This window comes from Treponema primitia ZAS-2 (assembly GCF_000214375.1).
Classification (GTDB): domain Bacteria; phylum Spirochaetota; class Spirochaetia; order Treponematales; family Breznakiellaceae; genus Termitinema; species Termitinema primitia.
The window spans coordinates 2,767,588-3,690,333 of record NC_015578.1; the positions used below are offsets into that span (position 1 = coordinate 2,767,588).

Here is a 922,746-nt window from a genome sequence, read left to right on the forward strand (position 1 = left end):
TCTTTTCTCCCGCATCGTCTACGGTTCCCGTATCTCCCTCACCATCGGCTTTATCGCCACCGCCATCTCACTGTTTCTGTCCATGCTCCTGGGGGGCCTTTCAGGCTTTTTCGGGGGCCTCACAGACTGGACCGTCATGCGCTTTTCAGAATTCTTCATGCTCATACCAGGGCTCTACCTGATACTATTCCTGCGCTCCCTTTTATCCTCCACCATGGACTCAGGCCAATCCTACATGATGATCACAATTATTCTCTCCCTGGTAGGCTGGCCCGGATCAGCCAGGACCATACGAGGTATGGTACACGCCATCAAACGTGAAGAATTCGTCATGAATGCCCACCTTGAGATGATCCCTTCACCGGTAATCATCCTGGGACACATCATCCCCCAGATCGCCAGTCTCCTTATTGTAAGCATCGCCCTTTCTGTGCCCGGTTTCATCATGACTGAAACCACCCTGTCCTATCTGGGCCTTGGCATAGTGGACCCCGCAGTAAGCTGGGGCTCCCTGATCCGCCGGGACATCTCCACCATCAGCAATCTAAGAAATTTCCCCTGGCTCCTCTCCCCGGTCTGGGCCCTCCTGGCAGTCACCCTGGGTTTCAACTTCCTGGGCGATGCCCTGCGGGACTACTACGACCCCTACCACACAGTGTTCCGTGGCCGCCGGCTGTTCAAGAGGAGGACCCCAAAGGACGAATCAGCAGTAGCGTTACACACCGGGACAGGTATTTTAGCGAGGGAACCAGCGGTTCAGAACACAGGGCCAGATGGTTCAGAAACAGCGCCACAACACAACGGGGCTCCAATTTCAGCGCCCCTGCTCGCCGTAAAAGATCTGTCGGTCAGTTTTACCGTGCTACGCGGCAATGAGGCAGTTTCCGTTCAGGCGGTACGGGGAGTTTCTTTTACCCTGGAGCGGGGAGAAATCCTGGGCATAGTCGGGGAAAGCGGGTCAGGGAAGAGCGTTACCACCCAGGCCATACCGGGCTTGCTTCCGGAAAGCGCCGTTGTTAACGGTTCCATAAAATACGAAGGCGAAGAGATCATCAATCTGGAAACAGAAAAACTGCGGTCTTACAGGGGCAGGAAAATTGGCATGATCTTCCAGGAGCCGGGCCGCTCCTACGACCCCCTTCAGAACATGGGAAGTGTGTTTCTGGAAACCTTCCGCAACAGCGATCCTGCCATTACCCGTGAGGCAGCCCTGAAAAAAGCCGCCGCCCTGCTTAACGAGACCGGGCTCCCAAATGGCCGGGAGCGGCTTTCCAATTTTCCCCACCAGTTTTCCGGAGGCCAGTTGCAGCGCATCGGCATAGCCCTGGCCCTGGCCCAATCCTGCGAACTCCTGATCGCCGACGAGCCTACCACCGCCCTGGACGTGACCATACAAGCCCAAATAGTGGATCTCCTTAAGACTTTGCGGAAAACCCGTCGCATATCAATTATCTTCATCAGCCACGACATCGATCTGGTGGCGGACATCTCGGACCGTATCATGGTGATGTATGGCGGCCTGGTGATGGAATCCGGCCCATCCAAAGCCTTCACCGCGGCGGCACAGGTGGTGGCAACCGGCCCGGCTAATGCCGTCACCGATGGCACACACAGGGCACCCTCCTCCGATGTCGTATCCCATCCCTACACCAAGGCCCTGCTGGCGGCCTCCCCCCGTTTCGGAACCCATTACTCCGGAACCCGGCTCATCTCCATACCAGGAAAGGTGAGCGATCCTGCCCGCCCCGAGCCAGGATGCCCCTTTGCCCCCCGCTGCCCGGAAGCGCAACATAGCTGCGCGGGGAACTCTCCGACCAAAGTCGGCGTTGCAAGTTGCGCCCAGGACATACCGTCTCTCCGCTCCCTCCTTGGGGATCGCGTAATACGATGCGTATTACATAGCGAAAAGGCGGGTGTATAGATGGCTTTGATCAGCGTAACAAATCTGCGTAAACGCTTTAACCTGGAAGCAGGCTTCTTCGCCCGGTTCGGCCGCTTCGTCTATGCGGTGAATGGCGTTTCATTCACCATTGGCCAAAACGAAACCTACGGCCTGGTAGGGGAATCGGGATGCGGCAAAACCACCACCGCCCGGCTCCTGGTCAGGATGTACGAAAGCGACGAAGGCACCATCAGCTTTCAGGACACCATTGATGTGGGCTCCCTCAAAGGTTCCTCTTTGAAAAAATACCGTGAACAGGTAAAGTACGTGTTCCAGGACCCAGCCCGTTCCCTTAACCCACGGATGAGCATTTACAAAGTACTCACCGCCGGGTACCGCCATTCCACCCGCTGGCCCGGCGAAAAACAGGCCCGTGAAGAAGCGGAGGCGATCCTGGAAGAAGTAGGCCTGGGCGCGGCAGACCTGGAACGGCGGCCCGCAGAATTTTCCGGGGGCCAGCGTCAGCGCATCTCTATTGCCCGGGGCCTCCTGCCCCAGCCGGATCTCCTGATCTGCGACGAAGTAGTTTCCGCCCTGGACGTTTCCATCCAGGGGCAGATCCTCAACCTGTTAATAGACTTAAGGCAGCGGCACAATCTCTCCTTCCTGTTCATCGCCCACGACCTCAAGGTTGCCTCCTATTTTTGCGACCGTATCGGCGTTATGTATCGGGGCGAACTTATGGAAGAGGCGCCGGCAGCGGACCTTTTCCGGAACTGCCTGCACCCCTATACCAAGCTGCTCTTTTCTTCTGCGGGAAGCCTTAACAGCAATCCTACGGGGCCTACCACAGCCAGAGAACCCCTAAGGCTCAGCGGAGAACTGCAAACCCCGGTCACGGAGCTTACAGGCTGCGCCTTTGCGGAACGCTGCCCCCTGGCGGAGGAACGCTGCCGCCGGGAACACCCGGAGATGCGGGAAACCGGGTGGATGGGGCAGAAGGTGCGATGTTTTATTTTGTAAGAAATTATCAAATTTCTCTCTCTATCATTATATGATATACCAGTTATACTATAACAACCCCGAAAGAGCGCATCGCCGTTTATCTCAAGACTGCGAATCTTCCCCGAGGCCAGCGCCCCGCCTCCATCTCCCGGTGACGGATCGTAACAGGGCACCCCTTTTCTTGCATCCTGCTGCCCAGGGCTTCCGCCATGGCCACTGATCGGTGCTGTCCGCCGGTACAGCCTATGCAGATCCTCAGCAGAGGCTTTCCCTGTTCCCTGAATGAACGGATAAGGGTTTCTGCAAGGAGTACAAGGGCTTCCAGGGTTTTATGAGAATTTTCAAAGCTAAAAACATAGCCCGCGCAGGCTTTGTCTCTTCCGGTAAGGGGCCTGAGGGAATATACGTAATAGGGATTGGGGATAAACCGGACATCGATCACCGCATCCCCTGAGGCAATCCCGTAGCGGTAACCGAAGGACAGGATCTCCAGGGCGGTATCCGCCCGGTAAACACGGTTTTCCCCAAGGGCGGCAACCCGGTCCGCTTCTTCCTGAACGTTCATATACCCGCTGTTAAGGATAAGATCCGCCCGGGACCGGAGGGGCTCAAGGATCTTCCGGCAGTTTTCCAGTTCTGCGGCCCATCCTTCCGGGTAAAGCCCGGGGGCCTGTCCGATTGGAATATTTTCTGTTCCCGCCCGGCGTTCAAGCAGGACCGAATCCCCGGCTTCCATGAACACCAGGGCCGCTTCCGGAGGAAGGTTTTCCGGCTCAGGGCCTGCCGCTATGAAGAGTTCTTTCCCCACGAGGCCCCTGGTCTTCAGTTCTTCTAATAATGTGGTACGTCCCGAAAAAGGATACCCCGCCAATACAACCGGAATCATACTACAGATAATCTACCTGCAAAGCGCCTATACCACAGAAAGCTTGCCGAGACCCAGGTTATTCCCGCTGGCCTTATCAAAGAGGATACAATTGTCTCCTGCAAAGGCGATCCCGATTTCGGCATCCACCTGATAATCCACGGCGCCAAAGACGACCAGGGTAAGTATCAATTTCCCCAGGCTGATCTTCACAATGGTTTCCATTCCTGAAGGCAGGGCCGCATAGATCCTGGCCTTCACCTTACTGGTATTGTCAATCCGGATAAATTCGGGACGTATTCCCAGGGTAACCGGAGTACCGTCCACACTCTTTTTCTCTCCTGCGGGAGTAAACAACAGGTCCAGCCCCTGGGCCTTTACGTGTATCCCCTCCGGGCTGCTCTGGGCGTCGCCGTCAATAAAATTCATGGTCGGACTACCGACAAAATCACCCACAAAGGCATTGGCAGGATTATTGTATACCTCCAGGGGCGGCGCATACTGCTGAACAATCCCCTCCTTCATGAGGCAGGTCTTGGTAGAAAGGGTCATGGCCTCCAGCTGATCATGGGTTACGTATACAAAGGTAGCATGGGTCTCCGCATGGAGCCGCTTGAGTTCCGAACGCATTTCGGTCCGCAGTTTTGCATCCAGGTTGGACAGGGGTTCGTCCATGAAAAGCACCGAAGGGTTTGTTGCCAGGGTCCGGGCTATGGCAACCCGCTGCTGCTGGCCCCCGGAAAGTTCACTGGGGTAGCGTTTACCCAGGGCTTCAATCTTGAGCGTACCTAGCAGTTCAGCAATTCTGTCGCGGATTTTCTCTTTGCTCCACTTCATATTTTCGAGGCCGAAACCAATATTCTGTTCCACCGTCATGTGGGGCCAGAGGGCATAATTCTGAAACAGGAAGCCCACATCCCGCTTGGCCGGGGAAACATCGGTCCCTTTCTCGGAGGAATAAACGATTTTTCCATCGATGGTAATTTCCCCCTCGGTGGGCGTTTCCAGTCCGGCGATCATCCGCAGGGTTGTGGTCTTTCCGCACCCCGAAGGACCCAGGAGGGTTACAAAACTGCCATCCGTAATGGTCAGGTTAAGATTATCCACCGCGGCAAATTTGCCGTACATCTTCGTTACGTTCTTAAGAATTATTTCTGGCATATTATCCTCCGATTCCCTTGTCTATTGATGCGCCGGTCAGTTTATTAATGACGCCGTTGAAGAGCAGAACAATGAGTATGATCATCAAATTGATAGCATTGGCATACTGATTCCATCCCTTTTCATTGTACTGAAAAAGCATGGTGGTGAGTATTCGGGTACTCGGTACGATTAACAATACAAAGAGGGACAGTTCCCGCATACAGGAAATAAAGGGCAAAAGGTATCCCGAAAGGAAACTGGCTTTTTGTATGGGGAAAATGATCCGCAGCATCCGTTTCCACCAGGGAATTCCCACGATAAGCGCCGCCTCTTCTATTTCGTTGGAGAGCTGCAGCATGGCGTTCATCCCCGACCGGGAGGCAAAGGGAAGGTACTTTACCGAACCCACCAGCACCAGCAGGGCAAAGGAACCGTACAGGGCGGGGATAAACAGAACCGGCCGGGCAAACATGGAAAGGTACACCGCGCCAAAGGCCATGGAAGGCATCAGGTAAGGAAAGAATGCCAGGTTGTTTACAAAGGCGGAGAGTTTACTGCCCCGCCTTCTGACTATGGCATACCCCGCCAGGGCGCCCACGGTGCCGGAAATAACCGCCACCACCACCGAAAGCCGTATGCTGTTCCAGAGCCCCAAATAGATAAACTGGTTCCGCAGTATCCCTGGCTCACCGCCGCCTATATCCTCCCGGCCTGCCCCGGCCCAGAATTGCAGGGTGAAATTCTTAAGGGAATAATCCCCCGGGGCCATGATGAAGGATTCTATAGTAAATGAAATAAGGGGCAGAATGGCTACAACGGCGACCAAAACCAAAAGGATTATGGAAATGGGAAGCCTGAGATTTTTAAGGTGTACCAGAGAAATATTGGAGCTCTTCCCGGTAACCGTGGTAAAGGACCGCCGTTTTCCCACAAACCACTGCTGGAACATCAGAATCCCCGTACCAATGACGATCATCACCAGGGCCATGATATAGCCATAACCCGGATTAAGGCCGTTGAGGGTACGGTAAAGCTGGGTGGTCAGCACCTGGAAGCGAACGGGCATCCCCAAAAAGGCCGGCACCGCAAAGGCGCTCATGCAGCTGGAAAATACCAGGAGGAAGGTGGAAAGCACCGCGGGCATGACAATGGGCAGGGTAATCCGGCAGAATATTTTTATACGGCTGGTTTTGAGGATCACCGCCGCCTCTTCCAGGTTGGCGTCCATGTTGCGGAGAATGCCCCCGATAAGGATATACGCAAAGGGGGCATAGTGCAGTCCCTGGACCACAATGATGGGAAACACCCCGTAGGCAAACCAGTTGGCGGTCTCTATCCCCGTGATGGCGGTAAAGAGCCCCTGGGCGCCCCCGATAAGACGGTTGCGGAAAAAGTTCCGCCATGCCATAGCCAGGGTCCAGGAGGGCATGATATAGGGAAGGATAAAGGTTGTCGAAATGAAGGACTTCCACTTTAGATCACTGCGGGTAATGAGCCAGGCGACGCTGCCCCCCAGCAACAGGGATACTACGCAGCTCCAGAGACTCGTCATTATGGTATTCCAGAAGGGACGGTAAAAAATATTCAGACTGGTCTCCCCGTCCAAAAATATCTTCCGCCAGTGAAAATTGGTAATGTCCCCGATTTTTGCACCCCGGACCGACATCACCTCCGAGGGATGCACAAGCACTGTGTCCCGAATCAGGGATATCAGGGGAAACAGGGTAAGAAATACCAGGAGAACCGCCAGAACCGCCAGAATCACATTGTGCGGTTTCCGTGAAAAAGCCCGTAATTGCCTTCCTATTGTCATAGTAGGCCCCCTTGTGTTCTATAACCGGCCCGGTTAAGGAGCCGGGCGGGCGAAACATTCTAATTGCGCTACTTGCAACGCAGTTCCCTGCGCAGAACTATTTTTTATAGGCGATGTTGTTTACAAATTCTTCCACATCCGCGCGATTTTCAAAAATAAACTGGGGATCCTCGGGAACAAGCCGGGTTTCCCAGAAGGATACCGGATGATCCCCGTCGTTAATTTTGACCGACGGATTGGGGGAATAGGCGCCCACATCCTTTGCCCAGGGGGCGAATCCTTCGGCGGTCATGAGGTACTCAATGAACAGCTTAGCCGCATTGGGATGCCGGGCATTGGCGGTAAGGTGGAGGAACGCGGGATACATGAACCCCGAAAAGGGTTCAAGTTCGGTCATAGCGGTAAGCGCCAGGTTTTTACCCGCATCAAACCGGGTCTTGGAATACACAAAAAGTCCCATGGTGGTCGCAGGCTGACCCTTAACACCGATGTTTTCGGAAATAGTGGTATCGCTGTTACCCAAAACCAGCCCGTTTCCAAAAAAGGCCTTGATCCATTCATACCCGGCATTCTTGGTGGTTAACACAAGCTTCTTGCCGTAGAGGTTTTCATAGGCCTTTTCCAGTTTGCCGCTCCATTCAGGAGAGGTAAGCATGGTAAGAAAATTCATGTTAACCCCTTCGGTATTGGGGTCCTTAAACTGGACCAGTCCCTTCCATTTGGGTTCCGTAACTTCCCACACATTTTTGATCACCGGCTGATCGGTTTTTTCGCTGTTAAAGATGAATACCTTATTGATAAGCTGGAAGATCAGGGGGTCCTGATACTGGGCGGGGATCACACTTTTAAGGGATTCGGGAACATAATTTACCAGGTAATTTGTAGCAATCAGCTGGCCATAAACCCTGCCTGAATCCTGGGAAATGACAAAATCCGCCCCGTCGATGCGACCGCCCACCTCTTTAGTCACCTTTTCGATGAGTTCACCGTCTTTAAGATTGGAATATTCTACTTTGATGCCATACAGCTTTTCAAAAGCCTCGGATGCGCTGGAAATCCGGGAAGTAATGGAATAAACCACCACCCGGCCTTCCTCCTTGGCTGCGCTTACCAGTTCGTCATGGGTCAGTACCTTTTCGGCCCCCGCTCCGCCCTTAGCAGTATCCCCAGATTTTTGACACCCCGCCAAAAGAACGCCAATGGCCAGTAAAACAAGTATCTTTTTCATAAGTTCTCCTCAAAGTAACATTTAGATGCCTGGCTTTCTTTCGAAAGCATTTTTATCGAAAATACCATCCATACGTAAGAACAATGGACTAAGTCTTGCCCACTTTAACGATAATGTCAAGATAAATCGCCGATTTCACCAGAACCCTATGTCCAAGCAGAATACCCCCTGGTCATCGTAACCCGGTATTACCCAATACCTTCATACATAACCAAAGAACTACTATATATAAAGCCCCTTCCCATTTTCACAAAAAACCTATATAAATTAAGTACATGAATTTTACCGAATTTAACCTGCACCCCGACCTCCAACGGGGCATTGCAGATATGGGCTATGAAAACTGTATGCCCGTTCAGGAACAGGTGCTTAGCAACGCCTTTGGAGGGCAGGACCTCTATGTGCAATCCCAGACCGGGACGGGGAAAACCGCCGCCTTTCTGGTTGTCATATTTCAGCGTCTCCTTTCGGAACCCCTGATAAACGGGAAAAAGGCCCTGATCATGGCCCCTACCAGGGAGTTGGCGGTCCAGATCGAGGAAGAGGCCAAGGAACTGGGCAAATACCTCCCTTTTAAGGTAGGGAGCTTTTACGGCGGAGTCGGCTATGCCCAGCAGCAGCAGCTCCTCAGGGATAATGCCCAGATCATGGTAGGAACCCCCGGGCGGGTCCTGGATTTGAACAGTTCAGGCTATATGAACCTCATGGATCTGGCCTTCCTGGTCCTGGACGAAGCGGATCGCATGTTCGACATGGGCTTTTACCCGGATCTGCGGAAACTTATCAAGGTAGTACCCCCCGCAGATCGGCGGCAGACCATGCTTTTCAGCGCCACCCTCAATGCCTGGGTAAAAAACCTTGCCTGGGAGTATACCAAGACCCCTCTGGAAATCGAGATTGAGCCGGAAACGGTCACGGTGGTGGAAATCGAGCAAACCCTCTACCACGTACCCAGCGACGACAAGATGAAGTTCCTCATGGGCATTTTTGAGCGGGAAAAGCCTGAAAGCGCCATTATTTTCTGCAATACCAAAAAATACACCGAAATCGTAGCAAGGCGACTGGAGATAAACGGCATAAAATGCGAATTCATCATGGGTGACCTGCCCCAGGCAAAGCGGCTCAAGATCATCGAAGATGTAAAAGCCGGTATTACCCGGTTCCTGGTAGCCACCGATGTAGCCGCCCGGGGCCTGGACATTGATAACCTTGCCATGGTGATAAACTACGACCTCCCCACGGAGGCGGAAAACTACGTCCACCGCATAGGCCGCACCGCCCGGGCGGGCAAAACCGGCAAGGCCATAACCCTGGCCAGCGAACAGGACGTGTACGAACTGCCCCCCATAGAGCGCTATATTGGGAATAAAATCCCTACCATCATAGCCGAAGAATCCCTCTACGGAGTGGACAAGAGCGAAGGTATGCGTATCCGTACCGATTCCTACGATGACCGAGGCCACCGTGACCGTGACAGAGGCGGCTCCCGGGACAGGCGTCCGGAAGGCGGCAGAGGCCGCGGTGATGGCCGTCGGGACGGAGGACGCGGCGAAGGCGGTTTCGGCCGGAACGGAGGCCGCAGCCGAGACGGGGGGCGAAACGAAGGCAGCTTCCCCCGGGACAGAGAAAGGCCCGCAGAACAAGCCCAGGATACTCGATCCTCCGGCCCGCGCTCAGGGGACCAAAGGCCCGGAGGCCGCCGCCGCGAAGGCCCACAACTTGCAACGAAGTTCCCCGCGCAAAACCGGAGCCAGGGAAGGCGCCCGGAAAACGCCACAACAGCCTCGGCGCCCCAGGACGCAGAACTAACCAAGCTTTCCTACGATGAACGCATGGCCTTCTATAAGCAGAAGTACGGAGAATCCGGGGATGGGACTGGCGAAAAAGGACGGGGTAAAAGGCCCGGCAACCGGCAACGGAATTCCGAAGCCGGCCCGGCTTCTTCCGGAACTCCCCGGGCCGACTCCGAAGGGGGCCGGAATGCTAAGCGTGGCAGAGGCCGTCGCCAAGACGGAAGGCCCCGGAACCAACGGGAAGATGGGCAAAGGGACAACAGGCCCCGGCAGGATCAGGGCACCCAAACAGGGCAGAGTGGGCAGCCGAAAAAGGGCCTCCTGAGCAAGATTTTTGGTATTTTTAAGAAGGACCAAGAAAAAGGGTGATTTCAAATGAAAGCATTCTTTTAGATTTAATAGTTTAGTACAGATGGAGAACCAGTGATTACCGTAACCGATCTCAGCCTCAGCTTTGGAGAGCGCAGCCTCTTTAAGGACGTTAACCTCAAATTCACCCCCGGAAACTGCTATGGCGTCATAGGCGCCAATGGAGCAGGAAAGTCCACCTTTCTCAACATCCTTTCCGGGGAAACCGAACATGACAAGGGCGAAGTCTCGGTCAGTACCGGGGAGCGGATGGCAGTACTTCGCCAGGACCACTTTGCCTTCGAGTCCTACCAGGCCCTGGAAACGGTAATCATGGGCTATGAAAAGCTCTACCAGGTGCAGAAGGACCGGGAAGCGATCTACGCCAAGGAAGACTTCACCGAGGCGGACGGGATGAAGGCCAGCGAACTTGAGGCGGACTTCGCCGATTTGGGAGGCTGGGAAGCAGAAGCCCAAGCGGGGCAGCTCCTTTCCGGGCTCGGCCTGGACGAAGAAGACCACGGAAAACTCATGGCGGATCTGGACGAATCCAAAAAGGTGAGGGTGCTTCTGGCCCAGGCTCTTTTCGGCAACCCGGACCTGCTCCTTTTGGACGAACCCACCAACGGCCTGGACCTGGAATCCATCGCCTGGCTTGAGGAATTCCTCATCAACTTTCCCAACACCGTAATAGTGGTGTCCCATGATCGGCACTTCCTCAACGCGGTATGCACCCATGTCTGCGACATTGACTTTGGCAGGATCACCCTCTATTCGGGGAACTACGATTTCTGGTACCAGATGAGCCAAATGCTCCAGCGCCAGGCCAAGGACCAGCTCAAGAAGCGGGAAGAAAAGGCCCGGGACCTCAAGGAATTCATCCAGCGTTTCGCTTCCAACGCCGCCAAAAGCCGCCAGGCCACAAGCCGCAAAAAGGTCCTGGAAAAGCTGGACCTGGAAAATGTGGTGGTCACCAGCAGAAAGTTTCCCTACGTGGGCTTTAAGCCCGAACGGGAAATTGGCAACAACATACTGCGGATAGAAAAACTGCGGGTAGAACTTGGCAGCCACGCAATCGCCGTCAATAAAACTGATGCCGGCGGCAAAGGCAGCGAAAAAGACTCAGACTTCCAGGAACTCAGTTTTACGGTTAACAAAAACGACAAAATCGCCTTTGTGGGAGCGGAACACCTTTCAAAGACCATGCTCTTTGACGCCATAGCCGGCATTGCCAAACAGGAAAGTGGCGACTACTACTGGGGGCAGACCACCTCCTTCTCCTACCTCCCCAAAGAAAACAGCAGTTTTTTTGACTCCGACCTTTCCATCACCGACTGGCTCAAGCAGTACTCGGCAGACCAGGACGACACCTATGTGCGCAGCTTCCTGGGGCGCATGCTCTTTTCCGGTGACGAGGCGTTAAAACCGGTGAATGTCCTGTCCGGGGGCGAAAAAGTCCGGTGTATGCTCTCAAAGATGATGCTCTCAGGGGCCAACATCCTCATCCTGGACGAACCCACCAACCACCTGGACCTGGAATCCATCACCGCCCTCAACGACGGCCTCATCGCCTTCCCCGGGGTGATCCTCTTCAACTCCCACGACCATGAATTTGTCACCTCCGTAGCCACCCGGATCATCGAAATAGTGCCTGGCGCCATCCCCGGAGGCATCATCGACCGCATGATGCCCTTCGACGAATACCTGGAGGACGAGCAGGTAAAATCCCTGCGGGCCGAAGCCTACCACCATGCGGAACGGCTACGGATTTAGGAGCCCTAAAGCCTTATTTCCGAAACTGTTTAACTGCCTCCAGCATAGCGAGAAAATTTTCAATGGGCGTATTTAATTGGGTGTTATGGATAGTATTAAACACAAAACCCCCGTTTTGGTTATAAATTTTGATCCGTTCGATTACCTGATCATAGACCTCCTGGGGAGTACCAAATGGCAGCGTTTTCTGGGTATCTACCCCGCCGCCCCAGAACGTTATCTTACTCCCAAATTTCTCTTTTAACTCCCCGGGATCCATTCCTGCGGCGCTATTCTGTACAGGATTAAGAATGTCTATTCCAGCCTTAATCAGGCTGGGGACCAGGGGCATTATTGAACCGCAGCAATGCTTAAATATCTTCCATTTTGTATTCTGATGAATCCAATCGGTCATGCGGCGATAATAAGGAAGATATACTTCATCAAAGAGGACTGTGGAACACATGGGCGCCATTTGGGTCCCGAAGTCGGTCCCGCAGAGGTAGAGGATATCTATATTATCGCCAACTGCCTGATAATACCGTTTAAGATTTTCCACCGCTACCTCAGACTGCCTATCAAATACTTCTTTGAGAAAATCCTGGCGGCTTCCCATGGTTACATACCATTCAGTGATATCCCGAATACCTTTTGGGTTTTTCAGGAACACAGCGGGAACCATGGAAACATCCCCCAGGGCTGTCCCACCGATCCCGCCAATAACCGCACGTTCTGTTTTGCTTAAGGATTCAGCCTGCTGTTGAGCATAACGCAGTTCTTCTTCCTTTATGGGCACAAATTCCTCAGTGTTATCCTTTACTGAAGGATTGTCATCATCAAAAGGTTCCTGACGCACTATTGCATCAAAATAATATCCTCCCTTTGGTATAAAACCGCTGGGAGGCGCAGTCGTATCTCCCTCAGGATATTGGAAAATACCTCCATTTTGCTCTACTTTTGTATTGAAGTTTGCGGGCACCAGTACCGGAGTACCATCAAAAAGAGTCCAGGGTTTCCATCCGTCATTACGAAAACCAAACATATTGTTATATGCCATAATAGGTATACAATCACAATCAAGCTTTTCCAGCAGCTCCTCATCGATTTCACCTAACAATTGATAACAGCAGGTTACACGTATCGGCTTATCGGCAAGCTTGAAGGCTTTGCGCAGTTTATAAACCGTAGATGCACTGATTCCCGTTACGGCGGTAGAGCCAAAATCTACCGGCACTTTATCAGGCTGGCGGTGTTCAAGCGCGGCCCGGACTCTTTCTTTTGATGTCATATTCTTTCTCCGTTTTACCTTATTTGTCCATATATTGAGTATAATTTGTGGGTGTCACATCAAATAAATCAATATAGGTACTTTGTGCAATCTCATTGCCCAGATAATATTCTGCGGCAATATCTGCACAGAGTGTCCCGATGCTTGGCCAGAATACAAATACTGCATAATCTTCTACCCCTTCACGGATAGCATCAGCATCCCAGGTACCTAATGATATAACACCGCAGGTGGTTACATCATTAGTCATGTTAGCCGATTTAAGCGCTTCAATTGCCCCGGTAATCATTTGGCCGTCAGCAGCAACAATAGCACCAATTGTTTTACCGTATGCCTGTATCCAGTCTTCTGTTACCTGCATGGCCCGGGCAACTTCAAACATACCGGTCTGAGCCGAAATCACCTTGAGGTCCGGGCGGCCACCTATTCCTGCCCTGAACCCTTCTTCCCGGAACAAAGTCGCTTCACGGCCAGGCACACCCTGCAGGTAGCAAATATTTGTATTTTGGGGCAAATTAGCGGCGCACCAATCCCCTTGCTTTCGCCCAAGTTCGGTTTCATTAAAACCGACAAATTTCCATTCCCCTCCGGATGCTTCGGTACCAACCATAAATACCGGAACCCCTGCGGCATTGCATTGTTCCACAGAAGCGGTATTCCCTTCAGTATCAACTCCGATTATAAAAATAATATCAATACCATTAGTCAGCATGGTCTCCACATTAGTTGCCTGCCTTTCAATATTTAAGTCTGAATCAGCAGTAAGGACCTCTATCTTATCAACCCCAACCTTTTTTAAAAGTTCATCGGATTTCATTCTGTCAATAAACTTGAGCATCGAAGGATAACAAACCGGATCCCGATCGGCAATGTTAACAAACCCAACCCTATACAGATATTCACCGGATTTTTTCCCGGCGCCGCCATCTTTCCCCTTACATCCCGCAAGAAGACCGATACTAATAAGCCCAACCACCAACCAAAACAAACCATTAATCCTCTTCATCCTTTCCTCCTCGAAAGTGATATATATATCAACCTTTAGGGTTAATATTTTTTATAAATCAGTTGCTTTTAGCATTCCGTACCCTGATATCAATGATAACCGCCACAGCAATAATGGCGCCCTTTGCTATCTTTTGAGAATAGGCGCTGACATTTAAAAGGGTCATAATATTAAGAAGTACGCCGACAAGTATTGCCCCTGCAACGGTGCCATAAACTTTACCAAGGCCTCCGCTCATGGAAGTGCCACCTATTATAGCCGCAGTAATCGCATCAAATTCATAATTTTCAGCCCCCAATGGCTGGCCTGAGTTCAGCCGGCTCATCAACATGACTCCCCCCAAACCTGCCATAACCCCTGCAAATACAAATGCTTTTATTTTTACCTTGTTTGAATTTATTCCCGAAGCCCTGGCTGCATCTTTGTTTCCCCCAACCGCATATACATACCGGCCAAAGCGCAAACGGTTCATCATAATCCAATATATTACCAACACAATCATGGTGATTATAATCGAAACCGGTACTATACCAATGTAGCCTTGCCCTATAAAAGCAAAGGATCTGTCCAATCCTGTAACAGGCTGTGCATTTGTAAATGCCAGAATTACGCCCCGGGCAATAAACTGAGTCGCCAGGGTCATAATAAACGAAGGTATACGGCAGGCGGTTATCACAAACCCGTTAAAAAAACCCAGGAGAAAACCACAAGCCAGGCCTGCCACAACAGCAAGTGCTACATTTTTCGTAGCCGACATGACCAGGGCAGCAACAACCCCGGAAAATGCAGCGACTGAACCGGCAGACAGATCAACTTCCCCTGATATTAACACCATCTGAGAACCAAAGGCTATTATCATTACCACGGCGTTCTGCCTGAGTATATTACTTAAATTCCTGAACGATAAAAAAGCACCGCTTAAGAAAGAAGAGATAATTACTGCGACAAACAATATTATAAAAATACCGTATCGCTGATACGTCTTTGCCAAATTAATATTACTCAGCCTTCGATTGTTCATTTTCGAATCCCCTTATTGCAAATTCCATTATCCGCTTCTGAGAAAATTCAGAACGATTCATTTCGCCGGTAAGTTTGCCCCGGGACATAACTACAATACGGTCGCTCATACCGATTAGTTCAAGCAGTTCGGAGGAAATCATAATAATGGAAACTCCCTGTTTGGCAAGTACGCACATCAGCTTATAAATTTCGTATTTGGCCCCTACATCTATGCCCCTGGTTGGCTCATCAAGAATCAGAACCTTGGGTGATTTTAACAGCCACTTTGCCAGAACTACCTTCTGCTGGTTACCCCCCGAAAGCGAAGATACCAGATCGTTTTGAGATGATATCTTTATTGATAATTTTTCTATCATTTCATTAACATTACTTTTTTCTTTCCTAAAATTTAATAATCCGTATTCCATAATTTCTTTTAAACTTGAAAGAATTATATTCTCCCGCACGGATAAACAAAGCACAACCCCTTCCCTTTTCCTGTCTTCACTTGTCATAAGGATCCCCGCTTCTATGGCATCCTTCGACTCCCTTATACGGAGCTGCTTCCCCTCAAGAAACATCTCCCCGCTTTTAATTTCTTCCAGTCCGAATACTGCACGAAATAGTTCGCTGCGGCCTGCGCCAACGAGGCCCGCCACTCCGACTATTTCTCCACGGCGCACATTCAGGCTGACATTATGAAACCGCCAGCCATCAAGTTCCCGGATTTCAAAGATACTGTCGCCAATTTCTACGTCTTCCTTAGGAAACTGCTCCCTTATTTCCCTGCCCACCATTTTTTCAATAATGCCATTTTTATCGATGTCCTTTATTGGGCAATTAAACACCCATTTACCGTCCCTAAAAATGGTTACCTCATCACATATTTCAAAGATTTCATCGATTTTATGGGATATATAAATAACGCTGATTCCCTGGGCCTTCAACTGCCTGATTTTTTCAAAAAGCAGCATTGTCTCTGATTCGGTGATAGAGGATGTAGGTTCGTCCATAATAACCACAGAGGCATCCCGTGAAACAGCTTTAACGATTTCTATTAAGGCAAGATCCGAAATGCTCAGATTTCTCATCGTAGTATGGGAATTATACTTAAACCCATAATCATCAAGGAGTTTTTGCGTATCCCTGTACAGTTTTCTTACATCAATCAAATTTATTTTATTAAGCGGTTCACGGCCAAGAAAGATATTTTCCGCTATGGTCATATCAAGGATGGGGCTTAGTTCCTGGTGAATCGTAGCCACCCCAAGATCAAGCATCTGCTTTGGATTCTGTGGTATTATCCTTTCTCCTTTATAAAAAATATCCCCTTGATCCATTTTATAAATACCATTTATAATCTTTATAAGCGTTGATTTTCCGGCGCCGTTTTCACCGCATAGTGCGTGAACACACCCGGGCTTAAGATTAAAATGGACATTATCCAATGCCCTTACGCCAGGAAATGCCTTTGAGATACCCTTCAGTTCAAGTACATATTCCATAGACTATCCCTGTACACAATTTCTATAATTATCACATGGCTTTTTTCAGAGCGGTAGCTCATTTCTTGCCAAGAAGTTAACATTTCCTGCTATTTTTTTATTGTTAATTTTAAAATTATGTTGTATACTATTTAATTATGGATGAAAATTATTCTGCCCCGCACAGAAGGCTTGATCCGAACAGCGTGCGGACCATTCAACAGCTTCCTTTAAATGAACGCGGCATCTTAAAGAAATCAAAAATGTATCTTCATCTGCCATCCCAGTTTACCCACAAATCACTCTTTTATGCTCCGTATATCGGACAATTCTTCTGTGACGAATCATACTCCGTCCGGAGGGAAAATTTTGATTATTACTTGTTTATACTTATTGACAGCGGATCCCTTTATGTAAACTTTGAAGGGGGAGAATATATTGCAGAACCTCAGAATGTTCTGCTTTTAAACTGCAAGAAACCTCATGGCTACTATGCCAAAGGACCGCTGTCATTCCGTTTTTTTCATTTTGACGGCTCAATTAGCGCTCAACTATATGATCTCATCGTGTCCCGGCAGGGATATATCCTCCACCCTCCGGATCAGGTAATACTTGAAGACGCCCTTAACGCCATTCTGGCTTTAGGAACTGATGGCTACCATAATGAACTAAAAATATCTGCCCAGATCCATGTGATTCTTAGTGAGCTTTTATCCCAAACTATGCCGTCTTATGATGTACCTTCCAGAGTGGTAACAACAGCAATTAAACTGATGGAAAATCATTTCTTTGAAGATATTTCCGTTAAAGATATCGCCGATTCAGTTTTCTATAGTGAATACCATTTCAGCCGCCTATTCAAAAAGCAGATCGGCATACCACCCCACGCCTATATTATAAAACTTCGAATTACCCTGGCCAGACAATTATTGGCTAATACTAATAATCCGGTAGAAATAATCAGTGAAAAATGTGGTTTTAACAGCCCGCAGCATTTCATTCGCTGTTTCAGTCAGCATGTTGGACATACCCCAATCCAATACCGAAAGAAAGTCCAAAATTACCCGGAAAAATGAGCCTCCGCGGAAGCGGTTTCTTGGGTATGTACCCCTCGGACGGAATCACTGTATATTAATATAATACCGCTCCAGGTAAGCGATCCTCCGCTTTGCATCGGCGTAGCGTAGACTCTGGGGGTATTCGTTGACCAGCCGCCGGTAGTAGTCCAGTGCGGCGCGTATATCCCGCTCCGATCCCGGCGCTTCATAAAGCTGTGCATAGAGCCACCAGGCCTCGTCGCTTCCCAGAGGAAACTTGCTGCGGAATTGATCCAGGATGTTTAGGGCCTGGGGTATACGGCCGGCCTCGGATTCAGCGCGGGCCCGGCGCAGATATTCTTCCGGCAAGCTGCCCTCGGGAACGATCAGTGCCTGATCGGCGGCGCTTGCGGCAGCTTCTGGGGTGAAAGTACCAACTGCTCCCTCAGGGCTCGCCGGCCTGGCAGTTGCGGGAACAGCAGGCGCCTGGGCAGCGGAGCCCTGTCCCGGAACAGCAGCCCGGGGTGTCGCCGGGGCCGCCGGCCTTGTGGAACTTGCGGGCCCCGGGGGAGCCGGCGGTATAGCTGCCTCTGCTGGTGTACCCGGAACCGGGGGCCACCGGGGTTCAGCAACCACCACACCACGGTCAAGCGGAACGCCAAAGGGAAGCGCAGCAGCCGAAGCTTCCTCAACAATAAGCTTCACCGAATCGTTAATAATATAATCCCGGAGAAAATCCTGGCGATAAAATTTCAATTCATATTCACCGGTTGCTCCGGCCCGGAAAACAAAGGTCTGACCTTCCGTATCCAGCCGGCGGGAACTGTAGTCCACTCCTGTTTTTGAAGCGGATTCCCCCAGATAGACCCAACCTGTTCCCCGGAAAGGAACTTCAATGGTCTGCCCAACCCTTGCCCGGATGACCCGGGAAGAGTTCCCCATGCTTGCGGCAGAAGGCTCCGGAGTAAGGGGCGTTGCCGGTACAAGCGTGGAAGACGGGCGGGACGAACCGGGGGGCGGCATGGCAGGAGAGGCCGGAATAGGGTTTACCGGAAGGGGTATGGGTTCCCGGGCCAATGGCGGCGGCGGTATGGGCGCCGAGGGCCTAACCAGCCGGGGCGGCAGCGGAGGCGGACCGGCTGGTTCAGCCGGCACAGGTGTTTCCGAGGAAGCAGGTGCAGGGGGCTCCGGTTCAGCTATCACCGGAGCAGACGGCTCCTGAACTAATCCAGGCAATTCAGGGGCCAGAGGTTCCGGAAGCTCCCCCAGGATAATTTCCGTAGGGGTTCCGGGAAGAAAGGCTTCCCCGTATTCAAAGAGGGGTTCAGGCAGTTCCCCCGTTTCACCTATAAGGGGAATTCCCGGAGGCAGACTGAGAGAAGGATCATCATCCCCGGTTTCCCAGGATCCTCCTGCCCCCCAGTCCCCTTCCCCTTCATTCTCACTCTCCCCTTCCCAATCGCTTTCGCCATAGAGATCATCCAGGGACCAGCTATCAAGATCAGAATCAGTAGTATCATAAGCATAGGAAGGGTCAAAGGGTTCGGCCTCTTCAACTGCAGGAATAGTCTTGCAGGACAGGACAGCCCAGAGAATTAGCAGCAGGGGGAAAAACCGGGCTAAACGATTCATGGAATCCCCTCCATCAAATCGTCGATTACCTTTTCCGCCCGGTTCCGCCAAATTTCGTCTTTTCCCTTCAAAGGGTCGGTCCAAAATTCTCGGGCATCCTCAGCAGTCCAGGTTTCCCGGGGTTCCCGTTCCAGTATCACCTCCGGGAGAAAGTCCGGTTCATCGGGAAGAAAAAGTTCCTCCGGAGAAATAGCCAGGGGACGGAAAGAATCCGCCAAGTCCCGGGCAGCAGCCTCAGCCTGACTGCGGCGATTATGGTTCAGAATCAAAATCACCGCAACAAAGGCTAGAAACAAAACCAACACCACCCCCCCAAGGGTCACCAAAACCATTTTTCGCCGGGTAGAAAGAAATTCCGGAATTATGTCTTGGAACAAGTTCCGTACCCATTCCCGGATTTTGTAGATCAGCTCCCCTACCTGTATCTGCATACTACTTCCATTGTAACAAAAAAACCAAACCCTGACACCCCCTGGTTTGTATAGATTTTTGTTGACAGCTTCCAATTTTCCAGGATAAAATGTTTCATAAATATTCATGAAACCACATTGTTTCATGAAATTATTTGAGGATAGGTCCATGGATCGAACAGCCCTACACGAAATTGGAGCGATAAATCTTATCACCCTGGATTTTATCTATTCCGGGCTTCCCAAAATACCTTCTCTGGGGGAGGAAGTCACCACCGATAATCTACTCCTCGCCCTAGGAGGGGGCCCTGTAGCCGCCCTGGTCACCGCATCCCGGCTCGGAGCAAAGGCCCGGCTTGCCACCTGTTTGGGAACCGATCATATCAGTGCCATCGCCCGATCCTTTCTGGATCGGGAGCCTATCGCCTATTCCAGTTTCAGCAGGGGGGAAACAAAGACCCCGGTAAATATTAGCTCGGTTATGACCTTTGAAAATAAGGATCGTTCCTTTGTCTCCTACTTTTCTGACTCTGATTTTTGTGAGGTCTTTGAGGATGAGATCTATGCCTATCTTCGGGGACTCCCCTTTTGCATTGCTTCGACCCCCCAGGATACCCTCTTTCGCCGGCTGAACCAGAAGGGCTGCCGGATTATCTACGATGTGGGGTGGAGCGAGGATCTGAGCCTCAGGGCTTTGGAAAGCACCCTGACCCAGGTGTATCTTTTTGCACCCAATGAAAAGGAAGCCCTGAAGATTACCGGCGCAGAGGATCCCGAGGAAGCCCTGAAGATTTTGGCCCAACATGTACCGATCCCGGTGATTAAGCTGGGCAAAGATGGCGCTCTGGTATGGAAGGATGGCCGGGCGGTGAGGGTACCGGCCTTTGATTTTCCCCATATTGATTCCACCGGCGCCGGAGATGCCTTCCTGGGAGGGGTGAGCTACGGGCTGCTCCAAGGTTGGGATATACTCCGCTGTGTGGAACTGGGAAATTATACCGGCGGCAAGTCCGCCACCACCCTGGGCTGTGTGACCGCCCCGGTGAGCCTGGAGGAGTATATGACGAAGGTTTGCAGGGTATGACCATGCGGGAGTTGGCAAAGATATGCGGGGTTTCTCCGGCAACGGTATCCCGATCTATCAACGGCCAGGCGCCGGTAAATGAGTTAACCCGGCAGAAGATCAATACCGCCATAGCCCGTCATGGGTATGCACCCCGGCCGATACACCGATCCCCCCAGGCGGATCGGTGCAATATGATCGGGCTAATGCTGCCTACCATGGATCACGATTTTTTTCAGTGCGTACTGGGAACAATCCTGGGTACCCTCCCCCGGTACCGGCAGGGGATAGTGATCATTCCCGAGGATACCGGTGCTCTGGAAGAATTGCACCGGATCCCCCTGGATGGGGTTATCCTGCTGAGTGAAGAGATTAGCCCGGATATTATCCTCAAACTGAACAGTTTGGGACTTGCCCTGGTGATGTGCGGCGCCCTGTCCCTGTCCCGGTCATTCTCTGCGGTCCATGTGGATGATTTGGCGGCCGCCTATGACGGTACAAATTATTTGCTGGATCTGGGGCACCGGAAGATTGGCCTTATTGCCCATTCCCCTTTTTCCATCAGCTCAGGATTTCAGCGCATCGCCGGATGCCGCAAGGCTATGGAAGATCGCGGCCTGGCCCTGCTTGACCACCTGGTGATAAGTGATGGCTGTGATTATGAGAAGGGCTACCGGGGAGCACAAACCCTGTTGGAAAGGGAACCAGAGCTGAGCGCCATATTTGCCCACAGCGATACTGCGGCCCTGGGGGTGATGTCGGCCCTGGAAGATCGGGGTGTCAAGGTTCCCGGTGATGTTTCGGTACTGGGTTTTGACGATACCGGCGCAGGGGAGCGGAGCCGCCCCCGGCTCAGTTCTGTGCACCAGCCGATTCCGGATATTGTGGCCAAGTCCCTGGAATTGCTGATCCACGACATTGAGCATCCCGAGGCAAAAAACCGGGAGTCAGTTATTCTGCCCCATACAATTACCCGCCGGGACAGCTGCCGGGAAATTTGATGTTTCGAAGTTTACATTTGATGGAGAGAAGCGGTTTATGAAAAAGATGACGGTTATCGGCGGCGCCAGTGTGCGGGCCCCTTTTTTTGCATACGGCCTGGCAAAACGGGCGGCGGAGCTTGGTATTTCCGAGCTCTGCCTCTTTGATACGGACAGGGAAAAACTGGACTCCATCGGGCATCTGGCAATTCTTGCCGCCCAAAAGGCCAATTCTTCCTTAAAGGTGGTATTGGAAACCGATGAGGATCGGGCTATCCGGGGGGTCGATTATTTTGTAGTGACCATCCGGGTAGGGGGGGATCATTCCCGGGTGATCGACGAAGAGATCGCCCGGAAGAACGGGGTACTAGGTCAGGAGACCACCGGGGCGGGGGGCTTCTTTATGGCGGCCCGGAGCATTCCCATTTTGGTCCGGTACTGCGACAAGATCCGTTCTCTGGCACCCGGGGCCTGGATTTTTAATTTCACCAACCCCTCGGGGCTGGTAGCCCAGGCACTGCGCTCCCTGGGTTATGACCGGGTAATTGGCATTTGCGATACCCCCAGTTCCACAAAACTGCGGATCGCCGGGGCCATGGGCTATGACAATGAAAATTTTTATATGGAATTTTTCGGCTTAAACCACCTATCCTGGGCGCGAAAGGCGGTGTATGATGGCAGGGACGTACTGCAGGAGATACTCCATACCCCGGATATTACCCGACAGGTGGGGGAACTGGGGATGTTTGATCCGGACCTGCTCAGGCTCATCGGCCATGTGCCTAATGAATATTTGTACTATTATTACTACCGGGATCAAAGCATGGCCAATATAAAAAATGCGGAGACCACCCGGGGACGCACGGTGGAGGAAAACAATATACGTATGATGGCAGCCCTGACTGCGGCGGATGTAAAGGGAAATCCCGAAGAGGCCCTGAGGATATACCTGAAACATATGTTTGCCCGGGAATCTTCGTATATGCAAATAGAAACGGCGAAGAAGGTTATAAACGCCCCAACAGAATTAGTAATGCCCGACAGCGAAGGCTATGCGGGAATCGCCATGGCATTTATTTCGGCCATGGAAAAGAAGGAAAGCCGGTATGTGGTACTTTCGGTACCCAACCAGGGCAGCATCCGGGGCCTTGGGGATGACGATGTGGTGGAAATTACCTGCAAAGTCGATGGGAACGGCCCGACCCCGGTACCCATAGGCGTTGTGGGAGAAGATATCTTTTCAATTATCAAGGCCGTTAAGGCATTTGAACGGCTGAGCGTACAGGCCATCATTGAAGGTTCGGCGGACTGCGCTGTCCGGGCCCTGATGGCCCACCCCCTGATTGGCTCTTATGGTGCCGCAAAAAACCTGATTGCCGATTTTATGGATCGGCAGGGCGTATACAGCGGACATTGGAGATAAATTTTAGAGAGAGAAGGAGAAGAAGAATGAAACTAATGAAGAAGTGTACAGGCGCGTTTCTCACGGTACTCCTGCTGGTTTTACCCGCAGGGTGTAGTAAAAAAGACGGGAATTCTACGGCGAATACAAAAGCCGGGGGAAATCTGGTTATCTATACCGGGTCAGGGACAGAAATTACCGATCCCATCCTGGCATTATTTAGCCGGCAAAATCCCAACATCAAGGTGGAGATTATCAAGGCCGGCTCCGGCGAATTGATGGCCCGAATCAGGGCGGAGATCGGAAACCCCGGTGGGGATCTGCTTATCGGGGGAGAACCCTATTTGTATGAATCCAGCGCCGAAGTTTTTGAACCCTATGTTTCCCCCACGGATAAGGATATGGTCATTTCCGCATCCGATGGTCTCTGGCATCCCTGGAGTGTAATGCTCACCCCCATTGCGGTGAACAAAGACAGGCTGCCCAATCAAAGTGCATGGCCGACCAAACTGAGCGATCTGAAAGAGCCCAGGTACAAGGCCGAAAAAATTGCCTTCTGCGATCCCGGCAAAAGCGGTACCGGGGCAACCATCGCGAACAATATTGCTTCCCTCTATGACTGGGAGTTCTTTACATCCATGCTGGATAACAGCGAAGTTCTCTCCGGCTCCGACCCGATGTTTGATGCGGTCAAGGACGGAACCTATCCCATTGGTTTTGTCAACGAAGACTTGGGGGTAAAATGGCTGGAAGTGGGACTACCGATAGCCCTGGTGTATCCCACCGACGGGGTCATCAACACTGTAGACTGCCTTGGGATCATCAAGGGTGCAAAAAATATGGACAACGCGAAACTGTTTGTCGATTTCTTTGGCTCACCGGAAAACCACCAGATCCTGGTGAATGAAGTCAAGCGCCGTTCTACCCGCAAAGATGCGAAGTTGGCAGAGGGCATGACCCCCACCACCGCCTACAAGCTAATCCAGGCAAACCGTATCTCCCGGGGAGAAATCACCGAGAAATACAACGAAGCCTATGAAATATCCCGCAAGAAGTAGGTAACTGTAAATGAGAGGAGGAGAATCATGAAATATTCTGCCGGTACCCTGGCACGGGGATTTCGGGACCCATGGATTTTGTTTGCCCTTTTTTGTATACTTATTTCCATCGGCCTAATTATCCTCCCTCAGTTATCTATATTTCTATCGTCCTTCAGGAACGATCAGGGTATGTTTTCTATCGCTCATTATAAAACTTTCTTTACCGGTTACCGGTATCAAACAGCATTGCTGAACAGTATCAAGGTCACCCTTTGTACCACCCTGTTCGCTACCCTGATCGCCGTTCCCCTGGCATGGCTGACAGCCCGGTTTAAATTCCGTTTCCGTAATGCCCTGATCACCCTTATTACCATGGCCACCGCATCTCCGCCATTTCTCGGCGCCTATGCATGGATCATTTTACTGGGCCGTTATGGGGCGGTTAACCGGGCGATACTCTGGATAACCGGTATCGAAATGAAAACTTCTTTCCACGGGGGAAATGCGGTGATCTGGGTGATTACCTGGATGATATTTCCCCTGATATTTTTAATGTCCCTGGACTCCTTTAGCGATGAGGATATATTTCATAAAGAGGCCGCCATGAGCCTGGGGGCTAACCGGCTAAAAAGTTTTTTTCACATCGAACTGCCCCTGGCCATGCCCGGCATATTAACCGGTATGCTTATGGCGGGGCTTGCGGCTTTTGCGGATTTTGGAACCCCCATCATCATTGGAGGCGAATTCCCCCTGCTGCCCACAACGGTATACAACGAATTTGTCAGTGAAGTCGGGAGCAACATGGGGGTGGCCTCCACCACGGGGATCATCATGATCATCATCAGTACCATAGCCCTGTATACACAACGGGTAGTCCTGGCGCAGAAAACCTATTCCGCAGTTTCCGTGAAGCACTATCAATTAGCCGCCCCAAACCGCCGGACCTGTATCATCCTGGTTGTATACATCCTGATAATCCTGATCATGTCCTTTCTGCCCCATATCACCCTCGGTGTAGTTTCCTTTATGAAATGGAAGTACGGCGTATTGATGAATCAATTTACCCTGGAAAATTACCAAAAACTTTTCCGGCTCCAACGGACCCCGATTCTTATGACCTTTGCACTGGGCCTGGGCTCCACGGCGCTTACCTTTATTTTCGGCATAGGCATTGCCTATATCATTGTCCGGAAACGGTATCCCTTTATTTCTTCCTTTATCAATACAATTATCATGATCCCCTACGTGATTCCCGGTACGGTTCTGGCGGTAGGGTTTATTATGATCTTTAATAAAAAACCCCTTCTCCTCACCGGGACATGGGTAATCCTGATGCTCTCTTATTTTATCCGAAAACTCCCCTATTCGGTAAAAAGTTCCGAGGCATCTCTATACTCGGTACACCGGGCACTGGAGGAAGCGGCAATGGCATCCGGCGCCCGGCCCTTCAGGGCTTTTAAGGATATTACCCTGCCCCTGATGATGGGAGGGGTGATATCAGGAGCCACCCTGTCGTTTCTTCAAATCATGACCGAACTTTCTTCCACCATTATTTTATACCGTCCCCCCTATGTTACCATGCCTGTGGTCATTTTCGAGAACGCCATGTCCTCGGGGGCGGATTTTGGAATCGCCGCATCCATGGGGATACTGCTGCTTTTATTTGTATACATTCCCCTGCTGCTGGTTAATAAATTTTTCCGGCTGCGCATAGAAACCGCTTAGGAGGCCAGAAGTATGAAGGACGCTGTTATCCAATCAGTCCCCCTCTATATCCGCACTATTTGTAAATCCTTCGGGGAACACAGGGTACTGGACAATGTCAGTATTGATATTCAGCAGGGGGAATTCTTTACCCTTCTGGGATCTTCGGGCTGCGGAAAAACAACGCTCCTGCGCTGCATCGCCGGTTTTGAGAAACCTTCATCGGGCAGCATTTATTTTGCGGAAAAAGACGTAGGATTGCTGAACCCCTGGGAAAAAGATGTAGGATTTGTGTTCCAGAATTATGCCCTCTGGCCCCACAAAACGGTATTTGAAAACATTGCCTATGGGCTGAAGCTGCGAAAAAAATCCCGGACCGAAATACAGGAACAGGTCCAATGGGCGATGGAACTTATCAATTTGCCCGATGTGGCAAACCGGTATCCGAGCCAGCTATCAGGCGGCCAGCAGCAGCGGATTGCCATTGCCCGGGCCCTGGTAATTCACCCCCAGGTTTTGCTCCTGGATGAACCCCTGAGCAACCTGGACGCAAAACTCAGGATAAAAATGCGCCAGGATATCCGGGAACTGCAAAAAAGGCTGGGGATTACCACCGTATATGTTACCCATGATCAGGAGGAGGCCCTGGAAATTTCGGATCATATCGCGGTTATTGATAAGGGAGTTGTCCAGCAAATCGGCGTGCCCGAAGATATCTACGGCACTCCGCAGAACAGATTTGTTGCGGGCTTTGTGGGGACCAGTAATTTCCTTGCGGGGGAACTTCGGGAAGGCAAGTTCATCCTCCCCACGGGAACCATCATTAGTCAATCTGTTTCTTCTGATCCCGGCGCAAAGGTACTCAGTTTCCGGCCTGAAAACATTACCCTGGGAGATGCGCCGGGGGCGATCTCCGGAACAGTGGCCGCTGGTTTTTACCAGGGTACCACATATCGGTATGTGGTACAAATTGATACAGAGACCGAGGTGATCATTGAGGCCAAGGGCAAATTTGCCACCGGCACAAAAATATATTTTTCGATTAATGACCCATCCTTCTTTGATCAGGAAACCGGAGCGCGTATATGAACATACACAATCCCTACCGGAACGAAGGTGACTGGTATCGCGGAAGTTTCCATATTCATTCCAAATTCAGTACCTGCGGCTGGCATAATTTAGCAGAACTTGCCCTGGCCTACCGGGACTATGATTTTTTATCCATCAGTGATCATGACCGGATAACCACGGAAACAGAGGAACTGAAAAATCATATCCTCTTCCGGGCCCTTGAAGTAAGCGGCGATTGCCATATGTTGCTGGTGGGAACCGGGGCTCCCCTGGAGGGTACGGTGGATCACACCTTTTCCCCGGAGCATTACCAGTCACTTGCCCAAGAAGCGGTGGCCGGGGGTGGGATCGCCCTTGCCGCTCACCCGGTACGCCTTGATGGCCAGCACTGGCAGGAAGAGGATCTGCTGCAAATGTCCTCCCTGACCGGGATTGAAATATTCAGCGGTGACGGTATCCACGTGGAACAGGATGTGGGTTTTGAGTGCTGGGACCGCCTCTTGAGCCGGGGGCAGCGGCTCTGGGGTTTTGGGAACGACGATTTTCATCATTGGGGACAGGAGCGCCGGGTCTGGAATGTGGTACATGCGGCGGAACGATCAGGCCGTTCTATTTTGGATGCCATCCGGCAGGGGGATTTTTACGTTTCCTCAGGCTTTGGGTTTGACCGCATTACCAATGATACTACTAGTATTACGTTTTATCTTCAAACCGGGGCAGCCCAGTTTGAAAACGCCTATAAATACCTTACCCTGTATGGAAAAGATGGCCGGGTATTAGCGGAAAAAACCGGGCGTTTCACTGAATTTAGTTATCCCGTGCGGGGGGATGAAGGATATATACGGGCCGAAGCCTACATGAACGGCGGATACGGCGCTTTTTCCCAGCCCATATTTGTGGAGCCCTGAGCAGCAGCCGATGCCCGGCCCCTTGCATGGGTGGTTTTCATTCTGCTATACTCTATAATAGGATGGATATTGTAATTAACCCCCGGGGTAACGGCGCTTGTCCTCTCTGTGACCGGAATGGTACCTGCCGTGTTCAGGGTACCCTATTCAAGGCAATGGAGGAATTTTCCGCCCAGGATAATCCCATGGAAGTGGTAGTTTACTCATGTCCCCAATTCCAGGAGAAACTGTAAGGTGAACGAAAGACTCGAATCCCTATTACGACGGCATGAAGAAGTATCCCGGTTAATCCAAGACCCAGAACTGGTGCGGGATCAGAAAAAATACCGGGATACCATGAAGGAATACTCCCAGTTGGAAGCCCTGGCATCCACCCAAAGGGAAACTGAAGAAATTTCCGGGCAACTGGAAGACGCCAAGTCCCTGAGCCAAAATGAAAAGGACCCGGAAATGCGGGAAATGGCAAAGGAAGAGCTTCGGGAACTGGAAACCCGTCTAAAGGACGCTGAGGACCGGCTCAAATTCCTCCTCATCCCCAGGGACCCCCTGGACGAAAAAAACATCATCATGGAAATCCGGGCCGGAACAGGAGGGGATGAAGCGGCCCTCTTTGCATCGGACCTCTACCGCATGTACGCCCGGTTTGCCGAAACCAGGGGCTGGAAATTTGAAATCATGAGCTCCAACGAGACTGAACTGGGGGGCTTTAAGGAAATTGTTTTCTCCATCACGGGCAATAATGTCTACGAAAATCTCCGCTACGAATCCGGAGTTCATCGGGTCCAGCGGGTCCCTGCTACCGAAGCCTCGGGCCGGATCCACACCTCCGCAGTAACCGTGGCGGTGCTCCCGGAGGCTGACGAAACCGAAATCGACATACGCCAGGAAGACCTTCGCATCGACGTAATGCGGGCCGGCGGCCCAGGTGGTCAGTGCGTCAACACCACCGACTCGGCGGTCCGTATCACCCATATCCCCACAGGGGTAGTAGTCCATTGCCAGGACGAAAAGAGTCAGATAAAGAACAAGGCCAAGGCCATGCGTATACTCAGGGCCCGGGTCTACGAAATGGAGGAAGCCAAGGCCGCCTCTGAACGTGCGGAAGCCCGAAAGAACCAGGTAGGCAGCGGGGATCGCTCGGAGCGCATCCGTACCTACAACTTCCCCCAGAACCGCCTCACGGACCACCGTATCAACCTGACCCTCTATAAGCTGGACCTTATCATGCAGGGGGATGTGGAAGAACTCTTTGACGCCCTCAAACTCTCCGCCCGGGAAGAACTGCTGCAAACCACAGCATCGGTGATCGCCGCTTCCTGACATGGGATCTTATGACCATCCGGGAAGCCCTTATCCAGGGTACGGCGAGGCTTAAAAAGGCGGGTATAGAAAGTCCGGGCCTGGATGCGGCCCTACTCCTGGCCTTTACCCTCACTACCGTTAAAGAGCAGCTCCTCCTCCGGGACCGTGAACCCCTGAACGCCTCCGCCGCTGAAAATTTTACCGCACTCCTGGACCGGCGTATAGCCGGGGAATGTACCGCATGGCTGCTGGGCCGCAAGGAATTCTACGGCCTGGAGTTTATGGTTACCCCGGATGTGCTGGTCCCACGGCCGGACACAGAAACCCTGGTGGAAGCAGCCCTGACCGTTCTGGGTAAAAGCCCCTCCCCTTCCGGCGCTGCTTGCAACGCCGACTTCAGTCGGAGAGTTCCCCGCGCGACTTGCAACGCCGACTTTAGTCGGAGAGTTCCCCGCGCAATACTGGACCTCTGCACCGGTTCCGGCGCAGTTGCCATAAGCCTGAAATACCAATGCCCGGAACTCAGGGTCTATGCCTCGGACATCTCTCCCCAGGCCCTGGCAATAGCCCGGGAAAACGCCGGTCGGCTTTTGGCCGATCAACCAGCTAACCCAGGTGTAGGCACCAGCAGACCGGAAGCCGGCAAGCTTGTCCATTTTCTGGAGGGGGATCTCTTTACCCCCCTTACCCCGGATATTCCACCCTTCACCCTCATTACCGCAAACCCTCCCTATGTCCCCTCTGCGGATATTGCCGGCCTTTCCCCGGAGGTACGGCTGGAGCCCCTTTTGGCCTTGAATGGGGGTAGGGACGGGCTGGACCTGATCCGGCGCATCATTGATGAAGCCCCGGCCTACCTTCTGCCCGGGGCTACCCTGCTTATGGAAGCAGACCCTAGACAAATGGCCGCCATTGCCCTAATACTGGAAAAAAGAGGATACCGGAACATACGAACCTTTCAAGACCTGTCCGGGCGGGACCGGGTAATAGGAGCGCTTAGTCCGGGATGAAAAAATGGAAGCGGTCATTTCGTCAATCAATGAAAAAATAGCCTCCTATTCCGCTGAAGATCGGGAACGCATACTCCGGGGCCTTCACTGGGCAGAGAAGCTCTATACCCAAGCCCCAACGAAGTCCCCCGCCGAAGCCCAGCCTGGCCCGGTACAGCCCTCCGCAGATATCCACTACGCCCTTTCCCAAAGCTTCCAATTCCCCCAGAGCGCCGGAGCAGCAGCCATTCTGGCGGACCTTAATATGGATGCCGATACGATCATCGCCGCCCTGCTCCAGCATGCCCTGGAAAACCCGGCGGAAGACATCCGGGAAACCCTCATAGAACAATTCGGCGCATCGGTGGCCCTCCTGGTCGAAGGGGTTACCAGAATCGCCGACATCTCCGCAAAAAACAAAACTAACCACGAAGCCGAAAATATACGGAAGATGCTCTTCGCCATGGTCAAAGACCTGCGGGTTATTCTGATCAAGCTGGCGGACAAACTCCATACCATGCGGACCCTGGATCGGGCCGAACCGGAGGATCGGGATCGCGACTTGCAACTCCGACTTCAGTCGGCAAGTTCCCCGCGCGACTTGCAACGAAGTTCCCCGCGCGACTTGCAACTCCGACTTCAGTCGGCAAGTTCCCCGCGCAAATTTATCGCCCAGGAATGCCTGGATATCTACGCCCCTCTGGCTGATCGGCTGGGGATTTCCTGGATGAAGGATGAACTGGAGGACCTTTCGCTCAAGCACCTTAACAGAGAGATTTTCTACCAAATGAAGGAGATAGTATCCCTGAAAAAAGGGGAGCGCCAAGAATTCCTCGACAAGGTTACAGAAACCATCAGGGCCGAAGCCGCAAAGATGGGTATCACTATTGCTGTGGAAAGCCGAGCCAAACACTTTTACTCGATATACTTAAAAATGCGGAAACGTAACAAATCTATGGAAGATCTCTACGACCTGCTCGGCATTCGCATACTCTGTGACAGCATAGAGGATTGCTACACCCTTCTGGGCATGGTCCACCGCCTCTGGAAACCCCTGGACGGCCGCTTCAAAGATTATATCGCCATGCACAAGGCCAATGGCTATCAGAGCCTCCACACCACAGTTATGGGCTCATTTGAGCTCCGGTCTGACCGGAGCTCAAATGAGCTTGGAGTTAGCGAAACCAACTCCAGTGATTCGCCGCCTGCTTCAGAGGGTCGATTACTAGAAATTCAGATACGAACCTGGGAGATGCACCACATCGCAGAGTACGGCATTGCCAGCCACTGGCTCTACAAGGAAGGAAGTTCCCCGGAAGTCAAGCCCGGGGATCTCAGTATCGTTAACCGCCTAAAGGACTGGAACCAGATCGAAACCGGGGATGGGGATAAGAGATCTTCCGAATCCTTCCTAGAGGACATCAAGCGAGAACTGCTCAAGGATTCTATTTTTGTTTTTACCCCCCAGGGTAAGGTAATAGAACTGCCCATGGGCGCAACCCCTATCGATTTTGCCTACCACATCCATTCAGCTATCGGGGACCGCTGCGCCGGGGCTAAGGCGGATGGATCCATCATCCCCCTCTCAGCGGAACTGCGGAACACCCAGGTAGTAGAAATACTCACCGCCACCAATGCCCGTCCCCATGTAAACTGGCTGCGCTTCGTAAAAACCGCCAAGGCCCGGAACAAAATCCGCTCCTGGCTTCAGGAAAATGACGATTCGGTGATCATCGAAAAAAACGTCATCGCAAAGAAAAAAACCCCAGCAGACCAGGCGAAACCCCCTGAAAAGGAAAAACCCCCGGAAGCCCCGGTTCAGCATTTTGTCCAGGAACAGTCCGGGCTTCCCAATGTCGTCCAGGTCCGGGTGGAAGACGAAAAAAATATGATGATCCGCTTCGCCAAATGCTGCAACCCCGTAGCCGGGGACCCCATTGTGGGCTATGTATCCCGTGGCCGGGGCATCATCGTCCACCGGAAAAATTGCAGCAATTTGGCCAACATCCCGGATTTTGCGGAACGGAAAATCGACACGGAATGGGAAAACGGCAACTCCCTTATTAAGCGCTTCAAGGTTGAGTCCCGGCTTTCTGCGGATCTGTTTTCAGAGATTGAAGGGGCGGTACGGAAACAGCAGGGCCACCTGATTGAAGGCCGGCTTGAAGAAACCGCCTCTAACCATCTGACAGGGTTTTTCACCATGCAGTTGGAACAAACGGAGGATCTTAAGAAAGTGATGAAAAACATCAGGGGAATCCCGGCGGTCTACAGTATCATATCGTTGAATTAAAAAATTAAAAATTTTAAACCACAAAGGACACAAAGAAATTTTGATATTTCCTTCGTGTCCTTAGTGATTATTTATTCTTACAACTAAGCTGTAGGAACTGTTTTTTTGCCGTGTTTTAGGGCGGCTTTGCAGGTTTTGCAGATCTTTATCTTCGTCTTCGTGTCGCCCTCACCTACTTCCTGTTCGTAGAGGACCTTGGTGTTTTCCCTGGAACATACCGGGCAAACACCCCGGCCACGGGAAGCGAGTTCCCGAATACCTTTACCTCTGTGCGCTTTAGACATATCCAATACTCCTTAATCAGCCGCCGGCGGAGCGGTCTTTTTGACCCCCACGCCTTTGCCCTTGGCCGCCGTGGGTTTAGCGCCGCCTTTTGCGCTCTTTTTCCGGTCCGCCTTCTTATCCTTAGCCTCGGAAGCAGCGGAAGCTTTTTTATCCGACTTCTTAGCCGTCTTATCCGTAGCGCCCTCGACATCCAGTTTATAATCCACCAGTTCCAGGATAACCACTTCCGCAGCGTCTCCCAAACGTTCACCCAGCTTGATAATCCGGGTGTAACCACCGGGCCGGTCTTTCATACGCAGGGCAATATCGGTAAAGAGTTTCGCCACAATCCCTTCATCAAAGAGACGGGCAGAAACAAGGCGCCGATTATGCACCGAGTCAATTTTTGCCCGGGTGATGAGCTTTTCTGCGCTCCGCCGTATCGCCAGAGCCTTAGTCTTGGTGGTCCTGATCCGTTCATACCGGAAAAGGGAAGTCACCATATTGCGGTGCAGGGCTTTCCGATGAGCCGCCATCACTTCCAGGGGGTTAAAACCGCTTCTATGATTCATCTTCTTCTTCCTTTTGGGGTGCTATTTTAACCGCGTTCTTAAGCACGTTAATATCGGTAATGCCGAAACTTAAATTCCATTCTTTAAGTTTTTCCTTAATTTCCTGGAGGGACTTCTTGCCAAAGTTACGGGTCTTAGCGATATCATCTTCGGTCTTCCGGGTTAATTCCCCGATGGTTTTAATATTGGCGTTCTTGAGGCAGTTAGAGGACCGGACCGAAAGTTCCAATTCCTCCACTGGGGTATTGAGGATCTGGCGTATACGCTCGTCATCCTCGTCCAAATCATCATCGGTCCCCAGGTTATTTTCGTCAAAGTTAATAAAAACCGAAAAGTGATCCTTGGCGATCTTGGCAGCCTCAGCCAGGGCGTCATCGGGTTTGATGGTCCCGTCGGTCCACACCTCAATCACCAGCTTGTCATAATCACTGCGCTGGCCTACCCGGGTGGGCTCCACGGCGAACTTCACCTTTTTAACCGGGGAGAAGATCGCGTCCATGGGAATGGTGCCGATGACCTCCACATAGCGTTCGTTCACTTCCGAGGGGATATACCCCCGGCCCAGGTCAATCTGAACTTCAAATTCCAGCCGGGCGTCATCCATGAGGGTCATAATATGCTGACCACCGCTCAGTATTTCTACCTGGCCGGTACGCTCAAAGTCATCGCTCTTTATCTCCCCCTTCCCGGACCATTCGTAGAGGAGTATGTCCTGTTCCGAATCCTGGGGAAGCCGGAGCCTGATCTGCTTAAGGTTGTTGATAACCTCAAGGGTATCCTCCACAATATTGGGGATGGGCTCAAATTCGCTGGAAACGCTATGGGCAACCCCTTCGGTGTCATAAGAAGTGATCTTGACCGCCGTGATTGCATAACCCTGAATTGAGGAAAGTAGAACCCTTCGCAGGGTATTGCCCACAGTCGTACCGAATCCCGGTTCGAAGGGAGCGGCAATAAATTTGCCATAGTTTGGTTTAAGCTCGCCATGCTCAAAGGTGATACCTTTAGGGCGTTTGAATCCTTTAAGCAGGTTCTTACGTGCCATGGGAACTCCTTATTTCGAATATAATTCGACGATCATCTGTTCTTTGATGTCCGCCAAATCGGTAATATCACTGCGTCGCGGAGAAGCAAGGAAGGTTCCCTTCATGCCATCCGGATCAAGCTGCAGCCAGGGCATAACCCCGGATTTGCCGAATTCCTTGAGGGCTTCTTTTATGATCACCATATTTTTTGAAGGTTCCTTAATTTCAATTACATCCTCTGGCCGTACAAGATAGGAAGGGATATTAACCCTTTTCCCGTTCACCACCACATGGCCGTGAAGCACAATCTGCCTGGCCTGACTGCGACTGGTGGCGAAGCGCAGACGGTACACCACATTGTCCAGCCTGCGTTCCAATAATATAAACAGATTCTCACCGGTGATGCCGGGCATACGCAGAGCTCGTTCAAAGAACAGGCTAAACTGCTTCTCCTGCATTCCATAGATTCTCTTAAGCTTCTGCTTTTCCCGGAGCTGTACCCCGTAATCGGAACGTTTCCCTGCCCGGGCTTTAGGATCCTTGCCAGGAGCGGGGCGCTTCTTATTAACGGGGCACTTATCGCTCTTACAACGATCCCCCTTGAGCATTAGTTTTTTCTGTTCCGCCCGGCAGAGCCGGCAAACCGGCCCGGTATATCTTGCCATAGTTCCTTTTCCTCCTCAGATGCTGGCCGCTTAAGGATTAATCCTTAAGCGGCTTGCCGTTAAATACGGCGGGTTTTCCGCGGCCTGCAGCCGTTATGCGGAATCGGAGTAACGTCATTGATGGACTTTACCTTAATACCAAGGGCGCCGAGTTGGCGGATCGCCGATTCCCGGCCGATGCCGGGACCCTTTACGTACACATGCACTTCCCGCAACCCCACCTGGAGCGCCTTCTGGGCAGCAGTTTCAGTTACGGTCTGGGCGGCAAAGGGAGTCGATTTTTTCGCCCCCCGGAAGCCAAGACCGCCGGAACTTGCCCATGAAATAGCATTACCCATCAGGTCGGTGATGGTCACAATGGTATTATTAAACGTAGCCTGGATATATACGTTTCCCTCATAGACGGACTTTTTCTCTTTCCGCTTCTTCGTATTAGCAGCCACTCTTTCCTCCGCTATAATTATGCAACATTACTTCTTCTTCCCTGCCACGGTCTTTTTCTTACCCTTCCGGGTACGAGCATTGGTCCGGGTCCGCTGTCCTCGCAGGGGCAGGCCCTTACGATGCCTGAGCCCCCGGTAACAGCCTATATCCATAAGCCGCTTGATATTCAGGGCTATTTCGGTGCGCAGCCGGCCTTCCACCTTATAGTCACTTTCAATGAGCTGCCGCAGTTCATTCAGTTCTTCCTGGGACAGTTCGTTGATAAGTCGTTGGGGATCGATCTTCGCCTTGGTGCAGATTTCATCTGCACTGGACCGGCCAATCCCGTAGACATAGGTCAACGCGATGTTTACATGCTTATTGGGGAGGTCAACCCCCGCTATACGTGCCATAGACGCTCCTAGCCTTGCTTCTGTTTATGCTTGGGATTCTGACAAATGATACGGACAATGCCGTTTCGTTTAATCACCTTGCATTTATCGCAAATCGGTTTCACACTGGTTCGGACTTTCATCCCGTTTCTCCCTATAACCCCATGGATAAACCACAGGGTAGCTATCTATTAAAACGAATTTATTGTAATTCGTCAATCTCACCGCACCGGACCACGCCGGGGCTATAAATTCCGGCCCCGCAAGCGCCCTCGTTTAGTCAAACCTTCATGGTGGTGCATTTTCAGCAGCGCCTCCACCTGGCTCATGGTATCCAAATCAACCCCAACCAAGATCAACAGTGAAGTACCCCCCATAAGATACGAAATTGAAGAGGGGAAGTTAAACAAATGCTGAACAATAGTCGGCAAAACAGCGATAACCGCCAGGTAGAGAGAACCGGGGAGCACAATCCGGTTCAATATCCTGGTAAGGTATTCTTCAATTTTATCAGTACGAATCCCTGGTATGGAACCACCATTTTCCCGGATGTTTTTCGCTATTTCTATAGGATTCAAGCTTACCTGGGTATAGAAATAGGCGAAAAAGATGATGAGCAACACATACAGTACATTGTACAAGGCGCCCCGGGGGTTTAATGCCCGGGAAACCGCCGCCAGCCAGGCCACATTCCCCCCGATAGTAGAGGCTATCTGGAGGGGGAAGGTCAGGATGGAGGAGGCGAAGATTACCGGAATAACCCCGGAAGGGTTAATCTTAAAGGGAATGTAGGTATTCTGGGCGCCGTACATCCTCCGACCCACCACCCGTTTGGCGTAATGGACGGGAATTTTCCGCTGCCCCTGCTGCTCAAAGATAACCAGGGCAACCACAGCCACAAACATTATAAAGACCACGATCACAAAGACCAGGTTCAGGTCCCCGTTCCGCACCCTGCCGAAGAGTTCCCACAGGGCATGGGGAAGCCGGGCCACGATACCGGCAAAAATCAAGAGGGAAATGCCATTGCCAATACCCCGCTTGGTGATCTGTTCCCCCATCCACATGAGGAACATGGTTCCCGTGGTTACGGTGAGCATGGCCAACAGGGTAAAGGGTAGGATATTAAGGCTGAGAAGGTTCTCAACACTCCGGGAGATGCTCTGGGCATACTGGGTAACCGCAAAGGACTGGATAAGACAGACCACCACGGTGCCGATACGCTGATATGCCTGGACCTTCTTCTTACCCCCCTCTTCCTGGGAGATCTTCTTCAGTTTTGGGAAGACGATCAAAAGGAGCTGCATGATGATGGACATTGAAATATAGGGCATGATCCCAAGCATGAACACCGAGAAATTGGAAAAAGCGCCCCCCGCAAAGAAGTCAAGGTAGTCTATGATGGCGTTTCCCGAATTCTGCTGGGAAAGGAAATAAGCGTTTAATTCCCGAACATTGATCCCCGGGATAGGAAGTACCGCTCCCAGCCGGAAAACGATCAGCATCAGGGCGGTAAAAAGAAGGCGTTCCCTAAGTTCCTTTACCCTAAAAATTCCAACCAGCGGATTAGCCATTAATCGTTCCCTGCCCCTTCAACGGTGCCCCCGGCTTTCAGGATTTTCTCCTTCGCGGAAGCGGAAAGGGCTGCGACTTTGAAGTTAAGTTTTTTGGTAAATTCACCATCCCCAAGTATCTTCACCGGCACATTTCCCTTTGCAAGTCCCTTGATGATCAAGGAACCGGGATCAACGGTTTCGCCGTTTTCAAAGCGTTTCTCAATTTCTCCCAGATTTACCACCTGGAAAATTTTCCGGAAAGGGTAGTTTGAAAAACCCCGGTGGGCCAAGCGCCGGAACAGGGGCATCTGGCCCCCTTCAAATCCGATATAGGTCTTCCCACCCGAGCGGGACTGCTGCCCCTTATTGCCCTTGCCGGCGGTGGTTCCCCTTCCGGAACCCTGGCCGCGGCCAATGATGCGTTTCTTTTTATTGGCGCCCTCAGGGGCGTGTAAATCAAAATCGTGCATTACTTAATCTCCTCAACCGAAACCAAGTGGGAAACGGCTTTTACCATCCCCAAAATTGCGGGACTTGCTTCCTGCTCGGTACTGGAGCCTATCTTTCCCAGCCCCAGGGAACGAACCGTAGCCCGCTGCTTGGGAAGGGAACCGATGACACTACGCACCAGGCGGATTTTAATCTTCGCTGCCATGCTTAACCCCACAATTCATTCAGGGACTTGCCCCGGTTCTTGGCTACCGCCTTGGCATCCATCATTTTACTGATGCAGTCAAAGGTGGCCTTTACTACGTTATACTGGCTGGAGGCGCCGATGGACTTGCTCAGCACATCCGTAACCCCTCCGGCTTCCATGATGGCCCGCACCGGCCCTCCGGCGATAATGCCGGTTCCCGAGCAAGCGGGTTTTAAGAGGACCCGGGAAGCCTTGAACAGTCCCTGGATCTCATGGGGGATAGTTCCGTTTTTGGTAGGAAGCTTGACCATGTTCCGCTTTGCCTTATCAATGCTCTTGCGGATTGCCTCGGACACGTCATTGGCCTTACCGAAACCATAACCCACGTTACCTTTCCGGTCACCCACTACTGAAAGAGCGGAAAAGGAAAAACGCCGACCACCCTTCACAACCTTGGCGGTCCGGTTCAGTTTTACCAGCTTTTCAATAAATTCTTTTTCCGCAGGCTCCCGGTCCCGGTTTCGATCTCTGTCCCGTGAATGTTCCATTCCGCCCCCTAAAACTCTATCCCGGCTTTCCGGGTCCCATCGGCCATGGCCTTTACCAGACCGTGATACAAATAGCCGTTTCTGTCAAAAACAACGGCCTTGATATTCTTTTCAAGCAGCCGTTTTCCCAGTACTTCCCCAAGCTGACCGGCCCCTTCAACAGTGGCCTTGATATTCCTCAATTCCTTTTCCAGGGTTGAGGCGGAAGCCAGGGTATGTCCCTTATCGTCATCAATAATCTGGATAGACAGGGACTTATTGCTCCGGACAACACTCATCCGGGGCCGCTCAGCGGTACCGGCTATGCGCTTGCGGATATGCACCTTCCGCTTATTCCGTTTTCTGTCTTTTTCAACCATTTTTCGCAACATTGCACTTTCCTCTTAGAAGAAACTCCCTTGGGAGTTTCAAGAATCTTTTAGGATTCTCATTTAACGCCGGACTTGCCGACTTTTCTTCTGATTAGCTCGTCATCATACCGGATACCCTTGCCCTTATAGGGTTCGGGGAGCCGGAGCTTCCGAATCTGGGAGGCGAATTCACCTACCCGCTGTTTATCCACACCGCTTACGGTGAGTTTTCCGTTAGGCTCTGTGACAACTCCAAGGTCCTCGGGGATGCCCACCAGAACCTCGTTGGAGTAACCCAGGTTCATAACGAGGATCTTTCCCTGCACTTCGGCACGGTACCCAACCCCGGTGATGATCAGGGACCGGGTAAACCCGGTTGAAACTCCGATGACCATGTTATTAAGCAGATTTCGGTACAGGCCGTGGTAGGCCTTGGTCTGCTTTTCATCGTTGGCCCTATTCACCTGGATAGACCCATCGGTGGGCACAAAACTTACCACCGTGTGGTACTTCTGGGTCAATTTTCCCTTAGGGCCTTCCACAGTTATCAGCTCATCCTGAAAACTGACCTTTACCCCCGCAGGAACCTTAACCGGTATTTTTCCGATACGCGACATAGTTTTCCTCTTACCAAACGGTACAGATGACTTCTCCGCCGACTTTTTTCTCGGCGGCTTTTTTTCCGGTGGTTACCCCCACGGATGTTGAAACAATGAGGGTACCGTAACCGTTGTATACTCTGGGCATATTTTTATAGCCCATGTAAACCCGTCGTCCGGGTTTGGACACCTTTTCAATGCCGTGAATAACCGGGCCGGTCTGTTCATCATACTTAAGGAATACCCGAATAGTATTACTACCTTCCTGGTTAACCTTCTTAAAATTCTTGATATACCCTTCGGTTTTTAAGATCTTGACGATCTCAAGTTTCAGTTTCGAGGTAGGAATATCAACTTTTTCATGCTTTGCCATTCCGGCATTCCGGATCTTGGTCAGCATATCCGCCACGGGATCAGAAACGCTCATCCTTTTCTCCTACCAACTGGATTTAGTGACGCCGGGTATAAGCCCTTCGCTTGCAAGCTTGCGGAAGCAAAGGCGGCACATCTCATATTTCCGCAGATAGCCCCTGGCCCGTCCGCAGATACGGCATCTGTTAACTTTTCTGGTCTTATACTTAGGCGTCCGCAGCGCCTTGATAATCATCGCTTTTCTTGCCATGTATACCTCACTTCCTAAAGGGCATGCCGAACTTGGCGAGGAAGGCCTTGGCCTCCGCGTCAGTCTTCGCCGTTGTGACGATGGCTATGTTCAGTCCTGATACCCGTTCAATTTTATCAAAATCGATCTCCGGGAAAATAATCTGCTCGGTGATACCGAGGGAATAATTCCCGTGACCGTCAAAGGCATTCTGATTCACCCCCCGGAAGTCCTTAACACGGGGGAGTGCCACATTCACCAGGCGGTCCAGAAACTCGTACATCATGGTCCCCCGGAGGGTAACCTTGGCGCCAATCTCCTGGCCTTCCCGGATCTTGAAGTTAGCAATACTCTTGCGGGCCTTGGTTTTGACCGCTTTCTGGCCCGTGATGAGGGTTAGATCATCAATGGCCGCATCCAGGAATTTCTTGTTTTGAAGAGCCTCGCCTACCCCCATGCTGACAATGATCTTGTCCAGTTTCGGTGTTTGCATGGGCGACTTATAGCCGAACTCTTGAAAAGTCCGGGGCAACCTGTTCCCGGTAAATCTTCTTAAGCCGCGGTTCGTAGTTCTTCATTATAACGCCTCTCCGCATTTTCTGCAGACCCGGGTTTTGGTGACCTTTGAATCGGGATTCACCTCAAGTTTATACCCTATCCGGGTGGGTCCGCATTTTTTACAGACGATCATCACATTACTGCTGTGGATCGCCGCTTCCAATTCCACAATTCCCCCCCGGTCCTGCTGGTTCCGGCGTTTCTGGGCTTTCTTTACGATATTAGCCCCTTCCACGACGACCCGGTCCTTGTCCCGGAGTATCTTGAGGATACGTCCACGCTTGCCCTTATCTTTTCCGGCAATGATCTGGACGGTATCATCTTTTTTCAGCTTAAATTTATGCGCTGGGAACTTCGTTGCATCTTGCGCTGCTTCAGCCATACCTTTCTCCTAATTTCCGCAGCCTACAGAACCTCGGGAGCAAGGGATACAATTTTCATGTAATCCTTCTCCCGCAGTTCCCGGGCTACGGGCCCGAAAATACGTTTGCCCTTGGGATTCAAATTCGCATCGATAATGACACAGGCATTATCGTCGAACCGGATATAGGTGCCATCGGGCCTGCGGTACTCCTTATGGGTACGCACCACTACTGCCTTTTCAACGGTACCCTTTTTGATGGTCGACGTTGGGAGGGCATCCTTAACGGCCACCACAATTATATCACCGATACTGGCGTATTTCCGTTTAGAACCGCCCAATACCTTAATACACTGCACAATCTTGGCGCCTGAATTGTCAGCCACGTTCAGGTAAGATTCCACCTGGATCATTTTTCACACACTCCTTAGCGCGCCCGTTCCAGAACTGCCGCAAGTTTCCAGCATTTTTCTTTACTGATAGGGCGACATTCCACAACCCGCACCCGGTCTCCGATCTTGGCGTCATTAGTTTCATCATGAGCCTTGATCTTCTTAGTCCGGTTAACATACTTTTTATACAAGGGATGCAGGGTCTTAGTTTCAACGGCGACCACAATAGTTTTACTCATCTTATCGCTTTTCACAATCCCTACAAATTCTTTTTTACCGCTTCTTACTTTAGATACAACCGGTACTTCCGGCGAAGCTTCTTGCGATACAGCCTGATCTGCCATCATCTACTCCTTATGCCTTCGCCGCAAGGATACTTTCTTTCGCTTGCGTTATTTCCTGAGCCCGAATCATGCTATTGAGCCGGGCAACTTGCCGACGCATGGTCCGTTTCTGGAGCGGGTTTTCCACATGGCCGATAACCATCTGGAACCGGAGTTCCATATACTTTCTGTTGAGCTCATCCCGCTTAGCCTTAAGTTCAGCGAAGCTTAGATTCTTAAAAGAATTCCTCATAATCGCCTCCCGCCTATGCGCCAAGCTCAAAATCAGAGCGAGCAACAAACTTGGTCTTTATTGGGAGTTTGGCTCCCGCCAATTTCATCGCTTCTTCCGCCAGGGCTTTCTCAATACCCCCAAGCTCGAACATAACTGTCCCGGGCTTTACCACTGCGACCCAATATTCCGGAGCGCCTTTTCCTTTACCCATGCGGGTTTCCGCAGGCTTCTTGGAATAGGGCTTATCCGGGAAGATCCGTATCCAGAGTTTCCCACCACGTTTTACATGGCGGTTCATGGCGATACGGGCGGCCTCGATCTGCCGATTGGTGATCCACATACGATCCAGGGACACCAGAGCAAATTCGCCGAATGCCACGGTGTTTCCACGGGTTGCATTCCCGGGCATATTACCGCGCTGTACTTTCCGATGTTTTACACGTTTAGGACTAAGCATACTTAATTAACCTCTTTCCACGCGACTTTTAGCCGCAAAACCAATCGAAGTGAATCGAAGATTCACACTAATTCCTCGCAGGGGCACGATCCCGCTGCCGCTTCCGGACAAGAACGCCTGCGTCTTCTTTCTGTTCCTTGCCGTATTTCATTCCATTATAAACCCAGACTTTGACGCCGATAGCGCCGAAGGTGGTATGGGCTTCCGCAAAACCGTAGTCGATATCCGCCCGCAGGGTATGCAGGGGGATGCGTCCTTCCTTGGCTTCCTCGGTGCGGGACATTTCTGCACCTCCGAGACGACCGGAAAGCCTGACCTTTACGCCCTGGGCATTACCCTTTTTGATGGCGTTGGAAATTGCCTGTTTCATGGTGCGCCGGAAACTGCCCCGGGCTAAAAGCTGGCGGGCGATATTCTGGGCCACGATCTGGGCATTGTTGTCCGCATTCCGGACTTCTTTTATCTTGATCTGTATCTTCTTGGTCACGTGCTTCTGAAGCTCCGCGCCGATCTTTTCGATATTCGCGCCCTTGATGCCGATGATAACCCCGGGACGGGCAGTATGGATAACAATGGTGATCCGCTGGGGGTGCCGGATGATCTCCAGCTCCGCAATATCGGAACCCTTGGTTTCAGACATATTAACGATGAACTTACGGAGTCTTAAATCCTCATGCAGGGTATTGGCGTATTCTTTTGGATCCACATACCACCGTGAAGACCAGGTTCTATTGATACCAATCCGCAATCCAATAGGATTAACTTTTTGTCCCATTTATTTCCCCGCCTTATTTGTCTCATCAATTACCACGGTAATGTGGCACATTCTTTTCAGAAGCATATCCGCCCTTCCCCGGGCGCGGAACCAGATCCGCTTCATTCGGGGGCCCTCATCAACCAGAATTTCCCTTACGTAGAGCATATCCTCATCAAGCTGCTTGTTAGCATTCAGGGCATTGGAGGCTGCGGACTTTACGGTCTTGCGAAGGAGCCTAGCGCCCTTGTGAGGAATATTTTCGAGTACTGACATAGCTTCGGGATAGGGCTTGCGGCGGATAAGGTCCGCCACGGGCCTAACCTTATAGGGTGAGGCAAGGAGGAATTTGGATATGGCCCTATAACCGGACTTTACTTTTTTCGTTTCCATATATCATCCTACCCTTTGGAAGCTTTCTTATCCGAACCCGCATGGCCCCGGAATATCCTGGTGGGGGAAAATTCGCCCAGCTTATGGCCTACCAGGTTTTCCGTAATGTACACGGGAACCCAGTTTTTACCGTTATACACGGATATGGTTCCCCCAACCATTTCAGGAATAATAGTAGAACAACGGGAATAGGTCTTAATCATCCTCCGGTCCCCGGCCTTGCTCATTTCCAGCACTTTCTTATAGAGGCTCTTTTCAATAAAGGGCCCTTTCTTAATGGATCTTGACACCCTTCTCTCCTACTTTTTCTTACCGCGGCTTACGATAAACCGTGTTGAAGGCTTATGCTTATTCCGTGTCTTGAAACCCTTGGTGGGTTGTCCCCAGGGACTGACCGGATGAATACCCTTGTTCTTTCCCTCGCCGCCACCATGGGGGTGATCGACGGGGTTCATGGCCATACCGCGTACTGTGGGACGCACCCCCAGCCAGCGTTTGCGGCCCGCTTTACCGAGTTGCACGTTCATGTGGTCCTCGTTCCCTACGGCGCCGATGGTGGCATAGCACTTCTTGAAGACCATGCGCATCTCTCCGGAGGGGAGCTTAATGGTAACATAGTCCCCCTCTTTTGCGGCAACCAAGGCGCTGGAACCGGCCGAACGGGCCAACTGACCGCCCCGGCCCAGGGTGAGTTCAATGTTGTGGACCGTGAAGCCCAGGGGAATATTCTCCAAGGGCAAGGCATTACCGGCTTCAATGGGCGCTTCGGGACCGCTTATAATAGAGACCCCTGCTACAAGCCCCTTAGGGGCAAGGATGTACCGCTTTTCACCGTCAACATAGTTTATCAAAGCAATATTGGCGCTCCGGTTCGGATCGTATTCAATAGTAGCGACCTTGCCGGGAATGCCGAGTTTGTCCCGTTTAAAGTCAATGGTCCGGTAGCGGCGCTTGTGCCCGCCACCCTTATGCCAGACGCTGATGCGCCCGTTGGAGTCCCGGCCGGCTTTTTCCGGGCGCCCTGAGGTGAGGGATTTTTCAGGCGTCACATGTTTGGTGAGCTCCGAATAATCCAGGCTCTGCCATTGGCGCATCCCAGCTGTTATCGGTTTATACGTTTTAATTCCCATATATTTCCCCTGCTTCCTTCGGCCTACACGCCCTCAAAAATACTGATCTTCTCGCCCTTGGGAAGGCGGACAATCGCCTTCTTCCAAGGCGAAGTATGCCCGGACCGGTTCCGCTGCCGTTTGGGCTTACCGGCGACCACCATAACCGAACAGGCAATAGGGTGGACCTTAAAGAGCCTGCGGATCGCTTCTTTTATTTCTATTTTTGTGGCCGAAGGATCGACCTTAAAAACATATTTACCTTCTTCCCGCAAGGTATTAGCCTTTTCGGAAAGCACCGGTTCAATAAGAACTTTTTCATAGATGGTCATTCAGCGGCCTCCCCAGGCGTCTCATCGCTGGTATAAAAACTACAAAGACTTTTCGCAGCACTTTCCAAAACAATAACCTTGCGTCCATAAAACAGGTCATGGGCTCTCAAACGGTTATAAGCAAGGAAACTGAGCCAGGGAATATTGGCCCCAGCCTGCCGGAGTTTGGCCCCGACTTGCCGGAGTTCAGGATCATCATCCTTAAGAATTACCACAGTCCGCTCATGGCCACCGAAATTTTTCAGCAACCCCGCAAGCTCCTTGGTTTTCCCTGAGTCGATGGAAAAATCCTCCACCACCTTAAGGGTATCGCTCTGGGCTTTCAGGCTCAGAATGGTCTTCAGGGCAAGGCGCTTGGCCTTTTTCGGAATGGCATAGGAGAAATCCCGGGGCCTAGGCCCGAAAACAACCCCACCGCCTACCATAATAGGAGATTTTTTATCACCCCTACGGGCGCGGCCGGTGCCCTTCTGCTTATAGGGCTTGGCATTGGATCCGTGGACTTCGCCCCGATCCTTGGTACTGGCGGTGCCCAGCCGTTTATTGGCAAGTTCATTGTTGATGGCGTACCAGATAAGATCTTCGTTGACCGGAAGGCCGAATACGGCGTCATCCAGTTCTATGTCGCGAAGTTCTTTGCCATCCTTGGAATACACTTTCCGATTCATTGTTTCCCCGCTACTTCTTCACCGCAGCTCTGACCACCACGAGACCCTTATTGATCCCCGGGACGGCGCCGCGCACCATGATAAGCCTGTTTTCCGTATCAACCTTGATAAGCTTCAGGCTGAGAACCGTTACCTGCTCCCATCCCATGTGGCCTGGCAGCTTCATATTCTTGAAAGTGCGGCCCGGATAGGTGGACTGCCCGGTGGAACCAGGTTCCCGATGGAACTTGGAACCGTGGGAAGCACGGCCGCCGCTGAAGCCCCAGCGCTTGATAACGCCTGCCATACCCTTACCCTTGGACACCCCGGTTACATCAACGTACCGGACCCCTTCAAACACTTCTATACCCAGCTCATCACCATCGGCAACTTCTTTTTCAAAGTTCCGAAATTCCTTGATGCTCTTTTTCGGCTTGATATTTTCCGAAAACTGCCCGGCATAGGGTTTGGTCACCCTGCTCTTTTTCTTATCATCAACCCCGAGGAGCACGGCGGAATAGCCGTCCTTTTCCTCAGTTTTCCGGGCAACGACAACATTTGGATCAATCCTCAGAACCGTTACCGGAACAAGGTTACCCTCATCGTCAAAAACCTGCGTCATGCCCACTTTTTTGGCCATTAGCCCCAACATAGTAAACTCCAAAGCGGTTTTCAACCGCAGATTCTTTCTACTGTTTTATCTCAACATCCACACCCGCAGGCAGTTCCAACTTCATTAAAGAATCCATCACTTCTGATGAAGGATTAATAATATCGATCAGCCGCTTATGGGTGCGCATCTCGAACTGCTCACGGGCCTTTTTATTCACATGGGGAGAACGAAGCACCGTCACCTTGTTGATCCGGGTAGGAAGGGGGATAGGTCCGGTGACCTTGGCGCCCGCTTTCTGAACCGTTTGAACGATGGACTTCGCGCTCTGATCTATCAATTCTACATCGAAACCGCGTAACCGTACGCGAATTCGTTCCTTAGCCATTATTCCTCCGATAGCTTAGGTTTTGTGTTTCGGCTGGCCGGGACACAAAACCTATAGCCAATCTCTCATCCGTTATTCGATGATCTCCGTAACCTGTCCGGAGGCGACGGTTTTGCCGCCTTCACGGATAGCTAAACGCAGACCCTTTTCCATGGCAATGGGGTGGATCAATTCGCCCTGAATCTCGGCGTTATCTCCGGGCATAACCATTTCTTTCCCTTCAGGGAGGTTGACGGTACCGGTAATATCGGTGGTCCGGAAATAAAACTGGGGACGGTAGCCGGAAAGGAAGGGTCGGTGACGACCACCTTCCGCTTGGGAAAGACAGTAAATCTGTGCCTTAAACTTGCTGTGGGGGGTAATGGAACCGGGCTTGGCTAAAACCTGTCCGCGTTCAACTTCTTTCTTTTCAACGCCCCGGAGCAAAGTACCAACGTTATCCCCGGCCTGGGCATCATCAAGAAGTTTATTGAACATTTCAATACCCGTAACAACCGTTTTCTTGGTGGGCCGGATACCGACGATCTCAATTTCTTCGTTCAGCTTGAGCACACCCCGTTCCACTTTGCCGGTTACTACAGTACCACGACCAGGAATGGTGAATACATCTTCAATGGGCATCAAGAAGGGCTTGGCGTCTTCCCGGACCGGGTCGGGGAAGTAGCTATCCATGGCGTCCAGAAGTTCATCAATACACTTGGTAGCCTCGGCATTGTCCGGTTCGGTCATGGCCTTGAAAGCGGAACCCTTGATGATGGGGACCTTGTCGCCGGGAAACCCGTTGGCGGTAAGAACTTCCTTAACCTCTTCTTCAACCAGTTCGATCAGCTCAGGATCATCAACCAGGTCAACCTTGTTGAGGAATACGATCATGTTGGGCACACCGACCTGGCGGGCCAGGATGATGTGTTCCCGGGTCTGGGGCATAACCGAATCCGGCGCGGACACAACCAGGACAGCCCCGTCCATCTGGGCGGCGCCAGTGATCATGTTCTTGATGTAGTCAGCATGTCCTGGGCAGTCGATGTGGGCATAGTGCCTTTTCTCAGACTGGTACTCCAGGTGCCGGGTATTGATGGTAATACCCCGGGCTTTTTCTTCCGGAGCATTGTCGATTTCGTCGTACTTCATGACCTTGTCGCCGTACTTCTTTCCGCAGTGCATGGTTATTGCAGCGGAGAGGGTGGTTTTACCATGGTCAACGTGACCAATCGTCCCGACGTTCATGTGAATCTTTGTTCGATTGAACTTATCTTTTGCCATAACGTGTCCTCCTTACATTTATTAGGTACACAATTAAAATCAATTTATCCCCCTCTTTAAAAGGGGTTATCTAATATAGCTAAACACTCTAAAGAGTGCAAACTTACAAATAAGTCCGCTAACAGCGGTACCTATAGCAGAGGGTTAAAGAATTGATTCAGGATAAAGAAGCGAAAGGAAAGTACCTACAAAAAACCCAAAGGGGATTTTTCTGTACCAGCCGTCCCGTTCCACCTATCTCATCCTGAGAATCCGCAAGGATCCTCATCAACCCAATCCATAAAGCCATTGAAAAAACCCAATTTTTCAACGCCCCGCCAAGCCACCTGATGATCGGTTTGGACAATAACCCTTTGAGCAGACTGCTCCAGGTTATCGAGACTTCCACGCCGCCCTCATCAATCATTTTGCTATCGACGAGCAATAGACTATTTTCTGCAACAGAACTCCTGCCACCTCCCGATAATCCGCACGGCGCGGTAATCATCATCCGGCAATTAAAACTGCCGGATTTTTATTTCAAATAACCATTCCGGGCTAGGCCCGAACCATTCCATCTTCCTGGAGAATCCAATTTATTGGATTCTCCAAAGAAAAATCCAAAGGATTTTTCTCACCACCTATAATGAGCGAAAGCCTTATTAGCTTCTGCCATTTTATGGGTATCTTCCTTCTTCTTGAAGGCGGTACCGGTATTATTATACGCATCCAGGATTTCCGCTGCAAGCCGTTCATCCATGCCATGACCGGACCGCGCCCGGGCCGCATTAATAAGCCAGCGCATACCCAGGGCTTCCCGCCGGGATTCCCGAATTTCAATAGGAACCTGGTAGGTGGCGCCCCCGACCCGCCGGGACTTAACTTCAACATTGGGCTTTACGTTTTCGATAGCCTTTAGGAAAACTTCCAGGGGCTCCTTGTCGGCCTTTGCCTGAAGGGTACCCAGGGCATCATGAACTATCCGCAAAGCAACCGAACGTTTACCCTGCCACATCATACGGTTCACAAACTTGGAAACCACCACACTATTGTACTTAGGATCCGGTAAAATACCCCGATCCACGGTCTTTTTTTTGCGTCCCATGATTACCCCCTTACGCCTTAGGCCGCTTGGCGCCGTACTTTGAACGGCTGCGCTTGCGGTCTTCTACGCCCAGGGTATCCTTGGCGCCCCGGATAATATGGTAACGGACACCGGGAAGGTCCTTAACCCGGCCACCACGGACCAGGACCACCGAGTGTTCCTGGAGATTATGACCAATGCCGGGGATATAGGCGGTTACTTCCGTACCATGGGAAAGGCGCACACGGGCAACCTTCCGAAGGGCAGAATTCGGCTTTTTCGGGGTAACCGTCATCACACGGGTACAAACCCCGCGTTTCTGGGGACAAGATTGAAGAGCAGGAGACTTCGTTTTGGAGGTAACTTGCTGCCGTCCAAAGCGAACCAGCTGGTTAATTGTTGGCATGTACTAAAAACTCCCTTAAATTCAAAAGGCCTTCGATTAGGTAAGCCACTCTAGCAAAAACATAAAAAATAGTCAAGCGGTTTTTAGCAATTTTTTACCAACCGCTATAAAAATCCTATGAGACAAGGACTTAAAAGAATGTATCAGAAAGTGATGGGGAAAGGCAAGGGGGTTTTGGTGAAATTAGGGGAAAAATTGCAAAAATTGAGCGGGGCGTGAGGATTATATCAAATTGTCAATGTCCCTCTTTGAGTAGATAAAACGGCGAATTTCCATTACATCATCAATAACAACATAAAAGACGGCATAATTTTTTACATAGATACGATAGTATTTATGTTTTCGGTCTTTGATCGAGTTATATGCTTTAAAGGATAGTGGCGCGAAAAGGCGCTCTTTTATCGCTTTCTCTGTTTCTTCAACAAGCCGTTCGGCGGCGACTGGATTTTGCAATTTTATCGCAATATAATCCCTTGCGGCGGCCAAGTCCTGCTCAAAGAGGGGTAAGTACCGCAAGCGGCATTTTTTATCCATGTTTTCGCTTTAGCCGCCCGAATACTTCCTCGTGGGTATACCGCAGATCTGAGACTTCGGCGGCGTGATCGGCTTCGTCGAGTTTTATCTCAATATCGTTTGTAAGTTCCGCATATTTTTCAAGGTTTAAGACCACCATTGCGCCGTGGCCGTTTTTGGTTAAATACACTGGCTCCCCCTCGTTAACGAGGGTCTCTATCTCCGGGAATTTGTTCCGCAAGTCTGATACCGGCCTGATTTGAATCATAGATAGGCACTCCAATTATCATAATATTATCAATATTTTATCAGAATGTCAAGCCGCGAAACAGCAATAGGCAGGGTTATGGTTTCCTAAAGCAATTCCACTCAGGCGCTATATTGACATTGCAGGGCTTGAAACCTAGACTTTAAGGAAAACCTACTATTTTTATATTGTTAATATCAGTATGTTACGAAAGGAAGCTGTGGACGGTCAGGAATTATTGCGTTTGGAGGGAATTGAGAAGTCCTTTGGGGATACGCCGGTTTTACGTGGTATAGGCCTTACGGTGATGGCTGGGGAATTTATCACCCTCCTGGGGTCCTCGGGGTGCGGAAAAACTACTACCCTGCGGATCATTGCGGGGCTTGAAAAGGCCGATGCGGGGCGGGTGTTCCTTTCCGGGGAGGATGTGACGGACCTGGCGCCTAATAAACGGGACGTTAACATGGTGTTTCAGAATTATGCGCTTTTCCCCCATATGAACGTGGAATCAAATATCGGGTACAGTCTGCGGCTGAAAGGCCGGCCTAAGGATGAGATAAGGGGGACCGTGGCAGAGGCCCTGGACCTGGTCCAGCTTGGGGGATACGGGAAACGACTGCCCGGGGAGCTTTCCGGGGGGCAGCGGCAGCGGGTGGCAGTGGCCCGGGCTCTGGTGAACCGTCCTAAGGTGCTGCTTCTGGATGAGCCTTTGGGGGCCCTGGACCTGCGGCTGCGTCGGCAAATGCAGACAGAACTGAAACGGCTGCAACGGCAATTGAACATTACCTTCATATATATAACCCATGATCAGGAGGAGGCCCTGACCATGTCGGACCGTATCGCGGTGATGCGGGAAGGACGCTTTGAGCAGATTGGTTCAGCCACGGAGATTTACGACAGGCCGAAAACCAGCTATGTGGCCCAGTTTGTGGGGAATGCTAATATACTGCGGGGACGGGCGGGGGTAGTTTCGGGAAATCAAAATTTAACCATGGACAACAAGTCGGGGGAGACTGACAAAGCAGGAAAGATACGGGAGACAGATGGGGCGGGAGAGATTATTACCTTTGAGCGGCCTGACGGCTGGGCCTGGGTTAAGAATAATGGGGAGCCTATTGCCCCGGGGCAGGAACTGACCCTGGCGGTGCGGTCTGAGTACTTGATCTTGGAACCGGTTTTGCCGGGAAACGGCGGCAGCAGGGAGGAAGGGCTGGAGGCTCAGGTTACTGAGAAGAGCTTTGCCGGGGGGCAGCTGCGGATAAGCGCGGCGCTGGAGGACAGGACAGAGATTTGCGCCAGCAGGCAGGGGATAGATTCGCTGCTAGAGGCTGGGCAGCGGGTACGGGCGAATTGGGCCAAGCCTGGACAGGCGGTTATTGTGGACCGGGCGAATCCGGCCAAGCCTGGGCAGGCGGTTATTGCGGACCGGGAGAACCAGATATGAGCCGCCGCAAGGGTTTGCCACGGGCTTCGGGGACCTTCATTGCGCGGGGAACTACGTTGCAAGTAGCGTTGCTGCCTATGTACCTTTTTACCCTGGCTTTTGTGGTGGGGCCTTTGCTGTACATGGTTGCCCTGAGCTTTATGCACCGGGAGGGGGCCTGGGGGGTGGCGGCGGAATTTACCCTGCGGAATTACCGGCGCATAGGGATTCCGGAATATGCGGGGACTTTCAGTCAGTCCATACAGCTGGCCCTGTTCAGTACCGCCATGGTTGTCTTAATCGGGTACCCCTTTGGATACTTTATGGCACGGCTGAGGCCGGTATGGCGAAACCGGGTGATGCTGCTGGTGATCATACCTTTCTGGACCAGTTCCCTGATGCGGCTCTATGGGTGGATCATCGTATTCCGGGCTAACGGGACCCTGGACCGCATACTGATGGCCCTGGGCATTATCCAAGAACCTCTGAAACTGCTCTACACGTATCCTGCGGTGGTAACCGGGATGATTTACGCATTGGTTCCCTTCATGATCTACTCGGTGTATGCCAGCGCAGAAAAACTGGACTGGGAACTGGTGGAAGCGGCCAGGGATTTGGGCGCCTCGGCAGCCCGGGCCTTCTTTACGGTGAGCCTGCCCCTGACTATGCCGGGGCTGTTTTCCGGCGTAGTACTTACCTTCATACCCTCCATGGGGCTCTTCTTTATCGCAGATATACTGGGGGGCAACAAGGTGGTATTGGTGGGGAACCTGATCCATGAACAGTTGATGAGAGCCCACGACTGGCCCTTCGCAGCAGCACTGAGCGTGGTACTGATGGTGATGACCACGGTGTTTATTTCCCTATACCGGCGTCTTGCCCGATCCCTTGGGGGGAGCGGGGACCTGGAGGGGCTGGTATGAAAAACGCAGCAAAGCTATCAGCGCCTAAAATTTATATCGTAGTTATTTTACTCATCATGTATATACCTATACTGCTGGTGATAATCTATTCCTTCAATGCCAGCAGGCTGTCTTCGGTGTGGGACGGATTCAGCTTCCGGTGGTATGAGGAGCTTTTCCGGGACCGGGCCATGTTCACGGCACTGCGGAACAGCGTAGTCCTGGGACTGCTTGCCAGTTTGTCCGCCGCAGTGATAGGAACCTTGGGGGCTCTGGGATCAAGCAGAGTGAAGAGAGAGGTGGTGAAGATACCGGGCAGAAATAGGGGGCGCGGGGAAATAGTATGGGTGTTCAGTAAAATTATGGAATACCTTTCGACCCTGCCCATCATGATACCCGAAATAATCCTGGGCATGGTTTCCCTGGCCTTCTTTGCCCTGCTGGGGCTGCCCCTGGGTATGCTGACCCTGGTTATAGCCCACACCTGTTTCTGCATACCCTATGTGTACCTTTTGGTAAAGGCCCGGCTTTCCGGGCTGGATAAAAGTTATGTGGAGGCCGCCCGGGATCTGGGGGCTGGGGAATGGCGGGCCGCCTATGATATTACCCTGCCACTAATACTGCCGGCGGTAATTTCCGGGGCGCTGCTTTCCTTTGCCATGAGTTTTGACGATGTGATCGTCAGTGTTTTTGTTACCGGGCCCAATACTAATACTTTGCCTATCAGGATCTATTCCCAGATAAAAACCGGGGTCACCCCAAAAACCAACGCCCTCTGTACTTTGATCTTCGCCGTCACGGCGCTGCTCTGTCTTTGTTCAGCTTACTTTGCCCGCACGCCAACAGGAACGCAACGTCCCATAGGGGACGAGAAAATATTTCGGAAAGAAACAAAAGGAGAAAAACAATGAAACGATTATTAGTTTCCCTCACGGTCCTGGCTTTGGCGCTGGGAGCTCTCACCACGGTGTACGCCGGCGGGTCCCGGGACGCCAAAGCCCAAAAACGGCTTACCATCTATACTTGGACCGAAATGTTCCCCCAGGAGATACTCGACGGGTTTGAAAAAGAAACAGGGTATACGATCAACTATGTCAACTTTGATGAAAACGAAACCATGCTGACCAAGCTAGAAACAGCCAAGGGCGGAGACTACGATCTGATCATCGCCGATGATTATATTATTGAAACCGTAGTTGCCCAGGGGCTGGCACAAAAACTGGACAAAGCAAAACTGTCCAACTACGGCAATATCAACCCCAGCTATCAGAAACAGTTTTACGATCCGAATGATGAGTACACGGTCCCCTACGGCGCCGGGGTTCAGACCATTGTCTACGATCCGCAAAAGGTAAAGCTTGATATCCAGGGGTATGGGGATCTCTGGGACAGCAGTCTCCGGAACAGCCTGGGGCTTATCGGCAATTACCGGGTGATCAACGGTCTGGCGCTCAAGACCCTGGGGCAGAGTTACAACACCAATGATCTTTCAGTGATCCGCGCCGCCGGTGAACGGCTCCTTACCCTGGCGCCGAACATCCGGTTGATCAAGGACGATTTCCTGGAGGACGATCTCCTCTCAGGAGAGATATCCACCGCAGTGATGTATACTTCCCAGGTGACCAAGGCCAAGTTAGAGAACCCCGGCCTGAAGGTGGTATTCCCCAAGGAGGGAATAGGATTCGGGATCATGGGGGCCTTCATCCCTAGCAAAGCCCCGAACAGCGATGCTGCCCACGCCTTCCTCAACTACATCCTGGATGCCCAGCGGGGCGCCGAGTGCTTTGAGTACTTGGGTTACTACAGCACTTACTCCGCTTCGGATCCCTACATTGATGCGGAGTTTAAGGAATTTCTCACCCTGCCTGCGGGGTTCAATGTGAACATGGAGACTATCAAAAACATTGAAGAGCCGGCAGAGGAAGAGCATAGCCGGATATGGACGGCGTTTAAGACTGCTGCGGGGAGGGAATAGGCGGTCGCTGTTTAAACAAGGCGGCTCATTCACCGGGGGGGGGGGGGGGGGGGGGGGGGGGGGGGGGGGGGGGGATGCCTCTGGGGGCTAACATGTTGAGTCCGCCTCCGTCAGCCTCGCTTCGCGAGTCTGCTACGGCGGGGAATTCCATAGACGCCCCCAGAGGCATCCCCGCCCCTCCCGGTGACATGGTCAACATGGGGAAACAGGTATCGCATATCGGGATGGTTTGATGGAGGTCTACGGGATCACATGCCGGAATGTTTAGCACGGGTACGCCTTTGCGTTGACCTTTCATAGACAAAAAAGGCGGCAGGGTCCAACCCCTACCGCCTTTTTGTTGCTATTCAGAAAATGACGCCGGCGCTTAGTCCCAACCGGCTAAAAGGTGACAGGCACGCTTTTCGACATGCCGTGTTACCTTCTTAGTTATGTCCGGTGAGGGTGGTGCTGGTGCCTCTGCCGCTGCTTTCATCCAGCGCAATAGGCGCTAAGTTGCCATATTGCGCAGTGCCGCCATTGCGTTTACCGAGCGAAGCACCCCAGCCAGTTGCTCTATTGGCGTTAGGAGCAATTTCACCCGAACCGTAGACCGTTCCGCCGATCATGGTGAAGGTAGTGACTGCGCCGCTATTACCAGGTTCTACACGCACGCCGCCGGCGTAGGCGGCGCTATTGCCCGACACTGTGCCGCCGTTCATGATGAATGTCCCGCCTTGGCAGACATTCACGCCGCCGCCGCCCTGGGCGGCTTTATTGCCGGACACTTTTGCATCCCCTGACATGGTGAACCTGGCAACGCCGTTACCGGATTCAGCTTTATTGATTTCTACGCCGCCGCCGTCGCGTTGACTAGTATCGGAGTTGTAATTGCCGGTAATAGTTCCGCCCTGCATATTCAATTCGCCTCCGACAAAAATTAAACTGTAGGTGTTGTTTATTGGGTCGCCGCCAATCCCTGTAGGATAGGGTATGGATGTTCCGGGGTAGTTTGTATCAGTGGTAAGCCCGTCAAGGATAACAGTACCCGAAAGGGTAAGTTTCTGCCCGGCCGAGACGGCAAGGAGGATGCCCGGAGTTGTCAAATGGATTATGCCGCTCCCGTTAATGGTGGCGGCTGCCGTTGTTTCCCCTGGTACTATGACAATTCCGTAGCTGGTTTCGCTTGTGGTGGATTTTGCATTTACCGTGCCATTCACGGTGAAGGTAGCATTGTTCATTAGAGCGAGGGAACCGCCGGTAAGGTCCAGGGTCTTCCCGGTATTCACTGTCAGGGTATTGCCATCGGAGACCACAAGGGTAACGCCGGAAGGAACGCTGACATCGTCGGCAAGGGTCAGGTTAGTAAGGGTGGCCACTTACGCGCCCACTACTGCGACTTTGCCCGGATAAAGGGCGTTGAGGGTGTCACGGAACTGCTCCGCAGCCGAGGGCCCCGGAGGGTATGCCCATGGGGTCTTGTTTGAACCGTCATCTCCGCACCCTGACAAAACTAAACCGAATGTCAGTAACGCTGCTAACATTCCCATTACAATAAACTTATTCTTCATGTGAACAACTCCTTTGCGGTTTTTATGTCCCGCCGACTGCAATCCGCTACACGGGCTCCCAAATGGGGTGATTTTGCCTGGAAACATGGAAATAACATAATCAATACGGAAAATTTGTGCAATTGCCGCCCGCCTCCCTCTATCTTAGCATCAGGCGCCTTTTTCCAAGTCAGTTGATACCATTACGGCATGTGCATCGTGTCACTCGCGGCTATACCCTCATTCTCGGTAAGTGTGATGTTGTTTACTGTGCCGTTGTGGCCATACACCGCTGCGCCGCGGGTATTACCGTTGACAGACGTAACGGTGTTGGCAAGGCTTGGATCCACTCCGTGGTTGCTGTCGCCGTAGACCGTGCCGCCAGACAGGGTGAAAACGCCACCATCCATCTCCACGCCGCCACCCTCGGCCATGTTAGTGTTGCATGTGGCGGTGTTGCCCGCAACCATAGTGGTATCCTTCATGATGAAAGTGCCGCTCACGACCACGCCGCCCCCCTCGGCGTTGCCAATGCCGTGCTCGCCGCTGACAGAGCCGGTTGTGGTGGCGTGGTTGCCTTTAACCGTGGCACTGTTGTTCATGGTGAAAGTACCGGCGTCTACGACCACGCCGCCGCCATGGACCTTGACAGGGCTGGTTGCGGTGTTGTCTTTGACCGAGGCGCTGTTGTTCATGGTAAAAGTGCCGCTTGCGCGTACGCCTCCCGCCATCGCCTCACCAGAGCCGGTTGCGATGGCGGTGTTGCCCTCGACCGTGGCGTTGTCGTTCATAATGAAAATGCCTCTTGCGAGTACACCTCCCGCCCTCGCCTCATCAGAGCCGGTTGTGGTGGCGGTGTTATCTTTGACCGTGGCGTTGTCGTTCATGGTGAAAGTACTATTGTCATTCACCATCACACCGCCGCCTTCCCTGGCTGTGTTGCCGCTGATGACCGCAGTGCCTGACATGGTGAAGGTTCCCTTGTTGACACCTACCCCGCCGCCGCCCGCTTCGAGGGCTTTGTTACCGCTTATCGTACCGCCCTTCATGGTGAAGGTTCCGTTTTCGTCGTCGACACACACCCCGCCGCCGCCTTCATGATTGGCCGTATTACCGCTTATTGCACCGCCTTTCATGGTGAAGGTTCCGGTTCCATCGATCCGCACCCCGCCGCCTTGATAATCGATAGCCGTATTACCACTTATCTCACCGTCTTCCATGATGAAGGTTCCATTCTCGATCCTCACACCGCCGCTGTACTTGGCTGTGTTGCCGCTTATCGTACCGTATTCCATGGTGAAGATTGCGTCTCTGTTGACAAACACCCCGCCGCCACCATCGTTATTGGCCGTATTGCCGCTTATCGTACCATTCTTCATAGTGAAGGTTCCTTTATAGACTTCCACCCCACCGCCACCCCATTCGGTGGCCGTGTTGTCGCTTATCGTACCGCCTTCCATGGTGAAGATTGCGGTATCACCGACGCTCACCCCGCCGCTGTCCCGGGCTGTGTTGCCGCTTATCGTACCGTTCTTCATGGTGAAGGTTCCCTTCCAGGCTTCCACCCCGCCGCCGCTCGATTCGGTGGATGCGTTGCTGCTTATCGTACCGCCCTCCATGGTGAAGACTGCGTTTTCGCCGACTTGCACGCCGCCGCTACCGGTGGTGGCTGTGTTATCGCTTATCGTGCCGTCTTCCATGGTGAAGGTTCCCATCCAGATATCTACACCGCCGCCTTCACCGATGGCGTTGTTGCCGCTTATCGTGCCGCTCTTCATGATGAAGGTACCGTTTTCGTTGACCTTCACCCCGCCACCGGAGTGGTTGGTGGCGTTGTTGCCGCTTATCGTGCCGCCTTCCATGGTGAACTTCCCGCTGCCCTCCACCGTCTCGCCGGACTTATTAGTATAACTACTTTTATACACGGACACACCGCCGCCATGGCCGGTAGTGGTGTTGCCCGTAATCGCGCCGCTTTTCAAGACAAACTCGCCGCCTGCACCCACCCTTACCAATGAGTTGTCGTTGTCTTCCCGTCCGACCAGCCTAACGCCGTCAAGGGTAAGTTTCCGGTTATCAACATTTTTATTACCGCGGGCTTCGAGGAGGTAGCCCTTGCCCTTCAGGTAGATGGTCCCGCTCCCGTTGATGATCCCCCAACTTGCGGTATCTTCCAAACGGATTGCGTTACTGGTGGCGTTCAACGTACCGTTCACGGTCAATGTCACATCGTGCAGCAAGATGGCCGCAGAGGGGTCGCCCGAAACATCGGTAACATCAAGGGTAACGCCAACGGGCACGGTGAGGTCGGTGACGCCTACCCTGCCGGTAATTTTTACGGTGGCACTGTTCGCCTCCGCGCTTCCCGGTTTTATGGCGTTGATGTCCGCAGCCAACTGAATAGCCATGGCTAGAGCCTCCGGCGTAGGTTCCGGTACAGGCGTAGGTTCCGGTACAGGCGTAGGCTCCGGTACAGGTGTGGGTGTGGTGGTGCCGTTATCACAGCCTGCCAAAACCAGCCCTACTGTCAACAATGCTGCCAAGACTCCCGTCACAATCAATTTGTTCTTCTTCATGCCAATTCCCCTTATAATGCGGTCTACCACTGCCAGTCACTTAAAATATTTTACGATGAGGGTGTCGTAATCAGCGTGTTGCCTGTAATCGCGCCGTTTTTCATTACAAACTTCCTTTGTAAAAATACATCGGTTCAAGAAAATAGGAAAGGTGCCTGGCGCCAAAACAACCATGAAAAACTACCAAAAAGCGGCTCTGGAGGATATTTACGACTTTTTAGGCCGCATAATCAGCGAAAAAATCCAAAAATTAGACTGATCGGCACCGGAACGGTGCCTGGCGCCCTTGGCTTGCCATGGCTTCCCACCCCAGGCGACCCCATTACAGAACCAGGGTCTGGAAAAAAATCCATCAGACATGCTATAGTTTTGGAGAATTTTCTAAAAAAGGGGGTTTTTGTATGGCATATACTTGGGATCTCAGCCTCGCCACGGGGCAGGAACTGATTGACGAACAGCACCAGCAATTATTTGCCGCTATCAATGATCTATTGCGGGTGAGCGGCCAGGGAAAGACTGAGGAAATCAAGAAAAGCCTGGATTTCTTAAACAACTATACTATCAAGCATTTCTTTGATGAGGAACAGATTCAGAAAAAGTACAACTATCCGGATTACGAAAACCATAAAAAGCTCCACGAGCATTTTAAAGCGACGATCCGGGATCTGTCCCACCAGCTTATCCTTAATGGGGTTACCCCGGAGCTGACGGACAGGCTCTGCAAAACCGCCGGGGACTGGCTGGTGGGCCATATCAAGGGCCAGGATTTGAAACTGGCGGCGCATATTAAAGCCACGGACAAAAAATAGGCTGACCCTGGGTGATTGTTTCCCAAAGCTCAGGCTTAAACAGCTTACCCCTTTAGCAGCCCCTCTAACTCATCCACTATCCTGCCGAAAGCCTGGCAGGCTTTTTCCACCGGCGCCGGGGAGGACATATCCACCCCGGCCAGTTTGAGTGAATCGATGGGGAACCGGGAGCCGCCGCTTTTCAGAAAGGCGAAGTAATCCTCCCGCTCCTTTGCGCCGCCGCCCAGGACCCGGTCAGCCAGGGCCAGGGCAGCCGAAATGCCGGTGGCGTATTTATACACGTAGAAGGCATTGTAGAAGTGAGGGATGCGAAGGCCCTCAAGATCGCTTTCAGGCTCAAAGACCATTTCGGGGCCGAAGTATTTTTCCTGTAGGGCGCGGTATTCGCTGCGGAGAAGTTCCGCCGTTAAGGGGTCGCCGCTTTCTTCCAGCTCGTGGGTCCGCTTTTCAAATTCTGCGAACATGGTCTGGCGGTACAGGGTGGCAAGAATGTCGTCCGCACGTTTACTGAGCAGGTAGAGCCGCAGTTCCCGGGAGTCCGCAGTTTTATTGAGCTGGCGGAAAAGGAGTTCCTCATTAAAGGTGCTGGCCACTTCGGCTTCAAAGATGGTGTAGCCGTAGTGCATGAAGGGGTTTGAGGCGGCGGAATACCAGGAGTGCATGGAGTGGCCCCCTTCATGGGCCATGGTGAATATGTCCCGGATGGAGTCTTCCTTGTAGTTTATCAGAATATAGGGGTCCCCGGTATAGGAACCGGAAGAAAAGGCGCCGGATCGTTTGCCCTTGTTTTCATAGCGGTCGGCCCAGCGGCCCAGGAGGCCCGAGCGCAGGGTGTCAACGTATTCGCTGCCCAGGGGCTCAAGGGCAGCGGCTACCAGGTTCACCGCCTCATCCCAGGTGGTCCGCGTTGCCGCCCGGGGGGCAAGGGGAACGTAGACATCGTAATGCCGCAGCTCATCCAGCTTGAGGGCCTTTTTCCGTAGGCCGTAGTAACGGTGCAGGGGCGCAAGGTTGGCGTTCACCGTGGACACCAGGTTATCATAGACGCTCTGGGGGACATTGTCCGGGAAGAGGGCTTCCGCCAGGGCCGAAGGGTAGCCGCGGACCCGGGCATGGATCACATCGTTTTTGACAGAGCCGCTATAGAGGGCTGCCAGGGTGGTCTTGTGGGTTTCAAACTGTTGGTAGAATTGCTGATAGGCCAGGCGGCGGAGTTCCCGGTCCGGATGCTCCATAAAGACTGACCAGAGGGACTGGGAAAGGGGCCGTCTGCCTTCCGGGGTATCCAGCTCCCCAAAGTCGAAATCAACGTTGGTAAGCACAGAAAAAGTTTCCGAGGGGACATTCTCCCCTTCCGCATGGAGGGCGATGATCCGCTCCTCTCGTTCGCTCAGAATATAGGGCTTATAACGTAACAGTTTTTTCAGGTAGATCGAATAATCGGCAATACGGGGGTGCTGCAGAAAGGCCCGCATATCCGCCTCCGGGATGGCCTGGATTTCCGGCGTGTCCCAGGAAGCGGCGGCCAGGCTTTTGGCTTCCGCCATGACAAACCTGCCGCTCATGGTCTGGGCGGCATTGTCCCCCTCGTCTTCGGTTTGCCGGAGACTGCTGTAAGCCCCCAGGCGTTCCTCCAGCAGGCCCAGGTCCCGGCTAAAGTCCAGGTAATCAGCCAGGGTTTCTGCGGATTTGCCCAGGGTACCCCTGAAACCGGGAATCCGCCCGGTCAGGGTTTCATATTCCTCAAGGGACTTTGCCCAGGCCCCGTCATTTGGATAGAGTTTGGAAAGGTCCCAGGTATCCTGGGGCTTTACTTCGGAACGGGAAGGTATGCGTGATTCGTTTGCCATAATGAATACAGTATAGCAACTATTCTCAGTTTATGACAGCTGTTTGGGGTAAACAGGAATTGTTGCCGATATTGTGGGGTATGAAGAAGTGGCTTTTTCCCCTGGTTGGGGCTTTTTTGTTGTGCATCTCCTGCGCTACCAAGGCGCCGCCGCCGGAGGAGCCCCAGGCGCGGCTGTCCCTGGGCTTTGATCATATCGAAGCCCTTTCGCCTGAGGATATTACCCTGTTTTTTGCGGTGGAGGGGGAGAACCCCCGTTCCTCGGCTTTGGATATCAGTCTGGGGGAATGGGAGCTTTTCCTGAACGGGGCGAAGGTGGAGAAGGGCATAGCGGTGAGCCTGGACAAGGGAACCCTGGAAGCCCTTTCATCAGGAACCGTTCCTCTGTCGATACATTTGGGTGGAGAAGCCCTGGCCCTGCCGGACAAAAGCGGGTTTATTGAGTATAATGCGGGTATAACCCTGAGCCTGATCCTGCACTACCAGGGCGGGGAAAGCCTCCGGGAGCAGGTCAGCACGGAGATTGATTTTCCCCGGATTCAGATTCCGGAATTTACCATTTCCTCCATGGCGGTGGTACAGGCGGAACTTATCAATACCCGCTTCAAGGTACGGCTGAGAATCGACAATCCGAACAATTTTCCCCTGGAACTTTCATCTTTTGCCTACGAACTCTACGGCGCAGGCCGCTACTGGGCAGAAGGTAAGGAAACCAAAGTCATGCCGATCCCACCCCAGGGTTCGGCGGAACGGGATCTGTATCTCCTGATGAATTTTATTAACATGAAACGGGAGGTGCTGGATCAGGTCATCGCCATGCGGAATGTCCGCTACCGTTTCACCGGGGATGTACTGGTCGGCACAGGTATTGAGTACCTTCCCCGGTTCACCATGAGCTTTGACCGGTCCGGGGATTCGCCGGTAATTCAATAAGGCGTCCTGTATAACAGTAATTCTCAGTTTATGATGACTGTACTGGGGTACCGACCGGGGAGGGAGGGCAATGCCCCCCGACCCTAACCTGTAGAACCTGCTTACGGAGCCCCTGCGGGTCTCCTCCAGCAGAGAATTCCAGAGACGGGTCGGGGGGCATTGCCCTCCCTCCCCGGCCATTATTTCCGTATATACTAAAAGCATTGTTATACGTAACTGTAGGAATGCCTTAGGCTAAGGCTAAACATAATAGTACGCAATACCCTGTATCCCCTGTGTTGACCCGCCCCTCCCGGAGAATGAGCCACCCTTGGTTAAACCGAGAATTGCTATATCCCCGTAGACGAGACCGCAAAAATCTGTATACTATTCTATACCCGTGTTTTTCAGGCGTTATATCGTCTTAATTTTTATATAAGGGTGAGGATTTTATGATACGAGGCGGAGATATAGTCAAAGGGAGCTGTCTGCTCCAGAAGGGCCAGCCCTACCTGGTGGTAGATCGGGAATTTCATAACCCCGGCAAAGGAACCGCTATTGCGCGGGTTAAAATGAAGAGTATCAAGGATGGCGCCGTATTGACCATGACCATCCCTACCCAGCAGGAGGTTGAGGATGCCACGGTGGATGTCCATACCTGCCAGTTCCAGTATGCGGATTCCGATAATTATCACTTCATGGATAACGAGTCCTTCGACCAATATGAGGTACCCATTAGCGATATGGTGGAGAAGAAGTGCTACCTGAAGGATGGGGATGTCTACGATCTGAGCATCTGGGAAACTAAGGTGATTGATATCAAAATCCCCTTAAAAATGGTCTTCACGGTGGCGGAAAGCGAGAACTATATCAAAGGCGACACGGTTTCCGGAGCTACCAAGCCCATCGTTACCGAAACGGGACTGACCGTCCGGGTTCCCCTATTTATCAAACAGGATGAACGGATCCTGGTGAACACCGAAACCAATGAATACGTGGAGCGGGTGAATAGCTAATCCTGATATAACGCCATACATCACCAAAGAGGTCCCCTTCAAATTTCGGGGGATCGATTTTCGTTTTGCCCTGTCCCAGGGGCTTTTCAGTTCCGCCGACATTGATACGGGCTCCCGGCTGCTCCTCAGGGTGCTTTCCCAAATGTGGGATGACGATAAGGCGGCTGGTCGGCCTTTGCCGGTATCCGTGCTTGATGCAGGCTGCGGGGTTGGGGTACTGGGCATCTGCGCAGGGCGGGCTCTGGCCGCCGAAAATGGTGACAGTCACCTTTTTTCGCAGCTGTGGGTCCGCGCCCAGGACCGGGATGAACTGGCCCGGGCCTTTACGGCGTTTAATGCCGCCCTAAACGGGGTTTTCCCTTCTGCATTACAGGCTTATACGGAACCGCTCCTTGCCGGCCCCGGCGCTCCCTGGGATCTGATCCTATCCAATATTCCCGCCAAGGCGGGGAAGCCGGTGCTATTAGACTTTATCTCCCGGGCCGCTGCCCTGCTTAGTCCCGGTGGCAGGACAGCTTTGGTAATTGTTAATACCCTTGCCGATCTAATCCGGTCCCGAATCATTGAGCTTGGACTAGCGCTGATCCGGGATGAAACCGGAAAGGGGCATACAGTTCTGGTTTTTGGCCCCCGGCCCGACATAAGCCCACAGAAAATGGCGGAGGAAGTTGAGACGGAAGGGACAGGAACCGCCGGTTTTCTCCGGCAATGGCCGGCTTATTTTCGAGACGCCGGAGACTTTGAGATAGAAACTTGTTCCTACCACATTGACGCCTTCCAGGGTGTGGCGGACTTCGATACCCCAAGCGGCGCGGTTCAGGCAGCGGCAAAGCTGGTGAAACGCCTAGGACTGCGCCCGGCAGCAGGACCGATCCTAGTACACGAACCGGACCAGGGGCATTTCCCAGCGTGGTTGCTGCAGCACCTGGGCACGGGGAAACCCCCGCAAGCCATAACCGGCCTGCTGGTCTTGAGCGGCAGAAATATCCTGGCCCTGGAAGCGGCCCGACACAACAGCTTTCTTGCCCTGGAAGGCGGCATGGGGGGAAACGATACGAGGAATTGCGGCGCGGGAGAAAGCAGCGCGAGGAAAACTGGCGCCTTCGGCATTATCCTGGCGCCCGCAGTGGATCTGCTCATGGACAGGGAAGTGCTGGCTGCTGCGGCTCATGGCGCCTACAGTTTTATTACGCTGTTTCCGGAATTGGTTCCCCAGACCGACCGGCTGGGCGCGTACTGGGACGGGCTTGCGGCGCTGTTGGCAGACGGGGGTGTTGGGGTAATCGCCCTGCCCTCCTCTGGCGCAGAACGATTTGACCGAGAGAAGCCCAAGGGGTTTACCCGGCTGGGCGATTTCAAACGCAAAGGATTCCGGGCACTGGCCTACCGGCATTCGGGGTAAAAAAACCCGGAGTCCCTTTCATACCACACAACGTGCACTACTAGAAGGTCTCCGGGAAAATACTCAGACCCAATCAGGCGGAAAGGGCATGAGCCGATTGACCGCCGCCGGAATAATCGAAGAAAGGGGCGACGATTATTCCGGTTTTCATGGATCGTATTTTGCTGTTTTTGAGAAACCCCTCAGGGTTCCTACTTTGACGCCGCCTCCAGGGCAAGCTCCGTTGCCTCAATAAACTGATTATAGGCAATAGTGGCGCCGCTTACGGCATCCAGGTTCTTCAAGCTTTGGGTTTCCATGTACTGCCGCTGATATTGGGCCATGGCCCGTACCGCAAGCTGGGCCTTGTCGTAAAAATCCTGGTTGGAAATTTCACCATTGACCTTGCCGTAGTTCTCATCTTTTATACTTCCGTCTTTCTGGTGGGTGATAAACACACAATCAGTAACCTTGCCATCCCTCAGGGTAAGTGCGATCTCCCCCCAGGCGCCGGTATCGTCCAGGGCGCTCTTTCCTCTGTAGGTACCGTCCTTATACGCAGTTTTACTACATGAAAAAAACAGTAACGCTGCCCCGCAGAGTACTATAATAAAAAATATCTTTTTCATAAAACTCCCTCCTTCTTAGCGCTTGCCGCTTCCTCATTATCAATAATCCTCGCGACCCTCCCGTGTTCTAACACTACCGTGCGCTGAGCGTCCTCGGCAACTTCAGGGTCGTGGGTAACCACCACAAGGGTGCTGCCCTCCCGGTGAAGGGTCTTAAAAATTTCCAGGACCATGGATTCGTTTGCCTCGTCCAGGTTGCCCGTGGGTTCGTCCGCCAGGATCAGCATGGGGTAGTTGATCAGCGCTCGGGCAATGCAGACCCGCTGCTGCTCGCCTCCGGAAAGCTGGCTGGGAAGGTGCCTGGCACGATCCGCCAGGCCGACCCGGTCCAGGGCTTCCAGGGCTTCCTTCTCGTCAGGCATGGAGTGGTAGTACTGGGCTACCATGACGTTTTCCAGGGCGGAGAGGTACTTTACCAAATGGAACTGCTGGAATATCAGGCCTATCTTATCCCGCCGGGTGGTGGTGAGGTTTTTGGAACTCTCCTTAGCAATATTAACGCCGTCCAGGATGACATCCCCTGTGGAGGGTTTGTCCATGCAGCCTATGATGTTCATCATGGTGGTTTTTCCGGAACCCGAAGGGCCCATGATGGCAAGCCATTCCCCTTTCCGGACTGTGAGGTTAACATCCCGCAGGGCCTTGAGGCTCCCGTAGGTTTTTGAAATGTCCCGTAACTCAAGTAAATCCACTTATGCTCCTCCTAAAAAACAGAAACAGTGTTTTTGCCTTCATTCTCCCCGTAACACTATTGCAGGGTCAACTTCTGTGGCGCTCCGCACCGGAATCAGGCAGGCCAGGCCGGTGATAAACACCGACGCAATAACCGTGAGGGGTGCCAACTGGGGTATAAAACTGATGGGCCGGTTAAACACGTTCATGGCCACAGCCTGGGCAAAGATAAAGCCGAATACTGCGCCCAGGAGCCCGCCCAGAGCCCCCAGGAAGGCGCCCTCCCCCAGAAATTCCAGAACCAGGGCGGAATTCGCCGCCCCCAGGGCTTTCCGCAGCCCGATTTCCTGGCGGCGTTCAGCCACCACGGCCATCATGGTGGTGGCCACACAGATCATGATGAGCAGTAATACTATCACGGTAACCAGGTACACCAAGCCCTGGAGCTTGGTAAGCACCGCACCTTCGGACTGGGTAACCCGCTTAACCAGCCGGGCCTCAGCGCCGGGAATACCGGCGCTTATCCGATCTGCCAGGGCCTGGAGATCCTCCCCTGAGGAGCTGACGCTGCATTCCACCACATCAATTCTATCCCCTTCGGCCATCATGGCCTCAAAGTCAGACAGGGACATGAAGATAAAGGCTTCCTCGGTCCCGCCGGTTTGGACTATGCCTGAGACGGTAAATTCCCGGCTCATTCCCTGCCCGCGGCTGTCGGTCCCGGTAATGGTAAAGGGGCTCCCTAGGTTAAGGCGGATCATCTCGGATACCTGCTGCCCGATCAGGGCCTCCCCTTCCCGCTCAGGCCAGCGGCCTGACACAAACCAGTAGGGGCTTGCCTTCCGGGCTTCGGCCAGATCCGTCCCAGCTGCCATAAAGGGCTGCTCGTTGATCTTCACCATCCGGTAACTGTACGGGGCGGCGCCGATAAGTTCCTCCCCAGGCAGATATGCTACCGCAGCCTTCACGGTCTCTGTGGTCAATACCGTTTCAAGCCCCGACGGGACAATAACCAGGTTGGCCCCGTAGGAGCGGAATTCCCGGCCCATTTGCCGGGGGATGTCGTAGTAAACCGTGATAAGTCCCGACAGTATCGTTGCGCCAATAGCTATTGCCAGCAATGCTACGAACATCCGGGACCTGCGCCGGACAATGGAACTGACCACCATTTTTATGAAAAAGCGCTGCCGTTTACCTGCCATGGAGCACCTCCGCAGGGCGCAGGGACAGGAGCAGCCGTATTGAAGGGATACTTCCCACCAGGGTGACCAGGAGCACCAGAACCGCTACCAAGGGTATCACCATGGGTTTTATGTCTATTGCCTGGCTGAACACGGACTGGCCGATGATCTGGGCGAATCCCAGGCCGGCGAAATACCCCGCCGCGCCTCCAACAATTCCGGTGATAATGATCTCCGTCAGTATCAGTGCGGATACCGGGCCGTCGTAGGCTCCCACCGCCTTGAGAAGGCCGATTTCGTTGGCCCGCTCCATGACGCTGGTGGTAACCAGGTTGGAAATGCCCAGGGCTGAACCGGCCAGGCTCAGTATCGTTATCAGGAGCATCAGCAATTGTGTTTTTTCCAGAATAGCGCCTTCCGATTCAGCAACCATGCGTATGGGCTTGGACACCGCATCGCTGATTACTTCATCAATCTGATAGCAGATGGCGCTTACATAGGCGGTGCAGTACCAGGTCTCCCATTCCTTAATGGAAAGGCTTTTTGGGTCCTGCCCGGCCCGGCGGGAAAGCTCGTTATCCGGGGTGGTCAGGGCGCTGACTTCAACGCTGCTCACCAGGCCCGGCCTGCCCGCCAGTTCCTGGGCCGCGGCCAGGGTGGTGTATATCCACCCATCCTCGTCCCCCCCGGCGTTAAATATCCCCCGCACCCGGAAAGTTTTAGCCCGGGCAAGGCCACCGATGGTGATAGTATCCCCCGCAGCGATATTATAGCGCCGGGCAGCCAAGCGGCCCACCATGACCTGACCGTCATCCCCGTCATTGAGCCAGCCGCCGCCGGTGTCCCACCAGGACTTCATGTTCCGCATCCCCGTATCCAGGGATTCCCCGGTGGGAAGGTCCAGGTGATGACCAAACCAGGTTCCCACTACCTTAACATCTTCAGTATTGCTGTTGACCTTTGCACGGGTGTTGAGGTAGGGGGTAAAGTCGACGATGTTAAAAGCCCAGAATATGGTCTTGATATTGCCCAGCTCCGATTCCGGCAAATACTTGTCCGACACCCCGCCGCCGTCGCTGACCCCGTAGAGATCGTCCAGCAGAGAAGCGCCCCGGGGCACCACGTTGATATTGGCGCCGTAGGTTTTCAGCTCCTGGTTTACCTTATCCCCCACATCAAGCATCACGTTCAGCATTGCTGTGGCCAGGGAGGCTCCCAGGGCAACCGTAAAGGCTATCATCAGCATTTTCCCCTTTTGGCGGAAAAGCGCACGTCGTACCATTCTCCAGAACATACTATTTGAACCGCCCTTTTTCGTTTTCCAGGTCCCCGGTAGACACCACCATGGTTCCCCCCCTGAGGGCGTAGGCCAGGGGAACCGGATTGCAGCCCCCCTTGAAACCAATGGTAGAAATATTCATCACCACATCGCAGAGCCGGCAGATGACCTGCCCCTTCCGTTCATAATACCCCGTGGCACCGCATATATCACAGGCGTCAAGGCCGACCCCATAGGCGATTTCGTTTTTCCGTATCACGATGAACCGCACCTCGGTATTATCAGAAGTGTTAAAGGCAAAACGGTGGAGATGCCCGTCACTGACCTGGTCAATGGGGATAATGATCTCTTCCCCCACAATGCTCATGGGTTCCGCCGGGGAAAGGGTTACCCCCTGTTCCGCATAGGATTTAACCGCCGTAAGGGTGGTAAGGGAAACCCCAAAGCCCAGAACTACTGCGATACTCCAACGCCGGTTCCGGCGCATGGCAGAGCGGATCTTCCGGTGTTCCGCAGGGTTGCTGTAATTCTGGTTAGGATAGAAACTCTTCACAAACAGGAAAACAGGCAGAAAAAATGCTATAGCCATGATAGCATAAAGAAAAAACACATTATTGTTAATCGTCACCACAATTATTCTGAAAACCCAGCGTACCATGGGTATGATACGCCGGGCAAAGAGAAACTGAATAATCGCAGACAATTGATTTACCATATTAATAACAAGGCCAAGGGTGAGAAAAAGACGTAAAAGTTTGTCAGGCAAGACAGTGCCGGCATTAAAAAGCGCCAGGGCGGTAATCAGGACGATCCCAAGCCCCGCAAAGAACCCTATGATCTTAAAAAGAAAATCTGTACTAAAGACACTTTCCCCTGCCAGGAGGAATTCTGTTGGATACAGGAATAATGTGGGAAGGACGTAAAAAAACAGGGACGCCGTAAGAACAGCGCCTGCACAATCCATGGTCCGGCGGTGCAGTTTTGGAAAGCTTTTTTCCAAGACTCCCCAAAGGAGCAGGATAAACACGATCCCCCCAATGATAGCGATGGATAAAGTCCAAGTATTAAAAAACCCCCGGTTTATGAGGGCAGTGGTACGCCGCAAAACTGCAAGAATCGCCGATGCAACTACCCCGGCTATACTCCCCGCAGCCAGCCATTTCTTCCGGCCCGGGTCGCCTTTTTTAAAAATTACCGCAAATAATAAAGCGGTGAGAATCGCCGTGGTCAGCGAAGTATGCACAACCTGAATGAGATACCTAAGCATGAAACCCCTTTCTTCACTTAGTAATTAGGAATAAGAAGTGAGGAATTAGGAAACAAGGAGAAAGATTTGCGCTTCACCCCTCATTCCTAACTACTAATTCCTCACTAATCAGTTATACTACCACTGAGGCCCTGCATAGGCCACGTTCCATTCAGCAACCAGGGGCTGGCCCCAGAAGCGGCCGGGTACGCCAGTGGTCTTGTCCACGTGGAGCACATAACCCTGGGCTTCGGGATTCTGGATGAAGAATTTGACCGTATACTCCCCGATGCCGTTGAGTTTAACATTGGCGCCGTAGTGAGGGCCATCGCTGGCGTTCATGGGCATAAAAGTCCCTTCGATTTTCCAGCCGCTGGGCTGGCTAATCTCATACCGGACCGTAAGGTTGGGAACAAAGTCACCGACCCCATAGCCCAGCTCGTTCTCCAGGGCGGAGATATCCGCTTCAATGTGTATATCCGACTGGGACGCAGGAAGACCTGCAGCAGCGGGGATCATATCCACAGGCTGGAAATAGACGCCCGCCACATTGAGGGGCCCTAATTCAAAATCATCCCCTAAAGGAAATTCCTCGAAACCCGCAACCTCGCCGGGGGCAACCGCGCTGGCGGGCCTGGTTCCCTGCTGACCGCCGCCGGCAAAGGCAAAGGCGGTGCAGCCCGCAATCAATAGAAGTACCATCAGTTTTCTGATATTCATGTACTCACTCCTTCCTAAATTTTTTTCTCATGGCTTAAATACCTTGAGTTAATACCATTGTTAATAATCCTACACTGCCGCCGCAGAACTGAGACGCTTATTCCGCTTGAGCTGCATCACAAAGGTTATGACCGTGGCAGCCAGCAGCAGTATCTGTGGGATAAGGGTTTCCAGGGTGGGATAGATCCCCAGGATATCCACGGAACCGACAAAGGAAACCGGAGTAACCCCGATAAGATTTCCTTCCTGAAGCTCCTTGATGCCGTTACCAATAAAGGTGACCGACATGAGGAAGAGCAGCACACTGGTGCCCAGGAAAAAGGGCTTCAGAGGCAGACGGAAACTCACCACCCGGATAAGGATATAGACAGCCACCAGGATCACTGCGCCTATGCCCAGGCCGAGCCACACCATGTTGACATAGCTTTGGGTTTGGGCCAGCAGAGCCTGGTAAAAGAGGATCGTCTCGGCGCCTTCCCGGAAAACCGCCAGGAACGCTGCGAAGGCCAGAGAAAACACGGAACCCTTAGTTATGGAACTTTGAACCTTTCCTTCTATATAAGAGGTCCATGCTTCGGCTTCCGCCTTGGATACCATCCAGTTGCTTACATAGAAAAGCACCGCCACGGCCACCAGCATGGTGACCCCCTCAAGAATCTCCTGGCCCTGCCCGCTGGCATTGCCTGTCAAGGCGTTCAGGATAAAGGCCATGACCACACTGAAGCCCAGGGCCAGAATCGCCCCCCAGTAAACCGGCTTGGTACTTTTTTTGTTCCCGCTTTTTAAAAGGTAGGCCACAATGGCCCCCACCACCAGGATCGCCTCAAAGCCTTCCCGGACTATGATCAGCAGGGAACCCAGGAAAACCCCCAGGGCGCTCTCCCCTTTGCCGTCCAACTGGTTGGCATCCTCCCTAAGGTACTGCACCAGGAGATCCAGGGCCTGGCGCACCTCATTGTTTGGGGCGCGATTGGTCATAGCTTTCTTAATAATACTGAACTGGTACTCCACTTTGGCGGCCCGAGCGCCTGAGACATAGGCCATCACGGTTTTTTCAAAGCCGAGTTTTTCATAATACCCAAAATAGGCCGTATCCACCTGATCTTTGGCAGTATCAATGTCCCCGGTCAGGTAGGTATTGTAAGACTGGTTTATCACATCCCGCATTTCATCCACTATCTCATTCCAGGATGCAAAGGCGGCAAAAACCGGCGTGGAAATCATGCTTACCATGACCACTATCAAGATAGATAAAACTAACTTTTTACGCAAAATCAACCCCCTAGTTAGAATTTGCTTACTATGTATTATAGGACTAACTAATTATAAAGAAAAGATAGCAAGGCCTAACTTTTATGTCAAGCGGGTTTTGGGGGAAATTTGGATAAATGAGGAAGAAATTTCACCACGAAGGAACAAAAAGGAAGGGGAATATATAATGGACCCTTCTTTCCAAAAGGTGACAGTCACCTATATCCGAGGATAATTCTTGATTTTTTAAAACACCCGCGATATATTTTCAGTAGCTAACACGAAAAAAAGGGGGGTATGACATGGACAATCCAGGCGACGCATATAAACACGCCGCTTCCATAGTAACTAAAATAACTAGTACTCCCCCCCACCACCGATAGGTTTACTAGGATACTAGGCAAATTCGGCGCCTGGTGCCGTTCAGCAATGGCAAAAGAAAATCAAACAATATGCCTAAAAATAATTGACAAGGCATATCATTTACCTATAAAATATGCATAGGAGGATATTCATGAGAACGACCTTGGATTTACCTGAAACATTAGTCGCAGAGGCCATGGAAATAACCAATATTTCCACGAAAAAAGGAGTTATTATGACAGCATTGGAAAATTTAATCCGTGCAGAAAAAATTAAAGGAATTAAAGATTATGCCGGAAAAATTGATCTTGGAATTGACATTGAAAAAATGAGGAAAAGGTGAATAATATACTAGTGGATTCATCGGCATGGATAGAATATTTCAAGACCTATAAAGATTACGCCTTTATTGACGATCTCATAGACAATAATTCAATATGCACCAATGATTTAATCTTAACAGAATTATTGCCGTCAATGATTCATAAAAAAGAAAAACATTTAATAGTATTACTTAACAGTGTAGTAAAATATGAAATAGAAATTGACTGGAAAGAATTACAGAATATTCAAGTTAAAAATTATAAGCATGGATACAATGATATAGGGATAACAGATTTAATAATTGCACAAAATTGCTTGCAAAATAATTTATCATTAGTTGCACGGGATAAACATTTTAACGAAATGGCCGAGTATTTACCTTTAAAAATGTATAAATAGGCAACGCAGAGGCGGCAAACATTGTTTTGAGGTACTAGAGCTCCGCGTCCTCATCCAGGGGATACAGGGGCCGGGTAACCCGTTTATAGGGGATACTTTCCAGCACTTCATTGGAACAGCCCTTGGAGGTGGCGAGGATGGCCCGCCGGGCAATGGTACGGAAACAGGGCTCCAGGTAGCCCAGCTTTACTACCACCAGGCTGTAATCTTCCGCCTTTACCCCCAGACTGGGGAGCAGATCCGGGTCGCCAAAGCCGATGTGGGCGGAGGTGATGGTAAAAAGAATGTTTCCCGAGGATGCCAGTACCAGGTCCGATTTATGGGGGCCGAAATTCCGGACAATGTTCCGCACTTCCAGGCCCAGAGGGATCTTTTTGCCGTTCAGGGTGTCCCAGTTCCCCCCCAGGGTGGTGTCTACCACTGCGCCTATTCCCGCCTTGACGCAGACCGCAGCAGCGGGGGCATCGTAAAAGCCGCTGTACAGTAACGGTGTGGGCAGTTTTTCTACCATGTCAAGCCGGGCGAGGATTTTTTCCAAAAGGTCCGTAGAGTCCCCGGCGGCTCCGGCTGTGGGGTTGTCCCCGGAATCAGAGACAAACACCGGCTTTTCATGGTTCTCCAGCACCGCCCGGTAAGCCGCCTCCATGGCTGCCGCCGAATCGTAATATTCGCTGCGGAAAGCAAATTCCCTGCGGCGTTTCCAGAACTGGGCCGCCAGGTTTTCTGTTACCGCAGCTATTGTATTGGCTGAAGTCTCGTTTTCAGAAAACCCTGTGACCAGGGCGCAGGCGGCATTATGTTCGTCATCCGCCCAGGGGAAGCCCAGCAGAAAAGATGCCCCCAGGATGCCCGGGCGTTTCTCCGCTTCCCGGCACAATTCAATCAGGGAGGACATGGGCTCCGCCTCGGATTCGGACTTTTCCCCGGCGATAAGCATGGGGATCCGGCGGTAGGCGGTGTAGAGCTTTTTTCCGGTTTTCAGACTGGTCAACAGCATTGCTGCGGCATGGGCGCCGGTTTCAGCGCAGTCAATATGGGGGGCGGTTTTATAGCCCACAAAGCCGTTTACCGCATCCAGCATTTCCTTAGTAACCGTGGCATGCATATCCAGGGATGCTGTGCACGGGACATGGGGCAGGATTTTTCGGATATGGGCCAGGAGATCCCCTTCGGCGCAGCCCAGGTTTTCTACCTTCATTGAGCCGTGCAGGGCCAGACAAATTCCGTCTATGGGCCCCGCCGCCAATGCTTCCCGGATACTCAGGATAAATTCAGCCCTAAGCTCCTCGTACAAGGAGTGGGACACCACCCCGTTTGGTACTGCCCGGGCCATCAGGGCCGGAACCAATTCGCAGCCCGCTTTTTTTAATGTTTCCACGATTCCCGCTATGGCAGATTGGGGAGCGTAGCCCGGCACAAGCAGTTCTGCTCCCCGGGCAATTAAAAAATCCCTCGCCCCGGTGATAATGGGATTCAGGGTATTAGACTCATGGTTCATGCCGCCAATCAGAATACGCATAAAGACCCCTTATTCTTTAAGTGCCCCTTCCCCAAAACCCTTAATCAGCTGGGCATGGAAAAAGAAGTAAAAAATTATCATAGGAATGATACCGATCACCAACGCTGCGTACTGCATTCCGTATTCAATGTTGTTCCGCCCTGCAAACAGGGTAATCGCCACCGGGAGGCTTTTCATGGACGCCTTGGTGGTAAAAATAAACACAAAGAGAAATTCGTTCCAATGCCGCAGAAAAGACAGGATCACCATGGTGGCGATCACCGGAGTAGACAGGGGCACTATCATGGCCCAGAAAATATGCCGGTATTTGGCGCCATCCATTTCCGCCGATTCTATCAGCGCGTCCGGTATACCTCTGATATAGGAAATGGCGATCATCACCGACATGGGAAGATCAAAGGCGATATAGGGCAAAATTACCCCGATACGCCGGTTTATGATCCCCACTTTTACCTCCGCGAGAAACAGGGGGATGATCACCGCATGGACGGTAATCATAAGCCCTACGGCAAAGGCGGCGGTAAAAAAGGCGCTGCTTTTAAAGTGGAATTTGACAATTCCGAAAGCAGCAGCCAGGGACAGGAACAGTGTCGCTACGGTAGCTACAATGGTGTAAATAAAACTATTTAACAGCGCCGTGCCCAGATTGCCCAATTCCCAGGCCCTGAAATAATTGTTCAGCGATGGGTGCTGAGGCAGGCGCAGGGGGTGAAGAACGATTTCCGCATGGGGTTTAAGGCTGGAGTACCCAAGCCACACCAGGGGAAATATGGTCAGCACCGCAAAGGCTACCATTAAAAAGTATGCGGCTATACGCCAATTGAGGGGCGCTTTGCGCAGTAATGGTGTTTCCATCATAACCCCCTATTCTACCTTGAAAATTTTTGATACTCCCCGGGTGAGGAGCAGAGAAAGGACAATAAAACCGATAATGATGATGGACAGGGCGCTCCCGTATCCGTAATTCTGATGGACAAAGGTGGTATTGTACATATACACGGCGATAACCTCGGTGTAATGGGCAGGCCCGCCGCCGCTCATGGAATATATTAAATCGAAGCTCTTGAAGCTTCCGGCAATTGCAAGGATTGAGTTGATAAAGATCACATACCCTAAAATGGGCATGATTATTTTAAGGAATATGGTCCCTTCCCCCGCCCCCTCCAGTTGGGCCGCTTCAATAAAGCTGTTGGGTATACGCTGGAGGTTCGCCAGAAAAATTACCATATACAAACTGGTATGCTGCCACAGCAGGACAAACATGATGGGTATGATGGCAAGATCCTTGTTTTCCACAATGGTGATGATATAATCCTTGTTGCCCGTAATGGTCCGCACTAAAGCGGGGAGTATCCCTACGGGGGAAAACATCCGGTTCCAGAGCTGGGCAATAATAACCGAAGATATGGTTATGGGCAGGAAAATAAGTACCTCAAAGACGTTCGACTTTTTAACCATCTTCCGGTGGAGCATATAAGCCAGGAGCATGCCCAGGGGAATCTGGCCGAACACGGAAATGAGGACGATAAGGATGTTGTTGCGCAGGGCGATATGGAACACCGGGTCCTGAAACATCCTGATATAGTTATCAAACCCTACAAAGCGCATCTCCCCGTAGCCCTTCCACTGGGTAAACCCCAATACAAAGCTGAAAAACACCGGAAAGATCATAACACTGATAAATATAAGAAAAGCGGGGAGGATAAAACAGTAATGGCTGATTTTCCGTGAAAGTTGGTACTTCATAACACACCCCCGCCGGTAAATAGTGTCCATCTATGATGTACATCATAGACGGACACTGAATCAATATTCCCCGAAAGGCGCTCTGCCCTTCGGGGATAGAAACTATTTTTTCCGGTTTGAGTCGTTAGCGGCGACCCAGGCTTCGTATTCCGCTGCAAGCTGGGCAGGGGTCTTGCTCCCCATCATTACCGCCTGTATGCCGGGGTTAAGCAGGTTGTTTACTCCCTCGCCGTCCATCACCGCGTCAATGACATAGCCCATGGTTTGGGAATTGGTCAGTTGGATGTACTGCCGGTTCAGGGAGTCCAGATCGTATTTGGAATAATCCAGCTTGTAGGTGGGCACGGTGCCGTATTTCATCAATATATCCAACCCTTCCTGGCCGTAGATGAAGCTGAGGAATTTCCACGCCGCATCAGCCTTTGCCCCGGTGAGCTTGGCGTTCATTGCCAGGGCTTCCCCCAGGGTGGCGGCGCTTGAGCCGTGGACCACTTCGCCGGGTACTTCCGGGAAGGCGATGGCTTCATACTGGGCGTAGTCCGCCGGGGCGGCAGCGCCTTTCAGAGCCCCAACCCGCCAGCCTGCATCCAGGAGGTATACTGATTTTCCCTGTACAAAGTCGCCCCATCCTTCGGGGCCCTCAAGCTGGTTCACACCGGCGGGGAAAAGCTGGGTGTCTACCATACGTTTGATCACCGCCAGGGCATCCACAAAGGGCTTGTCGGTGAATTTCGCCGTTCCCGCCCGGGCCTTGTCAAACCAGGCGGTGCCGCCCATGCGGTCTACCAGCATGGAGAGGAGCAGGGACTGGGCCTGCCAGACCCCTTTATTGGCAAACATCAGGGGGGTATAGCCTGCGGCGCGGATTGCCGGAACCTGGGCGATCATTTCATCCAGGGTTTTGGGGGTGGTGAGCCCCAGTTCTTTCTGGAGTTTAGTATTTACATACACCACCGTACAGACCGCCATATTGGGGGAAATGATGTAAATCTCTCCGTTGGGCCCCTGGGGCCCCCAGATGGCGGGGGTATAATTGGCCTTGAAGGAATCGGTCAGGTAGGGACGAAGATCCTTCACTAAACCCCGGTCCAGGATGTAGCTGGAACGGGACCCTACGTAGGTGGTAAAGATATCGGGAATATCCCCGGTAGCTGCCATGGCCTGGAATTTATCGTGGAACTGCTCCCCGGAGACATACTCAAAATCCAGCTTGATATCCGGGTACTTCTCGGCGAAGGCCGCCAGGGTAACCGGCCAATACTCGTATTGGGGGGACGCAAGGTCGATTTGGTGGTACACCGTAAGGGTTACTGCACCGCTGGTGGCACCGCTGGTGTCCTTGCTCGGCCCGGCAAAGGCCATGGTCATGGCGGTGAGCAAAAGCGCCGCCACTAAAACTAATTTTCTCATTTTTTCTCCTCCTAAAATGATTTGCAACAGGTCATTCCCAAAAGCGTATATTTTAAAAATAAGCCTTTTTCAACGGGCATAATATGCTATAAAGTGTATTTGGGCAAGAGAGATGAAAAAATATGCCCTTAAACCAGGAGTTTTGTATGCACCAGGATACCCTTCAGAACGGCCTTCCAGCTGAGTATACCAGCCGCCGGGTCCGCAGCCCCTTCCCCATAGACGGGGATTTGACCAAACCGGCATGGCAGGGGGTACCCAAGTCCCCCCGCTTTGTGGACATGGTGTCCGGGGAGCCCGCCTTTTTTGACACCCGGATGGCAAGCCTCTGGGACGAAAACAACCTGTACCTCGCCTATTGGCTGGAGGAACCGGCCCTGCGGGCCACTATGACCGAGCGGGATTCCCTGGTTTGGTTTGATAATGACGTGGAACTCTTCCTGGACGGGGAGGATTGCTACTACGAGCTCGAAATTAACACCCTGAATACGGTGTACGAGGTCTTTTTTATCTACCAGGATGCCCTGAAGCGGGGCACCAGGTTTGATACCCCGGAATTCGACCTCTACCAGCGGGATGTGGATGTACTCTGCGGATTCCAGGACAGCAGCCGGTACAAAAAACACCCCCGGGGCAAACGCTGGGCCTTCATGGACTGGGACTACCCGGGTCTCAGGACCGCAGTACAGACCGCAGGGACCATCAACGATCCCTCCACGGTAGACCAAGGCTGGACCGTGGAAATCGCCCTCCCCTGGGAAGGCCTGAAAAAGCTGCTCCCCAGCCGGAGCTTCCCCCCCGCCGAAGGGGACTCTATCCGGGCGGCTTTCTTCCGCTTTGAAGCCCTGCGCTACCACAACAAAACAGTGGCCGAAAGCCCCGGCTGGGCCCTGAGCCCCCACGGAGTCTACGATTCCCACATCCCGGAAAAGTTTTCCTATCTCCACTTTACTGAGGCGTAAGGAAGCGATTGATTATCAGCAGGGAAAATATATAATGGACCCTTCGAGTCCGGCAAGTTCCTGCGGAACTTGCTTATGGTGAACCATTCTTCCGGAAAACAAAAACCTCGCCCTAAAGGGCGCGAATAAAAGGCCCCATCACATCATTGACAAATAGAGTTATTTGTATTATATTTACATTGTAATAAAGTACAAATGAAGGTATATATATGGCTCATTCAAGCGTAATTCAGGTCCGCCTTGATACGGAATTAAAAAAGGATGCAGAAAGCCTGTTTTCCGATCTGGGACTTGATACCCCTTCGGCTATACGGCTTTTTTTAAAAAAGGCCGTAGCTCACAACGGTATCCCCTTTGATGTCATCCGGCAGGATGATTTTTATAATCCCCATAATATGGCCCACCTAAAAAATGTTCTGGCGGATCTTAATGCCGGAAAAGGCGTACAACATAATTTGATCGAGGATGATGAATAATCTGGTTTGGCATCCTGCCGCCTGGGAAGATTATATCTATTGGCAAGGGCAGGATAAAAAGATCATAAAGCGGATAAATTTACTTATAAAAGATATTTTCAGGAATGGAAATGCCGGTATAGGAAAACCCGAACCCCTGATTGGTAACTTAACCGGTTTGTGGAGCCGCAGAATTGACGAAAAAAATCGCCTTGTCTATCGAATTATGAATTCAGATGTAGAAATTGCCGAATGTCGAACTCATTATGGCGCTAAATAGCTATTTCCGGGACCGCCGCTTTTTTAACCTTCCCAACCACTTTTTGTAATAGGTATTGGTTTATTTTATACAGTTTATCCCTTTTTATAGGTTACCCGAAGCGAATTTGCTTTTTTTATAAATCAAGTTCCCCGGAAGAGCTATACTTTGATAAGAAAAGGGCGGAAATCTAGACAAAAAATTTAGATATTCTGCACTTTTCGGCTTTTTACTGGAATTATTCAGGATTTTCAGTGTAAAGGCGGGGTCGGTATGGCAATATTTTTAAAAAAAGTCCTACTTTGGGCAGCAGTACTGCTGATTATCTTCTTTTTTTCCTGTGAAAACCCTATTCAGCCCGGTTTGGGCCCCAAGGCAGACGTGGTTCCCCCGAAATTTCACTTCGGGATAAGCCCCGTTTCAGGGAGCTTCATCAGCGGGACCACCCTTTTTACCGGGACATCCTGGGATGATATAAAGATTGCCAAGGTAGAAATCTTCCATAATAAACAGTGGCGGGATATCACTACCCTTGAGATAGGCTCCGGCAAGTGGACCTATGCCTTTGATACCACCACCGAGCCCGATGCCCCCATGCTGGTACGATTCCGGACCACCGATACTTCCGGGAAAACCACAGAGACCGAGCAGCTTTCCTACACCATAAAGAACCGGCCACCCCGGATCAGATTGAATATCCCGGGTATTGCGGAACTTGACTTTGATAAGGAAAACTTAAATACCCTTCTGGCAAGGAAGGAAAACCATATTCCTGTGGTAAACGATCTTATGGGCCTGGCAAGCGACACCCTGGGTATCAAGCAGGGCTACCCCCGGATCATGTTCTGGCCCAGGGAATATGATACCGATGGGGATGGCATTATTGATACTAATGACTATGTGCCCGGTGAGGGAGACACAAAATACGGGGTCTGGCGGGCCGCCGATATGCTAAGCGACAAAGATGGTAAATTGGCAGTCCAATTCAGCTACCCCCTGGTTAAACCGGTTCCGGTTAACGGCGCCTGGGAACTGCCCGAGCCGGGTTCCCGTAATTTTGAATACCTCGAACCTGGGACCTACCGGTTCAAGATTCAAGTCGAGGATATGAACGGCACACTAAACACCTATCCTAACCGGACAGACAACACTATTAGAGATGAGGAAACAGGAAAAGTTCCGGTTTCGCCGGAGCAGCACCCCAACCAATATATACAGGTTCAGCTTATTGCCACCACAAACCCGGTGATAAAAATTCTGGGTAAATTTCCTTCCTTCTATAACGGGAGCAGGGATTTTATAGTAAACATGTCTGTAACAGGAGCCAATCCCATAGAAAGAGTCCGGGCAAAAATAGGGGACGGAGATTTCAACAGTGGAACTATTTTCAGGGTATCCCACTCCGGTGGAAACTTCTACACCCTCACTATTCCTCCCTCAGGTATAACCATTAAGGGGCAGGGAATACTGTACCTGGAAGCTATGGATATTACCGGGAGGAGCGCCGGCGCCAGCAGGGACTTTGTGGTTGACCAGACGCCGCCCAGGGTAGTGATCAACGAACCGGCCAACGGGACCCAGGTAACCAGTCAAACCCAATTCAAGGGGATCACCGAGGACAGGGAAACATCGGTAAGCGCCCTCTACTATGCCCTGGGAGAAGAGGAAACCAGGATGGTTTACCCCAACAGCGACGCTATCTGGCATGATACAGGCCTGGGCGCCGGGGGAGCGCCCTCGAACCTCATTACGCCCATCCCCAACAGTTGGAGCGGCAGCATCTACAGCTGGACCTGGACCTTTGACGATATTGGCTCTATCGCTTCTATAAATCACCCTGAATTATATGTAAGCCCCTATGGGAATCCCTATGATAATCTCTGGAAACTTCCTTTAAAATTAAAAGCCATTGACGCCGCAGGTAATGTAACTATATTAAACCACTTCGTAATTATTGACCCTGACAGCGACAAGCCCAGGGTTAGCATCAACAGCCATAGTAACAACCAGGTAGTTGGCGGCGAAGTCCGCATCAGCGGTACTGCCACTGACAATGAGTGGATCCACGGTGTTGAGGTACAAGTACGCAGGCAGCCGGATGGGCAATATACCAACACAAACAGTAATACCTGGGGGAATCCTATTACCGGAAATTACGGAAATGGTTTTTGGGCGCCCGCCACCATAGTGGGCGCCAACGGATCCATTGTAAGCTGGTACTATAATCTGAACGCCTCGGGGAATCTGGATCCTATGGACAAGGACCAGCGTTTGGTGGAAGTACGAGTACGGGCCAGGGACGCCTATCTCTCAAATCCGGAACTTCCCAAATCCTACAGTCCTGAAAGTTCAGTGGCCCTTATATTTGACAGTGCCGTTCCTACCATCAGTGATATTACCATTGTCAAGAACGGTTCTGTAAATAATTACAGTTCCGGCCTTATGGTTTCCGGTAGTTTTACTATCCAGGCGAAGATACGGGATGAAGGGGGCATAAACAGTATTAAATGGCGGGGTGAAGAGCTGGGAACCTATTTGGAGCTTCTTAACCGGAACAATCCCGGCAGGGATCCCTGGGTTGAACTTCCCCCGATCAGAATGCCCGGGAACACCCTGGTCAGGGGCAAAAAATACCTGATAAGAAGCGGAAGGCCCGGCCTTTTTACCCCCCTGGGCGCTTCCCCCAATGACAGACCGGGAAACTGGTTTATCGCCCGGAGAGACGGCGCCGTTCCTCCGGGGGGATCGGTCTTTGAAGCGTCGGATTTCGGCGGGGTGCAGCTTTTTGAGTATACCCTGAATATACCCAGGGATACCAATTCCGCTTGGTATTCCGGCAGATACCTTAACAATGCGGGATACTACACTCTGGATATCCAGGCCCAGGACAACACCGATCCTGTGGCTTTCATGACCCAACACACCATTAGTCTCCAGATAGACAACTACTACCCTGAAGGTTCCTATACGGGAAATTTCAACGCCACCACTGCCCGCTACTCCCTTTCCGGGGAAGGGCGGGATACCGGGGCCGGGATTATCGTCCAGGGCGTCGATATGATCGCCGCCTGGTTCTCAAGGAAGATAAACGGCGCCGATACCTACATATCCCTCAGGGAAAAGGCTATGGGCCCTATGCCGGCTTCTGATTTGACCACTCTGATGGTAAAATCAGGAGGCGACAGAAACGCTGCGCCCTATTCAATCCCCTTCCCTAAACTGTCTTACAGAACCGATCCTGACCGGACAGCCTATTCCAACAGGTCAGTCCTGGTGATTAACAATAACGGCGTTATCACCGGCGCCGACGGGATCAGCCGGTTCTACTCCTTTACGGGCAATCCGGAAAAAGTATGGTCTGCGGAATTTGACACCACAGGTTTGTATGACGGTCCGGTAACCCTCCACTATGCAATTTTTGATAGAGCGGGCAATGTCAGCTATTACACCAAGGGCCTGATAATCAAGAACAACCCCCCGGTTATTACCAGGGTTTCCCTTAAAACGGACATGGTGGGCCATGCCCCGGGCAGTGAAGTCTGGACTGCTAAGGATATTACCGCCAACTGGGAGTCCACTAACTTTACCAGCCGTAATAAAACCCTGCGTTTTTCCATCTATTCAAACGGAGGCAATAACGCTATCAACTACCGTGTTAGTTATATTACTGGGGAATCCCCGGTGGACACGGATATCACAAATCTTATCCCGGGGAGGGTCTACCGGATCACCAACGAAGGGGACGGCTCAGCCTGGCTTTCTGTGGGAGCGCCGGATCATATAGCAGGGACGGCCTTTATCGCCTCAGGCCCGGCGTATACCGGGGCAAGCGGCAAGGCCAGGGAGATACTTATTTCCAATACCGCTTCTCAGTCCAAGGCTGGCATTGCTCCAGCCGGGGTGAACCGCATTGACCTCAGTTTTACTGCAGCAGACTTCGGAACCGGGGGCATCCCCGATTCCGACCTGGCCGTTCCCAACCAGGCGCGGTTCTTCCTGAAGGCATGGGATACCATGGTGAGCGGGGGAACCGAACTGGAACAGCTTTCAAATTTCAGGATACTCGGCCTTAACATTGACAATATCGACGAAACAGAACCGATGATTGCCATCGCCCCATTTGGGAAACGGTTCAGGGTTCAACAAGACAGCAGAGATGCGGACAGTATCCTGGAACCAGTGGCTGCCTATACGGAAAATATCGTTGTTTTAGGCAGCGGGGTTTCTGCGGGCCATGTCCAATACGCCGAACACAGTAACGATAAGGTTCCTGATGTCAGCGGCAGTGTTATTATTCTGGGAAAGGTCGCGGATAACCAGCGCCTCACCCACATTAGCGCTCAGATAAGCGGGTTTGACGGCGGCGGCGGCGTGGGGCAGGAATTCATCCTGGCCCAGTGGGATGACCGTGTATCCGCCATTAGGCCGGTGGCAGAGCACACCGTTTCCGATGTGGCTGAGAGAAATGCCGACTGGGGCTTTGAGACCCTAAGCGGGAGAGGGAACTTTACCCTGGAATACGGCCATGCATTAAACTGGAAATTTGCCTGGAACAGCGCAGCTATCGCCAACAGGGTGGCCCATGATGTGACCATCACCTTTAGGGTTTATGATATCCGGACAGGCGGCGGGCCGAACAGCGCTTCTTCCGCCCGGATGCTGGTGGATGTGGTTCCCTATATTGCCAGGATAGATTCGGGGCTTTCCTCAGCCTATCCAGCCCAGCCTTCGGCCTTTGACCGTTCAGCCCTGGGTTGGTATCCGGTCCGGGATAATGAAACTATCTCCATCAGGGGCTTTAACTTCAACGGCGCCGCTACAAAGGTTACCCTAAACGGAAGGGGGCTCAGTATTACTCCGGTAAACGGGGAGGAAACCACCTGGATAAGAGCCGCCCTAAGCGCCGCCGATGTTTCAGGCCCCCTGACGGTTTGGGTGAACAACATTGAATCCAATAACAACCGCAATGATAATACCGCGTCCTACAACAGGGAACCCAATGGTTTGAACAACAATACCCTTACCGATGACCGTAATCTGTATGTATGGAGCATCCAGCCCTGGATAAACAGCACAGCCCTGTCCAGTCCCTTCATGCGCATGGACAGCGGAAGCCATGTCTATATGTCCTACGGCAGGGAGACCGACACTATGTACTTTAACAAGGATAGGGTCGAACTGGATCTCCTGGAACAGTGTTTTAACAAGTACCACAATACTACTGTGGCATCTGATTCCAGCGGGAATATGTACGGCGCCGCCACCAATACTGACCGCCTCACCAACGTTCCTGACCGGGCAACATCCTTCACCTTCTACAGTTGGGGGGCGGGCTCCCAATCCCTGGGGAGGCAGTCCCATTACCATGCCGGTACCAACAAACGCCGGCTGGAACTGAGCTATAACGGCAGTACCGGCATTTACGATGTTGAGCGGGTGCAGATACCCCGCATCGCCGTTACCGGTGCCGGGACTCCCGGGGACCCCGCAAAAATCTACATGAGCTACTACGACGGAAACAACAAAAATAACCCGGTGATATTCCGGTACGGGCTTAGCACGGGACCAAATGCCTTAACCGGCGGTATTGGGACTGATCTGTTCAACAACAATCCGGGAACTGCGCCAAGCGCTCAGGTGATTGCCAATAACAACACTTTCTATAAGGGCGGCTTATATACCGCAGCGGGCGGCCTGAGTAACGGCCGGGGGGTTATCGCCTGGCATGATGCCCCGGGCCGGCGGCTGATGTATTCCTATTCAAATACCCTGGATCCTTCCACCATGTCCACCCCCGACTGGCAGGCAAACGCCAAAGTTATTGACGCCGATTTCGCCGGGTGGTACGTAGACCTGGCGGTGGACAGCGATAACGGCATCCATATCGCCTACTACGCCAACAGTACAGGTGACCTCAAATACGTTTACCTGCCTTCCTACTATGCAACTCCCCGGGTAGTTACCGTAGATTCCTACCTCTCGGCGGGCACTAAACTCATGATCACTGTCCGGAAGGAGAATGGCGTACAGATTCCCTATATCTCCTACTACCACGCTTCATTTAGCCAAACCTCAAATTCAGTACGGGTGGTTTGGAAAATACCGGGTACTCTTACCCATGGCGCAATAAACGACATCTATACCGGCGCCTGGGAGGCAATGACCGTGCCAACTGCGAACATACCCTGGGATGAATATGTCTGTAACGGGGTCCCCACCCGCAGAATCGATACCGGCCCATTAAGCATGGTGGACCTCACTAATAGTGTGTTCATAGGGTATCACACGGATAAAAACTATGAGCGGGCGTATATAAAGAAGTAAGGATGAATAAATGGAAAAAATAAGCGATGGAGAAAAATTCCCTTGGAACCGTGTTCCCCGGCTCCTGAAAGCAGCCATTATTGCCGCCGCAGTTTTTCTGGCAGGAGGCATACTCTGGCTCATCCTCTGGCCCCGGCCCACCTGGTATGTGGAGGAGCGCTTCGTCATGGATTGGGAATTTGTGCTCAAGCGTAACGATCCGCCCTTTACCCGCATCAGGGCCTATACCCCGGAGAAAGGGCCGCCCCGCCGGGGAACGGGCTGGATCATCACCGGGGATTTGGGAGATAGCGTCGGAGATTCGGGAGATAGCATCGGAACTTCGGAAGGCAGTGTCAGAGATTTGAGAGACAGCTCCGGGGATTTGGGAGGCAATGTTGGAACTTCGGGAGACGCCTCCGGAAAAGCCTGGGGCGCCGTGCGGATTATGCGCTTCCCCGATGAAACCCTCAGCGAGGTCTCAGGTGGAGACAGCCCCGACAGCACCCTTGCGGACGCCGGGGAAAACCGGGACACCCTGCTTTTAGCCTTGGACCCCTGGCTGGTATTCCGCAAACACTCCCATCAGGGACTGTCCCGGAACCGGGCCGAGGCTGCCGGAGAGGGATCACTATTATTGCCCGGCGGAGAAGACGAGGCGCTTTGGGCATGGGCATCCCAGCTTCTCCAGGAAAGACCCGGTATATTTACTGAGGAAGACGAGACCTGGAAGCGGACCCTGGAGGAGCTACCAGGAGACAGCCGTTTCTGGCAGGAAGCGCTACTTGCAACGCCGAATTCAGTCGGAGAATTCCTCGAGCTACTTGCAACACCGACAATAGTCGGCCCGACTATTGTCGGCAAGTTCCTCGCGCAGGAAAGCTACTGGTTTGACACGGTGGACCTGCTCCTTCGGCAAGGGCTGTCCTGGCTCTACGCCCCCCTGAGCCGTATGCGGGAACTGTCATCCTATGATATGGGGCTTCTCACCGCAGAGACTTTTCCCTGCAGGCCCGAGTGGAATGAGTACGGTCTCCAGGCGGAGATTCTCCAGGCCATACCCATGCCCGGCAAGGGGCAAACAGAAAAACTGGCGGTGGCTAAAGCCTGGCTTCTAAGGCCCGAAATTCAAACCGCCATTGCGGATCAGCTGAAGTGGATCCCCGCCCATCCCCAGGGTGAGGCCTATAACCCCATCAGCCGGGATGCGCAGCTGGCGTGGTTCAGCAGTTCTTTCTTGTGGCAAAGAGGACGGTAAAACCAGGGTTCCCGCCTCGCGCCCCTGCCAGTCCCGGGATGATGCCGAATGTTTTTTGTTTGCTATTCCTCATTGATCATTCCCCCGTGATGCCTAATTTCAAAAAAGATACTTTAGGGGCCTTTGGTCTTGCGAGCCGCAATAAGAGCATTAATAGCCCGATGGACATTCTGCCGAAATTGAACGGGGTTGTAACGAGCTTTAGTCGCGGTCAGCTTTTCTTTCAGTTCCAGCGAGATGCAGGACTCCATAAACCTCTGGTACGGGGTCTTCAGGTCCTTGTCGTAGGCCTTCACCGTCTTCGAACCCACGATTAATTTGCCAAGCAATTTTTATTGGGGACGAAGAAATTGAGGAGCGGACATCGGTATGCATAGATGCGACCAAGGACATTGTATCCCTTGTCAGTATCGTAGCGGGCAAACCCCACGTAATTTCTGACGAAGGCATTGTTTTTCTGTTCAGTGAAGCAATTATCGTTGCTGTGATGGGCTCTGCTTCTGGTGAGCAGTACGTTGACATGATTCCAAGCAGTTTTTGCCAGATTGACGTTATCCCTGTTGATAAACTCGCTGCCGTTGTCGGAGTGAATTTCGGAAACCGGGAAGGGGCTATGGTCCAATATGAACTGCAGCCAGGAGATAACCCATTGATGGGCCTTGTTACGCAGGGGGAAGAGGAATGTCCAGCCGGAAGCGACATCGGTGGCGGTGGGGGTAAGGCAAAACATGCCCGAATCGGCCCATCCGCAGTGATGTACCGTGTCTATTTAGCAAAATCCGGGGATAATCCGCTCTTCGTTGGTATAGCTTATCCTGATGGGAATTTGACGCATGAGCAACTGATCCCAAACCGGGTCCCGCTCAATGAACTTGTAATTTTTTTAGTGTAAACGGTAATCATAGGGGGACTCTGTCTTCCCCATAAATGATTGCGAATTGATTGAGGGCAGCACCCCAATCCCGTATAGGCATTGTCCATTTTCTGGAAATGTTTTTCAAGCCCATAAAAATTAATTTCACCGCAGCCTCGTCATTCGGGAAAGACTGGCGGTGTTTGATAATTTTTTGAATGGTGTAATTAACCGATTCAATGGCATTGGTAGTATACACCGCCTTCCGGTCTTTGTAGGGGACAAACCGGACTGAGTTCCGGACCATATGGACGATGCAAAGCTGGACCTCAGTTTTGGGGAACACTGCGGCAATGGCGTCGGGAAAGCCGGTCAGCCCATCGACTGCGGCAAAGAGGATGTCCTGTACCCCCCGATTTTTGAGTTCATTCATAATGCCCATCAAGAGGGGAACCTTCACTGCTTCGCAGTTCGGTTGAGGAACCAGAACTTGGCCCCTTCGTTCTGTTCAATCCAGAGCCCTAAGAGCTCTTTCTGTCCATCCAAACATATCGCCAAGGCCAAATAAACGGATTTTTTGACTACCGTAGCCCCATCGCGGATATTGACCCGCAGCGCATCCAGGAAAACTATCGGATAAAAGGGCTCAAGCGCCCGCCCCCGCCATTCGGCCGCCAGTTCCTTAACCTCATCGGTTACCCGGCTGATCACCTCAAGGACGTCAACGGCGTAAATGTCCTTGAGGTGATCTTGAATCTGGCACGTGGTCAGTCCCAGGGCGTACATCGAAAGGATTTTGTCATCGAACCCCCGAAACTCCCGCTGGTGTTTGGGAACGATTTGAGGCTCAAATGTTCCCTCCCGATCCCGCGGGACTTCGATCGGCATCGGCCCATTGTTGGTTCTTAATGCTTTGGTGTTTTTGCCATTCCGGCGGTTCGAGATTTGTTTTTCACCTTGGTCGTTTTTCTCATACCCAAGATGCTCGGTCAGTGCGAACCGAAGGTTCGAAGCCTCCATCGTCCGCTCCACCAGCGTTTTGGTTAGCTGTTTCATGATCCCTTCGGGCCCGTAAAAGTCATCGGGTCCATGATAGTCCTTCAGAATTGCATCCAGGACTTCTTTTGGAAAGGCCATACTTGCTCCTTCTAAGTAGTATAGCCGTTTACACTAATTTTGTTACAAGTCCATTTATTCCAAACTTGCCATTTAAAGATTTAACATGGGTTCTGTAATATTCGAGATATTCTCCTGATAATTCTTACAATTCTTTTGACCACATTTTAAACCCCAATATTATAACTCGATAAGTAAATATAAGAATTGATATTTATATATTCAAATTATGGCCAATCTATCGAGATCGAGAGATGTTTCTTGAGGCTGTTTCAAACAGCCTCAAGTTAATGTATATTCAGTCTATTATTTTTATTTAGGTTTTGCAATTCCTTTTGAAGCCATATACCAAATTTCATTACTATATTTATCATCGCACATTGCAAATATTATATAAACTTCTGCATTAGCTCCTTTAGTTTGAATTGTTCCATAAACATATTCCCATACAGACCAAAGCCCGGCTGAGTATTCATTTAAGTCTAACCAAAATTGAGTCATTATTTTGCTTGGTAACCCTCCTGTAACAACTTGTAGCGAATCATAATCTAAAAGATAAGTAAGACCGTCAACAATCACTGAATCGCCTCCACCAGGATACGTGTCTAAAATTCTTATTAGTTCACTAGTTTTTTGATCACTACTTACCGAAGACCAATTATAATCAACTGGTAATTTTCCTGAACTTAAGTATGTTAATCGATGAAGTACTTGAGGATAAATTACATCAGTTGGTAAGTTAGTTGGTAAGTTAGTTGGCGTGTTGTTTGTTGTGTCGCAACTAACCAATAAAGCCATTAAAATAAATACGACTAAAAATCTTTTCATTAAGAAATCTCCTTTTTCATTTTATATTCGTCGATAATATTTTGAACTCTCAATACAAAATTTCAATTTCTATATATATTAGTAATATTTGAAATTCAACTATTTAATTCCTAAACTAGTTTTTCATTATCAAATATTACGTTTCCATTCTTTGGCTTACTTTTGACCAAGGTTTTAATATTCAAAAGTTTTTCCCCCACCAATAACAACTTGTCTTTATTAGTGTCATCCAAATTATCAAAATTATTAAATAACTCTTTTACTTGAATCTCTTCATCATCCATAAACGCCCCCCTTTAACTGTCCCTTTTTCAAAACGGATACTATATAAAAAAATCCGGGAAATCTTCAAAACTTCTTTGAGTAATAATACCCACATAGAGGGAATTTAACACCCGTCAATATAATTGTCAATAGGACTACAAAATATCTTAATTTCAGACTATAATTGTCATAAATAACTGTATAAAAAAACATACACCTGAATTATCTTGAGTTAAATAGATTTATCTGTTATGGTGATAATAGGAATATATAGGACTATGAGTACGGTATATGAACGGATTAAGGAAATACGAACCCGATTAGGAATTTCTCAAGTTGAGTTTTCAGAACGGATATTTATTGGTAAAAGTTTTTATGGCGATATTGAAATTGGAAAAAAGAAAGTTAACAAACGGATTATTTTTATCATATCTAAACAGTTTAATGTAAATGAAGAATGGATTAGCACCGGAGAAGGTGAAATGTTTACAGATAACCCGCCCGACATTAGAAAAGAGAAATTATTAAATATTTACAATCAACTTGAAGGTTCTCTCCGGGAATGTTTAGTTGAACAATCTGGTGTCCTTTTAAAGTTCCAAAAAGAAAATAACAATAAAAAAGGATGATTTGAAAATCATCCTTAATATTTTAAATTGAAAATTTGTTATTTCAATTCTCTTGAAGTTTTAAGAAGATAGATTTTATCATTGGTAGTAATGACAAGCCGCCAAGTTGGGTAAGGATTACCATGAAGTATTTCTTTAACCTCAAGAGTTTTACAATCACCGGAAATGATTTTGGAAACGGTGTCCTCGACTTTAATATTCTTGCTTTCGTCCTGAAACCAAGACTTGATTTGATAATCAGAAAATGTCTTAATAGTTTCATCTTGATTATTCTTTTTCATTTTTAACATCCAAGTTAAATTATGAATTTGATATAAGATATTAGGATTTTGCATTCAAAATTGAAGATTAAAAATTAAATATCTTATATTCAGGTATAAAGGTATTCCAAAAGTCCTATGGTTTAACAAGAAGGGGCCTAGATTTAATTTTCTTGACATGGTATATATAAGCCACATATAATTATGTCTGGAATTAAACTAGGAGCTCGGATTAAAATATAAGGGGTAGGGAAATTTATATAAAGTGGAATTTGACTAACATCAACCCCGGCCATAATGAGGAGATGCTGAAGAAATGCGATGAACTCAGCGGGTACAGCATTTTTGTTGACAAAGTGCGGGAATACTCAGAAGCCATTCCCGATGCAAAAAGTGCTTTTAAAAAAGCAATCGACGACTGCATAGAACACGATGTTCTGCGCGATTTTTTGAAATCACATTTAAGCGAGGTATTAAACATGTTGTTAGCCGAATGGAAAAACGTGAAATGGGGCGAAGTCCAACGGGAGGAAGGCCGGGAAGAAAAAGCCAGAGAAGATGCAAAGAATCTTCTTGCCCTGGGTGTAAGCCCGGAAACGGTAGCCAAAGGCGTTGGCCTTGACATGGAGACCGTCAAGAAGCTCTCCGCAGAATAAGCAAATGTGGCGGATACTGCGCAACTTGCAACGCAGTTTCCCGCGCAGGAAAAACATAACAGCGAGTATGCCGATTATCAAGCCTGTATTAGATTTACGGAACTACATAGAAGTCCTTAGTGATATAGCAACAGCCGGAGGAATACCCTCTCCATGAATTTGCTCCTTTTACTTTTTCTCCCGGTCCTTCTTTACGCCCAAACCCAACCTGAGGCAGTTTCGCTGCCTTTAGCGGATTATGAACTGCTCCTGCACGGTTACATCGAACAGGATTCCCAGGGGAAGCGCCTGACCCTGGAAGCGGAGCGTGCCGGCCTGGAACTGCAACGCTATGCCCTGGATACCGGCATGGCTTTTACGGTGAGTTCCGGGGATGCGGTCTTTGCCTTTTCTCCGGCTGGGATGGCGGTTTCCGCCGAGCCTGGGGTGGAGCTGGGCTTTCCCAATCTGCGGAATACCCGGGTGAACATGGCTGCTCCACTACGCACCAATGGTGATACCCTGTCCCAATACGGCGCTGATGTTTCGGTGAGCACCGAACTGATTACCGGTCAGGGGGATGCCCGGAAGGCGGGGCTTGAGGAGAGCCGGCGGCGTTTTATTGGCGCAGTACAAAAGGCGGATGATCACAGACAGCAGGCGGAAAGGGCGTTCTGCCAGGTGTTAAAGGAACTGCTTTCCCTGGAGGATGCAATCCTCAGAGCACGTTCTGCGGCGTTGGAGGCCGCGGGGGATCTGGAAGAAAAACGGGCCGGCGGTTACGGCGCTTCCAGCGTGGTCTGGCGGACCGCAGAACTGACTTTGCGCAGCCGCGATCGCGAGCTGGGGGAGGCGGAACGGAAACTGGATCTGGCTTTGAAGGAATTTGCCGAATCCTGCGGGGTGGAAAAGGCGGGGATACCCGAAATGGTGCCCGCAGAAAAACTGCTTTCTATCGATTCCTTTGACCCAAAAGAATACGCTGAACTGGAAGAGGCACTCTGGGTTCATGGGCTAAATAACCTGAAACGCCGGGGAGAGAACCGGCTCTTTACCCTGAATGGGACTGCAGGGTATTCCTGGCGGAGTACTCTGGCTGCAGCCGGGAACGGGGGGAGCGCCTTGGACGAAACCCATGTTTCTACAGGGCTGGGACTTTCACGAGGCGGTCTTTCCCTTTCCGCAAAAGTGTCCCTGCCCATAGAAAAAATGGGTGAGCCTGCCATCACCCTGGGGTTTCAATGGAAACCTTCGGGATGGAAAATAGCAGGCCTGGATTCCCGGCTCCGATCCCTTGCCGCCAGGGAGGAATTGCTGGCTATTGGGGAAGCGGAAAAAAAATTCGGTACCCTGGTAAGCGACTATGAGCGACGGAGGGAAGAGCTGCTCTGGCAGCAGGGGACCTATGAAGAAGAAGCGGATTTGTATAGAATAAACGCAGATGAACAGAAAACCTGGTTTGACCGGGGGGTAATCCGGGAAAGGGACTACCAGGATGCGGAAACCAATTACCGCATGGCCCAAAACCGCCTGCTCACCGCCGGCATTGACCGGAAACTGTACAACCTGGAATTAGCAGGGCTGTTTAAGGAAAAAAATGAAGAAGAATAAAAAAAAGGTAATTTTGGCGATTATCATCCTTATCCTGCTTTGCGGGGGCGGATTATTTTTCTTTTTACGAAAAGGACACAGTACTACTGGGAAAGGTGAAGCGGTTTATACAGTACAGGAAGAAATGTTCAGAAATGTTATCGAGATTGCCGGTAATATTGAAGCGGCCCAACAGCAGAATATCCAGGCTGCCGGGGACGGCACCGTGGAAGCGGTTTTTGTTAAAGAAGGGGATAAGGTCAGGGCGGGACAGATATTCTTTCAGTTGGACGATTCCCAGGAACGGTACAATCTGGCGAGCCACGATTTTCAGATGAACCAGGAACGGATCAGCGGCGCTTCAGGCAGGCTTGCCCTGATGGATAAACAGCGGGAAGTGCTGTTGAAGAAGATTGAAGATCGCCGCCTGGAAGCCCGGTTTGACGGGGTTATCGGCAAGCTCACCCTGGCCCAGGGGGACTATGCCAAGGCCCAGGATATTTTCGGCTACCTCATTGACCGCAGCTATCTTAAAGCCACCGTAGAGGTAGTGGAGACCGATGCTGCCCGGCTTAAGGCGGGCCAGCGGGTCAGGCTTGTGTTCCCCAGCTATCCTGATATGCGGGTTGAAGGACTGGTACTTTCCTATCCTGCGGTGGGCCGGATCACCAGCCGGGGCGCCACGGTGCTGGACACCCAGATCCGCATTGACAATCCCCCGGAAGAGATCCTGCCGGGCTATTCCTTTACCGGGGAAATTTTCGGGGGCGAAGAAGAGCGCATCCTGACCGTGGAAGCCGCCGCCATTGCCTATGAAAATGGCCGCAGTTATGTGGAGCGGATCGTTTCGCCTGAAAATTCAGAGCGGGTAACAGTAGAAGTAATCCCTTATGGTCGCAATATGGTAAAAATTCTGTCGGGCCTTGAAGGCGGGGACCAGTTGAAGGGCCAGGCAAAGGCGGAAGGGTTTTCTTCCCCCCGGCGGGGACGGGGCATGTCGGTCCGGGTGGGAAGATAATGGCATTGATAGCCCTGGATGGGGTGCACAAAACCTACCGCATGGGGGAAACAGAGGTTCATGCCCTAGATGGGGTTTCCTTTGCCATAGAGAAGGGGGAATTTCTTTCCATCATGGGACCTTCGGGATCCGGGAAGTCAACCTGCATGAATATGATTGGCTGCCTGGACAGGCCCAGCTCGGGGGAAATCCGCATCGATGGGGTCAGTACCTCCCAAATGCGGGAGCCTGAGTTAGCGTTGCTGCGCAATAAAACTATCGGCTTTGTGTTTCAGCAGTATCACCTTATCGCCAACATGAGCGTCCTGGAAAACGTGATGCTTCCCCTGCGTTATCTGGGCCTGTCCCTCCACGAACGGAAGGATCGCGCCCGGGAGGTACTGGAGCGGGTGGGCCTGGGGGATAGGCTGAAGCACCGCCCCCAGGAGCTTTCCGGGGGGCAGAAGCAAAGGGCCGCCATTGCCCGAGCCACGGTAACCCAGCCGGCGATCATCCTGGCCGATGAACCCACCGGCGCATTGGACAGCGAGACCGGGCAGTCGGTGATCGATCTCTTTAACACAATACACAAAAACGGTGCCACTATCATCATCGTTACCCACGATCCGGATATCGGGAATGTGGCCCACCGGCGCATCCATATCCGGGATGGAAAAATCACGGAGGACGAATTTGTTTGAGGATTTTATAAATGCCCTGCGGAATTTCAAATCCAACAAAACCCGGACCTTCCTGTCCCTCCTAGGGATCATCATCGGTGTGGCCTCGGTGATCATGGTTACCACCATTGGCCAAAGTGCCACAGAAAATGTAAAGCGTTCCCTGGGCCAGGCGGGGCTGGATCTGGTGCAGATTCACCCGGGATGGGCCATGAACCGGTCCCAGCAGATAGAACTGAATGAAAATTTCAGGAACGAACTGGCATCTTCAATCCGGGGAATACGAAATATCGTTTTTAACAATGATTTTGGCGGGCATCTGCGCTACGGCAGCCTGGATCTGGGAATTTCCATCCAGGCAGTGGAGCAGGATTACTTTGCCATAATGGGCATAGCCCTGGATTACGGCAGACTTTTTTCGGTCACCGAGCAGGTTCTGGGTTCCCAGAAGATGATCCTGGGTTCCGAAAGCGCCCGCTACCTCTTTCCCGAAGGGAACGCCCTGGGAAAAACAGTAATACTGCAAATGGATGGATACATAATGGGTTTTGAAGTGATAGGGGTTCTGGCGGAGTCAGACAGCTCCGGATTTCAAAACCCTAACCAAACCAGCTTTGTTCCCCGGAGCGTCTATACCCGGAAAATCAACCCCGGGGATACCAAAGCTGGGAACATCCTGGTCCAGGCGCTTGAGCAGAACACTACCCCCCGGATTCAAGCCGAAATCCAGGCCCTGGGCCTGGAAAAAACAGGGAACGAACAGGCACTAATGGTGTTCTCCATGCAGTCCATCCTGGACCAGTACAACCAGGTCATGGGCTCCATGAACCTGCTCCTTTCGGGGATCGCCGGCATCTCTCTCCTGGTTGGGGGCATCGGTATCATGAACATCATGATCGTTACGGTGACGGAACGGAAAAAAGAAATCGGCATCCGCAAAGCCCTGGGCGCCAGCCCCGGCGCCATCCGGACCCAGTTTCTGGTGGAGTCCGCTACCATCACCCTGGCCGGGGGCATCCTGGGCATAAGCTTAGGCCTGCTTCTGAGTTCCCTGGTAGTGTCTTCCTTTGGCTGGCCCCTGATAATACAGTGGCGGAACTGTCTGATAGCCTTTAGCTTTTCTGCGGTGGTGGGGATTTTCTTCGGCCTCCACCCGGCCCTGCGGGCAGCTAAGCTAGATCCAGTGGAAGCCCTGGCGGACGTGTAAAGGCCGCGCCCCTAAATAAAGTGCCGGACTTCCCGGTCCTCCTGGAAATCACTGGCCCTGGCAAGGGCGAAAGAAGCAAAACAGGCGATCATCACATCCAAAAAGGCGCCGGTCGCGATAAGGTAGAAGGCCAAGGGTTTGAGGATCAGGTACCCTGCCTCAAAGCCCCGGCCGTAACCCTGGCAGAGCACCGCCAAGGCTATGTAGGCAGCGTTGCCGGAATGACGGGCCAGGAGGAAGGAGATCAACACCGCCCGGAGGCCGATGGAGACCACGTCCGCTAAGGTCACCCCCAGGCTGGAATAGGATTTGATGATCACAATAAAGGCCGCCGCCGCCACCATGGCGCTCCCGGCCCGGCCGAATGCGGTAAAAAGGGTTACCGTAACAGTATTCGCACGGCGCCGGACCCCGAAGTTTTCCTTCACATGCCGGAAAATAACCGGAATAGAAAAGTTGATGTCCCCGGAAAAGAAGGCTGCAATGGCGGGCCCCAAGGAGCCGTAGAGCAACACCCAGGGATTCACCCTGGGTTTGAGAAAATAGAGGAGCAGAGGCAGGATGACAAAACCCAGTAGGGCGCTGAAAATCCAAAGCAGGGCGATCAGGTCCCGGAACACATCCGCCTGAAGGGCCCCGTGGAAACGTATGGCCCAGTAGGCTGCCAGGACTATGATGATCAATCCAAGGATCTCCGAAAAGAAGGAAGCCACATGGTAAAAAATCCGGGAAAGGGAATCCACCAGGGAGATCACCGACTTGGTATAGTTCCGGTCATAGGACAAGCCCATACCCAGAAAAAAGGCAAACACACAGAGGGGCAGAAGGTAGACCCCGTCGGAGAAAAGGGCAGTGAACATATTGGAAGGGAAAAGTTGAAGTACCGCTTCGCCTACGTCCAGGGAAGCCAGCTCAATCTGCTCTTCAATCAAAATCGGAATACGGCCGGGGGGGAAAACCATGGTGACCAGGATCCCTGCGGAGATCACAAAAACAGAACTCCCCACTATTAATAGAAAAGAGCGGAAGAGCAAACCCCAGAACTGGCCATCCTGCCTGAGCTCGTAGATCGCTATGGTAAGAGAAAAAACAAGGATAGGAACCGTTCCGTAACGGCCTATCCCTATGGCCATTTTTTCTAGCCAGCCGAGAATTGAAAGAACCCGCAGATTATCATAGGGCAGGATGTATCCAAGGATGATCCCCAAAAGGGACCCGATTAACAGTTTAAGCCAAACCTTCATTACAAGAGCATACTTGAAGGCTTCCCCCTCGTCAATTAAGCGGATATGATCCGGGTATGAAAGATACCATCAGTTTACTGAAAGAATCGGAGGCCATGCTGGAGGGACATTTTCTCCTCTCCTCGGGGCGGCACTCGGACCGGTATTTCCAATGCGCCCGGCTCCTCCAGCACCCGGATCGGGCAGCGGAAGCCCTGGCAGGGGTGGCGGAACGGCTCAGGGCGGACATGAAGACAGGGAAACTCGCCCTGGACGCCATTGTGGGCCCCGCCATGGGGGGGATCATCGTTGCCTACGAGCTGGCCCGCCAATTGGGTCTGCCGGGCTTTTTCACCGAGCGGGACGATACCGGAGCCATGGCCCTGCGCCGGGGCTTTCAGGTTAGCCCGGGGATGAGGATACTTATCGCCGAAGACGTGGTCACCACGGGGAAATCCTCCGGGGAAAGCGCCGCAGTCCTGGAAGCCGCAGGGGCCAAAATAGCGGCCCTGGCCTGCGTGGTGGACCGCCGCGGTCCCGGCCTTCCCCTGGCCTGGCCCCTCTACGCGGCCTGTACCGTGGAAGTGGGAAACTGGGAACCGGACAACTGCGAACTCTGCAAGCAGGGGATACCCGCGGTAAAGCCCGGGTCCCGCAAAATTCAGGAACCTAAGGGATAGTTTGTCCATGCCGAAACAGGCCGTCCTTTTCGACCTCTTCTTCACCCTTATCAACCCCATGAAGGAAGAATACTCCCGGGTAAGTGAATATTCGGTGTTGGGTATGGAGCGCCGGGAGTTCGAAGCATATAACGGCATAGACTACCCGTTCCGGGCAAGCGGCGGAATTCAGGACCCCTACGATATGGTCCGCCATATCCTGCGAGGCCTGGACATCGATGACAGCCTCATACGCCGGGCAACCGACGCCCGGCTTGAGCGGATCAGGCGGGGCCTCTATGGGGTTGAGAAAAAAAACCTGGGCCTGCTCCGGGACTTGCGGGAACAGGGCTTCAAGATCGCCCTGGTGAGCAACGCCGATGCGGCTGATGTGTACCACTGGAAAGGATCCCCCCTGGATGCCCTCTTTGATACAGTCGTTTTTTCGTACCATGCGGGGGTGCTGAAACCGGACCCCCGGATTTTCAGGCTTGCGGCGGATCGGCTGGGACTTCCACCGGAACAGTGTTTCTTTGTGGGGGACGGCGGTCATGAGGAACTGGGGGGCGCCAGGGCACTGGGGATGACAACGATTCTGACCACCGAGTATATTAGCGGACTCTGGCCCGAGCGTATTCCTGGGCTCAGAAATGATGCGGACTACGAAGTAGCCAGACTTGAAGATATCAGGGATATTGTCAATCAGCCAAGCCTGTCCCACAATTTAGTATAATGGTGAAATTCTTCTTACTATTCAGTTTTGCTTGACATGTATCTACGTAATGTATATACTTTTATGGTGGAGGAAAAAATGAATGTTACATCGGTCGTTTCAAAATGGGGTAACAGTCAAGCCCTGCGGCTTCCGGCGGAAGTAACGCGCCGTTTGGAACTCCATCCTAATGATAGGGTTTTTCTGGAGCTTGAGGATAATAAGCTCACCATAACCAAAGTCCCGGCGCCTAAAAAGGGGACCATCGAATATCTCTTTAAGGATTATTCAGGGGAATCCTTCAAGACTGAACTGATAAACCCCGAAGAAGCGCTTGGTGAAGAGCGGTGGTAGAAGGTGTGCCCACCCAGGGTGATATAATTAAAATAAACCTGGATCCGAAAAAGGGATACGAACAAATGGGGTATCGCCCTTATATTTGTCTGAGCAACAAGTTGATAAGCGACTATGCAAATATCGCGGTCTTTGCCCCTATATCAAATACCAAGCGCCAATACCCTCTGTATATTCCGCTTAAGGGGATCAAGACTACCGGCGTGGTTCTGCTGGATCAACTGGTGACTATTGATTACGCGGCCCGGCAATTCCAGTATACAGAAACGGTTTCCCCTGGATTTCTGAGGGATTTGCTCAATACCGTGGTACTGGTATTTCAGAATAACCAAGACGCAGATGGAGAATGATAGGTGGCAACGCAAGGGTGACAGGCGCCTTTTTCTTCCCACCGACTGAAGTCGGCCCGACTTCAGTCGGAGAGTTCCCCGCGCTACTTAGTTACCATGTCCCGCTGCGCTTCTCTCCGTAAATTGGCGGGATACGCAGGATCATGCCGGGCAGTATGAAATCCGGATCGCCCCGGAGGGGGAACGCGTCCTTGTTGGCTTCATAAATACGTCTCCACTGTCTCCAATCGCCGTAGATGTAACCCCGCTGGGCAATGCGAACTAAGCTGTCGCCATAGACAACCCGGTAGAAAGCGGCCAGGGCGGGGGATTCTTCTTCCTGCTCCACCGCAGTCTGCTCCGCCTCCGTAAGCCACTCCGTTTCCGCAGCCTCCGCAGCTATTCTGTTCGTTTCCAGCTGCCATTGGGCATCCATCCACAGGGTTGTTACCAGGCGGTCCGAGTAGCTCAGGGGCTGTCCCATGGTTTCCCGCCAGGTTCCCAGGTAGGGATACTGTTCCGCCAGTTCCGGGTTGGCTTCCTGTAAATACCGGTACTCCCGTTCCGCCCCGGCATAGTCCCCCTGCTCATAGCAGGTCCGGGCCAGGCCGAGCCGGGCCAGGATGTTTCCCGGTTCCCGCTCCAGGCTTTCCCGGTACAGGCTTTCGGCGTCATCATAGTGGCCCCGCACAAAAGCTATGTTTCCCAGGTTGAGCGCCACCGGGGCGTTTGAGGGTATGCGGCTTAGTTCGGTTTCCGCATTGAGGAGCATCCCGGTCTTTCCGTATAAGCCGCCCAAGTCGTTCCGCCGCACCATGGCGATCCCCGATGAAGAGGCCGCGATCTGCCCTTCCAGTTCCCGGGTCCGGGGGCGTATAAGAAACCCGGCATAGATGTTCAGGGATTCCTCTATGGCGTCAATAAGGCCGTCCTCATCGGGCAGCTCGGGCATCTTGTCCGCCGCATCACTGACGCTTACCGGCTTATAGCGGGCCCAGGATTCCCGCATGGGGAAGAAGCTGCCTTCTGATCCGGCGTCCCGCCATTCCTGCGCCCCGGTCCGCCAGGCCTGATAAAAGGGCGCGGCGGTCTGGGTTATCTCCAGGGGAACCCAGGCTTTCCCCCCCTGGTAAATCAAATCATCGGGGAGAAAAAACTGTTCCCGCCCTTCTTCTTCCGTGAGCCCCGAATCAAAGGCCATGTAGATGTGCCCCGGTATGGTGATAAACGCCGTGTCTATGCCCAATACTTCCAGCATCGAGCAGAACAGGATAGACAGGTCATCGCAGTCCCCGCCCCGGTAGTACAGGGTCTGGTAGGGATAGTTCAGGGTATCCAGGCTGCTTGCGTTTTCCGACAGTTCAATATAGGAGCTTGAGGGGTCGATGACATAATTGATGCCGTAGACCTTGAGGGCCTCAAAGAGGCCCAGGGCGTATTGGATATTCCGGGGGATACGCTCTGAGGAGCCCTTAAAGGGCCTGAGCCGGGTGTCGGTAATGGACTGCACATGCCGGGCAAAGAATTTTGCCGCCGGGTCCTGGGATGACACAAAAGATGCGGCCCGGCGGTCATCGTCCCAGCTCATGGCGTTCCGGTGGTAGATGGGCATTTGCAGGGGCAGTTCCGCCTGCTTAACCTGGCTCAGCGCCCGATAATCAATACGCAGGGACGCATTGGCGGTGATGTTTTCCGTCAGGTCCATCATGGCTTCATTAAACAGGGCGGTGACCGGGACCTCCACAGACTCCCCGGGCTTGAGAAGGGGTATGGTATAAAACAGGGTGGGCTGCCCCATGTACCGCTCCAGGTAAAAAGAAAGCTGCACATCGTTTATAGCGGTGGGTTCCTGGTTGGTGACCCGCACGGAAGCTAGGGGGTTATTTTCGTACCAGGCGTAAGAAACGGGAAATACCGACTCCTGGGTTTTCTTTTCCCCGGCAACCCTTGTCTCCTTGCGCAGTAATTCTAACAGGTCCAGGCGTACTCCCAGGTTAATGCCCAGGGTAGTGAGGGAACTGTCGGGAGTAATACTGTGCCAGTTGTAATCTGCGGCGGCATAGAGGGCTATAGACGGGGTAAGATGAAAATCCGCGCCCAGGCTCCCTCCCAGGCGCAGCCGGGTGTCGGCGGTATCATCCCAGGAGTAGTTGTAGGTAAAGATACCCCCGTTTCCTTCCACCCAGAGGGAGAGCCGGTCCAGGGCGCGCCACTGGAAAAAAAGCCCCAGCTTCCCCTGGGTAAAAACAATAGGGGACCCGGTTTCCACGGCAATCTGGAAAAACCCACCCCCCAGCCGTAGGCCCGAAAAAAACCGGCTTTGGGGCTTCAGGCTGAACGCCCACTCCGCCAGGCCTGCGGCCCCGAAACCGGGCACAAAGACGCTATCCCCCAAGGGAATGGCGGCGCCCGGGGAAAGCCGCAGGGCAATGCTGTTTTCGCCATAGGCGGCGGCAGCGGTAAGCAGCAAAAAGGCGATAAGCACAGGGAAAATCCGGCAGCATTTGTGCGCGGGGAACTTGCCGACTAAAGTCGGCGTTGCAAGTCGCACCACCCTACTCTCCCCGCTGCAGGGCCATCTGGGCCAGGCCGTTTTTCGCTGCGGCGTTTTCCGGGTTCAGCCCCAGGGCCTGCCTGAACCAGGCTTCCGCCCCGGTAAAATCCTTGTCAAGCAGGGAAAGGTTTCCCCGGTTGACCATCCCCGCCGCAGAGCCGTACGAAGCGGCCTGTTCAAAAACCGGCTTTGCATCTTCCGGGCGGTTGGCCCGCAGTAATAGTAAGCCCAACTGGTTAAATGATGCAGCCCCAGGATTGGCGCCGAGCTGGGCTTCCAGGGCCCCTATCTTAGGCTCAAGCTCAGTGGCAATGTATATGCCAAAGGCGGTGTCCACCCGGCGGTTTAAGGCCCCTTCCTCCGGCCGGGCGCTCTGAGCCTCCACCGGGGGAACCACCGGAGGATAGGCCGCCCAGGCATCGGCAAACCTGATAAAATCAAGGGCCTCCCCGGCTTCAAAGGCCTGGTTCAACCGTTTGCTTCCCCCTTCCCAACTGTTCATAAAGCCGTTATTGAAATTCGCCATGGAAAGGGGCATCCACATTTCATCATTGATAACCAAAAGATTTTCTATATTGGTAAAAAGACTGTCCGCGGCAGCCTGGCTTATACCTAAGGAATAGAGGACCATAAAATCATCCTCCAGGGGTATAATCGCGGCGGGAATGCCTGAGGATTCCAGGGTATTGGCGTAGAGCAGACCAATATCCACGGCGTTCCCGGAACGGAAAGCCAGGGTCTCCGAGGGGAACTGGATGCTGTCAATGTCAGTAACCCTGTTAGAGCCTGAGCCCTGCCTGAGCCCTGCAGTCAGAAGGCCCTCGTAGAGCCAGAGGGAAAACTGCATATTCTGGTTTAAGCCGGTGCGCCGCTTGCTCCGGGCCAGGCCCACCACATACTTGGCATACTCCAGGGGCGCCTGAGCGGTGGGGGATACAAAGGCCGCCAGGCTTGCGTTATCCCCCCAGCGGTAGGCATTGCGGTTTACCACCCGCACAGTACTACTAATGACCGCCGTCCGTTCCGAGCCCAGGAAGGTATAGCGGATCACCACTTCCCCCAGGATGCGGCCGTCCTCAGTAAAGTTAAGCAGCGCCGGGGCAAAGTCCGCATACAGGGGCAGGTCCGCATGGCGGCCCCGTCCGATAAAGCCGATATTCCCGCAGCTGATCTCCGAGGATGTATACTGCCCTGCCCGGAAACTTACCCGCACATTCCGTATCTCTGCATTTTCGTAGTTACTAATCCTGAGGGTCCCCGCGCCGTTCCGCTGGTAGAGGGACAGAAACAGGGGGTATACGGGCTCCTCCTGGATCAGGTCCAGATGCAGGCCCGCAGCGCTTTTGGTGGAAAGGGTAAACTGAAACGTAAGCCCAGCGTAGAGCCCCTGGTACAGGGCTCCGTCCCGGCGCTCGTTATGGTAATACCGGTAGCCGCCGTTCAGGGCAAAGGTGAAAAACGGGGCAAAGCGGAACCCCGCCTCCGCCCCGGCCCGCCAGTACCAGGAGGCGGCGCTGCCGTCTTCCTGGTGCCCATAATGCTGAATAGCCTGGGAAAGCCCAAAAGCCCCGTCCAGGGAAAGGGCAAGCCGGGAAAGAGGATAGCCGAAAAGCCGCGCCCCCGCCCCGGCGGAATAGATCTGGATATCCCCCTCCGCCCCCTGGGCAAGATCTGCGTAGATAAAAGCCCCTTCCAGGCCCAGGGAATACCCGAGCCCCCAGGGATTGGTAAGGATGCTGGAAACATCCAGGTCAAAAAGCAGATCCCCCCCGTAGCCCATGGCATAGAGATCGGCTACTTCGCCCTGGGGGAAAAGCAGGAAGGGCCGGGGCCGCAGGGTAAAGTCCAGGGCAGGAAGCCGGACGAACCGGCCAAAGGCCAGGAACAGGAGGAAAAAGAGGGCTTTATATTGCCGGGATATCATGCCTGTTTTGCCTTTTTTATGTGACCCTTATATGGAAATAATATCACGCTTGCTAATAAATTTCAATATTTTGTCATTTTTTTCGGAAAACGAAGCAAAATGGGGATACTAGGCGAATTCAGCGCCATGCGCCTTTTTTCGCCTATGCCCGGAGGAATATAATGATTAAATCAAAAATATTAACGGCCGTTTTACGGGAAGCTATGCTGCATTCATAACCCACAGTCACCTTAAAGTCATTACCATTCATGGGGATAATAGCTGCCTTCCGGGACAGTGATATTGAAGGTGTCCCCCGAGGGCTCAAGTACATAAAAGACCTTTTTCAAGGCATAGGTTTTTCCCCGTACCCCATGTATGGAGCCGCCGTGAAAAATACTTTAGCGGGAAATTATTTTTTGTGGGATTTTTTGTTTTTTCGGGAAAACGCAGGTGGGGGGATAGCTTAGGCAGAGGCCGCGATTTTTCCCTTTTGGCTTCCTGCGCCGGGGCAAAGTCCGCATACAGGGGCAGGTCCGCCTGGCGCCCCCGTCCGATAAAACCGATAGTCCCGCAGTTGATCTCCGAGGAAGTATACTGCCCGGCCCGGAAACTTACCCGCACATTCCGTATCTCTGCATTTTCGTAGTTACTAATCCTGAGGGTCCCCGCGCCATTCCGCTGGTAGAGGGTATGTACTTTAATACTACTGTTCCCGTCCGTAATCTAAACGCCGATCACTCATTCTATGATGCTTAGTCCTTCTTTTTTTGCCAGCATAAGTAAGGGGTGATCGAGGGTCAACAAAGTTGCCCCCGTTCTTCGGGCAAGGGACAAATAGAGCATGTCATAAGCGGAATAATCCAATCGTATTGCTTCATTAAAGGCTTCTATGTTGTTTTCCCTTATGGGGATAAATTCGTCAACCAGTCCTTCCGCCGTTTCCAGCAGTTCATTGCATTGTTCCCGGTTTATAAAATTTCCCTTGTAGTATTTTCTTATAACATTGGCAACTTCGATTCTAAAAAACTCGGAGCTAACTACTTTTTCTGACTGCTCTATCGCTTTAGTGAAATCAATTCCTTTTCCTTGTTGCAAGACAATGGCTATTGCAGCATTACTATCCAATACAACAATCATCTATCCCTATCCTCCCGTATTAGTTTTCCCGGATCAGGGAACGTATCCACATCCTTTAGATTTAAATTTTTAATTCTCTGCAATACAGATTTTCGGCGCAATTTTCTTTCCTGTGTAAGATTTAAAGCGTTTTTTAAGAGAACTATCGTTTGCTGAGAAATGCTCCGGTTTTCAATTTTTGCCACTTGTGAGATTGTTTCATACAGTTCCTGTGGACAATCCCTTACCTGTAATAATGGCATATCAAGCTCCTTTGTCTACCTATATTTCAATAATATATGCATTTTGCATACAATGTCAAGAAAAAAGAGAACCTGATAACGAATTTTGGTGACTGTCACCTTTTCCCCGCTTCGAAGGGTATCATGCTTCTTCCCATTTATGGATAATCCGGAGATTATTGAGGAATGGATACGGCATTTCATGGCGCCCGTCCGGCTTCCTTAAGCAGAGGCCGCGATTTTTTCCCGCACAAGCTCGCTGATAATTTCCGTCGCAGATTTGTGGGTTTTTTCGCTCATGGCGTCCACCCACTGGGCGGTGAGATTATCCACGACCATGGTGTGGGCCATGTGGGTGGTGTAATAGCCCGGCTTGCCCGAAAGCTTTGGTGTAGTCCGAGTCCACAGCTCATCCAGGGCGTCCGCTTCTTCATCGGTCATTGCTGCCATAGTATCCTCCTATAGGTTGGCGAGGCTGCGCGGGGAACTGCGTTGCAAGTAGCGCCAGGATTTACGGCACGGCATCGCATGGAACACGTTGATTTTATTGGGTTCGATCACATTATACAGTATTTCAAGCAGATTTGCATTGGCGTCAAAGTCGATAAGCAGGTTCTTTTCTTCTTCTCCCGCTACCGTTTCGTCATGGATTCGGTGGGTAAAGGCGTGGCGGATTGCCACCTCGGTAAGGCCATGCTTAAAGGCAGACGGATCAAAGGTAATGATCTCGGCCATAGGGTAAGTATACCGGCAAACAGGGGGTTTGCCAATATTATGGTTCAAACCGGTGCCAGGCACCTTTTGGCTTCCCCCGGCGGCAAGGGCGCGGAATACTGGGACGATCTCTTTACCCGCACCACCCCCAAGCTTGCTAGTGGCCCCCAGCGCGGCTATCTTCTGCCTCCCCTTTTTGGGGGCTAGATGGCGGCTTTTAGTTCTTTGCGCACCAGCTCGCCGATGATTTCCGCCGTGGATTTGTGGGTCTTTTCGCTCATGTATTGACACGTTACACGTTACAGCCTAAGATATAAGCATAATGATAGGTTCATTCAAGCACAAGGGACTTGAGCAATTCTTCTTGACGGGAACTAAGAGAGGGATCATTCCCGCTCACGCAGATAAGCTGGAACGGATTCTTGATCGTTTAGATGCCAGTCTTTCACCCAGTGACATGAACTTACCCGGTTACCGTCTGCACGAACTTTCCGGGCAGGAGAAGGGCGTATGGTCGGTTTCGGTAAATGGGAATTGGCGTGTAACCTTTCGATTTGAAAACAATGACGCACACATTGTGGACTATCAGGATTATCATTAGAAGGAGAAGGATAATGAAGCAAACACGAAAACCGGTGCATCCGGGGAAGGTTTTTTTGGAAGATGTTCTTGTTCCGCTTAATTTGACCATTACCGACGCGGCTGCATTACTCGGCATAACACGGAAAACGCTCTCTGAGTTTGTCAACGGGAAGTCGGCATTGAGTCCTGTAATGGCATTACGGATTGCCAAAGCTACCCACACCACAGCAGAAAGCTGGCTTACGATGCAAATAAAACGGACCCTTTGGGAAGCAGAACAATATGAACTATCGGGTATTAAAGATTTTCCTCAAGTAGGCGTAAGCGCATAATGCAACGCCGACTTTAGTCGGAGAGTTCCACGCGCATAAATCAATCCCTGAGGAAAATGATGTTGCGCCAGGGTTAAATTCATAACCGGCGTGTGATCCCCCCGTGGCGGCCGGCTTGGATCGCTGGGCCGGGCCGCCGGAAACGGCGCCGGGCACCTTTTTCTTCCTTGGTGATAGTTCCCTTGGCAACCGCGCCGGCAACCCGGTCAACAATGGCGTCCACATCGTATTCCGGTGAATCCATCTTTTCGTCCATATCCTACCCCTTCAGCAATTCGTAAAATTGCTTTCTCACTTTCATTGCATACTAAGAGCAAAATGTGAAGCTAAACCGCAATCCGGAAGAAAACGGCGATGGGGGCGTTTTCCGGCGCCGGGCGCCTTTTTCTTCCCTACGAGCCGTTTACGCCCCACAGGGGGTTAGGGATCTTTTTTTATCTCTTCGTCCTTAAAACCCATAGTCTCCTCATCGCCTACGATCCAGGCCCCCGAGTCATTGTCGTACTTTGCCACACCATCCTTTTCCTTATACAAGGTCTTGCCGCTAGCGGCAGTGTTGGTGCCTGCAATGGTTCCGCCCAACATGTAGAACTTGCCTCGAGCAATATACACCCCGCCGCCGGCGTCGTTGATGGTGGCGTTGGTGGTGGTGCCGGTGACGTCATTGCTGCGGATGGCCGCCATCCCGTTCATGTTGAAGGTCCCGCTGCCCACATACACCCCGCCGCCAACGTTGTCGGCGGTATTGCCGCTGATGCTTCCCCCGTTCATGTTGAAGGTCCCGGTGTTCATAAGCACCCCGCCGCCGACGCTGTCGGGGGCGTTATTGCCGCTGATGCTTCCCCGGTTCATGTTGAAGGTCCCGTTGTACATAAACACCCCGCCGCCCCCGTAGGAGGTAAAGGAAGTATTGCCGCTGATAGCTCCCCCGTTCATGGTGAAAGTCCCGTTGTACATATACACCCCGCCGCCGCTGCCGCTGTAGGTGCCGTTATTGTCGCTGATGCTTCCCCCGTTCATGATGAAAATCCCGCCGTCCATATACACCCCGCCGCCGTAAGCGGCCTTATTGTCGCTGATGGCTCCCCCGTTCATGGTGAAAGTCCCGCCGTCCATATACACCCCGCCGCCGTGGCCCCAGCCGGAGGCGTAGCCGCCGAGGGCGGTATTGCCGATGATGGTTCCCCCGTTCATGATGAAGGTCCCGCCGTTCACATACACCCCGCCGCCTTTGTTGTTGGTTTGGTTGCCATTTACATGGTTCTGTAGCATGGTGTTCAAGTTCATGACCAGGGTTCCTGTCGCATTAATAGTAATCATCGCGGCGTTATTATACCCTTCCTCCAGGGCGAGGTACTTGATCCCGTCCCCCAGGGTGAGGATGGCGTTCGAGCCCACCGTGAAGAGAGAGGCGTTGGAGTTGGAGCTGCTGTTCTGCTTTATGGTATTCCCCCCTGTACCGGAGGACACCAGTTGGACGTATTTGTTGCTAAAGCTAATGGGGGCGCTGGACACATCATTCAACAGGGTGATCACCGCCGGGGCGCTCGCAGTCCCCTGTGCGGCGGTAATGGCGGCGCTCAGGGTGGTATAGGCAAGGCCGTTCATGGACGCGGCCATATCGGGGTCGGTCTTGGACACAAAGGTCGCGCTGATGGTTACGGCGGCTGCGGGCATGGTGAAGGTATTGGCGGCGCTGATGGATACGTTGGAGGTGGGGGATGTGGTCCAGGTAACCTTCAGGGACGACCCGGCCTGGAGCAGGGAATTGGCCTCCGGCGTTACGGTCACGGCCACGGTGCTGCCTTTGAAGGCGGCGGTGGGGGCGGTGATGGCGCCGGAACCGGTACCGGGGTTGGTCGTGATAATGGCATAGATGGTATAGGTCTCGCCGTCGAGGTTCTGTTCTATGGGAGCCGTGGCGGTGCCGGTAGTGATCGCCGACCCTATGGAGGAGTAGATGATTGCCCCGCCGCTTATCACGGCCTTGAGCCGCAGGTACACCTGGGCATGGTTGGTGGGGATAAACAGAGTATAGGCGCCGTCCACCACCGTGCTGGTCCCCACCAGGGTGCTGCAAGCCTCATCGCTAAAGGCTTCCACGGTGCGGGAAACGACGTCTACCGCGCCGGTAGTGACGGTCCCATACACGGGGACCTCGACGTTAAAATCCCCGTCGGTAAAGTCCCGGGTGATGGTGGTGGTCTGCCCGGGATACACATGGACGCCCCCCAGCCAGGTTGCGGCGGTCCCGGCGTCGCTTTTTATGCGCAGCTCCACCAGGTATTCCCCGCTCGCTATGTCCGCCCCGGCCTCATTCAGCGCCGGGGATTCGTCGCCCAGCTGAATCGGGTTGGTGAGATCATCCCCCGTGATGGCAACCTCTTCCCCATCACCGTCAAGCACCCGCAGGGTATTGCCCCCATAGCTGCCGTCGGGAAAGGTGATGTTCCAGCTGAGTTTGCCCGGCTCCGAGTCCATTCCCCGGTACCGGTCCAGGCGTATCCGCACCGATGCCGGGGACGCGGCCTTCACCGGCACGCCGGGGGCGGCGCCGGTTCCGGAGAGGATGTCCCCCGCATAGGCTTTCACCGTGATCTTCCAGGTTCCCGGGGGCAGGTCCACGGAGGCTGTGGCGCTGGTCAAGGTTGCCTCAACATCGGGATAGTCGCCGTTGGTTTCCGCAAAGGTCAGCACATACTTGGTAAACTGGTTTTCGGGGAAGATCGTCCGGGCGCGGAGGCTTGCCGCCGGGAGCGCCGCCGTATCCGGGGGAAGTTCCAGGGAGATTTGCAGCCGCCCCATCCCCGGCGCGGGAAACTGGGTTGCAGATTCCGGGATGGGCGTGTTTTCCGGGCCCAAGGCGTTGGCGCAGGAGCCCAGGATGAGGCCCGTTGCCAGCAAGGCTGCCAACACGATTGCTATTTTAGTACCGTTTTTCCTGTATATGTTCATGGCGATCTTTCCTCTTTACTGGGTAACCGTAAATTTCAATTCCCGGGTATACAAAACCCCGGCTGTTGTTATCACCTTCACCGTAAGGGTGTGGTCCGACACCAGGTAATCACGGGCATACAGGGTAACACTCGCCGTTGTGCCGTAATCACTGTTATTGCTATGGGCAGTGATGGGCAGCTTCACGCCGTCCACGTACCACTGTATGGTATCGCTGATTCCAGTTCCGCTCACCGTAAATTCCTGGGTACGACTCCTGCCCCAGCTTATGCTGACGGCTTTTTCGGGGCTAATGGCGATGGGGTCCTGAGCCCCGTCGATGGCTATGCCCGCCTGCTGTAGCCGGGTTACGTTTATGGTGTAGTATGTGGTTGCCGAACCGTCCTCAGACTTTACCGCAATCTGTACCGGTACTATTTGTCCGGGATTAATGTTCCCGGTGGGTGTCGAAGTCAGGGGATTATCGCCGAATTTATAGCGCGCCGTTCCGTTGTTCCAAGGAACCGCAATCAAGACTATGGCATTGGAAGTGTTGGGGATAGTCACCCCTGCCAGAGTGTCGCTGCTTGTGTCTACACTGACGTCGTTCACCAAAAGGATTTCCAATTTGGCGGTATTCGATCCCAGGGTTCCCGTTACACTTGGGGAGTAGTCCCCGGCGGCGGCAGCGTTACTGTTGCCTGCTTTAACCCACACATAGTAACTGGCGCCCGGTTCAAGGCCTGTAAGGGTCTTGGTGGTTACATTACCAAGAATTTGGGTCAATGCGCCTACTGGGGTATCAGCATCGATGGTTTTTCTGTACGCCAGGGTATAGTTCGTTGCCCCGCTCACCGAGCCCCAGGAAACGGAGAGCTGACCGAAAGCGCCAGCCACCCGGCTTACCGCAGGAGCCGCCGGTGCGGCGAGTTTCCGGGTTACGGTTATGGTATAGTTATTAGTGGCGCCGCCGGCCGCCGTTACCAATACTTTGGCCTGTACCACCGCGCCGTTGTTGATATTCTTGTAGTTAATACCGCTCAAAGAACCGCTGTCAAATCCGTAAGAAACCACCGCATTGCTGTCCGCCGCAGCAGCATGAACAGTGACCTGGTTACTATCCGCCGGAAGTAGTACCGAGTAATTCGACGTACCCGACATAAAGGGCGGGGTCAAAGTCGCCCCATCTATGCTCAGGGTGCCCAGGGCAGCATTGCTGCTTTTCGGTGTTCCGATGATCGGCACGGTATTGTAGTCCCCGCTTACGGTCCCGTTCTTCGCCCGGACCCACACATAGTAAACGGTCCCATCGGTAAGGCCGCTCAGGGTTGTACTGGGGTTCGTTCCCCCATCGCTTATGCCCAGCTCTGTAGCGCCCAAGCCGCTGCTTACCGTTCCGTAGCGCAGATCATAGCCCGAAGCCCCGCTCACCTTATTCCAGCTTACTTTAAGTTCCCCGGAATTAAGGGTATTAACCGCAGTAATACTACCCGGCGTGGCGGGCCGGCTGTCGGTCCGTACATTTACGGTTTCACTATTCCCCACATTCCCGGCACGGTCCGCCGCAGTAACGGTAATGCTGTATTGCCCGCTGTTATAGCCCACTGAATCTATGGCATAGGCCTCTTCCCCCTTGTTCAGGGTAAGGCTTGTCAAAACCCCGGTTCCCGCCTGCCAGGCAAGGCGGATCTCTTTCAAGTCAGGGTCCACCGGATCGGTCCAGGTAACGGTAATCCGCTGTACATCCCGGTCGTAGGAACCCGCCAGGCCCCACACGGCCCCGGGCGGGGTGGTGTCGGTTTCTACAGTCTTTGAAGTCCCGGCGGACTGGTTCCCCGCGCGGTCAACTGCATAGGACCGCACCGTATAGCCCCGGCTGTCCGAAACAACCCCAGTAATAACGTAGGATTGCTGCCCCCGGCCTATCCGCTGGCTTCCCGCAATGCCTTCCCCGGTGATCCCCCATTCCAGCAATATTTCCTGCAAATCTGCATCCGCCGGATCGGTCCAGCTGGCCGCGATGGTCTTGGAGCCCTGGTTATAAAAAGGGGTAACCGTAACCGCGCCGGGGGGCGTGATGTCCGGGTATACGGTCACCGAGGTCCCGCCGGATTCTTTCAATGCGTTGGCGGTCTTCACCGTTACTGTGTATGCCGCGCCGTTGGTCGGCGCTATGCCGGATATGACATAGCCCTGGCTTGGGCCGCTTAAGGCTAGGGAGGCTGAACCGCCAGCAGTACCGCTCCAGCTAATCTTGATGGTTTCCGCTTCCGTATCCCCCACGGGGTTAGTCCAGGAAAGGACCATACCCTCTGATGCCTGATTGTAGGAACCCTGCAGATCGCTGACCGGGCTGGGGATCGTAGAATCCGCGTTAAAGGGGAACTCAGCCGCGCTGCGGTTCCCGCCCCGGTCGACGGCGCTAAGGGTAAAGTTATAGAGCCCGGAATCAATGCCGGCCAGGACCGCCCGCTGTTCCCCCGCATTCGCTTTTGCTGTACCCCCGGCCCAGCTTATGTCGATATAATCCAGATCCACATTGGCCGGATCAGCCCAGGTCAGGGTGATAGTCCCGGCAGCCCGGTTATACACGCCCCCAATCCCGGCTACCGGGTCCGGGGGCAGGTCCAGCAGGGCCTCCACATACAGGCCCCGGGTCTGGGCATCCACATAGCTGTACCCGATCCCGAAAGAGTCCCGGGGCTGTATGTAAAACCGGATGACCCCTTCCTTGGCGGTCTGCACCGTGTGGGGGATTACAAAGGGCGTCTTTTGGAATTCCTGGGCGTACTTCAAGGCCAGGGGGGAATCGGCGTTCCGCAAATTCTCGTTGGGGTAGGCCGGGGAAGGCAGAATCTCGGCAGTCACCGCGCGGCCTGCAATATCCATAACCCGTTCCTCGGTGATGCTTATTTCCTTTATCATCGCCGAGCTTTTATAGGCGTCAAAAAGCAGGTACACAGTCCGCTTGCCATCTTCATCGCTTTTTAGGGCATATTCCGCCGGCCAGGTCCGCCCGGCGCTGTCATAGCTGATGGTTTTCCCGGAAAAAAAGACATCCTCCTCCTCAAGGCCCAGGGCTCCCCTGATAAGCCCGCTGTCAACCACCGGGAAGTTCAGGTCAGGGCCGTCCGCAGCCCCGTAGCTAAAGGCCCGGCTTTCCGCCATATATATGGGATAGTCTCTGCTGCGTATGCCGGTCCCCAGTTCTATCGTAATATTGTTGTTGGAAAGGGAAACGCCGTTCCGCAGGGGCTCCAGGCGTATCCAGAGCCCCGCCGGGTCCTTTTGCATATCGTACTGGCCCGTCAAATCCCGGACCACCGGGTTCATCCCCTGGTCAGCCTTCCCGGTAATGGCGATGGTTCCCTGGGGATTGTCCGTATTCAGGAAAGAAAGGCTTTCCGGATCAATCGGCGTGTTAAAGCGTATCTCCACGGGGTAGTTGGTGGGCAGCCGCTCAAAGGTAGCGTTGGGCAGGTTATGGTCCGTCACCACCGGCAGGGCCGCGCAAAAGGGGGTGATGATTAGTTCTTCATTGATAAAGGCCGTCACTTCAACTTCGGTCCCCGAAGCGTTAAGGCTTCTAAACTGCACCTCGGCCTCTAATTTCACGCCCGGCGCGGCAGCCCGATAAGCCTGCCATTCCACAAAGCCGAACCCGGGGTTTACGGTAAAGGAGGCGTTAAAGGGTACTTCCAGCTTGGGCCGGTTGTCCGCCAAGGAAATGAGCCCTGCCGGGGGGTTGGAAGAGCCCGAACCGGGGACCAGTTCCATACGCACCGAAAGGTGGGGCGCCTTGGACAGCCATACCTCGTATTCCGCCCCGGAAATGGCGTCCTTTTCCGGCTTATTGAGAAAAAGGTCGCACCCGGCAAATATGAGGGCGGCTCCGCAGACCAGGGCAAAAAAGCGCACTGCTTTCATAGCGCAGCTCCTTGGCATAATGCAGCATGAGGATGGGTATTTGAAAGATACGGGATATATCCTAGTAAATCTATCGGAATTGGGGGGGGTAAGAAATGTATCATAGTATTCCTATTAGATATATAATAAATAAGCTTCCACAACAAGCGCTACTTGCAACGCAGTTCCCCGCGCAGCTTACAAAAGAGCAAAAACGGGTATATGGGCTATCTGACATATATCCCCCAATTTCTGACTATACAAGTATAATATACCAATAAAAAGAATTTTTCTACTTTTTTTTACTAAAATTCGTAAAATTAACGACAGAAAGGTGACTGTCACCCTTTTCACCCGGCCCGAAAGGACAAAGAAAAAGCGGTATTTAGTCCCTATGCTGGGCGCTTAAATTTTCAGCTGCTTTCATTCTTTGTCTTCTTTCTATAAAATTAACCTAAGGCTATTCGGAACTTACGGCGAAAGGGAGGGCCCATGACTGGGGCTAAAAAGGCAATTTTTCTGGACATTGACGGAACCCTGGTAATCAATCGGACAGGCCCTTTCCCTGAGGACACGGATATGATCACCGCGGCCCACCAGGAGGGGCATAAAATCTTTCTCAGCACCGGGCGTTCCCTGGCCCATATTCCCCAGGAATTGCAGGAAGCGCCATGGCTGGACGGCATAATCGCCGGCGCCGGGGCCCAGGTGCTCATAGGGGACAAAACTGTGTACCACAAATGGGCGCCCCGGGAAATACTCCTCCCAATCTGCGCCTATTACCTGAAGAATGATAAGTTCTGCGTTTTTGAAGGGGAAAACGGCGTCTTCGGGCTAAACCTACCCGACAGATTTAGCAACACTGAAAATATCCTCCCCATTACCGGGGCCGACGACTTCGTTACCCGCTACCCCGATGCCATTATTTCCAAACTTACCCTGGGAGGGCAGCCCAGCGATCCTGAACGGCTCCTTTTATCGGAATTCTTCCAGATAAACGCCTTCCCCAATTACTTTGAAGGGATCATCCTAGGGGAAAGCAAATCCAAAGGCATGGGCATTATCCTGCAAACCCTGGGGATGGCCCGGGAAAACACTATCGCTATCGGAGACAGTGCCAACGATATTGACATCATCTGCGCTGCCGCCCTGGGCATTGCCATGGGAAACGCCAGCGAAGAATTAAAAGCCCTGGCCGGCGCAATCACCGGCAACTGCGGCGAAGGCGGGGTCGGCCAGGCTATTAAACGCTTTGTGCTTGAGGCTGATTAAAACCCGCATCAAGCACAAAGTTTTCCTGTCCTTCCGGATCAAACACAAATATTCACTTAGTTTTCCTGTTCTTCTACAAAATCGCCGTCCAGCTCCACTGCCTTTTCCGCCCTGTACTCCACCACCCCGTCGGGGGTATAGAGTTCCAGCCTGAACCGCAGATGGCCGCTTTCCCCAATCGCCACCTCCGCGGCTTCCCAGCGGTTTCCCTCCAGGGGCATCCACCCCTCATCGCCGTAGACCAGCCAGCGTTCCCGCAGGGGCAGACGGCGCCTGTACTGCCAAGGCTGTACCAGGGCTTCCAGGATGAATACCTGCGCGGGGAACTTGCCGACTAAAGTCGGTGTTGCAAGTTGCGCGGATTCCACAGCATCAGCCTCGACAATTTCCTGCCGAACCAGAATATCCGCAACAACGCTGCCCCGTTCCTGCACCATGATCAGGGGCTGGGACAACCCGGCTGGTGTGCCGGGAAGTTCCACCACAGCCTGAGCGCCGTAACGCCGCATGTAAACCGATACACCGCCGGGATAATAGAAGCGGTTAAGTTCCCCCCGCTCCTCCACAAAACCCCAAGCTGGAGGAGCTTCTGTCTTTTTGGGCAGGAAGAGGTAGACCACGGCGTCCCGCAGTACCCGGAAACGGATACCAGCCCTTTCGTCCAAAAGCTCATCCCCTTCTTCCCAGAGTATGTACTCCGCCCCCAGGGTGTAGGACGGCAGCCTGGTCATGGCCGCAGTATCCCTGTGGCTGGATGATCCAATATCCATATCTTCCCCGCCTCTGATAAGGGGCATGCCGTTATGGGCATGGTACATCACGGCCCGTTCCGCGCCGTTTATCTCTGCATGGTCAATCATAGAAACAGTCGACCTGTTGGGGGCAACCCAAACATCACAAGCCTGCCAGGAACCGCTGTTATCAGCCCGGTCCACCCCCCGGTAGAAAACCCTGTATCCCCCTTCTTCCATAAAAACAACAGGTTCCCTGTAGATTTCCACCGGGCCATTGTTGACCCGGTATTCAATACGGGCTACACCGGACAGGGCATCCCGGGCCTTCAGGGTCAGTTCCCCCATTCCCTGATCGTACAATACCGAAACTTCCATTAGAGGAGGTTCAAAGTCAATTCTAATATCTTTACTGCGAATCTCTTCCCGATTACCCGCTTTATCCAGGGCATACCAGGAGTAATGGTGTACCCCCTGATCCGCAAAGACCACCGGGGCGGTATAGGCGCCTGTGGAATCCCAAATCCAGTCTATACCGGATACACTATCCTGGACTTCCAGAGAGAGGGTTACTGTGCTGTTGTACCAGCCACCTTCCCTTTCAACCGGGCTAAGGGTAAAGGAACTCTCAGGCGCTCCTGAGTCAACTTTAAGTTGTACCTGCACATCTTTTCCCCTTAAGCCCCGGGTATCGACGCCATAGGCACGGATCATGTGTTCCCCGTCTTCCAGAACCAGGGACGCCGGGGCTTCCTCCCAGGAATCACTATTATGCTGCATGGGGATCTCCGCCGCATAGGTTTCAATATCCGTGCTGATAATCTCAAGCAATGGGTTCTGGGTATACCAACCCTGGGAGCCATCGGGCGCAGCAGGGGTGACGCGCAGTTCTGTTACAGGGGCCTGGATATTCGGGTGACCCTTGAAGGCATGGATGACACCATCCGTGTCTGCGGCGTAGATACCCTCGTGGTAGAGGGCAAATGCGCCATAGGCCCTGGCATCCCGCCAGATACTACCGCCGGTATAGCGGTTAAACACACTTAACCCTTCTTTGCCGGCAACAATGGTTTTCTCCTTTCCGTTCCCCGGTACAGCATCATCCTGCCCCGCGGCTCCGGTTTTATCCCTAAGCCCTATTTGCCTCTGCCACTGGAGCGAAAGATCATCCCGTTTATAGGAGCTGAGGCGCCCCCTGTCCAGCAGGGAGACTCCCGCTTCGGTTAGGGATATCAGGGTATCAGGGCTGTGGGCCCCCTGTACGCGCAGTATTTCTCTTAATTCATTGTCAAAGAGGATCAGGGATTCGGCTGTTACCGCAACCCCACCCCGAGAATCCGCCCCTATGGCGAGTATCTCTTCTCCCGCATCCCAGGGCTTGCCGGGACCGTACAGGGGTATCAAGCGGCTCCCCTGTATCTCATACAGGGTTCCGTATACCCACAAAGTTTCTGCTACTGGGATGGTTCTTTTCCTTTCCTCGATCAGGGTTCCCCGTGCTGGGTTTCTGAAAAACAAAGCCGTTGGCGTCAGCTCCATAAGCGTGGCGCCATCGCTACTGATAGCCAGTATCCCTTCCCGGGTCCAGAGCAGATTTCCTGTAAGGGGGTCACGGACTTCCAAGGTTTCCCCTGTCAGAGCGTAGAGCCTGCCCCCGGCGCAGATCAACTGCCTGTAAAGGCCTTCAATTTTCCAGGCCTGGCTTCCATCCCTGATCCTGAGAGCCCCAAGGCCGCCCTGGCCGCGGATAATAATTAGATTTTCCACCCCGAGGATCTGTAATACCGGGGCATTGCCCTGAACGGTCCAAGCCTGATCTCCTGAAGCAGGAAGATCCGATACCACCGACCGGCTCCGACCTCCATCCCGGCCTTCCTGGCCCCAAATTTCCTCCCACACAGTGATGGTGTAGGATCGGCTGTCCTTCCAGCCTTTGCCATCCTGCACCTCAATCTCCACCGGGTACTGACCCCGCTCCAGGGGACGCCCGCTGATAATTCCCCGGAGGCTCAGAGAAAGCCCCGGGGGCAGGCTGCCCCGGATAACCCGGTACTCGGTAATTCCCCGGGCATTACGGCTGATGATTTCGCCGGAATAACTCTGCTCTACATAGCCATCCGGTAATTTAGAAGTAGTAATGATGAGGGAACTCCCGATGCGTACCGTAATTCCCTCAGTCACCTCAAAACCCCGGCTCCTTCCGCGGATGGCTATTTTCCACAGGCCGTTAGCGGCGAAGGGTTCAGCCCGTATCGTCAATCCGACCGAATCTCCGGGACGGATCTCTGATTTTTCCAACACCGCGGCAAATGGCGCATTCTCCTCACATTCTGTGCTAAGTTCCACCATGTCGTCATACCCGCTAATAGTAATATTAATAGTTTTTCCTTCACCCGCAGCCAGTTCAATATCAGAGGCTGATGGGTACATGATAAAACCCCGTTCCCTTACAGTAAAGTTCAGGACATTACTTTCGTTCCCCCCCACAAGGATCCGGAGTTTCCCGCTTGCCCCATCATCGGGGGTGGTGAACACTATTTCTTCTCCGGACCAGGACTTCGCCGGTATAACCTGTTCATTGAGGTACAGGGTTCCCTTTGAACCAAAACCGTACCCGTAGAGATGGACATCCTCACCCCTGTAGGCCGCTCTGGGGACAACACTGGAGAGCCGGGCAGAGGGCAGCTCTTCCCGTACTATGGTGATCAGCTCAAAAAATTTCCCCCTTTGCCCTTCAATATTAATCTTGTAAATTCCCGGAGCGGCATTTTCCCTGGCCTCTACCTTTATGCCCCCGGTGGTCCGTCCTCCGGCAGTGAGGACCGGCAGGGGCAGACTAATATCCAGCTCATCGGGCTTCTCAAGAATACGGAAGGATAGGGGTCCCTCAAACCCATTCAGGGATAGTGCCCCAAAGGCATAGTTTAGCTTTCCCCCTGGAACAGTTTCTGCGCTAAGGGTATAGTTGGTAAGCCGCCAATCCGGCAGCAGCACCGTTACTGTGAACCGGGCCCTATCTCCCCCGGGACCTTCAAGGGTCAATTCACCCTTGCCGTCCTTTGCCCTAAGCGCTTCCATGTCCCTGATCCTGGGCAGGAGTGCCCGTAGAAAACCGGGAGACGGATCCGCTTCAAGGATGGCCAGCTCTTCCCCTTCCCAAAAAACCCTGGAGCCGGGCATAAACCCGTTCCCATAGATGGTAAGAACATTTTCAAGCCCGGGGTCTATCTCAGCAGGCTCCACTGCACTGATATCAGGCTGCGGCCACCTTAGATCTATTACCAAGGTAAAGGGACTGCTCAAGGCGCCATTGGCCTCATTGAAAAGCTCCCAGGGATATTCGTAGAGTCCGGGGGTCATTGTTTCTGCTATACCCATATACCAGGGCATCTCAAAAATCGGACCGTCGATTCTTACGGGACCTGCAAAATGGATGTTCAGGAAGCTATCCTGCTCCGCTCCTGCATAACGGGCTCCGATATAATCAGAGGCATCACCCTGTAACTTGAAATTTTCAACCCTGCCCTGTATCCTGCCCTCCACAAATCCGCCTATTGTACCCCGAGCTTCGATCCGTTTTGAGTATACCGCCGGGCTGTTCCAAACCGGCCTTTCTGATCCGAAAACCATGGTTACCGGATCAGACCAAGGACCGGCCTTGTACTCAGAATCCAGGGTGCAAATCGCGAAGGACAGTTCCTGCCCCGCTTCATAACCCGGGAGATCAAGGCTAGTAATATTACCCACATACAGTATGGATTCCGTATCCTCCCTGACATTCACTATTCTGAGCTTGTACCCACCTGTACGTCCTCCATTGGCATTAGCCCACCGCAGGCTCAGGGTACCTACATTGGTTTCCGCAGCTGTTAAATTTGCCGGGGCGAGCAGGGGCAGATCGCTCCTTTCAACCAGGATTTTTCCCGGAGCATACACCATGGGAGAAACCTCGGTTCCCGTGGTTTCAAACTCTGCGCAGATATAGTATTCCCCATCGCAAAGATCAAACACCGGTACAGTCACATCAAAACTGCCATCCGCCCTGGTCATCCGGGTTCCCAATTCCATAGCCGGCAGCCCTTCTGCTTCCCGGGCAAAGATACGGAAAGAGCGCCCGCTCTGATCCGTTGTTCCCTGTACCCGCAGTTCCGAAACAACCTTCTCCAGCCCGTAGGAAGGCTCCCGGATATTCATCACCGGCAGAGCTTTGCTGCCCAGGACACTTAATTCATAGTACTTCTCTTCCAGCTCCTGCACCCGAAGCTGCCAAATTCCCGCTTCGTTTGAGGGGATAGAAAAAACAATGCCCCCCTCCACAAGCACCGTTTCCATTCCCGGATACCCCTCGCGGTATTCTATCCCCGAAGGGGAACGTACCGTTAATTCAGGCGCCCCATCGGAGTACGTAAGGATCACAATGAGCCGTTGAAGTCCTGAAGGGGGAATTTTATCCATTCTGCCATATTCCGCCTGGAGCATGTTCAGGGGCGCGGCTATATCCTTATTTCCCGGCGGGACAAACACACTGTATATCAGATCATCATCCCCTGGCCGGTCATAGCTGTCCTGCGAAAGGGTATCCGGATTTTCACCGGGGACAAGTGCCGGCCTGAAGCTTTGTGTCCAGCTTGGTTTTTCTATTTGGTAGCTGGAGAGGGCGCCAAAGTCAAAGACCCCGGGACCCACAAATACTCCCACATACCCGACGAGAGGCAGGTCGACACTTCCTTTAAATCCTGATCTTCCGTTGCTAAATCTTCCAAAGTCCGCAGAAATTCTGGCAAGCCACATGTTACCGGTGGGTATTTTTATCAACCAGCTATTAATAATAGCGCCTTTTGCCAGGCCAAACCTGACGTACCCCACTCCGGATAAAATGGTGGTTCCTTGTTTATCAAAGATATAAATGGTAACCCCGCCTTCGGCGTAACTTAAGCTGACATAGAAATCCCCTACGAAACCCTGCCTACCCAGGGTAGCGCTCGTAGTGGCACTAATATTAAGAGCGCCCCGTAGTACCAATGCAGTCCCCTCAAAAGCCCAGATACCGTTGGTAATATCCACCCAGACTGTGGGAGCCATACCAATGATAGTACCTCCATAGTAATCCCCTACATGGAGCCCCATGACCAGCCGCGGCCCCTTGCTGTTAAACATCCCCCGATAAAAACCCGGTACCTCATCCGGGGGACCATAGGCAATGCCGCCCTTTATGCCGCTCAAAAACAACCCGCTATTACCCAGGGGAATACCGCCCATAGCCACGATATAAGAAAACTCCGCCTGCTTAAGCCCTAATGGATAGGTTGATGATTTTGTTGCAAAGGAAATAATAACGCCAATATTCCCTGCCCCGGGTATTAATACTGAACCACCGCCACCCAGGATATATTCACCATCGGTAATAGAGAATTCAACCTGGATATTACTAAAAGATAAAACACCTACATCGAAACTCGGCAGTTTTATTGAACCCCCGCCGACCTGTAAACCATTGGCAGCCGAAAGGCTTACATTTTTCAGGGCAAGCTCTCCCTTAGGGGCAATAAAATCAGGAAGCTTCAGGGTAACCTTAGAAAAACTAATACGACCCTGGGAAAATTCCAAGGCAGGCTTATCCATAATCAGGGTGAATCCGGCAATTACGGTTTGAATCTTCGATATCTCAATATCCCCGAGGAAGCTGCCGTTCTTTGGGTTGAATTTTGCATTCTTCAGAGCCACATACTGACCGCCGAAACTGCCAAAATTCGCAGGGATCTCCAGGCGGCAGCTTTTTAGGGTTACCCAGAACTGGTTTGAGCTGTCCCTTTCAAAGAAAAGTTCTTCAAACTTTACGGTAAATCCTCCAATGTTTATTGCAGCATTTGAAAAGCCGCCCTGTATATCCATCAGGGTACCGTCCCAGCTAAATTTGAGAACCTTGAGAGCAATCCTGATATTGGCTAACCCAGGATAATTTGAGGGAAATTCGGCGCCAGCGCTGAGGCTTAATCCTGAATTGCTTACTCCCAGAGAAGTAACACTGATTTTGATACCTCCAAGGATGGGAAACTCAAGCTTTGTACCGGTACTTAATCCCACATCAAAGGCCTTAAGCCCATCCTTGGTGGATAGCTCAAATTTTCTGATCTCAAGAGAGGCCTTACTAATTGCCTCAGGCAGGCCCGGCCTGGTAATACTGATTTTTCCACCCACGTCTATAAGGAATTCATGCCCTGTACCTTTTTTGAAGAAAAGACGTCCATTGCTTAAATTAACGGCATTGAATATTTTAACATTCAGCCCTTCAACACCGATATTAAGGTCTGCAATTTCCCCGGCAGTATTTATAGTAAATTTCCCTATATTAACAGTGGTTCCCCGGAGCCCTTCAGGAAAATTATCCGGCAGCTTCAGTTTCCCTGCAATGGATACCTCCAGGGGACTCCCTTCTTGTTTTGAAATGGAAAAGGCGCCGTTCATCAGTTCCATAACATCGAAGAGTTTATTCTGCGGCAAAGCCGCCGATGCGGAAGCGCTTTTCAGCCCCGAAACCGTATCAAATTCCATAGCAATAGCGGTTTGCAGCCCCCCTATACCCGCAGGAAATTTACCCTCCTGAAGTATCACCGTTCCTGCAAGGTCAAATTTCATCACCTCTTTTTTGAGGGAAGCTTCAATGGCAATATCCCTCAGCTGAACCGCGCTGAAAGCATTATACACCTTCCCCTTTTCAGAATTGTATTTTGCTGTAAAGGACTGGATAACCCCATCAAAGCCTATTTTAAAATTGTTGATCTTCGCTTCCTGGCCGGCAAAAACATCAGGAAAACTGTTGGGTAGAATCAGGCTGCCCGAGAGGTTCAGAAAACCGGTCTGTTTTACCTCGTTCCAGTCAATACCGATGGTGAGTTTTGAAAACAGGTTCCCCAGAGCATTGGCGGTGGGCAGGGTAACTGATGCCTTCAAACGGGTAATTTCAAGTGAAGCAGTATCGAAAGTAAAAGTATCTATCTTTAAGGATGTTCCGGCCACCCATTCGGGCATATCCTTTCCAAAGCTGATATTGCCTGCTATGCTCATGGCCAGGGACTTCTCCCCTTCTTTAAGCAGGGAGACGCTCCCCTTTTTCAGGCTCAGCCCCTTCATATACGGAATGATAGCCCCCTCAAGCCCATCGAGGCTGATATTCATATTTCCCAGGGAACCATCCCGGCGGATCTCAAAATTTTTCACCTCCGCTGTTTTGCCTGCTATAAAATCCGGCATCCCGGAAGCGGGGAATTGCACTGAGCCGCTAAAAGCGATGGTCCGTTCGGAATTGACGCTCAGCCTGTTCAGGTAAAAATCAATGCCGCAGAACCCTATATTAAGAGGGGCCTTGCCCTCCAGGGTAATATCCGCAAATTCAAATTTTCCTGAGATGGGGTTGAATTTGACATGGTCGATGTATGCGTTATCAACTTTGTATTCCACGGGAAACAGGAGCTTTACCTGCTCTGCGACAATCCAGGGCTGCCCCGCAGCATAGGTAACCGAGACATTCCGGAAGATGAGATCCCAGACCCCTGCAAAGGGAACTTTGTACTCCCCATCCAAGTGTATATCAATGGATTTTATTTTCCCTGCAAGATCTGCCGTAAAATCGTTGATACGAATTTCCCTGCCCGCCAATTCTCCGGCTATATCCTGAGGAAGTCGAATGCTGCCCTCAAGGTTAACCAGCTCATTTTGGATAGAAAAATTACTCAGCTTGAATTCCATATTCCACAGGGTAAAGGGGCTAACCTGGGCATTTTCCAGGGTAAGCTTCCCGGTATTAGAAATCCATACCCCATTGGCACTGATAGTAACACCCTCCATAGATACGGGCAGGGTTATCATGGTCTTTTCCGCCAGAAGGCCATTTTCATCCAGGAAAATATCCTCCATAGAAAACGTAAAACCCTGGGCGGTAAAACCTATCTTGTCAATTTTTTTCTCTATCCGGAATTCGCCATTCTGGCGGAGACCCACTTTTTCAAAATCAAAGGATTTGCCACCCAACAGTTTGGGCAGGGTAATGGCCACCGACGCTTCAATGCCATCTTCGGAAAACCTTGTCTCGGTAATCCTAGCCCCTGAGCCAAATAGCGAAACTGAGATATCCTGTTTACTGATTACCCGGTTAAATAGTTTTCCCTCCAGACTGATAACTATCTCGCCTATATTAAATTCTATCTCCCGGTACAAAACCTTGCCTAATCCAATCCGTATCCGGTCAGGATCAAACCTTATATTTTCACCCCTAATGGACCAGCCGGCGTAGTTGAACAGGGTACCTGTGTCCGGGCCTGCCCCTGTCAGGCTAAGATCCGGACGGAAATAGAATTTCCCTGCGGGGAAGGATATTTGCCGGTCCCCCCACTGGAATGTAAGGGAACCCTCCAGGGCGAGGCCGTCATTTTCTATCCCCGCATTTTTCGTCTCCATGGGGTACCCATTACGGGAGCTAAAGGAGATAGTTCTCCACTCTTTCTCTCCCAAAAAAACAGTACCATCACAGTTAAACTGCGTTTTTCCAAAGAGTATATCAGGCCCGTTAATTTCCATTAACGAAAGAAGGGGATACGCTGCTTCCAGGACATAGCCTTCATTCAGAGCTTTCAGGGAAACCCCATCCACAGAAAGGGACAGGCCTTTGATTATTAAAATATCCCGAACCTCCTGAAGAACACTGCTGGCAAAAAGCCCTTCCGGAGAAATTCGGCTTTCGGGAAATTCCAGCGTCCGGCTCCCCAGTTTTTCAGGCAGATTGATAAAGCCCCGCCCATTAATGCCTCCCCCGTCAAAATACAATTCTTTATACTTAACATTCCATCCGCCGGCATTAAATTGACGGTTTCCCTTCGCAATGCCCTTTGAAAACACACCATTACTGTTTAAACTGAGACCGGTAAAAACAAGGGAACCGGAATCAAGGTTAGGGACAGGCTCCAGGCTTCCCTTTCCAATCCGCAGCAGCCCATCTTCAAACAGGATATTCTCGGCCCTGAGTAGGGCGCCGGCAATACCGAAGGCCCTTTCCCCGGGGTAATTTCCCCGGACAGCCCCGTCACTTTCAAGTTTTGCCCCGGTGAAATTCAGGAACCTTTCCCCGGTCTGATCGCTAATATCCGGGCTCAGGGGAACTGCAATGGTTCCAAATAAGCCCGGATCCATAAGCGCTGCAGAGCTGACCTTTAGCAATGAACCGTATCCGGGATCTCCTGAAAACTCGCCGGTAATGATCCCGTCACTGTATACCCCGTTCGGTTCACCTTCTTTCAAGCCGAGACCGTTAATGCCCAGCCTGTTACCCCAAATATCAATGGTTCCTTCCGCAACATATATGCCCTTTGCGCTAAGCCGCGTTTGATGGCCTGTTACGGCAAAGCCGTGGACAAGGGCAGAAAACCCGCTTATCCCCGGGCCGGACTCCCAGTTAATACCTAAGTTGGTGAGCTGCGTATCTCCTGTTTTAAAAACCCCGTATAGGCCGGAGCTTAAGGTTCCTGAAACCATGAGGCGGCCCCGGGTATCAAAATATATGCTTGTCCCTTCAAATACTGCGCCGCCTTCAGGTATTGTAACCGTCACCAGAGCGCGGGAATCTTCGCCGGAAGTACCGGCGGCAAAATCAGGCCCGCACTTCACAAGGCCGGTCAGGGAGTCGATAATAAAATTGCGGATCTCCAGTTCCCTGGGCTCATAGCCCTGGGGAAGGGACAGGACAGCTTCGTAGATTTCCAGGGAACTCCCGCGCAGTCCCCCCTTCCGCACCCCATATACCGTATCCGCCATGGTAAGGTTCAGGGGTTTATCCGCGGAAATATCCAGTTCCGCACCAAGGTTCATGCTTGCCGGGTCCATACGGCTCTGGCGGAGCCTGAGGGTTTCCCCTTCAACGGCAGGCTCAAGGGAGATACCCAGGCGGTCAAACAGATCCCTGTCGAAGGACAGATCTTCCCCGGTAAACCATTCTCTGCCGTTTCCCAGGCCAAGTTCTTCAACATCCGTCAGGGTAAACCCAGACCCACTGCCGGTATAGCTTTCGATACTCCCTTTATTTCCAATAGAAACTCTGTTACTGCTTACAATGCTCATAGGCGGGTTCCCCACAGATGCGGTTCCCAGGGCTGCGGTACGGTCCTTTCTCCGGCCATCCTCAATCACCGGCCGGGTGTAGGCCGAATCCCCAACAGTGAGCCCCCGGGTGCGGTCAAAGCCGATCACACTCCCCTCCAAGGTAAATCCCCCTGAGCGGAGTTCGTATCTGCCGCTTCCGCTGCGCCCGCCCCTAAAAACGCCCTCCCCTTCATCGGTTTCTTCAAAAATCAGGAAATCCAGAGGCTTCCTGATTTCACTGCCATCAAAAACAGTAATACTACTCATGTCAATTCCATCAGGAACATGTAATACTATATCAGCATAAGAAGTACTTTCCTGGCCAATAATTCTCATACCGGTCAAGCGGTATCCGTTAATCATTTCCTGGTAGGGTATTGAATAGGTTTCAGGGACAGGAACATTCCCGGTGGCGCATGCGCCCCATTGCTCAGTGAAATTTCCTGCCCTGTCATAAGCTCGAAGAACCACCGTAAATACCTGGTTATCATCCAGAGGTGAAATGATATATTCCTCTGTATCCGGCCCCAGGGTATAGCTCCTGGTAATACCATTATTGGTAACCAAAAGTGTCACATGATCGACCCCTGAGTCCCGGTCATCAAGCTTCCCCCAGAAAACCAGTTTACCCTTGCCGGTGATATTCTCAGCATCCGCAAAGGCAAGCTTAGTGTTTTTGAATTCCGGCGGAATAAAATCAACCTTAAATGAATTTGTCCCAAATTTCCGGTTCCCCGCATAGTCAATGGCCCAGACCCCAACATGCACAGTACCGGCCCCCGAATCACCCAGTAGATCCCGAAGGTTCGCCGTAATTACTGTATCCGGTGTATGATCCCAGAGCAAAGGATCTTCCGCCCGAAGTTCTGCTTCCCCGCCTGTACTGGAAATTTCGCTGCTGGCATCACTGAGGCGGTAGCGGTACTCTGCAACCCCGGTCATATCCCGGGGTTTGTTCCACCGGATCAGGGTATCCCCCTGGTTATACCAGAAGGAACTTTCCGCCTGGGGTATTGCCTGTATACGAAGGTCCCCGGGGGCTTCGGTATCCACACGGAACCTGTAAAGCCCCTCAGAGCCGGCATTGTAATTTCCGCCGATACAGGATACTGCCAGACGGTAGAATTCATACTCATCATTATCCTCAAGCTCCAGAGAAAGCCGGCCTTTTCCCTCCTGATCAGTATTACTCACCAGCCCTTCCAGTATGGTTACCCCAGGCCCTTCTTGTCCCTCACGGATGATTAGCTTTTCCAGCCGGTACCTGTAGGCCCTGGCACCTGACTTTATTCCAAAGGCAGGGGAGAAGGTGAATTCCCCACGGGATAAAAAGCTTGCCTGTTCCACAATCCGGGCTTCAGCATGGGTGCTGCTGCGTATCACCGGAGCTCCGGGACTGCTCTGATCCTGTAACAGAATAAAAGCAAGGGTATTACTAAAGTTACCTGCCCCGTCCTCCGCCCGCACATAGACGTAGTTAATTCCATCCCTAAGGTTCTTTAGGGCAAATTTATTTCCCTCCGACTGGTTCATTGGACTAAATACCGGCTGAACATCGCTTTTCTGGGTTGTCCCCCAACTATAATATTTTATTATTCCTTGATGCTCCTCTGCACCTTGCATATACTTGTCTATACCTGCTATGGTTACCAGGACGCCTCCCCCGGCGGTATAGTCATCCTTTCCAAGGATACGATCAGGATTATTCCCATCCCGAAATTCTCCGGCCCTAAGCTCCGGCGGGGTTCTGTCTATGATAAATTGATATTCTATCCCTTCACCACTGTTTCCAACTTCGTCGGTTCCCCCTGCCCTGATAGTATGTTTACCCTCAGCCAGGGAAGCCAGGGCAATTTCCATTGATTTCCAACGGGACTTTTCTAATTCCGTTTTGGCTCCGTCCAGGCGGTACCAAAGGTGTGTAATTTCCAAAAGATTATCAGCAGAACTTATAGTCACCGGCAGTTTTTCTTTCGTGCCATAGGGGGGTAGGGACAGAGAAACCTGGGGAGGGGTTAAATCTATATAGAACACCACTGCTTGTTTTGCACTATTGCCCGCCTTATCCTTTAGGGTAAATTCCTTTTCCCATTTTCCCTCACCGAGACTTTGCGCCTCTATGGTATATCCCCCGGGGCCGGATACTCCCGGAACAACAGAGTACCATCCGGCTTCATCAACTCCGCTGGAATCATCAAAGGCAGCGATAGTAATTTTACCCTGGGACGATTTATATGCCTCCTGAAGTATCCTTGGAGGAGTACGGTCCAGCTTGAAATAGAATGTCCGCTCCGCAATATTATTCGCATTGTCCGATGCTGTAAGAAGTACCTGGTAAGTTCCATCAGGCGCATCGTTTCTGAATGTTATCCGGGAGCCGTCATGGGTAAAGCCGCTAAAGGCCGATGAAAAACCGCTTTGGAGCAGAGTTTTTAATTCCACGGATTTACTTTTTACCCCCGTTCCCGGGTCAATAATGGTATAATCAAAATAATTCCGGTTAGTCCAAACAGCTTTCTCAGGAGTATCAGCGAGCAGTGATCCAGGAGATATAACCGGGGGAACATCGTCAACAGTAATGGTAATAGACTGTTCCTGGATATTTCCAACCATGTCCTCAGCATAAACCTTAATAGTATGGTTTCCCCCGGCAAGGGACTTGACTGAAATCAAGCTATTAAAGACAGCCCCCATACGGGTTCCATTTAATTTTGTTTTATTTCCAGCATCCAAAAAATAGGCCAGGGAAGCAAAATCAAAACCGCTTCCCCAATCGCTGATACCCGTAAGTTTCAGCGGGATTTTCCAGTTCCCGTCTTCTCTGCACACGATTCCGTCCAGGGAAGCAGTAAATACAGGCGGGGTAGTATCAATATTAACCCTGCCGGAAAGATTGGCTTCATTGCCGGCCTTGTCCTTTGCCCGGAATATGGCGGTATGCGCCCCATCCTCGGTAATGGTTATCTTCCCCTGAAAACTACTAATACCAACCCAGGAGCCATTATCCAGGGAATAGTCCAGGCTCGCCATACCCGAGAGCCCATCGCTTGCCTTGATTTCAAGGACCTCTTGTTTTTCTGCAGTCCAGGTGCCCCCCCTGTCACCTTTTAATTCCATTTCCGGCACTTTTTTATCCACACCGCAGATTATGGAAGCAGTACCTGTGTTCCCGGCTTTGTCTTTCACCCTAAAACGGACATCCATTTCTTCTTCATTTGTGATAGTGACACTGTTATTTGCCGCTGATGCCGAGGCCCATGACACACCGCCATTGGTAGAATATTGCCAAGACTGCCGGTCTAAACCGGAAAGGACATCGCTTCCAAGGGCGTCTAATCTGACAGAAGAACCATTTGTCCAGCCGTTTGCAGGATTTGCCATTATGCTTACTGTCGGATTAGTGCGGTCAATTATAATGGCGCCGCTTTTTGTTCCTTCATTTCCTATATTATCTTTAACTTTAAAAGTAAGCGGATAGTTCCCTTCGGTCTTCAGAGTCACGCTTCCCCCGTTGTATTCCCCGCCATTGAGGGTATATTTCCATGTTGCTGTATTAACACCTGAACCACTATCGGAGGCGCTTCCGGTTATGGTTATTTCATTCTGGTTGGTATAATACGTACCGGATATAGCCTTACCGCCTGAGTTTATTTCGACAGATGGGCTGGTGTTATCGGCGGAATACAAAACTGAATGGTAATATGAATCTTGAATTATCGGCACGCTATAAACCGGCCTTGACTGTGTATGGGGTACAACATAGTGATCAATATAAAAATCTATCGATATATTTTGTTTTCCGATAGAACTTTTTACGTCGAATGAATCACTAATATTATTAATACCGCTCATATTACTATTAGTATCACAATCATAAAAAATAAGTGTTGTAATATAACTAGAATCAGTACTACTAATTGCTGTAACATTGATATCAAACTGAATACCATTCCCCTTGAAATAATTTTTATTGTTTTTTGTAAAATAACTAGTGGCATTTTTCAAGGTAATGGTAATAGTATAATCATTGTCTATTTTCTTGGTATATACATAATCTGCTGCCATCAGCAAAGGGTGAATGGTAAGAAAAAGCAGGCAGCTCAGAATGGAATATTTAATGCGTTTAGTCATACACTATTCCTCCATGCGGTAAAGACGGACTCTATTCTTTGCCCAGGTTGCCAGATATATAACGCCGTTAAGCCTGATACTCCAGGCATGACTTTGTTTTTCCAAAAACTGATTTTCCCCCGATTCGGTTTGAAAGAAGGCTAGCGCCTCAGGAGAAACGGCGGCTATAACTTTAGCTTCGGTATAGAAGGGGTTAAGTGCGGGAATTTCAGTGGGATGCCAATCAGACCCGGGCAAGGCGGCTGAAATAGCCGGTTCCTGTAAAACTATCCAGGCGCCTGCTGCGCTTTCAAAACGGCAATGAACCAGAATAGCAGAAACGCTGTTTTTTTGACCTGCTGAACCAGAAATAACGCTGAGGACATACAATTCCGGTGACTCATTCCCGCCCGTATAAAGTATCCTGACCGGTTTCCCCGGGATTTGCAGGCGGTTATCCTTTATAAGGACTCCATCCGAACTGATAAGGGCGTTACGCCAAGCCTCCTCACGACAGTACAGCAGAGAAATCCGGTTATCATCGGTAATGAAAATATCCAGCAGTTCTCCTGGGGGCAGGGAATACAACAGTTTTAATACGGGCACACCGGAACTTTCGCGGGTCACCGCATAAAGCAATTCCTCACCATTGGCCTGGCCTATCAATAATCCCATGGAAGCTCCGGTCCCAAAGACAGATCTATATTGCAGGACCTTCACCGGTGCTGTGAAATGCAGATATTTTGTAAAGGCGCCATCCTTGCCCTGGTACAGCACAATATCCCTGTCCCGGCAGAGGGTAAAAACCGATATTCCGGTGGGGAAAATCCGGCAATCCAGCCGGGAAGTGGCGGAGGAACCTCCTGTTTTTTCCCGAATCAGGCGCCCCTGGGTTCCCACAGAAAAAAGGGTTATTTCCCACTGATCATCATAAAAGTTGCGGTACCAGCCATAGTTTATCCCACCCATACCATAAAAAAAATCAAAGGCATCTACCTGTTCAGAAGGGGAAGAAATTTCCTCTCTGGTCCAAGGACGATCCTCCCTACCGGGCCCGGTAAGTAAATAGAGGCGTCCCCCGGCAAGTATGCTGACAAGAACTTCACCCTCAGGAGAACAGCCCAGGGAGTAGTCGAATATGGAAGCAGCGCCGAATCTCTCTTCGGCAAAGTAGCAGGAATATTCCCCCCGGTGGGTAACACCAAAAATATACAGCCCATCATTTCCGTCCTTTTTTCCGATAAAGGCGGTATACTGCTCCGGCTCACCGGTCATAAGCTTGAGGTTCCTGACGCTGATCCCCGGGCTTTCAAACCCTTCCGGGTCATATAAGCGGGGCTCTTCATCCCTACCCATCTTCAGGACCCGGAATTCCCGATCCGCAATATAGGGTATATACACGCCTCCGTCCAAATCGTGGACCACCTGCATTTCCGTAACCCTACGTTCCTCCGGCCAGAACCCAACCGGCAAGGCCGCTGGCAGCGCAGCCGTAAAACCATTTTCTTGCCCGTACAGGGTAAGCCCCGCCAGAAAAACAAGAATACCTGTGATAAAGCCCTTCATGTCCGCCTCCCAAGTGCGATGTGCTATTTTGGGGAGAAAAAACATTTCCCCTTTCACACACCCTTAGCGGACCCTTATTTAATTTGCTTTAACCGGAAGGAAAAATATTTTTAAAAAAACGGCGCCATGGCGTTACCCTATAGAATGCTTTAGTTCAGGCACAAAACCTGCTCAGAAAAAACACCCCCACTGTTCCGGCGGTCATGAATGGGGCGAAGGGCAAGGGGCGGCGGAACTGATCCTTCTTGAAAAGCCTCAGGAAGAGGAAGCCCAGTATCCCTGCGAGGCTTGCGCCGAGGAAGGCAAGACTGACCCAGGGGCCGCAGCATAAACCCATGAGGGCGGCGAATTTGACATCCCCCAGGCCGAGCCCTCCGGCTATTTTTCGGATAAAAAGGAAAAAAAGAACGCTCAGCACTGCTGCCCCTATTCCACCGGGCAGGGAGCGGGGGCTTACCAGCGCCTGAACCAGCAATGCCGCCCCAAGGCCGGGAAAGATGAGCCGATCCGGGATGCGGAAACTCCGTATATCGATCCAGGAGGCAGGCAGGGCGAAGAATAAAAATGTCAGAAATACCGGCAAGGCCATCATTGTCCCTCGCTTAATAATACTCCCCTTCCACAAAAAAACAACTAAAATATTTTTAAATATTTTTACATTCCGTTAAAGCATTTTTTCACTTTTCACCCCTAAAGGGGGTATTCCGGCAGCCATGTACTGCGGGACAGCTTCAGAAACACTTTTCTTAATGGATGTGTTCCGGGGCAAAAAAATTTTGAAGAAAACAGGTAGTAATATGAAGCAAAGGATCTTCTTTCTAATCCTGACGGCCCTGTCCCTGAGCCAGGGCCTCCATGCCCAGCGGATGAGGAGTATGGATTTCCGGAATCAGCGTATAAGCGATATCCTCATGGCCCTGGCAGAAATTTCAGGGACCTCCATCATAGCCGATGAAACCGTGGAAGGATCGGCTTCCTTCCACTTTACTGATTCGGATTTTGAAGAGTCCCTGAAATCGTTTCTTTCCTCTTATAATCTTTTCTATAAAAAGGATGGAAACATCATTCGTGTTTCCCGGGTAGACGCATCCCTGAACAGTGTGACAGGCCTTGTCACCATGAGGGCCCGGGAGCTGGAGCTGGAAAGCCTTGTCCAGACCCTGGCCCGGATATGGAACACCACCATACTCTACGATCTTCTGCCCAACACTACCCTTACGGTGGACATGGAGGGGCTTCGCCCGGAGCAGGCCCTGGATATTTTTCTCCGCAAACTTCCTGAGTTTGCCCTGGAGAAAGGGGATTCCTATTACTATATACGCCGCAGCAGCCAGGGCACACCCCGTCTTTCCGCATCGGGAAGAGAAATCAGCCGCTCAGGGGATCAGTACGCCATAGCCCTGGAAAACGCCCGGTTTCTGGAACTGCTCCCGGAGCTTTTCAAAAAGGCAGATCTGGAATACGCCATTATGACCAAAACAGATACCATGCTGGAAAATCTTTACTATACCGGAAAGGACTTCGACACCCTGCTGGGGATTATCTTGGAACAGGGAAACGCTGATTATGTGGTCCGGGACAATATCTACTATGTCATTGAATTACAGCGCAGGGATATTATCAAAAAATTCAGAGAGACAAAACTTGTCACACTAAACTACTTATCGGCCCAGGAAATTCCCGCCCTCCTTCCTTCTGAATTGGGGGCAGGAAACAGTATTAAAATTGATAAAGGCTCCAACACAGTTATAGTTACAGGTACCGGAGCGGAGATAAACCCTATTGTTTCCTTTATTGAACAGATAGACCGGCCCGGGGAAAACTGGCCGGTAAGCCTGAAGTACCTTAAAACCGAAGAATTACTCAAGACCCTGCCCCCATCGATAGGAAAGGAAGAAATTCTTGCCTCAGGTTTTCCCAACCTGGTATTTTTTACCGGCCCCAGGGAAAAGCGGGAAATTTTTCTGAAGGAACTGGCCCTTATCGACCGGCCCAGGCCGCAGATCCGCTATGAACTTTTGGTGATAGAATATTTGAAAAACAGCGAAATCCGCAGCAGCGGCGGAATTTCTGCAAACAACCCATCAAAATCCGATGATCTTTCATTCCTGGGAAGTCTGTCCAATGTAATGAACCTGAGTTTTGATGTGGTTGCCCAGTTCGGTTACCAGTTTGCAGCAAACCTGAGCCTCCAGTTGGGGGAAAATACCGCCGAGGTCTATGCCAACACCACCCTGAACGGTCTTTCGGGGCAGGAAATTAAATTTCAGAATACCGATACCTACCGTTACCAGGAATTTGAAGTGGACGCCGATACGGGAAATGTTTCCCGCACCGGTGTAACCAGGGAGATTAGCTCGGGGCTCATCGTATCCCTGAACGGGTGGGTATCCGGCGACGACATGATTACTGTTTCAGTCAACGCTACTGTGTCAAAACAGAACAACAATTCCCCCGGGGACACCACTGCCCTGCCAACAACCTCCGAGCGGGTGGTGAATACCCAGGTCCGTACCCCATCGGGAAAGCCCCTGGTACTCAGCGGCCTCATGAAGGAAGGTACAAACAAAATCGTGAAAAAGGTTCCGGTTTTAGGAAGCATTCCCCTTTTGGGAAGGCTTTTCCGGGATCAGTCGGATACCCGGGAAAAGACGGAGATAGTCATTTACATAGTCCCCTATCTTTCCCGGGATAGTGATAGTGAAGGCCAGGATAGCTCCCTGAGGCTTGAACGTTACTACCACAGTTTTATTGAGGGAAATATAAAATGACAAAATTCACAAGCCTTGAAAATTACGAACCTATTCCGGAAGGGGGATCCCAATACCCCATAGAATTCATCGAAGCCCGGGGATTTATCAAACTCCGGGAGGATGAAAAGCTGGTAGAAATCGGCTTTACGGAAAAAGCCGAAGAACTCATAAAGGGCATACTCCGTAACTATCATAAAAAGAGTGTGGTTTTTATCCCCATAGATCCGGCAGAACTGTCCGCCTACCTGGGAAATAAGCTGGGTGAGATTCAGGCGCCGGAAAACCGGGAAGAGCCGGAGGATGATTCAGTATTGCTGGACAAACTGGCAAACGATGCGCCGATTATCAACCTGGTAAATTCCATCTGTATCGAGGGCATACGTTCCGGTGCATCGGACATCCATCTGGAATCCACAGGTCCCCGGCCCGGCGTTCCCGGGGGGCTGCGTGTACGTTACCGCCTGGACGGTATTTTGCGGACCGTAAAAACCATTGAAGGCAGCCGCTTTCCGGCAATTTCTTCCCGGATAAAGGTTATGGCTAACCTCAACATCCTTGAACGGCGCCAGCCCCAGGATGGCAGGATCACCGTAAAGCTTGGAAACGAACAGGTGGATCTCCGGGTATCCATAGTGCCTGTGGCCGGGGGCGAGTCAATAGTTCTGCGCATACTGGGCAAAAAGGCTTCAGTTTCACTCACGGAACTGGGTTTTCATGATGAACAAGTTCAGGCCCTGAAACGGCTGCTCAGGATGCCCCACGGGCTGATCCTCATCACCGGCCCCACAGGAAGCGGGAAGACCACTACCCTGAACGCCATGCTCAGGGAAATTGTGTCAGATTCGTTAAAAATAGTCGCCATTGAGGACCCGGTAGAATTTCTGATGGACGGGGTCAACCAGATCCAGATCAATGAACAGATAGGCCTGGGTTTCGACATACTCCTCAGGAGGGTACTGAGGCAGGACCCCAATGTGATCATGATCGGAGAAATCCGGGATTCCGCCACCGCGGAGATCGCCCTCCGCTCAGCCCTGACCGGGCACCTGGTACTGTCAACCCTGCACACCAACGATGCTGTTTCGGTGATACCCCGGCTTATCAACATGGGCATTGAACCCTACCTGATCGCCTCGGTGCTCCGGGGAGCGGCGGCCCAGCGCCTGGTACGCCGGATTTGCCCCAATTGCAAGGAGGCCTATACCCCTGGACCGGAGGAACAGCGCTTCCTGGCTGCCGCGAACATTTCTGCGGACACCCTCTACCATGGGCAGGGTTGTTCCGTCTGCGGTTTTACAGGGTTTTCAGGGAGGACCATAGCAGCAGAACTGTTCACTAGCAGCAGCGGCCTTGAAGACCTGATCCTGGGACGGGCCAATGGGGCGGCCCTCACGGGGTATCTACAAAAACAGGGTATGAAAACCCTGCTTGAGGACGGGTTGGGGAAAGCCCTAGGGGGCATTACCACCCTCGCCGAAGTAGAACGGGAGATCATCCTGGCCAGCGGAGGCGCCTGATGTCAAAGAACAGGGAAAGGGCCGTACTGGAATTTACCGAGATGATGGAAATACTGCTGAATTCAGGGCTGTCCATAAAAGATGCCCTGGAGGTATTAACCGTAACAGGCCAGGAAGCATCCCGGGGAAACCGGGGCGCGTCATTGGGGAAACAGCTTCTGGAATACATACACAAGGGCGCCTCCTTTGCCCAGGCAGTGAATCAGCTTGAGGAATACTTCCCCCCAATCTACCGGGGCATGATCCGTGTGGGAAATGCAGCAGGCTCCGTGGAGCGGATATTTCCCCGGCTCAGGGTCTACCTTTCGGACCAGAAGAAACTACGGGAAAAGGTTTCCGCCGCCCTGGTCTATCCGGTGCTGGTTTTGGCGGTCGCCTTCCTGGGAACCCTGGGCCTGATTTTTTTCGTAATGCCCAAGATGGAACAGATCTTCGCCGGTTTCGGCGGTGACGCCGGAAACACGGTACGGGGCAATATCCGTATTATAGAAACGGGCCTTATCATTCCGTCGTTTTTATTAACACTGATACTGTGCATTCTAATTGTAATAAGGAAAAATAAAGGCGGGTCTTCTGAAATCAACAAGCTTATTGACCTGCACCTGCTATCCATGCCTTTGATAGGCCCCTATATCAGTTCTTGGGAAACCTTCAATTTTAGTTTTGCCATGGAAGTGCTTACAGGTGGGGGCATAGCCGTGGAGAATGCACTGGGAGAAGCGGCGAATCTGGTTTCCAACAGCGCCTACCGTTTATCACTACTCAAGGTCAGGGAGCGGGTATTGAACGGCGGCAGCCTTGCCGCAGCGTTTCTGAAAGAAACGGCCCTTCCTTCAAACCTGGGACACTGGGTAGCCGTGGGGGAAAAAGCAGGAAAAACGGATCTGGTATTTTCCAGGATCCGGTCATGGTTTCAGGAGGAACTTGAACAGAGAACTTCAAAATTTCTTCTCCTTCTGGAACCTGTACTGATTATAATTATCGGCCTGGTGATACTCGGCCTGGTGGTGGGAATAATACTGCCTTTATTTTCAATTTATGGAACAATTTTATAAACAGGAGTTTATGTATGTTAGTAATAATATTACTGCACATAATAAAAAACCGCAAGAACAGGAAAATCAGGGAAGACAAACAGGGTGGATGGACTTTCATAGAAACCTTGATTGTCATAGGTATCATCCTGGTTTTGACATCCTCTGTAGGCTTCATGGCGGTAAAGTACCTGGACCGGGCCAAGGTTGTTACCGCCCGCAGCCAGATAGAAACTCTGGCACTATCGGTGGACGCCTACTTTTTCGACTGCGGCCAGTACCCCCAGGACACACAGGGGCTTTCCGCACTCTGGGAAAAGCCCAAAACAGGAACCGTCCCCGTTTTCTGGAATGGCCCCTACATTAACAAACCCCTGCCAAAGGATCCCTGGGGTAACGACTATGAGTACCTCATCCCGGGATACAAGGGTATGCCCTACGGCATTCGTTCTCTGGGCGGAGACGGCTGCGAAGGAGGAACCGGTAATGAAGCAGACTTATGCTCCTGGGAATGAGAGGGGTTTTGCCCTTTTGGAAGCCCTTTTCTGCCTGTACATAACGGCCTTATTGATTGTGTTTATTTCAGGGAGCGTATCCCTAATTTTTAGAAACTCATCAAAGACTTTTACTGATGGGGTTAATATTATTAAGGATAGGAATATCAGTACCCAAGCAAGCCGGAACCCAGAAAGGATGATGCGCCATGGGGACTAGGGATGAAGGGGGATTTACCCTCCTGGAAACTTTGGCTGCCATGGGGATACTCAGCATACTGGTGTGCCTTATCGCCCTTTCCCTTTCATCTTCCCTTGCCACACTGGGAAGATCAAGGAACCGGCTCATCTTCGCCGTCAAACTTCTGAAGGCCGATGCCTTAATACGCAGCAGGGTTAATGGGATAGCCATCCCCTACTGGGAAACACCTTCCCTGGAAGATGGTGGTTCCTCCCTGGCCATACCCTGGTACAAGGGGGAAAAAGAAAGTTTTTTGAGGATAAAAGCCGAGGAGGGGCGGCTCATCTTGGAAACCGATGATGGCAAAAAAACTGAAACCTTAACCCTGCTCAATGACATTGAAAGTGTGGAACTTTCTCTACTCAGGAACGATTATGATATGCCCTGGGGCATCGCTGTGACCTATATCTATAAACAGCAGAACTACCACACCTGGGCCGCTTTTTCATCAATTCCCCTGGGGAGGGACGCCCCATGAAAGCATGTACTATGTTTTTCTGTACCCTGTTCCTCATTTCAGCCATTACCCTTGGGGCTTGCGGCTTTATTGCTTCGCTTATAAAAATTGAAGGGCAGGCAAGGCAGGAGAACAAACAGGCAACGGAAACTATGGCAATCCTTGACTCCCTGATGGATGCCCTTCAATCGGATACGAGCCCTGAGGAAAACGGCCCGGATGATCCGATATGGTCATGGGATGGGAAAACCATAGGAAACTATACAGTTTCTATCCGCACACTTTCGGATAGGTTAAACCCCAATTTTGTAAGGAAAAATATTTTTGACAAAACACGGCTTTCCGTACTATTTAGACCCGGGAAGACCCCAGATGAACTACAGCAGTACAGGGAAGATCACGGATTTAGCCTTAAAAAAGGAGGATATAAGGATTTTTTTGAAGATAATTTCTATGAACAGTATTTTTCCCCCTATGGATGGGCAAACATCAACCTTACCGATGAATTCGCCGCCCGGCAGTTGGGAACTTTACTAACAGGTTCAGCCATAAAAGGCGAAGCTCTGAGGGGGAAGATAGAGACCCTTCTTATCAGCCAAAGCATCATGAGCAGGGAGGGGCTCAGGACCTTTTTGGGTTCCTCCTGGGAAGAACTTTATCCCTTTGTTAATGCCGAACCTTTGATGAACATCAATTTTATTGAACCCCTGCTGCTCAGGGAAATCCTGTCTTACCCGGATTACCGTATAGCCCATTATGAAACACGCTGTGAAGAAATACTGTACCGTCGTTCCCGGGAAACTCTGGGCCAGGAGGATGTTTCTGTAATCCTTGGAATAGGGAAAACCCATGCATTGTTTTACTACCTTGGCTGCATAAGCTGGTTCTGGGAATTCCGTATATACGGTAACCCTTCTGCGGGAAACAACCATTCCAGAACAGTGATACTATGCAGGATTCCACCATCAACCGATGACAAGGTTGACTATAAAATTATTGAAGAGAGGTTAGAATATGCCCCCATTGCCAATTTTTAATGAAACTGCCTTCCTGGTATCCCCCTTGGATATCATGGTGTTTCTGCTAAAGCTCAAGTCTCGCAACAAAGACATTGCGGAGATAGAAATACGTACTCAACTAAAAACCCTCTACCCCGGCAACCCTGAAGAAATGGTTTTTGATTATCGTATTTATGGCCCAAAACGTCATAAACAGAAATACTGCACAGCAGCGGTCTTTGTAAGTACCCGTACCCTTTATGAGTCCTACAAAAAAATCAACCGGCCCCTTATCCCGGGGATAATCCTTATGTCCACAGGAACAGAAGATATCAGGAGTTATAAAAAAATTGTAATCCTCATCACCCCCAGGTGGATAGAAGCAGGGCAGTTTGAACAAGGGAAACTGTTCCGCTACGCCTCCTATCCCAAGGCTGAGGCAGGGAACAGCCCTGAAAGCACCAGAGAGGACTGTATTAAAAGTATTGAAAATATGCCCACATCACCAATAAGCCCCTTCTTTACCGAAACCGATGACAAGGAAATACCGATATTTCTCATAAACGCCGGAGTGGAAGACAGTGAATATAAAAAAACAGTAAAGGTTCTGGAAACTTTATGCAAAAGCGTAATCCCCATGGATATCGGCACTATTAATCCCCGCCGGGCGTGTAGGCTTCATGGAATATTTCATGAAGCCTACACGCCTTCCCCGGTGCGTAAGAAAAATATCATCTATATCCTTGTTCTATTGAACCTCCTGTCCCTTATCGGATCTTTTCGGATTATCATTGCCGGAACAAACCAAGAAATGTCGCTCTTACAGGAATACTGCCGTGAACAGGAACTACTTTCAAAAAAAGCAGCGTCCCTGGAAAGAGAAATAGGGGAACTGAACTCCCGGCAGTCCGGAGGAAAGATAACCATATATGAGGCTATCGGGGGATTACAGTCCTGCCTTCCAAAAGGTTGGGTAAAATCCCTGGTTATTCAGGAAGGAAAGATCAGCCTTGAAGCTGAGGGGGATGATTCCCTGAATGTTCTGGGGCGGCTGCAATCCTCCGGCCTTTTCTCCAACCTAACCCTGCACCAGGCTTCCCCCTCCGGAATAGCCGGGGAAGTTTTCAGTATCTCAGGAAACTTGGGAGGCATAAACAATGGAAAAAACTAAACGATTTCGTGGGACATCTTTGTTAGCAATTCTCTTCACAAGCATACTTATAACAGCATTCGCCTACAGCATTTGGGAACTCCGTTCCGCCCGGAATACCCTGGAACAATACCGGGACAGGGCTTATGGGGTAAAACCGGTATCCCGGGACTCACTTACGGTACTGGAAAACCAAGCCGAAAACCTACGAAAACTGGAAATTATCCGGATGGATAAGGGAGGATCAGGGAAAAAGAACATATTTTCATCAGTAAAACTATCTATGGAGGAAAAAACAAACCTTATCCGTGACATGCTCCGTACCAGATCTGTCGGAATAGAACGGTTTAGGATTAACAACAGGGATGGGGGATCGGAATTTACCCTCCATTGCCCGCCAATTCCCTTCTTTGGTTTTCTCGCCGAGCTGGAGGAAAAAACAGCCCTTGAACCGGATTACATCAGCATCAAACCGGCTTCCGGTTTTTCAACAATCAATGTTACTGTGAGGTTTAACCATGTACCGTAAATTACTTTTTATTGAAATTGTCCTTGCATTGGGCATTCCGGCTTTACCCCTGGGTGCAATACTAAGCTTAACCACCGGGACCAGGAACAAAATCCAGCCTCCGAATGTGCCGCCCGGGGAAAACCCGATGCTGAGTGTCGGGGCTGCGGGTTCCGGCACTGAGGAGCAAACTGTCCCACCTGTATTTCCAGCACCGGTTTCAATCAAAGAGCTTCCTACGGGAAAGGCCTCCCCGGAGCAGCTGGCCCTCGCCTTCCGGCCCCCGGCGCCGAATACTGTCGTTGCGGTCCCGGCAACTGGGAAACGGGCTGGAGAAGGAAACGCGGCGTCCCCTGCAGCGTCCCCTGAAAAATACCGGAGAGACGATAAATTCAAACACCTGGGTTCCATCAGGGATGGGGGCGACCGGGAATGGCTGTACTTTAAAGACAATGAATCAGGCAGAATCATTGCGGTCAGCCCGGATGGCGCTTCCCGGAATGGCATAGAGTTAGTATCTGCGGATACAGAATCCTATGTGATTACTAAAGACAATATTGAATACCTTATAAGGAGGAATTAAGTATGAGTAAACACTTAATCTGCGTGTATCTTGTCATCGCTATTTTTGTTTCCTGCACATCAGAGCCTACACCCAAAAAAACCGATCTGAGCCTCTACGGGATGATCTATGACCGGGACAACAGGCCGGTTAACGATGCCAGGATCTATATTGACGATACCTACCGTGCCATCAGCGATATACACGGCCGTTTCAGTATCCCGAAACTGAAGACCGGCAGGGAATATCAGATCCGGGCTGCTAAGGCAAACCACGAAGAAGTATGGCTGGATGTGAATTACCTGGACCCCCAGGATGTGCTGTATATCAACATGTACAGCGCAGAGCAGCTTTTAAGCGGGGCTGAACAGGCCCTGAAAGACCGTGACTGGCTGAAGACAGAATTCTTTCTGACCCGGGCAGAGGAAGCCCACTGTGAGTATGCGGCGCTAACGTATCTGCGGGGGATTTTGGCGTTTTACAAAAACGATTATTCCCGAGCCCTGGAAATCCTGGGCTCCCTTGCGGAACAGGAAAAGAGCCTGCCCTACCTTGACCTCTTCATTGCCGATTTGCACCAATACTACTCTGGGGATAGTGAACAGGCACTGAAGTATCTGAAAAAATTCCTTGAAGCCCGGGAAAACCCGGAGGTACAGAAACGGGTCCGGGAGCTGGAAGGATCGTGAGATTTGCACGAACAGAGCTACAGAAATTGTGAATGACAGGAGTTTGCAGCTATGCCCGGAAGCAGTAAAAAGAACAAGTCTGCCCGAAAAATCCATTGGCACCCTGCTTTTTTCCAGGCCATACAGCGCGAATTGGCGGACTATAAAGATGCGCTGGAGTTCAAATATGAACATCAACTCACCACCGAACCGCTGAGGATCGATGTGCTCCTAATCAACAACCTCGCCCTAAAGGGACGAGGTTGTTGTTCTCATAAGGTATTTGTATTCGGGGTTTAATACCCTTTTTAAGCGCCCTAAAGGGCGGGGTATTAAACCCCTCAACACGAATTAAGAAACCCCGGGACCTCGCTATACGCAAAAACATTGGCCGGATATTCCGTGCAGAAAACCTGGTGGAGTATAAAAGCCCCGGGGGCTACCTTTCTGTCAGGGATTTCCATAAAGTGTATGCCTATGCCAGCCTCTATGCCGCCATCACCGGAGGAATTAGCTTTTCCGACTTGACAATCACCTTTGTGCAGAAACGGCATCCCCGGGAGCTTATCAGATATCTTACCCGGGAACGGCATTACACCATTGAGGAAGCCTCGCCGGGGATATACATTGTACATGGGGATTACCTTCCCATTCAGATCATCGAATCCAGAAAGCTTTCCATCCAGGACAATCTCTGGCTAAAATCCCTGACCGATGACTTGGAAACCGAGGAAGCCCATGCTATACTGAGGGAAGACGTAAAATGGGATATAGGCCTGGATGCATACCTGCATACGCTGCTCCAGGCTAATTACAAATCTTTTTGGGAGGCAAGTGAAATGCCAAAAAAAGAGACATTCGAGGAATTCTTTACCAGGGTCGGCCTTATCCCTGAATGGAGGGAACAGGGGGCCCTAAAAGTAGCCCAAAATCTCTTGAATAAAGGGATGTCCGTGGAAGAAACGGCGGAGACGGCGGAGTTGCCTATCGAAAAGATCCGTTCCTTAAAGACCTCGGAAAAAACCAGTAATTAGTGTCTAGCCATAATGACCCTGGCTAGGCGCTCATAGTCGGAAAATAAAAAGCTTGCGTTTATATTGGAAGTAAACAATCCATAAAAACAAGAAGCTTTGCACTACTTGCTACGTAGTTTCCCACGCAACCGCGCAAAGCTCCTTGCTTTAACCTACATTACAAAAACTGCTGCCCGGCCTACTCCATCCCCACCAGGCCGGCAAGCCCTTCAAGGCCATCCGGTTCGGGAACGGCTTCCGGGGCCGGGGCAGGCAGGGCTTCCCGGAGGGGCTCCCCGGAACGGAGGCCAAAGAGCTTTACCCCTTCCCCGGGGAACTGTTCCTTAACTTTGGCAACCGCCCGTTCAATGGTCCGGGCTTCCTCTTCTTCACACCAGATCACCAGAACAAAATTTTCTTCAGGCCAGATGGCATCCCCCATCTTTGGGCCGGACTTGCCGACTCCGTTGACAGCGGGGATTTTGGTGTAGAACTTACCTACATTTTCTGCGGCGAAGGCTTCAAAGAGATTCTCCTCCACCGAGTGGTTGGCGATTAATTCTATCCGGATCATACCCCGGCCTCCTGGATCTTGGAATCAGGCAAGAGTCCTCCACGGGACCTGCCGGTCTCAGCGGTTCTCGCGACGTTCTGGGCCTTGGCCTGTTTCCGGGTCAAACCCTTGGCTATCCGTTCCCGGCGCGCTTCCGCACGGGCTGCCTGTTCATCCGAATGCCTGTTCATGATGTAGTACACCGTGGGCATCAGGAATAGTGTCATGAGGGTACCGAAGGCAAGGCCTCCCAACACAGTTTTACCAATGGGCGCGGTCATTACTGAACCTTCGCCGGGGACGAATGCCATGGGGGCCAGTCCCAGGATGGTGGTGAGGGTGGTCATCAGGATGGGCCTGAGCCGGTTCCCTGCGGCTTCCACGCAGGCATCGTGCAACGAGTACCCCCGCTTGCGCAGTAGGTTGGTGTAGTCTACCAGGACGATACCGTTATTAACAATAACCCCTACCAGTACTAACAGTCCTACTGCGGTAAGGATATTAAAGACATCGCCGGAGATGAAGTAAATCGCCACCACGCCGATGAGGGAAAGAGGAATAGTAAGAATAACGATGAAGGGATCCTTGAAGGATTCAAACAAACTTGCCATGACTCCAAAGACCAGGAATATGGCTACCACGACGATCAGCAAGAAATTGCCCATCATCTTCATCATTTCCGAGTTGCCCCCGCCGTATTCAATGACCACATCCTCATCGGCGGGTATTGACGACTGAACCAGGAGGCGGACTTTCTCATCCAGGGTATTAAGCTTGGCCCCGGGAGCGCCGCTGGCGGTAATATGGATGACCCGGCTTTGGTTTTCACGGTTGATCGACATGGGCCCGGTGCCTTCTTTATAAGTAGCAAAGTTGGAAAGCGGAATCCGCCCGCCGCTCATCTGGCTGTTCACAAAAATATGATCCAGCGCCGGCCGGGTACTCCGGTCCGCTTCCGCCAGAACCAGCACCACATCGTAATTGATGCCATTGTCTTTGTACCGGGTGGCAGTGATGCCGTCCACCGCAGCTTTTATCTCATTACCAATGGTGTACGCGTTAAGGCCCATGGAGTATATCCGGTCCCGGTCAAGCTCAATCTCAATCTGGGGCAGTCCGTCTTTTAGGCTTACCTGAGGCTCCTTTACCTCGGGAACGCTATCCCGGAGGAGTTGGGCAATTTGTTCAGCCAGGACCTTGCCCTTCACCAGGTCATCGGTGCGGAGGGTGATATCAACTGCGGGGCTGCTCATGCCGCCCATGCCGCCCATGCCGCCGCCGGAGAAACTAAAGGAAACCCCGGGAAATTCGTTAAAGTGGGCGCGCATCTTGGTTTTAATGTCCTCGGCGCTGTCGATCCGCTGCGCAAAATCCGGGAGGTTGATACGCAGGGAACCCGAGTTGGTCGAGGAACCACCGCCGAACATACCGCCGCCCCCGGCGTTCAGAACGATCTGATCATAACCCTGTACTTCCCGCTGCACAATGAGCTGCATTTTCTGCAGGGTTGCCTCGGTTTCCACCAGGGGGGTTCCCATGGGAAGGGTAGCGGTAATGCTCACCGAGTCAGCGTCTTGTTCGGGCATAAAAACCCAGCCTATTTTGGGGATAAGCATAATGCTTCCGGCAAAAAGCAGGACCAGGAACCCTATCACAACGGCCTTGTGCCGCAGCACCCGGTCTACCGCCTTGCGGTATGCATTATCAAGGCCGGTGAAGAAATTCTCGAAGCCCTTGTCAATGGAAGCGAGGAAACGATTATTCAGAGGTTTCTGCTTCCGGGTTACCAGGGGGAAGTAATGGCTACCCAACACGGGCACCAGGAAGATTGCCACCAAGAGGGAGATGGTCAGGGATATTACCACCGTAAAGGCCAGGCCCGCAAACATTTCGCCGGCCATTTCCAGCAGGCCCTGAAACATGACCAGAGGGGCAAACACACAAATGGTGGTCAGGGTGGAAGCGGCAATGGCAACGACCATTTCCGATGTGCCCAAAATAGCCGCGGGCTGAAGTTTGGCTCCCTTTTCCCGGTAATGGTAGATATTCTCCAGGATAACAACGGAGTTATCCACCAGCATACCTATACCCAGGACCAGCCCCGCCATGGTCATTAAGTTCAGGGTAAGGCCTAAGAAGTACATCAACATGATAGTAACAACAATGGAAACAGGAATACTGATGCCGATGATCAGGGTCGGCTTTATGGACCGGAGGAATATGAATAGCACAATAATTGCCAGGGCCGCCCCGGACAGGGCGCTGTTTGTTACTTCATTAAGGGAATCTTCTATCTGATCCGTGGTGTTAAAGTTCTCTGTTATCTTGATGTCCTGGGGAATCTCACCGGCGATCTTGACCAGCCGGGCCCGCAGTTCCTTGGCGGTCTGCACTGAATTTTTTCCGCTCTGTTTCTGGACCATGAGCATCACCGAAGGCTGACCGTTCACTAATACTACCGATTCCTGGCTCTTGTAGCCCTCGAAGACATCGGCAATATCCCGGAGGTACACCGTATGGGGCATCTCCACCTGGCCGTTTACCAGGCCGCCGCCCTTGTAGGAGATAACCGTATTACGAATCTGTTCCAAGGAGGTGTATTCACCCATGGTGGTGAGGATATAGTTCATCCCCCCTTCGGTGATGGACCCTGCGGATACCTGGGCATTGTTCCCCGCCAGCATCTGCTGGATCTGGGTTACCGTAAGGCCGTAGGCTTCAAGCCTGTTTTGGGATACCTCCACCCGGATGATCTTTTCCCGCCCGCCGTTTATCGACGCGGTGGCCACACCGGGGGTCTGCTCTATCCGGGGAATAATGGTGTCCTCGGCAATCTCCCGCAGTTCCTCCGGAGAACGGTTCCCCGTAACCTGGAGCCCCATGATGGGCAGCATGGAGGGATCCATTTTGAACATCATGGGAGTATCCGCCCCGCTGGGCATATAGTTCCTGATCCGTTCCAGGGCATCCCGGACGGAGTTGGCTGCATCCGCCAAATCGGTTCCGTAGGTAAACTCCATGATCACCATACTGGTGCCCTTGGATGAAGTGGATGTCAGCTCTTTAAGGGCGGACACACTGGATAGCGCCGCCTCCAGGGTCCGGGTTACGCTGCGTTCAACCTCTTCGGGGCCGGCCCCGGGATAGGATGTGTATACCACCAGATAGGGAGGGTTAATTTCCGGAAGCAAGTCGATGGGCATATTTACCATGGCAAAGACACCCAACCCGATGAGAAGCGCAAAAATAATAAATATCGTTGTCGGCCTTCCGACCGCCATTTTAGCCATACTCATGAACTACCTCCTTAATTAGCAGCGCCCAAAGGCGCGACCTGTTCTATCACGTTGATCCGTGAGCCATCTTCCAAAAGGGTTTGCCCCCGGATGATGATTTCCTGATTAGGGGTAAGCCCCTGCTGTACTTCCAAAACGCCGTCCACCAGAATCCCCGGTGTTATGACCTGCCGTCGGGCAATACGGAACGCCGGGTCCCGGGGATCCGTGGCCACAGTAAACACATAATCTTCACCGGAACGCTGCAGCATGGCGCCGTTGGGAATCTTTACAATATTACTTTTTTCTTCCGTGATGATCCGAACCTTGGCGAACATCCCCGCCTTGAGCTTGGCACCGGGGTTCTCCACATTGACCCGTACCTCCATGGTTCGGGAAGCGGCGTCCACTACCGGGGATATTTCGGTAACACTGCCCCGGAAAACATCTCCGGGCCAGGCGTCCAGGCTAATCTGGCAGGGCTGCCGCAGGGCTATCTTGGAAATAAACCGTTCCGCCACATACAACTTGATCTCCAGGGCATTCCCCCCGGCGATCCGGGCCAATGGCACCGCCTGGCTTATGGTCATCCCCACCTGGGCGGGCAGGGCGGTGATGGTCCCGGCAATAGGCGCCCGGACTATATTAGCCTGGTAGGTCATCCCGGGCCGGGAAGGGTCAACCGCTGCCACAGGATCATTCCGGGCAACCCGGTCGCCGACGGACACATAGACCCGGGTTATCTTCCCCGCGGCGTCCGAAAAGGTATCCACCGAGGTACCGGAAACAATGTCCCCCGAAAGGGCGAGGTAGTCCAGGATTTGCCCCTGAACCGCAAGGGTGGTGTTCACCGCAAATACCGGCACAGCCGGCGCTTCGGCGGCCCCTTTATTCTGGCCCGGAGAGGCCTTGGCTTGATTGCAGCCCGAAAGAACCGCCCCTATAAGTACTGCCGCAAAAACTCCGGCGGCCCTATGATGTATCCTTTTCATTTGACGCTCCCTGCATCACCCTGGGAATCCGAGCTTCCCTGGGAACTCAGGGTTCCGAAGGGAACCCCTATAGAATATTCCAGGTCAATAAGACCTGTACGATAGTTAAACTGCTGTTCCAGCATCTGCACCCTGGCCTGACGCCGGGAAAGATCCGCGTTCTGCACCTGCAACAGGTCCTGGAGCCCCGCCTGGAATGCCTCTAGGGTAAGCCGATAAGTACGCTCCGCCAATTCCACGGTCTGGGACTGGGCCTCTGCGGTAACCTGGGCTTTTTCCAGGGTGAACACAGTATTGTAGATTTCCAGCTCCGTTCCCCGAATAGCCTGGGCAAGGCCATTGTTCAGGGTGCGCAGGCCATTGTCCACATCCTTAAGCCCCTGGCCCTGCTTGGTAAAGGGGAAAAGACTGTTCAGGCTCATCCCCAGAGTTATGGAGAAATTCCCCCGGTCCATCCAGTTGTCCCCATCGCCCCAGCTATCCTTCCAGGGGTCTCGGGTAAAAGTAGGAGTATAAGCCCATGCAAAATTAAGATATGGAGTATGCATCTGTAAAGCCTGGGATTTCCGGGCGCTGGTGGTATAAAGAATACTTTGCCGCAATTCTATAATATCCGGTTTTCCCCGGGAGGCTTTGGAAATTAAGTCCTTTAGCTCCAAGGAAATATAATTAAGCTCACCCTCCACCGGGACCAGTTCAAACTGGGTGTCGTAATCCAACCCCAGGGTCATGGCAAAATTTGCCATTAACATCTTCAAGCCGTTTTCCGCCTGATCGATATTGGGCTTCATGTTATCCCTGGCGACCTGTGCCTGGAGCAGGGTGAGCTGGGGGGCAAGCCCTGCATTGTAATTTGCCCGGGCCATGGTAACCTGCCGTTCCGCAGCGGCATAGCTTTCCCTAAGGAGGCCGACATTTTCCTGGAGCAAGAGCATCTGGTAGTAGGATTTCCGTATATCCCGTTCCATCTGGGCCTTAGCCTTGGCATAGGTCAGCAACCCGGTCTGGTATTCCAGCTTGAAGGTCTTTATCCCTTCTAACAGTGCAAAGCTGAACATAAGGGATGCGGAAAAATTACCCGAGACATTCCACTGGGACGCGGAAGGAGAAACCTCGTTGGTCCGCGCCAGGGTCCCCCTCACATCAAACTCCGGAAGGAACTGATTCCACACCAGATCATATTTCCGCTTTTTAGTATCCAGGGCGATGCGGGAAGATTCTAGGCTGAGGTTGTTCCGTATGGCCAGTTCCACCGCCTCATCCGGGGTAATGCGCCGGGCCGTCTGAGTTTCGGCTTGGGCTTCAGTCTGCCCGAAAGCCGCCGCAGCGCAGAGGAAAAAGGCCAAGACCAAACCGGGAGGATACAAATCCCGCACGGCAATGCCTGTGCATTGCCCGGTTCCGGGAGGGGAATCATGGGACTTCCGGCCCCATGGTCCACGCAGAGAATGTTTCATGTTAGACTCCTTCTCCATCGGCCCCGGGAACGTGTTTTACCACCGAATCCGCAGGGTCAACCATTATAATAGGCCCGCAATCAGCGCGGCCCTTTACGGCTTCTTGCCGTTTATTAACATATACTTGAATATACTGAATTTTTTCCATACAACGCTACCCTTCTATTCCTAAAACAATAAATTTATATAAAATTCGAAAGCTTATATTACTAACATCCGAAAAAGAGCTTCCCTCTGGCCGCCTCATCAGGGTATTGACGATAAGAAAGAGCACCCATTGGGCAAAGGGTTCCCCGGTCAGTTCCAGCCCCCCCTCCTCATGCTCCCGGGTAGGGTCTAATTGGATATCCGCAAAGATCCGAAAAATCCGGGGGGGCATGGAAATTTCCAGGTCCAGCCGCCGGGTCCTGATCCAATCCAGGGTGATGAGAATCTCCGGCCGGGATCGCAGGTAATTGGCAATGCCCACAATGGCCAGGTAAAGCTGTTCCTCCGTCACCGCGGACTGGCTTTTTCCCAACTCAGCGTAATTCATGATCCGGTCAAATTCGGTGAGAAACATCTGGCCAAGCATATCCGCCTTACTCTTAAAGTGGGCATAGAGGCCGCTCTTAGAAATTCCCGATCTCCGGGCAACCATGTCCATAGTGGCGTTCCATGGCCCGGCCTGGGCTACTGCCCCGGCCACTGACTTGAGCAAACTCTCATTTTCCCCCTCCGGGGGAATCTGATGGCTGCCTGACTTTTCTAATTCCTCAAAGTCCATTGCTTCCACCAGCTTTTTATTGAACCCCAGCCCATGGGAAATGATCCCCTCGGCAAAGGAGACAAACTGCTGAACCTCCTCCTCCGTAAGATCCTCATGCTTTTCAAACCTGCTTTTATGGAACCAAGCAACCAAAAAGGTTATGGTGCTCACGATCAACTGGGCACGGCTGGGATACCCATCCCCAGCCTCAAGGAAAGACCAATACTTCTTTACATCTATTCCCCGGATCGCAAACTGTTTCAGAATATCCATGGCCCGGATATTGTCGCCATAGACCTCGATCAGGGAAAAAATGAAGATATACTTATACCGGGCAGTATATTCGGCGATAGTCCGGGCCATGAGGAGTATCCTCTGGTTGTTATCCCGGCTTTCTCCCGCCTTTTCATAGCTTGCCTTCATATAATTCACATAATGATCGCAATAATACCCGTACATAGCGTCCAGTATGGCGTCCTTGTTTCTAAAATGGCGGTACAAAGCCGGCTTGGTAACCCCCAGGGCTTGCGCAATTTGAGAAAGGCTGGTAGTTTTATACAACGTCCGGCCCCAGGCCAGAAACGCCGCTTCTATAATATCCTGCTTTGTCATATCTTTTTATGGCCCTCCGGTATGTTACCGAACGGTCGTTAACATATACAATAACAAGTTACAAATGAAAAGGCAACAGGGTGGGGAGGAAAAATCGCTATTCTTAGCTTATTATAGATGTTCTGTGGTAGTGATCGGGGCGGGCGGGAAATACCCTCGCCCCCCTAACCTGTAGAATTCCCCTCCGTCAGCCCGCTGCGCGGTCTGCTACGGGGAGGAAGGGGGCTTGATGCCTTATTCCAAATAGCGGCCATTATTGAGCCCCACGCCAGGCGGCCTTTATTATTTAACAACCTAGCGGTTGCATTTTCAGGCGTCCAGAGACGGGGGGCAAGGGTATTTCCCGCCCGCCCTGGCCTCTGTCCCTGTATATTTACCTTAAAATCGCGGTTTTTACTCTGGTATGGGGTACCTTGGAACTTTGCTATAATAAGGGGTTAGGGTGGCAGAGAATTTACCCCCGCTCTGTAGAATTCCCCTCCCTGCCTTTATCCCAATATATTTACCTAAAATTGCGGTTTTTACTCTGGTATGGGTACCTTGGAACTTTGCTATACATAACGGGTTAGGGTGGCAGAGAATTTCCCCCCTGCCCTGTAGAATTCTCCTCCCTCCCCGGCCTCTGTCCCTGTATATTTACCAAAAATTGCGGTTTTTACTCTGGTATGGGGTACCTTAAACTAGGGTTATACATAACGGGACGGGTTGGGAAATTTTACTCATATTTGCGGCCCTAAAAAAGGGTGATTACGAATGAAGCTGTTAGGAAAAGGAGGGGGCTCCTTTTCCTGATTCACCTTTGTGTCCCTTCGTGGTGAAATTCTCTCTACTGCTCGGTTTGGGCCTTGGGCCGGCCTACCCTATTCCCCGGCTTCGAACTGGCTGTTGTAGAGCTCTGCGTAGAAGCCGCTGCGGTTGATAAGGTCACTGTGGGTGCCCTGTTCTACAATGTCACCGTCACGGATAACCAGGATGAGGTCTGCGTTGCGGATGGTGGAAAGACGGTGGGCTATGACAAAACTGGTTCGCCCGGTCATCAGGTTGTCCATGGCTTTCTGGATCAGTAGTTCTGTGCGAGTATCAACGCTGCTGGTGGCTTCATCCAGGATCAGTATCTTGGGGTTCGCCAGTACGGCCCGGGCAATGGTGAGAAGCTGTTTCTGACCCTGGGAAATATTCGCGGTTTCCTCATTCAAAACCATTTTATAGCCGTCGGGCCAGGTGTGGACAAAATGATCCACCTGGGCTGCCCGGGCGGCCTCTTCCACATCCTCATCCGAGGCGCCGGGTTTTCCGTAGCGGATATTATCGGCAATGGTCCCGCTGAACAGCCAGGTGTCCTGGAGAACCATACCAAAGAGGGAGCGGAGCTCATCCCGTTTAAAGGACCTGATATCCTTGCCGTCAATGCGTATGGCCCCGCTGCTCACATCGTAAAACCGCATCAGCAGTTTTACTATCGTCGTCTTGCCTGCCCCGGTGGGGCCTACAATGGCGATTTTTTGCCCCGGCTCGATGAGCGCGTCAAGGTCCCGGATGACTAATGTTTCAGGATTATACCCAAAGGCCACATGATCAAACCATACCTGCCCCCGGCTCCCTTCCACGGACACCGGTTGGATAGAGTCGGGTATCTCCTCTTCTTCGGCGAGGAATTCAAACACCCGCTCTGCCGCAGCGGCGGTCTGCTGGAGTATGTTGGAAATGTTAGCAATCTGGGTGATGGGCTGGTTGAAGGAATGGACATACTGGATAAATGCCTGAATACCCCCGATGCTTATTCCGCCCCGGACCGCCAGAAGGCTCCCCAGGATAACAATGATCACATAGGCAATATTACTGATAAGCATGTTTATGGGCATCAAAAGCCCTGACAGAAAATTTGCCCGCCAGGCGGAATGGTACAGGGCATTGTTGTATTCATCAAAGGTGCGGATTGAATCGGCTTCCCCGGAAAAGGCCTTGACCACCGTATGGCTGCTAAACATCTCTTCGATATGGCCGTTTACATTCCCCAGGTAACGCTGCTGATCCTTAAAATAACCCTGGGAAGAACGGATAATCCAGGCAATAGAGAGGAAAAACAGGGGGATGACGCAAAGCGCCACCAGGGTGAGCTGCCAGCTGATGGTGAACATCATTATTACTATTCCGATTACCGAAGCTATAGAGCTGATAATCTGGGTGAGCCCCTGATTCAGGGTCTGGTTCACCGTATCCACATCATTGGTGATCCGGGAGAGTACCTCCCCGTGGGTGGTACCGTCAAAAAACCGAAAAGGCAAGCGGTGAATTTTCAGGTTAATGTCATCCCGCAGTTTATAGCTTATTTTGTTGCTCACCCCGGACATGACATAGCCCTGGATGTACTGGCAGAAGGCGCTGAAAGCATATAGGCCTGCGCAGATCAGGATAATCCGGCCTATACGCACAAAATCTATGCCACCAGTCCCCGCAGCCTGGCGCAGAAATCCTGCGGCCAGCTCGTCGGTGATCATCCCCATGATCCGGGGACCCAGGATCATGAAGGCGGTGGAAATTAAGGCAATGATCCATACAGCAATGAAGGTGGGCAGATGATCCTTGAGGTAGCCCATGAGCTGCTTCATGGTGGCCTTGAAATTTTTCGCCTTCTCTCCCCGCATCATGGCCCTGGGCCCTCCCCTGCCCATGGGCCCCCGCCCGGGTCCCATAAGGCCCGGACCCCTGCGTGGCAATCCGCGGTCGCTCATGCTAATTCCTCCATGGCAAGCTGGGATGAGGCAATTTCATAATACGCCGGGCAGCTTTTAAGGAGCTCCCGGTGGGTACCCCTGCCAATAATCTGCCCCTTATCCATCACCAGGATCTGCTCGGCCTGCATGATGGTCCCCACCCGCTGGGCGATCACAATCCGGGTGACGCCCTGCCGTTTTTCCCGGAGGGCCCTGCGGAGCTGAGCATCGGTCTTAAAGTCCAGCGCAGAAAAACTGTCGTCAAAGATGAGTATCTCCGGTTCTTTAACCAGGGCCCGGGCAATGGACAGCCGCTGCTTTTGGCCGCCGGAAACATTGGCTCCCCCCTGAGCCAGGGCCGCCTCGAACTGTTCCGGTTTTTCGCCGATAAATTCCCAGGCCTGGGCGATTTCCGCAGCCTCCCGTATCTCCGCCTCGGCGGCTTCCTTTTTTCCGTATTTCATATTGAAGCCAATAGTCCCCGAAAGGAGCACGCTTCGCTGGGGCACATAGCCGATTTTACTTCGTAAATTTTGCTGGGCAAGCTTCCGGATATCCACCCCGCCCACGGTAATGGCCCCCTCTGTCACATCGTAGAAGCGCAGGATGAGGCTGGCGACGGTGGACTTCCCGGAACCTGTGGAACCGATGATAGCCGTGGTGAGGCCGCTTTCCGCAGTAAAACTGATATCCCTCAGGGCATCCGTATCCGCACCGGGGTAGCGGAAGGAAACATGATCAAACACCACCTGCCCCCTGGCATTCCCGGGAAAACTCCGGGGATCTTCGGGATCACGGATGGACAGCTCAGAGTCCAGTACTTCTGCGATACGATCCGCCGAAACCGCCGTCCGGGGGATGATCATAAACATCATGGAAAGCATGAGGAAGGACATGATTATATGGGTGGTATATTGCATAAAGGCCATCATATCCCCGATCTCCATGGACATGGCCGCCACCTGATGGGTCCCCACCCAGAGTATGAGCAGGGTAACCCCGTTCATGATCATGGTCATCACCGGGCCCATGAAAATCATAACCCGGTTCACAAAGAGGTTTACCCTAGCGAGCTCCGTATTGACCCCATCAAACCGGGCTTTTTCATACTTCTGGGTCCCGAAGGCCCGGATGACCATGAGACCATTCAGGGTTTCCCGGACCGTGCGGTTCAGTTTGTCCACCAGGGCCTGGATGATCTTGAATTTGGGGGTAGCGATGGACATGATTACCATCACCAGACTGAGCAGGACAATCACCGCCAGGGCTATCATCCAGCTCATGCTGACCGAGGTCCGCAGGGCCATGATCACCCCCCCGATGCCCATTATTGGGGCAAAACAGATCAGCCGTATGCCCATGCCCAGAAGTATCTGGACCTGGGTGATATCGTTGGTACACCGGGTGATGAGGGATGCGGTAGAAAAGGCGTCAAATTCTTTGCTTGAGAAGCTCTCGACCTTGGTGAACACATCGTGCCGCAGGTTCCGGGCCACCCCGGCGGCAATCCGGGTTGAAAGAAACCCCACCGCAACCGATGCAGAGCCGCTTAGCAGGGTTATCCCCAGCATAAAAATTCCGGTTCTGATAATAAAAGCCATTGAGTCCGGATCCCGGTGGATCAAGCCCCGGTTAACGATCTGGGACATGAGGTAAGGAAGGTTGAGATTGCACATAGCCTGGATAAAAAGGGCTACCAAGGCTATGACCAAGGTCAAAAGAAAGGGCTTTAGATATTTTGCCAGCTTGACCATTCGTGTATAGTATTACGGAACCCCCGGCAGGGCAAGCGGATAATGCAGGATTAGCAAAAAGTCTCACCGCCACCCATGCCCCTTTGACAGGGAGCTAAAATAATGGTAAAGTTCGCTGTCTTAATGAGGAAATCCTTAAAAACTGAAGTGTTGAGGGATCCTCTTAAGGCTTATTTTGTTTTTTAAAATGGAGGAAAAAATGAAACAAACAAAGAAGATCGTGGCCCTGATTATGGGCCTGACCCTTTTCACAGGGTCCCTTTTTGCCGGCGGGAGCCAGCAAAACAGTGGGCAAAGCTCGGGGAAAAAGGTGTTAACCATTGCGTCCCAGGACCCCCAGGTGCCCCTGGATATGCAGCTTAATACCTATTCACTGATTTCCAGGATCACCGACAGTACCAGTGAAACCCTTTTATACGGTACTGCAGACGGCGGCATTAAGCCCCTGCTCCTTACCGGTATGCCCACGGCCTCCGCGGATGGCCTGACCTTTAGCTTTGAACTGAAAAAGGGTGTCACCTTTCATAACGGGGCGCCCCTGACCAGCAAGGATGTCAAATACTCCTACGAGCGCTTAATCAAAAAAATAAAAATGGCCAGCCTCCTGGAACAGGTGGCAGGTTACCAGGCTTTTGCGGACGGGAAAGCCGCGGATCTTTCGGGGTTCAAAATCATCGACGATCTGCATTTTTCCATCACCCTGTCGGAAACCTATACCCCCTTTGTATCGGTACTTTCCACCGCTTACTGCGCCATATACCCCGCCGAAGCCTGTGAAGCCGCTGGGGATGAATGGGGGCTGTCGGTACTGTACGGAACCGGCCCTTTCAAATTTGTGCGCTACGTCATGGGTGAAGAGGCGGTTATCGAAAAATATCCCGCCTACCACGGTTCCCCCGCCAAGATAGACGAAATCGTCTACAAATTTATCCCTTCCGCAAATACCCAGGTTTTGGAATATGAAAAGGGCAACGTCGATATCGTATATCTGGATACCACCCTCTATCCCACCTATGCCAACGGCCCCTTAAAGGGCGAAATCCAGGACTACCCCCGGGTGGGCGGCTGGTTCATGTCCATGAATGTCAAAAAAATTGCGGATGTCCGGATCCGCCAGGCGATTTCCCTGTCCATTGACCGGGAAGCGATCTGTAAGGGCATCATGTACGGCACTGCAAAGCCCGCCACGGGCTTTATCCCCGCCGGGCTAATCGGTTATAACGACAAATTGCCGGTGCTGGAATACAATCCCACCAAGGCAAAACAGCTTCTGGCGGACGCCGGGTATCCCAACGGCTACGATTTAACCGTGGCAATTAATACCCGTTATACCGCCGGGGTTGCCCTGGCCACTGCATTCCAGGCCCAGGCAAAGGCCAGCGGTATAAACGTGACCATCAATTCCATGGACAGCGCCGGCTGGACGGATATGCGGTCAAGCGGTGCCCTGGTTACCGGTTTCGGCAACTGGTATGTGGACTACAACGATCCCGACAGTATGCTCTACCCCGTCAAGGATTCCCGTACGGATCTGTCTTCCACCTTCTGGCATAATGCGGAATTTAAAAGCCTTATGGAACAGGGGGTAAAAACCTCGGATACCGCAGCCAGGCAGAAGATATACGAGCGGGCGAATGAAATTCTTTCCCGGGAGGAATATCCGGTGGCCATGGTTTACAATGAAATGTCCTTCTACCTGCAGAAGCCCTACGTTTCAGGGTATTCCATGGGCGCGGACGGTCGTTTCTCCTTCGCGGATACCGTAATAAACAAATAGCGGCTTTCCGGAACGGATACGTCATGGACCGCTGGTAATGCCGTAATCCGGGGTGGTTTCAAAACTTTCGTTTTGAAACCACCCGGTTTTTGTTTATATTTTTCGGGAGGCGGCTTTGGCCCAGTATATACTACGCCGTATTGCGCAAACATTTTTGGTGCTTATCGGCATTACCCTGATTACGTTCATTTTACTGAACGTAGTCCCTGGGGACCCCGTAGCATTGATGCTGGAAAAACGAGCAGATGCCGAATCCATGGCCAAGGTGCGCCATGAACTGGGGCTTGATGTGCCCCTGCACCTACAGTATTTTAACTTTATAAAGAACGCCATCCGCATGGATTTTGGAAAATCCTACTTTACCCATAAAAATGTCACCGAAGTACTGCTCAAATCCTTCGGCATTACCCTTCGTTTGGCGGGGACTTCTTTTTTCTTTGCGGTACTGCTTGGAATATCCGGGGGGATCACCGCCGCTATAAACCGGGGGAAAAAGCGGGACTCCATAATCATGATGCTTTCCATGGCGGGAATTTCAGCGCCCGTATTCTGGGTAGCGATTATTCTACAGATTGTGTTTGGGCTTAAACTGGACTGGTTTCCCATTTCCGGTTACGGGACGCCGATTTCTTTTGTGTTGCCCGGAATAGCCCTGGGAACCCGGTATGCGGCGAGCATTGCCCGGATAACCAGAACCAGTATGCTTGATGTGGTGAAACAGGATTATATCAGAACCGCCCGGGCCAAGGGGGCCAGCAAGGCCCTGGTTCTTTTCAAGCACGCCTTAAAAAACGCCCTGATCCCTATCATCACCATGATGGGAACCCAGTTGGGCAATATGCTGGCCGGCTCCATGCTGGTGGAAACTATTTTTTCCATCCCCGGAATCGGCAAGCTCATGGTAGACAGCATGGGGTCCCGGGACATACCCCTTATCCAGGGAACCGTTGTCTACATTGCCGCAGTTTTTGTATTTATCAACCTGATAGTCGATGTTTCCTATGCCTTTATTGATCCCCGTATCAGAATCGGGCAGGGGGCAAAATAGGATGTTTTTTATGAAACGAAAAAAATTGGAAGAGCAGATCCTGGCCGGGGATATTCAGCATACCGGTTATTATAAAGATGCCTTTATGAGGCTGAAGAAAAACAAAATAGTAATGGCCTGCCTCATCTTCATTGGCTTGCTTGTTCTGTCCGCCCTGCTGGCGCCGGTAATTGCCCCCCATGATCCGGATGAACAGAATTACGAAGCGGTTCTACAAAAGGCTTCCCCAAGGTACCTCCTGGGCGCCGATGAATTTGGCAGGGATATTCTTTCCCGGATTATTTACGGCGGGCGGGTATCCTTTTCCGTGGGCCTACTGACCCAATTATTCGCAAGCCTTATCGGGATCACCCTGGGCGCGATTGCGGGGTACAACGGCGGCTGGATCGACGCGGTCATTTCCCGAATCATGGAAATATTTTCCGCCTTTCCGGATCTGCTCCTGGCCATGGGTATCATGTTTGTAATCGGTCCCGGGGTAGCCAATGTGTTTATCGCCCTGGCCCTGCTCTCCTGGGTAAGCATCGCCCGGCTCATCCGGGGACAGGTGCTGCAGCTTAAAGAAACCGAGTACATCGAAGCGGCCAGGGTATGCGGGGCCAGCGGTTTTTGGATCATCCTGAAACATATGCTGCCCAACTGTGTTTCTACTATTATTGTGATGGTCACCCTGGGCATTCCCAATGCCATTATGTCAGAAGCGTCCCTAAGCTTTCTGGGACTGGGAATTCAACCCCCCATCGCAAGCTGGGGGGCCATGATAAGCGCCGCCCAACCCTATATCGGATACCGTCCCTGGTACAGTATTTTCCCCGGGATCGCAATTATCCTGACGGTGATTGCCTTTAATATTTTCGGCGACGGCCTTCGGGACGCCCTGGATCCAAAATTAAGGAACTAAGGATATGTCAGAGCCGCAAAATTTATTGGACGTTACAGGATTAAAAACCTATTTTTACATAGGCGATTCGGTAATTAAATCCGTGGATGATGTCTCCTTTTCCTTACAAAAGGGAAAAACCTTAGGGATAGTCGGCGAATCGGGCTGTGGAAAAAGCGTAACATCCCTGTCTATACTCCGTTTGGTTGAAGGCCCCGCAGGCAGGATTGTTGGCGGGACTGTCTGTTTTCACGGTACGGATCTGCTGGAAAAAACCGAAAAGGAAATGGAAAATATCCGGGGAGGCAAAATCGCCATGGTTTTTCAGGAACCCATGACTTCCCTCAATCCGGTTTATACCATCGGCAACCAACTCATTGAGGCTATACGGCTGCACAACAGGGTATCCCGCCAAAAGGCCCGGAAACAGGCCCTGGAGATGCTGGAGCTGGTAAAGATTCCCCTGCCGGAAAAGAGGATTGACGAATATCCCCATGAACTTTCCGGGGGAATGCGCCAGCGGGTGATGATTGCCATGGCCCTGTGCTGCAAACCGGATCTCCTTATCTGCGACGAGCCTACCACGGCCCTGGATGTTACTATCCAGGCCCAGATACTCGAACTGATCCGGGAATTACAGAAAGAAACCGAAACCGCAGTAATGATGATAACCCACGACTTGGGGGTGATCGCCGAGATCGCCGACGATGTAATGGTAATGTATGCGGGAAAAATTGTTGAATATTCCGATGCGGATACGCTTTTTGAAAATCCCCGGCATCCCTATACCATAGGGCTTCTGGAATGTATCCCCCGGGTAGATCGGGACCAGGAAGCTCTCAGGGTTATTCCCGGCATGGTGCCCAGTCACGAGGATATGCCCCGGGGCTGCGCTTTTTCTCCCCGCTGCGGACATGCCAGGGATATCTGCCGGCAGCAGATGCCGGACTTGATACACAAGGATGGATACCAGGTCCGCTGTTTTAAATACGGCGATCAATGGGAAGGAGCTGAGCCATGAGCGGTGAAAATACCGCAGCAGAAACTCTACTGCAGGTTGAACATCTCCGGAAATGGTTTTTAGCCAAAGGCGCCGGATCCCTTTTCCGAACTTCCTATATCAAAGCGGTGAATGATGTATCCTTTACCCTCAATAAATATGAAACCCTGGGGGTAGTCGGGGAATCGGGCTGCGGGAAGTCCACCATGGGGCGGGTAATACTCCGGCTCCTGGCGCCCTCAGGCGGAAAGGTATTATTTGAAGGAAAAGACCTGGGGACCCTTTCGGGCAGCAAATTCCGGAAGCTCCGGGCTGATATGCAGATTATTTTCCAGGACCCCTACGCATCCCTAGACCCCCGGTTTACTGTCGGGGATGCCATAGCCGAACCCCTGAACATTCAACGCCATCTGGATATGAAAACAAAACTGCGGATGGTGGCGGATATGATGGAACGGGTCGGTTTAAACCCCCGGCACATCGGCCGGTATCCCCATGAATTTTCCGGAGGTCAGCGCCAGCGTATCGGCATCGCCCGGGCAATGATACTAAAACCAAAACTCGTGGTATGCGACGAACCGGTTTCAGCCCTGGACGTATCCATTCAGGGGCAGGTAATAAATCTGCTTAAGGATCTGCAAAAAGAACTCGGCATGGCCTATATCTTTATCTCCCATGACCTGAGTGTAATACGGCATATTTCGGATCGGGTGCTGGTTATGTATTTGGGCAATGTGGTTGAACTGGCCCCGAAGGAAGCGCTCTACGCCCGTAAGCTGCATCCCTATACCCAGGCCCTGCTTTCGGCCATCCCCATACCGGGAAGACGGGTAAAGCGGGAAAAGATCATCCTCCAGGGGGATCTGCCAAGTCCGGCGAATCCGCCGCCGGGATGCTGTTTTCATACCCGGTGTTTTATGGCCCGGGATATATGCAAAATCCAAACGCCGCAGCTTGAGGAATATATGCCCGCTCATTATTGTGCCTGTCATTTTGCGGAGAAAAACAAAGAAGCCACGCTATGAAATTTTTTATAGCTTACAAAACAGATTTTCTATTAAGGAGTAAATTACTATGAAGATTACGAAAATTAACGTCAAGCCCGTTTCGGTGGCGCTTCAGGAACCCCTGCGTATTTCCCTGGGGCTCATTACCCATTCCATCAGCGCTGTTACCTCCATTGAGACCGACGAGGGGCTCACTGGTTATGGGGAAGGGTCCCCGGGGATACTCATCACCGGGGAAACCCTGGCGGGCGCCGTGGAAGCCATAGGGATCTTTGAAAAGGACCTAATCGGTACGGACCCCCTGGATATTGAAAAGGTGCACTACATCATGAACCGCATCGCCGCCCACGCCCCTTCCGCAAAGACCGCCATAGACATAGCCTGTTACGATCTGCTGGGCAAAAAAGCCGGCCTGCCGGTGTACAAGCTCCTGGGGGGAAATGAGGATCATCTCATCACCGATATTACCATCGGCATCGGGGATCCTGAACAATCCGCTGGGAAGGCAAAGAAATATATTGAAGCCGGCTTTGATACCATAAAAACAAAGGTCGGCACGGGCTTCGAAGAAGACATTGCCCGGGTTAAGGCTATCAGAAACGCTGTGGGGCCGACGGTTAAAATACGGCTTGATGCGAATCAGGGCTGGTCGCCGAAAACTGCGATCAGGATGATCAACCGCCTTGCGGAATATGACATAGAACTGGTAGAACAACCCGTGCCCTATTACAATATCGACGGCCTGGCCTATGTGACCAAACACTCTCCGATCCCCATCATGTCCGACGAAAGCGCTTTTGATTCCAAGGATGTCCTCCGGCTAATCAGGGAACATGCAGTAGATCTGGTCAATATTAAACTTATGAAATGCGGCGGTATCCACGAGGCCCTCAAGATAAACAGTATCTGTGAAGCCGCAGGGGTTGAATGTATGCTGGGCTGCATGGTTGAAGAATCGAATATCGGCATTACCGCCGCCGCCAGCCTGGGCGCTGCGGTACGGAACATTACCCGCTTTGATCTGGATGCAGCCTTTGGTTTGAAGGAACTGCCCATTGAAGGGGGGGTTGATTTAAGCAAAAACAAACTACTGACCCTGTCGGCGGCGCCGGGCTTCGGCTTCAAAAAATGAGGAAGGATTATTATGGCTATTGATCTATCGTTTCAGAGCGTACCCCTGCCGGAGGATCTGCAAAAACTCAAATTCTACGGGGATTTTTCAGGCGCAGAAAAACTAATCACCTTTCTTCTGAACAAAAAGATACCCGAAGCCCTGCGCCGGCGGCTGGAAATTGAAAGGGCTGTCCTTGAGTGTATGTCTCTGGATGAATATCCCTATACCTTTGAGGAAGCGTCGGCCATGATGCAGGAGCGGATTCGGGATTATTCCGAGGGAGAGCTGACAGGGCTTAAAGAAACAGGACTTGCGGATTGGATCTTTATTGACGGGAAGGTCCGATTTCAGCGGCGTTTCTTCGAAAATCTGACCAAGACCCGCCCTGAATACGAGAGCCGTTTACTCAAAAGGGAGCCTCAGGAGATTACCGCCCGGAAGCAGCAGGTTCTTAACGATAATGTGAGGCTTATGAAGGAAAAGGGGGGGAGGACCGTTGAAATTACCCTCAGGACTTCAATTAAGATAAAAAAGGAATTTGAAGAAATCGGAAAAGAAGTTACGGTTCACCTTCCCCTTCCCCGGGAATGCCGTCAGGTATCGGGTTTTTCGCTCTTGAAAACCACCCCGGAAGGCGCAAGTATCGCCCCCCCGGAAGCCCCCCAGCGTACCGCCTGTTTTAAGACCATCCTGAAGGGGGATGATCGTTTCTCCCTTGAATACCGCTTCCTGAACCACCTGGATTATATCAACCCCGATCCCGGCCAGGCGGTACAAACCGGGGTTTCCTTTGACCTGGGAGAACAGCTTCCCCATATACAATTTACCCCCTACCTGCAGTTCCTGCTTAAAGAAATTGTGGGGGATGAAAAAAACCCCGTGAACACGGCCCGGCGCATCTATGATTTTATAACTACCACGGTGGACTATTCCTATATGCGCGCCTATTTTACCATAGACAACATTTCCCAGTACGCTGCGGTGAACCTTAAGGGGGACTGCGGGGTCCAGGCAATACTCTTTATTACCCTGTGCCGCATGGCAGGAATTCCCGCGCGGTGGCAGTCAGGTCTGTTTACCGCCGAATATTATACCGGCTGCCATGACTGGGCCGAATATTACATAGAACCCTGGGGCTGGATATTTGCGGATCTGTCCTTCGGGGGCAGTTCCTGGCGGGCCGGAGAAACTGAACGGTGGAATTACTATTTCAGCAACCTGGATGTTTTCAGAATGCCCGCCAATGGTTCCATGCAGGATGACTTCACGCCTCCCAAAAAACAGCTCCGTTCCGATCCCGTGGATAACCAGAGAGGGGAGATTGAATATGGGGACAGGGGCCTGCCCATGGCAAGCCTTGAGACAGAGCAGGTACTTCTTTCCATCAGGGATGTTTAACAAAAGGGAATCTCTAAAAACCAAGCGGGTTTTTAGAGGCCCCACAAGTTTTTTTAGGCCCGGATTAACCCGGGCCTAGGCTTCCCCGTCCCCCTCTTCCGATCGGGCCAGGATGAACAGTAAATCTGACAGGCGGTTCATATACCGCAGTACCTTGGGGGACACCGTCTCCTGCCTGGCCACAGTAACCAGTCGGCGTTCAGCCCGGCGGCACACTGTGCGGGCTATATCGAGTTTTGCAGACACCGGATTTGCCCCGGGGATGATAAACCCCCGCATGGGATGCTTTTCCTCAATTTCGTGGAGCCACGCGGTAAGCCGCTCAGGCTCCACAGCGCCGCCCCCGGGCAGTATGGAAGCCTCCTTCCCGGCTGACGCCCCGGCGCCATCCGGAACATCCAGGGCCGTCGCCAGTACAAAAAGGTCCCGCTGTACCGAGTCGATAATCGTCTTAGTCCGTTCCAATAGGGCTGCGGCTTTCGCATCCCCTAAAAAAGAGTTGAGCTCGTCCAGGGTACCGATAAATTCAACCCGGGGGTGATCCTTAGGGACCCATGTCCCGGCAAGAAGTTCCGTGCTGCCGTCATCGCCAAGACCGGTAGAAATACTCATAGTTTACCTCACAGTGTTTGGGGAAGGGATTTTAAAAAGGCGTCCAGGCTTCCGGCTTCCGAAAATTGTCCCTGAAAGAAGGAAGGCCCCCCGCCCCCCTTGCCGCCAAATTTTTCCATAGGCTCCTTTAACAGGGGCCGTATATCAAATGTTTTTACCGAACAGAGGCCGGCGAATTTTCCGTCCCCCGGGGATGCCGCCACTAATACTGCGGCGGTGAATTTTTGTGCTGCCCTGGCTATGCGTAAAACCTCTTCCATGTCTGCGCCGGGGAAAGATTCAACCAGCACCCGCCCTTCCCCGGTATTTCCGGCGCCGGCTTCAGCCCCTCCTAGGGACCGGGCAGCCGGGTCACCCAGAAGCCCGGCCTTGCGGAGCCATTCTTCAGCCCGGCCCAGGGCGGCCTCCTCTTCCAAAGCCTTAAGCCGCCGCTCAAGGGCGGCAGTCCGTTCCAGTAACGCCAGGCTTGCTAGGCCGGTTTCCGCAAGCGGAACCTTGAGGGCCCGGGAAACGATCTCCCCATTGCGCCGCAGTATACGGCTGTCCCGGAGCACCCGCCGGCCCGCAATAAAACTAACCCGGATCATGCCCTTGTACTTTTCAGCCCCCAGGATGCGGAGCATCCCGATTTTCCCGGTGGATCCCAGGTGGGTTCCACAGCAGGGCGAAAAATCGTTCCCCTGAATCTCCACCACCCGGATCACTTCTTCCCCCTTGGGCGGAACCTTCCGCAGGGGGAAGTCTTCCACCTGTTCCGGGGGACAGCAGTGGATGATCACCGGATGGTCTTCTTCAATGGCGTCCGCTACCGCCTCTTCAACCTTAACCAGGGTTTCCTCAGACAGTTCTTTGGTATCCACATCGATGGTACACGGATGGGACTCACCCGCAGCCTCATCCCCCAAGTGCATGGACACCGTGTACGCCCCGGTTAGCCTGAGTATGGTCCCGGACAGGAGGTGCTGGGCAGTATGGAGTACCGTAAAATCCCTGCGCCGCACCCTGTCAACACACAATTCCGCTGGGCCCGGGTTTAGCCGCTCTGCATCCGCGGCATTTATTATATGGAAGATTTCTTCGTTTTTTTCCAGCACATCCAGTACGGGAAACCCATTAATGGTTCCCCGGTCGCCGGGCTGCCCTCCCCCCTCGGGGTAAAAAACCGTGGCGTCCAGAATGAGCGCCGCCTTGTCCTCATAGGGCCGGATTTCCAGAATAGTTGCGGTAAAGGAATCCCCAGGGGGGACATCGTAATAAGCCTTTCGGGTTTCCATGGGCACTCCTGTTGGCTTCCACTTTTTACTGTAATACCCAGAATGTCAAGAAGCAAATTCACCGGCTGCGGGGCCCTAAAACCTGAAAAAATCCCCCCGGCACCTTCACCTCAAATTCCATGAGCTTCCCGTCATGGGGGTGGTGAAATACCAGCACTTCCGCGTGGAGGCAAAGCCGTTTCAGGGGATTTGTCTTTGCCCCGTATTTAGGGTCCCCCGCCACAGGATGACCCAGATGGGCCAGGTGGGCGCGGATCTGGTTGCGGCGGCCGGTTTCCAGTTCCAGGGACAGGAGGGAAAAACCGTTGCCCGCCTTCAGGAGCTTCCAATGGGTAATGGCCCGCCATGTTTTCGATGCAGCTCCGTTTTGCTGCCCACCCCGGACCACCACAACCCGACCCCGGCTATCCTCACCCAAGGGCGCGTCGATGATCCCCTGGGCTTCGGCAAACTCACCCTCAGCCAGGGCAAGGTAGCGCCGTTCCTCTACCGTCTCATCCCAGTGTTCCATAAGTTTCCGCTTGACCGCTTCGGACTTGGCAAAAAGCATGACCCCCGAAGTATCCCGGTCCAGCCGGTGAACCACCGCAGCCCTGCGCTTTTCCCCCTTTTTGCGGAGGTATTCCGAGAGTATCCAGTAGGCGGTTTTTTCCCGTTCCGATCCTGTGGCAATGGAGAGCAGTCCCGGGGGCTTATCTGCCACCAGGATATCCCGATCCTCGTAGATGAGAACCAGGCCCTGGGCCAGAGTGCGGGGATAGGCAGGTTTCATGACAGCCTAAGCACAGGTCCAGAGACCCAGCGCAGGATTGCTGATATAGTAGATTTCCTCTCCGTCAATTGTATTGTAACCTTCTTTTAGTTTTGCTGTGTCATAACAGGCAGCAGCTTCATTATAGGGCATATAGTCAAAGGCTGCGCCCCGCACTTCTTCTTCACTCAGTAATGCCGTGCAGTACACCACACGGAATTTACCCTCGGAAGAACCGTGGATAAGGTGGGCCGCCACAGACATATTGTTCTGTAGATCTTCTTCGGTCTCCATGAGGGCCAGCACTTTTTCCCGGCCAATGTAGCCATATTTGCGGATCAGGGCGTCATTCCCCTGATCCTCCCCAAATTTCCGCACCCCCGGCGCAAGGATGATGAGTTCCCCGCCCTCCGCCATGGCCATCCTGGCCCGGTATATAGCCTTGTTCCCCAGCCAGGTACTTTTAAATTCCCGGGGGTCAAGGAAAACAATCGCTTTTTTGATGGGCCGCTCCAGCACGGTAAGGTTCTTTTCCCGGGAAAGGCTTACCGCCTGCTCAAAGAGACTGCGGTCCCGGCCTATATAAAGGCCGTGGATGCGGGCAATATCATGCTCAACCGTAGTAACGGTAAGCACATAAAGCACAGGAATGTTTTTCAGAAAACGTTCATCCGCATAGTCAAACACCTTGCGAACCGGGGAAAAATCCTTTCCCATAAGACGCTCCATACCCCAGCGCACCCCGAGCATGTGGGATGAATTGATCATACTGTAACCGCCGCAGCCGACAAAAATATTCTTGGAATAGTTTGCCATACCCACAACCTCATGGGGCACCACCTGGCCCACAGAAATGATGCAGTCGTAGGAAGGATCAACGATGTGGGTATTCACCTCCACATCGATCTTAGTGGTAAACAGCCCGTCGGATACTTCGGACACAAAGGACGCCGGAACTTCCCCAAGCTTAACCACATCGGTACGCCAATTATGGACTATCAGCTTTTCATGGGGGATGGCCCCTTCAAAAAAGGCCTCGCACTCCGCGGGGCTCATAGGCTCATGGGTACCCAGGGCGGGCATGACATCAACTTCAGAGCGATCCTTTAAAAGCCTATAGTACAGGGCGGTGATTTTTCCCGCCCCGGAATACATCCGGGTATAATCCGGGGGCAACAACAGTACCCTGCGAAGTTGCTTCCCCTCAAGGGACTTTTCAAGCGCATTTCGCAGGGCCCCTTCATCCAGTCCTTCATCGCTCAGTAGTACCATTAGCGTTCCACCCTCTGTTTTACTTAGCCCGATTTTTGGAGGCGTCTATCAGTATAGGGTGAATTTCCGGAACCTTCAAGCTACATTAATTGCCTCCGGCTTCTGCGCGTTGACAAACAGCCCTAAAACCCCCTATCATTAAGCTATTATGGATAAAAATACATTAAAGGGACGATCCCTGCTCACCTGGCTTGATTATTCCGAAGAGGAAATTCGCTATTTTCTTGATTTGTCAAAGCAAGTCAAGGAAGAAAAAAAGCGGGGGGAACTTCATCAGCGTTTTACTGGGAAAACAATTGCCCTGCTTTTTGAAAAGCGCTCTACCCGGACCCGCTGTGCCTTTGAAACATCCATAGGGGAGGAAGGGGGGCATCCGGTGTTCCTTTCCACTGCGGACATACAGCTGGGGGAAAAGGAATCCGTGGAAGATACCTCCCGTGTCCTGGGCCGTATGTTCAGCGCCATCCAATTCCGGGGCTTCAAACAGTCCACCGTGGAGACCCTGGCTAAATTTTCCGGGGTGCCGGTGTACAACGGGCTTACCGACAATTTTCACCCCACCCAAGTCCTGGCGGACATCATGACTATCGAAGAAAATTTTGGTTCCTCCAGGGGAAAGAAACTCTGCTTTGTGGGGGACGGGAGAAACAATGTGGCCCGTTCCCTGATGGTGATTTGTGCAAAACTGGGGGTCCACTTTACCATTGTCACCCCCCCTGCCCTCATGCCCGATCCGGCGCTGGTCAAAACCTGCGAAACCCTGGCCGCTGCCGCCGGTTCAAAAATACTGATCACCGCCGATACTGCGGCGGTCGAAGGGGCCCATGCCCTATACACCGATGTATGGGCATCCATGGGGGAAGAGGCGGTAAAGGCGGAACGGGTTAAACAGCTCAGCCCCTTCCAGGTTAACCAGGACCTTATGGCTAAGACCGGCCTCAAGGAAACTATCTTCCTCCATTGCCTGCCGGCCATACGGGGCGAAGAGGTTACTGCCGCCGTCATTGACGGAAATCAAACCCGGGTTTGGGATGAGGCGGAAAACCGCAAACACACTATCAAAGCAATAATGCTGGGGACCCTCGGCCTGGCCTGAGGTTTCCGTAAAACTAAGCCAGGGAATCCCTAAAAATTAACCGGGCTTTTAGGGATTCCCTCTATGTATCTGCGCTGCACATAGCCTGAGCTAAAAGCCCGGAGCAGGGCGCTGTATTTAAGGGTAAAGGCCACCACATCACCTACCTGATAATGTTTTTCAGAAGCGCTTATATCCAGTATGAGGTGATCCGAACTGGCGCCGAGTATGGCTATACTTAAGTCCTCTGGAAACATATTTTCAGTGTCCACATCCTGTTTACCCACTGCGAGTATGGCCCGTTTGATCAGCCCCAGGTCCTTAAAAACGGGGCATTTCCCAAAGGCGTCCTTTCCGCTTTCCCCCTCAGGCAGGGAAGGTTTTGTCTGCACTTCGATAATCTGGGCTTCCAGCTTTACCCCATCACTATAAGTGTTTTCAATCCGGGAGCCGTAGGCGGTTTCAGTTCCCAGGACAAAGGATTCCCCCAAACGTAAATTGTTTATCCCCTGGGGAATTTCTCCCTTTTCGATCAGGTAATAAGAACTGGAATTACCCCCGGAAACTATTGCCGGCTTAATACCAAAGTGTTCATGGATACGGTCTGCCCAGGATACCAGAATAGAAAGGTTATCCATTTTCGGAATAATGGCCCCATAACAGGTCAAGTTGGTTCCCAGGCCTAACAGTTCCAGGTGTTTCATCCGGCTGATTTCATCAACTGTCCTGAGTATCTTTTCCTCCTCCTTATAAAAAAGCCCCTCTCGAAGATCCCCCAAATCGATCATCAGCAGGGCCTGATGAATTTTCCCCTGCCTCGCAGCCTCGTCATTCAGAAGCCCCAGGGTTTCTATTTCCGAATTCATGCTTACATCCGTACAACGGATTACATCGGGTATCTCACATTTCTGGGGAAGCCGGAGAAGTACCGTTTTTTTACCACTTCCGGCATAGGTTTTTATGTTTTTAATCCGGGAATCCGCAAGATAATCCACAGCGGAGTGGGAGAGCAGCATTTCCGTGATCTCAGGATCCGCGCAGAATGACTTTGTCACAATCATTAACGAACAGCCTGAGCCTTTTACCGAAGCGGAAAGGGTTTCCAGGTTTTGTCGTAATTTTCCTATATTAATAGAAAGGAGGGGGTACGCTGCCTGATCCATAGGAGTACTATCAAATGCCATTAAAATACCTCTTGTTTGAAATATACAAAAAAACCCGTAAAATTTCCATGCGATGTTTGTAAAAAATTACGAATTTATGAAAAATTACACAACAGTATTATTAATAATTATTTTTCTTGACTTCGCAGAAAAGATGTAAGAAGATTACTAATAAGTATGCGAGGCGATTCCAAAATACAAAAATATTTTACCCGTAAGGGAAAGCTCTTAGGAAATTAACCTAAAGAGAAAAAGAAAATAGGAAGGCAAAAATGCAAAATGTGAAGGTTATTATCTGGGGACTGGGGGCCATGGGCTCCGGTATGGCGGAAATGCTTTTGGGGAAGAAAGGGGTGGACATTGTCGGCGTAGTCGGCAGGCCCGATAAAGAAGGCAAGAGTATGTATGATTTTCTTTCGATAAAAAGAGGAAATCTGCCTGATGTGATCATCGGCTCTCCTGAAGCGGTGATTACCGAAAAAGCCGCAGATGTGGTGCTGCTCTGTACCGATTCATTCACCGCAAAAGCTTTTGAACGAATACAGTTCATTCTGGAAAAAAATATCAACTGTATTACCAGCGCAGAAGAAATGTCCTATCCCAAGGCTAAGGAACCGGAGCTGGCTAAAAAAATTGACGAAATTGCCAGGGCCAACGGCGTATCGGTCCTCGGCACAGGGATCAACCCCGGGCTGATCATGGACCTCCTGGTTATCACCATGACCGGTTGTTGCAAAGAAGTGGAGCATATCACATCCCGGCGGATCAACAGCCTGTCCCCCTTTGGGCCAGCGGTTATGGAAGAGCAGGGCATAGGTATCACCCCTGAGTCATTCCGGGCCAATGTTAAGACCGGGGAGCTTTCCGGGCACGTAGGATTTTCCGAATCCATCAGCATGATTGCCGATGCCATAGGCTGGAAGCTGAACGATATTAAGCAATCCATGGAACCCATTGTTACAAGTGTTGACCGCAAGTCCCCCTACGGATTCGCCAAAGCAGGAAATGTAGCGGGCTGCGCTATGAAGGGTTACGGGTACGTTGATGGGGATATGAAAATCGAAATGGATCATCCCCAGCAAATCGAACCGGAACAGGTGGGGGTCAAGACCGGGGACTATGTGATCATCCGGGGTACCCCAAATATCAACATGATCAATTCTCCGGAAGTTCCCGGGGGCATAGGTACCATCGCCATGTGCGTCAACATGATTCCCCAAATCATCAACGCCAGGCCCGGGCTCCAGACCATGATCACCCTGCCTGTTCCCCGGGCTATCATGGGGGATATGAGGGATATGATATCCGAAGAGGCAAAAATCGTAAAATGAGAAAAAATATGGTTAATAAAGGTACCTGGGTTCTGATTCACAAGGTTGTTCTTGAACCCCGGGAGCGGGCTTCCCAGATTCCTGCAGATACTAAAAAGGTACCCCTGGAAATGTGGATAAAAGGCCGGCTCCAAAAAGACACAATGATAAGAAAAGAAGCGGAAATACTAACACGGACAGGCCGTAAAGAGACAGGAACACTGCTGGAAGAAAACCCCACTTACTGGCATGATTTCGGCGAATTTATGCCCGAACTGCTGGCTATAAGCGATCAGGTGCGGGAACTGGTATTCGGAGGGAAAAAATAGTGGTAGGAAACAGAGATTATACATCGGTCATGGCGAGGAAAGGAGAGATAATGAAACGGTCTGTGGGCATAGACTACAGCGCCTTTGAAAGCGGATCCATTGCCTTTGACTATGAAGGGATGATGCGGGAAACGGGGTATACCTTGGAGGAAATAATAAAAATTCAGTCCCGTGCCCATGTAGGAAACACCCCTATTATCGAGCTCCGGAATTTGACCGCCCTGGCCAGAAAATGCGCCAAGCCCGGTTTCGGCGCACGGATACTGATCAAGGACGAGGCCGCCAACCCCTCGGGAAGCTTCAAGGCCCGGCGGGCTGCCACCGCCATCTACCATGCTAAAAAGCACGGCTTTAAGGGGGTTATTTCCGCCACCAGCGGAAACTACGGCGCCGCCGTGGCCTCCCAGGCGGCTATGGCCGGGCTCAAGTGCATCGTAGTGCAGGAATGCTATGACTCCAAGGGACTCGGGCAGCCTGAGATTATCGAGAAGGCCCGGAAGTGCGAAGCCCTGGGAGCCGAGGTGGTTCAGCTTTCCGTGGGGCCGGAACTGTTTTACAAGTTCCTCCTGCTGCTGGAAGATACGGGTTACTTCAACGCGTCCCTGTACACCCCCTTCGGCATTGCGGGGATAGAAACCCTGGGTTACGAAATCGCCACTCAGTTTCAGGAAAAATACGGCCGCTGCCCGGACATGGTGGTCTGTACCAACGCCGGTGGGGGCAATGTAACTGGTACTGCCCGGGGTCTCCTGAAAGCACGAGCCGACAGTATTGTTGTGGGGGCCAGTGTAAATTTGGCAGGACTGCACATGGCCTCGGACAGGCAGTTTAACAGAAAGTCCTTTACCACCGGCCATACCGGGTTCGGGGTACCCTTTGCCTCCTGGCCTGACCGCTCTGATGTGCCCCGCTCGGCGGCCCGGCCCCTGCGTTACATGGATCGCTACGTGACCATCACCCAGGGCTCGGTATTCTACATAACCGAAGCCCTAGCAAGCCTTGAGGGGCTGGAAAAGGGACCCGCAGGAAACACTTCCCTGGCGGCGGCTTTTGCCCTGGCCCAGCACATGCTCAAGGACCAGCTGATCCTGGTACAGGAAACCGAGTACACCGGGGCGGGCAAACATGTACAGCCCCAGCTTTCCTTTGCCCGGGAAAACGGGATCGAGGTGGCATTCGGGGACCCCAAGGACGAGGTGCCCGGGGAAAACCTGATCCTCCCCTCCCACCCCGCCCTGATCAAGGCCACCGATGTGGACCTGGATCATATACGCAGTTCCTTGATCAAAACTGCCCTGGCCGGCGGGAAGGTCCCCACTGAAGGGGATATAAAGTTCCTGGCAGAGGAAACCAGAAAGGACGAAGCCTTTGTCAAGGCAATCATTGCGAAATTACAGGAAGATTAGGGAGTAAATATGAAACGACAGGATGATTTCACTGAAAGGCGAAAGCACTTAGCCACTCTTAATGATGAAGAACTGTACCGGCATTTCTGGGAACTGACTGCCAAAGTGGTGGACCCCCTTCTGGAATTGGGTAAAAAAAATACCTCCCCTTCTATAGAACGATCAGTATTACTGCGCATGGGATTTTCATCCCCAGACACTAAGGCTATCGTGGAGGGGTGCATAGACCAGGAGCTTTTGGGGAAAGGGGCCGGCCATGTAGTCTATAGGCTTTCCAAATTAAAAAATATTTCCATAAATGAAGCCGGCGCTATGCTGGCTGCGGGGCAGGGCTGGAATGATGCTGTTGCCCTGTTTAAGGCATAAAGGAGCGGCGGAATGGAGAAAAACACTTTAAAACCTAACAAAAAACTGGACATAGAAAACCTGCTCCATGACCTGGACAAATACCAGCCCAGGCGCAGGGGCTGGACCTGGCGGAAAAGCGCGCCTGACCTTGAGATGGGCCCCTTCAAATACCGGGACGCCTCCGCCCCTTTAACAAACGGAGTATCCCTGCCCTCAGCAAAATACTTCGGCGCTATTGATCCCCAGCCCCTGCCGGTGATCACCACGGAAATTGCCTCAGGGCGCTTTGAGGATGATATACGCAGGATGAGGATGGCGGCCTGGCATGGAGCGGACCACATCATGGTTATCCGCACCGCCGGGCAGTCCCACATTGACGGGCTCATGGAAGGCACACCCCAGGGGGTAGGGGGGGTGCCCATCACCCGGAAACAGGTCCGGGCCCAGAGAAAGGCCCTGGACCTTATTGAAGATGAGGTGGGCCGGCCCATCAATTACCATTCCTACGTGTCCGGTGTTGCAGGGCCGGAAGTGGCAGTTATGTTCGCCGAAGAAGGGATCAACGGCGCCCACCAGGACCCCCAGTACAATGTGCTATACAGAAATATTAACATGGTCCGATCCTTTGTGGATGCCTGCGAATCGAAAAAGATCATGGCCTGGGCGAACATGGCCCAGATCGACGGGGCCCACAACGCCAACGCTACTGCCCGGGAAGCCTGGAAGGTGATGCCGGAACTCATTGTGCAGCACGCCATCAACAGCCTTTTCTCCGCGAAGGTGGGTATTGAAAAATCCAATATCTGCCTATCCACGGTTCCCCCTACAGCGCCCCCGGCGCCCTGTGTGTTCATGGACCTGCCCTATGCGGTGGCACTTCGGGATCTCTGCGGGGAATACCGCATGAGGGCCCAGATGAACACTAAATATATGGAAGCCTCCGCCCGGGAGAACACGGTGACCCATGTGCTGAACATGCTGGTCTCCAAATTGACCAGCGCGGATATACAGTCCACCATCACCCCCGACGAGGGCCGGAACGTACCCTGGCACATCTACAACATCGAAGCCTGCGATACGGCGAAACAAACCTTCATGGGCCTGGATGGCCTCATGGACATGGTGGAGCTGAAAAAAGACGGGCCCCTGACAGAAAAAGCCCGGGAGATCAAAGAGCGGGCCTGCCTCTTTATGGAAGAAATTCTGGAAGCCGGGGGCTACTTCAAGGCGGTGGAAGGGGGATTCTTCGTGGATTCAGGCTGCTACCCCGAACGGAACGGGGACGCCATCATCCGCAAGGCCGACGCCGGGGTCGGAGAAGGGACCATCTACGAACGGGACGAAGACTACTTCGCCCCGGTGACCGCCCACTACGGGTACAATAACGTTGCCCAGTACGATCCTGCAGCTGTTAGTAATCCTGCACTCCTTATCGGCGGCTGTACCTTTGAGAACCCGGAAAAGATCGTCTATATCGACGAACTGGACCCCACGGACAACGTTAGTGTCAGGATGGCGGAAAACGCCAAATACCGGAATACCAATCTGCTCAAGCCGGAAATGGAATGGTCCGCCGACGGCGTTGTGATGGTCAATTTGTTCCTCCCCGCAGAACGGCGGGTCGCAGAAGCGGCGGCCCTGGAATTTGCCGCCGGAATGAACCTCATGGACCCTGAGATAATCAACCTGGAGGTCCTGCAGGAAGCGGAGGGGGTCCGCATTGAGCTCAAGGGCAAACTGCCCTTTGATGTTGATATCAGCAAGCTCCATATCCCCCCGGTACAGGAGGTACTGTCCAGAGAGGAGATCCGCGCCGATGTGGCCACTCATCCCCTCAGGGTGGTCTGCGGAACCGTGGGGGAGGACGAACATTCCGTAGGTATGCGGGAGATCATCGACATCAAGCACGGGGGCATCGAAGGTTTCGGCATAGAGGTCCACTATCTGGGAACTTCGGTGCCCGTAGAAAAACTGGTGGATGCCGCCATTGAGCTGAATGCAGAGGCACTGCTGGCTTCTACCATCATCAGCCACGATGATATTCACTACAAGAGCATGAAGCGCATCCACGAACTGGCGGTGGAAAAGGGGATCCGTGACAAGATAGCCCTGATAGCCGGGGGTACCCAGGTGGTTCCCAAACTGGCGGTAAACGCCGGAATGGACGCCGGTTTCGGCAGGGGCTGTCACGGCATTGATGTGGCAACTTTTCTGATCAAACACCGCCGTGAAAAACGGCAGAAAAACTAAGAGCGGGATCACCATGCTCGTAGATGTTTTGGTAGCAGAAATCGGATCCACCACCACCCTGGTGAATGCATTTCAGGGCATTGACAGCCCGGACGCTGAACAGGACCCCCGGGACCCTCTCCGCTACCCCGTCCACTGGGGCCAGGGCCAGGCGCCGACTTCGGTCCTGGAAGGGGACGTCAGGGTCGGGCTCCGGAGAGCGGTGGCGGACCTGTGCCGGAACAAGGGGATAGCATCCCTGGAATACCGGGATATGCTGGCCACTTCCAGCGCCGCCGGGGGCCTTAAAATGACCGTCCACGGCCTGGTCTACGACATGACCGCCAGAGCTGCCAAGGAAGCGGCCCTGGGAGCCGGCGCCATCATTCACATGGTGAGCGCAGGAAAACTGCGCGACAGGGATATTGAGAAGATACGGGAAATACAGCCAAACCTTATCATGCTGGCCGGGGGGGTGGATCACGGGGAACGGGATACGGCCCTGGAAAATGCAGAAGCCCTTTGCAGGCTCGGCCTTCCAATCCCGGTGATCTACGCGGGGAACATGGACAGCCAGGATGAGATACGGAGCATACTGCAAGACAGCCCCATGCCCCTCTACCTGACAGAAAATGTGTACCCCCGGATTGACGATCTCAATGTGGAACCGGCCCGCCGGCTTATTCAGGCGGCCTTTGAAGAGCATATCGTACAGGCTCCGGGAATGGAGCATATACGGGATATGGTGAGCGGTCCCATCATCCCCACCCCGGGGGCGGTGATGGAATGCGCAAAACTCCTGTATGAGGATATGGGAGACCTGATGGTGTTGGATGTCGGCGGGGCAACCACGGACATCCATTCTGTAACTGCGGGATCCGAGGAAATCTCCCGCATTTCGGTCAGTCCCGAACCCCTGGCCAAGCGCACCGTAGAGGGGGACCTGGGGGTTTATGTGAACATGAAAAACCTGGTCGCACTTATTGGCGCAGAAAAGCTGTCGGAAGAATTGGGATTTCCGCCGGAAGAGGCCATGGCCGCTTACCGGTCTATACCGAAGACTGAAAAGGAGTTTCAATTTGTTGAACGATTGACCCGGGAAGCGGTCCTGCGGGCAACGGAACGGCACGCCGGACATATCCGGTACATCTACGGCCCAGGCGGCCGCAGTATCCTGGCGGAAGGAAAGGATCTGACCCAGGTAAAGCACATCATCGGTACCGGCGGCGCCTTGACCAGGCTGCCATGCCGCGTAGAAATAATGGAAGCCATTGCAAAGCACAACCAGGCAGGGACATGGCTCTTCCCGCCGGAAACAGCGTCAATCCTGGTGGATAACGACTATATCATGGCATCCCTGGGGGTGCTCGCCAGGAAATATCCCAAGGCGGCCTTGCAACTGCTGAAAAAAAGTTTAGGGAATTTCTAAAAACTTCAGTTTTTAGAAATTTACCGCTTAAAAAAGCATTCGCGCAGTCTTTAGACTGAGCAAATGCGGGACATCGCTAAAAACTAACCGAGTTTTTAGCGATGCCCTTACATCTGTCACATGCGTTTTAGTGGTATATTGAACCGGCGAGTATTTGTCGGTATTTAATGAGGAGAATGAGATGAGTAAAGAAGTAAAAAAACGGACGCCTCGGGCGCCCAAAATCTGGGAGGCCCTGCTCTCCTTCGTCGTATTGATCGCGGTAATGTCCGTGGGTATTGCGGTGTTCAAAGTGGACCCCCATATCCCCATGATCATCGGTACCGCCTTTGCCGCCATCATGGCCCTATGGCTCGGCTTTGATTGGAAGTACATCGAAAAATCCATGTTCGACGGTATTTACCAGGCCCTCCAGGCGGTACTTATTCTGGCGGTCATCGGTGTACTGATCGGGGTATGGCTTGTAGCCGGTGTGGTTCCTACCATGATCTACTACGGCCTGCAGATCATCACCCCCTCACTATTCCTGGTGGCGAGCCTGCTGACCTGTTCCATCACATCCCTGGCAACCGGCACATCCTGGGGCACCTGTGGCACCATCGGTATTGCCCTCATGGGCGTGGCTTCGGGCCTGGGCATCCCCCTGCCCATGGCTGCGGGGGCGATAATCAGCGGCGCCTACTTCGGTGATAAGATGTCCCCCCTGAGCGATACCACCAACCTGGCCCCTGCCATGGCCGGCACCGACGTGTTCACCCACGTCAAATTCATGCTCCGGTCTACTATTCCGGTATACACCATCGTTATCATCATCTACCTGATTCTGGGTTTCCGCTTTGCCAGGGGCAACATGGATGTAAGCAACCTCGTAATCATCACCGAAGGCATCCGGGACAACTTTGTTATCTCACCGGTGCTGCTCATTCCCCCGCTGGTAGTAATACTCTCCATTGCCAAAAAGATGCCCGCCATCCCGGGTATCTTCCTGGGAATAATCTCAGGGGGCATACTGGGCGCCCTGGTCCAGGGCAACAACTTTGGCCACCTGCTTTCCAGCGCCTACAGCGGCTTTGTCTGTGAAACCGGCGTACCTGCCATTGATGAACTCCTGACCGCTGGGGGCCTGGAAAACATGATGTTCTCCATCTCCCTTACAATACTAGCCATGACCTTCGGCGGCATTATGGAAAAAACCGGCCAGTTGGAAGTATTGGTAAACCAGCTCATCAAACTTGCCCGGGGCAACACCTCCCTGGTGGGGCTTACCATGCTCACCTGCGTAGCCAGCAACGCTACCATGCCCGAACAGTATATCTCCCTGGTAGTACCCGGCCGTATGTACAATAGCACCTACCGCCGGCGCAACCTGCACCCCAAGATGCTGAGTAATGCCTTGGAAGGGTCGGGAACGGTCACCAGCGCCCTAATCCCCTGGAACACCTGCGGGGTATTTCTCACCGGCGTATTGGGGGTTTCCACCCTGGAGTACCTGCCCTGGGCCTTCTTTAACTACCTGATGCCCATAGCAGTTCTGTTCATGACCGCATTAGGCCTGCTCACAGTTAAAACTACCGACGACCCGGGTACTATTATTACCCCGGATACAGATGATCCGGTGAAACTGAGCGCATAGCGCAGAGAGTGTGGGGTAGAGGGGAGCAAAAACGCCTCCCCCTACCCCATTACCAAGCAGTAGGAATAATTTCACCACGAAGCAAGTCGCCTAAAGACAAAACCCTCCCCTTCCTGTATACTCACAAATATTTCTATATAATATATCGTTTTAAGGAGGAATATGATGAAATTCATAAAACGACTCAGCGGGGTGGTGCTTTCCCTGTTTATCACCGCCCTGCCCCTGATGGCAAATGGCGTGGCGGAAGACGGCGCGGCTTCCCGGAGCGGGGATGATGGGAAAACCTATGAACTGGTGTTACTCCATACCAATGACCATCACGGGTCGATACTCCCCACTGGGGGTAAGGGCGGCCTGGCGGAACAGGCTGCGTTCATCAAGGCAATGCGGGCCCTGAACCCCCAGGTGCTCCTGGTTGACGCCGGGGACATTAACACCGGCAGCGCCCTGTCCAACATGTTCGCCGCGGAGCCGGACATCAAGGCCTATAACCTGATGGGCTACGATGCAGGCATTTTCGGCAACCATGAATTTGACGGCACCTATGCAAAACTCCTGGGCCAGGTACAGCTTGCCCAGTTCCCCTTTTTATCCGCCAACATTAAAACCCCCGATGGCGGCTACCTGGGGAATAACCCCTACCTGATAAAACGCTACGATGGATTTACCGTGGGCATCTTCGGTATCACTACCTTGCGCACAAAGATTATCGCCAGCCCTGACAGCAGCCTCAGCTTCGTCAACGAAATTGAGGCTGCCGCCGAAATAGTGGACATACTGCGGAACCGCGAAAAGGTAGACATTGTGATCGCCGTAACCCACATCGGAAATATTAAGGAAGCTCCGGACCATATCACTTCCCCGGAACTGGCCGAAGCGGTACCGGGCATCGACATCATCGTTGATGGCCATTCCCATTCCCTCATTGATGTCCCCATAACCGTGGGCAGCACTTATATTGTGACCGCCAATGAATGGGGAAAATATATAGGCGCAGGAAAACTAAGTGTTCAGAACGGGCGGCTTGTCAAATTTGACTGGAAGCCCATAGAAGTAAGCCCGGCACAGGAAGTAAGCGCCATGCTGACCCCCTACATTGAAAAAGCTAACAAGAGCCTTAAAGACGTAGTTGGGGAAGCATCGGCGGATTTTGTCTTTGGTGATCGGCTTACCCGGAAAATCGAAACCGCCCTGGGGGACCTGGTCTGCGACGCCAATGTCTGGTACTTCCAAACCCAGTACAACCAGCAGATCGACTTTGCCTTCCACAACGGTGGCAACATACGGGCGGCGCTCCCCAAAGGGCCCATCACCCAGGAGGCGATCCTGACCCTGCTCCCCTTTGAAAATTACCTTTATGTGGTATCCCTCAAGGGATCCGATATAACGGAACTGTTTAATTTTATCGCTACTATACCCCAGGGCGCCGGGGGTTTCCCTCAGGTTTCCAAGGAAGTGCGGTATACCGTTGACTACTCAGGGGGCACAGGAAAACTGCTTGACCTGACCATACACGGGGAACCAGTGGACCCGAATAAGCTCTACCGGCTCAGCACCAATGACTACCTGCTCAGGGGCGGGGATGGCTACACAGTACTTACCCGTTCCCAAGACCCCTTCAACACATCATTGCTGCTTTCGTATGTGGTGGTGGAATACATCAGGGCCAATGAGGGCATCATCAGCCCTGCAACCGACGGGCGCATCCGGGTAATCGGCGGAGTCACAGAGTAGGAATATACAATGCCGCATACGCAGAAAGCAGTATTTCTGGACATAGATGGGACCCTGATTCTAGGGAAGAGGGGTCCTTTTAACGAAGACATTGAAGCGATTGAAGAGGCCAGAAAACAGGGACACCTGTTTTTTCTTAACACCGGCCGGGGCTTTGGAAATCTTCCCCCGGTCCTGCGGGACGCCCCCTGGATAGACGGCATGGTATGCGGCGCCGGCGCACAAATCCTATTCAGGGGGAAAACCGTCCATTGCAGGGCTATACCGGAAAAAGCCCTCCTCGAAATCAGCGCCTTTTATCTGAACAGCAAAAAGTGGTGTGTCTTTGAGGGGGAAACCGCCCTCTACGGCATAAACGAAAACAACTCCGACCTTTTTGTCACAGATATTCTGTCTGTCAAAAACAAAGATGATTTCCTCACCCGGTACAAGGACGCCCAGGTAACCAAACTGAGCATAGACGGAAGCGCTTCCGCTGAGGAACAGGCCCTGCTTGAAGATTACTTTGACCTCAACCCATTCCCGGATTATTTTGAAGGCATCCTCAAGGGCGAAAGCAAATCCCATGGCATGGAATTAATATTGAAGGAACTCGGTATAGCCCGGGAAAACAGCGTCGCCATGGGGGACAGTTTCAACGACATGAGTATGATCCGCTACGCCGGCCTGGGCATAGCCATGGGTAACGCCTGCGACGAGCTGAAGCAGATGGCAGGGGCCATCACCGCCGACTGCGGACAGGGCGGGATCGCCCAAGCGGTGAAAAAGTGGGTGCTGACTTAGCTTACCGATTTCCGAAAAAACCATGAAAAAGTCTCTTGACACTTTTTCATGGTAAGTTATATTATCTTATCATATAATCCCGATTGATATAATATGTTATACAACGGGAAACATAAAAAAGGAGAAATATCATGAAAAAGTATGCAATTGTGACTATCCTGCTTGTTTTAGCCGGATCCGTCCTGTTTGCCGGGGGCAGCAAGGACACAAAAAGCAGTCCCGGGGCAAAGACCATCGTCAGGGTCGGCACCGAAGGAGCCTATCCGCCCTATAACTTCGTGACCGCCACCGGGGAAGCCGACGGGTACGACGTGGCAGTGGTAAAGGCCATTGGGGAACTGCTGCCCCAATACCAATTTGTCTTTGTCCCCACCGCCTGGGACGGGATCTTTGTCGCCCTGGAGGGGGGGGATTTTGATCTTATCGCCAGCAACCTGGGGTGGCGCAAGGAGCGGGAGGAAAAATATTACCTCTCCACGGTACCCTATCTTTGGGGCGCCTCGGAGATCGTCTTTAAGTCGGGCCGGACGGACATCCATTCCCTGAGCGACCTGAAGGGGAAGAAGGTGGCTGCCGGGGTCGGAACCTCCACCACTACCTGGCTTGAGGAGTACATCAAAACCACAAACAGCAATATTGAAATCGTCTACACCGATGGCAACATCGTTAACGCCCTTACGGAAATTGAAACCGGCCGAGTGGACGCTACAATTACCAGTTTTATTACCACCCAGCTTACCGCTGAATCCCTGGGGTACAAGATCACGGGGATCACCACACCGGAGCTGACTGTCAGTTCTATACATTTACTGTTTCCGAAAACCGAAACAGGCAAAACCTATCAGGATGCATTTGACGGGGCCCTGAAACAGCTCCTGGCCAACGGCAAATTAGCAGAGCTGTCCCGCAAATACTTCTTCGGTAAGAATTATACCACCCAGGAAGCTGTCGCGGCAGGACTTTAGAAAAAATCGGAGAGTGGTATGGGGAAGATATTCGACATAGGGTTCATGATACAATCGGTACCGGAAATTCTGACCGCCCTTCCCCTTACCCTCCTCCTGGCCCTCATATCCGCGGTTATTGGGCTGGTCATCGCACTTTTTGTAGCCTTGATCCGCTACTTTAATATCCGCGGTCTCTCCCAGATCTGTCAGGTCTATGTGTCCTATATCCGGGGCACCCCCATGCTGGTACAGATTATGCTGGTCTATTTCGGGATACCCCTGTTTCTCAGGGCCCTGAATGTCTATTTGGGCACCAATTTTAATATAAACGGTGTGCCCCGGCTGGTCTTCGCCATCATTGCCCTGGGTTTCAATGCCGGGGCCTATATGTCGGAAACCATCAGAAGCTCACTCCTGGCGGTGGATGTGGGCCAGCTTGAGGCCGCGTACAGTGTGAACATGACTGTGGGGCAAACCCTCATGCGCATCGTCATTCCCCAGGCCTTCAGCATCGCTATTCCGCCCCTGGCAAACACCCTGGTATCCCTTATCAAGGAAACTTCCCTGGTGTTTACTATTTCTATTATCGATTTAATGGCCCGGGCAAAGATTGTCGGCGCCCGGGGATACCGGTTCTTTGAAATCTATGTGGTTGTGTCCATCATCTACTGGGTTATCTGTACCTTTATTTCCCGGCTCCTCGCTGCTGCCGAAAAGGGTTCCCGAAAACATGAAAGGACGATAAACCCATGAGCCCCATCCAGGAACAGGTAATAACCCTGAAGGATATCACCAAATCTTTTGGCACAAATCAGGTACTCAAGGGGGTGAGCCTTTCGGTTAAAAAGGGGGAGATCCTTTCGATCATCGGGCCCAGCGGCGCGGGAAAAACAACCCTGCTGCGCACCCTGAACTGGCTTGAAAAGCCCGATACAGGTTCCATTACCATTGATGGGGAAACAGTTAACGTGGCTTCGGTAAAAAAAACAGATATTCTGCGCCTACGTTCAAAAACGTCTATGGTGTTTCAGCACTACAATCTTTTCAAAAACAAGACGGTACTGCAGAATGTCACCGAAAGTCTTGTGGTAGTAAAAAAACTGGAAAAGGCTGCGGCCGAAGAAAAGGCCCTGGCCATTCTCAGGTCCGTGGGGATGGAAGATAAACTAAAGGAATACCCATCCCGGCTTTCCGGGGGGCAGCAGCAGCGGGTTGGCATCGCCCGGGCCCTGGCAGTAGATCCCCAGGTGATGCTCTTTGACGAACCCACCAGCGCCCTGGACCCCGAATGGGTAGCAGAGGTACTGGATGTGATCAAAGGCATAGCCCGGCAGGGACTGACCATGATCCTGGTCTCCCACGAGATGCGTTTTGTCAATGAAGTAGCATCCCGGGTTATCCTCCTGGATGATGGGCTTATCGTTGAAGACGGCAGCCCCGATCAGGTGTTTAACCACCCCACCCAGGAACGCACCAGGCAGTTTCTTAAAAAAAACCGTGATTTTGAAGTAGTTTGGTAAGACCACCGTAGTTTGATAGAAATACTACCTGTATGGAGGAATGATATGAGCAAAATTTTTTATCCCGATTTTTTTAACGATGTTTTCGGGCCCATCATGCAGCCCGGATCGAGCAGCAGCTTTGCCGGCAACAGCCGGGTTGGGCGGGCCGCTTCTTTTACGGTAAGCCAGGAGCCAAAGCGGGTCAAAATATCCTTTAACCCCAGCGAGAAGGGCTATTTTGGCAAACTGGGCAACATGATGGAGGACCGGGCTTTTCTGGGAGGCCTCCAGGGCTTTGCCACTGACGATGAGCGGCTCTTCCGGGCCCATGATTTGGCCCGGGAAAAGGGCATATCATATGAATTTGGGTTTCTGCCCGAAGACAATGCCTATCCCGGCTCGGTTACCTTTGATGTAGAAAACAGTAACGGTGAAAAAGGCCGCTTTATCGGGGCTTCCATAGGGGGAGGCATGATTAGCTCCTATGAGATAAACCATTTCCCCATTGTCTGGCAAGGGGACACCCACGGGATACTGTTGAAAAAAACACCCGGCACAGAAGGGCGCCGCACAGCATTCCTGCAGGAGCACCAATCAATACTGGTTGATTCTAAGCCCTACCGGAATGCCCGGGGCGAAGAGGCCTGGTTCATAGAGCTTTCCAGTCCCCTGGAGGATAGGGAACTGGAAAAATATTTTGAAAAACCCGACTACCTTGTTTTCACTGCCCTGCTGCCTGTGGTAAGTTTCAATGGCCGGCAGGAACAGCTTTTCAAAACCGTGGACGAATGGATAGCCTATGCGGAAAAAGAGGGCATTAGTTTTGTTGACGCCGCCATTGCCTACGAAAAAGCCTTTTCCGGATGGACAGAAAAGCAGATATGGGATTATTTTGAGCAGATCAGGGATATTCTTTTCCATCAGATCCATGCGTTAGAAGACCTGGGGGTCGACAATGTTTCTGACACCCCCCTCCTTCCGGTATATGGAAAAAATTGGAACCGCTATAAACAGGCCGGCAAGGTCCTGCAGGATCCCCTTACTTCCCGGATCATGGATTACGCTTTTTCGGTGAACGCCAAGATACCGGGGGTCAAAATTGTCCCGGGCCCCATGGGCACAGGCGGTGGTTACCTTTTCTCCGCCCTGGAAGGGGTGCGGGAAGCCCGGGGCCTGAGCCGGGAAAAGCAGCTTGAAGGCCTGGTGATCGCCGCCCAACTGGGGGCCATTGCCTTTACCCTGGCCCACAGTTCCGGTGTTTCAGGCTGTGTGGGAGAATCCGGTGTCTGCTGCGCCATGGCTTCCGGAGCCATCACCTGGATGGCCGGGGGCACGGGACAACAGGTGCAATACGCTGCTTCCATGGCCCTGCAGGCCAATATCGGCATACCCTGCGATCCCATCCCCGGGGGCCTGGAATTCCCCTGCCTGACCCGCACAGTACGGGCGGCCCTCACTGCCCCCCTCTACGCCGACATGGCCCTCTGCGGCATAAACCCCCTAATACCCTACCACGAGATGCTCTACGTCATTGAGCACACCCGCCAGCAATACCCACAGGCAGTCAGCGGATCTTCCTGCGGGGTTAACTGTACTGCCACCGCCGCCGGCTGCCAGCAGTTTTTGTCACAGGATGTAATGAAGGGCAAGCTCAAGTGGGAGGCGGTTACGGGGTGATCAACCTGCACGCAATTACTTGTTTATGCATAGCACTACTCCCAAGGCATCCCCCACTAAAATATTTAACAATGGTTCCAAGGCATCCCCACCCGATCACTACCCCAATACATTATCATAACCCATTGTCAAATAATTTTACTAAAGTGATCATCCTCCACAGTTTTCCTCCACCTAACCGAAGCAGATATTCTCTGTGGCTCAAAATTGTTTTTCCCATTGATATTCTCGATAAGCGTCCGAGCCGCCAAGTAGCCCCGCTCGTAATTAGGGACCGCTACCGTGGTAAGCCCCAGGGCCTCGGACCGCTCGCTGTTGTCAAAGCCCGTAACCGCCACATCCTCGGGCACCCGGTAGCCCCGCTCTTCCAGGGCGCGGATCACCCCGGCGGCCATGTTGTCGTTGGCGCAGACCAGGATTTCAGGCAGCTTTCCCCCCAGGAGTAGTATGGTAAGGGCCTGGTAGCCGTTTCCTTCCTGGTAGTCTCCGGAAAAGTAGTTTTCCTTGAGATGGGAAAGACCGTGGGTGGTCAGCACATCCGTATAGGCCTGGAAGCGCTCCCGTGTATCCCCTAAGTATTCCGGGCCGCCCACAAAGGCGAAATTCCGGTACCCCCGTTTGACCAGCCCCTCCATCAGTTCGGTCATAACCTCATAGTTGTTTACCACCAGACTCTTGATATTGGAATCCGGCAGGATGCGGTCCAGGAGCACCAGGGGATAGCCGTTCCGGGCGGCTCGGCGTATGATGTCGTTCCCCATGCGGCTGTCCAGGATGATGCAGCCGTCAGTGAGGCCGTTATGGAGGTACTTCTCACAGGTCCGGGTGGTACAGGTCAGGAGGTCGTAGCCATTGTCCCCTGCGTAATCGTTGATCCCTTCTATTACTTTCAAATAAAAGCACCGATCAAAATCGCTGAAATTGAAAAGAATCGTCCGGTTTCTTCCGGATTGGTATTTTCCTGACGCGGCCTTGGAGACATAGTTCATCTCCTGGCAGAGTTTCAGCACCTGGCTCCGGGTCACGGCCCCCACATTCGGTTTGTTGTTCAGCACATTGGAAACCGTGGAGACCGAAACTCCCGCAGCTGCCGCTATATCCTTAATCCCACTCATAATCCCACTCACTGATGCTTCATTAATTATTACTATTTTACATATATATAAAATACTCAATTTCATCTGTAAATGTCTATCCTCTATTCACTCTTACGGGTATTTGTATTAAAATTCTTATATGCGTATATCAATAGCTCAAATCAATTCTACCATCGGGGACTTTTCCGGCAACCGGGAAAAAATCCTAGGCTTTACAAAAAAAGCTCTGGAGGAACATTCGGACCTGATCCTGTTTCCGGAGTTGGCGGTTTGCGGGTACCCCCCCATGGATCTCCTGGATCAGGACAGTTTTGTGGAAATGAACATCCGTTCCATCCATATACTTCAGCGGGAGCTGCCCCCTGGCATAGCCGTGGGGATAGGCTATGTGAACCGGAATCCCTATGCCGGGGGCAAGTCCCTGGTCAATGAATACGGGGTGCTGCTGGACGGGAAAATAGCCTTTAGCCAGCTCAAGACCCTGCTCCCCACCTACGACGTGTTTGACGAGGCACGGAATTTTGAGCCCTGTCGGGAATGGTCCGCCTTTGAGTACAAAGGGGAGCGAATCGGCATTGCCATTTGCGAGGATGTGTGGCGGGAAACCAGTATCCCGGGGACCCACTATATCCGGGACCCCGTGGGGGAACTGCTGGACCAGGGCATCAGCCTGCTCTGCGTCCCCTCGGCCTCCCCCTACATGGCGGGAAAACTGAAGGTCCGCCAGGCCCTGGCTGAACGGATCGCCATCCGGGGCAATATCCCCTTTGTCTACATTAACTCCGTAGGGGCCAACGACTCCATCCTCTTTGACGGCCGCTCCTTCATCATAGCCCCCACGAAAGATGCCTCCAGGGATGCCTCCCGGAGAAACTACCCAGTGCAGGTCCTGGCCAAAGGCTTTGAGGAAGACCTGGTAAGCTGGGAAACCGGCACCTCCCTGCAAAACCAAATGCCCGATTTAACCGGGGATGACCCCTTCAAGGTGGGCCTTACCCGGTACGAACTGGACATGCTGGAGGAAGCCCTTGTAATGGGCATCCGGGATTACATGGACAAGTGCGGCTTCAAGCGGGCTCACCTGGGGCTTTCAGGGGGCATAGACTCCGCCCTGGTAGCCTACCTGGGGGTCAGGGCAGCGGGCAAGGACAATATCGCCTGTTTCAGCATGCCCTCCCGGTATTCCTCCCAGGGTTCCAAGGACGACGCCAAGGAGCTGGCGGAAAACCTGGGCTGCCGCTACGAAGTTCTCCCCATAGAAACGGTGTTCACCAGTTTTCTTGGCACCTTGGAGGGGGTTTTTGAAAAACGCCCCTTTGATATCGCCGAAGAAAACCTCCAGGCCCGTATCCGGGGTACCCTGATGATGGCCTTTTCCAACAAATTCGATTCCATGCTCCTCACCACGGGCAATAAAAGCGAGCTTGCCATGGGCTACTGCACCCTCTACGGGGACACCAACGGTTCCGTAGGCCCCATCGGCGACCTTTTCAAGACCGAGGTCTTTGCCCTCTGCAAGCGCATCAACGAGCGGTCCCTTGAGGCGGGAGGCAAGCCCATCATCCCCGAGGCGATCATCGACAAGCCCCCCTCAGCGGAACTGCGGCCCAACCAAAAGGACCAGGACAGCCTCCCCCCCTACGAAGTGCTGGACGAGATCCTCAAGCTCTACCTGTTCCAGAACCTCTCCAAGGACGAGATCGTCAAGCGGGGCTGGGATGAGGAACTGGCAGGCCGGATCATCGGCGCCGTGGCCAAGGCGGAGTTCAAGCGCCGCCAGGCCCCGCCGGTACTCAAGGTAAGCCCCCGGGCCTTCGGCATGGGACGGCGTATGCCCATTGCGCGGCGGGTATACGAGATTGGGGAGGGGAACTGAGGGGGGATCGCGGAATTGAAGAATGAAGATTTACCACAGAGATAGCAGAAGAGGCACAGAGGACACAGAGGGAAGAAAGGAATAAGCGCACCCCCCTCCCCTCTTCCTCCGTGAGCTCTGCGTTCTTCCTCTGCGCCTCTGCGGTAAATCTTCCATTTTACCAGTCTACTAAAAAAGCGCAGTAAAAAAACCTCTTTTTTACTAAACCTCCTATTCCTCCTTTCTCGCTCCCTGTGGTATACTCAAACCAGATTACCGTCCAAGGGCTAATAGAAAAAACCAGGAGTATAATAAAATTGTATAATTCTTTGTACTGTAACGAATTACCCCCCCCCCCCCCCCCCATTTTTTATGCAATAAAAAAGTTTGCCCTAGCAAGTCCGATTCTCCCGGTGTTTCCGAAGGGGGAAACGGTCATGCGTAAAATCCTATTGGGGTGCCTTATCCTGTTGAATACCGGCCTTTTCTGTTTTGCCCAGGAAGCGGTGCCCTTCGATGAGGCCCTGCAGGATACCCTGCATTATTTAAGCGCCAAGATACCGGACAATTCCACTGTCGTAGCCCTAAACGTCCAGTCCGATTCTCCCGACCTGGCTGAATATGTGATCGACGAAATACACGCCTATACGGTGGATACGGATCTCTTTACCATGGTGGACCCCCAGCATTTAGCCCCCCCATTATCCGGAGAACTGAGCGATGAAATGGTTCAAACCATTGGCGAAAAACTAGGCGCCCAGACCATACTGTCCGTGACCATTTCCTATACCGATAGTTTTTACCGGCTCCGGGTCCAGGCCATTGATGTTCAGTCCGCCAAGATTCAGGGCAGCCGGACTGTAACTATCGTCCCAAACCAACTCTTGGATTCCTTAACAGGGAAGAGCCATAATACTGCCACTCCGGGGGAATTAAAGCTATTGTATCTGGGGGTACGGGGGGGCCTTTCCACCCATTTCTATACCCTGGATAAATCCTATTGGGGAGACGGCCGGGAAGCTTCGGTTTCCTGGTCCGGGGATTTTGCAGCCCAGCTATCGTACCAGTTTTTTACCCACTTTGCCCTGCAAACGGAAGCAGTTTTTATGGGGGATATGCTGGTTACAAAAAATGGCACCCTGGCATCCTTCAGCAACGCTACGGTGATGCTCCCCCTGTTGGCAAAATTCACCTTCTATCCCCGGCTCTTTTCCTTCTCCGTCTTTGGGGGAGCTTATTGTTCTATTCCCCTGCAAGCAATGACCTTTCGTATTGCAGACAGTGACTACGAATATAATTACTCGGCGCCCTTTGGGTTGATCCTCGGCGGGACCATGGGCATAAAACTGGGGCCCGGAACCCTGTTTGGGGATATCCGGTTTGCTACGGACCTGCAGGCCACCGGGCTTTCCGGCCCCTGGGGCGACCTGGATGTATATAAACGAAATATGCTTTTTTATTCCCTTGGTTATGAACTGGGGTTTATCAAGCGGGGAAGGAAATAGATTATGAAAATGAAATTGAATCAATTACTGCCGTTCGTTGTACTGCCGGCACTATTGTTGCTGCATTCCTGCATAGGCACGCTTGACAGTACGGATCCCAAACACCTGTTGGACCAGAGCGGCCCCCAGGCGCCAAGCTTGGCGGCCATTAGCATTTCCAAGATGCCGACTAAGCTCCAATACGCTTTAAACGAAGCTTTTGACCGATCCGGCCTTGAGGTCACCGGCGCCTATACCGACAGCACTACACAGGCCGAAACCATAGAGGATTCCGATATTACCGGCTTTGATTCTACCAGCCCGGGAACTAAAACCATTACGGTTACTAAAGGCGGAAAAACCGCCACCTTTACGCTTATCGTCAGCCCCCAGGCGGCGGATCCTGTTCTGGTGGCTATTACCATTTCTACACTCCCGGCAAAGTTGCAGTACAACATTGGTGAGCTTTTTGTCTGGACCGGCCTTACCGTAACCGGGACCTACAGCGACGGCAGAACCCAGGCCGAGACCATAGAAGATTCCGATATTACCGGCTTTGATTCTACCAGCCCGGGGACTAAAACCATTACGGTTACTAAGGGCGAAAAAACCGCCACCTTTGCCGTTATCGTCAGCCCTCAGGCGGCAAATCCTGTTCTGGCGGCTATTACCATTTCTACACTCCCGGCAAAGCTGCAGTACAACATTGGTGAATCTTTTGCCCGGACCGGCCTTACCGTAAGCGGGATCTATACCAACGGCAGCACCCTGGCCGAAACCATAGAGGATGCCGATATTACCGGCTTTGATTCTACCAGCCCGGGGACTAAAACCATTACGGTTACTAAGGGCGAAAAAACCGCCACCTTTGCAGTTATTGTCAGCCCCCAGGCGGGATCTCCCGTCCTGGCAGCTATTACCATTTCCAAACTCCCGGCAAAGCTGCAGTACAACATTGGCGAAGCTTTTGTCCGGACCGGCCTTACCGTTATCGGTACCTATACCGACGGCAGGACACAAACCGAAACCATAGAGGATGCCGATATTACCGGCTTTGATTCCACAAGCGCCGGAACAAAAATGATTACCATTACTAAAGGCGGAAAAACTGCTATCTTCGCGGTTACCATTAACACGCCTATACCGGCAGCAACTTTGGCGGCTATTACCATTTCCTCCCTGCCTAGGATATTACGGTACAATATTGGCGATCCTTTTAACCCAGACGGCCTTATCGTTACCGGTACCTATACCGGTGGCATCACAAAGACCGAAGCCATAAACAGCTTGAATATTACCGGCTTCGATTCCACAAGCCCCGGAACAAAACCGATTACCATTACTAAAGGCGGAAAAACCGCCGTGTTTGCAGTTATCGTGAACCCCAATACCGGGTCCGGAGGTATCACCCTGATACCCCCGCCTGCAACAACAGAAATAAGCATCACTAAATTTTCGGCAGACCAACTGGAAGCATCCTTTGGTTTTAACAACTATCAATGGTTTGTGGATGGCCATGCTGCCGCCTTAGTCGACCTTAGCAGTGGTGACAGAACCCTTACCTTAAGCCCGGGGAAACATCAAGTATGGATAACAGCCTATAAACAGGGCGTACCCTATTCAGCGGCAATTACCATTGAACTATAGGAGAAAAAAATGAAACCGAATACAGCGCACCCAACAGGATTATTCCTTATCACAGTCTTTTTTATAAGCACTCTCTACATGGGCTGTAACAACCCCATACAGGGAACATACAACAGCCCCGGGCCTGACAAGGGGATAGTGCTGGTAAACATCGGCGCTAACCAGCGCACCTTAATGCCCATTGCCCTGGAGACTTACAAATTTATCTTTGTGTCTGCGGGGAAGGCGGATGTTATTGCGTATGCCAATGGCACGTCCCTGCAGATTGAACTGGAGACCGGCGCCTGGGACCTTACGGTAGTTGGGCTGGCGGAAGGGGCACCTGACGAGGAAGAACCATTGCTCCGGGGTGAAAAAACTCGTATTAATGTAACTGCGGGCGGTATAAGCGCTGTAACAATAAACCTAACGCCCCAGATCCTTGAAGGAGAGGGGACTTTACAGTATACAATTAGTTTTCCGGATACCGTAACTGAGGCATCACTGAAACTTTCCCCACTGACAAACAAGGCTAGTGATCCACCTATTGATCCGATTAATTTATTATCCGGCGCCAATTCTTCCGAGGGTTTTTATACAATAGAAGGAACCCAGGATTTTGCCACAGGGTATTACTATCTAACCATTGACCTCTATGACGGCGCTATCGGGGCCTCAGGCTGGACCACAAAAACTGAGGTGGTACATATTTACAAGGACCGGAAAACAAGCACTGGGGATGAGTATAATTTTACCGGGGATGATTTTACCTCAACCGAAGCCGCTAGCGTGAATGACGACAGAAGTCTTAAAGATGTGTTAAATTACATTAGGGCAGCCGGTGGTACGGATTTTACGATAATTATGAAGAAGGACGAATCGGGATTTGAACCTTACGACCTGGATTATTCTTTTGCAGGTACAAGTAAGCGTATAACCATACGGGGGAACGGGAATACCATAACCCTTGCGGATGAGCCCCATGATGGTGCAATCTTTTCCTTAAGTACTCCCAACATTACACTGATTTTAAAAAATATTATCCTTGAAGGCCGGGGGACAGAAAAAGATAATAACCAGGCCCTCATTTACATTTCCAACGGTAATCTTATTGTGGAAAATGGAATTATTACGGGTAATAAAAACTGCGGCGGGAGTGGCGGCGGCGTACGTGTAGGCGGCGGAACCTTTCTTCTGCGGGGCGGGCAAATCAGCGGCAATACAGCCTCCACCGTTTCAGGCCCTTCCTGTGGCGGCGGGGTGTATGTAGATAGCAGCGGCAGTTTCATCATGCAAGGTGGGCAAATCAGCGGCAATACAGCCTCCGCCAATACAGGTCTTTCCTATGGTGGTGGGCTGTATGTAGCTAGCAGCAATGGTTTCATCCTGCGGGGTGGGCAAATCAGCGACAACACAACCTCCGCCGTTTCAGGCCCTTCCTCTGGCGGCGGGGTATATGTAGCCAACGGCAACTTCTCCATGCAGGGCGGACAAATCAATGGTAACAAAGTCTCCTCCGATTTAGCTGATTCTCACGGTGGCGGGGTATATGTAGCCAACGGATCCTTTGTCATAGTCAATGGCATAATCAGTGAAAACGAAATCGTCAGTTCAAGTACTACTTCTTCCGGCGGCGGAGTGCATGTAGGTAGCGCTTTCTCCATGCAGGGCGGACAAATCAGCGACAACATAATCTCCGCCGATACAAATACCTTCGGTGGCGGAGTATTCGTAGGCAACGGATCCTTTGCCATAGTCGATGGCATAATCAGTGGCAACACAGCCTCCGCCAATACAGGTTCTTCCGACGGCGGCGGGGTGTATGTAGCCAACGGTAATTTCAATATGCCGGGTGGACAAATCAATAAAAACGAAGCCTCCTCCACTTCAGGTCAGTCCCGCGGCGGTGGGGTATTTGTAGATAGCTCCGGTGAGTTCACTATGCGGGGCGGAGAGATCAGTGGCAACGAAGCCTCCTCCAATTCAAATACTTCCGACGGCGGGGGGGTGTATGTACAAGGCGGCATTTTTATCATACAGGGCGGAGAGATCAATACCAACAAAGCCTCCTCCACCGCCAGTCCAGCCTTCGGCGGTGGGGTATATGTAGGTAGCGGTGAGTTCACCATGCGAGGCGGACAGATCAATGGAAACACAGCTTCCAGTTCAGGAAGTACTTCCCACGGTGGTGGAGTATATTTAGAAAGCGGTGATTTCACTATACATAGTGGAAAGATCAATACTAACAATGCCTTGGCATATTCAAGTTCTTCCTCCGGCGGCGGGGTGCATGTAGGTTTCACCGGTGATTTCACCATGCTGAACGGGGAAATCAGCGGCAACCAAGCCTTGGCCGATTCAGGCCCCCTCGGCGGAGGGGTATTCGTAAACGGCGGAGCCTTTCGTATGGAAGATGGAATAATCAGCGGCAATACAGTCTCCGCCAATTCAAATTCCTCCGGTGGCGGAGTATATGCAAATTCTTTCGCGGAAAGTATTACTATGCAGGGTGGGGAAATCAGCGACAATACAGTTCGCGCAAATTCAGGTTATTCCAACGGTGGCGGAATATTTGTAATATCTTCCTCTGATTTCACCATGCTGGGCGGACAAATCAATGGCAACACAGCCTCCGCTGATTCAGGCAATTCCTATGGCGGCGGGGTGTATACAAATTCTAACACACCCTTCAACATGGTGTATGGAATAATCAACGGTAACACAGCATCCTTCGGCGGCGGGGTGCATCTAGACTACAACAGCACTTTCGCCATGCAAAATGGAGTAATCAGCGGCAACAGTGCGTCCCATCGCGGCGGCGGGGTGTCTTCATTATCCGGAACTTTCACTATGCAGGACGGGCAAATTAAAAGCAACACGGCGCCCATCGGTAGCGGAGTGTATGTTTCGGCCTACGCAACCTTCATCATGAAAGATGCGCGGATCGATTTTTCTAATGCAGTTTGTTTAGATTTCGACAGTGCAATTCCTGCCTACTTCTCAAGTATTACTACAAGGGACTTCACCGACATCGATCCTATTGCCGTGATTGATCTTGCTGTGTATCCCGAGGCTGATTATCATTATTGGGAAAATAAAGAAATACTGAAACAAGTCCCAGGATACGGAGAGATTCCAAATGACCGGTTCATCCTGGGAAATTTTGTTTCAGCATACCCCGATTACACTAAGACACCCATTGTAGAATACAAAATACATACCGATGGAACACTGGTAACGGAATAGTAAAATTAACACCCCCGCTGCTTGCATGCGGCGGGGCTGGTTAAAAAAAGGTGACTGTCACCACTTTTTCGGTGCTGGACGAGATCCTCAAGCTCTACCTATTCCAGAACCTCTCCAAGGACGAGATCGTCAAGCGGGCTGGGATGAGGAACTTGGCCAAGGCGGAATTCAAGCGCCGCCAGGCCCCGCCGGTGCTCAAGGTAAGCCCCCGGGCCTTCGGCATGGGCCGGCGTATGCCCATAGCGCGGCGGGTGTACGAGATTGGGGAGGGGAATTAGGGGGAAGATGAATAACCACTAAGGATACAAGAGGGGGGAAAGTAACAAGCGCACCGTTCTCAATTTCATTCGCATATTGTCGCAAAATGTGAATGATCGGAATGGCAGTCAATTTAGGGTTAATATCAGCAGCGGTAAATCTTCCCCAAAATATTTTACCTTTTTTCATAAAATTCTACCCGTTTTTCCCTTCTCTGTGGTATACTCCTACACAAGCTGTTATCCAACGGCTGGCAGGGGAACAAGCAGGACAATGATAGATTTGTGTAATTCCTTGTATTATAATGAATTAGCACCCCCCCCCCCCCATTTATGGGCGTGTAAATACTTCTTTCTTAGACAGTTTATATCATCATTTAACGGTACCTGGAAACAGGTATTTTTTTGTCTCTTTTATCCCAGATGCCGGATCGAATATTCCGGATTAACTATATAAGGAGAAACGAATGAAGAAAAAGAGAATTTTGGAAGCGAAAAACGCCTTTTTGCCGGCCCTTGGGTTGTTGGTATTAGGCGGCCTTCTGGTTCTGGCCGGGTGTGATTCCTCAACGAATCCTACCCCAACCCCACTAATCGGCTTCTATACGGTCACCGTAGTGCAATCCACCGGTGGAACCATTTCGGCAAGCCCCAATACCGCCGTGGCGGCGGGAACCACCGTTACCGTCACGGTGACCCCTGATACAGAGTATGTGTTTACCGAGGGAAGTCTGGCATACAATGGCATACCAATAGCTGCCGGGGTCTACACGTTTCCCATGCCCGCAGCAAATGTAACGGTTACCGGGTCATTCACCCACACTTATACGATCACTCCAAGCGCCGGCATTCAACACGGAAGTATTTCGGCGGATTCCCCTGCGAAAGTGGGAGATACCGTTACCATCACGGTGACCCCTGATCCGGGGTATGTGTTGGGAACCCTGACATACAACGACGGGACAGACCATACCATCACCGGGACTTCCTTTACCATGCCCGCAGCCAATGTGACCATCACCGGGACATTCATCTCTGATGGAACACCCCTGTTTGCAGTTACCATAGCCTCCGGCATTACCAATGGAACCATTACGGCAAGCCACTCAACCGGCGTAGCAGCGACAACCACCGTTACCGTCACCGCTGCCCCTGCTACTGGGTATGAGTTGACAAGCCTGGTATACAACGATGGGACAGACCATGCCATCACCGGAACTTCCTTTACCATGCCCGCAGCCAATGTGACAATTACCGGGACATTCAGCTTAAGTAGCGAGACCAACCACTCAGTCACCGTAGCTTCCGGCATTACCAATGGAACCATTTCGGCAAGCCCCTTCCAAGATGTGGCAGCAGGAACCACTGTTACCGTCACCGTTACCCCTGCTACTAAGTATGAGTTGACGCCGGGATCCCTGAAATACAACGACGGGACAGACCATACCATCACCGGTAATTCCTTTACCATGCCCGCAGCCAATGTGACAATCACCGGGGCATTCCGCTTAATTAGCGGGACCAACACCTATTCAGTCATCCTGCTCCAAGTCACCGGCGGAACCATTTCGGCAAGCCCCAATACCGCCGTGACAGAAGGTACATCTGTTACCGTTACTGCGAACCCTTATTCGGGATATGAGTTGAAATCGGGAACCCTGAAATACAACAATGGGACGACAGCCACTCTCATCACCGATAATTCCTTTACCATGCCCGCAGCCGATGTGACGATTACCGGGGAATTCAGCTTAATTCCCATACCCGTCCAATCAATAAGCCTCCCTGCAAACATTGAGCTTATCCCCACCGGTACATTGCAGCTAAACGCTATCGTATCCCCGGATACCGCCACCAACAAAACCCTTACCTGGACATCCAGTGACAGCAGCAAAGCTACGGTTACCACCAACGGGTTGGTGAAAGGCGTAAGCGTAGGTACAGCAATAATCACCGCCACAGCCGCAGACGGCAGCGGAAAAAAGGCTGAGTGCACAGTAACGGTTAAAGACGGCAAGCAGTTGTCCTTTACCTTTGAAGGGTTTAATAACCAAACCATTGATCTCACCAAAAGTACAAATAACGATATTTCCCTAAGCAATACCAGCCAAAGTCCGCTCCAAATAACCTTAGTGGGGGACTGGAATTCTATAGGCTGGTACGTGGATGGGGAGCAGCGCGGGTCTGGCAGCAGCTCTTTTGTTTTCGATCTTTACAACTCTGCCGTCGGAGAGCATACGGTTACCGTGGTTGTGTATAAGGGCATTGTTCCGTATTCAAAGGAACTGAAATTCCGGGTAGTTAAATAAGGAGGAATGGAAACATGAAAAGAAACAATTCACTATTTGCGGTAGTTTCCGCAGTAAGCCTTTGGGGTCTCCTCTTCCTTGGGGGATGCTCCAATCTATTAACCCCTTCCCAACAGGATACCAGCACAGGGAAGGTGACCATCAGCGTGATCGGGGAGGATGCGGCAGCCCGTACCCTCTACCCGGATGCTCAATTTTCAAAATATGAACTCATCTTCAAGCAGGGCGGCGAAGTGAAAAGAATAGAAACCCTGCTGAACGGGAAAGCATCTGTGGTCATTACGGGCCTTGCGGCTGAGGTTTGGGATATCACGGCTGTAGGCTATGTAGAAATACTGGTCGAAAGGGAAGGTAAAAAAGAATTCGCCGCTGCCGAGGGAACACAGACAGTGGACATCGCTACAAATTCATCCATCTCCATTCCCATAAGCGCAACCCAGGAAGGCCCCGACGGGTATTTATCCTGGAACATAAGCTTTCCGGAAGAAAAGGTTGATAGCGCCTATTTGCAGCTCACTCTGATGGACGGCTCTTGGGGGGGGACGGATATATACCTGAATCTTATTTCAGCGCCAGAGAACCGTTCCGGCCAGACGTCGCTCCCCCCGGGGTATTATCTTGCCCAGGTCCGCCTGGAAAATGGATACCAGGAAGCCGGCCATACCGAGGTGATCCATATCTATTCCAATATGGAAACCAGGGCAGACTATACCTACACCGCCGGGGACTTCGCCGATTTTATCACCCTAAGCGGTACGGCGACTGTTAAGCTTAACAATGTAACACCCGATTTCACACAAATATCTCTCTTTGCCAATGAAAACCGTAACGGCAATCCACTGGGCTCTAGCCGGATCAATCCTGATGGAACATGGTCCATAAACTTGCTGCCCTTTGCATCATCAACCACCCTGTACGCTTGGGTAAGTGCAAACATCTACACCATCGGCGGCCCCAGCATTTCCCAATGGAAATACGTCGGACCAATAGACAATATTTACAATGCAAACAAAACCATTCCTCTGGGCAATATTGATATCAATACCATCACCCTGGGCGGCACAGCGAATGTAACGGTTACTGGCGCCACGCTCCAGTATTTACAAGTAACCGCCTACAGTCAAAGCGGCAACTATAGTTCCTGGTTAGGGAGCGGCCCTGTGGATAGTTCGGGGCACTGGTCCATAAACGTCTCCCCCCTGAATGCTTCCACAGAGGTACGCTTTGACATAAGTGTAAATGCCCTTGGAGGCGGTTATTTCGAGCGGGAAACCGAAATTACAAGATCCGTCTCTACTACCAGTATACTCGACATTGATTTAGGTTCCATTCCGCTGAACCTTATCACCCTGAGCGGCACGGCGAATGTCACCTATAACGGTTTTCCGCCAGCCAATGCGCAGCTATCTCTCTATGCCAATGAAAACCGTAATGGCGATCAGTTGGGCAGGGGCCAGATCAATACTTCTACCAGAACCTGGTCCATACTCATGGAAGCCCAGTCTTCACCAACCACCCTGTATCCCTGGGTATATGTAAGCAGCGGCGGCAGCAGCCCTGGGCAGGAGAAATACATCGGAACACCCATCACTGGCGGTAATGTAACCCAAGACGGTTTTACCCTGGGCAACATTGATATTAGTTCTGTCACCCTGAGCGGTACCATATCAGGCACAGTGGACGGCAAGTCCCCTGACGGAGCTACGGTGTTGGCTTTTGCTGCGGATAATACCTTTATAGGAGAAGCCGGGGTTCAAGCAAGCGGCAACTGGTCCATGTCGGTCGAAGCCATCAATACTACCGTACATTTCAGCGTTTTGATAGAGCAAGGTTATTCTCAGGTCCTCATACCCCTGGACTCAAGTTACAACAGGACGATTACTGTCAGCAGCGGTGCTTCCGGTATCAACATGAACGGATTGTCCTTTACAACCAAATCATTGACCGTTACGGTTCCGGTGATCGGGATGGTAATTGTTACGAATTCCAAAATCCTCAGCTCCGATATTAGCCAAGAAGCGCCTTATTCGAAAATAATCGCCATGGCCCAAGGAGTGAATTCCTTCGCACTGAGGGTTCCCCAGGATACATCTTCGGTTTACTTCACTGTTATGACTGAAAGCAATGATGTTTATATGAGCAGTTCAGCTGTTAATTATGCTGCCAGTATAACCCTGAACCTTTCGCAGATGGAAAAACTGTCCATGCCATGGTAAAGTAACAAGGTTTAGTTAAGAAACCGCAGCCCGGGGGCTTCCGCTTCCCGGGCTTTTTTTACGCCTATCCCCGCCCCGCCCTTTTCAATTCCCCCGCTTTCAGCCATACTAAGCCCATGAAGCTTACGGTCCTCGGTTCCGGCACCTCCCATGGTATACCCGTCATCGGCTGTTCCTGCCCGGTTTGCAGCTCCACAGATCCCCGGGACAAGCGTATGCGGGCATCCCTGTTCATTCAGGGGGACCGAGGAGAGCAGGTGATCATCGACACGGGGCCGGAATTCCGACTCCAGGCCCTGAGGGCGGGGATCAGCGCCTTGGACGCGGTGTTCCTGACCCATGCCCACGCGGATCATGTCCACGGGCTGGATGATGTGCGGCCCCTGAGTTATGAACGGGAAATCCCAATTTACGGGAACTCCCAGACCATGAAAGAAATTGAGGAGCGTTTCATCTACGCCTTCATCAATACCCAGCGGGGAGGCGGAAAACCCCGGATAAGCCTGAACCCGGTGAGCAGTCCGGTACGCATAGGTGCCCTTACCCTGACCCCGGTTCCGGTTAAGCACGGAACCCTGGACATCCTGGGCTGGATGATACAGGAAGCTGGAACCCTTGGTCCCGGGGAGAAAAGCCCCTTCGCGGTGTACCTCACCGATACCAGCGCCATCCCCGCCGAATCCCTGGATCTGATACAGGGGACGGAGATTCTTATCATTGACGGGCTGCGGGAACGGGTCCACGAAACCCACTTCAGTTTTGAGCAGGCCCTGGATGCTGCAAGGGCAATAGGCGCCCACCAGACTTACCTTACCCATATCTGTCACAGCCATTCACATGAAGAAATCGAGGAATACTGCAATCGTTACCAGGAAACACACAGCCTGGGGGCACAGTTTATTGCCCCCGGCTTCGACGGGCTGGAGCTTTTGCTCCCCTAGAAAGCGGACCTTGCAGGGAAGGGCTTTCCTGCGCATAATTAGAACGGAGGTACATTGTGAGTTCATCCTTTAAGCCCGGAGAATTGGCGGATTTTGCCCGTTACCATGGGTTTCATTACGATATTATTGATCCCGTGCAGTTGGTGCAGGAAATCCGCGTTGACCTGGAGCGGGGTCTGCGGGGACAGAGTTCCAGTCTCCCCATGATCCCTACCTATATAAGCCCTATCGCCAGGGTACCTGCGGGCCGGACCGTCCTGGCCCTGGACGCCGGGGGCACCAATCTCCGGGCAGCCCGGGTCCGTTTTGACGAAAGCGGCAAAGCCATCGCCGAAGGTACCCGGAAGGCCCCTATGCCGGGCACCAAAGGCCAGGTAACGGCGGACCAGTTTTTTGACCAAATCGCCGAAATCGCCGCCCCCCTACTGGACAAATCTGGGAACATCGAAGGCATCGGCTTTTGTTTTTCCTACCCCATGGAAGTCACCAAAGAAGCAGACGGGATACTCCTGGCTTTCAGTAAGGAAGTGGACGCCCCGGCAGTGATCGGCAAATCCATAGGCCAAGGGCTGCGGGACGCCTTGGCCCGGTGCAAGGTCAAGGCTCCGGAGAAGATCATCCTCCTCAATGATACGGTGTCCACCCTGCTCTGCGGCCTGGTAGATATCCCCGTTGACGGGAGGCGGGAAGGCCCGGACAAGTACGGCATACCCGGGGGGCCCATGATCGGCTTTATCCTGGGAACCGGGTTCAACACTGCCTACCCGGAGAAGAGCATCCCAAAAATAGGCTTTGAATCCGAAACGGCGCCTCAGATCGTGGTCTGCGAGACCGGCGGGTTTATGCCCCGCTACCTGGGCTACCTGGACAAGGAGTACGATAACACAACAAAAAACCCCGGCACCTACGCCCAGGAAAAGGCCTCCGCCGGAGCCTACCTGGGTCCCCTCAGCTTCCACATATTAAAACAGGCTGTCCGTGAGGGGGTCTTGAGCTTTAATCGCTCCGATGAATTCCTCGCCTGGCCTACCCTGCAAACCAAGGACCTAAATTCATTCCTCCGCGCCCCCCTGGCCATGGAGGGCCCCATAGGGGAACTCTTCGGCAAGGATGAACGGGATGCCCTGGCTTCCTTTGTCTACCTGTGTTCCATTGTAACCGAACGAGGGGCACTGCTCTCCGCCGCCATCCTCGCCGCCACGGTGGAACGGATGGATGCGGGTTACGATCCCTTTGCGCCGATCCGTATCGCCGTGGAAGGGACCACCTATGTGCGGTACAAGGGTATGCGGGAAGCCCTGGAATCCTACCTGCATGTCATGCTGAATGCCGGCAAGCCCCGATCCTACGTGATATCCCCGGTGGAACAGGCCTCCCTCTTCGGCGCCGCTGTGGCTGCATTAACCGAGTAAAGCCGCATTAGAGGAAAATAAGAATATCAAAGTATTCCTCTTTTTGGGAGCATAACACCCGCAGGATAGATTATTCCCCTTTTTAGTAAATACTTTACTATATCAGAAATTGAAAAACGATGAGAAAATAATATATCAAGTATTCTATAGGAGGATAGTATGATAATAAAGAAATTGCTGATCCTATGTGTAATTCTCGTAGCGGTGGGTACCTTTGCGTTCGCCAAAGGCAACGCACAACAGGGCAGCGCACCACAGGAAAGGGCTCTCCCCACAGCGGCCCCTGAGGCGCCGATTGTCAAGGTAGCCGGCGGTCAGCTCAAGGGATTCGTTGAAGGGGACGGGACCTTGGCTTTTACCGGTATCCAGTACGCGGTGGCCGAGCGCTTTGGCAAACCCCAGCCCGTACCGGCTTGGCAGGGGGTTAAACCCGCCCAGGTGTACGGCAATACTGCCATGATCCCGGTCCAGACTGCAGTCGGCTACGATGAATTTGCGTGGCCCCACAGGTATTATATTCAGAGCGAGGACTGTCTGAATCTCAATGTATGGACCCAGTCCCTCTCTACCGGCGCAAAGAAGCCAGTTCTGTTTTTCATTCACGGCGGCGGATTCAACAATGGTTCTTCCATTGAGGCCGTTGCCTACGAAGGCGGAAACCTGAGCAAGTATGGTGACGTGGTGGTAGTAACCGTGAACCACCGGCTCAACGCCCTGGGGTATCTGGATCTTTCATCCTTTGGGGATGCCTACAAAGAGTCCGCCAACCTCGGCATGCTGGACCTAGTAGCCGCCCTTCAATGGGTCAAGGACAATATCGCTCAGTTCGGCGGAGACCCCAGCCGGGTGGCCATTTTTGGTCAGTCCGGCGGTTCCACCAAGGTGCACACCCTGTATCACATGCCCTCTGCAAAGGGCCTTTTTTCCGCAGGAGTGGGCCAGAGCTCCGGTGTCTTTAATGCCCTGCCCAAAGAACAAGCCAATCGGGTCGGTCAGTTGACCGTACAGAAACTTGGCCTTACCCAGGCCACTATCGGCCAGATTAAAACCATTGACTACCGTACCCTGTTGGCTGCGGCTGAAGCATCTCTTGCAGATGCCACCAAAGAATTCGGTGTAAACGTCGCCTGGCGTTCAGTGATCGACAACAATGTGGTTCTGGCGGATTATCCCGACTGGGCCAACGCCATTCCCTACATGGCCGGACAGGTACTTAGCGAGACTGCCAGCAATAACCTGAATTTGATTGCCCAGGGCATTAACAAAAATACCTGGACCGATACAGAAATCAATTCAAGGCTTACCGAGCGCTTTGGCAGCAATGCCACTGCCGTGAGAGACGAATTCCTCCGGCTCTTCCCCGGTAAGAAACCCCAGGATGCTCTTTTCTATGACATCAGCCGCAGGCCCCAGACCAAGGGTGCTTTGGCAGACAAGGCCAAAAATGCAACTGCCCCGGTGTACAACTATGTGTTTGCTTACGAAGCTCCCGCAAACGGCGGCATCTTGCCCTTCCATTGCTCAGAGCTGCTCTATATATTCCACAATGTGGGGCTCAGGGAACTCACCAAGGCCACCGGCGGAACGGCTGATGCCTACAAGGTGCAGGATGTTATAGCCCAGGCATGGATTAACTTTGCCGCCACCGGCAATCCGAGCCAGCCCGGCCTGGAATGGAAGCCCTTTGATCCGGCGACAAAAACCGGCACCATGATTTTTGATGTGAACAGCCGTTTTGCTCCCCATGATGATCAGAAGTTAGAGCAGCTCATGGCTGCCAAATAACGTTCTAACCGTAAAAACTCATATAGTTTACCGTGAACCCCCCTAAAGGGATCGCGGCAAACTATATGGTTATTATTATTCTACATTAGGAGGAATATAATGAAGAAATTGCTAATGCTATGCGTAATTCTCGTAGCAGCGGGTTCTTTTGCGTTTGCCAAGGGCAACGCAGAGCCGGGGAAAAGTATCCCCACAACGCCCCCTGAGATGCCTATTGTCAAGGTATCCGGCGGACAACTCAAGGGATTTGTTGAAGGGGACGGGACTTTGGCCTTCACCGGTGTCCGGTATGCGGTGGCCGAGCGCTTTGGCAAACCCCAGCCCGTACCGGCTTGGCAGGGGATAAAACCTGCCCAGGTATACGGACCTATCCCCATGGTTCCGGAGCAAACTGCGGTCGGTTATGATGAATTTGTCTGGCCTCACCGGTATTATATCCAGAGTGAAGACTGTCAGTATCTCAATTTATGGACCCAGACTCTTTCTTCCAGTGCAAAGAAACCGGTTATGATCTTTATCCACGGCGGCAGCTTCAATAACGGTTCTGCCATGGAAGCCGTTTCCTACGAAGGCGGAAACCTGAGTAAGTTCGGCGATGTGGTTGTAATAACCGTAAACCACCGGATCAATGTCTTGGGCTATTTAGACCTTTCCTCCTTTGGGGATGCGTACAAAGATACTACCAACCTCGGCCAGCTTGACCTGATTGCCGCCCTTCAGTGGGTTCAGGAAAATGTCGCCCAGTTTGGCGGCGACCCCAACAATGTAACCATCTTCGGCCAGTCCGGCGGATGTCGAAAGGTACAATCCCTTTTGCACATGCCGGCTGCTGAGGGTCTCTTTTCCAAAGCCATTGGTCATAGCAGTATTTATAATCCTATAACCCAGGAACAGGCCAACCGGATTGGCCAGCTCACGGTACAAAAACTCGGCCTTACCGCGGCCACCCTGGACCAGATTAAAACAATAGACTACCGGACCCTGCTGGCTGCCGGTGTATACGCCCTTGGTGAAGCGGGCAAGGAATATGGCATAAGTTTCAGTGGCTGGAATGTATCGATTGACAATGTAACTCTTTTGGCCACCTATCCCGAATTTGCCAAGTCCATACCCTTTATTCAGGGCACCGTGTTCAGCGAAGCTGCCAACAACAATCTGAATCTCATCGCCCAGGGCATTAACAAGAACACCTGGACCGCCGCAGAAACGGACCAGTATCTTGCCAAGCGTTTCGGTTCCGATGCCGCCGCCGTAAAGGCTGCGTTTACAGGGCTCTTCCCCGAGAAGAAACCCCAGGATGCTTTTTTCTATGATATTGGCCGCCGCGGCCCCACCTTGGACTACTTGGTAGAAAAAGCCCAGAGCGGATCTGCCCCGGTATACAACTACCTGTTCGCCTTCGAAGCTCCCGTAAATGGCGGGGTTCTCCCCTTCCATTGTTCTGAACTGACCTATGTGTTTCACAATGTGAACCTCAGGGAAGTCACGAGAGCCACCGGCGGAACGGTGGATGTTTATAAGATGCAGGATGTTATGGCCCAGGCATGGATTAACTTTGCCCGCACCGGCAATCCGAGCCAGCCCGGCCTGGAGTGGAAGCCCTTTGATCCCGCGACCAAAACCGGCACCCTGGTCTTTGATACCAACAGCCGCTTTGCCCCGCTGGATGATCAGAACCTGCGGCAGATCATGGCTGCCAGATAGTGTTTTAAATGTAAAAAAAACCCAGCCTGGCGTAACCCAGGCTGGGTTTTTTTTTACAAACCATGGGACCTCTCAGATGGGGATGCTGGATTCTATAAGCTCTTTTGTGCGGGAATGTTTTGGCGCCGTGATAAGCTCCCGGGTCAGTTCGTCTTCGATTATCTCGCCCCGATCAAGTACGATGATCCGCGCAGAAATATCCGCCACCACCGGGAGATCGTGGGAGACCATAATCAGGGTAAAATTTCTATTCTGCTTCAATGTGTGCAGCAATGTGAGTATTTCAATTTTAGTAATCATATCCAGGGCACTCACCGGTTCATCGGCGATAAGCACTTCAGGATTGGTAACCAAGGCCCTGGCAATAGAAATGCGCTGCCGCTGACCGCCTGAAAATTCCCCGGGAAAGCGGTCGAGTATATCCCCTTCCAGACCGACGCTTTGCAGGGCGGCAATAATTTTTGCCCTTTTTTCTTCCCTGCCCGCTGCCAGTTTTAATGAGTCCAGGGGTTCGCCAATGATGCTCTCAATTTTCTGGGTTGGGTCGAGGGAAAGATAGGGGTCCTGAAAAACCGGCTGAACCTTACTTCTGAAATTTTTGACTTCCCCCTTTGTCATATCATTAAGGGGCCTACCGTAAAAAGCAATGTTCCCTATCCGTGCCTTGTAAAGCCGCAGAAGCAGTGCCAGGAGGGTAGTTTTACCGCTGCCCGATTCCCCGACTATCCCAAGGTTTTCACCCTTTACAATATTCAGGCTGATGTCTTTCAGAATATCTTTTTTCTTATAAGCAAAACTAACATGGGAAAGCTCATAGATCCTTTCGCCCTTAGTATCTGCCATATCTATACACCGGCCTTTGCCGCAGGGGCCTGATCAGTTTCACCGGAAAGTAACGGCGAAGGGGCCGCGAGGTCCAAGCGCCGGGCACTTTTTATAAGGAGCCTGGTATATTCATTTTGGGGCTTATTCACAATACCATCTCCGGTGTTTTCCTCCACAATCAGCCCATCCTTCATAACAATAATTCTGTGGGCAATTTTATGAACCACCGCCACATCATGGGATATAAACAGTACGGCGATCCCCCGCTTCACTGCCACATCGTAGATCAGATCCACGAGCTGTTTCTGAATTGATGCGTCAATTGCGCTGGTAGGCTCATCGGCGATAAGCAGTTTTGGTGAACATGCCAGGGCCAGGGCGATAGCTGCCCGCTGCCGCTGGCCTCCTGAAATCTCGTGGGGAAATGAGCGGGCAATACGCTTTATGTCGGTTAATTTAACTTCCTCCATCAGGGCAAAAACAGCCTTATCCAGCCCTGCCGGGCCCGGCCTCTCCCCCCTCAGAAACGCGTTCTTTTTGAGGGGGAGCGCAATTTGCCTGCCTATCCTCATAAGCGGATCCAGGGCGGCGGTGGGTTCCTGGAAAACAATGGCCACATCCCTGCCTCTGATTTTTACCAGGGATGCTTCATCTGCCCCGATAATTTCCCTGCCCATGAGCAGAACGCTCCCGGCGGCTTGTATGGTTTCCGGTAACAGCCCGGCGATTGCCAGGGAGCTGAGGGATTTTCCGCTGCCCGACTCACCCAAAAGCCCCAGGACTTCTCCCTCCCGGATACTAAAACTAATACCCCTAATAAGGGGAGTTTGTGTTTCCTTTAAGACAGCGCTTAATTGCTTTACTTCCAGTATTACTGTTTCGCTCATTGGGAAATACCCCCGGCCACACCATACCGGTCGCGGATGGAGTCTGCCAGCAGGTTCACCCCGATAACAATGGCAATGATGACCGCCCCGGGAACAATGGCTCCCAGGGGAGCGATCAGTACCGTTGACTGAGCCCCCTGCATGAGCCTGCCCAATGATGCGTTTGGCGGGGGTACCCCAAGCCCCAGATATGACAGGCTAGCCTCCGCCAGTATCGATACGCCGAACATAACAGCGATATTCACCGACAACACCTGCCAGATATTCGGCAATATGTGCCTGAAGGTGATGGCAAGCTTTCCCGTACCTGAGGTTTTTGCGCTGATAAAAAACCACTTGGACATGACCTGCTTTGACAGAATGCGGGTAAGCCGGGCTATTACCGCAGAACAGGCGATGCCGATGGAAATAACTGCGGTCCAGGTACTTCTGCCCTGGGTAGCGCCGATGAGCATGGCCAGTAATAGTGTGGGAAAGGCAATCAGGGTATCCAGGATTGAGGAAATTGCGCTATCCGCCCACTGGGGCAGCCATGCCGCAAGGATGCCCGTAAAAATTCCGGTAACCCCGGCGATTAGAATGGCCCCCAGGCCGACCATGTAGGCTATCCGTGTCCCGATCATGACAAAACTGGCCAAATCCCGCCCCAGCTTGTCGGTTCCAAAGAGGTGGGCCGGGCTGGGCCCTTCCAGGCGCTCCCCGGAAGTATCATCCAGACTGTAAGGCGTCCAAAACAGGGATACTAAGGCAGTAATAAAAGTAAGGGACAAAAGCAGAACAGCAATGTAAAGCCCCAGGGGACTTTTTTTCTTTCTTTTCGCGCTCATAGGTGCAGATCACCCCCCTCTTTGATTTTGATTCCGGAGTCGGGGGTCCAGTATCCGTTGCAGCACATCCGCAAAGAACCCGATAACCAGTACCAGGAAGGTTGTGGTGAGTAGGATTCCCTGTATGGCAGGGTAATCATGCTGGGCAATAGCTTTGGTAAGCATGGACCCAAGTCCCGGCAGAGAGAATATGTTTTCTACCACCACGGCGCCCAAAAGGGTGGAAGAAAGTTCTATGCCTAAAATAGAAACCACCGGCACATAGGCATTTCTGATACCGTGGAGCAAAAAGGAACGTCCCTGGGAAAACCCCAAAGACCGGGACGTGCGGATATAGCCTGAATCCAGAATATTCAACACACTTGAGCGTATATACCGGGACAGGCTGGCGGTCATAACAAAAACAATGGTTATAAGCGGCAGAATCAGTGCCTCCACCGCCTTGCCAAAATTGCTCCACCCGCCGTTAGGCCAGCCTCCGGAGGGCAGGATGTTCAGCCTGAGGGCAAATAACCATACAAAAATAATGCCCACCCAGAAAGCCGGTATGGCGATTACGGTCTGGGAAAAAACGGTCAATACCGCCGCATACCATGTTCCGTTTTTATACGCCGCAATAAAGCCGATGGCGCTTGCCGCAACAAGGGATATCAAGAACGAAAGGATGGTCAGCGGAACAGTTATTCTGAGTCTGCTTGCCACTTCCGGACCAACGGGAATCCCGGAGACCAAGGAGGTGCCAAAGTCTCCGTGGGTAACCCTGGCAAACCACTGTACAAATTGGCGGCCTAGGCTCTGATCCGATCCGACCTTCGCCCTGGCTTCCATGATTTGTTCCGCCGTGGCATCCGAGGGCAGCAATGCGTTTGCAGGATCCCCCGGAAGCAGCCGCAGCAGAATAAAGATCACCAGTAAGGCGGCGATAAAGGAGACCAAAAGGAAAAAAGCCCGGTGTAACAGGTAGTTAATCATATCGGATTATTACCGAAAATCCGCAGGCCCGCCAATATATCGGCAGATCTGCGGATTCTCTTAGTTTGTTTTTACGATATTGTAGGAGTGAAACTGGGAATTTAATCCATTGATCGGATAACCTGAAACATTGGATACCGCGATAACAATCTGGGGATACAGGTAGAGCCAAACACTGGCGGCTTCCCGGGCAATAGTCCTGTTCACCTCAAGCAGTTTTTGTGTCTGCTCATCGGTGCTGTTCGCCTGCTCCGCTTCACTAACGAGCTTTACCACATCAGGGTTGTTGTATCCCCAATAAAAGTTAGGATTCCCATACCACACCACATCCCGGTCATTCACGTGCTCCTGGAGCGTAGCGGTGAAATCACGGTCACGATATACCTTGGAGTACCATTCGTCTGCGGATATGGAATTAATATTCACGATTATTCCGATTGATGCCAATTCGCTTTTGAGGAATTCCGCCACCGTGGGGTGGGGATCGTATGTGGGGGTGTCCAGGGTAAAGGTGAATCCATTGGGAAAACCCGCCTGGGCAAGCAGAGATTTTGCCAAATTAACATCGTAGGGATTGGCATTAACCAGGGCCGGATCGTACCAGGGATCCGTAGGAGGTACCATGGAACCGATCAGGGAGCCGTAGTTTCCCCAAATTGAATTAAGCAGCTTTGCCCGGTTAACAGCGGAATAAATAGCCTTGCGGACATTCGTATTATCAAAGGGCGCCACCCTATCATTAAAGGCGAGCAGTTCCTTGGTGGTTGAAGCACCGTTGTTGATCTTGTACTTAGGGTTATTTTCAAATTGGGCAATCGCATCGGGACTCTGCACCGCAGCAATAATGTCAATTTGCCCGCTTAAAAGGGCATTACTCAGGGCGCTCGCATCGGTAAAGTAATAGAAAACCACACCGGAATTTTTTGCGGGGGCACCCCAATACCCATCCCATTTTTTAATGCTCAAAGAACTGCCCCGGTTCCAAGTATCCAGGGTGTAGGGGCCGGTCCCGTCTTCCTCAATCCTGAAATCCCTTCCGTCATCATTGACAATCCACATCACCGCGAGGTGGTACAGGAACGAAATTGCAGGATTATTGAGGTGAAACACCACGGTCCTTGCATCCGGGGTATCAATACTTTTTACGTTTCTAAAGCTGGAAATCCGGGCGCTCAGGGAACCGGGGGCAACAACCCGCTCCAGACTGGCTTTAACATCCGCGGAAGTAAGGAGCTTCCCGGAGTGAAACTTAACCCCATCCCGCAGTATTATGGTATAGCTCAGCCCATCCGCACTTTTCGTGTAACTGGCGGCCAGCAGATTTTCCACCTTCCCGTCATCAGTCAGCTTAAAAAGCCCCTCATACACATTTCCGCTAAGCGCCTCGTTTACGCCCTGCCCGCCCCCCTGGGTATTTGACAGGTTTGTCGGCTCATAGAGGGAACCGATATTGACAATCGTCGAGTCGGGGCTTGCCCCGCTCCGGTCATTCTGCCCCTTGGCAAACCCGCTTTGGGCCGCAAAGAGGGAAAAAATCAGCAAGCCCGCAACCCAAAGGGTGGGTTTGTTTTTAAGCTTCATTTCAAACTCCTTTATATCATAGTAATAACATGTGTATTGTATATATTAATACCGAAGCTTTAATTCCGTCAAGGGGGTTTTTAGAATTTTACGGAAATTGTCCTTTCAGTAGGTCTCGATCCGGTTACCCGAGGGCCCCCAGTAAGGGGATACCCTATACCTATTTTTCTACTGTCGTTTTGGTTTTTTTCCGTTTAGGGATATACAGCAAGGTACCCATTACCGTCGTAATGGGGGCTACCAGGACAAGGCCGAAACTGCCAACTACGGTTTGGAGTATTTCTGCCGCCGTATAATTGATGTTTAAGATATTGCTGTTGGATATTCCCTGGCCCATAAAAAGCATCAACATGGCGAGATATCCCCCACTGTACGCAAGGAGGAGGGTCGTCGTCATGGTACCGATAACCGAGCGCCCGATATTGTTACCCGATAGAAATAGTTTTTTAGCGGAAATATCGGGGTTGAGGCTGACGATTTCGTTCATTGCCGCCGAAATATCCATGGAAAGATCCATTACCGCTCCTGATGCGGAAAGGACCACTCCGGCGATAAAAATACGGGTAAGGTTGAGGTTGATGAACCCTGCATAAAGCAGGGTTTCTGAGAAAGGACGTACTGCGCCGTTGATATTGAAAGGTTCGGTAAAGCAAAGGGCCATCACAGAGGTTATCGCAAGCCCGATTGTCGCACCCAGAAGGGCAACGACTCCTTTTTTATTGAGTCCCGCCACCAGGAATAAAATAGCTGCGGATAAAATAGAGACGGTTATAAAACTCAGGATGATGGGATCGATGCCCCGCAGCATGGCGGGGATCATCAGTTTCCATACCGTAAGGGCGGTAAAGAAAAAGGAAAGTATCGCTTGGAACCCGAAAAAGCCCCCGTAAAACAACAGAAAACAGGCAAAAATCACCAGGAGAATTAATTCGACCCGCAGCCGGTAATGGTCTGCCGCATTTGCCCAGGCGACAATATCTCCCTGGGTGGAAATATTCAGCAGAGTGCGATCCCCAATTTCAAATACCCGATCCAGATCCATCTTGCCCAGAAAATGATTCCCCGTGCTGAGGATTCGCCCTTTCCAACGCCCCGCGAGCACCTCAACATCAATACGCTGGGAACCGGAGAGGACTAAACCATATTCTCTAAACTGCGAATTATCGACTGCAACAACTTTTCCTTCAACATGTTCAACCCCTGTGGCTTGACGATTTTCAAAACCCGTGGGGATGAACAATAGAATTACACACAAAAGAAGAATACAGCATGAAAAGACAATATCCTTCTTCTGTGCATTGTGAAAGAAAAGGGAACTATAGTTTTTCTTCCCCGGTTCCATAGCTTATTACTCCAGCTGACCAATAGCCACGACTTTCTTGAATATATCCGTATTGTCATAGTACCCATTGAACAGTTCATTCCCTACGCCGATAACCGAAACAGGGGTTGGAAGTCCTGTATGGGAGAAGGTAGTCCAGCTCACCCCTGATTTTTGATCAAGTATATGAACGAGGGCGGTCGTGAAAGGATCCGCCATGTACCCGTAGGAAAGGTAATAGTCATTCGTCATGGGTGAAGAGGCAGGGCGTTCCTTCGGTTCCAGCAGTGTGTATGCCAGCGCTTTTTCCAGATCCGCTGTCTCAGATTCCGTAAGGGTTTGGCCTAGTGTTATGTAAGCACTCGAATCGCCCCCTTTGGCTGCCTGTTGAAGCCGTGCAACTTCGGTAGCATTGTACGGTCGGAGGCCGAAATATTTTTCGATCACGGGATACACATCAGCCAGCTTTTTAATATTAGGATTTTCTGCCCTGTAGGCCGGAAATATTTCTTTATTAAAAGCATCAAAGGAACATTTCTGTCCTGAAAGTTTATTTAAGAATGCATCGTAGCCGGTCCCGGCGTAGCCCAGGGTCATACCGCCGGTTTCATGGTCTCCGGTAACCACAATAAGGGTTTCGTTGGGGTGTTTCAGATAGAAGTCGTAGGCAGCCTTAACTGCCTCATCAAGGGAGATTACATCATAAATCGTGCCTGCCGCATCATTTGCGTGACAGGCCCAGTCAACCTTGCCACTTTCTACCATCATGAAGAACCCATTGGGGTTATCCAGGACTTCGATCCCCTTGGCGACAAACTGTGAAAGCTGAATGTCCCGGTCATCCAGATCAATGGCATAAGGAACCGCTTTGTCAGAATCCAGTCTGGGGTTGATAGCTATAATCTTATCATCCCCTGCTTTGAGCCGGTTAAAGTCTTCTTTGGTGTTGAATATTTTATACCCAGCTTCTTTTAATATTTCATTAATATCCCGCTGGTCCTTTTTTGCTCCCGTGGGCTGTTTAAAACCTCCGCCGCCGAAATAGTTAAAGTTACTTTCGGCCAGCTGCAGGGATATATCGTAGTAGAAATCCCGGCTGGGAACCGAAGCGTAGAAAGACGCCGGAGTCGCGTGATCCAGAGAAACGGTAGTAACAATGCCCACTTTCAGTCCCTTATTCCTTGCCAGCTTTGCCATGGATGTATAGGGGAATGACGTTGTCGGGTCCATGCCTACCACTCCGTCCCGTGTCTTTAGTCCGGTAGCAATCGCCGTTCCCGCAGAAGAAGAATCGGTGATCAGGGAGTTACTGGAATAGGTGCTGCTGAACCCCTGTCCGGGGAAGCCGCTCATCAACATACGTTCAATCGCAGGAGTAAAATCGGTAACCCCATTACCTGCACCGAATGTACCACCTTCCCGGGCAACCGCATTCTCATAATTCCGGGTGTTTTTCTGACTGGCCAAGTACATCTCCGTGGTGGTTCTTTGGGGAATTGATGTTCCATCCCCAATAAACACAAAGATATACTTTGCTTTGCCCTTTAAATTCCCCTGTTGCTCCGACTTTTGACTCCCACCGCCGGCAAATACCAGGGTGAATGCAGTCAGAAACAGTACGAAAACCGATGCGACTTTTTTCATAGTCCTCTCCTTTGCAAAAATACTTTGCAGCTAATATAAATTGGCTGAAAAACAGCCAATTCTTAATACTCAGATCCCTATGCGGGATCAGGGATTCACTTGGGACCGTATTTTACGGTTCGCCAATCTGATATTACCCCGTGCCAGTTAGACCCAAAGGCGAAATCATAGGTATTACCGCATTCATCCTTGTATGGCTTCATATCCCGGGGAACATCCTCAAACTGAGCTTCCACGGTTTCCATATCCAGGGGCATTTGAAAAGGGAGCAGTGCAGAGGGTTCTGCCGTTCCACTGAGAATATCCAGAAGAACTTGAGCCCGTACCCCAAAGTGCAAAATAAGGGCATCGCAAGCTGTCTCAAATTCACTGACTATAAAAGGGTTTTTAGCATTAGCAACAACGATTACCGGCTTTCCGGGCATTAATTTTCTTGTGTCAAGAATCATATCAAGATCGCTTTCGTTTTCAGTTGTAGTTGTTTTATTGTAATAGGAACGATCCTCACCGGCGATACTTTCTTTACGTGCTGATTTTGCAGTATATGGACGGTACTGAAGGCTTATGGGCAAATAGCCTTTCTCTTTACTATAGGGAAGGCTTTTTGGGGATCCAATAAAACAGATTGCCCCATCGGCATTTTCAGGATTATCGGTCACTTCAAAAAAATTTTCCAGCAGAGTTCGGCTAATGGGGGAGACATCCCGGGCTTCAATGGACCGCCCGAACCAGTCGGTACTTTTTCCGAGATGCCGTATAGGGATATAGACCTTTGTTTTCTTTGCCAGGGGCAGGACATTTCCTTTATTTTTCAGGAGAACAACGCTTTTTACCTGAGCCTCATAGCCAAGCCTTACAAAGTCCGCTCTTCCCGCAATTTTGCGTGATTCTTCGGTGTCAAGATAGGGGTTTTCAAAAAGCCCGGTACGGAAAATATTACGCAGAAGCCTGGCCGCAGAAAGCTCAAACCGTTCCCGCATATAGTGCTCGCCCTTTTCCTTTACACCCATCTCATAAGCATCCAGTACGGGTTTAATATCGTTGTTGCCTCCGAATTGATCTACCCCTGCCATGAGAATCTTATAGTGCCGTTCTGCAATCGAAAGGGTTTCTACTCCCCAGCATTTTCCGCCTAATACTTTATCAAGATCCCCAAAGTCACTGGTAATAAGCCAGTCAGTGCATATCACACCATCGAAGCCGTATTTTTGCCGTAATAAATCGGTAATAATATATTTATTGTAGGAATTCCCAACGTTTTCGCCGTACCGGGTATCAATGCCATAGGAAATGGTGTAATAGGGCATAACTGCCGAAGCCGAGGAGGTTTTCCCGTCCAGCTTAAATGCGCCATTAATAAAAGGCTTTAATTGTTCTTCCAGATTGTTCCCGGGATACACCGCATATTTACCGAATCCGTAATGGGCATCCCTGCCGCCCTCCCCGCTTCCTCCTCCGGGCCAGTGTTTTGCCATGGCATTTACGCTGTCAAATCCCCAGCCGCCTTCTATCTCCTGTACTCCTTCGGAAGTTTGAAAACCATCACAATAGGCCCGGGCCATATCCACAGCAAGATCTGTTACTTCCCCAAAAGTACCGGTGAAGCGGTTCCAGCGCGGGTCCGAGGAAAGATCTATCTGGGGAGAAAGGGCCGTGGTGATACCCATGGCGCGGTATTCCTTTGAAGCAATTAGGCCGAATTGTTTTACTACATTCGGGTCAAAGGTGGCTGCAAGCCCGATGTGATCCGGCCATATAGAAATATCACCCCCCGCACCCATATTGAATTCCGCTGTAACCGACGGTGTATGCCGGGGATCGGAACTGATGTTTACCGGAATTCCCAAGCCCAGGGATTCGACGAAAGCCTGGGCTTGGTTGCTCCATTTTGCCGCTGTTACTGCATCGTCCGCCATCGCCATAAGGACATGACGCAGCTTATCGTCTTTAAGGAATTTTTTCTGTCCCTCCGTGAGATCATACACATGCTGCCGGGTATCCTGAGCATTCTGCCCGGGGTACATCATTTCGGACAAGAGACTATTCCGGGCAATTGCCTGATGGGAGCTATAGAGCATCAATCCTGCGATTTCTTCTATAGAAAGCCTTTTTACCAGGTCTTTTATCCGTTCTGAAAAGGGCAAGCGCCAATCCTCGTAAGGGTCAAGTTTTCCGTTGCCATTGAGGTCCTTGAAGGCAAATCCATCCTGTTCAAGGATACGATCTTTATTATCAGTTTGTATTCCTAAAGTGGCTCCGCCTTTGTTAACAATGAGCACATAGCCATCTTTTTGAATCATCTCCCATTTCTTTTCCATAAAATATACTCCCGAAAATCTTTACAATTTTACCATGAAGAGTTTCGGTTTTCTATCCAATTCTGGATATTTTTATAGGCATATTTTGCGGACTAGGGCTATTCCACTGTTTTTTTGAGAATGATCATCTTAATGCCCTGAGGCGGTACGATAACCTGGGTTGTAAAAGATCCTGTCAGAGAAATTGATTTTACCGTTGTATGAGGATGGGCCATGGATCGCAAATATTCTGTATCATACGAAGAAAGCTCCTGGGGAAAACCCATATCAGCAAAGATATCAAAGGCGCTTCCGTGGGTCCGGTCCAGGGTATATTCCCGTGCCGTATACTTTCCCGAGAGTCCCTGTACGGTAAAGGCAAACAGTGCAGGAGATTTTTTTTCAAAAACCTCGTAACGGGTAGTAAAACTGAGCAGTGAATGGTCCCCTTCGGTAAAAAATTGATCGTAGTACACATAGCGGAAGATCAGGATGGCAATACCGTCGTCTTTCTTGGTGATAACATATTCATCACCCCTGGCGAGAATAGCTCCCCGCACATGGTGCAGAAACCATAAGGCCCACCAGGAAGGCTTGCGGATTCCCTCGGCAGTAACCAGCCCAAAACCGCCGCCGAAGGCAGGGATGAGTATTTCGTCTTCCTCGAAAATATCCGATAGGGTCCAGAAAGCTATTCCGTTCAGACGATCATGGTTGCACAGGTAGTTATACAGCAGGTGACACGCAGCAAACATGGTATCCAAAAGGTAATTACCATGTTCGGCTGAAATATTAAATTCAGTTATAAATATTTTGTTTACCCGCTTATTAAGACGGGCTATTTTTTCTGTATAGGTGGTAACACAATCGGTAAAATGATTCCTGTCCCCTATTCGTGATAAAGCATGGCGGCGATGGTTAGTGGAATTCCAATTGCTCTCCCCATAAATATGAAAGGTAAAGCAATCAAGGGGCAAATTATTAGCATTGAGAAATTCAACAAATGTGTCCAGCCATTTATCGTACCCCGGCATTGGCTGAATAATGGAGGGCCCCGCTATCTTAAGGGCATGGTCCGCCCTGAGAAAGGCTTCCGCAGTGGCTTTATAAAAGGCAAAATATTCTTCCTGGGAAGAGACGCACAAAAAATCCGGCTCATTCCATATTTCAAAATACCAGCGCCGCACCTCCTCCCTGCCGTACCGGTCGATGCAATGATTCGCAAAAGCCGTGATGAGGGCCGCCCATTCGCTTAAATCCCGGGGTAAGGAAATATTGCCCCGGTACCGGAAAATGGTTTTCTCACCGCTTTTAAAAGCATTGGGCATAAAGGTTAGATCCACCATAGGGCATACGCCGGTTTCCGTAAGAAAATCGAATACCCGGTCGATATAGGTCCAACAGAACTGTATCTTGCCTTCTTTGTCCCGATTTACTACCCGCATCTCTTCGCCGAAAATCCCGTGGAACCTCAGGTGCCTTATCCCCAGCTCCTTTGCGGCTTCCCGGATTTGATTCTGCAAATCAGAGCGCAGACAATCGTAGGCTCTTCCTACAGAGCCAAGGTCTTCCCAATTGGGGAAAAGCTCCCCCTCCACGGCCTTTCCGGCGTCCACAATGATGTTGTTTTCCAGTATTAATTCCACGCTTGATAAGGCAGCACTTGGAGATGGCACAGCGAGATATTCCTGTAGTTGGGAAAGCACCTGAAGCGAATCAAAATTCATATAGGCGTAGGAATCTGAATTTTCAAAGGGGGCGAATGAAACCTGCTGATGCCGGTATTCTCCCGGGGTAATACCGTGGAAATCTTTAAATACCTTATTAAAAGCCTTTACGCTGGTAAATCCGCAGCCCAGAGCAATATCGCTGATGAGCATTTCCTTTTGGGAAAGCATGTTGGTAGCGTTATAAAGCCGTATCTGGTTGAGATATTCCAGAAAAGAGATACCCACATTGTCCTTAAAAAAATGGGAAAAATAATAGACGCTTAACCCTGCTCGATCGGCCAGAGTATTCAGGGTTATCCGTTCCGCATAGTTTTTTTGTATATACTTAAGGAGGCTGTGAATACGTCCGTATTCTTTATTCCGTTTATCATCAGGGGCGATTAGCTGATTTTTGGAAGGGACGCTGCGGATAATCAGGGCCATCAGGGTATTGAGCAGTCCCTCTATAACCAGTTGATAGCCATTTTCGTTTTTACGATATTCCTCCAGTATGGAAGCGAAAAGATACCGAAGTCTGCTTAGAAAATTGGCTATTTCTTCTTTTTGATTTTCACCGGCGTAATTACGGAGCATTTCTCTGGGCCAGAGGATATAACAGTTTTCCAGCGCAGGGTAATGTTTGACACAAAAGGCCGGATCTATCTGTAAAACCGCAACAATAGTATCTTCGCTGCCCGCAGTGCTGTGGATCTCATTGGCATTAATAAAAAATAAATCGTCCTGCACCAGTTCATACCGCTGCCCTCCTACGGTAAGCTGTATATGCCCTTTAAGGACCAATATTATTTCAATTTCAGTATGCCAATGGAGCCGAAAACGACTACCACCGTGAATCAGAATATGGACACTGAGCCCTTGTTTATAATGGACAATCTCGTAATTTGTATCCATAACGGCTTAGTATAAAGCCTCTTTCAGATATACGCAAGTAAAAATGAATTTTGCCCCATTCTTTTTTTTATGGGCAATTTTTGCTTTTTTCCGGGGCATTTCTTTCGCCCCATAAATTATGTAATGTCAAAAAAAAGTCCCCACCGGACACCCGGCAGGGACTCTCTTTTACATAAGGACGCGCAGGATTAGGTAACCACTTCCAGGAAGCTGGGTATCATTTCCCCGGAGAAGTAGAAAAGACCCCTACCGAGCTGGTCCGCGTCCCATACCCGCTGGGGATTGTCCGGGTATGCGGTGTAGCCGCCGCAATAGGTCTCGATGCGGTTGCCCGAGGGTTCCCAGAAGTAGATGGTGGTGCCCCGGGTGATGGCGTGCCGGGTGGGGCCTATGTCCAGTTTCAGGTGGTTGATGGCGATAAGGTCCGCGGCGTTGAGAACGTCCTGCCAGGTTTCCAGGAAGAAGGCGAAGTGATGCATCTTGCCGGGCTTGGGGTATTCCACAAAGGCCAGATCGTGGGCTTTGTTGGAGCCGGTGATCCAGGCGGCGAGCCGCTTCCCGTCCGGGGTATTACAAACTTCGGGGACGTACATGTCGAAGACTTCTTTCATGAACCGTTCCGCTTCATCAATGCCGGGTCCGTAGAGGAGGAAGTGATCCAGCCTAGTGGCCCTCATGCCCCGGGGCTGCTCGTGCCAAATGTCGGGGTTCTTGATCGGGGGGAATTTCTTGGCCAGTTCCACCTCCGCATAAACCTGGAGCTGGTGGCCCGTACAGATGGTAAAGGCATAGCGTTTGCCAAAACCGGGCTGCTCGTCGTTGGCCTTGAGTTCTGTCACCTTATAGCCGAATTTTTCGGTCTTTACCTTGATTTCCTCCAGGGCCTTGACATCCGCTACCTTAAAGGCCACGTAATCCAAGCCGGCTTCAGAGGCCTTGCGGAGCACCACGCTGTGATGATCAAATTCATCGTAGCATTTCAGCATTACCCGGCCATCGCTGGTCCGTCCGACTTCATCCAATCCGACAACGTTCTTGTAGCAATCCAGGGTCTTATCCAAATCCAGCACCCGCAGCTGAATGAGACCTGGTCGAAGCGTTGATTTAAATCCCATACTGAACCTCCATGAGTTAATATTTGTCTACACCCGGGCGATGGTTAAATCGCTGCGGGGTTGAACACAACACAAAAGAACTATTCCCTCTTTCCTATCATCCTCAGTTACGTGGGCGACGCTCATGTTCTTAAAAGCCTCCCACTCCCCGGAACTGATCCGCATCCTGCAAGCGCCGCAGCCGCCACCGGCGCACCCGTAAGTCACCGGCCCTGTGCGGGCCCGGATCATGGCGGCAAAAACCGACTCATCTTCCTTGCAGGGGAAATCCTTCCCCAGTTCCGGTACCCTGACCTGCCAGATCTGCCCCATAAAAAGCTCCGTTACCCTTACTTTTTCTGGGACAACTGATAGGCCACATCCACGATCATGTCTTCCTGGCCGCCCACCATGCGGCGTTTCCCCAGCTCCACCAGGATATCCCGGGGGGCTATGCCGTACTTTTCCGCAGCTTTTCTGGTATGGAGGAGGAAGCTGGAGTAAACCCCAGCGTACCCCAACATGAGAGAATCGGTGCGTATCACCTGGGGCCGCAGCATTATAGGCTCCACCACATTCTCCGCCAGATCCATGAGCTCGTAACAGTGTACCCCGGTTTCGTAGCCCAGCCGTTCCATCACCGCGCAGAAAACCTCGCCCTGGGTATTCCCGGCGCCAGCGCCCAGGCCCCGGCAGGTAACGTCAATGTACGAGGCCCCTTCTTCCACCGCCGCCAGGGAATTGGCTACCGCTAGGCCCAGGTTGTTGTGGGAGTGGAAGCCCACAGGGATACTGATCGCCGCTTTAAGCGCCCCTATCCGGGCGCGGACATCCTTGGGGACCATGTAGCCCGAAGAATCCGCCAGGTTGATGTAATCTGCCCCGGCGTCCACAAATATCTTCGCCTGTTCAACGATGGTCTCAGGAGAGGCCATGTGGGTCATCATCAAAAAACCCACGGTGAACATCCCCGCCTGCTTTGCCCAGGCGATATGCTGGACCGCAATATCCGCCTCAGTCACATGGGTGGCAACCCGGACCGCATTGGCCCCCCGCTCCCGGGCTTCCTTCAGGTCTTCGATGGTTCCTATGCCCGGCAGGAGCAGGACCCCCAGCTTGGCTTTCTTCACCACTTTTCCTGCGGCTTCTATCAAATCCAGTTCCGAAACCTTGGAAAAGCCGTAATTAATGGAGGAGCCGGCAATGCCGTCCCCGTGGCTTATCTCAATAAGCTCAATCCCCGCCTTATCCAGCCCCGCTGCCACAGCTGCCGCCTGTTCCGCAGTAAAGGAGTGGCTCACCGCATGGCTGCCGTCCCGCAGGGTGGTATCTACTATGTTAATTTTACTGTTAGCCATACTACTTTACCCCCAGCATTTTTACCGCCAGTTTTTCCGCCACCGCCACTGCGGCCTGGTTGATAATGTCCAGGTTCCCCGAATAGGGGGGGAGGAAGTCCCCGGCGCCCTGGACCTCCACTATTACGGTGACCTTATTGCCTTCGATCACCGGGGGAAGCCGCAGCCGGTATCCCGGCACATAACTCTGCACTTCCCGGACAATATCGTTCACCGATTCGGTGATCCGCTTTTCGTCGGGGTTTTTCACCAGGGCATAGACCGTATTGGTCATCAGCAGGGGCGGGTCCGCAGGGTTCAGCACAATGATAGCTTTACTGCGATCCGCTCCGCCTACCACCCGTAGGGCCTTGGAGGTGGTTTCGGTAAATTCGTCGATGTTCGCCCTGGTGCCGGGACCTGCGCTTTTGGAGGAAATACAGGAAACGATCTCCACGTACTCTGCGTCAGCCGCCCGGTTAATAGCATGGGCGATGGGCACCGTGGCCTGGCCGCCGCAGGTGACCATGTTGAAGTCCACCTCGTCGGTGAGTTTGTCCAGGTTCACACAGGGCACCACATAGGGGCCCACAGCGGCGGGGGTCATGTCAATGGCGATCTTCCCGGCGGCCTTGAGAATAGCTGAATTGTGGATATGGGCTTTGGCGCTGGTGGCATCGAAAACAAATTTAATCTCCGGGTCCTCCGCCACGGCGTCCACACCCTTGATGGAGGTCTTAAAGCCCAGGCCCGCAGCCCGCTTAATGCCCTCGGATTCCACGATGCCGGTCATCATGTGCATTTGCAGGTGTTTGCTCTTTATAACCTTATACATCAAATCGCTGCCGATATTACCCGGCCCGATGATTCCAACCTTTATTTTTTCCATTACCAATCACCCCTTTATTGCAATACACCTTGTATATTTCAATCAGAAGCAAACCTAAAGGGTTTGCATACTACACAAACCGCGCTTCCACCGTTCCCAGGGTAGAAAATTCCGCCCTGAAACTATCGCCTTTGACAGCCACCGGCGCGGCGGAGAAGGCCCCAGAGAGGATCACTTCCCCGGCTTTCAGGGTTACCCCGTAGGTCCAGAGGCGGTTCGCCAGCCAGGCCACGGAAATGCAGGGGTCACCCAGGACCGCCGCGCCCGTGCCCTCCCCTACCAGCTCGCCCTGGTTTTTGAAGAGCTTCATGCTTACCTTGGGGAGGTCCACTTCGCTGAGTTTAAACTTCCTGCTGCTCAGGACATAGCGCCCGGATGAGGCATTGTCAGCAATAGTGTCAGGGAGCTTGATCTTCCAGTCCGCGATACGGCTGTCCACGATTTCAAAGGAGGCCACCACATAGTCTGTGGCTTTAAGCACATCATCCCTGGTCACTTTGCCCCCCGCAAGGTCCGCCTTGAGGATGAAGGCTATCTCCCCTTCAATCTTGGGCTGGAGCAGGGCCCCAGTGTTTATGTTACCGTCCTTACAGTCCATGGCTGCATAGAGGTGGCCGTAGTCGGGTTCATTGACAGCGAACTGTTTCTGGATGCCTTCGGAGGTGAGGCCGATTTTTTTGCCAGAGATAGTGTGCCCCAGAGCCAGGACCTTTTTCACATTTTCCAACTGTATGTGATAGGCGTCATCAACAGTGATACCCGCATCCTGATTTGTCAGAGGGGCTATGGACTTACGGTTCCGTTCCGCGTCAAAAAGCTGGGCCGCATAGGCGGCGATTTTTCCGGCTTCCATGGCTTAAGCCTTGAAGAAGGGACGGATCAGGTCTGCGAATTCCTTGGTACGCTCTATCTGAGTCCAGTGGCCGCACTTGCCGAACACATGGAGCTGGGCGTTGTCAATTAATTGGAGCAGCTTGTAGGAATTGTCCAGGGGGATAACCCGGTCTTCCCGGCCATGAACGATCAGGGTCTGGTGGGGGATATTGCGGATAAACTGCTGGTTTCCCGCCATGGCCTCCACCCCCTTTTGCCGGGGCTCGGGAAACAGGGCGTGGAAGCTCTCCTGGAAACCCGGCTGAATGCTGGATTCGTAGCGGGTCTTGATCAGTTCCTTGGTAGCAAAGCTGTGGTTATAGGTAAAGATTTCCAGCAGCTCCTCCATGTGCTCCACCGAAGGCTCGTAGCCCCAAACCTGGTCCAGGCCGTAGGTAATGGGGAAGCTCACCCCCATGGCGCCCATGAGGACCAGCTTGTTTACCCGCTGGGGATACTTGATAGCCAGGGAAAGGGCCAGGGCGCCCCCGAAAGAATTGCCCACCAGGTTGGTTTTTTCGATTTTAAGGGCGTCCAGAAGGTCGATGGTCTGCTCGACCCAGCCGTTCATGGTTTCCACCCGGCCCGGAAGGCGCTCGGTAAAGCCAAAACCGGAAAGATCCGGGGCAATAATCCGGAAATCGTCCTTTAGTAAGGGGAAAAGCTTCCCCCAGTTTGCCCAGGCGGTAACCCCAGGGCCCGAGCCGTGGAGCAGGGTTACCGGAAAGCCCTGGCCCAGATCGTGGTAATTAGTTTTGAATGAACCTGTTTGGATATTATTCGCAATTTCGGGTCTTTGTTCAGCCATAGTGAATCTCCTTATTTATTTTTTACCATTGTCCCTCCCGCGAGGGATAAGAGTATTCTGTATCCACTTTCTCCGCTTGTCAAGTAAAATATATGATAAAAATGATAAAAATACCGCGATGATTAGTAAAATAATCATGTATTAATTATTGAAATTATGGCTTAAAAAACACAAAATTATGAAATTTATACAAATTCCCTCGCAATGCAAGTAGATTCTAATTTTTTGGTATTGAATAACTTTCATTGAAAGGATATTCTGTAGACTATCTTTTGCCAGAAAGTATTTCCATGGAACAGGATCTGGTATGAGAAGAATTGTATATTCCCTGTATTTCACGTCGTTTGATCGGCGAGAAAGAGCCGCTCCCTGTGGAGAGGTTCATATAATTAAAGGAGACTTTTTATGAAAAAGCTTCAGAATTTAGGAATGCTGGCCTGTGTGTTGGCATTTACTTTGGTCCTCCCGGGTTGCGTTTCCAGCTTGAAGGATACATACACCGGTACGGCATGGAACATAGGCGTTCCGGCGGCAAAGGATGTTAAAATTCTTGGGATAGTCCGCTATGAAACCATTGTTGATCGTGGGAATGGCGAGAAGATTACCTACGATGCGTTGCTGAGAGAAGCCGAAAAATTGGGTGGAGACGGTATAGTCAACATCATGATTGATGTAAAGCGCGAAAGCTCAAAATTATTTACTTTTATATTCAGTTCTAAAGATACTTGGTATGGTTCTGCTTTGGCGATTAAATATTCTGATGAAAATTTGACCGAGACCACTGTAAGCAAGGAAAACGGCACAACAACAAGCACGCCAAAAAGCTCGAATCAATCAGGGATGAACCCTGATGAAGGGGGAGAGGCTGGTGATCAGGGGAAGAAATTTCTCGGTATATTCTAGTTTTTAGAGATCACCAATAAAACAAAGATGCCCATCCCAATGGGCAATCGCCGTCTTCCGTTTGGGAGACGGTTTTTTTTACCGCCTTTTACAGGGATCCGCTCCAAAGGGCATCTTCTTCAAATTCGTCACTTTCCTGGATTCGTTTAATGGTAACTTCTATATGTTCTTCCATGATCGACTCGGTTTTGGCCTTATCCCCTTTTTTCAGGGCATCAATCAGGGCCCGGTGGTAGGTCAGACCGTCCCGGCGACCCAACTGCCGGACTATATCCTCCATGGCCACCGAAAGCATCTCGGTTATCAGTCCATATACCTTAATAATGATAGGATTCCTGGTTATTTCGGCGATACGGTAATGAAAAGCCAGGTCTGCCTCGCTAAAAGTCTTAAGATCCTCCACCGTATCCATCATAATTTGATAAATTCCCTCCAGGGAGGCTATATCTTCGGGGGTTACCCGTTCCTGGGCCATTCCTGCGGAGCCTTTTTCGATGATCTTCCGGTATTCCAGGATGGTTATGAGGTCCTGATTCCTCTGGATCTGCATAACCGGATGAAAGGTATCCACCCCCTCTATTGAAGAAAAATTCTTTACAAAGGTACCGCCCCCCTGTTTTGTTTCCACCAGCCCCAGAATTTCCAACTGCTGTAAGGCCCCTCGGACGGTTACCCGACTTACCCCAAACAGGGCGCAGAGTGCGTGCTCCGCGGGAAGCTTTTCCCCCTCTTTCCATACCCCCCGCAAAAGCTGCTCTTTGAGCTTGATATATACTTGGGTACGGAGTGATTCAGTTTTAAGCTTCTCAATATTGTACATATTTATCCTATAAATCTTTCTCTGTAATCGAGGCCCTACCTTAGATTTCAATCTTTATATAAAAATCCAAAAGTGTCTATAAAACTAAAAAAAAAGTTGACAAGCGTCAATAGTCATGTGATAATAACATATCATACAACTTTTACCAGGAGATTTTTATGAAATTAAGCATATTGCCGGTTTCATTTTTTGCAAAAATAAACGCCGGGGAAATTTCCATTGCCGAATGGGCCGCCCATGCCCAGAAGCTGGGGGTGGATGGATACGACATCAGTATCATGTTTATACCCAATCATACCGCCACCCTTATCAACCGTTTAAAGGAAGAAAGCAAAAATGCAGGGATTACCATACAGCCCTTCATGGTATGTACCTACCCCGATTTTACCAATCCCGATGCCCTGGAGCGGGACCGACAAATCGACTACCTCAAACGGGATATTGCCCTGGTATCGGACCTGGGTTTCCAGTATATGCGAATTACCGCAGGGATGAACCACCCCGGCCTGGGAATAGAAGAGGGGGCCAAACGATGCGTGGACTGTTTTTCCAAGGTTACCGATACAGCCCAAAAATACGGGGTCAAACTGGTATTTGAGAATCATTCCAAACCCGGCGCCTGGCCTTTGATCGACTTTTCCTTCAATCCCGAAGCCTTCCTTGCGGTGGCCGAAAAAATACAGGACCTGCCTGTGGGCATCAATTTTGACACCGCCAATGCCGTAGCCTGCGGGGCAAATGCGGTTGAGCTTTTGCAGAAGGTAATTAAAAAAGTATGGACCGTCCATCTGAACGATACTTCCACAGTCGGCAAATGGACACCCATTCAGATTGGCCAGGGACTGGTGGACTATGACGGAATATTTAAAGTGCTAAAAGACAATAAGTTTGACGGCTGGGTAGCCATCGAAGAGGCCAGTGGAAACGGCTGGAAGGGAATTGATGATGCCGTGGCCTTTGCCCGTAAGTATGTGTGATTTCCCGGCGTATATGGGCAGTGGGAAGCAATGTGTAATAATTTCCGTCGTATAACGGGAATAATTTTATATGGAGGAATTGAAATGAAAAGTATATGGAAAAAAACTATCGTTCTTGTATCTCTTTTATCCCTTGCGTTTTTTATGAGCACCTGTTCAAAAAAGGAGGCGCCATCCACTTCAGCCCGGCCTACCTATGTTTTTAAAGTCGCCACTGCCGGTCAGCCCGGGGACAGTCTTGATTCAAGCCTGAAACTATTCCTCAAGCTGGTGAACGAACGGACCAACGGTGCGGTCACCGGGGAAGTATATGCCGCCTCACAACTGGGAAATCACCGGGATTATATCGACGGGCTGCAGATGGGGAGCCTTCAGGTAGCGGAGATAACAGCCGCCGTACTGTCCACGGTGGCGCCCAAGTTCTCTATTTTTGATCTGCCCTATATTTCAAGGTCCCCCCAGGCACTTTACGATATTCTTGATGGTGAAGCCGGGGATATCCTGACCAAGCATATTATGGACGTAGCCCAGATTCGCACCATCGGCTGGATGGTCAGAACTCCCCGGCATGTCTACAGCGCCAAGGGTCCCATTAACACCGTAGCCGATTTCAGAAACCTCAAGATCCGTACCATGGAAAGTGCGCCCATGCTGAAGGCCATGACCCTTTTCAATGCCAAAGCCACCCCCATCCCTACTGCTGAGCGCTATATGGCCCTTCAGACCGGTGTAGTTGAAGCTGCGGAAAACAATGTTGCGGAAATTTACAACTGCAAGGAATTTGAAGTTACCAAGTACCTTTCCAAGACCGCCCACCTGGTGACCCCGAATATTATTTGCATCGGGACCAAGTTCTTGGAGAGCCTGCCTGCAGACTATCAGCAGATCATTATTGAAGCCGGCCGGGAGGCAGGTGCTTTCGGTACCCAGTTTGAAATCAACGGCGAAAAGGATTTTGAGGAAAAACTGGTCAGCGAAGGCAAGATGATTGTTAATGAAGTTCCGGATAAGAGCAGCTTCACCGGTGTCCTTGCGCCGCTCTATGCAGAATATACGCCCACCATCGGCCAGGATCTTATAACGCTGTTCCAGAAACAGTAATTCTGGTTCCGTTATAGTACGGATTGGGATGTGCGGAAATCAGGGCAAGGCCATAGGCTTTGCCCTCCTTATTGGACATCCTGACTTTGTTTCACTAGGAGGCATTTTTTTGGAAAAGCTTATCCATATCATTTTTGATGTTATTATCGGATTCATTATCAAAATAATCGGGGCAGTTATGATTACTGCGGTACTGCTGCAGATCGCCTTCCGGTATCTCCCCTTTTCCGGAATGACTTGGACAGAGGAACTAGGGCGTCTGACCTTCGTCTGGTTCTGCCTGCTTTCCACAGCGGTTACTTTTGTTAAGGGTCAGCATCTTGCCATTGACTATTTCTATCTGAAATGGAATAAAACGGTTCAGACTATTATGACCTATGTCTCCTGGCTTTTGATCCTTACGTTTTCAGGGGTGGTTTCCTTTCAAGGTTTTAAATTGCTGGAAATGGTCGGCAAGCAGCGTTCCCCCGTCCTTCGGCTCTCTTTTTTCTGGTTTTATCTTTCGGTCCCCGTGGGGTGTGGTTTAATTGTACTGTTTACCGTTCTGACTATTATTGACAACCTTTTCCTTAAGGGGAAAATTACCAGATCTGTTTCGGCGGACGAGACAGGAACGCAAGCTATCAATTAGGAGTGTTTTACCATGATAACTAATATCCTGCTTCTTACCCTTGTGGTATTTGCCATGTTAGTGGTGATGATCGTCATCAAAGTTCCTATTTCTTTCGCCCTTGGTATTGCCACACTGGGGGGAGTTGTCCTGGTGAGTAATTTGCCCCTCATGGTAATTGCTCAGCGGATGTTTGTCGGTCTTGATTCCTTTACACTCCTGGCTATACCCCTGTTCATGCTTACCGGTCAGATCATGGCTATGGGCGGAGTTACCAGAGACTTAATGAACCTGTCCATGGTTTTTGTCGGATGGATGCGGGGTGGGCTTGCCTATGTAAACATTGTGGCCAGTATGATATTCGCAGGTATCACCGGTACCGCCTCTTCTGATACCGCCTCCTTGGGGGGAATTCTCATCCCCACGATGATAGAACGTAAATTTGACAAGGACTTTACTGTAGCAGTAACCGCCACATCCTCCACCATCGGCATCATGATACCCCCGAGCATACCCATGGTACTCTATGCCATAGCATCCGGTACTTCCATCGGTCAGCTCTTTCTGGGAGGCGTTGTCCCGGGTATTATTGTCGGATTCGGGCTCATGTCGGTAAGCGCAGTTATTTCCAAAAAACGCAATTATCCGGCGGAAAAACGGTACCCTTTTAAAGAAAGCGTTAAGATCTGTGTCCGCAGCCTTCCTGCGCTGGGAACCGTGGTTATCATCATTGGCGGAATTATCAGCGGGTTCTTTACACCCACCGAAGCTGCGGGAGTTGCCTGTTTTTACACGACCATGTTAGGTCTCTTCTATTACAAAGAACTGAAAGTTAAACAGATACCCAATCTGATTTACCAGGGGGCAATGACCGTAGGCCTGGTAGCACTGATGATCGCTTCTGCAAGTGCCCTTGGCTGGTTCTTTACCTCCCAGGGTGTTCCCCGGGCCATTGCAAACGGCCTGATGGCTGCCACCCAGAGTAAAGTCATCATCCTCCTCTTGATCAACGCAGTTCTGCTTTTTGTGGGCTGCTGGATGGACCTTGCCCCGGCGGTTACTCTCTTTACCCCCATCCTGCTTCCTGTGGCGGTGGCGGTCGGCGTGGACCCCGTGCACTTTGGTATCATCATGGTGGTAAACCTCGCCATTGGCCTATTTACGCCCCCCGTAGGAGTCTGTCTGTTCATATCCTGCGGTATCGCGAAGATCGCCATAACCGATGTGCTTAAGGCATTTATACCCTTTTTCCTGGTTATGATGATTATTCTGATGTTGATCACCTTTGTTCCCCAGATTTCTCTGTTTCTTCCCAGCCTGTTGATGAGGAATTAATTAAGATCGATAAAAGGAGTATTACTATGTCTGAAACACCCCGTGAACGGGTACGAAAAACCATTAACCACCAGGAACCTGAAGTTCCGGCTATTGATTTTTGCTCCACCACATCAAGTGGAATAAGTATCTTTGCCTACCTTGATCTTAAGGAACATCTGGGCATGGATCCCGGGGAGGACCCCGTATTGTTTGATATCTTTCTGTGTCTGGCAGATCCTTCCCCGGCAATGCTCGACCATTTTGGTGGCGATATCCTACAGCTTAAACGGTATGCCCCAAATTTTGGGATCAAACTGGCGGACTGGAAAAAGTGGAAACTGCATAACGGAAAAAACGTTCTGGTTCCCGGGGGGTTCAATCCAAAACCCGATAGCAAGGGTGGGTTGATTATTGAAAATGCTAAAGGTATCGGCGTTGCCAGGATGCCGGAAAATGGATTCTATTTTGACCTCATCCACTTCCCTTATAAGAATATAGAGGATGAGGATGAGATCGATACCCTTGAACTACAGGGCGTCTCGGATGAAGAAATTGATTATCTGGCCAAGGAAAGCAAACGGCTCTATGAAGAAACCGATAAGGCCGTTGTATTCCCCTTCGGCGGGCGTCTGGTAGAGGCGGGACTGTTCGGCTGGGGTTTCGAAGAATTCCTGGTGCAGCTCATGTCCAATCCTGAAATGATACACCGGTATTTTGAACGGCTCACGGATATTTATATTAATGATATTGACCGCATCCTGTCCAAGTGCAACGATTATATCGACATTTTCCGTTTTGTGGATGATTTGGGGACCCAGATATCCCTGATGATGTCCCTGGACACCTACCGGGATGTGGTCAAACCGTATCACAAACGGATGTTTCAGTTCATCAAGCAAAAGTACCCCAAGCAAAAAATTGCCACCCATTGCTGCGGCTCAATCTTCCCGATAATTCCGGATCTGATTGATGCGGGAGTAGATATTCTGAACCCAGTACAGATCTCTGCAAAAAATATGGACCCGGTACAGTTAAAAAAGGAATACGGCAAAGACATTGTATTTTGGGGCGGAGCGGCAAATATGCAGTTCACGGTCCCCAACGGAACCTTGGAGGAAATCCGAAAAGAAACCGAGTATCTTACCAAGGTTTTTATGAAAGACGGCGGATTTATATTTAATCCTGTACATAACATTCAAGCAAATGTAAGTCCGGAAAAAATAAGCGCCATTTATGATGTGGCCCTTCAGTATCGGCGGTAAATGAAAGTAATAATACTAATTGTAACAATAGAACGCATCAAGGAGTTTTTATGTTAAAACCGGAAGAAAAAAAGGATCTCCAAAAAATAGCCCTTCAGCTGCGCTATGATTTGGTTGAAATGATCGGCATTGGCGCTGCGGGCCATTTGGGTGGATCATGCTCATTGGCGGAGACAATAGCGTTGCTATATTTCCACAAGATGAATTTCAGCGCAGATCGCCTGAAGGACCCGAACCGGGACCGGCTGGTGCTTTCCAAGGGCCATGCGGCGCTTATTCAATACGCAGCGCTCTGCGAAGCCCGCTGTTTTCCCCGGGAAGAGCTGAAACGGGTAAAGACCCTGGGGGGGCTGCTCCAGGGGCATCCGGACATGTCAATTCCCGGCCTGGAAGCTGTAACCGGCTCCCTGGGGCAGGGTCTATCCATTTCCCTGGGAATTGCCCTGGCATTACGGCTTAACAAAAGCCCCGCCCGGGTATACACCATCATGGGTGACGGGGAACAGTCCGAAGGGCAGCTTTGGGAAGCGGCCATGGCGGTGGCAAATTTCAAGCTTGATAATTTGACTGCTTTTATTGACTATAACCAGGTTCAGGCCACCGGCCCCACCAAGGATGTATTCAATATTCCTGAGCTTGATAAAAAATGGAGCGCCTTCGGGTGGAACGTTATTAACGCTAAGGGACACGATGTTGAAAATATTTTGGAGGCCGTGGAAAAGGCAGAAACCCTTAAGGGAAAACCTTCGGTCATAATCCTTGAAACCATTAAGGGCAAGGGCTTCTCCTTTGCAGAGGGAAACCCTGCGTATCACAACGGAACCTTCACAGAAGAAACCTACAAACAGGCGCTCAAAGAACTGGACGCAGTAAAGGCAGGATTATAATTATGGAAAAACAAAGCCTCCGAAAAGCTTACGGCGATGCCCTGGTTGAATTGGGCAAACAGAATTCCGACATTGTGGTATTGGAAGCGGATTTAGGGAAATCAACCATGTCCTATGTTTTCAAAGAATCCTTTCCTGACCGTTACTTTGAAATGGGAATCGCGGAACAAAATATGGCTTCCACTTCTGCGGGACTTGCCTTAACCGGTAAAATCCCCTTCTACAGCACCTTTGCTGTTTTTGCCGCCGGGCGGGCCTATGATCAGATACGCTGTTCCATTGCCATTCCAAAGGCAAATGTAAGGATCTGCGGATCAAGCTGTGGGCTTTCCGATTTTGGTGACGGAAAAACCCACCAGTCCGTAGAAGACGGAAATATTATCAAAACCCTGCCCCATATGATAGTTCTTAACCCCTGCGATGCGGTAGAAGTAAAAAAAATGATGGGGTTCCTGGTTTCCTATCAGGGGCCGGCCTACATCAGGATCAACCGGAACGATCTTCCGGTCTTTACTTCCCCTGATGGAGAATTTCAACTGGGCAAAATCTACCCCATCACAGAAGGCGGGGATGCGGTTATTTTTGCTACCGGCGTCATGGTTTCAAAATCTGCGGAAGCAGCGGAACTGCTTAAGAAAGACGGGATCGGCGTTCAGGTAGTAAATGTAAGCTCCCTGAAACCGCTTCTCAAAGAGGAGCTGCTGAAATACACCGCCGGTAAAAAAGCTATTATCACCGCCGAAGAAGCAGTAAAGATCGGCGGCCTGGGGGCGGGAATCGCGTCACTGCTTATAGGGGAAGTTAATCTACCCTTTGAGCAGGTGGGTATAAACGACGAATTTGGCACATCCGCCCACGGATACGAGGAACTGCTGGAAAAATACGGGATCTCAACAAATCACATATACAATGCGGTAAAAAAAGCATTGGGTAAATAAGACGGAGGAAGATATGACTATAGGATTTATTGGATTAGGGATCATGGGACGGCCCATGGCGAAGAACCTTATCAAGGCGAACTATAAACTGGTAGTATTTGATAAGTTTGCAAAATTTGACGACCTGGTAAGCCTGGGCGCAGAGGGGGGGACATCCAACAAAGATGTAGCCGCCAAAAGTGATATTATCATAACCATGCTCCCTAATTCGCCCAATGTTAAGGAAGCTATTCTGGGAAAAGACGGGGTTCTTGAAGGAGTAAAGAACGGCGCCCTGGTGGTGGATATGAGTTCCATTGCCCCCGCGGCATCCCAGGAAGTTGGGGCCGCCCTTAAAGCCAAGGGCATTGCCTTCCTGGACGCCCCGGTTTCAGGGGGCGAACCCAAAGCGATTGACGGTACCCTGGCGATCATGGTGGGAGGCGATCAGGCTTCATTTGACAAGGCAAAACCCATCCTTGACAAACTGGGTTCCTCGGTCACCCTGACCGGCGATATAGGCAGCGGTAATGTTACTAAGCTGGCGAATCAGATTATTGTAGCCCTCAACATTGCTGCGGTATCCGAAGCCTTTGTACTTTCCACCAAAGCCGGGGTTGATCCACAAAAAGTGTTTGAGGCGATAAAAGGCGGGCTTGCGGGCTCCACAGTTATGAACGCCAAGATACCCATGATCCTGGATGGTAACTTCAAACCCGGTTTCCGCATTGAACTGCATATCAAGGATCTGCAGAACGCCCTGGATACCGCCCACGACCTGAATGTTCCGATTCCCCTTACAGCTGGGGTCATGGAGACCCTCCAGTTCCTCAAGAACGACGGTCACGCAGCCAGCGATCACAGTGCAATAATGCGGTACTATGAACAAATGGCAAAAATTGAAGTAAGAAAATAGGGATATTCACGGGTTTACAGAATAGGGTTCCCCCATCAACCACGGACACACAGGGATGAGAAAAATCTTGTCCATGTGTGTCCATCATTACATCCCGAAGCTGGAAACCGGCAGGTAAAAACACTCCGTAAATTCTTTAGCAGGGAAAGGACTCGAACCTAGCTAAGCGCTTTGCAGCCAATGCAGAAAAAAACTCACCGCAAGCAGGTCCGCGCAACCTCCGGGGCTGATATTGCGGGTGATGAATTCCGCATCCAGCTTCGCCGCCTTTTCCCGCAGCGCCTCTGGTCCGGGCTTGGTGTCCAGGAAACGGGCGGCCTCCTCCTGGATGCGATGCAGGGTGGGAAGGTCGGAACGATGAACAATATTAGTGTCCTCGGTATGGGCCAGGAGACAGAGGAAGGCGGTAATACCCGCATCATTAATGCTCAGGCCCTCAGAAAGGGCCCGCTGTAATTGGGGCAGCCCATAGATGCGCACCGTGGGGAAGCCCTGGGAAACCTCGCCGCGTATGCCCCGGAGGCCCAGTTGAGCGAAGATGGTTTCCCCGTGGGATGCCGGGACGCTGGCTATACCGCTGGTCAGGCCCGGTGCAGGTCCGATGTCCGGGCCTGTGGAGGCGGAGCGGGCAAAGTCTTCCACCAGGCCCTCAGTCATGGCGCCGCATAGTTCAAGAAGCTGTTCCGTACCGGGGTGTTCGTCATACCGATAGAGTCTGCCGAAAGCGGCGCTGAGTATGCCCAGGGAGAAGATGGCGCCCCGGTGGGTATTGGCGCCCCCGGAAGCGTCCTGCATCAGTATCTCTGCGATTTTTCCACGAGAGCGCAGGGATTCAAAGAGCGAGCGGGGTGTTTCTTCCCGCCAGGCACTTTCAAAACCCGCCAGGGCGCATTCCCTGAAATAGGGCAGTATCGCTGAGACAGAATCAATGAAAGTAAAAATATCCATGTCCCGGTGAGCGCCGTTATTGGCCCGGTCAACCAGGCCTGGCTTGGGGGTAACGGCGACTTCATCCATCAGGGCTTTCAGGGCTGCCGCAGAAACAGTACCCTTGAGTATTTCCCGGCTATGGGTTTCCATGATTCTGATGACCGCCGTAACAAGTTCCGGCAGACCGTGGGCGCGGCTGCGGGCACAGATGAAACCGTCACCGCCGCATACCAGACAGGGCCGGGGGGCAGCGCCGGTATCGGAACGGGAAAGTTTTCCCCCACTGGGGCTGAATACGTCTATGTCAAAGAGACGACCCAGGGTGTGCTGCTCCTCTATGCGGCAGCCTATGGCCTTGATAGTTTCCGCCGGGGCGGCGGCGCTGATATAAGCCGTATATCCCGCAGCCTCTTCCGTTGTTTCTTCATGGAGTATTACTATTCGATCCGCCCTCAAGGCAAAGGTAAAAGACCTGATTTCTTCATGAAAGCTGCGGAGAGCCAGGGGGAAGGCCTTGTATTCGCCAGGTATATTGAGGGAAAGACAGGCCAAGGCTCCGCCGTATTGGGACAAAAGCTCTTTCTGCCGCAGGGCCCGGGTTTCCCGAAAGGCGAGCATCTCTTCCAGGGCCACCGCCAGGCAGCCCGCAAAATACCGCGCAGTATTACTATCGGACATGTTTTACCTCCCCATCCCGGCACTTGACACAGGGGCCTTACACGAGGTCAGGAACCTTGAGGGTCTTCAGATACGCTTCCCGCCCCAACTGGTAGAGGTTGTTACCTTTACTGTCGATGATGACCACCACGGGAAAATCCTTCACCCTGAGACGGCGTATAGCTTCAGGCCCCAGGTCGTCAAAGGCGATGACTTCCGCAGCTTTAATACACTGGGCGAGCAATGCCCCTGCGCCGCCTATGGCGCCAAAATAGACCGCCCCGGCCTTTTCCATGGCGGCCACCACTTCTGCAGAGCGCTTGCCCTTGCCAATCATGCCCCGCAGGCCCAGGTCCAGCAGCCGGGGGGCATAGGCGTCCATGCGGTAACTGGTAGTGGGGCCCGCAGAGCCTATGACATCTCCCGGGGCCGCCGGGGTGGGGCCCACATAATAGATAACTGAGTCTTCCATGGGGAACGGAAGGGGCTTTCCCTGATCCAGCAAATCCACCAGCCGCTTGTGAGCCGCGTCCCTGGCGGTGTATAAGGCGCCGCTGAAGTATACCGTATCCCCCGGCGCCAAGGGGGCAGCCTTTTCCCTGGTCAGGGGCAATTCGATTCTGTGTTCCATTAGAGAACCTCCCGAACGTGGCGGGCCACATGGCAGTTGATATTCACCGCGCAGGGCAGCCCCGCAATATGGGTGGGCATGGTTTCAATCGCCACAGCAAGGGCCGTGGTGCGCCCCCCGAAACCCTGGGGCCCGATGCCCAGGGCATTGATCCGTTCCAGCAGTTTTCCCTCAAGCTCCGCATAGTAGGGGTCACTGTTAACTGTCCCCAGGGGGCGGAGCAGGGACTTCTTCGCCAGGAGCGCCGCTTTGTCAAAGGTGCCCCCTATGCCGACCCCCACCACAATGGGGGGACAGGGGTTCGGCCCGGCGGCCTCCACCACGGAAATCACAAAGTCCATCACCCCTTCGACTCCGTCCGAAGGCTTGAGCATCTTTATCTGGCTCATGTTCTCGCTGCCGAACCCCTTGGGGGCCACAGTAATAGTAACATCGTCGCCGGGAACCAGTTCCAGGTAGAGCATGGCCGGGGTGTTGTCCCCGGTGTTCACCCGGTTCAGGGGGTCCTTCACCAAGGATTTGCGGAGGTAGCCCTCATGGTAAGCCCGGCGCACCCCCTCGTCAACCGCAGCGGGGAGGTCCCCTTCTATATGAACGTCAAAGCCTATTTCCAGAAACACGCAGGCTACCCCGGTGTCCTGGCAAATGGGAACCTGATTGTCCGCGGCAAGTTCAAAGTTAGTGATAATTTTGTCCAGCACATCCTGTGCCACAGGCCAGGTTTCCCGGCCCCGGAATTCTCGGATACAACTCCGCACATCCTCACCAAGATTGCGGTTCGCTTCAATACAGAGGCGCTTCACAATATCCCTAATCTCTTGAGCCTCAATAATTCTCATCTCGTCCTCTCTTAAGCGGTAAATTTCTAAAAACTGAAGTTTTTAGAAATTCCCTTATCCAATTTTGTTCAAGTCCCCGATGCGCTGGGCTCCCTTTTCGCCTACCACCCCCACCAGGAGGAAACGGCCGCTCACGGGGTCCACAAGAAATTCCTTGTTCAGAGTAAAATTCTTGATCTCAGCGGTACTGCGCACATGCATACGGGGGCCGTGGCAGACCCAGCTTTCCTCACCTATCCTGATGTGCATATCATCCAGAAAGGAGATGGGGATATCCCGGGCAATCATTTCGTTCACTTCCTTTTCAATCTCGTCCAGGCTTAACTTGAGTTCCGGCTTTTCAAGAAAACTGAAGATAAAGCCGTGGCGGACATCCGAGTGAAGGAAGGTTTCTGTCATACCGTGTTTGCGCATCACATATTCGCAGAGATCCTCCGCACTGTGGGTCATCTTGCGGAAGGGCTGGGACTTAAAAACGATGTCCGCAATATCCTGGGGTTCGGGCCCAAAAAGGGTGGGCCTGGTGATGATCACCTCCTCCCCCATGCCGATGAGGAGATGGGCGTTGCGGTTCAGGAAGGGGTAGATCAGATCGAAGTGCTCCACCACCACCCGCTTGCCCAGATCAACCGCGTCCAGGATAGCCTTGGCAAGCACATGCTTCTGGGTAAAGGCCGCTTCAAAGTGAATGTCCAGGTGGTAGGTGTGGGGGCTGTAAAACCCCGTGGCATCCTCCGCCACATCCAGCAATGGCAGGGGCCTGATGTTCACCCCGTCGTCGTCGTTCACCAGTTCCAGCCCGGGAAACATTCCCTTGATCACCATGCTCTTGCCGGAGCCGGCGGTTCCCACCAGGCCGATGAGCTTATCAAAGGGGCTGAGGTAATCCTGGGCAATCTGCATCCCCAGATCAGCCATCCGTTCAAAGCCCCGGGGGGCGAAAAAAACTGTATACAAATGGCTTTTTTGCAGCCGTTCCTGAAAGGGCATGGTCACATCCTTTAGGGAAGTTTGTGTATAATGCAGATGCATTATACACAAACGCTGTTTAGAAGGGATACCCCGCATTGATCAGCCCAATGATACGCTGCATCTCGTTGTAGACTATCATGTACCCCTCATCCACCCCCATACCGGGCTTCGCCAGTATTTGTACCGGCCTGGTGGCCATGGCCAGATGCACGCACACCTGGGCTGAGCGGTCAGTTTCGTTGCAGGTTCCGCCCTGGTAGGCGCCTATGCCCTTTTCCTTACAGTACAGCACCGCTTCAACAATGTTGCCAATGCCCCCAAGGTCCGGGGTTTTGATCTGTACCATGTGGCCCGCTTTGTTATCCGCGAAGTAACGGATGTCTTCCAGGGTATTGCACCATTCGTCGGCTACTATTTCTACGGGGATCTTCCGGTCATCCACTACCTTGGTCAGGCCGGCCAGGGCCAACATCTGCTTTTCCCGGTCCTCCACATCCATGGGGCCTTCGATACGGAGCTTAAAGGGCCGGGCCGCGTCGCTTAGGCGCTCCAGGTAATCCGCCATGGCCTGGTAGTTGTTGTTGCCAAAGACCTGGCCTATGGTGCCGTATACGTCCAGGTGCAGAACCGGGGCGTAGGTTTTGTCTGAGCGGAGCGAACTGATCCGGTCCCGGAGCCAGCCCACATATTCCAGGAGCAGCTCCCCCTTTTCGCCCAGCTTAGTTTTTACATTGTTGATGAGCCCGTGGGGCAGCACCTGGGCGCCCTTGATGATCATCTTGTCCACATTGTCGTACCGGGCGTCCCCGCTCTGGGTAAAGATGGGGATCCCTTCAGGAATGACCTTGAGGCCGTATTCGGAAGCTACCACCTGGCACATGAGTTTTTTGCCCGCCTTGGCCGCCGCATCGAGCAGGGCCTGGGAAACACCGTAGCGGATAGCCGTATGGAGCCGCTTGCTGTCCACGGTCATAAGCTCAAGTTCCTTGGCAAGGGACGTGAAGTTGTCCGCATTTTTGCCCACCAGCCAGGGGATGATGTGCTTTTCGATCACCGGGATAAAGTCCCTGGCAAGGAACAGGGGGTCCCGCCCGCCGGCGCCGGAGTACTGCACTGCGGCGCAGTCCCCGTAAGCCACCTGACCGTCTTCCAGGACCAGGATCACCGAGATGGCTTCCCCAGCCTGGCGTATGGCCTTGAACCCCGGGGTTACCGGGTCCCCGGAATAGCTGGCGCCGTCTGCCTTGGCGCCCTTTTTAATGGCCCGCTGATCATCAAAGAAAAATCCGGTCCTTCCCGCTGAACATACTGCTTTTACAATCTTCATCATATACTCCTAGTTGGGTCTTCCCACTAACCTTCCCTTGCTGATGGCGTATACATCATCGATGACCATCTGGAAGGAAGCGTCCCGTTTTTCATACTTGGCACGGGAAGCCATTTTTTGCTTGTGAAACTCCAGGATTTCCGGGGTCAGGGGCAGGGCACCGGGATCAAAGAGCCGAATGGCCCCGTCGTTGTCCCGGGCGGGAAGCACCTTGCCGGCATTGTAGCGGCTCGGTGCAAAGGGTACGTCCAGTACCCCCGCCTGGAAGGCCCGCACCGCCCCCTTGGCTATGTCCCCGTCACCCAGTTGGAACACCTTGTCCACGATGCACCGGGTCTCCCCGGCGATGATCACCTTTTCGTCCATTAGGGAATTGGTGTCCACGGTCTGTTCCCCCAGCATGGTGATGATCTGCTTGGTGCAGCGCAGCCCCTGGGCATTGGCTTCCATGGTAGGTATGCCGATGGCCTCGTGGGGGGTTTTCACTATCACCTTGGTGGCGTGGGCCAGGGCTGCTACGGTGCTGCCCCAGGAAATCACCGCAAAGGCCTTGGCCTCGTCCTGGGGGAAGCCCCCCATCCACTGGTGGAGCACCGTGGTTACCACCACGTCCCCATAGCCGTAGGCCCGCAGGTATTCATCGGTCAGGCTTTGCAGCACCTGAAGTGCCGCCACGTCCTGCAGCAGATTGCCGCACTGGCCGTAGCCCACAGTAATGTTCTTCACCCCCTGCTCCGCCGCAAGGAGGCTTTCGATAATGGCAACCCCATGGGAAATGCAGGGAGGCACCAGAGTACCGGTCAGGGGACCAAAGGGTTCCCGGTTAATGGGGATCCCCGCCTCTTCGTAAATGCCCGTAAGCCGGTCCGCATACTGCCAGTCCAGGATGGTTTTTTCCAGGTCCGCATTTTTGGCATAGGGGATATTGTAGGAAATGCCCCCCCCTTCATAGCTGGTAAAGCCCCCGGCATAGGCAATTTCCGTAAGCAGCCGGGCGTCGGGAGTACCGTGGCGCACCTGCACCGGGGTGTCCAGGGCGTCGATAATCTGCCGGCACCCGGAAACCCCGTGGTTCACCGCAGGGAAACCGTTGAGCATGGACTTGCCCTGCTTGATCGATTCCTCGATCCCCTCCTCGGCTTTCTGAAAGCGGTTCTGCCGGGTATAGCTGTCAATGGTGGTGGGCAAAAGGTCCGCTTCCCCCTGATCCTGCAGGTAGGTGAGGAGCTTGATATGTTCCCCGATAAGGGCAACCCCAGCCCTGGGCTGGATCAAGGTGGTCCCGCTTTGCTTGGCCTTGAGCAGTTTCTTTGAAAAGATCTTGTGCTCCGGGAGGCTCTTGTGGTAAGCAAAGCTCTCTTCCAGATTTACATCCTTGCCTGTGGGCCACTGCTGGAGCACCTCCTGGCGAATCTTGTAAAATTCGTCATCCGTTATCCGTTTATTTTCCAGTTCCATATTCCTGAATCTCCTTTCTCATGATTGAGAGAGCCGTATCCGGCCAGGCTTCCGCCAATAGCCCCATGGCTGCCAGAATATACGATTTGTCGATATAAATATCCGCCGCCCTGGGTCTCAGGGATGCGGGTTTTGCCTTATTGTACAGGGCATGGGAGGCAATCTCCCCTGCCCGCTGGTTGTGAATGACCGCGCCCCCGGTCAGGACAAGCCGCCTGACCCCGGTAAGGTCCTTGCCGGTCTGCACAAAGACCTGGCCCATGGGGGTGTAGACCTCTTCGATAGTCCCTGCATGGCGGCTCACCGCAGTGTCCACCGCCCCCGCAGCCAGGCCAAAGTCCAGGGCCGCCCCGTCGGCGTCGGCGGGAATGAAGTCCGGGTGGGCTCCCAGGTATTCCACCCCGGCGCTCACTTTTTCAGGACTCAGCCCGGAAAGTCCGGCCAGTTCGTCGGCACCCAGGGCTTCCAGCACCCCCCCGGAACTATAGCGCATACCCAGGTCCCCTTCCACGGTACGCTTGGACTCCGGTTCAGGCAGCCCCTTCATCACCACATCCCCGGACTGGGGGCTTCCCTTGGCCACGGAATACACATCCGTGGTGGCGCCCCCCAGGTCCACGGCTACCAGTTCCCCGATACCCCGCTGCTTCTCCGTGCCCCAGGCCAGGAGTTCCATAGCCTTCTTAACCGCCGAAGGTGTGGGCATCAGGATGCCGGAAATAAGTTCCTGTTCCCGGGAAAGCCCCTTAGCCTGGATGATCCGTTTCAGAAAAAGCCGCCGTATCTCATCCTGGACAGGTTCAATGTTAAGTTTGTTCAGCTGGGGCATCACATTGGGGCAGCGGATCGTCTCCCTGCCTGTGGCGGCCAGTATCTTTTCACATTCCCCTGCCACCGCCCGGTTCCCTGCAACTATCACCGGAAAGGGGACATCCACGGAAGCCAGAATCTTGGCGTTGTGGAGTATGCAGTCCTTGTTGCCCCCGTCCACGCCCCCGCTTAGCAGGAAAATGTCCGGTTTCAGGGCGGCAATTTCAGCGGCATCCTCATCGGTCATTTCGTAGGAAAAGACCCGAATCACCTTGGCCCCCGCCCCCAATGAGGCAAGCCGGGACGCTTCGGCGGTCAGGGCCGGGACCAGGCCGCTGGTGACCATACGCAGCCCCCCGGCGGCGCTGCTACAAGCGTAGCGCTTAACCCAGGTGATGGGGCCCGTCTCTTTTTGCAGTTTTTCCAAGGCTTCCGCCAGGCCCTGGCCGACATCGGACTCCACCGTGGTATAAGCCGCAGCGGTTCCCAGGAGCCGTTCCCCCGCAAGATCCACCCCAGTCACCTTGGTATTGGTACTTCCGAAATCGATCAGCAAAACCGCTTCCATGGCCCTCAGCCCTCTATATGGAGATCTTCCCGCAGGGCGCTTATCGCCGTTTCCGGGGAGGTTCCAGGCCCAAAGACCCGGTCAAAGCCCATGTCTTTGAACCGCCTTTCCACATCAGCGAAGTCCTGCTTACCAACCACGATATTCCCCCCCACATAGAGGAGTATACCCTTCAGCCCGGCCTCGTCGCACTTATCCCGAAAGCCCCGACAGTCAAGCTCCCCATGGCCGTAAAGGGAAGACACCAGGATAACATCCGCCGCCGTTTCCAGGGCAGCCTCAATGTACTCCTCCTGGGAGACCATGACCCCCAGGTTGGTAACCTCGAAACCCGCAAGGGTAAAGGCATGGTACAGGATCTTGTTTCCCACCGCATGGACATCGGCGCCTATGACGCCTAGGATCAATTTTTTCTTCTCCATTGCTTATCCTCTTTAAAACTATAGCTCAATAGGACTCATTGATATATATCAAACGCTTATAGTTATAGTATAGTCACCGACCTATGCAATTGTCAATAAAAATTCTCAGAAATTTATGGGTATATTTAGAAATTTCCGATCCCGGTTCCATTATTAGATGATATATACCAATAGCTTCATAATTATTGAACAATTCCTCAGAACAAAAGGTATTGCCAAATGAATTGTTGTATTATTACAGTATAAGCCATTCAAACAACCAGGAGAGAACAGCGCAATGACGAAATCACAAATACCCGAATATCTGGACGGGATCCAGGGCCTGCTAAGCGGCCTTTCCGACAAAATATGGGACTATGCAGAAACTGCCTTTGAGGAATTTCAGTCCGCGGCCCTTTTAAAGGCCACCCTTTCGGAGCACGGCTTCGGGGTTGAAGAAAAAATCGGCGGAATAGACACCGCTTTCTGCGGCATTTGGGGCGCCGGAAAGCCGGTGATAGGGATCCTTGCCGAATTTGACGCCCTGTCAGGGCTCAGCCAGAAAGCCCATACCGCCGCCCCGGAAGCCCTGATCCCCGGGGGTAACGGCCACGGCTGCGGCCACAACCTCTTCGGCGCCGCCTCCCTGGGCGCCGCCCTGGCGGTCAAAGAGTACCTTGAGGCCAACAAAATCCCCGGAACCATCAAAGTCTACGGCTGTCCCGGGGAAGAAGGCGGCTCCGGCAAGGCCTTCATGGCCCGGGAAGGGGCTTTTAATGGCCTGGACGCCGCCTTTGCCTGGCACCCGAATGCCCTAAACGGCGTCATGGACGTGACTCTCCTGGCAAATTACCAGATCTTCTATAAATTTAAGGGAAAAGCGTCCCACGCCGCCGCCGCCCCCCACCTGGGCCGCAGCGCCCTGGACGCAGTAGAACTGATGAACGTGGGGGTAAACTACCTGCGGGAACACGTGATCCAGGAAGCCCGGATCCACTACGCAGTCACCAATACCGGCGGGTTTTCCCCCAACGTAGTCCAATCCAGCGCGGACGTACTGTACCTGATCCGGGCGCCCAAAACCCCCCAGGTGGAGGAAATCTACCGGCGAATCAACAAGATAGCCCAGGGAGCCGCCCTGATGACCGAAACCGAAGTGGAGATTGAGTTTATCAAAGCCTCCGCCAATGTGGTGCCCAATAAGGTCCTTTCCCAGGTCATGTACGATAATTTTTTGACCCAAACCCTGCCTGAGTATACGACGGAGGAACAGGAATTTGCCAAACGCATAGCCGGGACCTGTACCAAGCCCCGGGGCGCAGAAATAAAAGCCCTCCTGAGCCGGCCTAAGGTACAGAAAGAGTACATCGAGCTTTTGGGTGATAAAAACCTCTGCGGCATAGTCCTGCCCTTTTCCATGGAAGACCAGCCGATCCTGATCCCCGCCTCCTCCGATGTGGGGGACGTGAGTTGGAATGTGCCCACCGCCCAGGTGGCAACGGCCTGCTATGTCCTGGGCACCCCGGAACATTCCTGGCAGCTTGTTTCCCAAGGCAGGACTTCCCTGGGCCACAAGGGTATGCTCCTGGCTGCCAAGGTGATTGCCGCTTCCTGCGTGGACCTGTTTGAACACCCGGAGATAGCCGAAAAGGCCAAGGACGAGTTAACAGAACGCCTTGAAGGGGAAAGCTACCATAGCGCCATTCCCAAAGGCGTAAAACCCCAGGCCATAAGCAAATTGTAAAGCCTACAGTTTACCCTGATTTGCCCGGTAGAGGCGGTTGACCTCATCCTCCAGATAGAGGAGGGAACCCCGGTCCCCATGATAGCCGTATTGAATAGGCTTATGGCTCTGCATACAGGATCGCAGGATCAAATCCTCCTCCGGGGAGACGAAACGGGTATAGTCCGGGGGGATGATCAGGCGGTCACAGTTTTTAACCAGTTCAGAAAGACTTTCTCCCTCTTTAAAATAGGCAATTGCGATGGGATTGTTTAACTTGCAATACTGCCCACAGGCGGTGAGGATGAGCTGGGCAAAACGGCGGCTGGCGCAGGCAATGCCCAGCCTGGCATCCCCGGGAATAGCCGCAAGATCCAAGGCAGTACCCGTGGCAATGGCCATAACAAGCCGGGCCGGCTGGGCGCCGGGGGACATCTTTTGAGACAATTCCCCAAAATGGGTAGGGGTAGTTACCACTAGATCCGCCGCAGGCTCGAAACGGTTTGGCCCTCTGAGCACATCCTCCAGAAGGAATCTGGTAAGCTCCGTATGGGGCAGCCGCATGAGCTGTGCGGACATGGCGCTGAGGGTTTCCGGGCAGCAGTCCACCGCAGCCACGGTTACAGAAGTGACCTGTTCCTCCCGTTCCCGAAGCTTTAAGTCCAGGTATATCCGCACATCATGGGGTGAGAAGGAAAGCTCCTGCATACGGTCCAGAAAGGTGTCAATGGCCTGCATAGCCTGAACCTTGGACCCCTCACCCTTGGTTTCCCTGGGTATATTGACAAAGGTACCGCTGCCCCGCGCTTTTTTGATGAGCCCCAACTGTTCCATCATGTCATAGGCGTGTTTGATAGTGCCCTGGGATATCCCGGTCTCGACTGCCAAACCGCGGACCGTGGGCAGTTGGTACCCCGGGGCTATGCTTCCGGATACAATTGCACGGGTAATCTGATCCACAATCTGCTGGTAGATAGGTACATCCACTGAATCGCTGACAGATATCTGAACCATAAGCGCCCCCGTTTCTTAGATATAACTCGCAAGGTACAATTGATATATATTAAGTTGCGCTATTTATCCAAAACCGTCAAGGGCTAAACTATTATAAAAAACCTCATTCCAGCCCTTTTTACGGATATTTTACTAGCAATATTATCAAAAATAACTTACAATAATCCCATAATTTTACAAGCGTAAAAGGAGACCATATGAAAAAACGAATCATTTGGCCAGCCATACTCATGGCTGGATTATTAGTGCTTGGCTTAGCCGGTTGTACGGACAGTAACAACCCCGGCATCAGCACAAGTTTCAATGCAGATCTTGCAAGCCTTGGGGTAAGCTACATCCGCCCCCCCCCCCCCCCCGGTCCGAATTAGGCGAAACACCAATCCAGGTAGACCTGGATCCGTCTTTTAACACCAATACCGTCAGCTATACGGTTTTTGTTCCCAACTCGGTTTCTTCAATATATGTTGATGCCGTACCGGCTGATATAAAGGCAATCGTGATCCCATCCTCGCCTAACCCGGTCGAACTGGAGCCGGGGCAGGTCAAAACCATCACCATAACGGTAAGCGCCGAAAGTGGAAATACTAAACAATATATCATCAGAGCTACCCGCCTGACGGCAACCCAAACAGACGCTACCCTGCGTACCCTGACCTACAATGGGGTGACAGTTCCGGGCTTTAGCCCCACAGGCGATACCGAGTATACGTTTACAGTACCCTATGCCACAGAATCGGTCACCCTGGCTGCGACACTGGTGAATACAGCAGGCGAAGTGATTCTTCCCACACCTAATCCGGTTGAGCTTGTTCCGGGGGAGGAAAAGACCATTACCGTGACAGGCAAGGCAGCATCCGGAGATACCAAAGATTATACCATCAAGGTTACCAGGCTTCATGCCAGCGCCAACCTGAGTTCCATAACAATCAATGGTGTTCAGGTGCCGGGCTTTAGCCCCACAGGCAGTAGCTATACAATTACGGTACCCTATGCCGGCAATGAAACAATCACCGTGGCAGCCACCGGCAATGCAGAAGGTTCCACCCTGGATTATTCCATCGACCCTGACAGCCCGGTTGCCTTGGTTGCGGGGGTGGAAAAGACCATTACCGTAAAGGGCAAATCCGTATCCGGTGCCATTAAGGAATATACCCTTATAGTGACCCGGGCTTTGCCCAGTGATAATGCCAAGCTCAGCAGCCTTTCCATTAGCCCCTGGGCATTGAGCCCTCCTTTTGCCCCCGATACCCTAGAATACACCGCATCGGTTGCCAACGGGATTACTTCCCTTACGGTTAGCGCCTCAAAGCAGGACCCCTTGGCTGCCGCGCCGACTTTACCAACGAATCCGGTTTCTCTTAATGTGGGGGCCAATACCATCCAGGTGACTGTCCATGCTGAAGATCCGGCGATCGCACAAACCTACAAAATCGTGGTGACCCGTAGGCCGGAGGATCTGAACAACGCAAAATTAGCCACCTTGTCTGTCAATGGCGTTCCCGTGCCGGGCTTTGACCCCGATATAGGAGGCCCCTATGCGGTTAATGCCGCGTATAGGATAGATACAATTACCCTTGCTGCCCAGACAGAGGAAGAGAAAACGGGCGTTACCTTGAGCGGAGATACTCTTGACACAGCGCATCCCTTTGCCTCAGAAGTGTCGGAGGGTGGTACTAAAACCTTCACCGTAAACTCCGCCAAAGGTACTGGCACTAAGACCTATACGATCGTCGTAACACGGCTGCCTGCGAGTACCATCAATACCCTGAGCAGCATAACGGTGAGCGCAGGTACTCTGACCCCAAAGTTCACCAGCACTGGTAACTTTTATTCTGTTGAAATTCCCTACTTAACCCCCAACGTTACGGTAAACGCGGTGAAAACGAATGCGGAGGCAACAGTAGTGCTTTCTGTCAGTAATGGCCTTGCCATCACCAATGGGGTAGTTACCCTGAATGCCTCCACACCGTATCCCTTTACGGTTACCGCAACGGTCACCCCGGAAAGCCTAGGCGCTCCCGAACGGTACTACATTGAGTTCCGGCAGCAGGGCCAGCTTAGTGTGACTATCACCCAGCCCGATGAGGTGATCGATCTGGCCACGGATATCGGAAATAATCTCTCTATTGCTGGCGGTGGTTATATCACCGTTACTGCGGATATTTCGGGTATTAGTAATTTTGAATGGTATGTGGATGGAACCAGTATTGGTCAAGGGTTTGATAATTTTAATGGTACTTATTCTGTCAATATTACTGCTGCATCTGTTGGCGTTGGTACCCACACGGTACTGCTTCAGTTCTATAAAGACGAAATCTACTACGGTAGTGAAGTTTCCTTCAAAGTAGGGAAATAAGGAAGGTTATGATGAAAAAACACTTTGGTACAATAAGCGGCAACACGATTGCCCTTGCCGGTCTTTTCCTTGCGGCTATCCTGGGATTTGGGGCTTGCGCAAATCCCCTCAGTTCCTCCCCCGGGGGCGCCAAGCCCTCCGGCGTTAGCGGCGTGGAGATCAAAATAGCAAACGGGACTGAACGGACCCTGAGTCCCGATAATAAGTCCTTTACGAGTTATGATGTATATTTTTCCGATCGCAGCAACCCTGACTTCAAGGAAACCTATACCGGAACAACGGTCACCAAGAACCTGAGCCCCGGTACTTGGGACATCTATGTCTTAGCGTATGTAGGTAAAGTGCAATCCGCTTTTGGGTCTACATCATCGGTACCTGTATTTAATGGGCAATCAACAGGGGTAACCATACAACTCAGTCCCATTAGTCCCTTTACCAGTCCCGGTGATAGGGGCTCATTTACCTATTCGGTGCAGTTTGATAAGCAGGGTGTGCAGGATTATCCCATCCCCGGCGCTACACTCTCGCTTAGCCCGCTCTCCGGCATAAACAGCGCTTCCAAGAACTTGCTTAATGAGCCCAGCGGAACCATCCCCCTTGCCCCGGGATTTTACCGGCTGTTAATACAGGTGGCGAACAACTATGGCATGGCTTCCCGGTCTGAAGTGGTACATATCTACGCCGGAAAGGATACTGCGGCGCTACCCATCAGCTTTAGCCCTGAGGATTTTGGCCCCTTTGTCACTATTAATGGAACGGTAGAATTAGGCGGTCGAGATGATATTGTTGGCGGAAATATAGAATTGTACGCAGATCTCACCTTCCCGTTTATCTCCAGCGCACGGGCGTCTATTGATCCAAAAACAGGCAACTGGACTGCCCGGATCAAGCCCTATGTTTCATCGACTCTCCTCTATCCACGGCTCTCTCTGCAATTTACCGATGGATCTTCCATTTCTACGGAAGATCCATCTGGCTTTGATGCATACAATTTCGGTGCCGATATCATAGATGCTGGGTCAATAACTGTCCCGGATATCCATAAATATACCCTTAGAGGCGCCATCGACTTGTCCGAAATTGCGGACGCCGACATTACTCTTCCCAGTACTGTGTTGGTGTATATCCAACGGTCAGGCGTTATCCTTAATTATGCTTATCTCCCTTCCGCTAGGAACGGCAACTGGGAACTCGCCATTGCCTCCAAAGAGGATCTTTCAAGCACTGAAGTATCAATTGTCCTTTTGCTGAGTTCGGGTATTGTTTCCACAACTGAATACAGGACAGCCAAAATTACTGGCCCTGTAACAACAGGTTTGAACTTTAAACCCAAGGTTATCACAGAGGACGGGACACCGAAGCTGACGATAGGCAGTAGTGGGCAGAGTACGTTCATCTTCAAGCCGGCTGGCAGTGGTTCCTATTCCCTGGGTGTTATTCCTGTTATAGACGGGGACGCTGCAACTTTGACCGGGATAGCCCCTAGCCCTGCAACAAATCTTGGTCGTTATATCCTAAGCGCAGGAACACTTTACTCAATTACGGTTAGCGGAACTGCTAATAGTAATTACACCATCGCGCTTGATGGGCAGCAGCTTAGAAGCAATGCGGATCTGAGTGACCTCGAAGTAGTAGGCGATGTAGACGGCCTCCTGACCCTCAACCCGGGATTCAGCGCCGGTATCACAGATTATGAAGTTTCGTATACGCTTACATCCTATCATATCTTCGTAAACGCCACAGCGGATGATAGTAATGCACTACGCCTTTATATCACGAACAATGGCAGCTCTTACTCATACTCATCGGGCGAATCAATTTCGCTGTCGCCGGGAACCAATATCATTAAGGTAGAGGTTATCACGGAGGCTGGAAGGCTTAAGCCTTACACCATCACGGTAACCAGGCAACTGATGAGCCCAACCCCGACAGCCGACATAACCAGCGTCGCAAATGCCCCCGATTTGGGATATGTTTCCTTCTTCCTGACCAATAACCCTGTATACACTAAAACCACCTGGAAGGTGTATGATGCGCCTACCGGAAACACGGAAAAACCGGGTGTAACTGCGGTAAACCTCGACTCTACGTTGTTCCTTATCGATGAGGCGTCTGTCACAGATTCGGTAACTTACTATGTTAGCGCCACCGAAGAAGGCGGTTTGGAAAGCGTCGGGCGTCTGGCACTCACCGTTTCCAACCCCGGGGAAATTAGCTCCCTTAGCTTTAATGGCGACATCGAGATTAGTTACGAGGGATCCTCTAGCCCCATTATAATCTCCCAGTCCGGTTCCGGTTATCTATCTACAATTGACTTAAGTGTCTCCGGCGACTATGAAAGCTTTAGTTGGCGAGTGGACAACGTGAGTAACATTGCAGTCACTAACAGTATCACTCTGGATGCGACGGCTTATGAGACCCGAAACCATTTTGTTACCTTCAAGGGTGTCAAAGATGGCATACCCTATGCAAAGGAACTACCTTTCACGGTAGTTGAATAAGGAGGAATAGCATGAAACTATTTGGCAATAAACAACGGGCCTTAAGCCCGATAACTTGCGCAGCAGGCATAGTTCTTTTGGCAGGACTACTCGCCCTTACAGGATGCGCCAATCCCCTGAACTCCCCGGCCGACAACACCGTCGGGCAGGGCCTGGGCCTGGTTACCATCACCATCGGCGAAACCGGGGCGAGGAACCTATATCCGAATCCGACTGGGTTTACCAATTATGAATTAAGTTTTGCACCCATTTCAGGACCAGCATTCTATGGCGCAATCCCGGCTTCGGTAGCAAAATCGGACAGTAGTTTTCCACCGATTTCGCTTATTCCCGGCACATGGACAATTACCGCCAAGGCTTATAACGGATCGACCCAGGTCGCCGAAACCGCTGTGGAGGTGACCGTTGTGGCGGGCGAACTTGTAACGAAGAATATCATCCTTAAGCCCATCACAGGGGCGGGGGCGGGGACCTTCGATTATGAAGTCACCAACGCGGATGACGTAGATTTTGATGATGGCAGCGAATTAACGCTTAGCGATCTGAGTGGGAACCCAATATATACATATAATCTATCATCAGTTCAGTCAGGCACCGACTCGGTTCCTGCGGGTATTTACGACCTGAGCATAGTGATAAAAAAGGATGGGGGAATTACGGGCACTACTGAAGTGGTATTCATCTACCCCGGCCTAACCACTGTAGCGCATTTTATCTTTGGCAATGGTGAAATATACTCCGGAACCACCAGTAATCCGGCATTTGTAGCCACCAGTCTTTCAAAGACTGAAGTAGTACAGCCAAGCATTACTTTCGAATTGAAAAATGATACCGAGTTAACTGGTGCCACCTGGAAAGTATACGATGCGGAAGACGACGGTGATGATATAACGGATACTGTAGTCCCAACAATTGAGTCCTCAAACAAACTTACCTTGACCGCTGTTTCGAATAATATTACGGCGGGTGACTATTGGGTTACAGCACAAGCACCCGGCAAGTTTGAAAGTGCTACGCGGGTAAAACTCACGGTGGAGCCCAACCCGCTCCAAAACGAAACTTTCACCGTTGTTGATGGCATCGGCGACCCTGGATTGAACAACATTTATCTGGAAGGAGGTTTTGTTAAGATCGGCGATGATGATGGCGGATTTATTGACCATAATCCCGATACTGATCCCGCCTATAAACCCTTGGCGGTATTCCTAGGCCTGACCGGGGTAGAGCCCGACGATCAGATAGTTTTTGACGAGTACGGTAAAATTTTAAAGCTCACCAAAGTTGACATAACTTACGACATAACGTTCGCTGTTGATGACAAATATCTACCTGCCATTGCAGACGTGTTAACACTTACCGGCAATGCAAGTAAATCTTTCGAAGTCACCGGAGACGCTTTGACTGGCAAGACGGTTATACTTGACAGTACTTCAAGCCCCACGTATAATTTTTATGGAGTTTCGGTATTACCGTACGATACTAACGACGTAACGATATCCGCAGAGGACGATGATACCGACGGAAAGGTGGTCACCCTACTTGATGGGGGATCTGCTGATGCCACGGTGTCGGTCTTAGATGAAGCTGTAGACAAGCTTGTTCTCGGCACTAATGCTCCAAGCGCTATCTCCAACGAGAAATCCGGCTTGGTAATTGACGTAGGCACTAATGCCGGCATAACAATCACCGCCACGCAACCCACCACGGTGGTGACCGACAAGCTTGCCACTGGTACGGTTACCGTGGATGGTTATAGTACTGCTGCGATTACTATTGATGGCGTGTCGATAACCCCGGTTGGTTACACAGACGCAATTGTTACCAAAACGGATTATTACACGTTAGAGCTTGACGCAGGCGATACCACCGCTACGGTGGCTATCGAATACGACAGTGCCATAACTGAACTTACCCTTGTTGATACCAATCTCGAGGCTATCTCCAACGCCAACACGGCCACGGTAATCAATGTGGGTTCAATAAGCGGCGTAGAAATCACCGCCGCGGTTGATACCACGGTGGTAACCACCGAGCTTAGCGACAGCAATACAGTGGTCCTTATAGGAGACAAAACCTTTACGCTGTTGGTACTAGACGATGGTGGTTATGAGGACGATCCCACTCCCGGAACAGTGACTGGGAGTACTAACGGCTATGTGTATACTTATCTTAACGATAATGGTAATGAAAACACTGAATTTGCTCCTATCGACGATGATAGTTTTAGCCTGACCAGTGATTCCGGGACCGTTACGGTGACAGTCTCCGATATCACTCCCTAACCTGTGCCGCCCGGCGCACCATAGCCGGGCAATGAAAGCTTAGACTTAGCCGCATCCGCCAATCGACGGATGCGGCTTTTTTTGAAAAAGGAAAAAGGTGACTGTCACCTTTTTGGGGAAACGGAAAAAACGGAGTCCGAAAAGGTCCGAAAAGGTGACTGTCACCTTTTGCCAATGGTAAGTAACCGTCAAAACAACCGCTTCTACGAATAAGCAGTATCGGCGCCGTTCCTCAAGCAACCGCCCTTTTTTTATTTTAAAAATGGAATAAGATGGGTGGTCCTCCAATCTTTTCCCATTCTCCTTCGAGTCCGGAACTTGCTTCGTGTTGTGGTTCAAGTGTAACCGTCAATAGGTCTACCAAATTTCAAATATTTTTCCAATTCATTAAAGCAAATTTTCTCCTTATCCCCCTAACCCCTCTATAAGGAGAATTTTTATGAACAACAAAGAATCCGACACCTTCACTGAAATCCCCGCTGACAAAAAGCGGGTGCAGCTCAAAGCGGAAGACGATCTCCTGGATATCTCCCAGGACCCGATCTTCAAAGCCGTGCTTACCCAGGACACACCCGCCTCCCGAAACGCCCTCCGCTTCCTCGTTTCCGCCGCCATCGGGCAGCCGGTCACTATCATTTCCGTTTCTACCAACGAACCCCCGGTCAGGGGAATCCGGGACCGGCAGCTCCGGTACGACATTTCCGTCAAATTTAACGACGGCAGCCTGGGGGACATCGAAATGACCGTGTACCCTGATGTCTATGAACATTTCAGGCAGGAATACTACCTCGCCCGGCTTTTTACTACCCAGGATATCAAAGGTACCGAGCTCGGCTATAGTAATTTGAAGCCCACCTGGCAGATATCCCTTCTGGGGGAAAACATCCATGCGGACAATGCCCTGGTTCACCAGTTCCGGTACTATGACAAGGAAAATAACTTGCCATTCCGGGGGCTGACCTCTATAATTGATTGGAAGGTGGGGTGGAACCCCGCCAGTACAATAAATTTCCTATCCAACGAAGAACCCGGGAGCTTGCTCCAGGGTTCTTCATGTGGAACTGCCAAAGGCGGAACAGTTCCTGGAAAAGCCGGTCTCAGAGATGGCGCCTATAGAGCGCTGGGCAGTATTTTTCCGGTATAGCCAGGAAAGCGAGCGGCGGGGTTTGATCAATGAAATACTGGACCAGGAGGAAGGGATACAAATGGCGACGGAAGAACTCTTATTGATAAGCGAGGACGAAAACAGGCGGTTTCAGCTTGAACATGAGCTTAAGAATTTCCTGGATATAAAGTGCGGGATGGTAGACGCCAGATGGGAAGGGTATAAACAGGCTAAAGAAGAAGATGCAGGAATAATCCAGGAGAAGGATGCGGCGATCCAGGAGCGGGATACTGCGCTTCAGGAGAAGGATCGGGAAATAGCGGAACTCAGGGCAAAGCTCGGCAGGCCGTAACTTATTCGTGAGTCTGGTTTAATACCCCGTGGCTTGCCGCGGCTATGCCCCCCCCGTTTCAAAGATATAGCTCGCAAGGTACAATTAATATATATTAAATTGCAGGTTAAATTTCCGGAATTTGAGGAAAATGGGTAATAATTTACCGATGTTGACTCATAGAATTTTTTTTGATAGAATTTTGATACATATATGAAAACTATCGATAATTTAGAGATTAAATTAATAGACAAACTCCTTGGAGAGATAAAACAGGAGACAAAAATTTCCATAGTTGCGTCATGCTTCTCCATATATGCGTTTGAAGTTCTTAAAAAGCAGTTCGATACTATTGCTGAACTGCGTTTTATTTTTTCTTCTCCCGCGTTTACTGCATCACCTCCGGATTCAGATACCCAACAGCTCATGAGAGAAAAAGACCTGGCAGGAACTGAATTTGAATTTGGCCTTAGAAATAAACTGACCCAGGCGGCTATCGCGAAGGAATGTTCAGAGTGGATAAAAAACAAAGTGAAATTTTATTCAAATACAACCAGAGAAAATATGCCTGGATTTATGGTTTTTGAAAATGGCGAATCTTCCTCCTCCTATACACCAATTCAAAATTTTACAACAGTAGATTTGGGATATCAAAAAGGTAATGACGCTTATACCCTGATAACGCATGCTGAGGCGCCCCAAAGTATACGCTTTTTACAGCAGTTTGATAAATTATGGAAAGATTCAAAAAAAACGAAAGATGTGACTGATCAGGTATTAGCTGCTCTTAAAACTTTATACTGTCAAAATTCGCCTCAGTTTGTTTATTATATTACGCTGTATAATATTTTTAAAGATTACCTGGAAGAATTATCCACTACCGAATTGCCCAATGAAAAAACAGGTTTTAAAAACAGTGCCATTTGGAGTAAATTGTATGATTTTCAGCGTGAAGCTGCGATTTCAATAATACAAAAACTCGAGCGCTATAATGGCTGTATTTTGGCAGACAGTGTAGGCCTTGGCAAAACCTTTACAGCACTGGGAGTCATAAAATATTATGAAAGTCTCAATAAATCCGTTTTGGTTCTATGTCCAAAAAAACTGCATAATAACTGGAAAACCTTCAATACTAATAATGTTAATAACCCGGTATTCAGGGATCATTTGCGATATGATATTCTTTTTCATACTGACCTTTTACGCGAAAGAGGAGAATCGGCTACAGGAATTGATTTAAGTTCCTATAATTGGGCCAACAACGATCTTATCGTTATTGATGAATCGCATAATTTCAGGAATGGCGGAACATTAAATTTAAAAGATCCTAAAGAGAACCGTTATGATCGGCTGTTAAACAAGGTTATTAAAGGAGGAGTAAAGACAAAGGTTTTAATGCTTTCGGCGACACCGGTTAATAATAAATTTCAGGACTTGAACAATCAATTAAAGCTTGCTTTTGAAGGCCAAACTGAAGATATCAACACAAAATTGGAGTTTACGCATAATCAAGGGATTGATTATATTTTTAAACAGGCGCAAAGCGTTTTTGATAACTGGAGCAAGCGTCCCCCTGAAGAAAAAACAACCGAAAGTCTGCTCCGGGCGCTCGATTTTAATTTTTTCAATTTATTGGACAGCGTTACTATCGCTCGATCACGAAAACATATTGAAAATTACTACAATTCAAAGGCCATAGGATTATTTCCCACTCGCAATCGGCCAATTGCTCACCACCCTGCCCTTACAAACGAAAAAAATATGATCAGCTACTATGAAATATATGATTTCCTGGAAAAATTAACGCTCAGTGTTTATATGCCATCAAATTTCCTTTCTTTAGATAAAATAACTAAATATCAGGAAGGAGCAGAGTATAAAAATAGATTGACTCTGGTTGGGCGTGAACTAGGCATACTCCAATTAATGAACATTAATTTGCTAAAACGTCTGGAGAGTTCCGTACAATCATTCTTTATTTCATTAACTCATCTCAAAGAATTGATCAACAACATGCTTAAAAAAATAGATGCTTTTGAAAAAACAAAATCGGGAGCTGACGTTTTCCTGGAAGACTTGCCTTTTCAAACTAATGAACTTGATGAGGATGATGAGAACTCTGATTATTTTACCGTCGGTAAAAAGATTAAATTTTCACTTGAGGATATTGATTTAAAAAAATGGAAAAATGCCCTGGGCGAAGATTTAATAATTTTACAAGCCTTATTAAATAAGATTTCTGTTATTACACCGAAACAAGATAATAAATTACAAACTTTATTGCAGGTAATAGACGATAAATTTACAAACCCGATAAATAATGATAATAAAAAAATATTAATATTCTCTGCTTTTGCAGACACGGCGGAGTATCTTTTTCATCATATAGGAAATTATATTGAAGAAAAATATCATTTGCACGCAGCAATGGTTTCTGGTTCAAAAACACTGACAACAATACCAAAAATCAATGCAGATTTTAACAGCGTGCTCTCTTATTTTTCCCCACGTGCTAAAACCAAAGATATTGAGGATCCAAAATTAAGAGAAGAAGCTTTACAGAAATTTTTAAAATATCCAATTGATGTCCTTATCGGAACGGACTGTATCTCCGAAGGGCAGAACCTTCAGGATTGCGATTATTGCATTAATTATGATATACATTGGAATCCCGTAAGAATTATTCAACGGTTTGGACGTATAGACCGTATTGGCAGTAATAATAATTGTATACAGCTAGTAAGCTTCTGGCCTGATTTGGATTTAGATGAATATATTAATTTGAAAGAACGCGTAGAAAGCAAAATGAAAGCTGTTATTATTGCCAGTACTGGTACTTTAGAAGATAATCCTATTGAAGAAGAAAAAGGCGATCTTGAATACCGAAAGGCGCAGCTTGAACGTCTGCAAAAAGAAGTAATTGATATTGAGGACATGCAAACCGGTATTTCTATTATGGACTTAGGGCTCAATGAATTTCGTCTTGAAATTCAGGAGTATTTTTCACATCATCGTGATATTGAGAAATTTCCCAATGGTCTTTTTGCTGTATTGGAACCTGATGAAGAACTAAAGCAAGGCGCTATTTTTATTTTAAAATACAAAGGCAAAAATATAGACAAACAAAACCGCCTTCATCCTTATTTTATTATATATATATCTGAAAATGGCGAGATTATTCATGATTATTTATCATCGCCAAAAACATTAAATTTATTAAAAAAAATCTGCCAAAGCTCCTTCTCTTCACAGTCAACACCATGTACCGACTTTAGTCCAATTTCAAATGATATTTTCGATATGTCACAATATTATTTACTGCTGGAAAAAGCAATATCATCTGTTATTGATACCAAGGCTGCTAAAAGCGATGTTAAAAGTTTGTTCAATAAAGGCAAAACAACCTTTTTAGATACAAAAAATATCAATATAAAAGACTTTGAAATAATAAGTTACTTTATTATCAAAGGGAGAAGTTATGATTAATTATTTTAATTTAAACAAAGAATGTATTGTAAACGAGGAATCACCAAAAGATGAAATTATTACAAATATTAAGGATAATAATTATAAATTCGATAAATTAAAAATAGACAGATTTAATGCCCTTGTTAAAACGATAAAGACCCTTGCCGTGTTAAATAGCGAAAATACCAACATTGAAGCCTTAAGTACATCTGAATTTGATTATTCTGAGATTATAATACTTGAAATTGAATTAAATTATTATTCAGAAGTCAACGATTTTTTTCTGTTTGCCAATTTACTGGGCCGACATATGCCCAAACTGCTTGTTCTTTTGATTAAGTATGAAAATCGATATAAGATTATTGTTAATAAAGTACGCGAGAATAAAAAGAATAATCTTTTAACGGTAGTAGACGACATACTCATTACGTATTGGATTTATCCGGACTCGCCTTCCGAAATATCAAAAGATATTATTTCTAAATTAAATATTAATAAATATCAAGCTGCTAATCTTTTTGAATTATATAAATCCCTTAATAATAATCTAAGACAATTCAAATGCAGGCACATGACTCTTTATTCAAACGATTTTTCTTATGTATTATCAAATATATTCAAATTAAACACAGAAGATTGTGAATATTTAATTGAGTGTATTAAAACAAAATGTTTGCATGAGGTTTCAAGGCCTCCTTTGTCAAAAAAATATAGGGATATATATAGTTCTCAAAATAACAGAAATACCATTGCGCGTATTTTCTATGACTATGAAGACGTTTGGTATATTCTTAATTATCATCCAGAGCTCAAAAACATTATGCGTCGTATGGAAATAAATAATATGAGGGATCTTCTGGATTTTTCATATGAAAGAAGAAGAGAGAATCAACAACAGAAAACCCCATGGTGGTCATATAGCAATGATTCTGTAAATAACATAGAGGAAAAAGAGATAAGAGAGGTAAGCAAAAATACAATTAATCATATAATTAATTTAGATAAATCTTTAATAGAAGAGGCAATAGCTTTCGAAACAGGTATAGGCATAGGGCAAAATACTAATAAAGCGATTGAAAAATATCTTGATGCATTCGAATTAGGAATTAGAATTATTGACCATATTATAAATACAGATACAATGGTTAAATTAGCTCAAAATATTTCAGTGAAATATAAGAATAAAAAAATCGAATCATTTGAATTATTGATTAAAGCATCTGAAAATGGGAATGCTAAAGCCATGTTATACCTTGGCCGGTATTATCTTGAAAGCGAGACAAAAGATTATGCTAAGGCAATTGAATACTTTATGAAGGCAATTGCGCTGGGAGACGATAATGCCATAATTGAGCTGGCAAAATTATGCAAAGAAAATATTGATATTATTGAATACATTAACGATATAAAAATACTAATGAAAACAGCTGGTAAATTTGAAGATGGTATAAAATTAAATAAGGATTATGAAATTGCCTTTAAACTGTTCGAAAAGGCTGCAAATCTTGATGATGGAGAAGCGCAATACTCAGTGGGACGTTTTTATGAAAAAGGAATGTTTGTTTCAAAAGATATACAAGAAGCATTAAATTGGTATACAAAGGCATCAGAAAAACAAATCCCTTACGCCTTAGAAAAGATCGCATATTTTTTACAACATGGAGTGGCGGGCGAAAAGGATATTCAAAAAGCTAACCATTATTACAAGAAAGCGGCGCAAGGTTTTCAAAAAATGGCCGATCGGAATGATTCCAAGGCACAATATTTATTGGGTCAATTATATAAATACGGGATTGGCGTCAAAAAAGATATTCCTCTATTTTTGGAATGGAATGAAAAATCAACAGCAACTGGCTATAAGAAAGCTCAATATGAATATGGATATTCCTATGAACTGAAGGGAAATATTCCAATGGCTTTTGGTTGGTATAAAAAGTCAGCGGAACAGAATTATTCGAAAGCCCAATACAAATTAGGTCTTTATTATGAAGATCAGGATGAAATGGATGAAGCATTTAAATGGTACTTAAAAGCCGCAGAAAATGGTCATATTGAATCCATGGAATCTTTAGCATTTTGTTATGAGAAGGGAGAAGGAATTGACAAAGATTTAGAAAAGGCTAAAGAGTGGTATTCGAAAGCAAAAAATATGAAAAAATATTGATGCAATAATACTGTTTAAGAAAGAAATTGATACAATATTTATTCAGGATTATATCGCAGATACTCCCAGGTGGTATCCGGGACCATATCCCGCACCAGATCCCAGTCGCCCTTTACTATCCCTTCCCGTACCGCAGAAGCGCTCACCACCCGGCCGCCCCGGCTAATCCGGTCCAATTCGACAAGCTCTATCCCCGCCTGGGGCAGCCGTTCACGCAAAGCCTGGTTGTACAGCTCAGTGCTGAGGCTCAGTGGTTCTGTTCCCACATAGCGGCGGCGCACACCCAGGGCCGGGGCGATAAGGGCGGCGAACACTGCTGCGTCCAGGGCGCCCTGGGCGGAAGCAAGATCAGCATTCCGGGTAAAGTACGCAGGAAAAGTGAGGGAGGAGATCACATACTCACCGCCCGGAATGACCCGGACGTTTTTCAGGTCCCCTGTACCTGCTTCCATGAGATGCAGCCGGTCCTTGAAGGGGAACAGGGATCGGTCCTCTTCCACCGCCAGGACCCAGACCCAGGGGTTCTCCCGGCTTGCCTGTTCGATAAGCCAGCGGTGCCCCAGGGTAAAGGGATTGCAATTCATTACCAGGCAGGAGGCGCCCTGTTTACCCGCGGACGGGAACTCCGCACAGCCCTGCTCGCCCGCCGCCGGAAGCTCCGCGCCCTGTTTACCTGCAACCGTACACTCTTGTTTACCCGCCGTAAACGGGACTTCCGCCGCCAGTGCGCGGAAGTGTGCCATACGTTCTGCCGAACCGGGGCGGCCAAATTCCAAAAAAACTGCGTAGGGTGATGCATCGGCCACTTTTTGTAAGCCCAGGCCGGAAAGCAGGGGGGCCATGGAAGGTTTGGTGATGACCCGAAGGTAGTGTATGCCCCGTGCGGCAGCCAGCTTGATGAGGGCAGTTACTAAAACTGCGGAAAGGCCCTCTCTCTGGCGGCTCTTGTCAATGGCAAGGCACTGGATCATATTGCCCTTGAGAAAGCCGCAGCCCAGGAGCGCGCCATTTTCATACAGCCCCAGGTTATCGTCGGTGTCCTCCGGCAGGGTCAGATCGAAGGAGGCAAGCAGTTTTTCCAGCACAGGGTCAGTGCCGGGATTTCTGATTTTCTGTAAATCCGTCATGCCTCTTTCACTTGGTATATTTCGTCGATCAGGGAGCCGTCGCGGTACAGGACTTTGCCCACCACCCGGCTTCCCCGCTCGCACTTTTCAGGGACCCCGTTCAGGTCCTCGGCGATTTTGCGCAGTTCCCCCATTTCTTTCAGGGGTATGCCCACCCGGGCAAGTTCCTTCCGGAGATCATCCCGCAGGGGATTCACCGCCGCGCCGTACTGGGTAACCAGGACATCAATGGTCTTGCCCGGGGTAGTGGTGGTAAGCACCTTATCTACCACAATTGAAAGCCGGGCCCTGCTTAAGGGGGCGATGACCATGGCCAGTTTTGCCCCTGCCGCAACATCGCTGTGGCCACCGGAACCGCCTATGATATAGCCATTAGAATCGGTGTGAACATTAACGTTAAAATTCACGTCGATTTCCGTGGCTCCCAAAACAACCACATCAAGGTTTTGGGACGCAGAACTTTTTGCCCCCGGGCTTGCATAATGGCTTGCGCTGATCTCCACGTGCCGGGGATTGTTCCGCAGGGATTCTACGGCCTTCAAATCGAAGCATTGCACATCCATGATGGTCTGAAAACACCCCGCTTCCAGCATATCCACCAGGTACCCCGTGGTTCCCCCCAGGGCAAAACTTCCCTTGATACCCTCTCGTGTCATAATATCCTGTACGCTTTGCCCTACCGCCAGGGAAGCGCCACCCGCGCCGGTCTGGAAAGAGAAGCCGTCCTTCAAAAGCCCGGATGCGCGAATAACCCTGGCGCTCAAGTCCGCGATGCGGAGGGCCAGAGGGTCCCGGGTCATGCGGGTAGTCCCGGACACGATGCCCTCGGGGTCGCCGATGGCATCCACCTTTACTACATAATCAACGTAAGTTTCACTAATCGAATAATCGCCCAGAGGATACTCCACCAGGTTGTCGGTGATCGCCACCACTTTTTTTGCGTGCATGGCATCCGCAAAGGCGTAGCCCAGGGACCCGCAAGCGGACTTCCCCACTCTGCCGGTACAGTTTCCCTGATTGTCCGCAGTGGGGGCGGCGATAAAGGCCACGTCGATGGGAGTCACCCCGGTCTCAATAGCGCCGGGCCTGCCGCCGTGGGTGCGGAAGATCACCGGCTTCGCCAGGATACCTTCGCTGACCGCCTTTCCTATGACGGGGCTCATGTAATTGGTTTCCAGTTCCGTAACCACCCCGTTTTTTATATGTGCGAGCAAAGGCTCCTGGCTGTCAAAGAGGGAACTTGCGTTTACTGTAAGATCACGAATTCCCATTTTGGCAATCAGGGCCAGGGTCATGTTCAGCACAAAGTCCCCGTTCCGCAAATGATGGTGGAAGGATATCCGCATGCCGTCTTTCAAGCCGGCGGCGCGTATGGCCTCTTCCAGGGATGCTACAAGTTTACTCATGATCATTTCCCTTTCCCAATTCCCTGGCAGTTTCAAGAATAATCCGAGCCCGCTCAACAATGGGTGCGTCGATCATCTTTCCATCCAGGGAGATAGCGCCCTTACCCTGTTCTTTAGCAGAAGCAATGGCGTCGAACACCCGGTGTGCGTAGGTAATTTCCCTGTCAGTGGGGCTGAAAGCCTCGTTGACCAGGTCCACGTGTCGGGGGGAAATCACCGCCTTGCCGGTAAAGCCCAGGGATCGTGCTAAAAGGGCGTCCTGCCTGAGGCCTTCCATATCGTTAACATCAGTAAAAGGGGTATCAAAAACATCGACCCCCGCAGCCCGTGCAGCGCAGACGATACGTCCCCGGGCATAGGCAATTTCAGCGCCCTCCCTGGTCCTGGGCGCCCGGAGGTCCGCTGTCAGGTCTTCGGCCCCCAAAAGCAGGGCCGACACCCGTTTATTGGCAGAGGCGATGGCGAAGGAATTTTCCAGTCCCAGGGCAGTTTCTATCAAAGGCAACAGTTTTACTATTTTTGTAATCCCCGCTTTAGCTTCCACTTCCTCTATTTTTTTTGTCAAAGTAAAAATATCTTCTGCGCAGCCCACTTTGGCGGGCAGGATCATATCCGGCCCCAGGGGAACCACAGCCTCCAGATCCTTTTCCCAATATTTTGTATCCAGAGCATTGATACGGATAATGATCTCACATTTATCAAACTTGAGGGCGCCCAGGGCATGGGAAACCAGAATACGTGCAGCGTCTTTATCATCAGGAGAAACCGCGTCTTCCAGATCAAAGATAATCCCATCCGCCCCCAGGACACTACCATTTATCAAAAGGTTAGGATTATTGCCAGGCAGAAAAAGTACGCTCCGTCTCACTCAGTTTTCCTCCCCGGCCCGCAGCAAGGCTGTTTCAAGCCGGGCCTGGATCACGCAGTCCATGGCTCCCTGGTCATGGGCGCGGATATGCACATCCTCTATGCCGAGGCCCCGGACCACCCCGAGCATGGTCTTTTTGATACTTTCCCCAAACTGCCGTATCACCGGAGAACTCAAATCAATTTCAACACCCTTTCCCGGGAGGACCTCTATATATATGTCGCTGGATTCTAGGGTCCCAGAGACTGCATTTTTTATAACTTGCATAGCTTATCTCCCTGATATTACTATAGAAGATTAACACTTTTTTACCAAATCGGCGGCGGGGGTGGGAGAGGCCCTGGGGACTAACCTGTAGAGTCTGCCTACGGAGCCCGGTAGGTCTCCTCCGGCAGGGAATTCCAGAGACGCCCCCAGGGCCTCTCCCACCCCCGCCGCCGCCTGTTTTCAAGTTTTGATGCTAGTCTGTTAATATGGCGAAATGCCAGTTTTAACAAAATAATACTGCTTACTTTTAACCAGGCAGCTATCGCCGCTACCGCCACATCTTTCAAAACCACGTTACTATTCTGCCAAACATATAGCAAATAACCAGTCTTAACAAAACAATATCGCTCACCTTCAATCAAGCGCCAAGAACCGCTTCCCAGCGCTACCGCCACATCTTTCAAACCGCGATACTATTCTGCCAAACATATAGCAAATAACCAATCTTACCAAAACAATATCGCTCACCTTCAATCAAGCGCCAAACATCTTTCCCCACCGCCACAAAGCTTCCCAAAGTGCCCTATTGCCCAAGGCCCCTCAGCAAACCAAGGCGGCGGAGGGGGGGGAAGCCCTCGGGGGGGCGTCTCTGGAATTCCCTGCCGTAGCAGACCCGCGAAGCGGGGCTGACGGAGGCAGACTCTACAGGTTAGCCCCCCCGAGGGCTTCCCCCCCCTCCGCCAGCATTCGTTTAGATGCTCACGCCTCGGGCATTACCTCCGCCGGTATAGGACAGTGATACTCCTCACCCCCCAGACGGCGCTTAAATTCCGCCTTCGCATCCTCGATCATCTTGGGATTCTCCAAAAGGTCCAGGGCGGTCAGGGCAATAATCTTTCCCGCCTGATCGAGCCCCTTGTGAACCATGCTGGACTGCCCGGTGGACACAACCTGCCAGGAATGGGACACCGTGCCGTGGGGATAACAGGCGGTGGTGAACTGTGCCGTGGGGGCGTGCCAGCTTGCATCACCCACATCGGAAGATGCGGGTATGGCCTTATCGGTGAAGGCATAGGGGGCTATGTCGTCAATCAGGGGCTTGGCGGCTATTTTGGCCAGGTCTTCAGGACTCCTGTCAAAGAAGGTCCGGGCGGCTTTGGCCGGAATGCCCTTTTTGGAAGATTCATCCAGGCTGTCCACCAGGGTTTTGGCAAAGGCGATCTCCTCTTTAGTATAATTGTTCGGTCCCAGCCATTGCATGTTCGAGTACAATGCTTTGCTCAAGACTTCGTTGACAAGGACATTGGCGCAGGCGCTGTCCCAGCGTATGTTCATGGTGGTGCCCGTCATCAGGGCTGCGCCTTTGGCTATGTCTACTACCCGCTCGTAGATTTCCTGCACCTGGGATTGCCGGGGCGCACGGATAAAGTAGAGCAGTTCTGCAGAGGCTTGCACCACATTGGGAGCGCCGCCGCCGACATCGGTGTAGGCATAGTGGATACGGGCTTCCTGGATGACATGTTCGCGGAGGTAATTCACCCCCACGTTCATCAGTTCTGCTGCGTCCAGGGCGCTCCTGCCCTGATCGGGACTCATGGCTGCATGGGCGCTCCGTCCCTTAAAGCTGAAAAATATTTGATAATTAGCCAGGGTACTTACCCCCATGAGGGCGTTTTCCATCATGGGATGCCATGTCAGGACCGAATCGAGGCCGTTAAAAGCGCCGGCCCGGGCCAGATAGGCCTTGCCTGAACCGCTTTCCTCGGCGGGACAGCCGTAGTATTTGATGGTACCGGCCAGCCCCTTCTCCTTCATATAATCCTTGATCCCCACCGCAGCCGCAGCCGCGCCGGCACCCAGGGCGGCATGACCACAGCCATGGCCCGGGGTGCCGGGCTTAAGGGACTTTTTTTCAGCAATCCCCGCAACCTGGTCCATACCGGCCAGGGCATCGTATTCGCCCAGGATGCCGATAACCGGGTTTCCCTTGCCATAAGTGGCGATAAACGCATGGGCCATCCCGGCGACTCCCCGCTCTATGGCGAAGCCTTCCTTCTCAAAAACCTCGCAGAGGGCGTCGGCAGACTGTTTGAGGCTGAAACGGATCTCCGCAAATTCCCAGATGCGATCGTTCAATTTGGCGAAAATTTCCTTTTTCCCGTCTATTAACTCAACAAGCCTTTTTTTATCACCCATATTATTTTCCTTCCCCGGGCAAGAGTACCTGGATCTGCCCCTTATTGTATAGCAGCTTGGTACCAAAATAGGCAATAGGCAGCAGGGCCAGCATGAGGAAGCCCTGGTAGAACGCAAGCAGCATGGGCTGTTTTATAACATACACAACAATAATATTAACCGCAGCAACAACAATGACCGGGAGTATCATCCCTTTTAAGCGACCCTTAGTCCTGATGCCGCCCCCAATATTACTGCCGATGGAGCCAATGGCAAGGGAGCCGAACAGAGCAGGCACGATATACCCCGAGGCAAGCTTTACCACCGGAAGGGTCAGCACCGGCCGCAGGGGCAGGATCAGGAGGACACCCAGGAAGATAACTATAATGGTAACAAAACTGGAAACGCTCACCGCAATGGAAGTAACGATGTCCGCTTCCTCAGTGCCGCTTTCCACATCCAGAAGCTGGAGGGCCGTATTGGCCACCGGCAGCTTGAGGTTCATGATGTTCCCGGTGATCTGGGCCAGGTAAATGGAACTGCCGAATATGGGGGTATAGGCGATAACCTCGGAAATAGCCCCGGGAACGAAGAGCGCCAAAAGCCCGACAGAAGCGGTAAGAATTTTAACCAGGCCGGGCATGGCGTTAAAATATATCCCCGCGATAACGGGCATACCGATCATAATGGCAATAGCGATAACCGCACCGAAACGGCCCAGGCGGTGCATGGAATCAATATGGGCTTTGCTTTCGGCATCAATGCCAAGAGTTTTTTTATCACTCATTCTATTCTCCTTATTTCAAAAGTCCGAACCAGAGGACTGAAGACGCCATGGCCAAAAGGAGGCTGATGGCAAGGGTGAATCCCCGCAGCCAGCCGGCTTTACACTTGTCAGCAACAACATTCAAAATGACGGTTATCAAGCCGCTGCTTACCAGGGTCAACAGTTTTACAATACCTGTCTTGCTGTAATCAAGGAACATGGGCACCACAAATACTACCAGGATCACCAGGAAGAAAACGCTGCTTCCCAGGGCGCCCCAGCGCTTGTCCCCGACTTTAAGCTTCATGGTCCCCGCCTGTATCGATTTTGATGCAAAGGGGGAAAAGAAGAGCCCACCTATGATACCGATGGACATGACAAACATCACCAGTACAAAATCCTCCGCGGTGGCGAGGCTTAATTTGGTCATATCAAGCCCCGCAGCTTTGACCGCTGAATCGGCGGCCATGGTTTCATAGGTCACCGACCCTACCACCGAAAGCCGCCACCAGGGCCAGGGTACGCCTAGGATGGGAACCAGGGCAAAGAACCCGATCACAATGGCCAGGGAAGGGATAATCGTGGCTGAAACAGCGGATTTAACCACAGTCATCAGTTTTTCCCTGGGGTAGCCCTTTGCTATGGCCCGCTTCCAGGATTTCCGCATGGATACTACCGCAAGGCACGCCACGAAAAGGATGCCAATGCCCACCATCAGGTAGATAAGCCAATGGCCTGCAACATCATAAAAACTCATAAAACCCTCCTGAAAAAATATTGTTATTAAAGAATTTGCTTAAAACGCTAGGCGCTTTTGCCGCACTCTTCAATAAAATTGCTGAAAATTTTTCTGCTTGGCCTGTCGGCGCCGCAGCGTTTCAGTGCAAGCATCTCCGGGTGCCACTGAAAAAAGAGTTCGAAGCGGCCTTCGTCGCTTCCCTCCAGGGCTTCAACCAGGCCGTCGGTCGACCGGGCGGCAACCTGCAAGCCCCTGCCGATTTCCTTCACCGTCTGGTGATGGTAGGAATTGACCTTCAGGGTTTCCTCCCCGGTTATGCCATACAGCATGCTGCCTTTTTCCAAAATCACCTCGTGGGCGCGGGAACTCAGTTCCGCCGCGGGATCAACTCCGTGGGCGATGGTAGCGCAGCTGTATTTCAAGTCCTGATACAGGGACCCGCCTTTCAATATATTAAAAAGCTGAAGCCCCCGGCAAACCCCAAGTATCGGAATGTTGGTATCCTTCAAAACTTTTTCCCCCAACTCCATTTCCAGGGCATCCATTTCCGGAGACAGGGCCCAAATTTCCCCCTCCGGGTCCGGCGCCTCGTGGTAATAGGCAGGGTCAATATCCGTGCCCCCGGGAAACAGTATGCCGTCCAAAAAGGGGATAAACTCCAGGGCAAGGTGGGGATCCTGATAAATGGGAATGATGATCGGCAGGCCACCGGCATCGGTGATGGCCTCAATATAGGCATTGGACAGAATCTGCCAAGTATCGTTCTTCAGCCCCTGGTGGGCAAAGACCCCCAGGTCGCTCTTGGTAGAATAGCGCGAAACAATGCCGATTCGCGGTTTCATAAAAGCTTCTCCTGTTGATTGGATGATACCCTGACTACTAGGGACAGGGTTTGTCGTATAACTCTTATTACTATTTTAGTCAGTGATTCTCCTATTTGTCAACTTTTTTCGTTAAAACCTTATACTATTTTTTTTTGTTATATATCATTAGGTAATTGATATATAACATATAAATCAATTAATTTCAAACGAAAGGTAAAAGAAGCTTTTTCGAAGGCAAAGAGGAATCCGGAAATCTATTTGAAATGACAAAATTTGAAGTAATGTAAAAAAGACGCCTAGCCCTCTGCAACCATCCGCAGCTTTTCGGGTCTAAAATTTTAACTTGACATTTTCTGTCAAACTGTTATTATATTAATAATGACAAAAAAGCTTTTTTTGTCATGGAAAGGGCTCATTATGGCATTCGAAATAATCGCGACAGGAAAGGCTGTACCCCCGAACAGGGTTAGCAATGATGATTTGGCAAAGCGGATCGACACCAATGACGAGTGGATACGATCCCATTCCGGGATTGGGGCAAGGCATATTGCGGAGGAAACCACCGCCTGCAGCGATTTGGCCCTGGAGGCAGCGCGGCAGGCCCTGGCTATGGGGGCAGAAAAAGCCGGGGAAACCCCGGAAGCGTTCGTCCAAAGCCTGGACCTGATAGTTCTGGGTACCGTAACCCCGGATTATTACGGGCTCCCTGCTACGGCTTGCGTTGTTCAGGATAAGATCGGCGCCCGGAACGCCGCAGCCCTGGACCTTAACGCCGGATGTTCCGGCTTTATCTACGGCCTGGAGCTTGCTACGGGCTTCCTGGGGCTGAATCCTTCCCGGAAACGGGCCTTGGTGATCGGTTCCGACGTGCTGACCAGGGTGACAAACTGGAACGACCGAAGCACCTGCGTCCTCTTTGGAGACGGCGCCGGGGCGGTTCTGCTGGAACAGACCAGCGCCCCTTCCAAGGGGCCGGGAAAACGGGGTCTGCTGCGGAGTACCCTGGGGGCGGATGGCTCCGGAATGGAAAGCATCATTGTCCGCAGAGGGGGGTCCCGCAGCCCCTTTAAGACCGGTGAAACCGTGGAATCCCACCCGGCCATTGAGATGGACGGAAGGGCGGTCTATAATTTCGCCGTAAAGGCAGTAACCGCTACCATCGAAAAACTCCTCGCCGAGGAGGGTATCTCCGTAGACCAGGTAGACCGCATAGTACCTCACCAGGCAAATGCCCGGATAGTCCAGGCAGCAGCGAAACGGCTGGGCATACCGGAGGAAAAGTTTTTCCTTAACATAGAAGAATATGCCAATACCTCGGCTGCATCGATCCCCATCGCCCTGGACGAACTGAACCGGGGCGGGAAGATCAAGAAAGGGGATTTGATAATGACCATAGGTTTTGGCTCAGGATTAACCTTTGGAGGAAATTTGATAGTATGGTAAACAAGGATACTAAAACAGCATTTCTGTTTCCCGGCCAGGGCGCCCAATACCCGGGTATGGCCCTGGATTTTCTCGCCGTTTCCAAAGAAGCAAAGGCGCTTTTTGCCCAGGCCTCAGACGCCATGGGCCGGGACATGGAAGCCCTGCTCAGGGATTCGGACGCGGATACCCTGAAACGCTCCGACATAGCCCAGCCCACGGTAACCTTAGCCAACCTGTGCGCCGCCGCGTTTCTGGGCGAAAAGGGAATTGCTCCAAAGGCCGCCGCAGGGCACAGCCTGGGGGAATACGCCGCCCTGGTCAGCGCTAAAGTGATCAGTGCCGCAGACTGCCTGAAACTGGTAAGCGCCCGGGGTAGGGCCATGCAGGAGACGGTGGAGCATATCGCCGAAAAAAGCGGGGGCGGCGAAGATTCCGCCCCGGGCATGGCGGCGATCCTCGGCCTGGCGCCGGAACAGGTGGAGGCCCTGGTAAGGGACTGGACCGCTGCAGGCCTTGAGGGGCTCTATGCAGCGAACATCAATTCGCCCCGGCAAGTGGTGGTGGCCGGAACCGCGGCGGCTCTGGCTGTTGCCCAGGAAAAGTTCAAGGAAGCCGGGGCCAAACGGGTGCTGCGCCTCCAGGTAGCGGGCCCCTTCCACTCCCCCCTCATGGCTGAGGCGGCGGATAAATTCGGCCCTGCTCTGGAATCGGTACAGTTTCTTGACCCCGCCATCCCCCTGTTCTCCAATGTTTCGGGCAAGGCGGTTTCCTCAGGCGCGGAAGCCCGGGACCTGGCCTTAAAGCAGATCACATCCCCGGTGCGGTGGATCGCCGAAGAGAGCGCCATCGCCGGCCTGGGGCTTGATCTGCTCCTGGAAACCGGGCCCGGAAAGGCTCTCCAGGGCTTATGGAAGGATTCGGGGAGTTCCCTACCCTGCTGCGCGGCCGGCAGGGTTGAAGATATTGAACAGCTATTTACTAATTAGATATATTCATATCAGGAGTTAATATGAGGCTTGAAGGAAAGAAAGCCCTGGTCACCGGGGCATCCCGGGGCATAGGCCGGGCCATCACGGATCGTTTCCTCGCAGAAGGGGCGGAAGTCTGGGGCCTGGGAACTCGGGAACCCGGGGATTTGCAGGACCGTATCGCCGCATCCGGGGGAAAGCTCCACTGGATCAGCGCGGATCTGGGAAAAGTCCAAGAAGTTGAAGCCATTGTGGAGGGGGAACTGAAAAAAGCCGGGGGATTCGACATACTGGTGAACAACGCGGGAATCACCAAGGACAACCTTTCCTTCCGCATGAGCCTTGAGGACTTCCAGAAAGTCCTGGACGTGAACCTCACCGCCACTTTCATTATCGCCCGTACCGTAGGACGGGATATGATACGCCGCAGAAGCGGCTCTATAATCAACATGGCCAGCGTGGTGGGCATACACGGAAACGGCGGCCAGGCAAACTACGCCGCCAGCAAAGCCGGGGTCATCGGGGTTACCAAGAGCCTGGCCCGGGAAACTGCCAGCCGGGGGGTGCGGGTCAATGCCATAGCCCCGGGATTCATTGCTTCGGACATGACCGATGCAGTAAGCGAGGAAGCGAAGGGAAAAATGATCGATCAGATACCCCTGAAGCGCATTGGCCAGCCTGATGATGTGGCGGAGGCGGTACTGTTCCTGGCCTCGGATGCTTCAGCCTACATAACCGGACAGGTTATCGCCGTTGACGGCGGCATGTTTATATAGTGGAGGACTTCTAATGAAACGCAAGGTAGTTGTAACCGGCATGGGCGTAATTTCCCCCATCGGAAATTCGGTCGAAGAATTCAAGCAATCCCTCATAGCGGGAAAAAGCGGGATAGGCAAAATTACCCAATTTGACACCACAGGCTTTGATGTAACCATCGCCGGGGAGGTCAAGGATTTTGAACCCTCCCTGTGGATAGAGAAAAAGGAAGGGCGCAAAATGGCCCGGTTCACCCAGTTTGCGGTAGCCGCAGCAGCCCAGGCCCTGAAACAGGCGGATCTTCTGGAGAACGCCGAAGATGGCCGCCAGCGCATCAAGGGTGATCCCCACAAAGCCGGGATAGTCCTGGGCAACGGCATCGGGGGCTTTGAGATTATCACCGAAGCCTTCCACAAACTCTTTGATAACGGCCCCAAGCGCATGCCGCCCCTGACAGTACCCATGATGATCGGCAACGAAGCTGCGGGGAACCTTTCCATGGTCTACGGCCTCAAGGGCCCCGCCTATACCCAGGTTACCGCCTGTGCTTCCGGCGCCGACGCCCTGGGCCAGGCCCTGGACCTGGTCCGCTCAGGCCGCTGCGATGTGGTCATCACCGGTGGTACCGAAGCCTGTATAACCGCCTTTGCCATCGGCGGTTTCCAGATGCTCAAGGCCCTGTCCTCCAAACGCTGCGACACCCCGGAAAAAGCGTCCCGCCCCTTTGATGTGGACAGGGACGGCTTCGTCCTGGGCGAAGGTGCGGGCATCCTGGTCCTGGAAAGCGAAGAACACGCCAAAGCCCGGGGCGCCAGTATCATTGTGGAGTTTGCCGGTTACGGCGCCAGCGCCGATGCTTATCACATCACCTCACCGGATCCCTCAGGCGAAGGGGGAGGCACTGCCATGAAGTTTGCCCTGGAAGACGCGGGGGTCAAGCCTGAGGAAGTGCAGTATTACAACGCCCACGGAACCTCCACGGAAATCAATGACCGCACAGAAACTAAGATGATCAAATACGCCTTCGGGGATCATGCAAAAAAACTAAAAGTGTCCAGCACTAAAAGCATGACCGGCCACTGTGTCGCCGGGGGCGGCGGCTTTGAAGCCATTGCCTGCATACTCGCCATCCGGGACGGCTTCTTTCCCCCCACCATCAACCTGGAAAACCCCGACCCTGACTGCGATTTGGACTATGTACCCAACAAGGTCCAGTACGGCACGGTAAACGTCGCCGCCTCAGGCAACCTGGGATTCGGCGGGCACAACGGGGTGGTGGTGTTCAAGAAATACGGGTGATAAAACGAGGAGTACGAAATGAGTGAAATAGAAGAGCTGCTGCCCCACCGGACACCATTTTTGTTTGTGGATGCAATAGATACGGCGGACAAGGACAGAATCGTTGCGCGGCATATCTTTACGGAAAAGGAATTCTTCTTTGCCGGGCATTTTCCCGAATACCCGGTGGTTCCCGGGGTGATCCTGATAGAGACCATGGCCCAGTCAGGCGGGGCCGGCCTCCGCAAGCTGGGCATATTGCCGGGCAACGCCCTGTTCTTTCTGGCCACCGTGGACAAGGTAAAGTTCCGCCGCCAGGTGCGGCCCGGGGAGGAGCTCCGTTCGGAAATCACAAACCTCCGGGTTTCGCCCAAGATGGTCAAGCAGTCCGGGAAAGCCTATGTGGGGGACGAATTAGCCGCAGAAGCGGAGTGGATGTGCCTGGTTAGCAGCGGCTAAAATAGCTAAAATAGCTAAAATAGCAGTTGACAATCTAGGGAAAATGTAGTATGTTTATAGTGCCACCGGAGGAGGCGGCATTGTAGCCTCCTTCGCCGATCCCAGTTTCGTTTAGGCGAGGCTGGGAGATTTTTTTATGTACCGATTAAAGCCCGCAATTCTTCATATGCCCATGTATATAACTCACCTGTGGTCTCGAAATAACAGATAAAAAACCCTGGATCAAGGCGGTTTTTTAGTTCCCCAGCTATTTTTGCTTTAACACTTCCGGTTGAAAGGTGGGAAAAAAGGCGTATAAATACCGAATGGCCTTGCACATCGGGGCAGCGCCGTGTGAGAGCGGCTCCCTGTTTGTAGCCTTTCTTAAATTCAAAGCCTAAGGTCTGCCGTGTACCAGATACGGCTTTTAGCTCAACGATCTGGCCGTCGATGATGGTATCGGCAGAGAGTACACCCAGGGCATCGGCATCCTCCTGTTCGGGAAGGAAGTAAACGGCGCTTCCCCGGCTGGTCAATATGCGTACTTGATCGATTTCCCAGGCTAATTTTGCACTTTCCCGTGAAGAAGCTGCTATGCGGGATTTGGCTACCCAGATATGCGGCTCTTTCTGTACCCACTCCTCACCCGAGAAGAGGGTAGAAGCAAGGGCAAGGGACTTTTCGGCGTTGATCCTGCGCCGTTCCGGGGAAATATACTCCATAAAAGTATCATAAGCGGAAAAAAGAGGAAGGAAAAGGGTAGGCCCACCATAAGCATAAAAATATATACACTTGAACGATTTTTTGAGATCAAGTATAATTTTGTTTTAATGGGTGGGCAATTAGACTTAGTTGATATAAAGATTCAAGAAGGTTTACGCGAAAAAGAGCCCTACCTAACCCAGCAACTGATTACTTATATTGGCAACAAACGGGCATTATTGGATTTCATTGGAACCGGGGTAAACCGGGTCCAAGCCAGGCTGCAGAAACAAAAATTAGCTATTTTTGATGTTTTTAGCGGCTCCGGTATCGTATCCCGTTATTTTAAGCAATTTTCAAAACTGTTAGTCGTAAATGATTTAGAAAAATATACAAAGATTATCAATACCTGTTACTTGTCAAATGAAGATGAGATAGATGTAGGAAAACTAAAAAATTACTATAACGAAATCGTTTTTGAAGCATCCAACACTATCAAGAAGGGCATAATAGCGGAATTATATGCGCCCCAGGATGACACAAACATTAAACCTGACGAAAGGGTATTTTATACCGTTAGGAATGCAATGTATATTGATACGGTACGGCAATTGATTGAAAAAATACCCAGGCCGGAACAGGCTTATTTTCTCGCACCATTATTATCAGAGGCATCGATTCATGCCAATACTTCAGGAGTATTTAAGGGGTTTTATAAAAACAAAGAAACCGGAATCGGCCAGTTTGGCGGGAAAAACCAGGATGCGTTATTTCGCATAACCGGGAATATAAAATTACCCTTCCCGATTTTTAGCAACTTCAATTCGGATGTACTCATCTACAATGGCGATTCAAATAAAATTATTGCGGAAGCGCCTGAAGTAGACCTGGCATATTTAGATCCCCCATACAATCAGCATCCCTATGGCTCCAATTATTTTATGCTTAATTTGATTCTTGATTATAAGTACCCTGAAAGCACAAGCAAGATATCAGGGATACCGGATAATTGGGCCAGATCGAATTATAACAAAGGAAATTATGCATGCCAGGTATTAACAGAATTAGTAACAAATATTAAGGCGAAGTTTATTCTTATTTCATTTAACTCGGAGGGATTTATAAGCCTTGAGCAAATGACGAATATTTTAACCAGGATAGGCCGCGTTGAGATTTTGGAGACAAAATATAATACCTTTAGGGGCAGCAGGAATCTCGGTAAGCGGGAAATACATGTTAAGGAGTATTTGTATTTGCTGGAGAAATAAGTGGGGCAACTTGCAACGCAATTCACCGCGCATAAAGACGAGGTCCATGATTTCGATGTGTTTTTTATCCCCAATCATGACAAATTCACCAATTTTGTCATAATACCCCTTGACTTATTCCCGGAATTTGCTAATATTAATTATGACAAAATATCATTTTTTGTCACGCAAGGAGAAAATATGGTCATCAAACCCCTTATCAGGGACAATATTTGCATCAACAGCCACCCTCGGGGATGCGCCCGGGCGGTACGAAACCAGATTGGGTATGTGCGGAATACCTTGGCCGGCGGCAAAGAGCCGGGGGACCTCGAATCCCCCCAGGGTGCGCCTAAGCTGGTCTTAGTGGTAGGCTGCTCCACGGGCTACGGCCTGGCCAGCCGCATCTCCGCTGCCTTCGGGTACGGGGCTGTTACCGTGGGGGTTTCCTTTGAAAAGCCGCCTCAGCCACCAAACCGGGAACCCCGGGCTGGTACAATAACCGTATCTTTGACCTGGAAGCGGAAAAAGCTGGGCTGGTCTCCGTAAGCCTGGACGGCGACGCCTTTTCGGACGCCATGAAGGCGGATACCGCTCTGGCGATCCGGGAAGCTGCCCGGCAGGCGGGGATTGCCCCAAAGGTGGACCTGATCATCTACTCCCTGGCATCCCCAGTACGGGTGGACCCCAAGACCGGTCTCATGCACCGTTCGGTAATTAAGCCCATCGGGAAAGCCTATTCAGGGAAAACCATCAATATGATTACCGGGCAAATCCGGGAGATCAGCGCCGAGCCTGCTACTGAGGAGGAGATTGCCAACACCGTGAAGGTCATGGGCGGCGAGGACTGGGAGCTCTGGATCGAGGCCCTGGAAAAAGCCGGTGTCCTGGCGCCTTCGGTGCGGACCATTGCCTACACCTACCTGGGGCCGGAACTTTCCTGGGACATCTACAAAAACGGTACCATAGGCCGGGCCAAGGAAGACCTGGAACGGGCGGGCCGGGCGATCAACCGGAAACTTTCCTCCCGTGGAGGCGCCGCATGGATATCCGTAAACAAGGCCCTGGTCACCCGGTCCAGTTCGGTGATCCCCATCATCCCCTTTTATATTTCCTGCCTTTTTAAGGTGATGAAAGAAAAGGGTATCCACGAAGGCTGCATTGAACAGATAGTACGGCTGTACCGTGACCGTCTTTATACACCCCAAGCTGCGCAGGGAACTGCGCAGAATCCCTGCAAGGTTCCTGTGGACAGCGAAGGGCGCATACGAATCGACGACTGGGAAATGCGGGAAGATGTGCAAAGGGAAACTGCGGCGCAAATAGAAAAGGTCACGGAAGAGAATATCTACGAGACTTCGGATATCACAGGTTTCAAGCACGATTTCCTGGAGATCCACGGCTTTGATGTTGAGGGGGTGGACTATGAAGAGGATGTGGACACCCTTCTGGGCGACGAATTGGACGCTATTGATGAGGAATTGTCCATCGGGGCGTAGGCGGCGCCGATATTCCGGTACGGAGAAGTGAATTTTATTATGAACGAAAATTTTATATTGAATTTGCTGGAAAAATTCAGCGCCAGCCAGGCAGCGGAACTGGACTTAAACGATGGGACCACGCGCCTGGTGCTTCGGAAAGAGGGGGCCTTTTCCGGACCGGCAGCCAATAGCGCAACAAGCTTGGTGGTCGGTAACGGATCAGGCCAGGCGCCAGGAGATATCGGCAAATCAGGGCAAACAGGAACTAACAGTAATACTACCGACAACGATTATGCCAACAAGACCGGGGGATCAGTTCGCCTGGGTTTGCCTGCAGCCCCTATCGGCGGCGCTGCCATTTCTGCTGATTCTTCCGCTGCTAACAGTGCCGCCGCTCCTATTACCGCTGGTACAGAACTGATAACCAGCCCCATTGTGGCAAGCTATTACGCATCTCCAAGCCCGGATGCGCCGCCCTTTGTGCGGCCCGGCACAAGGGTAAAAACCGGGGATACCCTGTGTATACTGGAAGCCATGAAGATGATGAACCACCTGGAGGCGGAATTTGACTGCGAGATTATTGCGGTCAAGGCCGCTGGGGGAGACCTGGTCGAATACGGCCAAGCCCTTTTTGAAGTAAAGCGGCTCTAGGGTATCAGGGAGACAGGGCTTTGATAAAAAGACTGCTGATCGCAAACCGGGGGGAAATAGCCGTCCGGATCATCCGCACTTGCCGGGAAATGGGGATAGAAACCACAGCGGTCTACTCCACCGCCGACCAGGACAGCCTCCATGTGCGTATGGCGGACAGGGCGGTGTGTATAGGCCCGCCCCCCTCCTCCCAAAGCTACCTGAACGTCAATAACCTTATCATGGCGGCGGTAAACACCGGATGCGAGGCCATACACCCCGGAGTAGGATTTCTGTCTGAGAACGCCGCCTTTGCCAGGACCGTCCGGGACAGGGGGCTCATCTTTATCGGGCCGGACCCGGAAACCATAGCATTACTGGGCGACAAGGTCAGGGCAAAAAATACTGCGGAAAAATTCGGCCTCCCGGTAACCCCCGGCTCAGGGCCCATGAAGGATCCAAAGGAAGCCCTTGCCCTAATACACGAAAAGCTGGGCTTCCCGGTGATCATTAAGGCTGCTGCTGGGGGCGGCGGCAAGGGTATGCGCATAGTCAGAGCCCCAGAAGAACTGGCGGAAAACCTTTCCATAGCCGCACAGGAGGCGGAGGCAAACTTTGCCGATGGTACGGTATTTATCGAACGCTACCTGGAAAACCCCCGGCATGTGGAGCTCCAAATCCTCGCCGACGGAAACGGCACTGTTGCTGTTCTTGGGGAGCGGGACTGTACGGTACAGAAAAATCACCAGAAGCTGATCGAGGAAAGCCCCTCCCCTGCCGTAACGCCGGCCATGCGGGAGCGTATGGCAGAAGGCGCAGTTCCCCTGTTCCGCGAATTGAAGTACCAGGGTGCGGGTACCATCGAATTTCTTGTAGAAGGTGAAAATTTCTACTTCATGGAAGTGAACGCCCGGGTACAGGTGGAACATCCGGTGAGCGAATTTGTCACGGGCATTGACATTATACGCCAGCAGATACTTTCTTGCACCGAAGGCCGCATGGAAATAAAGCCGGACCGGGTCCGCACCGAAGGCTGGGCCATGGAGTGCCGGATCAATGCCCTGAGCCCTGGGAAGATTACCCGGCTGGAAATACCCGGCGGGCCCGGTGTCCGTTTCGATTCCTTTCTCTACACCGGCTGTGTCGTGCCCCCCCATTACGATTCCATGATAGCAAAACTAATCGTTCACGGGGCAAACCGAGAACAGGCCCTGGCCCGCATGGAAAGGGCCTTGGAGGAACTGTTTATCGAGGGTATCAAAAACAACATAGCCCGGCAGCGGTGGATCATCAATAATACTACCTTTCGTTCCGGCAAATTCGGAACATCCTATTACAGCGAAATTGAAAAGGAGGCTGAAAGTGCCCTCTGATGTTTGTCCCGGCTGCGGCATCCCCGGTGATGGGGAAGCGATTGCCGCAAATCTTAACACCTGCCCTTCCTGCGGCTACCATTACCGCATGGAGCCCGCAGAACGGATCGCCTATCTGGCGGACCCGGACAGTTTTTCTGAATTTTCAGCAAACCTCCGATCCCTTAACCCCATCGACCTTGCGGGGTACGAAGAAAAACTAAACGAGGCGGAAGCCAAGGCCCGGATGAAGGATGCGGTGATCACCGGGACCTGTACCATTGAAGGAAAACCGGCGATCCTGGGCCTCATGTCCTTCAATTTCATGGGGGGCTCCATGGGCTCCGTGGTGGGGGAAAAAGTCAGCCGTGCCCTACTCAGGGGCGCGGAAGAAAAAATCCCGGTAATCATCTATACCACCTCCGGAGGCGCCCGTATGCAGGAGGGGATCTTCTCCCTGATGCAGATGGCGAAAACTTCCAGTGCTGCGGCGGAGCTGGACAAGGCGGGGGTCCCCTTCTTCATCGTTCTCTGCGATCCCACCACCGGAGGAGTCACCGCTTCTTTTGCCATGCTGGCTGACATCACCATTGCTGAGCCCGGTGCCCTCATCGGCTTTGCCGGTCCCCGGGTTATTGAAGGCACCATCAGGCAGACCCTGCCTGATGGTTTCCAGCGGGCGGAGTTTCAGCAGGAAAAGGGCTTCGTGGACCTGATCCTCCCCCGTAAAGATCAGCGCAGGGTCATTTCGGAACTTATGGATTTACACCAAACAGGATCACAACCATGGAAGAATTACAAAGAAAGCGGCTATTCAAACGGAGACGCCTCATGAAAGATGACAGCCTTCAAAATAAAATAGCAGAACTGAAGGAGCTCGCCCGTGCTTCAGGATTGGACCTGTCCAAAGAAATTGAGCAGCTTGAAGAAAAAGTGCGCTCAGTCTCCCGCAGCGCGGTCACCTGGAAACAGGTGGAGCTGGCTCGCCATCCGGACAGGCCCTACGCGCTGGACTACATACACCGGATATTCGACAGTTTTATTGAGCTTCATGGGGATCGGGCCTACGGGGACGATCCTGCAATTATCGGCGGCCTGGGCTTTCTTAACAGAAGGCCGGTAACAATACTGGCGAACCAGAAAGGCCGGACCCTGAAAGAAAACGTCCGCCGCAACCACGGCATGGCAAACCCCGAGGGGTACCGGAAGGCCCTGCGCCTGGCCAAAGAAGCGGAAAAATTCCGCCGCCCCATCATCACCTTTGTGGACACCGCCGGGGCGTATCCGGGTATAGGCGCAGAAGAACGGGGTATAGGGGAAGCTATTGCCCGGAACCTCCGGGAATTCAGCCAGCTAAAAACACCCATAGTGTGCGTCATCATCGGCGAAGGCGGCTCCGGAGGCGCCCTGGGGCTCTGTGTGGGGGACAAGATCTATATGCTGGAAAACGCCATCTATTCGGTCATCAGCCCCGAAGGGGGCGCCTCACTGCTGCTCCGGGACGCCGGGCGGGCCAAGGACGCCGCAGCAATGCTGCGGATCACCAGCGCAGACCTGCTGGAATTTAAGGTAATCAACGGCGTTATACCGGAACCGGAGGGAGGCGCCCATATCGACCCAAACAGGACCGCCCAGGCCATCAAGGATGTACTGGTACAGGATCTGATGGACCTGGGCGGAAGAAATCCCTCGGTACTGGTCCGCTACCGGAACCAGAAGATACGGAAGGCGGGGCACTGGAACGAAGGGCTTACCCCGTAACCAGAGACTACACCGCCCCTTGTCCGATAACCGCCGCATAGTCTTGCAGCAATGTCGCATCATCCCCGGTAATAAAACTACGGCTCGCCTCTATGCGGGAAGGCATCTTAGCGATGAAGATCGCTGCCACCTTGAGCTTCCGCTCACTGTGGACTCCGTCCCGCAAGAGCAGGTAGCTGATAACCAGATCGGTAGCCATTTCCACAAGCCTGCGGGAATGGTAGCTAAGAAACTGCTCGTGCCCTTCGCCCTTATAGGCTTTCACATAGACCAGGGTTTCGTCGAAGATCTTCCGGGAGGCGCGGACCTTTGCCAACAGCTCTCCTGCGTTGGGATAGTCCGCCTGATCGTACTCGTCCAGGATGGATTGGGCTATGCCGGATGTTACCGGGCCTATGGCGGCCACTACCTGAAGCTGGGTGGTCCCTTCGTAGATGTTGGTGATCCGGGCGTCCCGGTAATGCCGTTCAGCGTTGAATTCCTTCATGTAGCCCGTGCCGCCGTGGATCTGGATGGCGTCGTAGGCAACCTTGTTCGCCATTTCCGTGGCGTAGGCTTTGACCATGGGGGTGAAGAAACCCGCCAGCTTGGCATACTTCTTTTTGTCATCCACAATGTCGCCCTTCTGATCAGGGTGGGCTTCGGAGTAATCTTCCAGGGCTTCCTTAAGGTCCACGAAACGGGCAGTTTCGTAGAGCAGGGAACGGCCCGCTTCCACAGCAACTTTCATCTCCGTGAGCATCTCGAACACCGGGGGCAGACTCCGTACCGGCGCGTCGAACTGTATGCGCTTGGCCGCGTAGAGGTCTGCTTCACGGTAGGCCGCTTCGGCTATGCCCACCGCCTGGGCGGCAATGCCGAGCCGGGCGTTATTCATGAGCCACATGGTGTACTTGGTGAGCCCCCGCTGGCGTTCCCCCACTAATTCTGAGGGGGCTTTATTGAACTGCAATTCGCAGGTAGGGGAACCGTGGATGCCCAGCTTGTGTTCCAGCCGGCGGATGATCATTTTTTCGTCCCGTTTGTAAAGAAAGAAGGAAAGCCCCCGGGCGCCTTTACCCTTTTCTTCACTCCGGGCCAGCACTAAACCTATGGTCCCGCAGCCGTTGGTGATAAAGCGTTTGACCCCGCTGAGATACCACTTGCCGTCTTCACCCTGGACTGCCTTGAGGTTCACCGCCTGGAGATCGCTCCCCGCATCGGGCTCAGTTAGTATCATTGAGGAGTCCCATTCGCCGGAACAGAGTTTTGGCAAAACAGCTTTTTTCTGTTCTTCCGAGGCGAACTTGTTGATGGTACCGGCTATATCCTGCTGGAGACCGAAGTTGAGGGACGATCCATCTGCCCGGGAAAGTATTTCTGCGGCAATACACAGTATCGTTGAAGGCATATTGAGGCCCCCGTACTGCCGGGGCACGCAGAAGCCCAGAAGGTCAGCCTGGGCGAACATATCCATAGCCTTTTGGGTGGCGGGGTTCAGTGTTACCTGATTGGTCGCCAAATCCAGGACAGGCCCTTCCTCGTCAACCTTGGGGGCGTTGGGGGCGATGAACTCCCCGCAAATTTCCCCGATGATAGAAAGGACCCGCTTGTAGGAATCCTTTGCATCCGCCGCATCCTTGGGCGCGTAGGAATACTGCTGGGCCTGGGTAAATTCCTCTTCCTTGAAGCGGATGATTCGGTCCAGGTCCATGTGTTCCAGGTGAAATAAAATATCTTCGTTATCGTTTAAAAAGTTTTCCATAGATGACTCCTATTATACCCGGGCCTTATAGGCCTTGATCATCCGGGGTATCACCTCAAAGAGGTCCCCCACTATACCGTACTGGGCTATGCTGAAAATCGGCGCTTCCGGATCCGTGTTGATGGCGATGATCCGGGCCGAACCGTCCATGCCCGCCCGGTGCTGGATGGCACCGGAAATGCCGCAGGCTATGTAGAGCTTGGGCCGCACGGTGGTACCGGTCTGCCCCACCTGGTGGTCCTTGGCGACAAAGCCCGCATCCACCGCCGCTCGGGAAGCCCCCACTTCGGCGCCTATGGTTTCCGCCAATTCCCGAATGAGCCTGAAATTTTCTTTAGTACCCACCCCAAACCCGCCTGAAACAATAATGTTCGCTCCCTTGAGGTTGACGGTCTTCTCTTCCAACACCCGGTCGATGATCTCCGAAGGGAAGTCCAGATCGGCGCCTGGCACCTTTACGATGTTTGCTTTTCTATTACTATCCGGGGTGTTCATCCGCATCACCCCTTCCCGTACCGTGGACATCTGGGGCTTCTTCTCCGGGCACACGATGGTAGCAATAATGTTGCCCCCAAAGGCGGGCCGAATCTGGTAGAGAATGTTCTTGTACTCCGTGCCGCCCTGGCTGTGGTCCCCGATTTGGAGGTCCGTACAGTCTGCAGTGAGCCCCACCTTGAGATAAGATGCTACCCGAGGCGCCAGGTCTCGGCCGGTGGTGGTGGCCCCGTAGAGGACTATCTGGGGCTTGTAGTCCGCGATGACCTGGGTCATCAGCTTGGTGTAGGGGACCGGGGTATAGTGTTTGAGCTTGGGCTCTTCATAGAGATAAACCGTATCTGTCCCCAGGCTTGCCAACAGGGGAACCTCCTGGGAAACCTTCTCCCCAAAGAGGGCCGCACTGACGCCGACACCTAATTTATCCGCCAGATCCCGGGCCTTGGAAACCAGTTCCAGGCTCACCTCCGCCAACTTTCCGCTGTCCTGCTGGATATATACCATTACGCTTTGTTCATTACTCATTACAATAACTCCTATTTAGTGCGGTGATTGCCGCACTGTCCAATCGAAGCGAAACGGAGTTTCGCATTACTCCTGATTAATTGGGTCTTAACCCAGGGTATGGTCCGCGATAAGCCCGTGGACCAGCTCCGTAATTCCCAGCTCGCTAGGATCGATGTACTTAATTTCTCCCGCAGTCAGGACCACAGAATTGATGTTCTTGACTTTCGTGGGGGAACCGGCGAGGCCGCACTGATTGGGGTCAGCCTTGATGGCGGGAATATCCCAAAGTGCCAGGGCTGAACCATCCGGTGCGGGAGCAGCATTCTTGTGGGTCATAAGCCGCTTGGCAGAAGAAGGCCGGGGCGCTTCACCTTCATCGGTAAAGGTCACCAACACCGGCAGCTTTGCCTTAACCTTCTCCCAGCCACCTTCAATGGAGCGCAGCGCAATAATTTCTTTCTTGCCCGGGTCAACTTTCTCTACCTTTGAAACGCAGGTAATCTGATTGATACCCAGTTTTTCTGCGGTCTGGGGGCCCACCTGGGCGGTATCCCCGTCTATGGCCTGCCTACCACAGAGCACCAGGTCGTAATTGCCGACTTTCTGAATGGCACATTTCAGGGCGTAGGAAGTGGCCAGGGTATCCGCTCCGGCAAAACCCCGGTCCGACACCAGGGCGGCAAAATCCGCACCCCGGTACAGACATTCCTTGAGGACCGCCGCCGCCGCCGGGGGGCCCATGGAGATCACGTTCACCTTTGTCCCCGGGAACTGATCCTTGAGCAGCAGCGCCGCTTCAAGGCCGTACAGGTCCTCGGGATTAAAAATCGCCGGCAGGGCAGCCCGGTTAACCGTTCCGTCTTCCTTCATGGCCTGGCCGGTGATATTTTGGGTATCCGGGACCTGCTTAACTAAAACGATAATATTCAAACCCATGTATTTTCTCCTATACAAAGCACGACGACTGCCGCACTTCAACTTATGATACCCGGAATAGGAAGATTTTGCAAGACACTTTTAAGAAATTTGTCAAAGACAGAGGAAAATTTCCAGTTCCATAATAATATAATGTCCATATATATAGACATTATAGATAATATTGTCTATAATTATGAACATAATGAAAAAATCAAGGACAGCCTTGCTACCAACCCAGCAGAGAACCATGGCCGCTTTAAGCGAAAACCTCAGGCTTGCCCGGCTGCGGCGGGACCTTTCTGCGGCCCAGGTATCGGAACGGGCGGGGATAAGCAGGACCACCCTCTATAAAATGGAGACCGGGGACCCGGGGGTGGCTATAGGGGCCTATCTCAGGGTTCTCTATGTTTTGAATTTAGAAGGGGATCTGCTCAAGCTTGCCGGGGATGATCCCTTCGGACGGACCTTGCAGGATGCCAAGCTGGCGTCCCGGGTCCGGGAACGGGCGTCGAAGTTGAGGAAAGGGTAATGGGCGACATATATGCATATCTGGAGATGCCGGGCCATACCGGGCCAATTCAAATCGGGATCCTCCATAGCGATATAGTCCGGGGAAAAGAGGTTTTTTCCTTTGCCGGCGGCGATGAGTGGCTCCTGCACCGGGAATTCCAGGTCCTGGATCCCGCTTTGGGGCCTTTTCTTGGCCGGCAGTATCCCCGAGAAGGCCGGCCGAATTTCGGGCTGTTTATGGATTCCGCGCCGGACCGCTGGGGACGTATGCTGATAAAGCGCCGGGAAAGCATGGCCGCCCGCCTGGAGGGACGCGCCCCAAGGACCCTGCACGAGACCGATTTTTTGCTGGGAGTATACGACGGCAGCCGCATGGGGGCGCTCCGGCTCAAGCTGGACAGGGATGGTGATTTTCTTGACAAGCACCGGGAAGCGGCGATACCGCCCTGGGCTTCCCTCCGTAATCTGGAATATGCCAGCCTGAACCTTGAGCGGGAGGACAGCGCCGATGAAAAGGACTATATGCAATGGCTCAATCTGCTGTTCAAGCCCGGCTCCTCTCTGGGCGGCGCGCGCCCCAAGGCAACGGCGGCGGACCGGAAAGGCCATTTGTGGATCGCCAAATTCCCCAGCGTGAACGATACTAAGGATACCGGCGCCTGGGAAAGGGTGGTAAACGAACTAGCGGCTGACTGCGGCATCACTGTCCCTGAGTCAAAGGCACAACGCTTCTCAAACCGGCATCACACTTTTCTTGCCAAGCGCTTTGACAGGAGTGCTGAAGGCAAGCGCCTACATTTTGCATCCGCCATGACCCTACTGGACAGGCAGGATGGGGATGATCACAGCGCCGGCGCAAGCTACCTTGATATAGCGGGGGTAATAATACGCAGCGGCGCTGATATAAATCGGAACCTGGAAGAACTGTGGCGGCGTATGGTGTTCAACATCGCTGTGTCCAACTGCGATGACCATCTGCGCAACCACGGTTTTTTGCTAAGCCCGGCAGGATGGGTTTTATCCCCGGCCTACGATATGAATCCCGATGAAAACGGGACCGGGCTAACCCTCAATATTACTGAAACCGACAATGCCCTGGATTTCGATCTCCCCATGGAGGTTATTTCCTATTTCAGGCTAAGGGAAGAGAAAGCCCTGGCCATATTGGCGGAGGTCAGGCACTCGGTATCAAACTGGAGAACCCTGGCGGATAAGTACGGCATTTCAAAGATGCAGCAGGATATGACCGAAGCGGCGTTTAGGGCTTAGACACTCCGCAGAATAGCTGGGCCGGGCAAAAGCCTGAGGCGGCTTGTTGCTTTACAAAAGTCCCGGCCCTTATTTCTCGCTTAAATTAAATACCCCGTCCCAATCCGCTTCCGGCGGCTTTTGCCGGAAGGCCTTTGTCCGTTCCAGAAACAACTGGGCCGGCCCGTCATTTGGGTCCGCTTTTAATACAGCCTCAAAGGCCGTTTCTGCGGCAGCCCAGTCCCGGTTTTCAAAGCTGTCCCGGGCGCGGTTAAATAAGTCGGCAAGTTGCAGGGTTTCTGCCGTCACCGATTCGGTGGTATCCAAAAGCTCATGGACTTGTATCGGCGTCACCACTCCTACCACCCGCACTGTGTCGAGCCGGCGGGCCAGAAAGCCGTCCCCCGCAGCCCTAATGGTTTCCTCGGTCACCAGAATACGGCTTTTGTAATATTTGTTAACTCCCTCAAGCCGGGATGCCAGATTTACTGCGTTTCCCATGATAGTGTAGTTCATTTTTCGTTCGCTGCCCATGTTCCCCACCACCATGTCCCCTGTATTGATCCCGATCCGGGTAAAAAGAGGAACCGGGCTTAACCCTTTTTCAATAAGAAAGGTATTGATTTCCTGTTCCTTGTTTTTCATTAATATCGCGGAAATACATGCCCGCCGGGCGTGATCCGGCAGATCCAAGGGGGCGCCGAAAAAGGCCATAATAGCGTCCCCTTCATACTTATCTATGGTTCCCTTCTGTTCTAAAATAATATTACTCATGCCTGAAAGATAGATATTGAGCAGTTGTACCAGATCTTCCGGGTCCAGTTTTTCTGAAATGGTGGTAAAACCCTGAATATCCGTAAAAAGCGCCGTCATATTCCGTTTGGATCCCCCAAGCTGCAAACGGGAAGGATCGCTCATCACATCTTGGACCACATCTCCGGATACATAGGTTGAAAATGCCTTCTTAAGATTATCGTTGTAATACTGCAATTCCTGCTGCTGGGTCTCCAGTTTTTGTTTCTGGGATCCCAGGGTCCTTTTTTGGGATTCAACCAGAAGGTGTACCTCGATTCGTTTCAGTAACAGTGATGGTACAAAGGGCTTGGTTATATAATCAATAGCGCCCAGGGTCAAACCATCAAGTTCGTCGTTGGTTTCACTTTTGCCGGTCAGGAAGATAACCGGGATGTCTCTGGTTTCATCCTTTCCCTTGAGGATTTTGATCGCCTCGTAACCGTTCATTTCAGGCATTTCAATATCAAGCAGAATCAGGTCCGGCCGGTGTTTTTCCAAAAGGGCAAACATTTTTTTTGCCGATGGGGCGGTAAAAACATTGTACTTTTCACTTAACACATTTATCCCATTCATCAAGTTGGTGGGATTATCATCCACCAGTATTAGCAGTTCCTGTTCACTTTCCATGGCGGCTTCTCCTTTCATGTTTTTTTATCAGTTCATCCATTGCTGATAACGCATCATCAAATTCCGTCATCAAGACCGCATTAGAAACACGATCAATAAGCTCTTTCGTTTTATTGTCAATGGGCTTGTTCTCAATATCCGTAAGGATACTGCGGATAAGCCCCGGCTGCTCCTGTTCCAGCGCTTCCTTTAGCTTCATAAACAAGGGAAGGTATTGGGAAATATCGGAATCAGTTTTAACGGTGGCCCCGGCGTTCAGCGCTGCTCCTATCTGATCTGCCAGGATCTTCAGATTCTGGTAAAATCCCGACAGTCCATCTGCGATACGAGTTAAGTCCCCTGCTTTTCCTGCGGCCTCCAACTCCGCCGCCTCATGTGATACCCCGGCGGCTCCGATGGTGGCGGCGGCGCTCTTGAGGGCGTGTACGTTGGTGGTAAAAAGGGAAAGTTCCTGTTCCTTGGGAAGGCGCTCCAGTGAAGGCAGCCGGTCCAGGGCATCTTTACGGAAGGAGCCAAGCACTTTACGGTAAGAGACTTCACTGCCCCCGGTCATGGCCAGACCCCTGGCGGTATCCACCCCGTCAATTTTTATATCCGTGGTTTCCTCAGTTCTTTCCGGAGAAGTTCCTACTTTGGCATCTACCCGTTTTTCAACAGGTATCCACTTGTTCATCATCCCGTCAAGTTTGGAAATTTCTATGGGCTTGGAAAGATAATCGTTAAAGTCCCTGGATAAAAACATTTCCTTCATCCCCGTTACTGCATTCGCAGTCAAGGCTATGATGGGAATATGCTTCGCATATTCCTTGGAACTTTGTTCCTTAGGAGTTTGATCCTTCGGCTCAAACTCCACTAACATTTGCTGTTCATCTTCCCAGGCACGGATGGCTGCGGTCGCTTCAATACCGTCCATTTCGGGCATCATGTGGTCCATGAAGACAATATCGTAGCGGTTTTTCTTTATCAGTTCTATTGCTTCTTTTCCGCTTGTAGCAGTGGTGATATCCATCTGATATAAACTCAGGAGGCCCTTGGCTACATTCAGGTTGGTAACAATATCGTCAACGATGAGGAGCCGGGCATCCGGAGCGGTAAACCGTACACCGGTTTTTTGTCCTTTGTCGTATTTGTACGTATAATCGCCCAGATCACCCAGGGGGGTACGGTCGATTATCTCCTGGGGGAAAGTTGCCGTAAAAACACTGCCCTCGCCGTAGACGCTGGAAACCGTCACATCCCCGCCCATGGCTTGGCACAGCCGTTTGGTGATAGCAAGTCCCAACCCCGTACCTTCCACACTTTTATTAACATGGCTGTCAAACTGGGCGAATTCCCTAAAGAGCCGTCCCATGTCTTCTTTCTTGATGCCGATGCCGGTGTCCGCCGCCTCAAAGTTCAGAAGGATCCTGCCTTCCTCTTCCCCTGATCCGAAAACCGAGAAGGTGACGCTCCCTTCTTTTGTATATTTCACCGCGTTGGAAAGCAAATTCAGAAGTACCTGCCTGACGCGGGTTTCATCACCCTTCAGTCTACCCGGCAGGGCGCTGTTTATGTTTACCGTAAAAGCGATTGGTTTATCGGTCAGGCGCATACGGATGATATTGGTTACATCGTGGAGCAGGGAAGAGAGCCAATATTCTTCGGACAGGATCTCCATTTTACCCGATTCGATTTTTGAAAAGTCCAGGATGTCGTTGATGATGGACAAAAGGTTCATCCCGGCCTGCTTCACATTCCCGGCGTTTTCACTCACCGAGGGGGAAGTGTCCTCCCGCAGTATCAGTTCCGACATCCCGATGATCGCATTCATGGGGGTGCGTATTTCATGGCTCATCTTTGCAAGAAAATCGCTCTTGGCCTGAGAGGCCGCCTCCGCTTCATACCTTGCCTGTACAATAGGCGTAATATCGCTGATATCGATAAATTTGCCAAGGGAAGTCCCCCGCAGTTTGTCGGCTACGATTTTAAAATAATGGGATTCGCCGTTTATTTTGAGTTCCTTCATGTCGGTATAAAAACCTTCGGTAGTTAAAACATCGCGGATCATGAGCTTAATATCCATTTCGCGGAATAGATCCATCAGGGGGCGTCCTCTGGCCATTTCATAATTCTCAATATGGGCCATTACTGCCAGGGGACGGCTGATATAGGTCACCCGGTTCATCTCGTCCACCAGGGCTATAAGGTTCGGAGTTGTCGCCATCAGGGTATTGAAAGAGTCCAGGGCCTTTGCGGATCCGTTTCTTTTATTCATGGAGTACCGCCCTCCTCTCGTATACCGAACCGCCGGGAGCAGCGATTTTTACCGCCTGGGGGATAATTTTGGCCGTGATGTTCGTATCCAGGAATATCTCGCCGTCCAATTGCAGCACCAGCGGTTTCTCTGACCGGACCGTAACTTCGGTCGCCCTTTTGTAGGTGATGTATGAAGGAAACTTCCGGTATTTTCCGTATAGATAACCGGTGCCTATCCGTATGACATTCAGGCTGTTGGTACTGTTGAAAAGCAGCACATCAAGCAGCCCGTCATCCGGCATAGCGGCGATGGCGGCTTTTTTGTCACCCCCATAACAGGGACCATTTGCAATGTTGATCGTCGCGTAATTTCCGCTGAATTCTTCACCGTCAATAGTAATGCTGTATTTTTGCTTGATGATACTTGGGGTAAACGCCGAGATGACCCCTGCCCAAAAAAATGTGAAATCATAGAGCGCTTTGCGTATGGGGTGAGAAAATTTTGTCAGGTATGGTGTATACAAGGCATGTAATTCCGCAGCCTTGTGAACCGCATAGGCTTCCATACCGATGGTACAGGTATTTAAGGCGTAATTGTTCCCGCAGAATATCACATCCGTGAGAATGACCGGCGACACGGCCTGTTTTTTGATGTCCCTGAACAGGGCTTCCTTCCCTTCGCCAAAGGCGCGGACAAAATCGTTGCTGTTTCCGTAAGGAACTGCAGCAAGTTCCGCATTTTCCAGCCCGATAACGCCATTCAGGCAGTCAAACAGAATGCCGTCTCCGCCAACGGCATATATACGGATTGTTTTTTTCTCTCCCGCTTCCCCGGCGAATCTTCTGATTTCGCCGATGGCGTCTCTCGGGAAACGCGAGACAAAGAAAGCGTAATCCTGCAAGCCCAGCTCGGCAAAACAGTTTTCGATATCGAGCATAACAGCATCCATATCAGTCCGGCGTCCAAAAGAAACCGGGTTTATAATGAACAAATGCCTCATATTCAGGATATCATTCACTGCTCTGTTCATTCCGATAACATCCTTTCAACGGCCTTGATTGCATCTTCAAAGTCGCTCATTAAAACCGCGTTGGAAATCGCAGCAAGACTATCCCGGGTTTTTCCGTCAAGCGCCGCTGCCTCCAGTTCCGCAAGGAGCCGGTGCACGGTCCCGATATCTTCCTGTTTCAGTGATTCTGCGAGTTCTGTAAACAGAGGCAGATATTCGGCGGCCCTTCCCGTAGTGTTACTATCCTGATTCTGCAGGGCGCCGTCATTCAGGACCCGGCCTATACCATCCGCCAGATTTTGGAGGTCCCGGTAAAATCCCGATAGTAGATCTGTGATAAGAGCCAGGTCCCCTGCCTTTCCCGCAGCCTCCAGTTCCTCCGCTTCCTGAGATACGGCGGCAGCCCCGATGGTTCCGGCAGCGCTTTTGAGGGCATGAACGTTGGTGGTAAATTGGGAAAGCTCAGACTCCGTGGGAAGGCGTTCCATTAAGGGCAGCCGTTCCAGAGCGTCATTGCGGAATGAGCTCAGCACTTTACGGTAAGAGACTTCACTGCCCCCGGTCATGGCTAAGCCCCTGGCGGTATCCACCCCCGGAATGGCGCCCGGCGTCGCAGCTGTTTTCGGGGAAACTGCGGAGGGGGACGCGACCTTCTGCTTTTTTGCCTCGGGAATCCATTTCCGCAGAATTTCATCCAGTTGCTTGAGTTCTATGGGCTTGGAAATATAATCATTGAAGCCCTTTTCCAGGAACATTTCCCGCATCCCCGATATGGCGTTGGCAGTAAGGGCAACAATTGGCAGGGCCTGACTGTATTCGGTGTGTAAGTCCCGAATCGCCTTGGTTGCTTCAATACCATCCATGCCGGGCATCATGTGGTCCATAAAAACCAGGTCATAGCGGTTTTTTTCCACCAGCCCTATGGCCTCAATGCCGCCGGTACAGCAGGTAACCTTCATTTGGTAGGGCGCCAGGAGCCCTTCTGCTACGGTAAGATTAGTAACAATATCATCCACAATCAGTATCCGTCCTTCCGGGGCGGTGAACTTGACGGCGCTGTATTTTTTTTCCTGAGTGCCGGAGACGCCGTTAAGAACATTGGCTATGGGAATCGCATAAGCAGGCGCCTCGATAACGGGGATATCCTTATAAGCGGGAAATTCTCCCAAATGGGCGAGGATCGCTATTTTGGTATCCAGCCGCTTTTCCCCGATGATCCGCCGGGCTTCTTCCAGCTCCGGAACCGGGACAAAGGCGAAGGGCAGCTCCCCAAGGCGCTTAAAAAATTCTTCCCTGCTCCCGGCCGTCAGGGCCGGCACCTCAAGGTCATAAAGGGTCTGCCGGATTGAAGCGGCATACATACCCTCGGGGGTAAAAAGCAATACCCCCTTGGCGCCAGGATTTTCAACCAACGCCAGCTTTTCTTCCCCCTGGTAGCGCTGGGGAATGCGGGCGATAAATACCGAACCCTTGCCGTATTCACTAGTTACGGTAATATCTCCGTCCATAGCCCGGCAGAGACTGCGGGTTATGGCAAGTCCTAGGCCGGTACCTTCAATTCCCCGGGTACGGGTCTCATCCAGACGCACAAAATCGCCAAACAGATGTACAAAATCCTCTTTTCTTATGCCCATACCGCTGTCTGCGGTCTCAAAGATCAGATTCAGGGAACCATCTTTAGCCTGGGCGCTTACGGTGAGTTTTACATATCCTTCTTTGGTATATTTTGCCGCGTTGGACAGTATATTAATCAGAATCTGCCGTATCCTCGATTCGTCGCCGATAAGATTATTGGGAAGCCGGGGATCGACGTTTACCAAAAAGATGATGGGTTTATCCCCAACCTTGATCCGTATGATATTAACCACGTCATTAAGCAGGGAACTCAAGAGGTAGGGCGCGTTGATAATCTGCAGCTTGCCGGATTCTATTTTTGAAAAATCTAATATATCGTTGATTATGGACAGGAGGTTATTACCAGCCTGCCTGATTTCGCTAAGATACTCGGTCAGCCTCGGCGGCGTTTCTTCCCGCAGGGCAAGCTCACTGATACCGATGATGGCGTTCATGGGGGTGCGTATTTCGTGGCTCATATTGGAAATAAAGCGGCTTTTGGCGATATTGGCGCTTTCGCTTTGATTTGCTTTATTTCGGTACAGCAAAGCGCTCACGGTACTGTAGGCTATGGAAATAAGAATGGCACCTATCAGGATGGCATTGAGAAAAAGGGTATCGTTACGCTGGCGAAGAAGTATTTCGTCACTTATATCCACCCCGGCAATACAGATAATATTTCCATCCCGGTCATACACCGGCGCAAAACCGCTGATAAGCCCCCCCCAGGTGGGGGTATAGAAGCCCAGATCCGTGGTAGAGATCTCCCCGGAGAGGGCTTTTAGGGCATACTCTTCGATGGGAAACAGATCATCCGGGCTGCACTGGGTGACAGGATCCGGGTCGTTGTCAGCAATATACTGGAGCTGCCCGTCCCCGAAATCCCGCCAATAATAGACGTACAGCACATGGTATTTATCGGCGAACTCTACCAGCTTTTCCCTTAGGGCTTCATAATCCGGAGTGTCTGTATCCTCTTCGGTTTGATACCGATCCAGCTCTTCCGGGGGGATATAATCTGCGGCGGCAGCGGCGGCGGACATAAGGTGGTTCTGGACCGCAGCTTCCATCAGGCTAACGGTACGGCGCATAAGGATATTAACATTGATGGTAATGAGAATAATAAGGACAACAAAGATAAAAAATACAAATATGACTTTTTGGCCCTTCAGAAAAGACCATACACGATTCTCCACCCGGTTCCCCTTAAGGTCAATAAATTATATGCAAAAAGCTTATATCCGTCAATATTATCAGATATATGGAAGAAAGCTTCATTTTTCGCTGAGGTTAAACACCCCGTCCCAGTCCGTTTCGGGCGGTTTTTGCCCAAAGGCCCTGGCCCGTTCCAGGAATAATCGAGCCGGTCCGTCATTTGGGTCCCCTTTCAATACTCCTTCAAAGGCCGCTTCTGCGGCGGCCCAGTCCCGGTTTTCAAAAATATCCCGGGCATGGTTAAATGATTCGACAAGTTTTTGGATTTCCACCGACGCCGATTCTGCGGTATCCAAAAGCTCATGGATTTGTACCGGCGTCACTACACCCATCACCCGCACCGTGTCGAGCCGGCGGGTCAGGAAGCCATCCCCCGCTGCCTTAAGGGTTTCTTCTGTAACCAGAATGCGGCTTCCGTATTGTTTGTTCACCCCCTCAAGCCGGGACGCCAGATTTACTGCGTTTCCCATGATGGTGTAGTTCATCTTCCGTTCACTGCCCATATTCCCCACCACCATGTCCCCGGTATTTATCCCGATCCGGGTAAAAAGCGGAACAGGGCTTATCTTTTTTTCAATGAGGTAGGCATTGATTTCCCGTTCCTTGTATTTCATGAGGACCGCCGAGGTACAGGCCCGCCGGGCGTGATCCGGCAGATCCAGGGGGGCGCCGAAAAAGGCCATGATGGCATCCCCTTCATATTTATCTATGGTTCCTTTTTCTTCCATGATAATATCGCTCATGCCGGAAAGATAGACATTAAGCAGCCGTACCAAATCTTCCGGGTCCAGTATTTCCGCAGCGCTTGTAAAGCCCTGAATATCCGTAAATATTGCGGTCATGTTCCGTTTTGATCCCCCAAGCTGCAGCCGGGAAGGGTCGCTCATCACATCCTGTACCACATCCCCGGATACATAGGTTGAAAAAGCTTTTTTCAGGTTGTCGTTGTAATACTGTAATTCCCGCTGCTGTACTTCCAGCTTTTGTTTCTGGGATTCCATGGTCCTTTTCTGGGATTCCACCAGAAGGTGTACCTCAATACGTTTCAGTAAAAGTGATGGTACAAAGGGTTTGGTTATGTAATCAATGGCCCCCAGGGTTAAACCGTCAAGTTCATCGTTGGTTTCAGTTTTACCGGTCAGGAAGATAACCGGGATGTCCCTGGTTTCATCTTTTTCCTTGAGGATTTTGATAGCCTCGTAACCGTTCATCTCGGGCATTTCAATATCAAGCAGGATCAGGTCCGGCCGGTGTTTTTCCAAAAGGGCAAACATTTTTTTTGCTGAGGGGGCGGTAAAAACATTGTACTTTTCACTTAACACATTTATCCCATTCATCAAGTTGGTGGGATTATCATCGACCAATATAAGCAATTCCTGTTCACTTTCCATATTGATTTCTCCTTTCATGTTTTTTTATCAGTTCATCTATTGCTGACAACGCATCATTAAATTCAGTCATCAATACTGAATTTGAAATGTTGTTAATTATTTCCTTCGTTCCGCTGTCAATAGGTTTATTTTCAAGTTCCGCAAGAATATCGCGGATAAGTCCCGGTTGCTCCTCTTTTAGCGCTTCCCTTAGCTTCGCAAACAGAGGAAGGTATTCGGCAGCCGTTCCCACGGGGTCGTCCCGATTCTGTAGGGTATCGTCCTTCAGGACCCGGCCTATACCATCCGCCAGATTTTGGAGGTCCCGATAAAAACCAGGAAGCTTTTTCGTGACAAGCGCCAGATCTCCCGCCTTCCCCGCCGCCTCCAGTTCCGCCGCAGCCTTTGATGCCGATTCGGCCCCGATGGTGGCGGCGGCGCTCTTGAGGGCGTGTACGTTGGTGGTAAACAGGGAAAGGGTTTCCGCATCAGGGGGGGCGGCAAACAGAGGGAGCCTGTTCAAAATATCCTGGTAAAAAGCGTTCAACACATTCCGGTATCCGGCTTCGGTTCCGCCGGTCATGGCTAAGCCCCTGGCGGTATCCACTCCGGTAATTTTTATATCCATGTTTTCTACCGGAATGACGCCTGGCGCCGCAGTTTCCGGGTCCGGCTTTACCTTCTTTTCAGGGGAAATCCATTCAGCCATCATTCGGTCCAGTTTAGAAATTTCTATGGGCTTGGAAAGGTAATCGTTAAAGCCCTTTGCCAAAAACATTTCCTTCATCCCGGTCACTGCGTTTGCGGTCAGAGCTATGATGGGAAGGGTCTGAAAATAGGACTCCCCCGATGGGGAATCCAGGGACCGGATGATCTCGGTGGTTTCAATGCCGTCCATTTCGGGCATCATATGGTCCATAAATACTATGTCGTAGCGGTTTTTCTTTATTAGTTCTATGGCTTCCCGGCCGCTTGCGGCCGTGGTGACATCGGTCTGATATAAACTTAAGAGACCCTTGGCTACGTTCAGGTTAGTAACAATATCGTCAACGATGAGGAGTCGGGCGCCGGGAGCAGTAAAACGCCCTGTTTTCGGTTCCGCACTTTTTACCATTTCCATAGGTTCGTTGTCCCGCACCATCTGGGATAAGGTTGCGGTAAAAACACTGCCCTCTCCGTATATGCTGCTCACCGTGATATCTCCTCCCATGAGGCGGCAGAGATTGCGGCTTATGGCAAGCCCCAGGCCGGTTCCTTCAATACTCCGGTTCCGGTGGGTGTCAAGCTGTTGGAATTGGCCGAACAGTTTACCCATATCTTCCTGTTTAATGCCGATACCAGTGTCGGTGACCCTTATGGTCAGGACAAGCCGGTCTTCCCGGGGCATGCCGGTAATGGCAAGAACGATACTTCCCTCCAGGGTGTATTTGACCGCATTGGAAAGGATGTTCATCAGCACCTGCCTGACCCGTGTTTCGTCACCGGTCAGGCTGTCGGGGAGTTTAGGGTCAATATCCACAGCGAAGCTTATGGGTTTTTCATTCAGCCGGGTGCGGATTATGCTGACCACATCGTTTATCACCGAACTCAGATAATAATTGACCTCTATAATATCCAGTTTGCCCGATTCAATTTTTGAAAAGTCCAGTATGTCGTTGATAATAAGCAGAAGATTATGGCCCGCCTGTTTTATATCGGTGATATACTCGGTTACCCGAGGCGTTATTTCTTCCCTAAGGACAAGCTCGCTGATGCCGACAATGGCGTTCATAGGGGTTCGTATCTCGTGGCTCATATTTGCCAGAAATTCGCTTTTGTATTTGTTGGCCCGTTCAGCATTTTCTTTGGCCTCTTCCAGCTCCTTTACCATGGCGATCCGCTCCGCAGTATGGCTGATTCTGACAATGAGCAGGACAATTCCGGCCAGGACGGAAGAAAAAATAAGGGCCAGTAAAATACGCACCGGCCAATATTCAATGTATGCCAGTTTTTTTTCTATCTGCAAACTTACGGCGTTATCGGAAACCCCGGCGTTTTTTGAGCCGGAGGATCGAACCGTAAAGGTATAGCTGCCCCCTGCAAGATTGGTATACGAAACCTTGCTTGCCGCAGAATCGGCAGTATATTCCTGTTTATCCTGACCTGCAAGCTGGTAGGAAAGGTTTGTTCGTTCATGAAGCCCGTAGGAAAGGAGCGCGATGTTAAAGGTAATGCGGCTTGTTGTTTTGGGAACAACCAGAGTTTTGGAAAAGTCATAATAGACGCGGTTATCGACTTCGACGGAAGTGATCGCCGCTTTGGGCAGATGCTGCCATATCTCCTGCTCCAGGGAGAGGGCGCTGAATCCGTTGATACAGCAAAAGTAGAGGTATCCCCCCTGATCATCAATATGGTTCCATGTATTCGCGTTAAGAGAACCGGAAAGGCCGTTTTGTATGCCCAATTCCCGTTTCAAAAACAAAGGGGAATTTTCCCGGAGCAAAGCGGCGTCGGCTTCATAAAGGGTATTGGCCGTGGTCAGCCAGAGTTTCCCTTTATACGGCAGGATATCAAAAATACTATAAGCGGGGAAAACATCAAGTACCTTCACGGTCTTACCCTTGATATAACAGAGGCCGTTCCCGGTACTTATCCAGATACCTCCTTCATCATCTCCCGCCATACGCAGTATTACATCCCCCGAGAGTCCGTTTTCCGCATTGATGCTTTCAACGCCCCTGCTGCTGAAGGCGTAGATGCCGTTACCGTCCGTACCGGCATACAGGACCGGCGTATCTCCCTTTTCATCATAATACAGGGAAAGTACCATTACATCCGGCATGGTGAAAGTCGCCTGGCCGCCGAAAATTTCCCGGGGGCTTATAAGGGAACCCTGTTTCAAAAATAAAAGGCCGTTGGCGGTTCCCACCGCATAAATTCCGCCGGGTAGTTCCAGGACCAGTCTGATCCGTTCCGCTGCCAGGTAATTACTCCACACACCGGTTCCCGGGTTATAGTGAATAATCCCGTATTTTGCATAGGTGCTGATCAGGATATCGCCCCTGCGGTCCTGATAAATTGACCGGACACGGATATTCTGCAGTGCCCGGGTAAGTTCATTTTCTATCAGTACACCTTCAGTGTCGCTTATGATAAGGCCTGTATCGCTGGCCAGATACCAGCGGTTTTCCGCACGCAAAACCGAATTGTAGGTCATATCCGGAAGCCCCAGGAGGAGGTCCTCCCGGGTAAAGGGGCTTTCCGCAAGAAGTATAACCCCTCCCCCGTTAGACGAAGTAAGCCAATAATTTTTTTCATAATCCTCGGTTATACCGGTAAAAAATCCGGCCGCCCCCAGGCCCTCAAGGGGATGAAAATCCAGGGCGGCATCAAAAAAACCCAAACCCGTATCCGCAGTAATCCAGATACGGTCCTCCTGGTCTTTATATATGCTGTTTGCCATGGAACAGCTTATCTGCTTTTCGGTATAGGAGACAGATTCTCCGTCAAAGGATGCAAACAGTACCGATGAACCCTGGGTACCCAAAATGATATGTTCACTGTCAAGGGCAAGCGCCGCTTTGATGGGTATGCCGGGATCAAAAAGGATCGTTTTTTGCGCGGTGGTGTATATAACCAGTTTGCCCGAATTCAGCACGCTATAAATGTTGCCGTTTTTGTCCAGGGAAAGGGCGACAACCACGGCCGACTGGTTGAGGTCCAGGGGGATAATCCTGACTTCCCGGTCTTTGTTGATGGAGAAGATGCCCCCGGCGGAACCGAAATAGACGGTTCCCGATTGATCTGCGGCGATGGAACGGATCATGCCGGAAGGAAGCCCCCGGCTGCGGTCAAAAACCTCGAAGCTTTCCCCATTGTAGGCTACCACGCCGCTTTCGTTGGTCCCAATCCAAAGGGTCCCATCGGGGCCTTCCAAAAGCGAGCGGACACTGGAACTGGGAAAGTTATCCTGACTCATGGCGTTAAAGGTTTTAAAAGCGCTGCCGTCGTACCGTATAAGGCCCTGGTAACTGCCAAACCACATATAGCCATCACTGGTCTGCAAAACTGCATTTGCCTCGTCCGAGGGGAAGCCGTTGGTACTCCGGTAAACTTTCTGAACCCGGTTTGACAGAAAAAGCCGGGCTTCCCGGTCGCTTCCTCCTGTTTCCTCTGCCGCGAAACAGGGGAACCCGGGAACCAACGCCGCAAAGGCCCACAAGGCAAGGAAAAAAGTTCCATTACAAAAAACAGTTAGTCGTTTCATCTTTCAATAACCTTCCTTTTATTTATTACGGCAGCATCCCTTTAACAGCCTTGATCGCATCTTCAAATTCGGTCATCAATACCGCATTAGAAATCCGGCCTATGATTTCTATTGTCCCAGGGTCAAAGGGTTTTTCTTCCAGTTCCGCAAGGAGGCGATGGATGGTTCCAATCTCTTCCTGTTTCAGGGCTTCGGAGAGTTTTTCAAACAGGGGCAGATAGCGCTTGCTTTCTTCAGATCCAAGTCCCACAGAATCAGCCATGGCGGCCTCTTTCTTGTTCAGAACCTGCCCTATCTGTTCCGACAGGTCTTTCAGATCCCAGTAGAAAGAGGAAAGCCCTTCTCCGATATAGGTCAGATCCCCCGCCTTCCCCGCCGCCTCCAGTTTCGCCGCTTCCTGTGATACCCCAAGGGCACCGATGGTGGCGGAGGCGCTTTTGAGGGCGTGTACGCTGGTGGTAAAAAGGGAAAGTTCCTGTTCATTGGGAACACGTTCGAATAAGGGCAGCCGTTCCAGCGCATCTTTATGGAAGGAAGCGAGCACTTTTCGGTAGGCCCCTTCGGTACCGCCGGTCATGGCGATGCCCTTGGCAGTATCCACCCCGTTAATTTTTATATTCGTGGTTTCTGTAGGCCTTTTCGGGGTTCCTGGCCCGGAAAGTACCTTTTTTTCAGCAGGAATCCATTCAGCCATCATCCCGTCAAGTTTTGAAATTTCTATGGGCTTGGAAAGGTAGTCATTAAAACCTTTTGCCAGGAACATTTCCTTCATCCCCGTTACTGCATTTGCAGTCAGGGCAATAATTGGAATATGCTTCGCCTGTTCCCTGGGAGTTTGATCCTTCGGCTCAAACTCCACCAACATTTGTTGTTTGTCTTCCCAGGCACGTATGGCGGCGGTCGTTTCTATGCCGTCCATTTCGGGCATCATGTGATCCATAAATACTATATCATAACGGTTTTTCTTTATCAGCTCTATTGCTTCTTTGCCGCTTGTCACGGTGGTGATATCGGTCTGATATAAACTTAGGAGACCCTTGGCTACATTCAGGTTGGTAACAATATCGTCGACGATGAGGAGACGGGCGCCGGGAGCGGTAAACCGTACATCGGTTTTCTTCTGGTAGTTGAGTTCTATCTTATCGCTAATCACATTTGCAATAGACAGGGTATAAGCAGGCATGGTGATGGTAGGAATGCTCCTAAAGGAAGCGATTTCCTCCTGGTTCACCAGGAGAACCACTTTTGTGGGCAGTGATAAGTCCCGTATCAGGGCTTGGGCCTCTTCCACCATGCCGGCGTTTACAAACACAAATGCATAGCTTTTCTCTCCGGGGCGTGAACAAGCCCAAAGTTCCCGTGAAAACGCTTCTTTATCCCCAGCCGCCATTACCGGCACACCAAGATTTTCCATCGAACGGATAATCGAATAGGTGTACTCCTTCCGGGACTCGTAGAGCAGCACCGCTTTTGTTTCCGGATTTTCAATCACCGCCAGAGCTTCGCTGTCCTGTACATGCTGGAGTATAGTTGCAGTAAAGATGCTGCCCTCTCCGTATACGCTGCTCACCGTGATATCTCCGCCCATGAGGCGGCAGAGGTTGCGGCTTATGGCAAGCCCCAGGCCGGTTCCTTCAATGCCCTGGTTTTTATGGGTATCAAGCTGCTGGAATTGGCCGAATAGTTTGCCCATATCTTCCTGTTTAATACCTATACCGGTATCGGAGACCGACATGGTCAAGACAACCCGGTCTTCCCGGAGCGTGCCTGAGATGGAAAGAACCATGTGCCCATCCCGGGTATATTTGACCGCATTAGAGAGGAGGTTCATCAGTATCTGGCGAAGGCGGACTTCATCACCGATTAGGTGGTTGGGGAGTTTACTGTCAATATCAACGGTAAAGATAATAGGTTTTTCGCTCAGCCGGGTGCGGATAATGCTGATCACATCGTTTATCACCGAGCCCAGCAGATAATCAACTTTCACAATGTCCAGCCTACCGGATTCAATTTTTGAAAAGTCCAGTATGTCATTAATAATGACCAGAAGATTGTGACCCGCCTGCTTTATATCAGTGATGTATTCGGTCACCCGGGGAGAGATTTCTTCCCTGAGGACAAGTTCGCTGATACCGATAATAGCGTTCATGGGGGTCCGTATCTCATGACTGGTATTGGCAAGGAAATTCGACTTTGCCGTGGTAGCGGCTTCTGCCCGTTGGCTTTCTTCCCGGAGTTTTGCGGTCAATTCGGAATTTGCCCTGTCCTTGGCAGCCCTGGTGGCTTCCACCGCAATGGTGGTCCCGAAAATCAGCAAATAAGTAACGATTATCCGGGATGCTATATCGGCGGAATAATAATACTTGGATATGCCCGGTACAAAGACTTCGATACATATAACAACAAGTACTATTGTGGAATAGATAATACCCTGCTTCAGGCGTTCCATCATTAAGGTAAGGGGAGGAACCAGATAGACGAATAAAAAATTCATCCCCTCTGCATCGCCGTTCCAAATGAGGAGAACACAGAATAAACAATAGGCATTTAGGATAATCATGGCGGGAACAATAGGAACAACCCTGGTGCGGGCGGCAATAAACGATACGATGGCTATCATCGACATACCCAGGCAAAGAGCGGCGTCCGTATAGGAACCCTTGTTAGTATTAATAATTATATAATATGTGAGAAAAATGAAGCCAAAAATAGCAATAAAATTCATAAGAATATAGCTGATGATATAATCGGACAGCTCTTTCTTATCACCCTTAGGCGCCTTTCCGGAAGTCAGTATGTTCCAAATGATATTTACTATTCCTTTTATCATCCCAGCCTCCGATCTATTTTGTTCAATAAAATGTCTATTTTGTCTATTGCTTCTGCAAATTCAGTCATTAATACTGCGTCAGAAACCGCCGTCAGCGCTTCCCGTGTTTTTCCGTCAAACGGCTCCGCCTCCAGTTCCGCAAGGATGCGGCGTATGGTTCCGATACTTTCCTGTTCCAGCGCCGTCCTTAGATCCGTAAATAGGGGGAGGTATTGGGTAAAGGTCTCGTTTGAATCAGTTTCAACGGCGGTGTTGGTATTCAGCGTCGCTCCTATATGTTCCGCCAGATTTTGGAGATCCCGAAAAAAACCGGGAAGCCGCTCTGAGATAAGGGCCAGGTTCCCGGCCTTTCCCGACGCTTCAAGTTCCGCAGCGGCTTTTGACACCGCTTCTGCGCCGATGGTGGCAGCAGCGCTCTTGAGTGCGTGTACATTGGTAGTAAACAGGGAAAGTTCCTGTTCGCTGGGAATACTACCCAGTAAGGGCAGCCGTTCCAATGCGTCCTTGCGGAATGTTGTCAATACCTTCAGGTAGGACGCTTCTGTACCGCCGGTCATAGCGATACCTTTAAAAAGATCCATCCCTATGGAAGTGAGGAGTGAATAATCAACGGTGAGTATAACAGGCAGATTTCCTGCGCCGCCCCGATCCGTTTTTTCAATATCGGTTTTCGTTGATTCATTTTTATATTTCTTATCACGGGGAATCCACTTCCCCATAATTTCATCCAGCTTTGTAAGTTCTATGGGTTTTGAGAGATAATCGTTAAATCCCTTGGATAAAAACATCTCCTTCATGCCGGAAACCGCATTGGCGGTCAGGGCTATGATTGGCATATTCTGTACGTAGGGGAGCGGCAATGCGCGGATTGCCGCAGTCGCTTCCAGGCCGTCCATCCCCGGCATCATGTGATCCATAAAAACAATGTCATAGGCCTGCTTCCCCACGAATTTGATCGCTTCCTCACCGGAACCGCAGCAGTCAACCTTTGTCTGATAGGGCGTCAAAAGCCCTTCCGCCACGATAAGGTTGGTACTCACATCATCTACCAACAGTATCCGCGCTTTGGGGGCAGTAAACCTGACACTCACTTTTTTATGTTGGACCCCACCGGAGCTGTCTATTTCGCCATTGAGCAGCCGGGCAATGGTGAGGGGATGCAGGGGCATAATAATAGTTTTTATGTCCGGTTTTGAAACCCCCTCATCCTGATCCGCCAATAGCACCAGAACAGGTTTTACGGGTATACCCGCATCCTGTATCAGGTTTTGTAATTCCCCGAATAAGGGTGACCTTGCCATCGCATATTGATAGACCTGATTTTCCATGGAGGCAGATAATTCCTCCCGGCTCTCCGCCAGGGTGCAGGGTACGCCCAGAGTTTCCACCGAATAGACAATAGATTCCGCATATTCTTTAATCGTTTCATAGACCAGTACATTCTTCGTTTTCGCTTCTCTCACTTCTGCGAAGGGCTCACTGTTTGCCGTTCTTTGGGGTAAAAACGCAGTAAACGCCGTTCCTTTACCGTATGTTGATTTGACCGTAATATCCCCGCCCATGAGGCGGCAGAGGTTCCGGGCTATGGCAAGCCCCAGGCCGGTTCCCTCAATACCCTGATTCGCCTTTTGATCGAACCGGATAAAATCGCCGAAAAGCTTACCCATATCCTCTTCTTTTATGCCAATCCCTGTATCGGCAATTTCAAAGCTAAGGAGCATGGTATCTTCATTCGCCGTTTGTATCAGGTTTCCATCGGCGGTATTACTGGTAGTATTACTATTTGTAATAATCAGGGTAATATAGCCTTCATGGGTATACTTAACCGCATTGCTCAGCAGGTTCAGCAGTACCTGGCGTATTCTGGATTCATCGCCGATAAAAGAAGCGGGTAGGAGGCCGTTAATTTTTGTCAGTAAAACTACAGGTTTTTCCATAAGCCGGGTCCGGATAATACTGATACAGTCGTTTATCAAGGAGGCGAACATATATTCGGCGTTGATGATGTCAATCTTGCCGGATTCGATTTTTGAAAAATCAAGAATATCATTGATGATAGAAAGGAGGTTTTCTCCCGCCTGCCTGATGCCGCCTAAATATTCGGTTGTCCTTGGAGAATTGTCTTCCCGTAAAGCAAGTTCGCTGATACCGATGATGGCGTTCATGGGGGTACGGATCTCATGGCTCATCCGGGCCAGAAAAGAAGATTTACTTTTATTTTCTTCATCGGATTGTATTTTTGCCCGGGTGATCCGTAAAAGAATAAAGCTTAACGAAAAAGCCAGGATGATCCCCAGCGCCGAAAGGACCGCTATGGTGTAATAAAGATCACGGTAGAACCGGACGAAGGGGGTAATGAGCCCCACATGCCAACCGTTGAATATTTTCCGGAAAAAAATAATTACCTCGGAGCCGTCGGTATCCCTGATCCGTCGGGCGCTTATGTTCTCCTCCCTTCTGAGCATCCGGGAAATTTCCTGATAATCGGCGCCCAATTCCTGCAGCTGAATTCCATGGTACTCGTCTTCGGATCCCCGCAGCAGGGGGCTTTGGGTATGGGGCTTTGTTATCAAAATCATATTCTGGCTGACTATCATGCCGTAGCCTCCGGGGGCCAGATGCATAGAATTTATATAGTCCTGAATCCAGGATATATCCACATCCACCGAAAGAATCCCATGCATATTTCCATTAGGGCCGTCAATATTTCTTACTACCGAAATAATGGTATTCCCGTTGGCCCAGTCCTCGTAGGGGGCGGTGTAAGATGTCTTTGTTCCGCTCCGTACCGCCGTCTGATACCAGGGCCGCCGCTGGGGTATATAGGTCTCATCAGGATTGACGCCCATACTGTCAATCAATTCTCCCCGGATATACCCGTAGATCCCATAAATTTTTAAGAGTCCCCCTTCGCGCTGACGCATCCAGGCGGTAGTTTCTTGCAGGTAGGCGAGGATTTCTTCCTGGGACGAGCCTTGTTCAATCATGTTTACAATTATGTACTGCGAATTGAGGAGTATGGATTCAACTTCGCTCAAGGCTGCATTTATATTCGCCTCCGCAGTAAACAGTACCGTTTCCGCATCTTCCCGCAGGCGCTTGCGCAGAATATTACTGACAAAAAGACCGCCCACCAGTATCATCAATATAAAAGTGATAAAAACAAAAACAAACAGTGGATAACTTTTTCTGATAACTCTTCCCGTTTTGCTTTTCATTTCTGTATTTCTTCCACCGTACGGTAATACCAGTTAATACCGCTGATTATCTCGCTGTCGTCCAGGGTTTTCCCTTCTTTGCCGATGATCCCGCCCTCATTGGTTTTGATATCCCCGTCAAAGACATTGAAGCCCTCATATACCATGCGCCGCCGCTCCTTCTCAATTGCTTCGGCCGTACCGCTCTCTGCGAATTCCGCGAGGGGTGTTATATCAACCATACCATCAGCTATGCCGCCGAAATAAGGTTCGGAAGTAAAACTGCCGTCTATCACGCTCCTAACGAGGTAGGTATAGTACACCCCCCAATTCAGAATGACCGAGCAAAGGACTGCGTCGGGCGCATCTTTACTCATATCGCTGTTAAACCCTATGCCCCATACACCGGCTTTTTCGGCGGTGATCTGCGGGCTGGGGGTATTGCAGTGTTCGGCAATAACATCACAGCCTGCGGCGATAAGGGCTCGGGCGGCTTCGGCTTCACCCAGGGGATCAAACCAACTGTAGCTTACCTTTACATAGATGCGCGCAGCCGGGTTTACCTTTTCCACCCCCAGGGCAAAGGCGTTAATGCCCGAACTTACCTCGCTGTTTTCCTTACCCATGGCCGCTACATACCCTATCTTGTTTGTTTTTGTTTTCATCCCCGCAACAATGCCGGAAAGATACCGGGCCTGATAGAGCCGCCCCGAATAATTGGTAAAGTTTGTACGGTTGAATTTATAGCCCGTAGCATGGGCAAAAATAACCCCGGGGAATTCTGCCGCAAGTTTTTCGCAGGAATCCATGTAGCCCCAGCTCGCGGCTATGATTATATTGGCCCCTTCGGCAATACAGTCCCGCATGGCATTCTCTACCGCACGGCTGTCGTCTTCAAACACGTTGGTCTTCCGCAGTATCTGTGTATCCCTAAGGCCCAGTTCCTGCTGCATGAGGATTGTTCCCACATAATGGGCGTAGTCGTACCCGGATGTTTCAGTGATTTCATTTGGATGGATAATCCCCACCTTGATTTTTTCTTTTGGAATGCCTTCGCCGGGTTTCCACAAATACTGCTTATCATGGCAGCCCGGCAGTAATAAAAGGAGTACCATCAAAGGGGGAAAATAAATGATTTTTGCCATTTTGTTACCCATTATTAAAACTCCTAATTTTCCTCTACATTGCGGTAATACCAGCTCATGTTCCCGGTAATTTCACTGTCCGCAAGGGTGAACCCTGCCTCACCTATGGTTCTGCCGTCGTTGGCTTCAAGGATTCCGTCAAAAACATTAAAACTTTTGTTTATCATGCGGTTTCTGGCTTTCTCAATTGCCTCCGTAGTACCAGGCGCAGCGATGAGCATATTAGGCGGGGTAATATCAACAAGCCCTTCGCCAATGCCGCCAAAGTATGGTTCGGTAGTAAAGCTGCCGTCTATGACGCTTTGTACCAGGAAGGTATAATAAGCGCCCCAATTCCAGAGCACCGAGCTGATAACCGCAAGGGGCGCTTCTTTTGACATATCGCTGTTGTACCCCAGTCCCCAGACGCCGGCACTTTCCGCTTCAATCATGGGGAGAGGCGTATCGCAGTGCTGGGCGATTACGTCACAGCCAGCGGCAATGAGGCGGCGGGCTGCGTTGGCCTCTTCCATGGGATCGAACCAGCTATAGGTTATCTGTACTTGGATTTTTGCTTTGCTGTTTACGCTCTCAACCCCCAGGGCAAAGGCGTTAAGCCCTCCGGTTACTTCGCTGCTATCCTTGCCCATGGCAGCCACATAGCCTACCTTACCCGTTTTTGTTTTAAGCCCTGCGGCGATACCCGAAAGGTAACGGGCCTGATAGATACGGCCGAAGTAATTGGTAAAATTAGTACTATTGTATTTATAACCCGAGGCATGGGCAAATACCACATGGGGAAATTCCAGGGCAAGTTTTTCACAGGAATCCATATAGCCCCAGCTGGTGGCAATGATGATATTCGCCTCCTTGGCGATACAATCCCTCATGGCGCTTTCTATTCCCTCGGCATCGGTGTCCTGCACATGAATTTTGGTGATTATCTGCTCATCCTTTAAACCAAGGCGTTCCTGCATTTCCCGTATGCCCATTTCATGGGCGTATGAATACCCGGAAGTTTCCGTCAGGGGATCCGTCACGTAGATCATCCCGACTTTTATCTTTTCTTTAGCCAAGACTTTGCCAAGCCGCCAAACGGCGGCATTATTCCTGTTTCCGCAGCCTCCAAACAAAAACAAGCTTCCCAGGATGATGATTGACAATACTATCTTTGCCCATTTTTCTTTCATGTATTACTTCTCCTTGAATTAGTTTTATCTGTTAAGGTTTCAATTTCCCTTATAGCCTCTTCAAATTCTGTCATCAAAACTGCATTGGAAATACTGCTAATAGTCTCTTTTGTTTTTGCCTCCAAAGGCTTTTTCTCAAGCTCTGCAAGGATGCGGTGGATGAGTCCGATATCTTCTTGTTTCAGGGCTTCAGCAAGTTCTGTAAACAGAACGGAATACTGTGCAGAAATTTCTCCGGCCCCTTCGCTGTTAATTTCCACAGTTTCTACCCTGTTCAGCCCCGCCCCTATCTGCTCCGCCAATTCTTTCAAATCATGATGAAAATGAGGAAGCCGCTCTGCGATAAGAGCGAGGTCTCCGGCCTTCCCCGCCGCTTCCAATTCCGCTGCCTCTTGTGAAACAGAAGCAGCGCCTATGGTTCCGGCAGCGCTTTTGATGGCGTGGACGTTGGTGGTAAAAAGGGAAAGTTCCTGTTCGCTGGGGTCATGCTCAAACAAGGATAGCCTGTCCAGGGCGTCTTTGCGGAAGGCGGCAAGCACTTTGCGGTATCCTGCCTCGGTCCCGCCGGTCATGGATAGACCCCTGGCCGTATCTATTCTATCAACTTTTATATCCGTGGTTTCCCTCTTCCTTTCCGAAGATGTTTGCTTTTCAACATTGATCCGTTTTTCAGGAGGTATCCATTTGTCCATCAGTCCATCAAGTTTGGAAATTTCAATGGGTTTGAAAAGATAATCGTTAAAGCCCTTTGATAAAAACATTTCTTTCATCCCCGTTACCGCGTTTGCGGTCAGGGCTATTATGGGAAGAGTTTGGAAATAAGAATTTCCCCGGCTGTCCCCCAGGGCTCTAATGGCCTCAACAGCTTCTATGCCGTCCATTTCGGGCATCATATGGTCCATGAATACCAGATCGTAGCGGTTTTGCTTTATCAGCCCTATTGCTTCCCTTCCGCTTATGGCGGTGGTGATATCCATCTGATATAAACTCAGGAGACCCTTGGCCACATTCAGGTTGGTAGCAATATCGTCAACAATAAGGAGCCGGACTCCGGGAGCGGTAAACCGCATACCGATTTTTTCGCCTTCGTTATGTTTGAAAGTATAATCGTCCAACTCACCCAACGGGGTACAGTCTATTACAATTTGGGGAAAAGATGCGGTAAAAACGCTGCCCTCGCCATAGACACTGGAAACGGATACATCGCCGCCCAGGGCCTGGCATAATTTTTTAGTAATCGCAAGCCCAAGTCCCGTACCTTCCACATTTTTATTGACATGGCTGTCAAACTGGGTAAATTCTCCAAAGAGCCGCCCCATGTCTTCTTCTTTGATGCCGATGCCTGTATCTGCTACCTGAAATACCAGAATGATCTTGTCCTTGTCCTTTTCTTTTTCTTCTTCACCCCATACAGAAAAGGTGACGCTGCCTTTTTTTGTGTATTTCGCGGCATTGGAAAGCAAATTTAAGAGCACCTGCCTGATGTGAGCTTCATCGCCTCTCAGGCGGTTCGGCAGGGAATCGCTGATGTTAATGTTCAGGAGGATTGCTTTTTCGTCCAGGTACATACGGATGATATTGATTACATCATGGAGCAGGGAAGCCAGTCGATATTCTTCAGAAAGGATTTCCATATTGCCCGACTCGATTTTAGAGAAATCCAATATATCGTTGATGATAGACAACAGGTTCGTTCCGGCCTGCTTCACGTTCAGGGCATTATCGCTCACCGTGACGGATATGTCTTCACGCAGTATCAGTTCTGACATACCGATGATCGCATTCATGGGGGTACGTATTTCATGGCTCATCTTTGCAAGAAAATTACTCTTTGCCTCTGAAGCCGCCGCCGCCTTTTTGTTTGCTTCCAGTAATTGACGGTTTTGTTTTTCTATGGCACTGTTCGAACCCGCAACAAAAATATTAAACACAATAAAAATGGCCAGTATCAAAAGCAGCATCCCAAAGAACACAATATTCATCACCGCATCAACCGCAATAAAGTTCGGAGGCAGTTTGCTGGCCGCTGTTAAATACCAGTCCAATTGGGGAATATAACCCACAACATACATACTGCCATCGTAGATAAAAGACCGGATTTCCGAATCAGACTGTTCATGGGCGATTCTGATGATTTCCGCCCCCGCATCACCCAGGTGATCCGTGAGAAGGACCTTATTGGCTATCAGGTCATAATCGGCTGCGGTGGTGATTTCGTTTAAGTTGTTGAACAGGTATAGGGCGATGTTCTTGTCAAAATCCAGGTGCAGCGAATTCGAGAATCCGGTAAGATTAACGCCGGTACCAAGCATGCCGATAGGTTTTTTTCCGCCGTCTTCTTCATTTGTAAACACCGGTACATTGACCCATAGATTGATTTGCTGCAAATCAGGGTTATAGTTGATGTTAAAATTGTACTCCAGGGTATGGTAAAGGGTCATATTGTACCAATAGGATTCCGGATCCAAAGGATTCACCACATAGGGGGGAGATTCGATAGAATAAAATATTTTATCCACGTCATTGACCCAGAAAACGATTTTATCTTTGAAATGCTGACGAAAACTGGTAAATTCTTTATCGGCGGCAGACTCAAGATCGGCATCGGAGGGATTTTGAAAATATTGCTGAACGATCGGTGTGTCCGCCATTTTTAACACCAAGGCGAGTTCGCCGTTTATGACGGTGGCCAAACGCAGCCGCATGGTTTCAGAAGCTATGATAAGCTGCTGTTCTATGGCCGAACGGTTTATCTGCCGTGCAGAAATGGTATAGGTCATTATGGATACAATAAAAATAATTAAAAACAGGACACATGAAAATAACAGGAAGGATCGCTTCCCGGAAATTCCGGATTTTCTAAATAAAAACGCAAAGGGCTGAGGGCTTTTTATTTTCATTTCGGCTCCACTTTAGAAAGCAACAAAATTTCCGTCATTTTTTTAATTGCTTCGTCAAAATCACTCATGAGGACTGCGTCGGAAACATCGTTCAGTGTTTTTCGAGTTTTTCCGCCAAAGGGCTTTCCTTCAAGTTCCGCAAGAATACGGTGGATGGTCCCAATATCTTCCTGTTTCAGGGCTTCCGCAAATTCCGTAAATAGAGCGAAATGCTCTTCGGAAATTTCTCCGGTCCCTTCGTTGTTAAGTTCAACGGCTTCCACCCTATTCAGCGCCGTTTCTATATGTTCCGCCAACTTCTGGAGGTCACGGTAAAACTGGGGAAGCTTCTCTGTAATAAGAGAGAAGTCCCCGGCCTTTCCCGCCGCTTCCAATTCCGCTGCCACTTTTGATACAGCCGCGGCTCCTATGGTTCCGGCGGCGCTTTTGAGGGCGTGAGTATTGGTGGTAAAAAGGGAAAGTTCCTGTTCATCGGAAACACGCTCCAGCAGGGGCAACCGTTCCAGAGCGTCTTTGCGGAAGGTGGCAAGCACTTTGCGGTAAGACGCTTCGCCTCCGGTCATGGCAACTCCTTTGCCGGTGTCTACGCCTATTTCGGTGAGGGCTGAATAGTCGGCGGCGGTTTCTTTTTCGCTTTGATTTGTATTGGGGGAAGTTTTATTTTCGGCATCAGCAGTTTTATTATTTCGTTTCTTTTCCTGGGGAATCCACTTTGCCATGATCTCGTCCAGCTTTAAAATTTCTATGGGCTTGGCGAGGTAATCGTTGAATCCTTTTGATAAAAACATTTCCTTCATCCCCACAACCGCATTGGCGGTCAGGGCGATAATGGGAATATGCTTCGCATATTCCTTAGGAGTTTGATCCTTCGGCTCAAACTCCACTGCCCGTTCTTGCTTGGCTTCCCAGGCGCGTATGGCGGCCGTCGCCTCAATGCCGTCCATGCCGGGCATCATATGATCCATAAAGACGATGTCGTAGGAGTGTTCCTTAACCAGGGCTATGGCCTGTTCTCCCCCGGCACAGGTATGAATCCCCGTCTGATATAGGGCAAGGAGCCCCTCGGCGACCTTGAGGTTCGTTTCGATATCATCCACGATAAGGACCAAGGCTTCAGGGGCAATAAACCGGACTTCCGCGGTTTCCCGGTAATCGGACTGTTTGATGCCGTTGAGTACATTGGCAATGGGGACTGACCATGCAGGCATGATGATGATGGGAATATCCTGAAAAGAGCTTATTTCTCCTAAATTCGCCAGCAGTGTTAGTACGGTCTTGAGGTCTCCCTCCTGTATTACTTTTCTTGCATTTTCCACCACGCTCTCGGAGACAAAAGCAAAGGGGAACTCTCTGGTTTTGAGTTTTTCCAGGAAATCATCGGCAGTGATGGTAACCGTTACGGGGAGGCCCAGGTTCTCTAGGGTAAGGAAGAGGGATTCCGCGTAGAGGGCGCGGTCATCATAAAAAAGAATTCTCTTTTCTTCCGGGTTTTCAAGTTCTGCAAGCTTTGTATCATCTGTGTACCCCTGGGGAATCCGGGCGGTAAAGACCGATCCCTTTCCGTATTCACTTTGTGCTGTTATATCTCCGCCCAGAGCAAGGCAGAGGTTCCGGGTAATTGCAAGCCCAAGTCCGGTGCCTTCAATGTTTTTATTTTTTTCCGCGTCAAACCTGACAAAGTTACCGAAAAGTCCCGGAAGGTCCTCCTTCTTTATGCCGATGCCGCTGTCGGCTATTTCTATGGTGAGTACAAGTTCCCCTGCTATGGACTTTTCCATCCCTATGGTCAGCATGATATGCCCTTCCCGGGTATACTTGGCGGCATTGGACAGGAGATTGAGCAGGATCTGCCTGATCCGCGCTTCGTCACCGATAAGTTCTTTTGGTATATTGGCGTCCACATTTGCAGTAAACAGGATAGGTTTTTCGTTAATTCTGATCCGAATCACATTGAGTACATCGTTAATAAGGGAGGCAAGGAGGTAAGGGGCAGAGTTTATTTGCAAGTTCCCCGCTTCGATTTTAGAAAGGTCAAGTATATCGTTGATCAGGGAAAGCAGGTTAAGCCCCGCCTGTTTGATCCCCGTTACATATTCGCTCATCCTGGGAAGGGTTTCCGCCCGTAGGGCCAGTTCGCTCATGCCGATTACTGCGTTCATGGGAGTACGGATCTCGTGGCTCATCCGGGCCAGGAAGGAAGACTTGCTTTTGTTTTCGTCATCGGAACGGATCTTCGCTGCGCTTAAGCGCAGCAGCATATAACAGAGGACAAGCATCAAAACTATTCCTACCAGGAAGATGGCAAAAGATATGCGGTATATGTCATGATAAAAGTTAGCCGCCGGAACCACGAGGCCCAAGTACCAGCCGTTATATGCCTGTCGGAAAAAAACAATAACCCTGTTGCTGTTTTCATCCCATATCTGCAGGGCATTTATTTCTTTTTTTTCCGCCAGGGTTTCCATCAGAACGGAAGTTTTTTTATTGGTTTGATTCTTTTTGATATTAGGATCCCCGGTATCTGAGAATAAATCCCCCAAGGGCTTGTTGATATACGTTCCATCTGGGTGGACCATGATTTCCAGGTTTTCATTGAGCAGTATACCGTAACCTTCTTCACTTAGTTTGAGGGAGCGCACATAGCTTTCAAGCCGGGTAAGCTGCACATCCATGGCGAGAACCCCCAGGGACTTCCTGGAATCCTTTGATTCCGGGAAGTCCCCATCATCAAACAGTTCCTGGGCAAAGCTTACCACAATTGAATTGGTCTGGGCATCCACATAGGGACTTGTCATAATGATCTGCCCCGGCGATTCCTTGGCGTCTATATACCAGGGCCGTTCCTGAGGCACATAATCTTCCGGAGGTTCCCATCTTGTGCCGTCCAGAAAATCCCCCCGGATGAAACCGTACATTCCGTTAAATCCCGAAAGCCGGTCTTCATTTGCGATGAGCCAGTCTGTAAGGGCTGTCAAATACCGGAGTATATCCTCCTGGGAATGACTTTTATCCATTATCATATCCTGAATGTTAAAGGCGGAACTTATTAAGGTGGATTCCGGTTCCCGCAGGGTTGTTTTCAAATTTGCATCCGCAGTATGGATGAACTCGTTGGCGCTTGCGATAAGCTGTCTTCGCATAATAATACCGGTGGAGATTAAACTGCCCGCAATCATGAAGAGGAAAATAAAAACGACCACCAGAAGCTGCTGATAATTTTTCCTTATAACAAACGCCATGTTCATCTATTTTTTCTCCTGGTGACGATAAATTCGCCGTAGGGGTCACCGCATTCAATGCCCTTCAGAATAGTTCCATTCATGCGGGTAACAGCTCTTTAAGGGCTTCAATGGCCTCCGCGAACTCGGTCATTAAAACCGCATTAGCCACACTATTGATAGTTTCCTTTATTTTTGCATCCAGGGGCTTTTCCTCCAGCTCTGTCAGGAGCCGGCGTATGGCGCCGATATTTTCCTGTTCCAGCACCTCGGCAAGTTCCGTGAACAGGGGAATACATGAATCGGGGATTTTCCCGGCAGCTTGTGTTTCGTCCCTTCCATCAGACGGCGTTTCTTCATTCAAGACCAGTTCTATCTGCGCCGTCACTGCGTTAAGATCCTGGTAAAAATCTGGAAGCAATTTGCCGATAAGAGCCAAGTCCCCGGCTTTTCCCGCCGCTTCTAATTCCGCCGCCTCCTTTGATACGGCTGCAGCGCCGATAGTTCCGGAAGCGCTTTTTAAGGCGTGTACGCTGTTGGTAAACAGGGGCAATTCCTGTTCACCAGGCGTATTTTCCAGCAGGGACATACGATCAAGGGCATCTTTGCAAAAAACAGCCAATATTTTACGGTAGGCGGACTCGATCCCTCCGGTCATGGACATACCTTTGGCTGTGTCTACCCCGGCTATTTTCATATCCGTGGTTTCCCCGACAGGTGCAGCAATTATACTATTTTCAGGTATCCGTTTTTCCGGCGGAATCCATTTAGCTATCATGGCATCCATTTTTACAATTTCAATAGGCTTGGAAATATAATCGCTGAATCCGTTCGCAAGAAACATTTCTTTCATCCCGGTCACCGCATTTGCCGTAAGGGCTATGATGGGGAGGGTGTTAAAATAATCCCCACTGATAGATCGGATCGCCGCGGTTGCCTCAACCCCGTCCATTTCCGGCATCATATGATCCATGAATACCATGTCATAAATAGTATTACGCACCAAATCGACCGCTTCCTTTCCGCTGGTACAGGTGGTAATATCCATCTTATACGGAGAAAGAAGCCCTCTGGCCACATTCAGGTTTGTGGATATATCATCCACGATGAGTATTCTCGCTTCCGGAGCGGTGAACTTGACCGATGATTTTTTCTCCTGTATAATTTCTTTTACGCCATTAAGCACATTTGCTATAAGCACCGTATAGGCAGGGATACTGATCATAGGGGTATCCTGGAACAGTTCGTCATCTTCCAGTTTTGCCAAGAGCACCATCACTGTTTTTTTATTCCGTTCCTGTATAAATTTCCTGACTTCATCCGCAGCATCCGGGGATACAAAGGTAAAAGGCCAGATGTCTTTTTCGAGTTCCTCAAATAAACCCTCACGGTTAGTAACCTTATAGGGAGCCCCAAGGTTTTCGAGGGAATAGACCAGCGAATCCCGGTAGACATCCCTCCGTTCATAGAGCAGCACCGCCTTGTCTTCTGTCTTTTTCAATCCGGCTATAGGCTGTTCCTCACGAACCTTTTGAGGGATAACGGCGCTAAAGACGCTGCCTTCCCCGTACTCGGATTGGACCGTAATATCTCCGCCCATGAGGCGGCAGATATTACGGCTGATCGCAAGCCCCAGACCCGTCCCCTCAATGCTCCCGTTTCTGTGGCTGTCGAACCGGGTAAAATCACCGAAGAGTTTATCCATATCCGTTTCTTTTATGCCGTACCCGGTATCCGCAACCTCAAAGCTAAGGAGGATTTCTTCACCCTCCCTCTTTCCGCGGTAAGTACCATCCACGGTAAGTTTTATGGATCCCTTTTCCGTATATTTAACCGCATTTGAGAGGAGGTTGAGCAAAACCTGCCTGATACGTATCATATCGCCGTACAGCTTGGCAGGTATGTTTCTGTCTACATTGGTAATAAACCGGATATGCTTTTCCCCCAGCCTGACCTTAATAATATTAACCACATCATTGATCAGGGATTCAAAATAATACTCCGCAGGGGCCAGTTCCATTTTTCCGGATTCGATTTTAGAAAAATCCAGAATATCATTAATGATGGAAAGCAGGCTTTCACCGGCCTGCTTGATACTCATGGCATCGGTGTATATTTCAGAATTTGGGGACTTTCGTAAAATCATTTCCGTCATCCCCAGGATCGCGTTCATAGGGGTCCGAATCTCATGGCTGGTATTGGCAAGAAAACTGCTTTTAGCAGCCGCAGCTTCCTCCGCCCTGGCAGCGGCATCTTCGGCTTTCAACCGGGCCGTTTCCAGTTCCCCGGTAAGCTTTTTGACCCGCCTGTCATTGGTGACCCGTACCCATTCGTAGGCCATGGTTAGTAAAAAAACTAAAATGAACACACAGAGAATGCGGAAACCTACGGCGTTTTCATAGGCAAAGCCCGCGCTGGGAACAAAGACCGTGATCCCCACGGCGATCATGAGCAGTCCCGAAAGGATGGAGCCGACGGTTAATCCGAGGATAAAGATAGCTATCAGAGGTTGGGCGTAGATCCACAGCCCAGCAAAGCCGTTTACCCCACCTGAAAAGGCCAGGACGGCGCAGAGGGTGCTGAAGGCTGCCACAGGAAGCATGGCCGAAAACGTAAAAGGCAGCCGGGTCCGCAGCAAAAAGACACTGCTAATGCAGATCAGGGCCACCGCAAAATCAAGCAAACTCCGAAGGGTATTACCGGCAATAAAAACGGTAATTCCGAAGCTAATCAGAAAAAAAGCTCCCAACATGAGGGCAACATTCAGGCTGACGTACCGGATCATCGCATCGTTCACTACCTGTCCAAGGGAATCCCTGTTTTCGGATATGGTCGAGGACGCCTCATGGTTTTCAAATTTCCCGCTGGTAAGAAGGCGGAGGATATAACTGTTATTTGTTTTCATCCACTTACTGACCTTTTCCTAAATTTCTTTGTTTCCGGCTTTTTGACAGCCTATTATTGTTCTACCAATATATCCCTGTAAGTAAATTTTATCAATTTTTTACCGAAATAGTCAAAAAGGCTTTATAGATAAGCATAGCACGTTTAACCGGAGATACCGGTTTCTTTCGGCTAGACTTTGGGGATAAAATCTAGACTTTCGTCTAGGTTTTATCCGTGGGCAAGGAGGCGCAGGATCCGCATCTCCTCTGCTTTCGGCAGCCCTGGGGCGGAGAACGTCTTTCAATAGGCCTTTGTCCCGGACCTCACCCTATCCGCCTCGGACGCTTCACTTTTAGCAAAATACAGGCTCCTGCCCGCTAATGAAAAGGCAGTCATTGATGAGGTCGTGAACGCCCTCCTGTTAAAAAACATGATGGAGAGGGGAAAAAGCAGGCAAAGCACTTACACGCCCAATTCCAATGCATTCATGCGCTTAAAGTCAAAGGCCACCAAAACCACAGACAGCACAACCGCCAACCCGTCCGCTATGGGGCCAGCGTACAATACCCCGGTTATGCCAAAAATCATTGGCAGTAGGATTAGCAAGGGAAGTAAGAAAAGCCCCTGCCGCGACAGGGACAGCACAATGCCCTGCCGCGCCTTTCCGGATGCGGTAAAATAGTTGACCGAAAGGGGCTGTACTCCGAACATGCATACCATCATCATATATATACGCAGATAGTTTTCCCCAAACTCAAGATAAGCTTCGCTTCCGCCGCCGAAAATACTGATAATAGCCCGGGGGAACAACTGAAAAGAGAGAAAGCCTAAAATATTTATGACAAACGTAAGCGCAAGCGCCTTTTTGTAGGCTTCCTTTACCCGTTTGTAGTTTTTTGCCCCGGTGTTGAAACCAAAAATCGGCTGGCAGCCCAGGGCAATTCCCACGGAAAATGCGATCAGTATTGCATTTAATTTTGCTATTACCCCTGAAACTGCCAAAGGTATATCGCTGCCGTAGCTGGAAAGCGCGCCGTAATATTTCAGGGTATTATTCATCACAATATTGACCGTGGCCATGATGAGGTGGTTGATAAAATTGGAGGTGCCCAGTTTAACTATTTGGGAAAGAAAACTGAGTCTTATGCCAAATATCGCCGGTTTAATTTTGAAACTTTTAAAACCCTTGAAGTAAAGAGCGCAGATGGCAAAGGACACAAATTGGCCTATCACCGTAGCGGTCGCCGCACCCTGAATCCCCCAGCCAAACACCACCATAAAAAGCCAATCCAAAAACACGTTTAATATCGCCCCGGAAGCAACGGCGATCAGCGAATAGGCCGGGCTCCCGTCCGCGCGGATGAGGTGGCTGCAGGACTGGGAAAAGAGAAAAAAAGGGAGCCCCAGGGCAGTTATCCCAAGATAGGAGCTTGCCAGGGGAAACACGTTGTCCGTGGCGCCGCAGAGCAGGAGCAGAGGGTTACGGAACAGAAAAACAACGCAGGTAAACACAAGGCCTGTGAACACAAGGGCAGTCAGCCCGACGCCCAAAAACCCGGCTGCCTCTTCCTCCTTTTTGGCGCCCATCTTGATGTTAAAGTTAGTGGCAGTCCCAACGCCGATTAACTGGGCGAAGGCCCCGCAGAGTACGGTCACGGGAAACGCTACATTTGTCGCGGCGTTTCCAAGCATCCCCACTATATGACCGATAAAAATTTGGTCAGTAATATTGTAAGCCGCCGCAACAAGCATGCTGATCACAGAGGGTATGGCATACTTGGCGATAAGCCCTGAAATCGGGGCAAACCCCAGGGGGTTTTTGGCTTTTTCCGGAGTCATAACTGTACTCCCTTACTGTACTCTCTTATTCCACGATACGTACGGTATTTTCTTTACGGGCCGGAACCGGGGACGGTTTCACGGTATACCCTATCACTGCGGAATTACAGATCCTGTGCTCCCGGGGGATGCCCAGGGTAAAAAGGAAATCTCGAAGGCCGGGATCATTCTGCAGCCAGTGGAGCTGGTTGACGTAGCAGCTTCCAAGGCCAAGGCTTTCAGCAGTGAGGAATATGTTTTCCAGGGCCAGGGAACAGTCGGCCATGGCGTTTTCGTAATTCGGCTTATTAGAAGCGATTATCAGCACCGGGGCATGGTAATAAAAATTAAAGCCCTCCCTTTGGGAATGGATCTTGACCTGCTGTTTCCCAGGGTAATCATCGTCAGGTATATAGGTCTGGAAACCTTGGCGGACCAGTTCGTTAAGCTTTAAAAGAATATCCTTGTTCTGAATTGCCGTGAAGAGCCAACTCTGGTTGTTTCCGCCGCTGGGCGCCCAGACAGCCGCCTCCAACAGGGTTTCCAGGTCCTGCCGGAGAACTGCCCTGTCCTGAAAAACCCGGGTAGATCTGCGGGCACGGATTAGATCCAGAATATTGTTCGGCATAAAAACCTCTCTGGGGATTTTCCCGGGAAAGTATACGTAAAGAGGATTATACTTCGATTTTAGGCCCTTGTCAATACAGAAAAATTGCGGGGAGGCGAAAGCTTGGGGCATAAGAAGACCGGGGGAATAAGAGCGGAAAATATTCATACTTTCCCAGGCTTCGATCCCCAAGTCTTTTTTATAACTAATCTTCTTTTATCCGCTTAAGAATATCGGGTACTGGATATTATTGACAGAACTTACATTGTTTTGGTTTATTAGTATTGTTCCAAAATAATTCATCCAATCAGAGTTTTTTTCATATGGTTCATAGGATGTAACACCAAATAGAATATCGTAATCTGAATACTTGTCCTGAACCTGATTGGGGTTAGCCCGCGAGCCGTTTAATAAAACCAGGCGGATATTGTTATCGTTTTCGGCAAAAGTTAATAGGTTTCGTATAAAGACGCCCATGGCTTTATTATATTATTTTGCCTTTTTGAGAAATTGTTTTCTCAAGAATATTTTCTATTTTTCTTTTATTAAAAACACTTTCTCTATTTAGCAGTAAATCAATAAAAAATATTTTTTTGTCACCCAAATCAACAATTATCTTTGTATAAATTTCTGAAATATTATTTATATAATCAGGTATAACAATGTATATATCTATACCGCTTTTATCCGTCGGATTTCCATAAGCATAGGAGCCAAAAAGATAGATATATTTTGTCGGTACATATTTGAGGATGGATTCTTTAATGCTATTTATTATTTCAATAAAATTATCCATATTTTTAGTATTCCTCAATTTTATTTTTTTGCCAAGTGGGGTATTTTTATAATTATTATTTATTTTGATTTTAAACCTTTATATTGTTCCCATTCTTTAGAATATTCCACTTTGGCAAATTCAATTGCATCATTTTCAATTTCTGCCCATGTTTTAGGATAGGGCGCTATTACTATTCCATCTTTATCTGAATAATGAACACTTTTTCTAGCTTGATTTTCAATACTTATCCAAGTATTCCTAATAATAGCATCATTTTTTATATTAAATTTTGCTATTAAACCTGTAAATTTTCCAATAATAAAAGCAGCTATTGCAATTATGTAAGGACTAAGTGCTGATGCATACTCCACAAAACTACCATTCCAAAAACATTTCATTTTATTCCCCTAAAACAATATGTCCTTTATTTATATTAACGATTTATTCCAGTGGTACGTAAAAAAAGCCACCACCGTCTTGTGTATCATTCCCCTTTTGGCTCCATTCAAGCTTGGCTTTTGATAATCTTGCAGAAAATGACCTTATAAAAACAGGCCATTGTCCTTCCAAACGGGGCTTGAATACACTCTTCGAAATTTCTCCATTTTTTTCAGTCCTTGTAAAGGGTGTCTTACTCCAAGAATATTCCGTACCACAATTTCCTACAACAATTTGGACCCGGTATATTTCATCTTGAATATTATTACTCCAAGAATGGGAATATCTTATTCCTTCCCAATATTCATATGGATTCAAAAAATTCTCATTTTTTAATCCATTGTATAAATCCAATACATCAAAATCTACAAAAAAATAAACATCTTCAGCCATCATATTATAAGTAGTGTCACGTGCTAACGTTAGCATTTTATCCTCTTTACCATTCAACCAATTAAGTATTGATTGATGGTATTCCCATATTTCTATTTGAGTTTCGTCTTTTATAATATTGGGTGTCGAAAAACATCCTATCATTAAAAGAGGCGTAATTAAAATAAAAAAACATTTCTTCATTAATATTTTTCTCCTTAAAAATACTTAATATCAAAAATGAGATACCAGCCCTCGTTTTAATATTTGCAGAAAATTTTTCCTATCCATCAATCGCAGCTACAATCACAGGCTATCATTTTATTTAGCATAATCAAAAAAACTATGTAACCCAACATTTCCTAATGACATATAAAAATTACTATACTAATTAGTTTTCAAGAAAATGGCGTTAAACGTAGTATAAATACACTCGCTGATTTTTATCTTCCCAAGTCATACCTCTTCCCCTGCATTTTCGTTCTCTTTCTCCGCAGTATTTTGCAGTAATACTGTCCTTACCGGAAGCGAAGGGAATTCCGCCAGACTCCGGACGGTTTTGTCCAAAACATCCCTTTGCCCGGAGCTATCCTGTGGTATCCCGTTATCAAACGGGCTCGCTTTTCCTGCCTGGTCATATCGTCCATATTCATAAAAAGCCACTTTATCAAAATATAGTACAAATGTTAAATATTAACAATATTATGTTCTAAATTGGATATCTGTCAAGTATTGGGCTACAATAAAAAGCCTTTTACTTGTTACTTACCCCTTTTTTTGTTACCATTAAATTATAGGAAGGTTTTTTGTTGGACTATGACTTTGGGATAAACCAGCGTATTCTCCAAATTCGTAGGGTCTTAGATTATACCCAAGAAAAATTTTCGCGTGACATCAGCATAGGCCGCTCATCTCTGGCGGGAATTGAGGCAAATCATCATAAAGTCAACGACCGGCTCCTAAAAATGATCTGCCTGACCTACGGGGTGAACGAAAACTGGCTCCGAACCGGGGAAGGCGAGCTTTTCGACGCGGAAAAAGACCCCAAATTAGAAAAGATCATCCGAAATTTCAACAAAATGGACGATATCTTGCAGGATTATGTGCTGAAATACCTGGATTGGCTGGTGGAATACTCTGAAACCACGCCAAAACCTCAGGATGAAAGGCCGGACAAGCCAATTGCCTCAAAAAAGCGTAAAAAAGGGTAGCCGCTCTTATTTAGATGATTTCCAAAAGGCCGTAATCGTTTTTATTTAGTCCTCAATAGACGGTTTTAGCCAAAACAATACTACACACGATTCTTGTCATCATCCTGCCTGCAATCCTGAATATCCTCCACAAATACCGTGTTTTCAATAACCTGATAAACGATTCGGTACCGTTTGGCGGAAAGCATATAGCGGTATTTTCTTTTCGGCAAATAGTCCCGCTCAAGCCAGGGGTACCGTTCCGGCATAAATTCCAAACTTTGTATATCGTCAATAAGTTTATCAAGAAGGCTCTCCGCCCCCTGAACGCTCACCCGGGCAAGAAATTGGAAATGTTCATACATCCTGTCATTAGCTTTGGGATGAATGATTACTTCGTGGGTTTTCATTTCCCTTTTTTGCCCTGTGCAATAGCCTTTTTCATATTTTCTTTAAATTCTTCCGGCGTATATCCCCGGATTCCGGCCAGGCGATCCATTTCAGCTTCAAAAAGCCGTTCCGCCATGGACAAATCTTCCTCCCTGCGGCTATAGGTTTCCATATCCATAAGAACCGTATCCCCTTCGCCATTCCTGGTCAGAAAAACCGGCTTTTTTTCGGTACGGCATATTTCCGCGATACTGTTATAATTTTTCCGTAATTCACTGGAGGCTCTTATAATTGGGGTCATATCCATCTCCTGGGTATCAGTTTTTATAGTCAAATTATACCCAAATTTTGCCGGGTAATCAAGCTATTTCAATAGGAAGGTCCCCACTATCTTGCCCCGAATTATTTGCAAAAACCACCTGCTATGCTATATTTAGTGATAAGAAGTTGACGCTATGTTGGTTATTCAAGGATATTTCGAATCAGGGCAATTTATTTCCGATAGCCCGGTTACTATTCCCGAAAATAGAAAAACCCTTGTAACCGTATTGGATGAACAAGCCCAAAAAATGAGCAACCCAAAAGCCTGGGACACTTTTTTACAGGCAATTAACAATAGCAATGAAGAATTATCAGGTTCTCCGGCGAAGCGCTACTCCGGCTCTTTCGCCGTCCGCAGTTCCCAAGCCTTAAGCCGCATATCCGCCCGCTCGAGCTTTAACTTCGCGGTCTCGGACTCAAACTTGAAACTCGAATTTTTCAGGGTTTCCTCGGCCTGGTGTTTGGCTTCCAGGGCGCGATCATGGTCGATCTCATCGGGCCATTCAGCGGAGTCCGCCATGATCACGGTCTTGCCTCCGGCTACTTCCAGGATACCCTCGGAGGTATAGCTTGTTTTCCATTTACCGCCCTTTTCCATGATTTTAAGCAGGCAGGACTTAACCGGGGCAGTGATGGGGTCGTGGTGAGCATAGACCCCTATCTCGCCGTCCAGCAGGGTCACCGAGATGGCTTCGACCTTGTTTTTGTAAAACAGGCGGTAGGGGGTATGCACTTCAAAGGTAAAAAGGTCTGCCATAAAAACCCCTACTTGGTTTTGGCGATAATATCGTCAATGGTGCCGGACATGAAGAAGTCCTGCTCAGGAATATTGTCGGCCTCGCCGTCCAGGATCATCTTGAAACCCCGGACCGTTTCCTTAACCGGCACATAGGCGCCGGGCATACCGTTGAAGTGGGCCGCTACATGCAGGGGCTGGCTGAAGAAGCGCTGGACTTTCCGGGCCCGGGATACGATGAGCCTGTCCTCTGCGGAAAGTTCGTCCATGCCCAGGATGGCGATGATGTCCTGGAGTTCCTTGTAGCGCTGGAGTATCTGCTGGGTCCTGATTGCGGTATTGTAGTGTTCCTCCCCCACAATGGCGGGGTCCAGGATCCGGGAGCTGGAGGCCAGGGGGTCCACCGAGGGGTAGATGCCCAGTTCCACGATCTTTCGAGACAGGGTGATGGTGGCGTCCAGGTGGGCAAAGGTGGTGGCCGGGGCCGGGTCGGTCAGGTCGTCGGCGGGGACGTAGACTGCCTGAATGCTGGTGATGGAACCCTTGGAGGTGCTGGCGATCCGTTCCTGGAGGCTGCCCATTTCATTGGCCAGGGCGGGCTGGTAGCCCACGGCGCTGGGGATGCGGCCCAGGAGGGCGGAAACTTCGGCGCCCGCCTGGATGAACCGGAAAATATTGTCAATAAAGAGGAGTACGTCCTGGCCGCCCTGGTCGCGGAAATACTCGGCCATGGTCAGCCCGGACAGGGCTACCCGCATACGGGCGCCGGGAGGCTCGTTCATCTGGCCGAAAACCAGGGCGGTCTTGTCGATGACCCCAGATTCGTTCATGTCCCGCCAGAGGTCCGCCCCTTCACGGGAGCGCTCCCCTACCCCGGCAAATACCGAATAGCCTGAATGTTCAGTAGCAATATTGTGGATCAGTTCCATGATGACCACGGTCTTCCCCACCCCGGCGCCGCCGAAAAGGCCGATTTTGCCGCCCTTGGCATAGGGGGCGATCAGGTCAATGACCTTGATCCCGGTCTCAAAAACCTCGGTGGCCGGTTTCTGCTCCTCAAAGGGCGGCGCGGCACGGTGTATGGAGGCGTACTTACCAGCAGTGAAGGCGCCTTTGTCGTCGATGGGTTTGCCCGTGACGCTGAACATACGGCCCAGCACTTCTTCACCCACAGGCACCCGGATGGGATACCCCGTATCTTCAACATCAAGCCCCCGGGAAAGCCCTTCGGTGGCTTCCATGGCGACACAGCGCACCCGGTTGTCCCCGATATGCTGGAGCACCTCAAGTATCACCCGCCGATCCGCCGCCTTGATTTCCAGGGCGTTCAGAATCGGGGGAAGCTGGTGCTCCTGAAACCGCACGTCAACAACCGGACCTACTATCTGCGTGACAACCCCTATATTCGCCATGACCTGTTCCTCACTTTCACAAACACTTTCAAAATTTCAAATTCCATGTTTCTCACTTTTATTTACTCAGGGCCGAGGAGCCCGATACTATTTCTGTCATTTCCTGGGTGATGCCCGCCTGACGGACCCGGTTGTAATGGAGCCTCAGGGTGCCCAGCATCTCTTCTGCATTTTTGGAAGCTTCGTCCATGGCGGCAATCCGGGCGCTCTGCTCGCTGGCGTAGGCTTCCACAAGGCAGCCATAGACCAGGCCTTTAATATACAGGGGCACCAGAGCGTCAAACACTTCCTCTGCGGAGGGGATATATTCAAAGCTGTGAAATTCCCGTTCCTTGGTATCAATTTTGTCCAATTCCTGCCGCATGGTTTCCGTTTTCAGGGGCAGGATGTACTTCGCTGTGGGGAGCAGTTTTATTGTGCTGTACATGTGGGTATACACAATATGTACTTCGTCAAACATACCCCACAGGTATTGGGAGATAATGTAATCCGCAATTTCCTTGGCGTCATCCACGTCGGGCAATTTTGATTTGAAGGAAAAATTTTCCAGGATCAGGTAGGGGGAGTGCATAAAGTGGCGGTACCCGATGGCCCCGATGAGCACCAAAATGGGGTTTTTTACCCCGGCACAGAGTTCGTTCACATAGCGGAAGATATTGGCATTGTAGCCCCCGGCCAGACCCTTATCACTGGTGATCACCACCACTGCGGTATGGTAATTATCAGCGTCAGTTTTTCTGCCGAAAAAATCACTATGCACATACCCGGCCCCGGACACAATATCAAACATGGACTTCTGTATCCGGGTAAAATAGGGTTCCGTATCCTCCAGAACCCGGCGGCCTTTCCGCAGTTTTGCTGTGGAGATCAGATCCATCGCCTTGGTTACCTGAAGTGTCTGTTGTATGGCCCGCATCCGCAGCCGGACGTCCCGTAAGTTTGCCATTCCTTCCCCTATTGCTTGGACTGTTTAAACGTTTCTATGGCGCTGGTCAGGGTCTGTTCAATTTCAGAGGACAGAACCCCAGTGTCGGCGATAGTTTTAAGCATATCCCCCTGACGCAGCTTCAAATATTCCAGAAAGCCCTTCACAAAGGGAGCTATTTTCTCCACCGGGACTTCCATGAGGAAGCCGTTGATGGCCATAAAGAGCACCGCCACCTGTTCCTCCATGGCCAGGGGGGAGAACTGGGGCTGTTTGAGCACCTCCATGAGCCGTTGGCCCTGGGCAAGTTTATCCTGGGTTGACTTGTCCAGGTCGCTGCCGAACTGGGCAAAGGCGGCCATTTCCCGGTACTGGGCCAGGTCCAGGCGCAGACGCCCGGAAATTTTCCGCACCGCCTTGGTCTGGGCGCTGCCCCCTACCCGGCTGACCGAAAGCCCCACGTCGATGGAAGGACGGAACCCGGAATTGAAAAGTTCCGAATCCAGAAATATCTGGCCATCGGTGATGGAAATGACATTGGTGGGGATGTAGGAGGAGATGTCCCCTGCCTGGGTTTCCACAATGGGCAGGGCGGTGATGGAACCGCCACCCATATCGGCGGCCAGTTTGGCGGCCCGCTCCAGGAGCCGGGAGTGGAGGTAGAACACGTCCCCGGGGAAGGCTTCCCGTCCCGGGGGACGGCGCAGGAGCAGGGAAATGGTCCGGTAGGCCACGGCGTGTTTGGAAAGATCATCGTAAACCACCAGCACATCCTTGCCCTGGTGCATAAAATGTTCCGCCATGGCGCAGGCCGAATAGGGAGCCAGATACTGGAGGGCCGCAGAATCCGCCGCCGAGGCCAGCACCACAAAGGTATAATCCATGGCCCCGAAGCGTTCCAGGTTCTTTATGATCGCCGCCACGGAAGAAGATTTCTGCCCGATGGCGCAGTATACGCAATAAACGCCCTTGCCCTTCTGGTTAATAATAGTGTCGATGGCCAGGGCGGTCTTGCCGGTCTGGCGGTCACCGATGATCAGTTCCCGCTGGCCCCGGCCTATGGGTATCATGGCATCCACCGAAAGGGCACCGGTCTGGAGGGGCACATTCACCGCCCCCCGTTCGATTACCGGAGCCGCCGGGGATTCTACAGGCAGCCAGGCTTCCGCTTCCAGGGCGCCCTTGCCGTCAATGACTTCTCCCAAGGGGTTCACCACCCTGCCCAGGAGGCCCTGGCCCGAGGGAACCGACACGACCCGGCCGGTAGCCTTCACTTCCTCACCGGCTTTTACCAGGGATTCCCCGGAGAGGAGCACACAGCCCACCCCGTCTTCCTCCAGGTTCATAACGATCCCGGTTGCGCCGGAAGCAAACTCCACCAATTCCCCGTATATAGCCTTGCCCAGGCCGTACACGGTGGCTACCGAGTCTCCCACCTGGCCTACGAAGCCAATGGAATCGCTGGTGGCTTTGGTTTCCCAATGTTCAATCTGCTCTTGTAAGACCCTGGTGAGGTCTCCGAAATTCACCATCTAAAACCTCCGCGGGACCCTTTTTCGGACATATCGGCATGCAAATTCATGGCCATCCGCTGTATTTGACCTTTCAGGCTGGTATCGATCAGTTCAGTGCCGATACGCAGCCGGTACCCACCCAGAAGTTCGGGTACAATTTGGGAAACCAGTTTGATTTCCCGGGCGCCGGTTTTCTTTTTTAAGCCGGCCTTCAATTTTTCCTGCAACTCATCATCCAGGGGGTATACCGATTCGACGTTTACCGTAAGTATCCCATTTTCCGCGTCCAGGCGCTGTTCAATAATACGGAGAAGCTCCGCAAGATGCTTAAAATAAGCCTTTCGTACCAGGAGCACCACCAGCCGGAGAGCATACTCGGCCCCCGCAGAATCGGCGCCGGACTGTTCCAGGGCTTTGCGGAGCATCCTTTCCAGCTGCGCCCCGTCTTCCTTCCCCAAAACCTGCCCGGGAAGGCGGGAAACGACGGGAACCAGGGCCTTTAAAATTTCAAGGCCATCCCCGGCATGGCCGGCAGAGGCTCCCATATAGGCTTCGGCCCAGCGCTCCCCCTGGAACATCAGGTATTCCCCTGCTTTGAGGCGGTTTCTGTCAGTTCTTCAAGGAGCAGCGCTGCCTGGTGGCGGCTATCCTCGCTGTTCAGTTCCCGCCGGATAAGGCGGCTTGAGGCGCCAATAACCATGGCGGCGGCATCGGCACTGAATACCGTCATGGCCGCCCGTTGATCCGCCACAATCTGTTTACGGCCCTTTTCAAGCAGAAGATCCGCCTGGGCTTTTCCTTCGGCGATGATCCGGTCCGCTTCTTTCTGGGCCGTATCTTTCGCTGTCCGGATAATTTCCGTGGCCTCTTCCTCGATCCTTTTCAACTGGTCTTCATACTGCTGCAAAAGCCCCTTTGACAGGTTCCGTTCCTTTTCCGCCTGATCCAGGGAATCCTGAATCTTTTGAGCCCGCCCTTCAATAAATTTGGTTACCGGCTTAAAGAGAATCTTCCTGAGTATGAAGAACAGGATAAGGATATTGAGTATGGTTATGATAAAGGTTACGGAAAAATCAAGCATAGCTTCTCCCCTTAGGGCAATTTACCAATGAGGAGGATGGCAACAACAAAGCCATAAATAGCCGTCGATTCCGCTAGGGCCATACCGACAAAGAACCAGGGGATCAGTTTTCCCTGGGACTCGGGCTGGCGGGCAATGGCCTGCATAAGCCCTGATGTGGCGATACCAATGCCGATACCGGCGCCAAGCCCGGTGACTACCGCGATACCGGCTCCAAGGGCCGCTAAAACTGCTAAATCCATATAAGCTCCTTCCTAAATCTATTCAAGATATATAATCGAAGCAGTTTCAAAATGTCAGATTTTGAAACTGCAACCTTAAATGTAAGTGGAAAAGCGGGCTTCAGGCCGCTTTTCCAAGAGAAATTACCAAAACTTAACCAAGTTTTGGTAATTTCTCATTCCGCTTCGGTTTTAACCGCTTCGGATATATACAAACAGGACAAAAATACAAATATCGCCGCCTGAAGCAGACCGTCAAAGAAATCAAAATACAAGGAGGCGATCATGGGAAGCCCCAGGGGGATCAGCCCTTCAATGAGATGCATCAGAATAAAGCCACCCATGATGTTCCCGAAAAGCCGCAGGCATAGGGAGAGCAGCCGGGTACCGTATTCCAGCAGGTTAAAGGGCAACATAAAGGCCATGGGGTGAAACAGCCGCTTTGCCCAGCCCAGGGGGCCCCGGGCGATGATCCCGCACACCAAAACCAAGGCAATCGTGATAAGTGCCAAAGGGGCGGTTACATTGATATCCTTGGTGGGGGGCTTGATGGTAAAGGGAGGGATAAATTCTCGACCCATGAAGGAAACTTCAATGGGCGAAAGCACCCCGATAATATTTGATACCAGGAGGAACAGAAACAGGGTCCCGATATAGGGGCCCAAGGCTTTAGCCCAGGGGCCAAACTGGGTTTTGGCGAAATTGTTGAGAAATTCCACCAGGGCTTCCACAATCGCCTGGCTGCCCTTGGGGATTTCGGTAAATTTACGGACAAAAACCAGGGCGGCAATGATCAGGATGGCCATAACCACCCAGGAGATGATGACTGTTTCGGTGATAGGTATGGCGCGGCCTAAAAGGAAAATCGTAAAAACCGTCTTAATTTCCAGGGCTTCCATCTATTACTCCACAGCTTTTTTTATCTATCCAAAATAAGCTTTACACTTCCGCAAAAAACCGTCAATCCTTTTTGAAGAAAAAATCGTCGCGGAAGTACTTTTTCAGCAATTCCTCGGAAACCGCATCGCTTTTGCTCATGGTTGTATACGTGGCTTCCAGGAAACCCTTGGTCAGGTAAAAGCAGCCCAGGAGGAAGAATTCCGCCACTTTATTGACCACACCCATGGCTTGGTACATACGAATGGTACTGTCCAGGACAAAGTCGGTCATGATGTACTGGATAACCACCTGTTCGGACAGGTTGACCGCGAAGATCACCTCCGATATGGGGAAACTCTCCGCCATTTTGTCCTTCCCCATGCGGGCAAAGAAATCCCCCAGGAGCGCCCGATCCAGCCCCCGGTCCAGTATACGGGCGAGAATGGGGTAGATGCGGGCCCCCTCCTCGATCAGCCGACTGTCATCCAGGCCCCCATAATGCTTCAGTTGGGGGGCTTTTCGGATCATGTCCTTCCACTTAGCCGCAAGATCCTTGGCATTGATATTCAGGGTATCGATAATCGTTCCATCAACCATATCTAGTACTATACCACATCAGCGGAATTGGTCAAGAACAAAGAAACTTTATGGTTTTCTTTTGAAAGCGGCTACAAAAGCCCGGTCTTGCGTAAGGCCTGATCGATGTCCCCGATGATGTCCTCGGGGTCCTCAATTCCAAGGCTGAACCGGAAGAACCCGTCATGGAACTCCGGCGGGTAGAGGTATTGACGTTCATCCTTTTCCCCCAGAAAGACGATAAGGCTCTCATCATGGCCCAAAGAAACGGCGGAGGTGATAACCCGTAAATGGCTGACAAAGCGGTTATGGGTATCGTGATCAGCCTTGAGGCCAAAGGAGAGCACCCCCCCGTAGCCCGGGGACATCTGGGAGGCTGCCACCTGGTGGCCCCGATGGCTTTTGAGGCCAGGGTAGGCTACAAAACGGACACTGGGGATGCCCTCCAGGTACTCCGCCGCTTTCAGGGCATTTTCGTTATGCTGACGCATCCGCAGGGGCAGGGTTACGGAGCCCCGCATGATGAGCCATGCGTTGAAGGGGCTGATCACCCCGCCAAGGTTTATCTGTGCCTGGGAGCGGATCTGGTCCAGCTGCTCTTTTTTGCCGATAATTGCGCCCCCCATGGAATCTCCATGGCCGTTAATGTACTTGGTCAGGCTTTCAACGGAAAAATCCGCCCCCAGTTCCAGGGGCCGCTGGTTGTAGGGGGAAGCAAAGGTATTGTCCACTGAAAGGAGTGCCCCCTGTTCATGGGCAATGGCGGCGATGGCCCGGATATCCGAGATGGTGATCGCCGGGTTTCCAGGGGTCTCGATGTGGATGAGCCGGGTATTGGGCCGCACTGCCTTCCGCACCGCTGCCAAGTCCGAGGTATCCACGATAGTGGTCTCCACATTGAACTTCTTATTGAAGAGCTCGTTCAAAAGCCGGTATACCGCAATATAGGTGACGCTGGAAAAGACCACATGGTCCCCACTTTTAAGGAGGGAAAAGAACAGCCCCGCCAGGGCGGAAACCCCGCTGCCCAGAACCACGCAGTCATCCCCCTGGGAAAGCTCGGCTCCCGAAAGAGAGGCCAGCTTTTCTTCCAAATACCGCTGGTTGCTCCCGCCGTTCCGGGTGTAGATGTTTTTGTCCGCCCCGCTCCAGTTGAGATCTGAAGGGTCATAGGGCAGCTCGTAGCTGTTAGCCATGACAATGGGCCGCTTAATGGCCCCGGTCTCCCCATCTACATCGTTCCCGGTATGTACCGCCCGGGTCTGAAAGCCGAATTCTTTGCCATAGGTCTTTTTGCTCATTTTATTATCCTATTATTACTATTGAATTTATATGCGTTATTTTATCCATCCATGCAGGGATGTCAATAGGATCTACTTATCTTACTTTTTTCTTTCGATAGGTTATGATGGACCATCTATGTAATAAGGAGCATGTATGTCTTCCCATAAAATTCTTGCATTTTTGCAAAAAAAAGATATCATCTTTTCCGCCAAGCGCTACGGCATCGACGCCCTTGGGGCCATGGCCCAGGGACTTTTTGCATCCCTCCTAATCGGGACCATCATTGGAACCATAGGCGAACAATTCGGGATACCGGTACTGCTCAGCATAGGCAGCTTTGCCCGGGCAGCTACCGGGCCGGCCATGGCGGTGGCAATCGGGATGGCCCTGAAATGCCCCATGCTGGTCCTCTTCTCCCTTATCGCCGTGGGGGGCGCCGCAAATAACCTGGGCGGAGCAGGGGGCCCTCTGGCAGTTTACTTTATCGCCCTGGTCTCCGCCGAATTCGGAAAACTGGTTTCCAAAGAAACCAAGATCGATATCATCGTAACCCCTGCGGTAACCATTGCGGCGGGGGTGCTCATGTCCATACTCTGTGCCCCGGTTATAGGCGCCGCTGCCAGCGCCATGGGGTATGGGATCATGTGGGCCACGGAACTTCATCCATTCTTTATGGGCATACTGGTTTCGGTCATCGTGGGGGTGATCCTCACTCTGCCAATCAGCAGCGCCGCTATTTGCGCCGCATTGAGCCTCACAGGGCTGGCCGGGGGAGCCGCAGTGGCGGGCTGCTGCGCTCAGATGGTAGGCTTTGCGGTGATGGGCTTTAAGGAAAACAAGTGGGGGGGCTTATTTGCCCAGGGTCTCGGCACTTCCATGCTCCAGATGGGCAATATTGTGCGGAACCCCCGGATCTGGATACCCCCCACCCTGGCCTCGGCGATCACCGGCCCCATAGCCACCTGCATTTTCCGGCTCCAGATGAATGGCCCGGCGGTGGCATCCGGCATGGGTACCTGCGGCCTGGTGGGGCAGATAGGGCTCTACATGGGCTGGATCAACGATATTACGGCAGGAAAAAAAGAGGCGATCACCGGCTTTGACTGGACCGGCCTGGTGCTGATCTGCTTCATACTGCCGGCGGTACTGACCCCGATCATTGCCATACCCCTGCGGAAAATTGGGTGGATTAAGGAAGGGGACCTGAAGCTGGAGCTGTAAGCTTACCTGCCGGTGAGCATATCCAGCCCGTGGGCCAGTTCGCCGATGATGAATTCCAGGTTTTCCCGCACCGCCTTGGGGCTGCCGGGCAAATTGATAATTAGGGTGGCGCCGCGTATGGCAGCCAGGGAGCGGCTGAGCATGGCCCGCTTGGTAATGCCCAGGCTTTGGGCGCGCATGGCCTCAGGGATTCCCGGAACCAAGCGCTCCGCTACTGCGGCTGTGGCCTCGGGCATGCGGTCCCGGGGGGAAAAGCCGGTGCCCCCGGAACTGAGGATCAGGTCTACCATGTTGCCATCGCAAAGCCGCTTGAGTTCCGTCTCCAGGAGGGGCTGCTCGTCGGGCAACAGGGTGTAGCTGAGTACCTGGAAGCCCGCAGCTTCTGCAATTTCCCGGATAAGGGGGCCGCTCAGATCCTCCGCCTCCTTCCGGTAGCCCCGGTCGCTGGAGACGATGATCCCCACCCGGTAGGGATGTCCCGAGGGTCCGCTACTGGACATAGAGTTCATCCCCGGCGCTTATGACGCCCCCGTGGATGACCCGGGCAAAAACCCCTTCCCGGGGCATGATGCAATCCCCCATGATCTTAAAAATCTCGCAGCCGCTGTGGCATTCCTTGCCTATCTGGGTCAGCTCCAAGACTATGTCCCCGGAACGGAATATGGAACCCACCGGGAGGCTCGAAAAGTCAATGTCATCCACCACCAGGTTTTCACCAAAGGCGCCGTGATCCACCTCAGCGCCCCGGGCTCGAAATGCTTCGATCTTCCCGTGGGATAGGAGGCTTACCTGCCGGTGCCAGGTTCCCGCATGGGCATCCCCTTTCAGCCCGTGGTTTTCCACCAGTTCCGCAGTTCCTACATCCTTCTTTGCGGTACCCTTAGCGGGGCTCATACATACCGCTAAAACCTTTCCCATGCTTATCCTCCGATACAGTACATTCCGCTCACGTGTTTTGTCCGCTCTATTTGATAACGCTCCGAAAAATTGTGGGATCCCGGTTTCCGGTCCAGGGTTTCCATCACCGCAGCCTGGAGTTCATCCTCCGAAACCCCACTGCGGAGCAGGCGCCGCAGGTCTGTACCGGATTCACTGGACAGGCAGGGTATGAGCATACCCCCTGAACTGAGCCGCAGGCGGTTACAGCATTCGCAGAAACCTTCGCTCAGCGCATTGATGAAGCCGATTTTGCCGGCAAAGCCCGGGAGGGAGAAGTATTCCGCAGGGCCGTTACCCAAGCGACCATGGTAGCTGATCAGTTTGCCGTAGGCCCTTTCCAGCAGGGCGGCTACTTCGTTTCCCGGGATGGGTTCTAGTTCATTGGCGGAACCCAGGGGCATGAGTTCGATAAAACGAACTGCCCGGCCCGCTTTTTTGGCCAGGGCAGCAATGGCGGGAAGCTCAGCTTCGTTAAGCCCCCTAAGGGGTACGCAGTTCAGCTTAACCGGGATACCCCGCTCCTCTGCCAGATCCAGGGCCCTTAATATAGAAGGAATCCCTTGATCCCGGAAAAGGGTATCCCCGGGGTAGCGGGTGATCCGGCTGTATAGTTCCGGGTCCAGGGTATCCAGGCTTACATTGATGCCCCCCAGGGACAGGGCGGGGTTTTCGGCGAGAAAGGATTCCAGCAGGAGGCCGTTACTGGTAAGGGTGACCTGCTCTATCCCGGGAACAGCCCTGAGGCTGCGGATAAAATTCCCCACATCCTTACGCACCAGGGGTTCCCCGCCGGTGATCTTGACCTTACGGATACCTATACCGGCCATGACAGTACAGAGCCGGAGTATTTCCTCAAAAGAAAGTATCTCCCCGTGGGGCTTCCAATCCACACCTTCCGCTGGCATACAGTAGAGACAACGCAGATTACAACGGTCGGTAATGGAAATGCGGAGATAATCAATGGTTCTGCCGTACCGGTCTATCATGAACCCTACCCTTCTACCTTGCCGTAAGCCGGAGGTATTTCAGGGCGTTTAAAAAGACCGCTTTTGCCACCGGATTTTTCCCAAAGCCGTATATTTCCGATAAGCATGGCCCGGTCCAGGGCTTTACACATATCGTAGATCGTCAAAAGGGCCACCGAAACCCCGGTAAGGGCCTCCATTTCCGCACCGGTTTTGCCGGAAAGTTTTACCGAACAGCAAGCTTCAATACGGGGTAGCTCAGAGGCCGGAACTTCAAGTATAGAAAAGTCGATGGTACATTTGTCAAAATTGAGGGGGTGACAAAGGGGAATGAGGTTTGCGGTCCCCTTGGCCGCCATGATCCCTGCGATACGGGCAACCCCCAAGACATCCCCTTTTTTGGCGGCGCCCCCCTGTATGGCCTCCAGGGTTTCCCGGCTCAGGGTAATTTCCCCCCGGGCTATGGCGGTGCGGGATGTCACTTCCTTGGCGGAAACATCAACCATGATGGCATTGCCTCCGGCGTCAAAATGGGTAAAATCCTTATCTATTGCCATAACAATCAGTATAGCACATTTTTAGGGGTAGGCAAGGGAAAATTCGGGATAAGGAAAAGATGAGTGAGGAGAGATAAGTTTATGATTTTTGGCAATAATTCGGGGAGAAAGACAGGATAGCTTTCCTCTCATCTCTCTTATCACCTTATAAACGCTGTGCGCAGTCTCACTACCTCTAAAAAAACAAAAAGGGTATCATCCGTTAGGTATTTTTCGGTATATTGTTCTCATAAAGTATTTGTAGTCGGGGTATTAAACCAGACTCACTAAAAAAACCGCCGCATATAGCGGCGGTTTAGTATTACTTCGCGGGAGCAGCCTTGGCTTTGGCCTTGGCAGGGGCCTTTTTAACCGCTTTCTTCACGGCTTTTTTAGCAACCTTCTTCGCAGGAGCTTTTTTGGCGACGGCTTTCTTGGCCGGGCCTTTTTTGGCGGCAGAGGCTTTCTTCGCCGGGGCCTTCTTGGCGGGCGTCTTCTTGGCGGGTGCCTTCTTGGCAGGGGCTTTCTTAACAGGAACCTTCTCTGCCTTGTTAACGGTCTTTAAAATCGCCGCATTTTTCTTATCCTTGGAGGATTCTGCCAGTTCGTAGGAAGTTTGCAGGGCTACCCAATACTCAGGGGTCTTTCCAAAGAATTTGGAAAGCCTTTCTGCAAAGGGAATACTGATCTTGAGTTTATTATTAACTAATAAACGTGCCGCAGAGGGACTGATTTTAATCCCGTCAGCGAGTTGGGAAATAGACAGATTGTATTGAGCGGTAAGAGCTTTTACAACTGCACCGGGGGTCTGAGCAACTTTAGCCATTGATATCTCCTTAATGGAATAGTTATTATAATAACTATATCGACAGAAAGTTTTTTTGTCTAGCATTTTTCGTATTTTTTTTACTAAAATGGATAAAAATACTGATATTGTATTAACAATTGAGGGTGCCTCTGTATTCGCTCAGTCTTTAGCCTGCGCAAATGCTCTTTAAGCGGCAAATCTCTAAAAACTGAAGTTTTTAGAGATTCCCTATATCAGATCCTCAAACACTATCCCTTCCCCAGAGGGAATGAACCGGGTAGTTTTCCTGCCCACAAGCCGGCTTTCCCAGGATGGATGAAGACCTGGGCGGAGTATTTTTTCTGTTCTGAGAACCGCAAAATCCTCAGGAACCAGGGTTTCTCCGGCTTGTATATCCCGGTTAGCATGGACAGAACGATTGGTGCGCAGGTAATTGGCCCTTTCCGCCCTTGCCAAACGCTTAACTCCGTCACCCAGGACAGCCTCCACAGTATCTTCTCCCTGTTCCTGTTTCAGCGCATCCAGGGTCGCTTCGGCTCCTAATACTGATACCCGGCGCACCGCCTGTACCATGCGTTTGAAGTCCTGCGGGGTCAAGGCTATGGGGTCGTCTAGGCCGGAATCCTCCCGGGAAAGACAGAAATGCTTTTCTATCACCACTGCTCCCATAACTACCGCCAGGGAAGGAACCAATTCCGGGTCCAGGCTATGATCGCTGACCCCCACGGGAACACCGAAAAGACTGCTAATGTTCCGCAATACACGGAGATTATAATCCCCCTCCGGTGCGGGATAAGCGGTAACACAGTGGAGGAGGCAGGCCCGTTCCGGGGGAAATAGTTCCAGTGCGGTCTCAATATCCGACAGCCGAGAAACCCCGGTAGAAAGCAGCGCCGGAAGCCCGTAAGAGGCAAGTTCAGTCAGCAGACCCGTATAGTTCAGTTCCGGAGAGGCAATTTTCAGCAGCCCGGGTTTAAGGCTCCATAGTTCACGGGCGCTCCTCATACCAAAGGGACTTGCAAGAAACAGCAAGCCCCGGGATTCAACATAGCCCTTCAGATCTCTGTAAAAACTGATATCAACTTCAAGTTTCTTAAAGGTATCGTAGAGCCGCATCCTGCCGCCGGGAAGATCCACATCCCCGGTGTTTGGGTGGAGGATTTCATCGGCGTAGACTATCTGGAATTTTATACAATCCGCACCGGCATCCGCAGCAGCGTCGACCAATTCGCGGGCTTTTTCCGGGGAACCCCCGTGGGATGTCCCCAATTCAGCGATAACAAGCACGTTTTCAGAACCGTAGACAGTCCCGTTTACTGTAAAAGTTTTATTGCCCATAGGGGGGATTATACGCGAATGGGGGCTTGTGTACTAGCAATTCTATTCTGTTATGATAAATCTATTGGGGTAGTGATCGGGGCGGGCGGGCAATTCCCCCGCTCCCTAACCTGTAGAATTCCCCTCCGTCAGCCCCTGCGGGTCTGCTACGGGGAAGAATTCCAGAGACGGGAGCGGGGGAATTGCCCGCCCGCCCCTGCCTCTATTCCGGTATATTTACCTTAAAACATTGCTGTACACAACGGGGTGGAATACCTGTTTCACCATAGCAGTACCGTTGCTATCGTTTATATTTTAATGTCTCCAAGGTATTTTCGCCCCGGACTACCTCGAACCAGAGTTCTTTGCCGGCCTTTTCACGGAGCAGTCGGTAGAAATCGGCCAGGTTACGGACCGTTTCGCCGTTAATACCAATGATGCGGTCCCCTCGCTGGAGGCCCACCACCGAAGCGGGGCTCTTATCAACTATCTGGACCGCCACAATGCCCTGGATGTTTTTATCCAGATTAAAGGCGTTTCGGATAGTGTCGTTGATGGGGGCCGCCATAAGCCCGGGCCAGAGTTTGTTGTTCTCCGTTGCAGTTTCATTGTTCCGGGCTTCGATGCGGACCTTTATTTCCAGGGTAGCACCGGAGCGGAACACCGTGAAGGAGGCCTGTTCACCGGGCTTGAGATCCCCCACGGCCAGCATCAGGGGGTTAACTCCCCGCATTTCCCGGCCATTGATGTGGGTGATAAAGTCTCCGGGCTGTATGCCCCCCTTGTCCGCCGGTGAACCCAGGAACACCTGGGCGGCCAGGGCGCCCCGTTTTCCATCCAGGCCCAGGGCCTCTGTGGTTTCCTTGTCCGCTTCGGCAAGGGAAACTCCCAGCCAGCCGTAACTGACTTCGCCGGAATTGATAAAATCATCAATAGTACGTTTGGCGTTGTTGATGGGGATAGCAAAGCCAAGCCCCACGGAACCGCCAGAACTGTTGCTGGCTATCCAGGTATTAATCCCAATAACGTCACCACGGATATTCACCAGAGCGCCCCCGGAATTTCCCTGGTTAATGGAAGTGTCGGTCTGTATAAAGTCATTGATGTTGCCCCCGGGACCGCCGGTGCGACCCACGGCGCTGACTATGCCCATGGTTACCGAGGACATAAAGCCCAGGGGATTGCCCACCGCAATGGCCCAGTCACCCACGCGAACCGCATCGGAATCACCCAGTACCGCTATGGGGAGGGTTTCTGAGGACTTAAAAGACACCAGGGCCAGATCCTTCCGTTCATCCTTCCCCACCAATTCTGCGGAAATTTCTTTGCCGTCATTGAGGGCTACCACAATTTCATTGGCAGCCTCCACCACATGGTTATTGGTCAACACATAGTAGGTATCGCTTGAATGGCGGACTATGATCCCCGAACCTAGGCCCTGGGATCGATATTCCCGTTCCTGATTGCCGCCGTTGCCATCCCGAGGGCCAAAGAAAAATTCCCAGGGTATGCCGTTAAAATTGGGAGTCTGTTGCCGCCTGATGGAAACGGTCTTAATTTCCACCACCGAGGGTAGCACCTTGTCCGCTACGGATCGGAAGGCGGTCTGGAGCCCCTCGGCAATACGGAGGGCGTCCTCGGGGATCACCACATCGGAATAACCCGGATTCTCCTGGGCCTTAGCGGTCCTGGAAGAAACCGGAGTTGAACAGGAAAAGGAAAGAAACGCCAGGGAGAACCCGAAAATTGCCCCCAGGAGTACCAGATTAAAGAAAAAGAAATTTTTTGATGCCAAGCTCTTCGTAAAGTTCATGCCCTTTGACCCCTTCTATTGATTTTATAGAATTTAAAAATGCCGTAACTAAGTCTCTCTATATTATAATAGTTTTTCGATTTAATGGTTACAGTGCTTTTGGCTCATTGTCCCTTGGTGGGCCGGATCCTTCTTCGGTTAATATTTCGGTATGATCGCTGAAAATAGCCAAGGTATGCTCCCAGTGGGAGGAAAGTTTCCTGTCCGTTGTTACCACGGTCCAGCCGTCTTCCAGAATTTCCACATCCCCGGTTCCCTGGTTGATCATGGGCTCAATGGCTATCACCATGCCCCCGCTCATCCGGGGATTGGCGCCGTGGGGGTAATTAGGCACCGAAGGGTCCTCGTGGAGGGCCAGCCCTACCCCGTGGCCGCAGAATTCCTTCACCACCCCATAGCCCCTTTCCAGGGCATGGTCCTGCACAGCCCGGCCTATCTGGAGGAGCCGATCCCCGGCTTTGGCGGCGGCTATCCCCTTATAGAGGCACTCCCGGGTGGCAATGTTCAGGGCGTGGGCGGCGGCACTGACCTTCCCCACTTCCACGGTGATGGCCTGGTCGCTGATAAAGCCCCCCAGGTCTATGCCGCAGTCCAGAGATACCAGGTCCCCATCGGCGATGCGCCGTTTGGAGGGAATGCCATGGATAACCTCGTGGTTGATGGAAATGCAGATAGCCGCCGGATAGGGGTTCTTCTTGGAGCCCTGGCCCAGGAAAATGGGCTTGCCCCCGGCTTTGGCAATCCAGTTTCGTACCCATTTGTCTATATCCAGGGTCATGACCCCGGCTTTTACCTGGGGCAGCAATTCCCTGTACATGGTGCTGAGGAGATGGCAGGATTCCCGGATCCCCGCAATTTGCCTTTCAGTTTTTAATCGTATCATAGTTGTTCCTATACATTCAGTTTCCGCCGCAGCTGCACCGCATTGGACAGGCCGGGGTCCCGCTTGAGGGCTTCCTTAAAAACACCCTGAGCGGAATTGAGGTCCCCCATACGGACCAGGGTTTCCGCCATGGAACGCAGCCACCGGGCCTCATCCTTAGGGGGAAAGCGCAGATCCAGCAGGGCGCCCATACAGTCCAGGTAGGTCTCGTTATCCACCGCAGTTCTCAGCCTGAGCCGGACCAGTTCCTTGAGGAAGGTTTCCACATCCGGCATAAAATGGCGGAAATAGGGCCGCCTACGCTCTTCCCGGACCAGCATCACCAGCAGGACAAAGCACTCATAGTAACGCTGGCGCTTTTCTAATTCCTCTGCCAGGATAAAGGCACAATCCATCCAGTCTTCCCGGTCCAGGTACTTTTCCAGGGGGAATTCCACCCCGCCCTGGGCTTCCCAGACCTTCAAGGCTTCCTCGTCCTCCCGATGGAGAAGTTCAAAGAAGATAAGCTTGGCTTGGGATTCGGGATCCTCCGGCTGTTCCCGGAGAAAGGTCCGGTAGTCAAAAACATACTTCCCCATAAAACGGCCGTAGATCCGGTCGTATTCGCTGCGCCGCTCCGGGTCCGAGAGGACTTCGTAGGCGCTGATAATCCGGCGCATCTCCGCCGAGGCCCATTCCCCCGCAATGTCCGGGTGCAGCTGTTTAGCCTTTTCCCGGAAGGCTTTTTTTACATCCTGGGTTGAAGCGCCCTGTTGTATGCCTAGCCGGGAGTAGTAATTATCCAATTCGCTTCCCCAAAGCCTCCGCATGGGCGGCGGAAAGGATAACTTCGCTCCAGTTAATGTACATTCCCTCTTTTTCCATGGCCCGCATCAGGTTCACCATGGCTTTTACGGTGAAAGGGCTGGTTTTCCTGAGAAAAGCGGCACTCTTTTTCCCCGTCAGGTTGCCTGAAGCAAGGATTTTGGGGAGCGCATCGGGCATTTTACCGCCGAAAAGGGAGGCCGCCTCGGCGATAACCGCAATATACTCGTAACCCGGCAGCCTGAACCCATCGCCGGTCCAGGCATCCAGGATATCAACCCGGTGCCCGGCGGATTCCATACCCTTAGCCAGGGCGTTTACATAATCCGGGACACCCCTTCTTGAGGCGGGCACACTTACCAGGGCAATTCTCATTTTTACCTCAATTAAACAAGATGGTCAGGCCTGCTTATAGAGCTGATCCACCAGGGGTTCTTTCACGATCAATACGGAACACTTTGAGCCGACCATAATTTCTCGATGGGAATGGGAAATTATGTCCCGGGGACTCCGTTCCTTTTCCCAGCCCCCCAATATGATAAGATCCGCCTTTTTTTCATCCGCTGCGGTGAGTATCTCCGTATAGATCGCCCCCTTGCGGATATCCCGCTCGGCCTTAACCCCCTTAGCCCGGGCCAGTTCTTCCACAAAGGAAAGGTACCGTTCCCCGTTAGCGGTCAAGCTCCGTTCATAATCCAGGCTCTCTTCCTGGATAAAGATCTTGCTCAGGGTGAGCTGCCGGATAGTGGCGGTATCCACCACATACACTGCACAGAGATGGCACCGATATTGCTTGGCCATAATGATTGCATATTTCGCCGCCAGTATGGAAGCATCAGAGCCTGAAACTGCGACAACTAAATTGGAGAAGAGTGGCTTTATCATGCGTTGCTCCCAGAAACCCCTTTCTTTTTTAATAGCTTGCTGGTGAAAAAGGCATCCCGGTCCTTTTCTTCAAGCGCTGCTTCAATGTAAACCTTTGTGTCCCGCGCCGTGGGGATCACCATCTTTTCCAGGGCGTTAACCCTGCGCTGAGTCTTCCGAACCTCCCGGGCCAGACGCCAGGCTATGGTCCTGACCGCCGCAAGTTCCGTAAGTATCTTCAGCAATTTAAAGAATTCTAACACGGTTTCATCACATTCTGCAAATGAATTCGCCGGGGAATACTTCAATTCTACCTCCGGAAGCCGTACTTCCAGGCTGGGCAGGGTCATCCCCGCCACGGCAACCCGTTTTTCCCGGAGATCGAAGCTGTACTTGATGTTCCGGGATAGCCGATCCGCCCGTTCCCGGCCCACCACGATGAGCATCCGTTTCAAACAGGGGTAGGCAGTCTCCACGCCTTGGTCCAAATCCCGCTCCAGGAGCTTAACCTGCTCCACCTTCCGCATAAGCTCCATGACCAGGATCTCCCGCTTCTGTTCCAGAAGGTCGTAACCCTCCTTAGCAGTGACGAGCCGTTCTTTGACCCGCATGAGGTTGCTTTTAGTGGGGGCTATCTGTTCCCGGGCCATACTTTTACCATATATCAATTTATACTAAAAAAAGTGGATTTTAACAATGGGGAAAACAGAAAAATTGAGCTTGAGGTATTTTCCTGCCGGATAAGCTGGGGCTGTTTTTCCGGTTTAGTCCCTGGGCCGGGTATAGAACCTGCCATTGAGCTGTTCGGTCCTGATCACGTTGATAAAGACCCCGGGATCGATCTTCTCAATGGCGGTGACCAGGGCTGCGGTCTCATGGGCAGACACCACCGAATAGAGCAGGGTCCGCTCGGCCTTGTCAAAGTAGCCGAAGCCCTTAAAGGAAGTGGCGGCGTGGTTGGTCTTTTCCTTAATCACCGTGTACACCTCGTCAGGCTTATTTGTGATGATCAGCAGGGTCTTCTGCTGGTAGCCGTGGTACAGAGAGCTTAAGCCCATGGTGGTGGTAAACTGGAAAATCACCGAGTACAGGGCCTTATCCAGGCTGAACAAATAAGCAGCCACCGCCAGAATAACGCAGTTTCCCGCAAAAATGAAGTTCCAGCTTTCCTTATGGTACTTTTCGGAAATGAATATGGCGATAAAATCCGTACCCCCGCTGGTGGCGTCCGCGTACAGACAGAGGCTTATCCCTACGGCGTTGAGTATGCCCCCAAAGACCGCCGAAAGCAGGATGTCGTGGAGCTGCAAAAAATCGATAAACATACTGGGCATCCAGTCAGTCAGGACACCGCTAACCACAATCACCAGAAGCGAATAGAGGGTAAACTTCTTCCCGATATACTTAAAGCAGATAGCCGCCGGAATCGAGTTCAGGACAAAGTAGATAATGCTGAAGGGAAGCTGAATATTTCCATAGCGGAGGGCGATCTGCTGGAAAAGGATAGTAAGCCCTGTAAAGCCCCCGGGAAGCAACCCCCCGGCATGGACAAAAGTATTGATATTGAAGGCCATGAGAAAGGAACCCAAAAGCAGGAGGGAAACCCGCTTTACCGTATATACGGCAGATGAACCAGTTATCATACCTCTATGCTAACTGGAGAAGCGCCGCTTTTGCAAGGGTCCGGAAAATTTAAGTCAATCTACAGGCACATTCTATTGTTTCCCTTTTTTATCCAACAGGCCCCGCAGGTTCCCGGTAGTAAAGCCCATGGGGCAAACCGTACACCAGGCTCGGGGACTGAAAAGGATGCCAAAAATAAAGGCCAGGACCGTGGCAATCTCCATAAAAACCAGGACCGTATTGCCCAGAAAGGCTACTCCCCGGGGAATGGAATAAATGATCAGGGTAATAAAGCTGCCCATCATGAGGCCCCAGAGCGCCCAGCGGAAAGCGGTTTTCTTCATAAATGCAGGCTTGGGCAAATGCAGGGAGATACGCCGGGTAAAGACCTTAATAAAGGAACCCCGAGGACAGATCCGGGCGCAGTGCATCTTCCCCCGGCCGGAAAGGGCGATACCGATGGGGGTGAACATGCAGACAAAGCCGTAGAGGCCGAAGGGTTTCCAGATATTGGCGATGGTTATCCAGACTATGGTGATGATCCAGGACCAGCCCTGAAGGCTGGGTATCCAGGGTTGATGGTATTTACGGATACGGGGACTTGTTTGGGGCGCCTGGGCGGGGGGAACCGGGAGATTAGCTAAGGTCTGATCGCTCATAAATTTTTCCTATTAAGTACGTGGTTTTAATATGATATAATAGGGTAATCGGAGGATTTTGGCAAGGGGGAAAGCTGTATGGCCTGTATTTAGTCCTCGCCCAATACACTCCGCTGTTTTTCCACTGGGTACCCCTTCATTTCGTCCACACCGATTTCCCCAGCAATTCCGCCAGCCGCCTGTCCAGATCGTCGCAGGCTTTCCGGTGTTCTTGTATCTGTTCGACCAGCTCCCCTGCCCGCTCCCGAAGTTTTTCCCCATCATCCAGAAGCGCTTTTTTATTACAGGGGTAGGAATTTTTGATATCCCCAACCGTCTTCTGCAGCGATTCTACCCGGGCCAGCAGTTTTTCTTTCGTGGCTGCCAGTTTTACCATGCTGCCCACCGGCTCGTCCACAAGTTCCTTATACCCTTCAGCCTGGACACTGAGCTCCCGCAAAGTGTCCAGGGCGGCGTTTTTATAGGCCGTAATGGAGGCGGATAACAGTTTTTCTATTTTTTCGTTCTGAACAGGATTCAGGTCCGGGTGTAGTTTTTTTATCAGCCCCGAGTACAGCAGGTTCAGCTCCGCCTCCTCCCTGTCCGAAAGCACAGTCCCGGCGAAGCGGCGCTCCAGGGCTGCATTCATGCGGCTCATTGACGCGGAGAGCTTTTCGTTCTGCCCGTTAAATTCACCGATCAACTGGGCTTCTATCTGGGAAAGGGCAAAAACATCCCGGGAATTGATCCTGCCCTGGATCAGCTCCTCTTTCCGCTTCAGCCGCAGCTCTTTGTACTGAAACTCCAGGGCCTTATGCTCCAGGGACCCGATGGCGCTCACGTATTCAGCTTCAACTTTTTTGCGGATATGAAATTCCAGCTCATGGTGTTCCAGGAGCAGGGCGGCCAGGCTTTGTCTCAAATCCCGTATTTCCTGCCTGGGTTTTTCATATTCCGGATAACGGCTCTGTTCCGGCATGGTTTCCTCGTTCATTTGATAATCTCCGGGTTCTCCTTAAGCATGAAAACCAGATCCAGGGCATCAACAGGTATCTTTACTTTTTTTGCAAACCCAATCATTGCCCGTTCGACTTCCAGATACTTTTTCTCTGTCCAGGACGAGGGCCTTTCGCTTATCACCTTGTACTGGACCAGCTGCTGGGCCGTGTGGGTATCAAGGATGCAGATCTTTTCGCCGAACCCCAGGTTCCTCAAAAAGTGGGAGGCTTCCTTAAAACCGAAACCATTGATCCTGTTTTTCAGTTCCCTTCGGGAAAGCAAAATATCGTTAAAGCACAAAAATTCTTTTTCAATTTTCTTTTTTGTACCGGGATAGTAAATCTCCCTGTTTTGAATAATCCTCTGCGCCTTTGCGGGGTGCAGGGCTATTCCGCTTTCAAGCAAAACCGCATCTATCTCCGCTTCGCTGCCCTTAAACAGTTTTTTTGTCTTACGTAAGCTGCCCATGGCGGCAAAGGCGTATTTTGCCTTTTCCCGGGCGGTACAGAGGCAATAGCACAATTCTTCAAAAATATCCTGATCGCTCCCCTCTGCCCAGCGGCTGCGGAAATCGTCCAGCCTGTTTTCCAGCTCGTTTTTGTGATTGATATATATATCATGCAACTCAGTTCCGGCACTCATACTTTTTGCACCTCGTTTCCGGAGGCCAGGAGGGAAAAAAGTTGCCCGGGAATCAGGTTGAATAAATTCATGGCTGGGTGAATATACCTTAATAACCGCTTTTTTGCAACTTCTCCCGGGGCTATGCCCGGTTTTGGCAATGGCGGCTCATACCGGAGGAGGTGGGCGATTCCCCAATACAGCCGTCATTTACAGCCATACCCCGCTTTACAAACCCCGCCCTTTCATATATACTCCACCAAGCTATGCAGAACGCCCTGAGCATTGAAGCCCCCTGCAAGATAAACCTGCACCTTAGGGTAAAGGGCCGGCGTTCCGATGGGTTCCATGAGCTGGAAAGCATTTTTCTGGCCCTGGCCTTCGGGGATACCCTGCATTTTGAGCTGAAGGAAGCCGGCGGGGATGAGTTTCTTGCGGAGGACAGGCGCCCCGTAACTGAGGCGGGCCTGGAGGAAGTTCCCCAAAAGGGCAATATAGTCCTGAAAGCGGCGGAGCTTTTCCGGGCAAAGACCGGGTTTGACCGGCCCTTGCGGATAGGGCTGGAAAAGCGTATACCCCTGGGGGCGGGCCTGGGAGGTGGGTCTTCTGATGGGGCTTCCACCCTGCTGGCCCTGAACGAGCTTTCGGGGAGGCCCCTTAGCGCTGAAGCCCTCGCTTTGGCAGGGGCGGAACTGGGCAGTGATGTGCCTTTTTTTCTAGGCGCCCCTGGGGCCGGTGAAAGCGCTCCTGGCGGGAGCGGAGCGGCCTTTGTGAGCGGCCGGGGAGAGCAAATACGGCCCATAGCGGGGCCGGGGCAACTGGGAGTAGTCCTGGTTAAGCCCGCTTTTCCCAGCAATACTGCGGGGGCCTTCCGGTTGCTGGACGCCTATAGGGCGGAAACGGGCTGGAATGAGGAAAGTGTCCGGGACTTGTTGCCGGAGACACTAATAGGTGCCTTGGCGGCACACCCTTCCCGCTGGCCCTATGGGAACGACTTTTTGCCGGTATTTCTGGCAAAGGGGGAACCGGTGGTTCGGGATGCCTACGGGGCAATCCTGGAAAAGCTGGGCGCCCAGGGGGCGGATTTTTGTGGTCTTACCGGGTCGGGATCGGCCTGTTTTGGGATATTTACAGATGGAGGAACGGCGAAAAAGGCAGTAGAGTCATTGTTAAGGTTGGGAGTTTTCACACTTCTAACCTTTCCCCTTGCGCGTTTGGCTAATACGGTATTAAGATAGAATATAATCGTAGTGAACCTGGACCAAAAAAGGAGAAACGTCATGGAGATTACCGATATCAGGGTCCGCAAGGTAGCCGGTGAGGGAAAACTAAAGGCTTATGTGACGGTCACATTTGATGATTGTTTCGTCGTACACAATGTAAAGATCATCGAAGGTAAGAGCGGCGTGTTTATAGCCATGCCGAGCCGGAAAACCCGGGTTGGAGAGTACAAGGATGTTGCCCATCCTATCCATCCGGAATTTCGGGCAGAACTACAGAAAAAAATCCTGGACCGGTATGATTTTGGTAATGTTCAGGACGATCCCACTGTAGAAATATAGGAATCTTTGGGACGTAGGCAAGTGGTAAGCCACCGGGTTTTGGCTCCGGCATGCACAGGTTCGACCCCTGTCGTCCCAGTAAGAAGACAGGGGTCGAAGGGTTCAATTCGCCGACCAACGGGAGGAAAAGGCGCCATGGATGGCGCCGAAAGAATTGAACCCCGGCCTGGAGTGAGCAAACATGGATGTTTGCGAACGGAAGGCGACCCCTGTCGTCCCAGTACTAGGCAGGGTTTGAACCCTATTGCCCCAATCTATAGGAGTAATGTATGAGTCAGGTAGTTTTTGCAGCCCGGAATCGGGCAGAATCGGGGTCCGCCGAAGCCCGCAGGACCCGGAAGGAAGGGCGCATTCCCGCAGTAGTGTACGGGCGCACCGGTAAGGCGCTGTCCATTGACCTGGACGCCCTGGAATTTATCAACAGCGTCAGGGGCATTTCCGAAAGTACCATTGTCACTATTAATGTCGATGGGCAAGCCCACGAAGCCTTTGTGAAGGATACCCAGCGGAACATCACCGATGGGCAGATCCTCCATGTGGACTTCTACGAGGTTGAACGGGGTGTGTCCCTCCGGGCGAAGGTCTCAGTCCATGTTCACGGAAACCCCGTGGGTGTCCGTGAAGGGGGTATCCTGGAATCACCTCTCCACGATATTGAAGTGGAATGCCTCCCCAAGGACCTGCCGGAGCGCATCGATGTGGATATCGCGGAACTCAAAGTGAACCAGTCCATCCACGTCCGGGACCTCAAACTGGGCGAAGGGGTCAGGCTTATTTCCAACCCCGATCAGGTGGTTGCCCTGGTGAAATTCGCCAAGGCCGAAACTGAAACCGCCGCCGAAGGGGAAGCCGCTGTTGCAGAGACTGCGGAAGTCAAGGATACCAAGGAACCTGCCAAGGACGCCAAGGCCTAGAAGAGCCGCTTAGTATAAAGGGGGATGGGGCGCAGCTCTGTCCCCCAAACCGGCGCTTTTTACTTTATTTACCCTTCTATCAGTTGGTCGATTCCATAAAAAATACGGCGGGTAAAAACACCAATTCCTATCATTAACAATCCTGAAACATAAAACGGAAGGTAGGTATTGCTTCCTATCTTCTCAAAAACAATGCCGTACAGGAACTGGCCAAGAGGAATTGTACACATACATAAACATATAACGCATGAAATGACTTTTCCGGTTAACTCTTTAGGCGTTAAAATTTGTAGGTTTGTTATTACCTGAATTTGAAATAAGGTTGATAAGGCCGTCAACAGGCCGCCGCCAATTACCAGGATGATGTAGATTTCCATTGACCCTTTCAGAGTTCGTAGGGCAATTCCCCCTATGAGCACGGATACTGAGCAGCCTAGTAAGATAAGCGGGCTTGCCCTGGATTTCAGTTTTGTTGACAGTATTCCTGCGAGCAGACCCCCGGATATAGCGCCGGCAGCTACTACGCCCTGAGCATATCCGTATAAGCGATTGGCGGTATTTGAGGTGAATCCCAAGTGTTGGGTAATTAAAACCGGGAATCCTATTAAAATCAATGGAGTTAAAAATAAATTTACAGAAGCGTATATTACGGACACTTTCCATAGGACAGGCCGCTCTTTAAACATAAAGACAAAACTATCTTTAAGGTCGTTGAAGCCCGTAACGAATATGTTTCCTGTGGGTTTCCTTTTTTCAAAGGGAATATGGATGAAAATCTCCATTACTGCGGATGCGGAAAAACAGCCGACGCTTACATACAGGATTGGCGCTAAGCCGACAAGGGAGAACAAAATACCCCCAAGCACCGACCCAACCATACTGCCCAGGGAGCTAATCAGATTTATTACCGAATTCCCCTGCATGATATGCTCCGCCCCTACCAGAATAGGTACACTTGCCTGAACCGCCGGCTGATAGGCGCCCTGGATGCTGTATAAAATAATCATGGTCACTGCCACAAGCGGCACAATATCTATTTTCCCTGACAGCACATAAAACAGGAAAATGAGGATTGCGGTGCTGAAATCCAGAATCACCATGATGTTCCTTTTATTAAGCCTGTCGGCAATGATCCCCCCTAGGGGGAACAGTAAAAGCATGGGGATAAACGATACTGCCAGGATGGTCCCGAATAAAACGGACGAACCTGTCTGGTTTAGCAGGTAAAGAGGAAGGGCAAAACGTACTATCTGATTGCCGAAGATGGAAATAATCTGGCCTATGGCGACAAGTATGAAATCCTTTGAAAACATCGGGTTTTTATGCATGGTTATTGGTTAAATCTCCCCTGAAAAGGTGTTATTATTTTGTTTCCCTGGAAACATATCAAGCCTAGCATTGTTTTGTTTCCTTGTCAACATAATTTTTCAGGAAATTTCCAAAAAAAATGCGGCCTCTTCGGGGTAGTCTGAGATAATTACGCTTTATGCGCCGTGATTATGGTGTGGCTGTTCACATTGATGGTCAACACATAGCCATCGCCATGGACATACCAATTTTTACCCCTTTGGGTAATAGATTTGTTATCAGCGCTGCCTACTGCCTGCTTGCACCAAGCAACTACATCATCAGTATCCAGGCCGAGGTTCCTCTTGATACGTACAATGCCCATTTCTGTAGTGTGTAATTTGCTTATTTCTATTTTAGGCATATACCCTCTCCCTTTCTGTCCTTCGTGGTTATTAAATCTTCTAATCAACAACCTCGCCCTAAAGGGACGAGGTATGTTGTTCTCATAAGGTATTTGTATTCGGGGTTTAATACCCTTTTTAAGCGCCCTAAAGGGCGGGGTATTAAACCCCTCAACACGAATAAAATGGGGATCAAGTTTAGCCTAAAGGGTGAGCTTGTTGATTTCTCCGTCCAAATGCCGGCTATAGGTTTCCACGAAGCTCAGCATGCTGTCAAATTGTTTTTCAGTTACCTGTTCAAATACGGCTTTATCCCGCTCTTGAAACTCTTTATGCAGTTTTTCATGGAGTTTGTCAATTGCTTTCCCTTGCTTAGTAAGCTTAAAATAGATTTCTTTCTTATTATCCGGTTTCTGGTAGCTTTCGATAATACCTTTTTCCATGAGCTTCCGGGTGAGTTTTGTTATGGCCCCCCGGGTCATATAAAAAGCTTCCGCAAGTTTTGTCACATTGGAATCTGCATTTTTTCCGATGTATTCGATGCAATGTACTTCAGAAGGCTTATACCCTTTAAGGCTGTCTTCCATCTTGAGCTTGTCAAGCCAAACCATCTTGTTAAATAATTCTCTGAAAGCCAATAGGACCTGTTCTTCCTTGTTCATGACCTGTCCTCCCGCCGATTGGTGCAGTAATAATAGTATATTATACGGGCCCCTTTGTATTCCATTCCCTCTGCGTCTTTATGGCTAAAATTTCCAGAGTATGTTACATTGAACTATATGAAAACCTTTGAGGCCTCCGTTGCTGCGGCTCTGGGCAGCCGGCCTGCGGGCACGGTGTTCCTCGCCGCGGTTTCCGGGGGGGCGGACTCCACCGCTATGCTGGCAGCTTTAGCAGCGCTCCGGGACCGGGCCGGGGCTGCCGGTGGCGCCTTTGAACTGCGCTGCCTCCATGTGGAACACGGGATACGGCCCGCTGCTGAAAGCCGGGGGGATGCGGCGGCGGTGAAGGCCCTTTGCGCGGAACTGGGGGTTCCCTGCCGGGTGGTTTCTATCAGGCCGGGGAAAATTGCGGAGACTGGGAAGGAAAAGCGGATAGGCATCGAGGCGGCGGCGCGGCTCTACCGGCATACGGCCTGGAACCGGGAGGCCCAGCGTATCGGGGCGGCAGCGGTGCTGGTGGCCCATACACGGGATGATCTTCTGGAAACTACCCTGATGCGCTTCCTCCGGGGGTCCGGGCCTGGGGGGTTGGCGGCTTTGCGGCAATCCCGGGGCCGCATACTCAGGCCTATCCTGGGACTGGGGCGAGCGGAGGTCCTGGCTTACCTGGCGAAACGGGGTTTGCCCTACCGTACGGATTCTACCAATGCGGACCCTGTTTATTTGCGGAACCGGATCAGGCTCAAGCTGATCCCTTGCCTGGATGAATTTTTCCCTTTCTGGAGGAAGGCTGTGCTGGAACTGGGGGAAACTCAGCGGCTCAGTGCGGATTTCTTGTCCGCAGAAGCCGCCCGGATTCCCTGGAAAACAACGGCCCCGGAAACCCTTACTTTGCCTGTTGAAGAATTTTTCTCACATAGCGAGATTATCCGGGAGGAAGCGCTTTTTGCCGCCCTGGACCGGATGCGAAGCAAGGATTCCCCGGGGGGGCAGCCCCGGCGACGGAGTCTCAGGCTTTTTGCCCAGCGGGAAGTTTCATCCCTGGATTTGGGATTCGCCTCCCTGGCGGATGAGGGTGCCGATATTACCCTGCGCAGGAAGCCCCGCAGCTATGAAAAGGGCTTTTCACTGTTGATTAAAGAGCCGGGAATATATAAGCTAAAAGAGCTTACCATTAAGATACTGAGCGGAGCAGAACTGGAAAATCCAGGGTCGGCTTCGAATGAAGATGGAAAGTTCCCCGCAGTACTTCCAGCGAAGGTTCCCGGGTTTTTCACCGGCCTTCCCCTGGTTTTCCGGCGGTATTATCCCGGGGACAGCATAAGTCGGGGCGGACGGCATTACCGGGGGGCGGATATCACCGATAAAGCCGGACGCGCCGCCCTTATCACCGCTTACGATGCCAGGGGCCCTGTGGCCTTTATCGGGCCGGGCCGGGCCGGGCCGGGTATCGGTGTCTTGCTGGCCAGGGAAGAGATGAATCAGAAAGACCGGGATACCAGCCCGTTCTTTTCTATAATAGTTGGGGGTATTGATGTTCAATGATCAGAATAATAAAACGCCGCAGCCGCGCCCGCCTTTGACCGGGGGTCGGCCTAACCGTTTTGCCTTGTTTTTTTTCCTCGTTATTGTGGGTATTTTTATTGCCTATTTTTTCAGGAACGACACGCCGGCGGTAAAGGAGATTTCCTACTCAGCTTTTACCAATTACCTTGAACGGGATGAAATCAGCTCGGTAAAGATAATGGATACTAATATAATTGAAGGAACCTTTAGGGACAATACCGGGGGACTGAAGCAGTTCAAAACCCTCATTCCCTACCAGGACCCTTCGCTGCTGCCCACCCTGCGGGAGCGGGGGATCAATGTTTCCGGGGCGGTCACCGGGGTAAGCCCCTGGCGTATATTCATGGAATTCCTCCCCTGGCTTATCGGGTTCGGGTTTATCTGGTTCATGATGCGGAATATGCAGGGCACGGGGAACAAGGCTTTCCAGTTCGGGAAGAGCCGGGCGAAACGCTACCAGGATGAGGGGAAAAAGACTACCTTTGCGGATGTGGCGGGCCAGGTGGACGCCAAGTACGAATTGGAAGAAGTGGTTTCCTTCCTGAAGAGCCCCCAGAAATTTACCAAGATGGGGGCCCGGATACCCAAGGGAGTGCTCCTGGTGGGTATGCCCGGCACGGGGAAGACCCTCATGGCAAAGGCGGTGGCCGGGGAAGCCGGGGTGGCCTACTTCCACATGTCGGGTTCTGATTTTGTTGAAATGTTTGTGGGTGTCGGGGCCAGCCGGGTCCGGGACCTTTTTGAGCAGGGGCGGAAGAACGCGCCGTGCATCATCTTTATTGACGAATTAGACGCTGTTGGCCGGACCCGAGGCGCGGGCTACGGCGGGGGCCATGACGAGCGGGAGCAGACCTTGAACCAGCTTCTGGTTGAAATGGACGGCTTCGACTCCAAGGACGGGGTGATCATTTTGGCGGCCACTAACCGGCCCGATGTGCTTGATCCAGCCCTGCTGCGGCCCGGCCGTTTTGACCGGCAGGTGGTGGTGGCCATGCCGGATATCAAGGAACGGGAGGCTATCCTCAAGATCCACGCCGAAAAGATACCCCTGTCAACCGAGGTTGACCTGGGCCGTATTGCCCGGGCGACCCCGGGGATGAGCGGGGCGGAAATCGCCAACCTGGTCAATGAGGCGGCCCTCTTTGCGGCCCGGCAGGATAAGCCCACGGTGGAAATGCCTGACTTTGAAGAAGCCCGGGACAAAGTACTCATGGGGGTGGCCCGGAAGACCCTGGTGGTTTCTGAAAAGGAACGGCGCATGACCGCAATCCACGAGGCGGGCCACGCCCTGCTCCACTATTTCCTGAAAAACGCCGATCCCCTCCACAAGGTAACCATAGTTCCCCATGGCCGGGCCCTGGGCATGGCCATGTCCCTCCCCTTAGAAGACAGTTACAGCCGCACCCGGGGCTGGATTGAGGACCGGATCGTGATCTGCTACGGCGGTTGGGTGGCGGAAAAGCTCTTTTACGACGAAACCACCACGGGAACCAAGCAGGACCTGCAACAGGCCACGGAAATGGCCCGGCGCATGGTCTGCGAATGGGGCATGACCGAAGAAATGGGGCCCGTGACCTACGGCCAGGAGGATGAGCCCATCTTCATCGGCAAGGAAATTGCCCGGCACAAGGAATATTCCGAAGATACCGCCCGGCTTATCGACGGGGCTGTTAAGAAGATACTGGATACTGCAAAGGGTTTTGCGGAAACCATACTGCTTGCCCATAAGGATGAACTGGAAAAACTGTCCGACGCCCTCATAGCCCGGGAAACCCTCATCGACGACGAGGTACGATCCATCCTGGGGCTTCCCCCCCGGGAAAATTCAGCCACCCTGAGCGTACCCCTGGGAGAAACCCCATCACCCACCCCGGAAGCCTGATGATCCGCCGTTCTGGAAGCATGATCTGCCGTTCCCTGATACCGGCGCTTTTTCTGACGGCAGCCCTGGGTGTCCTGGGCGGCCAGTCCCGGCTTGGGGCCCAGTCCCGGGATGAAGATGCCCCGGCGCGGGGGGATACTGGGGCGGCGGAAAAATATGCCGCATGGGCCCTGGAAGCCATAAACCGAGATCAATGGTCCCTGGCTGAGGAAGCTCTGGACCGGGCCGCAGATTACGCCGATGTTTCTTCGGACCTTTCCTATTTGTTAGCCCTTACCCGCTCCCACCTGGGCCGGCCTTCCGGGACGGTGCTGGAAGCCCTGCGCCGGGGCCTGGAAGCAGCACGCTGGAACCGGTACAAGCCCGGCGATGCCCGGCTTTTGGAAGCCGAAACCCTCATCGGTATCCGGTCCTATGCGGAAGCCCTGCGCAGCCTGGATCAGGCCGGGGAAAGCGTCCGGGCCATAAGCTTGCGGCTCCTGGCCCTCCGGGGCCTTTCGGATACCCGCTCTTTCAACGTTACCATGGCAGAAGCCCTGAACCGCTACCCCCGTTCGCCGGAACCGGTTCGCATCCTTTTTAATTACGCTGCGGGCCGTATACCCGGGGCCGAGGAACGGGAACTGATTACCACCTGCCTGCGCCGGCTGCCCCAGCTTATTGGGGCGGACAGGGAACTGGCCTACCTGGCGGTTCCCTTTATCCGGGATACCGAAGAAGCCCGCCGCTTAATGGCGGCTTACCGGGCCGGGGGTAGCACAAACCCTGAGGCCATTCCTTCGGCGCTTAACCTGGGCCTCATAGACGATGAAAAGGCGGTAACGGAACTTTTTCAGGAACCTTTACTGGATAAAGATCTTTTGGAAACAGTCTGGGGCCTGCTCCGGGGCGCCGCCGGCCGCAGCCGTTTCAGCAATCTCCTTTCCCAGTTTTCCGGAGCTATTACCGAAGACATTGACCGGGACGGCCGGAGCGAGTGCCGGACCCTTTACACAGATGGAAGCCCCATCGCGTACAGCTACGATGCGGATCAGGACGGGCTTCCGGAACTGGGGGTCTTTTTCTCCGTAGGTCTGCCTGTCCGGGCGGACCTAAGCGCTTATGCCGAACCGGGCTTCCCCGGGGAACAGCGCCGGCTTCAGCCGGAAAGCTTTCCGCGGATTTCCCTGGAATGGGAACAGTACCCCGCAGTACTCCAGGCGGAATTGGAGGGGGTGCGCTACATTCCCCGGCCTAATGAATTTTTCTTTACGCCTCTGCAATTCAGGGAACTTCTGGGGAGTACCCTGCTCTACCCCGAAAGGGAACTTGTATCCCGTATATCCCGGCGCACCCTGGTCTCCTTTGCCTTAGTCATAGAACGGCAGGGCAGGGAAATCCCCGGAAGTATTGAGCGGATAGAGATGAATTCCGGGGTTCCCCACCGTGCCCGGGAATACCTGGGGGAAAGGCTTGTGTCAGAGACCGAATTCCTCCTGGGCCAGCCCCTGGTTCAGCGTATTGATCTGGACCTGGATGGCCGGCTGGAAACGGTACGCCGCTTTCGCCGCCCAGAGCTGCCCCCGGAGGACCCCCTGGCATATTCGGTGGAGCTGGCCTCCTCGGAGAGTGACTGGGACGGTGACGGAATTTACGAATACGGTGAAAGCTATATGGGGAATCAGGAGATCCGAGCCTGGGATATGGATAAGGATGGTATTAAAGAATATACTGAGACAGGCTTGAGAAATTGATATTCATGGGTTTATGGAACAATAAAAAAATCGCAGCTATCCTGATCCTTGCGGGGACCGGCTTGTTTATATGCTCCTGTGTCTCAGAAGCCCGGGCGGAAAAACGGCTTAGCCCCATGGTATCAACCGGGGCATTGCGTCTTAATGATATAGAACAATACGCTTCCTCAGAGCCGGCCCGAGCCATTCACCTTATCGGGACCTACCGAACCGTTTACGGGGAAGATAGCCCCCACCCGGAGCAGGATCTGGCCCTGAATGAACGGCTCGGGATACTGGAAGGGCTGGCGATACAAAACCTGAAGGACGCCCAAACCCTGGCGATCAGTGAAAAACGCTGGGAAGACGCGGCTTCCCTGGCCCGCTCCCTGGGGAGCCTGGGTATTGCCGTGGAAAACACCGGGATGGAACCGGACTTCCTCCTGGAAGACGGGAAGGAAAAACTTGCCGCTGGGGACAATCTGGCGGCCTTCCTCAGCGCGGCCCGTTCCCATGTCCTGAAACCCCTGGACGCCGAAAACGCATTACTGTTCCTGCAGCGGGCGGCGGAGCTGAAACAGCGGAGGGCGGCGAACTTCTTCCTTTCGATTATCGAAAGCCAGGGGGGAAGCTTCCCTAAAGAATTGGGGCTTTTCGCCAAAGGCCAGGACTCTGCCTCGGATATGATCAAAGGGGTGGTCACGGTGCTGGTAAACCGGGGCTACCGGATTCAGCGGGGCATGGGTTCCCCGGACTGGGTCCTGGGTTCCGCTTTCTTTGTGGATTCTTCAGGGCTGATGATCACCAACTACCATGTTATCGCCAGCGAGGTGGACCCCAGCTACGAGGGGTATTCACGGATGTATATACGTTTGGGAGACTCTACAAGCCCCCGTATCCCCGCCAAGGTAATAGGCTGGGACAAGGCCCTGGACCTGGCGCTGATCAAAGCTGAGGTGAAACCGGAATATGTCTTTTCCCTGGTGGACTGGGTAATTCCCCAGGTGGGGGATACGGTGCTGGCCATCGGCTCGCCCGGGGGGCTGGAAAAGACCGTCACCCGGGGTATTGTGTCCGCATTGGGCCGGCGTTTCCTCCAGATCGGGGACGTGATCCAAATAGATGCTGCGGTGAACCACGGCAATTCCGGGGGCCCGGTGGTTGATACCGAAGGCCGCCTGGTAGGCATAGTGTTTGCCGGGGTAGAGCAGTACCAGGGGCTCAACTTTGCAGTCCCTGCAGAACGGCTAGCTGCAGCCCTGCCGGCCCTGATCGCCGGAGGCAAAGCCCAGCGGCCCTGGTTCGGCCTTGCCATAAGCGAAACCGCCCAAGGGGCAGAGATTATCTATGTGGCCCCCTTTACCCCAGCGGCGGAACAACAGGTTACCGAGGGAAGCTTCATCAAATCCATTAACGGCGAGGAAGTCAGGGCCCCCCAGGGCGCCCTGATCCCCGCATTACAGGACCGGCTTTTTCCGGGCCGCCCGGGGGAGCTGGTATCCCTGGAAACCTCAGACGGGAAACACCGGGTTCTCCAAACCACGGTTCGCCCGGAGATTCCCCTGGCGGAAGCCGCCAAAAAGGACAGCCGGGAACGTATGGCCGCAGCCCTGTTCGGCCTCATCCTGACCCCTTCCCTGAACAGGGGCATCGCCCCGGCCTACCTGGTAAAAAAAGTTGTTCGGGGTTCCATCGCCGACGAAGCCGGGCTTTCAGAACAGGACCCGGTATCCATCCGGGGCTTCAAGATCGAGGAAAGCGACGGCTATGCCCTGCTGGATATCAATGTAAAGAAACGCCGCATGGGCTACATGGAAACCTATATGCGCCTTCCAGCCATGCTGGATTCCCCGGATACTTTGTAAAATAAGTTATTTCTGCGGTCGCCGTTTCCCGGAAAAAGAAGAAACCCGTATCCGGTACACGGCTACCGCCTTCAGCTGGCTTTCAGTATAGTGCCACTCCCGGTCCTCCCCGGTTTGGTGCTTCATCAGCGCATCAAGTCCCCGGATCTTTTCTTCGTCCTTAGTCAATAACTCTGCGGTTCCGAAACCAATGATGCTCTCATAGGCAAAGCTGTAAGCGGCAGCCTCTTCTCCGGTGACCAGGGAATGTTCCCCGTCCATCTCAAAACAGACCTGGCTGTTCCGTGCCAGGATGTCCGCCTTTTTTCCTTCCCGGGCGCCATGAAAATACAGGGTCAATAAGCCCCCGTCAAATTCAAAGCCAAAATTCAGGGGAACTATGTAGGGCTGATTCTGCTCCGCCATGCCCAGGCGGAACACTTTGTTTTTCCGGAGTATCTTCAGTTTTTCTTCGACATCCGTTATTTCCCGATCTGATCTTCTCATATTTACTCCTATAAATTGGCGGCTTGCCGCCACGTTAATTGGAAGTGTTACGAAGTAACACACTACTCCTTACAAAAGGCGGCTTGCCGCCACGTTAATTGGAAGTGTTACGAAGTAACACACTACTCCTTGTTAGTGAACCATCCTTAACATATTTACTCTACCAGCATTTCTCTTATTATATTCTTTACTTCTTCTATGTTTTTTGCATTTAACTTTCCAATTTTCTTTAGTATCCTTTTTTTATCGATTGATCGTATTTGATCCAAAACAACCCATCCTTTAGTTCCATTCAAACTAATCTTTACCCGGGTTGGATATTTATGTGATTTTGTTGTCATTGGCGCAATAATAACCGTTGCAATATTTTCATTCATTTCATTTGGAGAAATAAGCAGACATGGCCGTGTTTTCTTTATTTCATGCCCTATTGTCGGATCAAGATTTATCAAAAAAATATCGTACTGTTCCATTACGGTTCCCAATCCCAATCAAAGACATCATCCTCCAGGGTATTTGATATGATGAGTTTGTCATCAAGATTTTCGTTCATTTTTTTAAACGCCTTTTCCCACCCCAAGCGGGGCTTTTTTGATATAGGCTTTAATACCAATTCATCTTCATGTATCTGCAATTCAATTTTATCCTCAATATTAAATTCATTTATAATACTTTTGGGAATTCTAATGCCCCTGGAATTGCCAATAGATACAACTGAAACAATCATCATTTTCTCCCTGTATGTAATTATATTGTAATTATTTTCTTTTGTCAAACTTTTTTTGGCCTCTATTGACAGGGCCATTATCCAGTAATGCCCGTTGACAAGGGCCCACCCCTTGGCTAATATAGTAAATGAGGAGCCTTTAATGGGATTTAGGGCGGCGGTAAGCCGGTTTTTTGTGTTGTTTTTGTCGATAATTGGTATTTTTAGGCTCTCCTCCCAGGAAATTATCACCGCCGAACGGTACCTTGAAACGGTTTCCGAGCGCTACGGCGCTATTCGGGACTATGAGGCGCGGATCACCATCTATTCCGGCAATACCGAGATGTTCGGCACCATAAGCCACCTGAGCCCCTCCTTCCTGCGTATTGATTTTACCAAACCCTCAGAGCAGGTGATTGCCTTTAATGGGGAGACCCTGACAGTGTACCTTCCTGAATACCGGGCGACATTGAACCAGAGCATCACCCCCAGCCGCAGGTCGCCCGCCGGGGCGGCTAACCTGGCCACAGCCCAGGGGCTGGCCCTGCTTAGGCGTAACTATATCCCCTCATTTGTAACCGGCCCGGACCCCGCGCCCCTGGAGACCGGGTCCGATGAACAGGTGGTCAAACTGCGGCTCTCCCGAAGGTCGGTTTCCGAAGGCTTCCGGGAGATTATCCTGAATATCACCCCCACCACCCATCTGATCCGGCGTATTGAGGGAAGGACCATTGCGGATGTCCTGGTCCGGTTTGATTTTTCAGATATAAAAATCAACCAAGGAATTCCGGAGCAGCGGTTTATCTATGACTCTCCTGCTTCAGCTAATAATTTTAATAATTTTTTGTTTAGTGATACTGACTAATGTAAAACAGGCATTCATCCGTTTCAAAGGAGCGCTGAAGGTTTCCTAAAACGGTATGGAGGAGGAAATCTGTGGAGTCCCTGGGAGATAAATTAAAATCTACCCGTGAGAGTAAAGGTTATACTTTTGATTATGTAGGACGGGAAACTAATATTGCTACCCGTTATCTGGAAGCCCTGGAAAATGAGAATTTTTCTGTTTTTCCCGGGGAACCCTATCTTCTCGGTTTTTTGCGGAACTATGGTGAATACCTCGGTCTGGACGTGAACGAGCTGATTAGCCTGTACCGGTCCCTGAAGATCCAGGAACAGCCCGTTCCGGTGGAACATCTCCTGAGATCCCCCTCAAAGCTGCCAAAGGTGTTCATCACCATTGCTGTGGTTCTCCTTGGCATTAGTGCCATAGTGGGGGGCATTTATTTCTTCATGAACATCCCCTGGAAAACCGAAACCGCCGAGGCGGCGGTACGGCCCGTGGTGGCCTATACCCTGGAAGGCAGCTTTCTGGAGCGGCGTTTTTACCGCGGGGATACAATTACCATTCCCCTGGGAGGGGAACTGTATAAAATGGAACTCATCAACCTGGGTGAAGCGGTGACCATCTCCGCCCCCACCGGGACGGTAATCCTCGATCTGGGCCAGGAAGTTAACGTAGATATCAACAACGATGGTGTGGGGGATATACGGATAAGTGCACAAGAATTTGCACGAAACGATCCCGCCATGGGGGTACAGCTCCGTTTTGATATCAGTACCGATCTGGGAGTATATGTTGCCGAGGCAACCGGAGAAAGATTGTCCGAAATTGCAGAATCCGGAGGAATCGCCGCCCAGGAAGCGGCAGGAAGCAGTGTTTCTAACGCCCCGGTTATCTTCGCATCCTCCAACGCCTATCCCTTTACCCTCCAGGCATCTTTCCAGGGTTACTGTATGTTCCGCTGGGAAATACTCCGGGAACGGGATCGGCAGGGCAGAAATGAGCAATACTATGTCAGAACCGATGAACTCAATATCCAGGCCCAGAACGGTATCCGCATCTGGGTGTCCAATGCCACGGCGGTAAAACTCCAGGTCATTGGGGGGGGCCGCACGGTTCCCCTGGAAATCGGCGGAGCCGGCGAAGTGGTGGTGGCCGATGTGCGATGGGTCCGGGACGACGACGGCCGGTACCGGCTGGTCCTGATCCGGCTCGACTGACTATGGCCGCCAAACAGCCCGGTCCTGGTTATTACTTGGATCCCTTTGGGTGTGTAAAAAACCAGGTGGACGCAGAAACCATGATGGCGGTCCTGGAAAACTCAGGCTGGCGCCAGGAAGAAGCGGAAGACGCGGACCTCATCATCGTTAACTCTTGTGCCTTTATAGAAAGCGCCAAGCAGGAATCGATCAACGCCGTCCTGGGTTACCGTAAACTCTATCCGGGTAAAAAAATACTCCTGGCCGGCTGCCTGGCCCAGCGTTATGCTGAAACCCTGGCGGGGGAACTGGGGGAAGCGGACATGATCTTCGGCAACGGCGACCTTTCCCGCATACACGAAGCCGCTAAAGCCGCCATGGCCAGCCCAGGTCTTTCAGGCGGCGCCCCGGGTGATAATCCCCGGACCCTGGTCCCTCCGGTTCCAGCAAGCGGCCTTGCCGGCGGTTTTAGCGGCAGCAGCCTGCCCGGCTCGCCCGAGGAAATGCTTCTCACCGGGGAACGGCCTCTGCTCTCCCTGCCCGGTTCAGCCTATGTAAAAATTTCCGAAGGCTGCAACAACCGCTGTACCTTCTGCGCCATCCCTGGCATACGGGGCCCCCTGCGCTCCCGGGCCGCAGTATCGGTGCTGGAGGAATGCCGCCGGCTTCTGGACCGGGACGTTCAGGAAATCTGTCTTATTGGCCAGGACCTGGGTTCCTACGGCACCGACCTGGCCGGCGGCCCTGTTTCCGGCAGATCCGCAGAATCGCTGCCGGAATTGTTGGAGGCCATCGCAACTCTGCCGGGCCGCTTCTGGGTACGGCTCCTCTACATACACCCGGACAATTTTCCCCGGCCCATCCTGGACCTAATCCGCCGGGACAGCCGCTTCCTCCCCTACTTTGACCTGCCCTTCCAGCACGGTTCCGCAGCAACACTGCGGGCCATGAACCGCCGGGGCAGCGCCGAAGCCTACTTGGACTTAATCGCGGAAATCCGGACCCTTCCTGACGCAGTAATCCGCTCCACCTTCCTTACGGGCTTCCCTGGGGAAACCGAAGAGGACTTCCAAGCCCTCCTGGATTTCCAGGCCAAGGCGCAGCTTGACTGGGCGGGGGTCTTTACCTATTCCCGGGAGGAGGATACCCCGGCCTATTCCATGAAGCACAGGGTGCCCAAAAAGATCGCCGCCCAACGGAAATTTCTGATTGAAGAACAGCAGACCGGGATCACGGAAAAACGCATGGACCGTTTTGTGGGAAGGACCCTGGATGTTCTGGTGGAAGAGGCGGTGGACGAAGCGGAAGCGGGAGAAAGCGGCCCCGGCGAAGAGGGGCTCTACCTGGGCCGGCTCTACTGCCAGGCGCCGGAGATAGACGGATCGGCGGTGATCCGGTCAGAAATACCGCTGATCCCCGGGGCCTTTGTGCGGGGCCGGGTATTCGCCCGGGCGGGGGTGGATCTGGAAGTCACTGTTTCTCAAATTTAAGCCCGCACTTTTTAACCTCAAAAAGCTTCACCCTTTGCCCTGGACCCCTCCTTATGCTATACTCTCCTTTATGACATCCCCCCTCCCTCCCTATCTGGAAACCCTCAACCCGGAACAGCGCCAGGCGGTGCTCCATACCGGGAAGTCCTTGCTTATCCTGGCCGGGGCGGGTTCCGGGAAGACCCGGGTGATCACCACCAAGATCGCCTGGCTCATACAGGAACAGGGGGTGGACCCCCGGTCAATCCTGGCGGTGACCTTTACCAACAAGGCGGCCCGGGAAATGGCCGAGCGGGCAAGGCTCATCGACGAGCGGGCAGCCGGGGCCATGCTGCGGACTTTTCACTCCTTCGGGGCATGGTTCCTCAGACGTAATGGAACCCTGGGGGGGCTCAACTCCAACTTTACTATTTACGATGACGATGATGTGGTCTCCCTCCTTTCTACCCTTCTGGAAGATATCCCCAAGCCGGAGCTCCGGCAGATCGCCCACTCCATATCCCGGGCTAAGGATTACTTTCTCTCACCGGAGGACCCGGAACTGGACCTGATAAACCAGGATGGAAAATTCCGCAGTATCTATGGTAAGTACGAGGAACGGATGGCCCAAATAGGTAATATGGACTTTGGGGACCTGATCAAGAAGCCTGTAGAAATACTGCGGAACAATCCTGCTGTGGCCCAGCGTTTCCGTGACCGTTTCCGGGTGATCCTGGTGGATGAATACCAGGATTCCAATATTGCCCAGGCAGAATTACTGAAGGAACTTTGCAGCCCATCTACCTATATCTGTGTGGTGGGGGACGATGACCAGTCAATCTACCGCTTCCGTGGGGCGGAGGTTCGGAATATCCTGGAATTCCCCGGCCATTTTGAGGGGACCGACATTATTAGGCTGGAGCGAAACTACCGGTCCTTTTCACCTATCCTGGACCTGGCATCCTCGGTGGTGAACAAAAACGAAGGCCGCTTGGGGAAAACCCTTTTTGCCGAACGGGGGTCCGGAAAAATACCGACCCTGGCCTTTCTTCCGGACCAGGATGCGGAGGCTTCATTTTGCGCGGAGCTTATCCAAAAATCCGTAAACAGTGATGGTAAGCGGCGCTCCCTCTACGCCGACTGGGCTATCCTCTACCGTACCAACGCCCAGTCCCTGGGCTTCGAAACCGAATTCCTCCGCCGCCGCATCCCCTACCGGGTAGTGGGTTCCCTCAAGTTTTATGAGCGGGAAGAGATCAAGGATGCCCTGGCCCTCCTCTCCTTCCTGGTAAACCCCCGGGACGAGATAGGCTTCCGCCGGGTGGTGAACAAACCTACCCGGGGCGCAGGCCCGGCTACAGTGGACCGCATCGTGGGCGAAGCCCTCATGGACGGTTCCGGGGGTGACTTGGCCGCCGCAGCCCTGCGGATCATGCCAGAGCTACCCCCAAAGGCCCGCTCAGGGATACGCGCCTTCCTTACTGCGCTAAAAGGGGGGCTTTCCCTGCTCGACACGGCTTCTCCCGCCACTAACGATGCAGCCCTGCCGGCAGCAGGACCGACCGGGAAGCCAACGCTGCTTTTTCCAGGGAACCAGGATGCCGATACAACAAACAACAGTATTTCTGCTGATACCGACAGCAAAGGCAACAGCAGAAAACCTGACAATATTCTTCTTTTTCCGGATACATCCGGCAGTAATGGTACTCGGGATGAAAAAGACGGGGGAAAACGCCGTGCCCGTAATAAAAAGCAGGAGGGCCTCAGAGCCGGGGAAGGGCTTTCTGCCTGTGTGGCACGGCTCGTTGAGGATTCGGGGATCGCAGAATATCACCTGACCCACGACGATGTCACAAGCAACCAGCGTATAGGCAACCTTCAGGAACTGATCAACGCTGCCAGTCTCTACCCTGCCACCCGGGAGGGGCTCCTGGAATTTCTGGAGCATATCGAACTGGACCGCTCCATTGAGCAGGAGGCTGGGAAGGAAGGAGAAAAGGATGTAGTAACCCTGATCACCCTGCACAATACCAAGGGACTGGAATTCCGGCGGGTGATCATGACCGGTGTGGAGCAGGGGGTCTTTCCCCGGGATGATAAAAACGGGGATGATCTGGAGGAAGAGCGGCGGCTTTTCTACGTGGGTGCTACCCGGGCCATGGACGAGCTGTACCTGACATCCTGCGCCATGCGCCGCATGTACGGCCGCACCATGCCCATGGAAGCTTCCCTTTTCCTCGGTGAGGCAGACAAGGCGGTGCTCCGGGTCATCGGGAATGCCCCCTACGGCTTTGCCGGTTCCACGTCCCGAGCCCCTTCGCCCAGGCAGCAGCAAAACTACGACACCCCCGGCCCGGGCAAGGCCAAGGCTTCATCGGACGGCCGCTGGAAGCTGGGGGACAGAGTCTTCCAGGACGATCAGGGCTACGGCGCGGTAACTGAAATACGGGAAAGCGAAGAAGGGCCGGTAATTTTGGTGCGCTTTGAAACTGGTAAGGAAAACCGCTTCCTCAGCCTCCATCAAAGTTCACGGTATACAAAGATAGGTGACGATGTTTAACGATACTGCCTTTTCAGATAAATCCGCCGCAGCCCTACTGCGCGGGGAACTTCATTGCAATTTGCGCCTGGTTCCGCCGGTACTCCGCGCCCGGGACTTCCATCTTTACACCCAGGACGGCAGCCGGCTGCTTGACCTCTGGCAATACGGCGGCAAAGCGATCCTGGGCCACACCCCGCCGGGGGTACTCCGCTCTTTCAAAAACAGTGCCGAGCGCGGCCTCTTTGCCCCCCTCCCCCACCCCCAGGAACGGCGTTTCATCAAGGCCTTGTCCATATTGCTCCCCGGCATGGACTTCCGCTTATACAACAGTGATACTGAGCTCCGCAATGATCTTAATGCCGCCGGCTTCCCCACCGATGCGCCGCTTCTCTGGCGGCCCTTCCTGGATGAAGCGCTCCCTGCGGACCGGCCCCTCATACCGGTACTGCCCCTACCCTGGCCCGGGGCGCCCCTGGTCCTGGCCTTACCCACAGCTTTACTGGCAACCTTACCCGAGTTCCCCGCGCTACTTGCAACGCAGTTACCCGCGCAGCTGCTCTCCCCGGCAATACTAGCCGCAGCGACCCGGGGCATCCACGACCTGATCGCCGCATCCCCAGCCCGGGGCCGGGTGAAGTACCCGCGCATTGAGCAGGCCCTTACCGCAAGCCCATGGCAGCAGCGGGGCATTTACCTGTATTACCGGGAGCGCCTGGAGGATGAAGAATGGTCCGGGCTTTTCAGGCAGTTTCTGGAACAGGGTTTCCTGCTCCCGCCATCCCAAGATCAGCCGCTGATACTACCGGGGATTCTGTCAGCCGGGGAAGAGACAAAGCTGGCGGGGCTGCTCCGGTAATTCGGCGGGAAACGCTTTGCCGTCATTTGACAAAAAATAGGGGCGCCGTAAAAACCAATTCAGGTTTTCACGGCGCCCTTTATGTTTTCTTCCTACAGTCTTTTAAAAACTTTTTGGCATCTTTATGTTTCACAACATTGTTTTAATGCCTTTTTCATTAATACCCTTCCGGGGGTGACTGTCACCCTCAGCCCGGAAAGTGTAAACTTCCCGGGCTGAAAGTGCCAGCTAGTCTGTCCAGTTAGCATTATCCGGAGTCGTTGACGACAGGTCTTTGTCTGCGGCCACGGTAGTATTGCGGATTTTAGTCGTGCCACTGTTGTAGAAGTATATAGCCTGGCCCCAGAGATCGCCACCACTTGCCGTATTTTCATACGGATGACCATCACTGTCATTCTCCGCTGGTGCATTATTACCATATATAATACCGCCATCCTTAAGGAAGTTTTTAGCCACAAACACGCCTCCGCCCATGTTAGCTGCAGTGTTGCCGGATACCCTGGCATTATTATGCATATTCATCCCAGCATCGCCATAGACAAATACGCCGCCACCACCAGATCCACCCTTAGAAGTGTTGTATGAAATAACCGAATCGCCATTCATGGTAAGGGAGGGGCCGGTGCCGGTGCCGGCGTAATTAAGGGCGACTCCCCCGCCATTGGCTATAGCGGTATTACCGGTGATCTTGGATGAATTATTCATTATTATTTTAGAGCCGGCCACGCCGATAAATATGCCGCCGCCGCCGCTTGTGGTTGAGTTTGCGGTATTTCCTGATATCTCCGAATGTCCGCCCATTGTCAAGGTGCCTTTTACTAAAACACCGCCGCCGTTAGCAGCCGATGTGTTACCGGATACTTTGGCATTATCAGCCATAGAGAAGCTTGCTTCATTGACGTAAACTCCGCCGCCATCTGTCGAGGTAGAAGAATTGCCGGAAACAGTCGAATTTTCTTTCATTTCGAAGGCTCCGCCTTTATCAACAAATACACCGCCGCCCTGGAGGGCTTTATTACCTGAAATGGATGAAGTACCCTTCATTTCGAGTTTTCCGCCTTCATCAACTTTTACTGCACCGCCTCTCACAACAGCCAATTCCGATGTATTTGTATTGTCGGTAATTACAGAGTTGCCATCCATCACGAGTTTACCTGCTACCAGTACCAGGACCGAATTATTACTTACTTTCCCCTGAAGCTTGATATTGTCTCCCAGGGTCAATGTAGTAGTTTCGCCCACTGAAAATATGGCAGAGACACTGGAATTATTCACCGTCCGCTGCGAATCGTCGCCCTGGATTGTTACAGATATGGTTTTCCCCGAGTAATTCAGGTTTCCGGTGGCGGTGAGTGTTTCATTCCCCGTAAGCGTTATGGTATATGACCCACCGCTAACTGCGTGTTCCGATAACCATGGCAGAGCTTCGGCAAGGGACAGGTTCTCCGGCAAGACTGCTGCAGCTACCACGGAACTGGTGGGATCGCTGTCTATGTATCCGTCAAAACCCGCACGGCTTACCCGTACCGTAAATTTTTTGCCTAAATCGGCAGCCTGTAAGGTATAGGTTGATGCGGTTTCTCCTGATATCTCCGTTCCGTCCCCTAACCATTTGTAGCTTAGTACTCCTGAGCCGCTAAGAGATGTGGTAACAGCACTCAAAGACCGCCCTACTTCCGGGGTTCCGCTAATGGTCACCGTTCCGGTTAAAGCGGGGATTTCTATATCAAGGATGTTGCTGTCTACGTATCCGCTACTACCTGTAGTGGTTGCCCGTACCCTGATGGTTTGGCCTGCATCGGCAGCCACTAATGTATAGGTCCCAGCATTGATGGTGCTGATGTTTGTTGACTCGCCCCGTATCCACTGGTAGCTTATTGTTCCGCTTCCGAAAATCTCTGTGTCAGGGGATGAGGCTATACTCAGGGTTTTCCCCACTATCGGCTCTCCGGTAATGGTTACCTTTCCTCTTATCAGGGGTGAGCCTACTGGGGTGGTGAGCTCGCTTTCTATGGTTCCGGTATTATTTGCGCGGCTTACCTGGACCTTGAGGGCATAGCCTTTGTTGGCAGCCACCGGGATATACGTAGCGTTTATACCGAGGACTGCTGTTGATTCACCCCGCAACCATTTGTAGCTTATGGCCCCGCTGCCTCCAAGGCTATCGGTATTAGCGGTCAGGGTTTCCCCTATAGCCGGGATTCCATCAATGGTCACCGTTCCGCTTAAAGCAGAGCCGATGTCGTCCGGGATGCTGATAGTAAGGTAGTTGCTGTATATGAAGCTGCTATTATCCTCGCGGCTTACCCGTACATTGATGGTTTGGCCTACATCGGCGTCCACCAGGGTATAGGTCGCAGCGTTTGTACCGATGTTTGTTTTATCCCGTAACCACTGATAGCTTATGGTTCCGCTGCCCCCAAGGCTTGTAATATCAGCGGTCAGGGTTCCCCCCACTGCCAGGGTTCCGGCAATGCTTACTGTTCCGCTTAAGCCCGGACCATCGGTACCGATAATCGGGACCGTGGGGGAGCTGCTTATTGTTCCGGCATATCCGTACAGGCTTACCTGCAGCGAAATAGTGTTACCTTTATCGTCATCCGTCAGGTCAAAGTACTCTTCATTTTCACCGATAATTGGCGATGTACCCCGTATCCATTGGTATATTACTATTGCGAAATCATCTTCCGCGCCGTCAATGTCTGTGACATCAGCATATAGGGTATACCCTACTTCCGGAGTTCCGGCAATGTTCACCGTTCCGCTTATAGCCGGTAGTTCCGGCGGAGGGGTCCAGCTTGACGGCGGGGTCGTGGGATCGCCGTCATCACCGCAAGCGGTGAGCATCAGAGGGAAGAGAAGGGCAAATACACCTAGGGCTGCGCCTAGTTTACGCCATGAGTGAGTGGGCTTGATAGATTTTTCGGGATTTGTCAAGTCCTTTCTGCTTAAAATCTGCATTTTTTTCTCCTTTTTGGTTTTTACCCCTTTTTATGAAAAGGGTTACTATTATGGTAGTTAAAATTCTTTCTTATGTAAACTGCTCCAAAACAAAAATCGTCAAGGCTGCCTTAGAGTCCTTCAGGCGGTTTTTAAAGATACCCCAAGTGATTTTAGGTTCTTACCAAACCCGGGCAAAAACGGTACAATAAACCATGAGTGTTAAAACATTTCCCCTGACCAAAGCCCAACTGGAAGAGCTGGCAAAGCGCTACCCTACCCCCTTCTATGTCTACGACGAGAAGGCCATACGGGAGAACGCCCGGGGGGTAAAAAAAGCCTTTTCTGTCTTTCCTTCCTTTAAAGAACATTATGCGGTCAAAGCCCTGCCCAATCCCTTTATCCTGAAAATTCTGGCAGACGAGGGTTTTGGTGCGGACTGCGCCAGCCTTCCGGAGCTGATCCTGGCGGATATGGCGGGCATGAAGGGTGAGGACCTGATGCTCACCTCCAACGAGACCCCGGCCCGGGAGTACCAGGCCGCTCGGAACCTGGGGGCGGTGATCAACCTGGACGACTTTACCCACATCGAATACCTGGAAAAAACGGCGGGTATTCCGGAGCTTATTTCCTGCCGCTACAATCCAGGGCCCCTTAAGGGGGGAAACGCCATCATCGGGAAGCCCGAGGAAGCCAAGTACGGCCTGACCCGCGAACAGGTGCTTGCGGCCTTCCCACTGCTCCGGGATAGGGGGGCCAAGCGCTTTGCCCTGCACACCATGGTGGCCTCTAACGAACTCAACGCGGATTATCATATTGAGACCGGGCGTATACTCTTTGAACTGGCGGCAGAACTCAAGGCTAAGACCAGCATCAGATTAGAATTTGTGAACCTCGGGGGCGGCGCGGGGATTCCCTATAGGCCGGAACAGGAGGCCCTGGATTATGAGTACCTGACCCGGGGCCTCAAAAAAGCCTATGACGAAATTATTATCCCTGCGGGGCTGGACCCCTTGGGCATACACACCGAATGGGCCCGGGCGATCACCGGCCCCTACGGCTGGCTCGTTTCCCGGGCCATCCACAAAAAAGACATATACCGCAAATACATAGGGCTTGACTCCTGCATGGCGGACCTGATGCGCCCCGGCCTCTACGGTGCCTACCACCACATCACCGTCCCGGGTAAGGAAACTGCGCCTTTGACAGAGACCTACGATGTGGTAGGGAGTCTTTGTGAGAATAACGACAAGTTTGCGGTCCAGCGGCAGCTTCCCAAAATTGATACCGGGGACTTTGTGGTGATCCACGATGCCGGCGCCCACGGCCGGGCTATGGGCTTCAACTACAACGGTAAACTCCGCTGCGCAGAACTACTGCTCCGGCCGGATGGTTCGGCTTTGCAGATAAGGCGCAGGGAAACAATAGAAGATCTGTTCGCCACCCTGGACAGGGTTGCACTGGAAGACTTTAAGATTACTTTATAACAAGGAGCGCAAAATGATAAAAAGAAACCCCAGTATTGCCAATATAAAGGCAGGGTATCTGTTCCCCGAAATTGCCAAGCGTCGGCGGGAATATGCGGCAGCCCATCCGGAAGCTAAAATTATCAGCCTGGGTGTGGGTAATACCACTGAACCTCTATTGCCCCATATCGATCAGGGACTTGTTGAAGGCGCCAAACGCTTAGGCACGGCGGAGGGCTATTCGGGGTACACCGACGAGGGCTTCGAAGAACTGCGGAAGGGTATCTCGGAAGTTTTCTACAAAGGTGCTTTCAGTCCCGCTGAGGTCTTTATCTCTGACGGGGCCAAGTGCGACATAGGGCGCTTACAATTACTGTTCGGTCCGGGAACCCCGGTGGCGGTCCAGGACCCGTCCTACCCGGTCTACGTGGATGGCTCGGTGCTTATCGGCGCCGCAGGCCCCTGGGAGGGAACGGGCTACAAGGGTATCAGCTACCTTCCCTGTACTGCAGAGAATAACTACTTCCCGGATCTTTCAAAACTCCCCAGGGATGGGCTGTTTTATTTCTGTTCCCCCAATAACCCTACGGGAGCCACCGCCAACCGGGATCAGCTTGGAGAACTTGTAAGGGCCGCCACAGAAAAGGGAACGGTCATCATTTTTGACGCCGCCTATGCCGCATACATCAGGGACCCGGCGCTGCCCAAGTCCATCTTTGAGATTGACGGCGCCCGATCCTGCGCCATTGAGGTCAACTCCTTCTCCAAACCTGCGGGCTTTACCGGGGTGCGCCTGGGCTGGACTATAGTCCCAAATGAGCTCAAGTATGGCGGCGGGGAAAGCGTCAACGCCGACTGGGCCCGTATCTGCGGCACCATCTTTAACGGCGCCTCCAATGTCGCCCAATGGGGTGGCCTTGCTGCCCTTGATCCTGAGGGGCTTAAGGAAATTCGCCGGCTCAGCGATTTCTACCTGGAAAACGCCGCCCTCATACGCAAGGCCGTCCAAACTCTGGGCTTCAGCTGCGTGGGGGGGGACAATTCACCCTACATCTGGGCGCGGTTCCCGGGCAGGGACAGTTGGGATGTTTTCGCGGAAATACTGGAAAAGTGCCAGGTGGTCACCACCCCCGGCGCAGGCTTCGGGCCTGCAGGGCAGTCCTTCATACGGTTCTCCGCCTTTGGGCACCGCCCTGATGTGGAAGAGGCCTGTAAGCGGCTCAATAAGTTAAAGGGATAAGAAAAAAGGCAAAAAATAAGAAATTCCACTTGATTTTTTAGGGGTGCCATGATATATTCTGACTAGACAGACTAGTTGTAGGAGGTATGTATATGACTGCACAGCTTAAAAGCAATATTTGGCAATTACAGGATGCAAAGGCAAAATTCAGCGAAGTAATCAAATCCGCCGCCAAATCGCCTCAGATTATCACGGTCAGGGGCGAGGAAACGGCGGTTATCCTTTCCATGGACAAGTACCGGGGCCTTATGGGGAAACGGCCAAGCTTCATTGAGGCACTTATGAATTGCCCCTGGCCGGATGTGGAGCTTGAACTACCGGATCGCAAAGCAGAAGAATGGCGGGATATTGAGCTGTGAAATACCTTCTGGACACCAATGTTTTATCCGAAATGAAAAAGTCAAACCCCAATCCCAGGGTTAAGGCGTTTATAGAAACTATACCTGAGGATGATATTCTCATCAGCGTCATCTCTGTGGGAGAAATTTTCTTTGGCATTGAAAGATTACCAGAAGGGAACAAGAAGGCTGATCTCTCCTTATGGTTTCACCATGAGATACTGGGGGTGAATGAAAACCACATTCTTCCCCTGGATACTGAGGTGATGCTGGAATGGGCAAGGCTTCGCGCCAAGGCAAAACAGACCCTATCCCCCAATAACTCCCTCATTGCCGCCACTATCCTCACCCACCGCTTGACCCTGGTAACCCGGAACACCCGGGACTTTGATGCAGTGGAAGGGCTTAACCTAATCAATCCCTGGGATTAACCAGGCAGCTTTAGTAATTAATTCTTCATTTTTTTCCCTGACTAAAGCATTTTTTCTGCCCGCCGCATATAGATAGCGGAGGCGGAAAAAGTGCAGGAAGACGGATCAACAAATCTAATCTCCCGGGAACCTATGGCAGACGCCGAAATCCCCGATCCCGTAACCCTGGCGGTTACAAAACTCTTCGGCCTGTCCTATCTGTTCCCCTACCAGCGGCTGGTGGTGACGAATATCCTTGAGGCGGCGGAAGCTGCGGGGGTCCCGGTCCATTGGCCGGAAAACTCCCGGGAGAGCGCCAGGGAAAACCCACTTCCTGCGGGCACAGACTCAGAGGAAAGCCCAGAGGGCACCAAAGTTGCTCCAGGCGAAACCGGAGTGTCAATAGATGAGACAGATGTCTCCGCAGACGAAACCGACCGCGCCGCCATGGGCCGGCAGATAGTAATACTGCCCACCGGGGCGGGGAAGTCCCTCTGTTTCCAACTGCCGGCAATGCTGCTGGAAGGGCCAACCCTGGTGATCTACCCCATCCTGTCCCTCATGGCGGATCAGGAACGGCGTTTGCAGGAACGGGGCTTTGCGCCGGTGATACTCCGGGGTGGCCAGAGCCGGGAGGAACGGGAGGCTATTTGGCAAAAAGTAGAAACCGGGGAAAGCCGGTTCATCATCGCCAACCCGGAGGTGCTGCTGACCCCGAGGGTGATGGAAAAACTGGGAACCCTGGGAATAGTTCACGTGGTGATCGACGAGGCTCATACTGTAAGCGAATGGGGGGAAAGTTTCAGGCCCAGCTATCTGCGCATCGGGGAAATTATCCAGGCCGCCTCAGCAAAGAGCAACACTGATTCCGCCCCCGGCCTGCCCATGGTAACAGCCTTTACTGCCACCGCATCAAGCCCGGTGCTGAACAATATCCGGAAGTATATCTTCGGCGAGACCGAGGCGCACAGTATTATTGGCAATCCTGACCGCAGCAATATTAGCTATACTGCTCAGGGCTGCATGCTCCGGAACCTGGCGGTACGGGATCTGCTAATCCTGAATCAGCGGCCGGCGATAGTGTTTTGCTCGTCCCGGAACGGGACGGAGAAGCTGGCCCGGTATTTGCAGAACGAGCTGGGGGAACTGGATCTTCCCTGGGCCCGGGAAATACGGTTCTACCATGCAGGCTTAAGCCGGGAAGAAAAGACCGAAGTGGAGAAGTGGTTCTTCAAAAACCCGGAAGCAGTATTACTGGCAACTTGCGCTTACGGGATGGGGGTGGACAAGGCGGATATCAGAACCGTGATACACCGGGACTGCCCGCCTTCGGTGGAGGCCTACCTCCAGGAATCGGGCCGGGCCGGACGGGACGGTTTGCCCTCAAAGGCGGTGTTGCTCTGGGGGCCTGACGACGACCTGGCCCTGAAGCGGGCCCGGAACGAAGCGGATAAGCAGCGCTTGGAGGCACTGTTCCGGTACGCTCGTGATACCGGGGGGTGCAGGAGGGAGACACTACTGGCCCTTCTCAACTACGAGGGGAGCGGGGAAAAGCCCGAATCGGATTGCTGCGATGTTTGTAACGGTGAGGCCCAGGGGGAGCTGAGGGAGGAGGAGAGCCTGCTGAGTTTTTTCCGCAGGAACCGTCGCTCCTATACACGGGAGGAGGCGATTCCGGTTCTGGTCAGGGCAGAAGGGGTGCGCTGGTCGGAAGAGAACGTCAAGAACGCTATAGGGCGACTGCTCAGAACCGGGGCATTAAAAAAGAGTAAGTATTTTCCCTGGAAGAACAAGCTCACGGTACCCAGGAAAAGATAGGCGGTACTTCCGGCGTTCCGGCTAAAGCCGGCGTTTCCTGGGGCAAACTAGTGCTACTCTTCCAGCCCCAGTTCGTCGACCCCGCCCTCTTCTTCGGCAGGTACTTCCTCGGGCTTTCCCTTTTTGCCCTTGGGAAGCTTCGGCGTCTTGGGACGGGAGGAGCGGTACACTGAGGCTACATTAAAAACGATGAATAGATAGATCACAATGCCGATGGTTACAACGATTACCTGCCAGGAAGTGAGAACATTGACTATAAGTTCACTCAGTTCTTTGGAAAACAATTTTTCGCCTCCCTTCTATATCGGCTGTTTACAACTGATCCAAAAATAGAGTTTCTATGGGCAGGGAGATTTCTTCCCGGTATAGTTCCCGGTTAAGCATGGAAAGGACCAGGGTTGTGCCGGCAGGCAGACGGTAGGGAACAGTGAATTTACCCCCGGGATGGTTCATGGTTATCAGGGGACTTCGTTCTCCGCTGGGAAGCTGGGCTTCCAGGGTAACAGGCAATGGATAGGGGTTATTCGGCAGGGTATAGCTAAAAAGCCCGAACAGCTCCCCTTCCTTAAGATCCATCGGTGCAATGATCACCAGGGCGACTTCGATGTTGTTAGTGGCGATGGTAGCCGCCGCAGGGGTCTGGCTTATCACGGTTTCCGGCTTTTCACCCCCCCGGCCCTCACGCTGGGTGAAGGTAAAACGCAAGCCCGATTTGCCGAGAAGCTCCAAAGCTTCACCTATGGAAAGCCCTGTCAATTCGGGGATGGTGATCATTTCGTTTTCCGGCCCCCGGCTGATCACTAATTCCAGGATAGTGGGGCCCGAAATGGCAGTGCCCGGTTCGGGGCTCTGCTGAAGTATGGTCCCCGGGGTTTCTGAAGAAAACTGGTACATGAAGGGTTCCTTCAGGGAAATGAGGGGGGGGGCGCCGGTGATGTTCCCCGCAGCACTCCCCGCAGAGGCAAAGAGGGTTTGGAGATCCATCCTGACCTCATCGATATTGCGGCCTACATAGTTTTCCATGTTGGAAATTATCACCCCCTGGCTGACTACCATGCGTACCCGGCGGCCCGCCTTTACGATGGTTCCCGGACTGGGGCTCTGTTCCAGGATCAGTCCCCGTTCAGAGGCGGACTGGGAGTAACGCTGCTGAAGCCGGGGGTAGAGTTCCTTTACCTGTAGTTCCAGAATAGCCTGGGTCAGATCCTTGCCCCGAACATCCGGGACCATGGTCTGCTCTTCCCCCCGAACGGCGATAAAAAAAACCGCCAGGGCAATGATGCCCACAAAAACGATGAGTCCCACCGAAAGGGAAATGAAGAAGCGCAGGTTGTTTCCCACGTAGCGTTCAAGAGAATTTAGATTTATATTTAATTTAAGCCGGTTTCGCAAACCCATATCAGCCTCTTAATCCCTCTTGTTATCTTCGCCGAAGCCAAGCTGCCCATGCATAAAATCCCGGGCGCCATTCAAAAAATCCCGCCAAGCCAGGGCCTTTTTCGCCCGGTACTGGAGCCGGGAAACCGCTAAAACCCCATCCCCCGTTTGTACCAGAATACCCGATTCCCTGTCTATGCCCAGAACGGCCCCCGGCAGCGCACTTGATCCCCCCGGCGGACTCATTTCCGGCGAATCCGAAGGATTCGCCAAGGGACTTGCCTGCGCCAAGTCCCCAGCTTCCAGGATATAAAGCTGTTCCCCCCGGTGGAAGGTCCAGCAAAGGGGCCAAGGGGTGTAGGCCCGTATCTTCGCGTCAATATCCGCTGCAGAAGCGGACCAGTCGATGAGGCCGTCCTCCTTGCGTATGAGTCCGCAAAAACTGGCCTCCTCTCTATTCTGACGCCTCCCGGTGAGGCTGTCCAGGGCCAGTCCCTGTAAGACCGGAATGAGGAGTTTCGCCCCCAGGACGGCGGCTGTTTCGCTTAGGGAAGCGGTGGTTTCCCGGCCCGTAAGGGGAAGCCGTTCCTGGGCCAGTATATCCCCGGCATCCATTTCCGCCGCCAAACGCTGGATGCTAAGTCCGGTCTCAGTATCCCGGCCCAGTATGGCCGCCGGGATCGGGGTAGCCCCCCGGTATTTGGGGAGCAGCGAGGGGTGTATATTGATCCCCCCCAGGGGGAAAAGGGCCAGGAACTTGGGGCCAAAGATGCGGCCATAGGCAAAGCTTACCAGAATATCCGGCTGCAAAGCCGCAACAGCCTCCCGGGCGGTGGCGTCGAGTTTTTCCGGTTTGAGAATTACAGGGGCAGGTAGTGAGCAGGCAGCAAAGGGTTCCACCAAGGCTGCCGCAGCGTCCCCCACATCGGTGGGAACTGCCTTGGAAGCGCGGCCCCGTGGGGCATCCGGGTTGGTCAGGACCCCCGCAAGGGTAAAATGGCGGTCATCCAAGCAGAGCCGGGCCAGGGCTTCCAGGGCGGGGACGGCGATACCCGGGCTTCCCGCAAAGAGTATCCGCAACTTACAAGGCCTGCTGCTGTTTCTCTAGTTTGGCCAGGATCTTTTCCCGTCGGGACTCGCTCAGGCGGTCGATAAAGAGGGCGCCTTCCAGGTGATCATACTCGTGCTGGATGACCCGGGCCATGATCCCGTCCGCCTCCAGGGTAAAGGGCCGACCCTTTTCGTTCCAGGCCTGCACCCGCACCGACTCAGGGCGGACCACATCGGCCCAAATCCCGGGAATGGAAAGGCAGCCTTCCTCCTGTTTGACCGTTTCCTGTGAAGTAGCCACAATAGAAGGGTTGATAAACACCCGGGGCGCATCCCCGTCAATATGGACCACGAAGATCCGCTTCATGAGCCCTACCTGGGGGCCTGCCAGGCCTACACCCTTACCTTCATGCATGGTTTCAATCATGTTTTCCGCGATTTTTGCGATTTCTGAATCAATGGGCTTAATCGGCTCGGCTTTTTGGCGGAGCAGATCGTTACCTAGGGTTAAAATCTCCATAATACGGCTAATATACTAAAAAGCCGCTTTCCTGAATAGACAGACGCCGGTAAAAAAAGGTGACAAAAAGGTGACTGTCACCTTTTTCCCCGGTTGATTATGCGGATTTTGGGTGAATATGTCAAGGCGAATATACCGCCAATAGATGGTTGATATAGCTGGGAGATAGCTCCAAAAAGGTGACAGTCACCTTTTTTACCGCTACCCGTAGCGCCCCCCGCAAGGGGGGCACTACGAAAAAGTGGTGACTGTCACCTTTTTCGTCACCTTTTTTGACCCTTCACAACCTTCACCGCACAAGCTAAACTTTACCCATGTTTAACGATTGCATTATCATGGCCGGCGGTTCCGGGACCCGCCTGTGGCCGGCGAGCAATTCAAAAAACCCCAAGCAGTTTCTGTCCGGCCCCGGGGGGAAGAGCTTTTTTGTGTCCGCCTTGGAACGGGGCCTGGAGCTGACCCGGCGGCAGGAAGAGGGCAAAGCTCCGGGCCAGGTGATCATCATTGCCGGCAAGGGGCATACGCCCCATGTGATCCGGGCGGCAGGGGAATTTGACGAAACAGAGCGGCGGCGCATGGTGCTCATCCCCGAGCCTCTGGCAAAAAACACCGCCCCGGCCATTGCCTGCGGCGCCATTTACGCCAACCGGGTCTTTGGCGGGGACCGGAATATGCTGGTCCTCACCAGTGACCACATCATCGGCCCCCTGGAAGTCTTTGCCGCAGACGCTGCTGCTGCCGCCGTTTTCAGCGCTCAGGGGAAGCTCGCCGTGTTCGGCATACCTCCCCGGTCGGCGGAAACAGGGTACGGTTATATTGAAGCGGCGGAACTGCTCAGCCCGGCATCGGGCGGGGCCGGTACTTCTACCGAAGCTTCCGGTGGTACGGCGGTGTACCAGGCGGCGGCTTTCCGGGAAAAACCCGACCGGGCTACGGCGGAACAATTCCTCAAGGCGGGGAATTTTTACTGGAACTCCGGAATGTTCGCCTTTTCCTCGGAATTTATGCTGGGGGAATTCCGCCGGAACTCCCCTGAAACCTTGAAACCCTTCGAGGCCCTGAAAGCCCCGGACCAAGGCGCCTTCAGGACCGAGGGGGGGCTGCGTATCCTGGACAACTGGCCCTATCTGGCTGAAGCCTACCAGGCGGTCAAGGGCATCTCCTTTGACTATGCAATTGCCGAAAAGTGCCGGAGCGTGGTGATGGCCGCTGCCCGCTTCGACTGGTTCGACGTGGGCAGCTGGGACGAATATGCCCGGCTCATGGGAAAGACCGGCGCCGAGGTCTACGGAAAGACCGATACCTGTTTTGTGGATTCGGATATCCCCGTGGCACTCTGCGGGGTGGATGACCTTATCGTGGTGATCCGCTCCGGAAAGGACGGCGCCCCACCCACAGCGCTGATAGCGAAGAAGGGCGAAAGCCAGGGGGTACGGAACATTGTGGAGCAGATCAAGGGGGCAGGAAGGACGGAACTGCTGTAATTTTTAGTATTAAGGGTACTTTCAATTGATACGTGACAGAACCCCGATATTATGATATAATTTCCCCGATTAGATAAAATTCATTATATGGAGTGAGGTGAACATGGTTATTTTAGTATTAAATTGCGGATCATCTTCCGCAAAGTATCAGGTCTATGATTGGGACGCCAAGGATATCCTGGCAGTCGGGGTTGTGGAAAAGGTTACCCTGGGTGGTTCCTTTATCAGCCATAAGGTTAAGGGGCGGGAAGAGATAACCATTCAGCATGACTGTCCCACCCACACCGACGCGGTGGACTTTATCATCAAGACCCTGACCAGCAAAGAAAACGGGGTGATCAGCGACATGTCGGTGATCAAGGCCGTGGGCCACCGGGTACTCCACGGGGGCGACAAGTTTACCAAGAGCGTCATCGTGGACGATGCGGCCATGGCAGCTTTTAACGAGGTGAAGGACCTGGGTCCCCTGCATAACCCCGCCAACATTATGGGCATCGAGGCGGCCAAGAAGGTGCTCCCCAATGTGCCCCATTGCGCGATCATGGATACCGCCTGGCACCAGACCATGCCCCCTGAATCCTTCCTCTATGCAACCCCCTACGAATGGTATGAAAAATACGGTGTCCGCCGCTACGGCTTCCACGGTACCAGTTTCCTCTACACTGCCAAACGGGCCGCAGTGCTCCTGGGCCAGGACCCCTACAAAACCAACCTGATCATCTGCCACCTGGGCAACGGCGCCTCGGTAAACGCCGTGAAAGATGGCAAGTCCTTTGACACATCCATGGGCATTACCCCCCTGGAAGGGCTCATCATGGGAACCCGTTCCGGAGACGCGGACCCGGCCATGCCCTTCTACGTGATGCGGAAGACCGGCATGAGCCCCGCAGAAATGGAAAACGCCCTGAACAAAAAGTCCGGGCTCCTGGGAATCACAGGCCAATATGCGGACCGCCGGGACATCCAGAAGGCAGCCTTGGCCGGTGACGCCCGGGCGAAACTTGCCCAGGACATGGAAGCCCAGCGGGTCAAAAAGTACATAGGCGGCTATCTGGCGACCCTGGGCCGGGTGGATGCCCTGGTCTTTACCGCCGGGGTTGGGGAATTCGCCTTCTTCATCCGGAAGAAGATCCTGGAAGGCCTTGAAGGTTTGGGAATTGTCTACGATTCCAAGAAAAACGATCTGGCCTGTACCCGGAACACCGAGACCCTGATCTCCAAGCCCGAGTCGAAAATCCCCATCTACATCATCCCCACGGACGAAGAGCTGGTAATGACCGAAGACGCCTACGCCCTGATGGCAGGCACCTACGACGTGCACACCAAATTCACCTACTCCTTCCAGAGCAAGGACTATGTGAACAAGGGCCGGGCCGAAGGCTTGAAGGAAGAACTCAAGAAGAAGCCGGACCTGCAATCGGTTATCGCGGTACCTAAATAAATAAGGAATGAGGAGGTAGGAGTGAGGAATTTCCACCCCTGCCTCCTGTTCTCTACGGTAAATCTTTGCTTTTTTCGTAAATATCGTTATATTAAATGTAAGGGTGTTACCCTTTGGGATCGCTCGTAAGAGGGTCCTATTTTTGCCGGGCCTAAGGCCGGCGCAGCGCACGGTGATGCGCAAAGGAGCCTAATATGAAAGGCAACAGATCTTACATGGACATGGGCACGATTTTCGATGAAATCTTCGAAGCAGCCCGTGATTTCTCCGACGAATTCCATCGGAATTTTCGCCCCATGGGCGATGGGGCGGATTGTAACCCCAGGAACCCCTTTACCAAAGCCCCCTTCGATGAAAATGTTGACTATTACCCCAACTATTCCTACCCCCCGATGAATGTCTACATGACCGATGACCGCAGCCTTATCTTCGAATTTGCCCTTGCGGGGTTCGACGAAAAGGACATCAGCCTCTCTTTTCAGGGGGATTACATGGTGTTTTCCGCTAAGTTGGGGGAAGATACCGGGTTTGACCTCACCCAGGATGAGAATGTCCGGTATTTCAAACGCCGTTTGAAGATGAAAGACATTGAAAAGCAGAAATACTTCGCACCTTTGGACAAATACGCCCAGGAAAAGGTCAAGGCGGTCTACAAAAACGGCATACTCCGGGTTTCTATCCCCCCAAAAGACGAACCAGACCAGAATGACGGGATTAAAATCGAGATAATCAAAGAAGAAAAGTAATTAGCAATGAGGAATTCACAAGTGAGCGCTTCTTTGTGTCCTTCGTGGTGAAATTCCTCTTACTGCTTGTGCCGGGATAAGCGTGTTTTCTCCCGGCCTTATTTCCAATAAACCTCATATACCAGGGGCGCTTCCAAAACCAACAGATCCACCAGGGGAATATCAAACCGGGCCTGGGTACCGGAAACGGTCCCCCCTTTGACAGAGCTTACCGGGCCGGGGAAGCCGAAAACTATGGAAATATGGGCGGCGGCTATCTCATCCGCCAGGGACTTATTGTAAAAGGAAGCGACTAAATCCAGGTATTCCGCCTTGCCAAGCTGCTCCCCGGTGGCTACCGGGGCTATGAGGGCGGAAAGGTAGTCCCGGATATCCTCGGAGAGCAGGGTAAGGAGCCGGGGGCCGTTAGTGCGGTCCAGATAAATCCGCATACGGCTTTCCGGTTCCCCGGACACTTGGGTGGGGATATAGGTGATAAACCGGTTTCCCCCGGTATTTGCCCCGGGAAGGTCCAGAAACTGGTCTACCCGGGTGATACGTATGCTGCCCGCAACGCTGCTGGGACTCCGGTTGCCCAGGGAAACCGCCGCAACCCCCGGGGCATTGGCCATGGATCGGGACATGGCAGCGCCGTCCAGAAGGGGCGGTTCCCGGCTGCCGGCCGGAGAGCTCCCTCCGGCAGCGAGGTTTGATATGGAGCGAATCAGAGCGCTCATCTGGGATTCCAGGCTAATCTCCAGGTACAGGTCCGCCGAGCCATCGCTTCGGAGGCTGCCGCTGACCCGGCCAGAACATGCGGATAGGAGAAGTGCGAGGAAAATCGTAGTACCCGACAAAAAATAAATGGCTTTTTTTGCACAGAAATTCATATAATAGGTATATCCTGTTATTATGATTCCTGCAACCGGTGGATGTTTCCGGTGTCCAATAACAGGGATTGTTCTCGGAGGCATATATGAGCACAAGTACACCCTGGGCATATCTGGATGAGTACCGGGGAACTTATTTTAACGGAACCTGGCCGACCTTTCCGGAGACCTTTCGGATCTCCGTTGCCCGGCATGGTGATCGGCCCTGTTTTACCATTTATGAACCGGATCGCATTTCCCTTACCTATAAAGAAGCCCTGCATATCATTGAGGCGGTCGCCCGGTGGCTCCACAGTCGGGGGGTCCGCAAGGGGGACCATATTGCCCTGACGGGAAAAAATTCCCCTGAATGGACCGTAGCTTTTATCGCCATCCATTTCGCCGGGGCCGTGGTGGTTCCCATTGATTACCAGCTCAAGCAGGAGGAACTGGATCTGCTCCTGCGGACCTCGGGGGCCAAGATCCTCTTTGTGGATGAGGAAAAACACGACCGCTATGCCGCAACTCTGGGGGGCCCAAATCCCGGCTCTCTTACCGAAGTGGTCTCCCTTCGGAAGGGCATAGGAACCTATATATACGATCTGGATGGCCCTGAAGCGAATATAGACCCGGCAACAGAAAACGACCTGGCGGCGATCCTCTTTACCTCCGGGACCATGGGAAATCCCAAGGGAGTCGTGCTGACCCATGCCAATTTGGTTTCCGACAATTTCCTTGCCCAGGCCCATATCGATCTGTTCCCCGAGGATGTGTTCTACGCTCTCCTGCCCATACACCATGCCTACAGCATGACTGTCTTTATTGTGGTCATGGCCTGCTGTTCGGAACTGGTATTCGGCAAACGGATGGTTACCAAGGCCATACTCAAGGACCTGAAACAGGCGAAAATCACCCTGTTCCTGGGAGTTCCCATGCTTTTCAACAAGCTCCTGGCGGGGATCATCCGGGGGGTCAAGCAGAAGGGCCCCATTGCCTACGGCTTCATTTCCCTGCTCATGGCCTTTTCGGGATTTATCAAAAAGACCTTCAAGGTGAACCCGGGCAAAAAAATATTCCACTCCCTCCTGGAACAGGCCTCCCTGAGCTCGGTCAAGACCTGCATCTGCGGTGGCGGCCCCCTGGCGCCCAGTGTATTCCGGAAATTCAACCAGCTGGGGATCAACTTTATCCAGGGCTACGGCCTCACCGAAACATCCCCGATCATCACCCTGAACCCGGTGGATCATTACAAGGAAACCAGTGTAGGCAAGGTGATCCCTCAAGTAGATATGCGGATACTCCGCCCGGATGCGCGGGGGGTCGGGGAAGTTATTGTGAAGGGCCCGGTGGTCATGCAGGGTTACTACCTGATGCCCCATGAGACCGCCCAGGCCTTTACCCCGGATGGCTACCTTAAAACCGGCGACCTGGGCTACCTGGATGACGAGGACTACCTTTACCTGACCGGCCGCGCCAAAAACATGATCGTCACCGATGGGGGAAAGAATGTGTACCCCGAAGAAATCGAAAACGAATTTCAACTCTATGAAGAGATCGACCAGATTATGATCCGGGGCTTTGTGGCGGATAAGAAACTGAAGGTTGAAGATATCGAGGCCCTGGTATTCCCCAGCCCGGAGTACTTCAGTGCCGCCGGAGTAGTTTCAAAAGATGAGATTAAGCTGCGAATCGAAAGGATCATCACCGAGGTGAACCAGCGGCTCCTGCCGTATCAGAAGATAGGGCGGACCGTCATTCTGGAAGAGCCCATGGAGATGACCACTACGAAAAAGATCAAGCGGGACGCGGTGTAAAGAATTAGAAAAAGCCAAAGTGCTGCTAAAATCGTATCAATCTCCGCTATTCAAAGGCAATCCCCGCATAACAGGTATAGTGCCCCCAGTCGCCTTTGGCGGTAAGCAGGGGATTCGAGACCAGACGGACCTTGCGGTCCGCTACAAGGCCGCTTTCCAGGAGGGCGGCGATCAGGGGGCCGCCGCAGGAACTTATCCTGCCATCCTGGACACCGGAAATAAATTCGGCAGTTTTCTTTTCTTCCAGCAAGCGGATACAGCTTTCTGCCGCAGAACGGGCGCCTGGCTCATCATCCTGGAGGGAGATGTTTGAGGAAATCACCAGCAGGGTATCGTTCAGGATGGGCTCCAGGCTTACCTGGAGCGCCCGGGCCAGGGCTGAAACCAGTCGGGGCTGGGCGCCCCCCATGAGCACCGGGACTATGGCCGCGCCGGGGAAACAGAACTGCACCAGGGGGAGCAGGACCTCCACAGAGGTTTCCTTTAAGTGGGGAATATCGTTGGTTTCAAAGAGGGTGCTGCAGGAGGCAAGGGTTTCGGATACTTCGGAATCGATCCACATCCGCCCTAGAGGGGTTTCAAAAAACTGGGAGTCTGAAAAAAAGATCCCCTGATCTTCTTTATTGTGAATAGTGCCCAGGATCACCACCCGGCTTATACCCTCACCGCCATTCCGCTGCCAGGCCCTGCCTGCGGCTGCGGAAAAGGCCGCCGCTGCGGGGGCGCCGGAAAGGTTCCAGGCCCCATGGGGGGCGATGATAGCCGCCGCCTTGCCCCCAACGCCGCTTTCCAATCCCAAGGAACAGAGCTGAGACTCCAGGTCTATTTTTTCCTCGGGATAAAACAGACCCGCCACAACGGGATGACGGCCTTTTTCGTTAATGGTTTTTTGCAACGCCCCCATATACTAAGTCTAAGTTGCGGACCCTGCTCCTGCAAGAAGAAACAGGGAGGAATTGAAAAAAACGTGAAATTTTACCAGTTTCTTTTCATTTTTTACTGTTTTTCTATCCGGCACTGCTCCAGTTCCTTGAGCCGCCCCTCCTCCACCCTGATGTGGAGATTTTTTTCCTGGGTGGGGATCACCAGCCCCTTGGGGCCGTTCTTCACCCGCCTCAAGAATTTTACCGGTGTGTAGAACAGGTCCCCTTCGCCGTTATTACGGCCCTTGGAGTAGAAGATAGCCAGGTTGCCCGCATCCAGGAGTATGTCCAGGGGCACGGACTTCCCGGAGCGCTGCTTGATAAACACGTAGGAGCCGGGAAAGTCCCGGGCGTGGAGCCAGAGATCGTTTCCCTTGACGTGCCGGCGCAGAAGCTCGTCGTTTTCAGCGGCGTCCCTGCCCACAATGATGAGCCAGTCCTTGCGCCGGAAAGAAAGTCCGGGCCGCTTGCTGTCCGCCTTGGCAACCGGCTTCCCGCCCTTGTTTCTGAGCAATTTGTGGAGGGCCAGGGGGTTGGTCTCCTCCAGCAGCCGCGCCAAAGTCTGTTCCAGGGCAGCGAGCTCCGTTTCTCCGGTGGCCAGTTCGGCCTTGATATCCGCCAGCCCATTTTTAGCCTTGCGGTACTGTTCATAGTAGAGTTCCCCCTGGGCGGCAGGGCTTTTGCGGGGCTCCAGCTTGATCCGGATAAGGCTCCCCGGTTCGGCGTAAAAATTCTCCGCTTCCAGCCAGGCATCCCCGGGCCTGATGGCGGCGATATTGGCCATGATGATATCCCCGTACTCCCGCAGCTTTTCTGCGGAACCGAACTCCGCCTCTTTTTCCCGCAGCCGTTCCAGGGAAGCCCCGAGCCGGGCCATACGCCCCTCGTAACTCCGCCGCGCCTGTTCCCGCAGCGCTTCCAGGGACAGGGCGCCCCCGTGTTCCGCATACCAGGCGTCGATTTTCTCGTTGAAAGAAGCATCGTCCGCAACACCAGCCAAACTTCCCGGGGCAAATTCCCGAACCGCGTACTCCCGAGGCGCCTTCAAATCGGTGACAGTCACCTTTTTGGCGTCCGGCGCTGAACTGGTGACAGTCACCTTTTCGGGCTCATACTGCCCGCCGGTAAGTTCACCCCGTTTGGGGAGACGGCGCATGGCGTCCAGGATGGCACCGGTTTCATCGGTCACCACCACATTGGCGGCGTTGGACCAGAGCCGGACGTAGAGCCGGTACCGGCTTTTGCCCTGCCTAATCACCAGCCGGACAATGCGGTTGTCCCCCAGCTGCTCCGCCTCCTCAATCCAGCCGTTGACTATCCGGGACTTGAGGAATTCGGCGAAACGCAGAGGCCGGTCATTCTTGGGCACGCTGCGAAAAGTTTTGTGCATGCGACAGGCCCCGGGGGTGACCGCGATAAGGAAGGTTCCGGCGCCACCCTTGCCGTAGATTTGCAGGGTCAGCACATCGTAGGCGCTTTGTACCACCTTCTGAATCTGATGGCCCGGCAAATCCAGTTCCGAGAGGATGAGGTTGATTTCTTTCCAGTTCAGGGACATGATCAATTATAGCATAAAAGGTATAGTAATCCTATGAAGCCCCTGCCCCTGCTGCTGTTGCTCTATACCCTGGGAACCGCCCCTCTTTGCCGGGCCCTGGAATTGGGGGCAGGTGGCGGCATGGAGGGACAGCGCCGGGAACGGGCGGCGGGGATCGCGGCGGCCATGGATGAAAAGGCCCTGGCGGCACAGGTACTGCTCACCGGGCTGGACGGGAACGGCTCCCTGGGGACGGCCATGACAGACCTGCTCCGGGATATATCCCCCGGCGGGGTTATGCTGTTCCGGATGAACCTTAACATGAACAAGGAGCGCATCCCGGCTTTTCTCAAAACCGTTTCGGATCTGGCGGCTTTGAACACACCGCTTAGCCGGGGCGCCGGGAATATCCGGATCCCCCCCTTCATGGCGGTGGATCACGAAGGGGGGCAAATCCACCGTTTTGTCGCCGGGGTGGAACGGCTGCCTTCACCGTTGAGTTATTGGGAGGCGGCCCGGACAAGGGACAGAAACACTGTTCTCAGGGCGATCGAAGAAGACGCCGCCCGGTCGGGCCGGGAGCTGCGTTCCCTGGGGATCACGATGAACCTTGCCCCGGTAGCGGAACTGCTGGATGGGGAAAATGTTACGTTCCTGGAAGACCGCTCCTATGGGCCGGATGCCGCCTTTGTCGAGGAAGCCGCCGCCGCCTTTATCCGGGGCATGGCTTCCTCCGGGGTAGCCTGCGTGGCAAAGCACTTCCCCGGAAATTCCGGGACCGACCCCCACCGGGCAGGGGCGGTGCTGACCGAGGACAGGGAGGCCCTGAACCGCAGGGTCCGGCCCTTTAGGGGGATCATAACCCGGGAAAGCCCGGCGGGGATCATGGTTTCCCACACTATCGTTAACGCCCGGCAGCCGGGCATACAGGCCAGTCGTTCGCCAGCGGTGATACAAACCTGGCTCCGGGGGGAACTGGGGTTTTCAGGCCTGGTCCTGGGGGACGATTTTTCCATGGGGGCGATCAGCGCCGCCGGGTTAACGGAGGAAGCGGCGGTAGTGGAAGCGCTTATCGCCGGGGTAGATATGGTGATGACCTGGCCCCGGAGCCTCAGCCGCGTTCACCGGGCAATACTCCGGGCACTGCAGGAAGGACGGCTTTCCCGGGAGCGGCTTGAAGAAGCGGCAACCCGGATCATATATGAAAAAATCTGCTTTGGATTAATGGATTAACATGAACACTATTATTGAAGAAGAACGTATCCTGTATGCGGACGAACAGTGTGTCGCCGTAAACAAACGCTGCGGGGAAGCCTGCGAGGGCACCGAAAAGGGCATGGTCTCCCTGCCCGCCCTCCTGGAGGATCGCTTTGGCGGCCCAATTACCGCAGTTCACCGGCTGGACGTCCCCGCCTCAGGCTGCGTCCTCTTTGCCCGCACCCCAAAGGCCCTGGCCTTTCTCAACAAAGCCTTCGCCTCAGGAAAAGCACAGAAATACTACTGGGCGGTCATCGAAATGCCGCCTCCGGAACTGAACCTGGCTGAAACCGGGGAACTGATCCACTGGCTCATAGAAGATAAAAAGCGCAATAAAAGTATTGCCTACGGCGAAGAGGGTCCCAGCAGAAGGAAGGGGCAGCTCCGCTACCGCATTGCGGGCCGGGGGGAGCGCTACCTTTTCTTGGAAATAGAACTGATCTCAGGCCGGCACCACCAGATCCGCGCCCAATTAGCCGCCCTGGGCCTCCGCATCCGGGGAGACCTGAAATACGGGGCAAAGCGCAGCGAAAAAACCGGGGGCATACGGCTCCACGCACGATCACTGCGCTTCGACGCTCCCTGGAAAAAGGAACAGATACTGGTCACTGCGGCGCCGCCCCTGCGGGACCGGCTCTGGGAGGACTTTGAAAAACTGGAATAAATTTAACCACGGAGCACAGAGACAGACTTAGCACCCAAGCACCGTAAGCCCCTCCGCATCGATCCACTTGATCCGCTCCTGCCAAGCAGGTTTGTCCGGGCGGCGGTCAAAGATAAGCAAATAGCAAGGCGCTTGAGCTTCCCGCGAAGCATGGACCGGAAAAAAACTGTCCCGGTAGCCCAAGGTCTGTTTGATACCTTCGGCCATTATCGCCTCAAAGCTCCTCCCCTGGCGCAGCAACTTTACCTCGATAATATTCCAGTCGCCCCGGTATTCCACCGCCAGATCCATCCTCCCGCTGCCCGCTGCATATTCCCGCTCAATGCGGCCGCTCCCGTTGGTAACCCGCTGCAGAAAGGCCATGAGCAGCAGATGAGGGAAAGCTTCCATATAATCCGCCTGCCGTTCCCATACTTCGGAGTTGTTCTGCCAGAAGGCCTGGAATTCCCGGAGCAAGGCGTCCATGTCCAGCTTCCCGTCGCTTTTCTGCCAGCACCAGGTTTTGGGGGATGGCAGGCTGTCGTGGTAGGCGGAGTTCAGGTACCGGGTGAGGATTTCCTCATACACCGGGTTTGCGATGGTAAAGCCGGTCCCGCTATTCCACTCGACCAGGCCCATGTCCATGCAAAACTCCACATCCGGATTCGTCCGCCCCAGAAGCCGGTCTGTTTCGCCGGTTATGATGGCCTGTATCACCCACCGTACCCGCTCATCCTGCAAGCGGGCCCCCAGGGAGTCCAGGTGGGTTTCCCGGGCCTGGATCATCTGCTCCCGGGCCTCCCGGACATGGTCAATGGTCACCGTTTCCGTGCTATCCGCATCCAGTATCCGCATAGTGGCCCGCATAAAAAGGGAATTCACCAGCCAGGGCTGCCCATGGGACTGGCCATACACATAATCCAAGGCCTCCGGACTAATCCGCTGCCCCGTTTCTGTGGTCCGCTGGGCAAAGAGCCGCTCCACATCTTTCTTATGGAAATTAGCGATAGTTCCTGAATCTGCTTTGATGTTAAAGGGCGAGCCGGGGTTCACCGGAATGCCGCCCTTGGCGGCGGTGATATAGTCCTTCAGGTCCCGCATTCCCACCAGGGCAATGGATACGGGGAATTTGCCGACACTACGAGAGGCAAATCCATCCCGCAGCTGGCGCAGAAAGCTGATCAGGGCATCCCCGGTAAGGACATCCACTTCGTCAAACAGGACAATAAGCGGTTTGGGGGCGACCAGTTTTGCCCAATTAGCCAGTATACTGTTTAGCCGGGATTGGGGGGTTTCATCCTCAATGGCAGGAACAGGCAGATCGTATTGCTCCGACCACCTTCTGACCGCATCGCATATAACCGGTATTGCCCGTTCAGCTTCCGGAACCCCCTGGCAGGTCTCCACGCTGACATAACAGGAAATAGCCTCATCCCCAGCGTTTATCTCCCGCATCCAGCTCTGCAGGAAGGTAGTTTTCCCGGTCTGCCGGGGGGCATGGAGCACCCAATAGAGCTTGTCCCCGATATAGCGGTGCAGCTGGGTCCCCACCAGCCGCTCTTCCGGGGGCAGCATGTAGTGATCCTCGGGATTACAGGGGCCGGTGGTATTGAAAAAACGAGTTTTACGTTTGTCCATGGGTATAGTATACACAGAATGGGGGCGGGAAAAACAGGTGCCGAGCAATAAGATTTAATAACCACTAAGATGCAAAGGACTCTAGGGAAAGAAGGTACATTATATATTTTCCCCTTTCCGTCCTTCGCGTCCTTTGTGGTGAAATTCTTCTTGCTTATGCTCCCCGCAGAAACCCCAGCAGCGGCTCCTCCCAGGCGCCCCCGCCCTCCCCCTCCGCCATGAATCGCCGGTACAGGGCCAGGATATGCTCCCGGATAAGCGCCGCATCCGCCGGGGGCAGGGTGTCCCGGAAAAGCCCGGCAACAAAAACCTCTGCCTCCTCAGGTGGGAAGAGGAGCGAATCAACAACCCCGCCGCAAGCGGCCGGGGTATGTTGTTCTTTAGAGGTATTGGACTCGGGGTACCTAGGTACCCCTCGCCACGAATCAAACCGGGACATGGCGTACATAGCAGCGGCCACGCAGTTCACACTGTGCTGCTTCACAAAAAGTATGGCCTCGGTGATCAGCGCGGCCCTGGCGTTTACCTCGCCGATCTGTTCTTTCAGGGCTTCTTCGTCCCCAAAGGATCTGAGTATCTGGCGGAACCGGGTGTAGCTTAAAATCATCACCATCACATGGAGGCTGGGGATGCACATCAGGTGAGGATCCGTCAGATGGATCAGGAAAAACCGGGGCCGGGCAATGTACCGGGGACGGTGGGTAGTGGACATATTTTTGGAATAGACCTCCGCGGCGAAATAGTAGAGCCGGGTCATGGAATTGAGAAAGTCCTTAACCGGCCCCAGGGCCCGACGGCGGTAGTGCTTCAGGAGGAAACCCAGGATGCGGATCCAGAAGGCGACAAAGTCCAGGTAAATATCCACCCACCGGGGGATGAAGGGAACCTTGGCGTCCAGGGGATGATCCACCGAAGTAACCGGGATAAGCCCGGGGGACAAAGCGGCCCGGTACTGGAGAAAGAAAAATTTTGTAAAGATGGTGGCGATACACCGTAAGGCTGGGCCCCGCAGAACCGGACTGGCCAATATGGTCAGCATCGCGGCTGCCGGGGATTGGCGCCCTGGAGTTCCCTGGTTTTCACTATTCATTTTCCGTACTATACTACGAAAAACATCATTATGATAATAGAGGTACCCATGTTAGGACCGGTGGTTAATGCGGCGGCGATTGTGGTATGTGCCCTGGTGGGTTGTTTTCTCATCCGGGGAATTCCCGGGCGTTTCGAGGAGATTCTTAAAAAGGCCATAGGCCTTTCCATTGTATATGTGGGGATCAAGGGCGCCCTGGACAATCAAATGGTCCTCCTTTTGATCATGAGTATGGTAATCGGGGCGGTCCTGGGGGAACTTATCAATATTGACCGGCTGATGAACCTCTTCGGGAACTGGGCGGAGCGGAAGCTCAAGATGAGCGGAGGGGCCTTTTCCAAGGGTTTTGTATCCGCCAGCATACTTTTCTGCACCGGGTCCATGGCCATTGTGGGGTCCATGCAGAGCGGCCTCCTGGGGAACCATGAGACCCTCTTTGCCAAATCCGTGCTGGACGGATCCATTTCCCTGGTTTTTGCCGCCTCCATGGGCATAGGGGTGGTTTTTTCTGCCATCCCGGTATTTGTCTACCAGGCGGGGATAGCCCTGGCCTCCATGGCCATCAAAGACCTCCTCAGCCCGGAAATCATCCGGGAAATGTCCGCCGTGGGGAACCTCCTGGTAGCGGCCATAGGTTTCAATTTCCTGGGGGTAAAGGAAATCAAGGTGGCCAACCTGATCCCGGCGATTTTTATCCCCTGGCTTTACCTGGGAATAAAAACTTTGTTTTAAGCTGAAAGTCTCTGGAAATTTTAATAAAACTTTAATATACTCCATAAATCACCGATAAAGAAAGGAAACCCCGGAACGGTTTTACCCGCCCGGGATTACATACAGTACGTATGGAGGGGACCATTTTGGCATATTCAAATCAACTATCCGCTTACAAAGAGACCCGAATCAAAACGGCAAGTCAGGGTCAGCTCATCATCATGCTCTACGACGAGGCGGTAAAACAACTGGATCATGGTCTTGAACTTTTGGAAAAAGATGCCGCAGGCAAAAAAGACCCCGGCAGGATCGAAAAAATCAGCAAATCCATCCTGAAAACCCAAGAAATCGTCACCGAACTGATGGCTTCCCTGAATTTTGACCTGGGTGGAGAGATCGCCCAAAACCTCTTTTCCCTCTACACCTGGTTCAACAAGGAACTGCTGGGGGCCAACATCGACCAGGACATCCTGCGCATTTCAAGGGTCCGCAATATGCTGAACGATCTCCGAAGCGCCTGGAGCGCCATAATCGCCACCACTTCCATGGAAGGGATCAAGAGCCCCTCCACGGGCGTCAATATTGCCGGCTAAGGCTTAGGCACGGCTATTCCCGAAAAAGAAGCGGCCCAACAAGCCGCCATCCTGAAACGCTACCGGGAACTGCTCTGCGCCCAGCAGGACCGTTTTCGGGAATACCTCGATACTCTGGACAAACAACAGACCATCATCGAAAAAGGCGATACTCAAGCACTGCTTTCCCATGTAGAACTGGAAGAACAAATTCTGGCTGAGATCTTCGCCATCCAGAAAACCATGGACCCAATGGAGGAGCTGTACCGCACTGTGGCGCTTACCTCGGAAAAGGGCGACGGCGAAATCGCTGAACTCAAATCCACCCTGGAAGGGCTCAAGCAGGAAGCTGCGGCCCGGTCCGAACGGAACAAGGACCTGCTTTCCAAGCGCATGGCGGAAATCCAGGGGGAACTCAAGGGTCTCCGGGGTAACCCCTACGCAGCCCGTCCTTCAATTTACTCAGGCGACGCTCCTTCCATGATAGACCTGAAGGGTTAAATACCATTTGACAGATAGCAACTAGTTTAATATACTAGTTTGCAGGAGACTGTCTATGACTATTGGAACCTTCGATGCTAAAACCCATCTGTCAGAAATGCTGGATGAAATTCAAAAAGGGCGGGACTACGTTATCACCAAACGAGGGGTACCCATTGCCAGGTTAATACCCTATGCAGAAGATAAAAAAGTATCCCGCCGGAAAATAACCAAAGAACTGAAAGAAATCAGGAACAGAACGACCGGTGAGCCTTTTAGTATCCGTGAAGCCATAGAAGACGGCAGACCGTGAATTATATTTTAGACTGTTCATTCATTACCCCTCTCATACTCGCCGAGGATGATTCAAATAAAATTGAAAATAAGTTTAATAAAATAAGCGAAGCAGATGTACTCTATGTACCACAGTTATTCTGGTACGAAATAGCAAATGTAATGAAAAAAGCAATCGCCAGAAAACGTATCACCAAGCTTGATGCCATACACAGCCTGGATCTATTATCAAGCTATTCCCTGCATACGGATACAGAAACAGGGCCTGCCTATTCAACGCTCCTTTTGGAAATTGCAGGAAAGTATGACCTCTATTGTTATGACGCTTCATACCTTGAATTGGCGATCAGAAAAGGCGGCGTTATGGGAACCAATGACGGCAATCTTGCCAGAGCTTGTAAAAAAGCAGGGATTAAAACAATTTTATAAAGCAGTGAATATCCAAAATTTCAGTTTTTAGAGATTCACCGCTTAAAAAGACATCCGCGCCGGCCCCCATAGCAGCGTAGACGTTCTCTGCTACGGGTATTCCCCCCAGCCCTGACCCTTTCCAGCCCTGACCTTGCCGCAGGGACTTTTTTGGGGGTATACTTTAAACATGAAGCGTTTTTTGGGTATATGCGCGGGGAACTTGCCGACTAAAGTCGGCCCGACTTTAGTCGGCATTGTATGCTGCTCCCTGATGGCGTTCCTCTTTTTAGGCTGTGAATGGGAAGATACGCCACCGCTCAAGTCGATGGAATACTATTTGATTGGCACATGGGACTCTACCAGGGCCGAAACAGCCTGGGAAACACCGGGTCGATTGGTAATTGGCTATGACACCATTACTATCACCGGTTCAGTACGCCCCCTCAATACTGATTTTACCAAAGGCATTACACTTAACGGCTATTCAGGGCAGACCGATACCGATAGCGACAAGAAACGGGGTATACTGTTCATCAAGGACAGGGGGACGGTGAAAAGCGTGCCCTATGTTTTTTGGTATGCTGCGGGAGCCGTCCGGATGCTGACCGTAGGAGACGAAGCAGTGTTCGAAACATTCAAACTGCAATAGGATACACCGGGCGCGAGTTACGGCCTGTCGAGTTTTGCTCTAAGCTCCGCTATTTCCCGATCCTTCTCCTGGATTATTCCTGCATCTTCTTCTTTAGCCTGTTTATACCCTTCCCGTCTGGCGTTTCCAGGAACTGTTCCGCCCCCAAAAGGCACCCGGCGCCTTTTCCATCCTATTACCATTCATGGGGGTAATAGCAGCCTTCCGGGACGGTGATAGCGAAGGTGTCCCCCGCAGGCTCCAGCACATAAAACCCCTTTTTCAAGGCATAGGTTTTCTCGCTCTTCCCAAAAACCACCCCCGCCATGGCGCCCAGGTAGACCCGCTGGTCATTATGCAAATCCGCATGTCTGCGCATCTTTTCCATGCGCTCTATGTGGTCGTCTATATCCTCAATCTTGGGCTTGGTTTTGGTTTCCACGATCATCACCTTATCGCCGTTTTCCAGAACCGCGTCAACATCGGTGAAGATACCGTTCACTTTGTCCTCGATGGTGGTAGGGCCTGCCTTGGTAAAGGTAAAGCCCAGCTCATCGAACTTCGTTAACAGGTTCGGCAGGACCATGTGCTCAACCATTTCCCCGAAGCGGTTAGTCAGTTCCCCCATCTTCTTGTCGCTGGCCTTTATCAGGTCCCTAGCCCATTCTTTGTCGGCCTTTATCTGCTCATCGTGAGCTTTTATCTGTTCACCGGTGGCCTTTATCTGCGCATCGGTGGCCTTTATCTGCGCATCGGTGGCTTGTATTGCTGCCCACACTTTCTCAAAAGTCAGGCCTTCGCCTATCGCTTCTGTTGTCGCCATGCTCTGCTCCTCTCATCTAAATATAACTTATTTTCGGAAAACCGGGAAGAATTGACGTGAAATTCCGGGTTGAACGTTACTCCAGTCATTTTTTGCAGTAGTACGATGATCGCCTAAAAAAAGCCCGGTATCCCCGGGCTTTTGTATCCCTGGCAAGTTCCTGCGGAACTTGACGGAGCCGAAAAGGTGCCAGGCACCTTTTCATGGGCCGCTAATAAATACGCCCCAGGGGCTCGTCGCCGTGGACGCCGACCAGTTTCCGTTCCGTGGGGTCCACCATGAGGTCCATGTTTTCCAGGGGGATTGAGCCCAGGAGCACCTCCGCCGCGCCGGGAAGCACCCAGGGTTCACAGGCCATGGAGCGGTCCTTCCATTGCACCTTTACGGCCTCGGCTATCTTGCAGACCACTTTTTCCCCATTTGCCAGGGTGGATTCGCGCAGGTGTTCCGTCCGCAGGCCCAGCTCTTTCTGCACTGCTTCGCTGATAACCAGGGTCTCCGCCCCGGTATCGACGACGGACCGTACCGTCGTTTGACGGATTTCCGGTTCCGCCAGATGCCCACGCTCAACCGCACTTACATCGCCCAGGTTTTTCAGGGTGATTTCTTCATACACCGTTCCCACCATTTTGCCTCGCTCCATTACGATTAGTATACCACACCGGGGGACCCCAGGCCAACGGCCGGACTTTCCCTGCAACCCCCTATAAGGGCGCAATCCTGCAAAATGCTTTAGCGGAAATTATTTTTTGGGGGATTTTTTGTTTTTTCGGCAAAAAAGGCGCCGGCAAGTTCCTTCGGAACTTGCTTGGAGTTACGGCCTGTCGAGTTTTGCTCTAAGCTCCGCTATTTCCCGGTCCTTCTCCAGAAGCGCAGCGTCCTTCTCCTGGATTATTCCTGCATCTTCTTCTTTAGCCTGTTTATACCCTTCCCATCTGGCGTCTACCATCCCGCACTTTATATCCAGGAAATTCTTAAGTTCATGTTCAAGCTGAAACCGCCTGTTTTCGTCCTCGCTTATCAATAAGAGTTCTTCGGCCGCCATTTGTATCCCTTCCTCCTGGTCCAGTATTTCATTGATCAAAGCCCGCCGCGTCGGGTCCTGGCTATACCGAAAAAATACCGCCCAGCGTTCTATGGGCGCCATCTCAGAGACCGGCGTTTCCAGGAACTGTTCCGCCTTTGGCAACTCCACATCTATTATAGAGGTCAGCCCCCGGAATGGCAAGTTATTTTCCTTGTCATAGTACCGGAACTGGTGAACCAGGGCGTTGTCAGCATGGATATTTTCCCCCAGAAGGGATATCTGCCAGGTGGGCTTCAAATTCCTATAGCCGAGCTCGGTACCTTTGATATCCTGGGTAGTAAAAAGCCGGGCGAGGTAGTATTCCTGCCTGAAATGTTCATAGACATCAGGGTACACGGTCATTTCGATGTCCCCCAGGCTGCCGTCGTTAAATTTGACGGAAATGTCGTACCGGAGCTGCCGGTCCCGGATTCCCCTGACCGGGGGTTCGTTGGTAGAAACGGAAATGATAGTGACCGGCTGCCCGATGGCGGCGGAAACGAGGAAGCGGAGGGCGTTTCGGGAGGCGGGTGTGTCCTGGGTAAGCACGGCTTTGAAGATCGGGTCCTGGGAGATATCCAGGAGATCGTCTTCCGCTTTGAGTTGTACCCGCTTTTTGCCGATGGGGTTTTCGGTGAAGCTGTCGGATTCTTTGTTGTCCATAAAATTCTCCTTATAGAGGGGGTTAGGGGAATAAGGAGAGATTTTACTTTAATGGACGGCGAAAAATATTTGGGATTTGACGAAACGGCAAAGGCGCCAGGCGAGCTTTTTAGGGACTATAGTCCACCTAATCCGTCCACCCCTTTACCCCAGCCTTCGGAGGCTGGAGACAATACTGCGTTCGCAGCAAAGGGGTTCATGTACTTTTCGATGTATTCTTTTTTGATCCGCAGGAGATCTTCCCGAGGCAGGGTGGCCAGGACTTTCCAGCCCAGGTCCAGGGTTTGGCCTATGTCGCGGTCCTCGAATTCGCCCTGGGTGAGGAAGTCCTGTTCAAAGAGTTCGCCGAAACGGAGGTAGCGTTTGTCCGCGTCGGAGAGTTCTTCCTCACCGATGATGGACGAAAGGTTGCGGACCTGTTTGACCTTGGAGTAGGCGGCGAAAAGTTGGCTGGATACGTCTTTGTGATCCTCCCGGGTCATGCCTTCACCGATGCCGTCTTTCATGAGACGGGAGAGGCTGGGGAGCCCCGCCACCGGGGGGTAGATGCCCTTCTGGGAAAGTTCCCGGTCCAGGACTATCTGGCCTTCGGTGATGTACCCCGAAAGGTCCGGGATGGGGTGGCTGATGTCGTCGTTGGGCATGGTTAGTATTGGTATCTGGGTAATGGAGCCCGAGGAGCCGGAAATTTTTCCTGCCCGCTCGTAGAGGCTTGCCAAATCTGAGTAAAGGTAGCCGGGGTAGCCCTTGCGGCTGGGGACTTCGCCTCGGATGGAGCTTACTTCCCGGAGGGCTTCGCAGTAGTTGGTCATGTCGGTCATCACCACCAGGACGTGCATGTTCCGTTCGTAGGCCAGGTATTCTGCGGCGGTAAGGGCGCAGCGGGGGGCTACCAGCCGTTCCAGGGAGGGGGCGTCGGCTAGTGACAGAAATACTACCACATTTGCCAGGACCCCGGAGCGTTCAAAGTCGTCCAGGAAGAACCGGGCCACATCGTACTTGACCCCCATAGCGCAGAAAACTACCACAAAGGGTTCGGCGGCGCCTTCTGCGGTGTTGAGGATTTTTGCCTGTCGCACTATTTGTGCGGCCAGGCGGTTATGGGGAAGGCCGTTGCCGGAAAAAATCGGGAGTTTCTGCCCCCGGATCAGGGTGTTCATGCCATCAATGGAGGAAACCCCGGTCTGGATAAAGTCGCGTGGATAGGTGCGGGCAAAGGGGTTGATGGGGAGGCCGTTCACGTCCAGGCAGGTGGAGGAAAAGATGTTTCCGTAACCGTCGATGGGTTCACCCAGGCCGTTGAAGATGCGGCCCAGAAGCCCCGGGCCTACCCGCAGTTCCATGGGCTTGCCGAGAAATTCCACCCGGGAGTCGTCGGCGGAAAGGCCGGTGTTGCTGCCGAAGATCTGGATGGCGGTCCAGTCCTCGCTCATGTCCACCACCCGGCCCAGCCGGCGGCCTTCGTCCCGGTCATACACCGCCACTACTTCGTTGAAGCCCACGTTGCGGCTCCGTTTGGTGATCACCACCGGGCCTTCTATCCGGGTAAGCCCCCGGTACTCAACTCCCCTCATACATAACCTCTTTTAAGAGTTTTTGAAACCCTACAATGTTTCTTTGGTACGATAGCTCCGTTCCAGGTTTTCCAAGGCGCCCCGCATTTCCTGTTCAAAGTCCACCAGTTTTTCCGGCTCTTCGTTTTTCACCGCACTTTTAATACGCGCAAGCCGTTCCCGGATGGGCTCGGGGCTGTCGGTTCCCGTAAGGGAAGTGATCTTTATCAAGGGGGCCCCAAGTTTGATGCAGACCTGGGCCCGTTCGTAAAAGTCCATGACCAGTTCCAGAAGCCTGACTTGTTTGGCGGGGACGCAGTACATGTCCGTATCGTCAAAGGAATTCTGCTGGAGAAATCCGTCCTTGATGATATCCGCAGTAACCAGGATGAGCCGCTGATCGTCCGGCAATGCGTCGGGGCCGATGAGCCGCACTATTTCTGAGAGCCGCTGCTCTCGCTTGAGCAGATCCAGGGCTTCCTGGCGGACCTTGGCCCAGAGGGGGTTCACCTTTTCCCACCAGGGGCCCACTTCTTCTGCGTACTCAGAATAACTGTCGATCCAGGAAATTGCCGGGTAGTGCCGGGCATTGGCCAGGTCCCGGTCCAGGGCCCAGAAACAGCGGATGAAGCGCTTGGTGTGCTGGGTCACGGGCTCGGAAAAATCGCCCCCCGGGGGGGACACGGCGCCGATGATGGAAACCGAACCTTCTAAACCGGACAGGGTTTTTACCCGCCCTGCCCGTTCGTAAAATTCCGCAAGCCTGGTGGGGAGGTAGGCGGGGAACCCTTCCTCGGCGGGCATTTCTTCCATGCGCCCGGATAGTTCCCGTAATGCCTCAGCCCAGCGGCTGGTGGAGTCCGCCATAATCGCCACGTGGTAGCCCATGTCCCGGTAAAATTCCGCCAGGGTGACCCCGGTGTAAATCGAAACTTCCCGGGCCGCCACGGGCATGTTAGAAGTATTGGCGATAAGGATGGTGCGCTCCATCAGGGAACGACCGCTCCGGGGGTCCGTGAGGTGGGGGAATTCGGTGAGCACGTCGGTCATCTCATTGCCCCGCTCGCCGCAGCCTATGTAGATGATCACCTCCGCATCGCACCACTTGGCGATGGCGTGCTGGGTCATGGTCTTGCCGGTGCCGAAACCCCCGGGAATAGCTGCGGTGCCGCCCTTGGAAAGGGGGAAAAATACGTCGATGACCCGCTGGCCCGTAACCAGGGGCTGATCCTGGGGCAGCCGGGCCGCACTAGGCCGGGGGACCCGCACGGGCCACCACTGGGCCAGGGTGATTTCCTCACCATGATCCGTCCGGGCAATAATAGCATTACAGTTGTAGTCCCCTGCCGGGGCCAGCTCGGTCAGAGCCGCCCCGTGAAGAGCCGGGGGAACCATGATCTTACAGACTATGCTGGGGGTTTCCTGAACCATGCCCAGAACCAGGCCCGGCTTGGGGACCGGCTTTTCCCCGGCGGCGATTTGCGCGGCCAGGCCAGGATCCGGAACAAAGGGCCAGAGCTTGGAGGAGTCCAGAGCTTCACCCCGTGCGCCGGGGTCCATGAAGGCGCCGCTCTGCTTGAACAGCGCTTCCAGGGGCCGCTGTATGCCATCGTAAATCGTGCCGATGAGCCCCGGACCGAGCAGTACCGACAGGGGCCGGCCTGTGGAAGAAGCTTCGGCACCTATCATGAGCCCCGTATCGTCTTCGTAGACCTGGATCACCGCCTCGTCCTGCTCCAGCCGGACGATTTCGCCGATGATCCGCTTCTCCCCTACCTCGACCAGGTCAAAGAGACCTGCGCCGCCGAGACCGGAGGCCCGTACTATGGGCCCGGAGATGCGCCGGACCTTACCGTTGATGGTCATTGTGCACCCCCTGGGGAGATGCCGGCTCCTGTGGAAGCGCCGGCTCCTGATACGTCAAGGGATCCGGAACCTAAAAGCGCCTCCACCAGTTCCGCCCGGCTGTCCTCCAGCAGGGATTTTGCCAGGGCATCCACCGAGGCGGTGATCCGCACCGAGGGAGCGTCCAGGATAATAGCCGGAAGGTTACCGGAAAGCTGATGGAGACTACGATCCTTGTCAAAGGTCCAGGCCAGGCCAGGAGCCGCCCGGTTTAGGATGGACTGAAGTTCAGCTTCACCCAGATCCCGGCAGCCTACTTTCAGGGGGGCGCCGGCAGTATCGGGGATTTCAGCCGCGCTACTTGCAACGAAGTCTCCCGCGCAGCGGCGCAACTCGGCTTCCAGCAGGGAAAGAATTTTTTCCCGGGGCAGGGATTTCAGGTAGCTGTTCATGGAACTTTGCAATTGAGACTCCACCCGCTCAGTATAACTGCGCCGCTTGTCCAGGGGCAGCCGGGCCATCATCTCGTCCCGGGCCTTTTCCGCCCGGCCCGCAAAACTCTGTTTGAGCTTTTCTATGTCCTTAAGCACACGCTTTTCCCACTTTGCCTGGGAAGCGGCTATGGTATCCCCGGCGGTTTTCAGGATACGCTGAGCCTTTTTGCGGGCGTCCTCGAGGATTTCCTTGTCCAATATATCGGTTGATTGCAGTTCTTCCATAAAATTTCCCCAGCCAGCCTATACCCGAACCCCGACCGCTTCCCGGATGGAATCCACCAGAGATTTACGGCCCGGCAGCCGTCCCATGGTACCGGGAATTTCTACTATCAGGGGATATTTGCCGGAGATTTGCCATTCAGTCAGATCGTTCCCCAGCCAGTCAGCGGCTTCTTCGGTGAGGATCAGAACCCGGCAACCCTCAACCCCACCGGGAAGCACCGCCTTGGCAGTGTCGTCCCAGCCCCGGGTTATGCGCAGAAAAGCTGCGCGGGCAGTGTCAGCGTTGAAAACCGCGGCGCCATTGATCCCGATAAAGCGGAAGGCGGTGACCAGTTCCGAATCCCCGATAAAAAAATAATCCATCAGAGTATCATGATGAGCAGGGCCACCAGGAAGCCCCAGAGACAGATACCTTCCGCAAGACCCGCATAGGGCAGGGCCTTTCCGGAAAGTTCCGGGTTCTCACTCATGGCGCCCATGGCCGCAGCGCCTATCTGGCCTACCGCAATACCACCGGCGATACAGGAGACACCCACCGCCAGAGCAGCGGCAAAGTACTTCCATACCGAAGTATTCCCCGCGCCTTCCTGGGCTGCCTCAGCCGCTTCCTGGGCGAATACCGGCACCGCCAGGGCAAACAATACAAGGGTGAACAACACTATTCTGCGTTTCATAACTAAACCTCCCTGCGAAACCGGAAAGGGGAAAACTCCACCCCGGTTTCGGTAAAAAACTTGCTAAAAAATTCGTAATATTGAAGACGTACAACCTGAATGGCGACGATCATTCCCTCAAGCAGTATTATTACCACATTCCCAAAGATCATGATCAGCAGGAATACTGCAGATCCTCCGATGCCGCCGGCAGATTCCATTACCATCTCAGAAAGTTTAAAGATGATAAAGGAAAGTACCGCATGGGAAAGGGCAAAGGCCCCAACCCGCAGAAAACTTACGGTATTGGAAACATAGGTAGAGGCGGTTTCCAGTATCTCCACGAATCCTTCCATAAAGAACACCAGAAAGCCGTGTTCCAGCACCGGCCTTTTCCCTTCCACCATGCGCCAAATCAGGGGGCCGAAGAAGATACAGAAAACCGGCAGGGCCAGACCGATAAAATCGAACCACCTGAAGCCGCCCCCCAGAAGGCAGCGTATGGCGATGGAAATGGCATACCAGAAGAGCAGCATTCCTGCTATACCGGTTTTGGAGAACAGGGCCTTTTCATATTTTTTGAGCCCCCACTGGTTAATAATATTAACCAAAAGCCCAATGGAGTTGAAGATGATCCCCACAGCAATGGTAAAGCCGAAAAAGTAGAAAAGTTTTGTCACGCTCCCCCCCTTTTCGGTAAGGGGCATGAGGGTCAATATGCGGTCCACCGGATGGCCCGTAAGGAAGCCCGTGATCGTCCTGGTGGGGCCTGTAAGAATTTCTTCGTCGGTAAAAAATTCACCGTTTAGGATGCCCATGACCATGGAAGCAATTCCCACTGCAATAAGCGGGGTGGAGTAACCCTTGAGACCCTTCAGGGCTTTAAGGCCCCGGCGGCCTGTAAGAAGCCCTGCCAGAAGCAGTACAAGACCCTGACCCACATCGCCGAACATGATCCCAAAGAGGATAGTGAAGAAAAAAGCCACCAATGGTGTGGGATCGATGGTACCGTAAAGAGGCGCCCCGTAGGAAAACACCACCCCTTCAAAGCCCTTAACAAAGGCGCCGTGGTCCAGGGAAACCGGGACCTTTTCCTTCCCCAGCCGCACCTCGGGAATTTCCTGGGGATCAAAGGCCCGCACCGCTACCCTGCCCCCGGTCTGCTTCTCCAAGTCATCCACCAGGATGCCCAGGTTGGCCTCAGGTACCCAGCCGCTCAGAACATACACACTTTTTGTGGCAGCCAGATGGCTCTTGAGTTCCCCGGTGATGGAAGCCATGAGGTAGGAGCCGTTCAGGGATTTCAGGGTGGGGCCGTATTCCTGGACCACCTCTTTTTTGTCCGCCTCAATGGACTGCAAATCAGTTTCCATAGTTTTAAGCCGGCCCTGAAGCCCCGAAAGGAGTTCCCCGGGCACACCCTTGTACCCCTCGGGAACACTTATAGGAACAAAGGCTTGCTTTTTCAGTTCCGAGTCCATGGCAAAGCGGCCCTTCCGGGAAGCGGCGGCCAGGATGCGGTCATCCCCTTCACCGGATCCCAGGGGTATGATCACCGCCCGGTCCGCCAGGCTGGTACGAAGATCCTCCAGACGCTCCGGTTCCAGCCGGCCTATACGCAGGGTCAGGTAGGAAAGCTGATCCAAGTCCGCAAAGGGGGCGTTGAGGTTGGCAAAGGACTTGGCTTCGTTCAAAGCGTCTTCAACCTTTTTCTTTTCCTGGAGGGTTTCATTTTCCCGTTTGCTCAGTAATTCTATCCGGGAACAGATCTGTTCGGTAAGCTGGGCTTCCTCGGGACCCGGTAGCCGGCTGTCCTCATCGGGTTCAGCAGGAAGTTCGATCCCCAAATAGACTGCCCCGGCCCTGATTTTTTCCAGATTTTCCAGTGTCCCCTGCCGGACAGCCTCATCCCCCGGGCGGAAGGAACTCAGTTCCTCGGCGCCGTAAGAGCCCGAAGCAGGCAACTCCCCCTCTTCATTTTTGGGGAAGTGCATCAGGGCACGGCGGCCCAGGTATTCGATGACCCCGTCCACATCCCGGTCCAGGACCGTGAGTTCAACCTGCTTCATCCTCCGGGGGCGAATCACAGGAACCTCCTCACTACGTTCTTCGGGTGAGTGTTCACGAGGCAACCCCCAGCAAATCAAGGATATCCTGGGCGGGCATACCCAGGCTTAAGCCCTCAGCAATGCTAATCAGGAGATCCTCTTCAAAGAGTTTAAGTTTAATAAAACAGGCCACCATGTCCAGGGAGAAGGGCCGGAGCCGGAAGGAATGGCGGGCCAGGGTGTAGAGATATTCCGCAGCGGCGTTTTGGAAATACCGGGGGTCCGCAGCCCAGGCTTCACCGCTGAGCCGGGGGTTCAGAAACTTTACCCAGCGCCAGTGTTCCCAGTCAGCAGGATTGTCCAAGGCCATGGAAAGGGAATCCTGGGCATCGTCGGCCAGGGTAGGCTTGGCCGCACTGCGCGAGGAACTCCGTTGCAAGTGGCGCCCCCTGTGCCAGTGGGAGTGGTAGTCCTTCAAGGCGGGGATGGACACCAGGTATTCCCCGGCCTGGTCCTCGGACATGCCGTAATAAGTCCGCATACGCAGGGCCCAGGCAGCATTCCGCAGGCTCACCTCTTCAGAGAGTATCCGTTCAATGGATTTTCGATCCGCCGGGGCGAGGCGCAGCATGGATTTCCAGAGGCTGAAATAGTAATGATGGTCCAGTTTGTTCTGGATTACCATGGTTTTAATATCCAGTGGGGTAAGCAGGTCCTCCAGAAGGAATTCAAATTCAGTACCCTTGAGCATCAGGCTGAAATGGGGGTACTCCTTGTAATTAATGGTAGCAAAGCGGCCTATATCCGTAATCTGGGGCAGGTTCCGTTCACCAGCGGTAGCGGCGGCGATCACCCGTTTCAGGTCCGTGTACTCGAAATCCCGGATAAGACGGACCAACATTTCCGGAGGATGGGGGAAAGAATCAACAATGATAATAATTTGCCGGGCGGTACGGTTGATGATCCGCCGCTCCAGGTCTACCAGGAGTTCCTGTTCCGGAAGATCCCGGGCATCCTTGCCAAAGACAAGCCGGTCCAGTTCGGAAAGCCGGGTTAATCCGCCAAGCTTGGAGAGGCGTTTCCCTATAAAGGAGTTCCCCACTATCCCGCAAGCCTTGGCGTACACATACGACCGTTCCCCCATGCCCGGCATTAAGGTTCCTTAGGAAACGCCGTTTCCGGGAAAAGCAGGGATTCCGTCAATGCGAAAAATTCCTTCAGGTGAAGCGGCAGGGCAGTAATACTTTCCCGGTAAAGTTCAAGCTGTTTCCGGTAATCCTCTTTGGCTGCCCTTATAGTCTCTTCGTACCGCGAGTTTAGCTCCGCCGCTTCCTTTCCAAACCGTTCTTCGTGACGGGCCCGGTTTTCATTTTCGTTCTCAGAAACCCGGCGATCCGCCTCGGCTTGGGCATCGTCCACCAGGACCGAAGCCTGGGACTCCACACTCAGCAGGTGCTGGAGCACACTCTTTTCATCCCGCCCCCCCTCAAAAGCGGTGCTATAGGCGCCGTTTTCGGAGTCCGGAAACTCTGAGCTTAACCTTTCATTCAGGGTAGCGGTATCCATTAAAAACCTTTTTTAGCAGAAATTCTAATTCAAAGTGATGAGGGTATCCTCATATTTTTTCAAAACCCCATACACACTTTGAACATCCTTCTGAGCGGCAATATCCAAAAAAAACTGAGGATTGGTCAGCAGCTCCGCCAAGCCCTGAAGGACATGGAGGTGTTTTTCCGAATCCGTTGGGGGACCCACAATCATAAAAAGCAAATAGACCGGATTCCCATCCAGGGCTTCATAGTCTATCCCCTTCCGGGAGATGCCCAACATACCGTACACCTTGTCCACCGCGTGGGTTTTCCCATGGGGAATGGCGATACCCCGCTGGATTCCCGTGGACATCTTTACTTCCCGTTCTTTGAGGGCTTCCAGGATATCATCCCGGGCATTGGATTTTATTACCTGACAAAAACGATCTACCAGTTCTTCAAAAACTTCCTCTTTATCACTGGATTCCAGATCTACCAGGATAAATTCGGGCGAAAAAATCTCGTGTAATAACATCGAGCCTCCTCAATCCTATTCTAAAGACTCGGCCTCTGTGGGTTCAGCTTGGGGAAATTGGAATTCAGGCTGATCATTCAAGATATTGGCACCCTCTTGATCCTGCCACCAGTCATTATTCACTTCCGATGACAAGGCCCTTCCGGCTGCTTCAACCCCGGCGCCGCTGGGAGTCCGGTTAAGAAGGGCCAACCCCAGGCTGAGTACCAAAAAAATCGCCCCCAAAATGGAGGTTGCCCTGGTAAGGACATTGCCGGACCGGGACCCAAAAGCCGAGGAACTGCCGCCGGCAAAAATTCCCCCCAGGCTATCCCCTTCCTCATTCTGTATCAGAACCAATAAAATAAGAAGGATCGCCGCAATAACGAAAAACACCAATAAAACAACACTGAACACACCCATTTACTATCTCCACAAAGAATATACTATATTTTACTAAATCAAAAAAAGTTATGCAAGGTAAAGCGGGGGTCCTCAGCCTCCAAGGGGCATGATATCCCATATCAAAAGTCTATACAAGTAATGAGAGCTTAAACCATAGGCTATACAGAACGGAATACCTGTTTCTCCATATTGACCCAGATCCCCGGGGTGGGTGGGGATGCTTCTGGGGGCGTCTATGGAATTCCCCGCCGTAGCAGACCGCGCAGCGGGCTGACGGAGGCGGACTCAACATGTTAGCCCCCAGGAGCGTCCCCACCCACCCAGAAAAATGAGCCGCTCTTGGTTAAACTGAAAATTCCTCGTAGTGCCCGGTTTGGCTAATATCATAGCCCCCCATGAGCTCCAGGTCCTTTTTGAATTCATCGGAAGCGATATAGGCGCTCACTATCCTGATTGCGGGGTTATGCCGATCCTCCAGGCGGAAGACAAAATCGTACCATTCCATCTGAAGGGGGATAAATTCGACCCCCGCTACCCTATCAATACCCCGTTCACAGCCGTAGCCTACTTCGGCGCCGCCCTTAGCCACGGTACTGGCGCAGGCCAGGTGGGAACTTGATTCCCGGGTATAACCCTGGATTTTGGCGGCGTTTATCCCCAGAAGGGCCAGTTTCTGGTCCAGCAGGATCCGGGCGCCGGATCCCCGTTCCCGGTTAACCATGGTCAAGCCCGGGCGGCTGAAATCCTTCCAGTCCCGGATGTTCTGGGGGTTCCCCTTCCGGACATAGAGGCCCTCCATACGGCCCAACAAGCGAAAAACCCCCACCGGGAGCCCCGGAAGGAGGCGGCGGATAAAGGGGTAGTTGTAGGTATCGGTCTCCCCGTCCCAGAGGTGGGAGGCGGACATGGTTACCCGGCCGTGGTAGAGACTGTAGAGGCCATTGTAACAGCCCACAAAGGAGCGGAGTATCGGGATCCCCTCCCCGGCAAGCCGGGCTACCAGGAGGTCCAGGCATATATCCTGGCCGGAGATGATCACCGAGGCGGCGGAAGGCCTGCTCTCCCCTGACTCCCCTTCCCCGCCGGGAGCTTGCCGGCTAAGGCCGGCGCCGGGACCTGGCTGCTCGGCAAATTCACGGCGCCCCGGGTCCGGGGATCGCAGTTCCGAGTACTGGGGGCCGGTCTTGGAAAGCTCCAGGTAGCGGTCAATATCGGTCTGGGAAATCCGGACTTGCTTCCCTACTTTGGATGAGGGGAGCTCGCCCCGTTTGATCAGTTCATATACGGTGTATTTTTTTATCCGCAGCTGTTTTGCAACATCCTCAGCGGTGAGAAGGGTTGATTCCATACTTTCATTGTATAGTACAAATCAAGAAACGGCAATTGATAAAAAACTGGCAGGGACCGGGTCTTCGGGGTGGAACCTTTGGCGCTCATCGTAATAGACGGCTTCGATTTCCTCTATCCTCGGGAGGAGGCCTTTTTCGTAGATATAGTCCCAGCCTATCCAGCGGATTAAGGCGCCTTCGGGCAGGGGATGGCGGACTGCGCTGTTTACGTGGGCAAACCAGCCGTCGGCCATGACCTGGCCCAGTTCGGGGCTGAAAACCCAGTCTGCGGCGGCTCGCTGGGGTTCGGTCAGGTCTTTCTTTATTAGGGCATACATGGGGTTGAGCACCGCCCCGTCTTCGGGCCAGATAATTTCCAAAAAATCACGCTTGGGAATTGCGTGGGCCCAGAACCAGGACAGGAAGTAAACACAGCAGCCATCCCGGTTTCCCTGGGTGTCGGCGGCCATTTCCTGGGCCCTGCCGGTAAAGCCGATATTGCGGGCCAGGGAGCGTATGCCCCTTTCGCCCTGCTCTTTCCACGTTTCCAGCAGCAGGAGTTCCGAAATATCATCTAAGGCAAAGCCGGTGCCCAAACTCCCTTCATATATAGGATTGGTGAGGTCCGAGATACACCGGGGCGCGGGCCGGCCATTAAGGCGGCGGTGGTTCACCAGGATCACATAGGGCATGGCGCCGAAGATGCTAAAATTGCCCCGGGGGTCTTGAAGGTCCAGGTTCCGGAACAGGGGATGAACCGGTTGAGGCAGGGGCCATTGGGCGAAATGATCCTGCTTTTCCGGGGTCGAGAGGAAATTCCCGGTGAAGTATTCCCCATACCCGGATTCGGAAACCACTGCGGGGAATTTTGCCAGGTCCTGAATCGTGCTTATATTATAGTAGATATCTACTCCGCAACCCCCCATGGGAACCACGCCTTTGATTTTCCGGTCATGGGAAAGGTTATACCGGGCTTCGAAATCCTTCCAGGCCGTAGAAAACCGATCCTTTATGGGGCAGTGCACATGGCCCAGATAATCCAGGTCTTCCCGCATGGAATCGGGAACCAGTTCGATGATCGACTCTTTTTTCATGACAAACTCCTTTCTTTCACGGAAATCCCTTCTAAAAAAAATGTTTCCATATCAAAATCCAGGACGGCCCCTTCCCGGAGCAAGTCCCTGAGGGCTAGAAATTTCCCGCTCAGCTCCCCCATGAGGACCGCATTGCGCCGTTCCGCCGGGCTGGTCTCGATGATACGCCGCACCCCGCCCCGGTGTATACAGATCCGCCGCTGCCCCAGCAGGGCCAGCACCGGGTCGTGGGTGGAAACCAGGACTATCTTATCCTCACCCACCAAAAGTTCCAGTGCCCCACGGCGGTCCACCCCGGCATTTTCCAGCTCGTCGATGAGCACCACCGGGGAGGGGCTGAGCAGGGCCGTATCGGCGATCATCAAAGACCGGGACTGGCCCCCGGAAAGCTGGGTTACCGCCGTACCCGCCGACAGGGCCTCCCCGGTGAGCCGGTTGGCGGCGGTCACAATCCGCTCCACCAGGCGGGGGCCGGAAAAATCTTCACCCAGGGAGGCCAAATTGCGGCTTTCCGCGTGCATGAGGATAAATTCCTCCACCGTCAGGTCCATGATAAAGTTCATGTTTTGGGAAAGCTGGGCCACCAGCCTCCCATCCAAGGAATACCGCTGTTCCTGGCTGGGCTCCCGGCCGTCCAGGAGCAGACGCCGCCCTGTGGGGGTGTCCCCCTGGGCAAGGCAGCCTATGTCCTCCAGGAAGCGACTTTTTCCCGCTCCGGTGGGTCCCACCACGCAGAGTATGCCCCCGGCCTCCAGGGTCAGGGTAAAGTCCTCGGGCAAGCCGTCCTTATCATGGCCGCCTATTATGGTGATGCTGTGGACTCCGCCCTTGGCTTCGCCGTCAGGAACGGCGTAATTTGTGTTAGACATGGGCTTCTCCGACCGGGGGTATCTCGATTTTTCGGGCAATCATACTGTTGGTGGCATAGTCCGGGCCTATGCGGGTTTCCCCCAGGCAATAGGAACAGAGGGCCGAAGGCAAAGGGAACCGGATCTGCCCATGGTTCAGGGTGGCGACTTCCGGGGCGTCCCGGAGAAAGCGGGCCAATTCGGAGGCCCCCTCCCCGGTAAGGCCGTTCACAAAGAGGAATCGGGCGTTCCGGTTTGCCTCCCGGGCCCGGAAGGCAAAAACCTCCCGTTCAGCCTGGGAAACTACATCCGCCTTGGTGATCACCACCATGTCGGCGAAGAGGAGCATGGGGCCGATTTTTTTTGGGGTGTTAACCCCGGAAAGGCAGTCGATGACGCAGAGGGAACGGACCCCCTTGATATGGGGAGAACAGCGGTTGCAGAGCCCGGCGCTTTCACTGAAGAGATAGTCCAGGTTGCGGGAAAGGCCCCAGGCCACGCAATCTTCAATATTAGTGATAAAGTAATGGTCCGGGCAAAAATTCCCCGATATCCCCGTGAGCACCGGGATACCCCGCTTTTGGTAGAGTTCGTCATCCGTAGTGGAGATGCAGTCGAATTTGACCGCCCCCACGGTGAGCCCCTCTTTCATAAGGGCTTCCGCAGTCTTGATAGCCGCCGAAGTTTTGCCCGCCGAGGGGGGCCCGGCAAAGGTTACAAGCCTCATAAGGGCACTCCGCTTACTGCGGCTTTGCGAAGAAGGAGCCAGTCCCCGGTATCATCATGGACCACCCGGACTTCGGCGAAGCCCAGGGACTGGGCCACCGGGGCATAATCCTCGGGCAGGGAATCCTGGGTGGTTTTCTGCTGACGCGCCCCAAAGTCGTCGCCGTTTCGTTCCGACATGACCCGGTAAATCTCGGTCTTCAAAGCCGGGCTGCCATAGCCCCCGCCCAAAACTGCCACCCCGCCGGGCGCCAGAATACGCCTGATTTCGGTCAGGCTTTGTTCCTTGTCCCAAAACCACATGGCCCCCCGGCTGACAACCAGGCCCGCCGAAGCCTCCGCAATGGGCATGGCGTGAACATCCGCGCAGAGGGTCGCTATACGCTCCCGGTCCGCTTCTTTGATGCGCCGGGCAGCCAGTTCCAGGGCATAGGGGTTTGAGTCCAAAAGGGTGATTTCATTCGTAACCAGTTCCGCAAGGGCCAGGCCCAGATGCCCCCCGCCGCAGCCCAGGTCCACACAGCGCCCCCGGCTTATCCCAGCAAGTTCCAGGAGCCGCCTTGCGATGGGCAGATATATGGGGGCGAACACCTCATCGGCGATGCGGTCGAATTCCAAGGCTTTAGCCCGGGCTTTTTCAGCGGGAAGCGCGACGGTAGGGGAAATAGTGTTTAGCTTCGCCTCTGCTTCCGCAGCCATCGGGTCCTCCTGGTAAGTATAACAAATTATACCGGGGGAAACCTTAGCTATCAAGATGCTATTCTGCTCAAACATGATCTTATAAAACATAAAACACAATAAAACCACACGGATTTGTCTATATTTAGCCAAATTTAACTTGACGAGGGATTATCGATCGGTTATGATCGGTTTTGTTTAAACTTCTAGTCTTATACACCAAATGAAACAAACTAAAATAGAAACAAATACGTCAACTCCCTTGAGTTGCGTTTTGGAATAAAGAAGGAGCTATTTATGAGAAAATGTCCAGCACGGGGTAGTATTACCCGGCTTCTGGCGGCGAGCCTAATCGCCGCTGCGCTGCTCGCAACGGGCTGCGAAAACGCTACTGAAGACCCCACACCCGGGCCGCTGAGTGTCGATACATCAGGGTTGATCAGCGGTATCACTCAGGCGAAAGAATTGCGGGATGCTACTGAAGTTTCAACAAATGGTGCGGATGTGCATACCAGCCAAAAATGGGTAACCCAGGCGGTCAAAACTGCCTTTACCACCGCGATTACCGCAGCTCAAACGGCAGCGGACAAAAGCGACGCCACCCAGGCGGAGATCGATGCGGCCCTGGCAGCCTTGAATACCGCCAAAACTACCTTTACCGACGCCCTCAGAGACGGAACCAGCGTAGCCAATAAAACCGCCCTTAATAGGGCCATCACTGAGGCCCAGGAATTACTCGACAATACCGCAGTCTCGGCGGACGGCGCGGATCTGCTTACCAGTGAAAAATGGGTAAGCCAGGCGGCCCAAACTGCCCTTACCAACGCTATTGCCACTGCTCAAACCACGGCGGGTACGCAAGACGCCACACAGGCTGCGGTCGATGAGGCGCGGACAGCCCTGAATACTGCCATAAGCGTCTTTATCAACGCCATAGAAAACGGAACCGGCGCCAAGGCGGCGTTGCTCAGCGCTATCACAGCGGCGGAGAAAACACCGGAAAACATCCTAGTTTCGATAGACGGGGCAGATGTGCTGGTCAGTGAAAAATGGGTAACCCAGGCAGCCCTGACTACCTTTACCACTGCGATTAGCGCGGCGCAAACAGTGGCGGACAAAAGCGGCGCCCTGCAAGCGGAGTTTGATGCCGCCCTGGCAGCCCTGAATACCGCAAAGACCACCTTTACCACCGCCGCCCAGGCCGGAACCGGCGCCAAGGCGGCACTGCTCAGCGCTATCGCAGAGGCGGAAGGTTTACAGGCGAGCACCAAAGTTTCCACAGATGGAATGGATGTTCTTACCAGTCAAAAATGGGCACTCCAGGCAGCCAAAACTGCCTTTGACAGCGCGATTACTACCGCCAAAACAGCGGCTGAAACGAGCGGCGCACTGCAAAAGGCGTTCGATGATGCGCTGACGGCCTTAAATACCGCAAAGACCACCTTTACCAGCGCCTCCAGCGCAGGATCATTGGCCGATAAAGCGGCGCTTCGCAGGGCTATCACTGAGGCCCAGGGCTTACTGACCAATACCGAGGTTTCGACTGACGGCACTGAGGTTTCTATATATAAAAAATGGGTAAATTCTCAGACGTACAAGGATGATTTAAGCGACGCTATTGTCCTGGCACAAGCGGTGGTGGACGTGACCGATATCACACAGCCCCAGACCGATGTTGATAATGCAAAAATAGCCCTTACTACGGCAATAAACGTCTTTAAAGGCGCTAGCAAGTATGGGTTTAACAGCACCACCGGATCGGTCAAGGATATCACCATTACCCTTTACCATGGGGCAGAGGCGCTTTCAGAATCACCAACGGTGAACATTGTAACGAGGCTCAGTCACTACACAGTTTCGATTGGCTCGGGATGGACGGACATAGCCTGGTATCTTAACAACAGTACCAAATTGGCCTCTACGGATCTGGTACTTGGGCTACCCACCAGCGGCGGGAACAATTCGTACCTCACCCTGACCGTCGAAGCGAAAAAAGATGGGCTCCTCTGCACAGGAAACTGGATTTTCAAGCTTCAAAACTAATGAACAGGAATACTAAGGAGTATATATGATGAAAAAGGCAATTATTGTGATGGCGGCCATGGCCATGATCCTGGCCGTAGGGTGCGAAAATGTTTTGGACCAAGGTAATAGGCCTTCAGGGTCCCATGAAATTACCGTGGAAATCGGCGGCTCCACCGCACGGTCGATCATGCCGGCATCAGACGACTTTACCTATGTGGAATTCAGTTTTAGTGCCGTGCCCCCCACACCGTCCGAGGATATCCCCCCGGTACAGACCGAAACCGGCAGCGCCACCTTCTACCTGCCCGCAGGAACATGGCAGCTTACGGCTAAGGCCTATCGGAAAGGGCTGAGCAGCCCGGTGGCCCAAGCGACCAATGACATAAGCATTAATAGTTATGGGGCTGTAACAGCGGGCAGTACCACTGTTTTCCTTTTACCTGTAGGAACCGGCAGGGGTGAATTTAAATACACGGTGACCAAAACCGCTGCTGCCCTTTCCACCAGTGCCAGCGCCGCCAGCAGCATCACCATCACCCGGCTTGACAGCGGGGAGACGGGTATCGAAGATGAGGCTTTTGTTGATGGGGTGCGAAAATTAGTCACCGCCGACTTTACCGATAATGTTCTTACCGGCAGCCTTTCCCTTGATGCGGGACGGTACACTGTGGATATACGGCTGCTTACCAATGCCAGCAGCATAGCCCGGAGCCTGTATGCGGTGTCCATCATGGACGGGCTGGATTCAGAACTCAGCTACGATGCAACAATATCAGGCTATGTGAGTTCAACAGCCGGCGTGATACCCTTTACCCCGGACATTGTGTTAGGCAAAACGGCATCTGTTGGCTCCCATATAGCCTTGAGTATCCCTTTCAATCCCGGCACAGCGGCGCAGCTCCGGTTTCTTACTGTTCCGAATACCACCGCTTCGGTGTACTTTACCGCCGCAAAAAACGCGTTACAGACTATTACCATTGGGGGTACCGACAGCAGTTCGATAACCAAAGCGGTTACTATCGTGGATGGTTCAACCCCGTCCGATACCCTGGATGTGTTTACCGTAGACACTACCGCTATTCCCACTGGGGGGGGTGAAAAAACCTTTACCCTTACGGTGAACGAAGACGGTTACCGTTCCATCGTGAGCACCGTTACTGTAAAGGTAATAGAGCCAAACTCACCGGGTATTTGGGCCCCCGTTTCACCCTATGTTATAGGTGGCGGCGGCAGCGATGTGGTGTGGGGCAATGGTAAGTTTGTTGCCTCCGACTATAATAACGGGTCCGCCGCATATTCGGCAGACGGAGTTGCCTGGACTACCATAACCCAAGATGCAACGACCTTTGGCGCCAATTATATTAAAGATTTAGCGTACCTGAATGGCTCCTTTTGGGCCGTAGGAAAGGGCGGAAAAATTGCCACATCAGTAGACGGCATTACCTGGACAGCGGTAACCCAAACTGTTGCGGCCACGACTGAATTTTACAGCATAGCCTGGGGAGGTGGAGTATACATCATTGCCGGAGTTAGCGGGACAATGATACGCTCCACTGATGGAGTGGACTGGCAAAAAGTAGAAACAAGTACATTTGGTTCGGCCACTATAAACGGCGTAGCTTATGGTAACGGTATATTCATTGCTGTAGGGGCAAACGGCACTTCCGCTTATTCCCCGGATGGAACAAGCTGGACCAGTACCAGTACTACAACCAATACCGGCAGTTTCTTTAGCACCAATACCATTAAAAAGATTGCCTTTGGCGGAGGAAACTTTCTCGCGGTCTCGCGATATGGCGTGGCAAGTACCGCCAACGGGACAGATTGGACCTGGCATGAACTATGGCACTTTGACAGTCCGACGGACCCGGCCTGTGAAAATACCAAAGTGTGGATTCAGGCTGTAGCCTATGGCAACGAGTATTGGTGTGTAGGCGGCCAGGGCGGACGTATAGCCTACACTTCCGATCTGGGTACCTGGAACAAGGTTAACGGCGGTTACCATAATGATCCTTTTGCCAATGGTGATTATGTGAACGGTATAGCCTATAGCGACACCGGCACATGGCTTATTACCGGCGGCGATGGCAGCCCGAAAGCCATGATTTCCCGGCCGTAACAGATTTTCCGGTAAAAGGGATGCCCAGGAACTTACTTAATTCCCGGGTATCCCTTTCCATTTTATCCAAAAAGGTGCCTGGCACCAGATCGCCTGAAAGGGCGATTTGCTTTTTTAGGGAGCAGCTTATGAAAACGAAAGTTATTACCAAGATTATTATCGGGCTGGCCCTGCTGCTGGTCCCGGTATTTGGATTGAGTATCCTGGGGTGCGAAACCGATTCGCCCTCATCATCGGTAACAAATATTTCCATAAGCCCCCTGAGAGCTTCGGTGAAGCAGGGCGAAGCAGTGCAGTTTTCCGCATCAGTGTCGGCAATAAACGGCGCCCATGAGGGGGTGCTGTGGTCTGTTGAAGGAGGTCACCCGGGAACCGCAATTTTTCAAACAGGTTTACTCACTTTGGCCACCGATGAAAGCGCCGAAACCCTGACGGTAAGGGTAATATCCACCTTTGATACAGCCAAGTCCGCTGTCGCCATCATTACGGTAACACCGGCCTTAGGGGTCCCCTCGGTAAGCGGCGTTACCATAACTCCCAATACGGTTACAGTTGAACAGGGCGAGACCCAGCAATTTACAGCCCACGTTGATGTGACAGGGGATCTGGCAACAACTAAGACATGGTCCGTTACCGGGAACACCAGTGATGATACTACGATTTCCGGGGATGGTTTACTGACCGTGGCCGCCGGGGAAACCGCAGAGACCCTGACGGTAATGGCGGTGTCCACGGCGGACAAAACCAGATACGATGCTGTGTCTGTAACCGTAACGCCGGCGCCGGTGTCCCATTCAATAGCCCTAAATCCCGTAAGGGTTTCTGTTGATCCCGGTAAGACCCAGCAATTTGCCGCTGTTGATAATGAAGGCCAGGAAATTGCTGTAAGTTGGTCTGTGGAAGGATCATCCACAGGAACCGAAATTTCCCAAACAGGTTTATTGACCGTGACCAACGACGAAACCGCGGTAATCCTGACAGTGAAAGCAGTTTCCACGGCGGATACAGCCAAATCAGCCACAGCCATTGTTACTATAATACAGCCACCCCAGATTCACTCCGTGACCGTAAACCCCTCAACAGTATCGGTACATAAGGGTAGTACCCAGCGCTTTACCGCCAATGTCAGCGTGACCGGTGATGCAGTACGTACTGTTATCTGGTCAGTGGATGGAGCTGCTGCAGCAGAAACCACCATATCCGCAGAGGGGCTGCTCAGTGTTGGCGCCGGTGAAACCGCAGCGACTCTGACGGTGAAGGCAGTTTCCACAGCAGACTCGGGCAAGTTTAACACATCGACTGTAAGCGTAGCAGTACCGATGGTACAATCTGTGGCATTAAGCCCTGCAACAGCATCAATGCAACGGGGTACAACCCTGAAATTCATAGTTATGGTCAAGGCAACAGGAGACCTGGCAAAGACCGTGACCTGGTCTGTCGATGGGGCTCACACGGGAACTGCGATTTCCACAGATGGTTTGCTCACCGTAGCCACCACCGAGACCTCGGGGTCATTGACGGTAACGGCAATATCAACCGCAGACACAAGCAAGTTCGGCACTGCAACGATAACCGTAACAACACCGTCAGGTCCCACGCCATCAACATGGACGGCAATCACCATTACCGGCTTTGCCGGCCTGGAAAACGATTCTATCAACAGCGTAAGCTACGGAGCCGGTACAGGCTTCATTGCCGGCGGCGGACCCTATGCCCAGGGAGCAGCCGCGCATCCGGTTATCTCCATCTCGTCAAACGGTATCGATAATTGGTCGCCCATGGATTTACTCATCGATCCCTTTGACAGCTATGTTGGCAAAATAGTTTATCTAAACGATAAATTTTTGGTCACCCGAGGCAGCGGGGTTAAAGTGGGCCTCTATTCTACGGACAGCGAAAATTGGGCGGTAACAGAAATAGGATTCGGTACAAAGGGTTTCGCTTATGGGAACGGCACTTACGTTGTAGGCGGACAGCACGGCCAGGCTGCCTGGAGCAGTAATGGTACGGACTGGAACGTCCTCACCTTAGATAAGACCACTTTTGATAACGGCAGCGCAAATCAATTGTATATAAACGCCGTAGCCTATGGTAACAGCATATTTGTCATGGGCGGAGGCCGGGGACACACCGCCTGGTCTGGGGATGGTAAAAATTGGCAAGGCGTACAGGGAAATACCGCACCATCGGAGATCATCTTCGACGGGCCTTCAGGGTTCATTGACTGTATGGTTTTCGGGGCCGGTAAATTTGTCGCCCTGGGCGGCATGGACGGCTATGACGCCAAATCCGCCTGGTCCATCGATGGTGTTCACTGGACCCAGGGCGGGGATCCCCATCTTAAGACGGGAAACGGCAGCCCCACTATTGAGTTCGGAGGCGGTTTTTTTCTGGCTGGGGATAACAATGGGAATGCGTCCTATTCCAAAGACGGCATAAGTTGGACAGCCATAGGGGACACCACCTTTGCGGGTACGCCAATCAAAGGTGTTGCCTACGGAGACAGCAGGTTTGTTATGGTAGGCGGCGAAGGAAAAGCCGCGTATTCACTTATTGAATAGCAAAAAGGTGACAGTCACCTTTTTGTGGATAAATATTTATCGATTAAAATGGTGACTGTCACCTTTTAGGAGAACTATGAAAAACCCGATCATCCCGGGGGTGCTGCTTTTTATCGCCCTGTGTTTCAGTTCCTGTGAATCAAATCCCGAACAGGACAAGCTTCCCTTATCCGGGCCGAAGTCCATACAGCTTACCGCAAGAAATGAATCAATTGTTGTCCAGTGGAGTAAAGTCGCTTCCGCCCAGGGGGTGGCGCCGTACTACGCGGTGTATTACAGCACAAACCCTAACCCCGGTTCAGCAATACAATGGGCATATCTGGAAGCGCCTGAAATGAACCTGGTAACATCGACTATTACGGGCCTTAAAAACTACGTTACCTATTATGTGTGGGTAAAGACCTTCTTCCCCGGTTTGGGAGAATCAGACTTTAGCCCCACCGAATATACCAACCCCATTCCCCCGCCTCAAAAACCGGGAAACATCACCCTGAAGGCCCTTGAAGAAATGCTGGAACTTAGCTGGGATTCTGTTACCGATGCTTTTACCTATAAAATTTTCTGTATACCCGGCGATTCTGCAGAAGAATCCCCCCCGGACGGAACCATGGTAATGGAAGTGCCCAACAGGGAGACAAAATCCGGTGGGGTGGTTTTTAAACTAGCCGATGATACCCGGCTCGTTAATACTACTGCCTATACCCTCTGGGTACAGGCAGTGAATACCGCAGGTGAATCACCCTATACAAAAACTAATGGAACGCCACAGTCGGCAGTAAGCGTTCCTGCGCAGCCCCCGGAAAAACCAACCCTGACCGTGGGAAATAAAAAAATATTTGTAACCTGGAATCAGGTTTCCGGGGTCCCGCACTATACCATATCTTATGGCACAAGCAATAATTTTTCTGAATCGGTGACACGCACCGATACTGTTCCGGCAGACACCCCAATAGTAAGCACCGAAATTACCGGACTTATCAATGGTACAAGCTATTATGTATGGGTACAGTCAAGCAATTCAAAGGGAAATTCAGCTCCCAGTGAGGCGGCGACAGCGGCCCCGGTGGCAAAACCAGCAATCAATTATAACAATTTACAATTTGAGCTGGGCAGGGCGTCTGCAGATTTCATATTTGCCGTTGATTTACCCCCAAGTGTTTGGTTTTTTAATGGCAGGCCAAGCACAGACCGGCTTACCCGGTTCCAGGAAGCCGCCATAGGCAACCTTTTTTGTGATGGTGCCGCATGGTACATTAGAAACAATTATCCCGAAGAAATATTTGACTTTGTGTTTCTTAATGGCAGTTTTGTTAACAATCCCCTTCCCAAGGGGTCTATAAGCATCGGAACCATGATGAACGCAGTCACTCCCGATGGACGGTCAGACAAGGCCTGTTTAATTACCCTGAAAGGCGACAGGCTTATTGAGCTGTTTAACGATGTAGCCGATGTCCCCCATACCGGGCATGGCAGTTCCAATACCGGCTGGTTCATCATGGTATCCGCCGAAGCACGGTATACCATTCAGTATTATAAGCCCCCTGAACTTTCCGAATGGACAAGCCCGGATGAGATAATCCGCGGAACTTCAGAGCCCTACTATCATGGCTGGATTAAAGAGGGTACCCTGAAAATTAACGGACAACCCATTGATGTAAATAAGGAGTACCGTATTCTAACCACCGATTACCTGGCCCGGGGCGAATGGTACACCACCTTTCCCCTATACGGAACAAATAAAAAAATATTCCCTATACAAATGTGGAAAACCGTATCGGAATACATTTATGATCAGTCTGTAATTACTCCAAAACTTGATGGCCGGGTCAAAATAGAAGGCGGTGTCCCCCTACCCCCGCCCTGGGAACCGGGCAATTTGATAAACAACGATCCTCCCCTATGGTAGAATTACTGTGGTAAGTTTACAATGGTAAGATACGGTGCGGTTCTTGGAGTGCTCTGCACCTTTTTTCTGACAACCACCCTGTTCGCAGCAGAGGCGGATGAAGTAGGGGTAGAAGCGGATGAAGCAATCAGGCTGCCCGAAGCAAGGGTAGAAGATGTGCGGGATACGCCGGAACATATTACCCAGGAAGAGATGGAACGGGACGGCGTTACAGATCTATGGGAGGCGGTGCGTTATGTCCCCGGCGTAATCCTCTCAGGCGGGGGCCGCCGTAATGATTCAAATTTTACTGTTCGGGGATACGGCGCCGATGCTGTCCCCATTTATATTGACGGAATAATTATGGCAAACCCCTACAGGGGTGAGGGAGATGCCGCCCGTTTTTTAACCGGAGACTTGGAGAGTATAGATATACAAAAAGGGTATAGCGACGAATTGCTGGGGGCAAATACTCTGGGGGGCGCCATACTTATGCGTACTGCAAAGCCCCGGAATAGTTTTGAAGCATCTGTAAAAACAAGTTTAGATTTTGACAGTATTGGAAAATACGCCGATTCCACCCATGTCCTGAGTTTGGGCAGCAGGTTGAAATATTTTTACACAAAAGCTGTGGCTCAATACCGTGATATAAACCATTTTCGCCTGCCCGGGGACTTTGAACCCACAAAATATAACCCCCAGGAAAAAGGAGACCGGCTCTGGTCTGATTCAAAGGATACTAAAATTACGCTTTTAGCAGGGTTTACTCCGTTTCCCGAACTTGATATATGGGCAAACTGGGTTTATCAAACGGCAGACAAGGGTTTTTCAACCCCGGAAACACGGACCAGGGAGTATCAAATATGGGACTGGCCGGTTTGGAATAGACAGAGCAGCTCCCTTAACGGGACCTATACGGCGGATGTTTGGAATATTGAAGCCCTGGCCTATTTTGATAAATACGATAACCGCTTAATAGAATACTATAACTGGAAAGCCTATACCCTTGGTATTCATCACGAACCTTCGGATTATGATGAGTATACCGCAGGGGGACACCTCAAGTTTGGGTGGGATATTAACAGTTGGAATACTGTCCGCTCTGGCGTTACCTATATTAAAGAGGATCATAAAAGCCTGTCTGACGGAGAAGAACAGGTCCATGTGAATGAAGATACCTGGTCGTTTGGGGCTGAGTATTCAATGAACTATTGGGAACCCCTGACAGTAAATCTGGGAGGTGGTTTTAATTCCCTTGTGCCTATTGATTTTTATGGGGATGAAAATGAATTTATGAAAGCCCTGGGGGACCATTATTATGTCATTAAAACAAAACCAATGTTTCTGTATACCTGGCAGGCCGGTCTTTTTTACAAGCTTACTACATCCCATGAACTGCACCTTAGCTATGCGCGGAAAAATCATTTCCCCACCATGTCGGACAGGTATTCGACCCGCTTTGGCAGGAAACTCCCAAATCCGAACCTGGGCCCTGAAATCGCCAATCATTTTGAATTTGGATACCAGGGCGCCATACTCGAAAAACTTACGATAAACACCGCAGTTTATTACAGCATCATGACAGGAAAAATTGTAAATATAAAACTGCCAAACCCTGAATATCCCCCTGTGGAGGTTGATTATGCCAGAAACCTTGACTCCACATCATTTTACGGATTTGAATTTTCTCCGGAATTATTTATCAACAGCTTTATTAGCAGTGGCGCTTCATTTTCATATAATAAATATACGATAAACAACAGCCTACAGGGCGTCCTGAAACTTGATTATTATCCTGAAATCACGACCAATGCTTATGTGGTAATAAACCTGATTACCAAGGCGCCGGATAAAGCAAAATGGCTTACCCAGCTTTCCATTATTCCCCGCATTGAATTTATCGGATCCCGGTACGCGGACACCGCAGGAAAAAATGAGCTGGACAGCTACTTCCTGGGGAACATCAAATTGGTACTTGGCATCACCAAGTATTGCACCATCTCCACAAGCGTAGAAAATATATTTGATGAATATTATGAAATCCGTGAAAACTGGCCCCTGGCGGGGCGATCGTTTAATATAAGCCTGACCGCCAAATACTGAGCACTCCGGATATAACTCAGCCCCGGGCTATGCCCACCCGTTTCCCCGCGTCAAAGATGGTCCCCTCCCGTTTCCCGGTAATCACATCCCGGCACAGATCCGGATCGGTAAGCACCAGGCCCTGGAGGTCCCGCACTCCGAAGTCAAAGAGCAGGGGCGAAAGGGGCGTGGTAGGACCTGTCAGGATCATTCCCTGTCGGCGGGAAAGCTCCAGAAGCCGGGGCAGGGTCTTATTGACCAGGGTAACCCCGGTGGCAAAGACAAAATCCTGGAAAGGGATGATGAATTCACAGGCGGAATCCGGGTAATCCCCCGGGCCGGGGCGTTTTTCCAGGATAGAGAGCTCGCAAACCGGCCCCAGGATCCGTTCCAGGTGCATAAAATGGCCAACCACTGCCACTTTTTTGCCTGCAACCCGGCCTTTCCAGGCTTCAAAGGCGCTCATATCCTCCTCAGCAAGGGCAGATCTGACCTTCTTATGCTCCGGAGAGTTCCAGTAGGCGTTAATTGCCGCCACACCCAGGCTTGCTTCGGCAATATTCCAGGATTTAGCCGCCGTCGCCAGGTCCCGCAGGGCCATACCCCGGCAGGAATCCGGGAGGGTCCGGGGGCGGGTTTCGTTATTCGATAGATGGCCAAGGTTCATGGCCAGCCCAACCCGATCCCCGGAACGGACATAGCTCCAATGTTCCCCGGAAATTGCCTCATCGGCCTTATGTTCCGGGGGTATCGCGGCTATAAGACAATCATAGAGCGCCCAGGGATTCGTATTTTCTGCCATCCTATTTCCTCCTGCTAAACCTGACAATTCAAAGAAGATTAGTATAGTATACTAACCAAACAAGTACATATCATATAAAACTAAATAAAACCTGTTTGTTTTCTTGACAAAATTATAAAACCAGACTATAACAAATTATGGAAAAAAAGTAATCGGCCTCGGTCCCGCCGGAATTCCTCTCCAATTTTCCGGTGGGACTATTATTTTACCGGAGCCCTTGGTTGAGGCTTCATTATGAACTATAAAGTGGTGTATAAAGCAATACTCCATGAAAAAAAATCTGTGGCCCTTGATAATCTGTGTCTCTATGGTCATTCATGGGCTGATTTTTTTTATCCTTTCGGCTTTTCCCATGCCTGTTTCCCCGGCGTTGAAGCAGAAACCCTCCGGGGAAGCCTTCTCATTGGTCAATCTCGCCCTGGCAGAACCCCCGGAAGCGCCTCGGGACGATCCCCGGCCAAGGACGGCGCCGGAAATACCCATGGATCCTCAAACGGAAATCCCCCCGGCGCCTACCGAGGAGGCTGACGCTGAACTTTCTTCCCAATCCCTTGCGGAAAATTTTATCACCCTGGAGGACAGCCCTGAGGATAAGCCTGGCTCTGCCGCCCCGGCTTCAGCCGGTTCCCCTGCGGGGATGTCCCCGGTTGAAGCCGGGGATGGAAGCAGCGCGGGAAGCTCCTCTGGAAATTCCCCCCAAACCGCAGCCTATCTTAGCCGCAACTACAACTATATCCAGCGCCGCATCCGAGACAGCCTAGTGTACCCGGCCCAGGCGCGGCGCACCGGCATTCAGGGAACTGCGGAACTAATCTTCACCATTCACGAGGATGGCCGGGTAAGCGGGGTTAGGGTAAGCGAAAGCAGCGGGTCGGCGCTTCTGGACGCCGCAGCGGTGGAGGCCATCTATGCCGCAGCGCCATTCAGGCGACCTCCGGCGGAAGCCCGGCTGCTTATACCCGTGGCCTTCCGGCTGCATTGAGGTATTAGCAGACCCCGGCGCTTGCCGGCCCACGGGTTTTGACCAACTCAACCAAACGGCACATAACAAAACAGTGATTTAAGCATTGACAGTTAGGTTTTGGCCGGTATAATGGTTTTATGAAGTACAATACCAATCAATATCGCCCTAATCGTTCTATTTTGTTTTACCGGGGCCTGCTTTGCAGTGTCCTATTCCTGGCGCTCAGTCTTCAATTAAATGCCGCGCCGCGGAAGGATGTTTCGGCGCCCCAGCCTTCGGAGACCGTGTCCGGGACAAGGTCCTTTACGGACTCCAGCGGGAGGACCCTGGAGATTCCGGGGAAGATCACAAAGATTTCTCCCTCGGGCAGCCTGGCTCAGATGTTCCTTTTGGCAATCGCGCCGGATCTGATCTGCACCGTTTCCTCCGCCTATTCTCCTGACCAGGCGGAATTTGTCCCGGATTACCTGATGAACCTGCCCGTGGTGGGTCAGTTCTACGGCTCCCGGGACCTTAACCCCGAGGAAATCGCCCGGATAGGGCCGGATCTGGTTATCGATATCGGAGAGCCCAAGGACAGCATCGCCCAGGACATGGATGCCATCACCCAGTCTATCGCCATTCCGGCCATCCATATTACCGCTACCCTCAGGAGCACCCCGCAGGCGTTCCGCACCCTGGGCCAACTCCTGGACAGAGAGGAACAGGGGGAAAAACTCGCCCTTTTCTGCGAAAAAGCCCTTTCTCGAGTCGATGACATTGTGGCTAAGGCGGGAAATAATAAAAAAGAGTTGCTCTACTGCCTGGGACCTAGGGGTATCAACGTACTCGCCGCAGGGTCCTTTCATACGGAAGTCCTGGACTGGATAGCCAACAATAAGGCGGTGGTGGATAATCCCTCTTCCCGGGGGAGTGGCAATGAAACCAACCTGGAACAGATACTGCTCTGGGATCCGGAGCTGATCATCTTCGGTCCGGACAGCGTGTATAGTTCCGTCGCGGCGGACCCTACCTGGAAGCAGCTCCGGGCTATACGCACCGGGGCCTACTACGAGGTTCCCCAGGGTCCCTATAACTGGATGGGTACCCCCCCGTCGATAAACCGTTACATAGGTATGCTCTGGCTGGGGAAAATCCTCTACCCCCAATACGCTCAATACGACCTATACACCGAAACCGCAGAATACTACCGGCTGTTTTACGGACGGGAACTCAGCCGGGAACGGTATGAGCGGCTGACCGCAAACAGTATTTCTGCGGGTGGTCCGGGTAAATAGGCCCTTTATGGCGGATTCCTCCTCCGGTAAACTTGGTGCTTCCGGCGCCGGCCTGAGCCGGAGATTTCCTGCCGCCGCCATCCTGGGCTTGCTCCTGGTCGCGGCAGTGCTGGTGTCCCTGTCCCTGGGCCGCTACCCCATACCCCTGGGCGCCCTGATCACTCGGCTCCTGGGAGGCACCTTTGCCACACCCCAGATGGAAGCGATCTTCTTCAATGTGCGGCTTCCCCGGATCATCCTGGCCTGCCTGGTTGGGTGCTCCCTGGCGGCGGCGGGGGCCAGCTACCAGGGGGTGTTTCAGAATCCCTTGGCTGCCCCGGACATACTGGGGGCCTCAAGCGGGGCCGCCACCGGGGCAACCCTGGCGATACTGATGCGGCTCCCGGGCCCCATGATCACGATTTTTGCCTTTTTTGCCAGCATTATTACCATAGCCCTGGTAATGTTCATCGGGAACCAGACCCGGGGCAGAAACATTGTGGGGCTTATCCTTGCGGGCTTGATGATATCATCCCTGAACAGCGCCGCCATATCCTTCATGAAGCTCATGGCGGACCCCAACAATGTGCTGCCCGAGATCGTCTACTGGCTCATGGGCTCCCTGGCTAAAACAAAGCCTGCGGATGTAGCTTTTGTGTTCATCCCCATGACTCTGGGGCTGGTCCCCCTGTTTATTTTCCGCTGGAGGATCAACCTCCTCACCCTGAGCGAAGATGAAGCCCAGTCCATGGGGGTCAATGTCAAACGCACCCGGGCATTAGTAATTGTGTGCTCCACCCTGATTACTGCTGCGGCAGTTTCCGTGAGTGGCATCATAGGCTGGGCCGGGCTGGTGATCCCCCACCTGACCCGGCGTTTCGTGGGCAACGATTACCAAAAGCTCATGCCCGCAACTATGCTCTTCGGGGCCCTCTTCCTCCTGGTGATCGACAATATCTCCCGCAACCTCTTTGCCACCGAGGTCCCCCTGGGGATACTCACATCCCTGGTAGGGGCGCCATTCTTCCTCTGGCTCATCACCAGGAAGGGGGATTTATGGTAAACTTAAAGGTTCCCCAGGAAGCGCCCCGGGAATCTCCCGACCTAAAACCGGCCCTGGAAGTACGGGACTTGAGTTTTTCCTACGGAAACAATCCGGTGCTGAAGGATATTGGTTTTACCATGAGAAGCGGGGTACTCCTGGGTCTGCTGGGGCCCAACGGCGCGGGGAAAAGTACCCTGTTCCGCTGCATCCTGGGGCTGGAGAAAACCCACTCAGGCACGGTGCTTCTGGACGGCCAGAACATAAAAACCCTGACCCCCGCCGCCCTGGCAAAACGTATTGCCTATGTACCCCAAATCCATTTCCCATCTTTCAACTATTCCGCTCTGGACATGGTGCTCATGGGAACCGCCGCCCAGGGCAAAGAATGGGCCATCCCGAATACCCGGCAGCGGGAGGTGGCTTCTGCTGCCCTGGAACAGCTGGGCATGGGCAAATTCCGGGACAGGGGATTCCGCCAGCTTTCCGGGGGCGAACAGCAACTAGTCCTCATCGCCCGGGCTCTGGCCCAGGATGCCCGTCTCCTGGTGATGGACGAACCCACGGCCAACCTGGACTACGGCAACCAGATCCGGGTCCTTCTGCAAGTTAAGGAATTGAGCCGCCAGGGCTACAGTATTATTCTCAGCACCCACAACCCGGATCACGCATTTCTGTTCGCCGACCAGGTTCTGGCGCTGCACAACAACAGTATCGCTGTGTCGGGGGCGCCGGGAGAAGTCTTGACCGGGGAACTCATCACCCGGCTCTACGGAGTTCCGGTAACCATACGCCGGGACAGCCGGGGGATACCCAGCTGTTTGCCCGTAATGCCGGGGTCGCTGTTCAATTCAGTTTAGGCAAGCTGCAGAGGATATGGAGGACACGGAGGCTTGCCGATTCGGTTCTACCCGCGAATATCTTCCAGCACCGCGTCCGGCAGGGCATGGACGCTCTCTTCAATATCCGCGCGGCTCAGGCCGGAAATTTTCAGGGTGATCCGCCGGTGGTCCAGGTCGTCCCCGTCCGAAGGAACCAGGGCTATGATATTGCCGCCCTTGACGGTGATGGCGTGGGTGAGCTTTTCTAACTGCCCAGGCTTTTCGGCCACATTGATGGTGATGCGGATACCGGGGTGCCGGGCGCCAAAGGCTTTGACAAAGACGTGGAAGAGGTCAGTTTCGGTGATGATGCCTACCAGAAGCTCCCCTTTCAATACAGGAATGCAGCCAATGTCCTTGTCCGCCATGATCCGGGCCACTTCTTCCACCACCTCGTTCTCGTCCACGGTGATCACATCCTTCACCATGATCTTTTCCACCCTGAGCTTGGACAGGAGGTAGCTGATCTCGTACATATCCAGGCTGGTGGCCGCCGAGGGGCCCGCCTGGAGCATGTCTTTTTTGGTGAGTATGCCCACCAGCTTATTGTTTTTATCCAGCACCGGCAGGTGACCTATCTGTTCCTTTTCCATCAGGGAACGGACCTCAGTAACCGACATGTCGGGGTGCACATAGATGGGGTTTTTCGTCATCACACGGTTTATAAGCATCTTATCCTCCTAAATACGCGGCCTTCACCGCATCGTCCTTCATCAGTTCCTTTGCGGGGCCGCTTTTTATCACCTGGCCGGTTTCCAGAATATAGCCCCGTGAAGCAAGGCCCAGGGCCTTAAAGGCGTTCTGCTCCACCAGCAGTATCGTTGTTCCTGTTTCATTAATGCGCTTGATAATCGAAAAAATTTCGTCCACCAGGATGGGGGCCAGGCCCATGGAGGGTTCGTCCAGGAGCAAAAGCCGGGGCTTGGACATCAGGGCCCGTCCCATGGCCAGCATCTGCTGTTCGCCCCCTGAGAGGGTGCCCGCCACCTGGCGGAGCCGCTCCTTGAGCCGGGGAAAAAGGGTAAAGACGTTTTCCATGTCATCCCGGATGGCGGGCCGGTCCCGGCGGGTATAGGCCCCCATTTCCAGGTTGTCCTTCACCGAAAGGTTGGCAAAGATGCGCCGGCCTTCGGGGACCTGGATGAGCCCCGCAGAAACAATGCGATCCGGGGACAGGCCGCTGATATCGGCGCCGTCGAAAAAAACGGCCCCCCCAGATTTTCTGATGATGTTGGAAATGCCGTGGAGGGTGGTGGTTTTCCCCGCACCGTTGGAGCCTATCAGGGTGATGATCTCCCCCTGGTCCACCTCAAAGGAAATGCCCCGCAGGGCCTGGATTGCACCGTAGTGGACCGTCAGATCCGTGACCTTAAGCATCGGCAAGGGCGTCCTCCCCCAGGTAGGCTTTGATCACTGCGGGGTCCCGGCGTATTTCATCCGGCAGCCCCTGGGCGATAACCCGGCCGTAGTCCAGGACCACGATGCGCTCGCAGATACCCATGACCAGTTGCATATCGTGTTCGATAAGCAGGATGGTGAGGTGAAATTCCTTGCGTATAAAAGAAATCAGCTTCATCAGCTCCGCTGTTTCCTGGGGGTTCATCCCCGCAGCAGGTTCGTCCAGGAGAAGCAGTATGGGGTTGGCAGCCAGGGCCCGGGCGATTTCCAGCTTCCGCTGTTCCCCGTAGGGGAGGTTCCGGGCCAGCTCGTGCTTCTTGTTATCGATCTTAAACAGGGAGAGCAGTTCTTCTGCCCGCTGCCGCATCTGTTCCTCGTCGTGATAAAACCGGGGGAGCCGGAACAGAACATCCAGGGGGTTTTCCACCCTGGATGAATGGAGGGCGATCCGCACATTGTCCTCCACAGTCATGTTGTTGAACAGCCGTATATTCTGAAAGGTCCGGGCAATGCCGATGCGGTTCAAAGTGGCGGGGCTCAGTTTTCCTATCACATGGACCTTGCCCTGGCGGTCCCAGAAATCGATCTCCCCCTCTGTGGGGGCATAGATCCCGGACAGCATATTGAACACCGTGGTCTTCCCCGCGCCGTTAGGCCCGATCAGACCGGTCAGTTCACCTTTGTGGAGTTCGCAGGAAAAGCCGCTTACCGCCCGGAGCCCTCCGAAGACGATGGACAGGTCCGAAACTTTTAACAAGAGGTCCCGGTCACTTTGCATGGGCGCCCCCCTTACCGATTTTAGCGCGTAAGAATGCTGCGAAGCGGCTGACCAGGCGGACGAAGGACAGTTCCTTCATGCCCAGAAGGCCCTGGGGCCGGAAGAGCATGACGAAGATCAGGATCAAGGGGTAGATCAGGAGCCGGTAGTCCCGGAGGAAACGGAGAAATTCCTGAAGGTAGGTGAGGATATAGGCGGCTATCACCGAGCCGGTCATGGAACCCATGCCCCCCAGGACCACGAAGATCAGGTAGTCGATGCTGCGGTTAAAGGAAGCGGCGTCAGGCTTTACAAAGCCTATCACCATGGCGTAGAGGCTGCCCCCGATGCCGGCGATAAAGGAGGCAATCACAAAACCTACCATCTTGTAGCGGAACACCGAGACCCCGTTGGAATTGGCGGCCACCTCGTCTTCCCGCACCGCCATGATCACCCTGCCGTAGCTGGACCGGAGAAAATTCTGCAGTAGGATCAGGATCAGGGCCAGGCTTGCGGTAACCCCAAGGAAAGCCAGGTCCCCCCGGCTGGTCATGATGGTGGTAAAGCGTCTGCCGTTGGCGCCTCCGGTGAGGGAACGCATGTTGGTGAGAATGACCCGGATAATCTCGCCGAAGCCCAGGGTCACGATGGCCAGGTAGTCCCCGGTAAGTTTCAGGGTGGGAAAGCCGATGATCAGACCGAAAAAAGCGGTGATCAGGGCGGCCAAAACGGCGCTGAGCCCCATGGGGATATGCAGGTCCAGGGTCAGGGCAATGCAGGAATAGGCCCCGATGACCATGAACCCCGCCTGGCCCAGGGAAAGCTGGCCTGTGATACCAGTAATAGTGTTCACGCTGATGGCCAGCAGGGCGTTAACACCCCCCATGGTGAGTATTTGTGCGGTATAGGCGTCGATGAGATTAATCCGTATGAGCAGGGTTGGTACGCACACTAAAGCTGCTGCAAAGATCCCCGGGATAAGGGTGTTTTTGGTACGTTCTTTCATATTACACCTTCACCCTGGCTTTTTTGCCCAGTATCCCCGAAGGCTTAACCAGGAGGATCACGATAAGTATCGAAAAGGAAATAGCGTCCGCATACTGGGAGGAGATGAAGCCCTTGGTCATGGTTTCTGCGATACCCAGGATGAAGCCCCCCAGCATGGCCCCGGGCACCGAGCCTATGCCCCCCAGGACCGCCGCCACAAAGGCCTTGAGCCCCGGCATGGTCCCCATGGTGGGGGAAACCTGGGGGTAGGCGCAGGCAAAGAGTATGCCCCCGGCGGCGGCCAGCACCGACCCCAGGGCAAAGGTGAAAGAAATGGTGCCGTTCACCGGAATCCCCATGAGGCTGGAAGCCTGGAGGTCAAAGGAAACCGCCTGCATGGCCTTCCCCCGCCGAGTATAGTTGACAATATAGTTAAGCCCCAACATCAGGGCTGCGGAAGACAAAATCACGATAATCTGGATATTGGAAATCGAAATAATCCCCAAGGAAATATTCACCACCGGCGGCTGGGGAAACTGCCGGGGGTTGGGCCCGATAAAGGGCAACACCCGGGCGCCGTTCTGTAAAATAAGGGAAACCGCGATGGCGGTTATCAGGGAGTTGAGCCTGGGCGCCCCCCTCAGGGGGCGGTAGGCAAAGCGTTCAATAAAGACCCCCAGGCATCCGCAGAGGGTCATGGCGAACAGAAAAGCTGCGGCCAGGGTCAGGGGGCTTACGCCGAATTTGCTCAGCACAAAGTAGCCCGCATAGGCCCCCACCATGAGAATATCCCCATGGGCAAAGTTGATGAGCAGCACTATGCCGTAGACCATGGTGTACCCCAGGGCTATCAAAGCATAGATACTGCCCAGGGATACACCGTTAAGAAGCTGTTGTAAAAAAATTACGCCCGTTTCCACAACAATCCTGAAAAGCCGGTTTAGGGATTTACCGTGGTCTTATAGGCCGTGGTAAGTTTGCCGTCACTGCCTTTGACCAGTTCCAGCACCACCGCAGATTTAATGGGGTTGCGCTTGGCATCAAAGGTGATATTCCCGGTAACATAACTGCTGTTAGTCTTTGCCAGGGCGTCCCGGACCGGAGTTGCATCTGCGGAGCCGGCGCTGATGATGGCGTCCCGGATCAGGTATGCAGAATCATAGCCCAGGGCCGCAAAGGCATTGGGCAGACTGTTGTACTTCGCCTGGAAGGCTTTGACAAAGTTCACCACCTTAGGCGCAGTGGAATCCGCAGTAAAGTTATTGGTAAAGAAGCCGTTCAGCACCTCGTCCCCGGCGTTTTCCTGAAGCCCGTCCCAGCCGTCGGCGCCAATAATGGGGGTGTTGATCCCCTGGGCCCGGAGCTGCTTGGCAATTAGGGCCACGGTGTTGTAGTAATCCGGAAGGTAGACCACATCGGGGTTGGCTGCCTTGATCCGGGTCAGCTGGGCGTTAAAGTCCACATCCCCGGCATTGTACACTTCGCTGGCTACCACAGAGCCGCCGTTAGCGGCAAAGGACTTGGCAAAATTTTCCTGGAGCCCCACGGAATAGTCATTGCCGTTATCATAGAGCACCGCCGCCCGTTTTGCCTTGATTTCATTAGCCGCGAAAAGGCCACCCACGGTCCCCTGGAAGGGATCGATGAAACAGGCCCGGAACACATAATTCCCCGCATCCGTAACCGCCTCGTTGGAGGCCGCCGGGGCCATGAGCACCACACTCTGGTTCTGGGCCAGGGAGCTGATCGCAATGGTACACCCTGAGGTGAGGGACCCGATAACGATCTGCACCTTATCCCGGGAAGTGAGCTTCCTGAAGGCGTTCACGGACTTTACCGCGTCACCCTCATCATCCTCGGAAACGAGGACCACCTTCTTTCCACCTATGCCCCCCGCCGCGTTGATCTCCGCGATGGCAAGTTCAATACCCTTCCGGGCTTCCACCCCGTATACCGCAACGCCCCCTGAGAGGGGGAAAATCCCACCGATAACAATGTCCCCGCTTGCCCCGCCGTCCGCCTTTCCTCCGGCAAAGGCCAGGGAAGCGGCGCAGAGGGCTAAAAGAAGCGCCCATAATTTTTTCATACATTCCTCCATAAGTTTGTGAAAATATGGTTTATAATACTGCATAATTATGCAAGATGTCTAGGGCAGATACCGGCAACAGAAACCGCCGCAACCCGTTGAAAAAAAGCGCCCGGAGAGGGGCGCCTTTTTTCATTAACCTTTAACCAGTTCCTTGAACACTCCGTGCCGCTTTTCGTCCTGCATGAGGAGGTTCACCTTGAACTGGCCGTCCCGGTAGCCCTGATCGATGCAGTAGGCCTTGAACTGCTCAAAGGATTCCGGCTGCAAGAGCCGGGTTTCCGGGTCCTTCAGGCGGTTACTGGCCCGCTTTTCCTTGTACTCCATGTTGAAAGTTTTAAGGATTTCGTCGATCTCCTTTGTAAACTGTTCCGCTTCGTTCTTTGAGATCCCCTGATCGGCAAATTCGTAGTAGAATTTGTAATTTGACTGGTCAATATCCGCAAAGCCGACAAAGAAGGCTGTCTTGCGGCCGGTTTTTTTCTCCGCTTCCCGGACCGCTTCAATAAACTGGCGCTCGTGGAGCTTTTCACCGGTGAGGCTTATGGTACCGTTCAGCTTCTGGATAAATTTCAGGGTGGGGAACTGATTGTAATACCCGGTAATTTCCAAAAGATCGTTCATGTTATACCGGTAGAGCCCCGCAGAAGTGGTAACCAGCATACAGTAACGCTGTCCCTTTTCCACTTCGTAGATTTGGTAGATTCGGGGATTGGGATTGTCCATCTCCGATTCGTGGATGAACTCAAAGTAGATCTTGTGGCCGAACACAACCGTGTCCGGAGAATTGGACTTGAGGACCAGGCCGGCTTTGCATTCCGTGGACATATAACTGAATTCGTGGAACACCGTTGTTGTGGGGAAGGAATCCTTGATCTTGTTGAAATAGACCTGGGTGTTGCCGCAGAACCAGACGCAGATGGTTTGCAATTCCGGCCAGTAGTGCTTGGGCAGCACCTTGCCGTACTTGGCCTTGAGGGCCCGGAGTTCCGCCGCCCGGCCGGGGTTGGGAGTCAATTTTGCTTCAATGGCGCTGCGGATTTCTTCGGGGATGGTAAAGAGCCGGCTTAGGGTGCCCTGCTCTACATCCTTTACATATTCGTCGTAAAATTCGTTGGCATTGGTCTGCATTTCCACCAGGGTGCTGGGGTTGGCGGTGATGATGCAATGGACGTTCCGGCCAATGGCCATGCGCATGATGGCGTAGTACCGGGCCTTGTAGTCCGCAATATGGAAGACTTCCGCCGGGGCGGTGTGGAGGACGTGCATAAATTTTGGGATGTCCCGCTGCATGATCCCCGAAAGGGAACCGTAGACCGTACCATCCGGGGCAGCCCCTTCGATGGACTTGCCCACCAGGGAGGCTGAGGGGCCGTACCAAACATGGGGCTTTTCCCGCATCATAAGGTAGAACCAGAGCTGGTTCATCCCCTTGTACACTTCCCGGTAATAGGTCTCGGTAACCGGTATCCACTTGGGTTCCTTGGTGGTTCCGCTGGTGGTGGCGTAGAGTTTAGGCTTTCCGGGGAACAGTATCCCTGCTTCACCCTGCTTGTGCCGCTCGATATAGGGCTGAAGGTCCTCGTAGTTATTAGCAGGGACGTAGTTCTGGTAGCGCTTAAAAAGCTCATCCGCCGTATCCGCCTTCAAAATCTCATCAAAATGATGCTCCTTCCCGTAGACCGTGTCCTTGGAAAGATCGAGGATATGCCGCAGGGTTCCATCCTGGGCTTTTTTTCCATCCTTGGACGCCTTGGTCAGCTCCTTCAGGCCCTTGCTGCCGACTATGATCAGCGCAAGCCGTATGAGCCACCATCCCTTTACCCTGGGTTCTTTCATCATTTCTCCCCTATTATGATAAATTTCTTGATCAAATTTAGTTTTTTGGCACTTTCCTATTTTGACAAATGTATATAATTTGTCAAAGTTACTCTTTTAAAATACTAAAATTTACGATATAATTCAAGGCGTTACTAAGCCCGCAGAAGAGGAAGATAAACCGCAGAGATGCACAGAGGGAAGGACACGGGAAAGGGGACCATACTCTGTCATGATCCATAGGCAAAAGCTTGGTAAGGGACGCCGGATACCTGTTACCAAAAAAAGGGGGCGGTTCCAAAAAGATGATTTGGAACCGCCCCCTCAGTTTTGCCTGCCCATGAAGTAACGCTTTATGGGCAGAACAGGCGCCTTATTTAGCGTAGGCCCCGCTTAAGTCTGAATATTCAGAAGCAGAAAACTGTATAAACAAGGAAAGCAGAATGTTGGCGTATCCGACTTTTGATCCTCCGGATTTCAATGATGCATGATCCATACCATAAGTGTCGTCCAACTCATAGGTACCACTCCATGTATTACCGTCAAGAGTAATAGTCCAATCGCTTCCGGTGAATGTAGCTATAGCGCCCTTGGGAGCGGTATACCCGGGAACAGCATTCCAAACTCCAATAAAAGCATTGCTGCTGGGAGTGGGATCGGTGGTAATAGGATTGGTGGACTTGGTAAAAGTCTCCGTGATGTCACCAATGAAATGCGCCGTCAATTTGTTCCCTGAAATAGTGGCGGTTCCAACGGGATATCCTAACATTTTTAATGTTGCGGTGATCCCTGTTGCAGTAGTCCCCGTTACAGTATAAGTACCGCTTTCATCATCCCCATAGTACCAGTTCCCGTCTTCGGTAATCTCTAATACGCCTCCTCCACTCCCCTGCCAATACCCCACAAAGGAATCTTCGTCAGTAGGAGGCTGTTCGTCACTAACCCGCTTAACGAACTTACTCCAGGCTACAGATATCGTTTCTGTGGAAAAATTTATTTTTCCGTTGCGGGTAACATAATCGTGAAGTCCGCTTGGTTCCACAGAATTCCAAAGATACATGTAGTAAGAACCGGTCCCCGTCCAATCCCCTGTAAGCTCTTCACCACTAATAGTTTGCAGAGGAATAGTAACAGTACCGCCGGAAATTGATGCGCTGCCACCCGCGATCACATTTGGGTCTTTTATTAGTTCATCGACCAGAACAACAAAAACCGGACCCGAAATACCACTAATCCCGGTAATGGTTAATTTGTTTCTATTTTCGCTACCAGCGGTTTTATACACAGCTACGGTCTTTGCTGCGGTTTCTATACCGGCCTTGGTTATGGAAACGGTCACCGTCCCCGGCGTTGTTACCGCTGTTAACGCGATTGTCCACGTTGTGCCGCTGCCGGTGAGCGCTCCCTTTGTTGCCGCGCCGGTTCCGCCGGCAATCGTTATGTTACCCTCCGTCAGGCCGGTAACCGTTTCGTTAAAGGTTAATATAATGCCGGTAGAATCTGTGGTTCCCGCTGTTCCGCCGACCTGGGCGGCGGTATAGCTTATGTCGGCTTTATACACAGCTACGGTCTTTGCTGCGGTTTCTATGCCGGCCTTGTTTATAAAAACCGTTACATTGCCTTCGGCAACCGCCGTTAACGGGATTGTCCACGTTGTGCCGCCGCCGGTGAGGGTTCCCTTTGTTGCCGCGCCGGTTCCGTTGGCAATCGTTATGTCACCCGCCGTCAGGCTGGTAAGCGCTTCGACAAAGGTTAGCGTAATGCCGGTAGAAGTCGTGGTTCCCGGTGCCCCGCCAGCCTGGACGGCGGTATAAGTAATGTCAGCAACTTCGCCCGCTTTATACACGGCTACGGGCTTTGCGGTGATTTCTATACCGGGCTTGGTTATCGAAACATTCACCGTCCCCGGCGTTGGTACCGCCGATAACGCAATGGTCCACGTTGTGTCGTTGCCGGTGAGCGCTCCCTTTGTTGCCGCGCCGGTTCCGTTGGTAATCGTTATGTCATCCGCCGTCAGATCGGTAACCGCTGCGTCAAAGGTCAGGGTAATGCCGGTAGAATCTGTGGTTCCCGATACCCCGCCAGTCTGGACGGCGGTATAAGTAATGTCAGCAACTTCGTCCGCTTTATACACGGCTACGGGCTTTGCGGTGGCTTCTATACCGAGCTTGGCTATGAAAACCGTTACATTACCTTCGGTAGTGACCGCCGATAACGCGATTGCCCACGTTGTGCCGTTGCCGGTAAGTGTTCCCTTTGTCGCCGCGCCGGTTCCGCTGACAATCGTTATGTCACCCGCCGTCAGATCGGTAACTGCCGCGCTAAAGATTAATATAATGCCGGTAGAATCTGTGGTTCCCGCCGTTCCGCCGACCTGGACGGCGGTATAGCTTATATCAGTGCTCGTATAGGGATCCTCTTTAGGCTCCATAGGACATCCGGTAAAAAACAAAGTTACTGCCAGCGCTGCCAGCATTGTAGATTTGGCCAATCTTCCTGAAAATTGAAACTTTTTCATTAAAAAGCCTCCTTAAAAAAGGATATTAAAACAGGGCAACGCCTGCCGGTAACAGAGGGAAGCGAGAAAATGTTGTGAACTGGATTATATCACTTTTTATTAAAAAGCTACAACGGGGTGTATGGCGCCGTCTATTCAATAATCAAAAACTCATTGAAGTACAAAGTCTCGATCTGCCCCAGCCGGAGTAGTGCGTTGTACCGGGACAGGAGTTCCGCTTTCACGGCGGATTCGGGTATGCGGTACAGTTCTTCTGCGGAGAGGGCTGCGAAATAGTCCAGGGTGAGGTTCCGGAACTCCCGGATCCGGGAAACCAGCTCCTCGGAAAAGGGGCGGTCCCCGGGGTAGTAGGGGAAAACCGCCTGGAGGATCACGGCGCCCCCGGCGGCGGGGCAGCGGAGGCGGCCCAGGGCGGTGAACATGGATGCTTCGGAACTTCCGGCCAGACCGTTGGCGGGAGCAGAAGAGGCCCCGGAGTGCGAAGAACCGGAGGCAGCGGGTTTGGGCCGCAGTACCAGGGCGTAGAGGGTCCCACCCAGGATGACCAGGATCAAAAGCAGGACCAGAGCCATGAGGGTGCGATACACACCCAGGGCTGCCCGGGGACTTTTTGACCGGGAGGAAGACGTATAGGTGCCAGGCACCTTTTTAGCGGCGGGCTTGGCCCGGGTCGGGCGGTATTCTCTGCGGGACATACTTACATCAGGCGGATGCCTGCCCCCTCAAAACGCCGCAGGGTCTCCAGGTTCACCCCGTTAATGGTGGCCCAGTAATCGGCATTTTTGGCAATATTGTAGATCAGGCTGATCTGGCAGAACAGGCCGCCCACGGAAACCAGGGCCGCCACCGGGGGGCCCTCCAGGCCGGGAACCGCTTTGTGAAGCTCCCGCAAAAGGGCCAGCCCTTCCTCGATTTTTTCGCTGCTGTTATCCCCCTTGACCTGTATGGTCTGGCTGACCTTGCTGTGGGGGGCGGAACTGACATTTTCGATGGGGGTCGCCGCAAAAAGGCTGTTGGGGATCACCACAATGCGGTTTTCCAGGGTCCGGAGCCGGGAAGTCCGTATCCCTATTTCGGTAATAACCCCATCGTAGCTCCCTATTTTGATCCGGTCATTGATATGGAAGGGTTTGTCCACCAGGACCGTGATGGAACCGAACACGTTGGACAGGGTATCCTTGGAAGCTAGGGCCAGGGCCGCGCCTCCCAGGCCAAGCCCGGCCAGAAGGGCACTGATATTGTAGCCCAGTTTCCGCAAAATCAGGACCCCTGCAAAGATCCAGACAATGGTTTCAAAAAAATTCCGCAGCACCGGCTGGAGCGCCGCCTCCCCCTTGATCAGGGCCCGTCCCTTGGAAGGCACATAGTGGAGTATCAGGGCGCCGATGATCCGGTTCAGCCCCACCGCAAGGATCAGGATCAGGGCGATGGACAGGATGCGGTCGGCCCAGAGCGCCGCCGGCGGGGAAAGTACCAGCTGGTACAAGCCCAGGCCAATGCCCCCCAGGGTAATCAGGAGCACCAGGGGCAGCCTGAGCCCGGCTATCACAATATCGTCCAGCTTGGATTTGGTTTTAGAGGCCCCATGTTTCAGGACAAGAGCCAAAATCCAGGAACAGAGTTTCCCCGCAATAAAGCCCCCGGCAATAAAAGCCGCCGCCCGGAACCACTGTTCCACCCGCTGGCCTAACAAAACATAGTTCAAGAGATCCTGCATAAATTCCCCGGCATCTATTCATTTAAGACTTATACTATTAAACTTATTATACTATATTAATAATACCATCAATCAAGGAGCATTACCATGATAACTAAACGGGCAGATATGAAGACTGAAATAAAGGAAAAAATGCGGGGCGGCGAAGGGGTGGTTAATTTCACCTACTATGCGCCGAATGACACGGAAAAGAACGCCCGGATGCTGGCGGAACTGAGCCTGCCCCCGGGCGCCTCCATAGGCCGGCATAAACACGAAAATGAAACCGAATACTTCATTTTTATATCCGGCACGGGAATCGCCGACGACAACGGTACGGAAAAGCCCGTAAACCCCGGGGATGTGATGATCATCGGCGACGGCGGCGCCCATAGTGTGAAAAACACCGGGTCCGTGCCCCTGGTTTTCAGCGCCATCATCGTCACCCACTAGGATAGCGGCATGTGCGGCATTGTCGGGTATGTGGGGGATGAGGAAGCGGCCCCGGTCCTTATCAGCGGCCTCAAGCGACTGGAATACCGGGGCTATGATTCGGCGGGGATCGCCGTGTTGGGCAAATCCGGGCTTGCCATACGGAAGTCCAAAGGGGCCCTGAAATTCCTGGAAGAGAAGATAGCTGGGGAACTGAAAGAAGGCGCCCTGAACGGGACCCTGGGCATAGGCCACACCCGCTGGGCAACCCATGGGGAGCCTTCGGACATCAACGCCCACCCCCATACTGATGTATCCGGCAAAATCGCCGTGGTCCACAACGGGATCATCGAAAACCACGCCAAACTCAAGGAATGGCTCATCAGCCACGGGGCCAACTTCCGCAGCGAAACCGACACCGAGGTTATTGCCCACCTGCTGAACTTTTATTATCACGGGGACCTGCTGAAAGCGGTGATTGAAGCCTTGAAACGGCTTGAGGGTTCCTACGCCCTGGGCATAGCCTGCGAAGACGAGCCGGACCGGATCATCGCGGTCCGCAAAGAGTGCCCCCTGGTTGCCGGAGCGGGCAAGGGGGAAAACCTCATCGCCTCGGATGTGCCGGCCCTGCTGGAATACACCCGGGAAGTCTACTACCTGGAGGACCGGGAAATCGCCGTGCTCTACCGGGACCGGATCGAATTTTTCAATGCCGAAGGGGAGCGCCGGGAAAAGCAGAGCTCCCATGTGGAGTGGGACGCCGCCGCCGCTGAGAAGGGCGGCTACGAACACTTCATGCTCAAGGAGATCCACGAGCAGCCCAAGGCCCTGACCGACACTCTTCGGGCCCGAATCAAAACCTACGCAACCAAAACCATCAACCTGGAAGAAATAGGCTTTGACCAGTCCTGGGCAAACGCGAACCGGGTGGTCATTGCCGCCTGCGGCACCGCCTGGCACGCCGGGGTTATCGGCAAGTACGCCTTTGAACGCTTTGCCCGAATTCCTACAGAGGCGGACATCGCCTCGGAGTACCGCTACCGGAACCCCATTTTCAACCCCCGGGACATCTTCCTCATCATCAGCCAGTCCGGAGAAACTGCGGACACCCTGGCCGCCATGCGGATGGCCAAAAAAAACGGCAACCGGATCATCGCCATAACCAACGCCGTGGGATCCACCCTGGCCCGGGAAGCGGATCTGGTCATGTACACCTGGGCAGGCCCGGAAATCGCCGTGGCCTCCACCAAGGCCTTCACCACCCAGCTCATGTGCATCTACCTCATCGCCCTCCAGCTAGGGCGGCTCCGGGAAACCGTCAGCGATACCGAGCTAGCCTCCTGTATTGAAGCATTAGAAAAACTGCCCGAACAGGCGGAACAGATACTCGCAGGAAAGGAAAATATCCAGCGCTTTGCCTCCCAGCAGTTCAACAAAGCAAAAGTGTTCTACATGGGCCGGCTCTTTGACTATGCGGTAAGCCTGGAAAGCGCCTTGAAGCTCAAGGAGATCAGCTACACCCACTCGGAAGCCTTTGCCGCAGGGGAACTGAAGCACGGCCCCATTGCCCTGGTGGACGAAACAACCCTGGTAACGGCGCTTTGCACCCAGACCGCCCTCTTTGACAAAATGGATTCCAATATAAAGGAAGTAAAGGCCCGGCGCGCCGCCACTGCGGTGATCACCTACGAGGATGTGGATTACTTTGACAAAACCGCAGACCAGGTGTTCCGCATACCCCGGACCCTGGACAGCCTTTCACCAATACTGTCGATCATCCCCTGCCAGCTCTACGCGTATTACTGCTCGGTGCTCCGGGGACTTGACCCGGATAAGCCCCGGAACCTGGCGAAGTCGGTGACCGTGGAATAGCGGAGAAAAGTACTTGCGATCTTTGAATTGATGAGCATAGGAGGTTCGTATGTATTTCGATTCGACAGGCCCGGCCAATACCGGAGAAACGGTGGCCATTGCGGTGCGGGAAGCGAAGGAACGGAAGGTGTCCCACATCATTATTGCGTCCAACACGGGAAAAACGGCGGAGGCTTTGGCTGCGGAAGCCCGCAAAGCGGGATATGACGGCCGGATAATCTGCGTCAGCCATGTCAACGGCTTTAGAGAAAACGGGGTCAACGAGCTTTCCGACGAAAACCGGCAACGGCTTGTGGAACAGGGTGTGCAAGTGTACACCGGAAGCCATGTCTTAAGCGGGGCGGAGCGGGCCATAAGCCGCACCTTCCACGGCGCCTACCCGGTGGAGATCATCGCCCACAGCCTGCGTATGCTGGGCTCCGGGGTAAAGGTGGCGGTGGAGATTTCCGTGATGGCCCTGGACGGCGGGCTTATCCCCCACGGGAAACCGGTCATTGGCATTGGCGGAACCGGCGGCGGCGCCGACACCGCAGCGCTGCTGACCCCCGGCCATGCCAGCGCCATCTTTGAAACCAGGATACACGAAATTCTCTGCAAGCCCCGTTAGTAAAATAAAGTATGACCCACTTCGGACATAAAAGGTGACCGGCACCATGGACAATGCCTTATAACTTTTTGTATCATTTTAAAATTATTTTGTTCACTAGCGCCAAAGGCGCCGCCGAAACCGCATTGGCGGCGCTCCATGGCAGGGGTGTGGGGGCCGCTGTTCAATGCGGCTATTCTGTAAAAAAATAGTAGTAGTGTAACGCCCCCCGCCATACCATTGCCTTAACACGGATGTTTGGACGAGTTTTTTTATTTATTATATTCTTCTATTTTATGCCTGTTAAATAAATTAACACCATTAAATAAACTTTTATATTCTGATGGTAATATTATAAATAAGCTAATTAGTTCACTTACCAAGCCGCCTAGCGCAACTCCTATAACCATTGGATTGCCAATATCAAGTGGTTTTTCATCTCGAACAAACGGAATGATTGCTTCCCCAATATCGCCGAAGGGCCTTTTTTCCCCTTCCCGCTCTATTTCCCAGCGTCCGCAGAAAAACACTTTTCCCCCCGGTCGAGTTCCTCAAAGTCGATGTCCAGCGGCGATTTAGTATCAAAAGACGAATTGGTTAAAAGCGAAATGTCCGCAGGGAGTGCATCCAAAATGGCCCACTTAACTTCGATACCGTGAACACCCTGGGGCTTGCCATGATTGGGGTTTAATGCCGTATCCAAAGCGATCTCGTAGGGCATCAGAAGCGGCCCCAGCGAGACTTGCGGGCTTGGGATGTTCCATACAGCTGTAATAGCTCAGGGCAACGGCTATGCTATATGATATATGGGCGTAATAGAAGTTTTTTGCCCAGACCAGAAACGCCTCATCTTTGATAGGAATGTAATCTGCCATGTTTTACGCCTCCTTTTGCGGGTAAAATAGGGTATATGATTTGGAATTCAGACTGAATTCCAAAAAAGCCACGGCACGCTTCAAAAAATGCGGTTTGGCGATTGGGAATATGACTTGGATTACTTGTAATCCAGCTTGGATTGCAAGTAATCTGCGCGGCATTTTGTATACGGTAAGTCACCTTTCAGCGCAAACAGGCCATTTACCAAAGAAGACGCTATATATTGTATGTATGCTAAATTGCCTGCGCTATATACGGGGGATGGCGGCTCCGGAAGCTGCCGGCAACGCTGGGCCACCGCCCGTTTCCAAGCGATTCATACTCATATTCGTAAACCGATACACTCAGGCTTCCAAATGGCTATTGAACCCAGTCTTCCAGGGGCAAATCGGGGATATGATCAAAATGCCTGGTGTTGTGGGTCACCAGTGTATACCCATGCTGGAGACAGAACCCGGCTTGCAAGAGGTCCGATTCCGCCATGGTCTGCCCGCTTCTCCGGCATTGGACGTAGAGTTTGGCAGTCCGTACCCAATCGGCCTTCATCATGTCGCCTCGCGCAAGCCGGACGCACAGCGATTCAAAATGGGGCAGCTTGTTTTTCGAGTTAACGGCGTATAGGCCGCGGATAATTTCATAATACGTAATAGGGGGAATGACGACCGTATTTTCGCGATCAAATTCCCGTTCCAGCTTTTTTTCCAGGTTGTAGCGGTTGTTGAGCCAGTAAGAGATGCTATTGCTGTCCAAGGCGTAGGTCACGAGAAGTCTATGTCCCGAAAGGTGAGGCCCTGAGCAAGCACTTTGTCAAACTCCTCGCCCAGTTCCTCGCCTTCCACCGCTTGGATGGCGTCAAAGGCTTCCCGAAAGAGCTTTCTTTGCCGCTCAGATTCCGAAACAGCGGACTGCGCTTCCTGCGGAGGCATGGGGAAATCTAGAATAGTTACGATGACAGGCTGGCCATCGGGGATGGCAATATCATTTTCACTATAAAAAGTCTTGTCCTTAAAATATCCTTTAACAGCCAGCATATTCCGTCCCTCCTGTAACCAGTATACGGTTTTTTCGCCTTCCGTACAAGTTTCTTTTTACGCTTCCAGTTCCCGGGCAATGGTCTTCATGTTTTCGACAATCCCGATGTGCTGGGGACAGACCTGCTCACAGTTTCCGCAGGCAACGCAGTCCGACGCTTTGCCCCGCGCCGTGGTTGCCAGGCCATAGCGGCCCTTGGCGCTTCCTAAATCGTTGTGAGTCATCTTGCGATTATAGGCCGCAAAAACATTGGGAATGGGTATATTCTGCGGGCAGCCCTCTACACAATATTCACAGGCCGTACAGGGAATATGGGGAATTGCATCCAGCGCAGCACGGACCTTGTCAATAACGGCGTGTTCCGCCTGGTTAAGGGGCTTGAACTTTTCCATAAAGGATACGTTGTCCCGTACCTGATCTATGGTGGACATGCCGCTCAGCACCGTAACAATGTTGTCCAGGGAGGCTGCAAAACGGATAGCCCATGATGCGGGGGAAACATCCGGGTTAGCATCGGTAAATATTTTTTGCACGTTTTCCATGAGCTTCGCCAGCATACCGCCTTTAACCGGTTCCATGACGATCACAGGTTTATGGTGCTTCAGGGCCACTTCATAGCATTTCCGGGATTGAATGGTGGGGCTCTCCCAGTCGTCGTAATTCAGTTGAAATTGGACAAACTCCGCCTCCGGGTGTTCGGTCAAAACCTTGTCCAGCGCGTCCGCCTTGTCATGAATTGAAAAGCCGATATGCTTCACCAGGCCTTTTTCTTTAAGTTCACGGACATAATCCCACATCTTGAAATCATCGAAACGTTGGGTGCGGCTGTCTCCCAGATTGTGAAGCAGATAGAAATCGATATAACCTGCGCCGGTACGCTTCAATGAAGTGTGTATCATATCCCTGGCCTCTTCTGCGGTTTTGACAGTCCAGACGGGGCATTTAGTGGCAATTTGAAAACTTTCACGGGGATACCGGTCAACAATGGCAGCCTTCATTGCCTCTTCTGATTTGCCGCCGCCATAGCCCCAGGAGGAATCAAAATAACTGAAACCCTTTGCCATAAACAGATCGACCATTTCCTTTGTCTGTTCAATGTCAATTTCATCCCCAATCATGGGAAGCCGCATAAACCCAAACCCGAGTTTCGGAATGTCTTCACCTAAATATCCCATACATGCCCTCCAAAATATGAAAGTTATACCATGTTAGCGGCATTGTCAATGTAAAACATAAGCACAGAGCACACGGACAAAGAGGGGGCAAAAATATCGTTTTCCATCAGCCATGCCTTGGATTTGTAACAAGCCCCTGGTATACTATCAGGAGCTTGTTACCGGAGGCCACTTCAAACGATGTATATTGAGACTGCTCCATGATAGATATTCGCAGTGATACCGTAACCGGCCCCACAGAGGCCATGCGCAAGGCCATGGCAAATGCCGAAGTTGGAGACGATGTGTATGGGGACGATCCCACGGTCAACCGGCTGGAAAAGATGGGGGCGGAAATCCTCGACAAAGAGGCTTCCCTTTTTGTGCCTTCCGGGACTTTTGGAAACCAGCTGGCCCTCTTTACCTGGTGCCCCCGGGGAACCGAGGTGATCCTGGGGGAGGAATGCCACATCATCCAGCATGAGGCAGGGGCGGCTTCGGTGATCGCCGGGGTGCAGACCCGGCCCATTAGTGCCCCGGACGGGGTGTTGCGGCCGGCGGCTCTTCTGGAACGGCTGCGGAAGGCGGAGCTTCACTACCCGGCTACTTCCCTGATCTGCCTGGAAAACGCCCACTCCCTGGGCAGGGCGGTTCCTGTGGAAGCCATGGACGAGGTCCGCGACCTGGCGGGCCAGTGGGGGCTTCCCGTCCACCTGGACGGCGCCCGGCTCTTTAATGCCGCAGCCGCCCTGAAGAGAGAAGCCCGGGAAATCGCCGCCCGGGCCGACTCGGTCATGTTCTGCCTTTCCAAGGGGCTTTGTGCGCCTGTGGGATCCCTGCTGGCGGGAAAGCGGGAATTTGTGGAAGCTGCCCGGTTCAAGCGGAAGATCATGGGAGGTGGGATGCGCCAGGCGGGCATATTGGCGGCCGCAGGGATCATTGCCCTGGAAGATCAGGCGGGCCGACTGCGGGAGGATCATGGGCGAGCACGGTTCCTGGAAAAGGAACTGGCGGCCATACCGGGCATTACTCTGAGCCCCGGGGATATCAACATGGTGTACTTTTCCTTTCCACCGGCAGAGGATCCAAAAATTGCCGGGGGGATCACCGAATTTTTTCTCAAACAGAACATACGGATCAACGGGCCGGAGCGCGGGATTTTTCGCTTTGTCACCCACCACTGGATCGGAGATGCAGAAATCAAAACAATCCTGGAGGCTTCCCAGGAAGCCTTCGGGGAACAATTTTCCAAAAAGGCGGCCCCATGAGAGCCAACAGGATTCCTATCAAACAAGAGGAGGGCGAAGCTTCACCCTTTGAACTACGCCGGCAGAAAATCTACGACTGGATGGCCCGGGAAGGGATATCCATGGTCATGTTCGAAGATTTTGAAGGCCGGCGGGACCCTTCAATACGCTGGCTAAGCGGCCAACCTTCCGACGCACTGCTCTTCCTTTGGGCAGGCGGGAAGTCCCTGCTGGTTCCTTGGGACGCCAATATGGCCGCCCTCTATGCCCAGACCGACGCAGTGATTCCCTACGCGGAATTTGAGCGCCAGGCTGTTAAGGCCCTGCGGGCAGCGGCGCTGTTTTTTAAAGTCCCCCCGGGGAGTCGTATTGAAATTTCTCCATCCACCTCCTATACAAGTTTTCTCAAATACCTTGAAGAAGCGGATGACTACGATATACTTTGCCGTATCGACTGCGCCCACAGTGAAACTGAGCAGCTGCGAGCCGTCAAGGATGAGGCGGAACAGCAAATCTACCGGAAAGCCGCAGAGATTACCAATGAGATAACGGATCTGCTGGAAAAAAATGTACGCGCCGGAACCCTCGGCTCGGAAAGCGATGTGGCCCTGTTCATCGAAGGGGAAAGCCGCAAGCGGGGCTGCGAAGGAACGGGGTTTGAAACCCTGGCCGCCGGTGCGGAACGGAGCTTTGGCATTCACGCCTTCCCCGCCTATACAGCCGAACCCTTTGCCGGGCCGGGGCTCTCCATCCTGGACTACGGCCTCAAGTACATGGGCTACACCACCGATGTGACCCTCACTTTTGTCCGGGACCCTTCACCGGCCCAGGAGAAAATGCTCACCCTTACAGAAAAGGCCTACGCCAAATCCCTATCCCTGCTGAAGGACGGGGTTTCCGCCCGGGAAATCGCCCTTGCGGCGGACGCTGTTTTCAGCAAAGCACGGAAGTCCATGCCCCACTCCCTAGGCCACGGCATAGGCCTGGAAGCCCATGAGGCGCCGGCCTTGAGCAGCCGTACTGACAATTCCTGGCTGCTCAGAGCGGGGATGATCTTTACCCTGGAACCGGGCCTCTACGACCCGCGCCATGGCGGCTGCCGCCTAGAAAACGATATACTCCTCACCCCCGAGGGGGCGGAAGTACTCACCAATTCCAGGATTGTACGTTTGTAAAATTGAATAGAATTACTGCGTTTTTTCTATATCATGCAGTTTTTCTGCGACTGTCGCAGCTTTTGTATCCGCTTCTGCCAGAAACTCTATCTCCGTGCCATCGCTATCCAGGTAGCGGAGCACAAACCGGGGCGCCCTGGCGAATACTATCCGTTTGAGCAAAGATTGTTCCCGGCGCAGCTCTGCTGACAGGATACGATCCCGGGGGACAAAGAGGGTCTTTTCCGTGGGAGGGGCGCCCCCGGAAGATGTCCGGGCAATCACCTGAATCCATCCCTCGTGGGGAAAATGGTGGAACCTGAACCCATGGCCGGTCGCAATCAGAAGCCCCCAGAGCGGGGGCTCACAGTCGGCCCAGCCGGAAATACACTGCCCCAAGGAAAAGGCTAACACCTTTTCTCCTAACTTAGCCTCATATTCCTTCCAGAATTCCGCCGGATCCGTGTTTTTCTTAGTCGCCATGTTATCCAGTATATACCTTTTATCTCTCAGACGGAACCACGTGCCTCAAGCCTGAATGGTCAACCCTTCCCTGGCCATAATAAGTTCCAACCCGGTACCTGCCCCAAGCTGCGCCCGGTATTTGGCTTCAAGAGCCGTCAACTGCTGGTCCGTACGGCGGGGATCGTGGTGAAATAAAATCAGCTTTTTAACCTTTGCCTTCAGGGCGGTGGCGATAGCATATTCGTAAGTGCAATGCCCCCAGCCTCTCTTATCCGCCTCATATTCAGCGGCAGTGTATTGGCAGTCGTGGATCAGCACATCGGCGTTCCTGTAAAACTGGACCAGCTTCTCGTTTTCCTCCAGGGCGGCCAGCTCCCCTTCCCGGGCGGCATCCTCGTTAAACCCGGGATCCCCGGTATCCGTGGGGAAGAGGTTATGGAAAGGTTCGGTGTCGTAGGCAGTGACAATGGACTTGCCCTGGTATTCAACCCGGTAGCCCAGACAGAGCACCGGATGGTTCAGGTACTTTGTGGTCACCCCAAGGCCGCCCCCCATATCCAGGGTTGTTTCCTTGATCTGATCGTACTCAATATGAACCGCAAGATCCTTCAATCTGATCGGCCAGTAAGGGTAAGAAAGCTGCGCACCCAGAACAGACTCAAGGGTTTCATTTCCATAGGAAACCGGCCCCCGGATACGCAGTTTTGTTGCGGGATGAAAAAGAGGGGAAAACATGGGGAAGCCCATGATATGATCCCAGTGGGTATGGGTAATAAAAATATCCGCATCAATGGGCCCCTGGCTCTGATAGTTGTCCATGAGCCAGTCCCCCAAAAGCCGCACCCCGGATCCCAAATCTACGATCACCAACCGTTTATCCGCACGGATCTCCAGGCAGGATGTATTTCCCCCAAACTCAACCGTGGACGGTCCCGGACAGGGGATGGAACCCCTATCACCCCAAATACAAACACTCAGCATTGCTGCCCCTTTACAGGTTAAGAAAAACCTGGGCCTTGGTAATTTCCTCATCTACGATGGGTTTAATCTCGTCAAATATTTCCCAGCTAAGGCCCAAGGTTTCCCCGATTACCCCGTCCGCCTTTCCCGGATGCCGGTCACCGGAAAACCCGGTCTCTGTAAGCGCCGCAAAACGGTTGGCGGCAATAACCGTGTAGAGTAGATCCCGGTATTCCCCTGCATAGTCGGTATAAAAATGGTGAAAAATAACCACGTCCCCGATGGGTCCCTCAAGGCGCCAGGCCTTTACCACAAGCTCCCCCACCTCGCAGTGGTTGATGCCCAGGGTTTCGGTCTCCGCCTGAACCAGGGATATCCGCCCCGTATCTGCGGCTTTGACAGTAAGCAAATAGTCCTTGGAAAGCACCGCGTTCAGGGGTATCTTCCCGATATCGTGGAGGAGCCCGGCGGTAAAGTACTCTTCCAGCAGTTTGGGATCGATACTCCGTTTTCTGGCGATAACCTTCGCCGCCACCCCCACGCAAAGGGAATGCCGCCAAAACCCTTCGGTGTTGAGGCCCTGAAATTCCCTGAGGTTCATGTTCCCAATAATAGCAGAGGAAAGGGCCAGGTTCTTCACCGTATTGATCCCCAGCATGGTTATCGCCCGGACCAGGTTAGTCACCTGCTGGCTCAGCCCATAGTAAGCGGAATTGATCAGCTTCAACACCCGGCCTACCAACACTGGGTCCAGGGAAATCACATGGTTCAGATCCGCCGGGCTGGTCTGGGGGTTATTACAAATTTCCAGCACCTTAGACACAGTTATGGACAAGCTGGGCATGGTTCTTATATAATTCTCAACCTGTCTATACAGCGCCTCATCCATTTGGGTTTTCCAGGGTATCAATAATGAATTTCAATTCCATGTGAGCATCACTGTGCATAAATTCATTCAACGCCGATTCCGGTAGGGATTCTGTCAGGACCATCAGGTACCGCATCAGTCCCAGCAGATCCGGCTCCGGGGAACCCGCAAACGACAGGGATACTGCGGCAGTCTCATTTTCTTCGACTGGTTCTACTTCTTCGATTGGTTCAATTTCTGCGACAGCTTCCGTTTCTGCGACAATCTCCGCCCCTGCGGCAGCTTCCACTTCTTCGACTGGTTCAATTTCTGCGACAGCTTCCACTTCTGCGGCAGTCTCCGTTTCTGCGACAATCTCCGCCTCTGCGACAGCTTCCACTTCTTCGACAGCTTCAATTTCTGCGATAGTCTCCGCCTCTACGGCAGGTTCCACTTCTATGACAAGTTCCGCTTCTGCGGCAGCTTCCACCTCTTCGACAGTTTCAGTTTCTGCGACTGGTTCTACTTCTGCAACAGCTTCAATTTCCGCGGCTGGAGGTGACGGTTCAACCGGGACAGTCTTGCTAACAGGCTCAGCGGAACCCGCCTTAGCGGCGGGCGATTTGGAGGCCGACGCCTTGGCAGCTTTACCGGACCCGCGTTTTCCCGGCGCCGGTTTAGGAGGCGCCGGAGTGGCGGGGATCAGATCCAGGCAATACCGGGACTCGGGATCTTCCAGCATGAATTTGGTATAGGTGTCCCCGGTTTCCGCCGCAGGGTCCAGGGTCGTTATTTTTTCAAAGATGTTCTTTGCTTCCTCATCATTGCCCTGGATCCCCTGGACCGAACCTGCGATCCGCATGGCCTGGATGTTTTCGGGATCTTTCTCCAGAACCGCACTGGCCTGATCCATGGCGTCATCGTAGCGTTCCAGTTTTTGATAGAGCCCTGCCAGGCGGGTCCGGACATCCCAGTCAGTGGGAGCCATATCCGCCAGCCGCTCCAGTTCTTCCAGGGCGCCGGGGAAATTTCCCGTGTCTTCCAATGCCCGGGCCAGGTTCAGGGCGGCTTTGATGTACCGGGAATCCTTTTCCAAGGCGGCCCGGTATTTCTTAATGGCTTCCTTGTGCCGGCCCTGATCCGCCAGAACCACACCCTTATTGTTCAGGGCTTCCGCATTGTCAGGATCGACCTTCAAAACCCGGGAAAAAGTCCGGTTGGCAGAGTTATACACTTCCTGTTTAAATTGCACGATGCCCAGGGCATTCAGGGCATCAATCCACTCCGGGTTATTGCGAATTGCCGACCTATAATGGCTTGGGGCCCGTTGGGGCTGTCCCCTGGCTTCCAGGGCTATGCCATAATTAAGGTGAAGGGTCGGGCTGTTCCGGTCCAGGGTTAAGCCCTTACGGAAGGCTGCCAGGGATTTTTTCCACTCCCTGAGCTTGCCATAGGCTATCCCCCGGAGATTATGGGCGGCAATAAATTCCGGGTCCGTTTCCAGGGCCGTATTCAGGGTTTCCGTAGCTTCCTTATACCGGCCATCCCGGATAAACATCCGGGCCCGCTTTGTTAAATCCTGTACATCCTGCGTGCTCATTCAACCATCCTTAAGGGGCGGGCGGAAACTTCCCGGGAGAACATTCCCGCATTAGCGGTGCTGTTCCGATCATAAGCCGCCACAGTAAAATAGTAAAGTGTACCGTTTTTAAGGCCTTCAATACGGAAAGAAGTCCGTTTCCCCACATTTATTGGGGATACTCCCAATATAGCGCTTTCACCAAAATATTCCCCATGTGCAGTACCAAAATATACCAAATATCCGCTTAAATCCTGATCCGGGCTGGCTTTCCAGGAAAGTTCCACCGCCCCATCGTCTGCTATGGCCGTTACCAGGGAAGGAGGCAGGGGTGGATCATCCCGCTGGTAGAGGATGCGGATTTCATCCAGATAGGGCGCTGCTTCCCCGTCCCCTGAAGGGTAGAAAGCCGCTGCCAGTTGTATGTACCGGCCCCGCATATTCTCCGAAAATTCCAAACCCGGCTCAAAGGGTATCCAGCCGGTATCCGCGGCTGCCCATTGGTAGGGGCTATCCGCCGCCCGGATAAAGAACTGCACCATAGAGTCGTTAGCAAATCTGAAACGCCCCGAACCAGCATACTCATTCTGCATGATGGCCGCAGCCCTGGGGTTCTTTCCGCCAGGGGAAAAGTTCCCCCCCAGGGTTTCTATTTTCAGGACCCTGCTGTTCCGTTCCCCTAAATCCAGGGGCCGGGTCTCGATCCGCCCACCCTGGAGGGAATATTTGGACAGTTGGGGCGCCTCATTGTACCGGCCGTAAAGCCGGAATTCGTCCATGAGCCCTGCAAAACGCTTGCCCAGCACCAGGGTTCCCCCGTCGCCGGACACAGGGCAGAACAGTTCTCCCCCTTCCCGGCCGGAGCTTGTGGCATAGACCACCCCTTCCAGGCGGCCGTCCACCAGGTACTCCAGGAGCCCGGTATCTGAATCAAAGCGTATAAGGTGATGGCTCCAGACCCGGGGCAGCACCGGGGATCCGCTCAAACTCAGAGTCATCTGCCGGCTATCGTCGGGGGATGAGAAAAAATCCAAAAAGGTCCAGCTCAACCGGTTCTTCGCAGCGCCGCAGAGGATGCGCTGAAAGGTTTTAGCCCCCTGGGCAGTCTGTCGGGTGGAAGTCCAGGAGATAATCTGCTCCCCGTTTTCCATATTAAGGGGATAAAGCCAGAATTCAATGCTGAAATCCCTGAAATGCCGGCCCGAAGAGAGCAGGGCGTTCTGTCCACGGGGGGTGATAACCAGGGGCCCCTCGCTGAGATCGCTGAACCCCCGGGAAGCCCCGGTACTATCCCGAGCGAAGGGCAGGGATTGATCCTGAGCGCCCAAGGGAGAATCGCCGGAAAAAAGAGCCGCCCCGGTTCCGGCCCGGGACCAGCGGTAGTTCACCGCGCTCAAGGCTGCCGAAACAGAAACCTGATAATGCCCGGTCAGGTCGGTAAAGGATTCCGGACGGTCCTCATCAAAGGACAGGGCCATATCCAGGTAGGGATCATTCCCAGGCCGGACCGAGGACAGGGTTAGCACCGGATTGGGCCGTATGGCCGAAACTTCGGCTATCCCTGAACGGTTCACTACCGCGTTCCAGCTGGAACCAGCCCCCAAAATCAGGGTACTCTCCCCAACACCGTAGAGGCCCGCCGTAATTTGCAAAAAAATACCCGTAATAAGGGTTAAAACTGTTGCTTTTCTCATAAATTCCCCTTTAAATATCGGTATATAGAAAGGATCATGAAAGGATTTTCGGGGAATTTTGCGGATTCCCCGGAACCGGAGGACTTCAAGCAAGTTGGGGAGAAATTTGATGCCATCCGCTGCCAATACGGTATTCGACACCCTCAAAGCCGCTGCCCATGACGCCCCCCAGGAGCCGGGGGTATATATCATGCGGGATGAGGAGAGCCGGATCATCTATGTGGGCAAAGCCCGGGTACTCAGGAATCGGCTGAGCTCCTACTTTTCCGGCGCCAAGGACATCAAGACCCATACCCTCATACACAACGCCCGGAGCATAGAAACCATCATCGTGGCCAACGAGTACGAAGCCCTACTCCTGGAAAACACCCTGATCAAGCAGCACAGCCCCCGGTACAACATCAACCTCAAGGACGGCAAAACCTACCCGGTAATCCGGGTAAGCGCCGATCCCTTTCCCCGGGTATTCCGCACCCGGCACATCATCGAAGACGGCTCCCGGTACTACGGCCCCTTCCCCAATGTCCAGGCAGTGGACACCATGCTGGAACTGGTAGACAAGCTCTTCCCCCTGCGCAAATGCCGTTCCCTGAAAAAGCGCAAAGCCCCCTGCATGTACTTCCACATAGGCCGCTGCGCCGCCCCCTGCTGCGGCAAAATCACCGAAGGCGACTATCACCTCCACGTAGACCGGGTACAAAAACTACTGGCCGGCGAAACCGGTTCCCTGATAATCGACCTCACGGAACAAATGCACGGAGCGGCAAAACAGCTCTTCTTTGAACGGGCCGCCCAGATACGCAACACCATTGATGCCATCGGCAACCTTTCCGAAGGCCCCACGGTAGTGGACTTCGACCCCGAAGGCCGGGACTACATAGCCTGGGCAAGCGAAAGCCTGCTCACCACCTGGTCGGTTTTTTCCATGAGAGGAGGCAAGATGACCGGCCGGGAACTCTTCCGCACCCGATCTGCCGCTGACGAAACAGAGTCTCTGGAAACCTTCCTGGCCAGCTATTACAGCCCGGACCGCCCCCCGCCCTCCCGCATCTTTATTCGTGGCGAGGGAGTTAATGCCCCGCCCCTTGAACAAACGGCATCAGCCCCGGAACAGGCAGCCCCCTCGGAACCAGCTACGGCCCAGTCTGTGACTTTCAACGAAGTTTCCCGCACACTATTACTGTCGTGGTTCAGAGAACAGTTCGGCTGCGAACCGGAACTGCTGTTCCCCGAAGAAAAGCGCCACCAGGCGGTACTCGCCATGGCCCGGCAAAACGCCCTGGAGGACCTGCGGCAGCAGCTCAAAGAACGGGGTGCCGGCCCGGCCCTGGACGAACTCAGGCAAGCCCTGAATCTCCGCTCCCGGCCCGAACGTATCGAAGGCTTTGACATAGCCCAGCTGGACGGCAAACATCCTGTGGCGTCACTCATTTCGTTTAAAAACGGCATCCCGGACAAGAAAAACTACCGCTACTTCAAACTCCGTTCAGTAGTAGGGGTGGTGGACGATTTTGCCGCCATGCGTGAAGCGGTACACCGCCGCTATTCCCGGCTCATTAAGGAAGGGACCGAACTGCCGGACCTGATCCTCATAGACGGCGGCATAGGCCAGGTAAACGCCGCCAAGGGGGTCCTGAAAGAGCTCGGCGCCGATCCGGACCTGGTAGGCCTTGCCAAGCGGGACGAAGAACTCTGGCTCCCCGCGGCCCGTGAACCCATACGCCTCTCCAAACGCTCAGAAGCACTAAAACTGCTGCAACATGTCCGTGACGAAACCCACCGCTTTGCCACGGGCCTGAACCAAAAGCTCCGCTCCAAAGACCTCCTCTTCCCCACCCTGGAATCCGTAGAAGGCATAGGCCCCAAACGGGCCGCAGCAATCATGAAGGCCTACGGCAATCTCCCCGCCATAGCCGCCGCCGACCCCGCGGACCTGGCGGAAACCTGCGGCCTCAGCGAAGCCGCCGCCCGGGCCGTCCACGCAGCAGCACTGCTCGCCCTGCAGGACCAGGCCGCCGCCAAGGCCCGGCTGACCAAGGGCGTGCACAGCCGATCCCGCGCCGCCACAGCAGCCGGGCAAGCGGCCTACCCTGCGGATGAGGCTATATCGTTCCTCGCTGCGGAAGCGGCGGAGGATGAGTTTGGCGGGGAATGAAGAAATTCCTAATTTGGATTTGCCAAAGGAGTCAGGCGGGCCATGTCGCCTGTGTTTTTTCCTACAATTTATTGATAACCAACTATTGACACAACCGAAATTATTTTGTATCACAAAAAAATGAATTACCATTTTAAACTGCATAAAGAGACCATAGGGTATTGGGCGGAGCGCTGTGAATTAAAAGGCTGTAATACCGAAGGAGATTCAATGGAAGAAATAAAAAAAGCATGCAAAGAAGCCCTGGATGTTTATCTTTATGAACCGGATAATTCTGAAAGAATAATCCCATTACCCAATGATACTTTGGATGGAGGAAAAGCATAATAAGGGTAGCCGTGGACCCTCAGAGGGCATTTGTAATATTACTAAAAAATTATAGACTAAATTCACATATAACACAAAAACAGGTTGCAGAAATGCTTGGCATGAAAAATATTTATAACTATCAAGGATTAGAAAAAGAATCAAATCCATCTTTTAAAATAATAAATCAACAACCTCGCCCTAAAGGGACGAGGTATGTTGTTCTCATAAGGTATTTGTATTCGGGGTTTAATACCTTTTTCAAGCGCCCTAAAGGGCGGGGTATTAAACCCCTCAACACGAATAAAATATATACTGTATTTCCGGAAATCAAATTAGAATACCTATTTTTGTAATCCCGGATTATCACCCCATAACATCAGGGCACCTGGCCCTCAACAACACTGTCCTTTGGCCTGACATTGTCAAAGAATATCTGAACAGCCTCTTTGGACTTTTTCAGCGCATCCCGTATTTCCTGGGCCGTAAAAGACAGCCCTTTGGATGCTTTTGATCCCCATCGCTTTTTATAGCCCCCATGGGCAATAGCATTCCGAATGCTTTCAATATCCCTCAGGGGATGTACCACATTCAGGGCTTCCCTCTTTTGCTGGTAGTTTTTCTGATAATTTGGACCATCAATATCATGCCACGCTGAGTAGTCGCCTATATCATCGGGAGACCCAAAGGCTTCTATCGTCCTGGTTTCAAGGGCTACCTGCAGGGTAATTATTGCCTGAATAAAAAGCCCATGCTGCTCAAGCAAAGCTGAAAAGGACCGCAGAACTTCGCTTGTCTTCAGGGAGCGGTTTCCTTTGGCAGGAGATATTTTTTCAACAATTTCTGACTGCACAATTTTCCTGATTTCCAGAACCCATTCCGGTTCGGTTCCCTTAAGCGGCCTACCAAGATCGCGGTTTGCGTCCTTGAGCCACTTTGGAATATCAAGCGCCAGATTACACTCAACGATGGTACTGAACCGTGAAATTAACTCTTCACCCTGGGGCCATTCATCGTGGAGCAATTGGGCAAGGCGTTTCCCGTCCAGGCGCCGGGCAAACAGGTTTTTCGCCTCAGTTATCTGCGAAAGCTGCCAGTATTGGGACAAATCGCGGGCAGGGGACAGCCCATTGTTTCTGATTTCACCATAAATTAATTCCACGTTACGCGGCGGCAGACCTGTAAGGCCGAATTGAAGGGCCTGATATACCAGGATCGGCAAAGACCTGAAACTGTGGGTGATATCAAGCAGTATATCTGTTTCAGGGGCAAGCTCGGAGACCAGAGTATTGTAAATTGGGAAAATTTCCGGGATAGTTTCTGCATCAATGACCGGGGTGTGGACTTTAATCGCCACAGGAAGGCAAAGCTTCTTCGACAGCGCTTCTTCCAGCAGCGCGGCCGATTCATCCGAAATACCAGCGGATTCGCATTCATCAATGATTTTGGACCAGAGACTGCCGTAATCCGGGGAGCTGCTGTCGGAACGGATATCCGCAAGCAGGACATCCCAACTTGAAGTTCTTGTTCCCAGGAGAATAACTTTTTTTATGGATCTATAACCAGATTTAAGAAGCGCCTCAAGAAATATATTGGTAGTATATGTGGTCCCATTGGGGAATTGATAAGAAGCTTCCGAATACCCTTCTTTACCCCCGTCTTTTTTAAATGCCCCGGTCCCGACAAAAGAAATCAAAGTGTAGTGCTTCATACATTTTCCTTCGCCGTTATTGAACACCATCCCATGGGTACATATTGGCCGTTATAATCAAAAACAGTCCTGGTACCACCTGAACCCTTTGTATTATAGGGTATTCTGAATTCCTCTTCAAAGGTTACAAATTCTACCTGGCTCCACCGGCCAACGCGGATTATAAATTGATTTTTGCCCTGAACCGCCTCTTCCAGGTCCTGCTTTAGCTTAACAATAAGATCGGTCCCTTCGATGCTTTCACTGTAAAAATGTTCGTATTCTTTTTTAAATTCCCGCAGATAAAAATAATTGCATGCTTCCATTAAATCCTGCATAGATATGGGCGTTATATTTGCAGGGCTTCCCCTTCTCTGGGCAGATTCGGGAAATTGAACGTCCTGCAAATCCGCATCAATGCTGATGGCCGTTTCGGCACTATAGACGCCGCCCAGAAATTTTCCCCGGATTACTTCCGCCTGGATCTGCAATTTTTCAAGTCCGTCCAGTGTTTGGTGATGCCTGTTGTACCTGATGTTTTTTAAAACCCCCACAAGCTGGGTATCCTTTGCCTGAAAAGCGCAGTCCTCCAGGCTGATACAGCGGAAGGGATCGCTCTTTTCATCGCTGTAACGGAGCAGCTTTTTTTGCAGCGCCGCATCTTTTTTCTCATGGGGCAAAGCGTTATACTCATTATCCTCCAGAGAAGCAAGGCGAAAATTCAATATACCTGTGCGGATTGAACCTTTAATAGAACTGCCGGGGATCACAGGCTTCTTCGATCCCCCGGGATGGTACATCTGATGAACCTCTGCGGCGTTCTCACCAGGATCATTCTGCAAATTGCGGCTATACTGGCGCTTAAATTCTTCTGTAATATCACAGAGATAATCAATATCTTCAACCGTGCAGTTTTCGTGAAAGAAATGCCGCAGCTCACCCATATTACCATCCACACTTGCCCGTTCAAAGTCCGTTAAATTTGCCCCCCCGGCTATGAGCCGCCTAAGGATATGGTCGCTGGAAAATTTCCAATACATATCCTTGACCACCTTTGCGTTTGCGGCCCCGGATGAGGATTTAACCAGCTTATAATCCAGGGGGTTTAGTTTTTCTCCCGTGCCGATATGAACACCGGTAAGGGGAGTAACAACCAGGGAATATGTTTTTTTTGCCATGCCTACTCCTCTCAATTCAAGCGATCGGGATTACAGGGGTAAACGCCGATTGACAGATACGGGGATCCATGTGCACATTCGGCAGTATTTTGCCCACATACCCCAGGCGCTTTTCCGAAGTGAATACGGCACCTGCATCGTACAGCAAAACTGTTTTCTTGTATGGCACCACGATGGAAGCAAAATCACCGCCCAGCCTGCCGCTGCGGATAAAAATATCCCCCCGCAGATCCGTAATAATAGTGTTGCTTTCCTTTACAAATGGCCCAAGGGCCATATACACAGACCCTGTTTTCCTGGCCTCCACCGGCTCAGGGCTGTTTTTTACCAGAATTTTCCCCTTCCCGGTGGAGGCATCGGCGCCGTACCCGTTTTCAAAAGCCCATTCGCATAATTCCTGCACCCTTTCTGCAGGGTCTGATGACAGCACATATATATCCCAGTCTGCCGTCCCAGCCCATTCCTCCTGCACCATGTAAAGCCCGCCTTCAAGGACGGCATTGGAGCTGCGGTCAATGGTATTGTGCAGCACCGGCACGGCTTTAAAGGATCCCGCCTCATCGCCGGACATTTCAGCAACACCGGATACATAATCTGCCGCAGCCAGGTATTTTAACTTTTTGTTCAATTTTATCTTTGCGTATTCTTCTGCACTCAAGCCGCTTTTTGTACGCTCCTGAGGTTCAGGAATGGGGCGGCACAGCATTCCTGTAGGGAAGGCGCTGGAAACCACCAGGGAGGGATCGCCTGATTTCTCCCGGGAAAGGAATTCCCCGATCCCTTCATCGCCCTCGTGGTTTGCTATTCCCCAGGCAATATGCCCCCAGATAGTATCGCCCTTGAGGGGGGTTGCCAGGGGAGAGCAAAGCCGCAGTGTTATCCGGTATAGCGTCATAATCCCTGCCTAAAGTTTTATTTCCTTATTACTTTCATCTTTCAAATCTTTAAAGCCAATGCGGCCGTTTCCCCGGGTACCGCCGCCGCCAAGATAATCATTTTGAAGCAGCCGCAAACCCTCCAGCACCACCAGATCAAAGTATTCGCCGTCAGTCTTGCCGCCATCCCCGGTATCCAGTATCCGGTAGATCATTTCAAAACTGAATTCCACCCCCGGGACAACCCGCTCAATGGGCCGGGGATTAGCCTCCGCAGTAATCCTGTTCAGGGAATTTTCCGATTTTTCTTCCACCAGGGTTTTGCCTTCTTTAAACTGCCTGGACCAGTCCTCGGTCAGCGCCGCGTCACGGACAATCAGCCGCGAAGGCCCCCGTTTCTTTGCGCTTTCCGATGTTTTAGCCGTATTTCCGGCGCCAAAGACCCGGCAAATTTTGCAGTCCGGTTCCCCGCAGGAACATACCCTGCCAGCATTCTTTTCCACCAGATCAAATTTCCATTCCAGAAGGCTGCGCATTTTTCCCTTTAGGGACGAACCGGGGATGTAGGGTTCCCGGTTCAGGGGATTCCTGATAATAGGGTTATCCATCCCGCCTATTTCCACCTTGTCAGTACCTGCGCCGACATGCAGCCCGGTCTTAACAACGATCGTACCTGTTATCTTTTTATTCCCAATTTGTTTCATGGCCATCCTCCTTGTTCTCCCGGCACAGCTTAGTCTTTGTTATGGTTTTTTTCCCAATAGAATCCATACACGGCCTCAAAGAGGGATACAAAAACATGGTAGTCCTTAGCTTCCTTAATTAGTTTGATACAATCGCTTATAAAAGCCGACAAATTTTGGTACACCACCTTAGCCGCAAAGTTATCTTTGATAGCCCGGGCAGTCAGATATGTAACCTTGGAACGTATCATCCTGATGTAGGGCAGCTGGGATGAAAATTGTTCCGGTGAAACGTCGATAATCTGCTCAAACCGCTTTACCTCGTCAAAAAGGCGGCGCAGCTGGGTTTTACTGACCGCTGTCCTGGTGTTTTTGACCAGAAAACTATCGGCAATTTTTTCAGCGGTCTCGTCAAACAAATCCACAAGAAGTTTTCCATCCGCATAAAAACTGTCAATCTTTACCGGCGGCGGCGATGGTGGTAAGTCGTTCCGCTGTCCCCCTCTGTCCTGGTTACCCCGGTATCCTCCGTTTCTGTCCATAAAATCTACTCCTCCTTAGCGTGTCTCCTGGCATAGAGCGCATAGCTGACTGCGATGCGTGATTTTTCAATATTTTCCGTGGTTCCGAATTTCAAAAACCAATTCCGCAGCTTTTCGTCCGGTATATTCCGTGCAGCCATGTACCGGAAATTGCTCGCCCAAACCATGTCCCGCAGGTTTCCTTTTATTCTGAAATTTTTCGCCCGGTTGGCAAAGTCTATCATTTTATAAACAAGCCCGGCGCTCAGCTTTCCTTCATTTAAATACTTAAAAAATTTTTCTCCCTCATCAAGGAGCTTATCGTACTCTTCCCAGCTAACGGTTACCCCAAACACGCAGATACCGTTTTTAACAATGCCCCCATTAGTCTGCCGCCCTTTTGCCATTTCAAGCGCCGCGTCCGCTTCTTCCGCAATGTTCCGCACCGGCAATGCGGGGTTAGCCATGGCAATCCCCCCGGAAAGGGTTACCGAAGGATTGCGGTTGGTAAACTTCTCCAGCTCTTTTCTGAAGTCTCCGGCAAAGCGCATCACCGCATCCCAGGCGCCCAGCACGCACAGATCGTCTCCCCCTGAAAACACGGTGTAAATTTTTTCACTGTATTCAGGGTGGCCATTGACAAACCGGGCATAGTAGGCGGAAAAGAAATAGTGCAATTGGCGGCTCAGGGCAGCGTAGGCAGCAAAAGAAACCCTGTCCCCAAGGGAAGAGGAAAACACCAGGCCCAGGTTGTCGATATCCGCCTTAAACATGGCGAGTTTATTGCTTCCCTTAGAGCAGCCCGCGATATCTTCAAAGGTTTTAAGGATGCCCCTTTTCTCATCCATCCAGGGCGCCACATAGGGCAGAAACATCAGCGGACTGCCCGCTTTATATTCGTTGATAGTGTACCCGGAAGGGGATTCGTTTTTCTGCTGAATTGCAATCATGCTGCCAAGAGGAAGCAGTTTTTCTGTTTTAAGGACCACCCTGTTCGCCCGCAGAAGTTTCCCGCCCAGGGCAATCAGATCGGAACAGTTGGGGCAAATCTTCTTGTCCCCTCCATCGCCATAGGGCAGCTTTCCCGGCAATACCCCGCAGCAGGCACATTCGCCGTTTTCCAGGAGGCTGCTATAGAAGGATTCCAGAACCGGCCCTTCTGCATCGAGGAAGGTCTGCATTTTCCGCTGCTTTGCCCACTCCGCATCGGTCCCGATTCTATTCAGCAAATCCTGCACAAGCCCTTTCCCCAGATCGTCATCCCCTGCGGAAACCCCATCGGAAAGGATAAACATAAGCTTACCCGCAAATTCCCCGGCAAAATACCGTTCCAGTTCGAGCCTGAGGCCGGGAATAGCATTCCTGTTCTCCTGAGTATTCGCTACCATCAGAAGGAATTTCCCCCCGGCGGAACTAATGATGCTTTCCCGGGACCCCTTGAAACACAAGGCCAGGTATTCCGCAATAACTTCGCTTAGTGCCCAGACCTGAAAACTACGGGCCCGCAGCATTTTTGCGCTTTGTTTGGTGTCCTTTAAATCAAAAATATACCGTTGGATACCCGACATATCGCCGTTGATAAACAAAAACCCGGCTTCCTTTCCCGACGAAAGGGCCTCAAGGGATTCCGTCCCCGCCGCCTGATGATAGCGGTACAGCGCCCCGGCAAAAGCGGCGGTACTTTTTGAGTATTGATAGAAGCTGACCAGGGGATCCGTCCCGGAAGGGACACACCAAAGGTAATGTTCAAACAGGGTATCCAGGGCAGGCATAAATTCCACCCAACCCTTACCGCTCAAAGCCTGAAAATCCTTTTCAAACCCCCGCATAATTTCCCGGTAAGGTTCTTTTCCTGTTTTCTGATTTTCCGCAGAAAAACTAATACTGCCATCCATAGGACCAGGAACATAATAACTATGAACACTTTTCCTGTTATCAATATTCAGGGCAGAAACCATATGTACCAGGGGCTTTTCAAACGGCGAAGGAGCCCTTTCGGTTTTCCCCGGGACGCCGCAGCCTAACCCGCAGGCATGGGCAATGATCCCTTCGTCATATCCGGATGGGTTACGGTAAGCGGACGCCAGCCGAATAACTTCATCCGGGCGCACATCGGCAGGGAAATACGGCTTCAAGGATTGGAGAAAACCGTCGCCATACAAACCATCCACACCGTGAAGCCAAGCCGCCAGGACTACTTCGTTATAGCTTGCATGAATGTCATCCATACCGTTTTTTCAACCTTCCTTTGCCCAAACAGTTACTCTACCTAATCCGAAATTAGTATTCTTCCCGGCATGAAAAATTTCCGCAAACCCCAGGCAGGCATATTCATAGGCCGAAAAAGCCCCTTCCAGGACCATGCTGCCCGTAAGCCCCCCAAACTGCATAGTTTTCCGCTGCCGGGCCGAATAGTGGGCAAAATCCCGCCATACCAAGTTTCTTTCTTTTATAGCCCATGCTTCCGAAAAATAATATCCTCCCTCAACATCATTGTCATGGACAACGCCGTATTGGGAGCAGAGGGTACGGGTCCTGCGGTGAAGGCAGAGCGCAAAATCTGCCGCACTAAAACTGTCATCGTAATGGCCCTGGACCTTAAACCTGAGGGGTGAAAGCATTTGTACCATCAGCCGCCTCTGCTTCACCGCGCCGTCTCCGGGGACATATTCCCAAACATCGGGCTCAAAGCGGGTATTAAGTGTTTCCTCATCCTCCAGCAGTTCATGGCCATCATCGAAAACCCCGGTTACCCTGAAAGGAACCCGTTCCCTCAGGATCCCCGCCTCCCCGCCTTTCTTGAGGGCATAAAAAAAATAGGGCAGGTATTTAATCGCCGGCCCTAAAAAAATAAGGTACAAGCCCAGGGAATCCCCGGGTTTTTCAAGAAAACTCTCTGTTTCAATTATTACCGGATGGGAAATCCGATCCCGCCCTGAAAGCACAGGGTTATCCCTGGGCAGGATTGACTCAAAAGCAAACCCGTATGCGCAGGTCCCGCTAAACATACAATCCGGGCACTTAACGCCATGGGCGATGCAGCAAATCCGGTGCAGCTGAGCACCAATAATACTTCTAAAGACAAACGCAGGAGGCACAGGAAACCGTAACTCCCCCGCAAAAGCCAGGGTGAATCTGATTTTTTTGTAAAACAGCTTCATGTGGGTATTGTACCACCCGGGCATGCGGGGTACAAGCGGGCATTGCGGGAGGCCTCCGAAATGCCCCAAAGAAGAGAGCCATCTATTGGTGGCTAAAAAGAGAATTGCTAGGCATTACAGGGGGCAGTTTAATCCCTTAAACAGGTCAGTGGTTAAAATACGGGAAACTCAAATTGTATATTACCGTGTAAACAGTCGCAATCCCTTTTAATTCAGGTCATTGGTTAAAATCACAAAAACTAGACAAGCGTGTCAGATTGCACAAGTCGCAATCCCTTTTAATTCAGGTCATTGGTTAAAATTGAAGGCACCGTTGAACATAACAACGTGGGGTTCAAGTCGCAATCCCTTTTAATTCAGGTCATTGGTTAAAATAAGTATAACCATTCAACGTTGACGGATATCATGAAGTCGCAATCCCTTTTAATTCAGGTCATTGGTTAAAATCCATAAAAATGTAAAATATATATTATCACGTAAACGTCGCAATCCCTTTTAATTCAGGTCATTGGTTAAAATTGGCCGAAAAATTACCAGTAAAAAAGGCTTACTTAAGTCGCAATCCCTTTTAATTCAGGTCATTGGTTAAAATACACCCCCATATAATTCCTTATCCCACAATGCTTTATTTGCCACTTTTCGCGAACCCCTCTCTGAAATCCGATTTCACAGAAGCATAGTTCCCATTTCATCCCATAACTCCTTTTTTTATAAGCAATTATCATTTATGCGAACCCTGTTCCCTCTGCTGCCTGCCCGGAAGCGGAAGAATTCGCAGACTGTCAAAAACCAAAATGCAGGATACGAAACATATAGTAGAAATTCCGCCCTTTGTCTACGACACGCAGTGCCTCATCGAAAAAGATACCAAAACGGGACTGTGCCTCATTTAGAAAAAGATACCCAAAAATAACAGACTATACCGTTAGAGAGCTGGCAAACAATAGGAATGTATGGGAAAATATTGTTTACAGTTTATACAGAGCGCGGAGAAAACAAACGGATTATATCCGCACGGCTGGCCGATAAAGCTATACATAATATCGACATTGACAAATCCCCAACCCCGTACCTATACTACCCCCATACAGGAGGCCCATCATGGACAAAGCTCTAATCGAAAAGACCCTACAGCGCGGCGAGGGCATCTTCCGCCTGAACCCCGCGTTTATTCCCCGGCCCTTTGGAAAAGCGGGCCACCGCCTCAGACTGCACCCGGATGATTACTACGCCTACGGCCTGGAGCGGGGTTCCATCAAGGAACGGTGGATGACCTCCACCAATGTGGCCCAGAACGGCCCCCTGGCAGGTCCCGAGGAAGGCCTGAGCTTTGTGGCCGTAGACTTTGGGAGCGATGAAAAATTCAGCCTGAAAGAAGCGATCCAAGTCCTGGGCGCCGACCTGGTGGGCGAAGAGCTCATGAAAAAATATGGCGGCTGGCCGGTATTCTCAAAATTCTACGACCTCACCACACCCCTGTTCCATCACCTTCATCTGGGCTTTGAGGATGCCGCCCGGGTGGGCAAGCTGGGCAAGCCTGAGTGTTACTATTTTCCCCGGCAGTTTGCCAGCCATTCCGGCGAAATGGACGCCACCTACTTTGGCTATGATCCTGATACCAAACCGGAACAGGTAAAGCAGCGGCTCCTGGACTACAACAAGGGGGACAACCGGATCACCGAGCTTTCCCGGGCCTACCGCATAGAGCTGGGCAGCGGCTGGTATTCCCCTCCGGGGGTCATCCACGCCCCGGGATCCGTGCTGACCTTTGAATTAAACTGGAACGGGGATGTCAACTCGGTCCATGAAAATGTGGTTTCCGGAGAAATCTTCCCCCGGAACTTCCTGAACGGCGAATGCCCGGAGGACAAAAAAGACGACATTGAGTACATCTTCAGTCTCCTGGACTGGGAAAAGAACATCGACCCCCACTACAAGAAGCACTTCGGCCGCCCGCCCATTGTAATAAGCTCCAACGCCGATTATGAAGAAAAGTGGGTCTCCTATGCCAACGACGGCTATTTCAGCGCCAAGGAACTCACCATATTCCCCGGAAAGACCGTCACCCTGAAGGAGCCGGTGGTTCACGGGATTATCCTGACCCAGGGCCACGGAAAACTGGGCCCCCACATCTGCGAGTCCCCCACCATGCTGCGCTTCGGCCAACAGAGCGCCGACGAATTCTACGTCTCCGAGCCCGCAGCGAAAAAAGGTGTGGTAATCAGCAACCAGAGCCCGGTGGAACCCCTGGTTCTCATCAAAAGCTTCGGCCCCAACCATCCCGAGGCGCCTAAAAGCGTTGGTAACTGAGCAGAAATGAGGTAGCTGTCACCTTTTTGGAGTTTTCTTAACGGTGATTATGCAGGATTTTCTTCCCAAAAGGAGGTGATAGCTATCTCCAATCCCGGTAGTATTGAAACAGGAATAGCACCGGTTTTGTATATACCGGATACATAGTGCCCATCTTTCAGGATATGGACCTGTACCGTTTTATTATCAGGATCGACAATCCAATATTCCCGTACCCCGGCGTCCAGATAGTAATTAAATTTCTTGAGTATCTCTTTTACGGTATTGGACGGAGAAACAATTTCAATCACCAGATCCGGCGCACCGTCACAGGAACCCTTAGAGAGCTTGGTTTTGTCGCATACCACGAACAGATCCGGCTGTAATACCGTATCGTCACTATGGTCTTCCCGGGGGAAAAGGCGTACATCCAGGGGCGCGGCAAATACTTCACAGGGTTTCCCCAAAAGGAAAGAACCAAACTGAACGGTGAGGCTCATGCTGATCCGCTGGTGGATTACCGAGGGAGAAGCCATCATATAAGCCTCCCCGTCCATGAGCTCATAGCGCTTGTCCGTTTCCCATTCAAGGTAATCGGCGTAGGTATAATGTGTTTTTTCCGCTTCGACGCTTACCGGACCTGACATGGTTATAGTTTAGGGCATTTGAAGGAATTTGGCAATATAAGAAATTTAACCGCGAGAACCGCGGTTTATCTTCTTCGGCATTCATGCATAAAAAAACCGCCCAACCGGGCGGCTTTTTCTTGAACAGGGTATACTACCAGGAATCGACCATGTCGTCGGGGTCCCGGCTGTCCTCCGCAAAGAGGTCGGTTACCGCCCGGACATCGTCCAGGTAGACGTAATAGCTTCCCTGGGCTTCCATGGGGTCTACATCGACCCGGAAACCAACTATTTTAATCCCCATCTGGTTGTTGTAGTGATAATTCCGCTGAACAATGCCGCTCCAACCGTTCATAGCCTGGGGGGGAATCGCCACGGTCAGCTGTTTCCAGCCCTGGAAATTCAGTTTGCCCACATACAGTTCAAAGTTCCGGCCGAAAAAGTCCTGGATCAGAATATGCAGTTCATGGTCAAAGTTACGGCCCGCCACCCAGAGGGAAATCGTCTTGGTAATGCCCTCAATGGGAATGGGGCGAACCGGGTACATAATAAAGCTGCTATAACCACGGTGGAGGTAGTCAACCCGGGTACCCAACACATAGCGGTCAGGAATATTCAGCCCCTCTTCTTCCGGGATGGGTTTCTTCCCCAAGGGACCGCCCTCAAAAAGGCGGGTGGTGGTATACCCCTGATCGGGAGACATAGAGGAACGCCAAAACCCGTCATGCTCGAATTTTTCAACTGAAACTTCCTTCAGTTTCTGCTGGGCGGCATCGATCCCAAGCCGCTCCGTGTTGGTTCCGCCCACTTCTTCCTGCTGCGCAAAGGCAAGACCGCCTATGGATATCAACAAAGCTATGATAATATATCGTTTCATTTACCCGCCTCCTTAATTATTGCCGTTCCAGAGTTCCTGGACCCGCTCAGGCAGTGCCAGCTCATCCCCATCAAAGAGGCTTTCAAAGGTATCCGTAACTATCTTGAATTGATCGAAATAAATGCGGAAATCGGCTACCTGCTCCCAGGGCGGGGTCCAGATACGGAATTTTACAAAGGTCAGGGCAGCCAGCCGGGGAAGTACCCGCTTGTGCTGGGGAATGCGCTCCGGGACCCGGACCTGCAGATCCTTCCAGCCCTGGTAATTGAGATGCCCCATCTCAAGGGTGTGGATAACTCCCTGGTAATCCCGGAAATAGGCTTCTATAGTATAATCAAGGTTGGAACCCCACACCCAGAGATCAAAATACTGAATCCGGCCGGGAATAGGGATTTCAGCCGGCTCATCCCCGCCTTTTGTAACGGGATACACGTCTACCCAGTTAAAGCCCTGACGGTCAAAACGGCCCCAAAGGCCAAGGCTCTTCAGGTCCTTTCCTTCACGGTTGATGCCGAAAAGGGCCTGGGGCCAGGCGGAAATAACCGTGGACTGTGGCCATGAGGCGTCGTCGGTTTTAGTAGCAAATTTGCTGCCCATAACCTTCCAATCATATTCGGAATCACCATCAAAGCTCTCCAAGATTACGGATGTGCTATTAATGGTATTTTCATCTCCGAAAGCTGCATTTATCGCAATCAATGCCAAAAGTACGAAGCATACAGCTTTGAAACTACCCTGTTTCATCAAATACTCCTTTTTCCATCTTTTAGGAAAATCAGGTCAGCTAACATTATATTTCCTTGTCGCGCCTTTGTCAAACCTCTCTACGGGGGTTTTCGCTTAGAGTTAATAAGATAATCGGCGTTTTACAAAATAATTTTACCTTTTAATGAATATCTTTAGCCAAGGCTGTTTTTTTTATATCCCTCCATACCCTGGTATTTGCAAACCGATCCTTAAGGGCCAGGATTTTCGAAGGAAGGGGAACCGTTTCCCCCCGGACCAGCATCTTCACCGTCTCTACCCCGAGAGCCCAGGGAGAATCATCAAATATCACCTTGACTTCCCGGGCCGTCGCTGCGGGATCCAGCCAGGAAAAGAGGATAACCGGAATAGTCAGGTCCTTATCCAGATAAAATTCCGCCGGGGCAGTCATTACTGCACAGGAAATACCACTGAGGCCGGTAAAATTCCCCCCGGCATCCGCAAAACGGGGCATTTCATCATACCCCTGGTCTTTTAGCCCCCTGGAAAAGGATTCACGGTGCGCCCGGGTAATCAAATCTCCGGTAATAAAGAGAATTCTCCCCCCAGAACCGGAGTTTCCGCCCCCTTCGGGCTGTTCTGAAAGGGCGATACGGGCAGCACAAAGCCCTGCCCGGTAAAAATCGCCCTCCCTGTCGGTTTCCACAAAAACCAGCCTTTCCGACGCCGTATCAGGTCGCTTGATTCCCCCCAGCACCCCCACGGGAACCTCGGGAAACTGTTCCGCATAACGCCCGGCTCCTTGGTAATAACTGTAGGCAAAGAGCGCCGCATAGGGCTTTGATGCCGCCGCTTCCACCGCGAAGGCCACCATATCCGGGGCGGACCCATCGACGATCCTCACGATTTTTACCCGCCGGAACAGCTTGAGGGAACTCTCTATCTGGGCAACCCGGGTCCTTTTAAGCCCATAGAGCCCGGTAAATTCATCCCCGATCACCATCAGCACCGGCGAGCGGAGGAAAAACATCCCCGTCCCCAGGCCCAAAACTACCACCAGAGCCAGAACAGCAATGACCAGGCCCTTTATAAGCCCCTTAAACCCCATTACTGAACCATAGCGGCGCTTAGAGGAGAAATCAAGAGGATAGAAGAAAAATACAACAATCCAAGAATGCCGTCCAGCGAACTCCCCTGGGCGCCGGTTCCTTGACCAAGCCCCCGGGATGGCATACTATTTAATGCATATCTGATTTTAAGGAGTTTTACATGACCAGTTATAAAGAATTAGGCTTGGTGAATACCGTTGAACTGTTCAAGAAAGCAGTAAAAGGCGGCTATGCGCTTCCGGCGTATAACTTTAACAATATGGAGCAAATGCAGGCAATTATTCAGGCCAGCGTGGAGACCAAATCGCCGGTTATACTCCAGGTTTCTGCAGGGGCCCGGAAATACGCCAACCAAAACCTGCTCCGGAATATGGCTAAAGGCGCGGTGGAGTATGCCCATGAACTGGGCTACGATATCCCCATCGTACTGCACCTGGACCACGGGGACAGCTTTGAACTCTGCAAGGATTGTATTGAGACGGGCTTTTCCTCGGTGATGATCGACGGATCCCACCTTCCCTATGATGAAAACGTGGCGCTCACCAAGAAGGTCTGCGAATTTGCCCATTCCCAGAAGGATTATGTGACCGTGGAAGGGGAACTGGGGGTTCTGGCCGGGGTTGAGGACGATGTTTCCTCCGAACACAGCAACTATACCCAGCCCGAAGAGGTCCAGGACTTTGTGGGGAAGACCAAGGTCGATTCTCTGGCAATTTCCATCGGTACCAGCCACGGCCGGACCAAATTTAAGCCCGAACAGTGCACCCGGGGGCCCAACGGCATCCTGATTCCCCCTCCCCTGCGCTTTGATATTCTGGCGGAAATCGAAAAACGGCTTCCCGGCTTCCCCATCGTCCTCCACGGCTCCTCCTCGGTGCCCCAGGAATATGTGGAGATCGTCGAAAAATTCGGGGGCAAGCTGACCGACTCGGTGGGTATCCCGGAGGAACAGCTCCGCCAGGCCGCCAAAAGCGCGGTATGCAAGATCAATGTCGATTCCGACGGCCGCCTTGCCATGACCGCCATTATCCGCAAGGTTTTTGCGGAAAAACCGGATGAATTCGACCCCCGGAAGTACCTGGGGCCGGCCCGGGATGAGCTCAAGAAGCTCTATGCCCATAAAAACGTCAATGTCCTGGGTTCTGCCGGGCAGGCTTAAGTTTATACTTTCGGGCGCCTCTAAAAACCAAGCAGTTTTTATGGGCGCCCTTATGTATCGAATTTAAGTAAATATCCGTAGCTAAGTCTGTAAATTTATAGTATACTTATTTTAGGTATATCTGTGCGTCGGTTTCTGTTATTTATTATTACTACAGGACTCGCCGTTCTTTTTGCCGGTTGTGGCGAGTTAGATGCGGTATTTCCCTCCCAGGGAACCTATCGGGTAAACGCCCGGGTGGACAACGACCATACCCTGGATGAATACTCAATTGTACACCACAGCAGTAGCATACGCCCCTTTTTTGAAAATTCTGTGACCAATGATCCGGATATCCGGGGACTGATCGTTTTTGTTCAGAACTCCGGAGGAACCACGGTCAGCAGAAAAGTACAGTACCTGATTTCCAATGATTCCAAGGATCAACAGGACCCGGCCCAGGAAACCCCAGCGAAGCTCCTCGTAGAAGTTCCGCCGCCGGATTCAACCATGGAAGTTCTGGCGCCGGTTTTAGACGACAATCTTCCGGCGGAAGTTCCGGCGCCGGATTCAGCCGGCGAATTCCCCACAGAAACCGATGTTCAGAACCCGCTTGATCCCGAGACGCCCTCTGAATCGCCCCCATCCAAGGTCTCTGATTCCGGGGGATTGAAGGATCCTCCCCCGGCGGTACTTTCAGCCCCGGTTTCAATCGAAGAGCCCCCTGCGAAACTTTCTGCACCGGCTTCAACCGGAAAGCTCCCCGCGGAAACCGACATCAGCCACGGCGCCCAGGGTGGCGGTACTTCCAGCGAAGCTTCCCCCGGAAAAACTCAGCCGGTACAGGCAGCTGGAGAGAACAGAAATAACGCCGGCGACCCACTCACGGTACAGGCAGCCGGACAGTCTGGTACTTCCAGCGGAGAAAACCCCACTGTTCCTGATACGGCACAAGCCGCCGGGGAGAACCGGGACAAGCCCGGGGATTCTATTATGGTACAGGCAGCCGGACAGTCCGGTACTTCCAGCGAAGCTTCCCCCGATTCGGTATCCGCCGCGGAGGCCAAAGTTCAGGATCCGCCCCCGAAGAGCGACGCCAATCCACCCCGGACAGAAGAACAAAGTACCGGGAGCCGGGAATATAAGGATGAGATAATACTGGTTAAGACCCTGGAGCAGTACCTACCGGCCTTTCAAATCTTAGAAGAACTTGATATAGGCCAGTACAATATTGTTTTCCAGGTCATGGGGGACCAGGAGGTTCTCTACCGAAGTTTCAAGCCCATTTATTTTCTTGCAGATGCGGACTTTACCCTGGGGGAAATCCAAAGTTACCTCCCTGCGACCAATGTGGGAAAGAGCCTTATTCCGCCGGGGATCAACGTGGTGCTGGAAACCGAGATCAGCGCGGATAAACGCTTGGACCCCTATATAATTTGGCAGTACGGCAAGAAGATAATTGCCCAGGGCCGAAAATCCGCCGGGGCAAATTATATACTCTGGAAAACTCCGGAACAGCCCGGGTTACTCAATATCCGGGCCGAAGTATTTCCCCTGCTGCCCGGTGACCGGCTGCCTGCAAACATGCTGGGAAAGTTTAAATCCCTGTCCCTGCCGGTTTCCACGAAAGTCCGGGGCCTTAAGTACTTTGATGAAAAGGCGGGGACCTTTACCAACTGGTATCAACTCTGGGGAAACCTGGAGGATACCAAGGCGCCCGGGGATACGGCTAAACAGCTCCAGACCCTGGCTGATAAAAAACCCCGGTGGATACCTCACAATGGTATTTACGGCCTTTCCACTGGCCCCCAGGATGTTTATACCCTGCCCGGAAAACCCTTCACCGTATCAGCGGGAGAATTGGGGAAGGGAAGGATACTTCTCCGGCTTGCTCCTCTGGATGGAACTATCCTTCACGCAGCCTTTGCCGCTGGGGGCGGTCTGCCCGGCAATGCGGAACTGAACCTGTCCGCCCAGGGGGAAACCCTGGTTCTTGAACTTAGCTCTTATGGCGTTCCTAAAGACTGGTCCCCGGAGAATTCCGCGGCTGATACCCCGACGGAGGATGAACCCCTCCGTCAATCACTTACCCTGAATCTTAATGAAGCCGACGCATATATTTCTCTTTTTATTTATTTTGAAATTGCCCCGAACCGTTTCAGCGCAAAACTAAGCCTGGAAAACCCGGACTCGGAAACCGCTTTGATTAGCCTTCCCCTGGCAAACCCCCTCACCGGGGATAGCACGGTCCTGCTCGGCGCCCGAAAAAAACCAGAATCCAGGTCCTTTGATACAAATGATGATAGTAGTAATGAAGCGGCCATTCTGAATGAGCTGGCCCTGGCTTTTACCCAAACCCGGTATGAGGGGGACGCTTTCGGCGGGTCTGCCGAGGAGACTGTCTCCCCACCCTGATGTAAAACTTCGACCTGTAAGACTCCGCCTTGTAACGAAGAGGTATCATGAAAACATCCAGCGCCGTTATTTCCGGCGCCTGCATTATAATTGGCCTGGTCCTGTTAACAACTGGCTGTTCCACGGAACCCCCGCGGTTGGCTGAACTGGGGCCTATCCCGAAATATATAGAAAACAATCCACCCTTTGAGCTAATCGATCACGAAAACGGGGATGAAGACCCACCTGATTGGGTAAGCCTGTATATCGACCAGGGGGTTCAGGGAATTGAGAACCTGCCCGAATATGCGGACAGCTATGTCTTTGTCAGCAAACAGCAGGGGAACAATCTGGAAGCCCTGTATCTTTGGCGCAGTGGTTTTTCGATTACCCGGGACTTTCCCCGACTGGTCTCAGCCCGGATCCAGGCCCGCTTTATCAAGGACGCTCCGGAAAACCCTAACGGTGCCTTTGGCCGCTATTTTGAAACCGTGATACGGGCTAGTTCGGATGCAAGCTTCAGCAACGTTGAACAGAAAGACAGCTACTGGGTACAGAAACGACTGTATGCCGAAGACGGGGTAAGCCCGGAAGAGGATGTTTTTGAGAGTTACATCCTGGTCAGCGCTGAAAGGGATACCTTGAAACAGCAAATAAACACCATACTCAGGATGGCCAGGCCGGAGATTCCCCCGACTCGGGAACAGTCGGCAGCAGGGATGCGGCTGAGAATAAACTTTTTTGATGGGTTCTGAAAGGACCCAATTATGTTACTCAAAGACAAACGCTTTAAAAAATGTTACAATAAAAACATGAGGATATATACAAAAAAATCCGGCTTTCTGGCGGTGGTCCCCCTCTGCTGCCTGATAAGCCCTGACACCTGGTTTTTTAAATGAACGGGGCCGTCATCATTAGCAGCGCCGAAAGGTTGCCGGTGTTTTTTGCCATATACCGCTGGGGCCTAGCTTTCATCCAGGGTATTCAGGGTATAAAGAGCCCGGGTCTTACGGCGCTTATGAAAGGTATTACCGCCCTGGGTTCGGAATATTTTTATATCCCCTTGATACTCTTCATTTTCTGGTGTGTCAATGAAAAGAAGGGGCTGCGGCTGGGGCTCATCATCCTGGTTTCCGCCTTTATCAACGGGTTTTTCAAGGATCTGCTGAAGCAGCCCCGGCCCTTTAATCTGGAAGCCTCAGTGGGCCTGGTCTTTGAGCCCAGCTACGGCTTTCCCTCGGGGCACGCCCAGCTTTCCCTCTGCTTCTGGCTGCCCCTGGCGTTTTGGCTTAGCCGTTCCCGGCGGACAGCTACTTGCAACACCGACTTTAGTCGGCAAGTTCCCCGCGCTACTTGCAACGAAGTTCCCCGCGCAGGGAAGATGTTCCGGGCTGCTGTTTGGGGAGGGGCGATCTTTTTCGTCCTGCTTATCGCCTTTACCCGGCTCTACCTGGGTGTCCATTTTCCTACGGATATTCTGGGGGGCTGGTTCCTGGGGGGGCTTATCCTCCTGCTCTGGTACTTCTTTAGAAAACCCGTAACAGCCCTGTTGAATGCAGGAAAACTGCGGGCTCAGATGATTGCCGCGGCCCTTATTGCTCTGGGGATGAACGCCCTCTACCCGGCTGATTCCAGCCTTGGGGGCCTGTTTCTTGGGTTCGCCGCAGGCCATGGGCTAACACTTCATTACTTCCCCCGCAGTAATTCCGATGAACAGAAACCCTCTCCCCTGATCCTGGCTGCCCGGTATGCCCTGGGCCTGGGTGGGGCGGCGCTGATCTACCTGGGTTTCAAGACGATCCTGCCCGGCGAAAATTCCCTCTTTTCGGGGCTGCCCCTTTGGGGAGCTGGGTCCCCCTACTTTCAACTGGGGCGCTTTGTACGCTACGGACTCTTGGGCCTCTGGGCGGCTGCGGGGGCGCCCTTAGTTTTTCTGCGACTGCACCTGACGGAGGTTTCACAGAATGATGGGGAGCGGGATTAGCCATGGCCCTTCATTCCGCTGAATACGGCGACACGGATCCCATGGCCGCCCTGGCCACCCTCCTGGGGGAAAGCGCCCTAGCTATCATCAGGACATCGGGGAAAAATTCTCTGGAACTTCTGGCAGAAGTTTTTTCCCGGCCGGAAAAACTCCTTGCCGCCCCGGGGAATTCAGTGGTCCACGGATGGATAATCGGGAAAGACCGCAGTAAAATTGACGATGTGCTCATCTCGATCTACCGAGCACCTGTCACCTACACCGGCGAAGACAGCGCAGATATTTCCTGCCACGGGGGCATTGCCGCCGCAAAGGCGGTACTGGAGACCCTGTATAGCGCGGGCTTCAGGCCCAGCCTTCACGGTGAATTTACCTTCCGGGCTTTCATGAACGGAAAACTCGATCTGACCCGCGCAGAATCGGTGATGGAACTGGTTTCCGCCAAAACCGGCCGGGCCCGGGAACATGCGGTGCAGCGCCTCTCAGGTACCCTGGCGGAGGAAATCTCAGGGGTCAAAGAACTTTTGGTACAGGTCCTGGCAGGGACCGAGCTGTACCTGGACTATTCGGAGGATGACGGCCTCTCCCTTGCCGCCGACCCTTCCGACGCGGCGGAAGCGGCGGGCTTACTCCCGGACCGGCCCCTGGCTGAGGAAGCCCTAAAGCGGCTGCAAACCTTGGCTGAATCCTACCGCCGGGAACGGCTCTATGCCGAGGGAGCCCTTGCAGTAATCGCCGGACGGCCGAACGCGGGAAAGTCCAGCCTCTTTAACCTGCTCTTAAAAGAGGACCGTTCCATCGTCACCGATATCCCCGGTACCACCCGGGACTGGATCGAGGCATGGGTATCCATCGAGGGCATCCCGGTACGACTGGCAGACACCGCAGGGCTCCACGCCTCGGAAGACCCGGTAGAAAAACTGGGCATAGAAAGGAGTCGGACGCTTCTGGAAGAGGCAGACTTGATCCTCTACCTTATCGACGGCGCCGAAGGAATCACTACGGAGGACCATGAGTTTTTTACCAACCTGGCAGATAGCAATATTAATACTACTCAGATAGTATTACTGTGGAATAAAGCCGACTTAGTATCGGTCCCGGAGAAAATACTCCCACAACTTACAACGGAGTCCCCTGTGCAAGCCCTACCGCCGGATATCCCCGCCCCTCTGCCGGTCAGTGCCAGGACCGGCGTGGGTATACCGGAACTGACCCGGGAAATAGCCGCCCGGCTGGAGCAGGCATCCGGGGACGGGAGCCGGGAAGTATCTGCGGGTCTGGGCACTGCACGGCAGAAAGAGCTTGTCGATTCAGCCGCAGCTTCACTGAACGAAGCCCTGACCCTGGCGGCCGCCGGGGAACCACTGGACATCATCGCCCCGCTGCTTCGGGAAGGGGTAAACGCCCTGGGGGAAATCACCGGCGAAGTGTCTACCGCAGATATTCTGGAAACCATGTTCAGCCGTTTCTGCATAGGAAAATGAAAAATGGATTATGATTGCATTGTTGTAGGGGGCGGACACGCGGGGATTGAGGCGGCCCTGGCAGCGGCCCGGCTCGGCTTTTCCGCCCTGTTGATCACCCAAAACCCCGACCGCATCGGCGCCCTCTCCTGCAACCCCGCGGTAGGGGGCCTCTCCAAGGGCAACCTGGTCCGGGAAGTGGACGCCCTGGGGGGGCAAATGGGGAAACTCATAGACGCAACCATGATCCAGTACCGGGTGCTCAACCGCTCCCGGGGCCCCGCAGTCCAGGCCCCCCGGGCCCAGGCGGACAAACAGGCCTACCAGGCCGCCGCCAGATCCGCCCTGGAAGCCCAGGGAAACCTTTCGATTTTTATGGACACTGTGACAGACCTTTTGGTAGCCGGGGATGACGGGAACGATGGCGGCGAAAGCCTTCCCGGTTCCGGCCAACGGGGCCAAGTCCTGGGGGTGGTGACCCGGCGGGGGCACCGCATCAGCAGCCGGACAGTAATACTGTCCACCGGCACTTTTATGGAAGGAAAGATATTTATCGGCGAATATGACGCACCCCAGGGGCGGCTGGGGGAAGAGGCCGCCCTGGGACTGGGGACCAGCCTCAGGCGGCGGGGCTTCCCTGTAGGGCGGCTCAAGACGGGCACCCCTGCCCGTATAGCCGGGGATTCCCTGGATTATTCGCGGATGGAAAAACAGGAGGGCGAAGAAGCAGCCCCCTTTTCCTTTGACCGCGATCCCGGCTCGGGGCCAATCGGCCTTGCAACACGGCCCTGCTGGATCACCTACACCAATCAGAAAACCCACGAAATTATCCGAGCCAATATACTTAGGTCTCCCCTCTACGGGGGAAAGATCGTCGGTGTAGGCCCCCGATACTGTCCATCCATTGAGGACAAGGTAGTGCGCTTCCCGGAGCGGGAACGGCACCACATCTTTATTGAGCCCGAGGGGCTTTCAACAAATGAAATGTATATGAACGGCGCTTCCAGCTCCCTGCCCGAGGATGTGCAGGCCGCCTTCATCCACAGCATAGCCGGCCTGGAGGAAGCCCGGATCGTCCGCCCCGCCTATGCGGTGGAATACGACTACCTGGACCCCCTGGACCTCTACCCCACCCTGGAATCCAAGCGTATGGCCGGGCTCTTCGTGGCAGGCCAAACCAACGGCAGTTCCGGCTATGAAGAAGCGGCGGCCCAGGGCATCATAGCGGGGATCAACGCCGCACTAATGCTGCGGGGGGATACCCCCCTGGTCCTGGGCCGGGCGGAAGCCTACATCGGGGTCCTGGTGGACGACCTTACCACCCAGGGTACAAAGGAACCCTACCGTATGTTCACCAGCCGGGCGGAACACCGACTTATGCTGCGCCACGATACTGCGGATACCCGGCTCACCCCAAAAGGACGGGCCATAGGGCTTGCGGAGGAGGTGCGCTGGGAACGATTTGAGAAGAAAACCCAGGGGCTCGAAGCTATCGCAGAATTGCTGCGTACCAGGAAGGTTCCCGGCGCCATTGCTGCTGCGGAAAACAGACCCGCAGCATCATTACTGCCCCATGCAGGGGACAGCCTGGAACGCGCCCTGACCGATTCAGCGGTAAAGTTCGATGACATCCTGCCCTGGGCACCGGAGTTGGCGGATTATCCCCGGGAATGGATTGAGCGGAGCTTCCTAGACATCAAGTACGCCGGGTATATTGAGAAAGAAAGCCGATCCGCCGCCCGGGGGGCCAAGATGGATGCAATAAAACTGCCCCCGGACATGGACTATGCCGCCATCTCAGGCCTTTCCGTGGAATCGAGAGAAAAACTGCGCCAGGTCCGGCCCCTGACAGTGGGCCAAGCCGCGCGTATTCCCGGGGTGCGTCAGGGGGACATCGCACTATTACTGGTTCTTGTTAAAAAAGGGGGCTAAGATGCAGTACCTATCGGTTCTTGCAGGAGGCGCTATGGGCGCTTTATTACGGTACCTGTCAACCCAGGGGATAAGTGGGCTTATCAAAACACCCTTCCCAGCGGGCACCCTCCTGGTCAATATGATAGGGTCCCTCGTTATAGGGTTTCTGTTCGGGGTTTTTGAAACCCGCGCGGTCCCCGCCGGCCTCCGGCTCTTCCTCATCACCGGGTTTCTCGGGGGCTACACCACCTTCTCTTCCTATTCACTGGAAACAGTACGGCTGTTTTTAGCCGGTAACATTTCTGCGGCTTTCATCAACCTGGCCCTCAATAACCTACTCTGCCTGGGCTTTACCTTTTTAGGCCTGGGCCTAAGCCAAAAACTGGTGGCCCATGTTTAACTGGATTTCATTCTTAACCTTTATCGTTGTTATGTCCTTTATCCCGGGGCCCAACAATATCATGTCCATGAATAACGCTGCAAACATGGGTTTGAAGCGCAGTGTCCCTTTGCCCTGGGAGTGCTGACCGGGGTATTTGTCAGCACCGTTTTATGTATGGCCTTTTCGGCGCTGCCATCACCCCGGAGGCCAGTCCAGGGGCCGGCCGCCCAGGACATGGATGTGCAGGTGGTTCACGGTCTGCCCACCGTCGGACTTGCAGTTGATCACGAACCGGGCGCCCTTTTCGCCGCAGCCCTGTCCGACCGCCAGCTCCTGGGCCTTGTTGATCATCCGGCCTGTCAGGGCCACATCGTCCTTTCCCAGTTCCATGATGTTGCGGATGTGCTTTTTAGGGATCAGGAGGAAGTGAACCGGCGCCTGGGGAGATACATCGTGGAAGGCCAGAATTTCATCATCCTCATAAAGCTTCTTGCTGGGGATTTCACCGCTTATGATTTTACAAAAAATACAATCGTCCATCATACCCCGCCTTTTTTCTGAATCACCTCAAAGCCGCAGTAGGGAACCAGGGCTTTTGGCAGCTTTACTGTGCCGTCGGCCTGCTGAAAATTTTCCAAGATGGCGATGATCCCCCGGGAGACCGCGATGGCAGTGCCGTTGAGCATGTGGACAAATTTGTTTTTCCCGTCATCGTCCTTGTATTTGATGTTGAGCCGCCGGGCCTGGTAGTCGGTACAGTTTGAGGTGGAGGTAACCTCCCCCCACTCGCCGTTGTTGCGACCCGGCATCCAGGCTTCTAGGTCCCACTTGCGGTAGGCCGGGGCGCCCAGGTCGCCGGTGCAGGTATCCACTACCCGGAAGGGAATCTCCAGGCCTGCGAATATCTCTTCTTCAACAGCACGAAGCTCCTCATGGAGCCTGTCCGAATCTTCGGGCAGGCAGTAGACGAACATCTCAAGTTTGGTGAACTGGTGTACCCGGTAAAGTCCCTTGGAAAATTGCCCTGCGGCGCCCGCTTCCCGGCGAAAACAGTGGGAAAGCCCGGCCATGCGCAGGGGCAATTTTTCCCGGGGCAGGATCACGTTGGAGTAGTAGCCCCCCAGGGTGATCTCTGCGGTTCCCACCAGGCAGGTCCCCTCATCCTCCACAGTGTAGACATTGGACTCCGCGCCCCGGGGGTTGAAGCCTATGCCTTCCAGGATTTCCTCCTTGGCAATATCCGGGGTGATGAAGGGGGTAAAGCCCCGTTTCTGCAAAATATCCAGGGCATAGCGCACCAGGCCGAGTTCCAGGAACACCCCTTCGTTTTTAAGGTAGTAAAATTTGGTCCCCGAAACCTTGGTGGCCGAATCAAAGTCGATAATATCCAGGTCCTGGCCCAGCTTCACATGGTCCACAGGCTCAAAGTCAAACTTGGTAGGCTCCCCCACCCGTTTCACTTCCAGGTTATCCTTGTCTTCCTTGCCCACTGGCGCCTGGGGATGGGCCATATTGGGTATGCGCCGCCCTTCGGTGTCCAGCTCCGCTTCCACCGACCCCAGCTCGGTCTCCTCCCCGGCAATGTCGTCCTTGAGCTTCTTCCCCTCTTCTATCAAAGCGGCCCGCTTGTCCGGTTCAAGCTTGCCCTTCATGGCAGCAGCGTTGGCGTTCCGCTGCTGCTGCAGGGACTGGAGCGCCGTGACCAGCTCGGTACGGCGGTTAAAAAGGCGGACCACCGCATCCGCATCGGCCTTCATATAGCGGTCGGTGATATTTTTTTTCACCGCCGGGAGATTGTCTGCAATAAAATGATAGTCCAACATGATGGATCAGTTTACACGGGGATGGGGCGGGAAACAAGGGGCGCACCCCAAGGCGGCCAGAGGCCAAAGCGGGCCGGAGATTTTAAAATATTTTATTGACCGTAAGGAAAAAAGGTGCTAAAATTAATTGGATTATACTAGCTTTTGAAAAGGGATCCTTTTTGTGCTTTTAAATCGTTGTATTTCCTTGTATTATAATGAATTAGCCCCCCCCCCCCCCCCCCCCCGATAGGTTTACCAGGAATTACCGGTTTGCCATCGGCATTTCCGGAAAGACGATCTCTATCAAATTCCCGTTATTTATACAAATTTCCAAAATTCTCTTTTTTGTTTTCGCCCATACCGGGCTTCCTTATATCTCTGTACCCCGGCCTATTCCGGGGCTTTTTTAATTTCTTTGATAATGGAGGACTCTGATGAAAAAATATGTATTCCGGGGAATAACCGTTCTGGCCTTAGCCTGTGGTTTGATTCTATCCGCTTGCAGTAATCCAACAGGCGGCGGGGGCAATAATTCATGGGTCCTCCCAAGCCCTATTCCCCAAGTTGGAAACGGGATATTGACTATTAACGATATACCCGGAGGAATAGAAACCTTCGCGGTGTATATTAGCTCAGACGAAATAACATCAGCAGATTATACTTCACTCCTGACGAGTTACGTGGCCCTTGGCGCAGTGACCGAAACCAGCAGTGATTCTGTTGCCATACCCCTTTATACTTCGGATGGAACCACAACATTCAGTGGCAATGGCACATATTCAATTTTGGTCATCAGTTCAACCGGAAGTTCATTGGTACGGGCGGTGAATAATAAAACTTTCGCCAATGGATCGGTGACGATTTCCTGGGCTGATCTACAGGATCTTTCCAGCCAAAACAGCACAAACGGCACATTGACTATCAACGATGTACCTACCGGGACCGGAACCTTTGCGGTGTATATTACCACAAGCGAAATATCATCATCAAACTATACTTCAATCCTGACGAGTTACGTGGCTCTTGGCGCAGTGACCGGCAGCAACAGTGGTTCTGTTACCATACCACTTTATACGACATCCGGGGGAACTTCGGCATTCAGTAATAGTGGCACTTACTCAATTCTGGTCATTAGCTCAACCGGAAGTTCATTGGTACGGGCGGTGAATAACAGGACCTTCGCCAATGGATCGGCGACGATTTCCTGGGCTAATCTACAAGATCTTTCCAGCCAAAACAGCACAAACGGCACATTGACTATCAACGATGTGCCCACCGGGACCGGAACCTTTGCGGTGTATATTACCACAAGCGAAATATCATCATCAAACTATACTTCAATCCTGACGAGTTACGTGGCTCTTGGCGCAGTGACCGGCAGCAACAGTGGTTCTGTTACCATACCACTTTATACGACATCCGGGGGAACTTCGGCATTCAGTAGTAGTGGCACTTACTCAATTCTGGTCATTAGCTCAACCGGAAGTTCATTGGTACGGGCGGTGAATAACAGGACCTTCGCCAATGGATCGGCGACGATTTCCTGGGCTGATCTACAGAATCTTTCCAACCTGGGCGGCGAAGGCGGGATACTGACGATAAACGATGTACCTAGTGGGACCGGAACCTTTGCGGTGTATATTACGGTTGATGAAATTACATCGGCTACTACTTCGATCCCAACAAGTTACGTTGCTATTGGAGCAGTAACCGGAAGCAGCGGTTCTGTTGCGCTGCCTCTTTATACGATAACCGGGGGTACGGCATTTAACGGAACCGGCTATTATTCAATTCTGGTCTTTGGTTCAACCGGGAGCGGCCTGATACAGGGGGTAAACGACATAGAGTTTACTAATGGGGGAGCTGAAATTTCCTGGAACGATTTGCAGAACGTATCCAGCATTCCCGGCACCAACGCAATACCCTTGAAGGACAATGTTTGGTATGACAATACCATTACGGATGGGGCATCCCATGAATACCAATTCTACGCCCAGCAGGGAAAGTCTTATTTAGTGTCTTGGAATGACGGCTCTTATGGGAATGGAACCAAAACCGGGGATATAAAAGTTTCCGCTTCATGGAAGGGCGGAACAAGTATATTTTCCAGTGAGTCTTACGGAGGATTTAACTACCCCAAGCTTATTGAAGCCGAAAAATCAGGATATATCAAAATAAAAGTCGAAAAGAGGGACTATTACAATCCCGGAACCTATGGCCTTATCTATTGGGAAAGCCAGGGGGTCTTGACAGTACAAATCGGCTTCAAAGGGCCGAATGATATCACCGTCTCAGGCGATTTAAAGTTGGATATAAGTGATAATAATTCTATCACCCTTAGTGTAGGGGATGCTTCGGCGTACTCGGGCTTCAAGTGGATTATAGACGGGGCAGAGCTCAGCGGCCAAACAAGCTCAAGCATAACACTATCCGCTTCGGTTTATAATACACCCGGTGTTTATCATCTTACCGCAGTTGCATACCAGGGCGTAGTCCCCTATTCACGGGAAATCAGCTTTGCGGTAGTACCATAAAGGAGGAAGGAAATGAAAAGACAAGCTTTTAGAAAAACCGTTCTTATTATAGGGCTGCTGGGAACAATCATTTTTGCGGGATGTTCCAATCTATTTGACGCGCCGGTAAAGCCGGAACCCGGGATCAGTCCGGAAACAGCCGCCACAGGCAGGGTAAGTATATCCCTGGAAGGGACCGGAACGGACGAAGCAGGGCGGACCCTTTTCCCCCATGCGCCGGTATTCAGTAAATATGACCTGATTTTTACCCCCCTGGACGGGCAGACCGCAACGGCGCCGGTTACCATAACGGATGGGGCGCGGTATAGCCTGGACCTTGCGGGGGGCTACTGGACTATTGCGGCGGTAGGTTATGTACATATACAGGGCGTAAGCGGTATTACCGACGGGGATTATGAAGCGGCCCGTGGGGAAGCAACGAATATATATGTGTCTACCTACTCGGCTCAACAGATATCCATTGACATTAATGGAGGAGTACAGCCGGGACAGCAGGGGATATTCAGCTATACTGTTACCCTCCCCACAGGATTTAGCGCAGCTTTTCTGCAGATACTTCCATTAACGGGAGGCACGGCGCTTAAAGAAGTAAGCCTTTTGTCATCAAACCCTTCCGGCTCATTCGCCCTGGACGCAGGGTATTATTTTCTTAAAATAAAATACACCAAGGATGGGAAGGAAACCATACGGACCGAAGTTATCCATATTTACGGCGGCCTAACGACTGCGGCGGCGGGAACGAAGTACGATTTTACCGGGTTTAGCAGCATTGCGGACCTTATGTACTACCTGGCCAGCGCGGCGGTGAATACGGCGAGCAATCCCTATACCATCGTATTGAAGGGTATTAATCTGGAACAGGATTTGTATAAAGATTATGACCCCTTAAGACTGCTTTTTGAAGCCCTGAGCGGTAAGTATGTCAGACTAGACCTGAGTGCTTGTACCGGCTTCAACATACCTTACAGCTCTATTGAGTACAGACCGAATAAGGACAAGATAGTCTCACTTATACTGCCTGATACGATCACCAATATTGGCGAATACATGTTCAGGGACTGTACTGCGCTTGAGTCGGTAGATCTGCCGGATCACCTGACCACTATCAAAAATCATGCGTTTTATAACAATAGCTCCCTTACTTCGATAATTTTCCCCGATTCTCTGGTAAGTATCGGCAACGAGGCTTTTAGGGGCTGTAATGGCATTACCTTCCAGACTACCGGGAATAACGTTCATGTGAGTACCCTGGAATCCGGGAAAGTGCTTATATGCAACGGGGTAATACTGGAATGGTTGGCGGATAAGACCGGCGCTATAACGATACCTGAAGGTATTACCGATATAGGTACGGTATTCCAAGGAAGCGGGATTACCTCGATAGACATGCCAAATTCTCTGAACGCTATCGGCGATTACGCATTCAGAGGTTGTACTTCTCTTACCTCGATAGACCTGCCGGATTCGCTCACCACTATCGGTGAGGGGGCCTTCATCGGTTGTACTTTACTGGCCGCGATAGACCTTTACTCTACACAGTTGACCAGTATCGGCGGTTACGCATTCTCCGGCGACGATGCATTCAACGGTTGTACTTCCCTCACCTCGATAGACCTGCCGGATTCGCTCACCACTATCGGTAGATATGCATTTGCCTTTTCTTCGCTTACCTCGATAGGCCTGCCGGATTCGCTCACCACTATCGGCGAGGGAGCATTTTTTGCTTGTGCTTCGATAACCGCAGTAAACCTTTCCGGTACACAGGTGACTAGTATCGATGAATACACATTCCAAGGCTGTACTTCACTGGCCGCGATAGACCTTTCCTCCATACAGTTGACCAGTATCAGTGGTTACGCATTCAACAGCTGTACTTCGCTTACCACAATAGATCTCGCCGGCACACAGATAACCAGTATCAGCGGTTACGCATTCAACGGATGCACTTCGCTTGCCGCAATAAATCTTTCCGGCACACAGGTAACCAGTATCAGTAGTAGCGCATTCTCCGGATGCACTGCGCTTGCTTCTGTAGACTTGCCGTATACTCTGACTACTATCGGCGATGATGCATTCAAAGGCTGTAATAATATAACATTCCATATAACCGGAAGCGGACAATTCAGTACCGGTGGGAATGGAAAATTACTTATTAAAAACGGTGTAACCCTGATTGCGGCGCGTACAGGGGGGGATATTACCATACCTGCGGGGATTACCGATATAGGAACGGTATTCCGTTCCAGTCAGATTACTTCAATCATATTGCCCGCTTCCCTGACTAGTATCGGAAATGAGGCTTTTAAGGGCTGTAGTTTGCTTGAGTCGATAAGTCTGCCTAATACCCTTACCAGTATCGGAAATGAGACTTTTAAGGGCTGTAGTTTGCTTGAGTCGATAAGCCTACCTGATACCCTTACCAGTATCGGAGAACAAGCGTTCGGAGATTGTACATCCCTTGAGGAAATAGATCTATCCATGTGTATTTCACTAACCGTTTTAAGCAAATATATATTCATAGATTGTCATGCGCTTACGTCAATAAAACTTCCAAATTCATTAACTATTATAAATGATGGCGCATTTTCCGGTTGTCATTTGCTTGCACGGTTTGATTTTCCCTATTCTCTGAATAGCATGGGATATAATATATTTTATTCTTATTATGACCCGCCTGCTTTAACCACATTGATTGTAAGAGCCGTCAATCCTCCAGCATGGGATGGGTCCATGTACCGAAGCTCAATTATTATTTATGTCCCCGATGCAAGTGTGGACGCATATCAGGGCGCAAGCAATTGGAGCGCCTATGCGAGTAAGATTAAACCCATAAACGAACTTCCCTAATTAACCCGGATTATTTGGCCCCGTCCTGATGGATTGGGGCCTTTTTTGGCTTCATATTCCTACCCGAAATACCCCACACCTGCCTCAAAGATCCGCTGGCGCTTGTTCCCCGGTATGTTGATATGCACGTATTCCCCGCAGCGTTCCGAGTGGGCCATCTTCCCCAGGACCCGGCCATCCGGGCTGGTGAGGCCCTCGATGGCGAAGTCGGAACCGTTGGGGTTGTCCGGCTCGGCCATGGTGGGCTTGCCCTGGGGATCGGCGTAACAGAAGGGGACCTGCCCTGCGGCAAAGAGGGCCCGGCCCTCCTCTTCCCTGATAACAATGCGGCCCTCCCCGTGGCTCACCGGAAGTATGTGGACGGTTCCCGGATTCTCCAGGGCAAGCCAGGGCGATGGGTTGGCGACAACTTTAGTGCGGACCATGCGGGAAACGTGGCGACCTATGCGGTTAAAGCTCAGGGTAGGCATGGAGGGGTCCGCTTCCCGGTACTCACCGTAGGGGACCAGGCCCAGCTTGATCAGGGCCTGGAAGCCGTTGCAGATACCCAGGACCAGGCCGTCCCGGGCATCCAGCAGTTTTGTTAACTCCTCCGCAATGGCGGGGGATCGGAACACATTGGCGATGAACTTCCCCGACCCATCAGGCTCATCCCCGGCGCTGAAGCCCCCGGACAGGGCCACTATTTGGGCCTCCGCGATGGCAGCCGCCAGTTCTTGTGTGGATTCCAGGATATCTTCCCGGTTCCGGTTCCTAAATATAATCGGCCGGGTTCTCGCTCCGGCTTTGCGGAAAGCCCGCTCCATATCCCACTCGCAGTTTGTGCCGGGAAAAACCGGCAGCACCACTAAAGGCTTGGCGGTTCCGGCGGCATTTTTTCTGCCCGGCGCTGCAGCGGAGGCGGTTCTGGCACTGCGGACAAGCGCTTCCAGGCCATCAGCAGGCACGGAACCGGCAACAGCAATTGGCTCTTCCGCCGCTGTGACCCCCGTAGAGGTCTGGGGGTAGACCTTAGCCAGGACGCCTTCGTAGATACGGCGCAGCTTTACTAATGGCGCCTCTGCGGATAAGTCCGCCGCCGATTCCGCAGCCCCGGACCTGACACCCGGCTGCACCGCAGGATCGGCGGCGCAGCGGGCTACCCGGAAAACCGGCTCAGCCAGGGTCCGGGCTGCAATGGCCCAGCAGGGCTTGGCCCCGGAAACCCCTGGAGCTGCTTTGGCAGCACCGCCCGGAGCCGTAGCTGCGGTGCCCGCCAGTATTGCCCGAACCATTGCGCCGTTTGCGCCGCCCTCAAGGGCCGCGCCGTCTATCTCCACAAGGACCGATCCCGGCCGCTGGGCCGGCTGCAACAGTGATAGTGTTTCTTCGTAAACCTCAAGGCCGGTCATGTTTCCAAAGGCCATGAGCGCCAGGGCTGCGGCACCCCCCCCTGAGCCCACGGGATAGGCGGCCCGGACCAGGCCTTTGTCGGACAGGGCGGCCAGGGCGTCCATGTTGGCCCTGAAAACGTCCCACTCACCGGCTTCGGCGGCTTGATACAGGAGGATCACTACCGATGCCGGGCTGCCGCTTAAGGCCCCGGAACGGACCGCAGCAGCCGGAGCGGTTCCGGCGGCAAAGGCGACCAGGGTGGGGGGGACCGCCAGGTCGATGCCGTTGACGCTGTCCCGGTAGCTGCCGGACATGGAGTCCTTGCCGCCGATGGCGGGTATGCCCAGGGCCAGTTCCGCTTCCAGGGCACCCAGAAGAGCGGCCAGGGGTTTGCCCCAGGAAGCGGGTTTGTCCATGCGTTCAAAGTACTCCTGGAGGGAAAGCCGGGCGGCCCAAGGATTGCCCCCCAAACAGGCGTACTTTGCCAGGGCCTCCCGAATAGCCGACTTAGCTCCTTCGTAGGGACTGCGTTGGGCCAGGTCCGGGTCGTAGCCGAAGCTCATCAGGCTGACCGTGCGGCTTTCCTTTTCCAGGGAAGGGAGCAGAGCCGCCATGCCGCACTCCGGGGTTCCCTGTTCCGCCCCACCCCAGGGGTAGAGCGCCGAAGCCGCCCCGATGGACCCGTCAAACCGTTCCTGGAGACCCCGGCGGCTCCCGCTGCGGAGGGCCCCCAGTTCCTGTTCTAGAGTCTTCAGTAATACTGCGGTATCCTTCTCTTCTACTCTCACCGCTTTCAGTAATACTGCCGCCTCGTTACCCTGAACATCCACCCCGCTCCCCTGCAACGTGCAACAGAGTTCCCCGCGCAGATCCATAAGCGCCTTGGCGGATCTGGGGGCGCCATTGGAGTTAAGGAAACGCCGGGACAGGTCCACGACAGCCTTACCCCGCCAGCTCATTCTGAGCCGGGGACCCTGGTCGGCTTCTTCAATGGAAAAGGCGGCGTCCTCTTCATCAGAAGCGCTGACCGTGGCAATAATCACGGCGTCCAGGTTTTCCGCTGCTGCGTAACGGATCAGTTTTTCTGCGTCAGCGGCGGCAACCACTACCGCCATACGTTCCTGGGATTCTGAGATAGCGATCTCCATGCCATCCAGGCCGGCATATTTTTTCGGAACCTTATCCAGGTTGATGTCCAGCCCGGCGGCAAGCTCCCCCACCGCCACTGCCACGCCCCCGGCGCCAAAGTCATTGCAGCGCTTGATCAGGGCGGTAACTTTGCTGTTGCGGAAGAGGCGCTGGAGTTTCCGTTCCTCCACCGCATTTCCCTTCTGCACCTCCGCCCCGGCGCTCTCCACGGACTCCCCGGTGTGGGCCTTGGAAGAACCGGTGGCGCCCCCTATGCCGTCCCGGCCGGTCTTCCCCCCCACCAGGAGCACCAGGTCCCCCGGCGCCGGTTCCTCCCGGCGCACCCAAGCTTCCGGGACCGCCCCAATCACCGCCCCTAGTTCCAGGCGCTTGGCCACAAAGCCCGGGTGGTAGAATTCCGACACCTGCCCGGTGGTCAGCCCTATCTGGTTGCCGTAGGATGAGTAGCCCGCCGCAGCTTCCCGGGCTATCTTGAGCTGGGGCAGCTTCCCGGGCAAAGTGTCCCCCAGGGGCCGCCGGGGATCCCCGCCCCCTGAGACCCGCATGGCCTGATGCACGTAGGCCCGCCCGGAAAGGGGGTCCCGGATGGCGCCCCCTAGGCAGGTTGCAGCCCCGCCGAAAGGCTCGATCTCTGTGGGGTGGTTGTGGGTTTCGTTCTTAAAGAGGAGCAGCCAGGGTTCATAGGAACCGTCGGCAAATTCCGCCTGAACCCTGATGGAACAGGCGTTGATCTCCTTTGACTCATCCAGATCAGTTAGGAGCCCTCGTTTGTTCAAGACCTTGGTCCCGATAGTCGCCAGGTCCATGAGGGTCTGTTTCCGTTTCTCCGCAGCTTCACCGTAAACTTCCTGCCGCGCTTCCTCGTAGAGGGACAGAGCTCGCTTCAAAGCAAGGACCGAAGAGGGGTCGCCCCCTTCCTCAATGGCAATATCCTCCAGAGCGGTAGTAAAGGTAGTATGTCGGCAATGGTCAGACCAGTAGGTATCCAAAACCCGCAGTTCTGCCAGGCTGGGGTCCCGGCCTATGCTGCTGAAATAGACCCGGCAAAAAAGAAGGTCCCCGGCAGACATGGCAAGGCCGTAACCTTTGGCAAGGGCATCCAGTTCCCGGGGATTGGCGGAGGAAAATCCCTCCAGCACCGGAACATCAGACGGCTCGGCTCCTTTTTCCTCCAGGGTCAGGGGCAATTCCATAGAAGCTTCACGGGAATCTACCGGGTTGATGAGGTATCGTTTTACCGCTTCTAGCGCTTCATTTGAAATCACCCTTTCCCCTTCCAGGATGAAAACACGGGCGCTGCGCACCACCGGCCTCAGCCCTACCGCCAATTCCACACACTGCTCCGCCGAATCAGCACGCTGGTTAAACTGCCCGCTCAGGTACTCAATCCCAAAGACCTGGGTATTTGCCCCGGAACCCGCCGCCGGAAGCTCTCCATAGTACACTTCATCGCACTGGGGCTCGGAAAAGACCAGGTTCACCGCCCCCCGGAACTGCCCATCTTCCAAACCAGCTACATCGTAACGCTGGAGTATACGCAAATCACGCAACCGGGCCAGCTCAGGGTACTGGGCGCCCAGAAAATCCGCCAATTCCGCTCTCAGCCGCCGCGCCTCACCGTCAAACCCTGCTCTTTTTTCAACAAACACCCGCCTGATCATGTACCCTCCTCCCCGGCCGGGACCGCCTCCCCGGCCACCCCATTTTAGCCATAAACCCCGCTAAATGTAACCACACACGCTGCCTCATAATCGGTGATCTCTGTCCCCCATCCCCCAAACAACGGCATGGAGTTTGCTCCGCAAACTCCCAAGTGGATCGGCACCGCCGAGCCGCATTGACCCTGGCCGCTGTCCCCCCTACAATAGAAGTATGGCATTAAACTGCGGCATTGTGGGACTCCCCAACGTGGGCAAGTCCACCATCTTTTCGGCCCTCAGCTCCGCCCCGGCGGAGGCGGCTAATTATCCCTTTTGCACCATTAACCCCAACGTGGGCATCGTGGATGTGCCGGACCAGCGGCTTGCCCAGCTCAGTGCGCTCTTTAAGCCCGCGCGAACTATCCCCGCAGCCGTGGAGTTCGTGGACATCGCCGGCCTTGTGCAGGGTGCGTCTAAGGGGGAGGGCCTGGGCAACCAGTTCCTGTCCCACATCCGGGAGGTGGGGGTCATCGCCCAGGTGGTCCGCTGCTTTGACGACCCCGACATCGTCCATGTGGCCAACAAGGTCGATAGCGACGCGGACATGGAGGTCATCAACATCGAGCTGGCCCTGGCCGACCTGGAGACCCTAGCCAAGCGCCGGGAGCGGGCGGACCGGGCCCTGCGGACCCAGGGCAAGGCGGAGCAGAAGGGCGCCGAAACGGTGCTGGCCGCCCTGGACAAGATAGGCCCCCTCCTGGAGCAGGGGAAGAGCGCCCGCGCTGCGGTTTTGAGTGATGATGAGCGGGCCGCGATCTACGACTGCCACTTTATCACCGCCAAACCCCAGCTCTATGTGTGCAATGTTGATGAAGCCACCATGCGGGCCCTCGGCGCCGGCCAGGGCGGCAATGCCCACATCGAGGCAGTGCAGCGCCGTGCCGCCGCCGAGGGCTCCGAGGCAGTGGTCATCTGCGGCAAATTCGAGGCGGAACTGGCGGACATCGACGACCTCGCAGAGAAGCTGGCCTTCCTGGAAGAGCTGGGCCTGGCCGAGTCCGGCCTGGGCGCCCTGGTCCATGCCGCGTACCGGCGCCTGGGCCTGCGGACCTTCTTCACCGCCGGCGCCGATGAGTGCCGCGCCTGGACCATTCACGCCGGGGACACGGCGCCCAAGGCCGCCGGGGTCATTCACACGGACTTCGAGAAGGGCTTCATCAAAGCCGAGGTGTATTCCTACGACGATATCATCCAGTACGGCACCGAGGCGAAGATCAAGGAAGCCGGGAAGTACCGTATTGAGGGCAAGGAGTACCTCGTCCGGGACGGGGACGTGGTGTTTTTCAAGTTCAATGTGTGAGGGAGGTATCCCATGGTCAATTCTTTATCCTTGCAGAAGTATTCTCTGTTCGGCGGTCTTCTGGAGGACCAGATCAACCAGATCATTCCCCTGATGGAACAGGAGAGCTACGAGGCCGGGGGCGACATCATTGTCGAGGGCGCCCCTAACGACCGGATCCGGTTTATCCTGGAGGGCCGGGTGGCGGTGGTCAAGGAGAGCCTGATCCTGTCGGAATTCAAGGAAGGCGATGCCTTTGGCGAAATGGAAGTGCTTGATGTGATGCCATCGGTGGCAACCATAAAGGCCCTTACCCCGACCAAGGTTATGTCAATTTCCAACCGGGCCCTGCGGGAAATCTACAAGCTGGACCTAAAGGCCTTTGCCCTGATACTGATGAACCTGTCCCGGGACCTGTCCCGGCGGCTCCGGCACATGGACGAGCGGGCCGCCGATGGGAAGTCCCGGCCCATCGATTAGCAACTAGGCTATTGCATGGGGAAGGGAAGAACGGAGTCGATGGTTGATCTGCCGGTGAGGGCCATGATCAGCCGATCCAGCCCCAGGGCCACGCCGGAGCATGGGGGAAAACCTTTGGTTTTCCCCTTGGAGAAGCCTTCGGCTTCTCCGGGCTGGGAGGGGTTGCCCTTGGATGGGTCTGCGGCTTCTCTGGGCTGGAAGAGCTTCCAGTAGTCCCGGTCGCTTGCATGGGGGACCAGGGCGGTCTTTGCCTTGAGCGCCCCTTCCCGTTCAAAGTATCGGCGAATCTCCTCAGGGTCGGTTTCCTCGGAATAGCAGTTCGCCAGTTCAATCCCCTGTACATACAGCTCCCAGCGCTCCACCGTTTTGCCATCCGGCCGCTTTTGGGCCAGGCAGGGGACAAAGGCGGGGTAATCCATCAGCGCCACAGCTCTGTCCCTCGGCAGGGAGGGTTCCACGGCATGGATAAAAATCAGATCGTAGAGCGCCGCCGTGTCCAGGTCCGGGGTCGGGTCCAGACCCAGTTTCCGGGCCTCTGCGCCCAGGGTCCCCCCTTCGGCGGCCTCGAAGAGGCTGAAGCCTGCCCAGCGGGTAAAGGCTTCTTCCATGGTGATGTGCAGGAAGGGGGGGCGGAGAGGGCTCTGTCCCTCAGCGGTTTCCGTCCCCAGGAGCCTTGCAAAAAGCTCCTCGGTAATCCTGAGCGAATCCTCGTACCCGGCGTCCATGGTGTAGTATTCCAGCATGGTGAATTCCGGGCTGTGAAGCCGCCCGGTGGATTCCCCGTTTCTGAAACACTTGCAAATCTGGTACAGACTGGTCCGGTGTCGGGCGATGAGCCGCTTCATCCAGATTTCCGGGGAGGGGATGAGCCAGTAGGGTTTTGTTTTCCTGACCCTGCTGTTTTCCGGGGCAAGGTAGGCGGTCTCGAAAACTTCCAGGCAGGTTTCGGGGATTAGGTCCGGCGCCAGGAGGGGGGTGTCCGCTTCCAGATAGTTCCGTTTGTCAAAAAAAGCACGTACTTCCCGGATTATCCGGGCTCGTTCCCACAGTAGTTCAATATCCAAGCTTATTATTCCTTATGCAAGCCGCAGGGCCGCCTCTTTCCAGCGGCGGCCCCGGTCAAATTCGTTCAAAAACATCCCAAAGGAAGCACAGCCTGGGGACAACGCCACCACATCCCCCGCCTCAGCCGCCTCCAGGGCGGATTTGACCGCCTCATCCACGGTACCAAAGGGCCCCCGGTAGGGGATGCCCGCCTGATCCAGAAGGCTCCGGAGCTTTTCGCTGCCGGTTCCGGCCAGGAGTACCAGGGCTTTTGCCTTGACCGCCGCCTTGGCCAGACAACTGAAGTCCAGGTTCTTGTCGGTGCCCCCGGTGATCAGCACCACAGGCCGGTCAAAAGCCTCCAAAGCGGCGGCGGCGGCTTCGGGGATGGTGGCGGCGGTGTCGTTGTAGAACCGTATCCCCCTTGCCTCATGGAAAAATTCCAGCCGGTGTTCAATGCCCGGAAAAGTCCCCAGGCTTTCCCGGATAAAATCCGCTGGCAGCCCCAGGTCCAGGAGGGACAGAGCTGCGGCGAGAAGGTTCTTTTTCTGGTGGACCCCCGGTGTCAGGAGCTGTGCCGGGACGACTTCGACGATGTCCCCTGAACCCAGCCTGGCCAGGCCACAGCCGCTGGCGTCGTCAACCCAGCCGCCGGCTCTGTCCCCATCCGGGGGCTTCATACCGTAAACCAGGTGGCGGCCCTTTGTTTCCCCAAGGAAGCTCTGTCCCCAGGAATCATCCGGGGCTACAGTGACATCCCTCCCATCCTGGCCCTGACAAATCACCCGTTTGTCCGCTACATAGGCTTCCATGGCGCCATACCAGTCCAGGTGGTCGGGCATGATGGATGTAATCACCGCCGCCCGGGGTTTAAGCAGCGCCCTGTTTCCCGGATTGGGGACAGAGCTCATTTTTCCCCGCAGATCCCCCAACTGCCAACTAGAAAGCTCCAGCACCACATCATCCTCCGCCCTCAGCCCATCCAGAAAAGTGAGGGGCGAAAGGGTGATGTTACCTCCCAGGTAGGCCTTCCCGGAAAGCAAGCCCTTGGCCCGTGCCTTATCCAGCACCCAGTGTATCGCCGAGGAAGTGCTGGATTTGCCCTTGGAACCGGTAACCGCGATAAGCCGGGCTGGGGAGGCAGCCAGGAAAAGGGAGATATCCGTCTCAATGCGCCGGGCCGCTTGGAGGTAGGGGGAATTCGGCCGTACACCGGGGTTTTTAATCACCAGATCCGCCTGTTCAAAATCCTTGATATCGTGGCGGCCCAGGACATAGCGGGCTGTGATCCCGGCGGCCTTGAGTTTTTCTATTGATGGGGACAGAGCTGTTTCATCCCGCAGATCCGTTACAGTCAGTTCCGCCCCGTGGTCCGCCAGGTAGCGGGCGGATTCCAGCCCCCCCCCGTGGAGGCCCAGCCCCATAACCAGGGCCTTCATCCCCCTGAATGGCTGCCTTGTTTCCGCACTCCCTTCCATCAATAACTCCTTCACCCCGGACCATTGCCCCCAGGGGCACTTCATTGTATAGTATCTCACATGGCGCCCATTGAAACAGATACTCAGCGGCCGATTCTGGACGAAACCGGTAAGCCGGTCAATTTCGGCTGGGCCCGCTCGCCTCTTTTCCTCTATAACAAGGATTTAGTTCACCCCCCCTACGGGCGCATCACCGAATCGGAACGGTACATCATCTTTTCCCCCACCCACCTCATGATCTTTGACGTGATGGACGGCGGATGCCTGGGGTACATCAGTATAAGTGTGGTTTCCCTGAAGGATAAAAAACGGTCCACCCAGCCTTTCACCATTCCTTTCCCTTTGGGGATCTTCGATTTGCCTTCGAGCAGTGAAACCGGTTCTGCCCGGATACAGCGGAAAAAGTTCGCCATCGACTTTTCCGCCATGGAAGGGGGAAGTCGGATCATCAAAGTGGACATCCCCCGTTTCGGCCACCATCGGCGCCTGAGGGGGGAAGTGGTACTGAGCCCGCCTCCGGGAGCTGAATCTATGGTGACCTGCTCTCCCTGGCGGCGGGAAAAAAACGCCTTCTGGTATACCCGGCGCTCCCCCTGGTACATAGCCGAAGGGGTCATGCAGTTCGGCAGCACCGAGTTGGTCTTTCTCAAAGACAAGGCTTGGGGTATCTTTGACTGGAACCGGGGGGTCCGTCCCCGTGGGGACATCCGCCTTTGGGCCGCCGCCTGCGGTAAGTCCGGGGGTCGGCAGATAGGTTTTAACGTGGGATACAGCAGCGCCGATTCCGGCCCGGGTACGGAAAACGCCTTTTTTGCCGAGGGGAAGCTCCACAAACTGGATCAGGTAACCTTCCATATCCCCCCGACGGACTGGCTTGAGCCCTGGCGTTTTACCAGCAACGACAAACGGCTCGAAATGACCTTCACTCCCCACCAGGAACGGTCCGACCGGAACGTCATGTTCTTTCACACCCTTACCCGCCGCCAGGTTTGCGGCTCTTTTTCCGGCAAGGTGATCCTGGACGACGGCGCAAAACTGGAATTTCAGGATATCACGGGCTTCGCGGAACGACGGAAAACCCGCTTTTAGAAAGTTTTTTTGATGAACCTCTCCGTAAGTTGACTTTTTGTAACCCAGGGTATGGACCTGTTTGCGGATTAGGTATATACTCCGTCCTACGTGCCGTCACCGTGCAGCGTACTAGAGAAGTCTCAGCTATTACAACAGGAGCGAAGATGATAGGTAAGCTGGTTTTGACGGCAATTAATCGGTTGGTTAATAATATTATTTTGGGCAGGGTACGGAATAACTTAGTCTATAAAGACGACTTTGTCCGTAATTCCTCCCTGGAACTTGTGGCCTATGAAATTTTTGAAAAAAAGCTGCTGGGATGTGTTGCTGAACTAGGGGTATTCAGGGGTGAATTCGCCCAGCTTATCAATACCTTGTTTCCTGAGAGAAAACTGTATTTATTTGACACCTTTGAAGGGTTTGATCACAGGGATGTAAAAATAGAAATCGAAAATGGTTTTTCCACCGCAAAAAAACAAGATTACTACAATTCAAGCGTTGATTTGGTATTGGATAAAATGAAATACCCCGAAAGCTGTATAGTTAAAAAGGGTTATTTCCCCGAAACAATAACAGACGTAGAAGAAAAATTTGTGTTTGTCAGTATTGATGTGGATCTATATGAACCGATTTATAACGGGCTTTTGTTCTTTTACCCCCGATTGCAGCACGGTGGATATATTTTTGTGCATGATTATAACAATATAAGCTTCGGCGGCGCTAAAGCGGCGGTACAAAAATTCGCAAGAGAATTTAACATTTCCTATTTTCCTTTAAGCGATGGCTGCGGTACCGCAGTATTTGTAAAGTAAGCCATTATAATAATTTGCCTGGTCCAAAATCCACAGAACCGGAACACCGGGATATTTTTAGTTTGTTCCGGTAAAGCCCATTTCCCCCAGGGCCTTTTCTGCCTCGGCGATCTCGTCGTAGGCTATGGTTTCTGTCGCATATATAATCGAATTCTCGTGACCCTTCCCCAGGAGGAGGACCAGGTCCCCGCTCTCAGCCAGAGAAAAGGCCTTCCGTATGGCCTGGCTTCGATCCGGAATGAGGAAGAGGTTCTCGCCTCGTTTACCCTCAGGACAGCCTAGGGCGATTTCCTCCAGGATGGTCAGGGGTACCTCGCCCCGGGGATCCTCGTCGGTGAGGAACACTAAATCCGACCAGTCGGCGGCGATCCGGCCCTGTTCAGGCCGCTTTTTGGTGTCCCGCTCCCCGGCGGAACCGAAGAGGCTGATGATGCGACCCCCGGTTCTGTCTATTCGTTCCCGTAAGGGAGGGAAAATCGTTTCAAAAGAAGAGGGAGTATGGGCATAGTCCACCAACACTTCAAAGGGTTGTCCTCTTTGAACCTTTGTCATACGCCCTCGGACCGGTTTGAGCTTGGTTACCAGTGGGATCAAGTCTTTTACCGGCACAAAGAGGAGCCCTGAAACGACGAGGAGGCTTGCCAGGACATTCCCGGCATTAAAAGCCCCGGGCAAACGGTCCCGGATATCCACTACTTCCCCGGTTTCCCGGATCAACGCCTCATACCAGTTGCCATTAACGGCGCTTTCTACGCTCCGCAGGGAAATGTCCGCGTCTTTGCCCCGGGTACTGTAGGTATAGGTTTTATGCAGGGTGGCGGAGGCGAAATAGCCGACGCTGGGGTCATCCGCATTGGCTACTCCGAAAGAAGGGGGGAGCGCCTCGGTTTTTTGTAAATGGACGCCTTTAAGATGATCGTAGTGGTCCAGGGTGCGGAAAAGATTGGCCTTGTCATCCCGGTACTGCTCCCAGGTGCCGTGAAATTCCAGGTGCTCATGGGTCACGTTGGTCATGACGCTTACATCAAAGGCCACATCCCCCAGGCGGTTGGTCTTTGGGGAAAGGCCGTGGGAACTGGCCTCAATCACCGCATATTCGGCGCCGTTTGCGACCATATCAGCCAGGAGCCTGTGTATGGTGATAGCCTCCGGGGTAGTCTGATGCTCCGGGTTCCAGAGCTCACCGGTACCATCACTGTACTGTACTGTAGAAACGAACCCCGCTTTTTTTCCGGCCAGGAGCAGAAACTGGTAGATCAGGTAAACCGTGGTGCTTTTCCCCTCGGTGCCGGTTACCCCGATAATAGTTAACTGTTTGGAGGGGTTATTATAGAAGGAAGACGCCACCGGGGACATGGCAGCCCGGGAATTTCGCGCCCGCAGATACAGGACTCCATCCTGGAATTCGGTCAACTCATCCTGATACAGAATCGCCGCCGCCCCCCTCTGTATGGCATCGGGGATAAACCGGTGCCCGTCGGTATGCAGTCCCGGTAGGGCAAAAAAGAGGTTCCCCGGCTTAACCTTACGGGAGTCGTATTCAAGCCCCGTGATCAGAGGATCCTCCCGGCCATTTTTTTCCAATAACTCCGCTTGCCAGGAAATACCATCGGTGAAAAAATCAGATAAACAACGTTCCATTTCTTAATAGTATAGTGGAAAAATACATTCGGTCAACGCAGAATCATTTGAGTATAACTATTCTCAACTTATGATGGCTAAAGCAATTTTTAGCCCAATACCCTAAAAGGTACGGAGGCGGGAAATGTTGATTCATACTTATGCGCCCTTTGGGGCTGAAGGAATTATTATCCGGGTTGAGGCGGATATACGCAGGGGCATACCGGGGATCGATATCACCGGTCTTGCCGAGGGGGCGGTACGGGAGGCCCGGGAACGGGTCAGGGCGGCTTTCCGGAATTCCGGTTTTACCTTTCCCATGGACCGGGTCCTGATCAACCTGGCCCCTGCGGGGGTGCGGAAGGACGGGGCTTCCCTGGACCTGCCCATAGCTTTGGCGGTGATGACCGCTGCAGGGCTTATCCCCAATACCGGCCTGTCCCAGGAAAGCGCCTGGGATGAAAAGCCCCTGCTGGTCATGGGTGAGCTGGAACTTTCCGGCCGCATTCGACCGGTCCGGGGGGTCCTGGCAGCTGCTGCGGCAGGGCTTAAGGCGGGTATTGGGGAATTTATGGTCCCCACAGGGAATGCAACCGAGGCGGCCATCCTGGTTTCAGGCCGCTTTGCCGCCGCCGCTACCCTAACCGAAGCGGCCCATGCCCTGGCCCTGCGCCGGGAAACCGGCTCCCTGCCCCTTTCCACAGCGGCATCGGATACTGGGGCTTCCGGCACGGCGGCCCCAGGCGAATCAGCCTGGGGGGACTTTGCGGAAGTCCGGGGCCAGGGCCGGTACAAGCGGGCCCTGGAGATAGCCGCTGCAGGGGGGCACAACCTCCTGGTCTTCGGTCCCCCTGGGGCAGGTAAAACCATGCTGGCCCGGCGCCTCCCCTCGATCATGGCCCCCCTCACGGCGGAGGAAGCCGTGGAAGTGACCCGACTTCACAGCCTGGCAGGGCGCATCATGGAAAAAACCGAGGGCCGGCTTATCACCAGGCCCCCCTTTCGCTCCCCCCACCATTCCGCCTCCGCCGAAGGCATTCTGGGGGGCGGCAAAACCGTCCGCCCAGGAGAGATAAGCCTGGCCCACTTCGGCCTGCTCTTTCTGGATGAGGCCCCTGAATTCCGCTCCAATGTCCTTCAGTCCCTGCGGGAACCCCTGGAAGATCGGGTGATAACCATCTCCCGTGCGGACGGCCCGGTGCGGCTTCCCGCAGAATTCCAGCTCATCCTGGCTGCCAACCCCTGCCCCTGCGGCCGCCTGGGTATGCGTACACCCTCAGGGGGAATCACAGCCGGCAACCCAGACGCACCGTATATCCCCAGGGACCCGCATCTCGCCGCCATCCCCGGCGCCCAGGGCTGTTTCTGCAGCTCCGATGAGATACGCCGGTACTGGCGCAAATTCGGCGCCGCCCTCCTGGACCGGGTAGAACTCCGGGTAGCCGTGGCGTCCCCGGGCTTGGAACGCATGGCCAGTGAACGGGAGGAGAGCAGCGCTGCTATTGCAAAACGGGTTCTTGGGGCGGTGAAGATACAGCGGGAACGGTTTAAAAACGTAAATCTTCGCCGTAACGCCAATATGTCTCCGGCCCTGATAGACCGGTACTGCGTCCTGAGCGAAGGCGCAGAAAAAGCCTTCCATACTGCCACAGAAAAACTGGCCCTTTCCGGCCGGGCCTACCATGGGGCACTCCGGGTAGCCCGGACCATTGCGGATCTGGAAGGGCAGGAACTCATTAAAACTGTCCACATCCTGGAAGCCATACAGCACCGCCGCCTGGGGGAAGATCCCTACGATGTGTTTTCTGCGGAGGGGTAGCCCAAGAAGGCGCCATGCCCGGCGCCTTCTTTCAGAGTGGAAGAATCTTTTTGCCAAATTCTCCATTTACCAGTTGAGCCATGGCGGAATAAATCGCTGAAAGCCCGCAGACAAGGCCTACAAAACCGGCAAGCTTTGTGATGGTGTGGTTTTCCAGAAAATCACCGGCGGAAAGCAGGAAAAATAAAATCGTTAAGGATGAAAACACAAGCTGGGTTGCCCGATTATGTTTTAGGGTTCCCAAAAACATGAAAAAAGTAAAGATTCCCCACAGGAGCAGGTAAAAACCCATCGAAACATGGTCGCCTGGTTTTATCGCCAGGCCAAAGGGCTTAATCCAGATAATACACAGGGACCACCAGAAAAAACCATAGGCGGTAAACGCCGTACCCCCAAAGGTGTTTCCCGATTGCAATTCGCATATACCTGCGATAATTTGGGCAAGCCCACCAAGGGCAATTCCCATTGCTACTATTACAATGGACAACTGAATAATATCCATGTTGTGCAGGTTTAATAGCACCGTGGTCATTCCAAACCCCAAAAGTCCCAGAGGGCCGGGATTAGCCTTTCCTTTTGCGTCACTGGACATAAAAATCTCCTTAAATTCCTTTAAGATATCGGGTGTTATGGCTTAAAGTATCGTGAATATTTTTTTGAAATGCAAAAAAATTGGACAATGAGCCTCTTCCTCTGATGGAATCTTCCCAAATTCTCATCTTTTCGACTATACTCTTGATATGAACAAACGGGCATTGCGTGCGGATATTCTTTTGCTTTTAACCTCCTGTATTTGGGGGTTTGCCTTTGTGGCCCAGCGTACGGGTATGGAATACTTTGGGCCCTTTACCTATAACGGGGTGCGCTTCCTCCTGGGGAGCCTTTCGCTCCTCCCGCTGATTTTCTTTTTGCGGCGGAAGCCCCCTCGGGATGGGGAAACGAAGCCCCCTGTCTCGGCGAAACGGCTCGTCCTCTCCTCCCTGGCGGCGGGGCTCTGCCTTTTTATCGCGGCATCCATGCAGCAGGTGGGGATCATCTATACCAGCGCCGGGCATTCGGGGTTCATCACCGGGCTCTACGTGGTGCTGGTTCCCATTTTCGGGATATTCCTAGGGAGAAAGACCGGTATCCCCACCTGGGTGGGGGCGGTTTTCACCCTGACAGGGCTCTACTTCCTCAGCGCTGCAGGGAATATCACTAACATTAACCCCGGAGATATCATCACTGCGGTAAGCGCCCTGTTCTGGGCCCTTCATGTGCTGGTCATCGACGCCCTAGTGCAGAAGATTGACCCACTCATGCTTTCCTCCGGGCAGTTTGCCTGCTGCGGAATTCTTTCCTGCGCAGTAGCACTGTTCCTGAAAGAGCAGCTTTCCCTGGATGCAATCATTGCCGGGATCATCCCCCTGCTCTATGGCGGCCTTGCTTCTGTGGGTGTGGCCTATACCCTCCAGGTGGTAGCCCAGAAAGACGCCCCCCCGGCCCACGCCTCAATCATTCTCTGCCTTGAAGGGGTCTTTGCCGCTATCGGCGGGGTTCTCCTCCTGGCAGAACCCTTAGGCTCCTGGACCCTGGTAGGTTTTGTGCTGATGTTCTGCGGTATGCTGGCCACCCAGTGGGATGTGATCTTCAAGGGCTTCACCGCCAAAAAACGTGGGTGAAAGCTATTCCCTCTTTACCAATCACCGGGAAGCGGTTTTCCTCCGCCGGCCGAACCGCTTTCTCATAATCGCTGCTCCGCCGGAAGAGGGGGCGGGGGGCGAAGTACTGGTCTGCCACTGCCCCAACCCCGGGCGGCTCATGGAATTTGCTTTTCCCGGAACCAGGCTCATCCTGGAAAAACGGGACGAGGAAAACCTGAAAGCCAAAACTGCCTGGACCGCCGCAGGTCTCTACCACAGGAATACTGTGGTACCCCTCTTTGCATCCCGAGCAAACGGGGCGGCGGAAAAACTCATCCTTAAGGAAATTATCCCCGGGCTTACAGAAATACATCCCGAGTATACCCTAGGCCCTTCCCGCTTCGACTTCCTCTGCCTGGACAACAAAAAGCGGAAACACCTGGTGGAAGTCAAGGCCTGCTCCCTCATTGAGTACCAAAGCGCCATGTTTCCCGATGCCCCCAGCGGCCGTGCCCTGAAACACCTGGAAGAACTGGCAGAACTGTCCAGTCAGGGTTACTGTTGCCATATCCTCTTTGTCATTACCCACAGTAAACCTAGGGTTTTCATCCCCAACCTCCACACGGATCCTGAATTTGCTGCAGCCCTAAGCCGCTGTGGTCATGCAGTGCTGCCCTTTGCGGACGCTTCCGCTGGCGATGGCCCGGTAGCCATCCATGCCGCCCTGATCCGCTGCGACTCCCAGGGCCGGGCAAAACTGGTTTCCCCAGCCATTCCGGTGGACCTCTCCCATGGTAAACTGGCGGACAGCAACAGCGGCAACTATCTGATACTCCTGGAACTGCCCCGGGAACAGGCCATAGAAATCGGCGCCCTGGGGACCATAGCATTTAAAAGCGGCTGGTATGTCTACACCGGTTCCGCCCGAAAGAACCTTTCCCAGCGGGTAAACCGCCATCTCCGCCATCATTACAAACAGAAACACTGGCACCTGGACTACCTCACCCCCCAGGCAGGCAAAATAAAAGCCCTGCCCATCATGTCCTACCGTAACCTTGAGTGCGGCCTGGCCCGGGACCTGGAAAAAATCGGCGGCCTGGGCATACCCGGCTTCGGCTCGTCAGACTGCCGCTGCGACAGCCATCTTTTTTATTTTACGGACCCGCCCATGGAAAACCGGGATTTTGTAGACCTGATCCTCCGCTACCGACATCGGGATGCTTTGAAAAGGGATCAAGGGAATCTCTAAAAACTCGGTTAGTTTTTAGAGATTCCCGTTAGTATTTTTGTATGATTACAACTTTTCACTTCAATAGCAAATGATTATACAATTTCTTAAAAAATAACAAATAAATTCTATTGTGAAAAAATTCGTTTTGATTTTTTACTGTCTTTGGGTTTTTTATTTTTTAATTTTAATGTTGATTATTTGAGTTAGGATTAGTACATTTACTCAATGCCTATCAGGTATATGTTTTATTATTCCTGTTGAGACAGCAGGAAAATTATAGCTTCCGTATTATCCCTGTACCGGTTAAAGGGTTTGATACAAAATCCGTTTTTCCCTGGCTGAACAAAAAGTGATGAACCATTTACTAAAACTATATAGGCGCAATAATCCGATTACAAAAGGTACGGTACCTTTCGGATATTATAAGAGGTATTATTATGAGTGTAACTATGAAGCAGCAATGGATTTTTCCAATCCTCTGCGCTCTGAGTATGGGGTTCTGGGCCTGTTCTTCGCCAACATCCCCTGCTGAACCTTCCGGTCCGGGGGGTTCATCCAATTCGGTCCATCCTTCCGATCCGGCCCGCCCTTCTGATCCGGGCAACCCTTCCGATCCGGCTAATCCTTCTGATCCGGCTAATCCTTCTGATCCGGCTAATCCTTCTGATCCGGCTAATCCTTCCGACCCTGATGTTCCCGGTATTTCGGGAAAACAGACGATCTACTATTATGGTAATGGCAACACCTGGGGTACCACCCTGATATCGGAAAGTCAGGATGATGAAAACAGTACTACTGTTACCTTAAAGGATCGCGGGGACCTGTACCGGGTGGGTTACCAATTTACCGGGTGGAATACCAGTTCTGACGGGACAGGCGACAATTTTGAAGCAGGCTCATCCATACCTAAGAATGGAAAAACAATAAAACTGTATGCCCAGTGGAAAGAGGTTTTCCCTTTCGTCTCTGCGGGAGAAAAATTTTCTACCCTGCTGACTGAAAGCGGAAGGCTCTATTCCGCCGGGGACAACACCGATGGAAGGCTTGGAAACGGCACTACGGTACCCCAGAGGCAGTTTGTCCCGGTTAGCGGAGCTGTCGCCGGCGCCGGAATAAAGGCAGCGATTTCCGGTAAAGACCATTCTTTCGCCATCCTGAATGACGGGACTACCCTGGGCTGGGGAAAAAGCGATGCCGGTAAGCTGGGCAATAAAGCTGACCATGGTTCCGCCCTTCTTCCGGTCATACCCCTGTATACTATTGACGGCGATGCCATCCCCGCAGTCCGGATAGCATCTGTATCTGCCGGCAAAAACCAAACAGCCCTGCTGACGGAAAATGGCGAATATTGGGCAGCCGGGGGCCGGTATTACGGGGCCCTGGGAAACGGCAACGGCAGCATGCAGCTCACCTTTGAAAAAATTGCGGATGGTATACTATCCGTGTCCACAGGTGAGGACTACGTTATGACTATTAAAAATGACGGAACCCTCTATGCCGCCGGTAATGGCTGGCTGGGCAGAACAGGTACTACCGCCAATACCAAAAACGGCCTGACCCTGATTGCAGATGCCGGCAGCGATAACTCCCTGGTATTTGCAGGAAAGCTGAACCATACCATGATCCTGAAAAAAGACGGCAGGCTCTTCGCTGCGGGGTACAATGAACTTGGACAGCTGGGTGTGGGGAATCTCACAAATCAGAATTCATTTAAGCCTGTTATTGATTCTGCGGGGAACCCCCTAACCGGCGTGGTATATGTCTCCTTGGGAGAAACCCATTCCATGATACTGGGAAGTGACGGAACCCTGTGGGCTGCCGGGAACAACCGGAGAAAACAGCTGGGCATAAACGGGCTCATCGCCCAGACCAGGGCTGTGAAAGTTCTGGAAAATGTCGCCCGTGTAGCCGCCGGATTCGACCATACCCTTGCGGTGACCGAGGACGGCAAACTCTGGGCCGCAGGCTCAAACCGCAATGGCCAATTCGGGGCAAACACCGGGTTGCCGGGTTATAGCGCATGGACAGAAATAGACATTTCATCCCTGCATTAATGCCTAAGGGCAATTCAAAGTAGGAATGAGCACGTAGGGGAGCACACGGAAAAGACGATAATTAGTCTGTGTGCTCTCTTACGTCGTCTTTACTCTTTATAAGTTTTGAAAGCACTAGTACCATAACTATAATAATGTCGCTTACAATAAAAGTTCCCGGGATCTTCCTCCAGGGCCATGTATAAATAGGCCGCCACCGCAATGGCGCCGATATATTGTGACTTGAGAATCTGGGATATCAAAATTGCCACAGGCCCATCGGCGGATCCGATAATGCCGATTGCGGTAGCATCATGGAGATCAAAGCCTAGTATACCTGGAGAACCATGTCAAGGGAATGGTGTTCACATCAGAAATTTCAAATTTAACCGCTAAGCTTTTTCCCTGAAACTTTCTCCATCTGCTTAACCATGGCTGCCATATCCCGTGGCAGCGGCGCACTCAGGGTAAGGGCGCTGTTCTCCCCAGCCAGCCCCGCTTCCTCGTCTGAGGGCAGCACCAGCTTTGCTGCGTGAAGGCCCAGCCTTTCCAGGAGGGGCTTTTCATCCAGGGGATCACCGCGCCAGTTTTTCTTAAAAGAAGAAAGGTACACCGGCTTCGGGCTGTTCCTGGCGCCGTAGAGGGGATCGCAGACTACAGGGTGGCCCAGGCTGGCCAGGTGGACCCGTATCTGGTGGGTACGGCCTGTGGCGGGGCTTGCCTCTACCACAGAATAGCTGCTCGCAGAGAGGAGAAGGCGGAAGCTGGTAAAGGATTTTTTGCCGTGCGGTTTATCAACAACCGTGCGGTGGAGCTTGTCCCCATCCGGGGCCAGGGGGAGATCACAGTCCGTTTCAGTCCAGGAAGGGCGGCCGTGGATAATGGCGAAGTAGGTTTTCTGCACTTCCCGGGACTCAAAGGCTTTGGAGAGGCGACGATGGGTTTCTTCGTTTCGGGCGAAGACTATCAGCCCCGAGGTGTCCCGGTCAATGCGGTGGACTATGTAGACCCGGCTGCCGTAATGGACTTCCAGGAGTTTGTCCAGTCTGTCCTGGGATTCGTCCCAGCGGTCGCCGCTAACGGTTATGCCCGCAGATTTATTGACAGCAGTAATATTGCTGTCCTCATGGATGATAGCGTAGGGTTGTTTTTGCTTCATCAGGTTCCTTTATACCCGCCGGGAGAGGTATTTCCGCAGTTTTAGTAATACCTCGCTGAAGTCCAGGGGCTTGCCTACATGATCATTCATCCCGGCGGCCAGGCACTGTTCTATGTCCTGGCGGAATACATTGGCGGTCATGGCCACTATGGGCACTTTTTTTGCCCACTCGGTATCCAGGGCGCGGATGCGGCGGGTGGCTTCGTAGCCATCCATCTCGGGCATCTGTACGTCCATGAAGATCATGTCAAATTTATCCGGGGCTTCTGTAAACTGCGCCAGGGCCTCAGCGCCGTTCTCCGCACAGTCGATCTCAATTTCCGTAGGCTCAAGCAGGGCCATTACAATTTCCCGGTTAATATCAATGTCCTCCGCCAGAAGGAGATGGAAGCCCTTGAAGTTGTCCGTAACGGCGGCGTCTTTGTCTGTATCCGCCTCTTCATGGCCCAGACAATCATTGATGATATCAGCCACAGAAGATGCAAACAGGGGTTTTGAGAGGAATTTATTCACCCCGGCTTTCTTTGCATCCCCTTCAATAATGTTCCACTCCGCTGCAGATATCATTATTACTACCGAATTCCCCGTGCTTCCCTCTTTGATGCGCCGGGAAAGTTCCACCCCGTCCATGCCGGACATCTTCCAGTCCACAAAGTAGAGATCGTAGGGCCCGTTTTTTTCGATCAGTGCCAAAGCTTCATCGCCGCTTGAGGCAGTGTCCCCCTGGAGGGAAAGTTGGCGCATAAATTCTACAAAGCAGTCCCGTATGTCTCCATCGTCGTCCACCGCCAGGATGCGGAGGTTGTTACGGTTGACCCCGGGGTTGAGGAGGCTCTGCCGGGTCTCGCTGCCCCGCTTTGTCTGAATAGTAAAGCCAAAGGTGGAGCCTTCGCCGGGTTTTGATTTTACCCAGATGGCGCCCCCCATCATCTCCACGATCCGCTTTGATATGGCAAGCCCCAGGCCGGTGCCGCCGAAGCGCCGGGATATGCTGGAATCCGCCTGCTGGAAGGAGGCGAAGAGTTTGGCCTGCTGTTCTTCGCTGATCCCAATACCCGAATCGGTCACTTCCACCAGGATGGTGCAGATTCCTTTTTCCTCTTTTATAAACGAGGCCTTCAGTTTTATGGTCCCCTCTTCGGGAGTAAACTTAACCGCATTTGAAAGAAGGTTGGTGATCACCTGGGCCAACCGCTGCTCATCCGCAATCAGGGATGGCGGTATATCCCCATCCAGGTGTATATTGAAGTCCAGCCGCTTCTCTTCCATCTTGGAGTTAATAACATTAACCACCCGCTGGATCAACTTTTCAAAATTGAAATCCGTATCCGAGAGGTCGAATTTATTCGCCTCAATCTTTGACATATCCAGCACATCGTTGATGACCCCCAGGAGGTGGATGGAGGCGCCTTCAATTTTTTCAAGGCAGTAATCCTTCCGTTCAATTTCGGTGGAAGATTTTGCCAGGGAGGTCATGCCGATGATGGCGTTCATGGGGGTGCGCATTTCGTGGCTCATGTTCGCCAGGAAATTGCTCTTGGCGCTGCTTGCGGCTTCCGCCTCCAGTCTGGCCCGGGCAAGCATGGTAACATCGCTGAGGATCATCATAACGCAGACCGGGCCCGAGTTTTCAATGCCCCCGGGACCACCATTTATCCGCCGCAGGGTCATGGTATAACTGCGATCTTCCTCCATGGAATCGGGAATCACCAATTCTGCGCTGCAGGTGTCGCCATTTTTTGATCCCACAATAAAGAGGGATGAGGCCAGGGCTGTCAGGAGCTCCAGGTGGTTTTTTTTGACAGTGGAAATTTTCTCCGCCGCAAGTATAGAAGAAAGCAGGTCAGGATCATCAGCGTTAAGCTGGTGGCTTAAGAGTATATCTACCATGGTCTGGTTAAGGTAGATACATTTTCTGTTCCCGTCAAACAGGGCCAGGGCATTGGGCATGACGTTGAGGTGGGAACAAATGATGTCCAGCATGGCGTTTATTCCGGTGATGATCAGGTGATAGTCCCCCTGGTAGGGGGTTGGGTCCGCCCTCACGTTCAGTGAACCTGCCTGGGCCGCATTGGAGAGGCCGGCAATATCCTTGATCACCGTATGGATGGTTTGGGCCATGGAGATAAAGGTAAAGCCCAGGCGGCCGATTTCGTCCCGCCGGTTTGTAATATCCTTGGGCAGGGCGGCATCCAATTTTCCCAAGGCAAGCATATGGGCGCTTTCGGTAATTTTCCCCAAAGGTGTGGTAAGTATCCGCTTGAGGGCGGTATGGAAGACCAGGATGAAGAACAGGATTGCTGCAATCATAATGATGATGCTTACCACGATGGCCAGCTGGAGGGGAGCGATAAAATCAAGCCGTGGTGCCTGTATGCCCAGAGACCAGAGGGTTCCCCGAATCGGGGCAAAGCTGATAAAGATCCGTTCACCAGCCCCGGCTATGTTGGCGGAGCCGGACTGGCCCTGCTTCATCAGTTCCACTATTTCCAGCGCTTCCCGGCCCGACCCCAGGCTTTCGGTGACCAGCTCACTGCTGTAAACCCGGCCTTGATCCCGGTGGGCAATCAGTTTTCCCGATTCGTTGATGATAAATGCGGTACCCCGGGCGCCGATATTGATGCTGTGCAGCACATCGCTGAGTATGTCGTAACGGTAACTTCCCACCAGGTACCAGGCTTCCTCTTGCAACGAAGTTTCCCGCGCAGCCGAGTTGTCATCGACCATCGTTTCCCCGGAATCGGAAAGCAGGGGTATACCCATGAGTATCTCCAGGCCGCTGTTCCCCACTGAAGTGTCATTGATCACCAGGTTGTCAGTTTCCCTGATCCGGTGGAATATTTCCCGCCCGGAAATACTGCGGGGAGAATCTTCGCTGCCGTCCAGAAGCACCCCGTCATGGCTGTACAGGCCGAGCCACACAAATTCTATCCCCGAGGCGACCCGCTCAATTATCGCCCTCCTTTCGGAGGAGCCGGATCCCCGGCTCACAAAGGCGCTCCGATCCCGGATCATAAAAAAACGATCCCCTAGGGTATGGAGATTGCTCTCTACATTCCGGGCCGCAGTTTTTGCAGTGGTTTGCAGCACATGGATCAAGATTTCATCGGTCAGAGAATTCATGAAATAGGTCATTACCGTCACTAATCCTGCGGTGAGGAAAATAACTACCAGTACGGCGGTAAAAGCGATACGGGTGGTGATGCTTTTTTCTTTACCCATGTTCCCCTCTAGATCTAATTTTCAGGCAATTCGACCTGAGCGACTTTTCTGTCCCCGGCCTTTGCCTGCTCAATCACTGCCTCGGCCAGCAGCTTAAAGGATTTATAGGAATTGGTGGCTCCTGTTAAGACATCAATTTTGGCCGGGTCCTGCCGGTTGAGCAAGGCTGTTGCGTAGGTCCGGGTATACCTGGTAGGATAGTTACTCTTTACGGCTTTCATTTCCCGCATATATTCCATGTCCCAGGACTTGAGGAAACCGCTTGAGTTTTTTGCATCGTATTCAACCGTTACAATACGGTTATGGTCGATATAAACCGTGAGAAATTCCTTCCAGCCATGATTGTCGAAGGAAGCTCCTTCCGCAGTATAGTAACCCTCGTTGATAGTAAGCTTTCCTCCCGGTATAACCGGCCCGCTCTGGTCTGGGTCGTTTTCCTGTATACAGGACGACAGAATAACTGCGCCGAGAATAAGTCCCGGGAGGAGGATTTTTATGGTTCTCTTAAAAATCATAGTTGTCCACGTTGCTGATGGTAAATTCTGTCCGATCCGGCAGCAGGACCACTGCGGAAACAGGGGACGTATAGGCCCCTGGGTCCAGTACCGTATTGGGCATGAGTTCCACGGTGCCTATATCAGGCACATCCACCCGGTCGCCTACCCGCAGTTGTTTGCCTATTGCCAGCTGCCAGGCCAGGTAGCAGCCCAGGGCGCCCTGGACCTGACAGTCCCAGAGGCCCCAGCGGTCAATAATGCCGGCTTTGCTGAAATCCCGCATGGCGTTGGGAGAGGCGAACCCGGTGATGGTCAGGTTCGCGGCATTAAAGCCCAGGTTTTTTGCCGCCTGGGCCTGGCCGGGCAGGGAGGTAGAATCGTTGCAGATGATAAGATCGATCCCGGGATGAGCTTTCAGTATTTCTTCCCCCACCGCAATGGCCTTCACAGGATCCTGGTCGCTATAGTAGTTTTTCGCCTCCACATTTTTCCAGTTGGGGTATGTGGCCTGTATATAGGCTTCCCCGGCGGCTTGCCAGGAATTCTGGTCCGTTACTGTGGCCTGGGAATAGTGCCAGACATAGTTTACCGGCCCTTTCAGGTTAAGCCCCCGTTTGGAAAGGCCCTTTGCCCCCATTTCTACCAGCATCTTGCCCAGCTGGTCCGGGGTCCCCTGGGAGACCATGATCTGCCGGGCGTCGCCGGAAACATCCGAGTCCCAGGTGGTAACCTTGATGCCCGCCGCCATGGCTTTCTTCAGCACCGGGTCCAGGGCCTTGGCGTCCAGGGCGGAAATGCAGATGGCCGCCGCCTTTTCTTCGATAGCCCGGTTGATGATGTCTATCTGTTTGTCAATCGCCGCCTCGGGGCTCCCGTCGTAGCGTATCTTAAACCCGTTCTTCGCGGCATAGGCCTGGGCGCCCTGGTTGGCGGCTTCAAAAAAGGCGTTCCCCGTAACCTTGGGCACAAAAACCACCGTGATATCCCCGGCTTGGGCTGGTTTTGCCCCGGACCCCTTGGAACAGCCTGCGGCGATAAAGGCGATAAGGCAGGCTGCAATAAGCCCTGATATAATACATTTTCTCATAGATACTCCCCCTACAACTATAGAACAAATTAATTATATACCAATATTGTCAGAGAGGATATCCGATCTTTTAGAAGTATGGACTATTTTTTTATATTGATTCTCCAGTATTTAAAAAGGAATAACAATTTAGTATAGTATTGTATCGGAGGTTATTATGGCTCTTGTGACATTTGGGGGAAAAATGATAAAAACCAGCGGCGACCTGCCTGCCTTGGGTTCCCGGGCGCCGGATTTTTGTCTGGTGGATGGCCAGTTAGGGGACAGGACCCTAGATAATTGGGCTAGAAAGGTGAAGATCCTCAATATTGTGCCCAGCTTTGATACCCCGGTCTGCGCCACCTCGGTCAGGCGCTTCAACCAGGAGGTGGAGAAGGAGCCCATGCTGGTGGTCCTGGGCATCTCCTGCGATCTGCCCTTTGCCCAAAGCCGGTTCTGTCAAAATGAGGGGATCCGCAATATCATCCCCCTTTCCCAGATGAGGGACCGGTCCTTCGGCAGGGATTACGGGGTGGAAATTGTGGACAGCCCCATGGCGGGGCTTCTGAGCCGGGCGGTGGTGGTGCTGGACCGGGAAAATACGGTGGTGTACACCCAGCAAGTGGCGGATATCGGCAACCCGCCGGATTACGCCGCTGCCCTGGAAGCGGCAAGAGCCGCTTTGGCAAAATGAGGCGCCGTCGGGGAAGGGAATTCTCGAATAATTTTTTTGTAACCTTGAAACGGATCTTTTGTTTCCTTATTGAATAGATCTCCTCCATACATTTCTCTTCATTGCCGCCGTCGTTTCCTCCTTTCGACGGCGGCTTTTTTTATGGTAACCAGCGGCGGCATTATTGCCGACCGCCAGCCTCTACCATGCCCGCCGTGGGCGAAAATGCTTCCGATACAGGCGAACCCAATTAAAGCAGACTTTTTCTCATTGCAAAATTTTTGATAATCGGGACCAAAAACTTTTCCCAATAGGCGTGAGTTTAGCACATCGCTTTCATTATTTTCACGAAATACCTCATTTGAAAAACTTGAAAGTGTACAAAAATCGCAAAAAGGCTCAATACACGCTTCGGATAATACATAATAGCCCAAAACACTTTTTAAGTTATAATCAAATTCTTCCGTATTGCTTGGCCAAATAATTTTTTGTTCTGCGAGCTGAATTCCGTTTTTACTAACTAAATATATTCCACCTTAAAATTCAACCAAAACTTCACCCTCCGAAGTTTGTTTAATCTCAAGTCTCTTTGAGCTATCTGAAAAATTATATTTTTGTAATAATTTTACAACCCATTTATATGTTTCTTCATGTCCCTTTTTCATATCCCCTCCATTTTCTTTGCACGCATTTTTTCTATTATCGCTGGTGTAGTATCTATAGTTTATCTCTCGATTCCCTAATTTCGTCGTCATTGAATAAAAGGGCGCCAAAATAAGTAACGGTATCTTCTCCATTGCTATAATTGATATCTGCCCGTTGTGTTAGTTCATTGACAAGAATCCCATAGCCTTCTATAAAATGATGTAATTTTTCCAGGAAACGGCAGGGCGAATTGGGGTAAGTACAGGTTTTGCATATACCGCAGCCTTATTAGACAATACAAGATAATTTTTCAGGTAAGGTTTCACTGCCGATTCCATATCTCGCGCAATCTGCTTGAAATCTACCATAAATTTAATGATTGACAAAGATAATATACATATCATTCCTATAGTCATAATATGTATATTATCTTCAGATCGTCCTAGTCAGATTGATTTTCAACAATGCTTGACAGTTTTGCAATGTATGATATACTCTAATAGACCAGTCGGTTTTATTTGCCGCTGTAAATGCCTGTTTTAATGGAAAGATTATATGGATCTGAATGCAAAAGGTTTAAAAGGCGAAAAGTCTAAAGTACAATTGATAGAATGTGCCGCCCGCTTATTTCTGGAAAATGGTTATAATGCAACCGGAATAAACGAGATAATAACCAAAGCTGGTCTCTCCAAAGGGTCTTTCTATTTTTATTTTTCAAGTAAAAAAGAATTAGCTATATCTGTAACAGAATATCATAGCCAAATGATACTAACCAAATTTTCCGGGATTGCACAAGGCAAAACGTGGGAAGATTTTATCGAAAAGCTGGTGGGTGGTATCGTTAAGAAAGCAAAACAGGGGGGAGTATATGGGTGCCCTTTGGCTGTATTGGGAATGGAAACCGCCTTTCTTGATCCTGACATTGCCGCAAAAAATCATGCGACTTTAAAAAGTGTGGCTGATATATTTGAAGATGTACTTAAAAGGTCAGGTTTCTCCAAAGCAAATGCAACCATTGCTGCAGAGCGTGCATTAGCCATATTCGAAGGGCATTTGTTGCTTTACCGGTTAGGAAAAGATGGCAATGAATTAAAAAAAATTATAAGAGACTTAAAGGATTTGTAAATTAATAAAATTAATCCGGGCTGACTCTAAGAATAAGGAGAAGTGAATATGATTAATGAAAAATTAATAAAAGAGAAAGCACTAGAACTCGGTTATGAAGATTGTGGTATTATAAATATTTCTGAAATTAATGATTATGCTGAAAAAATAAATGATCGTATTATAAAATTTCCCAATACCAAAAATACTTTAGAAAAATTAAATCGATTTACAAATTTGAATGAGCGTTTTCCATGGGCAAAATCAATTATTGTTTGTGTGCGAAAATATGGTAAATACAGTATACCGAATAATTTAAAAAATTTAATCGCTAAATATTATTTAGTAGACGGAAGAATAAATGAACAATCTATAGATTTTCAGGCAAGCATTGAATTTGAAACGTTTTTAAATAAAGTAGGTCTGAAAACAGCTACGGAAAGAAAATTTGGACTAACCGCACTGAGATGGGCGGCATTTAAGGCAGGGCTTGGGATAATTAGAAGGAATAATTTCTTTTATACAGAAAAAAGTGGTTCTTGGGTATATTTAGAGGCATGGCTGATAGATTGTGATATGGAAATGAAAAACAATGACAATTCAAAACCCTGTCCAAATAACTGTAACAAATGCATAAAAGCCTGTCCAACAAAATCACTTCATGAGCCTTATTCTATGGACCGTTCAACTTGTGTATCATGCCTTACTACCTTTGAAGGGTGGGATATGAGTAAAGAGTCAAATAATCATAATATTGGGAATTGGATATATGGTTGTGATGTCTGTCAGGATATTTGCCCCTTTAATAAAAACAAATGGATGGAAAATGAACAATTCCCACGATTAAATGAATTGGCAGAACATATATCATTAGAAAAAATAATCGAAATGGATTATACCTATTTAGAAGGTATTATATCTTCAAAATTTTTTTATATAGGTAAGGGCGATGTATATAAGTGGAAAACAAATGCTCTTAACGCAATGTTGAATAATTATAATGAAAATTATTTATTTTATATAAGAAAGGCATGTAACGATTCTAACGAACATGTACGTAATATGGCAGAATGGGTATTAGATAAAATTACAAATTATGTACCATCCATGACAGAGTAAATTGAAATATTTACAATTTTATTAATATTTTTTGGGGGATTTGATGGAAAAAGGATGCGTAAAAACTTATAATTGGGTAGTAAGCTTGTTGAATAATTGTGATTTTTCTGATAGCGCTAAAAGGCTTGGATTAGAGCAAATCTCAGAAAACGCTGTATTAATTAATTTTTTTGATCGGATATATAAAGTCTCAAAAAACAATATAGAACTTATTGATAAAAAAACAATATGGACAACAGCATCAGAAGATTATGAATATGACTTAAAAAGCGTATTAGGATATTATATATTGTCAGATGCAAATATAGAACCACTATATGAATATTGCGCCCTGGGACAATTTTCCGGCGGTGTATTTCGGGAAAGCAGTAGTGTGGTATCAATGGCAAATAAAAAATTTGCAGATACATTTGGTAATGATTATGACAAATTTAAAAAAATAATGAATATGTTTGGCATAGAATATGAAGAAGGAAACAGGGATGGAAAGTATAGTTGGAATTATAAAATATTACCCAAAATACCGATCAAATTAGTATTTTATGAAGGGGATGATGAGTTCCCTTCAAAATTACAAATTCTCTATGATAAAAATGCAATAAAAATATATAATTTTGAACAATTAGCAGTTTTACATGGTATAATTACTCAAACAATACTATCTTTAGGCAAATCATAAAATTGAAAATTTATTTTACCTTACACCGGCAACAATGCCGCTTCATGCCAATTGTCCGGGAAGCCCATACTTTTAATCAACTCAGGTTTGGGGAAGGCGGCATTGTCCGGGTGGTTTTTGATTATATCCTCCAGGTTACAAAAAAACCGGGAGAAATTAGTATCTTCCAGCAGATACCGGAGCGCAATGACTGCGGCGAACAAGTCCTGTTTCCCGTAGGCGCAATCACCATTTGCCAGGCGGGGTACGCCAAGTTCCTTATGGAGCTGTAAATACGGCAGTTTGCCTTTGTTTACCGTATAGTTATACAAGCGGTCATTATGGGCGCAGGTATTACGGAACAATACCAAAAGGCTGATGATTGCGGATAACTGCGGTGTACTGGTTAAAGAGGTGTAGTTTTTGCTGATTTTTGTTTGCAGCAGCATGGGAAGCATATCAAGCATTTTTGATACATTGCCGAAGGTCAGTTTCCGCATCAAGACCCAGAGGGGGATATTCTCGTGGTTTACAATATAGTGATTCAGATTAACCGCATTGAAGTTGGCGGTAATAACCCGGTTAATTTCGCCTAACAGCCTGAATATCTCCGATATTTTTTTGGGGTCCTGGTAATCATAGTTATACAGGCTAGTATAGGCGTCGATTGAGTTACCGTGTTCCTCGCTAAAATAATAGGATATATGGGATTTGAGTTTTTGCTCCACTTTCAGGAGGTACTTGAAAAATAACTCCCGGAGGGCTTCATCGAAATAATACAAATTTTCAATGTCGGTAAAGGTTGCGCCGCTTTTGTACTGTCTGGTAACGGTGTCTTTGAAGGGGGTTTTATAGCCGTTTATGAGGGAGAAATAGCCGATTTGGGTAAGGATGTCTATAGCATGAGCTTCATCGGGTATGGCAAGACCCTTTTCGTCCCGAAGTTTGCGTATCTGCTGTTCATAGGTTAAAAAGGGCTTTTTTTCCGGCATGGTATCCTCTGGTTAAAAAAAAGGAGCCCTTCAGGGCCCCTCCGGTCGCCTTGGTTAATAACCTCCGCAACACGATCACTACTAAAAATATACAGGGTTTGCCCCTTGCTTGTCAAGGAAAAAAATAAATGCCTTTTCCCTTTATATGTGTGGGCTGCACGGGTTTGACGTTGATGGTCATTTCGTTACCTTTTTCTAAAACATACCAGGTTTTGGGGAGACAGGCAAGCCAAAATCCTCCATTTTGCGCCTTTGCGGCAGAAAAGGTCAAGAAGGTCAATATTCGGGGAGATTTTGACGGTATCGGGATATACCGTCCTGTGGAAGGAGCTAGATTTATGAAGACGGTACAGGTCCCCGGATTACCGATGATCCGGAGGGGAACCTCAGCCTTTGGCTTCGGCGGAATGTTCCGGCTTTGAAGGATTCTCTTGAGGTATCGAAAGAAATTCATGCTATACACTTAAAGGTCCAGGACGAAAATGAGGGGTTATCTGTTGATGAGATTAACCACAAGGCAGAGGTTACTTTGGCTTCCTGGGGGATTTCGCTTTGTCGGGATAGGACGGGACAGGGGAAGATTGGGGCTGTGGCGGAGGTATAGGATTAGCCATACGCATAAAAACTCTCCTGTAAGGTAGCTGCTTTCACAACGATTACGAGAGGATTGTGGCAGAAGAGGCTAATCCTCTCAAGTTAAGGGAACCCCTATTTATGCCTCGGATTGGGCAGGTTACTTTAGCTCTATAAAGAGGCTGCCTGGTGATGGCGAAGTATAAAACAACCTATTATAGGACTTGAAACGGATCTTTTGTTTCCTTATTGAATAGATCTCCTCCATACATTTCTCTTCATTGCCGCCGCCGTTTCCTCCTTTCGGCGGCGGTTTTTTTTATGGTAACCAGCGGCGGCATTATTGCCGACCGCCAGCCTCTACCATGCCCGCCGTGGGCGAAAATGCTTCCAATACAGGCGAACCCAATTAAAGCCGCCATAACGACAATCTTTGTATATTTCATAATATACTTACAGTCTGATTGTTTATATTATTCATCTGGTTTATTTTACCACATTGCATTATTCATTTGATTGTACACTGTACAAAAAAGTTAAACGATGCATTCCTATTACACAGAAAAATTAGTTCAATTGTATTATTATGATTGACAAAATAAGAATAAAAGAATATTTTTGGAAATCAATAAGAAATATTTTGGAGGATCTATCAATGAATGAAACTTTATCAGTCATAAAAAACAGGCGCAGTATTAGAGATTTCAAACCAGAGCAAATCAAGGGTTCTGAACTTGAGGTTATTTTGGAAGCCGGGATGTATGCGCCTTCCTCAGGTGGGCACCAACCTTGGCACTTTACGGTCATTCAAAACAAAAAAGTAATTGGCGAAATATCTGAAGCTATAAAAGCTGTGTATAGAGAAATGCCCATTCCGTTTTTACAAAAAATAGGGAAAGAGCGACCTCACCTATTTTACAATGCTCTTCCTGTCATTGTGATTTCTGGCGATCAAAATTCATTGTCACCCGATATAGACTGCGCCCTTGCCGGTGAAAATATGCTGATTGCCGCTGAATCCTTAAATATCGGATCAGTTTGGGTGAGTGGGTTTCCCCAACTCGCAAATACAGAAGCTGGCAAACAAATAATAAAAGCGTTAAACATACCTGAAGGATATAAACCAATTTATTCAATTGCATTGGGATATAAAGCGGCGGAGAATCCTAAAGCGGGCGCCAGGAGAGAAAACCTGGTGAACTATATAACTTGACAGTTATATAAAAATGAATCCATCGGGCCGCAAGACCTTACTTGATACCCGCTTTTTTCTGGTACTCAATAAGCAGGTCTAGATGCTGTAAAATAAAATCTTGGGAGTTTTCGTCTAAATTATTAAAATGGTAAATAATATGTTCTAGTCGTTCATTTTGCGGAGTATCAAACATGGTTCCTTTGCCGGTTTTAATCCAATGCTCATTGGCTCCAAAGGTAAAACAGACCATAGAAATAAGGCGGTCCTTTATCTCCCGCCGCCCTTCCTCGATGGAGCTAATCATGGATCGGCTTATTTTTATCCTATCCGCAAATTCTTCTTGGGTAAGACCTTTCGCCTTGCGAATATCAAGAAGCCGATTATTTATTGAAGCACTATTCACCCAATTGTTACTTTTCATATACGGCGGCAACAATGTCTTTAGCAATATCTGCAAGGGTTGTTTTTGCTAACGATTGCTTCATTGCGTCCTCCGCATCTTGCATACGACCCATTAAAACTTCTTTAAACTGCTCGATCCGAGAGTCTTCAACTATAAAATCAATTTCAGTCTTAAATAAATGCCCGTGTTCGAGCGCCAAAAAAATGTCCAATAAGGTAATTTTTGCAATCGGCTTTGCCAAAAGGACTCCGCCTTTAGAGCCCTCCTTTGTCGTGGTGATTCCAGCCGCATTAAGGCTTTTCAGTATTCTAACAACCGTTGGAGCAGGTATTTTCAATTGTTTGGCAAGAACCTTTGTCGATACATATTCGAATCCAAACTCCTCCATTTTTATGTTAATCAAAATGCCGATTGTGATTGCCCTTGAAAATTCAGTTGAATATGCCACCTACCCTCCTCTAACGCTACTAAATCAATTATATATCTATTTGATTGATTTGTCAAGAGGGTAAAAATATGCTTTGTGAGCAAAATGTAAATTTTTTGTTCTGAGTTTAACCCCTAAAACTTATACCCCATCACCGCCTTAATAAAATGATTGTCCCCATACTGCCCCAATTCCCCTTGTTCGTCCCCCCCAAAGAGGCCTCCTGAAAGTTCAACCGTAACATCGTTTTTAATCCAGGCTATTGAAGGGAGAATGAGAAAATCCCTGTCCTCAATGCCCCAAAGACCGGTCGCCTTTATCTCAAGCTCATCCCTGAGAAATTTCCGTGCAAGTACCGTAGTAAGTCTGGTAGAACTCAGTTCTTTCCCGGCTTCAATATCAAGCAAGGGATCGCCATTTAGCTTATCGTGAAATAAGCGTATGGTTTCAGTTGCCTGTAAATTTAGGTTTATACCCAAAAAAAGATCCCGGTCAAACCCCAGGGACCATGCAAGCTGGGGATTATAAACATCACCCTTGTCCCCTTCAAGATCATCGGTAAGCAGTATTGCCGCCTCTGCACGGATATTAAACCCTGCCAGTACCTGTGCGTAATCAATTCCCGCCTGATGATAACGGTTATAACGAACCTTGATTTGCAGCGTATCAAATGCATCCTTTACCGCAGTTTCTTGAAACTCTCCTGCCGCTGCAACGCTCAGGGCGTTTTGGAATCCTGACATCCCTTTAATACTTATGCCAGGACGGAATAAATTGCCATAGAAATACTGTATTCCAAGATCAGAGGACCCAATTGTCGCAGTAAACCTAAGACCTGCTTGGGCATATTCAAGAAATGACAAAATTTGTGTTTCCTTTGTCATGTCATTAGACAGAAACCGCCCCATCCGATCATTCATGCCTTTCCCGATAGCCGCCGTCCCTGTGCCCATTTCTGGCTTGCTTAAAATTGCGGACAGAAAAGATGAGGATATATCGGTAAATTGGGAGGGCGCCCAACGGCTTCCCTGTTCCAGGGCAAAACGGTGGCCCTGAAATGTGGGAATAAAGACCCCCTCCAGTTTTGTAAATGCCCCAAATTGGTATGAACCGTGCAGCATAGGACGGGCAATTTTCATATCCCCAACAGCGCCCATGAGACTTAAATCTGAATAATCCAGGGGGTTTACCACATCCAGGGGACCAAAACTGTCTGCCTTGCCCCAGGTAAGTTTACGCAAGCCCCCTTCCAGACTAAAATCGCCAAAATAAGCGCGGAGGTAGGCTTCATCAATAGTAAGCGGTGAGGCGGAACCATCAAAGACCGGGGCAAGTTTCAGGTTGATTGTCCCATCTGCGTGAGTGCTTGCAACAGTGAAGTTAAGTTTACCCTTAAGAACATCCCCTAAATTTGTTTTTCCAATGTCCGAAAAATCATCCCCATATCCGGTAAGCCCCGCCGATAGTTCACCGCCTATGGTTACGGCGGGTACAAAAGATGGGGCCAGACCAAGGGAACCGCCATCCATTTCATTGTTAAATCCGAAATCCTGTGCAGGAAGATATAGTACGCCGGAAATGATGAACAAGATAACTATCAGGAGAAATAGTTTTGATTTCACCGCGCCCGCCCGGTTTCAAGATAGCTTGTGGTAAATACCCCTTCCGGTATGGGATCGTCATATTTAATGATGTCCACAATAATTGAGGTGGAGGTTCCGGCAGACAGGGTTGTCATTTTTGTTACCATCGGGGTAAGCCTTCCCTGCACATCCTTTAGTTCACTCATTTCAAGAATTTTTACCAGGGTCCCGCGCCGGTCAAATAACTCCGCTTTATGATTAACATAGGTACTTTTATCTATATACTGTATCATCTTTGAATACTGGAAAGTATTGTCCTTTGAGATGGATTCAATGACATAACAAAGATTACCCGCTATGGATTCTTCCCGGATTATACGATGGGTATCCAGATTTGCATCCCGGTCCATGGCAGATAGATCGTCATAAGAAAGATCGCTGCCCATAAAACTATTGGAGCCTTCGCTGGAGGCTATACGCCGCACTTTCCCCAGGGAGGGAAGAAAAATCCATTGATCGTCATTAGCTCCGGGATTTTCCAGGGTGAGAAAACGGGTATTGGCCACCGAGGCAGGACGCTGGAATACAATAATTTTTCTGTGTCCCTTGGGGCCATCTTTGGAATATTGATCCATAACCCGTTCACTGGCGGTTCCATCCTTGGCAGCGAGGACCATACGGGATCGAGTGGAAGTTGTATCCGCCTGTATCCTGTTCCGGGATCGGTCTATAATTACTTCCGCGTCTACCGCCTGGGCAGACACTGATCCAATAGAAAAGAACAGGGCGAACATTACGCATGGCATAATCGTCACGTTGTTTTTCATTTCCTTAAACCTCTCTATAAATAAATTTTGGTTTTATGGTTAACAAAAGGACCGGCAATACGGTAAGACTTACCAACCCACTGGTTCCCATGGTTAATGCAATAAGTAACCCCAAATTTTTCAATATTACAAAATGGGAAAAGTAGAGTACTGCAAAACCTGCGCCCACAGAAATTGCGTTAATCAGGATTGCTTTTCCTGATGCGGCAAAGGTGTTTTGCAAGAAATCTCCCCGCCCATGACTTTGTATATATTCACGTTTGAACGCTTCCATGTAGTGGATTGTGTAGTCAATGCCGATACCGATAGAAACACTGGCGACCATGGATGTTCCTATATTGAGTTTTATGCCTAAAAATCCCATCACCGCAAAGTTAATAAGTATGGATATGGAAAGGGGGACAATACCGATAACACCTGCAATAATTGAATGATTTGAAAAGCCGAGAATAAGAAAAACAATACCCAATGAAATAAAAACCGATATGAGCTGGGAATGTACCACCAGTTCATTCAGCGCCTCTTCTACCAGCGCCGTGCCTCCGATAATAACCTTAATATTCTCCGGCGCCATGGCATCCGTAAATCGCCGTATTTCCTGAATAACCCGGCCTGTGTCTATCATACCCAGAGTCCGCAGTTGTACGGTTGTCTTGATTGCCCTTGGCTCAAGGGCATCGTCGGAGTATGAATCAATGCTTCCTGAAAGGAGTACCAGATAATTTGAAACAAGACGCTGTAATTCCTCGGGCGTTGTTTTTCCATAAAATTCAGGGTCCCTGGGAATTTCGTAATAAGAAGCGCCTTCGTAGTTTATCTGCCGCGCTATGGACCGCATAAATTCCGAAGCGTTCATGGAATTGTTCTCGCCGGAATTTACAGCCCTGTCGAGAATTGAAAAGAACTCTTCAAAGGTATAGTCTTTTTTTACAGAAGGGGCTTGCCCATATCCATCCATCGTTTCTGGGTCCGTAAATCCCGCATCATCCCATTCTCCGAATCCCAAGCCCGTTTCTCCGCCGAAACCAAAACTGTCAAATTGGCCTTCACCTACTGTATAATTCTTTCGTATCCCCCCAGGACTTTCATCGGCGTTAAACACTTGATTAATCCGTTTAATCAGATCCGTAAATCCCATGGTTTTACCGGTTTCAGCTATGCGTTTCTCAAGGTAGGTATTGAGACCATCCATAGCACTAAGGCTTGCGGGCATAAGGAGGGTTTCAGAATTATCCGCCTCAAAAACCACATTTACTACCTTTGATCCGCCGAATTTATCACGGATAAACTTGTCGGAACGTGCAATATCTGTGTTGCTCTTAAAATATTCGATAAACACATTGTCAATGATAACTTTTGATACTCCATATACCGATATCAGTACAATCAGTGAGGTAAAGATAAGAACGGTACGCTTTTTCCGGACTATGCTTAGAAAAACATCCGTAACCACCCGGTTGGTTTCCCCGGCTTCCTCCTTTTTTTCAACTTTCCGCAGGGGGCGCGGGCCGCGAAGGAGCAGCAGAGCAGGTATCAGTGTCATTGATACGGCAAAGGAAACAATCACGCCGAAGCTGGAAAAGAAGCCAAATTCCCGGATGGGGACAACCTTGGTAAAGCAAAAAGAGCAGAAACCGGCGAAGGTGGTTAGGGCGGCAAGAGAAATAGGCTTTCGGATCTTCCGCATCAGGGCAATAACAAGAAAGCGGTGTTCTTCGGCATTAAGAGATTTGCTTCCAATATCCTCAATATAGTGGGTTATTACATGGATACCATAGGCGCTTCCCACGGCAATGAGAATTACCGGTAATACCGTCGAAATAATCGACAGCTTAATGTCAAAGAGGGGCATGGCTCCCACGGACCAGATGACGGCAATTACCACCGTGAGCAGGGGCAGCAATACCGCAGTAAGGCGGTGGAAAGAAAAGAACAGCACTAACAGTACCACCAGAATTACCAGGGGAATCATAAGAACCAGATCAGCACCCATTGATTCGTTAATGGTTTCAGAAATTATTGGCAGTCCGGTAACGTAGACTTCCGCCATGCCGGAAAACATTTCCTGCGCCATGTCACGAATTTTAAGAAATTCATCCGCAACATCCCTATTGCTCATATCATCATCACTGATATCCAGGGAGACAAGGATTTGTGTCGCAGCAAAATCATCGGAAACCAGGGAATGGCGGTACATATCCCAGGAGAGGATCCGCCGCTTAAGTTCGGCAATTTCCGCACTTGTGCCGGTAAAATCATCACCCACCAGCTTTTCAACCACAATGGAATCCCCAACCCCCGCTATGTATTTGGATGAGACTATGGAGTTGACATCCCCCACAATGGTTATTGCTTCAACCCAGTTATTAAAATCCCGGATCCTGCTTAAGAAACCGGCGTCGAAAATATCGCCGTATTTCCGCTCCAGGCCGATAAGGATAAAGGATGAACCGCCAAAGGTATCGTCAATCAAACGGTTTGTTACTTTTGCCGGATCAGTATCCGGAACAAAACGGGAGTTGTTATTATCCAGCTCCGCCCGGGGAAGCTGGAGGGCAAAGAACAGGGTGATTATCCCTATGATTACCACGATCAGAACGGGATGCTTGTATATTTTATCCATCATTTCTCCCAATTTAGAATGTTACACTTGCACAAGATGTTACAAACGTATTATCTTGTTGTTAAAGAGACAATAGTTTTGATGCAAGAATGGACAAAGGGGGCATAAGTGTTGCATAAAGTGAATACAGACAACCGTCAGGTTCAACGGACCCGGGGGTGGCTCCTGGAAGCCCTGCTCATCCTGTTGGATGAAAAGCCCTATGAAAAGATAGGCATTTCGGATATTACCAAAAAAGCCGGGGTCGCCCGTCAGACCTTTTACCGTAATTATGACACCAAGGACGATATTGTTATTCAGTACCTGGATGACATTTTTACGGCTCATTTGATACGGATAAAGAATATCTCAAACCACGATAAAACAAACAAGGTCATCGCAACGCTGCGGTTCGAACAGATAATTGAACACAAAGAAAATTTAAAAAAATTATTCAAAGATGAAACCGAACATTTATTTTATTCTTATTTTAAAAAGTGGGAAGATATAATATCTGATTTATATAAAAACAAATTAACAAAAAAAGATTATTTGTCATTCAGGTATATGGTAAAATTCCAACTCGGCGGCAGCCTTAGGGTGGTCATAGACTGGTTCCAGCATGATATGCCCCTGCATCCGGCTAAAATGGCCGAATTAGTTGCCGATTTTCTTAAACCCTTTGAAATACGGAATACCAGTATTCCTAAACTTCTGGTGGTCATTACCCAGGATGAAAAAATAGTTACATTAAAAAGTGGAAAGAACACGAAAGGCAAGGGCCGGCGTCACGAATAAGCGTATCGGCTCTGATAACCGGTAGGAGCAATTTGCGGTTTTCCTTTTATATACTATACATTAGTGTAGTATAATTGAAATATAAACTGAGAAGCCTGCCGTTTTTCTCACTAGTAATTATTTTTGTTCTTTATTATATTACAATAATCACGGGTGGGTTTACTAAGATTAGACCTATTCATGATATAGAAAAAACACAAATTTTTTAAAAGAGGCGGAAAGTAATGGAAAATCGGCGCTATTTTTTCACTTCGGAATCGGTTGGCGAAGGCCATCCCGATAAACTCTGCGATCAGGTTTCTGACGCTATCCTTGATGCATGCTTCAAGGAAGACCCCCAAAGCCGGGTCGCCTGCGAAACCTACGCTTCAACCTCCCTGGTCCTGGTGGGCGGGGAAATCACCACGAAAACCTTTGTGGACTTCCAGGACGTAGTCCGGAATGTGGCAAAGGAAATCGGCTATACCGATCCCGCCTACGGGCTGGATTACCAGTCCATGGCGGTGCTGGACATGATTCACAGCCAATCCCCGGATATCAGCCAGGGAGTTTCCGGCGTGGGCCTTGATGAGTACAAAGGCCAGCAGGGGGCGGGGGATCAGGGTATGATGTTCGGCTTCGCTTGTAACGAAACCGAGGAACTCATGCCCCTGCCCATCACCCTGGCCCATAAGATCCTGCTCCGGGCCACGGAATTGCGGAAAAACAAAACCATCAAATGGCTGCGGCCGGATGCCAAAAGCCAGGTTACGGTGGAATATGAGGGGCACAAGCCCATACGTATCGACGCGGTGGTGGTTTCCCATCAGCATGACGATGGGGTTTCCTATGAGGAAATCAAAAAGACCGTTATTGATCAAATTATTAAGCCGATTCTGGAACCCACAGGGCTTCTGGACGGGAAAACCAAGTTTTACATTAATCCCACCGGGCGTTTTGTGGTGGGCGGCCCCTTCGGCGATACTGGCCTGACGGGCCGGAAAATCATCGTGGACACCTACGGCGGCATGGGCCGTCACGGGGGCGGCGCCTTCTCCGGCAAGGACCCCACCAAGGTGGATCGCTCCGCCGCTTACGTGGCCCGCTATGTGGCCAAGAACATCGTGGCCGCCAAACTGGCGGAACGGGCTGAGGTTGAACTGGCCTATGCCATCGGGGTCCCCTTCCCGGTTTCGGTGATGGTGGATACCTTTGGTACCGCCACGGTCCCTGAAGTCAAAATTGAAGAAGCTGCAAAACAGGTCTTTGATCTTACCCCGGCGGGGATCATCAAAGAGCTGGACCTCCGCAGGCCCATCTACCGCAAAACTGCCAGCTACGGCCACTTTGGGCGTTCGGAATTCCCCTGGGAAAAGACCGACAAGGTAGAGGCGCTTAAGAAAGCGATTAAGTAGTAAGCCTACGGTGAAAGGATTCTAACCGCAAAGTAAACCACTTTGCGGTTTTGTTTTTTCAACCCCAGCTGTTGATTATCATGCAGGGATGTGTCCATGAGAAGTGTCCGAACCGCCTACTTTATCCTTCTCTGTTTTTTCTGCTTAGGGCCGCTTTTTGCCCGGGATGTGGAGATTACCGTAAGCGATGCGGACCTGGAAATACCCCTGGAGGGGGCGGTGATCCGGTCCTGGGACGGCGATGAGTATTACTGCGACGAAGAGGGCCGGGTAAGCATACCGGTCCCGGATGACCGGCCGGTGGTGATACGCATTGCCTACCCGGGTTATGAAAACGGCCGGCTCATGATCCCGGTGACCGGGGAGCGCTTCTCAGGAACCCTGCGCCTGGGCGGGGTCATGGAAAACCGGGAACTGGTGATCGAGGCATCTCCCCCAGAGGAGAACGAAATCCGCAGCGGGCGCAGTATTACTATTGCTGGGGACGCCCTGAACCGCACCTCGGAGATCGGGTTTATCGAAGATGTGATGACCTCAATAAAACTGCTGCCCGGGGTGGGATATTCGGGAATGTTCAATGCCCAGCCCTCAATCCGCGGAGGAGACCCGGGGGATCTCATGGCAGCCATGGACGGCTTTTACATAGAAGAGCCCTATCACTGGGGGGGAGCCTATTCCATCTTTGTCCCCCAGATGGTGGAAAGCGCCCGGCTTTCCCACGGCATTTTTTCCGCCCGTTATGGACACACAATTTCCGGGCTCCTGGAAATTGTTTCCCGCAAACCTTCCCATACGGAAACCCAGCTGGACCTGGGGGTCTCAACCAGTGAAACCAACCTGGGCCTGTCCTTTCCCCTGGGTGGGAGGGGGGGTATTTCCGCCTCAGGCAAGGTAACCTATTGGGATCCCTTTGTCTTGGGAGCCCAGCAGCTTTCCAAGGGGGTTCCGGAAATTGAAGTAATCAACAGTATTACTACTGCCCCCTATATCAGGGATTTCTCCCTTAATGGGGATTACCGGTTTTCCACCGATATGGACCTGAACTTTACGGGCTTTTTCGGGGGAGACGGGGTAGGAGCAGAGTACCAGAACACCTTTACCAGGGACGAGCGCCACCGGGACGTGGACCTGGATTTTGATTGGATGAACTACACCGCCTTTGCCATCACCGGTTTTACCTGGAGCCCCCGCAGTGATATGCTATTCAGGGCAAGTGCCGGGATTGGCTTCTATGAATCCGACCTGATTGCGAAGATCAACATGAATCAGGAACCGGGCCCCCCGACGGTTTCCGATCCAGGAGACGGAGATCCTGATGAAGGAGATCCGGCTGAAGGAGACCTTGAAGGCGAAGGAGATACGGAAGACGGAGAAGATACGGAAGGGTCGGGGGACGATATGTCCGACATTGATATTGAAAGTCGTATCCGGAACGTAAAGACAGATATCCACAGTATATCTACCACCATCAACTATCAGGGCAGAGTTGATTTTGACTGGGAACCCGCAGAGGGCTTCCTCTTTGCTGCGGGATTGCAGGAATTGTATGCCCAGTGGATTAAAACTGAAAACATTGACAGTCATATACAATTTGAAGAGCCCGGGCCGTATTATAGCCCGGACTTCTGGAGAGGTCCCGGAAACCGCAAGCTGGAGGTTTTGAATCAGGGGTTCTCTTCGTCGGTTTATTCCCTGCTGGAATACCGCAACCCCTCCCAGAAATACGGCGCAGAATTAGGGCTCCGGCTGGATCATTTTTACTTTGTGGGAGCGGATTTTACTCTGCAAACCCTGCCGGTTTTTAACCCCCGGCTCAACCTTGACTACAGTGTTTTCAAAAACAGGGGCATCATTGATGATCTCAGTGTCACCACCGGAACCGGACTTTTTTCATCCATGAATGACGCCATTACCAGCATTGCCCTAAGTAATAATATTGATGATTTTGAACTGAAGCCAAACCGGTCCTGGACTTCCCTTCTGGGGCTTAAGATTGATTTTATCCGGGGATTCAGTTTTAATATTGAAGGCTATTTCAAACATGTTTTTGACCGGGCCTATACAGTAACCAATGTCTATAGTAATAGTAGCAATAATAGTAGTAATGATGATGATGATGATGATGATGATGACGACGACGAAGGCGAGAGCGAAAATGTACTCTACAGAGAGATATCCGTGACCGACTACCGGTTTAACGGGACCGGCAGGATCATCGGCTTTGATTTTATACTACAAAAAACAGAATCCCGGTACTGGGACGGGTGGCTATCCTATTCCTTTACCTGGGCCCAGTACCGGGATCCAAACGCGGCGCCTGATTTCCCCCCGACCCTCGACAGTGATGGTGTTACTATGTTCGCCGACAGAAGCCGCTACGCTAAAACCGGAAACGGCTGGTATTACCCATCCTTTCACCGGTACCACAACATCAACCTGATACTTAATCTCAAGCCCTCAAAGGCATTCAACATAGGGCTGCGCTTCGGCTTTGCCACCGGCCGTCCCGATGATGATGACAATGACGAGCGGGAGGGTTTTTCATGGCCCGTAGATGTAAAGTTTTCTTTCTTTCGTTTCAACCCCAAGGGCAAGGTCAACACTGAAATATACCTTGGCATAGAGAACCTCCAGGCCCTGGTATATGACGTCATCTGGATATCCCGGGTCAATGGCTATACCGGCGAAGAAGAACCCAGTGAGTATACCCCTGTGTACGATCTGCCCATACCCATGGTTTCCTTTGGGTTCAAGTGGCGGTACTAATAGGCATGCATAAAAAAATATGATACCCTTCACCCATGATGCTATTCCGATTGTATGTACCTATACTGTTGTTTTTTGGTTTGAACACCCTGGTTTTTGCGCAACTTGCAACGAATTCCCCTGCCCAGTCGGTTAAACCGGATGCGAATGAACCGGACAGCATGGTATCCCCTCAGCTCATTACGCCGGACAATTCATGGATTTCCAGGACCATCCACGAAAATGATACCGACTGGTTCAGCTTTACCGTAGACAGTGACCGTGAGCTTATCATAGAAACAAAGGGCGATATGGATACCTATATGGTTCTCTATGATGCACAATCCGGGAACGAGCTTGCGTCGGACGATGATGGCGGTGATGAGGGAAACTCAAAAATTGATTATATCAATCAAAAAAAGACAAGCTATCTGGTTAAAGTAACCAGTTTTAGTAACGAGACTACAGGCTCCTACCAGTTTCAGGCCCGTACCGAAACACTTGCCCGGGACATCAGCGAACCGAACGATACCCGTTCCCAGGCAACAACCATCACCCTGGGAATCCCGGCCAACGGTATCTTCCAGTCCGCTGCGGATATTGACTGGTACCGGGTCACGGTTCCCGCAGGGGGTGGGCAGTTGGTTGTTTATACCGAAGGCAGCCGGGATACCTACATTGAGCTTTGGAGCGGGGCAGATGAAAAGCTTGCGGAGGATGATGATTCAGGCGCCAACTTTAATGCCCAGGCAAAAGCCGTTGTTCCGGCGGGAATCTTTTATATCAAGGTTACTGAACTTGAGGGGTACCTGGGCCGTTACACCCTGAATGCCAGAGTTCAGGAGCCTCCCAAGCCTGACAGCTATGAAAACGACAATACACCGGGAACCGCAAAACCCATTGCCCTTGGAGCCCCCCAGGAGCATACCTTTAGTGACGCCTCGGATATTGACTGGGTGCGGTTTACCATTACTCAGGCGGGTTCCTATGAAATCAGATGTAACGCCTCAGACAGTCTGCTGGACAGTTATCTTGAATTATATGATGCCAATGAAAACAGCATCGCTGAAAACGATGACGATGGGGACAGCCTTAACGCCCGGATCAGGCAGCGGCTGGAACCGGGAACCTACCTAATCAAGGTACGGACCCTGAGTTCCGACCCCCTGGCGGATAATCGCTATACCCTCAGGGTTTCGCTGGTACGATAGGAGTCGTAAACCATGAACCAATCCATTCTGCGCCAAACAATCCGTCTCGCCGCCCAGGCAAGCTTCTCCCGCTCCGGTGGTCCCGGTGGGCAGAATGTCAACAAGGTGAACACCAAGGTTACCCTGCGCCTGGCCTTGAGGGATTTAGCGGGGATTTCCGAGCCGGAGCTGAACCGCCTGCGGGAAACCCTGGGGTCCAGAATTTCCGCCGGAGATGGCGGGGAGGAAATCGTCATCGCCGCCAGCGAGGAACGGTCCCAGCATACCAACCTGGAGCGAGCCTATGCCCGGCTGGAAATGCTGGTAACTAATGGTGCCCAGCTCCCCAAACGCCGACGCCCCACCAAACCCACCCGAGCCAGCCGGGAACAGCGGCTGCAATCAAAGCATCTCCACGGGCAGAAGAAGCAGGAGCGGCAGACACCGGGGATGGAGTAAGTCACTCTCGGTGCTTGAATTTAGAATTCCTGTATTGCCCCACCCCTTCACTCTTCCCTGAAATTCACCGATAGTTATAGAGTATATGTATAGTTCCAGGCTCGTCCGCCCATTTATCCCCTTCCTCATCTTTCTGGGCATTCAGGCAGCCCTTTCGGCCCTGGATCTGCCGGTGAACCGTATCCCCGACGATTCCTCCCTGCGCATATCCCTGGCAGATGCCTGGTTTACCGAGGCGCCCTCGGTGGTGCTTAACCGGCGGCGGCAGATTCGGGAATTGCCCGGAGGCGGGCGGGTGGAAGTACGGACCGAAGCGGTGGGGGAAGAGTTCATGGTCATCCTGGCCCGGGAACAGAACGGCGCCTTTACCGGGTGGGCCCAGGGGTCCTGGGTGCTGACCCGCCGACGGGACGATGGCCGCAGCTTGCGGATACGGGTGTTCCCCCAGAGCGATTTCAATACCTACGTCCAGTTCAGGCCCTTTTCCGCGGATAAGTGCGTCATGGATGTGGTGGTCTACAATTCTTATATAGTGGATTCCCTGCCCCTGGCGCTTCCCTTTGAGCGGCTCTACGTGCTGCCCCTGGAGGAGGTCCTGGGTCTGGCAAAGGACAAATTTCCCCGGCGCTACTTTGAGCCCCAACTGGGGGCCTACCGGGATATCAGGACCTTTATCAATGAACTCCGGGAGCACATCCCTGAGCTGAGCTTCCGGGACGATGGCGCCCTGGATGATCAGGGGCAATACGTTTTCATCAATGACCTGAAAGCCCAGGACGGAGAGGCAGGGCTTAATTGTTCCGGGTTTGCAAAATGGGTGGTGGACGGCCTGCTCAGGCCCCTTACGGGGGAGCGGCTTTCCATTGCCCCCCTGAAGGCGCCTTTCGGGAAACGAGGGTCCAGCTTTACCGAGCCCTACGAGGCGCTGCGGGACCCTTTCTTCGGTCTTGACTGGACCCGGAACCTGGCTTCCGCTGCGGGGCGGGCACTTCTGGACCCGGCCTTTGGGGAACTGCCGGAAATTGAGGTGCAGGACGCCCCCTTCTCTTCGGTGATACGCCGAGAAAAACAGGGGTCGGTGGTCCGCACCTATCCGGGCTACCTTCCGGATGCGGGGTTCGGCATTGACGGGCTCCAGCCCTTGCTCTATACCCTGGCCATAAACGAGCCGGGACGCATCTACCTTGCCTCGGTGAGTGCTGAAATGGACCCGGCACCCCGGATGCGCCAGCATTTCCATGTGGCGGTGCTGATCCCCTACTTTAACGAATACGGCAATTTCCGGGTCGCGGTGTTTGAAAGCGCCGAGGAAACCAGCTTCAATAATTTCAAAACCCGGTACCCCAGCTATTACTCGGTCAATTTAGTCCGCATACCCGTAGAAAGCGCCTTTGATCCATAGTATAAAGATAGTATGAGTAAAATCCACGGGGTTGCCTTTGATTTGGACGGAACGTTTTACCCGAATTATCGGTTTTATGTCCGTCTCCTCCCCTTTATTTTGAAGGAATACAGGTACCTCTGGGCCTTTGGCAAGGCCAGAAACGCCCTGCGGGCGGAATTCCGGGAGGGTGAATTTTACGATCTCCAGGCCCGCCTGATGGGCGACCGGCTGAAGCAGGACTGGATGGCTATCAGGGAGCGGACTGAGCGGATCATTTACCGGGGCTGGGAACCTCTTTTTAAAAAGGTCAAGCTCTATCCCCATGTCCGGGAAACCCTGGGCGTTTTTAAGGAGTCGGGCCTTACCCTGGGGCTGCTTTCGGATTTTCCCCCGGTGCTTAAACTGGAATACCTCGGGCTGGACTCCTTCTGGGACGCGGTGATCTGCTCCGAACATACCAACCGGCTCAAGCCTGACCAAACGCCCTTCCTTGAACTGGCCCGGCAGATGAACCTACCCCCGGAACAGATACTTTACGTGGGCAACAGCGTTCCCTACGATATTGTGGGCTCTAAACAGGCGGGCATGAAGGCCGCCCTAATCGCCACCAATCCCCTGAAATCCCTGCTTAACCGAAGTAAAGCGGATTTTGTTTTTTCCGACTATCGCCAATTACGCAGTTTTGTGTTAGGCTAATAGCAATGATTTTTACGGTTGGAAATCTTTTAACCCTGGGTATAGTTGTCATCGCCCTTATCCTGTTTCGTCAAGTTGACAGGAACAACCGTTCCCTGGACAAGATGCGCAAGTATGGGGAGCACCTCAAAGAAGACCTGGACGGTTTTGTAGCCCAGAAGGAAGCCGCTGTCCGGGACTACGGGGTAGAACTGGATGTGCATCTCAAGTCCGCCAAGGAGCTGATGCACCGGCTCCAGGTGACCGACGAGGATCTGGGAGCCAAAGCTACGGCGGTGGCGAACCTGGATGAAAAAATCAAAACCTACGATTCCACCCTGGGCGAACTGGTCCGCATGACCGTCCGGGTGCAGGAAAATTTGAACCGCATACGGGATGAATCCTCCTTTGTGGAGGGGGTGGGGAAACGGGTCTCGGAGGCCAAGGAAAAGCTCACCCTGGTGGAAAAGGGCCTGGCAGACCTGGGCCGGCATTTTGAGCAGGAGAACGCCGCTTCCCTGGAAAGGGCCGCCGAGTCCATGTTGGGAGAAGTCCGGTCCACGGTGGCGGATCTCAGAGCTGCGGCGGAAACCGTAGAACGCCAGGTGGATGATCACCGGGAGGCGGTGAACAGGGTAGAAAAGTCCCGGACCGAAAACCTTGCGCGGGATATGGAGACCGTGGAAAAAACCCTGCGTGAGGCGGTGGAGCAGGCGGGGCTTCGGGCGGACAAGATGGAAGAGGCCGCCCTGGTTAAGCTTCGGGAACAGGCCATGGAGCGGGTTCAGCGTTTCCAGACCGTGGTGGAAGAAAAACTCAAGGTCTACCAGGAAAGTTCCAAGGCCCGGCTCACGGACATACAGGATCTGGCGAAGACCATCAAGGAAGAGTGGAAGGCTGACTTTGCGGTGATGGACGGTCAGCAGAAAAACAATAAAGAAGAATGGAAACGGGATATCCAGGATCTGAACAGCCAAATCCAAGATAGCCGGGATGACTGGAAGAACCTGGTTGAACAGAGTAGCACAGAAGTACGAAATGTAACGGCCTCGGTGGCCGCCCTGGAAGCTAATACCGCCCGGACCGTGGCAGAGCTTGAGGCCAGGCTGCGGGAACTGGACGGGCAGACCGCCAATGCGGTTACCCTCATGAAGGAGCGGCTGTCCAAAACCATCGAGGATGCAGGGCAAAAGGCCCTGGAAACGGCGGACGCCAAGCTCGGTGAATACCGGGCGGCCCAGGCCCGGGAATTTGAGCGCCTGGGTTCCCTGTCTGAGGACGGGGCCAAGCTGGATGCGGAACTGCGCCGGTATATGCAGGAAACAGAAAACCGGGTGCGCTCTGACTTTGCCCTCTTTGAGCGGGATTTTGCCGGTACCCGGAATGCGGCAGCTGCGGAATTTGCTTCGGGAATGGACGCGCTCAGGGCGGAAGTCGCGGGGCTTGAAAAGGAACTGACCGCTCTCAAGGCGGATGCCTACGACCGGGTATCGGACAAACTCAAGACCTTTGAGGACGAATTTGCCGCAGACCTGTTCCGCCGCCGGGATGAATTCGACACCCGGCTCGGCAAGTGGAAGGATAGCCTGGACTCAGAACTGACCGGGCTTGCCGAAGAATCCCGGGAGGGTCGGCGCAAACTGGAGCAGAATTTCGAGGACGAACTCCAGCGCCGCTTTGCCGACGAGGACGCTCGGATGGTATCCGAGCTTGAGCACCTTAAGGCCGAAGCGGGGGCCTTTGAAGAGGGGATACGAAACCAGTTAGCCCAAGCGGATGAAACCCTGGGGACCCTGAAGGATCAGCTTGATCGGAACCTGGATGATGCCCGCCTGAGCGCCGAATCCTCGGTCAAGGCGGAGCTCGGCCGCTTCTCCCTTTCCATGGCGGAAACCCTTAAGCAGTACCAGCGGGAAATCGAGGAGGATCTCCGGAAGATTTCCGCCCAGGTGGAATTCCGCAGCGGCGAATTCGGGGAACTCCTGGACGAATCCCGGCGGAACATCGACGAATGGCAGGGCAAGTTCGCCGGCCAGATGCGGGACCTGGACGTTTCGGTGGACGAATACCGCCGCAAAGTCCGGGACCTTGGGACCGAAAACGATGAGCGCATTGCAACGGTTCGCACAGCTATTGAAAACATCCGGGAAGAAGCCGCCACCCAGCGGAGCGAAGCCTTTACCCATACCGGCGAGCAGGTAAAGGTGTTGGATGCAGCTATCAAGGACGCTGACCGGCGGATCAAGGAATTCCAGGCCCAGACCAAACTCTTTGAACAGGCGGATCAGCTAAAAACCGATTTGGAACGGAAAATCGAAGATATGCGCAGTGATATGAGCGGCCTTGAACAGCGCCGGGCCGAAGCTGCGGAGCTGGAGATCAAATTTGTCAAGATAAAACGCCTAGAAGAAGATGTGGACGCCAAGATGGTAAACTTCCAGTCCGAAAAACGCCGCATCGAACTTATGGAGGCGGACTTCAACCGCCTGCTTCAGACCTCCCAGTCGGTAAAAGAAAAACTCGCCCAGGTTTCCGCCACCGACGACACCCTCCAGGCTGTCCAGGTGCAGATACGCCGCCTGGAAGATGCCCTCAGCGATACTGAGGAAAAGTACCAGCGCATAGAAAAGAAAAACCAGACCCTGGAAGAAACCAATTCGGGTATTGATCAGAACTTCAGGGCCCTGCAGGAAGCAGAAAAGACGGTGCAGCGGGTGAACCTGGACATGCAGCGGCTTACCGAAGAGGAAGCCTCCCTCCGATCCTCCATAGAAAAACTTGTCGCAGAGAACAGCAAAGCTAAGGAAGCTGCGGAAAAAATTTCCTCTCTGGACGAACTCCTGAGCGCCGTGGAAAGCCGCATGGAAAAACTACAAACCGTCCGGGAATCCCTGGCCAAAGCGGAGACCCGGTTTCAGGAAATCAACAAGAGCGCCCAGGAACAGTTTAAGTTCATGGCCGCCCTGCTCAAAGACGAGGAGCCGGGCAAGAGACGGAAAGAACGGGGCGCCCCCCCCATAGGCTCACGGGAAACGGTAATCCGGCTGAAGCAGCAGGGCTGGTCGGTCGAGGAGATTGCCAATACGATGAAACTTGCGGTGGGTGAAGTGGAGCTGATCCTGGAAATGGGGAACCGGGGGGTCTGAGTCCCTACCGCTCCGTGGTAACCCCCACCCGCCTGCAAAGCCCGGGCATCACGCACCGGGAGCAAAAGGGGCTTATGGGCCTGCAAACCCGCTGGCCGTATAACACCAACAGTATATTTATCCGCTTCCAGTATTTTTTCGGTAGTATTTCCCGGAGTATCATTTCTGTTCCTTCCGGGTTCTTCGATTCCAGAACCCCCAGGCGGTTACTAATTCTGTGCACGTGCACATCCACGCAGATCCCATCCATGTCAAAGGCCTCGGTCAGGACCAGGTTGGCAGTTTTCCTGCCTACCCCGGGCAGGGCCAGGAGAAGTTCCATGTCCGCCGGAACCTGCCCCTTATAGCTTTCCATAAGAATGGCGGCTATTTTTTGCAGATTTTGCGCCTTGGTATGGTAGAAGCCCACCGGGTAAATAAGCTTTTCAATTTTTTCAGTTGTAAGGCCCAGGAGCGCCTCTGGGGTAGGGGCCTTTTCCAGCAGCGCCTGTGACCGGCTTAGTGTCACCTCGTCCTTGGTACGCAGGCTCAGTATCGTTGATGCCAGTACTGCCCAGGGATTGCGCCGGTACCGTTCCGCCACGGTGGTCACTGAGGGGTCACCCTGTGCAGGCGCAGTCTGCCGGCCTTTTCCCGGCTTTGCACCGCTTGTGCCTGCGGTATGTTCCCGGCCAACGCTTTCCACCGGCAGCTCCCCCAGTTGTGCGTCCTTCCTCCACTTTTCCAGGGCTTTCACGATTGCGTCCCAGTCCGGCTTGGTTCCGCCGGCCTTCCCTTTTTTATTCACGGTCCCCATATACGCCGCCTTACCGTTCCAAAAGACATACTGCCAGGGCTTCCACCGCCAGCCCCTCGCCAATGGGTCCCAAACCCTCGCCGGTTTTCCCCTTCACAAAAACTAATTCAGCAGAAACCCCCAATGCCTTTGCCAGGGACTCCCGTATCTGTTCGCGCCAGGGCAGGACCTTTTGCCTTTCCGCGCTCACCACGCAGTCCAGGTTCACCAACTGCCACCCCGCACCCCGCACCAGTTCCCAGGCCGCTTGCAACAAGGCAATAGAATCCGCGTCCTTCCATTTTGTTTCTGAAGGGGGAAACAGTTCCCCGATATCCCCCAGGGCTGAGGCCCCCAGCAGGGCGTCAATCACCGCATGGGCCAGCACATCCCCGTCAGAATGCCCCAACTCCCCCAGATCCGAGGGAAGCTCCACTCCCCCCAGGAGGAAGCGCCTCCCGGCAACCAGTTTGTGCAAATCCTTGCCCACACCAATTCTAAGCATGGAGGTCCTCCGGAAAGGTAATCTTTTTGTTCTCGACTGAACCTTCCACCACCGCTACAGGGCCGATAAATTCCCCCCAGACTTCCGCATCATCGGTGTATTCGTAGTGTTCCCGCAACTCCCGCTCCGCCGCCTGTTCGTGGGCCCGCAGTATCTCCGGGAAGGCGAAGCCCTGGGGCGTCTGGGCGGCCCCCACGGAAGAACGCCTGAGGTGGCGGGTCACAACACCTGATTCATCAAATTCCTTGGGAGTTTCGGTCAGGGGAAGCAGGGGGACCGCCGCCCGGCGCTGCATCGCCGCATCAATGGTGCGATTTATAAGGGCCGCATCCACCCAGGGCCGGCCCCCATCGTGGATCAGCACGAAAGCCGGGTTCCAGGCTTCAATCAAGGCCAGGGCGTGGTGTACCGAAGCGCGCCGGGTGGACCCCCCGGGCACAAAGAATATCCGCAGCCGCCCCCCCGGCGCCAGGAGGCCGGCAGGCAGGGCCGCGCGGGCGGCAGCCTCCCCGGTTTCGGCGCTTGCCGGAAGCTTTCCGGGGTGTTCCCCCGGCACAGTAATAACGATAAGCCCGATACGCGCAATAGCCGCAAAGGCCCCCACCGCCGCCCCCAGAACAGTCAGCGGCTTCCCCGCATCATCGGTAAAGCCGGGACCCAGGGGGCGGTACTCTTTCTTGAGCCCCCCGCCCATGCGGCTGGAAGACCCGGCAGCGGTGATGACCGCAGCAATGGCGGTATCCATGGCAAACGGTTATTTGGATTCCAGGCGGGCAAAAATCATGGATTCCACCTCATCCTTAGGCTTGCGGAGGGAGTAGGCAACCTCGTCTTCCAGCAGTTTCAGCGCCGAATCGTAGAGTTTCCGCTCCAGGATAGGCAGCTCCTTGACCTTGCTCCGGTGATAGAGGGATCGGACTATGGAGGCGATATCCATGACGCTGCCCTTCTTGAGAAGGTCCAGGTTCATCTGATACCGGAGTTTCCAGTCCGAAGGAATAGGCTCGTAATCCTCGCTGATCAACTCCAGGGCCTTCTGAGCCTCTTCCTTAGGCACAATCGCCCGAATCCCCAGCCGCTCCGCTTTGTCCACCGGAACCATGATGGTCATATCGGACACTTCCAGGTATATAACATAGTAGGGGATTTTTTCGGTCTTAAAATCTTTTTCCTCGATTGAACGGATAACCCCAACCCCCTGGCTGGGATATACCACCTTCTGCTCAACCTGGAATGTCTTTACGCTTAACTTGTTCATTATCGCTTAGTATATACCAAAAACAGGCAAATGTGAATGGGGTATACCGCATTTAACACCTGGGGGTTTAAAAAAAGGCCCTGGTATGAGCCAGGGCCTTTGGGGTCAATCTAGAGTTCCTTCAACAGGCTAGGGTTCAAGGTGATAGCCATCAAAGGTGAATACCGTAGACACACCCTCCCGAATATGAACGGCTTTCCAGAAGTACAGTGTCTTTCCCCCGTACCAATGGTCATCCCTGGTTGTACGGACAGCAACACGGTAGAGCCCCGGTTTTAAGTTAAAAGTTATCGAACTATTTTGCGGTACCCCAAACGTAGTGCCATCATGCCAATTCTCCAGTGTACCCGCATTAGTAGAAGACTGCGGCGGTACGTATTGGTTCATCGAAAGGACATTCGGTATTTTGCCGGATCGTGATGATGAAGTTTTTTTGTTTGATGGGATTGCTGTTCCTGCTGCCAGTTCAATTTGATCGGTGTTCGGCACATAGCCTGCTTTCCAGTCGATGTATGCAGTATAAAGCCCTGAATTAACGTCGGTTAAAGCAACAACTTTTTCAGCTTCGGCGTAATTTGAGATAAGTATCTCTTGAATCGGGATATGGCCCTTTGTGCTTTCACGGTTAATGATAGTTACCGAACCCACGGAGGCCGTGATATCCCGCAGTGCCGTCGGCGTGGTGTACTCCGGATATGACTCCCAAGTTGTATCCTTAAGTCTGACGATGGTCAAAACATCGATGTAGGTATTTATCTTTATGGACTCATGATAAACTGTCGAACTGCTATTGTTGCTGCGATAAATATGGACATACATTTCACCGGGTGGGACTTCCATTTCATCGGTTTCCTCGTTGGTCGCAAGGTACGGGGTAGAATTGTGGAGCTTGTTGCGCACAGCGGATTTTGTCATGTCCGACAACCCGCCGAGGCGCGTCGCGTCCCCGCCGTAGTCAAACCAGGGCTTATTCTCATGGGCAGCATCAGCCGGATGAAGCGTATCATCCGATGAACGATTGGTGGCTAACACCGCATAGATTTTATTTTTGCCCGTATTCACTACCTTTAAATACGCCCATTGATGCGGAGCAATTACAGGCCCTGTTATCTTGCCTTTGTTGTTGGGATCGTCCGTGTTATTCTTCGGTTCGTCTTTTATAGTTGTTTCACCAAACGGCGGGGTTGTACCGATAACAACGGTATTTTTAGGCTCGGTATCCCAATTAGTCGGGTTCCCAGGATCCTCATCATCGTTAGAGGCATTGAACCACAAAGGATTACCCGGCCCTATTGGCTTTGTTGGATCATAGTACCCCATACGCACCTTATAGGTTCCCCGCGAAGGGACCTGGTAGTAATAAGTTTGGCCGGGGGCAAGGGGAGGATTGATAAATACCAGGCCGCTGGGGTTTGGCTCCATGGCGGTCTGGGCGCTGCCGGGTACTTGGTACACGTTAATTACATTAATGTTTGTGTTCGTGTAATCATTTCTGACAGCTATATAATAGGAGGCGCCGGACTGGGTGTCTCCGGTCTTGCCGGGGTTATTATTGGCCCCGGAATAATCCGTGGATTTATCCTTGTTTGTTTCACCAAAATTGGGATCAGTCCCCACAGTAATCTCATCCGTGGGTTCCGTCCAATCGGCCGGATGATCCGGGTCGTCGTCATCACTGGGAGCGTTGTACCAGAACGGATTGCCTGGCCCCGGTGGCAATGATGGATCGTAGAACCCCATCCGTACCTTGTATTTACCGGTGGTGGGGACTTTGTAATAGTAGATATCCCCAAAGTAAAGGGGCGGCGTAATTACTACTATCCCTGTGGGATTCGGGGCCAGTGTGGTAGTACCGCCGGGGGCGCTTTCAGGCATTTGATATACGTTGATTGCATTAACAATTGTGTCTTTGTATTGATTTTTGACAACTATGTAATAGGAGCCTTTTGTGTCGGTTGGAGGGGTAGTCCCGCCGCCGCTATTGCCGCCGTCAGATTGCAATTCTATAGTGGCTGTTTCGCCTTCTTTTACAATTTTTTCACTTTGCCCAAGCCATGCAGGGGTTTTATTACCCCCCTTATAGCCTAACTCAACTTTATATTTTCCAGCATGAAGGGCTAATGTAATAGAATCTCCTACTCCCCCCGCAGTCGCCGGTGGTTTAAGCGCCGGATCCAGCGTAAAGGTCAGTTCGTTTGTGGGGTTCTCGGAACTGATTGCAGGTAAATCTTTGGTAGAACCATCAGGCCAGGCGAGGTAGGTTACTTTTATTATGTCAACCGGGTAGTTGCTGTTATTGGTAATTTTCAGATGCCCCCAGCCCGGTAAAGCATTGGGAGTAGTACCATCGGTATCGGTTCCCGGGGTAGTAAGGTCACCGGATTCAGGGTTATTTGGGTTATTTGGATTCCATTCCGGGTACTCCGGGTCATAGCCGGGCTCGTCAGGAAAATTCGGATCGTTATGTCCGCCGGTCTTCCACCACAAGGGGGGCTGGAATTTAGTACCCGTATCCAGGATTTTACCATCCGGTTCAACCGAACCGGGTTCAACCGAAACAGGCTCTACACTTGAATAATAGATCCCATCTTCACTGATGGACACCTCATAGTTTCCGGCGGGCAGGGATAGTTCTTTATTGTCCCCGGTCCCAACATCTGCGGGGATGACCTTATAGGTCCCATCGGGGTATTTGATCCGGATAAAATGGATGGTTTGACCTTCGGTGTCGTTTTCGATCGTTAGTTTGCCGTTATCCTCCGGGTCCGGCGTGACGTAGATAATTTCCCCGGGTTTCGTAACTATGACAGTTTCTGTCATTGTTATTAGCTCATTAGGAAAATCGACTGCTGGGCCCAAACCAGTTTCGCAGGAAATAAGAGCCCCTGCGGCGAAAACTATGCCAAAAATAGCCAGAATCACACTAGCTTTCGGCCCTCTGTCCATGACACATGATAAAAATTTTTTTCCTTTCATAGGTTCTCCTTTTTTATAATACCAGGCTAGCAGCACAGATGTTTTTAATAGTGTTATGCTCGGGTACATACCCCTCATAACAAATACTTTTAAGAAATATAGTACCATGCTCCATCTTTTTCAATAAATCCTGGGTATTTTTTTCAGAAAAATATCCCTATCCTTCAATAACCGTCTTTTTCTCCCAGGTACCCCGAACCCAGCGGGTCAGATAAAAACTGCCCCGGACGATAAAGTCGCCCCCCATGGCGAGCCACACCCCCAAGGGCCCTATACCAAAGGTATAGGACAGGAGGTAGGCGGCGCTGACCCGGACGGTCCACATGGAAATGACCGCCACGATCATCACAAACCGGGCATCCCCGGCAGCCCGCAGCGCGTTGGGCAGGCCGAAACTCATGGGCCAGCCTATGGCCATGGAAATACAGTGCACTCGCAGGAATGTTTTTGCCAATTCGTGGGCCTCCGGGCTCAAATTAAATAGGCTCACCATGTTTTCCATGAAGATATAGATAGTCCCGCTAATGATAAAAAGGGTGATGTAGGAGAGCTTCATTATTTTTGCAGTATTCCGTTTGGCGGATACATAATCACCGGCACCGATACATTGCCCAACAATAGTAATAAGGGACAAACCAAAGGCCATGCCGGGCATAAGCGAAAAGGAGTTGACCACCCCGGCTATGGCATTCCCCGCCATGGCGGAGGTGCCGAAGCTGGTAAAGATCCGCTGGGTAAGGAGCCTGCCGAGCTGGAACATGGAATTTTCCAAGCCGCTGGGGATACCCACATTCAGAATGATACGGATCATGGGAGGGATAAACCGGATTTTAAGCAGCCCCGCCAGGGAGACCGCGCCCTGCCGGTTTCTGACGAGCAAAACTGTGGTAACCCCAGCGGCAACGATCCTGCTTATCAGAGTGGACAGGGCCGCCCCGACGACTCCGATACGGAGGCCGAAGATAAAAAAGGCATTCCCCCCCACATTCAGAATATTCACCAGCAGGGCGATACGCATGGTTACCCGGCTGTTCCCCATAGCCCGGAACAGGGCGGCGTTGGCGTTATACACCGCCAGGGCAGGATAGGAGAGGGCGGTTATCAGAAAATAAACCGCCGCCGCATTCAGCACATCCTCCGCAACCTTGCCGTAGAGGAGTGTGATAATCTGCCGCCGCCAAATCATGCCTATTACCATGACCACCAGGGAGGCTGCGGTAACAATATAGACAAGCTGTTTCGCCGCGGAGCCAGCGTTTTGGCTGTCCCGGCGGCCTATGTACTGGCTGACCACCACCGAGCCCCCGGTACAAAGGGCGGTAAAGACGATAATCAGCAGATTATTGATATTATCAACGATATTAACCCCGGAAACCGCAAATTCCCCCACGGAACTTACCATTACCGTATCCGCCGCCCCCATGGTAACGGCGAGGATCTGTTCTATAATAAGGGGCCACAGGAGGCGGAAAATCGCCCGGTTGTTCCACTTTTCAGCCATGGATGAAATCAAAATGTATACCTTTACATAAGGCTACTCCTTATGTGAGGTTCTTGCTAGATAGGCAAAGGAGGCTCATTTGGGCACTCCCCCACCAGTCTAGGATCAGATGATAGACCATATTGGAACAAATTGTTCATAAATTACTTGACACATAGCCTTGAATAATACATAGTAAATATATGGTATTAATAATATATAATATCATAAAAAGACAAAAAATGACTAATAAGTCCGGGAGCTTAACATGAATGTAGTAATAATTGGCGGAAACGAGTGCATGGAATGTCGATATAAATGTATATGTAAAGAATATAGCTGCAAAGCAAAGGTTTTTACAAAACTTGAAGGCCACTTACTTGAGCGTATTGGGAATCCGGACTTAATTGTCCTTTTTACCAATCCGGTTGCCCATGATATGGCCTGGGCTGCAAGAACCAAGGCAGCCCAAGCCAATATTCCCCTGGTACAGTCCCACTGCGGGAGCGGTACTGCGCTGAAGAATATTTTGAAAAATCAAATAGGATCCGGCGCATAGAATAGAAAGCTTGGCCCCTAGCGCTCAAACAGGGATTTGAGTTCCTGGTGACTCATCCGGGCAAGCCAGGATTCCCCGGATGAGACGGTCATATCCGCCAGTTCCTTTTTGCTTGAGATCATGGCGTCTATCTTTTCCTCAAAGCTGTTTTTAGTGATGAATCGGTGCACAAAAACGTTGCGCTTCTGGCCTATCCTGAAGGCCCGGTCGGTGGCCTGGTTTTCCACCGCCGGGTTGTACCAGAGGTCGTAGTGGATCACCCGGCTTGCGGCGGTGAGGTTGAGCCCCAACCCGCCGGCCTTGAGGCTTACCAGGAGGAGCCGGGAAGCGGGATCGTTACTAAAACTGGCCAGGGTTTCGGACCGGGCTTTCTGGGTCATGCCGCCGTGGTAGACCAGTACCGGCTCGCCCAGCTCTTCCAGAATGATCCGGGAAAGGCAGTCCAGGGTTTCCACATACTGGCTGAAGATTAGGGCCTTTTCCCGGCCTGCGAGGATCTCCTCCAGCAGGGCCTTGAGGAGCTGGGCCTTCCCCGAAAGGGCGGAGACCGCGGGGCTTTCCTTGTCATAGACCCGGGGGTGATCGCAGATCTGTTTCAGCGCCGTGAGCAGGGACAGTACCAGTGCGGGCCGTTCCTTGGGATCGATCTTCGCCGACTTCTCCATGATTTCGCTGACCATGCCCTCGTATAGGGCGGCCTGTTCTTTTTCCAGAACTGCGTATTCATTGGTTACGATCTTGTCCGGCAGGTCCTTGATGATGGTCTTGTCGGTCTTGAGGCGGCGCAGCAGAAAAGGCGCGGTGATCCGTTTCAAGGAATCGGCTTTTTCCTGGTTTCGCAGAACTTCTATCGGATAGCGGTACTGGTCCTTGAATTCCTTGGGGCTTCCCAAGTAGCCAGGGAGTATAAAATCAAAAAGCGATCGAAGATCCTCTAGCCGGTTTTCCACCGGGGTCCCGGACAGGGCAAGCCGGTAAAGAGGCCGCAGTTTCTTTACCGCCCGGGAGATGCCTGTCTCGGTGTTCTTCATCAGATGGGCTTCGTCCACGATGAGGAGGGAAAACACTTCCTTCTGCAATTTTGCGCTGTCCCGGGCTGCTGTTTGGTAGGTAGTGAGAAACACATCCCGGCCGGCTTCAAGCTTCCTGCCTGTTCCGTGGTAGCGGCTTACGGCCAGTGATGGTGCGAACCGTGAAAGCTCCTGTTCCCAGTTCTCCAGTAATGCTGCGGGGGCCACAATAAGGCAGCGATTCCCCAGGAGGCCGTCCTCCTTGAGCCTGAGCAGTACCGATATTGCCTGGATGGTTTTTCCCAGGCCCATGTCATCCGCCAGAACGCAGCCGAAACCCGCCAGGAGGAGAGAGCAAACCCAGTTATAGCCCCGCTTCTGATAGGGCCGCAGGGTTGCTTTCAAGGAAGGCGGCGGGGAAAAGCGGCGTTCTTCAAAAAGTTTTTTGACGATCTCCCCTGCATCAAATGAGAGAACACTGTCCCCGGCAAAATGGGCCTTGAGAAAATCCATGGCGCCCGGTTCGCCGGTCTTCGCCTTTTTAAGAAGTGCCGCCAACTCATCTGCGTTGAGCCGGACAAAGCCGTCCCGGAAGCGGATCAGGTCCCGCTTTTGTTTCAGAAGCTTTTCAAATTCTTCAATAGAAAGGATACTGTCCCCCACCGCTACCTGCCATTCCCAGTCCAACAGGGAATCAAGCCCCAGGAAGCTGACCATGCCGCCCCGGTCCTTGCCCGTCCCCTTGAGCACGAGTCGGGGCTTGAGTTCCCGGTGCAATGACTTGGGTAGGTCCACCCCAATCCCCAGCCGGGTAAGCAGGGGCGAGGCAGATTCCAGAAATTCAGCCAGCCGTTTTTCAGAAAGGGGAACCTTTTTATGGACCAACAGGGATCGTATTTCCGGGAGATAATTGGAAAGCGCCATGGGAGATCGGAGCGCCCCCAGGGTATCGATTTTCATGCCCCCGGGAAGCTTTTTAAGCGAGGCGATCTTCATCAGGGGTATCCTGGCAATCTCCCCGGGGCCTTCAATAAGAGCGTCCATGGAAAGGGTGTAGGTATCCGATTCGGCGAGAACTTCTGTTGAATTTCCCGATAGTTTTCCTGCGGAAGATCCGGCATCTTCCATCAATTTCCGCGGGGCATCTCTCACGGTGAACCGATACTTCCAGGCAGTAAAGTCGATATGGAGCACCGACAGCCACCGATCTATGGAAACCGGGAGACTCCGCAGGGCCGGGGAAGAAACCCCCATGCTTGCGCCCTGGAAAAAAAGGGCCAGCAGTTCCTTATATTCCCGGCTTCCAGCCCTTGCCCGAAAGGCAAAGTAATTCCGCTTGACCCATTCTCCCATGAAGGCCGAGCTGAGAAGATCCACCACGCTCCGGCCCGAAGCCTTGGCCTCCCCTTTGTCCGCCATCGCAGTTTTTTTGTCCGGCACCGCAAGCTTTTTCCCGACAGTGACTCCCCTACCCCGCTTCGTCGATTTCTCGTCATGGTCCTTGAAAGACAGCATTCCTGTTTCCAGGGAAGCCAGGGCGTCCAAGGCCTGACCAATCTGGGGCAGGGTTTCGTAGGGCTTCCAGATGATCCGCAGTATCCCATCCTTCAGGAGGACAAAGGGAATAAAGGCGCAGGAACGGGCCGCCTGCCCTAGAAACCTAAAGAGGTAAAAAAGAAAGGTATAATCCCCAGTCCCGTCATCGGAAGAAAAATTATCAAAGCTCTGCCAGACCTCGAAAAGGGTATGCCGGGTCTTTTTCCCCAAGATGTCCGTTTCCTCAAGAAAGACATCCTCCCCCGGGCCGGGGTTGGGACAAAGCACGGCCCAGCGGGACCTTGAATAGCGGTGCTCCGTATCACCATCATTATTGCCGTCACCGACGCTGGTTTCATCGGCACCGATGAAATCGGCACTTTCCCAGGGGCTAAACCGGGCCGCCCGGTGGTAAAACTCCGCCATGCTAAGGGCAAAGTCCCGGTCCCCAAAAGGCGGCTTGGGTGGCAAAAGGGAAACAATAAGTTCCGCGCAATGGGGTATCTCCGCGAACAGGGCCGCAGGAATGGTGCCAGCGACGTCAGGCGTAGGAATGGTGTCAGTCACCTTTTTAGGCGGCAGGGCTGCGGTTACTGTAAAAGGGGCGGGCAAGTTCAGGGCCACGGATTGGCCGAACCGGGCTTCCAGGTCCATGCCCCGGAGACGAAAGAGGAGCCGGGGGTCTGCGTCCACTTCACGGGCAATGATGTAGTAGAGGGCCGCCATGTGCTTGCAGGGGTCCCCGTAGTCAGGGCAGCTGCAGGACCGCTTCATGTCCCGCCAGCGTTTGGGGATCAGGCTGATCCCTTCGGCCTTGAGCTTTTCCAGGAATTCCTCAGGCAGTTCCCCTGCGGCGATCCGGGCAAGGAGGCCGGGATCATCCTCGATCATCCGATACAGCTGCTCCCGTTCATTGAGCGCGGGGAACACAATCTCTACCCGGTAAAAGGGGCGGTAGTTCCCCTCCACCTCGGCCGATGCCTTGCCCTCCTCAAAGTCCAGGGACAGGACCCGCCCGGTATTAGCGTAGGTCTTACCACGATCCAGCCGTGCGCCCATCTCGTAACTATTTAAGACCTCGATAAACCAGGCGCCCCAGGGGGTTACGCCGTATTTAACCTTTGCCATGGGGATATAATTATCTGTTTTTGGGGAATTGGATAGAGTCCCCTGAGGCGGCTTGTCATTTTTCGGTGTCTACACAAAAGCGGCGTGTACTATGTACTGGCTGACCATTAACGGACAGCCAGTACATATAGATAGCTTCCTCGGTTAAAACTTATACCCTACCCCAATCCCAACTTCTAAAACATCTTTGTTGAGAGTACCGGATACGTTGTAAACTTCCAAGTTGAGAGGCGCGGGGGCGTATTGGCTCACGGAATAATCCACCGGCAGAGAGTGGCTGTACAGGAAAGACAGGATCAGATCCAGGCCGTTCTTGAAAGCATAGGAGCCGCCCAAGCCGCAGGAAATTGAATCCAGGGGAGGGCTCGCGCTCGCATTCAGCAGGGTATGCGAATCGTTAAAATATTTGTCCTTTGCGCCGGATTCGGTGTACATAACCCCCAATCCTACCTTAATCGCCTCAGTAATTTTATAGGATCCCCCCAGGGCTACTTCCCAGCCTGTATCGAAGTAGTCATTTATATCCCCGTCTTTTGTCCCGGTCGAATCAAAGGTCTTACCCAGATTGGCAAGGGAAAGCAGGTAAATAGTCCCCGAAAGGGAAACGCCAAGACTGTCGTTCACCTGATATTCCGCGCCCAGGGCTATGAGATGGGGAAGGTTCTGGTTGAACTTGGTACCGTCCACTATGCCGCTTTTGGCAAGAAGTGATTTTCCTGCTGTCGCAAGCGTTCCGTCCAATTTTTTTTCATTGTATTTAAATTCAAGATCCGTTTCCATTTCGTATCTGAGGCCGATGGTAAGTCCATCAATGGGCCGCAGATCAACTCCGACAATGGGCGTAACACCCAGGGCGGAATATTCATATTCACCGCTAAGATAGTACCCAGGGCCATAGGAAGCCTTGAGGGAAAAACCCCGCTGGGGTATAACCAAACGGGCACCCAGGCTTAGGGACATCAAATCGCCCAGGAAAGAATAGGCTCCCCCTAAGCCAACCCCATAGTATATGCTGGAGGCGTTAAACTCTTGGGACTGGAGGGCGCCAGTAGTAACGGGCCCACCCTGAGCTGCCGGCAACGACCACAGCGAAGCCCTCAGTGCATTAAGGGCAAAGGTGGAACCTGCGGTACCATCGCCCCATGCAAGGTCCCCGCCGCCTGCGGGAATCCCGGCTTGCAGGTAGATCGCCAGTTTGCCCGGCCCGATGTCGCCAAAATTATACGCCCCATAGAGATTGGGAATCGCCGGGGTCAGAAGCTCCGGCTCAAGGGTCTTCTTCACGACACCCCCAAAAGGGTCTGCGCCAAAAATACCGGCTCCAGCTATTGCTCCGGGCGTAAATTTTGAATCCTTGTTGCTATAAAACTTGAACAGGGTCTGGTTGCTCAGGTCGAGGCTCAGGCCCCGGGGCAAGAAAGCGGTACCCGCTGGGTTGTAGTTTACAATATCCGCCGCATCGGTAGCCGCATTCCGTGACAGGGAGAACAGCCACCGGGCGCTCTGGTTGGTCAGGTAATCCAAACTACCTGCAAACAGAACCGACGGCACCAATAGGGCCAATAATAACAATACGCATAATGTCTTTTTCATAGATACATCTCCTTCTAAAAAGAATCACATTTATAAAAGGATTACATAAACGAAAAAAACCGTCAAGGTGTCTTTATATAGTGGCTGCAGCTGCAACCTGCTTAAGATGTTGTGGTAAAAAACTATAGGGGGTTCTTTCATAGAAATAATAGCAGCAAATAGTGTATAAATATAAAGAACGGTCAATACACCTAACGAAACTGTCTTACCCCGATTGCTTGCCCTCGTTTTCCTGAAAATACTCGTGTTCCTTCCGCACCTCCCGGATCAGTGCCTTTATCTTCCACTCCAGATTGGTCGGTGTGGTGGTGGTAAAGGCGATGCTCCCGGGATCGATCCCCGCTTCTCCCGCAGCGCTCTTCACCGCCCGGACCACAGCCATCAGCGCATCCCCGTCAAACCCGTGCAGTAATACTACCGGATCCCCGTTTACCGCAGGTTTTTCCTTATTTCCCATTCCTCGTCTCCTCCTTCCTCGCTCCTCATTATCACACCGGCAGCTTCCGTATCTCCACCCCCAGTTTGGCCGCCGCTTTCTCCGCCTCTACAGTCCCGGCAATTACCGTAGGTATGCCCCGGCCCTGTTCAGCAGCGGCAGCGGCGATCCGTTTTGCTGCGGCGCAAAGCTCCTCCGCAGTGATTGAAACCATGGATTGCAGCTTGTTTGCCCGGTGCGCATCCTCAAAGCCATAGAGGAAGCGAAAAAAATCCGAAAGTCCTTTTTCGGCGCCGGTTCGGGGCCGGGTTTCCTTGGCAAAACTGCCAATCACCGCCTTGGTCAGGGCTTCCTCATCCGGAGCGTCCTTTGCCGTTGCTTCAAGGATGCCCGGAAAGGCTTCCAAGGAACGGAGTGGGCTTGGGTCGCGGTAGGTGGAAAGGGAAAAAGTTCCTTCCGCCAAATCAGGGTGGGCAAAGGCCCCATAAGCTCCGCCTTTCATGCGTATTTCCTCCCAAAGCGCTCCGGTGGAAAGTTGGTGGGCCAATACCGATTCTATGCCCGGCCTGGGGCTGTTCAGGAAAGAACCAGCCAGGGTTACTGCAGCAAAACCTACCTGAAGGGAAGAAGAGGACAGGACTTCTGCCTTTGGGGTGTTGGCGTCACTTTTGAGCCGATCGAAGAAAGGCGTTCCTTCCGCAGTAACACTGTTCCGGGGCCGGGGGGCGCCAAAGCTGCTGAAAGTTTCCGCTATGCCCTTTATTGCGCCCTGTATGGCACCGGCGTTTCCGGTGATATTTGCCAGCAGCCCTGCGCGGCTTACCAGGGTATCCCGTATGCGGATGAGGGTTTTGCAGATTTCCGCAGTATCCGTGTCGGCAAAGGTATGAACCGTCTCAAGCTGGGAAATACCGTTCCAGATTTCCTCCACCGCATGGGAGCGGGAAAAGAGGCGGCTTGAGCGGCCCATGGCGTAGCTGTGCCCCCCAGGCGCCAGGCTTGAATCGGTATCGTTCTTCATTTCCAGGACCAGGTCCCGGATGCGCCGCTGATCGGAAAAATCCGCCTCAGTAATGATGCGCCGGGCCAGATCCAGAGACTCAGGTATCTTTTCATCCAGGGCTTTGAGCCGGAAGCAAAGCCAGTCACGACCGCGCAGATCCAGTGTTCCTGTGGGAAGCGCCGCAGAACGGGAAAAGCCCGGCAAACAGGAGCCAGTCTGGAGGGTACCGTAGAAGGCCCCGGTGGTACGGGCCAGAAGGCTGGAAACCGCGCCGTAGTCCATCCCCGGCAGGCCCAGGGATACTACGCAGCGGGAGAAGAGGGGGAACCAGGGGTAGTCGGCGCTTTCCAGAATGTCCAGGGGGAAGGCAAGGTCCAGGTAGCTGATACCGTTGGTGAAAATTTCATGGGCTACTGTGGGTATGCCCTTTGCATCCAGGATTTCCCGGGGGACCTTTTCGATTTCCGGGACCAGGTCCTTCCGGGAAAGGTGGGGGATGGTGGCTAAAGCTTCGGGGCTCTCCCCTTCGCTCTGAAGTTTTTCCAGAGCCTCGGCTTTTTCCAGTATGTCCCGCCGCTCGGTTTCTGAAAGGGCCGCCTCTTTTTTTGTTAGTGCTTCCGCCAGGGCAGCATCCTTCTTTTCCTGAAACCCTTCCTCGGGGTCCACCGAAACCAGTGCCCGGTGGGGATTATGCAGCAAATAAGTTTCGATGAGTTTTTCAAAGTACCGGCTGTCTTCGGCAAAGCGGCGTTTTAGCTCGGTGAAGGCCGGGACAAAGAGCAGGCTGTCCCAGGGCCGCTTTTCCCGGGACAGTTCCGGAGAACCGAGGTGGAGCCAGGACCGGAGTGCGCGGCGCATCCACACCAGGGAGTAAGGCCCCCCGGACCGGCGTATCTCCCGGTTTGAAAATTCCATGGACAGCAATGCTGCTTCAATTTCTTCCTTAGGAATTCCCTCCGATGCCAAGCGCCGCAATGCGTCTATGATTAGTTTCTCTATTTTTTCGCTGATGCCGGTGTTCCCGTTTTGCCGGTCCACCCCTCGCAGTCCGGCACTAAAGAGGGTTTCCCGGGATTCGTTTTCCAGCCCCGTCGCGGGGGCGAGATCCTCCCCGAGCCCGGATTCGATGAGCAGACGGGTCAAGGGGGACCCGTCATGGCCCAGCAGTATTTCTGTCAGCGCCCCCAGGGCGATAGTTTCATTCGCGTCCGTGGTGTCCCCGCAGAGCCAGCTGAGGACCACGGTGGATTTCTGTTCACCCCCCGCAGGGGAAGGGATAGTGATGGTTTGGGGGGTGGTCCACCGTGGGGTCCTGGAAATGGGGGCCGCCGCTTTCCCCACCGGAAGAGAGCCGAGGAACTGTTTGTTAAGAAAACTAAGCTGCTTTTCCGTGGAGATATTCCCTGCCAGGAAGATACGGCAGTTTGCGGGGGAATATTTGCGGCGGTGAAAATCCCGCAGGCCCTCCAGGGTGAGTTCCGGTATCGTTTCCGGGTCCCCGCCTGAATCAAAGGCGTAGGGAGTGCCCGGCAAAACCGCCCTGACAGACCAGCGGCCTGCGTACTCGTCCAGGGAAGAGTAGGCCCCCTTCATCTCGTTATAGACCACCCCTGTAATATGCAACCCTCCTCCGGAGGGTTGCTTTGAGTTTCCCGTTCCGGGAAACTCAGTGTTAGTGTCTGTTTCCGGTGGCGAAAAAGCTAAACGCCACCCCTCCTGCATGAAGGTCCATTCCGAAAGCTGGGGCCGGAACACTGCATCCCCGTAAACCGCCATGAGGTTAAAGTAATCCTGTTCATTCACCGAGCTGGCAGGGTAAACCGTTTTGTCTGGGAAGGTCCAGGCGTTGAGGTAGGTCTGGAGACTTCCCTGGGCCAAGACCAGGAAGGCGTCCTTTAAGGGGTAATGCTCGGAACCGCAGAGCACAGAATGTTCCAAGATATGGGCGACCCCGGTAGAATCCTCAGGAGCGGTGGCAAAGGCAAAACCGAAAAGGTTTTCCTTGTCATCATTCAAAATGTGGAACACTTCGGCGCCGCTTTTCACGTGCCGTGCCCAGATACCGACAGCTTCCAGTTCCGTTAGATCAACTACTTCCAGTATTTCGAACCCGCTGTCCAATACCTGTCCTGCGCGCAGAATTGTTGTCATACAATCACATCCTTATCATCGATTAACATAATCCGCCCTTCTTCGCGGTTCAGCCTGAACCAGCTCAGGAAAGCCTTTGCAGCATCATCCACATCCCGCCGGGGCACCGGCCCCAGGATGCGATCCTCCTCCCGTATTTCAAGCCGCCGCTGGGCGGATATATTTGAAAGTATTTTTTCGGTGAATTCCGGTGTCTTGCCTTTGAGAAGCATGGCAATATCCTTATCCGGCATGGACCTGAGTTTTTCCTGGAGAGGCCGGTCGTCGGCCTTCACTACATCCTCCAGGGTATGGATCCGTTCCTTGAGTTCCTGGCTCAACTCAGGGTCCTCATCATCAAGCTGCTGGAGCAGCCGATCCCCGAAAGAAATGTCCGACTGTTTCAAAATCGCTGCCAGGGTATTTCTCCCGTCGATAGTAATAGTGTCTTTTGAAACCGCGCTGCCGATATGCCGGGCCTTTTCCCGCAGGGCCCCCGCTACCTGGGCCAGCACCTCCGGGTAGGTTTCCCCCTGCCGGGCAATACGCCGGACAATCTCCATCTTCCGCCCCGGCTCAATATTGATCAAAGTCTGGGCGGATAGTTTGGAAGGCAGCCGTGAAAGGATCAGCGCCGCAGCTGCTGGGGATTCATCTTTCAAGAGCAAAGCTATCTGTTCCCCGTTAAATTCTTCCATAAAAGTGAAGGGGTTTTCCTTGGTTTCAGGCAAGGCCTTGTTGAGAAAATCATTGCCCTTCTCGGGCCCGAAGGCCGCATAGAGCAGCCGCCGCGCCGCCTCCACCCCGCCTGAGGAGGCCCCCAGGAAACCGTAGGTGGACGACAGGAGGGAACGGAATTCTTCAAAAATCTGCGCCGCCTCTTCGGAGGAGATACCCCGGATAGAGGCGATTTCTCGGGAGATATCCTCCACCTGTTCCATATCAAGCTTGGCGAGTATCCCCGCCGCCTCGTCCCCCCCGATAAGGATGAGGAACTTGGCAACCCGGCGTATTTTGGGATCCGCTTCCTTGTTTTCAGCGCTCCGGGGAAGGACCTTGGGAAGTTTTAAGAAGGGATTGTCCTCAGGTTTAGACACCTCTCCGCTCCCGGGCTGCTCCCGGGTCTTCACAAACCCATCACCGGGTATCAAAGGCTCGCGGCGCGGCGCGGTTTCCGGGGAGCGGTTTTTCGGCAAAGATAGGCGGCTTTCAGGTCCGGCGGTGGGTTCATCAGGGTTTCCCCTCGTGGAGTTGCCCTTGGCAGCGGGTTCAGGCTTTTTCATGCTGCTCTGATACGCCGCTATCCCATGACCCAAGGGCGCCTTGGCTCCTGCCCCTTCAGCAGGCCTTCCGTCTCCCGAAATCGGAGGCTTTCCACCGCTTTTCGGAGCCGGCGTTGGAAGTACTGGGGGAAACTTTCCGTCTTTCTGAACCGAAGCCGGGGATTTTTGTGGAGCCGATGGTTTTTCACCGCCCTTAGCAGGCACAGAAGCTTCCGGCGTTTCCTGGGGAGTCAGTTCCGGCCATACCGGTAACTTAATTTTTGCCATAACTCTATAGTACGCGAAACCGGGGCCGGCTTCAAGAACCGTCTGGAAGCAAAGACTTGTGGTTTTTTCGGTCCCATGGTAGCTTTCTATAAGGGCAATCCCTGAAAAACGTTTTTTAAGGCGCCCTAAAGGATACATACCAAAATGAGCCAAGAAATCCATGTCGTAACCGGCGCCACAGGCCGAACCGGCCTTGCCCTGTGTGCTGAACTCCACAACCGGGGCGCCTACGTGCGGGCCCTGTATCACCGCAGCACACAGTTTGTGCCCTTCCTGAAGCAGTACGCCGATGAAGCTGTCTTTGCCGACATCAGATCCCCTGACACCCTGGCCGCCGCATTTTCGGGGGCCACCTACGTGTATCACCTGGCCGGCATCGTTTCCATTGCCAGTAAAATTGATGCGGACATAGAGGCGGTTAATATCACAGGGGTGCAAAACGTCATTGATGCCAGCCTGAGCTGCGGGGTAAAGCGCCTCATTCACACCGGAACTGTTCACACCCTACCCTTTTCGGACAACACCAGTGTTTTAAGAGAGATCCCCCGGTTTGACCCGGACGCAGTTTCCGGCGCCTATGCGGTAAGTAAGGCGATTGGTTCCAACCTGGTCCTGGATGCGATAAAGGAACGCGGGCTTGACGCAGTAATCGCCATGCCCTCCGGGATAGTCGGCGCCTTTGAATTAACCCGATCCAATTTTGGGCAGATAGTAGTTGATGTGGCAGAACGCCGCCTCCCGGTATACGTTACAGGCCGCTACGATTTTGTGGATGTAAAGGATGTGGTGAAGGCCCTGGCGGACCTGGCAAAGCTGGGCGTTTCCGGCGAAAGCTACATCCTCTCCGGGCAAACCCTGCATGTCAAGGAAATGATCCAAGCCGCCGCTTCTGCCGCCGGGGTAAAGGCGCCAAAACTGTGCCTGTCCCTGGACTTTATAAAACTATTTGCCGGTTTCGCCGAACAGGATGCCCTTCGTAAAGGAAAAACACTAACTTTCACCCCCTATGCCTTGAAAGTTCTGGGGGACAATTGCAATTTTTCCCACGAAAAAATCACCGCCCTCACCGGCTACGCCCCCCGTCCGCCAGCTGAAGCAATAAAAGAGCAGGTTGATTTTTATTTTCAGGTATACAAGAAAAACTTTCAGGGAGCAAATATAAAATAATGACAAAGATATACTATTTCAGCGGAACCGGCAACACCTACTGGTCGGCAAAAAAACTTGCCGGCCTGATAGGGGATGCCGCTATTTTTTCGATAAGTCGGGAAATACAGCAGCCGGAAATATGTATTGAAGCAGATGCCGCAGTATTCCTGTTCCCCGCCTATGCCTACGGGATACCGGGCATGGTAAGCCGCTTCCTGAAAAAAGCCGATATCCGCGCAGATTATCTGGCAGCTGCAGTGACCTACGGAACCTCCCAGGGCGGCGCCTTAGCCGATGTCCGCCGTATCCTGGCTAAAAAAACCCTGACCTTGAACTACGCCGCGCTCATCCCCAGCGTAGAAAACTACATCCCCATTTTCGGCGTCCAGGAAAAGCGCGTACAGGATAAGCGTATCGCCATGCAGACCGCAGCGACCGCCCAAACAGCTCAAGCGATTATCGCCCGTGAATCCAACAGCATCAGTACCTTCCGGCCAATATCTAAAATGATAAGCGCACTTTTTCTCTTTGCCCGTCCTCTGCTGGTCAGGGGATTCCGCCTGACCGCTGCCTGTACCGCCTGCGGGCTCTGCGCCCGGGTCTGCCCCTCCGGCGCAATCAGGATGACGGTAGAAGGCCCCGTCTTTCAGAAAAACTGCGAACAATGCCAGGCCTGCCTGAACTTCTGTCCAAGCAGAGCAATCAGCTACAAGCGATTGAAACCGGATACGGAGCGGTATCATCACCCGGAAGTGACGGTGGGGGAGATGGGCGGCGATTGACAAATCCTTCTCATGATAGTTTACGCCTCCACACTCACGTAGCCCGCCGCCATTCCCTGAAAATACAAAGCTCCTTGGATGCTATGGATTTAAGTGGCGATTAGCAATCTACATTTATTTTTCCGGGCGTGTGATATAAACGCAAACAATTGCGTTTATACAGCGGATATGGAAGAATAGGCAAAATTCATATAAAAGAAGTTAGGTGCAAGTTTTTTTAAAATATTATAAAAAAACATTGACAAATGATAAAAAATGATTGTATTATTGAAATATATCCAATGTCGTCTGTAGCATCGTAAATTTAGGATGTTTTTTATGAAATTTAAATTCAGTATTGATATTACATGGGTAATATTTTTTATGTTATTATTTTTAACAATACCATATGTGTATTCGCAAGAATATGATATTCCAAATAACATTACTATCTATGATGGAAATTTTGAAAAAATTACGTCAAAAATCACCTATTACCCACCACAATTATCTAATACGGGTTTAACCAATACAATATTACTATATTATAAAAATGGCTCTCTCACAAATGCTTTATTGTATGGGAAAATGGGAGATTCAAATTCTAGAGAATATTTATCAAATGCCATTGATAAATGTATAGAATGGGCTGCCGTTGCCAAAAAGAATGGAGTTCATGAATTAACAAAAAATACGGGAAAAGAATCCGCTGTAATGTTTGCTACGATTATGGATAGCCTCTATACAAATGTATATATAGTCAACTATATTTTCAGTATTCAAAAAATAAATGGAAAAGAAACTTATTGCTTGATTATAAATTATAAAACGACAGATCAAGCAAATTTGGGCAGGAATGGGGGCTATTTAGTAATTACCGAAAAGGATTTTGGTGAATTGATGAAAATAATCTCTGATGATTTTCTCGCACAATATGATAAACAGTATGTAGATAGGCAAAAACAAGGAGAATTATTTCAATAAATAGTATCGTTAAATATTAAAGTTCCCATAATATATATATAAGCAAAAAACTGCACATAACCAGGGTGTCGATTAAGTCTATATAAATAACAATACTATCCTTATATTTTAATATTCAACAGTAATAGTGATATTAATTTACGATATTTCGAGCCTGTAACAAAATTAGTGTAAACGGCTATACTACCTAGAAGGAGCAAGTATGGCCTTTTCAAAAGAAGTCCTGGACGAGATTTTGAAGGACTACCATGGGCCCGATGACTTTTACGGGCCCGAAGGGATCATGAAGCAGCTGACCAAAGCGCTGGTGGAGCGGACGATGGAGGCTGAGCTGACCGAGCATCTTGGGTATGAGAAAAGCGACCCGGGTGAAAAACAAATCTCGAACCGCCGGAATGGCAAAAACAGCAAAGAGCTGAGGACCGACCACGGGCCGATGCCGGTCGAAGTCCCACGTGATCGGGAGGGGACATTCGAGCCTCAAATTGTTCCCAAACACCAGCGGGAGTTTCGGGGGTTCGATGACAAAATCCTTTCGATGTACGCCCTTGGGCTTACTACCCGCCAGATTCAAGATCACCTCAAGGATATCTACGCGGTTGACGTCTCGCCTGAGCTTATCAGCCGGGTAACCGATGAGGTTAAGGAACTGGCAGCCGAATGGCGGGGGCGGGCTCTTGAGCCCTTTTACCCGGTAGTTTTCCTGGATGCGCTGCGGGTCAATATCCGCGATGGGGCTGCGGTAGTCAAGAAATCCGTTTATTTGGCCTTGGCGATACGTTTGGACGGCCAGAAAGAGCTGTTAGGGCTCTGGATTGAGCAGAACGAAGGGGCCAAGTTTTGGATGGGCATTATGAATGAACTCAAAAACCGGGGGGTACAGGACATCCTCTTCGCCGCCGTCGATGGGCTGACCGGTTTTCCCGACGCCATTGCCGCGGTGTTCCCCAAAACCGAGGTCCAGCTTTGCATCGTCCATATGGTCCGAAACTCAGTTCGGTTTGTCCCCTACAAAGACCGGAAGGCGGTGACAGCCAGCCTCAAAACTATTTACCTGGCTCCTTCAGCGGAACTTGCCGCCGAAGCGCTGGACGAGTTCTCAAAAGTGTGGGATAAAAAATACCCGATGATTTCAAAGTCCTGGCGGAGCCGGTGGAACGAGGTCATACCGTTTTTCAAATTCCCACCTGAAATCAGGAAGGCGGTGTATACTACCAATGCCATTGAATCGGTTAATTACACGATTCAAAAAATTATCAAACACCGCCAGTCTTTCCCAAACGATGAGGCTGCGGTGAAATTAATTTTTATGGGCTTGAAAAACATTTCCAGAAAATGGACAATGCCTATACGGGATTGGGGCGCTGCCCTCAATCAATTCGCAATCATTTACGGGGAAGACAGAGTCCCCCTATGATTACCGTTTACACTAAAAAAATTACAAGTTCGATATTTCTACCAGCAACCATTTTAAATCCTCATTTGAGGGGAATTTACTTCCGTATACCCCCTATATCCCGTACCTAAAGGCCAATGGCTGTATACATTTGGCAATATTATGCACCATGCAGTATAACAACCATTGGATATTTACTTTTGTTTTTGTACGGAGTGTAAATTGGTCCATGTCCTTACAATAAGTAATATCTGCAAAAACAGGTTCGATTATCTGCATCCGTCTGGAATAGATTTCTCGCCAGGCGGGATCGTCTATCTTCTTTCGCATCTTGTCACAAAGATTTTCAGAATGTTTCGAGACCGGGATGTATAAGGTACGCATACGGGTTTTACCTTTGAGGGAAGCAACACACCGGGAAAGAAACTGGCAAGACATGCAATCTTTGGGAGATGCCTGGTACTTTTCTCCGCTGTTCCGGCTAAGTTTAACAAATCCCTTATAAATGAGTGTTTTTTTATTAGGACAAATAAAAATATTTCTTTCTTTGTTATAGGTAAAATCATCTGCAGTAAATCGGTTGACCTTGTGGCCTTTCCGATCGTCAAAATAAGGGTCCCGCCTACGGAACTGCTGATCGGGGATTAGTAGTTCTATATTCCATTTCGCAGCTTCCTGTAAATTGTTTTCCGAGAAGAAACCCGTATCCCCTGTTACCAGCGATTTTTTTAACGGTTCTTCCTTCCCGGTTATCATCTGCATATTTTCTTGCAGGGAATCAAGCTTGGCCGGAAATGTTCGCTTTCACCGCCGCTTCCGAAGGCCTCCGCTGAAATAATGACTTGATGGGCTGAATCAGCTTTAGCAATACCATTATACCCCTGAATATATCCATGCGGCCCCTTAATCCTTGCGCTCTCCGGATCGGTGATATTGGATTGTATTTCGCCGCCAGAACTCCCATACTGTAAATCGAATAATGATAGTTCTGAATGGTCAATGAGATACTCTAAGGCCCATTCAAAGGTGCCCGGAAAGAGCTGGTCTTTAAAGTTAATATTGAAGAATAGCCCCTAGGAGGGGTCCTGGTATTTATATCGTGCCATAATAGGTATAATACAGCATGGTATTTTATGGTAGTCGATCCTTTTTGGAAAAAGTCAATTTAATACGCAGTAATACTATTTTATAATTAAATCGACAGTCTTAACAGGTCTGTACAATGCCCGCAACCTGGTTTGTAAATATATTGAAATAAATATTATTGACAAAAATAAATAAAACATGATATTATAAATTATTGGAGGAAATCATGTTGGAAAGATTGGCATATTCACTTGGCCAAAATGATGAAGAACCGAATATAGAATTGGCAAAAGAATTAGTTAAAACAAAAAATAAAAAGGGCACAAAAGAAGCGAATAGATAAATTATTAAAAAGGTTGGAATAAAATGCGGGCACTTCGCATAACGATATTGTCTAAAAACTATTGTATTAGTAATACTACTATTGTACAATTAGCCAAAGAAAATAAAATAGAAGTACTCATACCAGACCCACATTTTAGAACCCAGGATGAGCGGTTTAAAGAAAGGCCTGGATATGCAACTGAAAATAATAAAAAATATGAAGCTAATGATTTTATTTTCAATGAAGATGATAATACCTATACTTGCCCTTGGGGAAAATTATTAACCTAATTCACACCGAATGGAGATAATAGAACCGATATTTTCAGATGTGGAATATTACAAGAGAATGAATCGGTTTACCCTAAGAAGCAAAAAGAAGGTAAACAGTCAATGGTATCTTTGCAGTACGGTACATAATATAGGTAAATGTGTGCCAGAATATCAGAAGAAATATGGTTAAAGGGTGAATTGTGGGAAAAGAAAGCCATGGATGCGGATTATATTGACAAATAAATTATATTGTTTTAAAATAATATATTGAAAGATAAAATTAATGGGGGTATTATGAAGAAATATGGATTAATAGCGTTTTTCTTTTTTTCAATAATATTATCATGTGAAAATCTTAATACAGATTTACCAAATACGGATATCCTTAAGTATCAAACGCCTACTGGTTTTGAATTTCCGGTTAATACAGAAACCGTTGATATTTATAATTGTCTTATATCTGCGGGACTTAATAATAATTCAGAAAATATTATTACTGCCGGTTCAAAATATGAAATTACTCAATCGGCTGTTTTAAATGGTATTAATACAACAGATACAAAAACAAGGAATATTGATAAAATACAAATAACATATGAAGAATCAGGGCCGCAAATACATGAATATGGTATTATTTTGATATTTGATGATGGCTCAACGGATTTTTATAGTTATCTTCCACAAGCAGAAAATAAATTGACCTTGCATTGTCATTTTTATTATAAGTGGCAACGGCAAACGACAAATGTTTGGAAGAATGATAAAACAACTGGAAAATTAATTCTAAATTTATAAAATATAATAATATTTTATAAGGAAAATAAACTCACCATTATTGTAAGGGCATAGTGTAGGTGGCAAAACAGCACATAATTAGGCCGTAGAATAAGTATCTGTAAAGAAGCCCCTTAGAAAAACCTCTATTTTTGTCGGTCTCTTTTCCTATAATATTCTCATTCACTAAATATAAGTGACAGTATTCCTATCATCATGAAACATCGAGCCAAACGTCTATACGGGGCAATGACCCTTTCGGACCATTCCTCAAAAAGCGATAATGCCAGTTTAAATATTATGGTAAATATTAACTAAATAATAAAGAGCATAATAATGGTGTACGACTTGGTACTTCGCATTACAGGACGAAAAAAGTAATCGCATAAAATATAAAACCATGATATAACAAGATTATGAATACAATTTTGTATATATTTTCAGGATTACCCGGAAGGTGAAATAGTGTTTTGCAGGATTTCTCTCTGGTTGGTTTCAGGGTTCCGGCTCTTCCAACAAAAACGACAGTAACGCAAAATTCTGTTCATCCGGGTTATCAAATTTTGCGCCGGTAAGTTCTTTGATCTTGTTAAGCCGGTAATTCAGGGAATTACGGTGGAGAAACAGCACCCTGGCGGCTTCATTCTTGTTATGCCCGTGATACAGATATTCAAAAAGGGTTTTATAGAGTTCGGTATTATGGGCAGTATCATAGGCTTTCAGTATTTGGAGGGCGGGGTGTTGAAACAGTGTATCCCGGTTGGCCTCCCGGGCGATTTTAAGCAAATGGGTATAGGCAACAATGGAAGCATCATGGACGCCGCTGGTTCCTTCATCGATGGCCGCGATGGCTTGCCGATACCGGGAACGGAGTTCCGTCAACTGCGCAAATTGCATTGAAATGCCGATGGCATAATATTTAATCACAATAATCTTAAGCAGCTCCGCAAGAAAAGTGTTCACCTGGTTTTCCGATACAATCGCTAATACTTCCTGACCGTAAAGGAACACGGTATTCAGTGTGTTCATGTTTTTTATGATCCCCATCAGCCGCCGCCTTCTGGTCAAAGACGCCTGAGCTGCTATATTACGGATGGTTATCAGCTTCCATGGGGATGGGATTTTTTTGCCAATAGTTATCGGCATAGTATTGGTCTCTTTTTTACCTTCAATAAAATCGACCAGAATGGAATCTATGGTAAGGATCCGCAGATCCTCCCGGGTATTTATCACATGGGTTAATACTTTACAGAGGACCACAGCAGCTTCGCAGTCGCTGGGATTTAGTTTTCTTGAATGTTCTTCTATGTAGATTGTGGCGACAGGTTCACCGGCAGTATTTATATTTGCTGCAATATAGACATTGCCGAATATCAGCCGGTAGAGCATGGGTGTGGTTGTCCAATCCTCCAGTTTTTTATTATCCAGGGAAAGTACGGGTGACCCTGCATACGTAAGGGAGACCATATTGGTTTGATGTATTTCCTTCCACAAATCATCCAGGGTATCATCGGTATCTTCCACTTCATTGTGGGCAAGTACACGTCCGTCGATATTTGCAATAAAGATAGGAGCCCCGAAAATAGGAACACTGAGATCGACCATCCTTTGCAGGGCATTATCCGCTTCGGCGGCATCCCAAAGAGCCGCTTCCCACCGGTTGTAGTAATCGAATAGGGCCAGCAGGCTATTGGTTACTTCCTCAGCTTTCTGCCTGTATATCAGGATAAATCCCTCGGAGTATACTAAAAGGACACAGTTTTTAAGGGAGCTTCCCAGAAAATCTTCAGGCTTCTGTATGACATAGATATCTTCCGGCGAAAAAAAGGGCAGGTTGTCGGAATAGAAACGGACCCCGGAAATGACCGCCCTTTTTTCACCCTGATAATGGGCAATTCTAAAAAAGGGTTGAAGTTTTTCAGCTATAAATTCCGGGCTTAGGGTCATTGCCATATAATAGTGCATATTGCACAAATAAGCAAGAAATTATTTCTATCACTTCATGCAATATGAACATATACCTGGGGAAGAATGCCCTTCATACTATAGTTATCATTCTTTAATAAGGAGATTATATGGCAAACGAAGAACTTTTTAACCAGCGGCTTAAGCGGGTAGAAGATGCTATCAAGCTAAAAGAAACGGATCAGCTGCCCATGATACCCATGCCCAGCGGGAATCCCTATTTTATCTACAACAAGGGGTCCCATAAAGCAGTCTATTACAGCCCCGAGGACTGTGAGGAGCCTTATATTAAGTACCACGAGGAATTCAAGCCCGATGTAGGCATGGGACCCCTGGGCCAGAGCGGCAAGGCCAATGAGATCGCCCAGTCCAACATGATTGACTGGCCCGGACGGCCGGGGACCACTGTTTCCGATATGTCAACCTACCAGGTGATTGAACGGTGTTATATGGAAGCAGATGAGTACGATGAACTCATCAAGGATCCTTCCGGTTTTATCTGGAGAAAGTACATTCCCCGGGCCTTTCCGGGCCTCAAGGGGCTTGAAGGGCTTTCCTTTAATCCCGCAGTTATACTGGGATTGTTCTCCTTTGCATCCATCCTGACTCCCCCGGTAATGGAAGCCCTGGATAAGCTGAAGCTGATGTATGAAGAAAGTCAAAAGCATGGGGCCATTGCAAACAGGCTTACACAAAAGCTGGGCGAATTGGGATTTCCCCCCTGGATGACCGGTATGGCCGAGGCGCCCTTCGATATTATAAGCGATTATTTCCGGGGCACCGCAGCGGTGTTTGAGGATCAAATCGAATGTCCCGAAAAGATCGCCGCAGCCTGCGAAGTTTTTGCGGATATCCAGATCGCCAACCTCCAGTACTTCCGGGTAGTGCCCATGCCGGTCAAGCGGGTCTTCTTCCCCCTCCACAAGGGAATGGACGGCTTCATGGGGCCCAAGCAGTATGAAGAACTCTACTGGAAACCCATGGACAGGATCTTTGCCGCTCTGCTTGAGATGGGGGTGACCCCCATTATCTATACCGAAGGCAAGTACAACAGCCGCTATAAATTTATTGCAGAGCAGCTAAAGAAGTACCCCGCCGGGTCCTTTGTGATCCACTTTGAGGAAGGGGATTATGGGGAATTCAAAAAGGCCTTTTCCGGTATCGCCGCTCTTGAGGGAGGCATGCCCCTGCAGCTTTTGGATTGGGGTACCAAGGAGCAGGTGGTTGATCGGGTAAAGTACCTGGTGGATAACTGCGCCGCCGGCGGGGGCTTCCTCCTAGATACCGGGGGCAGTATGGAAAGCGTTAAATACGAAAATCTTGTAGCAATGTTTGAGACCGCCCGGACTTACGGGAAAAAATAGCTCTTATTAAGATAAGGAAGAGGAAAGGAAGATTTTCTTTCCTCTTCCCCTCTGTGTTCTTCCCTCTGGCAAAAAAGGTGCCTGGCACCTATTATAGGCTATGGCTCGGCTTTTTACCTATTCAGCCCTTATTCTCCGGGTGCGATCCGTAGGTGAGGCAAACCGGGACGCATGGTTTCTCAGCGCCGAGGAAGGCATACTCCGGGCAACGGTGTTCGGGGGGCCGAAAAGCAAGCTCCGGGCCTATGTGGAGCCCTACCACCGGGGGGACCTGTGGGTTTATCGGGACCCAGTCCGGGATTCCCGGAAGGTGACCGACTTTGATGTCCAGTCCTGGAAGCCGGGCATACGGGAAGCCTATATACGTTCCGCCGCTGCTTCCGCAATCGCCGAAACCGTTCTGGCCACTCACGGCGGCGGGGGCAACTGGGCCGAGGCTTTCAAACTGGTTGACGCCTCCCTGGAAGCCCTGGACAGTGCCGATGATCCCTGCTGCGCCCGGATTTTCATCCACTTTTTATGGAATTGGGCGGAGTTTCTGGGCGTCAGGCCGGACCCGGAAGCCCGGGATAACGCTTGTGACCCCCCGGAAAATGGAGTACCATGGAACAAACCGGGGCCGGGTGCCCTGGGTTGGCTTCGGGCGGTACAGGACCTGAGCCCGGTCCAGTTGACCCGGTACACTCTGGACGAAAGTTCGGCCCGCCAGGCCAGGGGCTTTGTTACCGCCGTCATGGCGGATGCCCTGGGGAAACGGCTGGGAACCTGGGATTTTTAGAAAATTTAAGTACAGAGGTAAAGCAAAATGCGTGCTGTAGACATAATCATGAATAAACGGAACGGGAAAGAACTCTCCCGTGAAGAAATAGGCTTTCTCATAGGCGGCTATGTGGCGGGGGAAATACCGGACTACCAGGTATCTGCCTGGGCCATGGCGGTTTTTTTCCGGGGCATGACTGCAAAGGAGACCGCCGCCCTGACGGACCTGATGCTCAAATCCGGGGCCTCCATGGACCTTTCGGGCATAAGCGGCCCCTTTGTGGACAAACATTCCACCGGAGGCGTGGGGGATAAGACCAGCCTGATCCTGGCCCCAATTGTGGCGGCCTTGGGAATAAAGGACCCCATGATGTCCGGCCGGGCCCTAGGCCATACCGGGGGCACCCTGGACAAACTGGACGCCATTCCCGGCTACCGCAGCAACCTGGAGCCTGCGGAATTCCGCCGCATCCTTGCCAAGGACGGCTTTGCCATGACCGGGCAGACTAAGGACATAGTTCCCGCTGACCGGCTGCTCTACGCCCTGCGGGATGTGACCGCCACGGTGGAGTCCATCCCCCTGATCACCGCCAGCATCCTTTCAAAAAAGGTGGCGGAAGGGGCGGACGCCCTGGTCTTTGACGTTAAATTCGGATCCGGCGCCTTTATGAAGGATGCCGCTGACGGCGAAAAGCTCGCTCGGTCCCTGGTGGACACCGGGACCGCTATGGGGAAAAAGATCGTCGCCCTGCTCACGGACATGAACGAGCCCCTGGGGAACATGATGGGCAATTTCCTGGAAGTGGAGGAAAGCCTGGACTGCCTGGAAGGCAAGGGCCCGGCGGATCTGATGGAGGTGACCCTGGAACTGGCCGCCCGTATGGTGGTGCTCGGCGGCAAGGCTAAGGACGCCTCTGAAGGCCGGCGGCTCTGTGAGCAGGCCCTGGCCGGGGGCAAGCCCCGGGAACTGTTCCTGGCCAACATAGAAAGCCAGGGCGGGGATGTGAAGAAGTTTCTGGAAATGCGGGGCAGCTACCGTTCCCCGGTGAGTGCGGAAATCAGGGCGGCAAAGCCGGGGTATATCGCCCGGATTGACGCCTGGAAGGTGGGCCACGCCGGGGTGGACCTGGGTGTGGGCCGGAACCGTACGGAAGACGCGGTCAGCCCCACCGCCGGGGTCCAGTTTCACCTGAAAGGGGGCGACAAAGTTGCCCCAGGGGACCTGATCATGACCGTATGGGCCCGGGATAAACCGGGACTTGCGGCGGCCCTGCCCCAGCTTGAGGAATCGGTGGAGTACTCCGGTTCCGCCCCGGCGAAGCGGCAGTTAGTATTGAAGGAAATAGGATAAAACTTCGTTTTATCTCAGAAGGAACTTATTGATAATGAATTGGGAAAAGAAAAGCATACCCCCGGAACTGGTAAAGGAACTCTCTGAGCGCTACGGCTGCGACTTTTTAACCGCCTCCGTTCTGGCGCGCCGGGGGATTACCGGGGGCGAAGACATACGGTACTTTCTTGAGGACGATCCCCGGCATCTGCGAAACCCCTTTGAGCTGCCCGGCATGGAAGCTGCGGTGGAACGCATCCTGGGCGCAAAGGAAGAGGGCGAAAAGGTGTTGGTCTTCGGCGACCGGGACGTGGACGGCATCACCAGTACGGCCATGGTCAGCTCTTTTTTGACCGGACAGGGCATAGACCTGAGATGGCGGCTTCCCCAGGGGGATGAGCCCTACGGCCTTTCCATGAAGGCGGTGGAGGAATTTGCCGCAGACGGGGGCACCCTGATTATCACCGTGGATTGCGGCATCTCGAACCTTGAGGAAGTTGAAAAGGCCAATGAGTTGGGCATTGATGTGATCATCACGGACCATCATAACCCTCAGGAAGAACTTCCCCAGGCGTATACCATCGTGAACCCGAAACTGAAAAATTCCGCCTACCCTTTCCGGGACCTGGCGGGCTGCGGGGTGGCCTATAAACTGGTATCCGCCCTGCGCTTCGCCCTAAAAAGCCATTTCTTCGCCCAGCCCGTATGCCTCCTCAACACCCGGCCCTCCAACGATTCCTACATCATCGAAATAGTAAAACTGCGGAACCTTGCGGAGACAGACCGGCTCATAGAAACAGTAGTGCCCGGTATGGTGGGGATCACCGAAACCCGGCTGCCCGCCTTTCTGGAAGGCCAGCAGATCCTGGCCTGGGATGTGGCCTTGCAAAAAAAGACCCTGGCAAAAATCTTCGGCTCCGGTTTTGAAATTTATATGCTTGACCTGGCCCCGGAAGTGGCAAAACAGATACCCCAAACCGGGGGAAAGAGCCTGCTCCGGCTGAAGGAAATTTCCCGGATCGCCAAATACGCGGAAAATTCTCCCGGGGAGCTGGATATCTTTGTTAACCTCTTCACTTCCTTTGTACAGAAAAAGGAGGGCCACTTCACCCCCGAGGACAGCGCGGACCTCCAGCTCGCCGCCCTGGGAACCATCGCGGACATCATGCCCCTGCGTGATGAAAACCGCATCATAGTCCGCCGGGGCCTGGCCTCCATGCTGGAAAAGCCCCGGCCGGGGCTTTCGGACCTGCTGTTCAAACTGGGCCTTTCTGGGCGGCGCTTCGGGACCAGCGAAATGTCCTGGCAGCTCTGCCCGCCCATCAACGCCACCGGCCGCATGGGCTGCCCTGATAAGGCCGCAGCATTACTGCTGGCGGATGACCCGGCGGAACGGGACCGGCTAGCTGGGGAAATCGTCGCCCTGAACGAGGACCGGAAAAAGCTGGGCGCCGAAAACTGGGCCGTGGTGGAGCCCCTGGCCCGGGAAAGCCTGGAACGCTTGGGGGGCAAATTTGTCCTCGCTGCCGGAGAAGGCATCTACCGGGGGGTCACGGGGATCATGGCAAACCGCCTGGTGAACCAGTTTAAGGTCCCCGCCCTGGTGGCAGCCTTTGGCGAAGAAACCCTCTCAGGCTCCCTCCGATCCGCTCGGGGCTACGACCTTACCTCTCTTATGGAACAAAACGCGGACCTCTTCCTCGACTGGGGGGGCCACGACTTTGCCGCAGGGTTCAGCATGGTACGGGCCAACTGGGAACCCTTTCTGGAGCGCCTTGGGAGCATCACCGCAAATTTGGAATTAGGGGAAGAGACCGATGAGGAAACCCTTTCGGTGGATGCGGAATTCGACGCCCCCAGGGTGGGAAAATTCCTGACACCGGAACTGTTCGGCCTGGTTGACCGCTTTGAACCCTACGGCGAAGAAAACGTTGCCCTTAGCTTCCTGGCCCGGGGTCTCAAGATAACGGACATCCAGCTCATGGGAAAGCCCGAAGCCAAACACGTCAAGCTCACTCTGGATACGGGAAAGCACAAGTGGCCCGCTATGTACTGGCAGGCGGTGGATAAGGTGAACCGGGACTTCGCCCTGAATGACCGGGTAGATTTAGTGTTCACCCTGAACCGGAACTGGTTTAATGGGACCGAGACGCCCCAGCTGATTGTGACAGATTTGAAGCGGGCGGCTTCCGGGGACTGAGCTTCATTTACCGGGGCTTTTCTTTTTCATTGTCACATTTCCCCGGCGGTCTTTAGAAACTGGTTCATCAAATCCCTGCTCTCACTATTAATGAACATGGCCATGATCATCCGCAGAAAAGGGTATTTGCGGATCACTTTGCTGGAAGCATAGTATCGGACGTAGAATCGCTGTTCGCCTTCGGCGCTCAGGGGGATTTTTTTCAAATACCACCGGCCATAGACATCCTTTACATTGCCGTCATCAGAAACATGGCTGAAATCAAGGACAAATTCTTCCGGGGAATTGAACAATTCTGTTACCGATACACGGTATTTAGTGAGAAAGGAAATGCCGAGCAGTGTCGCCCCTACGGTCATGTCAAGGTAGACTGAATCATCTTCCCAAATCACCGTGACGCCTTGGTTTCTCCTGAATATCCGGGGATAATTATTAAACTCCAGAATCGTCCTTCGCAACTTATCCATGGGAATATCGGTGGTGATATGAATATCGGTATACATTTCTACCCACCGGAGATTATCATCTCCCTTTTCCTGGGACACCTCAGTTTTAATGATCCCCGGCTTGTTGTATATTTTTTCCAATACTTCCTGATCGGGCAATTCAATATCCGCCTCCTGGGCAAATAAACGGGAAAGGCCGAGAAGGAACAGCGCCGGCAGCATCTTTTTCATGGATTGTCAGTATAACGGATTAAAAGATATTATTCCATGGCGTGCAAAAAAGGCCCGGGAATTCCTAATTGGTGCTGTACGCCGCCGTTCCGACTAGTTTGTATTTTTTTGCGTTTCATGCTTAACTATCAGTAATGAAAGCCCTCCGCTGGTTCGGCAAAAACCCCCTTCCCGGCCTCCCGGTTCTCCTGCTGCTCCTCATGGCGGGCTTTGCCGGGTGTTCCACCGCCAGCAAAGAAACGGCGACAATTTCAGAACCCTCCTCTGACCCGGCTGCCGAAACCGGGGACTCAGGTGAAGAAGCGCAGGACCTCTCTCCGGTTCAGGAAAAGCCGCCCTTCCTCCGGCGCATCGCCCTTATCCCCGGTGAAGTCCACCCCGGGGAGCCGCTCACCGTTGCCTATGTGCCGCCGACCCCCCGGGCTAACGAGCCGCTCCCGGACCAGGCGCCCCTAGCTATTGGGACTCTGCCCCCGGGCGACGACGAGCCGCCCCCGGCCGCTGCCTCTGCGCCCCACTACCGGGCGGTACTGCGTAATGCCCAGGGGCAACGGCTTACCCGGGCGGAATTTTTCCCCCTGGAAGGGACAGGCCCCGTGCTGATAGCCATACTGGCGGTTCCCTCCACCGCAGCGCCGGGAATCGCGTCTATCCTGGTTGAAGAAAGCAGCGCGGCCCTGGAGGAAATTCCCATTACCATCGCGGACCGGGAATTTGCCGCTGAAATAATCGATCTGGACCAGCGGAACACCAGCATACGCACCGAGCCGGACCCTCAGAAAACCCTCGAATCCGACCAGCTCTGGGCTATCATCAATTCGACGGGTGGGGAAATCTTTAGCGAAAGCACCTTTGCGCCGCCGGTAAGCTCTACCCGCAGGACCAGCTTTTACGGGGACCGCCGGGTGTACCGCTATGTGACCGGGAAAACCGACACCGCCATCCACGCCGGAGTTGACTACGGGGTGCCCACGGGGACTCCGGTCAGCGCCTGCGCCGATGGCAGGGTGGTGCTGGCCCGGTTCCGCATCTCCACAGGTAATTCGGTGATCCTGGAACACTTGCCCGGGGTCTACTCCATCTATTACCACATGGACAGCATAGCCGTAGCGGAAGGGGCCATGGTGAAAAGCGGGGAATTATTGGGCGAATCGGGCTTTACCGGCCTGGCCACCGGGCCTCACCTTCACTGGGAAATCCGGGTATCCGGGGAAAATGCCGACCCCGACGCCTTTACCCTCCGGCCTGTCCTTGACAAGCAGGCCATTTTAAGTAAACTGGAAGAATCAGAAAATCCGTAAAACGTATTTTCTTTTCATGAACTACCGAACCCCGGTATACTGAGGTTCGCTTTATCTGTCCTAAGACAGGTTTATTCTGACCGGCAGGAAGGGAGGTGATTTATTTGGCGCATATCATCGTAGATGATAATGAGATGCTGAAAAAAGCTATCAAGCGGTTCAAACGCATGGTGGAAAAGGAAGGCATCATTCGGGAATATAAAAAGCGGGAATATTACGAAAAACCCTCCACTATCCTCAACCGGAAGAAAAAGGCTATTCAGCGGAAGCTGCTTAAAAAGTCCCGGAAAGGCAAGTCGGACTATTAATAATGAGTAATTAGGAATGAGGAGTTAGGGAATCAGGTACTATAAGGGCAAAGCTAGTCCTTTATTTTCAATAGGGTTCCTGAATTCCTCGTTTCCAAGTTCTCCCCTTTCATTAATCTTCTTCTCATGTATTGTTTTATCCCTTTTTTCCTGCACTTCCCTCTCCCCCCAGACCGGTCAGTTCCGGCCGCCCCCAAACAAGGCAGCTACTCCCGAAACCCTGCTTCCCCAATGGGAACCTTTTGCCCCGGGGATAGGCTACTTTGAAGGAAGCACTGAAAAACCTCTGCTGGAAATCCGGGCGCTCCGGGTGGATATGACCCATCCGGGCCTGGAATTTGTGGTAAATTCCGGGGAAACGGTGGGCAGCATCCCCGCTACTACTGTCTCAAGTTTTGTCCGGGAATACGGCTGCATTGCGGGGATAAACACCGGCCCCTTCAGCCCGGTTTCAGCGAATGTGGAGGAGGAACGGACCATCATCGGGATAAGCATAAACAATGGGATCCTGAGCGCCCCGGCGGTTCCCGGGTATGATGCCCTGGTTTTGTACACCACCGGAGAAGCGGCCATAGTCAGCCAGGCTACACTAACTGACCCGGAATCCCTGACAGACATCCGCAGTGCCGTTGGGGGCTTCAGCGAAGTACTGCGGGACGGCGCGGTAACAAAAAAAACCCTGGCCCGCAACGGCCCCCGGCATCCCCGAAGCGCCGCAGGAATTTCTGCCGACGCGAAGGTACTTTACCTTCTGGCCATTGACGGCCGGCAACTGCGCAGTATTGGTGCAACTGAAGAAGAAATCGCCCTGATCTTGAAACAACTGGGCGCGGCCCAGGGGCTAAACTTTGACGGGGGCGGATCCACTGCCCTAGCCCTGCGTTACAGCGATGGAAAGGTCAGGACGGCAAACAACCCCATCCACGGGAAGGAACGGGAGGTCGCCACATGCCTGGGGATACGGGTTGTGGAGTGATTGAGCCAATTGCAACGAATTTATCAGGGTCCAAAAAATATGTCAGGCGTTCTATCTCATTTTTTATATTGATTTTATTCCAAGTACAAATAGTAACAGCCTCCTTTTCAGGGGATGGCGCCAGGGACACTATGCAAAATCGGCGCATGGCGCCTTTTTATTTTTTCCTTTGGCCAAAACCCATTTGATACCCTAACGAAATATTAAGAACCCCAAATCCGGTCCCGTGTGTTTTACCATGATTATCTTGATATTCACGTGGACCGCCATTTGCGAGCAATTCAGTATACATTGTTCCAGGTCCAACTTTATAACCGCCTCTCAATCCTACCATAAATACTACATTCTCAAAGCGTATTAGCGGTATCCCTGCTCCAAAAAACAGGTCTATTTCAAACGCAGAAGGCCGTATTGTTAATGTTGGCAATACGGAAAAAACTGGCCCTACATACGTATCTCCGTAAATACCCAAGGCAATACCAAATATATCAACAGGTTGAAACTGCGCATAAAGTGAAAATGCCATATGTAAATCTGAAAAAAAATCAACACCCTCGGGCTGTACAAAAGGTTCAGCATAACCAAGACCAAATCCCGTATAAAGCCATTGATATTTCCAGGCATCCGCAGGGTTTATTCTTCCCAATAATCCGGTCAAGGTGGGATCATACTTTATATTTATTGTTCTGATCCCTATTACCTCGGCGGTTTCTATAACAATCGCCTGAACTCGCATACGGTACATATCACGGTACTGGCCAATAGAACCGGAAAACAAAATTTGGGCACCCATCATTCGGCCAATACCCTGGACGGTTTCATCGCTCACAGATCCACTCATGTTAAAATTCAATTCGGATTGCAACAGTTCCAAACGGCTCCTTTCCACAACCTTTACTCTTTTTGTATTGGAAAAAGCAACCAACAGCTCCTGAATGATAAAATCAGAAAGCTCTTTATTTTCTGCCTCAAAATTTGTAACCACAATGGTCGATCCTGAGGGTAAGTCTGATACGAAAAAATCTACAGCATCCAGAATTGCGTCATCCAGTATCATGGCTTGTTGTGCATAAGCCAAAAAGCCGCAAAACAATAAAATGCACAATAAACTCAACTTTTTCATTTTTCACCCCTTATTCCACATGACTCTATCAAATTCAAGACGAAGCTTTGCTGCGGTCCTGGGTGCTACTTGCAACGAAGTTTCCCGCGCATCCAAATCGTCACTGATATATTTTACGATACTCTCCAAATCAGTCAGTGCTGATGGTAAATATAAAAGTCTGTATATTTAAGACTTCACTTCTTCTGTTTTTTTTCGGCATCCTTTATAATTTTATCCATGCTGGCCATTACTTCTTCATGGGTGTATCGTTTACTAATGGACTCCGCTTCGATTTCGGCCTCTTTCAGCTTGAGATAGACTTCTGTTTCATCAGCAGTATAATACTACATATTGTGCTAAAGTCAAGAACGTGTTTTGCAGAGCTGGCTCTTGTCCCGCAACTTTCCTCTCCCCTATCCCTCCAAATACTGCCGCACCGCCTGCCCCATGGCCGCATAGATCTGCCGCCGCTTTTCATCGTCGTGTTCCAGCAGGGTGAATCGGAACCCCGGCAGGTCGCTGGCAAATCCCGAAAGGGGCACCACGCAGATCCCCGTGGAGGCCAGGAGCCAGTACACAAAACGTTTGTCCGGGGCAACATTGGCGGTCTCTTTGCGGATGTACTCCTCCAGGGAGGGGTCGGCAACCGGCAGGGACCGGGAAACCGGCGATTCCAGGATGCCGTTATCAAAGACCGCGGTGGCATAGAGGGCGCCCCGGGGCTTTTTGCAGCTTATTCCGGGAATACCCAGAAACGCCTGATAAGCTTCTTCGGCACGGCCTTCGAACATGGCGGCCCGGCGAGCCAGGTGATCCGGGTAGCGGCTGTCCCCGATAATGGAGGGGATGCAGAGCTGGGGCAGGCTGGTAGAGCAGACCTCCAGGCGCTTGGCGTCCAAGAGGCTTCTGATGTAGGTGTCAAAGCGATGATCCGAGTGGCGGTTGTAGACTTCCACCCAACCGCAGCGGGCGCCGGGCCAGGGCACTTCCTTGGACAGGGAGCGCAGGGCCAGGCCGGGGACGCCGTCGATGACCTGGGAAAGGGCGGCGGTTTTGGCGCCCCCGTAGACTATGTTGGCGTAGGTTTCGTCGCAGATGATGAACAGGCCGTAGGTCCGGGCGATGCGGACAAATTCGCGCAGTATTTCTACGGGGTACACCGCCCCGGTGGGATTGTCCGGGTTGATCAGGAGCAAGCCCGCCACAGAATCGTTGTACTTTACCTTGAGTTCCACATCCTCCATGTCGGGCATCCAGTCCCGGGCAGGGTCCAACCGGTAGGTGAGGTGCTCGTAGCCGGAATGGGCGGCCTCTGCAGAGGAAAGGGTAGAATATGCCGGGGAAGGCCCCAGCACCCGGGCTTCCCGGCGGAGGAAACCGAATACCTTGGCTACCGCATCCCCCAGGCCGTTGAAAAAAAGGATATCCTCAGGCTCTATCTTCACCGGGTCAGGAAAGCCCTCCCCTGCCCCGCTTGAAAGCTTAGGCCGGGTGTTTACCCGGGCGGCCAAAAATTCCCGGGCTTCCATGGCGCCTTCGGTTTCCGAATAGGCGTAGGACATATCCTCAGCGGCCTTTTCCCGGACTATGTCCTTGATCCAGGGCGCGATGGGCTCACCTTTCTTTACCGGGTCCCCGATGTTCTCCCATTGAATGGGGCGGCTGGTGTTCCACCGGCTTAAACTGCGGGCAAAGGCGACGATTTCCCGTATCTCGTATTTGAGCTTTCCCGCTCCGGGGTGAACGATGTCTCTTCTCATTTTATACTCCTTTGTTGTTTCAATCGGCTGATTTCCAAGGGGAGTAGACCTTTCTTTCAGCCCCGGGGCGGGGCATAAAAAAAGCCGTCATCCTCTGCGGAGGATCACGGCCCGATGTTTAAAAGCAAGGGCTAACCGCGATCCTCCTGGATAGCGGCTGCTGCTGCGAGACTGTATACAACTGTTTGAAGCTGTAACTTTTTCATTAGCCCTACTCTGGCAAAAAAATCAGAATATGTCAATAGGATATAATAGCAATTATCATAAACTGAGACTTACTGAGGGTGCAAAAAAATCCCCGGTTTCCGTGGTGGAAACCGGGGAAGGAGCCCCAGGGACGATTCCCCACTACCGCCAACGGCGGCATATCCTGTGGCTGGGGTGGTGAACCGGCCCTCAAATCCCTTTTAGTATCACCTGGCTTTTAGAAATCCACAACAAAACCTTGGTACTATTATATGGTATCTTGGTACTTTTTTACTTGACGGAGTAAAAATAGTATATTATTTTAATAATACATAGCAAGCATTAGTATGATACATTCATTTTTAAATATATTAACCCGGGGTTATGTCCGAAAAAGCCTTGCGGGGCTGGGTCTTATTTTCATGCTGGTCGATCTTTTCCAGGGGGACAGCGTCACCAGCTTTTTGATACTACCCCTTTTTATTGCCCTGGCCTATAAAAGCGGTATTTTTAAGCCCCGGGGTAAACTCAAAGGTATAGCCCTCATCATCCTGATCCTGGTCGCCCTGGGCAGCCAGTGCCGATTCGGCTTGGGCTTTCTCTTTAAAAGCCTTATCAGTATCGTCAAGGTTTCATGCATCTCTTTGCTGTGGTACCTGTTCCTCTTGCCGGAGCTGCAAGGGATGATAAAATCCGGGGAAGAAGAGCTGATTAGCCTTCCCGGGGACCAATTTACCCACCGGGATGTGGAGCTGCTCAACCGGGTTCTGAAGGGGGAAAAATACGAGTCCATCGCCACAGAATTCGGCATAGCTCTGAGTACCCTGAAAAACCGCCTGCACCTGCTCTTTGCCCTGATAGGGGTACAGGACCGGACCAGTTTTCTGTCCAGCTATGCCCGGCATACCCTGGTACTTGAGGGGGGCGCCGGCTGCAATAAGAAGAATTCCACCACGAAGCAAGTTCCGCAGGAACTTGCCGGACACAAGGAACACAAAGGTAAAAAAGGAGGAAGTGAGTGAGGCTCCCTCCCCTTCCTGTGGTTATTGAATCTTATTGCCTCATAACTAAAAATCTAACCCTATTCTTTTTAGGCCCGTTTGCATATAATTGGGCTGGTTCCAAAATCTGCCATTTTGGAACCCTCTCATTTACCCCGATATTTTTCCTGGAGGATTAGATGGCTACGAATACGGCGGAAACCGCGCCCGGTCATGTGACCTGTCCCCACTGCGGGACCGTTACGGATACCGAGGCCTTTACCAAGGCCCACAGGGTATGCGGCAAATGTAACTACCATACCCGCTTGAACTGGCGGGAACGGCTTGAGTGTACTGCGGACAGCGGGAGCTTTAAGGAACTTGATTCCCGCATGGGATCCAAAAACCCCATTGGCTTTCCGGATTATGAAAGCAAAATCAGCGCCCTTCAGAAAAGCTGCGGCACCAATGAAGCGGTGGTTACCGGGGAATGTACCATTCTCGGCCACCCTGCGGTGCTGGGCATCATGGACAGCTATTTTATGATGGGCTCCATGGGTTCCGTGGTGGGGGAAAAGATCACCCGGGCCCTGGAATACGGCACAGCGAAAAAACTGCCGGTGATCATCTTTACCACCTCAGGGGGGGCCCGTATGCAGGAGGGAATTTTTTCCCTGATGCAGATGGCCAAAACCTCGGGCGCAGTGGCCCGGCACAACGAAGCGGGGCAGCTCTATATTTCGGTGATCACCGACCCCACTACCGGGGGGGTCACCGCGTCCTTCGCCTCCCTGGGGGACATCATCATCGCTGAGCCCGGGGCCCTCATCGGCTTTGCGGGGAAACGGGTTATCCAGGACACCATAGGACAGAAACTGCCGGAACGGTTCCAGACCGCAGAATTTGTGCAGGAACACGGATTCACGGACATCATCATCCCCCGGAACGAGATGCGGGAAGTACTGGCCCGCTTTCTCAAGATGCATAAAAGTGCATCTTCCCGCAAGGAGGCAGTATAATGGCCCTCACAGTTGTCAAACGGCTTGAACTGCTCCGGGGCCTCGGTCGGCCCACGGTAAACGACTATATACCCCTGATCTTCGAGGAATTCACGGAACTCCACGGGGACCGCTATTTCGGGGACGACCCGGCCATCATCAGCGGCCTGGCCTACCTGGGGGGAAACCCGGTCACCGTGATAGGCCAGGTCCGGGCCCGGGACATCGAGGAATTCAAACGGGTCAACTTTTCCATGCCCCACCCCGAGGGCTACCGCAAAGCCCTGCGCCTGGTAAAGCAGGCGGAAAAATTCCGCCGCCCGGTGATCACCTTTATTGACACACCGGGAGCCTTCTGCGGCATAGGCGCAGAAGAGCGAGGCCAGGGCGAGGCCATAGCCCGGAACCTCCAGGAATTTATGGGCGCTAAAACCCCCATCATCGCTGTAGTCCTGGGGGAAGGCGGTTCCGGCGGCGCCCTGGCCCTGGGGGTTTGCGACGACATTGCCATGCTGGAAAACGCCCTCTACTCGGTCATCTCACCCCGGGGCTTTGCCTCAATACTGTGGAAGGACGGGGAGCGGGAAAAGGAAGCGGCGGAACTGATGAAGATCACCGCTGAAGAGCTCCATTCCTTCGGGATCTGCGACAAGGTTATTGCCGAACCCGCAGAAGGGGCCCGGAGCAACATACAACTCACAGCAAAGAATATTTCCGATTACCTGCTGGAAGCGGTGAAGCGCTATTCGGCGCTGGATATCCGGGAGCTGCTGGAAAAGCGGTATCAGAAGTTCAGGGCGATTGGGGAGTTCAGCGAATAGCTCTTGCTATTTCTTCGGTTCTTCGTAACTTTTATACATAAAGCGGCGTATCTTCTGCTGGGCGTTCTTTTCAAAGGGCTTCCGGCGGATGGTAAAGTCGCTTATTTTTTTATACCCCGGCAGGGTGCGGTTGACATCTTCGATTTCCTTTTTTATTAGGCCCCGGAGAAAGGCATCGTCCAATTCCCTGTCCGGGTAATCCTGCTGCAGAGTTTCAAAGTTGGGTACCGTCACGGCGAAGATCTCCTCCCCGCCGTAGTCCGGCTCCCTGCGGCCCACCACCAGCATCTCTGCGATGGCCCGGGATCCGTCAAAGTGGGTTTCGATTTCCTCGGGGTAGACATTCTTTCCCCCGGAACTGACGATAAGGTTCTTCGCCCTGCCGCTGATGTAGATAAAGCCCTGATCGTCTATGAAACCCAGGTCCCCTGTTTTAAGGTACCCGTCGGGGGTGAACATCGCCGCAGTAGCTTCGGGGTTTTCATAGTAGCCCAGCATGATCGAAGGAGACTTTACGATGATCTCCCCGATACCCTCTTCATTTTTGTCAATAATCTTCACATCGGTATACTTAACCGGCAGTCCCACAGAAACATTGTTCTTGTGCCAGGGGGTACTCACGCTGATCAGGGGGCCGTTTTCGCTCATGCCGTAGCCGTGAACGATGTTGAATCCCAGGGAGTCAAAGAAGTCCGCAGTTTTGGGGTTCAGGGGGCCGCCCCCGGCAACCATTATCCGTATGGAGCCCAGGCCCGCTTTCTTGCGGATAAACTTAAAGACCCGCTGGCCAAATTGATAGTTTCCTTTTTTAGCTTTTTCCAGGGCAATTTTCCGCAGGGGGTCCAGGATGGCCCGCAAAATCCCCGGCAGGGCCTTGTAGCCATGCTCGATCCCCGCCTTGACCTTGTCGTAAAGTAAGGGCACCGCGATAAGAAAAGTGCCGCCGGCGTCCCGTATATCGTCAATCACCACCTTGCCCACCAGCTTTTCTACGATAATCGTAGCGGCCCCTACGGAAAGGGGGGAGACAAAAGAACAGGTGGTGGGATAGGTATGGTGCAGGGGCAACACATTGATAAAAATATCCCAGGGGTAGGCCCGCAGGGAACGGATAGCGGCGTTGGCATTGGCGAGGATCGCCTGGTGGCTGAGGGTAACCCCTTTGGCAAAACCGGTAGTACCCGAGGTAAAGACGATTGACACCGGATCGGTCCCGGCGATTTCTTCCGTTGCAGGAAGTTTCTGTTCACCCGCATCAGTGCCGAAGGCTTCAAAAAAATTGTCCCCTTCCTGGCTTATACAGACCCTGACCGCTGCAGGAATCCCCCTGGACAGGAGATCCGCCGCATACTCCCGCTTTCGCCCGGAATAGAAAAAGGCCTTTGCCCCGGTTAGTTTTAGTATATTGGAACATTCATCCTCGGATACGAGGAAGTCGATGGGAACGATAACCAGCCCGGCAATGGCCGCCCCCAGCCAAACCGCTATCCACTCGGGGCGGTTTTCCGACCACAGGGCAACCCGGTCCCCTTTGGAAAGCCCCGCAGCCAGGAGCCCCCGGCCTATGCGGCGGCTTTCTTCAGCAAGCCGCGTAAAGGACCAGCGGGTAAATTCTTTCTGTTTCCCGGACCGATAAAAAATTGCGGTCTTATCTCCCCAGCGGACCGCCAAATCCCCAAGCCATGCGCTAAAATTGGGATGGGGCATATCCGGCCAATCGGCAATGTAGTCCTTTGGGTTAAGCATCATCCTACTCCAGGGTGCTCAGACGGAACCCATGTTTTCCGCTTTTCTTGACCTCATACATAGCCATATCCGCCGCATGAACCAGATCATCCGCAGTTTTATTACCCAGGGGGATGCGAACCGCCCCGATGCTGACCCCGCAGAAAACCGATTGCTCACCGATGCACCATTCCAGGGCAAAACGTTTCAGCAGCAGTTCCTGTATCTGCTCAAGACTGGCGGCAGTTTTATTGGCAGCGATAATGACAAATTCATCACCCCCGTAACGGTAGGGCATTCCCAGGATCGCACTTTCATTCTGCAAAAAATGGCCTATCTGCCGCAGCAGGGCGTCCCCGGCCAAATGGCCCAGGGTATCGTTCACTTGTTTAAAATCGTCCAGGTCCAGGAAGATCAGGTAGCCCTGCTCCTTTGTCTGTTCCAGCATGGCCAAGGTACCGTTCATATCCTCCACCAGCTTGCCCCTGTTCGGCAGGGAAGTCAGGGTATCGCACTCCGCCAAACGCCGTACCAGCATTTCGTTGTACTTATTTTCCGTAATATCAATGCTGCTCACCACATGGGCAAGTCTGCCATCCACCCACCGTATGGCAGCGTGAACCATGCGGAACCAGGATCCGTCCGAGGAGCGCTGCATATCCCAGCTATACACCTGGGTGGGGTTTCCGTCTGCATCGACCAGCTTGTTTTTAGGGCAAAATTCGCATTCTTCTGTTTTATTGAAGTATAGCGCCTTCCAGCAGGGCTGGCCCTCGATTTTATCCACCCCCCCATGGGGCGCTGCCAGGGATTCGTTGGCAAAGAGCAGTTCGTGGGTATAGAAATCGTTCACATAGATATCCAGGCCCGCCTTATCAATCACGTTCCGTAGGGATGAGTAGGCGTACTCCAGCCGTTTCTGGTAGACCCGCATCTTGATATGCCCCGCCAGCACGGAAAGCACCGCATCCGCATCAACGACCTCCCGTTTGGTCAGCCGTATAGGATGGCGCCGGTCCAGCATCCCGATAAAAGCGGTAGGTTCCTGGTACTCAAAGATGATGGGGATCATGATCAGGGTTTTGGCGGAGAAAAGTTCCAGAAATTTCGCCCCTAGCCTGGTCTTTTTGGACTTGAGATAGACAATTCCCCCAGGTTTCTGGGTCAGTTCCTTAATATCCCGTTCGCTCAGATAGTCAGAAAGGACAAACTGCTCCCGCAACCCCGCCTCGGGGGCGCGGTAATGCTCAAAGAGATGAAACACCTTAGCATGATCCGCTTCGTAGACAAATGCGCCGAAGAAGCCAAAAAATTCGCAGGTATCCTTCAATATACCTGAAATAGACTGATAGGGATCTTTATAGGCGCTAAGTTGTCTGAATATGCCAACAAACAGGTCTTTTTCCTGCTCATCGATCGGTGAATCCGGATCCACTGAATGCTCCTGCTTGTATTCTATCATGTTTAATCAAATTTAACACATTTTTTTGAAATTTAGTATATTTTTAAAACTATTTAGCCTATAATAGGTCAATGCTTGGTTTTCTCCTTAAAAAATTCTTCTATGATTTCTGGGATAACCTATATAAGATAGCCCTAATCAACCTGGGCTTTCTGGTATCCCTGGCTATCCCTGCCATCATCCCCTCACTATTGGACTCCTGGCCCCCTTTAAGCTTGATAATTCTAGCCCTGGGCATACTCTGGTGCTTCGTCTACCTTTCCGCCGCCGCATTGTCCCTTAAGACAATATCGGATTATAGGTCCTTCGGCTTCTCTGATTTCGTTAAAAATCTTAAAAACGGCTGCCCTACCGGGGTCATCCTGGGCGCTCTGGCCCTTGCCGCATGGCTTCTGGTAACCCTGGTAATCCCTTTCTATTTCAGTATAAACTCCTTTCTAGGACTTTTTCTAGGGTGCCTCATCTTTTGGGCTCTGATCATCTCCTCTTGGCCTTGCAATTCTGCTTCCCTATCCGTTCCCGGCTGGACACCAAACTCCCCAAGGTCCTTAAAAAATGTTTTATCATTCTCCTGGATAACCCCCTCTTTTGCCTGCTCTCAGGGCTTTTCGCCCTGCTCCTCCTGGCCCTTTCTATACTCCTGCTACTCCTGGCCCCGGGTCCCGCAGGCATACTCCTGTTCCTGGACGAGGCCCTCCGACTCCGGCTTCTCAAGTACGACTGGCTGGAAGCTAATCCCGGGGCGAACCAAGGCAGGCGGCGGCCCCAAGTTCCCTGGGAGGCCCTGCTGATAGAGGAGCGGGAAAAAACCGGGAGCAGGTCTTTGAAAAACCTGATTTTTCCCTGGAAGGATTAGGATGGTGCCCGCTACACCCCTGAATATGGCACTGCTGCTTATAATTGGGTTCTTTTCCGGGGTATTATCCGGGGCAATCGGTTTCGGCGGGGCGCTCATCCTTTTACCGGTACTAAACATCACCCTGGGCGGCGCCCTAGCCGCGCCGGTATTAACGGTTGCCCAGCTCATGGGGAATTCAGCCCGGGTTGCCCTGGGGTGGAGACAAATCAACTGGAAACCAGTTATCTGTTTTATAAGCGGCGCCGTCCCCTTAACAATTGCAGGGGCATGGTTTTTCACCATAGCCGATAAGTCTATTATTACAAAAATTACGGGTGGTTTTATAATACTGTTCGTTCTTATAAAATTTTTCAAAATACCCCTATTAAAGGGATCAAATATGATAATGGTATTCGGAGGTGGCCTGACAGGATTTCTGTCTGGTCTGATAGGAAGTGCCGGCCCTGTGGGGGCATCGTTCTTCTTATCCTTAAACCTGTCACCCCTTTCCTATATCGCAAGCGAAGCCGTTACCGCCACGGTTATGCATATAATAAAACTGTTCATATACCGGGGATTTATGGAGATCGGTTACCGGGCCGTAGTTTTAGGCGTTTTAATCGGTATTTCAATGGTTGCCGGGGTATGGCTGAGTAAAAAAGGTATAGAACGTATTCCCAGGGAGAAATTCCAAATCGGGGTCAGTGTTTTATTGATTGCCATGGGTGTGTATATGAGTATTGCCGCGTAGATTTTTGCATAAAAATAAAGGCCTTTTTCGCCCCAAGATAAAGTAAAGGCTCTGTTCCATAAAGGATCACCTGCTATAAAAATTAACTAAAATAGTCATATATTGCATCAAAATAACCCATTCCAATAAAGAGCCCCCTTGCAATTTCCTTTGCCCTCCTGTTATACTATCTGAAATCTGTGAACCAGATATGCAAATGGGGGACCCATGAATCAACATGTGGTATCAACCCTGGTCGAGAACCGGGCGGGAACCTTAAGCCGGGTTTCCGGTCTCTTCAGCCGCCGGGGCTTCAATATCGACAGCCTCACGGTCGGAGAAACCGCAGATCCGTCTATTTCCCGAATGACCATCGCGGTAACCGGGGATGATGGGGTGCTTGAACAGATTATTAAACAACTCGGGAAACTGGTGGATGTGATAGCGGTCCGGGAACTGGATCCCTCGTCCTGTCTGCGCCGGGAGATCATGCTGATCAAGGTCAGCGCGGATGAGAAAACCCGGCCTGCAGTGCTCGGGGTTGCCGGGGTATTCCGGTCCCGGGTAGTCGATATTTCCCCCGCCACCATTACCATCGAGGCCACCGGCGATATTGAAAAGCTCAACGGCCTCCTGCTCCTTTTACGCCCCTACGGCGTTCTTGAACTTGCCCGCACCGGCCTTGTAGCCCTGGAGCGGGGTTCTTCGGTACTATCCGTATCGAACCTAAGCATTAGCAATTAACCGGCAATTGCGCGGCGTTTCCTTTTAAGGAAAAAGCCGTAGGACAATTACCGGATTCTCAAGGCCCCTAAAGAGGAAAGCTCTTTAAGGGTGAAGTTTACGAACAGGAGGAAATTATGGCTGTTATGTTTTATGAAAAAGATTGCGACCTGGGGGCCCTAAAAGGGAAAACCATCGCGGTGATCGGTTACGGTTCCCAGGGGCATGCCCATGCCCTGAACGCCAAGGAATCGGGGATGAAGGTGATCGTGGGGCTCTACGAGGGGTCCAAGTCCTGGAAACGCGCCGAAGAGGCGGGCTTGCAGGTAAAGACCGCCAAGGAAGCGGCGGAAGCGGCGGATTTCATCATGATCCTCATCAACGATGAAAAGCAGGCCAAGCTTTACCTGGACTCCATCAAGCCGGCCCTGAAACCCGGCAAGACTTTGGCCTTTGCCCATGGCTTTAACATCCACTTCGGCCAGATCATACCGCCGCCGGATGTGAACGTGGTGATGATCGCCCCCAAGGGCCCGGGCCACACGGTGCGGGAACAGTACCAGGCCGGCGCCGGGGTGCCCTGTCTTATCGCGGTGCACCAGGACCCCACCGGGGATGCCAAGCGGCTAGGCCTGGCCTATGCGGCGGCTATTGGTGGCGCCCGGGCGGGGGTTTTGGAAACTACTTTTAAGGAAGAAACCGAGACGGATCTGTTCGGGGAACAGGCGGTGCTCTGCGGCGGTGTTTCCGCCCTGATGAAGGCGGGCTTCGAGGTGCTAACCGAAGCGGGCTATCAGCCTGAGAGCGCCTACTTTGAGGTGATGCATGAGATGAAGCTCATCATCGACCTGGTTAACCGGGGCGGGCTGTCCTTCATGCGCTTCTCCATCTCGGATACCGCCGAATACGGGGACTATATAACCGGGCCAAAGATCATCACCGAGGATACCAAGAACACCATGCGCCAGGTTCTGAAGGAAATTCAGAACGGCAAATTCGCCCGGGAATGGATTCTGGAAAACCAGGTGAACCGCCCTAACTTCAACCGCCTGCGGGCTATCGAAGCCCAGCACCCCATTGAAAAGGTGGGGAAGGAGCTGCGCTCCATGATGAGCTGGTTGAAACCTGTGGAAAAATAAGGGCATCTCCAAAAACTCGGTTAGTTTTTAGAGATGCCCTGCATTTGCTCGTCTAAAGACTGTGCAAATGCTTTTTAAGCGGTAAATATCTAAAAACTGAAGTTTTTAGATATTCGCTAATTTTTCCAACAGGCCTTTTCATGGCAGGAGGCCATACAGTGAGTAATACTACGAAACGGATTGTAAAGATATTTGATACCACCCTGCGGGACGGCGAACAGTCCCCGGGCTGCAGCATGAACATCCAGGAAAAACTGGAGGTGGCTAAAAAGCTGGAGAAGCTCGGGGTGGATATCATTGAGGCGGGGTTCCCCGCCTCAAGCCCTGGGGACCTGGAATCGGTAAAGACCATAGCGGGGATCATCAGGGATTGTACCGTGGCCGGGCTTTGCCGATCCCTGGAAAAGGACATCGACGCTGCACGGGAAGCCCTGGCAGGGGCGGCACACCCACGGATACACATTTTCCTTGCCACCTCCCCGGTCCACATGGAATACAAACTCAAGCTGTCACCGGAACAGGTGCTGGCACAGGCAGTGGCGGCGGTGAAGTACGCCGGGAAATTCTGTAAGGATATAGAATTTTCCGCCGAGGATGCCTTCCGCAGTGATCCTGACTTTGTGTGCAAGGTCTTTGGGGCGGTAATTGCCGCCGGGGCCACCACGGTGAATCATCCGGACACGGTGGGCTACGCCATGCCCGACGAGTTTGGGGCGCGGATACGCTACATTAAGGAACACACACCGGGCATGGAAAAGGCAGCCCTGTCGGTGCACTGCCACAACGACCTGGGCCTGGCGGTGGCGAACAGTCTTGCTGCGATAGCCAACGGGGCGGATCAGGCGGAGTGTACCGTTAACGGCATAGGCGAGCGGGCGGGGAACGCTTCACTGGAGGAAATCGTCATGGGCCTGCGGGTCCGCAAGGATTATCTCAACGCAGATACCCGGATCGATGCCACTCAGATCTACACCGCCAGCCGCCTGGTAACCCAGGTGACCGGAGTAAAGGTGCAGCCCAACAAGGCCATTGTGGGGGACAACGCCTTTGCCCACGAGGCGGGGATACACCAGCACGGGGTGATGGCGAACCGGGAAACCTACGAGATCATGACCCCCGAATCCATAGGCATCCCCAAAAACCGCATGGTTCTGGGGAAACATTCCGGGCGCCACGCCTTCGAAGAGCGGCTCAATGATATGGGCTACACCGTGGACGGCGAAACCCTGGAAAGCATCTTCGCTGAATTTAAGATTCTGGCGGATAAAAAGAAGGTGGTCAGTGACAGGGATATTGAAGCCCTGGTAATGGGAGTCTCAGCATCGGCGCCTGAAACCTGGAAGCTCGAACACTGGGCCATCAACACCGGCTCTGCTCTGGGCGCCACAGGGATCATCAAGCTGCTGCATAAAGACGGTGAAGCCCGCAAACAGGTCTCGGTGGGGGACGGCCCGGTGGACGCGATCTTTACGGCGATCAACGAAATTGTCGGCAAAAAACCGGAGCTGGAACTGTACGAGATAGGATCCATCACCGATGGTTCCGCTTCCCAGGGAGAGACCATGGTAAAGATAGCCTGGGAAGGCCGGCATTGGAATGGCCGGGGGGTTTCCACGGATGTGCTTGAATCTTCCATAAAAGCCTACCTTTCGGCGATAAACGCCATGGAGTGGGACCTGGCTGCGGGGATTTCAAAAAGCCCCCTGCGGGAACCCCTGAAAGAAGCTTGAGGGATACGGTGGTAAATAGCAACACTGTTTCTGTGGTAGAAATATTGGATACCACCCTCAGGGACGGAGCCCAGGGGGAAGGTATCTCTTTTTCCTTGCAGGATAAAATCGCCGTGGTCCGGGCCCTGGATGAGTTGGGGGTTTCCTGGATCGAGGCGGGGAACCCAGGCAGTAATCCTAAGGACCTGGAATTCTTCCGCCTTGCAGGGAAACTGAAACTGGAGAACTCCAAGCTCTGCGCCTTCGGACCGACCCGAAAGAAGGGTATCAAATCTGAGGATGACCCCCAACTGCAAAGCCTGCTGGACGCAAATACCCCCGGGGTGGTGTTTTTCGGGAAGAGCTGGGACCTCCATGTTACCGAGGTCCTCCGGGTCAGCCTGGAAGAAAACATCGCCATGATCGCCGAGACCGCAGCTTTTCTGAAGGCCCATGGAAAAACCGTAATCTACGATGCGGAACATTTTTTCGACGGATGGCTTGCCAACAGCGAGTATGCCCTGTCCACAGTAAAAGCGGCCCTGGACGCCGGGGCAGACCGCATAGTCCTCTGCGACACCAACGGCGGCTGTTTCCCGGACACTATTGCTGATGGGGTCCGGGCGGTGGCTGAAAAGGTGCCAGGCACCATTTTGGGCATACACACCCACGACGACTCGGGCTTTGCCAGCGCCAATGCTGCTGCGGCGGTGAAAGCCGGGTGCCGCCATGTCCAGGGGACCCTGGTGGGCTTTGGGGAACGCTGCGGGAACACCAGCCTGGCGGCGCTAATCCCCAGCATTGAGATCAAGATAGGTCTCCCCTGCCTGCCTGGGGGCAAACTGGAACTTATCTACGACCTGACCCGTCAGGTGGCGGAGATCGCCAACGTTTCTGTGCCCGACAACCTGCCCTATGTGGGGGGCCATGCCTTTTCCCACAAAGCGGGGATGCACGCCGACGGCATACTCAAGCTGTCCCGGTCCTTTGAGCACATCGATCCGTCCCTGGTGGGGAACGAACGGAGCTTCCTCATGAGCGAAGTCGGGGGCCGTTCCGCTATTGCCGAGCGGGTCAAAAAGATCGATCCTTCCATTACCAGGGATCATCCGGTAATTGCGGAGCTTGCCCGGAAGCTGAAAGAACTGGAGGCAGAAGGCTGGCAGTTCGAGGGGGCGGATGGCAGCTTCGAACTTCTGGTACGCAGAGAAATTGCAGCGCAACTTGCAGCTCAGCTTCCCGCGCAAAATGCAGGACTACTGCCTGCTCCCTTTTTTCACATTGAGGCGTACCGTGTAGTAAGCGAGCACCCCACCGGGGAGACCCTAGCCTGTTCCCACGCCTGGGTCAAGGTTCTGGTGGACGGGCAGCACGAGATCGCCGCCGCCGAGGGGGACGGGCCGGTGAACGCCATGGACGGCGCCCTTCGCCGGGCGCTGACCCGGTTCTACCCCCAGCTGGGAAAGGTCCGGCTTTCGGATTACAAGGTCCGGGTCATCGATGGCAAGAATGCTACCGCAGCAAAGGTGCGGGTCCTCATCGAATCAACCGACGGAATAAAGCGCTGGGCCACTGTGGGAGTTTCGGAAGACATCATTGATGCCAGCCGGGCTGCCCTGGTGGATTCAATTGAATATAAACTGATTAGCGATATTGAACAGAAAACTAAGGTACACTAATAGGAGGAGATAAAATGGCTTATTCAATAGCATTGGTACCCGGAGATGGGATTGGGCCGGATGTAACCGCCTGGGCAACGGAAGTCCTGGATGCCGTGGGGGACAAGTACGGCCATGTGTTTAACTACGTTGAACTGGAAGCTGGGGGCAAGGCCATTGACAGTACCGGTGAGCCCCTGCCGACAGAAACTCTGGAAGCGGCTAAGCAGTGCGACGCACTTTTACTGGGCGCCGTGGGGGGGCCCAAATGGGATACTCTTCCGGGGCACCTGCGGCCGGAACGCGCCCTTTTGGGGCTCCGCTCGGGGCTCGGGGTCTATGCCAACCTCCGGCCTGCAGCGCTCCTGCCCCAGCTAAAGGCGGCCTGCCCCCTGAAGGACGAAGTCCTCATTGCAAGCAACAGCGAAGGGAGGCCTGACTTTGACCTGCTCATCGTGCGGGAACTTACCGGGGGGCTCTACTTTGGGGAACGGGGCCGGAGCGCCGACGGCAATTCTGCCTTTGACACCGAGACCTATTCTAAAACGGAAATAGAGCGGGTGCTCCGGGTGGGATACGCCGCAGCAAAACTGCGCCGGAAAAAGCTCTGCATGGTGGATAAGGCAAATGTGCTAGAATCATCCCGGCTCTGGCGGGAAGTAGCAAAGGAAATCGCCAAAGAATACCCTGACATTGAAACCAGCTATCTCTACGTGGACAACTGCGCCATGCAGCTAATCCGTGCCCCGGGTCAGTTTGATGTGATAGTCACATCAAACCTCTTCGGGGATATACTCTCCGACGAGGCCTCGGTACTCACGGGCTCCATCGGTATGCTGGCCTCCGCAAGCCTTGCCGGCGCCGGGGGCCTCCCAGGTGGAGAACCGGTAATGGGTATCTACGAGCCCATCCACGGCTCAGCCCCGGATATAGCCGGCCAGGACATTGCCAACCCCCTGGCAGCGATACTTTCCGCAGCAATGCTGCTGCGCTATTCCTTCGGCCTGGAAAAAGAAGCCGCCGCAGTGGAAAAGGCGGTCAATGTCATACTGGACCAGGGGCTCCGTACCAAGGATATAGCCGGCAGAAGCGGAACCGGTGCCAGTGAAAAAATTGTGGGGACCGCGGAAATGGGAAAGGCGGTACTGAAAGCCCTGGAAAACATATAGGGTACTTCTAAAAACTCGGTTAGTTTTTAGAAGTACCCCGCATTTGCTCATTTAAAGAATGCGCAAATGCTTTTTTAAGCGGTAAATCTCTAAAAACTGAAGTTTTTAGAGATTCCCTATAGGCAAATCTTTGAAAACCGACCGAGTTTTTAGAGGCGCCCTGTAAGTATCCCGGTTTCGTAAGGAGAAGAAGATGCACAGTGATATTGTTAACAAGGGTGTGGCTAAGGCCCCCCACAGGTCTCTTTTTAAGGCCATGGGCTTTATTGATGAGGAATTCGAGCGCCCCCTGATTGGCATTGTGTCCGCCAAGAGCGAGATTGTGCCGGGGCATATGCACCTGGACACTATTTCTAAGGCCGCTTCCGACGGAGTACGGGAAGCTGGGGGCATCCCCATCAACTTTCCCTCTATCGGGGTATGCGACGGCATCGCCATGGGCCACGAGGGTATGCGCTATTCCCTGGTAACCCGGGAACTTATCGCCGACTCTATCGAATGTATGGCCATGGCCCACGGCTTTGACGCCATGATCTACATCCCCAACTGCGACAAAATAGTCCCTGGTATGCTTATGGCTGCGGCCCGGCTCAACCTGCCCGGAGTCTTTATCTCCGGGGGGCCCATGCTTGCGGGGAAGAAGGACGGAAAGACCCTCACCCTTACTACCATGTTTGAAGCAGTGGGCGCCGTGGGGGCAGGGACCATGAGCGAGGAAGAACTCTACGATCTGGAGGAAGCGGCCTGTCCGGGCTGCGGTTCCTGTTCGGGGATGTTCACCGCCAATTCCATGAACTGCGTTGTTGAGGCCCTTGGTATGGCCCTGCCTGGCAACGGCACTATTCCTGCAGTGATGGCAGAACGGCTGCGGCTGGCCAAAAAAACAGGCTTTCTGATCATGGATATGCTAAAAAAGGATATACGCCCCCGGTCCATCATGACCGAACGGGCTTTTATGAATGCCCTGGCCATGGATATGGCCCTGGGCTGCTCCACCAATACTGCGCTGCACCTTCCCGCCATCGCCCACGAGGCGGGGTTTAAGCTGGACCTGGACCTGATCAACAAAGTCAGCGCCGTTACTCCCAACCTCTGCAAGCTGGCCCCGGCGGGTTCCACCGCCATTGAGGACCTCCACGCCGCCGGGGGCATACCCGGAGTTTACAAGGAACTGGCAAAGAAAAACCTGGTAGACCTCAAGGTACCCACGGTGTACGGCATACTGGAAGATGCGGTTAAGAATGCAAAGAACAGAAACACTGATATTATCCGCCCCCTGGAGGATCCATACTCGGCCACCGGCGGCCTGGCGATCCTGCGGGGCAACCTGGCCCCTGACGGATCGGTGGTAAAACGCAGCGCAGTTGCCCCCTCAATGCTCAAACATTCCGGGCCTGCCCGGATCTTTGATGCCGAGGAAGACGCCTTTGACGCTATCATGGAAGGCAACATAAAACCTGGGGACGTAATCGTCATCCGCTATGAAGGCCCCCGGGGAGGCCCAGGAATGAAGGAGATGCTCGGTCCCACCGGGGCACTGGCCGGCATGGGCCTGGACGATAAGGTGGCCCTGATCACCGACGGTCGCTTCTCCGGGGCAACCCGGGGCGCCGCCATCGGCCACGTCTCCCCGGAAGCCGCTGACGGCGGCATCATCGGCCTGCTCCGGGAAGGGGATATCATCGACATTGATATTGACAGCCGCAGTATTTCTGTGCGACTTAGTGACAGTGAGCTTTCAGAACGCCGAAAAACCTGGACGCCTCTGCCTCCCAAGGTAAAGACAGGCTACTTGGCCAGGTATGCAAAAATGGTGAGTTCCGCCGCCTCAGGAGCGGTGTTTAAGGAGGAATAGGATATGCAATACACAGGCGCCAGGATTCTTATTGAAGCGCTTATAGAGCAGGGGGTTGATACGGTTTTTGGTTACCCCGGCGGAGCAGTTCTGTTCATATACGATGAGCTGTACAAGCACCAGGACCGGATACGGCATATACTGGTGAGCCATGAACAGCATGCTGCCCATGCCGCAGATGGTTACGCCCGGTCCACCGGAAAAGTGGGGGTATGCCTTGCAACCTCCGGGCCCGGAGCCACTAATCTGATAACCGGCATTGCCACCGCCCACATGGATTCTGTGCCCATGGTTGCCATCACCGGTAACGTTGCTACCAACCTTTTGGGGAAGGACAGTTTTCAGGAAGTTGATATCACCGGGATCAGTATGCCTGTGGTCAAGCATAACTGGATAGTCAAGGATGTTAATGCCCTGGCGGAAACGGTACGGGAAGCGTTTATCGTTGCCCAGTCAGGCAGGCCCGGCCCGGTACTCATCGATATTCCCAAGGACATTACTGCCATTCCCGGGGAATGGATTCCCCTCAGATCAGGGGCCAAGGTGAAAAATATCCAGTCCATTTCGGCAAACAAACTGGTGGCGGGGATCATCCCCGAAGGGGCCGACCAATCAGAAATAACTGCGGAGGAAGAAATACTCAGCGCCCGGGCCCGCCGGCTTACAGAACGGAACCGGCGCACTACCTTTACTGATGAAGACCTGGACAGGGCAGTGAAATTTTTCCGGGAAGCCAAGCGGCCGGTGATCTACGCAGGGGGCGGGGTGATCAGCTCCGATGCCTGCGGGGAACTGACTGAGTTCGCGGAACGGCTCAATGCGCCTGTTGCATTAAGCCTCATGGGCATCGGTGCCTTCCCCCGGGAACACCGCCTCTACACAGGACTCATCGGTATGCACGGCACCGTGGCTTCCAACAAGGCGGTCCAGAAGGCGGACCTCCTGATCACCCTGGGGGCCCGCTTCTCAGACCGGGTCACCAGCAGGGCCGACAAATTTGCTCAAAGCGCCCGTATTCTTCACATCGACATCGATCCTGCGGAGGTGAACAAAAATGTGGGGGCCCACGCATGGATAATCGGGGACATCAAACTGATATTAACAAAACTGCTGAAGAAGATACCCCAGCATTTGAAGACCGACTGGCAGGGGGACATTGAGAAATGGAAAGAAAAGATACCCAAGGCTCACCACCCCGGAGGCAGCAAACTCCACCCCCGGCTCATCATTGAGGAAACCGCCAAACGCCTGGGTTATGACGCTATTGTTGCTACCGATGTGGGGCAGCACCAGATATGGACCGCCCAGTTCTACCCCTTTACCCGCCCCCGCTCCTTTATTACCTCCGGGGGACTGGGGACCATGGGCTTCGGCCTCGGGGCCATCATGGGCGCTAAAGTTGCAAATCCCAAACGGCCCGCAGTTTTGTTCACCGGAGACGGCTCTTTCAGGATGAACTGCGGTGAAATGGGCACCATCAGTAACTACAAAATCCCTATACTCATCGTTATTATCAATAACCAGGTGCTGGGTATGGTCCGCCAATGGCAGTCCCTGTTCTACGAAGAACGGTATTCCGAGACTATCCTGGACCGCCCTCCGGATTTTGTAAAACTCGCTGAAGCCTACGGCCTCAAAGGCTACCGGGCTGAGAACGAGAAGACCTTCATTGAAGCTCTGGATAACGCCATGAAGGATATCGCCTCCGGGCTTACTGCACTGATTGACGCTCAAATTAACAGGGACGAACAGGTGCTGCCCATGGTTCCCGGAGGCAAGCCTATTGATGAACAGATACTCTGAGATAATTGCCACCCTGGCGCTAACCCTTATCATAGCCACCCTTCCAGGCTGCGCCAAGACCCTTCCTTCTCAGTCGGAATTTGTTTTGGGTACTATTTGTACCGTCAATCTCTATGACCAGGGATCCCCCGAAGTATATCATCAAATTTTTGACCGTCTCCGGGAAATCGAGAACCGCATGAGCGCCAACCTTGAGGATTCGGAACTGGATCAAATCAACCGAATGGCCGGTATCCGGCCGGTCGTGGTACACCCGGACCTCATCGATGTTATCCAACGGGCCCTATACTTTGCAGAAAAAGCCGATGGCGCCTTCGACCCCACTGTGGGACCATTAGTAAAACTGTGGAGTATCGGTTCCGATGATGAGCGCCTCCCCGGTGAAGATGAAATCGCCGCCGCTCTCTCCCTGATCAATTGGAGGGATATTGTGGTTGACCGGGAACAGGGAACCGTTTTCCTGGAACGCCCCCTCATGCGCCTTGACCTGGGGGCCATTGCCAAGGGCTATGCCGCAGATGAGGCAGGGCGAATAATCCGGGCCGCCGGGATAAAGCGGGCCCTCATCGACTTGGGGGGAAACATCCTAGCCCTGGGGGAGAAAAAAGGCGGCGCTCCCTGGCGGGTGGGGATACAGAACCCCCTGGATAACCGGGGCGCCTATTTTGGCATCGCCGAAGTGCGGGACAAAACCCTGGTCACCTCCGGCATCTACGAGCGGTTTTTTGAGTATGACGGAAAGCGGTATCACCACATCCTCTCCACTCAGGATGGCTACCCTGTAGACAACGGCCTCCTTTCGATAACGGTTATCAGCGGCAATTCCATTGATGCCGATGCCCTCTCAACATCCCTGTTTGTCCTAGGCTATGAACAAGGCAAGATTCTGGCAGAATCCCTGGACGACACAGAGGCCATTTTTGTTTTTACGGATATGAGCGTCCACTGCACATCCGGGGCGCTTGAATATTTCACCCTCACGGATACTACGTTTAGTCTAATTCAGGACTGAAAATATTTTTACAAAGAAAAGGAAATTAAAAGGTATAAAACAACTCAGGCATAAAACCATCCCCTGTAAACCACTACCCCCTGACAAATAGCCGCGCAATTTTCTCATTTGCCCCCGCCATATCTATACCGAGTTCGTGCAAATAGGCATATTCATCCCCGGTACCGCGTCCATGGGGCACGCCATAGGCGCCGCTGTCACTCCCTGAGGCGACCAGGGCCCCGGTCTTCCCTGCGTAACTGAGCATTTCTGCGTGGTGGGCCAGTATCCTACGCATGGTTTTCTCAGGATAGCGCCCTTCAGAGAGGACATTTTTTACCGGAGCACAGGTTGGCACCCAAACAGTGCCGGTATCGCGCAGCATTTCTACCCCTTCCTTGTCAATCCAATATCCGTGCTCAAGGCTTGCTATCCCCGCCTCCAAGGCATTTTTTATATTTTCTGCGCCGTTACAGTGGGCCATGACACGGAAACCTTCGCCCTCCGCAATGTTCACCAGCTCATGGATTTCATCCCTCCCGATGGCATCGTACAAAACACTGCCGTCGGTATCAAAATCAAGCATACCAGAGACTGTTATCTTCACAAAATCTGCGCCCATGGTTTTTGCATCCGCGATAAGCCCCCGAGCTTCGCGCATATCCCGGTACGCCCTGCCATAAAGATGCCCGTAATATCCCTCCCGGTGGATGATAAAAACCGGGGTACGGTAATCAATGGCATATTCCGCCGCCAGGGTTTTCGTAAATCGTGAGACCCCGTATTTGTCCCCCCCATCCCGGAAATACCCAATCCCCCAGGACCGTAGTTCCCCAAGGGCCGCACGGACAAAACCTTCATCAGGAGCGGCTCGGTGGCGTTCCACGGCCGCCTGATAACTCACCCCGTCGGCCATAAGGTGGCCGTGGCATTCGTATTTCATAACTTTACTACTATGGTGAAAAACCAAGGCAGCCAAGCTAACAGCACCGCCACCACCAGGATTATACGCCCCGGAATAGCGGATACCCGCCGACCATCTGATAACAGAAACTCTGTTTTTTGCACATCCATTTCTTCATGTTGCCCAGCTTCAGCAGTCGGATCCTCAGCCTTGCTCACTGCAATCATTAGCGCATCAATACTGCCGATAATGTCTTTCCTGGTAATGATATGGCCTTGTTCCTGTATTAAGGCAAGGATGCGGAAGGATTCACCTACCATTTCCCCGAAAGCGCCGGGAAGCTGCAGATCCCGCCGTATCGCTGTGCGGGACAGCATGATCAGGGCTTCCAGGGTAACTCCCCGCTGGATCCCCGCCAGCAGGGCCCCCTCTGTGATCCTGAATGCTCCGACAGAAAACAGGACCCGCCCGTAGGGGACCAGAAGGTTGAACATCACTATACCCAAAATGATAAGTATGGTAATCAAGGGATTGTTCTTCTTTCCCGATAGCCAGGCCAGGAACCAGAAAAACAAAAACTGAAGTACCCTGAAATAGGGATTCGGATTGAAAACCAGGGCGGGAACCATGAGCATCCCGACCAGGCAAAGTTCCCGCCCGCTAAAAAGCCCCTCATAGATACGCCGCCGGCTTTCCCGTGCTCGTTCCCGGTATCCTCTGCGCTTCTTCACTTTTGAAGCATCGCTTCGATCCGGCCTTGCAGTTTTTCTCTCCTCCGCGATTTCTCTGCTATTTACAAAAACTACGGGTTCAGGCCTATCAGAGTATGCTGCGTACCAGTGGGAACGGCGGATAAAGTATTCGCAGAAGAGCCCCAAGGCAAGGCCGGTGATAAGCCCCATGGCCAGGAAGGGAGGGGTAATGTACCGGGCGCCTTCCCCAAAGATGAAAACCCGGGCCAGGGCAAGCTGGGCGCCGTTGGAAAGCAGTGCCCCGAGAACGCTTATACCGGCCAGACTCATCTGCTTAGGCCCCAGGAGCCTTCGGAGGCCGAACATGGAAAGGGCGGAAACACCGGTGCCCACCAGAGAAAAGAGAAAAATATACGAAAAGAGGGTTCCCGTGATAAGGGCCTGGCCAATAACCTTAATTCCCAAAAGCAACAGAAAAGCTCCAAAGGGGAGTATGTCCAGAGCCAGCATAAGGGGGAGGTTGGCTATACCGAGCCGCATAAAAGGTACTGGTTTGGGGATCAGGTATTCAATAGTAGAAAGGAACAGACAGAAAGCCCCCAGGACGGTGACAGTCACCTTTTTACCAGCTTGTGCTGTCCGGGAGGGTATTTTCATCCCCATCTCCTTCTATATAAATAAACACTTTATTGGGAAGGCAGGCTGACCACTGGCCCTGGCGGTGTATACGGCCAGCGGCTACACAGGTCTGGTTAGCGCAGGGAGATGAAAGCACCCGGCTCCCCTGGCCGCGGATCTCCACCACCGTATCCCCTATGGGGCCCGGTATGGATAGGGTCTCTTCTGCGTCCAGGGGGAAAACCCAGATCCGCCCTTCGCCCTGAACCCTCACCCAGGCGGCTTCCTGAGGGCGGCCATAGACCAGGAATGTGGAAAGTATCGTTAAAGCTGCGGCAAAACCGAGGGCAAGAAAATCCAGTGGTTTTAAGGGAATCATCCCCTTCATGTAGGCTCCCTTTGCCCATACTAGCGGGGTTCCGGATTTTACTCAACTTGATCAATGCGATCCTTTGCATTATTCAAAGATTTATTGTATAGTATTTTAACTGAGATTACCATTAAAGGGGTTTAGATGAACGGGCTTGTTCTGCTTATAATTTCCGTCCTGGTTCTGGCACTTGCCTACCTGCTCTACGGCCGGTATCTGGCCCGTACTTGGGGAATAGACCCCTCAAAAAAGACCCCTGCCCAAGAATTAGAGGATGGGGAAGAGTATGTGCCCACCTCCCCGGCGGTAGTTTTCGGCCACGAATTCGCCTCCATAGCCGGGGCGGGGCCTATCAATGGGCCGATTATCGCCGCCATGTTCGGCTGGCTGCCGGTAACTCTCTGGCTCCTGGCAGGGTCCGTCTTTTTCGGGGCAGTCCACGACTTTGCGGCCCTCTACACCTCGGTCCATAACAAGGGAAAATCCATAGGCTACGTGATTGAACTCTATGTGGGCAAGGCGGGGAAACGGCTTTTTCTGATCTTTGTCTGGCTTTTTTCCATACTTATTGCCGCCGCCTTTGCGGATATTGTGGCGGGAACCTTTACGGGCATTGACGCCCAGGGCCTCGAGAATTCCACCAACGCCTCGGTGGCCACCGCCTCCTTCCTCTTTATCGCCGCCGCCATAGGCCTGGGGTTCCTCATCCGGAAACGGAAAGCCTCGGATCTTGCCAGCGGCATTATCGCCGTGGACCTTCTCATCGCCTGCATTGCCCTGGGCATTTTCTTCCCCATCTTCCTGCCCCACAATATCTGGCTGTACCTGGTGTTCGGCTATATATTCGTCGCCTCCATTGCGCCGGTCTGGCTTTTGGGGCAGCCCCGGAACTACCTCAGTTCCTTCCTGCTCCTGGCAATGATCGCCGCGGCTTTTATTGGGGTAGTGTTTACCGCTCCGACGCTTTCCATACCCGCCTTTACGGGCTTTGAAGTCGATGGCAATTTCCTGTTCCCCTCGCTTTTTGTAACTATTGCCTGCGGGGCCATATCGGGGTTCCACAGCCTGGTGGCTACCGGGGCCGCTTCCAAGCAGATCAACAATGAGCGGCACATGCTGCCCATTTCCTACGGGGCCATGCTGGTGGAGACCCTGGTAGCGATACTGGCCCTTATCGCCGTGGGTTCCCTGTCCAACGGGGGCAAGCTTCCTTCGGGAACCCCGGTGGTTATCTTCGCTACCGGGGTTTCAACCTTTCTGTTCAAGATAGGGCTCCCCATAAAAATGTCCTTTACCCTGGTTTCCCTGGCGGTTTCCTCCTTTGTGCTTACCACCCTAGACACGGTGGCCCGGCTCGGACGCCTGTCCTTTCAGGAACTGTTCAGTTCCGGATCCGAAAGCCGGTCAAAAAAAACCGCCTGGCTGGGCAAGGTGCTGACAAGCAAGGGCGCAGCATCGGTGTTTACCCTGCTGCCCGCATATATACTGGCGGTCCTAGGCTATCAGAATATCTGGGTTCTCTTTGGCGCGGCGAACCAGCTCTTGGCAGCCCTTACCCTTATCGCCTGCGCCCTGTTCCTTAAAAAGACCAAACGCCGGGGTTTCATGCTCTTTATCCCTACGGTAATCATGCTGTTGGTTACCTTTAGCTCTCTTGTCCTCACCGCCAGAGCCAGGATACTCAGGTTTCTGAACGGCAATTTCCACTGGGCCTCTGATGGCCTCCAGTTGCTTATCGCCTGCCTGCTCTTTATTCTGGGAATTCTGGTGGTAATTTCCTGCGCACTAAAACTGTGGCAAAAAAAGCCGGATCCGGACAGAGATGGAAATGTTCCCTCAAATACTCCTAAAACAGAGGCGGGGATCTAGGCATGGCATCCATAAAAACAAAGGACCGGCTTTTTCTGATCCTGACCAGCGGCAAATACTCGGGAATGCAGGACAGGGCGGATATAGACCGGATCATCCGGCTTATCGTTATCAATATTATCTACACCATCATGTCGATCCTCATCCTTGCCCTGGGCGTCTCGGATATGCGAAACGGGATGACCGACCAGGGGCTGCTCCAGATAATCATCGGCTTTATGATCTTCACCAATCTCCTCCTCCTGCGGACCGAATTCTCCTTTACCCTGGGTGGCCTCATCGTAACCACCATATTCGGCGTATTCTGCGGGCTTTCGGTTTTTGCCCAGAACAACCTCAATGGTTTCGGCAGCCTCTGGATCTATTCCTACCCCCTGATGTCTATCTTTACCCTGGGTATGCCCCTGGGGCTGATCCCCGCACTAATACTGTTTGTGGTCACCATCTTCGGAACCTTTATACCGGGGCTCGGGGCGATTGATTATACTTTTTCCGAAGCCATCCTCATTTGCGGGGTCTACTTCTTTGTCCTGGCCCTGACGATTATCTACGAAATGGTCCGCTCCATCAAAGACCAGTGGCTGATGAAACAGGACAGCTACATGAACATGGTTTTTGCCAACAGCCCTGATATTATCATCATCCTGGATGATGAAAGCCGGTTTGTTTACTGCGCGGATATATTTCTCCGAAGGACCCATATAAAGAATTTTGAAACCATCAAGAAGCGCCCCTACCGGGAAGTTTTTGCCCGTTTCGCCGGGGAAAAACTTCTGGACGAAATAGCATCGGTGTTCCAGCTTTCCATGGAGGAAAAAAGTCCCTCGGTGACCGAGGAAATCATCGACATGGGCGGGGACGGTAACAACAGGAATTATGAAATACACTTCACCCCTATGTTCAATAGCGCAGAAAACTACCAGGGAGCTTTTGTCCTTTTCCACGACATGACCGATATCATCAACGCCAAAGAGCGGGCGGAACAGGCCAATGTGGCCAAGTCGAGCTTCCTGGCCAACATGTCCCACGAGATACGCACCCCCCTGAACGCCATCATAGGCATGGCCACCATCGCCAAGGGGACCCAGGAAAATGAGCGCCGGGATTACTGCCTGGAAAAAATTGAGGGCGCCTCCACTCACCTGCTGGGGGTTATCAACGATATTCTGGATATGTCCAAAATTGAAGCGGACAAATTTGAACTTTCTTCAACTGAATTTGAATTTTCAAAGATGCTGCGCCGGGTGATGAATGTCCTTGAATTCCGGGTCGCCGAAAAAAAACAGACCCTTGGGGTAAATCTGGACCCAGACATACCGCCCCTGCTTATTGCGGATGAACAGCGGCTTGCCCAGGTTATCACCAACCTGCTCACCAATGCGGTAAAGTTTACCCCCGAAGAGGGCTCCATAACCATAGCAGCCCGCAAGCTGACGAATCAAAACGCTTTCCATGAAGGTGTCCCTGCCAAGTACCTGGTGGCTGCCTTTCCGGACCGCCTCCCCGGGGAGGAACTTGAAGAAGACCTAAGTCCCCGCTGCACCCTGGAAGTACGGGTGACCGATACGGGCATAGGCATCTCAAAGGACCAGCAGGACAAGCTCTTCCAGTCCTTTCAGCAGGTTGATTCCAGCATTTCCCGCAAATTCGGCGGCACCGGTCTGGGGCTTGCCATTTCTAAAAGAATCGTAGAGATGATGAACGGTTCTATCTGGGTAGAGTCCGAGCCGGATAAGGGCTCCACCTTCATTTTCACCATCCAGGCGGAGCTTCCGGAATCTGTGCCAGGACAAGATTCCCCCATACCGGCAGCCGAACAGGAGGACTCCGCAGAACCCCGGGAGAATGAATTTGCCGGGCGGCGCATACTCCTGGCGGAGGATGTGGATATTAACCGGGAAATTGTGGTTACCATCCTGGAGCCCACCGCCCTGACCATAGATGAAGCGGAAAACGGGCAGATCGCCCTGGATACCTTCTGCGCTAACCCGGAAGCCTATGATTTGATATTTATGGACATCCATATGCCCGGCATGGACGGGTATGAGGCAACTCGCCGGATCAGGGCTTCGGATCACCCCAGGGCAAAATTGGTCCCCATCATCGCCATGACCGCAAATGTGTTCAAGGAAGATATTGAACGGTGTCTTGCCGCGGGCATGAATAGCCACATAGGAAAACCCATTGATTTCAGCGAAGTATTGGCGATTTTGAGGAAGTACTTAGCCGCCTAAAAACCTGCTAGGGTTTATCCTGCATATCCAAAAGCAGATCGATCTGCTTTAAGATATATTCCTGGTATTTAGGAGCAAGTTCCTTATACAGGGCGACCAATTTGGTAAATTCCTTTGCAGGATCATGGTTGAACATTTCACCTTGACCATCCCTGAGCCATTTTTCATTTACCCCAAAGGAAGCACAAATCAGCTTAATGATCCGATCATTGACCTTCCGCTTTTCTACTTCCACCCCTGCGAGATACCCGCTGGACAGAGATATAACCTTGGAAAATTTCATCTGGGAAAGACTCAGAGCTTCCCGAACCTGTTTTATACGGCGATTAACAGTTACCGCTATATCACTTTTCATTTCCATTCGATACTACCATAAATTCCGTGAGTGTTACAAGTGAAACTACAAAAAAACTACTTATTTCACCATAATTATACAATATGCTTGCTGAGAAATCAATATTATCCATATAAATTATGTCCCTCCAACTACAAGCTAGCCCTGTACTCTCCAAGGAAATAAAAGTTTTCTGTCCGGGTTCTCAGCTCTTCCACCGCCCCGGCAAAGGTATCCTCTGTGGAGGGAATGGTAACATCCACGTAGAACTGGTACTCCCAGGGTTGGCCCTGTATGGGCCGGGATTCAAGTTTGGAAAGGTTAAGCCCACGGTCGCTTATTATTTTCAGACAGCTGAAGAGGGCCCCGGACTCATCGGGGACGGAAAACACCAGGGACGCCTTATTCGGCTTATCTGAACCAAGGCTGGGGGGTATGGGCGCCAAGTTGCTGCCATTGCGCCGGGAGATAATCACAAAGCGGGTATAGTTCAGGGGGTTGGTCTCAATACCCGCCTTGAGTACCCGCAGGCCATGGGCTTTGGCAGCCGCTTCCCCGGCAATGGCGGCTACCTTGGTGGCCCCTTCCCGGGCAATGGAGGCCACCGCAGTTGCGGTATCGTTGCAGGCCTCTAGCTGCCAGGCGGGGTACTTATCCAGGAAGTCCCGGCACTGGGCAAAGCCCTGGGGGTGACTGCGGACTATGCTGATGTTTTCGATTGACGCCTTTTCATCGGCGATCAGGCAATGGACAATCCGCAGCTTCAGTTCCCCCACCATGGCGATATCCGGGTAACGGAGGAAAAGATCGTAGTTTTCATGGACCGATCCGGCCAAGCTGTTTTCTACAGGTACCACCCCAAAGCCGGCAGCGCCTTCCAGGACCGCATCAAAAACCCCGCGAAAAGAGGCTGCCTGCAGCCGGGGCGCCTCTTCCCCGAAGGCTCGCATCAGGGCCTGTTCGGCATAGGCGCCGCTTTCCCCGGAAAAGGCTATGGGCAGATTGCTTGGGCTTACCGCTTCGGTGGCCGAAGCCCCACTTTTGCCGGAAACCTTAAGCACATTCCCCGCAGACGGCCGGGGAGTACGGAGCAGTTCCTTCCCCACCACCGGGGCCAGGGCTTCAATATCCCGCATGAGTCGCTCAAACTGTTCGGGGTACAGGGACTGGGGTCCGTCGGAAAGGGCTTCATCCGGCCGAGGGTGTACTTCAACCGTAAGCCCGTCAGCTCCGGCCGCAACCGCCGCCAGGGCTGCGGAACTGATCATAGCCCGGATCCCCACGGCGTGGCTGGGATCAACGATGACCGGCAAATGGGAAAGGCCCTTCACCACCGAAATGGCGGAAATATCCAGGGTATTCCGGGTATAGGTCTCAAAGGTGCGTATCCCCCGCTCGCAGAGCACCACATCCCGGGTCCCCGCCGCCAGGAGGTACTCCGCGGAAAGGAGCCATTCCTCAATAGTCGCCGAGGGGCCTCGCTTCAATAAAACCGGCTTACCCAGGGAACCGACCTTCTTTAACAATTCAAAGTTCTGCATATTCCGGGCGCCGATCTGGAACATATCCGTAAGATCCTTCATCTGCCCGGCAAATTCCGGGGACACCACCTCGGTAACGATGGGCATACCGTTGGCTTCACCTGCTGCCTTCATAAATTCCAGGCCCTGCATACCCAGGCCTTGGAACGCGTAGGGACTGGACCGGGGTTTATAAGCCCCACCCCGGAGCATCACCGCCCCGGACTCCCGGACCCGGGCTGCGGTTTCCATGATCTGATCCCGGCTTTCCACTGCGCAGGGCCCGGCAATCACCGAAATCCGGGACCCCCCAATCTTAACCTGGGAAGTGCCTGTCCCCACGGTGACAATAGTATTCCCAGGCTTGCTCTCCCGGGAGGCCAGTTCGTAGGGCTTGGAAGTTGCCGCTACCCGCTCCACCCCAGGCAGCAAGCCCAGTTCCCGGAGATCTACCACCCCCTTACCGGTTCCGCCGATAACTTCATCGTCCCCCAGGACCTGATCCCGTACCGCAAAGCCCCGATCTTTCAGATAGATCCGGACCATTTCTTTATCATGCTGGGAGACGCCTTTGGACAAAACGACAATCATGGGAAACCTCGATTAGGAAAAATTGGTAAAAGAATAGGAATATACTACAAAGTTTGGGGGGAATTTACAATAGCCGCCGCAGTTTTAGGTAAAAGAAGAAGCCCCTACTGTTCCGGGTGCAAGGACAGCCCCTGTTCGTTTTTAGCAAGCTTCCGCACGATACAGGAAAGGGAAAAGTTGATCACAAAGTACACCAGGGCGATGAAACAGTAAAGCACAAAAATATGGGCGCTGCTAACCACGGTATTTTTGGAAAGTATACCCATGAGGTTCTTGCTGTTGAAGAAAAATTCCGCAATGGCGAACTGGGCAAAAAAGGATGTGTCCTTAACGGTGGTGATGATCTGGCTCATCAAGGAAGGGACTATACGCATGAAGCACTGGGGCAGCACGATGTACCTGAGGGTCTGCAGAAAACTGAAACCCTGGGACCGGGCAGCCTCGAACTGTCCTTTGTCAATGGAGTTAAGCCCGCCCCGCACAATTTCTGCGATCACCGAGGAAGTGTAGAGGGTCAGGGCCAGGCCGCCCCGGAACAGATAGGTACCAAAGGGCAGCATGAACACACAGATCAGTATCCACAATAAGAGAGGGGTACTGCGAAACACTTCAATGTATATAGAAGCTATCCTACTGAAAAAACGGCGTCCGTAATTTCTGCATAGGGCCAGCACGGAGCCTAAGGCAACGCTGGCCGCCACGGTGGCAAGGGAAATGAGCAAAGTAGTCCGGAGGCCGATCAGGATATACCGGACATTAGGGGGGGTAAAGATATCCGCAAAAACCTGGGTGTTCACAGCGCCGCCCCCTGATGAATATGGTCCGTAGTTCCGGCTTTAGCCGGAACTACAAGGCCAGGGCCGCCAGGTCCTGACCCGGTCCCCCGGTTTTTGATCCGCAGCTCATGGCGGCGGGCCCAGCTTACCAGGGGGAAGCAGAGGATGAAGTACATGACACCGGTAATAATATAGGCTGGGCCGTAGCTCAGGGTCCCGTTGGAGGCCCAGGAATCAGCCCGGTACATCAGGTCCCCCCCGGCGACAAGGGCCATCACCGAAGTATTTTTGATGAGGTTTACCGCCTGGTTTGCCAGAGGGGGCAGCACGATGGTGAGGGTCTGGGGGAGGATGATCCAGCGCATAGCCTGGAGATAGGAAAAGCCCTGGGACTTAGCGGCCTCCATCTGCCCCCTTGCAATGGAACTAATCCCAGCCCGGACCACCTCGGACACATAAGCCCCGTGATAGATACCCACGCAGAGCATCCCTATGGAGAACACATCCAGGGTGACCCCCACATAGGGCAGGGCGTTATATACAAAGAACACCTGGACCACCAGGGGTGTATTCTGGAAAATTTCCACATACACCCTGGCAATAGCCCGCAGTATCTTTTTATTGGAGGTAGAAAAAAGGCCAAAGATGATTCCAAGGATCAGGGCTAAGAGCAGGGCCAGGATCGACACCAGCAGGGTGATCTTAAAGCCCTCCAAAAAGCCCGGGAAATCCTTAAATAAACGCCCCCAACGCCACAGGGCAAACGGTCCGCTACTCACTCTTTTCCTAGAGTTTAAACTGGCTAACCAAGCCGGCAATGGTTCCGTCACTGAGCCACTTTTTAATCAGGCCGTCTATATAAGAGGTTAATTCGGTGTTTGACTTTTTGCTGGCAATGCCGTACTCCTGGGGAGAAAAGGCTTCCGGCAGGATTACTGTTTCATTGTCCAGGTAACCGGCCAGAATGGACTTATCCACGGAGAACACATCAACCCGGCCGGAATCCAGGGCCGCCTTGATCTCAGGATAGGTGGCAAATTCCGCAAAGCCAAAACTTACCCCGATCTTGTCCCCCGCTTCCTTAATCGCCACCCGGCTAGTAGCGGACTGGGCAACCCCGATGGTCTTACCCCCCAGGTCCTTAAGCCCGGAGATCCCCGCAGCTTTCTTAACCAGCATACCCACCGCATCGGTGTAGTAGGTGGTAGAAAAGTTGTAGGTCAGCTTCCGTTCCTCAGTAACCGTAAAGGTAGCGATAACCAGATCGATATCCCCGTTATCCAGCAGGGGACCCCGGGTCTTGGCGGTTACCGGAGTAAAGGCCACCTTGGAAGGATCCCCAAAGATCTCCTGGGCGATGAGCTTGGCAAGCTCAATCTCCAAGCCCTCATAGAGCCCGGTTGCCGGGTTCTGGAGCCCGAATCCCGGCACATCCGATTTAACCCCTACCCGCAGCACCCCGTGGCCCTTAATCCGGTCCACATCCCCGGAACCACCGCTTTCCTGTTTTCCCCCGGCAAATACAGTGCCGGCCACAGCCGCAAGAATCAAAGCTACACACACCACTTTTTTCGCAAACTTCATTCTCTTCCTCCTTAGATTCAACGCAAAATTTTACTTAAGAACGCACTGGTGCGCTCATTTTTTGGATGTTCAAAAAATTCTTCCGGCTTCCCTTCCTCCACCAGAACCCCGTTGTCCATGAAAATGATCCGGTCCGCCACCTGCCTGGCAAAGCCCATCTCGTGGGTCACCACCACCATGGTGATGGACTCCCGGGAAAGGCGAATGATCACGTCCAGCACCTCCTGAACCATCTCCGGGTCCAGAGCCGAGGTGGGCTCATCAAAAAGCAGTATCTTCTGTTTGGTCGCCAGGGCCCGGGCAATGGCGATACGCTGCTGCTGCCCCCCGGACAGATTGGAGGGATAGGCTGTCGCCTTGTCCCGGAGCCCCACCACATCCAGGTAGTGGTAGGCAATTTCCTCCGCCTCGGCCTTGCTCTTCTTTTGCAGCTTGATGGGCGCCAGGGTAATGTTCTGCAAGGCAGTCATGTGGGGGTAGAGGTTGAACTGCTGGAACACCATGGCGCAGTAGGATCGCACCAGATGGGTCCGGGTAGTCCGCAAAAGGGGTTCCCCATTGAGAAAAACCTCCCCATCGTCAGGCTCCTCCAGGGCGTTGATACAGCGGATAAGGGTGCTCTTGCCGGACCCCGAGGGGCCGATGATCACCAGCTTTTCCCCTTCCCGAACATGGAAATAGATATCCTTCAGAACCTTCAAATGCCCAAAGGATTTACAGACCCCCTTTAGTTCGATCACCAAAACCCTCCATGAGCTCTAATTGTGTATAATTATACATTAAGGTGAAAATTTATGCAAGAGGGCGAATTGCCTCATCGGAGGTTTTACATTTACTCCGAGGATACGTATGGGGAAATTTGCGAGAAGCTGCTGGCATTTGCCTTAATGAAGGCCAAGCCCTTCACAGGCCGTGGGCAATTTGCTATTCTTGACTCAACGGACACTGAAACGCCCTTTGAGCCTGAACGGCCCCGTAGGGGTAAAAAAAGGAGAACGACCTATGAAAATCACTCTTGACAGGTTGATAGGTAATACAGTATCGTTACCCCCCCCCCCCCCCCCCCGATAGGTTTACTAGGATATAACAAGTAGAACCCTTCCGCCCACCTGTTCCGTTCTATCCTTATCCTTGGTTTAGTGTTCCTGCTGGCATTCGGTTTAATAGGCTGTGAAAACCCTGAGGAGAATACCCCCACGCTACCGCTGCTGCTGCTGCCGGACACCACCGCCCCCGTGTTAAGCGCAGGAATAGTGATGAGTTATCAGCCTACCCCGGCAGGAATCACTGCTATCCTGCTATTTACTTCCGACGGATTAGGAACCTGCTACTATGTAGTACAGGGCGCAAGCGAAGACGAACCTGCTAAGGAAGTGATAGCAAGTACCGACGCCTATTACACCGACTACGTTATTGCACCAGGGCCAAGGCAATTCAAGATTTATATAACCGGCCTTACCCCAGGCAACCAGTACAAAGCTTACATCGTCGTAAAAGATCCGGCAGGCAATATTTCGGATGTATTGACCATTGCCATTACCGGAAATCCCATTACCGAAGCCATCGCAGGCAAAACCGGATTGGGAAACTCGGTAGACCCCTATGTGGTCACCGTAACCGGGATGGATCTTTCCACCGATCTGGACGATATCTTATCCGGCATCACCGCCGGCATATCCTGGGGACCCATCATGCTGGACCTTTCGGCCTGCAGCGGCGAAAGCATCCCCAAGCCACATATATCGAATGAGGACCTAGCCCGCTTTGTCTCCATTACCCTGCCCGCCACGGTAACTACCATTACTTATAAAGACGGTTATTTAGGGGGTGCGTTTGCCTACTTTACCAGCCTCAAAAACATCAGCGCCCCTGGTGTAACTACGGTGAACCACTCTGCATTCGCCAAGTGCACCAGCCTTGTAACGGTGGACCTCCCCGCAGCGAAAACTTTCGGCAATAATGTATTCTATGGCTGTACCAGCCTTAAAACGGTGACCCTCCCCGCAGCGAAAACCTTCAGCGATGACGTATTCTACGGCTGCACTAGCCTTGAAACGGTGAACCTCCCCACAGCGGAGACCTTCGGCAATAATGTACTCTACGGCTGCACTAGCCTTGAAACGGTGAACCTCCTCACAGCGGAGACCTTCGGCGATGACGTATTCTACGGCTGCACTAGCCTTGAAACGGTGAACCTCCCCACAGCGGAGACCTTCGGCAATTATGTATTCATTGGCTGCACTAGCCTTGAAACGGTGAACCTCCCCGCAGCGGAGACCTTCGGCGGCGGGACATTCAGCGGATGCCACAGCCTTGTAACGGTGAACCGCCCCGCAGCGGAGACCTTCGGCGGCGGGACATTCTACTGGTGCACCAGCCTTGCAACAGTAAACCTCCCCGCAGCGAAAACCTTCGGCAGCGGGACATTCAGCGGATACGACATCCTTGTAACGGTGAACCTCCCCGCAGCGAAAACCTTCGGCGACCAGACATTCTACAACTGCGACAGCCTTGCAACGGCGAACCTCCCCGCAGCGAAAACTTTCGGCGACCAGACATTCCGCCACTGCACCAGCCTTGAAACGGTGACCCTGGGCGCTACCCCAACCCCTTCTTTTGGGCTGGATACTTTCTCTGACGTACTCATAAGTCCACCCAACATCGTCACGGTGAAGGTCCCCGGCGGAAGTACCAATACCAGCTATAACGATGCTTGGAAGGATGCCTTTAGGGGCAAGGGCACATTCGACAGCGGGGAAGTTAATGACTGCATTATAGTAATCGTAGCCGCGCTGTAGGCGGCCCCTCGCAGGAAAAATAACTTACCGCAAAAGGTGACTGTCACCTTGCCGGTCACGGGAGGAGCGCTCCCATCACCAAGCCCTGACTTTAGTTTCCTCAGGGCTAATGACCGTAACCGTATCGCCGGATTGTTCAATTACATAGAGACCCTGTTTAAGGGCGTAGTCCCGCACATTGTCGGGAAATATGGCCCCCGCAATGCCGCCGTAGAGCTTCCGCGTATCCCCGTGCAAATCCGCCCATTGGCGTAATTTTTCCATCCGTTCTACATGGTCAAGAATATCGCGAATATTAGGCTGAGTTTTAATTTCCACCGCCATCGCGCAGTCTCCATTTTCCAGGAACACATCAACTTCGGTAAAAATTTGATGGGTACGTCCCTGAATAAGCAAATCGGTCGAGGATTTTTCAAAGGTATAGCCGAACTGACGAAATTTTGCGTGCAAGTTGGGGATGAACATGTGTTCAACCACACTGCCGAATTTCCGCCCCAGATCACCGACAATTTTTTGGGTTGCCTTCTGGGATTCTTTAATCTCCCGGGCCATTTCCTCTCTGGCTTCCTGAAATTTCCGGTCAGATTCCTGAAACAGAGCCCAGACCTTTTCAAAGCTTAATTCCGGATCATGCTGATATTGTGATTCCATCTCCGCTCTCCTGATCAAAGTATACCCTACCAGGGGGTCACAGGCCAACGGCCGGACTTCCCCCTGCACCCCCTATAAGGGCACGATCCTGCAAAATGCTTTAATCCCTGGGGAAAAATCTTTGAAAAAGGTCCACGGTGTCAGTCACCACCGCAAAAAGCCAGCTTACTAAATACGGCTACTTAAAAGGGCGCCCCTCAGCCCCACCCCTGCTCCGCCTCTTCGATAGCCCGGATAAAATCATCCCGGGACACCCGGTTCGTGAGCAGTTCCCGGAAGGACTCCTGGTGGCAGAAAAAGTTGATCCGCGAAAGGGTATGGAGGTGCAGTTTTGCGGAGGCGGAAACCATGAGGATCACCGTATGCACAGGTTTCCCATCCAGGGCGTTCCAGTCCAGGTCCTGCCCGGTATAGGCGATGGTTACAAACTGTTCCCCGGGCACGGAAATCAGGGGGTTCCGGGGATGGGGCAGGGCTATGCCGTGACCGATGGCGGTTGGCATCAGGGCTTCCCGCTCAAGCACCGCCTCCAACAGGGTCGGCGCATCCACCGACCGGGGAAGGGTAAGCCCCCGGATAAGATTGGTCAGCAGTTCCTGGGGATTGCTCCCCGGCACCGGGGAAAAGCCCCCCCCCCGCTTTATGAGGGCGCTCAGCCCCGGTTCTTCCGTAGTTTCAATCATAGTTCTATTTTTCCTATTACCGCCGCCAGGCTGCGGTTACAGCTATTGATATCAAAGGCCTCACTGTCAAAGTCCTTGCCCAATTCCCGGAGCGCCATCTGTCGTTCGGTCTCCGCCCCCTGTTCCAGGGCGGCCAAATAGCGCCGGAACCGCATGGGCCCGTCGATATATTCAGGGGGCGCCGCTTCCGCCCCGGCAACGCAGCGTATCTGTTCCCCCGGCCCTGGTTCATGCCGGGAAAGGAGCAGTATCTTCACGGTCCACTTGCCCCCGTATTCGTAGATCAGGGCATTGCCCCCCCGGAGATTCAGTTCCCCCAGGGTCAGCTCCGATGCCAGCCGCTTTGCCGGAACATGCCGCCTGGGACCGTAGGGGGGCGTCGGTTCTTCAACCGACGGGGGTGGGTCCTGCTCTTCCAGAAAATAGTGGTACCCGGAGCCGCTGCTCCAGCCGAACAGGGCCTGGATCAGAGCGTGAAGTTCCCCCAACCGACAACTTTCCGGTAGGGCAAGCCGGCGCCACACATCGGTACCTCCCAGGCTTACTTGGAAGATACGCCACTCGGCGCCACCAGCGGGGGGAAACTTCACCTCGGAAATATTGCTCTGTCGGTAACTGTCCAGGGCATCCTCGATCAGGTCCTTCATATCCTCATAGGTCTCGATCATGCTGTCCAGGGAATTGTCCATGGCGTCCAGCTCGTCCTCAGGGGGGGATTCATCGGTATCCAGGTCCTCCATAACCCCGGAAGCATGGCCCTGGATCTGGGAAAGGATGATAAAGGTATGCTTGGGCAGCCAGGATGGGTCCAGATCGCCCTTGCAGAGCCGGGCCGCCAAATCAATAACCGCAGTATGCAGCTCCCCCATGCGCTGCCGAATGGCCCCTATGGGCGCATCCTTAAAGGGGGAATAGTAATGCCCGATATGCTTCACCATACCCACAAGGTATTCTTCAAGGGAGTCCCGGTCCCCTTTGCCCAGGGCTACCGAAGGGGGCACAATCCGTTCAAGAAGAGCGGAAATATCCTTATCCCGCCGGAACAGGGCGTCCAGTATATAGGACTTCACCACATCTTCCGATACCGGAATCCCGTTCCGGTTCAGGGTTTTCTCTACCAGGTTCAGCTCAAAGGGGTCCGGGCTGCGATCCGGGGGGTCCATTATCCCTTCCAGGCGCTTCAAATCCGGAATCTCCCGGCCCGCAAACCAGAACCGGGTCTCTATCCCGTAAGGGGTGGTTTCGATACGGTCCGTCTGCTCATAGAGAAAATCCTCCATAGAGTAAGCGGGCACATCCCGCATCCGCTTGCCCCCGTACCAATAGGCATAGGCAATCTGCTCCTCCGTGGACGACCCAGGCCCCAGAAAGTTGAAGGAGTCCTCAAAGCCCCCCTCAGCCGCCTCAAGCCAGGCGTAGAGATCCACCTTGGACCACTCGTCCTTCCCCACCCGCTCCAGCTCAAAGGAACCCTCTTTCCAGTCCCGGGTTTTCACCACGAACCGGTCCCCAGGCACAAAGGACAGCTCCCGGTACAGGTTCCGCATATCCAGGGTCTGGATGGAAACATCCGGCGGGTCCTCGTAGGGGTCGCTGTTAAAGGCGCTCTCATTGCTCGGATTATCCCTGGCCACATACTGGGGGGCATACTCCTCCCCGAAAATAGTGTAATAAGGGTAAAATTCCTCAGGCTCCCCCTCCAGGGTAGTAAAGGGAATCTGCCGCCCCTTATAAAAGAAGCTGTACTCCTGGGGCATCAGCATGGGATTGGCAAAGGGTACGCAGCGGTGTCCGGGGATCAGGGTTCCGTTCAGCAGTTCCGACCGGGTCGGGCTGATCACAAAGCGCAGGGGCTCAAAGCACCCCCGCCGAGACACCCACCGTTCCGGTCCCAGCTTAAAGGCAATGTTCTGGGAATCAATAAAGGAGGCAATCTCCTCCCCCAAATGGTCATGCTTGTAAAAAGCAAGCAGCCGGACAAAGCCCGTCACTTCCTCAAGAGTGAAAGGGTCCCGGTTATTTTCGAGAAAATCGTAGAGCGCATCTTCCTGTTTTTCATTCATCTATATGTATACTATGAACCAGAAGGGGCATAATTGGCAAGTCTTACAGCCCCCGGATATTCACCAGGTTTGAGTGCTGGGGGTTTCCTTTAGCCAGGGGCGAAGGGGCCAGGGTGGTAATGGCGTTGATATTCCCCCGTATGTCCGCCCCATCTGCGGCAGGGGTAAACCAGGCGCCCTGGGACATGGCCAGCACACCCTTCATAATTCCATCCCTGACAGCGGCGCGGATGCGGATGGTTCCCCGGCTGTTCCAAACTTCTACCAGTGCATTATCCTCTATGTGCAGTTTTTCTGCGTCCTCAGGGCTGATATACACCGCCGGGGATTCTACTCGGTCCATCAGAATATTATTGTCATGGATAGAATGGGTCCGCCTTTTGGTATGCCAGCCGGTCAACTGGAAGGGGTATTCCGCAGTCAGGTGATCCTCCGGGCCTTCAAAGCCCGGTATATACCGGGGCAGGGCGGGGATCGCCGGATCATGGAAATCCTGGAGCCGCTTTGAGAATATCTCTATCTTTCCCGAAGGCGTCGGAAAGGGGTTTCTTTCAAAATCCTCTCTCTGTTCCCGGAAGGCGATGAAGTTTGTTTTTTGCTTGTAGAAATACCCGCCCTCTTTTGCAAATTCCGCAAAGGGAGGCAGCTCCTCCTCATAGTTTCTGCACTCTTCGTACAGCGACTCAAGCCACCCCTCAGCCCTTGTATGGCCTTCGGTAAATTCATCGTAAAGGCCCAACCGTTCCGCAATTTCCGTAAGCCAGTCATACTCAAAGCGGCTTTCAAAAAGCGGCTTTACTGCGGGGTTACAATAGAGCAGGTAATCACCCTCCCGCCAGGGCCTGGCGATATTCGGGCTTTCCAGGAATGATGTACCGGGCAGAAGTATATCGGCGAATCGGGCGCTGGGGGTTAAAAAAAGGTCGGACACCACAATAAATTCACATTTTTCAGTATCCCGCAGTATTTCTACGGTAGCATTGATGTCCGAATGCTGGTTGATAAGGGTGTTTCCCGCCAGATTCAGTATCATTTTTATGGGCGACTCCAGGAAATCCCTGCCCCGGATATGGTCCTGCCGGGCGCTCATTTCCCGGCCCCGGCTGACGGCGTCCGTCCATAAAAACGATGGGATGGAAACGCCGCAGGGGTTGACCGGCAGGGGGAAGGACGGGATATGGAAGCCCGGAATATGCCCGGTCCCTACGGCGCCGCCCCCTTCTACGCCCACGTTTCCGGTCAGGCAGCTCAGCATAGCCAGTGCCCGGACGCCCTGCTCACCATTACTGTGTCGTTGCATCCCGTACCCGGCTATCAGCGCCGCAGGCTTGCTCAGGGCATAACGGCGTGCCAGGCCTGTGATAAGCGCCTGGGGAATGCCGATGATTCGCTCCGCCCATTCAGGGGTCTTTTCAAGGCCGTCCTGTTTCCCGAATAGGTAGGATTCGTAACTTTCTCCGGCTGCCGTGCCCGGAGGCAGGTGGGCCTCGTCAAAGCCCAGGCAGTACCGGTCCATAAACTCCCGGTCCTCAAGTTTTTCAGAAAGTATCACATAGGCCATGGCATCCGCCAGGGCCCCGTCCGTACCGGGCCTGATGGGTATCCACTCACCATCCAGCAGTTTTATTGTTTCATTATGCCGGGGGTCCACCGCGACAACCGGGATACCTTGTTTCTTAGCCCGCACCAAATCATCGGTCAGATAGGCGCCGAAACCGCTTTCCTTAGGATTGTGACCCCAGAGTATGATCAGTTTTGATGAACCGAGGAAATGGCTGCTGCTGCCGGTAAAGTTGGTGCCGTACACATAGGGGGTAGCGATCGCCGTACAGGCGGTACTGTAGAAATTGTAATGACCCAGGTAGCCCCCATCCAGGGCAAGGAGCCGTTTCGCCAAATTCTCCGGGTTGGCGGTTCCCTCGGCGCCGCTGCCGGGCATCACATAGCGGGAAGCGGGGCCGTATTCATCCCTGATACGCTTCCATTCACCGGTAATGGCGTCTATCGCCTCCTCCCAGCTTATGCGGCGAAATTTACCCTCCCCCCGTTCACCAATACGCTTCATGGGGTAGCGGATACGCCGGTGGGAAAGAAAAGTTTCATGGTAATGGTGGCCCCGGATGCAGTACTTTATAAAGGGCGTCCTTTCCGAATCAAAGCGGAAGCCCAGTATGTTCCCCGCCCTGGTACGGGCCAGAAAACGGCACCTGCTGCCGCAGTTATTGTTCCCGCTGCTGGGGATAAGCCGCTCAGGAAAGGGCAGACTCTTAACCGCTTCCCTGAAAAAAAGCGCCGCGAATTTATCCGAGTAGGAACGCAGTGATGCTATGCGTTCTCCGGAAGGCGCTTCAATTTCCACACCTATACCGGATTCCTTCTCAATAACACCGATACCGCTGAGAAATTCCGTCATTGCCCGAAACAGCTCTGTTACCTTAAACCGTTCCCCGTCTGCTCTCTCCAGGGAATCCAGGGTCTCGACAATATTCCTAAGTAAAAAAACTGTATGCCTGGAAAGAAATTCCCCGCAGTATTCCTCTGCTTCCCTGAGACCGGAACCCGCAAGGCAGGCGCAGAAGGCAAATTCGACGCCTATATGGTCGCAGACCTGATGAAGTTCGGGCCTTAGTTCAAGGCCCCATGCGGCGTAACATTCCTGCACGGCAAGGGTATTCTTATCCAACAGTGTCTGACCGGGGGACCGGAAACTCGATTCCCAGAGCGGTATGTCATACCCCCTGGTATTCTCTACAATGTACCCGTACTCTTCCCGGTAGTTCTCCCAGGCTCCAGGACCCAATCCGGAAATGTCTTCCAGAAACGAAAGAAGCTGCCGGTGATGCGCCCTATCCCTATAAGATTCCAGCCTTCTCTTATTGAAGGAATAAGCCTGCTGATCCTGGGAGAACAGCAACAGTTCCGCTGCCATTCTGAACACTTCCGCACGGTAGCGCATTGAACCATTCCTTAATCGGGGTAGTACAGTTTTACTGTTCCACCTATAGAGATACCGATCACTGCCCCGCCCTTTCTGATAACCCTGGCCTCAATGATACCCCCAGGCTGGACGATGGGGATCGCCTCATCGTCTTCCGGTTTTTCCCGGCTCAGCCAGCAGCCCATAGCCGCCGTACCGGACCCGCAGCTTGACTCAAACATCAGGGTGCGGGAGCCGTAGACATACACCGCAGGCCGCATAAGAGCCGCCGCAGAATCCCAAAACAGCACCCCCAGGGCGCTTTCCCTCTGCCTCTGTCCGGCGAATTTTCGTTCCACCAGTTCCTTGATGGTATAAAAAACATCCTCGTCCGGTGCAATATCCGGGGCGATAACATGGGTAATCCCTTCAAAAAGATAGATCGGCAAATCTGCCCCGTTAAACTCCAGGGTTTCCTCTGCCACAGGAGCGGGAATGGTCACCTCCGCCAACCCCGCCCCCGGGTCAACCTGGACAGCCAGGGGGCCGGCGGCCCCGGAAATCTCAATAAGTACCCGCTGTTTTCCCGTAAGCCCGGTCCTCCGGGCCACATAGAGGCCGAAGCTGCGGGCCGCATTGCCGCAAAATTCGCCCCCCATCATTTCCAGCCGCCAGGGACGATCGCTCCCCCCGGGCGGAGGAATGACAAAGCCTACCTGTTCGGCGGCCAGAGAAGGGTCGGCCATCAGGGCCTTCACCGCTGCCGCCCGGTCCTGCACCTGGTCCAGCACAAAGACGGTGATGTTTTTTGCGGGATCCGCAATTACGATGTCATACTTCATAGAGACTTTAGTTTACATTTTTCCGGAAATAGGGTAAAGTCCGGTAGAACAATCTGTTATTATGGAGGAAACAATGAAAAGGATTGGAATTTCCCTGCTCTGCCTGATAATGGCGGCGGGGGCAGTATTTGCAGGGGGCAAAAAGGACGCAGCCCCGGCGGGTGATACTTCATTGGAAAATATCCTGAACAAGAAGCGCTTTGTCCTGGGCCTAGATGATTCCTTCCCGCCCATGGGCTTCCGGGACGAGAACAACCAAATCGTAGGCTACGACATCGACCTGGCAAAGGAAGTCGCTTCCCGCCTGGGAGTGACCCTGGTTACCCAGCCCATCGACTGGAACGCCAAGGAGCAGGAACTGGCCACCGGGGAAATCGACTGTATCTGGAACGGCTTCACCATCACCGAGGAGCGGAAACAGGTCCTGACCTATATCGGCCCCTACCTAAAAAACGCCCAGGTGGTAATAGTCAAATCCGCTTCCCCGGTAAACACCCTCTCTGACCTGCAAGGAAAAATCGCCGGGCTCCAGGCAGGCTCCTCCTCAGTGGACGCCCTGGACGAAGCGCCGGCCTTCAAAGCCAGCCTAAAGGAAGTTATCGAATACAAAGACTACCTCACCGCCCTGATGGACCTGGATGTGGGCGGCGCCGATGCCATTATCATCGACCTGGTGGTTGCCAATGACAATATCCAGCGTTCCGGCAAATCCTTCCGCATCCTGGAGGAAACCCTTGGCGCCGAAGAATTCGGCATCGGCTTCCGGAAAAACGACCATGCCCTGTCGAACAAAGTCTGGGAAACCCTGGAAGCCATGGCAAAGGACGGAACCGTGGCGAAGATAACCGCCAAATGGTTCGGCTCAGACATTTCCATTATCGGTAAATAGCAATGCTGCGGCTGATCGGCATCATGCTCACCGGGGCGGGGATCTCCCTGGAAATATTTTTCCTGACATTGATATTTTCCCTGCCCCTGGCACTGCCGATCTCCTTTGGCCGTATGTCGAAAAACCGGGCTGTCCGCAGCATCATTAACCTGTACCTGCTGATCATGCGCGGCACCCCTCTGATACTCCAGCTGATCTTCATCTACTTCGGCCCAAAGTACTTTTACAAATTTCTATACGAAACTTTTTCTGCAACCCTGGGCTCAGCGGGCTTCTGGGAGGGCCTGCGGTCCATCCTTTCCTACAACCGCTTTACTGCGGTGGTCATCGCCTTTGTGCTGAACTACGCCGCCTACTTCGCGGAAATCTACCGTGGCGGCATCGAGTCCATGCCCAAAGGCCAATACGAGGCATCAAAAGTGCTGGGCTTCACCCGCTTCCAGACCTTCACCCGCATAGTGATGCCCCAGGTGATCAAGCGCATACTCCCCGCCACAGGCAACGAAGTTATCACCCTGGTAAAGGACACCGCCCTGGCCCAGGTCATCGGAGTAGCGGAACTATTCCACGCCGCCCAGAACGCCTCGGCCCGGGAGTTCTCCACCACCCCAATCTTCGTGGCGGGCCTCTTCTACCTTTTTATGAACTGGGTAGTATCCCTAGCCTTTGCCAAATACGAGAAAAAGCTTTCCTATTATTCGTAGAAAAGCGAAAAGGGAACCCATGGAAATTATCAAAGTTGAGGGGCTGTCAAAATCATTCGGCAAACTGCAGGTTTTAGAAAACGTCTCCTTCAACGTAAACCAGGGCGAAGTGATCGCCATCCTGGGCCCTTCCGGTTCCGGGAAGTCCACCCTGCTGCGCTGCGTCACCCACCTGGAACTGGTAGACAAAGGCAGCATAAGCCTCACCGGAATGAACATGGTAAAGGACGGGGTCTACGCCCATGCAGAAGAACTGCGGAAGATCTGCCTCAAAGTAGGATTAGTGTTCCAGAACTTCAACCTCTTCCCCCACTTTTCCGTAATGCGAAACATCACCGAAGCCCAGGTCCACGTCCTGGGCCGCAAAAAAGAAGACGCCGCCGAACGGGCCCGGATCCTGCTGGAAAAGACCGGCCTCTCCGACAAGGCCCAAAGCTACCCCTGCGAACTGTCCGGCGGCCAGCAGCAGCGGGTGTCCATAGCCCGGGCCCTGGCCCTGGACCCGGAGGTGCTTTTCTTTGACGAACCCACCAGCGCCCTGGACCCGGAACTGACCGGGGACATCCTCAAGGTCATTCGGGACCTGGCCTCAGAAATGATGACCATGGTCATCGTAACCCACGAAATCCCCTTTGCCCGGGAAGTGGCGGACCGGGTGCTCTTCATGGATGGCGGCTCGTTTATCGAAGAGGGCCCCGCAGCGGAACTAATCGACGCCCCTCGGCTGGAACGCACTAAGGCTTTTCTGGCGAGGCTTAAGAGGGGATAGGAGAAAAACCCATTGCAAAAAATATAAAAAACTGGTATACTAATAATTACAGGAAATATACAATGGATACAATCGAAAAGTTGCAAAAAAATGGCATTTCTCTTGATTATAATGATATTGCCGCTATATGCAAGAAATATTTTATAATTGAATTGTCAATATTTGGATCGTCGCTCCGCGATGATTTTAACAGTGATAGCGATATAGATATTCTTGTATCATTTAATACTAATTCAGGGATAAATTTATTTGACATAATGGATTTGGAAAAAGAATTTTCTCAATTATTGAAAAGAGAAGTTGATATTGTGGAAAAAGAATCCCTAAAGAATCCAATCCGGAAGAATAGAATATTATCAAGCCGGGAAATAATATATGCCGCTTAATGAAAATGATCTGTCCTATTTAATTGATATTGTAGATTGTATTCAGGACATAACTGAATTTACAAAATCCATATTTTACAATGGGAAATATAATAGGATTAAGAAACAAACTGGCCCATGATTATGGAGAAATATTGGCAGAACGGATTTGGAATATTTCAAAAACATCCGTACCATCATTGTTAATTGAAATTGAAAAGATAGAAGAACTAAAAGAATATATTAAAAAAGTATCAGTCATTTATAATAACCTCTCTTTGAAAAAATTCTATTGGATTTACAACAGATATTTGTGTTATCTGTTTTATAGGTTTATTGAGCATTTTTCTATCGGTCGTTAAAACATAATCACATTGCATAAAATCTGCACACGCAACATGAAGTGAATCAACAACTTTCAAGCCTATTTTCTGTAGCTTCTCTGCCTCAAGTAAAATAGCCTCATTCTCAACGCAATGCAAACGTGCAATATTTTCCCATTGCATTATCCGGTCTTTGCGTTCAGAAAATGGGCTATTTCCTATTTCATAATCCAAAACATATGACCATGCAAGTTTATAATTCTTCGAAACAATTTGCTGCTGAATAAAAAGCTTTGCTTCTGTTTCAAACAGGATTTTTACCTGTGTTTGGTCATCATAAGGACGATTAAAACTACTATTATCAAGAAGGGAACCTTCGACCTGTTCGGTCTCGGTTGAGTGTTCAAGATATATTCTCATTGTCTCCCTCCAACGTCTCTGCTTCTCCTTCCACTTAAATTATATACCTGATATGTCGCAGTATCTAACCGATAGCAAGAATTGTATCTGACACATTTCATTTTGTTATATCACTTTTCATATATGCGTTTAAACAATCGCTGTTTGCTGCATATACTTGTGAAACACTATCGTCACAAATAAAATTATTATAATAATGAATATTATCACCATCTTTGATTATTAATTCTGTTGCTGTAAATGTTTCTGATAGCAATATCGCCAACTTCGGCGAAAATGGATAGTAAATTTCTGTTGAAGTTGTAGGGATTCCTGATTCTAATGATGTCGCCTTTAAATTTATTACCGGTTGATCTCCAGTAATAAAATCAGAATTGGATTGATTAATTATAAGCAGGATTTTTGCATTTGATGACACCCAATTACCGATTATATCGGAGAAGAGAAAATTAAGAACATTCGCAAGTATATCAGGTCTTATTTCCGGAGAAACAAGCCGTGTAAAATTCTGAAAAGTAAATAGCTTTTTTATATTTTCTCTCATTTTTTTGGTTCTACTATATTGAAAACCAATAAAAGCACTAAAATCATTTTTCTCTTTCTCATTATCAAAAAAGCTTAAATCATGTTTATAAATTTTTTTTATTATTGGTATTCCTAAAGCCTCAATAAGAGAATGGTAATCTTCGAGACCTTCTTTCCTTAATAATTCTTCCGATGAATTGGCACAAAAGTTATAGTTATCGAAATTGCTCCACATTAGTGCATGTGCTGTTTTGTCTAAGGAATTAATAAATTTTGCAATGAATTCAAATTCCGCCCGATTTAATGGCACTGCCTCGTAGAAATATTTTTCTTGAGCAATATTCATTAAATCAGTTTTAAACACTTGAGTCCTATTGCGTAAACACCATATTTTATCGCTTTCCGTCCATGGCTTTAAATAATTTCTCCATACATAATGCTGCCGTTTTGTCATCCTTCCACCACCCCAATCTCCTCCTCCGTCAGCCCATACAACCGATATACCGCCTCGTTAATTTGCCCATCCACCGCTCCAATCTGCCTCTGAATCATCGTCTTTGCCTTTGGGTTCGGCTCTGCATGTTCCTGAAGTTTTAACTCAAGCATTTTGTCTACAAGTGCGACAAAATTGTCGTGGGCGGTTTTATCGCTTTTTTTTGAAAGATTAATGACGGGGATGGGGAGCTGCTCGACATGTGATTTCTTAACCTGTGCTAACGCTTCGCCTTTTTCGGGATTGATTATTTCGTAAATAAAGTTAAGTAATTTTGAATTTACCAATGCTAAATAAAACAATAGGCTCAAATCAGAATTATTGATAATAATATGTAGGTTATCACGGCAAATAACACCAGGCCCTATAACCGTTGCAATCAATGAATCACCGGTTTGTCTGACAACAATTTTTTGTAAAGCAGTGAAAATAGCAGGATCTCGTGGAGCCGCCAGCCATTCACCATATTGTATCCAATAATCACTGTTCCATCTATTAGTATACCGATGGATTAAACTTCCTCGCAAAAGTGGAGACCATTCTTTTCCGGTTCTTTCCCCTTCCAACACATAGGGCTTTTCTTTCATCACACGATCTGATTGTGGCGGTTTCCCCTTCCCTTTTTCAAAGGGTTTCACACCATTATAAATATTACAGTAGTCGCTTAACGGGCGGCATTGTTGAATAATTTTGTTAAAAAGAATACGTCCCTTGGGATTCACGGTAACATTTATAGGCGAACCGTCTTTTGGTATATCCGAAAATTGTACGGTATGCATTTGCGTTACTGCTTTATTTCTACAGACTTCGACATCAAAATAATCATTTTCTTTTGGCACATTATAGTCAAATATTAAAACATGCGTATCAACAACCGCTTCACTAAAAACCTTTTCAGGCAAATACAGAATTTTACGCCAGCGGTAACTTAAAGTCAAATACTGCCGTATTTTTCGATATGTTACCGATAAAAGCCATGTGTTTGAAACAATAACGCCAAATGTGCCGCTTTGTTTCAACAGTTTTGAATACTTTTCCAGAAATATCAAATACAAATCTTTCTGATAATCCTGATATTTATACATCCACTGAAAATAACGCTGAATTTCATCAGAAATCAAATATGTGTACGGCGGATTCCCAATCACCGCATCAAACCCACCAGCCTTGAACACCCCCGCAAACTCTTTATCCCAGTCAAAGCAATTCACTTTAAACTGCTCTTCGTCGCTCAAACCCAGATCGCCCTGAGCATAAAAATCAGTGCTGATTAAGCTATTGCCGCACTTGATATTATTTTCGAGCGAAGGCAGCAGCGCCATGTCGGAAAACCTGAACAGTTGTCCGCTGGCTTCGTTGCCTTCGTTTTCCAGCAGCTTGAGATAGAGCGAAAGCTTTGTAACTTCCACCGCCTGACTGTCGATATCCACACCGTAAATATTGTTCTGTAAAATCTGCTGTTTTTCTGCAATGGTCAGCTTGTAAGCATCATGCGCTGCCTCATATATCTTTTCTTTTTTGATAGCAGCCTTTTTGTTTTTTCCGTTCGTGTAATAGTCAAGATGATAGTTAAGCAAATACTGATATGCACCTACCAAAAACGACCCCGAACCACAGGCAGGGTCAACAAACCGCAGGGCGGCGATTTCATCCGGCGTCTTATCTTTTATAAGCATCCCAACCGTATTTTGCACAATATAATCAACGATGTACTGCGGTGTATAATAAACACCGCCCGCTTTCCGTACTTCCGGTTTTTCTTCAATGACGGCGGAATGGCCGCCTTTTACACCCTTGAATCGTATGGTTTTGCCCAAAAACTTTTCGTAAATATTTCCGAGGATTTCCACCGGCAGTACTGCGAATTCATAGGGGCAATCGGGATAATACAGATTGACGATGATATTTGACAAAATCTTATTGTCAATTCTAACTTGTTCTATCCAACTTTCCGGCTTGAATAACCCTGAATTGTATTTGATATTTGCCCTGATAAAAAGCTGGTTTAGATGTTCATATACGTTTATGCTTTGCGACACCGTTTTAAGCAAATCAGCGTCCTCAATTCCTTTGGATTCGGCTATCCGCAAAAATAATATCCTGTCAATTGTTTTCTGAACAACCGTATTGAGGTTATAAATTGAAATATCAGGATTCCGCAATGCAATGTTTTTGGCTAATTCTATGCGCCAATCTTCAACAAAAAACAACAGGTCTTCATCTATCGGCGTGGTACCTTTCTTGTTTTTATTTTCTTCGACATACCGATCAAAACTGCCTTTCAAGATGGCATTTTTTGAAAAGGTATTGCAGATAAAGTCAAACTGCTGCTCATACTCTTGGAAGGTACAGTAAAAAATCCGCGCTACACTTGCTTTGTCGCTTTTATCTGGTTTAATACGGGTATCATAAACAGCGAATTCGTCAAAATCGGTAAGTATTGAGAGGGGCAGTTTGGCGGTATAGGCATAGCGCCGTATTTGAAACGCGGGTTCGGGGTTGTCTTTGATATTGACTCCGGGCTTTTTGGCTTCTACGAAGAATTTCCGCATCCCACCTATTCTGAAACAATAGTCAGGGGCCTTTTGCTGGCCGTCAATTTTTACCTTGTCTTCCCGTATGACTTCACGATAATTTTCAGAAAACCCCTGTTCGTTCCGCACATCCCAATCAAGCATCTCAAAGAACTTGTCAATAAAGTCGGTACGGGCGTTGGATTCATCGTAGCCGCTGCTCTTGTATTGGGCATAGTTAGTCGAAAAAAGGGCGGTGAGGCGGGCTAACGCTTTCAGTTTCGGTGTTTCGTCGTTCATACTGCACTATTATAGGGCTTATTTTCCAAAGATTCAATAATCTTTAGCAGCAGACGACCGTAATCCCCTTACCAGGCAGCCACTTAATCCGCTCCTTCCAGGAGGGTTTGTCAGGCCAGCGGCCAAGAATGCGCAGATAACATTTTGCCGGCAGCCCGTTATTGGTGCAAAGGGCGTGGGGAAAACTATCCCGGTACTCCCCCATTCCACAATTTTAAAAAACATCATTTTTTAACTGGTCTGGCAGTATTTGACAGACCAATATGCTATATTCATAGCATGAAAGCAAGAAAAGCCATTCCAAAAACAGCCCTGCCCAGGCTGTATCGTATTGACGAGATGATCGCCTCCGGCAGGTACCCCAGCACCCGCCAGATGGCGGAAGACTATGGGACCAGTATGTCCAGCATAAGCCGAGACATTGAGTTTATGAAGTATAGCTTGGAAGCGCCCATAAAATACGATGCCCGGCGCCGGGGCTATTATTATTCAAAAAAAACCTTTCGCCTGCCCGGCAGCTTTACCACCACGGAAAATATACAGGCCCTGGGCATGGCCAAGACACTGCTTTCCCTGTACCGGGACACCCCGCTCTACGATGCCGCCCGGAACCTTTTGGAGAGCATTACCGCCCCTCTGGTTGACCGGAACAACCCCGGCCTGTATGAAAACAGGATTGTGGTGCCCCCGGTAGCCGCTTCCAATGTAGAAACCGAAACCTGGAACACCATCACCGCGGGCCTCAAGGAGAACAAGGTCCTCGCCTTTACCTACCGGGGCGCCTGGGATGATGATTTTAAACCCCGCCGGGTGCGGCCCTATCAGCTCCTTTTTGACAACGGCGCCTGGTTTCTTTACGGCTATGCGGAAAAACGCCGGGCTATCAGGATGTTTAACCTTTCCCGAATAAAAAATACAGCCCTCACAAAATATACCTTTACCCTTCCCCCGGATTACGATTACTGTTCCCGCGCCGATGGCAGCAACTTTGGCGTTTTCGCGGGGAATACAAAATACCGTTTTTCTATTGTCTTTTATGAAGATTCAAAACTCTGGGTAAAGGAGCGGAAATGGGCGGCGGATCAGGTAATTGAGGAAACCGAAGAAGGAACGGTCATCATCTTTACCAGCACCCAATACGATAAAGTCCTGGAGTGGGTATTATCCCGGGGCTGTACTGCGGAACCCCTTGAGCCGGAGAACTTGGTAAAGGACTGGAAATGGAACGCCGCAAGGATGCGGAAGATGGCTGGAGGAAAAAAGAGGGAGGGGGAAAATTAACTTTGTAACCATTGATTTTGAAACAGCGAAATACTCACGGGAAAGCGCCTGTTCGGTAGGCTTAGTCAAGTACAGAAAAGGCAAACCTGTTGATTCGTGGTATTCCCTGATCCGCCCACCATCGCTGTATATACGCCCGGATTTCACAGAGATCCACGGCCTTACGGTTGATGATGTCCGGGATGCCCCGACATTCGCCGATCTCTGGGACAGCAGCATCCGCCCCTTTGTCGGCAGCCTCCCCTTAGGCGCCCACAATGCCCCCTTCGACATGGGCGTACTCCGGGCTGTCCTTGAGTGGTATGATTTGCCGGTCCCGCAGCTCAGCTATTTTTGTACCCTTGCCCTGGCCCGCCGCGTATGGCCGGAACTGGAATCCCACGCACTTACCAGGCTGGGAGAAACCTTCGGCATTGTCTACGAAGCCCACAACGCGCTTGATGATGCCAGGACCTGCGGGGCTATTGCGTGTTTGGCGGCGGAGAAGTTTGGCAGGAAAACTCTCAAGGGGCTGATTGGCGCTGCTGGACTTGGGTTAAGAGAAATATAATGGCGCTAAAATGGGATTTATTTTTTATACCGTTTAGACATGGCGTCCGCCAAAGCGTTTACAGCGTCCAGATCAATTTGGTCAAAGGAAATAATGGACTTTACAATTTCTTCCAATGATGGATTGGAAGCATGACTGGTCCCTTCCCTGCCACTAAGGAGGTATTCCACTGACACCCCCAAAGCTTCCGCAATCAGGTAAGCCTCATCAGCCCGGGGGATGATATTCCGGGTTTTCCAGGAAGAGAAGGTGCCCTTGGGAATGCCCGTCTTCCGGTACAGCCATTCAAAACTGGTCTTTTGCCGGTCCACCTCCCCTTTAACCATCTTCCAGAAAAAATCAGCATTCATATAGCAAATTATGACAGATCAGTCTGCATAAGGGGATTATTATGGGTTGACAAATGTATGCATTTGAGGTATTATATGCATTATATTATTATTTTGCAGATATTTTTATTAGAAATTGACAAGGGTTAAGCAATAGATGACAGATCAAGTGGGATAAGCTAAGTGAAGAATATGCGCTAGCATGAAAGTAAAGAAAATAGGAGGGTGTTATGATAGAAGCCTATCGTAGCAATTGCACGTATACTTGGACGGCGGGCCGCATATTGGTTTGCTCATGGTCAGATTCAGGAGAAAGAAGAAGTTTATATTCCAATAATTAAATCCCTGGAAATTTATCTTGGAAACCTGAAAAATTAAAGCAAGGAGATCTTTATGGCAAATTACTATTGCAAATGGTGTGGGGTAAAACATTCAAGTGTTGCAAGTTTGACTGCAGGTCCGTGTCTAAGAAACCCTGTGAAAGGTGCAAAGCATGAATTGTACGAAGGTTCAGAAAAAAAGCAATATATCTGCAAATATTGCGGAATAAAACATTCATCCATAGCCAGCTTAACTTCAGCTCCTTGTTTAAAAAATCCAAGAAAAGGCGCAAAACATGAACCAGCCTTATAGTGGATTGACAATAAAAGAAATTGATGCCTTTTTATCCCAAATTGGCATTCGTTTAGAAGAATTCAAAAACATTCGGAAAGCATATAGCCTTGAATGCGAAAAAGGTTTTAATATCTTTAAATCCATTTCGGACACCTATTGGTATGAAAATCTGCATAGTGAAGTTTTGACTAGTATTCTAAAACCGCCATCGGAAAAAGGTATCGGTAATCCTGAATATTTTAATATTTTCCTTGCCCTAATCAAGGAAAAAGCGAAAGAACAGGGCAAGAAAGTTGATATATCCTTTTTTAAAGACTATGGAGCTTTGAGGTTTAAAACTCAATTCCCTGAAGGCGAAGAGCAGAAATATGGTAAAATGGATATTTTTATTTACAATGACGCTATGCTGAAAGATGGTAAGGTGCATGGAATTATAATCGAAAATAAAATTAATTGGGCTAAAGATCAGCCAAATCAGCTTGTTAAGTATTTTCAGTTTGCTTCTGAAAAGGGAATAGTAATTGATTCTGTCATTTATCTCCCAATGGAACATTACGAGCCGGATATGACTGTTACGGAAAGTGAATATTCTGCAATGATACCTGAGTTGAAAAAGAAGCTTTTAATTATCCCAGTGATAGATAAGTTTAAAAAAAATATTATTCATGATTTTCTGGAAATCTGTTTAAATATCACAAAAAGATCGACCAAGGAGTATTTTTATTTAAATGACTACTGTAATTTAGTCAAAGAACTAGGAGGCATTGTTATGGAGAACAGTGAGCGAAAAAATATTCTCGCCCAGATATTAAAGGACAAATCAAAGTTTGATACCGTTTTACAAGTAAATGAAATACTTGATGATGCTGATCTGTTGGGCGAAATTATTTGTGATGAATTAGTGAATTCCAAAACAACGGGTAGAAAAAAATGGAAAAGAAATAATGACAAGGACGTTTATAAAGATTTTGATAATTTGGATGGGATAATATTGTCTTTTTGTCTTGGAAAATACAGCAAATGGGCATTTGGCGTTTGGTTCGAACCTGATTTTAAAAAATATGCGAAACGCATTGAAAAAAATCTTAATAAGGAATTTACTGAACACTTTTGTAGTGAAGCAAAAATTGATGATGGTTGGGTATATAAAAACTTTGATATTGATTTTTTTAAAAAGAGATCAATTAGCGAAGCTATTAATTTTCTAAAAATCCAATTTGATTTATTGGAAGAAAAAGTGGAGGAAATTATAAAATCTTAACTGCGTGTACACTTTATTCTACCCAACAACAACTTCCACGTTCACTCATCCATTTATAGTGTTGCTCGTAATTCTCTTTATTATTACATATCCAAAGTGTTTTCTTTGCGATATTTTTTGTTAGTTCAGGAATACTGGCATAGCCATCGGTAAAGATTATTAAGCCATCATAGTCCTTTATTTTCGATGAAAAATAATCAATGACAGGCTGAAAACAGGTGCCGCCCCGACCGGTTATTTTTATGGTTTTACGGGCTTTCTTCATTATTACTGGTATGCCCTTAATGTCGGCATCAAATTGCAGTACGTCAAGAGATTGTATACCGTAATGAAAAAAGCGGGTTATAACGGAGTAGAAAAGATTGATATCCTCATCTGAAATTGAACCGCTCACATCAACCCCTATTAGAAGGCTGGTGGTAAATTCATATTTTTTGCCCATATACAAATAACCATAACGCCGACTCGATTTCAAACGGGTAGGCATTTTTTTACTGGATAATACTGAGGCATGAAATCCTTGAAGAACTTTCCGGTAATCTATTACCGGATTCAGACTGGCAATTAAAGTTGTGACCAGGTGATTTGGAAGACTTCCCCAAGATTGGTTCTGAATGGCAAAAGAAATTATTTCGACAATTTTTTGATCTATGTAGAGGTCTTCTTCCCATAGGGTGACATTTTCAGAGAGGTTTTGGTTATTATCATCCTTTTCATTTTCATTTCCTTGAAAACTTGTTTTTTGTAATTCTGTGTAATAAAATTCAAAATTCCGCTGGTAAAATGACGGGTTATTCCAGAAATTAACAGCCCTGTAAGGCAAGCGTTTAAATTGGTAGTATTCATTCAAGGTTATATTACTGGCTATATATGATATGGTGAGATCATTTTGAGATGGCTGCCGGTAGGGATGGCGCAGCAATATGCGGATAACTTCGATTTTTATAATCTCTTCAAATTGATCGTCAGACAAATGTGAAATATATTCCGGGTTATATTCGATACGACCCTTACCGCTCCGGATTGATTTTATATTTGCGGCAGGAACTAAATCATGGGATAACAAAGTCATTAACAAAACCGGGTCACGCAATAACCATTTATCGGTAATATTCGATATGCGCTTTTCAGTCATAAGTTGTGGCGTATTGTTCATAATTTTATATTTTTAATAAAATCAACAATATGTTGATAAATGAACGGCGACCCTGAAAGAATGGCAATTTTTGTTTTAGGATAAGTTACGCTGTCGTAGAGTGTAGTCCAATGGGCAAGCGCCTCGTTCCGTTTATTTTCATACATCCACTTGGTATACAGCTCAAGGTTTTCAATGTACTTCTTGATTGTTTTCTGATCCCCTTCTGTCTCTATTGTACGGAACATACCTTCATTTAAAGAAGTTAATTCGTGAATATCCAGAGTGTTCAAATATTTTTTACTGGCAGTAAATCCGGATAAAATAGTTTTTGCATTAATACGGGAATTATTTTTGACAAACTGGGAGAATTTAAGGGCTGCGCTTATGCCAACAATACCGGCAATGGCTTTCTCAATTATTTTATTGATTTCCTTGATGCCAGAAATTATTTCCGATACCCGCCGCCAGGAACGTCGATCAGGACTTTTTTCCAGCCCCGCATCAATATTGGTATTGCTGTCAAGACAATCAGGATTTTCTTCGATAAATCCAATTACCCGACCGTCAACCTTGTTCTCTGCAACCCAAAGCAGCCACTCAGCGGGGCTGGGTGAAAAATAATATATGTTAAAGCGGGAAATTAATGCGGGATCCAATTCCGTTAATTGGTATTCTTCCCCTTCGTTAACCGCCGATATAATTCGGCTTCCCGCTGGCAATTTTTTACCTGCCAGGGTTTTATTGAGGGTCAAGTCCATAACGGTTTGTAAAATTTCAGGGCGGGCATGATTCAGTTCATCCAAAAAGAGAACTATAGGTTTACCGTCAGTAGGAAACCACCATGGCGGTCGAAACTCGGTCTTCCCCAAATCCGCATCCAGTACAGGCAACCCGATAAGATCCCCGGGGTCGCTCATCTGCCCCAGAAAAAGAGAAACCACCTGGCTGGAATGGCTTTTAAAATAATGCTCAATAATTTCAGATTTACCAATACCATGCCTGCCAACCAGCATGATGTTATGTTGGGATGGCGTAATTTCCAAAATTTTTAGCAGTTCGACGGCGTTTATTTTTATCCCCATAGTTTACCCCTTTGGTTTTATCCAACATGCAGAACGTGAACTATTTTCTATCAGAACTTTTATTTTCGTATTATTTATGGTATTTTCATATTGTTGAATGGCAGTAAGAGTCTCAGGCATTATTTTTTGAAATGATTTATAGTAAATGGGGATATTCAACTGCAAACTGTTTTTAAGCCTGATGCTTAATATCATTTTATGATTATCCTTTGCTTCGGTATAATAAGCGTAGGAAGTATCGTCCAAAATAGCCTTAATCCACGTATAAATACTATTTTGCGTTATACTAAAAATTTTTTCCTTTTTTTCTTCTTCTGCTATATAAATACGGTATTCATTTTCAATACTTTCCAATTGGTTAAGAAAAGCATAGACTATATTTGCTGTAAGATTACCCCAATCTACTATACGAATAGCCCATAAAGAACTGTAATCATCAACTCTAAATGTTACACTTGCTTCTTTAATGGCCTTGGCTTTAATTTTAAATTCTACACTACATCCATTCCCTGAGGCATTCTCTATTTTAAATACAGGATCTTTCATTACAGAATCTGAGTTAAGTTTAGTGACCAAAAATCCTGGAATTCCTAATCCCTTTAATTGCGTATATAAATCATCTACTGTTTTATTATCCACATCTCCATTCATTATTTCTTTAATTTTATTTACAAGAAATATACTTTTCTTTTCATACAATGATCTCATAAACTTTAATATACAGCCTCTGGTCTGTCATATAACGCTATGCCAAAAAATATTTGTCACCGGAAAAGAAAAATTTTAATCATTTACAAACCTGACATTCTATGATAAACCATACAGAGGCCCCTCTCTGACAGCGAAAGTAGTGATGCTGTCTTACCGGAGAAATACAGAATTGCTGGATAGCGGAGCCTATTACAAATAGGCCAAGAACAGAGTGTCACTTTTTCAATACTGCTGGGAAAGAGATTGTCCACTTTCCCAGCAGTATAGCAATAAAACTGTTGAAATCTACTTGATAAGCAGCAGTCCGGGGTTGAAGTTATCCGGTTCGGTCAGAATTATCGGGCCCTTTGCGCTTATTAAAACCAGATCTTCCAGATGGTACCGGTATCCGTCAAGGTGCAGGGCGTGTTCCACACAGACCACCATGTTTTCTTCCAGAGGCGCTCCATTGCCTGGGGCAAGCATAGGATATTCGTGAACCGTTAAGCCCAGGCCGTGGCCCTCGTGGACCCGTGCAAAGGGGAGACCCAGTTTCTCACAGCAGTCCTTAGCAGTAAAGAAGGGAGTATTAGCCGGGACTCCCACCTTACAGGATTCAATGGCCGCTATATAGGCCTTGCACATCCTGGAATACACGTCCTGATGTTTAGCGTTAGGAGCCCCAATAGTAAAGGTGCGGGCAAGATCCGAATTATAGTGTTTCAGAAGCCCACCGAAATCTATGCGGCCCAGTTCGCCGGCTTCTAGGGGCAGGTCCTGGGGAAGCCCATGGACCAGGATGGAACGTTTGCCGGTACCCATAACTAAAAATTCAATGGAGGAAAATCCTGCATCAATGAGGCCTCTGGCGGCCCGTTTGCTCAGATCAGTTTCCAAATCCCCGGGAGAGCTTTCCGCCAGGGCCTTCTCAAAGGCCTTGCGGGTGGCGATTCCCGCATTCTGGAGTTTCGTGATTTCTTCCGGTTCCTTGATAGAACGGATGGCCCCGAACAAATCTGTGCAGGGCTGGATATTAGCATCTGGGAGTAGGCGCTTAAGCTCAATATAGTACTGGGCGGAAAGGTAGTCCAGTTCGATGCCTATCCTTTTTTCCGCAAGGCCTCGTTCTTTCAGGGCGTCTACCAAAAATTGAATGGGAGATTCCTTGAATTCAAAGTAATAGCGTTTGTCCTTGATCCATACTTCATCCTCCACCGTATTTTCTTCGATAATACAGGCAATCATCACCGGGTCCTGGGCCAGGGGCAGTACGGCAATGGCCAGTCTGTCCCGCAGGGACTTTTGCGTCTCAATGAAGGTTTCTCCAAAATAAAGTACATTCTCCGGAGAGAGGGCAACCACCACATCGAATTTATCCGCCATTTTCTGTTTGATCTTATCATATCTTTTTGATACGCCGGAATTCCGCATTTTGCTTCTCCTTCTTTTAATACCCAAGTTTTATTGGGGATGTATATTTTTTCAACGCCGCGATGGCGCCCAGCAGGGCAAGATAGGAACTGCGCTTGTTCGGGCTAGGCAGCAGTTTCAGTTCGCACTTCATTTCGCCGAATTTACCTTTGAGCCATATTTCCTGCTGAATAACTGTGGCCTTTGGATCGGCGATCATTTCCACCATGGTTTTTTCCGGGCCGAATCCGGAGAGAGCCATGGCTGCAGCGATATTAACGTTTTGGGGGAAATGTTTCACCGCATCAAACACATTGCCCCGAAAGACCAGTGTCGGTTCAGTGAGAGCATCCAGCGCAATGTTGTTGTTTTTAATATAGGGCGCGTCTTTTAAACCAGTGGGGTTTTTAGTACTCCGGATTACCGCTTCTTCCAGCCCCGCAATAACGCCAGCGGCGGCAATATTCAGCCCCGTAACGGCTCCCGCAGGAATGTATATGACCGCTCCGGTTTTTTCCGCCTCCTGAGCCAGAGCGTCCAGAAAACCCGGATCGATAAGGCCTCCGACGCTCATCATCATAAAGTCCCGTCCGGCGGAGAGTATTTTTTTCCCGTAGGCCCGAACCGCCGCCGGGTTAGCGGCTTCCACCACTAGGTCTATATCTGCGGTAATAAATTTTTCAAAGTCATCGTAATAGTCTATAGGATTCGCCGAACTTTGCCTGAGGGCTGCTAAGCCCGGAGGCTCCGTTCTGCCCAATACGGCCCTAAGCTGAGCATTGGGTATGGCGCCCTCAAGGATGGCCGTCGCAATCCCACCACCGATATTTCCGAGGCCGATGATGCCGATTTTTTTCATTATTCCCCCAGAACCTTTAGGGCTGTTTCCACGCCACGGGCAAGATATTCCACATCAAAGGACTTAACCAGTCGCCGAGGATGCTGATGATGGGAAGGCACATGAATGAAGCCCCCCATCATTTTTGGATACTTGGTATTAATGAGATGCATGATGCAATAGAGGGCGTTATTGCAACCGATGGCTCCGGCGGTCAAGGATATTTCGCTGGGATACTCTTCTTTTTTCAGAGCCTCCAACATTTTTAAAATAGGCAGATTGGTAAAATACCCATCCGCCCCACGCTCCACAATGGTTCGGTGTTTGGGCAGAAAGCCATCGTCATCCAGGGCCCAATCCCGTTCTTCATTTTGATAATTGATACCGATTTTTTCCAGAGAAATAACTTCCCTGCGCAGAGCCTGCCCCATACAAATAAAGGCGTCGGGATTATATTTTTCGATTAATTTTTCCATGTAGGGGATAGTAGTATGATAATTGCCTATCATATCTTCCGGGATGATCTCCACCTTGCCAACCTTCCGGTTCAGGGCATTTTTTACTTCATAGGAGGTATTGACCGGATGGCTCTTACTAGTCTGAAAGCCTGTAATTAAAACACGCAAAATTTTGCTCCTTATTTTTGCGCTCTCGCCGGGTAGACACAGAACGGTTGTCCTGTGTCTACCCGGCGGTTAGGGTTACTATTTCCAGCTCATGTATTGGGCAAGGACGCCCACGAACCGGTTATACGTAGAATTTTGTAGACCACTGGTAACGGCCCAAACTTTCTGAGGATAATAGAGGGGTACGAAATAGGCCTGATCCGCCACATAGGTTAGGATCTGGTGATAGAGATTCTTTCTCACCGTAAGATCCTGATCCGAAGCGGCGTCGAGGCACCATTTGTCCAACTGGGGATCATTAATATTAAAATAATTCAGATAGGTGGTAGACTGGAACATCATGGTGGAATGATGGGCGTCCTGTCCCAGGTTTACGCTGGTAACCGCCAGGGCATAATTCTTTTTCTGGTAATCCTGGTTAAAACCGCTGGTTTCCATCACATTCACACTGGTGGTGATGCCGATAGCCTTTAAATCCTCAAGGATTACCTCGGCGGCCTTTCTGAATTTCCCATCCTTGGTAAGGATGGGAGGAATATCCAGGCCGTTTGCATAGCCCGCATCAGCGAGCAATTGCTTGGCTTTGGCGGGATCGTATTCGTAATATTTAGCATCCTCGGTGTACCCGAACATACCCTTGTTGGCCACACTGTTTGCGTGGTTGGCATAGCCTTCTTCGCAGGCCTCAATAACAAAATCACGGTCGATGGCATAGTTTAAAGCCTGGCGAACTCGGATATCCTGGAAAGCTGGAAAGGTTTCATTGATCCCCATGTAGTATACATTGCCGCTCTCCCCGGAGAAAATATCCAACTGGGGATTATCCAGAATGCTTTGGATGTTGTTCATAGGAAAATCCCGGGAAAGGTTCAGTTCCCCGCTTTCCAGGGCAATTAACTGGGTGGTGGGATCCGGAATAATTTTAAAGATAAGATTTTTAATCGGCGGCTTAGGGCCGTAGTACTGATCAAAAATGGTAAAGACAGCCTTGTCTCCGGGGGTATATTCCACCATCTTGTAGGGGCCCGTACCGATCATGGTTTTGGTTAAATCAATGGTACCCCCTGCGGCGGAAGCGGCGGGGAGTATTTTGAGATTTATCCCCACGAAATACAGAAAGGGACTGTAGTTGCTGATCAATTTTACCTTTACGGTGGTATCGTCAATCACTTCGGTAGTATCGATATAGTTACAGCTCAGGGTCATCCTTCCGGTTTTTTTACCCACATCCAAGCTATATTTAACATCTTTTGCGGTCAGTTTTGATCCGTCATGAAAGTAGACATCATTGCGGAGATGCAGGGTATAGGTGAAGGTGGCGTCATCGTAATCCCAGGAAGTAACGATCAGGGGTTCCACATTTCCCGCAAGGTCAGAGGTGACCAGGGATTCGTAGGCGTTGCTCTGTACTTCGTTGGTAACGATAGTGGTAGACAATAGAGGGTCCAGGGTCTGGAGATCACTAGCCAGTGAGATGACCACCGTATCTTGCTTGGTTACCAGTGGATTTTCTCTGGCGCTCAATTTTCCTCTCGTACTCTCACTCCCGGTTGTTTGGGTGGTCTTGGAACCACTACAGGACATTACCAGCAGCAAAGTAACTGTTAAGAACAGAATGGAAATTTTTTTCATAAAACACTCCTTTTGATTTTCTTAATTAAGATTAATTTTTAAAATTAATCAAAAACCACAATTATTGTTTCATCCTGGGATCTAAGGCATCCCGCAGTCCATCACCAATGGTGTTGAACGAAAAAACGGAGAGGGCGATGAACAACCCGGGGATGATAATAAGATAGGGATTGGTCATCATAAATTCCCGGGCCTCGGAAAGCATGGCCCCCCATTCGGGTATAGGGGGCTGCACCCCGAGGCCGATAAAGCTCAACCCCGCTGCGGTAAGGATGATCCGTGCCACCGATACGGTGGCCTGGACGATAATGGGACCGATAATGTTGGGAAAAATGTGACGGATAATAATACGCCGGTTGGAGGCCCCCCCAACCCGGGCGGCTTCCACATATTCATCTTCGGCAGCGCCAATCACCATGGATCGAGTTACCCGGGTAAACCGAGGAATTTCCGCAATGGTCATGGCCATCACTAAATTTTGTATACTGGGTCCCAGCGCCGCCACAATGGCAATATTCAGCAACATTGAGGGGATGCTGACGATGACATCAATGATCCGCATTACCGCATGATCCAGGGCTCCACCGTAAAAACCGGTGATAGAACCCAGAATACCCCCCAGGACCAGGGACATGGCGGTGGTGCTGAATCCGATTAACAGGGATACCCGGCTGCCATGGATAATGCGGGCAAACACATCCCGACCCACCGTATCGGTGCCGAACCAATGGGCTGCGCTGGGTTTTTTAAGCCGCTCCGTACGATTCTGGTGGATAACCTGCATTTCGTAGTTGGCGATGGTATCTGCAAAGACCACCATCAATATGAGGCAGATGAAAATAGCTAAACCGGTCATGGCAAGCTTGTTCTTCCGGAACACCTGCCAAAATTCTTTAAACTGTTTTTTTCGCCGTTCCCAGAGGAGTTGTCTATTCTGCCACACCATACGCTCCCCCATCAATGACCGCCGGTTTGGGGAACTGAATATTTTGTCCTGAGCCGGGGATCTAGGAACGCGTAGAGGATATCCACCAGGAGCATGACCAGACACACCAAGGTAGCAATAAGCAGGGCCGTCCCCTGTATCTGGGGTACATCCTGATTACGGATGGAGTTGAGCATCAGGGTGCCGATACCAGACATGGAAAAAACGGTTTCTACCAGTACAGTGCCCCCTAAAAGATAGCCAAAGTCCATGCCGATGACGGTGATTACCGGCATAAGGGCGTTTTTTAATCCATGTTTCCAGGTAACCGCCCCCTTGGAGGCGCCTTTGGCTTTGGCAGTTCTGATGTAGTCTTTCTTCATGGTCTCCAGCATAGTGGAACGCATGAGCCGCATAATTTGGGCGGCAGTGGGCAGAGACAATACCACTGTGGGCAACACATAGTGCCGCCAGGCGCCAATCCCGTTGGAGGGCAGCCACTTGAGTTTTAAGGCAAAAACGAGCATGAAGATCATCCCCAACCAGAACCGGGGCATGGAGGCAAAGATGATAGCCCCGGTGGTACAGCTCACATCAAGGACGCTGTAAGGCCGGGTGGCAGAGATGATACCCAGGATTATTCCTAGGGCAGCGGACAGGAAGATGCTGCAGCTTGCCAAACGCAGAGTTACGGGAAACTTCAGGGCAATTTCATTGATTACCGGACGGTTGGTACGCCAGGATATGCCTAGATCGCCGTGAACGGCCTTACTGATATATTTGACGTATTTAAGAGCCAGGGGGTCGTAGAACCCGAGCTGCTCATTATAGGCGCGGATAACCTCCGGGGGGGCTTCCTGTCCTAGAGACATCGTTCCTGGATCGCCGGGAGTGAAGGAAAGGATTACAAAAATGATAAAGGATACGCCAAACAGGGTCGGTATCATCATGAGCAACCTCTTTTGAATATACCTGAACATGCTTATCCCCTAAAAATGTTTACAAATGATAGCCTCCACCGGCTTTTCTGTCAATAGAAGGTATCCCCCCTGGATTTTACCCAAGAACCGTATTATACTCCTATTCCTATAGGAAAAATGGATGAGCATTCTGGAAATCAAGAATTTAGCTGTATCTTTTTCTGTCAACGGAAACCGTTTCCGTACGGTCAACGGCGTTGATCTTTCGGTGGATTCCGGGAAAATCCTGGGTATCGTAGGAGAAAGCGGCTGCGGCAAAACTCTGACATCCCTGTCCATCATGGGCTTGATTCCCTTCCCAGGGAAAATAGACCAGGGAGCAATTCTCTTTGAGGGGGATGATCTTCTGCAATACAACGAGGCCGCCCTGCGAAAACTGCGGGGCAGTCGTATTTCCATGATTTTCCAGGAACCCATGACCTCTCTGAACCCAGTATTTACCGTTGGTCACCAGATTACCGAGGTTTTTCATATTCACCAAAGGGACATCCCAAAAATGGAGGTCAAAAAAGCCGCCATGGAGATGCTGCGGGTGGTGGGCATTACCGCCCCTGAAAAAACCTTTCATACGTATCCCCACCAGCTTTCCGGGGGTATGCGGCAACGGGTGATGATTGCCATGGCCCTGGCCTGCAGGCCCCGTCTGCTGATTGCCGATGAACCTACTACCGCCTTGGATGTTACCATTCAGGCACAGGTATTGGAATTGATCAAGGAACTCCGGAGAAAATTCGACACTGCAATTTTGTTTATCACCCATGATCTGGGAGTTATTGCGGAAGTCTGCGATCAGGTGGCGGTGATGTACGCCGGGTATGTGGTTGAGGAAGCCCCGGTGAAAGAACTCTTCGCCACGCCTCTCCACCCCTATACCCAGGGGCTTATAGCGTCCATCCCCAATTTGAATGAAGAAAAGGAATTGCTCTACACCATTAAAGGGACCATTCCTTCTCCCACAGATATGCCCGAGGGTTGTCGATTCCATCCCCGGTGTCCCCGGGCCTGTGAAGTCTGCCGCCGGGAAACTCCGGAACTGCGGGAATATGTGGCGAGCCACCACCTTCGCTGCTGGCTGGTTCCGGAGAGTACCATATTAAGCTGAGAGAGGAAGGGTATATGGCCGAGGAAATTCTCAGGGTATCCCATTTATCAAAACGATTCCGACAGGCGGGATCTCCTCCAGTTCAGGCAGTTTCGGATGTTTCCTTTTCCGTTAACGCCGGAGAAACTTTTGGCATTGTGGGGGAAAGCGGCTGCGGAAAATCAACTACCGGACGGCTGCTTCTACGTTTATTTGAACCCTCGGGGGGTGATGTTTTTTTTGAAGGAAAAAATATCCTTACTTATAATAAAAAAGAAATGCTGGAGTTCCGTAAGAAAACCCAGATGATTTTTCAGGACCCCTTTGCCTCCTTGAACCCCCGGATGACCATTAGGGACATTATTGCGGAGCCCCTGATCTGCTGTACCGATATGGCCACTGATGAACGCCAGCAGCGAGTAGAAGAACTGTTGAACCTGGTTGGCCTTGATCTCGGTTATGAAAATCGCTATCCCCACGAATTCTCTGGGGGACAGCGGCAGCGAATTTGTATCGCCCGTGCCTTGGTTCTGAACCCCAAGCTGGTTATCTGCGATGAGGCAGTGTCCGCATTGGATGTTTCTATTCAATCCCAAATATTGAATTTACTCCGGGAATTGCAGCAACGCATGGGATTGACCTATATTTTTATTTCTCACAACCTTAGTGTGGTCAAACATATTTCAGACCGTATTGGGGTGATGTATCTGGGGCGGCTGGTGGAATTGGCCGGCAAGCATACCCTCTTTGATAATCCCCTGCATCCCTACTCACAGGCGCTTTTATCCGCCATACCAGAACCTAATCCCGCGCGGGATAAAAATAGGATTATCTTAACCGGGGATATTTCAAGTTCTTATTATCCCCCTTCTGGCTGTCCTTTCCATACCCGCTGTTTTAAGAAGCTGCCGGAGGGGTACGGGAACAGCTCCATCTGCGATACTCTGTCGCCCTCATGGAATGCAGTGACTCCTGAACATACCGTAGCCTGCCATCACTATCAGCCCCCTGAGTCTTAGAATCCGGGATCCAAATAAAAAACCGGCATTTAACACACCCGTTAAACGCCGGTTCATCTTACACTTAAGCTCTCCCTTTCTATTCCTCGCTATCCTCAGCATCGGGCGAAAAATCTTCCTCTTCCTCAGGCTCGGCGACCTTTTCCAGCTTCCGCTGTTCCAGAATCTCCTGCATCTGCACGTCCAGATCCTGCTGCTCTTCGTCGAACAGTTTTACTGCACGATAGCGCTTCATTCCGGTACCGGCTGGTATGGGGTGGCCGATGATGATGTTTTCCTTGAGGCCCCGGAGGTAGTCGGTCTTTCCCGCAATAGCCGCGTTGGTCAGCACCCGGGTGGTTTCCTGGAAGCTGGCCGCTGAAAGGAAGGATTCGATGTTCAGGCTGGCCTTGGTGATGCCCTGGAACATGGGCCGGGCTACCGCGGGCTGGCCGCCTTCGGATAGGACCCGGGCGTTCTCTTCGTGGAACTGGTACTTGTCTACCATGGCCCCGAAGATAAACTTAGTGTCCCCTACCGCTACAATCTCTACCTTCCGCATCATCTGGCGTATGATAACGCCGATGTGCTTATCGTTGATGGATACGCCCTGGAGGCGGTACACCTGCTGGATTTCGTCCATCAGGTAGCGCTGGAGGGTGGATTCGCCCAGGATGTGCAGCACGTCGTGGGGGTTCTTGGCGCCCACGCAGAGGGGTTCGCCGGCTTCCACCGTGTCCCCGTCCCGCACCTGGAGACGCTTGGTCATGGGAATGAGGTGCTTGTACTCCTTCCCGAAATCGTCCGCAATGGTCACTACCCGCTTGCCCTTAACAATGCCCTTGAAGTACACGGTACCGGAAACTTGTGCCAGAACCGTGGGGCTTTTGGGCTTGCGGGCTTCGAAGAGTTCGCTGACCCGGGGAAGGCCGGAGGTGATGTCCATGGCTTTGGCGGATTCTTTCAGGGTCTTGGCGATGATACGCCCAGCCTTGATCTTGGTCCGTTCTTCAGGTTTGCCTTCCTGGTTGTCCGGGGGGGTTACCCATTCGTCCACCTGGATATAGGCGCCGCCGGGGAGGAAGTAGGAGGCCACCTCGTTTCCGTCATCATCGGTGATGAAGATACGGGGCTGCTTGCTTTCCAACTGGTATTCGGTGATCCGCTTTTCAGTGTTCCCGGTTTCCTCGTCCAGCTCTTCCTTGAGGGTGGTGCCGGGGAGTATGTCCTCGTAGTTTACGTAACCGGAAGCTTCGGCAATGATGGGGTCCGAGAAGGGGTCGAAGGTGGCGATGGTCTTTTCCGCCTCCACCACTGTACCTTTGGCGACCATGAATTCGGAACCGTTACGGATTTCAATTTTCTGATCCTGCCCGATGAGGTAGAGGGTCTTTTCCGCACCCTCACCGAGAACCAATGCATAGGCGATTACCGGGGAGAGTATGTCCTTCCCGCTCCGCTTGATGATGGGCGCATCCTGGGTAACCCGCTTGCCGTTTTCGGCCAGGAGTTTATCCCCGCTTTCCAGCTTGTATTCCTTCATGACCTTGTTGACCGTGGCGTGTCCCTTACGGGAGAAGAGCCAGCGGCCGCTTTCAAGTTCTACGTGGACACCCACAACATCCCTGATATAAACCGGGTACTTGAGGAAGGTCCGGTTTTCTTCGCTGATCTTGGTAGCCGCCCCTCCGATATGGAAGGTACGCATGGTAAGCTGGGTACCGGGCTGGCCGATGGACTGGGCTGCAATGGTTCCCACCGCTTCCCCAATGTCCACGGACCTGTTGGTAGCAAGGTTGCGGCCGTAACAACGGCGGCAAACCCCGTGCTTGGCTTCGCAGGTCAGGACCGTCCTGATCCTGACGGATTCCACGCCGGCTTTTTCAATGGCTTCGGCAATGGCCTCGGTAATTTCTTCGTTCACGTCGATGATCATTTCCCCGGTGATGGGGTGCTTGACCCGTTCCAGGGTATAGCGGCCCACGATACGATCGCTCAGGGGCTCCACAATATCCTCGCCGTCTTTTATCGCGGAATAGGAAATACCGTTGATGGTACCGCAGTCGTCATCGTTGACCACCACGTCCTGGGCGATATCCACCAGCCGCCGGGTCAGGTAGCCCGCCTCGGCGGTTTTCAGGGCCGTATCCGCAAGCCCCTTCCGGGCGCCGTTGGTGGAGATGAAAAACTCGATAACCGAAAGGCCCTCTTTGAAGTTGGACCGTATGGGCAACTCGATGATCTGCCCCGAAGGTTTGGCCATGAGGCCCCGCATACCCGCAAGCTGACGTATCTGGTTGCGGCTACCACGGGCGCCTGAGTTGGCCATCATATAGATTGAGTTGAACCCGTCATGGTCTGCTTCCAGGGTCTTCATCATGGTATCGGTCAGATCTTCGTTGGTCTTGTTCCACACATCAACTACGCGGTCGTAGCGTTCCTGCTGGGTAATGTGCCCGGCCTTCCACTGCCTCTGAATAGCGTCAACTTCCTTGTTGGCCTTTTCGATCATCTCGGGCTTTTCTTTGGGCACCAGAATGTCATCCACACCAATGGTGGCGCCGAAAACGGTGGCGTACTTGTAACCCGTAGCTTTAATAACGTCCAGCATCTTTACGGTGGTCCAGGAACCATTTTCGGCAAAGACATATTCAATAAGGCTGCGGAGTTCCTTATCCTTGAGTTCGTAATTAATAAAGGGGATCTCCGGGGGCATTTCCTCGTTGAACACCAGGCGCCCGGCGGTGGTCTCAATAAAACGGTCGTCCCCGGCAGGGGCCAGACGGCCTACCTTGTCCCAGATGGGGAGCTTGGGAGCCTTCACTTTAATGAGCGCTTCCCAGTCCAGGGACTTGGCTTCCACCGCCATGAGTATCTCTTCAGTAGAAGAGTAGCGCCGGCCCCAGCCCTTGGAGTTGGGCCTGATCCGGGTGAGGAAGTTGATCCCCAGAACCATGTCCTGGGAGGGGAACACGATGGTTTTGCCGTTGGCGGGGTTGAGGAGGTTCCGGGCGCTGAGCATCAGGGTCCAGCATTCCATCTGGGCCGCCTGAGTCAGGGGCACGTGAACCGCCATCTGGTCTCCGTCAAAGTCGGCGTTAAAAGCATGGCAAACCAGGGGGTGAAGCTTGATGGCCTTCCCCTCAACCAGGACCGGCTCAAAGGCCTGGATGCCCAATCGGTGCAGGGTGGGAGCGCGGTTAAGCAGCACCGGATGTTCCTTCACCACCTCGTCCAGGATGGCGAAGACCTCCGGGGTCTCCTGCTCCACCAGCATCTTTGCTTTCTTGATATTGTAAACCACGTCTTTATCGACGAGTTTTTTCATGATAAAGGGCTTGAACAGTTCCAGTGCCATTTTAGTGGGAAGCCCGCACTGCCACATCTTGAGATCCGGCCCTACGGTAATAACACTGCGGCCCGAATAGTCAACCCGCTTGCCCAGCAGGTTCTGCCGGAACCGACCCTGCTTACCTTTGAGCATATCGCTGATGGACTTGAGGGGCCGGTTGGAGGCGCCCTTCACCACCCGCTTTTTCTTGGAATTGTCAAACAGGGCGTCCACCGCTTCCTGGAGCATACGCTTTTCATTCCGGATGATGATGTCCGGCGCATTCAGGGTCTGGAGCCGTTTAAGCCGGTTATTCCGGTTAATAACCCTGCGGTACAGATCGTTCAGATCGCTGGTGGCGAAGCGGCCGCCGTCGAGCTGCACCATGGGCCGCAGTTCCGGGGGTATCACTGGGATTACGTCCAGGATCATCCACTCAGGTTTATTGGTGGAATTGCGGAAGTTCTCCACAATATCTATGCGCTTCAGGAGCCGCTTATCGCTTTTGGCGCCCTTTTCGATCATCTTGGCCCGGAGATCGATGGCCATCTGATCCAGGTTGAGGTTTTCCAGCAGGGTCCTAACCGCCTCGGCGCCCATACCCGCAGAGAAGCCCTGACCATACCGGTCCTGGGCCTCGTAGTATTCCTCTTCGGTGAGGAGCTGGTTCTTCTTTAAGTCAGTGTCCCCGGAATCAATGACCACGTACTTTTCGTAGTAAAGCACCGAGCGCAGGGCAGCTAAGGGGAGATCCAGGAGCAGCCCCATACGGCTGGGCACGGAGCGGTAGTACCAGATATGGGACACCGGGGCGGCCAGTTCAATGTGGCCCATACGTTCCCGGCGCACCTTGAAGTGGGTCACTTCAACCCCGCAGCGATCGCAGATAACGCCCTTGTACCGGATGGACTTGAACTTTCCGCAGTAACACTCCCACTCCTTGGTGGTCCCGAAAATGCGTTCGCAAAAAAGGCCGTCCTTCTCAGGGCGCAGGGTCCGGTAGTTAATCGTCTCCGGCTTCTTCACTTCCCCATAGGACCAGGCCCGGATCATCTCCGGGCTGGCCAGCTTTATCATAATCGAATCAAAATCCTGTATGTCACGCATCCTGTTCTCTCCTCATTAAAAATCAACAGCTAAAAGTTCGACCCACTTTTGGTTATCAGTTCCTCATCACGTTCCGTGAGGGGGATCTGTTTTCCCTTGGCGTCGTAGATGGTCATGTCCAGGGCAAGGCCCCGCAGTTCCTGTACCAGTACGTTGAAGGATTCGGGGATACCCGCCGTGGTGGAAGGTTCGCCCTTTACAATGGCTTCGTAAATCTTGGAGCGGCCCGTCATATCGTCGGACTTGATGGTCAACAGTTCCTGCAAGGTATTGGCCGCGCCGTAGGCTTCCAGGGCCCAGACTTCCATTTCTCCCAGACGCTGGCCGCCGAACTGGGCCTTGCCGCCCAGGGGCTGCTGGGTAACCAGTGAGTAGGGGCCCGTGGAACGGGCGTGCATCTTGTCATCCACCAGGTGATGGAGTTTGAGGAAGTAGATTATCCCGCAGAAAATCTGATTTACAAAGGCTTCCCCGGTGCGGCCGTCACGGAGTACGGTCTTGGAAGAAACCGGGAGCCCCGCTTCCTTGAGCTTATCTTCGATCTGCTCAGTGGAGGGGGACTGAAATACCGGTGCTGAATACCACTCGTTCAGGGTGGATCCCGCCCAGCCCAGTTCGGTTTCCAAAAGCTGGCCTATGTTCATACGGGACGGTACACCCAGGGGGGTCAGGCACAGGTCCAAAGGAGTGCCGTCTTCCATGTAGGGCATATCTTCTTCGGGCAATATCCGGGCCACAACGCCCTTGTTGCCGTGGCGGCTTGCCATCTTGTCACCTTCACGGAGTTTCCGCTTGGTGGCGATGAGGGCTTTGACTACTTCGTCCACACCGGGGTTAAGGTCGTCCCCTTCGGAACGTTTCAGCCGCTGTATGTCGATGATAGTTCCCTCAATACCGTGGGGCACCCGAAGGCTTGAATCCCGCACTTCCTTGGCCTTTTCGCCGAATATCGAATTGAGGAGCTTGAATTCCGGGGTGGTCTCGGTTTCGCTTTTGGGGGTTACCTTTCCTACCAGGATATCCCCGGATCTGACCTTGGCGCCCACCCGGATAATGCCTTCCGCATCCAGGTTGTCCAGGCTCTTTTCCGAGGTGTTAGGGATGTCCCGGGTGATCTTCTCAGGCCCCAGCTTGGTCTCCCGAACCTCGGTGATAAATTCCTTGATATGGATGGAAGTAAACATATCGTCCTTCACCACCCGCTGGGAGATGAGGATCGAGTCTTCGTAATTGTACCCGTTCCAGGGCATGAAACCCACCAGGATGTTCCGGCCCAGGGCCAATTCCCCAAAACGGGTAGCGGGACCGTCGGCAATGACTTGGCCTGCCACAATTTTCTCCCCCAGTTTTACTACCGGCCGCTGGTTGTAGCAGGTATCCTGGTTGGTCCGCTGGTACTTCACCAGCCGGTATTCATCCAGACCATCTGCATTGGTTTCAGGAATTTTGGGGGCATTTTTCCCGGATTCATCGGGTTTAATGATAATTTCATGGGAGGTGACCCGCACCACGGTCCCGTTCCGCCGGGCCTTGGCCAGGACACCGGAATCGTAGGCGCACTTCCCTTCCATGCCCGTGCCCACCCGGGGTGCCTCGGGGAACACCAGGGGCACTGCCTGACGCTGCATGTTGGAACCCATCAGGGCCCGGTTGGCGTCGTCATGTTCCAGGAAGGGGATCAGGGATGCTGAAACCGAGATGATCTGTTTGGGGGACACGTCCATGTACTGGATTTCTGCGGGTCCCCTGGTGGTATAGTCCCCCTGGCGACGGCAGGAAATCTGTTCGTCCGCAAAAGAACCGTTATTGTTCAGTTTTGCTGAGGCCTGGGCTATGTAGTACCGGTCCTCATCCATGGCGGACAGGTACTCAATATCCCTGGTGGCAACCCCGTCAGCTACCTTGCGGTAGGGGGTTTCCAGGAAGCCGTATTCGTTCACCCGGGTATAGTTCGCCAGGGACACGATGAGGCCGATATTCGGCCCTTCCGGGGTTTCAATGGGGCACATGCGGCCGTAGTGGGTATAGTGAACATCCCGGACCTCAAAGCCTGCCCGGTCACGGGAAAGCCCCCCGGGGCCCAGGGCATTGAGCCTCCGCTTATGGGTCAGCTCTGCCAGGGGGTTAACCTGGTCCATGAACTGGGAGAGCTGGCTGGAGCCGTAGAATTCTTTTATGGCAGCCACCACAGGCTTGATGGAAATCAGGTCCTGGGGCTTGATGGTGTCCGTTTCTTTCAGGCTCATCCGCTCCTTGGCAATCCGTTCCATGCGGCTGAAGGCGGTCTTCATGGCATTGGCCATAAGCTCCCCAACCGAGCGCACCCGGCGGTTACCCAGGTGGTCGATATCGTCAAAACTTTCGTCCCCCACATATACCTTGATGAGAAACTTCATGGTCTCAATGATGTCCCGCTTGGTAAGGGTAAAATCTTCCAGGGGTGGCCGGATATCAAATTTCTTGTTGAGCTTATACCGCCCCACCTTTCCTAAATCGTACCGGCGGGAGGTAAAGAACATCCCTAAGAGGTCCTTCTCCGCCTGTTCCACGGTGATGGATTCTCCGGGCATGAGCACCTGATAAACCGACGAAAGGGCGTCTTCTCTGGCAAGTTCATCCCGGGTAGGATCTTCTTTGACAATTTTGATCTCTTCCCGTTCAAAACAGTTAATCAGCATTGGTGAATTGAGAGACCCTTCGGCCTCAAAATTAATAACCTCCACAGAAGTAACCCCGCTGCTCAGGAATTCATCAATATTGTGGGGGTGTAGTTTTTCTCCCGCACGGTAGAGTTTCTTTCGTTCTTCACCTTCGGCGCCGTCAATCCACACATTTGCTGCGAGGATCTTTCCGGAGAACAGTTCCCTGGTTTCCCGGTCATCCTTCACTTCCAGAGTTTCTGTTTTATAGAAGGCGGCGATGATTTCTTCCCGGCTTTCATAGCCCAGGGCCCGGAGAAAAATAGTGCCCAGGATACGTTTCTTCCGGTCGATCTTTGCGTAGATTAGCTCCCGCTTCTGGTCAATCTCAAATTCCAGCCAGGAACCCCGGTAGGGGATGATCCGGGAAGAGTAGATACCCTTCTCATGGCTGAAGATAACCCCGGGAGAACGGTGTATCTGGGAAACCACTACCCGTTCCGCTCCGTTTATGATAAAGGTGCCCCGCTCGCTCATGATCGGGATATCACCCATGTAAATGTCCTTCTGACGGATTTCACCGGTTTGCTGGAAGATCAGGTTGATCCGCGCCTTAAGGGGTACCGCATAGGTCAGGCCCTTCTGTTTGCAATCCTGTTCAGAAAATTTTATATTGTCCTCATCAAGAGTGTAGTATTCGTATTCCAAGGTCATATCACCGTTGGGACTCTCAATGGGGAAGGTTGCTCTGAATACCTCTTCCAAGCCCTGCTGTTCCGGGGCTTCTTTATTACGCAGCCGTTCCCGCTGAAGAAACCGTTCGTAGGAATGGAGCTGGATGTCAATGAGATCCGGAAGATCCATCACGTCCTGGATATCCTTTCCGATGTATGTTCGTTTTGTAATTGCTTTTCCTTTTACCATGTCTTTACCCCCTGCTCCTAAAACAGAACAAGGCCCCGGTCAGAGACCGGAAGCCTCGGGCTGTCAGGGAAGCGGCCTCAAAAGAACCGCCTCCCAAACAATCCCTTGTTTGAGAAAAAAATGTTAGTTCACCAAATCTCTTACTGAATTTCAACCGTACCGCCGGCGGCAGTGACCTGTTCCTTAATCTTTGCAGCCTCATCCTTGGAAACATTTTCCTTAAGAGGCTTGGGAGCGCCCTCAACGAGGTCTTTCGCTTCCTTGAGACCAAGACCGGTAACAGCCCGGACCTCTTTGATGACCGCAATTTTCTTGGTGTCATCATAGGCCTTGAGAATAACATTGAATTCCGTCTTCTCCTCAACTGCTTCAGCAGCTGCAGGAGCGGCGCCTGCTGCGGCAATAGCCACAGGAGCCGCGGCGGAAACGCCGAATTTTTCTTCCATGGCTTTAACCAGTTCGGAAACCTCCAGAACGGTCATGGACGAAATCGCTTCAAGAATCTGATCTGTAGTAAGGGCTGCCATATTATCTTCTCCTAAATTACTATAACTATGTATTCCATACAGAACACATTCCGGAATTACATCCGGTTTAAAAACCCGACAGGAACGGCAGCTTGGGACTTTTCAAATCCCCCCGAAGCCTGACGGTATTAATACAAACGTTTCTTAAGCCGCTCCGCTCTCGGCTTTCTTGTCCCCCACTGCCTTAATGGTCCGTACCAGTCTGGCGTTGACATCGTTCAGGGCGGCAGCAAGATTCCGGGCAGGGCCGTTCATCACCGACATGAGCATGGAAATGAGCTCCAGCTTGCCGGGCAGTTTGGAGAACGCCTCTACCTGCTTGGCATCATACACCGAGGCGCCCACCAGGCCGCCCTTGACGTTCAGCGCCGGGGCGTCTTTGACAAAATCTATGAGTATCTTGGCGACCTCATTGGCATCCTTGGGGGCGATAGCCACCGCAGTAGGGCCGGTCAGGTAAGCCGACACTTCTCCGGGCGCGGAAAGCTGTTCAAAGGCGATCCGGGCAAAGTTGTTTTTGACAACTTTGTATTTAGCGTCCTTGGCGCGAAGCAGTTTCCGCAGATTCGTTATCTGTTCCACCGTTAGTCCCCGGTAATCGGTAAAGATAAAATCCGGGGCTGCGGAAAAATCTTCTTTTAACTCCGCAATAGCCGTAGTTTTAGCATCCTGTATCTTTTTTGCAACAATTGCCATCTATATTCTCCTTCTGAATGTTTGCTGCAACCGTTAGTTGCCCTGCAAACTTCTTAAATAAAAAAACGAAGTTTTTTTATTCCCCGTCTTTTATGGCGACCCATACACCGGGACCCATGGTGGAAGACACCGATACGGTTTCGACAAACTCACCTTTGGCATCCGCCGGGCGTTTCCGCTTGATCTCGGCGACCACCACCTGGATGTTTTCAGTAAGTTTTTCGCTGTCCATAGAAACTTTACCAATCGCCAAGTGCACTACCCCGGTCTTGTCGGCCCGGAATTCCACCCGGCCTTTCTTAAGCTCCGACAGGGCGCTTTTCAGGTCAAAGGTAACGGTCCCGGTCTTGGGATTGGGCATCAGGCCCCGACGGCCCAGAACCATACCGAGCTTACCAACGTCCTTCATCATATCCGGGGTGGCCACCGCCACATCAAAGTCCAACCAGCCGCCTTTGATCTTCTCGATCAAATCCTCGGCACCCACAAAAGTTGCCCCGGCTTCCTGGGCTTCCTTTTCCTTTTCCGCCTTGCAGAACACCAAGACCCGTTTTTCACCCCGGAATTGGTGGGGAAGTACCACCGTATCCCGGACAGACTGGCTCTTTTTCAAGGCGACCTTAATAGAAAGGTCCACGGTCTCGTCAAATTTGGCAGTTGCCAGGGATTTCACCTTGTCTACCGCCTCTTTCAGTTCGAAAACCGCAGTGGGATCGTACTTTTTAACGCTTTCGCGGTATTTTTTGCCGTGTTTCATTGCTCCACCTCGACACCCATGGACCGGGCAGTCCCGGCGATAATCCGCATGGCGGCATTAACATCGTTGGCCGACAGATCCGGCATCTTCAGTTTGGCGATTTCCTCGCACTTTGCCTTGGGCAGCTTCCCGACCTTGGTCTTATGGGATTCTGCGGAGCCCTTTTCCAGGCCAATGGCCTTTTTGATCAAAACCGCCGCAGGGGGGGTCTTGAGAATGAAGGTGAAGGTCTTATCCGCATATACGGTGATGACCACCGGGATGATAAGCCCCGGCTCCATGGTTTTCGTCCGGTCATTGAACTGCTGGACGAACTGAGGTGCGCTGACCCCGTGGGGTCCCAAAGCCGGTCCCACAGGCGGGGCTGGTGTAGCCTTTCCCGCCGGGCACTGCAACTTGACTAGAGCGGCAATCTTTTTCTTTGCCATGCATTACTCCTTTGTGGTCTACCCGGAGATGCCTCCCCGGGATAACGGATTTCAAACCGCAGTTTGAAACTCCTCCCACTGCCTATACTTTCTCCACCTGGAGGAGATCAACTTCCACCGGTGTGTTACGGCCGAAAATTCCGACCATAACCTTGAGTTTGTTCTTTTCCTGATTCACTTCTTCGATGGTCCCTGTGAAAGACTCAAAGGGGCCGTCGATAATCTTAACCTGTTCACCAGTCGCAAAGGACTGCCGGGCCCGGGCAGGGCGCTCGCCCTTAATCTCCCCGGATTTCTGGAGTATCCCCCGGGCCTCATCCCCGGTCAAAGGCTGGGGCCTCTTATCCGCCGGGGTCCCCACAAAGCCCGTAACCCCCTGGATCTTCTTGATTTTCGAGCAAGAAGTCTTCCAGTCCAGTTCAGGAAGGTCCATTTCCACCAGGATATACCCAGGCAGAAATTTCCGGGTCATGGTTCGCTTCTTCCCTTCTTTAACTTCCACTACCTCTTCGGAGGGTACCTTTATATCCCGAACTATTTCCTTATCCAAGTCCCCGGAGGCCGTCATCATGCGGATAGTTTTCTCTATTTTATTCTCATATCCGGAATAAGTATGAAGCACGTACCAACCAGTCGCCATATTGTACCTTTTTTTGTCCTTTTTGTTAAAATACTGCCTGTACACCCAGGAGCAAAAGTACGTCCACCAATCCCAATACGGCGGCGAATATTATAGTAGAAACAATAACCACCTTAACGGAGCCGATAACATCTTCCCGGCTCGGCCAAACGACCTTGCGAAGCTCCGCGTATGATTCTTTTACAAATTGAACTACCTTGCCCATGTTATTTCTCCAAATTTAAATCTCAGTCAGCGGGACAGACTCTTTATTCCAGGCGCAGTAGGCTTCCCTTCCGGCCTTCAACGTCCTGTTTCAGGCCTCCAGGCCGGGGCCTGCCCCTGACGGGCGCATCCATGCGCCCTTTTCCTCCCCTCTGGTCGGCGGGGCAAGCCCTTCGAAGCCTACTGCACCTTCCATTTCACTCCAGGCGCAGTAGGCTTCGAACCCACGACCTGCGGTTTTGGAGACCGCCGCTCTACCAACTGAGCTATACGCCTCTGAAAACTACTTAACCTTTGTTTCCTTATGCAGGGTATGCTTCCGGTCAAAGGGGCAATACTTATTGAATTCCAGCTTTTCCTGGGTATTCCGCCGGTTTTTCGTGGTCGTATAGTTCTTCCGTTTGCATTCGGTACATTGCAGGGCGATAAGCTCTACCGCCGTCTTCTTACTTGCCATCTCTTCCTCCTACCACTCCGAGCCCTCGAACAGAATCGAACTGTTGACCTTATCCTTACCATGGATATGCTCTGCCAACTGAGCTACAAGGGCAAATCATCACAATTTGACACGTTCTGAGAAGATATCAGGATCATAAACTTGTGTCAATAGAGTGTTGTCACAAAGCTGTCAACAACGCCTTTTTTGAGTAAACCGGGTTTAGCCCGGCCCTTGATATAAATTCGTCCTTCACCATAGTATATTATAAGTAAGAAAAAAGAAAGAGCCCAGGAGGAGCCATGTCTATTCATATTGCAGCCAAGCCCGGGGAGATTGCGGAGGCGATTTTACTGCCCGGTGACCCTTTGCGGGCCAAATTTATCGCGGAAACCTTCCTGGAAAACCCGGTTCAGTACACTGGGGTGCGCAACATCCTGGGCTTTACCGGGACCTACAAGGGCAAGCGGGTGTCTGTCCAGGGCACAGGCATGGGTATTCCGTCTATTTCTATATATGTAAACGAATTATTTCGGGATTACAATGTGCGCCGGGCAATCCGGGTCGGCACTGCGGGGGCCATACGGCCTGAGGTAAAGCTCCGGGACCTGGTGATTGCCATGTCCGCGTCCACCGACTCAGGGGCAAATAGCATCCGCTTTGAGGGTAGAAACTACGCCCCCACCGCCAGTTTCAGCCTCCTCAAGGCGGCCTACGATTCGGCGCTTTCCAAGGGCTGGCAGCCAAAGGTGGGGTCCATTGTTTCGTCGGATATGTTTTACACCGAAGACCCCGAGGACTGGAAGATCTGGGCAAAATTCGGGGTCCTGGCGGTAGAAATGGAAGCCGCGGAACTCTACACCCTGGCGGCCAAATACGACCGGGAAGCCCTGGCCCTGGTAACCATCTCGGACAGCCTGGTAACCCATGAGGCAACCACTGCGGAAGAGCGGCAGACCACCTTTACCCGGATGATGGAAGTAGCGCTGGAGACGGCGATTTCCTGAGCGAAGCCCGCAAGTGGGTTCTTCGTGGTTAAATTTGGCCCCCCGGTTCAGCCAAGCCGCTGGGACAGTACCTTCATGACTTCGTTAATATCTATAGGTTTAGCCAGGTGGCCGTTCATACCCGAGGCCAGGGCGCGGTCAATATCTTCCCGGTAGGCATTGGCGGTCATGGCGATAATGGGCACGGTTTTTGCGTCATCCCGGTCCAGGGCGCGGATTTGGCGGGCGGCTTCGTGGCCGTCCATGTTCGGCATCTGTACATCCATGAAAATCAGGTCGTAATAAGCCGCCGGGGAGGCGGCAAAAGCCTTTACCGCTTTGGCACCGTCTTCAGCCTCATCAATTTTCAGCTGGGTATCCGCAAGCAGTTCCTGAATGATCATCCGGTTAATTTCAATGTCCTCGGCTAAAAGAATCCGCTTCCCGGAGAAAACCTTTACCCCCGTATCTTTCGGTAACAGCTCTTCCCGGGGCATTTCGGTGATGGCCATGTCCAGGGTAAACGAAAAGGCAGATCCCTGGTCGGGAACGCTTTCTACCGTAATAAGGCCCCCCATTTGCTTTACCAGGTTCTGGCTGATCGCAAGCCCCAGGCCTGTGCCGCCGAAACGTACCGAGATGGAGCTGTCCGCCTGCTCAAAGGCGGTGAATAAATTTTTCATCTGATCCGGCGTCATCCCGATCCCTGAATCGGATACCTGGAAAAAAAGCTGTATCCGTTTTTCGTCCCGTTCCACAGCCTGGGCCTTGAAGACGATGGTCCCCTGGTTGGGGGTAAATTTGACCGCATTCCCCAGGAGGTTTATCAGGATCTGCTTGAGCCTGAGTTTATCCCCCATTACACAAATATCCGTAATGCCCGTAAATTCGTTACCAAAATTTATTTCCTTCTCCTGGCAGCGCAGGACAATTATCTTGGCCACCTCTTCCATGGCCTGGTTCAGCGCAAAGGGATCGTGGACAATTTCAAATTTGCCGCTTTCAATCTTTGACATATCCAGCACATCGTTCAGAATGCCCAGCAGGTGATCCGAAGCGGCGGCAATCTCAAAGAGGGAATGATCCTTTTTGCCGATCTCCTGAGCCCGCCGGGCAATCTCGGTCATCCCGATGATGGCATTCAGGGGGGTACGGATCTCATGGCTCATCCGGGACAGAAATTCCCCCTTGGCCCGGGACGCCACCTGGGCGGCCTGGGTCTGGACCTCCAGTTCCCCGGTACGTTCCCGCAGTTCATGGGTGCGCTGCTCCACGGTGCGCTCCAACTCGGCGGCCATCTGCCTGTTGCGCAGCAGTAACACTGTGAGCAGGGCCAATACTACCGCCAGCAGACCCAGGGAGCCGATAAGGTAGGGTTTCTGCGCCCGGGCCATGGCGCCGCTATAATCAAAGACCCGGCGGGTCCAGTCATCCACCACCCGCCCGGTATTAATCAAACTCTGGGCCTTGCTTATAATGGAGCAGAGCAGCGTTTCTTCCGGGCCAAAGCCAAAGTACGCCTCGTAGGGCCGATGCAGCACTAAATTTGCCTTATACCCCGTACGTTCCAAATAATTAGTAATATTAAGCAGCAAATTCCGGGTAGCCATCAGGAGTTCGATATCCCCTTTGGCCAATGCGTTAATTGCAGTCTCCCGATCCGGGTACTCCACAGTATTAGTATGGTGGGGGAAAAACTCCCGAAAAATTTCCGCAGAGGCGGTCCCGGTAACCAGCCCTATCCGCTTGTAGGGAACATCGCTCATGGTTACATCCTGGTAGGCATTGCCGGATATAAGGGCGTAATAGTCTATCTGGTAGGGAGAATTGGCAAACAAAAAAGTCCCCTCGCTGGAGGCAGACCGTATAAGCTCCATGGTCATGGAAACCTGGCCCTGGCTGAGCAGCGCCCTGGTGTCGGTTAAATTTGCACTGGGGGAATTGGCGTAATTAAAGTGAATGCCCGTTAAAAGATTTATTTCCCCCAGCAAATCTACGGCAATACCCTGCCATTCATTTTCTTTGGGGTTAAAAAAACTCACCGGATAATTATCCGCTTCGATGGACACCGCTATCGAAGGTTGCGTAGAATTGGCCCGGTCCCCGTCCCGCAGTTTTTCCAGCAAGGCCCGTTCCTCGTAAGTCAGCCGACTGGATAAATTATAGCGAAGGTAATCCCGGTTTCCCTGGTCATACATTTGGGCAAAACGGTAGCTGCCGGTACTTTGCAGGTATTTCTGGGTCACCGAAATAATAGCCTGGTACCGGGGATCCCGGGTGGCCATGGTAACCCTGTTATAGCTCAGGGGCAGAAAATCTTCGATAATAAGATTGTCGTACAGCGCAAAGATACCTTCTACGGTTTCGTCCATAAAAAGGGCGTCAATTTCTTTAAGGATCAGTTTTTGATAGGCTTCGTTGTAATTGGAAACCGGCTCCGGCTCAAAGGGCAGTTTGCTGTAGGGGGAAACCAAAGCTTCCGTGGTGGTTCCCTTCAAGAAACCGAATTTAAGCGGCCGGGAACGGGCAAAAAATGCCAGCCGATCGGACCCTTCCATGCTGACAAATTTGATTCGCCGCTCCGCAATAGAGTCGGTCATAAAATAGTCCCCCCGGGTATCCTGGGACGAGGATATTTCTCCGGTAAAGGCAACTGTATTGGTTTCCAACCCCTTGAGCAGGGCGTCCCAGCCGTATATGACCGGCCGGAACTTCAGCCCAAAAAGGCCGGTGAGCCAATCGCAGACCAGCACAGAAAAGCCCCGGGTATTGCCGGCCTCATCACGGAAACATTCGGTACTGAGGGTCATACCGTAGATAAGGATAGAAGTACTGCGCCGCAGGCTTTCCACAGCGTTTATCTCCTCCTGGGTAACCCCGGGAATATCTTTATATGAAGCATACTCGCCCAAAGCAGCAGAAGAAGGAACAGGCTTCACCCCATTCCCGCAGGAGGCAAAGGCGATAAAAAGAATTGCTGCTAAAGTTCCCCACCCGGTCAAACGCATGACTTAAACTAACCTTATTTGAAGTAATTATCCAGCGCTTCCTGAATAAGGGGCTGATACTCTCCAATCAGGGTTACAACAGAAAGTTCACCCGCCATAAGGGGCAGGATAGAAAAATCAGTACCCAAATTTTCCCATAGGTCAAACCCGGGCCTGGAAGCCATCATGGTGGCGTATTTATAGTTCCGCTCGGTGATATACATGTTCCGGGACCACGCAGTATCCTGGCCTATGTCTAAATCGTAGTCGTACCAATTAGTCCAGTCAAAAAGGACATCGTATACCAGCCGGGGGTTTTCGGTACCCTGGGGAATGAAATACCAGTTGCCCTGGGGCTGGCTATGGTGGTTTTCCGCAAAACTACCGCTGGGCCCCCGGGGCCAGGGGACAACCCCAATTTCAAAGGGAAGATCCGTCCCGCCCTGTTCGTTAAAAATCCAGTCCGCGCAGACCCAAAAGCCGGATAAGCCTTCAGCGTAGAGCCGGTTATTAATTTCCCAGTTAGACCGATCCCAGGGCCGGGCAGTTTTATCTTTATTATAGATAGTATTGATAAAATCCAACACTTCCTGGGTTGCGGGGGAGGATAGTTTTTCCTGGGTCCCCGGCGCAATGCCGGTATTGTTGGAAAGCAGCAGATTTGAAAGGGTGTAGGTCCAATATCCACTAAAGCCGTAGGTATCGATGTCCCCATCATCGTCCGCATCCCGGGTAAGGGCGGTAAGGTAGCTCCGCCACTTTTCCCAGGTCCATTCCCCCTTGTCATACAGATCCTGGGGATTTTCCAGCCCCGCGGCGCGGATCATGGTCAAGTTGAAAGCCAGGGGGTAGGCATTGGTCGCCCCCGAACCGGAAGGGGAAAAAAGATATGCCTCATCCTGACTGGCCACGCGGAGGTATTTCATCACATTCTGAGAATTAAAGACATCCGTCCCCTCCAGGCCCATTTCCTTAAGCCCGATAGCATAGTCTTTCAGGACCGCAGGGATACCGAATTGAAGATCCACCTCATAAATTTCCACATCCGGATCCCCTGAAGGAATGGAGATATCAATGCTTTCCCGCACCCCTTCAAAGGTTAAATTGACGAAATTAAAAACAATATTGTACTTAGCCTCGATTTCCCGCATCCTATCCAGCCGCATTTGAGCAGTTACCGGCTGGGACAGGCCCGGATCGTCGTGGATATCCTGATGTTTACTTACATAATATTTGTCAAACCAGGTGCCGATGGTGATAATCCGCTTCCCATCGTCGGTATACCGGCCATTCTCCTGGGAATTGCCCTCAGCGGCGCTTTGTGGTGCCTCGGTTTTCCCCGGGATTGCGCCGGAAGCCGCCTTATTGCCGCAGGAAGCCAGGCTTATTCCCAAACCCAGCATTAGAATGATGGCTATATGTTTTTGCATAGTAATACCTCATGAAGTAAAGAGTCACATTCGTTTATAAATAGTTTATACTATAAATCAGCTTCAAATACAACTAAAAAGGCTTACGACGAAGAATCGGGGCCGAATACTTGACTTTTCCGCCCTGCCTGGTGTATGTTGTCAGAACAAGCCCGGATGGTGGAATTGGTAGACACGCTGGTTTCAGGTACCAGTGCCCTCACAGGTATGGAAGTTCGAGTCTTCTTCCGGGCAGAGTTCTTAACTCCTTACGTTGTAAGGAATTAGTCAATGATGGCACATGCGTGAAAACGTGGTGCATGTCTGCGCTAAATCCCGAGGATCATTAAAAGGATCATTGGTAAATTTCAACCAATGATCCTTGCCTCGGAGAAATTTGGAGGCATGATATGCGCTCGTTAAATGACCACGCTCTCTATTCGCTTTACAAGAAATCCTTAAAATCCGGTATTTTTTGGTACGTCCGTTTCTGGGACGAATCACTCAAAAAGTATGCCCACAGCCGTTCTACTGGGATACTCGTTGAAGGGAAGCGGGAGCGGCATCGGGAAGCCGAGGAAGCGGCCAAAGTTATGCTGCCGAGGATATGCTTTAATACTAGCGAAAGATCTTTTATAGATTACCTCCGGGATTTTTGGACCCCTGAAAGCCGGTATGTTCGGGAATGTGCCCTGGTCAAGAAACGTCCGCTCTCTTCCTATTATATAAGAATGAATCATGACGATGTTCGCCGCCATTTGGAGGTATTTCCCGGATTCCTGGGGATCACATTACATGAACTTACCGCTGGAAAAATCCGGGATTGGATGCTCTGGATGAGCGAAAAAGGACTATCCGGTCGGCGTATCAATTCGGTCCTTCAATCCATGCGGGTTGCCGTCCGCTATGCCATCGAACGGGAAGAAATAGAAAATGATCCCTTTAAGAAAGTACATGAGGCTACAGAACAAAGGAAGGAGAAGGGCATCCTCTCTATAGTAGAGGTAAAAAAGCTCCTGAGTACACCGATACAAGATCTCTATTCGCGTCTAGCTATTCTCCTGGGGCTTCTCTGCGGTATGCGGCGAGGTGAAGTCCGGGGACTACTGTGGGGGGATCTTAAGGACGGACTTATCCATCTGTGCCATAACTATCAGGATAGCGATGGATTGAAGGGACCAAAATGCGGCAGTCTGAGGACCATCCCCATACCACAATCTGTCCAATCTCTCATTGAGAGCATCAAGACTATAATTGGAGAACCGGAAACGTCTTCTTTCGTTTTTATACGCCCTACTGATGAACGTATCCCTCTCAGTAATAATTTCTTCCGGTATGCTCTGGAACGGGAACTGACCGCTATTGGTATCCCTGGAGAATGGCGGAGAAAAGAGAAGGCTCCTGATGGCTACGTTAATGAGCAGAAACAACGTAATCTTACCTTTCATGGGTTACGCCATACCTTCGTTACCTTGGGGCGTCTTGCTGGTATCACCGATTTAGAGATCCAAGCTCTTGCAGGTCACAAAGATGCTACTATGATGAACTACTATAGTCATGCTGAACAGGTATTGGACTTTACCAGCGCAAAAGAAAAACTGGAAAAGGCAGTGGGGTGAAAATGAAAACCATCGCCATAAACTCAACGAAAGGGGGGACAGGGAAAAGCACTCTGTCAGTCATCTTTGCAAGCGCATTGGTCAATGCGGGGTATAAGTGTCTTGTGATCGATGCCGATGCCAGTAACAGTTCAGCATCTTTTTTCTTTGACGAAGGGGTCCCCTACGAAATAGTAAAGGAACAGAATATTTTTAATGTCTTTTTTGGAGGCAGGATTCAGGATAACGCCATAAAGACGAGTGGGAATATCGACTTAATCCACGGTGATGTTCGGCTCAATGAGTTCCGCAGTACCGACAGCCTGAAAAAGCTGAAACGTTCCATGCAGGGACTTGAATACGATTATGTCATAATTGACACCGCGCCAACCTATGATAACATTATCGGTAATGTCCTTACTGCAAGTGATGTTCTCCTGATTCCGGTTCATCAGGATATGTTCAGCTATCAAGCCCTGAAATATCAGTTTGAGAAACTGGCTGATTTGGAATTGGATAAACTGGAAATCCATATCATTTTTAACCAGTTTGAAAAACCCATGAACGACAACCAAAATACATATCGCCATCAGATTACTAATCTCTTTTTTGCGGATGAAGTGTTTAGCCATTTTATCAATAATAATTATATCTCGCGGAGTAGTGTGTTTAAGAAATACATTAACAGACGGAATTATCAGATTGATTCCAAGGCCGAAACCCGCAAAAGTTATGAGGAAATCAAAAGTCTTATTTACAGCGTTTTAGGCATCATTGTGCCGGAGGGGATATAATGGCATCAATTAGCGCTTTAAAAAATATAAAGGCACGAACCGGAACTCAGGACAGTCACTCGGCAAATGTTATGGTCAAGGATATTCCGATTGGGGATATTCGGATAAAAGCGAATGTCCGGCAGGACTACACAGGAATTGAGGAACTTGCCGAAAGTATACGGCAGCATGGTCTATTGCAGCCGATAACGGTCTATGCTGATGGGGACCAATATATAGTAAAAACCGGACACCGGAGGTTTTTAGCTTGTCAGAAACTATATGAAACTGAACGAGAACGGTTTCATAGTATCCGATGCATTATCTCCAATGCGGAAAATATCGCCGTTATCCAGCTGGTCGAGAATGTCCAGAGAGAGGATTTGAGTCAGATTGACCTTTACAATGCGCTCTCTTCGCTTAGGGAACAGGGGGTTTCTCATAAACACATCGCAGAGATGATGGGGAAGAAATTGCATTATATTGAAAATTTGTTTACCGCTATCAATGAAATACAGAGTAACGAAAAGCTTAAAGAGCATCTAACTACCGCCGGCGGTAGTATTCAGAACATTTCTGAAACCAAGGGGATGCTTGATGGGCAAGCACGATTTGATTTACTTGACCAACGTCAAAAAGGGAATATCACTCGTGCTGAAATGAGGAAAAAAGCCAAGTATCTTAAACAGGATTTTCTTTTTGATATCCCAAATAACCAAACTGAGGCTTTATCACCAGAATTAGATCCAAGCATTAGAATATTGGTATCGGACGATGGACTTGTTATCAATCTTACATTTAATCATGAAGCCTCAGCTAAAATGATGATAGCAGGGATACGGCGGCTTATAGGCAAGTACGGAATAAAAGAGGAAAAAATGTAATAAATATAATATTTCTACTTGACTATTATTAAGAGTTTAGATATTTTGTAATTGAATATGGCGATAAGCCAGCCATCCTTCATTAGTAAGGCGTGGCCATTTTAGAACAAGGATGCGAGGATGACTTAGCGATCATTCACTTATTTTTTGCTATATTAAGCGTAGTGGTTATGGGTAGGTAATGCGAAAAAATCTAACCCAAAACCAAAGCTTGAGTAATTTAAATGTCAAAAGGGTTTACAAAGAACCAGCAAGACACAGTAGTAGAAGGTACCAATTGGTTTTTATAGACCACACTTCTTCTATGTATGGGAATCCATATTAAATTATTTGGTTATGTTTGGTGGAGTAAAGAGTAAGTGAAAAGAGGCATTAAAAAATACCGTCTTTCTTAACTTCCGACTCTTCAATCATAAATCGTTCTATTTAGCCAGTTACAAAAAGGAAAAAATGGTTAAACTATTCTTGTCACGAAAAGAATTAGCTGAGGTACTTGGAGTATCGGTGGCCACTATTGATAGAGGAATTCGCAATCAGGTATGGCCCTACCGGTGCTATGTTAAGATAGGGCGCAGAATTTTATACCCAGCCTCTCTTCTGGAAGAAATTGAGAAAAAAGCCAATAAAACAGGACCAACCATTCCAGTTGGGGCAACTGCATGAACACAGTAGGGTATCTGTATACATCTGGAAATAGATTCCGTATAAAAGAATACACAGTTTGTTAAAAATCAGTATCCAGGGATATTATCTGGATAATGTTTCTAAAATAATAAGGAGGTTCCGATGGACATGGGAATTGTAAAAAAAATTCAGGAATCGATTTGTAGTACCGGGCAAGTTCATATTATAATGGGCCCAACAAATCAGAGGCAATTTTTAGATGCCTGCGCCTATAAACATACGTCAAAGGGTCTGGTGAAATACCAAGCTTTTAGTAACGATGTTTTTGAATTTCTCTACGCAAACGGAATTACTAATACTGCTGAACAAAAAGAGTATCTCAAGAGAATCAAACTTAATCTGTGCCTAGGCCCTGAGGAAATAAATAAGGACGCAGATCACCTAATTGTCACTAAAGAAGGGCAGTGTCTCGATATGATCGAATTAGCCCGGATAATCAAAGACGGCCAAGACACTGACAAAGAATCACTTCGGTGGCTCAAGCCAATTACCGAATATGAAAAAAACAACCTCATCCAGCGAATGGGGGCAAATTACACTTCGAATTTCAACGATGGAAAGATAGTTCTTCAAAACTATTTAAAACTGGTTCTGTATGATTCCTCTGACGGAATGGTTGACTGGGTCATAAAGTTTTTTGCCCGATTGGTTTATGACAGAAACCATAGAAAGGAATTCGTTCGGCTCATTGGCGAAAAGAATTCTGGAAAAACTGCGATAGGAAACTTTTTATATAATCTTTTAGGAACCTATGCGGGTATTTTAACTGATAAAGTTTTTTATGGTACTGATTCTGATACGTCAAACAAAGAACTTTTCGCTTTACAATATCACAAGGTACTGATGCATACCGAGTCCAATGCCACTAAACGGGCAAAGAATATTGACACTACGCAAATTAAGAGAATAACAGGGAATTCTCTGATAAAGTACAAGGACTGTGTTTTTTCACTACAAGTGAAGATATTGGATGAAGGTAATGGCTTCCCTGAGTACGATGCGGACGCCGCATTCAATGAACGGGCGTATTTTATCCTATTTCGAAAGAATACAGACGTACCCAGTTACGTCATTGATGGAGTAATTGAAGACCTCAAGACCCATAAAGATTCCATATTTTCGTATCTTCTTCATCTAAGTGCGGAAGACTTTGATAAGGAAATACTACGGCCAGAGAGCATGAAACTTGTCCAACAATGGGTTCAATACTACAAAGATCCTGTGAAAGCTTTCTATGAGAATGCCTGTATTCGAAATCAGGCAATTAGCACTCCTGCAATAGTTGCATATCGCTTATTCCAAGAATGGGTGAGGTTATATTTAAGGCCGCATGGTGCAGATATCCCGATTCTGAAAGAAACGACCATTCCTATTCCATCAGAGATTATATTCAATCGTAAAATGACGACACTTCATGGTTCCTTTATACCTCATCGTAACAGAGGTGCTGTATTTCAATTGCTAGAAATCAAATGCGAAAAGAATTATTGGGGAGACTATCTGGAAGCTAAGCGGGATGGCCTTGATTTTATAGCCCGCCAGAACGTACTGGAAACTCTCGCGGATGCGAAAGGGAAGATGGAGACTGTGGACCAAGCGGAGAAAAGCGATGCAAAGGTCACTGAAAAAATTGCTGAAGTACAAAAGGATATCCAGGAACTTGCCACTGAGAAGCCTCAAAACATGGTTGAATCTCTACTGCAAAACAACAGTATCAAGGACAATAGCTCGATCATTATTTTCAATCAATATTTAGAAGCTATGTTTTATGCCCAGTTATGCAGGCAAGATTCTCTCACCAACTGCCCGCAGAATTCATTGCTCTCTTCGGCTGCATCCATTCCGCCTCATCAGAAGTCACTTGTTGCAGAGGTTTTTGAGCCCCTGCAATCAAATCCAGAGCCTGAATATCATGTTACCAAGCCCGGACCTTATGCTGATTTTGGCCCCATTGAATACGGTCCAGATGGGTTGATGTTCGACAATTCTACTGGTATATGGACCAAAATAGAAGAATAAAAGTATTCCAGACGACATTGTAAGGTTGTATAATAGCGTCAAGGGCTACTCGAAAGGGTAGCTTTTTTATAAAAAAATATACAGGATTGTAAAATTATTCAAAAATCGTCACTTTTTGAGTCTAAAAGTGACGATTTTCGTCAATTTAAATAAGGTCTTCTAATTACGGATGTCATTTGCTGCATATCACTGGAATCTTGTTCGTATTTTCAGACATTTCCACCTTTATCTTGGAATCATCACGGCCTACGTATATAAAGATAGCCCACCTTTCCGCACTAAGTAAAATACGGATAAGATTATGATAAATCGAAAGGAAGGGAAACATTTGGGATACCTATTTTTTATGCATACTTAATATGAAACCGCAGTTACCGATGATTTCCTGCTCTAGGCAGCTCATGTAGAGAACGCAATACTCCTAGACCATTTTTGATGAATAAGAAAAGCATTCAAAATCCCATAGAATATTCTCTCAATGGCGACCTCTTAGTATAGTATATGTTCTTATTTATCAATGACAATCAAGAATAGCGTCGGTGGTGATAGGTGCTAACTTGTTATTATAACAATCTGTATCGATAAATGTGGTAAAATTCACATTACTATGGTTGGCTTTTGGTACCATTTTGTTATTTTCACTACTGTCATCATTGTTCATCACATCTATATCATGTTTGATGCGGGAGAGTCGAGAACCGAGTGTATTGTGAGTGCTGCGAGCATCTTGCATGCTGTGGTGTTTGATAATCGTGTCATCATTATCAAGTAACGAAATGAGATATCCATAACTTGAAACGATTTGATTATAACTTATACGTGTACTACCATCGTTTTTGAATTTCAACAAGTCCTTTCCGGTATACCTTAGCTTTTCTTCCTTAGCTCCGTTGTAGATAGAACTAAAAACCGGATGAGTACTGGCATTCGTATCAACGAGAACGACATTTAAGAAGTACTTGTAATAAAGTATGCTTAAAAGAGGTGTGAACCTTTGGATAATTTCCTTGTAAGTGCCATCAATATTATCAATGGCCAAGTATTTTGAATTGCCCCGTGTGAGACGAAACTCGATTCTGCCTTGGTAAGGGCTGCTGTCGATTAGGCTGTGTTTAGTTTGATTATAAGCCTTATCTTTTTCTGCTGTATTGTAGTAATCAATCGATGATTTGCGAAAATGAGGAGTGAAATCGGGCGAATATATCGTATTGAAATACTGTTTTAATACCCTTGTATCCTTATTTGTTTTTCGAAAATCCAAGTAAGTTCGTTTGCCACTTCCGGTTCCTACATCAAATACGATTGCATTATTAGATAATGATATTGATTCTAATGACATATCGAAGAAAAACTCAACTTCACTAATGCCGATTATAAATTGACGTATATTCCTAAAGATGAAGTCCTCTGTTATCTCAAAATCTTTGTCTTGTGAAATATATTTGTCCCATGTTTCGATATAGGCATTTCTGTTTATAATAATCCCTCCCTTTTTTATTCGACTGTAAAGGGCATGAGCTACGTTTTGCAATATGTTTGGTGAATGGAATAATTCTTCTGCCTGTATATCAATATAGGTGAAGTTATTAAATCTATTTCTGATTCTTCTGATTGAAATTTTTCTGTTTGACATAAAGAATTTACTTGCATCATAGCAATCATCAAGACATGGATGCATGATGACCGTTATTTTATCAATCCCCTCTAGAACCTGCTCGCCGTTTATAAAAACCATAATCTTACTCCTATTTTCAATTTTGTTGTTGGCTATTATTAGTTTCTATTCTTATGTTACGATAGCTGCTTGCTAGTATGATTCACTTTTATGTACGAACATTATTATAGATATAGTCTAAGTAATTAGTAATTGAATGAGGAGAAAATTTGGATACAACTTTGACCATTACGGATGTTGCTGAAAAATTGCAACTATCACTATCGACCGTATATAAGTTTGCGGAAGAAGGAACACTACCGGCATTAAAAGTCGGAAAACAATGGCGATTTACAGAGGAAGATATAAAACAATATCTTCAATCCTGTAAAATGACCAATGTAATTAAAGAGGAGTAATGTTATGAAAACTAAAGAGAAAGTTATAAATAACCAACATGAATTGCAGAAATCAGTCTCTGCGGTAGCAGATGTGCTTAAAGACGTACCAGCTCAGCCAAAGGAAAAGACCATTTCGTCGCCAAAGCCTGTAACGCCAAAAGCCAAAAAAGAAACCATCAAACAACCTGCACCTGATCCAGCGCAAGTTGAGAAAAAGCCATCTTTGCTGAGAGTCCAAGCAGAACCAGACCTGATTATCAGGCCAAAACCAGTTAATGTTCATTGCGGAGTCCCCGCGCTGTCAAGGATGGTGATTGAGGATTTTGATAAAAACCCAAAGGGAGGCGACTTGTTCGCCTTTATCGATAGATGGCATAAAACAATTCAGGTATTGCAACAAACAGACTCTGGGTCGTGTTTGATAAAGAAAAGGCAAGATAATGCGATGGAATGGCCGAGCCTACCCGGAGATGCGAATGCCCCAGTAGTACTCAAAGGAATTGCAAAAGATAAGTTTCTTCAACAAATTGGGCTACCAAAAGGCTTGTCCCAATAAAAACTTCTGTCATCATCATCATCGGTCTATATATATCCTATACAGGCTAAAATGCCTATTTTTGGTATATATCCTCAATGATGATGATGAAGGAAATTCAGATATCTGCCAGACATGGAATAACAATTAGTGGCAATTTTTTCTCTTATAGCTTGTGATACCGGGACTAGTAGCTCTCCCAAGCGCGGCTTAACTACCCCTACCAAGTTTGAAGGGAATCGAAGATGAAAACACCAGCCTAGTTTTTTAGGGAAATGTTATGGCAATCAATTGGATTGGAATCGTAATGGCAAAAGCCTCATTTACCTTTACAAATAAAACAATAACAATTACTGAATTAGTAATACCTGAAACCATTGGCAAGAAAGAAACAGTTCCCTATACGCTTTCCGGAAACCAGCTGATTCTTGACGGCGATACATGCGCAAATCAGTGAATTAGTTCCGGAAAAGCGCTAGGTACCTTCCCTAAACGGTCCCTGGCGCTTTTCCAGGCGTTGCTCCCGTACTGCCCCAACCGGGAGACTGTGGGATGGGCTCAATATCATAGGAATCCAATTTCTGGCGCATATTAAAATATTCAATACCGGGAACAATATCCATCAGGTGCATCCAATTTATGGTTAACATTCTCAAGCCGAAATAAAATTTAACAGGTTTGCAATGAATAAAACAGCGTTTTGGAGCTTTATAAAAACGCAAAGACCTCAGCCAGAAGTAATACGGAATACCTATGCCGCTTTTCTGCCTCGCTTCATAATCAAGGCGCTCAAGCTCATCAAACTCTTTCCTATCAATTTCCTCCGGGGTTATTTTAAGGACAGCACGCCATTCCTTCTCGTAGTCCCAATGGCTTGATTTTGTGAGCAACACAGTCTTTACATCCGTATCGGTAACGCCAGATACGACTGGCATGGCAGTCGCATAAGCAACTTGTTCTAAAAACGAAATGCTTGCTTCGATTTCACTTTTCTTGTAGGCAACACAAAAACCTTGATGGGAATTGGTGTAATGGGACCACATAAGGGGATTGTCATAGGTTTCGGTAAAACAACCTATCCTATAGTTATGGTTGATTTCAGACATCAGTTCGCTATGGCGTATAAAGGGCGGCGGCGTGGGCCTACCATGTATGGTAGCGGGAACCGCAACGCCTGGTACATATTTTCCAAAGCCCTCGAAGGGGTCATTGAAATAGCTCACATCATTCAAACAGAGTTCATTTTTACCTATATTATCAAAGGCATGCTGAGAATTTGAATAATATTTATACAGTAAATCATCACTCCCAATCGGCGTTGCTGGCATATTTTACTCCTTGTTTAAATCGCCAAAGTTATATTCTACACCTAGTATACTTTTTTTCATCGGCCTAAAAAAGGTGCTTGGACAAAAAAAATTTTGGTTATTTATTTATAAAGATGAAATATATGAAATTATTATCAGTGTTTGGTAAAGCCTTGTAATACAATCCATACAACTATACCCCCACCACCCGCCCCACCTCCACCGAAACCGCCCCGTTATCCTCACACACCCTTCCATACACCAGCAGCGGCGCCTGGTCAAACAGCAGCCGCCCATACCGCTCATACACCCCAGGAAAAATCACCGTCTCATACAGCGCCGTCTCATCCTCAAAGGTCAGAAAGCTCATAGTAAGCCCGTCCTTAGTCCAGACCTCCTTCTGGGTAACAGGCCACCCCAGAAGGCACACAGACTGCCCAATATATTCCCCAACATACCGCCCCTTAACCCGCCGCAATCCTCTAATCTTATCCTTCCACAGCGCCAGCGGATGCAGCCCCCGCAGAAACCCCAGCGCCCGGTATTCCTCCCATAACTCCTCATCACCCGTTTTCTGCTTCACCGGAGCCGTAGCCAGTACAGCCCCCCCGCCAGTCCGGTAAACCGGGGTAACCTCCGCAGCAAATAATTCATCCTGCCCCTTACGGCTCGCCCCGGTATGTGCCTTCAACAATTCCCGCGCCTGCAACGCCCTGGGCAAGCCCCCGGCAATGCCGTCAAACACCCCCGCAGGGCAGAGCGCGATCACATCATCCCGCCCCAGCCGTACCCGCCGCAGGAAATCTGACAGCGACCGGAACTCCCCGCCCTTTTCCCGCTCAGCAACAATCGCCGCCCCCCCGGAAGCAGACAGCCCCTTAACCGCCATCAGCCCCACAACAACCCGCTTCCCCATGCCGTAGTACCGCCAGCGGCTGGCATTCACATCAGGCCCCTCCACAGCCAGCCCCATCCTCCGGCACTCGGCAATATACGCATGGGGCCTATAATAACCACCTTGGTTACTCAGCACCGCCGCCATAAACTCACCCGGATGGTGAACCCGCAGATACGCCGACTGAAACGACACCATAGCATAGGAAGCCGAATGGGGCTTACAAAAACTATACCCGTCAAAAGACAGCATCATTTCCCAAATCTTTTGTATCACCTCATCAGCAACACCGTTCTTCCTGCACCCTTCAAAAAACTGCTTTTCATAAACAGCCAGCTTAACCCCCGCTTTCTTGGCAATAACCTTCCGCAGTTTATCCGCCTCAACTTCGTCAAACCCCGCCAGGGCAACCGCAGTTTTACTCACATCTTCCTGATAACACAGAATCCCGTAGGTCTCATCCAGGATATACGCCAGCCGTGGATGAAGGGGCGCCCATTCCCCGCCCTTGAGCCGCCTGACATATTCGTTAATAAACTTATTCGCCGCAGGCCGGATAATAGACGAATGGATTACAATATGGGAAAAATCCCCAGCCCCGGTCTTTTTCTGCAACTGCCGCATAGCCGGGGACTCGATATAAAACACCCCCATGGAATCCCCCCGTGCCAGAGCCGCAACAGTAGCCCCATCCTCAACAGGCCGCCATGTATCCCGGTCAATGGCAATGCCCTGTTCCCCCAGATTTGCCAAGGCATCCCGGATAACCGCCAAAGACCTATTCCCCAGCAAATCAATCTTCACAAACCCCGCGCTTTCGGTCCCGTCCTTTTCCCAGCTTAAAAGGGGGTATCCATCCAGAGAACTTTCAATCGGCACATATTTATCTATCCGCTCAGGCGTAATCACCAGCCCCCCGCAGTGCATAGACAGCCCACGGGGCAGCCCTTCAATTTTTTTCGCAATGTCAAGAATTTCCAACCAGAGCGGATCACTCACACCCGATTTATCCCCAAAGTGAAACAACTGTTTTTCAATTTGCGAAATCTCAGCATCCCCAAACCCATAGGCCTTTGCCGCTTCACGAAACGCCGACCGGGGCCTGAACATATTATGGTTTGCCACCCGTGCGCAGTGTTCAGGGCCAAACCGCTCTATCACCCGCTTAATCAGATCGTCCCGTTCATCCCAGGCAAAGTCCACATCAATATCAGGCGGGTCAGGCCGCGCCGGATTCAGAAACCGCTCAAAATACAGCTTGTGCGCCAGGGGATCAACATTGGTAATCCCCAGGGAATAGGACACAATAGACGCCGCCCCCGATCCCCGACCACAGGTCCGGGAAGCCATGCGGACAATATCATCCATCACGAGGAAATAGGGCGCAAACCCCTTGCTGTTGATAATTCCCAATTCATACTCAATCCGCCCCAGCTCAGCGTCCCCCAGTTCCCCATACCGGGCCGCCGCCCCTTCCAGTACCCGGCTATACAATTCCTCCCCAGGCGATAGTTCCGTTGCGTATCCGGGAAAAATCCAATCTTCAAATAGTTCATGGTAAACACAAGCAGCACTAATCTCCTTCGTCCCCTTCACTGCCTCAGGCCATGACCGCAGGCGCCCCTCCAGGGCCGCATCAGAAAGGAGCAAATGGCTGTCTTTTTTTACCGCGTCCCCTTCGCCCAAATTACCCACCGTTTTACCCAGGCCAATAGCCCGTAAAGCCCGGTGAACCGGGTAATCCTCTTTTTCCAAAAACAGTGCAGTATCCAGAAAGGCCAGGGGTATACCAAGCCTGCGGCTGGGGCCAATGGCCCCAAGGGAATCAGGCGTTATTGCCCCATACAAAGCGTTAGCCCGGCCCGCCAAAGCTTCCAAAATAATTTCATCAGATGAAGCCAGAATAAGCCCGGCAGAATTTTGCCGCAGCAATGATACGGGCTTGTAATTTTCCGTATCCCGGTTTCTCATGGTCAGCAGTTCGCAGAGCCGGGAATACCCCCGCCGATCCCGGACAAAGCAATACACCAGCCCCTTATCAGGTACAGTCAGGCAAGCGCCGATAATAGGGCGCACTCCCATTTCCTTAGACTTTTCCAGAATAACCGGAAGCCCGTACAGATTATCCCGGTCAGTAAAACTAATAGTATCAATACCCAGAGCCTTGACCGCTTGTATCAAATCCTCCGGCCTCCGCACCCCATAGAGCAAAGAGTAAGCCGAACAAAGCCCCAGGCGTTCAAGCATTTGAACCCACCGGCAAAGCCAGCGCAGGCCCCCTCCGGGAAGCTACCAACACCGTCCCAGTAGTTAGCATAGCCAGCCCATATTTATTCCGTACCTTATCCGCCGCTTCCTGCAATTTCCGCTGTTTTGTATCTTCCGCTATCTCGAACAAATCAGGCGACCACCCCAAAGGCCGCAGATCCCCCAGGGTCAGCGTAATACTCCGAACCCTCAGCCGCCGCACCACCGCTTTCAGGTACACCCGTTCCGCCGCCCCCGCAATATCCCTATCCGTAACACAAAGCCGCCTGAGTTTTTCCTGCCCCTCCACCCGGACCCCATCAGCGTACACAATGCCCAGAGCCACCGCCCCAGCCCCCCATTTCTGCCCCCGCATTTCAATGCCCCCCGTTTCCGCCAGAAGCATAAGGCCACCCCGGATAACATCAAAATCCAGGGTATCCTCCGCAAGCTCCAAATGTTTTTCTATCCGCCGTTCCCCCAGGAAAGCCGCCACCACCGGGCTATCATCAATACCCCGCGCCGTGTCCCTGAGCCGCCGCCCATGCTTCCCGAAAAGGGCAATCGCCTCCCCGTCAGAAAGGCAAGCCAGCTCCCCAATCTCCCGCAGCCCCGTAACCGCCGCAGTCCGCAAAAGGGACGGCCCCATACCGGGAAGCAAACACAAATCCTGGTGGATCAAAAAATCCGGTTCCCCCCCGGCCTGAATCTGGATAAGCCCCATAGGCCGAATAGTCCGGGTCGCAATCTTGCCAACCAGCTTATTACCCGCCACCGCCGCCGCAGGGCGGATGCCAACCCGTTCCAGCATCTCCCGCAGAATCCGGCTCGCACAATCCGCCGCAGGCCCGAACAGCCGGGCCGTCCCGGTCAGGTCCAAATACAAATTGCCAAATTGGTCATTCTCATAAATCGGCGCATACACCGAAGCAATCTTTTCCAGTTCCCTATTCATAGCCGCATACGAAGCAGGGTCAGGCGCCAACACCGGCAAATCCCTCACCAGCCGTTCCGCAACCGCCAACGCCATACCGGGGCTAATCCCCTCCCGCAGAGCCTCAGGCGAAAGGTCAAGCACCAAAGCCCGCCCCCCCGTAGCCCCGGCAACAACAAAAGGCCGCCCCCGGAGCGCCCCGTCCTTTTGAGCCGCCACCGCCGCCCGGAACCCGATAATATTAAGATGGCAAACCGCCCGGTTTATGTTCCCCATGTTCAGCCCGATATTTCGCCCAATCCCGCCCGTTTCAAAATCTCTAACAGCGTTTGTGCGTTCTGTACCGCCTGCCCCCGCGCATGGTTGTTAAAGTACACCAAAATCCTATCCGCCTGCACTTCGATCCGCCGTATCCGGTCAAGCCAGGCTTCAAGCTCCCGCTCGTTGTACAGGTAGTCATACCGGGCCACCTCATCGGACCCCCACCATGCCCCGGCATTCCGCCCATGGAGCCGGATATACGCAAAGGGCGCCGTAACCACATCCAGAGCCGGGGGCAGCTTCGCCAAATCCGGCATATCCAGCGCCACCAGCGCCGCCCCCTGTTTTCGCATACCCTCGATCATCCTCGCGGTATACCAGTCCGCCACCCGGAATTCCACCGCAAGGGGAACCCCCTGAAAACAAGAAAGCACATCCCGCAAATAGCGCCGATTCTCAGTTGTATAATGGAACGAATAGGGAAACTGGAATAAAACCGCTTCCAGCCTCCCGGCTTGCAGGACCGGTTCTATGGCTTCCCGGTATGTCTCCGCCTCAGCCTTCCAGTTATTGGGGTCAATTTTATGGGTCAGGCTCTGGTGCGCCTTTGCGGAAAAGCCCAAGCCCGGCCCCCCGTCAACCAGCATTTTTGCCAAATTTGCCGCCTTGGGCATGGAATAGTAGGTATAGTCCAGCTCGACCGTGTTAAACCGCTTCGCATACAGGGATAGATAGTCCTCTTTTTTGGTTCCCAGAGGGTACACCGGCCCCAGCCAGTCGGTATAATAAAACCCGCAGGTTCCCACCACAATTTTTGCCATACAATCCTACAAACCCTCTTTACAAATCGGCTAATTGCCTATAAAATTCACTCATGGTGATTAAAATAATCACCGGATTTTAACTGTAGATCAGGGCAATAGAGGCTGTCAATGGAAACCGAGGAAGAACGCTATAATTTTCTTCAAAAACGCTCCGGTTTATCAAAATTGGAGTTTGCCCGGAGCCTGGGGGTATCAAAAGAGCGGGGGTATTCCCTCTCAAAAGGCATTTACCACGCTTCCCGTGAAATTCTGGACAAATTGTCCTCGATATATAACGTCAACCTAAACTGGTTCCTTCTGGGGGAAGGCTCCCCCTTTGAGACCGAAAAAGTCGCTATACGGCTGCTTCGCCAGGAAGCCGCCGCCGGACGGGGCCGGGAGATAGAAGACTATGCCGAGGAGGAGACCCTCAAGCTCCCCCGATCCCTTGTCAGCCCCTACCGCCCGGAAAACTTGCAGGCCGTCTATGTCGCCGGGGATTCCATGATAGGCGAACACATCTACAATGGCGATGCGGTTATTTTTCACCCCGGCCAGACCGAAGGCAACGGCATCTATGTCCTGTCCCTGGACACCGCCCTACTGGTCAAACGGGTGTCCTTTGACGAGCTGCCCCGGTCAGTCTCCCTCATCAGCGCCAACCAAGCCTATCCCCCCCGACAAATAGTAGGGGAAGAACTGGAAAATCTGCGGATTGAAGGACGTGTGGTTACTTGCATTCATAAGGTTTGATGATATAATATGATTCACATAGGGTATTTTAGTGGCAGATAAAATTTCAATTAAGATTAACCAAGATGTACCAGATTCACAAATAAAAAAATGCGAATTTAAATTGCCATATTTTACAATATTAACTGGAAAGAATGGGACAGGGAAGACCCATTTAATAGAAGCAATAAATAATCAAAATTGTACTATTGTAAATGCAAATGACGGTAAAATATGCCAGAAAATAAAATACATCAAATTTGCTGCGTTACGTGCTGATATCAATGAAGTTTACAATTCATCTGAAATTCATAATGTATTCGAAAATATAAAAAATTCATATGATCAAGCGTTAGTAAACCATCCGAATAATCCAGAACCGATTGATATTATTAACGAAACAGTGGGAAATCTTTGTATGAACTTTGGTTACTCTCAAAATAAAATTAACAACTTAACAACTTTATTCGAGAAAGCAATTTTATCATCAGGCGGTAACTTTCGCAAATTAAATATTGATTATATATCAGAAAATTTTGATGTAACCTTATTAGAAAATAATAATGATTTGTTTATAGCAAATATCACAGGGATATTTTCATATTACCATCGAATGGAAATTGTTAATAAATTAAAAAAGATAGAAGCTACTGAAAAAAGGTATTCTAAAAATTTTTATTTATCTGATAGAGAGTTTGTCCAAAAATATGGAAAGGCGCCTTGGGACAGTATTAATACTGTTTTATCAGTGTTAGAATTGCCTTACATGGTAACAAAGCCAGAGCAATATGAAACTGATTTTGTGTTTCACTTAAAATTAAAAGATATTAGTACTGGCATTGAGATTAGTCCTTCAAAACTCTCAACCGGTGAACAAGTCTTAATGTCATTGGCAATGGCTAAATATAATTCAGGCAGAGACTTTGAAAAAATAGATTTGTTGTTGATTGATGAACCGGATGCCGGCCTTCATCCTTCAATGTCAAAAAAAATGATTGAAATATTAAAGCGAGATATAGTCGACAGCGGTATACCTGTAATAATTAGTAGTCATTCACCGACTACTATTGTGGCAGCAGATAATGAAAATATTTATGAAAAAGAACGTGGTATATCAATACCAAAGCAAAGTACCATACAAGAAGCTATTGAAATATTGACAAAAGATATTCCTTTTTTGGAAGTGTCAATGAACCAAACTCGGCAGATTTTTGTAGAAAGTGAATATGATGCATCTTCTTTTGATAAAATATCGCACATTTTCTGCAAAAATTTGAATAGTCTAAATCTTGTATTTCTCCCAACAAAAGGAAAAAAGGAAAATGGGGCAAATTGCGAGAATGTGAAGTTCATTTTAAACAGATGCAAAGATAATCCTAATATTTATGGAATAATTGACGGTGATGCCAAAAGAGAGCAAGCGGATAACAGCAAATTGTTAATATTAGGTAATGGGAAAAGATATGCAATTGAAAATTACATTCTGGATCCTTTGCTAATGGGGTTGTGGTTTATAAAAATTGGTAAAAGGGAACCTTTGCATTTTGATTTGACATTTTCTTCATATGCGGAAACAATGAATAATTTAGATGAAATATCTGCTCAAAAAATCATCAATAAAGTATTGACTGATATTGAAATGATTTCTGGTGAAAAGGTAACATATTTAACATTCAACAATTGGACGTTAAGTATCACAAATGTATTTTGCAAATGTCAAGGCCATGAAGCAGAAGGCGAGAGTTATAGAAAATATGATTTTTTGAATCCTAATATTTCGCAATATAAAGGAGATTATCTTAAAAAAGAAGTTATTAAGAGTATATGGACGGATTGCTATCAGTATTCGCCAAAAGAAATATATGATACATTAAAAAATATTCGTTAGGTAATAAGTGCAAATATCAATTAAGAAGTGTAAAATGACTATGGCAGACGAAAAAAAGTAAGAATACTCAGAGCTATATAGGATTGAATAATGGGATATTCAAAAGGCATTGTTTACTTTATTGATATTCTGGGGTCTAAAAAGAGAATAGATGATTTTGACGGATCATTAAAAATTAATAATATTTTTCATGGGTCTTTATATGATCTAGAAACATTAGCAAATTTTGACTGTGGTGAAAAATATGTTACATCATTTTCGGATTGTGCATATATTATATTTAAAATGAAAGATGAGTATAGTGATGATAAAATGTTTGTAAAATATCTTTATCATAGTTTGGATGAAATTTCAATGTTGATGCGTAATTTTGTTTCCAATAAATTTCTCTGTAGAGGGGGTATCGCAATGGGAAATTTGTATTTTGATGAAACAAAAAATATTATGTTTGGTCCAGCGATAAATAATGTATATGAATTGGAACAAAAAGCAAAAATGCCTCGCTTGATATTTGATGATGATTTGGCAAAAATGCTATTAGATTATGAAACAGAACTTAAGAAAAATGATAAGTATTTTAATATTTTTGTTCGTTATCTTGATATTATAATGAAAGATAATATGGATCATAGATATTTTCTAAATTATCTGGCGGGATCTCCGATGTTGCTAGATAATTCTATCGACTATTATGCCCGACAACAAGAATGGGTTAAAAATATCATTGAAAAAGAACCAGATCATGAAATTGTTGCCAAATATAATTGGCATTTGGATTTTTTAACAACCGTTAAAAATGATTATGTTATAAATCGAGATGAAAGAGATGTTTAAATTAAGCAATATAAAATGAATAAAAATAGTAGTAATACTATTTAAATCGTATCAAACCTCTCCTTCGCCTATATATTACTACTTAGAATAACTTATAAGTTATCCGGGCCGCTCCGTATGGGGTGGCCTTATTCATTTACAGGAGGAATCTCTATGCTCTATGAAATCGTCTCTGAACGGAAAGTGACATACACCACCATAATTAAAAACCCCGACGATATGTACAAGCTTGTGAAACGATACGCCCAGGCAAAAAAAGAGCAGTTTATTGTAGTGACACTTAATACTGCCCATGAACCATTATCAGTCCGTATTGTGAGTACTGGAACTATCAACAGGGCAATCATACATCCACGGGAAGTATTCTACCCGGCTACCCAAGACTTAGCCTCGGCGGTGATTCTTTGCCACAATCACCCTTCGGGCAGCTTAAAGCCGTCCTGCGGGGACAAGGTTATGACTAATAGGCTCATAGCCGCAGGACAAATTATGGGAATCCACATTTTAGATCATCTTATCATTGGAAAATCCGGGTACTTCAGTTTTCGGGAGAATGGCTGTCTGCTGGAAGGTGATGAAATTCTAAAACTGTCTTTGAAAGATTTTGTTGAGGGAACATAAATCTATGATCCTCAGCGCCTTTACCTTCTTTTTAACGGCAGCGTTGCTGTCTGGAAATATCACACAAAGGCCGCCCGATAAAGGCGGTCCATTTCAATTTTGGAGGTGCTTAATTATGGCACATGGAATTATGGAGAACGATTGGATGTTCAGCGGCAAAGGCGTTGTACCCTGGCATGAAATTGGGACAGTGCTGGACGGCGTACTCACTTCGGGCGAAGCTATAAAAGCGGCAAAACTTACCTGGAAGGTTGACCAGATTCCGGTATTTGCTGCTGGTAACTGGGCTGAGGCAATACCGGGTTTTGTGGCAAATGTCAGGAATGACACAAAAGAAGTCCTTGGCATTGTGACCGACCGGTACTGTGTTGCCCAAAACCAAGATGTGTTTGCCTTTGCAGATGAATTGATAGGGACAAACAAGGCAAAATGCACCTATGAAACTGCCGGGAGCCTTTGGAATGGCCGGAGGGTTTTCATGCTGGTGAATATGCCGAAAGGCCGGATAGTGGGTGACGACTACCAGCCCTATCTTTGCCTGTCCAATGCCCATGACGGCACAGCGTCCCTGCAAGTCTTCCTGACCGGTATCAGGGTAGTCTGTAACAATACCCTGACGGCAGCGCTCCATACCGCAAAACGGAAAATATCAATCCGGCATTTGACAAACATGGAACAGCGCAAGGATGAAGCCCTGCGGACCATGGGCGTGGCATCCAAATACTTCCACGATCTTGAAGTATTTGCGTCCATGCTCGCCGGAAAGAAGGTCAACATCACAAAAGTGCTGGACAAACTTTTCCCCGCTTCCAAACAGATGTCCACCCGCCAGGTTAAATCAAACCTTGAAGTAAAGGAGCTTATCAAGACGCTTTTCAAGCAGAAGGATGACCTGCAAAACTTCCGGGGGACGGCATGGGGGGCATACCAGGCAATCGCGGATTACCGCAGCAATGCCGAGCCGAGACGCAAAACAGCGACGTATGCGGATACAAAAATGGCGCGGTTTCTGGACGGCGATGATGTAATGACCCAAGCCCAGGAAATTATCCTGGAGCTTGCTGCATAGCCTATCCATCCCTTCTGCGCCTTTGCGGAAGGGATGCGCATTGCTTAAAGTTTACACGATTAATCTCACAATAAGAAGGAACATACGATGAAACAAGCGATGGTTGATTTCACCCGGCAGGAAGATGTAGCCGAGGATTACCTTACGCCTATGGGGGCTATAGATGTGTTGCAGGAACACCTTTTATGGTTCAGTAGCAAGCGCGTGATTTGGGAGCCCTGCGATCCTGATGGATCATCCAATATTACAAAACAGTTCAGGAAGATAGGGCATACCGTGGTAGCTACCGGGCTACCGGGCGTTGATTTCCTGCAACAGCGGAAACCGCCAAAAGGAACCAAATGCATTGTCACCAATCCGCCGTACTCATTGAAAGATGAGTTTTTGGAAAAATGTTTCAGCTTTGGGATTCCTTTCTGCCTGCTGCTTCCGATAACGGCATTAGAGGGGGTACGGCGAGGCGCGATGTTCCGGGAGCGTGGAATTCAGGTTTTGGTCCTGGACCGGCGCGTGCAATTCATCCCGGGCAGAAGCGTGTACTTCAATACCTCCTGGTTTTGCTGGTCCCCTAAAACAACACTGCTCAAACATGATTTGGTATTCGCCCAATTACCGGAAATCCGGCGGGCAGCCTGAACTTACGCACATTTTCCCGTATCAAAAGCCGCCCGGTCATGGGGCGGCTTAATTTTAGCAAAGGAACAAAGAATGAATGATTCAGTTTATAAATCACACGGTTATGAGGGCCGGGATGAGTATCTTGAAAATCTTGCGGATGATTACGGCGTTGACTCTATGATCATAAACGCGATTGCTGAAATGCTTGGCCCCGATGAAGATTTCGACGGTTTGCTCAGCGATCTTGAGGATTTCGAGTATTTTGGGCTGCTGGACGATTTCCGCAAGAAAGGGGAGGCCGTGAATGGAAACTAGAGGAATCCGTTTTATTAACAGTTCGTATAAAACGCTGTTTACCATCAATGACGGGGATGAAATTGAGATTGGTTTGGATGACGGTTCTGTGGTACATGAGGTCTGTCAGTATATTGATGAATACCACCTGCGGGTTGGGAACAGAGTATTTCATATCTGTGAGTTTGCCGAGCTGCGCGAAAAGCTTCATCAAAGCTATAAGCCGGTTATTAAGCAAACAAATATTAATGGAGGTTAGTATGCCGAACTGGTGCGAAAGCTGCTTGAAAGCGGAAGGTGATAGGAAAGATGTGGATACTTTTCTGTCTGAATGTTTTTCAGCGAATGAGAATAAACGAAAAACTTTAGATTTTGAAAAGATAATCCCTTTAGGGGAACCAGGTGAAGACTGGTATGACCAACATCGTGATAACTGGGGCACAAAATGGAATGTCTCAGATTGTGATATTGATGATGATGGCGGCCCGGTCACCGTCTGGTTTGAAACTGCTTGGTCTCCCCCGATCCCGATACTGGAAGCCCTTACCAAAAAGTATACCGCTCTATCTTTTACGCTGGAATATAACGAAGGCGGCATGGGTTTCAGGGGTGTCTTTGAAAGTCGGCAGGGTGAAGTGATCCGTGATGATAGCTGGGAAATGACCCGCGAGGACATGGTGGAACTCGGTTATCTGGACGTAGATGCAGATGAGGACGAAGAAGCAACAGGAGGCAACTGATGATTATCACAAACAAATTGAAACTTCCGGAGGGGCTGGTAAAAGCAGTTTCTGCGGAACGGCACAATCAGCCGGGGTGTATTTCGGCTACTACGCTTTTACAGGGGATTAAACAAATCATCCTTACCGACCGCCATTGGGAGCATTTGGAGGATGACGTATCAGACCGGGTATGGGCTATCTGGGGCACGGCGGTTCATTCCCTTTTGGAACAGGAAGGGGAGCATGACTTTACCGAACAGGAAATAAGTTACCCCGTAGGTGATATTACCGTTACCGGACGAATCGATAATTACGATATGCAGAACGGTATTATCTGCGATTATAAAACCGCATCGGTCTGGAAGGTTAAGGTAGGGGACTTTGGCGACTGGTACAAGCAGGGAATGATATACGCATGGCTCCTTGCTAAAAACGGATTCACGGTCACCAAGTGCCGTTTTATTACCTTACTGAAAGACCACAGCAAAAGCGAGGCTGCCCGTGACCGCCAGTATCCGGTAAATCCTGTATTTGTCTATGAGTTTGACGTTACCTTTGTGAACCTCATCAAGATAGATACCTTTATCCGCAATAAGGTACGGGAATATGTACGGTGTCAGGAACTTGGGGATAACGATATTCCTCCCTGCACTCCCGATGAACGGTGGGATAAGCCGACTAAATATGCCGTCAAGAAGGATGGGCGAAAAACAGCGGTGCGTGTGTTGGATGACAAAGAAGCGGCGGAGGCTATGGCAGCCGAACTGGGGAAAGGCCACTCTGTTGAAATACGCCCCGGGGAATCCACCAAATGCCAGTCTTACTGTCTTTGCTGCGGGTTCTGTAATTACTACCAGGATTGCGTTAAGGTCCAGGATATCAAGGCGGCAGCGTAATGGGAGGTGCTTCAATGAAGTATGCCATTAAGACCCGGTTTATCTTTGAGGGAACCTTCTTTGTGGGAGCTGAAAACAAATCACAAGCAAAGGAATATGTGGAAAAACATTGCGGCCTTGTACTAGGGGGTGATATTCATTCCTCCCTTTCCTGCGAGGATGTGGATTGGGATTTTCTGGTTCATCCGGAGAAAGTTATCGCCGGGGGAAGGAGGGTTTCTTAATGCTCAGGCTAAAAAGTAAGAAAACAGGAAAATTCATAGAAGCGGATTCAATGGGTACCGTATGGATATTTGAAACCCATTCCGAGGCAGCGTACTTCCTGAAAGCGAATGCGGCAGACCCAAAAGATTTTGTATTTGACCAAATGGAGGAACCGGATGAAAGGGAAAACAATCTATGTTCCCCGGTCGGCACTTAATTTATCTGATGCCGATATACCCTCGGCAGGCCCTCACCCAAGCATAAAAGGGATGAGGAAATTATTTTGGGGCTATGACTGCGATATTGTACGCCAAGGCGCATATATCTTCAAAATAAATAGGCGGCATGGCGAGGGTACTCTTTATCAGCGCCTATATAACCGGCACATGATTTAGCAAGACAGCTTGCGGTATGAGAATCCGGTATGGATTATGCTCAGTACCGAAGTTGAAGTAAGAAGCTGGGTTACTAAGTAACCCGGCAAAGGAGCAGAAAAATGGCTTTTAAGAAAGCGGAGCGCACCCAACTCTATTTGCGGTGCGCGTTATTCGGCCCGTCTGGTTCCGGGAAAACCATGACAGCCTTGCGGATGGCGAAAGGGATTGCCGATACGATGGGCGTTCCCTTTGCGGTCATTGACACCGAAGCCCGGTCAGCGTCCAAATACGCCGACCGGATTCCCTTTGACGTTGACGATCTCGACGGGAAAACCGTTGACCACTACATCGCCGCAATGAACGAATGTGTCAAGGCGGGGTACAAGGTGTTGGTGATTGATTCCCTGTCCCATGCGTGGCGGGAGCTGACCGATGAAGTAGACCGCATCGCCCAAAGCAGCGTGAGCAAAAACACCTTTTCACCCTGGGCGAAGGTAAACCCGAAACAAAAACGGTTTATCGACGCCATCCTTAACTTCCCCGGGCACATCATTGCTACCATGCGGAGCAAGACCGAATGGGTAATCGGGGAAGGGAAGGGCGGGAAGGTTGCGCCGGAAAAGATGGGCTTGGCACCGGAGCAGGGCAAGGGGATCGAATACGAATTTGACCTGCTCATGGAGCTAGACCAGAAACACCAGGCAACCGTAACCAAGGATCGGACCGGCAAGTTTCAGGATGAAATTATTGACAAGCCGGGGGAAGCGTTTGGCGTTGCCCTGTACGATTGGCTTTCAACGGGAACTGCGGTTTCCGCGCCGGAGACGCAAGCTGCCAAAAACGGGAAACCAAAAGCCGGTGATGCCAAAGCGGCCCCTGCCAAAAAGCCCCTTATGGAACAGCCAACAGCCGGCAGCGTAAAAGATCAGGGCAGGAAGATTGTTGATGAAATAGGCGCTATTATTACTGCCATTTCAGAATCCGGGAACCCCTATTTTACTGAAATGGAAAAAGGGGAAGCCCGGAAAATCATTGAATCTATCCACCCTGATGAAACGGGTATCAAGGACTTGGAAGATCTCAAAATGTTCTTAAACGATGAGCTTTCCAAACGCAAATCCGCTGCTGAGCCGAAAGCGGCGGCCCCCGTATCCCCGCCAGCGGCTACCCAAGCTGCATAACCCCCTTCATTGTTTCTCAAGGCCGCCTGTCAATGGCGGCTTCAATTTTAAGTACCCTAGAGGAGGCGCACTATGAGCGCACCAAACATCGTTCCCCGCCCGGTCCTTGACCGGATGGGCTACACCAATCCGTCTATTACCAGGGATTGGAAAAAAATCTTTTCTAAAAAACCGCCCAAGAAAGCGGAGCCTAAACCGGCTGTCAAAACAACGGTGAAGCCGCTTAGAAAGGCCAAGGGCAAAAAGAATGAAGCAAAGCCGGAAACCGCCCCGCTCGTTTTGAACCGCCACGAAAGCCCGGCTGACTTTGAAAAGATAGCCTTTGTCCTTAAAGCCCGTTCAAAAGATGTAAATCGTGCATACCTCGCGGTCCTGCATATCGAGGAAACCCAAACAGGCAGCCGCCTTATCGCCACCGACGGTAAGCGGCTTCACGTTGCCGAGATTAGCAGAAAAATTAAGGGCGGGGATTACAAGCCTGCCCTGACCAAAGACTCTGTCAGTTTTGGTAACCCGGTTGAGGACATCACCTTTCCGAATTGGGCAAGGGTCATTCCGGGAAACACCCGGAAACGGGGAAGCATTGACCTTACTGATACCGGCATGGGAAAAGGCCGCGATCAAACAGAGCGGCTATCCAGGGTGTTTCACAGCTTTGTGAAACAGACCGGGGAGCTTGTCAATATGCGCCATCTTGAAGACCTTTCCAAGAAAAAATGGTCGGTGTATTGCCAGAACGAAAAGGGCGGGGCAATCGTACTGAAAGAAGATGGCGCAGCAGGATCGGTGTTTGCGGTCATCATGCCCCTGCCTGAAACCGATGTTGGCAAGGAAGCCGCATAATGTGCGGTCATTCAAAAGCCTCCCTGGTATGGGGAGGCTTAATTTTGATCAAGGAGCAAGAACCATGAACAACCTCAATTCTATTATCGTCGAAGGCAATCTGACCCGGGACCCTGAATACCATGAAACAGCGAAGGGCACCCCGGTTTGTAATTTCAGCATCGCTACAAACCGCTTCTTTAAGCAGGGCGAAGGGCTGGAAAAGGAGGTGAGCTTTTTCGATGTCGAAACCTGGTCGAAGCTGGCTTTGAGCGTTCAAAACCTGGGGCATAAGGGCCGGGCGGTGCGTGTGGTCGGGCGCTTAAAGCAGGACCGCTGGAATGGGCCTGATGGAAAGCCCCGTTCCAGGATTTCTATTGTGGCGGAGCATGTGGAGTTCAGGAGGGAGTTTAAACAGGACGAATCCGGGGAACAACCGGACACTGTTGATGATGAGGAAAGGTTTGCCGTTTCCTTTTAGGCGAGCGGCATTTATCAGTAAACAGCCGCCCCAGTAGGGGCGGCTTATTTCAGCGAGGAGGGTATTCATGTTTCCAATACTAGGAATAATAGCAGCCGGTGTTGCATCGGCGTTGACTGCTGGTGAAACAGTCGGGCTTGGCTTAACGGCAATCGGCCTTGGGGCAGGCATCAAGGGCTTGATTGATCAGAATGAGGCGGATGAAATAAGCGCTGAAGCTCTGGAATCGTACCATGCCGTGTATAAGCGGCTTTGCCGAAAGGCGGAATCGGTGAAAAACAGACTGGAACGTTTTATGGATATGAAAAGATCCGTGTATCAAAATGAGATTAAAAATGCGGTTGAAATACTGTCGTATTATAAGGCAGTGAATCTCTCTGCATACCAGGAAACCGGCATTAAGAGCCTGCATTGCATTGCGCAGGATATTAACGATCTTGGGTGTTTCGCCGATGAACCGGAAAACGCAGTATCATTTTTTGCCAAAGCCGCGTTATTGGCTATTCCCATCGCCGGCTTTAACCTTGCCGCTAAGGGGACAGAAGCGAAAACCCGGGCAGAACTGATGGCGGCAAATACGGACATCGAAATCGCCCGGATGGAAAAGACCATGATAGCGCTGGAAGCCATTACCGCCCGGATAAAGGAAGGCGAATATATCATCCAAGAGCTCATAAGCAGGGCCGCCCCGGTTATATCCGCCCTGACTGCTTACCGCGCAACTGGGGAAAAGCAGCCATCGGTTTACATCATGAAACAGGTTGAGGCAGGCGTCTTGCTTGCGAAAGCCCTGAAGGCGGTAATCGAAGTTGACATCCTTACACCCCATGGCCATCTCAATGGGAATTCGGGAATAGTGTTTTCCAAGGTTAGAAGGGAGGTCATCAATGAAGTATGATTTAATCCCATCTTCCCCCCTGCCAATTCCGCAAGGGGAGTTGATCGGCGGGGTAATCAAAGCCATTACCGATTATGCCGGGCTTGTAGAAAAGGGGAAAACTGAGCGGCAGGAAATCAGCGCCAAACGGGATCTTGCTTTGGAACTCATTCGGAACGAGCGGGCCCTATTGACCCAATACCTCACGAACCGTTTTGGTGAAAAAGCTGTCCTTTATAGCGGGTATTTTAACCTGTTAACCTGTGCTTTGGAGAATCAAGATACCGAAACCACCAGGGTTATTCTTGAAAACATCCTGGAAGTTTACCGGGATGATCCTTGCCGGGCCGGGATTCTCAGAAAGATTGGCTCTAATTCCCAACGGACAGAACTGATATAATCTTAAAGTCCCTTGGGGAGCGACCATTTTCAGTTACTATTGTTTTATCTTTATTACCAGGAGGCGCTGCAAAGCGTCCTCACACTTTAATTGGAGGCTATATATGGCAAAGGAAAGCGGGGTAGGTATGGATTCTACCGATGGGTTTCAGGATGAGGATAGATTCAGCGAAGGTATCGAAAAGATAACCGGGGTATTAGACGAAGCGGCGGATAAATTGTTTGCGCTTGCTGAATCCCTGAATGGCCCTGATGGGGAACTGGAAGAAATCAATACCGGCAAAACCCAGGAGGAAATTGACGCGGAAGACGAGCTGGTAGCTCAAATCGCCGGCCCTATCGTAGATGCCCTGGATGCGGCGACTGCCGAAATCTACGGGGTAACCGAAAAGGTTCTTGAAATGACCGGGGACTTTTTAAACAGCATTTTTTCGGAAAGGGGTTAATTATGAATAATGATAAATCAAAGAAGGCGTTACTGCCGGAAGCGGATGTTGAACTTGATAGCATGATAGACCGCGTTATCAGAGAGCAAAGTGTTATCGGCAATAATGCTGCCGCAGATGCCTTGAGGCCGCTTGTTAACCTGATAACTGCATCATTACCGCATACGGATAGTATCGACAGTGATGCTGATTAAGAGGGGGGCCTTATGGTAAATGAGACACTGATTACAGAACTTCGTGACTATATAAAGAAGCGATACCGGCTTGTGTCAATTCCCCCAATTTTTGGGGGAACGGCCAAGCTGCCCGGCGCCGAGCGGGGCATACGGCCAAATGCCTTTGGGGAAGCCGCGGAACTGTTGGCATCCTTTGTGAAGCAAAATCGTCATGAGCCATTTGCCTTTACGCTTGAGAAACTGCGGGAAGAAAAGGGCCTGAAACCGGCGGAGCTTTACAAACAGGCGTGGATTGACAAGCGCCTGTACTCAAAAATACTGACCAGCGGCAATTACAAGCCTAAGAAAGAAACGGCTATTGCATTTGCTCTTGCACTGCAACTGCCCATTACAGAGTTTAACAAATTTTTGAAGACCGCTGGCTTTGCATTAAGCGATAGCTCTATATCGGATTTGGTTGTCCGCTTCTGCGTAGAGCATGAACTTTGGGATATTGCGGATGTAAACGCGCTGCTCTTTGAATCGGGGCAAAAGGTATTATGCCGGGAGTAGATATAAAAAGCAGTATAGGGGATGGGAACATGGCGCACCAGGAAAAGCTTTGCCCAAACCCTGGTGACATTCTCAGGGTAAGCCGTGGCTTGTATTACCACTATGGCGTATATGCTGGGGAAAATCGGGTTATCCACTATGCTTCTAAGACCGGAGACTTTGGAGATGATATCTGTGTGCATGAGACGACACTTAACAGTTTCTGCCGCGGAGGGCGATACATGGTTTGCATTTTTTCTAGTACATACCGGAAACCGGACCTTGGAACAAAAGTCCTTGATATGATAGAGCATCCAACGCTTTTTACAATTATGGATTCCTTGTCTGCTTTGGCGCTTGAGTTATCAAGTTCTGGTTTTCATTTGTATTCGGGGAAAGAAACGGCAGAACGGGCCCGTTCCCGGATCGGAGAGGATAAGTATAACATCATCTTTAATAACTGCGAGCATTTTGCGGTCTGGTGTAAGACAGGCATTTCAGAATCCGCACAGGTAAGTTCAGTAGTATCGCTTTTAGCGGCGATTCCGGCAAAGACAACGTAAAGAATTTAAATCGATGGAGTAACCATCAAAAAGGAGGGTAGATTGTGATTAATATAGAACACTTGTGGGACCCGGATTGGGTCGAGCAAAACAAAGAATTCCCGTATCAGTTTCATTTCAAGCTTACACTAATCGGTAAAGTCTGTCGGCTGTTGCTTGGCAAACGTTTTGTTTACTTTGATCACATTTTAAGTTTTCACAACATTGGGACTGCTGGTGATCTTGATAAAACAAATATTTTGTATACTGAAAATCGCTTTATCAAACTAAAGGCGATTGTGGTGTTTCGGGATAGCACTGTTCTCCGGGAATTGTGGAACTATGAGAATCCAAAACGCGGTGATGAGTTTCCATGCCTGCACAAATACCTTCGCCACTGTTCAAACGAAAGAGTAGGTAAAAGAATGGGTAGCCCATATCAGGATCAATATTACTATGAATCTTTTCGCACGCTCAAAGAACAAGTAGAAAAACAGGTGAAAAAAATATGGAGGACAATAGTGAGACGTGGCGGAGTTAGGGTAGATCCGGTCTATAGGCATGATTTCCTGGAAAGCTGCCAACGTACTTTTGACGAGAAATATTTCAAGGAACAAAAGAAGATGAGAAAAGATACTAAGAAAAAAAATAAAGGAGGGTAAAGATGTTTGAAAGATTATTTCACCGATCTTACTGGAATGCACCATCATATATAAAAGAACCATGGGAAGAATATAATTATATTGAACTTGAAATAAAAATCTATAAAGGCGAGTTTGTTCCGAAAGACAAGACCCCAGAGTATCTTACCAGGAAGTACCATGAAGATGTATTGGCGGAACAAAAAGCCAGATTCGAGCATGACTTAACCGAAGCCCGGCGATTAAACCCTAAACTATCCTCACGCATGTTTTATTACCGGCAAATCAACAAAGGCATTGGCTATAGGAATTACATACCGTTCATCTCTTGGCAATATCTCGTTTGGTTGATTTATCGCAAAATAACAGGATTCCTTCAGTGGAATATTGGTTGGCCAATTCGGGAACTTTTACAGTTAGTACCCAGGCGTCCGCCTGACTATCCATCCGATGTGTTGGTCAGCGGTGATGAAGATGTGATGCCGACATTCCGGGAATGGGTCTCAGAACGGATAGAGGAAATACATACCAGAGGAGGGTATATGGCTAATTATCTGGAAATAATTACGAGAAGAAAAGGATTGGATACAATACGTGAGATTATTGAAGATGTTGTAAAATGTCCTGAACCGAAGGACCGGCAAGGAGTATTCATCAGGGATGATGATACCAACGAGTTTCTCGGTTTTATTGGCTGTTATGAGAATCCAAAGGATCATCAAGTTGTTGATGAATTATTGGCATTCAGATTTGACAAAACCGGTATCCCCACGAATGATGTGGAGGAATATGTTCCCGAACTACTCAAGACTCATCGGGAAGTACGGTGGTCCGCCCATCGGCCAAATAAGCACGTAGTTACGGCGTATACTTCGTTTGTAAGGCGTCTTGAAAAAGAAGGCTACAAGGTTAGCATCGGGTACTTGCGGGATTTTAAATTATAGCGGAGGGCAGTCAGATTTAGCCTGGTGTTCTTTTGTGTAAAGGCAAAAGAACCGGAACAACCGGTACAATAATAAGTATTTAGGAAGTTTTCTAGCAATAGAAAATAAAACCTTATTGGCAATTTCGGCTGCCTTTTTTTATTCGAGTCCGGAAAGGGGACATTTAAATAGAGAAATGGGGGTTTCTATGAACCTTTATGAACAACTTGATTATATTTTCAGTCTTGAGGACTTTACCGATACCAAAATAAAAGACCAAGCCATTCTGGATGAATATGTGAAATTTCGATACGATGGCCATATCAAAATAGACCCCTGGCTGGATCATGATGAATTCCGGATAGATTCGCTCCAATATCTCATTGATATAAACGCCAATTATTTCGGATATGCATTTGATACCAATAGAAAATCCGCAGGCTTCTTAATCGGGAGAATTCCGGGTTTTAATAACCATCGGCAGCAGAGAAACAACGTCAAAAAATACATCGCCTATCTTGAGAGTCAACGGAATGCGAAAGATGAGTTCATTATGATACAACTTGGCGGTGGTAGTGGAGAACGGTTTAGTGATGTTGTCAGAAACACAATCGGAGTTTCAATATCGCAATGTGCCTGGCTCACTTTTTTCAAGACCATGGAAAGTTTTCACGGAAAAGGATATGGTAAGCAACTTATCACTGATTTTATAGCGCAAGCGAAGAACTACCCTATTATCGTACTAACAACCACCGATTCCAATTTTGGTTTCTATGAACACATGGGCTTTGCGAGAGTATGGGATAAAAAAATCAAGGGAAAAGAACACCATTTTATTTATGCGTATACCGCCAATGCTAAAACTATGAAAAAATATCGCCAAAAAGAGAAGGCGCTTAAAATTACATAAACCTATCCGGTCCCTTCTATGGGGCCGGGTTTTTATCTCTTTTTACCCTGTGGATTGGATTCCTCGTCGGAGACCTTGCCCATGAGTTCCAGCGAGGAGTTTACCAGGGAGGCCATATCAACGGTCAGCTATATTCAAGAGAATATTAGGGGGCTTGTGGACTACGATAATTTTACCCGGTGGATTTATTCGCGGCAGAAGCTTTTGACATAGTCGGCGTCCGGCTGCAATTCAGACAATTCCTCTGCGGATAGGCCAGTGATGGCCATGATCTGGTCCGCATACAGACCGTGGTGTTGTAGCTGGTGGGCTATCTCGTCCATCAAGGCGGTATAGGCTATGATCATGCCCTCCTCTTTGCCTTCGGCAAATCCCTCTCTGCGGCCCTGTGCCAGCCCTTTTTGATAGGCAAAAAACGTAGTTTTTCTGTGCATAAAAAGCCTCCGATACGATACGGCTTGTATATGGATTTTGCTTTAATGGGGGAAAATATTTTTAGGTACTAGTACGGCGATAGCAAACAAAGCCCGGTAACCCCGGGCTTTGTTTCGTCAGCTAGTTTTTCGCCTTGCGCTTACCCTTCCACAAACGTTACCGTTACGTTGCCGCCCCAGGGCGTGGAGGTGCAGGCCGCTTCGTAGGCAGCCTTGCGTCCGGGGGGAACCGTGATGGTGATGGCCTGCCCCACAAGGCCGTTGAAGATGGGCGCTGTTGGGGGGCTGGCCCCCAGCACCAGTGAGCCCAGGGCGGTACAACCGGTGAAGGCATGGCTGCCGAAGGACACGACCTGGGGGAAGCTCCCGGTTTCCAGGGCGGCGCAGCCGCTGAAGGCAGCGCCGGCAATGGACGTGGCCAGGGGAAAGTCCACCGCCGCGAGGCTGCCGCAGCCGGAGAAGGCCTCCTTCCCCGCCGATTCAAGCGCCGGGAAGGAGACGCCCTCCAGGGCAGCGCAGTCCCGGAGCCCGTTTTCCCCAATCGCCGTAACGCCCCCGCCGCTGACCTGCCGGAGCCGGGAAAAGCCGCCCAGGGCCGACTTAATCGCCGACCCGGCCTTGGCCCCGCCGCCGATAGTCGCCACCGAAGCCGACAGGGTAAGGGCGGTAAAGCGCTCCCGGATAGCCTGCTGTTCCTCCGCTGACCCGCTGAGGGCATAGGCGATGCTCTCCCCCGTGCAGCCCCCCAGGTCCAGGGCAATGTCGCCGGCGGGCAGGGCCGCCACCGCCGCCGCATAGAGCGCCCCCAGGCCGCCGGACAAATCCAGGCCGCTGACCCGCAGCTCCCAAGCCTCGCCGGGCCCCGGGCCTGTCCCGCCCGGGGCCGCCGGCAGGGCCGCCACTGCCGCCCCGATGGCGGCGGCAAGCTCCGCCTGGGAAGCCCCGGCGCCCACGGTTATTGCCAGGGCATAGGGGGTTCCCGTCTCTGGCTCCGCTTCCGGGTCCGGCTCCGCTTCCGGCAGGTCCGCCGGCAAGGCCGCCGTCACCGTGAAGGGGAGGAGCTTCGCATAAGGAACCCCCTCCCGGACTCCCCGAAAGGTGAGGGAGTGGGGCCGCGCATCGTAGTCCGCGGCGTTCAGGGTAATGCTGCCATCCCCCGCGCCAATCTCCTCGCCGTCCACATACCAGGCAACCGCGCTGTATCCCTCCGCACTGAGAGTGACGGCGCTATTCGCCCCGGTCCCGGAAAGCACGATAGGCCCGCCGTACCCGGAAAGCGTAAGCTCGTGGGCAAGGCTAAGCCCCACCGTAATACTGAGGCCGCCCGTCGCAGGTGTCCCCGCAGGTGGCTCCGTCGCAGGTGGCTCCGTCGTGGGCGGTTCCGTCGTGGGCGGCGCAGGAGGCTCCGGCGCGACAGCCAAGTCATCATCGGTAAAGACATAATCCGGCCCCGCCGCCTCGGTGGTCAGGCCGGGGTAGAGGTGGATCAGCTCGGTCCGCCCGGCGCTCAAGCCGCCCTTGGCAAGCCTGATGGTCAGGAGGTAATACCCCCCCGGCAGCTCGATGGTCCCGGCATTCACCCCCGCCGTCAGGGTCCGGGTTCCCCCGTCCACCGCCGCATCCGCCCCGTCAAGGCCGGCCCTGGTCAGGGTCAGGGCCCCCGCACTGAGGCCGCCGGGCACGGCCACCGTATAGGCGAAGGTCCCCGCCCCGTCCCCCGGCGCCAGGGTGATGCGCTCCGCCACGCTCTCCCCGGCGCTCACCGTAAGCGCCGCCCAGCCCGCCGCCGCCGCCGTGGCCGCGCCGGCATGGTACGCCCGGGCCGTGATAATCCAGTCCCCAACCGCAAGCTCCACGGTTTCCGCCACACCGGGGCTCAAGGCCACCGTCCCATGACTCGCCGTCGGGTGGGAAAAGCTCACCTCAAACCGGTCGAAATCCGCCGCCGGGTACAAGGTCCGAGCGGACTGGCCAAGCGCATCACCAATGGTGATAGTCACCCGCCCATACCCGCCGCCGCCCCCGGCCTCGGCTCCGGATGGCCCCGCAGGGCCCGCAGGCCCGGCCGGCCCCATGGGCCCCGCCGGCCCCTCGCAGCCCGTAAGCAGCGCCCCGGCCAACAGCACAGCAAGCACAGCCTTCCAAGCCCCGGTCCATGGAGTTTTGGCTATGCCAAAACTCCAAGACGAAAAAGGCGCCACGCGCCTTTTTCGTCCCGCCAGAACCGCCAACTTGGCGGCAGCCCCGGCGCTGACAAAGTAACACCTATCTTTCATAGCAACTCCTCGGACCTACTGGTCCACATGCACAGGGTTTTCCCCCATACACCCCCCTTTATGGAGCCGCCGTGAAAAATGCTTTAGCGGGAACTTATTTTTTGTGCGATTTTTTGTTTTTTTCGGGAAAAACGGCGCCTGCCGCCCAACAGCGTTTTCTTGCTATACAGAGCCGGGTATGGTAGTATAGGGGGTATGGATATGGAGTTACAGATCATCTGTATTCCCTCAGCTTTCAGGCATGGTGTTACTGAAGCGGACATTCAATGGGCCTTTAATACCGTCAAGTATGACCACCTTGTGGTCGGGTTTGATAACAAATACCTGTTGTTGGGCTTCGATACCAAGGGTAATCCGCTGGAAGTGATGTACCATGATTTGGGCGAAAACAGGGTGAAGGTATTTCATGCCATGACCTGTAGGAAAGAACTTATTCCATTGATGAACGAATAGGAGAACCGTATGCAAGACATTACCGACCGGGAAGGGGAAGCGCTGGACGAATACTATACCACCCATTTACCAACAACCGATCCGTCCAAAGGCGGCGTTACCACCCGGCAGGGCTTTCGCATGGTGGCGCTCGACCGCCTTTCAGAGGACTACCTGGTAACCAGGGCGATTGCTACCCACAAGACCCCTACGGAGATCATCGGCGAGCTGGTCCGGGAGAAAATCGCCGCTTCTGCATAAGCGCACGCTCCGGTTGCTCCCTTTTCCCTGGGAACCGGCGGGGGGCGGCAAGTTCCGCAGGAACTTGCCGCCCCCCGCCGGTTCCCCCCTTTTTCCGGGCGCCTATTCTGCGGCGTCCAACGCCGCTTGCAGCGCAGCACGCGCCTGGGGGTCCAGCTTCCGGGGTTTCGCGCTGCGCTGGCTGTGGGGGTTTGGGATGGCCCGGTACGCCCCTCGATCCAGTGCGGCATACACATCGGCCACCAGTACATCGGCCACCGCATCGGTAATCGGCGTGCCATCGTCCAGTGTTTCAATCCTGTCCATCCGGACCTCCCTCGGACCCACCGGCCCGCTGCAATTTTTTCAGTATGTCGATAACGTTCTTAGTCGCTTTCATGGCGTGGATGACAATCTCCTCGCCGTTAATCTTTACCACGGTAACCACTTCCAGCGCCCGCCCCCCCCCCTAAAAAAAAGCCCGGTATCCCCGGGCTTTTGTATCCGCAGTCTTGTTATTCCTGCCAGTAGAGCGTGGGATACACCGGGGTGGCGCTGTTGCCCAGGCTCTTCCAGTAGAAGCCCGTATCGGGGTCATTGCCGATACCCCAGCTATTGGTTGCATTATTGGTGGGCCATGAGCTGCCGCCGAACTTCGTGGTGCCGCTGTCGCCGAGGTCGCCGCCAACGCCTGCGCTTGCAGCGCCTCCCACATCTTTCCAGTAGCAGGCGGTGATGGTGCTGCCATGGCTCTCCCCCACCACGCCGCCGACATAGCCGTTGCCGGAAACGGGGCCGGTGTTGTAGCAGGCGGTGATGGTGCTGCCATGGCTCTCCCCCACCACGCCGCCGGCATAGGTGGTGCCATAAACGGGGCCGGTGTTGTAGCAGGCGGTGATGGGGCCGCTGTTGGACCCCACCACGCCGCCGACCTGGCTGTTGCCGGAAACGGGGCCAATGTTGTAGCAGGCGGTGATGGGGCCGCTGTTGGACCCCACCACGCCGCCGGCATAGCCGTTGCCGGAAACGGAGCCGGTATTGTAGCAGGCGGTGATGCTGCCGTAGTTGTTGTTCCCCACCACGCCGCCGGCGTAGTAGCTTTCGCTGGTAACGGTGCCGCTGTTGGAGCAGTCGGTGATGATGCCTTCGTTGTACCCCGCCACGCCGCCGACAAATAGGTCGCTTGTAACAGAACCGCTCGCTATACGCACATTCTGCACCGTGCCGCCTTCGCCCACCCACCCGAACAGGCCCTGCACACTTGAGCTTTTGTTTATATACAGGTTCCTGATAGCCTTGCCGCCGCCGTCGAAGGTCCCGGTAAAGGAGTTGTCGTAATCGAAGCCCACCGCATCCCATTGCTCGCCGCCCCATACGCCGGGAGCGCCGCCCAGCAGGTCCAGGTCCGCTTCCTGCTTGTACTTGTCGTCGCTATGGTCGGGGCCAAGCTGGGTGTTAATCAACTGGAACTCCGCATAGCTGCCGATGGGGACGAAGCCCGCAGCATCGGGGTCCCGGAACTGGAGATTGCCTTCGCTGTCTATGTTCAGGAAGACCTGCTCGTCCGCCCGGCGACCGATGAGGATGGGGTCCGTTATGTCCGTGGGGGTGATGCTCTTGATAAGCCTCCCGTCCACGGACTTTTCAACGGTAAACGTTCCGGTATACTCCCCGATGAGCGCCGGGTCCCCTGCGGCAAAGTCCTTCGCCGTAAACTCAAAGCTCGCCGCCGTGGGGTCCGTGCTGGGGCCGCCCACGTAGGTGGTCATGTTCCCGTAGATGTGGACCGTCTCGCTCATGCCCGCATACCCTGCGCTGTTCAGCAGTTCCGCCCGGAGCAGGTAGTCCCCGGCGGCCAGCCCCGCCTTGGTCCCGGTCAGGGTGGTGGGGGGGGTGGTGGTGGGGGTCAGGACGATAGGCTCCCCGCCCTCGTCGGCCAGGTTTTGCAGGGTCAGGCTGAGGACCGTGGTCCCCGCCGGGTAGGTGATGGTATAGGCCAGGGTCCCGGCCCCGGCCCCGGTCACCGGTTTCAGGGTCACCGTGACGGTCTGGCTTTGGCCATTGGCCACGGTGATGTCCTCGGTCCCGGTCCCCACCAGCTTATTGTCGGGAACACTGTCGTCATAGGCCTCCACGTACAGGGTGTAGGCCCCCACCGCCAGGATGTAGTTCCCAGCGCTGACCTCCTCGGGCTGGGGGTCCATCTCCGTCCCGCTCTTTTTCCAAGTATAGGTATAGTCAAGCCCCCCCACAGGCGGCGGCGTCGGGTATGCGGTCCGCTGCGGTCCCTGCGGGACCGCTTGGAGTTTCGGCGTAGCCGAAACTCCAGACACAGGCTCAGGCTCAGTCCCAAGCGCAGTCTCCGGCTCAGTCCCAAGCTCAGTCCCCAGCCCAAGCCCGGAGACCTCCACCCGCACGGTGCCCGCAGGGCCGCCCAGCCCCCCGCCCACCGGGCCGCCCTCCGGGCCGCCCACCGTCGCCGCACACCCCGCCATCAGCAGGGCCATCACGAAGCCCAGAAGGTGCCAGGCACCTTTAGCCCAGAAAAGGTGACTGTCACCGTTTTGGTGCCAGGCACCGTTTTTGTCAGCTTTACCATTCATCATACCTATACTCCTCATATACTAATCCTCGCTCATCTACACATTCTCGCTCTAATACTCTCAGCCCGCAGAAAGGTGCCTGGCACCTTTCGGAAGCTCTGTCTGCCTGGACGGAAGCTCTGTCTGCCTAGACGGCAAGTTCCTTCGGAACTTGCTCGGAGTTTCGGCTATGCCGAAACTCCACGGCCTTGGTCGGCTGGGCCTTTTTCGTCCCTGTTCCGAAGGAACTTGCCACGGCCTTGGTCGGCTGGGCCTTTTTCGGCCCGTTTTAGTCCTCCTCCCAATAGAGCTTGGGATACACCGTGCTCGGGCCGCCGGTGTTCCAGGCGCCAAGGTTCTTCCAGTATTGGCCGCTGGTGCCGGGGTTGGCGGCGGCGGTGCCCCATTGGGTGTGGGTGCCGGTGGTGGGCCATGCGTCGCTGAACTTCGTGGTGGTGTCAGTGCTGCCGTTGCTGCTGCCAACGCCTACGCTAGCAGCATCGCCTGCCACATCGGTCCAGTAGCAGGCGGTGATGGTGCCGAGCATGTTGACCCCCGCCACGCCGCCGAATGTGCCGGAGCTTCCGGTTTTGATAACGGCCCCGGTGTTGTAGCAGGCGGTGATGGTGCCTCTGGCGAGGCCTACCACGCCGCCGGTGAAGCTGCTTTCGCCGCCGCCGGAAACGGTCCCGGTGTTGTAGCAGGCGATGATGTCGCCGCTGTTGTACCCCATCACGCCGCCGGTGTTGCTGTAGTCGCCGCCGGAAACGGTCCCGGTGTTGTAGCAGGCGATGATGTCGCCGCTGTTGTACCCCATCACGCCGCCGGTGCCGCACTCGGTGCCGATGCCGTTGCCGGAAACGTCGCCGGTGTTGTAACAGTTGGTGATGGTGCCGTCGCCGTTGTACCCCACCACGCCGCCGGTGCTGCCGTTGCTGCTGCCGCTGGTGGAAACGTCGCCGCTGTTGGAGCAGTTGGTGATGGTGCTGTAGTTCCTCGCCGCCACGCCGCCGGCGTCGTAGCTGCCGGTAACGGTGGCGTTGTTGGAGCAGGCGGTGATGGTGCCGTCGTTGTACGCCGCCACGCCGCCGGCAGAGCTGCCGCCGGTAACGGAACCGCTCGCTATATGCACATTCTGCACCGTGCCGCCCACGATGCCGAACAGGCCCTGGTCGCCGTCGCTGTTTATATACAGGTTCCTGATAGCCCAGCCGCCGCCGTCGAAGGTCCCGGTAAATCGGGCGCTGTAGCTGCCTATCGCCGTCCATTGCTGTGCTGGGGCGCCCATCAGGTCCAGGTCCGCTTCCTGCTTGTAGGTGACGCCGCTATGGTCGGTGCCAAGCCGGGTCGTCCTAATCAACTGGAACTCCGCATAGCTGCCTATGGGGACATTGCCATCAGCATCGACGGCCCGGAACTGGAGATTGCCTTCGCTGTTCAGGCTCAGGGTAACCAGCTCATCCGCCTTGCGGCCGATGAGGATTTTGCTGCCGGTGGCGAGGGTGATGCTTTTGAGGAGGCCGCCCTGCACCTCAACGGTGATGGCTCCGTCATAGCCGCCCTCTAGGGCCAGCTTTGCCCCGATGACTTCGACTTCGACCCGGTTCTCGTACCAGTGGCCGTCTGCTGCTTTGGCCCGCACGCCCACGGTGTAGGTCCCCGGGTTCCGGCCTGCGCCGGTGAAGCTGTAGGTCTGTGCCGCCTCGTCTGCCTCGTCCTTCCCGTTCACCGTCCACTGGAAGGCGGTGTAGTCCCCGGGGCTCCCCCCGGTCAGGCTGAGGGTGAGGGTCCCGACGGCGCTTACCCAGCCGGGGCTTACCCAGTCGGGGTCGGTGCTTTTGGTGATGCCGAAGCGGTGGGGCGCCGGGGTTTCCCAGCCGGTGGGATCGGTGACGGCCGCCGTGCCGCCTAAGGTTGCCGGGAAGCTGACGGTGAAGGTGAGGGTGTTCCCGGCGGTGTCGCCGCCGCCTATGGTCCCGCCGCCCACGGTGGCGCCGGGGAGGGAAGCGCCGCCGGGGCCGGTCACGGCGGCGGTGGCGCCGCTTGCGAACTTGTAGCCGCCGGCGGCCTGCAGGGTGATGGCCGCCCGGTAGGCGGCCTTGGGGACGAAGGCGGCGCCGGTGGCGACGGTGGCCCAGTCATCGGCGCCGGTCCCGGTGTGCCGCTCCCAGACGATGCCGGTCACGGCGTAGCGGGGGTCGGCGCTGCCGGCGCTGCCGGTGGCCAGGGCGACGGCTTCCGCCGGGAGGGCGCCGGGGGCGGGGGTGGGCAGGGCGGTGACCGAGGGGGCGGTGATGGGGGCGGGGGAGACGGCGAAGGATACCTGCGCCGCCGCCGTAAGCCCGTTGTCATAGCTCACGGTGATGATCGCCGTATAGCTCCCCACCCCAAGGCCCGCCTCAGGCTGCACGGTCCGGGTGGCAATGCTGCCCCCCGCCGCCACGGTGTCCCCGCTGCCGCCCAGCGCAAAGGCGGCCTTCCCGTCGCCGCTCAGGGTAAGGGCGCTGATAGTCGCCGCCCCGGTGCCGGTATTGGTAATGGTAATAGGCTGGGCCCCAGGCCGCGCATACCCATAGTCCGCCCCGGCGAAGCTGACCGCCGCCACCCCCAGGATGGGGGCGGGGCCGGGTTTGGTCCCGGTCTTGGCCGCAGCGGCGGCGGTAAACACGCCGGTCGCCGTTGCCAGGTCCAGCGCCGCCTGGTCAAGCTGGGCCGCTGTCGCCGCCCCGTCGTCCCGCGCCGCCCGCGCCGCGTCAATGGCCGCCTGGTACGCCGCCTTCTCCGCGCCGGTAACATAGTGAACATCCAGGGGGACCGCCGCCGCTTCCTCCCCGGTCGCCGTGCCGGCGATCAGGGTTTCCGCAGCGGTGATGGCCGCGGTAAGGGCCGCGGTTTCCGCCGGGGGCGGGTCCGCAGGCGGGGGGACCGCCGGGGGCGGTGTCAGCAGCGGGTTGGGTTCCGAAACCACCGCGCCGGGAGCCAAGTCCCCATCGGCAAGCGTGTCCAGGCCATTCAGTGTAAGGGTCCCATCATCGCCGATAACAAACCCCAGTACCGCATCCCCGCCGCCGCTTCCGCCGGCAGGGCCGCCGCCGCTCACGATGATGGTATCCCCGCTAATCGTATACGGGTATTCCGTTACAACCCCGTCAATGACAATGGTGATTATGCCGTCCTCGCCAAAGCTTATGCCGACCTGGGCGCTCCCGCCGCCGGCCCTGGGCGCCGCAAGGGTGATTTCCCCCGCCGTTATCAGGGCCGCCTCGTTCAGTTCAGCCCGGTCCTTTGCGGGGTCGGCGCCGGTATGCCGGGGGCTAACCGGGACACCCAGCACCGCCGAAAGGTTCCCCGCCGCGTCCGCCACCAGGATATACACCGTGTAACCGATCCCCGGCGTAAGCCCATCCAGGAGGATGGTGTTTATCCCCGCCTGCGCCGGGCCACTCCCGCCGCTGGCGCCGCCGGCCTGTATCTCCGCCGCTGTAGGTGCGTTATCAGCTGCGGGGAGTACCAGGTAGTAGAAAGTCCCCCCCTCGTCGGCGCTGAATTTGACCGTTGCGGTAGTTCCCGCCGCGCTGGCCTGGCCCGCCGCCCGGCCCCCGGGCAAAGCGGGGGGCGTAGTGTCCGCCACCGGCCCCGGGGTCCCCGGTTTCTCTTCAGTATTAAAGGCATCCCGCAGGATAGGGTTCCCGCACCCGGCCACACCGAGCATCAACAGCGCCAGAAAAGGTGCCTGGCACCATTTGGGAAAAGGCGCCCCGACCTTGGTCGGCAGACGCCATTGTGCGATTTGTTTCGTTTTCATAACTCACTCCTAGTTCCTGACTTCTCACTCTTTTTAGGCCGCCACCCCGCCGCAACACCCGCCCCGGCGATAAAAGGGTATCCCCCGCGAATCCGTGGCTCCACATACCAGTCCCCATTGCCCAGGTTTATGCGCAAGCCCAGTTCCAGGCCGCCCATGGGGAAGGTTTGCATGGCGTCGCTGCCCCATATTAGCGCCGCCCCAGCCATACCCTGGGCAAAGAGCCCCGAAAAGGGGCCGGAAGCCCTGGCAAGGGGATACCACCGGAGAAAGGCCCCGGGCTCAAACGTGGCGTACTCGGTAAAGTCGTGGAAAAAGCCCACAGAGACCCCGGCAGCCAGGGCCGGCGAAAAGCGGTATTCCCCCGCCAGGCCGGGCCCAAAGGCTACACCCTCCGCAGAGTACCAGGCGGCCTCAAGCCCCAGGGATATGCTCAAAGGGGAGCGGTCCCCGGAGGGTTCCTGGGAAAAGGCCGGGAAGGAAATGGAAAGAAGGATGAGGCAAAAAAGCCCCGCCATGGGCCGGTGGTTCATACAATTACGCGCATTTATCGACACAAAATACCTCGTTTTAGTGGAATCTATAAAGAGTATATCCTTATTTCTTATAAAATAGCATGAAAAATATACTTTTTTAGTAAAAAAGACGGGGATGGAAATGAAAAACAGTGCCTGGCACCGTTTTTCCTAGTGTCGCCATCTTTCAGTATACGCTACCCCTAGCGGCATATCGGCAGCCCAACCCCCAAAGGTGCCAGGCACCTTTTTTGTCTAGCGGCATCCCGGTAGGACCCACTCCCATAGCGCAAGTCTGGCAGCAGCAACCGCTCCCGCGCATAGGCCCATTCGGTAAACTCATCATAGTCCACCAGCTCCTTACGCCCATGCAGGATATGGAATGCCCCCGACACCTCCCAGACCCCCACAGCATAAGCCAGCCCCGCCTTCACCGGATTCCGGTCGATATACCCCATCACCGTAAAATAATCCTCCGGCGACCTGACAACCCTGGCAAAGTACCGGTTCCCCCACACATGCCCCGACGAACCCCTAACCCCGTTGTACCACTTGGACGAATTAGTCTTAACCCAGTGCATAATCCGAGAAAGGTCCCCCCCATCCCCCGGCTGAATCAGCAAATGGATATGGTTCGGCATAATGCAGAAATTAAACAGCCTAAACCCAAACCTATCCTTAGCATTCCGCAAAGTCACCAGCAAAATCTTCTTCCCCAGCCTATCCCCAAACAGCCGCTTTTTATCATTAGTCCGAGACGTAACATGATAAACCGCCCCCCCAACAAACCCCCGCTTCTTCCGCATACCACCTCCAGTTCGGTGCCAGGCACCATTTTTGCCTAGCGCCGTTTGAAAGCTATATGCGTCCACCCTGCTTTTTGCTTTAGTCCTCACCGTCCAAAGGTGCCTGGCACCACTTTTGCCACTTTTGCCGGATAGGGCGGCGGCCCTATGTTTCGCCCTGAAATTTCGGGTTTATCCTTTCTCCATTATGGGTACTACACCAAAACAAGAACGGCTTTTTTCTCTGGTCCCTCTGGGGGACTTTAAGGCCCTGCTCGGCATTGACGACCGGGAGGACGCTCTGGCCCGCTACTGCCTGGTAACGGCTTCCTACACCATCGAGGAATACTGCCGGAGACGGCTGCTGTGCAGGAAACGGACAGAATTTCTGCACTATTCGGGCGACCCGGTTATCCCTCTGGGGATAACTGGGAGGAGGTTTTTGTAGCAGCGTTCAGAATCACAGAAGAAATAAAGTGAAAAGGATAAAATTTATCGTTTAAAAAGTGCCTGTCTTTTAAGAAAGCCGCTTAAATTGCCCATAAGTACAGTTCGGCTCCAACATTTCTTTCATGGTATTTTCATCCCTGCAATAAGTTTGATAATAACCTAATCCTTTCTTTTGTATCCCTTATACGCTTTTCTGACAGCCATCTCTATCAAGCCTTGCTGCTGCAAATAATAGAGAACATCCAGGGGTTCTCCTTCCCAATGTTTTATAGCTTGTTTGATCCTATGATGGTTAAGCCATTCAAAATCGAATACGCTGCTAACATCCATACTGTTAAAATTAGTGAGAAAATTTTCCCTGTATGCTTCCCGTGGCCGCCGGCTCTGGAAATCGTTAAGGATATGATTTATTTCAGCATAGTATGTATCCCGTATTTCCTTTATTGACAAATAGCATCTATGGGTAGACACCCAGCTTTTCTCATTGGCCGGGTAATACCGGGGGAAAAGCGTCTCGCCATGGTCAACTGCCATCATTTCCCGGTGGACGCACTGACGTTCCAGTTCGCGAAAATGTTTCCATTTATGTGGTATAAACTCCCCATTAGGGGAACTGGATGGAAATTTTCGGTAACTCCGTGACACAAGCTGCCTCCTGCGCTAAAACGCATGAAGACAGCCCCTTTCCTTGTATGTGCTTTCACATTAACTAATATGCCATGTCTTTTTTGCTTTTTGGTCCACTGGCAGGCGACCTTTTTATCATTTCCATGAGGTATCTTATAAGAAATGAGGCTTTGTATGTTTAAACAGATACAGATTATTTCCCCAATACAGGGGATGACCATCCTGTACCGATGTCGGGATTGTAACCATGGATTTATGGGGAAAGTTCCCCTGTTGGGAATATTCAGCGAGCTGCTTGGCAAGAAATGCCCCCATTGTGGCAGCCGGAATATAGAACGGGATAGCCGGGTCCGATACTAGACGCTTGTCATTTTTCGGCAGTTTTGTAAAATATTTTTATAATTTATTTGGAGGCGCTGTGATGACTGTACAGACATACGAAGTAAAAACCGTTCGGAAGGTTAGAGTCTCCAGTTATCGGTAAATCTGTTTTTACCAACCTGCCTTACTCTTGCATCCCAATTATAATCTCGTAGACGAAAAGACACATGGTTTTTCGACCCTAAAAGAGACTATAAACTCCTGGTTTAATACATTAAGTTACATCGAATTTTCTCCTATTCCTAACCAAAGTATTCCTAACCCTCCTTCCGAGGATCACTAAAAGGATCATTTTAAGAACTGAATTGACAAATTTCTCCTGACATGCTATAATTTGTTCTGACAATGAATGATGTTATAATTTGTTATGACATAAGAAATTATGACATTTTTCCTGTATTAATAGTAGCGTATGACACCCAGTGAAAAGACGCGGATTTTGGTTCAGGTACCAGTGCCCTCACAGGTATGGAAGTTCGAGTCTTCTTCCGGGCAGAGAGAAATGGCCCCGCCGACAGGCGGGGTTTTTGCATTTAAGGCGGAAGAAGACTCGAACTTCCGGAGGCCCCGCCGACCGGAGGGAGGAAAAGCGCGCATGGATGCGTGCGGCAGGGGCCGGAGGCGGCCCGGAGCCCCGAAACAGGAGGTTGAGGGGCGGAGGGTTCGAGTCTTCTTCCGGGCATCACGGGTATGATTCACAAGGGAACCGGAACGTTGACAGGGCAGCATTAAAAAGATGATACTTATTTCTACAATTTAGTGAAAGGAAATAGTAAAAAATGAAAAAATCTTGGTATATAGCGGTACTTTGTTTTATTTGCCTTTGTATGGTTAACCCCGCTTCTGCCTTTGCGCAGCGTAAAATCACCATTAAACTGGCATCCCTGGTTCCCGAGAGTACCCCCTGGGGCGCGGCCTTGAACCAGATGGCGGCGGAATGGGCGGCGGCTACCAATGGCGAAGTGGACTTGAGGATATACCACAACGGTACTGCGGGGGGTGAAGCGGATGTGCTTCGGAAACTCAAAATGAACCAAATCCAGGCGGCGATCTTAACCACCTTTGGGCTCAATGCCATCACCCCGGGAATTATGACCCTAAGCTGTCCCTTCCTTATCAGGGATAATACGGAACTGGATCTGGTATTGAATGAGTTGAAGCCCGAACTGGAAAAAGGGATCAACGACAAGGGGTTTTATTTCCTGGCCTGGTCAAAGGTGGGATGGGTTAAGTTTTTTTCCAAGTCCCCGGTTTTTACTCCCAACGATCTGAAACGGCAGAAACTGGGTACAAGCGACACCGAACCGGCCCTAATGGATGCATTCAAGGCTATGGGCTATCAGATGGTCCCGGTGGCCATGAATCAGGTGCTGGTATACCTCAACGGCGGGATGATAGACGCGGTGTACCAAAGCCCGGTCAATGTGGGGGGCCTGCAAATATTCGGTCTGGCAAAGAACATGGCGAGTATCAATATCGCCCCCTTCTTGGGGGGTATCGTCATGAATCAGGCGGCCTGGCGGTCCATCCCGGACCGGTATAAACCGGAACTTATCCGGATTGCCAAGAAAATGGAGGCCGACCTGGATTCCTCCATTCAGGCCCTTGAGGCGGGTGTCATTGAGACTATGCGCCAGTACGGGCTGGTGATCAACCAGCTTACCCCGGCCCAGGAACAGCTCTGGTATGATGATGTAAACCGGGTTATTCCATCACTCTTTGGTACGACCCTTGACCGGGCAACCTATGGAAGGATTGAAGCGATCCTCCAAACCCGCAGGACGGGACAATGATGAAGAAAAAAGCGGAACTCCTATGGACCATTGAACAGGCCCTTTGTTATTTCTCTTTGATTTGCCTTGCCTTCATACCTGCCGCAGAGGCCTTTCTCCGGGTTTTTTTCCATTCGCGGTTTCCCGCTTCCCCGGGGCTTATTGCCCATCTCCTGCTGGTCCTGGGGCTCCTTTCCGGGATGAACACTACGAAAAACGGGGAACATCTTTCTATAGGGCTGGTCCAATATTTTCATAATGAAAAAATCAAGGACCGGATTATTGCGGGCACGGGTTTACTGTCCACGTTTATTGTTACCATCTTCGCCTGGTGTTCCGTTTCTTTCATCAAAATCGGCCTTTCCCCCTGGCAAATCATTGGGTTTATCCCGGACCAGATTTTTGCCCTGGTGATGCCCATAGGTTATGGGGTGATGGTTTTCCGCTTTGCCCGGATGACGCCCCTGAAAGGAAAACTGAGGCTCCTCTCCGTTTTGGCTATACTTCTGGGGACCCTTTGTTCCCTGCCAGTGATTTTCAAACTGATATGGAGTTTTGATCTCCCGGACTTTGCCTATACTATAAACGAGGGCTTTGCGAATCTGGCCTTGTCTTTGCGGGCGCCGGTGTTCATCCTGCTGATCCTCGCCGCACTTGCGGGGACGCCCTTGTTTGTGGTCATCGGCGGCCTGGCGCTCATCCTGATCCAGAGTTCCTGGGGGGAGATTGATGTTGTTTCAAACCAGGTGTATACCGCGCTGACACAAAACAACATGGTTGCCATTCCCCTCTTTACCCTTGCAGGCTTCATCCTTTCGGAAAGCCGGGCGGGGGAACGGCTGGTCCATACCTTTCAAAGCCTCTTCGGCTGGCTGCCCGGGGGCTTGATTATCGCCACGGTGATCATCTGCGCCTTCTTCACCTCCTTTACCGGCGCTTCCGGGGTAACGATCCTCGCCCTGGGGGGTATTCTCCACACGGTGCTTTCCGGTTCTCCCGGTTCCCCCTTAGAGAAGGGAAAGTATTCCTCGCAATTTTCTATCGGCCTCTTAACAGCTTCCGGCAGTATCGGCCTCCTTTTTCCCCCGAGCCTTGCCATATTTCTTGTAGGGGCCACCACCCGGACCAACACGATCCACCTCTTTCTTGGGGGGCTGATTCCCGGCCTGATCCTGGTTTTGGCTACCGTGATTTTTGGTATTGTCATTTCGGTAAAAACGAAAATTCCCGTGGAACCCTTTAGCCTGAAAAAGGCGGGCCGGGCGCTGAAAAATTCACTGTTAGAAATACTGCTGCCCTTTCTGTTAATCATCGGCTACTTTTCCGGAATTCTGTCTCTGGTAGAAATCGGGGCAGCGGCGGCGATCTATCTTTTTGTGGCGGAGGTTTTTGTGTACCGGGATATTGAGCTTGCCGGGATTGTCCAGGTTTTCAAAAAAGCAATACCCATCATCGGCGGTATACTCTCGATTCTCGCCCTATCCCAGGCTCTGTCCTACTATATCGTTGATACCCAGGCGCCTTATTACTTTGCCCAATGGATGGAGAAGGCCATTACGTCAAAATATGTTTTCCTCCTGGTGCTTAACCTGGCTCTATTGGTGGTCGGCTGCCTGGTGGATATTTTCTCCGCCATACTGATCGTATTGCCCCTGATTATGCCCCTGGGCGAGGTCTACGGCATTGCTCCGGTCCACTTGGGGATTATCTTCCTGATCAACATGGAAGCGGGCTTCATTACCCCGCCGGTTGGGCTCAACCTGTTCCTTGCCAGCTACCGTTTCAGAAAGCCCTTCCTTGAGACCTCCCGGAATGTGATGCCCTTCCTGATTATCCAGTTGGCGGTGGTGTTCATCGTAACCTACTTCCCCCTTCTTACCACCTATCTTACGAGACTATACTAAGGAGCGTCCCATGAAACCTAAACCAAACCAGGGGCCCTACGTTCCGCAAGTGGGGATTGAATACCCCGCAAACCCCGATGAGCATCTGCTCCAGGCGCCCAAACTGGTGGAGATAAACTTAGACGAGCATTATCCCTTTCTTGATAAATCCCTGGGTTTCAGGTTATGGAGCGCCCTTATCTATCTGGGAATTTTTGTTCTGGTCTTTTTTATCAGTCCCATTCGCTTTGGCCTGCGGATTGAAGGCCGCCGTATCCTGAAAAAGAACCGGAAGCTGTTCAAAAACGGGGCTATGACTGTATCGAACCATGTATTACGCTGGGATTTTCTCCATGTGCTCCAGGCGGTTCGGTACAGGCGGCTCTATTTTCCCGCATGGAAAGAGAATATCGCCGGTCCGGACCGGAATTTAATCCGCGCCGTGGGGGGTATTCCGGTTCCCACGGATATTCATACGATAAAATACTTCAACATGGCCTTTGATGAACTTCACCGGCGTAAAAAATGGCTGCACGCTTTTCCCGAAAGCAGCAATTGGCACTACTATCAGCCTATCCGTCCTTTTAAGAAGGGGGTGTTCGCCATGGCCTATAAATACAATTTACCCTGTATCCCCATGGCGTTTTCCTACCGGGAACCCAAGGGCCTGTTCAAGCTATTCAAGAAGAACTATCCCTTTATTACCCTGCGTATCGGGGAGCCGATTATGCCGGATCTGAGCTTGCCCCGTAAAGAGGCGGTAAATATTCTGCGCGAACAATGTCACAGAAAAATTGTGGAATTGGCAGGTATCCGGGAAGGGGAAAATCCCTATCCCTGCGAAGGGGACTGAAACAGCTCCCAGTCCTTATCGGTTTTTATCCTGATAAAGCCCATGCCCGCAGCGGCTGCTCCCGCACCATCGGTGTCTTCCCGGTCTCCGACAACCAGGATTTCCCCGGGGGAAATACCCATGGCTTCTGCGATGGACAAAAAAGGCCGAGCCGCGGGCTTCTGGGCGCCAAAGTTTTCGGGACCGTATAGCAGGCCGCAGTCTTCCGTGTTTAGGCCCAGAGCCCGTAGGCGTTCGGCGACCAGAGGATAGTCGGAATAGACGGCAAACTTACGAGATTTGCGGGTGAGCTTTTCAAATAGTTCGCTGAGACCCGGGCGAGGGCAGTAATACTTTTTCAGCACCTGACACATCCCGGGCATAAAGGAATCAAAATACCAGGCACGGAGAAGATCTTCCGGTTTATGGGCCGTATGGGACAGGCGGGAAAAATACTCCCGGTAATAGGCTTCCGCCTGTCCGTAATCGGCGCCGACTAAGGATTTCCGTGTTTTACGTTCCGCAAAAAGGAGACCCGCTTCTAAGGGGCGGGAAAAAATAAGCCGCGCACCGATATGACTGGAATCGTACAGGGTCCCATCAAGATCGAAGATAAACGCGCGGGCTTTATTTACCGAACTTACCGTACCAGTTCCTTGAACAGGGCATGGCGTTTTTCATCCTGCATGAGGAGGTTTACCTTGAACTGACCGTCCCGGTAGCCTTTGTCAATACAGGTTGATTTAAACTTTTCAAAGGATTCGTTTACCAACAGGGCGGTCTCGGGATGCTTGAGGCGATCCGATGAACGCTTTGCTTCGTATTCGATGTTGTACTGTTTCAGGTACCCGTCAAGAACCCGGGTAAAGCTTTCGGCCTTTTCCTGATTAATATCGGCATTGACAAATTCGTAGTAAAACCGGTAGGTCGGCTTGGTAATGTCGGCAAAGCCCACAAAGAAAGCCACCCGGTTACCTGTATCCCGCTCCGCCGCATGTACCGCTTCGATAAACTGCCGTTCGTGGAGTTTTTCGCCGGTAATGTTTACCGTACCGTTCACTTTTTGGATCAGTTTTAGTGTAGGGAATTGATTAATAAAACCGGTGATTTCCACCAGATCGTTCATATTATACCGGTAGAGACCCGCGGAGGTGGTAACGATCATACAGTACCGTTCGCCCCTTTTCACTTCGTACATCTGGTAGATATGGGGGTTTTCGCTTTCCAGCTCCGACTCATGGATAAATTCAAGGTATACCTTATGCCCAAAGATAACCGTATCCTGGGTATTGCTTTTCAGCACGATACCGGGACGGCATTCGGTGGCAAAGTAGCCGAATTCATGGAATACGCAGGTTTCGGGGAAGGAATCCCGTACTTTCTCAAAAAATACATGGGTGTTACCGCAAAACCAGACATTGACCACCTGCATATTAGGCCAGTAATGCTTGGGTAACACACTCCCGTACCGCACCTTTAATTGCCGCAGTTCCGCTGCCCGCTCCGGGTTCGGTTTTAGACATGCTTCCAGAACTGTACGGATTTCATCGGGGATGGGGAATTTCCGGCTCAGGGTTCCCTGTTCAATATCCACCACGTATTCATCGTAAAATTCATTGGCGTTGCTCTGCATTTCTACCAGGGTACTGGGATTAGCGGTGACGATTGAGGTACAGTCCTGCTCAATACCAAAGCGCATAAGCGCGTAATACCGGGCCTTGTAATCGGGGATGCTGAAAATATCCGCCGGCGCGATATGAAGCGCCTTCATAAAGTTGGGCATATCCCGCTGGGAGATCCCTGAAATGGAACCGTATACCGTTCCGTCCGGGGCCGCCCCTTCTATGGCCTTGCCGACTATGGAAAGCATTTTCCCGTAAAACACCTTGGGCTTGTTCATGATCATGGCATAAAACCAGAGCTGATTCATCACCTTGTATACCTCTTGATAGTACTGTTCGGTGATGGGTACCCATTTTGGCTCTTTGGTGGTGCCGCTGGTGGTGGCATACATCTTCGGCTTGCCGGGAAGCAGGACATCCGCTTCCCCCAGCTTGTGCCGCTCAATATAGGGCCTGAAGTTTTCATAGTCGTTGATGGGGACCTGTTTTCGGTACCGTTCAAACAGATCCTGGGCGCCGGACGCTTCAAGAATCGTATCAAAACGGTGTTCCTTGCCGTAAACTGTATCTTTTGCCGCGGTAAGGAAACCCCGCAGGGTCTGTTCCTGGGCTTTTATGGCATTTTTAGAAGACTTCATAAGCTCTCCGATGCCCTTTTTGCCAACGATAGTTAAGGCCAAACGGATCAACCACCAGCCCTTAACTTTTTTTATAGCCATGCAACACTCCTTTTTTTGCTCTTTGTATACTATGATACCTAGATTCAGATAATATTCAAGGTCAAGGGAAAGTAGTTGCCTACAAAGTGACGGGAATACTTGGAGAGGAGGTGAGTGATTTTACGGGAACTTGCTCTAAATGGGGTATTAGTTTAAAGTTAATTCATATTATGGATAAATCCAGGGTTAGCTTTTTATCGGCCTTCATCCGGAAATATATCTTCAACGAATTGCTGCCCCTGGAAGCCCGGGTAGGAAATATGATCTACCTGGTCGGCTTGGGCTCTGCCTTTACCACCATGGTTACCCGCATGGTGATGGGCTCAAATATCTTCCTTGTTTTGGTCATATTGGCCATCAACCTTACCATAATAGGGGTGATATTCCTGGCGAACTACCTCAAGTTATACCGGATCTTCCAGCTTATTATTGTGAGTGTGCTCTGCTTTGTCCTCTTTCCCCTGGGCTTTTTTGCCCTGGGAGGGATAGATAGCGCCATGGCGGGCTACTTTGTCCTCAGTATAGTGCTGATTTTTCTCCTTACTTCGGGGAAAAGCCGCATAATCTTCCTTGTAGCGCATATTCTGGAGGCCGTTGCCTGTTATTATTTCGGTTCCAGGCCCCCTTTAAACGCTTTTGTATTGCCCACAGCGAATTCTTACCGTTATTTGGACCATATTCAGACCTTTGTGGTGGTTGGAATCTGCATAGGCTTGATAATCGCCTTCCAAAACAAGCTTTATGACGAGGAACGGCAAAAGGTAAGCAACGCCAAAGAGGATCTTTCTTACCGTGATCGGCTTCTCAGGGTGGTGAATCAGGTGGCTGAAATGCTTCTCTCATCTGAAACCGAATATCTGGACAAGACCATTAAAAAGGCCATGGAAATCATGGCCGGCTGTGTAGACGCAGATCGCATGTATATATGGAAGAATCGTACCATCGATGGCATATTGAACTACGAACAGCAGTACGAATGGCTTAACAATGGTGTAGCAGATATGAGCCTCAAGGCCGAGACCGGGAAGTCCTATACCGCCGCCATCCCCGGCTGGGAGGAAAATTTCACTGAAAGCAGGCAGGTCAACGGTCCGGTTTCGGGCCTTTCCGAAGCTGAACGGATTGGCCTCTCCCTATTCGGCATAAAATCCATATTGGCTATACCTGTTTACCTCCAGGAGCAATTTTGGGGGTTTGTGAGTTTTGACGACTGTCACCGGGAACGGGTGTTTTCCGAAGACGATGTAAATATACTCCGATCCGGGAGTCTGCTCCTGGCCAGCGCAGTGGTACGAAACAACAACGATATCATCCTCAGCTCCCGGCTCAAACAGCAGGAGCTCATGTCGGACATCTCCCAGAGTTTCATCTCCAAAGAGGCTATGGGCAGCCTTATACAGGAAGCCCTGCGGCGCATGGGGGAATTCCTCAAAGTGACCAGGGTCCTTGTCGCAGTGGCGGATCTTATCACCGATGAAAGCCGTCCTGCCTACACGTGGTTCTCCAGGGATGAATGGAAACCCGATCCTACCCAGACCGGGTTTAACGAAGCAATAACCACCACATTCCCCAAAACCATGCCCGAAAAGGGCTATGTACCCACTGTCTACTGCGCCGATACCCTTACAGATAACGAGGGCAAATACCGCATTTTTTACGAGAAGGTGGGGATTAAATCCTTTATCTGGGCGCCCCTCTATGTAGATTCTTCCTACTGGGGCATGATCAGCATTGAAGAGTGCGAAACTGCGCGGGTATGGTCAGACAGCGACGCCCAGCTGGTGGGGACCGTTTCCAGCGCCATAGCCGGGGCAATTGCCCGTGACATCATGGAGAAGGCCCGTTCGGCCGCATTGGATCAGGCGGTACAGGCCAGCAAGGCCAAGGGGGATTTCCTCTCCAATATGAGCCACGAGATGCGTACCCCTATGAACGCCATAATCGGCATGACCTCCATCGGTAAAAGCGCCCCTGACATCGAAAAGAAAGATTATGCCTTTGGAAAGATAGAAGACGCTTCCTCCCACCTCCTGGGGGTCATCAACGATATACTCGATATGTCCAAGATCGAAGCCAACAAGCTTGAACTGTCCCCGGTAACTTTTGAATTTGAGAAGATGCTCCAAAAAGTGGTGAACGTCATCAACTTCCGTATAGAACAGCGGCAGCAGTCCTTCTATGTTACTATTGATAAAATGATCCCCAACTCCCTGATCGGGGACGATCAGCGCCTGGCCCAGGTAATCACCAATCTTTTAAGCAACGCAGTAAAATTCACCCCCGAACAAGGAACCATACGGCTCAATGCCCATTATGCAGGAGAAGAAAATGGTCTCTGCCTGATGCAGATCGAAGTGACCGATTCCGGTATAGGCATAAGCCCCGAACAGCAGGCACGGCTTTTCACTTCTTTTGAACAGGCGGAATCCAGCACTACCAGGCAATTCGGCGGTACCGGCCTGGGCCTTGCCATCTCCAAACGTATTGTGGAACTTATGGGGGGCAAGATCTGGATAGAATCGGAACTGGGCAAGGGCGCCACCTTTGCTTTCACCGTCAAAATGCAGAAAGGCGATATAGAAAGTAAAAGCTTCCTCGACCCCGGTGTAAATTGGAGCAACGTAAAGATCCTTGCGGTGGATGATGAAAGCGAAATTTTGCAATACTTTATCGGTGTAGCGGAAAACTTTGGCGTCAAATGCGATGTCGCTTCGGGCAGTGAAGAAGCCCTGGCGCTTATCAAGGAAAAGGGCGGCTACGATATCTACTTTATTGACTGGAAAATGCCCGGCATGAACGGCATGGAGCTTTCGAAAAGGATCAAAGAAACAGGCAGCGGCAAATCGGTGGTAACCATGATCTCCGGTGTTGAATGGAGCGCCATTGAAGGGGAAGCCAAAAGCGCGGGGGTGGATAAGTTTATTGCAAAACCCCTCTTTCCTTCAGCAATCGCGGATCTTATCAACGAATGTCTCGGTGTAGACAATGCCGCTATCCCCAGTGACATCACTGAAGATCAAGACGGCTGCTTCGAAGGTTTCCATTTGCTTTTGGCTGAAGATGTGGAGATAAACCGCGAAATAGTCCTGACTCTCCTTGAATCCACCAAGCTCTTAATAGATTGCGCCGAGAACGGCGCCATCGCAGTAGATATGTTTAGAGAAAATCCTGATAAATACGACATGATCTTCATGGACGTTCAAATGCCTCAAATGGATGGCTACGAAGCCACCCGTACCATCAGGGCTATGGATTTTGAAAAAGCCCGGGGGATTCCCATCGTCGCTATGACCGCTAATGTCTTTAGAGAAGATATTGAAAAGTCCCTTGCAGCAGGCATGAACGATCATGTGGGTAAGCCCCTGGATTTCAACGAAGTGATAGCAAGACTACGAAAATATTTACCCAAAAACAAGACCGGCAATTCCGCCTATATCAAATACGGTGAAGCCGGAGAGGAAAGTGAGCAATGGAAAAACGGTATTGCCTGGAGCCAGGACCTTGCTACGGGCAATGCCGAAATTGACTCCCAGCACAAGCAGATATTCCGGCTCACCAGTAATTTGGCCGAAGCCTCCAAAAATGGGCAGGATGCAAAGTTCCTGAAAGAAACCCTGGAATTTCTGATTAATTATACGGTTAAGCATTTTTCTGATGAAGAAGCCCTTGCGAGCCGATACAGTTATCCGGACTATAGGGATCATAAGAAGCTCCATGATGATTTCCGCATTACTGTTACACAACTCAGCGCAGAGTACGATACCAAAGGAAGCTCACAGGAGCTTTGGGACAAGGTTACTACAACTGTCGTACACTGGGTGATACAGCATATCAAGCAGCAGGATTTTAAACTTGCAGAGTTTATACGGAAGACTACCTTATAACGACCATATAGATAGACGCCGATTATGAAATAATGTGTATACAGTAAAATTAATTGGCCGTTCTTAATCACCAGAGCGCGGTTATATCGTCGCCTACCCTTTCAGCGCTAGACTCTGTTTGAAGTTCTCCACCACCTGATCCACCGTAGGCTGGGCGTCCACATCCGCCAGAAGGCCTTTCTTGCGGTAGTAGTCGATCAGGGGCGCGGTCTGGTCCCGGTAAACCTCAATACGTTTCCGGATCGCCCCTTCCCGGTCATCATCCCGGGTATACACCTCGCCGCCGCAGACGTCACAGACATCCGCTTTTTTAGGCGGGTTAAAAACCTTATGATAATTAAGACCACAGTTCCGGCAGACCCGTCGGCCCCCTAAACGTTCCAGTACCGCCGGGTCGGGGAGCTCAAAGTTTACCACCCTATCTACGGCGGAAAACCCGGCCAGGGCCTCTGCCTGGGGTATGGTCCGGGGGAAACCGTCCAGGATATAGCCCTTTTGGGCATCCCCCTGGGCCAGCCGTTCCTTGACCAGCGCAATAGTGGTAGCGTCGTCCACCAGCTTTCCCGCGTCGATGATAGCCTTCACCTTGAGCCCCAGGGGACTTTTGGCGGCAATGGCGGCCCTAAAAATAGCGCCGGTGGAAATATGGGGAACCTTGAGTATGTCCACCGCCTTTGCCGCCAGGGTTCCCTTCCCCGCTCCGGGGGGGCCCAGAAAGATTAATTTCAAAGTCCGACTCCTTTTTGCACTTTCGCACAGTTTGTCTTAATTTTACCCTTATCCCAGCCCAAGGTCCAGAGCCATCATAATGGCAAAGCCCAGCATGATCCCCGCAGTGGCGATATGGTCGTTACCCTCCCGCCGAGATTCGGGGATGACCTCTTCGGCCACCACGAAGATCATGGCTCCAGCGGCAAAGGCCAGGGCATAAGGGAGGATCGGCTGGATATAGTAGACCAAGGCCGCGCCAAGAACCCCTGCCACGGGTTCCACCAGACCGGAAAGCTGACCGTACCAGAAAGCCTTGCCCCGGGAAAGGCCGTCCCGCCGCAATGGAATGGACACTGCCGCCCCTTCAGGAAAATTCTGGAGCCCGATACCCAGGGTCAGGGCGATAGCTCCGGTAACTCCCGCACCGGGTATACCCGCGGCAAGGGCGCCGAAACCCACCCCTACCGCAAGCCCCTCGGGAATGTTGTGAAGGGTAATGGCCAGAACCAGCAGGATGGACCGGCCCAAGTTCGTCTTGGGCCCCTCAGCCTCCTGCATAGGATACTCAATGTGCAGATGGGGAAGGATCCGGTCCACCAGCCCCAAAAAAGCACCTCCCAGGAGAAATCCAACCGTTGCGGGGACCCAGGGTATCATGCCTAAGGCTTCCGCCATGGCAATGGCCGGTTCCAGGAGGGACCAGAAACTGGCGGCGATCATCACCCCCCCGGCAAAGCCCAGCATACCGTCCAGAAGTTTGCGATTGATGCTCTTGAAGAAAAATACGGTCCCCGCGCCCAGGGCAGTAACCCCGTAGGTAAAGAGGGTGGCCAACAGGGCCTGAAGTATCACAGGGCAATTTAAAAACCATTCCATATACTTATTGTAATGAATTCCCTGGATAAAATGAAGAACCCCGCCGCAAGCACGCAAGCAGCCTATGAGGGTTATTCAAACAAGTATAGCTGTCTTTTTTCGTTTTCTTCAAAGGCACTCATATATCTGAATAATTCATCATTATCACAGACAATATTATTGTCATGGCATGTTTTATTGAATATTTCCATAAGTGTTTTGTTTCTATCGCTTTTGAGTATGTAATTGTTTCCGTATTTACTTTGATATTTTTGTTTTAGCCCCGGAAAATGCACATCGAGTTTTTCATAAAAATATTCCCGATCCCCTTCCCGTAATGTTAACCCCATTTCAAAACATAGGATCCCATAGACCTTTGCTTCTATACAATAATGCAATATCCCCCGGATATTTTCTTCCGTATCATTAATAAAAGGTAATATGGGACTTAACCATACTATAGTTTGAATCCCATTATCCCGCATGGTTTTTAATATTTCAAACCGCTCTTTCGTGGTAGATACATTCGGCTCAACTATTCTGCACAAAGACTCGTCAAAGCTTGTAAGGGTTATTTCTACAATGCATTTTGCATTATTGTTAATTTTTATCAACAGATCCAGATCCCGTAATATCAGGCTTGATTTTGTCTGGATTGCCAGGCCGCACCGGTATTTTTCTATAATCTCAAGGCATGTTCGTATATTATTTAAATTTTCGGGTATAGGAATATAGGGATCACTCATGGCGCCGGTACCGATCATGCACTTTTTACGTTTTGTTTTTAATTTCTGTTCCAGCAATTCAGGGGCGTTTATTTTTATTTCCACATCTTCAAAAACATGGTCCATATTGTAACACTTGCTTCTCGCGTCACAATATATGCAGCCATGAATACATCCCCGGCTGATATTCATACCATTTTTAGACGATAATATGCCTTTCACTTCTTTAAAATGCATGGCAGTTATTATATCGCCTCATAGTAATACATTATTCTTTAAAAAGTGTTTTGTCAATGGTTTTTATATTTATTCACCATTCATTAATTCATCTTAATAACGCAATATATTTTATTTTTTCCATAAGCCGTTCTTTTAAATAGTAATTGCGCAGAAAAACTGCGCCAGGCGAAGACTTTCACTTCGATAGGGCATAGAACCCACTTAATTTCTCCATCGGGGCTAGCCTCACCCGAGGGCCGGTCAGGGCTAAAGGGTAAGGCTCCACATAAACCAGCTCAGTCCCCCAATACCCCAGCCGGATAAGGAGGCCCTCGTCCCCGCCGCCGGTATTTTCCATGCCCGCAAAAACAAAGTTCCCCAGGGACCAGAACACGGGCTTTCCTTCGATCCACTCAAAGCCCTGTACGATGTGGGGATGAGAGCCAATGAGGAGGTCTGCCCCGGCGCGAATTATATCCGTGTACCATTCCCTGGTAGCCCGATCCGGCCTGTTGGTCCATTCTTCCCCGCCATGGAAAAATACGATATTTAGATACTGTTCGGCATCCCCAGCGAGTATCCCCGGTGCGTCTTCCCCAATGGCCCCGGCGGAAAGAACCTCCTTGAGCGCCTCGACGCTTCCATAGCCGTGGAGTATCCCTGGTGTGCCCTCCCCGGCTGCCATCCTTGCCCCGCTCCAGCCGCTCCGCTCAGGCGGAAAGGAGCCGATCCCGAAGGCCCGCACTGTTATCCCCTTTTTTTGGAAGACCCAGGGCGCCGCCGCTGCCCCCCGATCCGGTCCCGCTCCGAGAATACCCAGCCCTGCGGCGCCGACATGCTCCAGGGTATCCAGGAATGCCTGGGGACCCCAGTCAAAAACATGGTTGTTTGCCAAAAGGACTGCGTCTATGCCCGACTTTTTGAGGGCCCCCGCGACTGGGGGAGAAAAGCGGAAGTTGTAGGTTTTTTCTTCCCGATATCCCCGGCTGCTCACGGCGCCCTCCAAGTTTACAATTGCAAGGTCCGCTTCTTCCAAAATTTTTGCAGCCCCAAAAAAGAGGCTTTCCGGTCCCTCCCTGAGAAGTATCTCCCCGGCGCCCCGGTCCAGCATCAGGTCTCCGGCGGAGGCCAGCCAGAGTATTTCCGGCTTCGGCTCCACCAGGGGATTTGCGACGGCTGCGAGGGCTACTCCCAGCTTTGCCGCCAACTGCCCGGCCAGGGTTTCTGCCTTGGCACGGGCTTTTTCGGTCAAGCCCTCTTCTGCCACACCCAGCCGCGCTTCGACCAGCCGAACCAGCGGGTAAGCTTCGTCATCGGCGGAAAGGCCGTCAACCCGGAGTGCCACATAGGGCGGGGCCAGTTCCCGGAGACTGAGGAGTTCCTCTTTTCCGAGAAGGCAGTCCTCCAGAGCGGCATCCTGCCGGCCATCGGGAACTTTAGTACAGGGAACCATCCAGGTTCTGGATAAAAGAAAGGGGGTATCCGGCAGCTCTGTTTCTGATAGTTGCGGGGAACCATTGGGGACAGCTCTGTCCCCATGGATAAGCTCAAAAACCCAGCGGGATGACAGTTCCAGTACCAGGTCCGGATGCAGCTCTGTCCCCAGGCGCGGTTCCGCTGCCAGCTCTGTCCCCAAAAACTCCATCCCCAGCGGAACCAGCTCCCGGGCCAACAAACCTGCCAGGAAAGATGCTGCCGCCTGAAGTTCCACCGCCTGCTCCGGCGACAGCTCTGTCCCCGGCGTCGATAGGCCTAGATACACAGGCTGGGGTTTAGTACAACTTGCAACGAAGTTTCCCGCGCAGGCACAGAGAAACAGGAGGAGGGTTAAAAGAAGGGGGGATTTCCGCATAAGCGTACTCTCTCTTTTCCGGCTTATTTAGACCTTTTTCGTGATAAAGTCGCTCTTGAGGCAACGGGCGCAGATTTTAAGGGTGATCGTGGTACCCTGTATTTCGGTCTTTAGCTTGACCAGATTGGGCTTCCAGGTGCGGCGGGTATGATTTTTCGCGTGGCTCACCTTATTCCCGGTGATGGTGTGTTTGCCGCAAATATCGCAGGTACGTGACATAATAAACCTTCCTTTCGGAGTAAATTGCTCTTTAGGGATAGAACTCTACCTGAAATCGAAAATAATGTCAAGCAAGCAAGGCCGAGGGCGCAAAAGACGCTTTGCCCCTTAGGGCTGGCCGAAAAGCTGAACCGCCTGCTCCCGGACCTGGTTAACCATGGCTTGATAATTATCCTTCAGGGCATTCATGTTCTGGTTGTAAAAGCCCACAAATTCCGGGTCCTGGAAGGGGTCAAGCTGAACCGGGCGGCCTAAGCGCCGGGTAAGCTCCTCCTCTTTCTGACGCAGTTTGGGGGCGTATTGCTGCTTAATGGCTGCATCGTACTGGGCGGTTTCGCTTAAATACCGGGAGATGCCCTGGATGAACTGTTTGTAGAGCGCCCCGAAACGGGGATCCCCAATCACCGCCTGGAGCCCTTTACCCGCAGCCTCAATGCGTTTTTCATCATCCGCAACCGCGGGGAGGGCAACTTGGGTAATAAGGGCATCAAAGATACCCTGCTTCAGGGCGGCTAACTGATCCTTGGGGGTCTTTTTCAGTTCCCCCTCCAGGCCGTCCTTGGGATCTGCAAGGAACAAATTGGCCAGCTTCTTTCCCCGCTGTTTTGCCTCAAACTGATCGATACTGCCTTTATCGCCCTTAACCGACTCGGTCCGTTCCAGGGCCAGTTCCAAGGCACTTTTTATCCGTCCCATTTTATACTCCGTTGTTTATAATATAGTAAAAAGTCCGGTCCCGGTACAAATAGCGTGCATTTTTTTATCCCAGGGTTCCACAGGAACATCGGGCAATACCTGTTGTTCCAGGCAAAATCCAACCATGCCGTAGGGGATTTTTAGGTCGTCTAGCTTGGCAAAAAAACGGTCGTAGTAGCCCTTGCCGTGGCCCATGCGGTTCCCTTGCCGGTCAAAGGCCATGCCGGGCACCACTACCAGGGCCGGGGCGCCGCCGCTTTTTCCGGTTTTCCCCGGGGCGGGGAATTCCTCAGGGGGGTTGTGCTCATCAATCAGGGGTTCCCGGATGTCAAAGGCCCCGACGCTCCAGGGCCCTTCGGCGGAGCGGATATGGAAAAACCGCGCTATCTCCCCCTCAACCCGGGGGAGGAAAACTTTTTTCCCCTGGGAAAAGGCCAAGTCCAAAAGAGGGTCGGTTTCTATTTCCCCCGGAGCGGAAAGAAAGAGCAGCACCGTATCCGTATCCCGCCAAGCAGGATACCCGGCCATAAAGCCTGCGCCCCGCTTACCTTCATCCCGGTATGTTTCCGGGGGAAGCGCTGCAAGCTGTTTCCGCAGGGTCTTCCTCAGTTCTTGTTTTGGAGTTGCCATGGGCCAATGATAGCATACTTATCAGATTTTATCCAGCAGTTCCCGGCAAAGTCCCAAGACCATGTCCTTGAAGTAGTCCAGGCTGATGGGCATAAGCTCTACCGGGACCTGGGTAAATTCAAAGAAGTCGAAAAGCGCCTCATCGGTAATTTCAAAGAGGCCGCAGTCCAGGACCACGATCTTGTCAAAGGATCCGAAATTCATCCGGGCGTCTGCAGCCTCCCAGCCATGCCCCTGCTGGTAAATTTCCCGCCAGAGCTTGAGACCACTCATAGTCAGATAGTACACATTCCCCGTGGCGTCCATCTCTTTTTTCTTTTCCGGGCTCAGGAAGGCCTCAACGCAGTTGGCCGCCTTGGGCAGCAGAGCCCCTACCTTCCCGGCTATCCCGGGCATATTGGAATGGCACATCTTTCCGTAGAGGAGCAGCCCTTTCTGCTCTTTGAAAATTCCCAGTTCCTGGGTAATGGCGTCTTCCAGCTTTTTATCCTCCACATCCAGCCCCGGGGGCAGGTAGCGCAGGGCCAGCTCTGTCCCCAGTTCTTTTTGAATCTCCGGAAGCAGCTTTTCAAGTTCCAATTGGTAGATACCGCAGGACAGTACGGGCAGGGGCATAGTCTCTCCTTAAATAAGAATATCCGCTTTTACCGTGGTAAAGACAAGCTTTTTCTCCTTTGCCTCCGCAGTTCCTGCCAGGCGGTAACCCTTGGGACCGCCCTCCTTGGTAGCACCCACGAGCCAGGCCTTGTTGCTTTGGGCCAGGTTCTTCTGGGTCACTTCCATCTTATAAATGCCAAAAACCACCGTGTCCCCCTCAACCTGCCCTTTCCCGGCAATAATCGGGTGGGGGGTGCCATCGGGATTTATCGTCACCAGGGTGATAAACGCCGTTGCTTCGATAACCTTCTTAATCTCATCAGTAATAATCATTCTTCGCTCCTTAAAACATATTTTGATAGTAAATACTATTTCGCTATCTGGTATGATATTACTATCGATATTCAATCATGTCAATAGTTTTTTAATATCTAGTTAAAAAAAGATATCTACAATGAAATAGGGAGTAAATAATAATTGACAAAAAAGTCCGGGCATACTATCTTGAGTTGGTACGGAAAATATGACCACCGGAGAAGAACTAATGGAAGCGCCTTGCAATGATAAAACCTGTGACAAATGTCCCTGCATGGAAAGCTGTCCCCTGGAAAGCGCCCTGCGTATAATCGGCGGCAAGTGGAAAATTCCCATACTCTGTTCCCTGCATCAGGACGGGGCCACCCGCTACAACGGCCTGAAACGCAAAATACGGGGCATTACCAATACGGTGCTTGCAAGCTCCCTTAAGGAACTGGAAGAAGCGGGGCTCATCAGCCGCCGGCAGTTCGCCGAAATCCCCGTGCGGGTCGAGTACTCCCTCACCCAGGCCTGCGATACCTTGCTGCCCATCCTGAACCAGCTTTCCCACTGGGGAGCGGCTTTGCAAAAAACAGGAACCGGGATCTAATCCTTTATACGCAATTCCGCCCGAAAAACAGCGCCCCCGTTCCTTCGGCCTTCTACGCCAAGGGTATAGACAGCATCTGATTCTGCCGGGAGCGGTTCTGTCCAAAGTTCAATGGGTTCATGGATCTTTACTTCGCTTAAATAGTTGATGTCCAGCCTCAGGGTCTTTGCCTGCACCAGGGCGGTAGGATCGGCGATGTCCTGCACCCACTGGACATAGCGGGCATTGTTCACGTGACCGTTGTAGTCAATATCAGAGTAGGCGGCGACCCGGTCCCCGGCCTTGAGCAGGTTTTCCAGGGGAGCAAGGCCGACACCGCCGCCGGGCAGGGCATCCCGGCCTTCGTTCAGGGGGAGTTTTTCCATGGTTGCCTGGGGGCGCAGGGGGCGGCGCTTTTCAATGTTCACAATGAGCCAGCAGCTTCTGGCCCGGACTATGGGCTTATCCGACTCATCCCGGATATCAAAATCCCGGAGGGCAAAGAGTTTTTCCCAGCCCCGTGGCCAGGTACTGACGGTGATAAGTTCCCCCTGCCGGGGACGCCGCTCTACCAGGACCGAGATCCGGGAAAGCACCCACCCCTGCCCAGCCTGCACCATAGGTTCCTGGCCCACACCCAGGACCTCCGCATGCCGTCGGGCAGCCTCCTGAAAATAGTCAAAGGCTGCAGCCAGGGTCAGGCCTTCCGATTCATCCACCGCAGTGAAACCCACGGGATAACTTTCTTTCCAAACATCCATAATAACAATCCTGCGTTTCAAAAATTCAAGGAACAGGCTTCCTAGAAGCCCAGCCGTACCCCCAGGTCAACGCCGTAACCGGCACCATTAAAGCTCTTAACAAAATCCTGGGACTGCAAGGTAAGCCCCACATCAAATTCAATGATCCGAAAATTCAGGGCCAGGCCCAAACGCTCCTTCCATATCAAATCTTCATAATGGGTACCGGCATCCAGGACAAGAATGCTGAAGATGTTAAACTCAGCGGTAAGACCAAAGTCCGCATAAACCGGGGTATCGTAGATACTATTAAAGACCAGGCCAAGATTCGGTTTAAGAGAAAAGATACGGCGGTCAAAGGGACGATAAACCGCATCAAAACCGATCTTAAAGGGACGAAGAATTACCTTTTCAGTATCACTGGCTTCAGACTCGGGGAATTCATAGGTCAGCCCATCTCCAATGTCACTTATTATGTTTTTCATATCGCTTTTAAAGGAAAACGAGCCTGTCATGTTATATCTGTGGTCAAGCTGGGCGGGAAAAAATGGGATATGGACCAGGGTAGCACCAACAGTAAGATTATGCCGCAGGGGGTATTCAGCCCGCAGAGTCAAATCGATCCCGCCCTTATTGAGTATGTCATCCACATTAAAACTGCTCATATCGTCCAGGGAAGATGGAAGATATACATCGGCGCTTAAATCTCCTGAAATGTTGACGGTACCATCACGCTGAGTGATTAAGGAATATCGTGCCAAGGGACTGCTCATATATGCCAGGGGAAGATAATAGGCCGGGCGAAAGGTAAAACGTATCCGTTCAATATCCTTGGAAAACCATGCACCGGCTTCAAAAAAAGCCGCTGCTCCCAGGCCAAAGTTGTCGGAGTAGGTTTTATCTATCTTGTTGCCTTTTGAGATCAGATCCATCAGGGACTGGGGCACCAAAAATTGCCCCATCACATCAGCGTTGGCGAATAGCCCAAAGGCCCATGTTGTCCCTGAATTAAAAGTAAAATAGGCGCCTCCCTGGGAATCCATAAACATACCCAGCCCGAGATGATTAAGCTCATCCGATGTTTTTGAGAAGTCCAGGGTAAGGGTTTCCTGTAGAACATCCACCGTCCTCAGGTAACTGTTGGCAAAGGAGGCGCGGGCATTGACCCCCAATTCACCGAAACGCCGGGGCTTATCCGCAGCCTGGAGAACCGCAGCGCAGCCTAACAGAATTAATAATAAAAGCCGTTTCATTAAAAAATATCCATATCCTCCAGCTCAAACTCATATTCTGCCACCACGGTAATGCCAAACTCAAAGTTTATGCTGCACCCCTTGTTAAGCTGGAATTTTTCAGTAGGAAATTCTAATACCAAGTCAGGCACAAAAGGATAGGTATTTTTAAGCGTATCAAGCTCCGGGGTAACATCCTGCACCAATTGACCCAAAGCAAGAATTGGTATAACCACCGGATACTGCTCATCCCTGTTAACCAGCTTAAGGTTCCCGCTGGTAAACCCGACATTGTTCATATTGATCTTCAAATTAAGGTATTTAACATAGTCAAAATAGGAATTGTCTTCCGGGCCGCTTCTCCAGAATAAATCATCGTCTCCCAAATCTACATCCTGCATGATCATAGATCCCGGGGCATCGCCATTTGGCATGAATTTCAAAGGCGTATCTATGAAAATATTTACTGTGATTTTCACGTCATCCTCAATTTCCTCGTGTATTATCCAGACGCCGTCATCGCTTCCATTTGATATATTAATTTTATAGCTCAGAAACAATGCTGCGTACTGTTCTCTCAGGCTGTCATTTATTATTTCCGTAATATCCATGACGTAGGGAGGCTGCTCCGAATCCTGAAAGATGTCCCCCGCAGATCCGTTAAAAATCGGAAAAGACTCCTGGGGCGTTACCATCTGCTCTAAATCAGGAAATTTACCAACCAATTTACCGATCACTTCCCCATACTGATCCTCTTCCGGCGTAATTGTAGGACCTTCTATTATAGTATCACTGCTGTCACGGTAGGCAGATTCAAAACTCAGGACGGGCTCAATTGAGCTGGGGCCGCTTATGTATAGATAGGCTTTGCATATCTCAAAAAGAATCCCATTATATTGGACCGCATCGCTCAGAGGCATCCCATCGTCATCATCGGGAATTTTTCCTATAAAGTTTCCCTGATCTTCCCCGTCACCACCAGGTCGGACCAGGGCGCTATACCAGTCGAGGATAAGGCTGGCTTGACCGACAATAGGGTCCAGTTCAACAGCCGCACCATCGCCATCGTTAACAGCAAGGTCCTTTAGGGTCAGCCATTTGTTGACCGCATCATAGTCGCCATGGCCGTCAGTCGGACTTATGGTTATTTTAAATTTTATTTTATTATCTTCAATATATTTATTGTCGGGGATTACCCATTCAAACCCCCCATAGGGGTTGTGCTCGGTTATGGGATAGTCACTACTGGTATTGGTAAAAACAATAGGAGGCTTATCCGGATGTTTTGCATAGAGGTCCTTGGTCTCTTCTATATCAAAGACCGGGATCTCAACTTTCATTTTCATATCTTTAATACATTCATCAAATTCCAGGGATATACCCACACCTTCAGCCTCGTCCTCACCCATACCCTCGCGCTTGGGATTAAATACAAGGGTGTGAATCCATTGGGATATTTCCCCTAAATCCTCGATCATTTCATGTTCCAGGGTGGAATGGGTTGGAGATGCGGCATCCCACACAGACACTGTTACTGACGCAAATGTCAAAACTTCGATTTTTGCATCCAAAGGCCTCTTAATTTCTTTGCTTACTATTCCGCTGATCGCGGCTCCCGGCGTTATTTTGATTTTAATTGTCCCGGAGATCCTTATGGATTCGGCCACATTTAAATTGGTCCCATCCTGGATTTTGAGCTTAATCTCCCCCGGCTTATCAGTCGCAACTGCGTCTTTAAGGTAAAAACCCGGGTTGGCCCTAAAATCCTTCGGTTGATCGATTGTTAAATCGTATGTTTTAATATCAAAACCTTTCCACTCTTTTGGCGGAACATCCACATTAAAATGAAAAATCCCCGTTTTAATTGTTGCACGGATAAAATCAGGCGGAAAAGACACACCAATAGGAGTATCAGGAATAACAATAGTAACATCCCCGAGATTAAGGCCGTCGGCATCAGAAATAAGGGTCTCGCGGAATTCTATTTTCATTTTTAATTTAACGGTTCCGGCGGCAGAAGAACGTACAGTTAATCCAAGGGTCTGCAAAGTCAACCCAGCATCATTATGTATCGTTCTGCCTTTCAGGGGTATTATTAAAGCCTCATTAGTGGCAGGATTTGCAGATCCACTTTGAGATTTAATCAATTCGTTAGCTGAGTCAACAAGTTCAACATTTGTAAGTACTATCTGAGTATTAGGAAGAGGCTCTTGCAGACTAAACGTAATCGCTATCTCCCCCTCTTTAAACGTGGCATTAGAGAACCCGTCCAGTTTAATTTTGAGGTTTGGTTTCAAAACCGGATAGACAGGGTCCGGCCAACTTATCACCTCAAGAGAAGGAATAGTTACCTCCCCTCGCGCTTTTTTTTCAAACTCATCAAACACGGGCTGCAAATTAAAGGCAAGATCATCCTTGGGCTTCATTTCATTCATAGAAGGGATATTAAATTCCTGTCTTATCGCCCAAGAACTATCGTCGCTCTGTAATTGATCTTTAAAGTCAAAGCTCATGGGCTTCATAGCATAGTGAATCAAAAAACTCTGGGCAGTATCAGAGGGGTTGTTGTAATCATATATCTTGACATCATCCCCCATGCCGTCGCTGTCAAAGGGCAAATAATCGACCATTTTAAAATTTCCCGACCCAACCCGCACCGTGGAATTCCCCTTCAGCATCACATTGGAGGGAGCCGTGGGCATGCTGGTCGGAATACCGCAGGAAAAAGTCAAGAATACAATGAGGAGGGGTAAAACCAGAGAGGCGGCGGTTTTTTGCATTTCAGAAGCTCCTAGATTACACTGTATAGTATCTTTTCGGAAAATCAAATCATTTAAAATAGAAATAATACAATAGTAGAAAAAAAGAGCACTTTAGGGTAAATTCCGGGGTATTTACCGGATCCGGATGCATGGGAGGATCAGAGCCGCCCCCTAGAGGCCCGCGCTTTCCTCCAGGGCAAGTCGCAGCGCCCCCCGGTCTATCCCCCAGTTCCGCCCAAACCGCCCCAGGAGCCGGTCCGACAAGGCCATGAAGGGGCCGAATACCGGGGCTTTTTCGGGGAAAAGCCGGGAAACCAGATCGGGAAAGGCCCCCCGGTTGACAATAAGCTCCCAAAAACGGGCAAAATTTTTGATACGGTCCAGATCAACCTTTGGCAAAGCAGCGGTTTCCATCACCTCATAGGGCGGCGTTGGGCTGTAGTGCATACCGAAGGGGCCGGTATGGCGGCCTATGGGGGTCCCGGGGAGGAATTTCAGGATACCCAGCTGAATCTCCCCCGGACGCGCCGTCCAGAGCCGGTCAAACCCCTGGGCAAAAGAGCCCAAATCCTCCCCCGGCAGCCCGGCGATGAGGTCCGCGTGGACAATCGCATTAGTCTCCCGGCGCAAGAAATCCAGGGTTTCCAGCTCCTTTTCGGGATCGCTCTGGACCCTGCCTATCAGCGCGGCGGTTTGAGGGTTGAAGGTCTGGATGCCCAGCTCGATCCGGAGGCTGCCTGGGGGAAACCGGGCAAGCAGCTCCTGTAATTCCCGGGGAATCCGGGAAGGGACCATCTCGAAGTGGACAAACATACCCGGATCCAGATGTCTCAGAAAAAATTCCAGGATCCGGGCTGCTTTTTCCATATCCAGGTTGAAGGTCCGGTCCAGAAACTTGAAACTCCGGGCTCCCCGGGCGATCAGGTTTTCCATCTCTCCCAGGAATTTTTCCAGGGGAAATTCCCGTACCTGCCGATCCACACTGCTCAGGCAGAACTCACAACCGAAGGGACATCCCCGGGAGGCTTCCACATAGGTGAGCTTCCGCTCCAGGTCCTCGGCGGTATACAGCCGATACCCAGGATCGATACCCCCAAGCCCCGGCTGGGGGGCGTCGATAAAGGTGGTCCCCGGCAACTTGCTGCGCAAGTTGCTCGGAGTTTTGGCCCAGCCAAAACTCCACAGCGGCGGTACGGGAGCGGCCGCCGGAACGTCCGGATGGGACGCCAGAGAGTCCGGAGGGGCAGACGGGGAGCCCAGCGCTGTTTCGCAGAGTTCCCGAAAAGCCGCCTCCCCTTCCCCGCGTATAACATAATCGGCGTGGTGGAAGAGCGCCGCGTTCTCCGGTAGGGTCGATGCCTCGGGGCCGCCCAGGACGATGAGTGGCCGGGGGGTACTTTCAACGGTGGAGCCTTGGTCGGGGCTGCCCTCATCGGCCCAGGCCAGGTCCAGGGCGTCCAGCAGTTCCGCGGTGGCGGTGTGGTTCCAGATGGAGACCGAGAGGCCCAAAATGCGGGGCCGGGCCGCCAGGATGGGGCCGGTCTTTTCGGACAAAGGCTGGCGCAGGGCGAATTCCAGGATTTCACAGCGGGGCTCCAGGGCGCCCAGATTGGCCTTGAGGAGCCGCAGGGCTAGGGAGGGGTGGATCCACTTGGCGTTAATGGTGGCCAGAACGATGTCGGGCAATTCCTTACCTGGTCCGGAACCCCGTGGCGCCGAACAAATCCAGGGTGCCGGTGGTCCACTCTTCCTTGGCATCCATCACCAGGCGCTCCACATCCTGCCAGGTGTCGGCCCGGGGGCCGGCGATGCGGCGGTTAGTAGAATTGGTGAAGACGATGGTGCGGCAGCCCTGGTCCCGCAGACGGGTCACGTTGTCCGGGGAGTCGTCGATGTAGACGTGGGCTCCCACGGCGCCCTTGTCGGCCATGAAGCAGATGTCCCAGTAGGGGATGTCGTAGGAGTCCAGCCAGTCCACGGTCTGGGTAATCGAAGTTTTGTGGAAGTACTTGAGAAAAAGCCGATGGGTGATGATGCGGATCCGGATGCCGTGCATGGAGAGTTTCCGTAATACTGCGGGGGCATCTTTGATGGGGGTCATGTCCCGGAAGAGGTTGCGCTGGGTTACGGCGAAGCGGTGGAGCCGGTCGTAGCCGCCGAATTCGGCGATGCCCCACTCATCCAGGCCGAAGCCCACTTCTTCAGGCAGGGACTCCAGGGGCCTATCCAGCCATTCCGCGGCAATGCGCCGCATGGCGCCGTAGAAATCCCCTACCACGCCGTCAAGATCTACACCGATAATAAAACTGCTTTCATCCATTGCGTAAAAACCTTTTTAGATAACTTTTGAAAGGAGTATGGCCATACTGCGGCTCTGCATATAGTACTCGTCCTGATCCGGCAGGGGCAGCTCGTTGCCTGCGCTGAGGATGTCATCCGGCGGGGGCAGGCTGGTGTCCATGGCGAGGTACCATCTCTTTCCCGCCAGGGGCTCGCAGATCTTAAAGTGGGCCTGCCGATCAGCGGGGTTAAACATGATGAAGAAGTCGCTGTCGTCCCGGTCCGCCAGTATATCTGCGCGGCTGCCGTCCATGCGCAGGGCCAGGCAGTACTCGGTTTTTTCCCAGTCCGGGGCATTGCCCTTTTCGTCGAACCAGATGATGTCCGGGGTGGCGTTGTAGGCGCCGTCACGGCCGGTGTAGAATTCCGGGCGCATAAAGCCGTGGTGCCGCAGGCGGAAGGCTATCATCTCTTTAACAAAGCGGAAAAGTTCCTGATTCTGCTCCATCAGGGTCCAGTCGTACCAGGAGATTTCGTTGTCCTGGCAATAGGCGTTGTTGTTCCCCCCCTGGGTCCGGGCAAACTCGTCGCCCCCTAAAAGCATGGGGGTTCCCAGGGACACCATCAGGGTGGCCACAAAATTTTTCAGCTGCCGTTCCCGGATGCCTTCCAAAGAGGAGCTGTTAGAGGGGCCTTCCACACCATAGTTGTTGCTCAGGTTATTGTCCCCGCCGTCCCGGTTATCCTCGCCGTTTTCTTCATTGTGTTTGCCGTTGTAGGACACCAGGTCCCGCAGGGTAAAGCCATCGTGGCTGGTGAGAAAGTTTATTGAATGAAAGGGCTTCCTGCCGTCCCGAAGGTACAGGTCCGCGCTGCCTGAAATCCGGGTGGCCAGGTGCTGTACCTGGAAGGGGTCCCCGCGCCAGTAGCGGCGCACCTCGTCCCGGTAGCGGTCGTTCCATTCGGCCCAGCGGCCCCCGGGGAACCAGCCCACCTGGTAGGCGCCCCCGGCGTCCCAGGCTTCGGCGATAATTTTAGTGCTGCTCAGGACCGGGTCTTCGGCGATGCGTTCCAACACCGGAGGGTTCTCCATAAGCCGGCCCTGCTGGTCCCGACCCAGAATAGATCCCAGATCAAAGCGGAAGCCGTCAACGTGCATTTCCATTACCCAGTACTGGAGGCATTCGAGAATAAAGGTGCGCACCACCGGGTGATTACAGTTCACCGTATTGCCGCAGCCGGAATAATTTTTGTAATACCGCTTGTTGCCGTCGAGCATATAGTAGATGGTGTTGTCCAGGCCACGGAACGAATAGGTGGGGCCCCACTCGTTGCCTTCGGCGGTGTGGTTGAACACAATGTCCAAAATCACTTCGATCCCCGCCTTGTGGAGCTCCCGGACCATTTCCTTGAATTCCCGGACCTGGCCACCGGGGGTTTTGTCCCAGGCGTAGGAACCCTTGGGGGCGAAAAAGGACACCGTGGAATAACCCCAGTAGTTTACCAGGGTCTTGCCGGTGCCGGGGTTTTTCCGGGAAAGCTCCCCTTCGTAAAATTCCTGGATGGGGAGGAATTCCAGGCTGGTGATCCCCAGCTCCTTGAAGAAGGGTATTTTTTCAATCACCCCCAGATAGGTGCCTGGATGCTGCACCCCCGAATTGGGGTGGGCGGTCAGGCCCCGGACATGGGTTTCGTAGAGCACGCTGAAACGCAGGGGGTAGTTGATGGGCCGGTCCCCCTGCCAGTCAAAGTCATCGTCAACAACAATGCACCGGGGCTGGCTGCGGATATTGTCTTTATAAGAAAAGGACAGATCGTTGAAAGCTCCCTCGGCGTTGTACCCCACCGAGGCGGCCATATCCCAGACAGAGAGATCCGTCATGGCTTTGGCATAGGGGTCCAGCAGGGCCTTGTAGGGGTTGAACCGGAATCCCTTTTCCGGGACATAGGGGCCGTCCGCCCGGTACAGGTACTGGGTACCCGGGCCAAGCCCCCGGATATGGCAGTGCCAAATATCGCCGGTACGGTTTCTGCGTTTATTCAGGGAAATTTCTTCAAAGTCGCTGTCGGGATCCGCAGACTCAAAGATGATCAGGGTCATGGCCGTGGCATGCCGAGAGAATATCGAGAAGTTTACTCCGGTCTCGGTCGGTTCCGCGCCCAAGGGAAGGGCCTTTCCGATATCCGCGATAAAATTGCCTAATCCCATTCTTCTATACTACCATACTTGTCCGCTGCGGAATAGCTCAACAAACTGAAAAGGGTCGATATTCTTTGCCCCGAGAAATTCCTTGTAATCCAGGGGCATGCCCAGGTCCCAAAAGGGGGCGCCCTGTTGTTCCAGATATCGGGCGGTGAGGATCATCTGGGCGGATCCGGCGTTATCCTCGTCATAATAACCGGAATAGCTGGTGTATACCTTCCCGGCCAGGATACCGAATTCCCCGGCCCGCAGCTTCCCGTCCCGGTATACCCCGAAGGAAAGTGGCTTTACGGGCATTTCAGGCCGGGCCCGTATTTCCCGGATAAGGTCTCGCAGAGGTTCCGTGAGCCACTCATCGTCATGGACCTCCACACAGCGGCGGAGGATATGGTCAAAGTCCGAGGCAGGGCCTGAGGGGAGGGAAAATAGGGCTTCCATACCCTGGATCTCCCCGGCAGGAATCCCGTCCACCCGCAGTTCATACCGGGGCAGGAAACGGCGTATCGTTTTTGTCACATGCAGATCCGGAAAGAACAGCGCCGAACGCTCCAGGTGGAGTTTTGGCAGCAGGAGATACTGGGGTAACGGGTTCGCAGCGGGGCCGGCAGTGTGGGGAGCTTCACCCTCCCCCTCCGGCTCCTCCCCCAAGTTGGCGGACATGACCAGGAACCCCGCTTTCATGAGGTCCGCAACAAAGCCCGCCTCAAAGTCCAGGGCCAGACAGAATTCCTCGTCATAGCCCGTTGCCAGCATGGCGTCGACTATCCAATCGGGATCATCCCGGGGATCGATCAGAATATGCCCTGAAGCGGTATAGCGGACTAAAGCCCGATGGGGAAAGCGGGAGGTCATGGGAGGATTTTACACCGCATCGGGAAGGCCCGGCAAGCTTATCTTCCTGTTGTCTTTTTTACCCCCTTTCCCTATACTTTCGATACTTTACACAAGACTTAACGGGGGTATTATGAACAAGGGTTCCTTATTGATTCACAATGGCCATGAACTGGATCCGGCTACCGGGGCGTTGGGAGTAACCGTATACCAGACATCGACCTTTTACCGGAAAGACATGACCGGCAAACAAACCCAGGAATTCGACTATTCCCGGGGGGGCAACCCTACCCGGAAGGCCCTGGAAGAGACCATCGCAATCCTGGAGGGCGGGGCAAAGGGCTATGCCTTTGGAAGCGGGATGGCGGCTATTTCTTCGGTAATAGGGCTCCTGGCCACGGGGGATCACATCATTGCACCCCAGGATATTTATGGCGGAAGCTGGGTCATTATGGATACCTTCTATAAAAGGTGGGGCCTTGAACTGACCCTGGTGGATACCGCGGATCCGGAAAATATCAGGAAGGCCATCAAGCCCAACACTAAGGCGCTGTACCTGGAATCCCCTTCGAATCCCCTGCTCAAGATTACGGACCTCAAGGCCTGTCTGGGGATTGCCCGGGAAGCGGGGCTCCTTTCTATTGTAGATAATACCTTCATGACCCCCTACCTTCAGCGGCCCATTGAATTGGGGGCGGATGTGGTGGTCCATTCGGCAACTAAGTTCCTGGGCGGCCACAGCGACGTAATTTCCGGGCTGGCGGTAACCAAAACGGCGGAGCTGGGGCAAAGGCTGTATGCGGTACAGAACAGTTTCGGCGCCGTGCCCGGCCCCTGGGATACCTGGCTGGTCATCCGGGGGATCAAGACCCTCAAGGTGCGGCTGGAAACCCAGCAAGCCACGGCGAAACGTGTGGCGGAATGGCTCCTGACCCATAAAAACGTGACCAATGTCTATTATCCAGGCCTGGAGAACCATCCAGGCGCCGAGGTCCACCGGTCCCAGTCCTCAGGTCCCGGGGCCATGCTGTCTTTCAAGACCAAAACCACCGAACAGGCCCTCAATTTCTACAGCCGGATCAAACTGGCCGCCGCTGCCCCCAGCCTGGGTGGGGTGGAAAGCATCGCTTCCTATCCGGTCAAGATGAGCCACGTAGCCATGGCCCCGGCGGAGCGGGAGCGGCTGGGCATCACCGATACCCTGGTCCGCATTGCCATAGGCCTGGAGGATGCGGATGACCTGATCGCCGATTTCGACCAGGCCCTGAGCTAAGGCTTGTCCCAAAACGGCGAAAGGCCCCTAAAAAGGGCTTGACTTTATATTTCCTACAATTAATATATGAATAATATTCATATTATAAGGAGCGAGGAAATGAAAAGAACATTACTGGTTATAGCGGCGCTGCTCATAGGTGCGTCAGCCTTTGCGGGGGGAGCTAAACAGCAGTCCAACGAGCGGGTGGTGAAGGTTGGCGTGGTGGGGGATATTACGGATATGTGGACACCCATTGCGGAGGCTCTGAAAAAAGAAGGGGTCATTATCGAACTGGTCAAATTTTCAGAATATGTGCTGCCCAACCGGGCCCTGGAGGACGGCGAGATTGATTTAAACGCCTTTCAGCATTACGCCTACCTGAACAATGAAATCAGCACCAAGGGCTACCACATTTCCCCGGTTGGAGAAACCATACTGGCGCCCCTGGGCCTGTATTTCCCGGAAAGTAAAATCCGTTTCGGAGATAAAGACCGGGGACAAGATCGCCATTCCCAATGATCTGGTAAACGGAGGCCGGGCGCTCAGGGTGCTTGAAAAAGCGGGGCTGCTTACAATCCCTGCGTCGGCGGGACCCACTCCCCTCATCACGGATATTACCGCAAACCCCCTGAAACTGGAAATCATTGAAGTGGAAGCGGCCCAAACCCCGCGGCTCCTGGACGATGTTACCGCCTCAATCGTCAACGGGGGCCATGCGGTTGACGCGGGGCTTAATCCGGATCGGGACAGCATTGCCCTGGAGAAGCAGTCCGAAAATGGCGACAATCCCTATATCAACATACTGGCGGTCCGTACCTCTGAAAAGGACGACCCGGTTTACAAGCGCATCGTGGAGGAATATCATACCGATGTGGTGAAGGGAATCATACAGTCAGCATATAAGGGCGCATTTACCACCGCATGGTAAACAACGCAGAATAACTAACGCAGGGGCGCAAAAAAGCGACCCCGGGGACCGGGTGGTCCCGGGAGCAGATTGACCGGCAAAATGATTCAACTTACCAATGTTACCAAAACTTTCGGCGGGAACGGAAACCCTGCCGTGGAGGCGGTCAAAAACGTATCCCTCACGGTGGAGGATGGAGAAATTTTCGGAGTCATCGGATTTTCCGGGGCCGGGAAAAGTACCCTGGTCCGCTGTATCAATATGCTTGAACGGCCCGATTCGGGAACAGTAATAGTAAACGGCCAAAACCTGACGGCCCTCCCGGACCGGGAACTCCGTTTGGCCCGCCGGAATATGGGCATGATCTTTCAGCACTTCAACCTGTTCCGATCCCGGACTGTGGCTGAAAAAATCGCCTTCCCCCTGAAGTACCGGGGGGCCACAAAAAAACAGATTGCAGACAGGGTAGAAGAACTGCTCAACCTGGTGGATCTGACGGACAAGGAAAAGGTCTACCCTTCCCAGCTTTCCGGTGGGCAAAAACAACGGGTGGGCATAGCCCGGGCCCTGGCCTCAAACCCATCGGTACTGCTCTGCGACGAGGCCACCAGCGCCCTGGACCCCCAGACAACCCAGTCAATCCTGGCCCTGCTCAGGGACCTCAACAAAAAGCTGGGCCTCACTATTATTATCATCACCCACGAAATGAACGTGGTGAAGTCCATCAGCACCAGAGCTGCGGTTATGGACAGGGGGGAGGTTATCGAACAGGGTTCCATTTTTGATATTTTTTCAAACCCGTCGCACAGAATTACCAAAGATTTTGTGGCCACTACTTCCAATTTGCAAAAAATCTACGATCTGATTAGAGAAGATTCCCCCATCATCCGCCTTAAACCGAATCAGATCCTTGCCCGTTTTAGTTATACCGGGCGGAACACCGTGGAAGCCCTGATTTCCAACGCATCAATACTGTTCAATGTGAAGATCAACATTATTTTTGGTGACCTGGATATTATTCAGGATACCCCCATGGGCGGACTTATCAATATCATTGACGGCGAACCGGAGGCTGTTGAAAAGGCTATACAGTGGATAACTGAAAAAGGAGTCCGGGTGGAGGTGATCAAGCATGGATGAAATACTGAAAAAACTGGCGCTCAACATGGTAAACAAGGTACCGGAACTGATAAAGTGTTTCTGGCAGACCCTGCACATGATGGCCCTGACCGGGATAATAGCTTTCACCATCGGCCTGGTGCTGGCGCTTATCCTGACCGTCACCCGCAAGGGGGATATCCTGGAAAACCTAAGCCTCTGGACCGTACTGGACAAGATCATCAACCTGTTCCGGTCCATCCCCTTCATCATACTCCTGGCATTGCTCATCCCGGTGACCCGGTTTATCGCGGGCACCGCCATTGGGGTAAAGGGTTCCATCGTACCCCTGGTATTCGGCACTGCCCCCTTCTTTACCCGGCAGATGGAAAATGCCTTGGCAGAAATCGATCGAGGCTCCATCGAGGCGGCCCAGTCCATAGGGACAGGCCCCTGGGGCATCATTTTCCGGGTGTACCTCAAGGAAAGCGTTCCCGGCATCATCCGGGGGACCACCATCACTTTTATTAACCTGGTGGGGCTTACCGCCATGGCCGGGGCAGTGGGCGGCGGCGGCTTGGGAGACTTTGCCATCCGCTACGGCTACCAACGCTATCAAACCGACATTACCGTTATTACAGTAATAATACTGATACTCATCGTTACGGTCATTCAGGCTCTGGGTTCCTTCTTTTCAAAGAAAACTCTGCATTAGCAAAGGAGAAATTATGCCCAACAGGGATCTGCAAGGTATACTGGAATCCCATTTTGAATGGTTCCACCGCCGCCCGGAACTCAGCAATCAGGAACATGAAACCACCGCCCATATCAGGGAAATCCTGGAAGCCGCAGGGATAGAAATACTGGATGTCCCCCTAAAAACCGGCCTGGTAGCCCGGCTGAAAGGCAGCATAAGTGAAGGCCCGGTAGTGGCCCTGCGGAGCGACATTGACGCCCTGAGCATCACCGAGGTATCCCAATCCCCCTACCCTTCGGAACATCCCGGGGTCATGCACGCCTGCGGACACGACTTTCACCTCACTTCCCTGCTGGGCGCAGCGGTACTGCTGCAAAAAGAACGTGATACTTTACCAGGAGCCATCAAGCTTCTCTTTCAGCCTGCCGAGGAAGGGGGCAATGGGGCTCAGCAGGTACTGGATTCGGGGGTCCTGGATGACGTGCAGGAAATCTACGGCCTGCATACCAGTGCGGAGCATGAAAGTGGGATCATCGCGGTCAGCCCCGGCGCTGTCAATGCGGCGGTGGGGGCCTTCCGCATACTCCTCCATGGCAAGGGCGGACACGCTGCCCTGCCCCATTTCTGCCTGGACCCCATACCGGCGGCAGCCCAGATTATCAGCGCCGCCCAGACCATTGTCAGCCGCACCATCAGCCCCTTTGATCAGGCGGTTCTCAGTATTACCCACATAGAAGCAGGCACCACCTGGAATGTGATCCCCCCGGAAGCCCTGCTGGAAGGCACCATACGTACCTTCAACACAGAAAGACTAAGCGAGGTTTCGGAACAGCTGGAGAAACTTGCCCGGGGCATCGGAGAAAATATGGGTCTTAAGGTGGAGTATTCCTGGCAAATCAACACAGTTGCTACGAACAACGATCCCCTGTTAAGCGGCTTCGTAGCCGACACCGCCCGAAACCTAGGATTCACAGTAGTACCCGCCGTACCAAGCATGGGAGGCGAAGATTTTGCCCTGTACCAGCAGCGCATCCCCGGGGCATTCTGGACCATCGGCGTTGGTAGCCCCCAGGCTCTTCACCACCCGGGCTTCACTGCTGACCCTGCGGCGCTGTCCACCGCAGCGGAACTGATGGCAGCGCTTGGCGTTGCTGCACTGCGGCGCATGGCGGATAACCCGGAAAGGGCACTATAGGGATTGGTTCTGGATGGGAGTTAAGGCAATCAACTATACACACAGAATAGCTGCAAAGACATCATTTCGTCTTCACAGCTATTCTGCGTAAAGAACTCTCCAACTAAAGTCGGTGTTGCAAGTAACGCTTCTTCCTTACTTTGCCGCCTTCAGGTTCTGCACAGGCAGCACCCAGAGCCAGGCCGGGGTAACCTCAAGGCCGGTATACTTCTTATTCAGAGCGCTGTGCCGGTTTGAGTAGTCAAAGACGATATAGGGAACATCGCTGACCACAATATCCATGAACTGAGTCTGAATTTCAAAACGCCGGGCAGGATCGATGGTGGTCCGCTGAGCTTCGATAAGCTCGTCAATCCGGGGATTGGCGTAGGCGGATGAATTGTAGCCATCTTCCCCTGCCTGACCTGATGCGAACAGGATTTCAATATTACTGTTCAGATCCGGATAGTCCGCTTCCCAATTGCCGAAAAGCATATCGTAGTCCCGTTTCCCGTTGGCATCCAGGATGCTCCCCATCTGATAGGTATCCTGTTCATCACCGGATACCCTGCGGATCTCAACATTGATATTGAGGGGCTTCAGGGCTTCCTGGAGGAAGAGGGCGCGCTGGTTGTCCACTGAGGAGTCGCTGACAATAACATTACAGTTAAACCCGTTTGGGTAGCCGGACTGGGCAAGGGACTGCCTGGCCTGGGCTAAATCGTAGTTGTAGGACCCGGTCTTTTGCAGGTACTGTTGCCACTTGGAAGCATCGCTGCCGTAGAGGGCTGAGCCGAAGGGAAGGACGGTTCCCAGGGTCCCGGTATTTTTGATAATGGTCCGCTGGAATTCGCTCAGGTTTAGTGCATGGGAAATGGCCTTTCGCACATTCACATCGTTAAAAGGCGCACGCTGGGTGTTCATGGACAGGAAGGAAAGCCTGTAGGAATCAACGATGGTGAGTGTAACGTTTTTATCCGAGGCTAGCTGATCCAGCTGATCCGGGGGCAGATTGGCGCTGAAGTCCACGCTGCCGGTCTGGAGGGCGATTATCCGGGTGGTGTCATCGGGGATGACCTTGTACACCAGGGTGTCAACGATATTAGAGGCCAGCTTTGCTTTGTCCCAGTAGTTGGTGTTTTTCTTCAGCACGATCTCCTGGCCGCTGGTCCAGCTCTGGTACACAAAGGGGCCGGTAGCAATAATGCCGCCCTGGGCACTGCCAAAATCATCGGCGTGCTTTTCATAGTAAGCTTTGCTGATGATCCGGCCGGAGCCGATGGCGGGGATGTACTTGAAGATCGCCGAAGGCTGGCTCAGTTTTATGGTGAGCTGCCAGGGACCTGTGGCGCTGATGCTTGCCACATCCGCATAGAAGTCGGCAAAGTAGGTCCCGCCATCGGGGTTCCGGTACCGCTCCAGGGAGAAGACCACGTCATCCATGGTCATCTTGGTGCCGTCGGAAAAAACGATATCATCCCGCACTTCGTACACATAAGTGAGGTCGTCGGTCTGGCGCCAGCTTTTTGCCAGTTCGGGGACAATGTTGTTGCCCGCATCCAGAGTCAGGAGACCCTCAGTGATCTGGTTGGTAACCTGGTTGGTGACAAAGTTCCAGGCGACCCCGGGGTCCACCGCTCGGATATCTTCGCTTAAGGCGATGGTAAAGGTCACTCCCTTTCCCTGATCAGCCTTTCCCCCGGCAAATGCCAGGGCGGTGCAGAGAACCGGCAGTACTAAAAGACAAGGCAATTTTTTCATCAAATCCTCCTCCATTTTTCCTCGATCCTTACAGACCGGGCTTTTACTATATAGTATTATACCTAAACAGGGAGACAACTTACCAGATACCTCATCGCCCCTTTCCGCACCAGGGTTCAGGGTTCAGTGGACAGGGAGCGGCCACTCTTTCTATAATCAAACCTATGGACGATACTTTGAAAAACACACTGCTTTTTCCCTGGAAAAACGCCTCCTCCTTCATGAGCGGGGAGGAAATTGCGGCGGCGGACGCCTATTGCCGGGGGTATATAGCATTTCTCAATGCGGTTAAGACCGAGCGGGAAGCGGTCCGGGAAGGGATCAGGATTGCTGAAAAAAACGGCTTTGTCCCATGGCAGACGGGCGCGGCCTTTGCCCCGGGGGACAAGGTGTACTTTAACCAGCGGGACAAGGCGTTGATCCTCTGCATTGCGGGGAAGCGACCTCTAACGGAGGGTATTTCTATTGTGGCGGCCCATCTGGATTCCCCCCGGCTTGACCTGAAACTGCGGCCTCTCTACGAGGAAGCAGGGGCGGCTTTTTTTGACACCCACTATTATGGCATGGTCAAAGCCTACCAGTGGACCGGCATACCCCTTGCCCTGCACGGCTACATAGTCCCCAAGGACGGGCAGGGAATCAATGTTTGTATTGGGGAAGCGCCAGAGGACCCGGTGCTGTTTATCGCAGACCTTCTGCCCCACCTGGCAAAGGCGCAGATGGAGCTCCCGGGTAAGGAAATGGTTAAGGCCGAAGACTTGGATGTGCTTGCGGGGCTTAGCCCTTGTCCGGGGGAATCCGGGGATGGCGCAGTAAAGCTGAACATCCTGCGCATCCTTTACGAAAAATACGGCGTTACCGAGGGTGACCTCGTTTCGGCGGAACTTTCAGTGGTGCCCGCCTTTCCTGCACGGGACCTGGGCCTAGACCGGAGCATGGTGGGCGGCTACGGGCAGGACGACAAGGTTTGCGCATATCCTGCTATGGACGCCCTGTTCTCCCTTACGGAGCCTCCCGATTACTGTGCCTGTGTAGTCTTTGCGGACAAAGAAGAAACCGGCTCCCTGGGCATGACCGGCATGTCGTCAAATTTCTTCGACAGTTTTATTAAGGAGCTTGCAACCACCCAAGGTGGCGCCGGTTCCGGTGAGGAGAAAGGGCGGAGGGCACTAGGCAATTCCCTCTGCATTTCCGCCGACGTGAACACCGCCTTTTATCACTTGTATGCAGATGTGTTCGACCCCCACTACGAAGCGGCGCTGAACCACGGGGTGGTACTGTTCCGCTACTGGGGACAGGGGGGCAAGGACCATACCAATGACGCCCATGCGGAAACGGTAGCTGTACTGCGGAAAATTTTGGATGACAGCGGCGTACTCTGGCAGACCGGAGAAGGGGGCAGGGTTGACGCCGAAGAAAGTGGCACCCTTTCCCGGTTCTTCGCAAGCCTGAACATCCCTTCGATTGATCTGGGGGTGCCCCTGCTCTCCATGCACTCACCCTTTGAAGCCGCCGCAAAGGCGGATATCTACATGGCCTACCGGGCCTTTACGGCGTTTTTCAAAAGGGCATAGAATTTCTGCGCCGCAGTTTAGTCCGGCAAAGCCCGGTGGCAGCTTACCAGATGTCCCGGTGCCGCCTCCTGTATACAGGGCGCCTCGGTGCGGCAGCGATCATCCGCATCAGGGCAGCGGGGTGCAAAGGCACAACTTGCAACGCCGACTTTAGTCGGAGAGTTCCCCGCGCAGCCTGTTATAAGCGCTGCCGGGCTCGGGGCTTCCCCCTTCAGGGCTATACCTCCCGCTTCCCGTGGGCCCTCGATCCTCGGAACCGCAGCTATCAGGGAACGGGTATAGGGGTGCAGTGTCCGGCGGAACAGTTCTTCTGCGGGGGCCAGCTCCACCACACGGCCCAAGTACATCACCATCACCCTATCGCAGAGATACTCCACCACGGTCATATCATGGGAAATAAACAGCATGGACAGGGACCGGGCCGTGCGCAGATTCTCCAGAAGGTTCAGTAATTGTGCTTGGACAGAAACATCCAGGGCGGACAGGGGCTCATCCGCCACAATCAGTGCGGGCTCCGAAAGCAGGGCTCTGGTTATGGCAAGCCGCTGAAGCTGCCCGCCGGAAAGTTCCTGGGGCCGCCGGGTCAGCAGTTCTTCTGACAGGCCCGTGTCGCTAAACAGAGAAAGGATCCGATCCAGAGCTGCTTCCCGGCCCATTCCATAATACCGGCACACTTCCATCAGGGAATCGGCGATCCGCATCTTGGGGTTAAAGGACGCGAAGGGGTTTTGAAACACCATCTGCATAGCCCTCCTTACTTGGCGCAACGCCCCGTGGCGGAGCTTGCCAATCTCGGCGCCCCGGAAAAAGATCCGGCCCGCGGTGGGTTCAATGAGCCGCAGGGCCAGCCTGCCCAGGGTGGATTTTCCGCAGCCTGACTCCCCCACCACGCCGAGTATCTCGTTTTGCCTCAAGCCAAAGGAGACGCCGTCCACTGCCCGCAGGAGCTGGCCTCTACCGGCCGGAAAATATTTCTTCACCTCCCGCACTTCAAGGATTATATCGCCCATGGCTACCCTACCCTATGGTGGCAAAAGACCACGTGCCCATCCCCCAGCTCAAGCCGCGGAGGCGCTGTCGCACAGGCCCCATCGGAGCGGCTGCACCGGGGCGCAAAGGCGCAGCCCTCTGGGGGATCGTAGAGCCGGGGCGGAAAGCCGGGGATTACCGGCAAAGGCATGCGGGCTCTGTGCACAGCAGCGATACTGTCATGGGCCAGCTCTGATGCTGATACGCCGTCCCCAGATGTGGCTAATCCCCTGGGTATACAGTTGATAAGTGCCTTACTGTAGGGATGGGCCGGGGTGGCAATCAGTTCCCCTGTGGCAGCGGTTTCCACGATTTGGCCGGCATACATCACAGAAACCCTGTCGCAAGTTTCCGCCACCACCGCAAAGTTATGGGTGATTAGTAATACTGAAAGAGAAAGTTCCCGTTGCAGGGTCTTGAGCAGGGTTAGTACCTGGGCCTGAATGGTCACATCCAGGGCAGTGGTGGGCTCGTCGGCGATGAGCAGCTCCGGCTCGCAGCTTATGGCCTGGGCAATCATCACCCGCTGCTGCATACCCCCGGAAAGCTCAAAGGGATACTGCCGCGCCGTCTCCGGGTGGAGGCCCACCCGTTCCAGGAGCGAGGCAGCGCGACTGTGCAGTTCCCCAGGGGGCAGGCTAAAGTGGTTGGCAATAGCCTCCTCGATCTGGCTACCCACAGTTTCCAGGGGGGAAAGGGAGTTGAGGGGGTCCTGGAACACCATGGAAATGCGCCGCCCCCGGATGGCCCGCAGTTCCTTTTCGCCCAGGGCAAGCAGGTTCCGCCTATCAAACCGCACAAGCCCCCTGGCCCGGCTGCGCCTTTTGTCCAACAGCCCCAGGATGGCACGGGAACTAACGCTTTTGCCGCAGCCTGACTCCCCCACCAGCCCGTGAATCTCACCCCGACGCAAGCTCAGGTTCATCCCACTCACGGCGTGCACGATACCCTCGATGGTAAGAAAATCGCAGCAGAGATCCTCAACTGCCAGAACTTCGTCAGTGCTCAACCGGGACCTCCCCAGCGGACCGGCGCTCGATTTTTTCAAAAGAAGGAAGGATGCGATCCGAGGGATCGATAAACTGGGAGACGCAATCGCAAAAAATATTGAGGCTCACCACCGTAAGGACGATAGCTGCCCCCGGCGCCAGGGCCAGCAGGGGACTCTGGAGCAGAAAGTTCCGCCCCTCGTCAAGCATGGCCCCCCAGTCCGCAGTAGGGGGCCTGACCCCCAATCCGATAAAGCTCAGAGCCGCCAGGTCGAGGATCGCATAGGCCAGGTCCAGGGTAAGCTGCACCAGCACAGTATCCAGGCAGTTGGGAAAAATATGACGGAACATCACGTAGGGCCGGGAAAAGCCGATGGATTCTGCAGCCTCTACATAGGTCTTATTTTTTTCTATCAAAGTAAGGGAGCGCACCAGTCGGGTAAGCATGGGCACATAGACTATCCCCAGGGCGATAACCGCATTAGCCATACCCCGCCCCAGGGCGGCAACCAGGAGAAAGGCCAGGAGCAGCGAGGGAAAGGAAAGCAGCACATCGCAAAAGCGCCCCACAATGGCGTCGAACTTCCCCCCGTAATAGCCGGAGCAAAGCCCCAGAGGCGCCCCGATAAGCACCGAAAGGAGCACCACTCCCAGGGCACTCAGCATGGTCACCCGTCCGCCGTAGAGCAGCCGGGAAAAAAGGTCCCGCCCCATTTTGTCCGCACCCAGGAGGTGTTCCCGGGACGGCGAAGCCAAAGACGCGGAAAGGTCCTGCCCAGTCTCGCTATAAGGCGCCAACACCGGCGCGAAAAAGCAGCACAGGATGATGAGAAGCAGCAATCCCCCGGATATAAGCAAAGGCGGCGTAAACCACGTGCCAACGGCCTTTTGTCCCGGACGCTTCATTGGAAAGAACAACTTGTGGCTGAACAAGGGGGCTTTCTTCATACAGCCCTGGCATCGCTGGCCGCGCCCCCGGCGGGGGCAGTTTTTTCAAGGCCGCTCCCAGCAACGTTTCCGCCACCTGCGCCAACGGAAGCGGCAGAAGCGGCCCGAATCCGGGGATCGATCAGCACATACACGATGTCCACCACCAGGTTAAGCAGCAAAAACAGAGCCACCAGGAACATGATAATGCCCTGCACCAGGGGATAATCCGCCGACTGGATACCCTCGATAAGTAAAGCCCCGATACCACCCAGGGCAAACACGTTTTCCACCAGCACCGCCCCTATCACCATGGACCCGATTTGTATCCCCGCCACGGTAATCACCGGGATAAGGGTGTTTTTCAGACAATGGACCGCCAGGATACGGCGCCGGGGGGTCCCCTTGGCAGTCAGGGCCAGGGCGTAATTCGATTTCAGCTCTCCAATCATACGGTCCCGGGTAATCCGCCCCATGAGGGCAACCATGTTAAGGCTCAGGGCAAAGGCCGGCAAAGCCAGGTAGTAGAGGTTCTCCCCAAAATTGTGCCCCGCCCCAAAGGCCGGAAACCAGCGCAGCCTCAGGGCAAAGATCAGCATCAGCACAATGGCGTTGAGAAACACCGGGGAAGACACACAGAAAATCATAATCCCCGACACAATACGGTCCAGGATCGAGTCCCGCTTCACCGCGCAGAGCACCCCCGCCGGAATAGCCAGCAGCACCGCAAAGACCGCACTCATCAGCACCAACTGAATCGTGGTAGGCAGCCGGGCTGCCAGCAGATAAGCCACACTCTGGCGGTGCTTAAAACTGTCCCCTAGATTGCCCCGGAATACATTAGTTATCCATATAAAGTACTGCCGGGGCAAACTCTGATCCAGGTGATACTGGGCAATCAAAGCCGCCCGTGTCTCATCGCCAATCCGCCGCCCATTGGTAATAGACGCCATAGGGTCCGAAGGGGTCAGGCGGATAAGAAAAAAGATCGCCACCGACACCACCAGCAGAATGGGGATGAGGACGAGAATCCGCTTGGCTATGTACCGGACTAAAAAGGCCATTCTGTTTTACTAGCATGTCTCGGGGCTTTATTCAAGGATTGGCGACAGACTACCAGGGCAAAAGGGCGCCGCAGAGTCCGGGGAGGATTTTAGAGAGTACGCCTTGACGTCTTAATAACTTAAAGTATATTTTGTTGCATGAACTTAAGTTTCACAATTTGCCAAGAGGTCAGCCGCAGATGATAACAGGCGCGATTAAGAACAAAGTCGATAAAATCTGGACCGATATTTGGGCCGGCGGCATAACCAACCCCATAACCGTCATCGAGCAGCTTACCTATCTCATGTTCATCCGTTCCCTGGACGAAAAAGAGCTGGAGAACGAGCAGTTCGAAAACACTGCCAAAGTGAAGATGGACAAAATCTTTCCCCGGTCAAAAGAAGGCCAGTCCATGCGTTGGAGCAAGTTCAAGGAACAGGACCCCCGTGAAATCTTCGACATCATCTCCCAGCGGGTCTTCCCTTTTATCAAAAAATTGCAGGGTAAAGAGGAAACCGCCTTCTCCCGCTATATGGAAGATGCCATGTTTCTTATCCCCACCCCCCAGGTACTGCAAAAAATCGTCACCGGCCTGGACGATCTCTATCAGAATGACCTCGCCGGTCTGGACATGCAAGGCGACCTTTATGAGTATATGCTGGGCAAACTTTCAACCGCCGGTCAGAATGGCCAATTCCGTACCCCCAAGCATATCCGTGAAATGATGGTCCAGCTAATGGCGCCCACCCCCAATGATCTAATATGCGATCCCGCCTGTGGGACCGCCGGCTTTCTGGTGTCCGCTGCCGAATATATCCGCACCCACTATGAATCGAAGATGACCACCAAGCAATGGAATTTGTTCGCCGGTGACATGTTTACCGGTTTTGATACCGACCATACCATGCTCCGCCTATCAGCCATGAACCTCATGCTCCACTCCATCACCCACCCGCAAGTGGAATATAAGGATAGCGTTTCAAAGCAGAATAAGATCGCCGGTACATATGATATCGTACTCGCCAATCCGCCGTTTAAGGGAACCGTGGATGAGGAAAGTATCAATGATAATCTAAAGGCAGCGACCAACACAAAAAAAACAGAGCTTCTGTTTATCGCCCTTTTCCTCAGGCTGCTGAAAAAAGGCGGGCGCTGCGCCTGCATCGTACCCGATGGCGTTTTGTTTGGCTCCTCCAACGCCCACACCGCGCTCCGCAAGGAGCTTGTGGAAAACCATCAGCTTGGGGGGGTAATCTCCATGCCCTCCGGAGTGTTCAAACCCTATGCCGGAGTTTCGACCGCCGTACTGGTGTTTACCAAAACAGGCGCAGGCGGAACCGATAAAGTCTGGTTCTACGATATGCAGGCCGATGGTTTCTCCCTGGACGATAAGCGCAGCAGCATAAACAATAACGACATACCAGACATCGTAACACGCTTCCACGCGCTTGATAAAGAAAGCAAGCGAAAACGCACCGACAAGTCCTTCCTAGTACCAAAAAAGGAGATTGTAGATAACGGATACGACTTAAGCATCAACAAATACAAAAAGACGATTACAAAAGCGGTTGAATACCCGCCTACAAGCGAAATTATGGCAGGTTTGTTTGACTTGGAAAAAAACATAGCCAAAGGACTAAAAGAGTTGGAGGCGATGCTGAAATGATCCATTGCGCAGAAAAAGAAATGGATTTTTGTATTTTTCTCATTCACAAACTTGCAGAATCCTGGGGCAAATCCACGCCGGAGGCTTATAAAATAATTTCGGACTCAAATATTCTGGATGAGTATATTATCCCCTGTTTCGATACGCTACACACCCTTGGCGCCGAATATTTAGTAGAAGATGTGACCGAATTCGTCCGTGAAAAGGGTGTAGCACTATGAAAGTATATCACGGGTCATCAGCCGTGGTGAATAAACCAGATATAAAATTCTCCAGGAAAAATCTTGATTTTGGAAAAGGTTTCTATGTGACTTCATACCAGGAACAAGCAGAAAATTGGGCGAAACGAAAGGCTCTGCGGAAAGGAACGGCGCCTATTGTAAGTGCATATACCTTAAATGAAGATTTTGATAGGTTTCAAATTCTGCGATTTGAGCAGGATAATAAAGCTTGGATTGACTTTGTATGTGCCTGTAGAAGTGGCAAAGATATATACCGGAACTATGATATTATCATTGGGAGTGTGGCAAATGACAAAGTATATACCGCAGTCGATATGTATTATCGGGGAATATGGGATATTGAGCGAACGCTTTCTGAAATAAAATATTATAAAATGAATGATCAATACTGCCTCATTACGCAGCAATTCATTGATGCAAAATTGTTGTTTATTGATTCCTATGAGGTTGCCCTATGAGCGATACCCATCCCAAGCAGGCCGATTTAGAGAGCCTTCGTAAAGAGTCTCTTGAAAAAGACATTATTGCAATTATTGCCAACAAAGCAAATATTGATGTCAGGGTAGCGATGGACATTTATTTTCACAGTAGCCTTTCTGTCCAGATTGACGGTGGCGTATATGGCATTCAGTATCTTGATGCGCGGTATCTTGCGGATGATCTGATGGAAAACGAGAGCGAATTGTTTGCGAAATTGGTAGATTGAAATGAGTAAATGGGAAAAAGTACGATTGGGAGATTTAACCAAAATAAAAACTGGTAAATTGGATGCTAATGCCAGTTCCAATGATGGGGAATACCCTTTTTTTACGTGCTCAAAAGAGCCATTAAAAATATCTTCATACAGCTATGATTGCGAATGTGTTTTAGTCGCAGGCAATGGCGATTTAAATGTAAAATACTATAATGGAAAATTTGACGCTTATCAACGAACCTATATTATCGAAAGTATCGATAAAAATAAACTTTTTGTCCCATACCTATATTTATATTTAAGTGACTATGTTGATACACTACGTGGATTATCAATAGGTGGTGTTATAAAGTACATAAAATTAGGTAATTTAACAGATGCAGCTATACCAATCCCACCATTGAACACGCAAAAACAGATCGTCGCTATACTAGACAAAGCAAATCTTCTGATTGAATCACGCAAACAACAGCTTGCACAGCTTGACCTACTGGTCAAATCCCGGTTTGTCGAGATGTTTGGGGACCCGGTGACTAACCCGATGGGGTGGGATGTTAAAAAATTGAAAAATTTATATAAGGTAAGATCCAGTAAACGTATTTATCAGAATGAACAAGTATCCGAGGGTATACGATTTTTACGGGTATCGGACTTAGTACGAAAAATCCTTGACGGCATTGATTCTTGTGATCTCTATATTTCCGAAGAACAGTATATGCGTTTTTTGGATAGTGGACTTGTACCTAAAGCAGAAGATATTTTAGTTACATCAAGGGGAACTTTGGGATTGTGCTATATAGTTCAGCCGTCTGATAGATTTTATTTTCAAGATGGGATGATAAGTTGGCTTGAAAAGCAAGGAATTGAAATTGAATCAATATACGTTTATTACCTGTTTGGAACATATGGGTTCAGGCAACAAATGGAACAATTACCAACAGGCACAACAGTGAGTTACTTGTCTTTAGAAACTCTAGGTAATTTGGAAATAATGGTCCCCCCTCTCCCCATCCAAAATGCCTTCGCTGCCTTCGTCCACCAAGTCGACAAATCGAAATTTGAAATACAAAAGGGACTAAAACAGATGGAAATTCAGTATAATGCCCTTATGCAGCAGTATTTCGGTTAATCTAATCATTTTCCTTCAATGGCGGTATGCCAAATATAATCACGGAAAGGAGAATGAAAATGAAAGAGGCTCTTATCATCGAAATCGAACAAGGCATGATCACGGTATTGGACAATGCCCAAATGGAACACCTGCATAAAGTCCTAATCCATTGCCTGTACAATGTCACCGTAACAAAAAATACTGGTAATCCGGTGCAGGAGGAACAGCCGAATGAGGTTATGCTTGATTCATTTCTCGCTTCCAAGCGTGTGGAGGGATGCTCTGAGAAGTCCCTGAAGTATTACCGCTCTACCATACAGAATATGCTGAATTCTGCCAGTAAAACGGTAAAACATATGACTACTGATGATTTGCGGCAATATCTTGCGGATTATCAAAACAAAAACCGTGCCGGAAAAGTGACACTTGATAATATCCGGCGTATCCTGTCCAGTTTCTTTTCATGGCTGGAGGATGAAAACCATATCCTCAAAAGCCCGGTACGGCGCATCCATAAGATAAAAGCGGGACAGACCGTCAAGGAAACGTACTCAGATGAAGCATTGGAATCGATGCGCGATAACTGTGCTTCAATTCGGGATTTAGCGATTATTGACCTGTTGGCTTCTACCGGGATGCGTGTTGGCGAGATGGTGAAGCTAAACCGGAATGATATCGATTTTGCAAACCGTGAGTGCGTTGTCCTTGGTAAAGGAGAAAAAGAACGGCCGGTGTACTTTGATGCGAGAGCGAAAATACATTTACAAAACTATCTTAACAGCCGGCCTGATGATAATTCAGCCCTATTCGTTTCATTGATAAAGCCATTTAATCGGCTCGAAATCAGTGGCGTAGAGATACGACTTCGAGAGCTGGGAAAGCAATTAAATATCCCAAAAGTACATCCACACAAATTCCGGCGTACCTTGGCTACAAGGGCAATTGATAAAGGAATGCCAATTGAACAGGTTCAGCAGCTTTTAGGCCATCAGAAAATTGATACCACCCTGCAATATGCGATGGTAAGCCAGAATAATGTAAAACTGTCGCACCGAAAGTATATCGGCTGATCTCAAATCCCGGTTTGTCGAGATGTTTGGGGACCCAGTGACTAACCCGATGGGGTGGGAGCATGGCACTATTCGAGATATTGTCACTGAAGTCAAGTATGGTACAAGTAAACCATCAGTAGATGGGGGGAGCTACCCATATTTACGAATGAACAATATAACCTTTGGAGGGCAACTCGATATAACCGATATGAAATACATAGATTTACCCAATAATGAGATTGAAAAATATATTGTTCGGAAAGGTGATGTCCTTTTTAACCGTACAAATAGCAAGGAACTGGTAGGAAAAACTTGTGTATTTAATCTTGATGAACCGATGGTTATTGCTGGCTATATTATCCGCATAAGACTCAATGATAAAGCTATCCCGATATACCTTTCCACTGTCCTCAATTCAGATTATGGTAAGTTAACTTTAAACTTGATGTGTAAGAAAATTATTGGTATGGCTAACATCAATGCTCAAGAGCTACAAGATATAGCGATACTAATACCGCCCAAAGACCTCCAAAACGCCTTCGCTGCCTTCGTCCACCAAGTCGACAAATCGAAATTTTCTGATCGGAAATGGGTGGAAACTTTTGCTCCCTCGCATACACTGCTGTCCGATTTAATCGGTAAGCATCAAAAAATCCATTTGCCTGAGTAAAAATGACCCGTTTTTGGAATATTTGGTCGATTTTCAGTAATTTGTTCTTTAACCAAAGCATCAAACATGGTATAACTATAAGGTATTTGGGCTACCGAGTGATAAAGGATGGATGGCTGTGTCGAACTTTGAGTTCCTTCGGCAACAAAACGAATACACCCTGTTTTCGCCTGCAGCAATAGAGGCCGAGAAGGTTTATGCTACATCCTCAGCCATGTGCGCTGTTGGCTGCCGGAAAGCCCTCGAATTGGCAGTAAAGTGGGTTTACTCAGCCGATAAAAACATTAACATGCCCTATAAGGACAACATCCAGTCCCTCATCCATGAGCCGTCCTTTCGCTTTGCCGTGGATAGTAAAACATGGGGCAAACTTTCCTACATCATTAAGCTGGGTAATCTCGCTGTGCATACCGAACGAGCGGTAGATTCAGGCGATGCGTTAACCGCGCTGAAAGGTCTTTTTGAGTTTATCGATTGGATTGATTATTCCTATGGTTCAAAGTATGCAGAACGCCGTTTTGATGAGGCCCTCATTCCCAAAGGCAAAGTGGTTATTGTCACCAAGAAAATCAAGGAAACTCAGAGCCTTCTGGACGAGAAAGATTCTGAAATTAAGCGGCTGCAAAAGATCATAGAGGACATGGCCCCCCAATACACCGCCGGGAAAGAACAGCACCAGCAAGATCGAACATTCAAGGCCGATGATATTTCCGAGTTCAAGACCCGTAAAATCTACATTGATGTGGATTTAAAACTTATGGGCTGGCGTTTTTCCGGCGCCGATGCCGATGTCATTGAAGAATATGAAGTTAACGGTATGGCGGACGTATTGGACCAGAAAGGCTATGCCGACTATGTCCTGCTGGGTAAAGATGGGCTTCCTCTTGCGGTAATCGAAGCTAAACGTTCCAGCAAGGATGCGAATACCGGACGCAAACAAGCCTCATTATATGCCGACTGTCTGGAGCGGCAGTTTAAGCGTCGCCCAATGATTTTCACTACCAATGGCTTCGAGACCTACTTCTGGGACAATCAATCATCTCCCCAGCGGAAGGTGAGCGGCATATTTAGCAAGGACAATCTGCAAAAGCTGATGAACCGCCGGATTGATCGTAAAAACCTTGATGAGATTCCTATTAATCCGACAATAGCAGGACGGCCGTATCAAATAGCTGCCATTCGAGCCGTCGGCGATAGTATCAAAGCGGGCTTCAGAAAACAATTGTTGGTTATGGCCACCGGATCGGGAAAGACGAGAACTGCTGCGGGGCTGGTAGATGTCTTAAGCCGTGGGGGTCACGTTACAAACACCCTGTTTCTGGCTGACCGTAGGGCCTTGGTCAAACAAGCAAAAGATGCATTCAAAAACTACTTGCCCGATATGTCTCTGTGCAATCTGCTTTCCAACAAGGATGACAGAACAGCGCGGATTGTTTTCTCCACCTATCCAACCATACTCAATGCAATCGACACCGCGAAGAATGCCGATGGCTTGAAACTTTTCACTCCCGCCCATTTTGATCTTATCATCGTGGACGAAAGCCACCGAAGCATTTTTAAGAAATACCGTGCCATCTTCGAATATTTTGATGCCCTCACCCTCGGTTTGACAGCCACCCCAAAAACCGATGTGGATAGGAATACCTATGAATTTTTCGAAATGGAGCATGGTGTGCCAACCTATGCCTACGACTATGAGACTGCCGTGTATACTGACCATGTTTTGGTACCCTACTATAATATCGAAGTGAAAACAAAGTTTTTGGAAGACGGCATTGTGTACGATGAGCTTTCCGATGAAGACAAAAAACGATATGAGGATGATTTCACGGAAGATGATACCTTGCCCGATTTCATTCCTGCGCCCGCGCTCAACAAGTTCGTCTTCAACCAGCAAACCGTGGATACCGTGTTGCAAGACTTGATGGAGCGGGGTATTAAGATTGAGGGTGGGGACCGCGTTGGTAAATCTATCATCTTCGCCCAGAGCAAGCTTCATGCCGAATACGTTCTGGAACGTTTCAATAAATTGCATCCGAATTTTAAAGGCGGATTCGCCCAGCGGGTAATTTGCGATGATAGCTATTCACAAGAAATTATCGAAGATTTCAAAGTTCCTGAAAAAGAGCCACGTATTGTGGTGTCGGTTGATATGATGGACACTGGCATTGATGTGCCGGAATGCGTTAACCTGGTCTTTTTCAAAAAAGTGCGTTCAAAAACAAAGTTCTGGCAGATGATCGGCCGCGGCACCCGCATTTGCATCGGTTTGGAATGCCTGGACAATAAAGATGGCGCTTACACCGACAAGCGGCGATTTTTCATTTTTGACTATTGCGGCAACTTTGAATATTTCCGCGAGCATACCGAGGGCTTTGAAAGCACGGATACAAAATCCCTTTCAGAATCCATATTCAGCAAAAAAATTCGCCTTGCCGTGTGTTTGCAGGATAGCATTTATGCAGGAGATGACTATCAGTCTTTTAGAAACAACCTGACTGCTGGCTGCCAATCCCAGATAGCCGCGCTCAACCAGGAGCTGGTATCCGTTAAACTCAAACGGCAATATGTGGAAAAATACAAACTCCCTTCTGCGTATGTATTTATAAGTGAAGGCGATAAAGGCGACATCATAAAACACCTTGCACCCCTAGTGCTCCTGGATGACGCGGACGCAGGAGGTTCGTCCGACGAAGCCGCCAAACGGTTCGATAATTTTATGTACGGCATGATGCTGGCGGATATAGAGCATCTACCAAGCTTCAACTATGCCCGGAAACAGCTTTCCGATATTGCGCTCCTGTTTGAGAAAAAGATCAGCATACCACAGGTAAAGGCAAACATTGCTCTCATCAAAACTATCAACACCGATGATTTTTGGGACAGCAACAATATCCTGGCCCTTGATGAAGTGCGCCAAACATTGCGCGGTTTAATGAAATTCCTCGTGGAAACGAGCGGCCCTAAAACAATCATCACAAACTTAACTGATCCAGTGATTTCCTGGGACGTAGGTGAGCCCATGCCCCCGGCATACGATTTTGAAGATTACAGGAAGAAGGTCAATCGCTACATCGAAGAACACGCCGCCTCCATGTCCATACACAAGCTAACCCACAATATCCCCCTGGGCTCAAAAGATTACCAGGAATTAGAGAGGGTCCTAACCATCGAACTCGGCAGCCGCGAGGACTACCAGCGTGAATATGGCGATACCCCCTTCGGCCTGCTCATCAGAAAAATTGCAAAACTCAATCACGAGGCCGCCATGCAAGCCTTCTCTCAATTCATCAATGACCAATCACTTAATCATAACCAGATTGAGTTTATCCAAAAGGTCATTAACCATGTCGAGCAAAACGGTTATATGGAAGATTTGAAAGATTTAACCAAGCCGCCTTTTGACAAACCGATAAGCTTCGTGAAGCTTTTTGACCCAAAGCGGCAGTCGCAGTTGATGGATATCATACGGACAATTAAGGAAAATGCCGTAACAGTTGCAGCGTAAGCCCCATAATAGCTTCCAAAAAGTGTCGCCACTTCTGTTATCATCACCGTTTTTTGGTGATTTTCAGGGTTTCTGGTCAAAATGGGTTTGCCAGGGAAAAACGGGGCTTGACTTCTCTGCAAATTTGTGTATACACTATTGTAGGGCATTGAATGGGTAAAACTGTCACCAGTACAGATGGGCTTTTTGAGTGGGATGAAGACAAGAGTAGGATCAATAAGGAACTACATGGTTTATATTTCAATGAAATATTGCCCGCTTTTAATGATCCCTATATTCTTGAATTATATGACGAAGCCCATTCAACTGTTGAAGAGATCCGGTATAGGGGGTTAGCGGAGTTGTAGGATTTTATTATTCTGTACCTGTCATATACAGAACCGGGCAGTGGCCGAACAAGGATCATTTCGGTACGGTCTGCTGAGCCCTTTGAGGAGAGAATGTATTATGAATGGCGTAAAAACTTTAACACCTGAAAGGATTGCCGAAATAAAGGCATTTAAGAACACCGATTTTTCTGATTGTCCGGTATTAACCGAGGAAGAACTGAAAAAGATGCGGCCGAAGCATCCTGAGTATTTCAAGCCGGTTAAGAAGGCCGTTCAGATTCGCTTGGATGCCGATGTTTTGGCTTGGTTCAAAGCTTATGGAAAAGGGTATCAAAGCCGGATTAATGCGGCGCTTCGGGAGCTCATGTTACAGACCATCGAAAGGCATGAATAGGACAAAAATTGGTGGACGAATGTAGGCGCTATTGACTAGGTGAGCTAATTTCCTCAACACCCAGACACTACCCTTTGCCGGGAGTATTTGACTAATGATACACAAACGTAGCAAAAAGATGTCTGGTACTCTTTCTTCTGTTATAAACACTTTTCCTACAGCCTCATTATGTGTCTTGCTCGTATCGCTTAAAATATGTTGCATGGAAAAACATATGTCCGGTATGTTTGGTTTCACAATCCTAGGTTTCCGGGCCGGGGTTCAGCCCTGACGGGGTATAACTTTTGCGACACTTGCCTGGGGAGATGTTGCCGGAGCCCCCTGTGTAGCCTTAGTCACCAATGATGGTTGGTAGCTTTTTATATTGGCATTATTGTCCATTTGTGCTTTCTCCTTCGACTTTCTTTTCAACGAGTTCAATGAACTCTACATCTTCATAATTTATTCGTGTTGAGGGGTGTAATACCCAAGAACCCGTTTACACGAGGGAGCTTTAGGGCGTTTAAAGGGGTATTAAACCCCGAATACAAATACCTTGTGAAAACAACATACCTCGCCCTTTATTAGGCTAAAATAATGAAATATGGGTGATTTTTCGATATTTTTGTCAGGGGCGCCATGAATTGACACTCTTGGCTGGTAGGATGTCTTGATTTTGGAATGACGCTGACAATACTTGCAGTATTATCAAACACTGTTTATTCGCGTACCAATTAGTGTATCCAATACTGCAATGCGAGGGCTTGCGTTTCACAGGGAAACAGTTTATGATACCAGAAGACAAGGTACCGTTAAACCAAGGAGGATTGTATGGGTAACATTACTCAATTTGAAAAAGCGATTGCCGATTCACAGGGGAAACCCGGGGGCTTTCCGCGGGATATCCACATTTCATTTACCGGAAACGGCAAGGAACTCCATGCCGAACTTGTCGGCAAATTCAGCAAAAAGGATTTTAGGCGCTTTGACCCGTGGATACTTGCCTGTATTGCCGAGGCGAAACAAAAATATGACACAGAAGTTTTGCGCGTAAATTTCAGAATAGACAAACCGAAAAAAGCGGAAACGCTTTTTGATTTAAATTTTGAATCCCTGCGGCGGCGCATTTCTTTTTTAAGCATCAACAATCCGAATATCACATTTACATTATCGCTTAATAAACAGGATATTGTTTTATATGATGAAACCACACTGTTTCACCGGCCCGATAATGAGGTAATTCACACCAAAGTAGCTAAGCGCAGTGATGATGATAAGCCGGGACTTTTAGAAAAATCTTTCCAGGCTTTCTTGTATGGAAAGGGATTAGAAACCAGAACCAATGACCGCCTTGCAATTCTGGGAGAGGATTTTTACCAAATGAAAGGAAAAGATGTGGGGGTTCTTCGTGAATTTCCTACAGGCGTTTTTAACAGCAAGGTAAGTGAATCTACCCGTATAATGCCTACCGAAGCAGTTGATATTGTAACCCTCAATAAATTGGGAAACCTGGCAGTTATTGAATTGAAACTTGATAATTCTGAATTGGAAGTAATCTCGCAGATATTGGATTACGGTCTTTATTTTAGCTGCTATCGTGATTTAGTGTTGAAAATGCCATCTATAACTGAAATCTTTGATGCGGCTCAAATAACCAAATTACGAAAGGTGGGCATTTCCTGTTATGTCGTAAACAACTATTTTCATCCTCGCTTTGATGATATTCTTCGATTCTATAGTATTAAAACAAAGGATTACGGATTTTATCTGAAAAAGGTTGTTTTAGGAGCAACCACTGAAATTTAATCAGTAATGAATGGTTATGACCTTTAAAATTCACCGGGGCACAAAAGAAATAGGCGGTTCCTGCGTGGAAGTGTGGACAGACACCACCCGCATAGTTATCGACTTTGGTATGCCCCTGGTGAATGTTGATGGTTCCCCATTTTATTCAAAGAAGATACAGAACATACCGCCGGATGAATTAACCACCCAGGGGATTTTACCCGATATACCCGATTTGTTCAGTGATAGTCCAAAGACTGCCCTGATAATATCCCATGCCCATCAGGACCATTATGGACTGATTAACCATGTATCTAATAAGTGTAAGGTCTACCTGGGGAAGGCAACCCATAGGTTGATTGAATTAACCAATACTTTTACTAATCAACAGTGGGCTATACAGAATCCCTGTTATTTTGAATCGGGTAAACCCTTTGCCATTGGGGACATTACCGTCATTCCCTATCTGATGGATCATGCCGCCTTTGATGCTTATGCGTTTATGATACAAGCAGATGGGAAGTCCCTGTTTTATAGCGGCGATTTCCGTATTCATGGCAGGAAAATGAAAGCCTTTGACTGGTTCAGCTATCATGTGGATAAGGGTGTTGACTACCTGTTGCTCGAAGGGACTTCCCTTAGCAGAAAGGGTGTAAGCTTCCCTACAGAATCCGAAATTGAATCCGCCTTGGTGGAGACGTTTAAGGAAACCGATGGAATAAACCTTGTGTATTGCTCAGGGCAAAACATCGACCGGCTTGTATCAGTTTACCGGGCCTGCAAACGAAGGGGGAAAACATTTGTAATGGACTTTTATATTGCAAACATTCTGGCGGATTTAGCCGCCCTGGGATACAATCTGCCCTATCCGTCTGAAAACTTCCCGGAAATAAAAGTACGGTTCCCCTTTCGCCTTACCAAATTGGTCATTGCCCAGGGGAAGGGGGAATTGGCGTACCGGTTCAAGGAATATAAAATAACCACACCGGAAATCAAGGCCCAATACAAAAATGTGGTGGTAACTGTCCGCCCGAGTATGACAAGCGACATCACCAATTTCAAAAACCTGTCCGGCGGGGTCCTTATCTATTCACAGTGGGATGGATACAAAAAAGAGAAGGCCGTAAAGGATTTTCTTGAGTACCTTGAATACAAAGGAATGACTATCAAGGATATTCATACATCCGGCCACGCTGACCTTGAGGGTCTCAAGAAAATGGTAGAAGTATTACAGCCAAAACACATCGTCCCAATTCATACCTTTGAGGGCAATGAATATGCGACAGTTTTTGAGAGTTTCGCGGTGCAGATTGTGAATGATAAGGAAGAAATTGTACTGTAAAGTATTTTGGCGTTTTTGGGCTGGTTAATAAAACTGTTACTTTCAAGACCTGAAATTGCTTCATCAAGGGTTAATAAATCATGTACAGAAAGTCAGGATGGCAAACAACAATTCTGCTTCCTGGCTCTATAAAGCGTACCGGAAAGGAACTTTCCCACCCCTTCAGGGTGTCAAAACATGGCGCTCCCGAAATCATAATCGTCGTCCAAAAAAGACGAACCCCTGAATAATTTTTCCTCTTCAAAGGCTCCATTTGAAAACCGGAATGATGCGAGGGTCGATAATTTGCTGATACATTCGGGAAAATGTGTAATTTTTGTGCCGCTTAAATCCAATTTTTCAAGGGATGAAAGATATACAAAAGAATCCGGCAGAGAACTTATATCAGTATCCTTCAAGAGCAATATTTTAAGTGATTTCATATTGCCTATAGACAAGGGTAATTCAGTAATTTTAACCCCATTCAAATTAAGTTTTTCCAGCGAACAAAGCTTCTCCATGGATTGGGGTAATTCAGTAATGGGGGTATCATTCAAATATAATATTTTTAGTGATGATAATTCACCAATGCTTTCGGGTAATGATGAAATATCGGAGTCATTTAACAGAAGTACCTTAAGGGATCGAAGCCTGCCTATCGTTTCAGGCAGAATAGTAATAGTTTTTTCGTTGTGCAAGCTGAAAAAAGAACCAATATCCAAAACCTGTAATGCTGAAAGGTCACCAATAGTTTCCGGAAGAATTCTGAGATTTCTGGTATTATTTAAATTTAATTTTTTCAGTGATGCAAGATTTCCAATAGACTCAGGTAATGCCATTATAGATGAGTAGCTTAAATCAAGATTTGTGAGATTTGTGAGCCTGCCTATGGAATCCGGAAGTACCTCTATTTTTGATCCCGATAAATCAAGGGTGATAAGCTGCGAGAGCTTTCCGATACTCTCGGGCAGAACCTTTATTTCCGTTGATCTCAAATCAAGATTAGTAAGCTGTGTAAGATTGCTAATATCCGGCAATTCGATTATCGGACATTCATGTAAGTCTATTTCTCTTAGGGACGTACAATCATTTATTGAATACGGCAAAGACACTGTAAAATTACGAAAAGCTGCAAGGCTTTCTTCTGATGAATACCGGCCTATACAAGGTTGAATAATACGCAGTTTCTTTAACATTCCAAGTTTGCCAATTGATACCGGGAGATCCGATATCGGACACAGATTTATTGACAATGTTTCAAGTTTGTTCAGATTTCCAATCCACTCCGGTATTTTGGTTATTTTTAGATTGTAAAGATCCAATTCTTTTAGGCAAGGAAAATTTGCAAGCCATTCCGGCAGCGTGCGTATTTCAGCTACACCAATACTTAGTTTTTCCAGCAGCTTAAGGCTTTGAATCCAAACCGGGATTTGTGTTATCCCGGTATTCCATAGGTATACTATTTTTAATTTGTTCAGTATTTTCAGGCGGTCAGGGAATACTGTCAGGCCTTCCCCATGTAAAGTAAGTTCGGTTATACTTGTAGTGGTGAACCATAAATCGTCGAAGGATTCAAATAAAGATGCAAGCGATTCATTGGTTAGGTCATAAAAATTCAACGAAGATAATTTTCCTGTCCATTCAGGCATTTTTTTTATTCCCGTTGATCTAATGGTCATGCTGTTTAATGCAGGAAGGTTTTTAATACAATCCGGAATTATTGTTATATTTTCTCCGCACAATTCTATATGGGTAAATTGCGCCAGTTCATCCCAATGCCCTTCGTAGGGTTTAAATTCAGCCGCCAGGGACTCATCGGTCTTGGAAAATAAATTCAAGTTTGCAGTGTTTTCCTTAAGATATTCACTAATTCCCATCCGGGCAGAAAAATCAACACCCTTCATAAAATAATCCTCCTGAAGCATTCTCGGGAATAAGTTTGATTCCCATTATATAATATATCCTCCAGGGGTGTCAAAACATGGCGCCCCTATTAGTAAGTTTATCCAGCCCTTTCGGTATTAATGCCATAATCTTTTGACGTATAGCGTTAATTGTCGAAGCCTTTTCAAGTTTCTGCAATTTTTCATGGTACTCAAGGAGTGTCAATAATGTCTCAATCTCCTGGGCTGTCAGGCCCGGATTGAGGATAGCCATATTGGGAAGCTTAAGAACGTAGGAATCCATGAGCCGGTATACCTTTTCAACCCTCGGCCCTGATTGCTCGTCAATGAGGGGAAGCCCGAGTTCTTCCAGAGCCTCCAGGAGCCGGAAGGCGGTGCGCCGGGAGATACTGAGGTGTTCCATGAGGGTTTTGATAGTCGCCCCTTGAGGAGAAGCCAGGAGATTAATTGCGGCAAGGAATTTTATGGAGTTGGCAAAGGGGTTAGCCATGGCGGGTCTCCAGGGCATAATATGATGATAGTGTATAGGGTAAGATTGAGAATTTAGCATAGACTGATGAAGGCAATAAAATACCCATATATAATATAAGTAGGGAGCAGATCGGTAATAGTGAACGAGAATTTGAAAATTCTTAAAGAAAATGCAAATATTTTACTTAACTAACGTTAAACGCTATAGGTATAGTGCAAATGCGCAGGTAGAACGCCATATATAGTGTACCAGAAACACCTGGGATGAACACACACCATGGCGTTCTTAAAAGGGGAAATCAGACATTTTTACAAACCTGTCATGCTCAATCGATCGTGTTTTCATCTGGGATACCAGGAAGTGTTGAATGTCCTGAAAAACCCGGTCTTTTAACTCGTCAAGGTTATTCAGATTGATCCCCCCAGGATAACACCGGGAGATAGCGGGATTCTCAAGGCCGATGCCAAGTACCGGGTGTATCCGGGAAACCTCCTCGATGTAGGATTTGAGAAGGTGTGTCCCCCTTGCTATGTTTGATGCCGGAATCCCATCTGAAAGAACAATAAGAAGCTTGCGATTTGTAGGGGGCATTTGGCGGAGGCGGCGGGAAGCGAGACAGACAGCTCCAATATCAAAATTATTTCTCGCTATGCCATACCAGAAATGATAAGAAGGAAAATAGGGAAGCGCACCGGACGAAAGATTGGCAAAGGATTTTAATACAAAGAGTTGATTGTTACAACTGTCGAACCGTGCATGGGCCATGCCCGGTGTATAAGAAGAATCGGCAGTGAAAGCCAGGATTTCAAGGTTAATATCAGGAAGCCCCTGTAACGCTTCCGCAAAAATGACCAAGGTTTCATAGGCTTTAGTTATTTTAGTCGAATAACCATCGCCCATAGGGAAACCGCCCATCGAATGGGAGCAGTCCATGAGTAGGGATACATCATAGCTGAACTGGCGGCCAGTAACCCTGCTGGTGAAGATGCGGGGATTAAGAGATGCGGCGACCAGGGCAACTTCACGGTGGTTAAATTTACCCTGGAAGGTTTTTAAGGTCCGGCAATGGGTAGTGGAAACCAAGAAGGCGCCGAACATATTACGGTATGCGGAAATGACCTGGGCCTGCTTTCGCTTGATGTGTTCATACCGCTCCGTGTTGACGTAATTATAGAGACAGCGGGGATCGGACAAATCGGCAATAGTGTCATGATAGGGTTTAATGGTGTTTTCTTCCTCGGGAATAACGGTACTATCCTGCTCAATGTGTTTTGTCATTTGGAAAGAAATATCACATCCCTTAACCTCATCAGGTTTTATACTATCCAGAAAATCACGAATAGCGGAAATAATCTGTTCGGCGGTTTGCAAAGTATCGGGATGCTTGTGAGCAAGATACCGATCAATCATAGGGAAAACCTTCTGCTCCAGAAAATCAGATACTTCAGAATTGTGCGCCTCACTATGGCGGATTCCGAAATAGGTAGTAGCGATGGTCCCCATGATGGATGGGAAAGACTTTTCCGGAAGCTTATCACGATTGAAAGCCCTTTTCTCGTCATAAAACAATTGGTTCAGATACTGAAAATCCTCGCCCACTCCAACATAGGATTTTGCATAAAGGGTCTCGATCCTGATGTCGTCAATCAGGTGTGCCATATTAACGAGCATTTCATTATTCTGTATGCCGAGATAAGAGGTGTCGGGGTAGAGCATATGCGCTATTTCATGATCGATGTACCCTTTGGTTATCCGGTAACGGTCGCGGGTCATTGGTTTGGAATAATCAATCGCCGGAATGATGATGGTTTTTGTTTCAATATTCACCGAAGCGGTTCCCGCTTTGGAAGATTCAATGATCCGTATGTTTGAATCGGCGGTCATGCCGGTGGTATACTCTTTCAAAGAAAAGGCCGAGTATCGTCCTGAGCCATAGTCAAGATCAATGTGTTTTGCCATAAGTCCTCCCTTGTACCCTATGTGGTACTTGCCGTATCTGCGGCAGTATCTTTAACCTTTCGCCACTTATTGGTGAAAACATTTGAAATGAAGGATTCCACCAACGATCGTCCGGCGCTGGAGAACCGGCCCAACAATTCAAGTTCGATTGTCATTTCAAGATCCCCCAGGCACTTGAAAGCAAAAGCAAGGGCGATAAGGCGGCGGGTGGAAAAGGGAGAACCGGTTAGACGTCCATCCATCATTGCCTGCCTGACCAGTTTGGCAACTTTGACTAAACGGGTAGACATATCCTTATCGTGCAGGATGTCATTGATGATGGCAGGTTCATCGGGAGGGTAATCAACCTGTAAGATGGCAAACCGATCCTTGAATGCGGCGCTCATGGGAGATGAACCATAGTACCCGAGGGAGATGTCCTCCATGTTGCCCAAGGTATTGGCGGTAGCTAAAATACGGAAATCCTTATGGGGTTTAATAGTTTTGCCTCCGTCATCATTAAGAACGATTGGGTTATGAATATCCTCGATCATGGCATGAAGGGCGGCGGCGTATTCCGGCTGGGCTTTGTCGATCTCGTCCAGGAGAAGCCATGCGCCCTCTTTAGCGGCTTTGACAACCGGGCCTTCCAGAAAGTAGGTCTCCTGAGTGGCGGTCCCATCGGGATTTTTAACCGACCGGAGGCGAACACCACCGATAAAGGCATCCGGGGTCATGCCGCCGTCAAAGTTGACCCGGTAGATATTCTTCCGGGCTTTCTGGGCAATGTCATAGAAAAGCCGGGTCTTGCCACACCCTGCGGGGCCTACCAGCAAGATAGGATGGCCGGCCTCAATGAGCTTGGCAACCGGTTGTGCGTATTTCGGCTCCCTGAATTTAATCAGCGGTACGGCGGGTGTGGCGGCCTTAGGGCGTTTAACAGGAACACTACCTATCGCAATCGGTTCCGTTACCGACAGGATAACAGATAATACTTCCGGGAAGGGCTGGTAGATTGCCGTAAGGGCGTCAACCGCCGGCGGTGAACGATCCGGGACATACTGGGAGTTACCCCCCGCTGTAGCGTCAAGGGAAATATACGTCATCCGGCATAAAGCTTTGCCGAGCCGTTCCGGGATAGCCTTTCCCTGCATTATGCGGGTTTCAACCTGTTTCTTCCAATAAGCTGCGCGGGTAGGTGATATTGCGTTCATGATAAACCTCCATATATATAAGTAGGGAGCGGATCGGTAAGAGTGAACGAGAATTTGAAAATTCTTAAAGAAAATGCAACTATTTTACTTAACTAATGTTAAACGCTATAGGTATGGTATAAATCTGCAGATAGGACACCCTATAAAGTGTACTGGATTTCGGGGAGCATGGTTTCCAGCTTGGCAAGGTATTTTTTCCGTTTTGATTCATCACACCCTACCACCCCTTGTTTCGCCGTATTTTTAACCGAAGGTGATGGATACATTATTGGCATACTAACCTGAGGCCAATGGTAGGAATGCAGGTAATCGTTCGTCAGTATCCGATTTTGAGAAGACCACTAAAAACTCTCCCGAATTAACAATATTGATAAAGCTATCAAGATTAATCACTGCTTTATTGCATTTATAGTACGCTTCCCTCAGGGCCCTCCATGGCCCCTTTTCCTCCCGTAAAGAAGCCGCTCCCACTTGGTCGCGGCATTTAGAGAGGCGGGCTGAACCTTTCAAACCCGCCTGGCAAAAAAAACGGCGTTCCAAAGGAACGCCACATTTACTCCCCCGCGCGGGTTTGAACCACGGACCCAGTGGTTAACAGCCACTTGCTCTGCCAACTGAGCTACAGGGGAATGATACGAATAATATACTCGTTTTGGCAAAAAATTGTCAAGGAGTATATGAACTTTTTCAAATTTTTACAGGCCCGGCGCTGAAGTCGCCGCTATGGTGTTTCAAGGGGGGTATATACCCGCACCCCCCTTTTATAGTATACTTAAGGGGTATTTCAGGTTAAAAAGCGGTTCAGACGGGGTTTTTGTGGCAAAGGAAAAGCGTAAATACTGGATCATTTTAGGTTTGTTCATCTTTTTTGTCTATATTTTTGTCGCCGCCGAGCCCATCCCCCTGGAGACGGTTCTGTTGCCCCGGTGGCTCAGTTCCCTGGAATCCGACTATTCTACCTTTCTTGGAGATGATACGCCCCTGTCCGAAGACTACCTGGTTCCTTTTAAACTGGGAAATCGGTTCGGCTATGTGGATACCAAGGGGCAATTCACCATAAACCAGGTTATGAAGGGGACGGTCAGCCTTTCGGACGAGGGTTGGTCAGAATTTGAGGCGATTCCCGAACCGGTAAGCATACGCAGCCCCGCCGGAGAGGAGCTGACCCTTATTGAAGGTGGCCGGGGCTATCCCCTGTTCTTGGACGGAAAGATACTCCTGGTCGGGGAGCAACAGAATTCCCTTTCCCTGGTGAATGAGCTGGGTGAACTGCTCTGGACCTACGATTTTGCCGCGCCCCTGACCAGTATCGACGCCGGGGCGGGGCTTATCCTCACGGGATCCCTGGATGGCACGGTGGAACTTCTGGACTCATCCGGCAAAAGGGTGTTCTTTTTTGAACCCGGGGGGTCCCGGCTTTCGGTGATCGCCGGCTGTCGCATTTCCCGGGACGGGTCCCGGATTGCCATCGTTTCAGGCTACGACGATCAACGTTTCCTCATGCTGGAACGGTTCGGGGATTCCTACAAGGTGGCCTACCACGAATTCCTGGAGGACGGGTTCAGGCATGCGGTGCATATCGCCTTTGTGGATAACGATAACCGGGTTGCCTTTGAACGGCAGGGGGGGCTGGGGATTTACGAAGTTGAAACCCGGCGCAGCCTTAAGGTGCCCCTCCTGGGAACCATCAGGGCCCTGGATGAAATGGGTAGCCATGGGCTGCTCTTTGTTATCACCGCTAACAGTGGAGACGTTTCGAGTTACAGCGACAGTCCTATGAGGGGACGGGAAAAAACCCTGGCTGCCATACGGCTGCCGGGGGTCATTGTCATGCAGGCTCCATTTAGAAGCGAAACCGCATTTCTCAGTCGGCGGGGACAGGAACTCTATGTAGGTGGGGGTATGACCTTGGCCTCCTTTGAACTGGAAAAGAGGTAGCTATGAAAGCAAAACTGTGTATCCCAATCCTGGTCCTGCTTGCCCTCGGTGTCTATGGCATGGACTGGCCCACCCAGGAGGGGATCATGAGCCGTAACTTCGGCTGGAACGATAAGGGTAAACCTGTCCTGGGGGTGTGCTTTGAGGTCCAGGGTCCTATACGGGCAGCGGACGCCGGGGAAATTCTCTTCTACAATGATCCTGACAATGACGCCTCCCGCATCCCTTCGCCCCTGGGGGCCTGGATCGCCATGGATCACGGGGACGGCATGGTGAGCATCTACAGCCGCTTTGACGGCCGCCGTCTGCCGGAGACCCTTTCCCTGGTGGAAAAGGATACGGTTATCGCCGATTCGGGGAAATCCGGGTGGACCGAAAACGAGGGATTCTACTTTTCCCTCTTCGACCGGCGGGAACGGCGTTGGGTTAACCCTTCCATGATCATCTCCCCAAAGCCGGATACCAGGCCGCCAGTAATACTGTCAGTTACTTTGAGCAATTCGGATAACAGAAATATTAATCTTGCCCAGGCCAAAACCATCAGCCAGGGGCGGTATACGGTTTCTGTGGAAGTTTCGGATACCCGGGAAGATAACGGCGAACGGCCCCTGGCGCCCTTCCGGATTATCTGTTCCCTGAACGGTATCGAACTGGGAGGCCTCTACTTCGAGACCTTTTCTGTCCGGGACGGGATCGCCATGGCCTACCGCAGCAGCCTGGTGCCGGTACGGCAGGTGTACGCCCCCTACCCGGCCTTTGAGATCGGGGATATAGCCTTTACCCGGGGACAGGCCACCCTGGAAATAATCGCCCAGGATATGGCCGAAAATTTCCGGAATGTAACCTACCGGTTGCAGGTTGATTAAGGTTCCATGACGACGATCCTTGGGAGGAATCGGGCCGTAAAAACCTGGTCCACCCCTGCGGGGGAGGAAAAGAGCCGGACCATTCCCTGCGCCCTCTGCGGGCAAAATCAATTCCGGCCCCGGCTTTCCTGCGAAGGCTTTTCCTACGTTTCCTGTACCCACTGCGGCCTGGTACAGATGAACCCCCAACCGGAACAGGCCGAAGTTACCCGCCGCTACCGGGAAACCAACGGAAACGCCTACCTTTCCTACGAAACAGAAAACGAAGCAGCGTTTCTGCGTCTCCAGGAACTGGCCTTGCAAGATGCGGGACTGGAGGAACTGAAAAAAATCCTTCCGGGCCGCAGGGTTCTGGATATAGGCTGCGCCACCGGGGCGCTGTTAGAAAAACTGCGGGGTTCCGGTTGGGAAACCCGGGGGGTTGAAATCTGTACCCCCTCGGCAGATTATGCCCGGCAGCAGCGGGGGCTGGATGTTTCTGAGCTGCCCCTGGAGGAAAACTGCTACCCCGGGGAGGAATTTGATCTCCTCCTGGCCTCCCACCTGATCGAACACCTGAACGATCCCGCCTCTTTTGTCACCGAGGCCCATCGGCTCCTCAGTCCCGGAGGACGGTTTATGGTGACCACCCCGAATATAGACGGCTTCCAGGCCCGGCTCTTCCGGGGCCGCTGGCGTTCCGCCATCTTCGACCACCTCTACCTGTTCTCGGTGAAGACCCTGCAGGCTTTGCTGGTTAAAGCGGGGTTCACCATTGAAAAAATCGTCACCTGGGGCGGCCTTGCTGCGGGAATCGCCCCGCAGCCGGTTAAGCGCCTGGCGGACAGGACGGCGAAACGTTTCGGCGCAGGGGATGTGATGCTGATCAGGGCTTGCAAAGCGGGCCCTTAAAAATCGTTAGAAATATTATCTAAACTGTTGTTGGACAAGCTGCTTTTTCTCTGCCAGGGATTTGCGCAGCAGCTTTTTCATACCCAGAGCCAGGGCTATAGCAAGGGGCACGCAGGCGCCCACCCATGCCAGGGGGGAGGCAAAACAAAGTCCTGCAAACCCAAAAAAAGCCGGCAGGAAAACCGCCGCCAGGGTACGCATAACCAGTTCCAGGATCCCCGCAATGGTAGGAATAAAACTGTTCCCCAAGCCCTGAAGGGTCTGCCTGAAAATAAACAGAAACGCTAAAACAATATAACTGGAACCATTTATCTGAAGGTAGATATGGGCCAATCTGACCGCCCCGGGATCGGAACCGATAAAAATCGCAGCCAACTGACTACCGGTGAGAAAAAAGAGTATTCCCATAAAAATGGCAAATGAACCGGAGATGATCGAACTCTGGATGACCCCCTGCCGTATGCGGTCATATTTCCGGGCGCCGTAATTCTGTGCAGTATAGGTCGCCATGGTGATCCCAAAGGAAGCCATGGGCATGGTTGCCACGGTATCTATTTTCTGGGCAGCGGTAAAGGCCGCCACTGCCATGGTTCCCATGCCGTTCAGGGCAAATTGCAGGACCACCACCCCAATGGCAATGATGCTCATCTGGAAACCCATGGGCAGAGCCACGGCGATATGTTTCTTAATGTCCTCCGCCTTCAGCTTCCAGTCCTCTTTAGCGAGGGTCAGTATGGGTATCTTTTTGACCATTACCAGAACACACATCAGGCTGGAAAGAAGCTGGGCGATCACCGTGGCATAGGCCGCCCCCTCAACTCCGGTATGAAAGACCAGAATAAAAACATAATCCAGGATAATATTAATGATGCAAGCCACCACCAGTACGATCAGGGGGGTACGGCTGTCGCCAACGGCCCGCATGACATTGGACAGGAGGTTAAACATCACCACCACAGCGCCGGCCCAGAATATTATTATTATATAAAGGTAGGCGCCATCAAAAATTTCCGCCGGTGTACGGAGTAATTTCAGGAGGGGTCGGGTAAAAACCACGCTTATGGCTGTCAGGATCAGGGTCATAATTACGCAAAGAACGATACTTACCGCAAAACTCCGGCGTACCCCCGGCTCATCCCCGGCGCCGAAGCGCTGGGCGGTGATTATTGCGGTCCCTGAGGTAAAGCCCATGACAAAGCCCAGGATAAGGAAACTGAGGCTCCCGGTACAGCCCACCGCCGCTAGGGCAGATACCCCAATGGTACGGCCCACAATTAAGGTATCCGCCATATTATAAAATTGCTGGAATAGATTTCCTATAAGCAGAGGAACGGTAAAGGAAATGATCAACAATGCGGGATTACCCACGGTAAGGTTTTTTGTCATGATTTATATCATTCTCTTTCAAACTATCATAGTTGCTTTTCATGTTCAATCCATTACAATGAAGAATATGAAGTTTAAATGCATTATCTTCGACCTTGATGGAACCCTGGTGGATACCATTAAGGATATCGCCGCCTCAATGAACTATGGGTTGGAAAGCCGGGGCTTCCCTGCCCCCAGCCTGGAAAAGTATACCAAAATTGTCGGCCAGGGTATAAGAAAACTGGCATCCCTGGCCCTTCCCCCTTCTGCACAGGATGATCAAACCGTGGATGCCGTAACTAAGGAAGCCCTGAGCTACTATAAGGACCATCCGGCAGTATACGCTGCGCCCTATCCCGGGATAGTGGAGGTGGTGACGGAATTACGGATGAAAAAAGTAAAAACCGCCGTATTATCCAATAAGGCAGATTCTATTTCAAAAATCATAATAGCAAAACTGTTCCCCCCCAATTCCTTTGACATGGTTATTGGAGAACAGCCCAATGTTCCCCGCAAACCGGATCCTACCTCCACCTGGGATATCCTCACAGAAATGGACGTAAGCCCCCGGGAAGCCCTGTTTGTGGGGGATTCGGAAATCGATGTCGCAACCGCCCATGCGGCGGAATGCAGCGCCCTGGGGGTCAGCTGGGGCTTCCGGGGTCGGAAAATCCTGGAAAACGCAGGGGCGGACCGGATCATTGATAGCCCGGCAGAAATAATAGAATTGATGAATATTCGGTATTCGTGAATCCCTATTAAAGAGTCCGCTCCGCCGGCTTTTTAACCATTCCCAGGAAGCGCCGGAATGCGGATTTTTCTTTTTTCAGTTCCCGGGAGCCCCGGGTAATTTTGCAGAGCGAAAGCCCCAGGTTTTTCGCGATTTCCCGCTGGGGCATGCCCCGATCCAGGGCTTTAACCAGGGCCCACCGGGCTGCGATATCTGCGGTCTCCCCAGGGGTGAGGAGGCAGCGGAGGAAAGATTCGATAAGCTCGGGATCCCCTGCATCCGCCAGGGTCCGGGACAGCTCACCAAGGTTTTCCGCAACACGGGGATCATCTATGTTCATGGTTATAGTTTACAACAGAACAGAGAAAAAAGAAACCGTTACTTTTCCCCAAACACCGCCGCCGTGAAGGTATAGAGCTTCGCCTCGGGGTTCGCAAATGAGCCCGGGGGCAGCCCCGCTTTGACACAGATATAGTCCAGGTATTCCTCCCGGTTCCAGCCCTGTTCCACCGGCACCTGGGGGAGGAGTACCCCGGAACGGCCCCGGAGGCTGAGGTAGAGTCCATGGACGCCGACCTTAACCGTACGGGGGTCCGGGCAGAGTTCCATGGGGGAGAGGGCAGAGATTTCCAGGTCGCAGTTAGGCCATTCGTCCCGGCGCAGGGGCGGGAACCGGGGGTCCTCAAAGGCGGCCTCCCCTGCCATAATGCGGACAGTTCTTTCCAGCGGGTCCGGAGAAGACATCCTGCCTATGCAGCCCCGGAGCTTGCCCTTGAGGTGAAGGGTCACAAAGGCACCGCAGGGTTGGAGCAGGGCGGAGGAACCGTCCCCCGGAGATTGAAGCTCCGGAATGCGGGTATATACGGGAGGGCGGTTTTCCAGCCTGGCGGCGATAGTTTCCCGGGCATCCCCTAAAAGGGCCTTACGTTCTTCAGAATTTATAGTAAAATCCATAAAATTAGTGTACCATGGATCCGAGAATTTGAGAACCATCTATGACGAATGAGCAAAACAGCAAAAGATCCTTCACCGATGCCCTGAAATACTCCTTTCCAGTCCTCCTGGGTTATCTGGCCATAGGCTTTGCCTTTGGGCTTCTCCTGGTCGACGCGGGCTATCCCTGGTGGCTTGCCCTGGTCATGAGCCTGGTCATGTATGCCGGGGCCGGGCAGTACATCGCCGTGGGGCTCTTTGCCGCCGGGGCCGGGCTTTGGGAGGCTGTGCTGGTGCAACTGGTGGTAAATGCCCGGCACATGGCCTATGGACTGACCATGCTTAAGCGCTTTAACGCCGCAGGCCTGTATAAATACTACCTTATCTTCGGCCTTTCGGACGAAACCTTTGCCCTCCTCTCCTCTCTTGAGGAAGAACAGGATGCGGAAGCCAGAAAGATACAGAGCCGGTTCATGTTCATGGTTGCCCTCCTGGACCAGGCCTACTGGGTCGCCGGTTCGGTGATAGGCGCCGTGGCGGGGGCGCTGATCCCCTTTAATATGGAGGGAATCGGCTTTGCCCTGACTGCCATGTTTGTGGTCCTCATGACCGAACAGATACTCCGGGTCAAGCGGCCCGGCCCCTTCATCATTTCCGCCCTGGCGGCGCTCCTGGGAGTGGCCTTTCTGCCCTCCCGGCTTTCCCTGCTTACAGCCCTGGTGATTGCCCTGGGTACCACACAATTACTAACCGGAAACCAGAGCCGTGCCGGGCAAAAGGAGGACGGAAATGGTTAGCCTTGGGCAGGCGGCGATTATGACCGCCCTGATGGGTCTGGTGATCTTCTTTTGCCGGGTGTTTCCCTTCTTTTTCTTTCGGGGAGATCTTAGGGCCGATCAGAAGACTGGTAAAAAGGGGAAAGCCCAGGCTGCCTTCCTTTCCCTGGTGGAGAAGACCGCCCCCCCGGTGGCCATGACAGTACTGGCCTTCAATGCCATCGGAGGTCCCATACGGGAGAATCCCCAGGGCAGCATCCCGGTACTTGCCGCGGCGGCCTTCACTGCCCTAGTCCATCTCTGGAAGCGGAATTCCCTGATCAGCATTATCGGCGGGACCGCAGTGTATATGGTCCTGAGCCGGATTATGTGAGGAACCAGAGATCGATACTATATAAAATCGCAAATTTATAATATAATTTATAAATAGATGAAGATACGCTTCGTTAATCTGGATGACGCATTTTATACTCTGGGCTTTTTTGCCAGAACCATCAGGGGCATAGGGAATTTTGTCCTCCGGGGGGGGGCGGCTTATAAGGTTCTCACCTTGCAGATACTCTTTACCTTTGTGGAGGCCCTGGGGATTGCCTCTCTCCTGGCCTTGGGCATAGGTGCGGCAGTATATGTGATCGGTATGCCCCTGTTGCTGAACCTTTCCCAACCCCGGCTTATCTACAGTCTGCTGATCATCATCATTACCCGTGAACTGGGGCCCCTGCTGGCGGCCTTTATCATCATTGCCCGTTCTGCCACGGCTATCGCCACCGAAATCGGGGGGATGGTGATTTCCCACGAGGTGGAGGCCTATATTGCCGTTGGGGTGGACCCCATTGAATACCTGGCAGTACCCCGTTTCCTGGGGGTCACGGTTTCCATGTTTTTACTGAATATCTATTTTTCCGTATTCGGCCTGGCCGGGTCCTATGGGGTGGTCCGGATTTTCAACCCCCTGCCGGCAGAGTACTATTTTAGCAGCCTGTTCCAGGCCCTTACCATCCATGATATATCTATCTCAATAATAAAAAGCATCTGTTTTGGGATGATCATCGCGGTTCTGGCGATCAGTAACGGGTTCTCGGTTGAACGGGCCAGTACGGAGATCCCCATTGTGGGGCTTAAATCCGTGGGCTCTTCCTTTGCATGGTGTATCATTGTGGATATACTGTTATCGGCCCTGTATTATACGGCCCTGAGCTGAGGATACCATGGTAGAACCCATTATCGAAATAAAAGACGTATCCTTCTCCTCCCAAAATGTGGAAATAGTCAGGAATATTTCCCTGAAAATTGATGAAGGAAAAACCCTTGCACTGGTGGGCCCTTCGGGGGGTGGCAAAAGTACGGTACTCAAGCTGGCTGCAGGCCTCCTGGTCCCCACGGGGGGGAAAATTCTTTTCAAGGGGAAGAGCATCGCCGCCATGAACCGGGTCCAGAACCTGGACTTTCGCCGGGAAGGGGCGGTGGTTTTTCAGGATTCAGCCCTTTGGTCAAACCAGAACCTGTACCAGTGCCTGGAACTGCCCCTGAAGGTACACTTCCCAAAAATGAGCCAGGCGGATCGCGAGAAGCGTATCCGGGAGGTCCTGAACGAGGTGGGTTATAAAAAGGATACCAATATCCGGCCGGCCATGCTTTCCACGGGGGAACAAAAACTCATCGCCTTTGCCCGGGCTATGATCTGTAAACCCGAGCTCCTCTTCCTGGATGAGTGGACTGAATCCCTGGACGATACCGCCGCCCAACGGCTTATTACCCTGGTCAGGCGCCAGCAGGAAGAACAGCGCACCATCATCTTTGTAAGCCACGATTTCAGGATCATCAAAAGCCTGGCGGATCATATTGTGATGATCATAGGAGGACAGCTATATCTCAAGCTGACCAGAGATCAGATAGCGGAAAATGAAAACCTGTCTCAGATGATTGAGAAAGGAATTGCTTCATGAAGTTCAGGATACGTTTTGCGGATCAGATTGTAGGGCTCCTTATTATCCTGGCCCTGGCCATCCTGGTGTTTGCTATTTTTATGCTCGGCTCACAGCAACGCTGGTTCGCCAAGGATCAGACCTACCGTTCCCATTTCGATTCCGCCTCAGGCCTCAGTGCCAATATGCCAGTACAGTACAAAGGTTTTACCATCGGAAATGTAAAGTCCTTTGACCTGACCGATGATGATAAGGTGGAGGTCCGGTTCACCATCTACGACACTTACCTTGACCGGGTCAGGGTGGGTTCCCTGGTGGAACTCCGGGTGAACCCCATCGGCATCGGGGGAGGACAGTTTATCTTTCACCCCGGCCTCCCGGAAGAATCCATGGAAGGGGATTTTATACCCACGGTTAATTCCGAAGAAGGCAGGGAGTACCTTGAAAAAGGCCTGGTCGTCATTTCCAGTAATGATGACAGTATTACTGTTATCATTACCAGGGTAAATAACCTGCTGCAGAATGTTAACGGCGCGGTAACCCAGCTCCGGGACGCCATCCGGGGAACCGAGGCTACCACCCTGGGGCGCACCATAACCGGGATAGAGGCAACCGTCAAAGGCGTTTCTACCCTGGTGGGGGATGTGGACCAATCCCTTCCCCCGGTGCTGGGTGATATCAGGCAAATTGCCGCGGAGATACAGGGAATTACCGCTGAGATACGTTTGATTGCAGGGGATTTGAAAAAAGTTTCCGGGGAACTGGCAAATCCTGACAGCCTGGTGATGACTGCCCTGGATACCCAAGGTGCGGTGTACACCAACCTTGAGCGCTCCCTTTCCGCCCTTTCGGGAACCCTGGAAAGCGTAGAGGTCACCGCCGCCGCCTTCCCGGCCATGGCGCCCCAGATTGGGGCTATCCTTTCGGAACTTCGGGAAGCCCTGGGGGAGGCGGCGGATGTGATGGTCGCCCTCAGAAATAACCCGCTTCTGAAAAACGGGGTCCCCCAAAAAATTCAGTCCGGGACCGGGGGCGTCAGCCCAAGGGATGTTTCTTTTTAATTCGAGGCGAGGAGTGAGGAATTGGGAATGATCAGAGCAGGAAAGACGGAGCTTTACCGGAGGGCCGGGCAATCAGCGTTGGTGGCAGCAGTGATACTGACAACACTGCTGTCGGCAACAGCGTTGCTGACGGGGTGTTCCTCTGCGCCCAAAGGCCAGCCTGAAATCCGGTCCCAGCGGCGGGGCGCCCTGGATCAGCTTGAAGCTGCCAACAGGGAAGCGGATCGGGGCAATTATGAAAACGCCCTTCTCCTGATCAACGAATCCCGGCGGCAGGCAATCAGCGCGGATGATCCTTCCCTGATCATCCGCTCAGGCCTTTCCAGGGGGAATATCCTGGCCTACATGAACCGGGATGCCGAATCCCGGGCCGACTTTGACGCAGCCCTGTCTGAGGCACAGCGTATCGGCGACCCGGAACTGGCGGCCCTGAGCAGGGTGTATATTGCCAGAAGCCGCCTCCTCTCTGCCCAAGCGGAGGAGCCCGGCGCGGCGAACAGCATTGCTGCGGAAATCCGGACTCAGGTACGGAAGGACCTGGATCTAATAAAAAAAGAGCAGAACGGCGCCGCCCTGGGCTGGACCGTTGTCGCCCTGGCTGAGAAAGAACTGGGCCGCTGGTCCGAGGCAGAGAATGCCCTGAAGCAGGCCCTGGGAATTCACCTCAAGGGGGGCTACCTGGAACTGGCGGCCTACGACTGGTACCTTACCGCCTCGGTCCGATCCGTGGCCGGGCAATACCTCCCCGCCCTCTCAGCCCTGGAAGAAGCCCTGGGTCTGGACCGCCGGGCGGAAAATTCCTACGGCCTGGCTATGGATTGGCGGGTCATGGGGGATATCTACAAGAAACAGAGCAACAGCGTTGCTGCGAATATTGCCTACCGCCGTGCAGCGGATATTTTTGCAGCCATAAATATGAAAAAAGAAGCGGCTGATGCGGAAAGCAGGATAGGGCAGTAAGGTGAAGCTTATCCGGTTTGATCAGGTGGCGATAACCGCCAGTAATATTGTTGAATCCGTTCACTTTTATGTGGACATACTCGGCATGGAGCTGGACCGGACCAATGACCGCTATTCGCTTGTGTTCGGTAACCAGCGGATCAATATCCGCAGAATCGGTGATGAGGATATCCCTGCGCCCCGGAATGAAACCCTGGGCAGCGCCGGCATCTGCCTGGTAGCGGAGGGCAAAATCGCATCGATCTACGAAGAATTGCGGGGAAAGAACGCCCCCTTTGCGGGGGATTTAGGCATAGTCAGCCGCACAGTGGGCGAAACCCAGGTGGACAGCGTATACCTCCAGGACCCGGACGGGAACCTGGTGGAGATCAGGGTATACAGCCCGGGTTGAAGGCGGCGCCACAAACCCGCCCCCGACAGTTCCTGGCCGCCCTGTCGGCTGGGGCAAAGCCGGAGGCCGTTTCAGGAATCTTTTTGGCTATACCCCGTTTACAGGGCCAGGCTTTTTGAAAATTTTTTTGCAATTTTTCTTCCAAACCCAAGCAAATTAACCCCTTCGCCCCCTAATAGTGACGGAGGCGCCAAATGGCTCAAACCAAAAATAAGATCTTCGATGAGCTCTTCAAAGCCCTGATGCGGCTTTCGGACATCGCGGTGATAAGCTTCATCAATGCCTTATTCGACACCACCCACCCCCTGGACAGCAAGGTAACCCGGCAGAATACCGAGTTCCCCAAACGGGGCGGGGGCAAACTATTCTCCGACATGGTGATCACCATTACCAGCCCCGACGGCCGGGACGCCAGGTCCTATCTCATTGAATGCCAGATAGACGATGACGATACCATGGCCTTCCGGGTCTTTGAATACGCCTTTGCCTTCGGTAAACAGGACCTGCAGGAAAAGGACGGGGTCCTCACCCTCCGCTTCCCCCAGGTCCGGGTGATTTACCTGGAACCCACGTCCCAAACCCCGGATGTGCAGACCCTGCGGCTGGAGTTTCCCGATGGATCCTGGGATTACCAGGTAAAGACCGTCAAAGTCCTGGACCTCAGCATTCGGGAACTGATGGACCGCAAGCTGGGATTACTGCTTCCCTTCTACGTCCTCAAGATACGGAAACGGCTGCGGAAGGCAAAAAGCCCCGCAGCGAGGAAACAATTAGCGGAAGAGCTGAAGGCCATCTACGGGGAACTGGCGGCAGCATTCAAGCGCGGAGAGGCGGAGGGAAGCATCACCTATCGGGATCGCGAAAAATTGTTTGAAATGACCGAACAATTGCACGATCGTTTATATTTGGGATATACTGAATTCGAGGAGGCCCATATGCTATTGGATTTGACCAAAATCGAGAAAATTGACGCGCTGTATGATGAACTGGAAGCTGCCAGGGAGGAAAAGCAGGAAGCACTGCGCAGGGCGGAGGCCAGAGAGCGGGAAAAGCAAGAGATGGCCCGCAGGATCCGGGAGCTGGAAGAACAACTTTCCCGGAAGGGCTAAAAAGATACCTGAATTCGAGGAGGCCCATATGGTATTGGATTTAACCCGGCTCGAGAAAATAGACGCGCTCTATGATGAACTGGAAGCTGTCAAGCGCCAGGCAGAGGCCAGAGAGCGGGAAAAGCAGGAGATGGCCCGCAGGATCCGGGAGCTGGAAGAACAAATTTCCCGGTATAGCCAAAAAGATACCTGAATTCGAGGAACCTGATGGCATCGCCATGAAGGCCCGTAAGGCCCTTCTGGCAAACCCCGCTCCGTCCCCTTCCGCCCCTGCTTCCTCACCCGCCCCCTTTCAAATCCGCCCCCCAGTGTGCTATCCTATAGCCGTTCGGCCCCTGTAGACCGTTACCAGTCACTAAAGGAGACACGCCATGCAAACCGCTTTTGATAAGTCATTGTATAGTAACGAATTATACCCCCCCACACGCGTTTCGGCGTAACCTAAGTCTTGCGCTTATAGCCCTGCTGCTTGTTGGCTTTGGCGCCTGCCAATACCCCACCGGTCCCAGCGGCACCAACGGCGTGGGCATCACCTGGAAGGGCAGTTTGGCAAGCGCCCCCGAAAACCCCCAAACCAACTGGGCGTACTATAACACCACTGACAAGAAGTCATACATCTATGCCGACGGCGCCTGGACCATCTTCAGCCAGGATGGAAGTGATGGAGTCGATGGAAAAGATGGCGACAAAGGCGATACCGGAGCCACCGGCGCCAAGGGCGATACCGGCGATGCGGGCGCCCCCGGCGGTAACGGCGTGGGCATCACCTAGAAGGGCAGTTTGGCAAGCGCCCCCGAAAGCCCCGTGACCAACTGGGCCTACTACAACACCGATGACAAGAAGTCCTACATCTATGACGGCACATATTGGCAGATACTGGCACAGGACGGCGAGGACGGAGCCACCGGAGAGAAAGGCGACAAAGGCGACAAAGGCGACAAAGGCGACAAGGGCGACTCCGTCTACGCTTCCGTTGCCACTCTTTTCAGCTACCTGGAAGACCTTCCGGACAACGACGCAGACAATCCCATCGTCGCAACATTAATCGGCAGTGTAACCCTGGCTGACCTGTACGCCGCTCTTAATACCGCCGGGAAGTTTGTTGTCCTGGACCTGGAAAGCGCAACAACAACGGATACTTTCGCCAATGGCGTAACACCGGGGAAAGAGAAGATTGTCTCCCTGGTGCTGCCCGCTACGCTCACTGAGATACCGAGTGGCACCACCCTTGACGCGGGCACTTTTGCTAATTTTTCGAACCTGAAATCCGTGTACGGCGCGAATGCCGTGACCGTGGGCAGCGAAGCCTTCTACAACTGCACCAGCCTTACGTCGGTGGACCTCCCGGAGGCCACCTCCATCAACAACAACGCCTTCCAGAAATGCACCAGGCTTACATCAGTGAGCCTCCCGAAGGCCACCACCATCAGAGTAAGCGCCTTCGAGGCCTGCACCAGCCTTACGTCGGTGGACCTCCCGAAGGCCACCACCATCAACAACAACGCCTTCCAGGAATGCCCCAGCCTTGCGTCGATAACCTTGGGCGAAACGCTGCCTACCGTCGGCTTCTATATATTCAATGGGATTCCCCTTAAAGACATTGCGCTCAAAGTACCCGCCGGATCGGTTTGGTGCCTACGACACGTGGCGGGGAAATAACAGCAGCAAGTTCGGGAATGTAAATCTGGTTATAACCCCACTAGACCCCTAACCGACCCCTCCTGCACTCCGCGAGACCAGCTCCCGGAGTGCAGGCGCCGTGCCCGGCGCCCATAGAGCCGGGTATCGGGCCCAAGCGTGGGGGGGGGAAAGGGGAAGAAACGGCGCCTGGCACCAAAATTACCTAGTGTCCCCCCTCCATAGGGGACACTAGACGTGGGGCAACAACGCGTAGCCCACGAACGTCGACGCGTAGCCCACGAACGTCGACGCGCAGCCCACGAGCGTCGACGTTTAGGGCAATAGTGGCAGTATCGGACCCATCACCGGGTTCGTTCAGACCCTCGTCGGAGGGGCTGATAGTATGAAAAAACCGGGGGGTGAAAAGGACATACCCCGGAAAAGGAGCAGAAAATGGCACATAACAAAGATTGGATACCCGCCGCCCAGGAGGTATTCGTCGCTTGGTCCCAACAGTACGTTGCGGGGATCGACAACTACGCAACCCAGCTGAGCCTCCCCACCCTGGCGGTCTCCACCCTGAAGACCGTCCAGGCCACCTTCCTGGCCGCCTGGAACGAACTGGTGATCCAGGAAGTAAACACCTCGGTCAGCGCCGCCAAGAAGGCGCTGGTCAACGGCCGCAAGGCTGCCATCCGGAAATTCCACAACCAGTACATCCGCTACAACCCCAACCTGACCGACGAAATCCTCGCCGCCCTGGAGGCCCCCATCCCGGACCACACCCACACCCACATCGTGGCCAGGTGGTCTTCACCCTGGAGCCCAAGGGGGTGCTCCAGGTCGAAATGAAGTGCCGGGACAAGGATACGGGGGGGAAAAAAATTCTCTACGGCATGAGCGGCATCGTGGCGTTCTTCGCCATCGCTGATGCGCCCATCACGGACAGCGCCCTGCTCGTCGAATCGGTGCTGCTCACCAATCCTACCCACACCTTCCGCGCCGCCGCCACCCAGCGGGGCAAGTGGCTTGCAACTTCCCTACGGGAAGTTGCTTAGGAGTTTCGGCTGCGCCGAAACTCCACCCATTTTTGGCGTGCAGTTTGCGTAGCAAACTGCCAAGCAACTTGGCTACGCCAAGTTGCCGGACACAAAGGGGAAGAGGAAGAGGTCCAGTCCATTTTGGACCTCTTCCCCGTCCTTTCCTTCCCGTCCCTTGGTGTCCTTGGTGGTTATTAAATCTTATAGTAAATTGTGGTTAGACCTTTTTCCTTTTTTCCTCCCCATTAAAGCGCAATACCCCCCAACCCCATACCATGTGCAGGGGGCAAAGTATGGCTATCTACCACGCCAAGGACAATTCCTTCAAACTCATCCTGGGCAACCACGAACTATTCGTCGAATTTCTGCGGGACTTCATCAGCATCGACCGCGGCGCCGAAACTATTTAAACCTATTATCTTGCCGATAAGATCCCGTGGGGTTCGGATACCGCTGCTTTCCAAAGCATATAAACCGGTGGTCGTCTTTTCATCACTGCCAAGGGAACCAATGATGCTTATCAATTTTCCATTAGCGGGATCAGCCTCCGATGCAAGCAAGTTAATAATTCCGGTCATGGGTAATCTTCTACGATGGCCCGGCGCCCTGGACCGCGGAAAAAAACTTTCTGAACCGCACCGCCCTGAACAGCCCCTTCCACAAATACATCCCCAAGTTCGAGTACGAGCTGGTAGAGCTGAACCGCTACACCCAGGAGGACATCCTCCGGTTTAACGACGTCCTCTCCTTCATCATGCTGGTTGATACCCTGGAAACCCACAACGGCCTCTCTGCTCTGAGCAAATTACCCCGGGATTACATAGAGCGCTGGGCATTGAAAATCCCGGAAAACCTGCGTAAACTATTACAGGATGTCGTAACGGTCCTATTAGACCGCCTGGAAGTCCCCAGGGACGAATTACGGGAGATAACCCGGCACATTACCGGCAAGGAGGATCAGATGCTTTTTGACCGATTGGTGAACTCAATACTGGAAGAACGCCGCCAGGATAGGGAAGAGGCCCTGGTTATAGGCCGGAATGAAGGCCGGGAAGAAACCAGAGAACAGGACCGGAAATATTTTCTTGACCTTTTGGAGCGGTATACCCCGGAACAGATTAAGGCAAAATTGCAAGAGGGCCTGCAAAAAACCTAGCAAAGAAAAGCCAGAGTAGCTTGTAAGCGGTCTCAGTGCCTAGGAAATTGCCCCCCTATTGCCCCGGCAATATCTTTTAATTATCCCGTATATGTTGTAAGATACCGATATTTCCATTACCAGCAAACGGAGCAGCTTATGAACGCCCAGGAACTTAGGTCCAAATATGTAGAGTTTTTCAAGTCAAAGGCCCATGCCCAGATTCAGGGCAAATCCCTGCTTCCCGACAATGACCCCACGGTGCTTTTTACCACTGCGGGTATGCACCCCCTGGTGCCCTACCTCCTGGGGGAGCCCCACCCGGCGGGGAACCGTTTAGTGGATTACCAGAAGTGTATTCGCACCGGGGACATCGATTCCGTGGGGGACCCCAGCCACCTGACCTTTTTTGAGATGCTGGGAAACTGGTCACTGGGGGACTATTTCAAGGACGGGGCCATCAGGATGAGCTTTGAATTCCTCACCTCAGCGGAATGGCTGGGCATACCCGTGGAAAAGCTGGGGGTTACGGTGTTTGAAGGGGACGATACAGTGCCCCGGGACGATGAATCCGCCGCGATCTGGAAAGCCCTGGGGATTCCTGAAAGCCGCATCTCCTACCTGCCCCGGGCGGACAACTGGTGGGGCCCTGCAGGAACCACCGGCCCCTGCGGCCCGGATTCGGAGATGTTCTACGACATCGGGAAGGAGCCCTGCGGCCCGAAATGCGGCCCGGGCTGTTCCTGCGGGAAGTGGCTGGAAATCTGGAACGACGTGTTCATGCAGTACAATAAGGCCGCCGACGGGAGCTATGAGCCCCTGGCCCGGAAGTGCGTGGATACCGGCATGGGCATTGAACGGACCGTCACCATCCTAAACGGCAAAAAGTCGGTCTACGATACGGAGATCTTTGCCCCCATTATCGCTGCGGTTGAGAAGGTTTCAGGCTATACCTATGGCAGCGACCCTGAAAAAGACAAGTCGGTACGTATCATCTGCGACCATGTCCGGACCGCCACCTTCATCCTGGGGGACCCCAAGGCGGTGAGCCCCTCCAATGTGGGTGCTGGCTATGTGCTGCGCCGTCTCATACGCCGGGCGGTGCGGCACGGGCACAAGCTGGGCATTGAGGATCGGCAGATTCTTTCCCCCATTGCCGCGGTGGTGGTGGAAAAGTTCAAGGGGCCCTACCCGGAGCTTGAGGAAAACTGGAAGTATATAAAGACGGAGCTCGATAGCGAGGAAGAGAAATTCCTGGAAACCCTCCAGAAGGGGGAGCATGAATTTGAAAAACTCCTCCCCAACCTCATCAAGGATCCCCGGAAGATCATGTCCGGCCGTATGGCCTTCAAACTCTACGATACCTACGGCTTCCCTATTGAGCTGACCGACGAGCTTGCCCAGGAGCAGGGCCTCAAGGTGAACCGGGAGGAATTTGACGAGGCCTTCAAGAAGCACCAGGAGCTTTCCCGGGCCGGGAGCGAGCAGATCTTCAAGGGAGGGCTGGTAGATCAGGGGGAAATTTCCACCAAATACCACACCGCCACCCACCTGCTCCACAAGGCTCTGCGCATGATTTTAGGGGATCATGTGGCCCAGAAGGGGTCCAACATCACCGCCGAGCGTATGCGCTTCGACTTTTCCCACGGCTCCCCAATGAGCCCCGAGGAAGTACAGAAGGTGCAGGACATTGTGAATGAGCAGATCCAGCGGGACCTGCAGGTTACCATGAAAGTTATGAACCTGGATGATGCCAAGGCTTTAGGCGCCATGGCACTTTTCGGGGAAAAGTACGAATCCCAGGTCAAGGTCTACAGCATCGGTGATTTTTCCACGGAAGTATGCGGGGGCCCCCATGTGGAGCATACCGGCACCATGGGGAAATTCAGGATACAGAAGGAACAATCTTCCTCCGCCGGGGTGCGGCGCATCCGGGCGGTACTTGAATAGGAGCGTCCGAATTTCCGCCGGAATAGAATAGCCGGGGGATTCAAAAAGGGGTATACTTAAAAGATGGATATGAAAATTTGCAGAAAAATTGTTTTTTTCCTTGCCCTAATAGGTGGCATTGGAATTACCCTTCAGTCCTGTAAAGGAAATTCGGAGCCCGTGCAGACTCCCCTCCCTGAGGGGACCCCATTATCGGCGGGGGGCGATGCCCAGAACGCTTCCGGTTTGACGCCGGATCAGCTGGATTTACAGACCGTGGCCAGGATAAACCTGACCAGGAACGAGTACGTTTTTGTCAAACAGCTCAGGCTGGAAGTGGAGCGGCGTTCCAAGCTGCAAGAAGTACCTCCTGGGGTGAGTAACCTGGAACTACGGCGCATGGTCCTGGACGCCATGATCAGCGAACGCCTGGTCCTCCAGGCAGCGGAACGGGAGGGGATCAGTTCACCTAATTCCGAGCTTGAACAGCGGATCCAGATGATCCGGGCCAGCGCCGGCCGGCCGGTAACGGACCAAGAATTTGCCGAGGGCATTGAAAAGCAGTATGGGTTGAATCTCTCCTCCTTCCAGACCTATCTCCACGAGGACCTCATCAGGCAAAAGTATATAGAACAGTATATAGTCCAGGAGGCGGAAAAGGCGAAATCCGGAAACTCCATTACCGACCGGGAAATAGAGGAACAGATCCAGCAATTCAAGGACGAGATGGCCTCCCAGGCGGGGCGGGTGCCCACAGACGAAGAATTTAATGACTTTATCAAACGCCAGGGCATGGACATCACGGCCCTGCGGGGGCAGATCCGCCGGCAGTTGACGGTCCAGAACTACCTCATAGGCATAGCCGGGGGGGAACCCACGGAGGAGCAGATCCAGACCATGTACAACCGGAACAAAGCCCGATTTGTCCGGCCCGACACGATTTCCTTTGACTATATACGCGTCCCCTTCGGCACCGGTGCAGAGGCGCGAACCAGGTCCCGAGCCCGGGCTGATGAATTGGCCAAGAAAATCGGGAGCAGCTCCGCGGTGTTCAACGAGGAATCCGCCATTGCCGAAACCTCAAATAACTCCGGTTCAGCCCGGTACATTCAGCTTTCCACCGAGGACCCCCGGGTTCAACAGGTCTTTGGGCTGAATTTTATCGATAAGGCCCTGCCCCTGGAGGAAAACGCCGTTTCCGGGGTCATTGAAGGCCAGCAGGGATTCTTTATCATCAAGGTGACCAGAAAATACCGGCAAGCCAACCTTGGCCTGGAGGATATCTACCGCTGGGGCAATGCCGCCACGGTCCGGGATATGATTAAGTCCCAGATGCTCCAGCAAACCCTGACCGAAGGCGCCGCCGTGGTAACCAATACCTTAGCTGAAAACCTCCGCAAGGAGGGCGCCGTGGAGATTCATGAACAATTTCTCCTCTGGTAGCGTATGGCATCACGCAGAAAAGGACGGATCCTGGCGTTTCAGGCACTTTACTCCTGGGAAGCCGCTGAAGGGGTTGTAGGAAAGTCCCCCGCAGCCGGTTCCGGCCCCTTCATCCCTGAAGGGTTGCTAAATTTTTCCTGGCTGGAAACGGAAAAGCTGGCTACCCTGGATGGGGGTACCGCCGAATTTTCACGGCTCCTCATTCAGGGAACCATAGAAAATATCGCCGCAGTGGACGCCATGATCCGCTCCCACCTTAAAAACTGGGACTTTTCCCGGTTAAACCGGGTGGACCTGGCTATACTCAGGATGAGTTCCTATACCCTCATGTTTCAGGGAGATGTTTCCCCCTCGATTGTCATTGATGAAGCCATCGGCATATCAAAGGAATTCGGCACCGACGATTCTTACCGTTTTATAAACGGTGTCCTGGATAGCATACGCCGAACCCTACAGGAGTCGGAGAATCAGAAACAGCAAACTTTGCAGGACAGGCAAATTCCTAAATGAAGCGGGCCATTGTTATTCCCCCACCGGGGAAACATCTGCCGGATTCTCAGCGTTTCAGACTTCAGCTACTTTGCTTTCTGGGCTTGGCCCTTGCCCTGGTGGTTCTGGGAACCATACTGTTCCTGACCTTTTATGTTCACCGTCCTGATGCCGCCGGAGGAAGTTTTTCCGGGGAACTGAAAAAAATCGACGCCCAGCTCAGTGTTTTCTACGTTGGGGAAACCGCGAATCCCGATCCGGCCCGGTTTAATGCCCTTCTGGATCGGCTGGAAAAGAAGGCTATCGGCGTTGAATCCCGGCTTTCCATCCTGAAACGCCGTAGAATCCTGGTTCGCTTAAGCGCCGGAGAAAACCGTGACCATTTCCGCGCCGCCTACCGGGAAGCCGCCGCCCGGGCCGCCGAAGCCTTCCCCTTTTCGGAACCCCTGGCAGCCATAGCCGCGGAGTCCCTGATTTCGGATTTGCCTGATGGGCTTTCTGAAAATAGGCGAAACAAGCTGGAGCAGTATGCCGGTCTTTTATCGGAAAGCCGTTTCATCACCCTGGCCCTGGACATCCAGGTGCTCCTGGGCGCCCTCTCGGATCCCGAAACCGCCCTGTCCCGGGGCGCCGAACTCCTCGCCGCCGGGGCAGCCTCAACCACAGATACTGAACGGGAAAGCTTCCTCATCAACGGCACCCTGTACCGGCTCCTCCGGGGCGACAAGGAGGGGGCCCTTTCCCAGGTCGTCTCCTTGCTCCAATCCCCAGACGCCGGGGACCAGTCCCTCCGTTTTGGGGCGGAATTTTTCTACGATATGGACAACCCCATGCGGGCGGCGGAACTCTTTTCCCGGTTTTCAGACACCTCTTCCATGGGCCGCCTGGCTGATTCCCTCTGGCTCGCAGGTTTCAAGGATGGCGCCGCAGAAATCTGGGCTGCCCTGGTTTCCCCCCCGGTTTTAGTTACCGGGGAAGCTGCCGGATCTCAAGCCCCCGGTGTGGAAACGTCTCTAAAAATTCGCAGCCTCTACAACCTGGCAAGGGTGAGTAAGGATGAACAGAAACAGGCCGCCTATTTCCACGGATTGTTTTCCGAAGCCCCGGGGCATATTTACGGGGTTATCGGGTACAGCCGCCTCTTTGACGCTTATCGAGCGGAAAACCTGCTCACCGAACTGGATGCCCAGAAAGAACCCCTGCTGGATTTGGAACTGCTGCGCCGCAGACTGGATAGCTGGGAGATCCGGCGGGTAACGGCGGAAACCTGGCTGCTCCTGGGCCGCCATCCCGATGAAGAAGGTCTCTACCAATGGGGAGCCTGGTATTTTGACCGGCAGCGCCAGTACTCGGAAACCGCCCTGCTCCTGCGCCAAGCCCGGCTGAACGGCATGGACGGCCCCTGGCTTGCCCTGCACGACACCCTTCGCCTTATCCGGGAAGGCCGGCTTGACGAAGCGGCGGAGCTCTTGCAGGAACAGCAGCAAGGCGGCGGCATCTGGCAGATCCCCGCCAATTTGGGGATCATCATGGAAAGCCGCCGCTCGGTTGCCCCAGCCCTGGACTACTATGAAACCGCCGCTTCCATGGTCAAGGACCCCCGGGACGCCGCCCGGGTTCAGCTTAAAATCGCCCATTGCCTCCATGTGATGGGCAGGGATCAGGAAAGCCGCCGGGTTCTGGAATATGTTCAGGACCTGGACCCGGACAACCTAAGCGCCCGGCTGGAACTCCGCCGGCTCAGCCTGTAGGACTGGTGCTGAATGTGCGTAGTGTCCTCGTCAGAGGAACGCTCCCATCACCAAGCCCTAACCCTGGTTTCCTCAGGCCCAATGACCGTAACCGTATCGCCGGATTGTTCAATTACATAGAGCCCCTGTTTAAGCGCGTAATCTCGTACATTATCAAGAAATATGGCCCCCGCAATACCGCCGTAGAGTTTCCGCTTATCCCCATGCAGGTCCGCCCATTGGCGTAATTTTTCCATCCGCTCCACATGGTCGAAAATATCGTTATTATTAGGCTGGGTCTTAATTTCCACCGCCATCGCACAGTCCCCGTTTTCCAGGAGGACATCAACTTCGGTAAAAATTTGATGGGTACGTCCCTGAATAAACAAATTGGTCGAAGATTTTTCAAAGGTATAGCCGAATTGGTGAAATTTTGCGTGCAGGTTGGAGATGAACATGTGTTCAACCACACTGCCGAATTTCCGCCCCAGATCGCCGACAATTTTTTGGGTCGCCTTCTGGGATTCCTTAATCTCCCGGGCCATTGCCTCTCTGGTTTCCTGAAATTTCCGGTCTGATTCCTCTCGGGCCTCCTGAAATTTCTGGTCCGATTCCTGAAACATAGCCCAGACCTTTTCAAAGCTTAATTCCGGATCATGTTGATATTGTGATTCCATCTCCGCGCTCCTGACAAAAGTATACCACACTGGGGGCCCACGGGCCAACGGCCGGACTTTCCCCTGCACCCTGTATGGCAATAGGCTGAAAAATGCATTAGTTCACTGCCTGAAACGGTGACAGTCACCGTTTAGGGGCGTGCTTAAATTCCGAATCCCCGCCTATTGACCTTGAGCCCATAAAGCCGGACAATACCTATAGAAGACCAATTTATTAAGGAGAAAAATCTATATGAGCATTATTGAATATGTACAGGCCCGTGAAATCCTCGATTCCCGGGGAAACCCCACGGTAGAAGTGGATGTCATCCTGGAAGACGGCTCCCTTGGCCGGGCAGCGGTTCCATCCGGGGCTTCCACCGGGGATTACGAGGCGGTGGAACTGCGGGACGGTGAAAAAGACCGGTACCTGGGCAAAGGTGTCCAGCAGGCGGTGGCCAATGTAAATGATATCATCGCCCCGGAAATCCAGGGCTACGATGCCCTGGAACAGGTTGATATTGACCGGACCATGATCGAGCTGGACGGCACGGAAAATAAGAGCAAACTCGGGGCCAACGCCATTCTGGGGGTTTCCATGGCAACTGCCCGGGCCGCTGCGGAACACCTTGGGGTTCCCCTCTTTAAGTACCTGGGAACCTTCCACTCCAACCTGCTACCGGTCCCCATGGCCAACATCATCAACGGTGGCAAGCACTCGGACAACAAGATTGACTTCCAGGAGTTCATGGTCATGCCCATAGGCGCCGAATCGGTCAGGGAAGCGATCCGCTGGACCGCCGAAGTGTTCCACAACCTGAAAAAACTCCTCAGCGATGCAGGAAAAAACACCGCCGTAGGGGATGAAGGCGGCTTTGCCCCGGACATCGGTAATGAGGAAGCCCTGCAATTCATTGTCAAAGCTATTGAGAAAGCCGGGTACAAGGCTGACGGCCAGCAATTCGGCATTGCCATGGACTGCGCCAGCTCGGAACTTTTCGGCGAAGGTGACAAAAAGGGCTACAAGTTCTGGAAATCCAACCCGAGCAAACTCTTTTCCGCCGACGAGATGATAGAAATCTTCACCGGCTGGGTAAACAAGTACCCCATTATCTCCATTGAAGATCCCCTGGACCAGGATGACTGGGACGGCTATGTAAAACTCACCAAATCCCTGGGTTCCAAAATACAGATCGTCGGTGACGACTTCTTTGTTACCAATACCAAGCGGCTTGAGAAAGGCATCGGCCTTGGGGCTTGTAACTCCATTCTGATCAAGGTCAACCAGATCGGTACGGTTACTGAAACCTACGAAGCGGTTGAAATGGCCAAACGGGCGGGCTATACCGCCATCATCTCCCACCGCTCCGGTGAAACCGAAGACACCTTCATCGCCGACCTGGTGGTAGGCCTGGAAACCGGGCAGATCAAAACCGGTTCCATGAGCCGCACCGACCGGGTGGCCAAGTACAACCAGCTTATCCGCATCGAGGAACAGCTTGAGGGCATTTCCGAATATGCCGGGAAGAAGGCGTTCTACAACCTTAAGAAGTAGTATCCCATACCGGGATTAAAAGGGCCGCTCCGGATGGGGCGGCTTTTTTTGTCGGCCCCCGAGGGGACGGCCGCAGCCCTTTTATAAAAGCGAATGAACTTCCCCGGCGCTTTTACAGGAAAGTGCCTTTTGGGCAAGTTTTTTACAAGTAGCTGAATCAAGCTTTCTTATTGCCCCTTTAATCAACCCTATCTTTGGAGAGGCAAGGCTCAGTTTGCCGATGCCCAGGCCTATGAGCAGGGGTAGATAGAGCATAAAACCCCTTGACAATTTGTATTTTATAAGCTACGATTCAATATGAACAAGGTTCGGCACACACGGACTTATAGACTATGGTTTTCCAATTTGGGTGACTTAAAAGCTCGAAGTCGTATTGATATGCGGATTAAACAACTTGCTTTGGGTAATCCAGGAGATGTTAAACCAGTTGGCGAAGGGATTTCTGAAATACGTATCGACTATGGGCCTGGGTATCGGATTTATTACAAAGATATAGGGAATGAAATTGTGGTATTGCTCTGTGGAGGTAATAAATCCACCCAAACAGAGGATATTATAAATGCAAAGAAAATTGTAAAGGAATTGGAAGATGGAAGTAACTGATTGGGACATGGCGGATCATATCAACTCCAAAGAGGAAGTAATCGCTTATCTTGAGGCAGCCCTTGAGGAAAACGATATGGAGCTTCTTTTATCGACCCTTGGCGATATTGCACGGTCTAAGGGTATGACGCAGATCGCCAATGATCTAAACCTTTCCAGAGAAAGCTTATATCGTTCCCTATCCCCTGACGGGAATCCATCATTCAGTACGGTCATGAAAGTTTTGAACACTTTGGGTTTCCATCTTTCCTTGAAACAAAAAGCAACAGCCTAACAAAAACCAGCTTTCATGCACAATTATGCCGGTCCGTATACACGTTTCTTTCCGGTACATTCAATAGCCGTTAGAATATTGAGTAAGGTGGTATTATAAAGAAAAGTTCTGGAGGTGAGGGGAATTGCCTTCGGCCGGTGATCCGTAGCATCCCCCAACGGCCCTACGCATTCGCTTGGGCCTTATGAGGGGCCGGTCAGGGGTTCAATTCCCCTACGGAGTGAGGTTTTTAAGAACTTTTTCAGGTAATAATGATTGTTTTAAGTTAAAAAAAAGTTCTGGAGGTGAGGGGCTTTCGGTCCGGGGGACCCTCCGTCGGCCTTACGCATTCGCTTAGGCCTTTGGGAGGGCTGGTCAGGGGTTCAATTCCCCTACGGGTTGAGGTTTTTAAGAACTTTTTCAGGTAATAATGATTGTTTTAAGTTAAAAAAAAGTTCTGGAGGTGAGGGGAATTGAACCCCTGACCTCGTGAATGCCATTCAGGCGCTCTAGCCAACTGAGCTACACCCCCAGAAGAGTTTTTAGAATTTACCCTGATCTGGCTCATTGTGTCAAGCGGTATTCGCGGATTGCTAGAAAACCCCTATTCTTCACTTAATCTTCAAGAAAAACCGCTGCCCTTATGATATAATTTTACGTTGACAGCTGTAAAAAAAGCCGATATAAACAAGGGAGATCCTTCGTTATTAGAAGTTTAGCTTATGAGCGATAATAATATGTTTCAGGGGGAAATGGACCCGGAGCTGGCTGCTTTATTGGGCACAGCGGGTCCTTCACCTGCCGGCAATAAAACTCCACCTCCTCCCGATTTTTCCAGCCTTTTTGGTGATGGTACCGGATCTGATGGGCTTGAGGATACTTTGGGGTTTCAGGATATGGATGGGGAAATTGGGGAACCTGAGGTCGATCTTAGCTCCACCGGCTTCCCGGAAATAACAAAAAAGTTCGCCGATACCCCCCATACGGCTTTTAATGACCCTAATTACTATAAATTAGCCCTCTCCAATGAAGGGGATATAGCCCAGCGGCTCCATACCCTCCTCCAAAAGTACATCAATGCCAAGGATCCTAAGGACAAAGGGGTCTTTCGGCAACAAATGATCACCGTTTATTGGGATTTTTTGCTTGGAGTGGGGAAAAAGGCGCCCGGGAAGCTTTTGGACCCTAAAAAATACCTGCTCCGCTTCGGAATTTTGCACCCGGGCTTTCTGGGAACCGAGGAAAAGGACCTTTTTTCCAAGTTCGTGGTGACCAACGACTATACCGAACCAGTGTACTACCTGGATGAATGGCTCAAGGCCGTGGGGACCGGGGTGATCCGGCCTTCTACCACCGATGAGGTGAAGGTCACCAATACCAATGCCTCGGCCAAAATGCGGCAGCTCCTGGATAAGGCGGAGGGTAAGCGGGATGGAGCCCGGAGCCTCCTCAAGGCTAAGGACGAGGAGCGGATGACCCTGGAAAAAACTTTTCAGGAAAAGGCCGGCCAGATCACCGAACACTTCCCCATGGACGATCTGCCGGACGTCCACTCCCTGTATAGCGATTCTCAGAAAAGGACCTTCTATGAAATCCAGGAACTGCTGAAACAACTGGTCAAGGCGGACCGGGAACTGGATGTGTTTCTCCGGGAATATAAGGGAGCCCTGGAGGATGTTGAAACCTTGAACGACAAGGTCGCCGCAGAAGGAGCCGCCGGGGTGGATAGCCAGGCAGTGGATACCGAATTCGGTACGATCCGGCAGATGGCCAAAATGACCATAGGCCGCCAGGGGAACCAGTTCCCCATACTGACCAAGGAATACTTCCACTGTATGCCCCAGGATGTGGCTTCCCGGGAAAATATCATAACCCAGCTTGCCTGGTTGGAAGGTATTGATCCCCAGGCTTTTTGCCGGTCTTACAAAAATAAGCTGAACCGCATAGTCCCCTTTGTCATACTTATCCCCAGTTATGGAGATACCGGGTTCTGCTGGGAACCCTTTGACCGGTATAACCGGGCCACCAGCCGGGGCCGGATCGCGGTCCCCATGTTCTCCAAGAGCCTGCCCCTGGCGCTCCTCACCGCAGTAGGGGATCTGCGCTGGCAGGTCGCCAAAGAAAAAGCCTCCTTCTACTGGATGGAAGAAGGACTCACGGGCAATTACTATCAGTGGTTCGCGGCTAGAAAATACAGAGGGGACGTGAAGGAATTTTTTATCAATGACTATATTCTATGGATGACCAAGGAAGCTGAGGGGACCCAGAAACTGGATAAGGAAGTCCGGGGCATCTTCTGGCGATATATGCCCTTCCCACAAACCCTCAAGGATAAGCTTAAGGACCGCAGTTACACCTACCAGGATCTGTACCAGAAAGATCTGAACCGCGCAAAATCTGACCTGTAACAAGGGCGCCGGATACTATTTTTTTGATCCCACCAGGGAATCAAAGTACTTCTTCACATCCACCTTTTTCATAAACAGCTTCAACAGTACCTGATAGACAATAAACGAAGTTGCCAGGGCCACAATAAAAATAACAGCCAGACTGAGGATGATGGAACCGGGAGGCAGCCGGGGCGCCAGAAACCACGAGTAGGGAAGGTAATAGATAAAAAAACAGAGCAGGGTTATCACAATATTTACCGCCGTGGCGCCCAGAATGAACAGGAGGGTGTTAGTTTTTCTGTTCATGGGTCACCTCTTTACCCTGCCTGGGGGGTATAACAACCGAAAGGAAAAGCAGAATCCCGCAAACAACTACGCTAGAATCGGCAATGTTGAAGGTGGGCCACCGGTCCATCCCCAGGAAACCGTAGAATTTAACGCTGATAAAATCCACCACCCCCGCAGGCCGGAAAATGCGGTCAATGATGTTGCCGAAACCGCCCCCAAGTATCCCCGCCAAGGCCCAGCGCTGCATCCCGGTAATATCATCGGATTTAAGGTAATAACAAACCAGAAAGACCAAAACCACCAGGGGCAGAACAACAAACAAGGCGGGTTTCAAGAAATCCGGAAGGCTTTCTCCCAGGCTGAAGGCAATAGCCTTGTTCCGCACATGGATGATCCAGAGGAAGTCATTGCTGAACACATCCTTGATAAATTCCCCGCCCCCCGGGTTCCGGATGGGCCAGCCTTTTACGATAAATCCCTTTACCAACTGATCCGAAAGGATAACCAAACCGGTCAGCAGAAAGGGCAGCAATTTATGTTTATCCGCAATTTTCATGTTCTTCTCCATTATAACCCAGTGGGGGCATCAATAAATTCAACTTCGATGTTCAATTCTGCAGCGCAGTTTTCCATAACTCGGCGGACTCCCCACACTTCGGTGGAATAGTGCCCTCCGGCAATCATATTCAGCCGCCCTTCCAGAGCCTGGTGGTATATCTCGTGGGCAGCTTCCCCGGTAACATAGAGATCCACCTCCTCGTCAATGGCCTGAAGTGCCTCATGGGCAGCGCCCCCGGAAATAACCGCGCAGCTCTGGTTCTCTTTTTTTCCAAAAGGATACACCCCCAGGGGGGGCCGATCCTTAAAGCTGATCCGCTTAACCGCTTCTTCAATGGTCAGGGACTTCGCCAGCTTCCCCTTGTACCCTATCTTCCGGCCGTGGTATTCCCCAAAGGGTTCCGGCGTTTCAATACCCAGAAGCGCCGCCAGGGCCGCATTGTTTCCCAGTGCTGGGTGTTGGTCCAGGGGCAGGTGTACCCCGTAGAGGGCCAGGTTATGGTCCAGGAGGAATTTGATACGCCCCCGGTGAACCCCTTCAACACCCAATGGCTTTCCCCAGAACAGCCCGTGGTGCACAAAAAGCAAGCCCGCCCCGGCATCGGCGGCCCGCTGGAAACTTTCCAGGGTGGCATCCACCGCAAAGGCGATTTTGCGGATCTCCGCCCCGTCATTATCCACCTGCAAGCCGTTCAGGGAAGAATCCACCGGAGCAAACCCACCAATATCCAGGATGCGTCGAAAGTAGGCGTCCAAAATCCGGGTCGTCATAAGCCTAGTATATACTCCCTGGGGGCCAAATACCAAGCCCTATTGATATCAATATAAATGCTCTCCTCCAGGGGAGTCCGCCGGAGAGAGTCATCCTGAAGAATGGCCGCGGCGAAGTTGGTGATCAGGGACGCAGTTCCGGGGATATACTCTTCCTGGGACCAGATAGGCTTCAGATCTCCGGGAAAGAGCAGGCTCAGGAGGGGATATTTTTTCGGTACATCCGAATAGTCCAAGGGACCGGCTCCGGGAACCCTCGCCAAGGCTGCCGGGTTATTACCCTTGCGGAAACATTCCAGCACGCTCATATACCGCCTTTCCCGGTACCGGGAATACAGCGCCCGGTCGGAGAGGATGAAGAAGGCCGGAATTTCCGGGGATGGAAGTGCATCAAAGCCGGCGATTTTCCGGGGGCGCAGGTTGGAGAGCCGGGCTCCGATATCCGCCAAAAGGAAGCGAAGAAATCCTGCCTCCGTCCTGGACAGCCCCGGGGTTTTCAATGGCTCATGGCCTAGAGCCGACAGGATAGGACCTTCCAGGGAGATGATGCCCCGGATGGCGGGGTTTTTCCCAGCGAAACCCGGGACGGAGGCCATGGTAGTCAGGGCTGCCCCGCCGGCGCCGTAAGCGGCGATGAATATACAGCTGCGATCGGCGCTAACAGGCAGGGGGGGGTCCGAATCGCCCCGGTTTCTGATGGAAGCAATCAGAAATTCCAGGTCCCGCATCCGCTCTTCCTCAATGGCGCGGCCCAGATTGTTTGCCGCTGCCCGCCGGGTTCCCTGAAATATGGCCTGAAACAGCCGTATACTCCGAACCGGGGACAGAAGCTGCTTAGCCCCGGTTTCGCGGACCGCCGGGGCGTCCACCCCTTGGCGGGAATAGCTCAGCACCGTAAAACCCCGGCGGGAAAGATCCTCGCAGAGCCGGTCCACCACTAAAACGGAACCCGCCGCCGGGGGGACAAGCAGCAGCAGAGGCCCCTTCCGTAGAGCCTGGCCGGAGAGCCCTGGGGCGCCCGGGGTTTCCCGACCCTGATCCGGGGATGGAGCGTAGACCCGCAAGTATAGATTGACATTCCGCACCTGGTCATGGATTACAGAAGTACTTACCCCGGACTCTTCAAGGTCCATGTCCAGGGAAGGGGCAAAATAAACCGCCAGCGCAGTAACCGCGATGAGCACCCCCAGGTAAATCCCCGAAGCCACCGGCCCCCGGTCCCGGAAATCATCGTTTCGCATCCGCTGAAATACCGAACTAAGGGCAGACAGATGTACCCAATTCAGAAAAATCACGTATAAACCCAGGGGCAGACATTCCGGCCGTATCCCATAGGCAGGGAAAAGGCCAATAAAGATTCCCAGGGCAAGCAGGGGGAGTAGGGACAGCCCATCCAGTCCCCACAAATTCTTAACAAAGGGCCGGATCAGAGGCAAAAAGAGGAAAAAAGCTATTAACAATTCAAGGGTTCTCAGTTCCCACATACCCCGAGTTTACAGGGGATGAAATATTTATGAATAGGCCTTAAAAGGTTCTTGCGTGAATGAGATATTAGCTATAAAATAATATTTTGGGTGTTAGCTCAAGGAAGAGGATAAAACTATGGCGGAACAGGTATTAACCATTGATGAATCAAAGGTAAAAAAAGCCGTCCAATCCGGCATACCCTTGACCATAACCACCTACACGCTTCCCCATGAAATGGAGGCGTACATTGAGCAGGTCATAGCCGTCTTCCTCCGGCAGGTTGATAAGGAAGACCTTAAAGATTATATCGTATACTGCGTCCAGGAACTGGCAGGAAACGCAAAAAAGGCCAATACCAAGCGGGTTTATTTTATGGAACGGGGCCTCGACCTGTCCAACCCCAAGGACTACAAGGATGGAATGGTTTCCTTTAAAGAGGATACCATTACTAACATTGCCCATTTCCTCCAGCTCCAAAAAGAAAAAGGCCTGTATATCAAACTGATCCTCCAGATTAAGAGCAATAGTATCAATATTGAAGTACGGAATAATGTGGCCATCACCAAAACTGAGTTGATCCGTATCCAGGATAAACTGGCCCGGTCCCAGCAGTTCGACAGCTTGGAAGATGCCATAGGGCAAGTCCTGGATGATTCCGAAGGGGCCGGACTGGGCCTGGTGATCCTGGTCCTGATGCTCAAAAAAATCGGCCTCAACGAAGAATGTTTTGATATACTCAGCAACGAAAAAGAGACCGTAGCCCGAATTCTCATCCCCATGGACAAGGTCCGGGTAGAAAACTTGGCTGCCCTGTCCTCTACAATTGTGGAAAACGTCAATTCCCTGCCCCAGTTTCCGGAAAATATACTCCTGGTACAAAAACTCATCACGGACCCAAAAGCGGAAATGACCGATATAGCCCGAAAAATTTCTATGGATCCGTCCCTGACGGCGGATCTCCTGAAAATCGTCAATTCCGCCCAGTACATGCTCACCAAAAAGGTAGATGGCATTGCCGAAGCGGTAAAAATGGTGGGCATACGGGGCATCAAAAATCTCCTTTATTCCTATGGAACCCAGAAAATCCTGGGGGAGGATTCCGCCGAAAAGAAGGCCCTCTGGGAACACTCCTATAGAACCGCCTTCTACGCCTTTAACCTGGTCAAAAATTTCCACAAGGATCCGGCCATCCTGGACGATGTCTATGTGGGGGGCATACTCCACGACATGGGCAAGATCGTCTTTGCCACGGTCCACCCGGATTTGATGGATCGCATCCGGGAATTTTGCAGCGAAAAAGACCTCCCCGCTTCCACCATGGAGGACCTCTCCGCAGGAATGAACCACTCCGACATAGGCGCCTTGATCGCCGAAAAGTGGAATTTCCCCGAAGCCCTGGTCGCAGTTGTCCGTTACCACCATAACCCCTCCGCGGCTCCTGAGAAGTACCGTACCATGGTGGAAACCGTCTACCTGGCCAATATGTTCTGTGATTATGAAAAAGGCAACATCACCTTTGAGCAGCTCGATCCGGAAGTCCTAAAGAGTTTCAGCATCAGCACAAAAAATCAGATTGATAAACTTCTGGAACGGTTTAGCGCAGGGTTCAGGAAAGAAAACCTCTAAGAGCCTGTTGAACTTAAGCCAAATATTCCCCTGCAAATACAGGGGAACTATGGTGTATTTTATAATAGGTTGGATTTTAACTTTACCGCCACAAAACCTAAAGACCGTGAGGTCCCATAATTCTGGGGCGGTTAAAGGAGTTTACCAGCGGTTTTCCCGGCGGGGTTTGTCCATAGCTTCGTTGACCTTGATGGACCGGCCATCAAGATCCGTGCTATTGGTACCCCGGATGGCGGCCTGGGCCTCTTCCTCGGTACTCATTTCCACAAAGCCGAAGCCCTTGGAATTGCCCGTATCCCGGTCGGTGATAATTTTGACCGATTCCACGGTACCGTACTGAGAGAAGAGTGTCCTGAGGTTGTCTTCATAGGTATTGTAGGAAAGATTACCTACATATAATTTTTTAGCCATTTGGCTTCCTTTGCCCGGCCCTGCCGGGTCTTTTTTAGTCCACTTATCCAGGATAAGCGTAGATACAAGCTGGGAATGGACATTCAGGATTTTCCTTTCAAGGTTGTAAAAGCAGGGAATCCGGATATTTTGTATTAAACTGAAGAACAGTATCAAAAATAGCAGATTTTCCAGGAGTATTTAGAAAAGAGAATAATAATGTCTGGGAGTTTCCAACTCTTGCAAGTAGTATAAAGTATACAACAAAAAATGTCAATAGATAAAATTTAATGCTGTCAAGATTTTTAACCAAATTACCGGTAAATACAGGTTCATTTTTCGATGGTTGTGAAAAGGTTACAAAAAATTCGCCTAATTTTACATTTTTACCAAAAATAACAACAAAATTTTAAATTTTATCTTGACGATTTGACAAAACCGCAGTAACCTAAATTTAGTAGGAATTATTTCTTTGAGTGTTTTGCAGTATGGCGGTCCTGGTAACAGTCTGCCGGTTTCTAAGGGAACGGTTATTAAGTTTCTTCTCGCCCCTTTTCTTATTCAAATCCCTGTGAACTATATTTGCATCCCTTTATCTTCTGCAAAGAAGATTGGAGTCGTCCCGTTTAATGGGGCGTGAATACAAGCGTGCCTGGACGCTTGAATCCGGGATTGGCTGGGCTTGGAAGCATGGCTGATCCCTGGTTTAATCCGGGTGAAGGAATTTTCTCAATGGCTAAGAAACTGTATGTTGGTAACCTCTCTTACACACCACCGAAGACGGCCTCCGGAATCTGTTCTCAGAATTTGGAAACGTGGCATCCGCCAAGATCATCTTCGATCGTGAAACCGGTAATTCCAAAGGGTTCGGCTTCATCGAAATGGGCGCTGAGGAAGAGGCGAGCGCGGCAATTGCGGGCACCAACGGCCGTGAATTTGAGGGCCGCCAGCTTCGGGTTAACGAGGCAATGGACAAGCCCCGACGGGATCGTGGTTCCGGCGGCGGCGGCGGTTACGGCAATAACTGGTAAACGATACAGAACATCTGAGATATTCGCATCCCAAGCCTCGTTTTAACCGGGTCGAGCTTTTGAAAAAAGCGCTGAGGGTAACCCCGGCGCTTTTTTTACAGGTTTCTAATCCAGAACCCCTCGGGACAATAAATCCCCCATTAGCTCAGTCAGGGTGTCGATGTTTATTTCCCCCGAAACATCCTCCAGGGTTTCTCGTATTTCCTGCCAATCCTCTTTGTCCAGGGCCATGGTTTCCTCATCGTAGTCCCCAATAAAAAAAGCGGCCATGGAACCCAGTTTTCTCAGAGCCTCAGGCCCTTGCCCGGCAATAAGCTCCAAAGTGCGGACCCAGAGATCCTCCGCCCCAGATGCCCCCAGTACCGGGGCGACCAGCCGGGAAAAGTCCTGGCGAAGCCGGTTCCGGCCTTCGGCGCCCCCGCCGGAATATTCCAAGGCTATAATCTTTGAAAAAAAGTGATCGATAGGCTGCATCTTACAGCGCCTTAGGGGGTCCCAGGATTTCCGCCCACACCATACCCTGTTGCAGGGGCGTCAGGGACTTGATCCGTTTCCCAGGCGCTGAAAGTTCTACGGCCCCGGGTATGGCCGCCGTAAGAGAAGCCTGGGACCCAGCCTCCACCTCGGGCATTTTCTGAAAAAATGGCCCGGGGGCCGGCTGAGAGAAACTTTTTTGGAAAACCGGGACCGGCTTCGGATTCGAAACTGGTTTCTGCACGGGTAGCGGGGGCTCATCATCAACCGACAGGCTCCAGGCGGAAAATTCTTCCTCGCCCTTCTGGTCTTTCTTAAGCGCCGCCGCTGATTTTGCCACAAGCCCCCCCTGCTCCAGGGTAACGGCGCTGCGCGGGGAACTCGCCGACTGAAGTCGGTGTTGCAAGTAGCTTGGCGCGAGGAACCCTGTCTCGCTCTGCCGGGCCGATCCGCTACGGTCCTGGGGAGCTTGGCGGCTGCCCCGCTTTGCCTTCTGAACCAAGGCGTATATGCGGGTCACTGCGATGACGGCCACAATGATAAAGGGGAAAAAAGACCCCAACAAATCAAAAAGGGCGTCCATCTATTTCTCGCTGGGAACGGAGCCTATGGAAGAGCGCATATCCGTGTCGGCCTGGATGTTCTTGAGCCGGTAGTAGTCCATAATACCCAGGTTGCCCTTCCTAAAGGCCTCCGCAATGGCCAGGGGTATTTCAGCTTCCGCCAGGACCACCTTGGCCCGATTTTCCTGGACCAGGGCGATCATTTCCTGTTCATTGGCCTGGGCAATGGCCCGGCGTTTTTCAGCCTCTGCCTGGAAGCGGCGCTTGTCTGCCTCGGCCTGGTCCGCCTGGAGCTTGGCCCCCACGTTTTCACCCACATCAATGTCGGCTATATCAATGGAAAGAATTTCAAAGGCGGTTCCCGCATCCAGGCCTTTTTCCAGAACCCGCTTGGAAATGGTATCCGGGTTTTCCAGCACCGTTTTGTAGGATTCCGAAGAGCCGATAGTGGTAACGATACCCTCCCCTACCCGGGCGATAATGGTTTCCTCCGTGGCGCCACCGACCAGGCGTTCGATGTTCGCCCGGACTGTTACCCGGGCCTTAACCTGGAGTTGGATGCCGTCCTTGGCCACCGCATCAATGGTATGCTTCCCCTTGGTCGTATCCGGGCAGTCGATAACCTTGGGGTTAACGCTGGTACGCACCGCCTCCAGCACATCCCGGCCCGCCAGATCGATGGCAGCGGCCCGCTGGAAGGGCAGAGGTATATTGGCCTTGTTAGCCGCCACCAGGGCGCGGCCCACTTTTACCACATCCCCCCGGGCCAGAAAGTGGGTTTCCAGCATATCCGAATCCACCTCGATCCCCGCCTTGGAAAGCATGATCCGGGTATCCACGATAATTCCGGAATTTACATGCCGCAGCCACATACCTATCAGTTTTCCCAGCCCCACATAGGCCCCGGAAAGAAGAGCCCGGAACCAGAGACTGAAAAACCGAAAAAACAGCATGAGAAAGCCCAGGACAAAGAGCCCCAGGATCACCAAAACAATAATAACACCTATATTAATACCCATATTCATCCCATCCTCACTTACACAAATTTTTTAACAGTAACACTGTTTACAGCCTGATAACCATCAGCCCTGTCCCTCTTGGGGGTTTGATTTTTCCACAACAACCCTGTTCCCCAGAACCCGGATAACCCTGATGGGCTCGCCGGATTCAATATAGACCCCCTCGGTTTCCACCGCATACGCCCGGCCCTCGATTTCCGCCTTCCCCGAGGGCCTGAGAGTGGAGACGGCTTTGCCGGTTTTGCCGGTCAGGGATGCGTAGCCCTGGTCCCCGGCTTCCGGCAGAACCGGTTCGGCTATCCTCCGCCGGGACCGCTTTCTGTTCTCCGACGGCGGGGGCTCATCATCCTGAACCGGCCCTCCCGCAGTCCCGGTAATACGGGTGTGCAGGGTCAGGCCATCGAAAATGCGGAGCCGAGGGCCCAAAAGGGCGATCAGGGCTATCCCGGCGACTGCGGCGATAATGCCGATGCAGACCACCAGGGCGTTCCGGCCCAACACATCCCATTCCAGGTCGCTGTGGGGAATGATAAAATCCTGCATGGACAGGATCAGGGACAGACCGATACAGACAAAGCCCGAAATGCCCACGATGCCGAAACCGGGGATGATGAATATCTCCGCCGCCAGGAGCCCCAGCCCCGCCAGAAAGAGGATCAGCTCTAGGGAACCCACCTGGCCCTGCAAGGCGCCGGCGCCGAAGACTGCGGCAAAGCAGAGTATTGCTACCAGGCCGGGAATGCCGAAGCCCGGAGTATTTATCTCCAGAAAGATCATCACCAGGCCCAGGATGATCAGAATGGCCTGGACCGGGGCGGCACCGAGCAGGGAAAGGATCGTATCGATCATGCCCGGCTCGCTTTCCTCAAGCACCGCATGGGCGCCCAGGCTTTCCAGCAGGGCTTCCTGGGTATCGACGATCCCAGCCAGCAGCCCGTAGCGAAGGGCGTCGCCGCTGGTCAGGGAGAGGAGTTTCCCCGGGGGGGAAATGACGGCAACCCTGGTGAGCTTAACCCCCTCCCGCTCAAGCCGCTGTAATTCCGTCAGGGTCAGCGCCCGGGGGCTGCCGTTCACCGTCACTTCCCAAAGCTCCACATCGTAGTCCACCATTGCCAGGGCTATGCCCACGGGATACCCGTTCCGCTCAGCCAGGGCGGCCATCTGGGAACGCACCGCCGCCACGGACTTTTCCCCCGCGCCCTGGGCCTCGCCCCCGGGCACCACGGTTACCGGGGCTGCCGCCCCCACGGATGTTCCCGGGGCCATGTAAATACTGGAACAGGAAAGGGCGATCAAGGCGCCCGCGGACCAGCTTATGCCCATGGACTTGGAACTGGCGCTCACCCAGGCCACAGTGCGGGCTTCTTTTACGGACATGATAACCGAGCTGATCTGCAAGGCCGAATCCACCCGCCCCCCCAGGGTGTCGATCTCAAAAATGAGAAAGGCCGCCCCCTGGTCCAATGCCCGCTTGGTTTCCCTGCGGACAAAGCTAACCATGGAAGGGGCGATATCGCCCCGGATGGTGATGATCCACGCATCCCCCTGGGGAGAAGCGGGTTCCGGAGCCGCCGCAGCAGTCTGGGCGAAAAGGCCCGTGGGAAAAAGGCCCTGAGCAGACAGTGCAAGGAAGAAAAACAGGATGCACCGGAAAAGCCCCTGGCAAAAATATTGCCGTTTAGTTTTTGTTTTCATCAATACAAACGACTATACCCTATTTGCGGGGTATGAACAAGTTTCAATTCTCCAGTATCAGCATTTCAATGGCGATAATGGGGGACCGTGTTGTAGGCCAGGTCCCGCATGACCTCATAGTTGGCCAGCGGCGTAGCGCCGGGGATGCTGCACCCCCCCATGAGCGCATAGGGAACCCCTTGGACCTGCTCAAAAATTTCGAGGTACGCCTTCCGTACCATTTCTTCGTCACCCTCCATGATGATCCCCACAGGGTCCGCATTACCGGCGATAACAAGCTTGTCACCCAGCGTTTCCGCCGCAGTTTTCATGCTCACCTTGTAGTCCAGGGACAGAACGTGGGTCCCGGTTTCGGGAATCAGGTCAAGCCGGTTGGTGATATCCCCGCAGATGTGCAGAGTAGTGATCAGCTTCTTTGCGCGGTACCAGTCGTACACTTTTTTCAAATAGGGCAGGGCAAATTCCTCAAAGACCTTTCGGGAAATCATATCCCCCGAGGCGGTAGGCTCCGCAAGCCCCCCCATGCCCATACCCAGGCCGATGGTTTCCTCATTACAAACCTTGATAAGCTCAACGCAAAAATCAAGCAGCGCCCGTACCGCCTCCTTGTCCCGGAGACACTTCCGCATCAGTTGTTCTACGCCGATGAGCAGCCCCGCCAGGGTAAAGGGGCCCCAGAAAAGGGTAGAGACCAGGTACTCATCCCCCATCAGGGCTACTATGCGCCTGGACACCTCAAGGGAACGCTGGTAATGGAAGTCATCTTTAACCCGGTCCAGGTTTATCTTGTCAAGCTCCGCAATATCCGTAATCAGGGGCTCCAGCACATCTGTGGAACCTTTTGCCCGGAACTTGACCTTGCCCCCCAGGGCTTTCACCGACAGGGTGCCGCTCAGCCCGGCCAGCACAATATCGCCGCCATACTGACGGATTATGTCCACCGCAAACCCGGCCTGCTCCTCCGGGGGCCGCTGGTAAAACTGTTCCATCACCATGCCCCGCTGCCTGCGGATAATGCCATGGGCGGAAATAAAAAAAGGAATCCTGTCAGGTTCCCGGAAATTGACCGCCGCCTGTATAACTTCCCTGGGACTCATGCTCATGGCAGAATCACTGTTTCTGTGAGCCCCGCCGCCTCCGGGGCCTGGCCAATGCCCAGCAGTTTTTTGTTGAACCCCACCGCTTCCGCCGCATTGGAAGCGTAGCCATCGGCGCCTATTTTCCGCGCATAAGAGGCCGATACCGGACCGCCTCCGACAACAACCTTGAACTGATCCCGCAAGCCCTGTTCGTTCAAAATATGGATCACCTTCTCCATACCCTCCATGGTGGTGGTCATCAGGGTGGAGATGCAGATCAATGCCGCCCGCTCCCGCTTGGCGGCCTCCACAAATTCCAGGGGCGGCACATCCCGGCCCAGGTCGATAATGTCAAAACTTCCGGCCTCCATCATGATCTTCACCAGGTTTTTGCCAATGTCGTGGGTGTCCCCTTCGATAACCCCGATGACCACCTTGGGCTTGACCGCCACGGAATCCGTCCTGATATGGGGCTTGAGTACCTCCAGTCCCCGGTACATGGCGTCCGAACAGAGAACCAGTTCGGGAACAAAATAGTCGCCCTGCTCAAACAGTTTTCCTGCCCGGTCCATGCCCTTGGCAAGCCCCTGTTCAATCGCCTGGTACGCGTCGTACCCCGATTGGACTACTTCGACGGCAAGCTTCTCCGCCTCATCATCTTCCATATTAAAGACCGCATCCGAAAGCTCCGCGTATAGCTCCGTTTCTTTCGACATATCCGCCCTCCTCATGCCCTTTATCCCCAGCCCCTAATTATGCAGCAGGGCGCCAAAAAAAGTAATAGTCAAATCCCCATTGTCATAACGTAGCCCCGCCTGGCGGGCAAGTTTGAATACGTAGATCCCGTAGCCCTCCAGGGCGGCGTGGAACTTTTCGGGAAACCGGCAAGGACTATCCGGGTAGGTACAAACTTCGCAGGTATCGCAGCCCTCGTTGGCCAGGAGCAGAAAATCTGACCAGTGATCCCGGGCCGCGGCCCCCACATTCCGGGCCACCCGCCTGAAATCGACCATCCCGCTGTGCATAGCCTTATAATCAAAGGGCCGGGCAATATCGTACTTGCCGGAAAATACCAGCATTGTTTTATAGCAAAGGCAGCGCAGGCGGCATTCCTCTACGGTCCCAACTGCGGGGGGACAAGCCCAGGTTTTCCCGTAGAGCCCGCACTTGTTCGCCTTGCAAAGCTCCCGCACCTCCTGGGTAAATTCTATGTCCCCAGGGGAAACTTCGCCGTATTCGTACACCCCGGCCTCCCGTAATTGCGCTTCAAATGGCGTCGGCATACCCGTACCCCCCTCCTCAACAACAAAACTAAGCGAAGGCATTTATTTCCCTTCCGTCACTGCCCGCGTCAGGGCCTGAATATTGCCCAGGGGAGTAGACGTGCTGAGCCCGCAGGCTGGGGCGATAATATCAATGCCCTGTTCCACCAGATATCGGGTCGATTTGGCAATCACTTCTTCTGCGCCGGATTCCAGGAGGTAGGTACTAATATTACCCATGGCAATGAGCCCTGAATTTTCCTGTTTCAACGCCGAAAGGTTCACCATGGCGTCCACGCTCAGGGCATCCCCCCGGAGTTCCCCCAGATAAGGTTTCACCGCCCCCAGATCCCCGCAGATATGGATAATCACCGGGACCCCCAGGGCGCGGATAGCGTCAGCAAGGGTGTTCAGGTAAAACAGGGCGTACTCTTTGAAAAACCGGGGCCCCAGAATCTCCCCTGTAGCCGTAGGGTCCGCAATGGTTATGATGCTTACCCCGTTTTCAACCATCAGTCCCGCATATTCGATCAAGTGGGCGCACACATATGCTACCAGCCGATGGGCGTCCGCAGGGTTCTTACGCAACTGCTTGAGGAAGGTCATGGGATCAACCAGGGAAGCTGCGGCGCTCAAGGGCCCGGTGAGGCTGCCGATCACGGGGATATCGGGATTTTTTTTGGAAAGCTCCGCAATGGACTGCACCACGGTTCCTACCCGCTTGTTTTTTTCCATGGTCCCCGGGGGTAGGAACTGAACCGCCTCCACCGAAGGAAAGGCTTCCTTCGCAATTTTCGGCTCACACCCAAGGGTCCCGTAGTTAATCTCGCTACCTAGGGCCTCCGCTTCCACGGTCAAGCAAAAGGGGGCGCCGATATTTTCAAACCCCGTAAGCCGGTGGACATCCTCAGCAAGGGCGCTCATCAGGTTCCAGTCATGATGCGCCGCCGGCAAGGTATGGCCGGTGACGTTCATCACTTCCACAATAGCGGAATTCATCATCCCGCCCGGACAAATAACCGGCGGCCGCTCGGTTTCCTTTTTTTCAAGGGTCCGTATCAGCCGTTCCTTGGGAGAAAAAACGTCAGCCATAGTCCCTCCTACGATTCTTTTTTTGAAAGTATGGGACATTATGGGCTGAAAGGCAATGCGTTCATGGCCAAGGGCCGGCAGGGTCAGGGCTTGGGTAAGGGAAAGCCGCCATGTCCGGGCCTTGCCTGCCTGTGTCCGGGCTTCGGCCCACCCACAGCTTCACCATGGCCGGCTCCCAGCGGGGAAAGTGGCTCTCCGCCTCCTGCCAATGGCAATCCGGCGCCAGCGAACAAGGCGCCCCCTCCCCCATAGAGTCCACCATCATCCCGTAAAAAGGGAGCGCCCGCCCCGGGTTATCCGATGGATACCGCGCTGTTTACATACACCTATGCATTCGTTATAATAGAGAGAATTAAGGCCCAAAACGCTCAATTGCCTCCTCGTAGGGGGCCGCACCAACAGAAAGGCCAACACCCAAATTAAAGGAGAACCCTATGAGAAAAAGTTTTTTGGCGAGAGCCATGGTCAGTACATTGGCAGTATTCCTGATGTTCATGGGCTGCGACAGCCCGGAATCTTCGGATACCGTTATTCCGTCGTTCATTGTTATCAATAATACCGACACCAGTTCCGGTCACTATTATGTGGACCTGATTCCCAGCGACGATATTCCTATCATTGAGGATCCTACTGACGGGACCAGTGGGTCAGACCGTGCCCTTGCGGAAGCGTTTAACAAATTCGACGCAGTGTACTATGTCGGTTCAGGGCCCGTTACGATACCGCCGGGAAAAACCCTCTATGCCGCACCGGGAAGCACCATAACCCGGTTCGACGTAGCCTCGAAAGTCAAGTCCGGCGCCAGCCGTGTGGGAATTGATCTCGAAGCGGAGGATGACGGTACCCTGGTGGTTTTAAATGGCGCAACCTTGAAACTCAGCGGCACCAGCGCGCTGAACGGTGTACTGCACGTTAACCGGGGCGGGTATATTGCAAATGACACCGATGCTGCCATTACCGGTACCGGCACTATTGAAGTGCTTGGAAGTATTGCGGTAAAAACTATCAACATTTCAGGGGACTTGAATATCGCCCGGGGCAACGGCCAACTGGTCCCTGCTCCCTACGGTATTGTGAAAGCCGATGCGATCTATACCACCTATCTGGATGCCAAGGGCAACGTGAACGTAGACGGTACGGTATACGTTGGCGCGGATGGTATAACTGCGGGGGGTGATGTGTTCGTGAGCGCTCCTGGCAGCGGTTACTGGCTTAGTTCCGCCCCCGGCAATGGCTATGTTAAGGGCAATATTTTCGCCAACCGCGCAGTAACGGTATACGGCTTTGTAGATGGCAATATTACTACCGGCACCTACATTCTTGACCCTGAGTGGGGTGATATTGCCATAGGTATCGGTGGCGATGCAGTGGTAAATGGCAACATCGATGCTGACCGGGACGTGATTGTGGGAGACATGGGACATGTGGGGGGGAGCACCGGAACTTACTATACCGTCCAGGCTAAAAGGAATGTAACGATAGCGAACCAATTTGCTTCTGTATATGGTGATGTCATAGCCGATGGATTTGTGACCGTAGACGTGGAGGGATCCGTGGAGCGGGATGTTACTTCCACGGGCAGGTTTGTGATAATAACCGGGCGTGTAGGCCATAATGTCACCGCCGATCAATATGTGGAAGTGGTAGGATCTGTACTCAATAATGTCACCTCTACGAATAGCTATGTGACCGTAACCGGATACGTAGGCAATGATATTGACGCCAACGGGTATGTTACCGTAGCGGCGAATGGATCTGTAGGCCGTAATATAAATACTTATCATGGTGAACCGAATAGTGCAAACTATGTGAATATATTTGGACATGTGGGCCATAACGTTACTGCTGCAGGAAACTTTACGGTGAGCGAAGCTTCCTTTTATTCCAACTCAGAATACGACTATGGCTTCACCAACGGCTTCGTGGGCGGTTTAGTGGATGTGTACGGATCCACCGGTACCATAAGCGGCGTGGTGCATGGGGGGCTAAAAGTAGAGCCGGGCGCATCTGTTACCATCGGGCAAAGTGGCGTTGACGCAAGCCACCCTGAAACACTGGTCAAAGGCGCTGTTTTTGGCCCGGTTACGGTTCTTTACAGCGGTAACGGTAGCGCTGGAGCTCTTAACGTTCAGGGCTATGTAGAAAGCAGTTCCATAACAGTTTATCAGAATGCTACTCTCAACATTAGAGGTACCGCGGAAATTGCCATTGGTGATATAGACGATATTGTATATAATCATAATGGTACTTCAGGTACTGCTGCTACCTCCGGTGATGTGGAGTATATTACTACACAGTCCGGTACTCCCCGTCAATTAGTGTCCGGCATCTATGTGGATTCCGGCGCCAAGTTGTATACCGATACCCCGCTTGTGGCTACCACAACATACTTCACAACCCTTGCCAGATCGACCTTTATCCACACCAATGTTACAGATGCAGGCAACCAGAAAACCACCTTTGTCGGCGGATTAACCGTAGAGAAAGATAATACAGCTTATTTATCGGCCGTAGTAACCAACTTTGGTGGGAATCTTATAGTTAACGGTAGGCTCATTACAACACAACCCACCGGCCCCGCTTTTGATGTGAAAAATGGATATAACATCACCATCGGAGCAGGCGGCGAAGTCATACTCGGCGGCGGAAACTACGTGCTTACGAATACCAACACCAGCGGTACCGCTCTTTTCCCTGCTTCCGGTGGTGATGTGACCTTTGAGTTTAACAGAATAGCCGTGAAGGGTGGTACTTTGCTCACCGTAGGATCTCTATCACTTAACGCATCAGGGGGAACAGGGTACTACACCTTTGAACCGGTGGATGGTTATTCGTCCGGTAGGATTCACTTCAATAAAAAGGGCGCCTATCTTTCTGATCACGACCCCCTGTACATCCTTCTTGACGCCGGCAAGAGTACAATCACTCTGCCGGGAATTGATAGTGGCACCCAGGGTAGTAAGCTCACCTTGTCGCAATACGCCAACCTCACATTGGGCAGCGGTTCCATTGTTCTGGGAAGAGGCAGTAGTTATGGCTATCATGGGACATTGGCCTTCGACAACGGCGCCAGGCTGAGTGGACTGGGTGGATTCCTGCCAGTTTCTAATGGCTACACTTATGACTGGGTCTTTGGGGTAGGTACCGCATCCAATTATGCCGGATTAGGAGCATCGTATTATAAAGGTTCAACTACTGCGAGCCCATTCGCCCCTGGTACAAATGCGTCTGGTACAAATGCGTCTGGTACAAATGCGTCTGGTACAAATACGCTGAGCGCTTATAATGGTAATGGCAGTGGTGACATAACCATTAACAGTGCTTCACGGGTGCTCTACAACAATTAGTAACAGCCTGGCTTAGCAAAAAATCGGGGCTGCCGGAGATATTTCCGGCAGCCCTTTTTTTGGGCTTGTGCGCTTATTTTTGTCCTCCTATACTTGCCCCATGCGCATCATCGCGGACCTCCACATCCATTCCCCCTATTCCCGGGCCACCAGCAGGCGGAATTCCCCGGCAATCCTGGACCGCTGGGCCCGGATCAAGGGCATAGGCCTGGCAGGTACCGGGGACTGCACCCATCCCCAGTGGCTGTCGGATCTCCGGGAATCCCTGGTCGAAGTAGGGGAAGGGTTTTATGCGCTGAAAGAGGATCTGCGCCGGGATTTTGACCGGGTGACGGGGCCGGAAGCGGGGCTCCCAAATCCGGGATCACCGCCGGGTGATATGGCCGACTCTGGCCGGGTCCGCTTTGTCCTGACCGGGGAAATCAGCACCATCTATAGCCGGGACGGAAAAACCCGGAAGGTCCACCACCTGGTAGTGCTCCCGGACTTTGAAGCCGCCGCGGCTTTTCAGGGTCGGCTGGAAAAGGCCGGCAATATCCGTTCCGACGGCAGACCCATCCTGGGCCTAGATTCCCGGGACCTGCTGGAAATGCTCCTGGAATCGGACCGGCGGTCCATGCTCATCCCCGCCCATATCTGGACCCCCTGGTTTTCCGCCCTAGGCCGCTCGGGCTTTGATTCCATTGATGAATGTTACCGGGATTTGGCCCCCCATATTCACGCCATAGAAACCGGACTTTCCTCCAACCCTCCCATGAACTGGGCCCTCAGTTCCCTGGACCGTTTCGCCATCATTTCCAATTCCGATGCCCATTCCCCGGACAAGCTGGGCCGGGAAGCCACGGTCCTGTCCATGGAACCTTCCTACCCCGGCCTGGCAGCGGCCCTTTCCGGCGCCTCCGGAACCGGTATTCTGGAAACGGTAGAATTCTTTCCTCAAGAGGGAAAGTACCATTACGATGGTCACCGGGTCTGCGACGTCTCCCTGGACAGCGAATCCGCCGCCGCCGCTAAGGGCCTCTGCCCGGTCTGCGGCAAGGCCCTCACCCCCGGGGTCCTGAGCCGGGTCCGGGAGCTGGCGGACCGCCCGGTCAGCGAAACTGCCCCCTGCCCGGCTGATTCCCAGGGAACCAACCGCCGCCCCTACCGTTCCCTGATACCCCTGGTAGAAATCCTGGGGGAACTCCTCAGCGTTGGAGCCGCCTCAAAAAAGGTAAGCCGGGCCTACGGTCCGCTCATTGAAAAGGGCGGCGGCGAATTTTCCATCCTCATGGACAAAAGCATAGGGGAGCTTGAAAAACTGAACTGTCCCGGAATCAGCGGAGAACTCCTGGCCGCCGCCATCGACCATATGCGCCGGGGCGAAGTTTTTATTACCCCAGGCTACGATGGCCTGTACGGGGTCATCCGGGCTTTCCCGCCGGGAAAAGTCCCGGGATATACCGGGCCGGATCTGTTCGGAGATGAGGGAAAATCATCGGCAACAGAAACGCTGCCATCAGGGACCATGTTTCCAGTAACAGCATTGCTGCCATCAGGGACTGCGGCTCTGACGGCGGACAACAGCGCGAAGGGCGATGGAAATCAGGAAACAGCAATGCTGCCATCAGAGACCACGTCTTTGTCGGCGGACAACGGGGCGAAGAGCGGCGAGAGGCCAAGGGAAAACAGCGTAAAGCAGACAGAGCCCTGGGCGCCGGCCAAAACCAAAATGGCAAACCAGACGCCAGATGCCCTAAGTCCCGCCTCATCTACCGGACCCAGGCCGGCAGCAAAACCAGCGTCGCTTACCCTAAGCCCCGCCCCGCCGGCCTTTACCCCGGACCAGGACCAAGAGCGAGCCATCCATCACAGCGGCGGCCCCGCCCTGATAATAGCCGGCCCGGGAACCGGGAAGACCTCCGTCCTAGCCCGGCGCATCACCAGGCTCATGGAACACAATCCCGGCACAGAAGAGCCGCGAATCTTGGCCCTGAGTTTCACCGTCAAGGCCGCAGAAGAACTGCGGGACCGCATAGTCCGGACCACCGGAAAAGGGGCCGACGGTCTGACCGTAGGAACCTTCCATTCCCTGGGCAGGTCTATCCTCAAGGCTGAAGCGGCAGCGGCCGGTATCAGGGAAGACTTTGGCATATTGGACGAAGAAGGTAAAACAGCATTACTGCGGGATATCACAACAGGGAAAAAACCGGCGGTCTCTCCGGAAAAACTCGGTTCATATATCGAAGAACGGAAACGCTTCCTCCTCCTGCCCGGCGAAACCATCCCGCGCCTTAGCCCGCCAACAGAAATACTGCTGGATGGGGCATTGCGGGAAACGGCGATCCCGCCCCTGAAAGACGGCCCGGACCTGCTCTATAGAGAATACCGGGATGCCCTGAAACTCCGGAACGCCCTGGACTTCGACGATCTCCTAGCCGGGACCGTCCGCCTCCTTGTCGCCAGGCCGGAGCTGCTTAAAAAACACCGGGACCGTTTTACCCACATCTTCGCCGATGAGTACCAGGACATCAACTTTGCCCAGTACGCCCTTCTCCGGCTCCTGGGCCGGAAAGAACTCTGGGTCATCGGGGACCCAAACCAGGCAATTTACGGATTCCGGGGTGCCTCCAACAAATACATGGACCGTTTCCTGAGCGATTATCCCGGTGCGGCAATCTACCGCTTAACAAAAAGTTTTCGCTGTGCCGATCCTATCATCCAGGCAGCGAATGCCCTTACCGGAGCCGAGCTCAGAGGCGCCGATAGCGCTACTTGCAACGCCGACTTTAGTCGGCAAGTTCCCCGCGCCACTTGCAACGCCGACTTTAGTCGGCAAGTTCCCCGCGCAGTAACCCTGTACCGCACTCCCTGCCCCACCGACCGGGCCGAGGCCGAAGGCATAGCCCGACGTATTAGCGCCCTCATCGGGGGAACCGGCTTCTTCGCCATCGATAGCGGCATAGCCAACAGCAGCGCTGCGGAAGACTCAGGGGAAAGCGGCGAAAATGGCCTCACCAGCCTGGGGCAATGCGCCATCCTGATCAGGGCCGCAGCTCTGGCGGCTCCTTTTGAAGAGGCCCTGCAAAACCACGGCATCCCCTACCGGCTCATGGGTGAAAACCTGGAAGACCTCAAGTGGTCCACCGAGGAAGTAGCCCTCATGACCATCCACGCTTCCAAAGGCCTAGAGTTTGACCATGTCTTTGTGACCGGCCTTGAGGAGGGCATACTTCCCTTCACCCTCTTTGGCGAAAGCAACAACGAAAATATCGATGAAGAAAAGCGGCTCCTATACGTTGCCATGACCCGGGCCCGGTACGGCCTCCACCTGTCCTGGGCCGCATCGCGGATATTCAGGGGCAGAAAACTTACCCAGCCGCCCAGCAGATTTCTTAGCAGCCTGGAAGCGCTGATCCCGGAACTGAAGCCAAGCTGTCCCAGAAGGGAAAAGAACCCGCAGTTAAACCTATTTGACTAATCCTGAAAAACAGTAATACTAATCCGTATCTGTGCCAAGAAAAAATTCAGCCCAGACCGGAAAATGATCGCTCACGTGCCGGGGCTGTATGGTCAGCGCTGAAAAATCGTAGAGTTCATCAAAGCGGATTACCCCGCAGTTACCCGCATAATCTTCAAAGGCAGAAGCGGTAACAATAATACGGTCGTAAGTATTATCACTTTCCGCAACGGTGGTGTCAAAGTCATTGGTAATGATAATTTTATACCCATACTCAGGGAATATACCTGCCAGTGTCCCCTCATTGAAATAGCCGCCATCTGCGTTAAAATCTCCAACTATGACCACATCCCTTTCGTCCCAGAGCTCCTGAAAATACTTTACAGCCAGGGGCAGGGCGGCAATTTCACTGACCGCATTAGAAGGCTGAATATGGTTATCTATCAAAATAAAATCAAACGCATCCTTAGTCTGAAAATACACACCCAGGGGATTCCGTTCAAAAATATCATCAGGATCGGCCCAGGTGTTTTCCCCCGCAATCCGCATCTTTGTGGTGTCATAGATCACCCAGTACTGTTCCTTTGAACTTGTCCTGCCCTCCCTCGGTCCCAGCACATAACCGTATTTTAGCGGAAGCAACTGCATAAACTGTACCACCGGCGCAATATCCTGGGACCGTACTTCCTGGATGGCAACCAGATCCGCTTTAGAAATAATATCAGTCAGTATTGCCACCACCTCAGGTTTGTTCATCTTTGAAACGCCGAATATTTGAATATTAAAGGAAAAAATTCTGATTGTTTCGCCGTTTTCTGCTAACAGGGATTGCGCCCCGGCAGTAAATTGATTTATGAATAGCGATACTGACAGTGTAACAATAAATATTTTGCGGCTCTTATCCATCGGAGCTTTCCTCTACTTCCAAAAAAACGTAATCAGCCTTACTATACCATAACTTAAAAGGCCTCCAAACACGCCTATCCAGCCATAAAAAATGATCTTGGTAAAATATTTTCCCGCAAACCGGTAAAACATCCTCTCAATGCTCCGGGGATGCATTTCGTTAACTTCCCGTTCAACCACCTTCTGTATGTCTATTGCCCCGATTATATCCCCAAAAAGTTTTTCCCCGGCGTCCAGAACCGCCGTGATAAGGTATTCGGTACAAAGGGCGTCCTTGGTTTCCCCGGAAACAGCGGTGTTCAATCCTGCAAAGAACTCTCTCAGGCCCTGTTCAAGCGCCGGTTTTAAAGCAGGCCAGTCATTCAGAAGCTGTGCTGAGATAAAACCGCCAATATCTCTCTGCAATATCCGACCATCGTAAAACTTCTTGTCCCCGGCAATCTTACGGATCATTTTTTCCAGCGTCAGACCCATGGTTCGCATAAATTCGTCATCTTTTAGCAAGGTGGATAAAACTGCCCTGAGTTCTGTTTCAACATCAATACTATGCAACAATGACTCTACGCTTATTGTTTTTGCTGTCTTAATCATTATTTCTTTAGTGCATTTACCAACAATAATTCTAGCATCATATTCTGACAAATTAGTCACCAGATCGGTACAGCATCTTTCAAGAAGAGGCCTAATACAATTTACCAAACCCTGAATATCAGTAATATTGATAATTTGCAGCACCGACTTTATAGAAATATCCGCGTATTTCTTTACCGGAGGGACAAAAAACCGGGAAAGGCTGCCCTTAACGAGCGGGGAATTCAAGACCCCAATAAACGCCGATTCAAGGGCTTTTCTGTCCAGGGAATTTTGGCTAAACCCAAGGCTTGAAAGGGGGTTATCAAGTAGGGCGCCAGCAATAGCTGCCAAACGTTGTTTCTTTTTATTGAGGAATTCGGGCAGGTCCTCATCGAGCAGCATATCAACAATGGTATTGACGTGTTTTTCGGTAACAGCCTCTTTCACCTCTCCCAAAAAACCGGTTCCTATATTCGCCATTATTTCACGCTTAATATTTTCCCGTTCATTTCCTATTCCTCTTAAAATCAGTTCAATAAAGTGAAAAGTACTTTTTTCAAAATAATCCACCATGGCGCCATGAAAAATATCCTGTATCTTTGTATTAGGGTCTAATTCTTGTTTCAGCAGATAATCAATGCCCCGGCTTATTCTCCCTTCAAGAAAAGTGCCGACAAACCCATAAACACCAGAACCCATAGTATCAACAGGATTCTTCCCGATGAGATCGCTAAAACTGTTCCGGGAAACATAATCCATAAACTGATCGTTTTTCGAAAGTATAAACTTTTCCGCTTTCTCCAAGGTTATGCCGGACAGTATCCATGCAACAATAGTATCCAGCCGGGCATCCGCAAAGGCGGATATAATTTTCTTATAATGCCCCAGGTCCCTTCCCGCAATTTTCTTTTGTATATACCCGCTCAATGCCGGCGCAAAATCATGAGCCTTTATATTTTTGACCAGCCGTTCACTCAAGACGGGGACAAAATCATCGATCTTCCCCGATTCCGCATATTCCTCCAACAAGCCTATAATGGATTCAGCAATACTCCCGCTGTTGTTTGAAATGTATGTTTTTATATGGCTAAGGATAAATTCATTTATACTGTCAATTCTTTCCTTGTCCTCAAGCAGGGCATCAATAAACGCATAATCGGAATCGGAGAACAGTTTCCCGATGTTTTCCTTCACAACCCCCTTACTTTCGTCAAAATAGCGGCCGATGGATTCATCGCTCATGGCATTATTTTTGACAAATCTTGAAAGGCTTTTTGCTAATTGGGGTTTTCGCAGGGCCGTTATCCCCACAAAAATAGGAATATTGAGCTGTTTGATAATGGGTTTATAGGGACGAAAGAGCATCTTGATGGCAATCCAGTTGGTCCCGATCCCCACCAGGGCAAAGATAATCCCATTACACAAAAGCTGAATCCCCCAGTGTAGATTCGCCCAGGCCGCCACGCGGGAGGTGGCGACAATAAAAAGCAACCCCACCAAGGCGCCGAGAAAAGCGCCCAGGGCATTGAGGGGCTTAAGCTCCCTGCCCATAAAGCCCTGAACCAGGGTATTGACCCTGGGGGCATCCAGTTTGCCCAATTCCTTGCCGACCAGGCTTGTAACATTACCGCTTAAAATCCTGTCAAGGTTCTGATTGACCAACTCCAGAACACCCCGGGATATGGTTTCATACACCGATCCCTTTTGCGCGGCGGTATAAACCTGGTTAAGTTCCCTGGATTTGTTTTTATTCCAGAGCGCCGAGTAATTAATTTTTCCGTCCTTAAAAGGATCATCCAGTATCCGATCTATCCCATCCCCCGCTATGGTTTCATAAATACTGAACATCCTATCTTTTACCGAATCCTCAGTAAGGTTCAGGGAAACATCGTTCATATTAAATATTTCAGTACCATCGCTATCTGCAAAATCCTTTGCTTTTCCCGAGATCCATAAGGCGATAGTATCCTTGAAGCGCCCGGTAAAAATGAAACCTTTTTTTAAATTCTCAAAAAGCCCCGACGCCAGTTTTGTTTTTACAATAGAAAGGTCAATGCCTGCAATACACTCTCCAATAGGTTTATTCATAACAGTCCTGAGGCTGTCATAATCTTTGATTGAAATATCCCGCATCTTCCGGTTAATAACACCGACAATATTTTCGACGCTTACAATTTTATTCAATTGAAGCATAGCAATACTATCGCCGATAGTATTATTTTCAATATAATCCATGAACTGATCGGCGAGCATTTTTCCTGCTTTGCTCTCATAAGCCAGTATCTTATTGCAAATAATATCAACAACATTGTATTTTGCCGCCAAATCACCGATGGATATATCCTTGATAACCCTTAAAAACAGCCCGCCGGGGCTGGCAGCCAAGTCCCGGTCTATCGTATCGTTTACCATCCCCTCTAATTCAAATTTACTTTCCCTGATAAAATCAGCTATCCTGCCGATGATGCCGGGAAGTTTTTCATTGATGAACCGCACAACCCCGGTTTTCAAGGATAGATCCAGTACATCCGATATTTTTAAATCTATCTTCTTAGCTTCAGTAAGAAGCTGCTCTGCGATATCCTTGAGAAATTTTTCCTCCTCAGGGGTATCCGTAAAATCAACGACCTTGCTTAAAAAATCCTGAAAAACACCTTCGGGATTTTTGATAAAATCCGTAAACCGCATATTTCCCAGGGTCTCTTCCAGGGACGAAATAATATGGTCCATATCCAGGGCCCCGATCAATTCGTCGTGAAAATTGTCGAAATCTCCCTCAAAGCGGGAAAAGTCAGTGTCCCGGATACTATCATTTGTATTCTTCGCGATTTGCGATATAGCCTGTTCTGAAATAAATCCTTTCAGATCCTTGCCGGTAAAAAAGTCCCGGAGAGTTTTTTTTATTTCACCTTCGTTATCTTTAAAAACGGATAGTATCCCTGCTGCATGGCGATCAACAAAGTATCTGTACTGTTCTTCTGAAACCAGGGATTTAAATTCATGGCGGGATAAAACCTGAAAACAGCTATGTAAAATTTCAGGCTCTATGGAACGTATCAGCGCTATAAGCTGGTCAACACTCTGCTCAATGCCCGGTATTTCCTCCAGCCGAACGGCGCCTGATTTTTCAGGCAGCTCCTTCTTTAAAACATCTTCTATCCAGGTACGCAGCAGAGCCTTAAATTTATCGGAATTGAATTCGGACAGCAGGGTATTGGAATTAACCAGCTCATCCTCCACGAGCTGGGACATATTTTCTATAAATTCTTTATAATTATCTTCGATAACCCCGCCCCACCTTCCAAGGAACTTCCTGAAAAGCATATTTACGGCGATGGAATTGGTGATATAGCCTATGGCCGCGCCGCCGAGGATGGACATGGGGTACTCAAAAAACAGCGGGTTCATGGGAGTTTCCTTAAAATCCCATGAACAGGGAGCGGCTTTCTCATGTAAGTATTATATACTTATTGCATATTGATCAGCAAGGGTTCCCCGGAAAATTTGAACCCTGTATGTAGCTACATATAATCTGTCTTGATTTTATCCGCCCTCAATTCCCGTGTTTTTAGCGGCTTCTCAGGATAGCCCAGGGCAATACCAAGAAGCGGCGAAAAACCTTCCGGAAAATTTAGCAGATATGAATTATCCAATTCAGGTATTTCACGCATGGACTCAAGTATATGCCACATAAAAACACTCCCCAGCCCGAGATCCGTCGCAGCCAGATGCATGGAAAGCACAATGCACGCAACGTTTGAAAATTCAATCCCCGGCTGAACATCCTGGTTTCTGTGGGATACAAAAATCACCGTCGGAGCGCTGTAAAAAGGGCTATGGGGTTTCGCTGGTGTTTCAATATCAGTGGACATGTCCGACATGTCATCAAGTTTGACATCCCCGGATATTTGCTTCATTCGTTTTTTATCTTCAGACCGTTTAACAGCCGCTTCCGACAGCTTGTTGAGTATTTCTTTGTTTTGGACCACCGTCAAATGTATATCCTTATACAAATTGCTGCCCACCGGGGCGCTATTAGCAGCAAGAAGTATGTCGGATAGTTCTTTTTCTGTTATCTGCTTCTCTGTAAACTTCCTGGTTGAAGCCCTGCTTTTCAACAGTTCTAAATAGTTCATAAACGTCCCATCCTTTTAATTTTATGCTTGCAATACTAATATTGTCCGCAATACACCGGAAGTCAAGCAGGCACCTTTTTATTATATAGGAACCTTTTAGTAACCAATGGAGGATAATGGCGTTTACAAAAGCAGAGCCTTCTTTGGGCAATTCAGGCAACCGGAATTTTATATTCGCAAGGCACATTAGTCTGGCATAATCCGCACCCGGAACCGTTTTTTAGATCTCCCCCATAGGATACCGCAAGTTTTCGTGAGTCTTCCCCATAAACATACTGCAAACATTTTAGTTTGTCATGCCCCTTTTCAGTTATCGCATTTACCGGGCACCTGCCTATGCAGATACCGCATTTATTCTTGCTGTAAAAAAGACAGTTTTCGTGATGATTTTTTGCAGCCTGTTTATCCGGTTTCACCACCAAATCTGTTACCGCAGAAATAAGGCGGACAGCCATCCCTTTTTCTGAAATAAATCCATCGTTCAAACTAAAAGTGCCAAGCCCTGCAGCATAGGCAATATGCCGTTCAGACCAGATAGAAGCCGGCCCTGTGGACGACGCAAAGGTTTTAAACCAACCGGCTGTGTATGGCGCAACCGCCTTATACCCCATACCGGCCAATAGTTCTTCCAGGTGTTTCCCCGTTTTCTTAATCAGGATCCCGTCCCCGAATGTCCGGTTCAGCGCCCATTCTTTAGACGGCCAGTCTTTTTGCTTTCTGTTGCTTTCCCTGATTTTTTCATTCAGGGGCAGCACAACGCTGATAACCGTTCCTTTTTGAAACGTCCCCTCCCCAAACTCCGTTTCAAAAGCTTCCTTTGGCGTTAAATGCTCTTTCCCAATGATACTTTTGTAATCAGCAAACAATGTATTGTCTGCCGAAGCAAATTGTACGATCGGCTCGTCAAAAAAGCGGTCATTCGTCAAATCAAACCAATTCTGCTTGTCATTGAGAACAAATTCCTTGATCTCAGTAATGATTTTAGTTTTCATGGACCCACCCCTCTCTGAAACTATTGGCTTTTGTCGTTTCCATCATCACACTCCTTGTATGTAGGAATAAAACCTACATTAAATATATCCCATATTGTTTGTAGTGTCAATAGTTACACTGGCATTATTGATTTTTTTTTTCAAAAACGATAAAATCTGATTATAGAAACCAGCTCAAAAAAGGCGGCGATCGATTTGCGTATAAATACAAAATGTTCAACGGCAATCCATATACTTCTGATGATTTACGTAGTAGCCCCCCACCGGAAAGTAACCAGCGACTACCTTGCCGCCAGCGTAGGGCGCAACCCGGTGGAAATCCGAAAAATATTTGGGGGCCTGAAAGAGGCCGGGCTCATTGACGTTCTGCGGGGCAACGGCGGGGTTGCGCTGAAACGAGAACTGAAGGACATCACCCTTTTGGATATATACGCTGCGGTGGATAATTCGGCGCTTAATGAACTACTGGGGGTCCATACCAATGTTTCTCAAAAATGCCCGGTAGGCAGAAATATTCACACCCTTCTTATGGAGCCCCGGGAAAAAATCGGGGATGCGGTCAAACAGACTATGTCAACAATCACCCTCGAAGATCTGTTAAATAGGCTTTATGAAATAGACCCGGCGGCCTGGGAATTTACGCCGTCGGGCGCCGGGGTTTCACTGGGAAGAAAAGCGTAAGCTGTGTAGTGGGCAGAATGGGTCAAAAATTATGATTGACAATAGCCTTTTTGTAATATATTCTATTAATATGGAGCTTAATAAAATATCGGCAAAATATCGTGAAGATATAGAAATGGCAACAACATTACTCAAGAACGAAGGCTGCAAATCTGTTTTTTTGTTTGGTTCCCTGGTAACAGGAAATATTCATGAAAATTCAGATATAGATCTTGGCATAACCGGACTGCCGGCTAATAAATTTTTCAGAGTATATTCAATGTTAGACAGGAAGCTGTCAAATAAAGTTGATCTTGTGGATTTTGATGATAATACAAAGTTTTACACCCTTTTAAATTCTTTAGGAGAGCTGGTAAAACTTGGATAAAAACATTTCTGCAAAAATAATTATAATGTATATGCGAGGATATACATGAGAACAAATATCGTTTTAAATGATGGATTAATAGAAGAAGCCATTAAATTTTCTCATATTTCAACAAAAAAAGAGTTGATTGAAACTGCCTTACAGGAATATGTAAATAATAGAAAAAGACAAAATTTGAAGGAATTAAAAGGAATAATAAAATTTTCCGAGGACTATGATTATAAGAAAATGAGAGAAACACAATAATTCTTTTTATCATAACTTCGTTATGTGCAATGTTTTTGAAAATAATTGACAAAATATAAAAAACGTGTAAAATAAGCCGCAGAAATTATGAACAACAAAACGTACGAATTTATAGCTGAAATAAAGAAAGTTCCTGATATTGACGGGGCCTATATCGAATTTCCTTATGATATAAAACAGGAATTCGGGAAAGGCAGGGTAAAGGTGTCCGCTACATTCAATGGTGAATCATATAATGGAAGTTTAGTAAATATGGGCCTGAAAAATGAAGATGGCTCTATTTGCTATATAATTGGGATTCGTAAAGATATAAGGCAAAAAATAAACAAGCAGGTTGGAGAGAAAATAAAAGTAACAATAAAAGAGCGGGAATGAGGTATACAGTGAACGAAGAGTTTCCTCAATTGAGCAATTTAAGCTTGTATTTGGTCAGAGAACTTTTATAAGGAACTATTTTGGTCGAATTGACCATTTTGTTTGATCGCCCATATTACCAACACTGTATCCATTAACATTTTCAATATAAATATATCGAATATACCCGTCAACATCAGGAACCAAGAAAGTTATACGACCTGAATAAGGTCGTATATAATCATATAAGTCTTCAATTGTGTAGTAAGGACTAAAAATGCCATCAAAGTTTATGCTTTCAAGATATGACACGATTTCTAATTCCGGTTTATTTATTTTGAATACTGCCAAATTATCAGAGTTTGTACCAGTATTTACTGCCGCAGTAACTTCAAATCCTGTTGTAAAATAAATATCTGTTCCCAACTTTGTAATATGCATAGTGTTTACCGCAAAATACCAGTCATTTTCCAATATTGTATTTAGAACAAGATTATATGTCCTGTTATACAAAATTGGATATTCCTTGGTCATATTTTTATATGTAGCCTTTACAATAAAAGAATCAGAAACTTCATCCAGGCCAAAGGATAAATAATTCCCAATCATTTTTGTAGTAACACCTGCACCTATAGAGTAAGGACTTGTCTTTCCACCAGTTATAGACCAAGCTGCGTTAACAACCTTTCCATCATATTTAGCGGTATAAGTTAAATAATCAGATGTTGTTATAGTAAATTTATTTGTATCATAATCATTTGAATCTTCAATGTCATCATTTGTTGGTAGTTGACAACTATCAGTAAGAATAGAGAATACCGCTATTAAATATATTAATAGAAACTTTTTCATATTTTCCTCCAAGATGGTAATATTGGATAATAGATCTTATCCACTTGATTACTGAGTATTAGAAACTATTCTTTTACTATATAAATGTATATATGTTCACCAGTTATTGAGATACCTTCACCAAAAAAAGCGCCACGCGTATCTAATAAATGTAAGTAAATAGCTTTATCTGCTGCTATAACCGGATTACTATCGAATGTTTCTATAACCTCTTCTCTGGTTACTCCCGAATCACTTGTTCTATAAATATCAGGATATACTGGATATTTTACCATATACGCATATGCTTCTTGTGGCGTATTACAAACATCTCTAAAGTTTGAAGCCCGCGTTGATATGCTCCCCGTTACAAAAAAATAAGTTGGAGCAGAAATCGGGGGTGGGTCAGGTATATCTATTGAACAGCCGTTAAACAGAGTAGATAGTATCATCATAAGAACAGATAAAACAAAAAACTTTTTCATACAAAACTCCTTATAAAACTTATGCCGATTAATAAAACTTAATAAATGTCAGTTAAGAGTCGTTCATGCGGATGATTTATATGTACTAGCCAAGACATGGTCTGACACTTAAAGAAATCCATTAGGACTGACCGTCAGATTCATAATAGCCAATGAGTTTTTCTTTGGCTAATGGAATTGAATCAACGAACGTTTGCATTGGCGTCTTCCCGTAGCAATACTTGCCGCTGTGAGTTCGCTCGTAGTTATATTGCCGTATCCACTCGGTAAGGTCAAGTTGTATCTCGTCGATGGTGTGGTACACTTTTTTACGGAAGGCAACCGAGTAGAACTCTTCCTTGCAGGTCTTGTTGAATCGTTCACAAATGCCGTTCGTTTGAGGATGGCGGGTTTTTGTCCGGGTATGCTCAATGTTTTCAAGATCCAGGTATAACACATATTCGTGATGCTCCCGGTTCCCGCAGTATTCACTCCCCCGGTCCGTGAGGATCCGTAGCAGGGGAATGTCTTGGGAATCGAAAAAGGGAATCACCACATCGTTCAGCATATCGGCGGCTACCAAGGCATTCTTGCGGTCGTACACCTTGCAGAAAGCGACCTTGGAATACGTGTCGATAAAAGTTTGCTGGTAAATATGCCCGACACCCTTGATGTTTCCCACATAGTAGGTGTCCTGAGCCCCCAAATATCCCGGATGCTCGGTCTCTATTTCCCCGTGAGCCTCTTTGTCTTCCTGGGCTCGCTCCATGGCCGCCAATTGGCTCTCCGTGAGGATGAGATGCTCCTGGGCCATCTTCGCTTCCAGCGCCTTCAGCCGTGCCTTAAATGTAGCCAGGTCATGGCGAAGCCAGATGCTGCGAATCCCACCGGGGGAGACCAACATGCCCCGTTTCTTCAGCTCATTGCTGACCCGCAATTGCCCATAGGCCGGTTGCTCATACGCAAAGTCCACCACCGCCTTCTCCACCTCAGGATCCACCCGGTTCTTTTCGTTGGGTTTTTGCTTGCTGATTTCCTGCAACGCCAGTTCGCCCCCGGTCTCATACAGGGTCTTAAACCGGTAGAAACTGTCCCGGGAATACCCCATGACCTTGCATGCTTGCGACACATTCCCAAGCTGCTTTGCCAGCTCAAGTATCCCGACCTTCGTTTTGATGATTTTTTGTTGGTTCGTCATCTTCCGCTCCTTGCTGATTAGTATATCATATTTTTCAACAAGTGTCAGATATTATCTTGACTAGTACAATTTATAGAACAGAGCCATATTTATATTTTGCTGTTACAGCAAAATATAATGGCCTAACCTGATTTATCCACACTCCTTTTCCTCGCCTACTTTTCCACCAAAACCTGCGCCGACTCGGATACCTTCGTCCTTTCGCCATATTCCCTCATCGCCGCTTCAACCAGAAACTCAATCTCAGCGCTGATGCTCCGCTTATGCAGCAATGCAAGCTCCGAAACAGCGGCATCCATCCATAGGGGGATCTGAATTGTCCGGGGCTTCTTCCGTTCTTTCATGTGGCCCAATATAGTCCCAAAATGGGACTATTGTCAACATAAAATTTGGGTAAATTGAAATTTATGCAAATTTATTCGATAATAAGATCATGAAAAAGGTTCAGCACAATGTCAGATGGGAAGGGTGGCTTTCAAACGCCATAGACGAATGGGGGAAGGAACACGGCGACAAGAGCTTTTCCGATTCGGTGAACTATCTGCTCGCCTGTGAATTGGATCGGCTTGGCTATAAGCGGGAAGCCTATGAGCCGGGTATTTATGAAAAAACTAAAGCCGAACCCGCCGTAAAGAAGCCATAAGAGGCCCCTTCGCGGTTCTTCATTCTTTTCCCCGCTTAATTGACCCGCCCTTACTCCCTTCTATATAATAAACTCATGTCCGGAGCAGCCCCTAACCATTGGCGCCAGCGGTCGGACCATCAAATTTTTTGGAGTTTTCCATGTCAGAAGAACTTACCGAGTATCAAGGCCCTGCTACTATGGAGAAAATCACGTCCCTCGCCAAGAGACGGGGTTTTGTGTTTCAGTCGTCGGAGATTTACGGGGGCCAGAGCGGCGCCTGGGATTATGGGCCCCTGGGGATTGAGCTGAAAAACCGGATTTCCCGGAACTGGTGGAAGGAAATGACCCAGCTTCACGACAATATCGTGGGCTTGGATGCGGCTATCCTGATGCACCCCCGGACCTGGGAGGCCTCGGGGCACGTAGAAAACTTTACCGATCCCCTGGTGGACTGTAAGAAGTGCAAAACCCGGTTCCGGGCGGACCAGATTGATCCGAAAAACCTGGCGGAAAAGAAGTGTCCCGACTGCGGCGGGGAGCTGACCGATACCAGGAAGTTCAACCTCATGTTCAAGACCCATATCGGCCCGGTGGAATCGGCGGCCGGAGAGGTGGACAACAACCTTATCTACCTGCGGCCGGAAACCGCCCAGGGGATCTACGTGAACTACAAGAATATCATCCAGTCCAACCGGATGAAGATACCCTTTGGGATTGCCCAAATCGGCAAGGCCTTCCGGAACGAGATTGTCACGAAAAACTTCATCTTCCGGACCTGCGAATTTGAGCAAATGGAAATGCAGTACTTTGTCAAACCGGGCACGGATGTGGATACCTTCAACGAATGGAAAAAACAACGCTGGGCCTACTACGAAAAGCTGGGGGTCAAGATGGACCACCTGCGCTGGCACCAGCACGGGCCGGATGAGCTGGCCCACTATGCCAAGGATGCCTACGATATTGAGTACCTTTTCCCCATGGGCTGGAAGGAGCTTGAGGGTGTCCACAACAGGTCCAACTACGACCTGACCCGGCACACCGAATACTCAGGCAAGGACCTTCAGTACATCGACCAGGAGAATAACAATGAGCGGTACATCCCCTTCATCATCGAAACTTCTGCGGGCCTTACCCGGACTTTGCTGATGATCCTCTGCGACGCCTACGACGAAGAAAAAGTGGCGGACAAGGGCAACGACGACGATTGGCGGACTGTGCTCCGCTTCCACCCCACGGTAGCGCCCATCACCGTAGCGATTCTACCGCTGATGAAGAAGGACGGCCTGGCGGAACTGGCCCAGGATATCCGTAATGAGCTGAAGGAAGATTTCTCCACCGATTATGATCAGGGCGGGGCTATTGGTCGGCGTTACCGCCGGCAGGACGAGGCAGGGACCCCCTTCTGCGTCACCATCGACTATGAGTCCAAGGACAACGGCACAGTAACCCTGCGCTTCCGGGATTCCATGGAACAGGTGCGGGTGCCCCGGACGGAACTGGCCGAACGGCTGCGGAAGGAAATCAAGGAATACAAGCGGATAAAGTAAGGGCCTGATCGCATGGCCGATCAGAAAAACATGCGGGATAACGGCGCCTTTTTCGCCCAGGTCCGGGGACGGGTCCAGGGCGTGGGGTTCCGTTATTCTGCTTACCACGAGGCAAGCCGCCTGGGACTGACCGGCTGGGTGCGGAATACCTATGACGGCGAAGTAGAGGTCTGGGCAGAAGGGCCCCAGGAAAGCCTGGACACCCTGATCCAATGGCTCTACCAGGGGCCGCCCAGAGCGAGGGTGGATGAGGTGGATGCGGAAACAAAGAGCCCCACCGGGGCGTATAGGGTGTTTTCAATTGAGTAACCAATGACGATGCGAAATTCATGGAATAACCATGCGCTGTTTTATCTCCTCTGGCCTCTGATGGTTGAACAGATCCTTACTATTACTGTTGGTATACTTGACACAGTAATGGTGTCGGTTGTTGGCCAGCACGCTGTCTCCGGAGTTTCCCTGGTTGATTCGATTACCATCCTGCTTATTATTGCCTTCGGGGCCCTGTCCACCGGTGGTTCCGTGGTGGTCAGCCAGTATATAGGCCGCAGGGATTTTAAAAAATCAAGCCTGGCTTCTAAGCAGCTTATTTACACCAGCGTTGTTGTAGCTGCGATTATCACGGCATTGTCCCTCTTGTGTTACCGTCCCATGCTGCAGATTATTTACGGTAAGATAGAAGCGGATGTCATGGGCGCCGCCGAAACCTATTTCTGGATAACCCTTTTAAGCTATCCCTTCCTGGCGGTCAATAATGCCGCAGCATCCCTATTCCGTAGTGTCGGTAACAGCGCTATCCCCATGAAAATCAGTATTCTGGTAAACCTGATTAATTTTGCCGGCAACGCCATTTTGATATATGGGTTCCACATGGGTGTGACCGGCGCTGCCATAGCAACCCTTACCAGCCGGGCCGTCGCTGCCATTGTGTTATTACTGCTGCTTAGATCCCGCGCGCCCGAATCCATATCAATCTCAGGTTTGTCCAAGATTAGGCTGGAGTTCCCTATGATCCGCAGTATTCTTAACATAGGAATCCCCAGCGCCCTGGAAAATTCCATGTTCCAAATCGGCAAAATCATGGTCTCCCGGATCTTTACCTTTTTTGGTACCGGTGCCATAGCGGCCAATGCCATTGCCGGAATCTTTAGTACCTTTATGGTTATGCCAGGACAGGCAGCTTCTCTGGCCATGCTTACCATTGTGGGCCAGTGCGTAGGCGCCAGGGCTTACGAAGACGCCCGGTATTTTGCCGCTAAGTTGATAAAATTAACCTACGCCGGCCATCTTATTTTATGTACTTTGTGCATCATCTTTATGGACCCCTTAACCGGTATGTTTGGGCTGACCGCAGAAGCCCAGGATCTGGCAAAAAAATACCTATTAGTTCATACCATTTTTACCCCTATCACCTGGCCCCTAAGCTTCGTCCTGCCCAACGCCCTCCGTGCCGCCGGAGATGTCCGGTATAGCATGATCGTTGCCATCATTTCCATGTGGACTATCCGGGTAAGCGTCTCCTATCTACTATCTTACACCCTTGGTTTCGGCTCCATGGGGGTGTGGTACGCCATGGTGGTGGACTGGGCAGTTCGGGGGACTTTTTACCTTATTCGGTGGAAGGGCAACAAGTGGCAGAACAAGGCAGTGATTAAATCTTAGAGGGTTTAAATACAAGGCTTTCGCCTTGACCGTATTGAAAGGCGCTCCGGTTCGACTCCACATAGGGTCGGTAAAGTAGCATTATTTTATTCATGTTGAGGGGTATTAAACCCCGAATACAAATACCTTATGAGAACAACATACCTCGTCCCTTTAGGGCGAGGTTGTTGATTGGCATGCTAAATCTAGCGGACGACGGGAGTCGCCTTACGGAGTCCGGCCTCCTGCCGTCCTCCTCCAGGCCGCCTACGCGCCCCGCCGCACGTCCTGTGCGGCGCACTACTTTTCACAAGGCTTTCGCCTTGACCGTATTGAAAGGCGCTCCGGTTCGACTCCACATAGGGTCGGTAAAGTAGCATTATTTTATTGGCATGCTAAATCTAGCGGACGACGGGAGTCGAACCCGCGTCACAAGCTTGGGAAGCTTGGATAATACCGTTATATGACGTCCGCGTAAGGAATTTTAATTTACCCGAAAAAACCGTATCTGTCAATCGGGTAAATTGGCGCCTACTACAATCCTTGATCCGGACCCGGTTTTGATCACTTCAATGCGGCTGGGGATGCGGGAGCGCATTTCCCCCACGTGGGAGATAAGGCCTACCATGCGGTGCTCCCGGAGTTCGTCCAGCACGATCATGGCCTTGTCCAGGGTACCCTCATCCAAGCTGCCGAAGCCTTCGTCGATGAAAACCGCATCCAGTCGGATGCCGCCGGAACGAGCCTGGATGGAGTCGGCCAGGCCCAGGGCCAGGCTGATGGAGGCCATGAAGCTTTCGCCCCCGGAAAGGGTGGCGCAGGGCCGGGTCTTACCGGTGGCGGAGTCGAAAACCGCCAGGTCCAGGCCGGCCAGGGCGTTGCCTGCGACCCGTTCGCTGTTCAGGATCAGGGAGTACCGGGACTCGCTCATCCGGTAAAGCCGCTTGGTGGCAAAGGCGGCTACCTCCTTCAGGTAGAGACCCAGGAGCCAAGCGTCGAAGGGCTTCCGTTTGGGATTGTTCCCCCCAAGATCCGCCGCCAGGGCGCTTAAGCGCCCTGAGCTTTGGGCCAGCTCCTCCCGGCGTTTCCCCGCTTCTTTCAGCCGGGCCGCATCTTGTTCTAGGGCGGAAAGCTCCATGCCGACCCGCTCCCGCCCGGTTTCGGCTTTTTCCCGGTCTGTAGCCAGGGTTTTCAGGGCGGCCTGAATTTCCTCCGGCTCTGCGGGGGACGGTCCCAGGGGAATGCGGGCGGTCCGGATTTCTTCCAGGCTCCGTTCCAGTTCTTCCCCCTGGGTTTTCAGGCGGGACCGTTCGACCTTCCACTGATCAATACCAGCTTCCAGGGCGGATTCGGCGTCCCGGCCCAGGATGGCGGCTCGGAGGGATTCGGCATTGGAAAAGGACGATGAGGCCAGGGCTTCTTTCAGCGCGGCGGCGGCTTCCCGATGCTGCTTTTCCGCTTCGCTGCGGTTCGCGGCGCTTCCCTCCTCCCGGGCCCTGGCTGCGGCGGCTTCCCGGCCTGCGGCGTCCAGGTTTTCCCGCCTTTCCCGGATACGCCGCTCCAGATCACCGATGGATCTGTCCAGAGCTTCCAGGGCTTCGGCTGCATTGGAAAGCTTCCCTTCCTCAAGAAGTCCCCGGTGTTTATCCCGCATTTCCACAACGCTTTTCTCCAGGCCCCGGAATTGTTCCTCCAGCGCCGAGACGTTCTTTTCCATTTCCATTTGTTTGGCTAAAAGCCCTTCCCGCTCCCGGTAGAGGATTGCCATGTTGTCCCCGGCGGTCCGGGCTTCCTTCTGCCGGGCAGCCAGGGCGGTAAGTTCCCGAGACTTCGCCTCCAAAAGCCGACCCAGTTCTGCCGCTGTCGGAAAAGGCTTATCAAGGACGAGCCCCCTCCTTACCTGATCCGATTCCACCGCAGGCAGCAGCGGCTTATCAGAACCAGTGTCGAGGGAAACCATGCCAGCCCGCAGCTTGTCCAGTTTCCGTTGGGTCTGGGCAAGTTCCTGTTTTGCGGATTCCAGTTCCGTAGATCGGGCGGTGAGGTCCCGCTCAGCGTCCTTGAGTGAGCCGCGAAGGGATTCTATCCGCTCCTGGATACCGAAGGATCGCGGGTGGGCGGCGGCAGATAGGGGGTGGTCACGGGAGCCGCAGACCGGACAGGGTTCCCCAGGTTTCAGCTCCACCGCAAGGTGGGCGGCCATATCAGCCCGTTCACCCGTCTCCTTCTCCGTCTCCACCAGACGAAGCTCTTCTCTGAGTACCGGTACCCGTTTTTCCAGTTCCCCTTTTTTGGCTTCCAGTCCCCGGGCCCGGTCAGTGGCGGTATCCAGGGCCGCCCCCAATTCCTCCGCTTCGACTGCGGCCTGGCGCAGCGCAAGCAGCCGGTCTTTCAGGTCCCGCTCCTGGTCCAGGCTTTCATTGATAGCCGCCGCCTGATCTGCCAGGCTCCGGCGCTCCGCGATAAGCCGGTCTTTCTCTTCCAGACTTTTTTTCAACGCCCCGATATTCCGGCGGCCTTCCTCCGCAATTTTTGTAATCTGATCAAGTTCCCGTTGTTTTTGCTCCAACAGCTTCTCTTCGCCTGCCATCTCCACAAGGCCCGGGTGTTTTTCCCGGCTGCCGGCCAGTTCCTTTTCCAGAGCCGGAAGTTCCCCAGCCGCCGTTTCCGCCTCATGGAGCTTCCGCTCCGCCTGGGTCAAATCCTGGCGGACCTTCTCCAGTTCCACCAGGGCTACCCCCAGGATTTCCCGTTTTTCCGTTTCCAGGATAAGGTGATGGGCCAGGGGCTGGGCTTTCCGGGACAGGGCAAGCCGGGATTCCTTCTCCGCGATAGAAGACGCCTTTGCATCCAGGGCGGCGGCCTCTTCCCCGGTTTGGGCTTGCCGTAGTTCCAGGGCTTTGCGGTTTTCCTCCAGGGTAAGGATGCGGTCAAGCCGGGTATTTTCCTGCTCCAGGCGGCGGGCTTCCTCACGGGCTTTTTGCAGAGCTTCCTCCGCCTTGGCATGAAGCTCGGGGTAGGTTTCATATGAAACCCGCCGGGAAATTTCCATAAGGGACCGTTCCGCTTCACGGGAAAGGGTTTCAGCTTCCCGGGCCTTTTTCTGGGCGAGTTCCCGGACCCGTACCGCAAAATCCACCGGGAACAGTTTAAGTAGCACATCCCGCCGTTGGTTGGTATTTTGCCTGAGAAACTCAGCGAATTCACCCTGGGGCAGGAGAACTATTTTGAAAAATTCCTCCGGCGACAGGCCGATCAGATCCTGAATCAACTTATCTGCATCGGCTTTTTTGGAACTCAGGCTTTTTTTAGTTACCCCGCCCTGCTCCCCGGGGAGGATTGCATAGATCACCGCGTTTTCATTATCCCCGGTGGTGCCGAAACCCCGCTTTTTAGGCCGTTCGTGCTTGGGGTTCCGGTCAACCTGGTACTGCTTCTCCCCTATGGCAAATTCCAGGGAAACCAAACACTCCTGGTATTCCTCCGCATAGTCACTCCGCAGCCGATTTATGTGGCCCTGGCGGCTTCCGGGAACGGTCCCGTAAAGGGCATAACAGATGGCGTCAAAAATGGTGGTCTTGCCCGCGCCGGTTTTCCCGGTGATGAGAAAGATATCGTCCAGATCGGTAAAGTCTATTTCCGTGGTCCCAACAAAGGGACCGAAGTTTACCATGGTTAATTTGAGGGGTCTCATCGATCATCCTCCTGAGTTTCCCCGGGCAGTTCCGCTAAAAGCTCCCGGAACAGGGACAGTTTTTCCGGGTCCGCCTCTCCATAGAGCACAGTAAGAAACTCGGCAAAGTCCTCATCGGGACTCCGCCGCTTTCCAGAAAGATCCGCTTCCCTGGGGATATCGGCATCCGCAGCGGCAAGGCGTTCAACTGCCTCTCCCTGTTTAATAGAAAGAAGCCGGGGAAAGCGGGGCCGGAGCAGGCCCAGGGGATTTTCGACCAGGTCCTCGTCACTGAGGGAAATTTCCAGGAAGTCCCCTTCAGCGTCCCGTATTTCCGGGTCCTGGGCGGATTCCTGAAAGAAAAATTTGAAGGAACCCTGAAGACGGCGAACCCTGTGCAGGAGCTTTACCGGGATGGGGGTCACCATGGGATCGGAACCGGCACTCAATTCTATCGAAAGAAACACTTTTTCCTGATCCGGACCTACTGCGTCCGCCGGACCTACCGTACCCGGAGTGGAACCTCGACTTTTGGTCTCGGCGGAGGATTCCGCCGCCTCGTCAAAGGAATAGGCCAGGGGGCTCCCGGAATACCAGCCTTTGGAAAGGGCTTTCTGGAAACGGTGGAGGTGCCCCAGGGCGATATAGTCAAAGCCCTGAAAAAGCGTCCCATCCACCTGTTCTGCGGTTCCCAGGAATATCCGCTCCGACTCGGACTCCTTCCCCCCCCGGGTAAAGAGGTGGGCCCCCAAAACAGACAGGGAAGCCCCGGCCTCCATCGCCCGAACCCGGGTGCTCTCTAAACGGGCGGCGGCTATTTCGGCAAGCCTGCCCTGGGAACGTACCGGTTCCCCATCCTCAGAAAGGCAGCCGGGGTACAGAAATGGCAGGAGGAAAAAAGCGCAAGTTTCGCCCCCTTGCTTAAGCACCACCGGTTGAAAGGGTTGGTCAGGTTCGGGGGCAATATGGATGCCCAGCCCGGCGAGGAGTTCCCTGCCAAAGCCCAGCCGGGGCGCGGAATCGTGGTTTCCCGGCAGAATGAGGATAGCCAGATCCGGCCGGGAAGCATGGAGCCTTTCCAGAAAGGCGCTGAAGAGGGTCACCGCTTCCGGGGAGGGATTAGAACGGTCATAGACATCCCCGGCTATGAGCAGAGCGGCATAAGACTCATCCTTCAGGATTCCCCCGAGTTGTTCCAGCATGGCCGCCTGATCCTCAATCAGGGAATATTCGTGAAAAACCTTGCCTAGATGCAGATCCGCAGTGTGGAGAAATTTGATCATTTCTATAAATATACTATATTATAGAAAAAAGTATCTATATTAGTACTTTAGTACTTTAGTACCTTTCCATTTTGAGAGTTCTGGTTTATACTATAATCAATATTTTATACTCTGGAGGAGTAACTATGAAGAAAGCAGGAATTGCATTGTTAGTATTGGCTTTGTCGGCTAACGCGGTATTCGCGGGCGGTGGTCAGCAGGGGGGAAGCGGCGGACAGCCAACCATTGGGGTTGCCATCTATAAGTTTGACGACACCTTTATGTCCTATACCCGGAATGCTATTGAAAACAACGCCAAGGGAAAAGCGGTGGTGACCACCGTGGACTCCCAGAACGCCCAGCCCACCCAGAACGATCAGGTGGATCAGTTCATCTCTAAAAAGCTGAACTCCATTGCCATTAACCCGGTAGACCGGACTGCGGCTGGCGCCATTATCGACAAAGCCAAAGCCGGCAATGTCCCGGTGGTGTTCTTTAACCGCGAACCCTTTGCCGAGGATATGGCCAAATGGGACAAGGTCTACTATGTGGGCGCCAAAGCGGAAGAATCCGGAACCATGCAAGGTGAAATTGTGGCTGAGTACTTCAAGGCCAATCCCGGCGCCGACAAGAATGGCGACGGCGTTATCCAGTACATCATGCTGAAGGGCGAACCTGGCCACCAGGATGCGGAGCTCAGGACCGAATTCTCGGTTAAAGCGATCATCGCCGCAGGGCTCAAGGTTCAGTTACTGGCCGAAGATACCGCCATGTGGGACCGCCCCAGGGCAGTAGAGAAGATGGACGCCTTCTATGCCCGGTTCGGGGATCAGATCGAAGTGGTACTCTGTAATAACGACGACATGGCTCTGGGGGTTGTCGAATCCCTCCGGAACGCCGGCTTCTTCACCGGCGGGAAATACCTCCCCGTAGTCGGGGTTGACGCCACCGCCCCGGCGCTCCAGGCCCTCTCTGAAGGGACCCTCCTGGGGACCGTGCTGAACGATGCCCAGAACCAGGGAAAAGCCACCTTTGATGTGGCCTATGCCCTGGCCACCGGCGCCGCAGTCAGCAGCACCAGTTGGACCCTTACCAATGGCAAATACATTTGGGTGCCCTATCAGAAAGTGACCAAAGACAACTACAAGAATTTCCAGTAAACTGAGCTTAGGCTAATCACTATAGGTACCTTGGGAAAAGCTTAAGCCCAAGGTACCTGTTTTTTGAGGGGTCGCAATGGAAAACGCCAATTATGTTCTACAAGTAAATGAACTGTCCAAATCCTTTCCTGGGGTACGAGCCCTGGATAAGGTTTCCATCAATGTCCGTCCCGGCTCGGTCCATGCCCTGATGGGGGAAAATGGCGCCGGCAAATCAACCCTCATGAAGTGCCTGTTTGGCATTTACGAACCCGATTCGGGGGAGATTGTTCTGGAGGGTAAAAGCGTCCATTTTGACGATTCCCGCCAGGCCCTGGATGCGGGTATTTCCATGATTCATCAGGAACTCCTGCCCGTGCCTTTCCGCAGCGTCATGGAAAACCTGTGGCTCGGGCGCTATCCGCAGCATTCAGTCGGCTTCATTAAATTGGTGGATCACAAAAAGATGTATCAGGATACGGTGGACCTTTTTAAAGATCTTAACATGGAGATCGATCCAAAAATATGGGTCCGGGAACTATCGGTATCCAAAGTCCAGTCCCTGGAAATAGCCAAGGCCGTGTCCTGGCATTCCAAGGTTATTATCATGGATGAACCAACCTCGTCCCTTACGGAAAATGAGGTTGAACAGCTTTTTGCCATTATCCGGCGCCTTCGAAACGAAGGGGTCGCCATTATCTATATATCCCATAAAATAGAAGAAATACTGACCATCTCCGATGATGTCTCCATCATGCGGGACGGCAAACACATAGGAACCTACAGCTCCGGGGAACTAACCACGGACAAAATTATAAAATACATGGTAGGCCGGGACCTGAGCAACCGTTTCCCCCCAAAGGACAATACCCCCGGAGAACTTATCATGGAGGTGAAAAACCTCACTTCTGCGATAGATCACTCTTTTAAGGATGTCAGTTTTAGTGTGCGCCGGGGGGAAATTCTCGGCATAGGCGGTCTGGTGGGCGCCCAGCGGACCGAGCTGGTAGAATCACTCTTTGGGCTGCGTACCATTGAGGGGGGTCAGGTTTTTATCAACGGCAGTGAAGTGTCCATTAAAAGCCCCACCCAGGCCAAGGGGCACAAACTGGCCCTACTCACCGAAGAACGGCGGGCCACCGGGATAGTTCCCATGCTTTCTGTGAAGGACAACATGATCCTGGCCAACCTGAAAAGTTATGTGGGTTCCACCTTGCTTATCAACGACAAACAGGGCGAAACGGATGCGACTGAAAACATCAAAGCCCTGAATATTAAAACCCCGGGCAGCAAGACCTTAATCAGGGATCTTTCTGGGGGTAATCAGCAGAAGGTCCTCTTTGCCCGGTGGCTGCTCACGGAACCGGATATCCTCATCCTGGACGAACCAACCCGGGGTATTGACGTAAGTGCAAAATATGAAATCTACAGCATCATCCTGGGCCTGGCAAAACAGGGAAAAAGCATCATCATGATATCTTCTGAAATGCCCGAACTTCTGGGCATCTCGGACCGGATCATGGTCATGTGTGCAGGACGGGTAACGGGCATCCTTGACCGGAAAGACGCTACCCAGGAAGAGATCATGCGACTGGCAACAAAATTCATGTAATGGGAGAAAACACTATGGCAGCAAAAGCACAAGAGCAGAGTCCGAATAGACTGAAGAAGGCCCAGGATTTTGGCGTTCAATACGCCATCTATCTGGTATTCGTGGTACTGATACTGGTTATCGCCGTAAAGGAACCCGCCTTTCTATCCCTGAACAATTTCCGTAACATCCTTACCATGTCGGCAACCCGGATCATCATCGCCATGGGCATGGGGGCCATCCTCATAACCGGCGGAGTGGATCTTTCTGCGGGGCGGCAGGTCGGCCTGGCGGCGGTACTTTCCGCCTCCATGCTGCAAAACCTGGATTACCCCCGCCGAATGTACCCCGATATGCCCATACTGCCCCTACTGATACCAATACTGGTGGCTATGCTGGCCTGCGGCATCTTCGGTTTTCTGAACGGCTTCTTTATTGCCAAGCTGAAGCTCCCGGCCTTCATCGCCACCCTGGGTTCCATGGTTGCAGTATATGGGGTCAACTCCCTCTATTTCGACCGGCCCCCTTACGGCGCCCAGCCCATAGGCGGCCTTGACCGGCGTTTTTCTACCCTCGGGTCGGGGTACATTGGAGTCAACGGGCTCTATTCAATCCCCTACATAGTTATTATCGCGGTGGTGATTACCCTCATCACCTATGTGCTGTTCAATAAAACTACCTACGGAAAGAATATCTACGCCATAGGGGGCAACGCCGAAGCCGCAAAAGTCTCGGGGGTCAATGTAAACAGGACCCTGATCCTGGTTTATACGATTGCAGGGGTTCTCTTCGGGCTGGGGGGAACCCTGGAAGCGGCCCGGACCGGGGGGGCTACCAACAACTACGGTAACGGCTACGAGCTTGACGCCATCGCCGCCTGCGTGGTTGGCGGGGTATCGAACCTGGGCGGTATAGGAACCGTGCCGGGTATAGTCATCGGGGTACTAATTTTTTCGGTAATCAACTACGGCCTTACCTTTATTAACATGTCCCCCTACTGGCAGCAGATAGTCAAAGGGGCCATCATTATTGCTGCGGTGGCTTTGGACATACGGAAATACCTGAAAAAACGGTAGGGCATCTCTAAAAACTTCAGTTTTTAGAGATTTACCGCTTAAAAAAGCATTCGCAGTCTTTAGCTGAGCAAATGCAGGGTATTTCTAAAAACAAACAGGGTTTTTAGAAATGCCCCTCCAGCTTTGATGTTTCAAACTGGGCTGCGTACAATTCCGCATAGAGCCCGCCTTTTTCCAGCAGGGTCTCGTGGGTTCCCTGCTGCTGTATGCCGTCGTCGGAGATCACCACGATGGAGTCAGCGCCCCGGATGGTGGAAAGACGGTGGGCTATAACCATGGTGGTGCGGCCCCGGGAAAGTTCCTCCAGGGCGCGTTGTATCTTTACTTCCGTGGCAGTATCCAGGGCGGATGTAGCTTCGTCCAGGATCAGGATGGGTGGGTTCTTGAGAAAGATCCTGGCTATACTGACCCGCTGTTTCTGGCCCCCGGACAGTTTTACTCCCCGCTCACCCACCAGGCTGTCGTAGGCTTCAGGAAGCTTCATGATATCATCGTGAATTTCCGCTCGTTTAGCGGCTTCGATCATCTCTTCGTCGGAAGTGTCTATTCTCCCGTATTTGATATTGTCCCGGATGGTCCCGGCGAAGAGGAACACATCCTGCTGGACTATACCGATATTCCGTCGCAGGGATTCCAGGGTTACATCCCGGATATCCTTACCGTCCACAGTAATACTACCCTCCCTGATTTCGTAGAACCGAGGAAGGAGATGGCAGAGGGTGGTTTTGCCGCCCCCGGAAGGGCCCACCAGAGCCACGGTGTTTCCCGCGGGAACCTCCAGGTTAATATGCTCCAGGACCGTCACATCGTTGTTGTAGGAAAAACTCACATCCCTGAACCTGATATCACCCCGCACCTTGTCCAGGGCCACAGCATCCTTTTTGTCCACAATATCCGACTTAAGCCGCATGATCTCCACAAAGCGGCCGAACCCGGCCATGCCGGTGGTGAAAAGTTCCACAAAATTCTGAAGCCGCCTGATAGGCTGGAGGAAGGCAGCCACAAAGAGATTGCAGGTAATAAGTTCCGCCAGGGTCATGCGGTTTTTCATGATCAAGAACCCACCTACGGCGATTACTACCACATTGAGCATATGGAGGATAAACTCCAGGCGGCTCTGGAAGTAGGCCATGGAACGGTAGTAAGCTTTTCGTGCAGTTTTGTAGTTTTCATTTCCCCCATGGAACTTGTCGGTCTCATAGGACTCGTTAGTAAAAGCCTTGGCAATACGGACTCCGGAAATGCTGGATTCCAGGGCGGCGTTTATTTCAGCGGTCCGCTCCTTCACCTTCCGGGCAGTTTTTAACATAAGGGAACGGGACCTGAGTATGTGGAATAGCATGAAGGGCACAATGATCAAAAGCACCAGGGCCATTTCCCAGCGTATGGTGAACACCAGTATTACAGAACCGATGAGGGTGATCAGGGAGATGAACAGATCCTCCGGGCCGTGGTGGGAAAGCTCTGTAACATCAAAAAGATCCGTGGTTACCCGGGACATGATTTGACCGGTGCGGTGATTATCGTAAAAGGAAAAGGGAAGCTGCTGCAGGTGACTGAAAAGGTCCCGCCGCATATCCGCCTCAAGGTATACCCCCACGGTATGTCCCCAGTAGGTGATAAAATAGGTAAAGGCCATGCGGAGCAGGTACATGATACCCATAGCAGCGATCATGATAAAGAAGAATTGATACATCCCATTGGGGAGGAAACGTTCTATGGTATATTTGGTCATCATGGGGAAAGCCAGGTCCACAGCGGCAATGAGGGTAGCGGCAAACATATCCGCTACGAAAAGTTTCCAATGGGGCCGGTAGTAGGAGGCGAAAATCCTCAGGGGCGATTTTTCTATCAGGGGCCGGGGGTCGGCATTTCGGCGGCTGTTCATATTCATGGCTTGATTATGTCAAATTTCTCGGTTACATTAAATAGGTCCATGATGGCATTCAATATCATGTTTCTCATTTACTGTTAAAAAACCCAAAGGAGCCCACTATGAAAACCCTGGTTATCTACTATTCCTACGAAGGCAACAGCGCCCTGGCAGCTGAGGAAATCAAAAAAGCCGCCGGAGCGGATCTTCTGGAGCTTAAAACCGAAGATGACACCCGGCGGACCGGCCTGGCGAAGTACTTCTGGGGCGGCAAGCAGGTCGTTACCCACCAGTCCCCCAAGCTCAAACCCTATACAGTGAATCCCGGCGACTACGAGCTCATCATCATTGGCGGCCCGGTTTGGGCGGGCTCCCCTGCGCCGGCCTTACAGAGTTTCCTCGGAGAAACGAAGATTACCGGCAAGCGCATCGCCCTCTTCGTCACCCACGCCGGCGGCAAGGGAAAGGCCCTGGACAAACTCAAGGCACTACTCCCGGGGAACACCATTGCCGGAGAAATCGACCTGGTCAATCCCGGCAAGCAGGAACGGGCCGCCGTGTCCAAGCAGATTGGGGACTGGGTCAAGGCTATTCAAGCTTAGAGGGATTGCAAGGGATATCAGTTTGGCTATTTGTTTTTGCCTCTTCCCTCTGTGCTATCCGCGATAAATCTTCTCCATCCGTGTGATCTATGGTTAATTTTTTTTAATGGAGTACTTTGGATAAAAATTCCAGGGTCCTGGGGTTTTTGGGGCTTCCGAATATAAGTTCCGGGGGACCCTCTTCGGCGATGACCCCGTCATCCATAAAGACGATACGATCCGCTACATTACGGACAAAACCCATTTCATGAGAGACGATGACCATGGTCATGCCGCTTTCCACAAGTCCCTTGATAACATCCAGAACCTCGCCGACCATTTCAGGGTCCAGGGCGGAGGTTGGTTCATCGAAAAGCATAACATCCGGGTGCATGGCCAGGGCGCGGACTATGGCGATTCTCTGTTTCTGTCCCCCGGAAAGTTGGGAAGGATAGGCGCCCGCCTTTTCCAGGAGCCCTACCCGTTCAAGCAGTCTTCTTGCATCCGCTTCCGCAGCTTCAGTGGTAAGTTTCTTAACCAAAATCGGAGCAAGGGTAATGTTGTTCATCACGTTAAGGTTATTGAACAGATTAAACTGCTGAAAAACCATACCCATGTGTTCACGAAAATGGTTGATTTCAAACCTACTTGCGTGGGCCACGCTTTCCCCTTTAAAAAGGATCTGTCCGCTTGTGGGGGTTTCCAGCCGGTTGAGACAGCGAAGGAAGGTAGATTTACCAGCCCCGGAGGCGCCTATTATGGCAGTAACTTCCCCCTGCCTGATATCCATGGATACGCCTTTAAGCACATGCAGCTTGCCGAACTTCAGTTTTAAATCCGATGCATGGATGATCACATCTTTATTGTTAATCTCCGGCATGCATTCTCCTTTCCATGATCCCCAGGAGTCTGGAAGTTGTAAAAGTCATAATGAAGTAGATAATGGCACAAATTATCAGGGATTCAAAGTAACGGAAAGAATTACCGTACACCGTTGCTGTTCGGAACATCAGTTCACCGACGCCGATGACTGAAACGATTGAAGACTCTTTAATGATAGTAACAAACTCATTCCCCAAGGCGGGTAATATGTTTTTAAAAGCCTGGGGAAGTATTATCTTGCCCATGGCCTGCATCTGGGTCATGCCCAGGGAGCGGGCTGCTTCCACTTGTCCCTTGTCCACAGCCTGTATTCCGGCCCGGATTATCTCCGCCACATAGGCCCCGGAATTCAGGGAAAGGGCGATTACCCCGGATACGTATCGGGGAAAATCGCCTCCGAACAGAGGAACCTCAGGAATACGAATTCCCATCTGAGGCAGGGCGTAGAAAATAAAACATATCTGTACCAGCATAGGAGTACCCCGGATCACTTCGATATACGCCTGGGCGGGGTAGCGTAAGAGCCTATTCCCACTCAGGCGCAGAAGCGCTATCAGCACGCCTATGAGGGTACCAAAAAAAACGGTAAAAAAGGACAGAATAAGGGTGTTCGCAGCGCCGTTGACAAAAAGAAACCAGTATTTCTGCAAAAAGTGAAAATTCAGTTTATACAAGCGCTGCCTCCCCCTTTACCCTATTCTTCCGTCGCTTCAAGGATCTGGTCAATGGCAGCCTTGATGTTCTTGTCGTACAACCTGTCCACCGTACCGTCATTGACGCTTTTAGTAATAAATTTATCCAGTTCAGCAACAAGATCTTCCTGGCCTTTTGCCACCACAAAAGCAATACCATTGTTCGCACCAGGGATCCTGACGGCTGACTTCTCAATCAAATCAGGATAAGCGGCGCCATAGGTATCAGCCACCGAAAAATCCATCACAATACCATCAATATTCTTGTTTACCAGTTCCTGGATAAGGGCGGTTACCTTGGGAAGGCTCAGGCCATCCTGAATACCAATTTCTTTAATGACATTTTCCTGTACCGAACCTTTTTGTGCGCCCAGACGTTTCCCCAGAAATGACTCCGCGGTTGGATAGAGATTGTATTCCCCTTTCCTGATAATGATATTGTGCTCACTGTGGTAGTAATTGGCGGTGAAATCAATGACCAGAGCCCGCTCGTCAGTCGGGGTAAAGGTACCGCCAATATCGGCGGTACCAGCCTGAACCGCAGGAATGATGGAATCAAAGGCCATCTCGTTGGTCATAAATTGTACGCCGATAGATTGGGTGAATGCCTTTAAGATATCAACATCAAGCCCGGCGTTTATGGTCTTGCCGTTTTCAACAATGAAGTACTGGAAAGGCGGGTAGGTTGATTCGGTTGCCAGAACCAAGGTACCCTTCTGCTTGATCCGTTCAAGCCCGGTTAGTGTTTTCTTCTGGCATCCCGCCAGAACCATCAGACACATGAGCGCCCCACATGCCACAGTAACAACTTTTTTCATTTTCATTGTATTCCTCCTCTTGAAAACAAAAATCAGATATAAATCAGACCTATAAAATAGATCGAATCGCCTCTTCCCACACTATCTTTATCCCTTTTATGGCCTTTGCTTTTGACTGTTCCAGTATTCCTGCAATATCCGGCGAGGATTTAAAATCTTTTTTCAGTGCCTTGCCGGAAATGGCCACATGGCGAACATCCGCAGCAGAAGCTCCGTACAGATACTGGATAAAAGGATAACTAAGGGGCTGGAACCGGCTAAGGTCAACCACAGAAACATTCCCTGCCATGCCTATTTCAATCCGCCCCAGCTCGCTGTTCCTGCCCAGGGCCCTGGCGCCGGCCACAGTAGCAGCGTAGAGCGCATCGTTAGCCTTGTAGCGCCCGGGGTCAGCTTCCGCCTGTTTTGCTGCCAGGGCGGCGGTGCGCATTTCGGCGATCATGCAATTACCATAATTCCCGGTTCCCAGGGGGGTATTAACGCCACACCGAAGAAAGTCTACCCCGGGGTATTGCTTCCCTTCCTGGGCGCAGCCCAAGGCGCTTATGGCAGCCGCAGTCCCGGTGTATGCCATAAGTTCCCGCTCCCCCTTATCCGCCAGGGTGCACTGGCAGAGTGTAGTGCCGGGCCCTAAAAAGCCCAGGTCCGAAAGGGTAGTTATGGTGCGATCCTCCTGGGAAGAAAAAGCGGCATATACAGCTTTAAGGCCCCCGGCGGCCCGGTTTTCCCGAACCATAGCTTCGGCGGTGCATCCCCGGGGGAAATCGTAGCGTACAGCCGACGGGTACAGGGGCAATCCCAGCTGCTCCCCCGCATCCTGAACCAGAGGGATAAACTCAGGCAGACACAGTTCAACTACCGTAGTGGTGCCACCGGAGACGCCTTCCCAGAGGCCTGTGAAGGCTATGGCGGAAAGCTGATCCCGGCCCAGCATTTTTTGAGCCAGGGTAAGCATGGGTAACACCCGCGAATGTAACCAGCCGCCGCCCTGGGGTGCAGCGTTTCTGTCGGCCATAAGCCCCGCAAGCAGCCGGGAGGCGATGGAAGCGGAAGACATGTTTATCATGCCCGGCAGCACCATGCAGCCCTCGGCGTCCAGGGTCTCGCATTTAGCATTTATATCCGTATCGATTCTGCGTATCACCCCGGATTCAATCAGAATATCCGCATGGCGCAGTTTTTGTGCATTATAGCCTTCGTAGATAAAGGTATACACCAGCCCGTTTTTTATAAGCAGATCAGCCATTGGTCAACCCGTCAAAGTATTCATTGACAACAGCCAGATCTTCCCGCAGTTCCGAAAGGCTCGCCACACCGATATTGTACACATCAATAAAATCGTGGTGATCCAGAACCCAGCGCAGGGATCCCCTGATATCATGGATCAAATCACCGGCCCCCAGGGTTTTGATCACATATACCCCCTTGGCATATTTATGCCGGGCATCCTGCAAAGCCTTTACCATGCTGTCCATAGTCCCTTCATCGATCCTCGTCCCCTGCCGGTTAAGGGGCGCGCAGAGTATCTCTATTTCGGGAATGGCTGACGCAGCAGTAATAATACCGGTGCAGTGGCTTGAAAGGCCCACCGCCCGGATAACTCCCTTTTTCTTTGCCTGAACCAGCACCTCTAAGGCGGGCATGAGGGAAGGCAAAACGCCTTCGGGAACCTGGTGAAGCAGGAAAAGGTCGATGTAGTCCGTATCCAATTCAACCAAAGAACGCTCCAAATCCGCCGCCGCTTCTTCTGCGGAAGTTCCGTAGGTTTTAGAACTGATAACCACATCATGGCGGTTTACCAGCTTGAGTCCCGCAGCGACCTGGGTAATGCTGCCATAGGAATTGTCGGTATCCCAAAAATTCACCCCGTGCAGCTTAGCTGCTTCGGCAAGTATGGCCCCACCGAATTCAGGGGAAGCGCAGTTAATGTGTTCAGTACCGAAACAAACCTGGGATACCTCTATCCCTGCCAGGGAAGAGCGCCGGGATATTAAGGGCGTATTCATTATTTTTTCCAATACTTACAAACCGCATCGGCAATCCAATCCGCATAAAGGTCATAACAGATTTCGCCGGCCTTTGCATCCGCATCCGAAGGATCCCCCACAAACCCGGGAGTCTTATCCGCCCCTATAGGGGTATAGATGCCCAGGGCGCCGCCGTAATAATGCAGCCCTGCGGATTTTACCGGATTGGTATCCTCCGGGGGATGATAGGAACCACTATTGGAAATATCCACCAAATGGGGAGTAACTGCCATGACACAGGCGGTTTCATCCTCTCCCCCGTGGCCCTGGTGGGCGGCATTTTTAAGGAATTTCGGCCATTCATCGTTCATAGGGGGGATCCAGTTGACCACTATCACCGGAACATCATGCTCATCCCCCAGGTCCTTTGCCGCCACATGCATGGCTGCGAGATTTTCCGTATGGCTGACACAGAAAACCAGCCGCTTGAAACCGTTTTTAACCAGGGAAAGGGAAAGCTCGGTGACCATTTGAATAAAGGTTTTTTGGGACAAGGACACATTACCCAGGGTATTCTGCCGTTCAAAACGGTTGGTTTCCACCCCATAGGGCACACAAAAGGCCGGTAAGGCGGGGAGTCCCTTTTCTGTCAGCTTCTCTGCGGCCCTTTTAATGAGTTCCGTACCCTGCAGGGTATCCGCCGACAGGGGCAGATGGGTGGAGTGGTTCTCCACGGACCCAAAGGCAAGCACGGCAATGGGCGCCCGCTTAACCGCTTCGCCGAATTCAGCGGCGGTCATTTCCAGTATGGTTTTCGGCCCCCGCACTTCATACAGTAGTTCACCCTTCATATCAATTCCTTTTCAACCAGTTCCGGTCAGGTACGTTTTTATGGGGCGTAGACCCGTTGTTCATGATAATAAAATAAGCGGATGGCTGTCAATGAAGCGGCATTTTTATCAGCAATCTCAGTTTAACCAAGGGTGGCTCATTCTCAGGGAGCTCGGGGGAAGGCGAACTCTTGACATACCCCTCTGAATAGGCAATCTTAAAGAAGCTGAAGGAGAAATACTATGAAAATAACCCTTGACAAGTTAATGGGTAATACAGTGCCAGGCCTTCCCCCAGTAGGCTTACCAGGATATAAAAAACCGGAACTTTTCGGACAATCTGCTCCACGAGGAAAGCACGCCCTTTTCCCCCTGCTGGCCGTGACAATAGCCCTGGCGCTTACTGCCTGCGGTGATCCCGATGGGGGCCCCACCAATCTCCCCATTGGCGGCACTACCCCCACGGTTAGCACCGTGACCGTAAGCCCCGCCGACCCCAGCATTGCCAAGGGTGCAACCCAGGCCTTTACCGCCGTAGTTGACGGGACCAACGATCCCGCCCAAACCGTTACCTGGTCTGTTGCGGGGAACGCTAGAATCGCAACTGCCTTTAACGGGGCAACCCTCACCGTAGCTAACGATGAAATCGTAACAAGCCTCACCGTACGGGCCACATCCACGCTTGACCCCACCAAATTCGGCACAACCACCGTTACGCTGGTACCCTTCGGCACCCCGACCGTTACGTTAGTAACCGTAGACCCCGCCGACCCCAGCATTGCCAAGGGCGGAACCCAAGCCTTTACCGCTGTGGTTACCGGGTCGAACGATCCCACTCAAACCGTTACCTGGTCTGTTACGGGGCGCACTAACCCCGCAACCACCTTTGTCGGGACAACCCTCATCGTAGCCACCGATGAAACCGCAACAAGCCTCACCGTGCGGGCCACATCCACGTTTGACCCCACCAAATCCGGAATAACGACCGTTACGGTAGTAGCCGCCGGCACACCGACCGTTTCGTCAGTAACCGTAAGCCCCGCCAGCCCCAACATTGCCAAAGGCGGAACCCAAGCCTTTACCGCTACAGTTTCCGGGTTGAACAGTCCTGCCCAAACCGTTACCTGGTCTGTTACAGGGGGCGTGACCGGCACTGGTTTTAGTGGGACAACCCTCACCGTAGCCTCTAATGAAACCGCAACAAGCCTCACCGTGCGGGCCACATCCACGGTTGATCCCACCAAATCCGGCACCGCAACCGTTACAGTAACCGGGGCAACGCCGCCACCGACGCCGCCATCGTCAACGGTCCACTTTGTTGCCGCCGGTTATTGGTTCCGCTCTTCTCTCCCTTACGGCCCTTACGGCTTTGCCACCTCAAGCGACGGCAAAACCTGGACCTTGCAGACAAGCAGCTTCGGCTCCTCCTACATTCGCGACGTGGCCCATGGCAAGGACGGCAATGGCAACGGCCTCTGGGTCGCTGTAGGCGGGGGTAGCTTCAGTGATTACGGCAACGGCAATGGCGGCAAAATTGCTACCTCAAGCGACGGTGTAACCTGGACCCAGCAGAGCCACTCCTTCGGCAGCACCAACGTCGACGGCATTAACGGCGTGGCCTACGGCAAGGACAGCATTGGTAACGGCCTCTGGATCGCCGTGGGTAATAACGGCAAAATTGCTACCTCAAACGACGGTATAAACTGGGCCGTGCGTGCAACCAGCTTTGGCAGCACCGACGTTAACAGTGTGGCCTACGGCAAGTACGCCACCGGCAACAACGTCTGGGTCGCCGTGGGTGATGACGGCAAAATTGCTACCTCAGATAACGGCACAAACTGGTACCCGCTGAAAACTGACAGCTTCGACACCGCCTCTATTTACGACGTAGCCTACGGCAAGGACGAAAATGGTGATGGCCTCTGGGTCGCCGTGGGCAATTCCAAGTGGAGCTCCCTCATCACTTTTTCTGATTTCAGCAGACTTGCCACCTCAAAGGATGTCGAAACCTGGACCCAGCAGAAGCCAGACAGCTTCTCCGGCGGCCTCAATGAGCGCATTAACAGCGTGGCCTACGGCAAGGACGCTGACGGCAGCGGCCTCTGGGTCGCTGTGGGTAGTTCCGGCGAACTTGCCGTCTCAAAAGACGGCGTAAAATGGGACTCAAAGACAAGCGGCTTCGACATCGACACTAACTCCACCACCAACACCATCGCCAACGGTATTGACAGCGTGGCCTACGGCGTGGACGATAACGGCAACAGCCTCTGGGTCGCTGTGGGCGGCATCGATAAGCCCCAACTTTCCACGTCAAAGGATGGCGAAACATGGAACCGGCAGACAAGCTTAAACAACATTGGATTTACGATTGCATACATTAACGCCGTGGCCACCGACTTCGAGCCGCTACCCTAACCATTACCAACATACCCGCCCATGGGGCGGGTATGTATTTTCTAGAGCCCCATAGCCGAGAGAACGGCATCCCTTACCCGGCCTTCCGCCCCAGCCCAACATAGTAGGTCTCAAAGGATTCGCTGCGGCAAGCTTCGGGCTTGAAGCTTTTGCCGGTTTTGAACAGTTCCCGTATGCGTTTGAGTAAGGAGGCGGTGTCCCCCCCCTGGAATACCTTTACCAAGAGGCTGCCCCCTGCTGCCAGAGCGGTTTCCCCGTAAGCCAGGACTTCCTCCGCCAGGGCCAGGGACCGGAGGGTGTCCACGGAACGGTTCCCCGTGGTGGCCGGGGCGACATCGCTGATCACCAGGTTGAAGGGGCCCTGGGCAAGCAGGGCGTCCCGGACCCCGGGCTCGGTGATGTCCCCTTGGGTAAAGCGGAAATTGTCCCCATCAAAGAGGCCCTGGTCGTATTGCCGGGAAAGGGGGGAGAGGTCCGCCGCGGTGAGGAGGCAGCGCCGGTCCAGTTTGCGCAGCACATAGAGGCTCCAGCTTCCCGGGGCCGCGCCCAGGTCCAGGACCTTGAGGCTGGCGGGGCGCCCGTTTCCGGCGCTTCCGGCAAGGGGGCGGAGCAGACTGAACTTTTCGTCCATTTCCTTGAGTTTGTACACAGAGCGGGCTGGGTAGCCTTCTTTCTGGGCCTTCAGCGCCCAGTGGTCCGGTTTTTCATAGTTTGCCATCATAATCCTTTGAGGGCTTTAATTTATGAACCGCCCCATATAAGATAAGACCATGGATTCAAAGTATACTCCGGAGCTTGAAAAAATTGAAGCTGTTTTAAGCGCCTATTTACCGGAAAACCCCGGCCCCGCCTGGATTGCCGGCGTCTTTCCCGGACTGCCCGGCACAGTCTCGGCGGATTTGGTGAAGTCCCTGACCCTCCCGGGCTGGGACTTGCTGTCCCGTGGGGGCAAGCGCTGGCGGCCCCTGCTTACAACCCTGGTCTGCAAAAGCCTCGGCGGGGGCGATGCGGCCCTGGTCCTGACCCCTCTGGTGGAATTTCCCCATAACGCCAGCCTCATCCACGATGATATAGAAGATAACTCCGACGAACGCCGGGGCAAGCCGGCTGCCCACATTCTTTACGGGACCGACACGGCTATCAACGGGGGCTGCTTTCTGTACTTCCTCCCCCTGAGCTGCATCGATTCCTGGGACGCCCCGATGGAGCTAAAAAACCGGGTCTACCGTTTATGGGGGGAGTACATGCGGCGGCTCCACCTGGGCCAGGCCATGGATATCAGTTGGCACCGGGATTTTGCCTCCCTGCCGGGGCTGGAGGAATACGAACTCATGTGCCGCCTGAAAACCGGCTGCCTGGCAGGACTGGCCGCAGTACTGGGAGTTTATGGGGCCGCCGCCGGGAAGGGGATCCGGGTCGAAGAGATCGAACCATGGTCCGCCCGGCTGGGGGATGCGGCGGAAAAACTGGGGGTGGGTTTCCAGATACTGGACGATGTGAAGAACCTCAGCACCGGCAACCCGGGCAAAAAACGGGGAGACGATATTGTTGAGGGGAAGAAGAGCCTCCCGGTGCTGCTGTACCTTCACCAGCACCAGGGCGCCCGTGACTTGGTGGCCCGCTGTTTTACCGCAGCCAGGGCAGCAGGGGTGGGCGCCCCGGAAGTGGAGGAGCTTATCGCTGAGCTTGACCGTTCCGGTTCCTTGGGGGAGGCAAAAAGCCGGGGGCTTGCGCTCATTGCCGGGGCACGGGAAACCTTTGCCATGGAGGGCGCCCGGGAGGGTGGGCAAGGGCTTTTGGAATTGATAGATTCAATCAGTTAGGGGGTACGGTATGGATAGGATGCTGGAGGCCGAAATTTGGACCATCGCCCGGATAGATGAGGGAACTGCGGCGGTACTGCATCCCCTGGGGACGGAAATCGCCGTACCGATCTTTATAGGCCAGAATGAGGCCCAGGCCATACTCCTCGGCTTCGGGGAAGTGGCGACGTCCCGGCCCCTCATCCAGGATCTGCTCCTGGATCTGGCTAAAACCCAGGGGCTTACGCTAATCAGGGCTGAGATTAATGAAATACGGGACGGCGTTTTCTTTGCCCGGCTGGTTTTTTCCTCCCAGGATGAGGAGGAAAAGCCCCTGATCCTGGATTCCCGGCCTTCCGACGCCTTGGCCCTGGCGGTGCGCTGTAAATGTTCGGTTTTCATTGCCCGGAAGGTGGTGGATCAGGCGGGATTGCCGGTAGAATTCTTTCTTGATGCACTGGGAGGAACAATTTCTGCCGATACTATAGAAATAGCCGGGGAAGGGATCGCCGCTCACCGGACGGCGCTCCGGATGGAACTGGATCAGGCGGTAGCAGAGGAAGAGTATGAGCGGGCCGCGGAAATACGGGATGCTTTAGCCATCTTAGACAGGGGAAAAAAGGAATGAAGGTGTATACTTACATTTTTCATAATAATGTAATTGTCAATATTAAAAAAACCATATAAAATACAATCAATGGAAAAAATAATCCGGTTAGTAATGATTTTTTCCCTCATCTATTTTTTCCCCATCCCCGGCCATTCCCCTGGTCTCTGGGGGGAACTTCCCCCTAGCAAGTTGAATAAAGCCAGCCTCCCGGAAGCCGAAAACGGCATGGGTATGCCCTATCTCGAAAACGCATCCCTGGCCTTACCGGAAAATGAAAACACGGTTTCCGATGCTTCCCTGACCGGCATACCCGAGCCCGAGGCTTATTCCAAGCCCCAGATGCTGCTCTGCTTTTCCTACAAGGTCCGTCCCGGGGACACCATCGGGGTTCTGGCGGAAACCTTCGGCCTTAACCAGGACACCCTCCTGTCCCTGAACGGCATCAAGAATTCCCGGCTGCTCCAGATCGATCAGATACTCCGCATACCCAATCAGGACGGCATCCTCTATACAGTGAAAAAAGGGGACACCCTCCCCTCTATCGCCGAAAAATACGAACTTGAAACCGCCTCCATCCAAACGGCGAATGAGCTTTTCTCCGAGCAGGTCAATCCCAACACCAGCCTCTTCCTTCCCGGAGCCCGGCTTTCCCGGACTGATCTCCAGGAAATCAACGGAGACCTCTTTATGTGGCCTGTGCGGGGGTACATTACCTCCCCCTACGGTTATCGGCTCAGCCCCTTTACCAACAAGGAGCGGCAATTTCATACCGGCCTGGACATAGGCTCCGCTCATGGCACTCCCATACGGGCAGCCATGGCAGGACGGGTCTCTGCAATAGGCTATGACGGGGTTTCGGGGAACTATGTGGTGGTGACCCATCACTCAGGCTACCGCACTCTCTATGCCCACATGAGCCTGGTCAGAACCAAGACCGGCACCTACGTCCGCACCGGGGACATTATCGGCGACGTGGGCAGCACCGGCCTGAGTACCGGCCCCCACCTGCATTTTACGGTTTACAAAAACGGCGTTACGGTAAATCCACGGGCATTAATAAAATAAGCAGGTTTCGGAGCCCGGAGGCTCATTCCTTATCCAGCACCGAATCAATCAGGTCCTGAAAATCCCGGTCGAGCTTTTCCAGGATTTTCCTATCCGGGCTAAGCAGGTTTTCGTTAATATAATTAACCCCATCCCGTTCCAGGATAAATTCATCCTCGTTTTCACCGGATTCCTGGGGTATTTCAAGGTCCGGAAGGTTCTCCTCTACATCGCCATCCTCATCGTCCGGGGACTCCAGAACCTCAATTTCATTGGCCATCTCTGTTTGGAAGGGCTGGGAGAATAAGGGGTTTACGAGATAGGCCCCGATTTCCTCCGCCAGGGTTTCCCGGGTGTCCTCTTGAACCGGTTCCTCGTCAAGGAGTTCCAACTGCTCCTCTTTTAACGCATGCTCCCCGGGGAAATCCGAAAGGATGGTGGAAAAGGGTGATACAATTTCAAAATCTTCGATCAGTGAATCCTCCTCGCCATCGTTTTCGTTTTCGTTTTCGTTTTCCAACTCCCCAGGGACAGGACTGAATTCGATTTCACTGGCCAGGGCGTCCAAATCTTGCCCAGGGGATGGTCCATCGTCATTGTCCAATTCTGACAGATCAAGTTCCTGAAATTCCGCTACCCTTTGGGGTTTGATCGCCGAAAAGTCCGCCCCCTCAGCCGGCTCATCAAAAATTTCTTCCAGGGTTTCTATTTCCTCTTCGCTGTTCGTTATTTCAAAGTTATCCAGGGATACCTCTTCAAAGTCCAGCTTAGGTGGTGATTCATGCTTAATATTTTCCAGAGCTTCCTTTTCACCGGCGGCTTCCGCTTCTTCCTGTACAACAAATTTTCTGGTTTCAGGCGGGTTGTACAGGGGCGGTTTTGGAGCTGAATCCTGCATATCCCGAAAAAGGCGGCTTAGAAGGGCTTGGAGTTTTTCCTCATCCATAGTTGTACCGGTTTTCTGTTCCACCCTATTGCCGATAACCGTCACCAGCTCGTCCCAGGATTTGTCGATCAGGGCGTCGATTTCCCTGGCCTCAGCCACATTGGTTTTAATGCCCCGCTTTAATTCTGAGCGGACATCTTCCCGGCGCAGTTCAAGTTCCTTCTTCCAACGACTCCAGTCCGCCTCCTCCTTATGTTCATAGTACTCGGTAATAAGATTAACCTGGAGTTGTTTCAAGCGGTTGTGGAATATGGTCAAATTGTCCTGGCGGAGGTTGAAGAGCAAAAAAATGATGAGATAAACGGTGAGGAAGAAGACAGCAAGGAGGATGATCTGCATGGCCGGAGGGAAGGATAGGAGGGACCCATTTACCAGGCGGCCTACAAAGATACCCTGGGAGGTTTTAGCGGAAACAAGGAACAGTCTAGTTTCTATCGAGCCTGAATTGAGGGTGCTTATGGAAAGTATCCCATCGTTCCAGACCGAACTGATCAGGGGGACCAAGACGCTTTTCCCCGTATAGGGAAGGCCGGTGACCATACCCTGGGGCCGGGAGATAATCGAAACATCCTCCCCCACTTTTATCCGACCTTCACTTACCATCTGTTCCATGACCGCCCGAACAGAAAGGGAAAAAATAGCGGTACCCCGGTATAAATCATAGGAGTCGTAAAAGGGAAAGGAGAAGATAATCCGTTCCCCGGATTCATCCAGGAAAAGCCGGGCTCCCCCCCCATCAGGAACTTCCAACTGCCCATAGGGTATATAGCCCACTGTTTCATTGTACTGCCGATAGACACTATAATTCCGATCCTGCCCCAGAATATCCGGGGCATAGGTGGAATAGTGTATCATGCGCCCACCTGAATCAATAAACCGTATGTACTGAAGCCCCCCCAGGGAGTCCTGAAGGGCTCCGAAAAGTCTTGACCGTTCGTTAATATTCTCCGAGCCATGGTTGGTAAGAAAACTCCGCCGTACAGCCCCCTCTTTCAGGGTAGCGGCAAAACGGATTTGCAGTTCCCGGAGAAATTCCTCGATGGTTTTTGCATCCCCATTGATTTCCCGGGTGATAGCCCTGGTTACTGAAGGGTTATAAAACCGGATTTCCAAGCGATTTAACAGACCGGAAAACGCCAGGATCGTAAAACCGGCGAATAACAACAGGGAAATCAATAAACTCAGCGCAGCCTTTCGGGAAACAAACACAGAATTAATCCTATCACTCATATAATACTATAGTATAAAAAAGACAGATACCCTTTATTATCGGAGGATACCTAAATAGAATGAACCTCTGCGGAGCAAGCTTCGAAGAATTGCTACCCAGGGAGGATATAATTTTCTTTCACTATAGTGCATTATTTATCGATATCTTTCTATTTTTTCTTGATTTTTCCCAAAAAATAGGGTAAATTTTAGTAATACATACTAAAAAAGTAAACAAATAGTAAGGAGTGATCTATGAGCAAAATCGTATTAATCGGCGCAAATCATGCGGGGACGGCGGCGGCCAACACTATCCTGGACAATTATCCCGGGAATGAGTTGGTCATTTTCGATGGCAACAATAATATCAGCTATCTGGGCTGCGGTACCGCCCTCTACATTGGACGGCAGATCGATGATCCCCAGACTCTGTTCTATTCATCCAAGGAAAAACTCACCGCCAAAAAAGCAGTGGTCCACATGGAGACCGAGATCAAGCGGGTCGATTTTGACGCCAAGAAGGTCTATGCCACTGACAAGAGCGGGAAGGAAATTGTGGAGGGCTATGACAAGCTCATCCTGGCCACCGGGTCCCTTCCCATCACCCCAAAACTGCCGGGCATGGATCTGGGGAATGTGGAATTTGTCAAACTCTACCAGGACGGACAGAAGATCGACAAACTCCTGGAGGGGGATGCGGTTAAGAACGTGGCGGTAATCGGCGCCGGATATATCGGGGTGGAGATTGCGGAAGCCATACGCCGCCGGGGAAAGAATGCCCTGCTCTTTGAGGCTGCGGATACCAGCCTTTCCAATTATTACGACGACTGGTTCACCCATGACATGGACAAGGTCCTCTCGGCTAACGGGGTGGTGCTCCACTTCGGCGAGATGGTGAAGGAAATTAAGGGTGACGGGAAGGTTAAGGCCATCACCACCGACAAGGGGGAGTATCCGGTGGATCTGGTGATCATGGCCATCGGCTTCCGGCCCAATAGCAGCCTGGGGGGGAAGGACCTGGAAGTATTTGCCAACGGCGCCTACAAGGTCAACCTCAAACAGGAAACCAGCAAACCCGGGGTTTACGCTGTCGGGGACTGTGCCACGGTGTACAGTAACGCTACCCAGAACAGCGCCTATATCGCCCTGGCCACCAATGCGGTGCGCAGCGGTGTTGTGGCGGGCCATAATGCCGGGGGCACTCCCCTGGAATCAGTGGGGGTCCAGGGCTCCAACGGCATCTGCATCTTCGGCTACAAGATGGTTTCCACAGGGCTCAACCTCAAGGCGGCGGAGAAGGCGGGCTTTACCCCGGTCTACACCCAGTTTGAGGATTTCCAGAAACCGGCCTTTATCAAGGACGATAACCACAAGGTAAAGATCCGCATTGTATACGACAAAACCACCCGCCGGGTACTGGGGACCCAGATGGCTTCCTACAACGATATTTCCATGGGGATACACATGTTCTCCCTGGCGATTGAAGAAAAGGTTACCATTGATAAGCTGAAGCTGCTGGACATATTCTTCCTGCCCCACTTCAACCAGCCCTACAACTATATTACCATGGCGGCCCTTAGCGCCAAGTAATTTGGGATTACAATTACTGTTGTTGATTGCCCGGAACGGCTGCGGCCTTACCGGGCTATTTTTTTCAGGGCTTCGCAGACCTGGGTCATTTCTTCTGCAGAATAGCGCTGATCAAGGGAGACCGAAAAGATACGGCTGTAAATATAATCCGCCCCGGGATAATCGGCCAGGTTTACTTCGCCGTGGAAGGGCCAGTACACCGTGGTTTTTACCCCCTCCCCGGCCAGGACTTCCCGGACTTTCTCCCGGTCCGGGGAGTATAGGGCTAAGTGGCTGGGGCAGACCCCTTCCCCCAGCTCCGAAAACACCGGGTAGACAGCATCGCTGAAGGGGTCCCGGGAAAGCACCGCGGCATAATTTCCCCGGCGCCTCTCAATAAGTTCCCTGTAGGGATACTGTGTCATAATACGCTCCGAAAGCTCGTCGCTTTCAAAAGCGTCGAAGATCTGACGCAGGCGCATTTCAGTGGCCCAGAAAATTTCGCTTACCCGCTCTTCCGTAGCGCCTGGGGAATGGGCCAGGACCCGGCCCTGTTCCTCAAAACACTCCAGCCGGCCCCGGACATGCTCCCCTTCCGGGGGAAGCAGGGACTGGCTGAAATGACCGTGCCGCTTTACCGCCACGCCCCCCGAGGGAATCCCCATCCACTTCCGCAGACTGCCTGCGGTATAATCCGCCCTTTCATCAATGCCGTCCGCAGAAAAGATACTGTGGGTCAGGTCTTGGATGATCCCCACCCCGGCGTCCGCACATTCCCTGACAAATTCCGGATCATAAAATGAAAAACCATAGTAACCGCAGAGGCCGAGAACAGAAATGTGAGGGATAAGGTCCCTGTCAAAAATCGGGGTAAGCCGATCCGGGGACACGTCGTAAAAGCGCAGGGCATACCCGGCTTTTTTGTAGGGGGCAATGACGGTTTCACAGGTATAGGCGGGAAGGTAGGCGACTCGTTTTGTGTCTCCTTGCATAAAGTCCCGGAGACAGTAATAGATGGCGCAGCGGCCGGACATACAGAACCGCAGATCCTCTCCGCCGAGGATTTCCCTTATGTCCTGTTTTTCCCCGGGGTACGCACCGGCGTCCTCCAGGCCAAACATTCCCCCTACACCCATGGGTCCCCTTAGAAACCGGCGATAATCTCCGCACTCAGGGCGCGGATCACCTCGCAGCCAAGCTTCACGGAATTTTCAAAATCCGCGTAGGAAGCGATGCCGTAATGGGTATGGATGTACCGCACCGGAATACCGATGACAATGACCGGAACCGCTTTCCCGGTAAGGTGGATGATCCCGCCGTTGGTGGAGCCCCCGGTGCGGACCGCATCCTGAACCGGAATGCCCTTTTTACCCGCCAGATCCAGAGCAAAGCGTTGGAACCGGGGGTTGGTGATCATCCGGGCGTCGATATGCCTGAGCATGGGCCCCTTCCGTAGGGCGGTCTGGACGGCGTAGGCATCCACCACCGTATCGTCCGCCGGGCTGCCCTCAAAGGAAACGGCGATGTCCGGCCTGACTACCTGGGCGGTAACCGTGGCGCCCCGGAGCCCCACCTCTTCCTGGGCGGCAAAGGCCCCGGTAACATTTACCCCCAGCTCTGTCCCCGCCAGCTCCCGCAGGGTAGCCAGGATCGCCGCGCTTCCCAGGCGGTTGTCAAAAGCCTTGCCTATCATGGTATCCCGGTTCTCCTGGTATTCAAACTGAACATCCGGGATCACCGGGGCGGCAACCTTAATCCGGTACTCTTCCCGGATTTCCCGATCGCTGGAGGCGCCTACATCAATGGCCATGTCAGAAACATCGGGGACCGCCTTTCTTTCCGCATCCGAAAGGAAGTGGGGGGGCTTACTGCAAATAACCCCGGATATCCACTGCCCATCCTGATTGAGGACCCGGACCCGGTGGGCGGGTATATTGGAAGGAACCCAGCCACCCAGGGTGATAAAATCCAGCACCCCATTGGGGCGTATGGCCTTGACCATAAAGCCCACTTCGTCGCTGTGGGCGTCAAGCTGCACCTGGGGGAGCCCCGGCTTATGGCCGGAACGTTTCAGGTAGAGATTCCGCATGGCATCCTCGGAAAATTCTCCCAGCCCTTCACCGTAACGGCGGAGAACCGCCACAGCCTCATCCTCAAAGCCCGAAACCCCCGGGGCATTGGAAATCGCTTCTATCATTCCTAAAGTTTGTTTCTTTTCCATCTTGTTATCCTTTGCTTTGTTCAGCGGGGAAGTTTTACCTTTTCAAATTCAAGCACAAAATCTGCGAGATAATCAGCCATGGCCTGAAGCATCTTCTTTCCCCATTCTTCGGTGGCGGTATTGGGGTGATCCGGGCCAATCCAGCCATTGTCGGTTACATGGTTGGTAAGCCGGGGAATGGTCACCTGAATCCCCTTGTACTCAACGGTATTGAATCCCGTAGCCTTGAAGGCCGGGGAGACATCCTTCAAAATCATATCCTTGTTGATCTCATTCATGTCCACCAGGGAGGGATCGATCCCCATGATTCCCGCAGTTTCCTCGCCACCCCCGTGGCCGCCCTTCCAGGCAGGGTCCATTTCCCACACATTGAGCCACCAGTTAAGAAGCGACAGGAGGCAGCCCTCTTTGTCCAACTCAATGCCCAGCTTTTCTATGGTTCTGACATTTCCCCCGTGGCCGTTAAGAAAAATAAATTTCCTCGCCCCATGGAGTTTAAGGCTGTCCACAATGCGGCGAAGGAGCTGATAGAGCAGATCCACCCCCAGGTTGATGGTACCCGGGAAAGGTTCCAGACTGTCACAGGAACCAAAGGGGATGGTGGGAACAATCAGGATGTCCTTGTTTTTTTCTTCCAACAGTTCCAGTATCCGATTGGGAATCATGGTATCCGTGCCCAGAGGCAGATGCCGTCCGTGACATTCGATACTGCCCACAGTCAGGAGCACCGTATCGTGGGTTTTAAAATAAGTCTCCGCCTGAGGCCAGGTCATGTGAGCTAAGCGCATATATCCTCCGTTAAATTGTTTCAATCCCGGCGTTTGGGCCGGGATTGAAATTACTTTTACTTTTTTACCTGAACATTTTCCAGCTTATGATATCCGATAGGATCAATGAAAAAGTTCTCTACATTATTATTACCGCCTACATTAATTTCCGTATAGGCAATATTAACGTTATTCTCTAGGTCCGCCAGATAAATGGCCAGATCCTTATAGGCCTTTTCCCGGATTGCAGGGTCCACGCTGGTACGGCCCAGGTCCACCAGGCGGTCAACTTCGGGATCCGCAGTAAAGGTGCGGTTACCCGCGGCGCCCTGCTGGCTGGAGTGTTCCAGGGAATAATAGGTATAATCCGCGTCCTTGGTGGAAGTTACCCACCCAAAGGCGCCCATGTCATGTTCACCCGCGGTAGAACGCTGGATAAAGGCGCCTAATTCCATAACTTCAAGCCGGGCGGTAATGCCCACGTTCCTGAGCATCTCTATAATAGCCTGGCAAATTTCAACCCGCTGCACACTGTTATTAACCCACAGAGAACAGCTAAAGCCATTGGGATACCCTGCCTGGGCAAGAAGCTGTTTAGAAAGTTCTGGGTCAAATTTGTCAACCCCGGTTTCAAAGTAGCCATACACCGCCGGTGCGATAATAGCATCCGCAGCCTGGCCGGCGCCGCTCAATACGGTATCCACAATGAGCTGCCGGTCGATGGCGTGGCTGATTGCCTGGCGGACCAACTTGTTGTTAAAGGGGGCCTTCCGCATGTTCATAGAAATATAGGTACAGGAAAGGGAGGGAGCCTTAAAAACAGTAAGCTTGTCATTTCCGGTGATAATTTTTAAGTCATTGGGGGTAAGATCGTAGGCAAGATCCAATTCCCCGGTTTCCAGGGCGATGGTCCGCTGGGACGGCTCGGGAATAACCTTCATAATAAGGTTTTTTGTCTTAGGAGCGCCGGCATAATAATCCGCAAAGGCTTCCATCTGCACAGAATCGCTCTGCTTCCAGGAAACGAACTTATAGGGCCCGGATCCGATGGGGTGCTGGATAAACCCGGTGGGATTGGCTTCCACAGCAGCCTTGGGAATAATAGCCGCAAAGGGTACCGACAGGTTACGGAGAGTGGGGCCGTAGGGGGCGTGGGTATTAACCACCACCGTATAGGGATCCTCCACAGTAACATTGGAAATAAAGTCCACAATGTAGGCGACCGCAGGGGTTGCGATGGCCCGGTCCAGGGAGAACTTAACATCCGCAGCGGTCAGTTCGGTCCCGTCGTGGAATTTGATTCCCTTTCTGATAAAGAAGCGGTAGGAAGTGGGTGACAGTTGTTCCCACCGTTCCGCGATCTGGGGCTTAAGCTCGTTGGTAACCCCGTCAACTTCCACCAGGGTATCAAAGATATGGTTAGTTACCGTGACCGCCGGCGTTTCCTTGCCGATATGGGGGTCAAGGGAAGTTACATCCGCCCCCTGTCCAAAAATGATAGTATCCTTGTACCCACCCGCCTGGGCCTTGGATCCGCTTTTTCCACAACCGGCAAGCGCCATTACCAGGCAGATCAAACCAATTGCAAAACAGATATTCTGTTTTTTCATCTTACTCCTCCTTAACAATTATAACGCCGTAACACGGCAGTTTTTCTACGCAATCAGTGTACATGCAGCAAAATGATTTTCCCCCACTTCCCGGAAGGGGATATCGGTCCCCACACAAGTTTCCTGAGCCCTGGGACAGCGTTTTGCAAAGCGGCAGCCCGGGGCCGGTTCTATGGGGGAAGTCAGCTCCCCCTTTAGGATGGTGCGCTGCATGTCAAAATCCGGGTCCGGTACAGGAATCGCCGAAAGCAGGGCCTGTGTATAGGGGTGTAGGGGCTTTTCAAAAAGCTGCGCCGCCGGGGCCTTTTCCACCATCTGCCCCAGGTACATCACCAGGATATCGTCGGAAAGGTGTTTCACCACCGAAAGATCATGGGTGATAAAAAGATAGGTAAAGCCCAACTCTTCCTGGAGGTCCTGCATGAGGTTGAGTATCTGGGCCTGGATAGAAACGTCCAGGGCGCTTACCGGTTCATCGCAGATAATAAGCTTGGGATTAAGGGCCAGCACCCGGGCAATGCCGATGCGCTGCCGCCGGCCGCCGTCCAGCTCATGGGGGTAGGTGTTGACCAGCCGGGGGGCAAGGCCCACCATGTCCATCAGTTCCAGGGAACGCTTGTTCAGCCCCTCCCTGTCACGGGGTGAATAGAGTTTCTGTATTATCAGAGCTTCGCTGATGGTCTGGCTCACGGTCATCCGGGGATTAAGAGACGCAAAGGGGTCCTGGAAAATGATCTGCATATCCCTGCGCAAGCTCTTCAGCTGATTCTTATCGTAGTGAAGGATATTGTACCCGTTAAAAAACACCCTACCCGAAGTCGGCTCATGGAGCCGGAGTATGGTCCGACCCAGGGTACTTTTACCGCAGCCCGACTCCCCTACTATCCCCAGAGTAGCCCCGGTTGAAACAGTAAAGCTGACATCATCAACCGCATGGAGCATCCCTGCAGGGGTATGGAAATATTTTTTCAGGTTTTCTACCTGGAGGAGTTCCTTGCTCACCCTAGTTCCCCTCCTTTGGACAAATCCGCCAGTATGGCTGTCTGCATGGGCGGCAACCCGGTCCGGGCATGGATACAGCGCACCTGGTGCCCATCAGCAGAAGCTATGCCAGCCAGTTCCGGATGCTCCCTGCCGCAGGCATCGGAAACATAATCGCAGCGGGTATGGAATTTGCATCCCGAGGGCAAATTGGTGGGGTCCGGCATGAGCCCCCTGATGGGATTAAGCCGCTTTACTTCTTTTGCAAGGCTGGGGATGGACCCCAGAAGCCCCATGGTATAGGGATGCTTCGGGTTCTTAAAAATATCCCTGAGGCTTCCGTATTCCACAATCTCACCCGCATAAATGATGGCCACATGATCGCAGTTCTGGGCCACCACCCCAAGGTCGTGGGTGATGAGCAGCATGGAGGTGTTTAACCTGGTTTTCAGTGATCGGATCATTTCCAGCACCTGGGCCTGGATAGTCACATCTAGGGCGGTGGTGGGCTCATCGGCAATAAGCAGCTTGGGGTTGCAGGCCAGGGCAATGGCGATGATGACCCGCTGCTTCATCCCCCCGGAGAACTGGTGGGGGTACTCGTTGAGGCGATCCGCAGAAATGCCCACCATTTCAAGCATATCCGCCGCAGCAGAAATAACCTCTTTGGGGGTCATTTTATTGTGGGTCCTGATGACTTCCATGATCTGATCACCCACGGTCATCACCGGGTTAAGGCTGGTCATGGGGTCCTGGAAGATCATGGATATCTGCTTGCCCCGGATCTCCCGCATCTTCGCCTCCCCTATCCTGAGGAGGTCCTGGCCGTCAAAGATCACCTTGCCCCCCAGGACTTCCCCAGGCGGGCGAGGAATAAGCCCCATGACGCCCCGGGCCAGGGTTGTCTTTCCCGCCCCGGTTTCCCCCACCAGGCCCAGGGTATGCTTTTCCTTCATGGAAAAACTCACCCCGTTCAGGGCTTCCACAATGCCGTCGTCGGTAACATACCGGATAACCAAATCTTCAATACGGAGCAATTCCTGTTCAGCCATAGGTGCCTCAGGTCTTTAGCCGGGGATCCAGGGCATCCCGCAGACCGTCCCCCAGCACATTGAGAGCCAGGATGGTCAGCATGATACCGAGCCCGGGAATAACCGTGATATGCCAGCCGTCCCGTATATAGGACCGGGCCCCGGAAAGCATGGAACCCCATTCAGGGGTGGGAGGTTGTATACCCAGCCCCAGAAAGGAAAGCCCCGCAATGGAAAGAATGGCCCCGGCCACACCCAAGGTAGCTTGGATAATCAGAGGCGCCAGGGAGTTGGGGAGTATATACCGGAAAATGATCCGCATATCCCCCGCGCCCAGGGCCCGGGCAGCCTCGATATATTCCTGCTCCTTCACCATCAGCACCGAAGCCCGGACCGTCCGGGCAAAGGTAGGAATATAGGCCACCGCAATGGCGATAAGCACGTTCACCAGGCTGGTCCCCAGGGCCGCCACAATCGCTGTTGCCAGGAGCATGGACGGGATAGCCAGCAGGATATCCATGAAACGCATAATTGCATTATCCGGAATCTTGCCGTAATACCCCGCCAGGGCGCCCAAAACGCTCCCTATTATAGTAGAAATGATGACAGCAGCGCTTCCCATAAAAAGGGAATTCCGCACAGCCCAGAGCATCCTGAAAAGAACATTCCGCCCAAATTCATCAAGCCCAAAGGGATACTGCGGGCTGGGCCCCTGGAGCCGCAGCCTGAGATTCTGTTTGATCACATAATCGTTGTACACCCCATTGTGGGTTACCAGGTCGATAATAATTGTTCCTACGGCAATTGCAAAAAGGGCAAGGAGAAAGCCCAAACCCACCAGGGCAAGTTTATTTTTCTTCAGCCGCCGCCAAGCCTCCCCCCAAAGGGAACGCTGTTTATTTTCTTTCATGCCGCTTTCCTCGCAGTGCCCTTGTACTGAGATTTTATCCGGGGGTCCACGAACCCATAAATAATATCCACCACCAGATTTACTACCGAAAACATGATGGCCATGAAAACCACCGCCCCCATAACCATGGGGATATCCTTGCGGGTGATGGAATCCACCATGAGCCGCCCCAGGCCGGGCCAGGAAAAGACGGTTTCCGTCAGCATGGCCCCCCCCAAAAGGTGGCCGAACTGGAGGCCCACCGCGGTGATAATCGGGATAAGGGCGTTTTTAAACATATGCTTCCGGGTTACTTCTTTTTCGGTGATCCCCTTTGACCGGGCGGTAAAGATATAATCCTGCCGGATAACCTCCAGCATGGAAGACCGGGTCATACGCACCACCGTGGCGGCGACCCCGGTACCCAGGGTTATAGCGGGAAGCACGATGCTCCGCAGCAGGGGGATAAATCCGGTTCCCATACCCTGGGAAGGAAGCCACCCCAACTTGAGCGCAAAGAGCAGAGACAAGAGGAGCCCCAGCCAGAAATTCGGCATGGAAACCCCCACCAGGGAAAGGACTATGGAGGCATTATCCAGGGCGGTATACTGCTTTTTCGCCGACAGTATCCCTATGGGAATACCAATGATCAGGGCCACCACTATCCCCGAAAAAGCCAAGATACAAGTATTGGGAAATTTGTCCCAAACCTGATCCCACACACTGAGCTTATTACGGTAGGAAATCCCCAGGTCCCCCTGGCACATGTTTTTGACGTACCTGAAATACCGGATCAGCAGGGGATCGTTAAGCCCCAGCTCAACCCTAGTCTGCGCCAAGGCCTCCGCAGTAGCCTGGTCGCCCAGGATAATCGCCGCAGGATCCCCGGGGGTTAAATTCATGATGAAAAAGACAATGAAGGTGACCCCCAGCAATACGGGGATCAGTAATAAAAGCCGTTTAATGATATATTTCAACATACAAAGTATCTCCCTAGCCCATTAAAAAATCGTGTGTAACAATCGATAACGGTGTATGTATTTTATAGTACTTACTTGGTAATCTTTTCTGGTTATAGCATGTTCTGTTTTTTTGGGCAAGTGGAGGATGTTGTTTAGCAATGGACAGTTTATGTTGGCTGTGCTGGGGTAGTGACCGGGTCTGGGGGGAATTGCCCCCCAGACCCTGCCTTTATCCCGGTATAGTTACCTTAAAGGGATTACTACACACAATGGCATGGAAGGCTTGGTTTCCCATAGTTTATCCCATTCCTGAGAACCGCCTTTGGCTAAATTGAGAATTACTGGTGGCGGGTTTTTCCCCTTGTAATTCATACTAAACGTGTGTATAGTGTATATGGAAGATATTATGATAGAATATACCTATGACGGCTCCCTGGAGGGGCTTTTTGACATTCTTGAGACGGTTTGCGGGGCGGCTGAGCCGGAGGCGGCGCTGCCAAGCCATATACGCCGGGCTGGGGGAGCCAGGGGGAAAGGCGGCGCAGCGGAAACTGGCCAGCTGGAGCTTTTTGATGGGGAAACAGCGGTCGACAGCCAGCCGCAGCGGGTGTTTTCTGTGCCGGCTTCAGCAGAAGAGCGCCCTGGGGTATTTCCAGCGAGGGCTTTAGCTGGAGAGCGACCTGCGGTATTTTCAGCGGCGGCTTCAGCAGGGGAGTTCCCTATGCAGGAGCCGGAAACCCTGTCATCAGTGGCGCTGGAATTTCAGGAGCTTTCCGCTGATGCGTTTGACCGCTTTGTTTATGGATGGATGAGCGAGCTTCCTATTGAGGCGGAACTTATACACTTTGCCTGGAACGTGCTTGCTGCAGGCCGGCGCCTTCCCCAGGGGGCGGGGTCGCCGGAAGCGCGGGCGGCGGCGGAACAGGTGGCAGCGGATCGGGGGGATCCGGTGACCCAGCGGGTGCTGGAGGCGGCCTACAAGGTCTGGAAGGAGATAGACCGGCTCCGGGGGCTCCTCCGCTTTTCACCGAATGCTGCGGGGATTCATATTGCCCGCTGTGCCCCGGACCACTTTGTGCTGCCCGGGCTGGGGGTCCACTTTACCCTGCGCTTCGGGGAAACACCCTGGGCCATCATCGACGAGGCACGGGGCTTGGGGCTGTTCCGCCTCCCCGGGGAGGAAGCCCGGATCCTTGGGCTGGAGGAACTACCCACAGGCATTGCGGATGCCCCTGGAGCGGCGCAGGCGGGGGCGGATCCCTGGGGGGACCCCTGGGAGGGACTTTGGCAAAACTACCACCGGAGCGTTACCAATGAAAGCCGGATCAATCCCCAGCTTCAGCGGCAGTTCATGCCCCGGCGTTACTGGAAGTATTTGCCGGAGCTAAGGGAGGAGGAGAAGGAATGAAACCTAATACACCTGCCAATGAAATAATCCTCTATCAGCCGGATAGCGCAGTTAAACTGGAAGTTCGGCTGGAAGATGAGACCGTATGGCTTAACCGCCGACAGATAGCGGATTTGTTTGAAAGGGATATAAAAACAATCGGTAAGCATATCAATAATGCCTTAAATGAAGAATTAGCAAATTTTTCAGTTGTCGCAAATTTTGCGACAACTGCGGCAGACGGTAAAATTTACCAAGTAGAATACTATAACCTTGACATGATTTTATCCGTGGGCTATCGGGTAAAATCCCAGCGAGGAATTCAGTTCAGAATTTGGGCAAACCGTGTTCTTAAAGAATATCTGCTAAAAGGGTATTCTGTAAACCAGCGTTTTGAACGCATTGAACAGCAAGTCTCGGATACAAAACGGCGCCTTACAAGAACAGAAGAAAAAATCGATTTTTTCTCCAAATTTGCCTCCCAAACCTCTATCTATTTCACAGATCTACGCTGGGGCTTTGATCAGAAAAGTCCGAAGGTATATATTATTGTCATATACTATTCAAAGAGGCCCGTTTGAAACCAATCCCCGTTGCCATCATCGGCTTAGGCCGCATCGCCAGTCTCCTGGAAGACGACGCTCTCCGGGAAAAACCCTGCACCCATGCCGGGGCAATCGCCGCCAACCAGGACTGCACTATTGCTGCGGGCTGCGACCGTGATGAGGAGCGCCGCCGGCTCTTTGCGGAACGCTGGACTAGCCCGGTCTATGCGGATGCCGCTGCCATGCTGGAAGCCCAGCGCCCCGGCATAGTCCACATCGCCACCCACCCGGATAGCCATTACTATTACTGCGAGCTTGCCGCCCGTCACGGGGTTCCGGTGGTGGTTTGCGAGAAGCCCCTGGCGGATACTTTGCGGGAAGCCCGGAAAATCGCGGCGCTCCATAAAAGCGGGCGGATTAAAATCCTTACCAACCACGAACGGCGCTACTCTGCGGACTATGTCCGGGCAAAGGCGATCCTGGAAGAGGAACGGCTCGGCCCCCTGCTCAGCGTGCGGATGGCCCTGTACATGGGCAAGACCCGGCGTCTCCTGGACGTGCTCTGGCATGACGGGACCCACCTGGCTGATGCGGCTATGTTCCTGATCGGCGGGACCCTGCAACACCGGCGGCATTGGGGGGCGCGGCTCGGCGCCGGAAAAGGGACCGCCTGGCTGGAAGGGTGGTTTCAAACGAAACAGAATGCCTCGCCAGCCGATGCTTCGAAAACTGGCATAACAGGGGCTGGCAAGACAGAGCGGATTCCTTTCCTCATGGAGATTGGGGCGGGGCGGGATCACCTGGTCTTTGAGCTGGAATTTTCCTGCGCCCGGGGGCGGCTGCGGATCGGGAACGGGGTCTTCGAGGTTTGGGAAAGCGCTGAGAGCCCCTACGCCGAGGGGTTCCGGTCCCTTGCCAGAACCGGGGAAGCCTTTGAGGGAAAGACGGGGTACTTTGCCAACATGATGGAAGACGCCGTTGCCTGCTGCCGGGAAAGCGGGCGGCAGCCCCAGTCCAGCGCTGCGGATGGGCTGGCTGTGATCGAGTATCTGCATTCAGTGAAGGCTTGGAGCTAAACCGCGCAAATAGGATAATTCCCGCGCAAATAAGCTGTACGTCGAATGTTTTTTAAACCTTAAATTTCGATACCTCTTCGTTCAGGGTATCAATATTACGCTTGTTCTCTTCGCTTATTTCATTAACCCGGTTTACCGCCCCAGTGATCCTATCCGCCCCGGAGGACATTTCGTCCATACTCATGGCGACCTCCCTGGTTGACTTCATCAGCTCGGCGCTCTGACGCATTACTTCTCCACTTTCAGCGGTCATGTCTGTGGAGCCCTGCCGCACCTTGCCGGTAACATCATTCAGCCGGGCTATGGCGTCCAGAATATCTTTACTGCCCATTTCCTGTTCTTCCATGGAGGTGCGGATATTGGCCTCCTGATCGGACACGGTTCTGACCGCTTCCTCAATGGTTCCGAAACGGTTCAGTACCACCTGGGTTGACTGGGTAATCGAATCAATGGAGGCTTTGATTTTTTTAAGAACGCTGCTGATGGTTTTTGACTGCTGCCCGGAAGATTCAGCCAGTTTTCGTATCTCGTCGGCAACTACCGCAAAACCCTTGCCCGCTTCCCCCGCGTGGGCTGCTTCTATGGCGGCGTTCATGGACAGGAGGTTGGTCTGGGAAGAAATATTCTGCATAACGGAATTTATCTCCAGGAGTCCTTCTGAATCCTTGGCAATTTCCTGGATGTTGGAAGAAACAAGCTGGATATCAGCCCTGCCGATTTCCGATGATTCAGTGAGGGCGCTGACATTGGCAGTATTACTAACAAGGGTTTCCACCACTATCCGGATATGGGTAAACATTTCCTCTATGGCCGCAGAAGATTTGGCCACATCTTCGGACTGCACAACTATATGCCCATTAAGGTCATCCGCACTTTCCCTGATCCGCCCCATGGCGTCCCCGGTTTTGGTTACATCATCCGCCTGGTTGTTTACATGGTTCTTTATGTTCCGGATATTTTCAGCTATTTCGCTCACCGTTTCTGCGGTGGCGCCCATTTTGCTTTCCAGCTCGGTTCCCGTAGTTTCAAGCAAAAGCGCTTGTTGTTTGATCAGGGTAATTAAATTCTGTATTTTTTCAAAGGTCAAATTAAGGAATTCCGCCAGATTGCCTATTTCATCCTTACCGGTTACAGGAAGCCGCTTGGTCAGGTCCCAGTCCGCCGATATTTCCCCTATTATCACTATCATATTTTCCAGGGGCTTAAGGATTCTGATGATAAACACGTTGAAAATTATAAATATCAATAACACTACGAGGATCATGACTAAAAATATTCCCGCCAGAGGGCTCCTGAGGATCATCCCTATTTTCAGGGGCATGGACACGGACATATACCAGTTAAGCCGTGGAATACGACCCACCGCGTATTCATCCCTATCCAGGGTGAAGAGGCGAAGCTCATCGGCTCTCAGCACCTTTGCCGCGGCGACCACCGCTGTTCCGGTTGCCCCCAGATGGTCAGCAAGGCTGCCTTCCTTTGCCAGCAACGCAGCATCCCGAACTCCAGTTATTTTTCCGTCACTGTCAAAAAGGTAGAGCTCCGCGCTGGCGTCAAAGCCGTCAAACAAAACATCGATAAAATCAGTCAGGTCTATGCCGGTCCCCACGATGCCGATGGGCCGCCCGTTTTCCATCACCTGCACATTTATCCAGCAAAACGTTTTTTTCAGCCCGATATCGTAGTTTATATTAAAATTGAAATCTTCTTTCTGATTAAGGGTCCAGCCATACCAGGACGAATCAGGGTCAGCCGGGTCCAGGGTGTAGACATATTCGTTGCCGAAGTAATATTTCTTGTCCGTATCGTTAATCCAGAACACGTTGTTTCCCGTAAAGGAACGGCGGTACCCGGCAATTTCCCTGAAGGCGAGGCCCTCCAGTTCAGAATTGCCGGGATTAAGGAAATATTCTTTTATCAAAGGAGAATCGGCCATCTTCATAGCCAGGGCTATTTCCCCGTTGACCTGCCCTTCAAATTGCAGCCGACGGGTTTCAACAATCCGGGACAATTCCTGGTCCGTGGTATTCCGGACAATCTGCCTCATGGAAAGGAAGAAGGCCACCGCCCCGCCCGCAAGAATAATCAGAAAAACAACCAGGGAAAAAACCGCAAACCGGCGCTTGATCGAGGTCTTTCCGGGGGATTTCACGCCATGGGAATCGTGGGCCATATCCGCTCCTTTTGGCCCCCAGTATACCAACTCCGAGCTCCTTTGTTCACCCCCCAAATTCGATACAAAATACAATCTATCGTAGGATTATCATTTTCTGATTCCCATTACAGTACCATTACTCCTGCTTGCAGATAAGATTTTCCGGCAGCCAGCGCAGAAGCCCCTCTGTCAGGGATAAACTATCCATGGGCTTGGAGAGGAAGCCGGAGAACCCATTTGCCAGAAACATTTCCTTGGCGCCGCTTACGGCATTAGCGGTCAGAGCTATGATAGATACAAGGGCGTTCGGTCCTTCCGTGATTCGGATGATCCTTGTAGCCTCAATGCCATCCATTTCCGGCATCATGTGATCCATCAGAATCAAGTCGTAACGCTTTTCTCCTGCCAGGGCTACCGCTTCCCGGCCGCTTTTTGCCGTATCCGGTTTGATTCCAAAGGTACCAAGCAAATATTCTGCAACTTCCAAATTGATTTCGATGTCATCTACCAGGAGCACCCGAGCATCAGGAGCAGTAAAATTGATAAGCGGGACATTCTGCTGAGGGAGATCAGCTGCGGTACCCGGCTTGAGGGGCAAGCGGATGGTAAAAACCGATCCTTCGCCATAAACACTTTTTATGTCGATGGAACCGTTCATCATGGTGCAGAGACGCTTGGTAATCGCCAGCCCCAGGCCGGTACCGACCACGTTCTTATTCCTCACCTGGTCCAGTTGCTCAAAGGCGGTGAACAAACGGGGGATCGCCTCTTCCCGGATGCCTATGCCCGTATCCTCCACAGCAAAAGCAAAAATCCCATCCCCGTCAGGTGCCGCCCGGAATTTAACCCAGCCTGAATTGGTATACTTTAAGGCGTTATTGAGGATATTGGTTAATACCTGGCCTATCCGCTTTTCATCCCCAAAAACCACCCCAGGCAGGGTCTCACTGAAATCGCAGCTGAAGCCCAGTCTTTTTTCCGTAAACATCATTTCAAACATGGTATTAAGGCGCGACAGCAATCCTGTCAGGCTGAAAAAATCAGGGATGAGTTCCAGTTTACCTGCTTCGATTTTTGAGAAGTCAAGAATATCATTGATCAGGGTAAGCAGCACCTGGGAAGAATTCTGAATGCTCTTGAGATAATTTTGCTGCTCACCTGTCAAATCGGTGCTTTTCAATATATTGGAAATACCGATGATGGCGTTCATGGGGGTGCGTATCTCATGGGACACCGTGGCAAGAAAGTCTGACTTGGCCTTATTGGCGTTTTCGGCTTCCCTTTGGGCAACCAAAATTTCCGTGGTATCGTAGAACAAAACCATGGCCCCCATGGAAATGCCCCCTTCCACCAGCATGGGGGTTATCTGAATACTGTAATCCCGGGGATTGCCGTCCCGGCTAAAGTCAATAACCTCGTTGGTGATTATTGGATCACCCGCGACAGAAGACCCGTAGATAGCGTCGATCCGGTCTAACAGAGCAGGGGAGCTAACATCGGCTAAAATATCCCGGTATGAAGAACCGTTAATAATACCGAAGGCGGGAATATGGCTGCATTTAAGGAACGCCTCGGTACAGTAAACTATCTTCCCCTCCTGATCAAAGAGCAAAATAATGTCGGGACAGTTTTCGAGCAGCAAATTCATGTATTTTTCAAGGGCTGATTTTTTCTCTGAAATTATTTTACTCAGATTGTCTTTGGCTTCCGCAGCGATCTTGTTCCTCGCAATTACCGTGTTTGCCAAATTAAGTTCCCGGGTAAGTTTTTTTACTTCCAACTGGACTTTTTTCAGTTCCGCCCCCAGGGGCGTATCCTCATCATCAACCATTAATTCTCATCCATTCCTTTCTCTGTTTGACAACTTTTCTATGACAACTAAAAAACACAGATTACAATAGTATCATTGTGATTGCGATTAATGATGCTCCCGTCCTTTCCGTAAACCGGGCATATTTCTCCGCCTGAATAGCCCAGGTGAAAGGGGACCCCGTTATTGATCACTTCCTGAACCTTTTCCATTTCTGCAGTGGGGTTGAACCCCTGGGCAAAAAACCGTCCTATGCAGGAAAAGATCAGCATACCGTTTTTCTTCCCCCCCTGGAGGGCACCTTTCAGCGCCCGCTCGGTGGTGGCTATTACTTCCTCGGCACTGATGGTTCCCACTCCCAGGATAGCGCCCACGGGCATGTTGCCGCCGCACACTGCATAACCATCCGGGGTAATTGCAAACATCACCCGGATAACCGGCTGAGCGCCGTCCTTATAATCCAAAACAAAGGGGAAAGAATTGATCCCCACAATGGAACCATTCTCATCTTTTGAAAGTCCCAGGCTCACCAAATAGTCGATCACCGACAGGCCGTTAACCGTTTGCAGCTGATTACCCTGGGAAGCGGTAATCAGCCCCTTTTCAGGGAATACCCGCTCCTCGGAAATACCCCCAATAATAAACGAAGGGTTCAGGGGGCCGTATACCAGGACAAATACATAGCGCTCAGGGAAAGCATCCCCATTCAGGATGGTTTGGGATGCGTGATAATCGCTGTTATGATCCACCGCCTGGGTGCCGAAATTGGGAACATTGCCGCTTATGGCAGTGAAGGTGTTTACCATATAGTCACAGCTCACGTTCCGCAAAAGGGGGGCAAAACTGAGCATCAAGGCCGGCTTATCTTTGCGGCTCCCGGCGGCTTTTTCGTAGGCCCTGCGGAACAGGCCTTCATCCTCCTCCAAAATGGGGTCCGTAATACCAGTGACAAATTCCACCTCATCCCCGGTCAGCACCGTGAGGATTAGGATGGTTTCACCCAAATTCCCGCCGGTGGACCCCCCCAGGGTTGTAGCGCCGACCAGATCAAAAGGAAGTTTCCCGACCAGTGCCTTTACCACCCCGGAATTAAGAAAGTCCGCAAAACATGAGATGATCCCTATGGAATTTTTCAGGAGGTTTTTACCAAGATCCAGCTGATCAAAGATTTCACCAAGCGCCTTTTCAACGTCATCTATCTCATTTGTATAAGCCGTCAATGTTTTTATCATCTGTCACCGCCATATTTACTAAATATTGAAAAATCGTTTTTCCCTAAGAACAATTATAATATAAAACAAAAAATTTGCACACCACCATCCCACAACTATCCGGCATTATAATTAGGAAGTATAATTGACCATCATTGAGGATTCGCTTATAGTAAGGATTCACAGCGGAGGGTTGGCTAGTGGTTAAGCCGCCAGTTTTGGGAACTGGCTGTCGGGGGTTCGAATCCCCCCTCTCCGAAAAAATTAAAACCACCAAAAAACAGGGGGATTCGAAGCGGAGCCACCGCCGACCAACGGGAGGAAAAGGCGCCATGGATGGCGCCGACAGGTGGCGTAGCCGGGGGTGGAGGAGCAAACAGGACGAACCCCAAAGGGGTGAGTGGGTGTGAGCGCCGACCAACGGGAGGGAAAAGCGCCATGGATGGCGCTGGAAGCGAACACCCCGGCCTGGAAGCCCGTAGCAGGATGCGTAGGGCTGGAAGGTTTGCGACGGAACCCCGAATCCCCCCTCTCCGAAAAAAGTTAAAGCGGAGCCCTAATCGTCATCGCCCCCGGGGGGGAACATGTAGAGGTCAGGGAGCTTGAAAGTCCGGCCCATGGAGAAGGAACCCGCAGAACGGGATTCGCTGACCACCGGAACCTGGAAAAAATGGTTCAGGGTTTCCAGGCCTTCGCTTTCAATCCGTATGGAGTATTCAAAGGGTTTACGGATATCAGCCGTATCCGCCGGGATAGATTCAGGCCAGAAGGTAAAAGTCCCCTGGGTGTTCGCCACCAGGCTATAGGGGTTCTGCCAGCCCTGGTCTTTCATGGGCACCAGGATCCCATCCCGCCATAATTCCACGCTTACATTAGCCATGGGTGAAAAATTGATGCCATTAAAGACCCTGCCCACAATGGTTGGAATATTAAAGGCCGGAAGGTCCTTGGTCTTGGCCTCCGGCTGGGAATGGTTGGAATTGGGCCGCTGGTTGTGACTGACCCTTTTGAAGGCCTCAAAAACCAGGGTCGCGGTGTCCGCCGCGCTTTGCTGCTTTTTGATGGTTTCCTGTTCAATCCGGGCGGCGCCCCGGTTGGAAATAATATAATAGGGGGGCACACGGTTCAGGACAAAGCAAGCCACATCGGTCCGACACCTTTCGCAGAGGCAGAGCTTGTCCGGATTGCCCTTGCTTTCAATGGAAGCGCAAATCTCATCTATCGTCGTAAAAACAATATCCTCTGTGGTATTATGTATCTCCATTACGAACCTCCCGGTTACATCAAATTTAACCATTTTTTGCGTATATGCAATATCTCGTTAAGCTTCGAGCATGATTTTACCCTGTTTTCATGCTCAGGATCCACAAATATCCGTATAATTCGCAAAGATTTTACAAAACTTTCCACGGATCCGGCATTAAAAACGCTGGAACTTTCGGAAAAGTAACAGCCCTCATCGCTGACATAGAGGCCGGTCTCAAAAGAAATGGGCTCAGGCACATCAATAAGTACATCCTCGGGGCGCAGGGTCTCCCCTAAGGCTTCGGAAAGCTCTGTCGCCAGGGCTTCCTCGTACCGGGAACGGCGGCTTATATCCAGCAAATCCCGGTGATCCGCCCCGTTAAAGGGAAATTCTGCCACCGCCCCGTAAAACCGCCCTATCCGGACCTGCTCGACTAGGCGAAACAGGGGGTGGGGCCGGCTGGCCAGGAGGGCAAACAAACCGGCGTCATCCAGGCCGTAGAGCTCCTCCGCCCGGATGATCCCCTCTTCAAGCCCGGCCAGAAGGGCTTTTTTTACCATCCCTGTGGCAGAACGTACTATAGGGTGCCAGTAAACTGCCCGGTACATCAGGTATTTTGAAAAAAGGATGGATTCCACGCTGGGAATTCCCTTGCTATCGATGGTTACTCCCTGTTCCTGATGGGGATAGAGGCGGCTCAGAATAAAATCTACATCCTGGGCGCCGTAGGGAACCCCGCAGTACCGGGCATCCCGGTTCAAATAGTCCAGTTTATCCGGGTCCAGGACCCCGGAAAGGAGCTTACGGTAAAAAACCGGTTCCTTTTCACTGCCCACGGGAAGCCCGGTGTCCACAATGGCGGCGCTCAGAGCAGGGTCGCCTCCGGCACGGGCTACCAAAGACTTTACCGGCTCACTGAGTATAATCTCCGCGGTAAGTTCTTCATGGCGGCGCAGGGGCAGTTCCTTAAGTGAATGGGTGTAGGGAAAATGGCCCAGATCGTGGAGCAATGCGGCGCAGAGAAAAGAAACTGCCCCGACCGGACTCAGCCAGGATTCGGCGCCCCGGTTTGCCAGGTTTAAAAGAAGACGCCGGGCCAAATGGTAAACCCCGATGGAATGAGCAGCCCTGGTATGGGTGGCCCCGGGATAGACCGCATAGGCAGGGCCAAGCTGAAATATCCGGTAGAGCCGCATAAAGGGCGCCGATTTAGTCAGCGCCGCCAGTTCCGGGGTAAGATATATATGCCCCCACAGTACATCCCTGATGGGATCCGTAAACCCATCCCGAAGCGCGGCATACACATCCTGACCCATGATAAAATACTACCCGTGCAGGTGATTCCTGTCCATCCCTTTGATCTTTCTTTCCATTCGCGCTAGAATATAGCATTATGGGAATGGCAATTAAATCCTGGAAGGTTTTAATAGGGACGGTGGTATTTACCTGTTCCGCTGCCTTTTTGTTACCCGGCCAGGAATTCGGCAGTTCTGCAGATTTAGCGGAACCGCTTGCCCTGGAGGAAGAGCAGGCTTTTAATCAGGGACCTGTACCGGAAGCCCTACGGCTGCCCCAGCGGGGGGGAGAGTCGCCCCGCTACCCCCGGGATTTGGTCATCGGGGAACTGGGCCAGGGGACTGCCCCTGATGGCGCTTGGCGCTTGGCCCGGAATCTGCTGCAGGGGGTTCTTTCGGGGAATCGGGAATCGGCCCTCCTTGGGGGGATTGATCCCGGCATGCTCGAGGAATTGTTCGCCGGCCTGGAGCCCCTGGGGTCCCAGCGCTACCGCATTGGGGGCGGCCGGGAAGAGCCGGATGGCAGCACATCCTTTCTGTTTCGTTTTATTGGAAGAGATCAGAGCTTGGCGGGGGAACTGTACCTCAGGCTCAATGAAAGTACCTGGAAAATTGAAGATATTATTGTAGAGGAAGCACGGAATATTTCTGAGGGAGGAAACAGCTACAAGTTTGATTTCTCTCCCTATGAACGATTCTTTTAGCCTGGAGGGGTATGGCAACACCGATTAAGCGTATTGAAAAGGATTTTTTTCTCAAAGTACTGTATGACGAACAGCTTCCTATCATTTTTTTACGGAACCGTACCGAATATGTGCTGCGTGTTGAGCGGCCTGCCAAGGATGAAATTCAGCTCCAGTCGGATCGCCCCATACCGGGGCTGAAACCCCGGAAAAAAATGGATCTGATGTTTGAGCACCATGGGCAGGTCATAACCTTTTCCCTGGAAGTGAGGACCCTCCGGGATAACCACATCACCGCTGCAACCCCGGAATTTATGTATAAAAACCTGGCCCGCTCCCATTCCCGGGTGGTCACCCCCCCGGATCTACAGATCCAGTTTACTTTCCGGGGAGACCGGTATTCCCTTTCCTTCCCTAAAATACCCGAATACGAAACCGGGGAAATTGCCGAATTTATGAAAAACCTGGACCCCCACAACCTCTCGGGACTCATCGATCAACTGGCAGAGTGGGTCAAAGGTTTTGCCAGTGGCTACAAAATGATCATTTTTAAGGATGTGCATCCCAACACGGCGGAAGAAAAAATCCTGGCAGAAACCGGCAAGACCTTATTTCTGGCCTCCACCCTGGGCTCCCTGCCCCACACGGACCCCCTCCCCAAAAAACGGCTGATTACCGACGATATGCTGAAACGCTATCTGGAAAGTACCGGGGTAGGACAGAAGTTTCTGGATGACGCCGCTGCCCGGTTCATCCGCTCCAAATTTGACAGTGGCATCTATTCGGACCTTTGGGTTCCCATCATCTTTCAGGAATATGTGATTGGGTATATCCACATCTGGATTAGCAAGGAAGGGCTTGCCCCCCTGAATTACGATATTATTGAGACCGTCTACCAGTTCGCCCGGATTTTAGCTTTCTCCCTGAAGATCAATGGCTATTTTGAATCGGGGAAAATCAAAAATGAACCCTTTGCGGGGAATGTTATCGATATCAGCGCATCGGGGCTGCTCTTCGCCTACCCCCATTCGGATCTGGCTGCCGCCCTGCTACCGGATAGTGAGCTTTCGGTTAAACTGACCGCCCCCAAAAGGACGGTCAACGCCACTGCCCACATAGTACGGCGGTTTAAGGACGCCAGCGCCAACTACTTCGGCTGCCAGTTCCTGGATATAGCCCCGGAGGATATACGGTTTCTCTTTGAGTACATTTACGGAAAGCCCTTTACCGATGCGGACGCATCTTTCCTCACTGGCCATGTTTAGGGGTTTCAGAAACGGTCCACATCCCAGGGCGTAATATCTGACAAGACATCTTCTACAGAAGTATCCTTACTAACATTGAAACGCCGCTTTATGGCAACGGCGTTTCGTTTTTCGTTAAAAACCATGCCGAGGTTCCAGTATTCCACCGCAGCAAACAGGGCGTTTCCCCCGTCAAAGTTGTCGCTGTTGGCTCCTCTGAAAGAGACATAGTCCCCCAGGTGGTCAGCCTGCTGTTCATTGATACATTGGAGACGTTTCCGATTAAAGACATTCCACTTTTCCAGGTCTTTGAAGCCCTCCCCCTGGTCCTCGACGATAAGATGGGCCGTTTCAAGGGTAAGCTTATACCATATTCTTACTATTTTATTGGGATCATTATTATTGCCATGTTTTACGGCATTTTTAATGATCTCCGATATCTGCTGTTCCAGAAGGTTAAATCCCCGTATTCCTGAGGGGGCAGTCCGAATCAGCTCCATGGTATAATGCCTGATCCGAGTAAAATCAGAGGGAAATTCCCTATAGTCCATTCCGGTCTTATCAAATAAGGGCGAAGAACCGTCTATTTCTATCTCGAAATTTTCTTTCATACCTAAACCCTCTTTGCAGTTCCCTAGACATTGACTTTCTTCATAGCCTCGTCCAAGGTCGCCGTAATAGGGAAGTACCCCATCAATTTTGTCAATTCGATTACCTTTTTAACTGAGCCGTGAATATTGGTTATAGCAAGCTTAAGATTTAATTTTTTAATAGTGGAGGCTATATAGATGAGGGCGCCGATGCCACTGGAATCGATATACTCAACTTCGTCAAGGTTTATGATAAAGCGCTCGATCTTTTTCTCCAGCATCTTCACCAGCAAATCCTTGAGTTTATACGAATTATACAGATCCAGCTCTCCCTGAACATCAATGATGTATATTTCCTGGTTCTTCCGTATCCTTAGTTCCATACAATTCCTATATAAAAACAAGCTTTCCTGAAATAGCCACATGAAATGGCAAAAGAAAACCCAAATTTATAGGTATTAGTGTAATAGCATTAGAGGGGATTGTCAACAAGTTAATTTAAAGGGTATAGTATGCCACTTTTATCGGCCTTGTCAGAGGGTTTCCCTTGTTCTATGATATCCCTATGGCGGAAAAGCAGTTTACCGTTTTGGATCTTATTGATATAGATCTGAAGGAACATAACTCTCTCAACCTGCACTGTATTGGGGGCCGTAAAGGGCTTTCCCGGGAAATAGCCAGCCCGGATTTAAACCACCCCGGCTTGGCTATTTCCGGCTTTTACAATATTTTTGCCCACCAGCGTATCCAATTGTTCGGGCGGGGAGAGGTGGCCTACCTGAACAAGCTGGAAGCCGAGGGCAACCAGGACACGATCAGGCAGATGTTCACCTATATCATCCCCTGCTGCATTTTTACCTATAATCTTACCCCCACCAGGACTTTCTTCGAGGCCGCCGAAGCGGCGGAGTGCCCGGTGCTTCAAACAGACCTGGAAACCGCAGATTTTTCTTCCCGGCTCATGCGGATACTCTCTAATGTGTTCGCCCCCAGGCAGAGCGTTCATGGGGTGTTGGTGGAGGTATACGGCCTGGGGATCCTCATCCTGGGGGATTCCGGGGTTGGGAAGAGCGAAACCGCCCTGGAGCTGATAGAACGGGGACACCGGCTGGTGGCGGATGATGTGGTGGAAATACTCTGCGTAAACGGCAATACCCTCATCGGCGCCGGGGCGAATAAGATTATCGGTCACCACATGGAGATCCGGGGCTTGGGGATTATCAATATTACCCACCTTTTTGGGGTTCGGGCTATCCGGGACCAGAAACGGATACAGTTGGTGGTTAAATTGGAGGAGTGGGATTCTTCCAAGATGTATGACCGTCTGGGTATGGAAGAAAAATTTGCCGAATTTCTGGGGGTCAGTATCCCCAAATTGGAAATTCCCGTAAAACCCGGGCGGAATATTCCCATTATTATAGAAACCGCCGCTATGAATGAACGGCTTAAGAAAATGGGGTACAATTCGGCCAGGGAATTCAATCAGAATATTCTAAAATGGATTGAAAGTGATGCTACCCGCTCGGTGTATTTCGGGCAGGATGATATTATATAACAGAGAGAAATAATTAATGGTTGAACAAATGGTGACAATTCAGAACAGAGCCGGAATCCATGCCCGTCCATCGGCTATGCTGGTGCAGACTGCCAAGGACTTTAAGTCTAACATCTATTTGGAAAAGGGAAACGACCGTATTAACGGCAAGTCCATCATGGGCATCCTTACCCTGGGCGCTTCCTACGGTACCGAAATTAAGGTTATCACCGAAGGGGAGGATGAGCAGGCGGCCCTGGAAGCCATGGTAAAGCTATTCGACCAAAAATTCGAAGAGGAATGAGGGCTCCTATCCAGTGAAAATGGTCCGGACTCGTCCAAAATATTCTATTATTAATGTCCGGGTTTTAATTCTACTCTATGTTCTGCTCTGTATACTCACGGTTCTCTTTTCCCATACCTTCTTCATAGAAACTCTCCAGGACGGCAGCGTTCCGGATTTATTGAACCGTATCGTGTTTTTCACCGTCCCGGTGGTGCTGCTGGTATTCCTGGCTTTCTCCCTGGTACGCCTTATCTGGGATATGGTACAGCGCCGGCTGGGCAGCAAATTCCAAGCCCGGCTGATCAGCTACTTTATCATCGCCGTGATACTTTCCGCAGCGCCGGTAACCATCATAACCGTCCAGTCGGTCTATGAGTTGGTACGGTTCTGGCGTTCCATTAATATCAGTGATACCCTCCAGTATGCCCGGAATTTGGCCCTGGAAAATTACACCATAAACCTGGAGCGGTTTGAAAAACTTTCCCTGAGCAGTGATTTTAACATCTCTAGGACCAGCCAAACGAAACTGTCCGTGCAGGACTTTCCCGAGGGGCTCCGGGCTATCCAGGACTTCTCTCCGGATGAAAACGGCAACTGGATCAGCCGGGCTTTTTTGGGGGACGAAACCCAGGAAATCAAAACTCTTCCGGGTAATCAACAGGGCTTTATATCCCGGGAACTTCCCCGGGATACAGACACGATCCGGTATGTACTCCCAAGCAAGGACCTGGTACGGGTACTCAGCTATCATCTGGGAGAAGGGTTTGACGCTGCCATAGCGGACATAGAGGAGGAACGGGCCCGGTTCGAGGTTATCAATTCCCTTGAGCTGAATGTAAAACCCCTGGTTGTCTACTATTACGGGGTCTTTCTTTTCCCCACCCTGCTCATGACGATCATTATCACCCTTTCCTTTTCCCGGAAGATTACGGCGCCCATTGTGGAACTGGCGGAGGCTACTTCCCGGGTCGCGGAGGGGGATTTTTCCATCCAGATCGTCTCCCGCCCGGATGACGAGCTGGGGCGGCTGATTAGTTCCTTCAACGCCATGGTACAAAATCTGGAAAAATCCCAAACCGCCCTGCTCAAGGCGGAGAAAATTTCGGTCTGGCAGAGCATGGCTCAGCAACTGGCCCATGAGATAAAAAACCCCCTGACACCGATCAAATTATCCGCAGAACGGGTGCTCCGCCGCTGGCGGACCAAGCCTGAAGAGACCGGGGAAATACTGGAAAGCTCCATGCTGGCCATCATACAGGAGGTGGAAGGCCTCTCCACCATGCTTACCGAATTCCGTACCCTCTCCCGGCCTACAGAACTGTCCCGAAGCCAGACCATGATACGGGAACAGATTGAAGAAAACATAGAAATTTACCGGGGCAGCTACCCGGAGGTGTTATTTGACATTGAGCATGTGGGAGCGAATATTTCGGTAAAAATGGAAAAACGCTACCTTTCCCAGATACTGACCAACCTGATCATCAACGGCATTGATGCCATGAACAACCAGGGCCGGCTGGAGATACGGACCGACCTTGTAAAAAAGCGGGAGAGCCGGTATTGTAGACTGAGTATCAGGGATACCGGGAAGGGTATTGAAGAACAGGACCGGCCTGATGTCTTTACCCCCTATTTTACCACCAAGGAATCCGGCACCGGCCTGGGGCTTCCCATTATAGAACGGATAGTGAATGATCACGGGGGGACCATCTGGTTTAATTCGGCAGTAGGGGTGGGGACTACCTTTTTTATAGACCTGCCCCTGGATGAAGAGCCGCTGCCCCTTGAGGGCGCTCCGGACAACGGCGAAAATCAGGATAAGCAATGACAAAAATACTAATCATTGATGATGAACCGGGGATACGGAAAACCCTTGCCTCCATATTGGAAGATGAACACTACCTTGTGCATACTTCGGAGGACGCTATCATGGGGATGGACTTTCTGGAACAGGAACCGGTGAACCTGATTTTTCTTGATGTGCTGCTGCCCCGCCTGGGGGGCCTTGAAGCCCTGGACCGGATCCATAAAAAATGGCCCGGGATAGAGGTGGTGATCATTTCCGGGCACGCCAATGTGGACATGGCAGTCCGGGCAGTAAAACTAGGGGCCTTTGATTTTCTGGAAAAGCCCCTGTCCCTGGACAAGGTGCTTACGGTTTGCCGTAACGCCCTGGCACTGCAAAAACTCAGAGAAGAAAATACGGACCTGCGAAAAAATATCCTGAACAGCGATGATATCATCGGCGCCAGTGAACCCATAGCCCGGGTTCGGGAACTGATCAAACAGGCCGCTATCAGCGACGCCCGGATCCTGATCACCGGGGAAAACGGCACGGGCAAGGAACTGGTGGCCCGGGCGGTGCACCGGCTTTCCTCCCGGGCGGGCAAGGCTTTTGTGGAAGTGAACTGCGCGGCCATTCCGGAAACCCTCATCGAAAGCGAACTCTTCGGCCATGAAAAGGGGGCCTTTACCGATGCGGTCGCAAGCCGCAAGGGCCGCTTCGAACTGGCCTACCAGGGGACCCTTTTCCTGGACGAGATTGGGGATATGAGCCTGGCAGCCCAGGCCAAGGTCCTGCGGGTCATCCAGGAACAGAAACTTGAGCGGGTGGGGGGTGAAAAAACCATTGATACGGATGTGCGTATCCTGGCGGCCACCAATAAAAACCTGGAGGAAGAATGCGCGCGGGGCCGCTTCCGGCAGGACCTCTTCTTCCGGCTCAACGTGATCCCCATCAATATGCCCCCACTCCGGGAGCGGCCCGGGGACATACTCCTGCTGCTCCGCCACTTTCTGGGAGAGCTGGGGGTGGAATGGCCGGAAATGGAAGACGGAGCCCGGGATATGCTTCTGGCCCACCCATGGCCTGGGAATGTGCGGGAACTTAAAAACCTGGCGGAGCGAATTGCTGTACTCTGCAATGGGGAAAAAATCAAAACCGGGGTGCTCCAGGATATGCTCAAAAAAAACCCCGGGGCAGAAAAAAATCCGGAAAAATCCGGGGGGGACACTTTACAAAACCAATTGCCACTGGATATATTTAAACTTGATTATACAGAAGCCAAAGAAGTATTTGAAAAGAACTATTTGGAGTACCAGCTTGCTCAAAACGGCGGCATCATTTCCCGAACCGCCGAGGCCATCGGTGTTTATCCAAGTAATCTCCATGCAAAAATACGAAAATACGGATTAAGGACAGAACGATGAAAGAGCTTACCCAGAAGCAAAGAAATGTACTGGATTTTATTACTGGATACATTAAAGACCATGCCTTTCCGCCTACCATGCGGGAAATTGGGGAGTATTTTTCCATCTCCGTGAAAGGGGCCTACGATCATGTGGAGGCCCTGCGGAAAAAGGGCTTCCTCCGGCTGGGAGATAAACGTTCCAGAACCTTAGAAATAATAAAGGACGATCCGGATACCAATCCGGGAGTTAAATTCAAGCAGATCCTGGAGGTGCCCCTTTTGGGAACCGTTGCCGCTGGACGGCCCATACTTTCTGAGGAAAACTGGGAGGGGACCATCCCCATTCACCACTCGTTGCTCAAAAGAAACGCCGACCACTTTGCCCTCACGGTCCGGGGAGATTCCATGATTGGGGCGGGCATTATGGACGGGGATATAGCGGTGATTGAAAAGCGGGAATCTGCGGAAAATCAGGAAATCGTAGTAGCCCTGGTGGATGAGGCGGTAACCCTGAAACGGTTCTTCAAAGAAAGCAACCGGATCCGGCTGGAACCGGAAAATCCTAAATACAAACCCATTTTTACCCAGAATGCCCGTATCCTGGGGCGTCTGGCTCACATCATCCGTTCCTACTGAGACTGAAATGGCCAAAGGAAACTGCCTTCTGTTCCTGGGCCCCGAATTCGGGGAAAAGCAGGATGCTATTGAACTTATACGAAAGAATTTGCAAAAACAGTACGGCGCCCCCCCAGAGGAGGGTTCCTTCTATGTGGGGGAAACCGCAGTAAACGAGATGGTCTCGGTACTGCGCAACGGCTCTCTTTTTTTCGACGCCCAGCTTTTCTTTATCAAAAACGCCGAACTCCTTAAAAAGAAGGACGATTTGGAACTTCTGGGTTCTTACATGGCCGCCCCTCAGGAAGATACCACTCTTATCCTCATCTCTGACAACACCAGCTTGGACAAGGCCCTGGAAAAAGTGGTGAGCAAGGAGGGGAAACGGATCTTCTGGGAACTCTTTGAAAATAAAAAGACAGAATGGGTGGCAAATTTTTTCCGCCGTGAGGGCTACCGGATCAACAGCGAGGGCATAGAGGCCATCCTGGAACTGGTGGAAAACAACACCGACAGCCTCAGACGGGAATGTTCCCGGCTCATGCTCTTTTTGGGGAAGGACGAAGTTGTGGGAGAAACAGAGGTAGAAAAATGGCTGTCCCATACCAGGGAAGAATCGGCCTTCACCCTCTTTTCCCGCATCGCCGAAGGAGACCTGAGCCGAAGCGCAGAAATACTGCACACCCTCCTGGCCGCAAAAGAAACGCCAACGGCTATTTTAGGGGTCATGGCATGGTGCTTCAGGAAACTCCGGGACTATATCGCCCTCACCGCAAACGGCGCTCCTAATGATTTTGAATTCAGAAAAATCGGCCTGGCCTCTACCAGGGTAAGAAAAGACTATGCCGCCGCCGGCCCCCGCTACGGAACTATCGGCGCCGACGCATGCCTTGCCTTAACCGCAGACTTTGATATGCGCATCAGATCTACCGGTTCAGGATTTGCAGAGGTGTTGATGGATCTGTATCTCTGCAAAATAACCGGCCTGGCAAACTAAACCTTTCCTTTCGCTACTTTCAACGAAGTTTCCCGTGCAGTAATGCTACCAGATCTTCCCGGGTTTTTGCTTCAATTATCTTTTCCCTGACATCAGGGTTGTTCAGTACAGCACCCACTGAGGCCAGAAACTGGATGTGGGGACCCGTGGTTTTTTTAGCGGAAACCACCATGATGAAAAGCCGGGAGGGCAGACCGTCCATGGATTCAAAGTCCACGCCCTGTTTCTTGATACCCACGGCCACACAGATATCCCGTACCCCCTCGGTCTTGGCATGAGGCAGGGCGATACCATTTTGCATGCCCGTACTCATGGTCTTTTCCCTCTGGGACACATCCTCCAGGACCTGATCCCTATCCTCCAATTTTCCCTGGGAATGCAGAATCTCTACCATTTCTGTGAGTATTTCTTCCTTGGTGTTTCCCTTAAGATCCAGGGAAACACATTCTGCCTGAATCAGGGACAGCACATCATCATTGGTCCGTCCGCCGGGATCCAAAAGCCCTTTTTTCATGGCGCCGGGGTCCGAAGAATCCTTTAGTTTCTGAATAGTATCACTGAGCCGCAGTATTACTTCGTACACCGCAGTCTTTACAAAAGGCATATCCATACCGGAAGTTTCTATGGTTACCATACTCTCCGCCTCAGTGATAGAAAGACTGATATCGTCTTTCCTGGCCTGGGAGAGCCCCTCATCAATATTCATCATCTGAACATAGAAGCCTTCGGCTTTGAGGTCCCTGAGAAGGTTGTCTACCACTAAATCTGCGATCTCATCGGAGAAAAATTCCCATTCAGAAACTGCCGAATCATCCCCCTTGACAGGTTTCCTGGTCCCCGGGCCGGGTATTTTCAGGGAAGCGCTCAAAAGGGGCGCCGCAGCCAGGGTGGTGATCAGGGTCATGATGATGATCACCCCAAAAAGCTGATCGTCCAGGACACCGGAAGCCCGTCCTATGCCGGCGATGATCAGGGCCACTTCGCCCCGGGGCACCATCCCAGCGCCGATCCGCAGGGCGCCCCGGAAATTAAACCCCAAAAGAAGGGCCGGCCCGCCACAGCCTGCCACCTTGGAAAAGACCGCCGCCAAGGTATAGATGGCGCCGAAGATCAGCACCGGGGGCGAGGCAATTTCTCTGAGGTTTACCATCATACCCATGACCGCGAAAAAGATGGGCACAAAAAATTCGTAAAGCCCATGGATCCGTTCCTGGATCACCGCAGCAATATCGGTTTTAGAAAGGGAAAGCCCGGTAACATAAGCGCCGATAATCATGGCCAGCCCCTGTTTTTCAAAGACCCCCGCCAGCAGCAGGGCAATCCCAAGGGCTAGCACGGAAAAATCAAAGGTGCTCTTGAACAGTTTAAGAAAGCCGGCAATCTTTCTGGAAAAGATCAGCCCCAGAGCGGTAAAGCCCAGCCAGATGCCAAAAGCCTTCCCCGCAATGCCCAAAATAGCGGCGCCGTTCAGGCTGCCGCCCTGCCCCCCGGTGAGGAGGGCCACAATCCCCAAGACCACCGCCAGAGCAATAATTCCCAGCACATCGTCAAAGACCGCCGCCGCCAAAATGGTGACCCCCTCGGGGGAATCCATCCGCTTATGGTCCGACAGGATCCGGGCGGTGATACCCACGGAAGTGGCGGTAGAGAGAACCCCCAGAAAAAGACACCGGGGATCCATAAAGGAAGCGTGGAGCATGAAAACCCCGGTAAAAGCGCCCAGAGAAAAGGAGAAAACCACCCCCCCAATACCGATGACCCCGCCGGCCAGGGAATACCTAAGAAAAAGCCCCAGATCTGTTTCCAGCCCTGAGGCAAAAAGCAAAATAATCGACGCCACCGTGGCAAAAGCGTAGAGCTCCGAACTTACCGCCAGGGCACCCTCCCCCAGGGGAAATAGCCCCTGGGCAAAGCCCGGCAATGATATCCCCCCCAGGGCATAGGGCCCGATAGCCACCCCGGCCAGGAGTTCCCCCAGCACCGAGGGGATACCGACACGTTTGACCAGTCTGCCCCCCAGGCGGACCGCAAAGATGATAATCCCTAATTGCAGAACCAGTTCAGACATGATTTCAGTTATATTCATGAAAACCTCTTCAAATGTAGGAAAAACGTTGAAATATTTAGAAGAGATTAGCGTATAGTTGAAAATGGTTCAATACACCGCTTTGGCCTCGGTTAAAAAGAAACCCAAGCCAGGGCAAGAAGCGAAAAATCAACAACCCCGCAGCTTGCCGCGGGGTTGTTGTTCTCTTAAGGAATTGGACTCGGGGGTTAAAAAGGCATTAACCCCCTTCCCCACGAATGAAACAATGCTTTATTCTCAAGCCTACTATGTGTTTTTTACCGTTTCAAGAATTATCCGGGGTATAATATGGTCCCGTGAGAATTCCCGGCTATCCTTATCCGCCTGATCCCTGGCGGTATAGATAGCTTTTCCACCGAATGAATTATCCGAAATCAAAAAAACAGCCCCTGCCTTTAGCCCGGAGACTTCCGCTGCCTTAAAAAAGAGAGAGGTTTCCATTTCAATACTATCGCAACCCATTTGAAGTATCTCCTCAAGATGGGCGAATTCCGCAAATATATTATCCACACTGAAGGTTTTGCCAATATGCAAAGCCGCTTTATTACCTGATGTCACTACTTTTGCTGCGGCAATAAGATTCTTATAAATATCCTGATTGGGATAGTATTTTTCGCCGAAACAATCACTGTCCTTAAGATTTCCTTCAGTTATATACCGGCTGGCGCCTTCTCCGCAGACCGAATATTCAGGAACAACAATATCCCCCACATCCTGCCCATCAACAAGCCCGCCCACAGATCCGGCAAAAATCACATTCTTGCAGGGAGTACAGCTCAGGGCAAATACCGCATGAGCCACCGAAGGTGCGCCCGGGCCAGTGCGCAGAAACGTTATTTTTTCTCCATTGGCTGATATTTCATACAATCTCCTAATACTATTCTCAACTATCGGAATAATTGAATCCGTATGTGCAGAAAATATTGTCGGCTCCCAGACAGGGGCGAGGATAACTGTTTCGGTGATACGACCGGGTTCGCATTTGAAGGCCATTTCGGCAATACTTGTCCTGGTTGCCCCAAAGCGCTCAATCCCCTTGAACAAACGTTGATATATCATTCCATTCTCCATTGTTGTTTTGATAAACCATACCGGCGGAGATATCCACCACCGGTATAGTTTTCTTTTTAATTCGTTTTATTGATTCCTTAAGAACAACGACTTATACAGCCAGTTTTTCTCCTGCCTGCCTGAACGCAGGATGGTCCCCGTTTTCTATCTGGAAAATTTCATGAGAAAAATTCCTGCCTGGCGTGGCATAGAAAATTTCTTCATAGGTCCGGCCAGCTTTAGAGAGCAGCTCTGCATGACGCAGCTGTACATCCCAATGCCAATCGACTGAGGGCGATCGGTGGCCTTCCAAATGTGAACCGATGCAGGGATGAAAACTCGAAGCAACCGTAACTACACCGATGGATGTAAGGTATTCGAGTCCTTCAAAAAGCACATTCTTAGGCTGGAGCCCCACCACAAAATTGCTCCGTACCCGTCCCTTGCCGAATACGTCCACAGCATGTTCAATGGCTTTAATAAAGTTATCATAGCCACCGCACATTTCCACTTTTCCGGGATTTACAATCTCAAAATACTGCTTACCCCAGACTTCCGTATTAAATGATATGGTCCTAAATCCAGTCTCTTTATATTTATCAATAACTGACAAATCTGCCGGGGCTCCGATACAAGCGGTGCCATAAAAATCAGCTACTCCCAGTTCTGCCCTGAGCGCTTCTCCCACATCAAGGTAGTATTCCAATTCTCTCCGTTCAGGAACAAAGCCCCCGGTAAGGGTTATATGCTTAAAGCCTTCGTCATATGCTGCCTTTACCGTTTCAGCAATAAGGCGTGGATTCTTGAGAGCCGGGCATTTGTCTTCTCCCAGCAGTTTACTATTCCGTTCGATGCCGCAGAACAGGCAAACTTTCCCTTTTTCTGTAAGGGCGCATTCGGTACTGTAAGAAATAACCAGCGATCTATCAGGACTACCGGAAGAACTATCGTTGCCAATGTTCTTCATTCTGACACCGTCGCTGGTCGTTTTTGAATAGAACAAAGGAGGCGTAGGAAAACTTATATCAGCCTGCCATTTCCCTAAATAGGTTACACTGAATACTCCATTTTTTTCCACAATTTCATAAGGAGAATCCTGACGATAATCAAGTCCAACATGAAATCCGTGGGGAAGTACGAAGGCATAAGGGGCAAGCCCTCCCTCAAAATAGCTGCTTACCTTTCTTCTGAGCGCGTTATTCCCATCAAGCACACGATCAAAGATACCCTTCTCATGCCTAACGCCGTCAACAATCAGCCCGAGCTTCAGCTTAAGCTCTTCATACAAAGTTTCTTTCAGGTCACTCATTTAATCCATCCTTACAAATAATATTAAAACTGTAAATACAGTTTTTATACTGCATCCTTCTTCCGGTCGAATATCGGCAAAATCTCATCTTCAATCTGAATAAATCCGCCACTTATAGTAAGATACTTAAAGCTCTCACTATAAGGAGCCCCACCCATCTCAGCTTTTAATTACAGTGATCATAAATATTTTAGGCGACGGCGCCTTTGCCGGCTTCTTTAAAAATATCAAAAACTTCATTTTCAATCCGGAAAATATCAGAAGGTAGTCGATAATCCCCGGCAGTAGCATCATGGATCTGATCAAAGGTAAAGCCATTTTTCTTCCAAAACTCCGCAAGTTTTGTCGCAATTTCTATGTACCATTCGGTCTCAGGACTCCGGTGGCCTTCAAAAGCGGAACCCACATTGGGCGCCCATACATTAAAAGAGCACACAACACCTTTACCACAAAGATACTCAAAACCCTCAAGAGTCCTGGGCATAGGCTCAATGCCGGCGACAAAATTGGAACGAACCCGACCCCAGCCGAAAACACCTACGGCATATTCCAAGGCCTTTACCCAATTATCCCAACCACCGCTTCCGTGAGCCTTACCCGGGCATACAGCTTCGTAAAAAACTTTGTCCCACAATTCAAGATTCATCGCAGTAGTGCGGAATCCTGCTTCCTTAAGTTTATGAATATTACTAAAGTCTGTAGGAGCCGCCACCGTAGCGGTACCATTAAATGTCTCCACTCCTAGAGCTTTGGCAATTTCCTCACCAGCGTCGACATAGTATTCCAATTCCCGGCGCTCGGCGACAACTCCGCCAGTCAAGGTTGCGTGATTTGCTACTCCGTGTTCAAAGGCGGCTTTTACAGTTTCCGCAACCTGTAAAGGAGTCCGCCAATAGGGACCGAATTTTTCGGTGTAAAGATCCTTGTTGTAGTTAATGTTGCAAAAGAGGCAGTCTTCATCCCGTTCCTTATAGGAGCACTCGTTACTGTACGATATAATTACATGTTGATCGTAATAATCCGCATGGCCTATTAAATCAAGAGGAACCCCATCGGAAGAAGTTTGCCCGTCATAGGGAAGTTTTTTTGAATACTGAATTTCCCCAAGACTTTTGCCCTCGTAAGTGAGGGTATGTTTACCATTAACCAATTCAACCACATAGGAAGAAGTCTCATTCCAAGTAAATGTAACCTTAAGGCCGTAGGGTAGATAAACACAACCCGGAAGATCCTTCCCCTTGTACAGCTTTCGATTCCGCCCACCTCCAAGTTTCTGCCCCCGGAAGGATTCATCCTGATGAATGGCATTAAGGGCGTTCTCTGAAATTGTAATGCCCTTGGTTCCAATATCCGCTTTCAGGCGAAGCTCTTCCCATAATTTCGCCTTTACCTGCTCCTTACTAAGGCTGCTTACATCCGCAGTCCAGTATTTTTCATTCTGGCCCATCTTTTTTCTCCTTGATATGCAAAAATCGCATCGGCATAGCCGGTGTTTTAAAAATTTAAAATTAGTATAGGAATAATAGTAACTATATATGTTCTTTCGCCTCCCTAGGGATAAGAACTCCTATACTAGTTGAAACTATTTATTCGGCTTTACCAGCAGCCTCATAAATATCAAAAACCTCATTCTCTATACGGAAAATATCTGAGGGTAGCCGATGATCGCCTGCGGTGGCATCATGTATTTTATCGAAGGTAAAACCATTCTTTCCCCAAAACTCTGCAAGCTTTGTTCCCAGATCTATATACCATTCGGTCTCTGGGCTCCGGTGTCCCTCAAACGCTGAGCCCACATTGGGCATCCAGATATTAAAAGAACAAACAACCCCCTTCCCGCAGAGGTATTCAAAACCCTGCAAAGTTTTTGGCATGGGCTCAATCCCTGCAACAAAATTGGAACGTACCCGGCCCCAACCAAAAACTTTCACTGCATATTCCAGAGCATTTATCCAATTTTCCCATCCCCCGGAATTATTGGCTTTTCCCGGGCATACTGCCTTATAAAAATCTTTATCCCAGAGTTCCAGATTCATAGCAGTAGTACGGAAGCCTGCTTCCTTCAATTTATCAATATTTCCGAAATCAGTAGGCGCTGTAGCAACAGCTGTTCCATTAAAGGCATCTACTTTCAATGCTTTACGGATTTCTTCACCGGTATCCATATAGTATTCCAGTTCCCGACGTTCGGCGATTACTCCGCCAGTAATATTCACATGATCCGCTACACCTTCTTCAAAAGCGGCTTGTACCGTCTCGGCGACCTGCTTGGGAGTCCGCCAATAAGGCCCGAATTTTTCTGAATAAAGGTCCTTGTTATAATTGATATTGCAAAAAAGGCAATCCTCATCCTTGTCAATATAGCAGCACTCGTTACTATAAGTAACACCAACAATACGGTCATAAAAATCACCTCGTCCAATAAGCCCCAAAGGCACTCCGTCAGAAGATTTACGTTCATGGTACTTGGGCTGTTTGGCATACTGAATTTCCCCAAAGGTATTGCCTTCATAAGTGAGGACCTGTTTACCACCCGCAATATCAATAACATAAGGAGAGGCTTCATTCCAGTTAAAAGTCACCTTGAGACCATAGGGCAGATATATGCATGCAGGAAGCTCCTTACCGGTATGCAGTTTGCGGTTCCGCCCTCCTCCGAGTTTCTGCCCGCTAAATTCGGCATTCCCGTGCAAGGAACTCAGTGCCGCTTCTGAAATAGTGATACCTTTAGTACCGATATCCGCTTTAAGCCGAAGCTCTTCCCAGAGTTTTGACTTTACCTGCGTCCTGCTGAGACCACTCACATCAGCGGTCCAAAATTTTAAGGCCATAATGCCCTCCTTTTAAAAATTCTACGAATCACCATAAAGTCGGCATGCAACCTTATGTTCCCTGCCCATATCCTGAAATTTCAGCGTATAGTCCCTGCAAGCAGCTGATGCCTTTATACAGCGGGTATGGAAAGGGCAACCCGGAGGCGGATCAATAGGGGAAGGAAGTTCCCCCTGCAAACGTTCCCGCTTATGGGGTTGATCCACATCCATGGAAGGTGAAGCTGCCAGCAAGGCCTGGGTATAAGGATGCAGAGGATTATTGAAGAGTTCCTCACTGAGCGCTTCTTCTACGATATGCCCAAGATACATTACCCCTATCCGGTTGGAGATATATCGTACAATGCTCAGATCATGTGCGATAAAGAGATAAGTCAGTTTTTCAGCTTCCTGCATATCCTGCATCAAATTGATTATCTGAGAACGAATGGAAACGTCTAATGCAGAGACTGGTTCATCACAGATAATTAGTTGAGGCTTCAGTAAAAGTGCCCGAGCAAGTCCTATCCGTTGCCGTTGACCGCCTGAAAATTCATTGGGATAGCGAAAGTACTGCTCAGACCGGAGGCCGACCTTACTCATCACTTCAAGAACGATTTGCAAGCGTTCATTTTTCGCCCCGATGTTATGGATATCCAATACCTCTGCCAAGATATCACCAACACGCTTACGCGGATTCAATGATGAATAAGGATCCTGAAAGACCATCTGGATTTTCGGCCTCAGCGCGAAAAGTTGTTTGGAACTAAGTTTTAGGATATCCTGATTTTCAAAAAAAACCGTTCCATGAATAGCCTCAACCAGCCGGACAATTGTTCGGCCCAGGGTGGATTTACCACAACCCGTCTCACCTACGAGCCCATAGGTTTCTCCTTTGTAAAGGGAAAAGGAAACATCATCCACTGCCTTCACATAATTACGGACACGGCCTAATGCACCTTTTATGGGGAAATAGGTTTTTAACTGATCTACCTGCAATACCACATTCCGATTATCCATAGACAAATGCCTCTGGGGATAAATATTGCCAGCAGCGGACTTTTTGTTTTTCATCATTGCAAAAAATTCCCGGGGGCTTGGTATGACAAAGCATGGTAGCAAATTGGCACCGGGGAGCAAAGCGACATCCCGGAGGAATTTGATTTAACGGAGGTACTATTCCGGGTATCACATTAAGCCGCTTTCGTTCAGACTCAATAACTTGGGGCACTGAATTCATCAGGCCTACTGTATAAGGGTGCTGGGGAGTATGGAAAATGTCTTTGGTATTTCCTTCTTCCACAACCTGCCCTAGGTACATCACTACTACCCGGTCGCAGGTTTCTGCGACTATGCCGAGATCATGGGTGATCAAAATCACTGCCATACCAAATTTATGATTCAGTTCTACCAGCAGATCAATGATCTGTGCCTGAATTGTTACATCCAGAGCAGTGGTAGGCTCATCGGCAATCAGCAGTTTCGGCTTGCAAGCCAAGGCCACACCGATCATCACCCGTTGACGCATACCCCCTGAAAGTTCGTGAGGATAACTGAAAAACCGTTTTTCCGGCGCCGGTATACCCAAAAGCCTGAGTATTTCAATAGCTTCATTCTTGGCATCCTTTTTGTTCATCCTTTGATGTATCGCCAGGGGTTCCATAATCTGCTGCCCCACAGGCATCAAGGGATTAAGAGAACTGAGAGCATCCTGAAAGACCATAGCCACATCCCTGCCCCTGATAGCCTGTACTTTCTTTTCCGACAACTTCATTAAATCTTGTCCACCGAACAGTACCTCTCCGCTGTATTTCACGGCTTTCGGCTCATCATACAGCCGAAGGATGGACTGACTCGTAACGCTTTTGCCGCAGCCGGATTCTCCAACAAGTCCCATGATTTCGCCTTCATATACTTCGAAGGAAATTCCGTCCACTGCGCAGACAGGACCATCCTGGGTATTAAAGGTTGTCGCAAGCTGCCGTACATCAAGAATCTTAGCTGGTTTCAATTTTTGTTTTTCCATAACAATTTCTGCCCGCATTACTTGCGGGTCTGAGGATCCAAAATATCCCGCATTCCCTCGCCAACCAGATTTAATCCAAGAACGGAAACTGCAGCAAATAAACCAGGAAAGGCTATCATCCACCATGCGTTATAGATCAGGTTCTTTCCTTCACTAAGGATGCTCCCCCAGCTCGGTTCAGGTGGTGGGACGCCGGCGCCGAGAAAACTTAAGGATGCCTCGGCGGGTATGGCCGACACAAAGGCAAATGTCATTTGTACCAGAATAGGTGACAGAATATTTGGAGCGATATGCCCCCAGAGTATTCTTCCTGGTTTGGCTCCCAAAACATGCATTGCATCTATATAAGTCTGTTCCCGAACCCCCAATGCCGCAGCACGGGCAACTCTGGCAATATTTGGAGTACGGACAATAGCAAGACTGATAATAACATTTTTAATATCAGCCCCCAATACAGACATCATCAGGATTGCTAACAAAATGGAAGGAATAGCTTTAAGGCCATCGCAGATGCGCATTAAAAGCTGATCCATAACCTGATTATAGCTGGCGTACAAACCGATGATTAATCCAGCTAAACCAGAAATGATACCCACACCCAGGCCAACGGTGAGAGATATCTTGGCCCCATATACCACCCGACTAAATACATCCCGCCCCATGCCATCAGTACCAAACCAATGCTTTGCAGACGGTCCCTGGATTCGCTCAGGAACATTTACATCATAAGGAGAATATCTAGCAAAACGGGGACCGAAGATAGCAATGAGTATAAAAAGAATGACAATTATTATACCCACTATTAGTCCTTTGTTTCCCCAAATACGCCGCAAAGTATTCCTGTGCTGTTCCTGTAATAAAATTTTGCGATCACTTAGATAATCAGACAGCACATCAGGCTGATTAGCCATCATGCTTTTCTTTTGAACAATACCACTCGTAATTAGCATAACTAGGCAACTCCTTTTAGTATCTCGGAAATTTCAATGAGACAGCCTGATACGAGGGTCTACAACGCAATAGAGCAAATCCACAATCAAACTAATGGCAACATTGAGCAGTGTAATAAAAAGCACAATGGTCTGTATCACAAGGTAATCTCGTCTGCTGATTGAATTAACAATTAACTGCCCCATGCCGGGAATATTAAACATGGACTCAATGACTGCCGCCCCGGAAAGAGCCCCAATAAAACTCTGGCCTATGACCGTTATAATAGGTAACAGTGCATTACGCAGGGTATGTCTTACCAAGAGAGAGAATTCCCCTACCCCTTTGGCTTTGGCAAGCAGTATAAAATCGCTCCCCAATACTTCCAGAACCGATGCTCTAGTCATGCGCATCAAGAGTGCGGAATGCATGAGACCCAGTGAAATAGCCGGGAGAACCAAGGGATGGAAATGAGCGGCAAACCCGGCATTCCAATCCTTGTAGCCCGAAACCGGAAACCATCGCAATTTTACTGAAAACACAAACATCAAACCAAGCCCAAAAAGAAAATTGGGAACTGATATGCCAAACATTGTTATTGCCGCAATGCCATGGTCCAATGCACCGCCATGCTTCCTCGCACTGAGGATTCCCAGGGTCAAGGACACTGTAATGCTAATGACCATCGAAAACAAGGTGAGCGATAAAGTGGGCCGTATAGAATTCCCGATAAGTTCCGCTACCGGCAGACCCCTGGAAACTGTGGATATGCCCAAATTGCCGCGGAGTATATTTGAAACCCAGCGGCCATATTGGATAATCGGCTCGAGATTCAGGCCCATTCTCTCCCTCAAATCAGCGAGGGTTTCTGCGCTAGCATCTTCCCCCAGTATAACCATAGCAGGGTCTCCCGGAGCCATGCGAATAATAATGAAAATAATCACTGATACCACTATCAATACCGGAATAGTAGATAATAGCCTTTGAATCAGATATTTGTGCATAACCCTTGTCCTCTTACCTGTGAATGCCATCGGCAGGAAACTGCCGATGTTTCCGGTTTTTTCCTACTGCCTGATCTTGGCATTCCAAAAGAAAATTCCCTCTTTGGTTACTACCCCTTCCAGTTTTTTATTCCAGGCATAGAGATTATCCTGATGCCCAATGAGGAAAGTAGGAATATATTCCTCCCAGCAGTAAAGCTGTATTTTGTCCCACACGGCCTTGGCTTCTTCTTTGGTAGGCTGAGCGTAGAATTCTGTGATATAATTCTGCAAAGTTTCATCGTCCGCCCAGCCCCGTGCGTTTGCATCCAAGAAGGGTTTAATAACCGGAATAGGATGAATGACCTGGGTTCCAATGGTAAGCTCCCATTTACTAGGGTCCGGCGCAATGGAAGAGCTGGCAGCACTGTCACCGGCAATAAGCTGGGCATTCAAGCCAAAATCAATGAGCTGCCGCTGCAATACTGTAGCCATGGCATTGCTGGAATTAATGCGGATAGGCTCACCCCGATAATTAGATTTTGCAAGATACTCCCTGGCCTTAACAAGATCCTGCTGATTATAATACTGCGAACCTGCGGTGCTATACCAATACTGAGGCCTGTTCATATAAGATGAATCCAGTACATAGTGAGTCCCCATCTGAGCCAGCAACAAGTCTTCGTTATTCAGCATATAGTTGATGGCCTTTCTAAGATTGACATCCTTGAGAGGACCTTGTTTTTTATTAACCTGCATATAGGCGATTCCGTTCAAGGCAGGAACAACTTCCAGATCAGGATTATTTTTAACCCGGTCTTCGTCATCTACGGAGAGCGCAAAAATAGCATCATACTGACCGGTTTCCAGGCCCATAACCCTTGTTATCGGATCGGGAACATACCAATAATAAATTTTCTTAAGAAACCCATATTTATAACCGGCCTTACCATCAGCAAGTACATCGGGGTCTCCATAGGGAACATAGTCATCAAATTTTTCCAACAGTATATACTGATTCTGAACCCATTCTACAAATTTATAGGGACCGGTGCCAATATACTCTTTCCAAAATCCATTCACATCAAGGTTTTCGTTGGAGGCTGCGGTAGTAACCGTTGCAGGCTGGGCCGCACCGGCAAGAATATCAACAAAGGCGGCCGCCGGATTAGGCAGGTTAATTTTAAGAGTATACCTATCTACCTCTACAAACCGAGCCTCTTTTGCCAGAGTCGTTGCAATACCGAAATAACGTATCCACCGGTTCATTGAGGTTGCTGCGTCGATAGCCGTAAGTTCCGTACCGTCATGGAACTTAACCCCCTTACGGAGATAGAAGGTAATCTCCCTACCGTCAGGAGATACCGTCCAGCTTTCAGCAAGTTCGGGTACAACTTCTCCCGCAGCATTAAGGGTAACAAGCTTTTCAAAAACCTGTCCATCACCCACCATTTTTGGCGAATTACCCTGATCCCGGTGGGTATCGTATGAGGTTGCTTCCGATGCAATAGCAACATTTAAGGTGTCCCGGTAAACAACCGCTCCACCCTTTACCTGACTATCAGACTGCCCTGAGGATTTGGAATCCGAGCAGGCACTTAACGAAAAAAGAACTATAATTATCATCAAAAAACCTGAAAGCATCCACTTAGTGGATAAACGATTCAACATATTAATTCTCCTTTTAAATTCCGATTACATTGTGACGGTTACCAGCTCCAAAGTAAAAATCCTCGCTATTACAGCCTCCTAAATTCTTATTATACCGATCATTTTACTATGTTATTATACACAGGTATTTAATAAGAATTCATATAACATGTCAATGCTTTTTACGAAAAAAATAAAAAAAATCGGAATTACCGGTGAATCAGCGCTTTCCTCGTAGTAGATTACAGGGAAAAGCTATACTAAAATCATGCAATTCCTTTTATTATAAAGAATTACCCAATAATACGGAAATATGATACCTTACAAGATATTATCCGAACGCTTACCCAGCAAGTAAATAACTATTTTCCGGCTTATATCACCCTATAAAATCCGCACTTAAGGTACAAAGACTCGTCGTACCCCACCAGCACCGGGTGGTCCGGCCCTTGATAACGGAAATCCAATTGTATGAGCCTACGCTCCGCATCGGCAGCGGCCTCGGTTATCATACGCTTAAAGCGGCTCTCATCCAGGGCATGGCTGCAGGAACAGCTCACCAGGACACCACCGGGATTGAGCAGTTTTATTGCGCTTAGGTTTATTTCCTTGTAACCCCGCAGGGCGCCTTCTAAGGCGGACCGGGATTTTGCGAAAGCCGGCGGATCCAGAATGATAAGATCGAACTTTTCATTTTGCCGGTCACAGGCCCGGAGGTATTCAAACACATCCGCCTCTAGGGTAGTAATTCTGTCCCCTACCCCATTCAGGGCGGCGTTTTCCCGCAGCGTTTCCAGGGCTGCCGCGGACACATCCACGCAGGTTACCGAGGCGGCGCCGGCCCGGGCGGCGTGTATGCCAAAGCCCCCGGTATAGGCGCAGGCGTCCAGGACCCGCGCCCCGGCGCTTCCCTCAGCGGCGTTACCACCGACTGCGGCAAAGCTTGCGGCCCGCAGACGGTTATCCCGCTGGTCCAGAAAATGCCCGGTCTTCTGCCCCTCCCCGGGGTGGACAACAAAGGGAAGGCCCTTTTCAAATATTACTATACCCCCGGCGGGATAGCTGCCCCAGACAAGGTCCTCGCGCAGGGGAAACCCCTCCAGTTCCCGCATCTTTTCTGCGGACTTCTCAATTATACCTTCAGGCTTTCCCAGGGTGATATCCCAATTCGGGCCCAGAGCCGCCCCCAGCGTTTCATCAAGGGCTGAGAGGATATCCTCCCGGCGGCTATCCATGCCGTAAACCAAAAACTGTACCGCCAACCAGGACCGGGGCGAACCCAGCGCGGATTCGAGGGCCTCAAAACTGAGAGGCCGCTCCGGTATACGGGATTCAGCTTCCTCAAGGGGCCAACCTGTAAAACGGTCGATGATAAGCCCCGGCAGGAAGTCCGCCTCGGCGAAGACCAGCCGGGCCGATTCCCGGCAGAGGTCAAGGCCAGCAGTAAAACGGCGGTTTATGGCCTCACGGATTCTGCGCTTGAAGAAACCCTTGTCCATCCCCTCTTTGGAAGGGCTGTAGATCCGAGCGATGATCTTTGAATTGGGGTTTACCAGGGCCCGGCCCAGGTATTCCTTGCGGGAACTTTCCACATCGGCGATTTCCCCGGGTACTAAAACTGCGGGGGGAGCATCGCCGGGGCCGGAGAGAGTTTTCCCAACTTCGTTATCGTAGACCCAGGGATGGCCGGCTCGTATACGGCCCTCTTCACCGGGTTTTAAAATGATTCGTTTCATTAGTATTACTGTCCTCCTGGTGCACCGCGGCGCACCACAAATTCATTCCTGGGGGTCCAAAAGTTTCCACCTGCCTTGGCGGCAGCGGCGAGGAAGTGCTCCTGGGCCGAGACAAGGTCCTCCCCCTGAGCGGGGGCAAGATGCCGCCAGGAAGCGTCGCTTTTCAGTTCCCGGGCTTGTTGGTTATCCCGGCAATAGCTATCTAATATTTTCCTGAGTCGAACCTTGATATCCTCCTGAAGTACCGGGAACATCAATTCTACCCGGCGCTCCAGGTTGCGGGGCATCCAGTCGGCGCTGGCAAGGTAGTATTCCTCTGCGCCGCCGTTGGAGAAGTAGTAGATGCGGGAATGTTCCAGGTAGTGGCCGATGATACTTATCACCCGGATATTTTCCGACAGCCCCGGTACGCCGGGGATCAGGGTACAAATTCCCCGCACCACCAGGACAATCTTTACCCCCGCTTGGGAGGCCCGGTACAGGGCTTCAACAACATCCGTGTCTGCCAGGGCGTTCAGCTTTGCTATGATTTTTCCGGGGTGCTCCTGATTTGAACGCTTTGTTTCCCGGTCGATGAGTTCCAGTACACGCCGCTTCAGGGATGTGGGGGCAATCACCAGTTTCCGCATGGAGCTGATCACCGAATAGCCGGTGATCATGTTGAAAAATATCGAAGCGTCCAGGGCTATTTCTTCCCGGGAGGTAAAGAGCCCCAGGTCATCGTATTGCCGGGCGGTTTTATCGTTGTAATTTCCCGTGGAAAGATGGACATACCGTTTAATGCCCTCCTTTTCCCGGCGGATAATCATGCTTATCTTGGCATGAACTTTAAGCCGTGCCAGGCCGTAGACCACGATGACCCCGGCTTTTTCCAGGCGATTCGCCCAGGAAATATTGCGCTCTTCGTCAAACCGCGCCTTAAGTTCCACCACTGCGGTCACATGCTTGCCGTTCAGGGCGGCTTGCTCCAGGGCTTTAATGACTGGAGAATTGCCGCTGGTGCGGTAAAGGGCGGTTTTAATGGAAATCACCTGGGGGTCCGTTGCGGCGTCCTGGAAGAAGCGCACCACCGGGTCAAAGGATTCGTAGGGAAGGTGGAGCATCACATCCCGCTGGCTGATCCGGTCCCAGAGGGACTCCTCCTCGTTAAAAGCGGCGCTTGGATAGACTTTCCAGGCCTTGCTCCTGAGGGAGTCGAAGTCCCGGGCAGAGGCCAGATCCATAAGGCTGCCCAGATCCAGAGGACCATCAATTTCGTAGAGATCCTGTTCTTCCAGCCCCAGACGCCGGGCCAGTTCATCCCTCAGGCGGTGGCTTCCGGAAGAAAAGGTCATACGAACCACCGGCGAATGGGTACGCCCTTCGATAACCTCTTCCATGGCTTCAATAAAATCCTCGTCCCGTTTTTCATCCACCGAAAAGTCTGCGTCCCGGTTTATCCGGAAAAGCATAGTTTCTTTAACACGATATCCCGGAAAAAGATAGGCCCCCCAGGTCAACACTAAATCCTCCAGCAGAGCCCAGCAGGTTCTGCTAACAGAATCAGGGAGCCCATCAGGGGAACTATCCGTCGAAGTATCCCGGGGCAGCCAGATAATCCGGTCAAGCGCATGGGGGAGCTGGATAATGGCAATATGATCCTCCGCCTCCCCATCAGCCTGTTCCGGCTCCATAAGAAAGGCGACGTTAAGATCATTACCCGAAATAAAGGGTAGCTTTTCATCCGCTTCGATCCGTAGGGGTGTCAGGATGGGATAAACCTGGCCCAGAAAATAGGATTCCAGATAGTCCATCTGGGTTATGGAATAGGTATCCGGGCGTACCAGTTCCAGTCCTTCCCGGGCGAGGAGGGGAAACAGTTCGTTCTGGAGGCAGTCATACTGACGGAGTATCATAGAACGGGTCTTTTCCGCAGTTTTACTAAGCTGCTCCTCGGGTCGTAATCCCGAAGGATCAGGCCCGGCGCCGGCTCGCAATGCCTGTTTCATTGCCGCCACCCGGACCATAAAGAACCCGTCAAAGTTGGATGAAAAAATTGAAAAATACCAAAACCGATCCAGGGGAGGAAGATCCTGCCGCAGCCCCTCCTCCAGTACCCGTCCGTTAAAGTCAATCCAGGAAAGATCCCGGTTGAAAAAATGAGCAGTGGGGAGTGAGGAGCGAAGAATGTTAGTATCCTTGTCTGATAAATTATTGCCACTTGTCATAGTATTTCTCTCATTCCTCTTTTCTCATTCCTAATTCAATATCACTTTATACCCGAATACATTCTGGAACAAATCGGCTTTTTCCTCCAGCCCTATCCGTTCCAGGCTCAGGTCATAATTTCCCTGGGCATGGAGCAGTATGGCTTCGCTCTTCCGTTCCACCGTAATACTCCGGATATGCTGGGAATGGCCCCGGTCCAGGGCATCCGCCACCCGTAGTATGGAGGTCAGTTTAAGCATCAGGATCCGCTCTTCCCGTTGAAGGGCAATATAACTGATATCCGTTTCAGAAGGGAGGTCCCCCCGGTGATAGCGGATCACATTGGCGACTATGTCCAGTTCTTCCCTGTGGAGGCCGAAGATCTCCGAATTTGCAACAATATATTGGCCATGTTTTTGATGCCCGGAACCCCGAATGAACATACCGATGTCGTGGAGGGTGGCCGCCACTTCCAACATCATCCGCTCCCGGCGATTCATTCCGTGTTCGTGGATCAGAGCGTCAAAGAGGGTCATGCTGAGTTTGGCCACATGGAGGTTATGCAATTCGTCAAAGTGGTACTTCCGGCCCAAGTTAAGCGCCGAAGCGATCACCTGGGAAAAGAAGTCTTCCTGCAATTCAGGATCCACCCCCCGGGCCATATCAATGAGCATCCCTTCCCGGATGGAAACCAAAGGAACCACCACTTGGGCGGCGGAGGTCCGTTCAAGGAACAGTTTGTAGACCAGAATACCCGGCACAAAGCCCTCGGCATCTGTAAAGGGCACGTGGAGTTTCTGTACCGTTTCCTCGACACTGTAGTTCTGGACCTTTTCCACAAATTTGATAAAATCATCCCGGTTAATGATCCAGCAATTTTCGTTGATCTCCCGACCTATCATGGCCGCCACCAGTTGGGCATCCGAACCGGCGATAACAAAGGTTCTGACGTAGACAAGGACCATTTCGGCATTGAGAAATTCCGAGGTATTCCTGATGGTCTCATTGAGATACCGTTCCTGGGAGCGGATCGACCCCATAGCCATCCTGGACTGCTGATCAATCAAGATCGTTCCCAGCTTGAGGCTGTGGGCAGCCACCATCTTTCCCCGGCGCAGGAGCATAATTTCCGTGGACCCCCCGCCAACGTCAATGATCATCGAATTGGCCCGCCAGAATTGGGGGATATCGCTTTTCAGGGCAAACCGCGCCGCCAGGTACATCAGCCGGTTTTCCTCGATCCCCTCCACTACGGTAAAATTAAACCCTGTTTCCTGGCGTACCCGGTCCACAAATAGATCCCGGTTCTTAGCCGCCCTGAGGGCCGAAGTAGCTATGCAGTGGACATTTTCGTCGGCGATCCCCCAGCCCCGCAGGAATTCCCGGAAACTCTGGAGCACCGTAAGACATTCCAGCAGGGACTCCCGAGATACCTGCCCGGAGGTAAATACATCCCGGCCCAGGGCTATGGGTTTCCCCGCCCGATCCAGGAATTTCCATTGCCCGGCGCCGTGTATCTCAGCGATAATTGATCTGATGCCGGTGGATCCAATTTCCAGTATGGCCACCAGCTGGGTCGATTTTTCCATACATCACAGCTTGTCTATCAACATAGAGCATTTCCCCGAGGGGATGGGCAGGGTTTTCTTTTTCTTTCCCAGTATATTAATAGTAAAATAATACAATTTTTCGCTTTCCATGTGAATTTCCCAGCCCCGGCCGCTTTTATTGGAAAGAATGGTGATCATGTTCTTTTTGAGGGAAAGGTTCTCGATGCCCATGATTTCCAGGTTGGGGATGATCCAGTCCACGGTTTTCCGAGGGAGGGAGATAAACAGGCCGACGATGTTTTCTATGGTAAGACAGATGGTGGACAAGGCATCGTAGGTGAGGTACTGGGGCCGGGGAAAATCGGGGTTCTCCGGCCATTGGGCAGGACCTTCTTTTAAGGGCAGATAGGCTTCCCAGAGGTTGCCCTTGTGGTGGTTCCCGTCGGGGTTCATGGAGTCCAGTACAAAGTAGAGGTGGCGGATGGCGCATTCCCGGGCCAAGTCCCAGCGCTGGTACTTCTCCAGACCCTTGATCACCATAAAGGTCAGGTGAGGGTAGACCGAGCCCCGGAAGCCATTACCTGTTTCATCAAAACTGGGTTCCGATACGGCAACCGTAGGGAAAGGATGGGGGGCGCCAAAAAAAGTTGGATCCGAAAGTTTGTCGATGATCCGCTCCGCCTTATCATCGTTGGAAATCTCAGCCAGCAGGGGCCAGTAACCGGCAATGGTTTTTACTTTGATCCGTTTTTCGTCCTTATCAATATCATAGTAAAAGCCGTCATCCACATCCCACATCAGGGTATTCAGCCGGGTTTTCAGGGAAAAATACTGCCGTTTATACTGAAAACTGGCATCCTTATCGTTCAGAATATCCGCCAGGGCGGACATATAGAGCACATTGATGGCCATCATGGTGTTGAAATCAACCGGATAAGCCGCCTCTTCCCGGGGGGCATTCGGCATACCCGTAGCAGCTAAGGGAACCTCGTAGAGGCCGTTGGGGCGCTTAAATACCGAATCGATCCATGCATTGTACTTATCCAGGATAGGGATAACGTCCTTTACCCGCTTCTTGTTTCCCGATTTATGATAGAGGTTAAATTCCGCCCAGGCAAAGAGGGGCAGCCCCAGACCTTCCGGGTTATCCGATTCCACCACGGGCTCCCCATTTTCAATGGCATAAGCCGAGCGTATGGCCCCACTAGGTTCCTGGTGCTGGTAAAAGATATCCAAAGTAGGAAAAGCCTGGTAAATCCGGTTTGAATAGACTAAAAAAAAGGAGGAAAAAATGGCGTCAATCTGCTGAATCACCGGGCTGCCGGGGTAGGAAAAAAATTTCCCTTCCATAGCGCTTTTTTCGCCCTCCCCTTGCCAGCAGTCCTGAATCCACGCCCAGGTTTTATCATATATATCCACAAAATCCTGATCGTAAAAATGGATCTTGGGGAAATCACGTCTTGTCAACAGATGCTCCTTGTTTATCCTGTCGAGATTAGTCTATGTACATAAAAAAGTCAAACAAAAATCCATTTTCCCGAAAAATAGCTACTTACATTGATGATTGCGTCAACGTGTATTTTATTATACATTCAAAATGGCAAATTTTCCAGTCAATTTTTTTTATATTTAACAAAATTGATTGAAAGAAACCCCAAAAACCAGCTTGCGCGGGGAACTTCGTTGCATGTTGCCCAGGGGAGTGTATGAGAGGTGATGCCGGTGTATAAAACCCATATTTCTCTGGAAGTCCGTATTTTACTCCATACAGCGGCCCTGCCGGCAGCTGTGCCGGGGATCAAGACTTTTTGCGCGTGTGCTGCAGAGGGAGAAAAAAGCTCCTGCCCGGTCTGCCGGGGGGAAAAGGGCGCGATACCGGTTCTCAACCCCCTGGCCGCCCGGAAGGCTTATCTCCTTATCCGGAGCCTGGGCTGTTCCATTGTCAAAAAAGCCCCCTATGAAAGGAACCTCAATATCCCCCCAATACCCCAAGGTTCGGATGGAAAACCGACAATTGCCCTTTCCGGTTTATCCATAACCCTGGGGGTGGATGGCGCCCTGGACATCCTGTTCCACCGCCGGCGCAAACGGATACGGATCACCGAGGTCCGGCTGGAGGAAGATGCGGGCCGGCTGACCCATTCGAACCGGGGAAAGGGCGGACAGCCGGAAACCAGGATGGACTATTCCAGGGCGGGTATGCCCAGTCTGCGTATACGCACCGCGGCGGATTTTGAGATTGGCGAAGAAGCCGAGGTATTCCTGGGCGAACTGCGACGGCAGATCCAATACCTGGAGATTATGCCGGGAAACCCGCTTCCCGCCTGGGAAAATGTAATCCGCTGCAATGCCTATGTGGCCATGGCCCCCTATCCGGAAAACCCGGTTAATTTTGTCAAACTGCGGAACCTCAACTCACTGAACTTTGTGGGCAAGGCGGTAAACACCGAAATGTCCCGTCAGGAGGACATAGTCCTGAACGGCGGCACCGTGGTCCCGGAAAGCCGTCTCTGGAACGAAGCGAAAAACGCTACTGAATTCTTCCAAAACCGGCCTAGCGATGAAAAGCCCCGGTTTGTCACCGAGGACCTGCTCCCTTTCATCCCTGGTCCGGATATTTTGGAAGCCCTGGATAGCTTTTCCGTGGAACTCCCCGAAGCCCGGCGGAACCGCATGATTGCCGAATACGGCCTCACCCAGCACCAGGCGGAATTTGTCTGCGACGAAAAGCGCCGGGCGGATTACTTTGAAAAAACCGTCTCCTTGGGTACGGTACTTCCAGCGCCGACTTTAGTCGGCAAGCTTCCCGCGGATATTCCAGCGAAGCTCCCCGCAGAGAGCCGGGAAGCTGCCCAGTGGATGAGTTCCTATATTATCAAGGAATGTAACCGCCTGAATCTGACCATAGCGGACTCCCCCCTAAGCCCGGAACGCTTCGCGGAGATACTCCGTATGCTCAGGGACCATCGTATCCACGGCAGCATCGCCAAACAGGTGGTAAGCGCCGTTCTGGAGGACGACAGGGATCCCCAGGAGCTTATCACAGAACGGGGCTGGGAACAGCTTACCAACCGGGGGGATATAAAAAATATTGTTACCGCAATTATTACAGCCAATCCCCAGGAGGTGCGCCGCATACGGGAAGGGGATGCCCGGCCCATACAGTTCCTCACCGGTTTGATCATGAAGGAAACCGGGGGCATGGCGGAACCGACCCTGGTAAAGGATATACTCCGGGAAGAACTATCGGTGTCCCTGGTGTACGTCCTCTCCATGGGGGGCGCCATTTCCGGCCGGGTCGGGGAGGACGGCGCCGTAGAAGCCGGAGACGAACAGGTGTTGAAGGAACTGCTCTCAGGGGATGAATTCCCTGTAGACGCCTCCAAAGTCCGGTTCGAATCCATCCAGGTGGGGCGTATCCTCTCGGAGGAGATAGTCCCCTCGGACTGGGCCATCCTGATCGAAACCATCGCGGACCGGCTCAATTCGGGCACCGCCAACGGCATTGTGATCGCCCACGGCACGGACACCCTGCCCTATACAGCCCCCCTAATCTACTGGCTTTTTGCGGATGCCAATGCCCCCATAGTTTTTGCCGCCTCCTCAACCCCCCCGGGAGCCTCTTCAGAGGCCAAGCGAACCATGAAAAAAGCGGTGGCCCTGGCCCTGGGGAAATCTAAGGGTGTCTATGTGGTACATGGCGGCAAGGTCCTCTCCCCGCTGAACCTGAAATTTGAGCACATAGGTGTGGACGGTTTCCGGAACTGGAATATGGAAACCCCGGTTTTTTCCGGCACATCCCTCCTCACGGGTACCCTGGAAGCGGATCAGTACGTACTCGCCCAGCTCCTGGAAGATGCGATAAATTCCATGTGCGTGATCCGTATTTACCCGGGCCTCCGGGCAGACTACCTGGTTTCTCTGATGGACAAGGGTGTTAAAAACTTCTTTCTGGAATTGTACGACACAGGAACCGCAGGTTTTCGGGAGGGACCCTACTCTCTCAAGCGGGCTTTTACCCTGGGCAAACGCCGGGGAACCCACTTTTATTGCAGCTCCCAGCAGGAGGGCATAGTCGACTTTACCGGCTATACCAGTTCCCGGGAACTTTGGCGTGTAGGCGCAGTCCCCATGGGGGCTTATACCACCGAAACCGCCGTGGCCCGCTACCTGGCGGCCAGTATTATTGCGGACAGCGAAGAAGAGCTGACCCAGCTCATGGACAGTGCGGTTTTTTCAGCCGGTGAGAAGGACCCGGTATAAGGGCCGTTACCACGCCTGGGGGTGAAAGTGTGACATTCGTCAGTCTCGCAGCCCTACAGCCAGAGATACACCCGGTGCAGTTGACTGCAGATAATCCAGGTCCCGCCTATCAGGAGGATCAGTCCCGGCAGGGGAGTTACCCAGGTGTCGGCGGAAAGGAGCACCGTCCTACCCAGGGACACCAGGACGGAACCTATGCCGATGAAGACATACTCTTTGGCGCCCCGGGTGTAGGCGGATATAAAAAAACTGAGCATGGTGATCAGGACTATGCCTATCTCAACCGTTTTAAACATCGTTGCAAAGCCAAAAATGACCAGCATGCTGCTGTCCCAGCTCAGGCCGTCTATGGGCACCCCCAGGGCGATGGTCAGGGTGGCCACGGCAATGATAAAGACCACATTCCCCTGCTTCTGCTGATCCAAACCGGCGGCATACACACTGGCAACAAAAAGGGAAAAAAGCCCGTAATAGCGGCCAAAGATCAGCACCCTGGCACTTATCACCAGTACGACACTGGGAAGATCCTTCACTACCCTAAAGGGAACCATGATCCGCAGGGATTCAAAGGCAAGGGATACCACAAAAAGTGCAAAAAATAAAATCTCCGGGGACTGGGTTTTTTCAAAAAAGTAATAAATGAGGAACATGGTGATAAAAGCGTAGAGCACCGAACTGATAGTGGTGACAAAGGCTACATAGGCCGCAGGCTGAAAAAAGGGGGCAACCAGGGCCTGAAAAAATCCCGCCGCCCGCTGGGCATCCGCCCCCACCTGGGGATAAACGGAAAAAACTGAAAAAGACGCCACCAAAGTAAACGCCAGGGCTAAGAGGGAGACCCCTATACCGGTTTTAAATACGATGTTTCGGCTCGATAGCGTCATAGTAACAGCATAAAGCATAGCGGGGTTGCACTCAAGGGGGAAATACCCTTCCTTTATGGCCGCACCCAGACTCCTATCCACTTGAAAATCGGCCCCCTAACCGGGTATGCTGTCTTTCAAGGACTACACCATGAAATTTTCAGAGACCCTTATCCCCACCCTCCGGGAAGTTCCCGGGGATGCGGTGATCGTCAGTCACCGGCTGATGCTCCGGGCGGCCATGCTCCGCAAACTCTCCAACGGCCTCTTTGCCTACCTGCCCCTGGGGCTGCGCTCTTTCAGAAAGGTGGAGCGGATCATTCGGGAGGAGATGGATGCCATCGGCGCCCTGGAAATCAAGCCCACCGTGGTGGTTCCCGGCGAATTATGGAAGGAATCGGGGCGCTGGGACTCCATGGGGGAGGCGCTTTTGCGGGTAAAGAACCGGCTGGGGTCGGATTTTGTGGTGTCCCCCACTGCGGAGGAGGCCTTTACCGCCCTGGTCCGGGACGAGCTTTCCAGTTACCGCCAACTTCCCCTTTCCCTGTACCAGATCAACACCAAGTACCGGGACGAGGTCCGCCCCCGCTACGGGGTCATGCGGGGCCGGGAATTTACCATGAAGGACGCCTATTCCTTCCATACTAACGAAGAAAGTCTGGATGAGACCTATCAAAAAATGGGCCGGGCTTACCGGCGTATCTTCAAACGCTGCGGCCTCACGGTGATCCCTGTCCAGGCCGATTCGGGGGCCATGGGCGGCACGGGGTCGGAAGAATTTATGGTGGAAAGCGAAATCGGGGACAATACCCTGCTGCTCTGCAAAGCCGGCGATTACGCCGCCAATGTGGAGAAAGCCGGCTGTAAGCCCGACTACAGCGCCCCCGCTTCTCCGGAAGCCGCCAAGGCCGCCGCTGCTTCGATTCCGGCGCTGGAAAAAATCGACACCCCCCATGTCAGGACCATCGAGGAACTTTGCGCCTTCCTTAAAACCGATGCGAAAAAATTTATCAAAACCCTGATCTACAAAGCGGTCAACGTGGAACTGGACCTCAGCTCCGCCCCGGGCTGTTCCAAACTTCAGCGGCGCAAACCTGCCCCGGATGCGCCCGAGGTGTACCCCGAAGCCTTCTTTGCCGTGGCCATCCGGGGCGACCTGGATGTCAACGAAGTCAAACTTGCCGCGATTATCAAAGCCGCAGAAGTCATGCTTGCAGCGGACACGGATGTGGAGCGGATCACCGGCGCACCGGTGGGCTTTGCCGGGCCTGTGGGGCTCAGCACGGTCCCGGTGATCGCCGACGAAACCGTCACCGCCATGAACGATGCTGTGGCCGGGGCGCTTGCCAAGGACCTCCACTATACCCACGTTGCCTATGGTCGGGACTTTGGCCCCTGGCTGGTCACGGATCTACGTACCGTGGTCGCCGGGGACCGTTGCCCTGTCTGCGGGGGAGAACTCTACGAAAAGAAGGGAAACGAGCTGGGGCATATCTTCAAGCTGGGATACAAGTATACCACTTCCATGAAGGTCAGCTATCTAGACGAAAACGGCAAAAGCCACACCCCCACCATGGGGTGCTACGGCATAGGCCTGGATCGGACCCTGGCCTCGGCTATTGAGGAACACCACGACGATCAGGGCATACTCTGGCCCATAACCCTTGCGCCCTTCCATGTGATCATCATCCCCATCAAATACGACGGGGCGGTCAAGGCTGTTACGGATCAAATCGTTGCGGAGCTGGAACAGAAGGGCATAGAAATACTGCTGGATGACCGGAACGAACGACCCGGGGTCAAGTTCAACGATGCAGACCTCATCGGCATACCCTACCGGGTGGTGGTGGGGGATAAGAATCTTGCCGGGGACACCCCCAAGGTCGAGGTAAAAGCGCGGGCCGAAAAGGAAAACCGGCTGGTGGAAGTGAGCAAAGCTGCGGATGAGCTGGCGGCCCTGGTTTTCAGCGCATTGGCGGAACTTAACCGGTAGACGTTACTAGGTCCGGACGAACTGTGGGACATTAATCCTTCAGCAAGTAATTGTTTTCCTCATTTCCCTCTATCCACTCATAGAGGACATACCCGGTAAAATAGCCTGCTGTGGTATGAGGGTCCATCTTCACATACCCATCGGCTTCATCGTAGCTATCTGCCTCAAGGACCTGTATAGCTTTATGGGTATCCTTAAGGGGGCCGCACATAAAGAGGATGTTTTTCTTCCGCAGGGCTTTAAGGTGATCTATATGCCTAATCAAAGCATCCCTTGGCTGGGGCTTATCACTTATATCAAAGATAGCAACGAATTTAGACATACGCTATTCCCCTTAGGCCCCTTTTATTTAAAGCCCAAAATCCCCGCAACGGTACCGCCGATAATCTGCTCAAATTCCGTATCGTTACGGACAATCCGTTCTATCTTTTTATATTCCGCTTCATAGTCTGCAAAGGGACCATCGGTACCCCACATCATTTTTGAGGCAGATGTTTTTTCCAGAACCTTGCCTGTTTCAAACGGAGGCACCCGGGAAGTTTCAAGATACAAATTGTCGTTTTCATTAGCTAGTTCGCAGGCCAACTCCCATTCCCAAAAAAAGCCGCAGTGGGCCATAATCAGAGGAACCTGGGGGAAACGGCGGGCCATGCGGTCGAATTCCAGAGGACAGTTGTACAGATCCGAAGCTCCATGAACAATGATCACCGACTTATGGGCCTGGACGATCTCAAACAGGGAATCGCAAAGGGCGTGATCGCTCAAGCGGAAACCGCAGAGTGTGGGGTGCAGCTTTAGTCCCTTAAAGCCTGAACTCAGACAGCGCTCCAATTCATCCGTGGCTCGTTTCTTTTCCCACGGATTCACCGCACAGAAAGGAATCAACCGATCAGGAAATTCTGTCACATACCGGGGAATATCCTGATTGTTGAAGAATCCTTCGGTAAAGGGAAAAATAATCGTCTTATCAATCCCGATGGTATCCATGCGTTCTACTACTTGTTTTCCACTCCAGACTGCAGCGCCTTCTCCGGCATGGCTGTGTGCATCGATCTTTAGCATATCCGTTACTCCTTCTCCAAAATAATATCCTCTATGGTTTTGCGAAGCTGATCGAAAATAATTGGATTCGCTCCCAGGATTCCGACGGCTTTGGTATAATCCCAACTATCAGGCGCCAGAGCTTCAAGGCGGGCACCGGCTTCCCGCAGGATAATAGAAGCCCCTGCATAGTCCCATGGGCTCAGATGCAACTCGTAGAAAGCATCGTGGCGTCCGCAGGCGACATAACACAGATCCAGGGCGGCGCATCCCGCCCTGCGTAAATCACAGCAGCCAACGGTGAATACCCTACCCAGAATCTTCATAGCCAGTTCAGCACGGTCATGATAATAGGACGCCGTACCAAAACCAATCAGCGCTGTCTTATAGGGCCTGTTTGAGACCTTAATCGGATGGCCATTCAGAAAAGCGCCTTGTCCCAGAATGGCGGAAAAGAGTTCATCCACATAGGGGTTGTATACCACACCGAATATCCCTGTGGTCCCCCTGAGCAAAGCAACGGAAATGGCGGAATGCCGGTATCCATTAATAAAATTTTGAGTCCCGTCTATGGGATCGATGATCCAGGTATATTCACCCAGGGCAGGAACCGTTTCCTGTTCTTCCTCCAAAATAAACACCGCCCCGAAAATTAGTGGGCTGAGCTTTTCCACAAGCAGACGCTGTACCCTGATATCCACTTCTGTTGCATAATTTTCATGGCCCTCTTTTGTAAAAATCGTATAGTCATGGGCCCGGCATATTTCCCGGCCCGCTTCACGGACAATTTCCACAACCCTTTTTGCCAAGCCGCTAATATCCGGACCTTCCGAAATATCCGTCGTTCCCTGCATATAATGTCCTATTCCGCCACCAGATGGGGCTTTCCCGCGGTCCATGTCATAAAAACAGAACCCCTAAGGGCTTCTGTCCCTGTATCAAATGCATCAACGATCCATTCTTTATCGGCTTCATCCCGGAGGAAATACCGTACCTTTTCACCTAAGAACATAGAATGTTCTACATCACAGGGCAAACTCACTTCCCCCGGCACAGCCTGGGTGGAAAGCCGTATTGATTCAGGACGAATACTGAAGGTGATAGTTCCCGTTTCCGTAGAGTTCAGATCTCCTATCACTTTCTGGCCGCAGTAAGAAAAAGCGGCAGCGCCATTTACCGGTTCGTTTTGGCCGGAAATAAAATTGGTGGTGCCGATAAAATCCGCCACAAACTTGGTCCGGGGACTAAAATAAATTTCCCGGGGAGTTCCGTATTGCTGTACCGTGCCGTGGTTCAATACCAGAATCTTATCGGACATAGAAAGGGCTTCCTGCTGATCATGGGTAACATAAAGCATAGTTATTTTCATTTTCTGCTGAATCATCCGCAGCTCCACCCGCACAGACTCCCGCAGTTTGGCGTCTAGGTTAGAAAGGGGCTCATCCAGCAGGAGTAGTTCCGAATTATTCACCATGGCCCGGGCAATGGCCACCCGTTGCTGCTGCCCCCCGGACATCTGATTGGGGAACCGTTTTTCCAACCCGGTTAGATTAACCAGTTCCAGAACCGACCGCACCCGGGTGGCAATTTCGGTCTTAGGAACCTTCCGGTTCCTGAGACCATAGGCAATATTTTCGTGTACTGTCATATGGGGGAAAAGGGCATATTCCTGGAATACCATGGGTGTATTCCGTTTTTGCGGAGGCAGAGGGGCAATATCTTTTCCGTTGAGCAAAATAGCGCCGCTATCAAGATGATAAAACCCCGCTATCATACGCAGCAGTGTTGTTTTACCACACCCCGAAGGCCCCAAAAAGGTAATAAACTTGCCCCGTTCCAAATCAAGGTTGACATGGTTAATCACCGTATGATCATCAAAAATTTTTACAGCATCGCTGATTTTCAGTAAAATATCGGATTCGCCCATTTACTATATCTCCTCTTAGCCCACTTCTGTCTTTATTTGTTTTATAGATCAAAAATATTAATCTTATCTTTCAGCAAAAGCTTGGCTATCCCGAAGGTAATCAGAATAATCAACATCATCCCCAGAGCAGTAGCTGCCGCCCCACCGTAGCTGCCAAAATCCGCCAGATTCAATATACTATTGGATGCCAGATTCCACCGGGGGGATACCAGGAAAATAACTGTACTTAGAGTATTCATACATTTCATAAAGCTATAAACCAAACAAATAGAAAGAGGATTTTTCAACATAGGCATAACAATGGTAACAAAGGTATGCACACTGCCGCTGCCCAGATTAGCGGCTGCTTCCTCTATAGATTTATCGATCTGCTTGAACCCCGCCACAGCGTTTCGATACCCTACAGGAATTTGGCGAATAGTCATACCAATGACGATTATCGCTGCAGAACTGGTAAGCATCAGAGGCGGGGAATTGAAGGAAATCAACAGGGCAAGACCGATAAAGGTACCGGGCAAACAGGCCGGCAGCATGGCAAGAAAATCCGCCAAACCCCGCCCCGGGAAACGCTTACGGTTAACCAGGTAACCCAACATCACCCCAATGGATGCGGTCACCGCAGCTGCCACCAGAGAAAGATGCCAACTATTCCCCATGGTTTTCGAAGTAATTACATTGCTGTAAAAATGTTTCAATACAAAAGTATTATTTACTCCGAAGGTTTCGGTAAAGGAAAATCCAACCACACCACCAATCAGGAGCATAATCATCAAACTGATAACTGAACAAATAACGAACAATACCACTTTAACCGGCAGAGATACAACATCCCGCACCAATCTGCCGGAGGGTTTCCCCGTAACAGTCACATAGGACCGGCGGTCTAAAAAATATTTTTGCAAAATAAAAACCAAAAGTGACGGGGCTACCAGAAAAAGGCTCAAAGCCGCTGCCAATGGCATATCGTAATTACCGGTCACTGTAGTATAGGCCAGGGTCGCCAAGGTACCGTAATTACCCCCTACCAGCTTGGGATTGCCGAAATCCGCCAAGGCGTTGATAAATACCAGCAAAAAGGCGCTGGCTATCCCGGGAATAGCCAGGGGCAGGGTTACGGTTCGAAAAAGCCTCAGCCCCGATGCCCCCAAATTTTGAGCTGACAGCTCCACATTGGAGCTGATGGATTTCAGCACCCCGGAGATAGTTATATACGCCAAGGGGAAAAAAGCGATACTTTGAACAATCCACAATCCAAACCAACCATAGGGATCAAAATGTAGCCTGAAAATACGGTAGGTAATTACTCCGCGCCGTCCAAAAAGCAGCAAAAACGAAAGCCCGGTCATTACTGATGGCGCCATATTAGGGAGTAGCGCCAGGACACGAAAAAACTTTTTGCCGGGAATATTGGTATAGTTCATAGCATAGGCAAAAGAAAAGCCCATGACAATAGCGGTTACTGTTGCTAACAATGAAGAAGCCATGGTATGCCAAAAAGCCTGAAATACCTTATTGGAGGTGAACGCAGTTTTCCAATCCGCCAATGTGGGAAGAAAAATCAATTTGGAGAATGGATAGATGATAAAAACTAAAAAGGTAAGAAATACCAGCGAAATCAAAATCGTCAGGCCGGGATCCTTAAACATATCCGCCGCATCAATCAAAAACCCCTTTTTTTCTTTCGTCTTAGCTACATTTTTCATTTACAGCCCCGCAGTGTTTTTACCGAACCTCGTGTTACCGAAGGTCCGGTAAAAAATTTACTATTTACCTGTCTTTGAGTTGAAGGTAGCCAGGACATCAGCCTTATGTACAGCCCCTTCAACGGGATCATAATTCCGGTTAATAGGTATATCCTTTAGTCCTATACCACCGTCAGGAGGATTTGCATCCGTCCGTACTGCCAGTGTGGAAGCTACTTTTACCATGGCATCGATCGCTTCCTTGGTCAGACAGAAATCAATAAACTGCCGGGTAACAGGATCGTTTTCCGATCCGGCGACAACAGAAATGGGGATCATGCTCCATCCAGCCCCTTCGTAGGCAATACTTTTCAGGGGATACCCGGAGTTACGAACCAGGACCTGATCGGTAAGATAATTGATACAGATAAGGTATTCCCCTAAACCAGTTTTTTCAGCAGGGGTATAACCACTGGAGGTATACTGTCCAACCTGCTTATTTAATCCTTCAAGGAAAGCCCAGCCCCGGGTTTCTCCCATATAGGCAAGAACAGAATCGACAAAATTATACCCCGTACCGGATGATGTCGGATCAGGCATAATAATTTCACCCTTAAACAGGGGATTCAGGAGGTCTTCCAGCTTAGTGGGCTCTGGTATTCCCTTTCCGGCAAATTCCTCTTTCCAGCGTTCAGTGTTGAGCCCAATAGAAAGAACTTCCAAGTGTTGTGTTTTATATACCCCAGCAGAATCCCTGAATTCGGTGGGGATAAAATTTTCCTCGGGAGAAACATAGGAGGCCAGCAGATTCTTAGCCTTAAGGTTCTCATGGGCATCCACGGTCCCTCCCATGAACACACTCACCGTGGGTCTGTCCGCTTCCGCCACCAGTTTAGCGGTGGCCTCTCCGGTGGGCATACGCAGATAGGACACCTTAGCACCGGTCTTTGCCTCGAAAAGTTCCGCCAGGGTCTTAACCATACTCTCGTGATAGGCAACCAGGACATTCAAATTTTTTCCAGCGAGACTTCCATTAGCATTGCTTCCGGCTACGTTGCTGCCTTGGGTCTTACTGTTGCCGCATGAGGCCAGTACCAAAAAGGGAATAGTCAGTGATAAAACCAAAAACTTCTTCATTTTCACTCCTCCATACTAAAAATAACTTCCACCCGTATTCAGATACAGGTAAACGCCCCGTCAATTACAAAGTCTGACCCGGTGGTAAATGCGCTGGAATCTCCTGCAAGGTACACCGCAATGGCCTGCAACTCCTCAGGCCTCCCCAGCCGATGCAGGGGCGCCATGGCGTTCCATTTTTCAATCAGGGGTTTCAGGGTAGGCGAACTCAGGGTTAAATCCGTTCCTATATAGCCCGGACTGATGCAGTTGACCCGCACGTTTTTCAGCGCCCACTCCACGGCCAGGGATTTGGTCAGCTGTATAACCCCCGCCTTTGACGCATTGTAAGAACACTGGGGTTGGGGCACATTAACGATGTGGGCCGACATAGATGCGGTATTAATAATTGAGCCGCCCCCCTGTTTTATCATCACTTTTCCTGCTGCCTGGGCGGTAAGAAAAACCCCGGTAAGGTTGATATTGATAACCTTATTCCAATCTTCCAGGGTCATCTCCTCGGCAGGAATATTCATACAAATTCCCGCATTGCAAAAAGCCACATCAATCCTGCCGAAGCTCTTAAGGATGCTCTCGATCATAGAATCCACATCAGCTTTTTTGGTGACATCCGCCTTAAGGGCCAGGGTTTTCCTGCCCGTAAGCCTGGCAATTTCTTCCGCCGAAGCCTTTGCGGTCCCTTCGTCGGTATCGACCAGGGCCACATCCGCCCCTGCCTCTGCCAGAGCGATGGCGATGTTATAGCCAATCCCCCTAGCGCCGCCCGTTACAAAGGCTTTTTTATTATCAAGTCTTAGTTTTTCAATGATTCCCATTTTTTCCTCCGATATGTTTTATAGTTTGCTCAATTCTGCAAAATCACCTTTTAAGTTTCCGTATATGGACTTATAAACCATAAACAAGCGGTCGTAGATCTTCTGCGCCTCCCCATTGGGTCTCACAGGCTCGTCAAAAACCTGCCAGTTTTGGACATCCTCGTAGCTGAAACACCCGGTTCCCACTCCAGCAAGGATCACATCCCCCAGATTCGCCTCCACATCATCCTTGGGACAGAGAATCGAATGGCCCGTAACATCGGCGATGATCTGCCGCCACAAGGGAGACTTAGCGGCGCCCCCGGCTACCAGAATAGATTCGCCGATATCAGTGTTGGTACTTTCCATAGAATCCCGCAGGGAATAGGCCACCCCCTCAAGGAAGGCCCGGTAGATATGCCCCCTGGTGTGGGTCAGGCTTAGGCCAACCAGGGTTCCCCGGGCGTTGGTGTCCCAGATGGGGCTCCGCTCTCCCATAAAGTAGGGGAGCAGGATCAGGCCTTCACTGCCGGGGCCTATCCCGGTGGCTAATTTATCCAGGGCTCTATAGGCGTCGGGGCCGCCGTTCTGTTCGGCGATCCGTTCCGGCTGGCCAAAATTGTCCCGGAACCACTTGATCAGGGCGCCTGCGGTAGCGGCCCCGCCAAAGGAATAGGACAGGGTTTTCGCATCCTTCACATAGGGCATCTCGATAAGGCCCTGGGCGGGAATGGGTTTGTCGTGGATCAGGGCGGCGCACATGGAGGTTCCGATGGCGGTGGCGTAGGTCCCGGGCTTGAACACCCCAAGCCCCAGGGTCGCCACCACGCAGTCAACCCCGCCGGCGCATACGGGGGTTCCCTCCTTCAGCCCCAGGTCCTCCGCCACGGCTTTGGTCAAATGCCCCACGATGTCGCTGGACTCAACGATACGTTGAGGCATCATGCTCAGGGGAATGCCCATCTCGGCGAGCAGCTCCGCAGACCAGGTCCGGGTATTCATATCAAAGATGCCACCGATATTGCCCGCCGAGGAATAGTCCACCGCGATTTCCCCGGTCCACTGATAGATCACATAGGCGTTGGGGGGCAGAAACAGCTTGGTTTTCTTCCAATTATCAGGCTCGTTATCCTTAATCCAAAGTATTTTCGTGTATCCATAATAAGGATCGGTCCCGTTATGGGTGATCTTCCGTATCCGGTCTATGCCTATATGCTCCAGCACCCACTTTTCCTGGGCTCCGGCCCGGCGATCCATCCATATAAGACAGGGCCGCAGGGGCTTCATATCCCCGTCCAGGGGAATGCCGGAACCGCCGTAGAGGCCACTCACCGCAAGCCCCGCAATATCCCCGGCATTACAGCCGCTTTTTTTCACCAGCTCCCGGATTGAGGCATTGCACGCCTCCAGCCAGACCTGGGGCCACTGCTCCGCCCAGAGCGCCCGGGGGGTTAACACATCGTAGGTTTTCAGGCTGGAAGCGATAAGCTTACCCCCCGTATCCATGAGTATGGACTTGGTTCCCGACGTCCCAATATCAATTCCAACCAGATACTTTGCCATAAGTACATCCTCGATTGAACCACAAGTTTGACACAAACAAACGATTGCGCAATCGTTAACGCAACTGTTTAAGTATGGTAACACTGAAAATTTCACCTGTCAAGAAAAAAGTTTAAAAAATATTGGAAAATAACAAGAAGGCGCCCGGCGCCGAATTTGTCAAAAGTACTCGAATCCAGCGGGCGTAATAGCGTCCTAAACTCCAAATCCTTTACACGCCCCTGTTTTACAGTTATCTTTACAGTAGAAATAAGTATATTAGCCCTTCAGGAACTTGCCGTCACCCGCCAAGCCCGTATCTCCACGGTCAAAGCCTCCCATAAGGAAGAATTTGCCCAGTACCTTACCCCCTTCGAAATTGCCCGGTACATGGCAGAATTGACGCTCCGCTATAAAAGAACAGACACGCCACAATTTGGTCGTCCCATTGTAATCCTCGATCCCGGAGCGGGTTCAGGCATACTTGCAGGTTCTCTTGTCAATTTCTTGCAAAGACAGCACCAAAACATCCCCTTATCTCTTGAAGCTTGGGAGATAGACCCCACGATATTCGATACCCTCGACCAAACTTTAAGCCATCTCGGAGTTCCGTATACCATACGCCGGGAAGATTTTATCTCCCAAATGAGCCATGAAATTTACAGGAAGCTGAACCGCCAATATGACCTTATCATCATGAACCCGCCATACAAGAAGATAAATTCCGGTACTATCTACCGCGGTGACTTGCATGACATTGGTATCGAAACAGTAAATACCTATAGTGCCTTTATAGCTATAGCCGTAAAATTACTTGCAGAAGGCGGCGTCCTCACAGCCATTGTTTCACGCAGTTTTTGTAACGGCCTTTATTTTTTGCCTTTTAGAAAATTCCTTAACGCAAACATTGTTATCCGTCATATCCATTCTTTTGAGAAACGTGATACTGCCTTTGCCGATGAAAAAGTCCTGCAGGAAAATATCATCATCACGCTCCAAAAATCAAAAGGCCGCAAAAAGCCTATAACGATTAGCCATTCTGTTGATAAGATATTTTCAGGATATTTTGAATTTTCAGGTCACACCCAGGTTAATGCAACCGATTTGCGCAATATGTGGTATCCTTCCAGAGAAACACTCATCAAATTCGGCCATCTTGTCCAGGGTAAAGCTATTGATGAATATGACACTGTTTATACAACATTAAACAAACAGGAAAAAAATGGCGGCCAATAATAATGGCATGAAGGCCCAAAACTTTCAGAAGCCCTACAGGTACTTGTTGACCTTGATGTCCCCAGAGCCCTGCAGAACGACCGCACCGCTCTTTGCTTATTGGCATTATTGGATATTAAACCTGAAAGCAAATGGGAAGATGCAAAAACTCCTCTTATTGGTATAACACCCATAATGGACTATGCCAAGAATAATTATGATAAGGATTATGCCCCCAATTCGCGCGAAACTTTTCGCCGTTTCAGTATGCACCAGTTAGTAGAAGCCGGAATTGCCCTCTATAACCCCGATAAGCCGGATCGTCCTGTAAATAGCCCTCATGCAGTCTATCAAATATCTGCGGCAGCAGTCCTTCTTATCAAACATTTTGGGACTAAAGCTTTTGCGCCCCTTTTGACCGACTTCAAAGCAAAAGTCGGCTCCCTTGCAGAACGCTACCAGCAAGTACGCAATATGGCGATGATACCCGTTCAAATTTCCGGTGATAAGTTTTTAGGGTAATCATGCTGTATCTCCTTGTTTTTCTTTGACACAGGTGCAAAAAATGAATAGCATGGGGATTATGGATGAACAAAAGGACGATTCTGGCACCGGATCAGTACAAAATGGCAAATTTCGCAAACCAACTATGAAAGATGTGGCGGAAGCCGCAGGGGTATCCATAACCACGGTCTCCCATGTCCTGAATGAGACCCGTTTTGTCTCTCAGGAAGTAACAACCAAGGTCAAAAATGCGGTGGAATCCCTCAATTTTAGGGCCAATCCCATTGCGCGGAACCTCAGAAGCGGGGAATCACGGATTATTGGCTTTGTGGTATCCAACCTGGAGCACTACTTTTATGTCAATATTGCCAAGGGTATTGAAAAAACTATCAATTCCCTGGGGTACCAACTGGTTCTTATTGATTCGGCGGAAAACAAGGACGCTGAAATCAAAAATATAGAATCCCTCTATCTCCGGGGGACCGATGGTATCATCATAGCCCCCACGACTACCGATTGCGGCTACCTGAAAAACATAGTGCCCCCGGACTTCCCCCTGGTTTTTGTGGACAGGCAGCCCGTCGCCTACCAGGCCGATTGTGTCCTCCTCAACAATTCCGGGGCCGCTTATGAGGCAACCCGGTACCTGTTGAATAAGGGGCATACAAAAATCGGCTTTGTTTCCTTTCATTTTGGGGAAACCGACATCGATCCCACCATTATGGAGCGTATTGAAGGGTATAAACGGGCATACCGGGATGCGGAGCTTACAATTGAAGAGAAGCTCATCAGGGCAGTCCACGGAGGATCTTCCACCCCGGCGGAACTCCGCTATGCCGAACCGTATACTATAATGAAGGAATTTCTCGGCTCTTCGGTCCAGGCGGTGCTCTGTGGAAACAGCCTGGCGGCGATCGGGGTATTCTCCTGCCTTAAGGAGGCTTCGGTCAAAATCCCCGGGGATATCGCCCTGATCAGCTTCGATGACGATCTCTGGCTTTCTATGGCTACCCCCTGTATCTCCGCAGTAGCCCAACCCGCCGAATCCATAGGCTCCACCGCTGCCCGGCAGCTTTTAAAACGGCTTCAGACAAAAACGATGAATTATGAGACCATTCGGCTGAATGCGGAGATTATTTACCGGGAGTCCTGTTAACTTTATAGTAGAAAATGCCGAAAATTTACGAATGAAACACTTTCTTTGTTTCTATTGCAATATACTTTTATATTGAATTATACTAAATCTAGGAGTTTTCATGAAAAAAACATTGTCAGCTATCTTGGGATTTCTAATCATATTGTGTGTCCTTTCATGCGCCGCAGCCCCGCCGCCTGCGCCGCCGCCTCCGGTAGAGGTGCCGCCCCCCCCTCCGCCGCCGCCACCTCCTCCGCCCCCGCCGCCTCCCCCGCCGCCGCCTGAACCTGATGCGGAAATTGTGGAGGAACCTGATCTTGAAGGCCCGGTATTGAACGCTGTTTTCTCGTCGGATCTTTTCAGCCCCGATGGGGATGGTGAAAACGATGAGATGTTTATTGAGCTGAGCGCCGAGGATGAAGCGGGCATCTGGAGTTGGATGATTGAAATTTTCGACCCTGAGCCTTCGACTAATCTGTTCTTCAGGATAAGCGGCGAAGGGAAACCTCCCTCGAAACTTGTCTGGGACGGCCACAGCAACATCACCGGCGAGCTGGTACAATCCGCTTCGGATTATCCCTGTGCCTTCACGGTAACCGACACTCTGGGCAATGTATCAATCATACGCGGAGTAATCCGGGTGGATATTCTGGTTATACGGGAAGGAGATCTGCTCCGGGTACAGGTGCCGTCCATTGTGTTCGGGTCCAATTCCGGGGGCTTCGACGGCCTTTCAAAGGAAGTCATCGATAACAACGAATTTATTCTCACCCGTATTGCAGAGGTTCTGAACAAATTTGACGCCTACAAAATTTCGGTTGAGGGCCATACAAACCCCCTGACCCGGGCTGAACGGGAACGCCCATCGGCGGCGGATCGTAGGCTCAGTGAACAGCGGGCAAATACCGTGGTGGATCACCTGGTAAACCTCGGGGTAGATCGCAGCCGCCTGAGCGCTTTTGGTATCGCCGGCGCCCGGCCTATCGTCCCCCTGGAGGACAAGGATAACTGGTGGAAAAACCGGCGGGTTGAGTTCCTGCTGGTGCGGTAAATACTAAAAAATCTTTTGGGTTATTGGTAATGGGGGCTTTGCGGATGGTTTTCCGCAAAGCCCCTTTTTACTGTAGGGGTGTTGGGCGCCCTAAAAGGGAACCTGAGGAACCCTACAGGGTCCCTTCGTAGATCAGTTTCTCCGCCCCATCCAGGGTTACCGTGGAATTTTCCTCAAATAAATTCATTGCCCCCGGTACTTGGGCCACATAGACCACATTGGGGTTGATATTCTTGATATGCTCCCGGGACAATTCCGAAGTCCCCTCAAGGATAACGCCGTCCACGATGCGGATAATGGGGGTAAAGGATTCATCCAGGGTATGGGTCAGGAGTATTTCCCCCCCCTTGCTCCGAAGCCACCGGGCCGCCTCTACAAGGTTTTCCGCCTTAATCACCCGGCCGGTACAGCGGCCGCCGAAGCCCCGGGCACCCCGGCCCAGTACGGTACCGATTACATGGACCCTGATGCTGTTGGTGGTTATGGGCGAATTGACCGGCAGCCCCGCCACTACCACCACCTTATCCGCAGATGCGGCAAAGCCTTCCTTGATCGCGGCACCGATAGCCCCCTGGATCATGGCCTCCGAATCCTCTTCCCTCTGTACCTCCACTGGGACCACCCCCCAATAGAGGAGGAGCCGCCGGCGCACCTTTTCACTGGGGGTAGCCGCCACAATACAGCGTTGGGGACGGCGCTTGCTCACCAGCTGGGCGGTAAGGCCGCTCAGGGTGGGCATGATGATACAGGAAGCGCCGATAGCGTCGGCGGTGTTAACCGCAGCCCCGGCGATGACCTGGCCCAGATCCTGTTCGTGGAAGGTTCTGCGGCGTTCCCACATGTTGTTCCGGTATTCCTCCGAAGACTCCGCCGCCAGGGCGATGCGGTCCATCACTTCTACCGCCGCTTCAGGCCAGGCGCCGTTGGCGGTTTCTCCGGAAAGCATCACGCAGTCCGTGCCGTCCAGGATAGCGTTGGCCACATCCCCCGCTTCAGCCCGGGTAGGCCGGGAGTTATGGGTCATGGAGTCCAACATCTGGGTGGCGGTGATCACCGGCTTTCCCTCTTTATTGCAGAGGCTGATGATCCGTTTCTGTTCCAGGGGCACCCGTTCAGGGGGTATCTGCACCCCTAGGTCTCCCCGGGCTACCATTATCCCGGCAGAAACCCGGATAATTTCTTCGATATTTTGCAGCCCCTCATCGTCTTCAATTTTAGCAATAACCTGCATATCCGAACCGATGGAGACCAGGTATTTCTGTATGGCCGTAACATCCGAAGCCTTGCGGATAAAGGAAGCCGCCACATAATCCATCTCCTGTTCATGGCCAAACCGGAGATCATCCATATCCTTTTCAGACATAGCCGGAAGCCGGGTGTGCACCCCCAGGATGTTCACATTTTTCCTGCCCCCCAATTCTCCCCCGGTTTCAACCCGGCAGCGCATGACCCGTCCCTCAAGGGAAAGAACATCCAGGGAAAAAATCCCATCCGCAATAAGGATCCGGGCGCCTGGCCGTATATCATCTGCCAGGGATTGGTAACTCACGGTGATCCGCCCTTTACTGGTAAAAGCGCCCTCCTCACCATAGAGGGCCGTCGCATCGGCTTCGGCGATCACATCCAATTTTTCACCGGAAACCAACTCGACAATACCGTTGTCCCTGATCTTGCCGGTGCGAATTTCCGGGCCCTTGGTATCCAGGATCAGGGCAATGGGAACCCCCTCGGCGGCGGCGGCCTCCCGGACCCGGGCTATCATCGCCCCATGATACCCATGTTCCCCATGGGAAAAATTAAACCGGGCCAGGTTCATCCCCTTACGGATTAGGGAACGGACCATTTCCAACGATTCTGTGGTAGGTCCCATGGTACAAATAATGTGGGTATTTCGGATTATTTTCATCGGATACCGCCTTTCCTGATGCAGGATAAGAATAGTATAGTACGCAGGGATGGATGTCCACAAGGAGACGAACCGATATTGACCCCCTACTTCTTCCCCACCTCGTTTATCTTCGCTATCTCGTCCCGTATCGCCGCAGCCTGCTCGTACTCTAAATTTTTGGCGTGTTCCAGCATCTCTCCTTCCAGGGCCCGGATGAGCTGCTTCCGCTGATTGGGTATGAGGACATTGTAGGACTTTTTGAGGACCTCCACCGCAGTGGCGGCGGCGTCCTTTTCTTCTTCGGCGTGGCGGGTCAGGATGTCTGCGATAGCCTTCTTTATCGTGGTAGGTGTGATGCCGTTTGCCTGGTTGTACTCTATCTGTACCTGCCGCCGCCGCTCGGTCTCCGCAATAGCCGCCGTCATGGCATCGCTCATACGGTCCGCGTACATGATCACCTTTCCTGCGGCGTTCCGGGCTGCCCGGCCTATGATCTGCACCAGGCTGGTCAGGGAGCGGAGGAAGCCTATCTTGTCCGCATCCAGGATTGCGATAAACGAAACTTCCGGAAGGTCGATGCCTTCCCGGAGGAGGTTGATCCCCACCAGAACATCGAAAACCCCCTGACGCAGTTGTGTCAGTATTTCTACCCGTTCTATGGTTTCAACTTCGCTGTGGATGTACCGGACCTTGAGACCCAGGCCGGTCAGGTAATCGGTCAGGTCTTCGGCCATCTTTTTGGTTAGGGTGAGTATCAGGGAACGCTCCCCGGCGGCAATGCGGCTGCGGATCTCACCGTAAATGTCCTCCATCTGGCCATCACTGGGGCGCACTTCAATAATCGGGTCCAGGAGCCCTGTGGGGCGTATCATTTGCTGGACCACCCGCTTGGACTGCTCCAGTTCGGCCTTGCCCGGGGTGGCGGACACGTAGACGGCCTTGTACAGCCGGCCGGCAAATTCGTCGTAGCGCAGAGGCCGGTTGTCCAGGGCGCAGGGCAGGCGGAAACCGTAGTCCACCAGGCTGGTTTTGCGGCTCCGGTCACCGGCGTACATGGCCCCAATCTGGGGGAGGGTCACGTGGCTCTCGTCAATAAAAGTAAGATGCTGCTTGGGGAAGTAGTCGATCAAGGTGTCCGGGGGATCCCCGGGTTTCCGGCCCGCCAGGGGGGCGGAGTAGTTCTCGATCCCCGGGCAATAGCCCATCTCGGTGAGCATCTCGATATCGTATTCCACCCGGGTCTTGAGCCGTTCTGCCTCCATGATCTTCCCGGTGTTTTTCAAAAACTCGTACCGGTCCGCCAGTTCGTCTTTGATACGGTCCAGGGCATTGTGGATCATCTCAGCGGGCATGACAAACTGTTTGGCCGGGTAGATCAAGGCCCGGTCCAGCTCCTCAAAGACCTGCCCGGAAACAGGATTAAATCGCCGTATCCGCTTGACCTGGTCCCAGTCTAGGTCCACCCGGTAGGCCTCCTCCAGGTAGGCGGGGAAAATTTCCAGGGTGTCCCCCCGGCGGCGGAAACGGCCCCGCTCCAGGACAGCATCGTTACGCTCGTACTGGAGTTCCACAAAGCGGCGAATCAGGGCGTCCACGTCGATGGTTTCCCCTACAGAAAAAGTGGCGGTCATGGTCCGGTAAATTTCCGGGGTAGCCAGGCCGTAGATGCAGGAGACCGTGGCCACGATGATCACATCTTCCCGCTCCATGAGGCTCCGAGTGGCGGAAAGGCGCAACCGTTCAATCTCATCATTGATGGATGCATCTTTTTCTATATAAAGGTCCCGGCTGGCCACATACGCTTCGGGCTGGTAGTAGTCGTAGTAGGAAACGTAGTACTCCACCGCATTGTGGGGGAAAAAGCCCTTGAATTCCCGGAACAGCTGGGCTGCCAGGGTCTTGTTGTGGCTGATGATCAGGGTGGGCATCTGCACCGACTCAATGATCTTCGCCATGGTAAAAGTTTTTCCCGAGCCGGTAACCCCCTGAAGGGTCTGGAACTGGTCCCCCGCCTTAATACCCTTTGCCAGGGCCGCAATTGCCTCCCCCTGATCCCCTGCGGGGCTAAAGGGGGACACTACTTCAAATGAACGCATGAAGTCAGTATGGTCTCATCGGAGAGAAATTTACAAGGGGAATACCTACCAACACTAAGTGCATATTTTATTAAAATAATTCCTGCTTTTTTGTAAATTCGGTGGAACTTTTTGAATTTGCAAGATATAATTCTACTATAATTGGGCTTAAGTCCAAAAAAGATTTTAAGGAGTTTTTGTATGAAAAAATGGGGTTTTATTTATATTTCCCTGATCATTGCAGCCTTCGTACTGGCGGGTTGCGGCAGTGCTCCTGCCCCAGCAGATCCGCAGACAGATCCCAATTCCCCGGAATGGCTCAACGATTTTCCCCCGGAAGATGCGATTTGGGGAATCGGTACTGCCAAGCAGTCCTCTGATTCACTGTCCATGTCCACAGCGGAAACCCGTGCCCGGACAAGCATCGCCCGGCAGCTTGACATCAAGGTTAAGGCTATGTTCACCAACTACCAGCGGGATGCAGGAACCATCGGCAGCCAGACCGCCCTTTCCCTTCAGGAAGATGTGAGTAACCAGGTGACCTCCATGCAACTTAGTGGTTCCCGGCCCATCAAACGCTGGAAGGCCCCGGATGGTACATGGTGGTATCTGATCGAATATAAAATCGCCGATGCTAAAGCTGCTCTCAGCACCGTGATTGACGATGAAGCGGCCCGTTTCTCGGAATTCAAAGCCGCAGAAGCCCTGAAGATGCTTGATGCACAACTGGCTAAGAGCGAAAAGCCGCAACCGGTAAACAACTAATGAGCCTCCGCGCGGCAAGCCGCGGAGTATTAAACCAGACTCACGAATAACATAGGGACCCCCGTTGCTTACGGCGGGGGTTCGTTAAAAGGCAGCATTATGTTAAAAAAACCGTTTGGTATGATGACTGTATTTTTTTTGTTCATTGTGTTGTCATGCGCAAGCTCGTCTGTCTCCAAAAATTCCGGTGTAAATGTTCGTGAGATTGAATCGGCAGAATCCCGCTTTTGGCATTCCATCCCTTCTTATGATGAGTTGATTTTTATAGGCGCCGCCGGAGTACGCACTAACCGGGACGATTCAATCAAACTGGCTCTCCAGGATGCCGCCCGGAAAGTATCCATCTTTGATAATGTTGAAGGACAATTTGTAACGAATAATAAATCCGGAGCTGGTTTTTTTGATTATTCCACAGACACAAAAACATCTCTGCTCTTTAATGAAGATTATCAGGAGTATCTAGAAAATTTGAGTTTTGATCCCGACACCGATGTTATGCAATATGAAAATACAATTTTTATCCGGACCCGGTATAAAGGCTCGATTCAAGTAAAGTATGATCTTTCCACCGGCAGCAATTCAAAGCCCTCATGGATTGATAATCCCCCAAAAGAAATCTCCAGGTATACCGTAGGGGTGGGGTTTGCCGGTCGCCGCTCAACATACCGGGATACGGTAAACGCATCCTTTGAAGCGGCTATTTTTTCCATAATAAGAGAAATTTCCAGTCAGGTAGGAGTGGATTCGACAAATTACCATGGAAACGTCACCTTTGAGTACCGTTCTACCACTGAAAACACATTAACAGCCCGGGGGGTCCTGAAGGATTTTTATGTTCTGGATACCTGGACCGATAAATCAAATATGACCGTATGGACCCTGGCAGTAGCCCGGGTTTCAGATTTATAGAAACCGAAAAAATTGGCGTAAAAAAATAAGGAAAGGTTCAGCAATGAGAAAGTCTAAAATAGGTACTTGTATAATTGGCCTTTGTTTTCTGGTATTCCTATATGGTTGTGCAAGCACACCCCCGGCCCCAGCCAGGGATAACCGGGAAGCGGAAGCGGAAGCTGCTGCCGCAGCAGCGGTAGCAGCAATGAATGGTAGTCCGCCGCCGTCCAGCGCTTCTTCCGGCCCTGTGGCCGTCAATTCCAGTAGGACCGAACCCGCATGGGTTAGCTCCCCAGATTCTGTCTTTAACCGGAATACCTTTGTAACCGGTGTAGGCGCCGGCAATAACCGGGCTCAGGCAGAGATGAACGCCCTGGCGGCCTTGTCTTCGGTTTTTCACCGATCCCTTCAGGCGGACGAGACAATAACAAACTCCTATCAGGAAATGATCAAAAATGGTTCCGCTGCAAGCTGGATTGAAAATACATCCGTGGAAAGCGCCATAAAGGCCTCAACTTCAATGGATTTGATTGGCGCCGAAATAAGGGATGTCTGGTTCGATAGTAAAAGTACTTACTATGCTGCGGCAGTCATGGAAGTTGATAAAACCGCCCGGCTATATACCCAGATGATCCAGGATAACCAGCAGATTATCAATACCCTGCTCGATATTCCTGCTGCGGACCGAAATAGCATAGATAGCCTTGCCAGATATCAGTTTGCCGTTACCATTGCAGAGGTAAATCAGATTTTTACCAATGTCCTTTCAGTGATAAATTCCCCTGTGCCGGCAGATGTAAAGCGGCCTGCGGAGTATCGTTCTGAAGTCGCCAATATCCTGAGGGCGATTCCGGTATCGGTTATCGTGGAGAACGACCGGGAAAACCGTGTCCGGGATGCCTTTTCCTCGGTACTTTCCGCCGCAGGTTTCCGGACAGGGGGTAATAATACCCGTTATCAACTGCAAGCCCGGCTTTCGCTTTCCGAGGTCTCCTTGGCCAACCAGAATAATAAATTTGTCCGTTATGTGGTGGATGGAAATTTTGTGGACACCTCGAGTGATGCAATTCTGTTCCCCTATAATATAAATGGCCGAGAAGGTCATTTAAGCCTTTCGGAGGCAGAGGTCCGGGCAGTCCGGGCGGCGGAGACTAAAATCAAAGAGGACTACGCAGCAGCGCTGAACGCCTATCTTTCCCAGTTGATACCCAAAAAGTAATTCCCTCAATTTAGAAGCTGCGGTTTTTAATGAGCCCCACGTACTGCGGATTTATGCGGGGTGGGGCTTTTTTATCCTAATTACAGCAATTTTCAGCTCTGATCCCTTAAGGGGGTATGAACCGGGAAATTTATCTATTTTGGCGGAACCTTAGTTTCAGCCTCCTTATGATCTTGACGGCTGCCGAGGCTTTTCCCCTGGGTATGGGGATACCTGGCTTTTCCACTGATCTCCTCTGGTCCGGCTCTTGGGAAACCGAGGGGAGCCTTATTAACCGGGGGGATATACGACTGCGAGCCCATAAGCCGGCGCTGGTCTTGCGAGCCCAGGCTGTGGATAAACGACCAGCCCCGCCCTGGGAGGGGTTTGAGGAGGGTAACACTGCCTTTGCCGGGGGGCTCTACCATGAAACCACCGGGTCCAGGCTTCTCTGGGGTATTCTGGATGAGGGGGGCCTTCCCGCTCGAGTCAGGAATATCTGGAGCCGGGGTATGCCCTTTGTGGAACAGCATCAGCCCAGCATAAGCGATTTATATACCGAACCCTCTTCCACCAAGGAACCCGGGGCCTACCTCTACCTGGGAAGCCCCTGGCTCGGGCCGATGCTCCGGGGAGCTTCTCTAGAGCTACGGGGCTTCGGGTCCGTACTTTTGGATGCGGAAAACCAAGCCCTCTTTGATGGGGGCCTGGAAACACGGTTTTTTGGGGAAAACATCTTGCGCCTGGAGGGCTTTTACACCAGAAATCACCTGGCCGCAAAAACACCCTCTGCCTGGTTTTCCGAAACCCCTCCCCTGCCGGACCGGGAACAGGATCTTATCGCCGGAAACCTGTTCTTCAACGGCACACTTTTTGCTGCCGCCGCTGACCTGGCCTGGTCGGAAACCTTTGCCTACGGGAAGGGCCTCTATGGGAATCTCGGCCTCCGGCTTGGAGACCGACCCTGGCGGCTCTCCCTGGCCGCGGATGGGGCCAGCAGCCGTTATGTGGACCGGGCCGGCAGCGCCGGAGGATCAGGGTTCCGCAGCGCCGGTAAGCTGGAATGGCGGGGGAAGCGGAGCAGCCTCGCTCGGGTAAGTTCCACCCTCCGGGCCGCTGCCCTGGGAGAGCGATTTTACCGAAGTTCCACCCTTTTCTACTACCACTTCCCCACATTTAGCGCGGGCCGGGGGGCTGCCCGGAGGAAAACACCCCTTTTCTATCCATCCAGGGTTTCCATGACCCTGTCCCGGGAAGCCTCGAACCCTCAAAAAATTCTGGATACCCTAGAAGCCTTGGGGGCATTCCGCTTATGGGAACTTAATTTTACTTTCCAGGGCGGGGTATCTGGCCTCAGCATCATTGAAACCGCAAATCAAGATGATCCCTTCCCCCTCCCTATTCCCTCAACGGAATACCCCTACACCTACGATTCGGCAAAATTCGGCGCGGAAGCTTCATATACCCTAAAGCCATTTCAGTTCGGGATAAAAGCCGGGTGCACATTGAAGCGGGAAAAGGAGGCCAAATGGGACGGCGCCCTCAGTGCGGCAATCCGGGGCAAGTGGGGCAGATTCACTGCCAAACTGAGTTCACCGGCCTTCCCCGAAGAATGGGAGCTGGGGCTGTCCTGGCGGGTGCAACTGTAAGCATATAGTGTCCAAGTCCTACCGCAATTTTGGAACTCGTCAAAATAATAATTTTCATACTATTATCGACCCCAAACTTGAATAATGTTGTATGCATTTTCAGGGACTATTTTTATCTCGCTTAGTATATTCCTCCTTCCTTTATATATCAAAGTAAATACTTCTCTCCCATCTTTTAATAATGAAATAGTATCTTGTTCTATCTTATAAGAATACTGATTTCCAAACCGAGCAATAACATTATCTATTGTTGCTTGATCAGATGATTTAGACCCGCCTACGTCAAACGGTGCACTCGTTCCAAATATAATAATACGTTGTATTTTTTTAATAGATTTTACATGGGTTATCCAATCATTACGTATACGTTCTTCGTGTTCTCTTTCCTGTTCTTCGACCAGCCTTGCATGTTCCTGTAGTTCTTGTTCACGCGCCACATCTCTATTTTTTCGTTCCCCTTCTATTTTTTGCCGCTGTTCCTCGGTCAGCCTCGCACGTTCCTGTTCCTGCTGTTCCCGCCTTTCGCGTTCCTGTCGATCTTGCTCCATTTTTTGCCGTTGTTCCTCGGCCAGCCTTTCGCGTTCCTGATCTTCTTTTATTTTATTTTCCCGGCTTATTCTGATTTCAGGATTTACAATTTCTAAACCTGTCAATTTTTCAGAATTGTTGTTATAGATCACCTTTCTTCCGGTACGTGTTTCGTACTCAAAAACCCAATCGACATCGGATTTGAATTTTGAGGCAACTGCGGACTCCAGTAACGCAATATTCATCCCCACTAAAGCAGTGCTTATAGAAACTGCCACATAATTAGGTTCAAATAATACATTGCCCATAAATATGTGGAGATCCTTTATGGTATAATCTTTTCCATGAACCGCCTCAACCATATTGATTGTGAAAACTTTTAAACCATCAATCCAGGTAACATCAGAATCGGTTTGGTACAAGGAGATATACCGCAATTTATTGCCACTATCATAAACCAGTTTAATTTGACTACCCGAACCAGAAAATAGTATTCCATGTAAATCCTTCTCAACAGTTTCATGATTCACCGTAATATCATAATCACAGGTTTCGATTGAATATTTGCCGGTAAAACCATTGACCCAGTTTAATGATTCACCACGTTGTAGTGAACTGGCAGAATTATGCCCTTCGTACCATTTATTAAAGATTAGACCATAATCATTCTGATATGTATTGATGCCCAGAGTAAATACCGTTCCATTAATTTTGACCTGATTAGCTTTCAATTCTTGACCAAATACACATACCGTCATTATACCGAAAAGCAAACAAAAAAATGATTTTTTCATCAAAGCTCTCCTTTGTACACATTTCCATGTCAAGCAGAATTCAAAACCACTTACCTTTTCAACAAACGAAAAACCAGCTGGAGGCCCATTTTCCGATTTCCTATAGCTGGATTCCTGAATTTATCTTGCGATTATAAAACAAAATACAAGATAATTATCAGAAATACAATAATAATCAATATAAAGACGATTATCAATAACTATAAAGCATTTATTATTGCCTTTATGACAAGCGAGCCCAAGACATAACCAACATTAGAGATATTTTGGCTAATAATTTGAGGGAAAAACGTCGAAACTGCGGGATTTCTCAGGCGAAACTGGCTGAAAGAGCGGATAGTTGGAGATGCTGTGGAAAGGGCTACAGAGAAAAGCACAAAGGGTAAGACCCTAATATCTCCCTTTACCCTGCGGAAAGTTCCCCCCGCTCTGCCCGGCGTTTCTCCACAAAAGCCCGGAACCGCTCAAGGGAGCTGTTGATCACCAGTTCCGGCGGCACCCCGACATCCTCCAAGAGGGCCTTGGCCTTGGCGAAGTTCCCCACATCCTCCCAGTAATGGGCATCGCTGCCGCAGCTGAGAAGGCTGCCGTATTGCACTGAAAGGCTGGCCACCAAACGGCAGTTTTCCTCACTGCCTGGGCGGATGCGAAAGGAACTGTTGTTAATTTCCAGGGTTTTGCCGTATTGAGCGGCGGCTTTTACTACCGCTTCTATATCTATGGGAAAGGCGGGATTTCCAGGATGGGAAATTCCATCCACCAGGGGATTTGCCAGGGCGGCAATTAAGGCATGGGTGTTCTTTTCCCTACCCTGGGAGCCGAAACATACCTCGTGGAACCCCGCCATGACAAAGTCCAGACGTTTACAGTACACCAAGCCAAGGTCCAGCCCACCCTGGTCGTTCATGATATTGGTTTCTGCCCCACGGAAGAAGAGGACTCCCTGGATCTTTGCGGGGAGTATCCGCAGATTGGAAAAATGATAAGAATGGGGGCCACCGGGCATGGCAGGGCCATGGTCGGTTAACACAAAACCCTTGAGGCCCCGTTTACGGGCGCCCCGAGCCAGATCGTCAATAGTGGAATAGGCGTGACCGGAAACTACCGAATGGGTATGGGTGTCGATACAAATTTTCATATATATCTATTATATAATCCTTTTTATCAAATTTACAATCATACGGTTTTGCTATACACTCATTCCTGAAAGGAGCATTCATGGCAGGCAATAGTTTTGGAACAATTTTCACCGTAACCACCTTCGGTGAATCCCACGGCCCTGCCTTGGGCTGCATAGTGGACGGCTGTCCTGCGGGGCTGCCCCTGGATATTGGGGACATACGCCGGGAACTCAGGCGTCGCCGCCCCGGAGGAGGGGGCCCCGCTACTACCCGCTCCGAAGAGGACGAACCGGAAATCCTTTCCGGGGTGTTTGAAGGCAAGACCCTGGGGACCCCCATCGCCATCATGGTCAGAAACAATAATCAGCGCTCCTCCGATTATGACGAACTACGGGATCTTTACCGCCCGGGCCACGCCGACTGGGCCTGGGAAGCCAAATACGGCTTTCGTGACCACCGTGGGGGCGGCCGTAGTTCCGCCCGGGAAACCCTGGGCCGGGTCGCCGCAGGGGCCGTAGCCAAGGCATTTCTCGCAACCCAGGGCATTTCCATCCATGGCTGGACCTCATTCGCTGCGAGAATCCATGCTCCCGGGCCTGATGAGCAGGGCTTTGACCTGGAAGAAGTTGAACGGAACCCCCTACGCTTTCCCCACCGGGAAAAGGCGGAACAGGCCCTAGAAATAATTGAAGGGCTTCGCAAGGAAGGGGACAGCGCCGGGGGTACGGTTTCCTGCCGGGTACTGGGGCTAAAACCGGGCTTGGGAACCCCGGTTTTCGGCAAACTGGACGCCCTGCTCGCCTCAGCCATGCTTTCCTTGGGTGCCGCCAAGGGCATAGAATTCGGCGCCGGCTTTAGAGCCGCCTCCATGCAGGGTTCCTCTGCCAATGACAGCCCCATACCACCCGCCTCCGGTCGTAGCGCTGCCGCCAGCCTGGGATCGGTCAACAATGACCGCTTCATCCCCCACACCAAAGGTGCTGACAGCATCAGCTCTCTGCCCCCGGGGGTCCCGGACCTGGACTACGCCGCCAACAACGCCGGGGGCATCCTTGGTGGCATCTCCACGGGCATGCCCCTGGACTTTACTGTAGCCTTTAAACCGGTCCCCTCAATTTCCAAAAAACAGCAGACCCTGGACCGCAGTGGAACTGTCCGGGAACTGGTCATCCAGGGCCGCCACGATGTATGTCTCTGCCCCCGGGCCGTCCCGGTGGTGGAAGCCATGGCCGCCCTGGTCCTGGCGGATCTGCTGCTACTCAGCCGCAGCGACCGGATATAAACGGGAGGGCAATACCCCAGTGCAACCCTTTCCTCTTGATCTATAATTGCTATAAAATGCTCTATGGCTGAACTTTACGAGACCGAAATTGCCCCGAAAAGGGCGTTATTGATAAGCATCAGGAGCGGCAAATCCGGGGCGGTAGAGACCGAATCCATGGCAAAAGAACTGGCGGGGCTGGTGAAAACCCTGGGGTTTGAGATCGCCGCCCAGGAAACGGTACATATCCGAGAAAATCATCCCAAATTCGGGATGGGAACCGGGAAAGCTGAGGAGATGGCCGAAAAAGCGGCTGAACTGGAGGCGGACTGCCTGGTTTTTGACGGGGATTTGAGCCCTTCCCAACAGCGAAACTGGGAACGGCTTACAGGGATCTCCGCAGTGGACCGGCAGGAACTTATCATCCAAATTTTTGCCGGCAGAGCCAAAACCCGGGAAGCGGAACTCCAGGTTTCCCTAGCGGAACTTTACTACACCCTACCTCGGCTAACCCATAAGTACATTGACCTATCCCGGCAGCGGGGGGGACGCTATGGCACCAAAGGCTCCGGAGAAACCAAGCTGGAAACTGACCGCCGGCAGATAGAACAGCGCATCCACCGGCTCAAGGAAGAATTGGAGGGGGTCCGAAAGAACCGGGAGACCCAGCGAAAGAAACGGGATAGGGATTCGGCCTCCTGCGCATTGGTAGGGTATACCAATTCAGGTAAATCCAGCCTCCTCAACGCCCTGACCGGGGCGGATGTCCTGGCGGAGGATAAGCTTTTCGCCACCCTGGACGCCACCACCAGGGTACTTCCCTCTAAGGGCCGTACCCTAGTCATCTCCGATACCGTAGGCTTCATCCGTCGGCTGCCCCACGCTCTGATTAATGCCTTCCGCTCCACCCTGGAAGAGACCGCCCAGGCGGATCTCCTGATCCATGTACTGGACGCCTCTGACCCTGATATAGACCAGTATTTTGAAACCACCCTCTCGGTACTCCGGGAATTGGGGGCGGTATCCTCAGTTGAGGCCGCAGGCCGGCCTTCCCCTCCTGACAAAAAGCCCATGCTCACAGTACTAAACAAGATAGACCGCCTGGAACCGCCCAGCCTGGACTACCTCCTAAAGCGCTACCCCGGCAGCATCCCTGTATCCGCCCTGACCGGGGCCGGCCTGGAAGAACTGGTTCTGCGGATCGATGAAGCTCTTTCTGGTCCGGCCCGGCGTTTCCGCTTTCCCCCGAACCGCTCCGATTTGGCCGCCATGGTCCACCGGAACGGAACGGTACTCTCAGAAAGCTATGAGGATACCTATATCGAAATAGAAGCCCGCCTTGAGGAGAGTATAACCGAAAAATTAAGGGAATACCTTGATACGGAGCTTAATGATCCCGGGCGAATTCCAGCATGGAACGGAAAATGATCCATACTATACGGCCGGACCTTTCTTAAAAATAAGACCGTCTCCACCGGGCGCTTTGTCCGCCGGACCTCGGTCCGCAGTGACCGCATCCCCGTCCTTTATCTTCCCGGCAATGATCCCCTTGGCCAGGGGGTTTTCCAGGTCCGCCTGTATGGTCCGTTTTAGGGGCCGGGCGCCGAAGAGGGGATCGTAACCCCGTTCCGCCAAAAGCTGCCTGGCACCATCGGTGACCGTGAGGGTGATCTTCCGGTCCAGAAGCCGGGCAGAAAGGCGCTTGAGCTGGATGTCCACAATTTTACTGATCTCATCCCGGCCCAGGCGGTTGAAGATCACCGTCTCATCGATGCGGTTTAAGAATTCCGGGCGGAAGCTTTGCTTGAGGAGTTCCATCAGCCCATCCTTAATGTCATCGGGGTTTTTGGTTCCAAGGATCAGGTCTGAGCCAAGGTTGCTTGTCATGATGATGATCACGTTTTTGAAATCCACCACCCGGCCCTGGCCGTCGGTGAGGCGGCCATCGTCGAGGATCTGGAGAAAGACGTTGAACACTTCCGGGTGGGCCTTCTCGATTTCGTCAAAGAGGATCACGCTGTAGGGGCGGCGGCGCACCGCTTCGGTGAGCTGGCCCCCCTGCTCGTAACCCACATAGCCCGGAGGCGCACCGATGAGGCGGCTTACCGAATGCTTTTCCCCGTATTCGCTCATGTCGATCCGGGTCAGGGCCTTTTCGTCGTTAAAGAGGAAGTCTGCCAGGGTCTTTGCAAGTTCAGTTTTGCCCACCCCGGTGGGGCCGAGGAACAGGAAGGAGCCCAGGGGACGGCTGGCATCGGAAAGACCGGCCTTGTTCCGCCGGATGGCATCGGCCACCGCGGACACCGCCGCGCCCTGGCCTACCACCCGCTGTTCCAGGACCTTTTCCAAGTCCAGGTACTTCTGGAGTTCCCCGCTTAGCATCTTTGAAACCGGGATGCCAGTCCACGCGGATACCACCTGGGCAATATCTTCCTCGCTCACCTCTTCCCGGAGCAGGGCCGGCACGCCTCTGCCGCTTTCCCGTTTCTCTTCCATCAAGCCGGTGAGCCGGGCAAGCTCTTTCTGTGCCTCCGGGATGCGGCCGTGCTTAACTTCCGCAGCTTTTGTGAGGTTCCCCTCCCGTTCGTAACGGGTCTCTTCTATGCGCAGTTCTTCTATGCGTTGTTTGATTTCCCTTATCTTTTGGATATCCTGTTTTTCGCTGTCCCACCGGGCTTTCATAGCATCCCGTTCAGCGGTAAGCTCAGCGATTTCTTTTTCCAGTTTGCCTAGCCGGTCTTTGGAGGCAGCGTCCTCTTCGCGGGTCAGGGCCTGCCGTTCAATGGAAAGCTGCAACAGTTTCCGTTCCAGTTTGTCCAGCTCCGTGGGCCGGCTGTCCAGTTCCATCTTGAGACGGCTGGCCGCTTCGTCCACCAGGTCGATGGCCTTATCCGGAAGGAAGCGGCTGGTGATGTATCGGTCCGACAGTGTTGCTGCGGCCACCAGGGCTTCGTCTTTTATACGCACCCCGTGGTGTACCTCGTAGCGTTCCTGCAAGCCCCGCAGTATCGCTATCGTGTCCTCCACGGAAGGCTCAGCGGTGTAGACCTGCTGGAAGCGCCGTTCCAGGGCGGCGTCTTTTTCAATATGTTTGCGGTACTCGTCCAGGGTGGTGGCGCCTATGCAGCGGAGTTCCCCCCGGGCCAGAGCAGGCTTGAGCAGATTGGAGGCGTCGGTGGCGCCTTCTGCGGCCCCCGCGCCCACCAGGGTGTGGAGTTCGTCGATAAACAGTATTATGTTCCCGTCTGCGGCTTGGACCTCGTGGATCACCGCCTTGAGCCGCTCCTCGAATTCCCCCCGAAACTTGGCCCCCGCTACCAGGGCGCCTAAATCCAGGGACAGGAGTTTTTTCCCCTTGAGCCCTTCGGGCACATCCCCGGCCACGATGCGCCGGGCCAAGCCTTCGGCGATAGCGGTCTTCCCCACACCGGGTTCGCCGATGAGGACCGGGTTGTTCTTGGTGCGCCGGGACAGGACCTGCATCACCCGGCGTATTTCCTCGTCCCGGCCTATGACCGGGTCGAGCTTTTCCTGCCGGGCCAGGGCGGTAAGGTCCCGGCAGTACTTGTCCAGAACCTGGTACTTGCCCTCGGGGTTCTGGTCAGTTACCCGAGCGTTCCCCCGGACCTGCTTCAATGCGGCAAGGATTGACTGATGGGTGACCCCTGCCTTTTTCAGGACATCCGCAGCCTTCCCTTCCCCGGCGACTATGGCAAGAAGCAGGTGTTCGGCGGAAATGTATTCGTCTTTTAAGGAAGAGGCCTCGGTTTCGGCCTTTGCCAAAACCTTGGAAGCCGCTGACGAGAGGTATACCTGGGCAGCTTCGCCATAAATCTTGGGGCTAGCGGCTACCAGGGCCTGTATGTCGGCGATAAGCTGCTCCGTATTGGCCCCGATTTGCTTGACAATGGGCAAAACAATGCCATCTTCCTGGCTGAGCAGAGCCAGAAGCAGGTGTTCGGTTTCAATCTGGGAATGGTCGTTTTTTTGGGCGATTCCGGAAGCTTCGTTAATGGCTTCCTGGGCTTTTACGGTTAATTTTTCGAAATCCATGTTTTTTCCTTATATATATAAGATACAAAAAGGGAAGAGGAGAAGGCAAACCCTATTTCATCCTTTTAAATCATGGTAATCTTGATCCTCATGGCGAAACTCCAGCCTCTTATCATCATAGGCTCCGCCCTGATGGGCATCCTGATAGGCAAATTAAACCCCAACGCCGCACCCTTTGCGGGAAGCCTTATCGAAGTATTCCTGATGCTCCTCCTCTTTTTTGTTTTCCTGGGAGTAGATATCAGGGGAATCAGAAAATCTTTTACCAATATCCGCTTCTCCCTGGCTGCCCTGACCATCAACTTTATCTGGACCCCGGTGTTTGCCTTTATCCTGGGTAGGCTGTTCATGGCGGGCCGCATAGACATGCAGACCGGATTCATTATGCTCATGGTGACCCCCTGTACCGACTGGTATCTCATATTCACCGGCATAGCCGGGGGGAACGTGAGCCTGGGCTCCTCCCTGCTCCCCCTGAACCTGATTCTGCAGATCACCCTGCTGCCGGTATATCTGCTTTTATTTATGGGTGACGCTATTTCCTTCAGCGCCGGGACCATGCTCACCAGTATACTCCTGGTTCTGGTCATCCCCCTGGTATCCGCCAATATCGTAAAATTGGTGGTTGGGAGACTGCCCATACAGGAGAAGTTTGAAAAGGCGATCAGCGCCTGGTCCGACGGCATCCAGCTGATCTTTCTCTGCCTGGCCGTGGCGGCCATGTTCACATCCCAGGGAAAACTCATACTGGAGAACCCCGGCCTCTTTGCAGGAATCTTTCCCCCGCTGATCATCTTTTTTGTCGTTATTTTTATACTTGCTCTGTTCACCGGGCGCTTGTTAAAATTATCTTTCCAGGACATCATACCCCTAATCTTCACAAGCTCGGCCCGGAATTCTCCGGTTTCTTTGGCTATTGCCGCCATCAGCTTTCCCGATCGGCCGGTGATATCCCTGGTTTTGGTAATTGGCCCCCTGATAGAGCTGCCGGTACTTGCGGTGGACGCCTGGATTTTGAAATCCCGATTTAACCGCCGGGAAATGGTTACAAATAAAAGCGAAAATAATTGATGTTTTTGGCTAGTATATTGACAATAAATTGTTTTCTGTCGAGAATATACGAACTCATTCAATGATTTCATTTGTAGGATAATTTTGCTATAGGAGATTTAATATGGAAGCAGAAAGAACAAAGAGTTCATTTAATTCTTTCAATTCAAAACGGAAGCTGGAGTCGGTTTTTCTTTTTACCACTGGAAAATGTAATGCCAAGTGTGCCATGTGCTTTTACGCCAATGATATGGCGGAAAAGAAGCAGGATCTAAATTTTGAGGAAATTAAGAAACTTTCCGAAACTGCAGGGGATTTTAACCGCCTGTGGCTTTCCGGGGGTGAACCCACCCTCAGGGAAGATTTACCTGAAATTATCGAGATGTTCTATAAGAACAACCACATCAAGGACATCAATTTCCCCACCAATGGTACCCAACCGGACCGGGTTATCGAATGGCTGAAGCGTATCAGAAAAAACTGTCCGGATGTCAATATCGCCATCAGCATTTCCCTGGACGGTTTTCAGGAAACCCATGACCGGCAGCGGGGGCTTACCAGCTTCTACAAGGCGGTGGAAACCGTCAAGAAAATCGACGATAACTTTGGGAATGACGGTAAAATCATACGGAACCTCGCCACGGTTATTACCAAGTACAATGTACAAGAAGTTGAAGATCTGCTGCTCTGGGTATACGGCCGGTTTAATGCCTCTACCCATACCATTGAGGCGGCTCGCGGAGTAACTAGGGAAGACGGGGTAAAGGTCCTTACCGAAAAGTCCCTGCGGAAGATCCAGGATGATATAGCCCCCTATTATATAGCCTATGCGGACCGGGTTGCCGAGGGGGTTAAGGGCAAATTCGCTAAATGGGTTACCCGCTACTTCTACGTCGGACTTATGCGGACCATGTACAATATCCGGGCCAGCAACCTCGAAAAGCCCACACCCTGGAATATGGACTGTACCGCCGGGGAGACCACCCTGGTTCTCGACTACGATGGCCGGTTCCGGGGCTGTGAATTGCGGCCTCCCATCGGAACCGTACAGGAATATGGCTGCGATGTACAAAAAATCATGCACAGCGATGCCATGAAAAACGAGATCGCCGCCCTGGGACACGGGCACAAGGCGAATTGCTGGTGCACCCACGGCTGCTGGATCATGTCCTCCATTACCTTCAGCCCCGGCAAAATGATTTCCAAATTGATGTCCGCCAATAAGGAAGTAAAAAAACTTTACCACCCCTTGGCCATCAACGAAGCAATCATGAGCGACCTGGAAAAGAAGTACAACCTGGATATGGATAAACTGGCCCAGCTTGGAATTGTTGAAGCCCAGCGCGGCATTGCATGAAACTATTCCTCATAACCAGAGGTTCCCAGGGGGATGTCTATCCCTACTTTGCTTTAGCTACCAATCTGATCAAAGCAGGTCATGAAATAACCATAAGCCTGCCCAGGGTCTTTGAAGAACAGGCAAAACAGGCAGGGTTTAACTATGTGCTTCAGAATTACGATGACATAAACACCCTTCTGGAAAAATCTACCACG

805 protein-coding genes, 8 tRNA genes, 7 pseudogenes and 1 CRISPR repeat array (2 of these 821 cut by a window edge) are annotated in these 922,746 nt (G+C 51.8%); of the genes and pseudogenes, 376 read left to right on the forward strand and 444 right to left on the reverse strand.

Annotated elements, in window-relative coordinates; all coding sequences use genetic code 11:
• Together TREPR_RS11940 and TREPR_RS11945 are read left to right on the forward strand one after the other, a co-directional pair.
• On the forward strand, window positions 1-1,921 hold the 3' portion of the coding sequence (locus TREPR_RS11940; RefSeq protein WP_015708577.1) for a dipeptide/oligopeptide/nickel ABC transporter permease/ATP-binding protein. Its footprint begins 395 nt before the window's first position; the window shows 1,921 of its 2,316 coding nt (coding positions 396-2,316); the start codon falls outside the window, past its left edge; it ends in the stop codon at window positions 1,919-1,921.
• Window positions 1,922-2,905, forward strand: a complete 984-nt coding sequence (locus TREPR_RS11945; protein WP_015708578.1) for an oligopeptide/dipeptide ABC transporter ATP-binding protein — start codon at window positions 1,922-1,924, stop codon at window positions 2,903-2,905.
• A gap of 79 nt (window positions 2,906-2,984) precedes the next feature.
• Here the strand turns inward: TREPR_RS11945 and TREPR_RS17925 are convergent, their stop codons facing one another.
• From TREPR_RS17925 to TREPR_RS11965, 4 genes are all read right to left on the reverse strand, one after another.
• Window positions 2,985-3,773, reverse strand: coding sequence for a RapZ C-terminal domain-containing protein (locus tag TREPR_RS17925; RefSeq protein WP_015708579.1), 789 nt, complete (start codon window positions 3,771-3,773; stop codon window positions 2,985-2,987).
• Between the two features lie 27 nt (window positions 3,774-3,800).
• Window positions 3,801-4,913, reverse strand: coding sequence for an ABC transporter ATP-binding protein (locus TREPR_RS11955; RefSeq protein ID WP_015708580.1), 1,113 nt, complete (start codon window positions 4,911-4,913; stop codon window positions 3,801-3,803).
• A gap of 1 nt (window position 4,914) precedes the next feature.
• Window positions 4,915-6,708 carry an ABC transporter permease gene (locus TREPR_RS11960; RefSeq protein WP_015708581.1) on the reverse strand — a complete coding sequence of 598 codons (1,794 nt, stop codon included), beginning with the start codon at window positions 6,706-6,708 and terminating at the stop codon, window positions 4,915-4,917.
• A gap of 97 nt (window positions 6,709-6,805) precedes the next feature.
• Window positions 6,806-7,936, reverse strand: coding sequence for an ABC transporter substrate-binding protein (locus TREPR_RS11965; RefSeq protein ID WP_015708582.1), 1,131 nt, complete (start codon window positions 7,934-7,936; stop codon window positions 6,806-6,808).
• A gap of 275 nt (window positions 7,937-8,211) precedes the next feature.
• Here TREPR_RS11965 and TREPR_RS11970 point away from each other — a divergent pair, with 275 nt between their 5' ends.
• Window positions 8,212-10,098 carry a DEAD/DEAH box helicase gene (locus tag TREPR_RS11970; protein WP_041611174.1) on the forward strand — a complete coding sequence of 629 codons (1,887 nt, stop codon included), beginning with the start codon at window positions 8,212-8,214 and terminating at the stop codon, window positions 10,096-10,098.
• Between the two features lie 54 nt (window positions 10,099-10,152).
• Window positions 10,153-11,850: an ABC-F family ATP-binding cassette domain-containing protein gene (locus TREPR_RS11975; protein WP_015708584.1), complete on the forward strand. Its 1,698-nt coding sequence runs from the start codon at window positions 10,153-10,155 to the stop codon at window positions 11,848-11,850.
• Between the two features lie 13 nt (window positions 11,851-11,863).
• Here the strand turns inward: TREPR_RS11975 and TREPR_RS11980 are convergent, their stop codons facing one another.
• Genes TREPR_RS11980 through TREPR_RS11995 form a run of 4 tightly spaced genes read right to left on the reverse strand, consistent with a single transcriptional unit; the run spans window position 11,864 to window position 16,630 of the window.
• Complete coding sequence (locus TREPR_RS11980) at window positions 11,864-13,117, reverse strand: uroporphyrinogen decarboxylase family protein (RefSeq protein ID WP_015708585.1); 1,254 nt, start codon at window positions 13,115-13,117, stop codon at window positions 11,864-11,866.
• A 19-nt stretch (window positions 13,118-13,136) separates the two neighbouring features.
• Window positions 13,137-14,123, reverse strand: a complete 987-nt coding sequence (locus TREPR_RS11985; protein WP_015708586.1) for a sugar ABC transporter substrate-binding protein — start codon at window positions 14,121-14,123, stop codon at window positions 13,137-13,139.
• 58 nt (window positions 14,124-14,181) lie between these two features.
• Window positions 14,182-15,144: an ABC transporter permease gene (locus TREPR_RS11990; protein ID WP_015708587.1), complete on the reverse strand. Its 963-nt coding sequence runs from the start codon at window positions 15,142-15,144 to the stop codon at window positions 14,182-14,184.
• The gene (locus TREPR_RS11995) at window positions 15,122-16,630 is read right to left on the reverse strand and encodes a sugar ABC transporter ATP-binding protein (protein WP_015708588.1); all 1,509 of its coding nucleotides are present in this window, start codon (window positions 16,628-16,630) and stop codon (window positions 15,122-15,124) included. The genes TREPR_RS11990 and TREPR_RS11995 overlap by 23 nt, the downstream gene beginning before the upstream one ends.
• 137 nt (window positions 16,631-16,767) lie before the next feature.
• Between TREPR_RS11995 and TREPR_RS17930 the strand changes: the two genes are divergently transcribed.
• A complete protein-coding gene (locus TREPR_RS17930) occupies window positions 16,768-17,685 on the forward strand; it encodes an AraC family transcriptional regulator (RefSeq protein ID WP_015708589.1) in 918 nt (305 codons plus the stop codon).
• Window positions 17,686-17,730: 45 nt separating this feature from the next.
• On the opposite strand, the gene TREPR_RS19150 is transcribed toward TREPR_RS17930, so the two are convergent.
• On the reverse strand, window positions 17,731-19,278 hold the full coding sequence (locus TREPR_RS19150; protein WP_015708590.1) for a tetratricopeptide repeat protein: 1,548 nt from the start codon (window positions 19,276-19,278) through the stop codon (window positions 17,731-17,733).
• Window positions 19,275-19,709 carry a hypothetical protein gene (locus tag TREPR_RS12010; RefSeq protein ID WP_015708591.1) on the reverse strand — a complete coding sequence of 145 codons (435 nt, stop codon included), beginning with the start codon at window positions 19,707-19,709 and terminating at the stop codon, window positions 19,275-19,277. Before TREPR_RS12010 ends, TREPR_RS19150 begins: the two co-directional genes overlap by 4 nt.
• A gap of 148 nt (window positions 19,710-19,857) precedes the next feature.
• Between TREPR_RS12010 and TREPR_RS12015 the strand changes: the two genes are divergently transcribed.
• The 10 genes from TREPR_RS12015 to TREPR_RS12065 all read left to right on the forward strand — a co-directional run bounded on the left by TREPR_RS12015 (window position 19,858) and on the right by TREPR_RS12065 (window position 32,440).
• The gene (locus TREPR_RS12015) at window positions 19,858-20,772 is read left to right on the forward strand and encodes a carbohydrate kinase family protein (RefSeq protein ID WP_015708592.1); all 915 of its coding nucleotides are present in this window, start codon (window positions 19,858-19,860) and stop codon (window positions 20,770-20,772) included.
• Window positions 20,769-21,752 carry a LacI family DNA-binding transcriptional regulator gene (locus TREPR_RS12020; RefSeq protein ID WP_015708593.1) on the forward strand — a complete coding sequence of 328 codons (984 nt, stop codon included), beginning with the start codon at window positions 20,769-20,771 and terminating at the stop codon, window positions 21,750-21,752. Before TREPR_RS12015 ends, TREPR_RS12020 begins: the two co-directional genes overlap by 4 nt.
• Before the next feature lie 37 nt (window positions 21,753-21,789).
• Window positions 21,790-23,154 (forward strand): family 4 glycosyl hydrolase, encoded by a 1,365-nt coding sequence (locus TREPR_RS12025; protein ID WP_015708594.1) that lies wholly within the window; start codon window positions 21,790-21,792, stop codon window positions 23,152-23,154.
• 26 nt (window positions 23,155-23,180) lie between these two features.
• The gene (locus TREPR_RS12030) at window positions 23,181-24,191 is read left to right on the forward strand and encodes an extracellular solute-binding protein (RefSeq protein WP_015708595.1); all 1,011 of its coding nucleotides are present in this window, start codon (window positions 23,181-23,183) and stop codon (window positions 24,189-24,191) included.
• 27 nt (window positions 24,192-24,218) lie between these two features.
• A complete protein-coding gene (locus TREPR_RS12035; RefSeq protein WP_015708596.1) occupies window positions 24,219-25,898 on the forward strand; it encodes an ABC transporter permease in 1,680 nt (559 codons plus the stop codon).
• Window positions 25,899-25,910: 12 nt separating this feature from the next.
• The gene (locus TREPR_RS12040) at window positions 25,911-26,966 is read left to right on the forward strand and encodes an ABC transporter ATP-binding protein (protein ID WP_015708597.1); all 1,056 of its coding nucleotides are present in this window, start codon (window positions 25,911-25,913) and stop codon (window positions 26,964-26,966) included.
• On the forward strand, window positions 26,963-27,856 hold the full coding sequence (locus tag TREPR_RS12045) for a CehA/McbA family metallohydrolase (protein ID WP_015708598.1): 894 nt from the start codon (window positions 26,963-26,965) through the stop codon (window positions 27,854-27,856). Before TREPR_RS12040 ends, TREPR_RS12045 begins: the two co-directional genes overlap by 4 nt.
• 234 nt (window positions 27,857-28,090) lie before the next feature.
• On the forward strand, window positions 28,091-29,176 hold the full coding sequence (gene prfA, locus TREPR_RS12055; RefSeq protein WP_015708600.1) for a peptide chain release factor 1: 1,086 nt from the start codon (window positions 28,091-28,093) through the stop codon (window positions 29,174-29,176).
• Window positions 29,177-29,187: 11 nt separating this feature from the next.
• Window positions 29,188-30,168 (forward strand): peptide chain release factor N(5)-glutamine methyltransferase, encoded by a 981-nt coding sequence (gene prmC / locus TREPR_RS12060; RefSeq protein WP_015708601.1) that lies wholly within the window; start codon window positions 29,188-29,190, stop codon window positions 30,166-30,168.
• Window positions 30,169-30,172: 4 nt separating this feature from the next.
• Complete coding sequence (locus TREPR_RS12065; protein WP_015708602.1) at window positions 30,173-32,440, forward strand: RelA/SpoT family protein; 2,268 nt, start codon at window positions 30,173-30,175, stop codon at window positions 32,438-32,440.
• 83 nt (window positions 32,441-32,523) lie between these two features.
• On the opposite strand, the gene TREPR_RS12070 is transcribed toward TREPR_RS12065, so the two are convergent.
• The 34 genes and pseudogenes from TREPR_RS12070 to TREPR_RS12230 form a co-directional block, all read right to left on the reverse strand.
• Window positions 32,524-32,724, reverse strand: coding sequence for a hypothetical protein (locus TREPR_RS12070; RefSeq protein ID WP_015708603.1), 201 nt, complete (start codon window positions 32,722-32,724; stop codon window positions 32,524-32,526).
• Window positions 32,725-32,736: 12 nt separating this feature from the next.
• Window positions 32,737-33,276, reverse strand: a complete 540-nt coding sequence (rplQ, locus tag TREPR_RS12075) for a 50S ribosomal protein L17 (protein ID WP_015708604.1) — start codon at window positions 33,274-33,276, stop codon at window positions 32,737-32,739.
• Window positions 33,266-34,321 (reverse strand): DNA-directed RNA polymerase subunit alpha, encoded by a 1,056-nt coding sequence (locus TREPR_RS12080; protein WP_015708605.1) that lies wholly within the window; start codon window positions 34,319-34,321, stop codon window positions 33,266-33,268. Before TREPR_RS12080 ends, rplQ begins: the two co-directional genes overlap by 11 nt.
• 9 nt (window positions 34,322-34,330) lie before the next feature.
• Window positions 34,331-34,966 (reverse strand): 30S ribosomal protein S4, encoded by a 636-nt coding sequence (rpsD, locus tag TREPR_RS12085; RefSeq protein WP_015708606.1) that lies wholly within the window; start codon window positions 34,964-34,966, stop codon window positions 34,331-34,333.
• A 59-nt stretch (window positions 34,967-35,025) separates the two neighbouring features.
• The gene (rpsK, locus tag TREPR_RS12090; RefSeq protein WP_015708607.1) at window positions 35,026-35,409 is read right to left on the reverse strand and encodes a 30S ribosomal protein S11; all 384 of its coding nucleotides are present in this window, start codon (window positions 35,407-35,409) and stop codon (window positions 35,026-35,028) included.
• Between the two features lie 27 nt (window positions 35,410-35,436).
• A complete protein-coding gene (gene rpsM, locus TREPR_RS12095; protein WP_015708608.1) occupies window positions 35,437-35,802 on the reverse strand; it encodes a 30S ribosomal protein S13 in 366 nt (121 codons plus the stop codon).
• A gap of 8 nt (window positions 35,803-35,810) precedes the next feature.
• Window positions 35,811-35,924 carry a 50S ribosomal protein L36 gene (rpmJ, locus tag TREPR_RS18225; RefSeq protein ID WP_010259325.1) on the reverse strand — a complete coding sequence of 38 codons (114 nt, stop codon included), beginning with the start codon at window positions 35,922-35,924 and terminating at the stop codon, window positions 35,811-35,813.
• A gap of 102 nt (window positions 35,925-36,026) precedes the next feature.
• Window positions 36,027-37,355, reverse strand: a complete 1,329-nt coding sequence (gene secY, locus TREPR_RS12100; protein WP_015708609.1) for a preprotein translocase subunit SecY — start codon at window positions 37,353-37,355, stop codon at window positions 36,027-36,029.
• Window positions 37,355-37,807, reverse strand: a complete 453-nt coding sequence (gene rplO / locus TREPR_RS12105) for a 50S ribosomal protein L15 (RefSeq protein WP_015708610.1) — start codon at window positions 37,805-37,807, stop codon at window positions 37,355-37,357. Before rplO ends, secY begins: the two co-directional genes overlap by 1 nt.
• Window positions 37,807-37,992, reverse strand: coding sequence for a 50S ribosomal protein L30 (gene rpmD, locus TREPR_RS12110; RefSeq protein ID WP_015708611.1), 186 nt, complete (start codon window positions 37,990-37,992; stop codon window positions 37,807-37,809). Before rpmD ends, rplO begins: the two co-directional genes overlap by 1 nt.
• 2 nt (window positions 37,993-37,994) lie before the next feature.
• On the reverse strand, window positions 37,995-38,522 hold the full coding sequence (rpsE, locus tag TREPR_RS12115) for a 30S ribosomal protein S5 (RefSeq protein ID WP_015708612.1): 528 nt from the start codon (window positions 38,520-38,522) through the stop codon (window positions 37,995-37,997).
• 8 nt (window positions 38,523-38,530) lie between these two features.
• On the reverse strand, window positions 38,531-38,893 hold the full coding sequence (gene rplR / locus TREPR_RS12120; protein ID WP_015708613.1) for a 50S ribosomal protein L18: 363 nt from the start codon (window positions 38,891-38,893) through the stop codon (window positions 38,531-38,533).
• Window positions 38,894-38,949: 56 nt separating this feature from the next.
• Window positions 38,950-39,489 (reverse strand): 50S ribosomal protein L6, encoded by a 540-nt coding sequence (gene rplF / locus TREPR_RS12125; RefSeq protein ID WP_015708614.1) that lies wholly within the window; start codon window positions 39,487-39,489, stop codon window positions 38,950-38,952.
• A 10-nt stretch (window positions 39,490-39,499) separates the two neighbouring features.
• A complete protein-coding gene (rpsH, locus tag TREPR_RS12130; protein WP_015708615.1) occupies window positions 39,500-39,898 on the reverse strand; it encodes a 30S ribosomal protein S8 in 399 nt (132 codons plus the stop codon).
• A 9-nt stretch (window positions 39,899-39,907) separates the two neighbouring features.
• The gene (locus TREPR_RS18230) at window positions 39,908-40,093 is read right to left on the reverse strand and encodes a type Z 30S ribosomal protein S14 (RefSeq protein ID WP_010259349.1); all 186 of its coding nucleotides are present in this window, start codon (window positions 40,091-40,093) and stop codon (window positions 39,908-39,910) included.
• 7 nt (window positions 40,094-40,100) lie between these two features.
• Window positions 40,101-40,650 (reverse strand): annotated as a pseudogene (gene rplE / locus TREPR_RS12135) (50S ribosomal protein L5).
• Window positions 40,650-41,012, reverse strand: coding sequence for a 50S ribosomal protein L24 (gene rplX / locus TREPR_RS12140; protein WP_015708617.1), 363 nt, complete (start codon window positions 41,010-41,012; stop codon window positions 40,650-40,652). Before rplX ends, rplE begins: the two are co-directional and overlap by 1 nt.
• A 23-nt stretch (window positions 41,013-41,035) precedes the next feature.
• The gene (gene rplN, locus TREPR_RS12145) at window positions 41,036-41,404 is read right to left on the reverse strand and encodes a 50S ribosomal protein L14 (RefSeq protein ID WP_015708618.1); all 369 of its coding nucleotides are present in this window, start codon (window positions 41,402-41,404) and stop codon (window positions 41,036-41,038) included.
• Window positions 41,405-41,418: 14 nt separating this feature from the next.
• Window positions 41,419-41,727 carry a 30S ribosomal protein S17 gene (gene rpsQ, locus TREPR_RS12150; RefSeq protein WP_015708619.1) on the reverse strand — a complete coding sequence of 103 codons (309 nt, stop codon included), beginning with the start codon at window positions 41,725-41,727 and terminating at the stop codon, window positions 41,419-41,421.
• A 10-nt stretch (window positions 41,728-41,737) separates the two neighbouring features.
• The gene (gene rpmC / locus TREPR_RS12155; protein WP_015708620.1) at window positions 41,738-41,959 is read right to left on the reverse strand and encodes a 50S ribosomal protein L29; all 222 of its coding nucleotides are present in this window, start codon (window positions 41,957-41,959) and stop codon (window positions 41,738-41,740) included.
• Between the two features lie 13 nt (window positions 41,960-41,972).
• Window positions 41,973-42,398 carry a 50S ribosomal protein L16 gene (gene rplP, locus TREPR_RS12160; RefSeq protein ID WP_015708621.1) on the reverse strand — a complete coding sequence of 142 codons (426 nt, stop codon included), beginning with the start codon at window positions 42,396-42,398 and terminating at the stop codon, window positions 41,973-41,975.
• A 67-nt stretch (window positions 42,399-42,465) separates the two neighbouring features.
• Entirely contained in the window at window positions 42,466-43,173 is a 708-nt protein-coding gene (gene rpsC / locus TREPR_RS12165) for a 30S ribosomal protein S3 (protein WP_015708622.1), read from the reverse strand.
• On the reverse strand, window positions 43,174-43,545 hold the full coding sequence (gene rplV / locus TREPR_RS12170) for a 50S ribosomal protein L22 (RefSeq protein WP_015708623.1): 372 nt from the start codon (window positions 43,543-43,545) through the stop codon (window positions 43,174-43,176).
• An 8-nt stretch (window positions 43,546-43,553) separates the two neighbouring features.
• Entirely contained in the window at window positions 43,554-43,835 is a 282-nt protein-coding gene (gene rpsS / locus TREPR_RS12175) for a 30S ribosomal protein S19 (protein ID WP_015708624.1), read from the reverse strand.
• Between the two features lie 9 nt (window positions 43,836-43,844).
• On the reverse strand, window positions 43,845-44,675 hold the full coding sequence (gene rplB, locus TREPR_RS12180) for a 50S ribosomal protein L2 (protein ID WP_015708625.1): 831 nt from the start codon (window positions 44,673-44,675) through the stop codon (window positions 43,845-43,847).
• A 23-nt stretch (window positions 44,676-44,698) separates the two neighbouring features.
• Window positions 44,699-44,986: a 50S ribosomal protein L23 gene (locus TREPR_RS12185; protein ID WP_015708626.1), complete on the reverse strand. Its 288-nt coding sequence runs from the start codon at window positions 44,984-44,986 to the stop codon at window positions 44,699-44,701.
• On the reverse strand, window positions 44,983-45,654 hold the full coding sequence (rplD, locus tag TREPR_RS12190) for a 50S ribosomal protein L4 (RefSeq protein WP_015708627.1): 672 nt from the start codon (window positions 45,652-45,654) through the stop codon (window positions 44,983-44,985). The genes TREPR_RS12185 and rplD overlap by 4 nt, the downstream gene beginning before the upstream one ends.
• A gap of 10 nt (window positions 45,655-45,664) precedes the next feature.
• Window positions 45,665-46,285 carry a 50S ribosomal protein L3 gene (gene rplC / locus TREPR_RS12195; protein WP_015708628.1) on the reverse strand — a complete coding sequence of 207 codons (621 nt, stop codon included), beginning with the start codon at window positions 46,283-46,285 and terminating at the stop codon, window positions 45,665-45,667.
• A 37-nt stretch (window positions 46,286-46,322) separates the two neighbouring features.
• A complete protein-coding gene (rpsJ, locus tag TREPR_RS12200) occupies window positions 46,323-46,631 on the reverse strand; it encodes a 30S ribosomal protein S10 (RefSeq protein ID WP_015708629.1) in 309 nt (102 codons plus the stop codon).
• A 72-nt stretch (window positions 46,632-46,703) separates the two neighbouring features.
• On the reverse strand, window positions 46,704-47,894 hold the full coding sequence (gene tuf, locus TREPR_RS12205; protein WP_015708630.1) for an elongation factor Tu: 1,191 nt from the start codon (window positions 47,892-47,894) through the stop codon (window positions 46,704-46,706).
• A 613-nt stretch (window positions 47,895-48,507) separates the two neighbouring features.
• The gene (rpsG, locus tag TREPR_RS12215) at window positions 48,508-48,978 is read right to left on the reverse strand and encodes a 30S ribosomal protein S7 (protein ID WP_015708631.1); all 471 of its coding nucleotides are present in this window, start codon (window positions 48,976-48,978) and stop codon (window positions 48,508-48,510) included.
• Between the two features lie 10 nt (window positions 48,979-48,988).
• The gene (rpsL, locus tag TREPR_RS12220) at window positions 48,989-49,363 is read right to left on the reverse strand and encodes a 30S ribosomal protein S12 (RefSeq protein ID WP_010259388.1); all 375 of its coding nucleotides are present in this window, start codon (window positions 49,361-49,363) and stop codon (window positions 48,989-48,991) included.
• Between the two features lie 222 nt (window positions 49,364-49,585).
• Window positions 49,586-49,897: a type II toxin-antitoxin system RelE/ParE family toxin gene (locus TREPR_RS12225; RefSeq protein WP_015708632.1), complete on the reverse strand. Its 312-nt coding sequence runs from the start codon at window positions 49,895-49,897 to the stop codon at window positions 49,586-49,588.
• Entirely contained in the window at window positions 49,890-50,144 is a 255-nt protein-coding gene (locus TREPR_RS12230; protein WP_015708633.1) for a type II toxin-antitoxin system Phd/YefM family antitoxin, read from the reverse strand. The genes TREPR_RS12225 and TREPR_RS12230 overlap by 8 nt, the downstream gene beginning before the upstream one ends.
• Window positions 50,145-50,325: 181 nt before the next feature.
• Between TREPR_RS12230 and TREPR_RS12235 the strand changes: the two genes are divergently transcribed.
• From TREPR_RS12235 to TREPR_RS12250, 4 genes are read left to right on the forward strand one after another with little or no spacing between them, the layout of a single operon-like run.
• Complete coding sequence (locus TREPR_RS12235) at window positions 50,326-51,567, forward strand: ABC transporter ATP-binding protein (RefSeq protein WP_015708634.1); 1,242 nt, start codon at window positions 50,326-50,328, stop codon at window positions 51,565-51,567.
• The gene (locus TREPR_RS12240) at window positions 51,564-52,469 is read left to right on the forward strand and encodes an ABC transporter permease (RefSeq protein ID WP_015708635.1); all 906 of its coding nucleotides are present in this window, start codon (window positions 51,564-51,566) and stop codon (window positions 52,467-52,469) included. The genes TREPR_RS12235 and TREPR_RS12240 overlap by 4 nt, the downstream gene beginning before the upstream one ends.
• Window positions 52,466-53,359 carry an ABC transporter permease gene (locus TREPR_RS12245; protein WP_015708636.1) on the forward strand — a complete coding sequence of 298 codons (894 nt, stop codon included), beginning with the start codon at window positions 52,466-52,468 and terminating at the stop codon, window positions 53,357-53,359. Before TREPR_RS12240 ends, TREPR_RS12245 begins: the two co-directional genes overlap by 4 nt.
• Window positions 53,356-54,423 (forward strand): polyamine ABC transporter substrate-binding protein, encoded by a 1,068-nt coding sequence (locus TREPR_RS12250; protein WP_015708637.1) that lies wholly within the window; start codon window positions 53,356-53,358, stop codon window positions 54,421-54,423. Before TREPR_RS12245 ends, TREPR_RS12250 begins: the two co-directional genes overlap by 4 nt.
• A 425-nt stretch (window positions 54,424-54,848) precedes the next feature.
• Here TREPR_RS12250 and TREPR_RS12255 read toward each other — a convergent pair whose 3' ends face one another.
• The 3 genes from TREPR_RS12255 to TREPR_RS12265 form a co-directional block, all read right to left on the reverse strand.
• Window positions 54,849-55,781: a hypothetical protein gene (locus tag TREPR_RS12255; protein ID WP_015708639.1), complete on the reverse strand. Its 933-nt coding sequence runs from the start codon at window positions 55,779-55,781 to the stop codon at window positions 54,849-54,851.
• Window positions 55,782-55,973, reverse strand: coding sequence for a hypothetical protein (locus TREPR_RS12260; RefSeq protein WP_041611178.1), 192 nt, complete (start codon window positions 55,971-55,973; stop codon window positions 55,782-55,784).
• Between the two features lie 182 nt (window positions 55,974-56,155).
• On the reverse strand, window positions 56,156-58,528 hold the full coding sequence (locus TREPR_RS12265) for a beta strand repeat-containing protein (RefSeq protein ID WP_169313425.1): 2,373 nt from the start codon (window positions 58,526-58,528) through the stop codon (window positions 56,156-56,158).
• Between the two features lie 401 nt (window positions 58,529-58,929).
• On the opposite strand from TREPR_RS12265, the gene TREPR_RS12270 reads away from it, so the two are divergent.
• Window positions 58,930-59,337, forward strand: coding sequence for a bacteriohemerythrin (locus TREPR_RS12270; RefSeq protein WP_015708641.1), 408 nt, complete (start codon window positions 58,930-58,932; stop codon window positions 59,335-59,337).
• 44 nt (window positions 59,338-59,381) lie between these two features.
• Here TREPR_RS12270 and pepF read toward each other — a convergent pair whose 3' ends face one another.
• Window positions 59,382-61,187 carry an oligoendopeptidase F gene (pepF, locus tag TREPR_RS12275; RefSeq protein WP_015708642.1) on the reverse strand — a complete coding sequence of 602 codons (1,806 nt, stop codon included), beginning with the start codon at window positions 61,185-61,187 and terminating at the stop codon, window positions 59,382-59,384.
• A gap of 80 nt (window positions 61,188-61,267) precedes the next feature.
• Between pepF and TREPR_RS12280 the strand changes: the two genes are divergently transcribed.
• The 3 genes from TREPR_RS12280 to TREPR_RS12290 all read left to right on the forward strand — a co-directional run bounded on the left by TREPR_RS12280 (window position 61,268) and on the right by TREPR_RS12290 (window position 64,516).
• The gene (locus tag TREPR_RS12280) at window positions 61,268-62,119 is read left to right on the forward strand and encodes an LEA/WHy family protein (protein WP_041611179.1); all 852 of its coding nucleotides are present in this window, start codon (window positions 61,268-61,270) and stop codon (window positions 62,117-62,119) included.
• A gap of 431 nt (window positions 62,120-62,550) precedes the next feature.
• Window positions 62,551-63,114, forward strand: a complete 564-nt coding sequence (gene efp, locus TREPR_RS12285) for an elongation factor P (RefSeq protein WP_015708644.1) — start codon at window positions 62,551-62,553, stop codon at window positions 63,112-63,114.
• Between the two features lie 70 nt (window positions 63,115-63,184).
• Window positions 63,185-64,516, forward strand: a complete 1,332-nt coding sequence (locus TREPR_RS12290; RefSeq protein WP_081468668.1) for a methyltransferase — start codon at window positions 63,185-63,187, stop codon at window positions 64,514-64,516.
• Window positions 64,517-64,707: 191 nt separating this feature from the next.
• On the opposite strand, the gene TREPR_RS12295 is transcribed toward TREPR_RS12290, so the two are convergent.
• From TREPR_RS12295 to TREPR_RS12325, 7 genes are all read right to left on the reverse strand, one after another.
• Complete coding sequence (locus TREPR_RS12295) at window positions 64,708-65,124, reverse strand: FMN-binding protein (protein ID WP_015708646.1); 417 nt, start codon at window positions 65,122-65,124, stop codon at window positions 64,708-64,710.
• The gene (locus TREPR_RS12300) at window positions 65,121-65,816 is read right to left on the reverse strand and encodes an ABC transporter ATP-binding protein (protein WP_015708647.1); all 696 of its coding nucleotides are present in this window, start codon (window positions 65,814-65,816) and stop codon (window positions 65,121-65,123) included. The genes TREPR_RS12295 and TREPR_RS12300 overlap by 4 nt, the downstream gene beginning before the upstream one ends.
• 39 nt (window positions 65,817-65,855) lie before the next feature.
• On the reverse strand, window positions 65,856-66,998 hold the full coding sequence (locus tag TREPR_RS12305) for an ABC transporter permease (RefSeq protein ID WP_015708648.1): 1,143 nt from the start codon (window positions 66,996-66,998) through the stop codon (window positions 65,856-65,858).
• A complete protein-coding gene (locus tag TREPR_RS12310) occupies window positions 66,988-68,271 on the reverse strand; it encodes an ABC transporter permease (RefSeq protein ID WP_015708649.1) in 1,284 nt (427 codons plus the stop codon). Before TREPR_RS12310 ends, TREPR_RS12305 begins: the two co-directional genes overlap by 11 nt.
• 1 nt (window position 68,272) lies before the next feature.
• Window positions 68,273-69,523: a Fe-S-containing protein gene (locus TREPR_RS12315; protein WP_015708650.1), complete on the reverse strand. Its 1,251-nt coding sequence runs from the start codon at window positions 69,521-69,523 to the stop codon at window positions 68,273-68,275.
• 117 nt (window positions 69,524-69,640) lie between these two features.
• The gene (locus TREPR_RS12320; RefSeq protein WP_015708651.1) at window positions 69,641-70,222 is read right to left on the reverse strand and encodes an iron transporter; all 582 of its coding nucleotides are present in this window, start codon (window positions 70,220-70,222) and stop codon (window positions 69,641-69,643) included.
• 69 nt (window positions 70,223-70,291) lie between these two features.
• A complete protein-coding gene (locus tag TREPR_RS12325; protein ID WP_041611180.1) occupies window positions 70,292-71,494 on the reverse strand; it encodes an FTR1 family iron permease in 1,203 nt (400 codons plus the stop codon).
• A 493-nt stretch (window positions 71,495-71,987) separates the two neighbouring features.
• Here TREPR_RS12325 and TREPR_RS12330 point away from each other — a divergent pair, with 493 nt between their 5' ends.
• Both TREPR_RS12330 and TREPR_RS12335 read left to right on the forward strand, forming a co-directional pair.
• Window positions 71,988-72,179 (forward strand): type II toxin-antitoxin system VapB family antitoxin, encoded by a 192-nt coding sequence (locus TREPR_RS12330; RefSeq protein ID WP_015708654.1) that lies wholly within the window; start codon window positions 71,988-71,990, stop codon window positions 72,177-72,179.
• Entirely contained in the window at window positions 72,176-72,559 is a 384-nt protein-coding gene (locus TREPR_RS12335) for a PIN domain-containing protein (RefSeq protein WP_041611181.1), read from the forward strand. Before TREPR_RS12330 ends, TREPR_RS12335 begins: the two co-directional genes overlap by 4 nt.
• A 34-nt stretch (window positions 72,560-72,593) precedes the next feature.
• On the opposite strand, the gene TREPR_RS12340 is transcribed toward TREPR_RS12335, so the two are convergent.
• From TREPR_RS12340 to TREPR_RS12355, 4 genes are all read right to left on the reverse strand, one after another.
• On the reverse strand, window positions 72,594-74,078 hold the full coding sequence (locus TREPR_RS12340; RefSeq protein ID WP_015708656.1) for a M81 family metallopeptidase: 1,485 nt from the start codon (window positions 74,076-74,078) through the stop codon (window positions 72,594-72,596).
• A 9-nt stretch (window positions 74,079-74,087) separates the two neighbouring features.
• Complete coding sequence (locus TREPR_RS12345; RefSeq protein WP_015708657.1) at window positions 74,088-74,933, reverse strand: carbohydrate ABC transporter permease; 846 nt, start codon at window positions 74,931-74,933, stop codon at window positions 74,088-74,090.
• A 9-nt stretch (window positions 74,934-74,942) separates the two neighbouring features.
• On the reverse strand, window positions 74,943-75,824 hold the full coding sequence (locus TREPR_RS12350; protein ID WP_015708658.1) for a carbohydrate ABC transporter permease: 882 nt from the start codon (window positions 75,822-75,824) through the stop codon (window positions 74,943-74,945).
• Window positions 75,825-75,926: 102 nt separating this feature from the next.
• Window positions 75,927-77,234 carry an ABC transporter substrate-binding protein gene (locus tag TREPR_RS12355; RefSeq protein ID WP_015708659.1) on the reverse strand — a complete coding sequence of 436 codons (1,308 nt, stop codon included), beginning with the start codon at window positions 77,232-77,234 and terminating at the stop codon, window positions 75,927-75,929.
• Window positions 77,235-77,380: 146 nt separating this feature from the next.
• Here TREPR_RS12355 and TREPR_RS12360 point away from each other — a divergent pair, with 146 nt between their 5' ends.
• The 5 genes from TREPR_RS12360 (at window position 77,381) to TREPR_RS12380 (ending at window position 86,471) form a co-directional block, all read left to right on the forward strand.
• Window positions 77,381-78,196, forward strand: a complete 816-nt coding sequence (locus tag TREPR_RS12360) for a carbohydrate-binding family 9-like protein (RefSeq protein WP_015708660.1) — start codon at window positions 77,381-77,383, stop codon at window positions 78,194-78,196.
• A gap of 209 nt (window positions 78,197-78,405) precedes the next feature.
• Window positions 78,406-78,672, forward strand: coding sequence for a type II toxin-antitoxin system RelB/DinJ family antitoxin (locus TREPR_RS12365; protein ID WP_015708661.1), 267 nt, complete (start codon window positions 78,406-78,408; stop codon window positions 78,670-78,672).
• Window positions 78,662-78,931: a Txe/YoeB family addiction module toxin gene (locus TREPR_RS12370; RefSeq protein ID WP_041611182.1), complete on the forward strand. Its 270-nt coding sequence runs from the start codon at window positions 78,662-78,664 to the stop codon at window positions 78,929-78,931. The genes TREPR_RS12365 and TREPR_RS12370 overlap by 11 nt, the downstream gene beginning before the upstream one ends.
• Window positions 78,932-79,183: 252 nt before the next feature.
• Window positions 79,184-85,234, forward strand: coding sequence for a hypothetical protein (locus TREPR_RS12375; protein ID WP_015708663.1), 6,051 nt, complete (start codon window positions 79,184-79,186; stop codon window positions 85,232-85,234).
• A 10-nt stretch (window positions 85,235-85,244) separates the two neighbouring features.
• A complete protein-coding gene (locus TREPR_RS12380; protein WP_015708664.1) occupies window positions 85,245-86,471 on the forward strand; it encodes a hypothetical protein in 1,227 nt (408 codons plus the stop codon).
• A gap of 313 nt (window positions 86,472-86,784) precedes the next feature.
• On the opposite strand, the gene TREPR_RS18480 is transcribed toward TREPR_RS12380, so the two are convergent.
• From TREPR_RS18480 to TREPR_RS18655, 4 genes and pseudogenes are all read right to left on the reverse strand, one after another.
• Window positions 86,785-87,201, reverse strand: coding sequence for an integrase catalytic domain-containing protein (locus tag TREPR_RS18480; RefSeq protein ID WP_148257304.1), 417 nt, complete (start codon window positions 87,199-87,201; stop codon window positions 86,785-86,787).
• Window positions 87,202-87,370: 169 nt separating this feature from the next.
• A pseudogene (locus TREPR_RS12395) lies at window positions 87,371-88,461 on the reverse strand (IS256 family transposase).
• A 291-nt stretch (window positions 88,462-88,752) separates the two neighbouring features.
• The gene (locus tag TREPR_RS18485) at window positions 88,753-89,268 is read right to left on the reverse strand and encodes a hypothetical protein (RefSeq protein ID WP_148257305.1); all 516 of its coding nucleotides are present in this window, start codon (window positions 89,266-89,268) and stop codon (window positions 88,753-88,755) included.
• A 110-nt stretch (window positions 89,269-89,378) separates the two neighbouring features.
• On the reverse strand, window positions 89,379-89,552 hold the full coding sequence (locus tag TREPR_RS18655; RefSeq protein ID WP_015708667.1) for a hypothetical protein: 174 nt from the start codon (window positions 89,550-89,552) through the stop codon (window positions 89,379-89,381).
• A gap of 258 nt (window positions 89,553-89,810) precedes the next feature.
• Here TREPR_RS18655 and TREPR_RS12405 point away from each other — a divergent pair, with 258 nt between their 5' ends.
• Window positions 89,811-90,161, forward strand: coding sequence for a helix-turn-helix domain-containing protein (locus tag TREPR_RS12405; RefSeq protein ID WP_015708668.1), 351 nt, complete (start codon window positions 89,811-89,813; stop codon window positions 90,159-90,161).
• Window positions 90,162-90,199: 38 nt separating this feature from the next.
• Here TREPR_RS12405 and TREPR_RS12410 read toward each other — a convergent pair whose 3' ends face one another.
• On the reverse strand, window positions 90,200-90,442 hold the full coding sequence (locus tag TREPR_RS12410; protein WP_015708669.1) for a hypothetical protein: 243 nt from the start codon (window positions 90,440-90,442) through the stop codon (window positions 90,200-90,202).
• Between the two features lie 284 nt (window positions 90,443-90,726).
• Here TREPR_RS12410 and TREPR_RS12415 point away from each other — a divergent pair, with 284 nt between their 5' ends.
• The 5 genes from TREPR_RS12415 to TREPR_RS12435 all read left to right on the forward strand — a co-directional run bounded on the left by TREPR_RS12415 (window position 90,727) and on the right by TREPR_RS12435 (window position 95,530).
• Window positions 90,727-91,077, forward strand: a complete 351-nt coding sequence (locus tag TREPR_RS12415) for a hypothetical protein (RefSeq protein WP_015708670.1) — start codon at window positions 90,727-90,729, stop codon at window positions 91,075-91,077.
• A gap of 153 nt (window positions 91,078-91,230) precedes the next feature.
• The gene (locus tag TREPR_RS12420; RefSeq protein ID WP_015708671.1) at window positions 91,231-92,667 is read left to right on the forward strand and encodes a hypothetical protein; all 1,437 of its coding nucleotides are present in this window, start codon (window positions 91,231-91,233) and stop codon (window positions 92,665-92,667) included.
• The gene (locus TREPR_RS12425) at window positions 92,654-93,664 is read left to right on the forward strand and encodes an efflux RND transporter periplasmic adaptor subunit (protein WP_015708672.1); all 1,011 of its coding nucleotides are present in this window, start codon (window positions 92,654-92,656) and stop codon (window positions 93,662-93,664) included. The genes TREPR_RS12420 and TREPR_RS12425 overlap by 14 nt, the downstream gene beginning before the upstream one ends.
• Window positions 93,664-94,344, forward strand: a complete 681-nt coding sequence (locus TREPR_RS12430; RefSeq protein WP_041611186.1) for an ABC transporter ATP-binding protein — start codon at window positions 93,664-93,666, stop codon at window positions 94,342-94,344. The genes TREPR_RS12425 and TREPR_RS12430 overlap by 1 nt, the downstream gene beginning before the upstream one ends.
• Window positions 94,337-95,530 carry an ABC transporter permease gene (locus tag TREPR_RS12435; RefSeq protein ID WP_041611187.1) on the forward strand — a complete coding sequence of 398 codons (1,194 nt, stop codon included), beginning with the start codon at window positions 94,337-94,339 and terminating at the stop codon, window positions 95,528-95,530. Before TREPR_RS12430 ends, TREPR_RS12435 begins: the two co-directional genes overlap by 8 nt.
• An 11-nt stretch (window positions 95,531-95,541) precedes the next feature.
• On the opposite strand, the gene TREPR_RS12440 is transcribed toward TREPR_RS12435, so the two are convergent.
• Complete coding sequence (locus TREPR_RS12440) at window positions 95,542-96,774, reverse strand: dicarboxylate/amino acid:cation symporter (protein ID WP_015708673.1); 1,233 nt, start codon at window positions 96,772-96,774, stop codon at window positions 95,542-95,544.
• A 56-nt stretch (window positions 96,775-96,830) separates the two neighbouring features.
• Between TREPR_RS12440 and pyrE the strand changes: the two genes are divergently transcribed.
• The 4 genes from pyrE (at window position 96,831) to TREPR_RS12460 (ending at window position 98,828) form a co-directional block, all read left to right on the forward strand.
• The gene (pyrE, locus tag TREPR_RS12445) at window positions 96,831-97,433 is read left to right on the forward strand and encodes an orotate phosphoribosyltransferase (RefSeq protein ID WP_015708674.1); all 603 of its coding nucleotides are present in this window, start codon (window positions 96,831-96,833) and stop codon (window positions 97,431-97,433) included.
• 7 nt (window positions 97,434-97,440) lie between these two features.
• Window positions 97,441-98,145, forward strand: coding sequence for an HAD family hydrolase (locus tag TREPR_RS12450; RefSeq protein WP_015708675.1), 705 nt, complete (start codon window positions 97,441-97,443; stop codon window positions 98,143-98,145).
• A 78-nt stretch (window positions 98,146-98,223) separates the two neighbouring features.
• Window positions 98,224-98,478, forward strand: a complete 255-nt coding sequence (locus TREPR_RS12455) for an AbrB/MazE/SpoVT family DNA-binding domain-containing protein (protein ID WP_169313426.1) — start codon at window positions 98,224-98,226, stop codon at window positions 98,476-98,478.
• 5 nt (window positions 98,479-98,483) lie between these two features.
• Window positions 98,484-98,828: a type II toxin-antitoxin system PemK/MazF family toxin gene (locus TREPR_RS12460; protein WP_015708677.1), complete on the forward strand. Its 345-nt coding sequence runs from the start codon at window positions 98,484-98,486 to the stop codon at window positions 98,826-98,828.
• Between the two features lie 91 nt (window positions 98,829-98,919).
• Here the strand turns inward: TREPR_RS12460 and TREPR_RS12465 are convergent, their stop codons facing one another.
• The 6 genes from TREPR_RS12465 to TREPR_RS12495 form a co-directional block, all read right to left on the reverse strand.
• Entirely contained in the window at window positions 98,920-101,361 is a 2,442-nt protein-coding gene (locus TREPR_RS12465; protein ID WP_041611188.1) for a tetratricopeptide repeat protein, read from the reverse strand.
• Window position 101,362: 1 nt separating this feature from the next.
• Window positions 101,363-103,285 carry a tetratricopeptide repeat protein gene (locus TREPR_RS12470; protein ID WP_015708678.1) on the reverse strand — a complete coding sequence of 641 codons (1,923 nt, stop codon included), beginning with the start codon at window positions 103,283-103,285 and terminating at the stop codon, window positions 101,363-101,365.
• Window positions 103,286-104,005: 720 nt separating this feature from the next.
• A complete protein-coding gene (locus tag TREPR_RS12480; RefSeq protein WP_015708679.1) occupies window positions 104,006-104,404 on the reverse strand; it encodes a type II toxin-antitoxin system VapC family toxin in 399 nt (132 codons plus the stop codon).
• On the reverse strand, window positions 104,401-104,646 hold the full coding sequence (locus TREPR_RS12485) for a hypothetical protein (protein ID WP_015708680.1): 246 nt from the start codon (window positions 104,644-104,646) through the stop codon (window positions 104,401-104,403). The genes TREPR_RS12480 and TREPR_RS12485 overlap by 4 nt, the downstream gene beginning before the upstream one ends.
• Before the next feature lie 201 nt (window positions 104,647-104,847).
• A complete protein-coding gene (locus TREPR_RS12490; RefSeq protein WP_015708682.1) occupies window positions 104,848-105,075 on the reverse strand; it encodes a hypothetical protein in 228 nt (75 codons plus the stop codon).
• A gap of 9 nt (window positions 105,076-105,084) precedes the next feature.
• Window positions 105,085-105,360: a hypothetical protein gene (locus tag TREPR_RS12495; RefSeq protein ID WP_015708683.1), complete on the reverse strand. Its 276-nt coding sequence runs from the start codon at window positions 105,358-105,360 to the stop codon at window positions 105,085-105,087.
• 39 nt (window positions 105,361-105,399) lie between these two features.
• On the opposite strand from TREPR_RS12495, the gene TREPR_RS18660 reads away from it, so the two are divergent.
• From TREPR_RS18660 to TREPR_RS12505, 3 genes are all read left to right on the forward strand, one after another.
• Window positions 105,400-105,546 (forward strand): hypothetical protein, encoded by a 147-nt coding sequence (locus tag TREPR_RS18660; protein ID WP_015708684.1) that lies wholly within the window; start codon window positions 105,400-105,402, stop codon window positions 105,544-105,546.
• A 115-nt stretch (window positions 105,547-105,661) separates the two neighbouring features.
• Window positions 105,662-105,940: a type II toxin-antitoxin system RelE/ParE family toxin gene (locus TREPR_RS12500; RefSeq protein ID WP_041611190.1), complete on the forward strand. Its 279-nt coding sequence runs from the start codon at window positions 105,662-105,664 to the stop codon at window positions 105,938-105,940.
• Between the two features lie 13 nt (window positions 105,941-105,953).
• Window positions 105,954-106,253 carry a HigA family addiction module antitoxin gene (locus tag TREPR_RS12505; protein WP_015708685.1) on the forward strand — a complete coding sequence of 100 codons (300 nt, stop codon included), beginning with the start codon at window positions 105,954-105,956 and terminating at the stop codon, window positions 106,251-106,253.
• Window positions 106,254-106,332: 79 nt separating this feature from the next.
• Here the strand turns inward: TREPR_RS12505 and TREPR_RS18665 are convergent, their stop codons facing one another.
• The 3 genes from TREPR_RS18665 to TREPR_RS12515 form a co-directional block, all read right to left on the reverse strand.
• Entirely contained in the window at window positions 106,333-106,509 is a 177-nt protein-coding gene (locus TREPR_RS18665) for a hypothetical protein (protein ID WP_015708686.1), read from the reverse strand.
• Between the two features lie 164 nt (window positions 106,510-106,673).
• Window positions 106,674-109,208 carry a hypothetical protein gene (locus TREPR_RS12510; RefSeq protein ID WP_015708687.1) on the reverse strand — a complete coding sequence of 845 codons (2,535 nt, stop codon included), beginning with the start codon at window positions 109,206-109,208 and terminating at the stop codon, window positions 106,674-106,676.
• 15 nt (window positions 109,209-109,223) lie between these two features.
• Entirely contained in the window at window positions 109,224-113,114 is a 3,891-nt protein-coding gene (locus TREPR_RS12515) for a fibronectin type III domain-containing protein (RefSeq protein ID WP_245534734.1), read from the reverse strand.
• 471 nt (window positions 113,115-113,585) lie between these two features.
• Here TREPR_RS12515 and TREPR_RS12520 point away from each other — a divergent pair, with 471 nt between their 5' ends.
• Window positions 113,586-114,365, forward strand: a complete 780-nt coding sequence (locus tag TREPR_RS12520) for an HAD family hydrolase (protein ID WP_015708689.1) — start codon at window positions 113,586-113,588, stop codon at window positions 114,363-114,365.
• A gap of 56 nt (window positions 114,366-114,421) precedes the next feature.
• Here TREPR_RS12520 and TREPR_RS12525 read toward each other — a convergent pair whose 3' ends face one another.
• From TREPR_RS12525 to TREPR_RS12535, 3 genes are all read right to left on the reverse strand, one after another.
• Window positions 114,422-128,947 (reverse strand): OmpL47-type beta-barrel domain-containing protein, encoded by a 14,526-nt coding sequence (locus tag TREPR_RS12525; RefSeq protein ID WP_169313427.1) that lies wholly within the window; start codon window positions 128,945-128,947, stop codon window positions 114,422-114,424.
• 411 nt (window positions 128,948-129,358) lie between these two features.
• Complete coding sequence (locus TREPR_RS12530) at window positions 129,359-130,900, reverse strand: hypothetical protein (protein ID WP_015708691.1); 1,542 nt, start codon at window positions 130,898-130,900, stop codon at window positions 129,359-129,361.
• Between the two features lie 154 nt (window positions 130,901-131,054).
• Window positions 131,055-131,492, reverse strand: a complete 438-nt coding sequence (locus TREPR_RS12535) for a prepilin peptidase (protein WP_245534735.1) — start codon at window positions 131,490-131,492, stop codon at window positions 131,055-131,057.
• Between the two features lie 205 nt (window positions 131,493-131,697).
• Here TREPR_RS12535 and TREPR_RS17940 point away from each other — a divergent pair, with 205 nt between their 5' ends.
• The 12 genes from TREPR_RS17940 to TREPR_RS12600 all read left to right on the forward strand — a co-directional run bounded on the left by TREPR_RS17940 (window position 131,698) and on the right by TREPR_RS12600 (window position 142,316).
• A complete protein-coding gene (locus tag TREPR_RS17940) occupies window positions 131,698-133,671 on the forward strand; it encodes a secretin N-terminal domain-containing protein (RefSeq protein WP_148257306.1) in 1,974 nt (657 codons plus the stop codon).
• Complete coding sequence (locus tag TREPR_RS12545) at window positions 133,668-135,170, forward strand: GspE/PulE family protein (RefSeq protein ID WP_015708694.1); 1,503 nt, start codon at window positions 133,668-133,670, stop codon at window positions 135,168-135,170. The genes TREPR_RS17940 and TREPR_RS12545 overlap by 4 nt, the downstream gene beginning before the upstream one ends.
• Entirely contained in the window at window positions 135,170-136,225 is a 1,056-nt protein-coding gene (locus TREPR_RS12550; protein WP_015708695.1) for a type II secretion system F family protein, read from the forward strand. The genes TREPR_RS12545 and TREPR_RS12550 overlap by 1 nt, the downstream gene beginning before the upstream one ends.
• A 14-nt stretch (window positions 136,226-136,239) precedes the next feature.
• A complete protein-coding gene (gene gspG, locus TREPR_RS12555; protein WP_015708696.1) occupies window positions 136,240-136,719 on the forward strand; it encodes a type II secretion system major pseudopilin GspG in 480 nt (159 codons plus the stop codon).
• 188 nt (window positions 136,720-136,907) lie between these two features.
• Complete coding sequence (locus tag TREPR_RS12565) at window positions 136,908-137,417, forward strand: type II secretion system protein (RefSeq protein WP_015708698.1); 510 nt, start codon at window positions 136,908-136,910, stop codon at window positions 137,415-137,417.
• A complete protein-coding gene (locus tag TREPR_RS12570; RefSeq protein WP_041611192.1) occupies window positions 137,414-138,433 on the forward strand; it encodes a hypothetical protein in 1,020 nt (339 codons plus the stop codon). Before TREPR_RS12565 ends, TREPR_RS12570 begins: the two co-directional genes overlap by 4 nt.
• The gene (locus tag TREPR_RS12575) at window positions 138,411-139,565 is read left to right on the forward strand and encodes a PilN domain-containing protein (RefSeq protein ID WP_015708700.1); all 1,155 of its coding nucleotides are present in this window, start codon (window positions 138,411-138,413) and stop codon (window positions 139,563-139,565) included. Before TREPR_RS12570 ends, TREPR_RS12575 begins: the two co-directional genes overlap by 23 nt.
• On the forward strand, window positions 139,552-140,073 hold the full coding sequence (locus TREPR_RS12580; protein ID WP_148257307.1) for a type II secretion system protein M: 522 nt from the start codon (window positions 139,552-139,554) through the stop codon (window positions 140,071-140,073). Before TREPR_RS12575 ends, TREPR_RS12580 begins: the two co-directional genes overlap by 14 nt.
• The gene (locus TREPR_RS12585; protein ID WP_015708702.1) at window positions 140,063-140,635 is read left to right on the forward strand and encodes a hypothetical protein; all 573 of its coding nucleotides are present in this window, start codon (window positions 140,063-140,065) and stop codon (window positions 140,633-140,635) included. The genes TREPR_RS12580 and TREPR_RS12585 overlap by 11 nt, the downstream gene beginning before the upstream one ends.
• A 2-nt stretch (window positions 140,636-140,637) precedes the next feature.
• Window positions 140,638-141,303, forward strand: a complete 666-nt coding sequence (locus TREPR_RS12590) for a tetratricopeptide repeat protein (RefSeq protein ID WP_015708703.1) — start codon at window positions 140,638-140,640, stop codon at window positions 141,301-141,303.
• 51 nt (window positions 141,304-141,354) lie between these two features.
• Window positions 141,355-141,582 carry a hypothetical protein gene (locus tag TREPR_RS12595; protein ID WP_041611193.1) on the forward strand — a complete coding sequence of 76 codons (228 nt, stop codon included), beginning with the start codon at window positions 141,355-141,357 and terminating at the stop codon, window positions 141,580-141,582.
• Between the two features lie 116 nt (window positions 141,583-141,698).
• The gene (locus tag TREPR_RS12600; RefSeq protein ID WP_015708704.1) at window positions 141,699-142,316 is read left to right on the forward strand and encodes a hypothetical protein; all 618 of its coding nucleotides are present in this window, start codon (window positions 141,699-141,701) and stop codon (window positions 142,314-142,316) included.
• Between the two features lie 178 nt (window positions 142,317-142,494).
• Here the strand turns inward: TREPR_RS12600 and TREPR_RS12605 are convergent, their stop codons facing one another.
• From TREPR_RS12605 to TREPR_RS12635, 7 genes are all read right to left on the reverse strand, one after another.
• Window positions 142,495-142,869 carry a PG0541 family transporter-associated protein gene (locus TREPR_RS12605; RefSeq protein WP_015708705.1) on the reverse strand — a complete coding sequence of 125 codons (375 nt, stop codon included), beginning with the start codon at window positions 142,867-142,869 and terminating at the stop codon, window positions 142,495-142,497.
• Window positions 142,866-146,144, reverse strand: a complete 3,279-nt coding sequence (locus tag TREPR_RS12610; protein WP_015708706.1) for an efflux RND transporter permease subunit — start codon at window positions 146,142-146,144, stop codon at window positions 142,866-142,868. The genes TREPR_RS12605 and TREPR_RS12610 overlap by 4 nt, the downstream gene beginning before the upstream one ends.
• Window positions 146,145-146,155: 11 nt before the next feature.
• Window positions 146,156-147,115, reverse strand: a complete 960-nt coding sequence (locus TREPR_RS12615; protein WP_015708707.1) for an efflux RND transporter periplasmic adaptor subunit — start codon at window positions 147,113-147,115, stop codon at window positions 146,156-146,158.
• Entirely contained in the window at window positions 147,112-148,572 is a 1,461-nt protein-coding gene (locus TREPR_RS12620; protein WP_015708708.1) for a TolC family protein, read from the reverse strand. Before TREPR_RS12620 ends, TREPR_RS12615 begins: the two co-directional genes overlap by 4 nt.
• A 154-nt stretch (window positions 148,573-148,726) precedes the next feature.
• A complete protein-coding gene (locus TREPR_RS12625; protein ID WP_015708710.1) occupies window positions 148,727-149,932 on the reverse strand; it encodes a TetR/AcrR family transcriptional regulator in 1,206 nt (401 codons plus the stop codon).
• Window positions 149,933-150,792: 860 nt separating this feature from the next.
• On the reverse strand, window positions 150,793-152,664 hold the full coding sequence (locus tag TREPR_RS12630; protein WP_148257308.1) for an ABC transporter ATP-binding protein: 1,872 nt from the start codon (window positions 152,662-152,664) through the stop codon (window positions 150,793-150,795).
• The gene (locus TREPR_RS12635; RefSeq protein WP_015708712.1) at window positions 152,661-154,400 is read right to left on the reverse strand and encodes an ABC transporter ATP-binding protein; all 1,740 of its coding nucleotides are present in this window, start codon (window positions 154,398-154,400) and stop codon (window positions 152,661-152,663) included. Before TREPR_RS12635 ends, TREPR_RS12630 begins: the two co-directional genes overlap by 4 nt.
• A gap of 199 nt (window positions 154,401-154,599) precedes the next feature.
• Between TREPR_RS12635 and TREPR_RS12640 the strand changes: the two genes are divergently transcribed.
• From TREPR_RS12640 to TREPR_RS12670, 7 genes are all read left to right on the forward strand, one after another.
• Window positions 154,600-156,177: an ABC transporter substrate-binding protein gene (locus TREPR_RS12640; RefSeq protein ID WP_169313428.1), complete on the forward strand. Its 1,578-nt coding sequence runs from the start codon at window positions 154,600-154,602 to the stop codon at window positions 156,175-156,177.
• 115 nt (window positions 156,178-156,292) lie between these two features.
• Window positions 156,293-157,225: an ABC transporter permease gene (locus TREPR_RS12645; protein WP_015708714.1), complete on the forward strand. Its 933-nt coding sequence runs from the start codon at window positions 156,293-156,295 to the stop codon at window positions 157,223-157,225.
• A 10-nt stretch (window positions 157,226-157,235) separates the two neighbouring features.
• A complete protein-coding gene (locus tag TREPR_RS12650) occupies window positions 157,236-158,126 on the forward strand; it encodes an ABC transporter permease (protein ID WP_201765741.1) in 891 nt (296 codons plus the stop codon).
• Window positions 158,127-158,130: 4 nt separating this feature from the next.
• The gene (locus tag TREPR_RS12655; RefSeq protein ID WP_015708716.1) at window positions 158,131-159,126 is read left to right on the forward strand and encodes an ABC transporter ATP-binding protein; all 996 of its coding nucleotides are present in this window, start codon (window positions 158,131-158,133) and stop codon (window positions 159,124-159,126) included.
• Entirely contained in the window at window positions 159,123-160,130 is a 1,008-nt protein-coding gene (locus TREPR_RS12660; RefSeq protein ID WP_015708717.1) for an ABC transporter ATP-binding protein, read from the forward strand. The genes TREPR_RS12655 and TREPR_RS12660 overlap by 4 nt, the downstream gene beginning before the upstream one ends.
• Window positions 160,131-160,179: 49 nt before the next feature.
• Window positions 160,180-161,244, forward strand: a complete 1,065-nt coding sequence (locus tag TREPR_RS12665) for a mandelate racemase/muconate lactonizing enzyme family protein (protein ID WP_015708718.1) — start codon at window positions 160,180-160,182, stop codon at window positions 161,242-161,244.
• A 12-nt stretch (window positions 161,245-161,256) separates the two neighbouring features.
• Complete coding sequence (locus TREPR_RS12670; RefSeq protein ID WP_015708719.1) at window positions 161,257-162,624, forward strand: transglutaminase-like domain-containing protein; 1,368 nt, start codon at window positions 161,257-161,259, stop codon at window positions 162,622-162,624.
• Window positions 162,625-162,699: 75 nt separating this feature from the next.
• Here TREPR_RS12670 and TREPR_RS12675 read toward each other — a convergent pair whose 3' ends face one another.
• Genes TREPR_RS12675 through TREPR_RS12690 form a run of 4 tightly spaced genes read right to left on the reverse strand, consistent with a single transcriptional unit; the run spans window position 162,700 to window position 166,533 of the window.
• Window positions 162,700-163,236 (reverse strand): cob(I)yrinic acid a,c-diamide adenosyltransferase, encoded by a 537-nt coding sequence (locus TREPR_RS12675; RefSeq protein ID WP_015708720.1) that lies wholly within the window; start codon window positions 163,234-163,236, stop codon window positions 162,700-162,702.
• Between the two features lie 8 nt (window positions 163,237-163,244).
• Entirely contained in the window at window positions 163,245-164,510 is a 1,266-nt protein-coding gene (locus tag TREPR_RS12680; RefSeq protein WP_015708721.1) for an alanyl-tRNA editing protein, read from the reverse strand.
• Between the two features lie 58 nt (window positions 164,511-164,568).
• Window positions 164,569-165,282 carry an RluA family pseudouridine synthase gene (locus TREPR_RS12685; RefSeq protein ID WP_015708722.1) on the reverse strand — a complete coding sequence of 238 codons (714 nt, stop codon included), beginning with the start codon at window positions 165,280-165,282 and terminating at the stop codon, window positions 164,569-164,571.
• A 6-nt stretch (window positions 165,283-165,288) separates the two neighbouring features.
• Complete coding sequence (locus TREPR_RS12690; protein ID WP_015708723.1) at window positions 165,289-166,533, reverse strand: nickel-dependent putative hexonate epimerase; 1,245 nt, start codon at window positions 166,531-166,533, stop codon at window positions 165,289-165,291.
• A gap of 148 nt (window positions 166,534-166,681) precedes the next feature.
• On the opposite strand from TREPR_RS12690, the gene argF reads away from it, so the two are divergent.
• Entirely contained in the window at window positions 166,682-167,629 is a 948-nt protein-coding gene (argF, locus tag TREPR_RS12695) for an ornithine carbamoyltransferase (RefSeq protein ID WP_015708724.1), read from the forward strand.
• Between the two features lie 29 nt (window positions 167,630-167,658).
• On the opposite strand, the gene orr is transcribed toward argF, so the two are convergent.
• Window positions 167,659-168,792, reverse strand: a complete 1,134-nt coding sequence (orr, locus tag TREPR_RS12700) for an ornithine racemase Orr (RefSeq protein ID WP_015708725.1) — start codon at window positions 168,790-168,792, stop codon at window positions 167,659-167,661.
• 251 nt (window positions 168,793-169,043) lie between these two features.
• Here orr and ord point away from each other — a divergent pair, with 251 nt between their 5' ends.
• The 13 genes from ord (at window position 169,044) to TREPR_RS12765 (ending at window position 184,101) form a co-directional block, all read left to right on the forward strand.
• Window positions 169,044-170,102 carry a 2,4-diaminopentanoate dehydrogenase gene (ord, locus tag TREPR_RS12705; RefSeq protein WP_015708726.1) on the forward strand — a complete coding sequence of 353 codons (1,059 nt, stop codon included), beginning with the start codon at window positions 169,044-169,046 and terminating at the stop codon, window positions 170,100-170,102.
• 8 nt (window positions 170,103-170,110) lie between these two features.
• On the forward strand, window positions 170,111-170,410 hold the full coding sequence (gene ortA, locus TREPR_RS12710; RefSeq protein WP_015708727.1) for a 2-amino-4-oxopentanoate thiolase subunit OrtA: 300 nt from the start codon (window positions 170,111-170,113) through the stop codon (window positions 170,408-170,410).
• A complete protein-coding gene (ortB, locus tag TREPR_RS12715; protein WP_201765742.1) occupies window positions 170,410-171,816 on the forward strand; it encodes a 2-amino-4-oxopentanoate thiolase subunit OrtB in 1,407 nt (468 codons plus the stop codon). The genes ortA and ortB overlap by 1 nt, the downstream gene beginning before the upstream one ends.
• Window positions 171,817-171,825: 9 nt before the next feature.
• Complete coding sequence (locus tag TREPR_RS12720; RefSeq protein WP_015708729.1) at window positions 171,826-172,182, forward strand: ornithine aminomutase subunit alpha; 357 nt, start codon at window positions 171,826-171,828, stop codon at window positions 172,180-172,182.
• A gap of 12 nt (window positions 172,183-172,194) precedes the next feature.
• Window positions 172,195-174,414, forward strand: coding sequence for a D-ornithine 4,5-aminomutase subunit OraE (gene oraE, locus TREPR_RS12725; protein ID WP_015708730.1), 2,220 nt, complete (start codon window positions 172,195-172,197; stop codon window positions 174,412-174,414).
• A gap of 13 nt (window positions 174,415-174,427) precedes the next feature.
• Window positions 174,428-175,822: a GlmL-related ornithine degradation protein gene (locus TREPR_RS12730; RefSeq protein ID WP_015708731.1), complete on the forward strand. Its 1,395-nt coding sequence runs from the start codon at window positions 174,428-174,430 to the stop codon at window positions 175,820-175,822.
• Between the two features lie 181 nt (window positions 175,823-176,003).
• A complete protein-coding gene (nhaC, locus tag TREPR_RS12735; RefSeq protein ID WP_015708732.1) occupies window positions 176,004-177,455 on the forward strand; it encodes a Na+/H+ antiporter NhaC in 1,452 nt (483 codons plus the stop codon).
• 162 nt (window positions 177,456-177,617) lie between these two features.
• A complete protein-coding gene (locus TREPR_RS12740) occupies window positions 177,618-179,192 on the forward strand; it encodes a bifunctional metallophosphatase/5'-nucleotidase (protein ID WP_245534736.1) in 1,575 nt (524 codons plus the stop codon).
• 9 nt (window positions 179,193-179,201) lie between these two features.
• Window positions 179,202-179,975 (forward strand): HAD family hydrolase, encoded by a 774-nt coding sequence (locus tag TREPR_RS12745; RefSeq protein WP_015708734.1) that lies wholly within the window; start codon window positions 179,202-179,204, stop codon window positions 179,973-179,975.
• A 131-nt stretch (window positions 179,976-180,106) separates the two neighbouring features.
• Window positions 180,107-180,940, forward strand: a complete 834-nt coding sequence (locus TREPR_RS12750; protein ID WP_015708735.1) for a transporter substrate-binding domain-containing protein — start codon at window positions 180,107-180,109, stop codon at window positions 180,938-180,940.
• Between the two features lie 18 nt (window positions 180,941-180,958).
• On the forward strand, window positions 180,959-181,675 hold the full coding sequence (locus TREPR_RS12755; RefSeq protein ID WP_015708736.1) for an amino acid ABC transporter permease: 717 nt from the start codon (window positions 180,959-180,961) through the stop codon (window positions 181,673-181,675).
• Window positions 181,672-182,442, forward strand: coding sequence for an amino acid ABC transporter ATP-binding protein (locus TREPR_RS12760; RefSeq protein ID WP_015708737.1), 771 nt, complete (start codon window positions 181,672-181,674; stop codon window positions 182,440-182,442). Before TREPR_RS12755 ends, TREPR_RS12760 begins: the two co-directional genes overlap by 4 nt.
• A 45-nt stretch (window positions 182,443-182,487) precedes the next feature.
• Window positions 182,488-184,101, forward strand: a complete 1,614-nt coding sequence (locus TREPR_RS12765; protein WP_015708738.1) for an L-serine ammonia-lyase, iron-sulfur-dependent, subunit alpha — start codon at window positions 182,488-182,490, stop codon at window positions 184,099-184,101.
• A 128-nt stretch (window positions 184,102-184,229) separates the two neighbouring features.
• Here TREPR_RS12765 and TREPR_RS12770 read toward each other — a convergent pair whose 3' ends face one another.
• Window positions 184,230-185,216, reverse strand: coding sequence for a LacI family DNA-binding transcriptional regulator (locus TREPR_RS12770; RefSeq protein WP_041611196.1), 987 nt, complete (start codon window positions 185,214-185,216; stop codon window positions 184,230-184,232).
• Between the two features lie 121 nt (window positions 185,217-185,337).
• On the opposite strand from TREPR_RS12770, the gene TREPR_RS12775 reads away from it, so the two are divergent.
• The 11 genes from TREPR_RS12775 (at window position 185,338) to TREPR_RS12825 (ending at window position 204,033) form a co-directional block, all read left to right on the forward strand.
• Entirely contained in the window at window positions 185,338-187,074 is a 1,737-nt protein-coding gene (locus tag TREPR_RS12775; protein ID WP_015708740.1) for an NAD+ synthase, read from the forward strand.
• Window positions 187,075-187,490: 416 nt separating this feature from the next.
• Window positions 187,491-188,558: an outer membrane beta-barrel protein gene (locus tag TREPR_RS12780; protein WP_148257310.1), complete on the forward strand. Its 1,068-nt coding sequence runs from the start codon at window positions 187,491-187,493 to the stop codon at window positions 188,556-188,558.
• A 3-nt stretch (window positions 188,559-188,561) separates the two neighbouring features.
• Window positions 188,562-190,184, forward strand: a complete 1,623-nt coding sequence (locus TREPR_RS12785; RefSeq protein ID WP_015708742.1) for a bacterial Ig-like domain-containing protein — start codon at window positions 188,562-188,564, stop codon at window positions 190,182-190,184.
• Between the two features lie 9 nt (window positions 190,185-190,193).
• Complete coding sequence (locus TREPR_RS12790) at window positions 190,194-193,409, forward strand: autotransporter outer membrane beta-barrel domain-containing protein (protein WP_015708743.1); 3,216 nt, start codon at window positions 190,194-190,196, stop codon at window positions 193,407-193,409.
• A 50-nt stretch (window positions 193,410-193,459) separates the two neighbouring features.
• On the forward strand, window positions 193,460-193,687 hold the full coding sequence (locus TREPR_RS12795) for an NAD+ synthetase (protein WP_015708744.1): 228 nt from the start codon (window positions 193,460-193,462) through the stop codon (window positions 193,685-193,687).
• A 446-nt stretch (window positions 193,688-194,133) separates the two neighbouring features.
• A complete protein-coding gene (locus tag TREPR_RS17945) occupies window positions 194,134-195,975 on the forward strand; it encodes an Ig-like domain-containing protein (RefSeq protein WP_015708745.1) in 1,842 nt (613 codons plus the stop codon).
• A 14-nt stretch (window positions 195,976-195,989) separates the two neighbouring features.
• Window positions 195,990-198,191, forward strand: a complete 2,202-nt coding sequence (locus tag TREPR_RS12805) for a hypothetical protein (protein ID WP_015708746.1) — start codon at window positions 195,990-195,992, stop codon at window positions 198,189-198,191.
• A gap of 116 nt (window positions 198,192-198,307) precedes the next feature.
• Window positions 198,308-199,132, forward strand: coding sequence for an MBL fold metallo-hydrolase (locus tag TREPR_RS12810; RefSeq protein WP_015708747.1), 825 nt, complete (start codon window positions 198,308-198,310; stop codon window positions 199,130-199,132).
• 56 nt (window positions 199,133-199,188) lie between these two features.
• Window positions 199,189-200,544: a hexokinase family protein gene (locus TREPR_RS12815; RefSeq protein ID WP_015708748.1), complete on the forward strand. Its 1,356-nt coding sequence runs from the start codon at window positions 199,189-199,191 to the stop codon at window positions 200,542-200,544.
• A gap of 159 nt (window positions 200,545-200,703) precedes the next feature.
• Window positions 200,704-202,329 carry a carboxylesterase/lipase family protein gene (locus tag TREPR_RS12820; RefSeq protein WP_015708749.1) on the forward strand — a complete coding sequence of 542 codons (1,626 nt, stop codon included), beginning with the start codon at window positions 200,704-200,706 and terminating at the stop codon, window positions 202,327-202,329.
• 99 nt (window positions 202,330-202,428) lie between these two features.
• Window positions 202,429-204,033, forward strand: coding sequence for a carboxylesterase/lipase family protein (locus TREPR_RS12825; protein ID WP_015708750.1), 1,605 nt, complete (start codon window positions 202,429-202,431; stop codon window positions 204,031-204,033).
• A 72-nt stretch (window positions 204,034-204,105) separates the two neighbouring features.
• On the opposite strand, the gene TREPR_RS12830 is transcribed toward TREPR_RS12825, so the two are convergent.
• The 15 genes from TREPR_RS12830 to TREPR_RS12900 all read right to left on the reverse strand — a co-directional run bounded on the left by TREPR_RS12830 (window position 204,106) and on the right by TREPR_RS12900 (window position 222,009).
• The gene (locus tag TREPR_RS12830; protein WP_052299726.1) at window positions 204,106-204,876 is read right to left on the reverse strand and encodes an ABC transporter ATP-binding protein; all 771 of its coding nucleotides are present in this window, start codon (window positions 204,874-204,876) and stop codon (window positions 204,106-204,108) included.
• Between the two features lie 2 nt (window positions 204,877-204,878).
• Window positions 204,879-205,745: an ATP-binding cassette domain-containing protein gene (locus tag TREPR_RS12835; protein WP_052299727.1), complete on the reverse strand. Its 867-nt coding sequence runs from the start codon at window positions 205,743-205,745 to the stop codon at window positions 204,879-204,881.
• Window positions 205,742-206,572 carry an ABC transporter permease gene (locus TREPR_RS12840; RefSeq protein WP_015708751.1) on the reverse strand — a complete coding sequence of 277 codons (831 nt, stop codon included), beginning with the start codon at window positions 206,570-206,572 and terminating at the stop codon, window positions 205,742-205,744. Before TREPR_RS12840 ends, TREPR_RS12835 begins: the two co-directional genes overlap by 4 nt.
• Before the next feature lie 9 nt (window positions 206,573-206,581).
• Window positions 206,582-207,544 carry an ABC transporter permease gene (locus TREPR_RS12845; protein WP_015708752.1) on the reverse strand — a complete coding sequence of 321 codons (963 nt, stop codon included), beginning with the start codon at window positions 207,542-207,544 and terminating at the stop codon, window positions 206,582-206,584.
• Between the two features lie 60 nt (window positions 207,545-207,604).
• Window positions 207,605-209,125 carry an ABC transporter substrate-binding protein gene (locus TREPR_RS12850; RefSeq protein ID WP_015708753.1) on the reverse strand — a complete coding sequence of 507 codons (1,521 nt, stop codon included), beginning with the start codon at window positions 209,123-209,125 and terminating at the stop codon, window positions 207,605-207,607.
• A 160-nt stretch (window positions 209,126-209,285) separates the two neighbouring features.
• Entirely contained in the window at window positions 209,286-210,467 is a 1,182-nt protein-coding gene (locus TREPR_RS12855) for a YibE/F family protein (RefSeq protein WP_015708754.1), read from the reverse strand.
• 6 nt (window positions 210,468-210,473) lie between these two features.
• Window positions 210,474-212,090: an alkaline phosphatase gene (locus tag TREPR_RS12860; RefSeq protein ID WP_015708755.1), complete on the reverse strand. Its 1,617-nt coding sequence runs from the start codon at window positions 212,088-212,090 to the stop codon at window positions 210,474-210,476.
• 95 nt (window positions 212,091-212,185) lie between these two features.
• Window positions 212,186-214,408 carry a glycoside hydrolase family 3 protein gene (locus TREPR_RS12865; protein ID WP_015708756.1) on the reverse strand — a complete coding sequence of 741 codons (2,223 nt, stop codon included), beginning with the start codon at window positions 214,406-214,408 and terminating at the stop codon, window positions 212,186-212,188.
• 98 nt (window positions 214,409-214,506) lie between these two features.
• Window positions 214,507-217,008, reverse strand: coding sequence for a GH39 family glycosyl hydrolase (locus tag TREPR_RS12870; RefSeq protein ID WP_015708757.1), 2,502 nt, complete (start codon window positions 217,006-217,008; stop codon window positions 214,507-214,509).
• A 188-nt stretch (window positions 217,009-217,196) separates the two neighbouring features.
• Window positions 217,197-218,123: a catechol 2,3-dioxygenase gene (locus tag TREPR_RS12875; RefSeq protein ID WP_015708759.1), complete on the reverse strand. Its 927-nt coding sequence runs from the start codon at window positions 218,121-218,123 to the stop codon at window positions 217,197-217,199.
• Window positions 218,124-218,150: 27 nt separating this feature from the next.
• On the reverse strand, window positions 218,151-218,435 hold the full coding sequence (locus tag TREPR_RS12880; RefSeq protein ID WP_015708760.1) for a 2Fe-2S iron-sulfur cluster-binding protein: 285 nt from the start codon (window positions 218,433-218,435) through the stop codon (window positions 218,151-218,153).
• Window positions 218,436-218,452: 17 nt separating this feature from the next.
• Window positions 218,453-219,460: a 4-hydroxy-2-oxovalerate aldolase gene (gene dmpG, locus TREPR_RS12885; protein ID WP_015708761.1), complete on the reverse strand. Its 1,008-nt coding sequence runs from the start codon at window positions 219,458-219,460 to the stop codon at window positions 218,453-218,455.
• A 1-nt stretch (window position 219,461) separates the two neighbouring features.
• Window positions 219,462-220,328: an acetaldehyde dehydrogenase (acetylating) gene (locus TREPR_RS12890; RefSeq protein WP_015708762.1), complete on the reverse strand. Its 867-nt coding sequence runs from the start codon at window positions 220,326-220,328 to the stop codon at window positions 219,462-219,464.
• Window positions 220,329-220,398: 70 nt separating this feature from the next.
• Window positions 220,399-221,181 (reverse strand): 2-keto-4-pentenoate hydratase, encoded by a 783-nt coding sequence (locus TREPR_RS12895; RefSeq protein ID WP_015708763.1) that lies wholly within the window; start codon window positions 221,179-221,181, stop codon window positions 220,399-220,401.
• A gap of 3 nt (window positions 221,182-221,184) precedes the next feature.
• Window positions 221,185-222,009 carry an alpha/beta fold hydrolase gene (locus TREPR_RS12900; protein WP_015708764.1) on the reverse strand — a complete coding sequence of 275 codons (825 nt, stop codon included), beginning with the start codon at window positions 222,007-222,009 and terminating at the stop codon, window positions 221,185-221,187.
• Between the two features lie 405 nt (window positions 222,010-222,414).
• Between TREPR_RS12900 and TREPR_RS12905 the strand changes: the two genes are divergently transcribed.
• The gene (locus TREPR_RS12905; RefSeq protein WP_015708765.1) at window positions 222,415-222,912 is read left to right on the forward strand and encodes a hypothetical protein; all 498 of its coding nucleotides are present in this window, start codon (window positions 222,415-222,417) and stop codon (window positions 222,910-222,912) included.
• An 88-nt stretch (window positions 222,913-223,000) separates the two neighbouring features.
• Here the strand turns inward: TREPR_RS12905 and TREPR_RS12910 are convergent, their stop codons facing one another.
• On the reverse strand, window positions 223,001-223,732 hold the full coding sequence (locus tag TREPR_RS12910) for a FadR/GntR family transcriptional regulator (RefSeq protein WP_015708766.1): 732 nt from the start codon (window positions 223,730-223,732) through the stop codon (window positions 223,001-223,003).
• A 158-nt stretch (window positions 223,733-223,890) separates the two neighbouring features.
• On the opposite strand from TREPR_RS12910, the gene TREPR_RS12915 reads away from it, so the two are divergent.
• The 8 genes and pseudogenes from TREPR_RS12915 to garR all read left to right on the forward strand — a co-directional run.
• Window positions 223,891-224,709 carry a sugar phosphate isomerase/epimerase family protein gene (locus tag TREPR_RS12915; RefSeq protein ID WP_015708767.1) on the forward strand — a complete coding sequence of 273 codons (819 nt, stop codon included), beginning with the start codon at window positions 223,891-223,893 and terminating at the stop codon, window positions 224,707-224,709.
• An 84-nt stretch (window positions 224,710-224,793) separates the two neighbouring features.
• Entirely contained in the window at window positions 224,794-225,810 is a 1,017-nt protein-coding gene (locus tag TREPR_RS12920; protein ID WP_041611198.1) for a TRAP transporter substrate-binding protein, read from the forward strand.
• Between the two features lie 109 nt (window positions 225,811-225,919).
• Window positions 225,920-226,441: a TRAP transporter small permease gene (locus TREPR_RS12925; RefSeq protein ID WP_169313429.1), complete on the forward strand. Its 522-nt coding sequence runs from the start codon at window positions 225,920-225,922 to the stop codon at window positions 226,439-226,441.
• Window positions 226,442-226,453: 12 nt separating this feature from the next.
• Complete coding sequence (locus tag TREPR_RS12930; RefSeq protein ID WP_015708770.1) at window positions 226,454-227,755, forward strand: TRAP transporter large permease; 1,302 nt, start codon at window positions 226,454-226,456, stop codon at window positions 227,753-227,755.
• 26 nt (window positions 227,756-227,781) lie between these two features.
• Window positions 227,782-228,999, forward strand: a complete 1,218-nt coding sequence (locus TREPR_RS12935; protein ID WP_015708771.1) for a uroporphyrinogen decarboxylase family protein — start codon at window positions 227,782-227,784, stop codon at window positions 228,997-228,999.
• A gap of 50 nt (window positions 229,000-229,049) precedes the next feature.
• Window positions 229,050-229,886 carry a transketolase gene (locus TREPR_RS12940; protein ID WP_015708772.1) on the forward strand — a complete coding sequence of 279 codons (837 nt, stop codon included), beginning with the start codon at window positions 229,050-229,052 and terminating at the stop codon, window positions 229,884-229,886.
• A 2-nt stretch (window positions 229,887-229,888) separates the two neighbouring features.
• Window positions 229,889-230,824 carry a transketolase family protein gene (locus tag TREPR_RS12945; RefSeq protein WP_015708773.1) on the forward strand — a complete coding sequence of 312 codons (936 nt, stop codon included), beginning with the start codon at window positions 229,889-229,891 and terminating at the stop codon, window positions 230,822-230,824.
• Window positions 230,825-230,834: 10 nt separating this feature from the next.
• Window positions 230,835-231,719 (forward strand): annotated as a pseudogene (gene garR, locus TREPR_RS12950) (2-hydroxy-3-oxopropionate reductase); the annotation flags it as partial.
• Window positions 231,720-231,881: 162 nt separating this feature from the next.
• On the opposite strand, the gene citX reads toward garR, so the two are convergent.
• The 8 genes from citX to glmS (TREPR_RS12990) are packed head-to-tail and all read right to left on the reverse strand — an operon-like array spanning window position 231,882 to window position 240,333.
• Window positions 231,882-233,327, reverse strand: a complete 1,446-nt coding sequence (gene citX, locus TREPR_RS12955) for a citrate lyase holo-[acyl-carrier protein] synthase (RefSeq protein WP_015708775.1) — start codon at window positions 233,325-233,327, stop codon at window positions 231,882-231,884.
• 37 nt (window positions 233,328-233,364) lie between these two features.
• Complete coding sequence (locus TREPR_RS12960) at window positions 233,365-233,937, reverse strand: Fe-S-containing hydro-lyase (protein WP_015708776.1); 573 nt, start codon at window positions 233,935-233,937, stop codon at window positions 233,365-233,367.
• Window positions 233,937-234,776, reverse strand: coding sequence for a fumarate hydratase (locus tag TREPR_RS12965; RefSeq protein WP_015708777.1), 840 nt, complete (start codon window positions 234,774-234,776; stop codon window positions 233,937-233,939). Before TREPR_RS12965 ends, TREPR_RS12960 begins: the two co-directional genes overlap by 1 nt.
• A 54-nt stretch (window positions 234,777-234,830) precedes the next feature.
• The gene (locus tag TREPR_RS12970) at window positions 234,831-235,766 is read right to left on the reverse strand and encodes an alanine-tRNA synthetase second additional domain-containing protein (protein WP_015708778.1); all 936 of its coding nucleotides are present in this window, start codon (window positions 235,764-235,766) and stop codon (window positions 234,831-234,833) included.
• Between the two features lie 58 nt (window positions 235,767-235,824).
• Window positions 235,825-237,075: a methylaspartate ammonia-lyase gene (locus TREPR_RS12975; RefSeq protein ID WP_015708779.1), complete on the reverse strand. Its 1,251-nt coding sequence runs from the start codon at window positions 237,073-237,075 to the stop codon at window positions 235,825-235,827.
• Window positions 237,076-237,084: 9 nt separating this feature from the next.
• Entirely contained in the window at window positions 237,085-238,533 is a 1,449-nt protein-coding gene (locus TREPR_RS12980; RefSeq protein ID WP_015708780.1) for a methylaspartate mutase subunit E, read from the reverse strand.
• Complete coding sequence (glmL, locus tag TREPR_RS12985) at window positions 238,517-239,911, reverse strand: methylaspartate mutase accessory protein GlmL (RefSeq protein ID WP_015708781.1); 1,395 nt, start codon at window positions 239,909-239,911, stop codon at window positions 238,517-238,519. The genes TREPR_RS12980 and glmL overlap by 17 nt, the downstream gene beginning before the upstream one ends.
• Window positions 239,912-239,916: 5 nt before the next feature.
• Window positions 239,917-240,333 carry a methylaspartate mutase subunit S gene (glmS, locus tag TREPR_RS12990; RefSeq protein WP_015708782.1) on the reverse strand — a complete coding sequence of 139 codons (417 nt, stop codon included), beginning with the start codon at window positions 240,331-240,333 and terminating at the stop codon, window positions 239,917-239,919.
• A gap of 277 nt (window positions 240,334-240,610) precedes the next feature.
• On the opposite strand from glmS (TREPR_RS12990), the gene TREPR_RS12995 reads away from it, so the two are divergent.
• Complete coding sequence (locus TREPR_RS12995) at window positions 240,611-242,056, forward strand: M20 family metallopeptidase (RefSeq protein WP_015708783.1); 1,446 nt, start codon at window positions 240,611-240,613, stop codon at window positions 242,054-242,056.
• A gap of 3 nt (window positions 242,057-242,059) precedes the next feature.
• Here the strand turns inward: TREPR_RS12995 and TREPR_RS13000 are convergent, their stop codons facing one another.
• Window positions 242,060-243,049 carry a GntR family transcriptional regulator gene (locus TREPR_RS13000; protein ID WP_015708784.1) on the reverse strand — a complete coding sequence of 330 codons (990 nt, stop codon included), beginning with the start codon at window positions 243,047-243,049 and terminating at the stop codon, window positions 242,060-242,062.
• Window positions 243,050-243,440: 391 nt separating this feature from the next.
• Between TREPR_RS13000 and TREPR_RS18825 the strand changes: the two genes are divergently transcribed.
• From TREPR_RS18825 to TREPR_RS13040, 7 genes are all read left to right on the forward strand, one after another.
• Window positions 243,441-245,405, forward strand: coding sequence for a cadherin-like beta sandwich domain-containing protein (locus TREPR_RS18825; RefSeq protein ID WP_245534835.1), 1,965 nt, complete (start codon window positions 243,441-243,443; stop codon window positions 245,403-245,405).
• 8 nt (window positions 245,406-245,413) lie between these two features.
• Window positions 245,414-247,906 carry a cadherin-like beta sandwich domain-containing protein gene (locus TREPR_RS13010; RefSeq protein WP_081468669.1) on the forward strand — a complete coding sequence of 831 codons (2,493 nt, stop codon included), beginning with the start codon at window positions 245,414-245,416 and terminating at the stop codon, window positions 247,904-247,906.
• An 11-nt stretch (window positions 247,907-247,917) separates the two neighbouring features.
• Complete coding sequence (locus tag TREPR_RS13015) at window positions 247,918-250,188, forward strand: hypothetical protein (RefSeq protein WP_015708787.1); 2,271 nt, start codon at window positions 247,918-247,920, stop codon at window positions 250,186-250,188.
• A gap of 439 nt (window positions 250,189-250,627) precedes the next feature.
• Window positions 250,628-251,332: a PD-(D/E)XK nuclease family transposase gene (locus TREPR_RS13025; protein WP_015708788.1), complete on the forward strand. Its 705-nt coding sequence runs from the start codon at window positions 250,628-250,630 to the stop codon at window positions 251,330-251,332.
• Window positions 251,292-251,645, forward strand: coding sequence for a hypothetical protein (locus tag TREPR_RS18995; protein WP_015708789.1), 354 nt, complete (start codon window positions 251,292-251,294; stop codon window positions 251,643-251,645). Before TREPR_RS13025 ends, TREPR_RS18995 begins: the two co-directional genes overlap by 41 nt.
• 192 nt (window positions 251,646-251,837) lie before the next feature.
• Window positions 251,838-255,110, forward strand: coding sequence for a helicase-related protein (locus TREPR_RS13035; protein WP_015708790.1), 3,273 nt, complete (start codon window positions 251,838-251,840; stop codon window positions 255,108-255,110).
• Window positions 255,103-257,256 (forward strand): DUF4391 domain-containing protein, encoded by a 2,154-nt coding sequence (locus tag TREPR_RS13040; protein ID WP_015708791.1) that lies wholly within the window; start codon window positions 255,103-255,105, stop codon window positions 257,254-257,256. Before TREPR_RS13035 ends, TREPR_RS13040 begins: the two co-directional genes overlap by 8 nt.
• A 38-nt stretch (window positions 257,257-257,294) precedes the next feature.
• On the opposite strand, the gene TREPR_RS13045 is transcribed toward TREPR_RS13040, so the two are convergent.
• The 9 genes from TREPR_RS13045 to TREPR_RS13080 form a co-directional block, all read right to left on the reverse strand.
• A complete protein-coding gene (locus TREPR_RS13045; protein ID WP_015708792.1) occupies window positions 257,295-258,383 on the reverse strand; it encodes a nucleotidyl transferase family protein in 1,089 nt (362 codons plus the stop codon).
• Window positions 258,380-259,789, reverse strand: coding sequence for a citrate lyase subunit alpha (gene citF / locus TREPR_RS13050; RefSeq protein WP_015708793.1), 1,410 nt, complete (start codon window positions 259,787-259,789; stop codon window positions 258,380-258,382). The genes TREPR_RS13045 and citF overlap by 4 nt, the downstream gene beginning before the upstream one ends.
• Window positions 259,782-260,657, reverse strand: a complete 876-nt coding sequence (locus TREPR_RS13055; protein ID WP_015708794.1) for an HpcH/HpaI aldolase/citrate lyase family protein — start codon at window positions 260,655-260,657, stop codon at window positions 259,782-259,784. The genes citF and TREPR_RS13055 overlap by 8 nt, the downstream gene beginning before the upstream one ends.
• Window positions 260,658-260,924 (reverse strand): citrate lyase acyl carrier protein, encoded by a 267-nt coding sequence (citD, locus tag TREPR_RS13060; RefSeq protein WP_015708795.1) that lies wholly within the window; start codon window positions 260,922-260,924, stop codon window positions 260,658-260,660. It lies immediately after the preceding gene.
• 98 nt (window positions 260,925-261,022) lie between these two features.
• Window positions 261,023-261,328: a hypothetical protein gene (locus TREPR_RS18495; RefSeq protein ID WP_148257311.1), complete on the reverse strand. Its 306-nt coding sequence runs from the start codon at window positions 261,326-261,328 to the stop codon at window positions 261,023-261,025.
• Window positions 261,329-261,623: 295 nt separating this feature from the next.
• Window positions 261,624-263,060 carry an amidohydrolase gene (locus TREPR_RS13065; RefSeq protein WP_015708797.1) on the reverse strand — a complete coding sequence of 479 codons (1,437 nt, stop codon included), beginning with the start codon at window positions 263,058-263,060 and terminating at the stop codon, window positions 261,624-261,626.
• Window position 263,061: 1 nt separating this feature from the next.
• Window positions 263,062-263,826: a hypothetical protein gene (locus tag TREPR_RS13070; protein WP_015708798.1), complete on the reverse strand. Its 765-nt coding sequence runs from the start codon at window positions 263,824-263,826 to the stop codon at window positions 263,062-263,064.
• A gap of 10 nt (window positions 263,827-263,836) precedes the next feature.
• On the reverse strand, window positions 263,837-264,562 hold the full coding sequence (locus TREPR_RS13075) for a DUF5058 family protein (protein WP_015708799.1): 726 nt from the start codon (window positions 264,560-264,562) through the stop codon (window positions 263,837-263,839).
• Between the two features lie 47 nt (window positions 264,563-264,609).
• Complete coding sequence (locus TREPR_RS13080) at window positions 264,610-265,386, reverse strand: gamma-glutamyl-gamma-aminobutyrate hydrolase family protein (protein ID WP_015708800.1); 777 nt, start codon at window positions 265,384-265,386, stop codon at window positions 264,610-264,612.
• A 399-nt stretch (window positions 265,387-265,785) separates the two neighbouring features.
• Here TREPR_RS13080 and TREPR_RS13085 point away from each other — a divergent pair, with 399 nt between their 5' ends.
• Genes TREPR_RS13085 through fabZ form a run of 5 tightly spaced genes read left to right on the forward strand, consistent with a single transcriptional unit; the run spans window position 265,786 to window position 270,254 of the window.
• Window positions 265,786-266,811 carry a beta-ketoacyl-ACP synthase III gene (locus TREPR_RS13085; RefSeq protein ID WP_041611201.1) on the forward strand — a complete coding sequence of 342 codons (1,026 nt, stop codon included), beginning with the start codon at window positions 265,786-265,788 and terminating at the stop codon, window positions 266,809-266,811.
• Window positions 266,805-267,779 carry an ACP S-malonyltransferase gene (locus TREPR_RS13090; RefSeq protein ID WP_015708802.1) on the forward strand — a complete coding sequence of 325 codons (975 nt, stop codon included), beginning with the start codon at window positions 266,805-266,807 and terminating at the stop codon, window positions 267,777-267,779. Before TREPR_RS13085 ends, TREPR_RS13090 begins: the two co-directional genes overlap by 7 nt.
• Before the next feature lie 23 nt (window positions 267,780-267,802).
• A complete protein-coding gene (fabG, locus tag TREPR_RS13095; protein WP_015708803.1) occupies window positions 267,803-268,537 on the forward strand; it encodes a 3-oxoacyl-[acyl-carrier-protein] reductase in 735 nt (244 codons plus the stop codon).
• Window positions 268,538-268,550: 13 nt separating this feature from the next.
• On the forward strand, window positions 268,551-269,816 hold the full coding sequence (gene fabF, locus TREPR_RS13100) for a beta-ketoacyl-ACP synthase II (protein WP_015708804.1): 1,266 nt from the start codon (window positions 268,551-268,553) through the stop codon (window positions 269,814-269,816).
• Window positions 269,817-269,834: 18 nt separating this feature from the next.
• Window positions 269,835-270,254 (forward strand): 3-hydroxyacyl-ACP dehydratase FabZ, encoded by a 420-nt coding sequence (fabZ, locus tag TREPR_RS13105; RefSeq protein WP_015708805.1) that lies wholly within the window; start codon window positions 269,835-269,837, stop codon window positions 270,252-270,254.
• 134 nt (window positions 270,255-270,388) lie between these two features.
• Here fabZ and TREPR_RS13110 read toward each other — a convergent pair whose 3' ends face one another.
• On the reverse strand, window positions 270,389-270,955 hold the full coding sequence (locus TREPR_RS13110; protein WP_041611202.1) for a hypothetical protein: 567 nt from the start codon (window positions 270,953-270,955) through the stop codon (window positions 270,389-270,391).
• A 108-nt stretch (window positions 270,956-271,063) separates the two neighbouring features.
• On the opposite strand from TREPR_RS13110, the gene TREPR_RS13115 reads away from it, so the two are divergent.
• The 6 genes and pseudogenes from TREPR_RS13115 (at window position 271,064) to TREPR_RS13140 (ending at window position 277,406) form a co-directional block, all read left to right on the forward strand.
• A complete protein-coding gene (locus tag TREPR_RS13115; RefSeq protein WP_052299728.1) occupies window positions 271,064-272,203 on the forward strand; it encodes a DNA adenine methylase in 1,140 nt (379 codons plus the stop codon).
• A 180-nt stretch (window positions 272,204-272,383) separates the two neighbouring features.
• A pseudogene (fabV, locus tag TREPR_RS13120) lies at window positions 272,384-273,681 on the forward strand (enoyl-ACP reductase FabV).
• A gap of 39 nt (window positions 273,682-273,720) precedes the next feature.
• Window positions 273,721-274,314 (forward strand): biotin/lipoyl-containing protein, encoded by a 594-nt coding sequence (locus TREPR_RS13125; protein WP_015708807.1) that lies wholly within the window; start codon window positions 273,721-273,723, stop codon window positions 274,312-274,314.
• A gap of 20 nt (window positions 274,315-274,334) precedes the next feature.
• Entirely contained in the window at window positions 274,335-275,666 is a 1,332-nt protein-coding gene (locus TREPR_RS13130; RefSeq protein ID WP_015708808.1) for an acetyl-CoA carboxylase biotin carboxylase subunit, read from the forward strand.
• Window positions 275,656-276,480, forward strand: coding sequence for an acetyl-CoA carboxylase carboxyltransferase subunit beta (locus TREPR_RS13135; RefSeq protein ID WP_015708809.1), 825 nt, complete (start codon window positions 275,656-275,658; stop codon window positions 276,478-276,480). Before TREPR_RS13130 ends, TREPR_RS13135 begins: the two co-directional genes overlap by 11 nt.
• Window positions 276,477-277,406: an acetyl-CoA carboxylase carboxyltransferase subunit alpha gene (locus TREPR_RS13140; RefSeq protein ID WP_015708810.1), complete on the forward strand. Its 930-nt coding sequence runs from the start codon at window positions 276,477-276,479 to the stop codon at window positions 277,404-277,406. Before TREPR_RS13135 ends, TREPR_RS13140 begins: the two co-directional genes overlap by 4 nt.
• Before the next feature lie 7 nt (window positions 277,407-277,413).
• On the opposite strand, the gene TREPR_RS13145 is transcribed toward TREPR_RS13140, so the two are convergent.
• From TREPR_RS13145 to TREPR_RS13155, 3 genes are all read right to left on the reverse strand, one after another.
• Window positions 277,414-279,150: an acyl-CoA dehydrogenase family protein gene (locus TREPR_RS13145; protein ID WP_015708811.1), complete on the reverse strand. Its 1,737-nt coding sequence runs from the start codon at window positions 279,148-279,150 to the stop codon at window positions 277,414-277,416.
• A 12-nt stretch (window positions 279,151-279,162) separates the two neighbouring features.
• Window positions 279,163-280,170 (reverse strand): electron transfer flavoprotein subunit alpha/FixB family protein, encoded by a 1,008-nt coding sequence (locus tag TREPR_RS13150; protein WP_015708812.1) that lies wholly within the window; start codon window positions 280,168-280,170, stop codon window positions 279,163-279,165.
• An 87-nt stretch (window positions 280,171-280,257) separates the two neighbouring features.
• Window positions 280,258-281,088 (reverse strand): electron transfer flavoprotein subunit beta/FixA family protein, encoded by an 831-nt coding sequence (locus TREPR_RS13155; protein WP_015708813.1) that lies wholly within the window; start codon window positions 281,086-281,088, stop codon window positions 280,258-280,260.
• A 184-nt stretch (window positions 281,089-281,272) separates the two neighbouring features.
• Between TREPR_RS13155 and TREPR_RS13160 the strand changes: the two genes are divergently transcribed.
• Window positions 281,273-281,599, forward strand: a complete 327-nt coding sequence (locus TREPR_RS13160) for a helix-turn-helix domain-containing protein (protein WP_041611203.1) — start codon at window positions 281,273-281,275, stop codon at window positions 281,597-281,599.
• Window positions 281,599-282,849 carry a type II toxin-antitoxin system HipA family toxin gene (locus TREPR_RS13165; protein WP_015708815.1) on the forward strand — a complete coding sequence of 417 codons (1,251 nt, stop codon included), beginning with the start codon at window positions 281,599-281,601 and terminating at the stop codon, window positions 282,847-282,849. Before TREPR_RS13160 ends, TREPR_RS13165 begins: the two co-directional genes overlap by 1 nt.
• A 69-nt stretch (window positions 282,850-282,918) precedes the next feature.
• On the opposite strand, the gene TREPR_RS13170 is transcribed toward TREPR_RS13165, so the two are convergent.
• From TREPR_RS13170 to TREPR_RS13260, 19 genes are all read right to left on the reverse strand, one after another.
• Window positions 282,919-284,250, reverse strand: a complete 1,332-nt coding sequence (locus TREPR_RS13170; protein ID WP_015708816.1) for a response regulator — start codon at window positions 284,248-284,250, stop codon at window positions 282,919-282,921.
• On the reverse strand, window positions 284,240-286,504 hold the full coding sequence (locus TREPR_RS13175; RefSeq protein ID WP_015708817.1) for an ATP-binding protein: 2,265 nt from the start codon (window positions 286,502-286,504) through the stop codon (window positions 284,240-284,242). Before TREPR_RS13175 ends, TREPR_RS13170 begins: the two co-directional genes overlap by 11 nt.
• Window positions 286,497-287,516, reverse strand: a complete 1,020-nt coding sequence (locus TREPR_RS13180) for a diacylglycerol/lipid kinase family protein (RefSeq protein WP_015708818.1) — start codon at window positions 287,514-287,516, stop codon at window positions 286,497-286,499. Before TREPR_RS13180 ends, TREPR_RS13175 begins: the two co-directional genes overlap by 8 nt.
• Window positions 287,513-290,305 carry a hybrid sensor histidine kinase/response regulator gene (locus TREPR_RS13185; protein ID WP_015708819.1) on the reverse strand — a complete coding sequence of 931 codons (2,793 nt, stop codon included), beginning with the start codon at window positions 290,303-290,305 and terminating at the stop codon, window positions 287,513-287,515. Before TREPR_RS13185 ends, TREPR_RS13180 begins: the two co-directional genes overlap by 4 nt.
• A gap of 78 nt (window positions 290,306-290,383) precedes the next feature.
• Window positions 290,384-291,715, reverse strand: coding sequence for a response regulator (locus TREPR_RS13190; RefSeq protein ID WP_015708820.1), 1,332 nt, complete (start codon window positions 291,713-291,715; stop codon window positions 290,384-290,386).
• Window positions 291,705-295,940: a hybrid sensor histidine kinase/response regulator gene (locus TREPR_RS13195; RefSeq protein ID WP_015708821.1), complete on the reverse strand. Its 4,236-nt coding sequence runs from the start codon at window positions 295,938-295,940 to the stop codon at window positions 291,705-291,707. Before TREPR_RS13195 ends, TREPR_RS13190 begins: the two co-directional genes overlap by 11 nt.
• A gap of 25 nt (window positions 295,941-295,965) precedes the next feature.
• Complete coding sequence (locus tag TREPR_RS13200) at window positions 295,966-298,770, reverse strand: hybrid sensor histidine kinase/response regulator (RefSeq protein ID WP_015708822.1); 2,805 nt, start codon at window positions 298,768-298,770, stop codon at window positions 295,966-295,968.
• On the reverse strand, window positions 298,767-301,988 hold the full coding sequence (locus TREPR_RS13205; RefSeq protein ID WP_015708823.1) for an ATP-binding protein: 3,222 nt from the start codon (window positions 301,986-301,988) through the stop codon (window positions 298,767-298,769). The genes TREPR_RS13200 and TREPR_RS13205 overlap by 4 nt, the downstream gene beginning before the upstream one ends.
• Complete coding sequence (locus TREPR_RS13210; RefSeq protein ID WP_015708824.1) at window positions 301,985-303,124, reverse strand: BMP family ABC transporter substrate-binding protein; 1,140 nt, start codon at window positions 303,122-303,124, stop codon at window positions 301,985-301,987. The genes TREPR_RS13205 and TREPR_RS13210 overlap by 4 nt, the downstream gene beginning before the upstream one ends.
• Before the next feature lie 11 nt (window positions 303,125-303,135).
• Window positions 303,136-304,281: a BMP family ABC transporter substrate-binding protein gene (locus TREPR_RS13215; RefSeq protein ID WP_015708825.1), complete on the reverse strand. Its 1,146-nt coding sequence runs from the start codon at window positions 304,279-304,281 to the stop codon at window positions 303,136-303,138.
• Window positions 304,278-307,061 carry a hybrid sensor histidine kinase/response regulator gene (locus TREPR_RS13220; protein ID WP_245534739.1) on the reverse strand — a complete coding sequence of 928 codons (2,784 nt, stop codon included), beginning with the start codon at window positions 307,059-307,061 and terminating at the stop codon, window positions 304,278-304,280. The genes TREPR_RS13215 and TREPR_RS13220 overlap by 4 nt, the downstream gene beginning before the upstream one ends.
• Before the next feature lie 116 nt (window positions 307,062-307,177).
• On the reverse strand, window positions 307,178-310,426 hold the full coding sequence (locus tag TREPR_RS13225) for an ATP-binding protein (RefSeq protein ID WP_015708827.1): 3,249 nt from the start codon (window positions 310,424-310,426) through the stop codon (window positions 307,178-307,180).
• A 73-nt stretch (window positions 310,427-310,499) separates the two neighbouring features.
• Window positions 310,500-313,304 carry a hybrid sensor histidine kinase/response regulator gene (locus TREPR_RS13230; RefSeq protein WP_041611204.1) on the reverse strand — a complete coding sequence of 935 codons (2,805 nt, stop codon included), beginning with the start codon at window positions 313,302-313,304 and terminating at the stop codon, window positions 310,500-310,502.
• Between the two features lie 443 nt (window positions 313,305-313,747).
• Window positions 313,748-315,124, reverse strand: coding sequence for an MATE family efflux transporter (locus TREPR_RS13235; protein ID WP_015708830.1), 1,377 nt, complete (start codon window positions 315,122-315,124; stop codon window positions 313,748-313,750).
• A gap of 25 nt (window positions 315,125-315,149) precedes the next feature.
• Complete coding sequence (locus tag TREPR_RS13240; protein WP_041611694.1) at window positions 315,150-315,731, reverse strand: nitroreductase family protein; 582 nt, start codon at window positions 315,729-315,731, stop codon at window positions 315,150-315,152.
• 195 nt (window positions 315,732-315,926) lie between these two features.
• Window positions 315,927-316,187, reverse strand: coding sequence for an aminoglycoside 6-adenylyltransferase (locus TREPR_RS19280; RefSeq protein ID WP_015708832.1), 261 nt, complete (start codon window positions 316,185-316,187; stop codon window positions 315,927-315,929).
• A gap of 7 nt (window positions 316,188-316,194) precedes the next feature.
• A complete protein-coding gene (locus TREPR_RS13250; RefSeq protein WP_015708833.1) occupies window positions 316,195-316,506 on the reverse strand; it encodes a nucleotidyltransferase domain-containing protein in 312 nt (103 codons plus the stop codon).
• 59 nt (window positions 316,507-316,565) lie between these two features.
• Window positions 316,566-316,886, reverse strand: coding sequence for a hypothetical protein (locus TREPR_RS13255; RefSeq protein WP_015708834.1), 321 nt, complete (start codon window positions 316,884-316,886; stop codon window positions 316,566-316,568).
• A gap of 43 nt (window positions 316,887-316,929) precedes the next feature.
• On the reverse strand, window positions 316,930-317,502 hold the full coding sequence (locus TREPR_RS13260) for a hypothetical protein (protein ID WP_015708835.1): 573 nt from the start codon (window positions 317,500-317,502) through the stop codon (window positions 316,930-316,932).
• Between the two features lie 602 nt (window positions 317,503-318,104).
• Between TREPR_RS13260 and TREPR_RS13265 the strand changes: the two genes are divergently transcribed.
• Window positions 318,105-318,509, forward strand: a complete 405-nt coding sequence (locus tag TREPR_RS13265) for a helix-turn-helix domain-containing protein (protein WP_052299729.1) — start codon at window positions 318,105-318,107, stop codon at window positions 318,507-318,509.
• A gap of 80 nt (window positions 318,510-318,589) precedes the next feature.
• Here TREPR_RS13265 and TREPR_RS13270 read toward each other — a convergent pair whose 3' ends face one another.
• From TREPR_RS13270 to TREPR_RS13325, 12 genes are all read right to left on the reverse strand, one after another.
• Complete coding sequence (locus TREPR_RS13270) at window positions 318,590-318,898, reverse strand: type II toxin-antitoxin system RelE/ParE family toxin (protein ID WP_015708837.1); 309 nt, start codon at window positions 318,896-318,898, stop codon at window positions 318,590-318,592.
• Window positions 318,895-319,179 (reverse strand): type II toxin-antitoxin system Phd/YefM family antitoxin, encoded by a 285-nt coding sequence (locus TREPR_RS13275; protein WP_015708838.1) that lies wholly within the window; start codon window positions 319,177-319,179, stop codon window positions 318,895-318,897. Before TREPR_RS13275 ends, TREPR_RS13270 begins: the two co-directional genes overlap by 4 nt.
• A 351-nt stretch (window positions 319,180-319,530) precedes the next feature.
• On the reverse strand, window positions 319,531-319,956 hold the full coding sequence (gene atpC / locus TREPR_RS13280; protein ID WP_015708839.1) for an ATP synthase F1 subunit epsilon: 426 nt from the start codon (window positions 319,954-319,956) through the stop codon (window positions 319,531-319,533).
• Between the two features lie 8 nt (window positions 319,957-319,964).
• A complete protein-coding gene (atpD, locus tag TREPR_RS13285) occupies window positions 319,965-321,347 on the reverse strand; it encodes a F0F1 ATP synthase subunit beta (protein ID WP_015708840.1) in 1,383 nt (460 codons plus the stop codon).
• Between the two features lie 58 nt (window positions 321,348-321,405).
• Window positions 321,406-322,293 (reverse strand): ATP synthase F1 subunit gamma, encoded by an 888-nt coding sequence (gene atpG, locus TREPR_RS13290; protein WP_015708841.1) that lies wholly within the window; start codon window positions 322,291-322,293, stop codon window positions 321,406-321,408.
• Window positions 322,294-322,301: 8 nt separating this feature from the next.
• On the reverse strand, window positions 322,302-323,804 hold the full coding sequence (atpA, locus tag TREPR_RS13295; RefSeq protein WP_015708842.1) for a F0F1 ATP synthase subunit alpha: 1,503 nt from the start codon (window positions 323,802-323,804) through the stop codon (window positions 322,302-322,304).
• Window positions 323,798-324,364, reverse strand: a complete 567-nt coding sequence (gene atpH, locus TREPR_RS13300; protein ID WP_015708843.1) for an ATP synthase F1 subunit delta — start codon at window positions 324,362-324,364, stop codon at window positions 323,798-323,800. Before atpH ends, atpA begins: the two co-directional genes overlap by 7 nt.
• The gene (locus TREPR_RS13305) at window positions 324,364-324,867 is read right to left on the reverse strand and encodes a F0F1 ATP synthase subunit B (protein ID WP_015708844.1); all 504 of its coding nucleotides are present in this window, start codon (window positions 324,865-324,867) and stop codon (window positions 324,364-324,366) included. The genes atpH and TREPR_RS13305 overlap by 1 nt, the downstream gene beginning before the upstream one ends.
• Before the next feature lie 11 nt (window positions 324,868-324,878).
• Window positions 324,879-325,109, reverse strand: coding sequence for an ATP synthase F0 subunit C (gene atpE, locus TREPR_RS13310; RefSeq protein ID WP_015708845.1), 231 nt, complete (start codon window positions 325,107-325,109; stop codon window positions 324,879-324,881).
• Window positions 325,110-325,264: 155 nt separating this feature from the next.
• Window positions 325,265-325,987 (reverse strand): F0F1 ATP synthase subunit A, encoded by a 723-nt coding sequence (locus TREPR_RS13315; RefSeq protein ID WP_015708846.1) that lies wholly within the window; start codon window positions 325,985-325,987, stop codon window positions 325,265-325,267.
• A gap of 61 nt (window positions 325,988-326,048) precedes the next feature.
• Window positions 326,049-326,564 carry a hypothetical protein gene (locus TREPR_RS13320; protein WP_015708847.1) on the reverse strand — a complete coding sequence of 172 codons (516 nt, stop codon included), beginning with the start codon at window positions 326,562-326,564 and terminating at the stop codon, window positions 326,049-326,051.
• Between the two features lie 71 nt (window positions 326,565-326,635).
• Window positions 326,636-327,844, reverse strand: coding sequence for a trans-sulfuration enzyme family protein (locus TREPR_RS13325; protein WP_015708848.1), 1,209 nt, complete (start codon window positions 327,842-327,844; stop codon window positions 326,636-326,638).
• A 136-nt stretch (window positions 327,845-327,980) separates the two neighbouring features.
• On the opposite strand from TREPR_RS13325, the gene TREPR_RS13330 reads away from it, so the two are divergent.
• On the forward strand, window positions 327,981-329,048 hold the full coding sequence (locus tag TREPR_RS13330) for a PTS sugar transporter subunit IIC (RefSeq protein WP_015708849.1): 1,068 nt from the start codon (window positions 327,981-327,983) through the stop codon (window positions 329,046-329,048).
• 2 nt (window positions 329,049-329,050) lie between these two features.
• Here TREPR_RS13330 and TREPR_RS13335 read toward each other — a convergent pair whose 3' ends face one another.
• From TREPR_RS13335 to TREPR_RS13410, 16 genes are all read right to left on the reverse strand, one after another.
• Window positions 329,051-329,548, reverse strand: a complete 498-nt coding sequence (locus TREPR_RS13335) for a MogA/MoaB family molybdenum cofactor biosynthesis protein (RefSeq protein ID WP_015708850.1) — start codon at window positions 329,546-329,548, stop codon at window positions 329,051-329,053.
• On the reverse strand, window positions 329,538-329,966 hold the full coding sequence (locus TREPR_RS13340) for an MOSC domain-containing protein (RefSeq protein ID WP_015708851.1): 429 nt from the start codon (window positions 329,964-329,966) through the stop codon (window positions 329,538-329,540). Before TREPR_RS13340 ends, TREPR_RS13335 begins: the two co-directional genes overlap by 11 nt.
• Before the next feature lie 2 nt (window positions 329,967-329,968).
• A complete protein-coding gene (gene moaA / locus TREPR_RS13345) occupies window positions 329,969-330,973 on the reverse strand; it encodes a GTP 3',8-cyclase MoaA (RefSeq protein ID WP_015708852.1) in 1,005 nt (334 codons plus the stop codon).
• A gap of 5 nt (window positions 330,974-330,978) precedes the next feature.
• On the reverse strand, window positions 330,979-331,509 hold the full coding sequence (gene moaC / locus TREPR_RS13350) for a cyclic pyranopterin monophosphate synthase MoaC (protein WP_015708853.1): 531 nt from the start codon (window positions 331,507-331,509) through the stop codon (window positions 330,979-330,981).
• A gap of 301 nt (window positions 331,510-331,810) precedes the next feature.
• Window positions 331,811-332,314: a HigA family addiction module antitoxin gene (locus TREPR_RS17950; RefSeq protein ID WP_015708854.1), complete on the reverse strand. Its 504-nt coding sequence runs from the start codon at window positions 332,312-332,314 to the stop codon at window positions 331,811-331,813.
• 210 nt (window positions 332,315-332,524) lie between these two features.
• On the reverse strand, window positions 332,525-333,634 hold the full coding sequence (locus TREPR_RS13360) for an N-acetylneuraminate synthase family protein (protein WP_015708855.1): 1,110 nt from the start codon (window positions 333,632-333,634) through the stop codon (window positions 332,525-332,527).
• A 280-nt stretch (window positions 333,635-333,914) separates the two neighbouring features.
• Window positions 333,915-335,426 (reverse strand): Do family serine endopeptidase, encoded by a 1,512-nt coding sequence (locus TREPR_RS13365; RefSeq protein WP_015708856.1) that lies wholly within the window; start codon window positions 335,424-335,426, stop codon window positions 333,915-333,917.
• 88 nt (window positions 335,427-335,514) lie between these two features.
• A complete protein-coding gene (map, locus tag TREPR_RS13370) occupies window positions 335,515-336,309 on the reverse strand; it encodes a type I methionyl aminopeptidase (protein WP_015708857.1) in 795 nt (264 codons plus the stop codon).
• A gap of 8 nt (window positions 336,310-336,317) precedes the next feature.
• Window positions 336,318-337,094 carry a J domain-containing protein gene (locus TREPR_RS13375; protein ID WP_015708858.1) on the reverse strand — a complete coding sequence of 259 codons (777 nt, stop codon included), beginning with the start codon at window positions 337,092-337,094 and terminating at the stop codon, window positions 336,318-336,320.
• Window positions 337,087-337,488 (reverse strand): hypothetical protein, encoded by a 402-nt coding sequence (locus TREPR_RS13380; protein ID WP_015708859.1) that lies wholly within the window; start codon window positions 337,486-337,488, stop codon window positions 337,087-337,089. The genes TREPR_RS13375 and TREPR_RS13380 overlap by 8 nt, the downstream gene beginning before the upstream one ends.
• A gap of 24 nt (window positions 337,489-337,512) precedes the next feature.
• Window positions 337,513-337,998 (reverse strand): universal stress protein, encoded by a 486-nt coding sequence (locus tag TREPR_RS13385; protein ID WP_015708860.1) that lies wholly within the window; start codon window positions 337,996-337,998, stop codon window positions 337,513-337,515.
• On the reverse strand, window positions 337,995-338,627 hold the full coding sequence (locus tag TREPR_RS13390; protein ID WP_041611206.1) for a V-type ATP synthase subunit D: 633 nt from the start codon (window positions 338,625-338,627) through the stop codon (window positions 337,995-337,997). Before TREPR_RS13390 ends, TREPR_RS13385 begins: the two co-directional genes overlap by 4 nt.
• Window positions 338,628-338,741: 114 nt before the next feature.
• The gene (locus TREPR_RS13395) at window positions 338,742-339,620 is read right to left on the reverse strand and encodes a YitT family protein (RefSeq protein WP_015708862.1); all 879 of its coding nucleotides are present in this window, start codon (window positions 339,618-339,620) and stop codon (window positions 338,742-338,744) included.
• Between the two features lie 72 nt (window positions 339,621-339,692).
• Window positions 339,693-340,259 carry a 4Fe-4S binding protein gene (locus tag TREPR_RS13400; RefSeq protein ID WP_015708863.1) on the reverse strand — a complete coding sequence of 189 codons (567 nt, stop codon included), beginning with the start codon at window positions 340,257-340,259 and terminating at the stop codon, window positions 339,693-339,695.
• Between the two features lie 136 nt (window positions 340,260-340,395).
• Window positions 340,396-341,232, reverse strand: a complete 837-nt coding sequence (locus tag TREPR_RS13405; RefSeq protein WP_015708864.1) for a hypothetical protein — start codon at window positions 341,230-341,232, stop codon at window positions 340,396-340,398.
• Window positions 341,229-341,879, reverse strand: coding sequence for an 8-oxoguanine DNA glycosylase (locus TREPR_RS13410; protein WP_015708865.1), 651 nt, complete (start codon window positions 341,877-341,879; stop codon window positions 341,229-341,231). The genes TREPR_RS13405 and TREPR_RS13410 overlap by 4 nt, the downstream gene beginning before the upstream one ends.
• Before the next feature lie 161 nt (window positions 341,880-342,040).
• Here TREPR_RS13410 and TREPR_RS13415 point away from each other — a divergent pair, with 161 nt between their 5' ends.
• The 4 genes from TREPR_RS13415 (at window position 342,041) to TREPR_RS13430 (ending at window position 344,334) form a co-directional block, all read left to right on the forward strand.
• The gene (locus TREPR_RS13415) at window positions 342,041-343,096 is read left to right on the forward strand and encodes a 4-(cytidine 5'-diphospho)-2-C-methyl-D-erythritol kinase (RefSeq protein ID WP_015708867.1); all 1,056 of its coding nucleotides are present in this window, start codon (window positions 342,041-342,043) and stop codon (window positions 343,094-343,096) included.
• A gap of 42 nt (window positions 343,097-343,138) precedes the next feature.
• The gene (spoVG, locus tag TREPR_RS13420) at window positions 343,139-343,420 is read left to right on the forward strand and encodes a septation regulator SpoVG (protein WP_010262273.1); all 282 of its coding nucleotides are present in this window, start codon (window positions 343,139-343,141) and stop codon (window positions 343,418-343,420) included.
• Between the two features lie 7 nt (window positions 343,421-343,427).
• Window positions 343,428-343,499 (forward strand) — tRNA-Gln (locus TREPR_RS13425).
• A gap of 190 nt (window positions 343,500-343,689) precedes the next feature.
• On the forward strand, window positions 343,690-344,334 hold the full coding sequence (locus TREPR_RS13430) for a 50S ribosomal protein L25 (protein WP_015708868.1): 645 nt from the start codon (window positions 343,690-343,692) through the stop codon (window positions 344,332-344,334).
• Window positions 344,335-344,402: 68 nt separating this feature from the next.
• On the opposite strand, the gene TREPR_RS13435 is transcribed toward TREPR_RS13430, so the two are convergent.
• The 3 genes from TREPR_RS13435 to TREPR_RS13445 form a co-directional block, all read right to left on the reverse strand.
• Window positions 344,403-345,662: an MFS transporter gene (locus TREPR_RS13435; RefSeq protein ID WP_015708869.1), complete on the reverse strand. Its 1,260-nt coding sequence runs from the start codon at window positions 345,660-345,662 to the stop codon at window positions 344,403-344,405.
• 149 nt (window positions 345,663-345,811) lie between these two features.
• Window positions 345,812-346,045 carry a DUF3781 domain-containing protein gene (locus TREPR_RS13440; RefSeq protein ID WP_015708870.1) on the reverse strand — a complete coding sequence of 78 codons (234 nt, stop codon included), beginning with the start codon at window positions 346,043-346,045 and terminating at the stop codon, window positions 345,812-345,814.
• A gap of 183 nt (window positions 346,046-346,228) precedes the next feature.
• Window positions 346,229-346,687, reverse strand: coding sequence for a MarR family transcriptional regulator (locus TREPR_RS13445; protein WP_015708871.1), 459 nt, complete (start codon window positions 346,685-346,687; stop codon window positions 346,229-346,231).
• A 117-nt stretch (window positions 346,688-346,804) separates the two neighbouring features.
• Between TREPR_RS13445 and tilS the strand changes: the two genes are divergently transcribed.
• Genes tilS through TREPR_RS13465 form a run of 4 tightly spaced genes read left to right on the forward strand, consistent with a single transcriptional unit; the run spans window position 346,805 to window position 353,712 of the window.
• Window positions 346,805-348,232 carry a tRNA lysidine(34) synthetase TilS gene (gene tilS / locus TREPR_RS13450; RefSeq protein ID WP_015708872.1) on the forward strand — a complete coding sequence of 476 codons (1,428 nt, stop codon included), beginning with the start codon at window positions 346,805-346,807 and terminating at the stop codon, window positions 348,230-348,232.
• The gene (ftsH, locus tag TREPR_RS13455) at window positions 348,222-350,135 is read left to right on the forward strand and encodes an ATP-dependent zinc metalloprotease FtsH (protein WP_015708873.1); all 1,914 of its coding nucleotides are present in this window, start codon (window positions 348,222-348,224) and stop codon (window positions 350,133-350,135) included. Before tilS ends, ftsH begins: the two co-directional genes overlap by 11 nt.
• Window positions 350,135-351,868, forward strand: a complete 1,734-nt coding sequence (locus TREPR_RS13460; protein WP_015708874.1) for a tetratricopeptide repeat protein — start codon at window positions 350,135-350,137, stop codon at window positions 351,866-351,868. The genes ftsH and TREPR_RS13460 overlap by 1 nt, the downstream gene beginning before the upstream one ends.
• Window positions 351,869-351,873: 5 nt before the next feature.
• The gene (locus tag TREPR_RS13465) at window positions 351,874-353,712 is read left to right on the forward strand and encodes a S1C family serine protease (RefSeq protein ID WP_015708875.1); all 1,839 of its coding nucleotides are present in this window, start codon (window positions 351,874-351,876) and stop codon (window positions 353,710-353,712) included.
• 6 nt (window positions 353,713-353,718) lie between these two features.
• On the opposite strand, the gene TREPR_RS13470 is transcribed toward TREPR_RS13465, so the two are convergent.
• The 3 genes from TREPR_RS13470 to TREPR_RS13480 all read right to left on the reverse strand — a co-directional run bounded on the left by TREPR_RS13470 (window position 353,719) and on the right by TREPR_RS13480 (window position 355,003).
• The gene (locus TREPR_RS13470) at window positions 353,719-354,198 is read right to left on the reverse strand and encodes a pyridoxamine 5'-phosphate oxidase family protein (protein WP_015708876.1); all 480 of its coding nucleotides are present in this window, start codon (window positions 354,196-354,198) and stop codon (window positions 353,719-353,721) included.
• 155 nt (window positions 354,199-354,353) lie between these two features.
• Complete coding sequence (locus tag TREPR_RS13475) at window positions 354,354-354,683, reverse strand: type II toxin-antitoxin system PemK/MazF family toxin (RefSeq protein ID WP_201765784.1); 330 nt, start codon at window positions 354,681-354,683, stop codon at window positions 354,354-354,356.
• The gene (locus tag TREPR_RS13480) at window positions 354,671-355,003 is read right to left on the reverse strand and encodes an AbrB/MazE/SpoVT family DNA-binding domain-containing protein (RefSeq protein ID WP_015708878.1); all 333 of its coding nucleotides are present in this window, start codon (window positions 355,001-355,003) and stop codon (window positions 354,671-354,673) included. The genes TREPR_RS13475 and TREPR_RS13480 overlap by 13 nt, the downstream gene beginning before the upstream one ends.
• A 64-nt stretch (window positions 355,004-355,067) precedes the next feature.
• Between TREPR_RS13480 and TREPR_RS13485 the strand changes: the two genes are divergently transcribed.
• The 5 genes from TREPR_RS13485 to TREPR_RS13505 all read left to right on the forward strand — a co-directional run bounded on the left by TREPR_RS13485 (window position 355,068) and on the right by TREPR_RS13505 (window position 361,811).
• A complete protein-coding gene (locus TREPR_RS13485) occupies window positions 355,068-355,769 on the forward strand; it encodes a LolA family protein (protein WP_015708879.1) in 702 nt (233 codons plus the stop codon).
• A 71-nt stretch (window positions 355,770-355,840) separates the two neighbouring features.
• Window positions 355,841-356,965 (forward strand): helix-turn-helix domain-containing protein, encoded by a 1,125-nt coding sequence (locus TREPR_RS13490; RefSeq protein WP_015708880.1) that lies wholly within the window; start codon window positions 355,841-355,843, stop codon window positions 356,963-356,965.
• A gap of 2 nt (window positions 356,966-356,967) precedes the next feature.
• The gene (gene rimO, locus TREPR_RS13495; RefSeq protein ID WP_015708881.1) at window positions 356,968-358,434 is read left to right on the forward strand and encodes a 30S ribosomal protein S12 methylthiotransferase RimO; all 1,467 of its coding nucleotides are present in this window, start codon (window positions 356,968-356,970) and stop codon (window positions 358,432-358,434) included.
• 70 nt (window positions 358,435-358,504) lie between these two features.
• Window positions 358,505-360,973, forward strand: a complete 2,469-nt coding sequence (locus TREPR_RS13500) for an ATP-dependent helicase (RefSeq protein WP_015708882.1) — start codon at window positions 358,505-358,507, stop codon at window positions 360,971-360,973.
• Window positions 360,966-361,811, forward strand: coding sequence for a hypothetical protein (locus TREPR_RS13505; RefSeq protein WP_015708883.1), 846 nt, complete (start codon window positions 360,966-360,968; stop codon window positions 361,809-361,811). The genes TREPR_RS13500 and TREPR_RS13505 overlap by 8 nt, the downstream gene beginning before the upstream one ends.
• A gap of 228 nt (window positions 361,812-362,039) precedes the next feature.
• Here TREPR_RS13505 and TREPR_RS13510 read toward each other — a convergent pair whose 3' ends face one another.
• Window positions 362,040-364,772, reverse strand: coding sequence for a hypothetical protein (locus tag TREPR_RS13510; RefSeq protein WP_041611207.1), 2,733 nt, complete (start codon window positions 364,770-364,772; stop codon window positions 362,040-362,042).
• A gap of 194 nt (window positions 364,773-364,966) precedes the next feature.
• Between TREPR_RS13510 and TREPR_RS13515 the strand changes: the two genes are divergently transcribed.
• From TREPR_RS13515 to TREPR_RS13535, 5 genes are all read left to right on the forward strand, one after another.
• On the forward strand, window positions 364,967-366,238 hold the full coding sequence (locus tag TREPR_RS13515) for a diaminopimelate decarboxylase (RefSeq protein WP_015708887.1): 1,272 nt from the start codon (window positions 364,967-364,969) through the stop codon (window positions 366,236-366,238).
• 13 nt (window positions 366,239-366,251) lie between these two features.
• A complete protein-coding gene (locus TREPR_RS13520; RefSeq protein WP_015708888.1) occupies window positions 366,252-367,457 on the forward strand; it encodes an LL-diaminopimelate aminotransferase in 1,206 nt (401 codons plus the stop codon).
• 92 nt (window positions 367,458-367,549) lie between these two features.
• Complete coding sequence (locus TREPR_RS13525) at window positions 367,550-367,816, forward strand: type II toxin-antitoxin system Phd/YefM family antitoxin (protein WP_015708889.1); 267 nt, start codon at window positions 367,550-367,552, stop codon at window positions 367,814-367,816.
• The gene (locus tag TREPR_RS13530) at window positions 367,813-368,226 is read left to right on the forward strand and encodes a type II toxin-antitoxin system VapC family toxin (RefSeq protein WP_015708890.1); all 414 of its coding nucleotides are present in this window, start codon (window positions 367,813-367,815) and stop codon (window positions 368,224-368,226) included. The genes TREPR_RS13525 and TREPR_RS13530 overlap by 4 nt, the downstream gene beginning before the upstream one ends.
• 90 nt (window positions 368,227-368,316) lie before the next feature.
• Window positions 368,317-370,023 (forward strand): RecQ family ATP-dependent DNA helicase, encoded by a 1,707-nt coding sequence (locus tag TREPR_RS13535; RefSeq protein WP_015708891.1) that lies wholly within the window; start codon window positions 368,317-368,319, stop codon window positions 370,021-370,023.
• A 53-nt stretch (window positions 370,024-370,076) separates the two neighbouring features.
• Here the strand turns inward: TREPR_RS13535 and TREPR_RS13540 are convergent, their stop codons facing one another.
• Genes TREPR_RS13540 through def form a run of 4 tightly spaced genes read right to left on the reverse strand, consistent with a single transcriptional unit; the run spans window position 370,077 to window position 372,970 of the window.
• Window positions 370,077-370,307, reverse strand: a complete 231-nt coding sequence (locus TREPR_RS13540) for a hypothetical protein (protein WP_015708892.1) — start codon at window positions 370,305-370,307, stop codon at window positions 370,077-370,079.
• Between the two features lie 28 nt (window positions 370,308-370,335).
• Entirely contained in the window at window positions 370,336-371,421 is a 1,086-nt protein-coding gene (locus TREPR_RS13545; protein WP_015708893.1) for a PASTA domain-containing protein, read from the reverse strand.
• Between the two features lie 9 nt (window positions 371,422-371,430).
• Window positions 371,431-372,480 (reverse strand): methionyl-tRNA formyltransferase, encoded by a 1,050-nt coding sequence (gene fmt, locus TREPR_RS13550; protein WP_015708894.1) that lies wholly within the window; start codon window positions 372,478-372,480, stop codon window positions 371,431-371,433.
• 1 nt (window position 372,481) lies between these two features.
• Entirely contained in the window at window positions 372,482-372,970 is a 489-nt protein-coding gene (gene def, locus TREPR_RS13555; RefSeq protein ID WP_015708895.1) for a peptide deformylase, read from the reverse strand.
• Window positions 372,971-373,284: 314 nt separating this feature from the next.
• Between def and TREPR_RS13560 the strand changes: the two genes are divergently transcribed.
• From TREPR_RS13560 to TREPR_RS13570, 3 genes are all read left to right on the forward strand, one after another.
• Complete coding sequence (locus TREPR_RS13560; protein WP_015708896.1) at window positions 373,285-374,454, forward strand: mannose-1-phosphate guanylyltransferase; 1,170 nt, start codon at window positions 373,285-373,287, stop codon at window positions 374,452-374,454.
• Between the two features lie 103 nt (window positions 374,455-374,557).
• Window positions 374,558-375,895: an acetate kinase gene (locus tag TREPR_RS13565; protein WP_015708897.1), complete on the forward strand. Its 1,338-nt coding sequence runs from the start codon at window positions 374,558-374,560 to the stop codon at window positions 375,893-375,895.
• 194 nt (window positions 375,896-376,089) lie between these two features.
• The gene (locus TREPR_RS13570) at window positions 376,090-376,641 is read left to right on the forward strand and encodes an Hsp20/alpha crystallin family protein (protein WP_015708898.1); all 552 of its coding nucleotides are present in this window, start codon (window positions 376,090-376,092) and stop codon (window positions 376,639-376,641) included.
• A gap of 98 nt (window positions 376,642-376,739) precedes the next feature.
• Here the strand turns inward: TREPR_RS13570 and TREPR_RS13575 are convergent, their stop codons facing one another.
• Window positions 376,740-377,510: a hypothetical protein gene (locus TREPR_RS13575; RefSeq protein WP_015708899.1), complete on the reverse strand. Its 771-nt coding sequence runs from the start codon at window positions 377,508-377,510 to the stop codon at window positions 376,740-376,742.
• Window positions 377,511-377,596: 86 nt separating this feature from the next.
• On the opposite strand from TREPR_RS13575, the gene TREPR_RS13580 reads away from it, so the two are divergent.
• Window positions 377,597-379,303 (forward strand): AMP-dependent synthetase/ligase, encoded by a 1,707-nt coding sequence (locus tag TREPR_RS13580; RefSeq protein ID WP_015708900.1) that lies wholly within the window; start codon window positions 377,597-377,599, stop codon window positions 379,301-379,303.
• 46 nt (window positions 379,304-379,349) lie between these two features.
• Here TREPR_RS13580 and amrB read toward each other — a convergent pair whose 3' ends face one another.
• Together amrB and TREPR_RS13590 are read right to left on the reverse strand one after the other, a co-directional pair.
• Window positions 379,350-380,207 (reverse strand): AmmeMemoRadiSam system protein B, encoded by an 858-nt coding sequence (gene amrB, locus TREPR_RS13585; RefSeq protein WP_015708901.1) that lies wholly within the window; start codon window positions 380,205-380,207, stop codon window positions 379,350-379,352.
• 92 nt (window positions 380,208-380,299) lie between these two features.
• Entirely contained in the window at window positions 380,300-381,784 is a 1,485-nt protein-coding gene (locus TREPR_RS13590) for an NFACT RNA binding domain-containing protein (RefSeq protein ID WP_015708902.1), read from the reverse strand.
• A gap of 33 nt (window positions 381,785-381,817) precedes the next feature.
• Here TREPR_RS13590 and TREPR_RS13595 point away from each other — a divergent pair, with 33 nt between their 5' ends.
• Window positions 381,818-382,996 carry a glycoside hydrolase family 3 N-terminal domain-containing protein gene (locus TREPR_RS13595; protein WP_015708903.1) on the forward strand — a complete coding sequence of 393 codons (1,179 nt, stop codon included), beginning with the start codon at window positions 381,818-381,820 and terminating at the stop codon, window positions 382,994-382,996.
• A gap of 1 nt (window position 382,997) precedes the next feature.
• Window positions 382,998-383,684 carry an RluA family pseudouridine synthase gene (locus TREPR_RS13600; RefSeq protein WP_015708904.1) on the forward strand — a complete coding sequence of 229 codons (687 nt, stop codon included), beginning with the start codon at window positions 382,998-383,000 and terminating at the stop codon, window positions 383,682-383,684.
• A 27-nt stretch (window positions 383,685-383,711) separates the two neighbouring features.
• On the opposite strand, the gene TREPR_RS13605 is transcribed toward TREPR_RS13600, so the two are convergent.
• Window positions 383,712-385,301, reverse strand: coding sequence for an ATP-binding protein (locus TREPR_RS13605; RefSeq protein ID WP_041611702.1), 1,590 nt, complete (start codon window positions 385,299-385,301; stop codon window positions 383,712-383,714).
• A 154-nt stretch (window positions 385,302-385,455) separates the two neighbouring features.
• Complete coding sequence (locus TREPR_RS13610) at window positions 385,456-386,391, reverse strand: hypothetical protein (RefSeq protein WP_041611208.1); 936 nt, start codon at window positions 386,389-386,391, stop codon at window positions 385,456-385,458.
• A 48-nt stretch (window positions 386,392-386,439) separates the two neighbouring features.
• Here TREPR_RS13610 and TREPR_RS13615 point away from each other — a divergent pair, with 48 nt between their 5' ends.
• A complete protein-coding gene (locus TREPR_RS13615; protein WP_015708907.1) occupies window positions 386,440-387,123 on the forward strand; it encodes a DUF554 domain-containing protein in 684 nt (227 codons plus the stop codon).
• Between the two features lie 125 nt (window positions 387,124-387,248).
• Window positions 387,249-387,695 carry a flagellar export chaperone FliS gene (fliS, locus tag TREPR_RS13620; protein ID WP_041611703.1) on the forward strand — a complete coding sequence of 149 codons (447 nt, stop codon included), beginning with the start codon at window positions 387,249-387,251 and terminating at the stop codon, window positions 387,693-387,695.
• Window positions 387,696-387,698: 3 nt separating this feature from the next.
• Here fliS and TREPR_RS19000 read toward each other — a convergent pair whose 3' ends face one another.
• On the reverse strand, window positions 387,699-387,866 hold the full coding sequence (locus TREPR_RS19000; protein ID WP_245534741.1) for a hypothetical protein: 168 nt from the start codon (window positions 387,864-387,866) through the stop codon (window positions 387,699-387,701).
• On the opposite strand from TREPR_RS19000, the gene TREPR_RS13625 reads away from it, so the two are divergent.
• The 4 genes from TREPR_RS13625 (at window position 387,810) to TREPR_RS13640 (ending at window position 389,508) form a co-directional block, all read left to right on the forward strand.
• Complete coding sequence (locus tag TREPR_RS13625) at window positions 387,810-388,175, forward strand: flagellar biosynthesis protein FlgN (protein WP_245534837.1); 366 nt, start codon at window positions 387,810-387,812, stop codon at window positions 388,173-388,175. The genes TREPR_RS19000 and TREPR_RS13625 overlap by 57 nt on opposite strands.
• A gap of 55 nt (window positions 388,176-388,230) precedes the next feature.
• Window positions 388,231-388,467: a type II toxin-antitoxin system Phd/YefM family antitoxin gene (locus tag TREPR_RS13630; RefSeq protein ID WP_015708910.1), complete on the forward strand. Its 237-nt coding sequence runs from the start codon at window positions 388,231-388,233 to the stop codon at window positions 388,465-388,467.
• Complete coding sequence (locus TREPR_RS13635) at window positions 388,464-388,877, forward strand: type II toxin-antitoxin system VapC family toxin (RefSeq protein ID WP_015708911.1); 414 nt, start codon at window positions 388,464-388,466, stop codon at window positions 388,875-388,877. Before TREPR_RS13630 ends, TREPR_RS13635 begins: the two co-directional genes overlap by 4 nt.
• Before the next feature lie 169 nt (window positions 388,878-389,046).
• Window positions 389,047-389,508 carry a hypothetical protein gene (locus TREPR_RS13640; protein ID WP_148257314.1) on the forward strand — a complete coding sequence of 154 codons (462 nt, stop codon included), beginning with the start codon at window positions 389,047-389,049 and terminating at the stop codon, window positions 389,506-389,508.
• Window positions 389,509-389,525: 17 nt separating this feature from the next.
• Here the strand turns inward: TREPR_RS13640 and TREPR_RS18670 are convergent, their stop codons facing one another.
• The 19 genes from TREPR_RS18670 to TREPR_RS13730 all read right to left on the reverse strand — a co-directional run bounded on the left by TREPR_RS18670 (window position 389,526) and on the right by TREPR_RS13730 (window position 406,000).
• Complete coding sequence (locus TREPR_RS18670; RefSeq protein WP_015708914.1) at window positions 389,526-389,663, reverse strand: hypothetical protein; 138 nt, start codon at window positions 389,661-389,663, stop codon at window positions 389,526-389,528.
• Between the two features lie 20 nt (window positions 389,664-389,683).
• On the reverse strand, window positions 389,684-390,310 hold the full coding sequence (locus TREPR_RS13645; RefSeq protein WP_015708915.1) for a hypothetical protein: 627 nt from the start codon (window positions 390,308-390,310) through the stop codon (window positions 389,684-389,686).
• Window positions 390,311-390,521: 211 nt separating this feature from the next.
• A complete protein-coding gene (locus TREPR_RS13650; RefSeq protein ID WP_015708917.1) occupies window positions 390,522-390,938 on the reverse strand; it encodes an aspartyl protease family protein in 417 nt (138 codons plus the stop codon).
• A 186-nt stretch (window positions 390,939-391,124) separates the two neighbouring features.
• Window positions 391,125-392,039: a PD-(D/E)XK nuclease family transposase gene (locus tag TREPR_RS13655; protein WP_015708918.1), complete on the reverse strand. Its 915-nt coding sequence runs from the start codon at window positions 392,037-392,039 to the stop codon at window positions 391,125-391,127.
• 116 nt (window positions 392,040-392,155) lie between these two features.
• On the reverse strand, window positions 392,156-393,613 hold the full coding sequence (locus tag TREPR_RS13660; RefSeq protein ID WP_015708919.1) for a V-type ATP synthase subunit B: 1,458 nt from the start codon (window positions 393,611-393,613) through the stop codon (window positions 392,156-392,158).
• A 30-nt stretch (window positions 393,614-393,643) separates the two neighbouring features.
• Window positions 393,644-395,458 carry a V-type ATP synthase subunit A gene (locus TREPR_RS13665; protein WP_015708920.1) on the reverse strand — a complete coding sequence of 605 codons (1,815 nt, stop codon included), beginning with the start codon at window positions 395,456-395,458 and terminating at the stop codon, window positions 393,644-393,646.
• Complete coding sequence (locus TREPR_RS13670) at window positions 395,455-396,156, reverse strand: hypothetical protein (RefSeq protein WP_015708921.1); 702 nt, start codon at window positions 396,154-396,156, stop codon at window positions 395,455-395,457. The genes TREPR_RS13665 and TREPR_RS13670 overlap by 4 nt, the downstream gene beginning before the upstream one ends.
• Before the next feature lie 18 nt (window positions 396,157-396,174).
• Window positions 396,175-396,519 (reverse strand): V-type ATP synthase subunit F, encoded by a 345-nt coding sequence (locus TREPR_RS13675; protein ID WP_015708922.1) that lies wholly within the window; start codon window positions 396,517-396,519, stop codon window positions 396,175-396,177.
• The gene (locus TREPR_RS13680) at window positions 396,519-396,830 is read right to left on the reverse strand and encodes an ATP synthase subunit C (RefSeq protein ID WP_015708923.1); all 312 of its coding nucleotides are present in this window, start codon (window positions 396,828-396,830) and stop codon (window positions 396,519-396,521) included. Before TREPR_RS13680 ends, TREPR_RS13675 begins: the two co-directional genes overlap by 1 nt.
• A gap of 2 nt (window positions 396,831-396,832) precedes the next feature.
• On the reverse strand, window positions 396,833-398,896 hold the full coding sequence (locus tag TREPR_RS13685) for a V-type ATP synthase subunit I (protein WP_015708924.1): 2,064 nt from the start codon (window positions 398,894-398,896) through the stop codon (window positions 396,833-396,835).
• 34 nt (window positions 398,897-398,930) lie between these two features.
• Window positions 398,931-400,010 (reverse strand): V0D/AC39 family V-type ATPase subunit, encoded by a 1,080-nt coding sequence (locus TREPR_RS13690; RefSeq protein WP_015708925.1) that lies wholly within the window; start codon window positions 400,008-400,010, stop codon window positions 398,931-398,933.
• Window positions 400,010-400,423, reverse strand: a complete 414-nt coding sequence (locus tag TREPR_RS18760; protein ID WP_015708926.1) for a hypothetical protein — start codon at window positions 400,421-400,423, stop codon at window positions 400,010-400,012. The genes TREPR_RS13690 and TREPR_RS18760 overlap by 1 nt, the downstream gene beginning before the upstream one ends.
• 24 nt (window positions 400,424-400,447) lie before the next feature.
• Entirely contained in the window at window positions 400,448-400,921 is a 474-nt protein-coding gene (locus tag TREPR_RS13700; RefSeq protein WP_015708927.1) for a PTS sugar transporter subunit IIA, read from the reverse strand.
• 15 nt (window positions 400,922-400,936) lie between these two features.
• The gene (gene secG, locus TREPR_RS13705) at window positions 400,937-401,323 is read right to left on the reverse strand and encodes a preprotein translocase subunit SecG (RefSeq protein ID WP_015708928.1); all 387 of its coding nucleotides are present in this window, start codon (window positions 401,321-401,323) and stop codon (window positions 400,937-400,939) included.
• A 325-nt stretch (window positions 401,324-401,648) separates the two neighbouring features.
• On the reverse strand, window positions 401,649-402,653 hold the full coding sequence (locus TREPR_RS13710; protein ID WP_015708929.1) for a helix-turn-helix transcriptional regulator: 1,005 nt from the start codon (window positions 402,651-402,653) through the stop codon (window positions 401,649-401,651).
• Window positions 402,654-402,674: 21 nt separating this feature from the next.
• The gene (locus tag TREPR_RS13715; RefSeq protein ID WP_015708930.1) at window positions 402,675-403,727 is read right to left on the reverse strand and encodes an ABC transporter substrate-binding protein; all 1,053 of its coding nucleotides are present in this window, start codon (window positions 403,725-403,727) and stop codon (window positions 402,675-402,677) included.
• Entirely contained in the window at window positions 403,724-404,596 is an 873-nt protein-coding gene (locus tag TREPR_RS13720; protein WP_015708931.1) for an ATP-binding cassette domain-containing protein, read from the reverse strand. Before TREPR_RS13720 ends, TREPR_RS13715 begins: the two co-directional genes overlap by 4 nt.
• Entirely contained in the window at window positions 404,589-405,302 is a 714-nt protein-coding gene (locus TREPR_RS13725) for a GTP-binding protein (RefSeq protein ID WP_015708932.1), read from the reverse strand. Before TREPR_RS13725 ends, TREPR_RS13720 begins: the two co-directional genes overlap by 8 nt.
• Entirely contained in the window at window positions 405,299-406,000 is a 702-nt protein-coding gene (locus tag TREPR_RS13730; RefSeq protein WP_015708933.1) for a class I SAM-dependent methyltransferase, read from the reverse strand. Before TREPR_RS13730 ends, TREPR_RS13725 begins: the two co-directional genes overlap by 4 nt.
• A gap of 276 nt (window positions 406,001-406,276) precedes the next feature.
• On the opposite strand from TREPR_RS13730, the gene TREPR_RS13735 reads away from it, so the two are divergent.
• From TREPR_RS13735 to TREPR_RS13755, 5 genes are all read left to right on the forward strand, one after another.
• A complete protein-coding gene (locus tag TREPR_RS13735; RefSeq protein WP_015708934.1) occupies window positions 406,277-408,022 on the forward strand; it encodes an FIVAR domain-containing protein in 1,746 nt (581 codons plus the stop codon).
• Between the two features lie 25 nt (window positions 408,023-408,047).
• A complete protein-coding gene (locus TREPR_RS13740; protein WP_015708935.1) occupies window positions 408,048-410,123 on the forward strand; it encodes a beta propeller repeat protein in 2,076 nt (691 codons plus the stop codon).
• Window positions 410,124-410,251: 128 nt separating this feature from the next.
• The gene (locus TREPR_RS13745) at window positions 410,252-412,684 is read left to right on the forward strand and encodes an Ig-like domain-containing protein (RefSeq protein WP_015708937.1); all 2,433 of its coding nucleotides are present in this window, start codon (window positions 410,252-410,254) and stop codon (window positions 412,682-412,684) included.
• 76 nt (window positions 412,685-412,760) lie between these two features.
• Window positions 412,761-414,590 carry a fibronectin type III domain-containing protein gene (locus tag TREPR_RS13750; RefSeq protein WP_015708938.1) on the forward strand — a complete coding sequence of 610 codons (1,830 nt, stop codon included), beginning with the start codon at window positions 412,761-412,763 and terminating at the stop codon, window positions 414,588-414,590.
• A gap of 21 nt (window positions 414,591-414,611) precedes the next feature.
• Entirely contained in the window at window positions 414,612-416,672 is a 2,061-nt protein-coding gene (locus TREPR_RS13755; protein ID WP_148257316.1) for a TonB-dependent receptor, read from the forward strand.
• A gap of 16 nt (window positions 416,673-416,688) precedes the next feature.
• Here TREPR_RS13755 and TREPR_RS13760 read toward each other — a convergent pair whose 3' ends face one another.
• The gene (locus TREPR_RS13760) at window positions 416,689-417,453 is read right to left on the reverse strand and encodes a DUF364 domain-containing protein (protein WP_015708940.1); all 765 of its coding nucleotides are present in this window, start codon (window positions 417,451-417,453) and stop codon (window positions 416,689-416,691) included.
• 268 nt (window positions 417,454-417,721) lie between these two features.
• Between TREPR_RS13760 and TREPR_RS13765 the strand changes: the two genes are divergently transcribed.
• From TREPR_RS13765 to TREPR_RS13780, 4 genes are all read left to right on the forward strand, one after another.
• Window positions 417,722-418,435, forward strand: coding sequence for an energy transducer TonB (locus TREPR_RS13765; RefSeq protein ID WP_015708941.1), 714 nt, complete (start codon window positions 417,722-417,724; stop codon window positions 418,433-418,435).
• Between the two features lie 119 nt (window positions 418,436-418,554).
• The gene (locus TREPR_RS13770; RefSeq protein ID WP_015708942.1) at window positions 418,555-419,694 is read left to right on the forward strand and encodes an ABC transporter substrate-binding protein; all 1,140 of its coding nucleotides are present in this window, start codon (window positions 418,555-418,557) and stop codon (window positions 419,692-419,694) included.
• A 7-nt stretch (window positions 419,695-419,701) separates the two neighbouring features.
• Window positions 419,702-420,736 (forward strand): FecCD family ABC transporter permease, encoded by a 1,035-nt coding sequence (locus tag TREPR_RS13775; protein ID WP_015708943.1) that lies wholly within the window; start codon window positions 419,702-419,704, stop codon window positions 420,734-420,736.
• Window positions 420,730-421,575, forward strand: coding sequence for an ABC transporter ATP-binding protein (locus tag TREPR_RS13780; protein ID WP_015708944.1), 846 nt, complete (start codon window positions 420,730-420,732; stop codon window positions 421,573-421,575). The genes TREPR_RS13775 and TREPR_RS13780 overlap by 7 nt, the downstream gene beginning before the upstream one ends.
• Window positions 421,576-421,622: 47 nt before the next feature.
• Here the strand turns inward: TREPR_RS13780 and TREPR_RS13785 are convergent, their stop codons facing one another.
• The 10 genes from TREPR_RS13785 to TREPR_RS13830 form a co-directional block, all read right to left on the reverse strand.
• Window positions 421,623-422,267 carry a CBS domain-containing protein gene (locus TREPR_RS13785; RefSeq protein ID WP_015708945.1) on the reverse strand — a complete coding sequence of 215 codons (645 nt, stop codon included), beginning with the start codon at window positions 422,265-422,267 and terminating at the stop codon, window positions 421,623-421,625.
• A 1-nt stretch (window position 422,268) separates the two neighbouring features.
• Window positions 422,269-422,973: an ABC transporter ATP-binding protein gene (locus tag TREPR_RS13790; RefSeq protein WP_015708946.1), complete on the reverse strand. Its 705-nt coding sequence runs from the start codon at window positions 422,971-422,973 to the stop codon at window positions 422,269-422,271.
• Complete coding sequence (locus tag TREPR_RS13795) at window positions 422,966-423,772, reverse strand: ABC transporter ATP-binding protein (protein WP_015708947.1); 807 nt, start codon at window positions 423,770-423,772, stop codon at window positions 422,966-422,968. Before TREPR_RS13795 ends, TREPR_RS13790 begins: the two co-directional genes overlap by 8 nt.
• Complete coding sequence (locus tag TREPR_RS13800; RefSeq protein ID WP_015708948.1) at window positions 423,762-424,757, reverse strand: branched-chain amino acid ABC transporter permease; 996 nt, start codon at window positions 424,755-424,757, stop codon at window positions 423,762-423,764. Before TREPR_RS13800 ends, TREPR_RS13795 begins: the two co-directional genes overlap by 11 nt.
• Window position 424,758: 1 nt before the next feature.
• Complete coding sequence (locus tag TREPR_RS13805; RefSeq protein ID WP_015708949.1) at window positions 424,759-425,658, reverse strand: branched-chain amino acid ABC transporter permease; 900 nt, start codon at window positions 425,656-425,658, stop codon at window positions 424,759-424,761.
• A 20-nt stretch (window positions 425,659-425,678) separates the two neighbouring features.
• Window positions 425,679-426,824, reverse strand: coding sequence for an ABC transporter substrate-binding protein (locus TREPR_RS13810; protein WP_041611212.1), 1,146 nt, complete (start codon window positions 426,822-426,824; stop codon window positions 425,679-425,681).
• 135 nt (window positions 426,825-426,959) lie between these two features.
• Window positions 426,960-428,663 carry a GH3 auxin-responsive promoter family protein gene (locus tag TREPR_RS13815; RefSeq protein WP_015708951.1) on the reverse strand — a complete coding sequence of 568 codons (1,704 nt, stop codon included), beginning with the start codon at window positions 428,661-428,663 and terminating at the stop codon, window positions 426,960-426,962.
• A gap of 352 nt (window positions 428,664-429,015) precedes the next feature.
• Window positions 429,016-431,160 (reverse strand): autotransporter outer membrane beta-barrel domain-containing protein, encoded by a 2,145-nt coding sequence (locus TREPR_RS13820; RefSeq protein WP_015708952.1) that lies wholly within the window; start codon window positions 431,158-431,160, stop codon window positions 429,016-429,018.
• A gap of 131 nt (window positions 431,161-431,291) precedes the next feature.
• Window positions 431,292-431,855, reverse strand: a complete 564-nt coding sequence (locus tag TREPR_RS13825) for a flagellar basal body-associated FliL family protein (RefSeq protein WP_015708953.1) — start codon at window positions 431,853-431,855, stop codon at window positions 431,292-431,294.
• Window positions 431,856-431,857: 2 nt separating this feature from the next.
• Complete coding sequence (locus tag TREPR_RS13830; protein WP_015708954.1) at window positions 431,858-432,877, reverse strand: mechanosensitive ion channel family protein; 1,020 nt, start codon at window positions 432,875-432,877, stop codon at window positions 431,858-431,860.
• Window positions 432,878-432,964: 87 nt separating this feature from the next.
• Here TREPR_RS13830 and TREPR_RS13835 point away from each other — a divergent pair, with 87 nt between their 5' ends.
• The 3 genes from TREPR_RS13835 to TREPR_RS13845 are packed head-to-tail and all read left to right on the forward strand — an operon-like array spanning window position 432,965 to window position 435,767.
• Entirely contained in the window at window positions 432,965-433,309 is a 345-nt protein-coding gene (locus tag TREPR_RS13835) for a cupin domain-containing protein (protein ID WP_015708955.1), read from the forward strand.
• A gap of 9 nt (window positions 433,310-433,318) precedes the next feature.
• Window positions 433,319-435,160, forward strand: a complete 1,842-nt coding sequence (gene glmS, locus TREPR_RS13840; protein ID WP_015708956.1) for a glutamine--fructose-6-phosphate transaminase (isomerizing) — start codon at window positions 433,319-433,321, stop codon at window positions 435,158-435,160.
• A 49-nt stretch (window positions 435,161-435,209) separates the two neighbouring features.
• Window positions 435,210-435,767, forward strand: a complete 558-nt coding sequence (locus tag TREPR_RS13845; RefSeq protein ID WP_015708957.1) for a pyruvate kinase alpha/beta domain-containing protein — start codon at window positions 435,210-435,212, stop codon at window positions 435,765-435,767.
• Between the two features lie 251 nt (window positions 435,768-436,018).
• Here TREPR_RS13845 and TREPR_RS18510 read toward each other — a convergent pair whose 3' ends face one another.
• The 5 genes from TREPR_RS18510 to TREPR_RS13865 form a co-directional block, all read right to left on the reverse strand.
• Complete coding sequence (locus TREPR_RS18510; protein WP_015708958.1) at window positions 436,019-436,276, reverse strand: hypothetical protein; 258 nt, start codon at window positions 436,274-436,276, stop codon at window positions 436,019-436,021.
• Window positions 436,249-436,467, reverse strand: a complete 219-nt coding sequence (locus tag TREPR_RS13850) for a hypothetical protein (RefSeq protein WP_015708959.1) — start codon at window positions 436,465-436,467, stop codon at window positions 436,249-436,251. The genes TREPR_RS18510 and TREPR_RS13850 overlap by 28 nt, the downstream gene beginning before the upstream one ends.
• Window positions 436,468-436,982: 515 nt before the next feature.
• Window positions 436,983-437,384, reverse strand: a complete 402-nt coding sequence (locus tag TREPR_RS13855; protein ID WP_041611213.1) for a PIN domain-containing protein — start codon at window positions 437,382-437,384, stop codon at window positions 436,983-436,985.
• Complete coding sequence (locus tag TREPR_RS13860; RefSeq protein ID WP_015708961.1) at window positions 437,381-437,653, reverse strand: hypothetical protein; 273 nt, start codon at window positions 437,651-437,653, stop codon at window positions 437,381-437,383. Before TREPR_RS13860 ends, TREPR_RS13855 begins: the two co-directional genes overlap by 4 nt.
• 57 nt (window positions 437,654-437,710) lie before the next feature.
• Complete coding sequence (locus tag TREPR_RS13865; protein WP_015708962.1) at window positions 437,711-438,829, reverse strand: aldo/keto reductase; 1,119 nt, start codon at window positions 438,827-438,829, stop codon at window positions 437,711-437,713.
• A 200-nt stretch (window positions 438,830-439,029) separates the two neighbouring features.
• Here TREPR_RS13865 and TREPR_RS13870 point away from each other — a divergent pair, with 200 nt between their 5' ends.
• Both TREPR_RS13870 and TREPR_RS13875 read left to right on the forward strand, forming a co-directional pair.
• Entirely contained in the window at window positions 439,030-440,076 is a 1,047-nt protein-coding gene (locus TREPR_RS13870; protein WP_015708963.1) for a threonine aldolase family protein, read from the forward strand.
• Complete coding sequence (locus TREPR_RS13875) at window positions 440,073-441,230, forward strand: M24 family metallopeptidase (protein WP_015708964.1); 1,158 nt, start codon at window positions 440,073-440,075, stop codon at window positions 441,228-441,230. Before TREPR_RS13870 ends, TREPR_RS13875 begins: the two co-directional genes overlap by 4 nt.
• Window positions 441,231-441,242: 12 nt before the next feature.
• Here TREPR_RS13875 and TREPR_RS13880 read toward each other — a convergent pair whose 3' ends face one another.
• Genes TREPR_RS13880 through TREPR_RS13900 form a run of 5 tightly spaced genes read right to left on the reverse strand, consistent with a single transcriptional unit; the run spans window position 441,243 to window position 446,754 of the window.
• Window positions 441,243-441,692 (reverse strand): hypothetical protein, encoded by a 450-nt coding sequence (locus tag TREPR_RS13880; protein ID WP_015708965.1) that lies wholly within the window; start codon window positions 441,690-441,692, stop codon window positions 441,243-441,245.
• A gap of 45 nt (window positions 441,693-441,737) precedes the next feature.
• Window positions 441,738-442,655, reverse strand: coding sequence for an MBL fold metallo-hydrolase (locus TREPR_RS13885; protein ID WP_041611214.1), 918 nt, complete (start codon window positions 442,653-442,655; stop codon window positions 441,738-441,740).
• A 10-nt stretch (window positions 442,656-442,665) separates the two neighbouring features.
• Complete coding sequence (locus TREPR_RS13890) at window positions 442,666-443,523, reverse strand: HDOD domain-containing protein (RefSeq protein ID WP_015708967.1); 858 nt, start codon at window positions 443,521-443,523, stop codon at window positions 442,666-442,668.
• Window positions 443,516-445,081: a tetratricopeptide repeat protein gene (locus tag TREPR_RS13895; RefSeq protein WP_015708968.1), complete on the reverse strand. Its 1,566-nt coding sequence runs from the start codon at window positions 445,079-445,081 to the stop codon at window positions 443,516-443,518. Before TREPR_RS13895 ends, TREPR_RS13890 begins: the two co-directional genes overlap by 8 nt.
• Window positions 445,078-446,754, reverse strand: coding sequence for a LamG-like jellyroll fold domain-containing protein (locus TREPR_RS13900; RefSeq protein WP_148257318.1), 1,677 nt, complete (start codon window positions 446,752-446,754; stop codon window positions 445,078-445,080). The genes TREPR_RS13895 and TREPR_RS13900 overlap by 4 nt, the downstream gene beginning before the upstream one ends.
• Before the next feature lie 109 nt (window positions 446,755-446,863).
• On the opposite strand from TREPR_RS13900, the gene uvrC reads away from it, so the two are divergent.
• The gene (gene uvrC, locus TREPR_RS13905; RefSeq protein ID WP_015708970.1) at window positions 446,864-448,909 is read left to right on the forward strand and encodes an excinuclease ABC subunit UvrC; all 2,046 of its coding nucleotides are present in this window, start codon (window positions 446,864-446,866) and stop codon (window positions 448,907-448,909) included.
• 685 nt (window positions 448,910-449,594) lie between these two features.
• On the opposite strand, the gene csx2 is transcribed toward uvrC, so the two are convergent.
• From csx2 to cas6, 7 genes are read right to left on the reverse strand one after another with little or no spacing between them, the layout of a single operon-like run.
• Window positions 449,595-450,926, reverse strand: a complete 1,332-nt coding sequence (gene csx2, locus TREPR_RS13915; RefSeq protein ID WP_015708973.1) for a TIGR02221 family CRISPR-associated protein — start codon at window positions 450,924-450,926, stop codon at window positions 449,595-449,597.
• Complete coding sequence (locus tag TREPR_RS13920; RefSeq protein ID WP_015708974.1) at window positions 450,923-452,083, reverse strand: RAMP superfamily CRISPR-associated protein; 1,161 nt, start codon at window positions 452,081-452,083, stop codon at window positions 450,923-450,925. Before TREPR_RS13920 ends, csx2 begins: the two co-directional genes overlap by 4 nt.
• A gap of 16 nt (window positions 452,084-452,099) precedes the next feature.
• Window positions 452,100-452,978 (reverse strand): type III-A CRISPR-associated RAMP protein Csm4, encoded by an 879-nt coding sequence (gene csm4, locus TREPR_RS13925; RefSeq protein WP_015708975.1) that lies wholly within the window; start codon window positions 452,976-452,978, stop codon window positions 452,100-452,102.
• 9 nt (window positions 452,979-452,987) lie between these two features.
• Window positions 452,988-453,662 (reverse strand): type III-A CRISPR-associated RAMP protein Csm3, encoded by a 675-nt coding sequence (gene csm3 / locus TREPR_RS13930; protein ID WP_015708976.1) that lies wholly within the window; start codon window positions 453,660-453,662, stop codon window positions 452,988-452,990.
• 29 nt (window positions 453,663-453,691) lie between these two features.
• Entirely contained in the window at window positions 453,692-454,183 is a 492-nt protein-coding gene (csm2, locus tag TREPR_RS13935) for a type III-A CRISPR-associated protein Csm2 (RefSeq protein ID WP_015708977.1), read from the reverse strand.
• 5 nt (window positions 454,184-454,188) lie between these two features.
• Window positions 454,189-456,390, reverse strand: a complete 2,202-nt coding sequence (cas10, locus tag TREPR_RS13940) for a type III-A CRISPR-associated protein Cas10/Csm1 (RefSeq protein WP_015708978.1) — start codon at window positions 456,388-456,390, stop codon at window positions 454,189-454,191.
• A gap of 9 nt (window positions 456,391-456,399) precedes the next feature.
• Complete coding sequence (gene cas6 / locus TREPR_RS13945) at window positions 456,400-457,323, reverse strand: CRISPR system precrRNA processing endoribonuclease RAMP protein Cas6 (protein ID WP_148257320.1); 924 nt, start codon at window positions 457,321-457,323, stop codon at window positions 456,400-456,402.
• Between the two features lie 194 nt (window positions 457,324-457,517).
• Window positions 457,518-457,915: direct repeats of the CRISPR family, unit length 37 nt; unit sequence GTCGCAATCCCTTTTAATTCAGGTCATTGGTTAAAAT.
• Between the two features lie 509 nt (window positions 457,916-458,424).
• On the opposite strand from cas6, the gene TREPR_RS13950 reads away from it, so the two are divergent.
• On the forward strand, window positions 458,425-459,633 hold the full coding sequence (locus tag TREPR_RS13950) for a cupin domain-containing protein (RefSeq protein WP_015708980.1): 1,209 nt from the start codon (window positions 458,425-458,427) through the stop codon (window positions 459,631-459,633).
• A gap of 47 nt (window positions 459,634-459,680) precedes the next feature.
• On the opposite strand, the gene TREPR_RS13955 is transcribed toward TREPR_RS13950, so the two are convergent.
• The 4 genes from TREPR_RS13955 to TREPR_RS13970 all read right to left on the reverse strand — a co-directional run bounded on the left by TREPR_RS13955 (window position 459,681) and on the right by TREPR_RS13970 (window position 462,928).
• Window positions 459,681-460,259 carry a Uma2 family endonuclease gene (locus tag TREPR_RS13955; RefSeq protein WP_015708981.1) on the reverse strand — a complete coding sequence of 193 codons (579 nt, stop codon included), beginning with the start codon at window positions 460,257-460,259 and terminating at the stop codon, window positions 459,681-459,683.
• A 133-nt stretch (window positions 460,260-460,392) separates the two neighbouring features.
• Complete coding sequence (locus TREPR_RS13960; RefSeq protein WP_015708982.1) at window positions 460,393-461,115, reverse strand: flagellar filament outer layer protein FlaA; 723 nt, start codon at window positions 461,113-461,115, stop codon at window positions 460,393-460,395.
• 12 nt (window positions 461,116-461,127) lie between these two features.
• Window positions 461,128-461,859 (reverse strand): flagellar filament outer layer protein FlaA, encoded by a 732-nt coding sequence (locus TREPR_RS13965; protein WP_015708983.1) that lies wholly within the window; start codon window positions 461,857-461,859, stop codon window positions 461,128-461,130.
• A gap of 142 nt (window positions 461,860-462,001) precedes the next feature.
• Window positions 462,002-462,928 (reverse strand): hypothetical protein, encoded by a 927-nt coding sequence (locus TREPR_RS13970; protein ID WP_015708984.1) that lies wholly within the window; start codon window positions 462,926-462,928, stop codon window positions 462,002-462,004.
• A gap of 161 nt (window positions 462,929-463,089) precedes the next feature.
• On the opposite strand from TREPR_RS13970, the gene TREPR_RS13975 reads away from it, so the two are divergent.
• The 7 genes from TREPR_RS13975 to crcB all read left to right on the forward strand — a co-directional run bounded on the left by TREPR_RS13975 (window position 463,090) and on the right by crcB (window position 472,219).
• Window positions 463,090-464,088 (forward strand): class II fructose-bisphosphate aldolase, encoded by a 999-nt coding sequence (locus TREPR_RS13975; protein WP_015708985.1) that lies wholly within the window; start codon window positions 463,090-463,092, stop codon window positions 464,086-464,088.
• 123 nt (window positions 464,089-464,211) lie between these two features.
• Window positions 464,212-466,482: a lipoprotein gene (locus TREPR_RS13980; RefSeq protein ID WP_015708986.1), complete on the forward strand. Its 2,271-nt coding sequence runs from the start codon at window positions 464,212-464,214 to the stop codon at window positions 466,480-466,482.
• A 47-nt stretch (window positions 466,483-466,529) separates the two neighbouring features.
• The gene (locus TREPR_RS13985; protein ID WP_015708987.1) at window positions 466,530-467,216 is read left to right on the forward strand and encodes a hypothetical protein; all 687 of its coding nucleotides are present in this window, start codon (window positions 466,530-466,532) and stop codon (window positions 467,214-467,216) included.
• A 140-nt stretch (window positions 467,217-467,356) separates the two neighbouring features.
• Window positions 467,357-468,445 carry a phosphatase PAP2 family protein gene (locus TREPR_RS13990; protein WP_041611215.1) on the forward strand — a complete coding sequence of 363 codons (1,089 nt, stop codon included), beginning with the start codon at window positions 467,357-467,359 and terminating at the stop codon, window positions 468,443-468,445.
• 2 nt (window positions 468,446-468,447) lie between these two features.
• A complete protein-coding gene (mnmE, locus tag TREPR_RS13995; protein ID WP_015708990.1) occupies window positions 468,448-469,926 on the forward strand; it encodes a tRNA uridine-5-carboxymethylaminomethyl(34) synthesis GTPase MnmE in 1,479 nt (492 codons plus the stop codon).
• Between the two features lie 3 nt (window positions 469,927-469,929).
• The gene (mnmG, locus tag TREPR_RS14000) at window positions 469,930-471,837 is read left to right on the forward strand and encodes a tRNA uridine-5-carboxymethylaminomethyl(34) synthesis enzyme MnmG (protein WP_015708991.1); all 1,908 of its coding nucleotides are present in this window, start codon (window positions 469,930-469,932) and stop codon (window positions 471,835-471,837) included.
• A gap of 1 nt (window position 471,838) precedes the next feature.
• Window positions 471,839-472,219 carry a fluoride efflux transporter CrcB gene (gene crcB, locus TREPR_RS14005; RefSeq protein WP_041611216.1) on the forward strand — a complete coding sequence of 127 codons (381 nt, stop codon included), beginning with the start codon at window positions 471,839-471,841 and terminating at the stop codon, window positions 472,217-472,219.
• A gap of 177 nt (window positions 472,220-472,396) precedes the next feature.
• On the opposite strand, the gene TREPR_RS14010 is transcribed toward crcB, so the two are convergent.
• Both TREPR_RS14010 and serS read right to left on the reverse strand, forming a co-directional pair.
• Window positions 472,397-472,744, reverse strand: coding sequence for a histidine triad nucleotide-binding protein (locus TREPR_RS14010; protein ID WP_245534743.1), 348 nt, complete (start codon window positions 472,742-472,744; stop codon window positions 472,397-472,399).
• Window positions 472,741-474,024, reverse strand: coding sequence for a serine--tRNA ligase (gene serS, locus TREPR_RS14015; protein ID WP_015708994.1), 1,284 nt, complete (start codon window positions 474,022-474,024; stop codon window positions 472,741-472,743). Before serS ends, TREPR_RS14010 begins: the two co-directional genes overlap by 4 nt.
• Window positions 474,025-474,440: 416 nt before the next feature.
• Between serS and TREPR_RS14020 the strand changes: the two genes are divergently transcribed.
• Complete coding sequence (locus tag TREPR_RS14020) at window positions 474,441-476,540, forward strand: beta strand repeat-containing protein (RefSeq protein WP_015708996.1); 2,100 nt, start codon at window positions 474,441-474,443, stop codon at window positions 476,538-476,540.
• 12 nt (window positions 476,541-476,552) lie between these two features.
• Window positions 476,553-479,387 carry a leucine-rich repeat domain-containing protein gene (locus TREPR_RS14025; protein ID WP_015708997.1) on the forward strand — a complete coding sequence of 945 codons (2,835 nt, stop codon included), beginning with the start codon at window positions 476,553-476,555 and terminating at the stop codon, window positions 479,385-479,387.
• A 59-nt stretch (window positions 479,388-479,446) separates the two neighbouring features.
• On the opposite strand, the gene TREPR_RS14030 is transcribed toward TREPR_RS14025, so the two are convergent.
• The gene (locus TREPR_RS14030; protein ID WP_015708998.1) at window positions 479,447-483,571 is read right to left on the reverse strand and encodes a phosphoribosylformylglycinamidine synthase; all 4,125 of its coding nucleotides are present in this window, start codon (window positions 483,569-483,571) and stop codon (window positions 479,447-479,449) included.
• Between the two features lie 211 nt (window positions 483,572-483,782).
• Here TREPR_RS14030 and ychF point away from each other — a divergent pair, with 211 nt between their 5' ends.
• Together ychF and TREPR_RS14040 are read left to right on the forward strand one after the other, a co-directional pair.
• Window positions 483,783-484,910, forward strand: coding sequence for a redox-regulated ATPase YchF (gene ychF, locus TREPR_RS14035; RefSeq protein WP_015708999.1), 1,128 nt, complete (start codon window positions 483,783-483,785; stop codon window positions 484,908-484,910).
• Between the two features lie 12 nt (window positions 484,911-484,922).
• Window positions 484,923-485,369 (forward strand): cyclic nucleotide-binding domain-containing protein, encoded by a 447-nt coding sequence (locus TREPR_RS14040; RefSeq protein ID WP_015709000.1) that lies wholly within the window; start codon window positions 484,923-484,925, stop codon window positions 485,367-485,369.
• An 8-nt stretch (window positions 485,370-485,377) separates the two neighbouring features.
• Here TREPR_RS14040 and TREPR_RS14045 read toward each other — a convergent pair whose 3' ends face one another.
• A complete protein-coding gene (locus tag TREPR_RS14045) occupies window positions 485,378-486,433 on the reverse strand; it encodes an EF-P lysine aminoacylase GenX (RefSeq protein WP_015709001.1) in 1,056 nt (351 codons plus the stop codon).
• A 12-nt stretch (window positions 486,434-486,445) separates the two neighbouring features.
• Window positions 486,446-487,891 (reverse strand): UDP-N-acetylmuramoyl-L-alanine--D-glutamate ligase, encoded by a 1,446-nt coding sequence (gene murD / locus TREPR_RS14050; RefSeq protein ID WP_015709002.1) that lies wholly within the window; start codon window positions 487,889-487,891, stop codon window positions 486,446-486,448.
• A gap of 60 nt (window positions 487,892-487,951) precedes the next feature.
• Between murD and TREPR_RS14055 the strand changes: the two genes are divergently transcribed.
• Window positions 487,952-488,980 (forward strand): DUF2804 domain-containing protein, encoded by a 1,029-nt coding sequence (locus tag TREPR_RS14055; RefSeq protein ID WP_015709003.1) that lies wholly within the window; start codon window positions 487,952-487,954, stop codon window positions 488,978-488,980.
• A 29-nt stretch (window positions 488,981-489,009) separates the two neighbouring features.
• Complete coding sequence (locus TREPR_RS14060; protein WP_245534744.1) at window positions 489,010-489,774, forward strand: TylF/MycF/NovP-related O-methyltransferase; 765 nt, start codon at window positions 489,010-489,012, stop codon at window positions 489,772-489,774.
• A 57-nt stretch (window positions 489,775-489,831) separates the two neighbouring features.
• On the opposite strand, the gene TREPR_RS14065 is transcribed toward TREPR_RS14060, so the two are convergent.
• Window positions 489,832-491,415 (reverse strand): UDP-N-acetylmuramoyl-L-alanyl-D-glutamate--2,6-diaminopimelate ligase, encoded by a 1,584-nt coding sequence (locus TREPR_RS14065; protein ID WP_015709005.1) that lies wholly within the window; start codon window positions 491,413-491,415, stop codon window positions 489,832-489,834.
• 124 nt (window positions 491,416-491,539) lie between these two features.
• Between TREPR_RS14065 and TREPR_RS14070 the strand changes: the two genes are divergently transcribed.
• Window positions 491,540-493,213, forward strand: a complete 1,674-nt coding sequence (locus tag TREPR_RS14070; protein ID WP_015709006.1) for a YifB family Mg chelatase-like AAA ATPase — start codon at window positions 491,540-491,542, stop codon at window positions 493,211-493,213.
• A 31-nt stretch (window positions 493,214-493,244) separates the two neighbouring features.
• Here TREPR_RS14070 and TREPR_RS14075 read toward each other — a convergent pair whose 3' ends face one another.
• A complete protein-coding gene (locus TREPR_RS14075; RefSeq protein WP_015709007.1) occupies window positions 493,245-493,805 on the reverse strand; it encodes an acetate uptake transporter in 561 nt (186 codons plus the stop codon).
• Window positions 493,806-493,953: 148 nt separating this feature from the next.
• On the opposite strand from TREPR_RS14075, the gene TREPR_RS14080 reads away from it, so the two are divergent.
• From TREPR_RS14080 to TREPR_RS14090, 3 genes are all read left to right on the forward strand, one after another.
• Complete coding sequence (locus tag TREPR_RS14080) at window positions 493,954-494,874, forward strand: DMT family transporter (RefSeq protein WP_015709009.1); 921 nt, start codon at window positions 493,954-493,956, stop codon at window positions 494,872-494,874.
• Entirely contained in the window at window positions 494,867-496,084 is a 1,218-nt protein-coding gene (locus TREPR_RS14085) for a DNA/RNA nuclease SfsA (RefSeq protein WP_015709010.1), read from the forward strand. Before TREPR_RS14080 ends, TREPR_RS14085 begins: the two co-directional genes overlap by 8 nt.
• Before the next feature lie 419 nt (window positions 496,085-496,503).
• Window positions 496,504-498,120 (forward strand): InlB B-repeat-containing protein, encoded by a 1,617-nt coding sequence (locus TREPR_RS14090; RefSeq protein ID WP_148257321.1) that lies wholly within the window; start codon window positions 496,504-496,506, stop codon window positions 498,118-498,120.
• 89 nt (window positions 498,121-498,209) lie between these two features.
• On the opposite strand, the gene TREPR_RS19285 is transcribed toward TREPR_RS14090, so the two are convergent.
• The 5 genes from TREPR_RS19285 to TREPR_RS14110 are packed head-to-tail and all read right to left on the reverse strand — an operon-like array spanning window position 498,210 to window position 504,064.
• Window positions 498,210-498,434 (reverse strand): sodium ion-translocating decarboxylase subunit beta, encoded by a 225-nt coding sequence (locus TREPR_RS19285; RefSeq protein ID WP_201765787.1) that lies wholly within the window; start codon window positions 498,432-498,434, stop codon window positions 498,210-498,212.
• A gap of 50 nt (window positions 498,435-498,484) precedes the next feature.
• Entirely contained in the window at window positions 498,485-499,258 is a 774-nt protein-coding gene (locus tag TREPR_RS14095) for an RluA family pseudouridine synthase (RefSeq protein ID WP_015709012.1), read from the reverse strand.
• Between the two features lie 9 nt (window positions 499,259-499,267).
• Window positions 499,268-502,480: a response regulator gene (locus TREPR_RS14100; RefSeq protein ID WP_015709013.1), complete on the reverse strand. Its 3,213-nt coding sequence runs from the start codon at window positions 502,478-502,480 to the stop codon at window positions 499,268-499,270.
• A gap of 14 nt (window positions 502,481-502,494) precedes the next feature.
• Window positions 502,495-502,995 (reverse strand): FMN-binding protein, encoded by a 501-nt coding sequence (locus tag TREPR_RS14105; RefSeq protein WP_015709014.1) that lies wholly within the window; start codon window positions 502,993-502,995, stop codon window positions 502,495-502,497.
• The gene (locus TREPR_RS14110; RefSeq protein ID WP_015709015.1) at window positions 502,985-504,064 is read right to left on the reverse strand and encodes a substrate-binding domain-containing protein; all 1,080 of its coding nucleotides are present in this window, start codon (window positions 504,062-504,064) and stop codon (window positions 502,985-502,987) included. Before TREPR_RS14110 ends, TREPR_RS14105 begins: the two co-directional genes overlap by 11 nt.
• A gap of 157 nt (window positions 504,065-504,221) precedes the next feature.
• On the opposite strand from TREPR_RS14110, the gene tpx reads away from it, so the two are divergent.
• Entirely contained in the window at window positions 504,222-504,737 is a 516-nt protein-coding gene (tpx, locus tag TREPR_RS14115) for a thiol peroxidase (protein WP_015709016.1), read from the forward strand.
• A gap of 515 nt (window positions 504,738-505,252) precedes the next feature.
• Here tpx and TREPR_RS19155 read toward each other — a convergent pair.
• The gene (locus TREPR_RS19155) at window positions 505,253-505,381 is read right to left on the reverse strand and encodes a hypothetical protein (protein WP_015709017.1); all 129 of its coding nucleotides are present in this window, start codon (window positions 505,379-505,381) and stop codon (window positions 505,253-505,255) included.
• Between the two features lie 52 nt (window positions 505,382-505,433).
• Entirely contained in the window at window positions 505,434-505,637 is a 204-nt protein-coding gene (locus TREPR_RS19290; protein WP_081468714.1) for a DUF2284 domain-containing protein, read from the reverse strand.
• Between the two features lie 279 nt (window positions 505,638-505,916).
• Here TREPR_RS19290 and TREPR_RS14125 point away from each other — a divergent pair, with 279 nt between their 5' ends.
• Genes TREPR_RS14125 through TREPR_RS14135 form a run of 3 tightly spaced genes read left to right on the forward strand, consistent with a single transcriptional unit; the run spans window position 505,917 to window position 508,263 of the window.
• Entirely contained in the window at window positions 505,917-506,486 is a 570-nt protein-coding gene (locus TREPR_RS14125) for a TetR/AcrR family transcriptional regulator (RefSeq protein ID WP_015709019.1), read from the forward strand.
• A 48-nt stretch (window positions 506,487-506,534) separates the two neighbouring features.
• Window positions 506,535-507,584, forward strand: coding sequence for an epoxyqueuosine reductase (locus TREPR_RS14130; protein ID WP_015709020.1), 1,050 nt, complete (start codon window positions 506,535-506,537; stop codon window positions 507,582-507,584).
• A 43-nt stretch (window positions 507,585-507,627) separates the two neighbouring features.
• On the forward strand, window positions 507,628-508,263 hold the full coding sequence (locus TREPR_RS14135; protein WP_015709021.1) for a DUF3786 domain-containing protein: 636 nt from the start codon (window positions 507,628-507,630) through the stop codon (window positions 508,261-508,263).
• Window positions 508,264-508,283: 20 nt separating this feature from the next.
• On the opposite strand, the gene TREPR_RS14140 is transcribed toward TREPR_RS14135, so the two are convergent.
• A complete protein-coding gene (locus tag TREPR_RS14140; protein ID WP_015709022.1) occupies window positions 508,284-509,234 on the reverse strand; it encodes an Abi family protein in 951 nt (316 codons plus the stop codon).
• Between the two features lie 1,228 nt (window positions 509,235-510,462).
• On the opposite strand from TREPR_RS14140, the gene TREPR_RS14155 reads away from it, so the two are divergent.
• Entirely contained in the window at window positions 510,463-511,020 is a 558-nt protein-coding gene (locus tag TREPR_RS14155; protein WP_041611220.1) for a nitroreductase family protein, read from the forward strand.
• Window positions 511,021-511,057: 37 nt separating this feature from the next.
• Here TREPR_RS14155 and TREPR_RS14160 read toward each other — a convergent pair whose 3' ends face one another.
• The 5 genes from TREPR_RS14160 to TREPR_RS14180 form a co-directional block, all read right to left on the reverse strand.
• Entirely contained in the window at window positions 511,058-511,423 is a 366-nt protein-coding gene (locus TREPR_RS14160) for a helix-turn-helix domain-containing protein (protein ID WP_148257324.1), read from the reverse strand.
• On the reverse strand, window positions 511,413-511,853 hold the full coding sequence (locus tag TREPR_RS14165) for an RrF2 family transcriptional regulator (protein ID WP_041611221.1): 441 nt from the start codon (window positions 511,851-511,853) through the stop codon (window positions 511,413-511,415). The genes TREPR_RS14160 and TREPR_RS14165 overlap by 11 nt, the downstream gene beginning before the upstream one ends.
• 113 nt (window positions 511,854-511,966) lie before the next feature.
• Window positions 511,967-513,454 carry a DUF1302 family protein gene (locus tag TREPR_RS14170; protein ID WP_015709028.1) on the reverse strand — a complete coding sequence of 496 codons (1,488 nt, stop codon included), beginning with the start codon at window positions 513,452-513,454 and terminating at the stop codon, window positions 511,967-511,969.
• Window positions 513,451-514,242: an outer membrane lipoprotein-sorting protein gene (locus TREPR_RS14175; RefSeq protein ID WP_015709029.1), complete on the reverse strand. Its 792-nt coding sequence runs from the start codon at window positions 514,240-514,242 to the stop codon at window positions 513,451-513,453. Before TREPR_RS14175 ends, TREPR_RS14170 begins: the two co-directional genes overlap by 4 nt.
• A gap of 4 nt (window positions 514,243-514,246) precedes the next feature.
• Complete coding sequence (locus TREPR_RS14180; RefSeq protein WP_041611223.1) at window positions 514,247-516,868, reverse strand: efflux RND transporter permease subunit; 2,622 nt, start codon at window positions 516,866-516,868, stop codon at window positions 514,247-514,249.
• A gap of 105 nt (window positions 516,869-516,973) precedes the next feature.
• Here TREPR_RS14180 and TREPR_RS14185 point away from each other — a divergent pair, with 105 nt between their 5' ends.
• From TREPR_RS14185 to TREPR_RS14220, 8 genes are all read left to right on the forward strand, one after another.
• Window positions 516,974-517,642 (forward strand): TetR/AcrR family transcriptional regulator, encoded by a 669-nt coding sequence (locus TREPR_RS14185; protein ID WP_015709031.1) that lies wholly within the window; start codon window positions 516,974-516,976, stop codon window positions 517,640-517,642.
• A gap of 224 nt (window positions 517,643-517,866) precedes the next feature.
• Window positions 517,867-519,036 (forward strand): methionine adenosyltransferase, encoded by a 1,170-nt coding sequence (metK, locus tag TREPR_RS14190; protein ID WP_015709032.1) that lies wholly within the window; start codon window positions 517,867-517,869, stop codon window positions 519,034-519,036.
• A 96-nt stretch (window positions 519,037-519,132) separates the two neighbouring features.
• On the forward strand, window positions 519,133-521,802 hold the full coding sequence (locus TREPR_RS14195; protein ID WP_015709033.1) for a TonB-dependent receptor plug domain-containing protein: 2,670 nt from the start codon (window positions 519,133-519,135) through the stop codon (window positions 521,800-521,802).
• A 35-nt stretch (window positions 521,803-521,837) separates the two neighbouring features.
• Window positions 521,838-522,992, forward strand: a complete 1,155-nt coding sequence (locus TREPR_RS14200; RefSeq protein WP_015709034.1) for a PPC domain-containing protein — start codon at window positions 521,838-521,840, stop codon at window positions 522,990-522,992.
• A 12-nt stretch (window positions 522,993-523,004) separates the two neighbouring features.
• Entirely contained in the window at window positions 523,005-523,430 is a 426-nt protein-coding gene (gene arfB / locus TREPR_RS14205) for an alternative ribosome rescue aminoacyl-tRNA hydrolase ArfB (protein ID WP_015709035.1), read from the forward strand.
• A gap of 85 nt (window positions 523,431-523,515) precedes the next feature.
• On the forward strand, window positions 523,516-524,832 hold the full coding sequence (locus TREPR_RS14210) for a hypothetical protein (RefSeq protein ID WP_015709036.1): 1,317 nt from the start codon (window positions 523,516-523,518) through the stop codon (window positions 524,830-524,832).
• A 12-nt stretch (window positions 524,833-524,844) separates the two neighbouring features.
• Entirely contained in the window at window positions 524,845-525,510 is a 666-nt protein-coding gene (locus tag TREPR_RS14215; protein ID WP_015709037.1) for an HAD family hydrolase, read from the forward strand.
• A 5-nt stretch (window positions 525,511-525,515) separates the two neighbouring features.
• Window positions 525,516-528,635 carry a SpiroCoCo family coiled-coil protein gene (locus tag TREPR_RS14220; protein WP_015709038.1) on the forward strand — a complete coding sequence of 1,040 codons (3,120 nt, stop codon included), beginning with the start codon at window positions 525,516-525,518 and terminating at the stop codon, window positions 528,633-528,635.
• A 4-nt stretch (window positions 528,636-528,639) separates the two neighbouring features.
• Here TREPR_RS14220 and TREPR_RS14225 read toward each other — a convergent pair whose 3' ends face one another.
• The 6 genes from TREPR_RS14225 to TREPR_RS14250 form a co-directional block, all read right to left on the reverse strand.
• The gene (locus TREPR_RS14225; RefSeq protein WP_015709039.1) at window positions 528,640-529,431 is read right to left on the reverse strand and encodes an endonuclease III domain-containing protein; all 792 of its coding nucleotides are present in this window, start codon (window positions 529,429-529,431) and stop codon (window positions 528,640-528,642) included.
• A gap of 10 nt (window positions 529,432-529,441) precedes the next feature.
• Window positions 529,442-529,915, reverse strand: coding sequence for a 2-C-methyl-D-erythritol 2,4-cyclodiphosphate synthase (gene ispF / locus TREPR_RS14230; RefSeq protein WP_015709040.1), 474 nt, complete (start codon window positions 529,913-529,915; stop codon window positions 529,442-529,444).
• Window positions 529,908-530,660, reverse strand: coding sequence for an IspD/TarI family cytidylyltransferase (locus TREPR_RS14235; RefSeq protein ID WP_041611224.1), 753 nt, complete (start codon window positions 530,658-530,660; stop codon window positions 529,908-529,910). Before TREPR_RS14235 ends, ispF begins: the two co-directional genes overlap by 8 nt.
• A gap of 9 nt (window positions 530,661-530,669) precedes the next feature.
• The gene (locus TREPR_RS14240) at window positions 530,670-531,173 is read right to left on the reverse strand and encodes a CarD family transcriptional regulator (RefSeq protein WP_015709041.1); all 504 of its coding nucleotides are present in this window, start codon (window positions 531,171-531,173) and stop codon (window positions 530,670-530,672) included.
• 129 nt (window positions 531,174-531,302) lie between these two features.
• On the reverse strand, window positions 531,303-533,993 hold the full coding sequence (locus TREPR_RS14245) for a hypothetical protein (protein WP_148257326.1): 2,691 nt from the start codon (window positions 533,991-533,993) through the stop codon (window positions 531,303-531,305).
• A 313-nt stretch (window positions 533,994-534,306) separates the two neighbouring features.
• Entirely contained in the window at window positions 534,307-535,650 is a 1,344-nt protein-coding gene (locus TREPR_RS14250) for an MATE family efflux transporter (protein ID WP_041611713.1), read from the reverse strand.
• Between the two features lie 247 nt (window positions 535,651-535,897).
• On the opposite strand from TREPR_RS14250, the gene TREPR_RS14255 reads away from it, so the two are divergent.
• Window positions 535,898-536,188: a DUF2325 domain-containing protein gene (locus TREPR_RS14255; protein ID WP_041611225.1), complete on the forward strand. Its 291-nt coding sequence runs from the start codon at window positions 535,898-535,900 to the stop codon at window positions 536,186-536,188.
• A gap of 17 nt (window positions 536,189-536,205) precedes the next feature.
• Here the strand turns inward: TREPR_RS14255 and TREPR_RS17960 are convergent, their stop codons facing one another.
• From TREPR_RS17960 to TREPR_RS14280, 5 genes are all read right to left on the reverse strand, one after another.
• Window positions 536,206-539,862, reverse strand: a complete 3,657-nt coding sequence (locus tag TREPR_RS17960) for an SNF2-related protein (protein WP_015709045.1) — start codon at window positions 539,860-539,862, stop codon at window positions 536,206-536,208.
• A gap of 144 nt (window positions 539,863-540,006) precedes the next feature.
• On the reverse strand, window positions 540,007-541,455 hold the full coding sequence (locus TREPR_RS14265; RefSeq protein ID WP_015709046.1) for an OmpP1/FadL family transporter: 1,449 nt from the start codon (window positions 541,453-541,455) through the stop codon (window positions 540,007-540,009).
• 205 nt (window positions 541,456-541,660) lie between these two features.
• Window positions 541,661-541,912: a DUF3783 domain-containing protein gene (locus tag TREPR_RS14270; protein WP_015709047.1), complete on the reverse strand. Its 252-nt coding sequence runs from the start codon at window positions 541,910-541,912 to the stop codon at window positions 541,661-541,663.
• A 31-nt stretch (window positions 541,913-541,943) separates the two neighbouring features.
• On the reverse strand, window positions 541,944-545,045 hold the full coding sequence (locus TREPR_RS14275) for an insulinase family protein (protein WP_015709048.1): 3,102 nt from the start codon (window positions 545,043-545,045) through the stop codon (window positions 541,944-541,946).
• A complete protein-coding gene (locus TREPR_RS14280) occupies window positions 545,042-546,574 on the reverse strand; it encodes a flagellar motor switch protein FliG (protein ID WP_245534746.1) in 1,533 nt (510 codons plus the stop codon). Before TREPR_RS14280 ends, TREPR_RS14275 begins: the two co-directional genes overlap by 4 nt.
• 144 nt (window positions 546,575-546,718) lie before the next feature.
• On the opposite strand from TREPR_RS14280, the gene TREPR_RS14285 reads away from it, so the two are divergent.
• The 4 genes from TREPR_RS14285 (at window position 546,719) to TREPR_RS14300 (ending at window position 550,885) form a co-directional block, all read left to right on the forward strand.
• On the forward strand, window positions 546,719-547,741 hold the full coding sequence (locus TREPR_RS14285; RefSeq protein WP_015709050.1) for an NAD-dependent epimerase/dehydratase family protein: 1,023 nt from the start codon (window positions 546,719-546,721) through the stop codon (window positions 547,739-547,741).
• Window positions 547,741-548,505: an EFR1 family ferrodoxin gene (locus TREPR_RS14290; protein WP_015709051.1), complete on the forward strand. Its 765-nt coding sequence runs from the start codon at window positions 547,741-547,743 to the stop codon at window positions 548,503-548,505. The genes TREPR_RS14285 and TREPR_RS14290 overlap by 1 nt, the downstream gene beginning before the upstream one ends.
• A 318-nt stretch (window positions 548,506-548,823) precedes the next feature.
• The gene (locus TREPR_RS14295) at window positions 548,824-549,468 is read left to right on the forward strand and encodes a hypothetical protein (protein ID WP_015709052.1); all 645 of its coding nucleotides are present in this window, start codon (window positions 548,824-548,826) and stop codon (window positions 549,466-549,468) included.
• A gap of 202 nt (window positions 549,469-549,670) precedes the next feature.
• On the forward strand, window positions 549,671-550,885 hold the full coding sequence (locus TREPR_RS14300) for an IS256 family transposase (RefSeq protein WP_015707812.1): 1,215 nt from the start codon (window positions 549,671-549,673) through the stop codon (window positions 550,883-550,885).
• A 93-nt stretch (window positions 550,886-550,978) separates the two neighbouring features.
• Here the strand turns inward: TREPR_RS14300 and TREPR_RS14305 are convergent, their stop codons facing one another.
• Window positions 550,979-551,626 carry a transposase gene (locus TREPR_RS14305; RefSeq protein ID WP_081468673.1) on the reverse strand — a complete coding sequence of 216 codons (648 nt, stop codon included), beginning with the start codon at window positions 551,624-551,626 and terminating at the stop codon, window positions 550,979-550,981.
• Window positions 551,627-552,316: 690 nt separating this feature from the next.
• Here TREPR_RS14305 and TREPR_RS18520 point away from each other — a divergent pair.
• The 3 genes from TREPR_RS18520 (at window position 552,317) to TREPR_RS14310 (ending at window position 553,342) form a co-directional block, all read left to right on the forward strand.
• Window positions 552,317-552,565: a hypothetical protein gene (locus TREPR_RS18520; RefSeq protein WP_169313430.1), complete on the forward strand. Its 249-nt coding sequence runs from the start codon at window positions 552,317-552,319 to the stop codon at window positions 552,563-552,565.
• A 10-nt stretch (window positions 552,566-552,575) separates the two neighbouring features.
• Window positions 552,576-552,737: a transposase gene (locus tag TREPR_RS19295; protein WP_081468674.1), complete on the forward strand. Its 162-nt coding sequence runs from the start codon at window positions 552,576-552,578 to the stop codon at window positions 552,735-552,737.
• Window positions 552,738-552,841: 104 nt separating this feature from the next.
• Window positions 552,842-553,342, forward strand: a complete 501-nt coding sequence (locus TREPR_RS14310; protein ID WP_041611227.1) for a hypothetical protein — start codon at window positions 552,842-552,844, stop codon at window positions 553,340-553,342.
• A gap of 474 nt (window positions 553,343-553,816) precedes the next feature.
• On the opposite strand, the gene TREPR_RS14315 is transcribed toward TREPR_RS14310, so the two are convergent.
• Complete coding sequence (locus tag TREPR_RS14315; RefSeq protein ID WP_169313431.1) at window positions 553,817-555,274, reverse strand: PucR family transcriptional regulator; 1,458 nt, start codon at window positions 555,272-555,274, stop codon at window positions 553,817-553,819.
• Window positions 555,275-555,396: 122 nt separating this feature from the next.
• Between TREPR_RS14315 and TREPR_RS14320 the strand changes: the two genes are divergently transcribed.
• The 4 genes from TREPR_RS14320 (at window position 555,397) to recJ (ending at window position 560,939) form a co-directional block, all read left to right on the forward strand.
• Entirely contained in the window at window positions 555,397-556,650 is a 1,254-nt protein-coding gene (locus TREPR_RS14320; RefSeq protein WP_015709056.1) for a uroporphyrinogen decarboxylase family protein, read from the forward strand.
• A gap of 100 nt (window positions 556,651-556,750) precedes the next feature.
• Window positions 556,751-557,428 carry a DNA repair protein RecO gene (gene recO, locus TREPR_RS14325; RefSeq protein ID WP_015709057.1) on the forward strand — a complete coding sequence of 226 codons (678 nt, stop codon included), beginning with the start codon at window positions 556,751-556,753 and terminating at the stop codon, window positions 557,426-557,428.
• Between the two features lie 27 nt (window positions 557,429-557,455).
• Complete coding sequence (locus tag TREPR_RS14330; RefSeq protein WP_015709058.1) at window positions 557,456-558,760, forward strand: thymidine phosphorylase; 1,305 nt, start codon at window positions 557,456-557,458, stop codon at window positions 558,758-558,760.
• 34 nt (window positions 558,761-558,794) lie between these two features.
• Window positions 558,795-560,939 (forward strand): single-stranded-DNA-specific exonuclease RecJ, encoded by a 2,145-nt coding sequence (gene recJ, locus TREPR_RS14335; RefSeq protein WP_015709059.1) that lies wholly within the window; start codon window positions 558,795-558,797, stop codon window positions 560,937-560,939.
• Between the two features lie 32 nt (window positions 560,940-560,971).
• On the opposite strand, the gene TREPR_RS14340 is transcribed toward recJ, so the two are convergent.
• Complete coding sequence (locus tag TREPR_RS14340) at window positions 560,972-561,616, reverse strand: hypothetical protein (protein ID WP_015709060.1); 645 nt, start codon at window positions 561,614-561,616, stop codon at window positions 560,972-560,974.
• Between the two features lie 134 nt (window positions 561,617-561,750).
• Between TREPR_RS14340 and TREPR_RS17965 the strand changes: the two genes are divergently transcribed.
• The 3 genes from TREPR_RS17965 (at window position 561,751) to TREPR_RS14360 (ending at window position 564,201) form a co-directional block, all read left to right on the forward strand.
• Entirely contained in the window at window positions 561,751-562,917 is a 1,167-nt protein-coding gene (locus TREPR_RS17965; protein ID WP_015709061.1) for a M23 family metallopeptidase, read from the forward strand.
• A 104-nt stretch (window positions 562,918-563,021) separates the two neighbouring features.
• Window positions 563,022-563,225, forward strand: coding sequence for a 30S ribosomal protein S21 (gene rpsU / locus TREPR_RS14350; RefSeq protein ID WP_041611717.1), 204 nt, complete (start codon window positions 563,022-563,024; stop codon window positions 563,223-563,225).
• 316 nt (window positions 563,226-563,541) lie between these two features.
• Window positions 563,542-564,201, forward strand: a complete 660-nt coding sequence (locus TREPR_RS14360; RefSeq protein WP_245534838.1) for a phosphodiester glycosidase family protein — start codon at window positions 563,542-563,544, stop codon at window positions 564,199-564,201.
• Window positions 564,202-564,358: 157 nt separating this feature from the next.
• On the opposite strand, the gene TREPR_RS14365 is transcribed toward TREPR_RS14360, so the two are convergent.
• Window positions 564,359-565,324 carry a CsgG/HfaB family protein gene (locus TREPR_RS14365; protein WP_015709066.1) on the reverse strand — a complete coding sequence of 322 codons (966 nt, stop codon included), beginning with the start codon at window positions 565,322-565,324 and terminating at the stop codon, window positions 564,359-564,361.
• 395 nt (window positions 565,325-565,719) lie between these two features.
• A complete protein-coding gene (locus tag TREPR_RS14370; protein ID WP_015709067.1) occupies window positions 565,720-567,066 on the reverse strand; it encodes a pyridoxal phosphate-dependent aminotransferase in 1,347 nt (448 codons plus the stop codon).
• 533 nt (window positions 567,067-567,599) lie between these two features.
• Between TREPR_RS14370 and TREPR_RS14375 the strand changes: the two genes are divergently transcribed.
• The 3 genes from TREPR_RS14375 to TREPR_RS14385 all read left to right on the forward strand — a co-directional run bounded on the left by TREPR_RS14375 (window position 567,600) and on the right by TREPR_RS14385 (window position 570,051).
• Window positions 567,600-568,274, forward strand: a complete 675-nt coding sequence (locus TREPR_RS14375) for a helix-turn-helix transcriptional regulator (RefSeq protein ID WP_015709069.1) — start codon at window positions 567,600-567,602, stop codon at window positions 568,272-568,274.
• Between the two features lie 158 nt (window positions 568,275-568,432).
• Entirely contained in the window at window positions 568,433-569,251 is an 819-nt protein-coding gene (gene accD / locus TREPR_RS14380; RefSeq protein WP_015709071.1) for an acetyl-CoA carboxylase, carboxyltransferase subunit beta, read from the forward strand.
• Complete coding sequence (locus TREPR_RS14385; protein ID WP_015709072.1) at window positions 569,251-570,051, forward strand: acetyl-CoA carboxylase carboxyltransferase subunit alpha; 801 nt, start codon at window positions 569,251-569,253, stop codon at window positions 570,049-570,051. The genes accD and TREPR_RS14385 overlap by 1 nt, the downstream gene beginning before the upstream one ends.
• A 6-nt stretch (window positions 570,052-570,057) precedes the next feature.
• On the opposite strand, the gene TREPR_RS14390 is transcribed toward TREPR_RS14385, so the two are convergent.
• Both TREPR_RS14390 and TREPR_RS14395 read right to left on the reverse strand, forming a co-directional pair.
• The gene (locus TREPR_RS14390) at window positions 570,058-571,800 is read right to left on the reverse strand and encodes an AMP-binding protein (RefSeq protein WP_015709073.1); all 1,743 of its coding nucleotides are present in this window, start codon (window positions 571,798-571,800) and stop codon (window positions 570,058-570,060) included.
• Window position 571,801: 1 nt separating this feature from the next.
• Window positions 571,802-573,238, reverse strand: a complete 1,437-nt coding sequence (locus TREPR_RS14395; RefSeq protein WP_081468676.1) for a GGDEF domain-containing protein — start codon at window positions 573,236-573,238, stop codon at window positions 571,802-571,804.
• Window positions 573,239-573,704: 466 nt separating this feature from the next.
• Here TREPR_RS14395 and TREPR_RS19010 point away from each other — a divergent pair, with 466 nt between their 5' ends.
• The 10 genes from TREPR_RS19010 (at window position 573,705) to TREPR_RS14445 (ending at window position 585,874) form a co-directional block, all read left to right on the forward strand.
• Window positions 573,705-574,094: a hypothetical protein gene (locus TREPR_RS19010; RefSeq protein ID WP_015709075.1), complete on the forward strand. Its 390-nt coding sequence runs from the start codon at window positions 573,705-573,707 to the stop codon at window positions 574,092-574,094.
• 1 nt (window position 574,095) lies between these two features.
• On the forward strand, window positions 574,096-574,827 hold the full coding sequence (locus tag TREPR_RS14405; protein ID WP_015709076.1) for a sulfite exporter TauE/SafE family protein: 732 nt from the start codon (window positions 574,096-574,098) through the stop codon (window positions 574,825-574,827).
• 207 nt (window positions 574,828-575,034) lie between these two features.
• Window positions 575,035-575,550, forward strand: a complete 516-nt coding sequence (ilvN, locus tag TREPR_RS14410) for an acetolactate synthase small subunit (protein WP_015709077.1) — start codon at window positions 575,035-575,037, stop codon at window positions 575,548-575,550.
• A 116-nt stretch (window positions 575,551-575,666) separates the two neighbouring features.
• Window positions 575,667-576,668: a ketol-acid reductoisomerase gene (gene ilvC, locus TREPR_RS14415; protein ID WP_015709078.1), complete on the forward strand. Its 1,002-nt coding sequence runs from the start codon at window positions 575,667-575,669 to the stop codon at window positions 576,666-576,668.
• 158 nt (window positions 576,669-576,826) lie between these two features.
• A complete protein-coding gene (locus TREPR_RS14420; RefSeq protein ID WP_015709079.1) occupies window positions 576,827-578,398 on the forward strand; it encodes a 2-isopropylmalate synthase in 1,572 nt (523 codons plus the stop codon).
• Between the two features lie 8 nt (window positions 578,399-578,406).
• Window positions 578,407-580,056, forward strand: coding sequence for a citramalate synthase (gene cimA, locus TREPR_RS14425; RefSeq protein ID WP_041611721.1), 1,650 nt, complete (start codon window positions 578,407-578,409; stop codon window positions 580,054-580,056).
• Window positions 580,057-580,070: 14 nt separating this feature from the next.
• Complete coding sequence (gene leuB / locus TREPR_RS14430) at window positions 580,071-581,204, forward strand: 3-isopropylmalate dehydrogenase (protein ID WP_015709081.1); 1,134 nt, start codon at window positions 580,071-580,073, stop codon at window positions 581,202-581,204.
• A gap of 193 nt (window positions 581,205-581,397) precedes the next feature.
• The gene (ilvD, locus tag TREPR_RS14435; RefSeq protein ID WP_015709082.1) at window positions 581,398-583,059 is read left to right on the forward strand and encodes a dihydroxy-acid dehydratase; all 1,662 of its coding nucleotides are present in this window, start codon (window positions 581,398-581,400) and stop codon (window positions 583,057-583,059) included.
• 3 nt (window positions 583,060-583,062) lie between these two features.
• Window positions 583,063-584,862 (forward strand): thiamine pyrophosphate-binding protein, encoded by a 1,800-nt coding sequence (locus TREPR_RS14440; RefSeq protein ID WP_015709083.1) that lies wholly within the window; start codon window positions 583,063-583,065, stop codon window positions 584,860-584,862.
• Window positions 584,846-585,874 (forward strand): FAD:protein FMN transferase, encoded by a 1,029-nt coding sequence (locus TREPR_RS14445; protein ID WP_015709084.1) that lies wholly within the window; start codon window positions 584,846-584,848, stop codon window positions 585,872-585,874. Before TREPR_RS14440 ends, TREPR_RS14445 begins: the two co-directional genes overlap by 17 nt.
• A 73-nt stretch (window positions 585,875-585,947) precedes the next feature.
• On the opposite strand, the gene TREPR_RS14450 is transcribed toward TREPR_RS14445, so the two are convergent.
• From TREPR_RS14450 to TREPR_RS14460, 3 genes are read right to left on the reverse strand one after another with little or no spacing between them, the layout of a single operon-like run.
• Window positions 585,948-586,796: an amidohydrolase family protein gene (locus TREPR_RS14450; protein ID WP_015709086.1), complete on the reverse strand. Its 849-nt coding sequence runs from the start codon at window positions 586,794-586,796 to the stop codon at window positions 585,948-585,950.
• Window positions 586,793-588,106: a Gx transporter family protein gene (locus TREPR_RS14455; protein WP_015709087.1), complete on the reverse strand. Its 1,314-nt coding sequence runs from the start codon at window positions 588,104-588,106 to the stop codon at window positions 586,793-586,795. Before TREPR_RS14455 ends, TREPR_RS14450 begins: the two co-directional genes overlap by 4 nt.
• Complete coding sequence (locus TREPR_RS14460) at window positions 588,072-588,455, reverse strand: NusG domain II-containing protein (RefSeq protein ID WP_015709088.1); 384 nt, start codon at window positions 588,453-588,455, stop codon at window positions 588,072-588,074. Before TREPR_RS14460 ends, TREPR_RS14455 begins: the two co-directional genes overlap by 35 nt.
• A 126-nt stretch (window positions 588,456-588,581) precedes the next feature.
• On the opposite strand from TREPR_RS14460, the gene TREPR_RS14465 reads away from it, so the two are divergent.
• Both TREPR_RS14465 and TREPR_RS14470 read left to right on the forward strand, forming a co-directional pair.
• Window positions 588,582-590,306 (forward strand): carbon starvation CstA family protein, encoded by a 1,725-nt coding sequence (locus TREPR_RS14465; RefSeq protein ID WP_015709089.1) that lies wholly within the window; start codon window positions 588,582-588,584, stop codon window positions 590,304-590,306.
• Between the two features lie 2 nt (window positions 590,307-590,308).
• A complete protein-coding gene (locus TREPR_RS14470; RefSeq protein WP_015709090.1) occupies window positions 590,309-592,540 on the forward strand; it encodes an ATP-binding protein in 2,232 nt (743 codons plus the stop codon).
• A gap of 7 nt (window positions 592,541-592,547) precedes the next feature.
• Here the strand turns inward: TREPR_RS14470 and TREPR_RS14475 are convergent, their stop codons facing one another.
• The 6 genes from TREPR_RS14475 to TREPR_RS14500 form a co-directional block, all read right to left on the reverse strand.
• Window positions 592,548-592,901 carry a helix-turn-helix domain-containing protein gene (locus TREPR_RS14475; protein WP_015709091.1) on the reverse strand — a complete coding sequence of 118 codons (354 nt, stop codon included), beginning with the start codon at window positions 592,899-592,901 and terminating at the stop codon, window positions 592,548-592,550.
• A 125-nt stretch (window positions 592,902-593,026) separates the two neighbouring features.
• On the reverse strand, window positions 593,027-594,985 hold the full coding sequence (gene aroF / locus TREPR_RS14480; protein WP_015709093.1) for a 3-deoxy-7-phosphoheptulonate synthase: 1,959 nt from the start codon (window positions 594,983-594,985) through the stop codon (window positions 593,027-593,029).
• A gap of 104 nt (window positions 594,986-595,089) precedes the next feature.
• Window positions 595,090-595,782, reverse strand: a complete 693-nt coding sequence (locus TREPR_RS14485; RefSeq protein WP_015709094.1) for an amino acid ABC transporter permease — start codon at window positions 595,780-595,782, stop codon at window positions 595,090-595,092.
• Complete coding sequence (locus TREPR_RS14490) at window positions 595,779-596,540, reverse strand: amino acid ABC transporter permease (RefSeq protein WP_245534747.1); 762 nt, start codon at window positions 596,538-596,540, stop codon at window positions 595,779-595,781. The genes TREPR_RS14485 and TREPR_RS14490 overlap by 4 nt, the downstream gene beginning before the upstream one ends.
• 7 nt (window positions 596,541-596,547) lie before the next feature.
• A complete protein-coding gene (locus tag TREPR_RS14495; RefSeq protein ID WP_015709096.1) occupies window positions 596,548-597,345 on the reverse strand; it encodes a transporter substrate-binding domain-containing protein in 798 nt (265 codons plus the stop codon).
• Window positions 597,346-597,362: 17 nt separating this feature from the next.
• A complete protein-coding gene (locus TREPR_RS14500) occupies window positions 597,363-598,085 on the reverse strand; it encodes an amino acid ABC transporter ATP-binding protein (protein ID WP_015709097.1) in 723 nt (240 codons plus the stop codon).
• Between the two features lie 516 nt (window positions 598,086-598,601).
• Here TREPR_RS14500 and TREPR_RS14510 point away from each other — a divergent pair.
• A complete protein-coding gene (locus TREPR_RS14510) occupies window positions 598,602-600,143 on the forward strand; it encodes a leucine-rich repeat domain-containing protein (RefSeq protein WP_015709098.1) in 1,542 nt (513 codons plus the stop codon).
• A 75-nt stretch (window positions 600,144-600,218) separates the two neighbouring features.
• Here the strand turns inward: TREPR_RS14510 and TREPR_RS14515 are convergent, their stop codons facing one another.
• The 5 genes from TREPR_RS14515 to TREPR_RS14535 all read right to left on the reverse strand — a co-directional run bounded on the left by TREPR_RS14515 (window position 600,219) and on the right by TREPR_RS14535 (window position 607,299).
• Window positions 600,219-600,794: a hypothetical protein gene (locus TREPR_RS14515; RefSeq protein WP_015709099.1), complete on the reverse strand. Its 576-nt coding sequence runs from the start codon at window positions 600,792-600,794 to the stop codon at window positions 600,219-600,221.
• 197 nt (window positions 600,795-600,991) lie between these two features.
• On the reverse strand, window positions 600,992-601,477 hold the full coding sequence (locus tag TREPR_RS14520; RefSeq protein ID WP_015709100.1) for a PTS sugar transporter subunit IIA: 486 nt from the start codon (window positions 601,475-601,477) through the stop codon (window positions 600,992-600,994).
• Window positions 601,474-603,540 carry an IS1096 element passenger TnpR family protein gene (locus TREPR_RS14525; RefSeq protein WP_015709101.1) on the reverse strand — a complete coding sequence of 689 codons (2,067 nt, stop codon included), beginning with the start codon at window positions 603,538-603,540 and terminating at the stop codon, window positions 601,474-601,476. Before TREPR_RS14525 ends, TREPR_RS14520 begins: the two co-directional genes overlap by 4 nt.
• A 43-nt stretch (window positions 603,541-603,583) precedes the next feature.
• Window positions 603,584-606,496 (reverse strand): DMSO/selenate family reductase complex A subunit, encoded by a 2,913-nt coding sequence (locus TREPR_RS14530; protein ID WP_015709102.1) that lies wholly within the window; start codon window positions 606,494-606,496, stop codon window positions 603,584-603,586.
• A gap of 11 nt (window positions 606,497-606,507) precedes the next feature.
• Window positions 606,508-607,299 carry a histidine racemase CntK family protein gene (locus TREPR_RS14535; RefSeq protein ID WP_015709103.1) on the reverse strand — a complete coding sequence of 264 codons (792 nt, stop codon included), beginning with the start codon at window positions 607,297-607,299 and terminating at the stop codon, window positions 606,508-606,510.
• 73 nt (window positions 607,300-607,372) lie between these two features.
• On the opposite strand from TREPR_RS14535, the gene TREPR_RS14540 reads away from it, so the two are divergent.
• The 5 genes from TREPR_RS14540 to TREPR_RS18260 all read left to right on the forward strand — a co-directional run bounded on the left by TREPR_RS14540 (window position 607,373) and on the right by TREPR_RS18260 (window position 610,388).
• Entirely contained in the window at window positions 607,373-608,188 is an 816-nt protein-coding gene (locus TREPR_RS14540; RefSeq protein ID WP_041611231.1) for an amino acid ABC transporter substrate-binding protein, read from the forward strand.
• Between the two features lie 2 nt (window positions 608,189-608,190).
• The gene (locus tag TREPR_RS14545; protein WP_015709105.1) at window positions 608,191-608,892 is read left to right on the forward strand and encodes an amino acid ABC transporter permease; all 702 of its coding nucleotides are present in this window, start codon (window positions 608,191-608,193) and stop codon (window positions 608,890-608,892) included.
• A gap of 19 nt (window positions 608,893-608,911) precedes the next feature.
• Window positions 608,912-609,661, forward strand: a complete 750-nt coding sequence (locus TREPR_RS14550) for an amino acid ABC transporter ATP-binding protein (RefSeq protein WP_015709106.1) — start codon at window positions 608,912-608,914, stop codon at window positions 609,659-609,661.
• A 62-nt stretch (window positions 609,662-609,723) separates the two neighbouring features.
• Window positions 609,724-610,047: a nucleotidyltransferase family protein gene (locus TREPR_RS14555; RefSeq protein ID WP_015709107.1), complete on the forward strand. Its 324-nt coding sequence runs from the start codon at window positions 609,724-609,726 to the stop codon at window positions 610,045-610,047.
• 80 nt (window positions 610,048-610,127) lie between these two features.
• Window positions 610,128-610,388: a HepT-like ribonuclease domain-containing protein gene (locus tag TREPR_RS18260; RefSeq protein WP_148257332.1), complete on the forward strand. Its 261-nt coding sequence runs from the start codon at window positions 610,128-610,130 to the stop codon at window positions 610,386-610,388.
• Here the strand turns inward: TREPR_RS18260 and TREPR_RS18675 are convergent.
• From TREPR_RS18675 to TREPR_RS14570, 3 genes are all read right to left on the reverse strand, one after another.
• Entirely contained in the window at window positions 610,281-610,769 is a 489-nt protein-coding gene (locus TREPR_RS18675; protein WP_052299734.1) for a PIN domain-containing protein, read from the reverse strand. The two genes, TREPR_RS18260 and TREPR_RS18675, sit on opposite strands and share 108 nt — an antisense overlap.
• Before the next feature lie 97 nt (window positions 610,770-610,866).
• Window positions 610,867-611,748, reverse strand: coding sequence for a DUF4238 domain-containing protein (locus TREPR_RS14565; RefSeq protein ID WP_041611232.1), 882 nt, complete (start codon window positions 611,746-611,748; stop codon window positions 610,867-610,869).
• Window positions 611,745-614,600, reverse strand: a complete 2,856-nt coding sequence (locus TREPR_RS14570; protein WP_015709110.1) for an Eco57I restriction-modification methylase domain-containing protein — start codon at window positions 614,598-614,600, stop codon at window positions 611,745-611,747. Before TREPR_RS14570 ends, TREPR_RS14565 begins: the two co-directional genes overlap by 4 nt.
• 279 nt (window positions 614,601-614,879) lie before the next feature.
• Here TREPR_RS14570 and TREPR_RS14575 point away from each other — a divergent pair, with 279 nt between their 5' ends.
• Together TREPR_RS14575 and TREPR_RS18265 are read left to right on the forward strand one after the other, a co-directional pair.
• Complete coding sequence (locus tag TREPR_RS14575) at window positions 614,880-615,881, forward strand: helix-turn-helix transcriptional regulator (protein ID WP_015709112.1); 1,002 nt, start codon at window positions 614,880-614,882, stop codon at window positions 615,879-615,881.
• A 10-nt stretch (window positions 615,882-615,891) separates the two neighbouring features.
• Window positions 615,892-616,431 carry a 3'-5' exonuclease gene (locus TREPR_RS18265; RefSeq protein WP_245534839.1) on the forward strand — a complete coding sequence of 180 codons (540 nt, stop codon included), beginning with the start codon at window positions 615,892-615,894 and terminating at the stop codon, window positions 616,429-616,431.
• Between the two features lie 17 nt (window positions 616,432-616,448).
• Here the strand turns inward: TREPR_RS18265 and TREPR_RS14585 are convergent, their stop codons facing one another.
• Window positions 616,449-616,781 carry a helix-turn-helix domain-containing protein gene (locus TREPR_RS14585; RefSeq protein WP_015709114.1) on the reverse strand — a complete coding sequence of 111 codons (333 nt, stop codon included), beginning with the start codon at window positions 616,779-616,781 and terminating at the stop codon, window positions 616,449-616,451.
• A 372-nt stretch (window positions 616,782-617,153) separates the two neighbouring features.
• Between TREPR_RS14585 and TREPR_RS18270 the strand changes: the two genes are divergently transcribed.
• On the forward strand, window positions 617,154-617,393 hold the full coding sequence (locus TREPR_RS18270) for a hypothetical protein (RefSeq protein WP_081468678.1): 240 nt from the start codon (window positions 617,154-617,156) through the stop codon (window positions 617,391-617,393).
• Complete coding sequence (locus TREPR_RS14590) at window positions 617,377-618,636, forward strand: PD-(D/E)XK nuclease family protein (RefSeq protein WP_015709115.1); 1,260 nt, start codon at window positions 617,377-617,379, stop codon at window positions 618,634-618,636. The genes TREPR_RS18270 and TREPR_RS14590 overlap by 17 nt, the downstream gene beginning before the upstream one ends.
• 13 nt (window positions 618,637-618,649) lie before the next feature.
• Here TREPR_RS14590 and TREPR_RS14595 read toward each other — a convergent pair whose 3' ends face one another.
• The 9 genes from TREPR_RS14595 to TREPR_RS14635 form a co-directional block, all read right to left on the reverse strand.
• Window positions 618,650-619,792 carry a VWA-like domain-containing protein gene (locus tag TREPR_RS14595; protein ID WP_245534748.1) on the reverse strand — a complete coding sequence of 381 codons (1,143 nt, stop codon included), beginning with the start codon at window positions 619,790-619,792 and terminating at the stop codon, window positions 618,650-618,652.
• A complete protein-coding gene (locus TREPR_RS14600; protein ID WP_015709117.1) occupies window positions 619,789-620,856 on the reverse strand; it encodes an AAA family ATPase in 1,068 nt (355 codons plus the stop codon). Before TREPR_RS14600 ends, TREPR_RS14595 begins: the two co-directional genes overlap by 4 nt.
• Window positions 620,857-620,859: 3 nt before the next feature.
• Complete coding sequence (locus TREPR_RS14605) at window positions 620,860-621,564, reverse strand: hypothetical protein (RefSeq protein ID WP_148257334.1); 705 nt, start codon at window positions 621,562-621,564, stop codon at window positions 620,860-620,862.
• 288 nt (window positions 621,565-621,852) lie between these two features.
• Entirely contained in the window at window positions 621,853-622,977 is a 1,125-nt protein-coding gene (locus TREPR_RS14610) for a M24 family metallopeptidase (protein ID WP_015709118.1), read from the reverse strand.
• A 16-nt stretch (window positions 622,978-622,993) separates the two neighbouring features.
• On the reverse strand, window positions 622,994-623,815 hold the full coding sequence (locus tag TREPR_RS14615; RefSeq protein WP_015709119.1) for an aspartate dehydrogenase domain-containing protein: 822 nt from the start codon (window positions 623,813-623,815) through the stop codon (window positions 622,994-622,996).
• Window positions 623,815-624,420 (reverse strand): pyroglutamyl-peptidase I, encoded by a 606-nt coding sequence (locus TREPR_RS14620; RefSeq protein WP_015709120.1) that lies wholly within the window; start codon window positions 624,418-624,420, stop codon window positions 623,815-623,817. The genes TREPR_RS14615 and TREPR_RS14620 overlap by 1 nt, the downstream gene beginning before the upstream one ends.
• Before the next feature lie 78 nt (window positions 624,421-624,498).
• Window positions 624,499-626,052, reverse strand: coding sequence for an ABC transporter substrate-binding protein (locus tag TREPR_RS14625; RefSeq protein WP_015709121.1), 1,554 nt, complete (start codon window positions 626,050-626,052; stop codon window positions 624,499-624,501).
• A gap of 61 nt (window positions 626,053-626,113) precedes the next feature.
• Window positions 626,114-626,998 carry an ABC transporter permease gene (locus TREPR_RS14630; protein ID WP_041611728.1) on the reverse strand — a complete coding sequence of 295 codons (885 nt, stop codon included), beginning with the start codon at window positions 626,996-626,998 and terminating at the stop codon, window positions 626,114-626,116.
• 11 nt (window positions 626,999-627,009) lie between these two features.
• Window positions 627,010-627,957: an ABC transporter permease gene (locus TREPR_RS14635; RefSeq protein WP_015709123.1), complete on the reverse strand. Its 948-nt coding sequence runs from the start codon at window positions 627,955-627,957 to the stop codon at window positions 627,010-627,012.
• 121 nt (window positions 627,958-628,078) lie between these two features.
• Here TREPR_RS14635 and TREPR_RS14640 point away from each other — a divergent pair, with 121 nt between their 5' ends.
• Both TREPR_RS14640 and TREPR_RS14645 read left to right on the forward strand, forming a co-directional pair.
• Window positions 628,079-629,059, forward strand: a complete 981-nt coding sequence (locus TREPR_RS14640; RefSeq protein ID WP_015709124.1) for an ABC transporter ATP-binding protein — start codon at window positions 628,079-628,081, stop codon at window positions 629,057-629,059.
• A 14-nt stretch (window positions 629,060-629,073) separates the two neighbouring features.
• Window positions 629,074-630,057, forward strand: a complete 984-nt coding sequence (locus TREPR_RS14645; RefSeq protein ID WP_015709125.1) for an ABC transporter ATP-binding protein — start codon at window positions 629,074-629,076, stop codon at window positions 630,055-630,057.
• A gap of 79 nt (window positions 630,058-630,136) precedes the next feature.
• Here the strand turns inward: TREPR_RS14645 and rpoC are convergent, their stop codons facing one another.
• From rpoC to TREPR_RS14700, 11 genes are all read right to left on the reverse strand, one after another.
• On the reverse strand, window positions 630,137-634,474 hold the full coding sequence (gene rpoC, locus TREPR_RS14650) for a DNA-directed RNA polymerase subunit beta' (protein ID WP_015709126.1): 4,338 nt from the start codon (window positions 634,472-634,474) through the stop codon (window positions 630,137-630,139).
• A gap of 29 nt (window positions 634,475-634,503) precedes the next feature.
• Entirely contained in the window at window positions 634,504-638,037 is a 3,534-nt protein-coding gene (rpoB, locus tag TREPR_RS14655; protein WP_015709127.1) for a DNA-directed RNA polymerase subunit beta, read from the reverse strand.
• Window positions 638,038-638,177: 140 nt separating this feature from the next.
• Window positions 638,178-638,564, reverse strand: coding sequence for a 50S ribosomal protein L7/L12 (gene rplL / locus TREPR_RS14660; RefSeq protein WP_015709128.1), 387 nt, complete (start codon window positions 638,562-638,564; stop codon window positions 638,178-638,180).
• 144 nt (window positions 638,565-638,708) lie between these two features.
• Window positions 638,709-639,260 (reverse strand): 50S ribosomal protein L10, encoded by a 552-nt coding sequence (rplJ, locus tag TREPR_RS14665; protein ID WP_015709129.1) that lies wholly within the window; start codon window positions 639,258-639,260, stop codon window positions 638,709-638,711.
• A gap of 76 nt (window positions 639,261-639,336) precedes the next feature.
• Window positions 639,337-640,017 (reverse strand): 50S ribosomal protein L1, encoded by a 681-nt coding sequence (rplA, locus tag TREPR_RS14670; protein ID WP_015709130.1) that lies wholly within the window; start codon window positions 640,015-640,017, stop codon window positions 639,337-639,339.
• On the reverse strand, window positions 640,014-640,445 hold the full coding sequence (gene rplK, locus TREPR_RS14675; protein ID WP_015709131.1) for a 50S ribosomal protein L11: 432 nt from the start codon (window positions 640,443-640,445) through the stop codon (window positions 640,014-640,016). The genes rplA and rplK overlap by 4 nt, the downstream gene beginning before the upstream one ends.
• A gap of 82 nt (window positions 640,446-640,527) precedes the next feature.
• Window positions 640,528-641,085, reverse strand: coding sequence for a transcription termination/antitermination protein NusG (nusG, locus tag TREPR_RS14680; protein WP_041611235.1), 558 nt, complete (start codon window positions 641,083-641,085; stop codon window positions 640,528-640,530).
• A gap of 25 nt (window positions 641,086-641,110) precedes the next feature.
• Window positions 641,111-641,290, reverse strand: coding sequence for a preprotein translocase subunit SecE (secE, locus tag TREPR_RS14685; protein WP_015709133.1), 180 nt, complete (start codon window positions 641,288-641,290; stop codon window positions 641,111-641,113).
• A 202-nt stretch (window positions 641,291-641,492) separates the two neighbouring features.
• Window positions 641,493-641,565 (reverse strand) — tRNA-Trp (locus TREPR_RS14690).
• A 7-nt stretch (window positions 641,566-641,572) separates the two neighbouring features.
• Window positions 641,573-641,746 (reverse strand): 50S ribosomal protein L33, encoded by a 174-nt coding sequence (gene rpmG / locus TREPR_RS14695; protein ID WP_015709134.1) that lies wholly within the window; start codon window positions 641,744-641,746, stop codon window positions 641,573-641,575.
• Window positions 641,747-641,766: 20 nt separating this feature from the next.
• Window positions 641,767-641,839, reverse strand: a tRNA-Thr gene (locus TREPR_RS14700).
• Between the two features lie 188 nt (window positions 641,840-642,027).
• Here TREPR_RS14700 and deoD point away from each other — a divergent pair.
• A complete protein-coding gene (deoD, locus tag TREPR_RS14705) occupies window positions 642,028-642,732 on the forward strand; it encodes a purine-nucleoside phosphorylase (RefSeq protein ID WP_015709135.1) in 705 nt (234 codons plus the stop codon).
• Between the two features lie 47 nt (window positions 642,733-642,779).
• Here the strand turns inward: deoD and TREPR_RS14710 are convergent, their stop codons facing one another.
• Both TREPR_RS14710 and TREPR_RS14715 read right to left on the reverse strand, forming a co-directional pair.
• A complete protein-coding gene (locus TREPR_RS14710; RefSeq protein WP_015709136.1) occupies window positions 642,780-645,719 on the reverse strand; it encodes an ATP-binding protein in 2,940 nt (979 codons plus the stop codon).
• A 14-nt stretch (window positions 645,720-645,733) separates the two neighbouring features.
• Entirely contained in the window at window positions 645,734-647,128 is a 1,395-nt protein-coding gene (locus TREPR_RS14715) for a type 2 periplasmic-binding domain-containing protein (RefSeq protein ID WP_015709137.1), read from the reverse strand.
• Between the two features lie 150 nt (window positions 647,129-647,278).
• Between TREPR_RS14715 and TREPR_RS14720 the strand changes: the two genes are divergently transcribed.
• From TREPR_RS14720 to TREPR_RS14740, 5 genes are all read left to right on the forward strand, one after another.
• A tRNA-Leu gene (locus TREPR_RS14720) sits at window positions 647,279-647,362 on the forward strand.
• 155 nt (window positions 647,363-647,517) lie between these two features.
• Entirely contained in the window at window positions 647,518-648,726 is a 1,209-nt protein-coding gene (locus tag TREPR_RS14725; RefSeq protein WP_015709138.1) for a tyrosine-type recombinase/integrase, read from the forward strand.
• Window positions 648,727-648,728: 2 nt separating this feature from the next.
• Window positions 648,729-649,499, forward strand: a complete 771-nt coding sequence (locus TREPR_RS14730; protein WP_015709139.1) for a ParA family protein — start codon at window positions 648,729-648,731, stop codon at window positions 649,497-649,499.
• On the forward strand, window positions 649,499-650,362 hold the full coding sequence (locus TREPR_RS14735; RefSeq protein ID WP_015709140.1) for a ParB/RepB/Spo0J family partition protein: 864 nt from the start codon (window positions 649,499-649,501) through the stop codon (window positions 650,360-650,362). The genes TREPR_RS14730 and TREPR_RS14735 overlap by 1 nt, the downstream gene beginning before the upstream one ends.
• Before the next feature lie 786 nt (window positions 650,363-651,148).
• Complete coding sequence (locus TREPR_RS14740; protein WP_015709141.1) at window positions 651,149-653,065, forward strand: hypothetical protein; 1,917 nt, start codon at window positions 651,149-651,151, stop codon at window positions 653,063-653,065.
• Between the two features lie 514 nt (window positions 653,066-653,579).
• Here the strand turns inward: TREPR_RS14740 and TREPR_RS14745 are convergent.
• Window positions 653,580-654,800 (reverse strand): hypothetical protein, encoded by a 1,221-nt coding sequence (locus tag TREPR_RS14745; RefSeq protein ID WP_015709142.1) that lies wholly within the window; start codon window positions 654,798-654,800, stop codon window positions 653,580-653,582.
• A gap of 149 nt (window positions 654,801-654,949) precedes the next feature.
• Between TREPR_RS14745 and TREPR_RS14750 the strand changes: the two genes are divergently transcribed.
• From TREPR_RS14750 to TREPR_RS18680, 3 genes are all read left to right on the forward strand, one after another.
• A complete protein-coding gene (locus TREPR_RS14750) occupies window positions 654,950-655,138 on the forward strand; it encodes a helix-turn-helix domain-containing protein (protein ID WP_015709143.1) in 189 nt (62 codons plus the stop codon).
• Window positions 655,139-655,142: 4 nt separating this feature from the next.
• Window positions 655,143-655,676 (forward strand): IS66 family insertion sequence element accessory protein TnpB, encoded by a 534-nt coding sequence (gene tnpB / locus TREPR_RS14755; RefSeq protein ID WP_041611236.1) that lies wholly within the window; start codon window positions 655,143-655,145, stop codon window positions 655,674-655,676.
• A gap of 259 nt (window positions 655,677-655,935) precedes the next feature.
• Window positions 655,936-656,112 (forward strand): hypothetical protein, encoded by a 177-nt coding sequence (locus TREPR_RS18680; protein ID WP_015709144.1) that lies wholly within the window; start codon window positions 655,936-655,938, stop codon window positions 656,110-656,112.
• 31 nt (window positions 656,113-656,143) lie between these two features.
• Here TREPR_RS18680 and TREPR_RS14760 read toward each other — a convergent pair whose 3' ends face one another.
• The 4 genes from TREPR_RS14760 to TREPR_RS14775 all read right to left on the reverse strand — a co-directional run bounded on the left by TREPR_RS14760 (window position 656,144) and on the right by TREPR_RS14775 (window position 662,120).
• Window positions 656,144-656,983 carry a DUF2971 domain-containing protein gene (locus tag TREPR_RS14760; RefSeq protein ID WP_015709145.1) on the reverse strand — a complete coding sequence of 280 codons (840 nt, stop codon included), beginning with the start codon at window positions 656,981-656,983 and terminating at the stop codon, window positions 656,144-656,146.
• A gap of 172 nt (window positions 656,984-657,155) precedes the next feature.
• Complete coding sequence (gene dnaE, locus TREPR_RS14765) at window positions 657,156-660,104, reverse strand: DNA polymerase III subunit alpha (RefSeq protein WP_015709146.1); 2,949 nt, start codon at window positions 660,102-660,104, stop codon at window positions 657,156-657,158.
• A complete protein-coding gene (locus TREPR_RS14770; protein ID WP_015709147.1) occupies window positions 660,097-661,314 on the reverse strand; it encodes a DNA polymerase Y family protein in 1,218 nt (405 codons plus the stop codon). The genes dnaE and TREPR_RS14770 overlap by 8 nt, the downstream gene beginning before the upstream one ends.
• A 2-nt stretch (window positions 661,315-661,316) precedes the next feature.
• Window positions 661,317-662,120 (reverse strand): DUF72 domain-containing protein, encoded by an 804-nt coding sequence (locus tag TREPR_RS14775; protein ID WP_015709148.1) that lies wholly within the window; start codon window positions 662,118-662,120, stop codon window positions 661,317-661,319.
• Window positions 662,121-662,231: 111 nt separating this feature from the next.
• Between TREPR_RS14775 and TREPR_RS14780 the strand changes: the two genes are divergently transcribed.
• The 24 genes from TREPR_RS14780 (at window position 662,232) to TREPR_RS14895 (ending at window position 678,286) form a co-directional block, all read left to right on the forward strand.
• A complete protein-coding gene (locus TREPR_RS14780; RefSeq protein ID WP_015709149.1) occupies window positions 662,232-662,855 on the forward strand; it encodes a LexA family transcriptional regulator in 624 nt (207 codons plus the stop codon).
• A gap of 31 nt (window positions 662,856-662,886) precedes the next feature.
• On the forward strand, window positions 662,887-664,722 hold the full coding sequence (locus TREPR_RS14785; RefSeq protein ID WP_015709150.1) for an AAA family ATPase: 1,836 nt from the start codon (window positions 662,887-662,889) through the stop codon (window positions 664,720-664,722).
• A 90-nt stretch (window positions 664,723-664,812) separates the two neighbouring features.
• Window positions 664,813-665,556 (forward strand): hypothetical protein, encoded by a 744-nt coding sequence (locus TREPR_RS14790; RefSeq protein ID WP_015709151.1) that lies wholly within the window; start codon window positions 664,813-664,815, stop codon window positions 665,554-665,556.
• 153 nt (window positions 665,557-665,709) lie between these two features.
• Entirely contained in the window at window positions 665,710-666,177 is a 468-nt protein-coding gene (locus tag TREPR_RS14795) for a JAB domain-containing protein (protein ID WP_015709152.1), read from the forward strand.
• A gap of 115 nt (window positions 666,178-666,292) precedes the next feature.
• The gene (locus TREPR_RS14800) at window positions 666,293-667,246 is read left to right on the forward strand and encodes a DUF932 domain-containing protein (protein WP_041611237.1); all 954 of its coding nucleotides are present in this window, start codon (window positions 666,293-666,295) and stop codon (window positions 667,244-667,246) included.
• Window positions 667,247-667,333: 87 nt separating this feature from the next.
• A complete protein-coding gene (locus tag TREPR_RS14805) occupies window positions 667,334-667,882 on the forward strand; it encodes a hypothetical protein (RefSeq protein ID WP_041611238.1) in 549 nt (182 codons plus the stop codon).
• 72 nt (window positions 667,883-667,954) lie between these two features.
• The gene (locus TREPR_RS14810) at window positions 667,955-668,179 is read left to right on the forward strand and encodes a hypothetical protein (protein ID WP_015709155.1); all 225 of its coding nucleotides are present in this window, start codon (window positions 667,955-667,957) and stop codon (window positions 668,177-668,179) included.
• A complete protein-coding gene (locus tag TREPR_RS14815; protein ID WP_015709156.1) occupies window positions 668,169-668,417 on the forward strand; it encodes a hypothetical protein in 249 nt (82 codons plus the stop codon). The genes TREPR_RS14810 and TREPR_RS14815 overlap by 11 nt, the downstream gene beginning before the upstream one ends.
• Before the next feature lies 1 nt (window position 668,418).
• Window positions 668,419-668,898 carry a DUF1281 family ferredoxin-like fold protein gene (locus tag TREPR_RS14820; protein WP_015709157.1) on the forward strand — a complete coding sequence of 160 codons (480 nt, stop codon included), beginning with the start codon at window positions 668,419-668,421 and terminating at the stop codon, window positions 668,896-668,898.
• The gene (locus TREPR_RS14825) at window positions 668,898-669,776 is read left to right on the forward strand and encodes a PD-(D/E)XK nuclease family protein (RefSeq protein ID WP_015709158.1); all 879 of its coding nucleotides are present in this window, start codon (window positions 668,898-668,900) and stop codon (window positions 669,774-669,776) included. The genes TREPR_RS14820 and TREPR_RS14825 overlap by 1 nt, the downstream gene beginning before the upstream one ends.
• A 14-nt stretch (window positions 669,777-669,790) precedes the next feature.
• Window positions 669,791-670,000 (forward strand): hypothetical protein, encoded by a 210-nt coding sequence (locus tag TREPR_RS14830; protein WP_015709159.1) that lies wholly within the window; start codon window positions 669,791-669,793, stop codon window positions 669,998-670,000.
• Window positions 670,000-670,197, forward strand: a complete 198-nt coding sequence (locus TREPR_RS14835; protein WP_015709160.1) for a hypothetical protein — start codon at window positions 670,000-670,002, stop codon at window positions 670,195-670,197. Before TREPR_RS14830 ends, TREPR_RS14835 begins: the two co-directional genes overlap by 1 nt.
• Before the next feature lie 279 nt (window positions 670,198-670,476).
• The gene (locus TREPR_RS14840; protein ID WP_015709161.1) at window positions 670,477-671,538 is read left to right on the forward strand and encodes an ATP-binding protein; all 1,062 of its coding nucleotides are present in this window, start codon (window positions 670,477-670,479) and stop codon (window positions 671,536-671,538) included.
• A gap of 72 nt (window positions 671,539-671,610) precedes the next feature.
• Window positions 671,611-672,381, forward strand: a complete 771-nt coding sequence (locus tag TREPR_RS14845) for a hypothetical protein (protein ID WP_015709162.1) — start codon at window positions 671,611-671,613, stop codon at window positions 672,379-672,381.
• Between the two features lie 64 nt (window positions 672,382-672,445).
• Entirely contained in the window at window positions 672,446-672,841 is a 396-nt protein-coding gene (locus TREPR_RS14850; protein WP_015709163.1) for a single-stranded DNA-binding protein, read from the forward strand.
• A 67-nt stretch (window positions 672,842-672,908) separates the two neighbouring features.
• Window positions 672,909-673,739: a hypothetical protein gene (locus TREPR_RS14855; RefSeq protein WP_015709164.1), complete on the forward strand. Its 831-nt coding sequence runs from the start codon at window positions 672,909-672,911 to the stop codon at window positions 673,737-673,739.
• The gene (locus TREPR_RS14860; RefSeq protein WP_015709165.1) at window positions 673,729-674,118 is read left to right on the forward strand and encodes a hypothetical protein; all 390 of its coding nucleotides are present in this window, start codon (window positions 673,729-673,731) and stop codon (window positions 674,116-674,118) included. Before TREPR_RS14855 ends, TREPR_RS14860 begins: the two co-directional genes overlap by 11 nt.
• Before the next feature lie 103 nt (window positions 674,119-674,221).
• The gene (locus TREPR_RS14865; RefSeq protein ID WP_015709166.1) at window positions 674,222-674,563 is read left to right on the forward strand and encodes a hypothetical protein; all 342 of its coding nucleotides are present in this window, start codon (window positions 674,222-674,224) and stop codon (window positions 674,561-674,563) included.
• A 2-nt stretch (window positions 674,564-674,565) separates the two neighbouring features.
• Window positions 674,566-674,757: a hypothetical protein gene (locus TREPR_RS14870; protein ID WP_015709167.1), complete on the forward strand. Its 192-nt coding sequence runs from the start codon at window positions 674,566-674,568 to the stop codon at window positions 674,755-674,757.
• A 12-nt stretch (window positions 674,758-674,769) separates the two neighbouring features.
• Window positions 674,770-675,291: a helix-turn-helix domain-containing protein gene (locus TREPR_RS14875; RefSeq protein ID WP_015709168.1), complete on the forward strand. Its 522-nt coding sequence runs from the start codon at window positions 674,770-674,772 to the stop codon at window positions 675,289-675,291.
• 29 nt (window positions 675,292-675,320) lie between these two features.
• The gene (locus tag TREPR_RS14880; protein ID WP_169313432.1) at window positions 675,321-675,833 is read left to right on the forward strand and encodes a lecithin retinol acyltransferase family protein; all 513 of its coding nucleotides are present in this window, start codon (window positions 675,321-675,323) and stop codon (window positions 675,831-675,833) included.
• A 44-nt stretch (window positions 675,834-675,877) separates the two neighbouring features.
• Window positions 675,878-676,474, forward strand: a complete 597-nt coding sequence (locus TREPR_RS14885; protein ID WP_015709170.1) for a hypothetical protein — start codon at window positions 675,878-675,880, stop codon at window positions 676,472-676,474.
• A gap of 2 nt (window positions 676,475-676,476) precedes the next feature.
• Window positions 676,477-677,397 (forward strand): hypothetical protein, encoded by a 921-nt coding sequence (locus tag TREPR_RS14890; RefSeq protein ID WP_015709171.1) that lies wholly within the window; start codon window positions 676,477-676,479, stop codon window positions 677,395-677,397.
• A 187-nt stretch (window positions 677,398-677,584) separates the two neighbouring features.
• Window positions 677,585-678,286, forward strand: a complete 702-nt coding sequence (locus TREPR_RS14895; RefSeq protein ID WP_148257335.1) for a GNAT family N-acetyltransferase — start codon at window positions 677,585-677,587, stop codon at window positions 678,284-678,286.
• 185 nt (window positions 678,287-678,471) lie between these two features.
• On the opposite strand, the gene TREPR_RS14900 is transcribed toward TREPR_RS14895, so the two are convergent.
• Window positions 678,472-678,720 (reverse strand): hypothetical protein, encoded by a 249-nt coding sequence (locus TREPR_RS14900; protein ID WP_015709174.1) that lies wholly within the window; start codon window positions 678,718-678,720, stop codon window positions 678,472-678,474.
• A gap of 140 nt (window positions 678,721-678,860) precedes the next feature.
• Window positions 678,861-680,996 carry a leucine-rich repeat protein gene (locus TREPR_RS14905; protein WP_041611239.1) on the reverse strand — a complete coding sequence of 712 codons (2,136 nt, stop codon included), beginning with the start codon at window positions 680,994-680,996 and terminating at the stop codon, window positions 678,861-678,863.
• Between the two features lie 201 nt (window positions 680,997-681,197).
• Here TREPR_RS14905 and TREPR_RS14910 point away from each other — a divergent pair, with 201 nt between their 5' ends.
• Window positions 681,198-681,449, forward strand: coding sequence for a hypothetical protein (locus TREPR_RS14910; RefSeq protein ID WP_015709178.1), 252 nt, complete (start codon window positions 681,198-681,200; stop codon window positions 681,447-681,449).
• Window positions 681,450-681,458: 9 nt separating this feature from the next.
• Window positions 681,459-681,689 carry a hypothetical protein gene (locus tag TREPR_RS14915; RefSeq protein ID WP_015709179.1) on the forward strand — a complete coding sequence of 77 codons (231 nt, stop codon included), beginning with the start codon at window positions 681,459-681,461 and terminating at the stop codon, window positions 681,687-681,689.
• Between the two features lie 102 nt (window positions 681,690-681,791).
• On the opposite strand, the gene TREPR_RS14920 is transcribed toward TREPR_RS14915, so the two are convergent.
• The 6 genes from TREPR_RS14920 to TREPR_RS14940 form a co-directional block, all read right to left on the reverse strand.
• Window positions 681,792-682,016: a hypothetical protein gene (locus TREPR_RS14920; protein WP_148257337.1), complete on the reverse strand. Its 225-nt coding sequence runs from the start codon at window positions 682,014-682,016 to the stop codon at window positions 681,792-681,794.
• The gene (locus TREPR_RS19160; RefSeq protein ID WP_015709181.1) at window positions 681,982-682,107 is read right to left on the reverse strand and encodes a hypothetical protein; all 126 of its coding nucleotides are present in this window, start codon (window positions 682,105-682,107) and stop codon (window positions 681,982-681,984) included. Before TREPR_RS19160 ends, TREPR_RS14920 begins: the two co-directional genes overlap by 35 nt.
• Before the next feature lie 76 nt (window positions 682,108-682,183).
• Window positions 682,184-684,274, reverse strand: coding sequence for a GLUG motif-containing protein (locus TREPR_RS17980; protein WP_015709182.1), 2,091 nt, complete (start codon window positions 684,272-684,274; stop codon window positions 682,184-682,186).
• A 265-nt stretch (window positions 684,275-684,539) separates the two neighbouring features.
• Window positions 684,540-688,055 (reverse strand): GLUG motif-containing protein, encoded by a 3,516-nt coding sequence (locus tag TREPR_RS17985; protein ID WP_052299735.1) that lies wholly within the window; start codon window positions 688,053-688,055, stop codon window positions 684,540-684,542.
• Window positions 688,052-688,612 carry a hypothetical protein gene (locus TREPR_RS14935; RefSeq protein ID WP_148257339.1) on the reverse strand — a complete coding sequence of 187 codons (561 nt, stop codon included), beginning with the start codon at window positions 688,610-688,612 and terminating at the stop codon, window positions 688,052-688,054. The genes TREPR_RS17985 and TREPR_RS14935 overlap by 4 nt, the downstream gene beginning before the upstream one ends.
• Before the next feature lie 161 nt (window positions 688,613-688,773).
• Window positions 688,774-689,376, reverse strand: a complete 603-nt coding sequence (locus TREPR_RS14940; RefSeq protein ID WP_015709185.1) for an REP-associated tyrosine transposase — start codon at window positions 689,374-689,376, stop codon at window positions 688,774-688,776.
• A 187-nt stretch (window positions 689,377-689,563) separates the two neighbouring features.
• Here TREPR_RS14940 and TREPR_RS14945 point away from each other — a divergent pair, with 187 nt between their 5' ends.
• The 5 genes from TREPR_RS14945 (at window position 689,564) to TREPR_RS14975 (ending at window position 695,321) form a co-directional block, all read left to right on the forward strand.
• Window positions 689,564-689,803, forward strand: a complete 240-nt coding sequence (locus tag TREPR_RS14945; RefSeq protein WP_174269885.1) for a hypothetical protein — start codon at window positions 689,564-689,566, stop codon at window positions 689,801-689,803.
• Window positions 689,804-690,606: 803 nt separating this feature from the next.
• Window positions 690,607-690,792 carry a zinc ribbon domain-containing protein gene (locus tag TREPR_RS14955; RefSeq protein WP_015709188.1) on the forward strand — a complete coding sequence of 62 codons (186 nt, stop codon included), beginning with the start codon at window positions 690,607-690,609 and terminating at the stop codon, window positions 690,790-690,792.
• Between the two features lie 800 nt (window positions 690,793-691,592).
• Window positions 691,593-692,606 (forward strand): TRAP transporter substrate-binding protein, encoded by a 1,014-nt coding sequence (locus TREPR_RS14965; protein ID WP_015709189.1) that lies wholly within the window; start codon window positions 691,593-691,595, stop codon window positions 692,604-692,606.
• On the forward strand, window positions 692,603-694,489 hold the full coding sequence (locus TREPR_RS14970; protein WP_015709190.1) for a TRAP transporter large permease subunit: 1,887 nt from the start codon (window positions 692,603-692,605) through the stop codon (window positions 694,487-694,489). The genes TREPR_RS14965 and TREPR_RS14970 overlap by 4 nt, the downstream gene beginning before the upstream one ends.
• A 10-nt stretch (window positions 694,490-694,499) precedes the next feature.
• Entirely contained in the window at window positions 694,500-695,321 is an 822-nt protein-coding gene (locus tag TREPR_RS14975; RefSeq protein WP_015709191.1) for a lysophospholipid acyltransferase family protein, read from the forward strand.
• On the opposite strand, the gene TREPR_RS18280 is transcribed toward TREPR_RS14975, so the two are convergent.
• Together TREPR_RS18280 and TREPR_RS14985 are read right to left on the reverse strand one after the other, a co-directional pair.
• The gene (locus tag TREPR_RS18280; protein WP_081468683.1) at window positions 695,300-695,914 is read right to left on the reverse strand and encodes an HAD family hydrolase; all 615 of its coding nucleotides are present in this window, start codon (window positions 695,912-695,914) and stop codon (window positions 695,300-695,302) included. The two genes, TREPR_RS14975 and TREPR_RS18280, sit on opposite strands and share 22 nt — an antisense overlap.
• A 26-nt stretch (window positions 695,915-695,940) precedes the next feature.
• Complete coding sequence (locus tag TREPR_RS14985; protein ID WP_015709193.1) at window positions 695,941-697,641, reverse strand: GH3 auxin-responsive promoter family protein; 1,701 nt, start codon at window positions 697,639-697,641, stop codon at window positions 695,941-695,943.
• A 170-nt stretch (window positions 697,642-697,811) separates the two neighbouring features.
• Here TREPR_RS14985 and TREPR_RS19195 point away from each other — a divergent pair, with 170 nt between their 5' ends.
• Complete coding sequence (locus TREPR_RS19195; protein WP_052299736.1) at window positions 697,812-701,525, forward strand: bacteriohemerythrin; 3,714 nt, start codon at window positions 697,812-697,814, stop codon at window positions 701,523-701,525.
• 93 nt (window positions 701,526-701,618) lie between these two features.
• Here TREPR_RS19195 and TREPR_RS14995 read toward each other — a convergent pair whose 3' ends face one another.
• The 9 genes from TREPR_RS14995 to TREPR_RS15035 all read right to left on the reverse strand — a co-directional run bounded on the left by TREPR_RS14995 (window position 701,619) and on the right by TREPR_RS15035 (window position 708,362).
• On the reverse strand, window positions 701,619-702,254 hold the full coding sequence (locus tag TREPR_RS14995) for an adenylate kinase (RefSeq protein WP_015709195.1): 636 nt from the start codon (window positions 702,252-702,254) through the stop codon (window positions 701,619-701,621).
• Window positions 702,255-702,302: 48 nt separating this feature from the next.
• Window positions 702,303-703,112 carry a ZIP family metal transporter gene (locus TREPR_RS15000; protein ID WP_015709196.1) on the reverse strand — a complete coding sequence of 270 codons (810 nt, stop codon included), beginning with the start codon at window positions 703,110-703,112 and terminating at the stop codon, window positions 702,303-702,305.
• 71 nt (window positions 703,113-703,183) lie between these two features.
• Window positions 703,184-704,053 carry an SPL family radical SAM protein gene (locus TREPR_RS15005; RefSeq protein ID WP_015709197.1) on the reverse strand — a complete coding sequence of 290 codons (870 nt, stop codon included), beginning with the start codon at window positions 704,051-704,053 and terminating at the stop codon, window positions 703,184-703,186.
• A 178-nt stretch (window positions 704,054-704,231) separates the two neighbouring features.
• Window positions 704,232-705,887 carry a CapA family protein gene (locus TREPR_RS15010; protein WP_015709198.1) on the reverse strand — a complete coding sequence of 552 codons (1,656 nt, stop codon included), beginning with the start codon at window positions 705,885-705,887 and terminating at the stop codon, window positions 704,232-704,234.
• A 27-nt stretch (window positions 705,888-705,914) separates the two neighbouring features.
• Window positions 705,915-706,106 (reverse strand): 50S ribosomal protein L28, encoded by a 192-nt coding sequence (rpmB, locus tag TREPR_RS15015; protein WP_015709199.1) that lies wholly within the window; start codon window positions 706,104-706,106, stop codon window positions 705,915-705,917.
• Between the two features lie 108 nt (window positions 706,107-706,214).
• Window positions 706,215-706,802 carry a DUF6657 family protein gene (locus TREPR_RS15020; protein ID WP_015709200.1) on the reverse strand — a complete coding sequence of 196 codons (588 nt, stop codon included), beginning with the start codon at window positions 706,800-706,802 and terminating at the stop codon, window positions 706,215-706,217.
• A 15-nt stretch (window positions 706,803-706,817) separates the two neighbouring features.
• Window positions 706,818-707,432, reverse strand: a complete 615-nt coding sequence (locus TREPR_RS15025; RefSeq protein ID WP_015709201.1) for a 5-formyltetrahydrofolate cyclo-ligase — start codon at window positions 707,430-707,432, stop codon at window positions 706,818-706,820.
• A 21-nt stretch (window positions 707,433-707,453) separates the two neighbouring features.
• The gene (locus TREPR_RS15030; RefSeq protein WP_015709202.1) at window positions 707,454-708,047 is read right to left on the reverse strand and encodes a DUF1638 domain-containing protein; all 594 of its coding nucleotides are present in this window, start codon (window positions 708,045-708,047) and stop codon (window positions 707,454-707,456) included.
• A gap of 9 nt (window positions 708,048-708,056) precedes the next feature.
• Window positions 708,057-708,362 carry a pyridoxamine 5'-phosphate oxidase family protein gene (locus TREPR_RS15035; RefSeq protein WP_015709203.1) on the reverse strand — a complete coding sequence of 102 codons (306 nt, stop codon included), beginning with the start codon at window positions 708,360-708,362 and terminating at the stop codon, window positions 708,057-708,059.
• 211 nt (window positions 708,363-708,573) lie between these two features.
• Between TREPR_RS15035 and TREPR_RS15040 the strand changes: the two genes are divergently transcribed.
• Entirely contained in the window at window positions 708,574-708,936 is a 363-nt protein-coding gene (locus tag TREPR_RS15040) for a winged helix-turn-helix transcriptional regulator (protein WP_015709205.1), read from the forward strand.
• On the opposite strand, the gene TREPR_RS15045 is transcribed toward TREPR_RS15040, so the two are convergent.
• From TREPR_RS15045 to TREPR_RS15075, 7 genes are all read right to left on the reverse strand, one after another.
• Window positions 708,933-709,676 (reverse strand): acyl-[acyl-carrier-protein] thioesterase, encoded by a 744-nt coding sequence (locus TREPR_RS15045; RefSeq protein WP_015709206.1) that lies wholly within the window; start codon window positions 709,674-709,676, stop codon window positions 708,933-708,935. The genes TREPR_RS15040 and TREPR_RS15045 overlap by 4 nt on opposite strands.
• Before the next feature lie 41 nt (window positions 709,677-709,717).
• Window positions 709,718-710,908 carry a hypothetical protein gene (locus TREPR_RS15050; protein ID WP_015709207.1) on the reverse strand — a complete coding sequence of 397 codons (1,191 nt, stop codon included), beginning with the start codon at window positions 710,906-710,908 and terminating at the stop codon, window positions 709,718-709,720.
• A complete protein-coding gene (locus TREPR_RS15055) occupies window positions 710,908-713,667 on the reverse strand; it encodes a hypothetical protein (protein WP_015709208.1) in 2,760 nt (919 codons plus the stop codon). Before TREPR_RS15055 ends, TREPR_RS15050 begins: the two co-directional genes overlap by 1 nt.
• A gap of 153 nt (window positions 713,668-713,820) precedes the next feature.
• The gene (locus TREPR_RS15060) at window positions 713,821-715,335 is read right to left on the reverse strand and encodes a B12-binding domain-containing radical SAM protein (RefSeq protein ID WP_015709209.1); all 1,515 of its coding nucleotides are present in this window, start codon (window positions 715,333-715,335) and stop codon (window positions 713,821-713,823) included.
• A 4-nt stretch (window positions 715,336-715,339) separates the two neighbouring features.
• Entirely contained in the window at window positions 715,340-715,969 is a 630-nt protein-coding gene (locus tag TREPR_RS15065) for a 5' nucleotidase, NT5C type (RefSeq protein ID WP_015709210.1), read from the reverse strand.
• 15 nt (window positions 715,970-715,984) lie between these two features.
• Entirely contained in the window at window positions 715,985-718,138 is a 2,154-nt protein-coding gene (gene glgX, locus TREPR_RS15070; protein WP_015709211.1) for a glycogen debranching protein GlgX, read from the reverse strand.
• 9 nt (window positions 718,139-718,147) lie between these two features.
• Entirely contained in the window at window positions 718,148-718,984 is an 837-nt protein-coding gene (locus tag TREPR_RS15075) for a GNAT family N-acetyltransferase (protein ID WP_015709212.1), read from the reverse strand.
• Between the two features lie 112 nt (window positions 718,985-719,096).
• Here TREPR_RS15075 and TREPR_RS15080 point away from each other — a divergent pair, with 112 nt between their 5' ends.
• The 6 genes from TREPR_RS15080 to TREPR_RS15100 all read left to right on the forward strand — a co-directional run bounded on the left by TREPR_RS15080 (window position 719,097) and on the right by TREPR_RS15100 (window position 724,115).
• Window positions 719,097-720,236, forward strand: coding sequence for a trans-sulfuration enzyme family protein (locus tag TREPR_RS15080; protein WP_041611733.1), 1,140 nt, complete (start codon window positions 719,097-719,099; stop codon window positions 720,234-720,236).
• Window positions 720,237-720,335: 99 nt separating this feature from the next.
• Complete coding sequence (locus TREPR_RS19030; RefSeq protein WP_245534749.1) at window positions 720,336-720,737, forward strand: MetQ/NlpA family ABC transporter substrate-binding protein; 402 nt, start codon at window positions 720,336-720,338, stop codon at window positions 720,735-720,737.
• On the forward strand, window positions 720,640-721,146 hold the full coding sequence (locus TREPR_RS19035) for a MetQ/NlpA family ABC transporter substrate-binding protein (RefSeq protein WP_245534750.1): 507 nt from the start codon (window positions 720,640-720,642) through the stop codon (window positions 721,144-721,146). Before TREPR_RS19030 ends, TREPR_RS19035 begins: the two co-directional genes overlap by 98 nt.
• Before the next feature lie 81 nt (window positions 721,147-721,227).
• Window positions 721,228-722,265, forward strand: coding sequence for a methionine ABC transporter ATP-binding protein (locus tag TREPR_RS15090; protein WP_041611734.1), 1,038 nt, complete (start codon window positions 721,228-721,230; stop codon window positions 722,263-722,265).
• Complete coding sequence (locus TREPR_RS15095; protein WP_015709215.1) at window positions 722,258-722,938, forward strand: methionine ABC transporter permease; 681 nt, start codon at window positions 722,258-722,260, stop codon at window positions 722,936-722,938. Before TREPR_RS15090 ends, TREPR_RS15095 begins: the two co-directional genes overlap by 8 nt.
• A 13-nt stretch (window positions 722,939-722,951) precedes the next feature.
• Window positions 722,952-724,115 carry an amidohydrolase gene (locus TREPR_RS15100; RefSeq protein ID WP_015709216.1) on the forward strand — a complete coding sequence of 388 codons (1,164 nt, stop codon included), beginning with the start codon at window positions 722,952-722,954 and terminating at the stop codon, window positions 724,113-724,115.
• Window positions 724,116-724,250: 135 nt separating this feature from the next.
• Here the strand turns inward: TREPR_RS15100 and TREPR_RS15105 are convergent, their stop codons facing one another.
• Window positions 724,251-725,855: an ABC transporter substrate-binding protein gene (locus TREPR_RS15105; RefSeq protein WP_015709217.1), complete on the reverse strand. Its 1,605-nt coding sequence runs from the start codon at window positions 725,853-725,855 to the stop codon at window positions 724,251-724,253.
• Window positions 725,856-726,019: 164 nt separating this feature from the next.
• Between TREPR_RS15105 and TREPR_RS15110 the strand changes: the two genes are divergently transcribed.
• Window positions 726,020-727,429 carry an aminopeptidase gene (locus TREPR_RS15110; protein WP_015709218.1) on the forward strand — a complete coding sequence of 470 codons (1,410 nt, stop codon included), beginning with the start codon at window positions 726,020-726,022 and terminating at the stop codon, window positions 727,427-727,429.
• Between the two features lie 17 nt (window positions 727,430-727,446).
• On the opposite strand, the gene TREPR_RS15115 is transcribed toward TREPR_RS15110, so the two are convergent.
• From TREPR_RS15115 to TREPR_RS15130, 4 genes are read right to left on the reverse strand one after another with little or no spacing between them, the layout of a single operon-like run.
• Entirely contained in the window at window positions 727,447-728,439 is a 993-nt protein-coding gene (locus TREPR_RS15115; protein ID WP_015709219.1) for an ABC transporter ATP-binding protein, read from the reverse strand.
• Window positions 728,440-728,441: 2 nt separating this feature from the next.
• Window positions 728,442-729,467, reverse strand: a complete 1,026-nt coding sequence (locus TREPR_RS15120) for an ABC transporter ATP-binding protein (RefSeq protein ID WP_015709220.1) — start codon at window positions 729,465-729,467, stop codon at window positions 728,442-728,444.
• Window positions 729,457-730,353, reverse strand: coding sequence for an ABC transporter permease (locus tag TREPR_RS15125; protein WP_041611735.1), 897 nt, complete (start codon window positions 730,351-730,353; stop codon window positions 729,457-729,459). Before TREPR_RS15125 ends, TREPR_RS15120 begins: the two co-directional genes overlap by 11 nt.
• Window positions 730,354-730,391: 38 nt before the next feature.
• The gene (locus TREPR_RS15130; RefSeq protein WP_015709222.1) at window positions 730,392-731,438 is read right to left on the reverse strand and encodes an ABC transporter permease; all 1,047 of its coding nucleotides are present in this window, start codon (window positions 731,436-731,438) and stop codon (window positions 730,392-730,394) included.
• A 179-nt stretch (window positions 731,439-731,617) separates the two neighbouring features.
• Between TREPR_RS15130 and TREPR_RS15135 the strand changes: the two genes are divergently transcribed.
• From TREPR_RS15135 to TREPR_RS15190, 12 genes are all read left to right on the forward strand, one after another.
• On the forward strand, window positions 731,618-733,084 hold the full coding sequence (locus TREPR_RS15135; protein WP_015709223.1) for a type I restriction-modification system subunit M: 1,467 nt from the start codon (window positions 731,618-731,620) through the stop codon (window positions 733,082-733,084).
• A complete protein-coding gene (locus tag TREPR_RS15140; protein ID WP_015709224.1) occupies window positions 733,081-733,305 on the forward strand; it encodes a DUF3791 domain-containing protein in 225 nt (74 codons plus the stop codon). Before TREPR_RS15135 ends, TREPR_RS15140 begins: the two co-directional genes overlap by 4 nt.
• Complete coding sequence (locus TREPR_RS15145) at window positions 733,302-733,784, forward strand: DUF3990 domain-containing protein (protein ID WP_015709225.1); 483 nt, start codon at window positions 733,302-733,304, stop codon at window positions 733,782-733,784. Before TREPR_RS15140 ends, TREPR_RS15145 begins: the two co-directional genes overlap by 4 nt.
• The gene (locus TREPR_RS15150) at window positions 733,781-734,032 is read left to right on the forward strand and encodes a hypothetical protein (protein ID WP_015709226.1); all 252 of its coding nucleotides are present in this window, start codon (window positions 733,781-733,783) and stop codon (window positions 734,030-734,032) included. The genes TREPR_RS15145 and TREPR_RS15150 overlap by 4 nt, the downstream gene beginning before the upstream one ends.
• 1 nt (window position 734,033) lies before the next feature.
• The gene (locus tag TREPR_RS15155; protein WP_015709227.1) at window positions 734,034-735,149 is read left to right on the forward strand and encodes a restriction endonuclease subunit S; all 1,116 of its coding nucleotides are present in this window, start codon (window positions 734,034-734,036) and stop codon (window positions 735,147-735,149) included.
• Between the two features lie 59 nt (window positions 735,150-735,208).
• Complete coding sequence (gene xerA / locus TREPR_RS15160) at window positions 735,209-736,201, forward strand: site-specific tyrosine recombinase/integron integrase (RefSeq protein WP_015709228.1); 993 nt, start codon at window positions 735,209-735,211, stop codon at window positions 736,199-736,201.
• Between the two features lie 37 nt (window positions 736,202-736,238).
• Window positions 736,239-736,853 carry a restriction endonuclease subunit S gene (locus TREPR_RS15165; RefSeq protein ID WP_201765744.1) on the forward strand — a complete coding sequence of 205 codons (615 nt, stop codon included), beginning with the start codon at window positions 736,239-736,241 and terminating at the stop codon, window positions 736,851-736,853.
• Window positions 736,854-736,965: 112 nt separating this feature from the next.
• Window positions 736,966-740,361 (forward strand): DEAD/DEAH box helicase family protein, encoded by a 3,396-nt coding sequence (locus TREPR_RS15170; RefSeq protein WP_015709230.1) that lies wholly within the window; start codon window positions 736,966-736,968, stop codon window positions 740,359-740,361.
• Window positions 740,362-740,513: 152 nt separating this feature from the next.
• Entirely contained in the window at window positions 740,514-740,708 is a 195-nt protein-coding gene (locus tag TREPR_RS19040; RefSeq protein WP_245534751.1) for a BrnT family toxin, read from the forward strand.
• A gap of 100 nt (window positions 740,709-740,808) precedes the next feature.
• On the forward strand, window positions 740,809-741,084 hold the full coding sequence (locus tag TREPR_RS15180) for a BrnA antitoxin family protein (RefSeq protein WP_015709231.1): 276 nt from the start codon (window positions 740,809-740,811) through the stop codon (window positions 741,082-741,084).
• An 810-nt stretch (window positions 741,085-741,894) separates the two neighbouring features.
• Window positions 741,895-742,869, forward strand: a complete 975-nt coding sequence (locus TREPR_RS15185; protein WP_015709232.1) for a hypothetical protein — start codon at window positions 741,895-741,897, stop codon at window positions 742,867-742,869.
• A 16-nt stretch (window positions 742,870-742,885) separates the two neighbouring features.
• The gene (locus TREPR_RS15190; protein WP_015709233.1) at window positions 742,886-744,190 is read left to right on the forward strand and encodes an MBL fold metallo-hydrolase; all 1,305 of its coding nucleotides are present in this window, start codon (window positions 742,886-742,888) and stop codon (window positions 744,188-744,190) included.
• A 170-nt stretch (window positions 744,191-744,360) separates the two neighbouring features.
• On the opposite strand, the gene TREPR_RS15195 is transcribed toward TREPR_RS15190, so the two are convergent.
• The 6 genes from TREPR_RS15195 to TREPR_RS15220 all read right to left on the reverse strand — a co-directional run bounded on the left by TREPR_RS15195 (window position 744,361) and on the right by TREPR_RS15220 (window position 750,326).
• The gene (locus TREPR_RS15195) at window positions 744,361-746,073 is read right to left on the reverse strand and encodes a leucine-rich repeat domain-containing protein (protein ID WP_015709234.1); all 1,713 of its coding nucleotides are present in this window, start codon (window positions 746,071-746,073) and stop codon (window positions 744,361-744,363) included.
• 70 nt (window positions 746,074-746,143) lie between these two features.
• Window positions 746,144-746,563, reverse strand: coding sequence for an HTH domain-containing protein (locus tag TREPR_RS15200; protein ID WP_015709235.1), 420 nt, complete (start codon window positions 746,561-746,563; stop codon window positions 746,144-746,146).
• A gap of 267 nt (window positions 746,564-746,830) precedes the next feature.
• A complete protein-coding gene (locus tag TREPR_RS15205; protein WP_015709236.1) occupies window positions 746,831-748,504 on the reverse strand; it encodes a vWA domain-containing protein in 1,674 nt (557 codons plus the stop codon).
• A gap of 17 nt (window positions 748,505-748,521) precedes the next feature.
• On the reverse strand, window positions 748,522-749,697 hold the full coding sequence (locus tag TREPR_RS15210) for an AAA family ATPase (protein WP_015709237.1): 1,176 nt from the start codon (window positions 749,695-749,697) through the stop codon (window positions 748,522-748,524).
• Window positions 749,698-749,837: 140 nt separating this feature from the next.
• The gene (locus TREPR_RS19165; protein ID WP_281054600.1) at window positions 749,838-749,972 is read right to left on the reverse strand and encodes a hypothetical protein; all 135 of its coding nucleotides are present in this window, start codon (window positions 749,970-749,972) and stop codon (window positions 749,838-749,840) included.
• A 281-nt stretch (window positions 749,973-750,253) separates the two neighbouring features.
• A tRNA-Asn gene (locus tag TREPR_RS15220) sits at window positions 750,254-750,326 on the reverse strand.
• Window positions 750,327-750,513: 187 nt separating this feature from the next.
• Between TREPR_RS15220 and TREPR_RS15225 the strand changes: the two genes are divergently transcribed.
• Genes TREPR_RS15225 through TREPR_RS15235 form a run of 3 tightly spaced genes read left to right on the forward strand, consistent with a single transcriptional unit; the run spans window position 750,514 to window position 753,392 of the window.
• A complete protein-coding gene (locus TREPR_RS15225) occupies window positions 750,514-751,635 on the forward strand; it encodes a WD40 repeat domain-containing protein (protein WP_041611740.1) in 1,122 nt (373 codons plus the stop codon).
• Between the two features lie 2 nt (window positions 751,636-751,637).
• Window positions 751,638-752,501 carry a peptidoglycan DD-metalloendopeptidase family protein gene (locus TREPR_RS15230; RefSeq protein ID WP_015709239.1) on the forward strand — a complete coding sequence of 288 codons (864 nt, stop codon included), beginning with the start codon at window positions 751,638-751,640 and terminating at the stop codon, window positions 752,499-752,501.
• A gap of 6 nt (window positions 752,502-752,507) precedes the next feature.
• Window positions 752,508-753,392, forward strand: a complete 885-nt coding sequence (locus TREPR_RS15235; RefSeq protein WP_015709240.1) for a class I SAM-dependent methyltransferase — start codon at window positions 752,508-752,510, stop codon at window positions 753,390-753,392.
• Between the two features lie 15 nt (window positions 753,393-753,407).
• Here TREPR_RS15235 and TREPR_RS15240 read toward each other — a convergent pair whose 3' ends face one another.
• Window positions 753,408-754,778 carry an MATE family efflux transporter gene (locus tag TREPR_RS15240; protein WP_015709241.1) on the reverse strand — a complete coding sequence of 457 codons (1,371 nt, stop codon included), beginning with the start codon at window positions 754,776-754,778 and terminating at the stop codon, window positions 753,408-753,410.
• 67 nt (window positions 754,779-754,845) lie between these two features.
• On the opposite strand from TREPR_RS15240, the gene TREPR_RS15245 reads away from it, so the two are divergent.
• The gene (locus TREPR_RS15245) at window positions 754,846-755,511 is read left to right on the forward strand and encodes an HAD family hydrolase (RefSeq protein ID WP_041611741.1); all 666 of its coding nucleotides are present in this window, start codon (window positions 754,846-754,848) and stop codon (window positions 755,509-755,511) included.
• 7 nt (window positions 755,512-755,518) lie between these two features.
• Here TREPR_RS15245 and TREPR_RS15250 read toward each other — a convergent pair whose 3' ends face one another.
• Together TREPR_RS15250 and amrA are read right to left on the reverse strand one after the other, a co-directional pair.
• The gene (locus TREPR_RS15250) at window positions 755,519-755,830 is read right to left on the reverse strand and encodes a Trp family transcriptional regulator (protein WP_015709243.1); all 312 of its coding nucleotides are present in this window, start codon (window positions 755,828-755,830) and stop codon (window positions 755,519-755,521) included.
• A 38-nt stretch (window positions 755,831-755,868) separates the two neighbouring features.
• Window positions 755,869-756,444 (reverse strand): AmmeMemoRadiSam system protein A, encoded by a 576-nt coding sequence (amrA, locus tag TREPR_RS15255; protein ID WP_015709244.1) that lies wholly within the window; start codon window positions 756,442-756,444, stop codon window positions 755,869-755,871.
• A 41-nt stretch (window positions 756,445-756,485) separates the two neighbouring features.
• Between amrA and TREPR_RS15260 the strand changes: the two genes are divergently transcribed.
• From TREPR_RS15260 to TREPR_RS15345, 19 genes and pseudogenes are all read left to right on the forward strand, one after another.
• A complete protein-coding gene (locus TREPR_RS15260) occupies window positions 756,486-757,220 on the forward strand; it encodes an AzlC family ABC transporter permease (protein WP_015709245.1) in 735 nt (244 codons plus the stop codon).
• Window positions 757,213-757,572 (forward strand): AzlD domain-containing protein, encoded by a 360-nt coding sequence (locus TREPR_RS15265; protein WP_015709246.1) that lies wholly within the window; start codon window positions 757,213-757,215, stop codon window positions 757,570-757,572. Before TREPR_RS15260 ends, TREPR_RS15265 begins: the two co-directional genes overlap by 8 nt.
• Before the next feature lie 57 nt (window positions 757,573-757,629).
• The gene (locus tag TREPR_RS15270) at window positions 757,630-758,400 is read left to right on the forward strand and encodes an ABC transporter permease (RefSeq protein ID WP_015709247.1); all 771 of its coding nucleotides are present in this window, start codon (window positions 757,630-757,632) and stop codon (window positions 758,398-758,400) included.
• 7 nt (window positions 758,401-758,407) lie between these two features.
• Complete coding sequence (locus TREPR_RS15275) at window positions 758,408-759,145, forward strand: ABC transporter ATP-binding protein (protein WP_015709248.1); 738 nt, start codon at window positions 758,408-758,410, stop codon at window positions 759,143-759,145.
• Window positions 759,142-760,185, forward strand: a complete 1,044-nt coding sequence (locus TREPR_RS15280; RefSeq protein WP_015709249.1) for an MlaD family protein — start codon at window positions 759,142-759,144, stop codon at window positions 760,183-760,185. Before TREPR_RS15275 ends, TREPR_RS15280 begins: the two co-directional genes overlap by 4 nt.
• Before the next feature lie 27 nt (window positions 760,186-760,212).
• A complete protein-coding gene (locus TREPR_RS15285; RefSeq protein ID WP_015709250.1) occupies window positions 760,213-761,145 on the forward strand; it encodes a hypothetical protein in 933 nt (310 codons plus the stop codon).
• 1 nt (window position 761,146) lies between these two features.
• Entirely contained in the window at window positions 761,147-761,536 is a 390-nt protein-coding gene (locus TREPR_RS15290; protein ID WP_015709251.1) for a VOC family protein, read from the forward strand.
• A gap of 194 nt (window positions 761,537-761,730) precedes the next feature.
• Window positions 761,731-762,645, forward strand: a complete 915-nt coding sequence (locus TREPR_RS15295; RefSeq protein WP_015709253.1) for an RpnC/YadD family protein — start codon at window positions 761,731-761,733, stop codon at window positions 762,643-762,645.
• A 28-nt stretch (window positions 762,646-762,673) separates the two neighbouring features.
• Complete coding sequence (locus tag TREPR_RS18685; RefSeq protein WP_015709254.1) at window positions 762,674-762,838, forward strand: hypothetical protein; 165 nt, start codon at window positions 762,674-762,676, stop codon at window positions 762,836-762,838.
• A gap of 191 nt (window positions 762,839-763,029) precedes the next feature.
• Window positions 763,030-763,416: a hypothetical protein gene (locus tag TREPR_RS17990; RefSeq protein WP_052299737.1), complete on the forward strand. Its 387-nt coding sequence runs from the start codon at window positions 763,030-763,032 to the stop codon at window positions 763,414-763,416.
• A 9-nt stretch (window positions 763,417-763,425) separates the two neighbouring features.
• Window positions 763,426-764,304 carry a leucine-rich repeat domain-containing protein gene (locus tag TREPR_RS17995; protein ID WP_015709255.1) on the forward strand — a complete coding sequence of 293 codons (879 nt, stop codon included), beginning with the start codon at window positions 763,426-763,428 and terminating at the stop codon, window positions 764,302-764,304.
• A 414-nt stretch (window positions 764,305-764,718) separates the two neighbouring features.
• Complete coding sequence (locus TREPR_RS15305) at window positions 764,719-765,117, forward strand: hypothetical protein (protein ID WP_015709256.1); 399 nt, start codon at window positions 764,719-764,721, stop codon at window positions 765,115-765,117.
• Window positions 765,114-765,323 carry a hypothetical protein gene (locus tag TREPR_RS15310; RefSeq protein WP_015709257.1) on the forward strand — a complete coding sequence of 70 codons (210 nt, stop codon included), beginning with the start codon at window positions 765,114-765,116 and terminating at the stop codon, window positions 765,321-765,323. Before TREPR_RS15305 ends, TREPR_RS15310 begins: the two co-directional genes overlap by 4 nt.
• A 610-nt stretch (window positions 765,324-765,933) precedes the next feature.
• Window positions 765,934-766,032, forward strand: a pseudogene (locus TREPR_RS19045) (Rpn family recombination-promoting nuclease/putative transposase); the annotation flags it as partial.
• A gap of 27 nt (window positions 766,033-766,059) precedes the next feature.
• The gene (locus TREPR_RS15325) at window positions 766,060-766,461 is read left to right on the forward strand and encodes a hypothetical protein (protein WP_015709259.1); all 402 of its coding nucleotides are present in this window, start codon (window positions 766,060-766,062) and stop codon (window positions 766,459-766,461) included.
• 138 nt (window positions 766,462-766,599) lie between these two features.
• Entirely contained in the window at window positions 766,600-768,390 is a 1,791-nt protein-coding gene (locus TREPR_RS15330) for an alanine--tRNA ligase (RefSeq protein WP_015709260.1), read from the forward strand.
• 63 nt (window positions 768,391-768,453) lie between these two features.
• Window positions 768,454-769,812: a peptidyl-prolyl cis-trans isomerase gene (locus tag TREPR_RS15335; protein ID WP_015709261.1), complete on the forward strand. Its 1,359-nt coding sequence runs from the start codon at window positions 768,454-768,456 to the stop codon at window positions 769,810-769,812.
• 3 nt (window positions 769,813-769,815) lie between these two features.
• Window positions 769,816-770,322 carry a transcription antitermination factor NusB gene (gene nusB, locus TREPR_RS15340; protein ID WP_015709262.1) on the forward strand — a complete coding sequence of 169 codons (507 nt, stop codon included), beginning with the start codon at window positions 769,816-769,818 and terminating at the stop codon, window positions 770,320-770,322.
• The gene (locus TREPR_RS15345) at window positions 770,319-772,052 is read left to right on the forward strand and encodes a tetratricopeptide repeat protein (RefSeq protein ID WP_015709263.1); all 1,734 of its coding nucleotides are present in this window, start codon (window positions 770,319-770,321) and stop codon (window positions 772,050-772,052) included. The genes nusB and TREPR_RS15345 overlap by 4 nt, the downstream gene beginning before the upstream one ends.
• Before the next feature lie 47 nt (window positions 772,053-772,099).
• On the opposite strand, the gene TREPR_RS15350 is transcribed toward TREPR_RS15345, so the two are convergent.
• Complete coding sequence (locus TREPR_RS15350; protein WP_015709264.1) at window positions 772,100-772,708, reverse strand: ATP-binding protein; 609 nt, start codon at window positions 772,706-772,708, stop codon at window positions 772,100-772,102.
• Window positions 772,709-772,940: 232 nt separating this feature from the next.
• On the opposite strand from TREPR_RS15350, the gene eno reads away from it, so the two are divergent.
• The 3 genes from eno to TREPR_RS15365 all read left to right on the forward strand — a co-directional run bounded on the left by eno (window position 772,941) and on the right by TREPR_RS15365 (window position 775,119).
• On the forward strand, window positions 772,941-774,242 hold the full coding sequence (eno, locus tag TREPR_RS15355; RefSeq protein ID WP_015709265.1) for a phosphopyruvate hydratase: 1,302 nt from the start codon (window positions 772,941-772,943) through the stop codon (window positions 774,240-774,242).
• A gap of 297 nt (window positions 774,243-774,539) precedes the next feature.
• Window positions 774,540-774,845, forward strand: coding sequence for a type II toxin-antitoxin system RelE/ParE family toxin (locus TREPR_RS15360; RefSeq protein WP_015709267.1), 306 nt, complete (start codon window positions 774,540-774,542; stop codon window positions 774,843-774,845).
• The gene (locus TREPR_RS15365) at window positions 774,832-775,119 is read left to right on the forward strand and encodes an addiction module antidote protein (RefSeq protein ID WP_015709268.1); all 288 of its coding nucleotides are present in this window, start codon (window positions 774,832-774,834) and stop codon (window positions 775,117-775,119) included. Before TREPR_RS15360 ends, TREPR_RS15365 begins: the two co-directional genes overlap by 14 nt.
• A gap of 437 nt (window positions 775,120-775,556) precedes the next feature.
• Here TREPR_RS15365 and TREPR_RS15370 read toward each other — a convergent pair.
• Window positions 775,557-775,630: transfer RNA gene (locus TREPR_RS15370), tRNA-Ala, on the reverse strand.
• Between the two features lie 205 nt (window positions 775,631-775,835).
• Between TREPR_RS15370 and TREPR_RS15375 the strand changes: the two genes are divergently transcribed.
• A complete protein-coding gene (locus TREPR_RS15375) occupies window positions 775,836-777,506 on the forward strand; it encodes a hypothetical protein (protein ID WP_015709269.1) in 1,671 nt (556 codons plus the stop codon).
• A 15-nt stretch (window positions 777,507-777,521) separates the two neighbouring features.
• On the opposite strand, the gene TREPR_RS15380 is transcribed toward TREPR_RS15375, so the two are convergent.
• From TREPR_RS15380 to TREPR_RS15395, 4 genes are read right to left on the reverse strand one after another with little or no spacing between them, the layout of a single operon-like run.
• A complete protein-coding gene (locus TREPR_RS15380; protein WP_015709270.1) occupies window positions 777,522-777,794 on the reverse strand; it encodes a hypothetical protein in 273 nt (90 codons plus the stop codon).
• Window positions 777,778-778,332, reverse strand: a complete 555-nt coding sequence (gene lspA / locus TREPR_RS15385) for a signal peptidase II (protein ID WP_015709271.1) — start codon at window positions 778,330-778,332, stop codon at window positions 777,778-777,780. The genes TREPR_RS15380 and lspA overlap by 17 nt, the downstream gene beginning before the upstream one ends.
• An 11-nt stretch (window positions 778,333-778,343) precedes the next feature.
• Window positions 778,344-779,105: a Nif3-like dinuclear metal center hexameric protein gene (locus TREPR_RS15390; RefSeq protein ID WP_015709272.1), complete on the reverse strand. Its 762-nt coding sequence runs from the start codon at window positions 779,103-779,105 to the stop codon at window positions 778,344-778,346.
• The gene (locus TREPR_RS15395) at window positions 779,102-780,589 is read right to left on the reverse strand and encodes a hypothetical protein (RefSeq protein ID WP_041611246.1); all 1,488 of its coding nucleotides are present in this window, start codon (window positions 780,587-780,589) and stop codon (window positions 779,102-779,104) included. The genes TREPR_RS15390 and TREPR_RS15395 overlap by 4 nt, the downstream gene beginning before the upstream one ends.
• Window positions 780,590-780,707: 118 nt before the next feature.
• Here TREPR_RS15395 and TREPR_RS15400 point away from each other — a divergent pair, with 118 nt between their 5' ends.
• Window positions 780,708-782,198, forward strand: a complete 1,491-nt coding sequence (locus tag TREPR_RS15400) for an HDOD domain-containing protein (protein WP_015709274.1) — start codon at window positions 780,708-780,710, stop codon at window positions 782,196-782,198.
• A gap of 141 nt (window positions 782,199-782,339) precedes the next feature.
• Here TREPR_RS15400 and TREPR_RS15405 read toward each other — a convergent pair whose 3' ends face one another.
• Window positions 782,340-782,609 (reverse strand): RNA recognition motif domain-containing protein, encoded by a 270-nt coding sequence (locus TREPR_RS15405; RefSeq protein ID WP_015709275.1) that lies wholly within the window; start codon window positions 782,607-782,609, stop codon window positions 782,340-782,342.
• 711 nt (window positions 782,610-783,320) lie between these two features.
• Here TREPR_RS15405 and TREPR_RS15410 point away from each other — a divergent pair.
• Window positions 783,321-783,619 (forward strand): annotated as a pseudogene (locus tag TREPR_RS15410) (RNA recognition motif domain-containing protein).
• A 105-nt stretch (window positions 783,620-783,724) separates the two neighbouring features.
• Here TREPR_RS15410 and TREPR_RS15415 read toward each other — a convergent pair.
• The 8 genes from TREPR_RS15415 to TREPR_RS15450 form a co-directional block, all read right to left on the reverse strand.
• Complete coding sequence (locus TREPR_RS15415; RefSeq protein ID WP_015709277.1) at window positions 783,725-784,093, reverse strand: hypothetical protein; 369 nt, start codon at window positions 784,091-784,093, stop codon at window positions 783,725-783,727.
• A 1-nt stretch (window position 784,094) separates the two neighbouring features.
• Window positions 784,095-784,676 carry a hypothetical protein gene (locus TREPR_RS15420; RefSeq protein WP_015709278.1) on the reverse strand — a complete coding sequence of 194 codons (582 nt, stop codon included), beginning with the start codon at window positions 784,674-784,676 and terminating at the stop codon, window positions 784,095-784,097.
• On the reverse strand, window positions 784,677-785,675 hold the full coding sequence (gene floA, locus TREPR_RS15425) for a flotillin-like protein FloA (protein WP_015709279.1): 999 nt from the start codon (window positions 785,673-785,675) through the stop codon (window positions 784,677-784,679).
• Window positions 785,676-785,738: 63 nt separating this feature from the next.
• Window positions 785,739-787,370: an NfeD family protein gene (locus TREPR_RS15430; RefSeq protein WP_015709280.1), complete on the reverse strand. Its 1,632-nt coding sequence runs from the start codon at window positions 787,368-787,370 to the stop codon at window positions 785,739-785,741.
• Between the two features lie 65 nt (window positions 787,371-787,435).
• Window positions 787,436-788,467, reverse strand: coding sequence for a uroporphyrinogen decarboxylase family protein (locus tag TREPR_RS15435; RefSeq protein WP_201765745.1), 1,032 nt, complete (start codon window positions 788,465-788,467; stop codon window positions 787,436-787,438).
• Window positions 788,468-788,469: 2 nt separating this feature from the next.
• Window positions 788,470-789,165 (reverse strand): corrinoid protein, encoded by a 696-nt coding sequence (locus TREPR_RS15440; protein ID WP_015709282.1) that lies wholly within the window; start codon window positions 789,163-789,165, stop codon window positions 788,470-788,472.
• Window positions 789,166-789,198: 33 nt separating this feature from the next.
• Window positions 789,199-789,732 (reverse strand): DUF2284 domain-containing protein, encoded by a 534-nt coding sequence (locus TREPR_RS15445; RefSeq protein ID WP_041611743.1) that lies wholly within the window; start codon window positions 789,730-789,732, stop codon window positions 789,199-789,201.
• 42 nt (window positions 789,733-789,774) lie between these two features.
• Window positions 789,775-790,803 (reverse strand): methylcobamide--CoM methyltransferase, encoded by a 1,029-nt coding sequence (locus tag TREPR_RS15450; protein WP_015709284.1) that lies wholly within the window; start codon window positions 790,801-790,803, stop codon window positions 789,775-789,777.
• Window positions 790,804-790,913: 110 nt separating this feature from the next.
• On the opposite strand from TREPR_RS15450, the gene TREPR_RS18690 reads away from it, so the two are divergent.
• The 3 genes from TREPR_RS18690 to TREPR_RS19050 all read left to right on the forward strand — a co-directional run bounded on the left by TREPR_RS18690 (window position 790,914) and on the right by TREPR_RS19050 (window position 797,610).
• The gene (locus tag TREPR_RS18690) at window positions 790,914-791,075 is read left to right on the forward strand and encodes a hypothetical protein (RefSeq protein WP_015709285.1); all 162 of its coding nucleotides are present in this window, start codon (window positions 790,914-790,916) and stop codon (window positions 791,073-791,075) included.
• Between the two features lie 162 nt (window positions 791,076-791,237).
• Window positions 791,238-794,150, forward strand: a complete 2,913-nt coding sequence (locus TREPR_RS15455) for a beta strand repeat-containing protein (RefSeq protein ID WP_148257343.1) — start codon at window positions 791,238-791,240, stop codon at window positions 794,148-794,150.
• A 79-nt stretch (window positions 794,151-794,229) separates the two neighbouring features.
• Window positions 794,230-797,610 (forward strand): UvrD-helicase domain-containing protein, encoded by a 3,381-nt coding sequence (locus TREPR_RS19050; RefSeq protein ID WP_245534753.1) that lies wholly within the window; start codon window positions 794,230-794,232, stop codon window positions 797,608-797,610.
• Between the two features lie 18 nt (window positions 797,611-797,628).
• On the opposite strand, the gene TREPR_RS15465 is transcribed toward TREPR_RS19050, so the two are convergent.
• From TREPR_RS15465 to TREPR_RS15480, 4 genes are all read right to left on the reverse strand, one after another.
• Window positions 797,629-798,495, reverse strand: coding sequence for an endonuclease/exonuclease/phosphatase family protein (locus tag TREPR_RS15465; protein ID WP_015709289.1), 867 nt, complete (start codon window positions 798,493-798,495; stop codon window positions 797,629-797,631).
• A 12-nt stretch (window positions 798,496-798,507) separates the two neighbouring features.
• The gene (locus TREPR_RS15470) at window positions 798,508-802,476 is read right to left on the reverse strand and encodes a DUF445 family protein (RefSeq protein WP_015709290.1); all 3,969 of its coding nucleotides are present in this window, start codon (window positions 802,474-802,476) and stop codon (window positions 798,508-798,510) included.
• 113 nt (window positions 802,477-802,589) lie between these two features.
• Complete coding sequence (locus tag TREPR_RS15475) at window positions 802,590-803,204, reverse strand: nitroreductase family protein (RefSeq protein ID WP_015709291.1); 615 nt, start codon at window positions 803,202-803,204, stop codon at window positions 802,590-802,592.
• A gap of 152 nt (window positions 803,205-803,356) precedes the next feature.
• A complete protein-coding gene (locus tag TREPR_RS15480; protein WP_015709292.1) occupies window positions 803,357-804,196 on the reverse strand; it encodes a hypothetical protein in 840 nt (279 codons plus the stop codon).
• 195 nt (window positions 804,197-804,391) lie between these two features.
• Between TREPR_RS15480 and TREPR_RS15485 the strand changes: the two genes are divergently transcribed.
• From TREPR_RS15485 to TREPR_RS15500, 4 genes are all read left to right on the forward strand, one after another.
• Window positions 804,392-804,877: an Rrf2 family transcriptional regulator gene (locus tag TREPR_RS15485; RefSeq protein ID WP_015709293.1), complete on the forward strand. Its 486-nt coding sequence runs from the start codon at window positions 804,392-804,394 to the stop codon at window positions 804,875-804,877.
• Between the two features lie 31 nt (window positions 804,878-804,908).
• The gene (locus TREPR_RS15490; protein ID WP_015709294.1) at window positions 804,909-805,244 is read left to right on the forward strand and encodes a nucleotidyltransferase family protein; all 336 of its coding nucleotides are present in this window, start codon (window positions 804,909-804,911) and stop codon (window positions 805,242-805,244) included.
• Between the two features lie 45 nt (window positions 805,245-805,289).
• Window positions 805,290-805,490, forward strand: a complete 201-nt coding sequence (locus tag TREPR_RS15495) for a type II toxin-antitoxin system VapB family antitoxin (protein WP_015709295.1) — start codon at window positions 805,290-805,292, stop codon at window positions 805,488-805,490.
• An 87-nt stretch (window positions 805,491-805,577) separates the two neighbouring features.
• Window positions 805,578-805,865, forward strand: coding sequence for a DUF1905 domain-containing protein (locus tag TREPR_RS15500; protein WP_015709296.1), 288 nt, complete (start codon window positions 805,578-805,580; stop codon window positions 805,863-805,865).
• Between the two features lie 75 nt (window positions 805,866-805,940).
• On the opposite strand, the gene TREPR_RS15505 is transcribed toward TREPR_RS15500, so the two are convergent.
• From TREPR_RS15505 to TREPR_RS15520, 4 genes are all read right to left on the reverse strand, one after another.
• On the reverse strand, window positions 805,941-806,696 hold the full coding sequence (locus TREPR_RS15505; RefSeq protein ID WP_015709297.1) for a hypothetical protein: 756 nt from the start codon (window positions 806,694-806,696) through the stop codon (window positions 805,941-805,943).
• 65 nt (window positions 806,697-806,761) lie between these two features.
• Complete coding sequence (locus tag TREPR_RS15510) at window positions 806,762-807,160, reverse strand: hypothetical protein (protein WP_015709298.1); 399 nt, start codon at window positions 807,158-807,160, stop codon at window positions 806,762-806,764.
• 121 nt (window positions 807,161-807,281) lie between these two features.
• Window positions 807,282-808,337: an IS481 family transposase gene (locus tag TREPR_RS15515; protein ID WP_015708190.1), complete on the reverse strand. Its 1,056-nt coding sequence runs from the start codon at window positions 808,335-808,337 to the stop codon at window positions 807,282-807,284.
• Window positions 808,338-808,492: 155 nt separating this feature from the next.
• On the reverse strand, window positions 808,493-808,681 hold the full coding sequence (locus TREPR_RS15520) for a hypothetical protein (RefSeq protein ID WP_041611249.1): 189 nt from the start codon (window positions 808,679-808,681) through the stop codon (window positions 808,493-808,495).
• Window positions 808,682-808,770: 89 nt separating this feature from the next.
• Here TREPR_RS15520 and TREPR_RS15525 point away from each other — a divergent pair, with 89 nt between their 5' ends.
• The 4 genes from TREPR_RS15525 to TREPR_RS15540 all read left to right on the forward strand — a co-directional run bounded on the left by TREPR_RS15525 (window position 808,771) and on the right by TREPR_RS15540 (window position 812,171).
• Window positions 808,771-808,980, forward strand: a complete 210-nt coding sequence (locus TREPR_RS15525) for a hypothetical protein (RefSeq protein ID WP_041611250.1) — start codon at window positions 808,771-808,773, stop codon at window positions 808,978-808,980.
• A 140-nt stretch (window positions 808,981-809,120) separates the two neighbouring features.
• Window positions 809,121-810,509: a glycine--tRNA ligase gene (locus TREPR_RS15530; protein ID WP_015709299.1), complete on the forward strand. Its 1,389-nt coding sequence runs from the start codon at window positions 809,121-809,123 to the stop codon at window positions 810,507-810,509.
• Between the two features lie 12 nt (window positions 810,510-810,521).
• The gene (gene yccX / locus TREPR_RS15535) at window positions 810,522-810,818 is read left to right on the forward strand and encodes an acylphosphatase (protein WP_015709300.1); all 297 of its coding nucleotides are present in this window, start codon (window positions 810,522-810,524) and stop codon (window positions 810,816-810,818) included.
• A 3-nt stretch (window positions 810,819-810,821) separates the two neighbouring features.
• Window positions 810,822-812,171 carry an MATE family efflux transporter gene (locus TREPR_RS15540; RefSeq protein ID WP_041611251.1) on the forward strand — a complete coding sequence of 450 codons (1,350 nt, stop codon included), beginning with the start codon at window positions 810,822-810,824 and terminating at the stop codon, window positions 812,169-812,171.
• 382 nt (window positions 812,172-812,553) lie between these two features.
• Here the strand turns inward: TREPR_RS15540 and TREPR_RS15545 are convergent.
• The 3 genes from TREPR_RS15545 to TREPR_RS15555 all read right to left on the reverse strand — a co-directional run bounded on the left by TREPR_RS15545 (window position 812,554) and on the right by TREPR_RS15555 (window position 817,106).
• Window positions 812,554-812,624 (reverse strand) — tRNA-Gly (locus TREPR_RS15545).
• Window positions 812,625-812,661: 37 nt separating this feature from the next.
• Entirely contained in the window at window positions 812,662-815,844 is a 3,183-nt protein-coding gene (locus TREPR_RS15550; RefSeq protein ID WP_015709302.1) for an AAA family ATPase, read from the reverse strand.
• Window positions 815,841-817,106 (reverse strand): exonuclease SbcCD subunit D, encoded by a 1,266-nt coding sequence (locus TREPR_RS15555; protein ID WP_015709303.1) that lies wholly within the window; start codon window positions 817,104-817,106, stop codon window positions 815,841-815,843. The genes TREPR_RS15550 and TREPR_RS15555 overlap by 4 nt, the downstream gene beginning before the upstream one ends.
• A 125-nt stretch (window positions 817,107-817,231) precedes the next feature.
• On the opposite strand from TREPR_RS15555, the gene TREPR_RS15560 reads away from it, so the two are divergent.
• From TREPR_RS15560 to mglC, 3 genes are all read left to right on the forward strand, one after another.
• Window positions 817,232-818,245 carry a galactose ABC transporter substrate-binding protein gene (locus TREPR_RS15560; protein WP_015709304.1) on the forward strand — a complete coding sequence of 338 codons (1,014 nt, stop codon included), beginning with the start codon at window positions 817,232-817,234 and terminating at the stop codon, window positions 818,243-818,245.
• 76 nt (window positions 818,246-818,321) lie between these two features.
• Window positions 818,322-819,836, forward strand: coding sequence for a sugar ABC transporter ATP-binding protein (locus TREPR_RS15565; protein WP_015709305.1), 1,515 nt, complete (start codon window positions 818,322-818,324; stop codon window positions 819,834-819,836).
• 14 nt (window positions 819,837-819,850) lie between these two features.
• Window positions 819,851-820,891: a galactose/methyl galactoside ABC transporter permease MglC gene (gene mglC / locus TREPR_RS15570; RefSeq protein ID WP_015709306.1), complete on the forward strand. Its 1,041-nt coding sequence runs from the start codon at window positions 819,851-819,853 to the stop codon at window positions 820,889-820,891.
• Between the two features lie 103 nt (window positions 820,892-820,994).
• On the opposite strand, the gene TREPR_RS15575 is transcribed toward mglC, so the two are convergent.
• Complete coding sequence (locus TREPR_RS15575) at window positions 820,995-822,785, reverse strand: ABC transporter ATP-binding protein (protein WP_015709307.1); 1,791 nt, start codon at window positions 822,783-822,785, stop codon at window positions 820,995-820,997.
• A 101-nt stretch (window positions 822,786-822,886) separates the two neighbouring features.
• On the opposite strand from TREPR_RS15575, the gene TREPR_RS15580 reads away from it, so the two are divergent.
• Window positions 822,887-823,366 carry a flavodoxin family protein gene (locus TREPR_RS15580; protein WP_015709308.1) on the forward strand — a complete coding sequence of 160 codons (480 nt, stop codon included), beginning with the start codon at window positions 822,887-822,889 and terminating at the stop codon, window positions 823,364-823,366.
• A 103-nt stretch (window positions 823,367-823,469) separates the two neighbouring features.
• Here the strand turns inward: TREPR_RS15580 and TREPR_RS15585 are convergent, their stop codons facing one another.
• The 6 genes from TREPR_RS15585 to TREPR_RS15610 are packed head-to-tail and all read right to left on the reverse strand — an operon-like array spanning window position 823,470 to window position 828,555.
• Window positions 823,470-824,225 carry an amino acid ABC transporter ATP-binding protein gene (locus TREPR_RS15585; RefSeq protein WP_015709309.1) on the reverse strand — a complete coding sequence of 252 codons (756 nt, stop codon included), beginning with the start codon at window positions 824,223-824,225 and terminating at the stop codon, window positions 823,470-823,472.
• Window positions 824,212-824,901, reverse strand: a complete 690-nt coding sequence (locus TREPR_RS15590) for an amino acid ABC transporter permease (RefSeq protein WP_015709310.1) — start codon at window positions 824,899-824,901, stop codon at window positions 824,212-824,214. The genes TREPR_RS15585 and TREPR_RS15590 overlap by 14 nt, the downstream gene beginning before the upstream one ends.
• A gap of 20 nt (window positions 824,902-824,921) precedes the next feature.
• On the reverse strand, window positions 824,922-825,743 hold the full coding sequence (locus tag TREPR_RS15595; protein ID WP_015709311.1) for a transporter substrate-binding domain-containing protein: 822 nt from the start codon (window positions 825,741-825,743) through the stop codon (window positions 824,922-824,924).
• A 43-nt stretch (window positions 825,744-825,786) separates the two neighbouring features.
• Window positions 825,787-826,983 carry an amidohydrolase family protein gene (locus TREPR_RS15600; protein ID WP_015709312.1) on the reverse strand — a complete coding sequence of 399 codons (1,197 nt, stop codon included), beginning with the start codon at window positions 826,981-826,983 and terminating at the stop codon, window positions 825,787-825,789.
• Window positions 826,976-827,743, reverse strand: a complete 768-nt coding sequence (locus tag TREPR_RS15605; protein ID WP_015709313.1) for an aldo/keto reductase — start codon at window positions 827,741-827,743, stop codon at window positions 826,976-826,978. Before TREPR_RS15605 ends, TREPR_RS15600 begins: the two co-directional genes overlap by 8 nt.
• On the reverse strand, window positions 827,743-828,555 hold the full coding sequence (locus TREPR_RS15610; protein ID WP_015709314.1) for a creatininase family protein: 813 nt from the start codon (window positions 828,553-828,555) through the stop codon (window positions 827,743-827,745). The genes TREPR_RS15605 and TREPR_RS15610 overlap by 1 nt, the downstream gene beginning before the upstream one ends.
• A 222-nt stretch (window positions 828,556-828,777) precedes the next feature.
• On the opposite strand from TREPR_RS15610, the gene TREPR_RS15615 reads away from it, so the two are divergent.
• Entirely contained in the window at window positions 828,778-830,949 is a 2,172-nt protein-coding gene (locus tag TREPR_RS15615) for a hypothetical protein (protein ID WP_041611252.1), read from the forward strand.
• A gap of 73 nt (window positions 830,950-831,022) precedes the next feature.
• Here the strand turns inward: TREPR_RS15615 and TREPR_RS15620 are convergent, their stop codons facing one another.
• Complete coding sequence (locus tag TREPR_RS15620; protein ID WP_015709315.1) at window positions 831,023-831,667, reverse strand: SAM-dependent methyltransferase; 645 nt, start codon at window positions 831,665-831,667, stop codon at window positions 831,023-831,025.
• 52 nt (window positions 831,668-831,719) lie between these two features.
• Here TREPR_RS15620 and TREPR_RS15625 point away from each other — a divergent pair, with 52 nt between their 5' ends.
• From TREPR_RS15625 to TREPR_RS15635, 3 genes are all read left to right on the forward strand, one after another.
• Window positions 831,720-832,772: a polyprenyl synthetase family protein gene (locus TREPR_RS15625; protein WP_015709316.1), complete on the forward strand. Its 1,053-nt coding sequence runs from the start codon at window positions 831,720-831,722 to the stop codon at window positions 832,770-832,772.
• 10 nt (window positions 832,773-832,782) lie between these two features.
• Window positions 832,783-833,379 (forward strand): bifunctional nuclease family protein, encoded by a 597-nt coding sequence (locus TREPR_RS15630; protein ID WP_015709317.1) that lies wholly within the window; start codon window positions 832,783-832,785, stop codon window positions 833,377-833,379.
• A gap of 69 nt (window positions 833,380-833,448) precedes the next feature.
• Entirely contained in the window at window positions 833,449-834,426 is a 978-nt protein-coding gene (locus TREPR_RS15635) for a peptidoglycan DD-metalloendopeptidase family protein (RefSeq protein ID WP_148257346.1), read from the forward strand.
• A gap of 22 nt (window positions 834,427-834,448) precedes the next feature.
• Here TREPR_RS15635 and TREPR_RS15640 read toward each other — a convergent pair whose 3' ends face one another.
• Window positions 834,449-836,581, reverse strand: coding sequence for a hypothetical protein (locus tag TREPR_RS15640; protein WP_148257347.1), 2,133 nt, complete (start codon window positions 836,579-836,581; stop codon window positions 834,449-834,451).
• A 234-nt stretch (window positions 836,582-836,815) separates the two neighbouring features.
• On the opposite strand from TREPR_RS15640, the gene nox reads away from it, so the two are divergent.
• On the forward strand, window positions 836,816-838,150 hold the full coding sequence (nox, locus tag TREPR_RS15645) for a H2O-forming NADH oxidase (RefSeq protein WP_015709321.1): 1,335 nt from the start codon (window positions 836,816-836,818) through the stop codon (window positions 838,148-838,150).
• 47 nt (window positions 838,151-838,197) lie between these two features.
• On the opposite strand, the gene TREPR_RS15650 is transcribed toward nox, so the two are convergent.
• Genes TREPR_RS15650 through TREPR_RS15685 form a run of 8 tightly spaced genes read right to left on the reverse strand, consistent with a single transcriptional unit; the run spans window position 838,198 to window position 846,608 of the window.
• A complete protein-coding gene (locus tag TREPR_RS15650) occupies window positions 838,198-839,265 on the reverse strand; it encodes a PLP-dependent aminotransferase family protein (protein WP_015709322.1) in 1,068 nt (355 codons plus the stop codon).
• A gap of 8 nt (window positions 839,266-839,273) precedes the next feature.
• Complete coding sequence (locus TREPR_RS15655) at window positions 839,274-840,350, reverse strand: M42 family metallopeptidase (protein WP_015709323.1); 1,077 nt, start codon at window positions 840,348-840,350, stop codon at window positions 839,274-839,276.
• 20 nt (window positions 840,351-840,370) lie between these two features.
• Window positions 840,371-841,138 (reverse strand): creatininase family protein, encoded by a 768-nt coding sequence (locus tag TREPR_RS15660; protein WP_015709324.1) that lies wholly within the window; start codon window positions 841,136-841,138, stop codon window positions 840,371-840,373.
• Window positions 841,139-841,194: 56 nt separating this feature from the next.
• A complete protein-coding gene (locus tag TREPR_RS15665; protein WP_015709325.1) occupies window positions 841,195-842,727 on the reverse strand; it encodes an ABC transporter substrate-binding protein in 1,533 nt (510 codons plus the stop codon).
• A 45-nt stretch (window positions 842,728-842,772) separates the two neighbouring features.
• On the reverse strand, window positions 842,773-843,729 hold the full coding sequence (locus tag TREPR_RS15670; protein ID WP_015709326.1) for an ABC transporter ATP-binding protein: 957 nt from the start codon (window positions 843,727-843,729) through the stop codon (window positions 842,773-842,775).
• A complete protein-coding gene (locus tag TREPR_RS15675; protein WP_015709327.1) occupies window positions 843,726-844,760 on the reverse strand; it encodes an ABC transporter ATP-binding protein in 1,035 nt (344 codons plus the stop codon). The genes TREPR_RS15670 and TREPR_RS15675 overlap by 4 nt, the downstream gene beginning before the upstream one ends.
• A 7-nt stretch (window positions 844,761-844,767) precedes the next feature.
• Window positions 844,768-845,649: an ABC transporter permease gene (locus TREPR_RS15680; RefSeq protein ID WP_015709328.1), complete on the reverse strand. Its 882-nt coding sequence runs from the start codon at window positions 845,647-845,649 to the stop codon at window positions 844,768-844,770.
• Entirely contained in the window at window positions 845,646-846,608 is a 963-nt protein-coding gene (locus tag TREPR_RS15685) for an ABC transporter permease (RefSeq protein WP_015709329.1), read from the reverse strand. The genes TREPR_RS15680 and TREPR_RS15685 overlap by 4 nt, the downstream gene beginning before the upstream one ends.
• Window positions 846,609-846,996: 388 nt before the next feature.
• Here TREPR_RS15685 and TREPR_RS15690 point away from each other — a divergent pair, with 388 nt between their 5' ends.
• Genes TREPR_RS15690 through TREPR_RS15700 form a run of 3 tightly spaced genes read left to right on the forward strand, consistent with a single transcriptional unit; the run spans window position 846,997 to window position 849,598 of the window.
• Window positions 846,997-847,998, forward strand: coding sequence for a TIGR03915 family putative DNA repair protein (locus TREPR_RS15690; protein ID WP_015709330.1), 1,002 nt, complete (start codon window positions 846,997-846,999; stop codon window positions 847,996-847,998).
• Window positions 847,995-848,558, forward strand: a complete 564-nt coding sequence (locus TREPR_RS15695; protein WP_015709331.1) for a virulence RhuM family protein — start codon at window positions 847,995-847,997, stop codon at window positions 848,556-848,558. Before TREPR_RS15690 ends, TREPR_RS15695 begins: the two co-directional genes overlap by 4 nt.
• Window positions 848,555-849,598 (forward strand): Gfo/Idh/MocA family protein, encoded by a 1,044-nt coding sequence (locus TREPR_RS15700; RefSeq protein ID WP_015709332.1) that lies wholly within the window; start codon window positions 848,555-848,557, stop codon window positions 849,596-849,598. The genes TREPR_RS15695 and TREPR_RS15700 overlap by 4 nt, the downstream gene beginning before the upstream one ends.
• A gap of 52 nt (window positions 849,599-849,650) precedes the next feature.
• Here the strand turns inward: TREPR_RS15700 and TREPR_RS15705 are convergent, their stop codons facing one another.
• From TREPR_RS15705 to TREPR_RS15715, 3 genes are all read right to left on the reverse strand, one after another.
• Window positions 849,651-851,771, reverse strand: a complete 2,121-nt coding sequence (locus TREPR_RS15705) for a methyl-accepting chemotaxis protein (RefSeq protein WP_052299739.1) — start codon at window positions 851,769-851,771, stop codon at window positions 849,651-849,653.
• Window positions 851,772-851,889: 118 nt separating this feature from the next.
• Window positions 851,890-853,584, reverse strand: a complete 1,695-nt coding sequence (locus TREPR_RS15710) for an ATP-binding protein (protein ID WP_015709335.1) — start codon at window positions 853,582-853,584, stop codon at window positions 851,890-851,892.
• A gap of 47 nt (window positions 853,585-853,631) precedes the next feature.
• Window positions 853,632-854,795: an FIST C-terminal domain-containing protein gene (locus TREPR_RS15715; RefSeq protein ID WP_015709336.1), complete on the reverse strand. Its 1,164-nt coding sequence runs from the start codon at window positions 854,793-854,795 to the stop codon at window positions 853,632-853,634.
• 165 nt (window positions 854,796-854,960) lie between these two features.
• Between TREPR_RS15715 and TREPR_RS15720 the strand changes: the two genes are divergently transcribed.
• Window positions 854,961-855,033: transfer RNA gene (locus TREPR_RS15720), tRNA-Pro, on the forward strand.
• 147 nt (window positions 855,034-855,180) lie between these two features.
• Complete coding sequence (locus TREPR_RS18695) at window positions 855,181-855,321, forward strand: hypothetical protein (protein ID WP_015709337.1); 141 nt, start codon at window positions 855,181-855,183, stop codon at window positions 855,319-855,321.
• A 9-nt stretch (window positions 855,322-855,330) separates the two neighbouring features.
• Here TREPR_RS18695 and TREPR_RS15725 read toward each other — a convergent pair whose 3' ends face one another.
• Entirely contained in the window at window positions 855,331-856,038 is a 708-nt protein-coding gene (locus TREPR_RS15725; RefSeq protein WP_015709338.1) for a late competence development ComFB family protein, read from the reverse strand.
• A gap of 14 nt (window positions 856,039-856,052) precedes the next feature.
• Complete coding sequence (locus tag TREPR_RS15730; RefSeq protein WP_015709339.1) at window positions 856,053-857,336, reverse strand: HD domain-containing protein; 1,284 nt, start codon at window positions 857,334-857,336, stop codon at window positions 856,053-856,055.
• Window positions 857,337-857,419: 83 nt separating this feature from the next.
• On the opposite strand from TREPR_RS15730, the gene TREPR_RS15735 reads away from it, so the two are divergent.
• Window positions 857,420-858,019, forward strand: coding sequence for a hypothetical protein (locus TREPR_RS15735; RefSeq protein ID WP_041611254.1), 600 nt, complete (start codon window positions 857,420-857,422; stop codon window positions 858,017-858,019).
• 11 nt (window positions 858,020-858,030) lie between these two features.
• Window positions 858,031-859,263 (forward strand): PilZ domain-containing protein, encoded by a 1,233-nt coding sequence (locus TREPR_RS15740; RefSeq protein ID WP_015709340.1) that lies wholly within the window; start codon window positions 858,031-858,033, stop codon window positions 859,261-859,263.
• Between the two features lie 5 nt (window positions 859,264-859,268).
• On the opposite strand, the gene TREPR_RS15745 is transcribed toward TREPR_RS15740, so the two are convergent.
• Both TREPR_RS15745 and TREPR_RS15750 read right to left on the reverse strand, forming a co-directional pair.
• Window positions 859,269-859,853 (reverse strand): ATP-binding protein, encoded by a 585-nt coding sequence (locus TREPR_RS15745; protein ID WP_015709341.1) that lies wholly within the window; start codon window positions 859,851-859,853, stop codon window positions 859,269-859,271.
• 23 nt (window positions 859,854-859,876) lie between these two features.
• A complete protein-coding gene (locus tag TREPR_RS15750) occupies window positions 859,877-860,215 on the reverse strand; it encodes an STAS domain-containing protein (RefSeq protein WP_015709342.1) in 339 nt (112 codons plus the stop codon).
• 182 nt (window positions 860,216-860,397) lie between these two features.
• Here TREPR_RS15750 and hprK point away from each other — a divergent pair, with 182 nt between their 5' ends.
• The 6 genes from hprK to holA are packed head-to-tail and all read left to right on the forward strand — an operon-like array spanning window position 860,398 to window position 866,455.
• The gene (hprK, locus tag TREPR_RS15755) at window positions 860,398-861,387 is read left to right on the forward strand and encodes an HPr(Ser) kinase/phosphatase (protein WP_041611757.1); all 990 of its coding nucleotides are present in this window, start codon (window positions 860,398-860,400) and stop codon (window positions 861,385-861,387) included.
• Window positions 861,388-861,403: 16 nt separating this feature from the next.
• Window positions 861,404-861,670, forward strand: coding sequence for an HPr family phosphocarrier protein (locus tag TREPR_RS15760; RefSeq protein WP_015709344.1), 267 nt, complete (start codon window positions 861,404-861,406; stop codon window positions 861,668-861,670).
• 19 nt (window positions 861,671-861,689) lie between these two features.
• Entirely contained in the window at window positions 861,690-863,480 is a 1,791-nt protein-coding gene (locus TREPR_RS15765; protein ID WP_245534842.1) for a sensor histidine kinase, read from the forward strand.
• Entirely contained in the window at window positions 863,477-864,862 is a 1,386-nt protein-coding gene (locus tag TREPR_RS15770; RefSeq protein ID WP_015709346.1) for a sigma-54-dependent transcriptional regulator, read from the forward strand. Before TREPR_RS15765 ends, TREPR_RS15770 begins: the two co-directional genes overlap by 4 nt.
• Window positions 864,859-865,479, forward strand: a complete 621-nt coding sequence (lexA, locus tag TREPR_RS15775; RefSeq protein WP_015709347.1) for a transcriptional repressor LexA — start codon at window positions 864,859-864,861, stop codon at window positions 865,477-865,479. The genes TREPR_RS15770 and lexA overlap by 4 nt, the downstream gene beginning before the upstream one ends.
• 7 nt (window positions 865,480-865,486) lie before the next feature.
• Window positions 865,487-866,455: a DNA polymerase III subunit delta gene (gene holA, locus TREPR_RS15780; protein WP_015709348.1), complete on the forward strand. Its 969-nt coding sequence runs from the start codon at window positions 865,487-865,489 to the stop codon at window positions 866,453-866,455.
• A 19-nt stretch (window positions 866,456-866,474) separates the two neighbouring features.
• Here the strand turns inward: holA and TREPR_RS15785 are convergent, their stop codons facing one another.
• From TREPR_RS15785 to TREPR_RS15850, 14 genes are all read right to left on the reverse strand, one after another.
• On the reverse strand, window positions 866,475-868,541 hold the full coding sequence (locus TREPR_RS15785; RefSeq protein ID WP_015709349.1) for a cation:proton antiporter domain-containing protein: 2,067 nt from the start codon (window positions 868,539-868,541) through the stop codon (window positions 866,475-866,477).
• A 246-nt stretch (window positions 868,542-868,787) separates the two neighbouring features.
• Window positions 868,788-869,600 (reverse strand): phosphorylase family protein, encoded by an 813-nt coding sequence (locus TREPR_RS15790; RefSeq protein ID WP_015709350.1) that lies wholly within the window; start codon window positions 869,598-869,600, stop codon window positions 868,788-868,790.
• A gap of 103 nt (window positions 869,601-869,703) precedes the next feature.
• On the reverse strand, window positions 869,704-870,900 hold the full coding sequence (locus TREPR_RS15795) for a radical SAM protein (protein ID WP_015709351.1): 1,197 nt from the start codon (window positions 870,898-870,900) through the stop codon (window positions 869,704-869,706).
• Between the two features lie 190 nt (window positions 870,901-871,090).
• Window positions 871,091-872,347, reverse strand: a complete 1,257-nt coding sequence (locus TREPR_RS15800; RefSeq protein WP_015709352.1) for a radical SAM protein — start codon at window positions 872,345-872,347, stop codon at window positions 871,091-871,093.
• Window positions 872,348-872,486: 139 nt separating this feature from the next.
• Complete coding sequence (locus TREPR_RS15805; protein ID WP_015709353.1) at window positions 872,487-873,731, reverse strand: radical SAM protein; 1,245 nt, start codon at window positions 873,729-873,731, stop codon at window positions 872,487-872,489.
• Window positions 873,732-873,752: 21 nt separating this feature from the next.
• Window positions 873,753-874,730, reverse strand: a complete 978-nt coding sequence (locus tag TREPR_RS15810; RefSeq protein ID WP_015709354.1) for an ABC transporter ATP-binding protein — start codon at window positions 874,728-874,730, stop codon at window positions 873,753-873,755.
• On the reverse strand, window positions 874,723-875,736 hold the full coding sequence (locus TREPR_RS15815) for an ABC transporter ATP-binding protein (protein ID WP_041611759.1): 1,014 nt from the start codon (window positions 875,734-875,736) through the stop codon (window positions 874,723-874,725). The genes TREPR_RS15810 and TREPR_RS15815 overlap by 8 nt, the downstream gene beginning before the upstream one ends.
• 17 nt (window positions 875,737-875,753) lie before the next feature.
• The gene (locus TREPR_RS15820) at window positions 875,754-876,686 is read right to left on the reverse strand and encodes an ABC transporter permease (RefSeq protein ID WP_015709356.1); all 933 of its coding nucleotides are present in this window, start codon (window positions 876,684-876,686) and stop codon (window positions 875,754-875,756) included.
• A gap of 33 nt (window positions 876,687-876,719) precedes the next feature.
• Window positions 876,720-877,670 (reverse strand): ABC transporter permease, encoded by a 951-nt coding sequence (locus TREPR_RS15825; RefSeq protein WP_015709357.1) that lies wholly within the window; start codon window positions 877,668-877,670, stop codon window positions 876,720-876,722.
• A gap of 63 nt (window positions 877,671-877,733) precedes the next feature.
• Complete coding sequence (locus TREPR_RS15830; RefSeq protein ID WP_015709358.1) at window positions 877,734-879,320, reverse strand: ABC transporter substrate-binding protein; 1,587 nt, start codon at window positions 879,318-879,320, stop codon at window positions 877,734-877,736.
• A 353-nt stretch (window positions 879,321-879,673) separates the two neighbouring features.
• The gene (locus TREPR_RS15835) at window positions 879,674-881,035 is read right to left on the reverse strand and encodes a class I SAM-dependent rRNA methyltransferase (RefSeq protein WP_015709359.1); all 1,362 of its coding nucleotides are present in this window, start codon (window positions 881,033-881,035) and stop codon (window positions 879,674-879,676) included.
• Between the two features lie 5 nt (window positions 881,036-881,040).
• Window positions 881,041-883,242, reverse strand: coding sequence for a polyphosphate kinase 1 (ppk1, locus tag TREPR_RS15840; protein ID WP_015709360.1), 2,202 nt, complete (start codon window positions 883,240-883,242; stop codon window positions 881,041-881,043).
• Window positions 883,243-883,272: 30 nt separating this feature from the next.
• Window positions 883,273-884,811: a Ppx/GppA phosphatase family protein gene (locus TREPR_RS15845; protein WP_015709361.1), complete on the reverse strand. Its 1,539-nt coding sequence runs from the start codon at window positions 884,809-884,811 to the stop codon at window positions 883,273-883,275.
• 3 nt (window positions 884,812-884,814) lie between these two features.
• Complete coding sequence (locus TREPR_RS15850; protein ID WP_015709362.1) at window positions 884,815-886,239, reverse strand: MGH1-like glycoside hydrolase domain-containing protein; 1,425 nt, start codon at window positions 886,237-886,239, stop codon at window positions 884,815-884,817.
• A gap of 249 nt (window positions 886,240-886,488) precedes the next feature.
• Here TREPR_RS15850 and TREPR_RS15855 point away from each other — a divergent pair, with 249 nt between their 5' ends.
• On the forward strand, window positions 886,489-889,035 hold the full coding sequence (locus TREPR_RS15855) for an asparaginase domain-containing protein (RefSeq protein WP_041611256.1): 2,547 nt from the start codon (window positions 886,489-886,491) through the stop codon (window positions 889,033-889,035).
• Between the two features lie 53 nt (window positions 889,036-889,088).
• On the opposite strand, the gene TREPR_RS15860 is transcribed toward TREPR_RS15855, so the two are convergent.
• On the reverse strand, window positions 889,089-889,919 hold the full coding sequence (locus TREPR_RS15860) for a hypothetical protein (RefSeq protein ID WP_041611761.1): 831 nt from the start codon (window positions 889,917-889,919) through the stop codon (window positions 889,089-889,091).
• A gap of 130 nt (window positions 889,920-890,049) precedes the next feature.
• Between TREPR_RS15860 and TREPR_RS15865 the strand changes: the two genes are divergently transcribed.
• Window positions 890,050-891,891 carry a proline--tRNA ligase gene (locus TREPR_RS15865; RefSeq protein WP_041611257.1) on the forward strand — a complete coding sequence of 614 codons (1,842 nt, stop codon included), beginning with the start codon at window positions 890,050-890,052 and terminating at the stop codon, window positions 891,889-891,891.
• Window positions 891,892-891,922: 31 nt separating this feature from the next.
• Here TREPR_RS15865 and TREPR_RS15870 read toward each other — a convergent pair whose 3' ends face one another.
• The 8 genes from TREPR_RS15870 to TREPR_RS15905 are packed head-to-tail and all read right to left on the reverse strand — an operon-like array spanning window position 891,923 to window position 900,035.
• The gene (locus tag TREPR_RS15870) at window positions 891,923-892,213 is read right to left on the reverse strand and encodes a YciI family protein (RefSeq protein WP_015709366.1); all 291 of its coding nucleotides are present in this window, start codon (window positions 892,211-892,213) and stop codon (window positions 891,923-891,925) included.
• A gap of 23 nt (window positions 892,214-892,236) precedes the next feature.
• Window positions 892,237-892,953 carry an amidohydrolase family protein gene (locus TREPR_RS15875; RefSeq protein WP_015709367.1) on the reverse strand — a complete coding sequence of 239 codons (717 nt, stop codon included), beginning with the start codon at window positions 892,951-892,953 and terminating at the stop codon, window positions 892,237-892,239.
• Between the two features lie 5 nt (window positions 892,954-892,958).
• Window positions 892,959-893,786, reverse strand: a complete 828-nt coding sequence (locus tag TREPR_RS15880; protein WP_015709368.1) for an inositol monophosphatase family protein — start codon at window positions 893,784-893,786, stop codon at window positions 892,959-892,961.
• Between the two features lie 8 nt (window positions 893,787-893,794).
• Window positions 893,795-894,859: an ABC transporter ATP-binding protein gene (locus TREPR_RS15885; protein WP_015709369.1), complete on the reverse strand. Its 1,065-nt coding sequence runs from the start codon at window positions 894,857-894,859 to the stop codon at window positions 893,795-893,797.
• Between the two features lie 41 nt (window positions 894,860-894,900).
• Complete coding sequence (locus TREPR_RS15890) at window positions 894,901-896,562, reverse strand: ABC transporter permease (RefSeq protein WP_015709370.1); 1,662 nt, start codon at window positions 896,560-896,562, stop codon at window positions 894,901-894,903.
• A 60-nt stretch (window positions 896,563-896,622) separates the two neighbouring features.
• Entirely contained in the window at window positions 896,623-897,678 is a 1,056-nt protein-coding gene (locus TREPR_RS15895) for an ABC transporter substrate-binding protein (RefSeq protein ID WP_015709371.1), read from the reverse strand.
• 38 nt (window positions 897,679-897,716) lie between these two features.
• Entirely contained in the window at window positions 897,717-898,493 is a 777-nt protein-coding gene (locus TREPR_RS15900) for an SDR family oxidoreductase (protein WP_015709372.1), read from the reverse strand.
• A gap of 18 nt (window positions 898,494-898,511) precedes the next feature.
• Complete coding sequence (locus tag TREPR_RS15905; protein ID WP_015709373.1) at window positions 898,512-900,035, reverse strand: FGGY-family carbohydrate kinase; 1,524 nt, start codon at window positions 900,033-900,035, stop codon at window positions 898,512-898,514.
• Window positions 900,036-900,191: 156 nt separating this feature from the next.
• Here TREPR_RS15905 and TREPR_RS15910 point away from each other — a divergent pair, with 156 nt between their 5' ends.
• The 4 genes and pseudogenes from TREPR_RS15910 (at window position 900,192) to TREPR_RS15925 (ending at window position 903,919) form a co-directional block, all read left to right on the forward strand.
• Window positions 900,192-901,250, forward strand: coding sequence for an Eco57I restriction-modification methylase domain-containing protein (locus TREPR_RS15910; protein ID WP_015709375.1), 1,059 nt, complete (start codon window positions 900,192-900,194; stop codon window positions 901,248-901,250).
• Window positions 901,251-901,280: 30 nt separating this feature from the next.
• A pseudogene (locus TREPR_RS15915) lies at window positions 901,281-901,751 on the forward strand (BsuBI/PstI family type II restriction endonuclease); the annotation flags it as partial.
• 61 nt (window positions 901,752-901,812) lie between these two features.
• Complete coding sequence (locus TREPR_RS15920; RefSeq protein ID WP_169313433.1) at window positions 901,813-902,889, forward strand: LacI family DNA-binding transcriptional regulator; 1,077 nt, start codon at window positions 901,813-901,815, stop codon at window positions 902,887-902,889.
• 100 nt (window positions 902,890-902,989) lie between these two features.
• Complete coding sequence (locus tag TREPR_RS15925; protein WP_015709378.1) at window positions 902,990-903,919, forward strand: OmpA family protein; 930 nt, start codon at window positions 902,990-902,992, stop codon at window positions 903,917-903,919.
• 112 nt (window positions 903,920-904,031) lie between these two features.
• Here TREPR_RS15925 and pyk read toward each other — a convergent pair whose 3' ends face one another.
• Together pyk and uvrB are read right to left on the reverse strand one after the other, a co-directional pair.
• Window positions 904,032-905,825: a pyruvate kinase gene (gene pyk, locus TREPR_RS15930; RefSeq protein ID WP_015709379.1), complete on the reverse strand. Its 1,794-nt coding sequence runs from the start codon at window positions 905,823-905,825 to the stop codon at window positions 904,032-904,034.
• A gap of 86 nt (window positions 905,826-905,911) precedes the next feature.
• A complete protein-coding gene (uvrB, locus tag TREPR_RS15935; protein ID WP_015709380.1) occupies window positions 905,912-907,903 on the reverse strand; it encodes an excinuclease ABC subunit UvrB in 1,992 nt (663 codons plus the stop codon).
• A 180-nt stretch (window positions 907,904-908,083) separates the two neighbouring features.
• Here uvrB and TREPR_RS15940 point away from each other — a divergent pair, with 180 nt between their 5' ends.
• From TREPR_RS15940 to TREPR_RS15955, 4 genes are all read left to right on the forward strand, one after another.
• Entirely contained in the window at window positions 908,084-908,647 is a 564-nt protein-coding gene (locus tag TREPR_RS15940) for an LPP20 family lipoprotein (RefSeq protein ID WP_015709381.1), read from the forward strand.
• A 99-nt stretch (window positions 908,648-908,746) separates the two neighbouring features.
• The gene (locus tag TREPR_RS15945; RefSeq protein ID WP_015709382.1) at window positions 908,747-909,556 is read left to right on the forward strand and encodes a hypothetical protein; all 810 of its coding nucleotides are present in this window, start codon (window positions 908,747-908,749) and stop codon (window positions 909,554-909,556) included.
• A 43-nt stretch (window positions 909,557-909,599) separates the two neighbouring features.
• A complete protein-coding gene (locus TREPR_RS15950; RefSeq protein ID WP_015709383.1) occupies window positions 909,600-910,757 on the forward strand; it encodes an LPP20 family lipoprotein in 1,158 nt (385 codons plus the stop codon).
• 116 nt (window positions 910,758-910,873) lie between these two features.
• The gene (locus TREPR_RS15955) at window positions 910,874-912,385 is read left to right on the forward strand and encodes a hypothetical protein (protein ID WP_015709384.1); all 1,512 of its coding nucleotides are present in this window, start codon (window positions 910,874-910,876) and stop codon (window positions 912,383-912,385) included.
• A 62-nt stretch (window positions 912,386-912,447) separates the two neighbouring features.
• Here the strand turns inward: TREPR_RS15955 and TREPR_RS15960 are convergent, their stop codons facing one another.
• Together TREPR_RS15960 and TREPR_RS15965 are read right to left on the reverse strand one after the other, a co-directional pair.
• Window positions 912,448-913,707 (reverse strand): hypothetical protein, encoded by a 1,260-nt coding sequence (locus TREPR_RS15960; RefSeq protein WP_015709385.1) that lies wholly within the window; start codon window positions 913,705-913,707, stop codon window positions 912,448-912,450.
• A gap of 403 nt (window positions 913,708-914,110) precedes the next feature.
• Window positions 914,111-914,845 (reverse strand): phosphatase, encoded by a 735-nt coding sequence (locus TREPR_RS15965; protein WP_015709386.1) that lies wholly within the window; start codon window positions 914,843-914,845, stop codon window positions 914,111-914,113.
• 80 nt (window positions 914,846-914,925) lie between these two features.
• Here TREPR_RS15965 and aroC point away from each other — a divergent pair, with 80 nt between their 5' ends.
• Both aroC and hflX read left to right on the forward strand, forming a co-directional pair.
• Window positions 914,926-916,110, forward strand: coding sequence for a chorismate synthase (gene aroC / locus TREPR_RS15970; RefSeq protein WP_015709387.1), 1,185 nt, complete (start codon window positions 914,926-914,928; stop codon window positions 916,108-916,110).
• Window positions 916,111-916,173: 63 nt separating this feature from the next.
• Window positions 916,174-917,517: a GTPase HflX gene (gene hflX, locus TREPR_RS15975; protein WP_015709388.1), complete on the forward strand. Its 1,344-nt coding sequence runs from the start codon at window positions 916,174-916,176 to the stop codon at window positions 917,515-917,517.
• A gap of 6 nt (window positions 917,518-917,523) precedes the next feature.
• On the opposite strand, the gene clpB is transcribed toward hflX, so the two are convergent.
• A complete protein-coding gene (clpB, locus tag TREPR_RS15980) occupies window positions 917,524-920,142 on the reverse strand; it encodes an ATP-dependent chaperone ClpB (RefSeq protein ID WP_015709389.1) in 2,619 nt (872 codons plus the stop codon).
• A gap of 90 nt (window positions 920,143-920,232) precedes the next feature.
• Between clpB and TREPR_RS15985 the strand changes: the two genes are divergently transcribed.
• The 3 genes from TREPR_RS15985 to TREPR_RS15995 form a co-directional block, all read left to right on the forward strand.
• On the forward strand, window positions 920,233-921,213 hold the full coding sequence (locus tag TREPR_RS15985) for an arsenic resistance protein (protein ID WP_041611770.1): 981 nt from the start codon (window positions 920,233-920,235) through the stop codon (window positions 921,211-921,213).
• Between the two features lie 103 nt (window positions 921,214-921,316).
• On the forward strand, window positions 921,317-922,549 hold the full coding sequence (locus TREPR_RS15990; RefSeq protein WP_015709391.1) for a radical SAM protein: 1,233 nt from the start codon (window positions 921,317-921,319) through the stop codon (window positions 922,547-922,549).
• Window positions 922,546-922,746: the 5' end (the start) of a glycosyltransferase gene (locus TREPR_RS15995; protein WP_015709392.1), read on the forward strand. The gene runs 1,023 nt beyond the window's last position; the window shows 201 of its 1,224 coding nt (coding positions 1-201); its start codon is at window positions 922,546-922,548; the stop codon falls past the right edge of the window. Before TREPR_RS15990 ends, TREPR_RS15995 begins: the two co-directional genes overlap by 4 nt.

Coding starts and splice junctions, on each gene's coding strand:
- TREPR_RS15715 (WP_015709336.1), bottom strand. CDS start 854,795: ATGATAAAAACATTGACGGCTTATACAAATGAGATAGATGACGTTGAA.
- citF (WP_015708793.1), bottom strand. CDS start 259,789: ATGAGTAAACTTGTAGCATCCCTGGAAGAGGCCATACGCGCCGCCGGC.
- secE (WP_015709133.1), bottom strand. CDS start 641,290: ATGGGCAAGGTAGTTCAATTTGTAAAAGAATCATACGCGGAGCTTCGC.
- TREPR_RS12875 (WP_015708759.1), bottom strand. CDS start 218,123: ATGGGATTTAAATCAACGCTTCGACCAGGTCTCATTCAGCTGCGGGTG.
- TREPR_RS13260 (WP_015708835.1), bottom strand. CDS start 317,502: ATGAAGAAATGTTTTTTTATTTTAATTACGCCTCTTTTAATGATAGGA.
- TREPR_RS14135 (WP_015709021.1), top strand. CDS start 507,628: ATGGAAAAAGGATGCGTAAAAACTTATAATTGGGTAGTAAGCTTGTTG.
- TREPR_RS14965 (WP_015709189.1), top strand. CDS start 691,593: ATGAAAAAATCTTGGTATATAGCGGTACTTTGTTTTATTTGCCTTTGT.
- TREPR_RS15430 (WP_015709280.1), bottom strand. CDS start 787,370: ATGAAAACAAAAACTAAACGGCAATATTTTTGCCAGGGGCTTTTCCGG.
- TREPR_RS13800 (WP_015708948.1), bottom strand. CDS start 424,757: ATGAAAGAACGTACCAAAAACACCCTTATCCCGGGGATCTTTGCAGCA.
- TREPR_RS12755 (WP_015708736.1), top strand. CDS start 180,959: ATGGGGAAGATATTCGACATAGGGTTCATGATACAATCGGTACCGGAA.
- TREPR_RS15490 (WP_015709294.1), top strand. CDS start 804,909: ATGATTGACAATAGCCTTTTTGTAATATATTCTATTAATATGGAGCTT.
- TREPR_RS12430 (WP_041611186.1), top strand. CDS start 93,664: ATGGCATTGATAGCCCTGGATGGGGTGCACAAAACCTACCGCATGGGG.
- rpsJ (WP_015708629.1), bottom strand. CDS start 46,631: ATGGCTAAGGAACGAATTCGCGTACGGTTACGCGGTTTCGATGTAGAA.
- TREPR_RS12965 (WP_015708777.1), bottom strand. CDS start 234,776: ATGAGAATTATTGAGGCTCAAGAGATTAGGGATATTGTGAAGCGCCTC.
- TREPR_RS12585 (WP_015708702.1), top strand. CDS start 140,063: ATGTACCGTAAATTACTTTTTATTGAAATTGTCCTTGCATTGGGCATT.
- TREPR_RS15210 (WP_015709237.1), bottom strand. CDS start 749,697: ATGAACGCAATATCACCTACCCGCGCAGCTTATTGGAAGAAACAGGTT.
- csx2 (WP_015708973.1), bottom strand. CDS start 450,926: ATGAAGCACTACACTTTGATTTCTTTTGTCGGGACCGGGGCATTTAAA.
- amrA (WP_015709244.1), bottom strand. CDS start 756,444: ATGGATTTTACTATAAATTCTGAAGAACGTAAGGCCCTTTTAGGGGAT.
- TREPR_RS13770 (WP_015708942.1), top strand. CDS start 418,555: ATGAAGTACAATACCAATCAATATCGCCCTAATCGTTCTATTTTGTTT.
- TREPR_RS14385 (WP_015709072.1), top strand. CDS start 569,251: ATGGCCCTCACAGTTGTCAAACGGCTTGAACTGCTCCGGGGCCTCGGT.
- TREPR_RS13885 (WP_041611214.1), bottom strand. CDS start 442,655: ATGCTGAGTGTTTGTATTTGGGGTGATAGGGGTTCCATCCCCTGTCCG.
- TREPR_RS15010 (WP_015709198.1), bottom strand. CDS start 705,887: ATGCGGAAATCCCCCCTTCTTTTAACCCTCCTCCTGTTTCTCTGTGCC.
- TREPR_RS14535 (WP_015709103.1), bottom strand. CDS start 607,299: ATGAAGTATGACATCGTAATTGCGGATCCCGCAAAAAACATCACCGTC.
- rpmB (WP_015709199.1), bottom strand. CDS start 706,106: ATGTCACGTACCTGCGATATTTGCGGCAAACACACCATCACCGGGAAT.
- TREPR_RS12765 (WP_015708738.1), top strand. CDS start 182,488: ATGAGCAAAATTTTTTATCCCGATTTTTTTAACGATGTTTTCGGGCCC.
- TREPR_RS12805 (WP_015708746.1), top strand. CDS start 195,990: ATGAAAAGAAACAATTCACTATTTGCGGTAGTTTCCGCAGTAAGCCTT.
- TREPR_RS19040 (WP_245534751.1), top strand. CDS start 740,514: ATGGGTAAAACTGTCACCAGTACAGATGGGCTTTTTGAGTGGGATGAA.
- TREPR_RS13630 (WP_015708910.1), top strand. CDS start 388,231: ATGACTATTGGAACCTTCGATGCTAAAACCCATCTGTCAGAAATGCTG.
- TREPR_RS13785 (WP_015708945.1), bottom strand. CDS start 422,267: ATGCTTATAAACCGTGTGATGACGAAAAACCCCATCTATGTGCACCCC.
- TREPR_RS15615 (WP_041611252.1), top strand. CDS start 828,778: ATGAAAATAACCCTTGACAAGTTAATGGGTAATACAGTGCCAGGCCTT.
- TREPR_RS13340 (WP_015708851.1), bottom strand. CDS start 329,966: ATGGGAAAGGTTTTAGCGGTATGTATGAGCCCCGCTAAGGGTACCGCA.
- TREPR_RS12880 (WP_015708760.1), bottom strand. CDS start 218,435: ATGGGGCAGATCTGGCAGGTCAGGGTACCGGAACTGGGGAAGGATTTC.
- TREPR_RS14710 (WP_015709136.1), bottom strand. CDS start 645,719: ATGCGTTTGACCGGGTGGGGAACTTTAGCAGCAATTCTTTTTATCGCC.
- TREPR_RS15855 (WP_041611256.1), top strand. CDS start 886,489: ATGCCGGTGTATAAAACCCATATTTCTCTGGAAGTCCGTATTTTACTC.
- TREPR_RS15185 (WP_015709232.1), top strand. CDS start 741,895: ATGGGTAACATTACTCAATTTGAAAAAGCGATTGCCGATTCACAGGGG.
- TREPR_RS15585 (WP_015709309.1), bottom strand. CDS start 824,225: ATGCCGGAGATTAACAATAAAGATGTGATCATCCATGCATCGGATTTA.
- TREPR_RS15620 (WP_015709315.1), bottom strand. CDS start 831,667: ATGGCAAACTATGAAAAACCGGACCACTGGGCGCTGAAGGCCCAGAAA.
- TREPR_RS12860 (WP_015708755.1), bottom strand. CDS start 212,090: ATGAAAAAAGTCGCATCGGTTTTCGTACTGTTTCTGACTGCATTCACC.
- TREPR_RS12480 (WP_015708679.1), bottom strand. CDS start 104,404: ATGATTGTTGTATTGGATAGTAATGCTGCAATAGCCATTGTCTTGCAA.
- mglC (WP_015709306.1), top strand. CDS start 819,851: ATGGCAGCAAAAGCACAAGAGCAGAGTCCGAATAGACTGAAGAAGGCC.
- nusB (WP_015709262.1), top strand. CDS start 769,816: ATGGCATCACGCAGAAAAGGACGGATCCTGGCGTTTCAGGCACTTTAC.
- TREPR_RS19150 (WP_015708590.1), bottom strand. CDS start 19,278: ATGAATCGTTTAGCCCGGTTTTTCCCCCTGCTGCTAATTCTCTGGGCT.
- TREPR_RS12500 (WP_041611190.1), top strand. CDS start 105,662: ATGATAGGTTCATTCAAGCACAAGGGACTTGAGCAATTCTTCTTGACG.
- TREPR_RS13330 (WP_015708849.1), top strand. CDS start 327,981: ATGTCTTCCCATAAAATTCTTGCATTTTTGCAAAAAAAAGATATCATC.
- TREPR_RS13795 (WP_015708947.1), bottom strand. CDS start 423,772: ATGCAAAGTGACCGGGACCTCTTGTTAAAAGTTTCGGACCTGTCCATC.
- TREPR_RS13400 (WP_015708863.1), bottom strand. CDS start 340,259: ATGAGCGATCAGACCTTAGCTAATCTCCCGGTTCCCCCCGCCCAGGCG.
- TREPR_RS13920 (WP_015708974.1), bottom strand. CDS start 452,083: ATGGCAAAAAAAACATATTCCCTGGTTGTTACTCCCCTTACCGGTGTT.
- TREPR_RS12260 (WP_041611178.1), bottom strand. CDS start 55,973: ATGAAGAATAAGTTTATTGTAATGGGAATGTTAGCAGCGTTACTGACA.
- TREPR_RS12810 (WP_015708747.1), top strand. CDS start 198,308: ATGAAGCTTACGGTCCTCGGTTCCGGCACCTCCCATGGTATACCCGTC.
- TREPR_RS12790 (WP_015708743.1), top strand. CDS start 190,194: ATGAAACCGAATACAGCGCACCCAACAGGATTATTCCTTATCACAGTC.
- TREPR_RS13230 (WP_041611204.1), bottom strand. CDS start 313,304: ATGAAAACAAATAACAGTTATATCCTCCGCCTTCTTACCAGCGGGAAA.
- TREPR_RS14600 (WP_015709117.1), bottom strand. CDS start 620,856: ATGGGGATAAAAATAAACGCCGTCGAACTGCTAAAAATTTTGGAAATT.
- TREPR_RS14330 (WP_015709058.1), top strand. CDS start 557,456: ATGCGTGCTGTAGACATAATCATGAATAAACGGAACGGGAAAGAACTC.
- TREPR_RS14240 (WP_015709041.1), bottom strand. CDS start 531,173: ATGAACAAGTTAAGCGTAAAGACATTCCAGGTTGAGCAGAAGGTGGTA.
- TREPR_RS12830 (WP_052299726.1), bottom strand. CDS start 204,876: ATGGCAGATACTAAGGGCGAAAGGATCTATGAGCTTTCCCATGTTAGT.
- TREPR_RS18660 (WP_015708684.1), top strand. CDS start 105,400: ATGGTTCAAACCGGTGCCAGGCACCTTTTGGCTTCCCCCGGCGGCAAG.
- TREPR_RS12010 (WP_015708591.1), bottom strand. CDS start 19,709: ATGCAGATACAGGTAGGGGAGCTGATCTACAAAATCCGGGAATGGGTA.
- TREPR_RS14270 (WP_015709047.1), bottom strand. CDS start 541,912: ATGGGAAATAAGGAAAAACCTGCGGTAAACGGGGATCCGGTAGTATTA.
- TREPR_RS15405 (WP_015709275.1), bottom strand. CDS start 782,609: ATGGCTAAAAAATTATATGTAGGTAATCTTTCCTACAATACCTATGAA.
- gspG (WP_015708696.1), top strand. CDS start 136,240: ATGTTAGTAATAATATTACTGCACATAATAAAAAACCGCAAGAACAGG.
- TREPR_RS13140 (WP_015708810.1), top strand. CDS start 276,477: ATGAAAGATGACAGCCTTCAAAATAAAATAGCAGAACTGAAGGAGCTC.
- TREPR_RS14040 (WP_015709000.1), top strand. CDS start 484,923: ATGGTCAATTCTTTATCCTTGCAGAAGTATTCTCTGTTCGGCGGTCTT.
- TREPR_RS13485 (WP_015708879.1), top strand. CDS start 355,068: ATGGGATTTAGGGCGGCGGTAAGCCGGTTTTTTGTGTTGTTTTTGTCG.
- TREPR_RS12495 (WP_015708683.1), bottom strand. CDS start 105,360: ATGGCCGAGATCATTACCTTTGATCCGTCTGCCTTTAAGCATGGCCTT.
- TREPR_RS12250 (WP_015708637.1), top strand. CDS start 53,356: ATGAAACGATTATTAGTTTCCCTCACGGTCCTGGCTTTGGCGCTGGGA.
- TREPR_RS12595 (WP_041611193.1), top strand. CDS start 141,355: ATGCCCGGAAGCAGTAAAAAGAACAAGTCTGCCCGAAAAATCCATTGG.
- TREPR_RS12345 (WP_015708657.1), bottom strand. CDS start 74,933: ATGGAAACACCATTACTGCGCAAAGCGCCCCTCAATTGGCGTATAGCC.
- TREPR_RS13505 (WP_015708883.1), top strand. CDS start 360,966: ATGTTTAACGATACTGCCTTTTCAGATAAATCCGCCGCAGCCCTACTG.
- TREPR_RS15020 (WP_015709200.1), bottom strand. CDS start 706,802: ATGGGACGGATAAAAAGTGCCTTGGAACTGGCCCTGGAACGGACCGAG.
- TREPR_RS15140 (WP_015709224.1), top strand. CDS start 733,081: ATGATCCATTGCGCAGAAAAAGAAATGGATTTTTGTATTTTTCTCATT.
- TREPR_RS14140 (WP_015709022.1), bottom strand. CDS start 509,234: ATGCCGGAAAAAAAGCCCTTTTTAACCTATGAACAGCAGATACGCAAA.
- TREPR_RS15510 (WP_015709298.1), bottom strand. CDS start 807,160: ATGAAAAAGTTTTTTGTTTTATCTGTTCTTATGATGATACTATCTACT.
- citX (WP_015708775.1), bottom strand. CDS start 233,327: ATGTCCGATAGTAATACTGCGCGGTATTTTGCGGGCTGCCTGGCGGTG.
- TREPR_RS15895 (WP_015709371.1), bottom strand. CDS start 897,678: ATGAAGAAGTTTTTGGTTTTATCACTGACTATTCCCTTTTTGGTACTG.
- TREPR_RS14340 (WP_015709060.1), bottom strand. CDS start 561,616: ATGAAAAAGATGCTGCCGGCGCTGTTCCTTCTCGGCCTTTCCCGTTTA.
- xerA (WP_015709228.1), top strand. CDS start 735,209: ATGAAAGAGGCTCTTATCATCGAAATCGAACAAGGCATGATCACGGTA.
- TREPR_RS14285 (WP_015709050.1), top strand. CDS start 546,719: ATGAGCCAAGAAATCCATGTCGTAACCGGCGCCACAGGCCGAACCGGC.
- TREPR_RS13880 (WP_015708965.1), bottom strand. CDS start 441,692: ATGGCGACTAAGAAAAACACGGATCCGGCGGAATTCTGGAAGGAATAT.
- TREPR_RS15960 (WP_015709385.1), bottom strand. CDS start 913,707: ATGAAAAAATCATTTTTTTGTTTGCTTTTCGGTATAATGACGGTATGT.
- TREPR_RS14235 (WP_041611224.1), bottom strand. CDS start 530,660: ATGGATACCGCCATTGCTGCGGTCATCACCGCTGCCGGGTCTTCCAGC.
- TREPR_RS14850 (WP_015709163.1), top strand. CDS start 672,446: ATGAACAACCTCAATTCTATTATCGTCGAAGGCAATCTGACCCGGGAC.
- glmL (WP_015708781.1), bottom strand. CDS start 239,911: ATGGAAGCGGTTTTGCTGATCGATTTCGGAAGTACCAATACCAAGGTG.
- TREPR_RS15270 (WP_015709247.1), top strand. CDS start 757,630: ATGAAGATACGCTTCGTTAATCTGGATGACGCATTTTATACTCTGGGC.
- recJ (WP_015709059.1), top strand. CDS start 558,795: ATGAATTGGGAAAAGAAAAGCATACCCCCGGAACTGGTAAAGGAACTC.
- rplV (WP_015708623.1), bottom strand. CDS start 43,545: ATGGAAACGAAAAAAGTAAAGTCCGGTTATAGGGCCATATCCAAATTC.
- TREPR_RS15710 (WP_015709335.1), bottom strand. CDS start 853,584: ATGGTTGATGATGAGGATACGCCCCTGGGGGCGGAACTGAAAAAAGTC.
- TREPR_RS13790 (WP_015708946.1), bottom strand. CDS start 422,973: ATGCTTAAGGTCACGGATCTGACGGTCCACTACGGTGCAATCCAGGCC.
- TREPR_RS14215 (WP_015709037.1), top strand. CDS start 524,845: ATGAGTAAAATCCACGGGGTTGCCTTTGATTTGGACGGAACGTTTTAC.
- TREPR_RS13150 (WP_015708812.1), bottom strand. CDS start 280,170: ATGAGTAATGAACAAAGCGTAATGGTATATATCCAGCAGGACAGCGGA.
- TREPR_RS12065 (WP_015708602.1), top strand. CDS start 30,173: ATGGAAGCGGTCATTTCGTCAATCAATGAAAAAATAGCCTCCTATTCC.
- dmpG (WP_015708761.1), bottom strand. CDS start 219,460: ATGGCTAACAGTAAAATTAACATAGTAGATACCACCCTGCGGGACGGC.
- spoVG (WP_010262273.1), top strand. CDS start 343,139: ATGGAGATTACCGATATCAGGGTCCGCAAGGTAGCCGGTGAGGGAAAA.
- TREPR_RS13835 (WP_015708955.1), top strand. CDS start 432,965: ATGATAACTAAACGGGCAGATATGAAGACTGAAATAAAGGAAAAAATG.
- TREPR_RS13750 (WP_015708938.1), top strand. CDS start 412,761: ATGAAAAACCCGATCATCCCGGGGGTGCTGCTTTTTATCGCCCTGTGT.
- TREPR_RS12340 (WP_015708656.1), bottom strand. CDS start 74,078: ATGCGTATTCTGATTGGCGGCATGAACCATGAGTCTAATACCCTGAAT.
- def (WP_015708895.1), bottom strand. CDS start 372,970: ATGGAGATTTTAACCCTAGGTAACGATCTGCTCCGCCAAAAAGCCGAG.
- TREPR_RS13465 (WP_015708875.1), top strand. CDS start 351,874: ATGGGTTTATGGAACAATAAAAAAATCGCAGCTATCCTGATCCTTGCG.
- TREPR_RS12505 (WP_015708685.1), top strand. CDS start 105,954: ATGAAGCAAACACGAAAACCGGTGCATCCGGGGAAGGTTTTTTTGGAA.
- rpoB (WP_015709127.1), bottom strand. CDS start 638,037: ATGGTAAAAGGAAAAGCAATTACAAAACGAACATACATCGGAAAGGAT.
- TREPR_RS12490 (WP_015708682.1), bottom strand. CDS start 105,075: ATGGCAGCAATGACCGATGAAGAAGCGGACGCCCTGGATGAGCTGTGG.
- TREPR_RS14820 (WP_015709157.1), top strand. CDS start 668,419: ATGCCGAACTGGTGCGAAAGCTGCTTGAAAGCGGAAGGTGATAGGAAA.
- csm4 (WP_015708975.1), bottom strand. CDS start 452,978: ATGACGCTATACCGGATAACACTGCGGCTTTGCTCTCCCCTGGCAACC.
- TREPR_RS12265 (WP_169313425.1), bottom strand. CDS start 58,528: ATGAAGAAGAACAAATTGATTGTGACGGGAGTCTTGGCAGCATTGTTG.
- TREPR_RS14520 (WP_015709100.1), bottom strand. CDS start 601,477: ATGATTGAAACTACGGAAGAACCGGGGCTGAGCGCCCTCATAAAGCGG.
- TREPR_RS13700 (WP_015708927.1), bottom strand. CDS start 400,921: ATGTTATTACACGAGATTTTTTCGCCCGAATTTATCCTGGTAGATCTG.
- TREPR_RS12890 (WP_015708762.1), bottom strand. CDS start 220,328: ATGGAAAAAATAAAGGTTGGAATCATCGGGCCGGGTAATATCGGCAGC.
- TREPR_RS12565 (WP_015708698.1), top strand. CDS start 136,908: ATGGGGACTAGGGATGAAGGGGGATTTACCCTCCTGGAAACTTTGGCT.
- TREPR_RS15580 (WP_015709308.1), top strand. CDS start 822,887: ATGAAAACCCTGGTTATCTACTATTCCTACGAAGGCAACAGCGCCCTG.
- TREPR_RS15465 (WP_015709289.1), bottom strand. CDS start 798,495: ATGGATAAGAGCCGCAAAATATTTATTGTTACACTGTCAGTATCGCTA.
- TREPR_RS15095 (WP_015709215.1), top strand. CDS start 722,258: ATGGATGAAATACTGAAAAAACTGGCGCTCAACATGGTAAACAAGGTA.
- TREPR_RS19000 (WP_245534741.1), bottom strand. CDS start 387,866: ATGGGAAAGCAGTGCTTGAGTATCGCCTTTTTCGATGATGGTCTGTTG.
- glmS (WP_015708956.1), top strand. CDS start 433,319: ATGTGCGGCATTGTCGGGTATGTGGGGGATGAGGAAGCGGCCCCGGTC.
- TREPR_RS15885 (WP_015709369.1), bottom strand. CDS start 894,859: ATGGGCGAATCCGATATTTTACTGAAAATCAGCGATGCTGTAAAAATT.
- TREPR_RS15045 (WP_015709206.1), bottom strand. CDS start 709,676: ATGGATGTTTGGAAAGAAAGTTATCCCGTGGGTTTCACTGCGGTGGAT.
- TREPR_RS11965 (WP_015708582.1), bottom strand. CDS start 7,936: ATGAAAAAGATACTTGTTTTACTGGCCATTGGCGTTCTTTTGGCGGGG.
- TREPR_RS13325 (WP_015708848.1), bottom strand. CDS start 327,844: ATGAGCAAAAAGACCTATGGCAAAGAATTCGGCTTTCAGACCCGGGCG.
- TREPR_RS14585 (WP_015709114.1), bottom strand. CDS start 616,781: ATGAATGCTGATTTTTTCTGGAAGATGGTTAAAGGGGAGGTGGACCGG.
- TREPR_RS13670 (WP_015708921.1), bottom strand. CDS start 396,156: ATGGAAGAACTGCAATCAACCGATATATTGGACAAGGAAATCCTCGAG.
- TREPR_RS12605 (WP_015708705.1), bottom strand. CDS start 142,869: ATGATCCGGATAGAATTAATCGCCAACCACTCGGTGGAGGAGAATCTC.
- TREPR_RS15380 (WP_015709270.1), bottom strand. CDS start 777,794: ATGAACAGAAAAACTAACACCCTCCTGTTCATTCTGGGCGCCACGGCG.
- TREPR_RS14360 (WP_245534838.1), top strand. CDS start 563,542: ATGACCCATCCGGGCCTGGAATTTGTGGTAAATTCCGGGGAAACGGTG.
- TREPR_RS14810 (WP_015709155.1), top strand. CDS start 667,955: ATGAATGATTCAGTTTATAAATCACACGGTTATGAGGGCCGGGATGAG.
- TREPR_RS13175 (WP_015708817.1), bottom strand. CDS start 286,504: ATGAATAAAAGAAACGGATCCGCAAAGGCCCTGGACTCTTTCAATACC.
- TREPR_RS14265 (WP_015709046.1), bottom strand. CDS start 541,455: ATGAAAAAGACATTATGCGTATTGTTATTATTGGCCCTATTGGTGCCG.
- TREPR_RS12785 (WP_015708742.1), top strand. CDS start 188,562: ATGAAAATGAAATTGAATCAATTACTGCCGTTCGTTGTACTGCCGGCA.
- TREPR_RS15305 (WP_015709256.1), top strand. CDS start 764,719: ATGGCACATAACAAAGATTGGATACCCGCCGCCCAGGAGGTATTCGTC.
- TREPR_RS12020 (WP_015708593.1), top strand. CDS start 20,769: ATGACCATGCGGGAGTTGGCAAAGATATGCGGGGTTTCTCCGGCAACG.
- TREPR_RS12070 (WP_015708603.1), bottom strand. CDS start 32,724: ATGTCTAAAGCGCACAGAGGTAAAGGTATTCGGGAACTCGCTTCCCGT.
- argF (WP_015708724.1), top strand. CDS start 166,682: ATGGATAAAAATACATTAAAGGGACGATCCCTGCTCACCTGGCTTGAT.
- TREPR_RS15730 (WP_015709339.1), bottom strand. CDS start 857,336: ATGGGTCAGGATGTGTATGCCGCGCTTCGGGATGGGTTTACGGATCCC.
- TREPR_RS15325 (WP_015709259.1), top strand. CDS start 766,060: ATGCTGGTTGATACCCTGGAAACCCACAACGGCCTCTCTGCTCTGAGC.
- TREPR_RS13545 (WP_015708893.1), bottom strand. CDS start 371,421: ATGGGTTTGCGAAACCGGCTTAAATTAAATATAAATCTAAATTCTCTT.
- TREPR_RS12035 (WP_015708596.1), top strand. CDS start 24,219: ATGAAATATTCTGCCGGTACCCTGGCACGGGGATTTCGGGACCCATGG.
- rpsG (WP_015708631.1), bottom strand. CDS start 48,978: ATGGGACGCAAAAAAAAGACCGTGGATCGGGGTATTTTACCGGATCCT.
- TREPR_RS13320 (WP_015708847.1), bottom strand. CDS start 326,564: ATGGTTGATGGAACGATTATCGATACCCTGAATATCAATGCCAAGGAT.
- TREPR_RS13255 (WP_015708834.1), bottom strand. CDS start 316,886: ATGAAATGTTTTTGGAATGGTAGTTTTGTGGAGTATGCATCAGCACTT.
- fabG (WP_015708803.1), top strand. CDS start 267,803: ATGAGGCTTGAAGGAAAGAAAGCCCTGGTCACCGGGGCATCCCGGGGC.
- TREPR_RS13780 (WP_015708944.1), top strand. CDS start 420,730: ATGGTAAACTTAAAGGTTCCCCAGGAAGCGCCCCGGGAATCTCCCGAC.
- TREPR_RS14970 (WP_015709190.1), top strand. CDS start 692,603: ATGATGAAGAAAAAAGCGGAACTCCTATGGACCATTGAACAGGCCCTT.
- TREPR_RS12470 (WP_015708678.1), bottom strand. CDS start 103,285: ATGATATCCCGGCAATATAAAGCCCTCTTTTTCCTCCTGTTCCTGGCC.
- rimO (WP_015708881.1), top strand. CDS start 356,968: ATGGCCGCCAAACAGCCCGGTCCTGGTTATTACTTGGATCCCTTTGGG.
- TREPR_RS14305 (WP_081468673.1), bottom strand. CDS start 551,626: ATGCAGATGATAACCGGGAAGGAAGAACCGTTAAAAAAATCGCTGGTA.
- TREPR_RS14905 (WP_041611239.1), bottom strand. CDS start 680,996: ATGAAAGATAGGTGTTACTTTGTCAGCGCCGGGGCTGCCGCCAAGTTG.
- TREPR_RS12760 (WP_015708737.1), top strand. CDS start 181,672: ATGAGCCCCATCCAGGAACAGGTAATAACCCTGAAGGATATCACCAAA.
- TREPR_RS14225 (WP_015709039.1), bottom strand. CDS start 529,431: ATGGGGACCGTGAATAAAAAAGGGAAGGCCGGCGGAACCAAGCCGGAC.
- rplB (WP_015708625.1), bottom strand. CDS start 44,675: ATGGGAATTAAAACGTATAAACCGATAACAGCTGGGATGCGCCAATGG.
- TREPR_RS12745 (WP_015708734.1), top strand. CDS start 179,202: ATGCCGCATACGCAGAAAGCAGTATTTCTGGACATAGATGGGACCCTG.
- TREPR_RS15925 (WP_015709378.1), top strand. CDS start 902,990: ATGAAAAAAACATTGTCAGCTATCTTGGGATTTCTAATCATATTGTGT.
- TREPR_RS15275 (WP_015709248.1), top strand. CDS start 758,408: ATGGTAGAACCCATTATCGAAATAAAAGACGTATCCTTCTCCTCCCAA.
- TREPR_RS15500 (WP_015709296.1), top strand. CDS start 805,578: ATGAACAACAAAACGTACGAATTTATAGCTGAAATAAAGAAAGTTCCT.
- TREPR_RS13470 (WP_015708876.1), bottom strand. CDS start 354,198: ATGAGAAGATCAGATCGGGAAATAACGGATGTCGAAGAAAAACTGAAG.
- ord (WP_015708726.1), top strand. CDS start 169,044: ATGCAAAATGTGAAGGTTATTATCTGGGGACTGGGGGCCATGGGCTCC.
- TREPR_RS13110 (WP_041611202.1), bottom strand. CDS start 270,955: ATGGAGTATATTTCCCCGGAACGGCGCAGGATCAACGCCGAAAAGTCC.
- TREPR_RS13975 (WP_015708985.1), top strand. CDS start 463,090: ATGACCAGTTATAAAGAATTAGGCTTGGTGAATACCGTTGAACTGTTC.
- TREPR_RS18480 (WP_148257304.1), bottom strand. CDS start 87,201: ATGTTTTGCCTTACCCCCACCGCCACCGATGTCGCTTCCGGCTGGACA.
- TREPR_RS14630 (WP_041611728.1), bottom strand. CDS start 626,998: ATGGTGTGGCAGAATAGACAACTCCTCTGGGAACGGCGAAAAAAACAG.
- TREPR_RS13170 (WP_015708816.1), bottom strand. CDS start 284,250: ATGGAAAGTGAACAGGAACTGCTAATACTGGTGGATGATAATCCCACC.
- rplK (WP_015709131.1), bottom strand. CDS start 640,445: ATGGCAAAGAAAAAGATTGCCGCTCTAGTCAAGTTGCAGTGCCCGGCG.
- TREPR_RS12685 (WP_015708722.1), bottom strand. CDS start 165,282: ATGAAACCTGCCTATCCCCGCACTCTGGCCCAGGGCCTGGTTCTCATC.
- secY (WP_015708609.1), bottom strand. CDS start 37,355: ATGGCTAATCCGCTGGTTGGAATTTTTAGGGTAAAGGAACTTAGGGAA.
- TREPR_RS15550 (WP_015709302.1), bottom strand. CDS start 815,844: ATGAGACCCCTCAAATTAACCATGGTAAACTTCGGTCCCTTTGTTGGG.
- TREPR_RS12575 (WP_015708700.1), top strand. CDS start 138,411: ATGCCCCCATTGCCAATTTTTAATGAAACTGCCTTCCTGGTATCCCCC.
- TREPR_RS15470 (WP_015709290.1), bottom strand. CDS start 802,476: ATGAACCCGCTGTTTTTTGAGTACCCCATGTCCATCCTCGGCGGCGCG.
- TREPR_RS12610 (WP_015708706.1), bottom strand. CDS start 146,144: ATGAGTATGGCTAAAATGGCGGTCGGAAGGCCGACAACGATATTTATT.
- TREPR_RS15540 (WP_041611251.1), top strand. CDS start 810,822: ATGACGATGCGAAATTCATGGAATAACCATGCGCTGTTTTATCTCCTC.
- lspA (WP_015709271.1), bottom strand. CDS start 778,332: ATGAAAATTGCGGATAAACATAAATTGCTGCCCTTTCTGCTGACCGGT.
- TREPR_RS15205 (WP_015709236.1), bottom strand. CDS start 748,504: ATGGCAAAACACATTGATCTTGACTATGGCTCAGGACGATACTCGGCC.
- TREPR_RS17960 (WP_015709045.1), bottom strand. CDS start 539,862: ATGGCAAAGGTTAAATACGGCGTAACCCCCTGGGGCGCCTGGTTTATC.
- TREPR_RS15665 (WP_015709325.1), bottom strand. CDS start 842,727: ATGAAAAAACAGAATATCTGTTTTGCAATTGGTTTGATCTGCCTGGTA.
- TREPR_RS13390 (WP_041611206.1), bottom strand. CDS start 338,627: ATGGCCCGGGAACAGATAGCCCCCACTAAAAGCAACCTCATGCGGGTC.
- TREPR_RS11970 (WP_041611174.1), top strand. CDS start 8,212: ATGAATTTTACCGAATTTAACCTGCACCCCGACCTCCAACGGGGCATT.
- TREPR_RS12550 (WP_015708695.1), top strand. CDS start 135,170: ATGTCAAAGAACAGGGAAAGGGCCGTACTGGAATTTACCGAGATGATG.
- tpx (WP_015709016.1), top strand. CDS start 504,222: ATGGCTCTTGTGACATTTGGGGGAAAAATGATAAAAACCAGCGGCGAC.
- TREPR_RS14590 (WP_015709115.1), top strand. CDS start 617,377: ATGAACCAGCCTTATAGTGGATTGACAATAAAAGAAATTGATGCCTTT.
- TREPR_RS15265 (WP_015709246.1), top strand. CDS start 757,213: ATGGTTAGCCTTGGGCAGGCGGCGATTATGACCGCCCTGATGGGTCTG.
- TREPR_RS15560 (WP_015709304.1), top strand. CDS start 817,232: ATGAAGAAAGCAGGAATTGCATTGTTAGTATTGGCTTTGTCGGCTAAC.
- TREPR_RS15435 (WP_201765745.1), bottom strand. CDS start 788,467: ATGAGTCCCAGGGAAGTTATACAGGCGGCGGTCAATTTCCGGGAACCT.
- TREPR_RS13235 (WP_015708830.1), bottom strand. CDS start 315,124: ATGACTCCGGAAAAAGCCAAAAACCCCCTGGGGTTTGCCCCGATTTCA.
- TREPR_RS15630 (WP_015709317.1), top strand. CDS start 832,783: ATGGATAGGATGCTGGAGGCCGAAATTTGGACCATCGCCCGGATAGAT.
- TREPR_RS13070 (WP_015708798.1), bottom strand. CDS start 263,826: ATGAGTGATAAAAAAACTCTTGGCATTGATGCCGAAAGCAAAGCCCAT.
- TREPR_RS12935 (WP_015708771.1), top strand. CDS start 227,782: ATGTCTGAAACACCCCGTGAACGGGTACGAAAAACCATTAACCACCAG.
- TREPR_RS13315 (WP_015708846.1), bottom strand. CDS start 325,987: ATGGAAGCCCTGGAAATTAAGACGGTTTTTACGATTTTCCTTTTAGGC.
- TREPR_RS12865 (WP_015708756.1), bottom strand. CDS start 214,408: ATGGAAAAGAAATGGGAGATGATTCAAAAAGATGGCTATGTGCTCATT.
- rpsE (WP_015708612.1), bottom strand. CDS start 38,522: ATGGAACATTCACGGGACAGAGATCGAAACCGGGACCGGGAGCCTGCG.
- TREPR_RS15680 (WP_015709328.1), bottom strand. CDS start 845,649: ATGAAAGAAAATAAACAGCGTTCCCTTTGGGGGGAGGCTTGGCGGCGG.
- TREPR_RS13850 (WP_015708959.1), bottom strand. CDS start 436,467: ATGCCCTACGAGATCGCTTTGGATACGGCATTAAACCCCAATCATGGC.
- TREPR_RS11985 (WP_015708586.1), bottom strand. CDS start 14,123: ATGAAGAGGATTAATGGTTTGTTTTGGTTGGTGGTTGGGCTTATTAGT.
- ilvC (WP_015709078.1), top strand. CDS start 575,667: ATGGCTGTTATGTTTTATGAAAAAGATTGCGACCTGGGGGCCCTAAAA.
- TREPR_RS13825 (WP_015708953.1), bottom strand. CDS start 431,855: ATGTCCCGCAGAGAATACCGCCCGACCCGGGCCAAGCCCGCCGCTAAA.
- prmC (WP_015708601.1), top strand. CDS start 29,188: ATGACCATCCGGGAAGCCCTTATCCAGGGTACGGCGAGGCTTAAAAAG.
- TREPR_RS15650 (WP_015709322.1), bottom strand. CDS start 839,265: ATGGGTGTAGGGGGAATGTTTGGCCTGGAGGACGCCGGTGCGTACCCC.
- TREPR_RS13595 (WP_015708903.1), top strand. CDS start 381,818: ATGAAGCCCCTGCCCCTGCTGCTGTTGCTCTATACCCTGGGAACCGCC.
- rplP (WP_015708621.1), bottom strand. CDS start 42,398: ATGCTTAGTCCTAAACGTGTAAAACATCGGAAAGTACAGCGCGGTAAT.
- TREPR_RS15350 (WP_015709264.1), bottom strand. CDS start 772,708: ATGGAATCACAATATCAACATGATCCGGAATTAAGCTTTGAAAAGGTC.
- TREPR_RS14715 (WP_015709137.1), bottom strand. CDS start 647,128: ATGCAAAAACATATAGCCATCATTCTAATGCTGGGTTTGGGAATAAGC.
- rplQ (WP_015708604.1), bottom strand. CDS start 33,276: ATGAATCATAGAAGCGGTTTTAACCCCCTGGAAGTGATGGCGGCTCAT.
- TREPR_RS14915 (WP_015709179.1), top strand. CDS start 681,459: ATGCAAGACATTACCGACCGGGAAGGGGAAGCGCTGGACGAATACTAT.
- recO (WP_015709057.1), top strand. CDS start 556,751: ATGGCTCGGCTTTTTACCTATTCAGCCCTTATTCTCCGGGTGCGATCC.
- TREPR_RS17930 (WP_015708589.1), top strand. CDS start 16,768: ATGGATGAAAATTATTCTGCCCCGCACAGAAGGCTTGATCCGAACAGC.
- TREPR_RS15450 (WP_015709284.1), bottom strand. CDS start 790,803: ATGGCTGACGTTTTTTCTCCCAAGGAACGGCTGATACGGACCCTTGAA.
- TREPR_RS13645 (WP_015708915.1), bottom strand. CDS start 390,310: ATGGCGACAACAGAAGCGATAGGCGAAGGCCTGACTTTTGAGAAAGTG.
- TREPR_RS14570 (WP_015709110.1), bottom strand. CDS start 614,600: ATGAACGACGAAACACCGAAACTGAAAGCGTTAGCCCGCCTCACCGCC.
- TREPR_RS17965 (WP_015709061.1), top strand. CDS start 561,751: ATGAAAGCCCTCCGCTGGTTCGGCAAAAACCCCCTTCCCGGCCTCCCG.
- map (WP_015708857.1), bottom strand. CDS start 336,309: ATGATACGATTAAAAACTGAAAGGCAAATTGCGGGGATCCGGGAATCC.
- TREPR_RS19165 (WP_281054600.1), bottom strand. CDS start 749,972: ATGCCAATAATGTATCCATCACCTTCGGTTAAAAATACGGCGAAACAA.
- TREPR_RS13225 (WP_015708827.1), bottom strand. CDS start 310,426: ATGAACATGGCGTTTGTTATAAGGAAAAATTATCAGCAGCTTCTGGTG.
- TREPR_RS12530 (WP_015708691.1), bottom strand. CDS start 130,900: ATGAAGGGCTTTATCACAGGTATTCTTGTTTTTCTGGCGGGGCTTACC.
- TREPR_RS14180 (WP_041611223.1), bottom strand. CDS start 516,868: ATGATGGATAAAATATACAAGCATCCCGTTCTGATCGTGGTAATCATA.
- TREPR_RS15830 (WP_015709358.1), bottom strand. CDS start 879,320: ATGTTGAATCGTTTATCCACTAAGTGGATGCTTTCAGGTTTTTTGATG.
- moaA (WP_015708852.1), bottom strand. CDS start 330,973: ATGATAGACCGGTACGGCAGAACCATTGATTATCTCCGCATTTCCATT.
- TREPR_RS14210 (WP_015709036.1), top strand. CDS start 523,516: ATGTATAGTTCCAGGCTCGTCCGCCCATTTATCCCCTTCCTCATCTTT.
- hflX (WP_015709388.1), top strand. CDS start 916,174: ATGGCTGAACTTTACGAGACCGAAATTGCCCCGAAAAGGGCGTTATTG.
- TREPR_RS18520 (WP_169313430.1), top strand. CDS start 552,317: ATGCGGGCACTTCGCATAACGATATTGTCTAAAAACTATTGTATTAGT.
- TREPR_RS15025 (WP_015709201.1), bottom strand. CDS start 707,432: ATGGCAACTCCAAAACAAGAACTGAGGAAGACCCTGCGGAAACAGCTT.
- dnaE (WP_015709146.1), bottom strand. CDS start 660,104: ATGCTTGAACGCCTGGGGCTTTGTTCGGCTTACTCTTTGCTCTATGGG.
- TREPR_RS15515 (WP_015708190.1), bottom strand. CDS start 808,337: ATGACGAACCAACAAAAAATCATCAAAACGAAGGTCGGGATACTTGAG.
- TREPR_RS13830 (WP_015708954.1), bottom strand. CDS start 432,877: ATGCAGGATCTCTTGAACTATGTTTTGTTAGGCCAGCGGGTGGAACAG.
- TREPR_RS15310 (WP_015709257.1), top strand. CDS start 765,114: ATGAAGTGCCGGGACAAGGATACGGGGGGGAAAAAAATTCTCTACGGC.
- TREPR_RS12410 (WP_015708669.1), bottom strand. CDS start 90,442: ATGAAAAAGAATAATCAAGATGAAACTATTAAGACATTTTCTGATTAT.
- TREPR_RS12450 (WP_015708675.1), top strand. CDS start 97,441: ATGCCGAAACAGGCCGTCCTTTTCGACCTCTTCTTCACCCTTATCAAC.
- glmS (WP_015708782.1), bottom strand. CDS start 240,333: ATGGAGAAGAAAAAATTGATCCTAGGCGTCATAGGCGCCGATGTCCAT.
- TREPR_RS13680 (WP_015708923.1), bottom strand. CDS start 396,830: ATGAAACGCAGAATAGTGTTGTTCACCCTTGTATTGTTTGCCCTGGCG.
- TREPR_RS15240 (WP_015709241.1), bottom strand. CDS start 754,778: ATGACAAAAAACCTTACCGTGGGTAATCCCGCATTGTTGATCATTTCC.
- TREPR_RS12570 (WP_041611192.1), top strand. CDS start 137,414: ATGAAAGCATGTACTATGTTTTTCTGTACCCTGTTCCTCATTTCAGCC.
- TREPR_RS13565 (WP_015708897.1), top strand. CDS start 374,558: ATGGTTATTTTAGTATTAAATTGCGGATCATCTTCCGCAAAGTATCAG.
- TREPR_RS18675 (WP_052299734.1), bottom strand. CDS start 610,769: ATGAGAATATATCTTGAACACTCAACCGAGACCGAACAGGTCGAAGGT.
- TREPR_RS18690 (WP_015709285.1), top strand. CDS start 790,914: ATGTCCGGGCCTTGCCTGCCTGTGTCCGGGCTTCGGCCCACCCACAGC.
- TREPR_RS12380 (WP_015708664.1), top strand. CDS start 85,245: ATGGAAAAAATAAGCGATGGAGAAAAATTCCCTTGGAACCGTGTTCCC.
- TREPR_RS13690 (WP_015708925.1), bottom strand. CDS start 400,010: ATGCCGGGCATGGGGGAACGGTCGTATGTGTACGCCAAGGCTTGCGGG.
- ilvD (WP_015709082.1), top strand. CDS start 581,398: ATGCACAGTGATATTGTTAACAAGGGTGTGGCTAAGGCCCCCCACAGG.
- moaC (WP_015708853.1), bottom strand. CDS start 331,509: ATGGCAATAGATAAGGATTTTACCCATTTTGACGCCGGAGGCAATGCC.
- TREPR_RS15940 (WP_015709381.1), top strand. CDS start 908,084: ATGAAAAAATGGGGTTTTATTTATATTTCCCTGATCATTGCAGCCTTC.
- TREPR_RS14310 (WP_041611227.1), top strand. CDS start 552,842: ATGAAGAAATATGGATTAATAGCGTTTTTCTTTTTTTCAATAATATTA.
- TREPR_RS11980 (WP_015708585.1), bottom strand. CDS start 13,117: ATGACATCAAAAGAAAGAGTCCGGGCCGCGCTTGAACACCGCCAGCCT.
- TREPR_RS12520 (WP_015708689.1), top strand. CDS start 113,586: ATGACTGGGGCTAAAAAGGCAATTTTTCTGGACATTGACGGAACCCTG.
- TREPR_RS13615 (WP_015708907.1), top strand. CDS start 386,440: ATGTTAGGACCGGTGGTTAATGCGGCGGCGATTGTGGTATGTGCCCTG.
- uvrC (WP_015708970.1), top strand. CDS start 446,864: ATGCCATCCGCTGCCAATACGGTATTCGACACCCTCAAAGCCGCTGCC.
- TREPR_RS12230 (WP_015708633.1), bottom strand. CDS start 50,144: ATGATTCAAATCAGGCCGGTATCAGACTTGCGGAACAAATTCCCGGAG.
- hprK (WP_041611757.1), top strand. CDS start 860,398: ATGGCGGAAAAGCAGTTTACCGTTTTGGATCTTATTGATATAGATCTG.
- TREPR_RS15495 (WP_015709295.1), top strand. CDS start 805,290: ATGAGAACAAATATCGTTTTAAATGATGGATTAATAGAAGAAGCCATT.
- TREPR_RS12015 (WP_015708592.1), top strand. CDS start 19,858: ATGGATCGAACAGCCCTACACGAAATTGGAGCGATAAATCTTATCACC.
- ychF (WP_015708999.1), top strand. CDS start 483,783: ATGGCATTAAACTGCGGCATTGTGGGACTCCCCAACGTGGGCAAGTCC.
- TREPR_RS15455 (WP_148257343.1), top strand. CDS start 791,238: ATGAGAAAAAGTTTTTTGGCGAGAGCCATGGTCAGTACATTGGCAGTA.
- TREPR_RS15345 (WP_015709263.1), top strand. CDS start 770,319: ATGAAGCGGGCCATTGTTATTCCCCCACCGGGGAAACATCTGCCGGAT.
- TREPR_RS13655 (WP_015708918.1), bottom strand. CDS start 392,039: ATGGACAACAAAGAATCCGACAGCTTCACCGAAAACCCCATCGGCAAA.
- TREPR_RS11960 (WP_015708581.1), bottom strand. CDS start 6,708: ATGACAATAGGAAGGCAATTACGGGCTTTTTCACGGAAACCGCACAAT.
- TREPR_RS14725 (WP_015709138.1), top strand. CDS start 647,518: ATGCGCTCGTTAAATGACCACGCTCTCTATTCGCTTTACAAGAAATCC.
- TREPR_RS15250 (WP_015709243.1), bottom strand. CDS start 755,830: ATGAACATAGATGATCCCCGTGTTGCGGAAAACCTTGGTGAGCTGTCC.
- TREPR_RS12780 (WP_148257310.1), top strand. CDS start 187,491: ATGCGTAAAATCCTATTGGGGTGCCTTATCCTGTTGAATACCGGCCTT.
- TREPR_RS15640 (WP_148257347.1), bottom strand. CDS start 836,581: ATGAGTGATAGGATTAATTCTGTGTTTGTTTCCCGAAAGGCTGCGCTG.
- rplX (WP_015708617.1), bottom strand. CDS start 41,012: ATGGCTGAAGCAGCGCAAGATGCAACGAAGTTCCCAGCGCATAAATTT.
- TREPR_RS14775 (WP_015709148.1), bottom strand. CDS start 662,120: ATGGCAAAAATTGTGGTGGGAACCTGCGGGTTTTATTATACCGACTGG.
- TREPR_RS14025 (WP_015708997.1), top strand. CDS start 476,553: ATGAAAAGACAAGCTTTTAGAAAAACCGTTCTTATTATAGGGCTGCTG.
- TREPR_RS15115 (WP_015709219.1), bottom strand. CDS start 728,439: ATGGGCGATATAATCCTTGAAGTGCGGGAGGTGAAGAAATATTTTCCG.
- TREPR_RS12870 (WP_015708757.1), bottom strand. CDS start 217,008: ATGGATACAAATTACGAGATTGTCCATTATAAACAAGGGCTCAGTGTC.
- TREPR_RS15200 (WP_015709235.1), bottom strand. CDS start 746,563: ATGGCTAACCCCTTTGCCAACTCCATAAAATTCCTTGCCGCAATTAAT.
- TREPR_RS15155 (WP_015709227.1), top strand. CDS start 734,034: ATGAGTAAATGGGAAAAAGTACGATTGGGAGATTTAACCAAAATAAAA.
- TREPR_RS13125 (WP_015708807.1), top strand. CDS start 273,721: ATGAACGAAAATTTTATATTGAATTTGCTGGAAAAATTCAGCGCCAGC.
- TREPR_RS15420 (WP_015709278.1), bottom strand. CDS start 784,676: ATGGACGCCCTTTTTGATTTGTTGGGGTCTTTTTTCCCCTTTATCATT.
- TREPR_RS17950 (WP_015708854.1), bottom strand. CDS start 332,314: ATGGCTAAAGTTGCTCAGACCCCCGGTGCAGTTGTAAAAGCTCTTACC.
- TREPR_RS15990 (WP_015709391.1), top strand. CDS start 921,317: ATGGAAGCAGAAAGAACAAAGAGTTCATTTAATTCTTTCAATTCAAAA.
- TREPR_RS13985 (WP_015708987.1), top strand. CDS start 466,530: ATGAAAACATCCAGCGCCGTTATTTCCGGCGCCTGCATTATAATTGGC.
- clpB (WP_015709389.1), bottom strand. CDS start 920,142: ATGGATTTCGAAAAATTAACCGTAAAAGCCCAGGAAGCCATTAACGAA.
- TREPR_RS12825 (WP_015708750.1), top strand. CDS start 202,429: ATGAAGAAATTGCTAATGCTATGCGTAATTCTCGTAGCAGCGGGTTCT.
- TREPR_RS18655 (WP_015708667.1), bottom strand. CDS start 89,552: ATGGATGATGAAGAGATTCAAGTAAAAGAGTTATTTAATAATTTTGAT.
- TREPR_RS14825 (WP_015709158.1), top strand. CDS start 668,898: ATGATTATCACAAACAAATTGAAACTTCCGGAGGGGCTGGTAAAAGCA.
- TREPR_RS12920 (WP_041611198.1), top strand. CDS start 224,794: ATGAAAAGTATATGGAAAAAAACTATCGTTCTTGTATCTCTTTTATCC.
- TREPR_RS13890 (WP_015708967.1), bottom strand. CDS start 443,523: ATGGATGAGGCGCTGTATAGACAGGTTGAGAATTATATAAGAACCATG.
- TREPR_RS13710 (WP_015708929.1), bottom strand. CDS start 402,653: ATGGAATCAACCCTTCTCACCGCTGAGGATGTTGCAAAACAGCTGCGG.
- TREPR_RS15260 (WP_015709245.1), top strand. CDS start 756,486: ATGACGAATGAGCAAAACAGCAAAAGATCCTTCACCGATGCCCTGAAA.
- fabZ (WP_015708805.1), top strand. CDS start 269,835: ATGAGTGAAATAGAAGAGCTGCTGCCCCACCGGACACCATTTTTGTTT.
- TREPR_RS14760 (WP_015709145.1), bottom strand. CDS start 656,983: ATGCCAGCAACGCCGATTGGGAGTGATGATTTACTGTATAAATATTAT.
- TREPR_RS14390 (WP_015709073.1), bottom strand. CDS start 571,800: ATGATGCTTAACCCAAAGGACTACATTGCCGATTGGCCGGATATGCCC.
- TREPR_RS15335 (WP_015709261.1), top strand. CDS start 768,454: ATGGATATGAAAATTTGCAGAAAAATTGTTTTTTTCCTTGCCCTAATA.
- TREPR_RS15800 (WP_015709352.1), bottom strand. CDS start 872,347: ATGGGCCAGAATGAAAAATACTGGACTGCGGATGTAAGCAGCCTTAGT.
- TREPR_RS13250 (WP_015708833.1), bottom strand. CDS start 316,506: ATGGATAATTTTATTGAAATAATAAATAGCATTAAAGAATCCATCCTC.
- TREPR_RS15005 (WP_015709197.1), bottom strand. CDS start 704,053: ATGCATTTTAAAGAAGTGAAAGGCATATTATCGTCTAAAAATGGTATG.
- rpsD (WP_015708606.1), bottom strand. CDS start 34,966: ATGGCAAGATATACCGGGCCGGTTTGCCGGCTCTGCCGGGCGGAACAG.
- TREPR_RS14010 (WP_245534743.1), bottom strand. CDS start 472,744: ATGATGGACGATTGTATTTTTTGTAAAATCATAAGCGGTGAAATCCCC.
- TREPR_RS15285 (WP_015709250.1), top strand. CDS start 760,213: ATGATCAGAGCAGGAAAGACGGAGCTTTACCGGAGGGCCGGGCAATCA.
- TREPR_RS17980 (WP_015709182.1), bottom strand. CDS start 684,274: ATGATGAATGGTAAAGCTGACAAAAACGGTGCCTGGCACCAAAACGGT.
- TREPR_RS18270 (WP_081468678.1), top strand. CDS start 617,154: ATGGCAAATTACTATTGCAAATGGTGTGGGGTAAAACATTCAAGTGTT.
- TREPR_RS14370 (WP_015709067.1), bottom strand. CDS start 567,066: ATGAGAAGAGACATCGTTCACCCCGGAGCGGGAAAGCTCAAATACGAG.
- TREPR_RS12330 (WP_015708654.1), top strand. CDS start 71,988: ATGAGAACGACCTTGGATTTACCTGAAACATTAGTCGCAGAGGCCATG.
- TREPR_RS19295 (WP_081468674.1), top strand. CDS start 552,576: ATGGAGATAATAGAACCGATATTTTCAGATGTGGAATATTACAAGAGA.
- TREPR_RS12310 (WP_015708649.1), bottom strand. CDS start 68,271: ATGTTCTGGAGAATGGTACGACGTGCGCTTTTCCGCCAAAAGGGGAAA.
- TREPR_RS15825 (WP_015709357.1), bottom strand. CDS start 877,670: ATGCACAAATATCTGATTCAAAGGCTATTATCTACTATTCCGGTATTG.
- TREPR_RS15090 (WP_041611734.1), top strand. CDS start 721,228: ATGATTCAACTTACCAATGTTACCAAAACTTTCGGCGGGAACGGAAAC.
- nusG (WP_041611235.1), bottom strand. CDS start 641,085: ATGGCGACTGGTTGGTACGTGCTTCATACTTATTCCGGATATGAGAAT.
- TREPR_RS15040 (WP_015709205.1), top strand. CDS start 708,574: ATGGAAGCGCCTTGCAATGATAAAACCTGTGACAAATGTCCCTGCATG.
- TREPR_RS15440 (WP_015709282.1), bottom strand. CDS start 789,165: ATGTCGAAAGAAACGGAGCTATACGCGGAGCTTTCGGATGCGGTCTTT.
- TREPR_RS15565 (WP_015709305.1), top strand. CDS start 818,322: ATGGAAAACGCCAATTATGTTCTACAAGTAAATGAACTGTCCAAATCC.
- deoD (WP_015709135.1), top strand. CDS start 642,028: ATGTCTATTCATATTGCAGCCAAGCCCGGGGAGATTGCGGAGGCGATT.
- TREPR_RS13180 (WP_015708818.1), bottom strand. CDS start 287,516: ATGAACAGAGCAGTGAATGATATCCTGAATATGAGGCATTTGTTCATT.
- TREPR_RS14875 (WP_015709168.1), top strand. CDS start 674,770: ATGGTAAATGAGACACTGATTACAGAACTTCGTGACTATATAAAGAAG.
- TREPR_RS14610 (WP_015709118.1), bottom strand. CDS start 622,977: ATGCGGAATTCCGGCGTATCAAAAAGATATGATAAGATCAAACAGAAA.
- TREPR_RS15100 (WP_015709216.1), top strand. CDS start 722,952: ATGCCCAACAGGGATCTGCAAGGTATACTGGAATCCCATTTTGAATGG.
- TREPR_RS14255 (WP_041611225.1), top strand. CDS start 535,898: ATGAATGTAGTAATAATTGGCGGAAACGAGTGCATGGAATGTCGATAT.
- TREPR_RS14395 (WP_081468676.1), bottom strand. CDS start 573,238: ATGATAGAATACAAGCAGGAGCATTCAGTGGATCCGGATTCACCGATC.
- TREPR_RS12720 (WP_015708729.1), top strand. CDS start 171,826: ATGAAACGACAGGATGATTTCACTGAAAGGCGAAAGCACTTAGCCACT.
- TREPR_RS13360 (WP_015708855.1), bottom strand. CDS start 333,634: ATGGGCAATAAAACTTTTACAGTAAACGGGACTGTCTACGGTTCTGAA.
- TREPR_RS12270 (WP_015708641.1), top strand. CDS start 58,930: ATGGCATATACTTGGGATCTCAGCCTCGCCACGGGGCAGGAACTGATT.
- TREPR_RS14195 (WP_015709033.1), top strand. CDS start 519,133: ATGAGAAGTGTCCGAACCGCCTACTTTATCCTTCTCTGTTTTTTCTGC.
- TREPR_RS15110 (WP_015709218.1), top strand. CDS start 726,020: ATGGACGATACTTTGAAAAACACACTGCTTTTTCCCTGGAAAAACGCC.
- TREPR_RS12185 (WP_015708626.1), bottom strand. CDS start 44,986: ATGACCATCTATGAAAAAGTTCTTATTGAACCGGTGCTTTCCGAAAAG.
- TREPR_RS13440 (WP_015708870.1), bottom strand. CDS start 346,045: ATGCCTAAAATAGAAATAAGCAAATTACACACTACAGAAATGGGCATT.
- TREPR_RS12415 (WP_015708670.1), top strand. CDS start 90,727: ATGCTGAAGAAATGCGATGAACTCAGCGGGTACAGCATTTTTGTTGAC.
- rplL (WP_015709128.1), bottom strand. CDS start 638,564: ATGGCAGCCCTTACTACAGATCAGATTCTTGAAGCGATTTCGTCCATG.
- TREPR_RS15475 (WP_015709291.1), bottom strand. CDS start 803,204: ATGAACTATTTAGAACTGTTGAAAAGCAGGGCTTCAACCAGGAAGTTT.
- pepF (WP_015708642.1), bottom strand. CDS start 61,187: ATGGCAAACGAATCACGCATACCTTCCCGTTCCGAAGTAAAGCCCCAG.
- TREPR_RS13820 (WP_015708952.1), bottom strand. CDS start 431,160: ATGAAAAAGTTTCAATTTTCAGGAAGATTGGCCAAATCTACAATGCTG.
- rplA (WP_015709130.1), bottom strand. CDS start 640,017: ATGAAACACGGCAAAAAATACCGCGAAAGCGTTAAAAAGTACGATCCC.
- TREPR_RS14275 (WP_015709048.1), bottom strand. CDS start 545,045: ATGACAACAATTCTGCGCGCAGGACAGGTATTGGACAGCGGGTTCGAA.
- TREPR_RS15245 (WP_041611741.1), top strand. CDS start 754,846: ATGAAGTTTAAATGCATTATCTTCGACCTTGATGGAACCCTGGTGGAT.
- TREPR_RS15820 (WP_015709356.1), bottom strand. CDS start 876,686: ATGCTAATTACGAGTGGTATTGTTCAAAAGAAAAGCATGATGGCTAAT.
- holA (WP_015709348.1), top strand. CDS start 865,487: ATGGCCAAAGGAAACTGCCTTCTGTTCCTGGGCCCCGAATTCGGGGAA.
- TREPR_RS14555 (WP_015709107.1), top strand. CDS start 609,724: ATGGATACAATCGAAAAGTTGCAAAAAAATGGCATTTCTCTTGATTAT.
- TREPR_RS14495 (WP_015709096.1), bottom strand. CDS start 597,345: ATGAAGTTTGCGAAAAAAGTGGTGTGTGTAGCTTTGATTCTTGCGGCT.
- tilS (WP_015708872.1), top strand. CDS start 346,805: ATGAAAACCTTTGAGGCCTCCGTTGCTGCGGCTCTGGGCAGCCGGCCT.
- TREPR_RS12320 (WP_015708651.1), bottom strand. CDS start 70,222: ATGAATATCAGAAAACTGATGGTACTTCTATTGATTGCGGGCTGCACC.
- TREPR_RS11990 (WP_015708587.1), bottom strand. CDS start 15,144: ATGAACAATCGAAGGCTGAGTAATATTAATTTGGCAAAGACGTATCAG.
- TREPR_RS15705 (WP_052299739.1), bottom strand. CDS start 851,771: ATGGCCCACGATTCCCATGGCGTGAAATCCCCCGGAAAGACCTCGATC.
- TREPR_RS13520 (WP_015708888.1), top strand. CDS start 366,252: ATGATAAAAAGAAACCCCAGTATTGCCAATATAAAGGCAGGGTATCTG.
- TREPR_RS15555 (WP_015709303.1), bottom strand. CDS start 817,106: ATGATCAAATTTCTCCACACTGCGGATCTGCATCTAGGCAAGGTTTTT.
- TREPR_RS13480 (WP_015708878.1), bottom strand. CDS start 355,003: ATGGCCCTGTCAATAGAGGCCAAAAAAAGTTTGACAAAAGAAAATAAT.
- TREPR_RS15880 (WP_015709368.1), bottom strand. CDS start 893,786: ATGCAGGGAACGACGGATATTTCGGAAGGTCCGGATATTAGCGGCTTG.
- TREPR_RS13900 (WP_148257318.1), bottom strand. CDS start 446,754: ATGAGAAAAGCAACAGTTTTAACCCTTATTACGGGTATTTTTTTGCAA.
- TREPR_RS15750 (WP_015709342.1), bottom strand. CDS start 860,215: ATGGAACTAAGGATACGGAAGAACCAGGAAATATACATCATTGATGTT.
- TREPR_RS13365 (WP_015708856.1), bottom strand. CDS start 335,426: ATGAACTTTACGAAGAGCTTGGCATCAAAAAATTTCTTTTTCTTTAAT.
- TREPR_RS14300 (WP_015707812.1), top strand. CDS start 549,671: ATGGCCTTTTCAAAAGAAGTCCTGGACGAGATTTTGAAGGACTACCAT.
- TREPR_RS13445 (WP_015708871.1), bottom strand. CDS start 346,687: ATGAACAAGGAAGAACAGGTCCTATTGGCTTTCAGAGAATTATTTAAC.
- TREPR_RS14130 (WP_015709020.1), top strand. CDS start 506,535: ATGATTAATGAAAAATTAATAAAAGAGAAAGCACTAGAACTCGGTTAT.
- TREPR_RS12360 (WP_015708660.1), top strand. CDS start 77,381: ATGCACCAGGATACCCTTCAGAACGGCCTTCCAGCTGAGTATACCAGC.
- TREPR_RS14945 (WP_174269885.1), top strand. CDS start 689,564: ATGGGTACTACACCAAAACAAGAACGGCTTTTTTCTCTGGTCCCTCTG.
- TREPR_RS12900 (WP_015708764.1), bottom strand. CDS start 222,009: ATGGCTGAACAAAGACCCGAAATTGCGAATAATATCCAAACAGGTTCA.
- ilvN (WP_015709077.1), top strand. CDS start 575,035: ATGAATCAACATGTGGTATCAACCCTGGTCGAGAACCGGGCGGGAACC.
- TREPR_RS15945 (WP_015709382.1), top strand. CDS start 908,747: ATGTTAAAAAAACCGTTTGGTATGATGACTGTATTTTTTTTGTTCATT.
- TREPR_RS12660 (WP_015708717.1), top strand. CDS start 159,123: ATGAGCGGTGAAAATACCGCAGCAGAAACTCTACTGCAGGTTGAACAT.
- nox (WP_015709321.1), top strand. CDS start 836,816: ATGAGCAAAATCGTATTAATCGGCGCAAATCATGCGGGGACGGCGGCG.
- TREPR_RS15125 (WP_041611735.1), bottom strand. CDS start 730,353: ATGAAGCGTCCGGGACAAAAGGCCGTTGGCACGTGGTTTACGCCGCCT.
- TREPR_RS14900 (WP_015709174.1), bottom strand. CDS start 678,720: ATGCACAGAAAAACTACGTTTTTTGCCTATCAAAAAGGGCTGGCACAG.
- TREPR_RS12315 (WP_015708650.1), bottom strand. CDS start 69,523: ATGCTTAGGTATCTCATTCAGGTTGTGCATACTTCGCTGACCACGGCG.
- TREPR_RS14910 (WP_015709178.1), top strand. CDS start 681,198: ATGGAGTTACAGATCATCTGTATTCCCTCAGCTTTCAGGCATGGTGTT.
- TREPR_RS12680 (WP_015708721.1), bottom strand. CDS start 164,510: ATGGAAACCCGAAAGGCTTATTACGATGTCCCCCCTGGGGATTCCTTT.
- TREPR_RS14465 (WP_015709089.1), top strand. CDS start 588,582: ATGAACGGGCTTGTTCTGCTTATAATTTCCGTCCTGGTTCTGGCACTT.
- TREPR_RS15685 (WP_015709329.1), bottom strand. CDS start 846,608: ATGTTGAAATATATCATTAAACGGCTTTTATTACTGATCCCCGTATTG.
- TREPR_RS13460 (WP_015708874.1), top strand. CDS start 350,135: ATGATCCGCCGTTCTGGAAGCATGATCTGCCGTTCCCTGATACCGGCG.
- TREPR_RS12905 (WP_015708765.1), top strand. CDS start 222,415: ATGAAAAAGCTTCAGAATTTAGGAATGCTGGCCTGTGTGTTGGCATTT.
- TREPR_RS12040 (WP_015708597.1), top strand. CDS start 25,911: ATGAAGGACGCTGTTATCCAATCAGTCCCCCTCTATATCCGCACTATT.
- aroC (WP_015709387.1), top strand. CDS start 914,926: ATGGCAGGCAATAGTTTTGGAACAATTTTCACCGTAACCACCTTCGGT.
- TREPR_RS13675 (WP_015708922.1), bottom strand. CDS start 396,519: ATGGATTATTTTTTTATCGGGGATTCGGAACTGGTCACCGCCTTCCGC.
- TREPR_RS12730 (WP_015708731.1), top strand. CDS start 174,428: ATGCTCGTAGATGTTTTGGTAGCAGAAATCGGATCCACCACCACCCTG.
- TREPR_RS14160 (WP_148257324.1), bottom strand. CDS start 511,423: ATGAAAAGTAACAATTGGGTGAATAGTGCTTCAATAAATAATCGGCTT.
- TREPR_RS13115 (WP_052299728.1), top strand. CDS start 271,064: ATGGGTGGGCAATTAGACTTAGTTGATATAAAGATTCAAGAAGGTTTA.
- TREPR_RS18995 (WP_015708789.1), top strand. CDS start 251,292: ATGGCGCCTATAGAGCGCTGGGCAGTATTTTTCCGGTATAGCCAGGAA.
- TREPR_RS13065 (WP_015708797.1), bottom strand. CDS start 263,060: ATGGGTGATAAAAAAAGGCTTGTTGAGTTAATAGACGGGAAAAAGGAA.
- TREPR_RS14745 (WP_015709142.1), bottom strand. CDS start 654,800: ATGGTTTTTATAAACGGCGAGCAGGTTCTAGAGGGGATTGATAAAATA.
- TREPR_RS18760 (WP_015708926.1), bottom strand. CDS start 400,423: ATGGATACCGCTACCCTGAATGAAAGGTTAAGCTCAGAGTTTCCGGAC.
- TREPR_RS13155 (WP_015708813.1), bottom strand. CDS start 281,088: ATGGGTTTGAATATTATCGTTTTAGTTAAGCAGGTCCCGGATACCCAA.
- TREPR_RS13190 (WP_015708820.1), bottom strand. CDS start 291,715: ATGGAAAGTGAACAGGAATTGCTTATATTGGTCGATGATAATCCCACC.
- rpsC (WP_015708622.1), bottom strand. CDS start 43,173: ATGGGACAAAAAGTTAATCCTATTGGATTGCGGATTGGTATCAATAGA.
- TREPR_RS12305 (WP_015708648.1), bottom strand. CDS start 66,998: ATGGCAGGTAAACGGCAGCGCTTTTTCATAAAAATGGTGGTCAGTTCC.
- TREPR_RS13760 (WP_015708940.1), bottom strand. CDS start 417,453: ATGGCAGAAAATACGAATCCCTGGGCGCTCTATGATTGTCTTATAGCC.
- TREPR_RS15415 (WP_015709277.1), bottom strand. CDS start 784,093: ATGCAGCCTATCGATCACTTTTTTTCAAAGATTATAGCCTTGGAATAT.
- TREPR_RS13875 (WP_015708964.1), top strand. CDS start 440,073: ATGAGAGCCAACAGGATTCCTATCAAACAAGAGGAGGGCGAAGCTTCA.
- TREPR_RS12930 (WP_015708770.1), top strand. CDS start 226,454: ATGATAACTAATATCCTGCTTCTTACCCTTGTGGTATTTGCCATGTTA.
- rplR (WP_015708613.1), bottom strand. CDS start 38,893: ATGTTGCGAAAAATGGTTGAAAAAGACAGAAAACGGAATAAGCGGAAG.
- TREPR_RS13715 (WP_015708930.1), bottom strand. CDS start 403,727: ATGAAAAAAGAGTCGATCATCGAACTGGTTCCCGATTCCATGCGGGAA.
- TREPR_RS14080 (WP_015709009.1), top strand. CDS start 493,954: ATGAACAAACGGGCATTGCGTGCGGATATTCTTTTGCTTTTAACCTCC.
- TREPR_RS12510 (WP_015708687.1), bottom strand. CDS start 109,208: ATGAACATATACAGGAAAAACGGTACTAAAATAGCAATCGTGTTGGCA.
- ortA (WP_015708727.1), top strand. CDS start 170,111: ATGGTTAATAAAGGTACCTGGGTTCTGATTCACAAGGTTGTTCTTGAA.
- TREPR_RS13500 (WP_015708882.1), top strand. CDS start 358,505: ATGACATCCCCCCTCCCTCCCTATCTGGAAACCCTCAACCCGGAACAG.
- TREPR_RS14065 (WP_015709005.1), bottom strand. CDS start 491,415: ATGGAACGTTGTTTATCTGATTTTTTCACCGATGGTATTTCCTGGCAA.
- tuf (WP_015708630.1), bottom strand. CDS start 47,894: ATGGCAAAAGATAAGTTCAATCGAACAAAGATTCACATGAACGTCGGG.
- TREPR_RS14530 (WP_015709102.1), bottom strand. CDS start 606,496: ATGCGCTACCGTGCGGAAGTGTTCAGAATGGCAGCGGAACTGTTGCTG.
- TREPR_RS14525 (WP_015709101.1), bottom strand. CDS start 603,540: ATGAATGAAAAACAGGAAGATGCGCTCTACGATTTTCTCGAAAATAAC.
- TREPR_RS15920 (WP_169313433.1), top strand. CDS start 901,813: ATGGATGAACAAAAGGACGATTCTGGCACCGGATCAGTACAAAATGGC.
- TREPR_RS13435 (WP_015708869.1), bottom strand. CDS start 345,662: ATGCATAAAAACCCGATGTTTTCAAAGGATTTCATACTTGTCGCCATA.
- TREPR_RS14955 (WP_015709188.1), top strand. CDS start 690,607: ATGTTTAAACAGATACAGATTATTTCCCCAATACAGGGGATGACCATC.
- TREPR_RS15890 (WP_015709370.1), bottom strand. CDS start 896,562: ATGAAAAATGTAGCTAAGACGAAAGAAAAAAAGGGGTTTTTGATTGAT.
- atpG (WP_015708841.1), bottom strand. CDS start 322,293: ATGGCAAACTTACGGGACGTCCGGCTGCGGATGCGGGCCATACAACAG.
- TREPR_RS15195 (WP_015709234.1), bottom strand. CDS start 746,073: ATGAAGGGTGTTGATTTTTCTGCCCGGATGGGAATTAGTGAATATCTT.
- TREPR_RS12960 (WP_015708776.1), bottom strand. CDS start 233,937: ATGGAACACAGAATCGAATTGCCCCTGACCAGGGAAAAGGCTGCCCCC.
- arfB (WP_015709035.1), top strand. CDS start 523,005: ATGAACCAATCCATTCTGCGCCAAACAATCCGTCTCGCCGCCCAGGCA.
- TREPR_RS12970 (WP_015708778.1), bottom strand. CDS start 235,766: ATGCCCTTTCAGGAACGGCTGCAAAAAAGCCATTTGTATACAGTTTTT.
- secG (WP_015708928.1), bottom strand. CDS start 401,323: ATGGGTGTGTTCAGTGTTGTTTTATTGGTGTTTTTCGTTATTGCGGCG.
- TREPR_RS13660 (WP_015708919.1), bottom strand. CDS start 393,613: ATGAGGGGAGTTGAGTACCGGGGGCTTACCCGGATAGAAGGCCCGGTG.
- TREPR_RS15790 (WP_015709350.1), bottom strand. CDS start 869,600: ATGATATATCAACGTTTGTTCAAGGGGATTGAGCGCTTTGGGGCAACC.
- TREPR_RS14740 (WP_015709141.1), top strand. CDS start 651,149: ATGGACATGGGAATTGTAAAAAAAATTCAGGAATCGATTTGTAGTACC.
- TREPR_RS15075 (WP_015709212.1), bottom strand. CDS start 718,984: ATGACCTCCCGCTTTCCCCATCGGGCTTTAGTCCGCTATACCGCTTCA.
- TREPR_RS12455 (WP_169313426.1), top strand. CDS start 98,224: ATGAATGTTACATCGGTCGTTTCAAAATGGGGTAACAGTCAAGCCCTG.
- TREPR_RS14250 (WP_041611713.1), bottom strand. CDS start 535,650: ATGGCTGAAAAGTGGAACAACCGGGCGATTTTCCGCCTCCTGTGGCCC.
- TREPR_RS11955 (WP_015708580.1), bottom strand. CDS start 4,913: ATGCCAGAAATAATTCTTAAGAACGTAACGAAGATGTACGGCAAATTT.
- TREPR_RS15725 (WP_015709338.1), bottom strand. CDS start 856,038: ATGGAGATACATAATACCACAGAGGATATTGTTTTTACGACGATAGAT.
- TREPR_RS13335 (WP_015708850.1), bottom strand. CDS start 329,548: ATGTCCAGTAGCGGACCCTCGGGACATCCCTACCGGGTGGGGATCATC.
- TREPR_RS15795 (WP_015709351.1), bottom strand. CDS start 870,900: ATGAGTGACCTGAAAGAAACTTTGTATGAAGAGCTTAAGCTGAAGCTC.
- TREPR_RS15605 (WP_015709313.1), bottom strand. CDS start 827,743: ATGAATACGCCCTTAATATCCCGGCGCTCTTCCCTGGCAGGGATAGAG.
- TREPR_RS14845 (WP_015709162.1), top strand. CDS start 671,611: ATGAGCGCACCAAACATCGTTCCCCGCCCGGTCCTTGACCGGATGGGC.
- TREPR_RS12640 (WP_169313428.1), top strand. CDS start 154,600: ATGAAACAAACAAAGAAGATCGTGGCCCTGATTATGGGCCTGACCCTT.
- TREPR_RS14075 (WP_015709007.1), bottom strand. CDS start 493,805: ATGTCCAGTGACGCAAAAGGAAAGGCTAATCCCGGCCCTCTGGGACTT.
- murD (WP_015709002.1), bottom strand. CDS start 487,891: ATGGAAGGGAGTGCGGAAACAAGGCAGCCATTCAGGGGGATGAAGGCC.
- TREPR_RS14575 (WP_015709112.1), top strand. CDS start 614,880: ATGAAAGCAAGAAAAGCCATTCCAAAAACAGCCCTGCCCAGGCTGTAT.
- TREPR_RS13970 (WP_015708984.1), bottom strand. CDS start 462,928: ATGGGGTTTAAGGGGCTTATAAAGGGCCTGGTCATTGCTGTTCTGGCT.
- TREPR_RS17985 (WP_052299735.1), bottom strand. CDS start 688,055: ATGAAAACGAAACAAATCGCACAATGGCGTCTGCCGACCAAGGTCGGG.
- TREPR_RS15735 (WP_041611254.1), top strand. CDS start 857,420: ATGGCAATTAAATCCTGGAAGGTTTTAATAGGGACGGTGGTATTTACC.
- metK (WP_015709032.1), top strand. CDS start 517,867: ATGGAAAATCGGCGCTATTTTTTCACTTCGGAATCGGTTGGCGAAGGC.
- TREPR_RS14830 (WP_015709159.1), top strand. CDS start 669,791: ATGAAGTATGCCATTAAGACCCGGTTTATCTTTGAGGGAACCTTCTTT.
- mnmE (WP_015708990.1), top strand. CDS start 468,448: ATGGCCCTTCATTCCGCTGAATACGGCGACACGGATCCCATGGCCGCC.
- TREPR_RS13305 (WP_015708844.1), bottom strand. CDS start 324,867: ATGCTTGATTTTTCCGTAACCTTTATCATAACCATACTCAATATCCTT.
- TREPR_RS12280 (WP_041611179.1), top strand. CDS start 61,268: ATGAAGAAGTGGCTTTTTCCCCTGGTTGGGGCTTTTTTGTTGTGCATC.
- TREPR_RS15865 (WP_041611257.1), top strand. CDS start 890,050: ATGAAATTTTCAGAGACCCTTATCCCCACCCTCCGGGAAGTTCCCGGG.
- TREPR_RS15675 (WP_015709327.1), bottom strand. CDS start 844,760: ATGGCTGAACAGGAATTGCTCCGTATTGAAGATTTGGTTATCCGGTAT.
- TREPR_RS12840 (WP_015708751.1), bottom strand. CDS start 206,572: ATGAGCGCGAAAAGAAAGAAAAAAAGTCCCCTGGGGCTTTACATTGCT.
- TREPR_RS11945 (WP_015708578.1), top strand. CDS start 1,922: ATGGCTTTGATCAGCGTAACAAATCTGCGTAAACGCTTTAACCTGGAA.
- TREPR_RS15520 (WP_041611249.1), bottom strand. CDS start 808,681: ATGAAAGAACGGAAGAAGCCCCGGACAATTCAGATCCCCCTATGGATG.
- TREPR_RS14615 (WP_015709119.1), bottom strand. CDS start 623,815: ATGAAAAAAATCGGCATCATCGGCCTCGGAAATATCGGTGGTGGGATT.
- cas6 (WP_148257320.1), bottom strand. CDS start 457,323: ATGAAGCTGTTTTACAAAAAAATCAGATTCACCCTGGCTTTTGCGGGG.
- TREPR_RS15400 (WP_015709274.1), top strand. CDS start 780,708: ATGGCGGAACAGGTATTAACCATTGATGAATCAAAGGTAAAAAAAGCC.
- TREPR_RS12620 (WP_015708708.1), bottom strand. CDS start 148,572: ATGAAACATTCTCTGCGTGGACCATGGGGCCGGAAGTCCCATGATTCC.
- TREPR_RS14780 (WP_015709149.1), top strand. CDS start 662,232: ATGGAAACCGAGGAAGAACGCTATAATTTTCTTCAAAAACGCTCCGGT.
- TREPR_RS12615 (WP_015708707.1), bottom strand. CDS start 147,115: ATGAAAAGGATACATCATAGGGCCGCCGGAGTTTTTGCGGCAGTACTT.
- TREPR_RS15835 (WP_015709359.1), bottom strand. CDS start 881,035: ATGAAACGAATCATTTTAAAACCCGGTGAAGAGGGCCGTATACGAGCC.
- TREPR_RS13755 (WP_148257316.1), top strand. CDS start 414,612: ATGGTAAGATACGGTGCGGTTCTTGGAGTGCTCTGCACCTTTTTTCTG.
- TREPR_RS12580 (WP_148257307.1), top strand. CDS start 139,552: ATGGAAAAAACTAAACGATTTCGTGGGACATCTTTGTTAGCAATTCTC.
- yccX (WP_015709300.1), top strand. CDS start 810,522: ATGGCCGATCAGAAAAACATGCGGGATAACGGCGCCTTTTTCGCCCAG.
- TREPR_RS15900 (WP_015709372.1), bottom strand. CDS start 898,493: ATGGGAATCATTGAAAAACTAAGACTTGATAATAAAAAAGCCTTTGTA.
- TREPR_RS12995 (WP_015708783.1), top strand. CDS start 240,611: ATGACGAAATCACAAATACCCGAATATCTGGACGGGATCCAGGGCCTG.
- TREPR_RS13165 (WP_015708815.1), top strand. CDS start 281,599: ATGGGCGACATATATGCATATCTGGAGATGCCGGGCCATACCGGGCCA.
- TREPR_RS14860 (WP_015709165.1), top strand. CDS start 673,729: ATGAAGTATGATTTAATCCCATCTTCCCCCCTGCCAATTCCGCAAGGG.
- fabF (WP_015708804.1), top strand. CDS start 268,551: ATGAAACGCAAGGTAGTTGTAACCGGCATGGGCGTAATTTCCCCCATC.
- TREPR_RS12690 (WP_015708723.1), bottom strand. CDS start 166,533: ATGGTACTACTGAGCGATGAAGGACTGGATGAAGGGGCCCTGCGAAAT.
- TREPR_RS15530 (WP_015709299.1), top strand. CDS start 809,121: ATGTCAGAAGAACTTACCGAGTATCAAGGCCCTGCTACTATGGAGAAA.
- TREPR_RS14055 (WP_015709003.1), top strand. CDS start 487,952: ATGGCGCCCATTGAAACAGATACTCAGCGGCCGATTCTGGACGAAACC.
- TREPR_RS12850 (WP_015708753.1), bottom strand. CDS start 209,125: ATGAAGCTTAAAAACAAACCCACCCTTTGGGTTGCGGGCTTGCTGATT.
- TREPR_RS14515 (WP_015709099.1), bottom strand. CDS start 600,794: ATGGAATCACAATATCAGCATGATCCGGAATTAAGCTTTGAAAAGGTC.
- TREPR_RS14280 (WP_245534746.1), bottom strand. CDS start 546,574: ATGGCAAAAATTAAGTTACCGGTATGGCCGGAACTGACTCCCCAGGAA.
- TREPR_RS13200 (WP_015708822.1), bottom strand. CDS start 298,770: ATGATAAAAGGAATAGTAAATATCATTTGGAACATACTGACTTCCGGA.
- TREPR_RS12835 (WP_052299727.1), bottom strand. CDS start 205,745: ATGAGCGAAACAGTAATACTGGAAGTAAAGCAATTAAGCGCTGTCTTA.
- TREPR_RS13240 (WP_041611694.1), bottom strand. CDS start 315,731: ATGCCGAACAATATTCTGGATCTAATCCGTGCCCGCAGATCTACCCGG.
- TREPR_RS14865 (WP_015709166.1), top strand. CDS start 674,222: ATGGCAAAGGAAAGCGGGGTAGGTATGGATTCTACCGATGGGTTTCAG.
- TREPR_RS13570 (WP_015708898.1), top strand. CDS start 376,090: ATGAAAGGCAACAGATCTTACATGGACATGGGCACGATTTTCGATGAA.
- TREPR_RS12855 (WP_015708754.1), bottom strand. CDS start 210,467: ATGGAACCGGGGAAGAAAAACTATAGTTCCCTTTTCTTTCACAATGCA.
- TREPR_RS19280 (WP_015708832.1), bottom strand. CDS start 316,187: ATGGGCGTCTTTATACGAAACCTATTAACTTTTGCCGAAAACGATAAC.
- TREPR_RS14245 (WP_148257326.1), bottom strand. CDS start 533,993: ATGACAGAAACTGTCATAGTTACGAAACCCGGGGAAATTATCTACGTC.
- TREPR_RS12365 (WP_015708661.1), top strand. CDS start 78,406: ATGGCTCATTCAAGCGTAATTCAGGTCCGCCTTGATACGGAATTAAAA.
- TREPR_RS13725 (WP_015708932.1), bottom strand. CDS start 405,302: ATGAGGCTTGTAACCTTTGCCGGGCCCCCCTCGGCGGGCAAAACTTCG.
- TREPR_RS13610 (WP_041611208.1), bottom strand. CDS start 386,391: ATGAATAGTGAAAACCAGGGAACTCCAGGGCGCCAATCCCCGGCAGCC.
- TREPR_RS15130 (WP_015709222.1), bottom strand. CDS start 731,438: ATGGCCTTTTTAGTCCGGTACATAGCCAAGCGGATTCTCGTCCTCATC.
- TREPR_RS15955 (WP_015709384.1), top strand. CDS start 910,874: ATGAACCGGGAAATTTATCTATTTTGGCGGAACCTTAGTTTCAGCCTC.
- aroF (WP_015709093.1), bottom strand. CDS start 594,985: ATGATTGTCGTTTTGTCCAAAGGCGTCTCCCAGCATGATAAAGAAATG.
- TREPR_RS15870 (WP_015709366.1), bottom strand. CDS start 892,213: ATGTCTAAATTCGTTGCTATCTTTGATATAAGTGATAAGCCCCAGCCA.
- nhaC (WP_015708732.1), top strand. CDS start 176,004: ATGAGTAAAGAAGTAAAAAAACGGACGCCTCGGGCGCCCAAAATCTGG.
- TREPR_RS15390 (WP_015709272.1), bottom strand. CDS start 779,105: ATGACGACCCGGATTTTGGACGCCTACTTTCGACGCATCCTGGATATT.
- serS (WP_015708994.1), bottom strand. CDS start 474,024: ATGTTGGACTATCATTTTATTGCAGACAATCTCCCGGCGGTGAAAAAA.
- rpmJ (WP_010259325.1), bottom strand. CDS start 35,924: ATGAAAGTCCGAACCAGTGTGAAACCGATTTGCGATAAATGCAAGGTG.
- TREPR_RS14735 (WP_015709140.1), top strand. CDS start 649,499: ATGGCATCAATTAGCGCTTTAAAAAATATAAAGGCACGAACCGGAACT.
- TREPR_RS12295 (WP_015708646.1), bottom strand. CDS start 65,124: ATGAAAAAGATATTTTTTATTATAGTACTCTGCGGGGCAGCGTTACTG.
- rpsM (WP_015708608.1), bottom strand. CDS start 35,802: ATGGCACGTATAGCGGGGGTTGACCTCCCCAATAAGCATGTAAACATC.
- TREPR_RS14175 (WP_015709029.1), bottom strand. CDS start 514,242: ATGAAAAACAACGTGACGATTATGCCATGCGTAATGTTCGCCCTGTTC.
- TREPR_RS15395 (WP_041611246.1), bottom strand. CDS start 780,589: ATGTGGGAACTGAGAACCCTTGAATTGTTAATAGCTTTTTTCCTCTTT.
- TREPR_RS12820 (WP_015708749.1), top strand. CDS start 200,704: ATGATAATAAAGAAATTGCTGATCCTATGTGTAATTCTCGTAGCGGTG.
- TREPR_RS14730 (WP_015709139.1), top strand. CDS start 648,729: ATGAAAACCATCGCCATAAACTCAACGAAAGGGGGGACAGGGAAAAGC.
- TREPR_RS14975 (WP_015709191.1), top strand. CDS start 694,500: ATGAAACCTAAACCAAACCAGGGGCCCTACGTTCCGCAAGTGGGGATT.
- TREPR_RS15875 (WP_015709367.1), bottom strand. CDS start 892,953: ATGCTAAAGATCGATGCACACAGCCATGCCGGAGAAGGCGCTGCAGTC.
- TREPR_RS13560 (WP_015708896.1), top strand. CDS start 373,285: ATGTTTAACGATTGCATTATCATGGCCGGCGGTTCCGGGACCCGCCTG.
- TREPR_RS15445 (WP_041611743.1), bottom strand. CDS start 789,732: ATGCCGACGCCATTTGAAGCGCAATTACGGGAGGCCGGGGTGTACGAA.
- TREPR_RS13775 (WP_015708943.1), top strand. CDS start 419,702: ATGGCGGATTCCTCCTCCGGTAAACTTGGTGCTTCCGGCGCCGGCCTG.
- floA (WP_015709279.1), bottom strand. CDS start 785,675: ATGGGTATTAATATAGGTGTTATTATTGTTTTGGTGATCCTGGGGCTC.
- rpsL (WP_010259388.1), bottom strand. CDS start 49,363: ATGCCAACAATTAACCAGCTGGTTCGCTTTGGACGGCAGCAAGTTACC.
- TREPR_RS14510 (WP_015709098.1), top strand. CDS start 598,602: ATGAGTTATCAGCCTACCCCGGCAGGAATCACTGCTATCCTGCTATTT.
- rplF (WP_015708614.1), bottom strand. CDS start 39,489: ATGTCGCGTATCGGAAAAATACCGGTTAAGGTTCCTGCGGGGGTAAAG.
- cas10 (WP_015708978.1), bottom strand. CDS start 456,390: ATGGATGACATTCATGCAAGCTATAACGAAGTAGTCCTGGCGGCTTGG.
- rpsH (WP_015708615.1), bottom strand. CDS start 39,898: ATGAGCGTTTCTGATCCCGTGGCGGATATGCTGACCAAGATCCGGAAT.
- TREPR_RS13600 (WP_015708904.1), top strand. CDS start 382,998: ATGAACACTATTATTGAAGAAGAACGTATCCTGTATGCGGACGAACAG.
- TREPR_RS15035 (WP_015709203.1), bottom strand. CDS start 708,362: ATGATTATTACTGATGAGATTAAGAAGGTTATCGAAGCAACGGCGTTT.
- TREPR_RS15625 (WP_015709316.1), top strand. CDS start 831,720: ATGGATTCAAAGTATACTCCGGAGCTTGAAAAAATTGAAGCTGTTTTA.
- TREPR_RS15655 (WP_015709323.1), bottom strand. CDS start 840,350: ATGGAAAAGAAACAAACTTTAGGAATGATAGAAGCGATTTCCAATGCC.
- TREPR_RS15525 (WP_041611250.1), top strand. CDS start 808,771: ATGAAAAAGGTTCAGCACAATGTCAGATGGGAAGGGTGGCTTTCAAAC.
- TREPR_RS14440 (WP_015709083.1), top strand. CDS start 583,063: ATGCAATACACAGGCGCCAGGATTCTTATTGAAGCGCTTATAGAGCAG.
- efp (WP_015708644.1), top strand. CDS start 62,551: ATGATACGAGGCGGAGATATAGTCAAAGGGAGCTGTCTGCTCCAGAAG.
- TREPR_RS15575 (WP_015709307.1), bottom strand. CDS start 822,785: ATGAATATGAACAGCCGCCGAAATGCCGACCCCCGGCCCCTGATAGAA.
- TREPR_RS15785 (WP_015709349.1), bottom strand. CDS start 868,541: ATGAATATAACTGAAATCATGTCTGAACTGGTTCTGCAATTAGGGATT.
- rplO (WP_015708610.1), bottom strand. CDS start 37,807: ATGCACGATTTTGATTTACACGCCCCTGAGGGCGCCAATAAAAAGAAA.
- TREPR_RS12625 (WP_015708710.1), bottom strand. CDS start 149,932: ATGACAAAGCAGGATATTATAGAAGCGGCGTTTCTGGCCTGGGGCCGG.
- TREPR_RS12675 (WP_015708720.1), bottom strand. CDS start 163,236: ATGAGTATTTCTACCGGTCTTGGCGATGACGGCAGCACGGAACTTCTT.
- TREPR_RS14320 (WP_015709056.1), top strand. CDS start 555,397: ATGGCAAACGAAGAACTTTTTAACCAGCGGCTTAAGCGGGTAGAAGAT.
- TREPR_RS12225 (WP_015708632.1), bottom strand. CDS start 49,897: ATGGATAAAAAATGCCGCTTGCGGTACTTACCCCTCTTTGAGCAGGAC.
- TREPR_RS13000 (WP_015708784.1), bottom strand. CDS start 243,049: ATGGTTCAGATATCTGTCAGCGATTCAGTGGATGTACCTATCTACCAG.
- ispF (WP_015709040.1), bottom strand. CDS start 529,915: ATGCTTAGAATTGGTGTGGGCAAGGATTTGCACAAACTGGTTGCCGGG.
- TREPR_RS13720 (WP_015708931.1), bottom strand. CDS start 404,596: ATGTCTAACACAAATTACGCCGTTCCTGACGGCGAAGCCAAGGGCGGA.
- TREPR_RS13395 (WP_015708862.1), bottom strand. CDS start 339,620: ATGATAACTGGTTCATCTGCCGTATATACGGTAAAGCGGGTTTCCCTC.
- rpmG (WP_015709134.1), bottom strand. CDS start 641,746: ATGGCAAGTAAGAAGACGGCGGTAGAGCTTATCGCCCTGCAATGTACC.
- TREPR_RS15635 (WP_148257346.1), top strand. CDS start 833,449: ATGGAAAAAATAATCCGGTTAGTAATGATTTTTTCCCTCATCTATTTT.
- TREPR_RS15280 (WP_015709249.1), top strand. CDS start 759,142: ATGAAGTTCAGGATACGTTTTGCGGATCAGATTGTAGGGCTCCTTATT.
- TREPR_RS14895 (WP_148257335.1), top strand. CDS start 677,585: ATGAACCTTTATGAACAACTTGATTATATTTTCAGTCTTGAGGACTTT.
- TREPR_RS14105 (WP_015709014.1), bottom strand. CDS start 502,995: ATGATTTTTAAGAGAACCATAAAAATCCTCCTCCCGGGACTTATTCTC.
- TREPR_RS14090 (WP_148257321.1), top strand. CDS start 496,504: ATGAGTGTAACTATGAAGCAGCAATGGATTTTTCCAATCCTCTGCGCT.
- TREPR_RS13515 (WP_015708887.1), top strand. CDS start 364,967: ATGAGTGTTAAAACATTTCCCCTGACCAAAGCCCAACTGGAAGAGCTG.
- TREPR_RS12405 (WP_015708668.1), top strand. CDS start 89,811: ATGAGTACGGTATATGAACGGATTAAGGAAATACGAACCCGATTAGGA.
- TREPR_RS15660 (WP_015709324.1), bottom strand. CDS start 841,138: ATGCGCTTAGCTCACATGACCTGGCCTCAGGCGGAGACTTATTTTAAA.
- glgX (WP_015709211.1), bottom strand. CDS start 718,138: ATGGGATTAGGCAATTTTATCGCGGATATCGGAAAGGCCCTTCCCTTG.
- TREPR_RS13410 (WP_015708865.1), bottom strand. CDS start 341,879: ATGAGTGCCGGAACTGAGTTGCATGATATATATATCAATCACAAAAAC.
- TREPR_RS15050 (WP_015709207.1), bottom strand. CDS start 710,908: ATGAAACGGCTTTTATTATTAATTCTGTTAGGCTGCGCTGCGGTTCTC.
- TREPR_RS13605 (WP_041611702.1), bottom strand. CDS start 385,301: ATGGACAAACGTAAAACTCGTTTTTTCAATACCACCGGCCCCTGTAAT.
- TREPR_RS13080 (WP_015708800.1), bottom strand. CDS start 265,386: ATGAAACCGCGAATCGGCATTGTTTCGCGCTATTCTACCAAGAGCGAC.
- TREPR_RS14375 (WP_015709069.1), top strand. CDS start 567,600: ATGATACATTCATTTTTAAATATATTAACCCGGGGTTATGTCCGAAAA.
- TREPR_RS15230 (WP_015709239.1), top strand. CDS start 751,638: ATGAAAGCAAAACTGTGTATCCCAATCCTGGTCCTGCTTGCCCTCGGT.
- TREPR_RS13950 (WP_015708980.1), top strand. CDS start 458,425: ATGGACAAAGCTCTAATCGAAAAGACCCTACAGCGCGGCGAGGGCATC.
- TREPR_RS12915 (WP_015708767.1), top strand. CDS start 223,891: ATGAAATTAAGCATATTGCCGGTTTCATTTTTTGCAAAAATAAACGCC.
- TREPR_RS15600 (WP_015709312.1), bottom strand. CDS start 826,983: ATGGCTGATCTGCTTATAAAAAACGGGCTGGTGTATACCTTTATCTAC.
- rpmC (WP_015708620.1), bottom strand. CDS start 41,959: ATGAGGAATTCTTTTAAGAATCTAAGCTTCGCTGAACTTAAGGCTAAG.
- TREPR_RS13380 (WP_015708859.1), bottom strand. CDS start 337,488: ATGAGAATTGCCCTGGTAAGTGTGCCCGCCTCAAGAAGGGGTGTCCCG.
- TREPR_RS14565 (WP_041611232.1), bottom strand. CDS start 611,748: ATGACAAAACGGCAGCATTATGTATGGAGAAATTATTTAAAGCCATGG.
- TREPR_RS14315 (WP_169313431.1), bottom strand. CDS start 555,274: ATGGCAATGACCCTAAGCCCGGAATTTATAGCTGAAAAACTTCAACCC.
- TREPR_RS13860 (WP_015708961.1), bottom strand. CDS start 437,653: ATGCTGGCTGTTAAAGGATATTTTAAGGACAAGACTTTTTATAGTGAA.
- TREPR_RS18485 (WP_148257305.1), bottom strand. CDS start 89,268: ATGAAAAGATTTTTAGTCGTATTTATTTTAATGGCTTTATTGGTTAGT.
- TREPR_RS14635 (WP_015709123.1), bottom strand. CDS start 627,957: ATGTTCAGGTATATTCAAAAGAGGTTGCTCATGATGATACCGACCCTG.
- TREPR_RS13210 (WP_015708824.1), bottom strand. CDS start 303,124: ATGGGTAACAAAATGGCAAAAATCATTTATTTTCCCCCTTTGATGGTA.
- TREPR_RS15030 (WP_015709202.1), bottom strand. CDS start 708,047: ATGCCCCTGCCCGTACTGTCCTGCGGTATCTACCAATTGGAACTTGAA.
- accD (WP_015709071.1), top strand. CDS start 568,433: ATGGCTACGAATACGGCGGAAACCGCGCCCGGTCATGTGACCTGTCCC.
- TREPR_RS12375 (WP_015708663.1), top strand. CDS start 79,184: ATGGCAATATTTTTAAAAAAAGTCCTACTTTGGGCAGCAGTACTGCTG.
- TREPR_RS18665 (WP_015708686.1), bottom strand. CDS start 106,509: ATGGACGAAAAGATGGATTCACCGGAATACGATGTGGACGCCATTGTT.
- tnpB (WP_041611236.1), top strand. CDS start 655,143: ATGAAAACTAAAGAGAAAGTTATAAATAACCAACATGAATTGCAGAAA.
- TREPR_RS14070 (WP_015709006.1), top strand. CDS start 491,540: ATGTTGATTCATACTTATGCGCCCTTTGGGGCTGAAGGAATTATTATC.
- TREPR_RS13580 (WP_015708900.1), top strand. CDS start 377,597: ATGAGCACAAGTACACCCTGGGCATATCTGGATGAGTACCGGGGAACT.
- leuB (WP_015709081.1), top strand. CDS start 580,071: ATGGCTTATTCAATAGCATTGGTACCCGGAGATGGGATTGGGCCGGAT.
- TREPR_RS13430 (WP_015708868.1), top strand. CDS start 343,690: ATGAGTCAGGTAGTTTTTGCAGCCCGGAATCGGGCAGAATCGGGGTCC.
- TREPR_RS15235 (WP_015709240.1), top strand. CDS start 752,508: ATGACGACGATCCTTGGGAGGAATCGGGCCGTAAAAACCTGGTCCACC.
- TREPR_RS13640 (WP_148257314.1), top strand. CDS start 389,047: ATGAAGCGTTTTTTGGGTATATGCGCGGGGAACTTGCCGACTAAAGTC.
- crcB (WP_041611216.1), top strand. CDS start 471,839: ATGCAGTACCTATCGGTTCTTGCAGGAGGCGCTATGGGCGCTTTATTA.
- TREPR_RS13015 (WP_015708787.1), top strand. CDS start 247,918: ATGAAACTATTTGGCAATAAACAACGGGCCTTAAGCCCGATAACTTGC.
- TREPR_RS13385 (WP_015708860.1), bottom strand. CDS start 337,998: ATGATAAAGCCACTCTTCTCCAATTTAGTTGTCGCAGTTTCAGGCTCT.
- TREPR_RS15480 (WP_015709292.1), bottom strand. CDS start 804,196: ATGAAAACTAAAATCATTACTGAGATCAAGGAATTTGTTCTCAATGAC.
- orr (WP_015708725.1), bottom strand. CDS start 168,792: ATGGCATTTGATAGTACTCCTATGGATCAGGCAGCGTACCCCCTCCTT.
- TREPR_RS13160 (WP_041611203.1), top strand. CDS start 281,273: ATGAAAAAATCAAGGACAGCCTTGCTACCAACCCAGCAGAGAACCATG.
- TREPR_RS14100 (WP_015709013.1), bottom strand. CDS start 502,480: ATGGGTAAAGAAAAAAGCATCACCACCCGTATCGCTTTTACCGCCGTA.
- TREPR_RS12590 (WP_015708703.1), top strand. CDS start 140,638: ATGAGTAAACACTTAATCTGCGTGTATCTTGTCATCGCTATTTTTGTT.
- TREPR_RS15805 (WP_015709353.1), bottom strand. CDS start 873,731: ATGGCCTTAAAATTTTGGACCGCTGATGTGAGTGGTCTCAGCAGGACG.
- TREPR_RS12045 (WP_015708598.1), top strand. CDS start 26,963: ATGAACATACACAATCCCTACCGGAACGAAGGTGACTGGTATCGCGGA.
- TREPR_RS14030 (WP_015708998.1), bottom strand. CDS start 483,571: ATGATCAGGCGGGTGTTTGTTGAAAAAAGAGCAGGGTTTGACGGTGAG.
- lexA (WP_015709347.1), top strand. CDS start 864,859: ATGAAAGAGCTTACCCAGAAGCAAAGAAATGTACTGGATTTTATTACT.
- TREPR_RS12665 (WP_015708718.1), top strand. CDS start 160,180: ATGAAGATTACGAAAATTAACGTCAAGCCCGTTTCGGTGGCGCTTCAG.
- TREPR_RS15950 (WP_015709383.1), top strand. CDS start 909,600: ATGAGAAAGTCTAAAATAGGTACTTGTATAATTGGCCTTTGTTTTCTG.
- TREPR_RS13270 (WP_015708837.1), bottom strand. CDS start 318,898: ATGAAAACCCACGAAGTAATCATTCATCCCAAAGCTAATGACAGGATG.
- TREPR_RS14790 (WP_015709151.1), top strand. CDS start 664,813: ATGGGATATTCAAAAGGCATTGTTTACTTTATTGATATTCTGGGGTCT.
- TREPR_RS15375 (WP_015709269.1), top strand. CDS start 775,836: ATGTTTCAGGGGGAAATGGACCCGGAGCTGGCTGCTTTATTGGGCACA.
- TREPR_RS15740 (WP_015709340.1), top strand. CDS start 858,031: ATGGCAACACCGATTAAGCGTATTGAAAAGGATTTTTTTCTCAAAGTA.
- ftsH (WP_015708873.1), top strand. CDS start 348,222: ATGTTCAATGATCAGAATAATAAAACGCCGCAGCCGCGCCCGCCTTTG.
- rpoC (WP_015709126.1), bottom strand. CDS start 634,474: ATGCGTGACATACAGGATTTTGATTCGATTATGATAAAGCTGGCCAGC.
- TREPR_RS14800 (WP_041611237.1), top strand. CDS start 666,293: ATGGCACATGGAATTATGGAGAACGATTGGATGTTCAGCGGCAAAGGC.
- TREPR_RS11995 (WP_015708588.1), bottom strand. CDS start 16,630: ATGGAATATGTACTTGAACTGAAGGGTATCTCAAAGGCATTTCCTGGC.
- TREPR_RS12655 (WP_015708716.1), top strand. CDS start 158,131: ATGTCAGAGCCGCAAAATTTATTGGACGTTACAGGATTAAAAACCTAT.
- TREPR_RS12080 (WP_015708605.1), bottom strand. CDS start 34,321: ATGGCACGTAAGAACCTGCTTAAAGGATTCAAACGCCCTAAAGGTATC.
- TREPR_RS14870 (WP_015709167.1), top strand. CDS start 674,566: ATGAATAATGATAAATCAAAGAAGGCGTTACTGCCGGAAGCGGATGTT.
- TREPR_RS13220 (WP_245534739.1), bottom strand. CDS start 307,061: ATGACCTATACCATTTCTGCACGGCAGATAAACCGTTCGGCCATAGAA.
- TREPR_RS13525 (WP_015708889.1), top strand. CDS start 367,550: ATGACTGCACAGCTTAAAAGCAATATTTGGCAATTACAGGATGCAAAG.
- TREPR_RS13810 (WP_041611212.1), bottom strand. CDS start 426,824: ATGAAAAAATTATGGGCGCTTCTTTTAGCCCTCTGCGCCGCTTCCCTG.
- TREPR_RS14095 (WP_015709012.1), bottom strand. CDS start 499,258: ATGAAGCAAAAACAACCCTACGCTATCATCCATGAGGACAGCAATATT.
- TREPR_RS14835 (WP_015709160.1), top strand. CDS start 670,000: ATGCTCAGGCTAAAAAGTAAGAAAACAGGAAAATTCATAGAAGCGGAT.
- TREPR_RS12940 (WP_015708772.1), top strand. CDS start 229,050: ATGTTAAAACCGGAAGAAAAAAAGGATCTCCAAAAAATAGCCCTTCAG.
- TREPR_RS13735 (WP_015708934.1), top strand. CDS start 406,277: ATGAGAAAATGTCCAGCACGGGGTAGTATTACCCGGCTTCTGGCGGCG.
- TREPR_RS14455 (WP_015709087.1), bottom strand. CDS start 588,106: ATGAAAATACCCTCCCGGACAGCACAAGCTGGTAAAAAGGTGACTGTC.
- TREPR_RS15105 (WP_015709217.1), bottom strand. CDS start 725,855: ATGAAAAAATTGCCTTGTCTTTTAGTACTGCCGGTTCTCTGCACCGCC.
- TREPR_RS14840 (WP_015709161.1), top strand. CDS start 670,477: ATGGCTTTTAAGAAAGCGGAGCGCACCCAACTCTATTTGCGGTGCGCG.
- TREPR_RS15745 (WP_015709341.1), bottom strand. CDS start 859,853: ATGAAAGAAAATTTCGAGATAGAAATAGACGGTTCTTCGCCCTTATTT.
- rpmD (WP_015708611.1), bottom strand. CDS start 37,992: ATGGCAGCGAAGATTAAAATCCGCCTGGTGCGTAGTGTCATCGGTTCC.
- TREPR_RS19155 (WP_015709017.1), bottom strand. CDS start 505,381: ATGAAAAAGGGACATGAAGAAACATATAAATGGGTTGTAAAATTATTA.
- TREPR_RS15810 (WP_015709354.1), bottom strand. CDS start 874,730: ATGGATAATCGGAATGTGGTATTGCAGGTAGATCAGTTAAAAACCTAT.
- TREPR_RS12025 (WP_015708594.1), top strand. CDS start 21,790: ATGAAAAAGATGACGGTTATCGGCGGCGCCAGTGTGCGGGCCCCTTTT.
- TREPR_RS15695 (WP_015709331.1), top strand. CDS start 847,995: ATGAAACCTAATACACCTGCCAATGAAATAATCCTCTATCAGCCGGAT.
- TREPR_RS13895 (WP_015708968.1), bottom strand. CDS start 445,081: ATGAGCACGCAGGATGTACAGGATTTAACAAAGCGGGCCCGGATGTTT.
- TREPR_RS12355 (WP_015708659.1), bottom strand. CDS start 77,234: ATGAGAAAATTAGTTTTAGTGGCGGCGCTTTTGCTCACCGCCATGACC.
- TREPR_RS13865 (WP_015708962.1), bottom strand. CDS start 438,829: ATGGGATATTTAGGTGAAGACATTCCGAAACTCGGGTTTGGGTTTATG.
- TREPR_RS12370 (WP_041611182.1), top strand. CDS start 78,662: ATGATGAATAATCTGGTTTGGCATCCTGCCGCCTGGGAAGATTATATC.
- TREPR_RS12485 (WP_015708680.1), bottom strand. CDS start 104,646: ATGCCATTATTACAGGTAAGGGATTGTCCACAGGAACTGTATGAAACA.
- atpE (WP_015708845.1), bottom strand. CDS start 325,109: ATGGATTTAGCAGTTTTAGCGGCCCTTGGAGCCGGTATCGCGGTAGTC.
- TREPR_RS15150 (WP_015709226.1), top strand. CDS start 733,781: ATGAGCGATACCCATCCCAAGCAGGCCGATTTAGAGAGCCTTCGTAAA.
- TREPR_RS18680 (WP_015709144.1), top strand. CDS start 655,936: ATGGCAATCAATTGGATTGGAATCGTAATGGCAAAAGCCTCATTTACC.
- TREPR_RS14405 (WP_015709076.1), top strand. CDS start 574,096: ATGGTGCCCGCTACACCCCTGAATATGGCACTGCTGCTTATAATTGGG.
- TREPR_RS15690 (WP_015709330.1), top strand. CDS start 846,997: ATGATAGAATATACCTATGACGGCTCCCTGGAGGGGCTTTTTGACATT.
- TREPR_RS14890 (WP_015709171.1), top strand. CDS start 676,477: ATGTTTGAAAGATTATTTCACCGATCTTACTGGAATGCACCATCATAT.
- TREPR_RS14450 (WP_015709086.1), bottom strand. CDS start 586,796: ATGAAATACGAATGCCACGGCCACCTTATGGCCGACGGGGTGAGTTAT.
- TREPR_RS12030 (WP_015708595.1), top strand. CDS start 23,181: ATGAAACTAATGAAGAAGTGTACAGGCGCGTTTCTCACGGTACTCCTG.
- TREPR_RS13405 (WP_015708864.1), bottom strand. CDS start 341,232: ATGAACGAGGAAACCATGCCGGAACAGAGCCGTTATCCGGAATATGAA.
- TREPR_RS14795 (WP_015709152.1), top strand. CDS start 665,710: ATGCTCTATGAAATCGTCTCTGAACGGAAAGTGACATACACCACCATA.
- TREPR_RS12635 (WP_015708712.1), bottom strand. CDS start 154,400: ATGGTCAAGCTGGCAAAATATCTAAAGCCCTTTCTTTTGACCTTGGTC.
- TREPR_RS14815 (WP_015709156.1), top strand. CDS start 668,169: ATGGAAACTAGAGGAATCCGTTTTATTAACAGTTCGTATAAAACGCTG.
- TREPR_RS15845 (WP_015709361.1), bottom strand. CDS start 884,811: ATGGAAAAATCGACCCAGCTGGTGGCCATACTGGAAATTGGATCCACC.
- TREPR_RS13025 (WP_015708788.1), top strand. CDS start 250,628: ATGAACAACAAAGAATCCGACACCTTCACTGAAATCCCCGCTGACAAA.
- TREPR_RS14125 (WP_015709019.1), top strand. CDS start 505,917: ATGGATCTGAATGCAAAAGGTTTAAAAGGCGAAAAGTCTAAAGTACAA.
- TREPR_RS12235 (WP_015708634.1), top strand. CDS start 50,326: ATGTTACGAAAGGAAGCTGTGGACGGTCAGGAATTATTGCGTTTGGAG.
- TREPR_RS14020 (WP_015708996.1), top strand. CDS start 474,441: ATGAAAAAATATGTATTCCGGGGAATAACCGTTCTGGCCTTAGCCTGT.
- TREPR_RS14985 (WP_015709193.1), bottom strand. CDS start 697,641: ATGGCTATAAAAAAAGTTAAGGGCTGGTGGTTGATCCGTTTGGCCTTA.
- TREPR_RS14940 (WP_015709185.1), bottom strand. CDS start 689,376: ATGCGGAAGAAGCGGGGGTTTGTTGGGGGGGCGGTTTATCATGTTACG.
- TREPR_RS12545 (WP_015708694.1), top strand. CDS start 133,668: ATGACAAAATTCACAAGCCTTGAAAATTACGAACCTATTCCGGAAGGG.
- TREPR_RS19195 (WP_052299736.1), top strand. CDS start 697,812: ATGGATAAATCCAGGGTTAGCTTTTTATCGGCCTTCATCCGGAAATAT.
- pyk (WP_015709379.1), bottom strand. CDS start 905,825: ATGAAAATAATCCGAAATACCCACATTATTTGTACCATGGGACCTACC.
- TREPR_RS15610 (WP_015709314.1), bottom strand. CDS start 828,555: ATGAAGGGTGAACTACTGTATGAAGTGCGGGGGCCGAAAACCATACTG.
- TREPR_RS14855 (WP_015709164.1), top strand. CDS start 672,909: ATGTTTCCAATACTAGGAATAATAGCAGCCGGTGTTGCATCGGCGTTG.
- TREPR_RS12895 (WP_015708763.1), bottom strand. CDS start 221,181: ATGGAAGCCGGAAAAATCGCCGCCTATGCGGCCCAGCTTTTTGACGCG.
- TREPR_RS15180 (WP_015709231.1), top strand. CDS start 740,809: ATGAATGGCGTAAAAACTTTAACACCTGAAAGGATTGCCGAAATAAAG.
- TREPR_RS19030 (WP_245534749.1), top strand. CDS start 720,336: ATGAAAAGAACATTACTGGTTATAGCGGCGCTGCTCATAGGTGCGTCA.
- TREPR_RS14470 (WP_015709090.1), top strand. CDS start 590,309: ATGGCATCCATAAAAACAAAGGACCGGCTTTTTCTGATCCTGACCAGC.
- csm3 (WP_015708976.1), bottom strand. CDS start 453,662: ATGAAACAAATTGGGAATAAAAAGATAACAGGTACGATCGTTGTTAAG.
- TREPR_RS13085 (WP_041611201.1), top strand. CDS start 265,786: ATGGCATTCGAAATAATCGCGACAGGAAAGGCTGTACCCCCGAACAGG.
- TREPR_RS12750 (WP_015708735.1), top strand. CDS start 180,107: ATGAAAAAGTATGCAATTGTGACTATCCTGCTTGTTTTAGCCGGATCC.
- TREPR_RS13010 (WP_081468669.1), top strand. CDS start 245,414: ATGATGAAAAAACACTTTGGTACAATAAGCGGCAACACGATTGCCCTT.
- TREPR_RS13740 (WP_015708935.1), top strand. CDS start 408,048: ATGATGAAAAAGGCAATTATTGTGATGGCGGCCATGGCCATGATCCTG.
- TREPR_RS12770 (WP_041611196.1), bottom strand. CDS start 185,216: ATGAGTGGGATTAAGGATATAGCGGCAGCTGCGGGAGTTTCGGTCTCC.
- rplD (WP_015708627.1), bottom strand. CDS start 45,654: ATGAATCGGAAAGTGTATTCCAAGGATGGCAAAGAACTTCGCGACATA.
- TREPR_RS15815 (WP_041611759.1), bottom strand. CDS start 875,736: ATGGAAAAACAAAAATTGAAACCAGCTAAGATTCTTGATGTACGGCAG.
- TREPR_RS15190 (WP_015709233.1), top strand. CDS start 742,886: ATGACCTTTAAAATTCACCGGGGCACAAAAGAAATAGGCGGTTCCTGC.
- TREPR_RS12630 (WP_148257308.1), bottom strand. CDS start 152,664: ATGAGCGACCGCGGATTGCCACGCAGGGGTCCGGGCCTTATGGGACCC.
- mnmG (WP_015708991.1), top strand. CDS start 469,930: ATGGATTATGATTGCATTGTTGTAGGGGGCGGACACGCGGGGATTGAG.
- TREPR_RS14605 (WP_148257334.1), bottom strand. CDS start 621,564: ATGAGATCATTGTATGAAAAGAAAAGTATATTTCTTGTAAATAAAATT.
- TREPR_RS14295 (WP_015709052.1), top strand. CDS start 548,824: ATGAAATTTAAATTCAGTATTGATATTACATGGGTAATATTTTTTATG.
- TREPR_RS13575 (WP_015708899.1), bottom strand. CDS start 377,510: ATGAATTTCTGTGCAAAAAAAGCCATTTATTTTTTGTCGGGTACTACG.
- rpsQ (WP_015708619.1), bottom strand. CDS start 41,727: ATGGCAGATCAGGCTGTATCGCAAGAAGCTTCGCCGGAAGTACCGGTT.
- TREPR_RS13815 (WP_015708951.1), bottom strand. CDS start 428,663: ATGAAAGAACCCAGGGTAAAGGGATGGTGGCTCATACGGCTTGCGCTG.
- TREPR_RS15770 (WP_015709346.1), top strand. CDS start 863,477: ATGACAAAAATACTAATCATTGATGATGAACCGGGGATACGGAAAACC.
- TREPR_RS13215 (WP_015708825.1), bottom strand. CDS start 304,281: ATGAAAGAAAAATGGGCAAAGATAGTATTGTCAATCATCATCCTGGGA.
- TREPR_RS14625 (WP_015709121.1), bottom strand. CDS start 626,052: ATGAAAAAAATTTCCATTCTGTTCTTAACAGTTACTTTGCTGCTGGTA.
- TREPR_RS15905 (WP_015709373.1), bottom strand. CDS start 900,035: ATGGCAAAGTATCTGGTTGGAATTGATATTGGGACGTCGGGAACCAAG.
- TREPR_RS12945 (WP_015708773.1), top strand. CDS start 229,889: ATGGAAAAACAAAGCCTCCGAAAAGCTTACGGCGATGCCCTGGTTGAA.
- TREPR_RS13035 (WP_015708790.1), top strand. CDS start 251,838: ATGAAAACTATCGATAATTTAGAGATTAAATTAATAGACAAACTCCTT.
- TREPR_RS13040 (WP_015708791.1), top strand. CDS start 255,103: ATGATTAATTATTTTAATTTAAACAAAGAATGTATTGTAAACGAGGAA.
- TREPR_RS13195 (WP_015708821.1), bottom strand. CDS start 295,940: ATGAAACGACTAACTGTTTTTTGTAATGGAACTTTTTTCCTTGCCTTG.
- TREPR_RS13730 (WP_015708933.1), bottom strand. CDS start 406,000: ATGGCTGCGGAAGCAGAGGCGAAGCTAAACACTATTTCCCCTACCGTC.
- TREPR_RS17940 (WP_148257306.1), top strand. CDS start 131,698: ATGAAGCAAAGGATCTTCTTTCTAATCCTGACGGCCCTGTCCCTGAGC.
- TREPR_RS14220 (WP_015709038.1), top strand. CDS start 525,516: ATGATTTTTACGGTTGGAAATCTTTTAACCCTGGGTATAGTTGTCATC.
- TREPR_RS15080 (WP_041611733.1), top strand. CDS start 719,097: ATGAACAAGGGTTCCTTATTGATTCACAATGGCCATGAACTGGATCCG.
- TREPR_RS12245 (WP_015708636.1), top strand. CDS start 52,466: ATGAAAAACGCAGCAAAGCTATCAGCGCCTAAAATTTATATCGTAGTT.
- rplJ (WP_015709129.1), bottom strand. CDS start 639,260: ATGGCAATTGTTGCAAAAAAGATACAGGATGCTAAAACTACGGCTATT.
- TREPR_RS15360 (WP_015709267.1), top strand. CDS start 774,540: ATGAACAAGGTTCGGCACACACGGACTTATAGACTATGGTTTTCCAAT.
- TREPR_RS15365 (WP_015709268.1), top strand. CDS start 774,832: ATGGAAGTAACTGATTGGGACATGGCGGATCATATCAACTCCAAAGAG.
- pyrE (WP_015708674.1), top strand. CDS start 96,831: ATGAAAGATACCATCAGTTTACTGAAAGAATCGGAGGCCATGCTGGAG.
- TREPR_RS13845 (WP_015708957.1), top strand. CDS start 435,210: ATGTATTTCGATTCGACAGGCCCGGCCAATACCGGAGAAACGGTGGCC.
- TREPR_RS15330 (WP_015709260.1), top strand. CDS start 766,600: ATGAACGCCCAGGAACTTAGGTCCAAATATGTAGAGTTTTTCAAGTCA.
- TREPR_RS17945 (WP_015708745.1), top strand. CDS start 194,134: ATGAAGAAAAAGAGAATTTTGGAAGCGAAAAACGCCTTTTTGCCGGCC.
- TREPR_RS15055 (WP_015709208.1), bottom strand. CDS start 713,667: ATGCAAAAAACCGCCGCCTCTCTGGTTTTACCCCTCCTCATTGTATTC.
- TREPR_RS15065 (WP_015709210.1), bottom strand. CDS start 715,969: ATGGATGAAAGCAGTTTTATTATCGGTGTAGATCTTGACGGCGTGGTA.
- TREPR_RS13145 (WP_015708811.1), bottom strand. CDS start 279,150: ATGGAAAACTTTTTAAACGATAACGAAGATATTTTATTTCACCTGGAA.
- csm2 (WP_015708977.1), bottom strand. CDS start 454,183: ATGGACAGAAACGGAGGATACCGGGGTAACCAGGACAGAGGGGGACAG.
- TREPR_RS14155 (WP_041611220.1), top strand. CDS start 510,463: ATGAATGAAACTTTATCAGTCATAAAAAACAGGCGCAGTATTAGAGAT.
- TREPR_RS13090 (WP_015708802.1), top strand. CDS start 266,805: ATGGTAAACAAGGATACTAAAACAGCATTTCTGTTTCCCGGCCAGGGC.
- TREPR_RS14805 (WP_041611238.1), top strand. CDS start 667,334: ATGAAACAAGCGATGGTTGATTTCACCCGGCAGGAAGATGTAGCCGAG.
- TREPR_RS15860 (WP_041611761.1), bottom strand. CDS start 889,919: ATGACGCTATCGAGCCGAAACATCGTATTTAAAACCGGTATAGGGGTC.
- TREPR_RS15135 (WP_015709223.1), top strand. CDS start 731,618: ATGATAACAGGCGCGATTAAGAACAAAGTCGATAAAATCTGGACCGAT.
- TREPR_RS12775 (WP_015708740.1), top strand. CDS start 185,338: ATGCGTATATCAATAGCTCAAATCAATTCTACCATCGGGGACTTTTCC.
- TREPR_RS12535 (WP_245534735.1), bottom strand. CDS start 131,492: ATGATGGCCTTGCCGGTATTTCTGACATTTTTATTCTTCGCCCTGCCT.
- TREPR_RS15000 (WP_015709196.1), bottom strand. CDS start 703,112: ATGGAATGGTTTTTAAATTGCCCTGTGATACTTCAGGCCCTGTTGGCC.
- TREPR_RS14445 (WP_015709084.1), top strand. CDS start 584,846: ATGAACAGATACTCTGAGATAATTGCCACCCTGGCGCTAACCCTTATC.
- oraE (WP_015708730.1), top strand. CDS start 172,195: ATGGAGAAAAACACTTTAAAACCTAACAAAAAACTGGACATAGAAAAC.
- TREPR_RS12740 (WP_245534736.1), top strand. CDS start 177,618: ATGATGAAATTCATAAAACGACTCAGCGGGGTGGTGCTTTCCCTGTTT.
- TREPR_RS12910 (WP_015708766.1), bottom strand. CDS start 223,732: ATGTACAATATTGAGAAGCTTAAAACTGAATCACTCCGTACCCAAGTA.
- TREPR_RS12420 (WP_015708671.1), top strand. CDS start 91,231: ATGAATTTGCTCCTTTTACTTTTTCTCCCGGTCCTTCTTTACGCCCAA.
- citD (WP_015708795.1), bottom strand. CDS start 260,924: ATGCAAGTTATAAAAAATGCAGTCTCTGGGACCCTAGAATCCAGCGAC.
- TREPR_RS14365 (WP_015709066.1), bottom strand. CDS start 565,324: ATGAAAAAGTTGAGTTTATTGTGCATTTTATTGTTTTGCGGCTTTTTG.
- TREPR_RS13590 (WP_015708902.1), bottom strand. CDS start 381,784: ATGTCCCTGAACTGGAAAGAAATCAACCTCATCCTCTCGGAACTGGAT.
- eno (WP_015709265.1), top strand. CDS start 772,941: ATGAGCATTATTGAATATGTACAGGCCCGTGAAATCCTCGATTCCCGG.
- TREPR_RS12670 (WP_015708719.1), top strand. CDS start 161,257: ATGGCTATTGATCTATCGTTTCAGAGCGTACCCCTGCCGGAGGATCTG.
- TREPR_RS14475 (WP_015709091.1), bottom strand. CDS start 592,901: ATGGAAATGAAAAGTGATATAGCGGTAACTGTTAATCGCCGTATAAAA.
- TREPR_RS17925 (WP_015708579.1), bottom strand. CDS start 3,773: ATGATTCCGGTTGTATTGGCGGGGTATCCTTTTTCGGGACGTACCACA.
- TREPR_RS15145 (WP_015709225.1), top strand. CDS start 733,302: ATGAAAGTATATCACGGGTCATCAGCCGTGGTGAATAAACCAGATATA.
- TREPR_RS14770 (WP_015709147.1), bottom strand. CDS start 661,314: ATGGGGAACATAAACCGGGCGGTTTGCCATCTTAATATTATCGGGTTC.
- TREPR_RS13870 (WP_015708963.1), top strand. CDS start 439,030: ATGATAGATATTCGCAGTGATACCGTAACCGGCCCCACAGAGGCCATG.
- TREPR_RS13665 (WP_015708920.1), bottom strand. CDS start 395,458: ATGACCATCAACGGTAAGGTCCGGCGCATCTCCGGGCCCATAGTACGG.
- TREPR_RS18260 (WP_148257332.1), top strand. CDS start 610,128: ATGGGAAATATAATAGGATTAAGAAACAAACTGGCCCATGATTATGGA.
- TREPR_RS14595 (WP_245534748.1), bottom strand. CDS start 619,792: ATGAACAATACGCCACAACTTATGACTGAAAAGCGCATATCGAATATT.
- TREPR_RS14545 (WP_015709105.1), top strand. CDS start 608,191: ATGCTGCGGCTGATCGGCATCATGCTCACCGGGGCGGGGATCTCCCTG.
- TREPR_RS12975 (WP_015708779.1), bottom strand. CDS start 237,075: ATGAAGATTGTAAAAGCAGTATGTTCAGCGGGAAGGACCGGATTTTTC.
- ppk1 (WP_015709360.1), bottom strand. CDS start 883,242: ATGACAAGTGGCAATAATTTATCAGACAAGGATACTAACATTCTTCGC.
- TREPR_RS12980 (WP_015708780.1), bottom strand. CDS start 238,533: ATGGAACTGGAAAATAAACGGATAACGGATGACGAATTTTACAAGATT.
- TREPR_RS14550 (WP_015709106.1), top strand. CDS start 608,912: ATGGAAATTATCAAAGTTGAGGGGCTGTCAAAATCATTCGGCAAACTG.
- rplN (WP_015708618.1), bottom strand. CDS start 41,404: ATGATCCAGGTGGAATCTTACCTGAACGTGGCTGACAATTCAGGCGCC.
- TREPR_RS13045 (WP_015708792.1), bottom strand. CDS start 258,383: ATGACGGATTTACAGAAAATCAGAAATCCCGGCACTGACCCTGTGCTG.
- TREPR_RS14880 (WP_169313432.1), top strand. CDS start 675,321: ATGGCGCACCAGGAAAAGCTTTGCCCAAACCCTGGTGACATTCTCAGG.
- TREPR_RS13510 (WP_041611207.1), bottom strand. CDS start 364,772: ATGCAGATTTTAAGCAGAAAGGACTTGACAAATCCCGAAAAATCTATC.
- TREPR_RS15765 (WP_245534842.1), top strand. CDS start 861,690: ATGGTCCGGACTCGTCCAAAATATTCTATTATTAATGTCCGGGTTTTA.
- TREPR_RS12440 (WP_015708673.1), bottom strand. CDS start 96,774: ATGAAGGTTTGGCTTAAACTGTTAATCGGGTCCCTTTTGGGGATCATC.
- TREPR_RS13205 (WP_015708823.1), bottom strand. CDS start 301,988: ATGAAAAGCAAAACGGGAAGAGTTATCAGAAAAAGTTATCCACTGTTT.
- TREPR_RS18230 (WP_010259349.1), bottom strand. CDS start 40,093: ATGGCAAGAAAAGCGATGATTATCAAGGCGCTGCGGACGCCTAAGTAT.
- rplC (WP_015708628.1), bottom strand. CDS start 46,285: ATGTTGGGGCTAATGGCCAAAAAAGTGGGCATGACGCAGGTTTTTGAC.
- TREPR_RS15965 (WP_015709386.1), bottom strand. CDS start 914,845: ATGAAAATTTGTATCGACACCCATACCCATTCGGTAGTTTCCGGTCAC.
- TREPR_RS14290 (WP_015709051.1), top strand. CDS start 547,741: ATGACAAAGATATACTATTTCAGCGGAACCGGCAACACCTACTGGTCG.
- atpH (WP_015708843.1), bottom strand. CDS start 324,364: ATGTTCCAGGGGGAGCGCTGGGCCGAAGCCTATATGGGAGCCTCTGCC.
- TREPR_RS12350 (WP_015708658.1), bottom strand. CDS start 75,824: ATGAAGTACCAACTTTCACGGAAAATCAGCCATTACTGTTTTATCCTC.
- TREPR_RS13765 (WP_015708941.1), top strand. CDS start 417,722: ATGAAAAAAAATCTGTGGCCCTTGATAATCTGTGTCTCTATGGTCATT.
- TREPR_RS15295 (WP_015709253.1), top strand. CDS start 761,731: ATGGCTCAAACCAAAAATAAGATCTTCGATGAGCTCTTCAAAGCCCTG.
- TREPR_RS13990 (WP_041611215.1), top strand. CDS start 467,357: ATGAACGGGGCCGTCATCATTAGCAGCGCCGAAAGGTTGCCGGTGTTT.
- TREPR_RS13960 (WP_015708982.1), bottom strand. CDS start 461,115: ATGAAACGATATATTATCATAGCTTTGTTGATATCCATAGGCGGTCTT.
- TREPR_RS15985 (WP_041611770.1), top strand. CDS start 920,233: ATGGCGAAACTCCAGCCTCTTATCATCATAGGCTCCGCCCTGATGGGC.
- TREPR_RS13745 (WP_015708937.1), top strand. CDS start 410,252: ATGAAAACGAAAGTTATTACCAAGATTATTATCGGGCTGGCCCTGCTG.
- TREPR_RS18685 (WP_015709254.1), top strand. CDS start 762,674: ATGGTATTGGATTTAACCCGGCTCGAGAAAATAGACGCGCTCTATGAT.
- TREPR_RS14460 (WP_015709088.1), bottom strand. CDS start 588,455: ATGAAGGGGATGATTCCCTTAAAACCACTGGATTTTCTTGCCCTCGGT.
- TREPR_RS12650 (WP_201765741.1), top strand. CDS start 157,236: ATGAAACGAAAAAAATTGGAAGAGCAGATCCTGGCCGGGGATATTCAG.
- TREPR_RS14200 (WP_015709034.1), top strand. CDS start 521,838: ATGATGCTATTCCGATTGTATGTACCTATACTGTTGTTTTTTGGTTTG.
- TREPR_RS12845 (WP_015708752.1), bottom strand. CDS start 207,544: ATGATTAACTACCTGTTACACCGGGCTTTTTTCCTTTTGGTCTCCTTT.
- TREPR_RS12240 (WP_015708635.1), top strand. CDS start 51,564: ATGAGCCGCCGCAAGGGTTTGCCACGGGCTTCGGGGACCTTCATTGCG.
- atpD (WP_015708840.1), bottom strand. CDS start 321,347: ATGGCGAATATAGGGGTTGTCACGCAGATAGTAGGTCCGGTTGTTGAC.
- TREPR_RS13965 (WP_015708983.1), bottom strand. CDS start 461,859: ATGAAACAGGGTAGTTTCAAAGCTGTATGCTTCGTACTTTTGGCATTG.
- TREPR_RS14645 (WP_015709125.1), top strand. CDS start 629,074: ATGGCCGAGGAAATTCTCAGGGTATCCCATTTATCAAAACGATTCCGA.
- TREPR_RS13275 (WP_015708838.1), bottom strand. CDS start 319,179: ATGACCCCAATTATAAGAGCCTCCAGTGAATTACGGAAAAATTATAAC.
- TREPR_RS13955 (WP_015708981.1), bottom strand. CDS start 460,259: ATGTCAGGTCCGGTAAGCGTCGAAGCGGAAAAAACACATTATACCTAC.
- TREPR_RS13650 (WP_015708917.1), bottom strand. CDS start 390,938: ATGGTGGGAACGGTGTATGAAGAAATCACCCTGAAAAACCTGGGCGAT.
- TREPR_RS15505 (WP_015709297.1), bottom strand. CDS start 806,696: ATGAAAAAGTTTCTATTAATATATTTAATAGCGGTATTCTCTATTCTT.
- atpC (WP_015708839.1), bottom strand. CDS start 319,956: ATGGCAGACCTTTTTACCTTTGAAGTGCATACCCCCTACCGCCTGTTT.
- uvrB (WP_015709380.1), bottom strand. CDS start 907,903: ATGCGTTCATTTGAAGTAGTGTCCCCCTTTAGCCCCGCAGGGGATCAG.
- TREPR_RS15595 (WP_015709311.1), bottom strand. CDS start 825,743: ATGAAAATGAAAAAAGTTGTTACTGTGGCATGTGGGGCGCTCATGTGT.
- TREPR_RS14640 (WP_015709124.1), top strand. CDS start 628,079: ATGAGCATTCTGGAAATCAAGAATTTAGCTGTATCTTTTTCTGTCAAC.
- TREPR_RS15760 (WP_015709344.1), top strand. CDS start 861,404: ATGGTTGAACAAATGGTGACAATTCAGAACAGAGCCGGAATCCATGCC.
- TREPR_RS12425 (WP_015708672.1), top strand. CDS start 92,654: ATGAAGAAGAATAAAAAAAAGGTAATTTTGGCGATTATCATCCTTATC.
- amrB (WP_015708901.1), bottom strand. CDS start 380,207: ATGGGGGCGTTGCAAAAAACCATTAACGAAAAAGGCCGTCATCCCGTT.
- TREPR_RS14110 (WP_015709015.1), bottom strand. CDS start 504,064: ATGAGAAAATGTATTATATCAGGGCTTATTGCAGCCTGCCTTATCGCC.
- TREPR_RS14540 (WP_041611231.1), top strand. CDS start 607,373: ATGAAAAGGATTGGAATTTCCCTGCTCTGCCTGATAATGGCGGCGGGG.
- TREPR_RS15170 (WP_015709230.1), top strand. CDS start 736,966: ATGGCTGTGTCGAACTTTGAGTTCCTTCGGCAACAAAACGAATACACC.
- TREPR_RS12515 (WP_245534734.1), bottom strand. CDS start 113,114: ATGAAAGCAGTGCGCTTTTTTGCCCTGGTCTGCGGAGCCGCCCTCATA.
- atpA (WP_015708842.1), bottom strand. CDS start 323,804: ATGGTGAATTTCGGAGACCTCACCAGGGTCTTACAAGAGCAGATTGAA.
- TREPR_RS13075 (WP_015708799.1), bottom strand. CDS start 264,562: ATGAGTTTTTATGATGTTGCAGGCCATTGGCTTATCTACCTGATGGTG.